Source organism: Amphiplicatus metriothermophilus (assembly GCF_900199215.1).
Lineage (GTDB): Bacteria > Pseudomonadota > Alphaproteobacteria > Caulobacterales > Parvularculaceae > Amphiplicatus > Amphiplicatus metriothermophilus.
Genome location: NZ_FZQA01000001.1, coordinates 164,012 through 959,312, shown reverse-complemented (window position 1 = coordinate 959,312; position 795,301 = coordinate 164,012). Strand labels below are relative to the sequence as shown.

765 protein-coding genes, 5 tRNA genes, 1 other RNA gene, 2 pseudogenes and 2 riboswitches (1 of these 775 only partly in view) are annotated in these 795,301 nt (G+C 67.9%); of the genes and pseudogenes, 402 read left to right on the top strand and 371 right to left on the bottom strand.

What is annotated here, in order from left to right; translation table 11 throughout:
• Window positions 1-114 (top strand): integrase core domain-containing protein (locus CHB64_RS04695; RefSeq protein ID WP_143265939.1); only part of this gene is annotated, 114 nt, incomplete at its 5' end.
• A 132-nt stretch (window positions 115-246) separates the two neighbouring features.
• Complete coding sequence (locus CHB64_RS04690) at window positions 247-885, top strand: class I SAM-dependent methyltransferase (RefSeq protein WP_089411390.1); 639 nt, start codon at window positions 247-249, stop codon at window positions 883-885.
• A gap of 12 nt (window positions 886-897) precedes the next feature.
• On the opposite strand, the gene rfbA is transcribed toward CHB64_RS04690, so the two are convergent.
• The 4 genes from rfbA to CHB64_RS04670 all read right to left on the bottom strand — a co-directional run bounded on the left by rfbA (window position 898) and on the right by CHB64_RS04670 (window position 4,890).
• On the bottom strand, window positions 898-1,770 hold the full coding sequence (gene rfbA, locus CHB64_RS04685; protein ID WP_089411389.1) for a glucose-1-phosphate thymidylyltransferase RfbA: 873 nt from the start codon (window positions 1,768-1,770) through the stop codon (window positions 898-900).
• Entirely contained in the window at window positions 1,767-2,645 is an 879-nt protein-coding gene (rfbD, locus tag CHB64_RS04680) for a dTDP-4-dehydrorhamnose reductase (RefSeq protein ID WP_089411388.1), read from the bottom strand. The genes rfbA and rfbD overlap by 4 nt, the downstream gene beginning before the upstream one ends.
• Window positions 2,646-2,648: 3 nt before the next feature.
• Window positions 2,649-3,731, bottom strand: coding sequence for a dTDP-glucose 4,6-dehydratase (rfbB, locus tag CHB64_RS04675; protein WP_089411387.1), 1,083 nt, complete (start codon window positions 3,729-3,731; stop codon window positions 2,649-2,651).
• Window positions 3,732-3,837: 106 nt separating this feature from the next.
• The gene (locus tag CHB64_RS04670; RefSeq protein WP_089411386.1) at window positions 3,838-4,890 is read right to left on the bottom strand and encodes a glycosyltransferase family 2 protein; all 1,053 of its coding nucleotides are present in this window, start codon (window positions 4,888-4,890) and stop codon (window positions 3,838-3,840) included.
• 422 nt (window positions 4,891-5,312) lie between these two features.
• Here CHB64_RS04670 and CHB64_RS04665 point away from each other — a divergent pair, with 422 nt between their 5' ends.
• From CHB64_RS04665 to rpmA, 3 genes are all read left to right on the top strand, one after another.
• Window positions 5,313-6,194, top strand: coding sequence for an S-methyl-5'-thioadenosine phosphorylase (locus tag CHB64_RS04665; protein WP_089411385.1), 882 nt, complete (start codon window positions 5,313-5,315; stop codon window positions 6,192-6,194).
• Window positions 6,195-6,324: 130 nt separating this feature from the next.
• Window positions 6,325-6,981, top strand: coding sequence for a 50S ribosomal protein L21 (locus CHB64_RS04660; RefSeq protein WP_089411384.1), 657 nt, complete (start codon window positions 6,325-6,327; stop codon window positions 6,979-6,981).
• Between the two features lie 28 nt (window positions 6,982-7,009).
• On the top strand, window positions 7,010-7,261 hold the full coding sequence (gene rpmA / locus CHB64_RS04655) for a 50S ribosomal protein L27 (protein ID WP_089411383.1): 252 nt from the start codon (window positions 7,010-7,012) through the stop codon (window positions 7,259-7,261).
• Window positions 7,262-7,342: 81 nt separating this feature from the next.
• On the opposite strand, the gene CHB64_RS04650 is transcribed toward rpmA, so the two are convergent.
• Window positions 7,343-7,792 (bottom strand): GtrA family protein, encoded by a 450-nt coding sequence (locus tag CHB64_RS04650; RefSeq protein ID WP_089411382.1) that lies wholly within the window; start codon window positions 7,790-7,792, stop codon window positions 7,343-7,345.
• Window positions 7,793-7,864: 72 nt separating this feature from the next.
• Entirely contained in the window at window positions 7,865-9,208 is a 1,344-nt protein-coding gene (locus CHB64_RS04645) for a dihydroorotase (protein ID WP_089411381.1), read from the bottom strand.
• Between the two features lie 135 nt (window positions 9,209-9,343).
• Here CHB64_RS04645 and ygfZ point away from each other — a divergent pair, with 135 nt between their 5' ends.
• From ygfZ to CHB64_RS04630, 3 genes are read left to right on the top strand one after another with little or no spacing between them, the layout of a single operon-like run.
• Window positions 9,344-10,192 carry a CAF17-like 4Fe-4S cluster assembly/insertion protein YgfZ gene (ygfZ, locus tag CHB64_RS04640; protein WP_089411380.1) on the top strand — a complete coding sequence of 283 codons (849 nt, stop codon included), beginning with the start codon at window positions 9,344-9,346 and terminating at the stop codon, window positions 10,190-10,192.
• 21 nt (window positions 10,193-10,213) lie between these two features.
• A complete protein-coding gene (locus CHB64_RS04635) occupies window positions 10,214-10,816 on the top strand; it encodes a DNA-3-methyladenine glycosylase I (RefSeq protein ID WP_089411379.1) in 603 nt (200 codons plus the stop codon).
• 56 nt (window positions 10,817-10,872) lie between these two features.
• Window positions 10,873-12,033: a beta-ketoacyl-ACP synthase III gene (locus CHB64_RS04630; RefSeq protein ID WP_089411378.1), complete on the top strand. Its 1,161-nt coding sequence runs from the start codon at window positions 10,873-10,875 to the stop codon at window positions 12,031-12,033.
• Window positions 12,034-12,058: 25 nt separating this feature from the next.
• Here CHB64_RS04630 and CHB64_RS04625 read toward each other — a convergent pair whose 3' ends face one another.
• The gene (locus CHB64_RS04625; protein WP_089411377.1) at window positions 12,059-13,735 is read right to left on the bottom strand and encodes a hypothetical protein; all 1,677 of its coding nucleotides are present in this window, start codon (window positions 13,733-13,735) and stop codon (window positions 12,059-12,061) included.
• A gap of 100 nt (window positions 13,736-13,835) precedes the next feature.
• The gene (locus CHB64_RS04620) at window positions 13,836-14,447 is read right to left on the bottom strand and encodes a TlpA family protein disulfide reductase (protein ID WP_159462414.1); all 612 of its coding nucleotides are present in this window, start codon (window positions 14,445-14,447) and stop codon (window positions 13,836-13,838) included.
• A gap of 70 nt (window positions 14,448-14,517) precedes the next feature.
• On the opposite strand from CHB64_RS04620, the gene argH reads away from it, so the two are divergent.
• Genes argH through lysA form a run of 3 tightly spaced genes read left to right on the top strand, consistent with a single transcriptional unit; the run spans window position 14,518 to window position 17,286 of the window.
• Window positions 14,518-15,900 (top strand): argininosuccinate lyase, encoded by a 1,383-nt coding sequence (argH, locus tag CHB64_RS04615; RefSeq protein WP_089411376.1) that lies wholly within the window; start codon window positions 14,518-14,520, stop codon window positions 15,898-15,900.
• Window positions 15,897-16,010 carry an LPS translocon maturation chaperone LptM gene (lptM, locus tag CHB64_RS15725; protein WP_375790370.1) on the top strand — a complete coding sequence of 38 codons (114 nt, stop codon included), beginning with the start codon at window positions 15,897-15,899 and terminating at the stop codon, window positions 16,008-16,010. The genes argH and lptM overlap by 4 nt, the downstream gene beginning before the upstream one ends.
• Before the next feature lie 4 nt (window positions 16,011-16,014).
• Window positions 16,015-17,286, top strand: coding sequence for a diaminopimelate decarboxylase (lysA, locus tag CHB64_RS04610; RefSeq protein ID WP_089411375.1), 1,272 nt, complete (start codon window positions 16,015-16,017; stop codon window positions 17,284-17,286).
• Here lysA and CHB64_RS04605 read toward each other — a convergent pair.
• Entirely contained in the window at window positions 17,283-17,867 is a 585-nt protein-coding gene (locus tag CHB64_RS04605) for an anthranilate synthase component II (protein WP_089411374.1), read from the bottom strand. The two genes, lysA and CHB64_RS04605, sit on opposite strands and share 4 nt — an antisense overlap.
• Window positions 17,864-19,249 carry an anthranilate synthase component I family protein gene (locus CHB64_RS04600; RefSeq protein ID WP_143265938.1) on the bottom strand — a complete coding sequence of 462 codons (1,386 nt, stop codon included), beginning with the start codon at window positions 19,247-19,249 and terminating at the stop codon, window positions 17,864-17,866. Before CHB64_RS04600 ends, CHB64_RS04605 begins: the two co-directional genes overlap by 4 nt.
• A gap of 140 nt (window positions 19,250-19,389) precedes the next feature.
• On the opposite strand from CHB64_RS04600, the gene CHB64_RS04595 reads away from it, so the two are divergent.
• Complete coding sequence (locus CHB64_RS04595) at window positions 19,390-20,502, top strand: AI-2E family transporter (protein WP_159462413.1); 1,113 nt, start codon at window positions 19,390-19,392, stop codon at window positions 20,500-20,502.
• A gap of 214 nt (window positions 20,503-20,716) precedes the next feature.
• On the opposite strand, the gene CHB64_RS04590 is transcribed toward CHB64_RS04595, so the two are convergent.
• A complete protein-coding gene (locus CHB64_RS04590; RefSeq protein WP_089411371.1) occupies window positions 20,717-21,652 on the bottom strand; it encodes a hydrogen peroxide-inducible genes activator in 936 nt (311 codons plus the stop codon).
• A gap of 137 nt (window positions 21,653-21,789) precedes the next feature.
• On the opposite strand from CHB64_RS04590, the gene CHB64_RS04585 reads away from it, so the two are divergent.
• The 3 genes from CHB64_RS04585 (at window position 21,790) to CHB64_RS04575 (ending at window position 25,059) form a co-directional block, all read left to right on the top strand.
• A complete protein-coding gene (locus tag CHB64_RS04585) occupies window positions 21,790-22,341 on the top strand; it encodes a peroxiredoxin (RefSeq protein ID WP_089411370.1) in 552 nt (183 codons plus the stop codon).
• A gap of 135 nt (window positions 22,342-22,476) precedes the next feature.
• Entirely contained in the window at window positions 22,477-24,492 is a 2,016-nt protein-coding gene (locus CHB64_RS04580) for a tetratricopeptide repeat-containing sulfotransferase family protein (protein WP_089411369.1), read from the top strand.
• 33 nt (window positions 24,493-24,525) lie between these two features.
• A complete protein-coding gene (locus tag CHB64_RS04575; RefSeq protein WP_089411477.1) occupies window positions 24,526-25,059 on the top strand; it encodes a carboxymuconolactone decarboxylase family protein in 534 nt (177 codons plus the stop codon).
• A gap of 4 nt (window positions 25,060-25,063) precedes the next feature.
• On the opposite strand, the gene CHB64_RS04570 is transcribed toward CHB64_RS04575, so the two are convergent.
• The 3 genes from CHB64_RS04570 to CHB64_RS04560 form a co-directional block, all read right to left on the bottom strand.
• The gene (locus tag CHB64_RS04570; protein WP_089411368.1) at window positions 25,064-26,041 is read right to left on the bottom strand and encodes a methyltransferase domain-containing protein; all 978 of its coding nucleotides are present in this window, start codon (window positions 26,039-26,041) and stop codon (window positions 25,064-25,066) included.
• A 170-nt stretch (window positions 26,042-26,211) separates the two neighbouring features.
• The gene (locus CHB64_RS04565) at window positions 26,212-29,127 is read right to left on the bottom strand and encodes a TonB-dependent receptor plug domain-containing protein (protein WP_089411367.1); all 2,916 of its coding nucleotides are present in this window, start codon (window positions 29,125-29,127) and stop codon (window positions 26,212-26,214) included.
• A gap of 287 nt (window positions 29,128-29,414) precedes the next feature.
• Window positions 29,415-31,217 (bottom strand): tetratricopeptide repeat protein, encoded by a 1,803-nt coding sequence (locus CHB64_RS04560; protein ID WP_089411366.1) that lies wholly within the window; start codon window positions 31,215-31,217, stop codon window positions 29,415-29,417.
• A gap of 93 nt (window positions 31,218-31,310) precedes the next feature.
• On the opposite strand from CHB64_RS04560, the gene CHB64_RS15040 reads away from it, so the two are divergent.
• Entirely contained in the window at window positions 31,311-31,955 is a 645-nt protein-coding gene (locus CHB64_RS15040) for a hypothetical protein (RefSeq protein ID WP_143265937.1), read from the top strand.
• Here CHB64_RS15040 and CHB64_RS04550 read toward each other — a convergent pair.
• From CHB64_RS04550 to cysG, 6 genes are read right to left on the bottom strand one after another with little or no spacing between them, the layout of a single operon-like run.
• A complete protein-coding gene (locus CHB64_RS04550) occupies window positions 31,948-32,709 on the bottom strand; it encodes a phosphoadenylyl-sulfate reductase (protein ID WP_089411364.1) in 762 nt (253 codons plus the stop codon). The two genes, CHB64_RS15040 and CHB64_RS04550, sit on opposite strands and share 8 nt — an antisense overlap.
• 24 nt (window positions 32,710-32,733) lie before the next feature.
• On the bottom strand, window positions 32,734-33,201 hold the full coding sequence (locus CHB64_RS04545; RefSeq protein ID WP_200815216.1) for a DUF934 domain-containing protein: 468 nt from the start codon (window positions 33,199-33,201) through the stop codon (window positions 32,734-32,736).
• A complete protein-coding gene (locus tag CHB64_RS04540; protein WP_089411362.1) occupies window positions 33,188-34,843 on the bottom strand; it encodes a nitrite/sulfite reductase in 1,656 nt (551 codons plus the stop codon). Before CHB64_RS04540 ends, CHB64_RS04545 begins: the two co-directional genes overlap by 14 nt.
• Window positions 34,843-35,457: a glutathione S-transferase family protein gene (locus tag CHB64_RS04535; protein ID WP_089411361.1), complete on the bottom strand. Its 615-nt coding sequence runs from the start codon at window positions 35,455-35,457 to the stop codon at window positions 34,843-34,845. The genes CHB64_RS04540 and CHB64_RS04535 overlap by 1 nt, the downstream gene beginning before the upstream one ends.
• Window positions 35,454-35,741, bottom strand: coding sequence for a DUF2849 domain-containing protein (locus CHB64_RS04530; protein ID WP_089411360.1), 288 nt, complete (start codon window positions 35,739-35,741; stop codon window positions 35,454-35,456). Before CHB64_RS04530 ends, CHB64_RS04535 begins: the two co-directional genes overlap by 4 nt.
• Window positions 35,738-37,150: a siroheme synthase CysG gene (cysG, locus tag CHB64_RS04525; RefSeq protein ID WP_089411359.1), complete on the bottom strand. Its 1,413-nt coding sequence runs from the start codon at window positions 37,148-37,150 to the stop codon at window positions 35,738-35,740. Before cysG ends, CHB64_RS04530 begins: the two co-directional genes overlap by 4 nt.
• Window positions 37,151-37,442: 292 nt before the next feature.
• On the opposite strand from cysG, the gene CHB64_RS04520 reads away from it, so the two are divergent.
• Entirely contained in the window at window positions 37,443-38,375 is a 933-nt protein-coding gene (locus CHB64_RS04520) for a transcriptional regulator GcvA (RefSeq protein WP_089411358.1), read from the top strand.
• A 270-nt stretch (window positions 38,376-38,645) separates the two neighbouring features.
• Here CHB64_RS04520 and CHB64_RS04515 read toward each other — a convergent pair whose 3' ends face one another.
• Genes CHB64_RS04515 through cysS form a run of 3 tightly spaced genes read right to left on the bottom strand, consistent with a single transcriptional unit; the run spans window position 38,646 to window position 41,600 of the window.
• The gene (locus CHB64_RS04515; RefSeq protein ID WP_234993307.1) at window positions 38,646-39,191 is read right to left on the bottom strand and encodes an iron-sulfur cluster assembly scaffold protein; all 546 of its coding nucleotides are present in this window, start codon (window positions 39,189-39,191) and stop codon (window positions 38,646-38,648) included.
• Window positions 39,192-39,215: 24 nt separating this feature from the next.
• Complete coding sequence (locus CHB64_RS04510) at window positions 39,216-40,226, bottom strand: TIGR00341 family protein (RefSeq protein ID WP_089411357.1); 1,011 nt, start codon at window positions 40,224-40,226, stop codon at window positions 39,216-39,218.
• A 3-nt stretch (window positions 40,227-40,229) separates the two neighbouring features.
• Window positions 40,230-41,600, bottom strand: coding sequence for a cysteine--tRNA ligase (gene cysS, locus CHB64_RS04505; protein WP_089411356.1), 1,371 nt, complete (start codon window positions 41,598-41,600; stop codon window positions 40,230-40,232).
• 127 nt (window positions 41,601-41,727) lie between these two features.
• Here cysS and hisI point away from each other — a divergent pair, with 127 nt between their 5' ends.
• Both hisI and CHB64_RS04495 read left to right on the top strand, forming a co-directional pair.
• Window positions 41,728-42,093, top strand: coding sequence for a phosphoribosyl-AMP cyclohydrolase (hisI, locus tag CHB64_RS04500; RefSeq protein WP_089411355.1), 366 nt, complete (start codon window positions 41,728-41,730; stop codon window positions 42,091-42,093).
• 104 nt (window positions 42,094-42,197) lie between these two features.
• On the top strand, window positions 42,198-42,836 hold the full coding sequence (locus CHB64_RS04495; protein ID WP_089411354.1) for a pyridoxamine 5'-phosphate oxidase family protein: 639 nt from the start codon (window positions 42,198-42,200) through the stop codon (window positions 42,834-42,836).
• On the opposite strand, the gene CHB64_RS04490 is transcribed toward CHB64_RS04495, so the two are convergent.
• A complete protein-coding gene (locus CHB64_RS04490) occupies window positions 42,833-43,531 on the bottom strand; it encodes a DUF2270 domain-containing protein (RefSeq protein WP_200815215.1) in 699 nt (232 codons plus the stop codon). The genes CHB64_RS04495 and CHB64_RS04490 overlap by 4 nt on opposite strands.
• 130 nt (window positions 43,532-43,661) lie before the next feature.
• Between CHB64_RS04490 and CHB64_RS04485 the strand changes: the two genes are divergently transcribed.
• Window positions 43,662-45,062, top strand: coding sequence for an MATE family efflux transporter (locus tag CHB64_RS04485; RefSeq protein ID WP_089411353.1), 1,401 nt, complete (start codon window positions 43,662-43,664; stop codon window positions 45,060-45,062).
• A 1-nt stretch (window position 45,063) separates the two neighbouring features.
• Here CHB64_RS04485 and CHB64_RS04480 read toward each other — a convergent pair whose 3' ends face one another.
• The 3 genes from CHB64_RS04480 to CHB64_RS04470 all read right to left on the bottom strand — a co-directional run bounded on the left by CHB64_RS04480 (window position 45,064) and on the right by CHB64_RS04470 (window position 47,366).
• Window positions 45,064-46,137, bottom strand: coding sequence for a quinone-dependent dihydroorotate dehydrogenase (locus tag CHB64_RS04480; RefSeq protein ID WP_089411352.1), 1,074 nt, complete (start codon window positions 46,135-46,137; stop codon window positions 45,064-45,066).
• Window positions 46,134-46,502, bottom strand: coding sequence for a DUF952 domain-containing protein (locus CHB64_RS04475; protein ID WP_089411351.1), 369 nt, complete (start codon window positions 46,500-46,502; stop codon window positions 46,134-46,136). Before CHB64_RS04475 ends, CHB64_RS04480 begins: the two co-directional genes overlap by 4 nt.
• A 96-nt stretch (window positions 46,503-46,598) precedes the next feature.
• On the bottom strand, window positions 46,599-47,366 hold the full coding sequence (locus CHB64_RS04470; protein ID WP_089411350.1) for a tetratricopeptide repeat protein: 768 nt from the start codon (window positions 47,364-47,366) through the stop codon (window positions 46,599-46,601).
• Window positions 47,367-47,493: 127 nt separating this feature from the next.
• Between CHB64_RS04470 and CHB64_RS04465 the strand changes: the two genes are divergently transcribed.
• On the top strand, window positions 47,494-48,861 hold the full coding sequence (locus CHB64_RS04465; protein ID WP_089411349.1) for an SLC13 family permease: 1,368 nt from the start codon (window positions 47,494-47,496) through the stop codon (window positions 48,859-48,861).
• A gap of 63 nt (window positions 48,862-48,924) precedes the next feature.
• Here the strand turns inward: CHB64_RS04465 and CHB64_RS04460 are convergent, their stop codons facing one another.
• Together CHB64_RS04460 and gloB are read right to left on the bottom strand one after the other, a co-directional pair.
• A complete protein-coding gene (locus CHB64_RS04460) occupies window positions 48,925-49,329 on the bottom strand; it encodes a nuclear transport factor 2 family protein (RefSeq protein ID WP_089411348.1) in 405 nt (134 codons plus the stop codon).
• 16 nt (window positions 49,330-49,345) lie between these two features.
• Window positions 49,346-50,113: a hydroxyacylglutathione hydrolase gene (gene gloB / locus CHB64_RS04455; protein ID WP_089411347.1), complete on the bottom strand. Its 768-nt coding sequence runs from the start codon at window positions 50,111-50,113 to the stop codon at window positions 49,346-49,348.
• Window positions 50,114-50,208: 95 nt separating this feature from the next.
• Between gloB and CHB64_RS04450 the strand changes: the two genes are divergently transcribed.
• The 3 genes from CHB64_RS04450 to CHB64_RS04440 are packed head-to-tail and all read left to right on the top strand — an operon-like array spanning window position 50,209 to window position 53,046.
• Window positions 50,209-50,958 (top strand): class I SAM-dependent methyltransferase, encoded by a 750-nt coding sequence (locus CHB64_RS04450; RefSeq protein ID WP_089411346.1) that lies wholly within the window; start codon window positions 50,209-50,211, stop codon window positions 50,956-50,958.
• A gap of 58 nt (window positions 50,959-51,016) precedes the next feature.
• Window positions 51,017-52,108, top strand: a complete 1,092-nt coding sequence (gene hisC / locus CHB64_RS04445) for a histidinol-phosphate transaminase (protein WP_089411345.1) — start codon at window positions 51,017-51,019, stop codon at window positions 52,106-52,108.
• The gene (locus CHB64_RS04440; protein WP_089411344.1) at window positions 52,105-53,046 is read left to right on the top strand and encodes a prephenate/arogenate dehydrogenase family protein; all 942 of its coding nucleotides are present in this window, start codon (window positions 52,105-52,107) and stop codon (window positions 53,044-53,046) included. The genes hisC and CHB64_RS04440 overlap by 4 nt, the downstream gene beginning before the upstream one ends.
• Window positions 53,047-53,074: 28 nt before the next feature.
• On the opposite strand, the gene CHB64_RS04435 is transcribed toward CHB64_RS04440, so the two are convergent.
• The 3 genes from CHB64_RS04435 to CHB64_RS04425 all read right to left on the bottom strand — a co-directional run bounded on the left by CHB64_RS04435 (window position 53,075) and on the right by CHB64_RS04425 (window position 58,038).
• Window positions 53,075-54,568, bottom strand: a complete 1,494-nt coding sequence (locus CHB64_RS04435; protein ID WP_089411343.1) for a SpoVR family protein — start codon at window positions 54,566-54,568, stop codon at window positions 53,075-53,077.
• A gap of 109 nt (window positions 54,569-54,677) precedes the next feature.
• Complete coding sequence (locus CHB64_RS04430; RefSeq protein ID WP_089411342.1) at window positions 54,678-56,000, bottom strand: YeaH/YhbH family protein; 1,323 nt, start codon at window positions 55,998-56,000, stop codon at window positions 54,678-54,680.
• A gap of 85 nt (window positions 56,001-56,085) precedes the next feature.
• Complete coding sequence (locus CHB64_RS04425; RefSeq protein WP_089411341.1) at window positions 56,086-58,038, bottom strand: PrkA family serine protein kinase; 1,953 nt, start codon at window positions 58,036-58,038, stop codon at window positions 56,086-56,088.
• 879 nt (window positions 58,039-58,917) lie between these two features.
• Between CHB64_RS04425 and CHB64_RS04415 the strand changes: the two genes are divergently transcribed.
• Window positions 58,918-59,562, top strand: a complete 645-nt coding sequence (locus CHB64_RS04415) for a peroxiredoxin (RefSeq protein WP_089411339.1) — start codon at window positions 58,918-58,920, stop codon at window positions 59,560-59,562.
• A 63-nt stretch (window positions 59,563-59,625) separates the two neighbouring features.
• Here CHB64_RS04415 and CHB64_RS04410 read toward each other — a convergent pair whose 3' ends face one another.
• Complete coding sequence (locus CHB64_RS04410; RefSeq protein ID WP_089411338.1) at window positions 59,626-61,212, bottom strand: lysine--tRNA ligase; 1,587 nt, start codon at window positions 61,210-61,212, stop codon at window positions 59,626-59,628.
• Window positions 61,213-61,327: 115 nt separating this feature from the next.
• On the opposite strand from CHB64_RS04410, the gene CHB64_RS04405 reads away from it, so the two are divergent.
• Entirely contained in the window at window positions 61,328-61,765 is a 438-nt protein-coding gene (locus tag CHB64_RS04405; RefSeq protein ID WP_089411337.1) for a tellurite resistance TerB family protein, read from the top strand.
• Between the two features lie 124 nt (window positions 61,766-61,889).
• On the opposite strand, the gene infC is transcribed toward CHB64_RS04405, so the two are convergent.
• From infC to CHB64_RS04385, 4 genes are all read right to left on the bottom strand, one after another.
• Complete coding sequence (gene infC / locus CHB64_RS04400; RefSeq protein ID WP_089411336.1) at window positions 61,890-62,414, bottom strand: translation initiation factor IF-3; 525 nt, start codon at window positions 62,412-62,414, stop codon at window positions 61,890-61,892.
• Window positions 62,415-62,564: 150 nt separating this feature from the next.
• Window positions 62,565-63,545: a glycosyltransferase family 9 protein gene (locus CHB64_RS04395; protein WP_089411335.1), complete on the bottom strand. Its 981-nt coding sequence runs from the start codon at window positions 63,543-63,545 to the stop codon at window positions 62,565-62,567.
• Window positions 63,546-63,557: 12 nt separating this feature from the next.
• Complete coding sequence (locus tag CHB64_RS04390; RefSeq protein WP_200815214.1) at window positions 63,558-64,763, bottom strand: glycosyltransferase family 4 protein; 1,206 nt, start codon at window positions 64,761-64,763, stop codon at window positions 63,558-63,560.
• 17 nt (window positions 64,764-64,780) lie between these two features.
• On the bottom strand, window positions 64,781-65,185 hold the full coding sequence (locus tag CHB64_RS04385) for a VOC family protein (protein ID WP_089411334.1): 405 nt from the start codon (window positions 65,183-65,185) through the stop codon (window positions 64,781-64,783).
• A gap of 107 nt (window positions 65,186-65,292) precedes the next feature.
• Here CHB64_RS04385 and CHB64_RS04380 point away from each other — a divergent pair, with 107 nt between their 5' ends.
• From CHB64_RS04380 to CHB64_RS04370, 3 genes are all read left to right on the top strand, one after another.
• Window positions 65,293-66,033, top strand: coding sequence for an alpha/beta hydrolase (locus CHB64_RS04380; protein ID WP_089411333.1), 741 nt, complete (start codon window positions 65,293-65,295; stop codon window positions 66,031-66,033).
• 161 nt (window positions 66,034-66,194) lie between these two features.
• Window positions 66,195-66,608, top strand: a complete 414-nt coding sequence (locus CHB64_RS04375; RefSeq protein ID WP_089411332.1) for a BlaI/MecI/CopY family transcriptional regulator — start codon at window positions 66,195-66,197, stop codon at window positions 66,606-66,608.
• The gene (locus CHB64_RS04370; protein WP_089411331.1) at window positions 66,605-68,920 is read left to right on the top strand and encodes a peptidoglycan DD-metalloendopeptidase family protein; all 2,316 of its coding nucleotides are present in this window, start codon (window positions 66,605-66,607) and stop codon (window positions 68,918-68,920) included. The genes CHB64_RS04375 and CHB64_RS04370 overlap by 4 nt, the downstream gene beginning before the upstream one ends.
• A 35-nt stretch (window positions 68,921-68,955) precedes the next feature.
• Here the strand turns inward: CHB64_RS04370 and CHB64_RS04365 are convergent, their stop codons facing one another.
• The 3 genes from CHB64_RS04365 to CHB64_RS04355 form a co-directional block, all read right to left on the bottom strand.
• Window positions 68,956-70,428, bottom strand: a complete 1,473-nt coding sequence (locus CHB64_RS04365) for an alanine/glycine:cation symporter family protein (RefSeq protein WP_089411330.1) — start codon at window positions 70,426-70,428, stop codon at window positions 68,956-68,958.
• Window positions 70,429-70,744: 316 nt separating this feature from the next.
• Window positions 70,745-73,333, bottom strand: a complete 2,589-nt coding sequence (locus CHB64_RS04360) for a M14 family zinc carboxypeptidase (RefSeq protein ID WP_089411329.1) — start codon at window positions 73,331-73,333, stop codon at window positions 70,745-70,747.
• A gap of 110 nt (window positions 73,334-73,443) precedes the next feature.
• Window positions 73,444-74,610 carry a cystathionine gamma-synthase gene (locus tag CHB64_RS04355; RefSeq protein ID WP_089411328.1) on the bottom strand — a complete coding sequence of 389 codons (1,167 nt, stop codon included), beginning with the start codon at window positions 74,608-74,610 and terminating at the stop codon, window positions 73,444-73,446.
• Between the two features lie 128 nt (window positions 74,611-74,738).
• Here CHB64_RS04355 and mnmC point away from each other — a divergent pair, with 128 nt between their 5' ends.
• The 3 genes from mnmC to CHB64_RS04340 are packed head-to-tail and all read left to right on the top strand — an operon-like array spanning window position 74,739 to window position 78,505.
• Window positions 74,739-76,718 (top strand): bifunctional tRNA (5-methylaminomethyl-2-thiouridine)(34)-methyltransferase MnmD/FAD-dependent 5-carboxymethylaminomethyl-2-thiouridine(34) oxidoreductase MnmC, encoded by a 1,980-nt coding sequence (gene mnmC, locus CHB64_RS04350; protein WP_089411327.1) that lies wholly within the window; start codon window positions 74,739-74,741, stop codon window positions 76,716-76,718.
• Between the two features lie 52 nt (window positions 76,719-76,770).
• Entirely contained in the window at window positions 76,771-78,159 is a 1,389-nt protein-coding gene (locus CHB64_RS04345) for a pyridoxal-phosphate dependent enzyme (protein ID WP_089411326.1), read from the top strand.
• A 7-nt stretch (window positions 78,160-78,166) separates the two neighbouring features.
• Window positions 78,167-78,505, top strand: a complete 339-nt coding sequence (locus CHB64_RS04340; RefSeq protein WP_089411325.1) for a Spx/MgsR family RNA polymerase-binding regulatory protein — start codon at window positions 78,167-78,169, stop codon at window positions 78,503-78,505.
• Between the two features lie 68 nt (window positions 78,506-78,573).
• Here the strand turns inward: CHB64_RS04340 and CHB64_RS04335 are convergent, their stop codons facing one another.
• Window positions 78,574-79,116, bottom strand: coding sequence for a phasin family protein (locus tag CHB64_RS04335; RefSeq protein ID WP_089411324.1), 543 nt, complete (start codon window positions 79,114-79,116; stop codon window positions 78,574-78,576).
• Window positions 79,117-79,243: 127 nt separating this feature from the next.
• A complete protein-coding gene (locus CHB64_RS04330; RefSeq protein ID WP_234993305.1) occupies window positions 79,244-80,548 on the bottom strand; it encodes a lytic murein transglycosylase in 1,305 nt (434 codons plus the stop codon).
• 246 nt (window positions 80,549-80,794) lie between these two features.
• Here CHB64_RS04330 and CHB64_RS04325 point away from each other — a divergent pair, with 246 nt between their 5' ends.
• Window positions 80,795-82,198: a serine hydrolase domain-containing protein gene (locus CHB64_RS04325; protein WP_089411323.1), complete on the top strand. Its 1,404-nt coding sequence runs from the start codon at window positions 80,795-80,797 to the stop codon at window positions 82,196-82,198.
• Window positions 82,199-82,219: 21 nt separating this feature from the next.
• Here the strand turns inward: CHB64_RS04325 and CHB64_RS04320 are convergent, their stop codons facing one another.
• The gene (locus CHB64_RS04320; protein ID WP_143265936.1) at window positions 82,220-82,936 is read right to left on the bottom strand and encodes a YbjN domain-containing protein; all 717 of its coding nucleotides are present in this window, start codon (window positions 82,934-82,936) and stop codon (window positions 82,220-82,222) included.
• A gap of 158 nt (window positions 82,937-83,094) precedes the next feature.
• Here CHB64_RS04320 and CHB64_RS04315 point away from each other — a divergent pair, with 158 nt between their 5' ends.
• The 10 genes from CHB64_RS04315 to CHB64_RS04270 all read left to right on the top strand — a co-directional run bounded on the left by CHB64_RS04315 (window position 83,095) and on the right by CHB64_RS04270 (window position 92,356).
• Window positions 83,095-84,447, top strand: coding sequence for an RsmB/NOP family class I SAM-dependent RNA methyltransferase (locus CHB64_RS04315; protein ID WP_089411321.1), 1,353 nt, complete (start codon window positions 83,095-83,097; stop codon window positions 84,445-84,447).
• A 135-nt stretch (window positions 84,448-84,582) separates the two neighbouring features.
• On the top strand, window positions 84,583-85,314 hold the full coding sequence (locus CHB64_RS04310; protein WP_089411320.1) for a Bax inhibitor-1/YccA family protein: 732 nt from the start codon (window positions 84,583-84,585) through the stop codon (window positions 85,312-85,314).
• A gap of 135 nt (window positions 85,315-85,449) precedes the next feature.
• Window positions 85,450-86,688, top strand: coding sequence for a tetratricopeptide repeat protein (locus tag CHB64_RS04305; protein ID WP_089411319.1), 1,239 nt, complete (start codon window positions 85,450-85,452; stop codon window positions 86,686-86,688).
• 81 nt (window positions 86,689-86,769) lie between these two features.
• Window positions 86,770-87,384: a ribonuclease D gene (locus CHB64_RS04300; protein WP_089411318.1), complete on the top strand. Its 615-nt coding sequence runs from the start codon at window positions 86,770-86,772 to the stop codon at window positions 87,382-87,384.
• A gap of 127 nt (window positions 87,385-87,511) precedes the next feature.
• Window positions 87,512-88,225: an LPS export ABC transporter periplasmic protein LptC gene (lptC, locus tag CHB64_RS04295; protein ID WP_159462412.1), complete on the top strand. Its 714-nt coding sequence runs from the start codon at window positions 87,512-87,514 to the stop codon at window positions 88,223-88,225.
• A complete protein-coding gene (locus CHB64_RS04290; protein ID WP_089411316.1) occupies window positions 88,222-88,698 on the top strand; it encodes an LptA/OstA family protein in 477 nt (158 codons plus the stop codon). Before lptC ends, CHB64_RS04290 begins: the two co-directional genes overlap by 4 nt.
• Window positions 88,699-88,730: 32 nt before the next feature.
• Window positions 88,731-89,567: an LPS export ABC transporter ATP-binding protein gene (gene lptB / locus CHB64_RS04285; RefSeq protein ID WP_089411315.1), complete on the top strand. Its 837-nt coding sequence runs from the start codon at window positions 88,731-88,733 to the stop codon at window positions 89,565-89,567.
• Between the two features lie 22 nt (window positions 89,568-89,589).
• Window positions 89,590-91,101, top strand: a complete 1,512-nt coding sequence (gene rpoN / locus CHB64_RS04280; protein WP_089411314.1) for an RNA polymerase factor sigma-54 — start codon at window positions 89,590-89,592, stop codon at window positions 91,099-91,101.
• Between the two features lie 82 nt (window positions 91,102-91,183).
• Window positions 91,184-91,768, top strand: coding sequence for a ribosome hibernation-promoting factor, HPF/YfiA family (hpf, locus tag CHB64_RS04275; protein ID WP_089411313.1), 585 nt, complete (start codon window positions 91,184-91,186; stop codon window positions 91,766-91,768).
• 123 nt (window positions 91,769-91,891) lie between these two features.
• Window positions 91,892-92,356 carry a PTS sugar transporter subunit IIA gene (locus tag CHB64_RS04270; RefSeq protein WP_089411312.1) on the top strand — a complete coding sequence of 155 codons (465 nt, stop codon included), beginning with the start codon at window positions 91,892-91,894 and terminating at the stop codon, window positions 92,354-92,356.
• A gap of 82 nt (window positions 92,357-92,438) precedes the next feature.
• Here the strand turns inward: CHB64_RS04270 and CHB64_RS04265 are convergent, their stop codons facing one another.
• The 9 genes from CHB64_RS04265 to fliF all read right to left on the bottom strand — a co-directional run bounded on the left by CHB64_RS04265 (window position 92,439) and on the right by fliF (window position 99,867).
• Window positions 92,439-92,735, bottom strand: a complete 297-nt coding sequence (locus tag CHB64_RS04265) for a DUF1150 family protein (RefSeq protein WP_089411311.1) — start codon at window positions 92,733-92,735, stop codon at window positions 92,439-92,441.
• Window positions 92,736-92,908: 173 nt separating this feature from the next.
• Complete coding sequence (locus CHB64_RS04260; RefSeq protein ID WP_089411310.1) at window positions 92,909-93,901, bottom strand: threonine ammonia-lyase; 993 nt, start codon at window positions 93,899-93,901, stop codon at window positions 92,909-92,911.
• Between the two features lie 93 nt (window positions 93,902-93,994).
• Complete coding sequence (locus CHB64_RS04255; RefSeq protein WP_089411309.1) at window positions 93,995-94,651, bottom strand: TIGR02466 family protein; 657 nt, start codon at window positions 94,649-94,651, stop codon at window positions 93,995-93,997.
• 10 nt (window positions 94,652-94,661) lie between these two features.
• Window positions 94,662-95,471: an undecaprenyl-diphosphate phosphatase gene (locus CHB64_RS04250; protein WP_089411308.1), complete on the bottom strand. Its 810-nt coding sequence runs from the start codon at window positions 95,469-95,471 to the stop codon at window positions 94,662-94,664.
• 71 nt (window positions 95,472-95,542) lie between these two features.
• Entirely contained in the window at window positions 95,543-96,613 is a 1,071-nt protein-coding gene (locus tag CHB64_RS04245) for a flagellar motor switch protein FliG (RefSeq protein ID WP_089411307.1), read from the bottom strand.
• Window positions 96,610-97,347: a flagellar type III secretion system pore protein FliP gene (gene fliP / locus CHB64_RS04240; RefSeq protein ID WP_089411306.1), complete on the bottom strand. Its 738-nt coding sequence runs from the start codon at window positions 97,345-97,347 to the stop codon at window positions 96,610-96,612. Before fliP ends, CHB64_RS04245 begins: the two co-directional genes overlap by 4 nt.
• Window positions 97,347-97,712, bottom strand: a complete 366-nt coding sequence (locus CHB64_RS04235) for a FliM/FliN family flagellar motor switch protein (RefSeq protein ID WP_089411305.1) — start codon at window positions 97,710-97,712, stop codon at window positions 97,347-97,349. The genes fliP and CHB64_RS04235 overlap by 1 nt, the downstream gene beginning before the upstream one ends.
• Complete coding sequence (locus tag CHB64_RS04230; protein WP_089411304.1) at window positions 97,709-98,302, bottom strand: hypothetical protein; 594 nt, start codon at window positions 98,300-98,302, stop codon at window positions 97,709-97,711. Before CHB64_RS04230 ends, CHB64_RS04235 begins: the two co-directional genes overlap by 4 nt.
• Window positions 98,299-99,867, bottom strand: a complete 1,569-nt coding sequence (fliF, locus tag CHB64_RS04225) for a flagellar basal-body MS-ring/collar protein FliF (RefSeq protein WP_159462411.1) — start codon at window positions 99,865-99,867, stop codon at window positions 98,299-98,301. The genes CHB64_RS04230 and fliF overlap by 4 nt, the downstream gene beginning before the upstream one ends.
• Window positions 99,868-100,009: 142 nt before the next feature.
• Between fliF and CHB64_RS04220 the strand changes: the two genes are divergently transcribed.
• From CHB64_RS04220 to CHB64_RS04175, 10 genes are all read left to right on the top strand, one after another.
• Window positions 100,010-100,525: a flagellar basal body-associated FliL family protein gene (locus tag CHB64_RS04220; RefSeq protein WP_089411302.1), complete on the top strand. Its 516-nt coding sequence runs from the start codon at window positions 100,010-100,012 to the stop codon at window positions 100,523-100,525.
• 9 nt (window positions 100,526-100,534) lie between these two features.
• Entirely contained in the window at window positions 100,535-101,083 is a 549-nt protein-coding gene (locus CHB64_RS04215; protein WP_089411301.1) for a hypothetical protein, read from the top strand.
• Window positions 101,080-101,742 carry a MotE family protein gene (locus CHB64_RS04210; RefSeq protein ID WP_089411300.1) on the top strand — a complete coding sequence of 221 codons (663 nt, stop codon included), beginning with the start codon at window positions 101,080-101,082 and terminating at the stop codon, window positions 101,740-101,742. The genes CHB64_RS04215 and CHB64_RS04210 overlap by 4 nt, the downstream gene beginning before the upstream one ends.
• A gap of 82 nt (window positions 101,743-101,824) precedes the next feature.
• Window positions 101,825-102,691: a flagellar motor stator protein MotA gene (motA, locus tag CHB64_RS04205; protein ID WP_089411299.1), complete on the top strand. Its 867-nt coding sequence runs from the start codon at window positions 101,825-101,827 to the stop codon at window positions 102,689-102,691.
• Entirely contained in the window at window positions 102,691-104,898 is a 2,208-nt protein-coding gene (locus CHB64_RS04200) for a hypothetical protein (RefSeq protein WP_089411298.1), read from the top strand. Before motA ends, CHB64_RS04200 begins: the two co-directional genes overlap by 1 nt.
• On the top strand, window positions 104,891-105,610 hold the full coding sequence (locus CHB64_RS04195) for a flagellar hook-basal body complex protein (RefSeq protein WP_089411297.1): 720 nt from the start codon (window positions 104,891-104,893) through the stop codon (window positions 105,608-105,610). Before CHB64_RS04200 ends, CHB64_RS04195 begins: the two co-directional genes overlap by 8 nt.
• A 31-nt stretch (window positions 105,611-105,641) precedes the next feature.
• Window positions 105,642-106,427, top strand: coding sequence for a flagellar basal-body rod protein FlgG (gene flgG, locus CHB64_RS04190; protein ID WP_089411296.1), 786 nt, complete (start codon window positions 105,642-105,644; stop codon window positions 106,425-106,427).
• Window positions 106,428-106,432: 5 nt separating this feature from the next.
• Window positions 106,433-106,879, top strand: coding sequence for a flagellar basal body P-ring formation chaperone FlgA (flgA, locus tag CHB64_RS04185; RefSeq protein WP_143265935.1), 447 nt, complete (start codon window positions 106,433-106,435; stop codon window positions 106,877-106,879).
• Window positions 106,876-107,631 (top strand): flagellar basal body L-ring protein FlgH, encoded by a 756-nt coding sequence (flgH, locus tag CHB64_RS04180; RefSeq protein ID WP_089411294.1) that lies wholly within the window; start codon window positions 106,876-106,878, stop codon window positions 107,629-107,631. Before flgA ends, flgH begins: the two co-directional genes overlap by 4 nt.
• A gap of 9 nt (window positions 107,632-107,640) precedes the next feature.
• Window positions 107,641-108,237, top strand: coding sequence for a hypothetical protein (locus CHB64_RS04175; RefSeq protein WP_089411293.1), 597 nt, complete (start codon window positions 107,641-107,643; stop codon window positions 108,235-108,237).
• A 446-nt stretch (window positions 108,238-108,683) separates the two neighbouring features.
• On the opposite strand, the gene CHB64_RS04170 is transcribed toward CHB64_RS04175, so the two are convergent.
• Together CHB64_RS04170 and fliK are read right to left on the bottom strand one after the other, a co-directional pair.
• Entirely contained in the window at window positions 108,684-109,364 is a 681-nt protein-coding gene (locus tag CHB64_RS04170) for a flagellar hook assembly protein FlgD (RefSeq protein WP_089411292.1), read from the bottom strand.
• A 15-nt stretch (window positions 109,365-109,379) separates the two neighbouring features.
• A complete protein-coding gene (fliK, locus tag CHB64_RS04165; protein ID WP_089411291.1) occupies window positions 109,380-110,816 on the bottom strand; it encodes a flagellar hook-length control protein FliK in 1,437 nt (478 codons plus the stop codon).
• A gap of 90 nt (window positions 110,817-110,906) precedes the next feature.
• Here fliK and CHB64_RS15035 point away from each other — a divergent pair, with 90 nt between their 5' ends.
• From CHB64_RS15035 to CHB64_RS04135, 6 genes are all read left to right on the top strand, one after another.
• Window positions 110,907-111,224: a rod-binding protein gene (locus CHB64_RS15035; protein WP_143265934.1), complete on the top strand. Its 318-nt coding sequence runs from the start codon at window positions 110,907-110,909 to the stop codon at window positions 111,222-111,224.
• Window positions 111,211-111,597, top strand: a complete 387-nt coding sequence (locus CHB64_RS04155) for a hypothetical protein (RefSeq protein ID WP_089411290.1) — start codon at window positions 111,211-111,213, stop codon at window positions 111,595-111,597. The genes CHB64_RS15035 and CHB64_RS04155 overlap by 14 nt, the downstream gene beginning before the upstream one ends.
• Before the next feature lie 207 nt (window positions 111,598-111,804).
• Window positions 111,805-113,010, top strand: coding sequence for a flagellin (locus CHB64_RS04150; RefSeq protein ID WP_089411289.1), 1,206 nt, complete (start codon window positions 111,805-111,807; stop codon window positions 113,008-113,010).
• 84 nt (window positions 113,011-113,094) lie between these two features.
• On the top strand, window positions 113,095-113,490 hold the full coding sequence (flaF, locus tag CHB64_RS04145; protein WP_089411288.1) for a flagellar biosynthesis regulator FlaF: 396 nt from the start codon (window positions 113,095-113,097) through the stop codon (window positions 113,488-113,490).
• Complete coding sequence (locus CHB64_RS04140) at window positions 113,490-113,927, top strand: flagellar biosynthesis repressor FlbT (RefSeq protein ID WP_089411287.1); 438 nt, start codon at window positions 113,490-113,492, stop codon at window positions 113,925-113,927. Before flaF ends, CHB64_RS04140 begins: the two co-directional genes overlap by 1 nt.
• Entirely contained in the window at window positions 113,924-114,769 is an 846-nt protein-coding gene (locus CHB64_RS04135; protein WP_089411286.1) for a DUF1217 domain-containing protein, read from the top strand. Before CHB64_RS04140 ends, CHB64_RS04135 begins: the two co-directional genes overlap by 4 nt.
• Before the next feature lie 4 nt (window positions 114,770-114,773).
• Here the strand turns inward: CHB64_RS04135 and CHB64_RS04130 are convergent, their stop codons facing one another.
• On the bottom strand, window positions 114,774-116,084 hold the full coding sequence (locus CHB64_RS04130) for a FliI/YscN family ATPase (RefSeq protein WP_089411471.1): 1,311 nt from the start codon (window positions 116,082-116,084) through the stop codon (window positions 114,774-114,776).
• Window positions 116,085-116,167: 83 nt separating this feature from the next.
• On the opposite strand from CHB64_RS04130, the gene CHB64_RS04125 reads away from it, so the two are divergent.
• From CHB64_RS04125 to CHB64_RS04090, 8 genes are read left to right on the top strand one after another with little or no spacing between them, the layout of a single operon-like run.
• Window positions 116,168-116,530, top strand: a complete 363-nt coding sequence (locus tag CHB64_RS04125; protein WP_089411285.1) for a FlgB family protein — start codon at window positions 116,168-116,170, stop codon at window positions 116,528-116,530.
• A 12-nt stretch (window positions 116,531-116,542) separates the two neighbouring features.
• A complete protein-coding gene (gene flgC / locus CHB64_RS04120; protein WP_089411284.1) occupies window positions 116,543-116,935 on the top strand; it encodes a flagellar basal body rod protein FlgC in 393 nt (130 codons plus the stop codon).
• A gap of 11 nt (window positions 116,936-116,946) precedes the next feature.
• Window positions 116,947-117,282, top strand: a complete 336-nt coding sequence (locus CHB64_RS04115; RefSeq protein ID WP_089411283.1) for a flagellar hook-basal body complex protein FliE — start codon at window positions 116,947-116,949, stop codon at window positions 117,280-117,282.
• A gap of 18 nt (window positions 117,283-117,300) precedes the next feature.
• Complete coding sequence (locus CHB64_RS04110) at window positions 117,301-117,567, top strand: flagellar biosynthetic protein FliQ (protein ID WP_089411282.1); 267 nt, start codon at window positions 117,301-117,303, stop codon at window positions 117,565-117,567.
• A 45-nt stretch (window positions 117,568-117,612) separates the two neighbouring features.
• Window positions 117,613-119,694 (top strand): flagellar biosynthesis protein FlhA, encoded by a 2,082-nt coding sequence (flhA, locus tag CHB64_RS04105; RefSeq protein ID WP_089411281.1) that lies wholly within the window; start codon window positions 117,613-117,615, stop codon window positions 119,692-119,694.
• 12 nt (window positions 119,695-119,706) lie between these two features.
• The gene (locus CHB64_RS04100; protein WP_089411280.1) at window positions 119,707-120,495 is read left to right on the top strand and encodes a flagellar biosynthetic protein FliR; all 789 of its coding nucleotides are present in this window, start codon (window positions 119,707-119,709) and stop codon (window positions 120,493-120,495) included.
• The gene (locus CHB64_RS04095; RefSeq protein WP_089411279.1) at window positions 120,492-121,589 is read left to right on the top strand and encodes an EscU/YscU/HrcU family type III secretion system export apparatus switch protein; all 1,098 of its coding nucleotides are present in this window, start codon (window positions 120,492-120,494) and stop codon (window positions 121,587-121,589) included. The genes CHB64_RS04100 and CHB64_RS04095 overlap by 4 nt, the downstream gene beginning before the upstream one ends.
• A complete protein-coding gene (locus tag CHB64_RS04090) occupies window positions 121,586-121,993 on the top strand; it encodes a hypothetical protein (protein WP_089411278.1) in 408 nt (135 codons plus the stop codon). Before CHB64_RS04095 ends, CHB64_RS04090 begins: the two co-directional genes overlap by 4 nt.
• Before the next feature lie 21 nt (window positions 121,994-122,014).
• On the opposite strand, the gene CHB64_RS04085 is transcribed toward CHB64_RS04090, so the two are convergent.
• The 6 genes from CHB64_RS04085 to CHB64_RS04060 all read right to left on the bottom strand — a co-directional run bounded on the left by CHB64_RS04085 (window position 122,015) and on the right by CHB64_RS04060 (window position 127,917).
• A complete protein-coding gene (locus CHB64_RS04085) occupies window positions 122,015-123,055 on the bottom strand; it encodes a GGDEF domain-containing protein (RefSeq protein ID WP_159462410.1) in 1,041 nt (346 codons plus the stop codon).
• Window positions 123,056-123,175: 120 nt separating this feature from the next.
• Window positions 123,176-124,018, bottom strand: coding sequence for a universal stress protein (locus CHB64_RS04080; RefSeq protein ID WP_143265933.1), 843 nt, complete (start codon window positions 124,016-124,018; stop codon window positions 123,176-123,178).
• 120 nt (window positions 124,019-124,138) lie between these two features.
• Entirely contained in the window at window positions 124,139-125,056 is a 918-nt protein-coding gene (locus CHB64_RS04075; RefSeq protein ID WP_089411275.1) for a bifunctional riboflavin kinase/FAD synthetase, read from the bottom strand.
• Entirely contained in the window at window positions 125,050-125,901 is an 852-nt protein-coding gene (locus tag CHB64_RS04070) for a TIGR01459 family HAD-type hydrolase (RefSeq protein WP_089411274.1), read from the bottom strand. Before CHB64_RS04070 ends, CHB64_RS04075 begins: the two co-directional genes overlap by 7 nt.
• Before the next feature lie 46 nt (window positions 125,902-125,947).
• Entirely contained in the window at window positions 125,948-127,069 is a 1,122-nt protein-coding gene (locus tag CHB64_RS04065) for an EAL domain-containing protein (protein WP_089411273.1), read from the bottom strand.
• Between the two features lie 179 nt (window positions 127,070-127,248).
• Window positions 127,249-127,917, bottom strand: a complete 669-nt coding sequence (locus CHB64_RS04060; RefSeq protein WP_089411470.1) for an OmpA family protein — start codon at window positions 127,915-127,917, stop codon at window positions 127,249-127,251.
• 376 nt (window positions 127,918-128,293) lie between these two features.
• Here CHB64_RS04060 and CHB64_RS04055 point away from each other — a divergent pair, with 376 nt between their 5' ends.
• Both CHB64_RS04055 and groL read left to right on the top strand, forming a co-directional pair.
• The gene (locus CHB64_RS04055; RefSeq protein ID WP_089411272.1) at window positions 128,294-128,578 is read left to right on the top strand and encodes a co-chaperone GroES; all 285 of its coding nucleotides are present in this window, start codon (window positions 128,294-128,296) and stop codon (window positions 128,576-128,578) included.
• A 41-nt stretch (window positions 128,579-128,619) separates the two neighbouring features.
• Window positions 128,620-130,257: a chaperonin GroEL gene (groL, locus tag CHB64_RS04050; protein WP_089411271.1), complete on the top strand. Its 1,638-nt coding sequence runs from the start codon at window positions 128,620-128,622 to the stop codon at window positions 130,255-130,257.
• Window positions 130,258-130,366: 109 nt separating this feature from the next.
• Here the strand turns inward: groL and CHB64_RS04045 are convergent, their stop codons facing one another.
• Complete coding sequence (locus CHB64_RS04045; protein ID WP_089411270.1) at window positions 130,367-131,227, bottom strand: pirin family protein; 861 nt, start codon at window positions 131,225-131,227, stop codon at window positions 130,367-130,369.
• 113 nt (window positions 131,228-131,340) lie between these two features.
• On the opposite strand from CHB64_RS04045, the gene CHB64_RS04040 reads away from it, so the two are divergent.
• On the top strand, window positions 131,341-131,694 hold the full coding sequence (locus tag CHB64_RS04040; RefSeq protein ID WP_089411269.1) for a winged helix-turn-helix transcriptional regulator: 354 nt from the start codon (window positions 131,341-131,343) through the stop codon (window positions 131,692-131,694).
• A gap of 137 nt (window positions 131,695-131,831) precedes the next feature.
• Here the strand turns inward: CHB64_RS04040 and CHB64_RS04035 are convergent, their stop codons facing one another.
• Genes CHB64_RS04035 through CHB64_RS04025 form a run of 3 tightly spaced genes read right to left on the bottom strand, consistent with a single transcriptional unit; the run spans window position 131,832 to window position 134,056 of the window.
• Window positions 131,832-133,031: a hypothetical protein gene (locus CHB64_RS04035; RefSeq protein ID WP_089411268.1), complete on the bottom strand. Its 1,200-nt coding sequence runs from the start codon at window positions 133,029-133,031 to the stop codon at window positions 131,832-131,834.
• A complete protein-coding gene (locus tag CHB64_RS04030) occupies window positions 133,028-133,414 on the bottom strand; it encodes a hypothetical protein (protein WP_089411267.1) in 387 nt (128 codons plus the stop codon). The genes CHB64_RS04035 and CHB64_RS04030 overlap by 4 nt, the downstream gene beginning before the upstream one ends.
• A 27-nt stretch (window positions 133,415-133,441) precedes the next feature.
• Window positions 133,442-134,056: a hypothetical protein gene (locus tag CHB64_RS04025; RefSeq protein ID WP_089411266.1), complete on the bottom strand. Its 615-nt coding sequence runs from the start codon at window positions 134,054-134,056 to the stop codon at window positions 133,442-133,444.
• Window positions 134,057-134,286: 230 nt separating this feature from the next.
• Between CHB64_RS04025 and CHB64_RS04020 the strand changes: the two genes are divergently transcribed.
• From CHB64_RS04020 to CHB64_RS03990, 7 genes are all read left to right on the top strand, one after another.
• Complete coding sequence (locus CHB64_RS04020; RefSeq protein WP_159462409.1) at window positions 134,287-137,028, top strand: protein kinase domain-containing protein; 2,742 nt, start codon at window positions 134,287-134,289, stop codon at window positions 137,026-137,028.
• Between the two features lie 203 nt (window positions 137,029-137,231).
• Window positions 137,232-138,332, top strand: coding sequence for an AraC family transcriptional regulator (locus tag CHB64_RS04015; protein ID WP_089411264.1), 1,101 nt, complete (start codon window positions 137,232-137,234; stop codon window positions 138,330-138,332).
• Between the two features lie 126 nt (window positions 138,333-138,458).
• Window positions 138,459-140,750 (top strand): TonB-dependent receptor, encoded by a 2,292-nt coding sequence (locus tag CHB64_RS04010; RefSeq protein ID WP_089411263.1) that lies wholly within the window; start codon window positions 138,459-138,461, stop codon window positions 140,748-140,750.
• A 16-nt stretch (window positions 140,751-140,766) separates the two neighbouring features.
• A complete protein-coding gene (locus CHB64_RS04005; RefSeq protein ID WP_089411262.1) occupies window positions 140,767-141,789 on the top strand; it encodes an alpha/beta hydrolase in 1,023 nt (340 codons plus the stop codon).
• 25 nt (window positions 141,790-141,814) lie between these two features.
• On the top strand, window positions 141,815-143,053 hold the full coding sequence (locus tag CHB64_RS04000; protein WP_089411261.1) for an esterase/lipase family protein: 1,239 nt from the start codon (window positions 141,815-141,817) through the stop codon (window positions 143,051-143,053).
• 244 nt (window positions 143,054-143,297) lie between these two features.
• The gene (gene xrtD, locus CHB64_RS03995) at window positions 143,298-144,833 is read left to right on the top strand and encodes a VPLPA-CTERM-specific exosortase XrtD (protein ID WP_089411260.1); all 1,536 of its coding nucleotides are present in this window, start codon (window positions 143,298-143,300) and stop codon (window positions 144,831-144,833) included.
• A gap of 40 nt (window positions 144,834-144,873) precedes the next feature.
• On the top strand, window positions 144,874-146,121 hold the full coding sequence (locus tag CHB64_RS03990; protein WP_159462408.1) for a glycosyltransferase family 4 protein: 1,248 nt from the start codon (window positions 144,874-144,876) through the stop codon (window positions 146,119-146,121).
• A gap of 13 nt (window positions 146,122-146,134) precedes the next feature.
• On the opposite strand, the gene CHB64_RS03985 is transcribed toward CHB64_RS03990, so the two are convergent.
• Window positions 146,135-147,352, bottom strand: a complete 1,218-nt coding sequence (locus CHB64_RS03985; protein ID WP_089411258.1) for a LysM peptidoglycan-binding domain-containing protein — start codon at window positions 147,350-147,352, stop codon at window positions 146,135-146,137.
• A 407-nt stretch (window positions 147,353-147,759) separates the two neighbouring features.
• On the opposite strand from CHB64_RS03985, the gene CHB64_RS03980 reads away from it, so the two are divergent.
• Complete coding sequence (locus CHB64_RS03980; RefSeq protein ID WP_089411257.1) at window positions 147,760-148,398, top strand: MarC family protein; 639 nt, start codon at window positions 147,760-147,762, stop codon at window positions 148,396-148,398.
• Window positions 148,399-148,406: 8 nt separating this feature from the next.
• Here the strand turns inward: CHB64_RS03980 and CHB64_RS03975 are convergent, their stop codons facing one another.
• The 5 genes from CHB64_RS03975 to sucD form a co-directional block, all read right to left on the bottom strand.
• Entirely contained in the window at window positions 148,407-148,670 is a 264-nt protein-coding gene (locus CHB64_RS03975; RefSeq protein WP_089411256.1) for a CBU_0592 family membrane protein, read from the bottom strand.
• Entirely contained in the window at window positions 148,667-150,070 is a 1,404-nt protein-coding gene (gene lpdA / locus CHB64_RS03970) for a dihydrolipoyl dehydrogenase (protein ID WP_089411255.1), read from the bottom strand. Before lpdA ends, CHB64_RS03975 begins: the two co-directional genes overlap by 4 nt.
• Window positions 150,071-150,181: 111 nt before the next feature.
• Window positions 150,182-151,720 carry a 2-oxoglutarate dehydrogenase complex dihydrolipoyllysine-residue succinyltransferase gene (odhB, locus tag CHB64_RS03965; RefSeq protein ID WP_089411254.1) on the bottom strand — a complete coding sequence of 513 codons (1,539 nt, stop codon included), beginning with the start codon at window positions 151,718-151,720 and terminating at the stop codon, window positions 150,182-150,184.
• 44 nt (window positions 151,721-151,764) lie between these two features.
• A complete protein-coding gene (locus tag CHB64_RS03960; RefSeq protein WP_089411253.1) occupies window positions 151,765-154,734 on the bottom strand; it encodes a 2-oxoglutarate dehydrogenase E1 component in 2,970 nt (989 codons plus the stop codon).
• A 114-nt stretch (window positions 154,735-154,848) separates the two neighbouring features.
• Window positions 154,849-155,748, bottom strand: a complete 900-nt coding sequence (gene sucD, locus CHB64_RS03955; RefSeq protein ID WP_089411252.1) for a succinate--CoA ligase subunit alpha — start codon at window positions 155,746-155,748, stop codon at window positions 154,849-154,851.
• Window positions 155,749-156,131: 383 nt separating this feature from the next.
• Here sucD and CHB64_RS03950 point away from each other — a divergent pair, with 383 nt between their 5' ends.
• Window positions 156,132-156,728, top strand: a complete 597-nt coding sequence (locus tag CHB64_RS03950) for a sulfotransferase family 2 domain-containing protein (RefSeq protein ID WP_089411251.1) — start codon at window positions 156,132-156,134, stop codon at window positions 156,726-156,728.
• On the opposite strand, the gene CHB64_RS03945 is transcribed toward CHB64_RS03950, so the two are convergent.
• The 4 genes from CHB64_RS03945 to CHB64_RS15240 all read right to left on the bottom strand — a co-directional run bounded on the left by CHB64_RS03945 (window position 156,725) and on the right by CHB64_RS15240 (window position 158,351).
• On the bottom strand, window positions 156,725-157,111 hold the full coding sequence (locus tag CHB64_RS03945; RefSeq protein ID WP_183233949.1) for a cupin domain-containing protein: 387 nt from the start codon (window positions 157,109-157,111) through the stop codon (window positions 156,725-156,727). The genes CHB64_RS03950 and CHB64_RS03945 overlap by 4 nt on opposite strands.
• Window positions 157,111-157,539: an acyl-CoA thioesterase gene (locus CHB64_RS03940; RefSeq protein WP_089411250.1), complete on the bottom strand. Its 429-nt coding sequence runs from the start codon at window positions 157,537-157,539 to the stop codon at window positions 157,111-157,113. Before CHB64_RS03940 ends, CHB64_RS03945 begins: the two co-directional genes overlap by 1 nt.
• Window positions 157,540-157,817: 278 nt before the next feature.
• Window positions 157,818-158,012: a hypothetical protein gene (locus tag CHB64_RS03935; RefSeq protein ID WP_143265932.1), complete on the bottom strand. Its 195-nt coding sequence runs from the start codon at window positions 158,010-158,012 to the stop codon at window positions 157,818-157,820.
• Between the two features lie 195 nt (window positions 158,013-158,207).
• Window positions 158,208-158,351 (bottom strand): hypothetical protein, encoded by a 144-nt coding sequence (locus tag CHB64_RS15240; protein ID WP_159462407.1) that lies wholly within the window; start codon window positions 158,349-158,351, stop codon window positions 158,208-158,210.
• Between the two features lie 146 nt (window positions 158,352-158,497).
• Between CHB64_RS15240 and CHB64_RS03930 the strand changes: the two genes are divergently transcribed.
• Entirely contained in the window at window positions 158,498-159,658 is a 1,161-nt protein-coding gene (locus CHB64_RS03930) for an SEC-C domain-containing protein (protein WP_143265931.1), read from the top strand.
• A 22-nt stretch (window positions 159,659-159,680) separates the two neighbouring features.
• Here CHB64_RS03930 and sucC read toward each other — a convergent pair whose 3' ends face one another.
• Window positions 159,681-160,883 carry an ADP-forming succinate--CoA ligase subunit beta gene (gene sucC / locus CHB64_RS03925; protein WP_089411247.1) on the bottom strand — a complete coding sequence of 401 codons (1,203 nt, stop codon included), beginning with the start codon at window positions 160,881-160,883 and terminating at the stop codon, window positions 159,681-159,683.
• 83 nt (window positions 160,884-160,966) lie between these two features.
• On the bottom strand, window positions 160,967-162,223 hold the full coding sequence (locus tag CHB64_RS03920) for an MgtC/SapB family protein (RefSeq protein ID WP_089411246.1): 1,257 nt from the start codon (window positions 162,221-162,223) through the stop codon (window positions 160,967-160,969).
• A gap of 148 nt (window positions 162,224-162,371) precedes the next feature.
• Between CHB64_RS03920 and CHB64_RS03915 the strand changes: the two genes are divergently transcribed.
• The gene (locus CHB64_RS03915; RefSeq protein WP_089411245.1) at window positions 162,372-163,397 is read left to right on the top strand and encodes an aspartate-semialdehyde dehydrogenase; all 1,026 of its coding nucleotides are present in this window, start codon (window positions 162,372-162,374) and stop codon (window positions 163,395-163,397) included.
• Between the two features lie 9 nt (window positions 163,398-163,406).
• Here CHB64_RS03915 and CHB64_RS03910 read toward each other — a convergent pair whose 3' ends face one another.
• Complete coding sequence (locus CHB64_RS03910; RefSeq protein WP_089411244.1) at window positions 163,407-163,844, bottom strand: hypothetical protein; 438 nt, start codon at window positions 163,842-163,844, stop codon at window positions 163,407-163,409.
• Between the two features lie 261 nt (window positions 163,845-164,105).
• On the opposite strand from CHB64_RS03910, the gene rarD reads away from it, so the two are divergent.
• Window positions 164,106-165,083, top strand: a complete 978-nt coding sequence (gene rarD, locus CHB64_RS03905) for an EamA family transporter RarD (RefSeq protein WP_089411243.1) — start codon at window positions 164,106-164,108, stop codon at window positions 165,081-165,083.
• Here rarD and CHB64_RS03900 read toward each other — a convergent pair.
• Window positions 165,046-165,474 (bottom strand): PaaI family thioesterase, encoded by a 429-nt coding sequence (locus CHB64_RS03900; protein WP_089411242.1) that lies wholly within the window; start codon window positions 165,472-165,474, stop codon window positions 165,046-165,048. The genes rarD and CHB64_RS03900 overlap by 38 nt on opposite strands.
• A gap of 242 nt (window positions 165,475-165,716) precedes the next feature.
• Between CHB64_RS03900 and CHB64_RS03895 the strand changes: the two genes are divergently transcribed.
• Together CHB64_RS03895 and CHB64_RS03890 are read left to right on the top strand one after the other, a co-directional pair.
• Window positions 165,717-166,715, top strand: coding sequence for an alpha/beta fold hydrolase (locus tag CHB64_RS03895; protein ID WP_089411241.1), 999 nt, complete (start codon window positions 165,717-165,719; stop codon window positions 166,713-166,715).
• Between the two features lie 122 nt (window positions 166,716-166,837).
• Window positions 166,838-167,149 (top strand): hypothetical protein, encoded by a 312-nt coding sequence (locus tag CHB64_RS03890; protein ID WP_089411240.1) that lies wholly within the window; start codon window positions 166,838-166,840, stop codon window positions 167,147-167,149.
• A gap of 3 nt (window positions 167,150-167,152) precedes the next feature.
• Here the strand turns inward: CHB64_RS03890 and CHB64_RS03885 are convergent, their stop codons facing one another.
• The 4 genes from CHB64_RS03885 to CHB64_RS03870 form a co-directional block, all read right to left on the bottom strand.
• Entirely contained in the window at window positions 167,153-168,283 is a 1,131-nt protein-coding gene (locus CHB64_RS03885; protein WP_089411239.1) for a serine hydrolase domain-containing protein, read from the bottom strand.
• Window positions 168,284-168,334: 51 nt separating this feature from the next.
• Window positions 168,335-168,670 (bottom strand): hypothetical protein, encoded by a 336-nt coding sequence (locus tag CHB64_RS03880; protein WP_089411238.1) that lies wholly within the window; start codon window positions 168,668-168,670, stop codon window positions 168,335-168,337.
• 3 nt (window positions 168,671-168,673) lie between these two features.
• The gene (locus tag CHB64_RS03875; protein ID WP_089411237.1) at window positions 168,674-168,991 is read right to left on the bottom strand and encodes a hypothetical protein; all 318 of its coding nucleotides are present in this window, start codon (window positions 168,989-168,991) and stop codon (window positions 168,674-168,676) included.
• 90 nt (window positions 168,992-169,081) lie between these two features.
• The gene (locus CHB64_RS03870) at window positions 169,082-169,723 is read right to left on the bottom strand and encodes a DsbA family protein (RefSeq protein ID WP_089411236.1); all 642 of its coding nucleotides are present in this window, start codon (window positions 169,721-169,723) and stop codon (window positions 169,082-169,084) included.
• Window positions 169,724-169,861: 138 nt separating this feature from the next.
• On the opposite strand from CHB64_RS03870, the gene aguB reads away from it, so the two are divergent.
• Window positions 169,862-170,713: an N-carbamoylputrescine amidase gene (gene aguB, locus CHB64_RS03865; RefSeq protein WP_089411235.1), complete on the top strand. Its 852-nt coding sequence runs from the start codon at window positions 169,862-169,864 to the stop codon at window positions 170,711-170,713.
• A 619-nt stretch (window positions 170,714-171,332) separates the two neighbouring features.
• On the opposite strand, the gene CHB64_RS03860 is transcribed toward aguB, so the two are convergent.
• Entirely contained in the window at window positions 171,333-171,554 is a 222-nt protein-coding gene (locus tag CHB64_RS03860) for an AMP nucleosidase (protein ID WP_089411234.1), read from the bottom strand.
• 142 nt (window positions 171,555-171,696) lie between these two features.
• Between CHB64_RS03860 and CHB64_RS15235 the strand changes: the two genes are divergently transcribed.
• The 7 genes from CHB64_RS15235 (at window position 171,697) to CHB64_RS03825 (ending at window position 177,299) form a co-directional block, all read left to right on the top strand.
• The gene (locus tag CHB64_RS15235; RefSeq protein WP_159462406.1) at window positions 171,697-171,852 is read left to right on the top strand and encodes a hypothetical protein; all 156 of its coding nucleotides are present in this window, start codon (window positions 171,697-171,699) and stop codon (window positions 171,850-171,852) included.
• Window positions 171,853-171,868: 16 nt separating this feature from the next.
• Window positions 171,869-172,078 (top strand): DUF2905 domain-containing protein, encoded by a 210-nt coding sequence (locus tag CHB64_RS03850; RefSeq protein ID WP_089411232.1) that lies wholly within the window; start codon window positions 171,869-171,871, stop codon window positions 172,076-172,078.
• A gap of 306 nt (window positions 172,079-172,384) precedes the next feature.
• On the top strand, window positions 172,385-173,200 hold the full coding sequence (locus CHB64_RS03845) for a hypothetical protein (protein ID WP_089411231.1): 816 nt from the start codon (window positions 172,385-172,387) through the stop codon (window positions 173,198-173,200).
• Between the two features lie 9 nt (window positions 173,201-173,209).
• Window positions 173,210-174,889 (top strand): glycosyltransferase family 2 protein, encoded by a 1,680-nt coding sequence (locus CHB64_RS03840; RefSeq protein WP_089411230.1) that lies wholly within the window; start codon window positions 173,210-173,212, stop codon window positions 174,887-174,889.
• Window positions 174,886-175,794 carry a hypothetical protein gene (locus tag CHB64_RS03835; protein ID WP_089411229.1) on the top strand — a complete coding sequence of 303 codons (909 nt, stop codon included), beginning with the start codon at window positions 174,886-174,888 and terminating at the stop codon, window positions 175,792-175,794. Before CHB64_RS03840 ends, CHB64_RS03835 begins: the two co-directional genes overlap by 4 nt.
• 66 nt (window positions 175,795-175,860) lie before the next feature.
• Window positions 175,861-176,703: a diaminopimelate epimerase gene (gene dapF / locus CHB64_RS03830; protein ID WP_089411228.1), complete on the top strand. Its 843-nt coding sequence runs from the start codon at window positions 175,861-175,863 to the stop codon at window positions 176,701-176,703.
• On the top strand, window positions 176,703-177,299 hold the full coding sequence (locus CHB64_RS03825; RefSeq protein ID WP_089411227.1) for a thymidine kinase: 597 nt from the start codon (window positions 176,703-176,705) through the stop codon (window positions 177,297-177,299). Before dapF ends, CHB64_RS03825 begins: the two co-directional genes overlap by 1 nt.
• 6 nt (window positions 177,300-177,305) lie before the next feature.
• Here the strand turns inward: CHB64_RS03825 and CHB64_RS03820 are convergent, their stop codons facing one another.
• The 6 genes from CHB64_RS03820 to CHB64_RS15350 all read right to left on the bottom strand — a co-directional run bounded on the left by CHB64_RS03820 (window position 177,306) and on the right by CHB64_RS15350 (window position 184,830).
• Window positions 177,306-180,155, bottom strand: coding sequence for a phosphoenolpyruvate carboxylase (locus CHB64_RS03820; RefSeq protein WP_089411226.1), 2,850 nt, complete (start codon window positions 180,153-180,155; stop codon window positions 177,306-177,308).
• 83 nt (window positions 180,156-180,238) lie between these two features.
• The gene (locus tag CHB64_RS03815) at window positions 180,239-181,210 is read right to left on the bottom strand and encodes a KpsF/GutQ family sugar-phosphate isomerase (protein WP_089411468.1); all 972 of its coding nucleotides are present in this window, start codon (window positions 181,208-181,210) and stop codon (window positions 180,239-180,241) included.
• Window positions 181,211-181,245: 35 nt separating this feature from the next.
• Complete coding sequence (gene kdsA / locus CHB64_RS03810) at window positions 181,246-182,154, bottom strand: 3-deoxy-8-phosphooctulonate synthase (RefSeq protein ID WP_089411225.1); 909 nt, start codon at window positions 182,152-182,154, stop codon at window positions 181,246-181,248.
• 31 nt (window positions 182,155-182,185) lie between these two features.
• Entirely contained in the window at window positions 182,186-182,746 is a 561-nt protein-coding gene (gene rfbC, locus CHB64_RS03805; RefSeq protein WP_089411224.1) for a dTDP-4-dehydrorhamnose 3,5-epimerase, read from the bottom strand.
• A gap of 90 nt (window positions 182,747-182,836) precedes the next feature.
• Window positions 182,837-183,388: a SixA phosphatase family protein gene (locus CHB64_RS03800; RefSeq protein WP_089411223.1), complete on the bottom strand. Its 552-nt coding sequence runs from the start codon at window positions 183,386-183,388 to the stop codon at window positions 182,837-182,839.
• Window positions 183,389-183,438: 50 nt separating this feature from the next.
• Window positions 183,439-184,830 carry a hypothetical protein gene (locus CHB64_RS15350; RefSeq protein WP_183233953.1) on the bottom strand — a complete coding sequence of 464 codons (1,392 nt, stop codon included), beginning with the start codon at window positions 184,828-184,830 and terminating at the stop codon, window positions 183,439-183,441.
• Between the two features lie 45 nt (window positions 184,831-184,875).
• On the opposite strand from CHB64_RS15350, the gene purD reads away from it, so the two are divergent.
• From purD to CHB64_RS03775, 4 genes are read left to right on the top strand one after another with little or no spacing between them, the layout of a single operon-like run.
• A complete protein-coding gene (purD, locus tag CHB64_RS03790; protein WP_089411222.1) occupies window positions 184,876-186,165 on the top strand; it encodes a phosphoribosylamine--glycine ligase in 1,290 nt (429 codons plus the stop codon).
• Window positions 186,162-187,052 carry an alpha/beta fold hydrolase gene (locus CHB64_RS03785; RefSeq protein WP_089411221.1) on the top strand — a complete coding sequence of 297 codons (891 nt, stop codon included), beginning with the start codon at window positions 186,162-186,164 and terminating at the stop codon, window positions 187,050-187,052. The genes purD and CHB64_RS03785 overlap by 4 nt, the downstream gene beginning before the upstream one ends.
• Window positions 187,049-187,330: a TMEM165/GDT1 family protein gene (locus CHB64_RS03780; RefSeq protein WP_089411220.1), complete on the top strand. Its 282-nt coding sequence runs from the start codon at window positions 187,049-187,051 to the stop codon at window positions 187,328-187,330. Before CHB64_RS03785 ends, CHB64_RS03780 begins: the two co-directional genes overlap by 4 nt.
• Window positions 187,331-187,339: 9 nt before the next feature.
• Entirely contained in the window at window positions 187,340-188,407 is a 1,068-nt protein-coding gene (locus tag CHB64_RS03775) for a phosphotransferase family protein (protein ID WP_089411219.1), read from the top strand.
• On the opposite strand, the gene CHB64_RS03770 is transcribed toward CHB64_RS03775, so the two are convergent.
• The gene (locus tag CHB64_RS03770; protein WP_089411218.1) at window positions 188,404-189,363 is read right to left on the bottom strand and encodes a FliM/FliN family flagellar motor switch protein; all 960 of its coding nucleotides are present in this window, start codon (window positions 189,361-189,363) and stop codon (window positions 188,404-188,406) included. The genes CHB64_RS03775 and CHB64_RS03770 overlap by 4 nt on opposite strands.
• 169 nt (window positions 189,364-189,532) lie before the next feature.
• Here CHB64_RS03770 and CHB64_RS03765 point away from each other — a divergent pair, with 169 nt between their 5' ends.
• The 5 genes from CHB64_RS03765 (at window position 189,533) to CHB64_RS03745 (ending at window position 195,574) form a co-directional block, all read left to right on the top strand.
• The gene (locus CHB64_RS03765; RefSeq protein WP_089411217.1) at window positions 189,533-190,363 is read left to right on the top strand and encodes a flagellar motor protein MotB; all 831 of its coding nucleotides are present in this window, start codon (window positions 189,533-189,535) and stop codon (window positions 190,361-190,363) included.
• Between the two features lie 293 nt (window positions 190,364-190,656).
• Window positions 190,657-191,961, top strand: coding sequence for a flagellar hook protein FlgE (locus CHB64_RS03760; RefSeq protein ID WP_089411216.1), 1,305 nt, complete (start codon window positions 190,657-190,659; stop codon window positions 191,959-191,961).
• A 27-nt stretch (window positions 191,962-191,988) separates the two neighbouring features.
• The gene (gene flgK / locus CHB64_RS03755; RefSeq protein ID WP_089411215.1) at window positions 191,989-193,455 is read left to right on the top strand and encodes a flagellar hook-associated protein FlgK; all 1,467 of its coding nucleotides are present in this window, start codon (window positions 191,989-191,991) and stop codon (window positions 193,453-193,455) included.
• Window positions 193,455-194,465: a hypothetical protein gene (locus CHB64_RS03750; protein WP_089411214.1), complete on the top strand. Its 1,011-nt coding sequence runs from the start codon at window positions 193,455-193,457 to the stop codon at window positions 194,463-194,465. Before flgK ends, CHB64_RS03750 begins: the two co-directional genes overlap by 1 nt.
• A gap of 5 nt (window positions 194,466-194,470) precedes the next feature.
• Complete coding sequence (locus tag CHB64_RS03745) at window positions 194,471-195,574, top strand: flagellar basal body P-ring protein FlgI (RefSeq protein ID WP_089411213.1); 1,104 nt, start codon at window positions 194,471-194,473, stop codon at window positions 195,572-195,574.
• 260 nt (window positions 195,575-195,834) lie between these two features.
• Here CHB64_RS03745 and CHB64_RS03740 read toward each other — a convergent pair whose 3' ends face one another.
• The 6 genes from CHB64_RS03740 to mutS form a co-directional block, all read right to left on the bottom strand.
• Window positions 195,835-196,401, bottom strand: a complete 567-nt coding sequence (locus tag CHB64_RS03740) for a Yip1 family protein (protein ID WP_089411212.1) — start codon at window positions 196,399-196,401, stop codon at window positions 195,835-195,837.
• A 74-nt stretch (window positions 196,402-196,475) separates the two neighbouring features.
• On the bottom strand, window positions 196,476-197,492 hold the full coding sequence (gene trpS, locus CHB64_RS03735; protein WP_089411211.1) for a tryptophan--tRNA ligase: 1,017 nt from the start codon (window positions 197,490-197,492) through the stop codon (window positions 196,476-196,478).
• A 33-nt stretch (window positions 197,493-197,525) separates the two neighbouring features.
• Complete coding sequence (gene murJ, locus CHB64_RS03730; RefSeq protein ID WP_089411210.1) at window positions 197,526-199,121, bottom strand: murein biosynthesis integral membrane protein MurJ; 1,596 nt, start codon at window positions 199,119-199,121, stop codon at window positions 197,526-197,528.
• 150 nt (window positions 199,122-199,271) lie between these two features.
• Window positions 199,272-201,998, bottom strand: a complete 2,727-nt coding sequence (glnD, locus tag CHB64_RS03725) for a [protein-PII] uridylyltransferase (RefSeq protein ID WP_089411209.1) — start codon at window positions 201,996-201,998, stop codon at window positions 199,272-199,274.
• Between the two features lie 162 nt (window positions 201,999-202,160).
• Window positions 202,161-202,769: an SEL1-like repeat protein gene (locus tag CHB64_RS03720; RefSeq protein ID WP_089411208.1), complete on the bottom strand. Its 609-nt coding sequence runs from the start codon at window positions 202,767-202,769 to the stop codon at window positions 202,161-202,163.
• 42 nt (window positions 202,770-202,811) lie between these two features.
• A complete protein-coding gene (gene mutS, locus CHB64_RS03715; RefSeq protein WP_089411467.1) occupies window positions 202,812-205,541 on the bottom strand; it encodes a DNA mismatch repair protein MutS in 2,730 nt (909 codons plus the stop codon).
• A 199-nt stretch (window positions 205,542-205,740) separates the two neighbouring features.
• On the opposite strand from mutS, the gene CHB64_RS03710 reads away from it, so the two are divergent.
• The 3 genes from CHB64_RS03710 to CHB64_RS03700 are packed head-to-tail and all read left to right on the top strand — an operon-like array spanning window position 205,741 to window position 207,202.
• Entirely contained in the window at window positions 205,741-206,040 is a 300-nt protein-coding gene (locus tag CHB64_RS03710; RefSeq protein ID WP_089411207.1) for a type II toxin-antitoxin system RelE/ParE family toxin, read from the top strand.
• A gap of 24 nt (window positions 206,041-206,064) precedes the next feature.
• On the top strand, window positions 206,065-206,361 hold the full coding sequence (locus CHB64_RS03705; RefSeq protein WP_089411206.1) for an addiction module antidote protein: 297 nt from the start codon (window positions 206,065-206,067) through the stop codon (window positions 206,359-206,361).
• A gap of 49 nt (window positions 206,362-206,410) precedes the next feature.
• Window positions 206,411-207,202, top strand: coding sequence for a M48 family metallopeptidase (locus CHB64_RS03700; RefSeq protein WP_089411205.1), 792 nt, complete (start codon window positions 206,411-206,413; stop codon window positions 207,200-207,202).
• On the opposite strand, the gene CHB64_RS03695 is transcribed toward CHB64_RS03700, so the two are convergent.
• Window positions 207,174-209,150 (bottom strand): transglycosylase domain-containing protein, encoded by a 1,977-nt coding sequence (locus CHB64_RS03695; RefSeq protein ID WP_089411204.1) that lies wholly within the window; start codon window positions 209,148-209,150, stop codon window positions 207,174-207,176. The two genes, CHB64_RS03700 and CHB64_RS03695, sit on opposite strands and share 29 nt — an antisense overlap.
• 135 nt (window positions 209,151-209,285) lie before the next feature.
• Here CHB64_RS03695 and CHB64_RS03690 point away from each other — a divergent pair, with 135 nt between their 5' ends.
• Window positions 209,286-209,909, top strand: coding sequence for a TetR/AcrR family transcriptional regulator (locus tag CHB64_RS03690; protein WP_089411203.1), 624 nt, complete (start codon window positions 209,286-209,288; stop codon window positions 209,907-209,909).
• A gap of 106 nt (window positions 209,910-210,015) precedes the next feature.
• Here CHB64_RS03690 and CHB64_RS03685 read toward each other — a convergent pair whose 3' ends face one another.
• Entirely contained in the window at window positions 210,016-211,140 is a 1,125-nt protein-coding gene (locus CHB64_RS03685) for an OmpA family protein (RefSeq protein WP_089411202.1), read from the bottom strand.
• A 251-nt stretch (window positions 211,141-211,391) separates the two neighbouring features.
• Between CHB64_RS03685 and CHB64_RS03680 the strand changes: the two genes are divergently transcribed.
• From CHB64_RS03680 to CHB64_RS03660, 5 genes are all read left to right on the top strand, one after another.
• Complete coding sequence (locus CHB64_RS03680; RefSeq protein WP_089411201.1) at window positions 211,392-212,768, top strand: M28 family peptidase; 1,377 nt, start codon at window positions 211,392-211,394, stop codon at window positions 212,766-212,768.
• Window positions 212,769-212,815: 47 nt separating this feature from the next.
• A riboswitch (cobalamin riboswitch) is annotated at window positions 212,816-213,006 on the top strand.
• Window positions 213,007-213,110: 104 nt separating this feature from the next.
• Window positions 213,111-214,991, top strand: coding sequence for a TonB-dependent receptor plug domain-containing protein (locus tag CHB64_RS03675; protein WP_089411200.1), 1,881 nt, complete (start codon window positions 213,111-213,113; stop codon window positions 214,989-214,991).
• Window positions 214,988-215,830 (top strand): ABC transporter substrate-binding protein, encoded by an 843-nt coding sequence (locus CHB64_RS03670; protein ID WP_089411199.1) that lies wholly within the window; start codon window positions 214,988-214,990, stop codon window positions 215,828-215,830. Before CHB64_RS03675 ends, CHB64_RS03670 begins: the two co-directional genes overlap by 4 nt.
• Window positions 215,817-216,836, top strand: a complete 1,020-nt coding sequence (locus tag CHB64_RS03665; protein ID WP_089411198.1) for a FecCD family ABC transporter permease — start codon at window positions 215,817-215,819, stop codon at window positions 216,834-216,836. The genes CHB64_RS03670 and CHB64_RS03665 overlap by 14 nt, the downstream gene beginning before the upstream one ends.
• Window positions 216,833-217,612 (top strand): ABC transporter ATP-binding protein, encoded by a 780-nt coding sequence (locus CHB64_RS03660; RefSeq protein ID WP_089411197.1) that lies wholly within the window; start codon window positions 216,833-216,835, stop codon window positions 217,610-217,612. The genes CHB64_RS03665 and CHB64_RS03660 overlap by 4 nt, the downstream gene beginning before the upstream one ends.
• On the opposite strand, the gene CHB64_RS03655 is transcribed toward CHB64_RS03660, so the two are convergent.
• The 8 genes from CHB64_RS03655 to CHB64_RS03620 all read right to left on the bottom strand — a co-directional run bounded on the left by CHB64_RS03655 (window position 217,609) and on the right by CHB64_RS03620 (window position 232,213).
• A complete protein-coding gene (locus CHB64_RS03655; protein ID WP_089411196.1) occupies window positions 217,609-218,169 on the bottom strand; it encodes a cob(I)yrinic acid a,c-diamide adenosyltransferase in 561 nt (186 codons plus the stop codon). The genes CHB64_RS03660 and CHB64_RS03655 overlap by 4 nt on opposite strands.
• A gap of 71 nt (window positions 218,170-218,240) precedes the next feature.
• Window positions 218,241-219,788, bottom strand: a complete 1,548-nt coding sequence (locus CHB64_RS03650) for a peptide MFS transporter (RefSeq protein ID WP_089411466.1) — start codon at window positions 219,786-219,788, stop codon at window positions 218,241-218,243.
• A 142-nt stretch (window positions 219,789-219,930) separates the two neighbouring features.
• Window positions 219,931-221,277 carry a glutamate--tRNA ligase gene (gltX, locus tag CHB64_RS03645; RefSeq protein WP_089411195.1) on the bottom strand — a complete coding sequence of 449 codons (1,347 nt, stop codon included), beginning with the start codon at window positions 221,275-221,277 and terminating at the stop codon, window positions 219,931-219,933.
• Between the two features lie 60 nt (window positions 221,278-221,337).
• Window positions 221,338-223,020 (bottom strand): NAD+ synthase, encoded by a 1,683-nt coding sequence (locus CHB64_RS03640; protein WP_089411194.1) that lies wholly within the window; start codon window positions 223,018-223,020, stop codon window positions 221,338-221,340.
• A 46-nt stretch (window positions 223,021-223,066) separates the two neighbouring features.
• Window positions 223,067-227,599 (bottom strand): glutamate synthase large subunit, encoded by a 4,533-nt coding sequence (gltB, locus tag CHB64_RS03635; RefSeq protein WP_089411193.1) that lies wholly within the window; start codon window positions 227,597-227,599, stop codon window positions 223,067-223,069.
• Between the two features lie 100 nt (window positions 227,600-227,699).
• Window positions 227,700-229,136: an NAD(P)-dependent oxidoreductase gene (locus tag CHB64_RS03630; protein WP_089411192.1), complete on the bottom strand. Its 1,437-nt coding sequence runs from the start codon at window positions 229,134-229,136 to the stop codon at window positions 227,700-227,702.
• Window positions 229,137-229,355: 219 nt separating this feature from the next.
• Window positions 229,356-230,660, bottom strand: coding sequence for an amidohydrolase family protein (locus CHB64_RS03625; RefSeq protein WP_159462405.1), 1,305 nt, complete (start codon window positions 230,658-230,660; stop codon window positions 229,356-229,358).
• A gap of 35 nt (window positions 230,661-230,695) precedes the next feature.
• A complete protein-coding gene (locus CHB64_RS03620; RefSeq protein ID WP_089411190.1) occupies window positions 230,696-232,213 on the bottom strand; it encodes an amidohydrolase in 1,518 nt (505 codons plus the stop codon).
• Between the two features lie 148 nt (window positions 232,214-232,361).
• On the opposite strand from CHB64_RS03620, the gene CHB64_RS03615 reads away from it, so the two are divergent.
• Together CHB64_RS03615 and CHB64_RS03610 are read left to right on the top strand one after the other, a co-directional pair.
• Window positions 232,362-234,086 (top strand): alkaline phosphatase D family protein, encoded by a 1,725-nt coding sequence (locus CHB64_RS03615; RefSeq protein ID WP_089411189.1) that lies wholly within the window; start codon window positions 232,362-232,364, stop codon window positions 234,084-234,086.
• Window positions 234,087-234,171: 85 nt separating this feature from the next.
• Window positions 234,172-234,744: a hypothetical protein gene (locus CHB64_RS03610; RefSeq protein ID WP_089411188.1), complete on the top strand. Its 573-nt coding sequence runs from the start codon at window positions 234,172-234,174 to the stop codon at window positions 234,742-234,744.
• A gap of 9 nt (window positions 234,745-234,753) precedes the next feature.
• On the opposite strand, the gene CHB64_RS03605 is transcribed toward CHB64_RS03610, so the two are convergent.
• The 10 genes from CHB64_RS03605 to CHB64_RS03560 all read right to left on the bottom strand — a co-directional run bounded on the left by CHB64_RS03605 (window position 234,754) and on the right by CHB64_RS03560 (window position 245,102).
• On the bottom strand, window positions 234,754-235,302 hold the full coding sequence (locus CHB64_RS03605; RefSeq protein ID WP_089411187.1) for a BPSL1445 family SYLF domain-containing lipoprotein: 549 nt from the start codon (window positions 235,300-235,302) through the stop codon (window positions 234,754-234,756).
• 139 nt (window positions 235,303-235,441) lie between these two features.
• Window positions 235,442-236,638, bottom strand: coding sequence for an acetyl-CoA C-acyltransferase (locus tag CHB64_RS03600; protein ID WP_089411186.1), 1,197 nt, complete (start codon window positions 236,636-236,638; stop codon window positions 235,442-235,444).
• Window positions 236,639-236,660: 22 nt separating this feature from the next.
• The gene (locus CHB64_RS03595) at window positions 236,661-237,323 is read right to left on the bottom strand and encodes a class I SAM-dependent methyltransferase (protein ID WP_089411465.1); all 663 of its coding nucleotides are present in this window, start codon (window positions 237,321-237,323) and stop codon (window positions 236,661-236,663) included.
• A 77-nt stretch (window positions 237,324-237,400) separates the two neighbouring features.
• Window positions 237,401-238,321 carry an SDR family NAD(P)-dependent oxidoreductase gene (locus CHB64_RS03590; protein WP_089411185.1) on the bottom strand — a complete coding sequence of 307 codons (921 nt, stop codon included), beginning with the start codon at window positions 238,319-238,321 and terminating at the stop codon, window positions 237,401-237,403.
• A 17-nt stretch (window positions 238,322-238,338) separates the two neighbouring features.
• The gene (locus CHB64_RS03585; RefSeq protein WP_089411464.1) at window positions 238,339-238,791 is read right to left on the bottom strand and encodes an OsmC family protein; all 453 of its coding nucleotides are present in this window, start codon (window positions 238,789-238,791) and stop codon (window positions 238,339-238,341) included.
• Between the two features lie 14 nt (window positions 238,792-238,805).
• The gene (locus tag CHB64_RS03580; RefSeq protein ID WP_089411184.1) at window positions 238,806-239,264 is read right to left on the bottom strand and encodes a MaoC family dehydratase; all 459 of its coding nucleotides are present in this window, start codon (window positions 239,262-239,264) and stop codon (window positions 238,806-238,808) included.
• 77 nt (window positions 239,265-239,341) lie between these two features.
• Window positions 239,342-240,481 carry an acyl-CoA dehydrogenase family protein gene (locus CHB64_RS03575; protein ID WP_089411183.1) on the bottom strand — a complete coding sequence of 380 codons (1,140 nt, stop codon included), beginning with the start codon at window positions 240,479-240,481 and terminating at the stop codon, window positions 239,342-239,344.
• Window positions 240,482-240,505: 24 nt separating this feature from the next.
• Entirely contained in the window at window positions 240,506-241,714 is a 1,209-nt protein-coding gene (locus CHB64_RS03570) for an acyl-CoA dehydrogenase family protein (RefSeq protein WP_089411182.1), read from the bottom strand.
• A 78-nt stretch (window positions 241,715-241,792) separates the two neighbouring features.
• Entirely contained in the window at window positions 241,793-243,502 is a 1,710-nt protein-coding gene (locus tag CHB64_RS03565) for a class I adenylate-forming enzyme family protein (protein ID WP_089411181.1), read from the bottom strand.
• Window positions 243,503-243,584: 82 nt separating this feature from the next.
• Complete coding sequence (locus CHB64_RS03560) at window positions 243,585-245,102, bottom strand: oligosaccharide flippase family protein (protein WP_089411180.1); 1,518 nt, start codon at window positions 245,100-245,102, stop codon at window positions 243,585-243,587.
• 145 nt (window positions 245,103-245,247) lie between these two features.
• Here CHB64_RS03560 and CHB64_RS03555 point away from each other — a divergent pair, with 145 nt between their 5' ends.
• On the top strand, window positions 245,248-246,039 hold the full coding sequence (locus CHB64_RS03555; protein WP_089411463.1) for an inositol monophosphatase family protein: 792 nt from the start codon (window positions 245,248-245,250) through the stop codon (window positions 246,037-246,039).
• Window positions 246,040-246,468: 429 nt separating this feature from the next.
• Here the strand turns inward: CHB64_RS03555 and CHB64_RS03550 are convergent, their stop codons facing one another.
• Window positions 246,469-246,732 (bottom strand): hypothetical protein, encoded by a 264-nt coding sequence (locus CHB64_RS03550; protein WP_143265930.1) that lies wholly within the window; start codon window positions 246,730-246,732, stop codon window positions 246,469-246,471.
• Window positions 246,733-246,871: 139 nt separating this feature from the next.
• The gene (locus CHB64_RS03545; RefSeq protein ID WP_089411178.1) at window positions 246,872-247,330 is read right to left on the bottom strand and encodes an Hsp20 family protein; all 459 of its coding nucleotides are present in this window, start codon (window positions 247,328-247,330) and stop codon (window positions 246,872-246,874) included.
• A gap of 260 nt (window positions 247,331-247,590) precedes the next feature.
• Here CHB64_RS03545 and CHB64_RS03540 point away from each other — a divergent pair, with 260 nt between their 5' ends.
• From CHB64_RS03540 to CHB64_RS03535, 3 genes are read left to right on the top strand one after another with little or no spacing between them, the layout of a single operon-like run.
• Entirely contained in the window at window positions 247,591-248,487 is an 897-nt protein-coding gene (locus tag CHB64_RS03540; protein WP_089411177.1) for a class I SAM-dependent methyltransferase, read from the top strand.
• A 5-nt stretch (window positions 248,488-248,492) separates the two neighbouring features.
• Window positions 248,493-248,825 (top strand): hypothetical protein, encoded by a 333-nt coding sequence (locus tag CHB64_RS15510; RefSeq protein WP_234993304.1) that lies wholly within the window; start codon window positions 248,493-248,495, stop codon window positions 248,823-248,825.
• Complete coding sequence (locus tag CHB64_RS03535) at window positions 248,822-249,802, top strand: alpha/beta fold hydrolase (protein WP_234993314.1); 981 nt, start codon at window positions 248,822-248,824, stop codon at window positions 249,800-249,802. The genes CHB64_RS15510 and CHB64_RS03535 overlap by 4 nt, the downstream gene beginning before the upstream one ends.
• A gap of 7 nt (window positions 249,803-249,809) precedes the next feature.
• Here the strand turns inward: CHB64_RS03535 and CHB64_RS03530 are convergent, their stop codons facing one another.
• Window positions 249,810-250,610: a lipid-binding SYLF domain-containing protein gene (locus CHB64_RS03530; RefSeq protein ID WP_089411175.1), complete on the bottom strand. Its 801-nt coding sequence runs from the start codon at window positions 250,608-250,610 to the stop codon at window positions 249,810-249,812.
• 264 nt (window positions 250,611-250,874) lie between these two features.
• On the opposite strand from CHB64_RS03530, the gene CHB64_RS03525 reads away from it, so the two are divergent.
• Window positions 250,875-250,948 (top strand) — tRNA-Gly (locus CHB64_RS03525).
• A 74-nt stretch (window positions 250,949-251,022) separates the two neighbouring features.
• Here CHB64_RS03525 and CHB64_RS03520 read toward each other — a convergent pair.
• Window positions 251,023-251,814 carry a c-type cytochrome gene (locus tag CHB64_RS03520; protein ID WP_089411174.1) on the bottom strand — a complete coding sequence of 264 codons (792 nt, stop codon included), beginning with the start codon at window positions 251,812-251,814 and terminating at the stop codon, window positions 251,023-251,025.
• Window positions 251,815-252,009: 195 nt separating this feature from the next.
• On the opposite strand from CHB64_RS03520, the gene CHB64_RS03515 reads away from it, so the two are divergent.
• A complete protein-coding gene (locus tag CHB64_RS03515; RefSeq protein ID WP_089411462.1) occupies window positions 252,010-252,855 on the top strand; it encodes a prephenate dehydratase in 846 nt (281 codons plus the stop codon).
• Between the two features lie 69 nt (window positions 252,856-252,924).
• Here the strand turns inward: CHB64_RS03515 and nudC are convergent, their stop codons facing one another.
• Window positions 252,925-253,833 (bottom strand): NAD(+) diphosphatase, encoded by a 909-nt coding sequence (gene nudC, locus CHB64_RS03510; protein WP_089411173.1) that lies wholly within the window; start codon window positions 253,831-253,833, stop codon window positions 252,925-252,927.
• Between the two features lie 141 nt (window positions 253,834-253,974).
• Between nudC and ffs the strand changes: the two genes are divergently transcribed.
• The 7 genes from ffs to rmuC (CHB64_RS03475) all read left to right on the top strand — a co-directional run bounded on the left by ffs (window position 253,975) and on the right by rmuC (CHB64_RS03475) (window position 260,152).
• An RNA gene (gene ffs / locus CHB64_RS03505) (signal recognition particle sRNA small type) lies at window positions 253,975-254,072 on the top strand.
• A gap of 94 nt (window positions 254,073-254,166) precedes the next feature.
• Window positions 254,167-255,990 (top strand): DNA polymerase III subunit gamma/tau, encoded by a 1,824-nt coding sequence (locus CHB64_RS03500; RefSeq protein WP_089411172.1) that lies wholly within the window; start codon window positions 254,167-254,169, stop codon window positions 255,988-255,990.
• A 78-nt stretch (window positions 255,991-256,068) separates the two neighbouring features.
• Window positions 256,069-256,392 (top strand): YbaB/EbfC family nucleoid-associated protein, encoded by a 324-nt coding sequence (locus CHB64_RS03495; protein WP_089411171.1) that lies wholly within the window; start codon window positions 256,069-256,071, stop codon window positions 256,390-256,392.
• A gap of 22 nt (window positions 256,393-256,414) precedes the next feature.
• Entirely contained in the window at window positions 256,415-256,942 is a 528-nt protein-coding gene (locus tag CHB64_RS03490) for a GNAT family N-acetyltransferase (protein ID WP_089411170.1), read from the top strand.
• 57 nt (window positions 256,943-256,999) lie between these two features.
• Entirely contained in the window at window positions 257,000-257,611 is a 612-nt protein-coding gene (gene recR / locus CHB64_RS03485; RefSeq protein ID WP_089411169.1) for a recombination mediator RecR, read from the top strand.
• Entirely contained in the window at window positions 257,608-258,690 is a 1,083-nt protein-coding gene (locus CHB64_RS03480; RefSeq protein ID WP_159462404.1) for an aromatic ring-hydroxylating oxygenase subunit alpha, read from the top strand. Before recR ends, CHB64_RS03480 begins: the two co-directional genes overlap by 4 nt.
• Before the next feature lie 28 nt (window positions 258,691-258,718).
• The gene (gene rmuC, locus CHB64_RS03475) at window positions 258,719-260,152 is read left to right on the top strand and encodes a DNA recombination protein RmuC (protein ID WP_089411167.1); all 1,434 of its coding nucleotides are present in this window, start codon (window positions 258,719-258,721) and stop codon (window positions 260,150-260,152) included.
• An 18-nt stretch (window positions 260,153-260,170) separates the two neighbouring features.
• Here the strand turns inward: rmuC (CHB64_RS03475) and rmuC (CHB64_RS03470) are convergent, their stop codons facing one another.
• Window positions 260,171-262,036 carry a DNA recombination protein RmuC gene (gene rmuC, locus CHB64_RS03470; RefSeq protein WP_159462403.1) on the bottom strand — a complete coding sequence of 622 codons (1,866 nt, stop codon included), beginning with the start codon at window positions 262,034-262,036 and terminating at the stop codon, window positions 260,171-260,173.
• A 206-nt stretch (window positions 262,037-262,242) separates the two neighbouring features.
• On the opposite strand from rmuC (CHB64_RS03470), the gene def reads away from it, so the two are divergent.
• Genes def through truA form a run of 3 tightly spaced genes read left to right on the top strand, consistent with a single transcriptional unit; the run spans window position 262,243 to window position 264,507 of the window.
• Window positions 262,243-262,761 carry a peptide deformylase gene (gene def / locus CHB64_RS03465; RefSeq protein ID WP_089411165.1) on the top strand — a complete coding sequence of 173 codons (519 nt, stop codon included), beginning with the start codon at window positions 262,243-262,245 and terminating at the stop codon, window positions 262,759-262,761.
• Between the two features lie 43 nt (window positions 262,762-262,804).
• Entirely contained in the window at window positions 262,805-263,737 is a 933-nt protein-coding gene (fmt, locus tag CHB64_RS03460; RefSeq protein ID WP_089411164.1) for a methionyl-tRNA formyltransferase, read from the top strand.
• A 17-nt stretch (window positions 263,738-263,754) separates the two neighbouring features.
• Window positions 263,755-264,507, top strand: coding sequence for a tRNA pseudouridine(38-40) synthase TruA (truA, locus tag CHB64_RS03455; protein ID WP_089411163.1), 753 nt, complete (start codon window positions 263,755-263,757; stop codon window positions 264,505-264,507).
• Here the strand turns inward: truA and CHB64_RS03450 are convergent.
• The 4 genes from CHB64_RS03450 to CHB64_RS03435 form a co-directional block, all read right to left on the bottom strand.
• Window positions 264,486-265,103 carry a hypothetical protein gene (locus CHB64_RS03450; RefSeq protein WP_089411162.1) on the bottom strand — a complete coding sequence of 206 codons (618 nt, stop codon included), beginning with the start codon at window positions 265,101-265,103 and terminating at the stop codon, window positions 264,486-264,488. The genes truA and CHB64_RS03450 overlap by 22 nt on opposite strands.
• Window positions 265,103-266,272 carry a succinyl-diaminopimelate desuccinylase gene (gene dapE / locus CHB64_RS03445; RefSeq protein ID WP_089411161.1) on the bottom strand — a complete coding sequence of 390 codons (1,170 nt, stop codon included), beginning with the start codon at window positions 266,270-266,272 and terminating at the stop codon, window positions 265,103-265,105. Before dapE ends, CHB64_RS03450 begins: the two co-directional genes overlap by 1 nt.
• A gap of 371 nt (window positions 266,273-266,643) precedes the next feature.
• Window positions 266,644-268,089 carry an OmpP1/FadL family transporter gene (locus tag CHB64_RS03440; RefSeq protein WP_159462402.1) on the bottom strand — a complete coding sequence of 482 codons (1,446 nt, stop codon included), beginning with the start codon at window positions 268,087-268,089 and terminating at the stop codon, window positions 266,644-266,646.
• A gap of 57 nt (window positions 268,090-268,146) precedes the next feature.
• Window positions 268,147-269,580 carry a sensor histidine kinase gene (locus tag CHB64_RS03435; RefSeq protein WP_089411159.1) on the bottom strand — a complete coding sequence of 478 codons (1,434 nt, stop codon included), beginning with the start codon at window positions 269,578-269,580 and terminating at the stop codon, window positions 268,147-268,149.
• Between the two features lie 227 nt (window positions 269,581-269,807).
• Here CHB64_RS03435 and CHB64_RS03430 point away from each other — a divergent pair, with 227 nt between their 5' ends.
• Both CHB64_RS03430 and CHB64_RS03425 read left to right on the top strand, forming a co-directional pair.
• Window positions 269,808-270,539: an iron-containing redox enzyme family protein gene (locus CHB64_RS03430; protein WP_089411158.1), complete on the top strand. Its 732-nt coding sequence runs from the start codon at window positions 269,808-269,810 to the stop codon at window positions 270,537-270,539.
• Window positions 270,540-270,543: 4 nt separating this feature from the next.
• Window positions 270,544-271,170: an N-acyl amino acid synthase FeeM domain-containing protein gene (locus tag CHB64_RS03425; protein ID WP_089411157.1), complete on the top strand. Its 627-nt coding sequence runs from the start codon at window positions 270,544-270,546 to the stop codon at window positions 271,168-271,170.
• 100 nt (window positions 271,171-271,270) lie between these two features.
• Here CHB64_RS03425 and CHB64_RS03420 read toward each other — a convergent pair.
• A tRNA-Val gene (locus CHB64_RS03420) sits at window positions 271,271-271,345 on the bottom strand.
• A gap of 281 nt (window positions 271,346-271,626) precedes the next feature.
• Window positions 271,627-271,986, bottom strand: a complete 360-nt coding sequence (gene cpdR / locus CHB64_RS03415; RefSeq protein ID WP_089411156.1) for a cell cycle two-component system response regulator CpdR — start codon at window positions 271,984-271,986, stop codon at window positions 271,627-271,629.
• Between the two features lie 255 nt (window positions 271,987-272,241).
• Here cpdR and CHB64_RS03410 point away from each other — a divergent pair, with 255 nt between their 5' ends.
• The 6 genes from CHB64_RS03410 (at window position 272,242) to CHB64_RS03385 (ending at window position 277,865) form a co-directional block, all read left to right on the top strand.
• Window positions 272,242-273,147, top strand: coding sequence for an N-formylglutamate amidohydrolase (locus tag CHB64_RS03410; protein WP_089411155.1), 906 nt, complete (start codon window positions 272,242-272,244; stop codon window positions 273,145-273,147).
• Window positions 273,148-273,449: 302 nt separating this feature from the next.
• The gene (locus tag CHB64_RS03405; protein ID WP_234993303.1) at window positions 273,450-274,679 is read left to right on the top strand and encodes a glycosyltransferase family 4 protein; all 1,230 of its coding nucleotides are present in this window, start codon (window positions 273,450-273,452) and stop codon (window positions 274,677-274,679) included.
• 158 nt (window positions 274,680-274,837) lie between these two features.
• On the top strand, window positions 274,838-275,227 hold the full coding sequence (locus CHB64_RS03400; protein ID WP_089411154.1) for a helix-turn-helix domain-containing protein: 390 nt from the start codon (window positions 274,838-274,840) through the stop codon (window positions 275,225-275,227).
• 45 nt (window positions 275,228-275,272) lie between these two features.
• Entirely contained in the window at window positions 275,273-276,085 is an 813-nt protein-coding gene (gene hisN / locus CHB64_RS03395) for a histidinol-phosphatase (protein WP_089411153.1), read from the top strand.
• Between the two features lie 135 nt (window positions 276,086-276,220).
• Entirely contained in the window at window positions 276,221-277,159 is a 939-nt protein-coding gene (locus tag CHB64_RS03390; protein ID WP_089411152.1) for a radical SAM protein, read from the top strand.
• 82 nt (window positions 277,160-277,241) lie between these two features.
• Window positions 277,242-277,865: a DUF938 domain-containing protein gene (locus CHB64_RS03385; protein ID WP_089411460.1), complete on the top strand. Its 624-nt coding sequence runs from the start codon at window positions 277,242-277,244 to the stop codon at window positions 277,863-277,865.
• 116 nt (window positions 277,866-277,981) lie between these two features.
• On the opposite strand, the gene CHB64_RS03380 is transcribed toward CHB64_RS03385, so the two are convergent.
• Both CHB64_RS03380 and CHB64_RS03375 read right to left on the bottom strand, forming a co-directional pair.
• Window positions 277,982-278,392 (bottom strand): hypothetical protein, encoded by a 411-nt coding sequence (locus tag CHB64_RS03380; RefSeq protein ID WP_089411151.1) that lies wholly within the window; start codon window positions 278,390-278,392, stop codon window positions 277,982-277,984.
• Window positions 278,389-279,516 carry a 2'-deoxycytidine 5'-triphosphate deaminase gene (locus tag CHB64_RS03375; protein ID WP_089411150.1) on the bottom strand — a complete coding sequence of 376 codons (1,128 nt, stop codon included), beginning with the start codon at window positions 279,514-279,516 and terminating at the stop codon, window positions 278,389-278,391. Before CHB64_RS03375 ends, CHB64_RS03380 begins: the two co-directional genes overlap by 4 nt.
• A 177-nt stretch (window positions 279,517-279,693) precedes the next feature.
• Between CHB64_RS03375 and apaG the strand changes: the two genes are divergently transcribed.
• From apaG to CHB64_RS03360, 3 genes are all read left to right on the top strand, one after another.
• Window positions 279,694-280,086, top strand: coding sequence for a Co2+/Mg2+ efflux protein ApaG (apaG, locus tag CHB64_RS03370; RefSeq protein ID WP_089411149.1), 393 nt, complete (start codon window positions 279,694-279,696; stop codon window positions 280,084-280,086).
• 41 nt (window positions 280,087-280,127) lie between these two features.
• Window positions 280,128-281,600: a TrkH family potassium uptake protein gene (locus CHB64_RS03365; RefSeq protein WP_089411148.1), complete on the top strand. Its 1,473-nt coding sequence runs from the start codon at window positions 280,128-280,130 to the stop codon at window positions 281,598-281,600.
• A gap of 78 nt (window positions 281,601-281,678) precedes the next feature.
• Window positions 281,679-283,004: a hypothetical protein gene (locus CHB64_RS03360; protein WP_089411147.1), complete on the top strand. Its 1,326-nt coding sequence runs from the start codon at window positions 281,679-281,681 to the stop codon at window positions 283,002-283,004.
• 7 nt (window positions 283,005-283,011) lie between these two features.
• Here the strand turns inward: CHB64_RS03360 and CHB64_RS03355 are convergent, their stop codons facing one another.
• Window positions 283,012-283,224 carry a DUF1674 domain-containing protein gene (locus CHB64_RS03355; RefSeq protein ID WP_089411146.1) on the bottom strand — a complete coding sequence of 71 codons (213 nt, stop codon included), beginning with the start codon at window positions 283,222-283,224 and terminating at the stop codon, window positions 283,012-283,014.
• A 78-nt stretch (window positions 283,225-283,302) separates the two neighbouring features.
• Here CHB64_RS03355 and htpX point away from each other — a divergent pair, with 78 nt between their 5' ends.
• The gene (gene htpX, locus CHB64_RS03350; RefSeq protein ID WP_089411145.1) at window positions 283,303-284,190 is read left to right on the top strand and encodes a zinc metalloprotease HtpX; all 888 of its coding nucleotides are present in this window, start codon (window positions 283,303-283,305) and stop codon (window positions 284,188-284,190) included.
• Window positions 284,191-284,243: 53 nt separating this feature from the next.
• Here htpX and polA read toward each other — a convergent pair whose 3' ends face one another.
• The 7 genes from polA to CHB64_RS15345 form a co-directional block, all read right to left on the bottom strand.
• Window positions 284,244-287,027 (bottom strand): DNA polymerase I, encoded by a 2,784-nt coding sequence (gene polA / locus CHB64_RS03345; protein ID WP_089411144.1) that lies wholly within the window; start codon window positions 287,025-287,027, stop codon window positions 284,244-284,246.
• Between the two features lie 101 nt (window positions 287,028-287,128).
• Window positions 287,129-287,204, bottom strand: a tRNA-Thr gene (locus CHB64_RS03340).
• A gap of 93 nt (window positions 287,205-287,297) precedes the next feature.
• Window positions 287,298-287,777, bottom strand: a complete 480-nt coding sequence (locus CHB64_RS03335) for an MmcB family DNA repair protein (RefSeq protein ID WP_234993302.1) — start codon at window positions 287,775-287,777, stop codon at window positions 287,298-287,300.
• 111 nt (window positions 287,778-287,888) lie between these two features.
• Window positions 287,889-288,209, bottom strand: a complete 321-nt coding sequence (locus CHB64_RS03330; protein WP_089411142.1) for a 2Fe-2S iron-sulfur cluster-binding protein — start codon at window positions 288,207-288,209, stop codon at window positions 287,889-287,891.
• A gap of 17 nt (window positions 288,210-288,226) precedes the next feature.
• On the bottom strand, window positions 288,227-289,444 hold the full coding sequence (locus CHB64_RS03325) for an NAD(P)/FAD-dependent oxidoreductase (RefSeq protein WP_089411141.1): 1,218 nt from the start codon (window positions 289,442-289,444) through the stop codon (window positions 288,227-288,229).
• Window positions 289,445-289,662: 218 nt separating this feature from the next.
• A complete protein-coding gene (locus CHB64_RS15230; RefSeq protein ID WP_159462401.1) occupies window positions 289,663-290,709 on the bottom strand; it encodes an AbiJ-NTD4 domain-containing protein in 1,047 nt (348 codons plus the stop codon).
• A gap of 275 nt (window positions 290,710-290,984) precedes the next feature.
• The gene (locus CHB64_RS15345; protein ID WP_200815224.1) at window positions 290,985-291,293 is read right to left on the bottom strand and encodes an excalibur calcium-binding domain-containing protein; all 309 of its coding nucleotides are present in this window, start codon (window positions 291,291-291,293) and stop codon (window positions 290,985-290,987) included.
• Window positions 291,294-291,480: 187 nt separating this feature from the next.
• Here CHB64_RS15345 and tsaE point away from each other — a divergent pair, with 187 nt between their 5' ends.
• The 6 genes from tsaE (at window position 291,481) to trxA (ending at window position 300,718) form a co-directional block, all read left to right on the top strand.
• On the top strand, window positions 291,481-291,954 hold the full coding sequence (gene tsaE, locus CHB64_RS03310) for a tRNA (adenosine(37)-N6)-threonylcarbamoyltransferase complex ATPase subunit type 1 TsaE (protein WP_089411140.1): 474 nt from the start codon (window positions 291,481-291,483) through the stop codon (window positions 291,952-291,954).
• A 24-nt stretch (window positions 291,955-291,978) separates the two neighbouring features.
• A complete protein-coding gene (locus CHB64_RS03305; RefSeq protein ID WP_089411139.1) occupies window positions 291,979-293,082 on the top strand; it encodes an aminoglycoside phosphotransferase family protein in 1,104 nt (367 codons plus the stop codon).
• Window positions 293,079-293,810 carry a nucleotidyltransferase family protein gene (locus CHB64_RS03300; protein ID WP_089411138.1) on the top strand — a complete coding sequence of 244 codons (732 nt, stop codon included), beginning with the start codon at window positions 293,079-293,081 and terminating at the stop codon, window positions 293,808-293,810. The genes CHB64_RS03305 and CHB64_RS03300 overlap by 4 nt, the downstream gene beginning before the upstream one ends.
• Window positions 293,807-296,806, top strand: a complete 3,000-nt coding sequence (addB, locus tag CHB64_RS03295) for a double-strand break repair protein AddB (protein ID WP_089411137.1) — start codon at window positions 293,807-293,809, stop codon at window positions 296,804-296,806. Before CHB64_RS03300 ends, addB begins: the two co-directional genes overlap by 4 nt.
• The gene (gene addA, locus CHB64_RS03290) at window positions 296,803-300,273 is read left to right on the top strand and encodes a double-strand break repair helicase AddA (RefSeq protein ID WP_159462400.1); all 3,471 of its coding nucleotides are present in this window, start codon (window positions 296,803-296,805) and stop codon (window positions 300,271-300,273) included. The genes addB and addA overlap by 4 nt, the downstream gene beginning before the upstream one ends.
• A gap of 121 nt (window positions 300,274-300,394) precedes the next feature.
• The gene (trxA, locus tag CHB64_RS03285; protein WP_089411135.1) at window positions 300,395-300,718 is read left to right on the top strand and encodes a thioredoxin TrxA; all 324 of its coding nucleotides are present in this window, start codon (window positions 300,395-300,397) and stop codon (window positions 300,716-300,718) included.
• 415 nt (window positions 300,719-301,133) lie between these two features.
• Here the strand turns inward: trxA and CHB64_RS03280 are convergent, their stop codons facing one another.
• From CHB64_RS03280 to CHB64_RS03235, 10 genes are all read right to left on the bottom strand, one after another.
• On the bottom strand, window positions 301,134-302,432 hold the full coding sequence (locus CHB64_RS03280; RefSeq protein WP_200815209.1) for a bifunctional folylpolyglutamate synthase/dihydrofolate synthase: 1,299 nt from the start codon (window positions 302,430-302,432) through the stop codon (window positions 301,134-301,136).
• Window positions 302,433-302,444: 12 nt separating this feature from the next.
• Complete coding sequence (accD, locus tag CHB64_RS03275; protein ID WP_089411134.1) at window positions 302,445-303,398, bottom strand: acetyl-CoA carboxylase, carboxyltransferase subunit beta; 954 nt, start codon at window positions 303,396-303,398, stop codon at window positions 302,445-302,447.
• A 3-nt stretch (window positions 303,399-303,401) separates the two neighbouring features.
• Window positions 303,402-304,238, bottom strand: a complete 837-nt coding sequence (gene trpA / locus CHB64_RS03270) for a tryptophan synthase subunit alpha (RefSeq protein ID WP_089411456.1) — start codon at window positions 304,236-304,238, stop codon at window positions 303,402-303,404.
• An 81-nt stretch (window positions 304,239-304,319) separates the two neighbouring features.
• A complete protein-coding gene (locus CHB64_RS03265; RefSeq protein ID WP_089411133.1) occupies window positions 304,320-305,639 on the bottom strand; it encodes an amidohydrolase in 1,320 nt (439 codons plus the stop codon).
• 39 nt (window positions 305,640-305,678) lie between these two features.
• Window positions 305,679-307,748 (bottom strand): S9 family peptidase, encoded by a 2,070-nt coding sequence (locus CHB64_RS03260; RefSeq protein ID WP_089411132.1) that lies wholly within the window; start codon window positions 307,746-307,748, stop codon window positions 305,679-305,681.
• A gap of 72 nt (window positions 307,749-307,820) precedes the next feature.
• Window positions 307,821-308,165, bottom strand: coding sequence for a PilZ domain-containing protein (locus tag CHB64_RS03255; RefSeq protein WP_089411131.1), 345 nt, complete (start codon window positions 308,163-308,165; stop codon window positions 307,821-307,823).
• Between the two features lie 86 nt (window positions 308,166-308,251).
• A complete protein-coding gene (trpB, locus tag CHB64_RS03250; protein WP_089411130.1) occupies window positions 308,252-309,493 on the bottom strand; it encodes a tryptophan synthase subunit beta in 1,242 nt (413 codons plus the stop codon).
• A 63-nt stretch (window positions 309,494-309,556) separates the two neighbouring features.
• Window positions 309,557-310,231, bottom strand: a complete 675-nt coding sequence (locus tag CHB64_RS03245) for a phosphoribosylanthranilate isomerase (protein ID WP_089411129.1) — start codon at window positions 310,229-310,231, stop codon at window positions 309,557-309,559.
• Between the two features lie 12 nt (window positions 310,232-310,243).
• Window positions 310,244-310,609, bottom strand: coding sequence for a lipopolysaccharide assembly protein LapA domain-containing protein (locus CHB64_RS03240; RefSeq protein WP_089411128.1), 366 nt, complete (start codon window positions 310,607-310,609; stop codon window positions 310,244-310,246).
• 45 nt (window positions 310,610-310,654) lie between these two features.
• A complete protein-coding gene (locus CHB64_RS03235) occupies window positions 310,655-310,951 on the bottom strand; it encodes an integration host factor subunit beta (protein WP_089411127.1) in 297 nt (98 codons plus the stop codon).
• Window positions 310,952-311,104: 153 nt separating this feature from the next.
• Here CHB64_RS03235 and CHB64_RS03230 point away from each other — a divergent pair, with 153 nt between their 5' ends.
• The 6 genes from CHB64_RS03230 (at window position 311,105) to CHB64_RS15025 (ending at window position 315,825) form a co-directional block, all read left to right on the top strand.
• Window positions 311,105-311,884: a class I SAM-dependent methyltransferase gene (locus CHB64_RS03230; protein ID WP_089411455.1), complete on the top strand. Its 780-nt coding sequence runs from the start codon at window positions 311,105-311,107 to the stop codon at window positions 311,882-311,884.
• A gap of 16 nt (window positions 311,885-311,900) precedes the next feature.
• Complete coding sequence (ubiB, locus tag CHB64_RS03225) at window positions 311,901-313,475, top strand: 2-polyprenylphenol 6-hydroxylase (protein WP_089411126.1); 1,575 nt, start codon at window positions 311,901-311,903, stop codon at window positions 313,473-313,475.
• 79 nt (window positions 313,476-313,554) lie between these two features.
• Window positions 313,555-313,782 carry a FitA-like ribbon-helix-helix domain-containing protein gene (locus CHB64_RS03220; protein ID WP_089411125.1) on the top strand — a complete coding sequence of 76 codons (228 nt, stop codon included), beginning with the start codon at window positions 313,555-313,557 and terminating at the stop codon, window positions 313,780-313,782.
• Window positions 313,779-314,207 (top strand): type II toxin-antitoxin system VapC family toxin, encoded by a 429-nt coding sequence (locus CHB64_RS03215; RefSeq protein WP_089411124.1) that lies wholly within the window; start codon window positions 313,779-313,781, stop codon window positions 314,205-314,207. The genes CHB64_RS03220 and CHB64_RS03215 overlap by 4 nt, the downstream gene beginning before the upstream one ends.
• Window positions 314,201-315,433 (top strand): bifunctional phosphopantothenoylcysteine decarboxylase/phosphopantothenate--cysteine ligase CoaBC, encoded by a 1,233-nt coding sequence (gene coaBC / locus CHB64_RS03210; protein WP_089411123.1) that lies wholly within the window; start codon window positions 314,201-314,203, stop codon window positions 315,431-315,433. The genes CHB64_RS03215 and coaBC overlap by 7 nt, the downstream gene beginning before the upstream one ends.
• A gap of 23 nt (window positions 315,434-315,456) precedes the next feature.
• Entirely contained in the window at window positions 315,457-315,825 is a 369-nt protein-coding gene (locus CHB64_RS15025) for a DUF6249 domain-containing protein (RefSeq protein ID WP_143265929.1), read from the top strand.
• On the opposite strand, the gene CHB64_RS03205 is transcribed toward CHB64_RS15025, so the two are convergent.
• Window positions 315,707-316,207 carry an MmcQ/YjbR family DNA-binding protein gene (locus CHB64_RS03205; protein WP_159462399.1) on the bottom strand — a complete coding sequence of 167 codons (501 nt, stop codon included), beginning with the start codon at window positions 316,205-316,207 and terminating at the stop codon, window positions 315,707-315,709. The genes CHB64_RS15025 and CHB64_RS03205 overlap by 119 nt on opposite strands.
• A gap of 74 nt (window positions 316,208-316,281) precedes the next feature.
• Between CHB64_RS03205 and CHB64_RS03200 the strand changes: the two genes are divergently transcribed.
• The 4 genes from CHB64_RS03200 (at window position 316,282) to ttcA (ending at window position 320,244) form a co-directional block, all read left to right on the top strand.
• Window positions 316,282-317,226 carry a dienelactone hydrolase family protein gene (locus tag CHB64_RS03200; protein ID WP_089411121.1) on the top strand — a complete coding sequence of 315 codons (945 nt, stop codon included), beginning with the start codon at window positions 316,282-316,284 and terminating at the stop codon, window positions 317,224-317,226.
• A 66-nt stretch (window positions 317,227-317,292) separates the two neighbouring features.
• Window positions 317,293-318,000: a tRNA (guanine(46)-N(7))-methyltransferase TrmB gene (gene trmB, locus CHB64_RS03195; protein ID WP_089411120.1), complete on the top strand. Its 708-nt coding sequence runs from the start codon at window positions 317,293-317,295 to the stop codon at window positions 317,998-318,000.
• 59 nt (window positions 318,001-318,059) lie between these two features.
• The gene (locus tag CHB64_RS03190; RefSeq protein ID WP_089411119.1) at window positions 318,060-319,361 is read left to right on the top strand and encodes a glucuronyl esterase domain-containing protein; all 1,302 of its coding nucleotides are present in this window, start codon (window positions 318,060-318,062) and stop codon (window positions 319,359-319,361) included.
• A 10-nt stretch (window positions 319,362-319,371) separates the two neighbouring features.
• On the top strand, window positions 319,372-320,244 hold the full coding sequence (gene ttcA / locus CHB64_RS03185) for a tRNA 2-thiocytidine(32) synthetase TtcA (protein WP_089411454.1): 873 nt from the start codon (window positions 319,372-319,374) through the stop codon (window positions 320,242-320,244).
• Here the strand turns inward: ttcA and CHB64_RS03180 are convergent.
• Window positions 320,235-320,732: a DUF2937 family protein gene (locus CHB64_RS03180; protein WP_089411118.1), complete on the bottom strand. Its 498-nt coding sequence runs from the start codon at window positions 320,730-320,732 to the stop codon at window positions 320,235-320,237. The two genes, ttcA and CHB64_RS03180, sit on opposite strands and share 10 nt — an antisense overlap.
• 68 nt (window positions 320,733-320,800) lie before the next feature.
• Complete coding sequence (locus tag CHB64_RS03175) at window positions 320,801-321,433, bottom strand: PEP-CTERM sorting domain-containing protein (protein WP_200815208.1); 633 nt, start codon at window positions 321,431-321,433, stop codon at window positions 320,801-320,803.
• A gap of 219 nt (window positions 321,434-321,652) precedes the next feature.
• Here CHB64_RS03175 and rimP point away from each other — a divergent pair, with 219 nt between their 5' ends.
• The 11 genes from rimP to CHB64_RS03120 all read left to right on the top strand — a co-directional run bounded on the left by rimP (window position 321,653) and on the right by CHB64_RS03120 (window position 335,017).
• On the top strand, window positions 321,653-322,201 hold the full coding sequence (gene rimP, locus CHB64_RS15340; RefSeq protein ID WP_234993301.1) for a ribosome maturation factor RimP: 549 nt from the start codon (window positions 321,653-321,655) through the stop codon (window positions 322,199-322,201).
• Window positions 322,198-323,805 (top strand): transcription termination factor NusA, encoded by a 1,608-nt coding sequence (gene nusA, locus CHB64_RS03165; protein WP_089411115.1) that lies wholly within the window; start codon window positions 322,198-322,200, stop codon window positions 323,803-323,805. Before rimP ends, nusA begins: the two co-directional genes overlap by 4 nt.
• On the top strand, window positions 323,750-324,427 hold the full coding sequence (locus CHB64_RS15335; RefSeq protein ID WP_327078517.1) for an RNA-binding protein: 678 nt from the start codon (window positions 323,750-323,752) through the stop codon (window positions 324,425-324,427). The genes nusA and CHB64_RS15335 overlap by 56 nt, the downstream gene beginning before the upstream one ends.
• 136 nt (window positions 324,428-324,563) lie before the next feature.
• Window positions 324,564-327,182 carry a translation initiation factor IF-2 gene (gene infB, locus CHB64_RS03155; protein ID WP_089411113.1) on the top strand — a complete coding sequence of 873 codons (2,619 nt, stop codon included), beginning with the start codon at window positions 324,564-324,566 and terminating at the stop codon, window positions 327,180-327,182.
• Window positions 327,183-327,304: 122 nt separating this feature from the next.
• Window positions 327,305-327,703 (top strand): 30S ribosome-binding factor RbfA, encoded by a 399-nt coding sequence (gene rbfA, locus CHB64_RS03150; protein ID WP_089411112.1) that lies wholly within the window; start codon window positions 327,305-327,307, stop codon window positions 327,701-327,703.
• A complete protein-coding gene (locus CHB64_RS03145; RefSeq protein ID WP_089411111.1) occupies window positions 327,704-328,204 on the top strand; it encodes a GNAT family N-acetyltransferase in 501 nt (166 codons plus the stop codon).
• A gap of 83 nt (window positions 328,205-328,287) precedes the next feature.
• On the top strand, window positions 328,288-329,220 hold the full coding sequence (gene truB / locus CHB64_RS03140) for a tRNA pseudouridine(55) synthase TruB (RefSeq protein ID WP_089411110.1): 933 nt from the start codon (window positions 328,288-328,290) through the stop codon (window positions 329,218-329,220).
• 74 nt (window positions 329,221-329,294) lie between these two features.
• Entirely contained in the window at window positions 329,295-329,666 is a 372-nt protein-coding gene (gene rpsO / locus CHB64_RS03135) for a 30S ribosomal protein S15 (RefSeq protein ID WP_375790371.1), read from the top strand.
• 39 nt (window positions 329,667-329,705) lie between these two features.
• Complete coding sequence (locus CHB64_RS03130) at window positions 329,706-330,467, top strand: 3-hydroxyacyl-CoA dehydrogenase (RefSeq protein WP_089411108.1); 762 nt, start codon at window positions 329,706-329,708, stop codon at window positions 330,465-330,467.
• Between the two features lie 262 nt (window positions 330,468-330,729).
• Window positions 330,730-332,850, top strand: coding sequence for a polyribonucleotide nucleotidyltransferase (pnp, locus tag CHB64_RS03125; RefSeq protein WP_089411107.1), 2,121 nt, complete (start codon window positions 330,730-330,732; stop codon window positions 332,848-332,850).
• 253 nt (window positions 332,851-333,103) lie between these two features.
• Window positions 333,104-335,017, top strand: coding sequence for a DUF885 domain-containing protein (locus CHB64_RS03120; RefSeq protein WP_089411106.1), 1,914 nt, complete (start codon window positions 333,104-333,106; stop codon window positions 335,015-335,017).
• A gap of 7 nt (window positions 335,018-335,024) precedes the next feature.
• On the opposite strand, the gene CHB64_RS03115 is transcribed toward CHB64_RS03120, so the two are convergent.
• The 3 genes from CHB64_RS03115 to CHB64_RS03105 all read right to left on the bottom strand — a co-directional run bounded on the left by CHB64_RS03115 (window position 335,025) and on the right by CHB64_RS03105 (window position 337,362).
• Complete coding sequence (locus CHB64_RS03115) at window positions 335,025-335,486, bottom strand: DUF2141 domain-containing protein (protein WP_200815207.1); 462 nt, start codon at window positions 335,484-335,486, stop codon at window positions 335,025-335,027.
• A gap of 154 nt (window positions 335,487-335,640) precedes the next feature.
• Window positions 335,641-336,261 (bottom strand): class I SAM-dependent methyltransferase, encoded by a 621-nt coding sequence (locus CHB64_RS03110; RefSeq protein ID WP_089411452.1) that lies wholly within the window; start codon window positions 336,259-336,261, stop codon window positions 335,641-335,643.
• Window positions 336,262-336,375: 114 nt separating this feature from the next.
• Entirely contained in the window at window positions 336,376-337,362 is a 987-nt protein-coding gene (locus CHB64_RS03105) for a 2-hydroxyacid dehydrogenase (RefSeq protein ID WP_089411105.1), read from the bottom strand.
• A 216-nt stretch (window positions 337,363-337,578) separates the two neighbouring features.
• Here CHB64_RS03105 and CHB64_RS03100 point away from each other — a divergent pair, with 216 nt between their 5' ends.
• Genes CHB64_RS03100 through CHB64_RS03080 form a run of 5 tightly spaced genes read left to right on the top strand, consistent with a single transcriptional unit; the run spans window position 337,579 to window position 340,945 of the window.
• Window positions 337,579-338,055, top strand: coding sequence for an SH3 domain-containing protein (locus CHB64_RS03100; RefSeq protein ID WP_159462398.1), 477 nt, complete (start codon window positions 337,579-337,581; stop codon window positions 338,053-338,055).
• 52 nt (window positions 338,056-338,107) lie between these two features.
• Complete coding sequence (gene fabA, locus CHB64_RS03095) at window positions 338,108-338,647, top strand: bifunctional 3-hydroxydecanoyl-ACP dehydratase/trans-2-decenoyl-ACP isomerase (RefSeq protein ID WP_089411103.1); 540 nt, start codon at window positions 338,108-338,110, stop codon at window positions 338,645-338,647.
• Between the two features lie 17 nt (window positions 338,648-338,664).
• Window positions 338,665-339,885, top strand: coding sequence for a beta-ketoacyl-ACP synthase I (gene fabB / locus CHB64_RS03090; protein ID WP_089411102.1), 1,221 nt, complete (start codon window positions 338,665-338,667; stop codon window positions 339,883-339,885).
• A gap of 3 nt (window positions 339,886-339,888) precedes the next feature.
• Window positions 339,889-340,092 (top strand): hypothetical protein, encoded by a 204-nt coding sequence (locus CHB64_RS03085; protein WP_089411101.1) that lies wholly within the window; start codon window positions 339,889-339,891, stop codon window positions 340,090-340,092.
• Window positions 340,093-340,123: 31 nt separating this feature from the next.
• On the top strand, window positions 340,124-340,945 hold the full coding sequence (locus CHB64_RS03080; RefSeq protein ID WP_089411100.1) for an enoyl-ACP reductase FabI: 822 nt from the start codon (window positions 340,124-340,126) through the stop codon (window positions 340,943-340,945).
• A gap of 469 nt (window positions 340,946-341,414) precedes the next feature.
• Here the strand turns inward: CHB64_RS03080 and CHB64_RS03070 are convergent, their stop codons facing one another.
• The 9 genes from CHB64_RS03070 to miaB all read right to left on the bottom strand — a co-directional run bounded on the left by CHB64_RS03070 (window position 341,415) and on the right by miaB (window position 350,268).
• Complete coding sequence (locus CHB64_RS03070; RefSeq protein ID WP_089411451.1) at window positions 341,415-342,179, bottom strand: HesA/MoeB/ThiF family protein; 765 nt, start codon at window positions 342,177-342,179, stop codon at window positions 341,415-341,417.
• A 75-nt stretch (window positions 342,180-342,254) separates the two neighbouring features.
• Complete coding sequence (gene dut / locus CHB64_RS03065; RefSeq protein ID WP_183233999.1) at window positions 342,255-342,746, bottom strand: dUTP diphosphatase; 492 nt, start codon at window positions 342,744-342,746, stop codon at window positions 342,255-342,257.
• A 153-nt stretch (window positions 342,747-342,899) separates the two neighbouring features.
• Window positions 342,900-344,072, bottom strand: a complete 1,173-nt coding sequence (gene metK / locus CHB64_RS03060; RefSeq protein WP_089411098.1) for a methionine adenosyltransferase — start codon at window positions 344,070-344,072, stop codon at window positions 342,900-342,902.
• A 91-nt stretch (window positions 344,073-344,163) separates the two neighbouring features.
• Window positions 344,164-344,592, bottom strand: coding sequence for a helix-turn-helix domain-containing protein (locus CHB64_RS03055; RefSeq protein WP_089411097.1), 429 nt, complete (start codon window positions 344,590-344,592; stop codon window positions 344,164-344,166).
• A gap of 96 nt (window positions 344,593-344,688) precedes the next feature.
• Window positions 344,689-346,317 (bottom strand): apolipoprotein N-acyltransferase, encoded by a 1,629-nt coding sequence (gene lnt, locus CHB64_RS03050; RefSeq protein ID WP_089411096.1) that lies wholly within the window; start codon window positions 346,315-346,317, stop codon window positions 344,689-344,691.
• A 15-nt stretch (window positions 346,318-346,332) separates the two neighbouring features.
• Window positions 346,333-347,340: a hemolysin family protein gene (locus tag CHB64_RS03045; RefSeq protein ID WP_089411095.1), complete on the bottom strand. Its 1,008-nt coding sequence runs from the start codon at window positions 347,338-347,340 to the stop codon at window positions 346,333-346,335.
• On the bottom strand, window positions 347,340-347,807 hold the full coding sequence (gene ybeY, locus CHB64_RS03040; protein ID WP_089411094.1) for an rRNA maturation RNase YbeY: 468 nt from the start codon (window positions 347,805-347,807) through the stop codon (window positions 347,340-347,342). The genes CHB64_RS03045 and ybeY overlap by 1 nt, the downstream gene beginning before the upstream one ends.
• Complete coding sequence (locus CHB64_RS03035; protein WP_234993298.1) at window positions 347,804-348,796, bottom strand: PhoH family protein; 993 nt, start codon at window positions 348,794-348,796, stop codon at window positions 347,804-347,806. Before CHB64_RS03035 ends, ybeY begins: the two co-directional genes overlap by 4 nt.
• A complete protein-coding gene (gene miaB / locus CHB64_RS03030) occupies window positions 348,793-350,268 on the bottom strand; it encodes a tRNA (N6-isopentenyl adenosine(37)-C2)-methylthiotransferase MiaB (RefSeq protein WP_089411093.1) in 1,476 nt (491 codons plus the stop codon). The genes CHB64_RS03035 and miaB overlap by 4 nt, the downstream gene beginning before the upstream one ends.
• A gap of 176 nt (window positions 350,269-350,444) precedes the next feature.
• Between miaB and CHB64_RS03025 the strand changes: the two genes are divergently transcribed.
• The gene (locus CHB64_RS03025) at window positions 350,445-351,185 is read left to right on the top strand and encodes a DUF1223 domain-containing protein (RefSeq protein ID WP_089411092.1); all 741 of its coding nucleotides are present in this window, start codon (window positions 350,445-350,447) and stop codon (window positions 351,183-351,185) included.
• A gap of 286 nt (window positions 351,186-351,471) precedes the next feature.
• Here CHB64_RS03025 and CHB64_RS03020 read toward each other — a convergent pair whose 3' ends face one another.
• The 8 genes from CHB64_RS03020 to CHB64_RS15655 all read right to left on the bottom strand — a co-directional run bounded on the left by CHB64_RS03020 (window position 351,472) and on the right by CHB64_RS15655 (window position 356,902).
• Window positions 351,472-352,569, bottom strand: coding sequence for a ferritin-like domain-containing protein (locus tag CHB64_RS03020; protein ID WP_089411091.1), 1,098 nt, complete (start codon window positions 352,567-352,569; stop codon window positions 351,472-351,474).
• Between the two features lie 190 nt (window positions 352,570-352,759).
• Window positions 352,760-353,173: a Fur family transcriptional regulator gene (locus CHB64_RS03015; protein ID WP_089411090.1), complete on the bottom strand. Its 414-nt coding sequence runs from the start codon at window positions 353,171-353,173 to the stop codon at window positions 352,760-352,762.
• An 83-nt stretch (window positions 353,174-353,256) separates the two neighbouring features.
• Complete coding sequence (gene rimI / locus CHB64_RS03010) at window positions 353,257-353,703, bottom strand: ribosomal protein S18-alanine N-acetyltransferase (RefSeq protein WP_089411089.1); 447 nt, start codon at window positions 353,701-353,703, stop codon at window positions 353,257-353,259.
• A complete protein-coding gene (tsaB, locus tag CHB64_RS03005; protein WP_089411088.1) occupies window positions 353,700-354,440 on the bottom strand; it encodes a tRNA (adenosine(37)-N6)-threonylcarbamoyltransferase complex dimerization subunit type 1 TsaB in 741 nt (246 codons plus the stop codon). Before tsaB ends, rimI begins: the two co-directional genes overlap by 4 nt.
• Window positions 354,441-354,542: 102 nt before the next feature.
• A complete protein-coding gene (locus CHB64_RS03000) occupies window positions 354,543-355,376 on the bottom strand; it encodes a class I SAM-dependent methyltransferase (RefSeq protein ID WP_089411087.1) in 834 nt (277 codons plus the stop codon).
• Between the two features lie 17 nt (window positions 355,377-355,393).
• Window positions 355,394-355,987, bottom strand: coding sequence for a malonic semialdehyde reductase (locus CHB64_RS02995; RefSeq protein ID WP_089411086.1), 594 nt, complete (start codon window positions 355,985-355,987; stop codon window positions 355,394-355,396).
• A 60-nt stretch (window positions 355,988-356,047) separates the two neighbouring features.
• Window positions 356,048-356,263: a dodecin gene (locus CHB64_RS02990; protein ID WP_089411085.1), complete on the bottom strand. Its 216-nt coding sequence runs from the start codon at window positions 356,261-356,263 to the stop codon at window positions 356,048-356,050.
• Window positions 356,264-356,314: 51 nt separating this feature from the next.
• Window positions 356,315-356,902 (bottom strand): NifU family protein, encoded by a 588-nt coding sequence (locus tag CHB64_RS15655; protein ID WP_089411448.1) that lies wholly within the window; start codon window positions 356,900-356,902, stop codon window positions 356,315-356,317.
• 188 nt (window positions 356,903-357,090) lie between these two features.
• On the opposite strand from CHB64_RS15655, the gene CHB64_RS15650 reads away from it, so the two are divergent.
• Both CHB64_RS15650 and CHB64_RS02975 read left to right on the top strand, forming a co-directional pair.
• Window positions 357,091-359,385: an NADP-dependent malic enzyme gene (locus CHB64_RS15650; protein WP_089411084.1), complete on the top strand. Its 2,295-nt coding sequence runs from the start codon at window positions 357,091-357,093 to the stop codon at window positions 359,383-359,385.
• A 112-nt stretch (window positions 359,386-359,497) separates the two neighbouring features.
• Window positions 359,498-360,325, top strand: coding sequence for a DUF547 domain-containing protein (locus CHB64_RS02975; protein ID WP_159462397.1), 828 nt, complete (start codon window positions 359,498-359,500; stop codon window positions 360,323-360,325).
• 16 nt (window positions 360,326-360,341) lie between these two features.
• Here CHB64_RS02975 and CHB64_RS02970 read toward each other — a convergent pair whose 3' ends face one another.
• A complete protein-coding gene (locus CHB64_RS02970) occupies window positions 360,342-361,148 on the bottom strand; it encodes an SDR family NAD(P)-dependent oxidoreductase (protein WP_089411082.1) in 807 nt (268 codons plus the stop codon).
• A 153-nt stretch (window positions 361,149-361,301) separates the two neighbouring features.
• Here CHB64_RS02970 and CHB64_RS02965 point away from each other — a divergent pair, with 153 nt between their 5' ends.
• A complete protein-coding gene (locus CHB64_RS02965; protein ID WP_143265927.1) occupies window positions 361,302-361,556 on the top strand; it encodes a hypothetical protein in 255 nt (84 codons plus the stop codon).
• A 12-nt stretch (window positions 361,557-361,568) separates the two neighbouring features.
• Here the strand turns inward: CHB64_RS02965 and CHB64_RS02960 are convergent, their stop codons facing one another.
• The 3 genes from CHB64_RS02960 to CHB64_RS02950 form a co-directional block, all read right to left on the bottom strand.
• Complete coding sequence (locus CHB64_RS02960) at window positions 361,569-363,095, bottom strand: heme biosynthesis HemY N-terminal domain-containing protein (RefSeq protein WP_089411080.1); 1,527 nt, start codon at window positions 363,093-363,095, stop codon at window positions 361,569-361,571.
• An 8-nt stretch (window positions 363,096-363,103) separates the two neighbouring features.
• Window positions 363,104-364,567 carry a mitofilin family membrane protein gene (locus tag CHB64_RS02955; protein WP_089411079.1) on the bottom strand — a complete coding sequence of 488 codons (1,464 nt, stop codon included), beginning with the start codon at window positions 364,565-364,567 and terminating at the stop codon, window positions 363,104-363,106.
• A gap of 84 nt (window positions 364,568-364,651) precedes the next feature.
• Window positions 364,652-365,389, bottom strand: coding sequence for a uroporphyrinogen-III synthase (locus CHB64_RS02950; protein ID WP_159462396.1), 738 nt, complete (start codon window positions 365,387-365,389; stop codon window positions 364,652-364,654).
• 83 nt (window positions 365,390-365,472) lie between these two features.
• Here CHB64_RS02950 and tsaD point away from each other — a divergent pair, with 83 nt between their 5' ends.
• Window positions 365,473-366,564: a tRNA (adenosine(37)-N6)-threonylcarbamoyltransferase complex transferase subunit TsaD gene (tsaD, locus tag CHB64_RS02945; protein ID WP_089411077.1), complete on the top strand. Its 1,092-nt coding sequence runs from the start codon at window positions 365,473-365,475 to the stop codon at window positions 366,562-366,564.
• An 11-nt stretch (window positions 366,565-366,575) separates the two neighbouring features.
• On the opposite strand, the gene CHB64_RS15220 is transcribed toward tsaD, so the two are convergent.
• Window positions 366,576-367,013 (bottom strand): Rrf2 family transcriptional regulator, encoded by a 438-nt coding sequence (locus CHB64_RS15220; protein ID WP_159462395.1) that lies wholly within the window; start codon window positions 367,011-367,013, stop codon window positions 366,576-366,578.
• 574 nt (window positions 367,014-367,587) lie between these two features.
• Entirely contained in the window at window positions 367,588-368,235 is a 648-nt protein-coding gene (locus CHB64_RS02935; protein WP_089411075.1) for a TetR/AcrR family transcriptional regulator, read from the bottom strand.
• Window positions 368,236-368,322: 87 nt separating this feature from the next.
• On the opposite strand from CHB64_RS02935, the gene CHB64_RS02930 reads away from it, so the two are divergent.
• Complete coding sequence (locus tag CHB64_RS02930; protein ID WP_089411074.1) at window positions 368,323-369,333, top strand: NAD(P)H-dependent glycerol-3-phosphate dehydrogenase; 1,011 nt, start codon at window positions 368,323-368,325, stop codon at window positions 369,331-369,333.
• A gap of 15 nt (window positions 369,334-369,348) precedes the next feature.
• Here CHB64_RS02930 and CHB64_RS02925 read toward each other — a convergent pair whose 3' ends face one another.
• The 5 genes from CHB64_RS02925 to arfB form a co-directional block, all read right to left on the bottom strand.
• Window positions 369,349-369,714: a hypothetical protein gene (locus CHB64_RS02925; protein WP_089411073.1), complete on the bottom strand. Its 366-nt coding sequence runs from the start codon at window positions 369,712-369,714 to the stop codon at window positions 369,349-369,351.
• 119 nt (window positions 369,715-369,833) lie between these two features.
• A complete protein-coding gene (locus tag CHB64_RS02920; protein WP_089411072.1) occupies window positions 369,834-371,051 on the bottom strand; it encodes an argininosuccinate synthase in 1,218 nt (405 codons plus the stop codon).
• Window positions 371,052-371,142: 91 nt separating this feature from the next.
• Window positions 371,143-371,712 carry a hypothetical protein gene (locus tag CHB64_RS02915; protein ID WP_089411071.1) on the bottom strand — a complete coding sequence of 190 codons (570 nt, stop codon included), beginning with the start codon at window positions 371,710-371,712 and terminating at the stop codon, window positions 371,143-371,145.
• 109 nt (window positions 371,713-371,821) lie between these two features.
• A complete protein-coding gene (locus CHB64_RS02910; RefSeq protein ID WP_089411070.1) occupies window positions 371,822-372,571 on the bottom strand; it encodes a hypothetical protein in 750 nt (249 codons plus the stop codon).
• Between the two features lie 179 nt (window positions 372,572-372,750).
• Window positions 372,751-373,176 (bottom strand): alternative ribosome rescue aminoacyl-tRNA hydrolase ArfB, encoded by a 426-nt coding sequence (arfB, locus tag CHB64_RS02905; RefSeq protein WP_089411069.1) that lies wholly within the window; start codon window positions 373,174-373,176, stop codon window positions 372,751-372,753.
• A 57-nt stretch (window positions 373,177-373,233) separates the two neighbouring features.
• Between arfB and CHB64_RS02900 the strand changes: the two genes are divergently transcribed.
• Window positions 373,234-373,542: a DUF1244 domain-containing protein gene (locus tag CHB64_RS02900; protein ID WP_089411068.1), complete on the top strand. Its 309-nt coding sequence runs from the start codon at window positions 373,234-373,236 to the stop codon at window positions 373,540-373,542.
• A 374-nt stretch (window positions 373,543-373,916) separates the two neighbouring features.
• Here CHB64_RS02900 and CHB64_RS15020 read toward each other — a convergent pair whose 3' ends face one another.
• From CHB64_RS15020 to rlmN, 3 genes are all read right to left on the bottom strand, one after another.
• A complete protein-coding gene (locus tag CHB64_RS15020; protein ID WP_143265926.1) occupies window positions 373,917-374,324 on the bottom strand; it encodes a hypothetical protein in 408 nt (135 codons plus the stop codon).
• 78 nt (window positions 374,325-374,402) lie between these two features.
• On the bottom strand, window positions 374,403-375,134 hold the full coding sequence (locus CHB64_RS02895; RefSeq protein ID WP_089411067.1) for an AbiV family abortive infection protein: 732 nt from the start codon (window positions 375,132-375,134) through the stop codon (window positions 374,403-374,405).
• Between the two features lie 93 nt (window positions 375,135-375,227).
• Entirely contained in the window at window positions 375,228-376,376 is a 1,149-nt protein-coding gene (gene rlmN, locus CHB64_RS02890; RefSeq protein ID WP_089411066.1) for a 23S rRNA (adenine(2503)-C(2))-methyltransferase RlmN, read from the bottom strand.
• A gap of 170 nt (window positions 376,377-376,546) precedes the next feature.
• On the opposite strand from rlmN, the gene CHB64_RS02885 reads away from it, so the two are divergent.
• Window positions 376,547-377,806 carry an MFS transporter gene (locus tag CHB64_RS02885; RefSeq protein WP_159462394.1) on the top strand — a complete coding sequence of 420 codons (1,260 nt, stop codon included), beginning with the start codon at window positions 376,547-376,549 and terminating at the stop codon, window positions 377,804-377,806.
• 19 nt (window positions 377,807-377,825) lie between these two features.
• Here the strand turns inward: CHB64_RS02885 and CHB64_RS02880 are convergent, their stop codons facing one another.
• The 5 genes from CHB64_RS02880 to CHB64_RS15210 all read right to left on the bottom strand — a co-directional run bounded on the left by CHB64_RS02880 (window position 377,826) and on the right by CHB64_RS15210 (window position 379,518).
• The gene (locus CHB64_RS02880) at window positions 377,826-378,035 is read right to left on the bottom strand and encodes a helix-turn-helix domain-containing protein (RefSeq protein WP_089411064.1); all 210 of its coding nucleotides are present in this window, start codon (window positions 378,033-378,035) and stop codon (window positions 377,826-377,828) included.
• A 2-nt stretch (window positions 378,036-378,037) separates the two neighbouring features.
• Window positions 378,038-378,628: a DUF2975 domain-containing protein gene (locus CHB64_RS02875; RefSeq protein WP_089411063.1), complete on the bottom strand. Its 591-nt coding sequence runs from the start codon at window positions 378,626-378,628 to the stop codon at window positions 378,038-378,040.
• A complete protein-coding gene (locus CHB64_RS02870) occupies window positions 378,625-379,143 on the bottom strand; it encodes a DUF2975 domain-containing protein (RefSeq protein WP_089411062.1) in 519 nt (172 codons plus the stop codon). The genes CHB64_RS02875 and CHB64_RS02870 overlap by 4 nt, the downstream gene beginning before the upstream one ends.
• Window positions 379,144-379,228: 85 nt before the next feature.
• Window positions 379,229-379,381 carry a hypothetical protein gene (locus tag CHB64_RS15215; RefSeq protein ID WP_159462393.1) on the bottom strand — a complete coding sequence of 51 codons (153 nt, stop codon included), beginning with the start codon at window positions 379,379-379,381 and terminating at the stop codon, window positions 379,229-379,231.
• Window positions 379,381-379,518, bottom strand: coding sequence for a hypothetical protein (locus CHB64_RS15210; protein ID WP_159462392.1), 138 nt, complete (start codon window positions 379,516-379,518; stop codon window positions 379,381-379,383). Before CHB64_RS15210 ends, CHB64_RS15215 begins: the two co-directional genes overlap by 1 nt.
• Before the next feature lie 246 nt (window positions 379,519-379,764).
• Between CHB64_RS15210 and rdgB the strand changes: the two genes are divergently transcribed.
• The 4 genes from rdgB (at window position 379,765) to CHB64_RS02850 (ending at window position 382,865) form a co-directional block, all read left to right on the top strand.
• Entirely contained in the window at window positions 379,765-380,367 is a 603-nt protein-coding gene (rdgB, locus tag CHB64_RS02865; RefSeq protein ID WP_089411447.1) for an RdgB/HAM1 family non-canonical purine NTP pyrophosphatase, read from the top strand.
• 76 nt (window positions 380,368-380,443) lie between these two features.
• On the top strand, window positions 380,444-381,208 hold the full coding sequence (bla, locus tag CHB64_RS02860; RefSeq protein WP_089411061.1) for a subclass B1 metallo-beta-lactamase: 765 nt from the start codon (window positions 380,444-380,446) through the stop codon (window positions 381,206-381,208).
• Window positions 381,198-382,343 carry a radical SAM family heme chaperone HemW gene (gene hemW, locus CHB64_RS02855; protein ID WP_089411060.1) on the top strand — a complete coding sequence of 382 codons (1,146 nt, stop codon included), beginning with the start codon at window positions 381,198-381,200 and terminating at the stop codon, window positions 382,341-382,343. The genes bla and hemW overlap by 11 nt, the downstream gene beginning before the upstream one ends.
• 66 nt (window positions 382,344-382,409) lie before the next feature.
• Window positions 382,410-382,865, top strand: a complete 456-nt coding sequence (locus CHB64_RS02850) for a DUF2721 domain-containing protein (RefSeq protein WP_089411059.1) — start codon at window positions 382,410-382,412, stop codon at window positions 382,863-382,865.
• Window positions 382,866-383,012: 147 nt separating this feature from the next.
• Here the strand turns inward: CHB64_RS02850 and CHB64_RS02845 are convergent, their stop codons facing one another.
• From CHB64_RS02845 to CHB64_RS02835, 3 genes are all read right to left on the bottom strand, one after another.
• On the bottom strand, window positions 383,013-383,852 hold the full coding sequence (locus CHB64_RS02845; RefSeq protein WP_159462391.1) for an AraC family transcriptional regulator: 840 nt from the start codon (window positions 383,850-383,852) through the stop codon (window positions 383,013-383,015).
• A gap of 177 nt (window positions 383,853-384,029) precedes the next feature.
• The gene (locus tag CHB64_RS15645) at window positions 384,030-384,953 is read right to left on the bottom strand and encodes a patatin-like phospholipase family protein (protein ID WP_089411057.1); all 924 of its coding nucleotides are present in this window, start codon (window positions 384,951-384,953) and stop codon (window positions 384,030-384,032) included.
• 140 nt (window positions 384,954-385,093) lie between these two features.
• Window positions 385,094-385,330, bottom strand: a complete 237-nt coding sequence (locus CHB64_RS02835; RefSeq protein ID WP_143265925.1) for an EF-hand domain-containing protein — start codon at window positions 385,328-385,330, stop codon at window positions 385,094-385,096.
• Between the two features lie 304 nt (window positions 385,331-385,634).
• Here CHB64_RS02835 and CHB64_RS02830 point away from each other — a divergent pair, with 304 nt between their 5' ends.
• Window positions 385,635-387,512 carry an N-acyl-D-amino-acid deacylase family protein gene (locus CHB64_RS02830; protein WP_089411055.1) on the top strand — a complete coding sequence of 626 codons (1,878 nt, stop codon included), beginning with the start codon at window positions 385,635-385,637 and terminating at the stop codon, window positions 387,510-387,512.
• 27 nt (window positions 387,513-387,539) lie between these two features.
• Here CHB64_RS02830 and CHB64_RS02825 read toward each other — a convergent pair whose 3' ends face one another.
• Complete coding sequence (locus CHB64_RS02825) at window positions 387,540-388,505, bottom strand: AraC family transcriptional regulator (protein WP_200815206.1); 966 nt, start codon at window positions 388,503-388,505, stop codon at window positions 387,540-387,542.
• 158 nt (window positions 388,506-388,663) lie between these two features.
• Here CHB64_RS02825 and CHB64_RS02820 point away from each other — a divergent pair, with 158 nt between their 5' ends.
• On the top strand, window positions 388,664-389,395 hold the full coding sequence (locus CHB64_RS02820) for an SDR family oxidoreductase (protein WP_089411053.1): 732 nt from the start codon (window positions 388,664-388,666) through the stop codon (window positions 389,393-389,395).
• A 44-nt stretch (window positions 389,396-389,439) separates the two neighbouring features.
• Here CHB64_RS02820 and CHB64_RS02815 read toward each other — a convergent pair whose 3' ends face one another.
• Window positions 389,440-389,880: a 2,4'-dihydroxyacetophenone dioxygenase family protein gene (locus CHB64_RS02815; RefSeq protein ID WP_089411052.1), complete on the bottom strand. Its 441-nt coding sequence runs from the start codon at window positions 389,878-389,880 to the stop codon at window positions 389,440-389,442.
• Window positions 389,877-390,596: a glutathione S-transferase N-terminal domain-containing protein gene (locus tag CHB64_RS02810; RefSeq protein WP_089411051.1), complete on the bottom strand. Its 720-nt coding sequence runs from the start codon at window positions 390,594-390,596 to the stop codon at window positions 389,877-389,879. The genes CHB64_RS02815 and CHB64_RS02810 overlap by 4 nt, the downstream gene beginning before the upstream one ends.
• Before the next feature lie 80 nt (window positions 390,597-390,676).
• Between CHB64_RS02810 and CHB64_RS02805 the strand changes: the two genes are divergently transcribed.
• Window positions 390,677-391,222, top strand: coding sequence for a MarR family winged helix-turn-helix transcriptional regulator (locus tag CHB64_RS02805; RefSeq protein ID WP_089411050.1), 546 nt, complete (start codon window positions 390,677-390,679; stop codon window positions 391,220-391,222).
• A 151-nt stretch (window positions 391,223-391,373) separates the two neighbouring features.
• On the top strand, window positions 391,374-394,124 hold the full coding sequence (locus CHB64_RS02800) for a response regulator (RefSeq protein ID WP_159462390.1): 2,751 nt from the start codon (window positions 391,374-391,376) through the stop codon (window positions 394,122-394,124).
• Between the two features lie 18 nt (window positions 394,125-394,142).
• Here CHB64_RS02800 and CHB64_RS02795 read toward each other — a convergent pair whose 3' ends face one another.
• Window positions 394,143-395,117, bottom strand: a complete 975-nt coding sequence (locus CHB64_RS02795; RefSeq protein WP_234993309.1) for an AraC family transcriptional regulator — start codon at window positions 395,115-395,117, stop codon at window positions 394,143-394,145.
• 188 nt (window positions 395,118-395,305) lie between these two features.
• Here CHB64_RS02795 and CHB64_RS02790 point away from each other — a divergent pair, with 188 nt between their 5' ends.
• A complete protein-coding gene (locus CHB64_RS02790) occupies window positions 395,306-396,691 on the top strand; it encodes an FAD-binding oxidoreductase (RefSeq protein WP_089411047.1) in 1,386 nt (461 codons plus the stop codon).
• 53 nt (window positions 396,692-396,744) lie between these two features.
• Here CHB64_RS02790 and CHB64_RS02785 read toward each other — a convergent pair whose 3' ends face one another.
• The gene (locus tag CHB64_RS02785; protein WP_089411046.1) at window positions 396,745-397,977 is read right to left on the bottom strand and encodes a cytochrome P450; all 1,233 of its coding nucleotides are present in this window, start codon (window positions 397,975-397,977) and stop codon (window positions 396,745-396,747) included.
• Entirely contained in the window at window positions 397,974-398,708 is a 735-nt protein-coding gene (locus CHB64_RS02780) for a TetR/AcrR family transcriptional regulator (protein ID WP_159462389.1), read from the bottom strand. The genes CHB64_RS02785 and CHB64_RS02780 overlap by 4 nt, the downstream gene beginning before the upstream one ends.
• A 125-nt stretch (window positions 398,709-398,833) precedes the next feature.
• On the opposite strand from CHB64_RS02780, the gene CHB64_RS02775 reads away from it, so the two are divergent.
• Both CHB64_RS02775 and dnaQ read left to right on the top strand, forming a co-directional pair.
• Window positions 398,834-400,954 carry a pyrroloquinoline quinone-dependent dehydrogenase gene (locus tag CHB64_RS02775; protein WP_089411044.1) on the top strand — a complete coding sequence of 707 codons (2,121 nt, stop codon included), beginning with the start codon at window positions 398,834-398,836 and terminating at the stop codon, window positions 400,952-400,954.
• A 9-nt stretch (window positions 400,955-400,963) separates the two neighbouring features.
• Window positions 400,964-401,692 carry a DNA polymerase III subunit epsilon gene (dnaQ, locus tag CHB64_RS02770; protein WP_089411043.1) on the top strand — a complete coding sequence of 243 codons (729 nt, stop codon included), beginning with the start codon at window positions 400,964-400,966 and terminating at the stop codon, window positions 401,690-401,692.
• Between the two features lie 64 nt (window positions 401,693-401,756).
• On the opposite strand, the gene secB is transcribed toward dnaQ, so the two are convergent.
• Together secB and CHB64_RS02760 are read right to left on the bottom strand one after the other, a co-directional pair.
• Window positions 401,757-402,290, bottom strand: coding sequence for a protein-export chaperone SecB (gene secB / locus CHB64_RS02765; protein ID WP_089411446.1), 534 nt, complete (start codon window positions 402,288-402,290; stop codon window positions 401,757-401,759).
• Window positions 402,291-402,371: 81 nt separating this feature from the next.
• Window positions 402,372-402,773 carry an FxsA family protein gene (locus CHB64_RS02760; protein ID WP_089411042.1) on the bottom strand — a complete coding sequence of 134 codons (402 nt, stop codon included), beginning with the start codon at window positions 402,771-402,773 and terminating at the stop codon, window positions 402,372-402,374.
• A gap of 89 nt (window positions 402,774-402,862) precedes the next feature.
• On the opposite strand from CHB64_RS02760, the gene CHB64_RS02755 reads away from it, so the two are divergent.
• From CHB64_RS02755 to CHB64_RS02745, 3 genes are all read left to right on the top strand, one after another.
• On the top strand, window positions 402,863-403,498 hold the full coding sequence (locus CHB64_RS02755) for a Tim44/TimA family putative adaptor protein (protein ID WP_089411041.1): 636 nt from the start codon (window positions 402,863-402,865) through the stop codon (window positions 403,496-403,498).
• Between the two features lie 65 nt (window positions 403,499-403,563).
• Window positions 403,564-404,931, top strand: coding sequence for a murein transglycosylase A (mltA, locus tag CHB64_RS02750; protein WP_089411040.1), 1,368 nt, complete (start codon window positions 403,564-403,566; stop codon window positions 404,929-404,931).
• Window positions 404,928-405,554 carry a Smr/MutS family protein gene (locus CHB64_RS02745; protein ID WP_089411039.1) on the top strand — a complete coding sequence of 209 codons (627 nt, stop codon included), beginning with the start codon at window positions 404,928-404,930 and terminating at the stop codon, window positions 405,552-405,554. The genes mltA and CHB64_RS02745 overlap by 4 nt, the downstream gene beginning before the upstream one ends.
• 6 nt (window positions 405,555-405,560) lie before the next feature.
• Here CHB64_RS02745 and CHB64_RS02740 read toward each other — a convergent pair whose 3' ends face one another.
• The 12 genes from CHB64_RS02740 to CHB64_RS02685 form a co-directional block, all read right to left on the bottom strand.
• Window positions 405,561-405,968, bottom strand: coding sequence for a type II toxin-antitoxin system VapC family toxin (locus CHB64_RS02740; protein ID WP_089411038.1), 408 nt, complete (start codon window positions 405,966-405,968; stop codon window positions 405,561-405,563).
• Window positions 405,965-406,225: a type II toxin-antitoxin system Phd/YefM family antitoxin gene (locus CHB64_RS02735; RefSeq protein ID WP_089411037.1), complete on the bottom strand. Its 261-nt coding sequence runs from the start codon at window positions 406,223-406,225 to the stop codon at window positions 405,965-405,967. The genes CHB64_RS02740 and CHB64_RS02735 overlap by 4 nt, the downstream gene beginning before the upstream one ends.
• 51 nt (window positions 406,226-406,276) lie before the next feature.
• Window positions 406,277-407,899, bottom strand: a complete 1,623-nt coding sequence (locus tag CHB64_RS02730; protein WP_089411036.1) for a hypothetical protein — start codon at window positions 407,897-407,899, stop codon at window positions 406,277-406,279.
• Between the two features lie 142 nt (window positions 407,900-408,041).
• On the bottom strand, window positions 408,042-409,361 hold the full coding sequence (gene hslU, locus CHB64_RS02725) for an ATP-dependent protease ATPase subunit HslU (RefSeq protein ID WP_089411035.1): 1,320 nt from the start codon (window positions 409,359-409,361) through the stop codon (window positions 408,042-408,044).
• A gap of 134 nt (window positions 409,362-409,495) precedes the next feature.
• Window positions 409,496-410,152: a VPLPA-CTERM sorting domain-containing protein gene (locus CHB64_RS02720; RefSeq protein ID WP_089411034.1), complete on the bottom strand. Its 657-nt coding sequence runs from the start codon at window positions 410,150-410,152 to the stop codon at window positions 409,496-409,498.
• 170 nt (window positions 410,153-410,322) lie between these two features.
• Window positions 410,323-410,796, bottom strand: a complete 474-nt coding sequence (locus CHB64_RS02715; RefSeq protein WP_089411033.1) for a TadE/TadG family type IV pilus assembly protein — start codon at window positions 410,794-410,796, stop codon at window positions 410,323-410,325.
• A gap of 4 nt (window positions 410,797-410,800) precedes the next feature.
• Window positions 410,801-412,141, bottom strand: a complete 1,341-nt coding sequence (locus tag CHB64_RS02710) for a TadE/TadG family type IV pilus assembly protein (protein ID WP_089411032.1) — start codon at window positions 412,139-412,141, stop codon at window positions 410,801-410,803.
• 107 nt (window positions 412,142-412,248) lie between these two features.
• Window positions 412,249-412,653, bottom strand: coding sequence for a TadE/TadG family type IV pilus assembly protein (locus CHB64_RS02705; RefSeq protein ID WP_089411031.1), 405 nt, complete (start codon window positions 412,651-412,653; stop codon window positions 412,249-412,251).
• Window positions 412,654-412,669: 16 nt separating this feature from the next.
• Window positions 412,670-413,143, bottom strand: a complete 474-nt coding sequence (locus CHB64_RS02700) for a TadE/TadG family type IV pilus assembly protein (RefSeq protein WP_089411030.1) — start codon at window positions 413,141-413,143, stop codon at window positions 412,670-412,672.
• Between the two features lie 4 nt (window positions 413,144-413,147).
• Window positions 413,148-414,482: a TadE/TadG family type IV pilus assembly protein gene (locus CHB64_RS02695; protein ID WP_159462387.1), complete on the bottom strand. Its 1,335-nt coding sequence runs from the start codon at window positions 414,480-414,482 to the stop codon at window positions 413,148-413,150.
• Between the two features lie 254 nt (window positions 414,483-414,736).
• On the bottom strand, window positions 414,737-415,303 hold the full coding sequence (gene hslV / locus CHB64_RS02690) for an ATP-dependent protease subunit HslV (protein WP_089411028.1): 567 nt from the start codon (window positions 415,301-415,303) through the stop codon (window positions 414,737-414,739).
• Window positions 415,304-415,356: 53 nt separating this feature from the next.
• The gene (locus CHB64_RS02685; protein WP_089411027.1) at window positions 415,357-416,031 is read right to left on the bottom strand and encodes a carbonic anhydrase; all 675 of its coding nucleotides are present in this window, start codon (window positions 416,029-416,031) and stop codon (window positions 415,357-415,359) included.
• 148 nt (window positions 416,032-416,179) lie between these two features.
• Here CHB64_RS02685 and hisB point away from each other — a divergent pair, with 148 nt between their 5' ends.
• Window positions 416,180-416,773, top strand: a complete 594-nt coding sequence (gene hisB, locus CHB64_RS02680) for an imidazoleglycerol-phosphate dehydratase HisB (protein WP_089411026.1) — start codon at window positions 416,180-416,182, stop codon at window positions 416,771-416,773.
• Window positions 416,774-416,778: 5 nt separating this feature from the next.
• Here the strand turns inward: hisB and CHB64_RS02675 are convergent, their stop codons facing one another.
• Window positions 416,779-417,000: a hypothetical protein gene (locus tag CHB64_RS02675; protein ID WP_089411025.1), complete on the bottom strand. Its 222-nt coding sequence runs from the start codon at window positions 416,998-417,000 to the stop codon at window positions 416,779-416,781.
• A 268-nt stretch (window positions 417,001-417,268) separates the two neighbouring features.
• On the opposite strand from CHB64_RS02675, the gene CHB64_RS02670 reads away from it, so the two are divergent.
• The 7 genes from CHB64_RS02670 (at window position 417,269) to CHB64_RS02640 (ending at window position 422,342) form a co-directional block, all read left to right on the top strand.
• A complete protein-coding gene (locus CHB64_RS02670) occupies window positions 417,269-417,550 on the top strand; it encodes a hypothetical protein (protein ID WP_089411024.1) in 282 nt (93 codons plus the stop codon).
• Window positions 417,551-417,592: 42 nt separating this feature from the next.
• Window positions 417,593-417,865, top strand: coding sequence for a hypothetical protein (locus CHB64_RS02665; protein ID WP_089411023.1), 273 nt, complete (start codon window positions 417,593-417,595; stop codon window positions 417,863-417,865).
• A gap of 82 nt (window positions 417,866-417,947) precedes the next feature.
• Window positions 417,948-418,598, top strand: a complete 651-nt coding sequence (gene hisH / locus CHB64_RS02660) for an imidazole glycerol phosphate synthase subunit HisH (RefSeq protein WP_089411022.1) — start codon at window positions 417,948-417,950, stop codon at window positions 418,596-418,598.
• The gene (gene hisA / locus CHB64_RS02655) at window positions 418,595-419,350 is read left to right on the top strand and encodes a 1-(5-phosphoribosyl)-5-[(5-phosphoribosylamino)methylideneamino]imidazole-4-carboxamide isomerase (protein WP_089411445.1); all 756 of its coding nucleotides are present in this window, start codon (window positions 418,595-418,597) and stop codon (window positions 419,348-419,350) included. Before hisH ends, hisA begins: the two co-directional genes overlap by 4 nt.
• 36 nt (window positions 419,351-419,386) lie before the next feature.
• Entirely contained in the window at window positions 419,387-420,994 is a 1,608-nt protein-coding gene (locus CHB64_RS02650) for a CYTH and CHAD domain-containing protein (protein ID WP_143265923.1), read from the top strand.
• Window positions 420,995-420,999: 5 nt separating this feature from the next.
• On the top strand, window positions 421,000-421,755 hold the full coding sequence (gene hisF, locus CHB64_RS02645) for an imidazole glycerol phosphate synthase subunit HisF (protein ID WP_089411020.1): 756 nt from the start codon (window positions 421,000-421,002) through the stop codon (window positions 421,753-421,755).
• Window positions 421,756-422,000: 245 nt separating this feature from the next.
• A complete protein-coding gene (locus CHB64_RS02640; RefSeq protein ID WP_089411019.1) occupies window positions 422,001-422,342 on the top strand; it encodes a phosphoribosyl-ATP diphosphatase in 342 nt (113 codons plus the stop codon).
• 168 nt (window positions 422,343-422,510) lie between these two features.
• Here CHB64_RS02640 and CHB64_RS02635 read toward each other — a convergent pair whose 3' ends face one another.
• Complete coding sequence (locus tag CHB64_RS02635) at window positions 422,511-423,515, bottom strand: adenosine kinase (RefSeq protein ID WP_089411018.1); 1,005 nt, start codon at window positions 423,513-423,515, stop codon at window positions 422,511-422,513.
• A gap of 120 nt (window positions 423,516-423,635) precedes the next feature.
• Between CHB64_RS02635 and CHB64_RS02630 the strand changes: the two genes are divergently transcribed.
• Window positions 423,636-424,049, top strand: a complete 414-nt coding sequence (locus tag CHB64_RS02630) for a hypothetical protein (RefSeq protein ID WP_143265922.1) — start codon at window positions 423,636-423,638, stop codon at window positions 424,047-424,049.
• Window positions 424,050-424,056: 7 nt separating this feature from the next.
• Here the strand turns inward: CHB64_RS02630 and CHB64_RS02625 are convergent, their stop codons facing one another.
• The 3 genes from CHB64_RS02625 to CHB64_RS02615 form a co-directional block, all read right to left on the bottom strand.
• Window positions 424,057-425,397: an AmpG family muropeptide MFS transporter gene (locus tag CHB64_RS02625; RefSeq protein ID WP_089411016.1), complete on the bottom strand. Its 1,341-nt coding sequence runs from the start codon at window positions 425,395-425,397 to the stop codon at window positions 424,057-424,059.
• A gap of 58 nt (window positions 425,398-425,455) precedes the next feature.
• Window positions 425,456-427,315 (bottom strand): response regulator, encoded by a 1,860-nt coding sequence (locus CHB64_RS02620; protein WP_089411015.1) that lies wholly within the window; start codon window positions 427,313-427,315, stop codon window positions 425,456-425,458.
• A 61-nt stretch (window positions 427,316-427,376) separates the two neighbouring features.
• Window positions 427,377-428,960, bottom strand: a complete 1,584-nt coding sequence (locus CHB64_RS02615; protein ID WP_089411014.1) for a YifB family Mg chelatase-like AAA ATPase — start codon at window positions 428,958-428,960, stop codon at window positions 427,377-427,379.
• Window positions 428,961-429,243: 283 nt separating this feature from the next.
• Between CHB64_RS02615 and CHB64_RS02610 the strand changes: the two genes are divergently transcribed.
• Window positions 429,244-431,019, top strand: coding sequence for a formylglycine-generating enzyme family protein (locus CHB64_RS02610; protein WP_089411013.1), 1,776 nt, complete (start codon window positions 429,244-429,246; stop codon window positions 431,017-431,019).
• A gap of 96 nt (window positions 431,020-431,115) precedes the next feature.
• Window positions 431,116-432,996 carry a formylglycine-generating enzyme family protein gene (locus CHB64_RS15330; protein ID WP_200815205.1) on the top strand — a complete coding sequence of 627 codons (1,881 nt, stop codon included), beginning with the start codon at window positions 431,116-431,118 and terminating at the stop codon, window positions 432,994-432,996.
• A 23-nt stretch (window positions 432,997-433,019) separates the two neighbouring features.
• Here CHB64_RS15330 and dapB read toward each other — a convergent pair whose 3' ends face one another.
• The 4 genes from dapB to dnaK form a co-directional block, all read right to left on the bottom strand.
• A complete protein-coding gene (gene dapB, locus CHB64_RS02600) occupies window positions 433,020-433,835 on the bottom strand; it encodes a 4-hydroxy-tetrahydrodipicolinate reductase (protein ID WP_089411012.1) in 816 nt (271 codons plus the stop codon).
• 59 nt (window positions 433,836-433,894) lie between these two features.
• Window positions 433,895-435,052 carry an endonuclease/exonuclease/phosphatase family protein gene (locus CHB64_RS02595; RefSeq protein WP_089411011.1) on the bottom strand — a complete coding sequence of 386 codons (1,158 nt, stop codon included), beginning with the start codon at window positions 435,050-435,052 and terminating at the stop codon, window positions 433,895-433,897.
• Window positions 435,053-435,092: 40 nt separating this feature from the next.
• Window positions 435,093-436,241, bottom strand: coding sequence for a molecular chaperone DnaJ (gene dnaJ, locus CHB64_RS02590; protein ID WP_089411010.1), 1,149 nt, complete (start codon window positions 436,239-436,241; stop codon window positions 435,093-435,095).
• Window positions 436,242-436,342: 101 nt separating this feature from the next.
• Window positions 436,343-438,262 (bottom strand): molecular chaperone DnaK, encoded by a 1,920-nt coding sequence (gene dnaK, locus CHB64_RS02585; protein ID WP_089411009.1) that lies wholly within the window; start codon window positions 438,260-438,262, stop codon window positions 436,343-436,345.
• Between the two features lie 361 nt (window positions 438,263-438,623).
• On the opposite strand from dnaK, the gene CHB64_RS02580 reads away from it, so the two are divergent.
• The 5 genes from CHB64_RS02580 (at window position 438,624) to egtD (ending at window position 444,687) form a co-directional block, all read left to right on the top strand.
• Complete coding sequence (locus CHB64_RS02580; protein ID WP_089411008.1) at window positions 438,624-439,010, top strand: hypothetical protein; 387 nt, start codon at window positions 438,624-438,626, stop codon at window positions 439,008-439,010.
• A 185-nt stretch (window positions 439,011-439,195) separates the two neighbouring features.
• On the top strand, window positions 439,196-439,729 hold the full coding sequence (locus CHB64_RS02575) for a retropepsin-like aspartic protease family protein (protein ID WP_159462386.1): 534 nt from the start codon (window positions 439,196-439,198) through the stop codon (window positions 439,727-439,729).
• 298 nt (window positions 439,730-440,027) lie between these two features.
• Window positions 440,028-441,920 (top strand): M2 family metallopeptidase, encoded by a 1,893-nt coding sequence (locus CHB64_RS02570; protein WP_089411443.1) that lies wholly within the window; start codon window positions 440,028-440,030, stop codon window positions 441,918-441,920.
• A 495-nt stretch (window positions 441,921-442,415) separates the two neighbouring features.
• Window positions 442,416-443,717 carry an ergothioneine biosynthesis protein EgtB gene (egtB, locus tag CHB64_RS02565; protein WP_089411006.1) on the top strand — a complete coding sequence of 434 codons (1,302 nt, stop codon included), beginning with the start codon at window positions 442,416-442,418 and terminating at the stop codon, window positions 443,715-443,717.
• Window positions 443,710-444,687, top strand: coding sequence for an L-histidine N(alpha)-methyltransferase (gene egtD, locus CHB64_RS02560; RefSeq protein WP_089411005.1), 978 nt, complete (start codon window positions 443,710-443,712; stop codon window positions 444,685-444,687). Before egtB ends, egtD begins: the two co-directional genes overlap by 8 nt.
• Before the next feature lie 11 nt (window positions 444,688-444,698).
• On the opposite strand, the gene coaE is transcribed toward egtD, so the two are convergent.
• The 4 genes from coaE to CHB64_RS02540 are packed head-to-tail and all read right to left on the bottom strand — an operon-like array spanning window position 444,699 to window position 447,663.
• Window positions 444,699-445,301 (bottom strand): dephospho-CoA kinase, encoded by a 603-nt coding sequence (gene coaE, locus CHB64_RS02555; protein WP_089411004.1) that lies wholly within the window; start codon window positions 445,299-445,301, stop codon window positions 444,699-444,701.
• Window positions 445,298-446,158, bottom strand: a complete 861-nt coding sequence (locus tag CHB64_RS02550) for a shikimate dehydrogenase family protein (protein ID WP_089411003.1) — start codon at window positions 446,156-446,158, stop codon at window positions 445,298-445,300. The genes coaE and CHB64_RS02550 overlap by 4 nt, the downstream gene beginning before the upstream one ends.
• Window positions 446,159-446,173: 15 nt before the next feature.
• Window positions 446,174-446,770 carry a Maf family protein gene (locus tag CHB64_RS02545; protein WP_089411002.1) on the bottom strand — a complete coding sequence of 199 codons (597 nt, stop codon included), beginning with the start codon at window positions 446,768-446,770 and terminating at the stop codon, window positions 446,174-446,176.
• Window positions 446,771-446,781: 11 nt separating this feature from the next.
• A complete protein-coding gene (locus tag CHB64_RS02540; protein WP_089411001.1) occupies window positions 446,782-447,663 on the bottom strand; it encodes a pyruvate, water dikinase regulatory protein in 882 nt (293 codons plus the stop codon).
• Window positions 447,664-448,048: 385 nt separating this feature from the next.
• Here CHB64_RS02540 and hemE point away from each other — a divergent pair, with 385 nt between their 5' ends.
• From hemE to rho, 3 genes are all read left to right on the top strand, one after another.
• Window positions 448,049-449,110: a uroporphyrinogen decarboxylase gene (gene hemE, locus CHB64_RS02535; RefSeq protein ID WP_089411000.1), complete on the top strand. Its 1,062-nt coding sequence runs from the start codon at window positions 448,049-448,051 to the stop codon at window positions 449,108-449,110.
• Window positions 449,103-449,549, top strand: a complete 447-nt coding sequence (hemJ, locus tag CHB64_RS02530) for a protoporphyrinogen oxidase HemJ (RefSeq protein ID WP_089410999.1) — start codon at window positions 449,103-449,105, stop codon at window positions 449,547-449,549. Before hemE ends, hemJ begins: the two co-directional genes overlap by 8 nt.
• A 447-nt stretch (window positions 449,550-449,996) precedes the next feature.
• Window positions 449,997-451,259, top strand: coding sequence for a transcription termination factor Rho (gene rho / locus CHB64_RS02525; protein ID WP_183234001.1), 1,263 nt, complete (start codon window positions 449,997-449,999; stop codon window positions 451,257-451,259).
• Window positions 451,260-451,470: 211 nt separating this feature from the next.
• On the opposite strand, the gene CHB64_RS02520 is transcribed toward rho, so the two are convergent.
• Window positions 451,471-453,015 carry an amidase gene (locus CHB64_RS02520; RefSeq protein ID WP_159462385.1) on the bottom strand — a complete coding sequence of 515 codons (1,545 nt, stop codon included), beginning with the start codon at window positions 453,013-453,015 and terminating at the stop codon, window positions 451,471-451,473.
• A gap of 239 nt (window positions 453,016-453,254) precedes the next feature.
• Here CHB64_RS02520 and CHB64_RS02515 point away from each other — a divergent pair, with 239 nt between their 5' ends.
• Window positions 453,255-453,872 (top strand): glutathione S-transferase family protein, encoded by a 618-nt coding sequence (locus CHB64_RS02515; protein ID WP_089410996.1) that lies wholly within the window; start codon window positions 453,255-453,257, stop codon window positions 453,870-453,872.
• An 8-nt stretch (window positions 453,873-453,880) separates the two neighbouring features.
• Here the strand turns inward: CHB64_RS02515 and CHB64_RS02510 are convergent, their stop codons facing one another.
• The 4 genes from CHB64_RS02510 to CHB64_RS02495 all read right to left on the bottom strand — a co-directional run bounded on the left by CHB64_RS02510 (window position 453,881) and on the right by CHB64_RS02495 (window position 457,062).
• Window positions 453,881-454,423 (bottom strand): DUF4199 domain-containing protein, encoded by a 543-nt coding sequence (locus tag CHB64_RS02510; RefSeq protein WP_089410995.1) that lies wholly within the window; start codon window positions 454,421-454,423, stop codon window positions 453,881-453,883.
• A gap of 111 nt (window positions 454,424-454,534) precedes the next feature.
• Complete coding sequence (locus tag CHB64_RS02505; protein WP_089410994.1) at window positions 454,535-454,948, bottom strand: response regulator transcription factor; 414 nt, start codon at window positions 454,946-454,948, stop codon at window positions 454,535-454,537.
• Between the two features lie 54 nt (window positions 454,949-455,002).
• Window positions 455,003-455,974 (bottom strand): glycerophosphodiester phosphodiesterase family protein, encoded by a 972-nt coding sequence (locus CHB64_RS02500; protein ID WP_159462384.1) that lies wholly within the window; start codon window positions 455,972-455,974, stop codon window positions 455,003-455,005.
• 119 nt (window positions 455,975-456,093) lie between these two features.
• Entirely contained in the window at window positions 456,094-457,062 is a 969-nt protein-coding gene (locus CHB64_RS02495; protein WP_089410992.1) for a quinone oxidoreductase family protein, read from the bottom strand.
• Window positions 457,063-457,383: 321 nt separating this feature from the next.
• On the opposite strand from CHB64_RS02495, the gene CHB64_RS02490 reads away from it, so the two are divergent.
• The 6 genes from CHB64_RS02490 to CHB64_RS02465 all read left to right on the top strand — a co-directional run bounded on the left by CHB64_RS02490 (window position 457,384) and on the right by CHB64_RS02465 (window position 464,013).
• The gene (locus tag CHB64_RS02490) at window positions 457,384-457,638 is read left to right on the top strand and encodes a DUF6489 family protein (RefSeq protein ID WP_089410991.1); all 255 of its coding nucleotides are present in this window, start codon (window positions 457,384-457,386) and stop codon (window positions 457,636-457,638) included.
• A 187-nt stretch (window positions 457,639-457,825) separates the two neighbouring features.
• Entirely contained in the window at window positions 457,826-459,169 is a 1,344-nt protein-coding gene (mnmE, locus tag CHB64_RS02485; RefSeq protein ID WP_089411442.1) for a tRNA uridine-5-carboxymethylaminomethyl(34) synthesis GTPase MnmE, read from the top strand.
• Window positions 459,170-459,399: 230 nt separating this feature from the next.
• Complete coding sequence (gene mnmG / locus CHB64_RS02480) at window positions 459,400-461,319, top strand: tRNA uridine-5-carboxymethylaminomethyl(34) synthesis enzyme MnmG (protein WP_089410990.1); 1,920 nt, start codon at window positions 459,400-459,402, stop codon at window positions 461,317-461,319.
• Between the two features lie 96 nt (window positions 461,320-461,415).
• Complete coding sequence (gene rsmG / locus CHB64_RS02475) at window positions 461,416-462,177, top strand: 16S rRNA (guanine(527)-N(7))-methyltransferase RsmG (protein WP_089410989.1); 762 nt, start codon at window positions 461,416-461,418, stop codon at window positions 462,175-462,177.
• Window positions 462,174-463,007: a ParA family protein gene (locus tag CHB64_RS02470; protein WP_089410988.1), complete on the top strand. Its 834-nt coding sequence runs from the start codon at window positions 462,174-462,176 to the stop codon at window positions 463,005-463,007. Before rsmG ends, CHB64_RS02470 begins: the two co-directional genes overlap by 4 nt.
• A gap of 46 nt (window positions 463,008-463,053) precedes the next feature.
• Window positions 463,054-464,013 (top strand): ParB/RepB/Spo0J family partition protein, encoded by a 960-nt coding sequence (locus CHB64_RS02465; protein ID WP_089410987.1) that lies wholly within the window; start codon window positions 463,054-463,056, stop codon window positions 464,011-464,013.
• A gap of 9 nt (window positions 464,014-464,022) precedes the next feature.
• On the opposite strand, the gene holA is transcribed toward CHB64_RS02465, so the two are convergent.
• From holA to CHB64_RS02445, 4 genes are all read right to left on the bottom strand, one after another.
• On the bottom strand, window positions 464,023-465,078 hold the full coding sequence (gene holA, locus CHB64_RS02460) for a DNA polymerase III subunit delta (RefSeq protein ID WP_089410986.1): 1,056 nt from the start codon (window positions 465,076-465,078) through the stop codon (window positions 464,023-464,025).
• Between the two features lie 122 nt (window positions 465,079-465,200).
• Window positions 465,201-465,743 (bottom strand): hypothetical protein, encoded by a 543-nt coding sequence (locus CHB64_RS02455; protein ID WP_159462383.1) that lies wholly within the window; start codon window positions 465,741-465,743, stop codon window positions 465,201-465,203.
• Window positions 465,744-465,962: 219 nt separating this feature from the next.
• The gene (leuS, locus tag CHB64_RS02450) at window positions 465,963-468,800 is read right to left on the bottom strand and encodes a leucine--tRNA ligase (protein ID WP_089410984.1); all 2,838 of its coding nucleotides are present in this window, start codon (window positions 468,798-468,800) and stop codon (window positions 465,963-465,965) included.
• 146 nt (window positions 468,801-468,946) lie between these two features.
• Complete coding sequence (locus CHB64_RS02445; protein ID WP_089410983.1) at window positions 468,947-469,420, bottom strand: DUF3576 domain-containing protein; 474 nt, start codon at window positions 469,418-469,420, stop codon at window positions 468,947-468,949.
• 534 nt (window positions 469,421-469,954) lie between these two features.
• Here CHB64_RS02445 and CHB64_RS02440 point away from each other — a divergent pair.
• Entirely contained in the window at window positions 469,955-471,178 is a 1,224-nt protein-coding gene (locus CHB64_RS02440) for a porin (RefSeq protein ID WP_089410982.1), read from the top strand.
• Window positions 471,179-471,283: 105 nt separating this feature from the next.
• Here CHB64_RS02440 and CHB64_RS02435 read toward each other — a convergent pair whose 3' ends face one another.
• Window positions 471,284-471,931, bottom strand: a complete 648-nt coding sequence (locus CHB64_RS02435) for a thiamine phosphate synthase (protein WP_089410981.1) — start codon at window positions 471,929-471,931, stop codon at window positions 471,284-471,286.
• Between CHB64_RS02435 and CHB64_RS02430 the strand changes: the two genes are divergently transcribed.
• The 5 genes from CHB64_RS02430 (at window position 471,930) to CHB64_RS02410 (ending at window position 475,407) form a co-directional block, all read left to right on the top strand.
• Window positions 471,930-472,610, top strand: coding sequence for a YggS family pyridoxal phosphate-dependent enzyme (locus tag CHB64_RS02430; protein ID WP_089410980.1), 681 nt, complete (start codon window positions 471,930-471,932; stop codon window positions 472,608-472,610). The genes CHB64_RS02435 and CHB64_RS02430 overlap by 2 nt on opposite strands.
• Before the next feature lie 129 nt (window positions 472,611-472,739).
• A complete protein-coding gene (locus CHB64_RS02425; protein ID WP_089410979.1) occupies window positions 472,740-473,429 on the top strand; it encodes a response regulator transcription factor in 690 nt (229 codons plus the stop codon).
• A gap of 5 nt (window positions 473,430-473,434) precedes the next feature.
• Window positions 473,435-473,779, top strand: a complete 345-nt coding sequence (gene arsC / locus CHB64_RS02420) for an arsenate reductase (glutaredoxin) (RefSeq protein ID WP_089410978.1) — start codon at window positions 473,435-473,437, stop codon at window positions 473,777-473,779.
• A gap of 62 nt (window positions 473,780-473,841) precedes the next feature.
• A complete protein-coding gene (gene hemC, locus CHB64_RS02415; RefSeq protein ID WP_089410977.1) occupies window positions 473,842-474,828 on the top strand; it encodes a hydroxymethylbilane synthase in 987 nt (328 codons plus the stop codon).
• Window positions 474,829-474,966: 138 nt separating this feature from the next.
• Window positions 474,967-475,407 carry an NIPSNAP family protein gene (locus tag CHB64_RS02410; RefSeq protein ID WP_089410976.1) on the top strand — a complete coding sequence of 147 codons (441 nt, stop codon included), beginning with the start codon at window positions 474,967-474,969 and terminating at the stop codon, window positions 475,405-475,407.
• A 16-nt stretch (window positions 475,408-475,423) separates the two neighbouring features.
• On the opposite strand, the gene CHB64_RS02405 is transcribed toward CHB64_RS02410, so the two are convergent.
• A tRNA-Gly gene (locus CHB64_RS02405) sits at window positions 475,424-475,498 on the bottom strand.
• Window positions 475,499-475,755: 257 nt separating this feature from the next.
• Here CHB64_RS02405 and CHB64_RS02400 point away from each other — a divergent pair.
• The 6 genes from CHB64_RS02400 to CHB64_RS02375 all read left to right on the top strand — a co-directional run bounded on the left by CHB64_RS02400 (window position 475,756) and on the right by CHB64_RS02375 (window position 479,913).
• Window positions 475,756-476,280: a prolyl-tRNA synthetase associated domain-containing protein gene (locus tag CHB64_RS02400; RefSeq protein WP_089410975.1), complete on the top strand. Its 525-nt coding sequence runs from the start codon at window positions 475,756-475,758 to the stop codon at window positions 476,278-476,280.
• Window positions 476,281-476,355: 75 nt separating this feature from the next.
• Complete coding sequence (locus CHB64_RS02395; protein WP_200815204.1) at window positions 476,356-477,270, top strand: thioredoxin family protein; 915 nt, start codon at window positions 476,356-476,358, stop codon at window positions 477,268-477,270.
• A 33-nt stretch (window positions 477,271-477,303) separates the two neighbouring features.
• The gene (locus CHB64_RS02390) at window positions 477,304-477,969 is read left to right on the top strand and encodes an LON peptidase substrate-binding domain-containing protein (RefSeq protein WP_089410973.1); all 666 of its coding nucleotides are present in this window, start codon (window positions 477,304-477,306) and stop codon (window positions 477,967-477,969) included.
• Window positions 477,970-477,987: 18 nt separating this feature from the next.
• Window positions 477,988-478,197 carry a Trm112 family protein gene (locus CHB64_RS02385; RefSeq protein WP_089410972.1) on the top strand — a complete coding sequence of 70 codons (210 nt, stop codon included), beginning with the start codon at window positions 477,988-477,990 and terminating at the stop codon, window positions 478,195-478,197.
• Between the two features lie 89 nt (window positions 478,198-478,286).
• A complete protein-coding gene (locus CHB64_RS02380; RefSeq protein ID WP_089410971.1) occupies window positions 478,287-479,048 on the top strand; it encodes a LolA family protein in 762 nt (253 codons plus the stop codon).
• A 268-nt stretch (window positions 479,049-479,316) separates the two neighbouring features.
• A complete protein-coding gene (locus CHB64_RS02375) occupies window positions 479,317-479,913 on the top strand; it encodes a hypothetical protein (protein ID WP_089410970.1) in 597 nt (198 codons plus the stop codon).
• On the opposite strand, the gene CHB64_RS02370 is transcribed toward CHB64_RS02375, so the two are convergent.
• Window positions 479,900-480,673 carry a sulfite exporter TauE/SafE family protein gene (locus CHB64_RS02370; RefSeq protein ID WP_089410969.1) on the bottom strand — a complete coding sequence of 258 codons (774 nt, stop codon included), beginning with the start codon at window positions 480,671-480,673 and terminating at the stop codon, window positions 479,900-479,902. The two genes, CHB64_RS02375 and CHB64_RS02370, sit on opposite strands and share 14 nt — an antisense overlap.
• A gap of 159 nt (window positions 480,674-480,832) precedes the next feature.
• Between CHB64_RS02370 and CHB64_RS02365 the strand changes: the two genes are divergently transcribed.
• Window positions 480,833-481,642: an exodeoxyribonuclease III gene (locus tag CHB64_RS02365; protein WP_089410968.1), complete on the top strand. Its 810-nt coding sequence runs from the start codon at window positions 480,833-480,835 to the stop codon at window positions 481,640-481,642.
• Between the two features lie 7 nt (window positions 481,643-481,649).
• On the opposite strand, the gene CHB64_RS02360 is transcribed toward CHB64_RS02365, so the two are convergent.
• Genes CHB64_RS02360 through CHB64_RS02350 form a run of 3 tightly spaced genes read right to left on the bottom strand, consistent with a single transcriptional unit; the run spans window position 481,650 to window position 484,063 of the window.
• Window positions 481,650-482,759, bottom strand: a complete 1,110-nt coding sequence (locus CHB64_RS02360) for an aminotransferase class V-fold PLP-dependent enzyme (RefSeq protein ID WP_143265920.1) — start codon at window positions 482,757-482,759, stop codon at window positions 481,650-481,652.
• Entirely contained in the window at window positions 482,759-483,517 is a 759-nt protein-coding gene (locus CHB64_RS02355) for a tryptophan 2,3-dioxygenase family protein (RefSeq protein WP_089410966.1), read from the bottom strand. The genes CHB64_RS02360 and CHB64_RS02355 overlap by 1 nt, the downstream gene beginning before the upstream one ends.
• A 36-nt stretch (window positions 483,518-483,553) precedes the next feature.
• The gene (locus CHB64_RS02350; protein WP_089410965.1) at window positions 483,554-484,063 is read right to left on the bottom strand and encodes a universal stress protein; all 510 of its coding nucleotides are present in this window, start codon (window positions 484,061-484,063) and stop codon (window positions 483,554-483,556) included.
• Between the two features lie 110 nt (window positions 484,064-484,173).
• On the opposite strand from CHB64_RS02350, the gene CHB64_RS02345 reads away from it, so the two are divergent.
• On the top strand, window positions 484,174-484,704 hold the full coding sequence (locus tag CHB64_RS02345; protein ID WP_089410964.1) for an RNA methyltransferase: 531 nt from the start codon (window positions 484,174-484,176) through the stop codon (window positions 484,702-484,704).
• Window positions 484,705-484,803: 99 nt separating this feature from the next.
• Here the strand turns inward: CHB64_RS02345 and CHB64_RS02340 are convergent, their stop codons facing one another.
• On the bottom strand, window positions 484,804-485,355 hold the full coding sequence (locus tag CHB64_RS02340; RefSeq protein ID WP_089410963.1) for a MarR family winged helix-turn-helix transcriptional regulator: 552 nt from the start codon (window positions 485,353-485,355) through the stop codon (window positions 484,804-484,806).
• A gap of 548 nt (window positions 485,356-485,903) precedes the next feature.
• Window positions 485,904-487,253, bottom strand: coding sequence for a penicillin-binding protein activator (locus CHB64_RS02335; protein WP_143265919.1), 1,350 nt, complete (start codon window positions 487,251-487,253; stop codon window positions 485,904-485,906).
• A gap of 105 nt (window positions 487,254-487,358) precedes the next feature.
• On the opposite strand from CHB64_RS02335, the gene rsmI reads away from it, so the two are divergent.
• From rsmI to lptG, 10 genes are all read left to right on the top strand, one after another.
• A complete protein-coding gene (rsmI, locus tag CHB64_RS02330) occupies window positions 487,359-488,237 on the top strand; it encodes a 16S rRNA (cytidine(1402)-2'-O)-methyltransferase (RefSeq protein WP_234993297.1) in 879 nt (292 codons plus the stop codon).
• Window positions 488,234-488,602 carry a YraN family protein gene (locus CHB64_RS02325; RefSeq protein WP_089410960.1) on the top strand — a complete coding sequence of 123 codons (369 nt, stop codon included), beginning with the start codon at window positions 488,234-488,236 and terminating at the stop codon, window positions 488,600-488,602. Before rsmI ends, CHB64_RS02325 begins: the two co-directional genes overlap by 4 nt.
• Window positions 488,603-488,708: 106 nt before the next feature.
• Window positions 488,709-489,260 (top strand): BON domain-containing protein, encoded by a 552-nt coding sequence (locus CHB64_RS02320; protein ID WP_089410959.1) that lies wholly within the window; start codon window positions 488,709-488,711, stop codon window positions 489,258-489,260.
• Between the two features lie 19 nt (window positions 489,261-489,279).
• Window positions 489,280-490,227: a glutathione synthase gene (gshB, locus tag CHB64_RS02315; RefSeq protein ID WP_183233958.1), complete on the top strand. Its 948-nt coding sequence runs from the start codon at window positions 489,280-489,282 to the stop codon at window positions 490,225-490,227.
• 120 nt (window positions 490,228-490,347) lie between these two features.
• Window positions 490,348-491,601, top strand: coding sequence for a glycosyltransferase family 4 protein (locus tag CHB64_RS02310; RefSeq protein ID WP_200815203.1), 1,254 nt, complete (start codon window positions 490,348-490,350; stop codon window positions 491,599-491,601).
• Between the two features lie 93 nt (window positions 491,602-491,694).
• Entirely contained in the window at window positions 491,695-492,672 is a 978-nt protein-coding gene (locus tag CHB64_RS02305; protein ID WP_089410957.1) for an ATP-grasp fold amidoligase family protein, read from the top strand.
• A 56-nt stretch (window positions 492,673-492,728) separates the two neighbouring features.
• Window positions 492,729-493,706, top strand: coding sequence for a hypothetical protein (locus tag CHB64_RS02300; RefSeq protein ID WP_089410956.1), 978 nt, complete (start codon window positions 492,729-492,731; stop codon window positions 493,704-493,706).
• Window positions 493,703-495,082 carry an MFS transporter gene (locus CHB64_RS02295; protein ID WP_089410955.1) on the top strand — a complete coding sequence of 460 codons (1,380 nt, stop codon included), beginning with the start codon at window positions 493,703-493,705 and terminating at the stop codon, window positions 495,080-495,082. Before CHB64_RS02300 ends, CHB64_RS02295 begins: the two co-directional genes overlap by 4 nt.
• 113 nt (window positions 495,083-495,195) lie before the next feature.
• Complete coding sequence (locus tag CHB64_RS02290) at window positions 495,196-496,443, top strand: LptF/LptG family permease (protein ID WP_089410954.1); 1,248 nt, start codon at window positions 495,196-495,198, stop codon at window positions 496,441-496,443.
• A complete protein-coding gene (gene lptG, locus CHB64_RS02285; protein ID WP_089410953.1) occupies window positions 496,440-497,534 on the top strand; it encodes an LPS export ABC transporter permease LptG in 1,095 nt (364 codons plus the stop codon). The genes CHB64_RS02290 and lptG overlap by 4 nt, the downstream gene beginning before the upstream one ends.
• Window positions 497,535-497,541: 7 nt before the next feature.
• Here lptG and CHB64_RS02280 read toward each other — a convergent pair whose 3' ends face one another.
• Complete coding sequence (locus tag CHB64_RS02280) at window positions 497,542-498,828, bottom strand: SAM-dependent methyltransferase (RefSeq protein ID WP_200815202.1); 1,287 nt, start codon at window positions 498,826-498,828, stop codon at window positions 497,542-497,544.
• A gap of 96 nt (window positions 498,829-498,924) precedes the next feature.
• On the opposite strand from CHB64_RS02280, the gene mtaB reads away from it, so the two are divergent.
• Genes mtaB through CHB64_RS02265 form a run of 3 tightly spaced genes read left to right on the top strand, consistent with a single transcriptional unit; the run spans window position 498,925 to window position 502,040 of the window.
• Window positions 498,925-500,190, top strand: coding sequence for a tRNA (N(6)-L-threonylcarbamoyladenosine(37)-C(2))-methylthiotransferase MtaB (mtaB, locus tag CHB64_RS02275; protein WP_089410952.1), 1,266 nt, complete (start codon window positions 498,925-498,927; stop codon window positions 500,188-500,190).
• Between the two features lie 45 nt (window positions 500,191-500,235).
• Window positions 500,236-501,297 carry a signal recognition particle-docking protein FtsY gene (ftsY, locus tag CHB64_RS02270; protein WP_089410951.1) on the top strand — a complete coding sequence of 354 codons (1,062 nt, stop codon included), beginning with the start codon at window positions 500,236-500,238 and terminating at the stop codon, window positions 501,295-501,297.
• The gene (locus CHB64_RS02265) at window positions 501,294-502,040 is read left to right on the top strand and encodes an inner membrane-spanning protein YciB (RefSeq protein ID WP_089410950.1); all 747 of its coding nucleotides are present in this window, start codon (window positions 501,294-501,296) and stop codon (window positions 502,038-502,040) included. The genes ftsY and CHB64_RS02265 overlap by 4 nt, the downstream gene beginning before the upstream one ends.
• Window positions 502,041-502,049: 9 nt before the next feature.
• Here the strand turns inward: CHB64_RS02265 and CHB64_RS02260 are convergent, their stop codons facing one another.
• Entirely contained in the window at window positions 502,050-502,508 is a 459-nt protein-coding gene (locus CHB64_RS02260) for a hypothetical protein (protein WP_089410949.1), read from the bottom strand.
• A gap of 10 nt (window positions 502,509-502,518) precedes the next feature.
• Window positions 502,519-503,802 (bottom strand): hypothetical protein, encoded by a 1,284-nt coding sequence (locus CHB64_RS02255; protein ID WP_089410948.1) that lies wholly within the window; start codon window positions 503,800-503,802, stop codon window positions 502,519-502,521.
• A gap of 258 nt (window positions 503,803-504,060) precedes the next feature.
• Between CHB64_RS02255 and CHB64_RS15205 the strand changes: the two genes are divergently transcribed.
• The gene (locus tag CHB64_RS15205) at window positions 504,061-504,207 is read left to right on the top strand and encodes a hypothetical protein (RefSeq protein ID WP_159462382.1); all 147 of its coding nucleotides are present in this window, start codon (window positions 504,061-504,063) and stop codon (window positions 504,205-504,207) included.
• A gap of 191 nt (window positions 504,208-504,398) precedes the next feature.
• Here CHB64_RS15205 and CHB64_RS02250 read toward each other — a convergent pair whose 3' ends face one another.
• Together CHB64_RS02250 and CHB64_RS02245 are read right to left on the bottom strand one after the other, a co-directional pair.
• Window positions 504,399-505,199, bottom strand: a complete 801-nt coding sequence (locus CHB64_RS02250; RefSeq protein ID WP_089410947.1) for a hypothetical protein — start codon at window positions 505,197-505,199, stop codon at window positions 504,399-504,401.
• Window positions 505,196-505,636, bottom strand: coding sequence for an ABA4-like family protein (locus CHB64_RS02245; RefSeq protein WP_089410946.1), 441 nt, complete (start codon window positions 505,634-505,636; stop codon window positions 505,196-505,198). Before CHB64_RS02245 ends, CHB64_RS02250 begins: the two co-directional genes overlap by 4 nt.
• Before the next feature lie 113 nt (window positions 505,637-505,749).
• Here CHB64_RS02245 and CHB64_RS02240 point away from each other — a divergent pair, with 113 nt between their 5' ends.
• Window positions 505,750-506,439 carry a TetR/AcrR family transcriptional regulator gene (locus CHB64_RS02240; RefSeq protein ID WP_089410945.1) on the top strand — a complete coding sequence of 230 codons (690 nt, stop codon included), beginning with the start codon at window positions 505,750-505,752 and terminating at the stop codon, window positions 506,437-506,439.
• A 100-nt stretch (window positions 506,440-506,539) separates the two neighbouring features.
• Here the strand turns inward: CHB64_RS02240 and CHB64_RS02235 are convergent, their stop codons facing one another.
• A complete protein-coding gene (locus CHB64_RS02235) occupies window positions 506,540-507,994 on the bottom strand; it encodes a protein adenylyltransferase SelO (RefSeq protein WP_089410944.1) in 1,455 nt (484 codons plus the stop codon).
• Window positions 507,995-508,147: 153 nt separating this feature from the next.
• Between CHB64_RS02235 and CHB64_RS02230 the strand changes: the two genes are divergently transcribed.
• The 7 genes from CHB64_RS02230 to CHB64_RS02200 all read left to right on the top strand — a co-directional run bounded on the left by CHB64_RS02230 (window position 508,148) and on the right by CHB64_RS02200 (window position 516,293).
• On the top strand, window positions 508,148-509,653 hold the full coding sequence (locus CHB64_RS02230) for an NfeD family protein (RefSeq protein ID WP_089410943.1): 1,506 nt from the start codon (window positions 508,148-508,150) through the stop codon (window positions 509,651-509,653).
• A gap of 14 nt (window positions 509,654-509,667) precedes the next feature.
• Window positions 509,668-509,991 (top strand): NfeD family protein, encoded by a 324-nt coding sequence (locus CHB64_RS02225; RefSeq protein ID WP_089410942.1) that lies wholly within the window; start codon window positions 509,668-509,670, stop codon window positions 509,989-509,991.
• A 52-nt stretch (window positions 509,992-510,043) separates the two neighbouring features.
• Window positions 510,044-510,799, top strand: coding sequence for a slipin family protein (locus CHB64_RS02220; RefSeq protein ID WP_200815201.1), 756 nt, complete (start codon window positions 510,044-510,046; stop codon window positions 510,797-510,799).
• A gap of 213 nt (window positions 510,800-511,012) precedes the next feature.
• Complete coding sequence (locus CHB64_RS02215) at window positions 511,013-513,361, top strand: TonB-dependent receptor (protein WP_089410941.1); 2,349 nt, start codon at window positions 511,013-511,015, stop codon at window positions 513,359-513,361.
• Window positions 513,362-513,466: 105 nt separating this feature from the next.
• Complete coding sequence (locus tag CHB64_RS02210) at window positions 513,467-513,730, top strand: sulfurtransferase TusA family protein (RefSeq protein ID WP_089410940.1); 264 nt, start codon at window positions 513,467-513,469, stop codon at window positions 513,728-513,730.
• Window positions 513,731-513,935: 205 nt separating this feature from the next.
• The gene (locus CHB64_RS02205) at window positions 513,936-515,243 is read left to right on the top strand and encodes a peptidoglycan-binding protein (protein WP_159462381.1); all 1,308 of its coding nucleotides are present in this window, start codon (window positions 513,936-513,938) and stop codon (window positions 515,241-515,243) included.
• A 15-nt stretch (window positions 515,244-515,258) separates the two neighbouring features.
• Complete coding sequence (locus CHB64_RS02200; RefSeq protein ID WP_089410938.1) at window positions 515,259-516,293, top strand: right-handed parallel beta-helix repeat-containing protein; 1,035 nt, start codon at window positions 515,259-515,261, stop codon at window positions 516,291-516,293.
• 93 nt (window positions 516,294-516,386) lie between these two features.
• On the opposite strand, the gene CHB64_RS02195 is transcribed toward CHB64_RS02200, so the two are convergent.
• From CHB64_RS02195 to CHB64_RS02185, 3 genes are all read right to left on the bottom strand, one after another.
• The gene (locus CHB64_RS02195; RefSeq protein ID WP_089411438.1) at window positions 516,387-517,124 is read right to left on the bottom strand and encodes a DUF72 domain-containing protein; all 738 of its coding nucleotides are present in this window, start codon (window positions 517,122-517,124) and stop codon (window positions 516,387-516,389) included.
• A gap of 44 nt (window positions 517,125-517,168) precedes the next feature.
• A complete protein-coding gene (locus CHB64_RS15720) occupies window positions 517,169-517,366 on the bottom strand; it encodes a GIY-YIG nuclease family protein (RefSeq protein WP_221401098.1) in 198 nt (65 codons plus the stop codon).
• A 110-nt stretch (window positions 517,367-517,476) separates the two neighbouring features.
• Window positions 517,477-517,561: transfer RNA gene (locus CHB64_RS02185), tRNA-Leu, on the bottom strand.
• Between the two features lie 187 nt (window positions 517,562-517,748).
• Between CHB64_RS02185 and CHB64_RS02180 the strand changes: the two genes are divergently transcribed.
• The 3 genes from CHB64_RS02180 to CHB64_RS02170 are packed head-to-tail and all read left to right on the top strand — an operon-like array spanning window position 517,749 to window position 519,668.
• The gene (locus CHB64_RS02180; protein WP_159462380.1) at window positions 517,749-518,474 is read left to right on the top strand and encodes an exopolysaccharide biosynthesis protein; all 726 of its coding nucleotides are present in this window, start codon (window positions 517,749-517,751) and stop codon (window positions 518,472-518,474) included.
• Between the two features lie 55 nt (window positions 518,475-518,529).
• Window positions 518,530-519,099, top strand: coding sequence for a disulfide bond formation protein B (locus tag CHB64_RS02175; RefSeq protein WP_089410936.1), 570 nt, complete (start codon window positions 518,530-518,532; stop codon window positions 519,097-519,099).
• Window positions 519,096-519,668 (top strand): demethoxyubiquinone hydroxylase family protein, encoded by a 573-nt coding sequence (locus tag CHB64_RS02170; RefSeq protein WP_089410935.1) that lies wholly within the window; start codon window positions 519,096-519,098, stop codon window positions 519,666-519,668. Before CHB64_RS02175 ends, CHB64_RS02170 begins: the two co-directional genes overlap by 4 nt.
• Window positions 519,669-519,689: 21 nt before the next feature.
• On the opposite strand, the gene CHB64_RS02165 is transcribed toward CHB64_RS02170, so the two are convergent.
• On the bottom strand, window positions 519,690-520,937 hold the full coding sequence (locus CHB64_RS02165; RefSeq protein WP_089410934.1) for a UbiH/UbiF/VisC/COQ6 family ubiquinone biosynthesis hydroxylase: 1,248 nt from the start codon (window positions 520,935-520,937) through the stop codon (window positions 519,690-519,692).
• 455 nt (window positions 520,938-521,392) lie between these two features.
• Window positions 521,393-522,157: a TorF family putative porin gene (locus tag CHB64_RS02160; RefSeq protein WP_159462379.1), complete on the bottom strand. Its 765-nt coding sequence runs from the start codon at window positions 522,155-522,157 to the stop codon at window positions 521,393-521,395.
• Between the two features lie 332 nt (window positions 522,158-522,489).
• Here CHB64_RS02160 and CHB64_RS02155 point away from each other — a divergent pair, with 332 nt between their 5' ends.
• The 4 genes from CHB64_RS02155 to CHB64_RS02140 all read left to right on the top strand — a co-directional run bounded on the left by CHB64_RS02155 (window position 522,490) and on the right by CHB64_RS02140 (window position 528,251).
• Window positions 522,490-522,828 (top strand): P-II family nitrogen regulator, encoded by a 339-nt coding sequence (locus CHB64_RS02155; RefSeq protein WP_089411437.1) that lies wholly within the window; start codon window positions 522,490-522,492, stop codon window positions 522,826-522,828.
• Window positions 522,829-522,902: 74 nt separating this feature from the next.
• On the top strand, window positions 522,903-524,225 hold the full coding sequence (locus tag CHB64_RS02150; RefSeq protein ID WP_089410932.1) for an ammonium transporter family protein: 1,323 nt from the start codon (window positions 522,903-522,905) through the stop codon (window positions 524,223-524,225).
• 82 nt (window positions 524,226-524,307) lie between these two features.
• A complete protein-coding gene (locus CHB64_RS02145) occupies window positions 524,308-526,707 on the top strand; it encodes an FtsK/SpoIIIE family DNA translocase (protein WP_234993296.1) in 2,400 nt (799 codons plus the stop codon).
• A gap of 74 nt (window positions 526,708-526,781) precedes the next feature.
• Entirely contained in the window at window positions 526,782-528,251 is a 1,470-nt protein-coding gene (locus CHB64_RS02140; RefSeq protein ID WP_089410930.1) for an AMP nucleosidase, read from the top strand.
• 7 nt (window positions 528,252-528,258) lie between these two features.
• Here the strand turns inward: CHB64_RS02140 and CHB64_RS02135 are convergent, their stop codons facing one another.
• From CHB64_RS02135 to CHB64_RS02105, 7 genes are all read right to left on the bottom strand, one after another.
• A complete protein-coding gene (locus CHB64_RS02135) occupies window positions 528,259-529,059 on the bottom strand; it encodes a glutaminyl-peptide cyclotransferase (protein WP_089410929.1) in 801 nt (266 codons plus the stop codon).
• Window positions 529,043-530,224, bottom strand: coding sequence for a hypothetical protein (locus CHB64_RS02130; RefSeq protein ID WP_089410928.1), 1,182 nt, complete (start codon window positions 530,222-530,224; stop codon window positions 529,043-529,045). The genes CHB64_RS02135 and CHB64_RS02130 overlap by 17 nt, the downstream gene beginning before the upstream one ends.
• A gap of 47 nt (window positions 530,225-530,271) precedes the next feature.
• Window positions 530,272-530,766 (bottom strand): DUF2141 domain-containing protein, encoded by a 495-nt coding sequence (locus CHB64_RS02125; RefSeq protein WP_089410927.1) that lies wholly within the window; start codon window positions 530,764-530,766, stop codon window positions 530,272-530,274.
• 98 nt (window positions 530,767-530,864) lie between these two features.
• Window positions 530,865-532,082: a serine palmitoyltransferase gene (gene spt / locus CHB64_RS02120; RefSeq protein ID WP_089410926.1), complete on the bottom strand. Its 1,218-nt coding sequence runs from the start codon at window positions 532,080-532,082 to the stop codon at window positions 530,865-530,867.
• Between the two features lie 4 nt (window positions 532,083-532,086).
• Window positions 532,087-532,350 carry an acyl carrier protein gene (locus CHB64_RS15200; protein WP_159462378.1) on the bottom strand — a complete coding sequence of 88 codons (264 nt, stop codon included), beginning with the start codon at window positions 532,348-532,350 and terminating at the stop codon, window positions 532,087-532,089.
• Between the two features lie 43 nt (window positions 532,351-532,393).
• Window positions 532,394-533,329 (bottom strand): NAD-dependent epimerase/dehydratase family protein, encoded by a 936-nt coding sequence (locus tag CHB64_RS02110; protein WP_089410924.1) that lies wholly within the window; start codon window positions 533,327-533,329, stop codon window positions 532,394-532,396.
• Entirely contained in the window at window positions 533,326-535,092 is a 1,767-nt protein-coding gene (locus tag CHB64_RS02105; protein WP_089410923.1) for a fatty acyl-AMP ligase, read from the bottom strand. Before CHB64_RS02105 ends, CHB64_RS02110 begins: the two co-directional genes overlap by 4 nt.
• A gap of 423 nt (window positions 535,093-535,515) precedes the next feature.
• On the opposite strand from CHB64_RS02105, the gene CHB64_RS02100 reads away from it, so the two are divergent.
• From CHB64_RS02100 to CHB64_RS02085, 4 genes are all read left to right on the top strand, one after another.
• Complete coding sequence (locus CHB64_RS02100; RefSeq protein ID WP_089410922.1) at window positions 535,516-536,283, top strand: sterol desaturase family protein; 768 nt, start codon at window positions 535,516-535,518, stop codon at window positions 536,281-536,283.
• 292 nt (window positions 536,284-536,575) lie between these two features.
• Complete coding sequence (locus tag CHB64_RS02095) at window positions 536,576-538,696, top strand: sodium-translocating pyrophosphatase (RefSeq protein WP_089410921.1); 2,121 nt, start codon at window positions 536,576-536,578, stop codon at window positions 538,694-538,696.
• A gap of 123 nt (window positions 538,697-538,819) precedes the next feature.
• Complete coding sequence (locus CHB64_RS02090; protein ID WP_089411436.1) at window positions 538,820-539,545, top strand: HAD family hydrolase; 726 nt, start codon at window positions 538,820-538,822, stop codon at window positions 539,543-539,545.
• Window positions 539,542-540,585 carry a threonine aldolase family protein gene (locus CHB64_RS02085; protein WP_089410920.1) on the top strand — a complete coding sequence of 348 codons (1,044 nt, stop codon included), beginning with the start codon at window positions 539,542-539,544 and terminating at the stop codon, window positions 540,583-540,585. Before CHB64_RS02090 ends, CHB64_RS02085 begins: the two co-directional genes overlap by 4 nt.
• A 6-nt stretch (window positions 540,586-540,591) precedes the next feature.
• Here the strand turns inward: CHB64_RS02085 and CHB64_RS02080 are convergent, their stop codons facing one another.
• Window positions 540,592-542,187 carry a phosphoenolpyruvate carboxykinase gene (locus tag CHB64_RS02080; RefSeq protein WP_089410919.1) on the bottom strand — a complete coding sequence of 532 codons (1,596 nt, stop codon included), beginning with the start codon at window positions 542,185-542,187 and terminating at the stop codon, window positions 540,592-540,594.
• A 186-nt stretch (window positions 542,188-542,373) separates the two neighbouring features.
• On the opposite strand from CHB64_RS02080, the gene CHB64_RS02075 reads away from it, so the two are divergent.
• The 3 genes from CHB64_RS02075 to CHB64_RS02065 all read left to right on the top strand — a co-directional run bounded on the left by CHB64_RS02075 (window position 542,374) and on the right by CHB64_RS02065 (window position 546,298).
• Window positions 542,374-544,065: a M28 family metallopeptidase gene (locus tag CHB64_RS02075; RefSeq protein ID WP_089410918.1), complete on the top strand. Its 1,692-nt coding sequence runs from the start codon at window positions 542,374-542,376 to the stop codon at window positions 544,063-544,065.
• Window positions 544,066-544,197: 132 nt separating this feature from the next.
• Window positions 544,198-545,631, top strand: a complete 1,434-nt coding sequence (locus tag CHB64_RS02070) for a mechanosensitive ion channel family protein (protein WP_089410917.1) — start codon at window positions 544,198-544,200, stop codon at window positions 545,629-545,631.
• 139 nt (window positions 545,632-545,770) lie between these two features.
• Window positions 545,771-546,298, top strand: coding sequence for a CC0125/CC1285 family lipoprotein (locus CHB64_RS02065; RefSeq protein ID WP_089410916.1), 528 nt, complete (start codon window positions 545,771-545,773; stop codon window positions 546,296-546,298).
• Window positions 546,299-546,317: 19 nt separating this feature from the next.
• Here CHB64_RS02065 and CHB64_RS02060 read toward each other — a convergent pair whose 3' ends face one another.
• A complete protein-coding gene (locus CHB64_RS02060; protein ID WP_143265918.1) occupies window positions 546,318-546,908 on the bottom strand; it encodes a PilZ domain-containing protein in 591 nt (196 codons plus the stop codon).
• Between the two features lie 222 nt (window positions 546,909-547,130).
• Here CHB64_RS02060 and CHB64_RS02050 point away from each other — a divergent pair, with 222 nt between their 5' ends.
• The 8 genes from CHB64_RS02050 (at window position 547,131) to CHB64_RS02020 (ending at window position 557,055) form a co-directional block, all read left to right on the top strand.
• The gene (locus CHB64_RS02050; RefSeq protein WP_200815200.1) at window positions 547,131-549,254 is read left to right on the top strand and encodes a prolyl oligopeptidase family serine peptidase; all 2,124 of its coding nucleotides are present in this window, start codon (window positions 547,131-547,133) and stop codon (window positions 549,252-549,254) included.
• 29 nt (window positions 549,255-549,283) lie between these two features.
• Window positions 549,284-551,401: a prolyl oligopeptidase family serine peptidase gene (locus tag CHB64_RS02045; RefSeq protein ID WP_089410912.1), complete on the top strand. Its 2,118-nt coding sequence runs from the start codon at window positions 549,284-549,286 to the stop codon at window positions 551,399-551,401.
• Window positions 551,398-551,544: a hypothetical protein gene (locus tag CHB64_RS15195; RefSeq protein WP_159462377.1), complete on the top strand. Its 147-nt coding sequence runs from the start codon at window positions 551,398-551,400 to the stop codon at window positions 551,542-551,544. The genes CHB64_RS02045 and CHB64_RS15195 overlap by 4 nt, the downstream gene beginning before the upstream one ends.
• Before the next feature lie 65 nt (window positions 551,545-551,609).
• Entirely contained in the window at window positions 551,610-552,878 is a 1,269-nt protein-coding gene (locus CHB64_RS02040; RefSeq protein WP_089410911.1) for a dicarboxylate/amino acid:cation symporter, read from the top strand.
• A gap of 42 nt (window positions 552,879-552,920) precedes the next feature.
• Window positions 552,921-553,238, top strand: a complete 318-nt coding sequence (locus tag CHB64_RS02035; RefSeq protein WP_089410910.1) for a DUF1475 family protein — start codon at window positions 552,921-552,923, stop codon at window positions 553,236-553,238.
• A gap of 229 nt (window positions 553,239-553,467) precedes the next feature.
• On the top strand, window positions 553,468-554,997 hold the full coding sequence (ffh, locus tag CHB64_RS02030; protein ID WP_089410909.1) for a signal recognition particle protein: 1,530 nt from the start codon (window positions 553,468-553,470) through the stop codon (window positions 554,995-554,997).
• A gap of 83 nt (window positions 554,998-555,080) precedes the next feature.
• The gene (gene rpsP / locus CHB64_RS15715; RefSeq protein ID WP_089410908.1) at window positions 555,081-555,470 is read left to right on the top strand and encodes a 30S ribosomal protein S16; all 390 of its coding nucleotides are present in this window, start codon (window positions 555,081-555,083) and stop codon (window positions 555,468-555,470) included.
• Window positions 555,471-555,558: 88 nt separating this feature from the next.
• Entirely contained in the window at window positions 555,559-557,055 is a 1,497-nt protein-coding gene (locus CHB64_RS02020) for a BCCT family transporter (RefSeq protein ID WP_159462376.1), read from the top strand.
• A 2-nt stretch (window positions 557,056-557,057) separates the two neighbouring features.
• Here CHB64_RS02020 and CHB64_RS02015 read toward each other — a convergent pair whose 3' ends face one another.
• The gene (locus tag CHB64_RS02015) at window positions 557,058-558,275 is read right to left on the bottom strand and encodes an Nramp family divalent metal transporter (RefSeq protein ID WP_089410906.1); all 1,218 of its coding nucleotides are present in this window, start codon (window positions 558,273-558,275) and stop codon (window positions 557,058-557,060) included.
• Window positions 558,276-558,354: 79 nt separating this feature from the next.
• On the opposite strand from CHB64_RS02015, the gene CHB64_RS02010 reads away from it, so the two are divergent.
• Complete coding sequence (locus CHB64_RS02010; RefSeq protein ID WP_089410905.1) at window positions 558,355-558,642, top strand: acylphosphatase; 288 nt, start codon at window positions 558,355-558,357, stop codon at window positions 558,640-558,642.
• Between the two features lie 4 nt (window positions 558,643-558,646).
• Here CHB64_RS02010 and CHB64_RS02005 read toward each other — a convergent pair whose 3' ends face one another.
• On the bottom strand, window positions 558,647-559,843 hold the full coding sequence (locus CHB64_RS02005) for a PQQ-dependent sugar dehydrogenase (protein WP_089410904.1): 1,197 nt from the start codon (window positions 559,841-559,843) through the stop codon (window positions 558,647-558,649).
• Window positions 559,844-559,987: 144 nt separating this feature from the next.
• Here CHB64_RS02005 and CHB64_RS02000 point away from each other — a divergent pair, with 144 nt between their 5' ends.
• The 7 genes from CHB64_RS02000 to CHB64_RS15015 all read left to right on the top strand — a co-directional run bounded on the left by CHB64_RS02000 (window position 559,988) and on the right by CHB64_RS15015 (window position 567,308).
• Complete coding sequence (locus CHB64_RS02000) at window positions 559,988-560,431, top strand: hypothetical protein (protein ID WP_089410903.1); 444 nt, start codon at window positions 559,988-559,990, stop codon at window positions 560,429-560,431.
• 51 nt (window positions 560,432-560,482) lie between these two features.
• Window positions 560,483-561,820 (top strand): 30S ribosomal protein S12 methylthiotransferase RimO, encoded by a 1,338-nt coding sequence (rimO, locus tag CHB64_RS01995; RefSeq protein WP_089410902.1) that lies wholly within the window; start codon window positions 560,483-560,485, stop codon window positions 561,818-561,820.
• Between the two features lie 144 nt (window positions 561,821-561,964).
• A complete protein-coding gene (locus CHB64_RS01990) occupies window positions 561,965-563,743 on the top strand; it encodes a DUF885 domain-containing protein (RefSeq protein ID WP_183233960.1) in 1,779 nt (592 codons plus the stop codon).
• A 100-nt stretch (window positions 563,744-563,843) separates the two neighbouring features.
• The gene (locus tag CHB64_RS01985; protein WP_159462375.1) at window positions 563,844-565,286 is read left to right on the top strand and encodes an ATP-binding protein; all 1,443 of its coding nucleotides are present in this window, start codon (window positions 563,844-563,846) and stop codon (window positions 565,284-565,286) included.
• A gap of 91 nt (window positions 565,287-565,377) precedes the next feature.
• Window positions 565,378-566,118: a phosphate signaling complex protein PhoU gene (gene phoU / locus CHB64_RS01980; protein ID WP_089410900.1), complete on the top strand. Its 741-nt coding sequence runs from the start codon at window positions 565,378-565,380 to the stop codon at window positions 566,116-566,118.
• Window positions 566,119-566,133: 15 nt separating this feature from the next.
• Window positions 566,134-566,826 carry a phosphate regulon transcriptional regulator PhoB gene (phoB, locus tag CHB64_RS01975; protein WP_089410899.1) on the top strand — a complete coding sequence of 231 codons (693 nt, stop codon included), beginning with the start codon at window positions 566,134-566,136 and terminating at the stop codon, window positions 566,824-566,826.
• Window positions 566,823-567,308, top strand: a complete 486-nt coding sequence (locus tag CHB64_RS15015) for a hypothetical protein (RefSeq protein ID WP_143265917.1) — start codon at window positions 566,823-566,825, stop codon at window positions 567,306-567,308. Before phoB ends, CHB64_RS15015 begins: the two co-directional genes overlap by 4 nt.
• Before the next feature lie 150 nt (window positions 567,309-567,458).
• On the opposite strand, the gene CHB64_RS01970 is transcribed toward CHB64_RS15015, so the two are convergent.
• Window positions 567,459-567,974, bottom strand: a complete 516-nt coding sequence (locus CHB64_RS01970; RefSeq protein WP_089410898.1) for a GcrA family cell cycle regulator — start codon at window positions 567,972-567,974, stop codon at window positions 567,459-567,461.
• A gap of 330 nt (window positions 567,975-568,304) precedes the next feature.
• Here CHB64_RS01970 and CHB64_RS01965 point away from each other — a divergent pair, with 330 nt between their 5' ends.
• The 3 genes from CHB64_RS01965 to ppk2 are packed head-to-tail and all read left to right on the top strand — an operon-like array spanning window position 568,305 to window position 570,867.
• Window positions 568,305-569,165, top strand: a complete 861-nt coding sequence (locus CHB64_RS01965; RefSeq protein ID WP_089410897.1) for an ABC transporter permease — start codon at window positions 568,305-568,307, stop codon at window positions 569,163-569,165.
• A 23-nt stretch (window positions 569,166-569,188) separates the two neighbouring features.
• A complete protein-coding gene (locus CHB64_RS01960; RefSeq protein WP_089410896.1) occupies window positions 569,189-570,079 on the top strand; it encodes an Hsp33 family molecular chaperone HslO in 891 nt (296 codons plus the stop codon).
• Window positions 570,076-570,867 (top strand): polyphosphate kinase 2, encoded by a 792-nt coding sequence (gene ppk2, locus CHB64_RS01955; RefSeq protein ID WP_089410895.1) that lies wholly within the window; start codon window positions 570,076-570,078, stop codon window positions 570,865-570,867. The genes CHB64_RS01960 and ppk2 overlap by 4 nt, the downstream gene beginning before the upstream one ends.
• Here the strand turns inward: ppk2 and CHB64_RS01950 are convergent.
• Genes CHB64_RS01950 through CHB64_RS01940 form a run of 3 tightly spaced genes read right to left on the bottom strand, consistent with a single transcriptional unit; the run spans window position 570,852 to window position 573,917 of the window.
• A complete protein-coding gene (locus CHB64_RS01950; RefSeq protein ID WP_089410894.1) occupies window positions 570,852-571,703 on the bottom strand; it encodes an FkbM family methyltransferase in 852 nt (283 codons plus the stop codon). The two genes, ppk2 and CHB64_RS01950, sit on opposite strands and share 16 nt — an antisense overlap.
• On the bottom strand, window positions 571,700-572,488 hold the full coding sequence (locus tag CHB64_RS01945) for a glycosyltransferase family 2 protein (RefSeq protein WP_089410893.1): 789 nt from the start codon (window positions 572,486-572,488) through the stop codon (window positions 571,700-571,702). The genes CHB64_RS01950 and CHB64_RS01945 overlap by 4 nt, the downstream gene beginning before the upstream one ends.
• 19 nt (window positions 572,489-572,507) lie before the next feature.
• On the bottom strand, window positions 572,508-573,917 hold the full coding sequence (locus CHB64_RS01940) for a helix-turn-helix domain-containing protein (protein WP_089410892.1): 1,410 nt from the start codon (window positions 573,915-573,917) through the stop codon (window positions 572,508-572,510).
• Window positions 573,918-574,096: 179 nt separating this feature from the next.
• Between CHB64_RS01940 and aceA the strand changes: the two genes are divergently transcribed.
• From aceA to CHB64_RS01915, 5 genes are all read left to right on the top strand, one after another.
• A complete protein-coding gene (gene aceA / locus CHB64_RS01935) occupies window positions 574,097-575,395 on the top strand; it encodes an isocitrate lyase (protein WP_089410891.1) in 1,299 nt (432 codons plus the stop codon).
• Between the two features lie 118 nt (window positions 575,396-575,513).
• A complete protein-coding gene (gene yidD / locus CHB64_RS01930) occupies window positions 575,514-575,942 on the top strand; it encodes a membrane protein insertion efficiency factor YidD (RefSeq protein WP_200815199.1) in 429 nt (142 codons plus the stop codon).
• A gap of 86 nt (window positions 575,943-576,028) precedes the next feature.
• On the top strand, window positions 576,029-577,999 hold the full coding sequence (thrS, locus tag CHB64_RS01925) for a threonine--tRNA ligase (protein ID WP_089410889.1): 1,971 nt from the start codon (window positions 576,029-576,031) through the stop codon (window positions 577,997-577,999).
• A complete protein-coding gene (locus tag CHB64_RS01920) occupies window positions 577,996-579,276 on the top strand; it encodes an O-antigen ligase family protein (RefSeq protein WP_089410888.1) in 1,281 nt (426 codons plus the stop codon). The genes thrS and CHB64_RS01920 overlap by 4 nt, the downstream gene beginning before the upstream one ends.
• A gap of 78 nt (window positions 579,277-579,354) precedes the next feature.
• Window positions 579,355-580,329 (top strand): glycosyltransferase family 2 protein, encoded by a 975-nt coding sequence (locus tag CHB64_RS01915; protein ID WP_089410887.1) that lies wholly within the window; start codon window positions 579,355-579,357, stop codon window positions 580,327-580,329.
• 25 nt (window positions 580,330-580,354) lie between these two features.
• On the opposite strand, the gene CHB64_RS01910 is transcribed toward CHB64_RS01915, so the two are convergent.
• The 9 genes from CHB64_RS01910 to sdhC all read right to left on the bottom strand — a co-directional run bounded on the left by CHB64_RS01910 (window position 580,355) and on the right by sdhC (window position 588,345).
• Window positions 580,355-581,191, bottom strand: a complete 837-nt coding sequence (locus CHB64_RS01910) for a succinate dehydrogenase iron-sulfur subunit (RefSeq protein ID WP_089411434.1) — start codon at window positions 581,189-581,191, stop codon at window positions 580,355-580,357.
• Window positions 581,192-581,318: 127 nt separating this feature from the next.
• A complete protein-coding gene (locus CHB64_RS01905; RefSeq protein WP_159462374.1) occupies window positions 581,319-582,398 on the bottom strand; it encodes a phospholipase D-like domain-containing protein in 1,080 nt (359 codons plus the stop codon).
• Complete coding sequence (locus CHB64_RS01900; protein ID WP_089410885.1) at window positions 582,379-583,317, bottom strand: FkbM family methyltransferase; 939 nt, start codon at window positions 583,315-583,317, stop codon at window positions 582,379-582,381. Before CHB64_RS01900 ends, CHB64_RS01905 begins: the two co-directional genes overlap by 20 nt.
• 63 nt (window positions 583,318-583,380) lie before the next feature.
• On the bottom strand, window positions 583,381-584,214 hold the full coding sequence (locus CHB64_RS01895; protein WP_089410884.1) for a crotonase/enoyl-CoA hydratase family protein: 834 nt from the start codon (window positions 584,212-584,214) through the stop codon (window positions 583,381-583,383).
• 60 nt (window positions 584,215-584,274) lie between these two features.
• Window positions 584,275-585,135, bottom strand: a complete 861-nt coding sequence (locus tag CHB64_RS01890) for an aldose epimerase family protein (protein ID WP_089410883.1) — start codon at window positions 585,133-585,135, stop codon at window positions 584,275-584,277.
• Between the two features lie 80 nt (window positions 585,136-585,215).
• Window positions 585,216-585,446 (bottom strand): hypothetical protein, encoded by a 231-nt coding sequence (locus CHB64_RS01885; protein ID WP_089410882.1) that lies wholly within the window; start codon window positions 585,444-585,446, stop codon window positions 585,216-585,218.
• A gap of 351 nt (window positions 585,447-585,797) precedes the next feature.
• On the bottom strand, window positions 585,798-587,585 hold the full coding sequence (gene sdhA, locus CHB64_RS01880) for a succinate dehydrogenase flavoprotein subunit (RefSeq protein ID WP_089410881.1): 1,788 nt from the start codon (window positions 587,583-587,585) through the stop codon (window positions 585,798-585,800).
• Window positions 587,586-587,605: 20 nt separating this feature from the next.
• On the bottom strand, window positions 587,606-587,941 hold the full coding sequence (gene sdhD / locus CHB64_RS01875; RefSeq protein WP_089410880.1) for a succinate dehydrogenase, hydrophobic membrane anchor protein: 336 nt from the start codon (window positions 587,939-587,941) through the stop codon (window positions 587,606-587,608).
• A complete protein-coding gene (gene sdhC / locus CHB64_RS01870; protein WP_089410879.1) occupies window positions 587,941-588,345 on the bottom strand; it encodes a succinate dehydrogenase, cytochrome b556 subunit in 405 nt (134 codons plus the stop codon). Before sdhC ends, sdhD begins: the two co-directional genes overlap by 1 nt.
• A gap of 186 nt (window positions 588,346-588,531) precedes the next feature.
• Between sdhC and CHB64_RS01865 the strand changes: the two genes are divergently transcribed.
• Window positions 588,532-589,038, top strand: a complete 507-nt coding sequence (locus CHB64_RS01865; protein WP_159462373.1) for a type III secretion system chaperone family protein — start codon at window positions 588,532-588,534, stop codon at window positions 589,036-589,038.
• A 150-nt stretch (window positions 589,039-589,188) separates the two neighbouring features.
• On the opposite strand, the gene rplT is transcribed toward CHB64_RS01865, so the two are convergent.
• The 4 genes from rplT to CHB64_RS15190 form a co-directional block, all read right to left on the bottom strand.
• A complete protein-coding gene (gene rplT, locus CHB64_RS01860) occupies window positions 589,189-589,545 on the bottom strand; it encodes a 50S ribosomal protein L20 (protein WP_089410877.1) in 357 nt (118 codons plus the stop codon).
• Window positions 589,546-589,555: 10 nt separating this feature from the next.
• Window positions 589,556-589,756: a 50S ribosomal protein L35 gene (rpmI, locus tag CHB64_RS01855; protein ID WP_089410876.1), complete on the bottom strand. Its 201-nt coding sequence runs from the start codon at window positions 589,754-589,756 to the stop codon at window positions 589,556-589,558.
• A 357-nt stretch (window positions 589,757-590,113) separates the two neighbouring features.
• Complete coding sequence (locus CHB64_RS01850; protein WP_089410875.1) at window positions 590,114-590,914, bottom strand: transporter; 801 nt, start codon at window positions 590,912-590,914, stop codon at window positions 590,114-590,116.
• Between the two features lie 102 nt (window positions 590,915-591,016).
• Window positions 591,017-591,562 carry a hypothetical protein gene (locus tag CHB64_RS15190; protein ID WP_159462372.1) on the bottom strand — a complete coding sequence of 182 codons (546 nt, stop codon included), beginning with the start codon at window positions 591,560-591,562 and terminating at the stop codon, window positions 591,017-591,019.
• Window positions 591,563-591,897: 335 nt separating this feature from the next.
• Between CHB64_RS15190 and CHB64_RS01835 the strand changes: the two genes are divergently transcribed.
• Window positions 591,898-592,830: an aspartyl protease family protein gene (locus CHB64_RS01835; RefSeq protein WP_089410873.1), complete on the top strand. Its 933-nt coding sequence runs from the start codon at window positions 591,898-591,900 to the stop codon at window positions 592,828-592,830.
• A gap of 17 nt (window positions 592,831-592,847) precedes the next feature.
• On the opposite strand, the gene CHB64_RS01830 is transcribed toward CHB64_RS01835, so the two are convergent.
• The 3 genes from CHB64_RS01830 to CHB64_RS01820 form a co-directional block, all read right to left on the bottom strand.
• Window positions 592,848-593,813, bottom strand: coding sequence for a 2OG-Fe(II) oxygenase (locus tag CHB64_RS01830; RefSeq protein ID WP_089410872.1), 966 nt, complete (start codon window positions 593,811-593,813; stop codon window positions 592,848-592,850).
• A 74-nt stretch (window positions 593,814-593,887) separates the two neighbouring features.
• Window positions 593,888-594,127 (bottom strand): hypothetical protein, encoded by a 240-nt coding sequence (locus CHB64_RS01825; RefSeq protein WP_089410871.1) that lies wholly within the window; start codon window positions 594,125-594,127, stop codon window positions 593,888-593,890.
• Between the two features lie 77 nt (window positions 594,128-594,204).
• Window positions 594,205-594,453 carry a DUF3297 family protein gene (locus CHB64_RS01820; RefSeq protein ID WP_089410870.1) on the bottom strand — a complete coding sequence of 83 codons (249 nt, stop codon included), beginning with the start codon at window positions 594,451-594,453 and terminating at the stop codon, window positions 594,205-594,207.
• 134 nt (window positions 594,454-594,587) lie between these two features.
• On the opposite strand from CHB64_RS01820, the gene CHB64_RS01815 reads away from it, so the two are divergent.
• From CHB64_RS01815 to pheT, 10 genes are all read left to right on the top strand, one after another.
• On the top strand, window positions 594,588-595,946 hold the full coding sequence (locus tag CHB64_RS01815) for a metal-dependent hydrolase family protein (RefSeq protein WP_089410869.1): 1,359 nt from the start codon (window positions 594,588-594,590) through the stop codon (window positions 595,944-595,946).
• A 129-nt stretch (window positions 595,947-596,075) separates the two neighbouring features.
• A complete protein-coding gene (locus tag CHB64_RS01810; protein ID WP_089410868.1) occupies window positions 596,076-597,125 on the top strand; it encodes a PEP-CTERM sorting domain-containing protein in 1,050 nt (349 codons plus the stop codon).
• 130 nt (window positions 597,126-597,255) lie between these two features.
• Entirely contained in the window at window positions 597,256-597,771 is a 516-nt protein-coding gene (locus CHB64_RS01805) for an invasion associated locus B family protein (RefSeq protein ID WP_159462371.1), read from the top strand.
• 113 nt (window positions 597,772-597,884) lie between these two features.
• The gene (locus CHB64_RS01800) at window positions 597,885-598,841 is read left to right on the top strand and encodes a hypothetical protein (RefSeq protein WP_089410866.1); all 957 of its coding nucleotides are present in this window, start codon (window positions 597,885-597,887) and stop codon (window positions 598,839-598,841) included.
• Between the two features lie 458 nt (window positions 598,842-599,299).
• The gene (locus tag CHB64_RS01795) at window positions 599,300-599,626 is read left to right on the top strand and encodes a UrcA family protein (protein WP_089410865.1); all 327 of its coding nucleotides are present in this window, start codon (window positions 599,300-599,302) and stop codon (window positions 599,624-599,626) included.
• Between the two features lie 135 nt (window positions 599,627-599,761).
• On the top strand, window positions 599,762-600,079 hold the full coding sequence (locus CHB64_RS01790) for a UrcA family protein (protein ID WP_089410864.1): 318 nt from the start codon (window positions 599,762-599,764) through the stop codon (window positions 600,077-600,079).
• Window positions 600,080-600,362: 283 nt separating this feature from the next.
• The gene (locus tag CHB64_RS01785) at window positions 600,363-601,565 is read left to right on the top strand and encodes a DmpA family aminopeptidase (protein WP_089411433.1); all 1,203 of its coding nucleotides are present in this window, start codon (window positions 600,363-600,365) and stop codon (window positions 601,563-601,565) included.
• An 11-nt stretch (window positions 601,566-601,576) separates the two neighbouring features.
• A complete protein-coding gene (pheS, locus tag CHB64_RS01780; RefSeq protein ID WP_089411432.1) occupies window positions 601,577-602,653 on the top strand; it encodes a phenylalanine--tRNA ligase subunit alpha in 1,077 nt (358 codons plus the stop codon).
• 135 nt (window positions 602,654-602,788) lie between these two features.
• Window positions 602,789-603,511 carry a CPBP family intramembrane glutamic endopeptidase, BDIM_20840 family gene (locus tag CHB64_RS01775; protein ID WP_089410863.1) on the top strand — a complete coding sequence of 241 codons (723 nt, stop codon included), beginning with the start codon at window positions 602,789-602,791 and terminating at the stop codon, window positions 603,509-603,511.
• Between the two features lie 11 nt (window positions 603,512-603,522).
• A complete protein-coding gene (gene pheT, locus CHB64_RS01770) occupies window positions 603,523-605,934 on the top strand; it encodes a phenylalanine--tRNA ligase subunit beta (protein WP_089410862.1) in 2,412 nt (803 codons plus the stop codon).
• Between the two features lie 33 nt (window positions 605,935-605,967).
• Here the strand turns inward: pheT and CHB64_RS01765 are convergent, their stop codons facing one another.
• The 4 genes from CHB64_RS01765 to CHB64_RS01750 form a co-directional block, all read right to left on the bottom strand.
• The gene (locus CHB64_RS01765) at window positions 605,968-606,759 is read right to left on the bottom strand and encodes a helix-turn-helix transcriptional regulator (protein WP_089410861.1); all 792 of its coding nucleotides are present in this window, start codon (window positions 606,757-606,759) and stop codon (window positions 605,968-605,970) included.
• Window positions 606,760-607,149: 390 nt separating this feature from the next.
• Window positions 607,150-609,963 (bottom strand): M16 family metallopeptidase, encoded by a 2,814-nt coding sequence (locus CHB64_RS01760; RefSeq protein WP_200815198.1) that lies wholly within the window; start codon window positions 609,961-609,963, stop codon window positions 607,150-607,152.
• A 37-nt stretch (window positions 609,964-610,000) separates the two neighbouring features.
• Window positions 610,001-610,567: an ActR/PrrA/RegA family redox response regulator transcription factor gene (locus CHB64_RS01755; protein WP_089410860.1), complete on the bottom strand. Its 567-nt coding sequence runs from the start codon at window positions 610,565-610,567 to the stop codon at window positions 610,001-610,003.
• Window positions 610,568-610,634: 67 nt separating this feature from the next.
• The gene (locus tag CHB64_RS01750) at window positions 610,635-612,011 is read right to left on the bottom strand and encodes an ActS/PrrB/RegB family redox-sensitive histidine kinase (RefSeq protein ID WP_200815197.1); all 1,377 of its coding nucleotides are present in this window, start codon (window positions 612,009-612,011) and stop codon (window positions 610,635-610,637) included.
• A gap of 84 nt (window positions 612,012-612,095) precedes the next feature.
• Between CHB64_RS01750 and CHB64_RS01745 the strand changes: the two genes are divergently transcribed.
• The 5 genes from CHB64_RS01745 to mdh all read left to right on the top strand — a co-directional run bounded on the left by CHB64_RS01745 (window position 612,096) and on the right by mdh (window position 617,695).
• Entirely contained in the window at window positions 612,096-612,710 is a 615-nt protein-coding gene (locus tag CHB64_RS01745; protein WP_089410859.1) for an SCO family protein, read from the top strand.
• A 235-nt stretch (window positions 612,711-612,945) separates the two neighbouring features.
• Entirely contained in the window at window positions 612,946-614,226 is a 1,281-nt protein-coding gene (locus tag CHB64_RS01740; RefSeq protein ID WP_089410858.1) for a polyhydroxyalkanoate depolymerase, read from the top strand.
• A gap of 130 nt (window positions 614,227-614,356) precedes the next feature.
• Window positions 614,357-616,018, top strand: a complete 1,662-nt coding sequence (locus tag CHB64_RS01735; protein ID WP_089410857.1) for an alanine/glycine:cation symporter family protein — start codon at window positions 614,357-614,359, stop codon at window positions 616,016-616,018.
• A 6-nt stretch (window positions 616,019-616,024) separates the two neighbouring features.
• A complete protein-coding gene (locus CHB64_RS01730) occupies window positions 616,025-616,636 on the top strand; it encodes a LysE family translocator (RefSeq protein ID WP_200815196.1) in 612 nt (203 codons plus the stop codon).
• Window positions 616,637-616,732: 96 nt separating this feature from the next.
• Window positions 616,733-617,695, top strand: a complete 963-nt coding sequence (gene mdh, locus CHB64_RS01725) for a malate dehydrogenase (protein WP_089410856.1) — start codon at window positions 616,733-616,735, stop codon at window positions 617,693-617,695.
• A 94-nt stretch (window positions 617,696-617,789) separates the two neighbouring features.
• Here mdh and CHB64_RS01720 read toward each other — a convergent pair whose 3' ends face one another.
• Window positions 617,790-618,176, bottom strand: a complete 387-nt coding sequence (locus tag CHB64_RS01720) for a hypothetical protein (protein WP_143265916.1) — start codon at window positions 618,174-618,176, stop codon at window positions 617,790-617,792.
• A gap of 159 nt (window positions 618,177-618,335) precedes the next feature.
• Here CHB64_RS01720 and CHB64_RS01715 point away from each other — a divergent pair, with 159 nt between their 5' ends.
• From CHB64_RS01715 to CHB64_RS01700, 4 genes are all read left to right on the top strand, one after another.
• Window positions 618,336-619,499, top strand: coding sequence for a glycosyltransferase family 4 protein (locus CHB64_RS01715; protein WP_089410854.1), 1,164 nt, complete (start codon window positions 618,336-618,338; stop codon window positions 619,497-619,499).
• Window positions 619,496-620,032 (top strand): GNAT family N-acetyltransferase, encoded by a 537-nt coding sequence (locus tag CHB64_RS01710; RefSeq protein WP_089410853.1) that lies wholly within the window; start codon window positions 619,496-619,498, stop codon window positions 620,030-620,032. Before CHB64_RS01715 ends, CHB64_RS01710 begins: the two co-directional genes overlap by 4 nt.
• A 113-nt stretch (window positions 620,033-620,145) precedes the next feature.
• Window positions 620,146-620,550, top strand: a complete 405-nt coding sequence (locus tag CHB64_RS01705; RefSeq protein ID WP_089410852.1) for an SET domain-containing protein — start codon at window positions 620,146-620,148, stop codon at window positions 620,548-620,550.
• 226 nt (window positions 620,551-620,776) lie between these two features.
• On the top strand, window positions 620,777-622,213 hold the full coding sequence (locus CHB64_RS01700; RefSeq protein ID WP_183233962.1) for a M20/M25/M40 family metallo-hydrolase: 1,437 nt from the start codon (window positions 620,777-620,779) through the stop codon (window positions 622,211-622,213).
• Between the two features lie 87 nt (window positions 622,214-622,300).
• On the opposite strand, the gene CHB64_RS01695 is transcribed toward CHB64_RS01700, so the two are convergent.
• Window positions 622,301-622,855, bottom strand: a complete 555-nt coding sequence (locus tag CHB64_RS01695) for an LOG family protein (protein ID WP_089410851.1) — start codon at window positions 622,853-622,855, stop codon at window positions 622,301-622,303.
• A 101-nt stretch (window positions 622,856-622,956) separates the two neighbouring features.
• Here CHB64_RS01695 and CHB64_RS01690 point away from each other — a divergent pair, with 101 nt between their 5' ends.
• On the top strand, window positions 622,957-623,934 hold the full coding sequence (locus CHB64_RS01690; RefSeq protein WP_089410850.1) for an Ig-like domain-containing protein: 978 nt from the start codon (window positions 622,957-622,959) through the stop codon (window positions 623,932-623,934).
• A 172-nt stretch (window positions 623,935-624,106) separates the two neighbouring features.
• Here the strand turns inward: CHB64_RS01690 and CHB64_RS01685 are convergent, their stop codons facing one another.
• Window positions 624,107-625,663, bottom strand: a complete 1,557-nt coding sequence (locus CHB64_RS01685; protein WP_089410849.1) for a carbon-nitrogen hydrolase family protein — start codon at window positions 625,661-625,663, stop codon at window positions 624,107-624,109.
• A gap of 132 nt (window positions 625,664-625,795) precedes the next feature.
• Here CHB64_RS01685 and CHB64_RS01680 point away from each other — a divergent pair, with 132 nt between their 5' ends.
• From CHB64_RS01680 to CHB64_RS01665, 4 genes are all read left to right on the top strand, one after another.
• Window positions 625,796-626,551, top strand: a complete 756-nt coding sequence (locus CHB64_RS01680; RefSeq protein WP_089410848.1) for an enoyl-CoA hydratase/isomerase family protein — start codon at window positions 625,796-625,798, stop codon at window positions 626,549-626,551.
• The gene (locus CHB64_RS01675; RefSeq protein ID WP_089410847.1) at window positions 626,548-627,210 is read left to right on the top strand and encodes a DsbA family oxidoreductase; all 663 of its coding nucleotides are present in this window, start codon (window positions 626,548-626,550) and stop codon (window positions 627,208-627,210) included. Before CHB64_RS01680 ends, CHB64_RS01675 begins: the two co-directional genes overlap by 4 nt.
• Window positions 627,207-628,109: a right-handed parallel beta-helix repeat-containing protein gene (locus CHB64_RS01670; protein ID WP_089410846.1), complete on the top strand. Its 903-nt coding sequence runs from the start codon at window positions 627,207-627,209 to the stop codon at window positions 628,107-628,109. The genes CHB64_RS01675 and CHB64_RS01670 overlap by 4 nt, the downstream gene beginning before the upstream one ends.
• 238 nt (window positions 628,110-628,347) lie before the next feature.
• On the top strand, window positions 628,348-628,551 hold the full coding sequence (locus CHB64_RS01665; RefSeq protein WP_089410845.1) for a cold-shock protein: 204 nt from the start codon (window positions 628,348-628,350) through the stop codon (window positions 628,549-628,551).
• Window positions 628,552-628,669: 118 nt separating this feature from the next.
• Here CHB64_RS01665 and CHB64_RS01660 read toward each other — a convergent pair whose 3' ends face one another.
• The 9 genes from CHB64_RS01660 to ectA form a co-directional block, all read right to left on the bottom strand.
• Window positions 628,670-630,763, bottom strand: a complete 2,094-nt coding sequence (locus CHB64_RS01660; protein WP_159462370.1) for a TonB-dependent receptor — start codon at window positions 630,761-630,763, stop codon at window positions 628,670-628,672.
• Between the two features lie 79 nt (window positions 630,764-630,842).
• Entirely contained in the window at window positions 630,843-631,175 is a 333-nt protein-coding gene (locus CHB64_RS15185; protein ID WP_159462369.1) for a hypothetical protein, read from the bottom strand.
• 147 nt (window positions 631,176-631,322) lie between these two features.
• On the bottom strand, window positions 631,323-632,783 hold the full coding sequence (locus CHB64_RS01655; protein ID WP_200815195.1) for a sodium/proline symporter: 1,461 nt from the start codon (window positions 632,781-632,783) through the stop codon (window positions 631,323-631,325).
• A 63-nt stretch (window positions 632,784-632,846) separates the two neighbouring features.
• A complete protein-coding gene (locus CHB64_RS01650; protein WP_089410843.1) occupies window positions 632,847-633,173 on the bottom strand; it encodes a hypothetical protein in 327 nt (108 codons plus the stop codon).
• Between the two features lie 84 nt (window positions 633,174-633,257).
• Entirely contained in the window at window positions 633,258-634,730 is a 1,473-nt protein-coding gene (locus CHB64_RS01645) for an aspartate kinase (RefSeq protein WP_089410842.1), read from the bottom strand.
• A 13-nt stretch (window positions 634,731-634,743) separates the two neighbouring features.
• Entirely contained in the window at window positions 634,744-635,661 is a 918-nt protein-coding gene (thpD, locus tag CHB64_RS01640; RefSeq protein WP_089410841.1) for an ectoine hydroxylase, read from the bottom strand.
• 99 nt (window positions 635,662-635,760) lie between these two features.
• On the bottom strand, window positions 635,761-636,153 hold the full coding sequence (locus CHB64_RS01635) for an ectoine synthase (protein ID WP_089410840.1): 393 nt from the start codon (window positions 636,151-636,153) through the stop codon (window positions 635,761-635,763).
• An 11-nt stretch (window positions 636,154-636,164) separates the two neighbouring features.
• Window positions 636,165-637,469 (bottom strand): diaminobutyrate--2-oxoglutarate transaminase, encoded by a 1,305-nt coding sequence (gene ectB, locus CHB64_RS01630; protein WP_089410839.1) that lies wholly within the window; start codon window positions 637,467-637,469, stop codon window positions 636,165-636,167.
• A 48-nt stretch (window positions 637,470-637,517) separates the two neighbouring features.
• On the bottom strand, window positions 637,518-638,054 hold the full coding sequence (gene ectA, locus CHB64_RS01625; protein ID WP_089410838.1) for a diaminobutyrate acetyltransferase: 537 nt from the start codon (window positions 638,052-638,054) through the stop codon (window positions 637,518-637,520).
• A 280-nt stretch (window positions 638,055-638,334) separates the two neighbouring features.
• On the opposite strand from ectA, the gene CHB64_RS01620 reads away from it, so the two are divergent.
• On the top strand, window positions 638,335-638,811 hold the full coding sequence (locus CHB64_RS01620) for a MarR family winged helix-turn-helix transcriptional regulator (protein WP_089410837.1): 477 nt from the start codon (window positions 638,335-638,337) through the stop codon (window positions 638,809-638,811).
• 12 nt (window positions 638,812-638,823) lie between these two features.
• On the opposite strand, the gene CHB64_RS01615 is transcribed toward CHB64_RS01620, so the two are convergent.
• The 5 genes from CHB64_RS01615 to CHB64_RS01595 form a co-directional block, all read right to left on the bottom strand.
• Entirely contained in the window at window positions 638,824-642,114 is a 3,291-nt protein-coding gene (locus CHB64_RS01615) for an efflux RND transporter permease subunit (RefSeq protein WP_089410836.1), read from the bottom strand.
• A complete protein-coding gene (locus CHB64_RS01610) occupies window positions 642,111-643,181 on the bottom strand; it encodes an efflux RND transporter periplasmic adaptor subunit (RefSeq protein ID WP_089410835.1) in 1,071 nt (356 codons plus the stop codon). The genes CHB64_RS01615 and CHB64_RS01610 overlap by 4 nt, the downstream gene beginning before the upstream one ends.
• A 280-nt stretch (window positions 643,182-643,461) precedes the next feature.
• Window positions 643,462-644,265: a CpsD/CapB family tyrosine-protein kinase gene (locus tag CHB64_RS01605; protein WP_089410834.1), complete on the bottom strand. Its 804-nt coding sequence runs from the start codon at window positions 644,263-644,265 to the stop codon at window positions 643,462-643,464.
• 29 nt (window positions 644,266-644,294) lie between these two features.
• Window positions 644,295-645,989: a GumC family protein gene (locus CHB64_RS01600; RefSeq protein WP_089410833.1), complete on the bottom strand. Its 1,695-nt coding sequence runs from the start codon at window positions 645,987-645,989 to the stop codon at window positions 644,295-644,297.
• A gap of 404 nt (window positions 645,990-646,393) precedes the next feature.
• Window positions 646,394-646,936 carry a VPLPA-CTERM sorting domain-containing protein gene (locus CHB64_RS01595; RefSeq protein WP_089410832.1) on the bottom strand — a complete coding sequence of 181 codons (543 nt, stop codon included), beginning with the start codon at window positions 646,934-646,936 and terminating at the stop codon, window positions 646,394-646,396.
• 414 nt (window positions 646,937-647,350) lie between these two features.
• Between CHB64_RS01595 and CHB64_RS01590 the strand changes: the two genes are divergently transcribed.
• From CHB64_RS01590 to CHB64_RS01550, 9 genes are all read left to right on the top strand, one after another.
• Window positions 647,351-648,574: a WecB/TagA/CpsF family glycosyltransferase gene (locus tag CHB64_RS01590; protein ID WP_089410831.1), complete on the top strand. Its 1,224-nt coding sequence runs from the start codon at window positions 647,351-647,353 to the stop codon at window positions 648,572-648,574.
• A 94-nt stretch (window positions 648,575-648,668) separates the two neighbouring features.
• Entirely contained in the window at window positions 648,669-651,071 is a 2,403-nt protein-coding gene (locus CHB64_RS01585) for a tetratricopeptide repeat protein (protein WP_159462368.1), read from the top strand.
• A gap of 72 nt (window positions 651,072-651,143) precedes the next feature.
• The gene (locus CHB64_RS15325; RefSeq protein ID WP_089410829.1) at window positions 651,144-653,351 is read left to right on the top strand and encodes an AAA family ATPase; all 2,208 of its coding nucleotides are present in this window, start codon (window positions 651,144-651,146) and stop codon (window positions 653,349-653,351) included.
• A 23-nt stretch (window positions 653,352-653,374) separates the two neighbouring features.
• The gene (locus CHB64_RS01575; RefSeq protein ID WP_089410828.1) at window positions 653,375-654,613 is read left to right on the top strand and encodes a glycosyltransferase; all 1,239 of its coding nucleotides are present in this window, start codon (window positions 653,375-653,377) and stop codon (window positions 654,611-654,613) included.
• Window positions 654,610-656,799, top strand: coding sequence for a glycosyltransferase (locus tag CHB64_RS01570; RefSeq protein ID WP_089410827.1), 2,190 nt, complete (start codon window positions 654,610-654,612; stop codon window positions 656,797-656,799). The genes CHB64_RS01575 and CHB64_RS01570 overlap by 4 nt, the downstream gene beginning before the upstream one ends.
• A complete protein-coding gene (locus tag CHB64_RS01565) occupies window positions 656,796-657,797 on the top strand; it encodes a glycosyltransferase family 2 protein (protein WP_089410826.1) in 1,002 nt (333 codons plus the stop codon). Before CHB64_RS01570 ends, CHB64_RS01565 begins: the two co-directional genes overlap by 4 nt.
• A complete protein-coding gene (locus tag CHB64_RS01560; protein WP_089410825.1) occupies window positions 657,794-658,447 on the top strand; it encodes a serine O-acetyltransferase in 654 nt (217 codons plus the stop codon). Before CHB64_RS01565 ends, CHB64_RS01560 begins: the two co-directional genes overlap by 4 nt.
• Before the next feature lie 38 nt (window positions 658,448-658,485).
• Window positions 658,486-659,334 (top strand): 2OG-Fe(II) oxygenase, encoded by an 849-nt coding sequence (locus tag CHB64_RS01555; protein ID WP_089411426.1) that lies wholly within the window; start codon window positions 658,486-658,488, stop codon window positions 659,332-659,334.
• Between the two features lie 504 nt (window positions 659,335-659,838).
• Entirely contained in the window at window positions 659,839-662,892 is a 3,054-nt protein-coding gene (locus tag CHB64_RS01550; RefSeq protein WP_143265914.1) for an Ig-like domain-containing protein, read from the top strand.
• A 6-nt stretch (window positions 662,893-662,898) separates the two neighbouring features.
• Here the strand turns inward: CHB64_RS01550 and queG are convergent, their stop codons facing one another.
• Together queG and CHB64_RS01540 are read right to left on the bottom strand one after the other, a co-directional pair.
• Window positions 662,899-664,059 carry a tRNA epoxyqueuosine(34) reductase QueG gene (gene queG / locus CHB64_RS01545; RefSeq protein ID WP_089410823.1) on the bottom strand — a complete coding sequence of 387 codons (1,161 nt, stop codon included), beginning with the start codon at window positions 664,057-664,059 and terminating at the stop codon, window positions 662,899-662,901.
• Window positions 664,040-664,720, bottom strand: coding sequence for a glutathione S-transferase family protein (locus CHB64_RS01540; protein WP_089411425.1), 681 nt, complete (start codon window positions 664,718-664,720; stop codon window positions 664,040-664,042). Before CHB64_RS01540 ends, queG begins: the two co-directional genes overlap by 20 nt.
• Window positions 664,721-664,863: 143 nt before the next feature.
• On the opposite strand from CHB64_RS01540, the gene CHB64_RS01535 reads away from it, so the two are divergent.
• Window positions 664,864-666,504 (top strand): hypothetical protein, encoded by a 1,641-nt coding sequence (locus CHB64_RS01535; RefSeq protein WP_089410822.1) that lies wholly within the window; start codon window positions 664,864-664,866, stop codon window positions 666,502-666,504.
• Window positions 666,505-666,517: 13 nt separating this feature from the next.
• Here CHB64_RS01535 and cysQ read toward each other — a convergent pair whose 3' ends face one another.
• The gene (cysQ, locus tag CHB64_RS01530; protein WP_089410821.1) at window positions 666,518-667,300 is read right to left on the bottom strand and encodes a 3'(2'),5'-bisphosphate nucleotidase CysQ; all 783 of its coding nucleotides are present in this window, start codon (window positions 667,298-667,300) and stop codon (window positions 666,518-666,520) included.
• A gap of 43 nt (window positions 667,301-667,343) precedes the next feature.
• Window positions 667,344-667,568, bottom strand: coding sequence for a hypothetical protein (locus CHB64_RS01525; protein ID WP_089410820.1), 225 nt, complete (start codon window positions 667,566-667,568; stop codon window positions 667,344-667,346).
• A gap of 233 nt (window positions 667,569-667,801) precedes the next feature.
• On the opposite strand from CHB64_RS01525, the gene CHB64_RS01520 reads away from it, so the two are divergent.
• Window positions 667,802-669,295: an undecaprenyl-phosphate glucose phosphotransferase gene (locus tag CHB64_RS01520; RefSeq protein ID WP_159462367.1), complete on the top strand. Its 1,494-nt coding sequence runs from the start codon at window positions 667,802-667,804 to the stop codon at window positions 669,293-669,295.
• 54 nt (window positions 669,296-669,349) lie between these two features.
• Window positions 669,350-670,675 carry a UDP-glucose dehydrogenase family protein gene (locus CHB64_RS01515; RefSeq protein WP_089410818.1) on the top strand — a complete coding sequence of 442 codons (1,326 nt, stop codon included), beginning with the start codon at window positions 669,350-669,352 and terminating at the stop codon, window positions 670,673-670,675.
• A gap of 75 nt (window positions 670,676-670,750) precedes the next feature.
• On the opposite strand, the gene corA is transcribed toward CHB64_RS01515, so the two are convergent.
• The 4 genes from corA to CHB64_RS01495 all read right to left on the bottom strand — a co-directional run bounded on the left by corA (window position 670,751) and on the right by CHB64_RS01495 (window position 675,192).
• A complete protein-coding gene (corA, locus tag CHB64_RS01510) occupies window positions 670,751-671,722 on the bottom strand; it encodes a magnesium/cobalt transporter CorA (RefSeq protein ID WP_089410817.1) in 972 nt (323 codons plus the stop codon).
• 52 nt (window positions 671,723-671,774) lie between these two features.
• Complete coding sequence (locus CHB64_RS01505) at window positions 671,775-672,308, bottom strand: hypothetical protein (protein WP_089410816.1); 534 nt, start codon at window positions 672,306-672,308, stop codon at window positions 671,775-671,777.
• A 208-nt stretch (window positions 672,309-672,516) separates the two neighbouring features.
• On the bottom strand, window positions 672,517-673,887 hold the full coding sequence (locus tag CHB64_RS01500) for an MFS transporter (protein ID WP_089410815.1): 1,371 nt from the start codon (window positions 673,885-673,887) through the stop codon (window positions 672,517-672,519).
• A gap of 30 nt (window positions 673,888-673,917) precedes the next feature.
• Window positions 673,918-675,192, bottom strand: coding sequence for a flavohemoglobin expression-modulating QEGLA motif protein (locus CHB64_RS01495; RefSeq protein WP_089410814.1), 1,275 nt, complete (start codon window positions 675,190-675,192; stop codon window positions 673,918-673,920).
• Between the two features lie 111 nt (window positions 675,193-675,303).
• Between CHB64_RS01495 and CHB64_RS01490 the strand changes: the two genes are divergently transcribed.
• Genes CHB64_RS01490 through CHB64_RS01480 form a run of 3 tightly spaced genes read left to right on the top strand, consistent with a single transcriptional unit; the run spans window position 675,304 to window position 677,518 of the window.
• A complete protein-coding gene (locus CHB64_RS01490; protein WP_089410813.1) occupies window positions 675,304-675,879 on the top strand; it encodes an RNA polymerase sigma factor in 576 nt (191 codons plus the stop codon).
• Window positions 675,872-676,246: a DUF6768 family protein gene (locus CHB64_RS01485; RefSeq protein WP_089410812.1), complete on the top strand. Its 375-nt coding sequence runs from the start codon at window positions 675,872-675,874 to the stop codon at window positions 676,244-676,246. The genes CHB64_RS01490 and CHB64_RS01485 overlap by 8 nt, the downstream gene beginning before the upstream one ends.
• Before the next feature lie 48 nt (window positions 676,247-676,294).
• Complete coding sequence (locus tag CHB64_RS01480; RefSeq protein WP_089410811.1) at window positions 676,295-677,518, top strand: endonuclease/exonuclease/phosphatase family protein; 1,224 nt, start codon at window positions 676,295-676,297, stop codon at window positions 677,516-677,518.
• Between the two features lie 14 nt (window positions 677,519-677,532).
• Here CHB64_RS01480 and CHB64_RS01475 read toward each other — a convergent pair whose 3' ends face one another.
• Complete coding sequence (locus CHB64_RS01475) at window positions 677,533-678,441, bottom strand: isoaspartyl peptidase/L-asparaginase family protein (protein WP_089410810.1); 909 nt, start codon at window positions 678,439-678,441, stop codon at window positions 677,533-677,535.
• A 218-nt stretch (window positions 678,442-678,659) separates the two neighbouring features.
• Here CHB64_RS01475 and gpmA point away from each other — a divergent pair, with 218 nt between their 5' ends.
• Window positions 678,660-679,403, top strand: a complete 744-nt coding sequence (gpmA, locus tag CHB64_RS01465; RefSeq protein WP_089410808.1) for a 2,3-diphosphoglycerate-dependent phosphoglycerate mutase — start codon at window positions 678,660-678,662, stop codon at window positions 679,401-679,403.
• A 10-nt stretch (window positions 679,404-679,413) separates the two neighbouring features.
• On the opposite strand, the gene CHB64_RS01460 is transcribed toward gpmA, so the two are convergent.
• Window positions 679,414-680,130: a winged helix-turn-helix transcriptional regulator gene (locus tag CHB64_RS01460; RefSeq protein ID WP_089410807.1), complete on the bottom strand. Its 717-nt coding sequence runs from the start codon at window positions 680,128-680,130 to the stop codon at window positions 679,414-679,416.
• A gap of 188 nt (window positions 680,131-680,318) precedes the next feature.
• Between CHB64_RS01460 and CHB64_RS01455 the strand changes: the two genes are divergently transcribed.
• Entirely contained in the window at window positions 680,319-680,609 is a 291-nt protein-coding gene (locus tag CHB64_RS01455) for a hypothetical protein (protein WP_089410806.1), read from the top strand.
• Window positions 680,610-680,693: 84 nt separating this feature from the next.
• Here CHB64_RS01455 and CHB64_RS01450 read toward each other — a convergent pair whose 3' ends face one another.
• Window positions 680,694-681,596 (bottom strand): MBL fold metallo-hydrolase, encoded by a 903-nt coding sequence (locus CHB64_RS01450; protein ID WP_089410805.1) that lies wholly within the window; start codon window positions 681,594-681,596, stop codon window positions 680,694-680,696.
• 149 nt (window positions 681,597-681,745) lie between these two features.
• Between CHB64_RS01450 and CHB64_RS01445 the strand changes: the two genes are divergently transcribed.
• The 3 genes from CHB64_RS01445 (at window position 681,746) to CHB64_RS01435 (ending at window position 685,372) form a co-directional block, all read left to right on the top strand.
• Window positions 681,746-683,128, top strand: coding sequence for a class II 3-deoxy-7-phosphoheptulonate synthase (locus tag CHB64_RS01445; protein ID WP_089410804.1), 1,383 nt, complete (start codon window positions 681,746-681,748; stop codon window positions 683,126-683,128).
• Window positions 683,129-683,279: 151 nt separating this feature from the next.
• Window positions 683,280-684,203, top strand: coding sequence for a Gfo/Idh/MocA family protein (locus tag CHB64_RS01440; RefSeq protein ID WP_159462366.1), 924 nt, complete (start codon window positions 683,280-683,282; stop codon window positions 684,201-684,203).
• A complete protein-coding gene (locus tag CHB64_RS01435; protein WP_089410802.1) occupies window positions 684,200-685,372 on the top strand; it encodes a DegT/DnrJ/EryC1/StrS family aminotransferase in 1,173 nt (390 codons plus the stop codon). Before CHB64_RS01440 ends, CHB64_RS01435 begins: the two co-directional genes overlap by 4 nt.
• On the opposite strand, the gene CHB64_RS01430 is transcribed toward CHB64_RS01435, so the two are convergent.
• Window positions 685,348-686,925 (bottom strand): ABC transporter permease, encoded by a 1,578-nt coding sequence (locus CHB64_RS01430; protein ID WP_089410801.1) that lies wholly within the window; start codon window positions 686,923-686,925, stop codon window positions 685,348-685,350. The genes CHB64_RS01435 and CHB64_RS01430 overlap by 25 nt on opposite strands.
• A 110-nt stretch (window positions 686,926-687,035) precedes the next feature.
• Between CHB64_RS01430 and CHB64_RS01425 the strand changes: the two genes are divergently transcribed.
• From CHB64_RS01425 to gcvPB, 7 genes are all read left to right on the top strand, one after another.
• Window positions 687,036-688,064, top strand: coding sequence for an ABC transporter ATP-binding protein (locus CHB64_RS01425; protein WP_089410800.1), 1,029 nt, complete (start codon window positions 687,036-687,038; stop codon window positions 688,062-688,064).
• Between the two features lie 65 nt (window positions 688,065-688,129).
• The gene (locus CHB64_RS01420; protein ID WP_200815193.1) at window positions 688,130-689,239 is read left to right on the top strand and encodes a Fe(3+) ABC transporter substrate-binding protein; all 1,110 of its coding nucleotides are present in this window, start codon (window positions 688,130-688,132) and stop codon (window positions 689,237-689,239) included.
• A gap of 71 nt (window positions 689,240-689,310) precedes the next feature.
• Window positions 689,311-689,769 (top strand): Fur family transcriptional regulator, encoded by a 459-nt coding sequence (locus tag CHB64_RS01415; RefSeq protein ID WP_089410799.1) that lies wholly within the window; start codon window positions 689,311-689,313, stop codon window positions 689,767-689,769.
• Window positions 689,770-689,914: 145 nt separating this feature from the next.
• A riboswitch (glycine riboswitch) is annotated at window positions 689,915-690,018 on the top strand.
• Window positions 690,019-690,167: 149 nt separating this feature from the next.
• Window positions 690,168-691,331 carry a glycine cleavage system aminomethyltransferase GcvT gene (gene gcvT, locus CHB64_RS01410; protein ID WP_089410798.1) on the top strand — a complete coding sequence of 388 codons (1,164 nt, stop codon included), beginning with the start codon at window positions 690,168-690,170 and terminating at the stop codon, window positions 691,329-691,331.
• 22 nt (window positions 691,332-691,353) lie between these two features.
• The gene (gcvH, locus tag CHB64_RS01405; RefSeq protein ID WP_089410797.1) at window positions 691,354-691,725 is read left to right on the top strand and encodes a glycine cleavage system protein GcvH; all 372 of its coding nucleotides are present in this window, start codon (window positions 691,354-691,356) and stop codon (window positions 691,723-691,725) included.
• On the top strand, window positions 691,726-693,066 hold the full coding sequence (gene gcvPA, locus CHB64_RS01400) for an aminomethyl-transferring glycine dehydrogenase subunit GcvPA (protein ID WP_089410796.1): 1,341 nt from the start codon (window positions 691,726-691,728) through the stop codon (window positions 693,064-693,066). It begins immediately after the preceding gene.
• Window positions 693,067-693,068: 2 nt separating this feature from the next.
• Window positions 693,069-694,640: an aminomethyl-transferring glycine dehydrogenase subunit GcvPB gene (gene gcvPB, locus CHB64_RS01395; RefSeq protein WP_089410795.1), complete on the top strand. Its 1,572-nt coding sequence runs from the start codon at window positions 693,069-693,071 to the stop codon at window positions 694,638-694,640.
• A gap of 12 nt (window positions 694,641-694,652) precedes the next feature.
• Here the strand turns inward: gcvPB and secA are convergent, their stop codons facing one another.
• The gene (gene secA, locus CHB64_RS01390; protein WP_089410794.1) at window positions 694,653-697,523 is read right to left on the bottom strand and encodes a preprotein translocase subunit SecA; all 2,871 of its coding nucleotides are present in this window, start codon (window positions 697,521-697,523) and stop codon (window positions 694,653-694,655) included.
• 171 nt (window positions 697,524-697,694) lie between these two features.
• Here secA and CHB64_RS01385 point away from each other — a divergent pair, with 171 nt between their 5' ends.
• From CHB64_RS01385 to CHB64_RS01375, 3 genes are all read left to right on the top strand, one after another.
• Entirely contained in the window at window positions 697,695-698,921 is a 1,227-nt protein-coding gene (locus CHB64_RS01385; RefSeq protein ID WP_089410793.1) for a peptidylprolyl isomerase, read from the top strand.
• Window positions 698,922-698,988: 67 nt separating this feature from the next.
• Window positions 698,989-699,390, top strand: a complete 402-nt coding sequence (locus CHB64_RS01380; RefSeq protein WP_089410792.1) for a (deoxy)nucleoside triphosphate pyrophosphohydrolase — start codon at window positions 698,989-698,991, stop codon at window positions 699,388-699,390.
• Entirely contained in the window at window positions 699,387-699,569 is a 183-nt protein-coding gene (locus CHB64_RS01375) for a Flp family type IVb pilin (RefSeq protein WP_089410791.1), read from the top strand. The genes CHB64_RS01380 and CHB64_RS01375 overlap by 4 nt, the downstream gene beginning before the upstream one ends.
• Before the next feature lie 39 nt (window positions 699,570-699,608).
• On the opposite strand, the gene CHB64_RS01370 is transcribed toward CHB64_RS01375, so the two are convergent.
• Complete coding sequence (locus CHB64_RS01370; RefSeq protein WP_089410790.1) at window positions 699,609-700,481, bottom strand: methyltransferase domain-containing protein; 873 nt, start codon at window positions 700,479-700,481, stop codon at window positions 699,609-699,611.
• Between the two features lie 117 nt (window positions 700,482-700,598).
• Between CHB64_RS01370 and CHB64_RS01365 the strand changes: the two genes are divergently transcribed.
• From CHB64_RS01365 to CHB64_RS01335, 7 genes are all read left to right on the top strand, one after another.
• Window positions 700,599-701,153 (top strand): acyloxyacyl hydrolase, encoded by a 555-nt coding sequence (locus CHB64_RS01365; protein ID WP_159462365.1) that lies wholly within the window; start codon window positions 700,599-700,601, stop codon window positions 701,151-701,153.
• Between the two features lie 192 nt (window positions 701,154-701,345).
• Window positions 701,346-701,924 carry a F0F1 ATP synthase subunit delta gene (locus CHB64_RS01360; protein WP_089410789.1) on the top strand — a complete coding sequence of 193 codons (579 nt, stop codon included), beginning with the start codon at window positions 701,346-701,348 and terminating at the stop codon, window positions 701,922-701,924.
• A gap of 4 nt (window positions 701,925-701,928) precedes the next feature.
• Window positions 701,929-703,458 (top strand): F0F1 ATP synthase subunit alpha, encoded by a 1,530-nt coding sequence (gene atpA, locus CHB64_RS01355; RefSeq protein ID WP_089410788.1) that lies wholly within the window; start codon window positions 701,929-701,931, stop codon window positions 703,456-703,458.
• A 35-nt stretch (window positions 703,459-703,493) separates the two neighbouring features.
• Window positions 703,494-704,375, top strand: coding sequence for a F0F1 ATP synthase subunit gamma (locus CHB64_RS01350; RefSeq protein WP_089410787.1), 882 nt, complete (start codon window positions 703,494-703,496; stop codon window positions 704,373-704,375).
• A 29-nt stretch (window positions 704,376-704,404) separates the two neighbouring features.
• Entirely contained in the window at window positions 704,405-705,835 is a 1,431-nt protein-coding gene (gene atpD / locus CHB64_RS01345) for a F0F1 ATP synthase subunit beta (RefSeq protein ID WP_089410786.1), read from the top strand.
• A 108-nt stretch (window positions 705,836-705,943) separates the two neighbouring features.
• Window positions 705,944-706,543: a hypothetical protein gene (locus CHB64_RS01340; protein WP_089410785.1), complete on the top strand. Its 600-nt coding sequence runs from the start codon at window positions 705,944-705,946 to the stop codon at window positions 706,541-706,543.
• A gap of 9 nt (window positions 706,544-706,552) precedes the next feature.
• Window positions 706,553-706,951 carry a F0F1 ATP synthase subunit epsilon gene (locus CHB64_RS01335; RefSeq protein ID WP_089410784.1) on the top strand — a complete coding sequence of 133 codons (399 nt, stop codon included), beginning with the start codon at window positions 706,553-706,555 and terminating at the stop codon, window positions 706,949-706,951.
• A 71-nt stretch (window positions 706,952-707,022) separates the two neighbouring features.
• Here the strand turns inward: CHB64_RS01335 and CHB64_RS01330 are convergent, their stop codons facing one another.
• Window positions 707,023-707,697, bottom strand: coding sequence for an RluA family pseudouridine synthase (locus CHB64_RS01330; RefSeq protein ID WP_089410783.1), 675 nt, complete (start codon window positions 707,695-707,697; stop codon window positions 707,023-707,025).
• 117 nt (window positions 707,698-707,814) lie between these two features.
• Between CHB64_RS01330 and CHB64_RS01325 the strand changes: the two genes are divergently transcribed.
• Window positions 707,815-709,320 (top strand): amidohydrolase family protein, encoded by a 1,506-nt coding sequence (locus CHB64_RS01325; protein ID WP_089410782.1) that lies wholly within the window; start codon window positions 707,815-707,817, stop codon window positions 709,318-709,320.
• 3 nt (window positions 709,321-709,323) lie between these two features.
• Here CHB64_RS01325 and CHB64_RS01320 read toward each other — a convergent pair whose 3' ends face one another.
• From CHB64_RS01320 to CHB64_RS01290, 7 genes are all read right to left on the bottom strand, one after another.
• Window positions 709,324-709,833, bottom strand: a complete 510-nt coding sequence (locus CHB64_RS01320) for an RNA pyrophosphohydrolase (RefSeq protein WP_089410781.1) — start codon at window positions 709,831-709,833, stop codon at window positions 709,324-709,326.
• Between the two features lie 85 nt (window positions 709,834-709,918).
• Window positions 709,919-711,163 (bottom strand): divergent polysaccharide deacetylase family protein, encoded by a 1,245-nt coding sequence (locus tag CHB64_RS01315; protein WP_089410780.1) that lies wholly within the window; start codon window positions 711,161-711,163, stop codon window positions 709,919-709,921.
• Between the two features lie 220 nt (window positions 711,164-711,383).
• Entirely contained in the window at window positions 711,384-712,790 is a 1,407-nt protein-coding gene (locus tag CHB64_RS01310; protein WP_089410779.1) for a S41 family peptidase, read from the bottom strand.
• A gap of 174 nt (window positions 712,791-712,964) precedes the next feature.
• Entirely contained in the window at window positions 712,965-714,293 is a 1,329-nt protein-coding gene (locus CHB64_RS01305) for a murein hydrolase activator EnvC family protein (protein ID WP_159462364.1), read from the bottom strand.
• A 93-nt stretch (window positions 714,294-714,386) separates the two neighbouring features.
• Window positions 714,387-714,869 carry a 23S rRNA (pseudouridine(1915)-N(3))-methyltransferase RlmH gene (gene rlmH, locus CHB64_RS01300; protein WP_089410777.1) on the bottom strand — a complete coding sequence of 161 codons (483 nt, stop codon included), beginning with the start codon at window positions 714,867-714,869 and terminating at the stop codon, window positions 714,387-714,389.
• A 25-nt stretch (window positions 714,870-714,894) separates the two neighbouring features.
• Window positions 714,895-715,347, bottom strand: coding sequence for a ribosome silencing factor (rsfS, locus tag CHB64_RS01295; protein WP_234993294.1), 453 nt, complete (start codon window positions 715,345-715,347; stop codon window positions 714,895-714,897).
• A 199-nt stretch (window positions 715,348-715,546) separates the two neighbouring features.
• Window positions 715,547-716,140 carry a nicotinate-nucleotide adenylyltransferase gene (locus CHB64_RS01290; protein WP_089410776.1) on the bottom strand — a complete coding sequence of 198 codons (594 nt, stop codon included), beginning with the start codon at window positions 716,138-716,140 and terminating at the stop codon, window positions 715,547-715,549.
• Window positions 716,141-716,319: 179 nt separating this feature from the next.
• On the opposite strand from CHB64_RS01290, the gene CHB64_RS01285 reads away from it, so the two are divergent.
• A complete protein-coding gene (locus CHB64_RS01285; RefSeq protein ID WP_089410775.1) occupies window positions 716,320-716,766 on the top strand; it encodes a cupin domain-containing protein in 447 nt (148 codons plus the stop codon).
• A 10-nt stretch (window positions 716,767-716,776) separates the two neighbouring features.
• Here CHB64_RS01285 and obgE read toward each other — a convergent pair whose 3' ends face one another.
• A complete protein-coding gene (obgE, locus tag CHB64_RS01280) occupies window positions 716,777-717,817 on the bottom strand; it encodes a GTPase ObgE (RefSeq protein ID WP_089411421.1) in 1,041 nt (346 codons plus the stop codon).
• Between the two features lie 41 nt (window positions 717,818-717,858).
• Window positions 717,859-718,503: a sulfotransferase family protein gene (locus CHB64_RS01275; protein ID WP_159462363.1), complete on the bottom strand. Its 645-nt coding sequence runs from the start codon at window positions 718,501-718,503 to the stop codon at window positions 717,859-717,861.
• Window positions 718,504-718,618: 115 nt separating this feature from the next.
• Between CHB64_RS01275 and CHB64_RS01270 the strand changes: the two genes are divergently transcribed.
• Together CHB64_RS01270 and CHB64_RS01265 are read left to right on the top strand one after the other, a co-directional pair.
• On the top strand, window positions 718,619-719,077 hold the full coding sequence (locus tag CHB64_RS01270; protein ID WP_089411420.1) for an acetyltransferase: 459 nt from the start codon (window positions 718,619-718,621) through the stop codon (window positions 719,075-719,077).
• Complete coding sequence (locus CHB64_RS01265) at window positions 719,074-719,742, top strand: glutathione S-transferase (protein ID WP_089410773.1); 669 nt, start codon at window positions 719,074-719,076, stop codon at window positions 719,740-719,742. Before CHB64_RS01270 ends, CHB64_RS01265 begins: the two co-directional genes overlap by 4 nt.
• Window positions 719,743-719,785: 43 nt before the next feature.
• On the opposite strand, the gene CHB64_RS01260 is transcribed toward CHB64_RS01265, so the two are convergent.
• Window positions 719,786-720,817: a tetratricopeptide repeat protein gene (locus CHB64_RS01260; protein ID WP_089410772.1), complete on the bottom strand. Its 1,032-nt coding sequence runs from the start codon at window positions 720,815-720,817 to the stop codon at window positions 719,786-719,788.
• A 118-nt stretch (window positions 720,818-720,935) separates the two neighbouring features.
• Between CHB64_RS01260 and CHB64_RS01255 the strand changes: the two genes are divergently transcribed.
• Window positions 720,936-722,327: a leucyl aminopeptidase family protein gene (locus CHB64_RS01255; RefSeq protein WP_089410771.1), complete on the top strand. Its 1,392-nt coding sequence runs from the start codon at window positions 720,936-720,938 to the stop codon at window positions 722,325-722,327.
• Window positions 722,328-722,438: 111 nt separating this feature from the next.
• On the top strand, window positions 722,439-722,792 hold the full coding sequence (locus CHB64_RS01250) for a MarR family transcriptional regulator (RefSeq protein ID WP_089410770.1): 354 nt from the start codon (window positions 722,439-722,441) through the stop codon (window positions 722,790-722,792).
• Between the two features lie 21 nt (window positions 722,793-722,813).
• Here CHB64_RS01250 and CHB64_RS01245 read toward each other — a convergent pair whose 3' ends face one another.
• The 5 genes from CHB64_RS01245 to ftsE all read right to left on the bottom strand — a co-directional run bounded on the left by CHB64_RS01245 (window position 722,814) and on the right by ftsE (window position 726,938).
• Window positions 722,814-723,776, bottom strand: coding sequence for a DUF2125 domain-containing protein (locus tag CHB64_RS01245; protein WP_089410769.1), 963 nt, complete (start codon window positions 723,774-723,776; stop codon window positions 722,814-722,816).
• Window positions 723,773-724,528 (bottom strand): lysophospholipid acyltransferase family protein, encoded by a 756-nt coding sequence (locus tag CHB64_RS01240; RefSeq protein WP_089410768.1) that lies wholly within the window; start codon window positions 724,526-724,528, stop codon window positions 723,773-723,775. The genes CHB64_RS01245 and CHB64_RS01240 overlap by 4 nt, the downstream gene beginning before the upstream one ends.
• Before the next feature lie 13 nt (window positions 724,529-724,541).
• Window positions 724,542-725,114, bottom strand: coding sequence for a YdcF family protein (locus CHB64_RS01235; RefSeq protein ID WP_089410767.1), 573 nt, complete (start codon window positions 725,112-725,114; stop codon window positions 724,542-724,544).
• A 172-nt stretch (window positions 725,115-725,286) separates the two neighbouring features.
• Window positions 725,287-726,255: a cell division protein FtsX gene (locus CHB64_RS01230; protein WP_089410766.1), complete on the bottom strand. Its 969-nt coding sequence runs from the start codon at window positions 726,253-726,255 to the stop codon at window positions 725,287-725,289.
• Complete coding sequence (gene ftsE / locus CHB64_RS01225) at window positions 726,252-726,938, bottom strand: cell division ATP-binding protein FtsE (protein WP_089411419.1); 687 nt, start codon at window positions 726,936-726,938, stop codon at window positions 726,252-726,254. The genes CHB64_RS01230 and ftsE overlap by 4 nt, the downstream gene beginning before the upstream one ends.
• A 77-nt stretch (window positions 726,939-727,015) precedes the next feature.
• Between ftsE and CHB64_RS15710 the strand changes: the two are divergent.
• From CHB64_RS15710 to CHB64_RS01215, 3 genes and pseudogenes are all read left to right on the top strand, one after another.
• Window positions 727,016-727,111 (top strand): annotated as a pseudogene (locus CHB64_RS15710) (zinc-ribbon domain-containing protein); the annotation flags it as partial.
• A 12-nt stretch (window positions 727,112-727,123) separates the two neighbouring features.
• The gene (locus CHB64_RS15320; RefSeq protein ID WP_183234009.1) at window positions 727,124-728,389 is read left to right on the top strand and encodes a hypothetical protein; all 1,266 of its coding nucleotides are present in this window, start codon (window positions 727,124-727,126) and stop codon (window positions 728,387-728,389) included.
• A gap of 71 nt (window positions 728,390-728,460) precedes the next feature.
• Window positions 728,461-728,973, top strand: a complete 513-nt coding sequence (locus CHB64_RS01215) for a phosphoribosyltransferase (RefSeq protein WP_089410764.1) — start codon at window positions 728,461-728,463, stop codon at window positions 728,971-728,973.
• Between the two features lie 34 nt (window positions 728,974-729,007).
• Here the strand turns inward: CHB64_RS01215 and mnmH are convergent, their stop codons facing one another.
• Genes mnmH through CHB64_RS01200 form a run of 3 tightly spaced genes read right to left on the bottom strand, consistent with a single transcriptional unit; the run spans window position 729,008 to window position 733,351 of the window.
• Complete coding sequence (gene mnmH / locus CHB64_RS01210; protein ID WP_089411418.1) at window positions 729,008-730,093, bottom strand: tRNA 2-selenouridine(34) synthase MnmH; 1,086 nt, start codon at window positions 730,091-730,093, stop codon at window positions 729,008-729,010.
• A gap of 57 nt (window positions 730,094-730,150) precedes the next feature.
• Entirely contained in the window at window positions 730,151-731,644 is a 1,494-nt protein-coding gene (locus tag CHB64_RS01205) for an ArnT family glycosyltransferase (RefSeq protein WP_089410763.1), read from the bottom strand.
• A 27-nt stretch (window positions 731,645-731,671) separates the two neighbouring features.
• The gene (locus CHB64_RS01200) at window positions 731,672-733,351 is read right to left on the bottom strand and encodes an ArnT family glycosyltransferase (protein WP_089410762.1); all 1,680 of its coding nucleotides are present in this window, start codon (window positions 733,349-733,351) and stop codon (window positions 731,672-731,674) included.
• Window positions 733,352-733,466: 115 nt separating this feature from the next.
• Here CHB64_RS01200 and CHB64_RS01195 point away from each other — a divergent pair, with 115 nt between their 5' ends.
• Together CHB64_RS01195 and CHB64_RS01190 are read left to right on the top strand one after the other, a co-directional pair.
• Window positions 733,467-734,258 carry a glycosyltransferase family 2 protein gene (locus CHB64_RS01195; RefSeq protein WP_089410761.1) on the top strand — a complete coding sequence of 264 codons (792 nt, stop codon included), beginning with the start codon at window positions 733,467-733,469 and terminating at the stop codon, window positions 734,256-734,258.
• A gap of 66 nt (window positions 734,259-734,324) precedes the next feature.
• Window positions 734,325-734,768 carry a hypothetical protein gene (locus tag CHB64_RS01190; protein WP_089410760.1) on the top strand — a complete coding sequence of 148 codons (444 nt, stop codon included), beginning with the start codon at window positions 734,325-734,327 and terminating at the stop codon, window positions 734,766-734,768.
• A 25-nt stretch (window positions 734,769-734,793) separates the two neighbouring features.
• Here CHB64_RS01190 and CHB64_RS15180 read toward each other — a convergent pair whose 3' ends face one another.
• A complete protein-coding gene (locus CHB64_RS15180; protein WP_159462362.1) occupies window positions 734,794-734,946 on the bottom strand; it encodes a hypothetical protein in 153 nt (50 codons plus the stop codon).
• Window positions 734,947-735,211: 265 nt separating this feature from the next.
• On the opposite strand from CHB64_RS15180, the gene CHB64_RS01185 reads away from it, so the two are divergent.
• A complete protein-coding gene (locus tag CHB64_RS01185) occupies window positions 735,212-736,990 on the top strand; it encodes a putative bifunctional diguanylate cyclase/phosphodiesterase (protein ID WP_089410759.1) in 1,779 nt (592 codons plus the stop codon).
• A 21-nt stretch (window positions 736,991-737,011) separates the two neighbouring features.
• Here CHB64_RS01185 and phaR read toward each other — a convergent pair whose 3' ends face one another.
• Complete coding sequence (gene phaR, locus CHB64_RS01180) at window positions 737,012-737,641, bottom strand: polyhydroxyalkanoate synthesis repressor PhaR (protein ID WP_089410758.1); 630 nt, start codon at window positions 737,639-737,641, stop codon at window positions 737,012-737,014.
• A gap of 199 nt (window positions 737,642-737,840) precedes the next feature.
• On the opposite strand from phaR, the gene CHB64_RS01175 reads away from it, so the two are divergent.
• From CHB64_RS01175 to CHB64_RS01160, 4 genes are all read left to right on the top strand, one after another.
• Window positions 737,841-739,019, top strand: coding sequence for an acetyl-CoA C-acetyltransferase (locus tag CHB64_RS01175; RefSeq protein WP_089410757.1), 1,179 nt, complete (start codon window positions 737,841-737,843; stop codon window positions 739,017-739,019).
• A 150-nt stretch (window positions 739,020-739,169) separates the two neighbouring features.
• Window positions 739,170-739,898 (top strand): acetoacetyl-CoA reductase, encoded by a 729-nt coding sequence (phbB, locus tag CHB64_RS01170; RefSeq protein ID WP_089410756.1) that lies wholly within the window; start codon window positions 739,170-739,172, stop codon window positions 739,896-739,898.
• A 121-nt stretch (window positions 739,899-740,019) separates the two neighbouring features.
• A complete protein-coding gene (locus CHB64_RS01165; RefSeq protein WP_089410755.1) occupies window positions 740,020-740,949 on the top strand; it encodes a DUF4908 domain-containing protein in 930 nt (309 codons plus the stop codon).
• 56 nt (window positions 740,950-741,005) lie between these two features.
• Entirely contained in the window at window positions 741,006-741,431 is a 426-nt protein-coding gene (locus CHB64_RS01160) for a hypothetical protein (RefSeq protein WP_089410754.1), read from the top strand.
• A gap of 52 nt (window positions 741,432-741,483) precedes the next feature.
• Here the strand turns inward: CHB64_RS01160 and CHB64_RS01155 are convergent, their stop codons facing one another.
• From CHB64_RS01155 to CHB64_RS01140, 4 genes are all read right to left on the bottom strand, one after another.
• Window positions 741,484-742,047: a DUF3035 domain-containing protein gene (locus CHB64_RS01155; protein ID WP_159462361.1), complete on the bottom strand. Its 564-nt coding sequence runs from the start codon at window positions 742,045-742,047 to the stop codon at window positions 741,484-741,486.
• Window positions 742,048-742,129: 82 nt separating this feature from the next.
• Window positions 742,130-742,693 (bottom strand): signal peptidase II, encoded by a 564-nt coding sequence (gene lspA / locus CHB64_RS01150; protein ID WP_234993293.1) that lies wholly within the window; start codon window positions 742,691-742,693, stop codon window positions 742,130-742,132.
• Complete coding sequence (ileS, locus tag CHB64_RS01145; protein WP_089410752.1) at window positions 742,690-745,683, bottom strand: isoleucine--tRNA ligase; 2,994 nt, start codon at window positions 745,681-745,683, stop codon at window positions 742,690-742,692. The genes lspA and ileS overlap by 4 nt, the downstream gene beginning before the upstream one ends.
• A gap of 197 nt (window positions 745,684-745,880) precedes the next feature.
• On the bottom strand, window positions 745,881-746,624 hold the full coding sequence (locus CHB64_RS01140) for a hypothetical protein (protein WP_089410751.1): 744 nt from the start codon (window positions 746,622-746,624) through the stop codon (window positions 745,881-745,883).
• 158 nt (window positions 746,625-746,782) lie between these two features.
• On the opposite strand from CHB64_RS01140, the gene CHB64_RS01135 reads away from it, so the two are divergent.
• Window positions 746,783-747,403 carry a DUF2799 domain-containing protein gene (locus CHB64_RS01135; protein WP_089410750.1) on the top strand — a complete coding sequence of 207 codons (621 nt, stop codon included), beginning with the start codon at window positions 746,783-746,785 and terminating at the stop codon, window positions 747,401-747,403.
• Window positions 747,404-747,415: 12 nt separating this feature from the next.
• Here CHB64_RS01135 and gluQRS read toward each other — a convergent pair whose 3' ends face one another.
• Window positions 747,416-748,288 (bottom strand): tRNA glutamyl-Q(34) synthetase GluQRS, encoded by an 873-nt coding sequence (gene gluQRS, locus CHB64_RS01130; RefSeq protein WP_089410749.1) that lies wholly within the window; start codon window positions 748,286-748,288, stop codon window positions 747,416-747,418.
• A 101-nt stretch (window positions 748,289-748,389) separates the two neighbouring features.
• Here gluQRS and CHB64_RS01125 point away from each other — a divergent pair, with 101 nt between their 5' ends.
• Together CHB64_RS01125 and CHB64_RS01120 are read left to right on the top strand one after the other, a co-directional pair.
• On the top strand, window positions 748,390-748,671 hold the full coding sequence (locus tag CHB64_RS01125; protein ID WP_089410748.1) for a SemiSWEET family sugar transporter: 282 nt from the start codon (window positions 748,390-748,392) through the stop codon (window positions 748,669-748,671).
• A 65-nt stretch (window positions 748,672-748,736) separates the two neighbouring features.
• Window positions 748,737-749,837, top strand: a complete 1,101-nt coding sequence (locus CHB64_RS01120; protein ID WP_159462360.1) for a DUF3667 domain-containing protein — start codon at window positions 748,737-748,739, stop codon at window positions 749,835-749,837.
• A 4-nt stretch (window positions 749,838-749,841) separates the two neighbouring features.
• Here the strand turns inward: CHB64_RS01120 and tldD are convergent, their stop codons facing one another.
• Window positions 749,842-751,260 (bottom strand): metalloprotease TldD, encoded by a 1,419-nt coding sequence (gene tldD / locus CHB64_RS01115; protein ID WP_089410746.1) that lies wholly within the window; start codon window positions 751,258-751,260, stop codon window positions 749,842-749,844.
• Window positions 751,261-751,508: 248 nt separating this feature from the next.
• Here tldD and coxB point away from each other — a divergent pair, with 248 nt between their 5' ends.
• The 9 genes from coxB to CHB64_RS01065 all read left to right on the top strand — a co-directional run bounded on the left by coxB (window position 751,509) and on the right by CHB64_RS01065 (window position 759,195).
• Window positions 751,509-752,687 carry a cytochrome c oxidase subunit II gene (gene coxB, locus CHB64_RS15315; RefSeq protein ID WP_200815190.1) on the top strand — a complete coding sequence of 393 codons (1,179 nt, stop codon included), beginning with the start codon at window positions 751,509-751,511 and terminating at the stop codon, window positions 752,685-752,687.
• A 17-nt stretch (window positions 752,688-752,704) separates the two neighbouring features.
• Window positions 752,705-754,372 carry a cytochrome c oxidase subunit I gene (gene ctaD / locus CHB64_RS01100; RefSeq protein WP_089410745.1) on the top strand — a complete coding sequence of 556 codons (1,668 nt, stop codon included), beginning with the start codon at window positions 752,705-752,707 and terminating at the stop codon, window positions 754,370-754,372.
• A 168-nt stretch (window positions 754,373-754,540) separates the two neighbouring features.
• Window positions 754,541-754,939 carry a hypothetical protein gene (locus CHB64_RS01095; protein WP_159462359.1) on the top strand — a complete coding sequence of 133 codons (399 nt, stop codon included), beginning with the start codon at window positions 754,541-754,543 and terminating at the stop codon, window positions 754,937-754,939.
• A 96-nt stretch (window positions 754,940-755,035) separates the two neighbouring features.
• Window positions 755,036-755,962 carry a heme o synthase gene (locus CHB64_RS01090; protein ID WP_089410743.1) on the top strand — a complete coding sequence of 309 codons (927 nt, stop codon included), beginning with the start codon at window positions 755,036-755,038 and terminating at the stop codon, window positions 755,960-755,962.
• Window positions 755,955-756,086, top strand: coding sequence for a hypothetical protein (locus CHB64_RS15585; protein ID WP_260167543.1), 132 nt, complete (start codon window positions 755,955-755,957; stop codon window positions 756,084-756,086). The genes CHB64_RS01090 and CHB64_RS15585 overlap by 8 nt, the downstream gene beginning before the upstream one ends.
• Before the next feature lie 14 nt (window positions 756,087-756,100).
• On the top strand, window positions 756,101-756,691 hold the full coding sequence (locus tag CHB64_RS01085; RefSeq protein WP_089410742.1) for a cytochrome c oxidase assembly protein: 591 nt from the start codon (window positions 756,101-756,103) through the stop codon (window positions 756,689-756,691).
• A gap of 104 nt (window positions 756,692-756,795) precedes the next feature.
• Window positions 756,796-757,758, top strand: coding sequence for a cytochrome c oxidase subunit 3 (locus CHB64_RS01080; protein WP_089410741.1), 963 nt, complete (start codon window positions 756,796-756,798; stop codon window positions 757,756-757,758).
• A 364-nt stretch (window positions 757,759-758,122) separates the two neighbouring features.
• Complete coding sequence (locus tag CHB64_RS01070) at window positions 758,123-758,491, top strand: DUF983 domain-containing protein (protein ID WP_089410739.1); 369 nt, start codon at window positions 758,123-758,125, stop codon at window positions 758,489-758,491.
• The gene (locus CHB64_RS01065) at window positions 758,488-759,195 is read left to right on the top strand and encodes an SURF1 family protein (protein WP_089410738.1); all 708 of its coding nucleotides are present in this window, start codon (window positions 758,488-758,490) and stop codon (window positions 759,193-759,195) included. Before CHB64_RS01070 ends, CHB64_RS01065 begins: the two co-directional genes overlap by 4 nt.
• A gap of 13 nt (window positions 759,196-759,208) precedes the next feature.
• Here the strand turns inward: CHB64_RS01065 and CHB64_RS01060 are convergent, their stop codons facing one another.
• The 3 genes from CHB64_RS01060 to CHB64_RS01050 all read right to left on the bottom strand — a co-directional run bounded on the left by CHB64_RS01060 (window position 759,209) and on the right by CHB64_RS01050 (window position 761,753).
• A complete protein-coding gene (locus tag CHB64_RS01060) occupies window positions 759,209-759,691 on the bottom strand; it encodes a GFA family protein (protein WP_089410737.1) in 483 nt (160 codons plus the stop codon).
• A 101-nt stretch (window positions 759,692-759,792) separates the two neighbouring features.
• Window positions 759,793-760,800, bottom strand: a complete 1,008-nt coding sequence (locus CHB64_RS01055; RefSeq protein ID WP_089410736.1) for a peptidoglycan -binding protein — start codon at window positions 760,798-760,800, stop codon at window positions 759,793-759,795.
• Between the two features lie 5 nt (window positions 760,801-760,805).
• Window positions 760,806-761,753 carry a hypothetical protein gene (locus CHB64_RS01050; protein WP_089410735.1) on the bottom strand — a complete coding sequence of 316 codons (948 nt, stop codon included), beginning with the start codon at window positions 761,751-761,753 and terminating at the stop codon, window positions 760,806-760,808.
• Window positions 761,754-762,052: 299 nt separating this feature from the next.
• On the opposite strand from CHB64_RS01050, the gene CHB64_RS01045 reads away from it, so the two are divergent.
• The 3 genes from CHB64_RS01045 to CHB64_RS01035 all read left to right on the top strand — a co-directional run bounded on the left by CHB64_RS01045 (window position 762,053) and on the right by CHB64_RS01035 (window position 765,603).
• A complete protein-coding gene (locus CHB64_RS01045) occupies window positions 762,053-762,400 on the top strand; it encodes a hypothetical protein (RefSeq protein ID WP_143265912.1) in 348 nt (115 codons plus the stop codon).
• 105 nt (window positions 762,401-762,505) lie between these two features.
• Window positions 762,506-764,356 carry a translational GTPase TypA gene (gene typA, locus CHB64_RS01040; protein WP_089410733.1) on the top strand — a complete coding sequence of 617 codons (1,851 nt, stop codon included), beginning with the start codon at window positions 762,506-762,508 and terminating at the stop codon, window positions 764,354-764,356.
• An 89-nt stretch (window positions 764,357-764,445) separates the two neighbouring features.
• Window positions 764,446-765,603: an alkaline phosphatase D family protein gene (locus CHB64_RS01035; RefSeq protein WP_200815189.1), complete on the top strand. Its 1,158-nt coding sequence runs from the start codon at window positions 764,446-764,448 to the stop codon at window positions 765,601-765,603.
• On the opposite strand, the gene CHB64_RS01030 is transcribed toward CHB64_RS01035, so the two are convergent.
• Complete coding sequence (locus CHB64_RS01030) at window positions 765,600-766,265, bottom strand: helix-turn-helix transcriptional regulator (RefSeq protein WP_089410732.1); 666 nt, start codon at window positions 766,263-766,265, stop codon at window positions 765,600-765,602. The two genes, CHB64_RS01035 and CHB64_RS01030, sit on opposite strands and share 4 nt — an antisense overlap.
• A 175-nt stretch (window positions 766,266-766,440) precedes the next feature.
• Between CHB64_RS01030 and CHB64_RS01025 the strand changes: the two genes are divergently transcribed.
• From CHB64_RS01025 to bioB, 3 genes are all read left to right on the top strand, one after another.
• Complete coding sequence (locus CHB64_RS01025) at window positions 766,441-766,968, top strand: DUF4142 domain-containing protein (RefSeq protein ID WP_089410731.1); 528 nt, start codon at window positions 766,441-766,443, stop codon at window positions 766,966-766,968.
• Window positions 766,965-767,282: a cupredoxin domain-containing protein gene (locus CHB64_RS01020; RefSeq protein ID WP_089410730.1), complete on the top strand. Its 318-nt coding sequence runs from the start codon at window positions 766,965-766,967 to the stop codon at window positions 767,280-767,282. Before CHB64_RS01025 ends, CHB64_RS01020 begins: the two co-directional genes overlap by 4 nt.
• Window positions 767,283-767,361: 79 nt before the next feature.
• Window positions 767,362-768,318, top strand: a complete 957-nt coding sequence (bioB, locus tag CHB64_RS01015) for a biotin synthase BioB (RefSeq protein ID WP_089410729.1) — start codon at window positions 767,362-767,364, stop codon at window positions 768,316-768,318.
• A gap of 15 nt (window positions 768,319-768,333) precedes the next feature.
• Here the strand turns inward: bioB and rplS are convergent, their stop codons facing one another.
• From rplS to CHB64_RS00970, 9 genes are read right to left on the bottom strand one after another with little or no spacing between them, the layout of a single operon-like run.
• Window positions 768,334-768,708 (bottom strand): 50S ribosomal protein L19, encoded by a 375-nt coding sequence (gene rplS, locus CHB64_RS01010; RefSeq protein ID WP_089410728.1) that lies wholly within the window; start codon window positions 768,706-768,708, stop codon window positions 768,334-768,336.
• Window positions 768,705-769,433, bottom strand: coding sequence for a tRNA (guanosine(37)-N1)-methyltransferase TrmD (gene trmD / locus CHB64_RS01005; protein ID WP_089410727.1), 729 nt, complete (start codon window positions 769,431-769,433; stop codon window positions 768,705-768,707). The genes rplS and trmD overlap by 4 nt, the downstream gene beginning before the upstream one ends.
• Window positions 769,430-770,056 carry a ribosome maturation factor RimM gene (gene rimM / locus CHB64_RS01000; RefSeq protein WP_089410726.1) on the bottom strand — a complete coding sequence of 209 codons (627 nt, stop codon included), beginning with the start codon at window positions 770,054-770,056 and terminating at the stop codon, window positions 769,430-769,432. Before rimM ends, trmD begins: the two co-directional genes overlap by 4 nt.
• Window positions 770,053-771,315 (bottom strand): multidrug effflux MFS transporter, encoded by a 1,263-nt coding sequence (locus CHB64_RS00995; protein WP_159462358.1) that lies wholly within the window; start codon window positions 771,313-771,315, stop codon window positions 770,053-770,055. The genes rimM and CHB64_RS00995 overlap by 4 nt, the downstream gene beginning before the upstream one ends.
• A 59-nt stretch (window positions 771,316-771,374) precedes the next feature.
• Window positions 771,375-772,553, bottom strand: a complete 1,179-nt coding sequence (zapE, locus tag CHB64_RS00990) for a cell division protein ZapE (protein WP_089410724.1) — start codon at window positions 772,551-772,553, stop codon at window positions 771,375-771,377.
• Between the two features lie 7 nt (window positions 772,554-772,560).
• Window positions 772,561-773,640: an ACR3 family arsenite efflux transporter gene (arsB, locus tag CHB64_RS00985; RefSeq protein WP_089410723.1), complete on the bottom strand. Its 1,080-nt coding sequence runs from the start codon at window positions 773,638-773,640 to the stop codon at window positions 772,561-772,563.
• 43 nt (window positions 773,641-773,683) lie between these two features.
• Window positions 773,684-774,127, bottom strand: coding sequence for an arsenate reductase ArsC (locus tag CHB64_RS00980; RefSeq protein ID WP_089410722.1), 444 nt, complete (start codon window positions 774,125-774,127; stop codon window positions 773,684-773,686).
• 36 nt (window positions 774,128-774,163) lie between these two features.
• Window positions 774,164-774,595, bottom strand: coding sequence for an ArsI/CadI family heavy metal resistance metalloenzyme (locus tag CHB64_RS00975; RefSeq protein WP_089410721.1), 432 nt, complete (start codon window positions 774,593-774,595; stop codon window positions 774,164-774,166).
• The gene (locus tag CHB64_RS00970; protein ID WP_089410720.1) at window positions 774,592-774,930 is read right to left on the bottom strand and encodes an ArsR/SmtB family transcription factor; all 339 of its coding nucleotides are present in this window, start codon (window positions 774,928-774,930) and stop codon (window positions 774,592-774,594) included. Before CHB64_RS00970 ends, CHB64_RS00975 begins: the two co-directional genes overlap by 4 nt.
• Window positions 774,931-775,180: 250 nt before the next feature.
• Between CHB64_RS00970 and CHB64_RS00960 the strand changes: the two genes are divergently transcribed.
• Window positions 775,181-776,845, top strand: a complete 1,665-nt coding sequence (locus CHB64_RS00960; protein WP_089410718.1) for a SulP family inorganic anion transporter — start codon at window positions 775,181-775,183, stop codon at window positions 776,843-776,845.
• 570 nt (window positions 776,846-777,415) lie between these two features.
• On the top strand, window positions 777,416-778,474 hold the full coding sequence (gene selD / locus CHB64_RS00955) for a selenide, water dikinase SelD (protein ID WP_089411414.1): 1,059 nt from the start codon (window positions 777,416-777,418) through the stop codon (window positions 778,472-778,474).
• A gap of 6 nt (window positions 778,475-778,480) precedes the next feature.
• On the opposite strand, the gene CHB64_RS00950 is transcribed toward selD, so the two are convergent.
• Window positions 778,481-780,946, bottom strand: coding sequence for a DUF4175 domain-containing protein (locus tag CHB64_RS00950; protein ID WP_089410717.1), 2,466 nt, complete (start codon window positions 780,944-780,946; stop codon window positions 778,481-778,483).
• A gap of 137 nt (window positions 780,947-781,083) precedes the next feature.
• On the opposite strand from CHB64_RS00950, the gene CHB64_RS00945 reads away from it, so the two are divergent.
• Window positions 781,084-781,449: a DUF5658 family protein gene (locus tag CHB64_RS00945; protein WP_143265911.1), complete on the top strand. Its 366-nt coding sequence runs from the start codon at window positions 781,084-781,086 to the stop codon at window positions 781,447-781,449.
• A gap of 10 nt (window positions 781,450-781,459) precedes the next feature.
• On the opposite strand, the gene CHB64_RS00940 is transcribed toward CHB64_RS00945, so the two are convergent.
• A complete protein-coding gene (locus CHB64_RS00940; RefSeq protein WP_089410715.1) occupies window positions 781,460-782,398 on the bottom strand; it encodes an alpha/beta hydrolase in 939 nt (312 codons plus the stop codon).
• A 113-nt stretch (window positions 782,399-782,511) separates the two neighbouring features.
• Between CHB64_RS00940 and CHB64_RS00935 the strand changes: the two genes are divergently transcribed.
• Together CHB64_RS00935 and CHB64_RS00930 are read left to right on the top strand one after the other, a co-directional pair.
• Window positions 782,512-783,369, top strand: coding sequence for an aminotransferase class IV (locus tag CHB64_RS00935; RefSeq protein ID WP_159462357.1), 858 nt, complete (start codon window positions 782,512-782,514; stop codon window positions 783,367-783,369).
• Entirely contained in the window at window positions 783,366-784,550 is a 1,185-nt protein-coding gene (locus CHB64_RS00930) for an acyl-CoA synthetase family protein (protein ID WP_089410713.1), read from the top strand. Before CHB64_RS00935 ends, CHB64_RS00930 begins: the two co-directional genes overlap by 4 nt.
• Window positions 784,551-784,575: 25 nt before the next feature.
• Here the strand turns inward: CHB64_RS00930 and CHB64_RS00925 are convergent, their stop codons facing one another.
• Window positions 784,576-785,007 (bottom strand): pilus assembly protein N-terminal domain-containing protein, encoded by a 432-nt coding sequence (locus tag CHB64_RS00925; RefSeq protein WP_089410712.1) that lies wholly within the window; start codon window positions 785,005-785,007, stop codon window positions 784,576-784,578.
• Window positions 785,008-785,161: 154 nt separating this feature from the next.
• Here CHB64_RS00925 and CHB64_RS00920 point away from each other — a divergent pair, with 154 nt between their 5' ends.
• Complete coding sequence (locus CHB64_RS00920; RefSeq protein ID WP_089410711.1) at window positions 785,162-785,887, top strand: Crp/Fnr family transcriptional regulator; 726 nt, start codon at window positions 785,162-785,164, stop codon at window positions 785,885-785,887.
• A gap of 166 nt (window positions 785,888-786,053) precedes the next feature.
• Window positions 786,054-786,209 (top strand): annotated as a pseudogene (locus CHB64_RS15705) (DUF2061 domain-containing protein); the annotation flags it as partial.
• Window positions 786,210-786,262: 53 nt separating this feature from the next.
• Here the strand turns inward: CHB64_RS15705 and CHB64_RS00910 are convergent.
• The 3 genes from CHB64_RS00910 to CHB64_RS00900 form a co-directional block, all read right to left on the bottom strand.
• Window positions 786,263-786,895, bottom strand: a complete 633-nt coding sequence (locus tag CHB64_RS00910) for a nucleotide exchange factor GrpE (RefSeq protein ID WP_089410710.1) — start codon at window positions 786,893-786,895, stop codon at window positions 786,263-786,265.
• A 60-nt stretch (window positions 786,896-786,955) separates the two neighbouring features.
• Window positions 786,956-787,984, bottom strand: a complete 1,029-nt coding sequence (hrcA, locus tag CHB64_RS00905; protein ID WP_089410709.1) for a heat-inducible transcriptional repressor HrcA — start codon at window positions 787,982-787,984, stop codon at window positions 786,956-786,958.
• Window positions 787,985-788,062: 78 nt separating this feature from the next.
• Window positions 788,063-789,082 (bottom strand): hypothetical protein, encoded by a 1,020-nt coding sequence (locus CHB64_RS00900; RefSeq protein ID WP_089410708.1) that lies wholly within the window; start codon window positions 789,080-789,082, stop codon window positions 788,063-788,065.
• A gap of 161 nt (window positions 789,083-789,243) precedes the next feature.
• On the opposite strand from CHB64_RS00900, the gene rph reads away from it, so the two are divergent.
• Window positions 789,244-789,954, top strand: a complete 711-nt coding sequence (gene rph / locus CHB64_RS00895) for a ribonuclease PH (protein WP_089410707.1) — start codon at window positions 789,244-789,246, stop codon at window positions 789,952-789,954.
• Between the two features lies 1 nt (window position 789,955).
• On the opposite strand, the gene CHB64_RS00890 is transcribed toward rph, so the two are convergent.
• Window positions 789,956-791,221: a prolyl hydroxylase family protein gene (locus tag CHB64_RS00890; RefSeq protein WP_159462356.1), complete on the bottom strand. Its 1,266-nt coding sequence runs from the start codon at window positions 791,219-791,221 to the stop codon at window positions 789,956-789,958.
• Between the two features lie 77 nt (window positions 791,222-791,298).
• On the opposite strand from CHB64_RS00890, the gene CHB64_RS00885 reads away from it, so the two are divergent.
• On the top strand, window positions 791,299-792,219 hold the full coding sequence (locus tag CHB64_RS00885; protein ID WP_089410705.1) for a 1-acyl-sn-glycerol-3-phosphate acyltransferase: 921 nt from the start codon (window positions 791,299-791,301) through the stop codon (window positions 792,217-792,219).
• 18 nt (window positions 792,220-792,237) lie between these two features.
• Here the strand turns inward: CHB64_RS00885 and CHB64_RS00880 are convergent, their stop codons facing one another.
• Entirely contained in the window at window positions 792,238-793,233 is a 996-nt protein-coding gene (locus tag CHB64_RS00880) for an ABC transporter ATP-binding protein (protein ID WP_089410704.1), read from the bottom strand.
• A 161-nt stretch (window positions 793,234-793,394) separates the two neighbouring features.
• Here CHB64_RS00880 and CHB64_RS00875 point away from each other — a divergent pair, with 161 nt between their 5' ends.
• Window positions 793,395-793,583 carry a zinc-finger domain-containing protein gene (locus tag CHB64_RS00875; protein WP_089411413.1) on the top strand — a complete coding sequence of 63 codons (189 nt, stop codon included), beginning with the start codon at window positions 793,395-793,397 and terminating at the stop codon, window positions 793,581-793,583.
• An 18-nt stretch (window positions 793,584-793,601) separates the two neighbouring features.
• On the opposite strand, the gene CHB64_RS00870 is transcribed toward CHB64_RS00875, so the two are convergent.
• Window positions 793,602-795,116 carry an ABC transporter permease gene (locus tag CHB64_RS00870; protein ID WP_089410703.1) on the bottom strand — a complete coding sequence of 505 codons (1,515 nt, stop codon included), beginning with the start codon at window positions 795,114-795,116 and terminating at the stop codon, window positions 793,602-793,604.
• Window positions 795,113-795,301, bottom strand: the 3' portion of a protein-coding gene (locus CHB64_RS00865; RefSeq protein ID WP_089410702.1) for an ABC transporter ATP-binding protein. 771 nt of this gene lie beyond the right edge of the window; only the last 189 of its 960 coding nucleotides appear in the window; its start codon lies beyond the right edge, outside the window; the stop codon is at window positions 795,113-795,115. The genes CHB64_RS00870 and CHB64_RS00865 overlap by 4 nt, the downstream gene beginning before the upstream one ends.

Genomic DNA, 795,301 nt, shown 5'->3' with positions numbered 1-795,301 from the left:
TGGCGCGACGACTACAACCATCACCGCCCGCATACGAGCCTCGACGGGCTCACGCCGCGGGAATACTACAACCGGTCAGAGAAGGACCAAACCCGGAACAGACTCAACTTCTGAACGAGGACAATCCGGGGAGCAGGTCAGCCCGCCGAAACTACTCTGGAACACGATATAATACGGTCGCGTGCCCTCCCGGCTGGCAGTGATCATTACCGCGCATATGTCGGACCGCCGTCACAGTATGATGTAATGGGAGCGACCCAGTTCGCTCTGGCTATATCGCTCGGTCTACAGGAAGAGCACCGGGTTCTAGATGTCGGGTGCGGATCCTTGCGCGCCGGAAAATACTTCATCCAGTATTTGCTGCCGGACCGATATTTCGGAATCGAGCCTAACGCCCATCTATGGCGTACGGCGCTAGAAAAGGAAGTCGGCCAGGATATCACAAAGATCAAACGACCACGATTCAGCGCGCGCGAAGATTTCCAATTCGATGATTCTGGCGTCGCTTTCGATTGCGTTCTTGCTCAATCTATCTTCTCTCACACTGGTTTCGATCAATTTGAAATGGCGCTGCGTGTGATCAGAAATCAGCTTAAGCCCGATGGGCAGTTCTTATTTACAGCGATTGATGAGGAAAGTTCGTCATACGCCAAGAGTCTGTCTGGGGAAGAAAAAAAAGGCTGGGCCTATCCGTCATGCGTCAGATATCGGCGCGAAACGGTGCTCGCTGCCTGCCGCCAAACGGGCCTCGTGGCCGAAACAGTCGGCTGGCACCATCCGCGCCAGACTTGGTACCGGGCGGTCCTTCCGGGCGCGCCTCTTTTGGGGCCGGCCGCGCAGGCATTAGGCGGCGGCCGCGTTTTTTTCAATCCGCGCTACAAATAGCTCTCAACGCCTCTACTCCTCCCCGTCCGCGAGGCGCGCGAGATAGCGCCCGTAGCTGGTCTTCATGAGCGGCCCCGCCAGCGCCAGAAGCGCCTCGCGGCCGATCCAGCCGCGCCGATAGGCGATCTCCTCGAGGCAGGCGATCTTGAGGCCCTGGCGCGCCTCGATGGTCTGGACGAAATGCGCCGCTTCGAGAAGCGACTCATGCGTGCCGGTGTCGAGCCAGGCGAAGCCCCGGCCCAGCATGTGCGCGCGCAGCAGCCCGTCGCGCATGTACATCTCGTTGAGCGTGGTGATCTCCAGCTCGCCGCGGGCCGACGGCTTCACCTCCTTCGCGCGCGCGCAGACCGTCTCGTCGTAAAAATACAGCCCCGTGGCGGCGAAGCGCGACTTCGGCCTGGCCGGCTTTTCCTCGATGGAGCGCACGGTCCCGTCGGGGCCGAATTCGACCACCCCGTAGCGCTCCGGGTCCGCCACCTGATAGGCGAAGATCTCAGCCCCGCGCGTCAGCTTCGCCGCCTCGACGAGCAGGTCCTGCAGGCCGTGGCCGTAAAAGATGTTGTCGCCGAGAACGAGGGCGCATCTGTCGCCGGCGATGAAGTCCTCCCCGATGACGAACGCCTGGGCGAGCCCTTCGGGCCGGGGCTGGACGGCGTAGGAAAAACGCACGCCCAACTCGGCCCCGTCGCCCAGCAGGCGTTCGAAATTCGGTCGGTCTTCCGGCGTCGTGATGACGAGGATCTCGCGGATGCCGGCCAGCATCAGCACGCTGATCGGATAATAGACCATCGGCTTGTCGTAGATCGGCAGAAGCTGCTTCGACACGCCGCGCGTGATCGGATGGAGCCGCGTGCCGGAGCCCCCGGCGAGCACGATGCCTTTCATCGGCCTTCCTCCTTTTCGGGCGCGCCGAGCTCGGCGACGACGGATTCGAGCCCGGCGCGCCAGGACGGCGCCGGCCGGGCGAAGACCCGCTCGAACTTCGCCGTGTCGAGCACGGACCAGGCCGGCCGGCGCGCGGGGGTCGGGAAATCCGCCGTCGCGATGCGCTCCACCGGAACGGCGAGCCCGGCCTCGGCCATGATCGCTTCGGCGAAATCCGCCCAGCTCGCCGGCGCGTCGCCGGCGAAATGATAAAGCCCCGACCTGGCGGGATCGGCGAGAAGCGCGCGCGCGACGAGCAGCGCCGCTTCGGCGGCGTCCGCCGCCGGCGTCGGCTTGCCCCGCTGGTCGGCGACGACGCGCAGGGCCGGCCGCTCGCGCGCAAGGCGCAGCATGGTCTTCACGAAATTCGATCCGTGTGCGGAGAAGACCCAGGACAGCCGCAAAATCGCATAGGCGCCGCCGCCGGCGGCGACCGCCTCCTCGCCCTTCAGCTTCGTCGCGCCGTAGACGCCCAGCGGCGCGACCGGATCGTCTTCGCGATAGGGCCGCGACGCCGTTCCGTCGAAAACATAATCAGTAGACAGATGAATTAGCGGAACCCTCTTCGCCGCCGCGGCCTCGGCCATCTCGCGCGGCGCTTCGGCGTTGATCCGCCCGGCGAGATCGGGCTCGCTCTCGGCCCTGTCGACGGCGGTGTAGGCGGCGGCGTTGACGACGGCGTCGCAGGCCTCCCGCTCGATCGCGCGGGCCGCGGCACCCGCCTGAGACAGATCGCAGCGCGCCCGGTCGAGAGCGACGATCGCGACGTCGCCTCCCGCCCGACGACGGATTTCCGTCCCCACCTGCCCGTTCGCGCCGAAGAGCAGAACCCTCATGGCTCAGCCCGCCGTCGGCGCGGCCGCCTTGCGCGCCCCGCCGAGCCCCAGCCGGGCGCCGTCGAAGCCGCGCGCACGGATGCGCTCGACCCATTCCTCATTGGCGAGATACCAGTCGACCGTGCGCGCAAGGCCTTCATCGAGGCCCGTCGCCGGACGCCAGCCGAGCGCGCGCTCGATCTTGGCGCAGTCCACCGCATAGCGCAGATCGTGGCCCGGCCGGTCTTCCACGAACTCGATGAGGCTTTCATGACCGCCCTTGGGCGCGCCGTCGGGCCGGCGCGCGTCGAGCAGCCGGCAGATCGCGCGCACGAGATCGATGTTCCGCCGCTCGGCCCGTCCGCCGACATTATAGGTCTCGCCCGGAACGCCGTTCTGCGCGATCAGCAGGAGGGCGTCGGCGTGGTCCTCTACATAAAGCCAGTCGCGCACGTTCTCGCCCCTGCCGTAGACCGGGATCGGCTTGCCGGCGAGCGCGGAGAGAATGACGACGGGAATGAGCTTTTCGGGAAACTGATACGGCCCGTAATTGTTCGAGCAGTTCGAGACGACGACCGGCAGGCGATAGGTCTCGCCCCAGGCCCGCGCCAGCATGTCGGAGGCGGCCTTGGAGGCCGAATAGGGAGAGTTCGGCTGATAGGGCGAGGTCTCGACGAACGCGCCGTCGTCGGGCCCGAGGCTGCCGAACACCTCGTCGGTGGAGATGTGATGAAAGCGGAAACCCGACGGAGCCTCGCCCGCGGCGACATAGTCGCGCGCCGCTTCCAGGAGGCGGAAGGTTCCCACGATGTTGGTCTCGATGAAGTCGGCCGGCCCGTCGATGGACCGGTCCACATGGCTTTCGGCCGCAAGATTCATCACGGCGTCGGGCCGGAAATCGGCCAGCAGGGCGCGCATGCGCGCGCCGTCGGCGATGTCGGCCTGCTCGAAGCGATAGCGGTTCGATCCGGCGACCGGCGCCAGATTGTCGAGATTGGCCGCATAGGTGAGCTTGTCGACCACCAGCACGTCATGGCCGGCGGCGACGGCCTGGCGCGTCACCGCCGAGCCGATGAACCCTGCGCCGCCTGTTACGAGTAATCTCACAAATCCCCTCTTCGATTTCGGGCGCCGAACAGCCGCACCGGCTTTACAATAGCCCAGCCGGCAGGCCAACCCGACCCTCTCGCCCGTTCCATGACGTCAGCCCGGATCATGGCGCTTTCGCCCGGCTCCGCTCGGGAAGCGGATTCGCCGTTCCAGATTCATGCCGCCCTATCGCCGCGCGCAAAGGGCGCAGCGCTCCTTCGCGCCGGAGCATTCGGACCGGGGACCAGACGAGCATCCGGGCGAGCGCGAAGGCGGAAACGCGCCGGGCCTTCTGGATCGCGCGGCGTTTCTCCTTGAGCGCGGCGAGGCCGCCATAGCCGTCGCGCAGGGCGCGGGCGTAGCTCGGCCCGGTCCCGACCGAGTAGGCGCGCGCAAGAAAGCAAAGGTCGGCCGCGATCCGTAACGGCATGAGCGGCCAGTACAGCGCGCCCGGCATGTTCTTGTAAGTCGTCCAGATGCGGTTGCGGTTGCCGTGATAGACGGTGAAGTCGCTGCGCCGGCCAGTCACTCCTGACCCCTCATGCAGCACGCGCGCGTGCGAGAGCTGCACGCAGCGCCCGCCCGCGAGCCGCAGGCGAAAGCCGAGATCGACGTCTTCGCCATAGCAGAAGAAAGACTCGTCGAACCCGCCGAGCGCGTCGAAGCGCGTGCGCCGATACATCGCCGCCGCCGCGCAGGGCGCGAAGCACTCCCCGTCCGCAGGCAGCTTTTCCGCCGGCCAGCCGAAATGACCGCGATAGGGAACGCCGAGCACGTGAAAGACGTCGCCGGCGCCGTCGATGCGGCCCGGATCGGCCGCATCGAGCTGGGCCGAGCCGAAGGCGTCCGCCCACGGATAGCGCGCCGCGCCTTCCATCAGCTTCTCGAACCAGTCGGGCGCGGGATAGGCGTCGGGGTTGAGGAAGACGAGCCATTCGCCGCGCGCCCGCTTGGCGCCGAGATTGTTCGCCGCGGCGAAGCCGAGATTGGCGCCGGCCTCGATCAGCACGACGCCCGCGCGCCGCGCCGCCGCCTGCGAGCCGTCCGTCGACTGATTGTCGACGACGATCGTCTCGAAGTCCCGGCGCGTCTGGCGTTCGAGATGCGCCAGGCACTTTGCGAGCCGGTCGCCCGAATCGTAGTTGACGATCAGAACGGTTGCGGCGGGCGCAGTCATGACCGGCGAGCCCTTACCAGCGCGCGGGCTTTTTCCGCCCGTCGGCGATTCCCCCGAAAGGGGGCGGGCGCCGGGCGAATCGTGCGAATCGCAACAGGTCGAAATGCGCCTCGACTAGGCCCCGCGGGAGCTCCAGCCTGATTTCGAACGATTCGGCGCGGCGCGAATCGCGCGATTCGACGCTTCAGGGCGGCATGGCCGTTTCGTTCGACGCTCATCGCTTCTCCTTCCGATCCGTCTCGCGCGCGATCATAAGCCGGCTGCGAAGGGCGGGGATAACTATTCACGTTTCATCCCCGTTTTCGTGAATTGGAAAGCCGCGCCGAACGGTGAAAATCAGACTGGCGGGCGGCCTGCGCCCCTGCCCTTAAGCGGGATCGCGCGGCGAACGGCCCCGAACGGCGGCAAGAAAGAGGCGGATCATGACGGAACGGGTTCTCGGCGTCATCGGCGGATCGGGCGTTTATGCGATCGAGGATCTCGATGATGTCGAGCGTCTCGATTTCGACACGCCCTGGGGCGCGCCCTCCGACGCGCTCGTCCGGGGCCGGCTCAACGGCGTCAGGGTGATTTTCCTCGCCCGGCACGGGGTCGGCCACCGGTTGACGCCGGGAGCGATCAACTATCGGGCGAATATCGACGCCCTCAAACGCGCCGGCGCGAGCGACGTCGTCTCGCTCTCGGCCTGCGGTTCGCTGCGCGAGGACCTGCCGCCGGGAACGTTCGTGCTGGTCGATCAGTTCGTCGACCGCACGAGCGGACGGGAGAAATCCTTTTTCGGGCCGGGTTTCGTCGCCCATGTCTCTCTGGCCGAGCCGGTCTGTCCGGGCCTGCGCGGAGCCCTCGCGCAGGCCTGCCGCGCCGTCGGCGTTCCTTTCGCCGACCGGGGAACTTACGTGTGCATCGACGGGCCGCAATTCTCCACCCGCGCCGAATCCCGTCTTTACCGGGCCTGGGGCTGCGACGTGATCGGCATGACCAACATGCCGGAAGTCCGACTCGCGCGCGAGGCGGAGCTGCCCTACGCCAGCGTCGCGATGGTCACCGACTATGACTGCTGGCGCGAGACCGACAAGGCCGTGGAGGTCGGGGACGTGCTGGCGGTCCTCAAGGCCAACGCCGCGGCGGCGCGCCGGCTGCTCGACCGGCTGACCCGCGATCTCGGCCCCGTGCGGACCCCCTCCCCGCTCGGGATCGAGACCGTGCTCGATCATGCCGTCATCACCCCGCCCGAGGCGCGCTCCCCAGAGATGATCGCGAAACTGGACGCGGTGGCCGGGCGCATCCTGCGCGGCGGGGCCTGAGGCCGGCTCTACGGCGGCTTGACGGGCGCGGCCCGGCGGGCTAGGGAGCGCGCCTTGTTCGACAACCGGGCGGCAGAAACCGGGGCCAAAAAGGACACGGGCGCGAAGGCGCGCCAGCGGAGTCGGAACCATGTACGCAGTCGTCAAGACCGGCGGCAAGCAATATCGCGTCGCCAAGGATGACGTGATCCGGATCGAGCGCCTGCCGGGCGAGGCGGGCGACGTCGTCACCCTCGATGAAGTGCTGATGATCGGCGACGGCGCCGAGGTGAAGATCGGCGCGCCCTTCGTGGAGGGCGCGGCCGTGGCCGGCGAGATCGTCGAGCAGACCCGCGCGAAGAAGATCATCGTCTTCAAGAAGCGCCGCCGCAAGAATTACCGGCGCACCAAAGGCCACCGCCAGCATCTGACCGTGCTGCGCGTGACCGACATTCTGACCGACGGCGCCAGGCCGGCGAAGAAGGCCGCGGCGAAGAAGGCGGCCAAGCCCAAGACGGAATCCAAGGCGAAAGCGGAAGCCCCGGCGGCCGATTTCAAGGACGACGTGTCGCTGATCGGCGGCGTGGGGCCGAAGCTGAAAGAAAAGCTCGAAGGCTACGGGATCACGTCCCTCAAGCAGATCGCGGCGATGAGCGAAGAAGAGATCGCCAAGATGGACGAAGCGCTGGAGCTGCACGGGCGCGCCCAGCGCGACGAGTGGGCGGCGCAGGCCAGGGAGCTCGTCGCCGGCAAGCCGCCGCGCGCGAAGACCGACCGCGAGCGCGCCGAAGGCGAGTCCAATGAATAGTCAAGATACGGATTAAAGGAGACCGACCATGGCTCATAAAAAGGCTGGCGGCTCGTCCAGGAACGGGCGCGATTCCATAGGCCGGCGCCTCGGCGTGAAGAAGTTCGGCGGCGAGATCGTCGCGCCGGGCAACATCCTCGTGCGCCAGCGCGGCACCAAGTTCCATCCCGGCGTCAACGTCGGCATGGGCAAGGACCACACGCTGTTCGCGCTGACCGGCGGACGGGTGGCGTTCTCCAAGCGTTTCGGGCGCAACGTGGTTTCGATTCAGCCGGAATAGACGCGCGAGCGTCGTTCCGTTTCCGATTGCAAAGGGGAGAAGGCGGACGCCTTCTCCCTTTCGCTTTCCGGCTCCTTCCGTTTACGGCGCGTCCGAAGCCTTGCGGGACCGTTCGGCGGTGTCGGCGAAAACGAACCGCGCGCTCACCCAGTAATTGACGAGAAAGTTGCAGGCGATGGCGAGCCCCTTCGCAAGATAAGGCCCGAGCGAGCCGGCCGTCAGGAAGATGATGACGCTCGACAGGACGAGCGAGAGGGAATGGCCGAGCGCGAACTTCGCATAGCCGCCGGGCGACAGGCGGACGCGCCCGTCCGCGCCGCGAAAGGTCACATGGGCGTTGACCGCATAGCTCTGGATGTTCGCGCAGAGGAAGCCGACGGCGTTGGCGAGCAGCGGCGGCGCGCCCAGCGCCACGAGCCCCGCATAGACGCTCGCGTCGGTGACGGTGTTGAACACGCCCACCGCGCCGAAGCGCGCCATGCGCCGGGCGTGCGGCGTCTTGAAGAGGGAGCGGGCGGCCGATCTGTTCATCGCTCGTCCTCGCGCGCCGGGAACGCCCCGGCTCCGTCCTTGGATGCTGGCATGAGGATCTGAACGCCGCGTTTAGGCGGGCGCGGGGCCCAGCGTCTCCTGAAAGCGCACGGGCGCGCCGGCCGGCGCGCCGAGGATCTCGCCCTCCCACATCACGCGCCGCCCCCGGATGATCGTCCCGACCGGCCAGCCGGTCACGGTCACGCCGTCGAACGGCGTCCAGCCGCATTTCGTCGCCTGCTCGGCATGGGCGATCGTATGGCGCGCCTTGAGATCGACGATGGTGAAGTCCGCGTCATAGCCGACGGCGAGGCGGCCCTTGCCGGCGATCCCGAAAACTCGCTGGGGCCCATGGCAGACGAGATCGACGAGCCGGGCGAGGGTGAGACGGCCTTGCGCGACGTGATCGAGCATCAGGGGCAGGAGGGTCTGCACGCCCGGCATCCCCGAAGGCGAGGCGGGATAGGGCTTTTCCTTCTCCGCGCGCGTATGGGGCGCATGGTCGGAGCCGATCACGTCGATCACGCCTTGCGCCACGCCTCGCCAGAGCCCGGCGCGGTGGACGCCGTCGCGCACGGGCGGGTTCATCTGCGCGAAGCCTTGCAATCGCTCGTAGCAGTCCGGCGCGGCGAGGGTCAGGTGCTGCGGCGTCGCCTCGGCCGTGGCGATGTCCTTGGCGGCGGCGAGAAGCGGAATTTCCTCCGCCGTCGACACATGCAGCACATGAATGCGTCGGCCGGTCTCGCGCGCGAGCCTCAGCAGGCGCTTGGTCGAGGCGACGGCCGCTTCGGGCGGGCGCGCGTCGGGATGCGAGGTCCAGTCGCCCGCCCGCGCGCGCGCCTTCGCTTCGCGCAGGATCGATTCGTCCTCGGAGTGAATCGCCACGCGCCGGCGGCCATGGCGCAGCACCTCGCGCACGCCCTCGTCGTCCGGCACCAGGAGATCGCCGGTCGAGGCGCCCATGAAGATCTTCACGCCCGACACGCCCGGCAGAAGCTCAAGTTCGGCGAGCGCGCGGGCGTTCTCATGGGTGGCGCCGACGTAAAAGGCATGGTCGCAGAACATCCGCCCGCGCGCGCGGGCGAGCTTGTCCCCGATCGCCTCTGCGGTGGTGGTGAGCGGACTGGTGTTGGGCATCTCGAAGACGGCGACGACGCCGCCCAGCACCGCGGCGCGGCTTCCCGTTTCGAGATCCTCCTTATGCGTCGCGCCGGGCTCGCGGAAATGGACCTGGCTGTCGATGACCCCCGGCAGGACGTGCAGGCCCGCACAATCGACGACCTCGCCGGCGTCGGCGCTGGAAAGCGCGCCGATCTCGACGATGCGCCCGGCCGTCACGCCGACGTCGCGGGGGCCGGCCCCGTCATGATTGACGACGATCCCGTTCTTGAGGAGCAGATCGAATGTTTTCACCATGCGTCAGGCTTCCCGTATCCCCCCGCTCTCATAGCGGCCGACGGCGGTCATTCCCAGCCCCCGCGCCGGCGCGCGCTGCAGGCCGGCGCGGGATGCGTCTTTTCCCCGCCGCCGGGAGCGCCTACATCACCGGCCATGACCGACGCCGCCCTTCTATCCTCCCGCGCCGTCATCCGCGTCGCCGGCCCGGACGCGCGGCCCTTTCTGAGCAATGTGGTCACGCAGGACGTGGCGGGCCTCGCCCCCGACGCGGCGGCCTTTGCGGCGCTGCTGACGCCGCAGGGCAAGATCCTCGCCGATTTCATCCTGCTGGGCGAGCAGGACGGAGTCCTGCTCGACGTCGCCGCCGCGGCCGCCGGGTCGCTCGTCAAGCGGCTCAGCCTTTACCGGCTGCGCGCCAGGGCGACGATCGAGCCGCTCGACGGCTGGGCCGTCGGCGCCGTCTGGAACGGCGAGACCGGCCCCGCGCCGGAGGGCGTACGCCGCTTCGCCGATCCGCGCCTGCCGACGCTCGGCGCCCGCCTCATCGGCCCGAAGGCGGCGCTCGCAGAAGCGCTGGGGCCGGAAGCGCAGGACGAGGCCGCCTATGACCGCCATCGCCTGGCCCGCGGCGTTCCCGAGTTCGACCGCGACTTCGGCCCGGAGGAGCTGTTCCTGCTCGACGTCGGCTATGACGCTCTCAACGGCGTCAGCTACAAGAAGGGCTGCTTCGTCGGTCAGGAGGTCTCGAGCCGGATGAAGCGCAAGGGAGAGGTCCGCAAACGGACGTTGCAGGTTTTTTTCGACGGGCCGCCGCCGGCGAAGGGCGCGCCTGTGACCGGCGGCGGAAGCGCGATCGGCGAGATGCTGTCCGCCGCCGACGGCGCCGGCCTGGCTCTCATTCGCCTCGACAGGCTCGCTGCTGCCCGCGCTGCGGGCGAGCCCCTGGGCGTAGAGGGCCGTCCGGTCGAAATCCGTTTTCCCGATTGGCTTCAGCAGGGCTGAGGCCCGAACGCGGAGACCCTTATGACTTCGACGAACGAGCTTCCCTGCCCATGGGCGCCCCCCGGCGACGCGCTTTACCGGCGCTATCACGACGAGGAATGGGGCGTACCCGAACGCGACGATCGGGCTCTTTTTGAAAAGCTCGTGCTCGACGGCTTTCAAGCCGGCCTTTCCTGGCGGACGATTCTCTACAAGCGAGAGAATTTCCGCCGCGCCTTCGACGGCTTCGACCCGGAGAAGATCGCCCGCTACACGCCGAAGAAGATCGAGCGCCTTCTGAAGGACGACGGCATCATCCGTTCAAGGACGAAGATCGAAGCCGCCGTCGGCAACGCCCGCGCCTTTCTCGACGTGATGGAAAAACGCGGCGACGGATTTTCCGGCCTGCTCTGGGATTTCGTCGGCGGCGAGCCCATCGTCAACAGGCTGAAGGATTACAGGGACGCGCCGACGAAGACGCCTGAAAGCGAGGCCATGTCGAAAGAGCTCAAGCGCCTCGGCTTCAAGTTCTGCGGCCCCGTCATCGTCTACGCCTTCATGCAGGCCGTCGGCATGGTCAACGACCACGAGCTGCGCTGTCCGCGTCACAAGGCGGTGCGTAAACTGGCCGGAGCTGTTGCCTGACCCCTCCGTCCGCCGCAAAGTAGAAAGATAATGATAACCCATGAGAGTTCACGCCCATGACCGCCCTGCCCGCGCCCGACGTCCGCATCGTCGCCACCGGCCTTTACACCCCGTCCTACAGCATCTCGAACGAGGAGCTGGTCGAGTCGTTCAACCGCTATGTCGAGCGCTACAACGCCGATCACGCCGGGGACATAGAGGCCGGCCTGATCGAACCGCTGCAGCCGTCATCGGCCGAGTTCATCGAAAAGGCCTCCGGAATCAGGTCCCGTTACGTGATGGACAAGGACGGGATTCTCGACATCGACCGCATGGCGCCGCATCTGCCGCCGCGCCCGAACGAGGCGCTCGCCGTGCTCGCCGAGATGGGCGCGACGGCCGCGCGCGAGGCGATGGCGGCGGTCGGCCTCGGGCCGGAGGACATCGACGCCGTCATCTGCGCGGCCTCGAACCTTCAGCGCGCCTATCCGGCGGTCGCCGTCGAGATTCAGGACGCGCTGGGCGTCGACGGCTTCGCTTTCGACATGAACGTCGCCTGCGCCTCGGCCTCCTTCGGCATCGAGACCGCTCGCGGGCTCATTCGCGCCGGAGCGCGGCGCGTGCTGATGGTCAATCCCGAGATCTGCACGGCGCATCTCAACTTCCGCAACCGCGACAGCCATTTCATTTTCGGCGACGTCGCGACCGCCGTGATCCTTGAGCGGATCGACGGCCCGGCGCGCGGCGAGGCTTACGACATCCTCGGCGTACGGCTGAAAACGGTCTTCTCGAATAATATCCGCAACAATTTCGGCTTCCTCAACCGCTGCGAACGCGAGACCGGCGCGCCCGCCGATCCCCAGGATGCGCCGGACACGGACAAGCTGTTCATCCAGCAGGGCCGGAAGGTCTTCAAGGACGTCGTGCCCATGGTCGGGGAGCTCATCCTGTCTCATCTCGACGATCTCGGAATCGCGCCCGAACAAGTGAAGCGTTTCTGGCTGCACCAGGCCAATCTCGCCATGAACGAGTTCATCGTGCGGAAGGTTCTGGGCCGCGACGCGAGCCGCGAAGAGGCGCCCGTCGTGCTCGACGAATACGCCAACACCTCCTCGGCCGGCTCGATCATCGCGTTTCACAAGCGCCGCGCCGATCTCGCCGTCGGCGACATCGGCGTCATCTCCGGTTTCGGCGCAGGCTATTCCGCCGGCTCCGTCGTCGTGCGCAAGGCGGCCTGAGGCCGGCCGGCGCCGCGCGGCGCGATTACTTCTTCTTGTGCGTGACCTTGAGGTCGAGAAGGTCCGGCACGGCCTGGGGGCCCGCCGCGCCGGCCGTCGCGATCTGCGCGAAGGGCACGGGCTTTTCGGGATGCGCGGCGACTTCGATCACGCCGCCTTCTCCCAGAAACGCCGCCACGGCCTCCACATAGTCGGCGAAGCGCGGGCTGATCTGGGCCGCCTGCGCGCCCGACAGACGCACCATGGCCGGCGTCGACTGGCGCAGATCGGCGCCGGTCCCGCCCATCTGCAAGGCGGCGAGATCATAGATCGCGTCGAGCATCTTCTCGTCGGCGAGGCGCATATGGAGCCCCTTGAAGGCGGCGAGCGAAGCGACGGCGTCGTCGTCGCCGTTCTCCAGCGCCGTTTCGATTCTGTCGATCTGCAATCCTGCAAGATCGACGCTGAGATCGAAATCGGCCAGACCGTCGGACTCGAAATCGTTACGCAGCCCCGCCGCGCCCGACGCGCCGTCCCAGTCCCAGGAAAAACTGCCCTCCGCCTTCACCGAGTCGAGGCCGTGCCGTTTCAGGATTTCGGCGGCCTCTTCTTCTCCTTCCGGCGCGTAGGCGGTGAAGTCGTAGACCGCGCCTTTCGTCTCGCTGCGGACTTTCGAGGGGATGAGCCAGGTCGATTCGGTCGCCGAGAAAGTCGCCTCCGCCGCCTTGGCCAAACGACGCTGGCCGATGAAGGTCTCGACATTCTTCGCCCTGAACTCGCCGAGATTGACCAGATTGCGCGCCGACAGCGGCGGCTTCTCGCCCTTCAGCGCGTAATTCAGCCAGCCGGAGAGATCGACGCCGCGCCAGTCGAAGGTCTCGATGGTCCCGCGCTGGCTTTGCGGCGCGATGAAGGCGCGCAGGGGGCCGTTCATCAAAAACGCGCCCTGCGGGCCGAGCGCCTCGGCCATCGCCGCCTGCGAGGCCGGGGTTTGCTCGAACCGATAGACGAGATCGTTGGCGACGACGGCCTGGAGCCTGCCGCCGCCGAGCCCCACGAACCGCAAATCCGGCGCTTCGAGCGCGATCGCGGGAATGTCGGCGTCGCCGGCGGTCTTGAAAGAAAAGTCCTTGTAATAAAGGCCCGCCAGATCGAAGGCGTTGAAGAAGCGCGCGATCGCGCCCCCTTCCGTCGTATCGGCCTCGCTGAAAGCCCCCTGGCGCAGGCGCAGCCGATCGAGCTCGACCGCGCCGGCGACGATCTCGGCCTCGTCTTTCGCCTCCGGACGGACGCCGAACAGCCGGACTTTCTGAAAGACCGTCTCGAAGGGCGAGTCTGGAGCAGCCGTTTCCGCCGCCTTCACCCGCTCGACGGCGTCAAGATCGACGCCGTACAGTTCCGCCCGCTCGACCAGAAGCGCGTCGCCGGCGCCGTCCTCGTCCGCAAACCGCAGGCCGGTCACCACCGTCGCGCCGAGCTTCGCATCGAAGGATGCGTTTTCATAGGTCGGGCGCGCGGCCGCCGGAAGGAGCGCGAAGATGGCCTCCGCCTCGACCGCTTCGGCGCCTTTCAGCGCGAACGGCTTGTCGAGGGGCGAGGGCGCGTCGACGCGCGCAGCCGCCGCGCTGGTCGCCGTTTCGGGCGCGCGCGCCTCCTCCTTCTTGCCGCAGCTTGCAAGCGCCAGCGCCGCCGTCCCGGCCAGCAGAAGCGGTCTCAGTTTCATCGGAGTCTCCCCTTCCAGATTGCGGTTTGCGCGGCGCCGGCCGCTCCCGCGTCCGTCATGGCGTGAAAGGCCGCAGGCCGCAACCCCGGCCGGGACGGGCCTAACCGGCGTCGATGACGCTTCGGATGAGCCGGCGCGCCTCCGGGCTGTCCCAATCGGCCTCGCCCACGAGCCGGCCGACCTCGTTTCCCTCCCGGTCATAGAGGATGCTCACCGGCAGCACGGCGCCCCCGCCGATGGAGGCCGCCAGCCGCAGGCGCGGGTCGGCGTAGAGCTTCAGCCGCTCGATCCCCAGCCTGTCGAGGAATTCGCGCGCCGCTTCGGGGCCTCTGGGGTCGGCGGCGATCGCCGCCACCTCGAACGCCTCCCCGCCGAGGCGGCCCTGCAGCGCGTCGAGCGACGGCAGCTCCTTCAGACAGGGCGCGCACCAGGTGGCCCAGAAGTTCACCAGCACCACCTTGCCGCGGAAATCGGCGAGGGTCATCTCGCGGCCCTCGTGCAGAAACGGCGCCTGCGGCGCGCCGCGCGGCGGGAAAGCGTATTCGAAATCCGCCATCTCGCCGACGAGCAGACTGCGGTCGCGCGCGCCTGCGCCGACCGCGCGCCCGCCGCCGGGCTGGACGCTCGCCGCGATGATGACGTACAGGACGAGAAGCGCGCCCAGCCCGCCCCACGCGAAAAGCCACAAACGCGGCGACCTGAACACGCGCACCGGTCGATCTCCTTCAGCCCGACGAGCCAAGATGTCGAAATCAGATAAGGACAACGGCGAAAAAAACCAGATGTGGGGCGGTCGCTTCGCCGAAGGCCCCGCCGCCGTCATGGAGGCGATCAACGTCTCGATCGACGTCGACCGGCGATTGTGGCGCGAGGACATCGAAGGCTCGCGCGCCCACGCCGCCATGCTCGCCAGGCAGGGGATCATCTCGCCCGCCGACGCCGAGGCCATCGCCCGCGGCCTCGACCGCATCGCGCAGGAGATCGAATCGGGCGCCTTTCCCTTCTCGCGCAAGCTCGAAGACATCCATCTGAACATCGAGGCGCGGCTGAAAGAGCTGATCGGCGAGCCGGCGGCGCGGCTGCATGCGGCGCGCTCGCGCAACGATCAGGTGGCCACCGATTTCCGCCTGTGGGTGCGGCGCGCCTGCGACGACGCGGCGGCGGGCCTGAAAGCCCTGCAGGCGGCGCTGCTCGACAAGGCCGAAACCCATGCGGCGACGGTCATGCCCGGCTACACCCATTTGCAGACGGCCCAGCCGGTGACCTTCGGCCATCACTGCCTCGCCTATGTGGAGATGTTCGCGCGCGACCGCGGCCGCTTCGCCGACGCGCGCCGGCGGCTCAACGAATGCCCCCTCGGCGCGGCGGCGCTGGCGGGCACGTCCTTTCCCATCGACCGCGACGCGACGGCGGGCGCGCTCGGCTTCGACCGGCCCATGGCGAACTCGCTCGACGCGGTCTCGGCGCGCGATTTCGCGCTCGAGGCGCTGTCGGCGGCGGCGATCTGCGCGGGCCATCTGTCGCGCCTCGCCGAAGAGATCGTGCTGTGGACCTCGCCGCATTTCGGCTTCGCAAAGCTGTCGGACGCCTTCTCCACCGGCTCCTCGATCATGCCGCAGAAGAAGAACCCCGACGCGGCCGAGCTCGCCCGCGCCAAGACGGGGCGCGTGACCGGCGCGCTCGTCAGCCTACTGACGGTGATGAAGGCCCTGCCGCTCGCCTATTCGAAGGACATGCAGGAAGACAAAGCCGTGACCTTCCAGGCCTTCGACGATCTCGCGCTGGCGCTTGCGGCGCTCGCCGGCATGGTCGCCGACATGACCATGGACGAGGCGAGGATGCGCGCGGCGGCCGGCTGGGGCTTTTCGACCGCGACCGACCTCGCCGACTGGCTGGTGCGGACCCTCGACATGCCTTTCCGCGAGGCCCACCACGTCGCGGGGCGCATCGTCGCGCTCGCCGAAAGAAAGGGCCTCACGCTCGACAGGCTGGCGCTCGAAGACATGCGCGCCGTCGAGCCGCGCATCACCGAGGCGGTCTATTCGGTGCTGTCCGTCGACGCCTCCGTCGCTTCGCGCACGTCCTATGGCGGGACCGCGCCGGACAATGTGCGCGCGCAGGTCGCCCGCTGGCGCGATCGTCTGTCCCAGGAGAAAGCCCCATGAGACTGCTCGCCGCCGCCCTCGCCGCGCTTCTGTTCCTCGCCGCCTGCGGCAAGAAGGCGCCCCTGCGCCCGCCCCAGGAGCCGCCGGCGGAAGAATCTCCGAACGGGTGACGCCGTGCACCACTTCGCCTACCGCAACGGTGTTCTGCACGCCGAGGACGCAAGCATCGAGGCGATCGCCGCGGCGGTCGGCACGCCGTTCTACTGTTACAGCGCGGCGACGCTGCGCCGGCACGTCCGCGTCTTTCGCGAGGCGTTCGGCGGGCTTGACGCGCTGGTCGCCTATTCGGTGAAGGCGAACGCCAATCTCGCCGTGCTCAAGCTGCTGGCGAATGAAGGCGCCGGCGCAGACGTGGTCTCCGGCGGCGAGCTCAGGCGCGCGCGGGCGGCCGGCGTTCCCGCCGCCCGGATCGTCTTTTCCGGCGTCGGCAAGACGCGCGAGGAAATGGCCCTCGCCCTCGACGAAGGCATTCATCAGTTCAATGTCGAATCGGAGCCCGAGCTCGACGCGCTCAACGATGTCGCCCAGTCGAAAGGGACGAAAGCGTCCATCGCCTTCCGGGTCAATCCGGACGTGAAGGCCGGCGGGCATGAGAAAATCTCGACCGGCAAAGCGGAGGACAAGTTCGGCGTCGCCTGGACGCGCGCGCGCGATCTTTACCGGCGCGCCGCGTCCCTGCCAGGCATAGCCGTCAAGGGCGTCGATCTGCATATCGGCTCGCAGATCGCCGATCTGGCGCCCTTCGAGGCCGCCTTCGCCAAGGTCGCCGAGCTCGTGAAATCCTTGCGCGCAGACGGAATCGCCATCGAGCGGCTCGACGTCGGGGGCGGGCTCGGCGTGCCTTACGGCGATGCGCCGGCCGATCCGCCGCACCCGGAGGAGTACGCCCGCCTCATCCGCCGCATCGCCGAGCCGCTCGGCGTGCAGCTCATCTGCGAGCCCGGGCGCATGATCGCCGGCAACGCCGGCGTGCTCGTCGCGCGGGTCATCTACGACAAGGAAGGCGAGCGCCGGCGTTTTCTCATTCTCGACGCCGGCATGAACGATCTCATCCGCCCGGCGCTGTACGACGCCTGGCACGACATTCGTCCCGTGCGCGAGCCCGCGCCCGATTCGGCGCGGACGGTTTACGACGTGGTCGGACCGGTCTGCGAGTCGAGCGACGTGTTCGCGCGCGCGCGCGCGCTGCCCCCGCTGCGCGCCGGCGATCTCGTTGCGATCATGACGGCGGGCGCATACGGCGCGGTGCTGTCCTCGCAATATAACGCCCGCCCTCTCGCGCCGGAGGTCCTTGTCAGCGGCGGGCGCTTCGCCGTCACGCGCCGCCGGCCGAGCTTCGAAGACATGATCGCGCTAGAGACGACGCCGGACTGGCTGAACGGCTAGCCCGTCATTCGGACGCCGGCCGCCTTTTTCAGAAAATTCCCGATCATCGCGCGGCCGTGCGGGGTCAGCAGCGACTCCGGGTGAAATTGCACGCCGAACCAGGGCGCGGCGCGATGGCGCACGGCCATGATTTCGCCCTCTTCGCTCCAGGCGCAGGAAACGAGCGCGTCCGATTCTCCGAGTACGGATATGAGCGAATGATAGCGACCGGTCTCGATCGGCGAGGGCAATCCCTCGAACACGCCCGTTCCGTCATGGCGCGTCAGGCTCGCCTCGCCGTGCAGCGGCCGGCGCGCGCGGACCGTCCGTCCGCCGAAAGCCTCCACAAGGCACTGATGCCCGAGACACACGCCGAGCAGCGGCGTGGCGCGCGGCAGCGCCGCGATGAGATCGAGACAGACGCCCGCCTCCGCCGGGCCTTTCGGGCCGGGCGAGAGTATGACCGCCGCCGGCTCGAGCGCGATCATCTCCGCCGCGCGCGCCGCATCGTTGCGCAGGACGCGCGTTTCGCCCCCCGCTTCGCGGACATAGCGCGCGAGATTGTGCACGAAGCTGTCGTAATTGTCGACGATCAGGATCACGCCGCGCGCGCCTTTCCCGAAAGGCCGAGGGCGGCGAGCAGGCCGCGCGCCTTCGTTTCTGTCTCATGATATTCCGCCTGCGGATCGGATCGCAGGGTGATCCCGCCGCCGACGGGAAACGTCGCCGTCGCGCCTTCGACGATCATGGTGCGGATCGCCACGGAGAAATCCGCCCCGCCCCGGTCGTCGATATAGCCGATCGCGCCGCAATAGGGTCCGCGGCCGACTCCTTCGACCGCCGCGATCGTCTTCATCGCCTCGACCTTCGGCGCGCCGGTGATCGAGCCGCACGGAAACAGCGCCTCGACCGCGTCGACGGCGCCGAGACCGGGGCGCAGCAGGCCGCTCACGCGCGAGACGAGATGATGCACGCTCTCGTGACTGACGAGCGCGCAGACCGCCTCCTCTCGGATCGAACCGTCGCGGCAGACTCGCGAAAGATCGTTGCGCGCGAGGTCCGCGATCATCACGTTCTCGGCGCGGTCCTTCGCGCTCGCCAGCAGCGCGCGGGCGAGGGCGTCGTCCTCGGCCGGATCGCGCCCGCGCGGGCGCGTGCCCTTGATCGGCTCGGCCCGCGCGCGCCAGCCGCCTCTTTCCCGCCTCAGACTGAAAAACCGCTCCGGCGAGTTGGAGACGATCGTCCCGTCCCCATGCTGAAGAATAGCCGCGAAAGGCGCGTCGCCTTCGGCGAGCCGCTGAAAAACGGCGAACGCGTCGAGCGGCGCGTCCGCCTCGGCCCGCAGACGCCGGGCGAGATTGGCCTGAAACAGCGCGCCGTCGCGAATGCGCTCGATGACGCCGGCGATCGCGCGCTCATAAGCATCGGCGGAAAAATTGGAGGCCAACAGGCGGATCGCCGGCGGCGGGCGCGCCGGCGTCGGCGCGCGGCCCAGCGCGCCGGCCAATCGCTCGACGGCCGACGCGCGCCGCCCGGCGACGAAACAGCGCCGGGCCTTGCGATCGAAGACCGCCGCCGCGTCATAGGCGCCGAACGCCATGTCAGGCAGCGTAAAAGGCGAGGCCGGACCCGCCGCTGTCGGTTCGAGTTCGCCGCCCATCTCATAGCCGATGAAGCCGACCAGCCCGGAGGCGAAAGGCGCGTCCGCCAAGGGGGCCGGCGCGGCCTCGAGCCGCCGCGCGTCAGCGAGAGCGCGCAGGGCCGCGAAAGGCGCCGCGTCGATTCGTTCGCCGTCAAGAAAAGCCGCCCCGCCCCGCGCCTCCAGCCGGCGCGCCGGAAAAGCGACCAGGATCGACCAGCCGGTTTCACGCGCGCGCGCGCCGCCATGCAGCAGCGCCGCCCAGGGCTCGCCGGCGAGCGGCGCGAAGGCGTCGAGCGGCGCGCGCCAGTCGATTTCGCGGAAAATCAGCGCTCCGGCCGTCATGGCGCGCTTGTAGCAGGCGTCCGTCCCGGCCGCGAGCCGGCGCCGGCTGGCCCGAAAGCGCAAATCGGGCTAGGAGCCGGACGGCGGGTTACGGAGCGGCGAATATGGCCGAAGGGGCGAGCGCGAGGACGGGGGGGCAGATGCGTCTTCTGGCCGGGCTGGGGCTCGCCGTGCTGATCGGCTTTATCGCCTGGGTCGGGCGCGGGGTGCTCATCCCGGTGGTGGTCGCCGGCTTCCTGAGCTTTCTCATCTTCACCCTGAAGGAGACGATCAAGGCCGGCCCGCTGATCGGGCGCATCCTGCCGAACTGGCTGTGCTATCTTCTCGCCTTCGCCTTCATCGTCTCGCTGACGATCTTCCTTATCGAGATCATTCGCGGCAATGTCGAGGCGCTGATCGCCGCCGCGCCGAGCTATGAAGCGCGCCTGCGCGATCTGACCGCCGCGGGCGTCGCCTGGCTTGAACGGCTCGGCGCGCTGCCGGAGGATTTCGTCGGCGGCGTCGACGAGCTCAGACGCACGGCGCTCGGCATGATCAATCCGCTGCTTTCGCAAATCGGATCGAGCGCGCGCGCCCTCACCGCCAATTCGCTCACGATCTTTCTCTATACGGTCTTCATGCTGCTGGAGCGCGGGCGCATCTTCCGCAAGATCGAGAAAATCAGCGGCGACGAAGGGCAGCGCCAGGCCGTCAACGAGACTATCGCCGACATCGCCGCGATGGTGCGTCAGTATATCACCGTGAAGACGGTCATAAACCTCATAACGGCGTCAGGCAGCTATGCGATCCTGCGCCTGCTCGGCGTCGATTTTCCTGGCTTCTGGGCGCTTTTGATCTTCGTACTGAACTATATTCCGATCGTCGGTCCGATCGTCGCCAACGCCTTTCCGGTCATCCTCGCGCTGGTGCAGCCGGAAGGCGGCCTTCGCCTCGCGCTTGTCACGCTGTTTCTGCTCGTCGGGCTTGAACAGACCATGAGCACGCTCGTCGAGCCGCGCCTCGTCGGGCGCAGCCTCAACCTCAGCCCGCTTATGGTGCTGTTCTCTCTCGCCGTATGGGGGTCGATATGGGGCTTTGCAGGCGCGCTGCTCGCCGTGCCGATCACCGTCACCCTGATGATAATCCTGACCCAGTTCCGCGCGACGCGGCCGATCGCAATCCTGATGTCCGAGAGCGGACGGATCGCCGAGATCAAGCACGGGCCGCTCGCCGCGGCCGCGCCGGCAAGCCCGTCTACAGCCGCGACAGAGTGAACAGGCTCGAAACGCCGAGCGCGCTCACGACGCCGGCGAACAGAATGATCGTCATCGTCAGAATCCCCAGCCCCGACATGGTCTCTCTCCCCGGATCGTCTCTTTCTCCCTGCCCGCAAACCTGGCGCCGGATCGTGGGGGAAAGCGTCCCGAAACGGGGCGAAACCGGGGTTTTTCGATCCTGATTGAGGCGACTCGGCGCCGCCGCGGCCCGTCAGGCGGCCTTGCCGGCCTGAACCCGGCCCGCCTGAATTTCCCGCAGGCTCGCGCGCAGCACGTCGGCGATCGCTTCGGCCTCCTCCCGCCGGCCCGAGCCCTTGCGCCAAGCGAGCCCGATGCGCCGCGCCGGCGGCGGATCCTCGAAGGGCGCGACTGCGACGCCGGCCGTTCTGGCGAGACCTGAACGCACCGCCATGTCGGGCAGCAAGGTCGCGCCCAGTCCGGCCTGCACCATCTGCGCAAGCGTGAGCAGACTCGTCGCCCCGAACGCAGCGGCGGCATCCGGATCGCGCAGCCGGCAGGCCGCAAGCGCATGCTCGCGCAGGCAGTGGCCGTCCTCGAGAAGCAGCAGCCTTGCCTTTTCGAGATCGCGGAAGCGCACGTTCTTCCTGCCGATGAGGGGATCGTCCGGCGGCGCGGCGAACCAGAAGGGGTCCTCGCCGATATCGATGACGTCCGCGCCGGGCGTGTCATAGGGAAAGGCCAGCACCGCCGCATCGAGCAGACCCGTCGACAGTCGCTCCACCAGATTCGCGGTCAGGTCCTCGCGCAGGAACAGTTCGAGCCGCGGATAGGCCTTCTTGAGCTTCGGCGCGGCGCGCGGCAGCAGAAACGGAGCGATGGTCGGAATGACGCCCAGATGAAACGGCCCGTCGAGAGGCCGGCGCGCTGCGGCCGCGCGCGCGAGATCCTCCACTTGCGCGAGGATCGGGCCGACCCGCGACGCCATCTCCTCCCCCGCCGGGGTCAGGGCGAACACGCGCGTCGAACGGTCCACGAGCTGGCGGCCGAGCAGGGCTTCAAGCTCCTTGATCGCGGAGGATAACGTCGACTGCGACACTAGGCAGTCCTCCGCCGCCTTGGAGAACGACTTGCGCCGCGCGAGCGCGGCGAAAAACTGCAACTGGCGCAAGGTGGGCAAGGGAGTCATATAGGGCGGCCCTATCGATTTGATCGATTAATATCTTAGCTATTATCTATTTGCCATATCCGCAAGGGCGCCTATGTAGAGAGCGGGCCGCAAGGCCTTCGCAAGGTTCATTCACATTAATCGGCAAGGAGAATTGCATGCTTGGTGTAGGCGACAAGCTTCCCGACTTTTCCGTGGTCGGCGTGAAGCCGAAGTTCAACAGCCACGAAGAAAACGGCGAATCGGCCTTCGAGACGATCACCCAGGACAGCTTCCCGGGCAAATGGAAGGTGATCTATTTCTATCCGAAAGACTTCACCTTCGTCTGCCCGACCGAGATCGCCGAGTTCGGCCGCCTCGCCAAGGAGTTCGAGGACCGCGACGCGGTGGTTCTCGGCGGCAGCTCGGACAATGAGTTCTGCAAGCTCGCCTGGCGGCGCGACCATCCTGATCTCAAGAACCATCCGGCCTGGCAGTTCGCCGACACGACGGGATCGCTGATCGACGGGCTGGGCATCCGCTCGCCGGAAGGCGTGGCGCTGCGGGCGACCTTCATCGTCGATCCGCACAACGTGATCCAGCACGTCTACGTCAACAACCTCAATGTCGGCCGCAATCCGCAGGACACGCTGCGCGTGCTCGACGCGCTGCAGACGGACGAACTGTGCCCCTGCAACCGCCCGGTCGGCGGCGAGACGCTGGCGGCCTAGGCTCGCTTCCTCTCCCGCGCCGGAACCTCAAGGCTCGCGCCTCGGCGGTTTCGGCGCGTTTCGCCCGCGGCGGCGCGACGGAACGCCGGTCTGTTCCGGCGCGCCGGCTGGCAGTGTTAAGCTCTTCCGGTTTCGATGACGCCCGAGCAAAAACTCCTCGCGGACGCGCGCGCGGCGCGACTCGCTGACGACTACGACGCCGCGATGCGGCTCTGTCGGGCGTTTCTGGCCATGCGGCCTGGCGATCCGGAAGGAGAAAGCTTTCTCGGGCTATGCCGCATCGAAACGGGAGACCGCGCGGGCGCGGCGCTTATCGAGCGGGCCGCCGAATCGGCGCCGGACAATCCCGTCGTCGCGCTTTATCATTCCATGCTGCGCGAGCGCGAGGGCGCGCTGCGCGAGGCAGTGGTTTCCGCGAATCGGGCGGCCGCGAACGCGCCAGGCCTGTTCGAAGCCTGGGCGCAGCTCGGCAAGCTTCTCGGCCAGGCCGGCAAATATGCAGAGGCTTTGACGGCCCTACGGCAGGCCTGCAGGCTGAACCCGGATCATCCCGGCGCAGCGCTGCTTCTCGCAGGCGCGGCGCTTGAAACGGACGATCTCGAAACATGCGAACAGGCGCTCGCCGCCTTAGAGACGACAGGCGCCGGCGCGCAGGTTTTGCGGCTGCGCGCCCACCTGGCGCGCAAACGCGGACGCTGGAGCGATCTGGAAGCCGCCGCGACGGCGTGGCTTGAAACCGATCCGTCTGCGGAGGAAGCGCGCATCGCGCTCGCCTACGCCCTGAGCCAGCAGGGCTATTACGATCAGGCCTGCGCCGTTTACGCGCCGCTCGCCGCGGGACCCGCGCCGCGCGCCGAACATCTCGCCGCGCTCGGGCGATACAAGCTGGGCGGCCGGCGCCTGGAGGAGGCCGTCGACTGCTTCAACCGGGCGCTTGCGCGCGATCCGGCTTGCGCCGAGGCCATCTTCGGGCTCGCGCGCTGCAGCCTGTTTCGCGGAGCCTTGGACGATGCGGCTGGGTTCTGCCGACGCGCGCTCGAGGCCGACCCGCGCCATGCGGAAGCCTGGGGCCTGCTCGTCGACGCGACGGACGGGCGCGTCGACGACGCCGAGCTCGCGCAGATCGGCGCTCTCGCCGAAGAAAAGACCTGGTCGCCGGAGGCGCGCGCGACCCTGCTGTTCGCCAAAGGCGACGCCCTGCACAGGAGAAAGGACGCGGCCGGCGCCTTCGAAGCCTGGTCCGCCGCGAACGCCGTCAAGCGCGCGCAGGCCGAGACCGGCGGCCATGCCTACCGGCGCGATGAACAGGAAGCGCTGACGCGAAAGCTCCGCGCGCTGTTTCCCGCCGATCCGCTCGAGGGCGCGCCGTGGCGCGATGAAGGGGCTGACGGCGATCCCGCGCCGATTTTCATCGTCGGCATGCCGCGCTCCGGCACGACCCTTCTCGAAAACGCGCTCGCCGCCCATCCGCACGTGACCGGCGCGGGCGAAGTCCCCGCCTTGCCTTTCATTCTCGGCGAGTTTCTCGCCTGGGCGGAACGCACCGGATGGAAAGGCGGGCCGCTTCCCGCCGATGCGCGCGCCGCATGGCGGCGGCTTTATTTCGATCAGTGCGCGAAATATGCGGTCGGCGGCCGGGCGCGGTTCGTCGCCGACAAGCAGCCGCAGAATTTTCTCGCCGTCGGCCTCATCCGGCGCCTGTTTCCCGAGGCGCGAGTCATTCACATCCGCAGAAATCCCGTCGAAACGGGTTTCTCCATCTTCCGGCGCAACTTCACGCGCCAGTGGCCTTTCGCCACGGATCTGTCCGATATCGGCCATTATTACGGCGAATACGCCCGTATCGCTGCGCATTGGGCGGAGGCCATCGGGCCGGGGATCGCCTTCGTTCAGTATGAGGATCTGATCGCCGATTTCGAAGCGCAGATCCGGCGTCTCATCGATTTCTGCGGGCTCGGCTGGGATGAACGCTGCCTCGAATATTACAAGGCGGACCGGCCGGTGCTGACCTTCAGCGCGACGCAGGTCCGGAAAGCCCCGTCCAGGGAGCATTTGCGCGCGACAGCGGCGTATAAGGCTTTTCTGGCGCCGCTTAAACAATCCCTGGCCGCCGCCGGCGTCGAGCTGGAAACCGGCGCGCTGCGCGCATGACGTCCACCCCCCCCCCCTCGAATGGAGAGTCTCATGAGTCTTGACGAACTTCGCGACCGCCTTCCCGACTACGCCAAGGACATCCGCCTCAATCTCGGCTCGCTGGCGTCGGAAACGTCCCTGACGGACCAGCAGAAATACGGCGCCTTCCTCGCTTCCGCGCTTGCAAGCCGCAACGCGACGGTCATTCGGGCCATCGCTGCGTGGACGGAAGACAAGCTGTCGCCGGAAGCCGCGACGGCGGCCAAGGCCGCCGCTGCGATCATGGGCATGAACAACGTCTATTATCGCGCCACGCATCTGATGGCGGCCAAGGACTACGCGAAGATGCCGGCCAGGCTGCGCATGAACGTGATCGGCAATCCCGGCGTCGACAAGGTCGATTTCGAGCTCTGGTCTCTCGCGGTCTCCGCGATCAACGGTTGCGGCATGTGCCTTGACGCGCATGAACAGGTGGTGCGCAAGGCCGGACTGACGACCGAACAGGTTCAGGCCGCCATCCGCATCGCCGCCGCCGTGCACGCCGCCGCAGCGGTCCTCGACGGCGAGGAGGCGCTCGCCGCCTGAAGCCTCAGTCGCGCCTTGCGCCGATGAGCCACGCGGCCGGCTCGCCGCCTTCGAGAAAAGCCGCCGGGCGCGCGGAAATATCGACGAAGCCGGCGTCCGCGAACGTCCTCGCCGCGGCGTCGACGGACGACCGGTCGAGCGCGGCGGCCTGCATCGCCTCCATGCGCTGGCGATAGGCGGCGAGGCTGGCCGCCATTCCGTCGAGCCAGGCGAGCGCTTCGCGCGGCTCGAAGGCCAGCCGGCGCGTCGAGAGCCTGTCGAGATCGCCCAGAAACCGTCCAAGCGTCGCTTTCGCTGCAAAGTCCGGGGCGGCGGATATCGCATCGGCGGCCTTTCGGGCCGCCGCCCGCAACGCCGCCTCGGCGCGGCTGTCGGCGAGCGGGCGCGCCTTGCGGGCCAGACGCTCGTACGTGGCCGCCAGCGCCGCGCGGGCGCATCCGATCAGCCCCGTATCTTCGACGGTTTTGAGCAGGCGGGCGTTTTCCCCGCACTCGGCGTCGATCGCGCCGTGCTTGTAATGGGCGACGGCGCGAAAGACGCCGCCGGGCGCGAGAATGCGCGCCGCCTCGGCGAAGGCCGCGAGCCCGGCATATTCGATTCCGAACTGGCTGACCACGATGTCGGCCGCGCCGGCGCGGAACGGCAGGCGCGCCGCATCGGCGACCAGCGGGAAAGCGCCGGGCGCTTCGCGCCGGAGCGCCGCCGCCGCAGCGGGGGCGTAATCGACGGCGAGGCATAGGGGAGAAACGCCGCGGGCGGACAACAGGCGCCGCGCTCTGGCGACGACGGCGCCGGAGCCGGCGGCCACGTCGATCACTGCAGGGCGCGGCCCGACAGGCGCGTCATCGAAGAACGCCGTCCAGAACCGCTCGAGAAAGGCGCGCTGCGCCGCCCCGCCCAGCGCCTGGTCCGCCTTGCCGCCGCCCTGCCAGAAATCCTGCCAGTGCGTTGAAGCCGGCGCGTCGGATGGACCTGCGTTCATGAAAGCTTCCCGCTCGCTCCGTCGAAACCGCTTTTACAGCGCTGTTCGCGATAGGTCGAACCGCGCGCAACGGCGAATCGCAAGGCTGTCGCAACGCCGACGAAGAAAAAAGAAAACGGCGGGCCGAAGCCCGCCGTTTCCCATCATGTATAGCTCTTTCAAACTATGGCTTAGAAACGCAAGGTCGCGCCGAAGAAGAACTGACGCCCAAGCGTTTCGTAGGTCGCCGGCCAGGTATTCGCCTGCTCGGAGCAGCAGGTGCCAAGTTCCGGCGGTTGCTTGTTGGTGATGTTCTCAACGCCGCCGCGCAATGTGACGCCATCGCTGAGGTCGTACGACAACGACAGGTCCAGCGTGCCGAACGAACCGATGTCGGCGACTTTGCGCTGGCCGGCATATGCATCATAACGGATCGTGAACGCGTCATCCACGCCGGAGATCCAGCTATAACGCAAGCTCGTGGTCAACGGCCCCCAAATCCAGCTTCCGACCGTGGTGAACTTCCACTCCGGCACCGGTTCCCCGCAAGCGCCGCCGTAGAACCCAACGCAGTCCAAGAGAACCGAATCTGATGTACCCTGCGATGAATTCTCAAGCGTATGCGTGCCGTCAAACCGCCAAGCGAACGAGCCCCAATTTTCCGGCAGATCACCTCGATAGGAAAGTCCGAGGTCGATGCCGCGCACGAAGAGGCCGACATTGTTTTGAACGAGGATCGGCCCCGAAGCGCCCATGCCGATCGTCACCAACTCGCCAGAGACCAGATCGCGATCAGTGAATGCGCAGGCGGAAGCCACCCCAAACAGGATGCAGTCCTCGACGATCGACTGAGCCGACGGCGCGCCGATCGCATTATCGATCTTAATGTCATAGTAGTCGAGCGTCGCCGTGAAGCCCGGCAGGAAGCCTGGCGTGAACACGCCGCCGATGGTGAGGGTATCGGCTTTCTCGGCGTCGAACTCGCTGCCGAAGCCCGCGAAAACGGTTTCGGTCTGGCTATTCGACTGCAAGAAGCCGCCCACCGCGCCAGCCGGCACGCCGTCAGCGACGCAATTCGCCGCCACCGTTGACTGCTGTTCGGTCGACAGGAAATTCCAGTTGCCGAACACCAACCCGTCGCATGGATCCGCGACGCCAGGGAAGCCATTCGCCGGCGTGATGAACAATTCCGAAATGTTCGGCGCCCGGACTGCGCGCTGGAACTGCGCCCGGATACGGAGGTCCGGAACGACTTGCCAATTGCCGCCGACGAAGTAGGAACTTACCGATCCCACCGTTGAATAGTCGGAATAACGGTAGCCGCCATTGACGCTGAAGCTCTCAACGAAAGGCTGACCCGTCACGAGCGGAATGTCCGTCTCCATGAAGGCTTCGTAGACGTCATAACGTCCCTGCACGAAGACCGACTGGTTGAAGCCGGCCACGTCGGGGCCAAGCACCGAGTCGGGCTGCTGCAAGGAGGCCTCTTCGCGATATTCGACGCCGAAAGCGAAAGCGACCGGTTTGTCAGCGAGCGGCGATTGAACCTGTTCAAACTCGCCGTTGATCGTTCCGAGCACCTGAACCGTTTCGGTGATCGAATTGATCATGCCGGTGCGGGAGACTTCTTCGGCGATATCCGGCTGCAAGCTGTTGGGCCCGCCGAAGATATTGGCGCGCCCTTCAAACACCGCATCCGTGATCGCGGAGATCGAGATGTTACCTGTCTGCGACTGCAACACAGCGGAGCGGCCGTATTGGGCGTAAACATCCCACTGCCAGTTATTGGCGAATTCGCCACGCAGACCCCCGCCTACCAAGAACGTGTTGGTGTCGCGCAGGCTATTGCGCGGTCCGAGTTCCTGATAGCGACGGTTTGTCCGGAAAAGAAACTCGTTGAGCCCGTCGCCGTTAGTGTCGCCAAGCTGGCATGTGGCGCAATTCTGGAGAAGGACGGCGAGATCTTGCGCGCCCGGGACCGCACTCGGCCCGAATACGAAGGGGTTATCCTCCTGAATGCTGAAGGTCAAACCAGCCGGTGTCGGAGCGAGCTGCGAATCGACCAGCACGTGCGAGAAAATGCCCCGCGCATAAGCCTCGACGCCGTCGGCGATCTCATAAGTGGCGAATGCGCTGATGTTGTAGCGCTCCTGCGGAAGCTGCAGGTAGTTGGTCGGAGCATAGTTGTAGAGATCGCTCGCCGGGTCGTCGGCGGAGCCGAAACGGAGGCCCCTCAGCTCGCCCGCGTCATTAATGAACGCGCCCGAGCATACGTTCAACGCGCACTCTGGCGGCAGCGACGAGCCGATGAGCGGCGTCCAATCGAAATTGCTAGGACCGCTGCCGGGGCGGAAGCGGGTACCTGGCACATTCGAGCTGCCCGTTTCGCCGAAGGGCTGGCCCGGCCCGAGGTCGTTGTTGGAGAAGAACGAGAAATCGCGCTCGCCCTGAAGCAGCGGCTTGCGATCGGTGTAGCTAACGGCCATCACGGCGTTGCCGCGACCGTCGGCGAAGTCGCCGCCCATTACCGCGGATAGATTGAGGGTTTGCGCGTCGCCCTTGCCCGTCACCTTGTAATCGGCGTTGACTTCCAACCCTTGGAAATCGTCCTTGAGGATGTAGTTCACAACGCCCGCGACAGCGTCGGAGCCGTACACCGCCGAGGCGCCGCCCGTCACAACCTCAATACGCTCGACCAATGCAGCAGGGATATTGTTGACGTCGACGATCTGGCTGATTCCCTCGGCGACCATGCGCTTGCCGTCCAGCAGAATCAATGTGCGGTTCGCGCCTAGCCCTCGCAGCGACAAACGCGCCGTCCCGTCGCCGGGGTTGTTCGAAGTGGAGTCGAAAGACGGGATCAATTGCGGAAGATCATTCAGGAAATCTTCCGTGTTCGTGATCGCGACAATTTGGAGCGCAGCAGAATCGACCGTCGTGAGCGGGCTAGGAGCGGCGAGATCCTGGCGCGCAATCCGCGAGCCGGTCACAACGATTCGATCGCCCGTAGTTTCATCCTGAGCGAACGCCGGCATAGCGGTTACAGCCGCCACGCCCGTCAGGATTGTGGAGCGCATAAGACGCCCCGCCAGATTAGTGGATTTCATTTTTTCCCTCCGAGCTAAACTCACGCCGCGCCACGGGCGAACGATCGCATCCCCAGAAGCAATCGCCCGACCGCCTCGGGACAAGCTTCCCCGAAGCGGCCGCGCCCGCGCGAGACCAGCGCAGTTGTCGCGGAGCGTATTGTCTGCGTCATGAATGCGTCAACCAAGTTGCATCGCGGAACGCCAGCAATTTGAACGGCGTTACATTTGCGCAACATAATTGCGCGCCGGCTTTAACCTGCCATTAACCGCCGTTATCGCGCGGTTAACGACGCCCGGTTGCAAGGCTAGGCCGGGGCCAGATCGAAGGGCGCGGTCACACGGGGCTCGGACGCCGTGAACGGCTCCACCCCGTGCCAGATGTAAGAGGGGAAGAACACCACCGTGCCGGGGATCGGCCTGAACCAGCGCTCCGGCGGCAGGTTCAGCCCTGCGACCCCAGAGCCGCCCAAGCGCAGGCAACCAGCTCTTGTTCCGGCGGCCGAAACTTCGGTCGGGATCTGCACGTAATAGCTGGCGCTCACCCACCCCTGAGGATGAATATGGTCGACATGTCCGCCCCCAGACTCAAGGATCACTGACCATGACCCCACACAACGCAACGTTTCGGTCTTGGCCGCCAGAAAAGGGTGGGTCGGATCCTTCGGCAGTTGCCGAACGTATTTGCGCGCCGCAGCCAAGAGGGCCCGTTTGAGCCCCTGAATCGCCGGATCTGGCTGATCCCATAACCGGCCGAAGGATTGAGACCCGCCATAGAGGGTTTGGTCGATGGGGCGGGTCTTGGCCGCACGATGCAATGGCTTCAGCGCCTCGTAAAGGGCCGCATTAAACTCATGGACCGACGCATATCCAGAAGGCGGATCTATACATATGGTGGCGACAAAACGATCATAGTCATAAAGCCGGCGATACGAGAGGTCGCCTGCGGCTCTCAACGCCAAGGCTTGCAAAGCCAGATGTTTCTGCAGGTGGGCCCGTGGCGGCGAACATGCCAACGTCTCGACGGCTTTCGTCGCTTGGCCGGCGGCAAGCAGCGCTTCCGCGTATTCATGCCGGACCAGAAAATCGCCCGGCACAGCGGCGAGGGCCTTCTCTGCTAGAGAGGCAGCTTCCTCGTGCCGTTCCTGCATTCGGCGGATTCTAGCCAATCGGATCGCGCCTAGCGCAACCGCCGACTGCTCCAGCAGGCGCAGCGCCGCCTCTTCAGATCCATGAATGTCGCCGCTGCGAAACGCCAGATCAGCACGCAACGCCAAGAGCCCTAGCGTCGGGTTTTGCGCGAGGCGAGCGTCCAGCACGGCAAGAAACCGATCTTTCCATCCGGCCTCCCATAACATCCGGGCCAGATCGGCATGAATCTCGACGGCGTCCGGCGCGATCGACAAAGCCCGTAAATAACAGGCCCTCGCCTGATCGATATCGCCTGCCGCACGTAAGGCGTTGGCAAGCTCATAATGAGCTTCCGCAGATTTTGGCGCCGCAGCGACTGCACGCCTGAGATCACGCAGCGCAGCTTCGGTGTCCCCCCGCTCCCGCAGCGTCTTGCCGCGATTGATAAGCGCCGACGTGTAATGCGCGTCGATCCGCAACGCCGCCGTGAACGCCTCGATCGCCTCCTGCGGACGATCCAAGCGCCTTAGCACTACGCCCAGATTATTCCGCGCCTTCGCGCTGTCGGGCTGCAGCCGAACGACTTGCGTGAGCGCATCAAACGCGCCAGCAAGATCGCCTTCCGCCATCAGCGCGCTTGCTAGATTGTACCAAGCGTTGGCGAAATGCGGCTCCAACTCAGTCGCTTCACGATAAGCGCTAATCGCATCGCGATGGCGCCCTGCGGCCGCCATCGCGTTTCCCAGATTGCTCAAGACAGCCGCCTTCCGGGGATGGATCTTCAAAACCGCGTGGAAGATCGTCTCCGCTTCCTCGATCCGGCCTAGCCGTCCAAGCGCCATGGCCTTGAGGTGAAGCGCCTCCGCATTCCGCGGCGCGGCTTTCAAAACCGCTTCGCACAGAGCAAGAGCTTTGGCGTAATCACCGGCTTGAAAAAGCGCGGCCGCTCGATGAAGCTCTCGCGTAAGCGTTTCGCTCATTCGATACTGCTCCGCAACAATAAGATATGCTGCATATACTACATCGCCGCGCCCTCCTGGCCGGAACCAGCTCGGGCGCGCAGACTCGCTTACTTGACCGACCGGCGCAAGGCGTATGTAGTCGCGTTCCAGATTGAAGAGGGGGTTCGCATGAAGCCGCTAATGGCAGGCGAGATTCTCATATGTGTATTACTGACGGGAAGCGCGCTGGCCCAGGAACCGCCGATGGAAAAGGCGATCGAGGAAGTGCTGGCGTGCATTGCAATCGCATCAGACGAGCAAAGGCTCGCTTGCCTCGACGCGGCGGCGGCGCGCCTCGCTAGGGCGAAGGCGGAGGCCGTGCAGCAAAAGACCGCCGATGCGGCATTCAGTCGGTCGGACATTGCCCCTGAGAACAATGAAGCGGGGGCGCCGCGAGAGGTCGTCGGAACAGTCACTCAAAGCATTGAAGAGTTCGGCGCCGAATCCGTGCACGAACTGCGCGCCGAGAAAAAAAAAGAATCCCTCCGAGAAATAACAGCCGCGGCGACATCCATTCATCTGAATTCAAGGAGGCGCGCCACAATCTATCTGCAGAACGGTCAAGTCTGGCGTCAGCTCGATTCCGACTCAGCATTTCACGGACATGTTACTCCAAACAGGTCTTACGTCGTGACGATCAAACGCGCGGCTTTGGGCAGTTATATTGCAAAAGTGGAGGGATTCAGCCGTCCCATCCGGGTAAAGCGCATCAAGTAGCCGCCGGCGCGCGCCGCGCGCCGATGAGGTGGATGCCGCATTCGGTCTTGGCCGCCCCGCGCCAGCGCCCGGCGCGCGCGTCCTCGCCCGGCGCCGCCGGGTGGGTGCATGGCCAGCAGCCGATCGAAGGATAGCCCTGTTCGACCAGCGGATGCGGCGGCAGGCCGTGGCGGGCCGCATAGGCGTCGAGATCGGCCTTGTCCCAGCGCGCGAGCGGATTGACCTTGATGAAGGGATCGGCCGCTTCGAACACCGGCAGCGCGGCGCGCAGGCCCCCGTGGAACTGCTTGCGCCCGGTGATCCAGGCGTCGAAGCCGTCGAGCGCCTCTTCGAGAGGGACGACCTTGCGCAGGGTGCAGCAGGCGTCCGGATCGCGCCGCCACAGATCGCCGGCCGGGTCGGCCGCCGCGACCGCCTCCGGCCGGGGGCGGATGTCGCGCACGTCGGCGAGGCCGAGCTCCCGAGCGAGCTTCTTGCGGTAGCTCAGGGTCTGGGCGAAATGCTTGCCCGTGTCGATGAAGATCACCGGCGTCGCCGGCGCGACCTGCGCGATGAGGTGCAAGAGCACGGCCGATTCCGCGCCGAAGGACGACACCAGCGTGATCCGCCCCGGAAACTCCTCCAGAACGGCGCGGCGCAGGATTTCCGCCGCGTCGGCCCCGCCGGCCGCCGCCGACAGCCGGCGCGCCCGCGCGTCGAGCGATTCCTCGCCTCCCGCATCCGCGCGCGTCGCTATCGCCGCCGAAGACCGCATGACGATTCTCTCCTCGCGTCCGGCCTAGGCGGCGGCCGCCCGCGCCGCGGCGCGGCGGCGCCAGGCGGGAAGCGCGCCGTCGGCGGCGGACTGATAGACGACGGAGAATTCCGACAGCGCTTCGGCGAAGCCCGGCGCGTCCTTTTCCGCCGCCTCGAAAGCGTCGAAGCCGGCGCGGGCCATGAACAGAACCTGATCGCGCAGCACCTCCCCGCGGGCGCGAATCTCGCCGCGATAGCCGTAGCGCTCGCGCAGAAGCCGCGCCTGGCTGTAAGCGCGCCCGTCCTTGAAGACGGGGAAATGAAGGATCACCGCGTCCACCCGCGCCAGCGCCTCGGCGGCCTCGGCGACGTCGACGTCGTTGGGCAGCACGAGCGCGAACCGCCCCCCTTCGGGCCGCGCGCCGGCGCGCCAGGCTTCCAGCGTGATCTCGGTCTCCGGGCGGTCCGCCGAAACGGTCAGCACGCCGTCTTTCAGCTTAAGCGTCGGCATAGATCGCTCCCTTGAACGCATCGTGTCCCAATCGTCTGTAGGCGTCGAGAAACCGCTCGCCCTCCCGGCGCTCGCGCTTGTAGAAGCGCGCCAGCCGCTCCACCGCGTCGACGACCTCGCTCGAGGAAAGCCCGCGCCCCGCGATCTCGCCGAGGCTCGCGTCTTCCGCGCCGGAGCCGCCCAGGGTGATCTGGTAGAATTCCTCGCCTTTCTTATCGACGCCGAGAATGCCGATATGGCCGATATGATGATGGCCGCAGGCGTTGATGCAGCCCGAGATGTTGATCTTGAGCTCGCCCAGATCCTCCTCCTCGCCAGAGGCGGCGAAACGCTCGGCGAGCGCCTGCGCGATCGGGATCGAGCGGGCGTTGGCGAGATCGCAGTAGTCGAGCCCCGGGCAGGCGATGATGTCGGAAGCGAGCCCGACATTGGCCGCAGCGAGCCCGGCCTCCTTCAGCGCCTGATAGACCGCGTAAAGATCGTCTTTCCTGACGTGCGGCAGGCAGAGATTCTGCTCGTGCGTGACGCGGATCTCGTCGAAGGAGAACCGCTCGCCGAGATCGGCGACGGCCTCCATCTGTTCGGCCGTCGCATCGCCCGGGGGCCGCCCCGGCTCCTTGAGCGAGACGTTCGCGATGGCGTAGCCAGGGACTTTATGCGCGACGACGTTGACCCGGACCCAGCGATCGAAGCCTGCGTCGCGGGCGCGCGCCGCCTCGAACGAGGCGCTCTCCCCGGGCAGCGCCTCGAAAGCCGGCGGCGCGAAGTACCGCTTGATGCGCTCGATTTCCTCGCGCGGGATGTCAATGTCGCAATCCCTGATCTTCTCCCATTCGGCCTCGACCTGGTCGCGGAAATTCTCCGGGCCTTCCGTATTCACCAGAATCTTGATGCGGGACTTGAAGAGATTGTCGCGCCGGCCATTCAGATTGTAGACGCGCATGATCGCCTCAAGGTAGCTCAGAATATGCTCCTTGGGCAGAAAATCCCTGATCGTATGACCGATATAGGGCGTGCGGCCCAGCCCGCCGCCGACGATCACCTCGAAGCCCGTCTTGCCGCCCTCGCCCTTCTTCAGGATGAGGCCGATGTCGTGCACCTTGACCGCCGCGCGATCATGCGGGCTCGCCGTGACCGCGATCTTGAACTTGCGCGGCAGATAGGAAAATTCCGGGTGGAATGTCGACCACTGACGAATGATCTCGCACCACGGGCGCGGGTCCTCGACCTCGTCTGCGGCCGCGCCGGCGTACTGGTCCGACGTCACGTTGCGAATGCAGTTTCCGGAGGTCTGGATCGCGTGCATCTCGACGTCGGCGAGCGCGTCGAGAATGTCGGGAACGTCCACGAGCGCCGGCCAGTTGTACTGGATGTTCTGGCGCGTGGTGAAGTGGCCGTAGCCCTTGTCGTAGCGGCGCGCGACATGGGCGAGCCGGCGCAGCTGGCGCGACGAAAGCACGCCGTAGGGGATCGCCACGCGCAGCATGTAGGCGTGAAGCTGCAGGTAAAGCCCGTTCATCAGGCGCAGCGGCTTGAACTGCTCCTCGGTCAGCTCGCCGGAGAGCCGGCGCGCCACCTGGCCGCGGAACTGCTTCACCCGCTCGCGGACGATCGTTTCGTCGAACTCGTCGTACCGATACATCAGGCCGCCTCGCTTTCCGGCGAAATGGAGAAGGCGCGCTCGACGCGCGCGATCCAAGCGCGGATATTGGGAAACTCGTCGAGATCGAACCCGCCCTCATGGGCGACGCGCGTATAGGCGACGAGCGCGATGTCGGCCGCGCTCGGCGCCTCGCCGGCGATGAAGGGCGTCTTCGCCAGCTGCAGCGCCATCTGGCCGAGCGCGCGCCGGCCGCCGGCGAGAAGCTTCGGATCGATCTCGTCGTCGCGTCTGCCGAGAAACGCCTTCTGAAAGCGGCGCACGGCGATATAGGGCTCGTGGCTGTACTGCTCCCAGAACAGCCACTCGAACACCTTGGCGCGCTCGAAGGGATCGGCGGGGACGAGCGCGCCGTCATGGCGCTCGGCGAGGTAGAGCACGATCGCGTTCGACTGGGCGAGCGGGCGTCCGTCGGGCAGGATGAGGCAGGGGACCTGTCCGGCCGGATTGAGGGCGAGAAACGCCTCGGTGCGCGTCGAGCCGGAGAGCACGTCCACGTCGATCCATTCGTAATCGACGCCGAGGAAGTCCGCCGTCCAGCGAACCTTGAGGCAGTTGCCGCTGCGGCAGTCGCCGTAAATCCGATACGCGCTCATCGCGGGCCCGCCGCCTGCTTGCCGAGATCGGGCCGGACCGTGGGGCCGGCGTTGCGGATGGTCTCGCGCAGGGCTTCGCGGCCGGCGGCCTTGCCGCCGGGCTCGGCTTCGATGAGATAGACCGAGGCGATTTCCGTGACGCGCCGGCGCGCGGCCTCGAGCGCAGCCTCGGCCTCTTCCTTTTCGAACAGGCGCGCTTTCTCGAGGCGCTCCGTCCACGTTCCGTCCGGCGCGAGATAGACGACGACGCCGTCCGTCAGCCGGTTGCCGGTGATCGCCTTCATGCCGCCGCCCTTTCCGCCAGCTCGCGCGCCAGGGCGTCGAGCGTGCAAGCCTCCGCGAGGGCCGCGACCTCGCCGACAACGAGAATCGCCGGCCCCTTGACGCCGCCCTCCTCGATGAGCGCGCCCAGTTCGGCGAGCGTTCCCTTAAGCGCGCGTTGGTCGGGACGCGCGCCGTTTTCGACGACGGCGACCGGCGTCGCCGGCGCGCGGCCGGCGCCGATAAGGTTTTCCGCGATCCGACGGGCCTTGCCGACGCCCATATAGACGACGAGGGTGTGGCCGAGCCGGGCGAGCGCGCTCCAGTCGAGATCGGGATCGCCCTCGCCTTTGGCGTGGCCGGTCACGAAGGTGACCGCCTGCGCATGGTCGCGGTGCGTGAGCGGCATCCCGACCGCGGCGGCGCAGCCCGTCGCCGCAGTGATTCCCGGCGTGACGAATGCGCGAACGCCCGCCGCGCGCAGGGCGTCCAGTTCCTCCCCGCCGCGGCCAAAGACGAAAGGATCGCCGCCCTTGAGGCGCACCACCCGTTTGCCCTCCCGGGCGTAGCGGACGAGCAGCGCCTCGATTTCCTCCTGCGGCAGGGCGTGGTTCGACTTCGCCTTGCCCACATAGACGCGCGCGGCGTCGCGCCGGGCCAGCGCGAGAATCTCCTCCCCGACCAGCCGGTCGTAGAGAATGACGTCGGCTTCCTGCAGAAGCCGCAATGCGCGCAGAGTCAAAAGCTCCGGATCGCCCGGACCGGCGCCGACGATATGGACGACGCCTTCGCCGGCGGCTTCAGCATCCGCGCGATTGATCTCGGCGAGCATCGCCTCGCGCGCGCCCCGCGCGTCGCCGGCAAGGACTTGCGCCGCGAGCGGGCCGTCGAAAAAACGCTCCCAGAAGCGGCGCCGGAGGGGCGGAGGGACCTTGCCGGCGACGGCGCGGCGGAAGGAACGGGCGAAAGCCGCCAGCTCTCCCAGGCGCGCAGGCAGTAGGGTTTCGATCTGGGCGCGCAGGCGCCGGCCCAGCACGGGCGCGGCCCCGCCGGTCGAGACGGCGACCACCACCTCGCCGCGGTCGATGATCGAAGGCGTAAGGAAATCGCACAGCTCCGGTCGGTCGACGACATTGACCAGCGCGCCCTGCTCGCGCGCGGCCGCCGCGAGGGCTTCGGCGCGGGCCTCATCGTCCTCGGCGACGACGGCGAGCGTCGCCGCCGCGAAATCATTGGCGACGGCCGTACGCTCGATCAGGACCGCCCTGTCGGCCAGCTCTTCCGCCAGGGCGGGAACGAGCGGACGGCCGACGACGAACAGCTCCGCGCCGGCGGCCGCGAACAGCCTGGCCTTTTGCAGGGCCGCCGCGCCGCCGCCGGCGATCACGATCCGGCGGCCGGAAAGGTCAAGGAATGCGGGAAATTGCTTCATCCGTTAGAATTTCTAAATGACAAACAAACCTTGGCGAGCGACGTCCAGCCGTCGACGGCCGACGGCCTGAACCTAGTCGCGCCGCCACATGAGACCAAACGATAAAATTTCTAAATCTCTTGAGAAATTCTGGGCGATAGCCCAGACTCGACGGGTTGATAAGCGTCGGTTAACCGACGGCTGTCGAGATTCTGCCGTCGTCCATGCAACCATAAGGCTTCAGCGGCAAAAAACTGATGAGTTTCACTAAAAAACTATCGACAAACCGATACGCCGAGCGTATGCGATTCCCATGAAGAGATTGCCGCCCCTAAACGCCTTGCGCGTCTTCGAAGCCGCCGCCCGGCACTTGAGTTTTACTAAGGCTGCGGAAGAGCTGCATGTCACGCCGGGGGCGGTCAGTCAGCAAATCAAGGCTTTAGAAGAATTCATCGGCACGCCGGTCTTTCGCCGGCACAAGCGCGCGCTTTTGCTCACCGACGAGGCGCAGGCCAGCCTGCCGGTTCTGCGCGAAGGGTTCGACAAGCTCGCCGACGCCGCCCGGTTGCTGGCCGCGCGCGCCGACAGCGGGCGCCTGACCGTCTCGGCCGCGCCCTCGCTTGCGGCGAAATGGCTGGTGCCGCGCCTCGATCGCTTTCATGAGCGCCATCCCGACATCGACGTGTGGATTTCCGCTGACATGGAGGTGGTCGATTTTTCGATCGACGACGTGGACGTGGCGATCCGCTACGGCCCCGGCGGCTATGCCGGCCTCGTGGTCGAGCATCTGATGACGGAGACCATCGTGCCGGTGTGCAGCCCGCGGCTTCTGACCGGCGAGCATCCGCTGAAAACCCCGCAGGACCTCGTCCATCACACGCTGCTGCATGACGGCAGCCCGGACAAGGACGACAGCTCGCCGACCTGGCCCATGTGGCTCAAGGCGGCGGGCGTCAAGGGCGTCGACGGCGCGCGCGGCCCGAAGTTCAACCAGTCGAGCCTGGTGATCGAAGCCGCGGTCGCCGGACGGGGCGTCGCGCTCGCCAAGTCCCAGCTCGCCCTCGCCGATCTCGAAGCGGCGCGGCTGGTCATTCCTTTCGACATGACCACGCCGAGCGCGTTCGCCTATTACATCGTGCACCCCGCCTCGCGTTCGTCTTCGCCTGCGGTCAAGGCCTTCAAGGCCTGGCTGCATGAAGAAGCCGAAGCGAGCAGCGGTTCGCCCAGCCTTACGGCCGCGAACTGAGTCGCGGCCCGAGACGTTCAAGATATTCGTTTTTCAGAGATTTTCAGGCGCGCCTGGCGCCGGGCCGCGCCTTGTTCCGATTTAAGGCGCCCCCCGCGCCTGGGGGAGAGAGCGACGCGGGGGGCTGTGCGACTGGGCCTGAGGGGGAGAGCCAGACCGTCAGTGCAGGGGAGAACGTAATTTCTCGTTTTAGGATGGCAAGCGCGCCCAGTGCGACTTTTCGGCATTTTCACCCCGAAGTGATGGGCCGGACGCAAGCGTGACGAATTTTTAATGCGCGCCCGCGACGGGCGGCGCGGCGGCGGATTTTGCCGCTTCGATCTGATCGAGACAGGCCGCCACGGCCTCGAAGACGAGCATGGTCGAGGCGTGACGCTGTGGATAATCGCGGATCGCCTGCAGGGCTTCGAGCGCGGCCCAGCGGTCGCCGGCCGGCGGCGGCCCGTTCTGCTTGAGCATGGCGCGCATCTCCTCGCGCAGGCGGTAAAGCTCTTCCGGCGTCGCGCCGATGATGTTGCGCGCCACGATCGAGGCCGCCGCCTGGCCCATGGCGCAGGCGCGCGCCTCCATCCCGAAATCGGCGACCCGTCCGTCCGCGAGGATAAGATCGACCTCGATCTCGGAGCCGCACACGCGGCTGACCTTGCGGACCGAAGCGTCGGGCCGCTCAAGGCGGCGCGCGGGCGGAATGGCCGCGGCGGCTTCGAGAATCCGGTCGCTGTAAAGCGCGCTGATCATGGGGCTCATATAGGCTGGCGGACGGCGGGCGGCCAGAACCATGAAGATCATCTTGAAGATCAGCGGCGAGCGGCGCATGGCGGGCGGCGCGCCGCCTCGGGTTCAGTCCCTCAGCGACAGGTCGGGCAGCACTTCCGTCGGCGAAAAGACGATGATCGCCGCGGCCGCCGCCAGCATCGCGATCAGCACCACGAAATTGACGCGCACGGCGTTCTGCGCGGACTTTTGCTCGAACCATTTGCGCGGGCGCACGCCCTTATAGGCGTAGACCGCCTGCGCGGCGAGCATGATGCAGGTCACGTTCACCATCAGCAACAAAAGCGCCCGCCCGGCGAGCACGGCCTCGCCTGCGCCCAGAAACAGTCCGACGGCGGCGGCCGGCGGCAGGAGCGCCACGGCCACCATGACGCCGACGAGGGCGCTCGAGACGCCCGTCGCGATCGACAGCGCCGCCGCCGCCCCGGCCGCAAGCGCCAGCGCGATCGAGTCGAGTCCGACGACGGTGCGGCTCATCAGCTCGCGGCTTTCGAGATTGATCGGCATGACGAAGCTGATCGCGGCCGCGGCGAGAAGCCCGGTCGAAAGGCCGATGACGGCGTTGCGCGCCGAGCGCAGGATCAACTTGAAGTCGCCCAGGGCCGATCCGAAGGAAAAGGCGAGAATGGGCCCCAGAAGCGGGGCGATCACCATCGCGCCGATGACGGCGGGAATATTGTCCGCATTAAGACCGATCGCCGCGACGATGGCGGAGGCGAGCGTGAGAATGAAGAAATCCGCGCTCAGCGCGGCGCCGCCCGCGACGTCTTCGTAGATCTCCTCGCGCAGGGCGACGCGGCGGCGGCGCTCGCGGTCCTCTTCCTTTTCCTCATCGAGCGCGGGCGCGGTCGCCTCGACCGGCAGCACCAGAATGCGCCAGCCCTCATCGGCCTCGCAGATCGACTGCAGCCGGTCGACGAAGCCCTGAATGTCGCTCTTGCCGAAGAAGGCTTTCAGAAGCCTGCGGCCTTCGTCGTCCGCCTCGAACAGGCGCCAGTAGACCGGCTCGGCTTCCTCTATCGCTTCGCGCACCCGTTCGGCGCATTTTTCGCTGAAAGTGGCTTCGATAAGGCGCATGGGTCACTCCCGCCGCCAGGTCGTCCCCTTCGGGCCGTCCTCGATGACGATCCCCCGCGCGGCGAGATCGTCGCGGATGCGATCGGCGGTCGCGAAATCGCGGCGTTTGCGGGCTTCCGCGCGCTCGGCGATACGCGCCTCGATTTCCTCCGCAGACGGACCGTCTCCCGGCGCGCTCCTGAACCAGTCCGCCGGGTCGGCGGCGAAAAAACCCATCAGCGCGCCGGCCCCTCTAAGCGCAGCGAGCGCGCGCGCTTTTTCCTCACCCTGCGCCTGCGCGGCGGCGTCGCGCAGGGCGTGCAGGCGCGCCGCCGCTTCGGGCATGTTGAGGTCGTCGTCGAGGGCGGCGACGACCTCGGCGGGCGGCGCTGCCGGCGCGACGTCGGGCGCTTCCGCGAGCGCGCGATAGAACCGGTCGAGCTGGCGCTTCGACTGCTCGAGCAGCGCGTCGCTCCAGTCGAGCGGCTGGCGGTAATGGGCCGACAGCAGGGCCCAGCGCAAGACCTCGCCATGCCAGCGCTTCAGAAGATCGCGCGGCAGCACGACGTTGCCCAGCGACTTCGCCATCTTCTCCGTCCCCATGCGGAGAAAACCGTTATGCGCCCAGTAGCGCGCGAGCGGCGCGCCGCGATGGACGCAGGCCGACTGCGCGATTTCGTTCTCATGGTGCGGAAAGCGCAGGTCCTGCCCGCCGCCGTGAATGTCGATGGTCTCGCCCAGCGCTTTTTCGATCATGGCCGAACATTCGAGATGCCATCCCGGCCGGCCGCGCCCCCAGGGGCTGTCCCAACCCGGCTCGCCCTCCTTCGACGGCTTCCACAACACGAAGTCGGCGGGATTTTCCTTGTACGGCGCGACCTCGACGCGGGCGCCGGCGATCATCTCGTCCCGGTCGACGCCGGACAGCCGGCCATAGTCCCCGAAACGGTCGACGGCGAAGAGCACGTGCCCCTCGGCCGCATAGGCGAAGCCTTCGGCGAGGAGGCGCTCGACGAACGCGATCATCTCCGCGATATGCGCCGTCGCCGCCGGCTCCAGCGTCGGCGCGAGCACGTTGAGCTTCGCCGTCTCCTCGCGATAGATCGCGGCGTATTTCGCGGTGATCGCGTCGATGGGCTCGCCGGTCTCCTGCGCGGCTCGGATGATCTTGTCGTCGATGTCGGTGATATTGCGCGCATAGACGACGGCGTTCGTCCCGTAATGATGGCGCAGCACGCGAAACAGAAGATCGAAGACGACCGCCGCCCGGAAATTGCCGATATGGGCGTGGCTGTAGACCGTCGGCCCGCACACATACATGGTCACCCGCCGCGGATTGGCGGGAATGAATTCGCGCTTCTCGCGCGCCATCGTGTCGTAAAGAACGAGAGCCATGCCGGTTTTGCTAGGCGAGGCCGGGGGCGGGCGCAAGCGAGGTTGCAGATTGCAGCGCCTGGTTGTAGGGAGAATGCGGCGATCGCTCCCGGCGCCGCAATCCGCAGCTTGCGATCCGCAACCTCGCATGACCGACTCCCCCGAAGAAGCTCGCGTGCTGCGCCCGAAATTCGGCCCGGACGGGCTCATCGCCGCGGCGGCGACCGACGCCGCGACCGGCCGGCTTCTGATGATCGCCTGGATGAACGAGGAGGCGCTGCGGCTGACCCTGGAGACCGGCGAGGCCCATTACTGGTCGCGCTCGCGCCGGGCGTTGTGGCGCAAGGGCGAGACTTCCGGCCATCGCCAGAAGGTCGTCGAGATCCGCATCGACTGCGATCAGGACGCCGTGGAGCTCGTCGTCGAGCAGACCGGCCCAGCCTGCCACACGGGGCGGCGGTCGTGTTTCTACCGCGTCGTCGGCAGGGATCGGAACCTTTCTTTCCGGGAATAGGCCGCGCCGCTCGCGCGCGTGTGACGCCGCTTGACCGCATCGTCCGTTGACGGTTTCGCGGGCGCGCCGCAGGTCTCCTGGATCGATCCGGAGCGGAGGACGTCATGACGCGCGCCTATTACGACATCGCTTTCACCGACGCCGTCCTCGCCAAACAGCGGGAGATGGGCTCGGCCGATTCCTATGCGAAGCGTCTCCGGCCGGACGCGCCGGCGCAGGATGCGCTCGGGGAAGCGGAGGGCGCCTTCATCGCTGAACGCGACGGCTTTTATCAGGCGACGACGTCTGAAACCGGCTGGCCTTACGTGCAGTTTCGCGGCGGCCCTCCCGGCTTCGTTCAGGTTCTCGACGCGAAGACGCTCGCCTATGCCGACTTTCGCGGCAACCGGCAGTATCTGTCCGTCGGCAATCTGTCGAAGAACGACCGTATCGCGCTGTTTTTCATGGACTACGCCAATCGACGGCGGCTGAAGGTCTTCGGGCGCGCCCGCGTGATCGAGGCCGAAGACGATCCCGCCCTCGTCGCCCGCCTGTCTGCGCCTGGCTATCGCGCAAAGCCCGAACGCGCCGTCGTCATCGCCGTGGCCGGGTTCGACTGGAACTGCCCGCAGCACATTCCTCAACGCTTCACCATCGAAGAGCTTCAATCCGCGCTGGCGCCGCTGCGCGAGGAGATGGAGGCTCTGAAGGCTGAAAACGCCGCGCTGAAAAAGGCGCTCGCCGCTGCAAGAAGGGGCGCCTAACCCATCCCGCTCACGCCTTCGCGCGCTCCGTGGGCGCGCTTGTCGAGAATGCGCGTGTAAATCGCCAGCCAGATCCAGGCGCCGTGCAGGATGACGAGCGCGGCGAGCACCGCTTCGCCGGAAATGGGGCCCGCCGCCATGCGCGCGAAGAACTCCTGCGCGCTCGAAAGCGGCGTCGGATGGACGATCACCTTGCCGAAATAGGCGACCGCCTGAAAGCTCAGTATCCACATGTAATTGCGTCTGAGCCGCCGGCCCACGGCCCGCCAGAAGCCGATATGATATTGCGGGGTCAGATAATCCCGGGCCAGAACGTCCTGCCACTCGCCGGGGTCGGGCCGGTGCGAGCGCAACAGCAGCGGCGCGTAGAAATTCGTCTCGATCCAGCGGCAGCGCGCCCGCCAGACGTTGAAATAGCGATAGCGCCGCGATTCCAGAATGAGGAACATGACGATCAGGATGCCGACGAGCAGCAGCGGCAGGGCCGAGGTCAACGGGTCGGCATAGCTCACCGACAGCGCGATGCCGAGGGTCACCACCGACCAGTTGGTGGTGGCGTCGAGCCGCGTGCGCCACATGGTCGAGCGATAGACCTCGCCGCGATAAAGATGCGCCAGCGCCCCGATCTCGGCGTTGTCGAACTCGTTGCCGGTGCCGCCCGGCGGCGTTTTCCACTTTCGCCAGTCTTCCGCCACGGGCCGATCATCGGCGAAGTCAGGCGCGGCTGGCAAGGCGCGTGAAGGCGATAATCCGGCGGTCGACGAATGGCGCGGACCCGGCTATGCCCGGCGCGATCGCCCTGCGCCGCGTCTTCATCCGCCGATCATGAGCCCCGAGCCGCCCTCTCCTTTTGCGACGTCGCCTCGTCCGGCGCCCGCCCGGCCCGCCGTCAGCTACGGCGAGATCCTGCGCCTCGCCTGGCCGGCGTCGCTGGCCGCTTCGGCCACGCCCCTGCTTGGAGTCGTCGACGTATGGGCGCTCGCCCGCTCCGACAGGCCGCTCGACATCGCCGCGGTCGGACTCGGCGCGGTCATTTTCTCTCTCGCCTACTGGACCTTCGGCTTCATCCGCATGAGCACGGCCGGCCTCGCCGCCCAGGCCGCCGGCGCCGAGGACGAAGCGGAGACCCGCGCCGCGCTCTATCGCGGAGCGACGCTGGGGGCGGCCATCGGGCTCGCGCTCGTCGTGTTGCAGCTTCCCCTGGGCGCGGGCGCTTTCGCCGCGCTCGCTTTCGAGTCGCAGGCGAGCGCGGCGACCCTCGAGGCGGCGCGGAGCTATTTCGACATCCGCATCTGGGGCGCGCCTTTCGCGCTTGCGACCTACGCCGCGCTCGGCTGGTTCTCGGGCCGGGGGCGCACCGACTGTCTCATGGCCGTCAGCCTGACGATGACCGGGCTCAACGCCGCGCTCGATTACTGGTTCGCGGTCGGTCTCGGCTGGGGCGCGCGGGGCGTCGCGGCGGGAACCCTGATCGCGGAGATTGCGGGATTCCTCCTGGCGGCCGGCTTCGCCGCGCGCATGATGGCGCGGCGTGGCGGCCTGCGCCTGCCGGCGGGCGCGGGAACCTTGTTCAGCATCGGGAAGATCCGCCGCACCGTCGCCGTCAACCGCGACATTTTTCTGCGCACGGTCCTGCTCGCCTTCTCCTTCGCGTGGTTCGTGCAGCGCGGCGGCGCTTTCGGCGACGCAACGCTGGCGGCGAACCAGACGCTGTTGCAGCTCTTCCTTTTCACCGGCCTGGCGCTCGACGGAACCGCCATCGCGGCCGAGGCCCTGGTCGGCCAGGCGATCGGCGCGCGCGACCGCGCGGCGGGTCTTGAGCGCTACCGCACCGCCGTGCGGCGCACCTTCGTCGTCGCAGGCTGCATCGCCGTCGCCTTCGCCGCCGCCTACGGCCTGTTCGGCGAGGCGATCATCGCGTTCCTGACGCCCGAAGGCGCGATTCGCGAGGCGGCGTCGCGCTATCTGCCCTGGGTCGCGGCGAGCCCGCTCGTCGTCGTCATCGGCTTTCAGCTCGACGGCGTCTTCGTCGGCGCAACGAGGGCGCGCGAGATGCGCGACAGCATGTTTCTCGCCGCGCCGGCTTTCATCCTGTCTTCGCTATGGCTCGCCGCACATTTCGGCAATCACGGGCTCTGGGCCGCGTTCACCGCCTATTTCCTCATTCGCGCCGCGACCCTGGGCCTTTACATGCCGCGCATCGCGCGCAGCTTCGCCGCCGCTTGACTCAGCGCGCGTCCGCGCCGACAGCCTCGCGCAGACGGGCGAAGCCGTCCGCAGCGAGATAACCCGGCAGTTCCCTCAGAATGCGGCGAACCAGCCCCGGCCCTTCATAAACGAGCGCGGTATAGAGCTGTATGAGCGAAGCGCCGGCGAGAATTTTCCGATATGCGTCCCGGGCGGAGAAAATCCCGCCGACGCCGATGAGAGGAACGGCGTCGCCGAGCGTCTGACGAAATTCCCGCAGAAGCGCGGTCGAAGGCCCGAAAAGAGGCGCGCCGGAAAGCCCGCCCGCCTCGCGCGCGCGAGGGCTTTTGAGGGCCTCGGGCCGGGCGATCGTCGTATTCGATACGATGAGTCCGTCGACCCCATAAGCACGCGCGCAGTCGGCTATGTCGGCCTTGTCCGCGTCCGTCAGATCGGGCGCGACTTTGAGAAACACCGGGGCGGGCGTCCTGAGGGCGTCGCGCGCGGCGAGCGTCTGGGCGAGCAGGCGCGCAAGCGCCGTCTTGCCCTGCAGCGCGCGCAGCCCCGGCGTGTTCGGCGAGGAGACGTTGACCGTGTAGAAATCGACGAGCCCCTCAAGGCGCTTTACGCCTTCGACGTAATCCCCGGCGCGGTCTTCGCTGTCCTTGTTGACGCCGAGATTGACGCCGACGACGCCGCGCCTCGGGCCGCGTCGCGCCCGGGCGGCGAGCCTTGCAGCGACCGCCTCCAGGCCGTCATTGTTGAAGCCGTAACGATTGACGACCGCCAGATCCTCCGTGAGCCGAAAGACGCGCGGGCGCGGGTTGCCCGGCTGCGGGCGCGGCGTCACAGCGCCGACCTCGACGAAGCCGAAGCCGAGATCGAGCATCGCGTCGGCCGCTTCGGCGTTCTTGTCGAATCCGGCGGCGAGTCCGAGCGGGTTCGAGAAACGCAGGCCCGCCACGCTGGTCTCAAGACGCGGATCGGCCGGAATATCGGGGCGCGGACCGAAGCCGGCGGCAAGCGCTCGCACGGTGAGCCGATGCGCGGTTTCGGGATCGAGAAGGCGCAGCGCCCGCGCGGCCGCGTCGGCGAGAAAGACGGGCGGCCTCACCGGCCGCTCCCTTCGTCGGCGAAGCGGAAGCCGCCTTCGGCGTCGCGCGCGAGCCGGCGCACGCGACGCACTGCGGCGACTGGCAGCGGGCCGTATAGATGAGGGAACTTTTCGCCGCGCTTCGGCGCGAGCTCCCAGCGCAATGGATGGGCGAGCCGGTCCGCGTCGACTTCAAGCGCCAAGAGGTTCTCTACATGGGCGTAATGACGTCGCGCGGTCTCCAGCGCCTGCGCTTCGGTCGAAAGATGCAGGAAGCCGTCGCGCCGATCGTCGGCGTTCCACGGAACCTCGCCGGAGTCCTGCGCGGTTGCCCAGTCTTCGGCGGCGATAAGGCGATAGAGAACGGTCGAAGCGGTCTCAGTCATGCCGCCTCGCTAAACCGCTGCGCGCGCGGCGGCAACCGGCGGGAGTAGCTAGGGATCAGGGATTAGAAAAAGGAACCGCGTCATCCCTGATCCTCTCTACGGCTGCGCATCGAGAAAGGCCGCTTCGGCGTCCGGCCCGACGGCGACGGCTTCGGAAAGCAAGCGGGCGCGCGCCTGCACGCCCGCATCGAACGCCGTTTGCGGGCGCCCCTCCATGGCCGCCGCGAGCGCTTCGAGCGCCGCGGGGCGCCATTCCGGCCGACCGCTCGCCAGCAGACGCAACGCGCACTCATAGGCGATGGCGATGTTGTCAGGCTCCAGCGCGCGGGCTTTCATGAATTCGCGAAACCCCTCCTCCGGATCAGCGCCGTAAACCGAGCCGCCGCCGCGCCGCGCCGTTTCAAGCCGCCAGGCGGCCGAAGTCGACCACGCCCACGGATTATCCGGGTCGAGCGCCAGCGCCCGGTCTATATGCCGGCGCGCCCGCCCGGGCAGCCCCAGAAAGAAGGCGCGCACCGGCGCCATGTTCGCGCCGCGCAAGGCGAGGCTGATTCCCGCCTGCAGATGGGCCTCGACATTGTCGGGATCGGCTTCGAGCGCCGCCTCGGCGTGATCGAGCGCGCGGCCGGCTAGCCGGCGGGCGCCTTTGCGATCTTCGTCGAAGTAGCCCGCGGCGTTGAGGGCGCGCGCGGCGAGCACGAGGTTGTCGGTCCCGCCGGCCGCGACCGCGCGCTTCGCCGCCGCCTCATAAGCGCCGGCGCGATAAAGCGCGTAAGCCTCGTCGTCAGGCGCGGCCTCAACAGCGCCCGAAGTCGCCGCAACAAGAAAGCAAACGCCGCAGGCGATCGCGCGAAACGCGTCCATGATCCCTCCCCTCGCCCCGTCGCCCTGAAAACGAATCGTAGCCGTCTTCGCCGCCGCAGCCAGTCAGAATCCCGTGAAGTCCTGTCAATATGGACTCGGGCGCCCAATCGCTTCTTACTGGCGCGCTATGAAGTGGGGACGCCTTCTCGCCGGACTGATCTTCGCCGCGTTGGTCTGGCTGGGCGTCCACGCCGCTGGCCAGCCGGAAAAGATCGTCTGGACCGCCGCGATCACTGCCCTCACCGCCTTCTGGTGGGTGACGGAGGCCCTGCCGATCCCGGCGACCTCGCTCGTTCCCTTCGCGCTGTTTCCGATGGCCGGCGTGCTCGATCAGAGCGAGGCGGCCTCGGCGCTGGGAAGCTATGTCATCCTGCTGCTGATGGCGTCGTTCATGCTCTCCAAGGCGCTGGAGCGATCCGGCGCGCATGAACGCCTTGCGCTCTACATGATCCGGATCGTGGGCTTTTCGGGCCGGCGGGTCGTTTTCGGATTCATGATCGCCTCGGCGCTGTTGTCGATGTGGATTTCGAACACTGCGACGACCCTGATGCTGTCGACGCTCGCGCTCGCCATCCTTGCGCGAACCGACGACGCAAGGCTCGCCGCGCCGCTGCTGCTGGGCATCGCCTATGCGGCCTCGCTCGGCGGGACCGGCACGCTGATCGGCACGCCGCCCAATCTCATCTTCGCAGACGCCTATCTCAAGGCGACCGGAGAGGAATTTCTGTTCGCGCGATGGATGGGGATCGGCATCCCCGTCGTCGCGCTGGGCGTGCCGGCGATGGCCTTGTGGCTGACGCGCAGCATGGGCGGCGTCAAAGCGCCGGCGCTACGCGAGCCGGGTCCCTGGCGAAAGGAGGAAGTGCGCACGCTGATCGTCTTCGCCGTCGCCATCCTGGCCTGGATCACCCGTTCGGCGCCCTTCGGCGGCTGGGCTGGATTGTTCGGAATCGAGGCGGCCGGCGATTCCACGGTGGCGACGCTCGCCGTCGTCGCCATGTTTCTCGTCCCGAACGGGCGCGGCGGCGCGCTGCTCGACTGGAAAAGCGCAAGCGACATTCCCTGGGGAATGCTGCTTCTGTTCGCCGGCGGCATCTGCATCGCCGCGGCCTTCCGCGCGAGCGGGCTGGACGCGGTGATCGGCGAGGGACTTCAGGGCCTTTCCGGCGCGCCGGTTTTCTTCATGATCCTCGGCCTGTGCCTGTCGGTGACGTTTCTGACCGAGATCACCTCGAACACGGCGACGGCGAACCTTCTTATGCCGCTGCTCGCAGCGGTGGCGGCGGGAACCGGCCTCGCGCCGGAGCTTTTGATGATTCCGGCGGCGATATCGGCGTCCTGCGCCTTCATGCTCCCTGTAGCGACCGCGCCCAACGCCATCGTCTACGCTACGGGGCGGGTTCCCATCGCGCGCATGGCGCGCGAAGGCGTCGCGCTCAATTTCATCGTCGCCCTCGTGGTCGCGAGCGTGTGTTGGACGATGCTGGGGCGTTGAAGCTCAGGCGCCCTCCGCCAACGAACCTAAGCGAAGGCCGCGGTCGCATCGGAAAAAGCTCTCTCAGGCCGCCTCCGCTGCGCGCGCGGCCTGCAAGGTGTCCGTATATTGCTGGAAGCCGACCGCCTTTCCGCCATTCAACCGCCATACATGCGTGAACTGAGCGTCGAGCTTCGCGCCCGTCTTCTTGTAAGTCCCGCGATAGCGGCCCAGCGCGACCACGACCTCCCCGGCATCGAGAAGCTCCTCCGCATCTGCAGAGAATCCGTCCCACTCCTCGCCCAGCCGCTTGAATACGCCCTTCAGCACCGCGTCAGGCCCCCTGTAGGGATTACCGTCCGCGTAGAGAAAATTCTCCGCTTCGTTCCAAACGATATCAGGACTCATCGCCCCGAGAACGGCCGGGATGTCGCCTTGCGCGAAGGCGCGATAGATACGCCGCACAACTTCCAGGTTTTCGCCTGCCATAACGCCTTCCTTTCACTCAGAATCTGTCCTTTCGCTTGCGGACCTCCGCGAATACGGCGACCGGGTCGGCGCCGGTCATGCCGAGAACGGCCTGAAGCTTCTCATCGCGCGCGCGCAGAAACGGATTGGTCGCGCGTTCGAGCGCCACGGTCGTCGGCACGGTCGGCAGCCCCTGCGCGCGCAGCCGGTCGACCGCGGCGGCGCGCTCGGCGAGCGCCCTGTTGTGCGGGTCGACCGTAAGCGCGAAGCGCGCGTTCGCCTGGGTGTACTCATGGGCGCAGTAAAGGCGCGTGTCTTCAGGCCAAGCGGCGATCTTCGAGAGCGAGTCCCACATCTGCGCCGGCGTTCCCTCGAACAGCCGCCCGCAGCCGATCGCGAAAATGGCGTCGCCGACGAAGGCCGCGCCGTCGTCCTCGAAATGATAGACGATGTGGCCGAGCGTGTGGCCCGGCGTGTCGTAGACCCGCGCCTTCGAGGCGCCGAGCGAGACAATGTCGCCCTCGCCGACCATGCGGTCGAGGCCCGGAATCTTCGCCGCTTCGGCCCGCGGGCCGATAATCTCGCAGCCCCATTTCTCCTTGAGCGCAAGATTGCCGCCCGCATGGTCGGGATGCCAATGGGTGTTGAGGATATGGGTGAGCCGCCAGCCCTCCTTCTCCAGCGCGGCGTTAATGGCGGCCGGGTCGGGCGTGTCGACCGCGGCGACGGCGCCGGTCTCCGCGTCCCGCGCGAGATAGCCGTAATTGTCCGAAAGGCAGGGAAACTGGCGGATTTCAATCGGCATCGATGCGGTTTCAGGTTTCGGGTTTGCGGTATTAGAGAACAGCGCGAAATTTCCTGCGCGCCCTGACGCCTAAAACCTAACACCGTAACCCCTTCATGCGCACCGACATTCTCGACCTGCACCGCTTCTATGAGAGCCCGCTCGGCGCGGCGGCGCGGGATTTCATCGCGGCGCGGCTCGCCGAGGCCTGGGGCGAGGCGGCGCGCCTGCGCGTGGCGGGCTTCGGCTATGCGAGTCCCTTTCTGAGCGCGTTCGACGCGGCCGAGCGCGTGCTGCATCTGGCGCCCGACGCGCAGGGCGCGATGCGCTGGCCGGCGGACGGGCGAAACCTGACCGCCCTCGTCGACGAGGCGTTCTGGCCGCTGCCGGACGTATCCATCGACCGGCTGCTGATCGTTCACGGGCTCGAAGAAGCCTCGGCGCCGCGCCGGCTGATGCGCGAGGCCTGGCGCGTGCTCGCCAATGGCGGGCGGGTCATCATCGTGGCGGCCCACCGCCGGGGGCTGTGGTCGATGGTTGAGACGACGCCTTTCGCCGCCGGCCGACCCTGGCTCAAGCGCCAGCTCGACGCGTTGCTCGCCGAGACCATGTTCCGCCCGCTCGCCTGGAGCGGCGCGCTCTACTTTCCGCCCTATGGCGCGCGGTTCCTTCTGCGGGCGGCGGCCGCATGGGAGCGAGCGGGCTCGCGCCTGTGGCCGGGGCTCAGCGGGGTGCTGATGGTCGAGGCCGCCAAGGAGCTCCTGGCGCCGGTCGGCCAGGTCCAGCGCGCCCGCCGCCTTGTCGCCGGACCGTTGCGGCCCCGACCCGCCCAGCCCGCCGCCTCGCGCGCGAAAGGCGCGCCTTGAAGCGCGCCGCGCCGCGCGGCTATACCCACGCGGTTTGCTTGACGGAAAGACGCATCTTATGGTCGCGCCGACGCCGCGCCCCGGCATTCTCGACATCGCGCCTTACGTTCCGGGCGGCGCGCATGCGCCGGGCGCGGGAAAAGTCTACAAGCTATCCTCGAACGAGTCCGCGTTGGGCCCCTCGCCCCGGGCCGTCGAGGCCTATAAGGCGGCGGCCGGGGCGCTCCATGAATATCCCGACGGCGCGGCGGGCGGCCTGCGCGCGGCCATCGGCGCGGCCTATAGCCTCGACCCGGCGCGGATCGTGTGCGGGGCGGGATCGGACGAGCTTCTCCAGCTTCTCGCGCGCGCCTATCTCGGGCCGGGCGACAGCGCCGTGCAGACGCAACACGGCTTTCTCGTCTACGCCATCGCGACGAAGGCCTGCGGGGCGGAAATCCGCTTCGCGCCGGAGCCGGCGCTCGTCGCAGACGTCGACGCGATCCTCGCGGCGGTGGACGAGTCGACCCGCATCGTCTTTCTCGCCAATCCGAACAACCCGACGGGAACCTATATCGCCGCGAGCGAGGTGCGCCGTCTGCGCGAGGCCCTGCGCGAGGACGTGCTGCTCGTCCTCGACGCAGCCTATGCGGAGTATATGGACGCGCCCGATTACGAGCCCGGCGCGGCGCTTGTCGACGAGGGCGACAATGTCGTCATGACGCGGACCTTTTCCAAGATCTACGGGCTCGCGAGCCTGCGCCTCGGCTGGGCCTATTGTCCGCCGGCGGTCGCCGACATTCTCAACCGCATTCGCGGACCGTTTAACGTCAGCGCGCCGGCGCTCGCGGCCGGCGCGGCGGCGGTCGCCGACAAGGCGTTCATTCGCCGCAATCGCGAGCACAACCGGCGCGAGCGCGACTGGCTCGCCCAGCAGCTCGGCGGGCTGGGCCTTTACTTCCAGCCGAGCGTCGCGAACTTCATCCTCGTGCGGTTCCCTGACGAGCCCGGCAGGACCGCAAAGGAAGTCGCCGCGCGCCTCAAGGCCGGCGGCGTGATCGCGCGCGAAATGGACGCCTACGGACTGCCGGACCGATTGCGGGTCTCCATCGGCCCCGCCGAGGCCAACCGCCGGTTCATCGCGCTTCTGTCGGAGATTTTCGCCCCATGACCGAGACGAGCGACGCCCTGAAATTCCGCCGCGCGGCCGTGATCGGGATCGGCCTCATCGGCGCGTCGCTCGCCCATGCGATGCGCGCCGGCGGCCTCGCCGAGCGCATCGCCGGCTTCGATCTCGACGCGGATGTCCGCGCGCGCGCCCTCTCTCTCGGCGTCGTCGACGAGACGGCGGAGAGCTTCGCCGAGGCCGTCAAGGGCGCCGATCTCGTCATTCTTTCGACGCCCGTGGGCGCGATCGACTCGCTGTGCGCGGAGGCGCACGCCCATGCCGAAAACGGCGCTCTCGTCGTCGACACCGGCTCGGTGAAAGGCGCGGTCGCCGAAGCTGCGCGCCGGGTGCGGCGGGAGGTTCTTTTCGTGCCCTGCCACCCGGTGGCGGGCACCGAGCAGTCCGGACCGGAAGCGGGCTTCGCGACGCTTTTCCGCCAGCGCTGGTGCATTCTCACCCCGCTCGATCGCACGGACGAGGCCTATCGCGCGGCGGTCGAAAAGGCTGCGGCGCTGTGGCGCGCCGTCGGCTCGCATGTGGAGGTCATGGACGCGGCGCATCACGATCTCGCGCTCGCGATCACGAGTCATCTGCCCCACCTCATCGCCTTCACCCTGGTCGGCGCGGCCGACGATCTCGAGTCGGTGGCCGAGGCCGAGATCGTCAAATACTCCGCAGGCGGCTTTCGCGACTTCACCCGCATCGCCGCCTCCGACCCGATCATGTGGCGCGACGTCTTCCTCCACAATCGCGAGGCGGTTCTGGAAGTGCTGGGCCGCTTCACCGAAGAGCTCGCGCTGCTCCAGCGGGCCATCCGCTGGGGCGACGGCGAGACTCTGAAGAAGGTCTTCACCCGCGGGCGCGCGATCCGGCGCGCCATCGTCGCGGCCGGCCAGGAGACCGACGCGCCGAATTTCGGCCGGGACAAGAAGGACGCATAGCGCGTCTGGAAGGCAGGCCTTGCGACGCCTACGCCTCTTCTTCCTCAAGCTTCACCGGGAAGCCCCAGAGGTTGTGGACGTGCCACAGGACGTCGTCGCGCGTCTTGGGATCGAGCTTGCGGCCGGCGTGCATCGTGTGCTTCAGGGTCAGCATGCGGTCGCCGTCGAGATCGGCGGAGACGACCTGAATGTTCGGCTCGTGCATGCCGAGATCGTACTGCGCGGCGAGGCGCGCGCGCAGCGCCCGGAAGCCGGACTCGTCGTGGATCGCCGAGACCTCCACATGGGTGTCTTCAGCGTCGTCCTCGACGGCGAAAAGCCGCATCTTCCGCATCACGTTGGGCGAGAGATATTGCAGAATGAAGCTTTCGTCGCGAAACTCCGCCCACGCTGTTTTTAGCGCCGAGCGCCAGTCCTTCGACCCGGCGATCTCGGGGAACCACTCGAGATCCTCTTCGGTCGGCTCCTCGCAGATGCGCCTGATGTCCTGCATCATGGAGAAGCCGAGCGCATACGGATTGATGCCGGAATAGCGCGGATCGTCGAATTCGGGCTGGAACACGACGGCCGAATGGGAGTGGAGAAACTCCATCATCGCGCCCTCGCCGATAAGGCCGCGATCGTAGAGCGCGTTCATGATGTAATGATGGACGAAGCTCGCGCAGCCTTCATTCATCACCTTGGTCTGCTTCTGGGGATAGAAATACTGCGCGATGTTGCGCACGATGCGCACCAGCTCGCGCTGCCAGGGCTTGAGAACCGGGCTCGCCTTCTCGATGAAATAGAGAAGATTCTCCTCCGGAAGCTTGATGTTCCGGACCTCCTGCTGGCGCTCTTCCTTGTCGTCTTCCGGCTCGTCCGTATTCGGCAGGGTGCGCCAGATGTCGTTGAAGGTCTTCTGCTCGTAGTCGGCGCGCGCGGCGGCTTTCGCCAGCTTGTCCGCCTCGGAAAGGCGCGGCGGACGGGCGTATCGGAAAACGCCCTGATCCATCAGCGCATGGGCGGAGTCGAGGATCGTCTCCACTTCGGCGGGGCCGTATTCGTCTTCGCATTTCGCGACGTACTTCTTGGCGAAGTCGAGATAGGAGAGAATGCCTTCTGCATCTGTCCACTGACGAAACAGATAATTGTTCTTGAAGAAGTGGTTGTGCCCGAAGCAGGCGTGCGCCATGACGAGCGTCTGCATCGTCATGGTGTTCTCCTCCATGAGATAGGAGATGCAGGGGCTCGAATTGATGACGATCTCGTAGGCGAGCCCCTGATAACCTTTCTGGTAGCGAATCTGGTCGCGCGCGAAGCGCTTGCCGAACGACCAGTGCTTGTACATCAACGGCATGCCGTGGCTCGAATAGGCGTCGAGCATCTGTTCCGACGAGATGATCTCGATCTGGTTCGGATAGACGTCGAGGCCGAGGTCGCCCAGCGCAATGTCCTCGATCGCGTCATAGGTCCGCTTCAGCCGATCGAAATCCCAGTCGGAGTCGGCGAAAAGAAGCCCAGGGTTGCGGGTCTCGACGCTCATGCGCCCCTCCCGGTCCGCATGCGCCAGGAACGGACTCTTCTCCGCCGACCGGGGCGGAGCCCCATCGCCGGGCGAGATCCGCCGGGGAGTCTTATGATCCGAATCGCGCTCACGCCGCCTCCCTCGAGTCCTTCGAGAACAGCTCGCGGAACACGGGGAAGATGTCCTGCGGGCGCGCGATGCGGGTCTGCGCGAAGTTGGGCCATTTCGGCGCGAAGGTGCGATAGGCCCGCCACAGCTCGGCGCCGGAATCGGCGTCGGAGAAGACCTCGAGCTCGCGCTCGTCTAGGATCTCGATATAGGCGTAATACTGGGAGATCGGCATGACGTCCTGGTCGAGTATCTCGACGCAGCGCTGGGCGTCGCCCGATTGCGTGAACCCGTCGGAGGCTTGCGCCACATAGATGTTCCACTCGCTCGCGGGGAAGCGTTCCTTCTGCACTTCCAGCATTTTTTCGAGCGCAGTCGACACCACGGTGCCGCCCGACTGGCGCGAATAGAAGAAAGTCTCCTCGTCCACCTCCTCGGCGTGGTGGGTGTGCCGGATGAACACCACCTCCACCCGCTCGTAGCGGCGCTTCAGGAACAGATAGAGCAGCATGTAGAAGCGTTTGGCGAGATCCTTCTCGCGCTCGCCCATGCTCCCGGAGACGTCCATCAGGCAGAACATGACGGCCGCAGTCGTCTCCACCGGCGTCGGCTCGAAGGCGTTGTAGCGCACGTCGAGCGGGTCGATGAACGGCGCCCAGCGGCGGCGGCGCTCCATTTCTTCAAGCTTCGCGATCAGCGCCTTTTTCTCGGCGATCTCTTCCTCGCTCGGGTCGAAGACGCGCTCGAGCTCGAACAGACGTTCCTTGAGCGCGTTCACCTCGCGCGTCGTGGGCCGCTTGAGGGCGAGCCGGCGGCCATGCGCGTTCCGCATGGTGCGGATGAGATTGAGATTGTTGGGCGAGCCGGCGACGGTGAAGCCGGCGCGCCGGTACGCGGTCGATCGGATCTCCTTGAGCGAGCGCTTGACGAGATTGGGCAGCTCCAGGTCCTCGAAGAAGATGTCGAGGAACTCCTCCTGCGTGAGCGTGAACTGGAATTCGTCCTCGCTGTCGCCGGAATCGGCGGCGTCCTTGCCGCGGCCCTTGCCGCCGCCCTTGGGCGGCTTCTTGATGCGGTCGCCGGTCGTGAACTCCTTGTTGCCGGGATGGACGATCTCGCGGCGGCCGGTCTCCGGGTCGAGACGAAAGCGCGGCTCGGCGGTCGATTTCGCGGGAATGGAGATTTTCTCGCCGCGATCGAGATCCGAGACCGAGCGGTCGCGCAGCGATTTCTGCACCGCCTCCTTGATCTGCGCGCGCGCGCGGCGCAGGAAGCGCTGGCGGTTGCCGAGCGACTTGCCTTTCGGATTCTTGCGCCGGTCGATGAAGTGGAACTTGTTCATAGGTTGCAGGCCGCAGTTCGCAGGTTGCAGAGATCGAAGACGCTGCACATAGCCTGCCCCTTGCAATCCGCGCTCTGCAACCTCCTTAGCCCGCCTTGTTCACGCGCATGTACCATTCGACGAGCCGGCGGACCTGACGCGGAGTGTAACCGCGCTCGACCATGCGCGAGACGAAATTCTCGTGCTTCTTCTCGGTCTCGGAGTCCTTCTTGGAGTCGAAGGAGATGACGGGCAGCAGGTCCTCGACCTGGCTGAACATGCGCTTTTCGATGACGTTGCGCAGCTTCTCGTAGGAGGTCCAGGCGGGGTTCCGGCCCTGATTGGCCGCCCGCGCGCGCAGGGTGAACTTCACGACCTCGTTGCGGAAGTCCTTCGGATTGGCGATGCCCGCCGGCTTTTCGATTTTCGACAGCTCCTGATCGAGCGTGGCGCGGTCGAGAAGCTGGCCCGTGTCCGGGTCCTTGTAGTCCTGGTCCTCGATCCAGGCGTCCGCATAGGCGATATACCGGTCGAAGAGATTCTGGCCGTATTCAGCGTAGCTTTCGAGATAGGCCTTCTGGATCTCCTTGCCGATGAATTCGGCGTAGCGGGCCGACAGCTCCGACTTGATGAAGTCGAGATATTTCTTCTCTTCCTCCTCGGGAAACTGCTCGCGCTTGATCGCCTGCTCGAGCACGTACATCATGTGCACCGGGTCGGCGGCGACCTCCTCGGTGTCGAAATTGAAGGTCTCGGAGAGCACCTTATAGGCGAAGCGGGTCGAGACGCCGTCCATGCCTTCGTCGATGCCGGCCGCGTCGCGATATTCCTGCAGCGATTTCGCCTTGGGATCGGTGTCCTTCAGCTTCTCGCCGTCATAAACCCGCAGCTTCGAGTAGAGCGTCGAGTTCTCGTGCTCCTTGAGGCGCGTGAGCACCGAGAAGCGCGCAAGCAGGTCGAGCGTCTCCGGCGCGCAGGGCGCGCTTGCGAGTTCGGAATTGCGCAGCAGCTTCTCGTAGATCTGGCGCTCCTCGGTGACCCGCAGGCAGTAAGGCACCTTGATGACGCAGATTCGGTCGAGGAAAGCCTCGTTGTTCTTGTTGTTGCGGAAGAGCTGCCATTCGGCCTCGTTCGAATGCGCCAGGATGACGCCCTGGAACGGAATGGGCCCGAGCGACTCGGTGCCGATATAGTTGCCTTCCTGGGTTGCGGTCAGCAGCGGGTGCAGCACCTTGATCGGCGCCTTGAACATCTCGACGAATTCGAGAAGCCCCTGGTTCGCCCGGCACAGCCCGCCCGAATAGGAATAGGCGTCGGGATCGGACTGGCTGAAATGCTCAAGCTTGCGGATGTCGACCTTGCCGGTGAGCGCCGAAATGTCCTGGTTGTTCTCGTCGCCCGGCTCGGTCTTGCAGATGGCGATCTGGCGCAGCTTCGAGGGGAACAGGCGCACCACCTCGAATTTCGAGATGTCGCCGCCGAACTCGTCGAGGCGCTTGACCGCCCACGGGCTCATCACGCCCTCAAGCCGGCGCCGGTCGACGCCGTATTTGTCCTCGAGCAGCGATTTGAGCTCCTCGGACTGGAACAGGCCGAGCGGGCTTTCGAAGACCGGCGAAATTTCGTCGCCCGCCTTGAGCACGTAGATCGGATTGAGCTCCATCAGCTCCTTCAGGCGTTCGGCGAGCGAGGACTTGCCGCCGCCGACCGGCCCGAGCAGATACAGGATCTGGCGCTTTTCCTCGAGGCCCTGAGCGGCGTGGCGAAAGTAGGACACGATCCGCTCGATCGTGTCCTCCATGCCGTAGAAGCCCTCAAACGCCTTGTAGCGGCGGATGGTGCGATTGAAGAAGATGCGCGACAGGCGCGGGTCCTTCGAGGTGTCCACGAGCTCCGGTTCGCCGATGGCGGCGATCATCCGCTCTGCCGGGGTCGCGTACATCATCGGATCGTCGCGCGCCGCGAGCAGATAGTCGCGCAGGCTCATGGCCTCCTGCTTCACGCGGGTGTAGCTCTCCGAAAAGAGATCGAACACGTCGAGATTTTCACCACCGGTCATTTGCGCTCACTCACCTCGTTTGAAGAGCCGGCCGGCCTTCCGGCCGGAACCGTTCTTCGTTTCGTCGCCGCCATGCGCCGCGCTGATGGCGCGGGCGCGCCAAGTCCGAAAAGTCAAAGCGCGCGCGACCTGCCGGCCAGCGCGCGCCCCCTTCGTCTCTTCTCCGGCCCGCGCCCCCAAGGCGGCGGAGCCGAAATCCCATATTCCGATCTTCTGCGTCGCCCTCACGGGTGTTCTGGCGTCCTGCGCGGCGGAAGCCGGCATACCCATGATGTGGTCTCGCCGCGCCAAGACGCAAGGCCCTTCCCGCATTCGTCGCGGCCCCGTGTCCGTCCAGTGATCCACGCTACGCGTCATCGAAACCCTGCGGCTGTTTCAGCGTCGCAATCGCTCCCGTGCGTCGTCTCCCGCTGTCTTCGGACCGGTTTCCCGCCGGTCTCTCCGCCGCCTTCCCCCTCGCCCCGCCCGCCTCGCCGGGCGGGCGCTTCCAAGGTTAACGGATGGGCTCTTAATATTCCGTCACTCGCGGGATATTGTAACAACAATAAGGCGGCGTTGCGACAGGCCCTTTGCGCCGTATGCGGCCCATCGCGCAAATGCGGCCCCTAAGCGGCTGATTGCGCGCCGGTTTCGCCTCGATGAAAAATTTCGCGCCGCAGGCTCGCGCAGGCGTGAAAGGTCTCGTGGGAAGGCGCGGCGCGCACGTCCGCGCTTTCCGGCTGATTCGAAACGCCGCGCGGGCGCCTCCCCTAAGGCCGCGTCGGCGCGCGCAAGCGCTAAAGCCCTTTAGGCCGCGAGAAGGACATACTATGTTGCCGGCGTGCAACGAACAGCCAGGCGCGGCCGCGCGGGCTGCGCGCCATCTCGGGAGAAACCCTCATGACTCTGCTGCTTGGACAGACCGTCCCTGACTTCACCCAAGACTCGACCCACGGCCCGATCCGCTTTCATGAATGGATCGGCGACAAGTGGGCGGTGCTTTTCAGCCATCCGAAGGACTTCACGCCGGTGTGCACGACCGAGCTCGGCGAGGTCGCGAAACTCCAGGAAGAGTGGGAGAAACGCAACGTCAAGGTGATCGCGCTTTCCGTGGATTCGGTCGAAGATCACAAGAAATGGATCGCCGACATTGAGGAAACCCAGAAGGCCGACATCTGGTATCCGATCCTCGGCGACCCGGACATGAAGGTCTCGAAGCTCTACGGCATGATCCACCCGGACGCGGCGGCGAACATCACCGTGCGCGCGGTGTTCGTGATCGACCCGAACAAGAAGCTGAGGCTCACCATCACCTATCCGCCCTCGACGGGACGGGACTTCCGCGAGATCCTGCGGGCGATCGACAGTCTTCAGCTTACGGATAATTACAAGGTGGCGACGCCGGTCAACTGGAAGGATGGCGACGATTGCATCATCGTGCCGAGTCTGACTGACAAGGCGGAAATGGAAAAGCTCTTTCCGAAGGGCTGGAAGGAGATCAAGCCTTATCTGCGCGTGACGCCGCAGCCGAACAGACAAGGTTAAGGCGGCAGGTCGCCGGACGCTTATCCAGGCGCGGCGCAACCTGCGCCCTGCCTGCTGTAACCTCTAGCGCGCCAGCGCCTCGTCGATCAGCTTCGCGGTGTTCGCCGTGCCGTAAATGCGGACGAACGGGCCCATGCGCGGGCCTTCCGGCTGGCCGAACAGGACCTCGTAAAGGCCCTTGAACCAGTCGCGGATGTTCTTCTCGAAGCCGTTCGCCTTGCCGGCGTCGAAGGCCGCAGTGTGATAGACCTCTTCCTCGGCGCCTTCGCCGATCTCCTTGAGGCGCGCCGACAGAGCGGCAAGAGCCGCGCGCTCCTGTTCGCTCGGCGCACGGTAAAGCTTTTTCGGCTTGACGAAATCCTCGTAATAGCGCGCCGCGTAGCCGATGAGCTTTTCCGCCGCCGCCAGCGCTTCGGGGCTGGCGTTCGGCCGGTATTTGGCGACGAAGCCGCGCAAAATTTCAGGATCGCCCGTTCCCGTCGCGTTGACGAGATTGAGCAGGAGCGCAAAGGAGACAGGCGATATATCCGTAGGCGGATCGCCTTCGTGAATGTGCCAGACCGGATTGTCGAGCGCGGCCGCCCCTTCCTGGGAAGGGTACTTCTGCAGCCAGGTCAGATATTCGTCGGCGACCTTCGGGATGACGTCGAAATAAAGCTTCTTGGCCGCCTTGGGATTGTGGAACATGTACAGCGACAGGCTCTCCGGCGAGGCGTAGGCGAGCCATTCCTCGATGGTGATGCCGTTGCCCTTGGTCTTCGAGATCTTCTTGCCGTTCTCGTCGAGAAAGAGCTGGTAGTTGAAGCCCGCCGGCGGTTCGCCGCCGAGGGCCCTGACGATGCGCGAGGAAAGCCTGACCGACTCGGTGAGGTCTTCCCCCGCCATCTCGTAATCGACGCCCAGAGCGAACCAGCGGCCAGCCCAGTCGGCTTTCCATTGCAGCTTGGCGCGCCCGCCGGTCACCGGCGTCTTGACCTTCGTTCCGTCCTCATCCTCGAAGAGGACTTCGCCGGCCTTGGGATCGATTTCGAGCATCGGCACGTAGAGAACGCGCCCCGACGACGGCGAGATCGGCAGGATCGGCGAATAAGTCGCGCGCCGCTCCTCGCCGAGGGTCGGCAGGATGATCTCCATCACCGCGTCGTATCGCTCAAGCACGCGTATGAGCGTCTCGTCGAACTTTCCCGACCGATAGCATTCCGTGGCGGACAGGAATTCGTACTCGAAGCCGAACTGGTCGAGGAACTTCCGCAGCATCGCGTTGTTGTGATGGGCGAAACTGGAGTGCTCCGCATCAAAGGGGTCCGGGACCGAGGTGAGCGGCATCTGAAGATGCTTTTCAAGCAGCGCCTGATTGGGAAGGTGCGGGGGAACTTTCCGCATCCCGTCCATGTCGTCGGAAAAGCACACGAGCCGCGACGGCCGGCCCGTCAGCGCCTCGAAGGCGCGCCGGACCATGGTGGTGCGCGCCACTTCCCCGAAGGTGCCGATATGAGGCGGGCCCGAGGGGCCATAACCCGTTTCGAAGACGACCGGCCGGTCCGCCGGGGCCTTCATGCGCTCCAGCCGTTTGACGAGCGCGCGCGCTTCCTGAAACGGCCAGGACCTGGCGGCGGAAAGATCGGCGGGCGAAAAGGCGCGGGACGACATGAGGTTGCAGGTTGCGGGTTGCAGGTTGTAGGCTGACAGGATGGCGGCGGTCGTTCATCCCATGCGAGGCCGCTACCTACCTTTTCCACCCTCCAACCTGCAACCTGTAACTCTCATGCCAGCCGAACGCGTCGCCGAACTCACCCCCCAGGAAGCGATCATCTATCTCATGGTGATGGCGTCCGCCTCCGACGGCCGGATCACCGACCGCGAGCTGAGGACCATAGGCCGCGTGGTGCGCTCCTTTCCGCTTTTCAGCGGGTCCGACGAATCAGGCCTTGTCGAGACTGCGGAATCCTGCGGCAGGCTGATGTCGTCGGAAGGCGGACTGCACAAGGTGCTCGCCGCGGCGGCCGCGGCGCTGCCTGATCATCTCGCGGAGACCGCCTATGCCGCCGTGGTGGACGTGATCACCGCCGATGAAGGGCTCGAGCTCACCGAGATCCGCGTGCTCGAACTCGTCCGCGACGCGCTCAAGGTCGACGACGCCGGCGCGAGCGCCATCGAGCACGCCGCGCGCGCCCGGCACATGACGATCAACGGCGCGTCGTAAGAGGCGCGATCGCCTCTCGAAAAGAAAAAGAACAGGTCCGCCTGGCCGGCGTCCCGGAGGAGCGGCCCAGGCCGCTTCGGATCATGGAAGGCGCATCGCCGCGCCGGAGAGCGACGGCCCACGCTCAGCGCGGCGCGAGCACCATCATCATCTGTCGGCCTTCGAGTTTGGGCGTCTGCTCGACCTTCGCGATTTCCTCGAACTCGGCCTGCACGCGCTGCAGAAGCTCGAGCCCGCGCTCCTGATGGGCCATTTCCCGGCCGCGGAAGCGCAAGGTCACCTTCACCTTGTCGCCCTCGCTGAAGAAGCGGCGGATGGCGCGCGTTTTGACCTCATAATCGTGCTGGTCGATATTCGGCCGCATCTTGATCTCTTTGATCTCGACGACCTTCTGCTTCTTCTTGGCTTCGGCCTTCTTCTTCTGCTGCTGGTATTTGAACTTGCCGTAATCGAGGATCTTGCAGACCGGCGGCTGCGAATTGGGCGACACCTCGACGAGATCGAGCCCCGCCTGAATGGCGATCTCAAGGGCTTCGCGGGTAGGCACGACGCCGCGCTTTTCGCCGGTTTCGTCGATCAGCAGCACCTGCGGGACGCGGATTTGGTCGTTGACCCGGGGGCCGTCGTTTTTCGGCGCGGCGGGAGCGATAGGTCTGCGGGCTATATGTCCATCTCCATCAGCAGCTTCGAACCGGAATAGGGCCGGATGACAGCGCGCGCCCTCCGGCGGACGAAGCCGTCCCCGGCGCGACGCGGCTGGCGATTTATAGTCAATTCCCCATCCCGATCAACCGACGCGTCATGAGACCGCCGCAGCGCGGGCGCTGCGTTCGTCGGGTACGAGACCCATGCTCTTCAGGGTGCGCCATACGAAGTCGGGATCGGCGTCGGCGAGGCTGTCGCGGGCGTTGATAAGCACGACGTCGCGGCCTTCGCAGGCCGGCGCCGGCTGGCCCGGCTTGCGGATCAACACGCCGGCGCAGCCCACGCTCATGGCGAGGTGGGCTTCTTCGGCGTGATCGGTGACGAAGAAGCAGGCCTCATGGGCGAGCGCGGCGAGCTGGAGGTGGTCGGTCTTGCCGGACAGGTCCACCACTTCCGGCGCCTCATGGGCGACGGCGTCTCCGAAAGCGTGCAGATCCTTGCCGCCGGCCAGCACCGGCATGACATGGGCGCGCGCCATGATGCGCGCAAGTTTTGCGTAATTGGGCGCCGGCCAGCGCAGCGCCTCGTTCAGCCCCGGCAGCAGCAGCCCGAACGCGCCCGAGACGCCGAACCAGGAGGGCTGCATGTTGGCCGCATCCTTGCGCGCGGCGTGCGCCCAGGCGCAGTCCGGCAGGCGCGCGGCCGGCTGAAACCCGGCGCCGGCGTAAAGCGGGGCCAGGTCGGGCAGCGACGGCGCGCGCGTCCCCTCGCCCCGGCGCGGGCGCGCCGGCGGCTCAGCCGACAGCCATTTCGGGCGGAATGGACCCATCGCGGCGTGGAGACGGCGCGCGTCCTCGTCGGCGGAAAGGTCGTACACCCGCGCGAACTTCGCATTCTTGAGCTGACGGATGAAAGCCTTTCGCGTCTCGGGATCGCGAAAGTCGGGCACGGCCGCCACCTGGTCGAAATAGGGCGCGGCGCGGGCGAGCCTTTGCAGGCCGCCTTTGGTCAGCAGGCTGATCTTCGCCTTGCGGTGGGCGTTGCGGATCGCCTCGAACGCCGGCTCGGCGGCGACGAAGGCGGCCAGCCCGCCGGTCTCGATGACGAGGATATGCTCCGCTCTACGCCCGAACATGCGTCCTCCCTCTTACGCCGGTCCGGCCGGCGCCGCGGCGCGGCGCGCAAGAAGCGCGCGATAGGCCTCGAGCGTCGCCGCGCACATGGCGGCGGTCGAGAATTTCTCCGCGACGCGCGCGCGCGCCGTCGCGCCCATTCTTGCGCGCGCCGGCGCAGGCATGGCGGCGATCTCGCGGATCGCGTCGGCGAGCGCTTCGGGATCGTTCGGCGGGACCAGAACGCCGGTCTCGCCGTCGATCACGGTCTCGCGCGCGCCGCCATGGTCGGCCGCGATCACCGGCCGCGCCATGGCGCCGGCTTCCACGGCCGTGCGTCCGAAGGCTTCCGGACGCAGCGACGGCGCCAGCACGACGTCGGCGAGCGCGTACGCCGCGGGCATGTCGGCGCAGTGGCCGACAAAATGAACCATGGAGCGCACCCCACGCTTTTCGCATTCCGCGCGCAGACGGGCTGCGTAATCGCCTCGCCCCTGCGCGCCCCCCGCGAAAATTAGCTGCAAAACCGGCTGATTTCCAGCATCGCGGCTTGACGGTTCGTTAACCACCATCCGCGCCAGCGCCGCGATCGCCGTCTCATGGCCCTTCCAGGGGGTGAGGCGCGCGGGCAGCAGCAGCGCGAACATGGCCGCGCGCGCCGGCAGCCCCCAGGCGCGGCGCAGCGCCTCGACCCGCTCAGGCGAAACCCCTGCCGGATCGAAATGATCGAGATCGGCCCCGCGCGGAATCACCGCAAGGCGGCCGGGCGGCAGATCGTACTGGGCGCGGATCGCCGCGGCGGTGAAGGCGGAGTTCGCAATCACCAGATCGGCGCGGACCATCGCCGAATTGTAGAACCGCTTGAGCGGGCCGTTCGCCCGATAGGCCCCATGATAGGTCGTGACGAAGGGAATCCCGGCCGCGCGCGCCGCCCACAGGGCGCTCCAGGCCGGGGCGCGCGAGCGCGCATGAACGAGGTCCACGCCCTCGCGCCGGACCAGGTCGAGCAGCCTGGCGCGATTGGCCCAGATGGTCAGCGGGTTCTTGGAATGGACCGGCATGGACACGACGCGCCCGCCGGCGGCCTCGATCTCGCCGGCGAGGCGCCCGCCGCGGCTCGCCGTCAGCGCCCGCCCGCCCGCCTCCACGATCGCGCGGGCGATCTCGAGCGTCGTGCGCTCGGCGCCGCCGGCGTCGAGCGCCGGGATCACCTGCAGGACGGTCGCCGCAAATCCCGCCAACTCTTGTCTCCTTCCCGTCAGGCGCGTCGGTCAGCTTCAGGCGGCGCGTGGCAGACCGCCTCGATATTGTGCCCGTCCGGGTCGAGCACGAAAGCGCCGTAATAATGCTCGTGATAATGCGGGCGCAGACCAGGCGCGCCGTTGTCGCGCCCGCCGGCCTTGAGCGCGGCTTCGTAAAAGGCGTCGACCGCGGCGCGATCCCTGGCCCTGAACGCGACATGCAGCTTCGGCGAAGGCTTGCCCGAACCGTCGATCCAGAATTCCGGCTTGGGCGGCGCGCCGAATCCGCCGACGCTGATTCCGCCCGTGTGCTCTTTCGGGACCTCGAAGAGAAAACGATAGCCGAGCGGGGCGAGGGCCTTCTCATAGAAAGCCTTCGACTTCTGATAGTCAGCGACGCTGAGGCCGACATGGTCGAGCATTCGGTTTCTCCTTCCTGGCGCGCCTTTGCGCGGCGCAAGGTTTTCATCATGCGCCGCGACTGATAGCACAAAGCCTTCGGCAAATCCGGCGGGGAGGCGACGTGAGCATGATCGCCGCACGGCACATGGACGGCCCCAAGGGCAGGCTCGCCTATGAGCGCGTCGAGGGCGCTGGGCCTGGCGTCGTCTGGCTCGGCGGCTTTCGTTCCGACATGACGGGAACCAAGGCGAGCTTTCTCGCCGACTGGGCGCGCCGGCGCGAGCGCACCTATGTGCGCTTCGATTATTCCGGACACGGCGCGTCGGACGGCGCGTTCGAGGACGGCTGCATCTCCGACTGGACGGCGGACGCCCTCGCCGTCCTCGACGGGCTGACTGCGGGGCCGCAGATCCTTGTCGGCTCGTCAATGGGCGGGTGGATCGCGACGCTGCTCGCGCGGGCGCGGCCCGAGCGCCTCGCCGGGCTCGTCTATATCGCCCCGGCGCCGGACTTCACCGAAGAGCTGTTCTGGAACAGCCTCGATGAAGACGACCGCGCGCGGCTCGAACGGGAAGGCAGGCTGGAGCTTCCGTCCGACTACGCGCCCGAGCCGGACGTTGTCACCTGGAAGCTGATCGAGGACGGCCGGCGCAATCGCGTCCTCGGCGCGCCTATCGATCTCGCCGTTCCCGTGCGCATCCTACAGGGCATGAAGGACACGGACGTTCCCTGGCGCCACGCCATGCGCCTCGCCGAGACGATCCGCTCTCCGGATCTCCTCGTCACCTTGACCGGAGACGGCGACCATCGGCTGTCGACGCCGGCCGACCTCGCGCGTCTGGCCGCGTCAGTCGAATCGATCGGATAGGCGCCGGCGCCGTTCGCCGCCGGCGCGCCTCGCTTCGTCGCAAAAAGGGCCGCGGCGTGGTTGCGACATTTGTAGCGCCATGCTACAGACGTCGCATCACAAGAGGCGGTCCCGCCGTCCGCTCAGGAAAACAGTCTGCGACACACGGGGAGAGAGAAACGATGCGCCCCGCAACCCCGCAAGACGGCCACGTCCAGCCGACGCGGCCGGAGCTGGAAATTCTCAAGCTGCTATGGCGGCGCAAGGCGCTCACCGCGCGCGCCGTCGCCGACGAGCTCGCCGAACCGCTCGGCTGGTCCTACTCCACTTTGCGCACGGTGCTCGAGCGGATGGTGGACAAGGGGCTCCTGACGCGCCGGCCGGCCGACGGCGCCAATGTCTACGCCGCCGCGATCGGCAAGGTGGCGCTCCTTGGACGGATGATTCAGGACTTCTCGAGCCGCGTGCTCGAGCTCGACGCGGCGCCGTCCGCCGTTTACTTCGCCCAATCGAAACTGCTCACCGAGGATGAACTCGAAGAGCTCGAAAAAATGCTGCGCGACGGACAAGCCCGCGACGGGGAGACCAGAAAATGACCGGCTTCGAGATGGAACCCGCAATCCTCTGCCTGCTGGCGTCGCTGCTTTGGGCGCCGATCGTTTACGCCGCCGCGACGCGACTCGACGGGGGTCGGCCGCTCACGAACTCGGAAACGCTCTGGCTCGGCGCGCTGCTTCTCGCCGCCGCGCCGACACTGATCGCGCCGGCGCTCGCCGCGGCCGGCGTATCGTTGCGCCCGGCGGCGGCCGCGATTGAAACAGCCGCGGAAGCGACCCTCGGCGCCCTGTCCGCGCCCGCAATGCAGGAAGCCTCCGCCGTTCCCGTCGACGCCGCGCCGGCGCCGGGCGCGGCCGAGAGAGCCCTTGTGCTGGCGACCACCGGCGAGCCCGCGCTCGCCGCCGCGCCCGAAAAGAACGGCCCGCCGGCCGGCGCCGATCTTGACGCCGCGACCGTCTTGCGCGCGGCCTGGTTGATCTACGCCTACGGGCTTTTCCTCTTCTTCGGCCTCTGGGCGGCGCGCGCGCTCGTCTTCGCGGCGTCCCTGCGCCGCGCGCGCCCGCTGGCGGACCCCGGCCTCGCCTTCGCGCTCGAAGACTGGCGCCGGCGGCTCGGCGTCGCCGGGCCGGCGCGCCTGAAACAGACCGAGGCCGTTTCCTCCGTATGCGTCTATGGTCTCTTCAGACCCGCGATCCTCATTCCCGCCGATATCGAAACGCGGATGCGTCGCGAGGACGTCGTGATGATGTGCGCGCACGAACTCGCTCATATCCGGCGCGGCGACGGTTTTCTGTTCGCGGCGCTGCGCGCGGCGCGCCTGTTCTTCTGGTTCAATCCGTTCGTGGCGCGCATCGCGGCGCGCGCCGAGCTCGCCGCCGAGCAGAGCGCGGACGCGCTGGTGCTCGAGCGCGGCGCGGACCGGCGCGCCTATGCAGCCTGCTTCGTAGAGAGCCTGCGCTTCGCCGCCGAACGCGCGCGCAGCGCGCGGGCGCTCGCCCTCGCCTTCACGCCGTTCGACCGTCGCAGCCGCAGGATGCGCCTCGACGCCATTCTGTCAGGCGCCCCGGACTCCGACCGGCCGCGCGGGCGTCTGGCCGCGCTCGGCGCGGGCCTCGCCGCCGGCGCGCTCGCCTTCGCGCAAGCCGCCTTCGCCGTCGCGCCGGACCGCCAGCCCGGCGCGACGGTCAGCCTTGAGCGCCTGCCGGTCAACGGACCGATTACGCTCGACTTCGCCGTCAGCTTCACCGACGGACTCGGCCGCGCGCGCCGCGTTCATCAGGGCGTCGACATCAGGGCGCCGCGCGGCGCGCCCGTGACCGCGCCCGCTGACGGCGTGATCGTCGCCGCGACCGACGTTTATGAAGACAAGCCCGCCTGGGGGAAGGTCGTCGTCATCGATCACGGCAACGGGCTCGTCACGCGCTACGCCCATCTCGACAGCTACGCCGTGCGCAAGGGCGACCGCGTGAAGGCGGGCCAGACGATCGCCCGGGTCGGCGCCACTGGCGACGTCGCCGGTCCGCATCTGCATTTCGAAACGCTCATCGACGGGACGCGCGTCGATCCCCTGAGCCTCGTCGCCGCCGGAGGCCCGGCGCCGGCGCCGGAACCCGAAGCCGCGCCGGCTCCGGCGACCGAACCGGCTCCGGCCCCGCGCGCGCCCGAAGCGCCCAGGAATGCGCCCCCGGCTTGGCCCGAGTTGTCGTCCGATCTCGACGGCGAAGCCGTACGCGCCTTCGTCTTCAGCGACGAAGACGGCGAGGAAAGCCTCAAGATCGAGCGCGGAAAGTTCATATACAAATCGAAGGACGGCGAGAAAACCGTCATCGACCTCGACGGCGAGCTCGCCGAAGAAGAACGCGCCAAACTGGACAAGGCGCTTGAAAAGATGCGCGCGCAAATGCGCAGGGCGCGCGAAGCTCACGCCGAAGCCATGGAGCGCCACAGGCGCGCGATGGAGGAGCGTCGCGAGAACGGCTTGTCGACATTCTCCTTCGATTTCGATGGCGACTGGTTCGCCTTCGACGCAAAGACACTCGATTTCGCCGGCGAATGGGCGGACGAATGGCGCGAAAACATGGAGCGCGCCCGGGAAGAGGTCGAACGCGCCCGCGAGCGGGCGCTTGAGCAGGCTGAACGGGCGCGCGAGCGGGCGCTGGCGATCGCCGAAGCGCATCGGCTGCGGGCGGAAATCGACGAGATCGAGCTTCTCCAGGCGCGCGAAAAAGCGCTCAGGGAAGCCGAAGAGCGCCTCAAGGAGGAGCGCAAGGCGATCGAACGCGAGCGTCGCCGGATCGAACGCGAACGCGCGCGCGGCGATCGAGACGGAAAAGGCGACGGCGCCTCTTGACGGGTCGCCGCAGGTCCGGAAGGACGCGCCGCGTCCTATGTGCCGGCCGGCGCGTCTCCAGTCTTCCCCGCCTTCGGCGCGAAATGCGCCGCTTCATAGCGCCGCACATCGCGCTTGAGTTCGGGCAGCAGCAGGTAAAGCGCGATGATGTTTGGGATGCACATGCCGAACAGCATCGAGTCGATGAAGCTGATGATCGACGACAGATGAATCGCCGCGCCGGTCGACAGCAGCGCACACAAGGTCAGCTTGAACGTCACGTCGACGGCTCGCGTCGCGCCGAACAGATAGGCCGCGGCCTGCGCGCCGTAATAGGCCCAGGCTATAAGCGTCGAGAAGGCGAACAGAATGACAGAGACGAGCAGAACGTAAGGATACCAGGAGAAAGCTGAGCCGAACGCCGCCGAGGTGATCTCGATGCCGACGATCTCGGATCGCGGCACGTAGAGATAAGGCTCATGCGCGCCGGTCATGATGATGACGAGCGCCGTGGTCGCGCAGACGACGACGGTGTCGATGAACGGTTCGAGCAGCGCTACATAACCTTCCGTCAGCGGCTCTTTCGTGCGCACCGCCGCGTGCGCGATGGCGGCAGAGCCGACGCCGGCCTCGCTCGAATAAGTCGCGCGCTGCACGCCGTTGACGAGCGCGCCGACGATCCCGCCGCCAGCGGCTTCGAGCCCGAAAGCGCCCTTGAAGATCGCGGCGACGGCCGCCGGCGCGGCGTCGATATTGAGAAGGATGATGAGCCAGCCCGCGGCCAGATAGAGTGCGCCCATGAAAGGCACCAGCACGCGCGTCACTCGCGCGATGTTCCGTATGCCGCCGAGAATGACGACGGCGACCAGGGCCGAGACGATCACGCCATAGGCGAGCGGCGCCGTGACGCCCGTCACGTTGGAGAGCTGCGCGTAGCTCTGGTTGACCTGAAAGACGCTCACCGAAGCGCCGATGGTCATTATGGCGAAGAAAACCGCGGCGAACTTGCCGAGAGTCTTGAGCCCGCGGCGGGAGAACACGGCTTCGATATAGAACATCGGCCCGCCGATAACGGTTCCGTCAGGCTTCGTGCGGCGGTATTTCACCGCCAGCGCGCATTCGGCGAATTTCGACGTCATGCCGAGAAAGCCCGCGACGATCATCCAGAAGACGGCGCCGGGCCCGCCGAGCGCGATCGCCACCGGAACCGACGCGATGTTGCCGAGCCCCACCGTGCCCGAGAGCGCCGAGCTCAGCGCTTCGAAATGGGAAATCTCCCCGTCGCCTTCGTGCCTTGCGCGACGGCGAACGACGAGCCTCAACGCATGGGCGAAGCCGCGCAGGTTGATGAAGCGGAAATAGAACGTGAAAACCGTCGCGGCGACGATGAGCCAGACGACGACGAGCGGAAGATCCACCTCGCCGATACGGATCGAGTAGAAGATCACGGCGCTCGCCGCATCGCTCACCGGCGCGGCGGCGTCGTTGATTCGCTCTGCAAGCCCGCCCTGCGCGTCGCTTTGCATCATAACGCCTCCTGGCTTGCGTCAAAGGCTCTTACCGCGCCGATCTGAAGACGATTCACCATCACGCCATCGAAGAAAAGCCGTTGACCCCGCGATCGGGTTCGCCATAGGCTTTCAAACGAACGGGCGGCGCGCGACTGGCGGTGGCGCGCCGTCGTCGTTACGGGCTGCGGCTTTCGTACGAAAGCCCCACAAGGTCGCCGGCACTCTCCCCCGCCGGCGGCGAAAGGGCGGCGCCGTTTCGCTGCGGCGCCGCCCGCCGACGCCCTGGTTCTCAGGTCATCCAAGCGAACGCGGCGCTGGAAATTGCGCGCCGGGATCAATGCGCGGCCGCGCCCGCCGCTCCTGCGGCTTCCACGATCGGCGCGAAGAACACCGCGTTCATGAACAGCTTGTCCGCGCCGAGAAAAGTCGCGCGGAAGGACGTATCGTCCGTGAACAGAACGATAGCTCCAGCGCCCAGGCGATCGGCAGCGAGCATTGGCGTTCCCGCGATCTCGCCGACACGACGCTCGGACGCATAGCCTGACAGGAGCGGCGCTTGCGTATAGCGCGCGACCGTCGCGTAAGGATTTTTCGGAGTCGCCAGCACATGAGCGCCGGTCTTCATGGTCGCGATGGCGCGGTCGGCGTAGCCGAAGCCAAGCGGGTGCGTGATGTCGAGATCGCTTTCGAACAGCGCCCCGCCGATGACATGCTCGGCGTCTTTCACCGTTTTTTCGGCGTAATCGAGGCGCTCTTCGCCCGCCGGGATTTCCTCGGCCGGTTTTTCGCGCGCCGCATCCGCCAGAAAGGCGCCTTGCGCCCAGACCGCGGCGTCGGCCGTCGCGATCAGCACGCCGCCGGCGCGAACCCATGTTTTCACGGTCTCCGCGTCCTTGTCGTCCAGACGCGCGCCGCGTCCGCCCGGCAGAATGATATGGGTGTAATCGGAAAGTTTCAGCCCGCCGAGGTCGTTCTTGCGCCGCATGACGACCGGAATCTTCATGCGCCAGTCGAGCAGGTGCCAGATCTGGCCGGCGCTGTAGCGCGAGACCCCGTCGTCGAACAGGAGCAGGATTTTCGGTTTTTTGAGCGAGCGTACGCTGCGGCTCGCGCCGAGATCGCCGACGCCCGGCGCGGCGTTTCCGCTGTCCAGCGGAAAAATGTCGACCCCGTCCTCGCGCGCCACGCGCGCGGCGATCTGCGCGATGCGCTCGCGCGAAACCGTCTGCCCCGCGAAGGGAACGAAGATCGCCCCGCGGCGGAATTCGCGCGGCGCGCCGTCGATCGCGAGCGTCTTCGGCGCGGCCAGCACGCGCGCGATCACGTCCTCGCTCAGAAAGCGATGAAGCGCGCGCGGCGCGTAATAGTCCTCCCAGTCGAAGATATATCCGTAGCGCGCCTCGCCGGGGGCGGGCTTGGCGTAGCCGGCGCCGCGGGCGCGCTCGCCGAGCAGGGAAGCGTTGTAGCGCATGCCGTCGAGCGGGGCGTAATCGAGATCGTAGGCGAGCGGCATCGTCCACCCCGAGACGTCGTAAAAGACGTTCTCTTCGAACTCGGTCACGCGATCGAACAGCGCGCGGATGAAGCGGTGCTGCGGCTGATCGAGCGGCACGACGACGCTCGCTCCAGCGCGGAAGTCGCGCCCGCCCGCCGCGACGTCGCGGGCGAGCCGGTAGGCGGCGACGTCGTGGCGCGCGAGCAGCTTCAGAAAATGATCGAGGCGCGCCTCGTCGCCGGCGGTCGTGAAGACATAGGCCTTGACCGGATGGGCGCGCGCTTCGCGCGGCGCGCCGGCGAAGAACGCGCGCTGATAGGCGCGCAGCGCCGCGCGATGCCGTCGCGCGCCTTCAATCGTCGAAAGCGACATGTTAAAGTGGATGCGGATGTTCTGCGCATAGGTGCGCAGGCCGTTATCGGTATCGATGCGCCCGCCGCGCGCGGCCGCCGCTTCGAACAGGATTCCCACGGCCCCATTGACCTGCGGATAAGTCGAACCTTTGCCGACATAGAAATTGTCGAAGCCCTCCTCGGAGGCGTAAAGCTCGCCCGCCGCGTCGAGCCGGCCGCGGTACTCCTCTGCGAAGGCTGAGGCGAGTTCGCGCGCTCTCTCCGGGATGAGCGGGTTCACCCGGCGCGGTTCGCCCGGATGGAAATAATAGGTGCTGTTCGAGCCCATTTCATGGAAGTCGCCGACGACGTTCGGCTTCCATTCATGCCACTTGCCGATCCATGACTGGCTCTCTGGCTGCGTCTGGAGCATCCAGTCGCGGTTGAGGTCGAACCAGTAATGATTCGTGCGCGCCTCGATCCACAGATTGTGTTGGGCGTGCGCAGGATCCGTGACCGGCGTCTCGCTCAGAAAGGTGTAGACGTGATTGACCCGGCGCGAGTGGCCGTCCGGATTGAAGATCGCGACCATCAGCACGACCGTATCGCGCAACGTCTCTTCGATCGCCTCGCCCTGCGCGGCGGCGAGGTGATAGAGCGTCGGGATGGCGGCGTCCATGCCGGAGGATTCCGCGCCGTGCACGCCGTAATGCAGCCAGACGACGGCGGGACCGTCCGTATCCGGCGCATCTGGGGCGAGCCGGGCGATGTGCGCGGCGCGAATGTCATCGAGCCGCTCATGATTTTCCGGCGCGGTGATCGTGAGGAACAGGATCGGCCGGCCTTCGTGCGAAAAGCCGACTGTCTCGGCCGCGATGCGCGGCGACTGGCGAGCGAGCGCGCGCATATAGGCGACCATCATGTCGTGCCGCACCGGCTTGTCGCCGAGGCCATGGCCGAAAAATTCGTCAGGCGTCGGAATCGCCGGATCGTAGTACGCGCCTGGCGCGCGATAATAATCGATCGGCTCGGCCAGCGCCGGAAAGTGGAACAGGATGAGCGCGACGGCGACGATAGCGGCGGCGACAGGGCGCATGCGGCGTTTCTCCTCCGGGACGATGGGACGGCATGATGCGGGGTTCGGGGGCGATCCTAACGGCGCGCCGCGCGATGTCACGTCCGAAAAACCGCCAGTCGCCGCGCCGATCACAACCCTTTGAGCGCCTGATCGAGATCGGCGCGCAGGTCCTCGACGTCCTCGACGCCCACCGACAGGCGCACCAGCGAATCGTCGACGCCCAGTTCAGCCCGGCGCGCGGCCGGCACCGAAGCGTGAGTCATCAGCCCCGGATGCTCGATCAGGCTTTCGACGCCGCCCAGCGACTCGGCGAGCGTGAAGAGCGAGACCCGTTCGAGCATGGTCCGCGCGGCCTCGAGCCCGCCCTTGAGCCAGATCGTCACCATGCCGCCGAAGGCGTCCATCTGGCGGCGCGCGACGGCATGGCCGGGATGGCTTTCAAGGCCCGGATAGGCGACGCGCGCGACAGCGGGATGGGCCTCCAGCCACGCAGCGAGGCTGAGCGCGTTCGCGCAATGGCGTTCGAGCCGCAACGCGAGGGTCTTCAGCCCGCGCAGCGCCAGAAACGAATCGAACGGCCCCTGAATCGCGCCGACCGAGTTCTGGAGAAAGGCGAGGCGTTCCGCGAGCGAATTATCTTTCGCCACAAGCGCGCCGCCCACCACGTCGGAATGGCCGGCGATATATTTCGTCGCCGAATGCATCACGATATCGGCGCCGAGATCGAGCGGCCGCTGACAATAGGGCGAGGCGAAAGTGTTATCGCAACCGACGAGAAGTCCGTGCTTCTTGGCGATTCTCGAAACCGCCTCGATGTCGACGATCTTCAGCATCGGATTGGTGGGCGTCTCGATCCAGACCAGTTTCGTTTCGGGGCGAACGGCCGCGTCGAGCGCTTCCGGCTTCGACAGATCGACATAGGACACCGAAAGCGCGGCGGAGTCCTTGCGCACCCGTTCGAACAACCGGTAGGTGCCGCCGTAAACGTCGTCCATGGCGACCACATGCGCGCCCGCCGGGAACAGCTCCAGCATGGTCGAGATCGCCGCCATGCCGGAGGCGAAGGCGAAGCCGCGGGCTCCGTTCTCGAGATCGGCGAGGCAGCGCTCGTAGGCGAAGCGCGTCGGGTTTGCGCCGCGGGCGTAGACGAACCCCTTGTGCACGCCGGGGCTTTCCTGGGCGTAGGTCGAGGTCTGGTAGATCGGCTGCATGACCGCGCCGGTGAGCGGATCGGGCTCCTGGCCGGCGTGGATCGCGCGGGTCGCGAAGGCGGGGCGGTTTTTCTGTTCGGTCATGAGCGGGTTCGCGGGCTGTCCGGGCAAGGAAAGGCTCGCGCTGTGCTATCGCACTTTCCGGCCTTTCCCAAGGGGCGGCCGGCGAAAGCCCCATAGGCCGCCGCGCGAAACCGCGCTAAAGCCTCGCCATGACCGGCGGAAAGGACGAAATGGCGCCGCGCATCCTGCCGGCCGAAGTCGACTGGGAAGACGGCGCGCCGCGGGCGCGCGCCTTTGGCGACGTCTATTTCTCCGGACACGGACCGGCCGAAGCCGCGCATGTTTTCATGAACGGGAACGACCTTCCCCGGCGCTTCGCGAAAGGGGGGCGTTTCGCCATCGGCGAGCTCGGCTTCGGATCGGGACTCAACGTTCTGATGAGCTGGGCGCTGTGGCGCGAGACGGATAAGCCCGCCGGCGCGCGGCTGCGGGTTTTCTCCGTCGAAGCCTGGCCTCTGTCGGCGCAGGACATGGCGCGCGCGCACGCGGCCTGGCCTGCGCTCGCCGAGCTGTCGGCGCGCCTGCGCGCGCTTCTGCCGCCGCCGGTCGCGGGCTTTCACCGTCTCGATCTCGACGGGGACGTCGCGCTGACCCTGGCATACGGCGAGGCCGGCGCGATGCTCGCGCGCGCCGAGGGCGAAATCGACGCCTGGTTTTTCGACGGCTTCGCCCCGTCGAAAAATCCCGAGATGTGGCGCGCGGCGCTGTTTCGCGAGGCCGCGCGCCTGTCGAAGCCGGGCGCGACATTCGCCACCTTCACCGTCGCCGGCGCCGTGCGGCGCCGTCTCGCCGAAGCGGGCTTCGCTCACGAAAAACGCCCTGGTTTCGGGCGCAAGAAAGAAATGCTGGCGGGTCGGCTCGACGCGCCGACCGTCGCGCGTTCGAAGCGCGCGCCATGGTTTCAGTCCGTAAACGGCGCCAGGCTCGATCCGGGCGCGCGCGTCGCCGTCATCGGCGGCGGAATCGCCGGGGCGAGCATGGCGCGCGCCGCGCAGCGGGCGGGACTGGTCCCCGTGATCTTCGAGGCCGAGGCGCTGGCCGCCGGCGCCTCGGGCAATCCTGCAGGACTTGTCATGCCGCGGCTCGACCTCGACGCCGGCCCGGCGGCGCGATTTTTCCTCGCCGCCTATCTTTATGCAATTCGTGTGCTGAATGACTTGGCGGACGCCTCAGACGCAGGCATGGGCGAAGAAGAAAGGCCGATATATCTTCCCTGCGGCGTGCTGCTCGGCGCGAAGGACGCAGCGGATAAGGACCGCCTTGAACGCATCGCGCAAAGCGGGCTTCTGCCGCCGGACTGGCTGAAGCGTGAAGCGGACGGCCTGTTCCTGCCGCAGGCGGGCGTGATCGATCCCCGCCGTCTCGTCGAAGCGCTGGCGGGCGCGGCGCCGGTCGTGCGCGCCCGCGCGCGCCGGCTCGTCCGCGACGGGGCGGCGATCGCGGTCGAGACCGACGGCGGCCTGCATGAAGGTTTCGCCGCGGCCGTGCTGGCGAACGGGGCCGACGCGTTGCGCTTCGTCGAGGCGCGCGGGCTGCCCTTGACGCGCGTCGCCGGCCAGATTGACTGGTTCCCGGACGTCGCGCCCCCGTCGGGCGCGCGCGCCTGCGGCGCCTACGCCGCGCCCGCCCCGCAGGGCGGGCTGGTCATCGGCGCGACCTATGAACGGCTGGGCGTGGGCGCGGCGCCCTCCTCTTCGCGCCGCGCGAGCGAAGCGAACATCGCCGCCCTCGCCGCTGTCGCGCCGGCGATCGCCCGCCGGCTCGATCCGGCGGCCGCGCGCCCGCGCGCCTCCGTCCGCTGCCAGACGCCGGACCGGCTGCCGGTCGCCGGTCCGGCGCCCGATCTGGGCTTTTACGGCGCAGCCTATGACGATCTGCGCGCCGGCGCGCGCAGGGCCTTCCCGCCCGGCGAGGCCCTTCCCCGCGTCTACATTCTCGCCGGGCTCGGCTCGCGCGGGCTCGTGACCGCCCCCCTCGCCGCGGCGATGATCGCCGCCGAGATGACCGGCGAGCCCGCGCCCGTCGATCATGAAATCGCCGAGGCGCTGCATCCGGCGCGTTTTTTCATCCGCGCGCTCAGGCGCGCCCGCCGCATGAGAAAGGCTAGCGCGATCCGGGCCGCCCCATGACTTGGCGAAGAATTCGCGTTAAGTCCGTCTCAACATCGGCGGAGAGAATCTGATGAAAGAAACCGCGTTCGGACCCGTCCTCGACAACGTGCTCGAAGGCATCGGCAAGACGCCCATGGTCAAGGTGTCGAATATCGACGCCGGCCCATGCGAACTCTTTTTGAAGCTTGAATCCAACAATCCCGGCGGCTCGATCAAGGACCGCATCGGCCTCGCCATGATCGAGGAGGCGGAAAAGAGCGGCAAGCTGAAGCCGGGCGGAACGATCGTCGAGGCGACGGCCGGCAACACCGGCCTCGCGCTCGCCCTGATCGCCGCGCAAAAGGGCTATCGCCTCATCATCGTCGTGCCCGACAAGATGGCGCAGGAGAAGATCTTCCACCTCAAGGCGTTCGGCGCGGACGTGCGCCTCACGCGCTCCGACGTCGGCAAGGGGCACCCGGAATATTATCAGGACGTCGCCCAACGCATCGCCGAAGAGACCGGGGCTTTCTACGTCAACCAATTCGGCAATCCCGCAAATCCCAAGGCGCATGAGACGACGACCGGCCCGGAGATTTGGGCCCAGATGGGCGAGGACATGCACGCCCTCGTCGCCGGCGTCGGGTCGGGCGGCACCATCACCGGCCTGTCGCGCTTCTTCGAGAAGGCCGCGCCGCATGTGGAGATCATTCTCGCCGATCCCGAAGGCTCGATCCTCGCCGACTACGTCAACACCGGCCAGAAGCCCAACGCCGTCGGCTCCTGGCTCGTCGAAGGCATCGGCGAGGATTTCATTCCCGACATCTGCGACCTGTCGCGCGTCAAGCGCGCCTACGCCGTCACCGACAGGGAAAGCTTCGAGGCCGCGCGCGAGCTTCTGCGCCGGGAGGGCGTGCTCGCCGGTTCGTCCTCCGGCACGATCCTCGCCGCCGCGCTCAAATACTGCCGCGCCCAGAGCGAGAAGAAGCGCGTCGTCGCCTTCGTCTGCGACCGCGGCGACAAATATCTCTCCAAGATGTTCAATGACTTCTGGATGTACGATCAGGGCTTCCTGAAGCGCCCGCCCAAGGGCGATCTCACCGACCTCATCAGCCGCAAGCATTCCGAGCACGCGACGGTGACGGTCGGGCCGGACGACACGCTCATGGCCGCCTACGGACGGATGAAGCTCTACGACATCTCGCAGCTTCCCGTGCTGAACGAGGACGGCTCGCTCGCCGGCCTCATCGACGAGGAGGACATCCTCTTCGCCGTCGTGCGCGAGCGCGAGAAGTTCAAGGAGCCGGTGAAGTCGGCCATGACTTACCGGGTCGAGACCCTAGACGCTTCGGAGCCGATGGAGGAGCTGCTGCCCGTCTTCGCCAAGGGCCACGTCGCCGTGGTGATGACGAACGGCAAGTTCGAGGGCCTCATCACGCGAACGGATCTGCTGAATTATCTCAGATTGCAAGTGGCGTGAGGCGACTTTGAAACTCTACGGCCTCAAGACCTGCGATGCGTGCCGCAAGGCGATCCGCGCCCTGAAGGAGTCAGGGCGCGCGGTCGATTTTGTCGACCTGCGCGCGGACGGCGCGTCGCGCAAACAGATCGAAGCATGGGCGAAGGCCGCCGGCTGGCGGAAGCTGCTCAACAGAAGCTCGACCACGTGGCGCGGGCTCGACGCGGCGGACAAGGAAAATCTCGACGAGAAAAAAGCGCTCGCCCTCATGGCCGCGAATCCGACGCTCATCAAGCGCCCGGTGATCGAGATGGACGGCAAGGTCTTCATCGGCTGGTCGGACGCGACGCGCGAAGCCCTGCTCTGACGCCCCGCAAATGAAAACGGCCCTCCCCCTTGCGGGAAAGGCCGTTTTGAACTCGCGTCGATTTCGCCTTACTTCGCGGCGAAGGGGAAGACTTTTCCCAGCGAGCCTGCGGTCGCAGCCGCCGCGTTCAGCGACTTGGCGAAAGGCTCGAAGCTCTCGCGCGCGGTCTCGACCGAGGCGTCTGCGAGCTTGCGGACGCGCTCGAGGCGCGTCTCGAAAAGGTTCGTCCAGTAGTCGCGCTGGATCTCGAGCGCGTCGGCGACGGTGCGCGCGCGGACGAGTTCGTTGGCGAAGTCGATCGCGCGGGCGGTCTCGTCCTGCGCGGCCGCGACGAAGTCGGCGCTCACGGCGCGGGCGCGGTTCTGGATCGTCTCCAGATTGGCGCGGGCGGCCTCGGCGAACTCCTCGGCGTTCTCGCGGACCGCTTCGGCCTGGCCGTTGAAGGCGGTCAGAAACGCGTCGTACTGACGCGCGGCGGTTTCGGCGAAGGCGCCGGCGGTCGCGAAGGCTTCATTCGCCGCGATTTCCGGCGCGGCTTCGGGGGTTTCGGTCTCCGGTGCGGCGGTTTTGGGCGCGCGGCGCAGAGCGGCTTTTTTGGCGGCGGTGGCCATGGTGGAACTCCTCCTCCTCAAGACAGATCGCGCCGCAGGATCTGTTGCGGCGCAGCGTGCGCTTCAGCTAGTGATTTTTGTGCAGTGCAGCAAGAGCCGGCTGTTCACAAATTATTTCAAAATATTTCTATCGCTCCTGCGCCGCGGCGCTTTCCTCCGTCGCCGGCAGACGCGCGGTGAGCAGCGCCAGCATCGTGGCCGAAGCGTAGCCGTCGGCGGGCAGGCCCTCTTTCTGCTGCCAGGCGCGCAGGGCCCGTTTCGTGCCTGCGCCGATGATGCCGTCTACGGGACCGGGATCGAAGCCGTGATCTTTCAGCGCCTGCTGCAGCGCCTTGCGCTCGGACAGGGTGAGCGCGCGATCGTCGCGCGGCCAGTCGCGCACGAGCGCCGGCGCGCCGCCGGCCACCGCCTCTGACAGAAGCCCGACCGCCAGTCCGTAGGCGGTCGAATTATTGTATTTCAGGATCGCCTCGAAATTGCCGAAGACGAGAAAAGCCGGCCCGCGCGCGCCGGCGGGCAGAAAGACCCGCCCGCGAAGGTTCGGATCGTAGCGCCCGATCAGGGATCCTTGCGCGCCCCTGATCCCCATCGCCGCCCATTCGGCGAGCGCGCGTCGATAATTTGGCTTTGCGAGAGCGTAATCGAAGCCGTCAGGCAATATCACTTCAACCGCCCACGGATCATCGGCGCGATAACCGGACGCGGCGAGATAATTGGCGGTCGAAGCGAACACGTCGCCGAGATCGCGCCAAAGATCGCGTCGGCCGTCGCCGTCGAAGTCGACCGCATAGGAGAGATAGGTCGTCGGCACGAACTGGGTCTGGCCCATCGCCCCGGCCCAGGAGCCTTTGAGCTCGTCGCGGGCGGCGTAGCCGTTCTGCAGAATCTTCAGCGCGCCGATGAGCTGGCTGCGCCCGTAGCCCGAGCGCCTGCCCTTCCAGGCGAGCGTGGCGAGCGCGGCGACGACGTCGTAATCGCCCATCACCGCGCCGTAGGAGGACTCGAGCCCCCAGATCGCGACCAGGATTTCGGCGTCGACGCCGTAGGCCGTCTCGATGCGGCGAAGAAGGTCTCGATGCTCGGCGAGCTTGGCCCGGCCGGTCTCGATGCGTTTCGCCGAGAGCGCGCCGTCGAGGTAATCCCAAATTGCGCGGGCGAATTCAGGCTGGTTGTCGTTGATCTCGAAGACCCGGTCGATGGGCGCGACGCCGGAGAGCGCGCCCTCGATCACGTCGGGGCGCACGCCCGCGGCCGCCGCCTCGGCGCGGAAGCCGTCGAGCCACTCCTCGAAGGAAGGCTCCTGCGCCGTTGCGGCGGAAAGCCCCGCCGCCGGAAACGCCGTTACAAGCGCCGTCAGCAGGCTTGCCGCCAGCTTCGTCGTTTTTCGCCCCGCCTTTCGCATCATTCCCCCGCTCTGGAACGCCATCGTCATGGGTTTCTCATACGGCGAACGCGCCTGCCGCCTCAAGCGCGCGCCCGCACAGCATCGCCGGCCGAGAAGGCGGAAATCGGGCGCGCCCGCCGAGCCCGAGACTTTTTTCATGGACCCCGCCGGCCTATCGTCGCGGGCGTCTTCGACGGCAATCGACAAGACCGTTCGCGCGCCCGCAGGCGCGCTGCGCCCGACCGCCTCTAAGCCGGCCCGCATAAACCGGATCGCTCAAGGAAAGGCTCCGTCATGATCGCCGCTTCGTTCCGCTCCTTGCCTGGCGCCGCGACGCTTGCGCTGCTCGCAGCCCTGTCCGGCCCCGCCCGCGCCCAGGAGGCCGACCCGGCCCATCTGTCGCTCGTCGCCGGCTACAAGGCGGCCTTCGCCTGCTCGGCGCATTTCAATGCGGGCCGCAGCCTCGACGAGATCGACCGCGACGAGCTCGCCAATATTTACGCAGACTATCGCGAGGCGATGGCGGCGCTGCCGGCCGCACGCATCGACGAGAAGAACAAGACCGTCTCGGTCGCTTATGCGGAAGGATTTCCGCCGCGCATCGCCGCCTGGCGCCCGCTGCTCGGCTGCGCGCAGTTGCCGAGCGGCGCCGACGCCTCCCTGGCCGGGCGCCTGCCGCGGCTTTCGCTCGACCGGCCGCGCAAGGACAGCCGCGCCGAATGGCCGGCGGGCGAGCATGTCGCGATCGATCCCGACCCCGCCCTCGACGCCGTGGTCGCGGCGGCCTTCGACCGGGCGAGCTATGGAGAGAAAACAGAGACGACAGCGGTGGTGGTCGTGAAGGACGGGCGCATCGTCGCAGAAAAATATCGGGACGGATTCGGCCCGGACGTTCCCCAGCGCACCTGGTCGGTCGCGAAGTCGATCGCGGCGACGATCATCGGCGCGGCCGCGCATCAGGGCCTGATCGCGCCAGGCGAGCCGGCCGGCCTCGCCCAATGGTCGGCGCCGGGCGATCCGCGCGCGGCGATCACGATCGAGAATCTGTTGCACATGTCGAGCGGGCTTACGTCGCTTACGGCCGGCAACCGCACCGACGACGTCTATTTCGGCGGCGGGCTCGTCGTCGATCACGCGATCCCGAACCGGCTCGTCGCCGCGCCCGGAACGCGCTGGCGCTACGCCAACAACGACACCATGGCGGCGATGCGCGCGCTGCGCGAACGCATGGGCGACGACGGCGCCTATTGGCGCTTTCCTTACGAGAAGCTGCTGTTTCCGCTCGGCATGAACCGGACCTTTCTCGAAACCGACTGGAACGGCGATTTCGTGCTGTCGAGCCAGGTGTGGACGACGGCGCGCGACCTCGCCCGGCTCGGCCTTCTTTATCTCAACGACGGCGTATGGAACGGCGCGCGCATCCTTCCCGAGGGCTGGGCCGCGTTCGTCGCGACGCCGGCGCCTTCGCAGCCGCCGGAAGGCCGGCCCGGCTACGGCGCGCAATTCTGGCTGTTCGGGCCGCGCCACGGCCTGCCCGAGGGCAGCTTCGCTGCAATGGGCAATCGCGGGCAATATGTGATGATCGTCCCGGAACGGAACGTCGTCGTCGTGCGCCGCGGCTTCGATGAAAGCCCGACGGTCAGCTTCGACATCGCGCGCTTCTGCGCCGACGTCCTCGCGGCGTTGGAAGCCGAATAGCGCCCGTGGTCCGCGCCGGGTCTATCGTTCTGCGCCGATATTCTCGATCTTGTTGCGCGGCGCGTCGCGGTCGCGCAGCAGCACGCGCACGAGCTCGGCGGTTTCCTCCATCGCCCCCTGATGGCGCGTGACGGGCGTCTCGCCCGCCGCGCCGGCCATGGCCGCAAGCCCGCGCGAATTCAGCAGCCGCGCCGAGAGATCCTCAGCATATCCCTCATGGGCGATGGTCTGCGCCGAGGTGCGCAGCTCGTCGCGAAATATGTCGGCCAGCGCCACGAGATTGAGGATGCTCGCCGCGACATTGCCGCGGGCGATGCCGTAATCGGCGATCTCATAGCGGCTGAGATAGGCGCTGCGCCCGTCCTCGGCGAGGCCGGCGGTCGAGAACCAGTAGCGCTGGTTGAAGGCCGTCACCGTCTGGTGATTGAACCCGGAGCCGGCGAACAGCACCACCGAATTCATGCCGACGCAGTTGGTGAAATCGGGCCCCTGGCAGGCCGTCGGGATGATGTTGAAGGAAAGCTCGCCGCCGGCGCTCACCGCGATATAGGGCCGCCCGTCCGGCGCCTGGCGCTGCTGCCAGACGGCGCCGAGCTCGGTCAAGATCGGCCCGACATTCGCGGGATCGAAATTGGCCACGATTCCCCGCGGATTCGAGACCGCGTCCTGCTGCGCGCTCGCCCCGGAGACCGCCGTCAACGCTGCGACCGCTGCGGCCGCGATGAGTTTTTTCATCATCCCCATACCCCTGACGTTTCCGCCGCGCCTGCGCCCCCGCGCGCGGGCGGCTTCGCGCGCGAGCATAGGCGCAAACCCGGTCCGCGGAAAGGGCGGACTTCCCCGACAGGCCGCTTCGGGAGGTGACAAGCCCCGCCCGTCCGTCCTAGAGCCTCGCCATGACCGCCGCTTCGAAAAAGCGCCCGCCGGCGAAACCCGCGACTCAGGGCCTCGTCGCCCGACGCGCCGCGCTTGACATTCTCACGCTCGTGCGCGCCGGCGCGGGCCTCGACGAGGCGCTGGACAAGTGCCGCTCCTTCGACGCGCTGGAGGGGTCGGACCGCGCTTTCGCGCGGACGCTGGCGACGACGGCGCTGCGCCGCCAAGGCGGACTTGACGCGCTCATCGGCGCCCATGTCGAGCGGCCGTTGCCGAAGCGCGCCGCGCGCGCGATGGATATTCTGCGCCTCGCCGCAGCTCAATCCGCCGCGCTCGGCGTCGCCGATCACGCCGTCGTCAACACCGCCGTCGCGCTCGCCCGGTCCTTTCAGGAGACCGCCGGCTACGCCGGCATGATCAATGCGGTGGCGCGCAAAATCGCCGCGGCGGGGCCCGCGGCGCTTGAAAAGCTCCCCGTCCGGATCGACACGCCGGGCTGGCTGTGGCGCTCCTGGGAGCGCGCCTACGGCCCCGCCGCGGCGCGCGCCGTCGCCGAGGCCCATCGCCGCGAGCCCCCGCTCGACCTCACGCCGAAAGACCCGGCGGAAGCCGAAGCGCTGGCGCAGCGACTCGGCGCGCGGCTGCTCGCCGCGGGCTCGCTGCGCCTTGACCACGCCGGGCCCGTGCCTCGTCTTCCCGGCTACGCGGAAGGCCGGTGGTGGGTGCAGGGCGCCGCGGCCGCCCTGCCCGCGCGGCTGCTCATCGGCGCCTTTCCCGAAGGAATCGCCGGCAAGCGCGTTCTCGATCTGTGCGCCGCGCCGGGCGGCAAGACCCTGCAGCTCGCCGCGGCGGGCGGGCGCGTCACGGCCGTCGACGTCGCCGGACCGCGCCTCAAGACGCTCGCGGAGAATCTGCAGCGCGTCAGCCTGTCGGCCGAAACCGTGAAAGCCGACATCCTGAAATGGACTCCGGACGCGCCGGCCGACGCCGTCCTGCTCGACGCGCCATGCAGCGGGACCGGAACGATTCGTCGGCGTCCCGACATTCCGTGGGCGAAGAACGAGGACGAGATCGCCGCGCTTGCAAGACTGCAGTCGAGGCTGATCGACCGCGCGCTCGGCTTTCTCAAACCCGGCGGCGTGCTGGTCTACGCCGTCTGCTCGTTGCAGCCGGAAGAAGGCGAGCGCCAGGCGGCGGCCGCGCTCGCCCGCCATTCCGGACTGGAGCGGATCCCTGTGCGTGCGGAGGAAATCGGCGGACTTCCCGCCGCGATCACGCGCGAGGGCGATCTGAGAACCCTGCCCTCGCACCTAGCCGAAGCGGGCGGCATGGACGGCTTTTTCGCCGCGCGGCTGCGGCGCAGCCGCGGTTAACGGCGGATAACCAGTTCAACTTGTTGGTCTTGCAGCGCCGGCGGCGCGCCGAGAAGTCCCGATTCCGCTTGAAGCCGAAGCCGCGACGCCCGATATATTGGCCCGACCTGTCGTCCGAAAGGAGAGCCTGGAGCTATGAACGATTTCCGCCGCAATTATGACGCCGCCGTCGCGCGGACCGGTACCGTCGCCATCGACGAAGGCCTGCGCCGATACATGCTCGGCGTTTACAATTACATGGCGCTCGCGGTCGCCGCGACGGGACTCGTCTCATTCTTCGTCGCGTCGAACCCGGCCATGGTGCAGGCCATCGCTCTGACGCCCCTCAAATGGGTGTTGTTCGCCGGCATTCTCGGCCTTGGCTTTTTCGCGCCGCGGGTGATCTACAGCGGCTCGACGGCGGCGGCCCACGGCATGTTCTGGGTCTACGCCGCGCTGTGGGGCCTTTTGATCGCGCCGATGCTGTTCGCCTTCAAGGCGGCCGGCGCGGCGGTCGACATCTACCGCGCCTTCTTCATCACCGCAGCCGCTTTCGGCTCCATGAGCCTGTGGGGCTATACGACCAGGCGCGATCTGTCCGGCATGGGCGGCTTTCTGGTCATGGCCACGGTCGGGCTGCTGATCGCCATCATCGTCAACGCGATCTTCTTCAAGAGCGGGATGGCGAGCCTCGTCACCTCCTCGCTCGTGGTGCTCGTGTTCTCCGCGGTCACCGCCTATGAAACGCAGATGATCAAATCGCTTTACGCGGAAGGCGCGGCGAGCAACGAGCGCTCGGCGATCTTCGGCGCCTTCGCGCTATACGGTTCGTTCGTCACCCTGTTCGTGCATATCCTGAACATTCTCGGGATCATGCGCAGCGAATAGACCGTAAGGACCTGCGAAAAAGCCCCCGCCTCCGGCGGGGGTTTTCCTTTTGGGCGCCTGTCCGGCGCGGCGAAACATCCTGTCATCGCATCTTGAATGGCGCGTGAGCGCGCCGCCCGCTAGTCTCTCGCGCCTATGAGCGTCAAAGACTGTTTCGACCTGCCAGTGACCGGCGCCGATGCCGCGGCCGCGGCCGCTTATGGGGCCTATGTGCGCGAGTTCCTGAGCTACGGCGCGCAGCTGCGCGATCTCTTCGCGGCCGCCGACGCCGCGCCGGATTGCGCGCTCGTCAACGCCCACGCCGCGGCCTTGCATCTCGCCTTCGAGGGCGCGGAAGGCTGGCGCGCCGCCGACCCCTATCTCGGCCGGATGCGCGCATGCGCCGAGCGAGGAGGCGAACGCGAGCGCCTGTTCTGCGCGGCGGTCGAGGCCTGGGCCGCGCGGCGCTTTCGCCAGGCGCTCGCCCTGCTCGATGAGCTCACCGTCCGCTGGCCGGCCGATCTGTGCGCCCTCAAATGGGGCCAGTATCACGCCTTCAATCTCGGCGATCAGACCGCGCTTTTGCGCTTCGCCGAGCGGACGCGGATCGTTCATGAGGGCGCGCCTTACGCGCATGGCATGATCGCCTTCGCGCTCGAGCAGAATCATCGCCTCGAGGAGGCCGAGGCCGAAGGACTGCGGGCGGTCGAGATCGCCATCGACGACGCCTGGGCGCATCACGCCGTCGCCCATGTGATGGAGACCGAGGGTCGGGCGCGCGACGGGGCGCGCTGGCTCGACCGCTGCGCTCATACATGGGAGCGCAAGGGCGTATTCATCCGCGACCACAATTGGTGGCATGCGGCGCTGTTCCGGCTCGGCTATGGCGACCCGGAGGCCGCGCTCGCGATCTACGATGCGCGGTTGTGGGGCCTGTGGCCCGAATTCCCCCAGGAGCAGATCGGGGCGGTCTCGATGCTGTGGCGGCTGGAGCTGCGCGGGCTCGACGTCGGCGCGCGCTGGGCGCCGGTCGTCGAGCAGGCCCGCGCGCGCGCCGGGGAGCACCTCTTTCCCTTTCACGACCTGCACTACCTCTACGCCCTTGCGCGGGCCGGCGCGCCCGGCGAGGCGGCGGCCTTCCTCGCTTCAATGGAGCGCTACGCCGAAGGCCTGCCCGGACCGGAGCAGGAGGCATGGCGCGACGCCGCGATTCCATGCGCGCGCGGCGCGCTCGCTTTCGCGCAGGATGACTATGTGGCGGCCGCGAGCCATCTCGCCCGCGCCCTGCCGCATCTTCAGAAGATCGGGGGCAGCCACGCCCAGCGCCATCTTTTTATCGAATGCGCCGAGGCCGCCGCGGCGCGCGCCGGCGGCGCTCGCGCCTGGAGCCGGTAGAGCCCGCGCTTCGCGGTTTCCTCGCCGCAAGCGCGATGCTATGGCCTGCCGCTGACCCATCGCAGCGGAAAGATTTCGCCCATGGCGATCCACCTTCATCAGAACGACCTTCCCGCAGGACTCGACCTCGGTCCCGTAGTCGCCGTCGACAGCGAGACGCTCGGCCTCGACCCCTTCAGGGACAGGTTGTGCCTCGTTCAGCTCTCGGCCGGCGACGGCGAGGCGCATCTCGTCCAGCTCGCGGCCGGCCGCTACGAGGCCCCGCGCCTGAAGGCGCTGCTTGCCGATCCGAAGGTGCTGAAGATTTTCCATTTCGCCCGTTTCGACATGGCCGTCTTCCGGCACTGGCTCGGCGTGACGACCGCCCCGGTCTATTGCACGAAGATCGCCTCCAAGCTGGCCCGGACCTACACCGACCGGCACGGGCTCAAGGACTTGACCCGCGAACTGTTGGGCCTGGAGCTGTCTAAGCAGCAGCAGTCCTCCGACTGGGGGGCGGACCAGCTCAGCGAGGCGCAGCTCGACTACGCCGCGGCGGACGTGCTCTATCTGCACGCGCTGAAGGAGAAGCTCGACGCCATGCTCGCGCGGGAAGGGCGCGCCGAACTCGCCCGGCGCTGCTTCGAGTTTCTGCCCACGCGGGCGGCGCTCGATCTCGCCGGTTGGGCCGACGCGGACATCTTCGCCCATGCCTGACGGCGCGCTCCGGCCTTGCGTGAAAACGTCCACAGGAGGACTATATAACAGACGACCGCAGACGCGCGTCGGCCCGGCCGCGCGTCCAGAGGCGGCGAACCTCGAAACAAGGCGGGCAAGCGCGGATATGACGGCGGCGACAGACAGCAACGGCTCAGGCGGGGGCCTCAGGACGCTCCGGATCGGCCCCCGGCTGACCGGCGCCCAGGCCGCCCGCCGCGCCGCGCTCGCCCGCAAGCTGCGCATCGCGCTGCCGATTCTGGCGGCGATCCTCGTCGCCGCGTTTCTGGCCAACGCGCGCCGCGACCAGCCCGATGAGGTCTTTCTGAAGGACTTCGCCGATCTCGGCGCCGCGCCGGACGAACTGCGCATGGCCAATCCGCGTTTCGCCGGCGTAGACGGCAAGGGCAATCCCTACGAGATCACCGCCGAGACGGCCCTGCAAAACCCCGAAGCGCAGGAGGTCGTCGAACTCGTCCGCCCGCGCGCGGTCACCAGCCGGCCCGAGGAAAGCACCGTCGTCTACGCTGAAAGAGGCGTCTTTCAGTCTAAAGAAAACATCCTGACGCTGAAGGACGGCGTGGCGCTCGAGCGGGCCATCGGCGGGCGGACCTACGTGCTGCGCGCGTCCGCCGCGACCGTCGACATGGACGGCGAGACGGTCGTCAGCGAGAACGGCGTCGAGGGCGAATCCGAAGCCGGCCTTCTGCGCGCCGACTCGATGCGCGCCTATAACGCCGAGCGTCGCGTCGTGTTCGAAGGCAATGTCAGCATGCGCATCTTTCCCGGCAAGACCAAAGCCCACAGACCGGCCGAGAACGAAGGAGAACAACCGCAATGAAGGTCTTCGCGGCGACGGCGGTCGGCGCCGCCCTTTCCCTGTCGGCGGCGCTCGGCCAACTCGTGCCTGACAGCGACGCGCCGATCGACATCACGGGGAACAGCCTTGAGATCGTCGACGACGTGGCGACCTGGATCGGCGACGTGCGCGCGGTGCAGGGCGAGGCCATTCTGACCGCCGACAAGCTTGTCGCGATTCTCGACGATGAGGGCGGCTTCTCGTCGATCCGGGCGATCGGCGCGGTGCGTTACGCCAACGGCAAGGAAGCGATCACCGGCGAGACCGCGCTTTACGACGCAGAGGCGCGCGCCATCACCATCACTGACAATGTGGTCGTCACCCAGGGCCGGACCGTCATGCGGGGCGGCGCCCTCGTTTACTGGCTCGACACCGGGCGGATCGCCTTCACCGCGCCGGACGGAAAACGCATCCGCGGCATCTTTTATACGAAGTCGCTGGACGCTTCATTATAGCTTCACCAAACCTTAAAGGCAGGCGCCGCTATATGGCCGAAGATATGACGCCGACGATGGACACCCCCGGAGCGGAGGGCGGCGGACCGCGCGCGTCCCGTCAGTCCGCGCAGAAAGCCGGCCAGAGACCCGCCGTGGTCGAAGGCGGGGCCGGGCTGTTTGCGGAAAACCTGCGCAAGTCCTTCAAGCGACGGCCCGTCGTGCGCGGGGTGTCGATGAGCGTGCGCCGGGGCGAGGTGGTCGGCCTTCTCGGGCCCAACGGCGCCGGCAAGACGACGTGCTTCTATATGATCACCGGGCTCATTCCGGTCGATTCGGGAACGATCTCGCTCGACGGCCATGACGTCACGCGCCTGCCCATGTATCAGCGCGCGCGGCTGGGCGTCGGCTACCTGCCGCAGGAAGCGTCCATCTTCCGCGGGTTGACGGTCGAGCAGAACCTGCGCGCCGTCGTCGAGCTGGTCGAGCGCGACAAGGACCGCCAGCAGGCGCTCATCGACGACCTGCTCGCCGAGTTCAACATCACGCACATCCGCAACGCGCCGGCGCTGGCGCTGTCGGGCGGCGAGCGCCGACGCGTCGAGATCGCGCGCGCGTTGGCGACGGGCCCGGCCTTCATGCTGCTCGACGAGCCCTTCGCAGGCATCGATCCTCTCGCGATCTCGGACATTCGAGAGCTCGTCGCGCACCTGAAGGAGCGCGGTCTCGGCGTTCTGATTACGGATCATAACGTGCGCGAGACGCTGGACATCATCGACCGCGCCTACATCATTCATGAAGGCGAAGTGCTGATCGAAGGCAAGCCCGGCGACATCGTCGGAGACAAGGACGTGCGCCGCGTCTATCTGGGCGAACGCTTCCAGATGTGACGCGGCCGGCGAAGGGGGCGATGTGGCGTTAGCACCGAAACTTGAACTCCGGCAGAGCCAGCAGCTCGTCATGACGCCGCAGTTGCAGCAGGCCATCAAGCTGCTGCAGCTTTCCAATATCGAGCTCGCCGCCTTCGTCGAGGATCAACTCGAGCAGAACCCCTTTCTGGAGCGCGCGCCCGAAACCGAAGAGGCCGGCGAGGCGCCCGACCGCGCCGAACGGGGCGAGGGCGCCGAAGAAAGCCGCGAGGCCGCGCCGCTCGACCTTGCGCGCGAAGACGGCGCCGGCGCCGCGCGCGAAGCGATGGACGCGGCCGACGAGGACGCCTATCCGAGCGGCGCCGACCCCGACGCCGGCGCATATCGCGTGAACGAATGGGCCGCCGTCGGCGAAGGCAAGGCGCCCCTCGACGCCGACCGGCAATTCGACGCCACGCTTTCGAAAGACGTCTCCCTGCACGAGCATCTGATCGAGCAGCTGCACGTGGCCACGCGCGATGCGCAGAAGCTCTTGATCGGCGCCTATCTCATCGACCTCATCGACGAGGCGGGTTATCTGCGCGAGAGTCTCGATCTCGTTGCGGAGCGGCTCGGCGCCGACCTCGACGCAGTCGAGGAGACGCTCGCCCTCATCCAGACCTTCGAACCGTCAGGCGTCGGCGCGCGCGACCTCAAGGAATGCCTGCGCCTGCAACTTATTGAGCGCGACCGGCTCGATCCCGCCATGGCGGCCTTCATCGACAATCTGGAGCTTCTCGCAAAAGGCGACCTCAAAGGCCTGATGAAAGCGACGGGCGCGGACGAAGAGGACGTGCGCGACATGATCGCGGAGGTGCGCGCCCTCACGCCGAAGCCCGGCGCGGCCTATGGCGGCGAACCGGTCCAGGTGGTCGTGCCGGACGTGTTCGTCCGCGCCGCGCCGGACGGCGGCTGGAAGGTCGAGCTCAACAGCGACACGCTGCCGCGCGTTCTCGTCAACCAGCGCTATTACGCCGAGGTCGCGCAGGCCGGTTGCAAGGACGCCGACAAATCGTTCCTGAACGAACATTTCGCCAACGCCAACTGGCTGGCGAAAAGCCTCGACCAGCGCGCGCGCACCATCCTCAAGGTCGCCAGCGAGATCGTCCGCCAGCAGGACGCCTTCCTCGTCTACGGCGTCAAACACCTGCGCCCACTCAACCTGCGCGCGGTCGCCGACGCCATCTCCATGCACGAATCGACCGTATCCCGGGTCACCGCCAACAAATACATGGCCACCCCGCGCGGCCTGTTCGAGATGAAATATTTCTTCACCGCGGCGATCGCGGCGAGCGACGGCGGCGAGGCCCGCTCGGCCGAAGCGGTGCGCCACCGCATCCGCGAGCTCATCGCCCGAGAGACCCCCGATTCCATTCTTTCCGACGATAAGATCGTGGAAATCCTGCGCGCGGAGGGGGTGGACATCGCCCGGCGCACGGTCGCGAAATACCGGGAGACGCTGAACATCCCGTCCTCCGTGCAGCGTCGCCGCGACGCGCTGAAAACGGCGATCTAAGCCCTTTAATCGCCGCCGCGGCGGACGATATTATGGAAGCCGGACGCGCCCTCAGGCGCGCCGCGACGAGTTCGGAGGCCCCATGGAAATACAAGTCTCAGGCAAGAACATGGATCTGGGCGACGCGCTCCAGGCCCATGTGGGCGAGAAGCTGACCGACGGCGTGACCAAATATTTCGATCGCGGCGCGGAGGCGGCCGTCATTTTCGCCAAGGAGCGCCATCTCATCGAATGCGAAGTGACGGCGCGTCTGGCTTCGGGCGTCCTGCTCGCGGCCCATGGCGAAGCCGCCGACGCCTATGGGGCGTTCGACGAGGCCCTAGAGAAGCTCGAAAAGCGGGTGCGGCGCTACAAGCGGCGGCTCAAGAATCACCACGCCAACGGCAAGCCGCCCCTTCCGGCGGAAACGGCGTCCTATTACACCCTCGCGCCTCTGGCGGAGGAAGCCGACGAAGGCGACCATGACGGGCAAGGCGAGGAGAATGCGCCCGTAGTGGTTGCGGAGAGCCGCACCGAGCTCAGGGAAATGACGGTCGGCGACGCGGTCATGCAATTAGACCTTGTCGACAGCCCCGTGATCGTGTTCAAGAACGCCGCTCATGGAAGGTTAAATGTTGTTTACCGTCGCCGCGACGGTCATATTGGATGGATCGATCCGGCGTTCTGAACGGCAAGAATCTCGCAAAGGAATCTCGCAAAGGGCGACCTTGCAGGCCGCAACTGAAGTCGGATCGCCGGCCCGAACGGGCCGCAGCGGGTTCGGCGCCGCTAGGGCGTGGTGCAGGTAGTTATGGGTCTTGATGAGCTCCTGAGCGCCGATGGCGTACTTTTCAATCTGAAGGCGCGGTGCAAGCGCGAGGCGCTGGGCCTCTTGGCCGAAAAGGCGGCGGCGCTGACCGGCGCGTCTGCCGACGCTGTGCGTGCGACCCTGCTCGAGCGCGAGCAGCTGGGCTCGACCGGCGTAGGCGCGGGCGTGGCGATCCCGCACGGCAAGATCGAGGGGCTCTCCCGCGTCGTCGGGGTGCTGGCCCGTCTTGAGACGCCCATCGACTTCGATTCGGTGGACGACCAGCCCGTCGATCTGATTTTTCTTCTGCTCGCCCCGGCGAACGCCACCGCGGCGCATCTGAAGGCCCTCGCCAAGGTCTCGCGCCTGCTGCGCGACGAGCATGTCCGCGCGACCCTGCGCGGGGCGCAGACCGCCGAGGCGCTGTTCGCCGTGGCCATCGACGCGGCCCGGCCGCACGCGGCCTGACCGGCGCGACGAGGCCCGTCGACAATCAACCTATGCTGACGAAAGGGGCGGTCCGCCGCGACGCGGGCCGGGGGCCGGCGGATCAGTGCACGCTGACGGGGTTCATCTCGTGCTGGCGCGCGGCGGCGAAGGCGAGTTCGCGGTCGCCCACGAGCGCGATGCGCTCGCCGTCGGCGGCATGGACGGAATAAAGGGTCGCGTCCTCAGGCACGTCGGCGAGCGGCGCGCCTTCGTCGTCGACCAGTTCGTCAAGAACTTCGCGCGCCACCACCGTGCGCACGTAAACGAGCTTGCGCCCGCCCAGCTCGGCGAATTCCTGCGCCGACAACGGCAGCGCGCGGCCGCCGACCCCTGCGTGGAACTCTCTCGGTCCTGCCATAGCCTTAGCGATCTCCACGATCAGCCTTGCGGCAAGCCTGCCCGACATTGGATAGCAAACGATAAACAGGCTCGCATGGTTTGGTATAGCCGATTTAGGTAAACTTTATAACATTTCAACGGCGCGCCGAAGGCGCCGGCGCAGCGACGGGGCGCCTTTTTTCGGGCGCGGATTCAGCCGGCGCGGTCGAGCAGCCGGGAAAACAGCGCCGGATCGACATTGCCGCCGGACAGGACGAGCCCGAGGGTTCGCCCGCGGGCGTCGATCTTGCCGGCGAGCAAGGCGGCCAGCGCCGCCGCCCCGCCCGGCTCCAGCACGAGCTTGAGATGCTTGAAGGCGAAAGCGAGGGCCGCGGCGGCGTCCTCCTCGCTCACCGTCGCCCCGCCCGTCACGCGCTTTTGAAGCACCGGAAAGGTGAGCGCGCCCGGCGAGGGCGTGGCGATGGCGTCGAAGATGGTGCGCAGGGTCACATCGGCCGTAAGCCGTCGGCCGGCCTTTATCGACGCCCAGGCTTCGTCATAGCCCTCCGGCTCGGCGATCCAGACCGCCGTCTCCGGCGAGAGCTCTTCCAGAATCAGCGCGCAACCGGCCGCCAGCCCGCCGCCGCCGCAAGGGACCGCGAAAAGGTCGAAGCGCGCGCCCAGATCCGCGGCCTGCCGCGCGGCCTCGAGCGCAAGCGTTCCCTGCCCTTCGATGATGGCGGGGTGATCATAGGACGGCGCGATGGCCATGCCCCGCTCGGCGGCGATGGTCCGCGCGATCGCCTCTCGGTCTTCGCTGTAGCGATCATACGTCACGATCTCGGCCCCGTAGCCGCGCACCTTCTCGACCTTGAGGGCGGGCGCGTCGGTCGGCATGACGATCACGGCCGGCGCGCCGAACAGCTTCGCCGCGCGCGCCACCCCCTGCGCGTGATTGCCGGACGACCAGGCCACGACGCCGCGCGCGCGCGCCTCGGGCGAAAGCTGCGCCAGGAGATTGTAGGCGCCGCGAAACTTGAACGAGCCGCAATGCTGGAGAATCTCCGCTTTCAGGAGCACCCGCCCGCCGGCGCGCGCGTTCAGCATCTCGTTCTCGATGAGCGGCGTGACGAGCGCCTTGCCCTCGAGCCTTTGCGCCGCGCGCCGCACGCCGGCCGCGCTCGCCGCCCTGTCCTCGCCGTTCATGAACGTCTGCTCCCTGAAAACAGCTGCAGATCCGGATGTCGTCCGGAATTGGGGAAAGCGTAAGGCGCCGGCAAGGCCGTCGCGGGGACGTCATCACGTCGGCGGGCGCGCCGGGATCGCCATGATGTTCATGGCGATCGAGACCCGCTCGCGCGCGCCGTGATGCGGCTGAACGCCGTGCATGAGCCAGGCCGGAAACATCACGACCTTGCCTGGAACGGGACGGATCTTGACGATGTTTTCCTCGCGCGCGCCGTCGTCGTCGACGAATTGAAGATCGGGGGCGTACATGCGGCTCATGGGAAAACGCGGATCGAGCAGGGTCAGCGCCCCGCCTTCCGGGTCGCCGCCGTCATCGACGTAATAGACGGCAGACCACAACGCGCCGGCATGGGCGTGATTCTGGTTCGAGGCGCCCGGCGGCGAGACGTTCGCCCACATCTCGATGCTCATCTCGTAGCGGGGCTGATTGTTCCGCATGCCGACATCGGTCGTGTAGCGCCCGCACAGCCGCAGCGTGTCGAGCGCGACCGCCTTCGCCGCCGGCCCGCCCCAGGACAGCATCTGCGAATCGGAGTGCCAGCCGTTGACGTTCGAGCGCACGATCCCTGGCGAGGCGGCCTGGCGCGCGCGGATCGCGTCGAGCAGCGCGGCGTTGCGCGCGGGCGCGTCCGGCAGCATCGCCTCGATGACGGGCGTGGCGAACAGGCGCCGCACCTGCGGCTTGTCGGGCGTTTCGTCAGACGTCATGGCCGCTCTTTCAGGCGAGCTTTCCAGCGAACAACAATAACGCGGCGCCGAGCAGCACGCGATAGACCACGAAGGGCAGGAAGCTCATCCGTTGCAGCCATTTCATCAGAAAGGCGATGGCGCCGAGCGCCACGAGAAAAGACAGCCCCGCCACGATCAGCCCGGCGGCCAGTTGCTCATCGCCCCCGCCCGTCAAAAGGCGCAGCATGGCCGCAAGCCCGAGGACCATGGTCACCGGAATCGCGAGCAACATCGAAAAGCGCGCCGCCTCGACGCGCGACCAGCCGAGATAACGCGCCGCGGTCATGGTCACGCCGGAACGGCTGACGCCAGGCACGAGGGAGAGCATCTGCGCGAGGCCGACCATCATCGCCTCGCGCCAGCCGAGCGTGGCGACGCTTTTCTCGCCCGCCGCCGGGCGCCGGTCCGCATGCCAGAGCAGAAGGCCGAAGACGATGCTCGTCGCGCCGATGAGGTGGGGCGAGCGCATCGCCTCTTCGAGCTTCAACGCCACCAGCAGCGCGCCGAACAGCACGATCGGAACGCTCGCGCCCGCCAGCATCAGGAACAGCCGACGATCGGGGCTGTCGCGAAATCGCAGCGCGTCGACGCCGCCGCGCGCGAGCATGCCCGTCTCATTGCGGAAATAGAGCATCACCGCGCCGAGCGTGCCAACATGGGCGGCGAGATCGATCAGCGGTCCCTGGTCTCGCCAGTCCATCACCAGAGGCGCGAGAATGAGATGCGCCGAGGAGGAGATCGGCAGGAACTCGGTGATCCCCTGAATGAGGGCGAGAACGATGAGCTGGATGAGCGGCATGGAAGGGGCTTACGCTGCTTTGCACGCAGGGCGCCATGAAAAAGGGGCGGCTGCGTGGCGCGCCGCCGTGCTCAAACGTAAACCTCGTCGTCGCTCCCGTCTGTTTCGATGCGGTTGAGCTCGAACTCGCCGGCCGCGACGAGGCGGCGCACGGTCGCCATGAACTGGCCCTGGCAGGCTTCCGCCTCGGCGACCGGCACGGGTTTGAGCGCCTCGATCTGCTCCTGATATTGCTGGCCGAGGCGCTGGGAGATGTTCTTGAAGATGAACTCGACCGCCTCCGGCGCGTTCTGGCGTCCGTATTTGACCGCCTTGAGGAACACGTCCGCGTCAACCTCGCGCACGACGAGCGGCACGGCGTTGGCGGGCACGCGCTCCGGGATGTCCTTGAAGGTGAGAATCTGCGCCTTCACTTCCTCGAGAATGTCGGGCGTTTCAGCGGCGATGATTTCGAGAAGGCTGTCGCGCTTGTCTTCCGGCATGTTGTTCATCATGGCGCCGATCATCTGGCCCGGCCGGACGGCTTTCGACGCCCGCCGCAGCGGCGCGAGAAAATCCCGCTCGACGGCTTCGGCGAGAACGTTGAGCGCCTCCTTGCGGACAGGCATCGGCCTGGCGAGCCGGACGAGCGCGGCCCGGGCGAAATCCGGCTCGAAGAGGCCGAGCACGCTGGAGGCCTTCTCGGCGTCGATCCGCGCCAGGATGACCGCCGCCGTCTGCGGCTGCTGGCGGGACAGATAGTCCGCCAGCGCCTTGTCGTCGACGTCGGCCAGCTTCTCCCACACGGAGCGCGCGCCAGGAACCTCGTCGAGGACCTTGGTCGCCGTTTCCTCGCTCTTGAACCGGCTGATGAGCGCGCGCGCCTCGTCGAAGCCGCCGCGCACTTCCCCGTCCTCGCCGCCGAGCTCGTTCAGGAACTCCGAGACGACGGCGACGAGATGTCGGCGCGGCACGGTTCTGAGCTGCGTATAGGCTTCAGCGAAGGCGCGCAGATGCTTGTCGCCGATGCGCTCGATGATCGGTCCGGCTGCGTCCGGCCCCAGCGCGGCGATGATCATCGCCGCCTTCTGCGGAGCCGTGAACCCGGTCGCTCCCTCAAGGCGCGTCGCCACAGATTTTCCCGTCGCCGCTTCCGCCGTCATGTTCCGTACCCTTTCACCAGCGCGCCGGCGATTTCGATCCAGCCGTTCGCCAGGACGAAAAAGGCGAGCTTGAACGGCAGCGAAACGATCGCCGGCGGCACCATCATCATGCCCATAGCCATCAGCACCGACGCCACGATCAGATCGATGATGAGGAAAGGCAGAAAGATCACGAAGCCGATTTCGAACGCATGCTGAATTTCCGACAGCATGAAAGCGGGGATGAGCACCGACAGCGGCGCCTCGCCGCCGGCGTCGGCGCGCGCCGGAGCGACTGCGGCCAGCGCGTCGACCGCGGCCGGCGAGACCCGCGCCTCCATGAACGCCCGGAACGGCTCGAGCGCCCGCTCGAAGCCCTGCGCCTCGGTGACGTCGCCGTCGAGCAGGGGCTGCACGCCCGCCCGCCAGGCGTCGGCGAAGACCGGCTCCATCACGAAATAAGTCAGGAACAACGCCAAGCTCATGATGAGCATGTTGGGCGGCGCCTGCTGCAATCCGATCGCCTGACGCAGGATCGAAAAGACGATCACCATGAACGGCAGGCAGGTGATCATCATCGCCGCGCCCGGCGCGAGGCTGAGCACGGTGACGATCAGGAAAAGCTGGACCACCCGCAGGCTGAGCCCGCCCTCGGCGGCGAGCGCGGATGGCCCATCCTGCGCCGCGGCCGCGCCGGCGAGAAGCGCCGCCAGCGCCGCGCCGAGCACCAATGCTGCGCCGAGCCTGCGAGCCATCAGACGATCTCGGACATGTCGACGATTTCGGTGATGCGCACGCCGATCCCCTCGCGCCCATTGTCGAGCTGCGTGAGCTCGCCGCGGGCGATCACCCGGTCCTTCACGCGCAGCTCGACCGGATCGTCGAGCGAGGCGTCGAGCGGCAGAAGATGGCCGCGCTCCATGTTGAGGAGATCGCCCAGAAGCGGGCGCGCCGACCCGACGGAGACGACGACCTCGATCGGCACGCTGAAGATCGCGCGGCGCAAGCGGTTGGCCTCGCCGCCTTCGCGCCGTTCGACATGCGGCGCGGCGCCGTCCGACTCGCCAGCCGCTTCGCCCGTGACCGTCTTTTCATCGTCTTTCGCTTCGCTTTCGCTCATCGCCCATTCCCGTCGCTTTTTCCGGCCGCGGCGATGTCGAGCGCGGCCAGGCACGCCGTCATCGCCTCTTCAAGGTCGAAATCGAGCCCCCCGCCGGCCCACTCGGCCCGCGCGCGCGCGCCTTCGAGCGCCGGATCGGCTTTCACTTCGACCATCGCGGCGCCCGCTTCGGCGAGCGCGCGCGCGATCTCGCCTTCCCATTCCGCCGGGGCGAACACTTCCATTCTGTTAACGGCCGACTCCCGGCGCGCCTTTTCGAAGGCGGCGGCCGCTTCGGCGGCGAATCCCTTCGCGGCCAGCGCCGGGAAGAGCCGTTCGAGGAATATCCTGAGCGCCGCGGCCGCGTCCGTCGCCAGGCGCGCCGGCAGGCTCGCAAGCTCGGTCTCCATGGCGTTGACGGCGGCGCGGAACATCTGCTCGCCGGCGTCGGCTCTGGCCGCCGACGCGGTCTGGCCGGCCGCATAGCCTTCCGCGAAGGCCTCGGCGCGGGCGCGCTGCAGGGCGACGTCCTCGCCTGTCGCTGCGCCGTCCGACGCGGCCGGTCCGGGCGCATCGTCGAAGCGCTCAAAAATCAGCGCCGGCCTCGTCATGCGGCGTCCTCCGCCGCGTCGAGCCAGGACTGGATGAGTTTCGCCGTTTCGTCGCTCTTCGCGCCGGCGAGCTCGCGCAGCGTCGCAATCGCGTCGGGTTCGGCGGCGGGAAGCGCGTCCGACGCGCCTTCGCCCGCGATCGCGGCGGCCGGCGCGGCCGCAGCCTGGGCGAGGGCAGGCTGCGGTTGCGCCTCCGCAGACGGGGCGGGCAGGTTCTTCGGCGCGAGCAGCGGCTTCACCACGAACAGGGCGAGCACCAGCGTCACGACCGCCAGGACGACCATCTGAATGACATGCATGAGATGGCGCTCAAGGAAATCGCCGATCGGATTCGCCTCGACCAGCACGCCCTCGTCGGACGCGGCGCGGAAAGGGAGCGCCTGGATGGTCAGGGTGTCGCCGCGCTCCTCGTCGAGGCCGGCGGCCCGCGCCACGAGTTCGCGCAGCGCCGCGAGCTCCTCCTGCGTGCGCAGCACGGGCTCGCCTCCCTCCTCCGCCGGATTTTCCGCAATCTGATTGACGATGACCGCGACGCTCATCTTGCGGATCGAGCCGGGTAACTTTTCGCGCTGGCGCGTGGTTTCGGAAACGCCGTAGGTGACGGTCTCGCGTGTCTCGGCGCGCTCTGTGCGCGAGCCCGTTCCGGCCGCGCCGTCGCCTTCGGGAAGGTTGCTCGCAACCGTCACCGCTCCGCCGCGCCCCTGCGTCGTCTCGGTGATTTCCGTCGTCTCCTTGCCGGTGACGACCCGCGCGTCGGGATTGAAGGTTTTCTCCGAGACCGCTTCGCGCTCGCGGTCGATATCGAGCGCGACGCTCACGCGGGCGTTGCCCGGCCCGACGCGCGCTTCGAGCAGTTCGATAATGTCGTTTTCGATCGCCTGGGCGCGATCCGCGACGTCCTTGACGTCGACGACCTCTTCGTCGCGGCCCGGCTCGAGCACGACGCCGCGGCTCGAATCGATGATCGCCACCTGATCGGCCGGCAGGCCCGGCACGGCTGAGGCGACGAGATAGCGAATCGCCTGCGCCTGCGACCGGGAGAGTCGCTCGGCGCCCATGACGACGGTCACGGACGCGCTCGGCGCGGGCCGGTTGCGGGCGAACGCGCCGGCCTGCGGCGCGGCGATGTGCACCCGCGCGGCCTTGACTCCGGGCGTCGCCAGGATGGTGCGCGCAAGCTCGCCTTCGCGCGCGCGCCAATACGTGGCGCCGAACATGTCCGACGTCGTCGAGAAGCCGTTGAGATTGTCGAGAAGCTCGTAGCCGGCCTGTCCCGTCTCGGGCAGCCCCTCGCCCGCGAGCGACATCCTGATGGAATCGCGCTTGGCGGAGGGCACGTAGATGGCCTCGCCGCGCACGTCGAAAGGAACGTTCATGCGCTCGAGGGCGCCGACCACCTGCCCGGCCGTACGCCCGTCCAGCCCGGCGTAAAGCAGCGCCATTTTCGGCGTTGAGGCGGTCCGTGCAAGGATTGAAAACGACACGACGACCGCCGCCACGGCGCCGACGAGCATCAATCGCTTCGCGGGAGTGAGAATGCGCCAAACCGAAACAAGTCCCTGCATTTTTTCCATGCCCGTTAATGACGCCGCCGCCGAATTCTTCAGCGTCCATGCCCGGTCATTTACCATTTGATCATTAAGAGGTGGTTACACAGAAAGCGAAGCGCGCAGGAAAACGCGCCAGTATGGAACACGGGGCCCCGGCATGAGCGAGGACGCCGAACAGCCGAACGAAGAGATCGAAGCTGTCGAGGACAAGCCGGCGAAGAAAGGCCTGCCGCTGAAGCCGATCCTCTTCAGCGTCGGCGGCGCGCTCATTCTCGGCGGCGCGGCGGCGGGCGCGAGCTATTTCATGGCGCCCATGCTGACGAAATGCCCCGCCCCGGCGCCGGCCAAGGCGGCGCACGCGCCTGAGCCCAAGGATCTCGTCTTCGTCGCCGTCGAGCCGATGGTGATCTCGCTCGGTCCCGAGGCGCGGTCGAAATATCTGAAGATATCGATCAGCATAGAGACCACGAAACCTCATGAAAAACGCCTTCAGGAGCTGACCCCGCGCATCCGCGACGTGCTGAACGCCTATCTGCGCTCCGTCGACGAAAGCGATCTCGAGCGCCCGGCCAATATGGCGCGCCTGCGCGCGCAGATGCTGCGCCGACTGCAGCTCGTCGCGCCGGCGGGAAGCGTCAACAACGTGCTGATTACGGATTTCGTCCTGACCTAGGAGGTCGCCATGGATCTGGTGCTCGATTTTCTGCTGCTTTCGGCCTCCGGCGCCGCCTGCCTTTACTGCTGGGTTCTCAACCGCCGGCTCAAGGGGCTGACCAGCGCGAAGGGCGGTCTTGGCGCGGGCGTCGCGCAGCTCTCTCAGTCTGCAGAGGAAATGAAGGCGGCGCTCGCCGCCACGAGAAGCGCCGCAGACGAGGCCGCCGCCCGGATCGAATCCCTGCTGGCCGACGCCGATCGCAAGGCGTCGGCCTTGGAAGAACTGCTCGACCGGCTCGAGAAGACGGGCGCCTCCGTGGCGGAAAAAGCCGAGGACGCCACGCAGAAATATGTCGACGTCATCGCGCCGTTTCTGGCCGAGGCGAACGCGGCCGCCGATCGGCTTTTCGCCGCCATCGAGCGCTCGCCCGCGGCGGAACCCGATACCCCGAAGAACGCCTCAACGATCCCGACCGAACCCGTTCAAAATAAAGAAGAAGACTACGTCGCTATCGACGCCGCGCCGACGAAGCGCGCTGCAAGGCCGCGCGAAGCGCGCAAGGAGGCGGCCGCATGAGACGACCGGGACCGCTTCTGATCCTCGCCGTGCTGTTCGCCGCGTCCTTTTCCGGGCGTGTCATCGATTTCGCCTACGCCGCCGCGCAGAAACAGGACGAGCCGAATCCCTCACCGGTCGCGGGAAAAAACGTTTCGTCCGCGGATGAGCCGCCTCATGCGCCTACGCCGATCGCCGTCGAAACGTCGCCGGAGCCGGCCGCCGCGTCTGGCGGACGGCCGCACGACGCCGCGCCGGGGGCGATCTCGAACGCCGAGCGCGACAGCCTGCTCGCCGCCATCCGCGAACGCGCGCGCGCGCTCGACCGCCGCGAGGCGGAAATCGCGCGCCGCGAGAGAGAGCTTGAAGCGCTCGAGCGCCGCGTCGCCGAAAGAACGGCCGAGCTCAAGGCCGTGAAGGAAGAGCTCGAACAGCGGCTTTCTTTCGCCGCGACCGCCGCCCAGGAGGACATCACGCGCCTGGCGCGCATGTATGAAGCGATGAAGCCGGCGAAGGCGGGCGAGATCTTCAACGCCATGGATCCGTCCTTCGCGGCCGGGTTCCTGACGGAGATGAACAGCGAAAGCGCAGCGCTCATTCTCGCCAATATGGACACGGACAAAGCCTACGCCACAAGCGTCATCATCGCGGGACGCAACGCCGCCGTAAATCGTCCGTAATCGTCTCGCGCATTAAGCCTTAATTTGCGAATTCCGTAAAATACTGCGGACATGGTTAATCCACGCGCAAGTCAAGGCTGAAATGGGCAGCATCATCGGCATCGCCGTCACCCTCGCCATGGTCTTCGGCGGGTACGTCATCGCGGGCGGCAAGTTCAGCATCATCATGCACGCCCTGCCCTACGAGCTGATGATCATCGGCGGGGCGGCGGTCGGAGCGTTTCTGGTCGGCAACGGCCTCGACGTCATCAAGCACACCGCCGCCGACGTGGCGAAAGTCTTCACCGGCCCGCGCTGGAGCCGCCAGGATTTTCGCGACCTCCTTTGCCTTCTCTTCACGCTGGTGCGCATCGCCAAGGAGAGCCCGGTCGAGATCGAGCGCCATATCGAAAATCCCGAGGAATCGCCGGTTTTTCAGCGCTATCCGAAAATCGCCAAGGACCCGGCGGCGATGGAGATCATCTGCGACACCATCCGCTCGATGATCATGAACTTCGACAACGCCCACCAGGTCGAAGAGCTGCTGGAGAAGCAGCTTGAAGCCCTGCATCATCACAATCTGCACGGCGCGCACGCGCTGCAGCGCATGGCCGACGGTCTGCCCGCGCTCGGCATCGTCGCCGCGGTGCTTGGCGTCATCAAGACGATGGCCTCGATCGACAAGCCGCCGGAGGTGCTCGGCCAGATGATCGGCGGCGCGCTGGTCGGCACGTTTCTCGGCGTCTTTCTCGCCTATGGGCTCGTCGGTCCGTTCGCGGACAAGGTGAAAGCGATCCGCGACGAGGAGCACGCATTTTACAACCTCATCCGCGAGGCGCTGGTCGCGAGCCTGCACAAGCACACGCCGCAAATCTGCGTCGAAGTCGCCCGCCGCAACGCGCCCTCGCGCGTGCGCCCGAGCTTCGCCGAGCTCGAAGAGGCGCTTCGCGAAACCCAGAAGGCCGCCTGATGACGCCTCGTCTGCGCATAGCCTTTTTCGCTCTCGCCGCCGCCATGGCGGGCGGCGCGGACGCGCGCGCGCAGGAGATCGCCGTCGCCGCCGGCGAGCATGAAGGGCGCTCGCGCGTCGTTCTGCCGGCCGCCGCCGGCGAAGCCGACGTCGCGCAGAACGGCCGCACGGTCTTCGTCCGTTTCGCCTCGCCGACCGTCCGGCTTGATCTCGCCGATCTCAACGACAAGCGCAAGGCCCATCGGGTCGGGCGCGCAGACTTCCGCGTAGGCGCCGCGGGGCCGGTTCTGGCTCTCGATCTTGTCTGCGACTGCCGCATCGAGACGCGCCGTCTCGCGAACGGCAAACTGATGATCGACATCGTCGACGGCGCGCACGCCCCGGCGCCGGACAAGACCGCCGCTTCGGCTTCGCATACGGAAGATCGCGCCGGCGCCGCGGCGTCCGATCCGGTCTCTGACATTTCCGTCGAGGAAGCGCGCAATCGCATGATCGAGCTTTTGCAGAAGGCGGCCGACAACGGCTATGTGCGCCCGCGCGAGGACGCCAAGGACCTTGCGCCGCCGCAGCCCGCGAGCGTCGCCGTCGCGCCGTCCGCGGCGCTCTCCACCGAGCCCCAGCCGCGCGACGCCGCGCGCCGCGCAAGCGCGCACGCCTGTCTGCACGACGCGGCCTTCGCCATCGACGGCGCGCCTTTCGCCAGCGAGCCGCTCGTCGCCCTCGCCGCATTGCAGTCCGCCCTCGCCGCGGCGGCGCCCGGCGAGGAGCGACCCGCCGCGCAGGCGCTCGCCAGAGGCTATCTCGCCGTCGGCTTCGGCGAGGAAGCGCTGCAGACGCTCGCGGAATATGGCGAGGGCGCATCCTTGCTCGCCGATCTCGCCCGCGTCGTCGCTGAGAACGACGTGGCGCGCGACTCGACCCTGCTCGGCGCGCGCGACTGCCGCGGCGCCCATGCGCTGTGGCAAGCCGCGGCGAGCCCGCCCGAAGACGTCGCGGCCGCCGCGGCGCGCGCCGGCGACGCGATTCTGGATCTGCCGGCGCGCCTGCGCGCGCTCATTGCGGCGCGCATCGCGCGCAAGCTTATCGAGGCCGAGGTCTGGAGCGAGGCCAAGCGCTATTATCGCATCGCGGTCGAAGCCTCGCCCGAGCCCACGCCCGAGCTTGAATATGCGGCGGCGCGGCTTCTCGAACATGACGGCGACGCGGGCGCCGCGGCCGAACGCCTGCGCGAACTCGCCGCCGGCGGCTCGGAGGCGTCGAAAGACGCCCTTCTCGCCCTCGCCCGGCGCTACGCCGAAGAAGGCCGCGCGCCGCATGAAGGATTTCGCGAGGACATCGGCGCGCTCGCCCAGACGGAAGAAGGCCTGCCGCGCGGGCGCGCCGCGGCGTTTCAGGAAGCCGCATTGTGGGCGGCTGAAGGCAATATCGAAGCGAGCCTGATGCTGCTGCGCAACGCCGCGAAGGCCGGCCCCGATGCGGCCGCGCCCGCCGCGCGCAAGGCCCGCGACCTTCTCGCCAAGGCCTTCGCCGGCGGCGACGAGCGCATGATCGCGCCGGCGCTCGCCGCGCTGCTGGAAAATTACGATTTCGTCGACCCGGCGCGCGCCGAGCCGGATTTTCGCCGCGCCGCGGCCGCGGCCGCGCTGCAGGCCGGCCTGCCGGACGTCGCCGCGCGGATCGTTCCGGCGAAAAGCGCCGACCGCGGCGAGGCGCTTGTGCGCGCCAGGGCGCTCATCGAGACAGGCGAGCCCGAAGCCGCGCTCGCGGAGGCCGCTCCCTATGCGGACGATCAGGACTTTGCGACGCTCGTCGTCGAGGCCAATCTGCAGGCCGGCCGGAATTTCGCCGCGCTCGCGGCCGCTTCCGTCCTCGCCGATCCCGCCATGAAAGCCGAACTCATGGCCGAAGCGGCCTGGCGCGCGGGCGACTGGGCGAGCGCGGCGAGCGCCTTCCGCAGAATCGAGCCCAACCGAATGCGAGTCGATGCGGCGCGCCGCTATGCGCTCGCCGCCTATATGGCGGGCGCCGAAGCGATGCCGCCGGCGGCCGAAGCCGTACTGCGCGATCAGGCTCCCGAAGCGCTCGAAAGCCTTCGGAGCCTGTTCGCGCCCGCTTCGTCGGGACCCATTCTCGAACGCGGCGAAGCGCTCGCCGACGGCGCGGCGGAGGAGATCGAACTCATAGAGGAGATGCTGGGCCATGGATAATTCAGGCTATGTCGCAATCTCCCGTCAGGCGGGACTCATGCGCCAGTTCAACGCGCTGGCCAACAACATCGCCAACGCCAGCACCGGCGGCTATCGCCGCGAGGACGTCGTCTTCGCCGAACATGTCAAGGCGCTCGACGCCGGCGATCCCAGCATTTCGATCGCAACGGCCAGCCGGCGCATCATCGACTTCACGCCGGGCGACATTCAGTCTACGGGCAATCCGTTCGACGTCGCCATCGAGGGAGACGGCTTCTTCCTGGTCGAAGGGGCGGACGGGCCGCGGCTCACCCGCGCCGGCGCGTTCTCTCTGAACGGCGAGGGCGAGCTCGTGACGGCGGACGGGCGGCGCGTGCTCGACGAGGGCGGCGCGCCGATCGTCATACCGCCGCAGGCGGACACGTTCTCGATCGCCGCCGACGGAACCATCGCCGCGGACGGCCAGCCCGTCGGCCGGCTCGGCGTGGCGATCGCCGATCCGGCGAGCCTCATTCGCGAAGGCGACAACGTGTTTCGCGCCGAGCAGGGCTACGAGCCCGCCCCCGACGCGCGCGTGCGCCAGTTCGCGCGCGAGGGCTCCAATGTGAGCGCGGTGACGGAAATCGCCCGCCTCATCGAGGTGCAGCGCGCCTATGAGGCGGGACAGCGCTTTCTCGAAGGCGAAGACGAACGGATCAGGCGCGTCGTGCGCGAAATAGGGCTCTCGCGATGACGAGACGGCCGATTGAGAGAGGGAGGCTCTGATGCGTGCGCTGAGCATTGCGGCGACCGGCATGGACGCCCAGCAGACGAGGGTCGAGGTCATTTCAAACAACCTCGCCAACATGAACACCACCGCCTATGCGCCGCGGCGGGCGGAGTTCGCCGATCTGCACTACCAGATCGTGCGCGCGGCCGGCGCGCCGTCCTCTTCGAACGGCGATCTCGCGCCGGAGGGCGTGCATGTCGGGCTCGGCGTGCGCACGGCGTCGATCACCGTCGACATGAGGCAGGGCGCGCTCAAGAGCACCGGCGGCGATCTTGACCTCGCCATCGAAGGCAAGGGCTTCTTCGAGATTCGCCTGCCTTCGGGCGAGGCCGCCTACACCCGCGACGGCGCGTTCAAGCGGACCGGGGAAGGTCTCGTCGTCAACAGCGAAGGCTTCCCGCTCGCCGGCGACATCACCATCCCCGAGGACGCCCGCAGCGTCGTCATCAACGCCGAGGGCGAGGTCTACGTCCATTTCGAGGACCAGCCCGAAGCGCAGCTCATCGCCACGATCAATCTCGTCTCCTTCGCCAACCCGAACGGCCTCGAGCCGATCGGCGGCAATCTGTATCGCGAGACGGCCGCGTCCGGCCCGCCGGTCGTCGGCGAGGCGGGCGAGGACGGCCTCGGCCGGCTGCGCCAGGGCTATCTCGAAGAGTCCGGCGTCGACGTCGTCGCCCAGATCGCCGAGCTGATCGAGGCTCAACGCGGCTACGAGCTCAACTCCAAGGTCATCGCCGCCGCCGATCAGATGCTCGGGGCCACAACGCAACTGAGGTGACGACCATGCGCAACGACCGTTTCTCCGCATCAAGATTTTCCGGCGTCATCGCCGCGGCGATCCTGTCGTCGGGCTACGCGCCCGCCGCCGCGGAAGAGCCCGTGGCGGCGCGCTACATCCGCGCCGGCGAGATCATCGCCGCCGCCGACATCGAAACGCCGCAGACCGTCGACGCCCTGCGCCGGGCTGCGAAGCTCGTGGGCCTCGAAGCGGCGCGCTCGATCTATAAGGGGCAGCCGCTCGCCGGCGACGCGCTGCGCACGCCGACGCTGGTCGAACGCAACGCCATCGTCGCGATGGAGTTCGTGAAAGGCCCGCTCGCCATCGCCGCCGAAGGCCGCGCGCTCGAACAGGGCGGCGAGGGACAGCGCATCCGCGTGATGAACCTCTCCTCGAAACGGGTCGTCACCGCCGTCGTCGTCGGCCCCAACGCCGTGAGGACCTTGCAATGACCCGGAAGCTTCTGCTGATCGCGACCGCCGCCGCCGCGTTCGCCGCGCAGGGATGCGCGAGCCGGCTCGACGATTTCGGCCGCGGGCCGGCGATGAGCGGGCCCGGCGCGCCGCGTCACCCGCTGCCGCCGGCCTCGCCGGAACGGCTTGCGCTCGCGCGCGCTACGCCGCCCGCGCCGGAGGAAGAAGGCGCGGCCGGCTCGCTGTGGCGCGACGGGCCGGCCTCGCTCTTCGGCGACCGTCGCGCGCGCGACCTCGGCGACATCGTGACGGTGGTCATCGAGCTCGACGAGCGCGCCGAGATGCGCAACCAGACCGATCGCTCGCGCGACGCGCGCGAAGGCCTTTCCGTGCCGAATTTCTTCGGCCTGGAGACTCTGGCCCAGCGGGTGCTGCCCGGCGGGGCGAGTCTCGACCCGTCCGTGGACATCTCCTCGGAGTCGGAAGCCAACGGCGACGGCCAGATCCGCCGACAGGAAAAGCTCACCCTTCAGGTCGCCGCCACAGTCGTCCGTGTACTTCCTAATGGGCACCTCGTCATCGCCGGCAATCAGGAAGTGCGAGTCAACAGCGAGCTGCGCGACCTGCAGGTGGCGGGCATCATCCGGCCTGAAGACATCTCCCGGCGCAACACCATCACCCATGAGAAGATCGCCGACGCGCGCATCCTTTACGGGGGGCGCGGTTCGATCACCGACGTTCAGGACCCGCGTTACGGCCAGCAGGTCCTCGACGCGCTGCTGCCGTTCTAGGCCGTCGCCATGTTGAAATATCTTCCCTACGCCCTGCAGCTTCTCGCCGTCGTCGGCGGCGCGGCGGGCGGGCTGTGGCTCAAGTCCGCGACGGCGCCGGCGGCCGAGCCGGCGCGCGCCCGGGACGAGGCGAAGGCCGCCGCGGCCAGTCATGGGCCTGTCGAGCATAAGAAAGCCGAAGCCGCGCCGAAAAAGGCGGACAAGAAAGCCGAAGGCAAGCGCGCCGGCGACAAGAAGGCGGGCGGCCATGGCGGCGGCCACGGCGAAGCAGACGCGGACGCCGCCTACGGCTTCATGAAGTTCAGCCGCCAGTTCGTGGTGCCCGTCATCGGCGACGGAGGCGTGCGCGCGCTGGTGCTGATGGACATCAACATCGAGGTGCCGCCGGCCGTCACCGAGTCCGTCTATTCGCAGGAGCCGAAACTGCGCGACGCGCTGCTCGCCTCGCTTTTGCAGCTGTCGAACAGCGGCGCGTTCGACGAGCATATTCTCGAACGCGCCAATATGGAGCTCGTGCGCAACGAGCTTCTGCGCGCCGCGCGCAGCGTGATCGGCGAGGACGCGCAGAACGTCCTGATTTTGAACGTCGCCCGGCAGGACGTCTGACGCGCCGGGCAGGCGCGCGCATTTCGCACGAAACGGAGAACCCAAGAGTCGCGCTGATTCAGCGCCCGCGCGGGCCCCAGCCCGATTTCGAACGAAACGCCTTTCGGCGTTTCGCACGATACCGCCCTGAATGGGTGCGCGCGCCGGCGCCTCCGGCAAGCGCGGAAGGAGAAACGGGAAAGCCGTCCGCGCGCGCCGGCGCTGGCCAGCCCGTTCCGCGCGTTTCTCTCTGCGCGTCTCTTCCCGCGCGTTCCGGGGCGAAAAGACAGATGCGTCCGCAGTCATGCGCCCAGTATGAGGCCGGACGGACAGGCGGGGATAACTATCCCCGTTTTTCGGCTAAGCTGTTGTTTTTCCTGAGGCTGAATTCCTCATAAAGGCGGATGAATTCGAGCCTCGGCGATCGGGAAGGAGCGATCGGCGACAGGCCGGGAACGCTTGGCGCCCTATTCCGCCGCGCCGTCGCGCACCGAGATCACCGCCGCCGGATCGACGATCGCGCCGCCGTCGAGCACCAGCCGCGGCGCGCCGTCGACGAGCCGCGCCTCCACCACCGGCGCGCTGAACAGAAGCGGCGCCGAGGCGATCGTTTTTTCGCCGTCCGAGTAATTCGCGACGAAGGCGTATTTGCCCGACGCCGCCGGCGGACCGGCGATCGTCTCGCCGTTCCAGACGAACTCCGTCGCGCCCGCGGGAACCGAACCGCGATAGACGGCGTTTCCGTTCGCATCGCGCACGACGATCTCGCTCGGCGCGCCATAAGCGCTGTCGGGAAAGGCGAGCGTCAGCGGCGCGCCCGTGAAGGCGACGCCCGTCGCCTCGACCGTCGCGGTCTTGCCGATCCACGGCGTGACGGTTTCGAGCCCGGCGCTCCTGAACGAACCGGCGAGCTCTTCGAGCAGGCGGTTCGTCTCGATCTGCTGTTCGACGCTCGAAAAGCTCGCGAGCTGTTCGACGAACTGCGTGGAGTCGAGCGGGCTGAGAGGGTCCTGATTGCGGAGCTGCGCCGTCAGGAGCTTCAGAAAGCTCTGGAAGTCGGAGGCGGCGGTCGCTGCGCTTTTCGCCGCGCGCGGCGCGGCGGTCTGTCCCGAAAGGCCGGCGGCGGTTGCGGTGTCGATGCCTGTCATGATCCGTTCCTCGCTCTAGACCAGCCTGTCGAGGCGGTTGTTCTCGCGCAGGGAGAGATAGGTCACCTGGCGCGGCGCAATCTTTTCGTCCTCGGCGGCGTCGAAGCCGGCGCCCTCCTGCGCGCCGGCGCCCGGCGCGCGCTCGTTTCGTTCGTGTGCGGCGAATTCAAGCTGCACGCCAGCGAAGCCTGCATCCTCCAGCCCGCGCAGGAGATCGTTCGCATGGCGGCGCAAAAGATCGAGCGTGTCGCCGCGATCGGACGAAACCGTCGCCAGCACCGAATCGTTCCGGTCGATGGCGAAGTGGATGCGCACCTTGCCGAGATCGGGCGGGTCGAGCTGCACGTCGATGCTGCTCGCGCCTTTCTCGGCCCGGATCGAGGCGATCACCTGCCGGGCCGCGTCGGCGCCGGCCTGGGCGCGGGCCGCTTCGGACCGCGCCGCGGTCTCGACCGGCGCCCCCTCGCCCGCCTGAAGATGGATGACGTCGCCGGCCGCGGCGAAGGGCGCGGGCGCGCTCTCGCGCGCGGCGAGCGCTTCAAGTCCGTGCGCGAATGGCTGACCCGCCTGCCGGTCGATCAGGGAAAGCCGGGCGCGTCCCTCGGCCAGGAGCCGCGCCGCATCGGCGCCTGCGCGCGGGCCCGGCGTCTCGACCGGGCGCGCCTCGCTCGGCGCGATTTCCGCCGAAGCGGCGAGCGGCGCGCCGGGCGCGGCGCGATCGCCCGGCGCGGGGGCGGCGGCGATCTGCGCCGGCGCGTCTTGCGGCGCCGAACCGGCCGCAAGGGGCGCGGGCGAAGCCACGGGCGCCGGAGAACTCTCTCCGGCGCGGGCCGCGTTCTCGACGGCGACGGCGGCGGGCGCGGCGGCACGCTCTCCGGCGCGAACAGGATCGACCGGCGCGGCGCGCGCGACGGTCTCTCTCGGCTCGCGGCGCGGATTCGCGGCGAGCGGACCTTCGATCGGCGCCGCGCCGTCTTCGCCGAACCCGGAGCGATCGGCGCCGCGGGTCGGCGAGGCTTCTTGCGGAGACTGGACCGGCGCGGACTCGCCTTCGCCGCCATCGATTGTAATCTGTACAGGAATCGCTTCTTGCGTCGCCGGGGCAATCGCTTCATCGGTTTGCGAATCGATCTCCGGCGCTTCGGGAGAGAACGCGCCGTCGTCGGAAGGCGCCTCGACAAGCGCCAGAGACCCGTCGGCGTTGACGATGACGTCGGCGCTTTCGGCGGCGATATCGCGCGCGGCCTGCGCGATGCGAAGCAGGCGCGGCGCGGGGGCGCCTCGGCCGTCGGCGTTCGCCGCCATCTCCGCGCGCGGCGGGGGCGCGCCGAGACCGAAGGCCTGCGCGAAAGGCCCGCCCTCGCCGCCGGCGGGAGCAGTTCCTTCAGGCGTTTCGCCTTCCCGCAGCGGCGGCTTAGGCGCGACGAGGCCGAGAGCGGCAAGCGCGTCCATGCGCACAATCCTTTCTTAAAATTTTCATGGGCATGGTTATCCGACAAAAAGGTTACCGAGCCTTTGAAGCCGCGCCCTGAAGAGGAGCGCATGACGATGAAAGAAGTTCTCGCCGCCGGCATCGTCCCTTCCGCCCCGCCCGCTCCGCATGCGGCCGATCCGGCTGCGCGCGAGGCGGCGCTGCGCGAAAGCGCCAGGGCGTTCGAGGCGGCGTTCCTGGCGCAGATGCTGACCCATAGCGGACTGGCCAAATCGCTGGGCGCCAATGGCGGGTTCGGCGGCGAAGCCTTCTCCGGCCTGCTCGTCGAGCAATACGCCGCGGAAATCGTCGAGCAGGGCGGCTTCGGCCTCGCCGAGAAAATCTACGAGCAATTGCGCGACAAGGACGCCGGCCATGCAGACCGATAGGACGCTCAAGGACGTCATCGAAGCGCTGCGCGGCGCGCTCGCGGAGGAAAAGCGGATCATCCTCGAAGGCCGCTACGACGCGCTCGGCCCGGTCGCGGCGCGCAAGGAATCGCTCGCCGAAGAGCTCGACCGGATGCTGCTCGAGCCGCGCATCGCCGCGCAGGCGCCGGCATGGCGCAAGCAGATCGCCGCGCTCGCCGCACTGGCGAAGGAAAACGAAGCGGTCATCGACGCCGCGAAAGCCGGCGTCGCCGGAGCGCGCCGGCGGATCAATGAAATCCTCAGCCGCCAGCGCAATGTGGGCGTCTACGGAGAAACCGGCGAGAAGCTGCTCGCGCCCGGCGCCGGCGTTACCCGTCAGAAACTCGCCTGAGCGCTCTTGCGCCGCTCGCATCAAATTAACCGAAATTTATATTCGCGCGGATAAGCATCATCCCAGCTTCAGGATCGAAGACCGTGGAATCGTCAGAACGCGTTCCACCCGGTCAGAAGGACCCTCAGATCCGGCGTGACGGGCGAAGCCCGGCCGGCGCGTAATCACGGCGTGAAAAAACGCGCCAAAGGGAACAGGACGAAGCACATGGTTAGCATTCTCAACAACGAAAGCGCGACCGTCGCCCTCGCGACCCTGCGCAGCATCAACCGCAATCTCGCGCAGGTGCAGCAGGAGATCTCGACCGGCAAGTCGGTCGCCAACGCCAAGGACAACGCGGCCATCTACGCCGTCTCGACGGTCATCCAGTCCGACGCCGACAGCTTCGAGGCGATCTCGAGCTCGCTCAATCTCGGCCTGTCGACGGTCGGCGTCGCCCGCGCCGCGGCGGAGAACGTCACCAGCCTTCTGCAGGACATCAAGAACCTGGTCGTCGCCGCGCAGGAAGAGAACATCGACCGGTCCAAGATCCAGACCGACATCGCGCAGCTTCGCGATCAGATCACCTCGATCGTGAACGCCGCGCAGTTCAGCGGCCTCAACCTGCTGAGGGGCGGCGGCTCGGTCGACATTCTCTCCTCGCTCGACCGCGCCGCAGACGGCACGGTGACGGCGTCGAACATCACGATCGCGCGCAACAATCTCGAGGTCGCCCAGCAGACCTTCGGCGCCGGCGCTGGGAACGTGACGACCACAGTCACGGGCTTGGCTGTGGGTACCCAGATCGACGATGGTGAGACGGCCACGATTACATATACGGCGACGGAAATTTCGGAAGGCGAGAGCTTCCGCATCACGCTGGGCGGTACTGACTACGACTATGTCGCTCGTAACGGCGACACGCTGAACGACGTTGTACGGGAACTTAAAGAACGCATCGATGCGGCTGGCATCGCCAACGTGACCGTCACCGCCTCGAACGTTTCTGATCCCACTTCGACCGACTCGGTTCTTACAATTAACTATGCTCCGGGCGACGCCAGCAATTTGACCTTTGCCCAAGCGAACAATAGCGGCGGCACGGCTGGCGGCGATCTGGGAACGCTTCTGACCTTCGACGTGACCACGTCGGCGGGCGCCGAGCAGGCCCTGACCGACATCGAAGCGCTCATTCAGACCGGCATCGATGCGGCGGCGGCCTTCGGTTCGGCCCAGAAGCGCATCGAAATCCAGGAGGAGTTCGTCACCGCTCTGGTCGACAACCTCAAGTCGGGCATCAGCGCGCTCACCGACGCCGACATCGAGGAAGCGTCGGCGCGCCTGCAGTCCCTTCAGGTTCAGCAGCAGCTCGGCATTCAGGCGCTGGCGATCGCCAACCAGACGCCGCAGACGATCCTGTCGCTGTTCCGTTAATGACGGCGCGGGCTGGAGGGGCGCGGCTCCTCCAGCCCGTTTTCCTTGGTCGGGGGAGCTCGGGCGAATGAAAGACGCAGGATTATGAACGAATACGCGCTCGCGCAGAACGCATACGTCCAGGCGACCCGCTCCATCGGCGCGCCGCGGGAGGTCGAGTACAAGGTCTTTGCACGGATCACGCGCGCCCTTTCGGAAACGGCCGACATCAAGCCGGCCGACGGCGCCGACTTTCCCCGCCTCGTCGGGGCGCTTCATGAAAACCTCGCTTTATGGACGGCGCTGGCGAGCGACGTCTCCCGCGAAGGCAACGGTCTTCCGGCGGAGCTGCGCTCCAAGATCTTCTACCTTTTCGAATTCACCCGCGAGCACACGCGCAAGGTCATGCGCGGCGACGCCGACGCGCAGATCCTGATCGACATCAACACCTCGATCATGCGCGGCCTCAAGGGCCAGACGAATGTCGCGGAGATCGCGTGATGAACGGCGGCGGCCTCGTTCTGCGACTGCGCCCGCACGAGAAGTTTCTCGTGAACGGCGTCGTGATCGAGAACGGCGACCGCCGGGCGCGGCTGCGCGTGTGCACGCAGGACGCGCACATTCTTCGCCTGCGCGACGCGCTGCATCCGGAGGAAGCGACGACGCCGGCCAAGCGGCTCTATTACGCCGCCCAGCTCGCCGTCGCCGGCGAAGCCGACGCCGAACAGGCCAAGACCGAGCTCGTCCGCGGGATCGAAGCGCTGCAGCAAGCCTTCGGCGAACACATCTGCCGCGAGGATCTCGACGCGGCGCTCGCCCATGCGCGGGAGGGGAAATTCTATCACGTCATGCGCCGCCTGGCCCGCGTGATGCCGCATGAGAACGCGCTTCTGTCGCTCGCCGCGCCGGCCAAGGCGCCGCTCGAAAAGGCGGGATGATGACGTTCCTTCCGGTCGTCGGAATCGGCGGCTACGCCGGCTTTCGCGTCCTTGAGAAGACGGCGCCGCGCCAGCAGTCCGCGCTCGAACGCACGCCCCAGATCCAGCGCAACATCGAATATTTCCGCGAGAATATCGGCAAGGCGCTCACCGCCGAGGCGCTGGTGCAGGACCGGCGGCTGCTGACCGTCGCGCTCGGCGCCTTCGGCCTCGGCGAGGAGATCGACAAGCGGGCCTTCATCCGGAAAGTCCTCGAAAGCAGCACGGAGGATTCCCGCTCGCTGGTCAACCGTCTCTCCGACAACCGCTATCGCTCGCTGGCGAAGGCTTTCGCCTATGGCGACGGGGTCGGCGCGGTGCAGGTGCAGCTGCCGACCTTCGTCGAGGACGTCATCGCCCGCTACAAGACGCAGGAGTTCGAGCGCGCGGTCGGCGAGGCCGATCCGGATTTCCGGCTCGCGCTGACCTTCAAGCGCGAGATCGCCGAGATCGCAGCCGGGGGCAAGAACGATCGCGTCATGTGGCTGCAGGCGCTCGGCCGGCTGCCCGTGCGGCGCTTTCTGGAGACGGCCCTCGCCATGCCGAAAGGCGTCTCGCAGATCGATCTCGACAAGCAGGTCGAGCTCTTCCAGAACCGCGCGCGCCAGCTCTTTGGAGAAAAATCCGTCGCCGCCCTGGCCGAGCCGGAGACCCTGGAGAAGGTCATCCAGCGCTTCTTCCTGTTTCGCCAGATCGAGGCCGGCCCGTCGCTGACGACGCCGGCCGGCGTGGCGCTGACGCTGCTGCAGAACAACGGCCTTGGCGGCGTCGGCGGGGCGAACCTGCTTCTGTCGCAGGCCTGATCCGTCAGTCTGCGGATCGGCTCGCCGACAGGATCGAGGAAAGCCGCGCGAAAGCCTCTTCGCAGCCTCCCGACTTGCCGGCGACGAAGGCGTCGAGCGCCGGCCAGACGTCGATGGCTCGGTCGATCACCGGATCGCCGCCTTTCGCATAGAGCCCCGTCTGGATCATCGCCGCGGCTTCCTCATAGGCGGCGATGAGCGCACGACCTTCCGCCAGCAGACGGTTCTCCTCCTCGCTCGCGGCCCTGGGCAACGAGCGCGACACGCTGCGGCGGATGTCGATGGCGGGAAAACGCCCGCGCTCGGCGATGGCGCGCTCAAGCACAACATGCCCGTCGAGAATGCCGCGCATCATGTCGGCGATGGGTTCGTCCATGTCGGAGCCGGCGACGAGCACGCTGAAGATCGCGGTGATGTCGCCCGCCGTCCCCGCGCCGGGTCCGGCGCGCTCGGCGAGCGCGGCGACCGTGCGGAAGGTCGAAGGCGGATAGGCGCGCAGGGACGGCGTCTCCCCCGCCGTGAGGCCGATCTCCCGGTACGCCTCGGCGAAGCGCGTCACCGAATCGAAGACGAAGAGCACATGCCTGCCCTGGTCGCGGAAATATTCCGCCGCCGTCATGGCGAGCAGCGCCGCGCGGCGCTTCACCGGCGCCGGATCGTCGCAGGTCGACACGATGACGACGGCGCGCTTGCGCCCTTCGGGCCCCAGCGTCTCCTCGACGAACTCGCGCACTTCGCGCGAGCGCTCGCCGATGAGCGCGAGCACGGCGACGTCTGCTTCGACCCCGCGGGCGAGGTCGGCGAGCAGAGTCGACTTGCCGACGCCCGAGCCCGCGAACAGGCCGATGCGCTGGCCCCGGCAGAGCGGCAGAAACGTATCGAAAGCCGCAAGACCCGTATTGAGCCGCGGCCCGAGGCTGCGCCGCGCGCTCACCGGCAGGGCGGGCGGGGCGAGCGGGCGCGGCGAAGCTCCCCGCGGCGCCGGCGTTCCGTCGAAGGCGCGCCCGAACGCGTCGAGCACGCGCCCGAGCCAGGCCTCGCACGGCCACGCTCCTTCGTCCGGCCGGATGTAGGCGCGCGCGCCCGCCGCTATTCCGTGCACGGGCATGCTCGGCATGACCACGACGCTTTGCCCGTCGATCGCGATCACCTCGCCGGCGAGGACGCCGCCGATTTCGACGGCGTCGCCGACGCGCGCGCGCCCCTCGAGCCCGGCCACGCGCAGCGCGCCGCCGTCGACGGCCGCCACCCGGCCCCAGATTTTCGCCGGCGTGATCGCCGCCGCCGCGCCGCGCGCCGTTTCTTCGAGAAGCATCGCCGGTTTCATCATGGTTAAGCCAATATTCAGCATTCGCTCATAATTTTCATAAAATGTAATCCTTAACAGGATGTCGCGATATGCTCGACGATCTGAAAATTCTCAATGTCGCGTCGGCGATGGCGCGTCACGCCGCCCAGCGTCACGGGCTCATCGCCGAGAACATCGCCAACGCCGACACGGCCGGCTACCGCGCGAAGGATCTCGAAGCCTTCGGCGAAGCCTACGCCCGCCGGGCGCGGCTTGACGGCGCCGCCGACCGGATCGACTGGCGCGTCGTCAAGATCAGCGCGCCGGGCCTCGAATCGCCGAACGGAAACAACGTATCGCTCGAAGACCAGATGCTGCGCGCGGCCGAAGCGAAGGGCGCCCATGACGCGGCGACGGCCATCTACAAGAAGACCGTCGACATTCTGCGCGCGAGCCTGCGCCGACAGGTTTGAGGAGGCTGAACGATGAACCCTCTCTTCGAATCGATGAGCGCGGCGGCGAGCGGCCTTCACGCGCAAGGCTTCCGCATCCGCATCGTCAGCGAGAACATCGCCAACGCCGACACGCCCGGCTATCACCGCAAAACGCTCGCCTTCGACAACGTGTTCGACGCGAAAGCCGGGGCCGAACGCGTGACGGTCGATCGCATCGAGCTCGACGGCTCTCCCCTGGAAGAGAAATACGACCCTGCTCATCCGCTTGCGGATGAAAACGGCTATGTCGCGCTCTCCAACGTCAATCTGATGGTCGAGATGGCCGACGCGCGCGAGGCGAGCCGCTCCTATGAGGCCAATCTCGCCGCCTTCCGGCAGGCCCGCGAGATGTATTCGAGCCTTCTCGATCTGCTGAAACGCTGAGGTTGCAAGCCATGGACGTCAACGCCTTCAACGCAGCAAGAACCTACGGCGCGGCCAGGGAGCTTCTGGGCGGCGCGCAGAACAAGGCCGGCGCCGGCCTGAAAGCGGGCGCGCAGGCCGGCTCGACGGCGGGCGACGGCGGCTTCAAGCCGGCCGAGCTCGTCAAGGATTTCGCCGAGACCGTGGCGAAAAGCGAAGCCGTCGCCGCCGATTTCATGGCGGGCAAGGCCGACCCCCACTCCGTGGTCGAAGCGCTCGCCGCCGCCGAGCTCGCCGTCGAGACGGCGGTCACGCTGCGCAACCAGGTCATCGAAGCCTATCAGGAACTCATGCGGATGCCGGTCTGACGGCGGGAGGGCCATCTTATGAATGAAGCGCAAATCCTCGATGCGTTGCGCGCGTCGCTGTGGGCCGGGGTGTGGATCGCCTCGCCGCTTCTGCTCACCGCGCTCGTCGTCGGCGTCATCGTCGGCCTTCTTCAGGCGCTGACCTCCGTGCAGGAGCTCACCCTCACCTTCGTGCCCAAGCTGATCGCCATGCTGATCGCTTTCCTGTTGTGTTCGAGCTTCGCCGCGCGGCTTCTGCTCGCCCTCTTCGACAACCGGATCCTGCCCCTCATCGCCGGCGCGTAACGCTCAATCCCGACCCTTCGCAGCAACCTTCGTCCGTTCGACGTCATGCCCGCTCTGAGCATAAAATCGCTCTATCAGCCGACGGTCTTTCTCGCGATCGCGCTCATGGCGGTGATCGTGATGATGGTGCTGCCGGCGCCGGCCTGGGTGCTCGACATCGGGCTCACCGCCTCTTTCGCCTTCGCCATCCTGATTTTCACGATCACGCTGTTCATCGAGCGCCCGCTGGATTTCTCGTCCTTTCCGACGGTGCTGCTCGCTTCGCTGCTGCTGCGGCTGTCGCTCAACGTCTCTTCGACCAAGCTCATCATCGGTCAGGGTCATACCGGCCCCGATGCGGCGGGCGGAGTCATTCACGGCTTCGCCATGTTCATCATGGGCGGGAGCGTCTTTCTGGGGCTCGTCGTGTTCACGGTGCTGCTCATCGTGAACTTCCTCGTCATCACCAAGGGCGCCGGGCGCATGGCCGAGGTCGGCGCGCGCTTCGCCCTCGACGGGATGCCGGGCAAGCAGCTCGCCATCGACTCCGACGTGGCCGCCGGCGCCATCACTCACGAAGAAGCGAAGGCCCGCCGCAAGCTCGAACAGGAAGAGACGACCTTTTTCGGCTCGCTCGACGGCGCGTCGAAATTCGTCAAGGGCGACGCCGTCGCCGGACTGCTCATCACGCTCCTGAACATCGTCGTCGGCCTCGCGGTCGGCATCGGCGCGCACGGCCTTTCCTTTTCGGAGGCGATCGAGACCTATTCCATCCTCACCGTGGGCGACGGCCTCGTTTCGCAGATTCCGGCGGTCATCATCTCCATCGCCGCCGCGCTTCTGCTGTCGAAGGGCGGCGTGCAGGGACCGGCGGACAAAGCGCTGTTTCATCAGCTTGGAGAGCATCCCGGCGCGCTCATCACGGTGTCGATCATTCTCGCCGTATTCGCGCTGTTTCCGGGCCTTCCCTTCGCGCCCTTCATGGCCGGCGCGCTCGCGCTCGCGGGCCTCGCCTATTTCGGCCGTCGCTACGCGCAAAAGCGAAGCGCGGAAGGCCTCCCCGCAGAGGTCGAAGACCAACGCCCCGCCCAGCCTTCGCTCGGCGATGTTCTCGATCTCGACGAGATCCATGTCGAGTTCGCGCCCAATCTCATCCATATCGCCATGGAGTCGGAGACCGGACTCGAATCGCGCATCGCCAAGATCCGCAAATATGTCGCCGCGGAGTTCGGCTTCATCGTGCCGGCGATCCGGCTCACCGACAACGCGACGTTCAGGAACAACGAGTACGCCATCCGCATTCACGGCGTCGAAGTCGCGCGCAGCATTCTCGATCCCGGCGGCGTGCTGGTGCTCACCCGCGAGGACGCGCCGCTGCCGATCAAGGGGCTCGACGTCAAGGAGCCTGTTTACGGCGCGCCGGCGAAGTGGATACCGGCCGACCGGCAGGAGGACGCGGCGATGCTCGGCCTGCCGATCATCGAGCCGGCCGAGGTCGCCGCGACGCATCTTCTCGAAGTCATCAAGGCCAATCTCGGCCGGCTGATGACGCGCCGCGCGCTGCGGCGCATTCTCGACGAGTTCGTCTCGACCTCCGACCCGGAGCGCGCCGCCGCCAACCGCAAGATCCTCGACGAATTCATCACCGACAAGACCCCGCACGATCTCATCCAGGCGGTGCTGCGGCTGCTGTTGCAGGAGCGGGTGTCGATCCGCAATCTGCCCGTCATTCTCGAAGCGATCTCCGAAGCGCGCTCGGCGATGAGCTCGCCGGAGCAGATCGCCGAATATGTCCGTCAGCGGATCGGTTTTCAGTTCGTCTCGAAGCTGCGCGACGCGGAGGGCCGCCTGCCGCTCATCCAGCTTTCCCCGGAATGGGAGACCTTGTTCAAGGAGCACGAGATCGAGCGGGACAACGGGGCGGCCGACGTCGCGCTGTCGCCGGCGGACTTCAACCGTCTTGCGAGCGCGGTGCGCGAGAAGATCGCCGCGGCCGTCGCGCGCGGCGTGTTCCCGGCGATCGTGACCACCGCGCGGCGGCGCCGGTTCCTCAGCGCGGTCCTGAGCGCGAAGGGCGTGCGCAACGCGGTCATCTCCTATGACGAGATCGACCCGACGGAGAAACCCGCCATTCTCGGCGTCGCATAGGGAAGCGCCGGCATGGACCTGCTCGCCGCGCTCGAACCTCTCGCCGCCGTCGGCGCCGGGCCCGTCGCGGTCGCGGCCGGGGTGTTCGCGCGCATCTCTGCGCTGGTCTTCCTGCTGCCCGGCATGGGCGAGCACGCCATTCCCGTCCGCGTCAGGCTCGCCGGCGCGCTCGCCGTCGCGCTCGCGCTGACCCCGATGGCGCTCGCGGCCGGGCCCGCGGCGCCGGGCGCGCCTTCGGCGCTCCTCGCGACGCTCGCCGCCGAAGCCTTCGCCGGCGCCACGATCGGCTTCGCTATCCGCATCGCCGCCTTCGCGCTGGAGATCGCCGGCCACATCGCGGCGCAGCACCTGTCGCTGTCGCAGATCTTCGGCGGCGGGCTCAACGCCGCGCCGGAGCCGCCGATCGCGACCCTGTTTCTGATGGCGGGCGTCACGCTCGCCCTCGCCGCGGGCCTGCATTTCAAGGCCGTCGCCGCGCTCGCCGCCTCTTACGAGATCATGCCGTTCGGCGTCTTTCCGGGCGCGGATGAAGCCGGCGCCTGGGCGGCGGAACGGGCCGCCTACGCCTTCTCTGCGGCGCTCGCTCTCGCCCTGCCTTTCGTGATTCTCGGCTTCATCTACAATCTCGCCATCGGCGCGGCGAACCGGGCGATGCCGCAGCTCATGGTCGCCTTCGTCGGCGCGCCGGCGATCACGTTCGCGGGCCTCGTCCTTCTGGCGCTCGCCGCGCCGGGCCTTCTCATCGTCTGGCTCGGGATGGTCGACCTCGCTTTCGCCGCCGTGCTCGGGAGCGCGCCATGAGCGAGAGCGACAAGAACGGCGCCGGCGAAAAGACGCATCAGCCGACCCAGCGAAAGCTGCAGAAGTCGCGCGAGCAGGGCGAAGTTCCCTACTCGTCGGAGGCGACCGCGGCGGCGACCTATGCGAGCTTCTATTTCGCGCTGCTCCTCGCCGGCGGCTGGAGCGCGGCGAAGACCAGCGAGATTCTGCTCGCGTTCTTCCGCCATCCGGCCGACGTCGGCGCCGCGCTGACGTCGCCCGCGCCCAGCGGTTTCGCCGAACGGCTGGTCGTCGAACTCGCCCTGGCGCTGGCGCCGCTTTTCGGCGCGCTGGCGCTCGCCGCCCTCGCATCCATCCTCGCTCAGCGCGCCGTCGTCTTCGCGCCTTCGAAGATCAAGCCGAAGCTGTCGCGCCTGTCCATCATCGACAACGCAAAGCAGAAATACGGGCCCCAGGGCCTGTTCGAGTTCTTCAAGAGCTTCGCCAAGCTCGCCGCCATCACCGCGATCCTTCTGTTCGGCCTCAAGGACCGGTTCATGGAGCTGCCGTCGCTGTCGGCCCTGCCGGCGCAGGCTTTCGGAGACATCGTCCTGCGCGAAGCGACGTTCTTTCTCGGGCTCGTGACAGCCGCCGCGGTCGTCATCGCCGCGCTCGACCTGCCCTGGCGCATCTATCAGCACCGCAAGAAGCTGATGATGTCGCATCAGGAGCTGAAGGAAGAATCGAAGGAGACCGAGGGCGATCCGACCCTGAAGGCTGCCCGGCGCGAGCGCGCGAACGCGCTTGCGCGCAACCGGATGCTCGCCGACGTGCCGGAAGCGAGCGTCGTCATCGTCAACCCCGCCCATTACGCGGTCGCCCTGAAATGGGAGCGCGAGAAGGGCGGCGCGCCGGTCTGCGTGGCGAAAGGCGTCGACGAGATCGCCGCGCGCATCCGCGAGATCGCCGTCAAAGCCGGCGTCCCGATCCGGCGCGACCCGCCGACGGCGCGCTCCATCTACGCCCTTGTCGACATCGGCGAGGAGATCAGGCGCGAGCATTACGCCGCCGTCGCCGCCGCCATTCACTATGCGGACGAAGTCCAGCGCAAGGCGAAAGACGGGCGCACGCCATGAAGAACGAAACCATCGTGAAGACCTTGCGCGTGATCGAGGCGCGCACGCGCCTGGAGCAGGCGCGCCTGGCGGGCCTGCGCCGGCGCGCGCGCGCGCTTCTCGCCGCCGCCGACGCGTTCGAGACGGAGGCGCGGCGCGCGCCGCAGGTCGAGCCTGCGCCCGAGGAGGCGGGCGCGCTTCTGATCGCGGCGCGCTATCGCGCTTTGCTCGAACGGCGCGCGGCGCAGAAGCGCGCCGAGGCGGCCGCGCTCGAACCCGCGCTCGCCGAGCAGGCGAACCGGCTCAAGGCGAGCCTGCGCGAGGAGATCATGTGGCGGACCTTGCGCGACGAAGCCGCGGCCCGCCGACGCAAGCGCGTCAACGACAGGGAAGAGGAATGGCGCGAAGAACTCGCGCGGCGCTGACCGCCTGCTTTTGCGATTCCGTCAGGCGATGCGCCGCAAGGTCCGTTCGAACGCGGCCACCTTGTTGCGCCCCGATTTCTTCGCCTCGTAGAGGGCGGCGTCCGCGTCGCGGAAAAGCCGTTCGGCCGTCCCGCCGGGGCGGTGCTCGGCGACGCCAAACGACATGGTGATGACGCCGAGATCTTCGTTCGTGGTCTTGCTGACCAGCCTGCGCCGGCAGATCGCCGCGCGAATATGCTCGGCGAGACCGGTCGCGTTGACGAGACTCGTATTGGGCAACGCGATGGCGAACTCCTCCCCGCCGTAGCGCGACACCGTATCCTGTCCTTTCGTGTTCTTCTTGAGCACGGAAGCGACGTATTTCAGCACCTGGTCGCCGATGTGATGGCCCCAGCTGTCGTTGAAATTCTTGAAATGATCGACGTCGCACACGATCAGCGACAGGGACGCGCCGTCTTTCTCCGCCGTCGCAATCGCCTCGCGGATCGCCTTGTCGAAGGCGCGGCGATTGCAAAGCTTGGTAAGAAAATCCGTATGCGCATCCTGTTCGATCTCCTTGATCGACTCCTTGAGCGCGCCGATCTTCTTCGCAGCCGCGTCGAGCTGTTCCTCGAGCTCGGAGTTCCGACGGGCGGCGTTCGCGGCCGTCTCGACGAGAAGATTGACGAAATGCTTGAGCTCGGCCTGCCCCAGCGTAACGCCCTGAACGTCCTTCGAGATCGTGCGGATGTTCGATCCGAACTTGTTCGCGTTGTCGCTTAACCCTTTCGCCACCCCCTGCAGGCCTTCGACCTCCACCAGCACGCCTTCGTAATGGCGGTCGAAGGCGGCGCGGACATGATCGAAGCCGCAATATTTGTAATAGAGGCTCGAAAGAAAGTCCGTCGTGATGTCGAGATTCCGGCTTATCCTGTCTTCGATTTCCTGGGACAGATACGGATTCTGGTTCTGCTTGTGGAGAAACCAGATCTCGTAGCATTCCGGCAGCGGGGCCACTGACATGCGTTGCAGATCGGCGAGAACTTCCGCCGCGAATTCGTGAAGCGAGGCCTGCTCTGTCATATGCTGTCTTCTTCCCGCGCGCCCGCCCTCGGCGCCGGCGGGCGCCATGCGCGCGTCGTTAGGTATAAGCCGGGAATGCTTGACTTTTCGCTAACCAAGCCGCGGGGCGCGTCCGCCGCGTCAATGCGCCATCAGGAGCGGTTTCTTGGCCCCGCGGAGCACGACATGGGTGGCGCCGCCGAACAGCTGCTCGCGCCACGGCGAATGGCGGAACGCGCCCATGACGATGAAGTCGGCGCCGGCGCGCTCGGCTTCTTCGAGAATCGCCGCGCCGGCGCCGCGGTCGCCAGGCGGCAGGACGGCCGTCTCAGCCTCGATCCCGTGGCGCCGCAGATAGCGCGCGGCGCTGTCGGGATCGATCGCGCGCGCCCCTTTTTCTGCGATGCTGCACAGCCGCACGCTGCGGCAGCGTTTCACGAGCCCCAGCGCAGCGCGCAGGGCGCGCGAGGCTTCAAGGCTCGCATCCCACGCCACGAGCGCCTTGTCGAGCGGCGCCGTCCCCGGCGCGCCGCGCGGCGCGACGAAGACCGGCGACCCGCCCTGCAGGAGAAGCTCCGCAAGCAGCGTTTCCCCCGCGATCAGGGTCGCGCCTTCCGGCAGATGCGCGACCGCCAGATCGTAATGGCGCGTGAAGCGGGCGAGCCCGCCGCGCAGGCCGTCCGGGATGACGTGCAGGTCGCCGAACAGACGCGGCGCTTCGTCTGCGGCGCGCGCGAAGGCCTCGCGCGCGACTTTCTCGGCCTGCGCCGAGGCTTCCTCGATCTCGCGCGCCGCCGCGTCGCTCGCATAGAAGCCGAAGCCGTCGGCGAGGATCGCCGAATCCGCAGACAGATCGTATTTCAGGAAAACCGCATCCGCGACGGCCTCGAAATCCGTCGCCAGCCGCTTGGCCCAGTCGAGAATCGCGCCCATGTCTTCGGGGCGATTCAGCAGGGTCAGCATCGATTTGACCGCGCCCGTCATGGCCCGCTCTCCCCTTGTCGCTTCCGAGGGCCGGCCTGCAAGACCGAACCGCGCGCTCATCATATAGGAACCGAATATAGGAACCGACGTTTTCCGCCGCCAGCGCCGGCGCAAGGCGGCTTACGCCTGCGACGCGAGGCGGCGGCGCGCTTCTTCGCAGTCGGCCGCGATCTGGGCCTTGAGCGCGTCGGGCCCGTCGAACCGGCGCTCGTCGCGGATGAAGTCCGCGAACGCGACCTCCAGCCGGCGCCCGTAAAGATCGCCGGAAAAGTCGAACAGATGCGTCTCGAGCAGGGGCGGGCCGTCGGCGAGGGTCGGCCGCCGGCCGAAATTCGAAACGGCGTCATACGTCCGCCCGTCCAGGCGCGCGCGCGTGGCGTAGACCCCGCGCCGCGGCGCGATGATCTCGCCCAGGGAAAAGTTCGCCGTCGGAAAGCCGAGCGACCGGCCGAGCCGCTGGCCGGGGCCGACCACGCCTTCGACCGACCAGGGCCGGCCCAGCATGTCGGCCGCCGCGCGCATGTCGCCGCGCTCGATCGCGGCGCGGATGGCGCTCGAGCCGATCTTCTCGCCTGCGCCTTCCTGCGCGAGCGGCTCGACGATATGGGCCGTCATGCCATGCGCCGCGCACAAGTCGCGCAGCGTGCGCGCGTCGCCCGCGCGCCCCTTGCCGAAACGGAACTCCGCGCCCGCGACCACGCCGACGAGGCCGAGATTGCCCTTGAGCACGATGCGGACGAATTCTTCCGGCGACATGGCCGCGAGCGCCGCATCGAACGTCGCCGAATGGACGACCTCGGCGCCGGCTTCTTTCAGAAGCGCGTCGCGCTTTTCCGGCGCGGTCAGCAGAAAGGGCGGATCGTCGGGCCGGAAGAACCGGCGCGGATGCGGATCGAACACGACGACGCCCGCTGGCGCGCCCGCGCGCGCGGCGAGCCGGGCGGTCTCGGCGATCAGGAACTGATGGCCGCGATGGACGCCGTCGAAATTGCCGATCGCGGCGAGCGCTCCCCTGCGCGCCGGCGCGCCGCTCACCATTGCAGCCGCTCCATGACGGCGAGGGCGCGCGCGCCGGCCTTCGACAGGATCGCCGACACGTCCCCGGCGTCGGCCCCGCCGTCATGCACCCCGCCCGGCCCGACGACGTAGACCGCATCCATTCCCTGCGCGTTGGCGCCGGCGATGTCCGTATGCAGACCGTCGCCGACGGCGAGCGCGCGCGCGCGGACGAGCGGCCGGCCGCGCGCGGCTTCGGCCTCGCCCAACGCCAACCCGTAGATCGGCGGATGCGGCTTGCCGCCATATTCGACGACGCCGCCGAGCTCTTCGTAAATGCGCGCGAGCGCGCCGGCGCACCAGATCAGGCGGTCGCCGAGGCGCACCACCACGTCCGGATTGGCGCAGATCATCGGCAGACGGCGCGCCGCGGCCGCTTCGAGCAGGGCGCGATAGTCCTCCGGCTCTTCGCGCATCTCGTCGCGCAGGCCCGTGCAGATGACGAAGGCCGCCTCGTCGAGCGGCGCGAAGCGAATGTCGAGGCCGTCGAAGAGCGGATCGTCCTTTTCCGGTCCGATGCGATAGGCCGGCGCGGGAAGCCGCGCGGCGATCTGGGCGCGGGTGGCGTCGCCGGACGTGACCACCGCATCGTACGCCGCGCGCGGCAGGCCGAGCCGGTCGAGCTGGGGCGGAATCGCCGAGGACGGGCGCGGCGCGTTGGTGAGGATGACGACGGGGCCGCGCGCGCGCCTGAACGCGGCGAGCGCCTCGGCCGCGCCGTCGAACAGCGCCACGCCGTTATGGATCACGCCCCAGGCGTCGCACAGAAGCGCATCGTAGCGACCGGCGATCGCAGACAGGCGCTCGATGAAAACCGGCTCCGTCACGACGGCTGGCGTTAAGGCCGGCGGGCCACGCGGTCAAGCCGCGCGCTCAGGACGCCTTCGCGAGCCCCGGCGCCGGACCGGCGGCGACCGCCGCGTCGTCCTCGCGCCGATGGCGGCCGACGTAATAGTCGGCCGGACGCGGCGGGCCGAAAAGATTGCCCTGCCCGTAGTCGATGCCGAGGGCGAGGATCTCCGGCATGCTGCTCTCGTATTCGATCTTCTCGGCGACGAGGTCGATGCCGGCGTCCGCGAGACGCTTGCGCAGCGCGCGCAGCTTCGCCGCCGCCTCCTGGCCGGCGTCCGCCGCCATGAGAAGCGCGCTCGGCGCCTTGGCGTAACGGAAATTCTTTCGGCGCAGCGCCTCCCAGTCGAGATCGAGCGTGTGCACGTGGTCGACCGAGAAGGCGAAGCCGCGTCGCGCGATCGCCCGCAGATTCTCCTCGAAGCGCGGGTGCATCATCTGCACGGCCGGATAGGTGAACTCGAAGATGAGCCGGGGCGCGAGATCGCCGTTGATCTCGAGATAATCCGTAAAGTGATTGAAAAAATCGACGTCGAACAGCGTCGCAGGAGACAGGTTGCAGAACACGGCGAACTGGCTGTCCTGGTCGCGCAGCCGGCGGAACGCCTGAACGCAGCGCAAAAGGATCATGTTGTCGATGACGCCGATCTTGTTGGCGCGCTCGGCCGCTTCGAGATAGTCGGTCGGCCTGAGGATGCCGCCGTCTCGGCCGCGCAGGCGGGAGAAGGCTTCATAGTATCTTATTTTTCGCTGCGGCAGGCTGACGATCGGCTGCAAATAGAGCTCCAGCCGGTCGTTCTCGATGGCGTCGCGCACGCGCTCGAGCATGATCGCGTCCGGCTCGGAAAGCTCCCTGGTCGGCTCAAAACGCAGCACCGGCGCGATCTTGCGGGCGGCCTTGATCGGATCCTCGTCGCAGCGTTTCGTCAGTTTACGCATCATATCGAGCTCAAGCTGCGCCTTGCTGAGGGCGAAACCGAGCCTTGCGTGCATGATCAGCGTCACGACGAGCGCGGCCGCGAGCGCGATCTCCAGATTAGGCTGGAAATTCGCGCGCACGCACGCCGCGACGAGAACCACCCCCGCCACGCCCGCCGAGAACATGACGCCGAAGCCGTATCTTGAGGTCCGCTGCCTGAGATTCATCGCCCGCCTCTTTTCCGCGCCGCAGCGCGCCGCGCCCGATCGCACGGTTAACGCAGCCTAGGACGGGCGGGTTGACAGGCAATTAATTCAATTTTCGGCCATTGCAGACGACGCGGAAACGACGACGCCCGCCCCGCCGGCGGCGGGACGGGCGCGCGTTTTCCCGGCCGAAGAAGCCGCTAGCTTCGAAACTGGCTGTCGATCGGATCGATGACGATCTCGACGCGGCGATTGAGCGCGCGGCCCTGCGGCGTCGCATTGTCGGCGATCGGACGGCTCTCGCCGTAGCCGACGGCGTTGAGGCGCGCCGGCGCGACGCCTTGCGCGGCGAGATAATTCGCCACCGACAGCGCCCGGCGCTGCGACAGCTGGAGATTATACTCTTCCGAGCCGGTGGAATCGGCGTGGCCGTAAACGCTCACCGTCGTCTTGTCGAACTCCTTGAGGACGATCGCCACCGAATTGAGCGTCTCATAGAAGCCCGGCTGGATGTCCGACTGGTTGACGTCGAAGGTGATGTCCGACGGCATGTTGAGGATGATGTTGTCGCCCTGACGGGTGACCGACACCCCGCTCGCGGCGAGCCGCTCGCGCAGCTTGGCCGCCTGGCGGTCCTGATAGACGCCGATGCCGACGCCGATCGCCGCGCCCGAGGCCGCCCCGATCGCCGCGCCCTTGCCGGCGTCGCCGGCGATCGCGCCGATCACGGCGCCGGCCGCCGCGCCCGCCGCCGCGCCGCCGGCGCCGCTCGTGACGGTGCGGCTCGCGCGCCGCTCGCCGGTGTAGGGATTGGTGGTGCAGCCGATAGCGAAAATCGCCAGGGCCCCCACGAGAATCGCTTTGCGCATGTTTCGCTCCTTTGTGCGTTGGCCGTCGGCGCGCCCGCCCGCCGGCCGACAGTATTTAGCCCGACTCGCCGGGCCGCGGACGAGAGTTTTCCCTGAATGATGAAGATTTCGCCCGTCCGCCGGCATTAAAACACGGTAATTGCGGCGAAATTCGATCCGCAATTCGCCCGCTTTTCGACCGCGGGCCGCGCGCCCGTCCGGTTCGGCCGCCTTTGACGCGCCGGACAGCGCGCGCCGCCTCTTGACGGCGGGCCGGCGCGTTCCTAATTCGCTTTCAGCACTCGCCATCGTCGAGTGCTAACAGAGGCGGCGATTCCGCCGTTTCTGAGATAAGGTGTTGATTTTCATGAAAGATCGAAAGCAGGGAGACGTCTCGATGGCTTTCAGGCCGCTCCATGATCGCGTTCTCGTCCGCCGCATCGAGGAGGACGAGAAGGTGGGGTCCATCATCATTCCCGACACCGCCAAGGAAAAGCCCCAGCAGGGCGAAGTCCTGGCCGTCGGACCGGGCGCGCGCGGGGAGGACGGCAAGATCGTCCCGCTCGACGTCAAGAAAGGCGACAAGGTTCTGTTCGGCAAATGGTCCGGCAGCGAAGTGCGCATCGACGGCGAGGAGCTCCTCATCATGAAGGAGTCCGACATCCTCGGCATCGTCGAATAACCAGCGAACGCAGGATTCAGGATCGTTAGGAGAACGAAACCATGGCAGCCAAAGAACTCAAATTCGACGCCGAAGCCCGCGAGAAGATGCTTCGCGGCGTCGAGATCCTCGCCAATGCGGTGAAGGTCACGCTCGGCCCCAAAGGCCGCAACGTCGTCATCGAAAAATCCTTCGGCGCGCCGCGCACGACCAAGGACGGCGTGACCGTCGCCAAGGAGATCGAGCTTGAGGACAAGTTCGAGAACATGGGCGCGCAGATGGTGCGCGAAGTCGCCTCCAAGACCAACGACACGGCGGGCGACGGCACCACCACCGCCACGGTGCTCGCCCACGCCATCGTCCGCGAAGGCGCCAAGGCTGTCGCGGCCGGCATGAACCCGATGGACCTGAAGCGCGGCGTCGACCTCGCCGTCGCCAAGGTCGTCGAGGACATCAAGAAGCACGCGACCAAGATCTCTTCCTCCGCCGAGATCGCCCAGGTCGGCTCCATTTCGGCCAACGGCGAGAAAGAAATCGGCGAGATGATCGCCAAGGCGATGGAGAAGGTCGGCAACGAAGGCGTCATCACCGTCGAGGAAGCCAAGTCCCTGGAGACCGAGCTCGAAGTGGTCGAAGGCATGCAGTTCGACCGCGGCTATCTCTCGCCCTACTTCATCACCAACGCCGAGAAGATGGTGGCCGAGCTTGAGGATCCCTACATCCTCCTGCACGAGAAGAAGCTCTCCGGCCTGCAGGCCATGCTGCCGCTGCTCGAAGCGGTGGTGCAGTCCGGCAAGCCGCTGCTCATCATCGCCGAGGACGTGGAAGGCGAAGCGCTCGCCACGCTCGTGGTCAACAAGCTGCGCGGCGGGCTGAAAGTGGCGGCCGTGAAGGCGCCCGGCTTCGGCGATCGCCGCAAGGCCATGCTCGAGGACATCGCCGTTCTCACCGGCGGCCAGGTCATCTCCGAAGACCTCGGCATCAAGCTCGAGAACGTGACCCTCGACATGCTCGGCCGCGCCAAGAAGGTCGTCATCAACAAGGACGACACCACCATCATCGACGGCGCCGGCGAGAAGAAGGACATCGAAGCCCGCGCCAACCAGATCCGTCTCCAGATCGAGGAGACGACGTCCGACTACGACCGCGAAAAGCTGCAGGAGCGGCTGGCCAAGCTCGCCGGCGGCGTGGCGGTCATCAAGGTCGGCGGCGCCACCGAGGTGGAAGTGAAAGAGCGTAAGGATCGCGTCGACGACGCGCTCAACGCCACCCGCGCGGCGGTCGAGGAAGGCATCGTGCCGGGCGGCGGCGCGGCGCTGCTCTACGCCACGAAGGCCCTTGACGGCCTGAAAGGCGAAAACGCCGATCAGAACGCCGGCATCAACATCGTGCGCCGCGCCCTTGAAGCGCCGGTCCGTCAGATCGTGCGCAACGCGGGCGGGGAAGGCTCGATCGTGGTCGGCAAGCTCCTGGAGCAGAACGAGTACACCTACGGGTACGACGCCCAGAACGATCAGTATGTCGACATGATCAAGACCGGCATCATCGACCCGGCCAAGGTCGTGCGCACCGCGCTGCAGGACGCGGCTTCGGTCGCCGGTCTGTTGATCACGACCGAGGCCATGGTCGCCGAAGCGCCGAAGAAGGAATCGGCCGCGCCGGCGATGCCGCATGGCGGCATGGGCGGGATGGACTTCTAGATCCGGCCCGCAACAGGCTTGGAAGGGCGGCTCGAACGAGCCGCCCTTTTTCTTTCATCCTCCAGCCTGCCGGCGCCGCTTTCTACGCGACGCAACAGGATCGCCGGCTTCAGGCGCCAAAGGCGCCGAAGCGGCCGCTTTCGTAGTCGTCGATCGCCTGGCGGATTTCCGCCGGCGTGTTCATGACGAACGGGCCGTAGCCGGCCACGGGCTCGTCGATCGGCTCGCCGGCGAGGACGAGCAGCATCGAGTCAGCGTCGGCGCGGACGAGAACCTCGCTTCCCTCGCGCTCGAAACGGATGACTTCCGCCTCGCCCGCATACTCCGCGCCGTCGAACGTCGCGCGGCCCGACAGCACGGCGATCATGGAATTATGGCCTTCAGGCAGATCGAGCCGCGCTTCGCCGTCGCGCTTAAGCCGGACGTCCCAGAGGTTTACAGGCGTGAACGTCCGCGCCGGCCCTCGCGTTCCGCGGAATTCCCCGGCGATGACGCGCGCCCGGCCGCCGTCGAATTCGACGACCGGAATCTCCGCGCTCGCAATCGCCTGATAGGCTGGAGGCTTCATTTTGTCCCTGGCCGGAAGATTGACCCAGAGCTGAACCATGCGGAACGGCCCGCCGCTCTTCGTAAAGCCTTTGGAGTGGAACTCCTCATGGATGATCCCGCCGGCCGCGGTCATCCACTGCACGTCGCCGGGCCCGATCACGCCGCCGCCGCCCGCGGAGTCGCGATGCGCCACCTCTCCGTCGTAGACGATGGTGACGGTCTCGAAGCCGCGATGCGGATGCCGGCCGACGCCGCGCGGCGTCATCGACGGGGCGAACACATGCGGGCCCGCATAATCGAACAGCAAAAACGGGCTCAGCTTTTCGGGATCGGCGTCGTAGGAGAAAAGCGTGCGGACGGGAAAGCCGTCGCCGACCCAATGGGCCCCGCGCGGGCGAAGAATTTCGACGATTTTTTTCATGACAGACCTCGCAGCGGCGGGCCTAAAGCCCGCCCGGCTTGATTGCGCTTGGAACGCCCCTTACGTGAAGACCGCACGATCTCCTGACAAGTACGGTCCTTTAGGATACCGCAATGGCCAGGCAGGAAGGCTGTCCCGCCGAGATTACGCTCGAGCTCATCGCCGGTAGATGGAAACCGATGGCGATCTACTGGCTTCTGAAAGGCGCGCGCCGGTTCAACCAGCTGCAGCGCGATCTCGGCGGCATTACGCACCGCACGCTCGCCAGACAGCTGCGGGAAATGGAGGCGGACGGGCTGGTCGTCCGGCGCGATTACAAGGAGATCCCCCCGCGCGTCGAATACGCCTTGACCCCGCTCGGCCGATCGCTCGAACCGGTGTTGCAGGCGATGCACGACTGGGCGCTCGCCCATCCGGAAGCGCGCCGGCGCGAACGGGCGGAGGGAGCGTCCCGGAGCGGGGCGTAGGATGGCCTGACGGTCGTCGCGTTCGAATCCGAGACGTTGCGATTGCGACGCGCAGGAAGGCGACGCGGCCGCTTTTCCTGTCGCGATCGTCCGTAGACTTCCCGATCAGATCGGCTTCAGCGACCCGGCGCCGGCTGCTACAGATCCGGCGCGGCGCCTTTTCCCTTATGCTGAGCCTCTACGGCGGTCCTGAGGTCGATGTCGAATTGTTTGACGGCGTCATCGAACCGTTTCTGATCCATAACGACGACATTGAGTTCGCGGGCGAGAATGGCGTTGCCGACCGCAGGCATGATCTCGGCGCGGATCGTCAGTCCGCAGGCGCCGTTCCAGCTCATTCGGCCCTGAAACGTCGGCCGCGGACCATTTACGCAGCGCGACAGACGCGCGCTGTCGCTGCTCGGTATAAGCGCGCCCATCGGATCATAAACCCAGCTGTATGTGACCGAGCCGGGCCGATGACCGAGGCTGTAATATCCTTCCTGATTCGCCGACGCGTTTGGTCGACCGTATTTTTCCACCAGCGCTTCCTGCAATGAAGAAACGGTCGGATACTCGCTTTCGGAAAAGACCGTGCGCCGCCAGATTACGCCGGCGCGCTCGGCTCCCGGCAGGCCGGCGAACGCGACGACGAATTCCTGGTTGACATTCTGCAAAGGCTCGAACGCGTAGCCCCCGTCGTCACAACCTTGACCGCCGGCGACCCGCGCCTCGGCCGGGCAGATTTCGCCGTCGGCCGCGCGCAGGAGTTGACGCGTCTCGACGCCGTGGCTGTCGCGCGCCCATTCGCGCGCCACATCGAAATTGAGAACGTCGCCGCGGCATTCGAGAATCGCTTCGACATCCTCGAAGCTCATGCCGAGCCTCAAGTCGGCGACATCGTCGACAGGCGCGCCGGGAAGGCGCGGGCTCATAACGGGCCTATGCGGACATTTGCGCGCGGCAGCCTGTTTCCGGCGCGCGTTTCGCGCCGCTTCAAGAACGGCGACTTCCGCTCTGGCCTCTTCCAGCGCCGCAGCCTGTTTGCACGTCTTCGCCGTCGCCTCGACCTTGTCGAGCGCCGCGATCAGTTTGGGGTTGGACAGCGCGCCCATGGCGATCATGCCCTTAGCGTCTTCGCTCGCACCGGCCATGCTTTCAGCGAACTCGACGAGCGAGGCGAAGGTTTCCTCGTCGAGTTCGGCCCGAAGCGCGTCGCCTTGACAGACGCAGAAGGCTTCGCTGTCGCCCTCGGCGACGCAGGCGGCGACGAACGCCGCCTTTTCCCTGTCGCCTCCGCCGCCGCAGGCAGCGAGCAGAAGCACGGGAGCGATAAGCACCAGCGCTCTGTATCTCATGACGGCGAGCCCTTCTTTTTCGCGTGCGAGAAGAACGCGAGACCGCCGGCGGCGATGAGGAGGAACGTGAAAACCACGGCCTGGGGCTGGATCAGAACGGGGACGAGGCCCGCGCCCACAAGCAGCCCGCCGGCCAGGGGGAGTCTGTTCTTCAGCGTAAAGAACGCGCCGGCGAGGCCTGCGAGAAAGGCGAGGATCAGAAGAAACGCCGCCGCGCCCATCTTGTCCAGCGACTGGCCCTGCGCGGCGGCGGCGGACCTCACCGCCATGCGCTGGAGTTCGCTCATGTTTCCAAGGGCGCTGAGATCCCCCAGCCATTTCACGCCGAGAAAGCCGGCGGCGATCGCGCCGAGAACGGCGAGTATGACAATTGCGATTTTCATGGGATCGTTCCTTTTTCTGCTGGCGGATTAATGCGCGTTACGCGAGCGGGCCGTTCGACGCCGGACGGCTCCCCAACCGAAGGCGCCGGCGAGCACGCTCGCAAACAGCGCCGCCGCGCCGGGAAGCGGTATCTCGGAGGGCGCGCCGGCGCGGCTCGCCGACCATTCGCCTGGAATCACCGGCGTATGGAGAGGGCCCCATACGCCGTTGACGATCGTCAGCTCGTCAAAGGCGAAAGCGCTGTATGAAGCGGTCACGATCCCCACGGGATCAATTAGGTCGAATCCGTTCAGTTCAAGATTGAGATCGCCGAACAGGGTTCCGGTGAAGAGTTCACGACCGGAACAGCCTGCCGGGCAAGACGGACCGACGCCGACCCAGTCAAAATATCCTGTCAGTTCGTAATCCGTTCCATTGAAATCCTGCGTTTCGATCACGAGCGTTGATCCGTCCCAGACATTGCCGAAGTCGTCGAAGCCTTCGACGGACCAGGCGTCGCCGGTGAGATCGATCGTCGCCGCCTCGGCCCTCGCCGGCGCGCCGAAGAGCACGACTATTGACGCCATAAACAAAACAGCCAGCGCCTGATGGACAATGAGCGGGCGCGCCCGTGCGGCGCTCGATTTCCGGGTTTCCGTCATTTCACGCAGTTCCCATGTTTCCAGCCTGACCCCCAGGCCGGAAACACCATGGCGCCGTCGGGCGCGGAACGCTTCACGGAGGCCTAACGAATTCCTAACGCGATAAAATACTGAGCCGGATCATAGGGTTGTGAATATGATTACGGGCCCGTAAGATGGGCGTCGCGCGACAGGCTCAGCGGCGGACGCCGCACTACGCCGTCGCAAGCGCGCCGTCGACGGGGGAGTCCATGGGCGAATCGGAGCCTATTCCTAATGGAGCGCCCGACGGAGCGCTCTATCTTTACCGTTTCGGCGCGGCGGAATTCGACGAATCGCGATTCGAGCTCAGGGTCGGCGGCCTTCCGGTCGATCTTGAGCGCCGCCCGCTCGAAGTGCTGCGCATGCTACTGCGCCATGCCGGCGAGGTCGTCACCAGGGAAGAGCTTCTCGAAACGGTCTGGGAAGGGCGCATCACCGTCGATAACGTCCTCGCCAACGCCGTCGCCAAGCTGCGCAAGGCGTTGGGCGAAGCAGGCGCCGGCCTCATCGTCACGCAGGCGCGGGTCGGCTACCGCCTCGACGGCAAGGTCGAGCGCGTGGCGACCGGCCGGCGCCTCGTCAGCCGGCTCGACCTGAAAGTCGACAAAGCGGTTCCGGGCCGGCCGAATTTCCGGCTCGCGCGGCAGCTTTCCGGATCGGGCGGCAGCGAGGTCTGGCTTGCGCGGCACGAAAAGACCGGCGAGCGGCGCGTCTACAAGTTCAGTCCGGGCGGGGAGCGACTCGCCGCCCTCAAACGCGAGGCGACCCTGTCGCGGCTCCTGCGCGAAACATTGGGCGAGCGCGCCGACATCGCGCGCGTCATCGACTGGAATTTCGAGACGGAGCCTTTTTTTCTCGAATGCGAATATGGCGGGCGCAGCCTGCCGGCCTGGGCTGAAGAAGACGGAAAACTCGCCGCGCTGCCGAGGGACGCGCGACTTGACCTCGCCCGGCGGGTCATCGAGGCGGTCGCCGCCGCCCATAGCGTCGGCGTGCTGCACAAGGATCTCAAGCCCGCCAATATCCTGATCGAAGAAAACGGCGAAGGCGGCCGGCGCCTCAGGCTGACCGATTTCGGCAGCGGCCGGCTGATGGAGCCCGGTCGGCTCGACGAACTGGGCGTAACGCCCCTGGGGCTAACGCGAACGCTCGACTCCTCAAGCGATTCGAGCTTCGGCACGCCCCATTACATCGCGCCGGAAATCATCGCCGGCGCGGCCGCGACCGTGCAAAGCGACGTCTACGCGCTCGGCGTTCTTCTTTATCAGATCCTGACGGGCGATCTCAAAAAGCCGCTGACGACCGGCTGGGAAGAGGATGTCCCGGACCCGTTGCTGCGCGAAGACATTGCTGATGCCACGGCCGGCGATCCGGCGCGGCGGCTGGCGAGCGCGAGCGAACTCGCCGACCGGCTGCGCCGTCTCGAGGAGCGCCGCGCCGAACGCGCGCGCCTCGCCGAGGCGGAAACCTGCGCGCGCGCCGCCCAGGCTGCGCTGCAGCGCGCCCAGGCTCGACGTCCATGGGTCGTCGGCACCGTCGCCGTTCTGGCGCTGGGCGTCGCAGCGAGCGCCGGGCTTTTTCTGCAGGCCCGGGACGCCCGACATGCGGCCGAAGAGCAAGCCGCGCGCGCCGAGGCGACCGCGGCTTTTCTGCGCGACATCATGATCAACGCCGACCCGCGCCAGCCTGGCGCCGGCCACAGCGCCACCCTGCGCGACGCCCTGTCGCGCGCTGCAGACAGCATCGAGGCGCGTTTTGCGGCTGATCCCGTCATGGAGGCGACGATCCGCGAAACGGCGGGCGAGATCTACACCGGGCTCCAGGATTTCACGACCGCGGCGGAGCATCGCCGCCGCGCCGCCGCGCTGTTTGAAACCATGCTCGGCGCGGATCATCCGCGTACGCTCGAGGCGCGCTACCGTCTCGGCGAGGCGCTGACGAACGCTTCCCTCTACGCCGAGGCCGGCGAGGTCCTCGACGCCGCCGATCAGCACGCCGGCGCGCGCCGCGAGCAGAATGACGCCGTCGCGCTCGCCGCGGCGCGGGCGCGCGGGCGATTTCATCTGCTTCAAGCGCAGATCGAACCGGCGACGGCGTATTATGAGGAAGCGCTGGAACGCCTCTCCCGACTCCAGCCGGACGACGCGCGCGCCCGGCACGGTCTCTCCCTCGATCTCGCTCAAGCCTACGTCCGAATCGGCCGGCAAGACGAAGCGGTCGCGATCCTCGAAGCGTTGCAGGATGATGCGCGCTTCGCCGATGCAGGCGTTTCCGATGCGAGACGCGCGACCGCGACGCTTCATTACGGCGCCGCGCTTTTGTATGCAGGCCGGCTTGAAGACGCCGAACCCGTGCTCGGCGAAGCGATTCCGGCGCTGATCGACGCTTTCGGCCCGGACTCCACCCAAGTCGCGGAAGGCAAGAGCGTCCTCGGCAATATCTATGCGGCGAGCGGGCGTTGGGCGGAAGCCGCGCCCTTGATCGCGGACGTGCGCGAGACGACCTGCGCCGCGCAAGGACCGGAGCATCTCACCTGCGTCATGGCGGGCGGCAATGAAGGGGTCATCCTCGTTCAGCTCGGCCAAGCCGAGGAAGCCGTTCCGAAACTGGTCGCCGCGCGCGACGTTTTCGAACGCATGATGGGCCCCGGCACGCCCGGCGTGCAGGTGATGAATTACTATCTGGCGCAAGGCCTGCTCGATCTCGGCGACGGCGAGAGGGCGGCGGCGATCGTCTACGGCCTCGATCCGGCGCAGCTCGCCGCCGGCAGTCCGGGCGAGGAATGGCCGGCGCGGGTGGAAGCGCTCAAGGGCTGGGCGATGCTCATCGACGGCCGGCGCGAGGAAGGCGCCGCGCTGCTGCAAACCGCCGTCGCCGAGATGGAGCGCCAAAGCATGCAGGACTGGATCGTCGAGCCGTTCCGCCGGGCGCTCGCCGCCGTCGACCATTGACCGAACGCGCGGGCGGCGGCGACATTGCAAGGGACGACCGTCGGAATCCTGACGACCGACGCGCGCCGGCGGAATGGCGTACTCGCCGGGCGGCGTAAAGGCCGGCGGTCATTCCCCCGAATTGCGGCCGTCGACAAGGCGCTTTTCGCGCGCGCCCTTGAGCGCTTGCCGGACCTGCGCCAAGCCGGCACTCTGGCGGCGCGATGCGGCGCGGCCCTGACAGCGACGATCTTCTTTCCTCCGGGCCCGGCGGGCCGGCCTCGCCGGTTCGCCTCTTCGTGCGCCGCAGCGACGCCGCGCAGCTTCAGGCCTTTGCGCAGGGCGTCGGTCTCGCGCGCGCGCCGACGGGAAGCAAAATCGACCCGCCGACGACGCCGGCCGAAGGCGAGCTTATGCCGCTTGCGGAGCATTTCCGGCTGCTGCGCCGGCTGGCGGACGCCTCGGACGACGAGACGTTTCATCTGTCCCGGCGTCCGCTCGCGCCGGGAACCACCGATTTCGTCGTCGACGTGCTGGCCGACGCGGCCGATCTCGAAGACGCCATGAAACGCGCCGCGCGCGCCTATAACGCGCTGCATGGAGGATATTACAACAAGGTCGAGCGCCGCCGCGACCGGCTCGCCTATGTGATCGACGACCGGCGCTTTCCCTATGCGCCGGGAACCGATCCCGGCCTCGCTTGCGCCGTGATGGAGGGCGTGCTGATTTTCCTGCACGCGATGCTGTCGCTCGCCGCAGGAGACGCGCTAACGGACAGGCTCGTCTGCGTGCGCACCCGTCGGACGAACCGGACGGCGCCGGACGGCCTGCTCGCCTTCTGGACTGCGCCGGTGCGCTGCGGCGCGCCGGTCTACGCTCTCGAATACGCGCGCGAGGCGGCCGGCATGCCGGCGCGGCGGCGCCGGACCGGGCCGATCAACGCCGCGGCCGTCTATGATCTCATCGACGAGATGATCGCCTGGCGCGAGCGGTCCGTTCCCCGGCAGGATTTGCGCGCGCGAGTCGTAGAGACGCTCGCCGCCGGCGTGGACGAGCAGTCCGCGGCGGCCCGGCGGCTCGGCGTCAGCGTCGCGACCCTGCGCCGCCGGCTGGCCGAGTCCGGGACGACCTTCCGCCGCCTGCGCAGCGAGGTTCTCGCACAGAAGGCCGCCAGGATGCTCGATCAGGGACGGGCCGTCAGCGACGTCGCCGAGGCGCTCGGCTTCGCCGACGCGCGCAGCTTCTCGCGCGCCTTCAAGGCCTGGCGCGGCGTGACGCCGGCGGCCTACGCCGCGCGCGGCGGCGGCCACGCGGGCCGATCGTGAGCGAAATTGTCCTCCCACTCTGGACCCGACCGTCATCCCCCCGCCGCGCCGCGAGAAGTACCTTCCCCGCCAGGCCGGCGAATCCGGACGAATCCGGACGGAAAGACCGGCGAGCGGGAGGATGAGATGGCGTTGGTTCATTCGGCGAAACGGATTTCCCTCAAGGCGAGCCTGATGGCCGGGGCCTGCGCGGCGGGCGTCGCGTTCGCGCCGGCGGGCGCGGGCGCGCAGGACGCGCCCGGCGCGGCCGGGCGCAGCGACGAGATCGTGGTGACGGCGCGCCGGCGCGCCGAATCCCTGCAGGACGTGCCCGTCGCCGTCTCCGCCTTCAGCGACGACCGCATCGCGGAGCTGCAGGCGGACAATCTCTCCGGTCTGCAATATGCGACGCCCAATCTCTATCTCGATCAGGGCGACGCCTCGAACGCCGTCATCTATCTGCGCGGCGTCGGGCAGAACGACTCTCTCGCCTTCGCCGATCCCGGGGTCGGCGTCTATGTGGACGACGTTTTCATCGCCCGCTCGCAGGCGGCGTTTCTGGAGCTTTTCGACGTCGAGCGCGTCGAAGTGCTGCGCGGGCCGCAGGGCACGCTTTACGGGCGCAACACCATCGGCGGCGCGGTGAAGTTCGTCTCCACGACGCCGCCGGACGAATTCGACGCCTATTTCGAGGCCGGCGCCGGCAATTACGATTTCGCGACGGTGAAAGGCCGCATCGGCGGCCCGCTCGCGCCGGGCGTGTTGCGCGGCAAGGCGGCGTTCTCGGCGAGCCGGCGCGACGGCTATAACGTCAATCTCTTCGACGGCGAGGACGACGGCGATCTCAAATCATTCTCCGGACGCGGCGCGCTTCTTTATACGCCTTCGGACGATTTCGAGTTTCTGCTCTCGCTCGACGGCAAGATCGACCGGCCGGACACGTCGCGCAGTCCTGTGCGGGAGACGGCCATCGCCGGCGCGCCCGATCCCGTGGGCGCGCCGGCGACGATCGTCGTTTTCCCGCAGAGCGGCGATCCATACGAAGTCGACGTCAACGCCAACGGCCTGTCGGATCTGACCGCCTTCGGCGTCTCGCTGACGAGTCGCTGGAATGCGAGCGAAACGGTGACGATCGAGTCGATCTCGTCCGTGCGCACGATGGACTTCGATCTCAATCTCGACACGGACGGCGCGCCTCTGCCCATTCTCGACATTCTGCTGCTGCAGGACCAGACGCAGTTCAGCCAGGAGCTGCGCGCCCTCTATGACGACGGCGGACGTTTCACGTTCACCGGCGGTTTTTACTATTTCCACGACGACGACGTGACGTTTTCCGGCGTCGACAACGGTTCGGCGACCATTTTCGGCTTCCCGGTGATCCTGTTCGGCTTTCCTTCGTCGAGTCTCGCCGAGACGAAGCAGATCACCAACTCGTACGCCGTCTTCGGCGATGCGACTTTCGCGCTGACCGACCGGCTCAACGTCAGCGCCGGCGTGCGCTACACTTACGAGAAGCGCAAGTCCCGCCGTCTTTTCGAGAATTTCTTCGACCCGTCCGTATCCGTCATCGAGAACGCGCCGCCCTTCCTCGAAGGCGCCGGCGTTCCGGGAACGCCGATCTCGGGCGAGGCGGATTTCGACGCGCTCACGCCGAAGGTTTCTGTTTCCTACAAGCCGACCGACGACATTCTGGTTTACGCTTCTGTTTCGCGCGGCTTCAAGAGCGGCGGATTCGACGGCCGCGCCACCACCGATTTCGGCTTCCAGCCTTTCGACCCGGAATTCGTGTGGAGCTACGAGGGCGGCCTGAAGACAAGCTGGTTCGACGGGGCGGTGACCGCCAATCTCGCCTATTTCTACAACGACTATGCCGACATGCAGGTGACGTCTTTCGGCGCCGATCCCGTGACCGGCGTCTTCGTCAGCCTGTTCACCAACGCCGCCGCGGCCACGATCCAGGGCGTGGAGCTCGAGCTCTTCCTGCAGCCGACGGCGCGGTTGTCGATCGCAGGAACGGCGGGCTGGCTCGACGCCGAGTATGACGAATTCGAAATCCTGGTCGGCGGCGTTCCGACGGATGTGAGCGACCGGCCGCTGGTCAATTCCCCGCGCTGGAACGCGAGCCTCGGCGCGACTTACGAGCATCCGCTCGGAGAGCGTTTCATCGCCGTCGCGCATGTCGACGGCGCCTATCGCGGCGAGCGCGCGGTCGAGATCACCGCTTCGCCCGAACTGACGCAGAAGCGACACGGCCTGCTCAACGCTTTCGTCGCGCTCAAGACCGCCGATGCGCGCTGGGAGCTGCGCGGCGGGGTCAAGAACGCCACGAACGAAGCGATCCGCGTGCAGGGCTTCAACCTGTCGGAGTTTCCGGGCGTCCAGCTCGGCTTCTACGCCGCGCCGCGCACTTACGATTTTCGCCTCATCTATCGCTACTGACAGGCGGGCGCGCGAAATGAGCCAGCCATCCCAGCCGCGCCCGTCGGCGCCGACGCCGTCGCCGCAAGGCGAAGAACCCGATGCCGAGACGGCGGCTTTCCTGCCGCGCCTTCAGGCGATGCTCGACGCGCCGCATCCGCTGGACAGGGACAATCCCCTCGCTGCGGCGCGGGCGAAGGCGAGCGCGATCTTCGCCGCCTTCGCCGGCGATCCGGAACCGGAAAGCAGTCTGGCGATTCATGAGGAGATCGCCCCAGGTCCGGACCGCAATGTTCCCCTGCGGATTTACAGACTGCTGACGGAGAACGCCGCGCCCGCGCCGCTGATCGTGTTCTTCCATGGCGGCGGCTGGTCGCTCGGCGCGCTCGACGATTATGACGGCCTGTTGTCCGACCTCGCCGCCCTGAGCGGCGCGGCCATCGTCAGCGTCGGCTACCGTCTTGCCCCGGAACACCCGTTTCCCGCCGGGCTCGACGACGCGCGCGCCGCGACGGCTTACGTCGCCCGGCGCGCCGAGGCGTACGGATGCGATCCGCGCCGGCTCGGCGTGATGGGCGACAGCGCGGGCGGCAATCTCGCGGCCGTAATCGCCCTTGAAGCGCGCGGGAGCGCCGGCCCGCCCGTCGCGGCGCAGTTTCTTCTCTATCCGATGCTCGACGTCAGCCGTCCGCATACGGTTTATCCGTCGCGCCTGCGCTATGGCGGCGGCGCGTATTTCCTCACTCGCGAAGGGCTGGACGCCAGCGTCGCCGGGTATCTGCGCGATCCGTCGCTCGCTGCAGACCCGCGCGTGTCGCCGATGAACGCGCCTGATCTTTCCGGCGCGCCGCCGGCCTATGTCCTTGCGCCCGCGTGCGATCCATTGCGCGACGAGGCCGAGGCTTACGCCCGCAGACTCGAGGCGGCCGGCGTTCCGGCGCGGTTCGACTGCGTTCCCGGCGCGATTCACGGCTTTCTGTCTTTCGGCGCGCTCGCAGGGGCTCGCGCGGCGCGGCGCGCGCTCGCCGATGAAATCAGGCGGCTGCTCGCATCCGCCTGACGATTCTTCAGAAGGGAGGAGACAGATGAGAACCGGAATCGGTCATATTTTGCCGGCGGCGGCCATGTCGCTCTCGCTCTTGGCCGCCGCGCCCGCCCAGGCCGGGCCGACCACGCTGGAGGCGACGTACACGTCCGAAATCCAGAACGGCTGGGTCCGCGTCGAACGCTGGCGCGACACGCTAAGCGCATTCACGCAGGAAACGTTTCCGCCAGACGGCCGCGGCGATCAGACTGGCCAGCGCAAGACCTTCTTCGGCGGAGACGGCAGCCCCCATTCCTCGCGCTTCCTGATGTATTACGCGCCGGGCTGGGATGCGAACCCGAAGCCCGTGCCGGTTCTTCTCGTGCACGGCGCCAATCAGGACGCAGACCTCGCCTGGGCCGATCCGAACGAAGCCGGCGCATACGGCTGCGGGCGTTCGTCCTGTCCTTCGACGGGCCTGATGCAGGCCCTCGCGGCCGACGGCTACAAGGTTTTCGCCGTCGGCCTGCCGCACAAGAACGGCGACGGCTATTTCTGGGCCGAGCAGATCGCCGACGCCATCGCCATCGTCAAGAACCGAACCGGCGCCAGCGAGGTCGACGTCGTCGCCTGGTCAAAATCGGCCTCGAACGCGCGCATGTACGTTTCGTCCGTGCGCAAATCCTGGGGAACGGCCTATCGCGGCGACGTGCGCCGGCTCATCCTGCTCGGTGCTGCCAACAACGGCATCGATCTTTCATTCCGACACGGATGGACGTTCAGCCTCACCGTCTATCCGGAGTGCGGCGGCGTCATCAACGGACCCGTGCCGCATGACATGCTCGTGTGTTTCGGCCTGTGGCGAGACGGCGAGGAGTGGACTTACGGCTCTTCTTACTTTCCGGGCTCGAAGCAACTCCTGAAACGCTGGGACGGCGTTTACGCCCTGCCGGCATACGAGCAGGACTGGTACACGACCTATTACGGCGGTTTCGGATTCTACACCCATAGCACGGGCATTCAGCCCTTTCTCGGCGACTCGCTTGTCGACGTGATCCGCGCAAGCCCGACGCCGGCCGGCGTGCGCGTTCACAATCTGTGCGGGAACCAGAACGACATCGCGCTCTTGCACAACGAGCATACGGGGCCGTCCGACGGCGTCGTCTTCATCGCGAGCTGTCAGGATGCGACCGGCATAACGACGAACGGCGGCGGAGCGACCGTCGCCGTCAATCACCTGGAGCTTGGTTGGGATGCGCCGGCGGTCGATCAGATCCGCGCCTGGCTCGCTGCCGACTGACCGCGCGCCCCGCGCCGGCGCGCGATATGAAGGGCCCCCGGGTTGGACATGCCGGCGCTGATTACGGCGACGCTGGCGGGCTTCTAACTCCCGCCAGGAAAGGCTAGCATTCCAGAGGCGGCCCGAGGGCCGCCCCTTTTTTCGGATCGTTCGGGCCGGGTTGAACGATTATTGCATCGTCCCGCCGCGATTCGTTAATCGGGCAGGGTCCGGGACGTCGGGTTCCGGCTGTTGGGGAGCGATTATGGGCCGGCCGCGCGAGCTTGTCTTTCTGGGCGCCGCATGCGCCGTTCTCGCCGTCCTGTTTTGGGAGGCGCTCGGCAATCTGTGGATGCGCTGGAGCGGCCAGCCGGAGCTCAGCCACAGTTTTTTCATCCCGCTGATCTCGCTCTGGCTCGTCTGGATGAATCGCGAGCGCGTGCTCGCGAGCGTCGGCGATCCTTCCTGGGCCGGCCTCGCCATTCTCACGGCGGGCCTCGCCAGCCATATCGTCGGCCAGCTCACCAGCATCTTCGTCTTCCAGCATATCGGCCTCGTCATCGTGATCGCCGGCCTGGTCGCGGCCTTCGGCGGACTGTCGCTGCTGCGCGCCGTCGCCGCGCCGGTCGCCTTTCTGTTCTTCGCCGTGCCGCCGCCTTTCTGGGTCATCACGGTGCTGTCCTGGAAGTTCCAGCTCGTCTCCTCGGTGATCGGCGCGCAGATGCTCGAGGCCCTGAACGTGCCGGTTTACCTTTCCGGCAACGTCATCGACCTCGGCGACTACAAGCTGCAGGTGGCCGAAGCGTGCAGCGGGCTGCGCTATCTGTTTCCCTTTCTCAGCATCGGCGTCATCGCCGCCTACATGTATCGCGGCCCGCTCTGGCACAAGGCGGTCATCGTCGCGGCGATCTTTCCGATCACCATTCTGATGAACAGCTTCCGCATCGCGGCGACCGGCCTGCTGGTGCAGAATTACGGCATCGAGCACGCGGAAGGGGCGCTGCATTTCTTCGAAGGCTGGGTCGTATTCCTGATCTGCCTGGCGGTCCTTTTCGGCGTCATCGCGCTGCTTGGCTTCGTCTCGAAACCGCGGCAGAACGCGTTCGAGGCGCTCTCGGCGCCCGAGCTGCCCCAGCGCCGCCCGAGGCGGACGGGCGTCTCCCGCGCCGTCGCGCTCGGCGCGGCGGGCGCGCTCGCGGCCGGCTTCATCGGCCTGTCGCAGATCGTCAACGTGGACTCGCTCGTCATCCCCGAGCGCAAGCCCTTCGCGGAAATCCCCTCCGAGTTCCCGGACTGGCGCAGCGAAGTGCGGCCCATAGACCCCACCGTCGCGGAGGTGCTGGGCGCGGACGATTCGATCGTGGTCGATCTTCAGTCTCCTGACGGCCAGTTTTATAATCTGTACATGGCCTATCTGAACGCCCAGCGCGACGGGCGCTCCTGGCACAGCCCGCGCCAGTGCATTCCCGGCGGCGGCTGGAAGATCGCCCGGCACGACATCGTCGAGACGACGACGCAGGACGGACGGCCCTTCAGCTACAACCGCCTCATCATCGAAAGCGGCAATCATCGCCAGCTCGTGTACTACTGGTACGATCAGCGCGGGCGGAAGGTCGCCAACGAGTTCGTGATGAAGTTCTGGCTCGTCTACGACGCCGTCTTCCGTCACCGCTCGGACGGCGCCATGGTGCGCCTCATCGCGCCGGTGACGGACGGCGCCTCCGTCCGGGAGGCGGATGAACGGCTTCAGGCGCTCATGCGGCGGATGGAAGGCTTTCTGCCCCACTACGTGCCGGAATAGGCGCCCCCTTTCGCGCGGCGAAGACGAGGCCCGTTCGCTCATGAAAATCCTGATCGTCGCGGCGAACATCTCCCGGCGCATGGGCGGGGAAGCGGTGCTGCCCTGGCACTATATCCGCGAACTTTCGGCGCTCGGCCATGAAGCGCACGGCCTCACCCATGCGCGGGTTCGCGACGAGCTCAAGGAAAGCGAGATCTGGCGCGCCGACCGACTCCATTTCGTCGAGGATTCCTTCCTTGAGCGGAGCATCTATCAGGCGAGCCGGCTCGCGCCCGGTTCGATCCGCGAGGCGGGCTTCTATGCGCTGCTCGGCGCCGTCACCATGGCGCGCCTCGCCGGTCCGACGCGCCGGCTCGCCGCGGAGATCGGCGCCGACGTCATTCATCAGCCCACGCCGGTTTCGCCGCATTTTCCCTCGTTTCTGACGAACATGCCGGCGCCGACGGTGATCGGCCCGCTCAATGGCGGCATGGCGTTTCCCAAGGCGTTCGCGGCGCGCTACGCCAAGGGCGCGGACGCCCTGGCCGGTCTGGGAAGAGCCCTTTCAGCGGGCGCGAACGCGCTCTTTCCCGGCAAGCGACAGGCGGCGAGAATCCTCGTGGCCAACGCGCGCACCGCGCGCTCGCTGCCCGCCGCCGTTCGAGCCGAGCGCGTCGAACGGCTCGTCGACAACGGCGTCGATCTCGGCCTCTGGAACACGCCGGGCGAGCCGCCGCGAGAGGCGCCGAACGGGGGGGCGGCGCATTTCGTCTTCGTCGGGCGCCTCATCGCGCTCAAGGGCGTCGACCTTCTCATCGACGCGCTCGAACGGCTGGACGCGCCGGTCAGGCTGACGATCGTCGGCGACGGGCCGGAGCGCGCGCGGCTGGAAGCCCGCGCCGCGAAAAGCCCCGCGCGGGACCGCATCCGCTTTGCGGGCTTTCGTCCGCAGCCGGAGATTCGCGATATTCTTGCGACCGCCACGGCGCTCGTCCTGCCTTCCCTGCGCGAATGCGGCGGGGCGGCGATCCTCGAAGCCTTCGCCTGCCGGCGGCCGGCGATCGCGACGGACTGGGGCGGCCCGCAGGATTACGTCACGCCGGAGACCGGCGTCCTGGTCGCGCCGGAAAGCCGGGAGGGGTTCGTCGCCGGCCTCGCCGCGGCGATGCGGCGCCTCGCCGAGCATCCGGAAGAGGCCCGCCGCATGGGCGAGGCCGCGCGCGCGCGGGTCGAAGCGCATTTCGCCTGGCGCGCCAAGGCCGCGCGCATCGTTGAAATCTACGAGGAAGCTGCGCGGCTGCGCGCCTGAGCCGAACAGGCGATCACTCGGGATCGCCCGGCGCCGCTTCCCCCGCCTCAGAGACGGTTTCTTCGGGCTCGATCCTGAGCACGCCGACCCGCTCCGATACGAGGGTCTGGCCGGTCTCTTCGAGCCGTGCGGAAAACACGACCCCGCCGATATCGGCCGATTTCTTGACCGGCGCGCGGGCATCGAGCGCGCCGTCGGGGCCGACGCGGACCTCGTCGACCGCCTCGAGCGCGGCGAGGTTGGGGCCGGCGTAGATCGTCGCGGTCGCGCCCGCCGGCAGCCCCCTCGCGGACAGCCGGACCGCGTCGCCCGGCTTCACGATCCGTCTGTCTACCGACAGAACGCCGTCCGGCGGGGATGACCGCGCCGGCGCGCCCGATCCGACAGGCTTGAGATTGTAGGGCATGAGCCGCGTCACCTCGGCGACATGGGAAGGCGCGCCGCCCTGCCCGCCGCGCGCGCCGCCGCTGAAATCGCCCTCGCCCAGATAGCTCGTCACGGGTTTCCGGCTCGGCGGCGGCGGGGCGATTCCGGCCTGGACAGCGGCCGGAATCCTGAGCGTGGCCCCCGCCGGCAGGGCCCGCCAGTCGACGCCGGGATTGAGCTCGGCGACGGCGCTCGCCGGGACGAGATGAGCCTCGGCGATGGTCATAAGCGTGTCGCCTGGCCGCACGACATAAAGTCCGACAGGCGCGCCCGCCGCATGAAGCGCGCCGTCCGACGCCAGCGCCAGCCGCTCGTAATTGACGAATTGCGGCACCTCGATCAGCTCGCCGGCCGGGACGAGCCGCGGATTGCGGACGCCCGGATTGACGTCGAGCAGCGCCGAGAGGGAAACGTCGCAATACTGAGCGATGTCGTAAAGGGTCTCCCCCTGAAGCACTTTCACGAACCGCTCGCACGCGCCGTCGAGAAGCTCCGCATGCGGCTCATCGAAGACGCGATGAGCCAGACGGGCGCCGTCGATTCCTTCGTAAGCCGCGAGCAGGCGCGCTTCCATGCCGGGCTCGAGATGCGCCGCGCGCGGGCGCATGGCGTCGATATGGCCGTTGCGGAAGATCCGGTCTGGGCCCGTATATCTCGCCGCGTCGACATAAGCCGGCGCGGCGTCCGCCTGCGCGACGGCGCCCGACGGCGCGCCCGCGCAGCCGGCCGCGAAAAGCGCGATCAGGCCCGCCGCGCCGAGGCCGGCGGCGCCGGTCCGCATGAATGTCGCCGATTTCCCCGCCATAGACGCCTCCCCTGTCGTCCCCGGCGGCGCGCCGCGCGAGGGCCATTAAGGTTAACACAGTTTCCCGTCATCGGTGAGTCCCGGCCGATCATGCGGATTTCCGAAGGTTTTCTCCTTTGTAAGTTGTTCGCGCCGGCGGGCGGGTGTCTCATTCCATGCGCGCTCTCCGGAACGCCCAGGCGGCCTCCTGCCGCGCCCGAGGCGCAGACCGGCGACGCCGCATCCGAACCCGGCCTTCATGCCCCCCAACCCCCAAAGGCCGATCGGTAAGAGCCGGCGCGAGAGCAACCGCCCTCGCGCCGGCTTTTTCTCTCGCGGCCGCGCCGCTTTCCGCCGCGCCCGAAGCATGATTAGGCTGAGAGCGGCCCGCGCGCCGCGCCGGCTGTCTGCATTCCCGGACGGATTTCATGACGGCCCATTTCCAGACGTTCCTTTCCGCATTCGTGACGCTGTTCATCGTCATCGACCCGATCATGGTGGCGCCGATCTTCGCCGGGCTCACGCGCGCCGAAAAGGCCGGACGGCGCTTCCGCATCGCCTTCGAGGCGGCGTTCATCGCCGCCGCCGTGCTCACCTTCTTCGGCCTTTTCGGCGGCGCCATGCTGCACCATCTCGGGATCTCGATGGCCGCCTTCCGCACCGCCGGCGGACTTTTGCTGTTCCTCATGGGCTTTCGAATGTTCTTCGAGCCCGACAGCGAGACCGAGGCGAAGACGCCCGGCCCGAAAGCGTCGGCGCGGGAGAACATCGCCTTCTTCCCGCTCGCCATGCCGATGCTGTCAGGACCCGGCGCGATCGCCACCATCATGCTGCTGATGGGACACGACAAGAGCCTCGTCGAGAAAAGCGTCGCGCTCGTCGCGGCCTATCTGGTGCTGGCGATCGGCGTGCTGATGATGGCCTTCGCCGGGCGCATCGGCGAGGCGCTGGGACGAACCGGCATGAACGCCGTCACGCGCCTGCTCGGCATGCTGCTGATGGCCCTGTCCACGCAGTATATCTTCGACGGGATCCGCACCGGCGTGCTCGGCCTGCCGCCGGCGTGAGCCTCGCCTCAACGCCTGCGGCCGATTATCAGCGCCCGAACGAAGCCGATCGCGCTGATCGCCAGCCAGAAGAACTCGATCGCGATCGAGGCCGGATTCGGCCGGAACCAGAGCGAAACGAGAATCATCAGCGCGCCGAGCGCGTTCAGCCCGGGATAGAGCGGGCGCGTCGCGTCCATCCGGCCGATCTGCGACAGGAAATAGGTCGCGACCACGAGCCCGACGCCGACGAAGCCGACGACGTCGGCGAGGGAGAATCCGGCCAGGCTCACGCCTGCATGGTCCAGCCTTCGACGCCCATCGCCGCCTGCCGCACGGCTTCGGAGCGCGTGGGATGGGCGTGGCAGGTGCGCGCGATGTCCTCCGAGGCGCCGCCGAACTCGATGACGCTGACGGCCTCGGCGATGAGCTCGCCGGCGTCGACGCCGACGATGTGGCAGCCGAGCACGCGGTCGGTCTCGGCGTCGGCGAGGATCTTCACGAAGCCGTCCGTCTCGTGATTGGTCTTGGCGCGGCTGTTCGCGGAGAACGCAAACCTGCCGACCTTGTAGGCGACGCCGGCCTCCTTCAGCTCCTCCTCCGTCTTTCCGACCGAGGCGACTTCGGGCCAGGTGTAAACGACGTTCGGCACGGCGTCGTAGTTCACATGGCCCGCCTTGCCGGCGATCAGCTCGATGCAGGCCACGCCGTCGTCCTCGGCCTTGTGGGCGAGCATCGGCCCGTGAATGCAGTCGCCGATGGCCCAGATTCCCTCGACACTGGTGCGGAAATGATCGGTGAGGATGAAGCCGCGTTCGTCGGTCTTCACGCCGACCCGATCGAGCCCCAGGCCGGCCGTGTGCGGACGGCGCCCGATGGCGACGAGCACGACGTCGGCGTCGATGGTTTCGGCCTCGCCCCCCTCGGCCGGCTCCACGGCGACTTTGAGCTTGGTCTTGAGCTTTTCGACGCCCGCGACCTTCGACGACAGGCGGAACGCCATGCCCTGCTTCTTCAGGATGCGGAGAAATTGCTTCGAGACCTCGCCGTCCATGGTCGGCAGGATGCGGTCGAGAAATTCGACCACCGTCACTTTCGCGCCGAGCCGGCGCCAGACGCTGCCGAGTTCGAGCCCGATGACGCCGCCGCCGACGACGACCAGGTGCTTGGGCGCGGCGGACAGCGACAGGGCGCCGGTGGAGGAGACGATGCGCTCCTCGTCGATCTCGACGCCCCTGAGCGGGGCGACTTCCGATCCCGTCGCGATGATGATGTGCTTCGCCGTCAGGTCGGTCGTCTTGCCGTCGGCGCCCGCGACGCGGACCTTGCCCGCTTCGACGATCTCGCCCGAGCCGAAAAACGTGTCGACCTTGTTCTTCTTCATCAGGAATTCGACGCCTTTGGTGAGCGCCTCGACCGCCTCGTCCTTCTGCTTCAGCATCTGCTTGAGATCGAGCGAGACCTTCTCGGCCCTGATCCCGAGCGCAGGCAGCCGCGCGGACGCCGCCTCGTAAAGCTCCGAAGCGTGCAGGAGCGCCTTCGACGGAATGCACCCGACGTTGAGGCACGTCCCGCCGAGCTTCTTGTTCTCGCGCTTCTCGACGATCGCGGCTTTGAGGCCGAGCTGGCCGGCGCGGATGGCGGCGTTGTAGCCCCCGGGCCCGGCGCCGATGATGATGACGTCGTAGGTCATTTGAGTGACTGATGGTTAGTGGCTGGTGGCTGGTGACTGGCGGACGGGGCTGGCGGTCGATGATCCGGGGTCGGCAAGGCGCGGGCTCGTTCGCTGGCGCAGGCCGCTTAATCATAAATCCAAAAGCAGTCTTTGCGGGTCTTCGAGGTTCTCCTTCACGCGCACGAGAAAAGTGACCGCGCCTTTGCCGTCGACGATGCGGTGGTCGTATGAGAGCGCCAGATACATCATCGGGCGCACGACGACCTGGCCGTCCCGCGCGACGGGACGCTCCTCGATGCGGTGCATGCCGAGAATGCCAGACTGCGGCGCGTTGAGAATGGGGGTCGACAGGAGCGATCCGTACACCCCGCCGTTCGAGATGGTGAAGGTGCCGCCCTGCATTTCTTCGAGCTTCAGCGAGCCGTCGCGGGCGCGCCGCCCGAAATCGGCGATTTCGGCCTCGATCGCGGCGAGCGACTTGGCGTCGGCGTCGCGCACCACCGGCACGACGAGCCCGCGATCCGTGCCGACGGCGACCCCGATGTCGTAATGGTTCTTGTAGATGATGTCGGTCCCGTCGATCTCGGCGTTGACCTCCGGAATCTCCTTCAGCGCGTGCACGCAGGCCTTCACGAAGAAGGACATGAAGCCGAGCTTCACGCCGTGCTTCTTCTCGAACAGCTCCTTGTATTCGCCGCGCAGCGCCATGACCGCGCTCATGTCGACGTCGTTGAACGTCGTCAGCATGGCGGCGGTCTGCTGCGCCTCCTTGAGGCGGCGCGCGATGGTCTGGCGCAGGCGGCTCATCTTCACGCGCTCTTCGCGCGGGCCGGTCTCGCGGGCGGGGGCCGGGGCCGGTTCGGGCGCGCGGGCCTTCGCCCCGTCCTTCGCTTTCGCCGCGGCGAGCGCGTCGGCCTTGGTGATGCGCCCGTCCTTGCCCGTTCCCTCGACGGCGGCGGGATCGAGCGCGTACTCGCCGATGATCCGTCGCGGCGCGGGGGACAGCGGCTTGCCGGCCGACGGGGCGGGCGCGGCGCGCTCGGCCGCCGCGCGCAGGGCGGGCTCTTCCTTCGCCGCGGCGCCGTCGCCGCCCGCCTCGATCTCGGCGAGCAGCGCGCCGACCTCGACGGTTTCGCCCTCCTTCGCCGCGATCTTCCTGATGATCCCGGCCGCCGGCGCCGGCACCTCCATCGAGGCCTTGTCGGTCTCGAGGCTGACGATCGGCTCGTCCGCCTCGACGCGGTCGCCCTCCTTCTTCAGCCACTCGCCGACCTCGGCCTCGGTCACGGACTCGCCGCTTTGCGGAACGCGGACCTCCACCGTTCGCCCGGCGACGGCCTGCTTCTTCGCGCCGGCTTTCGACCGGCCTTCGCCGGCGGGGGCTTTTTCGTCTTTTCCGGCCGATTTCTCTTTCCTGGCCGCCTTGGCCGCCGCTTCGCCGATCATGCCGAGCACCGCATCGACCTCGACCGTATCGCCTTCCTTAGCGGAAATCTTCGAAAGCACGCCGGTCGACGGCGCGGGAACCTCCACGGAGACCTTGTCGGTTTCGAGCTCTACGAGCGGCTCGTCGGCGGCGACGTTCTCGCCCTCCTTTTTCAGCCACCGCGCGATGGTGGCTTCGGTCACGGATTCGCCCAGCGCGGGCACGCGGATTTCGGTCGCCATGTCGCTTCAGGTCTCCAAGGGTCGGATCGGACGGACGAGGCCGTTCAGGCGAAGGCCTCTTCCAGGAACTCTTCCATTTCCTGCTTGTGCTTGTTCATCAGGCCGGTGGCGGGCGAAGCGGCGGCGGGACGGCCGACATAGCGCGCGCGCTTCGCCTTCGCGCCGATCTGGTCGAGCGTCCATTCGATATTGGGCTCCATGAAGAACCAGGCGCCCATGTTCTTGGGCTCTTCCTGGCACCAGATCATGTCGGCCTTCTTGAAGCGCTGCAATTCGGACATCAGCGAATGCGCCGGGAACGGATAGAACTGCTCCACGCGCAGAATGTAGACGTCCTCGATCCCGCGCTTCTCGCGCTCTTCGAGCAGGTCGTAGTAGACCTTGCCCGAGCAGATGACGACGCGGCGGATCTTGTCGTCGGAGACGAGCTTGACCGTCGAGCCCGGCCGGTATTCCGCGTCGTCCCACAACACGCGGTGGAAGGACGAGCCCGGCCCCATCTCTTCGAGGGTCGACACGCAGCGCTTGTGGCGCAGGAGCGACTTCGGCGTCATCAGCACCAGCGGCTTGCGGAAGTTGCGTCGCATCTGCCGGCGCAGGATGTGGAAGTAGTTGGCCGGCGTGGTGCAGTTCGCCACCTGCATGTTGTCCTGCGCGCAAAGCTGCAGGAAACGTTCGAGGCGGGCTGATGAATGCTCCGGTCCCTGACCTTCATAGCCGTGCGGCAGCAGAAGCACGAGGCCGCACATTCTGAGCCATTTGCGCTCGCCGGAGGAGAGGAACTGGTCGATGATGACCTGGGCGCCGTTGGCGAAGTCGCCGAACTGGGCCTCCCACAGCACGAGGAACTTCGGATTGGCGAGGGAGTAGCCGTACTCGAAACCCATCACCGCGAATTCGGAGAGGTTCGAGTCGTGAACCTCGAAGGTCGCCTTCGCGCCCTTGAGGCGCCTGAGGGGCGTGTAGGTTTTCTCCGTCTCCTGATCGATAAAAACGGCGTGGCGCTGGGAGAAGGTGCCGCGCCGCGAATCCTGGCCCGAAAGCCGGACGCCGAAGCCGTCGATCAGCAGCGAGCCGAAGGCAAGAGCCTCGGCGCTCGCCCAGTCGATGTTCCGGCCTTCCTCGAAGGTCTTGCGCTTTTCCTCGAGAATGCGCGCGAGCGTCTTGTGGATCTTGAAGTCGGACGGATAGCTGGTGATCGTCCGCCCGATGCGCTTCAGGGTCTCGATGTCGACCGCGGTGTCGCCGCGCCGGTCGTCGTCGACCGGCGGCACGAAGCCCGACCACTGGCCGTCGAGCCAGTCGGCCTTGTTCGGCTTGAAGCTCTTGGCCGCTTCGAATTCCTCTTCGAGAAACTTTCGGAACGCCGCGCGCTCTTTCTCCTGCCAGTCCTCGGAAATGATCCCTTCGGCCGCGAGCCGCGCCCCGTAGATCTCGCGCGTCGTCTTGTGAGCGCGGATCTTCTTGTACATGCGCGGCTGGGTGAAGCTGGGTTCGTCGCCCTCGTTGTGGCCGAAGCGGCGATAGCAGAACATGTCTATGACGACGTCCGCGCCGAATTTCTGGCGGTATTCGGTCGCCACCTTCGCCGCGTAGACGACCGCTTCGGGATCGTCGCCGTTCACGTGGAAGATCGGCGCCTCGACCATCTTCGCCACGTCCGAGGGATAGGGCGAGGAGCGCGCGAAACGCGGGCTCGTGGTGAAGCCGATCTGGTTGTTGACGATGAAGTGGATGGTCCCGCCGGTGCGGTAGCCTCTCAGCCCCGACAGGCCGAAGCATTCCGCGACGATGCCCTGGCCGGCGAAGGCCGCGTCCCCATGCAGCAGAAGCGGCAGCACATGGGTGCGCGGCGCCTCGATGTCGCCGGGCTCGATGCGGTCCTGCTTCGAGCGCGCCTTGCCGAGCACGACCGGGTCCACGGCTTCAAGATGCGACGGGTTGGCGGTGAGCGAAAGATGCACCCGGTTGCCGTCGAACTCGCGGTCGGAGGACGCGCCGAGATGGTATTTGACGTCGCCGGAGCCGCCGACCTCGTCGGGCGTGACCGAGCCGCCGTGAAACTCGTGGAAGATGTGGTGATAGGGCTTGCCCATCACTGCGGCGAGCACGTTGAGCCGGCCGCGATGGGGCATGCCGATGACGATCTCCTTCACGCCCAGCGCGCCGCCGCGCTTGATGATCTGCTCGAGCGCGGGCACCATGGCCTCGGCGCCGTCGAGGCCGAACCGCTTCGTGCCCGTATATTTCGTGTTCAGAAAATTTTCGAAGCCTTCCGCCTCGATGATCTTTCTGAGGATCGCCTGCTTGCCGTTGCGGGTGAAGGAGATGTCCTTGTCCGGACCCTCGATGCGCTGCTGGAGCCAGGCTTTGCGCTCGGGGTCGGTGATGTGCATGAACTCGACTGCGAAGGTCCCGCAATAGGTCCGCCGCAGGATGTCGAGGATCTCGCGCAAGGAGGCGGTCTCCAGCCCCAGCACATGGTCGATGAAGATCGGCCGGTCCATATCGGCTTCGGTGAAGCCGAGCGTGGCGGGGTCGAGCTCGGGATGCACCTCGGGCTTCGACAGCCGCAACGGGTCGAGATCGGCGATGAGATGGCCGCGGATGCGATAGGCGCGGATCAGCATCAGCGCGCGCAAGGAGTCGCGCGTCGCCTGACGCACCTCCTCCGCGCTCGCGGCCGGCTGGCGCCGGGCGATCTTCGCATGGAGCTGCTGCTCGGTCTGGGCCCAGTCGCCGTCGAGGGCGGCGACCAGCTCGCCGTTCGGCCGGGGCGGCCAGTCCGGCCGGCGCCAGCTCGGCCCGTCATGGCCGCGCCCGGAGGCCGGGCCGTCGCCGAGGCTTTCAAAATAGGCGCGCAGGTCCGCGCTCACGCTCGCGGGATCGGCGGTGAAGCGCGCATATTGCGCCTCCAGCCAGGCCGCGTTGCCGCCGGACAAAAAGCTCTCCGCGCGCGCCGCGCGCGGGCCTGATGAACCGCTCGATGCGGGAACGTCGCCGTCTTTGGCCATGGGCCGGATTCCGAGACTTGCGTTAATGAGCCGCCGAGCTCCTTAGATACGCCAACCGCCTGTCGTTTCAATGGCTTTCGGGGAGCTTTCGCGCGCGCAGGACGCGCGGGGAGATTAATTCTTCATGAGCGACAAAAGCGTACGCCCCATCGCCGCCGGCGTCGGCGCGACGGCGATGCCGGCGCTCTTCATCGCCTCGATCTTCGCCTCGGCGGTGTCGTCGCCGCCGGAGACGATGGCGCCCGCATGGCCCATGCGCCGGCCCGGCGGAGCGGTCACGCCGGCGATGAAGCCGACCGTCGGCTTCTTCGTCCTGCTCGCCGCCAGAAAGCGCGCCGCATCGGCCTCGGCCGAGCCGCCGATCTCGCCGATCATGATGATCGAATGGGTGTCGTCGTCGGCGAGAAACATCTCGAGGACGTCGATGAAGTCGGTCCCTTTCACCGGATCGCCGCCGATGCCGACGCAGGTCGACTGGCCGAGGCCGGCGACGGTCGTCTGATGGACCGCCTCATAGGTCAGCGTGCCCGAGCGCGAAACGACGCCCACATGGCCCTTGCGATGGATATGGCCGGGCATGATGCCGATCTTGCATTCGCCGGGCGTGATGACGCCGGGGCAGTTGGGGCCGACGAGACGGGTCTTCGACCCGTCGAGGGCGCGCCTCACCTTGACCATGTCGAGCACCGGGATGCCTTCGGTGATGCATACGACGAGGGGGATCTCCGCCTCGATCGCCTCGAGGATCGAGTCCGCGGCGAAGGCCGGCGGCACGTAGATGACGCTGGCGTCGGCGCCGGTCGCGGCGCGCGCCTCGGCGACGGTGTCGAAGACGGGCAGCTCGGCGCCCTTCGCCGCCTCGCCGCCCTTCCAGACCATGCCGCCCTTGCCGGGCGTGACCCCGCCGACCATGCGCGTGCCGTACGCGATCGCCTGTTCGGTGTGGAAGGTTCCGTGCGAGCCGGTCAGGCCCTGGCAGATGACCTTGGTGTTCTTGTCGACGAGGATGGACATGGGGCGCGGGTCCTGCTGGGTGTCGTGAAGGGGCGGGCCGGCGGGAAGCGGGCGGCCGCGGCCTTCTCTAGCGGGATCGGGCGGCGAACGCCACCCGGCGCCGGCGCCGCGCGCAGCGAAAAATCAGCGCAGCGAACCGACCCCGCGCCGAGGCCGTCCCGGTTCCTCCGCAGGCCGCGCGATTGCCGCGCAGGCGAATTCGACTAAGCTGCCGGCCCCTTTCGCTGGCGGAGGAAATCCTGTTGCTGGTCCGGATCGGCGCGCGCGTCTTTTACAATCTCCCGCGCCGGCTGCGCTGGAAGCTGGCGCGCGAATTCGGCGGCCGGCCGCGACGCTGGGTGCAGTGGATCTAGGACTCGCCGGGCGAGTATTCGCTGCGCCCCATGCGCGAACGCAACTGCATTTTCATCCATGTGCCGAAATGCGCCGGCCTCGCCGTCGCGCATGCGCTGCTGGGCGGCAAGGGCGGCGCCCATGCGAGCGCGGCGGATTACCTGAGCGTCTTCGGCGCGCGCTGGTTCGATCAGGCGTTCAAGTTCGCCTTCGTACGCGACCCGTGGCGCCGGACGGTCTCGGCTTTCGATTTTCTGCGGCGCGGGGGGCTTCACGCCGACGACGCGGCGTTCGCCGAGACGCATCTTAAGCGCTATTCGACGATAGACGCCTTCGTGACGGAGGGCCTTGCGCGCCCGGAGATCAGGACCTGGCCGCACTTTCGCGAGCAGGTCTCGTTTCTGCTCGATCCGCGCACGGACAGGCTCGCCGTCGATTATCTCGGCCGGGTCGAAACCATTGAAGAAGACTTTCGCGCGATCCGCGCTCGCCTTGGCCTTGCGTGCGAACTTCCGATGAAGAACGCGCGCGTCGCGACCGAGGCCGACGACAGCCTCAAGCTCTCAGCGCGCGCCATCGACCGTATCGCGGAGGTCTACGCCCGCGACGTCGAGATGCTGGGCTATCGGGACTACCCCGCCGCCTAAAGCATCGGCAGGTCGCGCTTCGTGCGCGCGGTTTCCTTCTCGCCGGTGTTCACCGTCTCCGACGGCTCGAACAGCATGACCCAGCACTCCGTCTCGGCGCGGGGCCGGTGCTCGACGCCGGCCGGCACGACGATGAGGTCGCCCTCGCCCAGCGCGATCTCGCGCTCGGCGCCGCCCTCGCGCAGGCCCATCGCGAAAGCGCCTTTCACGACGAAGAAAGCTTCGTCGGCGCCCGCATGGCGATGCCAGTCGAAGGCGCCTTCGAGCTTGACGAGCCGCACGTCCTGTCCGTTGAGCCGCGCGGCGACATGCGGCGACCAGGGCTCGGAAATGCGGTCGAAGGCGGCGGGTATGTTGATTTTACGGATCTCGCCGTCCGTCATCACGTCTTCCTTTCCGGCGTCGTCTTCTCGAATGCGAGAACGCGCTCGACGAAATCGGCCGGCAGGGGCGCGGCGCGCTTCGTTCCGCGCTCGGCGTGGGCGTAGACGAGCGTTCCTTCCGTCAGCAATTCCTCGCCGCGGAAGATCGCGAGCTTCATGGTCATCGATTTGACGCCCAGCCGGGCGCAGCGCGCGGCGACCTCGATCTCGTCGTCGAAGACCGCGGGAGCCCTGAAATCAGCCTCGGCGTGGACGGTGAAGAACTCCGGCGAGGATGCGCCGGGATAGCCCAGCGCGCGGAAATACTCCGTTATCCCTACGTCGAAATAGAGGAAGTAGTTGACGTTGAAGACGATCCCCTGCGCGTCGCACTCGCCCCAGCGCACGCGAAGGGGATGGAAGAAGGAGAAGTCGGATCGGGCGGTCATTTATCGTCCTCAGGCGGCCACGCCCGAGCGCCGTGAAGGGGGCGCTCGATGTTGATGTGAAACTCGTCCGGCAACGAATAAACCACGACACAGGGCCAGCCAAGCGTCGCCAGCCCGCGCGTCCCCGCGATGCGGCCGGGTTTTCCAAGCAACGGAAATGTCCCAGCGGCGGCATCGCGGCTAAAATTCCATCCATGACGCGCGTCGCGGCTCTCGGGTCGCGTTCGGCGGCGGAATCGAAGGTCGCGGCGAGATCGGCCTTCGCGTCCTCCGAAAACCTAACGCGCATTGAATCCGAATTCGGCGGCGACTTCCCGAAAATCGTAATATTTCAATTTTCCGGCCTTCTTCTTGTCGAGCGCGTTCTGGACTTGCCTCCTGAACCACGCGTCATGGCCGGGCTCAGGCGGCGCGCCTGCGTCGGTCGTCATCTCTTCCAGCGTCGGGAGCCTTGCGGCGGCGGTCTCAACCATTTCCATATTCTCAGCAGGCGGCGCTTCTGCGAAGCCGGGCGCTTCCGTTCCGCCCTTATGCAAGCGGCCCATCCGCTCCTCGTAAATCGCCTCCCTGTCCCGTTTCCATCCGGCGCCGCGCCCCAATCTCGACCGTTCCGCCAGTCCAACGAGGGTCCGGCGGGCTTTTTTCGCCGCAATCGCATCGGCGCCGTCCTATTCAACCAGCGCGGTCAGAACCCCCCGCACCATCCTGGCGACGGTCGTTCCCTTGAGCGCCGCCCGCTTGCGCGCTTCGGCGAGCACTTTTTCGTCGATCCGGAGGGTCAGGTTTTTCATGCGCACATAATGTGTGCGCATCAGTTATGATACAAGCTCGATAGCGATGGTACGAGCCGCGATTACCTTTGCGCCGATTCGCGATCGTGCCTGCCGTTAACCATACGGAGATTGACTCGGAACAAAAAGAGAACAATCATTGCTTCAATTGCGTATGGAGACGGCTTTTGGACCTGCATTCGGCCATAAAAATGACGCGCCAAGTCGGAAGAAATGAATCCTGCTGGTGCGGTTCCGGAAAGAAATACAAACGTTGCCACTGGAACCGGGAAAACCAATCCCCGATTCCGGTATGGAGCGCGGCCGATGCATTCAAGGCCGCGCATTCACAATGCTTATGTCTGGCCCCGCAGAATCTAGCGAGCGCTTGCTCCGGCAAGATCGTCAAGGCCCATACGGTTCCCCGGAGCGGAAGCCTTAAACGGATCGCGAAGGACGGACATGTCTATGGGTGGTCATTCTCTGATCTAAACAAAAGGGCAAATCATCAAGGCATTCCGCAGCCGACGCGGATCGGGTTGAATATAGCGTCAACATTTATGGGTTTCTGCGATGCACATGACAACGCGATATTTAAGCCGGTTGAAAACGAGAAGTTCGTTTTTTCGCCGGAGCAATGCTTCCTTCTCGGATATCGAGCACTCGCCTATGAAAAGTACATGAAAGATGCGCAGGCAAACTCAATCAACATTATCCGCGATGTTGATAAAGGGTGGTCTCTGAACCATCAAATCAGTCATCAGAATGGGGTCGCTCTGTACACGCACGGAGTAACTGCAGGCCAACGCGATATAGACGAGGACAAGTCCTTTTATGATAACGTGCTTACTTCGGAAGACTATTCCTCGATGCGCTCTTACATCGTCAAGTTCGAAAAGACGCCGACGATTATGTGCTCAGGGCGGCTTGCGCCTATCTACGATTTCACCGGCGCTCTGCTTCAGGACGGATGCGACCCTAACGTAAAACTCAGACATCTGAGCCTGAACTCGTTCGCAAGTGGCGACGGCGGCGCTGTCGTCTTCACATGGCTTGAAGACAGCGATAACGTTTGCGTACCATTCGCGCGCTCCTTGCACGCGACCGATCATGCGATTCTTGCCGATACTCTGACGCGCTTGATGTTTGAAAACCTTCAGAACATCTATTGGTCGCCAACATGGTGGGATAATCTACCGGACGAGTCAAAAGCGGCATTGATCAAACGCTTCGCCGACGCGACTGATCTCACAAAACCAATCGATCCGCAGGCGCTCGCCCCCGATGGGCGTTCCTATAACGATTGGGGGAACGCTGAAATTCAGGCGCTTGGGTTCGAACTTCAATAAAACGAACTATCGTGGCTACGGACTATTCCGTTCCCCACCCCACCGCTTTCACCACCTTCTGCGCGGCGTCTTCGAGGTCGTCGGCCGGGATGATGGCCAGTCCGGACCCGGACAATATCTTCTTGCCGAGCTCGACATTGGTGCCTTCGAGGCGCACGACGAGCGGAACCTCGAGGCCGACCTCCTTCACCGCGGCGATGATGCCTTCGGCGATGATGTCGCAGCGCATGATGCCGCCGAAGATGTTGACGAGGATGCCTTTGACGCCGGGGTCGGAGGTGATGATCTTGAAGGCCTCGGTCACCTTCTCCTTTGTCGCGCCGCCGCCGACGTCGAGGAAGTTCGCGGGCTCGGCCCCGTAATGCTTGATGATGTCCATGGTCGCCATGGCGAGCCCGGCGCCGTTCACCATGCAGCCGATGTTCCCGTCGAGCTTGACGTAGGAAAGGTCGAACTCGGAGGCGCGGATCTCCAGCGGGTCCTCTTCGCTCGCGTCGCGCAGGTCGAGAATGTCGGGGTGGCGGAACAGCGCGTTCGAATCGAAGCCCGCCTTGGCGTCGAGCACGCGCAGCCGGCCGTCCTTCGTGACGATCAGCGGGTTGATCTCGAGAAGGCTCATGTCCTTCTCGACGAAGGCGCGGTAGAGGGCGGCGACGAGGCCCGCGCATTCCTTCGCGAGCGCGCCGTCGAGCCCCAGCGCCTTGGCGACGCGCCGGCCGTGATGGGGCATGCAGCCCGTGGCCGGATCGACGTGAATCGTGACGATCCTGTCGGGCGTCTCCTCGGCGACCTCCTCGATGTTCATGCCGCCCTCGGTGGAGGCGATGAAGGCGATGCGCCCGACGGCGCGGTCGACGAGCACGGAGAGATAAAGCTCGCGCGCGATGTCCGAGCCGTCCTCGATATAGATGCGCCCGACGACCTTGCCCTCGGGCCCGGTCTGCTTGGTCACGAGGGTCTTGCCGAGCATCTGGCGGGCGAAGGCGGCGGCCTCCTCCGGCGACTTGGCGAGGCGCACGCCGCCCTTCTCGCCGGCCTCGGGCTCCTTGAACCGGCCCTTGCCGCGTCCGCCCGCATGAATCTGCGCCTTCACCACATAAAGCGGGCCGGGCAGCTCCTTCGCCGCCGCTTCGGCTTCGGCCGCGGTGTAGACCGGCCGGCCCTCGGCGACGGGGGCGCCGAACTCCTTGAGGATGCGCTTGGCCTGATACTCGTGAATGTTCATGGGAAGACGCTCTTGGCTGCGGGAAGAAGAAGATCAGCGCCTTATACCGCGCGCCTTGAGCGAGGCAATGAGGCGGGGCGCTCTCAGGACGCGACGGCGCCGGCGGCGAGCAGCGCGCCGGCTGCGGCCGCAGCCATCGCGGCGAAGGCCGCCGCGACCCGCCAGCCCGCCGCGCGCCCCGCGATCCACGCGCTCATGCCCGCCTTGACGAGCGCGTTGGCCGCCGCCGCTATCAGAATGGCGAAGGCCGCGACCTGCGACGCGAGCGCGCCGCGGCCGGCGTCGCCCCCGGCCGAAAGCGTGATGGCGTCGACGTCGGCGAGGCCCGCCGCCGCGGCGAGCGCGTAAAGGCCCGCATCGCCGTAAAGATCGCTCGCGAAGCGCGACGCCATGGCGATCACCGCGAGAAGGCCGGCGAAGAGAAAGGCCGGCCTCAGCTCCATCGGATTGCCGAGCTTCATCTCGGCCCCCCCCGCGCGCTCGCCGCGCCAGAACAGCGCCGCGGCGAGCGCGCCCGTGACGCCGCCGGCCGCGAGCGCCGGCCAGACAGCGCGCAGAACCTCCGTCGATACGACGAGCAGAAGCGCGCCGATGCGCGCGAGCATCATAACATTGGCGGCGACGACGCCGGCCGCGCCGGCGCGCGCCCCCGCCGTTCCGTCGCGGACCATCGTCGATAGCGACAGCGTCGCCGCCGTGGAGGAGGCGAGCCCGCCCGCCGCGCCGGTCAGCAGCACGCCGCGCGCGCCGTAGAGCTTCGTCAGCCAGTAGCCCAGAAAAGACAGCCCGCTGATCAATACGACCATGCGCCAGATCTGGCGCGGGTTGAGCGCCTCGTAAGGCCCGTAGCCCTGGTCCGGCGCGAGCGGCAGGATGATGACCGAGATCGCCAGAAAGCGCAGGGCGGCGGCGAGCTCGCGCGCCTCGATCGCGCGCGCCCAGCGCTGCACGCTCGGCTTCAGCGCCAGCAGAATGGCGACGGTCACGCCGCCCGCCCCGGCGAGGGCCGGCTCGCCGCGCGTCGCGAGCGCGCCGAGCAGATAGACCGCGAGAAAGGCGACCTCCGTCGTGCCGCCGAGGCCCGGCTCGCGGCGGGCCTGCTCCCAATAGGCGGCGACGACAAGCGCGGCGAGGCCGGCCAGGCCGACGGCGACGGGCAGCGCGCCCGCATCGATCAGCCCCGCCGCGCCGCCGGCGAAACCGGCGAGCGCGAAGGTGCGCGCGCCGGCGAAGGTGCGCTCCCTGGCCTGCTCGCGGTCGCGCCATTCCCGCTGGAAGCCGACCAGGAAGCCGATCGCGCCGGCGATCGCGAGATTCTGAAAGTCCGCAAGCTCGGCCATCGACCTCTCCGAAACCGCCGGCGATCCGGGCGCCCGCGCGAAGACGGGCTATCAGGCGGTTGAGAATTCCTGCGCCGCGCGCGCTCCGGCGCGCCTTGACTTCGCGCCGCGTTTGCCCCTCTCTCCGGGGACAACCCCGGAGATCGTCATGGAATACAACGTCGCAGTGGTCGGCGCGACCGGCAATGTCGGTCAGGAAATGCTGAACATCCTCAACGAGCGCCTGTTCCCGGTGAAGGAGGCGTTCGCCATCGCCTCGCGCCAGTCGATCGGGCGCGAAGTCTCGTTCGGCGACAGGACGCTCAAATGCCGCGACCTCGAGACCTTCGACTTCTCGCAGGTCCAGATCGCGCTGATGGCCGCGGGCGGCTCGGTCGCGAAGGAATGGGCGCCGAAGATCGCGCGGACCGGCGCGGTCGTCATCGACAACTCCTCGCACTTCCGGATGGACCCGGACGTGCCGCTCGTCGTGCCGGAAGTGAACGCCGAGGCGGTGCGCGGCTTTGCGAAGAAGAACATCATCGCCAATCCGAACTGCTCGACCGCCCAGCTCGTCGTCGCGCTGAAGCCCCTGCATGACGCGGCGACCATCCGGCGCGTCGTCGTGTCGACCTATCAGTCGACTTCGGGCGCCGGGAAGGAGGCGATGGACGAGCTGTTCAACCAGACCAAGGGAATCTTCGTCAACGACGAGCCGACGCCGTCGGCCTTCACCAAACAGATCGCCTTCAACGTGATTCCGCATATCGACGTCTTCATGGAAGACGGCTTCACCAAGGAAGAGTGGAAGATGACGGTCGAGACCAAGAAGATTCTCGACCCGAAGATCAAACTCACGGCGACCTGCGTGCGCGTGCCGGTGTTCGTCGGCCACGCCGAAGCGATCAATGTCGAGTTCGAAAAGCCGATCACGGACGATGAGGCCCGCGAGATCCTGCGCGAGGCGCCGGGCCTGCTCGTCGTCGACAAGCGCGAGGACGGCGGCTACGTCACGCCGGTCGAATGCGTCGGCGATTTCGCGACCTATGTGAGCCGCATCCGCGTCGATCCGACGGTGGAGAACGGCCTCGCTTTCTGGTGCGTGTCCGACAATCTGCGCAAGGGCGCGGCGCTGAACGCGGTGCAGGTCGCCGAGCTGCTCGTCAATCGCGGCTTGCTGAAAGCGGCCGCGTGAGCCTTCGCCTTATCGCGACCGGCGGCGAGCGCGCAGCCTTTCGCGCGCCTCCTGCCGCAGCTCGTCCTGGATGCGGTCGTATTCGGCGAGTTGAACGGGGGTGAGAATCGGCGCGATTCGCGTTCGGGTTTCCTTGCGGATTTGATCAGCTTCCTCGCGCAGCCGGCGAAGCTCGCGCCGGCTCGGCCTGCCTTCGGCGCGCGCCCTCTCAGCGAGGGCGGCGCGACGGGCGAGGCTTTCGCGCAGGATCGGTTCGACAGCGGCCTGCTGTTCTTCGGTCAGAGCGAGCCGCGCGCGGATCTCGTCAAGCCGCGCGGCGAGCGCCTCGACGCGAGCCGGATCGACCTGTTTCGCCTGCGCCGCGGCGGGATCGGCGTGAATCGCGAGCGCGGTCGGCAGCGCCAGGAAAAGCAGCGCAAAGATGCGGCGTCGGGAATCGGCTGACATCGGAAATCCTCTCAATGCGGTTGTCCGTCCGTCAGCTTATACGGGCGGGCGGGCGCAGTCCGTCGCGCCTCCTTTCCCTGCAGGCGACGGCGGCGGAAAGAAATCGCCGCGGCGGTCTTCTCCGGCGAAGCATTTGATGCCAGTAGATGCGAATCCGCGCCGCCGATCCCGGCGGCGCTATTCGGTTCGCATCATGCCGTCTCGCTGTTTTCGGAAATTCGTCGACCCCGCCTGCAGGCCGAGACGCAGGGGGCCGGCGCGATGAGCGCGCAAGGCGCACGCACGCCTGAGGAAGCGGCCGTGCGCGTCGGGCTCGCGTGCGGGATCGCGGCCTATGCGATCTGGGGCGTCTTCCCGGTCTATTTCAAGGCGGTCGAAGGCGCTTCGGCGGCCGAGATCCTCGCCCACCGAATCCTGTGGTCCGTGCCGGTCGGCGCGCTGGTTCTGTTCGTCCGCCGGCAATGGCCTGAGGTCGCCGCGGCGCTCGCCAGCCCGCGCGTGCTCGCCATGCTCGCCGTCACGGCGATCGCCATCTCGGCGAACTGGCTCATCTACATCATCGCCGTGGTCAGCGACCGCGTGCTCGAGGCGAGTCTCGGCTATTACATCAATCCGCTGATGTATGTGGCGGCGGGCGTCTTCATCATGCGCGAGACGCTGCGCCGGGCCCAGGTGATCGCCGTCGCGCTCGCCGCGATCGGCGTTCTGACGCTGACGATCGGCGCCGGGGCGTTTCCCTGGATGGCGCTCGCGCTCGCCTTTCTGTTCACGGCCTACGGCTATCTGCGCAAGACGACCCCGGTCGGCGCCATGCCCGGCCTGTTCATCGAGACCTGCCTGCTCGCGCCGGTCGCGCTCGTCTATCTCGTTCTGCTTGCGCGCGCCGGCGAGGCCGCGTTCGGAACGCGCGGGGCGGGCTTCGACGCGCTGCTTATGCTCGCCGGCCCCGCCACCGTGGCGCCGCTCGTTCTGTTCGCCCTCGCCGCGCGCCGGCTGCGGCTGTCGACCCTGGGCTTTCTTCAGTACATCGCGCCGACAGGCCAGTTTCTGCTGGGGCTCTATTACGGCGAGGCGTTCACGCTCGCCCACGCCTTCGCCTTCGGCTTCATCTGGCTCGGGCTCGCGGTCTTCTCGCTCGATGCGGCGCGCGCCAACCAGGCCGAAAAACTCGCCCGGGCCGCCGGCGCGCCGCCCGCGCCGCTTACGAAAGGCGCCGGACCGAGCCCGAAAAGCTCATGACCGGCTTGCCTTCGGCGGAAATCAGGCCGCGGGCGAACAGAAGCATCCTGCCGGCGCGCGTCAGCTCGCCGCGCGCCTCGATGAACGCGCCGATGGGCGCAGGCTCCAGAAACTCCGAATTCAGCGTGACGGTCGCCGCCCTGAAGCGGCCGAGCGCGCGAAAGCAGATGTCGAACAGCGCCATGTCCGCGAGCGTCGCCAGCGCCCCGCCATGCACGACGCCGCCGAGATTGGCGTGGCGCGGCTCGGCGAAAAATCCGACGCCCGGAACCGGTCCGTCCTTGCGGAAATAAAACGGACCGGCGTGATTGGCGAAACCTTCAGGCAGATCAGGCAAGACCCAGCCCTCGGGCGCGGGACGCGGCGCGGTCGTGCGGACGGTTTCGGTCATGACCGGGCTTTAGCCGCGCCCCGCGCCGATGGAAATAGCCGCGATCAGGCCAATTGCAGCGCGCGGGGGCGCCGAAAGTCAGGCGCGCGCGGCGGACGGCCCGGCTAAGGCTGACGGCGCAATCGGGAAGAAAGAACACGCCATGCGCAGTCTCGGCGCGCCGCGTCCGGAAAAGGCCCTCCGCCCCGCTCCGGCCTTGGCGAGGACGCGTCGGCTCTCCCGCTACGCCCCTTGTGCGGGAGATGCGCGAAATCCTTGCCCGGACGCGGCGCGCCGTCCATGTTCCCGCCATGAGGGACTTTCCCGAACCGCGCTTTGTCGACGCCGGCGGCGTCCGGCTCGCGACGTATGAAGCGGGCGAAGGCCCGGCGGCGATCCTGCTGCATGGCTGGCCGGAGCTCGCCTATTCCTGGAAGAACCAGATCCCCGCCCTCGCCGGCGCGGGCTGGCGCGCCGTCGCCGTCGATCTCAAGGGCTTCGGCCTTTCCGACGCGCCGCCTGAGAAAGAGCTTTACGACTGCGAGCGCATGAGCGCCGATTTCGCGGCGCTGCTCGACGCGCTCGGCCTCGAAAAGGCGGTCTTCATCGGGCATGACTGGGGCGGGGCGCTCGTCTGGTCGATGGCGCAGCTTCGCCCCGAGCGCGTCGCCGGCGTCGTCAGCGTGTGCACGCCCGCCTATCCGCGCGCGCCCGCCCCGCCGCTCGACATCATCGCCGAGCGCCTGACGCCCGATCACTATTTCATCCGCTTCCAGCCCGAAGGCTTCGCCGAGGCGCTGTTCGAAAGCGACGTCGAACGGTTCTTCGCCTTCGTCTTCCGCAAGCCGGTCCCGCGCGAGGTCTGGCCGCGGCTCATTCCCCATGTCTTCGACCTTCCCGCGCGCTTCGCCGAAGGCGGGCGCGCCGAGCCCGAAGCGCTGGTCATGGGCCCGGAGGACCTGAGGGTCTACGTCGAGGCCTACGCGCGCACGGGCTTTCGCGGCGGAATCAATCTCTACCGCAACATCAACCGCAACTGGGCGCTGATGGAAGGGCGCGACGAGACCGTGCGCGCCCCGGCGCTATGGATCGGCGCCGAGCTCGATCTCTTCCTACCGCCCGAGGCCGCCCAGGGCATGGAGCGGATCGTCCCCGACCTAGAAAAACACGTTCTTTCCGGGTGCGGACATTGGGTGATGTGGGAGAAGCCGGCGGAGCTGAACGCCCTTCTGCTCGACTGGCTCGAACGGCGCGTCCGGTAAAATTCGCCGCATATTTGCCTCAACCACGCGGCGGAGTTTTAGATAAAGCCGGCGCGCCGGCATAAACTTTTCATCAGACTTCGCGCCCACGCTCATCCGATAACAAGCGAGGGAGAGAGGGCGTGAAAACCATCCTGAAAACGGTGTTGATCGCCGCGTGCGTTCTCGCGCCGGCCCGGACCGGCGCCGAGCCCGCCTGCGCAGATGTGGAAAACCGCCTGATCGCCGAAACCGCCGCACGGAGCGCGCCGAAAACGCTCGAGACGATCGAGATCGGCGAGGCCGTCGTCGCGCTCAGCGTCGTCGGCCGGACCGGCCACGCCGACACGGCGCTTTATCGCGACCACATCCGCGAATCGCAGGCGATGGACGCCTTCCTGCCGGGCTATCCCCAGCCGGCCGTCGCGACGTTTCATCTGAGCGTTTCGTTTTGACTCCTAAAGCGCTCCGTACACGGCTTCGATGAGCCGCAGCGCGCGCGGATCGCCCGCGAGATGCGGCGACATGCGGTTCATCACATAGGCCGCGCTGAGGCGATGGGCGGGGTCGAACATGACGCACGAGCCGCCGAAGCCGGCGTGCCCGAAGGCGGCGCGCGAGGGGCCGAAATGGCCGGCCTCGTTGCGCATCACCCCCGCCGCCCAGGAAAGATCGAACGGCAGGACGAGGTCCTCGCCGCGAACCCTTTCGGCGAAAGCCTCTTCGAGGACCGCCGGCCGGATGATCTCGCGCCCCCGGAAGCGCCCCCGATCCGCGAAAGGCTGGACGATCTCGGCGAGGCTCGCCGCATTCGCGTGCGTGTTGGAGGCCGGCAGCTCCGCGGCCATCCACGCCTCGCGGCTCACCCGCGCCGGCGCCGACCAGGGCTTCAGGAACGCAATCTCCTTATACGGATTGAGCGGGCCGAGATCGGGCGCGCGGGGCGGCTTGGGCATATAGGCCGCGCGTTCGATCTCGCCCGCGCGCATCCCGCAGAAGAGACTGAGGCCGAAAGGTTCGGCGAAGTCCTCGCGCAGGGTTCGCCCGACGCTCCTTCCGGTCGCGCGCCGCAACAGCTCGCCCGCAATGAAGCCGAAGGTCTGCGGGTGATAGCCCGCGCGCGTTCCCGGCGGCCATAAGGACGCCATCGCCGCGAGCCGGGCGCAGATCGCGTCATGATCGAGCCATTCCTCGGGCGGCATCTCCTCGGCGATCCCGCACAGACCCGCCTGATGCGAGAGCGCTTCGGCGACGGTGATCCGCTCCTTGCCGGCGGCGGCGAATTCCGGCCAGTATTCGGCGACCGGCGCGTCATAGGCGAGCGCGCCCTCGCCGACGGCCCGCGCGACCAGCATCGCGACCGCCGCCTTGCCGCTGGAATAAACGCAGGCGATCGTTTCCTCCGTCCACGGCGCTTCGCGCTTGCGGTCGCGCCAGCCGCCGTAAAGGTCGACCACGCGCTCGCCTTCGATGAACACGGCGAAAGACGCGCCGAGCTCGTCCTCCTTGCGGAAATTCTCAATGAACGCCTCGCGCACGGCTGCGAAAGGCGGCGCGGCGAAACCCTCGACGGGAACAGGATCGGTCATGGCGGCGCACTCTACGCGATCGGCGCGCGCGGAAAAGGCCGCGCAGGCGCCTCACTGCGCCAGCGAGCAGCCGAAATTGGCGCCGATGAAGGCCCGTCGCACCGGGCCGGGCGCGGCGAGCACGCCCGCGCGCATGGCGCGCCGGTCGGCCGCGTCCTCGACGATGCGGGCCGCTTCCTCCTCATCCTCGCCGTCGAGCGCCCCGGCGATGCGCGCGGCGAAGCACTCCCCGCGCGCCGGCGAGGCGCCGAGCCGGGCCATGCCGTCGCGGATGCGCGCGTCCGCGCCGCCCGACGCCGCATTCAGATCAGGCCCCGGCGCATCCGGCGCGCCGCCTGAGGCGCAGGCCGCCAGAAAAAGCGCCGCAAGCGCTCCCGCGCTCCGCATGGCTCACCCGGAAAGCGCGCAGGCGATCGCCGCGGCCGCCACGGTCGCGGCCGCGCGCGGATTGTCGATCCGGCGCAGGGTCTCGACCACGCCGCGGGGCGTGTCGGCCCGATCGAGCCGGTCGAGGAAATCGGCGACGTCCTTGAGATCCCTGCGGTCGAGCGTGTCGGCGAGCTCGCCCGCGAGACATTCCGCGCGAGATTCCGACAGGCCGAGATCCATGAGGCGGTTCTCGATCCGCGACTGCGCCGAGAGGGTGGCGCAGGCCGCCAGACCCGCAAAGGCCGCCGCAGCGATAACGCGCATCGTCGTTCCCGGCATGTTCTCTCCTCCCCGCCCGACTGTTCCTGATCCGGAGGCTACGCCGCTTCGTTTCCCGCCGTCCATCTCTGAAGGCCCCGCGCGGCCTCGTCAGTCCCGGCGCAGCCCGCGCCGGTCGAGCCGCCATCTGAGCGAGTCGATCCGGTCCTGGCCGAAGAAGGGCTCGTCGTCGAGAACCATCAGCGGCACGCCCCAGTGATGGCGAAGCTGGTCGGCCTCGTTGGCGGCGATCTCCTCAGCGATCCTATCGGGATTTTGCGCCGCCCATGTTTCGAGATCCTCGAGGGCGAGCCCCGCTTCGCCGGCCGCCTCGGCTAGGCGCGCGCGCGCCTGCCAGTTTTCGGTTCCGCCCCAGATGCGGGCCGCCACGGCGCGGGCGAAGTCGAGCCCGCGCCCGCGCTCGACCGCGGCGACGGCGAGGCGCATCAGGGTCTCCATCAGCGGCTGCTCGGGCGCGACCTCGCCCGAGGCCATGTCCATCGCGACGGGATCGGGCCGGGGCGGGGCGAAGGCGATCCCCAGCCGCTCGGCCTCGCGGAAAACGTCCTTCATCAGATAAGGCAGGAATTGCGGCCGGGCGCGCTCGAAAAAATCGGGCTCGCGCAGGGCGAGCGGGCGCACCGGGCGAAAGCGCGCCTCCACATCGTACTCCCGCACGATCGCGACGAGCCGGTCCATCGCCAGCCAGGAATAGGGACTGCGGAAAGACCAGAAGATGTCGAGGCGGGCCATGTTTCGCGCTCCTTCGCCGGGCGTTGAATGTTCGGCTCCGCATCGTTATCTCGTCAATCGCCCCGTGCAGCGCCCGCAACGGCGGGACGCAAGGAAAGTCCCGCGCCCCTAACCCTGCGCCCGTGAAAGCCCCGCGTCATGAGCAGAACCCTCCGCATCGCCGTCCTTCAGGCCGCCTTCGACGAGGACATGGCGGCGAACATCAGGACCGTCGAGCGCCTCGCGCGCGACGCGGCGAAGGACGGCGCGAAGGTCATCCTCGCCCCGGAGCTGTTCCAGGGACCGTATTTCTGCAAGCGCGAGGAGACGCGCTGGTTCGCCGAAGCTCATCCGTATAAGGAGCATCCGGTCGTCGCCGCTCTCGCTCCCCTCGCCGGCGAGCTCGGCGTCGCGCTGCCGCTGTCGATCTTCGAGCGCGACGGGCAAGAATATTACAACAGCCTGGTCATGGTCGACGCGGACGGATCGATTCTCGGTCTTTACCGCAAGAGCCACATTCCCGACGGGCCGGGCTATGAGGAGAAGTTCTACTTCAGGCCGGGCGACACGGGCTTTCGCGTCTGGCGGACGCGCTTCGCGCGCCTCGGCGTCGGCATATGCTGGGACCAGTGGTTTCCGGAGGCCGCGCGCGCGATGATGCTTCAGGGCGCGGAGGTTCTGTTTTATCCCACCGCCATCGGCTCGGAGCCGGAAAATCCCGCCCTCGACACCTGCGCGCGCTGGCGGCGCGCGATGGTCGGGCACGCGGTCTCGAACGTCGTCCCTGTCGCGGCGGCCAACCGCATCGGCGACGAGGACGGGCAGGTCTTTTACGGCTCGTCCTTCATCTGCGACGAGGCCGGCGAGATGCTCGCCGAACTCGGCCGCGAGGAGACGGGCTTCGCCGCCGCGACGATCGACCTCGACCGCCTCGCCGAGCAGCGCGCCGGCTGGGGCTTCTTCAGGGACCGCCGGCCCGAGCTTTACGGCCCCCTCGCCGGCGCGCGCTGACGCCCGGCCGGAGACCCGCGAGCGACGACCGCAACGGGGTATTTTATCCTGCTTGGCCGCGGCGAGGCCGCCGAGATGGATGCGACCATCGTCATGGCCGTATTCAGATCACCCTGCGCAAGGATCTCCTGCGGCTTCGGGGACGCCCGGCCAAGCCGCAAATCATCGCGGAGAAGCTATCGACGGCCCGACAGAAACGAAAGCCGTCCGGGCCGGCGGACGGCGCGCCAGGCGGTCATGAAAATCAGGCCGACGCGAATATTCCGGCGCTGGCGATGGCTGGCGAGCGCCCGCGGCGCAGCAAAATCTCGGAGACGACCCTGCCGATAGCGCCGTCGGCTCGCTCTCCTTCGCCCAGTCTGCGAAAGGCGGGGGTCAAGGCGGCTGGTTTTCCGAACTTATCGAGAAATTCGATTCGCCCTTACGGAATTATCTATTTTTCTTTCGCCGGGCGACTGCCCATGTCCTGCCTGTCCGCGGACCCCCTCCCCCGCGATGACGCAAACGGGCCCGCGTCGCGCCTTCCCCTCCCCGGGCCGGCGCGGGCGAGAAAGGCGCCTCTCGAAAGGCGCCGGTCAAGCGGGCGGCGCTTCCCTCTCCCTCGGCGCCGCCCGCTATTTCATTCCGCGGACTCGCGCTTGACGAAGGTCACCGCGAACAGCGGCTCGCCGTCGAACAGGTCCTTCGGCTGCTCGCCGCCTTCGATCATCTTGAAGCAGCGCGGCGTGATCGAGCCCTCCATGCGATAGCCCTTCTGGGCCATCTTGCCGCGATGGAACTCCAGCGCGGCGGCGGTGAACTCGCGGGCGAGAATGGTGATGCGTTCGGGATCCTTCGACATGCGGAGGTCTTTCCTGCTGTTCGTTTCGCCTTCCGTGCGATCAGAGAAGCGCTTTCGCGGGGCCCTTTAGCAGATGCCTTCGGCCGCGGCGAGCCCCGGCGCGCAGACGCGTCCGCCTGGCTCGGCTCTTCGGGCCGCTATATTGCGCCGCTTCGACGATGATCTTGAGCGCGGCGGCGGCTCGGCCCATATGGACGACGCGTCGAAACGGAACCTGCGGCGGCTCGAACAGGGCGCGCTGAAAATGGCGCAGGAGATGCGCCCGCGCCTCAAAGCGCGCGCCGCCGAACTGGGCTGACCGGAGGCGAAAGGCGATGCCGCCCGTGCAGAAATTCCTCATTTTCGCCGGCGCCGCGCTGCTGATCGCCGGCATATTGTGGCCGGTTCTTTCCAAGCTCGGCCTCGGCCGGCTGCCCGGCGACATCGCGATCGAGCGCGAAGGGTTCTCCTTCTACTTCCCGCTGACGACGATGATCCTCCTCAGCATCGTGCTGACGGCGATCTTTCGCCTGTTGGGAAAGTGAAAAGCCGTGCAACCACGCCGCGCCGTCTTTCACGCCCATATTCAGACCAAGGGTCACACTCTGGCGCGCCGAGCCCGGATTGTCGGCCGCAACAACGAGACGCCAGGCGGATCCATGCCTGAGTCCGGCCCGCCGCACGGCGCGGCGCGCAAGACGAACATAATTTCAACCCTGGATTGCTGGTTTCTTTTTCGCGCCGCGCTACCTTTTTCGCGCGGCGGGCGGGCCAGTCCTGCGTAAGTCGTCATTACAGTCCTCCGCGAATCAGAACTTGAACTGACGCGCGAAAGACGAAAAGCGGGGGTCATGGCGGCGCGACGCGGGGCGCGATTGTTCGGCTGCATTTTCCTGATCGCGGCCTTGCTCGCCGGAGCGGCCTGTCCGGCCCGCGCTTCGCCTTGGGGGCGCGCAGCGGGCGAGTTCTTTTTTTCGACGCGGGCGGATTATTTCCGCGCCGATGCGCCCGCCGTCGAACCCGACGCGCTCGGACCGGTCTTCTTCGAGCGCGTTGAGTCGCACGCCTATGGCGAGCTCGGCCTCGGCCGGCGCCTCACTATCGGCGGCAAAGTCGTCTACGGATCGTCCACCTTCTTCGACGGCCATTCGGTCTTCGCCGCCGACGGCGTGTCGGAGATCGAAGGCTTCCTCCAGCGCGAACTGCGCCGGGGCGAGCGCGGCGTTCTCGCCCTGCGGCTCGCCGGCGCGGCGCCGTCTCGCTTCGAGACCGGCGCGCGCCCCGGCCTTGCAAGCGACGGCGTCGACGTCGAGGCGCGCCTGCTTTACGGGCGAAACCTCGCCCTGAGGCCCGTCAAGATTTTCGCCGCCGCCGAGGCCGCCTACCGGCGCCGCTTCGGCGCGGCCGCCGACCAGCTTCGCGCAGACTTTCTTCTCGGCGTCGAGCCCATGTCCCGGCTTCTGTTCCTCGCCGAGAGCTTCGCCGTAAAGGGAATCGGCGCGGCCGAGCCGGGCGGCGCCGATTTCGACGTCGTCCGGCTGCAGGCTTCGGCCGCCTGGCGCGCGACCCGCCGCTGGACCGTGCAGGCCGGCGCATCGAGCGAGATCGCCGGCCGCAACGTGCTGACCGGCGAGGCGTATTTCATCAGCCTGTGGTCGTGGTTCTAGGAAGCGGGGATGGCGCGAAAGCGGCCTGATCTTGATACGCCGCATGCGGACGAGACATGGCGGCGCATCGCGCGGATCGGCGCCTATGCGCGCGCCGAACGCCTGCCATTGCGGCGCGGCGCCCATGGCGTCGGCGAGGAATTGCGCGCGCGCGAGGCGTTTTCGCCGACCGCGCGGGAGCGAGCCTTTCCCTTGCGGGCCTGCCGTTATGTTCCGCGTCGGCGCTTTCAGCGCGCGCTCGCCGCGCGTTTCGAGCCGGAGCTCGCCGAGGCGGCCCGTAGTCGGCTTGTCGCAACGGCGCCGACCTGGTCCGCCGCGCGCCTTCTGTCGACGCCGCAGAAAGCCGCTCTCGCGCTGTTCATCCTCGCCGCCGCCGGCTTCTTCGCCGTCGCGCCGCTCGCCGCGCTCATCGCTCTCAACGCCGCAATCACCGCCTACTTCCTGCTGGCGATCGGCTTTCGCATCGTGCTGACGGCGGTCGCCCTGAAAGAGCCGCAGGCCGCGCCTGCTCCGGCCCTCGCCGAGGACGCGTTGCCGACGATCACGATCCTCGCGCCGCTGTTTCGGGAAGCGGCCTGTCTTCCCGGCCTCGACGCCGCGCTCGACCGGCTCGACTATCCGAAGGACCGTCTCGACGTCAAACTTCTTCTGGAGGCGGAAGATCGCGAGACCATCGCGGCGGCGCGCCAGCTCGGGCTCGACCGCAAATATCATCTTGTCGTCGTTCCGCCCTCCCGGCCGCAAACCAAGCCGAAGGCGTGCAATCATGGTCTGTATCTGGCGCGCGGCGAGATCGTCGGGATTTACGACGCCGAGGACGAGCCCGAGCCCGACCAGCTCCGCAAGGTCGCCGCGGCCTTCGCGGCGGGCGGGGACGACCTCGCCTGCGTGCAGGCGCAGCTCAACTATTACAATGCCGACGAGAACTGGCTGACTCGGCTGTTCGCGCTTGAATACTCGCTTTGGTTCGATCTTTTCCTGCCGGCGCTGGAGCGGCTGCGCGTACCCATGCCGCTCGGCGGCACGTCGAACTTTTTCCGCACGCAGATCTTGGTCGACCTCGGCGGCTGGGACCCTTACAACGTGACCGAAGACGCCGATCTCGGTCTGCGGCTCGCCCGGCGAGGCTGGCGCGCGACGGTCATCGATTCGACCACATTCGAGGAAGCAAACTGCCGCATCGCCAACTGGCTGCGCCAGCGATCGCGCTGGATGAAGGGCCACTTGCAGACCTGGTGCGTGCATATGCGCGGCCCCGCGCCCGCGCGCAGCGCGGCGGGCTGGCGCATGTTCGCCGCGACGCAGCTTTTCCTCGGCGGCACCGTCTTCAGCGCGCTGATAAATCCCTTTCTATGGGCGGTATTCGTCTTCTGGCTGGCGACGCGGTCGGACGCGGTCGACGCCCTCTTTCCAGGCCCGCTCATGGCGCTGAACCTGTTCGCGCTGCTTGCGGGCAACGCCTTTTTCGTCTGGCTCGCGACGATCGCGCCCCTGAAGCGCGGTACGGTCGAGCTCGCCCCGGCCGCGCTCTTCGCGCCGGTTTATTGGTGGCTTTCGTCCTTCGCCGCGTACCGGGCGGTGCGGCAGCTCCTCGCCCGCCCCCATTTCTGGGAGAAGACCGAGCACATGATCTCGCCGGCGGCGCGGCGCCGGCGCGCCGTCGCAAGCACGGGCGGGACGGGCGCATGAACGCAACCGCCGCGCGCCTTCACGGGCTCGCCGCGCTCGCCGGGGCCGGTATGGGCGCGCTCTTCGGTTCTCAGGACGCGCCGGCGCGCCTCTTCTCGCCGTGGCCCTTTCCTGACCTTGCGCGGCTGCTCGCCGCGATCCCGGACGCGGCGGGCCCGGCGCCCGCCGCGGCCGCAGCGGGGTCCGTTCTCGGCCTCGCCCTTTCCTTTTGTCTGCCTGCGGACGGGTCGCGCGCGGGCTGGATTCGGCTCGTCGTCCTCGCCAATCCGGCCTTCGCGACCGCGCACGGCCTCGGCCCCGAAGGCCCGCTCGCCGCGGCCGCGGCGCTCATTCTGTGGCGGGCCTTCTTTCTGCTCGCCCAACGGCGCGACGCGCGCGCGACGGCGCTCGCCGCGCTGGCGCTCGCCGGCGCGCCCCTGGCCTCGGGCGCGAGCCTGTGGCTGCACCCGGGCCTTGTCGCGCTCTCGCCGCTGCTGTCGCCCTGGGGACTTGCGCCGCGCAAGGCGGCGGGCTTCGTCTTCGCGCTCGCCGCGCCGCTGGCGATGCTGGCCGGCGCCGGCGCCTATCTTCTCTGGCTGTTCGGCCCGCCGGCAGGACCGCCGGCGACGCCCGTCGCCGCGGCGGCGAGCCTCCCGGAACTTGCGCCGGCGCTCCTCGCCGGACCGGCGCTGCTGGCGGGCGCGGCGGGCCTGGCCGCGAGCCGGGCGTTGCAGACGGCCGCCTTGGTCGCGCTCGCCGCGTCGGCCGGAGCGGCGGGCCTCGGCGCGCCGGCGGCGCTGTTCGCCGTCTTCCTCGCCGCCGCGCAGGCCGCCTGGGCCGGCGCGCGCCCCAGGCGCGCAGGCCTCATAACGCTCGCCGGCTTCATCGGCGCCGGCGCCTATGCGCTCCTGCCCGCGCTCGCGTAGATGCGGCTATTGCGCCGGGCGACGCGGGCGCCCATAGAGAAGACTCGCGCGCCCCGAGGAGCCGTCATGTCTTCGCTCGCCGGACTTCCCTTCCGCAAGATGAACGGGCTCGGCAACGACTTCGTCATCGTCGACCTGCGCGGAACGGACGCGCGCATGACGCCCGAAGCCGCGCGCGCCATCGCCGACCGCCAGAGCGGAATCGGCTGCGACCAGGTCATCACCATCGAGGACCGCGGCGGGCCCTTCATGGGCGTGTGGAACGCGGACGGCTCGGCGGTGGAGGCCTGCGGCAACGCCGCGCGCTGCGTCGGCTGGCTCCTCATGGAGGAGCAGGACGCGGACGAGGCCCGCTTCGCCGCGCCCGCAGGACCCCTTCGCGCCTGGCGGGCGGGGCCGATGCGCGTGACCATCGACATGGGCGAGCCGAAATTTCACTGGCGCGACATTCCGCTCGCGGAGCAGTTCGAGGACACGCGCTTCATCGACGTCAAGCTCGGCCCCATCGACCGGCCGGTCCTGTGGGGCCCGTCCGCGGTCAATATGGGCAACCCGCACTGCATCTTCTTCGTCGACGACGCCGAGGCCCAGGCGCTCGACCGTTTCGGCCCGCTCGTCGAGAATCATCCGCTGTTCCCGGAACGGACCAATGTCGGCGTCGCCCAGGTGAAGGGCGCCCATCTCATCCGCCTGCGCGTGTGGGAGCGCGGCGCCGGCGTCACGAAGGCCTGCGGCACGGCGGCCTGCGCCGCGCTCGTCGCCGCCCATCGCCGGCGCCTGACGGCGCGCAAGGCCACGCTTGAGCTCGACGGCGGCCCGCTCGCCGTCGAATGGGGCGAGGACAACCGCGTGCGCATGACCGGCGCCGTGGCCCATGAGTTCGACGGAACGCTGCCGCACGGGCTGTAATGGCGAAGCTCTATTTCAATTACGCTGCGATGAACGCCGGCAAGTCCACGACGCTGCTTCAGGCGAGCTTCAACTATCATGAGCGCGGTATGCGGACGATCCTGTTCACCGCCGCCCTCGACGATCGCGCCGGACGCGGGGTCATCGCCTCGCGCATCGGGCTGAAAAGGGGCGCGCATGTATTCGACGACGAAACGGACCTTTACGACGCCGTTCGCAGGGAGCACGCGCGCGAGCGCCTCGCCTGCGTCTTCGTCGACGAGGCGCAGTTCCTCGCCCGCGCCCACGTGCTTCAGCTCGCGCGCGTCGTCGACGAGATCGGCCTGCCGGTTCTTTGCTACGGTCTGCGTACGGACTTTCGCGGCGAGCTGTTCGAGGGCAGCCGCTGGCTGCTCGCGCTCGCCGACGAAATCCATGAGCTCAAGACCATCTGCGAATGCGGACGCAAGGCGATCATGAACCTGCGCACGGACGAGACCGGCGCGCCGGCGCGCGAGGGCGCAAGCGTCGAGATCGGCGGCGACGAGCGCTACACGCCCCTGTGCCGGCGCCATTTCATCGAACGCTTCTACGGCGGCTACGACAGGGCGCGATGACGCGCCTTATCCGTACGCACCATAAAAATGCGACAGGCCGACGCCGATCTCGCGGATCGCGCGGTGAATGCGCCGCAAGGGCGCGATCGTCCGGTCGTGAATTTCCGGATAGCCGCGCATCGCTTCGCCGAGATCGTCGCCCGGCTCCTCGACGCCCCTGAGAGCGGCGGCGTCGGGCCGTGTCGCGGGAAAGATCGTTTCGAGAAGCTCCGCCAGCGAATCGAATTGCAGCTCGCAGGCGAGATCGAGCAGGCTCGCGCGCGACACGTCATGGCGCTGCGAGAAGGCCGGCAGCGCCGCGACCAGCGTGAAGGCGCGCATCACCATCGCCTGGCGGATCGCGTGCAGGGCGTGGATCGGCCGGCGGTTCGCGTGGCGCTCCTTGCGCGCGCCCGGGCCGTCGAGATCGTGCAGAATGCGGTCGAGCCGCGCCAGATCGAGCGCGAGCCGGTTGGCGAGCCGGTTCATGGCGACCGGCACCGCGAGCGGGGCGAGATGGCCGGCCAGGGTCTCGAAGGCCCGCGCCTCGCTCTTGTCTTCGGCGCGCGCGGCCTTGCCGACCCACAGCCCCGCGTCATACATCGCCGCATAGGCGCGCATCGCCGGCAGGCTCGTCAGCGCCCGCGCGCAGCGCACCATCTCGAAGGCCTGGCGCATCCGCGGCGAGCGGCGCGCGAGCTCGACGAAGCGCTCGGCCTCGGAGCCGGCCGCGGTTCCCATGCCGCCGCAGACATTCGCCGGCGCGCCGAGCTGCTGCAGAATGGCGTTGTGCGGAATGGCGCGCAGCGAGCGCGGCCCCGTCGAGGCGCCGCTGCCGCGCTGGCGGCGCACGCGCCGCGAGCCGGAAACGACCAGCAGGTTCGGCGCGAAGGCGCCGATCGCCGCCTGATAGTCGGCGTTGTCGAACAGCGCCTCCTGCCAGCCCTTGACGCCGCGGTAAAGGTCCCAGGAGTAGTTTATGTCCGTATAGAAACGGTCGTCCTGGTCGGCGCGCGGAGGCCGGAAGGCCCAGGAGAACAGCGCCGAAACCGTCGCGCGGGCGAGCGCGTCGGTCTGGAAGTGGAGATACCCGTCCCCGCCCTGAAAGCTGCTCTCGGCGTTGACCTTGAGGCCTTCGCGCGCGTAGCGGGCGCGCGTCCAGGGCGTGATGAGATAGTCGAACCGCTCGGCGAGATCGCCGGGGAACCCGCCGCGTCCCATCGACTCGCCGTGAGTGTTGAACAGGACGACCTCGATATCGCGCACCCCATGCGCGGCGAGCGCGCGCGCCAGCAGGATATGCAGGCGCTCGATGGCGAGATTGGCCGCGACCTGCCCCATGAATCGTCCGGAGTCGGAGAATCCGAGCTGCACCGCGATGCGTCCGCGCGCGCGTATGTAGGAGACGAACTCCTCCTCGTCGAGCAGGCGCTCGAGAAATCGCCCGCCGCGTTCGAGCGCTTCCGGAGTCTCGAACAGGGGCGAGATGTCGAGTCGGCGCTCGACTCCATAGAGTCGCGCCAGATAGATCGCGCCCATGATCGTCGCCGGCGCCTCGCATTCGGCGATGAGGAACCGGATCGGCGTATCCGCGTCGACATGCTTCAAAAGCTGCGCGCAGAGCATGAACTGCCGCCGCGCGGTCATCTGTTCAAGGAAGATCGAGGCGAGATTGACTCGCTTGCTGTCGACGGAGGCGGCTTTCTTCGCCGCCGCGACGAGCGCGGTGCGGTTGACGAAATCCCGGTCTGGATCGAGGCCGAGATCGGCGCGCAGGGCTGAGCGCACCTGCGCGGCGTTGATGCGCAGGTGAATGCGCGCAGCGCCCAGCCCGTAGGCCGCCATCTCGGCGCGCAGAAGGCCGAGATCGAGGCGCGCGTCGTCGTCCTGCGCGGCATCGATAAGATCGCCGAGCTCCGCGATGGCGGGGGCGAGGCTGACAAGCCGGCGCGGATCGTCCTTGCTCAGAAGATTGGCCGCGCGGATGACGGCCGCCGGATCGTCGAAATCCCCGTCGAAGGCGGCGGCCTGCTCGCCGGCGAAATCGGCCGCCGCCTCGAGCCGGGCGGCGAGCCTGTCGCGCGCGCCGGCCCGCTCGCCGGCGGCGACCGCGCGCAGGCGCGCCGCATATCGGCGCAGCTGCGCCGCCTTTTCTTCGAGGCGCAGGCGGAAGGTCTGGCTCCAGTGAATGTCGGTGCGCCCGTCGAGATCGTAGCCGACCCAGGTCGCCAGGCTGAGCGGCGCGGGAACGAGCTCGCGCCAGCGATCGGGAAAGCGCTGGCGCGCCCAGAGAAGAATCTCGCGGTTGATCGCGCGGAACGCCTCTTGCGCGCGCGCGATGGCGGCCTGCGCGTCGGCGTGCTCGTCGACGAGCGTGATGGTCTCGTCGGGCGCATGCGCGAGATTTTCGAGCGCGTCCGGGCCCGCCCCTTCCGCGACGGCGGCGAAGGCCGCGCGCAAGGCGCGCGACATGGCGAAAGTGGGATGGGCGGTGAACACCGCGCCGGCGCGGGTCTCTTCCAGCGCCTTGCGCGCCTCCTCGAAAGAGGCGCCCTCATAGGGGGCGAGCGCCTCGGCGACGAGCGCGTCGAGAGGCGCCGGCGCGGCGAGCCGATGCGCCTCGGCGAAGGCGGCCGCGCGCTCCTTCAGCCCCTCGTCGCTGAAATGTTTCGCCGTCGCCGCGAGCCGCTCGACGTCGATCTCGCCGGCCGACAGGAGCCGGAACAGATCGTAGGCGAGCCGGCGCACCGAATTCATCAGCGGATCGCCCGCGGCTTCCTCTTCATAGCGGGCGAGGCGTTCGAGGCACCACTGCGCCCAGTCGGCGGCGGAGGCCGACGCGGGAGGGTGCGGGAAAGTCGGAAAGGGATCGGACACGGAATCTCTCGTCTGCGGCGTCGGGCGGGGAACAAACCAGCCCTGCGCGATTTTATCAATAGCGCGGCGGGGCTGTTGGAATATTATCGCAAACCGGCGCGCAGGAGATCGTGCATATGGACGATTCCCACCGGCGCGCCGTTCTCGACCACGAAAATCTGGGTGATCTTGCGCGCGTTCATCAGGCGCAGCGCCGAGGCGGCCAGCGCGTCCGGCGGCGCGGCGACGGGCGCGCGGGTCATGGCTTCGTCGACGGTCTCCGGCCGCGCGCCGGCGGTGAGCAGCCGGCGCACGTCGCCGTCGGTGATGACGCCGACGAGCCGCCCGGCGCCGTCCACGACGCCGACGCAGCCGAAGCCCTTGGCCGAGATCGTCGCGAGCCCCTCGCCGAGACGCGCGCCGGTCCGCACGAGCGGCAGCGCCTCGCCGCCATGCATGAGATCGCTCACCCTGAGCAGCATCGCGCCGAGCCTGCCGCCGGGATGGAGCACGGAGAAGCTGTCGGCCTTGAAGCCGCGCCGCTCCAGCAGCGCCACGGCGAGCGCGTCGCCGAGCGCCATCATCAAGGTGGTCGAGGTGGTCGGCGCCTGGGTCTCGGCGCAGGCTTCGACCGCGGGCGGAATGACGAGCGCGACGTCGCTCGCCCGGCCGAGCGTCGAGTCCGCCGCGGCGGTGATCGCTAAGAGCGGAATTGCGAAGCGCCGCGCATAGTGGATGAGATCGGAAAGCTCGCTCGTCTCGCCGGACTTCGACAGGGCGAGGACCACGTCGCCGCGGGCGATCATGCCGAGATCGCCGTGGCTCGCTTCGCTCGGATGCACGAAATAGGCGGGCGTTCCGGTCGAGGCGAGCGTCGCGGCGACCTTGCGCGCGACGTGCCCGGATTTTCCGATCCCGGCGCAGATGACGCGCCCTTGCGCGTTCAAGATGGTCTCGACGGCGCGCGAGAAGGCCGCGTCGAGCGACTCGCCGAGCGCCTTGAGCCCTTCCGCCTGGAGGGCCAGCACCCGGCGCGCGACGGCGAGGTCGTCAGGTTCGTCCTTAGGCCTGCTCATGTCCGCGGCGCGCTTCCTCATTTCAATGCGTCTCGTCAAAGCGACACGGGTGGCAGGGCCTTCGCGGTCGCATCGACGGCGATGATCTGGCGCATCACCGCTTCGAGCCTGTCGAGCGGCACCATGTTCGGCCCGTCGGAGGGCGCGCGGTCGGGCGCTTCGTGGGTCTCCATGAAGACCGCCGCGACGCCCACCGCGGCGGCCGCGCGCGCCAGCGCCGGCACGTGCGCGCGCTCGCCGCCCGAGGCCGCGCCGCGCCCGCCCGGCTGCTGCACCGAATGGGTGGCGTCGAAGACCACCGGCGCGCCGGTCGCGGCGAGCGCCGCGATCCCGCGGAAATCGGTCACCAGCGTGTTGTAGCCGAAGCTCGCCCCGCGCTCGGTCACCAGGATGTCGCGCGCGCCCGCCGCTGCGAGCTTGTCGACGACGTTCCGCATGTCCCAGGGCGCGAGGAACTGGCCTTTCTTGACCTTCACCGGACGGCCGGTCTCGGCTGCGGCGACGAGAAGATCCGTCTGCCGACAAAGAAAGGCCGGGATCTGAAGAATGTCCGCCGCCTCGGCGACGAGAGCGCATTGCTCGGGCAGGTGCACGTCGGTGAGCACGGGAAGCCCGCTTGTCTCGCGCACCTCCGCAAAGATCGGCAGGGCCTCCTTGAGGCCGATCCCGCGATAGGAGCCGATGGACGTGCGGTTCGCCTTGTCGAAGGAGGTCTTGTAGACGACGTGCACGCCCAGCCGGTCGGCGATCTCGCGGATCGCGGCGGACATCTCGAGCGCGTGCGCGCGGCTTTCGAGCGCGCAGGGGCCGAGAAAGAACGCGACCGGCAGGGTCTGGCCGATGCGCACGGTCCCGCGCGGCGCCGGAATCTCGACGACGGCGTTGCACCTCGCCCGCCCCTCTGCGGCGCCGTGCGGCTTTGCGTCTTTCGCCTTCGTCGTCATCGATGACAGCCTGGTTCCTGCGCCGGAGCGGCTAGCTTTCATAGCGGAAATAAGCCGGCAACGCGTCGAGCCGGGGCCAGCCGCGGTCCTTGTCCGACAGGATCGCCGCCTCGGGCCCGACCGGCCAGTCGATCGCGAGCGCCGGGTCGTCGAAGGCGAGCCCCTTGTCGCAGTCGGGCGCGTAATAGCCGGTGACCTTGTATTGCACCTCGGCGTCGGGCTCCAGCGTGCAGAAGCCGTGGGCGAAGCCGACCGGCACGAAGAGCTGGCGCCCGTTGGCGGCCGACAGCTCCGCCGCAACGTACTTCCCGAAAGTCGGCGAGCCGACCCTGATGTCCACCGCCACGTCGAGGATCGCGCCGCGCGTGCAGCGCACCAGCTTGGCCTGCGGCTGGGGCGGGATCTGGAAATGCAGTCCGCGTATGACGCCCCGCCGGCGCGAGAGCGAGTGATTGTCCTGCACGAAGGGCCCGACGATTCCGGCCTTTTCGTAGCGGGCGGCGTGGAAGGTCTCTTCGAAATAGCCGCGCGCGTCTTCATACCGCTTGGGCGTGACGAGAATGACGTCGGGAATGGCCTGGGGTTCGAACATGAGATCGTCTTCGGGTTTCGCGCCGGGCGCGTCGTTGCGATCGCCCCTCTATGCCTGCGTCGCGCCCGACGCGGCAAGGCCGGCCGGGCTTTAAAGCGGATCTTCGAGATCCGCCGGATAGATCAACGCTTCGAGCCGGCCCGCGCCCGGGCGGATGTCGGCCCAGCGCGCGACGTCGAACGCGAAGCGGGCGAGCGCGCCGGTGGGGAATTTTTCTTCCAGCCGCCGCGCGGCGGCCGCGTCCGACGCGGCGGCGTCGAGAAGGGCGAGCGCCATGAGGCGCAGACCCGGATTATGGCCGATGACGAGAAGGTGGGCGCGCGCGTCCGGCAGGCCCTGCGCGCGCTCCAGCCAGGCGCGCGGCCCCGTCGCGTCCCGCCCGGCCATATGGCCGGCATACAGCGCATCGAAAAAGATCGTCTCGACGGGGCCGGGCAGGGCGCGCGCGGCGCGCGCCCAGGTTTCCTTCGCGCGCGCGGCCGGCGAGCACAGCGCGACGTCAGGCGGCGCGGCGGCCAGAACCCGGCCCATGGCGGCGGCGGCCTTGCGCCCGCGCGCGTTCAGCGGCCGGTCGAAATCGCGCGGGCCGCCGCGGCCTTCCCTTTCCGCCTTGGCGTGGCGCAGGAGAGAAATGCGTTTCATGGCCCGCCCTTCTTGCGCAAACCCTCAGCATAGCCCGCCGGGCGCGCCTGTCATCGCCGCCCGTCGTCGGCCCCGCCGCTCGGCGTTTTTTCCTCCTCGGCGCGTTCGAGATCGCGCTCGAGCCGGCGCAGGCGGCGCTGGCTGACTTCGGGATCGGCCGGCAGGGTCCAGCCCGGCTCGGGCGCCGGCCGGCCGAGATCAGGCTGGCCGAGCGTGCGGTCGAGATTGGAGGACGCCGCGCCGGCGGGATCGTCGATGGCGACCCCGCGCCGGCCGAGCTCCAGCGCCTCCTGCCGGGCGCGCTGCTCGATCTGGCGGGCGATCTCCGGGCCGAAGGTCGAGGGATCGCCGCCGCCGGCACCGCCCGCCTCGCGCGCGCCGCGCAGCAGGCGAACCGCTTCGGACCAGTCCTCGCCGCTCGCGCCCGGCCGCCAGCCGGAGCGGATCTCCGGCCGGCCGGCGCATTCAGCGACCTTGTCCGCATCGTCGAAGACCTCGGGGCAGAAGATCGCGACGACGCCCGCGCTGCCCGGCGCCGGCGCGAGCGCGCCCTCGGGCAGATCGACCGCCGGCAGGGCGGGCCGGCGCGCGAGGAACGGGTCCTCGTCGAACATGTCGTCGCCGGCCGGCTCTTCCGGCGGCGCGGTTTCGGGCTGGGCGGCGAGCTCGGCCGCGGCGGTCGTCTCGTCCGGCGTTTCGGTCAGTTCGAGGCCCGGCGGCGCCTCCGGCGCGCCGGTCTCCGCCTCAAGGGGCGGCGCGTCCTCGGCGACGGTCAGTTCTTCCTCCGCCAGGGCGGGACTGTCTTCCAGCGCCGGCGTCTCCTCCTCGCTGAGGGTGAGCGGGCCCGGATCGTCGGCGATCCCGGGGTCCTCCTCGGGAATGAAATCGCCGGTCTCGTCCTCGCTCGGCGGGGCGAAGACGGGCTCGGGCGTGAGATCGACGACGGGCTCGGGCTCCGGTTCGGGCTCGGGTTCAGGTTCCGGCGGGGGCGCGGCCTCGGCGGGCGGGGCGGGCGCCGGTTCGGGCTCCGGTTCAGGCTCAGGCTCGGGCTCAGGCTCGGGGACGATCTCCGGCTCGACCGGTTCAGGCTCCGGCTCCGGCGCAACGAGCTCCGCCGGCTCGGGAACCGGCGGCAGCTCGACCATGACCACCGAAAAGCTCTCGCCCGGCGCGGCGGGAATCCAGATGCTGATCCGGCCGTACACCGCCAGCAGGCTCAGCGCGACGATGTTGACCGCGACGGCCAGCGCCAGCGAGACGCGCTGGCGGCGCCGGTCGTCCGCCGCGACATGATCGAGCAGCCTTCCGGCCGCCGCCGGCAGACCGCCGCGCGCCCGGCGCGCCGGACGCGGGCGCCGCCGCGCGGCGGGCGGTTTTTTCCGCGCGGCGCCGGGCGATCCCTCGTCCTTGCGCGCGCTCCTGTCCGGCGGCATTGATCCCATCGGGCGCGACGCCTAAACGCGATTGGACAAAGGGAGAAAGGCCACGTGAAGGTCCTGCTGGTCGGCGGCGGCGGGCGCGAACATGCGCTGGGCTGGAAGATCGCGCAAAGCCCGCGATTGTCAAAGCTCTATCTGGCGCCGGGCAATCCGGGACTCAAGGCGCTGGGCGAGACTCTCCCGGTCGCGGCCGAGGACGTCGACGCGATCGTGAAGGCCGCGCGCGAGAAGGCGGTCGATCTCGTGGTCGTCGGTCCCGAGACGCCCCTGGCCGCCGGCCTCGCCGACCGGCTCGCCGCGGCGGACATCCCCTGCTTCGGACCGAGCGCGGCCGCCGCCCGCCTCGAGACCTCCAAAGCCTTCGCCAAGGAGATCTGCGCGGCGGCCGGCGCGCCGACGGCGGCCTACGGACGATTCCATGAAGCCGGCCCCGCCAGGGCGTTCCTGCGCGCCCAGCGCGCCCCGTACGTCATCAAGGCCGACGGGCTCGCGGCCGGCAAGGGCGTCGTCATCGCCGAAACCCTCGCCGAGGCCGACGCCGCCGTGGACGACTTTCTCGCCGGCCGCTTCGGCGCGGCGAGCGCGGAAATCCTGATCGAGGAATTCATGGAAGGCGAGGAGGCGAGCTTCTTCGCGCTGTGCGACGGCGAGCGCGTGCTGCCGCTTTCCGCCGCGCAGGATCACAAGCGCGCCTTCGACGGCGACGAGGGCCCCAACACCGGCGGCATGGGCGCCTATTCGCCGACGCCGGTCTTCACCGATGAAATCCGTGAACAGACGATCGCCCGCATCGCCGAGCCGGTGGTCGCGGAAATGCGCCGGCGCGGCGCGCCCTATCGCGGCGTTCTCTATATCGGCCTGATGATCGGCGCGGACGGCCCCCGGGTCGTCGAGTTCAACGCCCGCTTCGGCGATCCTGAATGCCAGGCGCTGATGCGCCGGCTTGAAAGCGACATCCTGCCGGCGCTTTACGCAGCGGCGGTCGGCGATCTCGCCGGACGGACGCTCGACTGGTCGGACGAAGCCGCCGCGCTGGTGGTGCTGGCTGCGAAGGGCTATCCGGGCGCCTATGAGAAAGGCTCGCGGATCCGCGGCGTGGAGGCGGCGAACCGGCTGCCCGGCGTCGTCGTCTTTCATGCGGGCACGGAAGAAAGGGACGGCGCGCTGATCGCCGCCGGCGGACGCGTGCTCAACGTCACCGCGACGGGAGCGACGATCCGCGAGGCGGTCGAGCGGGCCTATGCCGGCGTCGACGCCGTCGACTGGCCTGAAGGCTTCTGCCGCCGCGACATCGCCTGGCGGGCGCTGGCGCGCGAGCCGGGAGCGCGCGGACCATGAAAGACCTCGACGCCTGGCGGCGCGCGGCCCGTCATTTCTCCTGGGGCGGCGATTCCATCGCCTACTGGACGGCGGGCGAAAACGACGAGACCAGGCCATGGCTTCTGCTGATTCACGGCTATCCGACCTCGTCCTGGGACTGGACGGGCGTGTGGCCGACGCTCGCCGCGCGCTTTCGTCTCGCCGCGCTCGACATGCTCGGCTTCGGCCTTTCCGACAAGCCGCGCGGCCGGCGCTATTCGATCCTCGACCAGGCGGATCTGCAGGAGGCGCTGCTCGAACGGCTCGGCGCCGGCGAGGCGCATATTCTCGCCCATGACTATGGCGATACGGTCGCGCAGGAGCTGCTGGCGCGCCGGGGCGAAGGGACCTTGAGCTTTTCGCTGCGCTCGATCTGCTTTCTCAACGGCGGACTGTTCCCCGAGATGCATCGCGCGCGCCCGATACAGAAGCTGGGGCTCACCCCGCTGGGGCCGCTCCTTGGACTGATGATGACGCGCGCGCGCCTCAAGCGCGCCTTCGATGCGATCTTCGGGCCGGAGACGAAGCCCGCCGCGGCGGAGATCGACGCGCATTGGGCGCTCATCTGCGAGAAGGGCGGCCGGCGCGTCCTGCACCGGCTTCTCCATTACATGCCCGAGCGCGTCGCCTGGCGCGCGCGCTGGGTCGGCGCGCTCAAGGACGCGCGCGTTCCCCTGCGCCTGGTCGTCGGCGGGGCGGACCCCGTCTCGGGCGCGCATCTTTATCATTACTACCGCGAACAGATTCCGGACGCCGACGCCGTCCTGTTCGACGACCTCGGTCATTATCCGCATACGGAAGCGCCGGCGCGAGTCGCCGAAGCTTTTCTCGCCTTCCACAAGACCATAGGAACCGTAGCCGCATGACCGCTTTTCTCACCGTCTTCCTGTCCGTGTTTCTGGCCGAGCTGGGCGACAAGACGCAGCTCGCGACGCTCTTGTTCTCCGCCGACGGGACGCGCTCGAAGCTCGTCGTCTTCACGGCCGCGGCCGGCGCCCTGATCGCCTCGACGGCGCTCGCGGTCGCGCTCGGCGCGGCCGCGGAGCGCTGGCTTTCCGCCCTGCCCTTGAAGCTGATCGCCGGGCTCGGCTTTCTCGCCATTGGCGCGTTCATGATCGGCGAGCACGTCATGCGGGGAGCTTAGGAGACAATCATGACGAACGATCCCCAGGCGGACTTTTCCGGCGTCGGCGAGACGCCGGAGCATCTCAAGATCGACGAGGCCGCGCTCGAGGCCTACATGCGCGCCCATGTCGACGGCTTCGAAGGGCCGGTCGCGGTTCAGAAGTTCAAGGGCGGGCAGTCCAACCCGACCTATCTGGCGACGACGCCCGCGAAGAAATACGTGCTGCGGCGCAAGCCGCCGGGCAAGCTCCTGCCTTCGGCCCACGCCGTCGAGCGTGAATACAGGGTGATGACCGCGCTGCACGCCCAGGGCTTTCCCGCGCCGAAAACCTACGCCCTGTGCGAGGACCCGGACGTTCTCGGCACGGCCTTTTTCATCATGGATTATGTCGAAGGCCGCATCTTCTGGGACTCCTCTCTGCCGGACGTCGCGCGGGAGGAGCGCGCGCCCCTCTTCCACGCGCTCATCGACACGCTCGCCGACCTGCACGCGGTCGATTACGAAAAGGCCGGCCTTTCCGACTTCGGCAAACCGGGCAACTACTTCGAACGCCAGATCGGACGCTGGTCGAAGCAGTACAAAGCCGCCGAGACGCAGCCGATTCCCGACATGGACAGGCTGATCGAATGGCTGCCGACGGCGATTCCCGACGACGACGCGGTTTCGATCGTGCACGGCGATTTCCGCTTCGACAACGTCATCATGCATCCCGACGCGCCGAAGGTTCTCGCCGTCCTCGACTGGGAGCTGTCGACGCTCGGCCATCCTCTCGCCGACTTCACCTATTTCCTGATGGTCTGGCGTTTCCCGCCGAGCGTGCGGGGGGGACTCGCCGGGCTCGATCTCGAAGCGCTGGGCGTTCCCGGCCTCGAGGACGCCGTCGCACGCTATTGCGCGCGTACGGGCCGCGCCGGGCTGCCCGATCTCGACTTCTGCATGGCGTACAATATGTTCCGCCTCGCCTCGATCGCGCAGGGCGTCTATGCGCGCGCGCTGCAGGGCAACGCTTCGTCCGAGCGCGCCGCGAGCCTCGGCGCGCAGGTCGCGCCGCTGGCCGCCCTCGCCTGGCGCCACGCGCAGAAGGCGGGCGCCTAAAGTCCGCTGAGAAAATCCGGGTCGATATCGCTGGCGAGCTTGACCGCCTTGCGCGACTGAACGGCGCCGAGGCGGCCTTTGGCGATGACGGCGGGTCCGGCCGCCGTGTCGACGCAGATGTCGAGCGCCTGCATCGCGCCGGGAGAAAGCTCGATCACCTGACCGACCTGGAGGCGCGAGAGGTCTCCGACATTCGTCTCGATCCGGTCGAGCACGACCGTAAGCGGAAATTCCGAGGCGAGAATGTTCCGGCGAAGCGCCTGCGACCAGGACTCGTCGCGCGCGCAGAGGGGCGCATTCTCTGCGCCGCCGCGCGCCAGCCCGGCCTCTTCCAGAAACCCGCGCAGAAAGGCGAGCCGGATCGCGCCCGGCGCCGCCGCGCCTTCATAGGCGAGGTCGAGCGTGAGATGAATGGCCGCGGATTCCTCGTGATCGCCCATCGCCTCGCGGCGGGCGCGCGCCCCGCGCCGGCCGCGCAGCAGCCCCGGCGCGGCGGCGAGCTTCTTCGCGAAGGTCTCGCTCAACGCCGGCGCGAGCAGGTCGGCGAGCGCGCCGGCCATGTCGAAATCGAGCGCCTCGGCGCGCGCGCCGTCCTCCGGCGCGGCGAGCTCGCCGCCGAGAAGCCGGACCGTCAGCGCCGCCGCGAAAGCGGGCGCGACCGCCATCAGCGCCGCCGGCGCGCCTCGTGCGTCGGTGAGCCAGTAGTACACGCCGGGATCGGGAAGGTCTTCGAGAAATTCGGCGAGCAACCCCTGACCCGTCGCGGCGGGCGCGGCTTCGACATCGGCCTGCAGCAGCGCCGACAGCGTGATCTGCGCGGTCTTGGCGACGGCGGCGGGAAAGCGCGCGTCGAGCGCGTCGGGCGCGCCGGCGGACGCAGGCCCGCCCGGCGCCGCCGCGCCCGCCTTGCCCGCGCCGATCTTGCGCGCCAGCAGTGAGACGGATTCCTCCGCCATGCGTCGTCAGCTCCCCGCCGTTGACCGATCAGCAAAGATGAAGCGAATTCGTTGAGACTTCGCTAACCATCGTCGCGGCGCCGACCGTCCGCGCCCGTCCCTTAAGCGCAAATTTACGAGCGGGCGCTTATTCACGCATGGGTTTCTCCGTCTCCGACCGGGCGCGCAATTGAGCAGCACGCAGCATAATGTCGTCATCAAGCGCGTGAAGAAGGTCTCGGGCGGAGGCCATCACGGCGGCGCGTGGAAGGTCGCCTACGCCGACTTCGTCACAGCGATGATGGCGTTCTTCCTGCTGATGTGGCTGCTGAACGCCACCACGGAAGACCAGCGCAAGGGCATCGCCGACTATTTCAACCCGTCGATTCCGGTTAGCCAGGTTTCGGGCGGCGGCGCCGACGTGCTCAACGGCGAGACCGTCTTCAACGAGGAAGTCCTCGCCAGAAAAGGGCACGGCGGCACCCGCACCCAGCCGGAGAAGAACGCCGACAGTCTGACCGAAATCAGCGACGAAGAAAAAGGCGCCGGCGCGCAGGAGGAACAGGCCCTCGCCGCCGTCGAGGAGGATCTGCTCAAACGCGCGCTCGAAGAGGAAGGCGACGTCATCGCCCGCCACATCCAGACGCGCATGACGCCCGACGGACTCGTCATCGAGCTCGTCGACGTCGACGGCAGCCCGCTGTTCGAGCTCGGCTCGGCGCGCCCCTCGCCGACCATGGTGACGCTGCTCGAAGTGGTCGCCGACGCGGTGCGCCAGGTGAAGAACGACGTCGCCATCGTCGGCCACACCGACAGCCGGCCTTATTCCAACACGCGCGATTATTCGAACTGGGAGCTTTCGACCGACCGCGCCAACACCGCGCGGCGCATCATGATCCGCGCTGGGCTTCCCCTTGCGCAGATCGCCGAGGTCGCCGGCAAGGCCGACACCGAGCCGCTCACCCCCGATCCGCTTGCGCCGCAGAACCGGCGCATCTCGATCACCCTGCTGCGCGAGTGAGGGGGCAGGGAATAGGGAATAGCGAGTGAGGAGCGGCGGACAGACTTTCATCCCGGGCGCGATGCAGGACGGAGCGATGCAGCGCAGACCCGGGATCGCGCGCAGCAGACGCGCAGCCCCGCCAAGAGCGATCCCGGATCAGCAGCGCAGCATCCGGGACGGCGCATGTATTTCATTCCCATCGCCGCTTCATCCTCCCTCTCCCGGCTCATGCTTATGACAATTTTAATCACTCCGCTGAATAATCGGCGAGCCAGTAAAGGTTTTGGAAACGTTAACCGCGGGTAAGCATCATGGGCCTGTCCTCCTCTCTCAACGCCGGCGTGGCCGGCCTCGCCGTCAACGCGACGCGCCTCGCCACGATTTCGGACAACATCGCGAACTCCGAGACGTTCGGCTACAAGCGCGCGAAGTCGGAGTTCACGAGCCTCGTCATCGGCGAGAACGCCGGAACCTACACAGCCGGCGGGGTGCGCGCGGCGACCTTCAAGGACGTCGCCGCCCAGGGCGCGCTGCTGCCCACCACGAACCCGACCGACATCGCCGTCGCCGGGCGCGGCCTTCTGCCCGTGACCAACGGCGCAGGGCTGACCGCCCTGGCCGGCGACCGGCCGTTTCTGCTGACCGCCACCGGCTCGTTCAGCCCGGACGAAAACGGATTCCTCCGCACTCTGAGCGGACTTTACCTGCTCGGCTGGCCGGCCGCGCCCGACGGCACGATCGCCATTCCGGGCCGCGACAGCGCGGCGGGGCTCGAGCCGGTCAACGTCACCCGCAACCAGTTCGCCTCGGCCCCCACCACGAAGATCACCCTCGGCGTCAACCTGCCGGCCTCGGAAACGCAGGCCGGCGCGGCCGGAACGCCGTTCGAGGCGCCCACTGAGTATTTCGACAATCTCGGCCGCACCCAGACCCTGCGCATGGTCTTCACGCCGCAGGTGCCGGCGACGGGCGCGAGCAACACCTGGACGGTGGAGGTCTTCGACGGGGCGGGCGATCCGCTGACGCCGGTCGCGACCTTCGACGTGGAGTTCGACGACACCGCCGCCACGGGCGGATCGGTCCTGACCGTTACGCCCGGCGCCGGCGCGGCCTGGGACGCGGCCACGGGCCTCGTGTCGATAAACGTCGCCTCCGGTCCGATCGATCTCGACATCGGCCAACCGGGAGCCGGCGGGCCGCTGACCCAGCTCGCCGCGAGCTTCTCGCCCGTCAACGTCGCCCGCAACGGCGCGCCGATCGGCAGCCTGCGCACCGTCGAGATCAACGAGCGCGGCATTCTCGAAGCCATTTACGACAACGGTTTCCGCCGGCCCATCTATCAGATTCCCGTCGCCGACGTTCCGAACCCGAACGGCCTGACGGCGCTCGACAACCAGACCTACGGCGTGTCGCAGCAAAGCGGCAGCTTCTTCCTGTGGGACGCCGGCACGGGCCCCGTGGGCGAGACCATCGGCTTCGCGCTCATGGAGTCGACCACCGACATCGCCGAGGAGCTGACCGACCTCATCGAAACCCAGCGGGCCTATTCGTCGAACGCGACCATCATCCGCACGGTCGACGAGATGCTGCAGGAAACCACCAACCTGAAGCGGTAAGGCGCCGCCGAGGCTGAAGGCTGAGCGATGACGCTGTCGAGCGCCCTGACGAACGCGACCTCGGGACTGGCCGCCGCCCAGCGGCGCGCCGACGTCGTCTCGAACAATATCGCGAACGCGCTCACGCCCGGCTACGCCCGCCGCGACATTTCAGTCAGTGAGCGGACGGTCGCCGGGCGCGGGGCGGGCGTCGCCGTGGACGGCGAGACGCGCGCGTCCGACCCGGTGCTCTCGCGCGACCGGCGGGCGGCCGAGGGCGCGCTCGGCCGCGACCGGGCGATCGCATCGGCGCGCGCCGAGCTCAACGGGGCGCTGGGCGAGCTCGATGATCCGTTCAACCTGTTCAGCCGCTATCAGGCGCTGGAGACGGCGCTGCGCGCCTTTTCCGAGACCCCGGAGTCCGTCGCTCATCAGGCCCAGACTCTCGACGCGGCCAAATCGCTGGCGACGACGCTCAATCAGCTCTCGGGCAAGGCCCAAGCGCTGCGCGAGGACGCCGACGCGCAGATCGCGCGCGAGGTCGGCTTCGTCAACGCCGCGCTCAAGCAGGTCGAGCAGCTCAACGACGACATCTCCAAGGCCGCCGGCTCGGGCCGCGACGTCTCGGCGCTGCTCGACCAGCGCAAGAAGCTGATCGACGAGATTTCCGCGATCATTCCCGTGCGCGAGCTGCCGCGCGATCAGGGCAAGGTCGATCTCATCACCCAGGAAGGCGCTTTCCTCATCGCCGGAACCGCGCGCGAGATCCAGTTCGCCCAGACCCACACCATCACCGCCGACCTCGATTACGCCGGCGGGGCGGGCGCGCTTTCCGGCCTGTCCGTGGACGGAATCGACATCACGCCCGGCGGGCCCGGCGGGCTCGCCCTCGCCCAGGGCTCGCTCGCCGGCCATTTCGCCGTGCGCGACGAGATCGTCCCGGCTTTCCAGGCGCAGATAGACGGGCTCGCCCGCGATCTCATCGAGCGCTTCACCGACATCGACGCCACATTGCCGGCGGGCGCGCCCGGCCTGTTCACCGACGCAGGCGGCCCGATCGATCCGCTTGCGGAGAAAGGTCTCGCCGGACGCATCGCCGTCAACGCGGCGGCCGATCCCGATCAGGGCGGCGCGCTCTTTCGCCTGCGCGACGGACTCGGCGCGGCCGCGCCGGGGCCGGCCGCCGATTCGACCTATGCGCGCGCCCAGCTCGACGCGCTGGTCGCCAAGCGCGCCCTGCCCCCCGGCGTGGGGCTTACCGGAACGCAATCGGCGGCCGAAGCCGCGGCCGGCGTCGCGACGATCGTCGGCAGCGCCCGCATCGTGGCCGAGACGGGCCTCGCCGGCGCGCAGGCGCGCGCCGACGCCATCATCGACGCCGAGACCGCCGCGATCGGCGTCGACACCGACGCCGAGCTGCAGAATCTTCTGGTTATCGAGCAGGCCTATGCGGCCAACGCGCGGGTCATTCAGACTATACAGCGCCTGTTCGATACGTTGACGGAGATTCTGTGATGGCGATTCCGAGCGGCCTTCCCGATCTGCTCGCCCACGGCCGGATCGCGCGCGTCGTCGCCGAGCTCAAGCAGCGCGCCGAGACCGCGCGCACCGAGGCCGTGACCGGCCGCTACGAAGACCAGACCCGCGCCGTCGGCGGCGACATCGGCTCGATCCAGCTTATCCAGAAGGCGGCCGACGACGCGAAAGCCTATCAGACGACGCTGGCGCTCGCGGCGAACCGCGCGGCGCGCACCCAGACCGTGCTCGAAAAGCTCACGACCGAAAGCGGCGTCCTCGCCACCGACGCGCTCTCCTTTCTCGGCCGCGGCGATCACGACGCGCTCATCTCCGCCGCCGAAAGCGCCAAAGGCGCCCTTTACGATGTCTTCGCCGCGCTCAACACCACGGGCGGGGACCGCGCGCTGTTCAGCGGCGACGCGGTCGACCGCACGCCCCTCGCGGCGGTCGAAACCCTGCTTGCGGACGTGGCCGCGATCGTCGCCGGCGCGCCGGACGCGGCGAGCGCCGAGGCCGCGCTCGATACATATTTCAACGATCCGGCCGGCGGCTTTCAGACCACGATCTATCAGGGCGGGGCGGGCCAGGCCCCGTCGGTGGAGATCGCGCCGGGCGTGCGCGTCAACGCCTCGGTGAAGGCCGACGCCCAGCCCATCAAGGATCTCATCCGCAGCCTAGCGACGCTCGCGCAATATCCGGCCGCGCCGGGCGGGTCCGCGGGCGAGCGCGACGCGCTGGCGACGGCCGCGGCCGAGCGCGCGCTCGGCGCTGAGGAAGCGCTCGTGCAGCTGCGCGCCGTGATCGGCGTCGCCGAGGCGCGCATCGCCGGCTCCATCGCCCGCTATGAAGAAGAAGAGCGCGTGCTGACCAATCTCGTCAATTCCAAGGTCGCGCGCGACCCGTTCGAAGCGGCCTCGCAGCTTCAGCAGTATGAAAGCCAGCTCGAAGCGTCGTTTCTCGTCGCCTCGCGCATCTCGCGCCTCAGCCTCGCCGATTTCCTGCGGTAGCCCCCATGAAGCGCCTTCTTCTCCTTCTCGCTCTCGTCGCCGCCGCCTTCGCCGCGCCCGCGCGCGCGGAGGTGCGCCTGAAAGATCTCGTAGAGATCGAAGGCGTGCGCGGCAACGATCTCGTCGGCTACGGCCTCGTCGTCGGCCTCAACGGCACGGGCGACGGGCTCAGAAACTCGCCCTATACGGAGGAAGCCTTGTCGAGCCTGCTCGAACGGCTCGGCGTCAACGTGCAGGGCGAGAACTTCCGTCCAAAGAACGTCGCGGCGGTGCTGGTGACCGCGACCCTGCCCGCCTTCGCGCGCGCCGGCATGACCATCGACGTCAACGTCTCGGCGATCGGCGACGCGACGGATCTGCGCGGCGGCACGCTCATCATGACGCCGCTCAACGCGGCCGACGGGAAGATCTACGCGGTCGCGCAGGGCCCCGTCATCGTCAGCGGCTTCGCCGCGGCCGGCGAGGCGGCCTCCGTCACCGAAGGCGTGCCGACCGCCGGCGTCATCCCGAACGGAGCGCGCGTCGAGCAGGCGCTGCCTTTCGATCTCGCGGACATGAAGAGCCTGAAGCTTTCCCTGCGCGCGCCGGACTTCACCACGGCCGCGCGGATCGAGACGGCGATCAACGCCGCCCTCGGCGGGCCGGTCGCCAGAATGCTCGATTCGACCGCCGTCGAGCTCGCCGTCGCCGAGCAGTTTCCCTCGCCCGCCCACATGCTGAGCGCCATCGAGAACATCGAGGTCGCCCCGGCCCAGAAGGCGCGCGTCGTCGTCGACCAGCGCTCGGGCACCATCGTGCTCGGCGCGGACGTGCGCATCTCGCGCGTGGCGGTCGCGCAGGGCAATCTCTCGATCCGCATCAGCGAGACGCCGCAGGTCTCCCAGCCCAATCCCTTCTCGCAGAACGGCGACACCGTGGTCGTGCCGCGTACGGACATTTCCGTCTCGGAGCCGGCCGACCGCAAGGTCGCGCTGATCGAGGAGAACGTCACGCTGTCCGACCTCGTCGCCGGCCTCAACTCGCTCGGCGTCAGCCCCCGCGAGATGATCGACATCCTCAAATCGATCAAGGCCGCCGGCGCGCTGCACGCCGAACTGGTCATTCAGTAGGCGGCGCGCCCCCGGAGATGGGCGAAAAATTTTCGTGAATTTTTTGTGACAGCCCCGTCAGGCGGCCGCGGACGTCGTGCAGGCGGCGGGCAACCCATTGCCTGACAAGGGTTTTTCCCGCCGATCCGACTTGTCCGCCTTTTCGTGGAGACTTATCCCCGCCCTTCGCCGCGGCCTTATCCTCGCCCGCAGAAGACATGGACGAGGCGACTATGACGGCGATAGACCGCGTACGAACCGAACCCGCCGCGCCGGGCGCGTCAGAGCGTCGGCGACATCGCCCGCGGGCCGAGGCCGACCAGCGCGCCGATCAGCACGCTGGCCAGAATGGCGACGACGATCGCCGCGAGCGTATAGACGAGCGCCTTGTCCGCCGGCGGCTTCATCATCTTCGGCAGGCCGACGAACAGCAGATACAGGCTGTAGAGCGCGCCGATCAGCGCCAGGAAGCTCAAGACGGGAATCAACATGAACACGCCCGCGACCCAGCCGGCGGTAGGGGAATAGGCCGCGACCTTGAAGGCTTGGCGGTAATTCTTCTCCGCCCCGAAGGTCGGCGCCAGCGCGTTGATGATGAAGGCGAAGACGAACACCCAGACGAGGGCGAAGACGTAGCTGACGAGCGCGCTCTGAAACGCCGCCCCCGCCGCGAACGGCCCCAGAAAGCCGAGCCCGACGACGGTGGCGATCGCCGGAATCGCGGCGAGCGGCGCGACATAGCCGATGAGCACGCTTTGCGGCTCGACGCTTTCCGCGTCGATCGCGTCCCACTCGGCCTTGGGCGAAACAATGAGGCGCTGAACGCGCCCGATGAGGTCCTGAGCCATGCCGGCCTCCCCTTCTGCTCGGGAAGGTTATGAGCATGTTCGCGGAATTTTCCAAACGGCCCCGCGCGGCGCGGTCAGCCCGCGAAGCCGACGATCTTCTTGACCTCGCGCACGACGGGATCGGCGATCGCCGCGGCGCGCTCGGCCCCCCGCGCGAGCACCGCCTCCAGATGGGCCGGATCGGCTTCGAGCCGGCGGATCTCGGCCCCGATGGGCGCGATCTTCTCCGTCGCCAGCTCGGCGAGCGCCGGCTTGAAGACGGAAAAGCCCTTGCCGCCGAATTCGTCGAGCACCGCCTGATCGTCCGTACCCGCGAGCGCGGCGTAGATGCCGACGAGATTGGCCGCTTCGGGCCGGCCTTCGAGGCCCTTGACCTCGGACGGCAGCGGCTCGGGATCGGTCACGGCCTTCCTGATCTTGCGCGCGATCGCGTCGGCGTCGTCCTTGAGGAAGATGCAGGCGTTCTCCGACGGGTCGGATTTCGACATCTTCTTCGTTCCGTCGCGCAGGCTCATCACCCGCGCGCCCGGCCCCTTGATGAGCGGCTCGGGCAGGGGGAAGAAATCCGGAACCCCATAGTCGTGATTGAACTTCGCGGCGATGTCGCGCGAAAGCTCCAGATGCTGCTTCTGGTCCTCGCCGACGGGCACGCGCGTCGCCTTGTAGACGAGAATGTCCGCAGCCTGAAGAACCGGATAAGTGTAGAGCCCGACCGAGGCGCGCTCCTTGTCCTTGCCGGCCTTGTCCTTGAACTGGGTCATGCGGTCGAGCCAGCCCAGGCGCGCCACGCAGTTGAAGATCCAGGCGAGCTCGGCATGGGCGGGCACCGCCGATTGCGGAAAGATCGTCGCAATCTCGGGGTCTATGCCGGCGGCCAGATAGGTCGCGGCGATGTGCCAGGTCTGGGCGCGCAGCTTCTCGGGTTCCTGCCAGACCGTGATGGCGTGCATGTCGGCGAGGAAGAAAAAGCAGTCGTGCTCGCGCTGAAGCGCGACGAATTTGCGGATCGCGCCGAGATAATTGCCGAGATGCATGTTGCCGGAAGTCTGGATTCCGGACAGGACGCGCTCCGGTCCCTTATAGCCAGTCATTTGATTCCCTTGACAGATTCGCCATCGCGCGGGTCAGGCCGCCCCGCCGGCGAGGCTCTTGTAGTCGGAAAGGCGCGCCGCGCCAACCGCGAGCGCCAGGCCGGCGTAGACGACGACCCCGCCCGCGCAGATCGCCGCGACCGCCAGCCATTCCCGCCCGAACAGAAATCCGGCGAGCCGGTCCGTGTGCTGAACGGCGAAGAAAAGCGCCGCGGCGAGGCCGGCGTTGGCGAGGAGGATGCGCGCAAGCCGCCCGGCGAGCCGCGCCGAGGGGCGGAACTGGCCGACGCGATGGAGCCTGCGCGCGAGCAGCCCCACCTGCAGCCAGCTCGCCGCGGCGGTCGCGAAGGCGACGCTCAGAAAGCCGAAGATCGGGAACAGCGCGAGCGCCAGGCCCGTATTCGCGCCGATGGCGACGAGCGCGGCGTTCATCGGCGAGCGCGTGTCCTCGCGCGCGAAGAAGGCCGGCGAGAACACCTTGTGCCAGACGAAGGCGGGCAGGCCCCAGCCGAACAGGGCGAGCGCCGCGCCGGTCATCGCGACGTCATGCTCGGTGAAGGCCGAGCCGCGCCCGCCGAACAGCGCGAGCGCGTCGCCCGCGAGCCCGCGGAAGAGCGCGTCGCACAGGGGCGCGCCGAGCACGATGAAGGCCGTCGCGGCCGGAAAGGCGAGCAGCGCGGACAGCTCGAGCGACCGGTTGATGGTCTCGGCCGCCCCCGCCTCGTCCCCCTCCTTGAGCCGGCGCGAGAGCATGGGCAGCAGCACGATGCCGAGCGCGATGCCGAATATGGCGAGGGGCAGCTGATAGAGCTGATCGGCGTTCATCAGCCAGGACACGGCGCCGGGCTCCTGGCTGGCGATATTGGTGCCGATGATGAGATTGATCTGAATGGCCCCGGCGCTGACGAAGCCCGGCGCGCCAAGCCTCAACAGCCGCTTCATGGCCGGCGTCAGACGCGGCCAGCGCAGGACGAGCCGCCAGCCCTGCCGCCGGGCGCCGTACCAGAGCAGCGCGAGCTGCGCGAGCCCGCCCGCGAAAACGCTCCAGGCGAGCGCCGCGCCGACGCGGGGCGTCTCGGCGTCGGCGAAGGCGACCACGGCGGCGATCATGAAGACGTTGAGCGCGATCGGCGCGGCGGCCGACGCGGCGAACCGGCCGAGCGAGTTCAGGACCCCGCTGTACAGGCCGACCAGCGACATGCAGGCGAGATAGGGGAACATGATCCGCGTGTAGAGCGTCGCGAGGTCGAACTTCTCGGGGTCGTCGCTGAAGCCAGACGCGATCAGGAAGACGAAAACCGGCGCGGCGATCTCGACGAGCGCGGTCAGCAACGTCAGCACGAACACGAGACCCGCGAGCGTCTCCTCCGCAAAGCGCTTGGCGTCTTCCGCGCCGCCCTTGACGTCTTCGCCCTGGAAGAGCGGTATGAACGCGGCGTGAAACGCGCCCTCCGCAAACAGCCGGCGAAACATGTTCGGCAGACGGAACGCCGCCCAGAAGGCGTCCGCGACCGGATTGCCGCCCGCGCCGACGACGCCGGCGATCAGCACCTGGCGGACGAAGCCGAGCACGCGGCTGAGCATCGTCATGCCGCTGACGGTCGCCAGGGATTTGAGAAGGCCGGCCATGGCTATGGAGCCGCTCCCCGTTCCGGGCGCGGATCCCGAAACAGGCGCCGCGCAGACGGCTTCGATCCCCCTCCGCCCCCCCTTTTCAAGGGGGGGAGCGCCGCGTCGCGCGTCCTGTCCATCGCCGACTCCGTCACGTCGTCCCCTTCCCTAGCCGCTTCGCAGGGCCGCAAGAAGGCGGCGCTCGATGGACTGCAGCCGGCGCCGGTTCGTGATCTTGTAGCCCGGCGCGTCCTGCAGATAGAAGGCGTCGACCGCGCGCGCCCCATACGTCGCGATATGGGCCGAAACGATGCCGACCCCGATCTCCGCGAGCGCGGCGGTGAGGTCGTAGAGAAGCCCCGGCCGGTCGCGCCCTTCGGCCTCGACGATCGTGCAGTCCTGCGACCAGTCGAGGTCGATGCGCACCGCAGGCTCCACGTCGAAGATCGCGCGCCGGTCGCCGAGCCGGCGGGCCGGCGTGCGGGCCCGGTCCGGCGCGGCGCGGGCCGCTTCGAGCAGCCGGCCATGGAGCAGGCGCAGCCGGCCCGGATCGTCGAGGGGGTTTTCGTTCTCCGACTGGAGCGTGAAGACGTCGATCGCCTGACCGCCGGCGCTCGTCAGCACCTGGACGTTCCGCACGCTGACGCCGCAGGCGGCGATCGCGCCGGCGAGATCGGCGAGCAGGCCGAGCCGGTCGCGGGCGTAAACCACCGCCTCGACGTCGCCGTCTTCGCGCGCGCGCAGGGCGACGGCCTCCTTGCGGCCCTCGACCGCCGCCGAGCGGGCGAGCGCGCCCACCCGGGCGACGATCTCGGGATCGAGCGCGCGCATGATCTCGTCGGAAAGACCGCCGAGAAAGGCGTCCTTCTCCTTCTCCGGCCAGTCTTCGAGCAGCGCGCGCGCGCCGGCGCGGGCGGCCTCGGCGCGGGCGGCCATATGAGCGGCGAGCCCGTCCTCGCCGCCGTCGAGCCAGGCGGCGGCGGCCTCGTAAAGATCCGTGAGCTGACGGCGCGTCCACTCGTCCCAGGAATCGGGGCCGACGACCCGCTGATGACACACCGACAGGACCAGCAGCAGGTCGAGCCGGCGCTTCTCGCCGACCGACTCGGCGAAGCGCGCGACCGCGCGCGGCTCGGCGAGATTGCGCCGCTCGGCGGTGCGGATCATCAGATGCGGCCGCGCCGCGGCCCAGCCGACCAGCGCGGCGTCTTCGGCCTCCAGCCCGAGCCGGCGCGCGATGCGCGCGACGAGCCGCTCGCAGGCTGCGGCGTCCTTCTCGCGCATCCCCCAGATCGTCTCGTGCAGCAGCACGGCGAGATAGAAGGGCGCGCGCGCCGGCGCCGCCGCGAGAATCTTCGAGGCGACGGGATGGCGCGCGCGCGCCGCGCCGCGCTCGATCTCGGCGAGCACGCCGATCGAGCGGAAGACGTTCTCGTCGATGGAATAGCGCCGGTGAAGGCCGTATTCGATCCGCCCGACGATCTTGCCGAAGGCGGGAATGTAGCGCCCCAAAAGCCCTGTCTCGGTCATCAGCCTGAGCGTCTTCGCCGGGTCCTTCGCCTCGACGAGGGCGGCGAGGAACAGCTTCGCGATCACGGGATCGGCCCGGACCTGCGGCGCGACCAGCCGCGCGACCGAAGCGGCGAGCGCCAGCGCGTCCGGGTGCAGATCGAAATCGGGCCGTTTCGAAAAGGCGCGAAAGAGCCGGAACAGATCGGCCGGCCGGCGCCGGGCGCGGGCCGGGCTCGCGAAATGCAGCCGGCCGTGGACGAGCTTCAGATTGGCCTTCTCGCCCGCCTCGTCGCGCGCAAGCGCCTTGGGCAAAACCTTGAGCGCCTTCGGCGACAGACGCTCGCGCTCCTCCTCGAGCCGGGCCGCGGCGATTCGCATGAGCCGGCCCGCCTCCATCGCGTTGACGAAATAATCCTTCATCAGCCGCTCGGCGGCGAGCATCCCGCCGCGGTCGGCGTAGCCGAGGCGCTCGGCGAGGGCGGGCTGGACGTCGAAAGAGAGCTTTTCCTCCGCCCGCCCGGCGAGGTCGTGAAGCTGAAAGCGCGCCGACCAAAGAAAGCGCGCGCAGCGGCGGAAGGTTCTCAGCTGCTCGGGCGTCAGCAGCTTCTTCGGCGCGCCGGACGCGCCCAGCGCGGCGCCGTATTCGTATTTGTAAAGCCAGGCGATGGTCTGAAGGTCGCGCAGGCCCCCCTTGCCCTCCTTCAGGTCCGGCTCGGCGAGATAGCGCGTCTGCTCGGACTTCGCGTGGCGCTCTTCGAGCTCGGCGCGCTTGGCGGCGGCGAACTGCTTTTTCGTCCGCTTACGGAGCTTGTCGTAGCGCGCGGCGAAGTCCCGGAACAGCGCGGCCTCGCCGCACAGAAGACGCGCGTCGAGATAGGCCGTGCGCGCGACCATGTCCTCTTTGGCGAACGCGACGGCCGAGGCCGGCGTGTGCACGGCGTGGCCGACCTTGAGGCCCGCGTCCCACAAAGGATAGAGGATGAAGTCGAGCAGCGGGCGCATGCCGTCGTCGCCCGCCGGGTGCAGGAACAGAAGATCGACGTCGGAATAGGGCGCGAGTTCGCCGCGCCCGAAGCCCCCGACGGCGGCGAGCGCGAGCTTGCGCGCCGCGGCGGGATGGCTTTTCGCCCCTTCGGCGAAGAGCGCGGCGACCGCCTCCTCGACGATGCCGGAAAGGCGCGCGGCGGCCACGTCCCCGCGGGCGTAGCTGCTGACGACGCCCCGCCGGCGCTGCTCGATGAGGATCTTGAGCGCCTGGCCGGTCTCGCCGTGGCTCTGTCCGGCGCGCTCGCGGGCGCAGGCGGCGGCGACGATCTCGGCGGCCGGCTGGCCGGGCCGGACAGGCGGCGCGCGCCGGGCGCGATCGTCGAGCGCGGCCGTCATCGCCCGCCCGCCGCCGCGCCCGCCGAAGGACGGGCCGACCCGCCCCTGTTTCCCCTTTGCGGAACGGGAAGAATGCGCCCGCGCCTGCGGCCGGCTCCCTCCTTCCTCAGCGATGGGAGGGGCGGGGGGAGATCCCCGAAAAAGGCGCCGGCGGCGAACCCGTTATCCATTCACGCCTTTCATCTGCGCCAGCGCGAAGGCCGCGCCGGCATGGCCGCGGCGGGCCGCTTCGGCGCACCAGCCGCGCGCGGCCGTCTCGTCGGCGGGAACGGCTTCGCCGCGCGCATAGATTTCGCACAGCCGGAAAGCGGCCTCGGCCGATTTCGGATAGGCGGCGTTTTCTTTCCGCGCCACGATCTTCAGCCAGCGGACGGCTTCTTCCGCGGAGGGATCGACGCCTTCGCCCGTCTCATGCCGGCGCACGAGCCGCCAGGCGGCCACCGGATCGCCGGCTTCAGCCAGCGCCGTCTCGATCGCGATCATGTCGGCCAGGCTCGGCGCGTTCGGCCCGCCCGCCCGACGCAGGCGTTCGAGCGCGACGAGCGCCGGATAATCGCCGTCGAGCGCGGCCCGGCGCAGCAGATAGACCGCGCGCGCCGGCTCGTTTTCCGCCAGAAGCGCGAGGCCCGCCTTGCGCAGGGCGCGCGGGCTCCCGTCTTCGCCGGCGGCGGGCGCGGGGACGGGGACGGCGGCCGCGTCCGATCCGGCGCGGCCCGAACCAGCGGCGAGAAGCGCGGCGGCGGCCGCGGCGACGGCGATCCAGCGTTTCAAGCGAAGCCTCCGCTGCGCTGCACAATTCCCTTCAGCGCGCCTTCATACGTCTTCCGCCATCGATTTCAACCGGTAAAGCGATTCGAGCGCCTGGCGCGGCGTGAGATCGTCGGGATCGAGCGCGGCCAGCGCGTCGAGAAGCGCGGCGGCCCGTCCGTCGCCGTCCGGCTTCGCCGGCGGGTCGGGCGCGCGCGCTGCGGCGAAAAGCGGCAGCGCGTCGAGGCCGCCGGCCTGGCGGCGCGATTCGAGCAGGCGCAGCACGTCCTCGGCCCGCTTCACGACCGCCGGCGGCAGGCCGGCGAGCCGCGCCACCGCCACCCCGTAGGAGCGGTCCGCGGGCCCCTTCGCCACCTCGTGCAGGAACACCACCTCGCCCTTCCACTCGCGCACGCGCATCGAGACGTTGACGAGGCGCGGCAGGCTTTCCGACAGGGCGGTAAGTTCGTGATAATGGGTCGCGAACAGCCCCCGGCAACGGTTCTTGTCGTGCAGATGCTCGATCGCCGCCCAGGCGATCGCCATGCCGTCGAAGGTGGAGGTGCCGCGCCCGATCTCGTCGAGAATGACGAGGGAGCGCGCGCTCGCCTGATTGAGGATCGCCGCGGTCTCGACCATCTCGACCATGAAGGTCGACCGGCCGCGGGCGAGGTCGTCGGACGCGCCGACGCGCGAGAACACCCGGTCAGCGACGCCGATATGGACCGCGTCCGCCGGCGCGTAGCCCCCGGCCTGGGCGAGGATCGCGATGAGCGCGTTCTGGCGCAGAAAGGTCGACTTGCCGGCCATGTTCGGCCCGGTGACGAGCCACAACAGCGCCCCGGCCTTCTCGCCGTCGCCTTCTTCGTGAAGCGCGCAGTCATTGGCGGCGAAGGCGGGCTCGCCGCGGCGCCGGAGAGCCTGCTCGACCGCCGGATGACGCCCGCCGCGGATTTCGAAAGCGAGACTGGAATCGATCCGGGGACGGACGTAATTCTCCTCGCGGGCGAGGGTCGCGAAGCTCGCCGCCACGTCGAGCGCCGCCGCCGCGTCGGCCGCCGCGCCGATCGCGTCCGCCGCAGCCAGAACCTCGCCGGCGAGCCGGTCGAACAGTTCGAGCTCGCGCGCGAGCGCTTCGTCGCGGGCCCGCGCGATGCGCGCGTCGAGATCGGCAAGCTCGGCGGTGGTGAAGCGCGCCGCGCTGGCGAGCGTCTGGCGGTGGATGAAAGTCGCGTCGAAGGGCGCGCGCATCAGCCGGTCGGCCTGGCCCGGCGGGGTCTCGACGAAATAGCCGAGCACGTTGTTGTGCCGGATCTTCAGCGACTTGATTTCCGTTTCCGTACGGTATTTCGCTTCGAGCCCGGCTATCACCCGGCGCGATTCGTCGCGCAGGACCCGCGCCGAATCGAGGCCGGGATCGAAGCCCGGCGCGATGAAGCCGCCCTCGCGCGCGAGCGCCGGCGGCTCGCCGACGAGGGCTTCCTCCAGGAGGCGCGCGAGGGCGGAAAAGCCTCCCTTCCCGCGCGCGTCGAGCGCGCCGGCGGCCTCCTTCAGCGCCTCGGGCAGGCCTCCCGCGGCGCGGTCCGTCTCGTCGAGAAGGCGCGCGAGCGCGGCCGCCGCGGCGAGCCCGTCGCGGATCGCGGCGAGGTCGCGCGGGCTCCCCCGCCCGAGGGACAGCCGCGACAGGGCGCGGGCGAGATCGGGCATGCGCCGCAGCGTCTCGCGCAAGTCTTCGCGCCGGCGGTCGTCGGCGGCGAGCGCGGCGACGGCGTCGAGCCGGCGGTCGATGGCGGCCGGGTCGGTCAGCGGCGCGGACAGGCGCTGGGCGAGCAGGCGCGCGCCCGGCCCCGTGACCGTGCGGTCGACGGCGTGAAGCAGCGAGCCTTCGCGGGTTCCCGCCTGGTTTTCCAGAAGCTCCAGCGAGGCGCGCGTCGCCTGGTCGATGGTCATGACGGCCGCCCGCTCGGCCCGGCGCGGCGGGCGCAGGGCGGGCATCCGCCCGACCTGGGTGAGCTCCACATAGGCGACGAGCGCGCCGAGGGCGGCGATCTCGGCCCGCCCGAACGCGCCGAAGGCCTCGAGCGAGGCGACCTTGAACAGCGCGCAAAGGCGGCGCTCGCCGGCGCGGCTGTCGAAAAGCTGCGCCGGCTGGCGGGCGAGCGCCACGCCGTCCCCGAGCTCGGCGGCGAGCGCGCGCCATTCGTCCGTATCGGCGTTGTTGTCGGGAACGATCAGCTCGGCGAGCGACAGCGCGGCGGCGTGCAGGCGCGCCTCCTCGAGGCTGGTGGCGCGCACGTAAAGCTCGCCGGTCGAGACATCCGTCCAGGCGAGCGCGGCCTCCGCCCCGCCGCGCAGCACGGCGAGCGCGCCGAGATGATTGCTGCGCGCCGCGTCGAGCAGGGAGTCCTCGGTCAGCGTGCCGGGCGTGACGAGGCGCACGATCTCGCGGCGCACGACCGCTTTCGCGCCGCGCTTTTTCGCCTCGGCCGGGTCTTCGGTCTGCTCGCAGATCGCGACCTTGAAGCCCTTGCGGATGAGCCGGGCGAGATAGCTTTCATAGGCGTGGACGGGCACCCCGCACATGGGGATGTCCTCGCCCGCATGCTTGCCGCGCCGGGTGAGCGCGATGTCGAGGGCGGCGGCGGCCTTCGCCGCGTCGTCGAAGAAGAGCTCGTAGAAGTCGCCCATCCGGTAGAACAGCAGCGCGTCGCCCGCCTGGCGCTTGATGGCGAGATACTGCGCCATCATGGGCGTGGCGGCGGCGGCGTTCGGCGTGTCGGGCGCGGATGCGTCCATGAGGGCGGGTCCGACGGTCTGGCGGCGGCCGGCGCGCCGCGCCGGCGCGCCCCTTATAAGGATCATGCAGGGGATTCGAAAACCGTGCGAACCGATTCAATATCCCCAGGCGCCGCCGCGCGCGCGGGGGCGCCGGCTGCGCGGTTCGCCTGTCCCGCCCGCCCCCTCCTTGACGATTTGTTTCCTATAGGATACATATATGCGTTGGGAAATCCGGAAGACGGAAGTCTTCGCGCGTTGGCTCGACGGGCTGAAGGATCGCAAGGCGCGCGCCGTCATCCTCCGGCGTCTCATGCGCGTCGAGGAAGGGAATTTCGGCGATCACGCGAGCGTCGGCCAGGGCGTCATGGAGCTGCGCATTCATTACGGCCCCGGCTACAGGCTCTATTATGTGCGACGGGGAGAATGCGTAATCGTGCTTCTCGCCGGCGGCGACAAGAGCGCGCAGAAGCGCGATATCGCGCTGGCCAGGACGATGGCCGGGGATCTGGACGTCTGACCGATTCGTGCAAGGAGCAATGTCATGACCGTCAAAACGACCCGCTTCGATCCGGCGGACCATCTCAAAACGCCCGAAGACGTCGTCGCCTTTCTCGAAGCGACGATCGAGGAGGACGGCGACGATCCGGAATTCATCGCGCGCGCGCTGGGCGCAGCCGCGCGCGCCAGAGGCATGAGCGAGATCGCCCGCGCGGCCGGGCTCGGGCGCGCCAGCCTTTACAAGGCGCTGTCCGAAGACGGCAATCCGAGCTTCGCGACCGTGACGAAAGTCGCCCGCGCGCTGGGCGTGCGCGTGCGTTTCGAGCCGGCCGCCGGGTGAGGCGGGCGCCCGCCGCGCCGCGCGCGCCGAATCCGACGCTGGAGCCTGCATGACCCGCCGGTCCGCCTTTCTGCAAACGGAGATCGACCTCGGCGACCGCACGGCGCCGGTCGAAGCGCGGGTGAACCGGCGCGCCCGGCGGCTGATCGTCAGGGTCGACCCGGTGCTGGGGCGGGTCCTCGTCACCGCGCCGTCGCGGCGCGCCCTGCCCGAAGCGATCGCCTTCGCCCGCGAGCGCGTCGACTGGATTCGCGCCCGCCTCGCCGAAGGCGCGCCGGCCCGGCCGTTCCGGCCCGGCGGCATCTGCCCCTATCGGGGAATCGCGCACCGGATCGTCAACGCCGGCCCGCCGCGCGCGCCCGTGACGCGCCTGGCCGAGCCGCGACCGCAGCTCGTGGTCGGCGGCGACCCGGCCCATGTGAACCGCCGGCTCGTCGACTGGCTGAAGCGCGAGGCGCGGCGCGTGCTCGCCGAGCGCGCGGATCATTACGCGGCCCGTCTCAGCGTCCGGCGCGGGCCGGCGCGCATTCGCGACACGCGCTCGCGCTGGGGCTCGTGCGCGAGCGACGGGACGCTTTCCTTCTCCTGGCGGCTCATCCTCGCGCCGCCGGCGATTCTCGACTACGTCGCGGCGCACGAATGCGCGCATCTTCTCCATCTCGACCATTCGCCGGCCTTCTGGCGCGCCCTCGCCCGGCTCGACGTGGACGCCGAGGCCGCGCGGGACTGGTTCGCGCGCGAAGGCCCTGCGCTGTTCGCCTGGGGCGCGGAGGCGCCGGCGGACGCCCGGAGCCCCGGCGCGCCGGCGCCCGTCAGCTTTCCCGGCGCAAAAGATCCATGAGCGGATCATCCTTATGCGGATTATTTTCGTCGTCCGGCTCGGGCGCGGCCTCGATCAGCGGCGCGAGGATCGCCGGCGCGCCCAAAGGCGCCGGGCGTCGGGGCGGCGGCTCGACGAGCCGGCTCATCGCCTCGCGCCAGACGATCGCCGGGGCGCGCCCGCCCGTCATGTCGCCCATCGGGGCGTTGTCGTCGCGGCCCATCCAGACCACGGCGGCGAGCCCGCCCGCATGGCCGGCGAACCAGGCGTCGCGGCTCATCTGCGTGGTGCCGGTCTTGCCGGCGACCGCCAGGCCGGGGATCGCCGCGGCGCGCCCGGTGCCCCATTCGACGACGCCCTTCAGCATGGCGTTGAGGCGCGCGACGGCTTCGGGGCTTGCGGCCGCCTCCAGCACCGGCGGCGGACGACGCCAGACGATCTGACCGTCGACAGTCTCTATGCTGACTATCGCGTGAACGGGCGCGCGCGCCCCGCCGTTGGCGAGCGCCGCATAGGCGCCGGCGAGCGCGAGCGGGCTCGTCGCGTCGACGCCGAGCGCCAGCGCCGGGCCCTGCGTGTCGGCGGCAAGGCCCAGCCGGTGCGCGGTCCGGCGCACCGCGGCGCGGCCCGTCGCCTCCTGCACGCGCACCGTCGCGGCGTTGAGCGAGCGGGCGAGCGCTTCGGCGAGCGTGACCTCGCCGTAATAGCGCCCGCGGTAATTGTCCGGCCGCCAGCCTTCGACCGCGACCGGCGCGTCGAGCACGACGTCCTCGGGCCGGAAGCCGGCTTCGAGCGCGGCGAGATAGATCACGGGCTTGAAGGCCGAGCCCGGCTGACGGCGGGCCTTCGCGGCGCGGTTGAACTGGCTCTTGCGGTAGTCGCGCCCGCCGACCATGGCGCGCACCGCGCCGTCGCGATCGACGACGACGGCGGCGACCTGAACGTCCGGCGGGACCGCGCCGAGGGCGAGGCCTGCGGCCAGGCCCGTCTCCAGCGCGGCCTGGGCTTTCGGATCGAATGTCGTCCGTATAAGGAGGTCCGCGTCGATCCCCCGCGCGCGCTCGGCGGCCTCCTGCAGCACGTGATCGACGAAATAGGGCGCGGCGGCGAAGGCGGGCGCGGCGAGCGCGATCGGTCGGGCGCGGGCCCGGGCGGCTTCCTCGGGAGCGAGAAAGCCCGCCTCGACCATGGCGTCGAGCGCAAGCCGGCCGCGCTCGCCCGCGTCATCCGGATTGCGCGTCGGCGAATAGCGCGAGGGCGCCTTCAGGAGGCCGGCGAGCACTGCGGCCTCGCCCAGGTCGAGCGCGGCGGCGGGCTTGCCGAAATAGCGCCGACTCGCCGCGTCGACGCCATAGGCGCCGGCGCCGAAATAAACCCGGTTCAGATAGAGCGTGAGAATTTCGTCCTTGGTGAAGCGATGCTCCAGCCACAGCGCGAGCATCAGCTCCTGCACCTTGCGCTTCACCGTGCGGTCGGCGGAAAGGAACAGGTTCTTCGCCAGCTGCTGGGTGATGGTCGAGCCCCCCTGCACCACCGCGCCTTCGCGCGCGTTGACGAACAGCGCCCGCGCCAGCGAGACCGGATTGAAGCCCCAGTGGTGGTAGAAATTCCGGTCTTCGAGCGCGAGCACGGCCTGCGGCACGTAGGGCGGCAGCTCGGACAGCCGCACCGGCGCGCCGTGGCTTTCGCCTGCGACCGACAGGGGCGAGCCGTCGCGGGCGAGGATGATGACGCGCGGGGCGCGATCGCTGCGCCAAAGGCCGTCCGTGCTCGGAAGGTCGCGGGCGTAAAAAGCCGCCGCCGCGGCGAGCGCGCAAAGGGCGGTGAGAACGAACACTCCCGCGCTCGCCGCATGGCGCAGGATGAGCGCGCGCGCCCGGCGGCCGGCGCGCGCGGCCCGCCGCGCGCGCCTTTTCGGGCGGCGCGCCTTGCGGGCTGTCGCGGCGCGGGCGGGACGGCGGCGGCTCATGGGCCGGACAGTCGGCCGGGATGGTTAACGAGGCGTGAATCCCGCCCTCCGGCGCGCGGTCGGCGGGGCCTGCCGGCGAGGGTGTTCTTTCGCCCGCAATCGGACTAATCTCAAGCAAAACAACGACAAAGGCCCGTGACCACGATCGAGCTCAACCCCCCTCCGCAGGAGGACGACAAGGAGGCCGCGATCATCGCCGGCGCCCGAAAGGCGTTTCTCGCCAAGGGCTTCGACGCGGCCAGCATGGACACGGTGGCGCTGATGGCGGGCGTATCGAAACGCACCGTGTACAACCGGTTCCGCTCCAAGGAGGAGCTGTTCATCGCCGCCATCATGGACACCTGCCGGCGGCTGTTGCCGGTGGACATTGAGGCGATCGAGGCGAGCCTGCCGCCGGAGGAGTTCATCCGGCAGATGGCGCGCCGCTTCCTGCGCGCGATCCTGGAGCCCGAAGCGATCGCGCTGAGGCGCATCGCCACGTTCGAGGCCGGGCGTACGGCGCATCTCGGCCGCGCCTATCTGGAGCATGGCCCGCGCTGGTTGGTGAAGACCTGCGCGCCGATTCTCAAGCGCCTCGCCGAACGCGGCGCGCTGCGCGTCGATGACGCGGAGGGTGCGACCTGGCGGCTCGGCGCGCTCATCACCGAACCGCTTTATACGGAGGTTCTGCTGGGCGATCCGCCGGCCGACATCGAGGCCGCAGTGGATGCGCAGATCGAGTCGGGCCTTTCCGCCTTCATGCGGTTTTATCGCGCCTGAGCGTTCGCCCCTCCCATCGCCGACGCGGCCGTTCGCAATCAGCAAAAAAGAACCGGCGCGGACGGGCCGCACCGGTCTGTCTTGAAAGGTCTGTAGCCTGCGCCGCTTACTGGAAGCTGATGCGCACTTCCGTGCGGCGGTTAAGCGGCTCGCGCACGCCGTCCGGCGTCGGCTTGGCCGGCCGGTCTTCGCCGAGCGCCGAGACCTGGATGCGATTCGCGGGCACGCCGTTGGCGATCAGCGCGTCGCGCACGACATTCGCCCGGCGCTGCGACAGGGCCTGGTTGTAGGCGGACGAACCGGAGCGGTCCGTATGGCCTTCGACCATCACCACGTCGATATCGTTCGCGAGCGCGCGCTGGGCGGCCTCGCGCACGAGCGCGGCGGCCTCCGGCGTCAGGTTCGACTTGTCGTAGTCGAAATAGACGACGAACTCGACCGGCTCGAGAATCGCCTGCTGCCGTTCGACGAGCTGCGGCGGGCATTCGGCCGTGACCGGCACGCTCGAGCCGTCCCAGCAGTCCTTGTACTGCACGGGGACGGGCTTGGGCTGCGCGGCGCCGAAGTTCCAACGCAAGCCGGCGAAGAGATTATGCGATTGGTTTTCATGGTGGATGAAAGCGCCGACGCCGGTGCCGCTGGCGTCGAACTTGTTTTCCGTGGTCCCGAAATAGCGATAGGACACGTCGAAGGAAAGATTTTCAGCGAGCGCGAAAGCGAGCCCGGCGATGCCCTGATAGGCTAACCGCGTGGAGCTGTCGTCGATCAGGATCGTGCCGGCCGGGCTCGATCCGTTGAAATTCGCTTCAGAGACCGCGCCGCCGACGCCCACGCCAAGATAGGGCGTGACCCGATCCGAACCGAAATCGAAATCACGCACCAAGTTGGCCATGATGGCGTAGGATTGCAACTCGCCGCTGAGCGCGCCGCCAGACCAGCCGGCGAAGCCGAGGCCGTCGCCGGCGAAATGGCGAACGTCATGGCTGCGGTAAGAGAATTCGAGCTCCGTGCGCCAGTTGTTGCCGTAGGCGTACCCGAGCGCCGTGTAGACGCCGATGCCGTTGTCGTAATCGGCCTCGCTGTCCCACACGCCGGGCGACTCCACGTCGCGATCGGGCTGCATATAGCTGAGGCCCGCGCCGACGGCGCCGTAAAGGCCTTCATAAGCGTTCGCCGCAGGCGCGATGGCGACAGCGGAAACCGCGGCGAACAAGACGGATTTGAGCTTCATGAGTCCCCTCCTCAGGTGAAACCGCCGGGATCGCCGCCAAGCTGAAGGCGCGGCCCCGCTCTCAGGAATTCCCTAGCCGATCAGCCTGCAACTTTACAGCGATCTTCCCCGAAATTCCAACCTTCAGATAATAGTCAGTTAACGATGTTGCATCAACGCATCGCCTGGCTGAGAATGAGCGCCCAAGCGTTCGGGCGGCCGTCAAGGGCCGCCTTTCGGCCTGCGCGACCCCCCGCGACCAGGAGACCGTCATGCGCCCGGTGCAATCCGCGATCTTTGCGGCAGGATTATGGTTGCAAGCAGTTTCTTTCGCGGCCGCGGCCCCGCCCGACGAACACGCCGCCCTTCTTCATGAGCTGGCGGGCGAGGCATCCGCCGAGCGCATCGAGGCCGACATACGCGCCCTGGTCGGGTTCGGCACCCGGCACACCCTGTCTGAGACCGAATCCGACACGCGCGGGATCGGCGCGGCCCGCCGCTGGGTGAAGGCGCAGTTCGAGGAAATCGCCCGCGACTGCGGGGGCTGTCTGGAAGTGATCACCGTAAGCGACTTCGTGGAGGGCGAGCCGCGCATCCCCGAGCGCGCCGAGGTGGTCAACGTGGTCGCCATCCAGCGCGGCCGGCTTGACCCCGACCGGATCGTGATGATGACCGGCGACATCGACAGCCGGGTGAGCGATCCCCTCGACGGCGTCTCCGACAGCCCCGGCGCCAACGACAACGCCTCCGGCCTCGCAGGCGTCATCGAAGCCGCGCGCGTGCTCTCCAAACGCCGCTTCGCCGGCACCATCGTCTACGCCGGGCTGTCCGGCGAGGAGCAAGGGCTGTTTGGCGGCAAGATCCTCGCCGACTACGCGCTGAAGAACGGCTGGCGGATCAAGGCCGTCCTCAACAACGACATGATCGGCAATATCGAGGGGATCGACGGCGTCATCGACAATTCGACGGCGCGCGTCTTCTCCGAAGGCGTGCGCGCGGTCGAAACGCCCGAAGAAGCGCGCCTGCGCCGCTTCACCGGCGGCGAGGTCGACTCGCCCTCGCGCAATCTCGCCCGCTATATCGATCGGCTGGCGGACGAATATATCCCCAATCTCGACGTGATGATGGTCTACCGGCTCGACCGCTTCGCGCGGGGCGGCCATCACCGGCCTTTCAACGATGTCGGCATTCCCGGCGTGCGCATCATGGAGACGCACGAGCATTACGACCGCCAGCATCAGGACCTGCGGGTCGAGAACGGGCGGCGTTACGGCGACGTGATTGAAGGGGTGAATTTCGACTACGCAAGAAAGCTCACCGCGCTCAACATCGTCGCGCTGGCGGCGATGGCCTCGGCCCCGCCTTTTCCGGCGGGCGTGACCATAGAAGGCGCGGTCTCGCCCTCGACGACGCTCAAATGGAAGCGGCCGACGGGACGCGCGGCGCGCAATCTCGCCGGCTACCGCGTCTACTGGCGGCTGACCGATTCGCCGCAATGGACCTGGAGCCGCTATGTCGGCGACGTCGACCAGGCGACGCTCGAGAACATCGTCATCGACAACTACTATTTCGGCGTCGCTTCGGTCGCCAGGGACGGGGCGGAAAGCCCGGTGGTCTTTCCCGGCCCCGCCGGCGATTTCGGCGACTGAGTCGGTCCGACGGCGCGCGTTCGCGTTGCGTCGTCCGAAAAGTTGTCATAGCTTCCCCGCCAGACGGAGCCTCCTTAGCCGGAGGAGAATAGGGAACGCGGTGAAAATCCGCGGCTGTGCCCGCAACTGTAAGCGGCGAGTCCTTTCGCACTGAAGCCACTGAAGCGGCCGCTTCGGGAAGGCGCGAAAAGGGCGGCGACCCGCGAGCCAGGAGACCTGCCGTCGCGTCGTCTCTTTCGCGGCCGGGACCAGCCGGCGAAAGCGGACGGGGGCGCGCCGCGCGCGCGTCCTGCGCATGTCCGACATGGCGACATCCCTGTAGCCCTGGAGGAGTCATGCGCCATGCAGAACCCGTTTTCCATCTCCCACGCAACCGCCGTCATTCGCACCCTGATCGCCGGAGCGGGCTGCCTCGCCGCCCTGACCGGTCCGGCGGCGGGCGAAGAAAGCCGCCCCGCCGAGGATGAGATCGTCGTCATCGCCACGAAAAGTCCGCTGCCGGCGTCGGAAACCGGCGCCAGCGTGACGGTGATCGACGCGGCGGAGATCGAGACGCGGCAGTATCAGTTCGTCGCCGACGCGCTCGCCGACGCGGCCGGCCTTTCGATCGCGCGCAACGGCGCGTTCGGCGGCCAGGCGGCCTTGCGCATTCGCGGCGAGGCGAGCGGGCGCACCCTCGTCATGATCGACGGCGTCGTCGTCAACGACCCGGCCGCGCCAGGCGGCGGGTTCAATTTCGGCGATCTCGACGTCGCCGACATCGCGCGCATCGAGATCCTGCGCGGGCCGCAGAGCATTCTCTACGGCTCGGAGGCCATTGGCGGCGTCGTCGCGATCACGACCCGCCGCGGCGCCGGCGCCCCTTCGCTCAATGCTTTTGTCGAAGGCGGCTCCTTCGCGACCTTTCGGGGCGGGGCGGGCCTTACCGGCGCGGGAAGCAGGCTCGATTACGGCCTTACCGTCTCCGGCCTGACGACCGACGGAGTCAGCCGCGCCGACGAAGCGGACGGCGCGCGCGAGGCCGACGGGCTCGAGCGCTATACGGCGAGCGCCAATCTCGGCGCCGATCTCGCCGAAAATTTCCGTCTGGAAAGCTCGCTGCGTTACAATCACGCCCTGACCGAGTTCGACGGCTTTCCGCCCCCGGACTTTACGCTCGCCGACACCGACGACGTCGAGGAGTCGGAGTCCGTGCTCGCCGCCGGGCGCGCGATTCTGACGCTGTTCGACGGCAGGTCCGAGAATATCGCCAGCATCGGCTATCACCGCATCGAGCGGGAGAACCGGCTCGGCGAAATGACGACTTTCGAATCGCGCGGCGGCCGGATCTCGGCGGAATATCTCGCGCGCATCCGTTTTTCGGAACGCCTTTCGCTCGTCGCTGGAGCAAAGAGCGAGCGCACGCGCATCGACACGGCCGAGGCCGACGAGGACGTCGTCGTCAACAGCGTCTACGGCCTCGTCGCCGTCAAGCCCGTCGCGCCGCTCACCGTCACCGCCGGCGCGCGCCATGACGATCACGAAACCTTCGGAGGCGAGACTACCGCGCGCGTGACCGCCGCCTACGCGGTCGAGGCGGCCGACCTTACGCTTCGCGGAAGCTGGGGCGAGGGCTTCGCCGCGCCGACGCTGTTCCAGCTCAATTTCGTCTGCTGCGGCGGGACGGCGCCGAATCGCGACCTGAGGCCGGAGACGTCGACCGGCTGGGAGGCCGGCTTCGACAAGCGCTTCGGCGCGCTTGCGACGTTGCGCGCGACCTATTTCCGCCAGCGGACGGAAAACCAGATCGACTTCGACTTTTTCAGCGGCGCCTTTGTCAATCTCGACGAAACCCTGCGGCGCGGGGTCGAGGCCGAGCTCGCCCTGAGGCCCCTTTCCGCGCTCGACCTTCATGTCGCCTACGCCTTCGTCAAGGGCGAGAACGAACAGACCGGCGCGCCGCTGTTGCGCCAGCCGCGCCACGCCGCAACGGCGAGCGCCGACTGGCGGGCGACGGCCGCGCTGAGCCTCGGCGCGACGCTTCGCTATAACGGCGAGGAGAACGACATCGGCGGGATCGTCGACGATTTCGTCCGGGTCGATCTGCGCGGCGCTTACGCCGTCAACGAGAAAATCGAGCTTTACGCCCGGCTGGAGAACGCCTTCGATGCGCAGTACCAGGACGTTCTCGGCTTCGGCGAGCCGGGGATCGCCGTCTTCGGCGGCGTGAGGGCACGGCTATGAGCGCGCGCGCGGGCGTCTTCGCGCTTTTTCTTTGCGCGGCGGCGTCGGCCGCCGCGCAGGCAGGCCCGCGCGCCGTCTCGCTCGATTATTGCGCAGACCAGTTTCTGATCGCGCTCGCCGACCCGGATCAGATCGCCGGCGTCTCGCCGGGCGCGACCGGCGATTACGCCTATCTGCGCGAAGCGGCGCGCGGCCTGCCGCAGCTTCGTCCCGCCGCCGAGGAGATATTGCCGCGCCGGCCAGACGTCGTCCTTCGCTTCTGGGGCGGCGCCCCGCGGCTGGCGGAAACCCTGGAGCGCGCCGGCGCGCGGGTCGTCACCCTTTCCTACACGACCGACTTCGATACGGTGCGCGCGAATATCCGTATGGCGGCGGACGCTTTGGAGCAGCGCGCGCGCGGCGAAGCGCTGATCGCGGAGCTCGATAAAAGACTCGCCGCGCTCGCACAGCGTAAAACCACCGCGCCGACCGCGCTTTACGTCACCCCGGGCGGCGTCACCGCCGGCGCCGGGACGATGGTCGACGCGATTTTCGCCGCCGCGGGCGTGAGAAACGCCGCCGCCGCGGCGGGCCTTTCCGGCTGGCCGCCCCTGCCGGCCGAGACGCTGGTTCTCGACCCGCCGGGAGCGATCGTCACGGGCTTTTTCACCCTCGCCAGCGAACGCGCGAGCAACTGGTCGGCGGCGCGCCATCCCGCCTTTCGGGCGGTCTTCGAGCAGGCGCGGGTCGTTCATCTGCCTGCGGACCTCTTGAGCTGCCCGGCATGGTTCTCTGTCGAAGCCGCCGAACGCATCGCCGCCGGCCTTGGGGTCGCCGGAGGGCGTCATGCCGCCGAGTGACCTGTCCGCGCTGTCGCGCGCCGCTTTTCCTGCAACGGCGCTGCTCGCGGGCGCGGGCGCGACGGTCATCGTCGTCTCCTGTCTCTTCGGCCCGGCGCCCATTGGCGTCGGCGCGGCGCTCGCCGGGCTGGTCGGCGCGGGCGATCCGGCGATCGTCCTCGTGGCGCAGGAAGTGCGCTTGCCGCGCGCGCTTGCGGCCTGGCTCGCCGGCGCGGCGCTCGGCGCGGCGGGGGCGGGCCTGCAGGGGCTGCTGCGCAATCCGCTCGCCGATCCGGGCGTTCTGGGCGTGTCGGCGGCGGCGGCCCTCGGCGCAGTGATCGCCATCTACTTCAATCTCGCCGCGCTCGCCTTCTGGATGACGCCGCTCGCCTCGATCCTGTTCGCGCTGGGCGCGACGGGACTGCTTTACATCCTCGGCGCCGGACGCGTTTCGACGGCGCGGCTCATTCTCGTCGGCGTCGGCATTTCCTCTTTCTGCGGCGCGCTCACCGCGCTCGTCATGAATCTCGCGCCCAATCCCTTCGTGCTCACCGATCTCGTCTCCTGGCTGTTCGGCTCGGTCGCCAATCGCAGCTTTCCGGACCTCGCGCTCGCCGCGCCGTTTCTCGCCGCCGGCCTCGCCATGCTGCTCCTCGCCGCGCCGGGCCTGCGCGCGCTGACGCTGGGCGAAGAGGCCGCTTTCAGCCTCGGCGCGGATCTTCCCCGGCTCCGTTTGCTGACGATCGCCGGCGCCGCGCTGATGGTCGGGGCGAGCGTATCGATCGCCGGCGCGATTGGGTTCGTCGGCGTCGTCGCGCCGCATCTGGCGCGACCCTTCGTCGGCCACGACCCGGCGCGCGCGATCATTCCGGCCGCGCTCGTCGGCGGCGCCCTTGTCGCGGCGGCGGATTTCGCCGTGAGGCTCCTGCCCTTCGAGCAGGAGCTCCGGCTCGGCGTCGCCGCCGCGCTGATCGGCGCGCCGGGCTTTGTCTGGATCGCGGCGCGCACGCGGAGGCTCGCCGCATGAGCGCGCGCATCGAAGCCCGCGACCTTCATGTCGGCCGCGACGGCGCGCCGATCCTCAAGGGCGTGTCTTTCGTCGCGGAAGCCGGCGTGTTCGTCGCGCTCGTCGGCCCCAACGGCGCGGGCAAATCGACGCTCTTGCGCGCGCTCATCGGCCTGGAAGAGCCGGACGCGGGCGCGTGCCTGATCGACGGGACGCCGGCGCGCGCGCTTGCGCCGATCGTCCGGGCCCGGCGCGTCGCCTATCTGCCGCAGGCGCGCCCCGTTTACTGGGCGATGCCGGCGGGCGCGATCGTCGCGCTCGGGCGTTTCGCCTACGGCGCGCCGGCGCGCCTTGAGGGCGAGGACGCGGCGGCGGTCGCGCGCGCGCTCGCCGCGTGCGACGTCGCGCATCTGACGGCGCGCCCGGCCCACGCGCTGTCGGGCGGCGAAGCGGCGCGCGTGCATCTGGCGCGCGCCCTGGCCGCCGAGACGCCTGCGCTTCTCGCGGACGAGCCGACCGCCGCGCTCGACCCGCGCCACCAGCTCGCGATCATGCAGACTCTGCGGCGGCGGGCCGACGAGGGCGCGCTGGTCATCGCGGCGCTGCACGACCTCGCGCTCGCGGCGCGATTCTGCACGCGGATCGTCCTTCTAAGCGACGGCGCGATCGCTTCGGACGGCCCGCCCGAGACGGCTCTCGCGCCTGAACGCCTCAAGCAGGTTTTCGGCGTGCGCGCCGCCTTCCTGGGCGAGCCGTCGCGCCCGACTATCGTTTTCGATCTTCCCGAAGCGGATTAATCGTCGGCGGACCCGCCGCCCTTGCGCCAGAGGACTTCCCCCGCGCCAAGGCGCTTCGCCTCGAAGCGCGCGGCGATGAAAAGATAGTCCGACAGCCGGTTGAGATAGGCGAGCGCGGCCGCGCCCGCCTCCTCGCCCGCGAGCAGCCGGACTGCGGCGCGCTCGGCGCGCCGGCACACGGTCCGCGCCACATGCAGCCAGGCGACGAGCGGCGCCCCGCCGGGCAGGATGAACTCCTTGAGCGGGAGCAGGTCTTTGTTGAGCGCGGCGGCCGCTTCGTCCAGCCGCGCGACATGGCGCGGCGAGAGGAGCGGCGCGCCGGGCATGGCGAGCCCGCCGCCGAGATCGAACAGATCGTGCTGCGCGCGCGCGAGCGTCGCGGCGGCCGCTTCGCCCGGCGCATGGGCGAGGACGACGCCGATCCAGCTGTTGAGCTCGTCGATCTCGCCGATCAGGGCGATGCGCGCATCGGTCTTGGAAAGGCGCGTCCCGTCGCCCAGCCCGGTCGTCCCCTTGTCCCCGCGCCGGGTGACGATTTTCGTAAGGCGGTCAGGCATCGGCGCGGCCTCCCATGAAAACGCCCGACGGGATGATACCCGCCGGGCGGCGTCGTCACAAAGCGCGGCGATCAATGCCGGCCGTGCATTCCCTTGTTGAGAAGCGGCGTCAGGACGAGAATGAACACCCCGACCCCGATGCTGATAAGGCCGATCTGCGTATAGACCGACATGACGGCCGACATGTCGAGCTGGCCCGCCTCGACGCCGTGGCCTTCCGCGCCGGTGAGCGAGCTGATCCAGCCCGCGACGTAATTGCCCAGCGCCGTGAACAGGAACCACGTGCCCATCATCATGCCGACGATCTGCGGCACGCTGAGCTTCGTCACCATGGAAAGCCCGACCGGGCTCAGGCAAAGCTCGGCCAAGGTCAGCGCAAGATAGATCAGGATCAGCCAGAAGAAGCTCTTGTTCGTCCCGTCCTCAAGCCCCATGCCCCACGAGAAGACGATATAGCCGAGGCCGATCAGCAGCATGGCGATGCCGAACTTCCCGGGGCTCGTGGGTTCGAGCTTGCGTTTGGCCAGCGCCAGCCACAGCCAGGCGAACACCGGCGCGAACATCACGATGAACAGGGGGTTCATGAACTGAACCTGAGAGGCCTTGAGCTCGATCCCCAGCACGGTGAGATCGAACTGCTGATCCGCGAGCAGAGTCAGACTCGCCGCCTGCTGTTCGAACAAAGCCCAGAACACCGACTGAATGGCGATCAGAAAAGCCGCCACCAGAAGCCTGTCGCGCGCGATGCGGTCGCATTTGGTGAAAGCGTAGAAAATGATGATGGCGAGCATGACGAGGCCGGAGAAACCCAGCAGCCGGCCGACCAGCTCCTGAAACTGCATCATCACCCAGCTGGCGCCCACGAGACCGACGCCCGCGAGATAAATGGCGACCTCTTTATTGACGCCGATAGGCGTCTTTTCTTTCAGCCTTTCCGGGCTCGGCGGCTCCGCCTTGCCTTCGAGCAGCTTCTGCCCGGACAGAAACACCAGAAGGCCGATCAACATGCCGATGCCCGCAAGGCCGAACCCGTAGTTCCAGCCGTAAGTTTCGCCGACATAGCCCACGAGCAGGGTCGCGATCAGCGAGCCGAGATTGATCCCCATGTAGAAGATCGAGAAGCCGCCGTCCCGGCGCGGATCGTCCGGTCCGTACAGCGCGCCGACGATGGTCGAGATGTTCGCCTTCAGGAAGCCGACGCCGGTGATGATAAGGGCGAGCGCCAGGAAGAAAATGTTGATGTAGAAATCGTTGCGGACGACGACGTCGCCTTCCACGAAGGCCTGCGGCCCGTGAAACGCCATCAGGCCGTGGCCGGCGACCAGCAGAACGGCGCCGTAAGTCACCGCCTTGCGCTGGCCGAGATAGCGGTCTGCGAAATAGCCGCCGAGAATGGGCATCATATAAACGAGGCCCGCATAGGCGCCGTAGATGAGACTCGCCTCGCCGGCGGTGAACAGGTGGTACTTCGTCAGATAGAGCACGAGGATCGTGCGCATGCCGTAGTAGGAGAAACGCTCCCACATCTCCGTGAAAAAGCAGACCGCCAGTCCGCGCGGATGACCGAACCAGGTCTTTCGCTCGGCGCCGGCCCCCGGCGTTGCAACTGCTTCCGTCATGATCCCTCCGCTTGCGGCGCCGCCCCCGTGCGCCAGTCCCGGGGCTTTCAGCCCCTTTCGGTTATGAAAATCCGCGGCCATGCCGCGGGTTGAGCGGCGACTTTAGGCCGGGTTTCTTCTGAAAATCCAGAGCCTTGGCCGTTCACGCCCGGCGGCCTGAAAGCCGCGCGCGCGCCTTTTCGGCCCCGATAAGGGGAAATAGCTGCGCCATTTCAGGCCCGCGCGCTTCGCCGGTCAGCGCCAGCCGCAGCGGCATGAAGAGTTTTTTGCCCTTCGCGCCGGTCCTTTCCTGGACCCGCGCGACGAAATCGTCCCAGCTCGCGCCGTCGAGCGGGTCGTCGGGAACGAGCCCGGCGGCCTCACGCGTCAGCGTTTCGTCCTCGATGACCGGGTCGATTTCGCCTTCGACAATGTCGCGCCACCGCGCCGCCTCGGACAGGCGCGCGATATTGCCTTTGACCGCCTCCCATACGGGTTTGGAGACGCCGAACGCGGCCAGCCGGTCGGCGACCGCCTCATAGGGCGCGGCGTGCAGGATCTTCGCGTTGAGGGCGTCGAGATCGGCCGGGTCGAACCGCGCCGGCGCGCGGCCGAGCCGGGCGAAATCGAATCCCGCGGCCAGCGCCATGAGGTCGCGCTCGGGCGTCACCGGATCGGCGGTGCCGAGCCGGGCGAGCAGGCTCGTGATCGCCGCCGGCTCGAGTCCGTCCTCGCGCATCGCCTCGATCGACAGGGCGCCGAGCCGCTTCGAAAGGCCCTGCCCGTCGGCCCCGACGAGCAGCGAGTGATGGGCGAAAGCCGGGACCGCCCCCTTTCCCCGCGCCTCGATCACGGCCTGCATGATCTCGATCTGCACCGCGGCGTTGGTCACGTGATCCTCGCCGCGGATGACGTGGGTTATCCCCATGTCGACGTCGTCGATGCAGCTCGGCAGCGTATAGAGATAGACCCCGTCCTCGCGGACGAGCACCGGGTCGGACACGCTCGCGGTGTCGACCGTCGTCTCGCCGCGGATGAGGTCGTTCCAGGAAACCGGCTTCTGGGAAAGCCTGAACCGCCAGTGCGGCCGACGGCCTTCTCTCTCGAAGGCGCTGATCTGCTCGTCCGTGTACTGAAGCGCGGCGCGGTCGTAGACCGGGGGAAGCCCGCGCGCGCGCTGCAGGCGGCGCTTGCGCTCCAGCTCCTCCGGCGTCTCGTAGCAGGGATAAAGCAGGCCCCGCTTTCGCAGGATTTCCGCCACCGCGTCATATTCGCCGAAGCGCTCGGACTGGCGGAAAGTCTCGTCCCAGAACAGGCCGAGCCATTCGAGATCGCGCTTGATCCCTTCCTCATAGGCCCTAGTCGAGCGCTCCCGGTCGGTGTCGTCGATGCGCAGGATGAACCTGCCGCCCTCCTTGCGGGCGAACAGCCAGTTCCACAGGGCGGCGCGGACATTGCCCACATGCAGCTTGCCGGTGGGCGACGGCGCGAAACGGACGATGACGGTCATGGGCTCAGATTACCTGTCGATCCGGAAAGCGCGAGCAGTTACGCGCTCGCCGCGGCGGCGTCAAACGAGGGGCGCGTCGCGGTCGCGCCAGCCGTTGGTGATGGGATAGCGCCGGTCGCGGCCGAAATTGACCGCCGTGACTTTGGGGCCCGGCGGAGCCTGCCGGCGCTTGTATTCGGCGACATAGAGCATGTGCTCGATTCGGCGCACGGTCGCTTCGTCGTATCCTTCGGCGACGATGTCGCGCACCGCCATCTCCTTCTCGACCAGGCGTTCGAGGATCGGGTCCAGCGCGTCATAGGGCGGCAGGCTGTCCTGGTCGGTCTGGCCGGCGCGCAGCTCCGCCGAGGGGGCCTTGGTCAGGATGCGCTCCGGGATGACGAGCCCCGCAGGCCCCTTGAGCCCCGCCGGCGCGCGGGCGTTGCGCCAGCGCGCGAGCGCGTAGACTTCCGTCTTGTAAATGTCCTTGAGCGGATTGTAGCCGCCGTTCATGTCGCCGTAGAGCGTAGCGTAGCCGACCGACATCTCCGATTTGTTGCCGGTCGTGAGCACCATCCAGCCGGACTTGTTCGACAGCGCCATCAGAAGCACGCCGCGGATGCGCGACTGGATGTTCTCCTCCGTCGCGTCGCGCGGCAGGTTGCGGAAGACGGGGGCGAGCATCTGCTCGAAAGCGGCGACCGCCGGCTCGATGGGGATCGTCTCATACGAGACGCCGAGCATCGCGGCGCACTCTTCCGCGTCCTGAAGGCTCTCTTTCGACGTGAACCGCGAAGGCATCATCACGCAGCGCACCCGCTCGGGCCCCAGCGCGTCGACGGCGATCGCCGCGGTCAGCGCGGAGTCTACGCCGCCCGAAAGGCCGATGACGACGCCGGGAAAGCGGTTCTTTTCGATATAATCGCGCGCGCCCAGCACGACGGCCCGATAGACCATCTCCTCGCCGCCGATCCAGCGCGCCTTCGGCCCGTCCGCGCAGATCCAGCGCGACGCTTCCCTGCGCCATTCGGTAAGGAAGACCCCTTCCTCGAACTGCGGCGCGCGAAAGACGACCTCGCCATGCGCGTCCATGACGAACGCCGCGCCTTCGAACACGACCTCGTCCTGGCCCGCGAGCTGGTTGACGAAAACAAGGGGCCGGCCGGTCGCCCGGCAGCGCGCCCGCGCCGCCGCCGTGCGCTCGGCGAGCGCCGTCTTCCGGAAGGGCGAGCCATGGGGGACGATGAAGAAATCGGCGCCCGCCGCAGCCAGCGCTTCGCCCGCGCCCTCGATCCACATGTCCTCGCAGATCATGAGCCCGAGCTTCGCTCCGCGAAATTCCGTTGGCTGAGGAAAGCCGACGGCGGGCTCGAAATGGCGCGGCTCGTCGAATACGCCGTAATTGGGCAGCCGGCATTTGCAGCGCGTCGCCGCGATCAGGCCGCCGTCGAGCAGGAAGGCGGCGTTGTAAGGCTTGTCCGCTTCGTCCGTCTTCCACGGCGCGCCGACGATCATGGCCGGCCCGCCGTCGCCCGTGTCGGCGGCGAGCGCTTCGACGGCCGCCCGGCAGGCGCGCTGATAGGCGGGCTTGCGAACCAGATCCTCGGGCGGATAGCCCGACACGCACAGCTCGCAATAGACGACGAGATCGGCGCCGAGCGCCGCCGCTTCGGCGCGCGCGCGGCGGATGCGCGCGACATTGCCCGCCACGTCGCCGACGACGGGGGCGATCTGGGCGATGGCGATGGAAAGCCGCTCGGTCACGCCCGGGGGTTTACGCCGGCCGCCGCAGGCCGGCAAGCGGCGGCGCCTACTCGGCGGCGGCGAGCCGGCCCTTGCGCTTGAGCGCAAGGATCTCCCTCGGGATCACGTCGAAGAACCGGCCGCGCCAGGCGTCCCAGTCCTTCAGCATCGCTTCGGCGCGCGCCGAGCGGGTCTCCTCGGCGTGACGGCGGATGAGCGCCAGGCATTCCTCCTCGCCGCTTTCGCCCTCGCGCGCGGCCTCGTCGAAGCGGCGGAAGACCACGCTGTCGTCATTGACGAGATCGCGGAAGCGACCGTCCTCGTCGAGCACATAGGCGCGCCCGCCCGTCATGCCGGCGGCGAAGTTGTCGCCGACGCTCCCGAGGATGACGACGGTTCCGCCGGTCATGTATTCGCAGCCGTTCGCCGAGCAGCCTTCGATCACCGCCGTCGCGCCCGAATTGCGCACGGCGAACCGCCCGCCGGCGCGCCCCGCCGCGAACAGGGCGCCCGAGGTCGCGCCATAGAGGCAGGTGTTGCCGATGATCGCATCTTCATGGGCGCGTTGGCGCGCATCCGCAGGCGGACGAATGACGATGGTCGCGCCGGACAGGCCCTTGCCCACATAGTCATTGGCGTCGCCGTCGACCTCGAGCCGCAGGCCTTTGGCGGCGAAAGCGCCGAGCGACTGGCCGGCCGAGCCTCTCAGGCGCACTGTCAGATGGCCGTCGGCGAGGCCGTCGGGCCCGAACTTGCGCACGATCGCCGAGGACAGGCGCGCGCCCACCGCGCGATGGACGTTGCGCACCGCATAGGTGAGCTGCATCTTCTCGCCGCGCTCGAAAACAGGCGCCGCGTCGGCGAGAATCTCCTCGTCGAGGGCCTTGGCCGGCTCGTTGCGGCCTGCGCGCGTCGACCGGCGCGGGCGCCCGCCCGCATCCACGCGCGTGAGAATCGGATTGAGGTCGAGGTCGTCGAGATCGGGCGCGCCCCGGTGAACCTGATCGAGCAGATCCGCGCGGCCGATCACGTCCTCGAGCGAGGCCGCGCCGAGAGAGGCGAGAATCTCGCGCGTCTCCTCGGCGATGAACGACATGAGCGTCACGACATGCTCGGGCGCGCCGCGGAAGCGCCGGCGCAGGTCTTCGTCCTGCGTGCACACCCCGACGGGGCAGGTGTTCGAATGGCACTGGCGCACCATCAGGCAGCCCATCGCGACGAGCGAAATCGTCCCTATGCCGAATTCCTCCGCGCCGAGCATCGCCGCGATGACCACGTCGCGCCCCGTGCGGATGCCGCCGTCCGTCCGCAGGGTGACGGATTCGCGCAGGTTATTGAGCGTCAGCACCTGATGGGCTTCGGAAAGGCCGATCTCCCACGGGCTGCCGGCGTATTTGATCGAGGTGAGCGGCGAGGCGCCTGTGCCGCCCACATGGCCGGAGATCAGAATGACGTCCGCCTTCGCCTTGGCCACGCCCGCCGCGATTGTGCCCACGCCCGCCGTCGAGACGAGCTTCACGCAGACCCGCGCGTCCGGATTGATGTTCTTGAGATCGTAGATGAGCTGCGCGAGGTCCTCGATCGAATAGATGTCGTGGTGCGGCGGCGGCGAGATCAGCGTCACGCCGGGGGTGGCGTGGCGCAGCTTCGCGATCATCTCGGTCACCTTGAAGCCGGGAAGCTGACCGCCCTCGCCGGGCTTGGCGCCCTGGGCGACCTTGATCTCGATCTCGCGGCACTGGTTGAGATATTCCGCCGTCACGCCGAACCGGCCCGAGGCGATCTGCTTGACCGCGGAGTTGGCGTTGTCGCCGTTGGGCAGCGGCTTGTAGCGCGCGCGATCCTCGCCGCCCTCGCCTGAGACCGACTTCGCGCCGATCCGGTTCATGGCGACGTTGAGCGCGCCATGCGCTTCCGGCGACAGGGCGCCGAGCGACATGCCGGGGGTGACGAAGCGCTTGCGGATGGCGTTCGCCGATTCGACGTCGTCGAGGGCGCGCTCGCGCCCGAGCGGACGCACGCCGAGAAGGTCGCGAAGCTGCACCGGCGGCTGGGCGGCGAGGGCTGCGGAATATCGTTTGTACGCCTCGTAATCCTCCTCGCGCACGGCCTTTTGCAGCTCATGGATGAGGGTCGCTTCAAGCGCGTGCAGCTCCCCGCGCCGGCGATGCCGGTAGAAGCCGCCGATGGGCAGCGCCGGCGTCGCCGCGCCGAAGGCGCGCGCGTGGAGCTCGGCGGTCTTCTTCTCCAGCCCCGGCAGGCCGATGCCGGATATGCGCGACTGCACGCCGGGGAAGAACTCCGCCGCCAGCGCGCGCGACAGGCCCAGCGCCTCGAAATTGCACCCGCCGCGATAGGCGGAAATGACCGAGATTCCGCTCTTCGAGAGGATCTTCAGCAGGCCCGCCTCGATCGCGCGCTTGTAATTGAGAATGCACTGTCCCAGCGTGAGCGATCCGTACAGGCCCTTTTCATGGGCGAGCGCGATCGACTCGCAGGCGAGGTAAGGATTGACCGCCGTCGCGCCGACCCCGACGAGCACCGCCATGTAATGCGGATCGACGCATTCGGCCGAGCGCACGATGATCGAGCAGAAGGTCCTGAGCCCCTTCCGCGTCAGATGCGCGTGCACGCCGCCGGCGGCGAGAATCATCGGCGCGGCGAGGCGCTCCCTCCCCTGGCCGAGATCGGAAAGGATCACATGCTGCGCCCCGTCCCGGACGGCCTTCTCCGCCTCGGCCCGGATGCGGTCGAGCGCGCCGCGCAGCGCCGCCCCCGAACCGGGCTCGGCCGGCGCGGGATACGTGCAGTCGATCTCAACCGCGTCTTCGGCGTAGTCGCGGAAGCGTTCGAACATCCCGTTCGACAGGAACGGGCTTTCGAGCACGTAGACATTGGTCTGCGTTTCGTCGGAGACGAGGATGTTGCCGAGGTTCTTGAACCTCGTTTTGAGGCTCATCACCCGCGCCTCGCGCAAAGGATCGATGGGCGGGTTCGTCACCTGGCTGAATTTCTGGCGGAAGTAATGCGACAGCGGCCGGTACTTTTTCGACAGCACCGCGAGCGGCGTGTCGTCGCCCATGGAGCCGATCGCCTCCTTGCCGTCCTCCGCCATCGGGCGCAGCACGAGATCGAGCTCTTCGAGAGAGTAGCCCGCCGCCGTCTGCCGGCGCAGCGTCTCTTCCGTGTCGAAAAGGCGGTCCTCCGGACCCGGACCGATATGCGGCTCCAGCTCCAGGATGTTGTCGATCCACTTTTCATACGGGTGCTTAGCGGAGAGGTGATCCAGAATCTCCGCATGCGTGTAGAATTTCTTCTCCTCGAAATCGAAGGCGATCATCGCGCCGGGCTCGAGCGCGCCGCGCTTTTTGATCGTCTTGCCGGAAAGCGGGCACATGCCCGTCTCGGAGCCGACGGCGAGCACGCCGTCCTCGGTGATCGCGTAGCGCATGGGGCGCAGTCCGTTGCGGTCGAGCCCGGCGATCGCCCAGCGTCCGTCATAGGCGGCGATCGCGGCCGGCCCGTCCCAGGGCTCCATGACCGCGTTGCAGTATTCGTAAAGCGCCCGCCAGCGTTTGGGCACGATCGCCTCGCGCTTCGACCACGCTTCGGGAATGAGCAGGGACTTAACCATCGGACCGGAGCGCCCGGCGCGGGCGAGCACCTCGAACACCTGGTCGAGCGCGCCCGAGTCCGACGAGCCCGGCTGGATCACCGGCTTCACGTCCTCCCCGTCCGCGCCGAAGGCTTCGGACGCCATGCGGATCTCATGGCTTTTCATCCAGTTGACGTTGCCCTTCAGCGTATTGATCTCGCCGTTATGGGCGAGCATCCGGAAAGGCTGGGCGAGGCGCCATTCGGGGAACGTGTTCGTCGAGTAGCGCTGGTGGAAGATCGCCACCCTCGAGACGAAGCGCTCGTCCTTCAGGTCCGGATAGAAGGCGTCGATGTCCTGGGCGAGGAACATGCCTTTATAGACGATGTCGTCGCTGGAGAAGGAGCAGATGTAGAGGCTCGTCAGATTCTGCGCCAGCGCGCGCTTTTCGATCCGGCGACGGACGATATAGAGCGCGCGCTCGCGCGCCTCGCGGTCGCGCCCTTGCGGATCGTAGAACAGAACCTGCTCGATCTCGGGCCGCGTGGCGTTCGCTTTCGCGCCCAGCACGCTCGCCTCGACGGGAACCTGCCGCCAGCCGTACAGGATGAAGCCGGCGCGCAGAATTTCGCTTTCGACGATGGCGCGCGCAAGGTCCTGGGCCGCGAAGTCGGTTCGCGGCAGGAACATCTGGCCGACGCACACGTCGGCCCGCGCCGGTTCGTGGCCGGTGCGTCTGACGAACGCCTTGAAGAGGTCCTGCGGCAGATTGAGCCGCACGCCCGCGCCGTCGCCGGTGCGTCCGTCGGCGTCGACCGCGCCGCGATGCCAGACGGCCTTCAGCGAGCGGATCGCCATGTCGACGATCTCGCGGCGCGGAATGGCGTCGAGCGCGACGATGAGGCCGACGCCGCAGGCGTCGCGTTCGTCCTCCGGCGACCACAGGCCGGCTTCCTGCGCGATCTTGCGCGCGCGAAGCTGTTCTTCCCAGGTCAATGCGCTCATCGGTCTTCTTCCTTTTCCGGCGCGGCGGCGCGACGGTCCGTCCCGCGGCCCTCGCGAGACACGTCGCGCGTGATTCGGGAGCGGATCATCGGGGGCGCCCCTATTCCGCCGCGACGAGCGCCGGCGTCGCCGTCGCGCGCGCGCCGAGGCGCTCGGCGATGGCGGCCGCCGCCACGCGGCCGTCGCGGATCGCCCAGACGACGAGCGAAGCCCCGCGCACGATGTCGCCGGCCGCGTACACGCCGGGCAGCGCCGTCTCAAGCGTGGCCGGATCGACCTTCAGCGTGCCCCGCCGCGTCACGGCCAGCGCCGGCTCGCCGAACAGGCGCGGCAGGTCTTCCGGCTCGAAGCCCAGCGCCTTCACCACGAGGTCGGCCTCGAGCTCGAAGCCGCCGTCCGGAATCTCCTCCGGGGCGGACCGTCCCGAGGCGTCGGGCGCGCCGAGACGCATGCGCGCCGCGCGCACGCGGCGCGCCGCAACGGCCTTCGGGCCGGCGAGCCATTCGAAGACGACGCCTTCTTCCTCGGCGTGGGCGACCTCGCGCTGCGAGCCCGGCATGTTGGCGCGGTCGCGCCGGTAAAGACAGCGTACGGACGCGGCGCCCTGGCGCACGGCCGTGCGCACGCAGTCCATGGCGGTGTCGCCGCCGCCGATGACGACGACGCGCTTGCCGTCGGCGTCGAGCCGGCCGCTGTCGAAATCGGCGACCGCGTCGCCCAGCCCCTTGCGGTTCGAGGCGGTCAGATAATCGAGGGCGGCGACCACATGGGCTTCCCCGGCGCCGGGACAGGAAAGCTCGCGCGCCTTGTAGACGCCGGTCGCGATCAGGATCGCGTCGTGGCGCGCCCTGAGCTCGGCGAGGCCGGCGTCGCGGCCGACCTCGAAATTCAGCGCGAACGCCACGCCGCCTTCTTCGAGCCGCGCGACGCGGCGCGCGACCACCGCCTTGTCGAGCTTGAAGTTGGGAATGCCGTAGACGAGCAGCCCGCCGGCCCGGTCGTAGCGGTCGTAGACCGTGACCTGAAACCCTTGCTCGCGCAGCTGTTCGGCGGCGGCGAGGCCGGCGGGGCCCGCGCCGACGATCCCGACGGACTGGGCGCGCTCCTCGTCCGGCCGGATGGGCTTCACCCAGCCTTTTTCGAAGGCGGTCTCGGTGATGTACTGCTCCACCGCGCCGATGGTCACCGTGCCGTGGCCGGACTGCTCGATGACGCAGGCGCCCTCGCACAGCCGGTCCTGCGGGCAGATGCGCCCGCACACCTCGGGCATGTTGTTGGTGGCGGCCGAGACGGCGTAGGCCTCCTCGAGCCGGCCTTCGGCGACGAGACGCAGCCAGTCGGGAATGTCGTTGCCGAGCGGACAATGGTCCTGACAGAACGGCACGCCGCATTGCGAGCAGCGGCCGGCCTGCTCGGCGGCGCGCGCGTCGGCGAAGCGCGCATAGATTTCATCGAAATCCTTGCGGCGCTCCTCTGCGGCGCGCTTTTCAGGCGTCTCGCGCTCGCGCGAGACGAATTTCAACATCCGTTCGGTCATGTCCTTGATCGCCGACTGACTATGAAACGGCGAGTCGGAGCGCAGTCGCCCCCGCCGCGAAGAACGCTCTTCGCGGCTGCGGCGAGACCCTGCACGAAGCGGCCGCGTCATGCAAGGTCTGGCGCTGAAAAATTTGACCGAAGGTCGCCGCCGTGATGGACCGTCTTGGCATATTATGCCAAGACGGCATGATCCGCGCGCCGGCTGCGATACAAGGCGCTAATTTTCGCCCCGATAAGCGTGGGGCAGATCGCCCCGCGACAAATCGCGATAGCGGTCGCGCAGCCTGGTCTGGCGGTTGTCCAGAGACATCGCCCGCCCGTCGATCAGCACCGCGGCGGGCCGCGCCGTCACTTCGAGAGGATCGCCGTCCCAGACCACGAGATCGGCCGCCTTGCCGGCCTCGATGGAGCCGAGCCGGCTCTCAAGCCCGTAGATCGCCGCCGCATTGATCGTTAGCGCAGCGAGCGCGGCTTCATAGGGAAGCCCGTTGGCGACGGCGTTCCCGGCCATCTGCGGCAGAAGGCGCAGATTGTGCGTATCCGGCGCCAGGAACGCGATGCGCACGCCCGCCCCGTGCAGGCGCGCGGCGTTGGCCAATGTCGAGCCGAGCATCTCGAAGGAAAAGGGCAGGTTCGCCGTGGGGTCGAGAATGACCGGCGCGTCGGCCGCGGCGAGCTCGCGCGCGACGCGCCAGGCCTCCGCGCCGCCGACGATCGCCATCTTCAGGCGATAATCGTTCTTGATGCGGAGCAACGCGCGGATGTCCGACGCGCTGTTCGCATGGACGAGCAACAGCTGCTCGCCGGCGACGACCGGCCCCAGCGCGCGCAGGTCGGCGAGCGCGAAGGCGGGTCCGCGCGCGCGCATCACGTAATCGCGCGGGTTCGAGCGATAGGAGATCGCCTCGTCGAGATAGCTTCGCAGCAGCGCGAGCGCGCCCATGCGCGTGTCGCCCGCCCGGCGCGCCCCGGCGTAGCCCATGGCGACGACCTGCGCCGCCTGCGGCTTGGTGACGGAGGCGACGCGCCCGGACAGATCGACCACCGCGGCGCGGCCGGCGAACAGCTTATCGCCGGGCTCGGGCGCGGCGAGCGCGCGCGTGACGCCGCCTGCGCGGTTGATCGCGATCAGCGACGAGGACGGGTTATAGGCGTCGAGCGCATCGAGCGCCGCGCTGAGCGGAAACTCGCCGCGCGGCCCGGCGTCGTTGGCTTCGCGGTCGAGCCCGATCTCGACGAGACCGAGCTGGGAGTAGGGCGCGAAAAAGCCCGGCGTGACGACGCGGCCGGCCGCGTCGATGACGCTCGCGCCCTCCGGCGCTTCGAGATTCGCCCCGACGGCGGCGATGACGCCGTTGCGCACAAGGACGTCGCCGTTCTCGATCAGCCCCTGCGGGCCCATCGTGTAAAGGCGCGCATTGTCGATGAAGATCGTCTGCGCGGCGGCGGGCGCGAGCGCGACGGCGAAGGCGAGCGCCGCGCCGGCCAGTCTCTTGAGCGTTCCGCATGCCGACTGAACCATGTTCGCTGCTCCTTTTCCTGTCGTCATCGCGCGCCTCATTGTCCCGCTCCGCCGGTGAAGTCCTGGCCGAGCTGGCCGAGCTCGAAGTCGACCCGCGGCGAGCGCGCCGGATCGGCCCGGTCGTAAAGCAGCGCGCCGTCGATGAAGACCTTCTCCGCGCGCGCATAGACCGAGAAGGGATCGCCGCTCCACACTACGACGTCGGCCATCTTGCCTTCCTCAAGCGAGCCGGTCTGATCGAAGATTCCCATGGCCCTGGCCGGATTGGCGGTGATCCAGGCGATCGCCTCCTCCCGCGCGATATCGAGGCCGAGGCGGTTCCCGTCCGCCATGGCCTTGGCCGCTTCCTGATTGAGGCGCTGAATGCCGATGTCGCTGTCGGAGTGCACGATGGCGCAGCCGTTCGGCTGCGCGTCGACGAGCGCCACGTTCTCGCGCACGCTGTCATAGGCCTCGAGCTTGAAGCCCCACCAGTCGGCCCACATCGCGGCGCATACGCCGTTTTCGGCGAGCAGGTCGGCGATCTTGTAGGCCTCGACCGCATGATGGAAGGTCGCGACCTTGTAGCCGAACTCCTTCGCCATATCGAGCACGAAGGCCATCTCGTCGCCGCGATAGCAATGCATGTTGACGCGGATGTCGCCGGCGAGCGCGGCGGCGAGCGTCTCCAGCTTCAGGTCGCGCTTGGGCGGCTCGGGCGGCTTCTTCTCGTCGTTCTCGCCGTTTCCGGCCCCGCCGTTCTCAGCGTAGAACTTCTCCGCCTCCTCCCAGTACTTCTCCCACTTGCGCTTGTACTCCGCCGCGTCGATCCAGGCGGCGCGGTACTGGGCGAAATTCGCCATGCGCGTGGACGGGCCGCTGTCCTCGTAAACGCGCTTCGGGTTCTCCCCGCAGGCCATCTTGAGGCCGTAGGGCGCGCCTGGAAACTTCATCGCCTGAACCGTCCGGGCCGGGACGTTCTTGAGAATCACGGAGCGCCCGCCGAACAGATTGGCCGAGCCGGGCAGGATCTGCAGCGTCGTCACCCCGCCGGCGAGCGCGCGGGTGAAGCCTGCGTCCTGCGGCCAGACCGAATGCTCGGCCCAGACCTGGGCGGTGTTGGGGTTCGTGGCCTCGTTGCCGTCGGAAGTGGAGTCCGTGGACGGCGCCGGATAGACCCCGAGATGGGAATGGATGTCGATCACGCCGGGCGTGATCCACTTGCCGGCGGCGTCGATGCGGACCGCCCCTTCCGGCGCGGCGATCGAATCGGCGGGCCCCACCGCGGCGATCCTGCCGTCGCGGATCAGCACCGCGCCGTCGTCGATGCGCGCGCCCGTTCCCGTCAGCACCGTCGCGCCCGTGATGAGCGTCGTCTGAGACGGATAGGGCTCGTAGGTCGAGGGATAAGGATCGACGGGCGGACGGACGACGGGCGATTCGGCGTCGGCGGCCGCCGTTTCGACCTTCTCATCTGGCGACGCTTCGGGCGTTCGCGCCGTCTCTTCCGCATCCTGCCGCGCGCATGCGGCGAGCAAGGCGAGCGCGCTCGCCAGCCATAAGCTGCGTTTCATAAGCCTCTCATCCCGTTAGGTTCTGGCGCGGACGCGCGCCGCTGCATAAGACTGTCATCAAAGGCGGGCATGACCCTAGCCGATTTTCCCGGGGACAAAAGCCCGTTCGTCGCAAAGCCGCCTGTCGCGCCGTCAAAGGGGGAAAGAAATGGCCTTCATCACGCGCCGGAAAGCGCTTCAGACCGCTCTTCTGGGGGGCGCCGCCGCCTGCTCCACCGCCCCGCGCCTTACCCCTTTCACGGCGACGAGCGCGCGCGCCGGCGGCGTCTTCGCCCATGGCGTGGCGAGCGGCGATCCCGGTCCGGACAGCGTCGTGATCTGGACGCGAGCGACGACGCAAGACGGGCGCGCCGTTCCGGTGAGCTGGGAGGTCGCCGCGGATCCGGCCTTCGCCGACATCCGCGCGCGCGGCGAGGCGCTCGCCGCGCCCGGCGCGGACTGGACCGTCAAGGCGGTTCCCGACGGCCTCGCGCCCGGAGCGACCTACTATTACCGGTTCCGCGCCGGACAGACCGTCTCCCCCGTCGGGCGCACGCGCACCCTGCCCGCGGGATCCATCGAGCGGGCCGTCTTTGCGGCGGTCTCCTGCTCGAATTATCCCTTCGGCTTTTTCAACGTCTACGACCAGATCGCGCGGCGCGACGATCTCGACGCCGTCATCCATCTCGGCGACTATCTCTATGAATACGGCCATGACGGCTATGGCGGCGAGACCGGCGCCCGGCTCGGCCGCGCGCACGACCCGGCGCATGAGACCGTCACGCTCGAAGACTACCGCCGCCGGCACGCGCAGTACAAATCCGACCCGGCTGCGCAGGCGATGCACGCCGCCCACCCCATGATCATGATCTGGGACGATCACGAGACCGCCAACAATTCCTGGCGGGACGGGGCGGAAAATCACGACCCTGAAACGGAAGGCGACTGGGCGGCGCGAAAGCGCGCCGCGCTGCAGGCCTATTACGAATGGATGCCGGTGCGCGAGCCCGGCCCCGGCCAGGCCCGCGAGGCGCTGTTCCGCGCCTATTCCTTCGGCGACCTTCTGACCCTGACCGCGCTCGAGACCCGCCTGATGGCCCGCGCGCGGCAGTTCGTCTATTCCGAGATCATCCCGACGCTAAAGACGCCGGCGGACGTCGCGCGCTTCCGCGAGGAGATTCTCTGGGACGCCTCGCGGGAAATGCTGGGCGCGGCGCAGCTCGACTATCTCGACCGCGCGTTCCGCCGCTCGACCGCGATCGGCCAGCCCTGGCGGCTCGTCGCCAACCAGATCATCATGGCGAACGTGACCGCGCCGGACCTCACGCCGCATGTCGGCGAGGAAGACATCGTCGCGCTTGAAAAGGAATGGGACCAGGCGCGCGCTTTCGTCGAATTCTCCGCGCTCGGACTGCCAGCCAATCTCGACGCCTGGGACGGCTATCCGGCGGCGCGCGAGCGGTTTTACGACGTCGCGCGGAACAGCGGCGACGGCGGACTCATCGTGCTCACCGGCGACACCCATACCTGGTGGGCGAACGATCTCGCCGCGCGCGACGGGCGGCGCATGGGCGTCGAGCTGGGGACGCACTCGGTGACCTCGCCCTCGCCCTATCGCAAGTCGTTTCTGGGCGGCAAGGGCGCGGAATACGCGCTCCTGACCGCTCGCGAGAATAAGGCCGTGCGCTATCTTTCCGGCGAGGATCACGGCTATGTCGCGCTCGAGCTTCGCCGCGACGGCGCGACCGCGCGCTTCATGGCCGTCGATACGGTGGAGTCGCCGGCCTACAACGCCTTCGAGAAAGCCCGTTTCGAAATCAGGCGCGGGCGCGACGGCGCGGCCGCCTTTGCGAGCGCCAAAGGGCTCTCCTTCAAGGAGCAATGGCTGTTCTGAGGGAACGCCCGCCGCTCCGGAAGCCCGGTTCCGCGCGGCCGCCAAATCGCGGTAGTCTTGCTCGACGCCGAAGCGGAGGGAGCCGATGGGCCGTTATCTCGCACGCGCCGTCGAGCGCGCGTCCTGGGTCAAGCTGGCGGTCTTCCTCGCGCTTCTGCTCGCCTATTCCTTCTGGGCGTTCCGTCCCGAGAGCGAATTCATGCGCGCGCTGGCCGCGGCGGGGGGAAGCCTGCCGGAGATGCGGCCCGGCTTTCCCGCCGGCGAGCCGGCGGCCTCCCTCGCGCGGCTCGGCGATCTGACGGACGACTATGTCCGCTTTCAGGCGATCGACATTCCCTATGCGATCTTCAACACCCTGACGCTCGCCGCCCTCTTCGCGCTCGGCGCGAAGCGCTTCGGCGGGCCGGCCTCGCCTTTGCGCTGGCTGATCCTTTCGCCGTTCGTCTATCTGTTTGCGGAGTTCGTCGAGAACCCGCTGCTTGCGATTCTCGCCAACGGCGCGCCGGGCGCGCCGGCGGCGCTCGTTCCGCTCCAGCAGGCGGCGACGACGCTCAAATGGACGGCGAGCCTGCCGGCGCTGATCGTCGCGGGGATTCTGCTCCTCGCGCTGCTCGCGCGCGCCGGCGCCGATATCTTCCGCCGCCGCCCGTCCGGGTGAGCGGCCCGCTCAGCGGTGGATCTGCGAGATCTTCGAGCCTTCGAGCGACAGGTTGTACATCAACCCCTTGTTGTCGAAGACGAAGGCGACGACGGGCTGGTTGAGCTGGGTCGTGTCGATGGTTCCCCCGGCGCCGAGCGTGACCACGGCGACCGAGGCGTCGACGCCGATCTCCCAGCCGTCGCTGGCGCGGAACTTCTCGAGCGCTTTCGGATCGAGAAAGACGATGATCTGCCGGCGGGCCTGGGCGCCGAGCTGAAAGCCGATCGAGGCCGAAGCCGTCGAGTAATAGGCGACCGTGCGCCCGCCGACGCGCAGCGCGCCCTCGCCATATTCCCCGCCGATGCCGATCCCCGCTTTCTTCACGGACGGGAACACCAGAACGCCGACGGCCCGGGCGAGCACCGCGTCGGCGCCGCCGATGTCTTCGCGGAACTCCGCGAGCGCCTTGTCGACGCGGCGGTCGATCTTCTCCTTCGAGGCGGCGAAGGCCGGCCCGGCGAACGCGGCGAGGGCGGCGGCCAGGACCAGAAGCAAGCGGGGCGCGGCGATGGCCATGGGGCGTCTCCGTTGACAGGACTGCGAGCGACCGGGCGAGATCAGCCCTAAATTGCGTCGAAAATGGGCGCAACCGGATTAAAAGGCCGTCATCTTCGCCCGCCGCATTGTCCGCATCCGCGCCCCGGGCGGGCCGCGATCACGCGACTTCGAACACCCCCGCCGCGCCTTGTCCGCCGCCGACGCACATGGTGCAGACGACGTATCTGACGCCGCGGCGCTTTCCTTCGATGAGGGCGTGGCCGACCATGCGCGCGCCCGACATGCCGTAGGGATGGCCGATGGAGATGGCCCCGCCATTGACGTTCAGGCGCTCGTTCGGGACGCCCAGCCTGTCGCGGCAGTAGAGAACCTGTACTGCGAAGGCTTCGTTCAGCTCCCACAGACCGATGTCGTCCATCTTGAGACCGAACTTCTCAAGCAGTTTCGGCACGGCGAAGACGGGGCCGATGCCCATTTCGTCCGGGTCCGTCCCGGCGACGGCGATTCCGCGATAGAAGCCGAGCGGTTCGAGCCCGCGGCGTTCGGCCTCCTTCGCCTCCATCACGACGGCGGCCGAGGCGCCGTCGGAAAGCTGCGAGGCGTTGCCCGCGGTGACGTGCTTGCCCTCCTGCACGCGCTGGCCGCCCTTGAAGACGGGCTTGAGGCCGGACAGTCCTTCGAGAGTCGTATCGGGCCGGTTCCCTTCGTCCTTTTCGAGCCGGGTCTCGACCTCGGACGTCTCGCCGGTCTCCTTGTTCACGACCTTCATCACCGAAGGCAGGGGAACGATCTCGTCGTCGAACCTGCCGGCGGCTTGCGCAGCGTGGGTGCGCTGCTGTGACTGAAGGGCGTATTCGTCCTGGGCCTCGCGGCTGATCCCGTAACGTTCGGCGACGACCTCGGCCGTTTCGATCATGGTCATATAGGTTGCGGGAAGATTTTCGACGAGCCAGGGGTCGGGCCGCACGAACATGTCGCCGGTCTGGTTCATGGAGATCGACTCCACCCCGCCGCCGACCGCGACGGCCATTCCGTCGCAAATCACCTGCTTGGCGGCGGTCGCGATCGCCATCATGCCCGACGCGCACTGACGATCGAGCGACATGCCAGGCACGCTTGTCGGAAAGCCCGCGCGCAGGGCCGCCTGGCGCGCGACGTTCTGAAAGGCCGTGCCCTGCTGCAGCGCGCAGCCGAGAACCACGTCCTCGACCTCTTCGGGCGCGACTTTCGCGCGCGCCACGGCGTGTTTGAGCGCATGAGCCGCAAGGGTCTGCGCGGTGGTCGCGTTGAAGGCGCCGCGATAGGCCTTGCCGATGGGCGTACGGGCGGTGGAGACGATGACGGCTTCGCGCATGACGGGGCTCCCTGACCGAAAATCACTGGCGAACCGCGCGCCACAGCGACACGGCGCCGGTGGGCGTGCGGACGACGCGCGCGGGCGTCGACGGCGCGAACCCCGCCTCCGCGAGCAGGGTCTCGATGACGCCTTGCGCGTTCGGTTCGGTATTCTCGACCCCGTCCACGCTTTGCACAAGCGCGCGGAACAGAAATCGCTGCGCGCGGTCCGGCTGGCGCCCGTAATCGGCGAGGCAGAAGACGCCGCCCGGCGCAAGCAGCGCATGGATTTCGCCGATGATGCGGCGCTTTTCCTCGAGCGGCGTCTGATGCAGCACCAGCGAGGAGACGGCCTTGGTCGGCCGCCAGCCCTCGGGCAGAAGGCCGGCGCGGAGGAACCCTTGCGCGAAGCGCGCGCGGGCGCGGCTTTTCGCGGCCTTGGCGCGGGCGCGGGCGAGGACCGCCGGGTCCGGATCGACGCCGACGACGTCGGCGACCCGGCCCAGCCTCACGGCGAGCGAGCCCGTGCCGCAGCCGACGTCGAGAATGCGGTCATCCGGCTGCGGATCGACGAGATCGACGAGCGCGCCGCGCCAGACGCCCTCGCGCGTGAAGGCCGCGATCGCGAAGTCATAAAAAGGCGTCAGCCAATGGGCGCCCAGCGCGGGGGTGTAATCTTTCCGGCCGTTCCCATGCTCGTTCATCGGCGGGATCCGTCGGCGCAGCGGCGCCGGATCATGACGGGACGGCGCCGCGCCGGCGTTCATAAGAACAAGGCCCGTCATTCTTTCCGCGCGGCGGCCTGCGCCTTGGCGAGAAAATTCGCGGTCGGCCCGCCGCTGGCTTCATAATAATGGACCTTCTCGGTCGAGGAAATTTCGTCCCAGCGCGCGGCGATATTCTCCGGGGTCTGCTCTTCCGGAGGCAGGTAAATCCCGTCGGTCTCGACGACAAAGGCGCGCGCATAACCGCCCGCGGCGCAGGACACGATCGCCCGCGAGGGCGCGTCTTCGCTCACAAGGAACAAGAGCGCGGCGGTGATCGCCTCCGGCGTCATTCTGTCGAGAATCTCCGGCGGGATGCCGAGATCCTCCGTCATCCGCGTTTTGGCCGAAGGCGACAGCAGGTTGATCCTGATGTCGTATTTCGCGCCTTCGAGATGCAGCGCGTTCATGAAGCCGATCATCGCCGCCTTGGCCGCGCCGTAGTTCGCCTGGCCGAAAATGCCGTGCAGGCCGGAGGGCGAGGACGTGCAGACGACGCGGCCGTAATTCTGCTGGCGCATGATCTCCCAGACCGCCTTGGTGCAGATCGCCGTTCCCATGAGATGCACGTCGATCACCGCGCGGAAGTCGGCGAGGTCCATCTTGGCGAAAGTCTTGTCGCGCAGGATGCCGGCGTTGTTGACGAGGATGTCGATCCGGCCCCACTGCTTCATCGCCGCCTCGACCATGGCGGCGACCTCGTCGGGCTTCGTCACATTGGCGCCGTCGGCGATCGCCTCGCCGCCGGCCTTGCGGATCTCCTCGACGACGGACTGCGCCGCCGTCAACGAAGCCCCTGCGCCGTCGCGGGCCGCGCCGAGATCGTTGACGACGACCTTCGCCCCGCGCGCGGCGAGGGCGAGCGCATGGCTGCGCCCGAGTCCGGCGCCGGCGCCCGTGACGATCGCGACTTTCCCGTCGAAGCGTATGTCGGCCATGGCGTTCTTCGTCTCCTTCAGTCCTGATGACGCACGGCGATTTCGGTCTTCACCGAATTGGCGATGAAGCAGTTCTCATGGGCGTCATGATGCATTCGCCTCAAGGTCTCGGGATCGGGCGCGGCGCCCGGCGCGAAGGCGATGCGGGGCGCGAGCTCCACCCGCGCGATCGCGAGCCGGCCGGCCTCGTTCTTCTCCATATGGCCGACGGCGCGGTCTTCGTATGAATCGACGACGAATCGCTTCTTCGCGGCGATGGCGAGAAACGTGAGCATGTGGCAGCTTGCGATCGCCGCGACGAAGGCTTCCTCCGGATCGACGCGCTCGGGCTCGCCGCGATAGGCGGGCGCGGCCGAGGCCGGCACCGCGACCCCGCCGTCGAAACGCCATTCGTGGGCGCGATTATATGCTTCGTAGGCGAAGCTTTCGCTCCGCCGGCGCCAGACGATTTCCGCGACGTGTTCGGACATGACGCGCCTCCGGGTCAGCCCGTCGCCTGCATGGTCAGCCATTCGGCGACGAGGGCGGGCTTTTCCTCTCCTTCGATCTCGACCTTGACGGCGTATTTGAACGCCCACTGGCCGGGCGTCCGCTCGTCGGCCGACATCAGCGTGAAACGGCCGCGCACGCGCTTGCCTGCGCGCACCGGCGCGGCGAAGCGCACCTTGTCGAAGCCGTAATTGACGCCCATCCTGATTCCCTCGAGCACCAGCACCGAGCCGGACGCCATGCGCGACAGAAGCGAGAGCGTGAGAAAGCCGTGGGCGATGGTTCCGCCGAAGGGCGTGGCTTTCGCCGCCTCGGGATCGACATGGATGAACTGGCGGTCTTCGGTGACCTCGGCGAACGCGTCGATCCGTTCCTGATCGACGACGATCCAGTCCGAGACGCCGACCTCCTCGCCGATATGGCTTTTCACGTCCGACGGCTTGACGGTTTTCACCTGCGGCTCCCTCTTGTCGCCGCAATCCCCCGGCGGGAGAGCTTCGCGGCGCGCGAAACGGTCGGTCCGTTCACGGTCTAATATCCGCGCAGGCGCGCGATGCGGTCGGCGTGGAAGGCGGGATCGCCGAACATCTCCTGCGCGACGCGGATGCGCTTCATGTAAAGGCCGATGTCGTGCTCGTCGGTCATGCCGATTCCGCCATGCATCTGGATCGCCTCCTGGCTTGCGAGTCTGGCGACCGCGCCGGCCTTCGCCTTGGCCAGCGAGCAGAAAGCGCCGGCCGCCTCGAAGCTTTCGTCGAGGACCTGCAGCGCCTTGAGCGCCGCCGATCTCGCCAGCTCCAGCTCGCAGTAAAGATGCGCGGCGCGGTGCTGCAGCGCCTGGAAGGCGCCGATGGGCCGGCCGAACTGCGTGCGCTCCTTGAGATAGCCGACGGTCATCTCGAAGGCGCGCTGGGCCGAGCCCGACATTTCCGCGGCGAGGCCGGCGCGCCCGGCGTTGAGGACCCCTTCGAGCGCCCGCCAGCCGCCGTCGATCTCGCCGACGACGTCGTCGCCGGTCGCCTCCACGCCGTCGAAGCGGACGCGCGCGGCGTTGCGGCTGTCGACCATGATCGTGCGCTCGCGCGCGACCCCCTTCGCCTGCGCGTCGACGAGAAACAGCGTGATCCCCGCCTCCTCGCCCGGCGCGCCGGCGGTGCGCGCCGCGACGATGAGCTTGTCCGCGACATGCCCGTCGGCGACGAAGGTCTTCTCGCCGGAAAGCCGGAAGGCGTTGCCGGACTTCTCCGCCCGAAGCGCGGTCTTCGCGGGCGCGTGCTTGTTCTTCTCATCGACGGCGAGCGCCATGACGAGATCGCCGGCCGCGATCTTCGGCAGATATTCCTGCCTGTGCGCCTCGCAGGCGTATTTCTTCAGCGCCGTCGCCGCGAGAATGGAGGTCGACAGAAACGGCGAAGCCGTCAGCGTGCGGCCCATTTCCTCGGCGAGGACGCCGGCGCCGGCGAAGCCGAAATCCGACCCGCCGAACGCCTCCTCGACAAGGACGCCGGCCCAGCCCATCTCGGCCATCTCCTTCCACAGATCGCGGGAGAAGCCGACCTCGTCGCGCGCGTCGCGCAGCTTCCTGAGCGCCGAGACCGGCGCTTTCGCTTCAAGAAAGCCGCGCGCCGCGTCGCGCAGCATTTCCTGTTCTTCCGTAAGGACGAGGGGCATCAACGCTTCCTTTCCGTCAGCCTCTCACGCATCCGGCAGCTCCAGTATCCGCTTGGCGATGATGTTGAGCTGCACTTCCGACGTGCCGCCCTCGATGGAGTTCGCCTTGGTGCGCAGCCATGACCGGGCGAGCTTTCCGTCCTCGGAACGTTCGCCCTCCCATTCGAGGCCGTCCGACCCGGCCGCGTCCATCATCAGCTCGTAGCGGCGCTTGTTGAACTCGGTGCCGTAATATTTGAGCATCGAGGACTTCGCCCCCATGCCCTTGCCGGCCTTGGCCTCGTCCTTGAGCCGCTCCATGGTGAGGAGGAACGCCCAGCCGTCGATCTCCGCCTCCGCGATCCGGCCGCGCAGGATGGGATCGGCGAGCCGGCCGGTCTCGTCGACGCCGACCAGCCGCGCCGCGACCTCGCCGGGGCTGGCCGCCCCGCCGATGGCGCCGCTGCCGCCCGCGCCGATCATCTCGCGCTCATGGGTGAGCAGATATTTCGCGACGTCCCAGCCGCGGTTTAGCTCTCCCACGACGGCGGAAACGCCCGGCGCGTGCTCCTTCGGGACCTTCACGTCGTCGAAGAAGGTCTCGCAGAAGGGCGACTTGCCGGAAATGAGCCGGATCGGCCTGGTCGTGACGCCCGGCGATTCCATGTCGATGAGGATGAAGCTGATGCCGAGATGCTTCGGCGCCTCTCTGTCGGTCCGCACCAGGACGAAAATCCAGTCGCTTTCGTCCGCATAGGACGTCCAGATCTTCTGCCCGTTGACGAGCCAGTGATCGCCCCTGTCCTCGCACCGGCACTGAAGCGAGGCGAGATCGGAGCCGGCGTTCGGCTCGGAATAGCCCTGGCACCAGCGGATCTCCCCGCGCGCGATCGGCGGCAGGAAATGCGCCTTCTGCTCGTGCGCGCCGTACTCCAGCAGCGCCGGGCCGAGCATCCAGATGCCGAAGCTTTCCAGCGGCGAGCGCGCCTTGATCCGGCGCATCTCCTCTTTGAGGATTTTCGCCTCCTCCTTAGAAAGCCCGCCGCCGCCATATTCCTTCGGCCAGGTCGGCACGGTCCAGCCGCGCGCCGCCATCCGTTCGAGCCAGATCTTCTGGGCTTCCGACTGGAACTTCCAGCGCTTGCCGCCCCAGCAGATGTCCTCCTCGCCGCGCATGGGCTTGCGCATGTCCGGCGGGCAGTTCTCTTCGAGCCAGGCGCGCGTCTCGGCGCGGAATTTTTCAAGATCGGCCATAAGCGCCTCTTCGAAACCTCGTCGAAAGAACTGTCAGCGCGGCGCGGCGGACGCAAGCGCCTGGCGCAGTTCCCGCCCTCACGCCTTCAGCGCCGGCGGATGCTGAAGCGCGATCGCGCGCACGAGGCGCTTGTCGAACTTCTCCGTGCCGAGCCGCGGCAGCGGCTGCGGCGACAGCCAGATGCGCTCGGGAACCTTGAAGCCCGCGAGCCGCTCGGCCATGAAATCGCGCAAGGCCGCGGGGTCGAGCGCGCGCCCGTTTTTCGGGTAGACCGCGAGACCGACGCGCTCGCCGAGCGTCTCGTCGGGCACGGAGAAGACCGCGGCCTCGGCGACGTCGGGATGCTCATAAGCGCGCCCCTCGACCTCGAGACAGGAGATGTTCTCCCCGCCGCGGATGATGAGATCCTTGATGCGGTCGACGATGTAGACGAAGCCCTCTTCGTCCATGCGGCCGAGATCGCCGGTGCGGAACCAGCCGTCGGGCGTGATCGCCCGCTCGGTCTCTTCGGGCAGATTGAGATAGCCGCGGAAGTTGGCCGCGCTTCTGATCCACACCTCGCCCGTCTCGCCTGTCCCGGCTTCGCCCGCCTCGGTCATGATCTTGACGTCGGTGAGCGGGGGCAGCGGGCGGCCCGTGGAATCGGGCCGCTTGCGGTAATCGTCGAGCGAGATGACGCAGCCCGCCGCATTCGTCTCCGTCAATCCGTAGCCGGACGATGGGTTGGCGTTCGGAAACTTCTCCTTCAGCAGGCGGACATGTTCAGGCGGGCGCTTTGCGCCGCCCGAGCCGATGTCGACCAGGCTGGGCATGGGCGTATCGCCGGCCGCCTCCACAAGCTCGTAAGACTGGCTCGGCACGCCGATGAAGTTCGTAAGCTGATGTTCGTTGATGAGCTCGACGGCCCGTTTCGGGTCCCATTTGCGCATCATCGCCACGCGCCGCCCGATCAGCCAGGACAGCATGAATATCGAGTGCGAGCCCGTCACGTGAAACAGCGGAATGCCGAGCAGCACGCCCGGATTGTCGCCGAGCGGGCTTATGCCGTCGCGCGCCTCCTTGATGGCGGCGGCGAGCAGCGCCCAGGACATCAGGGTCGAGATCGCGCCGCGATGGGTCAGGATCGCGCCCTTCGCCCGGCCGGTCGAGCCCGAGGTGTAGACGATGCAGAAATCGTCGTCGGGCTCGATGTCGGCCTGGGGCGGGGCCGTATTTTCGCTGGCCGCGAGCAGGGCCTCGTATTCGTAATCCGCGCCCTCGGCGCCGCCGCGCGCGAGGATGAGCGTCAGGCCGAGCTCGTCCTTGAACGGACGGATATAGTCGAGCCGCCGGTCGTCGGCGATGACGATCTTCGCCTCGCTGTCCTCGAGCCCGAAGCGCAGCTCGTCGCCCTTCCACCAGGCGTTGAGCGGCACGACGACGGCGCCGAGAGAGATGACCGCCATATAGGCCGCGCACCATTCGGGATAGTTGCGCATGGCGAGCGCCACGCGGTCGCCCTGCTTCACGCCCAGCTCCGCGCGCAGCGCGTGCGCGAGGCGGCAGGCCCGCCGCCACAGCTCGGCGTGGCTCACCCGCTCGTCTTCGTAGAGGAGAAAGTCCTTCTCGCCATATTGCAGGCCGAACAGGAACAGGCCGACGAGGCTCGGCGGGGCGTTCTTGAAGACCCGATAGACGACGCCTCTGATCTCCGCCTCGCCCACCGCGAACATCGGCTCTTCCGCGACCAGACGCGCGAGCGCGGCCTGAACGCGCGCCGGATCGGCGAGCGGCTGTTCTTCGGCCATCAAAACGACTCCCTCTCCATCATCGGCGCAAGGTTGTAGCCGAGCGCGCCCGGACGGAAAACCAGCGGGCGCAGCCGCCGTCCTACTCCGGCCGCTCGGCGCGCGGGCGGGCGAGGACGCCGGCCGCCAGACGCGCAAGCCGGCGCTCGACGCCCGCCGGGCGGCCTTCGAGCGCCCACAGCCCCGCCATCGCGGCGACGAAGACGCCCGCGCCCGCGGCGACGTCCGCAGCAAGGCGCGCCGCAACCGGCGCGCCGGCGAGCGCGTCGAGATGCGGGCGCAGCACGAGGAAATACGCCGCCATGGCCGCCGCCGCGATCAGGCTGCGCCGCGCGCGCGCAAGCGGCTCCCACAAGGGCCGGCCCGAAGCGCGCGCGTAAAGCCGCAGGTTCAGCGCCACATAAAGCGCGCCGCAGCCGGCCGCGGCCGCAAGCGCGCCCGCCAGCCCGTGGGCGAGCGCCGCCCAGATGAAAATCGGGGTGCGGATGAGAAAGAACGCCGCCTCGCGCGCGAAGACGAACCGCGCAAGGCCCAGCGCCATCGCGTAATATTGCGCGGCGGCCAGCAGGGTCTGCAGGCCGAGCACGGGCGCGAGCCACGCCACCACCGGGGCGGCGGCGAGCCATTTCTCGCCGAGCAGGAGCGCGATGGCGTCGCGCGCGACGAAGGCGAGTCCCAGCGAGGCCGGCAGCGCGATCGCGCCCATCGCCTCGACGCTCGCCAGAAACGCCTCGCGCATCCGCTCGCGCGCGCCCTGAAGGGCGGACAGCCCCGGATAGACCGCGCGGGCGAGCGGCTGGGCGAGCTCGCGCGTCGTCAGATCGGCGAGCTGCAGCCCGTAGTAATAGGTCCCCGCGCCGGTCGCGCCGAGCAGGCGCGCCAGAATGAAGGAGTCGATCTTGTTGTTGAGCGCGGCGAAGAAGCTCACGCCCGCCAGCCAGCCGGAAAAGCCGGCGACCCGCCGCCAGGCGGCGAAGGACGGACGCGGGCGATAAGGCCGCAGCGCGTAGGACAGGACGAGCTGCACGCCCGCTCCGGCGACGAGCCCGGCGATGATCGCCCAGTAATTGCGCCACGCGAGCGCGACGAGAATCGCCGTCGCCGCGCTCGCGAGCTTGGCCGCGACCTGCCAGGCGAAATCGCGCGAAAAGTCGATGGCGCGCTCGAACTCGAAAAAGCGCGGATTGTTGAAGCCCGACAGAAGCGGGCAGAGGCTCGCCCCGAGGAGCGCCCAGCCGTAACGGGGATCGCCGTAAAACGCCGCGGCGAGCGGCGCGCCGGCCGCGAGCAGGAGCGCGACCAGCCCCCCGCGCAGCGCCGAAAGCGTGAACAGCGTGTCGAGCTCGCCCCGGCCCGCGTCGCGAAAGCGCACCACCGCCTGCGCCGCGCCGAAGTCGGAGACGTTCTGGAGAAGCTGCATCGCGGTCACGCTCACCGCGATGATTCCGAACGCTTCGGGCGCCAGCAGGCGCGCCACGATGATGGCGCTCGCGAAGCCGAGCCCGCCCATGACGAGCCGCGCGGCGAGAATCCAGCCCGCCCCGCGCGCGACGCGCCCGCCGAGATCCGCCGCCGCCCGCTCCGGTCCGCTGCGCTCCATCCGCCGCCTCGCCGCCGCATGATGACGGCGCCTCTTGCGAGGCCCTTACACCGATCCGCCCGCGATCCCTACGGCCGCGCGCCCTCTTGCGCCGGAGAAGTCCGCGGCTATGGTGCGCGCCCGTTCCCAGCGAGCCCAGAGCCTCATGCCGCACGCCTCCGCCCTCGTCACCGTGATGATCAACGCCGCGCGCAAGGCCGCCCGCGGGCTGCGCCGCGACTTCGGCGAGGTCGAGGCGCTGCAGGTCTCGCGCAAGGGGGCGGCCGATTTCGTCTCCGCCGCCGATCTGCGCGCCGAGCAGGTCCTGTTCGAGGAGCTCGCCCGCGCCCGGCCGAAATACGGCTTCGTGATGGAGGAGAAGGGCGAGATCGAAGGGGCCGACAACTCCAACCGCTGGGTGGTCGATCCCCTCGACGGCACCACCAACTTCCTGCACGGACTTGCGCATTTCGCCATCTCCATCGCGCTCGAACGCGACCGCCAGCCCTATGCCGGGGTCATCTACAATCCGGCGACGGACGAGCTTTACTGGGCCGAAAAGGGCGAAGGCGCCTGGCTCAACGATCGCCGGCTCAGGGTCTCGGCGCGCGGCGCGCTGGACGAGGCGCTGTTCGCCACGGGCCTGCCGTTCAAGGGCCGGCCCGGGCGCGCCGAAGCGCTCGCCGAGGTCGACCGCGTGCTCGAAAAGACCGCCGGCGTGCGCCGCTTCGGCTCGGCCGCGCTCGATCTCGCCTTCGTCGCGGCCGGCCGCTACGACGCCTATTGGGAGCGCGGGCTCAACAACTGGGACGTGGCCGCAGGCGTCGTGCTGGTGCGCGAGGCGGGCGGGATCGTCACCGAGATCGACGGCGGGCCGCGCCCGGCGCTGGCGGGCTCCATCCTCGCGGCGAACGCCGAAATCTACGACAAGGCCAAGGCGCTCATCGCCGGCGCGTGAGCGCGCCCCGCGCGCGGGCGCCCGGCCTGAAACCGCGCGAAACGCCGACGGCGCGAGTCGACTCGAGTCGATAGCGCCACGGGGTTCGGCCCGATTTCGAACGATTCGGATCGCGCCGTTTCGCGCGATCGCGCCCGCGACGGTTGCGCGCGCCGGCGCCGGCCGGGGCGCTTGGCGACGGGGCGCATGAACGCCGGAAACGGATTCGACGCGGGCCATAGCGGCCTCCTTCCTCAACGGTCGGAGGCCAGCTTAAAGCCGGCGCGAAAGGCGGGGATAACTCGTGAACAGTTATCCCCCTTTGATGAAAAAGCGCTTTTATTTCAGCGTCTTGCCTTTTCGCCTGACAGGCGAAAAGGCGCGTTTTCCGGCCCTCGCGGAAAATTTTTCCGGCCCCTTCCGGGGGTGTCGGCGAGACGCGCGCGGCCCTCACACGCAGTCGAAATGCCGGTAGCGCCAGCGCACCGAGTTGGGGTCGATCGTCTCGTCCACATATTGCGCGCGCAGGCCGTAGGCCTCGCAATGGGTCTGGGCGACGGCGAACAGCTCGTCCGGGTCGTAGTCGTAAGGATTATAAGGGACCGTGATCGAGCGCTGCGCGCCCCAGGGCGTCTCCGGCCGGCTCGCGCAGCCCGCCAGCGCCAGCGCGGCGACGACCAGCCCGATCCCCGGCAGTCTTGCTCTTGCGCTCATCGCCAACCTCCTCCCGCCCACGAAGGCGAGAAGGAAGCCTATCAGGCCGCGCGCCGCGAACAAAGACCGCGGCGCGCGCCGCGCCCGCCCGACGCGAACGGGCGCGGCCGAACGCAGGCGAAAGGCGAAAGACGGCCGGTTACGCGGCGTCCTGGGCCTTGAGGGTCTGCGCGTCGCCGCCGGTTTTGGAGATCCGGATCTTGCGCGGCTTCATGGCTTCGGGAACCTCGCGCCGGAGCTCGATGTTGAGAAGCCCGTTCTCCAGCGACGCGCCGGTCACCTGGACGTGCTCGGCGAGCTGGAAGCGCCGCTCGAAGGACCGCCCGGCGATGCCCTGATGCAGATAGGTGCGGCCGTCGTCCTTCTCCGGACGCTTGCCGGTCACGATCAGCGTGTTTTCATGGGCGACGATGTCGAGATCGTCCTCGGAGAAGCCCGCCACCGCGATGGTGATGCGGTAGTCGTTCTCGTCGAGCCGCTCGATATTGTAGGGCGGATAGCCGCTGGTATCGACCTTGCCGATGGTGTCGAGCAGGTCGAAAATCCGGTCGAAGCCCACCGCGTTGCGGTAAAGGGGCGTGAGATCGTAGCTGCGCATGAGTGTCCTCCTTCAAGAAGCAAGGGATCGCGCCGCCGCCGCCGATGGCCGACGCCGCCGCGGCCGGAGCCGTCAAGGCCTCCGGCGTCTCTTGAGATAGGCGCCCGGCGCGGCCGTTCAAGCTGCCGGTTCGGCCCCGCCGGCGGGGGCGTCGCATCGCTTCGGCTTCAGGTCCCCTTGGCCGGCGCGCTGGACCGGGCGCCGATGCGTGCTAGGAAGAAGCGAACGACGAACAAGAAACGCCCAAGAGGGAGTTCTCCATGCGGAAGCTGACGATTTTCGCGCTGGCGGCGGGCTTCGCCGCGCTCGCTGCCTGCGGCCGGGAGCAGGACGCCCCGGAGGCTGGCGAAGCCCCGGCGCCCGAGGCGCTCGCGCCGAAGGCCGTCCTCGACGCGGTCATCGACAGCGCCCATCGCAGCGAAGAAGAGCGCGCCCGCGACCGATACCGCCATCCCCGCGAGACGCTTCTGTTCTTCGGCGCCGAGCCCGACATGACCATCGTCGAAATCTGGCCGGGCGGGGGGTGGTACGCCAACGTCATCGCGCCGTTTCTGGCGCAGGGCGGCGGGGTCTATTACGCCGCCCATCTCGACCCGGCCGCGAGCGCGCGCGCCGGCGCGCTCGTCGCCGCGTTCAGGGAAAAGCTCCAGGGCGACCCGGCGCTTTACGGGACGGTGCATGTCACGGCGCTGAGCGATCCCGAGATCGCCCCGCCGGAAAGCGCCGACATGGTCCTGACCTTCCGCAACGTGCACAACTGGCTGAACAACGGGACGGCGCAGGAGAATTTTCACAAGTTCTATGCCGCGCTGAAGCCCGGCGGCGTGCTCGGCGTCGTCGAGCATCGCGCGCCGGAGGACGCGCCGGCCGATTTCGAAGGATCGTCCGGCTACGTCAAGGAGTCGACCGTGATCGCGCTGGCCGAAGCGGCCGGCTTCGCATTCGAAGCCGCGTCCGAGATCAACGCCAATCCCGCCGACACGAAGGATCATCCCTTCGGGGTATGGACCCTGCCGCCGACGCGGCGCACATCCGCCGTACGCGGAACCGAGGATCCGGATTTCGACCGGACGAAATACGACGCCATCGGCGAAAGCGACCGCATGACGCTGAAGTTCCGCAAGCCGCTGGGCGCCGACGGCGCGCTTCTGGAATAGGCCCGATGGCCGAGGCCGCGCCCGACCCCCTTCTCGCCGCCGCGCGCAAGGCTTTTTCAAAGCCCTTCGCCGGCGTGATCCGGCTCGAACCGGCGGACGCGGCGCCCTTCTGGGCGGACGGGCGCGGCGCGGCCGCGCGGATCGTGACGGAGGACCCGGGCGCGGGCGAAGGCGAAAGCGGGGGCGGGGGCCTGTGCGTCTGGCGCGCCTCGCGCGACACCCTGCAACGCATCTTCGAAGGCGACAGGCTTCTGGCCAGCGCCTATGTCTCGGGCGAGATCGCCATCGCCGGCGACATGAGCGTCATGGCCCGGCTGCAGATGGAGCGCGGAACATAGCCGAATTCATCCGTATAGACAGCAATCCCGTCCCGCCGGGCGGGGAAGCCTTCGACTTTCGCGGCGCGGACGGCGGGCGCCTGCGCGCGGCCGCGTTCCCGCCGGACGCGGCGGCGGGGCGAGCCCCGAAGGGCTGCATCGTTCTTCTCGGCGGGCGCTCGGAATTCATCGAGAAATATTTCGAGGTCGTGCGCGACCTGCAGACGCGAGGCTTCGCCGTCGCGACTTTCGACTGGCGCGGCCAGGGCCTGTCGGAGCGGCTGCTGCCGGTCAGGGAGAAAGGACACATCCTCGATTTCGGCGTCTACCGCGCCGATCTTCGTCTGTTTACGGAGGAGATCGCCAGGAAGCGCTTCGGCGGGCCTTACGTCCTTCTTACGCATTCGATGGGCGGGACGCCCGCGCTGCAGCTTCTCGCCGACGGCTATGACGCCTTCGCGGCGGCGGTTCTGTGCGCGCCGATGACGCGGCTGTTCCGCAATCCCTTCAAGCGCGCCTTCGCCGGCGCGCTCGCCCGCGCGGCCTGCGGGCTCGGCGCGGCGCGCCAGCCCGTGCTCGCCGTCAAGGAGCATTCGCTGCAGTTCGAAGGCAACGCCCTCACCTCGGACCGGGCGCGGCACGACCGCTTCCGCCTGCTGCAGGAGGCCGCGCCGAACGCGATCATCCGCGAACCGACCTACGGCTGGCTCAAGGCGGCGAGCGAGGCGATGGCGGACCTGCACCGGCCGGACCGCTTCGCGCGGCTGAAGACGCCCGTGCTGATCGTCTCGGCCGAACGGGACGCGCTGGTCGATTCGACCGATCACCCTGTTCTCGCCGCGCGCAGCCCGCTGATCGAGCATGCGCTGATCAAGGGCGCGCTGCATGAGATCCTGATGGAGCGGGACGAATTCCGCCGCGCCTTCTGGGCGGCGTTCGACGCCTTCGTCGAACCGCGGATCGTTCCGGCCGGCGGCCGGCTGGCCGCCGAGGCCTGAGCGGGGCTTATCGCCCGTCCGTCTTTCCGCCGACGGGCTCGCCCCATACCGCGTCGTCTTCGTATTCCTGCTTGTCGGCGGGCGGCGAGACCGGCGCGGCCTGAACCGGAGCCAGATTCGCAGGCGCGTCGCGATTGGCGAGCGTCCAGACCGCGCCCTGCAGAACCGCGGAGCGCGGATTATAGGCCCGCTCGCGATAGATGATGTCGGCGGGCGAGACCGCGGCGTTGTAATAGGCCTCGTTCCAGGCGTGACGCGCCTTCAGGATCGCGCCTTCGAGCGAGACCCCGCCATAGAGCCCGCGCGCGCGGGAGAAAGCGAGAATGTCCGTGGTCTGCGCTTTCGCGCCGGCGCCGATGGGGCCGGCCGCGATGGACACGTCCGCGCCAAGCTTCACCGTGGTCGACAGGAGATGCTCCATGCCGCGCTGGGTCATGACGAGCAGCACGGTCTCGGAATTTTCGAGCCCGGCCTGAAACCCGAAGGAGAAAGCCCCGATGGTGAAGAAGGTCGGCTGCGACCAGGAGCCGTCCTCGTTGCGGGCGATCATCACGGCGTTGCCGCCGGCGCCGCCGAAGATGAATCCGCCGCGCCAGGAGCTGGGTATGATCACCATCGCCTTGGCGTCGTCGGCGAGCGACCACATCGGCTCGAAGGCGCTGTCCTCGCTGAAATAGGCGACCGTTTCGGCCGCCCTGGCGACGAGCTCCTCGGCCTTTTCGCGCTTGGTCTCGGCGCGCGCAGGCGCGGCGGCGAGAAGCGCGGCGAGACCGGCGAGGACCGTCGCGCGCATGATCCGGATAAGCATATGAGCCTCCTTTGCGCTGCCGGGCCGCCGGGCGCGCCTTGCGGGGCGCTGCGACGACGGCCGGGCTTAAGTAAGATCCTATCCCTGCGCCGCTCCCCTGCCCGCGAAAAGCGGCGAGGACGGGGCGGCCGTCATGAAATCTTGGAGAGGTTCGCCCCCCGCGTCGAGCCCGGCGGGACCGTTTTGCGATCAAAACGCGCCGGGGCGGCTTGCCGCCCGCCGTCTTGACATTTCGCGCCTGCGCGCTGAAGCATCTGGCCCCGCGCGGGTGTAGCTCAATGGCAGAGCAGAAGCTTCCCAAGCTTAAGACGAGGGTTCGATTCCCTTCACCCGCTCCAAGATTCTCCTGAAGCGGGCGTCCGCGTTCTCGCATTAGTACGGAAGCAAGGCCGCCTTCGGCGCGGGCGGCGCCTCAGTCCTGCGTCGGCTGATCGGCGCCGTCGCGCGCCGCGGGTTCGTCGACTGCCGGCGCGGCCTCGCCGGATTCGGCCGCGGGCGCTGTCTCGCCCGGCGCGGCTTCCCCGTCGCCGGCGGCGCCCTCGGGCGCCTGGCCTTCCGGCGCGACTTCGCCGGATTCTTCCGTCGTCGCCGCATCTCCGGGAGCAGCCTCGCCGGCGGCCGCTTCCTCCGGCGCCGCCTCGGCGGCGCGCGCCGGCGGCTCGGGGAAGGGGACCGGATCGTCCGAGAGGGTCGCGAGATAGGCGAGAATGTCCGCCCGCTGATCGGCGCGCGGGAAGCGCTGCACCATCGCGGTGCCGGGCAGGAAGGCCTGCGAATTTTCGATCAGCTTGTCGAGGCGCTCATAGGTCCACTCTCCGCCGAGCGCCTTCATCGCCGGCGTGTAGGAAAAGCCCTCGACGGACGCGACCGGCCGGCCGACCACGTCCCACAGATTGGGCCCTTGCAGATTCGCCCCGCCGCGCTCGAAGGTGTGGCAGGACTTGCACAGCGCCGCGCGCCGCTCGCCGGCGGCCGGGTTGGCCTCGGCCAGCAGCTCGGCGAGGGTGACCTCGGGCGCTTCCTCGCCGGCGGCGGGCGCCCCGAATTCGATCTCGACCGGATAGGCGAGCTTCATCTCGCCGCCATGGCCGCCGCCGTGCCCGCCGCCGAACAGCGCGTTGGTCAGCTGCGGCAGGCCGAAAATCAGCAGCAGCGCCGTCAGGCCGGCGGCGGCGTATTTGTTGAAGCGCAAGGGATCTTTCATGGAAGGGCCCCGATCTCGCAGGCGGCGCGGAATTGGCCGGGGTTCTATCGGGCTTCCGCCGGCCGCGCAACGACCGCGGCCCGGCGCGGGGCGCGGCCTTTGATCGCGGCGGAAGCCGGCGCCGACAAGGCGCTTGCAATCTTCCGCCTTCAACGGTCAAAGGCTGATCCGCACGCCGCAAGAAAGGCCCCGTCGATGACCGCCGCGCAGGACAGACCGAAGATCGCGTTCCAGGGCGAGCCCGGCGCCTATTCGGAGCTCGCCTGCGTCGTCTTCGCGCCCGACCACGAGCCGGTCGCCTGCGCGACCTTCGAGGACGCCCTCGGCGCGGTCGCCGCCGGGCGGGCCGCGCGGGCGATGCTGCCCATCGAGAACTCGCTCGCCGGCCGGGTCGCGGACATCCACCATCTGCTGCCGGATGCGGGCCTTCATATCGTCGCCGAGCACTTCCTGCCGATCCGCCACCAGCTTCTCGGCCGAAAGGGGGCGCGCCTCGAAGACATCAGGGTCGTGCGCAGCCATGCGATGGCGCTCGGCCAGTGCCGGGGGATCATCAAGGCGCTGGGCGCGCGGCCCGAAATGGCCGGCGACACGGCCGGCGCGGCGCGCCGGCTCGCCGAGCGCGGCGGGCCGGACGAAGCGGTGATCGCCTCGCGCCGGGCGGCGGAGATCTACGGGCTCGACATCCTGCGCGCCGACGTGGAGGACGCCGGGCACAACACCACGCGCTTCCTGCAGATGGCGCGCGCCCCGCTCGACCCCGACCCGGATGACGGGCCGATCGTGACCACCTTCGTCTTCCAGGTGCGCAACATTCCGGCCGCGCTCTACAAGGCGCTCGGCGGCTTCGCCACCAACGGCGTCAACATGACCAAGCTCGAAAGCTATCAGCTCGACGGAACCTTCTCGGCGACCATGTTCTACGCCGACATCGAAGGCCACCCGCAGCACCCGCCGGTGCGCCGCGCGCTGGAGGAGCTGGGCTTCTTCTCCACCTCGCTCAAGATCCTCGGCGTCTACAAGGCCGCCCGGGCGCGATAGCGCGTAGTCCGTAGCGCCAGATGGAACGCAGGGCGGCGCGCGCTGCGACTACGAACTAAGCCCTACGGACTACAAACTCTCAGCCCACCGCTCGATCAGCCGCCGCGCGATGGTGAAGCGCGGCGGCAGGCGCGCGTCCTCGCGGCGTTCGCCGGCCAGCAGCGCGCGAATCTCGTCCCGCGTCAGCCAGCGCGCCTCCTCGATCTCGCGTCTGTCAAGCGTCAAAGACCGGTCCGCGGCGGTCGCGATGAAGCCCATCATCAGCGAGGAGGGAAACGGCCAGGGCTGGGAGAACTGATAACGCACGTCCGTCAGGGTCACGCCCGCCTCCTCCTTCAGCTCGCGCGCGGCGCAGGCTTCGGGCGTCTCGGCGGCCTCCACGAAGCCGGCGAGCGCCGACAGAAAGCCCGGCGGGAAATGCGGGGACCGCCCCAGCAGGCAGGCGTCCCCATGCGCGGCGAGGACGATCGCCACCGGGTCGGAGCGCGGGAAGTGCTCGGCGCCGCAGGACGCGCACCGACGTTTCGCCCCGCCGTCGGCCATGTCGGTCGGCGCGCCGCAGACCGCGCAGAAGCGATGCCGGCGATGCCAGTCGAGCAGCCAGCGCGCCTGGCCGGCGACGGCGAGGGCGTCGTCGCTGAAAAAGCCGGCGGCCTCGCGCAGGGGCGCATAGCGCCCGATCCCGGCGAACGGCGCGGATTCGGGCGAAGGCGCGGCCGAGGCGTCGAGCGCGAAATGCGCCCGCCCCCTGGCGACGCCCAGAAAGACGACCGGCGCGTCGGCGGGAAATTCGGCGCGCGCCGCCGTCGCCAGCCAGACCGGCGCGTCGCCCGAGACCAGCGGGTCGCCTTTGTAAAGCGGCAGAAGAAGGCTTTCGGGATCGGCGAGGCGCGCAGCGATCCAGTCCGGGTCGGCGCGCGCGTCCGAGCAGCGATCGAGCGGCTCGGCGGCGAAGAGGCAGAGCGAGGGGGCGGGCATGTGCGAGGTCGCAGGTTGCAGGTTGCGGCGAGCAGGCGGTCCAAGCCGGATCTCAACCTGCAACCTGCAACCCGCGACCTGCAACCTGCAACCTCCCGTCGCATCTCTTGCAATCGCGGCCGCGCGCGCCGATATTCCGCCGCGGAAGGCTGGCGGACGAGCCTCTCGCCAACCCGGTCAGGTCCGGAAGGAAGCAGCCGTAACGAGTTTCGGCCCGGGTCGTTTCAGCCTTCCGCCTCCCCCTTTGATTTTTCCACAGCGCCGTTCCGGACGCGCCGGCGGCTTTCGCCTGCGCCGGCGAATCCCCATAATGCCCGCCGAGGACAGGCGACGATGACCGACATTCCCGAAGGCCAGGACGACGCGGCCGCCCCCGGATCGGGATCCGGGGCAGGCTATCAGGTGCTCGCACGCAAATACCGGCCGCAGACCTTCGACGACCTGATCGGCCACGAGGCGATGGTGCGCGCCCTGCGCAACGCTTTCGCGTCGGGCCGGATCGCCCATGCCTATATCCTCACCGGCGTGCGCGGGGTCGGCAAGACCACGACGGCGCGCATTCTCGCCCGCGCGCTCAACTATGCCGGCCCGAACGGAGAGGACGCCGGCCCAACCATAGACATGCCGGGCGAGGGCCTGCACTGCCGCGCCATCGCGGAAAGCCGGCATCCGGACGTGCTGGAGATGGACGCCGCCTCGCGCACCGGGGTCGGCGACATTCGCGAGCTCATCGAGGGCGTGCGCTACGCCCCGAGCGAGGCGCGCTACAAGGTCTACATCATCGACGAAGTGCACATGCTGTCGACGGCGGCGTTCAACGCGCTGCTCAAGACGCTCGAAGAGCCGCCGCCGCATGTGAAGTTCATCTTCGCGACCACCGAAATCCGCAAGGTGCCGGTGACGGTGCTCTCGCGCTGCCAGCGCTTCGACCTTCGGCGCGTCGAGCCGGAGACGCTCACGGACCATCTCGCGAAGGTCGCGGAGAAGGAAGGCGTCGCCATCGACCGGGAGAGCCTGTGGATGATCGCGCGCGCCGCGGAAGGCTCGGTCCGCGACGCGCTGTCGCTGCTCGACCAGGCGATCGTGCAGGGCGCGGCCGGCGAAGGCGGCGGGCCCGAGGCGATCCGCGCCATGCTCGGCCTCGCCGACCGCAGCCGCAGCTGGGAGCTGCTTCACGCCGCCCTGTCGGGCGCGGCCGGCGAGGCGCTCGGAATCTTCCGCGAGCAGTACGACGCCGGCGCCGACCCGGCGGTCATCCTGCGCGACCTTCTGGAGCTCGTCCATCTCGTCTCGCGCGTGAAGGCGGCCGGCCCCGAAGCGGCCGGGCACGGCGCGGCGGGCGAGGCCGACGCGGGCCGGGCGCGCGAGACGGCCGACCGGCTTTCCATGAACGCGCTCACCCGCGCCTGGTCGCTGCTGATGAAGGGCCTTTCCGAGACGCGCGAGGCGCCGGATCCGGCCGCGGCCGGCGAGATGGCGCTCATCCGCCTTTGCTACGCCGCAGACCTTCCGACCCCGGACGAGGCGCTCCGCATGCTGAAGGGAAGCGGCGAGCGGCGAGCGGCGGTCGGGAACCGAACCGCCTCCGCCGCGTCGATCGCCGATTCCCGATCGTCGATCCTCGAATCGGCTCCCGGCGGACGCGCGGCCGCCGCCGGGGGCGGCTTCGCCCGCGAGCCCCTCGCGGCGCGCGAGGACCCGCAGCCCGCGCCGGCGCCCCGGCGCGCGCCCGCTCCGCGCGGCGACGCGTCGGGTCCGCGCCTTTCCTCCTTCGAGGACGTGATCCGCCTCGCCGAAGCCAAGCGCGACGCGAAGCTGCGAATCGAGCTCGAAAGCTACGTGCACCTCATTTCCTTCGCGGAAGGACGGATCGCGATGCGGCTTCACGAGCGCGCGCCGGCCGATCTCGCCGGCCGGCTGACGCGCCGCCTCAAGGAATGGACCGGCGCCCATTGGGTGGCGACGGTCGATTCGAACGCCGAAGGCGCGCCGACGATCCGCGACGCGCGCTATGCGGAGGTCATGGCCCATCCCATGGTCAAGCGCGCGCTCGCGCTTTTTCCGGGCGCGGAGATTACGGCGATCAGGGACGTGGAGCCCGCGAGCGACGCAAGCGACATGGCGCCGCCCGACCCGGACGAGGATGATGAGCGATAGGCTGCGCGCAGGGTTGTTTTCTCCGCTCATCCAGGCGAAGGCCGAGAGGATCGAGCGGAATTTCCGGAGCGACGTTCAATGAAAGACTTCAGTGAGCTGATGAAACAGGCCCAGGGCCTGCAGGCGAAGATGCAGGACATCCAGGAGAAGATCGCCGCCATCGAGGTCGAAGGCGCCGCCGGCGGCGGCATGGTGAAGCTCACGCTTAACGGCAAGGGCTACGCCAGGGCCGCCTCTGTGGATCCTGCGCTTCTCAAGGAGGACGAGGCGGAGGTGCTCGAAGACCTCATCGTCGCCGCCCTTAACGACGCCAAGGCCCGGCTCGAAGAGCGCGTGCAGGAAGAAATGAAGGCGCTGACCGCCGGCCTGCCCCTGCCGCCGGGCATGAAGCTGCCGTTTTGAACCGGTCGCGGAGACGACGCGCATGGATGCGTACAGCGCCAGGCCGACGCCGGCGATCCTGCATGACGGCTCGGCTTGGCGACGCCTTCGCAAAGAAGATGTTACGGCGCTGACCGAGGCCGCCACGCGGAAGGCTTTTTATCGCGACGGCCTCACGGACGAGCAGATCGCCGAGAACCGGCGCGTCGTCGAGATCAGCGCGTCATGCTGCGAAGCCGCTGCGCGCAATGCGCATCAGCGCTTCTCGGCCGCCTTCGTCGGGGAGACTTTCGCCGGTTACATGATCGCCACGCGCCATGGGCCGGACGATCTGGAGCTCGACTGGCTGATGATCGCGCCTGCCTTTCATGGCTCGGGCGTCGCCGGAGCCCTGATGGCCGCCGGCCTCGACTGGCTCGGCGCAGACAGGCCTGTCTGGCTGAACGTCATCGCCTATAACCAGCGGGCGATTCACTTTTACAGAAAGTTCGGCTTCGAAATCGACCCCGAGGCGAAAGCCAGCAGACTCGTGCCGAATCTCATCATGCGCCGCCCGCCTGATGGGAGTTGATGAGCCTGAGCGAGCCGCCGTAGAGGCTGCAGGACTGACCACGGAAAGCTGACGATTATGCCGACAGGTAAAGGCCAGATCGGCCCCGAACTTCAGCGCCTCATCGACCTCCTGGCCAAGCTGCCGGGGCTGGGGCCGCGCTCGGCCAAGCGCGCCGCGCTCTATCTGCTCAAGAAGCGCGAGCCCGTCATGCGCCCGCTCGCCTACGCCCTCGCCGAGGCGGCGGACAAGGTCGCGGCCTGTTCGACCTGCGGCAACTGGGACTCGATCGACCCTTGCGCGATCTGCGCCGACGCCGAGCGCGACGGCTCGGTGATCTGCGTGGTGCAGGACGTCGGCGACCTGTGGGCGCTTGAGCGGGCCGGCGCCCATCGCGGGCTCTATCACGTGCTCGGCGGGCTTCTGTCGCCGCTCGACGGGGTGGGCCCGGACGATCTCAATATCGGCCGGCTCGTCGAGCGCGCGCGCGCCGAATCGGTGAAGGAGGTGGTGCTCGCCCTACCCGCCACGGTCGACGGTCAGAGCACGGCGCATTATCTCAGCGAGCATCTCGCCGGATGCGCCGTCGCGCTCACGCGCCTGTCGCAGGGCGTGCCCGTGGGCGGCGAGCTCGACTATCTCGACGAAGGCACGCTCGCCGCGGCGATGAAGACCCGCCGGCCCGCATGACCGGCGCGCGCCATCCCGCCCCGCGCGAAGAGCCCCCGCCGCTGACGGGTCTGTGGTATCTCGCCGCGCCCTCGCGCGATCTGCCGCGGGGCGCGATGCGCCGGCGCATCCTGTTCGGCGAACCTGTCGTCCTTGGACGGACGAAAGCCGGCGCTCCGTTCGCGCTGCGCGACGTATGCCCCCATCGCGGCGCGCCGCTCTCTTACGGACGGCTGCGCGAGACGGGCGGCGAGACGCTCGTCGAATGTCCCTATCACGGCTGGCGGTTCCGCGTCGCGGACGGCGCCTGCGCGGCGATTCCGGCGCTGTGCGGCGAAGACGGCGCGCCGGGAAAAATCCGGACGCGCGCCTTTCGCCTGCACGAAGAGAACGGCCTCGTCTGGCTTTACCGGGACGAGGAGGCGCGCGCGCCGCGCCAGAGCGCGCCGCCTGCGCCGGATTTCGGCCTCGATGCGCGCCTGCGCCCCCGCGTCGTCGCGCGCGCCGGCGCCGAGGGCCCCTTCGACGAAGCGGTGATCGGCCTCGTCGATCCCGCCCATACCCCTTTCGTGCACCGCCAGTGGTGGTGGCGCGCGGGCGCCGCGCTGAGGGAAAAGCGCAAGGCTTTCGAGCCGACGCCGCTCGGGTTCAAAATGCCCGCGCACGCCCCGTCCTCGAACAGCCGCATTTACCGCTTTCTCGGCGGCGCGCCGACGACGGAGATCGAGTTCCGCCTGCCTTCCATCCGTATAGAGACCATCCGTACAGCGCACAACACGATCGTCGGCCTCACCGCCATCACGCCGACCGAACCGGGAAAGGCGAGCATTCTGCACGTCATGTTCTGGGACTGGCCCCTTCTCGACCTCGCCCGCCCGGTTCTGGCGCGCATGGCCCGGAGCTTTCTCGCCCAGGACGGCGCGATCCTGCGCGCCCAGAACGAGAACCTCGCCCGGCTCGGCCATCGCCCGCTTTACGTCGGCGACGCGGACGAGCCGGCCAAATGGTATCTCCAGCTCGCGCGGGCCTGGCGCGCGCGCGAAGCGGCTGGCGGCTTCGTCAATCCGACGGCGGGCGGGTCCCTGCGCTGGCGGACCTGAACCGCTCGAATCGACATAGGATGGCGCGATGATCCCGCAACCGGCTCTTTTCGGACTCGACGGCGCGATGCTCGCGGCCTTCGCCGTTCTCGGCGCGCTCGCGATCGCGCTCGCTGTTCTGGCGGTTCTGCTCGCGCGCGGGCGCGACCGGCTGCGCGCCGCCCACGAAGAGGCGCGCGTGCGCCTGTCGCGGGCGGAGACGCTGGCGCAGGAGGCCGAGGCGCTCAGAGCCGAGCTCGAAGCCGAGCGCGCCCGTCGCTTGCGGCTCGAAAGCGAGGCTGCGGCGATGGAGGCGCGGCTGGCCGAGCGCGAACGCGCCTTCGCCGAGCTCAAGGCGCGCCTCGATTCGGAGTTTCGCGCCGCGGCTTCGCAAATGCTTCAGAACGCCCATGAAGACTTCCTGAAGCGCGCGAACGAAACCTTCGAGCGCCACCGCGAGGCGGCCAGCGCGGAAGCCGAGCGCCGGCGCAAGGCGCTCGACGAGCTCATCCGGCCGATGGCGGAAACGCTGGGCCGCTACGAGGCGAGTCTCGCCGAGATGCGCGCCGACCAGCAGAAGGCGCGCGGCGAGCTGATCGGCCGCATGAGCGAGCTTGCAAGCTCCGCCGAGGCGGTGCGCGCCGAAGCGCGCAAGCTCGCCACCGCCCTGCGCTCCGGCGCGAAGGTGCGCGGGCGCTGGGGCGAGGAGCAGCTTCGCAACGTCGTCGAGATCGCCGGCATGGCCGCCTATGTGGATTTCGTCGAGCAGAAGAGCCATGACGACGGCGAGCGGCGCAAGCAGCCCGACATGATCGTCAACCTGCCGGGCGGGCGGAAGATCGCCGTCGACTCGAAAGTTTCGATCAACGCCTATCTCGACGCCCTGGAGGCCGACACCGACGCCAGACGCGCAAGCTGCCTGGCGCGCCACGGCGAGGATCTGTGGGCGCACGTCAAGGCGCTCTCGGCGAAGGACTATGCGGCGGGCCTCAAGGATTCCCTCGACATCGTCGTGATGTTCGTGCCCGGAGAAAACTACTTCGCCGCCGCCATGGAGGCCCGCCCGCAGCTCTTCCAGGAGGCCTTCGAGCGCAAGGTGCTGATCGCCACGCCGACCACCCTGCTCGCGATGCTCAAGGCCGCCTCCTTCACCTGGCGGCAGGAAAAGGCCGCGGAGAACGCCGCCGCCGTGGCGCGCATGGCGAAGGACCTTTACGACAGCCTGCGCGGCATGGGCCGCCATCTCGCCGCGCTCGGCAAGGCGCTTGAGAACGCCGTGGGCAAGTACAACGCCGCGGTCGGGGCGATCGAGCAGCGGGTCATGCCGCGCGCGCGCCGCTTCGCCGATTACGAGCTGCCGGGAATCGACGGCGCCATCGACCCGCTCAGGGAGGCGGAAACGCCGGTGCGCGCCCTGCGCGAGGACCGCGATCTTTTATTGCCGGAGTCCGGCGAGGAAGACGAGGATCAGTCCGCAGCCTGACCAGCCGGTCGCGCCGGGTCAGCGCAGCGGAAAGGGCGAGCGGGCGGGCGGATGGTCCGGCTCGCGCGCGGCGGACTCGGCGTCCGTCGATTCTGCCTGTCCGTCTACGGATGAAGCGACTTCTGTCGAATCTTCCGGCTGGGCGTCGGAAGCCTCGACCGGCGCGTCCGTCTTCTGGAGCGAATCGGCTTTCTGCGGCGTCGCGCGCGCCTCTTCGAGCGCCGCGACCCGCCGGCGCAATTCGTCGAGCGCGGCGAGAAGGTCGGCCGCTGCGCGTTCCTGCTCGGCTGCGGCGTCCTCGGCCTCGACCGGGGCGCCGCTTCCGCCCTGCGCGGCGGCGCGCATGGCGTGGAGCGCCGCGGTCAGCGTCGTCGGGGAGACGAACCAGACCTTCGCGCGATAGGCGTCCTGCACCACGTCGGGGAACCGCGCATGAAGCTCCGCATACATGCTTTCCGACGGGATGAAGGCGAGAGCGAAATCCGCCGTCTCCTCCGGCGAGATCAGCCGTTCGGCCACGTCGACCAGATGGCGCAGCGCCGCCCGACGGAACTCGTTCTCGGCGCGCGCCTGGTCCTCGGGCGGCGCGGCGCGCAGGGCGAAGAACGTCTCCAGCGGAAAGCGCGCGTCGATCCCCGTGGGGCGCAGCGCCGGCGAGACGCGCACGAGGCAGTCGGCCGTCCGGTTGTTCGACAGCCGCGCGCGCATGTCATAGGCCCCCGGCGCCAGCGCGTCGCGCACGATGTCGGCTAGATGGATCTGCGGCGCGTTCGGCCCGGTCACGCGCTCGCCCATCGCGCGGCGCAGCGCGGCGATGTCCTCGCGCAGGGCGCGGATGTCTTCCGGCGCGCCGGCGAGGACGTCGATCTGGTTGGACAGGGAGGCGAGCGTCGCGTTCACCGACTCGCGATGTTCGGCGAGCCGATGCGATACAGCGTCGATCCACTGTCTGTCGCCGCCTTCCGCCTCCGCCGTCGCGAGCGCCGCGCCGATGCGCGTCTCGATGCGCTCGGCGAGATCCATCAGGCGCCGCTCCAGCGACTCGATCCGCATCGCGATCGCGCCGGCGTCGCCGCCTTCGCGCTCGAAGCGTTCCTCAAGCCGGTTCGACATCGTCACGAAGCGCCGGTCCAGCTCGTCGGCGAGCTCGCGTTGAAGCGCGGAGAATTCGCCCGAAAGCGCCTCGGCGCGCATCTCGAGCGCGCGCTGGCGCTGGTCGAAGGCGGCGGCGAGCTTGCGCCGCTCGAATTCGGCCTCGCGCGCGGCGGCGAGGCTGCGCGATTCCTCCGCAGCCTGACGGCGTTCGGCCTCCGCCTCGCCTCGCCGCCAGTCGCGAAGATAGGCGACTTCGCCTTCGGCCGCGGCCGGCGCAGGCGCTTCCTCGGCGATGTCGCGCGCGCGCGCCGTCGCCAGCGGATGGCCGCGCGGCGGCTCCATCCGCCGGGGCGGCGGCGCTGGAGCCGGGCGTTCTTCACGCGCCGCGACCGGTTCGGCGCGCTCTTCGGCGCGCTCTTCGGCGTTCTTTTTCTTCGCGAACAGGCCGGCGAAGGGCCCGCCCTGCCGTCGGGGCTCCTGGGGCGCCGGCGCGGGCGGGTCGTCGTCCGGCGCGGCTTCCTCCTGCGTCGCCTGCCGCGCGGGCGGCGCGTCTTCCTCGAAGGCGATCTCGGCCGTTTCGCCGGCCGGCTGGAAGAAGTCGCCCGGCGCGCGCGACTCTTTCTTCTTCGCGCGGCGCGCGGCGGCGCCGGCGGCGCGCCCGCGCATGATGAGCAGCAGCACGATCAGGAAGACGCCGAGGACGGTGAGCGCCCCGGTCCACAGAAAGCCGGCCTCGCCCGTGAGAATCGGCTCGGGCGCGGCCGGCGCGAGGCCGGTCGGGCCGTTCATCCCGACTGCGAATGCTTGCAAAAACGCCATCGGCGCCCCCAACGCCCCCAAAATACAAGACCCTCGACCGGCCGATCTTAAGGGAAAAACGCAAGAATCGCGAGGGCTTAGGGTTAAAAGCCGTCGATCCCGCATCCCGCCCCCGGCGAGCCGCGGCAGGCGGGGGCGCGCTTGACGACGGCCCCTGCGCGCCATATCTCGCCGCCATGGCCATACGCGAAATTCTGGTCGCGCCGGATCCGCGCCTGCGGCAGGTCTCCAGGCCTGTCGAAAAGGTGGACGATTCGTTGCGCGCGCTGATGGACGACATGCTGGAGACCATGTACGCCGCGCCCGGCATCGGGCTGGCGGCGATTCAGGTCGGCGTGCCGCTGCGCGTGATCGTCATGGACATTTCCGGCGAAGCGGACGCGCGCCAGCCGCGTTGCTTCGTCAATCCGGAGATTCTCGATCCTTCCGAAGAGACCGCCGTCTATGAGGAAGGCTGCCTGTCGGTGCCGGACTATTATGACGAGGTCGAACGGCCCGCGCGCTGCCGGATCCGATATCTCGACTATGACGGCGAGGAGAAGATCGAGGACGCCGAAGGGCTGCTCGCCACCTGCATCCAGCACGAGATGGACCATCTCAACGGCGTTCTGTTCATCGACCATCTCTCGCGCCTCAAACGCGATCGCATCCTGCGCCGGCTGAAAAAAGAGCAGCGCCTCGCCGCGGCGAGCTGACCGGACGCGCCCGGCGCGCCCGCCCGTGCAAGGACTTTCCGACATGCGCCTCGCCTTCATGGGAACGCCGGAGTTCGCGGTTCCCGCGCTGAGCGAGCTGCTTGCGGCCGGCCATCAGATCGCCGCCGTCTACACCCGTCCGCCGAGGCCCGCCGGGCGCGGCCATCGCCCGCAGCCCTCGCCCGTGCACCGCTTCGCCGAGGCGCACGGCCTGCCCGTTCGCACGCCCGCGAGCTTCAAAAGCGAGGCGGAGCGCCGCGCCTTCGCCGCGCTCGATCTCGACGCCGCGGTCGTCGTCGCCTACGGCCTCATTCTGCCGAAGGCGATTCTCGACGCGCCGCGGCTGGGCTGCTTCAACCTGCACGCCTCGCTGCTGCCGCGCTGGCGCGGCGCGGCGCCCATCCATCGCGCGATCATCGCCGGCGACCGGCGCACCGGCGTGCAGGTGATGCGCATGGAGGAGGGGCTCGATACGGGCCCGATCGTGCTGTCGGAGACGGTCGAGATCGCCGAGACCGACACGGCGGGAAGCCTGCACGACCGCCTCGCCCAGATCGGGGCGAGCCTGTTGCCGCGCGCGCTCGCCGCGATCGAGCGCGGCGGCGCGACGCAGACTCCGCAAGCCGCCGAAGGCGTGACGTATGCGGAGAAAATATCGCCCGCCGAGGCGCGCATCGACTGGCGCCGCCCCGCGGCCGAGGTCGACCGGCTGATCCGCGGCCTGTCGCCCTTTCCCGGCGCCTGGTTCGAGGCGCCCTCGCCGCGCGGCGCGCAGCGGGTGAAGGCCCTGATGTCGCGCCCCGTCGAAGGCGCCGGCGCGCCCGGCGAGATTCTCGAAGCCGGCGAGCGGCTCGTCGTCGCCTGCGGGCAAGGCGCGGTCGCGCTTCTTCGTTTGCAGCGGGCGGGCAGGGCCGCGCAGAACGCAGACGCCTTTCTGCGCGGCTTTCCTCTCGCCGAAGGCCTCGTTCTTTCCTGATCCGCAGACGGATTTCCATGCCGCGCTACAAGCTCATCGTGGAATATGACGGGGCGCCCTTCGTCGGCTGGCAGCGCCAGGAGAACGGCCCCTCGGTTCAGGCCGCGATCGAGGACGCCGCGCGCGCGCTGAGCGGGCAGACGGTCGTCGCCCATGCGGCGGGGCGGACCGACGCCGGCGTGCACGCGCTGGCGATGCCCGTGCATATCGATCTGTGCAGGGATTATCCGGCTGAGACGGTGCGCGACGCGCTCAACCATCATCTGCGCCCGGCGCCGGTCGCGATCCTGTCGGCGCAGACCGCCGCGCCCGATTTCCACGCCCGCTTCTGCGCCCGCGCGCGCCATTATCTTTACCGCATCGTCAACCGGCGCGCGCCGCTGACGCTCGATGCGGGCCGCGCCTGGCGCGTGCCGGGCCCGCTCGACGCGGACGCCATGAACGCGGCGGCGCGCCGGCTCGTCGGCAGGCATGATTTCTCGACCTTTCGCGCCGCCCAGTGCCAGTCGGCCTCGCCGGTGAAGACCCTGAGCGCGCTATGGGTCGAGCGCGAGGGGGAGGAAATTTCGGTCTATGCGCGCGCGCCTTCCTTTCTGCATCATCAGGTCCGCTCGATGGTCGGCGCGCTCGTCGAGGCCGGCCTCGGCCGCTGGACGCCCGACGACGTAGAGGCCGCCCTGAAGGCGCGCGACCGGCGCGCCTGCGCGCCCGTGGCGCCGGCGCACGGCCTTTATTTTCTGCGCGCGGACTATGACGAGACGAGCGCGTAAAGGGCGAGCGCGGCGCCGTTGACCAGGCCGCTGACGACCAGCGTTATCAGGATCAGCAGCGCCATCGCGCCGACGGCGAACGGAACGGACGCCGCGGCGGCGCGCCGGATCACGCCCCAGTGCAGGGCGACGGCGAAAGCCACGGCGACGATCAGCAGCAGCGAGGCGAGCGCGCGCGCGCCGGTGAAGGCGAGCACGACCATCGGCGCGACCTGCGCGGCGCTCGCCATGACCTGCGCCCAGTTGAAGCCGATGATGACGTCGGCGACGCGCCGGCGCCCGCCCGCCGCCTGCACGGCGAAGACGAGCGCCGCCACGCTCGCCGCCCAGTCGATCAGATAGCTCGCCATCTGCGCGCCCAGGACCACGCTCAGCGGCGCCTCGAGCAGGGGATCGGCGGAAGGAGACGGCGTCCGGTCGGCGACCCGCCGCAGCGAGACCGCGCCGGCGACCACGAGCGGGGCGGCGTAGACGACCGCCCAGAAGGAGCGGAAAACGCCGTCCACGGACCGGTCGAGCGCGTCGGTCCAGCCGGGGCGGTTCCACGCCATTTTCCAGACGCCGGCGATCTGGCGGGCGGCGTAGTCGAGGTCCATCAGGGCGCGGCCTCCAGCCGGAAGTACCCCCGTAAAATATCGGCGTAGATGTCCGACAGCGCCAGAATGTCGGCGACGGCGGCGCGCTCGTCGATCTGGTGGATCGTCTCATTGGGCAGGCCGAGCTCGATCACCGGCGCGGCGTCCTTGATGAACCGCGCGTCGGACGTGCCGCCGGATGTGGAGGCGACGGGGCGCAGGCCCGTCCGCCGCTCCGCCGCATCCGAGACGAGCGCGATGAACCTTTCGTCCGTGGTCAGAAACGCCTCGCCGGAAACGACGGTTTCGAGCGCATAGGCGATCCCTTCGCCCGCCGCCAGCGCGTCGAGGCGCGCGCGCAGATGACGGTCGAGCGCGGCGCCCGTCCAGGTCGGGTTGAACCGGATGTTGAAGCGCGCGCGCGCCTCGGCCGGGATGACGTTATGCGCCTCGTTGCCGACGGCGAGCTCGGTGACTTCCAGATTGGAAGGCTGAAACCGCTCATGGCCTGCGTCGAGCGGCGTCTCGCCCAGAGCCAGCAGCATCCGCATCAGCGGCGGGATTGGGTTCTTCGCCCGATGGGGATAGGCGACATGGCCCTGGCGGCCCTGGACGGTCAGCCAGCAGTTGATGCTGCCCCGACGGCCCACCTTGATCATGTCGCCGAGACGCTCCTGACTCGACGGTTCGCCGACGAGGCAATGGTCGACGACCTCGCCGCGCGCGGCCAGCCAGTCGAGAACCTTGCGCGTGCCGTTGATCGCCGGGCCTTCCTCGTCGCCGGCGATCAGCAGGCTGACGGAGCCGGCCGCCTCGCCGGCCGCGAGGACGCGATCGGCCGCCGCGACGAAGGCCGCGATCGCGCCTTTCATGTCCGCCGCGCCGCGCCCCCACACGGCGCCGTCGGCGACCTCGGCGGCGAAAGGCGGAAAGCGCCAGGCCGACTCCCGGCCGGGGGGGACCACGTCCGTATGGCCGGCGAAGCAGAAATTCGGCCGCGCCGTCCCGCGCCGCGCGTAGAGATTGTCGACGGGCGCGGTCCCCGGCTCTTCGAAGCGCAGCCGCGCGCAGACGAAGCCGAGGGACTTGAGCGCGCCCTCCAGCACGCCGAGCGCGCCGGCGTCGGCGGGCGTGACCGACGGACAGCGGATCAGCGCGCGCGCCAGCTCTATCGGATCGACGGGACTCATCGCGCTCAGGGTCAAAACTCGATTATCCCGCGGCCGCGACGCCCCGCTTTGGCGCCGCCGGCAGGAGCCGATCGCCGCGCGCGCCCGCGGTACGGGCAAGATCGGCGACGGCGAGGCGGCAGGAATCGGGGTTGGGGCCCCGATTCCTCGCCGAACGAGGCGCGAAAGCGGAAGCGCCCCGCCGGGCGGGGCGAAAATGATCGGCCGGTTCGTCGGAAAGCTCGACCGTAGGCCCTGCTACGCTCTTCGCTTTCCTCCTGCCAGCCGGTCATTTTCGCCTCCATCGCGGCGCGCGCGATAATTGAGTTTTGACCCTAGCTAGCCCGGATTCCCGGCGCTGTCATGAGCGCGCGCGTTTCGCGCCCGGCCGCTCAGAATGCGTAGCGCAGCCGCCCGCCCGCGACATAGGTCGTCACGGCGATGCTGGTCGACAGCGAGCCGCGCAGCAGGTCCTCCGGCGCGGCGCCCGTAAGGGCGACCTCGCGGTCGGCGCTGAACACATAGCCCGCGGCGAGATCGGCCGACAGCCGCTCGTTCAGCCGGCGGGTCAGCCCGACCGTGAGCCAGTATCGGTCCGTGTCCGGGATGCGCGGGCCGGCGAAGGCGTCGTTGACGGGCGTTTCGTCGAACATGAAGCCGGCGCGCAGCCCGGTCTTCTCCCCGAGCGCGTAATCGGCGCCGAATGAGAACGCCCAGGTGTCCGACCAGTCCTGCGTCACCGCTTCGGGCGGCTGGGCGGGATTGTCGAAGGCGAATTCGAGCCGATCGAGAACCGACCAGCGCGTATAGGTCGCCGAGGCGAGCAGGGTGAGCGCCGGGCTCGCCTCATATGCCGCCCCGAGCGCATAGGTCGCCGGCAAAGACAGCGCGCCCGAGAATTTCGTCGGCGCGAAGACGCCCGTCGCGGCGTTGAGCGCGGCGCCGGCGGCGCTGTCCTCGATGCCGAAGGCCGCGTCGCCGCGCAGGTCGTGCTCGATTTTCGACGCGTAGCTGAAGCCGACCCGCAGGCGCGGCGTCACCTCGATCTGCGCGCCGGCGGTGAAGCCGACCGCGAGATCATCGCCGTCGAGATCGGCGAGCACGTCGTCTGTCCCCGGCGTCAGCGGCGCGCCCGTGAGCAGCGCGGCGAGCCCGGCCGCATCGACCGCCGTCTCCAGCGAGATATCGGCGTATTGCAGGCGCAGGCTCGCGCCGATCGTCAGGCCCGGCGCCACATCGACGGCGAGCGTCGGCGAGACGGCGATGGTGAGAAGGCGCGAGTCGAGCGCGTGATAGCGCACGATCGCGTCGTCCGCGAATTCGCTGCGCAGGCCGAAGGGCGAGATCACCGTCAGGCCGACGGCGATCCGGTCGGCGAGCGGCGCGGCGTAGGCGAAGCTCGGAATGAAGGCGGGCGGCAGCACGCCGTCGTCGCTGGCGCGCCCGGCGATCGGGGTCGTCCCCAGCAGCACGCCCTCGGCGTCCGCATACTCCGTCGGCCCCCATAGCGCCGTCGCGCTCGAGGAGATCTCGGCGCGCGCGAGCCCTGCGATGGCGGCGGGATTGTAGGCCGCAAAGCCCGCGTCGGCCCGGCGGGCCTGGGCGCCCGCAAAGGCCGCGCCCAGCGCGCGGGCGTTATGGTGCTCGACCGCGAACCCCGAGGCGAACGCGCCCCCGGCCGGGATCGCCCCCAGGACCGCGCTCAAAGCGGCCCCGGAAACTGCGCCCGAAATCGTGCGAAGACAGTCGATGCGATTGAACCGGAAAGCCACGCGCTCCCCCCTTTTTGTGCGCGCCGCGCCCGGCGCTTCGACGACGCGCGCGCGGCGTGCTTTCATTCTGCGCTGATTCATTTCGTTCTCCGCTAGAGGCTGCTGCAGCCGTTGACAGGACGTTCAGGCGGCCCCGGCGGCGCGAAGAGCGGGCGCCGTTTCGGCGCTCTCGGCGTCGGGCGCGGGCGCGGGCGCGGCCTCGCCGGCCGCCTCGCCCTCAGCCGGAGCGAGATCCTTGAGCCGCAGCGTCAGGCGATTGGCGCCCGGCGCCGGCTCATAGGTCAAGGCGCCGCCGCAGACCTCGGCCGCGCGGGCGGCCGTTCTGATCGCCATCGGCATGGCCGAGCCGTCGCTGGTGAGATAGCGGTCGAGCTTGGTGAGCGGCTTGGCGAGCTCGCGAAACTCCTCCGGCGTATGGCCGGGCCCGTCGTCGACGATCACGATCGCCGCGCCTTCGGGCGCGCGCGCGAGCACGACGTCCATGCGCGAGATCGCGCCGGCTTTCTCGTTATAGGCCTGCGCGAGCGAGCTGAGGGCGATGCGGATCGGCTCGACATGGCTCATGATCTCGATCTTCTCGCCGGAAAAGGCGCATTCGATTTCCGGCGCGATCTGCTCCTTGAAGTCGCGCGCCATCTCATGGAGCGGCGCCGGCGCCGGTCTTCCTTGCGCCGCGCCGTCGTCGAGCCGGTAATAGGCGAGCAGCTTGGCGACGTTGCCCGCCAGCTCGTTGGAGGCGTTCTTGATGTAGCCGACGCTCTTGAGGCAGTCGGGGGGAAGCTTGCCTTCCTCCTCCGCCGCCTGGCTCAGCGCGTTCATGACGACGTCGGTGAAGCCGGAGATCTGATGGATCGGCGTGCGCACGAAATGCACGAGCGTGTTCATGGCCGCCACCTTGCGCGCGTTGTCGAGCCGGATGTCTTCGAGCATCCGCTTGAGCTGGGCGTTCTGGCGTTCGATGGTCCGCGCCTGCAGAAACTCCGTCCGACGGTGCCGCTCCAGCAGATTGCTTCCGAAGCCGCACAAGGAAAACATCGTGAGCAGCACGACCGCCTGAAGAATCGCCTCCTCAGGTTGCCCCTTGCCCTGGGAAACGATCAAAAATATCAAATATGTAGATATTAATATAGAATATAACTTTATAATGCCGACTCTCAATAAAAAACTAATAAAAACCCCACCCTGTATAAGACCAACATAGTAGTTGTGGCCGAGGCTCGGCTCTTTCCATACGATCGCATTCATCACCAATCCAAGCAGGAATATGATCGTCGCCGTCACCAGCTCATGATGGCGCGACAGGCTAGGGATCTTCATGGTGACGAGCAGCGCTGCGCAGAAGGCGATGACGGACAGGCGCAACGCAATCGCGAACCCGGCATGCTCGAGCACCGTGCTGTCTAGCAGCACGTAGCCGGAGATCAGCGGCAGGGCGATCGCCACCGCTAGGAAATTATGCCGTCTGTTGACGTCGAAAATGTGACTCTGGAATTCCGCCTCCAGTTCATCTGAGGCGAACTTGCCCGTCCAGCGATTGATTTTTCCCGATTTTCGCATGCGCCGGCCCACTTGCCGACAGTAGTGGCGACGCAGCGTTAGAATAGCGTTAACGAGGCGCGCCGGCGACCGCTCAAGATTATTAACGATTTTCCGCCCGCCCGCTGAGATCGTCGTGTCCGTGTCGAAAGGGCTGTGCGTTTTTTTCGAATTGCATTAATGATAAACTTTAACTATTTGTTAAGATAATTCCGCAGCCGACGGTAATAAGGGGACTTCCTGTGTCGATGTTCGAGAGTCTGAAGGAACGGTTTCAACCAATTTTCGCAGACTTCATCCGGTCTGAGCCGGTGTCGCTGTTGACCAGCGGCCGGATGACGGTTGCGGAATACCGGACGATCATGCGGGAGGTGTTTCACCATACGCGCGAGAACCCGCAGCTGCAGGTGCTCGCGACCGTTTATTTCAAAGGCCGCCAGCGGGACATGGTCCGCATGTTCTTCAAGCATGCGGCCTCGGAAATCGGGCACGACCAGCTCGCGCTGAACGACTACGTCGCCCTCGGCGGCGACGCGACCGACGTTCCGTACCAAAATCCGTTGCCGGCCACGACGGCGCTTCTCGCCTATGGCTTTTATCAGATCTACAACCTCAACCCTTTGGGGTATCTGGGATATCTGTTTTTCCTGGAATTCACGCCGACGCAGTCGGGCGCAGGCATGATGGAGGCCTTGCGCAAAATCGGCGTGCCCGACGGCGCCATGACCTTCCTGCGCGACCATACGACCATCGATCAGGGCCACAACCGGATGATGGAGCGTTACGCGGACGCCCTAATCCGGGATGAAGCGGATCTCGACAGGGTCTCCTACGCCATGAAGACGACCGGATATCTCTATTCTCAAATGATGATGCAGGCGGTCGAAGATGCGCGCGCGCCGGCCGAACCCGGCTGGAATTGGGAGGAGTTAAACGCCGACCGCATCGTTCCCACCGAAAGCCGACGCTCGGTCGCGTAAGCGCATGTTTGAGTATCGCATATATACCCCGGCCGAGTGTCCTGAAGAGCTGTATTCTTTCAGATACGGCATCTATGTCGAGGAAATGCATCGCAAGCAACGATATGCTTGCCACAGAACCAAAACCATCCGCGATCCGCTGGACGATACGGCGAGGCAGGTCGTGGCGCATAAAGACGGACGAATCGTCGCCTGCATCCGTGCAAACCTGCTCAAGGAAGGTCCGGTCGGCGACTACTTCGACTTTTACGAGCTTGACCGGCTTCTCAACCCTGATGCTCTGAGCCGCGCCAGCATTTGCACGCGCCTGATGGTATCGCCGAAGTATCGCAGGACTCATGTCTCTGTCGATATATTCAAGCACCTGTACGTGTTCGGCCTGGCTCATGAAATCGATACGTCGTTTATGGATTGCAATCGTCACTTGACCGGTTTTTTCCAGAAATTCGGATACGAATTTCTTTTCAGGAAGCATCATGAAGAATATGGCGATGTGGCGGTCATGAGTCTAAATCTCAGAGATTATCAACGCCTCATAGATATTGACTCGCCGTTCGCTGAAACGGCGCGGACGCAGCTTGAAATTTCGAAACGGTCGTTGACGCTGGCCGCCGCCTGTTCGCTCGCTTGATCTTCGCGCGCGGCGTCGGCGTAATCGCGCGGGGATTTTTTTTGACCCGGTCGGGAGAGTCTGCCAAAGCTGCAGCGAGCCGCTTCGGCATCGCGAGAAATGGTGGGCGCAGATAGGATCGAACTATCGGCCTCCACCGTGTCAAGGTGGCGCTCTTCCACTGAGCTATGCGCCCTGAAGGCCCGCTGTCTATCGGCAAACCGCGACGGAGGCAAGCCGGGCGGGAGAAGGATCAGGGATCAGAAGAGATCGGGAGTCAGGTCCGCCCGCGCCGGGCGGGGCGCAAGGGCGGCGTTTGGCGGCGGCGGGCGCAGCCTGAGGCGAATGACCGGCTCGGGCCGCTTCCTTGAGACAGCCGCGCCCGGCCCGCGCCGAACGCGCCCGCCGTCGAACCGCGCCAGGCCCGCGCGCCGGCCGGCGTCCCCCGTTCCGCCCGCGCCTCAGGCCGCCCGCGCTTCAGGCCGCGACCAGCCGTTCGACCTCCTGCACCAGATCGCGCAGATGGAAAGGCTTGGAGAGCACCTTGGCGTCGTGCGGCGCCCGGTTGGCGGGATTGAGCGCGACCGCCGCGAAGCCGGTGATGAACATGATCTTCATGTCGGGGTCGATCTCGGCGGCGCGCCGGGCGAGCTCGATGCCGTCCATCACCGGCATGACGATGTCGGTCAGCAGAAGATCGAACTCCCTGAGCTGCAGCTCCGTCAGGGCCTCGTCCCCCTGCCCGGCGTCGACGACGACATGGCCGGCGCGCTCCAGCGCCTTCTTCAGGAATTTGCGCATCGACTCGTCGTCTTCCGCCAAAAGAATGGACGCCATCGTTCTTTCGCCTCGTTCGTTTTTCGCCGAGCGGCCCCCCCCTGACGGCCCGCAGTGTTAAGCCGCCCGCGCCGATTTGAACAGACGGGCCGCGCCCCGCGGCGCGCCCGGTTCCGCCGAGCAAGTTCCGCGCCGCCCGAAAGCGGAAACGGGCGCCGCGCGCGCCCGCGCGGGTCTTGCGAGGAATTGCTTAACGAATCCGTCCGAATACCGTTAGCATGAGAGCATGTTGACGGCCGCGCAGGCGATCACCGCATGAAACACGCCCCGCCGGATGGAGACGCAAGCGAGCTGCGCCAGGCGATCGAGGTGCTGGCGCCGGCGACGGCGACCTGCCCGCTCATTTTCGCCTCGCCCCATTCGGGCCGGCGCTATCCGGCGGACCTGTTGCGCATGAGCCGGCTCGACCGCCACGCGCTGCGCCAGTCCGAAGACAGCTATGTCGATCTCATTTTCGACGCCGCGCCGCGCTACGGCGCGCCGCTGCTGCGGGCGCTGTTCCCGCGCGCCTATGTGGACGTCAACCGCAGCCGGGACGAACTCGACCCGCGCATGTTCGCCGATCCCCTGCCCAAGAGCGTCGATGCGCGCTCGACGCGCGTGCTCGCCGGGCTCGGCGTCGTGCCCCGGATCGTCGCCGACGGACAGGACATCTACGACCGCAAGCTCCATTACATCGACGCGCGCCGGCGCCTTGCGGCCTGTTACGCGCCCTATCACGAGGCGCTTCAGCAGCTGATCGCGGACGCGCGGCGCCGGTTCGGCTGCGCGGTCGTGATCGACTGCCATTCCATGCCGTCGGCCGGCGGCGCGCCGCTGCGCGAGGGCGACCGGCGCATCGATTTCGTGCTGGGCGACCGCTACGGCGCGTCATGCGCGCCGGGCCTCGTCAGCCTGGTCGAGCACGCGCTCGTAAAAATGGGCTACGGCGTGTCGCGCAACGCCCCTTACGCCGGCGGTTTCGTGGCCGCCGCCTATGGCCGGCCGGCCGAAGGGGCGCACGTGCTGCAGATCGAGATCAACCGCGCGCTTTATCTCGACGAGGCGCGCATCGCCCGCACCGCCTGTTTCGAGGCGCTGCGCGCAAACATGCAACGCCTCATCGCCGAGCTTGCGCAAATCGATCCGGCGGCCTTGCGTCCGGCCCAGGCCGCCGAGTAATCTTCGCCGCAAAAAAAAGCCGCGGGCGAACCCGCGGCTGGAAGTTCTAGGGAGGAAACGCCCAAGAAGGGCCGTAACGTCAACGACGTTACGCGAAGAACTCTAACAGGGCGGGCTGCTGCAGCGCAACAATTATTTTGCGGTGCGGCAAAATTTTCGGCGCCCCCGATTTTTCCCGGATTCGGGGCCTGGCCGCGCCGCGAAGCGGCCTGGCGGTCGCCGACTCGCCCGCGCAGACGCCTTGGCGTTGTCAGAGCCGCGAAACTTCCGTAATCGGTCCGGACCGACGGATCGAAAAAGCCATGACCCAGGACGACAGCGCGCCGCCGCCGCCGGCGACGGAAACCCCGCGGGAGCCTCCCGGCGAGCAGCGCCCGCCGGCGCCTCGCAAGGGCCCGCTGCGCCGGCTCGGCTCCGGCGTCGGGCGCCTGACCCGCGCGCGCCAGAAGTTTCAGATGCCCACCGGCGCCGAGAGCGGCCTCAAGATCGTCATCGCCACCGACGCCTGGAAGCCGCAGCTCAACGGCGTGGTGCGCACGCTCGAAACGCTCGGCGATATCCTGACGCGGTTCGGCAACCACGTCCGCTACATCACCCCGAACGAATTCAAGTCGGTGCCGCTGCCGTCCTATCCGGAAATCAGGCTCTCGATCCTGCCCAACCGGCGGGTGGCCAAGATCATCAACGATTTCAAGCCGGACGCCATCCACATCGCCACCGAAGGCCCGATCGGGCGCGCCACGCGCCGCTTCTGCAAGCGGCGGGGCTATCCCTTCACCACGAGCTTTCACACGCGCTTTCCCGAATACGCCAACGAGCGCTGGGCGATTCCCATCTCCTGGGGCTATGCGGTGCTGCGCGACTTCCACAAGGACGGCGAGACCATGATGGTCGCCACGCTCGGCCTGATGGAGGAGCTGAAGGAGCGCGGCTTCACGCGCATGAAGCTGTGGGCGCGCGGCGTCGATCTTGAAGCCTTCAAGCCGGGCGACCGCTCGTTTCTCGATCAATATCAGCGCCCGATCTTTCTCTATGTCGGCCGGCTCGCGGTGGAGAAGAGCATCGAGGACTTTCTCGCCTGCGACCTTCCGGGCACGAAGCTCATCGTCGGCGAGGGACCGCAGCGCGTCGAGCTCGAGGAGAAGTTCAAGGACGCGGTCTTCGTCGGACCCAAATATGGCGAGGAGCTGACGCGCTACTATCAGGGCTCGGACGTCTTCGTCTTCCCCTCGCGCACCGACACGTTCGGCCTCGTGAACGTCGAGGCTCTCGCCTGCGGCGTGCCGGTGGCGGCCTATCCCGTGCGCGGGCCGCTGGAGATTCTCGACGGCGCGCCGGAAGGGTGCGGGGCGCTCAATGAAAATCTCCAGGCCGCCTGTCTCGAAGCCCTCGCCAGGCGCGACCCGGAGGCCTGTCGGCGCCATGCCGAAAACTTCTCCTGGGAGGCCGCCACGCGCCAGTTCATCGCCAATCTGGAGATCCCGGGCTTCGACGAGGCGTTCTGGCTGCGCTCGGCCAAGATGATCGACTGACCGCCTGTCCCGGATCGGGGCGTGCGGACCGCCGCAAGCCCCCCGGCGCGGGTTTTTTCCCGCCCGAAAACGCCTGAACCGGGAAACCGGCACGAGCCTTGCCTGTCCTCTCCCGAAACGGTCGCGCGCGGGCGCGCCGATTCGGCAAGGAGGGCTTGATGGCCAACCCGATCGATCTTCATGTGGGCCGGCGCCTGCGCCAGCGCCGCCGCTTTCTCGGCCTGACGCAACAGAAGCTCGCAGAGCAGGTCAACATCCGCTTTCAGCAGATCCAGAAATATGAAAGCGGCGCCAACCGCGTCTCCGCCTCGCGGCTGTGGTCGCTGGCGAAGGCGCTGCAGGTTCCGGTGTCGTATTTCTTCGAGGGCCTCGACGACGAGGCGGCCGCCGCCGGCGACGTCAACGGCCGCAACGGCTGCGCGGCGCACGCCTGCGAAGACGTCTTCTCGAACAAGGAGACGATCGACCTCGTGCGCGCCTTCTACAATCTCGACGAAGAGCCGCGCCGGCGCCTGCTCGATCTCGCCAAGGCGATGTCCGGCGAATAGCCGCGGCTTGCGCGCCCCGCCGCGCCCGGCCATTATTCCGCCCGCATGGCCGGCGCGCGCGACATTCCTGACGAGTATATCGCTTTCGCGGCGCGCCTGGCCGACGCCGCGCGCCGCGAGACCCTGCCGCGCTTCCGCCGCGACGGCGCCGTGGAAAGCAAGAACGGCGACTTTTTCGATCCCGTCACTGACGCCGACCGCGAGGCCGAACGGGTCCTGCGCGCGATGATCCGCGAGGCCTGGCCCGACCACGGCGTCATCGGCGAGGAGTTCGGCGCCGAGCGCGAAGACGCCGAGTGGCGCTGGGTGCTCGATCCCGTGGACGGCACGCGCGCCTTCATCTGCGGCGCGGCGAGCTGGGCGACGCTGATCGCCCTCGAGCGCGGCGGCCGGCCCGTCCTCGGCGTCATCGATCAGCCGTTTACGGATGAACGCTGGATCGGCGCGAACGGCCGAGCCGTCTGGCGCCGGGGCGGCGCCGAGACGGTCTGCCGGTCGAGCGGCGTCGCCGCCCTCGCCGAGGCGCGCCTGTCGACGACGGACCCCCTGCCCGCCGGCTATTTCACCGTCCGCGAGGCCGACGCCTTTGCGACGCTGGCCGCGCGCGCGCGCGTCGCGCGCTACAGCTTCGACGCCTACGCCTACGGCCTTCTCGCCCTCGGCGCGCTCGACCTCGTGGTCGAGACCAGCCTGAAACGTCATGACTACGCGGCGCTCATTCCCGTCATCGAGGGCGCGGGCGGCGTCGTGACGGCCTGGTCCGGAGAGGCGCTCGGCTCGGACGCGCGCGGCTCCATCGTTGCGGCGGCGACGCCGGCGCTGCACGCCGCCGCGCTCGACATCCTGCGCGGCGCATGACTTTCCGTTCTCCCACGACAGGTTTCGCGCGCCTCCTCATGGAATTTTGATCGCGTGCGCGTGTCGGGGCGCTTGATCCCGCTACGGCGCGCGCGGCAACGTGGCGCGCGGAAAACGGGCGAGGACGGGCTCTTCATGGCTTACGGCGCGCCGACGCCGGCGAAATTTCAGCATCCTGACGTGACCGCGGACGGAAAGCCGCGCGCGCGCGCGCCGTTCGTTCGTCTCAAGACGCTCTGGGCGAACACCGGCACGCTGTGCAACATCGAATGCGCGCATTGCTATATCGAATCGAGCCCGCGCAACGACCGGCTCGCCTATCTGTCCGCGCAAGAGCTGCGCCCCTATCTAGACGAGGCGAAGCGTCTCGGCGCTCATGAAATCGGCTTCACCGGCGGCGAGCCCTTCATGAATCCCGACATGCCGGCGATGCTGTGCGACGCGCTGGCCGCCGGCTTTCGCGCGCTCGTGCTGACCAACGCCATGCGGCCGATGATGCGCCCGCGCGTGCAGGCCGCCCTCGCGGCGCTGCGCGTCGAATATGGCGAGCGCCTCGTCCTGCGCGTCAGCCTCGATCACTATGCGGCGGACCGGCACGACGCCGAGCGCGGACCCGGCGCTTTCGAGGAGGCCATGCGAGGGCTTTCCTGGCTCGCCGAGCGCGGTTTTGCGATCGCTGCGGCCGGGCGCACCCTGTGGGGCGAATCCGAAGAGGAGACCCGCGCCGGCTATCGCCGCCTCTTCGCCGAGCGGCAGATCCCCATCGACGCCGACGATCCGTCCGCGCTCGTCCTGTTTCCGGAAATGGACGAGCGCGCCGAGGTTCCGGAAATATCGGAAGCGTGCTGGGACATTCTCGGGCGCCGTCCCGATTCGGTGATGTGCGCCTCCTCGCGCATGATCGTGAAGCGCCGGGGCGCGCCGGCGCCGAGCGTTCTCGCGTGCACGCTTATACCGTATTCGCCTGCATTCGAGCTTGGCCGCACCCTCGCCGAATCGCTAATATCGGTGCCGCTCAATCATCCGCACTGCGCCCGGTTCTGCGTTCTCGGCGGCGCCGGCTGCTCCGGGTGACTATTCAGGACCGACGATGACGCGAAATGGGGGAAGCGGCCGCGAGGTCGCGCTGGAAGCGCGCGGGGCGACAGGCGGGCGGATGTTCTCGCCCTCTGCGGCGCGCAACAAGGATCCGATCCGCGACGTCTTTCTCGAACGCATGCCGCGCGCGGGCGTGATCGTGGAGATCGGATCGGGAACCGGCGAGCATGTCGCCCATCTCGCCGCGGCGCTGCCCGAGGTCCGGTTTCTGCCGGGCGATCCCGACGAGCCGTCGCGCGCCTCGATCGCGGCCTGGACAGCTCATGCAGGCCTTTCCAACGTCGCGCCGCCCCATGCCATCGACGTGACGGCGCCGGACTGGCCGCGCCGCGCCGCGCGGCTGTGCGAAAAGACGGGCGGCGGGGCGATCGTCGGCGTCATGTCGATCAACATGATCCATATCGCCCCGTTCGAGGCGGCCGAAGGGCTGATCGCCGGCGCCGGCGCGCTGCTCGGGTCCGGCGGAAAACTGTTCCTGTACGGCCCATTCGCCCGCGACGGGGCGCATGCGGCGCCGTCCAACGCGGAGTTCGACGCGACCCTCAGGGAGCGCGATCAGCGCTGGGGCGTGCGCGACCTCGAACGGGAAATCCTGCCGCTCGCGCAGGCGGCCGGACTCGCGCTTGAGGCCGCGATCCCCATGCCGGCGAACAATTTTTCGGCGATCTTCGTGAGATCCTGACGCCCGCGCCGCAGCTGATTGAACCCGACCCCGGCTGCGCCGCATCGCTGCGCGCCGCAGCGCGCCCGGGATGACGCCGAGTTTGCGCCGAGCCGGCGCGGAAGGCCGGCGCCCGCCTATTCGTCCGCGGGCGCCGCGCGCAAGAGGCACTGGTCGGTCTCGAGCGCGCCCTTCTCCGTTCGGCGCGCGGCGAGCGTATACTGGCGGCCGTAATCGAAGGAAAGGCCGCAGCGTTCCGACTCGATCGGATGCCAGACCTTCACCGGCGTTTTGAGCGCCGGATCGTCGGCCCGGATCAGCCGGAACACCGTCGCCTGGCGGGGCTGGACGGCGCGCCCGCTTGCATCGACCCGCAGCTCCGCGTCGACCACGATTCCGGTAAAGACGATCTTCTCCTCCGGCGCATCCTGCGGGCATGCGCAGCGGATCGCCGGCTCGGGCCGGTTCGGCAGGGGCGGCGGCGCGGCGAGGTCGCCGAGGGAGCCCGCCTGGGCGGCGGCGAGACAAATCGCGAAGAACGACGTCATGAATGCGGCTCCGTCTGCCTGAAATGTTTGGACAGCCTCAATCCCTGCCCCTGATAGTTGGACGCCAGGTCCGCCCCGTAAAGACGGCCCGGCCGGGCGGCCATGCGCTCATAGGCGAGCCGGGCGACGATCTGGCCGTCCTCGAGCACGAAGGGCGCGTCGTGGCTGCGCACTTCGAGCACCGCGCGGCTGAGCCCGGCGCCGTCCGGCGACCAGCCGAAGCCGGGATCGAAAAAGCCCGCATAATGCACCCGGAACTCGCCGAGGCCCGGATTGATCGGCGTCATCTCCGCGGCGTAGTCCGGGGGGGCGGCGAGCGCCTCGCGCGAGGCGAGAATGTAGAATTCGTCCGGGTCGAGAATGATGAAGCCGGCGCGCGGGGCCGCGATCGGCTCGAAATAGTCCTCGGCGTTCAGCGCGCCGACGGCGTCGACGTCGATGAGCGCGGCGTGCCGGCGCGCGCGCCAGCCGACGATCTCGCCCGGGGCGCCGGCGAGCCGCACCCTGAGCCCCAGGCCGCCCTCGATGTCCGCCGGTCCGTCGACCAGCGGCGCTTCGGCGTGCAGCGCCGCGAGCGCGGCGTCGTCCAGCCGGCAGTCGCCGCGCTTGAAGCGAAGCTGATTGAGGCTCGAGCCGCGCCGCACGACGATGGAGAAGGTGCGCGGACTGATCTCGGCGTAAAGCGGGCCTTCATAGCCCGCCGGAACCTCGTCGAAGGCCGCGCCATGATCCGTCACCAGACGGACGAAAACATCGATGCGTCCCGTCGAGCTTTTGGGATTGGCCGCGCCGCAGATGTCGGGCGGCAGCGCCAGGCGCTCGTTGAGCTCGACGAGATAGACGCAGCCGCGCTCGAGCACCGCGCCCTGCTCGAGGCCGATCTCGTGCATGAAGAGGCCGCCCGCGAGGCGTTCGTCCACGCGCCGCGCGCGCGAGGGCAGAAACGAGGCGCGCACGCGGAAGGCGCGCGCGCCGAGGGTGAGATCGAGGCTCGCCGGCTGGATCTGGCGCGCGCCGGGCGGGCCGGCGAGGCGCGCGGCGCCGGCCTCGATCAGCCGCGCGATCGCCTCCGCCGGAAGCACGCCCGTCTCGCCCGTCCCGAATTCGCCCCTGGACTCGCCCATGAACCCTCGCCTCGCACGAAGCCGGCTGCGGCCCGCAAGGCCCGTTCCTCGCCCGCCCCTGCGGCGAGGTCAAGCGAGGGCGCGCGCCGGCTGCAAGCGTCGCCGCGCTTGGCGGGCGCCGTCGCGGGCTTATAATGGAACTCTGCGCCGACCGGCCGGCGGCGGAAGGAGCCTATCATGTACGAGCGCGTCACCCGCGGCATCCGCGTCAGCGTCGATCCCTGCTATCTGGAGTCCCAGTCCGATCCGGAGGAAGGCCTCTATGTGTGGGCCTATACGATCCGGATCGCCAATGATTCGGACGAGATCGTCCGTCTGCGCACCCGGCGCTGGCTCATCACCGACGCGCTTGGCCTCACCGAAGAGGTGGCGGGCGAAGGCGTGGTCGGCGAGCAGCCCGTGCTGCGCCCCGGCGAGGCGTTCGAATACACCTCGGGCGCGCCGCTGCGCACCCCGTCCGGCATGATGGTCGGCCGCTACGGCATGGAGACCGCGGCCGGGGAGCGTTTCGAAGTCGACATTCCCGCCTTTTCGCTCGATAGCCCCCACGAATCCCGTCAAGTGCACTGACGTCAGGGTCGCCGGATGAAGCCGGCCGCGCCCGGAGAAACATGCCGAATCTGCGCCCCGTTCTGCTCGTGACCGGCGTTCTCGTGGCCGCGCTCGGCGTCGCCATGCTGGTCCCGATGACGGCCGACCTTCTGGCGCGCGATCCGGCGCACCGCGCCGACTGGACGGCCTTCGCCACGGCGGCGATCCTCTCGATCTTTTCAGGCGGCGCGGCGGCCGCCGCCGCCTGGGGTCCGATCCGCGCGCTCGACGTGCGCCAGGGATTTCTTCTGACCGCCGCGAGCTGGCTCGCCCTGGTCGCCTTCGGCGCGATTCCCTTCGTCCTCGGCGCGTTCGACATGACCTATACGGACGCTTTCTTCGAGGCGATGTCTGGCCTGACGACGACCGGCTCGACGGTGGTCTCCGGCCTCGACGACGCCCCGCCCGGCTTTCTTCTGTGGCGCTCCATGCTGCAATGGCTGGGGGGCGTCGGCGTCATCATCATGGCCTTCGCGGTGCTGCCGGCGCTGAAGATCGGCGGCATGCAGCTTTTCAAGATGGAGGCGTGGGACACGTCGGAGAAATTCATCGCCAGCGCCGCGCAATATTCGCTGGGCCTGTCGCTCATCTACATCTTCCTCACCGCGCTGTGCTTCGTCCTGCTGTGGGCGTTCGGCATGCCGTCCTTCGACGCGCTTAACCATGCGCTGACGACGCTGTCCACCGGCGGCTATTCCACGCGCGACGCCTCCGTCGGCGCGTTTCTGACCGTCGGGCGGGCGCCGCTCGACCTCATCGTGACGGCGTTCATGATCATCGGCAGCCTGCCTTTCGGCATATTGCTGATCGCGGTGTTGCGCGGCGAATGGCGCCGCCTCGCGGCCGACAGCCAGATCCGGTTCTTTCTGTTTACGATCGCCGCCGCGACGGCGACGATGGCCGTCTACGTCTACGCCCGCTTCGACGTGGACGCCTTCACCGCGTTCCGGCTTTCCGCGTTCAATGTCGTGTCGGTGTTCACCGGCACGGGCTACGCCACGACCGACTATGGCGCGTGGGGCGCGTTCGCCGTCGGCTTCTTCTTCTGCATCATGTTCGTCGGCGGCTGCGCCGGCTCGACCTCCTGCGGGCTGAAGATATTCCGCTTTCAGGTGGCGCTCGCCGCGATCCGGCTTTATGCGCGCCGGCTCGCCCATCCGCACGGGGTCTTCGTCGAGCACTATAACGGGCGGCCGATATCCGACGAGGTTTTCGTCTCGGTGCTGAGCTTCTTCTTCATCTACTTCGCTTCCTTCGCCACTCTGGCCGCGGCGCTGTCGGGCTTCGGCCTCGACGCGATCACGGCGCTGTCGGCGGCCGGGACCGCGATCGCCAATGTCGGTCCCGGCCTCGGCCCCGTGGTCGGGCCGGCCGGCAATTTCGCTTCGCTGCCCGACGCGGCCAAATGGCTGATGGCGGCGGGGATGCTGCTCGGCCGGCTCGAATTCTTCACCGTGCTGGTGTTGCTGATGCCCGATTTCTGGCGGCGCTGAGCCCGGCGCGCCGCCGGCGGGCGACTCGCCTCCGCCCGGCCGGGCGCCTATACTGGCGGAAAAACGCGGGGAGCGGGGATGTCAGGTTCCGACTATTTCGCCCGCCTCGCAGGGGTCCTCGCGGCCGCTGCGTTGCTGGGGCTGGCGATCGCGCGGCCCGAGGCCGGCCGGCTGGCGGTCGAGCGCGCGAGCGATCTCGCCCCGCCGCGCGCCGCGCTCGCCGACCGGGCCTGCCCCGCCGGCCAGCCGGCGCTGACCCATCCCTTCGCGCCATTGGAGGACGTGCTCAGCGTCTCGCCGCTCGGGGCGGCGACCGCGCCGGGCGAGCCGCTGCCCGCGCCGCACATCCGCGTCAACACCCGCCGGGGCGAGACCGTCTTCGAGCGCCGAAGCGTCGACGTTCTCGCCCCGGCGCGCGCCGACATCGTCGCCATCGAGCGGCGGATCGAGCGCGACGAAACGGGACGCGCGGCGGCGACGTCCTGGACGTTGCGGCTGAAGCCCTGCGCGAGCGTATCGGTCTATTACGACCGGCTCGACAGCGTGGCGGAGTCTCTCATCCGGCGGGCGGGCGGGCTTTCCGCCTTCGTCGAACTGGGCGGGCCGGACCATATCGCCGTCGAGACGCGCATCCGCGTGCGCGAGGGCGAGTTTCTGGGGCGCGCGGACGGATTCGACGTGGGGCTTTACGATCTCGCCGTGCCGCCGGCGCCGTTCGCCCGGCCCGAGCGCTATCGCTACGACGCCTTCGCGCGCGCCGAAGTCCTCGACGCGCCGCCGTCCCTGCTCGACGCCATCCGGCCCGATCTCGCCCGGGCGCGCTGCGCGCTCGACTATCTGCCCCGCGACCTGCGCGAAGCGTGGACGGCGAAGCTCGGCGACGCCTGGGGCGTGCGCCGGGCGAAGGGCGAGAACGCCTGCCGGACCGCGCTCATCGACGCGCCGGGCGCGGCGCAGGGCGTCTGGTTCACCGACGCTTCGCACAACGCGCTGACGAGCCGGGTGAGCGCGATCGCCCTGGCGCCCGACGCGATCGACCCCGAGCGGCTCGTCTTCGCCCTGCACGGCCGGCTGCGCTCGCTCAAGCCGGAGATGGTCGCCCTGCCGCCGGCGCTCGAAGACCGGCGCGCGGGCGCGACGCGCGACTTTCTGTCTTTCGAGAAAGGCGCAGGCCTCGTCAATCCGCCCTTCGACGCGGTGCGCGAGAACCAGATCTATTGCTATCAGGGCCTGCGCGCCAATTTCGTTGGCCCGCGGATCAACGCCGTGCTGCTTCTCCAGCTTTCGCGGGCGGCCGACGGCGCCCGGCTCATGAAGCTCGAAGCGCGCGGCGACGCGCTTTCCTGCGACGCGCTGCCCGCGCCGTGGTCGTTCACCGGCGCTGAGACGACGTTCTACCGGTGAGGCGCCGTCAGAAATCCACCGCGCGGCCGGCGCGCTCCCAGTCGCCGTAGCGCGTCGGCTCCGGCCCGGCCGGCCCGCCTTTCTCGGCCGGACGGCGCCCCGCGCGCGCCTCGGACTCGGCGGCGGCCCTGCGGCGGGCTTCGGCCTCGGCGAGGGCGCGCCGCGCCGCCGGCGGCAGGTCGCGCGCGGGTTTCGGCGGGTTGGTCGCGTCGGCGGTCATATTGAAGCCCGATCCTTCCCGACACATATAACCGCCGGTCCCCGAAAGGCGAAGGGGGCGCAAAGGAGAAACATCGCGATGAACTTTCTGCGCACCGGCATGCTGCTCGCCGCGCTGACCGCGCTGTTCGGCGTGGTCGGCTGGCTCCTCGGCGGGACCGGCGGGATGGTCCTGGCGCTCGGCTTCGCGGGCGTCGCCAACTTCTTCGCCTACTGGAACGCCGACAAGATCGTGCTGCGCATGTATCGCGCCGAGGAGGTCGACGAGTCCCACGCCTCCGGCGCGGTGCGCCGCTTCGTGGAGATCACCCGCGCCCTCGCCGCGCGGGCCGGCCTGCCGCAACCGAAGATCTATCTCATCAACTCCGAGCAGCCCAACGCCTTCGCCACCGGGCGCAACCCCGAGAACGCCGCCGTCGCCGCGACCGCCGGCCTGCTGCGCATGCTGAACGACGAAGAGATCGCCGGCGTGATGGCGCACGAGCTGGCCCATGTGAAGAACCGCGACACGCTGACCATGACGGTGACGGCCACCCTCGCCGGCGCGATCACGACGCTGGCGAACTTCGCCATGTTCTTCGGCGGCAACCGCAACAACGGCGGGCTCATCGGCGCGCTCGCGATCATGATCCTCGCGCCGCTCGCCGCCGCGCTGGTGCAGTTCGCCATCTCGCGCGGACGCGAATACGCGGCCGATCGCCTCGGGGCGGAGATCTGCGGTCATCCCGAATGGCTCGCCTCGGCGCTGGCGAAGATCGCGCGCGGCGCCGCGCGCATCCCCAACGAGATCGCGGAGCGTCATCCCGAAACGGGCCAGCTCATGATCGTCAACCCGCTGTCCGGTCAGGGCGCGGACAATCTGTTCTCGACCCATCCCTCGACGCAGAACCGCATCGACCGGTTGATGGACATGGCGCGGCGCATGGGCGTCGCGCAGCCCGCCGCGCCCGCCGGCCCGTGGGGCTGATGCGGCGGCAGCCTTTCCTGCGGGGCGCAGATTAAATCCGTAGGCGGCGCGCTTCAATGCGCCTCCGACCAGCTTCGGCCCTCGCCCGTGTCGACGACCAGCGGGACGGAAAGCGCGACCGCCGGCGAGGGCGCCTTTTCCATCACCGCCGCGACGAGCCGGCGGGTCTCGGCGGCCTCGCCCTTGGGCGCTTCGAAAATGAGCTCGTCATGCACCTGCAGGAGCATCCTCGCCTGCAGCTTCGCTCTCGCGAGCGCGGCGGGCATGCGGATCATCGCCCGGCGGATGACGTCGGCGGCCGAGCCCTGAATCGGCGCGTTGATGGCCTGCCTTTCGGCGTAATTGCGCATCGCCTGATTCTTGTCGTTGATGGCGCCGACATGGATGCGACGGCCGAAGACGGTCTCCACATGGCCTTCGGCGCGCGCCCGGCGGATGGTTTCGTCCATATACCGCCTGATGCCGGGAAACTTCCTGAAATAGCGTTCGATGTACTCCTTCGCCTCGCCGCGCGCGATGCCGAGCTGGTTGGCCAGACCGTAAGCCGAAATGCCGTAGATGATGCCGAAATTGATCGCCTTGGCGCGCCGGCGCACCATGGGGTCCATGCCCTTGATCGGCATGCCGAACATCTCCGACGCCGTCATGGCGTGAATGTCGAGGCCGTCCTCGAAAGCCTGTTTCATCGCCTTGATGTCGGCGATATGGGCGAGCAGGCGCAGCTCGATCTGGCTGTAGTCGGCCGAGATGAGGACGTTCCCTTTCTCGGCGATGAACGCTTCGCGGATCTTCCGCCCGTCGTCCGTCCGTATCGGGATGTTCTGTAGATTGGGGTCGGTCGAGGCGAGCCGGCCCGTCGTCGTCGCCGCGAGCGAATAGGAGGTGTGTATGCGCCCCGTTTCGGGGTTGATCGCCTGCGGCAGCGCGTCCGTATAGGTGCTCTTGAGCTTTGAAAGCCCCCGCCAGTTGAGGATCGCGCGCGGCAGCGGATGGCCCGCGGCGGCGAGCTCCTCAAGCACGTCGGCCTTGGTCGACCAGGCCCCGCCCGCCGTCTTGCGCCCGCCCGGCAGGCCGAGCTTGCCGAACAGGATCTCCGAAATCTGCTTGGGCGAGCCGATATTGAACTCTTCGCCCGCCAGCTCCATCGCTTCGGCCTCGTAGGCCGCCATCCGCTGGGCGAAATCGGCGGACAGGCGCGAGAGCGAGTCGGGATCGACCTTCACGCCGGCGCGCTCCATCTCCATGACGACAGGAACGAGCGGGCGCTCAAGCGTTTCGTACACGACGCATTTCTTTTCGTCGGCGAGCCGCGGCTTGAGAACGTGAAAGAGCCGCAGCGTCATGTCCGCGTCCTCGGCGGCGTACTCCGTCGCCTTGGCGATCGCGACCTCGTTGAAGGTCTTCTGTTTCTTGCCGCTGCCGGCGACCTGCGCGAACTTGATCGTGTCGAGGCCGAGATGGCGCTTGGCGAGCTCGTCCATGCCGTGCCCGCCGCGCCCGCTGTCCAGCGCGTAGGAGATCAGCATGGTGTCGTCGAAGGGGGCGACGGCGATTCCATGCCGCGCCATGACGAGCGCGTCATATTTGACGTTCTGCCCGACCTTCAGCACGGACGGGTCTTCGAGCAGCGGCTTGAGAACTTCAAGCGCGGCCTCCAGCGGCATCTGCTTTTCGATGTCGGCGTCGTCGAGGGCGAGCCCTTCCCCGCCATGGCCGAGCGGAACGTAGCAGGCCCGCCCCGGCGCCGTCGCCAGCGAGAACCCGACGAGCCGCGCGCGCATCGCGTCGAGACTGTCCGTCTCCGTATCGAAGGCGACGATTCCCCGTTCGCGCGCCTCGTCGATCCAGCGCGCGAGCGCCTGCTCGTCGAAGACCGTCTCATAGGCGGTCTCGGCGGGCGCCGCGGGGGCAGGCGCGTCGCCGGCCCCGTCCTTCGCGCCGGCGCCGAAGTCGGCGAGCACGCGGCGCTTCAGCGCAGCGAACTCCATCTCGTCGAGAAATGCGATCAGCTTGTCCGGCTCGATCTTCGGCATGCGGATGTCGTCGAGCGAAAATTCGAGCGGCGCGTCGTCCCTGAGCGTCACGAGCTGCTTGGAGATGCGCGCCTTGTCGGCGTGTTCGATGAGGCTCTCGCGCCGCTTGTTCTGCTTTATCTCGCCGGCGCGCGCGAGCAGCGTTTCGAGGTCGCCATATTCCTGGATGAGCTGGGCGGCGGTCTTCACGCCGATCCCCGGCACGCCGGGCACGTTGTCCGAGCTGTCGCCGGCGAGCGCCTGCACGTCGACGACCTTTTCCGGCGGAACGCCGAACTTCTCGATCACCTCGACGCGGCCGATGCGCCGGTTCTTCATGGTGTCGAACAGCGTGACGCGGTCCGAGACGAGCTGCATCAGATCCTTGTCGGAGGAGACGATGACGACCTCGCCGCCCGCGCGTTCGACCAGGCGCGCATAGGCGGCGATGATGTCGTCGGCCTCATAGCCCTCCGTCTCGATGCAGGGCACGTTGAAGGCGCGCGTCGCCTCGCGCACCAGCGGGAATTGCGGCACGAGATCCTCCGGCGGCTCAGGGCGGTTGGCCTTGTATTCCGGATACAGATCGTTGCGGAAGGTTTTCGCAGAAAAGTCGAAGATGACGGCGAGATGGGTCGGGTCGTGCCCGTCGTTCATGTCGGCGAGCAGCTTGTAGAGCATGTTGCAGTAGCCGGAGACCGCGCCCACCGGCAGCCCGTCGGACTTGCGCGTCAAGGGCGGCAGCGCGTGATAGGCGCGGAAGATGTAGGACGAGCCGTCGACGAGATAGAGGCGGATGGACGGCTTGTTCGGTTTGTCTGCCACGGCGTTGTTCCTGGCGAGGTGAGAAGGCGTGCAAGGCCGTCAGGCTTAGCGCGCGGACCGGCCGAACGGAACCCGCGCCGACTGACGGAAAGGCCGAAAACTGGTGCCGCATGCCGGACTCGAACCAGCGACCCACGCATTACGAATGCGTTGCTCTACCAGCTGAGCTAATGCGGCGACCGGGCCCGCTTGCGCGGGGCGCGTGGCAGAGGCCGGTTCCATAGCCCGCCCGGGGCGGCGAGGCAAGGCGGCGCCCCGCCGGCGGCGCCGTCACAGAAGGCCGCCGCCGACATCGCCGTCCGCCCCGGCGCCGAGGGCGCGCGCGGCGGCCTGGCGCGCGAAGCGCAGAGTGAGCGCCCGGCGCCGGGCGGGCGCGAGCGGGCGCTCGGGCGCGGCGCGCATGATCGCCCCGCCGAAGGCGTCCGCCAGAATGAGCCCCTCGCCCGCCGGCAGGAGCCCGGCCGGAAAGTCCCGCCCCACCGCGAAGTAGAACGCGTCGCAATAGCCGAGATAATCCGTCCACTTCGCATCGGCCTCGAAATCCGCCTGGCAGGACTTGATCTCGGCGAAGACGAGCCGGCCGGCCCGGTCGAGGCCGGCGAGGTCGGCGCGCCGGCCGTTGGGCAGGCGGAACTCGGCCAGCGGGGCGAGGCCGAGCTCGGCGAACAGCCGCGCCACGCCGCGCGTCAGCGCCGCGGTCACGTCCGGACGCGCCGCGCCGGGCGCGCCGTCCGGCGCGGGTTCGCGCAAGCGCGCGCGCAGCCTCTCGCGAAGGGGCCCAGCCTCGAGGTTCCGCATTTGTTCATGGAAGCGCGGCGAACGCGCCGCGTCAAGCCGCCGCTATGGCCGCCGGGCGCGCCGTCAGCCCTGAAACTCCGGCAGACGCACCACGAGGCCGTCGAGAGCCTCGCTGACCGTGATCTGGCAGGACAGGCGCGAGTTCTCCTTCGGCTCATAGGCGAAGTCGAGCATCGACTCCTCCATCGCCTCGGGCTTGCCGGTCTTGTCGCGCCAGGCCTCGTCCACATAGACGTGACAGGTCGCGCAGGCGCACGCGCCCCCGCAATCGGCGTCGATGCCCGGAACCATGTTGCGCACCGCCGCCTCCATCACGGAAAGGCCGACCTCGGCCTCGACGACATGCTCGGTTCCGTCATTCTCGATGAAGGTGATTTTCGGCATCGGCCTTTTCGTCCTCGTCACGTAAGCAGCGATTTAAGGTCTGCGTCGGGATCGGCAAGCGTTTTGGGGCTCGGGCGCGCCTTTGCGGCGATCAGCCGCTTGCCCACGGCGAAGGCGGGGATGTCGTTGAGGGCGTCGACCGCGATCAGGCGGCCTTCGCGCAGATACCATGCCGCGCGTGCCTTCGCGCCGGGCGCGCCGCGCTCGACGATTTCGTCGGCGCCGGCGCCGATCCCAGCGGTCTGGAGCTTGGCGTCGTACTGGTCCGACCAGAACCACGGAACCGCGTCGTAGACCGTCCGCCGGCCGGCCATGTTGGCGGCGGCGGCCTTGGCCTGTTCGATGGCGTTGGGCACGGACTCGAGCCGCATCCGCCGGCCGTAAAGCGGCGACGGGAAATTCGCGCAGTCCCCGGCGGCCCAGACGGCGGGGTCTTCGGTGCGCGCCGTCTCGTCGACGACGATCCCGTCGTCGACCGGCAGGCCCGCCGCGGCGGCGAGCCCGGTCTCCGGCGCGGCGCCGATGGCGACGAGGACCGCGTCGCAGGCGATCGCCTCCCCGCTTGCGAGGACCGCCGCCTCGACGCGCCCGCGCCCTTCGAAGGCCGCGACCGTCTCGCCGAAGCGCAGCTCGACGCCATGGGCGCGGTGCAGCGCCTCGAACCAGGCCGAGACCGGCGGGCCGGCGACGCGCTTGAGGGCGCGCTCTGCCGCCTCGACCGCCGTGACGGCGAGGCCCGCCTTGCGCGCGACCGCCGCGACCTCGAGCCCGATATAGCCGGCGCCGACGACGACCAGCCGCCGGGCGCCGGCCAGCAGCGGGCGCAGCGCGTCGCTGTCGTCGATCCCGCGCAGATAGGCGACGCCCGCGAGATCCGCGCCGGGACAGGCGAGCCGGCGCGGCGGCGCCCCGGTCGCGATCAGCAGCCGGTCATAGGCGAGCGCCTCGCCCGTATCGAGCGCGACCCGGCGCGCCGCCCGGTCGATGCGCGCGACCCGCGCGCCGAGCCGCAGCGCGATGTTCTCCTTCTCGTAAAAGGCGGCGGGCCTGAGCCATAGCCGGTCGCGGGCGAGCGCGCCCTGAAGATAGGCCTTGGACAGGGGCGGGCGCTGATAGGGCGGATGCGCCTCGGCGCCGATCAGCGCGACGGCGCCGGCGAACCCCTCCTGGCGCAGGCTCGCCGCGGCCTGCGCGCCCGCCTGGCCGGCGCCGATGATGACGATGCGCTCGGTCAAGAGCTCCTCCGGGATCGGGCGTCGTTAGCGGCTCGCCCGCCGGCCCGTCAACGCCCGCGCGCGGCGGGCGCGGGGTTCGCCGGCAGACCGGAGTGGCGTGACCCCGATGATTTTATCTCTTATGCTGCTAGAGGCCGACCTGGGCAAGAACTGGACAACCAGCTTTATTAAAGTCTTTGCGAACCTTTAGAGAAAAAATTATCCAGCCAAGAACTCGTTCAGAACCGTTTGATCAGGCTCTTGATCCATGAGATGCAAAGCTCGATGGCAAGGTCAGTTTGCTGGGGTGTAAAAGACGGCATTTCTGCGCTTCCAGGTCCGTGACCAAGCGGATTCCGCAGCTTGGTGAAAATCGCCTTCAGTGCCTCGGCTTCCCAACTCTCGATATACTGGGCATCTCGCTTGGCAAGATTATCAATGTAATTGTGGGCTCCTCGCTCTCCGCCGCGCGTCCATTCCTTTTTGTCTGATATGATCTTTATGGCGCTTTCGAGCGCGCGGACCGCATACCAAGCCGGATCGCGGTCGCCATTGTCGCGCCGGTCAATGGCTTCTTTCATGTCAATATCGACGTTCTTCCAGAGCGGATCTGAAACCAACTGCCAAAACGGCTGTTCAGCTTCCTTGAGGAACAGCGGATCCTCGGAGATTTGAATGAACCCGTTGTGATAGTGCAGCCCGCATCCTGCCTGCCTGAATCGGGTGTTCAGTTCATCAACACTGGCTTGGAAAGCCTCGTTAAGATTCTTATTCCATGCTTTCAAGCCGGGCGCTGGATCGCTTGGGATTCGCAAGCCGCCGGCTGGCCGCAGCTTTGCTTTCAAAATCTGCTGCGGCAGTTCGGCGTTTGCTTTCGCAACAGCCGCCTCCTTCTTTCTGAAAGCAATCTCCACCAAGCTCAAGCGTTCCTTAATGAAAGCATCGACATCTTGAACTCCTACTGGATCAGCGTGCATCCAATTCTCGCAAACCGTTATGATCGGCCACGCGCCCGAAACAGTAGTCTGCTTTCCTGCGAAGGCCGTTTGATAGGAATAGGCCATTTGAGAGAGACTTTTCAGGCCCAACTCAACAGACAGTCGGTTATGAATATCCTCCCAAAAGGCCTTTCCGTTCGGGTTCACTTTTCCATCTGCATCATAATAAGGCGCGATATTTTCACTAATAATACTGAAAGCCTGCACAAGGAGTTCCTTTTCCGTGCGCGTATAATTATTCCAAATCGGACGGTTCGCGTATCGCTTTGCGAAAATATCCGTTAACAACTTGAAGCCTCACGTTCGTCTGCTCAACCAGTTGGAGCGAATCACTTCTTTTAAGCGTTCTGGGATCGCCCAACTTTGACATGATTAGGTCTCTAGCGCTGCATGTCTATCCCTGCGTTAATGTAGTAAGCTACTAGCAGTTATCAAGCAAAGTGCGATGAGCCCGGACAGCCATGTCGATCGCCTGATGGGCAGATTGCGGTATTACCTGACCAACGCTGTCAGACGCAGTTCGTCGAAGTAACGTGCGCTGCCCGCACACGCCCATCGCCCTTCTATCGCAGTGACTCGCAGGCGACGCCGTCATTGTCGGCGTCAAGGCGGTGCGGGTCGCCCGGCCCGCTTGCGCGGAAGAAGCTCTGCGCCGCTTCCCAGGACGGAAAGTCGCCGCAATCCATATCCGCGCCGCGGGGCGACGGCGCGGCGGACCGCGTCGGCGTCGGCTGCGGGCCGCGATGACAGTGATAGGGCTGCGAGCCGGCATGACAGCCGTTGCGGTCAAGACCTCCCGGATGGGCGGCGAGGCTGCCGGCGAATAACGCCACTGCCGCGCCGACGAGGGCGAGCGTCGCTTGAACTTTCATCGCGAGGCCCTCTCTTTTTCTTCTCTCAACGCCGGAGAGTCTCGGCTTGAACGTGGAAAGGGCAGGTTATCGCGCCCCGCGCGGTTTTACGGAGGACGGTAGGGTTACCGCCGGTCGCGCGCCCCATCCGCCCATTGCGCTTCGCCCGATCCGGCCTATCTTGCCGCCCCGCCTGCGAGGATCGCGCATGGACGACGGACTGTTTCTTCCCCACGAGGCCGCCACGGCCGCGCTGGGCGCGCGGCTCGCCCCGCTGGCGCGCGCGGGCGACGCGATCGGGCTTTCGGGCCCGCTCGGCGCGGGCAAGACCACCCTTGCGCGCGGGCTCATCGGGGCGCTGACGGGCGCGCGCGAGACGCCGAGCCCCACTTTCGCCCTCGTCGAGCCCTATGAGGTCAGGCCCGGCGCGCCGGACGGCTTCACCCTGTGGCATTTCGACCTCTATCGGCTGGAGAAGGCCGAAGACGTGTGGGAGCTCGGCTGGGAGGAGGCGCTGGAGACCGGCGCCGCGCTCATCGAATGGCCCGAGCGCGTCGCCGCGCTCTTGCCCGCGCGCGCGCTCGTCCTGCGCCTTGAGCCCGAAGGCGCGGGCCGGCGCGTCCGCTTCGCCGGCGGCGGCGACTGGCCGGACCGGCTCGCCCGCGCGGGCGTCGCCGCGTAACGGGAATCGTTTACAACGCTGTCCATGACCCTCGCCGCAAGCAGCCTTTCCGAAGATCGCCAGGCCGCGCGCGCGGCCTTTCTCGCCGCCGCCGGCTGGGCCGAAGCCGAAGCGCGCCCGCTCGCCGGCGACGCCTCGACGCGCAGCTATGAGCGCCTGTCCCTCGGCGGGCGCACGGCGCTTTTGATGAACGCCCCGCCCGCGGCGGAAAGCGCGCCCTGCCCGCCCGGCGCGAGCGCGGACGAGCGCCGCCGGCTCGGCTACAACGCGATGGCGCGCCTGGCCGGGCCCAATCTCAACGCCTTCCTCGCCGTCGCCGAGACGCTGCGCGCGGCCGGGCTTTCCGCGCCGGCGGTCTACGCCGCCGACGCCGCGACGGGCTTCGCGCTGATCGAGGATCTGGGCGACGACCTCTACTCCCGCGCGATCGCGGCGGGCGCGGACGAACGCGCGCTGTACGAGGCCGCCATCGACGCGCTGCTTGCGCTGGCCGAGGCGGCTCCGCCGCCGCCGACAACGGCGGGCTATGCGATGCTCGACTATGATCGCATCGCGATGGAGGCCGAGATCGGCCTGCTGCCTGAATGGTGGCGCCGGCTGCGCGCCGGCGCGCCCGCTCCGGCGAGCCTGACGGCGGACTATTTCGCCGCCTGGGCCGGCCTGCTCGACGCCCTGTCGGCGCCGTCGCTCATGGCGCTGCGGGATTACCACGCGGACAACCTTCTCTGGCTGCCCTGGCGCGAAGGCCCGGCGCGGGTCGGGATCATCGACTTTCAGGACGCGCTCGTGGGCCAGCCGGCCTACGATCTCGTCTCGCTGCTCGAAGACGCGCGCCGGGATGTCGGGGAAGACCTCGCCGAGGCGATGATCGCGCGCTACTGCGCGCGCGCGCGCGACGCGGGGCGCTTCGACGAGGAGGCCTTCCGCCGCGATTACGCGATCCTCGCCGCGCAGCGCAACGCCAAGATTCTCGGCATCTTCGCGCGGCTCGTGCTGCGCGACGGCAAGACGCGCTACGCCGCGCTGCTGCCGCGGGTCGAGGCCCTTTTCCGCCGCGATCTGGCGCGGCCCCCGCTCGCGCCCGTGCGCGCCATGATCGAGCGGCGTTTCCCGGAGCTCGCCCCATGAGCCGGACGCCGAAGCGCGCGATGGTGCTGGCCGCGGGGCTGGGCGTGCGGATGCGTCCGCTTACGGACGAAATGCCGAAGCCGCTCGTCCCCGTCGCCGGCAAGGCGCTCATCGACTATGCGCTCGACCGCTTCGCGGGCGCCGGCGTCGAGACCGCCGTCGTCAACGCGCATCACTTCGCCGACATGCTGGAGGCGCATCTCGCCGACCGGCGCGCCCCGCGCATCGTCGTCTCCGACGAGCGCGCGCGGCTGATGGAGACCGGCGGCGGGCTGATGCAGGCGCGCGCGCTGCTCGGCGAGGGGCCGGTTTTCTGCACGAACACCGACGCGATCCTGATCGACGCGCCCGGATCGGAGGCCTGCGCGCGCCTCGCCGACGCGTGGGACCCGGCGCGCATGGACGCGCTTCTGCTGCTCGCGCCCATCGAGGCCGCGAGCGGCTATGACGGGGCCGGCGACTTCGATCTCGGCGCAGACGGCGGGCTCGCCTGGCGGTCGGGCCCGCGCGCGCCTTACGTCTATACGGGTCTGCAGATCATTTCGCTCAATCTTCTCGACAGCGCGCCGGAGGGGCCCTTCTCCATGCGCGCGTTGTGGGAGAAGGCGGCCGCGGCGGGGCGCCTGCGCGGCGTCGTCCATCGCGGGGCGTGGATGCATGTGGGCGACCCGGCCGGGCTTGCGGCCGCCGAGCGCCGGCTCGCCGCAATAGGGGCCGCCGCGCCATGACCGCGCGCGGGCAGGACGCGCCGCCTGCGGACGTTTTCGCCGCGCCGGCGCCGAGGGTCTATTCGATCGACGCGGGCCGGCCTTTCCTCGCAGATCTCGCGCGCGGCCTTCTCGCCAGCCTGCCCGCCGACCCGCTCGCCCTCGCCGACGTCGAAATCCTGCTGCCGACCCGGCGCGCCGCGCGCGCGCTCATCGATGCGTTCGTCGCCGCCGCGCCGGGCGGGCGGGCGAGCCTTCTGCCGCGCCTTCGCCCGCTCGGCGACGCGGACGAGGACGAAATCGCGCTCGACGCGGCCGCGAGCGAGGACGACCTCGACCTGCCGCCCGCCGTCTCGCCGCTTGAGCGCCGGCTCGTCCTGGCGCGCATGGTCGCGGCCGCCGACAGGGCGTTCGCCGGCCAGGAGAACTGGCCGGCGGCGATCGCCGCCGCGCAGGCGCTCGCCGGCCTTCTCGATTCTTTTTATACGGAGGAAATCGGTTTCGCGAAGCTCGAAGGGCTCGTCCCCGCCGAACACGCGGCCCACTGGGCGCGCTCGGCGAAGTTTCTCGAAATCGTCGCCGAAGCCTGGCCGGACTGGCTCGCCGCCCGCGGCGCGATGGACCCGGCCGAGCGGCGCGCGCGGCTGATCCGGCGGCAGGCCGAACGCCTGGCGCGCCTGAAGCCCGGCCATCCGATCGTCGTCGCCGGCACGACCGGAAGCGCGCCCGCCGTCGCGGCGCTGATGGGCGTGGTCGCCGGCCTGCCCCGCGGCGCGGTCGTCCTGCCCGGCCTCGACCGGGCGCTGGCGCGCGACGAAAAGGCCTGGGGCGCGATCGACGACCCGCACCCGCAGGCGGGACTCAAGGCGCTCGTCGAAAAGCTCGCCGTCGCCCCGGGCGCGGTCCGGCCCTGGCCGGGGAGCGCCGATCAGCCTGCGGACGGATCGCCGCGCGGGCGGCTCGTCTCGCTCGCCCTGCGCCCGGCGGAGGCGACCGACGACTGGCTCCGGCTGGTGAACGCGGCGGCGCAGGCCGATCCCGGCCTTGCGCGGGCCTGCGCGGGCCTTTCCCTCGTCGAGGCCGCCGACGAGGAGGCCGAAGCGGCCGCGGCGGCGCTGATCTTCCGCGAGACGCTGGAGACGCCGGGCGAAACGGCGATGCTGGTCACGCCCGACCGCAATCTCGCCCGCCGGGTCGCGGCCCGCATGCGCCGCTGGGGCGTCGCGGTCGACGATTCCGCCGGCGTTCCGTTCACGAACAGTCCGTGCGGGACTTATCTGCGGCTCGCCGCGGCCTGGCTCGCCGCGCCGTCAGACCCCCATGCGACGCTCGCCCTGGCGCGCCATCCGCTCGCCGGCTTCGGCCTGGACGCGCCCGCCCGCCGCAGAGCCGTCAGGGCGCTGGACCGGGGCCTGCGGGGCCTCGCGCCCGGACCCGGCGTCGCGGGCCTGCGCGCCCGGCTCGACGAAGACGCGCGCCGGGCCGAAGCAGCCGCGCCGCTTCTCGCCGCGCTCGAGTCCGCCGCGGCCGGCTGGCCTGACCGCGCGAAAGCGCCGTTTACGGATTTTCTGCTCGCCCATCTGGCCGCCGCCGAGGCGCTCGCCGCGCGCGCGGACGAGCCGGGCGCGGAGCGCCTGTGGCGCGGCGAGGACGGGGAGGCGGGCGCCGCCCTGCTCGCCGAGCTGCGCGACAGCGCCGAGGCGCTCGGCGAGATCGCCGCGAGCGACTACCCGCCCGCCTTTTCGCAGCTTCTGGCCGGGGCGAGCGTGCGCCGGCGCGTCCCGACCCATCCGCGCCTGTCCATTCTCGGCCCGCTGGAGGCGCGCCTTCAGTCGGCCGACGTGGTCATTCTCGGCGGGCTCAACGAAGGCGTGTGGCCGGGCGAGGCCGAGGCCGACCCTTTCCTGTCGCGGCCGATGCGGCGCGCGCTGGGCCTGCCTTCGCCGGAGCGGCGCATCGGCCTTTCCGCGCACGATTTCGCGCAGCTCGCCGCCGCGCCCGAAGTCGCGCTTCTGCGCGCGGCGCGGGCGGGCGGCGCGCCGGCCAAGCCGTCGCGCTGGATCGTCCGTTTAAAGAATATTCTCGCTGGCGCCGGGGTGCTCGACGCCGTCGACCGGAGCGCGCGCTTCGCCGCCTGGGCGCGCGCGCTCGACGAAGCGGGCCCTGCCCGGCCCGTTCCCCCGCCCGCGCCGAGACCGCCGCTTGCGGCGCGCCCGCGCGCGCTTTCCGTCACGCGGATCGAGACCTGGCTGCGCGACCCTTATGCGATCTACGCCCGCTACGTGCTGGGCCTGCGCAAGCTCGATCCGGTCGGCGAGACGTTCGGCGCGAAGCATCTTGGCTCGCTGCTGCACAAGACGTTCGAGGACTACGCGCGCGAATATGATTCGCGCCCGATTGCGGACATCTTCGCCGCGCACGCGCCTGCTTACGGATACGGCCCCGTCGAGGCGGCGCTGTGGGGCCCGCTCGTCGCCGATTCCCTCGACTGGTTTGCGCGCTTTCACGCCGAGCGCCTCGCCGAAGGCGCGCCGGCCGCGCTCGAAGCCGAAGGCGAGACGGCGATTCCATCTGTCGGCGGACCGTTCATCCTGCGTGCGCGCGCCGACCGCATCGATCTTCTGAAAGACGGGGCCGCTTTCGTCTACGACTACAAGTCGACTCTGCCGACGGCCAGGCAGATGAAGCTGTTCCGGATGCAGCTTCCCTTGACGGCGCTGATCGTCGAGGCCGGCGGCTTTGCGGAACTGGGCGCGCGGCCGGTCGCGGGCTTTCTCTATCTCAAGACCGTCGACCGCAAGGGCGCGGGCGAGACGCGCGGCGCGGCGGGCGCGGACGCGGCGGAGATTGTCAGCGCGGCCAAGGAGGGGATCGCTCGCTGGATCGCGGCCTTCGACGATCCGGACACGCCCTATCTGTCGCAGCCGCGCGCCGAGTTCGTCGACGATTACGGCGACTACGACCGTCTCGCGCGGCGGCGCGAATGGGGCGCGCAGGGCGAGGGAGAAGCTCCGTGAGCGCGCTCGACCAAACCCTCGCGGCCCAGCGCGCCGCCGCCGCGCCGCACGCCTCCGCCTTCGTGGCGGCCAACGCCGGCGCCGGAAAGACGCGGGTGCTGACCGACCGCGTCGCGCGGCTCCTCCTCGCCGGCGCGGCGCCGTCGAAGATTCTCTGCATCACCTTCACCAAGGCCGCCGCCGCGGAAATGGCGGACCGGCTGTTCAGACTGCTGGGCGATTGGGCGCTCGCCGAGGACGGCGCGCTCGCGAAAGCGCTCGACGATCTCGAAGGCGCCGCGCGGACGCGCGATGCGGACGACCTCGCCAAGGCGCGCCGGCTCTTCGCCCGCGCGCTGGAGACGCCCGGCGGACTGAAGATCCAGACCATCCACGCCTTCTGCGAAAGCGTGCTGAAGCGCTTTCCGCTCGAAGCCGGCGCGCCGCCCGGCTTTTCGGTGATCGAAGAGGCCGAGGCCGCCGCGCTCGCCGGCGCGGCGGTCGACCAGGTCGCGGAACGGGCCGCGGGCGGGACGCTCGGCGCGGCGTTCGCCCGGCTTGCGGCCCGGCTGGGCGGGCGTGATCTGCGCGCGCTTCTCGCCGGCGCGATCGCCGGCCGGCAGGCGCTCGAAGGCGCGCTTCGCGCCGTCGGCGGCTGGGAGACGCTGCTGGCGGAAACGGCCCGGGCGCTCGGCGTCGATCCCGAGGAGGACGAAGAGGCGATCATCGCCGCCGCGGCGGCCGACTTCGCGCCGGCCGACATTCGCCGCATGCAGGCCGCCTTTCGCCTCGGCGGCAAGACCGTCAACCGTTTCGCGGAGAACGACATCGAACGCTTTTTCGCCGCCGACTCGCCGTCCGAGCGGCTTGAAGCGCTCAAGCCGATTTTCCTCACCCAGAAGGGCGAGCCGCGCCAGAGGCTGGCGGACCGCGCTTCGATCAATTCGGATCCCTGGATTGAGGGCTACCTCGCCGCGAAGCAGGCCACGCTCTTCGAAGCCCTCGATCGGGCGAGGGCGGCGCGCGCCTTCGCCGACACGCGCGCGCTGCATCTCGTCCTGCGCGAGGCGTTATCCGTCTACGAAGCGATGAAGACGGCGCGGGCGGGTCTCGACTATGACGACCTCATCTTTCATGCGCGCCGGCTGTTCGCCGACCGCGCCGGGGCGGCCTGGGTTCTGTGGAAGCTCGATCAGGGACTCGACCACATCCTGCTCGACGAGGCGCAGGACACGAGCCCCGCGCAGTGGTCCGTGGTCGAGGCGCCGCTGGAGGAGTTCTTCGCCGGCGCGGGCGCGCGCGCCGAGCGGCGCACCTTTTTCGCCGTCGGCGACCAGAAGCAGTCGATCTACTCCTTCCAGGGCGCCGACGCCGGTCTGTTTCAGGAAAAGCGCGCCGATCTCGCCAAGAAGATCGCGGCGGTCGCGCCGTTCGTCGACCGGCCGCTGACCCTGTCGTTCCGCACCGCCGCGCCGGTTCTGTCCTTCGTCGACACGCTGTTCGCCGAGCCGGAAGCGCGCGCGGGACTGGGCGAGGACGGGCCGCTGCGCCACGGCGTCTATCGCAAGGGCGCGGGCGGGCGCGTCGAGGTCTGGCCGCTGACGCCCCATCCCGAAGCGCCCGAGAACGAGCCCTGGGACGCGCCGCTCGACGCGGCCCCCGCCCGGCATCCGGCGCGCGCCCTGGCGCGCTGCGTGGCCGCGACCATCCGGCGCTGGCTCGACGCGGGCGAGCCGCTTGCCTCCGCCGGCCGGCCGATCGCGCCGGGCGACGTGATGATCCTCGTGCAGAGCCGCGCCGCGCTTTTCCACGAGACGATCCGGGCGCTGAACGAATGCGGCGTGCCTGTCGCCGGCGCCGACCGGCTGAAGCTGCTCGAGGACGCGGCGGTCGAGGACCTGCTTTCTTATGCGCGCTGCGTTCTTCTCGATACGGATGACCTGTCGCTCGCCGAAACGCTGAAAAGCCCCTTTTTCGGCCTTGACGACGAAGACCTGTTCGCGCTGACGCGCGAGCCCCGCTCTTCGCTCTGGGCGGCGCTGCGCGCGCGCGCCGACGAGCGCGAAAGCTGGGCGCGCGCCGTGCGGGAGATCGCCGCGGCGCGCCGGATCGCGCTGCGCGAGGGCGGCTACGCCTTCTTCTGTCACGTCCTGGAGACCGGCGCGCCTTCCGGGCGCAGGCGTCTTTACGCGCGGCTCGGCGCGGCGAGCCGCGAGACCGTGGACGAGCTTCTGCGCCAGGCGCTCGATTACGAGCTTTCCCATCCGCGCAGCCTGCAAGGCTTTCTCGCCTGGATCGAAGCGCGCGCCGGCGAGATCAAGCGCGAGATGGACCAGGCCTCGGGCGCCGTGCGCGTCATGACCGCGCACGGCGCGAAGGGCCTCGAAGCGCCGATCGTGTTTCTCATCGACGCCCATCGCCGGCCCGATGCAGGCAAGATCGGGCCGTTGCTGCGTCTGCCGGCGCCGGCGGGCGCGCCGCGCCCGCGCGGGCTGTTCGCGCTCGCCGGAACGAAGGACGAAGACTGCGCCGCGCTGACCGCCGCGCGCGCGGAAGAGAAGCGCCTTCAGTATGAGGAATACCGCCGCCTGCTTTACGTGGCGGCGACGCGCGCGCGCGACCGGCTGTATGTCTGCGGCGTCGCGGATCGCCGCGACAAGGATCCGTCGGCCCGTCCGATGACGGAGAAAAGCTGGCATGCGCTGGCGCAGGACGCGATGGCGCGCCTCGAAGGCGCGGTCGAGCGCGTTCAGCATCCGGAAGGCTGGGGCGAAACCCTGATCCTTTCCGCGCCGCAGACCGCGCCGCCGGAGAGCGAAGCGGCCCGGACGGCGCCGTCCGCGCCGCCAGCGCCCGGCTGGCTCGCCCGGCCGGCCGCGCCCGAAGCATCGCCGGCGCGCCTTGCGCCCTCGCGGCTCGCCGGCGAGGCTGAAACCCGCGCCGAGACGGGCGCCTATTCGCCGCTGCGCCCCGCCGACCGGTTCCTCCGCGGGCGGACGCTGCATCGCCTGCTCGAGCTGCTGCCGCAGGCCGCTCCCGGCGAGCGGCCCGCCGCCGCGGACCGGCTGCTCGCCCGACTCGCCCCGGCCGTCGCCGCGGACGAAAGGGCCCGCTGGCGGGCGGAGGTCCTGCGGGTGCTGGACGATCCCGCCTTCGCGCCGGTCTTCGCCCCGACGAGCCGCGCCGAGGTTCCCGTCGCGGGAACGCCGAGGGGCGCGCGGGCGGCCGTCTCCGGCGTCATCGACCGAATCGCCGTGACGGAAGGCCGCGTACTGATCGTCGATTACAAGACCAACCGCCCGCCGCCTGCGCGCGTCGAGGACGCGCCGGCCGCCTATGTCGCCCAGCTCGCCGCCTATCGGGCGTTGCTTCAGGAAATCTATCCAGACAGGGAGATTTCCTGCGCCCTTCTGTGGACCTATGACGCGCGGCTGATGACGGTTCCCCCGGCGCTGCTCGATCACGCCCTTGAGACCGCGCTCGTCTGACGCCTTGAACTCCGGCGCCGGCCCCTTATGTTGGCGGTCCGCCGCGCCGAATCGGCGTCAGGTCAAACCGTCGCACGACAGCAGGGCCCGGGCGCGCCGGGCGTAAGAGGAGTATTCCGGCATGGGCATCAAGAACGTCACCGACGCCTCGTTCGACGCGGACGTTTTGCAGGCGGGCGAGCCGGTGCTCGTCGATTTCTGGGCCGAATGGTGCGGACCGTGCCGCCAGATCGCCCCGGCGCTCGAAGAGCTTTCGCAGGAATTCGACGGCAAGCTCGCCATCGCCAAGATCAATATCGACGAAAACCCGGAAACGCCGGGCCGTTACGGCGTGCGCGGCATTCCGACGCTGATGATCTTCAAGGACGGCGAACTCGCCGCCACCAAGGTCGGCGCCGCGCCGAAATCGGCCATCGCCGCCTGGATCAAGGGCGAGATCGCCTGAGCCGCGATCATTGATCCGTATGCTGAGCCGCCGCCGGTCGCCCTGACCGGCGGCGCGCCTCATGAGGGCCGCCGATCGCCCAGCGGCGAATTCTTCCACCTTTATGCGGAAGTCGCCCTTCGGAAAAACAAAGACTTAGCAAAAAAGCGGGGATAGTTATCCCCGCCTCTCCGCCCGGCCCCATGCTGGGCGCATGACGACGACCGCATCTGTCCTGTCGCTCTCGCCGCGCGCCGCGCGCGCGAGGCCCTTCGAGGCGAAACCGCGCGATTCGCGCAAAGGCGAATCGTTCGAAATCCGCCTGCGGAGCGCGGACAAGCTGAGTCGAATCGATTCGCCGCTTTTGCGGATCGCGCGCTTCGGCCCCGCCCGCTCGCCTTCCGGGAAAGGCCGCCGCGCCGGAGACGCCGCGCCGTCAGCCGTTTTCGCGCAGCACCTCGCCCGCGAGATAGAGCGAGCCGCAGATGAGCAGCCGCGCGGGCGCGCGGCTCTCGCCGACGGCGAGGCGGAGCGCCTCCTCGATCGAGGCGCAGGGCCTGGCCGGCAGCCCCGCGCGCTCGGCCGCGGCCGCGACGTCCTCGGGCGGCGCGGCGCCGTCGTGATCGGCCCGCACCGTAAAGACGGCCGAGGCGACGCCGGCGAAAGCGGCGAAAAAGCCTTCCTGGTCCTTGTTCGCCTGCATGCCGGCGATCAGCACGAGCGGGCGCGGCGCCTTCTCCTCCATGTCGGCCATGGCCGCGGCGACCGCGCGCGCCGCATGCGGATTGTGCCCGCCGTCGAGCCAGATCTCCGCCTCGTCGCCGAAGCGCGCGCGCGCGAAATCGACGATCGGCCCGCGCCTGAGGCGCTGCAGGCGGGCGGGCCAGCGCGCCGATACGACGCCTGCGGACAAAATGTTGTCGTCGAACCCGAGTCCCGCCGCCTTGACCGTCGCGACCGCCAGGCCGGCGTTGGCGATCTGGTGAACGCCGGGAAGGCGCGGCGGATCGAGATCGCTGAGGCCGTCATCGTCCTGATAGACGAGCCGGCCGTGCTCGAGAAACGCGTTCCACCCCAGACCATAGGCGAAGAACGGCGCGCCGACGGCGTTCGCGCGCGCTTCGAAGACCTGCATGGCCTCGGGCGTCTGCGGGCCGACCACCGCCGGCGCGCCGGCGCGGAAGATGCCCGCCTTTTCGCCCGCGATGGCCGCAAGGGTGTCGCCCAGAAATTGCTGATGGTCGAGCGCGACCGGGGCGACCGCCGTCGCAAGCGGCGCGTCGATCACGTTCGTGGCGTCGAGCCGGCCGCCGAGGCCCACCTCGAGCACGAGATAGTCCGCCGGCGTCTCGGCGAAGGCCAGAAAGGCCGCGCAGGTCGTCGCCTCGAAGAAGGTGAGCGCTTTCGGCCCCACGTCGCGGTCGCAGCGTTCGAGCGCGTCGCACAGATGCGCGTCGTCGATCTCGCGCCCCGCGAGCACGATGCGCTCGTTGAAGCGCACCAGATGCGGCGAGGTGTAGACGTGTACGGAGTTCCCGGCCGCTTCGAGGATTGCGCGGATATAGGCGACCGTCGAGCCCTTGCCGTTTGTGCCGGCGACGTGGATCACAGGCGGCAGGCGCCGGTGCGGATCGCCGAGGCGGGCGAGCGCGTCTTTCATCCGGTCGAGGCCGAGATCGATCAGCGCCGGCCGCCGTTCGGCGAGGCGCGCGAGAACCGCAGCGGGATCTTTCACGTGAGTCGCGCCTTATTCGGCCGCCTTGTCGAGGGGAACGGGCGCGGCCCTTTCGCCGCCGCCGGCCGCTTTCGGGCGCTCCATCTCGATCGCCGGGCGCGCCGGCGTCGCCACGGCGCCCGTCTTCGTCAGGACGCGGAGCAGGCGCGAGAGCGCCTGGCGCATGTCCTTGCGGTGAACGACCTGATCGATCATGCCCTTTTCGAGCAGAAACTCCGCGCGCTGAAAGCCCTCGGGCAGCGTCTCGCGGATGGTCTGCTCGATCACGCGCGGGCCGGCGAAGCCGATGAGCGCGCCGGGCTCGGCGAAATGCACGTCGCCCAGCATGGCGAAGGAGGCGGTCACCCCGCCGGTCGTCGGATGGGCGTGGACGACGACATAGGGAAGGCGCGCCTCGCGCAGCATCTCGACCGCGATCGTCGTGCGCGGCATCTGCATCAGCGAGAGAATGCCTTCCTGCATCCGCGCCCCGCCCGAGGCGGTGAAGACGACGAGCGGCCGGCGGCGCGCGACCGCTTCTTCAGCGGCCTTGATGAGCGCTTCGCCCAGCGCCATGCCCATCGAGCCGCCCATGAAGTCGAAATCCTGCACGGCGACGATGACGGGCAGGCCCTCGATGGAACCGGCCGCGACCTCCATCGCGTCGTTGCGGCCGGTTTTCTTCCGGTTCTCCTTCAGCCGATCGACATATTTCTTCTCGTCGCGGAACCTGAGCGGGTCCATGACCGGCTCGGGCAGCGCGATCGTCTCATAGATCCCGCCGTCGAAGAGATGCTTCAGCCGCTCGGCGACGGAAATCTTCATGTGATGATTGCACGAGGGGCAGACCTGCAGGCTCGCCTCGAGGTCGCGGCGGAAGATCATCTCGCCGCAGCCGCCGCATTTGACCCACAGGCTGTCGCCGGAGTCCTGGCGTTTGAACATGTTCTTGATTCCCGGCGGCGTCAGATTCGAGAGCCAGCTCATCCTCTATGCTCCTCGCGCGGCGCGGACGGCTCCCCCAAGGTCGCGCGCCAGGCTCAATACAGGGTTAATCGCATTATCCGGCCGGCCCGGATCGGCGTCCAGCGCCGCCGCGAGCCGCTCGACGAGCGCCGAGCCGACCACCACGGCGTCCACGACGCGGGCGAATTCGGCCGCCTTTTCAGCCGTTTTGATTCCGAAACCAACCGCCACAGGCAAGCCCGATGCGGCCTTGAGCCGCGCGGCGGCCTCGGCGACGGCGCCGGCTTCTCCCGTTTTCGCCCCGGTCACGCCCGCCACCGAGACATAATAGACGAATCCGGAGGCGTTTTTCAAAACCGCGGGCATGCGCGCCGCGTCCGTGGTCGGCGTCGCGAGCCGGATGAAGTCGAGCCCGGCCGCGCGCGCCGGCAGGCGGAGCTCGGCGTCCTCCTCCGGCGGCAGATCGACGACGATAAGCCCGTCGACCCCGGCCGCGCGCGCGTCCTTTACGAACGCCTCGACCCCATAGGCGTGGAACGGGTTGTAATAGCCCATCAGCACGATGGGCGTTTGATCGTCTTCTTCCCGAAACGACCTGACGAGCGCCAGGGTCCGGCGCAGGGTCTGGCCGGCCTTGAGCGCGCGCAGGCCCGCGGCCTGAATCGCCGGTCCGTCGGCCATGGGATCGGTGAAGCACACGCCGAGCTCGATCGCGTCCGCGCCGGCCGCCGGCAGCGCCTTCAACAGCGCCAGCGAAGTCTCGTAGTCCGGATCGCCGGCCATCACGAACGGAACGAAGCCGGCCCGGCCCTCGCGGGCGAGCGCGTCGAACCGGGCGGCGAGGCGGGAGACAGGCTTCATTCGAAACAACGCAAAACGGCGCCGAGGCGGCCGGGCGCCTTCCCTAACCTCTTCTTCGCCCTCTTGGCAAAGGCGAAATGGTCACTCCTTCGCCATCAGGGTCATGGCGCCGACGACCATCGCCTCGACGCCGGACATGATCGACGGCTCGGGCTCGATACGAAAGAGCGGCGAATGATGGGAGGCCGCGGCGTCGAGCTCCTTCTCCTTCGTGCCGCCCACCATGAAATAGACGCCCTTCACGCCCGTCTCCGGCGCGACGAAATAGGCGAAATCCTCCGCGCCCATGCCTTCGCGCGGCTCTTCGAAGATCATGTCTTCGCCGAAATGATCGAGGAAGGCCGCCTTGATTCGGGCAGCCGTCTCCGCGTCGTTGATGGTCGGCGGCGTCGTTTCGGTCTTCGAGCGGATCACCTCGGGCAGCTTGTCCTCGGGCGCGCCGAGCGCGAGCGCCACGCCTTTCGCCACCCGGTCGATGCCGTCGAGCAGCTGCTCGCGGGTCTCCGGATCGTCCGAGCGCACGGTGAGCTGCATCTCGACGCGCTCGCCGATGATGTTGTGCTTGGTCCCGCCGTGAATCGCCCCCACCGTGACGACGCCGGGCTGGAGCGGCGGGATCGTGCGGCTCACCAAGGTCTGCAGCGAGACCACGATCTGCGCGGCGATCAGGACGGGATCGACCCCCTGATGCGGCGAGGCGCCGTGCGCGCCGACGCCGCGCACGATGATGTCGACGCTGTCCGAGCTCGAATAGGCGATGCCCTGCGGCACCTCGATCCTGCCGGCGGGCTTGCCGGCCGCGACATGGAAGGCGAGCGCGTAGTCGGGCTTGGGAAAGCGCTCGTAAAGTCCGTCGGCGAGCATGTCGCGCGCGCCGGAAATGCGCTCCTCGGCCGGCTGGCCGATGAGTACGAGCGTCCCGCTCCATTCGTCCCTTCTCGCCGCGAGCTGGCGCGCCGCGCCGACGAGCGCCGTCACATGCACGTCATGCCCGCAAGCGTGCATCACCGGCTGCTCGACGCCGTTGATGTCGACCTGGCGCGCCTTCGAGGCGTAGGGAAGGCCCGAGCGCTCCTCCACCGGCAGGCCGTCCATGTCAGCGCGCAGCATCACCGTCGGCCCGTCGCCGTTCTCCATCGTCGCGACGACCCCCGTGCCGCCGACCCCCGTCGTCACGCGATAGCCGAGCGCTTCAAGCTCGGCGGCGAGACGTTCGGCGGTCTTGAACTCGCGATGCGAAAGCTCCGGGTTCTGATGGAAATGGACGAACAGGTCGGCGAGATTGGCCTTATAGTCGGCCTTGATCGCCGCGCGCAGGGAGTCCTGCGCCGACGCGCCGCCGGCGAGCATCGCCGCCGTCGTAAGCAAAAGCGCGAATCGAAACGAACGTCGCGTTTTCATGAAGCCCTCTCAGTCTGCATCGATCCCCGGCCGCCGCCGTCATTCCTCAAGGCCCAGCTTTTCCGCCGCGCCCCAGTCATAGGGCGGCGGCGCGCCGCCCGGCCCCTTGAGATAATGCTTCATCCAGCGCAGCACGCGCGCAGCGTAGTCGTATTGCGCGGCGGCCTTGCGGTTGCCGTGGCCTTCGCCGGGATAGGTGACGAGGCGCACGGGCGCGCTCCCGTTGAGCTTGAGGAAGCGGTAAAGCTCATAGGACTGAGCCGGGTGCACGCGCGGGTCGGCCTCGCCGTGCAGGATGAGCGTCGGCGTCTTCGACTTGCCGGCATGGCGCACGGGCGAATGCTCGACGAACAGGTCCCAGTCCTCCCACGGATATTTCATGAAATGCACGTCGCGCATCTCGACCGGAATGTCCGTGCCCCCCGTAAAGGAGATGAGATCGGTGAGCGCGACGAAAGGCGCGGCGGCGGCGAAATGCTCCGAGGCGATCGTCGCGCCCCAGGCCGAAGCGAAGCCGCCATAGGAGCCGCCGTTGATCCCGACCTTCGCCCTGTTCACGAGCCCCTCTTCCGCGAGCGCGCCGACGCCGTCGACGATGTCCCAGAACTCCGCCCCCGGCGGGTCCTTATGGTCGAGCTTGGCGAAGGCCTCGCCGCGCCCCGTCGAGCCGCGATAGTTGGGGTAAAGAACCGCGAAGCCTTCTCCGGCCGCGATCTGGCCGAGCCCGCCATAGCTCGTCTTCCAGCCGTTCGAGTCGTGCGCTTCGGGCCCGCCGTGGACATGGACGATCAGCGGCCAGCCGGCGCGCGGCTTGCGCCCGTTCGGCGTGACGAGCACGCCTTCGACCTCCACCCCGTCGCGCGCCGCCCAGCGATAGACGCGCTGCCCGGCGAGGGCGATCCCTTCGAGCCATTCGTTGTGATCGGTCCATTTCGCCGGGACGGCGAGGCCGGCGCCGACATAGAGCTCGCGCGGATGGCGCGGGCTGTCGGCGACATAGGCGACTCTGTCCGTAGCCGGATCGACCTCGATGTCGTAGGCGACGAAGCCGTCATGCGCCGTCTCGCCGCGCTTTTGCCCGTCCGCGCCGTATTCGACGAGCGCCGAAGCGGTTCCGCGATGGACGAGCGCCCGGATGGAATCGTCCCCCGCCCAGGCGAAGTCCATGACATGCTGCTCGGCCCCGCGATCGAGGAGAACGTAATCCCCGCTCGCCGCGTCGGCGACCGCGAGCGTTCCGGCCGTCGGGTCGGACCGGTCGGCGGCGGCGAGGAAGGCGAGCTTCGCCCCGTCCGGCGAGAATTCGAACGCGCCGATCTTGCCGGGCGTTTCGACGACGGCCGTCGCGCGCCCGCGCGCAGGATCGACGATATGGATGCGCCGCGCCATGAAGCTGTCGTCGATGGTCGGCGTCGGCGCGAGCGCGACGGCGAGGCGCGCGCCGTCGGCCGACAGGGCGAGCGCGGAGGCGTGGCCTTCAAGATCGAGCTTTTCAGCCTCGCCGCCGTCGAGCGGCGCGCGCCAGACGCGCGCGAAGCGCAGGGATTCCTCATAGACGTTGGCGTCGAAGCCCTTCTCCTTCAGGTTTTTTTCCGTATCGGGCTGTTTTTCCGCCGCGATGAAGAAGATCGCCGCGCCGTCCGGCGTGAAGACGTAGTCGGCGATGTCCGTATCGAAGGAGAAGAGTTTCTCCGCCTCGCCGCCGTCGACGGGGATGGCGTACAGCGCGCGCGTCTTGTCGCCGTCGCGCTTGGCGAGAAAGGCGATCTTCTCCCCGTCCGGCGTCCAGGCGGGGCTGGCGACGCTGATCTCGCCGGCGACATAGGCGCGGTGCGCGCCCGGCCCGGTCGCGACATGCAGGTGAACGTCGGCCGGCCCGTTTTTCTCGCCGTTCAGCACGTCGCGCGGGTCGGAGACCGCATAGGCGAGCGCCGCGCCGTCGGGCGAGAACGCAGGCGCGCCGACCTGGCGGATGGAGAACAGATCGTCGAGCGTCATCGCCCGTCCGCGCTCCTGCGCGAAAGCAGGCGCGAGCGCGCCCGCCAGCATCGCCAGTCCTGCAAGTCCGAATCGGAAAGAATTGAGCGCCGCCGGCGCGCGTCTCGTCATGTCGCCCTCTTGATTGTCCGCTTGCTGGTTCGCGAATCGCGCAGCGACCTTAGCCAGATCGCGCAGGCGCGGCTACTGCTGGAAGGCGAGGCCCGCCTCGTCATTGTCCTGCCAGCGCACCTGGCATTCGCGGCGGAAGGCCATCTCGGCGATGGACAGAACCACGGTCGGCGGCAGCACATAGGCGCCCTGCAGCTTCACCCGGGCGCCGCCGCGGCTCATGTCCTGAACGATGCAGGCGAGATCGCCGCCGCCATGCCAGCGCACCCGGCCGAACTTGTAGGTGCTCCGCCGCTCCTCGGCGCGTTTGACCCGCTTGCGCGACAGGGCCGTCGGCGGGGGCGCGTCGGCGGGCTGCGCGCGCGAGGCGCGCGTCAGGGCGCTCAGCCGAGAATCGAGCTTCTTTCCGAAAGCCATGCAGCGAACCGTTTAGGACATCATTGGAAGTCTTGCCTAACGAAGTCTGAACGCGGCCGGCCTGCTAGCGGTAAACGACAGTAAAATCAGCGAGGTGCGTCGTCATCGCCCAACAGATCCATCACCGTGAAGATATCCTTGTCGCCGCGCCCGCACATGTTCATGAGCAGGATCTGGTCGGCGTCCATCTCGGCGGCCTTCTCCACCGCCCGGGCCAACGCATGGGCCGGCTCGAGGGCGGGAATGATGCCTTCGAGCGCGGCGCAGAGCTGAAACGCTTCGAGCGCCTCCCTGTCGGTCGCGGAGACGTATTTCACCCGGCCGGTCTCGTGCAGCCAGGCGTGCTCGGGTCCGACGCCGGGATAGTCGAGGCCCGCCGAGATCGAATGGGCCTCCTTGATCTGTCCGTCCTCGTCTTGAAGCAGATAGGTCCGGTTGCCGTGCAGCACGCCCGGCCGGCCGCCCGAGAGCGAGGCCGCATGTTCGCCCGTGTCCAGCCCCAGACCCGCAGCCTCCACGCCGATGATTTCCACGCCGGGATCATCGAGGAACGGATGAAAAAGCCCGATCGCGTTGGAGCCCCCGCCGATGCAGGCCATGATCGCGTCGGGAAGCCGGCCTTCGGCCTCGCGCATCTGCGCCTTCGCCTCGCGCCCGATCACCGACTGGAAATCGCGCACCATCATCGGATAGGGATGCGGGCCCGCGGCCGTGCCGATGATGTAGAACGTGTCGGCGACATTGGTCACCCAGTCGCGCAGCGCCTCGTTCATGGCGTCCTTGAGGGTCGCGCGGCCCGACGCGACGGGGCGCACCTCGGCGCCCAGAAGCTTCATGCGGAAGACGTTTGGCTTTTGCCGCTCGACGTCGGTCGCGCCCATATAGACGACGCAGGGAAGCCCGAAGCGCGCCGCGACCGTCGCCGTCGCCACGCCGTGCTGGCCGGCGCCCGTCTCGGCGATGATGCGCGTCTTGCCCATGCGCCGGGCGAGCAGGATCTGGCCCATGCAGTTGTTGATCTTGTGCGCGCCGGTGTGATTGAGCTCGTCGCGCTTGAAGTAAATCTTCGCGCCCTTGCCCGTCGCCGCCGTCGCGCGAACATGCTCGGTCAGCCTTTCGGCGTAGTAGAGCGGCGACGGTCTGCCCACGTAATGCTTGAGGTAGTACTCAAGCTCCCGGTGAAAATCCGGGTCTTTTTTCGCCCGGTCATACTCCTCGGCGAGCGCGAGGACGAGCGGGGTCAGCGTCTCGGCGACGAAGCGCCCGCCGAATTTTCCGAAGCGGCCGTCCCGGTCCGGTCCCGCGCGATAGCTGTTGGGTTTCTCCAAGGTCTCGATCCGTTGCGGCGGCCCGCCGGTCCTACCGCGCCGGCGGGGCGGGATAAAGGGCCCTCAGAAGGCCGCTTTCGCGGCCGCGACGAAAGCGGCGATCAGCCGCGCGTCCTTCACGCCCGGCGCCGACTCGACGCCGGAGGAGACGTCGACCCCCTCGAAGCCCGCGAGCCCTTTCACGGCGGCGACGGCGGCGGCGACCGTATCGGGCGCGAGCCCGCCCGCGAGCGCGAAGGGAGTCTCGCCCTCATAGGCCCGAAGCAGCGCCCAGTCGAACGCCGCGCCGTGCCCGCCCGGCCTGTCGGCGCTCCGGGGCGGGCGGGCGTCGAACAGGATCATGTCGGCCGCGTCGGCGAACGCCGCGGCCCCGGCCGCGTCCTCCGCCGCGCCGACCGGCACGGCCTTGATGACGCCGAGGCCGAACTGCCGGCCCATCGCCGCGCAGCGCTCGGGGCTTTCGCGGCCGTGAAACTGGAAATGGGTGAGAAAGGGCGCGGCCTCGGCGAGCGCCCGCTCGCCCGCGTCCACGAACAGGCCGACGAAGCCCGGCGCGTCAAAGCCCTGATCGAAAGCGGCCCGTTTCACCTCCGTCACGATGTCTTCGGCGGCCGCCGCATCGATAAAGCGCGGGCTTTTCGGGAAGAACACGAAGCCGAGATGGCTCGCGCCTGCCGCGGCGGCGGCGACCGCCGTCTCCGCATCGCGGATCCCGCAGATTTTGATGAAGCCGGGCATGGAAAGAAGGTCCTAGGACTGGGGAGGAGAAGAGTGCGCGGGCGGATCGGACGCCTCCAGCGTGGGGGGCGGCCCGCCCGCGGCCTGGCGGGCCGGCGCGAGTTCGCGTTTCACGGCCTCGAGTTCGCGCCGGGCCTGGCGCGCTGCGCGCCGGCCTTCGCGCCCCGACATCCACATCCCCCCTGCGCCGGCGAAGAAGCCTGCCAGCAGCGCCGCGATCAGCCAGAACCAGAGCGGCAGGGGCGGCGTCGCGATCGCCGGATTTTCGACGGAGAACGGATCGAGGCTGACCGGCACGGGCTGGCGGTTGGCGACCAGGAACACGACCAGCGCCACGCCCAGGCAGACCCAGACGACACGGCCCAGCAGCTTTTTCATGAGAGAGGAATTGACATGGTTTCGCGCCTGCGCGCAATCGGCCCCTTACGAAGCGGCGGGGGCGCGCCGGTTCAGCCGGTCGCGCAGCTCCTTGCCGGCCTTGAAGAAGGGCGCGTACTTCTCCGCGATATGCACCGGCTCGCCCGAGCGCGGATTGCGGCCGATCCGGGCGGGACGGCGCTTGACCGAAAAAGCGCCGAAGCCTCTCAGCTCGACGCGTTCGCCGCGCGCCAGTGCGTTTTCGATCTCCTGAAAGACGATCGACACGATGCGCTCGATGTCGCGATGGAACAGATTCGGGTTCTCATCGGCCAGCTTCTGAACGAGTTCGGACTTGATCATGATGGTCCCCGGCGGCGCAGACGCGCTTCCCGTAACGGCGAAACGCAGCCTGGCGGAAATCCCCCGCAATTTCAGCGGGTTAATGCTGGCAAAGCCGGCGTGCGGCGTCAAGGCGCTTCTTTATCGCCTTGCCGAAGGATAATGCTGGCCGCCATGAGCGGCGCGCGCGAGGACAAAACGGATTTCGGCTTCCGCGCCGTCCCGGTCGGGGAGAAGACCCGGCTGGTGCGGGGCGTCTTCGATTCCGTCGCCCGGCGCTACGACGCGATGAACGACGTGATGTCGGCCGGCGTCCACCGCCTGTGGAAGGCGGCGCTGCTCGACCGTCTCGCCCCGCAGCCCGGCGAGACGCTGCTCGACGCGGCCGGCGGGACCGGCGACGTCGCGATCGGCTTCCTGAAACGCGCCGACGCCGCCCCGCGCGCCGAGGCCCGTCCGCCGGCGCGCGCCGTCATCTGCGACATCAATCTCGAGATGCTCAAGGCCGGCGCGGCGCGGCGCGAGGCCGCCCGTTTCGGCGCGCGCCTTCGGCGCGTATGCGGCGACGCGGAGCGTCTTCCATTCCCGGACCGTTCGGTCGACGCCTATGCGATCGCTTTCGGCATCCGCAACGTAACGGACATGGACGCGGCCCTCCGCGAAGCATTCCGTGTGCTGAAAATTGGCGGTCGCTTCGCCTGCCTTGAGTTCTCCCGTCCGATTACGGAAGGCCTGCAGCGGGTCTACGACGCCTATTCCTTCAACGTCATCCCGCGCCTCGGCGAGATCATCGCAGGCGACAGGGAAAGCTACCAGTATCTCGTGGAGTCGATCCGGCGCTTCCCGACGCAGGACCAGTTCGCCGAGCGGATCGCCCGCGCCGGCTTTTCGCGCGTGTCTTACGAGAACCTGACCGGCGGCGTCGCCGCGATCCACCGCGCCTGGCGCATTTGAATCCGAGCGAGGAGCGATGTTCAGCGCGATCGCCGACTTCCTGCGCCTCGCCCGGGCCGGCTACGTGCTGGCGCGCCATGACGCGCTTCTGCCGGCCGAGTTCGCCCATCTCGCGCCGGCGCCGGTCCGGCTCGCCGGCGCGCTCATGCGCGTCGGCGCGCGACGGCGCGCGAACGGACGGGCCCTGCGCCCCGGCGAGCGCCTCGCCGCCGCCTTCGAACGGCTCGGCCCGGCCTATGTGAAACTCGGCCAGTTTCTCGCGACCCGCCCCGACATCATCGGCTTCGAACTCGCCGACGACCTCGGCCGGCTGCAGGACCGGATGCCGCCCTTTTCGCGCGACGCCGCCGCGCGCGAGATCGAGGCCGCCTTCGGCGCGCCTTTGGAGTCCCTGTTCGCGGAATTCTCCGACTCCATCGCCGCCGCGTCCATCGCGCAGGTCCACCGCGCGCGCCTGAAGACCGGCGAGACCGTCGCCGTGAAGGTGCTCCGTCCCCGGATCGAGCGCATCGCGGCGCGCGAGTTTCGCGCCTTCGCCCGCGCCGCGCGCCTGCTCGAGGCCGTCTCGCAGTCGGCGCGCCGGCTCGAGCCGGTGAAATTCGTCGAAACCCTCAAGGCGACGGCGGCGATCGAGCTCGATCTCAGGATGGAGGCCGGCGCGGCCTCGATCCTCGCCGAGGACCTGAAGGACGCAGCGGGAATCCGCGTGCCGCAGGTCGTCTGGCCCCTCACCGCCCGGCGGGTGCTTACGCTCGAATGGGCGGGCGGGATTCCGGTGAGCGATCTCGCCGGCCTCGACGCGGCGGGCGTGGACCGCAAGGCGCTCGCCGTCACGGTCATTCGCATGTTCCTGACCCAAGCCCTGCACAAGGGCTTTTTTCACGCCGACATGCATCAGGGAAACATGATGGTCGACGCTGAAGGCCGGCTGGTGCTCGTCGATTTCGGCATCATGGGCCGGCTCGACGAAAAGACCCGGCGCGTCTTCGCCGAGATCATTCACGGCTTCATCACCCGCAATTATCAGCGTACGGCGGAAGTCCATTTCGAGGCCGGCTACGTGCCGGCGGGCCATTCGGTCGACGCCTTCGCCCAGGCCCTGCGCGCGGTGGGCGAGCCGCTGTTCGGCAAGACGGCGGACAAGGTCGACATGAGCCGGGTGCTGCAGCAGCTTTTCGACGTGACCGCCCTGTTCGACATGCGCTTGCGGCCTGAACTCGTGCTGCTGCAGCGGACCATGGTTACGGTCGAGGGCGTGGCGCGCGCGCTCGATCCCGGAATCGACATGTGGGCGGCGGCCCGGCCGGTCGTCAAAAGCTATGTGGAGGGCGCGGTCGGCCTGCCGCAGCAGGCGCGCCGGCTGCGCGCGGCGGCGGCGCGCGCGCTCGAACTCGCTCCTCGGCTTCCCCATTACGCCGAACGGCTCGGCGCGGCGGCCGAGCGCGTCGCCGCGGGACGCGTCGAGCTCGCGCCGGAGACCGTCGACGCGCTCGCCCGCGCGCTTTCGCGCGAGCGGCGGCGCGCGCGCGGCGCGCTCGTCTTCGCGGGCCTCGCCGCGCTCATCCTCGCCGCGGCGGTCTGGCTTTCGTGACGCGGCTGCGAGATTTCGATGCTTGAACCGCGCCCGCGGAGACAGTATGATATCATTGTGATATCAGTCGGAGTTCCCCGTGGGACAGGCGATCGTTCGCAATCTCGACGACAATGTTCTCGCGCGCCTGAAAACCCGCGCGGAGCGCCTCAACAAGCCTTTGGAGCAAACCTTGCGCGAGATCCTCACCGAAGCGGCCCGCGCCGACAAACAGTCCGCCATCGCCCGCCTCCGGCAGATCAGCGCCATGGGGCCGGCCGCCGCCATCGACGCCGTCGACCTTATTCGGGAAGACCGGGATCGATGACGAGCGCCGTCGTCGACGCCAGCGTCGCGGTGAAATGGCTTGTCAGGCAGAACCTGTCGGAGGAAGCCTATCTGGCCCTTGAGCGGTATGAGCTGATCGCGCCAAGCCTGATCCTTGTCGAGATCGGAAACGCTCTGTGGAAGTATCACGAGGCGGGACAGGCGAGCCGCGAGAAATTGCGAGCGGCCATGGCCGGCATCGAGGCCATGTACTTTCTATCGACGCCGATTGATGAAAAGCTGACGACGGCCGCGCTTGAAATCGCCGCGGACATCGCCCATCCGCTTCATGATTGTTATTATCTGGCTTTGTCGCGCGCCGCAGGAGCGCCGCTGATCACCGCCGACAAGCGTCTTGAACGGGCCGCGGCCGGCGCCGGTTTCGACGTCATTGATCTTGCGGCGCTGCCGGAGCTGAAATCATGAGCGAACGCTCGATCCTTCTCGTCATCGGCGGCGGGATCGCCGCCTACAAATCGCTGGAGCTGATCCGCGAACTGTCGCGCCGCGAGATCAGGACGCGCGCGATCCTGACGCGCGGCGGCGCCGCGTTCATCACGCCCCTGTCCGTCGCCAGCCTTTCCGGCGAAAAATGCTACACGGATCTTTTCAGCCTGACCGACGAGGCGGAAATGGGCCATATCGAGCTGTCGCGCTCGGCCGACCTCGTGGTCGTCGCGCCCGCGACCGCCGATCTGACGGCCAAGGCCGCGAACGGCCTCGCCGACGATCTCGCCTCGACGGCGCTTCTGGCCACCGACAAGCCGGTGATGATGGCGCCGGCGATGAACGTGCGCATGTGGAAGCACCCGGCGACGCAGGAGAATATCCACATACTGAAGGATCGCGGCGTTCTGATGGTCGGGCCGGAGGAAGGCGATATGGCCTGCGGCGAGTACGGGCCGGGGCGCATGGCCGAGCCGCTCGTCCTCGCCGACGCGATCGAGGCCTGGTTCGCCGCCGCCGCCGACGGCCCGCTAAAGGGCAGGCGCGTTCTCGTCACCGCCGGGCCGACGATGGAGCCCATCGACCCGGTGCGCTACATCGCCAACCGCTCCTCCGGCAAGCAGGGCTACGCCATCGCCGCCGCGCTGAGGAATCTCGGCGCGGAAGTCGTGATGGTGACCGGCCCGACGGGCATCCCCGCGCCGGCGGGCGTCAAGGCCGTCCGCGTGGAGACGGCCCGGCAGATGATGGCCGCCGTCGAGAAGGAGCTGCCCGTCGACTGCGCCGTCATGTGCGCGGCGGTCGCCGATTACCGGCCCGAAATCGAGACCGAGCACAAGATCAAGAAGGAGCGCGGCGGACTGACGAACATTCCGCTGGCGGAGAATCCCGACATCCTCAGGACCGTCGCGCAGATGAAGACGGGCAGGCCGGCCCTCGTCGTCGGCTTCGCCGCCGAGACCGACGACATCATCGGCCACGCCGAGGCCAAGCGCCGGCGCAAGGGCTGCGACTGGATCGTCGCCAACGACGTGTCGATGGGGGCTCATTGCGCCATGGGCCGCGACTTCAACGCGGTGACGATCCTGTCCGACGACGGGGAGGAGTCCTGGCCGGAAATGCCCAAGGCGGAGGTCGCGCGCCGGCTCGCGCGAAAGATCGCCGACGCCCTCGCCGCGCCGCGCCCCGCGCAGGCCGCCGAATAGTCCCGAAGAGGAGAGCCCGCCCCATGGAAGTCGCCATCATCGTGCCGCTGATCGTGTTCGCGAGCCTCGTGCTCGTGATCGCGACGCCGTTCTATTTCCGCTACCGCAACCGCAAGGTCATCTACGAGGCGATAAAGATCAGCGTCGAGAAGACCGGCAGCGCCGATCCGAAGCTCATCGACGCCATCACCCATGACCGCATCGGACCCAATGGCGACCTGCGTCGGGGAATCCTGCTGTTGTGCCTGGCGGCGGCCTTCGCCGCGGCGCATTTCATCGCGCCGGCGGAAGATTACGGCTTTTCCTGGCTGGCGATCGCGCTGTTCCCGGGGCTGATCGGCGCGGCCTATATCGGTTTTCACTTCCTCGCGCCGCGCGAGCCGACGGTGTAGCCGCGTCTTCGGGCGCATCGTCGAGCCGGCGCGCGAGCGTCTTGGGCGCGACCGCGCGGTAGCTTTGCGCGATCCAGCCTTTCAACAGGTCGAGATCGACCGGGTCTTTCGGCCCGAGCCGCGCGGTCACCCAGCCGGATCTGCCGAGGCCGTAGCCGGCCGGCTCGACATAGGGCAGGGTCGTCGCCATCTCCGCCGATACCGGCAGCTTCGCCGTCATCGACAGCTTGCCTTCGTAAAGCTGCGCGCCGGAGAGAAACACGAAAGCCTTCTTGCGCACCTTGATAGCGATGTGATCCCAGGGATGGTCCTCATGGGCTTCGGGAAAGGCGAGCGCATAAGCGCGCAGCCTCTCCTGCAGGTCGAACAGCTTCTTTGTCATGCGCGGCCTTTCTTGCCGGGCGGCGGACGCGCAGCCTAACATGCCCGCGCCGGAACCGGAAAAGGAGGCGCCTCATGGCCGCGAAGATCCCGCAAGCGATCATCGACCTGTACGACGCCTTCACCCACGGGGCGCTCGACCGGCGCGCGTTTCTGGAGCGCCTTGCAGGGCTCGCCGGCGGGGCCGCCGCGGCGAGCGCGCTGCTCCCCATGCTGACCAATGATTACGCCCGCGCGGCGATCGTTCCGGAGGACGATCCACGGCTCGACATCTTCACGGCGCGGTTCGACGTCGACGTCGTCGATCTGATCGAACCGGAGGAGCTCGTCGCGGACGGCGCGCCCAACGCCGGCGTCGTCCCGACCAGACATCTGCCTTTCGTCACGGCCTACGGCGCACGCCCGAAAAACGCCCCGCGCCGGCCCGCCGTGATCGTCATCCATGAGAACCGCGGCCTTAATCCGCATATCAAGGATGTGGCGCGGCGCATCGCGCTCGAGGGCTTCCACGCCTACGCCGTGGACATGCTCTCGCCCTTCGGCGGGACGCCCGACGACGAAGACAGGGCGCGCGCGATGATCGGCAAGCTCGACCGCGACAAGACGGTCGCTAAGCTCGCCGAGATCGCCGGGCGGGTCGAGCGCGACAAAGCGCACGGCGGCAAGGTCGGCGCGGTCGGCTTCTGCTGGGGCGGCGGCATGGTCAACGCGCTCGCCGCGGCGCAGCCCGCGCTCGACGCCGGCGTGGCCTATTATGGCCGTCCGGCGAGCGCGGAAGAAGCGGCGCGGATCAAGGCCGCGCTGCTTCTGCATTACGCCGGCGAGGACGCGCGCATCAACGCCGGCGTCCCCGACTATGAAGCGGCGCTGAAGGCGGCCGGCGTCGATTATCGGCTGTACATGTATGAAGGCGCCCAGCACGCCTTCAACAACGACACGAACGCCGCGCGCTATGACAGGGCGGCGGCCGATCTCGCCTGGTCGCGCACGATCGCGTTCCTTAAAGAAAGGCTCGGTTGATTCGGAAGCCGAAATCCGCAAAGCGGTCTGTCCGGTTTACTGCTTTTCGGCGACGCGCGCGGTTTCATGTCAGATCGAGCCTACATCCCGAAGATCTACGGCCGGCGCCAGGACAAGCCTCTGAAGCCGCGCCAGGCGCGGCTGATGGAGACGTTGCTGCCGCGCCTGGCCATGCCCGACCCGGCCGCCGGACCGATCGACCTTGCGGCGCTTTTTCCGCAGGCGGAGGCTTTCGAGTTCGAAGCGGGCTTCGGCGGCGGCGAGCATCTCGCCTGGCACGCCGCGCGCCGGCCGCGCACGGGCTTCGTCGGCGCCGAGCCTTTCGTCAACGGCGTCGCCAAGCTGCTTGCGCGCATCGCGGACGAGGGGCTTGAGAACGTCCGCATCCATCACGGCGACGCGCGCCCGCTCATGGAGGCGCTGCCGGACGCCAGCCTGTCGCGCATCTACGTGCTGCATCCCGACCCGTGGCCGAAGCGGCGCCACTTCAAGCGGCGCATGATAAGCCCGTGGTTCTTCGCCGAAGCCGCGCGCCTGCTCAAGGGCGGGGGCGAGCTGCGCGTCGCGTCCGACATCCCGGACTATGTGCGCTGGACCCTGATGCATGCGCGCGGCGCGCCGGCGTTCGAATGGGCCGCCGAGCGCGCGCGCGACTGGACGGAGCGCCCCGACGACTGGCCGCAGACGCGCTATGAGGCCAAGGCCGTGCGCGAGGGGCGCGCGCCCGCCTATCTGATCTTTCGCCGCAGGCGTTGGGCGCTGTCGCGCATGTAAGTTGGCGAGGGGGCCATGCGCGTTTTAGATGCGCCCAGGCGCGACGGGATGACGACGCGATGCGTTTGAGGCTTTTGTTTCTCGCCGGACTGGCGGCGCTGGCGGCGGGCTGCGCGAAGCTGACGCTCGCCTGGGCCGATCTCGACGGGCGCGGCCCGCCGGCGCGGCCCGCCCTGTTCGACGGCGCGCCGCCCGACATCGAGCGCTGGGAGAGCGAAGAAGCCCCGCGCCTGCGCGCGCTGCTCCAGGCCCATATCTACGGCTTCATGCCGGAGAAGTCCGCCGCGAGGCTCGTCAGCCGCCGGATCGTCGATCCGGCGGCGTTCGACGGCGCGGGCGTTCTCGAAGAGTACGAGGTCGTCGCATCGGCGACCTTCGGCGGCGAGACGCGCGACAGCGCGCCCTTTTACGTCGACGTGCTTCTGCCGGCCGGCGCCGACGGGCCGGTTCCGGCGATCGTCATGGAGACCTTCTGCCCGCGCTGGGACACGATTCCCCATCCGGGCCTGGCGCGCCCCGACGGCGCCGGGGCCTGCGGCGACGGGAGCCTTTTCGCCGGCGCCATGACCTATGTGTTCGGGCGCTATATCGCGACGCCGCCGATCGACGAAATTCTGGCGCGCGGCTACGCCGTCGCCGCGATCTATCCCGGCGAGGCGATCCCGGATTCGCGCGCGCCTGGAATCGCCGCGCTCGAAGCGCTCGCCGCCGGCCATGACGCGCCGGCGACGCGCTGGGGCGCGATCGCCGCCTGGGCGTGGATGTATTCGCGGGTCGCCGACATTCTCGAGGCGGACGAACGCATCGACCGCGACGGGCTCGTCGCCTGGGGCCATTCGCGCTACGCCAAGGCCGCGCTCGTCGCCGCGGCCTTCGATCCGCGCATCGACGCCGTGATCGCCCATCAATCGGGAACCGGCGGGGCGGCGCTCAATCGCGGCAAGATGGGCGAAACCGTGCGCGAGATCGCCGACCGGTATCCGCACTGGTTCGCGCCCGCTTACGCCGCCTACGCCGGACGCGAAGACGAAATGCCGGTCGACCAGCATCACCTTCTGGCGCTGATCGCCCCGCGCCCGGTCTTTCTGGGGAACGCGCGCCGCGACGTATGGTCCGATCCGGGCGGAACGTTCCGCGCGGCGAAGGGCGCGAGCCCGGCATACGCCCTTTACGGCGCGCGCGGGCTCGATCAGGACCGACTCGTTCCCTACAGACCCGACGCCGACATCGCCTTCTGGATCCGTCCCGGCACGCATGGGATCGTCAAGGAGGACTGGCCGGCCTTTCTCGACTTTCTCGACGCGCATTTCGGTGCGAAAGACGAACGAAAGACCGTGGCGGGCGCGCGCCGCGGCCCATAGGATGCGCGCCATGTTCGACGACGCGAAGACCGGGCGCTTCGATCTCGACGGCGCCCTCGCCCGGCTTTACGCCGCCGCGCCGGCGTCAGTGTCGTTCCGGAAGCTGCGCAAGCGCCTGCTCCGCCGGACGCAGGAGGCGATCGCCCGCTACGCCATGACGCCGGCCGCCGGCGAGCGGTGGCTTGTCTGCCTTTCGGGCGGCAAGGACAGCCACGGGCTGCTTGCGCTTCTGCTCGATCTCAAATGGCAGGGCGCGCTCAAGGCCGATCTTCTCGCCTGCAATCTCGACCAGGGCCAGCCGGGCTTTCCGGAGCGCGCGCTGCCCGACTATCTCGCGCGGCTCGGCGTTCCCTTCCGCATCGAGAGGAAAGACACCTATTCCGTCGTCGCCGGGAACACGCCGGCGGGCAAGACCTATTGCGCGCTGTGCTCGCGCCTGCGGCGCGGCCATCTTTACCGCATCGCGCGGGAGGAGGGCTGCTCGGCCGTCGTGCTCGGCCACCACCGCGACGACGCGCTCGAGACGTTCCTGCTCAACCTCTTCCATGGCGGCCGGCTCGCCGCCATGGCGCCGAAGCTCAGAAACGACGCGGGCGACCTGTTCGTGCTGCGCCCCCTCATTCTGTGCGCGGAGGACGATCTGGCGAAATTCGCCGCGGCGATGCGTTTCCCCGTCATCCCCTGCGACCTGTGCGGCTCGCAGGACGGGCTCAGGCGTCAGGCGATGAAGCGCCTGCTCGATCAATGGGAGAAAGCGCATCCCGGCCGGCGCGAGACCATGTTCCGGGCGCTGCAGAACGTGCGCCCCGGCCAGCTCGCCGATCCGTCGCTGTGGGACTTCGCCGCCCTCGACGCCGGCGCGGACGAAGCCGATCAGGCGTAGCGCCGCCCGCCGGCCGTCCCGAAAAGCCCGAACAGGAAGGAAAGCCCGCCCCAGACGACGGCGAAGGCGCCGCCGGCGTAGGCCGCGCCGTCGAGCGTCGCCGGGATCGCCGGGCGGTATTCGGCGTAGGCCGAACGCGCGATGTCGGGCTCGAAACGGCGCGCCAGCACGAGCGGGCGCGCGTAATCGCCCGCGGCCTTCAGCGCCGCAAGATGGGCCGCGAGCTTTTCATGCCGCGCGTAGGTCTCTTCGACGGCGTCGGCGGTTTTGTCCGCAGACGTCCTTCCGGTCGCGCGCAGATCCGCGACATAGCCCTCGCGGGAAAGCCCGGCCTCGGCCGCGACCGCGTCGTAACGCGCGACGACCGCGCGCAGCTCTTCCACGCGGCCCGTCAGGTTCTGCATGTATTGCAACGTAAAGCCCGGCGCCTGCGAGCCGGCCGCGCCGGCGGCGAGTCCGAAAAGAATCGCGATCAGCCGTGCAAACATGAAAGCCCCCGTCTTCTCCCGATCCCGACGGCGCGCATGCTCGCCGATCGTCAGGCGGGAATCCAGCCTTAACGCCGGCGGCGACGGGCGAAGGCGAGAAAGCCGGCGAGGCCGGTGAGGAACAGCGGCAGCGCGCCCGGAACCGGCACGGGAGGCAGTTCCGGCGGCGGCTCGTCGGGCTGGAACGGCCCGAAGGGCGCCAGCACGCGGGGCAGACCCGGCCCGCCCGGCGCCGCGCCGGGCCCCAGAAGTCCCCCGCCCGGCGCAAGGGCGAAGCTCAGCGGCTCGCCCAACGGCGCCGTCGGCGCCCCGGCGACGAACCCGTCCGGGCCCGCATGCGGCCCGTCCAGAAGGTCGCCGGCGACCGACCGCACGGCCGCCTGCTGCAGGGGGCCGCCGCGCCGGCGCGCCCCGGCGAGCCGCGGCCCGTCCCGGCCTGCGTGAAGCCGCATGCCGCGTCCGCCCGGCCCGCAGGCGCGTTCGTTCATATTGGCGCGCAGGCCCGAAAAGCCGCGGAAGGGATGGCAGTCCCACACGCTCTCGCTCATCTCGACGACGTAAGGCGGCCCGACATAGGCCGGCGGCGCCTCAGCCTTCTCCCGCCCGCTATGGAACACGCCGAGAAACCACGCCGTCGGCGCGACGACCAGCGTTGCGAAAAGAAACACGGCCAGCGCTGCATAAAGCCTGCGACGCGACACGGGAGCGGCCTCTTGCGGTTGCGCCTGAGGCCCGTTTCAACTTTCGCGCCAGAAATTCAGAGTTTGTTAACCAATCGACGCTCCTGCCGACGCGCGGCGCATGGGGGGCTGACAAGCCGCCGCCGGCGCCCTATATTCCCGTCAAACGCTATCGAAGCTTTTCGAAAGCGGGCCCCGCGGGGCCCGCTTTTTCGTTCCAGGCCCGCCCCGGAGACACGCGTGCAGCCGATCGAGGAAAAGATCGCCGCCCTCATCGAACCGGTCGTCCGCGACGCCGGCTTCGAGCTGGTGCGCGTGCGCGTGAGCGGCAAGCAGGCGCTGACGCTGCAGGTCATGGCCGAGCGGTCCGACAAGACCATGTCGGCGGAGGACTGCGCCGCCCTTTCGCGCGCGCTCTCGCCGGTTCTCGACGAGGCCGATCCGATCGCCGGCGCCTACCGGCTCGAGGTCTCCTCGCCCGGCATCGACCGGCCGCTCACGCGCCTGAAGGATTTCGAGGACTGGCAGGGCTACGAAGCGAAGATCGAGCTCGACCGCGTCGTCGAGGGCCGCAGGCGCTTTCGCGGAACGCTCGCCGGGGTCGAGGGCGAGAACGTCATGCTCGACATCGAGGGCGAGGAAGAAACCGCCCTCATTCCTTTCGCCTGGATTTCCGCGGCCAAGCTCGTCCTCACCGACGCGCTGATCCGCGAGAGCCTCACTGCGGCCAAGCAGGCCGCCGCAACGGAGACGACCGATGAGAAACGACAGCATGGAGAACACCCATGACCGCGATTAGCGCGAACAGGCTTGAGCTGATCCAGATCGCCGACGCGGTCGCGCGCGAGAAGACCATCGACAAGTCGCTCGTGATCGCCGCGATGGAGGACGCGCTCGCCCGCGCCGCGCGCTCGCGCTACGGCCACGAGACCAATATCAAGGCCGAGATCAACCCGAAGACCGGCGAGACCCGTCTGTGGCGGCTGCTCGAAGTGGTTGAGGCGGTCGAGAACGACGCCACCGAGATCGATCTCGAAAGCGCGCGCCACAAGAATCCGGCGGCGAATGTCGGCGACTTCATCTCCGAACCGCTGCCGCCGATCGATTTCGGCCGCGTCGCCGCCATGGCCGCCAAACAGGTCATCACCCAGAAGGTGCGCGAGGCCGAACGCGACCGTCAGTATGAAGACTACAAGGACCGGATCGGCGAGATCGTCAACGGCATCGTCAAGCGCGTCGAGTACGGGCACGTGATCGTCGATCTCGGCCGCGCCGAAGCGGTCATCCGCCGCGACCAGCAGCTTCCCCGCGAGGCCTATCGCAACGGCGACCGGGTGCGCGCCTATATCATGGACGTGCGCCGCGAACCGCGCGGGCCGCAGATCTTCCTCTCGCGCTCGCATCCGCAGTTCATGGCCAAGCTCTTCGAACAGGAAGTGCCGGAGGTCTATGACGGCGTGATCGAGATCAAGGCCGTCGCGCGCGATCCCGGCAGCCGCGCCAAGATCGCCGTCTGGTCCAAGGACAGCTCGATCGACCCCGTCGGCGCCTGCGTCGGCATGCGCGGCTCGCGCGTGCAGGCGGTCGTCAACGAGCTCGCCGGGGAGAAAATCGACATCGTGCCCTGGGCGCCGGATTCGGCGACCTTCGTGGTCAACGCGCTCGCCCCGGCGGAGGTCGCCAAGGTCGTGCTCGACGAGGAGCTTGAGCGCATCGAGGTGGTGGTGCCCGACGAGCAGCTTTCGCTGGCCATCGGCCGGCGCGGCCAGAACGTGCGCCTCGCCTCGCAGCTCACCGGCTTCGAGATCGACATCATGACCGAGGAGGAGGAGTCCGCGAAGCGTCAGGAGGAGTTCCGTCAGCGCTCGGAGCTGTTCATGCAGGCGCTCGACGTGGACGACATGATGGCCGGCCTTCTGGTGTCCGAAGGCTTCGCCAAGATCGAGGAGATCGCCTTCGTCGATCTCGAGGAGCTGATGGACATCGACGGCATCGACGAGGAGACCGCGCAGGAGCTTCAGGCCCGCGCCAACGACTATCTCGAAGAAGAGGCCAAGAAGCTCGACGCGCGGCGAATCGAGCTCGGCGTCGAGGACGCGCTCGCGGAGATGGACGGCCTCGATCTCAAGATGGTCGTCGCCCTCGGCGAGAACGGCGTCAAGACCGTCGAGGATCTCGCCGGCTGCGCCACGGACGATCTGACCGGCTGGACCGAGCGTGTCGACGGCGAGCGCAAGCATTACGAAGGCATTCTCGAAGCGTACAAGATCGCGCCCGAGGATGCAGAGGATCTGATCATGCGCGCGCGCGTCGCGGCGGGCTGGATCAGCGAGGAGGATCTGCGCCGCGACGAGGAAGAAGCGCAGGAGGAGGCCGCTGACGAAACCGCCTGAAGGCCGCGCGAAGGAACGCGCGCGCACATGCATCGCCTCCGGCGAGGCGCGATCGCCCGAGACGATGATCCGCTTCGTCCTCGACCCGCAGGGGCGCGTGACGCCGGACCTCGCCGGCGATCTGCCCGGACGCGGCGCCTGGACGTCGGCGCGGCGCGAGGCGATCGTGAAGGCCGCCGCCAAGGGGCTCTTCGCAAGAGCCTTCAGGCGGCCGGCCGTTCTGCCCGACGGTCAGGGTCCGGAGGATTTCGCCGCGGCGATCGAGGCCGGGCTTGAAGCGCGCCTGCTCGCGGCGCTAGGCCTGGCGCGCCGGGCCGGCGCGCTGGCCGTCGGCTTCGACCAGGCCCGCGCCGCGCTGAAGGAGGGCCGCGCCGCCGCGCTGGCGACGGCGACCGACGCAGGCGAGGACGGCGCGGAAAAGCTCGCGCGTCTCGCCCGCGGCCTGCCGGTGCTGCGCGCCTTCGACGCGGCGGCGCAGTCGGCGGCCCTGGGCAAGGACGGCGTCGTCTACGCCGCCCTGCTTTCCGGACCGGCGGCGGCGCGGGTGCTGCGCGAAGCGCGCCGGCTCGACGGATTTCGGCCGGTTCTTTGCGTCGCGACGCAGGACGCGCCCGCGCCGTGAGCGACGATCGGGCCCGTTTCGACGGGCGGCAGTGGACCCCGGCCGCTTTGGGCGTTATGTCCAGTGCGGCTTTCGATCAGGGCGCGACGCGCCCGCGACAGAGCCCGCCGCGCGCCGCGGCGAAAACGGAGTTTTGATGAGCGACGACGTCGATACGAAAACCGAAGCCGCGCCGAAGACCGGCCGCCGCCCGCTTTCCCTGCGCCGCACCGAACGCGGCGCGGTCAAGCAGAGCTTTTCGCACGGGCGCACCAAGACCGTGGTGGTCGAGACCAAGCGCCGGCGCGGGGGCGTGCTCGGCGTGAAGAAGGCCGAGGCCGGCGCGCCGGAGCAGAAGGCCGCGCCGAAAGCCAGGAAAGCCGCCGCGGAAAAGGCCGCCCCGGAAAAGGCCGTCGAAGAGAAAAAGCCCGCCGGCGCGGTGCTGCGCACGCTCTCCGAAGAGGAAAAGCAGGCGCGCGCCGCGGCCCTCATCAAGGCGCGCCAGGAAGAAGCCGAGCGCCGCAAGCGCGAGGAGGCCGAACGCGCCGAACGCGAGGCGCGCGAGGCCGAGGAGCGGCGCCGGCTCGAAGAGGACCGCCAGCGGCAGGCCGAAGAGGAAGAGCGGCGCCGGCGCGAGGCCGAAGCCCGCCAGCGCGCCGAAGAAGAAGCCCGCCAGGCCCTCGAGGAAGAAGAGCGCGAGCGCAAGAAACGCAACGCAGCCAAGGCCGAGGCGCGCGGCAAGGGCCGCGACGACGGCGCGGAGGCGACCGTCCGCGTCGCCGAGGCCGACAACCCCCTCGCCCAGCTCGGCGGCCGGCTCAAGACCAAGCGCAAGCTGGTCGAGGAACGCCGCGGCGAGGCCGCCAAGACCAAGGAAGAGCCCCGCCGGCGCACCGGCAAGCTGACCATCTCCAACGCCCTCGACGACGACGAACGCCAGCGCTCGCTCGCCTCGGTGCGCCGCGCGCGCGAGCGCGAGAAGCTCGCCCGCCAGCAGCGCGGCGAACGCCAGGCGGTGGTGCGCGAAGTGGTCATCCCCGAAACCATCACCGTGCAGGAGCTCGCCCAGCGCATGGCCATGCGCGCGGTCGATCTGGTCAAGGAGCTGATGAAGCAGGGCCAGATGGTCACGGCCAACGCCACGCTCGACGCCGACACCGCCGAGCTCATCGCCGTCGAGCTCGGCCACAGCGTCAAACGCGTCGCGGAGGCCGACATCGAGGAAGGCCTGTTCGGCCCGCCCGACGATCCCGCCGACATGAAGCCGCGCCCGCCGGTGGTCACCGTCATGGGCCATGTCGATCACGGCAAGACGTCGCTGCTCGACGCCCTGCGCCAGACCGACGTCGTCGCGCGCGAGGCCGGCGGCATCACCCAGCATATCGGCGCCTATCAGGTCGAACTGGAAGGCGGGCGCAAGATCACCTTTCTCGACACGCCCGGCCACGCCGCCTTCACCCAGATGCGCGCCCGCGGCGCCCAGGTGACCGACATCGTCGTGCTCGTCGTGGCCGCCGACGATTCGATCATGCCGCAGACGGTCGAGGCGATCAGCCACGCCCGGGCCGCCGGCGTGCCGATCATCGTCGCCATCAACAAGATCGACAGGCCGGACGCCGACCCGCAGCGGGTCAGGACCGACCTGTTGCAACATGAGATCCAGGTCGAAAGCCTCGGCGGCGACGTGCAGGACGTCGAAGTCTCGGCGCTTAAGAAACAGAATCTCGACGGGCTGCTCGAAGCGATTCTTCTGCAGGCGGAGCTTCTCGAGCTGAAGGCCAATCCCGACCGCGCCGCGGAGGGTTCCGTCGTCGAGGCGCGCCTCGACAAGGGGCGCGGCCCGGTCGCCACCTTCCTCATCCAGCGCGGCGCGCTGAAGCGCGGCGACGTGGTCGTCGTCGGCTCGGAATGGGGCAAGATCCGCGCCCTGATCGACGAGCGCGGCCAGCAGCTTTCGCAAGCCCTGCCCGCCCAGCCGGTGGAAGTGCTCGGCCTCGACGGCGTGCCCGAGCCCGGCGACCGCTTCGCCGTCGTCGAGTCCGAAGCGCGCGCGCGCGAAATCGCCGAGTATCGCCAGCGCAAGAAGCGCGAGAAGGCGAGCGCGAAGACGGCCGGCGCGGCCTCGCTCGAACAGATGATGGCGCAGCTTCGCGACGCCGAGATCAAGGAGCTGCCGCTCGTCATCAAGGGCGACGTGCAGGGCTCGGTCGAAGCCATCGTGGGCTCGCTCGACAAGCTGTCGACGGACGAGGTGCGCGTGCGGATTCTGCACACCGGCGTCGGCGGCGTATCGGAAAGCGACGTCATTCTCGCCGGCGCCTCGGGCGCGCCGGTGATCGGCTTCAATGTGCGCGCCAACAAGGACGCGCGCGAGCGCGCCCAGCGCGAAGGCGTGGAGATCCGCTATTATTCGATCATCTACGAGCTGATCGACGACATCAAAGGCGCGCTGACCGGCATGCTCGAGCCGGAGCTGCGCGAGACCTTCCTCGGCAACGCCGAGATTCTCGAGGTCTTCAACATCTCCAAGGTCGGCAAGGTCGCCGGCTGCCGGGTCACGGAAGGCGTCGTGCGCCGCGGCGCGAAGGTGCGCCTCATCCGCGACGACACGGTCATCCACGAAGGCGAGCTGTCCCAGCTCAAACGCTTCAAGGACGACGTGAACGAAGTCGTCGCCGGCCAGGAATGCGGCATGAGCTTCGCCAATTACGACGACCTCAAGCAGGGCGACGTGATCGAGTGCTTCTCTGTCGAGAAGATCAAGCGGACGCTGTAGGCGGACGAACGCGCGCGGCGAGACGAGCGCGGCGAAAAGCGAACGCGATGATTTCGCGCGCGGGCGCCGCGTTTCTCGCGCTTTCGGCTTCTCTTTCCCGCTTCCAGCTACGGTGAACGCCGATGGGCAGAAAGTTCTCTTCCTCGAAAGGCCCCTCGCAGCGCCAGCTGCGCGCGGGCGAGCTCGTCCGCCACGCGCTCGTGGAGATTTTCCAGCGCGAGGATCTGCGCGAGCCGGCGCTCGAAGGCGTGTCGATCACGGTGAGCGAGGCGCGCCTGAGCCCCGACCTCAAACAGGCGACCGTCTTCTGCACGCCGCTCGGCGGCGCGCATGAAAAAGAAGTGGTCTCGGCGCTCAACAGGATCGCGCCCTATCTCCGCGGCCTTTTGGGCCGCAGGATCGACATGAAATTCACCCCCGCGCTGCGCTTCGTCGCCGATGAAAGCTTCGCCGAAGCGCGCCGCGTCGACGAGCTGCTGGCGAGCCCGAAAGTGCGCCGCGACCTGGGCAAGGACGACTGAATGCCGGGCTCGATCACATGGCGCAAGGCGCGTCCGGACGATGCGCGATTCCTCGAACGCTGGGACGAAGACCCCGACGTGATCGCGTCGAATCCCAACGACGTCGGGCGAACCGACTGGCGCGCCGAGATCGAACGAAATGATCCGTTCAGCGAGATTTTGATCTTCGAGGAGGACGGGCGGCCCGTCGGCGTCGTCTGCGACATCGATCCGGCGCTTGAGGAAACCCATTACTGGGGCGACTGCGAGAGCGGCCTTCGCGCCTTGGACATCTGGATCGGCGAGGCGCGGGATCGCGGGCGCGGCGTCGGCGCGCAGATGATGCGTCTCGCCCTCGCGCGCGCCTTCGCCGACCCCGCCGTCAGGGCGGTGATCATCGACCCTTTGGCCTCCAATGCGCGCGCCATCCGCTTCTATGAGCGGATCGGCTTTCGCCCGGTCGAGCGCCGCCGGTTCGGCGAGGACGACTGCCTGGTCATGCGCTTCGATCGTCCGGCTTGACCGCGCCGTGCGCGGCTGTTTCAACGCGCCCCATCGGCGCCGCCCGTTCGATCCGCGCGGCGCCGCGGAAGGAAGCAGGATCAATGGGAAGACGCCGCAAGAAGGGCCGCCCGGTTTCGGGCTGGCTGGTGCTCGACAAGGCTTATGACCTCGGCTCGACCGAAGCCGTCGCGAAGGCGAAATGGCTGTTCCAGGCCCAGAAGGCCGGCCACGCCGGCACGCTCGACCCGCTGGCGACGGGCGTGCTGCCCATCGCCTTCGGCGAGGCCACCAAGACCGCGCCCTATGTGATGGAGGCCGCGAAGGTCTATCGCTTCACCGCCCGCTGGGGCGCGGCGACGGCGACCGACGACGCCGAAGGCGCGGTGATCGCCCGCGCCGACCGCCGCCCCGACGCGGCGGCGATCGAGGCGGTCCTCGCGCGTTTCACCGGCGAGATAGAACAGGTTCCCCCGCAGTTCTCCGCCGTCAAGGTCGCCGGCGAGCGCGCCTACGACCTCGCCCGCGAGGGCGAAACGGTCGCGCTTAAGCCGCGCCGTGTCGAGATTCGCGAGCTGCGTCTGATCGACACGCCCGATCCCGACCATGCCGTGTTCGAAGCCGTCACCGGCAAGGGCGCCTATGTGCGCGCGCTCGTGCGCGACATGGCCCGCGCCCTCGGCACGGAAGGCCATGTCAGCGCCCTGCGGCGGACGGCGGTCGGCCCGTTCCGCGCCGAGGAGGCGGTCACGCTCGACGCGCTCGAGACGATGGAGGGGCCAGAGGCGCGCGACGCGGCGCTGCTGCCGGTCGAAGCCGCCCTCGCCGGCCTGCCGCAGGCGGCGATCGGCGGGCCCGAAGCCGAAAGGCTGCGGCGCGGCCAGCCGGCGGTCCTCTCGCCTGCGACCGCGCGCGGCGTGCGCGCCGGCGAGGCCGGGCGCGTGCCGGCGGTGCTCGCCTCGCTGCATGGCGAGGCGGTCGCCATCTGCGAACTCGACGGGCTCAAGCTCAAGCCGGTGCGGGTGTTCAATCCTTAATTCTTAAGAAGCCGGGCGCCGTGGGCGGGCGCCGTTCCGCCTGCGCGCCTGTTTCTCCTCCTCTCCCGCGCGGCTTGCTTTCCCGGCGTCGATCCGCCATAAGCCCGATCATATCTCGACCCTGCTGGACGGCGTCCCGGCAGGGCCGGCATCGTCCCGACGCCGTGGAGCGAAGAATGTCGATCACGCCTGAGCGCAAGGCCCAGCTCATCAAGGAATTCGCCGCCAAGCCTGGCGACACCGGCTCGCCCGAGGTGCAGATCGCGATCCTGTCGGAGCGAATCGCCAACCTCACCGAGCACTTCAAGGACCACAAGAAGGACAACCATTCCCGCCGCGGGCTGCTGAAGCTGGTCTCGCAGCGCCGGCGGCTGCTCGATTACGTCAAGCGCTGCGACGAAGCGCGTTACAAGACTCTGATCGAGCGGCTCGGCCTGCGGCGCTGACCGCGCCCGGCCCGGGAAGCGCGAAAGGAAGAAGACCCGATGAAACTCTCCGCCGCTTCGGCCATCGTCACCGGCGGCGCTTCCGGCCTCGGCGCCGCGACCGCCGAGGCGCTCGCGCGCGAGGGCGCGAAGGTCGCGATCTGGGATCTCAACGCGGATAAGGGCGAGGCGCTGGCCGAAAAGCTCGGCGGCGTCTTCTGTTCCGCGAACGTCGCCGACGAACAAAGCGTGCAGGCCGCGCTCGCGAACACCCTGGACGCGATCGGGACGCCGCGCGTGCTGGTCAACTGCGCCGGAATCGCGATCGGAGAAAAGACCGTCGGCAAGAACGGCCCCCACCGTCTCGACAGCTTCCGGAAGGTGATCGAGGTCAACCTGATCGGCGCCTTCAACTGCATCCGTCTCGTCGCGGCGGAAATGGAGAAGCTCGACCCGCTTGAGGACGGCGAGCGCGGCGTCATCATCAACACCGCCTCGGTCGCCGCCTTCGAAGGGCAGATCGGGCAGGCCGCCTATTCGGCGTCGAAGGGCGCCGTGGCGGCGATGACCCTGCCGGTCGCGCGCGATCTGATGAACGCCGGCGTGCGGTGCAACACCATCGCGCCGGGGATTTTCGAAACGCCCATGATGGCGGGCATGGACCCCAAGATTCAGGAAGCGCTCGCCGCGATGGTTCCCTTTCCAAAGCGGCTCGGGCGGCCGGCGGAGTTCGCTTCGCTGGCGGTCGAGATTTGCCGAAACGTCATGCTGAACGGCGCCGTCATCAGGCTCGACGGCGCGATCCGCATGCAGCCGAAGTGAGCGAATGACGAACCGCGACTGGCTTGCGAACGAACGGACGCCTGCTGACAAGGCGCGCCCCGTTCGCCGTCTCCATTCGCGGGTCGTCGCTCGCCAACAGGGCCTTGTCGCAAGGAAGGCCCGTCGCAAGGGCGAATAGTGAGTAGCGAACAGCGAACGATCCCCGCCGCGCCGTCCGCTGTTCCCTATTCGCTATTCGCCCGAACATCCCGCGACGCCGTATCTTGCGCGCGGCGCCAGACCGAAGAGAGAAACGAAACGCATGTTTGAAATCGTCAGAAAATCCATCGAATGGGGCGGCCGCACGCTGACCCTCGAGACCGGGCGCATCGCGCGCCAGGCGGACGGCGCGGTGCTCGCCACCTATGGCGACACCACCGTGCTCGCCACGGTCGTCGCCGCGAAGGAGCCGGACCCCAAGTTCGACTTCTTTCCGCTTACGGTCCATTACCAGGAGAAATTCTACGCCGCCGGCCGCGTGCCAGGCGGCTATTTCAAGCGCGAGGGCCGGCCCACCGAGAAAGAAACCCTCACCTCGCGCCTCATCGATCGGCCGATCCGCCCGCTTTTCGCCAAGGGCTTCAAGAACGAGGTGCAGGTCATCGCCACGGTCGTCTCCCACGATCTTGAAAACGATCCCGACATCGTCGCGATGATCGCGTCCTCGGCCGCGCTCACGCTTTCGGGCATTCCGTTCCTTGGACCCGTCGGCGCGGCCCGCGTCGGCCATATCAACGGCGAGTTCGTGCTCAACCCGACTCTCGACCAGATGGCGGACACAAGGCTCGATCTCGTCGTCGCCGGCACGGCGAACGCCGTGATGATGGTCGAGTCGGAAGCCAAGGAGCTTTCCGAGGACGACATGCTCGGCGCGGTGATGTTCGGGCACAGGCAGATGCAGGACGTCATCAATCTCATCATCGACCTCGCCGAGGAAAGCGCCAAGGAGCCGTGGAGCTTCGAGACGCCGGATTATTCCGAGTACGAAAAGAAGATCCGCGCGCTCGTCGAGGACGACCTGCGCGCCGCCTACAAGGAGCAGCGCAAGCAGGATCGCCAGCAGAAGATCGCCGAGGCGAAGGCCAAGGCCGCCGAGGTCTTCTGCCGCGAGGACGACGAGAACGCGCTCTCCCCCGTCACGCTAGGCTCGCTGTTCAAGGACATCGAAGCCGACATCGTGCGCACGGACATACTCGAGACCGGCCGGCGCATCGACGGGCGGGACACGAAAACCATCCGCCCGATCGTCGCGGAGGCGGGCGTTCTGCCGCGCACCCACGGCAGCGCGCTGTTCACCCGCGGCGAGACTCAGGCCCTGGTGGTCGCCACCCTTGGGACCGGCGAGGACGAGCAGTTCGTCGACGCCCTTTCCGGCACCTACAAGGAAACCTTCATGCTGCACTACAACTTCCCGCCCTATTCGGTCGGGGAGACGGGCCGGCTCGGCGGCGCCGGGCGGCGCGAGATCGGCCACGGCAAGCTCGCCTGGCGGGCGATGCGGGCGGTGATCCCCTCGCAGGAAGCGTTTCCCTATGTGATCCGCGTGGTGTCCGAGATCACCGAGTCGAACGGCTCGTCCTCCATGGCCACGGTGTGCGGCACGTCGCTCGCGCTGATGGACGCCGGCGTGCCGGTGACGCGGCCCGTGGCGGGCATCGCCATGGGCCTTATTCTGGAAGGCGACCGCTATGCGGTGCTGTCCGATATTCTCGGCGACGAGGACCATCTGGGCGACATGGACTTCAAGGTCGCCGGCACCGAGGCCGGCGTGACCTCGCTGCAGATGGACATCAAGATCGCCGGCATCACCGAAGAGATCATGCGCGTCGCCCTCGCCCAGGCGAAGGAAGGCCGGATGCACATCCTCGGCGAGATGGCCAAGGCGCTCGACCGCGCGCGCGGCGATCTCGGCCCCTACGCGCCGCGCATCGAGACCATGCAGATCCCGACCGACAAGATCCGCGAGGTCATCGGCACGGGCGGCAAGGTCATCCGCGAGATCGTCGAAAAGACCGGCGCCAAGATCGACATCAACGACGACGGCCTGGTGAAGATCGCCTCCGCCGACAAGGCCAAGATCCAGGCGGCCTATGAATGGATCCAGTCGATCGTGGCCGAGCCCGAGGTCGGGCGCGTCTACAAGGGCAAGGTCGTCAAGATCGTCGACTTCGGCGCCTTCGTGAATTTCTTCGGCTCGCGCGACGGGCTGGTGCACATCTCGCAGCTCGCCCACGGCCGGCCCGAGAAGACGACCGACGTCGTGAAGGAAGGCGACGAGGTCTATGTGAAGCTTCTCGGCTTCGACGACCGCGGCAAGGTGCGCCTGTCGATGAAGGTCGTGGACCAAAAGACCGGCAAGGAGATCGAGCAGGCCGCGAGCTGAGCCGGCGCGCCATTTGCGTTTTCAACAGAGGGGTCCGGCCGCGCCGGGCCCCTTTTTCGCGCCCGGCCCGTCGGCGCGCTTCATGCGCCCGGACCGATGCAACGGGCTGTATTTCCTGAACAATGCTCGACGGCGCGGAATTGCGGTTTTCACGCCACGCATCGCAAGGAATTTACAATAAAGACTCCGTCCCGCCGGCGCGGCGGGGTAAGATTTCTTGAGGGAATCAGCAGACACGCCATCGGGGGTGACTATGGCGCACCGCATCGCACCGACCGTTTCGAAACGCGCCCTTCTGGCCGCAGCCGTTTTATCCTTCGCGCTCGCGGGCTGCGGGGAGCGATCCGCAGAGCAGCCGGCGCAGGCCGCGCGCGGCGCGCCGGCGTCCGCGCAGCAGGCCGATCCGTCTACGGCTTTTCTCGAAATGGCCGATCGTCACGCCGCGCTGGTGCTGCGCGAATCGCCGGAATTCGCCACCTCACTCGGCGTCTCGGAAGAGATCGCCGGCGAAGGCTACAACGCGCGGCTGGGCGATTACGGTTTCGAAGCCAATCAGCGCGCGCGCGCGCTGAACGAGCAGTTTCTGCAGGAGCTGAAGTCTTTCGACCGCGCCGGCCTCAAAGGAACGGCCGCCGTCACCTATGACGTTCTGAAGAACGCTTACGAGCTTGGCGCGCGGCGCAATCAGTTCGATTTCGGCGGCGCGACCGTCTGGGGCGCGGGCTCGCCCTATATCGTCACCCAGCTTTCGGGCCCGCATCTTTTGCTGCCCCGGCTGCTTCAGACCCAGCATCCGATCGATTCGAAGGAAAACGTCGAAGCCTATCTGTCCCGGCTCGGCGAGTTCGGCCGCGTGTTCGACGAAGTGATCGAGACGATCGGCGCGGACGCGGCGCTCGGCGTCGTCCCGCCGGCTTTCGCGCTCGAAGGCGCGGTTCGCTCGATTCGCGAGCTGACCAAGCCGGCGCCGGCGCTCAATCCGCTGACGACCGCGCTCGCCGACAAGATGGAGGCCTTGAACGCGCTCACGGACGAGGAACGGGCGCGCTACCGCGCCCGCGCCGAGGAGCTCGTCGAAACGGTCGTCTATCCGGCCTACGCCCGCCTCGCCGCGGCCCTCGAAGCGCTTGTTCCGCAGGCGGGTTCGGACGCCGGCGTCTGGCGCCTCGGCGAAGAGGGCGAGGCGTTCTACCAGCTCGCCCTGGCCTCTTACGGCGCCGGGACGATGACCGGCGAAGACGTGCACCAGCTCGGCCTCGCCGAGGTCGCGCGCATCACGGCCGAGATGGACGCCATTCTGCGCGCGCAGGGGCTGGCCGAAGGGACGGTCGCCGAGCGCTTCCGGCAGATCGCCGCCCGGCCCGGCATGGTTTATCCGAACACGGACGCAGGCCGTGAAACGCTGCTCAACGAGCTGCGCGCGCAAGTGAACGCGATCATGGCGCTCGCGCCGGAATGGTTCGCGACGATTCCGCCCCAGCCGGTCGAGGTTCGCCGCATTCCGATCTATGAGCAGGATTCCGCGCCCGGCGGCTATTACACCGGCCCGTCGCTCGACGGGACGCGCCCCGGGATCTACTGGATCAACCTGAAGGACACCGCCGACTGGCCGAAGCACACGCTGAAAACGCTCACCTATCACGAAGCGGTTCCCGGCCATCACTTCCAGATCGCGCTTCAGCGGTCGATCAGCGACATGCCGCTTATCCGCAACATGATGGGCTTTTCCGAATACACCGAAGGCTGGGCGCTTTACGCCGAGCAGCTCGCGGCGGAAATGGGGATGTATGCGGACGATCCCGTCGGCGACCTCGGCCGTCTGCAGTCGGAGCTTTTCCGCGCCGCGCGGCTGGTGGTCGATTCCGGCCTTCACCACAAGCGCTGGACCCGCGAAGAGGCGATCGACTATATGGTCGAGACCACCGGCGAGACGCGCGCCTCCGTCACGCGCGAGATCGAGCGTTACGCCGTCTGGCCGGGGCAGGCGTGCTCCTACAAGCTCGGCATGATCCGCATCAACGCCCTGCGCCAGGAAGCCGAGACGGCGCTGGGCGAGAAGTTCGACATCCGGGCCTTCCACGACCAGGTTCTGGTGGCGGGCTCGACGCCCTTACCGGTCCTCGAACGGCGGGTGCGGGCCTGGATCGCCGCGCAGCGGCAGGGCTGAAACGGCGTCAGTTCTCGAGGGTGATGACGACCACCGCGCCGGGCGCGACATCGATTTTGGCCTCCTCGAAGCGCGGCCGGCGCAGTTTCGGCTTTACGCCGTTGGAGAAGGCGTAAGGCTCTTTCGGCCTGCCGAGCAGGCCGCCGCGATTGAGCCGGCCGTCGCCGTTTTCGTCGAGATAAGCCACGAAGGCGTAAGGGCCGGGCGCGAGCGCGGCCAGCGACAGGCGCGCGACGCCTTCGTCGTCGAGGCGCGCCTCGTATTTCGCCGCCGTCTCTTCCAGAAACGCGCCCGGATCGTCGTAAACCATGAGGCGGACAGCCGCGCCGGCCGGCGCGTCCGCGCCAAGGGCCCGCACGAGAGCCTCGGCCTCGGCGAAGGACTCGAGGCCCGGCGCGCCGTCGGCCGAGACCGGGCCGGCCGCCAGCGGCCAGGCCGCCATCGCAATCATGAAGGCGCGCGCCGCCATGTCGATTCCTGTCGTGAACAGCCCGCGGGCGGACGACGAAGTCGGACCGGCTTAAACTATGGGAAAACCGTTCCATTCAACTTAAAATTATTCATTTCCCCGCGAGGCGCCGGCGAAGGCCATCCGCTGTTGCGCAGGCGCCGCAGAAACCGGCTTAGCGGGGTACGGCGAGGCCGGCGGACATGTAGCCGGCGAAGCGCGGCGCGCCGCGCGCGTAATGGCGGTCCGCCCGCTCGATCCTGAAGCCTGCGCGCTCGATCAGCGCGACCGGATCGCGATTGAGATTGCAGCCGCCGGCGAGCCGGCCCCAGACGCCGTTTAGCCGATCCTGCCAGCGCGCGACGCCCGGATCGGGGGCCCGGCCATGCTCCAGAAACGCCAACCGCCCGCCCGGCTTCAGCACCCTGCGCATGCCGGCGAGCGCCCTGGCGACATCGGGAATGGTGCACAGTGTGTAGGTGACGAGCACGGTGTCGACGCTTGCGTCGTCGAGAGGGATTTCCTCGCCCGGCAGATCGAGCCATTCGACGGGAAAGGGAAGATCGGCGATCCGCCGCGCCGCCTTGCGCCGCATCGCTTCGGAAGGCTCAAGCGCGAACAGGCGGGTGATCGCGCTTCGGTCGTAATAGGGCGCGTTCCGGCCGGAGCCGAAGCCGACCTCGAGCACGCGGCCCCGCGCCAGCGGCGCGATCGCCGCTCTCTCGCGCCGGACCGGCTTGAGCCCGCAGGCGAAGTCCACCAGCGCCGGCTCGATATGATCCCGGTAAAATCCCATCGCGCGTCGCTCCTCCATAGACCGGGCGCAAGCCTATCGCCGCCGCGGAGCGGCGCGTCCTGCTTTCGGCCCGCATGGCGCCTGACTTTCGGCGGAAGCCGAACGGCGGGGCGTTCAGTCCAGCCCCGGAATCACCCGGTCCGGCGGCTTATGGCCGTCGGCGAACATCCGTATATTGATGATGACGCGCTCGCCCATCTCGATGCGGCTTTCGACCGTCGCCGAAGCCATGTGCGGCAACAGCACGACGTTGGGCGCGGCCATGAGCTTCGGATTGGGCTGCGGCTCGCGCTCGAAGACGTCGAGGCCGGCGCCGGCCAGCCGTCCGTCCGCAATCATGTCCGACAGGGCGGCCTCGTCGATGATCTCGCCGCGTGAGACGTTCACCACATAAGCGTGCGGCTGCAACAGCTCGAGCCGACGGCGCGACAGAAGATGATAGGTCGCTGGCGTATGCGGACAATTCACCGAGACGATGTCCATCCGCGCGAGCATCTGGTCGAGGCTTTCCCAGTAGGTCGCCTCGAGCTCTTCCTCCACATGCGGATTGATCGGCGCGCGGTTGTGATAATGGATCGACAGCCCGAAGGCGCGCGCCCGGCGCGCGATCGCCTGGCCCACGCGTCCGAGCCCGATGATTCCGAGCTTCTTGCCGCGCACCCGCCGGCCCAGCATCCAGGTCGGCGACCAGCCCTGAAAGCGCCCCTCCTCAAGCGCCTTGACGCCTTCGACGAGACGGCGCGGCACGGCGAGAATCAGCGCCATCGCCATGTCGGCCGCGTCCTCGGCGAGCACCGAGGGCGTGTTGGTGACCGTGATCCCGCGCGCGCCGGCGGCCGCGACGTCGATGTGATCGACGCCGGCGCCGAAATTCGCGACGAGCCTGAGGCGATCTCCTGCGGCGTCGAAAAACGCCGCGTCCAGCCGGTCGCCCAGAGTCGGCGCGAGCACGTCGCAGCCGCGCGCGGCCTCGATCAGCGCCGCCGGCGACAGGGGCTCGTCCGAGAAATTGAACGTCGCGTCGAACAGTTCGGCCATGCGCGCTTCCACCGGATCAGGAAGCTTGCGGGTCACCGCGACTTTGAGCCGGGCTTGCGTCATGCGCGCGCGACGATCCTTTTTCCGCTGGGCGCGGTCCGATGAGCGTCGGTTAACCTGACGTTAACGGCCCTGCGCCATGGAAAGGGTTTGTTAATCGCGCCTGACATGTTTCGTCGAGTCCGAACGATGCGCCGCCTTGCGATCGCGTCCCTGAAAACGCTGGTTCTCATCGTTCATTTGACCGCGGCGCCGGCCGCGGCGCAAGCCGGGCCCGCCATGGCTGCAGGGCCCGCAGACGCTCTTTCCGCCCGGCCGGCGCGGCGCACCAACACGCCGTCCGGCGAGCCCGTGCCGCGTTTCGTGAGCCTCAAGAGCGATGAGACCTACTGCCGCGCGGGCCCCAGCTTCGACCATCCCGTGACGGCGCGCTACGTGCGCGCCGGCGCGCCGGTGCTGGTCGTGGCCGAAACCGTCGACCATTGGCGCAAGATCCGCGACGTCGAAGGCGCCGAATGCTGGATCCACAAGACCATGCTGGGCCAGGTCTCTCATGTGATCGCGCAGACGGAAACCACATTGCGCGCCCGGCCCGATGCGCAGGCGCCGGCGCGGGCGCGTCTCGCCCCCGGCGTCATGGCGAAGATCGAGCGCCGCCAGGACGGCTGGCTGCGAATCGCCGCCGGCGGGGTGCGCGGGTGGGCCGAGCGCGGCGGGCTGTGGGGCGCCGACCTTTCTGTTGCTCCGCACAATTGACCGGCGCCCGACAGGCGACTACCAAGCGCCGGCAGGAGTCACCGAGCGGTTCATGTCGGATAAATCGAGCTTCACGCGCGAAGAACTTCTCGAATGCGGCCTTCGCGGCCTGCGCGGGCCCGGCTCGGCGCAGCTTCCCACGCCGCCCATGCTGATGTTCGATCGCATCACCGAGATCGGGCGCGACGGCGGCGCTTACGGCCGGGGGCGGGTCGTCGCCGAGCTCGACATCAACCCGGACCTCTGGTTCTTCGAATGTCATTTTCCGGGCGATCCGGTGATGCCGGGCTGCCTTGGACTCGACGCGCTGTGGCAGCTTGTGGGATTCTTTCTCACCTGGTCCGGGCTGCCGGGCAAAGGACGCGCGCTGGGCGCGAAGGAAGTCAAGTTTTCAGGCATGGTGCTGCCCGACGCGCGTCTTGTGCGCTACGCGATTGACATTCGCCGCGTAATGAACCGGCATCTCATTCTGGGCATCGCCGACGGCGCGGTATTCGTCGACGACCGCCCGATTTACGAGGCGCGCGATCTGCGGGTCGGCCTGTTCTCCGAGGAACAGCTGCGCGGGGGCGCGGTCGGCGCCGGCGCTTGACGAACCGGATTGAACATATGCGTCGCGTCGTCATCACTGGCATCGGCGTCGTCTCCTCCATCGGCGCGAACGCCGCGGAGACGACCGAAGCGCTGCGCGAGGGGCGCTCGGGCGTCACCTTCGCCGAGGAGTTCGCCGAGCACGGCTTCCGTTGCCAGGTCTACGCCCGCCCGAAGGTGGATGTGGAGGCCGCGCTCGACCGGCGAGTCCGGCGCTTCATGGGCGAGGGCGCAGCATGGAACTACATCGCCATGCAGGAGGCGATCGCGGACGCGCGCCTGGCCGAGGACGAAATCAGCCATCCGCGCACGGGCATCATCATGGGTTCGGGCGGGCCGTCGACGCGGGCGATCGTCGAGGCCGCCGATAAGACCCGCGAGACCGGCGGCACCAGGAAGATCGGCCCCACCATCGTGCCCAAGGCGATGTCGTCGACCAATTCCGCGACGCTCGCCGTGCCGTTCAAGATTCTCGGCGTCAACTATTCGATATCGTCCGCCTGCGCCACATCGGTGCACTGCATCGGCGCGGCCGCCGAACAGATCATATGGGGCAAGCAGGACGTGATGTTCGCCGGCGGCGGCGAAGAGCTCGACTGGACCATGTCCAATCTCTTCGACGCCATGGGCGCGATGTCGACGAATTTCAACGACCGGCCCTCCGTGGCGAGCCGGGCCTACGACAGGGATCGCGACGGCTTCGTCATCGCCGGCGGGGCGGGCGTCGTGGTGCTGGAAGAGCGCGAGCGCGCCATCGCGCGCGGCGCGGAGATCTACGGCGAAATCGTCGGCTATTACGCCAATTCCGACGGTTACGACATGGTGCAGCTGTCCGGCGAAGGCGCCGTGCGCTGCATGAAAGGCGCGCTCGAGACCGTCCGCCAGCCGATCGATTACATCAACACCCACGGCACCTCCACGCCGGTCGGCGACTCGAAGGAGACCCAGGCGATCCGCGAGACGTTCGGCGACAGGATTCCGCCTTTCTCCTCGACGAAGTCGCTCACCGGCCATTCCCTCGGCGCGGTCGGCGCGCAGGAGACGATCTATTGCCTGCTCATGATGAAGCACGACTTCATCGCGGCGTCCGCCCATATCGAAACCCTCGACCCGGAGTTCGAGGGGCTTCCCATCGTCCGGGAACGGATCGACAACGCGAAGATCGACTGCTTCCTGACCAACAGCTTCGGCTTCGGCGGCACGAACGGCTGCCTTGTCGTCGCCCGGCATGACGGTTGACCGGTGGGCGCGGGCTTCGACCCCGGCGCGGCCTTCGTCGCGGCGATCGTCGCTACGGCGGGCCTGTGGTGGTTCCGGCTGCTCCTCAAAAAAGAAGTCGGCCGCCTGCCCGCTGCGACCCGATACGGCGTTTACGCCCTCATATGGCTCGCCTATTTCGTGCTGACGTTCATCATCGCGCGTCAGGTCGGCGGGACGGGCGGCTGAGAAGCGCGCTTTTCATGGAAAGGGATGGAACATGAGCGAGACGGCGGATTTCCCATCGGGCGATCTCATGAAGGGCAAGCGCGGCCTCGTCATGGGCGTGGCCAACAAGAACTCCATCGCCTGGGCGATCGCCCGCCAGCTGCACGCCCAGGGCGCCGAGATCGCCTTCACCTATCTCAACGAAGCCATGGAGCGCCGCGTGCGCCCGCTCGCCGAAAGCCTCGGCGCGCCGGTCATCGTCGAATGCGACGTGACCTCGGACGAGTCCATGGACAAGGCCTTCGCCGCCGTCGCGGCCGCATGGACGAGCATCGACTTTCTCGTCCACGCCATCGCCTTCACCGACAAGGCGGCGCTCGAAGGTTCTTTCGTCGAGAACACCACCCGCCAGAACTTCAAGGATACGATGGACGTGTCGGCCTTTTCCTTCGTGGACGCGGCCCGGCGCGCGGCGCGGCTCATGCCGAACGGCGGCTCGATGATCACCCTCACCTATCTCGGCAGCGAGCGCACCGTGCCGAACTACAACGTCATGGGCGTCGCCAAGGCCGCGCTGGAGGCCTCCATGCGCTATATCGCGCGGGATCTGGGACCCAGGGGCGTGCGCGTCAACGCCGTCTCCGCCGGCCCCGTCAAGACGCTCGCCGCGGCGGGCATCTCCTCCGGCCGGCACATGTTATCTTTCAACAGAAAGGCGAGCCCCCTGCGCGAGGACACCGACGTGCGCGGGGTCGCCGGCGCGGCGCTCTATCTTCTCTCCGATCTCGGCCGCTCGTGCACCGGCGAGACCCTGCATGTGGATGCGGGCTTCCACATCGTCGGCATGCCCGACGAGGACGCGCTGGCCGAGTAAATATCCCCCGGCGAAGCCGGGGGAACGCCCAGGCTGGTTCGGGGCGGATCCGGCGCCGTCGTTCGATCGGCGGGGCTGCGCGCGCCGCCCGGACGGGCGTTCGCAGCGGATTGATTCTGCGCTCTTTTTCCGGCCCGTCCACGAAAACGGGGATGAAACGTGGATAGTTATCCCCGCCTTTCCGCCCGGCCGCATAATGGGCGCCATGAAAGGATTTGCGTCACAGCCCCTTGCGCGTCCGCCCGCAGGCGCGCCCGATCGCCGGGCGGTCGACCGGGCCGGCATGGCCGCCGGCGCGCGCGCCCGGCGCGCGCCCGCTCCGGGCGATTTCGAGCGGAACGGCGAAAGGACTTTCGTTCGAAATCGCGCTGAACCCCGCATGGGAGCTGGACGAGGCGACTGCGCCGCTCTTCCCGATCGAACGAAACAGGCGCGCTCGCCCGTCCGCCGCGCGTCCGGCGCGACGCTATCATCCCCGCCGGATCCCGCCGCAGTCCGGGCACTCGGGATCGGCCGGCAGCTTCACCGTCCGCGTCGCCGTCTCGAGCCCGCGATAGATGAGGAGCCGGCCGGCGAGCGTTTCGCCGATTCCGAGGATCTCCTTCAAGACCTCCATCGCGGCGAGGGCGCCCATCACGCCGGCGACGGGGCCGAGCACGCCCTCCTCGGCGCAGTTGATCTGCTCGTCGCGCGGCGGGGCCTCCGGCGCGAAGCAGCGATAGCAGGGAAGGCCCGGCTCCGCCCACGGCTTGAAGAGCGCGAGCTGGCCCTCGAAACGGCCGACCGCGGCCGACACGAGCGGCTTGCGCGCGGCGATGCACGCGCGGTTGAGGACGTAACGGCCTTCGAAGTTGTCGACGCCTTCGACGATCACGTCATAGCCGGCGACGACCGCGCGGGCGTTCGCGTCGTCGAGCCGCACGGGGTGCTCGACGACCGTCACGTCGGGATTGAGCCGCGCGACCGCGGCGCGCGCGCGCGCGGTCTTGGCCGCCCCGATGTCGCCGGTCCCGTAGATCACCTGGCGCTGCAGGTTCGACAGCGCCACGGCGTCGTCGTCGGCGATCCCGACGGTCCCGACCCCGGCGGCGGCGAGATACTGGATGAGCGGCGCGCCGATCCCGCCGGCGCCGACCACCAGCGCGCGGGCGGCCAGCAGCTTCTGCTGGCCCTGGCCGCCGACCTCTTTGAGAAGGACGTGGCGGAGATAGCGTTCGCGTTGCTCGGGCGTCATACCGGGCATCATGTAAGACGCCGCCGCATCACGCGCCATGCGCCGTCGCAGGAAAGACGAAGCCCGGTCCCCGCCCTACACGCCGGTCGAGCCGAAACCGCCTTCGCCGCGCGCCGTCTCGTCGAGCGTCTCGACTTCCTCGAAACGCGCCTGCCAGACCGGCGCGATCACCAGCTGACCGATGCGGTCGCCGCGACGGACGACGAAATCCTCAGCGCCGTGATTGATGAGGATGACCTTCAGCTCGCCGCGATAGTCGGCGTCGATCGTGCCGGGCGCGTTGACGCAGGTGACGCCGCGCCTGGCCGCCAGCCCGGAACGGGGGCGCATCTGCGCTTCCCAGCCGGGCGGCAGCGCGATGGCGATGCCTGTGGGAACCATGAACCGTTCGCCCGGTTTGAGAACGAGGGGCTCGCCTTCCGGGACGGCCGCGCGCACGTCGCAGCCGGCCGCAAGCGCCGTTTCATAACGCGGCAGGTCGAGCCCCTCGCCTTGGGGGAGCCGTTTCACGCGCACTGTCGGAGCGGACAGGCCCGCCGTCTCGGCGGCGCGCGGCTTTTCTTTCATCGCCGTCGAAGACATCAGGCGGATCGCTCCGTCAAATCCGTGGACGCATTATCGTATAAAGCGGGCCCGAATTCGAGCGCCGGTTTTAAGTCCCGCCCGCGCAGGACATCCGCAACGTTTTCCGCAGCTTTTTCCACAAGCCCTGACGCGCCCTCAAACGTCGGCCGCCGCGCGCAGGGCGTCCACGAGATCGGTGCGCTCCCAGGAGAAGCCGCCGTCGGCCTCGGGCTCGCGCCCGAAATGTCCGTAGGCGGCCGTGCGCGCATAGATCGGCCGGTTGAGATTGAGATGCGTGCGGATGCCGCGGGGGGAGAGATCCATCACCTCCCGTATGGCGGTTTCGATACGCGCTTCGTCGACTGTTCCCGTGCCGAAGAAATCGACATAGACCGAGAGCGGCTTCGACACGCCGATGGCGTAGGAAAGCTGAATGAGGCAGCGCTCGGCGAAACCGGCCGCGACGACGTTCTTGGCGAGATAACGCGCCGCGTAAGCGGCCGAGCGGTCGACCTTGGTCGGGTCCTTGCCGGAGAAGGCGCCCCCGCCGTGCGGCGCCGCGCCGCCATAGGTGTCGACGATGATCTTGCGCCCCGTCAGCCCGGCGTCGCCGTCGGGCCCGCCGATGACGAACTTGCCGGTCGGATTGACGTAGAACTCCTCCTCCGGCGGCATGCCGAGGGGGCCGAGCACCTCCGCCACGATCGGACGGACGAGCTCGCGCACGTCGGCCGGGGCAATCCCCTCCTTATGCTGGGTCGAGACCACGACGGACGTGCAGGCGACGGGCCGGCCGTTCTCGTAGCGCAGCGTCACCTGGCTTTTCGCGTCGGGCTCGAATTCGGGGCGCGCGCCCGATTTGCGCAGCGCCGCCATCTCCTTGAGGATCTGGTGCGAATAAAGAATCGGCGCCGGCATGAGCTGCGGCGTTTCATTCACCGCATAGCCGAACATGATGCCCTGGTCGCCCGCGCCTTCGTCCTTGTTCCCCGCCGCATCGACGCCCATGGCGATGTCCGCGGACTGTTCGTGCAGGAAGTTCTGAAACTTCGCGCGGCGCCAGTGGAACCCGTCCTGCTCGTAGCCGATATCGCGCACCGCGGCGCGCGCGGCCTCTTCGATTTCCTCCGGCGTCGCCGGCTCGGCCGAGCGCACCTCGCCGGCGAGCACGATCTGGTTGGTGGTCGTCAGGGTCTCGCAGGCGACGCGCGCGACCGGATCCTTCGCGAGAAAGAGATCGACGATCGTATCGGAAATGCGATCGCAGACCTTGTCCGGATGGCCTTCGGAAACGCTCTCGCTGGTGAACAGATAGGACTGGCGCGCCATCGCTCTTCGGAACCTCATATAAGGAAAAGTTTATATGCGCGGGCTTGTACCGAACCGCCCCGCCCCTGTCCATAGCATGCCGGCGGCGGGGTCAGCCCTTTTCCGGCGCGTCCTGTTTTTCCCCGTCGGCGAGCGTCTTGACGAGGTCGAGCACCCGCCGGCGCACTTTCGGATCCCTGATCTCGAAGAAATGGCGGCAGAGCTGCACCCCTTCGGGCGTTTGCAGGACCTTCATGAAGGAATCGTCGCCGCTTTCGCCTTCCGCGAAGCCGTAGGCCGAACCGCCCGCGCCGTCGAAATCGTCGAAGAAATACTGAATGGGCACTTCGAGAATGCGCGAGAGTTCGAACACGCGGCTCGCGCCGATGCGATTGACGCCCTTTTCGTATTTCTGGACCTGCTGAAACGTCAGGCCCAGCGCCTCGCCGAGCTTGTCCTGGCTCATGCCCAGCATCATCCGGCGCAGGCGAACCCGCGCGCCGACATGCACGTCGATCGGATGCGGCGACTTCTTGCCCATGGCCCTCACCTCGATTGCGCCGGCGCCGGCGCGCTGCGCCGCATAGACGGTTGTTTTGATTATAGAAGGGTTCGCCCGGCGCGCAAAGGTTGCGGGTCAGCGCGGCCTTCGCGCGCCGCCGGCCAGGCCGATCGCGGCGGCGAGCGCCAGCATCAGCGCGAAAGGAAGATCGCCGAAGCGCGCGTAGGGCGTCGGCGGGAGCGCGCGCGGCAGCGGCGCGTCGATGACGCCCTGCTCATACAGCGGCAGACGCGCGACATATCGTCCGCGCGCGTCGATCAGCGCCGATGCGCCGGTGTTGGCCGCGCGCGCCATGGGCAGGCCGGACTCGATCGCCCGCAGCCGCGCCTGATCGAGATGCTGGCGCGGCCCGGACGTGTCGCCGAACCAGGCGTCGTTGGTCACGGCGACCAGCCATTCAGGCCGCTCGCCTTTGGGATGCAACGCGCCGGGGAAGATCGCCTCGTAGCAGATGAGCGGGGAAAAGGACGGCCCCCCCGCGTTGAGCGTGCGCGGGCCGACGCCCGCGGCGAAGCCCTCGTCGTAAGGCGCAAGCTGGGCGAGGCCGACCGCGCGCAAAAGAGTCTCGAAAGGCAGATACTCGCCGAACGGGACGAGATGATGCTTGTCGTAATAGGCGACGGCGCGCCGGCCGACGGGCGTTTGCGCGACGACGGCGAGCGAATTGTAATAGCGCCAGCGCCCGTCGGCGCCTTCCTCGCGCCGCACCGAGCCCGCCAGCAGCGCCGCGTTTACGGGCAGCTCCTGCGAAAGGATGTCGAGCGCGGCCGGCGCTTCGGCGAGCAGCGGCGCGGCGTTCTCCGGCCAGAGGATGAACAGCCTGCCCGGAGCCTCTCCCTTCGACAATTCCGTATGGAGACGGAAATTCCGTCCCCAGAGATCCGGATCTATTTTCTCCCGCTGCGGAATGTTTGGCTGAACGATGCGCACGAACGCGTCGTCATGATCGCCGGGGCCGGGAAAAGCCAGGCGCGCGAAGCCGGCCGCGAACAACAGTCCGGTCAACGCGACCGAGACCGCGATCCCCTTCGCAGCCGCCCCTCTCGACCGCGCCGGCGCGCCAAGGAAGGCGGCCGGCGCGCCGGCGACGACGAGGGCGACGAGACTCAGTCCGTATACGCCATAAAGCGCCGCGCTCTGCGCGCCCGCCGCCGTTCCTGCGAGCGCCTGGCCCGGCAGATTCCACGGCAGGCCGGTCAGCACATGGCCGCGGGCGTATTCGAGAATCATCCACGCGGCGGCGAAAACGAGAATCCGCCGCCAGCCGGCGCGCCGGAAGGAAACGGCGAGCGCGGCGGCCGTGCCCGAGAACAGGCCGAGAAAGGCCGGCATGGCCGCCACGGCGATGGGCGCCATCCAGGCGAATTCCTCCGCCTGCACGAAGAACGAAAAGGCGAGCCAGTAAAGGCCGACGAGATGATAGCCGAAGCCGAAAAACCAGCCCGCCGCGAACGCCGCCCGCCGCGGGCGCGGGTCTTCGGCCGCGCCGTCGAGCAGCAGAACGAGGGCGGAAAAACCCGCCGCCATCAGCGCCAGCGCATAGAACGGCGCGAAGGCCAGCGCCGCCGCCACGCCAGCCGCCAGCGCCGCGCCGCGCCGCGGCCAGCCTTCGAGCCGCGCCAGCCGCAGCGCGGCTGCGTCGAGCCCGTCGACGAGCCGGCGCGCGGCGCCGGCCGGACCATCCGTCTCAGCGATCCGCAGCACGCAGCCCCCTCTTTCTCAGATCGGCCCGACGGACTCGCCGCCGGCTTGCGGCTTGTCGTTCTTCGCCGGCGCCGTCCGCCGAATGCGCAGCTTGCGAACCTTTCGCGCGTCGGCGTCGATCACTTCGAAATCGAGTCCGGCGGGATGGGACAGAACCTCGCCGCGCTGCGGCACGCGTCCCGCCACGGATACGACGAGGCCGCCGATCGTGTCGGCTTCCTCGTCGTCCAGCTCCAGGCGCAGCCCGGTCGCTTCGGCGAATTCCTCGAGCTCCACGCGCGCGTCGGCCTCCCAGCCCCCGGGAACGGGAACAATCGCCGGCGCTTCCTCGTCGTCATGCTCGTCGTTGATGTCGCCGACGATCTCCTCGACCAGATCCTCGATGGTGACGAGACCATCCGTACCCCCATATTCGTCGACGACAAGCGCCATGTGAATGCGGGAGGCCTGCATCTTGAGCAACAGATCGGTGATCCGCATCGAGGGCGGCGCATAGAGCACGTCGCGACGGATTTTTTTCAGGACCGGCCCATCGCCCGCAGCCCGGGCGGGATCGGCGAGCAGCGCGATCACGTCCTTGATGTGGACCATGCCTATGGGATTGTCGAGGTCGCCGCGATAGATCGGCAGGCGCGAATGGCCTGCTTCCGCGAAAACCCGCACGAGCTGATCGAGCGGCGTGTCGAGATCGACCGCGACGATGTCGGCGCGCGGCGCCATGACGTCGTCGACGCGTTTTTCGTCGAAGGCGATGACCCGCTCGATCATCTCCCGCCGCGCGCGCGGGAGTCGGCGAGCGCCCTCGCCGCGCCCGTTCTCGATCGCCTCGGCCAGCTCGCCGTTTGTCGCCGGACGGCCGCGGAATCCGAAAAGCCGAGAAAGAAGACCGCCGCCGGGCCCGTCTTCGATTTCGTCCTCGTCGCGGACCGCCGCCGATCGACGTTCTTCAGCCGGCCGACTGTCGTCTGTCTCGCCGGTCTGGTCGCGTTCCCGGCCAAGGCTGCTAGGACCGTCGCCGTCCATTACGCTTCGCGCTCCTCATGCGCATAAGGATTGGAAATCCCCATCGCGTCAAGAATTTCGATCTCCAGCCCTTCCATCGCCGCAGCTTCGTCATCGCTTTCATGATCGTAGCCGACGAGATGAAGAAGCCCGTGCACGATGAGATGGGAAACATGAGCGGCCAGGCCAAGGCCTCGCTCCTGCGCCTCGCGCGCGGCCGTCTCATAGGCCAGCGCGATGTCGCCGAGAAAGCCGGGCGCGGCCTCGCCCGAAGGGAAGGACAGCACGTTCGTCGGCTTGTCCTTGCCGCGAAAACGGGCGTTGAGGCCGCGCAGAATCTCATCGTCCGCCATCAGGAGCGCGACCGATCCGGCGAGGCGCGGCTCGCGCGCGCGCGCGGCGTCGTAACAGCGCCCGGCGAGCGCCTGAGGATCGGAAAGGGCGCGCGGCCAGGCTTCGTGTTCGATAATCGTCTCGATGCCGATCATCTGTCCTTGACGGCGCGGCTCTCCGCGCGAACGGCGCCGGGCCGGTCCTCATACGCTTCGATGATCCGCGAGACGAGCGGATGGCGCACCACGTCCTCGCGGGAGAACCGAACGGTCTCCACCCCCTCTACGTCCTTAAGGCGCGCAAGGGCGTCGGCGAGCCCTGAAATCTCTCCAGGCGGAAGATCGGACTGGGACGGATCGCCGGTCACCGCCATGTGCGAGCCTTCGCCGAAGCGGGTGAGAAACATCTTCATCTGCGCGACCGTCGCGTTCTGCGCCTCGTCGAGGATGATCGCCGCGCGCGCCAGCGTGCGCCCGCGCATGAAGGCGATTGGCGCGATCTCGATGTCGCCGGCGGAAAAGCGCCGCTCGAGATAATCGCCATGCAGCATGTCGCCGAGCGCGTCGTAAAGCGGGCGCAGATACGGGTCGACCTTCTCCTTGATGTCGCCTGGCAGAAAGCCGATGCGCTCGCCGGCTTCGAGGGCGGGACGCGACAGCACGACCCGCTCGACCGCGCCGGAAAGCAGAAGGCTCACCGCATGGGCCACCGCGAGATAGGTCTTGCCGGTGCCGGCCGGTCCGACGCCGAAAACGAGATCGGCGCGCGCGAGCGCCTCCAGATAGCGGCGCTGATTGGGCGAGCGCGGCGCGATCGTCCGTTTCGGCGTACGGACCGTCGGCGTCGCCGGATCGGCGCGGTCCGCCGCGCCCGCGTCGTCGAGCCGCGCCGCGGCGCGGATGTCGGCCTCGCTCAGGCTCTCGCCCCGTTCGAGCCGGCGATAGAGGCCGGCGAGTATGCGCAGCGCGCGCGCCCGCGCGGCGGGCGGGCCGGCGATGCTCAGGCGGTTGCCGCGCGGGTCGATGCGCACGCCGAGCGCCTTTTCCAGAATCATCAGATTGACGTCGTGCTCCCCCGAAAGGTCCGCCATCAGGCGGTTGTCGCCGAAGCTGACGAGCTCGATGTCGGTCGCGTGTTCGCTCAAGCGAGCCTCAAATCCCTTTCCGCCGCGCCCGCGGAAGACAAGGCCCCGTCCGCGTTCTCTGCGGCGACGATTTCGCCGGCGAGAGCGTTCGGCGTGACGGCGACGATGCGCGCGGGCCGGATCGATCCTATCATGGATGATGGGCCTTCGGCATGAACGCTTTGCAAATAGGGCGAGCGGCCGACGATCTGGCCCTCGTGCCGGCCCGGCTTCTCGAACAGCACCGGCAGGACGCGGCCGATCTGAGCCGCGTTGAAGGCGGCGCGCTGGCGTTCGAGGAGCGCCTGAAGCCGCGCGAGGCGCTCGTCCTTGACGGCTTCGGGCACCTGCCTGGCCATCGCCGCCGCCGGCGTGCCCGGCCGGCGGGAATATTTGAAGGAAAAGGCCGAGGCGTAGCCCACGGTCTCCGCCAGGGCCAAAGTCGCTTCGAAATCCTCATTCGTTTCGCCAGGGAAACCGACGATGAAGTCGCCGGAAAGGGCGATGTCGGGCCGCGCGGCGCGAATGCGCGCGATCAGCGCGAGATAATCGGCCGCGGTATGACCGCGATTCATCGCCTTGAGAATGCGATCCGAGCCCGCCTGCACGGGCAAGTGCAGATAAGGCATCAGCTTCTCTTCCTCGGCGAGCGCCGCGATCAGGCCGTCGTCCATGTCGCGCGGATGCGAGGTGGTGAAGCGGATGCGCTCGATTCCGTCGATGCGCGCAAGATGCCGGCACAGCTCGCCGAGCCCCCAAAGCCCGCCCTTTCCGGGCCTTGTTTCGCCCCCGGCATGACCAACAGGCGGCGCGCCGCGCCAGGCGTTGACGTTCTGGCCGAGGAGGGTGATCTCCCGCACGCCCTGGCGCGCCAGCGCCCGCGCTTCGGCCGTGATCGCCTCGACGGGACGGGAGACTTCCGCGCCGCGGGTGTAAGGCACCACGCAGAAGGTGCAGAACTTGTCGCAGCCCTCCTGAACGGTGAGAAAGGCGGTCGGCCCGGTCGCCTCGCGCGCCTCGCCGAGCCGGTCGAACTTCTCCTCGACCGCGAAGTCGGTCTCCAGGATCTCTCCCCGTTCGCGCGCGGCGCGGGCGATCATCTCCGGCAGGCGATGATAGGACTGCGGGCCGACGATGAGGTCCGCCACAGGCGCGCGCGCGGCGATCTCCGCCCCCTCGGCCTGGGCGACGCAGCCGGCCACCGCGATGGTCATCTTCTCGCCCCGCGCGGCTTTCTTCGCCTTGAGCGCGCGCAGACGACCAAGCTCGGAGAAGAGCTTCTCGGACGCCTTCTCGCGGATATGACAGGTGTTCACGATTACGAGATCGGCCGCCTCGGGGCTGGCCGCCGGGGCGTAGCCGAGCGGGCGCAGCAGGCCCGCCATGCGCTCGGAGTCGTAGGCGTTCATCTGACACCCATAGGTGCGGATGAACACCGATTTTCCAGTGCTTCGCCCGGCCGGCGCGTCTTTAATGGCCGTCTTATCCTGCATGCCGCCTTCTTCGTTTCGGGCCGGCATCTATGGGACAGGCGGGCCCGGCGCGCAAGTGACGCCGGCCGCCAAGCGCATTCGCCGCGGCGCGGCCGCATTGATTTCAACGCCCTGGTCTCTCCATACTCTGCTGTTGCTCGGAGCATCGCCCCGCCGGGGCGGGGAGTCAGCCCTTCATGTCGCGTTCAGCGCGAGCGTCGATGGTCGCGGCCGCCGCCGCGCTTTTCGCAGGCCAGGCGTCGGCGGACGAAGGTCCGGGCCGGCGCGCCCTTGTCGAGATGTTTCTGTCGCAATCCTGCAAGGCGTCGCCGCCGGCGGCCGATCTCGCGCGCGAGCTCGCCGCACGCGAGGACCTCGTCGTGCTCACCTGGCATGTGAGCTACTGGAACGCCATGGCCGGCAAGGCCGGCGAGGCCTGGGACGACCCGTTCTCAAGAGAAGCCTTCGACGCGCGCCAGCGCCGCTATAATCTTCGCATCCGTCATCGGGACCGCGGCTTCACGCCCCAGGCCGTCATAAACGGCGAGGCGATCGCCGTCGGCTTCCGGCGCGAGGAGATCGACCGGCTGATAGCAGCCCGAAAGGCGTCGGCGGCTGCGGCCATCTCCTTCGACGCCGCCGCACAGCAGGTCGTCGTCGCGGCCGGCGAGGCGGGCGAGGCGTTCGTCGTGACCTTTCTTGAGCGCGCCGAGACTCCCGTCACGGGCGGCGACAACGCCGGCCGGGTCTTCGTCGAAGCCAACATCGCGACCGGGATGAAGCGGCTCGGCGCCGTCGACAGCGAAACGGCGACCTTCGCCCTGCCCGCCCTCGACCCCGGCGAAGGCTGCGCCGTGATCGTGCAGGCGCCCGACCAGGGACCAGCGCTCGGCGCAGCCTACTGCCCGAAGATCCTGCAGGGCCGGGAACAGGGATAAGGCGCGCGGGGTCGGCGCGCCGCGCGCCGCAGGCTTGTCCGGCCCCCCGCCGATTCGTCTCGCAGGGGAAAAAACGCGAGGCGGCGCGCCGTTCGTCGCGCCTGGCGTTGCCTTGCGCCTGCGCCGCGGGTTAGCGTTCATCAAAACGACGCAAGGGAGGCGCCGGTGACGAACGGGTTTTCGCGGGTGCGATTCTTCCTGTCGGTGGCCGGCGCGGCCATCGTGACGATCGCGGCCACCGGCGGCGCGCTCATCCTGCTCGCGAGCTTCCTGCGCTGATCTCGCCTTACTCCGCCGCGGTCGCGCCGAGCGCGGCGACCTCCTTCACGTAAGCCTCGCGCTTGCGCCGGTTTTCATCGTCGAACTCTTCGGCGCGCCGATCGTCGTTCGACATCAGCGCCTCGTAGTCGGTCTCGGCGAAATCGAGCACGCCCATGTCGCGATAGGCGGCCTGGATTTTATCCGACCACAAACCGATATCGCGCACGATCGGCACGATGCGCTGGAACAGGAACTTGCGGAAGTTCTGCATGTAGCCGGAATTCATCTGCGCTTCGAGGCACTCCTCAAGCGGCAGACCGAGCACGCCATAAACCTCGCGCGCCTCGAAACGATCGCGCATGTGATAGCAGGCCTCGACCAGGAACTCCTCGCGCTCGGCGCGCTCCTTGTCGGTGAGATGCGGATAGTAGTCGCGCAGGGCCACCCGGCCGAAAGCCACATGGCGCGACTCGTCCTGCATGACATAGGCGTTGACCTGCTGGGCGAGCTTGTTGCGCGCGGTGTCGCGAATGTTGTTGAAAGCCGCGAGCGCCAGCCCCTCGATCACCACCTGCATGGCGAGATACGTCATGTCCCAGCGCGAATCGCGCAGAGCCTGATCAACGAGAGTCTGGAGCGGCTGCGTCATCGGCCAGGCGAGGCCGAACTTCTCAAGCAGCTTCTTGTACGCCTCCACATGGCGGGCCTCGTCAATCACCTGCGTCGCGGCGTAGAACTTGGCGTCGAGGTCGGGCGCCTGCTGCACGATCTTCGCCGCGCAGATGAGCGCGGCCTGTTCGCCCTGGAGAAACTGCGAGATGGTCCAGGACTGGAAATGCCGGCGCGCGACCGCTTTTTCCTTATCGGACATCTTTTTCCAGACGGGCGTGTAGTAAAGCCCGCCCAGCTCGTCCGGAACCTCCATCGGGTTGTCGGGATCGAGCTCCTCATCCCAGTCGATGCGCGAGACGGCGTCCCACTGCATGTCCTTGCCCTTCTGGTAAAGGTGCATCATCTGCCTGCGGCCGTCGTCGAACGTCCAGTCGAACACGGCGTCGAAGCCTTGCGGCACGCTCCAGCAAGGGTCGATGTCGGGGATGGGATAAAGATCGCGCAGAGACATGGGCCGCCTCCTCCTTGCGCGCGTCCGGTCTGTCGCCGGCTTTTTGACGCGGTTTCAACAACAAATGCTGAATCGGCGTCACACGCGCCGCCGCCTAGCTAAGCGGCGATCAAGGAGTACACTAAGCAGTTTACTTTGGCGGGTCAAGAATCCGCCGCAGCAGGATCAGCCCGCCGGACGGACGCAGCGTTCATTCGCCCTTTTTCAGCGGCACGCCGTAAAGTTCGAGCCGATGCGCGACGAGGCGGTAGCCGTGCTCTTCGGCGATCTTCTTTTGCAGGCGTTCGATCTCCTCGTTGACGAACTCGATCACCTCGCCCGACTTGAGGTCGATGAGGTGATCATGATGGCGCTCGGAGGCTTCTTCGTAGCGCGAACGCCCGTCCTGGAAGTCGTGACGCTCGACGACGCCGGCGTCCTCAAACAGGCGCATGGTGCGATAGACCGTGGCGATGGAGATGCGCGGGTCGATCTCCGTCGCGCGGCGGTGGATCTCCTCCACGTCGGGATGGTCGTCGGATTCGGACAGCACCCGCGCGATCACCCGGCGCTGCTCGGTCATCCGCATGCCTTTTTCGATGCAGATTTTCTCCAGCCTGTGCATCGGGCTCTCTCCGTGCGTCGCGCGAGTCGCCTTACATCATGCGCCGCCGGCGCGGCGCAACCTGCTTCGATCAATATAGCCCTTCAGATCGCCCGGCGCAGCACCAGGGCGTCCGCGCCGTCGCGGTAATACCGTCGCCGGCGGCCTACGGTCGCGAACCGCGCTTTTTCATAAAGCGCGCGCGCGGCGGCGTTGTCCGCGCGGACTTCGAGAAAGAGCGCCCTGAGCCGCATCGCTTCGGCTGCAAGGATGACTTCGGCGAGAAGCGCCTTGGCCGCGCCCGCGCGACGCACGCGCGCCGCCGCGGCGAGACTCAAGATTTCGCCTTCGTCCGCGGCGCGCCGCCACAGGATGAACCCCCCGATCGCGCCGTCCGATCCCTCGGCCACCAGCGCGAAGACGCCGGGCTCGCCAAGGCCCTGGCGCACAGCGTCCGCCCCCCAGCTCGCCGGGCCGAAGCTGTCCGCTTCGATCGCGACGAGGGCGTCCATGTCGGCCGGCGCGGCGGGGCGGACGAGCCAGCCGCTCATGGCGCATCGCCGCGCGCGAGCAGCCCGGCGAACGCCGCCGCGGCGGCGGGCCTCGCGTCAGGCGGCCGGAGATAGAGCGGCGCCGGCGGCGCCTCCGGCCGGGCGGCGCCGGCGGCGAGGCGCGCGACCGCCATCGCGTCGATGACGTCGGGACCTCCTTCCGCGATCCAGCCTTTCGGCGCCGGCCCCATCGGCGCGACCCCGTCCCCGGCGAGGGCGACGGCCGCGCCGCCGGCCGCATCCATCAAGCGACGCAAGGCTTCTTCCGGCGCCGCAACGAACGGCTCGAGACGCGGGACAAGCGCGGCGTCATAAAGCGCGGCGTAGACCTGGCCGCGGCGCGCGTCGATGACGGCCGCGCGCAAGGGCGCGGTCGCGGTAGCGATCCCGGCGGCGAGAGCGGCCAGACTAGTCACCCCGACGGCCTCGATCCCGGTCCCGACCGCGAGGCCGCGCGCGAAGGCGAGCCCCACCCGCACCCCGGCGAAGGTTCCCGGTCCCACGACGACGCCGACCCTGTCGATGTCGCGCGCAGACAGGCCCGCTGCGGCGAGCGTTCCGGCGACCATGGGCGCGAGACGCTCGGCGTGGCCGCGCTCCAAAGGCGCGCTGGTCCTGGCGAGCGGCGCGCCGTCCTTCAGGATCGCAGCGGAACAGGCTTTGAGCGCGGTGTCGAGGCCGAGAACGATCATCGTCCTGTCTTTCGCGCCGAAATCGTCGTTCGGCAATGCCGGCATTGCGTCATGCGCATCTGCGAACCTTCGAAGCCTCCTTCATTGCGAATCCCGCAACGCCGGGTCCATTCGTCGAATAGCGCCCAAGGGAGCGCATTCAGCCCGTCAAACCGGCGCGCCCGGCCGCTTGCGCGCGACAAACAGGGTCTGGTCGAAAAACGGCGTCGGGCCTTCGAGGATGTCGAAGCCGGCGAGCAGACGCTCGCGCAGATACCGTTCGGGGTGGATCGCGGTGAAGATGCGCCGGCCTTCTTTCACGCGCCCGCGTACGACCAGCTCGCCGGCCTCGAACCGGGCGCGCTCGCCGGGCAGAAGCTGGCCGGCGCGCGGGGTCATGTGGAACGCGCCGAGGAAGATCCCGCCCGGCGCGAGCACCCGCGCGACCTCGGCGATCCAGGCCCGATGTCCCGCCTCGGACAGATGCGTGAACACCGAAAGCGCGTAAAGCGCGTCGAACGCGCCGTCTTCGGCCGGCAGCGGCGGCGCGGCGGCGTTCCGGCGAAACGTCGCGCCGCGGATATGCGCCTTGCACCAATCAATCGCCGCCCTGTTGTAGTCGAAGCCGGTCCTATCATAGCGCTCGGGCAGATGGCGGATGACGCGGCCGAGCCCGCAGCCCCAGTCTGCCACGCGCGGGCGCGGGGCCGGGCAATGGGCGTCGATGCGCCGAACGATCTGCACCGCGGTCGCCTTCCCGCTTGCCATGTAGCGCGCGTAAGAAGCGTGGGAATACATGTCGTGCATCCACCACAAGGGCGGCGGCGCGAAACCGGGATGCGCTTTCAGATAGGCGCGGTTTTCGCACGCGCTCAGCGCGGCGGCGCGCAAAAAGCGCGCGGCCTCCAGGACAGGCAGCACGCCGAGCCCGCGGGCCAGCGCGACCAGCCGCTGCTTGGCGGCCGGCGACGGCCCCTTGGTCGGTGAGGATTCAACGTTCACAGCCCGCCTGTCCGTATTCAGACGATCTTGCAGACCTCGTCGAAAGCGAAGCGCGGGCTGCGGGGGAACAGATTTTCTTCCGTTCCGTAGCCGATATTGCACAAGAAGTTCGACTTGATCTTCGTGCCGGCGAAGAACTCCCTGTCTACGCCTTCATTGTCGAAGCCGGACATCGGCCCGCAATCGAGACCGAGCGCGCGCGCGGCGATGATGAAATAGGCGCCCTGAAGCGTGCCGTTGCGGAAGGCCGTCGCGCGGATGAGCTCCTGTTTTCCCTCGAACCACGACTTCGCGTCCGTATGCGGAAAGAGCTTCGGCAAGTACTCGTGAAATTCGAGATCGTATCCGATGATGACGCAGCAGGGCGCGGCCATCGTCTTGGCGCGGTTCCCCTCCGACAGATGCGGCTCCAGGCGTTTCTTGCCCTCCGGCGTCGTCACGAACACAAAGCGCGCCGGACAGCAGTTCGCAGACGTCGGGCCCCACTTCATCAGGTCGTAGACCGCCTGCATGAGGGTCTCGGTCACCGGCCGGTCCTCCCAGCCATTGCGCGTGCGCGCCTCACGGAAGATGATGTCGAGCGCCTCGTCGTTGATCATCTTGTCGGACATGGTCCGGCTTTCCCCGTTAAAACATTTCGTATGCGGAATATTACCGTTGCGCCGGGAGGGTTACGGTTTTTCGTAGCGGAAGCCGATCTCGAGCGAAACCTGATACCAGGCGACCTTGCCGTTCTCGATATAGCCGCGCGTCTCCTTCACCTCGAACCAGTCGAGATTCTTGAGCGTCTTGCCGGCGGTCTCTATGGCGTTCGATATGGCGTCCTCGATCGAGGACTTCGACGTGCCGACCACCTTGGTGACGGCGTAGACTTTATCTTCGGACATGAGTCGCCCTCCTTCGTGTTTTGGATCGCCCGCTCGGCCGACGCGCCGCGCTTACGCCACCGCCTCGACCTTCGCGACTTCCGGCACGTAGTGCTTGAGCAGATTCTCGATGCCGGCCTTCAGCGTCATGGTCGATGAGGGGCAGCCCGAGCAGGCGCCATGCAGCGAGAGGAATACGACGCCGGTGCGCGGCTCGTAATGCTTGAACACGATGTCGCCGCCGTCGGCGGCCACCGCCGGGCGCACGCGGGTTTCGATGAGCTCGATGATCTGCTCGACCGTCTCGCGATCCTCGCCTTCATACTCGTCGAGGCTCGTCGCGGGGCCCGGCCGGTCCTGCGCACCTTCCTTGAGAACCGGCAGGCCGGCGGTCAGGTAATCGGCGATGACGCCGAGCGCGGCCGGCTTCACATGCAGCCATTCGACCGCTTCGCTCTTGGTGACGGTGACGAAATCGGCCCCGAGATAGACGCCGGTCACCCCGTCGACGGCGAACAGCTCGGCGGCGAGCGGCGAGCCGGCCTCGGCCGATTCGGGCGTGGGAAAATCCATGCCTGTCGCCCCCTCGCCCAGCACCGGACGGCCGGGCAGGAATTTCATCGATTGCGGGTTCGGGGTGTCTTCGGTCTGAATGAACATCTGGCATTCCTTCGCCGCGGCCGGCGGGCGGCCGCTTCGCCCCATCAAGTAAGCGCGCGCGCCCGGCCGCGCAACCGCGCCGGCGGGCGGGAAAGGCGCGCTCATGCCCGTTGCCCGCGGCCCGGCGCCGCGTTAAGGCGTTGTTTCCCCGCCCATCCCCCGCTGCCTTGCGACGGATCCCGCGCCCCATGGACGACAATTCGACGAAGTTCACCGACGAAGAGGCCCTCCACTTCCACAGCCGCGGCAAGCCCGGCAAGCTGGAGGTCAATCCGACCAAGCCGATGGCGACCCAGCGCGACCTGTCGCTCGCCTATTCGCCCGGCGTGGCGGTTCCGGTGAAGGCGATCGCGGCCGAGCCCGATCTCGCCTACGACTACACCTCCAAGGGCAACATGGTCGCCGTCATCTCGAACGGAACGGCCATTCTCGGCTTGGGCGATCTCGGCGCGCTCGCCGCCAAGCCGGTGATGGAAGGCAAGTCGGTCCTTTTCAAGCGCTTCGCCGACATCGATTCGGTCGACATCGAGGTCGACACGAAGGACCCGGAGGAATTCATCAACTGCGTGCGGTTCCTCGGCCCCGCTTTCGGCGGGATCAACCTCGAAGACATCGCCGCGCCCGAGAGCTTCTATATCGAGCAGCGCCTCAAGGAGCTGATGGACATTCCCGTCTTCCATGACGACCAGCACGGCACGGCGATCATCGCCGCAGCGGGATTGCTCAACGCGCTCGACATCGCCGGCAAGTCGATCCGCGACATCAAGGTGGCGGTGTCGGGCGCGGGCTCCTCGGCGCTGTCCGTGATCGGCCTCATCAAGGCCATGGGCCTGCCGCACGAGAACGCGCTGGTGTGCGACTCCAAGGGCGTGCTGCACAAGGGCCGCCAGCTCGATCAGTGGCGCTCTGCCCATGCGGTCGAGACCGACAAGCGCACGCTCGCCGAGGTCATGGACGGCGCCGACGTGTTCATCGGCCTGTCCGTAGGCGGCGCGGTCACCAAAGAGATGGTCAAGTCCATGGCGAAGAACCCGATCATCTTCGCCATGGCCAATCCGACGCCGGAGATTCTGCCCGAAGACGTGCGCGCGACGCGCGACGACGCCATCATCGCGACGGGCCGGTCGGATTATCCCAACCAGGTCAACAACGTTCTGGGCTTTCCCTATATCTTTCGCGGCGCGCTCGACGCGCGCGCGCGCACCATCAACGAGGAGATGAAAATCGCTTGCGCCGAGGCGCTGGCCAGGCTCGCCCGCGAGGACGTGCCCGACGAAGTCGCCGCCGCCTACGGCAAACGGCTTAAATACGGGCCCGGCTACATCATTCCGACGCCGTTCGACCCGCGCCTCATCTCCGCCGTGCCGCCGGCGGTCGCCAAGGCCGCGGCCGATTCCGGCGTCGCGCGAAAGCCGGTTGAAGACCTCAAGGCCTATTCGCAACGCCTCGCCGCCCGCCTCGATCCGTCCGCATCGTTTCTGCAGAAGATTTATGCGACCCTGCGCGGCGCCGAAATCCCGAAGCGGATCGTCTTCGCCGAGGGCGAGGAGGAATCGGTGATCCGCGCGGCCTACGCCTTCCAGCAGGAAGGATTGGGGAAGGCGATCCTGATCGGCCGCGAGGAGCTGGTGAAGCAGCGCCTGCGCGAGCTGGGCTTGCCGACTGAGAGCGCCTTCGAAATCCACAACGCCAGGCTGTCGACGCATAATCCTGTCTATACGGATTATCTCTATGAGCGCCTGCAGCGCAAAGGCTATCTCTATCGCGACGCCCAGCGGTTGGTGAACACCGACCGCAACGTGTTCGGCGCGTGCATGCTAGCCCACGGCCACGCCGACGGCATGGTGACCGGCGTGACGCGAAACTACGACGTGGCGCTCGAGAACGTCCGCCTGGCGCTTGACGCGAGGCCCGGCGAACGGCTGATCGGCGTATCCATCATCCTCGCGAAAGGTCGGACGCTTTTCGTCGCCGACAACACGATCACCCAGCTTCCCTCATCGGAAGACCTCGCCGAAATCGCGGTCCAGGTCGCGCACGCCGCGCGGCGCATGGGATCGACGCCGAAAGTCGCCTTCGTCTCCTACTCGAATTTCGGCAGTCCTGATACGGAGCATTCGCGTCGGGTCGCCGGCGCGGTCCAGATCCTCGACCGGCGTCGCGACGTCGACTTCCAGTACGAGGGCGAGATGACCCCGCGCATGGCTCTCAACGAGACCCTGCGCGAGATCTATCCCTTTTCGCGGCTGACCGGCGAGGCGAACGTGCTCATCACGCCGGGCGTGCACTCGGCCGCGATCTCCACGAAGCTGCTCGCCGAAGTCGGCGGCGCGACGGTGATCGGCCCGCTCCTCATCGGGCTCGAACGGCCGGTGCAGATCACCCAGATCGGCGCGCGCGTGCCCGACATCGTCACCCTCGCGGCCGTCGCGGCCTACGATCTCGACGTCGAGCACCGCAGCTGGGCGCAGAAAACTCTCTGACGCGATGCAAGGCCGTCTTCACGTTCGCATGAGGCCGGCGGGCGCGCGCTTGGCCGGGCGCAGGCGCGCCATTAGAGATCGCCGTGAAGCGACGAGCGAAACGAAGGTGCGTTTGAGCCGACTCCTGTTATCGTTGCTCGCCGTCGGCGGCGTGTTGCTGAGCCAGACGCTGGCGGCGCCGATGTGGATCGAACGTCAGTTCCTACGCGCGGCCGAATTGATCGCGCCCGTTTTCGGCCGGCACTCGCCGGACAGCGACGTCTCCATCGACCATTCCTCCTGGAACGATTTCCTCGCGCGCCACCTCGTCGCCGGAGAGGACGGCGTGAATAGGGTGCGCTACGGCGCGGTCAGCAAGCCCGACCGGGCTGCGCTCAAGGCCTATGTCGCCAAGCTTGAAACGATCGATCCGGCGACGCTCGACCGCGCCGAACAGCTCGCTTTCTGGATTAACCTCTACAACGCGGCGACCGTGCTGCTGATTCTCGACCATTACCCCATAGACAGCATTCGCGACATCGAAGACCCTTGGGACCGGCCGGCGGCGACGGCGCGCGGCGTCACGCTCAGCCTCGACGACATCGAGCATGGGATCATCAGGCCGGCGTTTCGCGACCCGCGCATTCATTACGCCTTGAACTGCGCGTCGATCGGCTGTCCGAATCTCGCGGCCAAGGCCTATTCGAGCGGAGATATCGACGCGCAGCTCGACGCCGCAGCGCGGTCCTATGTCAATCATCCGCGCGGCGTGGAAGTTATCGAAGGCAAGGTCGTCGCTTCGAAATTATACGGTTGGTATCGGGAGGATTTCGGCGATAGCAAAGCGGCCGTTCTCGACCACATCCGTCTGTACGCCGAACCGCCCTTGCGCACGGCGCTGGAAGGCAAACGCCGCATCGACAAATACCGTTACGACTGGTCGCTCAACGACGCGCCGTAAAGGCTCCCAGCCCCCCTCACTCGCTCCGGCGGAACTTCGCGGACTGGCGGCGTACGGCCTTGGCCGCCCAGGTTCGCGGCAGGGCCTTCATCAGCCAGGCGACATATTTGTTCCACAGGCCCGGCACATAAACGACATGGCCGCGCTCGACCGCCGCGAGGGCGCCGTCGACCACGGGCCCGGCTTCCATGAACATATATTTCGGCAGCTTCGACACGAGCGGGCGCGTGGCGTTGACGTCATGGAATTCCGAATAGGTGAAGCCGGGGCAGACGGCCGTGACCTTCACCCCGGCCTCCTCGTTCTCGGCGGCGAGCGACTGGGAGAAGCTCACCAGAAACGCCTTCGACGCGCCGTAAAGCGTATGCCCCGCCGAGCCGGGGACGAGGCCGGCGAGCGAGGCGACCTGCACGATGCGCCCGAAGCCGCGCTCGCGCATGCCCGGCAGCACGAGGCGGACAAAATGCGCATAGCTTGTCACCATGACCTGAAGAAACTCGCGATGCGCCCGCCACGGGCTTGCATGATAATAGCCGGGCAGTCCGTAGCCGGCGTTGTTGACGAGAATATCCGGCGCGATCCTCTCCCGGCTGAGCGCGTCAAGAATCGCGTCCGGCGCGGCGGGGTCCGCCAGATCGGCCGGCAGCGCCCGCGCGTCGACGCCGTGATCGCGCCGAAGCTCCCCGGCGAGCGTCTCGAGGCGCTCGCGCCGGCGCGCGACCAGCGCGACATTGGCCCCGGCCGCCCCCAGCCGGCGCGCGAAGGCCGCGCCGATGCCGGCCGACGCGCCGGTGACGAGCGCCCATCTGCCCCGATAGGTCATGGCCTGTTCCTTTCCCGTCCGCCCTTTTTCCAGCTATGGCGCGCTTCGCCGCGCCCGCCAAATCCGGCGCGCAGCGACGGCGCGCCCAATGACGGGGCAACGCGCTTAGCACGGGGCTTGCTTAAACCGGCGCGGAAAGGAAAAAAGCGCGGCATGGATGGATTGCAACTTGTTTTGATGCTCGTTTGCGCAAGCCTCGTCATCGGCTGGTATCTGACCCAAACGATCGCGGGCGGGGCGGGCGCGCGCGGGCTTTTCGCGATCCGGACCGCGCCGGAGGAAGTGCCGGACGCGCCGATCGACGCCGCCGTGTCAAACGAGGCGCGCCTCGCCTGGCGGACGAAAGCGCGCGGTCGAGCCTGGCGCGACAAGGACGCCCCGGCCTGGCGCAGGCGCGACGGCTCATAGGCCTAAACCGCGTCAGCTCACCTCGCCGGCGGCCGAGACCGCGCGGGCGCGCTCCGCGGCGATGCGGGCGAGCGCGTCGTCCGGCTCCTCTTCAGCCTGTTCGGCCCCGGACCCGCGCGACGCTTCCGATTCGTCCGCATCGGGAGAGACGGCTTCCTCCTCGACGGATGCCGCCTTTTCGCCCGCCGCCGCAGGCGGCGCGGCGGGCGGCGCGAGGCGTTTGATCTCGTCCTCGCTCAGTCCCGGCGGCGGGCCTTCGAGCGGCGCCGGCGCGAGCCGGCCATGCTCCATGTATTCGCGCACGAGCCGCGCCCAGCCTTCGCGCGTGAGATGAAACGCGCCGTCCGCGCCCGGAACGGCGTCCCGCGGCGCGGCGGCGGCGCGCGCCAGCCAGCTTCGCGCTGCGGCTTCCTCGCCGGCGCCGGCGGCGGCTTCCGCCATCAGCGCGCATTCGCGGGCCGTCGCCGACTCGCGCAGCAGCGGCTCGAGCAGCGCCGCGGCGGCGTCATGCTCGCCCAGAAGGATATGGCGGCGCGCCAGCGCGAGCTTCGCCTCGCGCGCATCCGGGCGATGTTCCGCGAAGCGCTTCAGCGCATCAGCGCGCGTCTCGACCGATTCATCCTTATACAAATCTTCATAGGCCTGAAGCAGGCCGGGATGCGGCGCCTGCGCGAAAGCCGCTTCCAGCGCCTTCGCCGCCTGCGCGCGCTTGCCGGCTCCAGCCTGAAGCCGCGCGACGAGGATCGCGGCCGGCGCGAGGCCGGCGTCGAGCTTCAGCGCCGCTTCGGTCTCTTCGAGCGCGAGCGACTTCTCGCCGCTTGCTTCGGCCGCATAGGCGTCGGCCGCGAGCAGCGCCGCCTCGGCCCGGCGCGCCTTCTCGGGCGAGAGCAGCCTGTTTTTGAGCGCGGTCGCGACCGCCGCGCGCATCTCGCCCCACGCGCCGCGCTCTAGCCCCAACTCCAGCACCGATTCGAACGCCCAGGCTGCATTAGACCGTAGACGGAAGGCCTGCTCGGCGTAGTCGAGCGCGCCGGCCTTGTCGCCGGCGCGACGCGCCTGAAGATAAAGGCCGCGCAGCCCCAGAAAGGTCGTCTCCGGCGCTTCCAGCATGGCGCGGAAATTCTCCTTCGCCGTCTCATCGTCGCCGGCGAGCTGCGCGGCCTGCGCCGTCAACAACCGCGTCAGCGAGGACTCGCCGAGATTGCGCCGGGCGACGCGGGCGTGATGGCGCGCGTCCTCGGCGTCGCCCACCGCTGCGGCTTCGAGCCCGCGGGCGAGCGCGACGAACCCGCGTTCGCGCCGCGCGTCCTGCGCCTTGCGTTTGAGCTTTCCAGGCAGCGCGGCGAGATCCTTGACGAGGCTCGTTCCCCAAATCAGCGCCCCGACGACCGTAAGCGCGAGGCCGAAGGCGAAGCCGCTGTGGATGTCGAAGCGCAGGTCGAACGCCTCGCCCACGATGCGCCCGTCCATATTCGCAAGGAACGTCAAAAGAAAGGCGGCGAACGCCGCGCTTAGAATGAAAATCAGGATGCGTATCATTCGCCCGCCTAATTGAGATAATCGCGTAAGATCGCGGCCCTGAGATCGTCGAGCGCCCTGTCGGCGGCGAGCCGCGCGCGCGCGTCGAGAAGCCAGGGCGCGAAGACCTCGGCCGCTTCGCCGTCGAGCGCCTCAAGCTCCGCGACAGCCGCTTCGAGATCGCCGGCCTCGAGCCGCGCTTCGGCGCGCGAGATGACGGCGGCCGGGTCGTCGCCGGCGAGGGGCGCGGCCGGGCGCACCGATATGAGCGATTCAAGCCGCGCCATCATCGCGCCCACAGGGCCTTTCGCGCGAGCGCGGCCGGCGGCGGCGAGCGCTTCGCGCGCCAGCGGGGCGAAACGCTCCCGCAGCGCGTCGCGGGTCGGCGCGCCGGTCCCGGCGCGCGCGCGCAGCACCTCGACCGGGGCCGCGTCAGGCGCGAGTCTGGCGAACAGCTCAATCTCATCTGTATACGGACCTCCAGAGTCGATCGCGTTCTTGAGGGACAACAGCGCGAGCGAGGCCGCAGCGCGCCGGCTCGACGGGGTTGCTTCCCCGGATTGAATCTTGTCGAGGCGCGCGCGCAGATCGGCGAACTCCGCCTCCGCGCGCCGGTCGCGCTCAAGGATCGCCGCCTGAATGCTGTCGCGCAGCGCGGCGATTTCCGCCGCCTGCGCCTCGTTCTCGGCGCGCGCTCGGGCGAGCATCTCTTCAAGCCGGCGCGTTTCGGCTTCCAGCGCGGTTTTGACCGCTTCGAAATCGTTGGCGATTTTCAGTCCGTCGACAGGATTTTGAGGGCGGGCTTCTGCGACGCCGGAATCCGCGCTTTCGTCCGTATCCGCATCGTCTTCAGACGCAGCCGCGTGCGCCGCGTTTTCCATGCCGTCTGGCGCAAGCGCGCCGAGATCGATCGCATCGCCGGCATCCTCCTCGGGGTCGGGCGGCGGCCGGCGAGCGGCGTCCTTCGCCGCGCGCTGGATCGCGTCATTGGCGCCCGTTCCCGGCGCGGGCGCCGGCGGCAGGCCGCGCCCTTCGCTCCCGACCGCAGGTTCCGACGGGGCTTTCGCGGCGGGCGCGCCGTCATTCGCGATCTTTCCCGGGTCGGCGCCGGCCGGCGCGGACGCGTCCGCCGAACCCGCCCGTTCCACAGGCGTTGCTTCGGCGGGCGGCCCGTCAGTTCCGTCCGGCCTTCCCGCGCCGAACCGCCACAGGGCGGCGATCAGGACCGCGATGGCGACAAGGATGACGAGCAGGATGACGCCGGGCGAACCCAAACGCCGGCCCGACGCAGAGGGCGGCGTCACTGAGGCGCGCGCCGGCTCCTCCGGGCGCGAATGACCGTCGTCGACGATTTCCGCTTCGACCTCTTCGGCGGCAAGCCGGTCATCTTCCGGCTTCGTTTCGTCGCCGCGCGCCCCCGCTTGCGCGGCCGGTTTCTCGGCGGCGTTCTCCGCGTTCTTTTTTTCCTCGCCTGCTTCAGGCTTGTCAGCCATCGCACATCCTCCTCGCCGCGCCGGCGTTCAGGCAGTAGTTAGGCGCGCCCTGGCGCGCCCTCAAGCAACCTGTTGAAGCAGGCTTCACAGCGCTTGCGCCATCAGGGCGATCATCGTCTCCGCCGTCGGCGCGGGGGCGACCGCGATCTCCCGCCAGCGCGCGGCCCCTGCCGCTTCTGCGACGGCCCCGCTCAGACAGGCCGCCCGCGCCGCAGCGAGCCGGTCTTCCATGCCGGCGGCGCGAACCTGGTCGAGGAACAGCCGGGCCGTGCGCGGCGAGAACAACGCGACCCAAGGCCCCGGCGCGCCTGCGCGAGCCCCTTCGAGCGCCTCGATGGCCGCCGGCGCAAGGCCTTCATTCGCACGCGCTTCATACAGCACCGCGCGCCGGGCCGGCGCGCCCGCTTGGGCGAGCGCGGCGACGAGATCGCCCGCGCGATCCGACCCGCACGCGTGCAGGACCGCGCCAGCGATCCGCCCCGCCTGACGGGCCTCGCCGATCATTCGGGCGAGCGCCGCGACGTCGCCGCCCGCCGCCGCGACGTCGGCGAAGCCTGCGTCCCGCGCCGCCTCGGCAGAGGCCGGCCCGACGGCGAAGACCGGGGTTTCCGGCGGGATCGCCGCGGCGGCGGCGAAAGCGCGCACCCCGTTCGCCGACGTGAAGGCGATCGCGCCGACCCCGGCGAGATCCGGCGCGCCCGGCCGGAAAACGATCCGCATGGCCGGCGAGAGCGCCGGCTCCAGCCCGGCGCGGCGGGCCGCGTCGGCGAAGCGGCTCGCATCGGGCTCGGGGCGGGTGACGATCACGACGGGACGGCGCATGGTCCGAGTCTTACACGCCTGCGGCGGCCTGCCTATCTTGACCGCGACGGCCATCCCGGCCCAAGAGCCCGCAAAGAGCATTTATGACCCTCGTTCTCGGCGTCGAGACAAGCTGCGACGACACCGCCGCCGGCGTCATACGGCGCCGGCCCGACGGCGCGTGCGAGATCCTCGCCGACGTCGTCTGGCGGCAATACGACCGCCACGCGCCCTATGGCGGGGTCGTGCCGGAAATCGCCGCGCGCAGCCATGTCGAGCGGGTCGATCAGGTCATCGTGCACGCTCTTGAAAAATCAGGCCATATCCCGGCCGACCTCGACGCCGTGGCGGCGACGGCGGGGCCTGGCCTCATCGGCGGGGTGATGGTCGGCCTGACCGCGGCGAAGGCGATCGCGCTCGCCCATGACAAGCCGCTCATTCCGGTCAATCACCTCGAAGGTCACGCGCTTTCGGCGCGTCTGACCGAGGCGGCGCCGTTTCCCTATCTCCTGCTGCTGATCTCCGGCGGCCATACCCAGCTGATCGCCGTCGCAGGCGTCGGGCGCTATCGGCGGCTCGGCTCGACCATAGACGACGCCGCCGGGGAAGCCTTCGACAAGACGGCGAAGCTCCTCGGGCTCGGCCAGCCCGGCGGGCCGCGCATCGAAAGCGCCGCCGTAGGCGGGCGCGCCAGCCGGTTCAGGCTGCCCGCGCCGCTGGCGCGCCGGGAGGGGTGCGATTTCTCTTTCTCGGGCCTCAAGACCGCCGTGCGGCTCGCCGCCGAAGAGATCGGAACCCCGACGGGCCAAGACGTCGCCGATCTCGCCGCTGCGTTTCAGGCGACGGCCGCAGCCCATCTCGCCGCGCGCACCGGAAGGGCGATGGATATGGTCGAGGCGGATTTCGGCGCCGATCCCCGCCTTGTCGTCGCCGGCGGGGTCGCCGCCAACTGCGCGATCAAGGCCGCCCTCAAGGAGCTGGCCGATAGGCGCGGCTGGCGCTTGATCGTTCCGCCGCCAAAATATTGCACCGACAACGGCGCCATGATCGCCTGGGCGGGCGCTGAACGTCTCGCCGCAGGCCTCGTTCCGTCATTGGCGGAAGCTCTCGCCTTCGCGCCGCGCGCGCGTTGGCCGCTCGCCCCCCCGCCGCCCGGCCGAGCGCATGGCGGCGGCAGAAAGGGTCCCAAGGCGTAGACGCCTTCGCGTCAGGCGGCTTTCCGCCGATCCCTGGCGTTTTTGAGGGCCTTCACCACCCCTTTAAGCGTCGTCTGGTCCAGCGCCTCGGCGAAGGCGCGCGCAGCGCGCTCCGACGGTCTTGCGAGCGCCCCGGGCAGCGCCGCGCCGACGCCGTCCTCGCGTCGTCCGGGGTTTTCCGGGGCGAGCGACAGGGGATGTTCGACCGCCTCGAACACCGCGCGCAAAGTAATCTTCTTCGGCGGGCGGGCGAGCGTCGCGCCGCCGCCCTTGCCCCCTTGCGTGCGAACCAGCCCCGCCCTGACGAGCCGGCCGATGAGCCGGCGCGCCACGACCGGATTCGTGCCGGCGCTCGCCGCCAGCGTCTCGGAGGTCACCGGCGCCGGCCGACTGAGCGCGAGGACCGCCAAAAGATGCGTCGCCGTCGCAAAGCGGGTTGAAAAAGCCATCCGCGCCTCCCGTCTGCAACCGCCATGGTTGCGCGAATCGGTTAGCGCCTGGTTACCCGGCCGGGACATAAAAAAAGCGCGGAAGCTGGGAGCTTCCGCGCCAGTAAGCCGTCCGATCGAGGGGAGGGGGCGTCCAGCTCGGTGAGGGGCAAGGAGCGGACTGCGATCGGACGGCAGGGGGAGGAACCGTCGGTCTGGCGACCTCCGATCCGTTAGACGACGACGCCGCGGGTGGCGTAGTCGGCCGCCGCGAACAGGGCTGCGGCGGCGAAACCGCTTAGAACGAGGGTGATTACGGTTTGCAGGGCGATTTTCGCGAGGCTGGTCATGGCTGCTGTCTCTTTTCTCTGGCCGGCGTCGCGCAAGAGACGGACCGTCCATTGTGCGGCGCCGAACGATTTACGCCGTCGATTTAGGGCGCGGACGAAGGGTTGTCAATGAATATTTTCTGCAATGTTCATTGATAAATGTACACCAACAACGAGCAATATAATGCTCGTCTCGGGCCTGACCCAAGCGCGGCCAAGGCGAACATGCGCAGCTTTCATTCCTGGCTAAAAACGATTCTGGAAATTCAATGCGTTTGGACGGGCGGCGCGCCGGCCCGGACGGCCCTTTCGCAACCGCGCGCCCGCCAGCACAGGGAATCGAGCACGAAATCGATGAGAGCGTCGAGCTCCTCCGAAAGCTGCTCGAAATCGCCTTCGTGGAACACCGCCGGCGTGGTGAAGCGATAAACCACGTCCTGAATAAGCCGGGGCAGGCGCTCATGCTCGCCGGGGGCGAACTCGCCCGCTTCCTCGCCGGTCTTCAGCACCTCGGCGATGAGCGCGCCTTCGGCCCGCTCCCACTCGAACGCCACCTCCGGCCGGGCCAGCATGACCTCGGTGGCGAGCTCATAGGCCTTGGGCCGGTCGTGAAACCGGTCATAGGCGATCTTGAACTTCATCTTGAGGAGATTGCGCAGCCGTTCGGCCGCGGTCAGGCCCGGTTCGGCGATGGCGGCGCGCAGCTTCTCGATCTGCTCGCGCCGGAGCACGCGCACGAAGGTCTCCGCGATGTCGAGCTTGGAGGGAAAGTAGCGATAGACATTGCCGGTCGACATGTTGCAGTCGCCGGCGATCTCCGACATTGTCGTCTTGCCGAAGCCGTAATGCAGAAACCGGCGGCTGGCGGCTTCGAGGATCTGCCGGGCGGTCTCGTCGAGATTCTCGATCGGCATGGTTCCATTTTTCCAGTCGGGCTGACGATTTCATTAAACGTTCACTCGTTACACCGCAACCATGCAAATTCCCGTGAGCGATCTGCCATGAATGACGGCGCGCCTTTCCGGAAGCTTTCGATCATCGGCGGCGGCGCCTGGGGCGCGGCCCTGGGCAATCTCGCGGCCAATAACGGCGTTGAGACAACCATCTGGGCGCGCGAGCCGGAAGTCGCCGCGCTCATCAACAAGCGCCATGAGAACGCCGTCTTTCTGCCCGGCGTGAAGCTGAATCCGGCCCTCAAGGCGACGCCGGCGCTGGAGGACGCCGGCGGCGGCGAGGCCTTCCTGCTCGTCGCGCCGGTCCAGCACAGCCGGGCGGTGATGAAGGCGCTGCGCCCGCACGCCCGGCCGGACGCGCCGGTCGCGCTTTGCTCGAAGGGGATCGAGCAAAGCACGGGGATGTTCCTGTCCGCCGTGGTCGCGGAGGTCTGGCCGGAAGCGGTTCCGGCGGTTCTCTCCGGGCCGAGCTTCGCGCGCGACGTCGCCCAGGGCCTGCCGACCGCGGTGACGCTCGCTTGCGCGGACGAGGCGCTCGCTGCGCGCTGGATCGCCACGATCGGCGCGCCGCATTTCCGGCTTTATTACACCGACGACGTGATCGGCGCGGAGATCGGCGGCGCGGTGAAGAACGTGCTCGCCATCGCCGCCGGCGTGGTCGAAGGCAAGGGGCTCGGCGAAAGCGCCAAGGCGGCGCTGATCGCGCGCGGCTTTGCGGAATTTCAGCGGCTCGGCGTCGCCCTCGGCGCCCGGCGCGAGACGCTGGCGGGACTATCGGGGCTCGGCGATCTCATTCTCACCGCGACCTCGAAGCAGTCGCGCAACATGTCGCTCGGCTTCGAGCTCGGCCGCGGGCGCTCGCTGCATGAGGTGCTGGCCGGGCGCAACAATGTGAGCGAAGGGGTCGAGACCGCCCCGGCGGTGGCGGACATCGCCCGCCGGCTGGGGGTCGAGACGCCGATCTGCGCGGCGGTCGCCGATCTCGTCGCCGGCGAGCGCTCCGTCGACGGCCTGATCGCCGACCTGCTTTCGCGGCCGTTCCGGGCCGAAAGGGAATAGACGGGCGACTGGCGCCTATCCCCGCAGGTATGACCGGCAGCTCGCCTGGTAGGGCCTGGCCGAGAGGCGCGCGTTCCAACCCGCCGTCCAGGCGTCTCCGCCTCTCACGCCGAGGAGCGCCCGGCACTGCTCGAAGCCGGTGCGGTATTGCGCGGAGGTGACCGCGACGTTCTTGCCCGCGAGCTTGAAGGCTTCGTCATAGCACTGGCAGATTCGGTCCGCGTCCGCCGCCGGGCCAGAGCCGATCACGACCCCGCCGTCGGCGGGCGGCGCAGAACCGCCGCCGGGCTGCGCGAATTGGGTCTTGACCACCGCATAGGCGGCGATCGCCAGCACCACGAGCGCCAGCACGCCCCCGAAAATCGCCTCGATCCTCGACATCGGCCTGCTCCCCTTACGCGGCCGGCGCGGCCCGGCCATACCCCGGCAAGTCGTTCAATCCGACGATCATACCGGCTGCGCGCGCGCCGCGAAAGCGGCAATGCGGGAAAGCCGCGCGGTCAGGCCCCGCGCCGGCGCGCCAAAAGCCTGAGACGCAGGGCGTTGAGCTTGATGAAGCCCTCGGCGTCTTTCTGGTCGTAGACCGCGTCCTCCTCGAAGGTCACATGGGCCATCGAGTAGAGCGAGTAGGGCGAGGTCCGCGCGATCGTCTGGGCCGAGCCTTTATAGAGCTTCACCGTAACCGCGCCGGTCACATATTCCTGGCTCTTGTCGACAAGCGCCTGGAGCATCTCGCGCTCGGGCGCGAACCAGAAGCCGTTATAGACGAGCTCGGCGTAGCGCGGCATCAGCTCGTCCTTGAGATGCGCCGCGCCGCGGTCGAGGGTGATCGACTCGATTCCGCGCCGGGCGGCGAGCAGGATCGTCCCGCCGGGCGTCTCGTAGACGCCGCGCGATTTCATGCCGACGAACCGGTTCTCGACGAGGTCGACCCGCCCGACGCCATGGCGCCGGCCGTAATCGTTGAGCCGGGCGAGCAGCGAGGCCGGCGAGAGCTTCTCGCCGTTGACCGAGACCGGATCGCCCCGCTCGAAGCCGATCTCGATGATCTCGGGCTTATCAGGCGCGGCCTCGGGATCAAGCGTGCGCTGATAGACGTAATCGGGCGCGGGTTCGGCCGGGTCCTCGAGCACCTTGCCCTCGGAGGAGGTGTGCAGAAGATTGGCGTCGACGGAGAACGGCGCCTCGCCGCGCTTGTCCCTCGGGATTTCGATCTGATGGGCCTCTGCGAAGGCGATGAGCTTCGCCCGGCTGTTTAGATCCCATTCCCGCCAGGGCGCGATGACGCGGATGTCGGGATCGAGCGCGTAGGCGTTCAGCTCGAAGCGAACCTGATCGTTGCCCTTGCCGGTCGCGCCATGCGCGACGGCGTCGGCGCCGGTCTCGCGCGCGATCTCGACCAGGCGCTTGGCGATCAGCGGACGCGCGATCGAGGTGCCGAGAAGATAGAGCCCTTCATATTGCGCGTTCGCCCGAAACATCGGGAAGACGAAATCGCGCACGAACTCCTCGCGCAGATCCTCGATATAGATCTCTTTGACGCCCGCGCGCTCGGCCTTGCGGCGCGCCGGCTCGAGCTCCTCGCCCTGGCCGAGATCGGCGGTGAAGGTGACCACCTCGCAGCCATACTCGACCTGCAGCCATTTCAGGATGACCGAGGTGTCGAGGCCGCCCGAATAAGCGAGCACGACCTTTTTGACGTCCTTGAGCTTCGGCATGGCGGGAAGTCCTCATCAGCGCGGAAAAGACGGCGTCCGCCATAGCCGAAATGCGCGCCCGCGCGAAGACGCATCAAGCGGGCGCGGCGTTTTACTGCAGCTGGTCGTCGAGCGCGCCGAGATAGGGGCGCACCGCCGCGCGGTCGGCCGGGTCGGCGTCGCGCACCGTCTCCATCATGGCGAAGACCGCCTCCATCTGCGTCTTCATCTCAGGCGGAAGCTGGTCGAGCATGGAGCGGTCCATGGCCGCCATCTGCGCCATGGCTTCGGGATCTTCCTGCGCCATCTTCTCGGCGAGATAGGCAAGGATGATCCGGTCGCCGGTCTCGCCCCAGCTCGCCGGGGTGAAGCCGTGCGGCCTGACGATGCCGGCGAGGCGCGCATGCTCGTCCGGATGGTTCGCGGCGAGCGCTTCGACCGTGTTGGAGAAAGGCGCGAAGGGCTCGCCCAGACGCGGCTGCGTCTGGAGCTTGAGCGCCTCCAGCCGGCCGCTCGCCTCGAGCGCGTCGCCGAACGCCTCGACCTCGGCCATGGTGGCGATGAAGCGCTCGACGGCCTCGCCCTTGAGCGGCGCGCGCGCGACGTCCGGCGCGGCGGCGAACGCCGCGGCGGCGAAGAGGGCGGCGAGGCCGGCGAGCGCGGCGGCGATGATCTTCGGCATGGATTTCTCCCCCTTTGTTTGCGGCGCGAACCGGCGCGCGCTGCGAAGCGAAGCGCGAGCGTAACGCGCATCCGCGCGCCAAGGCAATCGGCGCCGCCGAACCGCGCGCTTAACGCCCGCGGCTTTCGGCCATGGGCGCGCGGTTGGGATTGATCTTTTCGGGCTTGTCCTCGTCCGGAAAGACGAACGCGGCCCGGCGCACGAGGTCGCGCGCCCGCCCGTCGAAGGCGTGCCGGGCATGCCGGCCGTTCCGGTCGACCCAGTGAAAGAAGATATGCGCCGCCCAGCGATTGGGATTGGGCGTCGTGCGCCCGTGCAGATAATTGATCCCGTTGTAGAGAACCGCGTCGCCGACCGACAGCGGCAGATCGTAGAATTTCAGCGTCTCATCGGGCCTGACCGATTCAGCCGGACGCTTTTCGTCGGCGTCGAAATATTTCTCGCTGATGTTGAAGCTCCACAGAAAATCGTCCGCATACCCGAGGGTCAGCGACAGGGCGTGCTCGCAGTTCGGCGCGTCGGAATGGATATGGCACACGTCGCCCTTGCGGTAGACCCGGAAATAGGCGTGGCTCGGCAGCAGGTCCTTGCCGACCGCCGCCGATACGAACGGCGTAAGCCCGTATTGCAGCGTCGCCATCGGCGTGTAGTCGTAGGAATAGCACTCGAAGGCCTTCTTGTCGGTGAGGAACGTCTTGATGTAGTCGCCTTTGTAACTGTCCCAGTCGCCGCCGAGCTCCTTTTGCATCTGATACAGCGTTGCGTCGGCGAGCTCGATCGGCAGCGCCCGTTTCAGCACCGCCCATCCGCGCGCGGCGTATTGCGCGCGGATCGCGGGAATCTCCGCGAAATAATCCATGTCGCGCCCCTTCGTCCCGTCCCGGGCGGGACATTACGCCGGCGCGGCGCCGGGCGCAAAGGCGCCGCGCCGCCGGTTCGTCGCCGATCTTGCCCGTGCCGCCGGTACGCGCGGCGATCGGCTCCTGCCGGCGGCGCCAAAGCGGGGCGTCGCGGCCGCGGGATAATCGAGCCTTGACCCTAGTCGCCCGCCGGCGCGGGCGGGCGCCGGCGGGCCTTGATCTCGCCGCGCCGGCGCTTGTCTTCGAGGCGCTTTTTCTTCGCTGCGGGCGGGACGCGCGTTTTCCGGCGGGGCTTGGCCGGCGCGGCCGCGCGCGCGATGAGCGCGGCGAGGCGCGCGCGGGCGTCCTCGCGGTTTCTTTCGCGCGAGCGGAAGCGACGGGCCTCGATGACGATCTCGCCGTTCTTCGTCATGCGCCGGCCGGCGAGCCGCACGAGCCGCACTTTCACGTCGTTGGCGAGCGACGGCGAATTCAACGCATGAAACCGGAGCTGCACCGCCGTCTCGACCTTGTTGACGTTCTGCCCGCCGGGCCCGGGCGATCGGACGAAGGTTTCGACGAGCTCGGATTCGGGGATGGTCATGTCGCCGATTGAAATCTCCATAAGGCTCAATACACTTCGCCGCGCAGTAACGAAAACGCATTTCAGGGCCATAGCGCTATGACCGACATTTCTCCGGAGCTTCGGGACAAGCTCGACGCCGCCGCCTTTCGGCGATTGGTCTCGCACCTTCAGAATCGCCCGGACGTGCAGAATATCGAGCTGATGATCCTCGCCGATTTCTGCCGCAACTGCCTTGGCGACTGGTGGCGCGCGGCGGCGCAGGCCGAAGGCGTTTCGCTGACGAAAGATGAGGCGCGCGAGCGGATTTACGGCATGCCTTACGCCGAATGGAAAGCAAGATGCCAACGGCAAGCGACCCCGGAACAGATGGCCGCGTTCGAGGCGAGGCGGAAGACCGAAACCTAGATGCGCCCTGCCTTGCTGCAGCGCGCGGCGCGTCGACAAGGCCTCGTCGATCCGATCCCATAACGCGAAAGTGTCATTCCGGGGCGATCCGCAGGATCGAACCCGGAATCCAAAAAACAGCGTCAGCGGCTGGATTCCGGGTTCGCGTCCCTCACCCTGAGGAGGCGCGAAGCGCCGTCTCGAAGGGCGACGCGCCCCGGAATGACAACAACGGATTTTCGTTAAAACAGATCTGGAATCGTAGGGCGGATGGAGCGAAGCGATATCCGCGAGCGGCGCCGGCGCGCAACAGCGGGCGTGGTTGGATCGGAGGCGCACATCGCGCGGATATCGGCCTGACGGCCTCCATCCGCCCTACAAGGGGTCAATCCGGGCTACGCTTGCTTGTTGATGCTTCCGAATGCGCGAAAAGCGCAAGCGCCAAGCCCAATTGAAGTACCTAAACAAATAATAGCGAGAATAGGATCCGATAAAATCACAGGATCAATTATACATATGGATAAGATAATTAAAGCTACCGTTGTCATTATTGACCCAGCAACTATTAAGCCAGGCACTCGAAGCCAGCGTTTGTAAAAACGCTGCCCCTTCTCTGTTTCAAACCAAGAAGCAATTGCAACAAACGGCCAACCGACAAACCCAATAACTGCCCCGGCCAAAACAAGCGCAACCAGAGCCATGAAGGCCCACAAGGCCACACCCCACACCACACCCCACGCATGCAATAACGTGATGAGGATCGCGGCCAGAAGAAGGGCAACTATCAGAAGAAGCAGTTCCATATGGCGCTCACTCCTGCGGCAATGATAGCTTAGAATATTGAGGTTAAAGGTTTGCAAACGTTTATATTGGGCGAGACGTTACAGTCGATCCTCAAATTTCCTGCCCTTGCAAAAGTATCGCTGGTAATAATCGACGATTGCCGCCGGTATTTCCGTTGTCAGCATATCGGGATTGAGATTTTTGTTTTCGATAACAACAAGCAAGTATTTGTGGAAATCAGGCTCTTTCCAGACTTTGCTCGCTTTTTTCCCAAGCGCGAAAAGCCTATCTTGGCTATCGCTAAAAGCATACGGTTTGTCGTTTTTTAGCATCTTTTTCGTTTGCGAATGGCAATCCTTGGCCAACCGAACGCAGTCGGCGGCGGCCGTGCACGAAACGACGCCGTTCGGCACATGAAGTTCGCCCGCCTCATTGAAGCCCACATACATTGACGGTTCCCGGCCGTGTATGAGCGACGCTTGGAGGTGAGCGATGCTTTGCAATTCCCCGCGCAGTTCGGCAGGACAAAGCGCCTTATAAAGCGCGATGACCGCAACCTGAATCTTAACGTGATGGTCCTGAAATTCTACGTTCAGTCGCGATTGCACGGATGAGTCGTTTAATTTACGCCCGAGCGCATTGAAGGCTAATGCGGCCTTGCCTGTCTCTTCTATGGACGCCACCGCCAGAAAATATGCGCGTGCGTAGTATTTCTTTTCGAGAAGCAATTCTGCTTCTTTATATAACGACTCGGCATTTTCCATTGCCGCAGATTGGCACGCCGTTAGCATCTCATTGGAAAAGGTTACATGATGCTTCTTCCGCGGCATTATTCCCTCCTAGCGCCTGCGCCCATGTTCGCGCACGCAATTCGCGGAGCAAAGACCATCCCGCCGAAAACGGCCTGACGGCCTCCATCCACCCTACAGCGCCGCTTTCAGCCGCGCGCTGGCGCGCGCTTTCACGCTTTCCGACTTGAGCTGCCCGCAGGCGGCGAAGATGTCGCGCCCGCGCGGCGTCCGGATCGGCGAGGCGTAGCCGGCGCGCGCGACGATGTCGGCGAAGGCCTCGATGCGCGCCCAGCTGGAGCACTCGTAAGGCGCGCCGGGCCAGGGGTTGAACGGGATGAGGTTGATCTTCGCCGGGATTCCCTTCAGCAGGCGGACGAGTTCGCGCGCCTCGGCGTCCGTGTCGTTGACGCCCTTCAGCATCACATATTCGAAGGTGATGCGCCGCGCGTTGCCGAGGCCCGGATAGGCGCGGCAGGCGTCCATGAGCGCCGCGATCGGATATTTGCGGTTGATCGGCACGAGCGCGTCGCGCAGCGCGTCGTTGGTCGCGTGCAGCGAGATCGCCAGCATCGTCGAGGTCATTTCGCCGAGCCGCGGAATTTCGGGAACCACGCCCGACGTCGACACCGTGATCCGCCGGCGCGAGATGGATACGCCGTCCCCGTCGGAAATGACGTCGATCGCCGCGGCCACGTTTTCGAGATTGTAGAGCGGCTCGCCCATGCCCATGAAGACGATGTTGGACAGCCGCCGGTCCTCGCGGCCCGAAGGCCATTCGCCGAGGTCGTCCTTGACGGCGAGCACCTGGCCGACGATCTCCGCCGCGGTCAGGTTGCGCACCAGCCGTTGCGTGCCGGTGTGGCAGAACGCGCAGGTCAGCGTGCAGCCGACCTGGCTCGACACGCACAGGGCGCCCGCCCGCCCGACGTCGGGAATGAAGACGCATTCGACCTCGATCCCCGGCGCCATCCGGAGCAGATATTTCCGCGTGCCGTCGACGGAGATCCGGCGTTCGACGACTTCCGGGCGCGCGATACGGAACCGCTCGGCGAGCGCGGCGCGCATGTCCTTCGCGATGTCGGTCATGGCGGCGAAATCGGTCGCGCCGTAGTGATAGACCCAGCGCCAGATCTGGCTCGCGCGCATCCTGGCCTTCCTGGCGTCGAGGCCGAAGGCGGCGGCCAGCGCGTCCGCCAGCGCCCGCCGGCCGAGGCCGACCAGATTGATCGGCGCGTCGGCCGGCGGCGCGGCGGCGGGGGATATGAGATCGAGCGCGGTCATAAAACTCCGGCCGCAGCTTACGCGGCCGGGCGGATATAAAGAAGCGCCGCCCCCGGTTCAATGCGCGCCGGCGTTGCGCGGCCGCGCCGCGCATGGTGAAAGAACGCCGAACGCCCTCTCCTTTCGCGCGCCCGCCCGTCTTTTTCGCCCGTTCCCAGCCTGTCGCCCGCATGGCCGTCGAACCCGTTCCCGTCGCCCCCGACGCCGCGCCTGAGCGCCCGGCCCTGCCGCCGCGCGACCGGCGGGCGGCCTTCGCCGTGCTGCTGGCCGGCGTCATGTGCGTCGGCATGGGCCAGACGGTGGTGTTCGCCGTGCTGCCGCCGCTCGCCCGCGAGATCGGCCTCCTCGACTTCCAGGTGGCGGCGATCTTCATGCTCTCGGCGGTTTTCTGGGTGGCGCTGGGGCCGTTCTGGGGCCGGCGCAGCGACCTTTACGGGCGCAAGCCGTTCATCCTGCTGGGGCTGACGGGCTTCGCCGTGTCGATGGCGCTGTTCGCGACCTCGATCCGGCTCGGCCTCGTCGGCGCCATGGGCGGACTCTGGCTTTATGCGCTCATCGTCGCAACCCGCAGCATTTACGGGATCGTCGGCTCGGCGACGCCGGCCGCCGCGCAGGGCTATATCGCGGACCGAACGCCGCCGGCCGAGCGCACGGCGGGAATTTCGGCCTTCTCCGCCGCTTTCGGCCTCGGCGCGATGCTGGGGCCGGGCGTCGGCGGGGCGGCGGCCGCGCTCGGGCCGCTGGCGCCGCTTTACGCCGTGGCCGCGCTCGCCGCGGCGATGATCGTCGTCATCTACTTCTTCCTGCCCGAGCGGCATCAGCCGCCGCCGCGCGGCGAGCGGGCGCGCCTCAGGCTGACCGATGCGCGCCTGCGGCCGTTTCTCGTCTTCGGACTGGCCTTCGGGATCATCAACGCCGTGCCCATTCAGACCACGGCGTTTTACTTCATGGACGTTCTGGCCCTGTCGCCGGAGGCCGCGCCGCAATTCGCCGGCGTCGGCCTGATGGGGGCGTCGATGGCCTCGCTGTTTTCCCAGCTCGTCCTGGTGCAGCGCTTCAACCTGCCGCCGCATCTTCTGATGCGCGCGGCGCCGGCGCTCATCATCGCCGGACACGGGCTGATGATCGTCTCGACCGCGTTCGGCCCGCTCGTCTTCGGCCTCGTGCTGTCGGGGTTGGGCGCCGGCATGGCGCTGCCCGGCTTCGCCGCCGCGGCCTCGCTCGCCGTCGGTCCGCATGAGCAGGGCGCGGCGGCGGGGCTGGCGAACGCCGCGGGCGCGTCCGGATTCATCATCGCGCCGCTCGCGGCCTTCAGCCTTTATGCGCTGGCGCCGCGCGCGCCCTACATGATGACGACGCTGATGGGGCTGGCGCTTCTGGTTTACGCGCTGACGAGCCCGGCGATCCGCGGCGCGGGCCGGCTGCGCTGAGCGACGCGCTCGCTCCGGCTCATAAATCCGGCTCATAAAAGAGAATGTCGCCCGGCTGGCAGTCGAGCTCGCGGCAGATCGCCTCCAGCGTCGAGAAGCGGATCGCCTTCGCCTTGCCGGTTTTCAGGATCGACAGATTGGCGATGGTCACGCCGACTCGCTCGGAAAGCTCCGTGAGCGACATGCCGCGCTCAAGAAGCATCCGATCGAGTTTCACCGTGATCGCCATCGCTAAACCGTCAGATCCTGTTCTTCCTTGAGCCGCGCGCCTTCGCGAAAGGCGGCGGACAGGGCGACGAAGGCGAGCGCCATCAGGGCGCAAAGATAAAAGCCGGTCCGCGACCAGACGCCCTCCGGCGCGCCGAAATGCTGCGCCGACAGCGCGCCGGCGAGGTGAAGGGCGCCCAGAACCCCGGCCGCAGCGCCGGCGCGCAGGAAGCGACCCGCATTCTCTCGCGTAAAAGGCTTTGCGACGGCGGTATCGAGGGCGACGCGCGCCACGTTCTCGCCGATGAGGATGAAAGCCGTCAGAGAGATCAGCTGGCCTGCTGCGCGCGGCAAATCGCCGGCATGTTCGTCAAGCATGAAGGCGAACGCGCGCAACCTGTCCGCCCCGCCCGCCTCGACCAGCCCCGCCGCCGCGAGCAAAGCGAGCGCGAGCAGCACCATGAACAGCTTGACGTAAAAGGAAAGCGTCAGCGCCAGAAGCGTCCCCGGCGCCAACATGTGAAGCCTCGTATCCAGCCAAAAGCGCGGCGTGCGCCAGTCCGGAAAGGCTTCGTGGCGAAACAGCTCGAATATCGTCAGCTTCTTCCTGCTCATACGGTGAGGTCCTGCTCTTCCTTCATGCGCGCGCCTTCGTGGAACACCTCGGCCAGCACGAAGACGGCGGCGATGCCGATCCAGGCGATGAGCTCGATCTTGACGTCGATCTCTGCGCCCGAGACGAGCGAGAAGAAGCCGAAGAAGAGCTTCGCCGCCTCGCCGAACAGCAGCGCATATCCGACCCGCCGAAAGCGGACGGCGTTCTCCTTCACGAAGGGCGAGCCGAAACGCAGCGTGCGGAGAATTTCCAGCAGCCGGTTGACGATGTAGAGCATCACCCCGAAGGTCACGAAGTAATAGACGAGGCGGATGTAATCGCCGCCCTCGATGACGAGATCGCTCTCGACATTCACGCCCTCGACGCGGCTCGCCAGCTCCAGAAGCGCCGGCCCGAGCGGCAGCATGACCGCCGCAATCGCCAGGCCCGCGAAGGCGACGAAGATGACGACGCGGACGATGTGAAGGCCTGCGGCCAGAATGGAGGCCAAGGAGCCTTTTCCGAGCGCTTTCATGACGGCGCCTCTCGCGTGGGTCGGTTCCGCGGCGCCGGATCGGCGCCGCCGGGCTTCGGGGGCGAAGCCCGGCTCAGAACCCGGCTCAGAATATGACGAAGCCGCAAAGAACGCGCCGGCAGTCGGCCGCGGACGGTCCGCCTTCGCGATCCGCCGCGGTCGGGGCCGCGGCGGCGAGAAGCGCGAGAAGCGCGGCGGCCGCCAGCCCCGCCGCCGCGCGGGCGAGGATCGCCGGCATTACGCGACCCCGGCGAAAGAGCCGAGCGCCGACAGATAGCCGACGCCGATGACGATGACGGCCAGTGCGGCGATCGAGACATTGACAAACTGGCCGAGGCTGGTGAAACTGGCGGGTGAAACGTGATTGCGGGACATTTGGGCTCTCCTGAGTTCCTGTGTTGCGCGAAGGCGTTTGGCTGTTTTCCTGAGCGGCGCGGGCTTCGCCCCCGCCGCTCTTTTTTCTTCCGGCTCCGTTTCTGACGGTCTTGCCGGTCTTTGGCTTGCGGCGGTTCGTCCGTCGTCTCGTTGATTATCGATATACACTTATCGAAAAACGATGCAAGACCTTTTTTGCCGAAAATCGATAATTTTTTTTCGAAAAAGGATAAGGGAGGCGGCGGAATGGCGCGAAAACTCGATCCGGGACAGTTGGTGATCGCCAGTCACAACGCCGGAAAGGTAAGGGAAATCAATGAATTGCTCGCTCCTTTCGGAATCGGGGCGACGAGCGCCGCCAGTCTCGCCCTGCCCGAGCCGGAAGAGACCGCCGACAGCTTCGCCGGCAACGCGCTTTTGAAGGCGCGGACCGCCGCGGAGGCTTCAGGCCTGCCGGCGCTGGCCGACGATTCCGGTCTGGAGGTCGCCGCGCTCGCCGACGCGCCAGGAATTTATTCGGCCCGCTGGGCCGGACCGGAGAAGGACTTCGCCAAAGCCATGGCGAAGGTCGAGGCCGCCCTCGCCGAGATCGGCGCGGAGGACCGCCGCGCGCGTTTCGTCTGCGCGCTGGCGCTGGCCTGGCCTGACGGCCATGCGGAGGTTTTCGAAGGCGAGGCGCGCGGAAGCGTCGTCTTTCCCCCGCGTGGCGACAGGGGCTTCGGCTATGATCCGATCTTCCTGCCCGACGGCGAGAGCGAGACCTTCGGCGAGATGGACCCGGCCAGGAAACACGCCCTGTCCCACCGGGCGCAGGCCTTCGCCAAGCTCGTCGCGGCGTGCCTCGAATGAATCCGGCCTGCGCCCTCGCCACGCCGACTTTTCGGGCTTTGTGCGCTACTGTTTTTCAGCCCGTCAGGAATTCTCGATGAGAATCGCTCAGGCCCTGCGCCGCCTTGCCCTTTTCTCCGCGTTCGCCGCAGCATCGGCCACGCTTGCCGCCGCGCAGGAGGCGCCGGCGCCGAGCCTCGAGCCGGCCGGCGAGAATGTCTGGATTCACAAAAGCTACGCCGTGATCGAGCCGTGGGGGCCGGTTCTCTCGCAGGGTCTTGTCGTGCGGACCGAGGCGGGCGTCACGCTGGTCGACACGGCATGGAACGATGCAGACACCGAAGCCCTGCTGGCGTTGATCGAGGACGCGCTGGGCGAAAAACCATCGCTCGCCGTGCTCACCCACGCCCATGCAGACAAGATGGGCGGATCAGGCGCGCTCGAAAAAGCGGTCATTGCAAGCCTCGCCCATGCGTTGTCGAACGCCGACGCGCCAGTCCGCGGCCTCGCCCCGGCCCGGCGCGGCGAGCCGGCCGCGCCGGGCGAAGCTCTCTCGGCGCCGGAGATTCCTGATGATCTTGTCGTCTTCTATCCCGGTCCCGGCCACGCGCGTGACAACATCGTCGTTTATCATCGACCGTCGAAGGTTTTATTCGGCGGCTGCCTGATCCGGCCGGCCGACGCGAGCAGCCTGGGCAACACTGCGGACGCCGACATCGCGAACTGGGCGAACGCGGTACGGGCGGTCGCGGCGCGCTTTCCCGAAGCCGAAACCGTGATCCCGAGCCATGGCTCTGCGGGCGGACGAGCGCTGTTCGACCATACGATCGCGCTGGCGGAAACGGCCGCAAATGAGCAATAGCAAGGCGCAGCTCGGCGTTTACGTCCACTGGCCCTATTGCGCGCGCATCTGCCCTTATTGCGACTTCAACGTCTACAGGACCCGCGACATCGACGCCGGGCGCTGGCGGGCGGCGCTCATCCGCGACCTCGAATATTGGCGCGCGCGTACAGGACCTCGCAGACTTGCGAGTCTGTATTTCGGCGGCGGCACGCCGTCGCTCGCGTCGATCGAAGTCGTCGAGGGCGTCATCGACGCCTGCGAACGGCTCTGGGGCTTCGAGAACGGGCCGGAGATAACGCTCGAGGCCAATCCGACGGATGCGGCGCGGTCGCGATTTCAGGCGTTCGCCCGCGCCGGCGTCAACCGGCTTTCCTTGGGCGTGCAGTCCTTCGACGACGCCGCGCTCGCCTTTCTGGGCCGCGACCATGACGGCGCGGCCGCCCGGCGCGCCGTCGAGGCGGCGCTGTCGAGCTTTCCGCGCGCGAGCTTCGATCTGATCTACGCCCTGCCCGATCAAACCGAAGACGCCTGGCGCGCGGCCCTGCGCGCCGCGCTGAGAACCGGGGTCCGGCATTTATCGCTTTATCAGCTGACGATCGAACCGGGCACGGCCTTCGAGAGGGCGGTCGCGCGCGGGCGCTGGCGCCCGCCGGACGACGGTCTCGCCGCGGCGCTTTACGACATCGCGCAGGAAGAGACCGCCGCGGCGGGCCTCGCCGCCTATGAAATCTCCAACCACGCCGCGCCCGGCGAGGAGTCCCGCCACAATCTGCTTTACTGGCGTTATCAGGACTATGTCGGCGTCGGGCCGGGCGCGCATGGCCGGCTGCGGGCGGACGGGCGGCGCATCGCCGTCGAGATCCGTCCGCATCCGGAAGATTATCTCGCCGCGGTCGAGCGCGAAGGCTGCGGGGCGGCTTCGGTCGAGGCGCTGGACGCCGAGGCGGTCCTGATCGAGCGACTCTCCATGGGCCTGCGCCTCGCCGAAGGCGTCATTCTGGATGCGGAAGACCTCGCCGCGCTGGGCCCGCGCGCGGCCCGCCTCGACGCGCTCGCCCGCGAGGGGCTTGTCGCGCGCGACGGCGCGCGCCTCGCCGCCACGGCCGAGGGCCGGCGCCTGCTCGACGCGCTGCTCGCGCGGATTCTCGCCTGAAGAACGCGCGCCATTGACGCCGGGGCGCGGCGCGGGCGATCAAGGGCGCGGCTTTGGGAGAGCGCCATGTCCGACGCGAGCGCCTTCGACGACATCGGCCATATCATCCAGCTCTCCGTGGCGCCGGTCTTTCTGCTGGTGGCCATCGGCTCGATGCTCAACGTGATGACCGCCCGCCTCGGGCGCATCATCGACCGGGCGCGCCGGCTCGAGGAAGACCTTTCCGGCGATCTCGACGAGTCCGCCCGCGCGCGCAGCGTCGGCGAGCTCAAGGCGCTCGACCGGCGGATGCTCTACGCCAATGCGGCGATCAATCTGAGCGCGGCCGCCGCGCTGCTCATCGCCTTCGTCGTCGCGCTCATGTTCGTGGGCGGGCTCGCCGGCGCCGACACGTTGATCCCCATCGCGGTCCTGTTCGTGCTCGCCATGATCGGCGTGATCGCCGCTCTGTGCGCCTTCCTCGCCGAGATTTCGATCGCCACGCGCACCGTGCGGGTGCGCGCCGAGCTGATGCGGAAATGAAACGGCGCCCGCAGTACATGTCCGCAGGCGCCGTCTTCTCTCCCCGAGGCCAGGCTTCCACCGGTCGGCCGGCACTCTCCCGATCGCGACGTTAGGCCTTGCGCGCGCGCGGCTATAGGAAAAATTGGCCGTCCTGGCGGCCGGCGGTTAAAGGGCCGCAGCGCGCACGGAGGGGACCTGCACGCGACGCTTGGCGAGGATGGTCGAGGCGAGCTCCGCATGACGGTCCGCGAAGGCTTTCGGCGTCGCCCCGACGAACGCCTTGAATTCCTTGATGAAGTGCGACTGGTCGTAAAAGCTCGGCCCGGCCGCGTCGAGCCAGGTCCGCGCCCCGCCGAACAGGATGCGGTCGGCCGCGCGCAAGGCCCGGTATTTGCGTTGCAGCACCTTCGGCGAAGCGCCGAAATACTGCTTGGCGATGCGGTCGATCTGACGGCGGGAGACGTCCATCATCCCCGCCAGGGCGTCGATGTCGAGATCGTCGCCGTCGGTCAGCCAGCTTTCGAAAGCGTCCGGATACGGACGGCTGAGCCGCGCGCCGAACCTGTCCAGCATATAGGCGAAATAGCGATCCGCCGCCGCCGCCATCTCGGGCAGCCCGGACGCATTGCGGATCTCCTCGGCGGCGGCCAACGCCGACGGGCCGGCGACGGCGCTGAAATCGATGACCATGTCGGCGAGTTCGGCCGCGCTCACGCCTAGCAGCGCGCGCCAGCCGCGCGGCAGCACGCCGACGCCGAAAGCGCGCAGGCCCGCCCCCGCCTCCATGCGATAGGCCCCCATGGTCGGGCCGACCAGCGTGATCGGCGAGAAAGGCGCGACGGCGCCGTTGCGCATGACGAAGCGGCCCGTTCCGGCGATCAGGCAGCGCACATTGCCGAGTTCGGCCGACATGGGCTGGGCCACGGGCCCGTCGCTCTCGAACAGGTAATAAACGCGCACATAGTCGCGCAGGTCCGCCCGCGGGAGATGATACGCCAGTCGCATGTTTTTCCGGCGCGCCCACGCCGCCCCTTGCGGGGCCAGCATAGCCGATCACGCATCCGTGAAAAATCGAAAGATTCTGCGCAGTTAATCGATCATCAAACTTCGCGCCGTCCGCCGCGGGGACGGCCTTCAGTCGTATATCGTAAACGGTCGGAACGCCCCCTTGCGCCCGCCCCGTCAGACAAGCAGCTTTTCGATGGTCGCGCGCTGCGCGAGCAGCGCCTGGCGGCCCTGTTCGACGAACTCGTCGGCGCGGTCGAAGGCGGTGGGCAGGGCGTCGCGCATGTCGGGCTTGAGCAGCACGTCCGGCGGATCGAGCGCCGCACGGGCCCGAGCGAGATGCATCTGGAAGATGTCCGCCGCCGCATAGGCCGTCTCGAACAGGCGCGGGCGCGACTCGGCCTTGACGCGCGCCGCCTCGATCTGGCGGTCGATCATGCGCCGGGTCTCCTCGATCAGCTTGCCGACGGCCCGCGACAGGCTTTCCGTCTGGGCCGACGGGCCGTCGCCCGCCGCCGGCTGCGAAACGGGCCGATTCTGCTCTGCGAGGATCTTCGGGCTGAATCGCTCGAGCACCCGCGGCACGGCGTTGAGATCGACGGCGACCACGACGTCCGCGCCGAGATGGCGCGCCAGCGAGACCGGCGCGGGATCGGCCACTGCGCCGTCGATCAACCAGCGGCCCTCGCGGCGCACGGCATGGAATATCACCGGAATGGCGCAGGAGGCGCGGGCGGCCTCGATCACGGAGCCTTCGGTGAGCCACACCTCCTCGCCGGTGCCGAGATCGGCCGCGACCGCGCCGAACTTCACCGGCAGATCCTCGATATTGCGGTCGTAGACGCGGAACGCGCTGAAGGCGGGCGCAGTGTTGACCAGACCGCCGCGCGAGACGGAGAAGCCGAAACTCTGCAACGCCGACAAGGGCTTCAGCTCGCGCGCCCAGGCCTCGAAATCTTCAAGACAGCCGAGCACGTAGGCCCCGCCGACGAGCGCGCCGACCGAGCAGCCGGCGATCACGTCGGGCTTGACGCCGATCTCGGCGAGCCCGCGCAGGACGCCCACATGCGCCCAGCCGCGCGCCGCGCCGGAGCCCAGCACCAGCCCGAGTTTTCTCGCCAGAGCCGCTTCTCCGTATAAGGACTTCTCGTCGCGGCGAGATTGCCCTGCGCCCGGCCCGACGTCAACGGCCGAGACTCAGGCGCGCGGCCGGCGAAGCGCCGGCCGCGGCCGTCCCCGTCTTATCGGCCGCGCTTGGCGACCCAAGCGGAGAACTCGGCCTCGGAAAGCTCGCCCGAGCCGTCGGCGTCGTATTTCGCGAAGTCTTCCTCCGTCGCATCCGGGATCGCCGCCTGGACTTCCTGAAGCGACAGCCCGCCGGAGCCGTCCCGATCGAGGGCGGGGAAATCCGTCCCCTGCGCGTGCGCCGCGCCGGCGAGGAAGGCGAAAACGAAAGCGACAGGGATAAGCCTGTTCATGATGGGCCTCCTTTTCTCATTGATGCGGCGCGGGCGCCAGCCCCTCCGCGCCGCTTCCATTCGTCTGCATGCTTTTGACTGGCCCGCCGACTCTATGAACGGGCCGGAGAGGAGAAAACCCGCCTACGGATTAAACAAGCGTCAGCATAATTTTTCGAAAGGCTCGCGCCCGAGATTCCGGGCGTTCGCGCCTCGACGCGAGACAGCCTTGACGAATATTTAATCGGCGGCAGGGAAGGCTTGCGCGGCGGCGCCGGCCGGCTCACATTACGCGCGGGAAAGAAAGGCGGGGACGGCGACTAACATGGCTGCGTTCGACCTTCTCATCAAGCGGGCCAAGATTTTCGACGGCCATGGCGGCGACCCGGTCGTGGGCGACGTGGCGCTGAAAGACGGCCATGTCTCGGCGCGCGGGCGCAATCTGCCGGACGACATCGCCGACGAGGTGATCGACGCCGAAGGGCTGTGGCTGATGCCCGGCCTTCTCGACATCCACACCCATTACGATCTCGAGGTCGAGCTGTCGCCGGGCCTGCCGGAATCCGTCCGTCACGGGACGACCACGGCGGTCGTGTCCAACTGCTCGCTGGGCCTTGCGTTCGGCAACCTGCGCCGGAACGGCGAGGACCCGGTGGTCGACTGTTTCGCGCGGGTGGAGAACGTGCCCAAGCCCGTGCTCGCGCGCGTGGCCGAGCGCGCCAGCTGGACGGACTCGAAGGATTATCTCGATCATCTCGACAGCCTCAATCTCGGGCCGAACATCGTTCCCATGATCCCTTATTCCATGCTGCGCATCGCGGCGATGGGAACGAACGCCGCCGTGACCCGCCCCGCCGAGGCCGGCGAGATCGCCCAGATGGAGCGACTTCTCGAAAAGGGCATGCGCGAAGGATATGTCGGCTTTTCCACCGACGGCCTGCCGTTCCATTATCTCGCAAACGATCCGAACCGGGACAAAAAGATCCCGTCGCAATACGCGTCCTTCGCCGAACTGAAACGCCTTTTGTCGATCGTGCGCAGTTACGGTCGCGTGTGGCAGGCGACGCCGCCGACCGAAAATCCGTGGAAAGTGTTCCGCGCCTTCCTGCTGACCAGCGGCCGGCTATACGGCAAGCCCCTGAAGACGACGGCCGTCGCCGCACTCGATCTGCGCTCCAATCGCAACGTCATCCGCAGCGCCTATCTGCTTTCGCGTCTGCTCAACTCGAAGCTGCTCGACGGGCGCTTCGCGCTGCAGACGCTCGCCGCGCGCTTCAAAGTCTGGGCGGACGGGCCGATCACGCCCCTCGCCGAGGAGATCCCGGTTCTGCGCGAGTTGATGACGCCCGACCTCGAGGACCGCGCCGGCCGCCAGCGCCTTTACGACGACCCGGAATACGAGGCGCGCTTCAAGGCGATGTGGCGCACGGGCAAGACCGGCTTCAATCCGGCGCGCCTGAAGCGCCTGTTGCGGCTCGAGGACATGGCGCTGCGCCGCGAGCTGAGCGAGATGGTCGTGGAGTCCTGCCCGGTCCCCTCCTGGGCGGGCGAGAGCTTTGCGGCGATTTTCGCACGCCTGAAGCGCTTTCAGGAGACCGGCAAGGGCGCGCGCGACGGCGAAGAGCAGGCGGTTTTCGAGCGCTTCCCGCCTGTGGCGGACGACGCGGATTTCGTCTTCCACCTTTTGAAGATGTGGGACCGCGAGCTTTACTGGTGGACGATCAGCGCGAACGCCGACGAAAAGCGCCTGCGCCAGCTGACCATGGACCCGCTCTTCCTGCCGGGCTTCTCCGACTCCGGCGCGCATCTGACCAATCTCGCCTTTTACGACGTGAATCTCCGGGCGCTGAAGATCGCCATGGAGGAGAAGGGAGAGCCGGGCGTCGCCTGGATGGTCCGCCGGCTGACCCGCGATCCGGCGATGCTGTTCAACATCGAGGCAGGCTCTATCGACCCCGGCGATCAAGCCGACGTCGTGCTGATCGACCCCAAGGCGCTCGCCCGCTATGACGGCGAAGCGGCGACGCGGCGCATCTGGCGCGAAACCTTGCAGAACGATCAGCTCGTGAACCGTTCAGACGGCGTCGTGACCCACGTCTTCATCCGCGGGCGCGCAGTATGGAAGGACGGCGCCTTCACGCCCGCCTTCGAGCGCGAAAAGCTCGGCCGGGTTCTCAAGGCGCGCAACGCCGCGGGCGCATAGGGCGGCGACGAAAGGCCGGGCTTGCGCTCAGGCGCCGACCATCGGCTCCTGACCCTTTTTCAGCCGCTCAATGTCGCGCATCGGCGGCGCGCCGAAGGCGCGCGCGTATTCGCGGCTGAACTGCGACGGGCTTTCATAGCCGACACGATGGCCGGCGCCAGCCGCATCGAGGGAATCTTGAAGCAACAGCCGGCGCGCCTCCTGCAGGCGCAATCGCTTTTGATATTGCAGCGGACTCATTCCTGTGACCGCCTTGAAGTGCTGGTAGAGGCCGGAGGGGCTCATGCGCGCCTCCGCTGCGACGGTCTCTATGCGGAGCGGCTTGGCGTAATTCCGTTTGATCCAGCGGATGGCTCGACTGACCTGCGCGAGCTTGGAATCGGAAACCGCGATTTGGCGGATCTTGTCGGCCTGTTCGCCGGTCATCAGCCGGTAGAGGATTTCGCGCTCGACGAGCGGGGCGAGCGCGCGGGCGTCTTGCGGATGACCGAGCAGCGCGACGAGTCGCGCCGCAGCGTCGATGAGCTCCGGCGTCGCCGCGCTCAGCGCCAAGGCCGGACCGGGCGCATCGCCGCGCGCAGGTTCGACCCCTAGCTCCAGCATCATCGCGCCGAGAGAGGCCAGATCGAGATCGAGCCGCAGGCAGAGATAAGGAGACGCCGACGAGGCTTTGGTTATATGGCAAATGACCGGCACGTCGGCCGAAACGACGAGGTACTTGGCCGGATCGTAGGCAAGCGCGACGTCGCCGAGGATCGCCTGCTTCTCGCCCTGCGCCACGATGCACACGGCCGGCTCGTAAGGCGCGACGACCGGCTCGGTCGTCGTGGCGGCGCGGATGAGGTGCAGACGCGGAATCGGCGTTGCATGAACGCCGTCGCCGCCGGCGTATTTGTCAATCATGGCCGCCAGCTCGGCATGCCTCTCCATGACGACCTCACGCTCGAAAGCTCGTTTATATGCGCCCTTCATGGTCGTTTGGCGCAAGCGCATCGTAGAGCGCCATAGAGCGTCGGGGAACGCCCGCGTCAAAAGTTTGTAGAATCAGGCAATCATCTTGCAGGATCGGACTATCGCTTCGCGTCCCGCAGCCCTCATCTTCGGTCCGCGGCGGGGGGACGCCCCGTCAGTGATCAAGAGGGAATCGAGAAATGACCGTAACAGCCAAGATCGTCGCCATCACCGGCGCTTCGAGCGGCATCGGGGAAGCGACCGCCAAACGTCTCGCCCAAGCCGGAGCGAAGGTTCTCGTCGGCGCTCGCCGGGCGGACCGCCTCGAAGCGCTCGTCAGGGATATTCGCAATCACGGCGGAGAGGCCGAACTTCGGGCTGTCGACGTCGTCGATCCGGCGGGCGTAAAGGAGTTTATCAATTTCGCGGTCGAGCGGTTCGGCCGGCTCGACGTCCTCGTCAACAACGCCGGCGTCATGCCGCTTTCCCCGATGCGCGCGCTGAAAGTCGACGAGTGGAACAAGATGGTCGACGTCAACATCAAGGGCGTGCTCAACGGCGTCGCCGCCGCCTTGCCGGTCTTCGAGCGCCAGGGCTCGGGCCACTTCGTCAATGTGGCCTCGGTGGCGGGCCATGTCGTCTTCCCGGGCGGAGCCGTTTACTGCGCAACGAAATTCGCTGTTCGGGCGATTTCCGAAGGGCTTCGCCAGGAACTGAAAACAATCCGTGTAACGATAATATCACCCGGCGCGGTCGCGACCGAACTCGGCCACGACATCACCAACGCCGAAATGCGCGACTTCGTCTCAGGCGTGCGGGAGTTCGCGCTGAATTCGGACGATATCGCGTCGGCGGTTCATTACGCGGTGACGCAGCCGGACAATGTCGACGTGAATGAAATCGTCGTGCGCCCTGTCCAGCAAGCGCTTTAACGCGATAACGCGGACTCGCGCTTTGCGCGGGTCCGTATTCGGCCCTAACCGACCATCGGCGCGTTCGGCGCAACGCCGTTTTCGGCGCACCAGGCGAGATAGGCCGCCCGCTGGTTGTGCGTGTCGGTATGAAACAGCACCTCGCCGTTCTCGCCGAGATACTCGACCCGGCCAGTCAGGGTGATGTGGACGATGCACGGCTCGTCGCCAAAGCAGCGCCAGGAGTCGACGTTTCCCGGCGGCTCGTAGACATAGTCGCCCGGCCCCACGATCTCGCCGGTGTCGATGATCTCGCGCCGGCCCGAAAGGGTGAGCGCGTGCACCTCGCCGGTGTGGCGGTGGCGCGCCACGGTCGTTCCCGGTTCGACTTTCAATTGCAGGGTCCAGCCGTCCGCATCGAAACGGATCGGCCGGAACGAGACGCCTTCGCGGATCGGCACGAAGGGAAGATCCGGCGTTCGGATGGGATTGGCGATCGGGCTCATCGGGGGTCTCCTTCTGCGGATGAATCGGTGGCCGGCGCGCCGAAAAGAACGCGCCGCTCGGCCTCGGACATGGCCGGGCGATTCTTGGCGTAGTGGCTCTCGACGCCCTCATAGGCGCACTGCGTCGCGGGGCGCGCGGCGATGCGGTCGACCCAGCCTTTCAGCGCGGGGCGCGCATCGAGCTGCTGGCCGAGCCCGTCATGAACGGCGATCCAGGGATAACAGGCCATGTCTGCGACGGAATATTCCCCGAGGATGAAATCGCGCCCCTCAAGGCGTCGGTCGAGCACGCCGTAAAGCCGTTCGACTTCGTTCGTATACCGATGAATCGCGTAAGGAACCGGCTCGGGCGCGTGCGCGCGGAAATGCCCGGCCTGGCCGGCCATCGGCCCGAGCCCGGCCATCTGCCAGAACAGCCATTGCCGGCATTCAAGCCGCAGGCGCGGATCGCGCGGCAGGAAGCGCCCCGTCTTCTCCGCGAGATAAAGCAGCATCGCGCCGGATTCGAAAAGGGCGAGCGGCGGCCCGCCGTCAGCCGGCGCATGATCGACCATCGCCGGAATCTTGCCGTTGGGGGAGATCGCAAGAAAGGCCGGCGCGCGTTGCTCGCCCTTGCCGAGGTCGACGCGAACCAGGCGATGGGGAAGGTCTGTCTCCTCGAAGAACAGCCTGAGCTTCAGCCCGTTCGGCGTCGCGGCGTAATAAAGGTCGATCATCTGGCGCTCCGATTATCTTTACATAAAGATACGCCTGAAATATCTTGACGTCAAGATAAAATCGCGCCACGCAGGACCATATGGCTGAGAAGGCGGAAAAACCCGCGCCGGACGACCGGCCGCGCCCCGATCATGTCGATCGCATCGTCGCCCAATGGGCGCGCGAAACGCCCGACATCGACGTCGAAAGCCTGCTCATTTTCGGGCGGATGCGCCGGATCGCGCGCCGGCTGGGGCGCGAGATCGACGCCCTGCTGGCCCGCCACGGCCTCGACGCCGGCCAATATTACGTGCTGACGGCGCTGCGCCGGGCGGGCCCGCCCTTCACCCTGCGCCCGACCGAGATCTACCAGACGCTGATGATCTCATCCGGCGGGCTCACCAACCGGCTCGACCGGCTGGAGAAGGCGGGGCTGGTCCGTCGCCTGCGCGCGCCGGAGGACGCGCGCGAGCGCCTGGTCGCGCTCACCCCCGCCGGCCGGCGCAAGGTCGAGGCGGCCTTTCGCGAGAACATGGGCGTCGAGCGGCGATACATCGCAAGTCTCGCGCCCGGCGAGCGCGCGCGCCTCGCGCGCCTGCTCAAACGGCTCGCCGCGGCGTTCGACGGCGACCCGCCCGCCTCTTAACGAAGCGTTAACCCGGCTCGGCAAGCTGCACGGGGAGACGGGCGTCTGGCGCCGGACGGCGAAGCGCCTCACAGTCGCTTCGAAAGCCGCCCGAAGGCCGTTCTCGGGAGGCGCGATTTCTATGGCGGCTCGACTCAAGGGAGCGGATTGCGTGGCCGAATCCTCCGCAGCATTGAAACGGAAGATCGCGCGCGTCGCGCGCGCGCGGGCGAACGCGCCTGCGGCAGGCCCTTCCGGGGACGGTCCTTCGGCGCCCGCCGCCGCGCCGCGCCCGGCCTCGCCCGCCGAAATCGCGCGCCTGCTCGACGAGGCCGCCGCCCAGGAGGACGCCCGCCGGCGCGTCCGGCCTGGGCCGGCGCCCGGCGCCGTAGAAGCGGTCCCTGTCGGCGACGCTCGGCCGGAACGCTGGCAGCTCGTCACCTTTGCGTTGTTGTGGACGGGCCTCGCGGCCGGATTCGCCGCCGGCGTCTGGCTCGGCTATGTCGGCGCCGGGCTCATCGGGGCGTCGCTTGCGGCGGCTTTCGGCTTCGCCTTGCTGCTCGCCGCCGGCGCGGCGCTCAATCAGCATGCGCCGGCCCTGCTCGCCGGCGCGATGCTGCGCCGGGCGGCCGGACGCGGGGGGGCGGAGGCTGCGAGGCTCGCCGGCGCCGACATGCTCGCCGCGCTGGGCCTTGCGGAAAAGACGCTCGACGCAGACCCCGACGCGCGGCTGGTGACGCGCCGCGACGGGGTCGTCGTCTATGCGAACGCCGCCTATCTGGCGCTCGCGCGCGAGGCCGGCGTGATCGGCCCAGCTGGCCTGCCGCCGCGCATCGACCGGCTGTTCGCCCAGCAGGGCCCGGAGGCGACCAAGCTGTTCCGCCTGTGCCGGGCGGCCAAGAGCGCGGCCGCCGCCGAGGAGATCATTCATCAGCTGATCGGCGTCAAGGGCGGCGGCGCGCGGCGGCGCTTCGAGGTCTCGGTGCGGCCCATTCCGGGCGCGGAGGATTACGTCGCCTGGCGCCTGCGCGAGCTGCCGCTCGAAGAAAACCAGCACGACGCGCTCGCCGCGGCCTATGCGGACTTTCCCCGCCCCGTTCTGGCGCTCGAGCGTTCGGGCCAGATCGCCTGGGCGAACGCCGCCCTGCGCGAGCGGCTGGGCGCAGGCCGCGGCGCGTCCGCCCATATCGACGAGTTAGTGCTCGGCGAGACCGCCGATCTCGTACGCGCGCTGTGGCGCGTCGATCAGTCGCCGCAAAAGGCGCGCCTGCGCGGACCGGGCGGCGAACCCGCGGACGGAACGTTCTGCGCCTTTCGCCGCGGCGGCGTCGGCGAAGGCTTCGTCTGCGTCGAGCTCGCGCTCGAAGAAGAAAAGGAGAAAGAAGAGACCGTTTCGGTCTCGGGCGACATCGCCGAGGCGCCCTTCGGCGTCGCGGTGGTCGAGGGCGAGTTCGGCCGCGACGCGCGCATCGTCGAAGCGAACAGAGCGTTTACGGAGGTTTTCGGCGGCGCAAAGAAAAACGCGCCCCTTTCCCGCTCTTTTCCGCCCGAAAGCCTTGAAGAGCTCGCCGCCGAGATCCGTCGGCGCGCCGCCTCGGGCGGGGCGCCCAAGCCCGTCGAGGTCACGCTCGGCGCCGGCGCGGCAGCGCGCGCCTTCGCCGTCTACGCCCGGCCCGTACGCCGCCGGCGCGGCGGTTACGGCGCGCGGCGCACCATGCTTTATTCCGTGGACGTTACGGATCGCAAGCGCATGCAGGACGAGCACGCGCAGGACCAGAAGCTGAAGGCCATCGGTAGACTCGCCGGCGAGGTCGCCCACGACTTCAACAACCTTCTGCAGGTCGTGCTCGGCAATTGCGAGCGGCTGATGCTGAGGCACCCGGCCGGCGATCCGGCCTATCGCGATCTCGTGCTGATCCGCGAGAACGCCCAGCGGGCGGCCAACATGACCAAGCAGCTTCTCGCCTTCTCGCGCAAACAGACCCTGAAGCGCGAGGTGCTGTCGATCACCGAGATCCTGCGCGACTTCGCGCGTTTCCTTGACCGCGCCATCGGCGAGAAGGTGAAGCTCGAACTGGTCAACGGGCGCGGGCTGCCGCTCATCCGTGTCGACAGGAACCAGCTCGAGACGGCGATCATGAATCTCGCCGTCAACGCTCGCGATGCGATGGGAGCGGCTGGAGGCGTGCTGACGATCCGTACACGGCTTGTACCGGCGGCGGAGATCGAAACGCTCGGCCTTGCCGGCCTCGCCGCGCAGGATCACCTGCTGATAGAGGTCGCCGACACCGGCCCCGGCGTGCCCAGGGAGATCGCCGACAAGATCTTCGATCCCTTCTTCACCACCAAGGAAGAGGGTAAGGGCACGGGCCTCGGCCTTTCTACCGTACACGGAATTATAGGACAAATGGACGGCGCCATCGTTCTTGGCGAGAACGACGGTCCGGGCGCCGTATTCCGCATCTATCTGCCCGCCCATCAGGGCGAGCCGGAGATCGAGGCGACCGCCGCCGCCGGCCATATGGATCTCACCGGCGCGGGCCGGGTGCTCGTGGTCGAGGACGAGGACGCGGTCAGGAACTTCGTGGTCGCCGCCCTCGAAGACTGCGGCTACGAGATCACCGCGGTCGGCGACGGCGAGGAGGCGCTCGACGTCATCGCGGAGGAGGCCGGCGCGTTCGACCTTCTCATCACCGACGTGATGATGCCGGCGATGGACGGGCCGACCCTGGTCGAGCACGCGCGCGCCGATCTGGGCCTGAAGGCGAAAGTCATCTTCATGTCGGCTTACGCCGAGGCGGCGCTGCGCGAGCAACTGGATGCGATCGAGGAGGCCGGCTACATCCAGAAGCCGTTCACCCTTAAGGGCCTCGCCGCGAAGGTGAAGGAAACGCTGGCGGGCGAGGCCGCCGTCGAAGCGTAACGCCCGGCGGCGCGCGCATTACGCCGTAACGGCCGGCGCGCGTTCGCGCCGCCAAGCGCCTGGCGGCGCGCCGACCTGTTTCTTAAAGGCGCGGTTGAACGCCGCTTCCGAGCCGTAGCCGACCTCGGCCGCGGCCTGCGCGATGGAAACGTTCGGCCGTTCGAGCAGGCGCGCGGCGAGCTGAAGACGCCAGGCCGAAAGATACTGCATCGCCGGCGTCCCCATGATCTGCGCGAAGCGATCGGCGAAAACCGACCGCGACATGCCGACTTCTCTGGCAAGCGCATCGAGCGTCCAGTTCTCGGCCGGGCGCGAATGCATCAGCCGCAGCGCCTCGCCCACATGCCGATCCCGCAGCGCGGCGATCCACCCGCGTGACTCAGCCGGAAGCTCCTCCATGTGCTTGCGCAGCGCCTGAAGGAACATCAGTTCGCTGAGTTTCGAGAGAATCGTTTCGCCTCCCGGTTTCGGGTTGGCGGTCTCGGCGACGGCGAGCCGCAGCAGCTCGAGCGTCAGATCGCTCTCGTCGCCGGAACGGCGGACATACATCATCCGCGGGAGCCCTTCGATGACCGGATTATAGGGGCGCGCGTCGCAGCCCAGATAGCCGCACACGAACCGCGCCGGCTCGCCTTCTCCGCCGACCTGTTTCAGCACGAAAGGCAGCGCCCGATTGCGTGGGCGATAATAGAGCGTGTAGTCAGGCGTCCCGCGCTTGCCCTTCTCGCTGCTCATGAAATGGCCGTCGCCCGCAGGAAAGATGATGGCGTCGCCCGCTTCGAGTCGCACGGCCGGTTCGGATTCGTCGGCGAGCTGCGCCCAGCACCAACCATCGAGCATGATATGGAATGCGATCACATGTTCGAACGCCGGCATCACTTCCGCGCAGATGCTCGACATAGGCGGCGTTTCCGCCACCCAAGGCGTGCGCGCATTCACGTCAAAGTAAATCGCGCCAGTCAGACGGACCGCCTGCATCACGTCCGATAACACGTCCAAGGAACGTCGCTCCTATCGCTTCCCGCCACAGACGGTCGATCAACTATTTGATACTGTTGACTAGCCGTTCGGACGGGCTGTTAAAAGCGCCGGCGCGTCGATCATACCTCCAAACGCCAGTCGCAGCTATCCTACTTTGGTAAGCCGCTCCAAAGACGGAGCGAGCGCTCAAGGAGAGCCAGATGCGACAACTAAAAGACTTCACAGCCTTCGCCGACGCCTTTCGAGGCAAGATCATCGTCCCGGGCGACGCCGACTACGACGCGGCGCGCGCGCTTTACAACGGCATGATCGACAAGCGGCCGCGCCTCATCGCGCGTTGCGTCGACGCGGCCGACGTTGTCGCCGCAGTGAAATTCGGCCGCGAAAACGATCTTCTCGTCGCCATTCGCGGCGGCGGCCACAACGGTCCGGGCCTTGGGAGCTGCGACGGCGGGCTCGTCATCGATCTGTCGCAGATGAAAGGCGTCAGGGTCGACCCGAAGACGCGCACGGTCCGCGTCGAACCTGGCTGCACGCAACGCGATGTCGAGCATGCGACGTCGGCCTTCGGCCTCGCCGTGCCGGCGGGCATTGTCGGCTCGACGGGCATAGCCGGCCTTACGCTGGGCGGCGGTCACGGTTATCTTTCCCGCGCACACGGACTTACGATAGATAATCTGCTGGAAACGGACATTGTGCTCGCCGACGGGCGGTTCGTCACGGCGAGCGACTCTGAAAACGCCGACCTCTTCTGGGCCATTAGAGGCGGCGGGGGCAATTTCGGCGTCGTCACGAGCTTCCTGTTCCGCGCCATGCCCGTGCGCAACGTCTACGCGGGGCCGATCTTCTGGGACATCGCCCACGCGCGCGAGATCATGCAAGCTTACCGCGCCTTTCTGCCGACGGCGCCAGAAACGCTTTATCCTTTTCTCGGTCTCAAGACCATACCGTCGACAGCACCGTTTCCGGAGGAAATATGGGGTGTACGGATTTGTGCGCTCATATCCTGCTATAACGGACCGGAAGACGAAGGCGCAGCGGCGCTCAAGCCGCTCCTTGATGCGCTGCCCAAGCCGCTAATGAACGGCATGGCGCAAATGCCTTTCCACGCGCTGCAGTCGATGTTCGACCCGCTCTTGCCCGCTGGCCTGCAATGGTACTGGAAAGGCGATTTCGTCGACGAGTTGCCCGACGCCGCAATTGACGCTCATATTGAGCACGCCTCGCAAAGCCCCACCGAGCTTTCGCTGATGCATCTTTATCCCATCGACGGCGCCGTTCATCGCGTCGGCGAAAACGAGACGGCCTGGAGCTGCCGCGACGCGATTTGGTCTATGGTGATCGCCGGAATCGATTCCGATCCAGGCAAGGCGGAGGACCTCAGGCGCTGGGGCCGCGCCTACTGGAAGGCTGTCCATCCCTATAACCGCTCCGGGGCCTATGTGAACTTCATGATGGACGACGAAAGCGATGACCGGATCGAAGAGACTTACGGGCCGAATTATGCGCGTCTCAGGAAGGTCAAGAAAAAATACGATCCGGAGAATTTTTTCCGGGTAAACCAGAACATCCGCCCGGCCGCGTAAGCCCGGCCCGCCGCATTCCGCGCCCCGAATGCGGCGGGCGGCGGGTTTCGTCTTTATATTGATATTGTGCGTTGCGCGAACGCGACCTCCATGCGGTCGATGGACCGCACGGCGCGCAGGCCCGAAAGCTTCGGCGGCGGGCCGACCAGCTTCGTTCCTGGCGCAAGGCGCGCGATCGCGGCGATCGTCTCCTCAAGCTCGGCGCGCGCCAGCGCCTCGCCCAGGCAGCGATGCGCGCCGGCGCCGAAAGCGAGATGCCAACGCGTGCGATCCTTGCGGAAGATGTCGAACCTGTCCGGGTCTTCGTAAACTTCCGGATCGCGCAGGGCGGCGATCAGCGACAGCGCGACGACTGAGCCCGCCGGAACGACGAAGCCGTCGAGATCGAGATTGCGAAGGGCCACGCGCGGCACGCTGGCGACGGCGGGATCGTAGCGCAATCCTTCCTCCGCGGCCGGCTTCTTGAGGCCGTCGGGGTCGGCGCACAGTGCGGCCCACTGATCCTGATGCTGAAGAAGCTGCGACAGGGTCGAGCAGATGGCGAGTCTTGTCGTGTCGGAGCCGGCGAGGATGAGGCCGGCGACCTGCACGCGCGCCTCGACCGGGGAAAGGCCTCCCTCGCCGCCTGTCGCGGCGAGGAATTGCGACAGGAAATCCTCCTCGGGCGCGGCGCGCCGCGCTTCGAGCAGTCCCGCCACATAATCGTTGAGCGCCGCGAGGTCGCGCTCGATTTGAGGCCGCACGCTTGGTTCATGCGGGGAGAGGCCGCGGATCGAAGAATAGACGAGGCGCGAGAAATAAGGCGCATCGTCGCCGGGAACGCCGAGAATGCGGGCGATGATTGCGGCAGGAATTTCGCCCGCGATTTCATCCAGAAAATCGACGACGCCCGCATTGAGGCGCGCGCGGACAAGCGTTTCGGCGAGCGCCCTGATCTCGCCGCGCATCGCCTCCATGGCCTTGAACGCGAAGGTCTTCGCCACCGGCCCGCGCCGGCGCCGATGCGCCTCGCCGTTCGAGAACAGCATGCCGTTGGCGAACATCTCGAAAATGGGCCCGTCCGATATGCCCTGCAAGAACATGGTTTCGAGCTCGAGCTGGCGAGTCAGCGAAGGGTTCGTCAGCGTCTCAGCGTGCCGCCAGCGAAGGGCGAGATACGTCCCGTAAGGCGTTCGGGCGACGGGCGCAGGCCCCACGCAGGCCCGCAGCATTTCGTGATCGTTCCTGTAGGGACCGTCCTGGTCGATGAGTGGAATCTCTTGCGCTGTTGCGATTTTAACGGTCATGACTTCTCCCCTTTCCTTCTCGCGCGCCGAGGCGTCGCCTCTTTCACGGCGGCGGCGAAATCGGCGTCATCATAAAAATCCGGACGCGTAGCCGCGCCCGCCAGAAGCACCAGCGCGCGCAGGCTCGCGAAGATCGCCGCGCGCTCGGCGCGCGCAAAGCCCGCTTTCTCCGCATGCGTCATGTAGAACGCGAAAGCGATATGAAGATGGGCGAAAAGCCGTCCGTCCTCGATGTCGAAATAGTCGGCGAAGTTCTCGGCGATGACGCGCTCGGCGTAGCGGTTCGCCTTGGCGGCGACTTCGGCGGTTTCAGGCGAATCCGCGCCCGCTTCCGCCGCCGCTGCAAGAAGGGCCGCGGTGTCCGAGGCGCCTTCCCCGCGCACGGCGCGCAGCTCGTCGAAAAAGCGTTCGGCGTCGGCGAGCGGGCCGTCGTCCGTGCGCGTCGCGCGGAAGCGCCGCGCGTTCTCGTTGACGGTCTCTTCGAGCGCCGCGGCGACGATGGCGGCCTTGTCGCGAAAATGATGATAGAGCGAAGCTGAGGATACGCCGGCTTCAACCCTGAGCCGCGCCATGGAGAGCGCGGCGTAGCCCTCCTTGACCAGAATCCGGCGCGCCGCGGCGAGGATTCGCGCCCGGCTCGCCGCGCCGCGCCGGTTGCCGCGCGGCGGCGATCCGGCCGCGCCGTCGGCGACGAATGGCGCGGGGCGCGCGCGGCGGGTCTGGGCGGGCATGAGGGACTCCGCTTTCTGGATTGATTGATCCAATAACATAACTGGAACGATCGATCCAGAAATATAGGCGTTGCCAGCGCCGCCGCTCCGGGGCCTAGTAGGCGCGCACGAAACGGGAGGGCCTCATGGGGCGGCTTCAAGCGGGGGCGGCCTGCTTTCTTCTGGCGCTTGCGGCCGACGGCGCCGGCCGGGCGGGCGACTGGCCGGCCTATGGCGGCGATCAGGGCGGCATGAAATATTCCGCCGCCGCGCAGATCACGCCTCGGAACGTCGCCGAACTCATTCCTGTCTGGACTTACCGGACGGGCCACATGGCGGCCCCGGCGCGCGCCGTGCAGGGGTCAAAATTCCAGACGACGCCGATCCTCGCCGAGGACCGCCTCGCTCTTTGCACGCCCTTCAACACGGCGATCGCCCTCGACCCCGCGACGGGCGAGGAGCTGTGGCGGCATGATCCGGGCGTCGATTACGACGAGAGGCCGGCGAACGCCTTCAATTGCCGCGGCGTCGCCTTCTGGCGCGACGTCGACGCGGTCCCTCGTCGTCCGTGTACGAAACGCATTTTCATGGCGACGAATGACAGCCGGCTTGTCGCGCTCGATCATGGAACGGGAAAACCCTGCGAAGGGTTCGGACAAGGCGGAATCGTCGAAATAGACTATGGCATGCCGCTCGGCTGGCCGGGCGAAGCGCAGATTTCATCCGCGCCCGCCATCGTCGGCGACGTCGTGGTCGTCGGCTCGGCGTTGGCGGACAATTTTCGCGTCGAGGCGCCCAGAGGCGTCGTGCGCGGGTTCGACGCGCGCACAGGCGAGCAGCTTTGGGCCTGGGATCCGATTCCGCGCGATGACGCCGCGCGCGATCTCGGCTGGCCTGCAGATGCGCCCCCGCAGGAAGGTCACGCGAATGTCTGGGCGCCGATGTCGGTCGACGAGGCGCGCGGCCTGGTCTTTCTGCCGACCTCTTCTCCGTCTCCGGACTTTTTCGGCGGGCTGCGCGCGGGCGACAACCGCCACGCCAATTCGGTCGTCGCGCTGGAGGCGGCCACCGGCGAGATCCGCTGGGCCTTCCAGACCGTGCATCACGACGTATGGGACTATGACGTGCCGGCCGCGCCCGCGCTCGCGATGCTGCCGATCGGCGGCGAGACCCGCGACGCCGTCGTTCAGGTCACCAAGATGGGCCTTATCTTCGTGCTCGACCGCGACACGGGCGAACCGCTTATCCCTGTCGAGGAGCGCCCCGCGCCGCAGGGCGGCGTCGCGGGCGAGGTCCTGTCGCCGACCCAGCCCTTCCCTGTCGCCCCGCCGCCCCTTGTTCCCTCGACGATCAGGCCGCAGGACGCGTGGGGGCTCACGCCCTTCGATCGCGGCGCCTGCCGCAAGGCGATCGCGGCGGCGCGCGCCGAAGGCCTTTACACGCCGCCTTCGCTCGAAGGAACGATCGTCTATCCTTTCACCGGCGGCGGCGCCAATTGGGGCGGCGCGGCGTTCGATCCGGACACGAACCGATTGTTCGCGCCGACCATGAACGCCATGCACCTCGTAACGCTGGTCCCCAAATCCCGGACGGATGAGAACTATCATCCGATTCATGGCGGCGAACAGGCGCCGATGCGCGGCGCGCCCTACGCCATGCGCCGACAGATGATGCTGTCGCCGCTCGGCCTGCCCTGCAATCCGCCGCCCTGGGGCGAGCTGCATGCGGTCGATCTGGGTGCGGGCGAGATCGCCTGGAGCGCCCCGCTCGGAACGACGGAGGAGCTCGCCCCGTTGGGGCTCGCCCTCAAGACCGGCACGCCGAACGCCGGCGGGCCGCTCGTCACCGCGGGCGGGCTCGTCTTCATCGGCGCGGCGATGGACGACTACCTGCGCGCCTTTGACGCCGCGACCGGCGCGGAGCTGTGGCAGGGCCGCCTGCCCGCCGGCGGTCAGGCGTCGCCGATGACGTATGAATGGCGCGGCCGGCAATATGTGGTCATCGCCGCGGGCGGCCATTCAGAGGCCGGCACGCGCAAAGGCGATTATGTGGTCGCTTTCGCCCTGCCGCGCGAAGGCGACAAGCGCCCCGGATTCGCCTCGCGCCTTCTTGACAAGCCCGGCCGGCGCTTCGCGCTTAATCTGATCGTCCTGTTCATGGCCGCAGGCGCGCTCGTCGCGCTCGGCGTCGCGCTTTGGCGTCGCCGCGCGGCGCGTTCTTTCCACAACCCTGCGGACGGGTCTTCGCCGCCTCGCGAACACGGCTAAAAGACGGGCATGCGGCAGATCGTTTTCGACCTCGAAACCACGGGCTTCCGGTTCGAGGAGGGGCACAGAATCGTCGAGATCGGCGCGGTGGAGCTCGTTCACGGCGCGGTCACCGGCCGGTCGTTCCATACTTACGTCAATCCGGAGCGCGACGTGCCGGAAGGCGCGTTCCGGGTGCACGGCCTGTCGACCGAGTTCCTCGCCGACAAGCCGGCGTTCGCCGCCCCCTCGGTCGCGCCGGCCTTTCTGGATTTCGTCGGCGACGCCCAGCTCATCGCCCATAACGGCGCGGCCTTCGACCTGCCTTTCCTTAACGCCCAGCTCGAGGCGTACGGGCTTAGGCCGCTGGCCAACGATCTGCTGGATACGCTGATCGTCGCACGGCGCAAGTTTCCCGGCGCGCCGGCGAGCCTAGACGCGCTCTGCGCCCGTTTCGGCATCGACACGACTGTTCGGGCGCGCGACGGCCACGGCGCCCTGCTCGACTCCAAGCTGCTCGCGGCGGTCTATATCGAGCTGACGGGCGGGCCGCAGGCGGGCCTCGATTTCGGCCGCGCCGCGGATGAGGACGGGGCCGGCCACGGCGCGCGCCGGCGCGCCCGGCCGCGCCCCGCGCCGCTGCCGAGCCTCGTGACGCCCGAGGAAGCCGCCGCCCACGCCGCCTTCGTCGAGGCCGAACTCGGCCCCGACAGCCTTTGGGCGCGCCTGGCCGCCGTCAAGTCCCAGGCGGCGGAGTGAAATTTCGTTTGAGAATAAAAACGACCGCCGCAGACCGTCGTCTACAGACTCAGTCCGCCGTGCGTCAGGCGTGAGCCGCCGGCTGCGCTCCGGCGTTCTGCGCCTGCCGGGCCCGGTTCTGCTGATAGACCGAGAAGAAATCGATCGGCTCGAGCATCAGCGGGGGGAAATTGCCGTTGCGGGTGGCGTCGGCGATGATCTGGCGCACGAAGGGAAAGAGCAGGCGCGGACACTCGACCAGCATGACGAGCTCCATCTGGTCGGCCGGCACGTTCTTGATCTCGAAGGCGCCGGCGTAGGTCGCCTCGACGACGAACATCACCTCGTCGTCGCGGCGGGCGCGGGCCGAGACCGACAGCTCCACCTCGTAACGGTCCTGGGCGAGGCCGCGGCCGTTGACGTTGACGTCGACCTCCATCTTCGGCGCCGCGCCGGAGTCGGCGAAACTCGCCGGCGCGCGCGGGTTTTCGAAGGAGAGATCCTTCAGATACTGCGCCAGCACGGCCAGGCTCGGCAGGCCGCCGGCCTGCGGGTTGTTCGCGCCGCCATTGCTCGCGCCCTGATTGTTCCCGCCCTCGTTCGGGGTCGTCTCCGACATGCCGTTCACCAACGGTTGAATCTGTTCTCAGGAGGGCGGGTCATACACGCCCCGTCCCGGACGGGCAAGCCGCGCGGCGGGCTAGCGCCGGCGCGCGATGTAGATCCGCGTCTCGCCCCGGTCGATGCTGCGGCGGATGCGGCGAAGCGCCGCCCTGGCGATCGCATGGCGCAGCGGCGGGACGAGCAGCGCGAAGCCGAGCGCGTCGGTGACGAAACCAGGCGTCATCAGAAGCGGCGCGGCCGCGACCAGAAACGCCCCGTCGACGACCGCCTCGACCGGCGCCCGGCCCTCGTCGAGATCGCGCCGCGCGCGCGCCAGCGCCGCGAGACCCTGCGCGCGCAGGATGAGCCCGCCCAGCGCCGCCGTGGCGATGCAGGCCGCAATGACCGGCAGCGCGCCGAACGCCGCGCCCGCCTGAATAAGAATGTACAGCTCGACCAGCGGGGCGAGCACGATCAGCGCGATTATCAACAGGATCATAACGGGATGGTGTTTTCCTCGACCTGAGCCCTATATAGAGGGCGAAAGCCCGATTTTAACCGTCAGAGGCGCTTGGCGCAGCCTGTTACATGGATCCGGTCGTTCTGATATTCGCCGCCGTCGCTGCTTTCGTGCTGTTCCGGCTGTTTTCCGTGCTCGGAACGCGGACCGGTCATGAGCGGCGCGATCTGGAAAGCGTGCGCGGCGGAGCGGGCGGCGGAGAGGCCCGCGGCGAGGCGCAGGCCGCGCCGGCGGCTGTGAAGCCGCTTGCGCCCGTCTCCGCGCAGGCCGAGCCTCTGCGGGCGGCCGATCCCTATTTCGACGAGAAAGCCTTCCTCGACGGCGCGCGCGCCGCCTATGAGATGATTGTGGAAGCATTCGCCGCAGGCGATCTCAAGAGCATCCGCCGCTATCTCGATCCGTCCGTCTACAATGCGTTCAAGGCGGCCGTGGCCGACCGCGAAGATAAGGGCCATTTGACGGACCTCAAATTCGTCGGAATCGATGCGGCCAGGATCGTCGAAAGCAAGGTTGAGCGCGGCGTCATGACGGCGGTGGTCGATTTCGCCTCCAACCAGGTGCGCGTGACGCGCGACGCCGATGGCAACGTCGTCGAGGGCGATCCGGCGCGCATCGATCTCGTCAGGGATCGCTGGACCTTCTCGCGCAGGGCGGCGAGCAGCGATCCCAACTGGACCCTTGTCGCAACCGGCGGCGCGGTATAGCGGAAAACGGGAAGCCAAGCCCGGAGCGCGCAAGAGCGCGCCGACGCCGCTGAGGGTCAGTCTACGTGCTGAAACTCGACTCACGCCTCATCGCGCTCGCGCTGTCGGCCGCCGTCGCCGCGGCCCTGATCGCGGCGGCGCTGACCTTCTCCGACGTCTTTCGCAAGGCCGGCCCGCCCGGCGCCGACGCCTACGGCCCGCCGCAGTTCTCCTTTCGCGTCGCCTCCTTCGCGGAGCTTCCCGGCTGGAGCGAGGACGATCCGGCCGAAGCCATCCCCGCGCTTCGGCGCTCCTGCGCGCGCATCCTGACGCTGGCGCCGGACGCCCCCGCCAACCCCGCCGAAGCGCTGGGCGCGGCGGCGGGCGTTTCTTCCGTGGCCGGATCGGCGGCCGCGTGGCGGCGGGTCTGCCTGGCCGCGCTCGCGCTCCCCGACGGCTCGCAGGCCGCCGCGCGCCTTTTCTTCGAGGAGCAGTTCCGTCCCCTGAAGATCGTCGCGATCCGCCCGCCGACGCCGGGCGGACCCGCAGCGGACCAGCCGCCGCTGATCGAGGAGAGGGGCCTTTTCACCGGCTATTACGAACCGGTCATCGAGGCTTCGCCGCGCCGCACGCCCGATTTCTCCGCGCCCGTTCTCGCCCGGCCCGACGATCTCGTCATGGTCGATCTCGGCCGCTTCCGGCCCGAGCTCGCCGGCGAGCGCATCGCCGGCTACGTGCAGGGCGGCGCGCTTCATCCCTATCCGGATCATCGCGCGATAAACGAAGGCGTGCTGGAGGGACGGGCGGAGCCCCTCGCCTGGCTGCGCCCGGACGACCTCTTCTTCATGCAAATACAGGGATCGGGCCGGCTGCGCTTCGAGGACGGGCGGGAGATCCGCGTCGGCTATGATGGGCAGAACGGCCATCCCTATTTCGCCATCGGCCGGGCGCTCATCGAGCGCGGGGTCGTCTCGCGCGAGGCGATGAGCATGCAGGCGATCCGCGACTGGCTGGCGCGCGCCGCGCCGGAAGACGCGCGGGCCCTGCGCGAGCTCAATCCCTCTTACGTGTTCTTCCGCATGCTGCCTATAGAAGATCCGGCGCTCGGCCCGCCGGGCGCAGAGGGCGTTTCTCTCACGCCGGGGCGCAGTCTCGCCGTCGACCGGCGCTATCATCCCTTCGGCGCGCCGGTATGGGTCGCGCTCGACGGCGAAGGCGACCCGTCCGGTTTCAGTCGGCTGATGATCGCGCAGGATGCAGGCGGCGCGATCAAGGGGCCGATCCGCGGCGACGTATTTTTCGGCGCGGGCGAAGAAGCCGGCGCGACGGCGGGCGCCTTCAGGGTCGAAGGGGAAATGTACGTCCTCGTTCCCGCCCCCGTCGCGGCGCAGCTTTCCGGCGCGCCCGATCCGCACACGCGCTGGCGCGAGGCGCGCCGGCGGGACGCGGAATGAGCCGCCGCCGCCTCGCGCCCGAGGAGGCGGCGCTGTGGCGGCGGGCGACCCGCGACGTCGCGCCCCTGGACCGGAAGAAGCGAGGCGCCGTTCCCGACACGGATGATCCTTGCGCTGACGGAGCGGCGCGCGGCGGCGCCGGTCTGGAAGCGCGCGACGAGAGGCGCGCGGCGGCGCCGGCCGGCGCCCCGGCGCGCGCGGCCGGGACTGCGCCGCAAGGGCCGGCGTCGAAGCGGCTCTCCCCCTTCGCCGCCGGCGACCCGGCGCTCGACCGGCGCGCGCGGCGCGGACGCATCAGGCCGGAGCGCGCGCTCGACCTGCACGGACTCACGCAGGCCGCGGCGCGGGCCCGGCTGGAGACGTTTCTCGAACGCGCGGCGGGCGAGGGGCTGCGCTGCGTGCTCGTCATCACCGGCAAGGGCTGGCGCGGAACGGGCGGCGACGCCGGGCGCGACCCGTTCGCGCCGCGCGCCGGGCGCGGCGTTTTGCGGCTGCGCTTCTTTGAGTGGATGGAGGACCCGGCGCTCGCCCGCTTCGTCGCGCGCGCCGCGCCGGCCGCCCCGCGCGACGGCGGCGACGGGGCGTTTTATGTGTTCCTTAAATGGACAAAAAAGGGATCATGACGGCTTTCACGCGCGCAGGAGCTTCAGTCCCTTATAGCGCGCGAACGCGCCGTCTGCGCTGGCCAGCACGAGATTGTCCGTAAGCGCCTGCGCGATGAGCATCCGGTCGAACGGGTCGCGATGATGCGGCGGCAGCTGCAAGATAGCAGCGGCATGATGCAGCTCGATCGGAAGAAAATTGATCCCGGCCGCCCCGAGCGCGTCGCGAAACCCCGCATCCGGATCGGCGGCGACGCGCGCCGGCAGCGCCAGCTTGCTCAGGTTCGCCTTGATGCAGATTTCCCACACCGACGCCGCGCTCAGGAGGAGACGTTCGGCCGGGTCCGCCAGGCGGGACAGGAGCGCATCCTCCAGTTCCTCCGGCGCCTCGAGAAGGCGGAGAAAAACATGCGTGCCGAGAAGAACGCCGCTCACGCCCGCCCGTCGTTCTTTACCCCGAAAAGTTCAAGGACGTCGCGATCCATCTCGGCCCATTCTTCCGCCGTCGGCAACCGCGCTTCGCCTTTCCACAGGCCGAAGACCCGCTTTTTCTGCGCGGCTTCGGGCAGCGGTTTCAGGACGGCGCGCGGCGCGCCGTTCTTGGCGATGACGATCTCCTCGCCGGCTGCGGCTTCATCGACAAGCTGCGACAGGCGCGTTTTCGCCTCGGAGAGATTGACCTGCTTGGTCATGACATGAAGCAGGCGCCGCCGATCAATTGGTCAAGCTGGTCAACAACGCGATCAGCCGCGGAAATATTGCAGCCAGATCGCGAGGCCGACGAGGCCGAGCGCGGCGGCCGGCAGCACGTAGATGAGCAGGATGCGCGACAGGCGGATGAACATCGTCTCGGCGAAGTCCCAAGCCCAGGCCCGCAACGCGTCGCCATACCAGGTGCGCCGCTTGTGCTTCGGCAATTGCGGCGTGACATAGGGGACGGCGGCGAGCACCGTGACGCCGCGGTTTTTCCAGCGCTGGAAGGCGCGCTTCAGCGCGCCGTTCGCCACCGAACCGCCGAAGCGGCGCGCGAACCAGCTTCCCATCGCGGCGAAGGGGCCCGCATAGGCGAAATCCCCTTCGAAATCGGCGAGGGAGAACTCGACGTCGAGCACCATCGCCGCCGGATTGTCGCGCTCGCTGTCCTCGTCGATGCGGGCGACCGCATGGCGCACGCCGAAATTGCGCAGGAAGTCCTCAACGTCGCCGATGGAGGCCGCCGCGCCGGCGCGATGGAAGCGCAACATCACCCGCACGCCCGGATCGGGCTCGCCCCCCTTTTCGTCGCCGCCGGCGGCGCGGCGCTCAGCCTCATGCGCGACCCGGCGCAGCCGGCGCATCCAGTAGCGGGTCTTGGCGTCGGTGGTCTTGTAGGCGTCGTCGGTGAGCGTCTCGTCCGGCGCCACGCCGACCACGAAGAAGCGGGTCTTGGCGGGCTCGGCGTCCTCGATCTCCGGATCGATGATGGTGAACTCCTGCGACATCATGGCCACCTGGAAGGGCAGGATGACGCCGTAGAGCCGGGACGCTTGCGGGTCCGCGGTCATGGTCGAGACGAAATGGGTCTTGCCGTCGCGCGGATCGTAAAAGGTGTTCGTCTGCCGGTTCTGGTTGAGCGCCGCGCGCGCGAGCCGCGCCATCTCCCGATGCGGCTCGACCGAGCGCAGCGTCTCGATCACCTCGACCCCAGCCGCACGCAGTCCGTCGAGCTTCGACTTGCAGCGACGGGCGGCCTCGGGCCCGGCGAAGACGGTGTCGATCCGGTCGCGGAGCATCAGCTGCGCGGACTGGTCGATCACCAGGCCGGCGCGATACTGATCGCCCGATTCGTGCACCGACGGGTTGCGTTCTTCCGGGCGCGCGTTATAGCCGCCCCAGCTCGCCCGCTCTTTCTTCAAGAGCGCCGACAGGCCGGAGCCGGGATGGGCCGACTGGATGAGATCGAGCACCTGCGGCTCATAGACGGCAAGGCAAAGCTGGTCGGTCGCCTCATACTGCTCGACGGCCATGAGCCCGAACAGGCTCGACAGCGCGCGCAGGGTCTCGAAGTCGTAGCCGGCATAGGGCGAGTAATACGGCACCACGGCGAAATCCGCCGTGCCCTGCTTGACCGCCAGCAGCGCCTGCTCCTTGGCGCGCAAGGGAAGGCGCTGGACGCGCGAGAAATCGTAACGCCGGCTCGCCGCGCGGCTGATGTCTTCGAACTCCTGGTCGTAAACGAGGCGCTTCCAGCCGCCGTCGCAGGGGCCGTAGCGCCGGGCCGCGCGCTCGAACAGCTCGCTCGCCTGATAGCCGAAGCCGAATTCCTCGCCGGAATAGGCGATGCGGGGCGCGCGCGCCTTCGAGACTGTCGTGCCGCCGTCCGCCATACCGCTTCCCCTGAAGACTCCCCTGCCCCGCCGGGGCTCCCCGCCAAGCGGCCCAGATTAACGCGCCTTTAACGAATCCGAAAGGGCGGGCGAACCGACCCTGCCAAGGCCGCGCGGCCGGGCGATCATCGCGTTTCGCCCTCTAAAGCACGTATTTCGACAGGTCCGCGTCGCGGGCGACGGGGCCGAGGCGGGCCTCGACATAGGCCGCGTCGACGGTCACGGTCTCGCCGGCCCGGTCGGCGCCGGTGAAGGAAATCTCCTCGAGCACGGTCTCCATGATGGTGGCCAGCCGGCGCGCGCCGATATTCTCGATGCTGGCGTTCACGGCCGCCGCGGCGTCGGCGATGGCGTCGATGGCCGACTCCTCGAAGACCAGCGTCACCCCTTCGGTGGCCATCAGGGCCTGATACTGGCGCGGCAGGCTCGCCTCGGTCTCGGTCAGGATGCGCCGGAAGTCGTCGCGGGTGAGCGCGTCGAGCTCGACCCGGATCGGCAGGCGGCCCTGCAGCTCGGGCAGAAGATCCGAGGGCTTCGACAGGTGAAAGGCGCCCGAGGCGATGAACAGGATATGGTCGGTCTTCACCGGCCCGTATTTGGTGGCCACCGTCGCCCCCTCGATGAGGGGCAGAAGATCGCGCTGCACGCCTTCGCGGCTGACGTCGGCGCCGCCGGCCCGGCCGGCCTCGCGCCCGCGGGCGATCTTGTCGATCTCGTCGAGGAAGACGATGCCGTCGTTCTGGGCGAGGGCGAGCGCCTCGCGCACGATCGCGTCCTCGTCGACGAGCTTGTCGGACTCCTCGGCGATCAGCGGCTCGTAGGCGTCCGCCACGCGCAGCTTGCGCCGCTTGCGCGGGCCGGCCCCGAACGCCTTGCCGAGAATGTCGGAAAGATTGACCATGCCGACCTGCGCGCCGGGCATGCCCGGAATTTCGATCATCGGCGCGCCCGCCGCGCCCTCGCGCAGGTCGAGCTCGATCTCGCGATCGTCGAGCGCTCCCGAACGCAGCTTTTCAAGAAAGGCTGCGCGGGTCTTCTCGCCCGCCCCGTCCCCCACGAGCGCGGTCAGCACCCGCTCTTCGGCCGCGCGATGGGCGGGCGCGCGCACCTCGGCGCGCTTTTTCTCGCGCACCATGCCGACGGCGATCTCGACGAGATCGCGCACGATGGAATCGACGTCGCGCCCGACATAGCCGACCTCGGTGAACTTGGTCGCCTCGACCTTTAGGAAGGGCGCGCCGGCGAGCTTCGCCAGACGGCGCGAAATCTCGGTCTTGCCCACGCCGGTGGGCCCGATCATGAGGATGTTCTTCGGCGTGATCTCCTCGCGCATCGGGCCTTCGACCTGGCGGCGGCGCCAGCGGTTCCTGAGGGCGATGGCCACGGCGCGCTTGGCCGCGGCCTGGCCGACGATGAACCGGTCGAGCTCGGAGACGATTTCGCGGGGAGAAAAATCGCTCATTTTTCCTTTGGGACGCGAAGGCCAAGAACGCGTTCCATGTAGGCGATCAGCGCGGCCGGGAAAAGGCGCAGGCGAAAACGGGCGGCCCCGGGCCGCCCGCTTTCCGTACTATACGGGGGCGAAAGGCTTTCGCCTCAAGCCGCGGCGCGCGCCCTGCGCCGGCGCGCCAGGCCGAGCCCGGCGAGGCCGGCCAGAAACAGCGGCGCGGCGGCCGGCAGCGGAATCTCCGGCGCTTCGGTGACGATGAGCTTCTTCAGCTTGAACGTGTCGCTGTAATGGTCCGCGCCGATACCGAAGATCGTTCCGGCCGTCGACCAGATCGACGACAGCGCGAACCAGCCGTCCCAGGGAATGTCGATGTCGGAGAACAGCCAATCGAGCGCGCCGTCATTGTCGCTGTCGGCGAAAAATTCAAAATCGTCGTCGCTGCCGAAATAGCCGAATTTCACCCAATCAACGGTCACCGGCTTGTCGAAGGCGAAGATGACCACTTCCATGAGGCCCGAGCCGTCGACCGTGTGCTGACCGTCCGTGTCATGCGACACGCCCATGCCGCAGCAATCATAAATCACCGGACGCGCGCCGTTGCCGCCGGGCGTGACGACGCCGGACGAGTCGAAAATTCCCGCCGTGACGGTCAGCGTGACGCCGTCGACGGAGAACTGGTAGCCGCCGGGCACGCTGGTCGCGCCGGACGTCGAGCCGATGTTGAAGGTCGCGGCCTCGGCCGCAGCCCCGAGCGAAAAGGCGAAAGCGGCCGCGGCGGCGGCGCGAAATACGGCGTTACGCATGACGCGAATTCCCCCAAAACGTATGTGACCTGCCGGCCGGCATTAATTCGAAAATCATGACTTCGGTCAATCCTTTGTTATGGTTAAAATGAACTTTTATTGATATTTTACGTAAAAATTCTCCTTTACGTTGTGCAAGCGCCCTGCGCCGCCGCCGCCGGCAGGCGCCGTCAGCGGACCTGGACCTGAATCGCCGCGCCAAGCTCGCGATCGGCGAAGAACAGCGCGTCATAGGTCTTGCGCGCCTCGAGGGTATAAAAGAGCGACGGGCGCGTCAGGCCAGGGCAGGTCGTCGTGCAGGCGACCTCGGTCTCCTGACCCGGGCAGCGGCAGACCTCGATCACCTCGACGGCGGGCGCGGCCTTGCGCACCTCGTAAGGCGCCTCGCCGACATGGCCGATCGCGGCGGCGATTACGAGCTTCTCGAGCGTATCCTTGTCCGCGACGCCGGTCGCGGCGAACTCCGCGCCCGCGCGCACCGCATGGTCGAGCGTCATCTGCTCGTTATAGGCGAGGCCGAGATCGACCGTCACCGCGAGCGCGAAGGCCAGCGACGGCGCGACGAGCGCGAATTCGAGCGCGGCGCCCCCGCGACGATCGCCGCCGAAAGCCTTTGCCCTGCTGAATATCCGTGTGCGCCTCATCGACTCACCCCACCACGCGGACTATCTGGGCGGTCATGATCGGGCGCAAGCCCGGCGCGTCGCAGTCGCCGTCGATCGACGCCGCGCCCCAGAACGTCACGGTCGAGGCGACGATCCGCACGCACTCGCCCGGCCCGTGCGCGGCCGAGCCGGTATAGCCGACGTCGGCGGCGGGCGCGTAGATCGCGCCGGCGACGGCGACGCCCGAATCGCCGGTCAGCGCAAGCGTTCCTGCGCTGTCGCGCGCGGCGAAGATCGCCACCCCCGCATAGGCTCCGCTCTCCGGCGCCGCGATGTCGAGCGCGTAATCGCCGCTCACCTCGACCGACGCGCCGCCCGCGAAGTGCAGCATGACGCCCTCGCCCGTCATAGCCGCCTTGCCGTTGAAGCGGATCTTCCCAGGCCCGTCGAACACGTAAACGCCCGCCGACAGCGAAACGTCCTTGTTCACCACGCTTACGCCCGCGGGAACCTGATAGCAGCCCGGCGCGGGGGCGGCGGTCTTGCCGCCGGCGAGAAAGCTCGAAAAGGGCGCGCAGGCGCCTGTCGCCGGCGCCGGCAGGTCTTCGTACGGGTCGGCCGTATAAGGACCGTTTTCCAGCGGCGCGGCGCAATCCGTATAGAGAATGGCGCCGTGATGGTCGTCGACGCCTCCCGCGGTCGTCACGCAGGCCGCCTTCAGCCGAGCCCCTGCGCCCGTGACCTGAACAGAGTCGGGCGAACGCGAATTGGCCGCCACGTCGCAGGCGGAAAGCGTCACGTCCGCCGCACCGCCGAGCGCCACCGCGCCGTCCGCTGTCGGATGAAGCGCGAGCACGCAGGCGGGCCGGCCGCCGACGAGGCTCGCGGTGGCGCGCGCCTCGATCTTCATGGGCTCCTTGAAGAAGAACCCGCTGAACCGGCGCGGCGTAGTCTGGACGAGCCGCGCCTCGACTGTCATCGCCGCGCCGGCGTAAGGGCCTGCGGCGGGGGGAATGGCGAGGGCGAGCGCCGTCTCGTCGCCCTGAAACCCGCTGGCGCGCGCAACCGCATGGGCGACGCGCCGGATTTCCTCTTCGTCCGCGACGCCGGCCCGCATCTGCATCACCGCCGAATGGGCGGCCATGTCGGCGGCGTTCTGCACGCGCCGGCTCATCGCCTGCCAGTGGCTGAACTCCGCCCCGAAGGCGAGGCCCGCGAACAGCACCGGCAACGTCAGAACCATGACGATCGCCGCTCCTCCGCGCCGGTCGGCGAGAAAGGCGCGGACCGGGCCGAGAATCGCATCTGCGGGACGCGCCGTCGCAGCGGAGCCCGCCGCGCGCGCGCCGCCGGCGCCCTTCCCTCTATGCCGCCCCCTGATCATGGCCAACGCCCGCCTGTTCCAAGCCGCCGTCGCAGGATCGGGATCATCGCCGGGTCGGCGTTGCGGAACCGTTTAGAAACTTGATGAAAATTCGTCGTAAATTTTAGTCAGCTCGTGGCCGGCGCGTAGCGGACCGCCGTGAAGGTGAAGCCGCTCACGCCCTTGCCGAACTTGATGAGCAGATCGTGCTCGTAACGCACCTCGATCCGCTTGAAGGCGGCGCCGGAGATCGTCTCGTCCGTGAGATCGATCGCAACGTCTTCCTGCTCCGCATCGTGATATTTCGCGCGCACCGCCGCCTCGATGGCGCTTTCGGCCGCGGCGCCGTTGATGGTGACCGCGCGCGCGCCGGCCGCGCAAGCCGCGCTCACCCGGTTGCGCTCATAAAGCGCGCGGCCGACCTCGAACGTGCCGAGAACGGCGGCGAAAATCAGCGGCGAGACGAGCGCGAACTCGACCGCCGTCGCGCCTTTTTTCGACTTCGCGAACCTGCGCGCGCGCAAGCGCCTCATCGATCCGCCTCCTCTGTCAGCGCGCCTGCACCCGGATCTGCGCGGTCAGGGTGAATTCCGGGATGAACATGGCGTGGTAGGTCTTCGTCGCGGTGATGTCGTAGAAGGTCGAAGGCGGGCGCAGATTCACCATGCAGATCTGGTCGCAGGGAACGCCCGTCGCATCAGGACATTCGCAGGTCTTGATGACGTCGACCTCCGGGCGCTGCGTGTTGTCGACGTTTTCGGGGGCGTCGCTCGAATAGCCCGTCGCCGCGGCCGTCACGAACTCCTCGATCGTCGCCTCGTCGGTGACGTTGCTCATCACGAACTCGGCTCCGGCGCGCACCGCCTGGTCGAGATTCATCTGCTCGCCGAAAGCGAGACCGAAATCGGTCATCACGACCACGCCGCCGAGCAGGAAGGGCGCGGTGAAGGCGAACTCCGTCGCCGAGGTCGCGCGCCGGCTGGCGAGAAACCGCCGAACGGGACGGAAAAGCGCTGCGAACATGACCTTACTCCACGATGCGAATGCCCTGAGCGGAGCGGATTTCCTTCGTGCCCGAATTTGAGCAGTCGGTGTTGAACCCGGAATTGCCGATGAAGGTCACGGTGTAGCCGATGACCTGGGTGCACTCGCCGGGTCCGCTGCCGGTGGTGTTGCCGGAAAACTCGATATGCGTGTTCGTTCCGTAGACGGCGCCCACCATGGAGAAGTTGGATCCGCCGTTGATCTTGCTGTCCGGCGTGCCGTTGCGGTCGAAGTAGACGACAAGACCGGACCATGGTCCCGTCTTCGGCGCCGAAAGGTCGATGGTCGCGCCGCCGCTTATGTCTAGCGCGGCGCCGTCCGTCAGAAAAAGCGTGACGCCGTCGCCGCGAAGAACGGCGCCTGAATTGACTTTCCAGTTCCCGCCAGAGAGAACGTATATGCCGGAAGAAAGCTCGGTCGTACCCTGAATGTTTCCGCCGCCGCAGAACTTTTTGCCGATGACAGCGCCTGTCATGCTGTCAAGCGTCGGCGGGGGCGTCCCCGTTTTATGCGGATTGGTCAGAAACGCGTTTTTATCCGCGCCTGTCGCACAAACGGCTGCCGTCGAGGGCTCGGGAACGTCGCGATAGGGGTCGGGCGTGAGCGGGCCATGCTCGATCGGCGCCGGACAGTCGTTCAGAGTCACGTTGGACGAATTCTGGAAGCTGGTCTCGCCGACGGTCGAGATGCAGTCGGCCGTGATCGTCGCCGAGCCCTGCTGGGCGACGGCGTTCGACGCGATGGAGTTCGCCGCGAGATCGCATCCGCCGAGCGAGACGCTGGTCGAGCCCTTCGCCGCGATCGCTTCGGGCGCGGTCGGAGCGAGCGACAGCACGCAGGCGGGCCGGCCGTTTTCCACGCGCGCCGTCGAACGCACGGTGAAGACGACCGGGTCTTTCGAGAAGACGCCGGAAAACCAGCGATCCTGCACATGGTCGAGCGTCACCAGGATCGCCTGGTTGTCGCCGGCGAAGCCGCCGGAAGACGGCGGGTTTTCGAGCGCGATGCCCGCCGCGCCCATCCTGTAGCCGCCGAGCTCGGCGACCGCGAGGGCCGCGGCGCGCAGGTCGTCCTCCTCGTCGATTCCCTGACGGAGCTGGGTGGCGGCGGCGTGCGCGGCCGCGTCGGCCGCATTTTGAACCTTGCGCCGCTGAAGCTCCCAGAAGCCGAGCTCGGCGCCGAAGGCGAGCCCGGCGAGAAGAAACGGCAGCAGAATCGCCATCACCACCGCGGCCGCGCCGCGGCGGTCTTCCGCAAAAGCCGCGCGCCGGCCGGCGGAAGCGAGCAGCCGCGCTTTCAGCTTGCGCATGATCCGCATACGCCAACTCCCAAATCCGCGCGTCGCCGCAATCGGCGAGGCTCGACGCTTCTGCAAGGACGACGACGGAAACCTGACATGCGAGGCGCCCCGCGCCTGTTCATCAGGGCGCATCATCGCGCGCGCCCTGTTGCGGAAGGCTTAAGAAATCGCTTGCAATTCTTAACGGAACGGAACCGCCAGACGGCGCAGCGTCTTTAACGGTCGCGCCGGTTTTCGCGAAACCGGCCGTCGCTCTCCGCCCGCACGCGAAGTTATTCCCGCCTGATCGTCTCTAGGGTTAACGCATCGTTCGTGTAGACGCAGATCGCGGCGGCGATTCTCATCGCTTTCCTCACGATCTCCTCGGCGGAGAGCGCGGTCTCTTCATAGAGCGCGCGGGCCGCAGCGCGGGCGAAATCGGCGCCGGAGCCGACCGCGGCGACGCCGTGCTCGGGCTCGATCACGTCGCCCGCCCCCGACAGGATCAGCGTCGTGTCGGCGTCGGCGACGATCAGCATGGCTTCGAGCCGGCGCAGATAACGATCCGTACGCCAATCCCTGGCGAGCTCGACGGCGGCGCGCATGAGCTGGCCCGGATGGCGTTCGAGCTTGCCTTCGAGGCGCTCGAGCAGGGTGAAGGCGTCGGCCGCGCCGCCCGCGAAGCCGGCGATCACGCGCCCGTCCGCGAGCCGGCGGACCTTGCGCGCGTCGCCCTTGACCACGGTCTGACCGAGGCTCACCTGCCCGTCCCCGCCGATGGCGACGACGCCGTCGCGGCGCACGGACAGGATCGTGGTCGCGCGCAGGCGCGGCCCTTCGTCAGGAGCGATATCGCGCATGGCCGTCAGATGCGCCGCGCGGACCGCCCCGTCAAGCGCCCCCCTCGCCTCTTTCAGGACCCGTGCGCGCAGCCGCCGGCGCCGGCGAACTGCTCCAGCGCCTCGGCGTAACGCTGCTCCACCGGCGCGAACCGGCCCTGCGCCTCGTCATAGGCGCTGACCGCGCCGGTCCTGATGTCGTAGACCCAGCCGTGCAGCGCGAGGTCCCCCTTGGCGAGGCGCGCCGCGACGCTCGGATGGGTCTTGAGGTGTCGCAGCTGCAAGATCACGTTCTGCTCGAGGAGCATCCGCATGCGCGCGTCCTCGTCGGCCTCCGGCGCGAGCGTGTCGACGACCTCCACCGCGGCGCGCGCGTAAAGCAGCCATTCGCGCACATGCGGCAGGGCGTCGAGCCCTTGCGGATTGAGCGCCCCGCGCATCGCGCCGCATTCGGTATGGCCGCAGATCACCACATGCGGCACTTTGAGCGCGGCGACGGCGAACTCGATCGAGGCGGTCATCGCGCCGGTGTGGCTCGTATGCGGCGGCACGATGTTGCCGGCGTTGCGGCAGATGAAGAGCTCGCCCGGATCGGTCTGGGTGATCATCGCCGTCTCGACGCGCGCGTCCGAGCAGGTGATGAACAGCGCCTCGGGCGACTGGCCCTTGCTGAGCCGTTCGAACAACTCTTTCTTCTGCGGATAGACCTCGTTCTGGAAACGAATGACGCCGGCGGCGAAACGGGGCATGGCGGCCTCCTCTCAGGCGACGGCAGAGGTAACGCGCCGTCGCGGCGGGTCAAGAGCCTCCCGAAAAGCGGTTCGCAGATGCGGAAAAGCGCGCTAGGCTCGCCCCGCGGCCGGCGCCGGGGCCGCGGCCGAAACGGAAGACGAAGCGATGCGCGCCGCCACCATCGAACGCAAAACCCGCGAGACCGAAATCTTCGTCGCCCTTGAGATCGACGGGACCGGCGAGTACGACATCGAGACCGGCATCGGCTTTTTCGATCACATGCTCGCGGCCTTCGCCAAACATGCGAGCCTCGATCTCAAGGTGCGCGCCGAGGGCGATCTGCATGTGGACATGCACCACACGGTCGAGGATACGGGCATCGTGATCGGCCAAGCGCTGGCCAAAGCGCTCGGCGACTGCGTCGGCATCCGCCGTTTCGGCGCCGCCTACATCCCCATGGACGAAACGCTCTCGCGCGCGGCCGCGGACGTGTCGAAACGGCCCTACCTCGTCTGGAAGGTCGCCCTTTCCCGCCCCAAGATCGGCGAGATGGACACCGAGCTGTTCAAGGAGTGGTTCCACGCCCTCGCCATGAACGCCGGACTGACGCTGCATGTGGAGAACCTCTACGGAGAGAACACTCATCACATCGTCGAGTCGTGCTTCAAGGCGACGGCGCGCGCGCTGCGGGACGCCATGGAGATCGATCCGCGAGCGGAGAACGCCCCGCCGTCGACCAAAGGCGTGCTGGGCGGCTGACCGCGCTATCCCGCAATCAGTCCGTATACGGCGAAAACCGCCGCCGCGCCGCCGGCGAGCGAGGCCGCGAGAATGTAGCGCAGATGATCGCCCGTATGTCCCTGGCGGACCTGCTCGGCCGTCAGGTCGGCCGGCTCGCGGTTCGCCGTTTCGTCCGCGCTGACATGCAGGCAGGCGTGGTTGTCGGGATCGTCGTCCTCGATCAGATGGTGCAGGACGGAAGCCATGTGACGCGCCTCCTTGCGGCGTTCTGACGCAGGATGTTACGCCCCCCGGGCGCGGCGAGCAAACGCTCCCGGCCCGCCGCCGCGGAATGTGATGCCGCGCGGCCGCGCGCCGTTCCGCCTCGCCCGCCCCTTGTGTCATCGCCCGTTGACGCGCGTCGCGGCCTCGCGTCAACTCGCGCGCGGGGGTTGGGAGCGCCGCGTCTGTTGCGTGCCGGGCCCGCGCGCGGGGGCCCTGAGTGAATCGCTGCAGAGCAAAGGGGACTGCCTCATGAAATGGACGACATCAGCCGCCCGCCTCGCGGCCGGCGCCGCCGCCGGCGTTTTTCTGATCGGAACCGCCTCGGCGGGCGAGCTCGCCGACGCCTGCGTCGAGCGGCTCGCGGCCGACGGCCGCGATACGTCGGGCTGCGCATGCCTCGAGGAGAAGGTCGAGGGCGATCAGGCGCTGATCGACGAGCTGACCGCGCTCGGCGAGATCGACGATCCGGCCGCGCGTTACGAAGCGGCCTCCGCCGCCGCGAAGACGGTCATGGACGCCTGCACGCGCTGATCGTTTCGATTAGAAAACGGAAACATCGAGGGAGCGTCTGACATGACGAGAACTTTCGCCGCCGTCGCCGCGACGGCCTTCGCCGCAGCCGGCGTCGCGCCGGCCTTCGCTAATGAAATCGCCGCGCAATGCGAGGCCTATGTCGCCGAGCATGGCGGAGACTCGTCCGGCTGCCCGTGTCTGGGCGAGGCCGCGGCGAACGATCCGGCGCTCGCCGCGGCGATCTCGGCGATCGAAACGCCTGAGGATCTCGACGCCGCCGACGCCGCGACCAAGGAAGCTATCGCGGCCTGCTTTCCCGACGCGGACGTCTGAAGGTCCGCCGCCGAGATGCAGTTGAAGCGGCGCCTGCGGGCGCCGTTTCTTTTTGCGCCGCCCGGCCTTAAAAGCGCGAGCCATGACTGAAACCGTCGCCGTCGTCGATTACGGCTCGGGCAATCTGCGCTCGGTCGAGAAATCGCTTCAGCGCGCGGCGCGCGAAAGCGGACGCGCCGCGCGCATTCTCGTCACGGCTGACCCCGAGGCCGTCGCCGAGGCGGGCCGCGTCGTGTTGCCCGGGGTCGGGGCCTTCGCGGCCTGCATGGACGGGCTTTGCGCCATCGACGGCATGATTCCCGCCCTCGAACACGCCGTTTTGGCCGAGAAACGACCCTTTCTGGGCGTGTGCGTCGGGATGCAGCTTCTGGCTGAGAAGGGCCTCGAGTTCGGCGCGCGCGGGGGGCTCGGCTGGATCCCGGGCGTCGTGCGCCGCCTGGAGCCTGACGATCCCGCCTGCCGGGTGCCCCATATGGGCTGGAACACGGTGCGCGCCCGCGCGCCCCATCCGGCTCTGAAGAGCCTCGACCACCGCCCGCAGGACTTCTACTTCGTCCATTCCTATCATTTCGCCTGCGAAAATGACGCCCATATGCTTGGCGTTACGGAGTATGGCGGGCGCATCGCGGCGATCGTCGGGCGCGACAACCTGCTCGGCGTGCAGTTCCACCCGGAAAAGAGCCAGGCGGCGGGCCTCGCCCTGCTCGCCGATTTTCTCGCATGGCGGCCATGACCCGACCCCTCGCCCTCTATCCGGCCATCGACCTCAAGGGCGGGCGCTGCGTGCGCCTGCTGCGCGGCGAGATGGACAAGGCGACCGTCTATAACGACGACCCCGCGGCCCAGGCGCGCGCCTTCGCCGAAGCGGGGTTCGAGCGCCTTCATATCGTCGATCTCGACGGGGCCTTCGCCGGCCGGTCCGAGAACGCCGCCGCGGTCGCGGCGATTCTCGCCGCGACCGCGGCGCGCGCCCAGCTCGGCGGCGGGGTGCGGAGCATGGACGCGGTCGAGGACTGGCTTTCGCGCGGGCTCGACCGCGTCATACTCGGCACTGCGGCGGTGCGCGACCCCGCCTTCGTCAAGGCCGCATGCCGGGCCTTTCCGGGCCGCATCGCCGTGGGCGTCGACGCCTGCGACGGCCTGGTGAAGACCGACGGCTGGGCCGGCCATACCGGCCATACTGCGATCGAGATCGCCCGGCGCTTCGAGGACGCCGGCGTCGCGGCGATCATCTACACTGACATCGGCCGGGACGGGGCGCTCGCCGGCGTCAATGTCGAGGCGACGGCCGCCCTGGCCGCGGCGCTGTCGATCCCTGTCATCGCATCGGGCGGAGTCGCCGGACCCGAGGACATCCGCCGCCTCGCCGGCGCCCATCCCAATATTGAAGGGGTCGTCATCGGCCGGGCCCTTTATGACGGTCGCCTCGACCCCGCCGAAGCGCTGGCGGCGGCGGGCGAGGCGGCGCACCCGATGCGCCCATGACGGGCGGGGCCGCGCCGGCTATGCTTCAAGGCGCAGTTGAGTAACGGGGTCGCCGCCGCCATGGCGCGCGCTGGGGTCGAGCTTGAGATAAAACTGACGGGCGCGCCCGAGACCGTCGCCGCGCTTGTCGGCGGGCGCGCGCTCAAAAAGGCTGCGAACGGCGCAAGCGTGAGTGGCGCGGAGGGCTGGGCGCGGCTCGTCTCCACCTATTACGACGCGCCGGACGGCGCGCTTGAGAAGGCCGGCGTGGCGCTGCGGCTTCGCGAAAAGACCGGCGCGCGCGTGCAGACCGTCAAGCGCGACGAGGCCGGCCGGATCGAGCGCGCGGAGGAAGAGACGGCCCTCGCGCCCGGCGCCGTCTTTCCCGCTCCCGTGCGCGACCCTGATTTCGCTGCGCTGATCGAGCCCGTGCGCGGCGCGCTCATTCCCGTCGCCAGAACGGTTACGGACCGCTGGACCTGCACGATCGAGCAGGGCGGGGCGCGCATCGAGGTCGCGATCGATCTCGGCCGCGCCGAGGGCTGGCGGGACGGCGCGCCGGTCGGCGCCGCGCCCATCGCCGAGGCCGAGTTCGAGCTTGCGGCCGGTGAGGGCGACGCGCTGTTCGCCTTCGCCCGGCGTTTTCTCAAGGATGCGGCGAAGGACGGCGCCGGGCCCTGGCGCCTGTCGATCGAATCGAAAGCCGCCCGGGCGCGCCGGCTCGCCCGGCCTTTCACGCCGATCGCGCCCGACCCGGCGCTCGTTCTGGATGCGGAAGGAACCGCCGCAGACGCCTTCGCCGCCGCGCTCGTCCATGCGGCGCGGCGGATCGTCGACTGCGTGCCGGCGGTGCTCGACCATCGCGCGCCGGAGGGAGTCCATCAGATGCGCGTCGCCTTGCGCCGGCTGCGCGCGGTCGAGCGGCTCTTCCGCAAGGCGACGGCCGGCAACGAGACCCGCGACCTCGCCCGGCGGGCGCGCGATCTGGCGAAGGCGCTCGCGCCCGCGCGCGACTGGGACGTTTTTCTGGAAGAAACCCTCGCGCCGCTCTTCGCCGAGAAGGCGGACGATCCCGGCTTCGTCGCCTTGAAAGCCCGCGCCGAAGCTCTGCGCGCGCAGGCCTGGGCCGAGGCCGTCGAGGCCGTGGCCGCGCGCGATTTCAGCCTGTTCGCGCTCGATCTGATGGAGGCGGGCTGGGCCCGGCCCTGGGCCCGGGACGGGAAGAATGGAGCGAAGAACGGCGCGCTCGACGCGCCGGTCGCCGCCTTCGCCGCGGCCGCCCTCGATGCGCGCCTCGAAGCGGCGCGCGTCTTCGCCCCCGATATCGAAAAGGCGAGCCCGGAAGACCGCCACCGCCTGCGTATCGAGCTCAAGAAGCTGCGCTACGCCGCGCAGACCTTCCGCTCGCTTTATCCGCGCAAGGCGCGCAAGGCCTATCTCGCCGCGCTGTCGAAACTGCAGGACGCTTTCGGCGCCCTCAACGACGCGGCGGTCGCCCAGCGGCTTGCCGGCGAGGCTGCGATGGGGCAGGGGAAGGACGCCGCGCGCGCGGCCGGCTTCGTGACCGGCTATCGGGCGCGCGAGGCCGAAGTCAAAGCAGGCGAGGCCGGCGCGCGCTGGCGCGCGTTCCTCGATCTCGATCCCTTCTGGCGCGACGGAAAATAGGCCGTATGCTGAAAATCCGCGTCATTCCCTGTCTCGACGTAAAGGACGGGCGCGTCGTCAAGGGCGTCAACTTCGTCAATCTGCGCGACGCGGGCGACCCCGCGGCGGCGGCCGTGGCTTATGACGCGGCCGGCGCGGACGAGCTGTGCTTTCTCGACATCTCCGCCACCCATGAGGGCAGGGGGATTCTGCTCGACAAGGTCGCCGAAACCGCCGAGCGCTGCTTCATGCCGCTCACCGTCGGCGGCGGGGTGCGCGCGAGCGAGGATTTCCGTAATCTCCTGCTCGCCGGCGCCGACAAGGTCGCGGTCAATTCCGCCGCCTTGGCCGAGCCCGCCTTCATCGCCGAGGCCGCCGAACGGTTCGGGTCGCAATGCGTGGTCGTCGCCATCGACGCGCGCCGGACCGGGCCTGGAAAGTGGGAGGCTTTCACCCATGGCGGACGAAAGCCGACGGGAATCGACGCCGTGGCGTTCGCCCAGGAGGCCGCCCGGCGCGGCGCGGGCGAAATCCTGCTCACCTCGATGGACGCGGACGGGGCGCGCGCCGGCTATGACCTCGGTCTTCTGCGCGCGGTCGCCGGCGCGGTTTCGATCCCCGTCATCGCCTCCGGCGGGGCCGGAACGCTCGACCATCTCGTCGCGGCGGCGCGCGCCGGCGCCTCGGCGGTGCTCGCCGCGTCGATCTTCCATTTCGGCGATCACACCATCGCCGAGGCCAAGGCCGCGCTCGCCGCCGCGGGCCTGCCGGCGCGGCTGTGAGCGATTGGAGGTTAGGGACTAGAAGCGCATGCGTCGTCCCGGATGCTGCGCGGCATGAAATGCCGCGCAGCCGGTCCGGGACCGGGTTCGGCGGGGCCCGGCGCCTGCCGCGCGCGATCCCGGGTCTGCATTGCATCATGAAGATGCTGCAATGCGCCCGGGACGACAGGCCCTCTTCCTAATCCCCAATCCCTCATCGCCATTCCCCATTGCTGCCGCCTGTCTTTTGACGCTTACTGCCGCCCATGACGAATGAACGCGACACGCTGGGATCCGCCCTCGACCGCCTCGCCGCGACCATTGAAGCGCGCCGCGGCGCCGATCCGGAAACGTCGTACACGGCGTCCCTGCTCGCCGGCGGCGCGGAGCGGTGCGCGAAGAAATTCGGCGAGGAGGCGACGGAGACCGTCATCGCCGCCGTTTCGGGCGACGCGGACGCGCTCGCCGGCGAGGCCGCCGACGCGCTCTATCATCTGCTCGCGCTGCTCGCCGCGGCGGGCGTTCCGCCCGAAGCGGTCGCGGCCGCGCTCGCCCGCCGCGAAGGCGTCTCCGGCCATGCGGAGAAAGCCGCGCGGAAGAGTGATTAGGGATTGAGTACATGCGTCGTCCCGGATGCTGCGCGGCATGAAATGCCGCGCCGCTGATCCGGGACCGGGTTCGGCGGGGCTCCGCGCCTGTCGCGCGCGATCCCGGGTCTGCATTGCATCATGAAGATGCTGCAATGCGCCCGGGACGACAGGCCCTCTTCCTAATCCCTAATCCCTTATCAGCCCAGCCTCGACGGCGAGGGCGCGCAGGCTCTTCTCCGGCCTGGCGCCGAAATGACTGATGATCTCCGCGGCCGCCAGCGCCCCAAGTCGGCCGGCGCGCGCGAGATCGAAATCGCGCGCAAGGCCGTAGAGCAGCCCCGCGGCGTAGGCGTCGCCGGCGCCCGTCGTGTCGACAAGCCGCGCCGGGCTGATCGCCTCGATCGCCACGGGCTCGCCCTCGCGCGGAATGAGGAGCGAGCCTTTCTCCGACCGCGTCACGGCCGTCAGCCGGCAGAGCGCGCGGGCCCGTTCGGCGATGCGTTCGAGATCGTCCGTTTCAAACAGCGTTTCCGCCTCGCGTTCGTTGGCGAGCAGAATATCGACATGAGCGCCGATGAAGTCGATGAAAGCCGTATGCTGACGGTCGACGCAGCTCGAATCGGAAAGCGTGAGCGCCGCGCGCCGGCCGGCGGCCTTGGCCGTCTCGCAGGCTTTCACGAAGGCCCGCCGCGCGATCGGCTGTTCGAACAGATAGCCCTCGAAAAAGGTGATCGCCGCGCTCTCGACGAAAGCAGGATCGACGTCGTCGGGCGACACATGGCCGGCCGCGCCGAGAAAGGTCGTCATGGAGCGCTGCGCGTCCGGCGTGACATTGATGAGGCAGCGGCCGGTGGCGGGCCCTTCCGTCAACGGCGCGGTCTCGAAGGCGACGCCCAGCGCATGCAAATCGTGCCGGAAAATCTCGCCCAGCGCGTCGTCCGCCACCTTGCCGATGAAGCCGCCGCGCCCGCCCAGCGAAGCGAGGCACGCGATCGAATTCGCCGCCGAGCCGCCGGAGATCTCCACCCCCGGGGCCATCGCGTCGTAAATCTCCTTCGCGCGCGCCTCGTCGATCAGGATCATCCCGCCCTTGGGGATCGAATGGGCGGCGAGAAAGGCGTCGTCGGCCTTCGCCAGGACGTCGACGATCGCATTGCCGACGCCGATGACGTCGAGGCTGGGTTCGGCCATGAGGTCCCCTGCTCTTGCAGCCGGCGCGATTTACGCCGCGTTGACCGCGCGCTTATAAGGATGCGCGCGGTAGGGCGCAACCGAGCCCGCCCGGCAGGACGCGAGAGAAGGATGAACGGCATGAACGCATCGGCGCGGCATGAGCGGATGACGGCGCGGCGCGCGGGCGCCTGCGCGCTCTTTCTTGCGCTCGCCGGCTGCGCGAGCGTCGCCGACGCGCCGCGCGGGAGCGAAAGCGCGGCGGCGAGGCCGAAGCCCGGTCCGGCCGCGCCGGTCTTTCTGCGCGGAGACGTTCTGGGACGCGACGCGGCCGCGCTCGACGCGCTGCTCGGCGCGCCGGCGCTCGTGCGCCGGGAAGGCGCCGGCGAGTTCCGCCGCTACGCGCTCGCCGATTGCGCGCTCATCGTCATTCTGTATCCGGATGAGTCCGGCGCGCCCGCCGCGCGCCATCTCGAAGCGGCCGCCGTGCGCGCCGGCGCGGCGAGGCCCGACCTCGACGATTGTCTGGCGCGGGGCCTTCCCGGCGGGAGGTGAGGCGGCCTCAGGCCGGCTGGGGCGGGGCGTCCGACGCCGCGCGACGCAACCGGCGTTCCGAGCGGCTCAGGAAATAGATCAGCCCGGCGGCCGGAACGCCCATCAGCGCGGTGAGCGCGAAGAACCAGGCGTAGCCCATGGCGTCGACCATGAAGCCAGAAAAGCCGCCTACGAACTTTCCGGGCAGGGCGTAGAACGAGCTGAACAGCGCATATTGCGTCGCCGTGAAGGCGGCGTTGGTCAGGCTCGACATATAGGCGATGAGAATTGTGCCCGCCATGCCGTAGGCGATGTTGTCCACGACCACGGCGATCGCGAGATAAAGGCTTTTCGCCGGCATCAGCGACAGCCAGGAGTAAAGCAGGTTCGTCGCCGACTGCGCGGCGACGCCGATCAGCAGCGCCGGCATGAAGCTGACGCGCAGGAGCAACACTCCGCCCAGAAAGACCCCCAGCATCGTCGCGATCATGCCCGCGCCGCTGCGGATGACGCCGATCTCGGTCTTGTCGTAGCCGAGATCGACATAGAGCGGGCCCGTCATGTAGCCCATCACGAAATCGGGAATGCGGAAAAGCGCGATGAAGGCGAGGATGACCACCGCCGCGCCGCCGTATCGCTTCAGGAAATCCATGAACGGTCCGATGACGGATTCCTTCAGCGCCTGCATCGGCGGCAGGCGCGGCGGGGCGACGTGCTGGCGCGCCTCGACCTTGGGCGCGAACAGCGCCGTCGCAAAACCGATCATCATCAGTCCCGCCATGGCCTGATAGGCGAAGGCCCAGTTCACTGCGTCGGCGATGATGAGCGCGCCCGCGCTGGCCACGAGAATGCCCACGCGGTAGCCGTACTGATACATCGCGGCGAGCACGCCCTGCTCCTCGTCGGTTCCGGCCTCGATGCGCCAGGCGTCGACCGCGATGTCCTGCGTCGCCGAAGCGAAGGCGATCGCGACGGCGACGACGGCCACATAGACGAGATTGGTCCCCGGGTCGGCGAAGGACATCGCCAGAAGCGTCGCCGCGACCGACAGCTGCGCGAGCGCCATCCAGGCGCGCCGGCGCCCGATCATCCGCTCAAGGATCGGCACGGGAACCCGGTCGAGAACCGGCGCCCACAGGAACTTGAAGGTGAAGGCGAAACCCGCCCAGGCGAACAGGCCGATCTCGCCGCGGCTCACGCCCTCCTCGCGCAGCCAGATCGAAAGCGTCTGGAAGATGAGATAAAAGGGAAGGCCCGCCGAAAAGCCGAAGATCAGCATCACGAGGGCGCGCGGGCGCAGATAAAGCGCGACGGCTTCGCGCAGCGAGCGCTTGGGCGGTTCTTCGGGCGCGGGCGGTTCTGTCGTCATGCGGCGACGCTAACTGGGTTTGCTTCGAAGCGATAGTTTGCGCGGCGTCGCGGCGGGATTATGACGCCGCTTCCACGGCGCGCGCGCGGCCGCGGGCCCATTTCTTCAGCATGGCGTGAAGATCGTCGGGCTCGAACGGCTTGGAGAGGAAGTCGTCCATGCCGGCCGCGAGGCATTTCTGCCGGTCGGCGGCCATGGCGTTGGCGGTGAGCGCGATGATCGGCGTATCGCATTTAGGCGGGTCGAGCCGGCGGATTCGGCGCGCGGCCTCAAGCCCGTCGACGCCGGGCATGTGCATGTCCATGAAGACGACGTCGTAGCGCTCGCGCGCCAGCGCCTCGAGCGCGTCGGTCCCGTTCGCGGCGACGTCGACCCGGTGTCCGGCGCGCCGGATGAGCGCGACCGCGAGGACGGCGTTGATCTGGTTGTCTTCCGCCAGCAGCACCCGCAGCCGCGCCGCTTCCGGCGATGCCTGCCCGGCGCCGGGCCAGGAAGCGGCCGGCGCGGCGGCGGGCCGGGCGGACGCGGCGGGGCGCGGGGCGCGCGCCAACTCGCGCAGCAGCGTCGTCCGGCGCACCGGCTTGACGAGATAACCGTCGAAGCCGGCCGCGCGCAGCCGTTCCAGCGCCGCGCGCTGATGAGCGCCGACGAGCGCGAGCGACCGGACCGCCGCGCCGGCGAGCCGCGCGCCCTGATCGCCCTCCGCATAGGCGATGTCGCATATGAGGGTCGCGCCGGGAAGATCGGCGAGCGCCGCGCGGGCCGCGTCGGCGTCTGTTTCTGTACGGATCGTTTCGACGCCGAATGCCGCGAGCTGTCGGGCGAGCGTCTCGGCCAGCGCAGACGCAGGCGCGGCGACCACCACGGGACCCGCTTCGAGGCGCGCCGGCGCCGGCGGCGCGGCGGCGGCTTGGAGTGGCGCAGCGAAGGTGAAGAGGCTGCCCTCACCCGGCGCGCTTTCGAGCGTGATGTCCCCGCCCATGGCGCGGGCGAGCTTGCGGGCGATCGCAAGGCCGAGTCCCGTTCCTTCCGATCGGCGCCCGCGCGTCGAGTCCGCCTGCGCGAACTCCTCGAAAATCGATTCCTGCGCCTCGGGCGGCACGCCCACGCCGGTGTCGCGCACCCGGAAGGCGATCGCGCGACGGCCGTCCGGGCCGTCCGCCGGACCCGCCTCGACCGTAACGGTCCCTTCGTCGGTGAACTTCACGGCGTTGCCGACGAGATTGATGAGCACCTGGCGCACCCGCGCCTCGTCGCCGAGAAGCCGGCGCGGCGTTTCAGGATCGACGAAATAGGCGAGCTCGACGCCTTTGGCCGCCGCGCGCGGGGCGAGCAGCTCGCTGACGTTCTGGACGAGCCCATAGGGGTCGAACGGCGCCTCCTCGAGGTCGAGCCGGCCCGAGTCGAGCTTCGAATAGTCGAGGATGTCGTTGATGAGCGCGAGCAGGCTGGCGCCCGATTCGCGCACCGCCTCGGCGTAGGCGCGCTGGCTGGGCGAAAGATCCGTATCGAGAAGAAGCCCCGTCATGCCGAGAATGCCGTTGAGCGGCGTGCGCATCTCGTGGCTCATAGTGGCCAGGAAACGCATCTTGTCGTCCCCGCCCGGCGGGATGCGCGTCTTGCCGCCGGCCCCGTCCTCGGGCCGGCCGACATAGAGCCGCTCGCCGGCGGGCAGCAGGATCTCCTCCCAATCGATGACGCACTCGCCGCCGGCGCGGCGCGCGGCGGTCCGGTACCGGGCCGGCGCGTCGAGCGTGGCGGCTTCGCCGCCCGGCGCGAAAGGCAGGCCGAGCCAGTCAGCGGCGGAGCGGCCGAAGAAGTCGGCGAAGCTGCGGCTGACGAAGCGGATCGCGCCGGCGCGGTCGCAAAGGGCGATCAGTTCGCTGGCGGCGCGACGCGGGAGAGAGGCTGACGACATGCGGCGGACGGTCCCCGACGATCTGTCCGCCGACTATCGCCCGCGCGCCTTGAAGATTCGGTTAGGCGCCGTGGTTAACGCGCCGCCCGCCCGCCGCCGCGAAGGCCGCCCCTTGGGCCGCGCCCGGCGGCTCGCCCGGGTCGCGCCGGCGATAGCTCACCGCCTCGGCGATGTGGCGCCGGCGCACGCCGTCGGCGCCGTCGAGATCGGCGAGCGTGCGCGCCAGGCGCAAGGTTCGGTGATAGCCGCGCGCGGAAAGCCCCAGGGTCTCGGCCGCCCGGGCGAGCAGGTTCGCCCCTTCCGCGTCGGGCGCGGCGACGCGGGCGAGCGCCGCGTCGGGCAGCGCGGCGTTCACCGCCGCCGGCAGGGCGAGCCCACGCGCCCGTTCGAGCTGAGCCTCGCGCGCGGCCGCGACCCGGGCCGCGACCGCCGCGCTCGTCTCGCCCGCGGCCGGCGCGGCGAGATCGGCCGCAGCCACAGGCTGGAGCTCCAGCGCGATGTCGATGCGGTCGAGAAGCGGGCCGGAGATGCGCGCCTGATAGACCGCCTCGCAATTGGCCCCGCGCCCGCAGGCCCGCCCGCTCGCCCGCCCGTAGCCGCAGCGGCAGGGATTCATCGCCGCGACGAGCTGGAAGCGGGCCGGATAGCGCACATGGGCGTTGGCGCGCGCGATGAGCACGTCGCCGGTTTCGAGCGGCTGGCGCAGCGCGTCGAGCACCGGCGCGGCGAACTCCGGCAGCTCGTCGAGAAAGAGAACGCCGTGATGGGCGAGCGACGCCTCGCCTGGCCGGGCCCGCGCCCCGCCGCCGATCATCGCCGCCATCGAGGCCGAATGGTGCGGCGCGCGGAAGGGCCGCGCGCGGGTGAGCCGCCCCCCTTCGAGCCGCCCGGCGAGGGACTGGATCATGGAGACTTCCAGCGTCTCCTCCGGCGTGAGCGGAGGCAGCAGGCCCGGCAGGCGCGCGGCGAGCATCGACTTGCCGGCGCCGGGCGGGCCGACCATCAGGAGATTGTGCCCGCCCGCGGCGGCGACTTCGAGCGCGCGCTTGGCCGCCTCCTGGCCTTTCACCTCGGCGAGGTCGGGCGCGGCGGGCGCGGGCGCGAGCGCGCCCGGGCGGGGCGGGGCGAGCGTCTGCGTTCCCTTGAAATGGTTGACGAGCTGAATGAGGCTCGCCGGGGCGAGAATGCGCGCCTCGCCCCCGGCCCAGGCGGCCTCCGCCCCGCAGGCTGCCGGGCAGATGAGGCCGAGGCCGCGCGCGTTCGCGGCGATCGCCGCGGGCAGCGCCCCGGCCACCGGCGCGATCGACCCGTCGAGGCCGAGCTCGCCGATCACCGCGAAGCCTTCGGCCGCGTCGCGCGGACAGGCCCCCATCTCCATCAGCAGCGCGAGCGCGATGGCGAGATCGAAATGCCCGCCTTCCTTGGGCAGGTCGGCCGGCGCGAGGTTGACCGTGACCCGCCGCGGCGGCAGGCCGAGCCCCACGGCGGCGAGCGCCGCCTGCACCCGTTCGCGCGATTCGGAGACCGCCTTGTCGGGCAGACCGACGATGGCGAAGTGGAACGACCCGCCGGACATCTGGGCCTGCACGGTCACGGGCCGGGCCTCGACCCCGTGAAAGGCGAAGGTGGAAAGCTGCGCGACCACAGGCGCCCCCTACGGCTTGGTCCCATCGATCAGTTTCGGCTGAACGGCGGGCGGGCGCCCGCCGCGAATACGCGCAACCGGAAACGCGACGCGAAGACGCAACCGCCGGGAAGCATGCCGCGCCCTTCAGAACATTTCAAGAACAAATTCTCGCCGGAGTTTAACGATGACGACGGGGCGCGCCGCTTGCAGGGCGTAGTAGTAAGACGTTGCGCGCGGCGGTTCGAACGCCGCCGCGCATGCGCCTCCTTGGGGAACGCTGTCGGGGAGACTGTCGGGGCCGATGACCGTCGTCCGCATCATCCACGCGCCGGACCGGCGCGCGCTCGCCTGTCAGGCCGCCGCCGCACTGGCGGGCGAGGGCTACGGCGTCCTGCGCGCCGAGCCGGCCGAGGCGGGCGCGCTCGCCGGCGCGGCCGCCGCCGATGTCGTTCTGTGGTCGCCGGAATTGCTGCAATGGCCGGAAGCCCTCGAAGTCGCGCGCCGCGCCTTCGAGGCGCGCCGGCTGGTGCCGGCCGCGCTCGGCGCCTTCGATCCGCCCGAGCCTTTCGCCGCGCTGCAGCCGGTCGATCTGGCGGGCTGGCGCGGCGCGGCGGACGACCCGCGCTGGCGCTTCGTGCTCGACGACATCGCCCTCGCGCGCCGGCGCGCCGCGCTCGCATCGGAGCCGGCCGAGGCGGAGACGCCGGCCCCGCCGCCGCGCGAGGAAAGCCGGCGCGCGCCGGCGCGCGACGACGCGGGCGAGGCCGCCTTCGCCTTCGCCGAGGATCCGCTCGCGGGCGCGCCGGCCGTCGAGGAGGCGCCCTTTATTCTCCCTATACGGACGATCATGGTCGGCGTCGGCGTCCTCGCTCTCGCGGCGCTCGTCGCCCTCTTCGCCGCGCCGCGCCCGCAAGCCGAAAAGACGAGGGCCGCGCCGCAATTCGCGCCGGCGCCCGTCCCTGACCCCGCGGTCCCCGTCGAGACCGCGCCCGTGCTCGCGTTCGCGCGCCCCGCGGAAGAGGCCGGCGCGCCCCTGGAGAGGCCGCCGCCGGACGTCGCGCCGCCTCCCTTGCGCGACGCCCCGCTTTCCGTCGCGGCGGACGATGGCGGGACGGATGACGGCGCAGACATTCTGCCTACTACGGATGAAATGGCGTCGCCCGACGCGTCGGCCGAAAAGGAAGATTTGCCGCCCGAAACGCCGTCCCCGGCCGAAGCGGCGGAGGAGGAGGGCGAGCGGGGCGAGGAAGGCGGGGCGAGCGAGGAAGTCGCCGAAATCCTGACGCCCCGGCTTCCCCCGACGCCAGCGGACGATTTTCTCGGCGTCGTCTTTCGCGACTGTCTCGACTGTCCGGACATGGCGGAGATCCCCGGCGGCGCCTTTCGCATGGGCGCGCCGGACAACGAGCCCGGCCGCGACGAATCCGAAGGCCCGGCGCGACTCGTCGCGCTCGCGCCCTTCGCCCTGTCGCGCCGCGAGATCACGCGGGCGCAGTGGGCGGCCTGCGTCCGGGACGGCGCCTGCCCGCCGCTCGAGGCCGAACCGCCTGCCTGGGCGGACGGGCGGGCGCGCGCGCGCCTGCCGGCCGCCGGCGTGTCATGGGAGGACGCGCGCCGTTACGCCGACTGGCTGTCGGCGAAGACTGGCCGGGCCTATCGGCTGCCCAGCGAGGCCGAGTGGGAATACGCCGCCCGCGCCGGGCGGGCCTCGCCATACGCCTTCGGCGCGGCGCCGGGCCCCGGGACGGCCAACTTCGACGGGGCGCTGCGGGCGCTGGAGGATCCGGAGGCGGTCGTGCGCGCGCCTCTGCCCGCCGGCTCTTACCCGGCGAACGCCTTCGGGCTGTTCGACATGCACGGCAATGTCTGGGAGTGGGTCGCGGACTGCTGGACCGACAGCCACGCCGGCGCGCCCGAGGACGGCCGGGCGCGCAGTTGGGACTGCGCCGCGCGCGCGCTCAAGGGCGGCAGCTATGCGTCCGCGCCGGCGGACCTGCGCGCGGCGCGGCGGCGCGGCCTCGACGCGACGGCGCGCCGCCCCGACGCCGGGTTTCGCGTGGCGCGCGATCTGCCTTAGGCAGGTTCGCCCGGGCGGACGGTTTCGCCTTCGAAACGCGCAGGAATTTTTCCCCGCGCCCTCCACAAAGCCGCGAAGCGGCCTAGCATGAAGTCCATGGACTCATCGCCCGACGCGCCCGTTTTCCAGATCTACGCCCATGCGGCCAATGCGGCCTTCGTGGACAAGATCGCGCGCGCCCTCGACCTGGCCGGCTGCCGGGTGGCGAACGGCCCGTTCGACCCCGAAGCCGTCGACGCGGTGATCGTGGTGTGGTCGGGCGCGGCGATCAATTCGCCCGCGCTCATCGCCGCGGCCGAGGCGCCGCGCGCGGCCGGCGCGCTCGCGCCCGTCTCCATCGGCCGGATCGAGCCGCCCGAGCCGTTTCAGGCGATCCCGGCGGTCAATCTCGGCGGCTGGACGGGCGATCCCGACGATCCGCGCTGGCGGCGCGCGCTCGAAGCGGCGCGCCAGGTCGCCGCCCGCCGGCGCGGGCTGGGTCCAGCGCCGGGGCAAGCAGCGCCCGTCTCCGTTCCGCATACGGATAACAGCGGCGCGCTTGGAGAAAAGCTGCGGCGCGCGCGCGCCGGCGCCGGCCGAGCAGCGCGAAAGGCGGGACGCGCCGCTGCGGCGGCCGGCGGCCTCGCCGGGCGGGCGCTTGCGCGCGGGGCCGGCCTCGCCGCGGGCGGGCTCTCCCGCGCATTCCGGGCGCTTTCCGGCGCGCGCGCCCCTATCGCGCGCGGATTCGCGGCCGCGCGCGGCCGGCTCGGCGCCCTGTCCGGGGGGACGTTCGGCCGCCTCAGGGGCGTCTCGCTCGACCCGCTGCTCCGTTTGCTGACGAGTCGGCCGGCGCTGACGGCGACGGGCCTGGCCGCCTTCGCCATCGTCGCGGCGGGGCTGCTTCTCGCGCCGAACGGCGCGCCCGATCCCGGCCGTCGCGCCGATGCGCCGCGTGCGGAACGTCCCGCGCCGGCGCCTTCAACGGCGCCCGAGGAAAGCGGCCCGCCGACGCTCGCCCATCTCCAGCCGCTCGATGCGCCGGCGGCGGACGAAGCGCCGAAGGAAGCGCCGCCTGCGGAAGGAGACGCCGACCCGGACGCTCCCGCGCCGGGAGAAACGCCCGACCGGCTCGCCGCGCTGATCGCCGACGCGACCGAGGCGGCTGCGCAGGAAGAAGCGCCCGCCGGGCCGGAAGACGCCGCGCCGGAAACGGCCGAGCCGGAGCCCCCCTCGGCCGCCGCGTCGGGCGAGGCTTTTCGCGACTGCGACGTCTGCCCCTTGATGCGCGTCGCGCCGGCGGGGTCGTTCCGCATGGGCTCGCCGCCGAACGAGCCGGCGCGCCAGGCGAGCGAGGGCCCGCAGATCGACGTCGCGATCGCCCGTCCTTTCGCCATCGGCGTTCATGAAATCACTTTCGCCCAATGGGACGCCTGCGTCGCCGACGGCGGCTGCGACCGCCATGCGCCGGGCGACGCCGGCTGGGGCCGGGGCGAGCGGCCCGTGATCAACGTCTCCTGGGACGACGCGCAGGCCTATGTCCGCTGGCTGTCGGAGAAGACGGGAAAGGCCTATCGGCTGCCCAGCGAAGCCGAATGGGAATACGCCGCCCGGGCCGGCGCGACGACGCCCTTCGCGACCGGCATGGCGATCACGCCCGATCAGGCGAACTTCAACGGCGAACATCCCTATATCGGCGAGCCCGGACTGTTCCGTAAGCAGACGGTTCCGGTCGGGCGCTTCGCGCCCAACGCCTTCGGCCTTCACGACATGCACGGCAATGTGTGGGAGTGGGTCGCCGACTGCTGGACCCACAGCCACGCCGGCGCGCCGACCGACGGGGCCGCGCGCGAGGGCGGCGACTGCGCGCGCCGCGTGCTGAAAGGCGGCGCGTGGAACACCGGCGCGTGGCGCCTGCGCGCCGGCCACCGCCTGCCCAAGCCCGCCGCCGCGCGCGAGTTCGACAACGGCTTCCGGGTGGCCAGAGACGTCGGAGAATAGCGAACAGGCCTCGCGGGCGCCGGCTATTCCCGCTTCAACCCCAGCACGTCGCGCATGTCGTAAAGCCCCGCCGGCTTGCCGACGGCCCATTTCGCCGCGGCGACCGCGCCTTTCGCGAACAGCCCGCGATCGATCGCGCTGTGGGAGAGGGCGATGACCTCCTCCCCGCCGGCGAACAGCACCTGATGCTCGCCGACGATCCCGCCGCCGCGCGCCACCGCGAAACCGATGTCGCCGGCCCGGCGCGGGCCGGTCTGGCCGTCGCGCGCCCGCACGGCCTTCGCTTCGAGATCGACGCCGCGCCCCTTCGCCGCCGCGCGCGCCAGCATGAGCGCGGTGCCGGAGGGCGCGTCGACCTTGTGCCGGTGATGGGCCTCGATGATTTCGATGTCGTACTCGTCCGAGAGCCGGCGCGCGGCCTCCTCCACGAGGGCGGCGAGCAGGTTGACGCCGAGCGACATGTTGCCCGAGCGCACGACGGGGATCTTCTCGGCGGCGGCGGCGACGTCCCGCTCCTGCGCCGCGTCAAGGCCGGTGGTGCCGAGGACGAGCGCGACGCCGGCCGCCGCGGCCGCGCCGGCGAGGGCGGCCGAAGCGGCGGGGGCGGAGAAATCGATCACGGCGTCGGCGCGCTTGAGGCCCTCCTCGGGCGAGTCCGCCACCTCAAGGCCCAGCGCGTCGAGCCCGGCGAGCCGGCCGAGATCGGCCCCGACCTGATCGCCGCCGGGCCGGTCGAAGCCGCCGGCGAGCGCGACGCCCGGCGTCTTCAGCACTTCGCGGATCACCGCCCGGCCCATGCGCCCGCCGGCGCCGGCGATGAGGATGGAGATGGTCGCCATGGCGCGCCCTTTCGCTCAAGCTGCGTGCGCCGCCCGCTTGCCGGAACGGGCCCGCCCGGTCAATCCCGACCGCCGGCGGCGACGGCCGCCTGCTTTTCCCCGGCCGCCGGCCAGACGAGCTCGTAGGTCACGAGATAGGCGTCGTGGTCGGACAGCATCCGCCCGTCCCGCGGCGCGTCGAACAGCGCCTCGACCCGGATCGGGCGAACCGCGACGTCGGCGCCGCTCGAAAAACCCTGCAGGTCCTGCGTGTCGAGCCAGGGCGCGTCGCCGTCCCAGGACATGGCGACCTCGCACCCCGAGTCCGCCCTGACGCAGTATCGGCGTACGATCTCGCCGGGAAGCGTGTCGGTCTTGTGTTCGAAGCGGTCCGTCGAATTGCGCGTGTTGAAATCGCCGGCGTAGATGAACGGCCGGTCGGGATTCAGCGCCTTTTTCAACAGCAGCGCGATCTCGTCGATCTGACGCTGATGGGCGACGAGCGCGCGCGCCTTCGATACGCCCGAGGCGCCGTTGGCGTTGAGATGGGTGTTGAGGATCTGCACCGGCGCGGGAACGCCGGGCATCTCGATTTCGAGCAGCATCGCGCCCTTGTTGGCGAGACAGTCATAGCCCGCGCAGCTATGCCGCCCGAAGGGCGTCATATGCGCGGCCGTGATCGGATAGTCGCTGAAGACGTAAAGCCCGCTCGAAAGAATCTTGCCCAGCTTCTCGCCCTTGAAGAAGCGCCGCTTGCGGACGAATTCCGGATCAGGCGGCGGCCCGTCGAGCGCGCTGCGGTCGGACGCGCGCGGGCCGCGCAGGCGGTTCGAATAAGGCGCGCCGACGGCCGCCGCGGCGGGAATGAACGCCTCCTGCAGCAGCAGCACGTCCGGCGCGCGCCCCGCCTCATGCAACGCCGCGATCTCTCCGGCGATGGCGCGCAGGGCCCTCTTGCGGCCGCTCTTGATCGGCCAGGGCAGGCCCGCGACGTTGTAGGTCATGACCGAAAGCTCGGCGCGCGCCATGCCCGTCGCGGCGTCGATCTCGACGCGCGCCGGCTTTCCCGCCGGCCCGGGCAGGGCCTGCGGCGGGGGGTGGCTCGCGCAGGCGGCGAGCGCGAGCGCGGCGGCGAGGATCGCAGCGGGCGGGCCCGTCCGGCGCAGCCGCGTCAATACGTCTGTAAGCGGATGAAATGTCAGCGCGATGGTCGGGACCGCCATAAGTGCGCCGATCATGCCCAAGCCCGGCCAGCTTGTCGAGGCGGAGAAGGCGGTCTCATCGCCCGTCGGCGATGCTTTCCCAGAAGGCCCTGGCGCGCTGGAAGAATCCCTTCGACTGCGGGCAGCACTCCTCGCCGCCGCCGCCTTCCTCGCAGAACTGCCTGAGGAGCTCCTTCTGGCGGGCGTTGAGGCCGACCGGCGTTTCGACCTTGATCTCGACATAGAGATCGCCGCGGCCCTTGTCGTGAAGGCGCGTCATGCCCTTGCCGCGCACGCGGAAGCGCTTGCCGGTCTGGACGCCTTCGGGGATCGAGATCTTGACCTTGCCGCCTTCGATGGTCGGCGCCTCGATCTCGCCGCCGAGGGCGGCGGTGGTCATCGGCACGGGAAGCTCGCAGTAAAGATCGGCGCCGTCGCGCTCGAAAAGCTCGTGGCCGCGGACCTTGACGAAGATGTAGAGATCGCCCTCGGGCCCGCCGCGCGGACCGGCTTCGCCCTCGCCGGACAGCCGGATGCGCGTGCCGTCCTCGATGCCGGCGGGCACGTCGACGACGAGCTTGCGCTCGCGGCGCACCCTGCCCTGGCCGCGGCAGTCCGTACACGGATCGGTCACCACGCGGCCTTCCCCGCCGCAGGCCGGACACGTCCGCTCGATGGTGAAGAAGCCCTGGGTCATGCGCACCCGACCCGCGCCCCGGCAGGTCTGGCAGGTCGAGGGGCCTGCGCCGGGCCGCGCGCCCGAGCCCGAGCAGGTCTCGCAGGCGACCGAGCCGGGCACGACGATTTCGGCCTTCTTGCCGGTGAAGGCTTCGCGCAGGGTGATCTCGAGCGTATATTTGAGGTCGGCGCCGCGGCCCGGCCCGCGCGCGCGGGCGCGCGGGCCCATGAACTCGCCGAAAATGTCGTCGAAGACGTCGGCGAAGGAGGCCGCGCTGAAGCCGTGCGGTCCGCCGAACCCGTGCGCGCCGTTCAGGCCGCCGTTGAAGGCGGCGCGGCCGTAGCGGTCATAGGCGGCGCGCTTTTGCGGATCCGAAAGGATCTCGTAGGCCTCGTTGATCTCCTTGAACTTCTGCTCCGCGGACGGATCGTCGCGGTTGCGGTCGGGGTGGTATTTGAGCGCGGCCTTGCGGAAGGCGGCCTTGATGGCCGCCTGGTCGGCGCCGCGGTCGACATTCAGAATGTCGTAATAGCACTGCTGCGCCATAAGCCTCCGCGCGGCCCTCAACGGGGTAAATGGCGAAGTTGCAAAATCGTGAATGGAACGCGCGCGTCAACCATTCACGACTCGCCCTTCGCGATTTCGCCCTAATCCTTCTTCTCGCCGTCGACCTCCTCGAAGTCGGCGTCGACGACGCCGTCGCCGCTTTCAGGCGAGCCCGCGCCTTCGCCCGCCTCGCCGGCCGCGCCGGCTTCGGCGTTCGCCTTGTACATGGCCTCGCCGAGCTTCATCGAGGCCTGCAGCAGCGACTGGGTCGCGGCGGAGATTTCCTCCGCGCTCGCTCCGTCCTTGCCGAGGACCACGCGGGTCGCGGCGATCGCGTCCTCGATCGCCTTGCGATCGGCCTCGGCGATCTTCTCGCCATGCTCCTTGAGCGTCTTTTCGGTCTGATGCGCGGCGGCTTCGGCGTTGTTGCGCGCCTCGGCGAGCGCCCGGCGCTTCTTGTCCGCTTCGGCGTTGGCCTCGGCCTCCTTGACCATCTTCTCGATATCTTCGTCGGAAAGCCCGCCCGAGGCCTGAATGCGGATCGACTGCTCCTTGCCGGTCGCCTTGTCCTTGGCCGAGACGTGGACGATGCCGTTGGCGTCGATGTCGAAGGTCACCTCGATCTGCGGCACGCCGCGCGGGGCGGGCGGGATGCCGACGAGATCGAACTGGCCGAGCAGCTTGTTGTCGGCCGCCATCTCGCGCTCGCCCTGGAAGACGCGGATCGTGACGGCGGACTGGTTGTCCTCGGCGGTCGAGAAGATCTGCGACTTCTTCGTCGGGATCGTGGTGTTGCGCTCGATGAGGCGGGTGAAGACGCCGCCCAGGGTCTCGATGCCGAGCGACAGGGGCGTCACGTCGAGCAGGAGCACGTCCTTGACGTCGCCCTGCAGCACGCCGGCCTGGATCGCCGCGCCGAGCGCGACCACCTCGTCCGGGTTGACGCCCTTGTGCGGATCCTTGCCGAAGAACTGCTTCACCGTCTCCTGCACCTTCGGCATGCGGGTCATGCCGCCGACGAGAATGACCTCGTCGATGTCGCCGGGCGCGAGGCCCGCGTCCTTGAGCGCGGCCTTGCACGGATCGACGGTGCGTTTGACCAGATCCTCGACGAGGCTTTCGAGCTTGGCGCGCGACAGCTTGATGTTGAGATGCTTCGGCCCGGTCTGGTCGGCGGTGATGAAGGGCAGGTTGACCTCGTAATGGGTGGTCGAGGACAGCTCCTTCTTGGCCTTCTCGGCCTCCTCCTTGAGGCGCTGGAGCGCGAGCTTGTCCTTGCGCAGGTCGATGCCCTGGTCTTTCTTGAACTCCTCGGCGAGGTAATCGACGATCCTGAGGTCGAAGTCCTCGCCGCCGAGGAAGGTGTCGCCGTTCGTCGCCAGCACTTCGAACACGCCGTCGCCGATTTCGAGGATCGAGATGTCGAAGGTGCCGCCGCCGAGGTCGTAGACGGCGATCTTCTTGCCCTCCTTCTTCTCGAAGCCGTAGGCGAGGGCCGCCGCGGTCGGCTCGTTGATGATGCGCAGCACCTCAAGGCCGGCGATCTTGCCGGCGTCCTTGGTGGCCTGGCGCTGGGAGTCGTTGAAATAGGCGGGCACGGTGATGACGGCCTGGGTGACCGGCTCGCCGAGATAGGCCTCGGCGGTCTCCTTCATCTTCTGAAGGACGAAGGCGGAGATTTGCGAGGGGGCGTATTTCTCGCCCCGGGATTCGACCCAGGCGTCGCCGTTGTCGGCCTTGACGATCTTGTAGGGCACCATGCCGATGTCCTTCTGGACGATCGGATCGTCGAAGCGCCGGCCGATCAGGCGCTTGATGGCGAAGAAGGTGTTTTCGGGATTGGTGACCGCCTGGCGCTTGGCCGGCTGGCCGATCAGCCGCTCGCCGTCCTCGGTGAAGGCGACGACGGACGGCGTGGTGCGCGATCCTTCCGCGTTCTCGATGACCTTGGGCTCTTTGCCCTCCATGACCGCGACGCACGAGTTCGTCGTGCCGAGGTCGATGCCGATGACTTTGCCCATGCCTTGTTCTCCTCGCGAGCGAGCCGCCCGCTTGCTCCGAACCTTGGCGCGCAGGTCCGCCGCCTGGAAGAGGCGCGCGAACGTCCGCAAGCGTCCGGAAGGGACGGCCCCTGATCCTTGCTATAAAGCGCCGCCGCCCGTTTTCCGCCCGTCAGCGACGCCGTTCGCAAGGGCATATAGGCAGGCCGTTTCGGCCCCGCAACCCGCCGGAGGCGGGGACGGAGCATTTATACGGGCCTGATCGCGCAGCGCCGGCCCGGCCGGACGGATCGCCGCGCGGCGCGGCGGCCCGAGGGGGCGCGCGACAACCCTTCCGTTACGATTTTCGCCCAGCGTGCGTGCGACAGCAGGGGAGCCAGACATGGACGCGCCGCTTGAACGACTGAAAGAGGCCGCCGACCGGCTGAGCGCCGTAAGAGAGCACGAAAAGATCGCCGCCTGGGACGGCCGGCTCGGCCGGATGATCGCCGCCGCGAAAGCCGTCGGCTGGTGTTTCGTCGCCGCGCTGGGCGGGGCCGCCGCCTGGGCCGTATACGGCGCCGCGAGCGGCTGGATCGCCGCCGCGGCCGCGGCCGTCGGCGCGGCGATCATCGCTTACGCGCTGCTGCGCGCCTGGCGCGCGCTCGCCGCGCCGGCCCGCGCCAGCGATTTGCTGATCGAAGAACTTCAGACCCGCGCAAGCCGGCTCGGCGGCGTCCTCAGCGCGGCGCGGCTCCTGCGCGGCGGGCGGGGAAGGGCCGATCGCTGACGGCGCGGCCTCTCAAATATCTGTAGACGGATGAAAACGCCGGGCCGGCCGTCATCCCCGGCCGGCCCCGTTCGCCGCGTATTTCCGCCAGTTCGGCGGTCTGCGGAAGCCTCCCGTTAACCACGCCCGTCGGTTCTTCCTTAACCGGAATGCGCCAGCCTGTCGCGCGAGGAAGGACCCGATCCATGCGCGCAGAAATCGCGGCCGCAGTCGCCGTCGTGCTTCTTTCCATCGGCGCCGTGCGCCAGTTCGAAGACGCCGCGCCCGGCGCGGCCGAGACGAACGCGAATCCGCCGCGGCTCGCGGCGGCCGCGCCGGGACGCCTTTCCGACGTCTATGCCGGCTTCGTCGACGAGGTGCGCGTGCCGGCCGCGCGCGACCAGCAGTTCTACGTGACCGCCGCGGTCAACAACGCGCCGGCGCCGTTTCTGGTGGATACGGGCGCGGGCTTCGTGGCCCTGCGCGAATCCGACGCCCGCGCCGCAGGCATCCATACGGCGTGGACGGACTTTTCCCATCCGGTGCGCACCGCGAACGGCGAGACCAGGGCCGCGCTCGTCTATGTCGACGCGATCGAGATCGGCCCCCTGCGGGTGGAGAACGTCAAGGCTTTCGTGCTGGCCGACGATCAGCTGGGGATCAACCTGCTCGGCATGAGCTTCCTGTCGCGGCTCGACAGCGTCGAAGCCCGCGGCGGCGAGCTCGTCCTGCGCGGGTGAGCGGGCAGGGATTGGGGATTTGGGATTAGAGACGTGCGTCGTCCCGGATGCGGCGCAGCGCGCGGCGCGGCGCTGCTGGTCCGGGACCGCTGTCCGCAAACGCCGCGCCTGCCGCGCACGATCCCGGGTCTGCATCGCATCATCGAAGATGCCGCAATGCGCCCGGGATGACGGGCCCTTCTTCCTAATCCCTAATCCCCAATCCCTGCCCCCTCGCCGCCCCTTTTGCCCTTCGCCGCGCCTTGCTTTACCGTCCCGGCCAAACTTCGGGACAGAAAAGCAACTTCGGGTGATCCTCATGCGTCTATTCGCTCTCCGCCGCGCCGTCGGGGCGCTTGCGACCGTCTCCGCGCTCGCGCTCGCCGCGGCTTGCGGCGGCCAGAACGAAACCCCCGCCCCCGGCGGGTCCCTCGCCGACGGGGCCGAAGCGCCCCGCGCCTACGGGCCGAAGGAGGCGCCGGCCGGGCCGGCCACGGTCGAGGACGCGCGCGCCTTCATCGACCGGGTGGAGAAGACCTACGCCGAGCTTAACGAGGCGGCCGCGCGCACCTATTGGGTGCAGGCGACCTACATCAATTACGACACCAACTGGCTGGCCACCCAGATGAGCGAAAAGCTCACCCAGGTCGCAGTCGATTTCGCCAACGAAACGAAACGCTTCGACGGCCTGGACCTGCCCGCCGACCTCAAGCGCAAGATGGACATGGTGCGCGCCGGGATCACCCTGCCGGCGCCGACCGCGGAAGGCGCGGCCGGCGAGCTCGCCGAGATCACGACGCGGCTCAGCGCGGTCTATTCGACCGGCAAGATCGAGTTCGAAGGCGAGACCGTGCCCCAGGACGAAACCGAAGTCCTGATGCGGACCCTGCGCGACCCGGCCAAGCTCGCCGAGGTCTGGACGAAATGGCGCGAGGTCGCCAAGGCCATGAAGGCGGATTACGTGCGCCTCGTCGAGATCGCCAATGAAGGCGCGCGCGAGCTTGGTTTCTCCGACGTCGGCGAGATGTGGCGCTCGGGCTACGACATGGAGCCGGACGCCTTCGCCGAGGAGGTCGACCGGCTATGGGGCCAGGTGAAGCCCCTTTACGACGAGCTGCACTGTCATGTGCGCGCCAAGCTCAACGAGCGCTACGGCGACGCGGTCGTCCCCCTCGACCAGCCGATCCGCGCCGACCTGCTCGGCAATATGTGGGCGCAGTCCTGGGCGCCGCTCGCCGACATCGTCGCGCCGGAAGGCGCCGGCGAGCCGATCGACCTCGACGCGCTTCTCGTCGAGAAGGGCTACACGCCGGAGAAAATGACGCGCACGGCCGAAGCCTTCTTCGCCTCCCTCGGCTTCGAGCCGCTGCCCGAGACCTTCTGGGAACGATCGCAGATCGTCAAGCCGGAAGGGCGCGAGGTCGTGTGCCACGCCTCGGCCTGGAATCTCGACGACAAGGACGATCTGCGCATCAAGATGTGCACCAAGGTCAACGCCGAGGATTTCCGCACGCTGCATCACGAACTCGGCCACAATTTCTACCAGCGCGCCTACAAGGAGCAGTCGACGCTCCACCGCGCCGGCGCCCATGACGGCTTCCACGAAGCGATCGGCGACATGATCGCGCTGTCGATCACGCCGGAATATCTCAAGCAGATCGGGCTCATCGAGGAGGTCCCGGACGCCGACGCAGATCTCGGACTCCTGATGAGCCGCGCGCTCGACAAGATCGCCTTCCTGCCCTTCGGCCTCGTCGTCGACAAGTGGCGGTGGCAGGCTTTTTCCGGCGCGCTTTCGCCCGATCAGTACAATGACGGGTGGTGGGCGCTCAGGACCCAGTATCAGGGAATCCGCCCGCCGGCCGAACGCGGCGCGGACGCGTTCGATCCGGGCTCGAAGTATCACGTGCCGAACAACGTGCCCTATATGCGCTATTTCCTCGCGCATATCCTGCAGTTCCAGTTCTACAAGGCGGCCTGCGACCAGATCGGCTGGGAAGGCCCGCTGCACCGGTGCTCCTTCTACGGATCGAAAGAGGTCGGCGAGAAGTTCAAGGCCATGCTGGAGATGGGCGCCTCCCGGCCCTGGCCCGAAGCGCTCGAGGCCTTTACCGGCTCGCGCCAAATGGACGGCTCGGCGGTGGTCGAATATTTCGCCCCGCTGATGGACTGGCTGAAAGAACAGAACGCCGACCGCCAGTGCGGCTGGTAGCGCCAAGGGTGAGGGATTGGGGATTAGGGATTAGGAAGAGGGCCTGTCGTCCCGGACGCATTGCAGCATCATCGATGATGCGATGCAGACCCGGGATCGCGCGCGGCAGGCGCCGAGTCCCGCCGCATCCGGGACGACGAAGGCCTTTAATCTCCAATTTCTGCGCCCCGCCCTGCTGACAAAAACTGTCACCTTTTCCGGTTAGGCTCGCCCTGTCGTCCCGGCCGGCGCGCGGATCCCGCCCGCTTTCGCCCGCCGCCATGGAGCCGAAGGCCCGTCGCGGCCGGGACGACGCCCGCCCGCCGGCGCCGATTCCAGCCGCCCAGTCGATTCGCCTACGGATGAATTGACGCAACCGCCACGCCCGGCCCCTCGATCAGACCCTTGAGCAACGCCTTTTCCCGCACCTGATTCATTTGCATCTCGCGCCCCGGTCCTCTTTAATGTCGCCCCCGGCAGCGCAGGGGCCGAAAGAGGCCCCCCGGAAAGACAATCATGCCGCTCCTTTCCCGACCTTCGCCGCTTCCCCCGCCTGACGATCGCGCCGCCTGGCGCGCGCGCTACGAGCGGGTCCGCGCCGACGCCATGACGCTCGCCGCGCCGCTGTCGGCGGAGGACCAGCAGGTCCAGTCGATGCCCGACGTCAGCCCGACGAAATGGCATCTCGCCCATACGACATGGTTTTTCGAAACCTTCATCCTCCAGCCGTCGGCCGCCGGCTACGCGCCCTTCGATCCCGACTACGGCTATCTGTTCAATTCCTATTACGAGGCGGTCGGCGCGCGCCATCCGCGCCCGGAGCGCGGGCTGCTGACCCGGCCCGCCCTGGCCGACATCCATCGCTATCGCGCGCATGTGGACGGCGCGATGGCGCGCTTCATCGAGACCGCGCCGGCTGCGACGTGGGCCGAAGCCGCGCCGCTGGTCGAGCTCGGCCTCCATCACGAAGAGCAGCATCAGGAGCTGATCCTGATGGACATAAAGCACGTCTTCTCGATGAACCCCCTGAAGCCCGCTTACCGGCCCTACGCGCCGCACGAGGCGCGCAGCGCCGCTCCCATGGGCTGGGAATCGTTCGAGGGCGGACTGTACGAAATCGGCCATGACGGAGACGGCTTCGCCTTCGACAACGAAAGCCCGCGTCACAAGGCCTGGCTCGAACCCTTCCGGCTCGCCGATCGTCTCGTGACGAATGCGGAATATTGCGCCTTCATCGAGGACGGCGGCTATGAGCGGCCCGAATTGTGGCTGTCGGACGGCTGGGCGGCCGTTTGCGCCGAGGGCTGGACCGCGCCGCTTTACTGGCGGCGCGACGACGACGGGGGCTGGCGCGTCTTCACCCTCGCCGGCGAGCAGCCCATGAACTCGGTCGAGCCGGTCTGTCATGTCAGCTATTACGAGGCCGACGCCTTCGCGCGCTGGGCGGGCCGGCGCCTGCCGCGCGAGGCCGAATGGGAGGCGGCGGCCGCGCGCCTGCCGGACGGGGCCGCCGCGCAAGGCAATTTCCGCGAGGCCGGCGCGTTTCATCCCCTGCCGGCGAAGCCGGACGCGGGCCTGCGGCAGATGTTCGGCGACGTCTGGGAGTGGACGCAGTCTCCGTATACGCCCTATCCTGGCTTCAGGCCCGCCGCCGGCGCGGTCGGGGAGTATAACGGCAAGTTCATGTCCGGCCAGATGGTGCTGCGCGGCGGGGCGGCGGTCACCCCCGCGGCCCACATCCGCGCGACCTATCGCAACTTCTTCCCGCCTGGCGCGCGCTGGGCTTTCTCCGGCATAAGGCTCGCCGACGATGCTTAAACCCGCTCCCCGCCCCGCCGCGACGCCCGCCGTAGAGTTCATCGACCTCGCCGCGCGCGACGAGAGCTTCGAGGAAGCCTTCCTCGCCGGCATGAGCCGGCGCGACAAGGCCGTGCCCTGCCGCTTTCTGTATGACGCGCGCGGCTCGGCCCTGTTCGACGAGATCTGCACGCTGCCGGAATATTACCCGACCCGCACGGAGACGCGGCTCCTGAAGGCGCGCGCCGGCGAAATCGCCGCGGCGGCCGGCCCGCACGCAGCGCTCGTCGAGCTCGGCTCCGGCTCGAGCGTCAAGACGCGCATTCTGCTCGACCGGCTCGACCGGCCGGGCGCCTATATGCCGGTGGACGTCAGCCGGCAGCATCTGCGCGCGGCCGCGGCGCGCATCGCCGCGGACTATCCCGGCCTTCGCGTCGTCGCGCTGTGCGCCGACTACGCCGCGCCGTTCGATCTTCCCCATACGGAGGGCCGGCGGATCGGCTTCTTTCCCGGCTCGACCATCGGCAATCTCTCGCGGGCCGAAGCGAAGGCCCTGCTCGGCGCCTGGCGCGTCCGACTCGGCCCCGGCGGGCTGATGCTGGTCGGCGTCGACCTGAAGAAGAACCCAGCCATGCTCGAAGCGGCCTATGACGACGCGGCCGGCGTGACGGAGGCCTTCATCAAGAACATCCTCGCGCGCGCCAACGCCGAGCTCCGCGGCGATTTCGATCTCGCCCGCTTCGACTACGAGGCGCGCTGGAATCCCGAAGCGGGCCGCGTGGAGATGCATCTCGTCGCCCGCGGCGCGCAGCGCGCCCGCGCGGGCGGGCGCGTCTTCTCCTTCGCCGACGGCGAGCGCATCCATGTGGAGAACTCCCACAAATACGGCCTCGAGGAATTCGCCGCCCTCGCCCGCGCCGCCGGCTTTTCCTCGAAAGCGCGCTATACGGACGAGGGCCGGCTATTCAGCCTGCATCTGCTCGAAGCGTAGGCTCGAGTTTCTCACGCCTGCCCGAAGCGGGTGAAAAGATCGGCGAGGACGATCTCGACCTCGCCGCGGGTCGCATCGAAGCTCTTGTCGGTGAGGATCACATAGTCCGCGCGCCGCCTTTTCTCCGCGTCCGGTGTCTGGCGGGCGAGAATGGCGTCGAGTTTCCGCGCCGTCATGCCGGAACGGCCGAGCACCCGCGCGCGCTGCATTTCCGCCGGCGCGGAGACGACGACCACCGCGTCGTAATCGCCTTCCTGGCCGGTCTCGAACAGAAGCGGCACGTCGAGAACCGCGATCTTCGCCCCCTGCGCGCGGGCGCGTTCGAGGAAAGCCGCGCGGTCGGCGGCGACGAGCGGATGAACGATCGCTTCGAGGCGGGCGAGCTTTTCCGCGTCGTCCATCACGATCTTCGACAGGCGCATGCGGTCGATCGCGCCGCCCGCGACCGCTTCGGGAAAGGCCGTTCCGACCGGCCCGACGGCCGCGCCGCCTTCGGCGTAAAGCCTGTGCACGGCCTCGTCCGCGCTCCAGGTCGCCGCGCCGAGCGCGCGAAACATGCCGAGCACGGTCGATTTGCCCATGCCGATGGAGCCGGTGAGGCCGACGACGATCATGGCCGTCGCCTCCGCGCGATCGCCGCTTCCAGCGCGGCGCGCAGGGCGCCGTCGACCTTCGCCTCCCTTCCCAGCCAGGCGCGATAGCCGAAAGCGGCCTGGTGCATCAACATGGAAAGCCCGTCCGCGGCGGCGAGACCGCGCGCGCGGGCGCGCCTTAAAAGGTCGGTCTCAAGCGGCGCATAGACGAGATCGGCGACGACCGCGTCGTCGGGCAGCGCGTCGAGCGCGATGTCGAGCGGCGGCGCGCCGGCCATACCGAGGCTGGTCGCGTTGACGAGGGCCTTCGCGCCGGAAAGGACCTTCGCGCGTTCCGACCACGGAACGGCCTCGCCCGCCGCGGCGAGGCTTGCGACCTGCGCGGCCTTCTGCGGACTGCGGTTCGCTACGAGGATGGGGCCATAGCCCGCTTCGGCGAGAGCGAGCACGACGGCGCGCGCGGCTCCGCCGGCGCCGAGTACGACGGCCTTGCCGCCCGGCGCCGTTTCGCCCAACGCCTCGCGCAAGGCCTGCGCGAAGCCGGGAATGTCGGAATTGTCGGCCTCGGCGCCGTCAGGGCCGAAAGTGAGCATGTTCGCCGCGCCGGCGGCCGCAGCCCGCCGGCTCGCCCGCACGGCATAGGCGAGCGCATCCTCCTTATGCGGAAGGGTGACGTTGCAGCCTGCGAAGCCGAGCCCGGCGAGCGCGTCGCAGGCGCGCGCGAACGCTTCATAGGACGGCTCGACCGCCAGCGGCACATAATAGGCGTTGACGCCCTCCCGCTCCGCCCAGAAGCGGTGGATCGCGGGCGAGAGCGAATGGCCGATCGGCCAGCCGATGACGGCGGCGAGACGCGGGCGATCAGCCGGGTCGGACATCACGGTCTCTCCGCTTCAGAAATCGAGGGCGCCGGCCCGGCGCAGAAAGCCCAGCAGCGGCAAGAGCGACAGCCCGAGCACGGCGAAGTAATCGCCCTCGATGCGATCGAACAGCCGCGCGCCGAGGCTCTCGACCTGATAGGCGCCGACGCTCGCCAGAATACCGGGGCCCGCCGCTTCGAGATAGCGGTCGATCTCGCCGTCCGTCAGCGCGCGCATGGAAAGCCGCGGCCGATCGAGATGGCGGAAAACGATCGCCCCGTCTTCGGCGACCGCGACGGCGTTGATGAGCGTATGGGTCCTGCCGCGCCATTCTTTCAGGCGCGCGCGCGCTTCGGCGAGCGAAGCCGGCTTGTCGTAGGGGCGCCCTTCGAATTCGAGGATCTGGTCGGCGCCGACGACGAGCGCCCTCGCCGGCGCGCGGACCGCCCGCGCCTTGGCTTCGGCGAGCCGCATCGCCAGCGTTTCGATGTCGAGCCCTTCGGCGATGCCGGCGCGCTTGATCGCGGCTTCGTCCGTCTCGGGCCGGACGATCTCGAAGGCGAGGCCCGCGTCTTTCAGAATGCGGGCGCGGATGGCGCTGCCGGAGGCGAGAACGATGGGGCGCGGCATGAAAGGCTTTCTCAGGATTCGTTCCGCCGCGCGGAGAGCTTCGTCAGGATCGCCGCCGCGGTCTCCTCGACCGAGCGGCGGGTGACGTCGATCACCGGCCAGCGGTGCTTCGCAAACAGCCGCTTGGCGGCGAGGACCTCGGCCCGGATGGCCTCGAGATCGCAATAGTCGGGCGCGCGGTCGGTCGCGTTCATCGCCCCGAGCCGGCTTGCGCGGATCTGGGCCAGCCGCTCCGGCGAGGCGACGAGGCCGACGATCAGCGGCCGGCGCAGGGAGAACAGCGCCGCCGGCGGTTCGACCCCCGGCGCGAGCGGCACGTTCGCGACCTTCACCCCGCGATTGGCCAGATACATGGCCGTCGGCGTCTTCGAGGTCCGGCTTACCCCGACCAGCACCACGTCGGCGAGCTCGAGATCCCACGCGACCTGCCCGTCGTCGTGGCCGAGCGTGTAGTCGAGCGCGGCGATGCGGCGGAAATAAGCCTCGTTCATTTCGTGCTGGGCGCCCGTGCGCATCGCCTGTTCGAGGCCGAGATAGTCAGCCATCGCTTCGAGAAGCGGATCGAGCACCGGCACGGCGGGCGCGGCGAGCTCCGAACAGCGCGCTTCGAGAATGCGCCGCAGCTCGGGATCGACGATGGTGTAGAGAACGAGGCCCGGCGCGGCTTCGATGCCGGCGAGCGCGCGCTCCAATTGCGCCTTCGAGCGGATAAGCGCGTACATGTGCTCGAGGGGCTTGGCCGGCGCGAACTGCGCCATCACCGCCTTGAGCACGGTCGAGAGCGTCTCGCCGGTCGAATCCGATACGAGATGGACGTGAAACCACGTCGCCAGCGGCGCGCATGGGGAGCGCTCCTGCGACCGCGCCGCCAGATTCTGTTCTTTCACCGCCATGCCTGCCCGCGGGCCTGTCGACATCCTGTTGAAAACGCCCGCAAAAGCGGGCGGGCCGCCCGCGCGCCTTGAAAACCGGCCCGCGGCGCCCGTGCGGCGCCCAGCAGACCGGGAAAACAACCTCTGCGCAAGCCGGTCCGACCGTTTTTCCCGCTCCTGTGCAAACCGGCCGGATCGAGGAAAACGGGGGGAAAATTATTCCTGAAGAATCCGTCGCATGGAACGGATTTCCACGTCATGCTTGAAACGTCCGTCCGTAGGCTTGCTCCGGGGAAAATCAGCAGGAGTATGACGGGAAAAATCCGGCGCGGGCCCTTTTCCGCAATATCCAGCCCTACCTTTGGATTCATACTTTTTTAAGAAAGATTAAGAGAAGGTTAACGGGATGACCGATCAAGGGCCGAGACCCGAGCCGCTGCTCGTTCGCGTGCTGAAGGGCGAGCGGACGGCCATACCTCCGGTCTGGTTCATGCGCCAGGCGGGACGCTATCTGCCGGAATATCGCGCGCTGCGGGAGGAGGCGGGCTCCTTTCTCGATCTGTGCCGTGATCCGACGCGGGCCTGCGAGGTCACGCTTCAGCCGGTGCGGCGCTTCGATCTCGACGCGGCGATTCTGTTCGCGGACATCCTGCTGATCCCCCATGCGCTGGGGCAGGATCTTTCCTTCGTCGAGGGCGAAGGCCCCCGGCTCGCCCCGGCGATGACCCCGGCGATGCTTGATGCGTTCCGAGAACGAAACGTTCTCGAATCGCTGGCGCCGGTGTTCGAGACCGTGCGCCGCGCGCGCGCCGCGCTGGCGCCGGAGAAGGCGCTCATCGGCTTCGCCGGCGCGCCCTGGACGGTGGCGACCTACATGCTCGCCGGCGGGCCGTCGCGCGATCCTTCCGCCCTGCGCGCGCGCTGGTATGGCGAACGGGCCTTCGTCGAGGGGCTGATCGATCTCCTCGTCGCGCGCACGGCGGATTATCTGATCGCCCAGATCGACGCCGGCGCGGACGCGGTGCAGCTTTTCGACAGCTGGGCCGGGGGCCTGCCGGAGCCGGCGGCGCGCGCCCTGTCGGTCGAGCCGATGCGGGCGATCGCGGCGAAGGTGAAAGCTGCGCGCCCGGGCGTTCCGGTGATCTTCTTTCCCAAGGGAGCCGGGGCGCTCCTGGAGGCCTACGCCGCGCTTGAGGAATGCGACGCCGTTGGCCTCGATACGGCGACGCCGCCGGACTGGGCGCTGCGTAACCTCGCCGGTTGCGCGGTCCTCCAGGGCGGGCTCGATCCGCTGGCGGTCGTCGCCGGCGGCGCGGCGATGCGCGCGGCGGCGCGGCGGCTTCTGCGCGCCTTCGCCGGCGTTCCCTACGTCTTCAACACCGGCCACGGGCTCGTTCCGGAAACGCCGCCCGCGCATGTGGCCGCGCTCGTGGACTATCTGCGCTCGGGAGACTGGAAGGATGCGTGAGGCGCTTCTGGCGGCCTATCCGTGGATCAAGGCGGCCCACGTCACTTTCGTCATCGCCTGGATGGCGGGCATGATGTATCTGCCCCGGCTGTTCGTCTACCATCACGAGGCCGAACGAGGCGGGGAGGCCGAGCGGCATTTCGTCGTGATGGAGCGCCGTCTGCTCAAGGGGATCGTCAATCCGTCGATGATCCTTGTCTGGGTTCTGGCAGGGGTCATGCTCTACGCCAATCCGGCGCTTCTGTCGCAGGGCTGGTTTCAGGTGAAGCTCGCCGCGGTGCTGGCGATCTCGGCGATCCACGGGCTTTACGCCAATGCGCAGAAGAAATTCGCCCGCGGCGAGCGGCCCCGCACGGCGCGTTTCTGGCGAGCGATGAACGAGGTCCCGTTCCTGCTGCTCATCCTGGCCGTAATCATGGTGATCGTGCGGCCGTTTTGACAACGAAACGGGCTATCCAGGCGGCCGTGCAGCGCGTTTATTCCGTCATCCCGGATCGGCAGCGCCGTCATCCCGGGCGCGTGGTTCTTCGTCATCCCGGGTGCGGCGCGGCATGAAATGACGCGCCGCAGATCCGGGATCGGGTTCGGCTGGACTCGGCGCAGGTCGAAAGCGGTCCCGGGTCTGCATTGCATCGCTGCGCGCTGCACTGCGCCCGGGACGACGCATGTTTCTAATCCCTGACCCCTGACCCTTCATCGTCCCGATTGACGCCGGGCCGACTTCGCCTATATCAGGAGAAAACCCGCCTTTCCTTGAGAGCGCCGCTCCGCGAGACGCGCGCCGCACCCGTTCCAAAAACACAGCGACCGCCGTCTGCGCGAGCACGCGGCGCATATTCCGAGGCGCATCATGTCTGTCACCGCCGAAGTCTCCCTGCCGTCGAAAATGGCCCTCGACGACCTCAAGGCGAAGTCGCCGACCGAGCTGCTCGCCTTCGCCGAGGATCTCGAGGTCGAGAACGCCTCGACCCTGCGCAAGCAGGACATGCTCTTCGCCATCCTCAAGGAGCTCGCCGAGCGCGGGGTGGAGATCACCGGCGGCGGCGTGATGGAAGTGCTGCCCGACGGCTTCGGCTTCCTGCGCTCGCCCGACGCCAACTATCTGCCCGGCCCGGACGACATCTACGTCTCGCCCTCGCAGATCCGCCGCTTCGCGCTGCGGACCGGCGACACCGTCATGGGCGAGATCAGAAGCCCGCGCGACGGCGAGCGCTATTTCGCGCTGCTCAAGGTCTCGACCATCAATTTCGAGGACCCGGAAAAGGCGCGCCACAAGGTTCACTTCGACAACCTGACGCCGCTCTATCCGGACGAGCGGCTGAAGATGGAGGTGGTCGAGGACGTCGGCAAGAAGAAGGACCTGACCGCCCGCGTCATCGATCTCGTCGCGCCCATCGGCAAGGGCCAGCGGGCGCTCATCGTCGCCCCGCCGCGCACCGGCAAGACCGTCATCCTGCAGAACATCGCCCACTCGATCGCGGCGAACCATCCCGAGTGCTATCTCATCGTGCTCCTTATCGACGAGCGCCCGGAGGAAGTGACCGACATGCAGCGCTCGGTGAAAGGCGAGGTCGTCTCCTCGACCTTCGACGAGCCGGCCGCGCGCCATGTCGCCGTCGCGGAGATGGTGATCGAAAAGGCCAAGCGCCTCGTCGAGCACGGGCGCGACGTGGTCATCCTGCTCGACTCGATCACCCGCCTGGGGCGCGCCTACAACACGGTGGTGCCGTCGTCGGGCAAGGTCCTGACCGGCGGCGTCGACGCCAACGCGCTGCAGCGCCCGAAGCGCTTCTTCGGCGCGGCGCGCAACATCGAGGAGGGCGGCTCGCTGACCATCATCGCCACGGCGCTCATCGACACCGGCTCGAAAATGGACGAGGTCATCTTCGAGGAGTTCAAGGGCACCGGCAACTCGGAGATCGTCCTTGACCGGAAGGTCGCCGACAAGCGGGTCTTCCCGGCGATGGACATTCTCAAGTCCGGCACCCGCAAGGACGAGCTCATCACGCCGAAGGACCAGCTCCAGAAGGTCTACGTCCTGCGCCGCATCCTCGCGCCCATGGGCACGTCGGACGCCATCGAGTTCCTGCTCGACAAGCTCCGGCAGACCAAGACCAACGCCGACTTCTTCGAGTCGATGAATACGTAGTTTCAGGAAGCGCCCCGATCGACCCGATCGCGGCCTCGACGCAGACCGCTTCCCGCCCGTTCCGGCGAGACCGACCCGTCGAGCAAACTATCGGCTGCGCCCCGACGCAAGTCGGGGCGGTTGGCGTTTGGGCGACTCAATGCCAAAGCGATGCAATCAAGCGTGTCGCGAAGCATGGCGAGTTTGGCGAACGGCGCTTCGCTCAAACCCCCTACGCCGCGAGCGGCGGGATTTTATCCGCCCACGGACGGGCTTCCTCCAGCGCGTAGGCGAGCCGGAGCAGGAGCGCGTCCGCCCCGGGGCGGGCCGACAGCTGCACGCCGACGGGCAGGCCGTCTTCGGTCCAGGCGAAGGGAACCGACATCGCCGGCGTTCCGGCCACGTTGTGGATGGGCGTGTAGGCGGCGTAGCGCCCGAGCCGCTCGACCAGCGCGTCGAAGGGAACGTCGCCGGCGACTTCCCCGAGCCGGACCGGCGGCGCGCCCAGAACCGGGGTCAGCCAGGCGTCGTAATCCTCGAGCCAGCGGACCGTCTGCGCCGCGAAGCGATCGAGAAGGCCGACCGCCTCGGCGAGGCCGGTCTCGCCGAGCGCGTCGAACGCGGCGGCCAGGCCCAAGGTGAAGGGCTCGAGAACGCCGGTCCGTTCCGGCGGGGCGCCGGCAAGCTGCGCCGCAAGCTGACGGATCTGCGCCGCGCCATGGGCCCAGACCGCGTTGAAGGCGTCGGCCCCGCCGGGAAACTCGTAAGGCGTCGTCTCGACCGGGACGATCTCGTGGCCCATGGATTCGAGCAGCCGCGCGGCCTCTTCGACCGCCGCGGCGACGGCGGGATCGGGCCGGCGGCCGGCGCCGTCTTTGAGGCTGACGGCGATCTTCAGGGGCGCGAGCGCCGCCGGCGCGACGAAGCCGACGGGCGCGTGCGGGCCGTCCTCGCGCTCGGTCAGGGCGAGCAGGAACGCGCTGTCGCGCACGCTCAGACTCACTGCGTGCTTGACCGCGAGATCGAAGGCGCGCCCGCCCGTTCCCTGATCGGGAAAGCGCCCGCGGCTGGGTTTGAGGCCGAAAACGCCGCAGCAGGCGGCCGGAATGCGGATCGAACCGCCGCCGTCGCTCGCCTGCGCGACGGGCAGAATGCGCGCGGCGACCAGCGCGGCCGCTCCGCCGCTCGATCCGCCTGCGGAATGTCCGAGCGCCCACGGATTGGCGGTCGGGCGGTAGGCCAGCGGCTCCGTCGTCGGCAGGAGGCCGAACTCCGGCGTCTGGCTCTTGCCGAGGGTGACGAGCCCCGCCGCGTCGAGCCGGGCGGTGTAGGCGGTCATGGTCTGGCCGATGGCGTCGCGGAAAAGCGCCGAGCCGCGCCGGAAGGGCAGGCCGGGATACTCGTTGAGGTCCTTCATGGCGAAGGGAACGCCGTAAAGCGGCGCCGCCGGATCGGCCCCGTCGAGCCGGTCGAGCGCGGCTTCGACGTCGAGGGCGGCGAAGGCGCCGAGGCGGTCTTCGAGCCGGGCGATGCGCGCGGCCGCGGCCTCGACGGCCTCGCGCGCCGTCAGATGACCCTCGCGGATATGCCTTGCAAGCGCCGTCGCATCGAGCCGCGCAAGATCGTCCGGCCCCGACGGGGCGCCGCGCGAAGCCTCGCGTCCGCAGCCCGCCGCGGCGAGCGCGGCCGCCATCGCCGCCCCGGCCTTGAGCGCCGCGCGCCGGGTGAGTCCCGCTGCCGCGCGCCCGCGCGGGCGCTCCATGTCGTCCGCCATCATCCTCCCCTGTCTTCGTCGCTCGCCGTCGCCCCGGCGCCCCGGCGCGCGCGGATCGTCGCCCAAGCCGGGCGCCCGACCAAGCGCGAAACGCAGCGCCGACTGCGCGCCGGACATTCCGTCTCGACGGAACGTGAGCGCGAAACCGGTTGCGCGCGCCGGGCCGCGGCGGCACTCTCTCGCGCCAAAACGCCCGCTCGCGCGGGAGAGGCCCCCGGGAAGACCGCCCATAGGAGACCGCCATGACGCTCAAGCTCTATCACTGTCCGCGCACCCGCTCGATCCGCGTCTACTGGGCGCTCGAAGAGCTCGGCCTCGACTATGAGATCGAGCCCGTGCCTTTCGACCGCGCCTGGTTCAGGTCGCCCGAATGGCGCGCGCTGAGCCCCGTGGGCAAGGTTCCGGTGTTTTTCGACGGCGAGGAGCGGCTCATCGAGTCGGTTGCGGTGATCCATTATCTCGCCGAGAAATATGCGGAAGGAAAGCTCGCGCGCCGGCCGACCGATTCCGACTACGGACAGTTTCTGCAATGGCTGCATTTCGGCGAGGCGGGCGTCGGCCCCTATGTCACCATGCTGATCGCGCAGACGCGCCTTCTGCCGCCCGAGCAGCGCCTCGAACCGATGAAGCAATGGGCGATCGCGGAGACGAAGAACTGCTGCGCCTTCATCGAGCAGAGCCTTGAGGGAAAGCAGTTCATTCTGGGGGACGAATTCTCGCTCGCCGACATCTCGCTCGGCTATGCGCTTTACCTGGTGAAGATCAGCGGCGAGGCGCAGAACATTCTCGGCCCGCGCACGCAGGAATATTTCGCCCGCCTCGCCGCCCGGCCGGCCTGGAAGAAAGCCTCGGCGGCCTGAGGGCGGACTCAGGAGGCGCGCCGCGTCGCCGGGAACGCCCTCGGATTCCGCAGGATGGCGGCGGAGACGAGGGCGATCAGCGCGCCCACGGGGAAAATCTCCATGAAGGTCATCGGAAGCCGGAACAGCGGGTTTGCGTATCGGCGCACCAGGACCTCCATCCTGGCCGCCTCGGCTTCCAGCGCGGCGGCGTCGAGGCCCTTGGCCTTCTTCGCCTCCAGCGCCGCGTCGGCGTAGGCGCGGATGAAGCCGTAGTCGGTGAAGGCGAGATAGGCCTCCCACAGGGCGACATAGACGACGCCGGCGACGGCCGCGATGGAAAGCCCGACCCCGAGCGCGGGGAGGAAACGGATGACGCCGCCCTTCTCGCGGTCGCGATAGCGTTTCACGCCGACGAAAACCAGCGTCAGCGCGACCAGCATGATGAGATAGCCGAGCCACGCCGAACCTGCGTGGCCGGCGTCTCCCCCGGACAGGGCGATCCCGACGATGATGACCGCGATGACGACCGCGCCGGCCGCGCCGCCATAGGCGAGTGCGTATTTTGACATGGCGTTTCCTCTCTCCTGCCGCGTTCGGGTCGGATCACCATGCGCGCCGGCGCCCCGCTCCGCCATCGCCCGAATGGGTGATTTCGGCGCGTTCGCCTGTTTTTACGGGGCTCAGGGAACGAGCGAGAGCGCGCGCGCCTTGCGGGCCGCCTCGACGCGGCGGGCGACGTCGAGCTTTTCGAAAAGGCGCGCGACGTGGGTTTTCACCGTGTTCGGCGACACCGCGAGGGCGCGCGCAATCTCCTTGTTGGAGCGGCCCTCGGCGAGAAGCGCCAGCACCTCGTATTCTCGCGCCGTCACGCCGAGACTGCGCAGCGCCGCCTCGTTGCGCTCGAAGCCCGCCGGCGCGGCCCGCGCCGTCAGCCGCGCGCCGGCCCACGCGCCGAGCGCGGCGAACAGCGCGGCGATGACGACGATATAGATCTCGGTCGAATAGACGCGCGCCAGATATTTGTACTCAAGCCACTGCAGCAGGCTCGCGGCTGCGGCGAGGGCGAAACCGTAGAGAAGAGCGGCGCGGACCATGAGGCGCAAGTCTTGCGCGAAACCGCCCGTCGGGCAACGCCGGCGCGCGGGCGCTCAGCGCCGCGCGATTCCGCAGACCCCGTCGCGGGCCCCGCGCCCGGCTGCGGCGAGCGCGGCGTGCGCCTGGCGCGGGCGGTCGGTGGCGATGATGTCGACGCCGGCGGCGGCGATCTCGGCGTAGCGGGCCTCGTCGCCCGAAGCCGCGATCGCGCCGTCGATCGACCGGTCGGGCCGGCCGAGCGCGCCGAAGATCGTTTCCACGTCGCGCGCGTCGAGCGCGTCGTTGAGACGCGGGCGCGGCGCATCGAGCCCGGTGAAGGCGAGAAGGCGCTCATCCGGCACGCCGGCGGCGACGGCGCGGTTGAGGGCGGAGACCGTATCAAGCGACAGCGAGATCATCATTTCCGGCGCGAGGGCGTGCAGGCGCTCGGCCTGCGCCGTCGTGTAGGCGATGAGGACGACGCGATCCTCCGCGCCCTGACGTCTGATCTCGGCGATGACGTCTTCATAGCGGGCCGAGCGCTTGAAGTCGATCTTGAGGATCGTGCGGTCCTTCGCCCAGGCGAGCATTTCGTCGAACCGCGTCGGGCGGCGCGGCGTCGGCGCGCCGTCGTCGTCTTTCAGGCGCAGGCGCTCGATCGCCGCCCAAGCGAGCGCGTCGACCGGCCCTTCGCCGGTCGTCGTTCTGTCCAGCGTCTCGTCATGCATGAGATAGAGAACGCCGTCGGCGGACGCCGCGACGTCGATCTCGACGAGGGCGGGGACCTCGGCGAGCAGGGCCGCGGCCGTCTCGAGCGCGTTTTCGGGAAGGCCCGGCGCAGGTCCCGCGCGATGGGCCGAGACGAGGGCGATTCCCTCCGCCTCCAGACAATCGAGGAAGGCGTTGACGTCGCCCTGCGGGTCGAGCCGCCAGCCGGCGCCGGCTTCGGACCGCGCCGCGCCGGGCGCCGGGGCGGAAGGTTGCTCCGTTCCCGCGGGCGCGCAGGCGGCGAGGAGGAGGAGGGCGATCACACGAAGGTTTCTCATGCGGGCTTTCATCGCGGCGGCTTGGCGCAACCGAGAACTCCTATACGATTGCCATCGATATGAAGTAAAATATGTTAGCAATTACATGGAGATAATCGCGCAGGCGAAGACCGCCGCCCTCACGGCTTCAGCACGATCGCGCCCGTCGACTTGCCGCTTTCGAGCAGCCGATGGGCCTCGCCGGCCTGTTCGAGCGGAAAGACGGTCGGCGGGGCGGGCCTGAGCACGCCCTTAAGGAGAAGATCGAACAGCTCTTCGGCCATGGCCGAAAAGCGCTCCGGCGTCGCGTAGTGAAACAGCGTCGGGCGGGTCAGAAACAGCGAGCCGCGGCGCGACAGCTCCAAGGGCGCAACCGGCGGGACCGGTCCCGAGGCGTTGCCGTAGGAGACCATCATCCCGCGCATGGCGAGCGAATCGAGCGAGGCTTCGAAGGTCGCCGCGCCCACGGAGTCGTAGACGACCTCGACGCCGCGCCCGGCCGTGAGCTCGCGCACGCGCGCGGCGATCGAATCCGTCTCGGTACGGACTATAACGTGCGCCGCGCCGGCGCGCGCCGCGATCGGGGCCTTTTCCGGCGCGCCGACGACGGCGATCACCTCCGCGCCGAGATGGGCCGCCCACTGACAAAGCAGCGTGCCCACCCCGCCCGCCGCGGCGTAGACGAGCGCCCGGTCGCCCGCCTTCAGCGGGCAGACCTGGCGGGCGAGCATCTGCGCCGTCAGGCCCTTGAGGAAGACCGCCGCGGCGGTCTCGTCGTCGACGCCGTCGGGGATTTTCGCGGCCGCCGCCGCCGGGACGGTCGCGCGCGCGGCGTAGGCGCCCCCGCCATGGCTGAGATAGGCGACCCGGTCGCCGGGCGCGAAGCCGGTCGCGCCGTCGACGGCGCGCACGACGCCTGCGCCCTCCATGCCGGGAACCGCCGGCAGGGCCACGGGGTAAAGGCCCGTGCGCTGATAGATGTCGATGAAATTGACGCCGGCGGCGGCGTTCTCGACGAGAAGCTCGCCGGGGCCGGGCGCCCGCTCGCGGCGCTCTTCGAGGACGAGCCGGTCCGGCCCGCCATGCTCCTTCAGGACGATCGCTTTCATGGCGCCAGTAGGCGACAGGCGCCGCCGGGAGGCAAGGGGGCGGCGAGAGATTGGGGGTTGGGGGTTAGGGGTTAGAGGCATGCGTCGTCCCGGATGCGGCGCAGCATTTCATGCTGCGCTGCTGATCCGGGACCGGGTTCGGCGGACTCCTGCGCCAGCCGCGCGCGATCCCGGGTCTGCGCCGCATCGCTTGCGCGCCGCGGCGCGCCCGGGATGACACACCTTCTTCCTAATCCCCAATCCCCGACCCCCAATCCCTCGCGCCCATTGCTCCCGTTTCCCCGTCCGTGGTCTAAACCGGCCGGAAATGGAGGACCGATCATGCGCCTGACCATCGACATCGACTGCACGCCCGAAGAGGCCCGCGCCTTTTTCGGCATGCCCAACGTCGAGCCGCTCAACAAGATGATCGTCGACGAGATGACGCGCCGCGCGAAGGAGAATCTCGACACCCTCGCCGATCCCGAGCGCTTCTTCGCCCAGATGGCGGCGATGAGCGGCAAGGGCTTCGAGCAGTTCCAGAACCTCATGGCGGCGACCATGGGCGGCGCGTCCGGCGGCGCGAAAAGGAAGTGAGGCGGACGCCGCCGCGGCGTCCGCGGGCTTCGCGCCGTTGCGAAGCCGTCGTTACGGCCGCCATGGGATCGTTTACACCGCTGAAGGGAATGACGACATTCTGATCCTCGCCTTCATTCGCGACGGGCATTCGCGACGGGGCGGATCGCGCCTGCAGGTTCAGGGCGTCGGAGGCCGGCGAAACGCAATGACCCAAAGGGCCGACACCATCTTCGCCCGGGCCTCGGGGGCGGGGCGCGCAGGCGTCGCGGTCTTCCGCCTGTCGGGGCCCGAAGCCTTTGCGATCGGCGAGCGGCTGTGCGGGACCCTGCCGCCGCCGCGCCGGGCCGCGCTGCGCACGCTGCGGGCGCCCGACGGGGAGATCGTCGATACGGGCCTCGCGCTCGCCTTCCGGGGCCCGGCGAGCTTCACCGGGGAGGACGTCGTCGAGCTCCATCTGCATGGAAGCCGCGCCGTCGAGGCCGCCCTCTACGAGGCGCTCGCCGCGCTCGGGGCGCGGCCCGCCGAGGCCGGCGAGTTCGCGCGCCGGGCGCTCGAGAACGGGCGGCTCGATCTCGCCCAGGCCGAGGCCCTCGCCGATCTTATCGACGCCGAAACGAGCGAGCAGAGACGCCAGGCATTGGGTCAGCTCGGCGGCCGGCTCTCGGCGCTCGCCGAGGGCTGGCGGGCGCGCCTGATCGCCATTCTCGCGCCGCTCGAGGCCGACATCGACTTCCCCGACGAGGAGGACGTGCCGGCCGCGGTCGCCGCGCGCGCCGGGCCGGCGATCGACGCCCTCATGGCGGAGCTGCGGTCATACCAGGCCGACGCGGCCCGCCTGCGCGCGATCCGCTCGGGCGTCGCGATCGCGATCCTCGGCGCGCCGAACGCCGGCAAGTCGAGCCTTCTCAATCGCCTGGCCGGCTCGGACGCGGCGATCGTCTCGCCGACGCCGGGCACGACGCGGGACGTGATCGAGGTCCGCCTCGATCTCGGCGGGCTGCCGGCCCTGCTCGCCGACACGGCGGGCCTCAGAGCCATGACCGAGGACGAGATCGAGGCCGAAGGCATGCGCCGGGCGCTCGCGCGGGCCGAGAACGCCGACATCCGCATCCTCGTCGCCGACGCGGCGGCGGGGGCGGCGGGGGCGGCGGACGCGGCGGGGCTGCTGCGGCCGGGCGACTTTCTGGTCTGGAACAAGACCGATCTCGCCCCGGCGCCGGCGCGCGAGCCGCCCGAAGGCGTTCAGGCCTTCGCGCTGTCGGCGAAGACCGGGGAGGGGATCGGCGAGTTCATCCGTATCCTGACCGATGCGGCGCGCGCGCGCTTCCGCCCCGTCCACGAGACGGGTCTGACGCGCCTGCGCCATGCGCGCGCCGTCGCAGAGGCGCTCGACGCGCTCGCCCGCGCGCGCGGACGGATCGACGCGGCGCCGGAGCTCGCCGCGGAAGACGCGCGCCTGGCCGCCCGCGCGCTCGGGCGCATCACCGGCGCGGTCGACGTCGAAGACGTGCTGGATGAGATATTTTCGAGCTTCTGTATTGGAAAGTAATGTTGTCTGTTACTGATTAGCAGCTAGTGTATAGTAATAGAATTTATTCGTTAACATTATTATATGGCTGCTAAGCGCCGGCCTCCAGTCATAATCCGAAACAATTTGTGATCGCGAAACTTATCCCCGCCCTTCGGGGCGCCCATATCCTCGGGGCGTCTTGGATCGCGGGCCCGCTTCGCCTATAGGAGCCGGCCCGAACCGAAAGCGCGAAAGGGCGCGAAGCGAGCGTGAAAACCTACGACGTCATCGTCATCGGCGGAGGCCATGCGGGCTGCGAGGCGGCCGCCGCGGCCGCGCGCCTGGGGGCGAAGACGCTGCTCGCCACCCACGCCCGCGCCACCATCGGCGAGATGTCGTGCAATCCGGCCATCGGCGGGCTCGGCAAGGGCCATCTGGTGCGCGAGATCGACGCCCTCGACGGCCTCATGGGCCGGGTGATCGACCAGGCGGGAATCCAGTTCCGGATGCTGAACCGCTCGAAGGGCCCGGCGGTGCGCGGGCCCCGCGCGCAGGCCGACCGCGCCCTCTACAGGAAGCACATGCAGGCGGCGATCGCCGCGGTTCCCAATCTCGACGTGCTGGAATGCGCGGTCGAGGATCTGATTGTTTCACGTGAAACGCCGAAGGGCGCCGCGCCCGTCGGTGTTTCACGTGAAACATGGCGCGTCGTCGGGATCGCGACCGCCGACGGGACCGAGTTCCGCGCCGGGGCGACGGTGCTGACCACGGGCACCTTCCTCAAGGGCGTCATCCATATCGGCGACAAGCGCATTCCGGCGGGCCGGGCCAGGGCGGGCGGCGTCGAGGCCCCGGCGATCGGCCTCGCCGACCGGCTGTACGGCCTCGGCCTCACGATGGGCCGGCTCAAGACCGGCACGCCGGCGCGCCTCGACGGGCGGACCATCGACTGGGCGGGGCTGGAGATGCAGCCCGCCGACGCCGAGCCGGTCCCGTTCTCCTTCCTGACGGAGACGATCGCGGTCCCGCAGATCGAATGCGGGATCACCTGGACGTCGCAGGAAACCCACCGGATCATCGAGGCGAATCTCGGCAAATCGGCGGTCTATGGCGGCGCGATCTCGGGCCGGGGCCCGCGCTATTGCCCCTCCATCGAGGACAAGGTGGTGCGCTTCGCCGAGAAGGAGCGCCATCAGATCTTTCTCGAACCCGAGGGTCTCGACGACCCGACGGTCTATCCCAACGGGATCTCGACATCGCTGCCGGAGGAGGTGCAGGCGGCGTTCCTCGCCACCATTCCCGGCCTCGAAAAGGCGCGGGTCATCCGCTACGGCTACGCCATCGAATACGACTATGTGGACCCCCGCGCGCTGTACCCGACGCTCGAGGTCAAGCGGCTGCCGGGGCTTTTCCTCGCCGGGCAGATCAACGGCACCACGGGCTATGAGGAGGCCGCCGCCCAGGGGCTGATCGCCGGGGCCAATGCGGCGAAGCGCGCCGGCGGCGGGGCGCCCCTGCTGATCGACCGGGCCGAGGGCTATATCGGGGTCCTGATCGACGACCTCGTGACCAAAGGAGTTACGGAGCCCTATCGCATGTTCACGAGCCGGGCCGAGTACCGGCTCACCCTGCGCGCCGACAACGCCGACCAGCGCCTCACGCCGCGGGGGATCGCGGCCGGGCTCGTCGGGTCCGAGCGGGCGCGGGCGTTTCACGTGAAACAGTCGGCGCTCGAAGAGGCCCGAAACTGGGCGCGGGCGACGACCCTGACGCCCAACGAGGCCGCGCGCCACGGGCTCGCGCTCAATCGCGACGGCCGCCGGCGCTCGGTGATCGACCTGCTCGCCCTGCCGGGCGTCGACGCGGCGCGGCTCGCTTCCATCTGGCCGCGGCTCGACGCGCTGCCGCGTCCCATCGTCGAGCAGCTTGAGATCGAGGCGCTGTACGCCGGCTATCTCGACCGGCAGGAGGCCGACATCCTCGCCTTCCGCAAGGACGAGTCCCTGCGCCTGCCGGCGGATCTGCCCTATGACGCGATACCGGGACTGTCGCACGAGGTCCGCCAGAAGCTGGCCGCGGCCCGGCCCGCGACGCTCGGCCAGGCCGGGCGGATCGAGGGCGTTACGCCGGCGGCGCTCGCCCTGCTGCTCGCCTGGGTCAGGAAACATGGCGCCCGCGCGGCCGGCTGAGACCGCGCGCATGACGGCGCGCGGCGGGACCCCTCCCCGGCGGGGACGATCGCTGAAAAGCCCAGACGTCGCCCGCCCTCTGCGCGGAGGCCGCCCATGAGCGACGCCCGCCGCGAGTCCCGCTTCGGCGTTTCACGTGAAACGGTCCGCCGGGCGCGGACGCGGCGTCTGCCTCAGGATCTCGCCGCGACCGGAGAAGCCGCCAGGGCGGCGCCGGACGGAGCGCCCCTTGCGCCCGAAGAATTCGCCGCGGCGGCGAATGTTTCACGTGAAACGCTGGACCGCCTGAAGGCCTATGACGCGATCCTTCTCGACCGGGCCGGACGGCATAATCTCGTGGCGCGCTCGACCCTGCCGGACCGCTGGCGGCGGCATTTCCTCGATTCCGCGCAGCTTTTCCCGCTGATCCCCGAGACGGCGCGCACGCTCGTCGATCTCGGCTCGGGGGCGGGCTTTCCCGGCCTCGTGCTCGCCGCGATGGGGGCGGAGCGGGGACTTCGGGTCGCCCTCGTCGAATCGACCGGCAAAAAGGCCGCATTTCTGCGCGAAGCGACCGCGGCGATGGGCCTCGACAATGTGGCGGTCATACCGCAACGCATTGAAAATATTACCATTTCCCCGCCGGACGTGATCACGGCCCGAGCCCTCGCGCGGCTTGATAAGCTCCTCGGCTACGCCCATGAAATCGCGGGAAAATCGACTCTGTGCCTTTTTTTAAAAGGACAAGATGTTGAGGATGAATTGACCGAAGCCGCTAAATCTTGGCATATGGAAGCGACGCGGACGGCGAGCGTCACGAATCCCGGTTCTACCGTTCTCGCGATCCGCGCCGTCGCCCCCCGAAGAGCCCGCCCGTGACCGATTCGCCGCGCTCCAGCACACCGACCCCGCGAACGGCCCCGCGAATCCTGGCGATCGCCAACCAGAAGGGCGGCGTCGGCAAGACGACGACCGCGATCAATCTGGCGACCGCGCTCGCCGCGGTGGGCGAGCGCGTGCTGCTCGTCGATCTCGACCCGCAGGGCAACGCCTCGACGGGGCTGGGGCTGCCCGCGGCCGCGCGCCGGATCACCACTTACGAGGTGCTGATGGGCGAGTACCGGCTGGAGGCGGCCGTGGCCGACGCCGGCATTCCCGGCCTTTCGCTCGCGCCGGCCGGCGTCGATCTCGCCGGCGCCGAGGTCGAGCTGATCGACGCCGAGCGCCGCCATCATCGCCTCGCCGACGCCCTTGCCGACTACGCGCAGCTCGAAGACGCGGCCTCCTATGTCGTCATAGACTGCCCGCCCTCGCTGTCGCTGCTCACCCTCAACGCGCTGGCGGCGGCGGACGCGGTGCTCATCCCGCTGCAATGCGAGTTCTTCGCCCTCGAAGGGCTGTCGCAGATCATGCGCACCATCGAGACCGTCCGGGCGCGGATCAACCCCCGGCTCGAGCTGCAGGGCGTGGTGCTGACCATGCACGACCGGCGCAACAACCTGTCGAACCAGGTGGAGGCCGACGTGCGCGCTCATCTCAAGGACAAGGTCTACCGCACGGTCATCCCCCGCAACGTGCGCATTTCCGAGGCGCCGAGCCACGGCAAGCCGGCGCTGCTCTACGATCTCAAATGCGCCGGCAGCCAGGCCTATGTGGCGCTGGCGAGCGAGGTCATCCAGCGCGAGCGCGCGCGCAAGGAGGCGGCGTGACGAGGCGGCCGGACAAGCCCGCGCGCGCGGCGGAAGGAGGCGGCCCATGGCGGCGCTGAAGAAAGGATTGGGGCGCGGGCTCGACGCGCTGCTCGCCGACGCGCCGTCGCGCGAGGCCGAAGCGCCGGCGCGCGCAGAGGCCCCGCCCGCCGCGGCGCGGGGCAAGAGCACGCTGCCGGTCGCGTTCCTCAGGCCCAATCCCGACCAGCCGCGCCGGCATTTCAACGAGGACGCGATCGAGGAACTCGCCGAGTCGATCCGCGCGCGCGGGCTTCTCCAGCCGATCCTCGTGCGCCCGAAGGGCCCGGACGAATACGAGATCGTCGCCGGCGAGCGGCGCTGGCGCGCGGCGCAGAAGGCGAAGATCCACGACGTTCCCGTCGTCATCCGGGAGCTGACGGACGAGGAGGCCGCCGAGATCGCGCTCATCGAGAACGTGCAGCGCGTCGATCTCAACCCGGTGGAGGAGGCGCGCGCCTATCGCCGCCTCGCCGAGGTCCACGGCCGCACGCAGGAGGCGATCGCCAAGGCGGTCGGCAAGTCGCGCAGCCACGTCGCCAACATGATGCGCCTGCTCGACCTGCCGGAGCTGTCGCTCGACCTGCTCGCGCGCGGCGACATCACGATGGGCCATGCGCGCGCGATCCTCGCCGCGCCGAACCCGGATCTCGCCGCGGCCGCGGTGCGCCGCGAGGGCCTCAGCGTGCGCGAGACCGAGCGCTTCGTGGCCGAACTTCAGGCGATCGAGGCCGAACGGCGCAGCGCGCCGGCGTCCCGCGGAAGGGATGATCATTCATCCGACAACGGAAAATCCGCACAGGGACGTTCCGTAAGCGGAAAGAAGGACGCCGACACCCGCGCGCTTGAGGCCGATCTCGCCGCCGCGCTCGGCCTCGAAGTCTCCATCGAGCACTCGGCGAAAGGCTCGGGAACAGTGAGCCTGCGCTATCTCGACCTCGACCAGCTCGACGAAATCTGCCGCCGCCTCATGGGCGCGGGAGCGTGATCGACCGACTCATCGTCCCGCCATCATCGCGAGGCGGAAGGCGGCGCGCTCGGCGATCTCGCGCTGCGGCGCGCCGGCGCTCTTGGCGGCGAGCTCGGCTTCGAGCAGAAGATCGAGCGCTTCGTCGAGCTTGGCTTGCGGCCAGCGTCGCAGGCGCGCGGCGAAGGCGCGCTGCTCCATGAAAAAGACCGGCGGGCGCAGGCGCTTCATCGCCATGTCGGCGGAAAGGCCGTCGGCGATCAGCGCCTGCGCGGCGCGAAGGCGGGAGAAGGCCCGCCCGAGCGCGCGCAGAAGCGTGATCGGGTTCGCGCCCGCCGAGGCCGACCGGTAGAGCGCCCGCGACAGCGCCGCCGCCTGGCCGTCTGCGGCGGCGGCCGCCGCCTCGTCGAGGGCGTCGCCGACCCCGTCCGCCAGCACCGCGCGCACGTCTTCAAGCGTTATCGTTCCGGGCCCGGAGCGAAGCGCTTTCGGCCCCTTGTAGAGGACGAGCTTTTCAAGCTCGGCGCGCGAAGCGCCCCGGTCCTCGCCGAGCAACGCGACGACGAGTTCGAGCGCATCCTCGTCGAAGCGCAAATCCTCCGCCCGCGCCGCATCGACGGCGAGCGCGCGCACGTCCGCAGGCCCGTCGACATAGCAGGGCAGGGCGGCGGCGCGCCTTGCTTTCTCGAACATTTTGCGCAGCGCCGAGGCGGGAGGCAGGTCGCCGGCTTCGACGATGACGAGCGCGTTCGCCTTCAGATGGCCCGCCTCGAGCCCGTCGAGCAGGATCTTCGCCGCCTTCGCGCTCGCCTCGCCGCCGGCGCGCAGGCGCACGACGCGCTCGCCGCCGGCGAAGGACAGCGCGGCGGCCTCGTCGGCGAGCCGCGCCGGCTCGGCCTTGAGGTCGCCCTCCGACAGCGCGACGGCGTTGAACGGGTCCTGCAGGTCGGGAACGACGGCGCGGGCGAGAGCCTCGGCGCGCTCGCGCACCAGGCCGGCGTCGGGCCCGTAGACGAGAACGGCGGACACGGACGGATCGCGCCGCTTCATGAAGGCCTCGATCTGCCGTCCCTTGAGCGCGGTCACCGGCGGCTTCCTTTCCCCTCTTGCACGGGCGGGGCGGGAGGGGGAGCCGGTTGAATCGGAAGAGCGCTCATATAGGACGGAAGCGGACGAAAACCGAAACGGGCCGTCGTCATCGCGAAAGTCTAGCGCGTCGCCGCGGCGGCGGCCCTGGCGGCCTTCTCCGCTTCGGCCTCCTGGGCCAGGCGCATCAGGATGGAGCGCTCGATGTCCTCGACGAGGGCGCGGGCGGCCTTCTCGCGCGCGGCCTTTTCGGCGAACAGGGTCGAATATTGCGAGGCGACGATGTTGAACGAGGCGACGGACTTCGCCCGCCCCCGGACCGTCTTGCCGTCGGCGTAACGGGTCAGCGTGTAGTCCGCCTCCAGAAGATAGTTGTAGCGCGTGACCGAGGCGTCGATCTGCACGGCGAGGCGCTCGGCCTTCTCGCGCGCGGCGACGCGCAGCTCGTATTCCGCCTGCGCGTCGTCGAGTGCGGTGCGCGCTTCGAAAGCGCGGGCGAGCACGGGCTCGACCGCGTCGCCGGCCGCGATCGAGGCGAGCTTCGCCCGGCGCAAAACGCCTTCCCCGCCCGTGTCGGCGACGGCGTAGAGCGGGGTGAAGCCGCAGCCCGACAGCGCCGGCGCGGCGAGAAGGACGAGGGCGAGAAGGGCGAGTCTGGCGCGCATGACGGTCTCTTCGGCGAGGCTTCCTTTTAGCGCGGTTCGCGCCGCCGGCGATAGGGCATGGCGCGAAGATCCAATCGTCATCCCGGGCGCATTGCAGCGCGCAGCGATGCGATGCAGCCCCGGGATCGGGTTCGGCCGGGCTCGGGAGCGGGCGGACAGCGGTCCCGGACCAGCGGCGCAGCATTTCATGCTGCGCTGCATCCGGGACGACGTCAGGCCTCAATTGGCGACGATGTTCACCACCCGGCCGGGGACGACGACGATCTTGCGCACGGTCTTGCCTTCCACATGCCGGCGCACCGCCTCGTCGGCGAGGGCGGCGGCCTCCACCGCCTGCCTGTCGGCGTCCGCCGGAACGACGATCTCGGCGCGGCGCTTGCCGTTGACCTGCACGCCGAGGGCGACGGTCTCCTGCGCGAGAAGCGCCGGGTCGGCTTCGGGCCAGGGCGCGTCGCAGACGAAACCCTCGCCGCCGAGATGCGCCCAGCACTCCTCGGCGAGATGCGGCGTGAACGGCGCGATGAGCCGCGCCAGAACCGACAGCGCCTCGGCCTGGGCGTAGGCCTCCGCGCGCGGGCCGTTCGCGGGCGCGCCGTCCGCGCGCTTTGCGGGCGGCGCCTTCTTGAGGCCGTTGAGGAACTCATAGATGCGCGCGATGGCCTTGTTGAAGCGGAAATGCTCGATGTCCTCGGTCACCCCGGCGATGGCGCGATGCGTGAGCCGGCGCAGCTCGATGGAATCGTCCGTCTGCGGCGGCTTCGAGAAGTCGTGGGCTTTCAGCGCGCCGGCGGCCGGCTCGACGATGTCCCAGATGCGGTTGACCAGACGCCACGCGCCGGCGACGCCGGCGTCGGTCCACTCGACGTCGCGCTCGGGCGGAGAGTCGGAGAGCATGAACCAGCGCGCCGCGTCGGCCCCGTAGGTCTCGGCGATGGATTCCGGCGAGACCACGTTCTTCTTCGACTTGGACATCTTCTCGTTGGGAAAAACGGCAACCGGAATTACTCCAGAGGGGAGTTGGCCAATCACTCTGTTTACTTCCGTGCACAACCAATTCTCAGGCTCTGCATGAAAAGGCCCGCTAGCGGCCCCAATGAATCCATCAACGCCGAACTTCGTTTTCAGCGTGGCGCGTAATTCTTCGTTTTCCGCAGGAAGTTGAAAGAGGCCTGGAAAATCGACGTACCGTCCTGCTTTCCACAGCGGAACAATTTCCCTCTCAAACCTCGCCTTCTCGTCAGGGGTTGGCTCTCGTACATCTTCTTGCGCAACCCATTGCCCATGCAGATCCTTATACGCCGCATGCGTCACCATGCCCTGGGTGAACAGCCGGGCGAAGGGCTCCTCGACCTTCGACAGATGCCCCGTCTCCTTCATCGCGCGCGTGAACCAGCGCGCGTAGAGCAGGTGCAAAATCGCGTGCTCGACGCCGCCGATATACTGATCGACGGGCAGCCAGTAATCGGCCTTCGCCTTGTCGACCGGCGCGTCCTCGCGCGCCGCGGCGAAGCGCGCGAAGTACCAGGCCGAATCGACGAAGGTGTCCATGGTGTCGGTCTCGCGCCGCGCGGGCCCGCCGCAGTCGGGACACGGAACGTTCAGCCAGTCCGCGGCGCGCTCCAGCGGATTGCCGGGCGTTTCGAACTCCTTCGCGTCGACCTCCGGCAGCTCCACCGGCAGATCCTTTTCGGGAACCGGCACGACGCCGCATTTTTCGCAGTGGATCGCCGGGATCGGACAGCCCCAGTAGCGCTGGCGCGACACGCCCCAGTCGCGCAGGCGCCAGACCGTCGCGCCCTCGCCGAGGCCCATCTTCTCGATCTTCGCGACGGCCGCCTCGATCGCATCCTCGACGGAAAGCCCGTTCAGGAAATCCGAATTGAAGATCGTCCCCGGCCCCGTATAGGCCTCCGTCTCGATGCGGAAGGTCTTCGGGTCCTCGCCGGGCGGCAGCACGACCGGCGTGACCTCAAGGCCGTATTTGCGCGCGAAGTCGAGGTCGCGCTGGTCGTGCGCCGGGCAGCCGAAAATCGCGCCGGCGCCGTAGCCCATCAGGATGAAGTTGGCGACGAAGACGGGAAGCGTCCTGCCCTCCATGAGAGGATGGGCGACCCGGACGGGCAGCGCCTTGCCTTTCTTTTCGGCCTTCTCGATGGCCTCTTCGGACGTGCCCGTGCGCTGGCATTCGGCGACGAAGTCGGCGAGGGCGGGGTCTGAAGCGGCGAAACGGGCCGCCAGCGGATGATCGGGGGCGACCGCGACGAAGCTTGCGCCGAACAGCGTGTCGGGCCGGGTCGTGTAGACTTCGACGCCGTCGAATCCTTCCGGGGCCGTCGTTTCAGGCGCGAAAGGAAACGTCATCCGCAAGCCCTTCGACTTGCCGATCCAGTTGCGCTGCATGGTCCGGACATTCTCCGGCCAGCCGTCGAGGCGCCCGTCGTCGAGCGCCGCGAGCAGGTCCTCGGCCTTGTCGGTGATCCTGAAGAACCATTGGGCGAGCTTCCGGCGCTCCACGGGCGCGCCGGAGCGCCAGCCGCGCCCGTCGATGACCTGCTCGTTGGCGAGCACGGTCATGTCGACCGGGTCCCAGTTGACGTAGCTTTCGCGGCGCTCGACGAACCCGGCCTTCCAGAAGTCGAGGAACAGCTTCTGCTGATGGCGGTAGTAGCCGGGCTCGCAGGTGGCGAACTCGCGGCTCCAGTCGATGGACAGCCCCATCTGCTTGAGCTGCGTGCGCATCGCCTCGATGTTGGCGAGGGTCCAGTCGCGCGGATGCCGGCCGGTCTGCATGGCCGCGTTCTCCGCCGGCAGGCCGAAGGCGTCCCAGCCCATCGGGTGGAGCACGTTATAGCCGCGCGCGCGCTTGTAGCGGGCGACCACGTCGCCCATGGCGTAGTTGCGCACATGCCCGATGTGGATCTTCCCCGACGGATAGGGAAACATTTCGAGCACGTAGTATTTCGGCCGGCTCGGATCGTCGCGCGTGCGGAAGGCGTCGGCCTTCTCCCACGCCGCGCGCCATTTCGGTTCGACTTCTTTCGGGTTGTATCGGCTCATGGCTCCAGAATGAGGGATTAGGGACCAGGGATTAGGGATTATAAGGGTTGGCGCCGGAATGCTATCGGGAGCGGGCGCCGGCGATCCGGACGCGAGAGACGAACCGTCGGGATGCGAGCCTCTAAATCCCTAACCCCCTAAGCCCTCTAGTCGTCGACCTGGTTGAGGCGAAGCTGGCGGGCGCGGGTGAGGATGGCGTTCTCGATCTCGCGGCTGGTGGCGGGATTGATCGCCGCGTCGCGCCACGATCCGTCGACGTCGCGCTCCTGGCGGAACACCGACACCCGCAGCGCGTCGGCCCTGAGCGCCGTGTCGAGAATGTAGACGGTGATCTTGAACTGCTCGTCCGGGGCTTCCGGGTTCTGATACCAGTCGGTGATGATGAGCCCGGCGATCGGATCGGCGGAGCGGATCGGCAGGAAATCGAGGGTCTCCAGCGAGGCCGCCCACAGATAGCGGTTCACCGTCGTCGCCTGGCCGCCCTTCTCGCCGAAAACATAGGCCGGCAGGCCCGCGTCGCGCGCGGCGCGCTTGTTCCCCGAACCGCCGCAGGCGGCCAGCGCGGCGGCCGCGCTTGCGAGCAACACAACCTTGAAAAAGCGGATCTTTTCCGACGTCATACCGACAGCCGCCTCATCCTCGCGAGCGGCCCGCGCCGCAAACGTGGCTTTCCTACCACAAACCGGCGATTACACAACCGGGACCCCGCGCCGTTCCTTGACCGCGCCGCCGCCCGACCCCTATTAAGATGAAAGCGCAAGCTGCGCGCCGCGTGGGGGCGGCGCCGGCGGGCGCATGCGCCGGTCCGCGAAAGCGGCGGGATTGGGCGGCGAGACGCTGGCCCGATCGCTGCAAGGCCGAGGGGAACGGCGCGTCAGCGTGGCGAAGGCGCGCATCGGGGAGCGCGCATCGGGGGTTCGTTCGGGGCGTGCGGCGCGCCGCACGGGTGGGGCGGAAGAGGTTGCGTTAACGGAACGATATCGGCCGGCGTTCGCGTTTGGGGCCGAAGGAGACGAAACGGAATCGCCGCCCGCCGGAAGGCGGATCGACAGGACGGAACGGTCGCCCGCATGGTCATCGTACCGTCACGATAAGATGAGAAACGCCGCCGCAGACCGAACGAGGAACCGTCCAGAAAACGCGCTGACCGCCCGATGAAACGCCTTTCGAAATCCCTCCTGTTCTCGACCGTCGCGGCCGCGGCCGCGCTCGGCGCCGCTTTTGCGGCCGACCCGATCGAGATCGAGGTCGAGGGCGAGGCGAGCGCGGTCGCCGGCGTCAGCGACGGCGAGCCGCGGGCCGACGCCGACGCGCGCGTTCGGGTCAAGGGCTCGACCATCCTCGACAACGGGGTCGAGCTGGGCGCCGCGCTCAAGGGCCGCCTCGACGGCCAGCAGCCGGCGCAGCTTTACGCCGGCGGGCGTTATTCGAGCCTGCTCATCGGCGGGCCGCGCGGCGTCGCGCCCCTTTCCGGCGACGTCTATCTCGAAGGCGCCTACGCCTACGCCCGGGGCGGGTTCGGCACGCTCATCATCGGCCGCGAAGAAGGCGTGGCGCGTACGCTCGCGGTGACCTCGCCGACCATCTTCCGCGCCATCAACGTCAACGATTGGCGCACGGACCTTTCCGGTCTCAACGACGTTCACACCGTCAACGATTTCTCCGGCTACGCCACGAAGATCACCTATATGGCGCCGGCGAACGCGTTCGGCGGCGCGCTCGGCCAGATCCGGCTCGGCGTGTCCTACGCGCCCTCGCTCAGGAATTGCGGCGAGCGGCTGTGCGCGCCGGAGGACGGGTTCATCATCGCGCCCGACGGCACTTTGCTCAACGAGACCGCCCGCTGGGAGAACGTGGTCGAGGGCGCGCTCTATTACCAGAAGGCGCTCAGCGACGATCCGCTGGGGCCGATCATCGGCGTCGGCGCGAGCTATGTCGCGGCGGACGAAGACGCGCGCTCCCTGTCGCCGGCGTTCGGCGATTACGAGGCCTATTCGGTCGGCCTTAATTTCGGCTATCGCGGCTTCACGGTCGGCGGCTCGGTGAAGTCGACCAACGCCGGTCTCGCCGCCCCGCTCGACGAGGACGGCTATCTCGCCTTCGACGCGGGCGTGACCTTCCGCACCGGCGAGGATCGCGGCGACTGGGGCTTCATGCTCGGCTACGGCCAGTCGGAAGCGACCGTGATCGGCCCCAATCCGGTCGATCCGGTGTTCTTCCGCGACACCCAGACCGCGCAGGCCGGCGTGACCTATTTCATCGGCCGCGGCATCACCATCGGCGCCGCCGCGCAGTTCGTCGAATCGAAAAAGCCCGTCGAGCAGGGCGGGCCGGAACAGGCGACGACGGTCGTCATCGAAAGCTCCATCAGGTTCTAGGCGCCGCGCTTAGAGGGGATGACGCGCACGGGGCGGGTCCTTCGGGGCCCGCCTCGTTTTTTGCGGCCGTGGGCGCCAGGGAGCAGGCGGAAGATTTTCCACCCTCTATTCGCCTGCCGCCTTCACGGTAAACGCGCCGATCGCGCCGAAGCCTGCGACATTGGGGCCGGCGAGGAGCCGCGCGTTGGTTTCGTCGACGCCGCCGAGGGCGAGCACGGGCAGCGGCGCGGCCTCGGCCAGCGCCCTGAACCGGCCGGCGCCCAGGCCTTCCGCGCCCGGATGGCTTCGCGTCGGAAAGACCGGCCCGAGAAAGGCGAGATCCGCGCCGATCGCCGCGGCGCGTTCGAGCTCCTCGGCGCTGTGGCACGACGCGGTCAGGAGAAGGCCGGCGCGCGCCGGCGCGTGCGCGAGCTGATCCGAGCGCAGATGAACCCCGGCCGCCCCGACCGCCGCAGCGAGCGCCGCGTCCCCGCCGACCAGCAACAGCGACCCGCGCGCCGCGCAGACGGACGCCAGCGCCCGCGCCCGCGCCGCGCGCCGCGGCTCGTTATAGTCGCGCAGGACGAGCGCCGCGCCCCCGGGCAGCGCGCGCGCGACCAGCATCGGGTCGGGCCCGCGCGCCGCGTCCGACAGGAAGGCGAGGGCGAAGGGCGCGCGCGCCGCCGCCGGCCCGCCCTTCATGTTGAGGGCGCGCGCGGCGGCTGCTAGCGTCGCCGCCTGCGTTCTCAAGCCTTCCCGCATCGGATCCGTCATGGCCGATCTTTCCGTCGATCCCGTCGCCAATCTCGCGCGGGTCCGTGCGCGCCTCAAGCAGGCCGCCGCCGAGGCCGGCCGCGACGGCGACGCGATCTACATCGTCGCGGTGACGAAGACACGCGGCCCCGACCGCATTCTGCCGCTCCTTGAGGCCGGCCATCGCCGGTTCGGCGAAAACCGCGTGCAGGAGGCCGCCGCGAAATGGCCCGCCCTGCGCGCGCGCTTTCCCGACATCGAACTCCATCTCATCGGGCCGCTGCAGTCGAACAAGGCGAAGGAGGCCGTCGTCCTCTTCGACGTCATCGAGACGGTGGACCGGCCGAAAATCGCCAAAGCCCTCGCCGCGGCGATCGAAAAGCAGGGCCGCGCGCCGCGTCTGCTCGTCCAGGTCAACACCGGCGAAGAGCCGCAGAAGGCCGGGGTCCCCCCGCAGGAGGCCGACGCCTTCCTGGCGCAGTGCCGCGAGGAGTGGGGGCTCGTCGTCGAGGGGCTGATGTGCATCCCGCCTTTGGGCGATCCGCCGGCCCCGCATTTCGCGCTGCTCGCCAAGATCGCCGAGCGCAACGGCCTCAAGATTCTCAGCATGGGCATGAGCGCGGACTATGAGATCGCCGCCCAGCTCGGCGCGACCCAGACGCGCGTCGGCTCGGAGATCTTCGGCCCGCGCCAGGCGTGAGGGGGCCCGGCGCGCTTGCGGGCGTCATGCCCGCGGCGCATGCTAACGACAACGTGACCGGCCTGTTGTTTTCCTCAGGACGGGAATGGGGGATAAGACCCGTCCCCAGTCCGCCGTCATGGGACGCATATGACGAGAGCCAAACGCATCCTTCTTGTCGACGACGACGCGCTTCTGCGCGACACGCTGATCGACCAGTTCGATCTGCATGAGGAGTTCGCCGTCGAGGCGCTCGCCGACGCGCAAAGCGCCATCGAGAAGGTCAGGGAAGAAGCGCATATCGACCTCGTGCTTCTCGATATCGGCCTGCCCGACATGGACGGGCGCGAGGCCTGCCGCATCATGCGCAAGAACGGTTTCAAGTCGCCGATCATCATCCTGACCGGCGCCGACACCGACGCCGACGAGGTGCTGGGGCTCAATTCGGGCGCCAACGATTACGTCACCAAGCCGTTCAAGTTCGCGGTGCTCCTGGCGCGCGTGCGCGCGCATCTGCGCAGCCACGAGCAGAGCGAGGACGCGGTCTTCAAGATCGGCCCTTACGAGTTCCGGCCCGCGGTGAAGATGCTCGTCACCGAGACCGACAGGAAAATTCGGCTTACGGAGAAAGAGACCTCCATACTCAAATATCTCTATCGCGCGGGCGGCAAGCCGGTCACCCGCGACGTCCTGCTCGACGAGGTATGGGGGTATAATTCCGGCGTGACCACGCACACGCTGGAGACTCACGTCTACCGCCTGCGACAGAAGATAGAGCCCGATCCGTCGAACGCGGCGATTCTCGTCACCGAAGGCGGCGGCTACCGGCTGGCGCTTTGAAGGACATGCTGACGATCTGGCACAATCCGCGCTGTTCGAAATCGCGCGCGACGCTGGCGCTTCTGCAAGAGCGCGGGCTGTCGCCGCGCGTCGTCGACTATCTGAAAGACCCGCCCTCGGCCGCGACGCTGAAGAAGGTCCTCGCCGTCATGGGCAAGGGCCCGCGCGATCTCATCCGCAAGGGCGAGGCGGCGTATGCGGCGCTCGGCCTCGACGACCCCGCCCTGTCCGACGCGGCGCTCGTCAAGGCGATGGTCGAGAACCCGATCCTCATCGAGCGGCCCGTGGTCCTCAACGGCGATCGCGCCGCGCTCGGCCGCCCGCCGGAGGCCGTGCTGGCGATCCTTTAACGTCCGCGCCCTTCCGCCGCGCCCCTCTTTACGCGGGCGGCGCGAAAGCCGATGAAGCGGCGATGGACCCGAAGCCTTCCTTCCCCATCGGCACGCGCGCCTCGACCATGGCGCTCGCCCAGACCCGGGCGGCGGCGGACCGGCTCAACGCGGCGTTTCCGGGCCTCGGCGCGGCGCCCGCGCCCTTGTCCACCCGCGGCGATCGCGACCAGGTCTCGCGGCTCGAGCGCCATGGCGGCAAGGGCGGCGCCTTCGTCGAGGAGATCAGGGCGGCCCTGCGCGACGGGCGCATCGCGGCGGCCATGCATTCGCTGAAGGACATGCCGGGCGACGAAGAAGCGCCGGGCCTCGTCATCGGCGCGGTCTTGCCGCGCGAGGCGCCCGGCGACGCGCTGGCGCTGCGGCCGGGCCTCGCTCTCGACGATTTTCTGGCCCGGCGCGGCGAAGGCTTCGTCATCGGCGCCGGTTCGGTGCGCCGGACGGCTTACTTGCGCCGGCTGTGGCCGGGCGCGCGCGTCGTCCATTATCGAGGCGCGGCCGACACGCGATTGCGAAAGCTCGACGAAGGCGTCCCGCAAAAGCTCCCCGACGGCGGCGAGACGCCGCCCGCCGACGCGCTGGTCATGGCGCGGGCCGGGCTTGACCGCATCGGCGCGTCCGACCGCGCGGCCTATGATTTTCCGTATTCGGCCATGCTGCCGGCGATCGGGCAGGGCGTCGTGGCGCTCGAATGCCGCGCCGACGCCTTCGCCGTGCGCGAAAAGCTGGCGCGGATCGACGACGCGCCGACGCGCGCCGCCATCGAAGCCGAACGCGAAGTCCTCTGGGTGCTGAACGGCCATTGCAACGCGCCCATTGCAGGGCACGCGCGCCTTGAAGGCGAAACGCTTCATCTCAAGGCCGCTGTCCTGTCCGAGGACGGCGCGGCGCTGATCGAGGCTGAAGCCGACGGCCCCGCCGCACGCCCGCGCGCGCTGGGGCGCGCCGTCGGCCTCGCCCTTATCGAGAAAGGCGCGCGCGCGCTCATCGACGCCTCCCGGCCGGCGTGAGCGGTCGGCGACGGAAAAGGCCGGCGCGGTTCGTCGCGCCGCGAGGGCGGCTCGTCGCAGGCGCGCGGCGCTTGCGGTTTCTTTCGCGCGTCGGCGGCGGTTGACTGGGGTCCTTTCCGGCAGCGAAAGGACACGCCCATGCTTTCATTCGCACGCAGAGTTTTTCTCGCTTTCGGTCTCGCCGCCGCGGCTGTTCTCGCCGCCGGCGCGGCGCGCGCCGAAGGCAGTCCCGTCCATCAGCTTCGCATCTACGAGATATTCGAGGAGAACAAGCAGGCTTTTCACGAGCGCTTCCGCGATCACGCGGCGCGCATCATGAAGCGTCACGGCTTCGACATCGTCGCCATGTGGGAGGCCAAGGGCGAAGACGGGACCGAGTTCGTCTATCTGCTCGCCTGGCCGGACGAAGAGACGATGCGCGCGCGCTGGACGGCCTTCATGGCGGACGCGGAATGGGCCGCGATCAAGCGCGAGACCGGCGCCGTTTACGGCCGCCTCGTCGGCGCGATCGAGGATCGCGTCCTGCGGCTCACGGACTACTCGCCTGTCCCCGCAGAGACGCTTGAAGGCGCGCGCTGACGAAATCGGTAAAAAATGGAGCGGGCGATGAGATTCGAACTCACGACCCCAACCTTGGCAAGGTTGTGCTCTACCCCTGAGCTACGCCCGCTCTCCGGCGCTCGCGGGCGCTGAAGGCGCCCGCGACGGGCCTCGGTTTATGCACAAGGCTCGCCGGCTTGGCAAGCGTCAATCGGGCGCGGCCGGGCCGCCGCGAGAGCGAGAGGGCCTGCGATCCGGGCCCGGCGCATACCCGGGACGCCGCATGCGCTTCTCTACCATTCCTAATCCCTGGCCTCTCTCGCCATTGCCTCTCCCGCCGCGCCTGCTACCAAGGCGTTCCGTCCGTTCAACCTCGCATCCCGCGCCATGCCTGACGCCGCTCCTGCGATCCGCGCCGATCTGTTCGCCTTTCTCGACCGGCTGGGAATCGCCTGCCGCACGATGGACCACCGCCCTGTCTTCACCGTCGAGGAGGGCCGCGACCTCAAAGCCGCGATGCCGGGCGGGCATTCGAAGAACCTGTTTCTCAAGGACAAGCGCGGCGCGCTTTATCTCGCCGTCGCCCACGCCGACACGCGGGTCGATCTGGTCGGACTCGGCAAGCGGCTCGGGGCGAAAGGCCGACTGTCTTTCGGCGCGCCCGCGCTGATGACCGCGACCCTCGGCGTCATTCCCGGCGCGGTCACGCCGTTCGCGCTGATGAATGAAAGCGCGCGGGCGCTCGCCGCGGTGGTCCTCGACGAGGCCCTGCTCGCGCATGATCCGATGTGGTTCCATCCGCTGGAGAACAACGCCTCCACGGCGATCTCGCCGGCGGACTTCGGAAAATTCCTCGCCGCCTGCGGCGTCGCGCCGCTGCGGCTCGATCTCGCCCGGCCGCTGGCGGGCTGAACGCGCCGGCCGCGCCCCGGTTGCTTTCGCCCGCTCGCCGCCTCATTTATGGGGCGAGAAAACGGGAGATCCCTCATGAGCGAACTGCTGGGCGCAGCCAAACAGCCCGCCGGCGACCTCATCAAGGACGGGACCATCGAGACCTTCGAGGCGGATGTCCTGCGGGCGTCGATGGAGGCGCCCGTCATCGTCGACTTCTGGGCGACCTGGTGCGGGCCGTGCAAGCAGCTGACCCCGCGCCTCGAAAAGGCGGTGGCCGGGGCGAAGGGGCGGGTGCGCCTCGTCAAGATCGACATCGACAAGAACCAGATGCTGGCCGCGCAAATGCGCATCCAGTCCGTCCCGACGGTCTACGCCTTTTTTCAGGGCAGGCCGGTGGACGGCTTCCAGGGCGCGCTGCCCGACAGCGAGATCAAGGCTTTCGTCGGCCGTCTCGCCGCGCTGGTCGAGGGCGACGGCCTCGGCGACGCGGCGGAGCTGCTGGACGCGGCCGATGCGGCCTTCAACAGGGGCGATGTCGCCGGCGCGGCCGAGATGTACGGGCGCATCGCCGAGGCCGACAGCGGCGATGCGCGCGCGCTTGCGGGTCTTGCGCGCTGCCATGTCGCCATGAAGGACTTCGACCGGGCCCGGACGATTCTCGACATGATCCCGGAGGAGAAGAGGAACGACGCGGCCGTCTCCAGCGTGCGCGCCGCGCTCGATCTCGCCGAAGCCGAAGCGCCGGATGCGGACGTTTCGGCGCTCGCGCGCAAGGTCGAACAGAATCCGGGCGATCTCGCCGCGCGGTTCGAGCTCGCCGGCGCCCATGCGGCCGCCGGAAACATGGAGGCCGCGATCGACGAGCTTCTCGAGATCGTGGCGCGCGACCGGACGTGGAACGACGAGGCGGCGCGCAAGAAGCTGCTGACCATTTTCGACGCGCTCGGCTTTGCGCATCCGGCGAGCGTGCGCGGCCGGCGCCGGCTGTCCTCGATCCTGTTTTCCTGAGCCGCGTCCGGCGCGAAAGGAGGCGATGCGCCGATGAGCGAGCATGAAGGCTGGCGCCGCGGGCGAGGTCTGCCGACGGAGATCCCGCTGTTTCCGCTGGCCGGCGCGCTGCTGCTGCCCGGCGGCCAGCTGCCGCTCAACATATTCGAGCCGCGCTATCTGCGCATGGTGGACGACGCGTTGGGCGGCGCCCGGATCATCGGCATGATCCAGCCGCGCGACGCGGCGGGCGCCGACGCGCCGCCGCTTTACGCGGTCGGCTGCGCGGGGCGCATCGCCGCCTTCGCCGAAACCGACGACGGGCGCTATCTCGTCACGCTCGCCGGCCGGCGCCGGTTCCGCCTCGTCGAGGAGCTCGATGTCGATACGCCCTACCGTCAGGCGCGGGTCGACTGGAGCGCCTTTCCCGACGACGGCCGGCCCGATCCGTCTGCGGAATTCGTCGACCGCGATAGGCTTATCCGCGCCATGCGCGCCTATCTCGATGCGGAGGGGCTCAAGACCGACTGGGACGTGGTGCATGACGCGCCGACCGAAGCGCTTGTCGCGTCGCTCGCCATGGGCTGTCCTTTCGCGCCGAACGAAAAGCAGGCTTTGCTGGAGGCGAAAACCATGCTCGCGCGCGCGGACTGCCTGATCGCGCTGATGGAGATGTCGAACGCCGGGGAGAACGGCGGCGAGGATTCGTTTTTGCAGTAGACCGAAAGGGCGCAAGCCATGTCCGACGCGCAAACCGGCGAAGTCGATCCCAAGCTTCTTGAAATGCTCGTCTGTCCGCAGACGCGCGGGCCGCTCGTTTATGACCGCGAAAAGGGCGAGCTTGTAAGCAAGGGCGCGCGCCTGGCCTATCCGATCCGCGACGGCGTGCCGATCATGCTGCCGGAGGAGGCGCGCCCGCTCGCCGATGACGAGCTTGCGAAACTTTAATCTCGCAAACCGCCGGCAGGCCGCCATCCCTCGGCCTCGTTTTCGCCGCGCGCGGCGCCTAGATAGCCCAGGAGAGCGAAAGGAGCGCCATGAACCTCGCCATCGTGTCCGCGGCCGTTTTCCTCTGCGCCGACGCCGGCCTCGCCTTGGGCGCGAACGCGCCTGTCGCGACAGCGGCCGAGGTCCGGACCGGGCCCGTCGGGCAAGCGCCGGCGCTTCAACCCGAAGAAACCGTCGAAGCCGCTCCCCGCCCCGGCGAGGCGATCGTTTCACAGCCGGAAGAGCCCTTGGCCACGCTGGTCTTCGCCCAGGAAACCGATGAACAGATCGTCGCGCGCGTCGTCGATTATCTCGAATCCATCGACACCCTTCAGGCCGATTTCGTGCAGGTCGCGCCCTCGGGCGCGGTCTCCGCGGGCCGGTTCTATCTGCGCCGGCCGGGGCTGCTGCGCTTCGAGTATGACCCGCCGACGCCGCTTCTGATCGTCGCCAATGGCGGCATGGTGTTCGTGCGCGACGAGGCGCTGGAGACGACCGATTCCTATCCCGTCAACCGGACGCCCCTGAAATTCCTCCTGCGGCGGAAGGTCGAGTTCGAGGACCTCGAGATCCGGAGCGTCGATCGCGGCGTCGACACGGTGGCCGTGACCTTCGCGTCATCGGACGAGGAAACCGAAGGCGAGCTGTCGCTGATCCTCGCTGCGCCCGATCTCGCCCTTCGCCAGTGGGTGGTGCGCGACCCCCAGAACGGCGTGACTGTGGTCGATCTCGAAAATGTGACCGAAGGGGTGCGACTGGCCAATCGGCTGTTCCAGATTCCCGAAGCGGGATCGGCGTTTTTGAAGGATTAGCCGCCGCCGCCTGCGCTGTGCCAACTCGCCACAGGCAAGCAATTTTTAACCGCAGCCTATTGAAATTCTCCCACCTGATGCGTTAATGTAACAGTACGCGATCGGCACGCAGCCGGACCAGCGTTGCCCCCCCGCTAGCAGGTCCGTCGCTGGTCGCGTCGCCGGATTATCCCCTCCCGGCGTAGGCGCAACAGCGCAGCTTGGCGCCCGATTCATACCGGATCGGGCGCCTTTTTTTGCGCAGCGCGATAGGCCACATAGGGCCGGCATGACTGAAGATGAACTTCTCCGACTGGAACGCGAGCTGCCGGCGCTGACGCGGCTGCGGCGCTTCGCCGAGGGGCTCGCGAACATTCCCTGGTTCGCCAATCTGGGCGAGCCGCTCACGCCCGGCGCGCGCGCCGCGGCGGCGGCCTATCTCGACGGGCTCGGCTTTCCAGACGCCGAGATCGCGGTCGTGATCGACTGGGAGGACGCGGCGGCCGCGGCCGAAAGTCTCGACTGGAACAGCCCCGCCTGGGAGGCCGAGGAGCTGTTGCGCGCCGATCTCACCGCCCGCGCCCTCGACCTGCTCTCGGAAGAGGCGCTGTCCCTCGCCCTTGCAGTCGTCGGGGAAAAGGTCTCCGGCCCGGCGCGCGAGGCGATGGAGCAGGCGAGCTTCATCTGGGACGTCGAAGACGAGGCGTCCCGCCAGCTCGCCGTCGGGGCCGCGGTGCAGGCCGCCCATCAGGCGGCGCTCACGCTGGTCGCGGCCAGTGACGCCGCCTTCGACGCCGAAGCCCATCCCTTTGCGGCGAAGTTCCAGCTGTTCGAGTTCGGCCGTTGGCCGGTGGGGGTGACGGGAAGCTCGTTCAACCTGTTCTGAGGACGGAAAGCCCCGCTGCGGCGAGCAGGTAAAAGCCGAAAAAGGTCAGCATCAGCCGAAAGCCCGTCCGAAACCGCGCCTCCGGCATGGCGCGCAGAAACCGCACGCCCGCCCAGCTTCCCAGAAAGCCCGCCGTCAGGATCGCCGCAATCAAGAGCGCCCATTCGGCGAAAGCGAAGCCGATGACGCCGAAAGCGAGGGTCTTGAGCCCGTGCTGGGCGACCATGCAGGCGGCGTGGGTCGCGACGGTCTTCAGCCGATCGAGGCGCGTCGCCGACAGCATGGTCGCCGCGATCGGTCCCGTCGCGCCGAAGAACATGGTGAGAAAAGAGCCGACCGCGCCGGTAAGGAAAAAGGTTCGCGGGCCGGGCTCGAAGGCTTTCGGCTTCGGTCCCCAGACCGCGATCAGGATGAAAAGACCGACCGCGGCGCGCAGCGCCTCTTCCGGCAGGGCGACATAGATCCGCCCGCCGAGCGCCGCGCCCAGAACGCCGCCGAGCGCGAACCACAGGACGATCGGCCAGACCACGTCGCGGCGCTGAAGCCCGAAGCGGCTGAGATTGGCGCCCAGCTGGGCCGCGCCGTGCACCGGCACCACGGCGGCGGGCGGAAACAGCGCGCCCATCACGGCGAGCAGCGCGAGCCCGCCGCCGAGGCCGAACGCCGCCGTCAGCGCGGCGGTGAAGAAACTCGCCGCGACGACAAGAACGGCGGCGAGCGGCGAGACGTCATCGGGCGCGAGCGAGGCGAGGAAGTCCATGGGGGCGATTGGCGGCTGGCGGTTAGTGGCTAGCGGGCGGCGGGCGGTTTGTCACCCGACAGGCGCCGCCGTGCGGCGGGAAAACCGGGTGACTCGCCATGCCGTCTGCCTTAATCACCAGCCACCAGCCGCTAACCGCCAGCCGCCAGCCGCTCCCCCATGAAAATCGCCACCTGGAACATCAACTCCGTCCGCTTGCGCATCGATTCCGTGCTCCGCTTCCTGAAAGAGGAAGCGCCCGACGTTCTGTGCCTGCAGGAGATCAAATGCCGCGACGAGCAGTTTCCCGCCCGGCCCCTTCGCTCGGCCGGCTACGAGCATATCGCCGTGTCGGGCCAGGCGGGGTATCATGGCGTGGCCATCATCGCGCGCGCGCCGCTGAAAGACGTCGAGACGCGCAAGTTCTGCGGCAAGGACGATTGCCGCCATATCGCGGCGACTTTGCCGGGCGGCGTGCGGCTTCATAATTTCTACGTGCCTTCAGGCGGCGACGAGCCTGATCCCGCCGTCAACGACAAGTTCGCCCACAAGCTCGATTTCATGAAAGAGCTCGCCGAATGGTCCGTAGGCGAAGCGCAGACCCACAGTAAGAAGGCCGTGCTCGTCGGCGATCTTAACATCGCCCCGCGCGAGCACGACGTGTGGTCGCACCGGCAGCTTCTCAACGTGGTCTCGCACACGCCGGTCGAGGTCGAGCTGATGAACGCCGCGCTGGAGAAGGGAAAATGGACCGACGTCGCGCGCGAGCTTATTCCGGAGCCGGAGAAACTTTACACTTGGTGGTCTTACCGGGCGCGCGACTGGCGCGCGTCGAATCGCGGCCGGCGGCTCGATCATATCTGGACGAGTCCGCCGCTAAGAAAAGCTGCGCTTTCGGGCGGGCGCGCCGCCTTCGCCATCCATGACCATTGCCGGGACTGGGAGAGGCCGTCGGACCACGTTCCGGTGACGCTGACGCTCGATCTCTGAGGCGGCGTCATAGATGCGGGCGCAGCGCATCGGCGAGCGCGTCGACGTCATCGGCCGTGTTGTACAGATGCGCGGAGAAGCGAAGGCCGCCCATGCGCCGGTCATGAGCGAATCCGGCCGCGTCGAGGGCGGTTGAGGCCGCCTCGACATCCCGCGCGCCGATGACGACATGTCCGCCGCGCTCGCCCGCGCGCGCATGGGACAGGGCGGCCTCTTCGGGCAGCGCCGCGAGCAGCCGGTCGAGCAGCGCCTGATTGTGGGCGAAGGCGGCCTCGATCCCGGTCTCGGCGAGGGTCTCGGCGCCTGCGGCGGCTGCGGCGAAGGGCGCGATAGAAGGCGTGCCGCCCCAGAAGCGGCGCGCGCCCTCGGCGTAGCGGAAGTTCCGGATGTCGAAGGCGAAGGGCTCGGCGTGGGAAAACCAGCCGACGTCGAGCGGCGTGCAGCGCGCGGCGGTCTCTTTCTCCGTCCACAGAAAGGCTGCGCCGGGCCCGCCGCAAAGATATTTCACCGAGGTTCCGACGGCGAAATCGGCGCCCCAGGCGGCCAGATCGACCGGAATCGCGCCGGCGGACTGGGCGATGTCGAACACGCAGAAAACGCCTCGCCGGCGCGCGCGAGCGGCGATCTCGGCGACGGGCGCCCTGACCGCGCTGTTGGAGAAAACATGCATGACGACGACGAGCTGCACGTCGTCGTGAAAGGCCGGCGCCCAGGCGTCGACGTCCGCAAGGCGCGGGCCTCCAGGCAGGAAAACGAGCTCGTAGCCGAGCCGGCGCGCCTGGGCGAGAACGAAGCCGACGGTCGGGAAATCGTCCTCGGTGAGCACGATCTTGCGCCGGCGCGCGCGCTCGGGCAGGGCGAAGAGGATCTTGGACAGGGCGCTCGAAACATTCGTCTGCGGACAGATATCGTCGGCGCGCGCGCCGATGAGCGGCGCGAGCGCGGCGCGGAAGCGGTCGATGGCGGCGAGCCAGGCGTCCCACGCCCGCCCGTCGCCGCGCCGCCAGGGTCCGGCGAACGCCGCCTCGACGGCCGCGTCGGTCCTCAGGGGGCGCAGGCCCACCGAATGGGACAGGAAATAACGGCCGGCCGGGCGATGAAAGGCGTCCGCGCGCATCAGTGAAATCCGCCGCCTCCGGCCTCGTCCGGGATGTTGTCGCGCTTCACGCCGTAGGTCGCGCCCCATTTGTCGGTCATGCGCCCGCGCACGGCCCACAGCTCGGGATAGAAGGCGCGGCGCACGCCCGCTTCAAGAAGCTCGACAGGCCGGCCCTTCAGCGATTTCGCGTCCGCGCCGATGGAGCGGCGGATGAGTTGGAGGTGGTGGAAGCGGAAGGTCTGGAACAGCTCGTCGAATTCGACGAGGCGCTCGGCCACGACATAGGCCGGCCCGTGATCATATTCGAGGTCGTAAACGTCGTCGACGGAAAGGCCCTCCGCATCGAGATAATGTTTCCTGTACGTGTCCCATAGAAGGGGCGCCATCTTCAGCAGCGCGCGAAAGCCCGGCGATTCCTGGCCTGACCCGTTTCCGAGCTGGAGGCGGATCGCCTGATACTCCTTGGGCGACATGGTCTCAAGAAGCTGAAGCTGCTCGATGAGGAGACGCTGGAGAATTCGCACGCGATGGAACAGCGTAACCACGCGATGCGTCTGGCGCGCGGCCATATAATCGTCGATATCGAGCAGCGTGTAGCCGATGAGCTTCATCCACAGCTCCTCGATCTGATGGACGATCTGGAACTGCAGCTCATCGCCGTTGCACAGCGCGTCGAACGGCTTCTGGCATTTGAACAGCGCCGACGTGTTCAGATATTTCTCGTAGTCGAACGAGCCGTCGCCGTGCATCATGGCGTAGAAATAGGCGCGATCCATGCTCTGTCTCCGTCCTGCAGGAAGGCGGGGGCGCGTTCAGGAAATCCGCCGCAGATCCTCGCGCGAGAGCGAGCCGGGCACGACCGTCACCGGTATCGGCCGCGCGCCGAGATAGGACGGTCCCTTGGCGAGCGCCGAGACCAGCGGGCCTGGCCCGTCCGGGTCGGCCGAGGCGCCGAGGAACAGGATGGCGATCTTCGGGTCCTCTTCGATCAGCTTGCGGATTTCGTCGACCATCCGCCCCTCGCGAATGATGGCTTCCGGCTGTTCGCCCCATTCGGCCGCGACGATGGCGGCGAATTCGGCGAGCACGGCTTCGGCGGCCTCGAGGGCCTCCTCGCGCATGGTGTCGGCGACGGTCGCCCAATGGCCGAACTCCGGCGGCTCGATCACATGCAAAAGCGCCACCCGCGCGTTCGAGCGTTTGGCGCGGCGCGCGGTGAAATAGGCCGCCAGCCGCGCCTCCGGGCAGTCATGCGCGATCAGCAGGAATTTCAGCCTGTCGTCTTGAGTCTCGGGCGGTCCGCCCGCCTTCTCCTCCGTCATGGCGCGAACATGCCTCGAAAGAGGCGCGCCGTCTACTTGACCGGGGCGGCGCGGGCGGGCCAAAGGGGCGGCGCGCAGCGGGGCGCTTTTGGCGGCGGAACGAGGCTTTCATGCGCGGCTATTTCGGAATCGGGGCGGAGCGCATCTCGAAGGCGATGAATCTCGGCGCGGTGCTGCGCACCGCCCACGCCTTCGGGGCGAGCTTCGCGTTCACCATAGCGGCCCATCACCGCGCGCGCGAGGTCGCTCTTTCCGACACGTCGAAGAGCGATTCGCACCTGCCGCTTTATCAGTGGGCGAGCCTCGACGAGATGGTCCTGCCCAAGGGCTGCGTTCTCGTGGGCGTCGAGCTCGATGAAAATGCGGTCGAGCTGCCGCGATTCCGTCATCCCCTGTGCGCGGCCTATCTTCTGGGGCCGGAGAAAGGCGATCTGTCGGCGGCGGCCAAGGCGCGCTGCAGGCATCTGGTGAAGATCCCGACGCGGTTCTGCGTCAATCTCTCCGTGGCCGCCGCGCTCGTCATGTACGACCGGATGCTGTCCTTCGGCGGCTTCGCGCCGCGCCCGCTCTCGGGGGGCGGAGCCGCGCCTGTCGGTCCGGCGGCGCCCGGCGCGCCTCTTCCCCGTCGCGGCCGGCGCTGAAAAAGACCGACCGCGCCGCCTTTCATGAGCGGAAAATAACAGCGCCGCCGGATTGTCGCTCCGGCGGCGCGGAGGGTCGCGAAATGCGAACGGCGCGAATCAGCGGCGCTTCTTGGCGCGCTTCTTCGCGCCCTTCCGGGCGGCTTTCTTCCTGGCGGTCTTTTTCTTTGCGGCCTTGCGCGCGGCTTTCTTCTTGGCCGGACGCGCCGGGGCCTCCTCCATCTTGTCGAGGGCTTCGGCGTAGGCCGTCAGCGCCCGCATGAAGGCGGTCTGCTGGGTCTTCGGCAGAACGGCGAGGGTGGCGTTCTCGGCCTTCTGCACGCTGCTCATGGCGCTCTGGAGCATGCGCTTGCCGGCCGCGGTGATCGAGACCGCGTTGGCGCGCGCGTCGGCCTTGGTGCGCTGGCGCGACAGGAGGCCCTTCTTGATCATGCGGGCGATCATGTCGGCGAGCGTGGAGCGGTCGATGCCGGTGGCGCGCACCAGATCGGTCTGGCTCAGGCCCTCGTTCTGGGCGACCGTGTGCAGAACTTCAAACTGGCGCGGCGTCGGACCTTTCGGGCCGACCTCCTTGGCGTAAAGGTCATGGGCGTATTGCTGGGCGCGCCGCAGAAGGTGGCCCGGCGAGTTTTTGAGCGAGAAGCTAGCCATTTGGTGGTCTCCGTCTTGCTGGTCCGCCGCGTGCAGATCGTCTGAGGGCGGCTGTCATTAAGGGCGCCTCCGTCGGAGCCGGCCGCGGACCCCGGGAAGGGTCCTGACACGATCGCGCCCAATGCGGACTAATTGGACATGACCCCTTAATAAAGTATTGCCGATAGTCCGTCACCGACAAAATTGCAACACAGAATCGCAAAACAGTGATGAATGCGCCCGGAACGGACATTCCGCAAGCGTCGCAGCGCGGCGGGCGGGTGAACGGACGGGAGCGGAACATGCGGCGGAAAGGCTGATTCGCCGCCGATTTCGCTCGGCGGTTCGAACCTGCGCGCCTACGGATGTTCCGTCGGTGGATGATCGGGAGCGACGCCGGAAACCGGCTGACGGGAGGGGGCGCGTCCGCCGTCCCGAACGCGCCGTCCCAGGCGCGCCGAGGCGAGGGCGTCGGCGGCGGGGGCGTCGAAGACAGGCCCGAATCGGCGTCGCGACGGGTTCTCGCCGCGCCGCAGCCGGGACGACGAATCCGGCTGATTCCTGTCCTTCTAAAACCCGACGGCGAAGCTGCGGGGGGCGGGGTCGATCACGCGGATGCCGCCGGGCTGGATTTCGAGGATGGCGAGCCCGCGGTCGATCGAACCGTCCGGATTGAGACGAAACAGTCCGTCCGCGCCGAAATAGCCGTTGGGGTCGGCGAGCGCGGCGGCGTCGAAGCGCCCCCGCCGACGCGGCGCCTGGCCGAGGCGCGCGGCGAGCAGCGTGGCGTCGTAGGCGAGCGAGGCGAGCCGCGGGGGCTTCTGGCCGAAGGCCGCCTCGAAGCGCTGGTCGAAGGCCGCGGTCACCGTCGGGTCGGGCGCGGCGAACCAGCCGCCCCTGAGCGCCGGCTCGCGGGTCAGGCGCGCATTGTTCCAGCCGGACAGGCCGAGCAGCTTCACCTGCGTGATGTCGACGTTGAAATAGGGCAGGAGCGGCGCGAGCGCGCGCAGCAGCGTGCCCTGCTCCGGCATCAGCACCGCCTGATAGCCGCGCACGTAACCCTCGTCGGCCGCGGGGTTCTGCGGCGCCGCGTTCGGATCGTAGCCGTGACGCAGCTCGGCCGGCACCAGCTCGCCGGCGTATTGCGCGAGGCGCCGCGCGGGCGCGAGCATTTTGTCCGGATCCTGCTCGTAGCGCTCTTCATGCACCAGCACCCCGCCGCGCACGTAGATCTCTTCGGCGAAGGCGGCGGAGACGCGCTCGCCATATTCCGTAGCCGGCGCAATCAGGCCGAATCGGGTCAGTCCCTGAAGGACCGCATAATCGGTGACGCGCGCGACTTCGATCTCGGGCGGGAAGCTCAGCAGATAGACTCCGTCGCCGCCGACGGCGAGATCGGACGAAAAGGCGATCACGGGCGTCTCGGCGGCGCGGGCGACGTCCGCGACGGCCCGGACCTCTTCTGAGAAGAGCGGGCCGAGCAGAATCTCCGCTCCGTCGGCGAGCGCCGAGCGCGCCGCGGCGGCCGCGCCTTCCGCATCCCCGCGGGTGTCTTTCGGCAAGATCAGGAAGCGCCGGTCGCCGGCGTCGAAGGCGGCGAGCTGGGCGGCGTCGAACATCGCCGCGGCGATCCGCCGGGCGGCTTCGTTGGGCGCGGTGAAGGGCAAAAGCAGGCCGACGCGCACCGGCTCGTCGCCGGTCATGTGGAACGGTTCGACGAAGCCGCGCGGGTCGTAGTGGGTCGCTTCCTCGGCGGGAGTCTCGCCCGGCGCCGGGGCCTCCACGTCCGGCCTCTGCGGCGTCGCGATCGCCGGCCCGCGCGCGGGCGGGGCGGAAGAACAGGCCGCCGCCGCGAGAATGAGGAAGGTTGCGAGGCTGCGCGCGATGCGCGATCCGGTGATGGCGAACGCTGACGACATGCTTTCCGTTCCCTCTTCTGCGGCGCTTCGCGCGAGCCTATCCGTCCCGGCCGCGCCGGACAACGCGCCGGGCGGGGACTCCGGTCCCCCCGGAGCGCCTTCCGATTGACGCCTGTCGGAAGGCGGGTCAATCGTCCCGTCATGGCGCTCGATCCTGGCCTTTACGTGGCGGCGACCCCCATCGGCAATCTCGCCGATGTGACGTTTCGGGTTGTCGAAGCGTTAAAGGCGGCCGATCTCATCCTCTGCGAGGATACGCGCCGGACGGCGAAGCTGTGCGCCGCCTACGGAATCGAAACCCCGCGCGCGCCCTATCATGAGCACAACGCGGCGCGCGTGCTGCCGGGCGTGATCGAAAAGCTCAAGGCCGGCGCGCGGGTGTGTCTCGTCTCCGACGCCGGCACGCCGCTCATTTCCGATCCCGGCTATCGGCTGGTTCGCGCGGCGCGCGACGCCGGCGTGACGGTGATCCCGCTGCCCGGCCCGTCCGCCGCCGTTGCGGCGCTTTCGGTCGCCGGCGCCCCGACCGACCGCTTCCTGTTCGCAGGATTCCCCCCGGCGAAGGCGGCCGCGCGCCGACGCTTTTTTGAAGGACTCGCCGCGATCGACGCCACCCTCGTCTTCTATGAGTCGCCGGCGCGGCTTGCCGAAAGTCTGGCCGCGATGGCCGCCGCGTTCGGCGACCGTCCCGCGGCGGTCGCGCGCGAGCTCACCAAGCTCCATGAGGAGGTGCGCGAGGGGCGCCTCGCCGCGCTCGCGGCCGATTACGCCGAAGCGCCGCCGAAAGGCGAGATCGCGGTCGTCGTCCATCCCCCGGCTCAGGCGGAGCTTCGCGACGACTCCGTCGACGTCGACGCGCTGCTCTGCGAAGCGCTGGAGCGCATGTCGCTCAAGGACGCCGCGACGAGCGTGGCCGCGGCGAGCGGCCGCGCGCGCAAGGAGGTCTACGCCCGGGCGCTCGCGCTGAAAGGCGCCCGGCGGTGAGGCGGCCGGACGCCGAGGCGCGGGCGGCGGCCGAACGGAGCGGGCGCCGCGCCGAGCTGCTGGCGGCCTGCCTGTTGACGCTCAAGGGCTTTCGCATTCTGGCGCGCCGCTTCCGCGCTTCCGGCGGCGAGATCGATCTCGTCGCCAAACGCGGCCGGCTGCTCGTCCTGGTCGAGGTGAAAGCCCGCAGGAGCCTCGACGAGGCGGTCTTCGCGGTCACGCCGCGCGCGCGCCGGCGCATCGCGCGGGCGGGGCGCGCCTTCGTCGCCCGCGCGCCGGGGCTTGCCGATTGCGCGGTGCGCTACGACATCGTCGCCGTCGCGGGCCTGCGCCTGCGTCATCTCGCCGACGCCTGGCGGGAATAGACGGCGCGCCGTCGCGCGCTTTCTTTTCGCCGCAAAGCGCTGCAAGGAAAGGGCGGACGCCTGACGCCCCGCGCGCCGTCCGCCCCTGACGAAAGGAGGCTTCCTCATGGCTGCAAACGCCCTTCGCGCTCTGCTCGCCGCCGCGCTCGCCCTCGCCGCCTGCGCCTGCGCGTCGAGCCGGACGCTCGGCGGAACCTTCAGCGACATGGCGACCGGCTCCGAGCTCAGCGCCATCCTCGTCGCCGATCGGGAGTTCGATTACTCCGACGTGGACGTGACCCTGTATGAGGGCCGGGTGATGCTCACCGGCACGATGCGCTCGGAGGAAGGCCGCCGGAAGCTGCTCGCCAACGCCTGGAAGGCGGACGGCGTGAAGCAGGTGATCGACGAAGTTCTGATCGCGGACAAAACCTCCGTCGGCCAGGGGCTCGAAGATGCGCGCATCGATCAGGCGCTCCGCGCCAGGCTGCTGAGCGATCGCGGCGTGAAGAGCGCGAATTACAAGTTCTCCGTCTCTCAGGGAGTGGTGTACATTCTGGGCGTGGCGCGCGACGAGGTCGAGCTTGATCGCGTGCTTAATCATGCGCGCTCGATCGCGGGGGTGGAAAAGGTCGTCAGCCACGCCGTCTATCGCGCGCAGACGGCGCGCGTGCGCTGACGGTTTCGGGATGTCGCCCATGCGTCTCAAAATCGCCATCCAGATGGATCCGATCGAGGGAGTGAACGTCGATGCGGACACGACCTTCGATCTCGCGCTCGAAGCGCATGGGCGCGGCCATGAGCTGTGGATCTATCAGCCGCAGGCGCTCGCCCTGCGCGACGGGCGCGTATGGACGCGCGCGCGCAAGGTCGAGACGCTGAAACGCGCGCAGGGCGAGCATGTCCGGCTCGCCGCGCCGGAGACGCTCGACCTTCACGGCGTGGACGTCGCGCTCATTCGTCAGGACCCGCCCTTCGACATGGCCTACATCACGGCCGCGCAAATTCTCGAACGTCTGCAGCCGGACGTTCTGGTGCTAAACGACCCGCGCGCGATCCGCGACGCGCCGGAAAAGCTGTTCGTGACCGAGTTTCCCGATCTGACCCCCCCGACGCTCATCACCCGCGACGTCGTCGCCATTCGCGAATTTCGCGCCGAGCATGGCGACGTCATCCTGAAGCCGCTCTACGGCAACGGCGGTGCGGGCGTCTTTCGCGTCGCGCCCGAGGACGGCAACTTCAACGCGCTGATCGAGCTCTTCGAGCAGGCCTTCGCCGAGCCTTTCATCGTCCAGAAATATCTGCCCGAGGTGCGCGGCGGCGACAAGCGCATAATTCTGCTCGACGGCGAGGCGGTCGGCGCGATCAACCGCGTGCCGGCGGCCGGCGAGACGCGCTCGAACCTGCATGCGGGCGGGCGCGCCGAGCCGGTCGAGATGACCGCGCGCGATCAGGAGATCTGCGACCGCATCGGGCCTGAGCTGTCGCGCCGCGGTCTGACGCTCGCCGGCGTCGACGTCATCGGCGAGTGGCTGACCGAGATCAACGTGACCTCGCCCACGGGCGTGCAGGAGATTCGCCGGTTCGGCGGGGCCGACATCTCGGCCCTCTTCTGGGACTGGGTGGAGGGCCGCCGGGAAGGGTAGTCGCCTGACGCAGGGCGTTAAAAAATAACAGGCGAAATTGAATTGGCGCGGCCTTGGTCGCGCCTTTATTTTGGCCTATGCCCGTAGGCGTATGCTGCGCGCCGTTACGCCTTCAATTTCATGACGATGACTTTTTCGAACGACCTCGCCGCGCGCGCCGCGGCCTCTCCCGATCCGGGCCCGCCGCTGCGCGTGGCGCTCTTTTCGGGCAATTACAATTACGTGATGGACGGGCCGGTGCGGGCGCTCAACATGCTGGTCGGCCATCTTCTCGAACGCGGGCATCAGGCGCTGGTCTTCGCCCCGACGGTGCGCGCGCCGGCTTTCGCGCATGTGGGCGAACTCGTATCGATTCCTTCGATCGCGCTGCCCGGCTCGCGCCGCGAATATCGTTTGGGATTGGGCCTGTGGGGCGCGGCGCGCAAGCGGCTCAAGGCGTTCGCGCCGGACATCATCCACATCGCCGCGCCGGACCTCACCGGGTACATGGCGCTTCGCTACGCCGAAAAAAACGGCGTGACGCCGGTCGCCTCCTTCCATACGCGTTTCGACACCTATCCGCGCTATTACGGCGCGCGCTGGGCGGAACAATATCTCACCCGCTATATGCGGAATTTCTACGGCCGCTGCCGGCACGTCTACGCGCCCTCGCCGTCGATGGCCGAAGAGCTCGCCCGCGACGGCATCGGCCGCGACATCCGGCTGTGGACGCGCGGCGTCGATCATGGGCTGTTCAATCCCAACCGGCGCGACATGGCCTGGCGGCGCGCGCAGGGCGTCGACGACGAGGCCGTTCTCGTCGCCTTCGTCGGCCGGGTCGTGCTTGAAAAAGGCATCGACGTGTTCGCCGACGCCGTTCTTGCGGCGCAAAAGCGAAATCCGTCCGTGAAGGCGCTCGTCGTCGGCGACGGACCGGAGCGGGCCCGCTTCCAGACGCGCCTGCCCGACGCGGCGTTCGCCGGCTATCTCGACGGCGAAGCGCTCGCGCGCGCCTACGCCAGCGCCGACATCTTCTTCAATCCTTCGGTTACGGAGACCTTCGGCAACGTCACGCTGGAGGCGATGGCCTCGGGTCTGCCGGCGGTGTGCGCGGCCGCCTCGGGCAGCGTGTCGCTGGTCGCCGACGGCGAATGCGGGTTCCTCTGCCCGCCGGAGGCCGGTGCCGAAGGCTACGCCGAAAGGCTGCTCGCGCTTGCGGACGATCCGGAAAAGCGCCGCTCCTTCGCGCGGCGGGCGCTCGAACGGGCGCGGGCCTATAGCTGGCCCGCGGTGCTCGACGGGCTGATCGCCCATTACCGCGACGCGGTGGGCGACCGGCCGGCGCGCCGCCTGCAGGCCGCCGCCTGCCTCGCGCGCGCCGCCGCCGATGCGTGACGCGCCGGGCGCTGTCGTGAAGCTGTAAAAGAAGGCCGCCATAAGCGGACGCGGCGGGCCTGTTCCGCCGGGAAGGCGGGGCGCGCGCATTCCATGTCTGCGACAAGAAGCCGTTGGTGGCTGCTGCTCGAATGGGCGGGTGCGACGCTGCTGCGCGCGGCGCCGGACGTGCAGCCCGTAAACGCGGCGCTCGCGCGCCTTTATTACTTCTTCTACAATCGGCGGCGCTTTCCGAATCTCCGTACGCCGCGGCATTTCAATGAGAAGCTCATCCGACTGAAGCTTTCGGCCGAGGCGCGCGATCCTCTGCGCAGGCGTCTGACCGACAAGGAGCATGTCAAGGCGCATGTCGAGGCGAGGTTCGGGCCCGGCCATGTCGCGCCGACGCTCGCGGTGCTGCGCGCGCCCGAAGAGGTCGACGCTTTCGCGTTTCCGCTGCCCTGCGTCGTCAAGCCGACCCACTCGAGCCAGGAGGTGATGTTCCTCGACGACGTCCAGCCCGGCCGGGCCGAGCGCGCGCGGCTGAAATACTGGCTGCGCAAGGATTATTTCGCCGCCAATCGCGAACCCAACTACAAGGGGCTTGAGAAGAAGCTCATCGTCGAGCCGGTGCTCGGCGGCGCGTTCGGGCGGATCGAGGATGTGAAAGTCTTGTGCTTCCACGGCCGCCCCAAGCTCATCCAGGTGGATTACGGGCGGTATGCGGAGCATCGCCGCGATTATTTCGATATTGCGGGCGCGCCCCTGCCGATCCGGATGCGGGTTCCGCCGGCGGGATCGCCCTTTCCCTATCCGGACATGATGTCGCGGATTCTCGAGATGGCCGAAAGGCTCAGCGCCGGCTTCACCTTCATCCGCGTGGATTTCTACGTCGTCGACGGAGCCGCGCTGGTCGGCGAGTTGACCAGCTTTCCAACGAACTGCACCGTTCCGTTCGAGCCGCTCTCGGCCGACCTGATCTTGGCGCGGCTGTTCGACGAACCGAATCTGGAGATCACGCCGACGCTGTTCGGAGTCTCGCCTGATTCGTCCGCCGACGCGCATGCGCCGGCGCAGCCGGCGGCCGCCTAAGACGGCGCCCTTGCAATCGCGCCCGCGTCCGCATGTTTCAAGGGCAGACCATATCCATGCTGATCGGTAAGGCGCGCCGGCTTGCGGCGCGCGCCGGAGAAACGCTCGATCGCCCGGCGGCGCGGCGCGTCCTGGCCGCGGTGAAGGTCGTGCTTCTCGCCGCCGTCGTCGTCTGGCTCGTCTGGCGGCTCAGCCTCATCGGCTGGCGGCAGGTGCTGGCGAACCTGCCGGCGTCGCCGTGGTTTTACGCCTTCTTCGCGATGAAGTTTCTGGTGCTCCCGCTCGCCGAGACGGTCGTCTATCAGATCATCTGGCGCCGCCCGCTCATCGCCCATCTGCCGGCCTTCATCCGCAAGCGGGTCTACAACGCCGCGGTCGCGGGCTATTCGGGCGAAGCGTTCCTGACTCTGTGGGCGCGCCGGCGGCTCGGGCTCAGCGATCGCGAGGCGCTCGTCGGGGTCAAGGACAACAACATTCTCTCCGCCTTCACGGCGAACGCCGCGACGGCCTGCCTGATCGCCGCCCTCGCCGCGAGCGGCCGGCTCGGCCCGGTCGCGACGGCGATTCCGGGCGGCGCGCTGCTTTTCGGCGCGGCGTTCGCCGCCGCCGCCGGACTGTGTTTGGCGGTGCTGGTCTTCCGCCGCCGGCTCGTCAGCCTTGCAGGCGATAAGGCGGGGGCGATTCTTGGGATCCACTTTCTGCGACAGGCCGCGCAAATAACGCTTTATGCGGCAATGTACGAAGCGGCCGTTCCAGCGCCGACCTACGGCGCCTGGTTCGCGTTCATCGCGCTGCAGCTCGTCATCAGCCGCATCCCTTTCCTGCCCAATCAGGAGCTCGTCTATCTCGGCGCCGCCCTGGCGCTTGCATCCGCGGCGGGGGCGCCGCAGGAAGCGGTGGCGGGCATGCTGGTCGCTGAGGCGGGCCTTTCCCAGATGGTCAACGCCGCCCTGTTCCTCGCCACGGCCGGTCTCGCCCGGCGCGCCGCCCCGTCGCGGCGCGCGATGAACGCTGACGAGACCGAGGCCCAGTGAGAGCGCCGCTCCTTTTCCAGCGCCGGTATTTTCCCTTGTGGCTGGCCGTGTCCCTGGGCGCGTTCAACGACAACATGCTGCGTCAGGCGCTTATCATCGGCATCGTCTACGGCGGCGTCGCCATCGCCGGCTTTTCCGATCCGGCCGACGCGATTCCGGTCGTCGGCGCGGCGTTCAGCGCCGCGACGCTCGTCTGCGCGAGCGCGGCCGGCCAGATCGCCGAGCGGTTCGAATCGGCGCGGCTGCTGCGCCGCATCAAGCTCGTCGAGGTCGTGCTGATGGTCCTCGCCGCCGTCGGCTTCGCGCTCAAGGCGGGCCTGTTTCTGATGGCGGTGTTCGTCGCCATGAGCGCGCAGACGGCTTTCTTCAATCCGGCGCGGGCGGCGGCGATGCCGAAATATCTGCACCCGCACGAACTGGTGCGCGGCAACGCCTATTGCAGCGCCGGCATGTTCGCGGCGGTGGTCGCCGGCCTGCTCGCCGGCGGCGTGCTCATCGCCATGCCGGGCGGGGCGGCGTTCGTCGCCGGCGGGCTCGTGCTCGCCGCGCTGTTGAGCTGGGCGGCGACGCTGCTGCTGCCGGAAGCGGCGGCCGACGCCCCTTCCTTGCGCATCCGCTGGGATCCGTTCGGCCAGACCATCCGCACCCTGCGTTTCGCCTTCGCGGAGGCGGGCGTCTGGCGCCCGCTCGCGGGCGTGGCGTTCTTCTACCTCGTCTCGACCGTGACGACGATCATCACCCCGCTCTATGCGATCGAGGAGCTGGGGGCGACGGGCGCGACCGCCACCGCCCTGATGGGCCTTGTGGCCATCGGCGCCGGCGCCGGCGCGATCGCGGCGGCGTCGGTCGCGCGCCGGCGCAGCGGTCTCGGCCTTTCCTTCGTCGGCGCGGTCGTCGCGGGCTCGGCGCTGCTCGCCGCCGCGCTCCTTACCGGTCCGGTCGCGGCGACCGGCGCGAGCCGGACCCTCGGCGCGCTGGCCGGCCACTGGCCGGGCCTGGCGCTCATCGCCTGCTTCACGCTGTCCTCGGCTTCGATGGGGCTTTATCTCGTGCCGCTTCAGGCCGCGGCCCAGCGCCGCGCCCCGCCGGGTCGGCGCGCGCGGGCGCTTGCGGGCGGGGCGGTGCTGAACGCGCTTTTCGCCATGACCGGCGCGCTCGCGGTCTTCGTCGTCACCGCGACGCGGCTGACCCCCAAAGACGGGCTATCGGGTCTTGCCCTGATGCTGTTCGCCTTGGCGGGCTACATGGCGCTGCGCTGGCTCGCTTTGCCGCAGGGGCTGTATGACGAAGCGCTCGGTCCGCGGCGCGGGGAAGCGTCCGAGGGCGCGCGGGCGCAAACCGAATCCGGGGAAACGCCGGCGCGCGCGGCGCGCTGAGGCCGCGCGGAGCCTTGCGCTTTCGCGGCGGCGCGGAATTCGCTACAGACCCGGTTTCCATACTCGCAGGGCGCTCGCCGTCCTGCCGACACGCCGGGCGCCGCGCTGATTCCATGGGCCTGATAGACCGCTACATTCTGCGCGCCGTGACGACGCCGCTCGGGCTGGCGCTGTGCGTGGCGGGGATGCTCCTGCTGATCGAGCAGATGCTGCGCCTGTTCGATTTCGTGCTGGCCGAACAGGGGCCGGTCGAGGTGGTCTGGCGGATGCTGGCCAATCTCATTCCGCATTATCTCGGCCTCGCCCTGCCGCTGGGCGCGTTTCTGGGCGTCATGCTCGCCTTTCGCGCCCTGTCGATGTCGAGCGAGCTCGACGCGCTGCATTCGAGCGGCGCTTCGATGCGGCGTCTGCTGCGGCCGATCTACGGTCTGTTCCTTGTGCTGATGGCGTTCGATTTCGCGCTGGTCTCCTACATCGAGCCTCTCGCGCGCTATCGCTATGAGCAGATCCGCTTCGACGTGACGACCGGCGCCTTCGGGGTGAAGATCCCGCAGGGCGCCTTCGTCGACATCGCCGATGGCGTCACCATCCGGCTCGGCGGGGTGAACAGCGAGACCCGCGAGGCGGAAGACATCTTTCTCGAACAGCGCGGCGCCGACGGCGGCCTGGCGACGGTCACGGCGCGCTACGGCGCCATCTCCACTAATCCGGACTTCACGCGCCTGCTTTTGAAGCTGCGCGACGGGCGCCAGCTTTTCGTCGACCCGAATGCGGCCAGGGTCAACGCGCTCAGTTTCGACTCGTTCGATCTCGAGGTCGAGCTGCCGGCGAGCGCCGTGTTCCGCTCGCGCGGCGGGGACGCGCGCGAGGCGACCTTCGACGAGCTTCTCGCAAGCGTGCGTTCAGGTTCGCGCGCGTCGGATCCCTTATGGGACGCCTATCGCGCTAGGCTGCACTGGGTGGTCATTCACCCGCTGAGCTATCTCGTCATGCCGATTCTGGCTGTAGCGATGGGCGTGACGGGCCGTCGGCGCGCATCGACCCTCAAACCGGTGGCGGGCGTGGCCATTCTCATCGTCTATCACGAGCTTCTGGAGGAATGGGGCCAGATCGCCGTCCGCGACGGGGCGCTTTCGCCTTATGTCGCGATGTGGGGCCTGCTCGCCGCCTTCGCCGCGCTCAGCGTCGCTCTCTACAACCGATCGGTCGATCAGGCGCGCGTCGCGCGCGTCGCCGCCCGGCAGGAGGCGAAGCCGCCGCGCGTGCTCGTCGAGGGCGGGCTTGACGCCGACAGCGCGTCGGATGGCGCGGAACCGGCCGACATGGCCGAACCGGCGCTCACCGGGAGGGCGTCGTCATGAGAGCGACGATGAGCGGCGTGTTCACCCGCTATGTCGGATTGCAGTTCCTCATCCGTCTCGCGGGGCTGCTGGTCTTTTTCGTCACCGTGCTGCAGATGCTCGACCTTCTGAACCGGTCGAGCGACATCATGGCCGCCGAGGGCGCGGAGTGGGGTTCGATGGTTCGCTACGTCTCGCTGCGCGCCCCGCAGATCGCAAGCCAGTTCGCGCCTTTCGCGGCGCTGCTCGCAGTCGTGGCGACGCTTTCCATGCTGAACATCCGCAGCGAAGTCACGGTGATGCGCGCGGCGGGCATGTCCGTTCACCGGGTGCTGTTTCCGATCGGCTTCGTCTGCGCGGGCGTCGCGGCGGCGCATTTCGTCTTTCACGAGGCCGTCGTCGTGCCGGCCGCGGCGAAGCTCGATTATTGGGAGGCGAACGATTACGCGCCGGAGGCCTCTTTCGACGGCGGCGTGCGCGCCGACGTGCGGCTCGCCTATGGCGGCGAGTTCATCCGCGCGGAAAGCGCTGCGCGCCTCGAAGGCGCCGTCAGGCTCAAGGGGGTGGTCGTCGACGCTTTCGGACCGGACGGGTTGATCATGCGCAAGACCGTCGCGGAATCGGCCCGCTATGAGAACGGCGGCTGGCGTCTGTTCGATGCGACGATTTACGACGCGGGCGAGCTGGAGGCGCGCCGGCTAGCCAGCCTGGCCTGGCCGACGGCGCTCGACCCCGATCTTCTCTTCGCGCTGTCGCTCAATCCGGACCGCACGCCGCTCGCCGAACTCGCCGCCAAGATCGCCCAGCTGCGCGCCGACGGAACGGACGCGCGCGCGGCGACGACCTCCTTCCTCAGCCGGTTCTCGAAGCCGGCCGCGACCCTCGTGATGCCGCTGCTCGGCGCCATCGCCGGCTTCGGCGTGCGCCGTCAGGGCAACCAGCTCACCCGCGCCTCGATCGGCGCGGCGATGGGGTTCAGCTATTTCGTGGTCGAGAACATGATGCTCGCCTTCGGCAAGCTCGGGGTCGCGCCGGCGATGTTCGGGGCGTTCTTTCCCTTCGCGCTGTTCATGGTGCTGGGATTCGCAATCCTGCTGGCGATGGAGAGCTGACGCGGCGTCAGGCCTCGGTCCGGACCGGCTCTCTCGCCGTCGCCTCGCCCGCCGTCTCGCGCGCGCGCAGCGAATCCTCCGTCTGTCTCATATAGTCGCGGCGGATCGGCAGGGCGTCGACGCGTCTTGCCAGCTGCATCTGGAAGACCATGTGCCCGCCATAGCGGAAGGAAAGCTCCGCGGCCGTCAGATAGAACGTCCACATCCGGCAGAAGCGTTCGTCGAATATTGCTGCGGCTTTCTCGCGATTGGCCTCGAAGCGCCGGCGCCATTCCTTCAGCGTCTCCGCATAGTGGAGGCGCAGGATCTCGATGTCGCAGACCCACAAACTCGCGCGCTCGACCGCGGCGAGGGTCTCCGACAGCGACGGAACATAGCCGCCGGGGAATATGTATTTGCGCGTCCATGGATCGGTCGCGCCCGGCGGGCCCTTGCGCCCGATGGAATGCAAAAGCGCGACGCCGTCCTCGCTCATCAGGTCGCGGACCTTGCGGAAGAACGGGCCGTAATGGGGAACGCCCACATGCTCGAACATGCCGACCGAGACGATGCGGTCGAAACGCTCGTGGACGTCGCGATAATCGGCGAGACGGAACGCCACGCGGTCCGCGAGCCCGCGCGCGCGGGCTCGGTCCTGCGCGAGGGAAAGCTGCTCGCGCGACAGGGTGACGCCGACCACGCGCGCCCCGCAATGCTCGGCGAGATAAAAGGCCATCGCCCCCCAGCCGCAGCCGATGTCGAGCACGCGCATTCCGGGCTCTATGGCGAGCTTCGCCGCGATATGGCGCAGCTTGGCGCGCTGGGCGTCTTCGAGGTTCTGGCCGGGCGCTTCGAAATAGGCGCAGGAATAGTTGAGGTCCTCGTCGAGGAAGAGCCGGTAAAGATCATTCGACAGATCGTAATGATGCGCGGCGTTGCGCCGGGCGCGGGCGAGCGTGTTGTTCTGATGGAAGCGCCGGATCCGTTTTAGCGTATCCTGAACGAAACGCTGCACGGGCTGGTCGCGCAGGCGCGCCGCGTTGAGCTGAAAGAGCGCGAGGAGGTCGGCGAGGCTCCCTTCCTCCACGGTCAGGGTCCCGTCCATATAGGCTTCGCCCGCCGCCAGTTCCGGGCGCAGGAACAATCGGCGAAACAGCGCCGGATCGTGCAGCCTGATCGCGGCGCGCGGGCTCGCCCCGTCGCCGTATTCCTTGCGCCGGCCGGAAGGGTCGATCACGGCGAGCGAGCCGACGGCGACGGTCTTGCGCGCCATGGCGCCGAACAGCGCCCGCCAGAAGCCTTGCGTCATGCTCATCCCAGCCTCCCTCGGGAGGCGCGGAGCCGTCGGCCGGCGGCGGCGCCCTTCGACAAACGGCCCCGGACCCCCTACATAGCGGCCCCGGAGTTCATCATGTCCCAACCAGAAGTAATATCGCTGGGCTGCCGTCTCAACGCCTATGAGGGCGAGGCGATGCGTCGGCTCGCGGGCGACGCCGGCCTCGCCGGCGCGGTGGTGGTCAACAGCTGCGCGGTCACGAACGAGGCCGTGCGCCAGACCCGCCAGGCGATCCGCCGGGCGCGCCGGGCTGATCCGTCCGCGCGCATCGTGGTGACGGGTTGCGCCGCGCAGATCGACCCGGACGCTTTCGCGCGCATGGGCGAGGTCGACGCGGTGCTCGGCAATCGCGAGAAGCTGGAGCCGGCGGCCTGGCGCGATCTTTCCCGCGCTTTCGCGGCGGGCGAGCGCCCCGTGCGGGTCGACGACATCATGGCGGCGCGCGAGACCGCGGGCCATCTCGTCGACGGCTATGGCGACCGGGCGCGGGCCTTTCTCGAAGTGCAGAACGGCTGCGACCACCGCTGCACCTTCTGCGTCATCCCTTACGGGCGCGGAAATTCCCGCTCGGTCCCGCTCGCGGCGGTCGTGGAGGAGGCGCGCCGGCTCGCTGCGGCCGGGCGTCGCGAGATCGTGCTCACCGGCGTCGATCTGACCGCCTACGGCGCCGATCTGCCGGAGCGGCCCGGTCTCGGCGATCTGGTCGGCGCGATCCTCGACGGCGTCCCGTCGCTCCATCGCCTGCGGCTGTCCTCGATCGACTGCGCGGAGGTCGACGCGACGCTGTTCGAGCGCATCGTCGCCGACGCGCGCCTCGCGCCGCATCTGCACCTGTCCTTGCAGGCCGGCGACGACATGATCCTCAAACGGATGAAGCGCCGGCACGCCCGCTCCCAGGCGATCGAATTCTGCGCGCGCGTGCGCGAGAAGCGCCCGGAAGTCGCTTTCGGGGCCGATCTCATCGCCGGCTTTCCGACGGAGACGGAGGAGATGTTCGAAAACACCCTGCGCATGGTCGAGGAGGCGGGCCTGTGCTATCTGCACGTCTTTCCCTTCTCGCCGCGCGCGGGAACGCCGGCCGCGCGCATGCCGCAGCTCGACCGCGCGACGGTGAAGGCGCGCGCCGAGCGCCTGCGCGAGAAGGGCCGCGTCATGCTGCATCGGTTCCTCGACGGGCTCGTCGGTCGCGTCGAGACCGCGGTGGTGGAAAGCGGCGGGCGCGCGCGGCTCGGCAATTTCGCGCCGGTCAAGCTGGCCGCGCCAGCGGGCGCGCCGGGCGATCTGGCGCGCCTGCGGCTTCTGGCGCGCGCGGGCGAGGCGCTCCTGGGCGCGGCGGCGTGAGGCGCGGGACAGGTTCAAACGCAATCGCGACAAGGCGAGAGGTTGATGGCGAAGACATTTCTATCCGGCCTGTTCGGCAGAAAGAAACCGGAAGAGGCGCGCACGGACGAACCGGCGCCGGCCGAAGCCGAAGCGCCGCCGCCGGCTACTGCGCCGGAAAAGCGTGGAATTTTCGCGCGCCTGCGCGACGGGCTGTCGAAAAGCTCGAAGAAGCTGTCCGAGGGCGTCGCGTCGATCTTCGCCAGGCGCAGGCTCGACGATGAAACGCTCGAAGAGCTGGAAGACCTGCTCGTCAGCGCCGACCTCGGCGTCGCGGCCGCCGCGCGGACGACCGCCGCGCTCGCCAGGGATCGCTTCGACAAGGAAGTGAGCGAGCAGGAAGTCAAGGAAGCCCTCGCCGACGTCATCGCGGCGAGCCTCGCGCCCTTCGAAAAGCCGCTCGTCGTCGATCGCGCGCGCCGGCCGCATGTGACTCTCGTCGCCGGGGTCAACGGCGCGGGCAAGACGACGACCATCGGCAAGCTCGCGGCGAAATTCCGCGCCGAGGGGCTGTCGGTGATGCTGGCCGCCGGCGACACCTTCCGCGCCGCCGCGATCGAGCAGCTTCAGATCTGGGGCGAGCGCACGGGCGCGCCGGTGGTCGCGCGCGCGGTCGGCGCTGACGCGGCGGGCCTCGCCTTCGACGCGCTCAAGCGCGCCCAGGCCGAGGGGACCGACGTTCTCATCATCGACACCGCCGGGCGGCTGCAGAACCGGCGTGAGCTGATGGACGAGCTCGCCAAGGTCGTCCGCGTACTGCGCAAACTCGACCCGGACGCGCCGCACGACTCGCTCCTGGTGCTCGACGCCACAGTCGGCCAGAACGCGCTCAATCAGGTCGAGGTCTTTCGCGAGGTCGCGGGCGTGACCGGCCTCGTCATGACCAAGCTCGACGGCACGGCGAAGGGCGGCGTGCTCGTCGCGCTCGCCGACAAATTCGCCCTGCCGGTGCATTTCATCGGCGTCGGCGAAGGCGTCGACGACCTTCAGCCCTTCAGCGCGCGCGCCTTCGCCCGCGCGCTCGTCGGACTCGATCAGGACGACGAAACGAAAGGAGAGGCGGCATGAGCGAGGCGCAGCGGGGCGCGCGCCGGCTGTCGCCGGGCGCGAAATTCGCCGTAGACATGGGGCCGCTTCTCGTCTTTCTCGTCGGCTTTTTCCTCGGGGAACGGATCGTTTCGCTCGCCGGGCGTCTCGCAGGGCAAAGCTGGTGCCTGCGCGAAGGGGCCGAGATGTATCTCGCCGTCGCGCTGTTCATGCCGGCCTTCGCCGCGGCTTTCGCCTATAGCTGGTGGAAGGAGCGGCGCGCCGCGCCGATGATGATTCTGAGCGCAGTCGTGATCGGCGTTCTCGGCGGGCTGACGCTCGTCCTCCACGACAAGACCTTCTTCTACATGAAGCCGACGCTGGTCTATCTCCTCTTCGCGGCGCTGCTCGCGGCCGGGCTTGCGGCGGGCCGCAACTTTCTCAAGACGCTGTTCGACGGCGCGCTCCATATGAACGACGGGGCGTGGCGCGTCCTGACGAAGCGTTATGCGGCTTTCTTCGTCGTCCTCGCCGCGGCGAACGAGATCGCCTGGCGCTGGCTCATCCGCGACTGCGCGATCGACGAGGCCGCCGCCGCGGGGGCTGGAAGCTGGGCCTGGCTGCTGAAAGACTGCGCTGCGCCGGCGGCGGCGAAATGCGCCGGCGAGGCGGCCTGGGTGAATCTCAAGGTGTTCGGCTTCACCGCGGCCAATATCGTCTTCGCCGCCGCGCACGCGCCTTTCTTCGCCCGGCACATGAAGGAGGCGGAGGACGCCGGCCGGTGAGACGACCGCTCAGAACAGCCCCAGGAACTTCTTCCGCTTTTTAAGGCTCTCAAGCGCGCGCCCGGCCTCGCCAGACATCACCGCCACATAGTCGGACTCGCGCCGGCGCAGCCGCGCCTCGGTGGCGCGCAGGCCCCGGATGAGATCCCGCGCCGCTTCGGGCGCGCCTTCGTCGGCGGCTTCGGCCGACAGGGGCGGCGGCGGGGCGGCGGCGAATTCGGCCGGCGCGGGCCGGCCCTTGCGCCGGCGCTTGCGCTCGGCGCGCTGCTCGGCCGCGGCGAGGCGCGCCTTGAGCGCGGCGAAGGCGGCCTCGGCCGGCGGCCGGAGGCCTTCGGCGAGCTTCGCGGCTTCCTCCGCGCGCCAGTCCTGCCGGTGCGGGACGACGATATTGTCCACGCCCCGGCCCGTCAGCCGGCGCGTCGTCTTCGCCTCGAAGCCGCTCCAGATCTGCTTCAGCCGCTCGACCATGATCGACTCCCTAAAGGTCCGGCTTGTCGCGCTTCATCTCCAGCCCGCCGTTGCGCGTGATGACGGCGACGTCGATCGGCCCGCCGACCGTTTCGATCGCGTGCATGACCTTCTGCTGGAAGGAATTGAGCTTGATGAGCGAGGCCGCGGTCTCGCCCAGCTCGCGTTTGGGGAGCGAGGCGATGGCGCGATAGATCGGCCGAGTATGCGCTGCATACTGATAATGGTCGATCGACTTGAAGAACTCTCTGAGCGCATAGCCGAGATTGTTTTCGCTGTAGTCGCGGAACAGCGCCTGACGCTGCGCGTCGGACAGGCCCGGCGTGCGGCCGATCACGTCGGTGACGAGATGCATCGACAGCTTCAGCGTCTCGCCGAACAGATACATGCGCAGATACTGGTCCATGCCGGTCAGGAAGGTGCGGATCATCCGGTCCTGCGCGAAGGGCTGCACCACCGGCCCGCCGTCGGACGTCATGTCGGCCGCGCGGTCCTGCTTGCGCTTGAGGATGCCCAGAACGACGCTTGACGTGAGGTACGAGCGCATGGCGGGAAACTTGTCGCGCGCGCCGAAGCCGGCGAAGACGACGCCGGTGTAATGCTCGAAAAAGGCGTCCTTGACGACCGACAGCACCGCGATCTCGCGCAGGCGCTCGCGGGTTCCCTCGGAGACTGAAAGGCCTTGATAGTCGCCGCGCAAGGTCGCGATCAGGCTGTCGACGAGCTGCTCGATCTCGCCGCGATAGCGCCGGCGCACCTGCTCGGCCATGCCGCTAGGAAAACAGGCAAGATCTGCACGCGGAGAGTCATCCGGATAGCGCTGGTAGTCCGCATAGAGTTCGTTCACCACGAACTCGAAGATCGAGGAGAGATGATCGCGCAGCCGGCCGGCGTTCGACTCGGAGAATTTTCTGACCTGATAGTCGAAATCTTCCGCGACGACGGTGAAGACCACGGCGACGTGCTTGAAGAACTCCGTATCCTGATGATCTGGCGGAAAAAGATCGGGGTTGCCCGACAGGAACGCCATGAAATCCTCGGCGTAGGCTTCGAGCGTATCGAGGGGCCGGCCGCGCGCCTGCTCGCGGTAGAGCGAGATGACCGTCTCCCACGGCGTCGACATGATCTCGGCGTTGTTATAGATCATCACCGCCACCGGCTGGCCCTCGACCAGCGGGAACAGCTTGTCCACCGACTGATAGGTCTTGACGTACTGGTGGCCTGAGATGGTGACGGCGCTGTCCGCGGCCATCGCCACCGCCTGGCGGTTCATCAATACGACTTCGGAGGTCATCCGCCCCTCTGAGAAATACCCCAACGCCCCCGCGGCCGCCCTTTTCCTTGCCGGTGGCCCCGTCGGCAGGGATGTTAACGGCAAATCCGGGGCTTGGAAACGCCGCCGCCCTGTTCGCCCTTTCGCTGCGTCCGCGGCCGGGCTCGCGCAGTCGTGCGCGCGCGCGAGCCCGGCTTGACTGGAAGGGCCGACTCGCGGCGCCTAAATCCCGCCATAATCCGGCTCGCCCGTCGCGGCCGTACAGCCTCGGAGGATGGCATGGTTTCCCTCGGTCCCGCCGCTCTCATTCTCATCGGCTTCCTGCTGGCGCAGGCGGGCCTCGTCGGACTTTACCTGTCGGTCGAGGCGTATCGGCGGGCGGCGCGGGCGCGGCGCGACGCCTGCGGCGAGGCCGCCCGCGGTTAACCGTAAGCGGCTAAAACTTAAAGGATCTTTTCAGAAAATCCGGCGGAATCGAGCGCAGGAGAAGCGAAGGGTCCCGCCATGTCCTTTACGCCCGTCTCGGTCGCGCTGATCATCTTTTTGGCGATGCTCGCCCTGCTCGCGGCGAGCTGTCTTGTCCGCCTGGCCGCGAAGAACCATCCCGGACGCCGCGGCTAGCGCGGCCAGATCGGCGCGCCGGAAAGCGCCTGCGCGAACAGGCCGAGCGCCAGCGTCGACAGCGCCGCGGCCGCCGTCAGAACGACGGCGCGTGCATGACGCGCCGCCAGCCGGTCCGCAGCGAGTCCGACGAGCGGCAGAGCCTGCATGACATGGGTGGCGACGAAATGTGCGGGCCTGAGATCGCCGACCTCGCGCGACCAGCCGAACAAGGGAACGCCGCCCGCATCGGAGACCGCCGCGCCGACCCAGTGGCTTCCCGAAATCGACATGTAGCCGGCGAGCGGAACGGTCAGCGCCGGCGCGAGCAGCAATCCGGCGATCGCGCCCAGGCGCAAGCCGGAAGGCGCAGCGCCGCGCTCGCGCGCCAGCGCCAGTCCAAGGACGAAAGGCGCGAGCATCAGCATCAGCGCCCCGATCCCCATCGCCTGATACATGGCGATTTCGAACGCCGTCTCCGTGTTGAAATGCGAATGGCGCCCGCGCGCGGCCTGCACGGCGATGTAGACGATTTCGAAAAGCGCCGCGCCCACGGATAAATAAACCGCGCCGCGCATGACCGGGCCGGCGCGCCGTCGCGGATCGAGAAGCTGCGCGAGCAGCGCGAGCGTAGCGAAATGAATCGTCAGCGCCACGCAGAATTTGAGCGGCTTCGCCCAGACGCTGATCTCCCACAGCGTGCGCTTGTCGACCAGCGCGGCCGGCGTAATGACGACGGCGAGCGCCAGCATGAAGGCGGCCGTCGCCGCCCATGCGCGGGTCGTATGATCCGCACCGAGAGCGAATGAGCGGTTCATGCGGCGGCTCCGGCTCGCCAGCGCGGCAGGGCGGCGCGCGTGAACAGATAAAGCGCAAGGCCGACAGGGCCGAACATGAAGGTCGCAAGGAGAAACGCCGTCTGGATGAGGCGCGGGATGCCCGCGCGGTCTGCCTGCTCGGCGATCCAGACGCCCACGAAAAGGTCGAAGGCGAGATAGTGCAGCCAGCCGGCGACAAGGATTTCGTCATGGGCGAAAAGCGCGCGCACCGCGTCGAGCGAGCCGTAGCCGCCGCCCGAATCGAAGAACCGGACGAACATGAGCCCGGCATAGGCGAGAGCGAGGAGCGCCGGGATCGCGAATTTCGGGACCGCGAGCAGCAGCGGAAAGCGCCGCGGCAGGAAGACGAGGATCGCCCAGCCGACAAGCGCCGTCATATTGCCGAGGCGGAATACGGCGTCGGGATCGAGCGGCATGAACCCCTCCCTGGGTCAGGGCTTGAAACCCTTGCGAAGCCCGTTGCGGGTCGTTCGCAAACAGGCTGCCAGCTAATCTTGATGATGTCAAGATTGCAACCTAGACTGTCTCCATGCCGACGGCGAACGCGACCAGGGGCGCGAAAAAACGGAAACCGGGGCGGCGCGCCCGCGAGCCCGCCGCAAAGCGCGCGCGCGCCTATCATCACGGCGATCTGCGGCGCGCGCTTCTGGCCGCGGGCGAGACGGAGCTCGCCGAGAAGGGGCTCGAAGGCTTCACCCTGCGCGGCTGCGCGCGTCGGGCGGGCGTCTCGCACGCCGCGCCGGCGCATCATTTCAGGGACGCGCGCGCCTTGCTGACGGCGCTGGCGACGGAGGGATTCCGGCGCTTCGCCGCGAACATGCGGACGCGGATGAAAGCTGCGGGGCGCGATCCCAGGGCGCGGCTCGCCGCTTCAGGTCTCGGCTATCTGGACTTCGCGCTGGACAGCCCCGCGCTATTCCGGCTGATGTTCGCTTCCGATTATCCGGACAGGGACGATGAGGCGCTTCAGCAAGCGGGCGAGGAAAGTTTCGCCATTCTCCTCGACGCGGTGAAAGAAGCGCGCGGGCGCGATCCGCGCGCCGACGCCGACGCGATGACCGACGCTGTGGCGGCCTGGTCGCTGGTGCATGGGCTGGCGAATCTGCTGCTGGCGGGGCGCCTGCCGCCCATCGCCGAATTGGCGCCGGCGGAAAAGGAAAAAGCGATCCGCAGCGTAATAGACCGACTCGTCGTGACAGGCCATTCGGCGCAAGAGTGAATCGGTTCCGCGCGGTCGTCCGAGAAAGCCGTTCAGGTCAGCAACGCCATGCCGGCGCGTCGCTCGGGACGGCGTGAATGCGCTCCGCGCGCGCATGATCTCAGACGCGCCCCGCATAGTCTGAGGCGTCGAAGCCGTAGGCGCGGCGCATCTCGGCGATCGCGTCGAGCTTGGCGTGGAGCGCCGACCAGTCGTCGTTTTCGGCGATGGGCGCCCAGATCGCTTCGACCTCGTCGATCAGCATCGTGCAGGGCTCGGGCCGGGCGAAATAGGGATGGGCGAGCCGTTCCGGCCGGTCGGGCTCGGCCGCGAGAAGAAGCGCGCGCGTCTCGGCGAACGCCTCTTCGCGATAGCGCGGCGCGAGCGGGCTCGTCTCCGCCCGGCCTTCGCTCGCGCGCCCGCAGAACCAGTCGAAGAAGACCCGCTCATAGGGAACGCGCGTCGTCTCCATCCATCGCAGCAGCGCGACGACGAGCTCGATATCGTCCGTACCCGATCTTTCAAGGCCGAGCCGGCGAAAAAAGGCGTCGGCGAGCGCGTTTTCGTGGGCTTGCGTGAAGCCGCTCAGGGCCTCGTTGAGCGCGTCGAGATCGGCGACGGGCGCGAGGGTTCCGCCGAACCGCGACAGATTCCACGCGGCGGCCTCCGTCTGCCGGCCGAAAGCGTAAAGCCCTGTCTGGTCGAAGTAAGCCGCCGTGAAGCCGGGGTCGGCGACCGGCGCGAAGCGCCACGGTCCGTAGTCGAAGCTTTCGCCGGCGACGTTCATGTTGTCGGTGTTGAGAACACCGTGGACGAATCCGGCCGCCAGCCACTCCGCGACGAGACGCGCCGTGCGCCGCACGACGCGGCCGTAAAAGGCGGCCGTCTTCTCTTTCGCGCCGAGGCCGGAAAGGTCGGGATCGAACGCCCGCACGCAATAATCGACGAGCGCGCCGATCGCGTCGGCGTCGCGCTCGAAGGCGAGGCGCTGAAAGGTCCCGAAGCGCACATGGGAATGGGAAAGGCGCACGAGCACGCTCGATCGCGTCGGGGAGGGCTCGTCCTGGCGCTCGAGCGCCTCGCCGGTCTCGATGAGGCTGAAGGTCTTGGACGTGTAAACGCCGAGCGCCTCGAGCATCTCGGTCGCGAGGAGCTCGCGCACGCCGCCCTTGAGCGTCAGCCGGCCGTCGCCGAACCGCGAATAGGGCGTCTGTCCGGACCCCTTCGTGCCGAGATCGAGCAGCCGGCCCTGATCGTCGCGCAGCTGGGCGAACAGAAATCCGCGCCCGTCGCCGATGTCCGGATTGTAGACCCGGAACTGGTGGCCGTGATAGCGCAAGGCGAGCGGGCGCGGGATATTGTCGGGGAGCGGACGGAAGCGGCCGAAATGGTCGATCCATTCGGCCTCGGACAGATCGCCGAGCCCGATCTTCTCCGCCCAGCGCTGATTGCGGTAGCGCAGGACGTGCTTAGGAAATTCCGCCGCTGCTACTGCGTCCCAGAACGGCGCGCCCGCCTCGAGCGAGGGCGCGAGGGCGAGAAAGGCGGGATCGGGCCTGTAGCCGGCGTCGGGCATCGAGCCTCCGGGGGGGGCGCCAAGGGGCGACGGCCATTACATAATCAGTCGGCGCCGAAGGGAAACGCCGCCGCGCGCCGCCGCGGCCGATTTCGTCGTTGAAACGCCTTCTTGCGGTCTTATGTTAATCAGGGCCGGAGCGAGGGGAAGGGAATGAAGCACGGGCGAGGAAAAGCGGCGCGGCTCGGGTTCTTCGCGGCGCTCGTCGCCGCCGGGCTCGGTCTTCTGGGCCTGTCGGCGCTCGCCCAGAACGAGGTCGGCGAAGCCGGGCCCGATGCGGCCGCCCGAAAGGGCGTCCTGCTTTCCCTGACAGGCCCCGTCACGCCCGCCAACGCCAGATATCTTGCAAGGGAGATCGGCGCGGCCTCCGCGGCCGGCAAGGAAGTCGTCGTCATCGAAATCGACACGCCCGGCGGGCTGATGGATTCGATGAAGACCATCATCAAGGCGATCCTGGCCTCCGAGACGCCGGTTGCGACCTATGTCTCGCCCCAGGGCGCGCGCTCGGCCTCGGCCGGGCTTTACATCATGTACGCCGCCCATGTCTCGGCGATGGCGCCGTCCACCAACACCGGCGCGGCGACGCCGGTGGAGATCGGCGGCGCGCCGTCGGAGGACAATCCGTTCGAGGAGCCTGCGCCGCGCGAAAGCGCGCCGGAAGATCAGCAAGGCGAGGGGGAGAGCGACGGGGAATCGTCCGCGCCCGAAGAATCTCCGGCGGGAGGCCGGACGCTCTCCAACGAAGGCGCCATGCGCGCCAAGGTGATCAACGATGCGGCGGCTTATATCCGCTCGCTCGCCGAAGAGCGCGGGCGCAACGCCGACTGGGCCGAGCGCGCCGTGCGCGAAGGGATCTCGGCGACCTCCCGGGAGGCGCTCGATCTCGGCGTCATCGATCTCATCGCGGAAGATATCGACGATCTGCTCGCGCAGATGGACGGACGCTCGGTCAAGGTCGCCAGCGGCGAGAAGACCCTGCGCACCAAGGATCTCCTGCTTGAGCGGGTCGAGCCGACCATGATCGAGAAGATCCTCGGCTTCATCGCCGATCCGAACGTGGCGGTGATCCTGATGTCGCTCGGCACCACCGGCATCATCATCGAGATGTGGAATCCGGGCTCGATCTTCCCGGGCTTGCTGGGCCTGACCTGCCTCATTCTCGGGCTCTATTCCTTCCAGGTGCTGCCCTATAACTGGCTCGGCCTCGTGCTGATGGGCGCCGGCGCGCTGTTCATGATGATCGAGGCCTACACGCCGACCTTCGGCCTTGCCGGGCTGTCGGGCTTGTTGCTGTTCGGGTTCGGCCTGTTCGTGATCTTTCCGGAAGGCTTCAAGGTCTCGCCTGCGGTCATCGGGACGATGCTCGCCATCGTCGGCGCGCTGCTCGCCGCCGTTCTCGTCGCCTTCGTCGGCTCGCGCAGCCACGGGCCGCTCATCGGGACGGAGGCGATCCGCCGCCGCGAGGGAATCGTCGACGACTGGGACGGCAAGGAAGGCCATGTGATCGTCGAAGGCGAGCGTTGGCGCGCGCGCTGCGACAAGCCGCTGAAGAAAGGCGACCGGGTGCGCGTCGTCGAGGTGGACGGCCTCGTTCTGGTCGTCAGGCAGGCGAAAGGCCAGGGGCTTCTTGGCGGGCTCGTCGCCGGCGAGGCCGGATAAGGCGGGGGCGTTTCATGGTCGAAGGAGGCGTCGCCGCACTGCCCGCGATCGCCTGGGCGGCGGGCGTCGTATGCGCGGGCGCGATCCTTTTTCTCGCCGTCGTCCTGGGCTGGGGCGCCGCCCTCGGCGGGGAAAGCGGGGACCACCGCATCGCCGACGAATGGGGCGGCGAGCGCGTGACGGTGACGGAATGGTCGGGCGCGGAAGGCTATGTGCGCGCCGGCGGGGAATTGTGGCGCGCCCGGGCGGCCGCGCCGCTCGCGCCCGGCGAGGAGGTCGAGGTGGTCCGCAGGGCCGGCCTGGTGTTAGAGGTTCGTAAGACGAATCGCGAATCATGAAGGATAGGGCGCGCGCGAGGGCGTTCCGCATGCGGCGATCAGGGAGAACGACATGCCCGGCATCGGCATTCTAGGCTTTCTCGCCTTTCTGGCGATCTTCATTCTGACGAACGTCATCAAGATCCTGCGCGAGTATGAGCGCGGAGTCGTGTTCACTCTCGGCCGGGTCGGCCGGCGCGCCGCGGGGCCGGGTCTCGTCCTGCTGATCCCCGGCGTGCAGGTGATGCGCCGGGTCGACATGCGCACGCTCGTGCACGACGTGCCCACGCAGGACGTCATCTCCCGCGACAACGTTTCGGTTAAGGTGAACGCGGTCATCTACTATCGCGTGGTCGACTCGGTGCGTGCGGTCGTTCAGGTCGAGAACTACATGGCGGCCACGAGCCAGCTCGCGCAGACCACGCTGCGCTCGGTGCTCGGCAAGCACGATCTCGACGAGATGCTGCAGGAGCGCGACAAGCTCAACAAGGACATCCAGGAGATCCTCGACCAACAGACCGAGGCCTGGGGCATCAAGGTCTCGAACGTCGAGATCAAGCATGTGGACGTGGACCAGTCGATGATCCGGGCCATCGCCAAGCAGGCCGAGGCCGAGCGCGAGCGGCGCGCCAAGGTCATCCTCGCCGAGGGCGAACAGCAGGCCGCCGCCAAGCTCGCCGAGGCCGCGGAGATTCTCGCCACGCAGCCCGGCTCGATGGAGCTGCGCTATCTCAACTCGCTGCAGGAGATCGCCGGCGACCGCACCAACACCATCGTCTTCCCGGTCTCGCTCGCCGAGCTCGCCCGGCGCTTCAGCCGCGAAAGCTGACGCCGCGCCGCGCTTCCTTGTGGGGCGGAAAGTGTTGAATTGCAGCAACATCCGACCAAAGAAATCGCCGGGCATGGCGGCGCGTCGCGCGAATCCCCTGTCGGTTGCTGCAATGCTGCGTGGCGAAGCCGCGTCGCGGCGCATATAATTCCGGCCGATCAACATCCAGGCGCGCGGGGCAACGCGGGCCGATATTGGCGAGGGAGGAAACCAATGAACAGTCGCCTTCTGGCGAAAGCATCCGTCTGCGCGCTCGCCGCGTCGCTGGCCGCGCCTCAGGCGCTGGCGCAGGGCGCGGTCGAGGCGTTCCGGGACGAAATCCTGGTGACCGGCACCAAGAAGGCCGAAGCCGAAAACGTGCAGGACGTGCCGCTCGCCGTGACGGCCTACGGCGCCGAGCAGCTTGACGCGCTCAAGGTCCGCGAGCTGCAGACGCTGAGCTACGCGGTGCCGAACGTGCAGTTAGAAGATATCGGCACGACGAGAGGCGTCGCCAACTTCTCGATTCGCGGCTTGGCCACGAACTCTTCCATTCCGTCCATCGACCCGGCGGTCGGCACATTCGTCGACGGCGTCTATCTGGGCCAGAACGGCGGCGTCGTGTTCGACATTTTCGATCTCGAATCGATCGAAGTGCTGCGCGGGCCGCAAGGCATTCTTTTCGGCCGCAACGTCACCGGCGGCGCCGTGCTGCTGAATTCCAAGCGCCCGAATCTGCAAGAATTCGAAGCGTCCTTCAAAGCGGCGGTCGAAAGCGGCCTCAGGGGGACGGGCCTCAATTATTACGCCATGGGCGCGGTGAGCGGCCCGATCGTGCAGGACACGCTCGGCTTCCGTCTCACCGCCTATTACAACGACGACAACGGCTGGCATAAGCGCTATCTCGGCGGGCCCAACCTGCCGGCGGTCATTTCAGCGGCGGGCGGCACGCTCGCTGCGTTGCAGGGGCTCGGCTTCCCGATCGCCGCCGTTCAGCCGGACGCGTTCGAGGATCACGGCAAGGCCGAAACCTGGAGCGTGCGGCCGCAACTGCTGTGGCAGCCGACCGACTCCGTTTCGATCAACATCAAATATGAACGGTTCGAAAGCGAAGGCGACGGGCCGTCCTCGCAGAATCATCCGGGCTTCATTCAGCCGCCGTTCGATCCCGTGTCGGGGACGACGCCGGCCCCGGTTCCGTCCGTGAACTTCCTGTTCTCGGCGCCGAAGGACAGTTTCACCTTTTCGATCGATCAGCCCGGCAATTATGATGTCGAGGCGGACTCCGTGACGGTTCAGCTCGACATCGACGTGCCGTTCGGCGACGGCCGCATCACGAACATCTTCGGCTGGCGCGACAGCCTCGGCACCAGCGAAGGCGATATCGACGCGACGCCCTTCTGGCTCTTCCATTCTTTCGCCAGCAATGAGCACGAACAGATCTCCAACGAGTTCCGTTATGCGGGCAGGTTCTTCGATCGCATGGATTTCACGGCCGGCTTCTACTACTACACCGCCGACCATGTGTATCAGGAGAACCGCTTCATTCTCGGCGGCTTCCGCAATCTTTTCGGCGGCGGCATTCAGGACAGCCGGAACTACGGCGTGTTCGGTCAGATCGATTTCGATCTGACGGACGACTTCACGCTCATCGGCGGCGTTCGCTATACGAACGAGAAGAAATCCGTGGAGCTGGCGAACATCACGCTGAACATGGCGCCGTGCAGCATCGCCGCCGGCACCTGCACCATTCACTTTACGGACGAAGAGACCTGGAAGAACGTCACGCCGAAGGTCGGTTTCCGCTGGGAGCCCCGCGACGATCTGCAGGTCTACGCCCACTGGACGGAGGGCATACGCTCCGGCGGCTATAACTTCCGCAACACCTCGGTCGTCTTCCCGATCGAAGGCTTCGACGAAGAGGAGGTCGACAGCTACGAAATCGGCTTCAAGGCGCAGCCGGCCGACGGCAAGGCGACGATCAACGCCGCCTTCTTCGTCAACGACATTTCAGACATGCAGCGAGAGATCAATCTTTCCGATCCGATCGCCGGCGTCGTGCAGATTATCCGGAACACGGCGGACGCGACGATTTTCGGCTTCGAGCTGGAGTCCCGGATCTTCGTGACCGACAACCTCATCTTCACCGGCAATCTGGGCCATCTCGACGGCGAGTATGATTCGGTGCTGTTCGACCTCAACAGCGACGGGGTGGTGAACGACACCGATCTTACGCTCGAAATTCCCCGCCTTGCGCCGTGGACCTACGGGGCCGGCTTCATTCACACGCTTGATCTCGGCGCGACCGGTTCGCTGTCCACGCGGTTCAACTGGTCGCATCGCGACGACAACGCCTATACGGACAACAATCTGGGCATCCTTCAGGGCGCTGATATGATCGACGCCTCGATCGCGCTCACGACCTTCGACAATCGTGCGACGATCTCGATCTATGGCCAGAACCTCCTGAACGAAGTGACTCACGGCGGCGAAACGCAGCTTCCGCTGACCTTGGGCGGCGGCAGCTTCGCGCCGCTCAACAAGGGCAGGATCGCCGGCGTCGAGGTTCAGGTCGCGTTCTGAGGCTGCCGGCCTGTCCGGGCCGGCCATTCCATCGGTCGCGGGGCTTGCCCCCGCGACCTTTTTTCTGTGACAAGCGCGCAGGCGCCGATTCGGCTGAGGCGGGCGTTGCACGGACCTCAGGAAATCATCGACCTGCGCGGCTATCGCTGTCCGGTTCCCGTGATCCGGCTCGAGGCGCGCCTGCGCGCCCTGCCGGCCGGGGCCGCGGTGAGAGTGATCGCGGACGATCCGGTCGCGGCGGTGGACATCCCGCATTTCTGCCGTCAGGGCGGGCACGCGGTTCGCCGCCTGCCCGACGAGCAGGGGCCTTGGGGGCGGGCCTGCGTCTTTCTGGTCACGCGCGGCCCCTATGGCGCGCCGGCCGACTGAAAACGCCGGCCGAATCGCGCCCGTGCGCGGGCCGGGGGCGCCAATTTCGCCGGGAAGGTGATAAAGGTTAATCTGGAGGCGCGGGAAAGGCCGTGCTTAAATGGCCGGCGCGCCGGCTCGGGGATTCGGGTCCGGCGGGCCGCCGATCCTCGCGATGGTTCGGCCGGGCGGCGCGGGGCGCCTTCGTCGAGGGGGATTTGGGGTTATGAGGAAACACGACGTGATGGTGATCGGCGGAGCGCGCCGCATGCTGGCGGGCGCGGCGACGGCCTTGGCGCTGGCGTTCGCATGGGCGGGCCCGGCGCTGGCGAGTTACGATGCGGGCCTCAAGGCCTATCAGAACGGCCAGTATCAGCAGGCCATCGACATCTGGACGCGCTTTGCGCTCGCCGGGGACGTGCGCTCCAAACATGTCCTGGGCGAAATCTATTCCGGCAAGGTGCTCGAAGGCGCGCCGGACGCCGCCGCGCCGCTCGAGACGATACCCGTCGACAATGTCGAAGCGCTCAAGTGGTACACGCTGGCCGCCTATCACGACTTCACCGCCTATCAGCGCCCGACGGCGGAGGAGGTGAACGCGCGCATTCTCGCCGAGCATCGCCTGCCGGAAATTCGGGGACGGATGAGCACCGCCGACGTCAGGAAGGCCGAGAAGCTCGTCGCCGAAACGTTCGAGCGCGGCAGCCCCTATGACCTTTATCGCCTGGGCGAGATGTATCAGCGCGGCGCGGGCGTCGCGAAAGACAACGTGCGGGCGTTGACCATGTACGCCCTCGCCAAGGCGCGCGGCGTGGGCGAGGCCTCGATCGCCTATGAAGAGCTTGAAAAGCTGATGACGAAGAAAGAGGTCGAGAACGCGACCAAGGCCGCCGCGGAATGGCAGCCGCCGCTTCCGGCCGAGCATGTCGGCAAGACCCCGCAGCAGGAAGAGCTCGAACGTCTGCGCAAGGAGCTCGAAGAGCTCAAGCTCGAAGAAGCGCTCGAAGCCGTCTCCGACATCGACGTCGAGCTGATCCAGCGCGCCCTGCGGGCCCTCGGCTTCTACTACGGCTCGATCGACAACAAGATGGGGCCGCAAACCCGCGCCGCCATCCGTCGCTTCCAGTACTCGCGCGTGGCGAGGGACACGCAGATGAGCGAGGAAGAAAAAGAGGCGGTGCGCACCGGCGTTCTCTCGGCGCGTCAGACCGTCGAACTGTTCGCCGAAGCGGCGAAGGCCGATCATCCCATGTCGCAATATGTCTATGGGGTCATGCATGTGCGCGGCATCGGCGTCGAGCAGAACGGCAAGCAGGCGGTCGATTGGCTGAACAAGGCCGCCGGCGCCGATCTCGCCATCGCCCATTACGCGCTCGGGGTCATCTATCGCGACGGCACGACCGGCCTCAACGAGGTCGAGCCGAACAAGGCGCTCGCCGCGCGGCATTTCGCGCGCAGTTTCGCCCTCGGCTACAAGCCCGCCGGCGACGCGCTCAAGCTGCTTGAGTTCGAAGCGCCCCGGAACGTCGAATAACGAGGAGAGGTTTCAATGAAACGCGTACTGAGCATCCTCGCTGCGATCGGCGGTCTCGGGCTTCTCGCCGGCGCCGCGGCGCAGACCCTGGGCGGCTTTCCCATCCGCGAGCCGGGCGCCCATGCGCAGCCCGGCGGCGGTCAGGGCGCGAAGCCGGACCAGAAAGGCCCCCTCCAGATCATCGTCGACGTCAACGGGCCGGGGCCCTACAAGTCGATCTCCAAGGCGGTCGAGGACATCGCCGAAGGCGGCGTCATATACGTGATGCACGGGGTCTATAACGAGAGCGTCACGCTTGACAAATCGGTGTTCATCCAGGGCGATCGCGGGCCGGGACCGGGCGTCGAGATCAATGCGCCGATGAACCAGCCCTGCCTGCGGTTTCATCCCAAGCAGGGCACGGCGCATGCGGTGGTGGCGAACGTGCAGTTCGCCGCCAAGCTGAGCTCGCGCGGCGCGCCTTGCGTCGACATCGGCTCAGGCGTGTTCACGCTGAAGGAAAGCGACGTGCTCGGCTCGACGGTCTCGCCCGCGGTCATGATCTCCGGCGGCACCGTGATGCTGGAGAAGAACCGCATCAGCTCGGGCTCCGAGGGCGTGCTCGTCAACCAGAATCACACGCTGTCGCAGAGCTTCATTATCGACAACAAGATCGGCGGCAACAAGGTCGGCGTAGACATCGCCAGCGGCAGCCGCTCCGACGTGGTTATCGCCGGCAACGAGATCTTCGACAATCTCGACTCGGGCGTGAAATCGTCCGGCTACGGCGGGGCCAGCCTGATCGGCAACAAGATCCGCAACAACAAGGGCGCCGGCGTCATCCTCGACAAGTATTCGAAGCTCGCCCTCGTGCGGTACAACGAGATCATCAGGAACGAGGGCGACGGCGTCGCCGTGCCTTTCGGCGCCAACGGCATTATCGAGGACAACCAGATCGTCGGAAACGAAGGTCTTGCGATCTTCATCCGCGAAGGACTGCGGCCGAAAATCACCAACAATTTCATTCAGAATAACAAGGGCGACGGCAAGAAGGGGCGCAGAAGCCGATAAGGTCTCTCCGCCGCCGGCCCGCCTGAAACGGTTCGTCAAAAGCGCCTCCGCGGAGGCGCTTTTCGCATTGGCGGGCCTTCCTCCCGGCGCGCGTTACAGCCTTTCGATCAGCGCCTGCGCGGCCGCCGGATTGCGCGCCTTGGCGCCGGCGATGAAGTAGATGAAAACGTCGCCGCGCGCGGCCCATTTTCGCGCGCGCTCGGCCCAGCCGGCCAGCGCCGAGGGCGCGTATCCCGTTTCCGCGTCCTCGCGCGTCCGCATCAGGCGCGCATAGGCGAAATCCGCCGTCGCTTCGTCAATGCACGGAAAATCCGCGTGATCGGCGAAGACGACGGCGACGCCGCGACGGCGCGCCAGATCGTAGAAGGCCGGATCCTTGAAGCTCGGGTGGCGAACCTCCAGGGCGTGGCGCAAGGGCAGCCCGCCCGTCTCGCGCGGCAGAAGCCTCAGGAAGGCTTCGATCTCCGCCGCGTCGAACTTTTGCGTCTCCCGGAATTGCCAGTTGATCGGCCCCAGGCGATCGCCGAGCTGCTCAAGGCCCTGGGCGAAGAATTTCGCGATGGAGTCCGCCGCCTCGCCCAGATTCCGCCGATTGACGCAGTAACGCGACGCTTTTACGGCGAAAACGAAGCCGTCGGGCGTTTCGGCGCGCCATTTGGCGAAGGTCGCCGGCTTGAAGCTCGAATAATAGGTCGCGTTGATTTCGATGGAGCCGAGCCGGCGGCTCGCATGGTCGAGCTCGCGCCGCTGGGCGAGCCCTTTGGGATAGAACGTCCCGCGCCACGGCGCGTAAGACCAGCCGCCGACGCCGACGAAAATCCTGCCCGTCATGGCGCGTTCCTTTCTGCAGCGCGCGTCGCGGCCGTAATGCGATTTCAAGCGCCTTTCGAACTCAAGCGCCTGATGCTTGGCTGGAAAAGCGCAATATCACGCCAATCGCCAAGGAGCATATTTGCAGCGTGGGCGGATTTGCCCGGGTTATGGGCAGTCAGGCGCTGTTGCAAATGCCTGGTTGCGCCAAAGTATAACTGCTTCGGGAGACCAATGCTCTGGAGGATATACGCATACCACATGAGCCGCGCCTGTCCGTCTCCGCTTTCGCTTCGCTCCGGCTGCGCCGGACAGGCTTCGCCCTGACGTCCCGCGCCAGGCTGCGCCAGGCGAAGCTCGCCAGGGCGAAGCCTGGTGCCCCAGGCCGGATTTGAACCAGCACGCCTTTCGGCACGTGATTTTGAGTCACGCGTGTCTACCAATTCCACCACTGGGGCGGGGAAGGCGGCATGATAGGCGCGCGCCCTCGCCGGTCAAGCGCCGCGCGTGCGTCCGGCGCGACGCGGTTAACAAAAAAATAGCCGCGCGCGTTCACCCTGCGCGCCGCGATGGGCTATGACCGCCGCGAAGCCGCCGCATCCCGCGGGCGCGCTCTTCGGCGAATTCCCGCAACGTTCGATGTCCATGACTCACGCCGCCTCCCCCCATTCCGCCGCCGGCATGCATGGCGCGACCCGGTTCCTGCGGGACATGCTCGACGCGCTTGAACGCGACGCGCGCGCCGCGGCCCGGGCCGCGCGCGGCGGCGGCGCGCCTGAGGACGCCGCGACTGCGGGCGAGGCCGCGCCGGATCAGGCGCCGGCGACGGCGAGCCTCGGCGACGTCATGGACCGGCTCGACGAGCGGGCGTTCGGATTTCTGCTCCTGCTTCTGGCGCTGCCCTGCTGCCTGCCGTTCGTCTATGTGCTGCCGCAGATCGTGGCGTTGCCGATGCTGGCGCTCGCCGGACAGCTCGCCGCCGGGCGTCAGCATCCCTGGCTGCCGAAGCGGCTGCGCGCGCGGCGTTTCTCCATTCCCGCCTTTCGCGCCGTCGTCGAGCGCAGCGCCGGATACGCCCGCTGGGTGGAGCGGCTCGCCCGCCCGCGGCTCGCGGCGGTCACCGGCAGGCTCGGTCTGCGGCTCGTGGGCGCGTTGATGATCGCGCCCTGCCTGTCGATCCTCACGCCGTTGCCGTCCACGAACACCGTTCCGGGCATCGGCGTGGCGATCGCGGCGCTCGGCCTCATCGAGCGGGACGGGGCGCTCGTCATTCTCGGGCTTGTGATCGGCTTTTTGTGGGTGGCGCTGCTGCTGACCCTTGGTGTTGAAGCCGCATCGCTGATCATGGGCTGGATTTCCGCGCGACTTTAGCCCCCGCGACGATCCGCCGGAGGCGCGCGCCGGCAGGCCGCGTTAGGGTCAAAGCATGATCGAGGCGTTTCGCGCACGACCCTTCACCGAGCAGGCGCTCGCGGTCGCCGCCGCGACGAGCGCGGGCCTGCTCGCCGGCGCGCACCTGTTCGAGCGGCTCGGCGGCTATCCGCCCTGCGCGCTTTGCCTCGATCAGCGCGAAGCGCACTGGACGGCGCTCGGCGTCGCGCTGGCCGGCCTCGTCGCGCACCGCCTGTTCCGGGCGCCGCTCGCCGCTGCGGCCGCGGTCGGCGCGGCCGCGCTCGTCTATGCGGTGAGCGCCGGGCTTTCCTTTTTCCATGTGGGCGTGGAGTTCGGCTACTGGCCCGGCCCGGCGAGCTGCGCCGGCGGAGCGGGGACGATCGCGGATGCGGCCGGCCTGGCGGCGGCGCTGGCGGGCGGCGCGCCGGTCGTCAGTTGCTCCGAGGCGCCCTGGCGGCTCTTCGGCGTCTCGATGGCCGGGTATAACCTGCTCTTCTCGGCCGGGCTGTTCGCGCTGACCCTAGCCGCGGCGCTCGCCGCCTCGCGCGCGGCCCGCGCCGCCCGGCGCGACGGCGCGCGCGGCGTGAAAACGGAGACGTTATGAGCATCGTTTCGGCGCCGATCGATCCCGCGCGCGAGCGTCCCGGCCCGCGCGCGCGCCGCCTCGGCGAGATGCTGCGGGTCGATCACGCCGGCGAATACGGCGCGGTTCAGATCTATCGCGGCCAGCGGGCGGTGTTCGACGCGCTCCCCCACAAGCGCGAGACCGCCGAACGGCTCGCCGAGATGGAGGCGGGCGAGGCCGAGCATCTCGCCGCCTTCGACCGGCTGCTCGCCGCGCGCGCCGTCCGCCCGACCCTGCTCGCGCCGGTCTGGAACGCAGCCGGTTTCGCCCTCGGGGCGGCGACGGCGCTGATGGGCGAGAAAGCCGCGATGGCCTGCACCGCGGCCGTCGAGGAGGTCATCGAGAAGCACTACCAGGCCCAGATCGAGGAGCTGGGCGAGGCCGAGCCCGCGCTGGCCGAGACGCTCGCCCGCTTTCGCGAAGACGAGCTCGCCCACAAGGCGACGGCCGAAGCGGCCGGCGCGCGCGACGCGCCCGGCTTTTCGCTCATGCGCGCGGCGATCGGCGCGGGCTGCCGGCTCGCCATCCGGCTGGCGGAAAAGATCTGAATGCGGATCGCCGGGCTCGACTCACGGCCCTGGCTGCATGAGGGCCGGCAGCTCGCCGAGGTCCGCGCCCGCCTGACGCATGAAAAAGCGGCGCAGCGCGCCGACGCGCCCGACGGCGCTCATGCCGGCGGCGCGGGCCAGGCGCAGGGGCGCCAGATCGTTCGAAAACAGGCGATTGAGAACGTCCGTGCCCAAAGCGAGCATGGTCGAATCGAAACGCCGCCAGCGCTCATAGCGCGCGAGCGTCGCGCCGTGGCCGATGTCGAGCCCGAGACTCGCCGCGTCGCAGAGGGTCTCGACCAGCGCCGCGACGTCCTTCACGCCGAGATTGTAGCCCTGCCCGGCGATGGGATGGATGGCCCGCGCCGCGTCGCCGATCAGCGCCAGCCGCGGCGCGATGAAGCGCTGCGAGAGGTGGAAGCTCAACGGATAGGACCAGCGCGGACCGGCGAGCCTCAGGCGGCCGAGATAATCGCCGAAGCGGTTCTCGATCTCTTTCAGGAAGGCCGCGTCGTCGAGGACGAGATAGGCGGGCGCGGCGTCGCCGCGTTCGGTCCACACGAGCGAAGACCGGTTCTGCGTCATCGGCAAGATTGCGAACGGTCCGGAAGGCAGGAAGAACTCCTGCGCCACGCCCTTGTGCGGGCGTTCGTGGGCGACCGTGACGACGATCCCCGTCTGCGGATAGGACCAGCGGTTGACGCGCAGGCCCGCCTGGCGGCGCAGGGCGGAGTTCTTGCCGTCGGCGGCGACGACGAGCGGCGCGGCGAGCGCGCGCCCGTCCTCGAGTGTCGCGCGCGCCGCGCCCGGTCCGAACTCCGCCGACGCGACGGCGGCGGGCGCGAAAAGCGCGACGGCGGGCTCGGCGGCGACGGCGTCGTAAAGCGCGTCGCGCAGGACGCGGTTCTCGACGATCCAGCCCAGCGGCTCGCCCGCTTCTAGCTCGCGGCTGTCGAAGTGCAAATGAAAGGGGGACGAGGAGCCGTCCGACAGCCGCGATCGCGCCCGCCCGTCCGTGACGAGAATGTCGAGAATCGGCTCCGCCTCGGGCGCGATCGCCGGCCACAGGCCGAGCCGCCTGAAGACGCGCGCGCAGCCATAGGCAAGGGCGGTGGTGCGTCCGTCGAAGGCGGCCGCGCGCATGGCGGCGGGGTCCTGCGCGTCGACGAGGGCGACGGAAAAGCCCGCCCGGGCGAGGGCGAGCGCGGCGAGCCCGCCGGCCAGGCCGCCGCCGATGACGATGACGTCCGTGGTCTGCGCCTCGTTCATGCCGGCAGGGTGCGGCGGGCGGCGCGGCCTGTCCAGAGGCGCCGCCGGCCTGCGGCGATCGGCCCGGCGGGCGGTTTATCGCAGGCGACAGCGTCTCGCCGACGCCTGCGCAGGATCCACGATGTCAAACAGCGGGAAGGGCCGGCGCGCGAGCCTTGAACGCGACGCGGCGCTTGCGCGCCGGGCCTCCGCCGCGCCGCGCCATGACGGCGCGAAGCGGCCCGCGAAGGATAGTCCCGCGCCGAAAGACGGGGATAACTATCCCCGCTTTTCAGCTAACGCGTTGAAATTATTGAGGACGCTGTCCACGAAAAGGCGAGCGAATGACTCGCAACTGACGCGTTCGGGGCCGCCTGCGGGCGCCGCGTCTGACGAGGCCCCGCGCCGGAGCGCGGGACCTGACGACGGCGCGGGGAGGAAGGTCGTCCGCGCCGGGACGAGCGGTCGAATAATCGTCAGAAGTCGGAAGAAAAGCCCAGGCCCCACCAGAAGCCGCTCGATTTGAACGTGCCGGCGATGGAGTCGTCGATGACGGAGCCGCCGTCGATGTCAGACCCGCCATAGCGTGCGCCGAGATAGATCGAACTCTTTTCAGAAACGGCGTAGGACAGATCGGCCGTCGCATGGCCGTAAAGGTAGTCGCCCCCGTCGTCGTCATCGACCACATATCCCAGAACGCCGCCGAGATCGAAGCTCAGCTTCTCGGAAAGCGGAAACGAATGAGAGGCCGATCCCTGCACCGTGAAAGTGTCGAACATGAAATCGCGATAGAGATAGACGCTCGGCGAAAGCGGCAGAGCGAAACTGAGGCCGACATAAGGCTCCACCGTGTTCGCGCCGGTTCCGTCTTCCTCGTCGAACGTGTCGAAAAAGCCGCTCATCAGGTCGGGAAACGTATAATAGGTGACCCCGACATCGACGGACACGAACTCGTTGAGATCGGCGGAATAGCCGAAAACCAGATCGAGCTCTTCGCCGCCGGGCGTGACGACGAGATCGTCGTCGCCGACCGGCAGGTTGAGCCAGGCGCTCAGGTAAAAGCCGCCATAGCCGAGATTGACGGCCGGCTGGAAACTGGTTTCCGCGAATTGCACGCCGCGGAACATGTAACGCGACTCGAACGCGACGGTTGTGCTGATGGACAGGTCTTCGGCTTTCGCGGCCGTAGAGCCCGCCATGACGGCGATGAAAAGAGACGGGCCGAGTGATTTAATCCGCATGGGCATCTCCTGCCGGCTGGTGGTTGTCCGCGCCGTTCTTGTGCGTTTCTCCCGATTTGTTGGTACGCTAACGGAGCTTTGATGCGATGCACAATTACAGTGTCGTCGGGCGTTAACCAATCCGTCTCAATTGTGACAAAAATGGCACAAAATCTGATTAAAACCGATAAGTTTAGCATAACATGCTACAAAAACAGGATACCGCTCCGGTTTCGGTCGCCCCGCTATTTCTGCGATGCAATATTTCTGTTGCGCCGCCAAGCGCATCGACTTACGCTTTAACGATCATGGCGGGCGATCCTCCGCCCGCGATCAATCAGCGGAGCGCGTGCATGAAATTCATCATGGCAGTGATCAAACCGCAGAAGCTCGACGACGTCAGAACCGCGCTCAACGCGCTCGGCGTCAACGGCATGACCGTTTCGGAAGTGAAGGGCTTCGGCAGACAGAAGGGCCACAAGGAGGTCTATCGCGGCGCGGAGTATCAGGTCGATTTCGTCCCGAAGCTGAAGATCGAGATCGCCGCGCCGGCCGACCGGACGCCGGCGATCGTCGCGGCCATCAGGGACACGGCGCGTACGGGCGCGATCGGAGACGGCAAGATATTCGTGTTCGATCTCATCGACGCGGTGCGCGTGCGCACAGGCGAATCGGGCGCGGACGCGTTGTAAGGCGCAGACGGCGCGCGGGCGAGCGCGTAACGCGAGTGATAAAAGCGCGGAAGGCTAGCTGAAAGGGCGAAAGGATGATCAAAAACAATCGATGGGCGGCGGCGCTGGCTGCGGGGGCGATTGCGGCGGCGCTGGCCGCGGGCCAGGCGGCGGCGCAGGAGGCGGCGCCGGAAATCCAGCCGGCCAGCGAAACGGCCCGGTTCGCTTTCAACACGCTGCTGTTTCTGGTGGCGGGCATGGTCGTGATGTTCATGGCGGCGGGCTTCTGCATGCTGGAGGCCGGCCTCGTCCGCTCAAAGAACGCCGCGACGATCTGCCTGAAGAACATCGCGATTTACTCCGTGGCCGGCATCATGGTCTGGCTGCTGGGCTACAATCTCATCTACGGCGTCGAGGAAGGCGGACTGCTCGGCAGGTTCGCGGTCTGGGGCGCGGACGATTCGAACCCCATGGAGGCGGGCTACGCCGCAAGCTCGGACTGGTATTTCCAGATGGTGTTCGTCGCGACCGCGGCCTCGATCGTGTCCGGCACGCTCGCCGAGCGGATCAAGCTTTGGCCGTTCCTGATCTTCGTCGCGGTGCTGACCGGGATCATCTATCCCATTCAGGCGTCCTGGGAGTGGGGCGGGGGCTTTCTCGACGCGCGTTTCGGCTTCGCCGATTTCGCCGGTTCGACCCTCGTTCACTCCACGGGCGGCTGGGCGGCGCTCGCCGGCGCCATCGTTCTCGGCTCGCGCACGGGCAAATATGAAGGCGGGCGGGTCAACGCCATGCCGGGCTCGAATCTGCCGCTGGCCACTTTGGGCACGTTCATTCTCTGGCTCGGCTGGTTCGGCTTCAACGGCGGCTCGCAGCTTGCGTTCGGCACGATCGACGATGCGATTTCGGTGGCGAAGATCTTCGTCAACACCAACATGGCCGCCTGCGCGGGCGTAGTCACCGCGATGGCGCTGACCCAGTTCATATACAAGAAGGTCGACCTCACGGTCGTGCTGAACGGCGCCATCGGCGGGCTCGTGTCGATCACCGCCGAACCGCTCGCGCCGGCGATCTGGCTGGCCGTGCTCATCGGCTTCGGCGGCGGCGTCATTGTCACGGTCGCGGTGCCGGTTCTCGACCGGCTTAAGATCGACGACGTGGTGGGCGCGATCCCGGCGCATCTGCTGTGCGGAATCTGGGGCACCCTGGTCGTGCCGCTGTCCAACAAGGACGCCAGCTTCCTTGGGCAATTCGTCGGCGTCGCAATGATCGGCGCGTTCGTCTTCGGGCTCAGCCTGCTCGTATGGTTCGCGCTGAAATATTCCGTCGGCGTGCGGGTCAAACCCGATCATGAGCTCGCCGGTCTCGATCAGGTGGAGCTGGGGCTCGAGGCCTATCCGGAGTTTCCGCGGGGCTGAGCGTTTCTGCAAGAAGGCGGCGGAAAGGGTTAACGCGCGTTAACCCTTTCCGCCTTTTCGCATGTCATCATGCGGCGTCAGGGTGAAATCGAGAAAGACGCCGAGCTCGTTCGTCATGCCGCGCCGCAGGCCGCGATCAAGACCAGGGACCGATTTCCGGGCGCGCCTGAACGCATGGCTGCGCGCGATCATCCTGCGCGCGGGCGGCGGCGCGCTCGTCGCGCTGGCGGTCTTTCAGGCGCTGGCGCTCCTGAGCTTTTCGATCAGCGATCCGAGCCTCAACACGGCGACCGCGGCGCCGGCGACGAACTGGATGGGCCGGCTCGGCGCCGTCTACGCCGATCTCGCCTGGCAGCTTTTCGGCGCGGGCGCGCTTTTGCCGATCGCGCCCATGGCGATCTGGGGCGCGATCGCGCTGGTCCGCGGCGCGCCGCAGGAGACGCCGCCGGCGTTCTGGTTGCGCGTCGCGCTCGCCCCGGTCGCGCTCGCGGCGGCCTGTGGCTTTGCGGCGGGCCTGCCGTCGCCGGCCGTGTGGCCCTATGTGGTCGGCCCGGGCGGACTTCTGGGGGATGCGGCGGCCGGCGCGGCGCTGGCGTTGCTCGCCCAAGGCGGGCTCGAGGGCTTCGCGCCCGCGCTCTCCGGGCTCGCGCTCGCCGTCGCCCTCGCCGCCTACGCCATCGTCTGCGGGCTGACGACGCAGCGCGCGCGCAGCGCGGTCCAGACGCTCGAAAGCGCGAGTCTGGCGGCGTACGACTTCGTTCTCGACAGGATCGAAGCCTGGCGGGCGGCCCGCGACGGCCCGGCCGGAAGGGAAGAGACGGACGCGGCCGAATCCGCGGACGGAGCCGAAGGCGAGCCGCCGCTCGTCGCGCCGGCGCGGCCCCGCCGGCGCATCATCCGCAAGCAGCAGAAATCGGCGCCGAGCCGGCGCGAATTGCGCGAGACCCAGCCCGAGCTTCCCGTCTTCAGGCCGGGCACCTATGAGCTGCCGCCGCTGGGCCTGCTCTCCAAAGCGCAGACGAGCCGGCGGGTCATTTCCGACGAGGCGCTGGAGCAGAACGCGCGCATGCTCGAAAACGTGCTCGCCGATTTCGGCGTGCGCGGCGAGATCATCAACGTGCGCCCCGGCCCCGTCGTGACGCTGTACGAGCTCGAGCCGGCGGCGGGGGTGAAGTCCTCGCGCGTCATCGGGCTCGCCGACGACATCGCGCGCTCGATGAGCGCGATCGCCTGCCGGGTCGCGGTCGTGCCGGGGCGCAACGCCATCGGCATCGAGCTGCCGAACCAGGACCGCGAGACCGTCTTCCTGCGCGAGCTTCTGGGCGCGCCGGAGTTCGAGAAGACGACGGGCGATCTCACCCTCGCGCTCGGCAAGGGCATCGGCGGCGAGCCGGTCTTCGCCGACCTCGCGCGGATGCCGCATCTGCTCATCGCCGGCACGACGGGCTCGGGCAAGTCGGTCGGCGTCAACGCCATGATCCTGTCGCTGCTCTATCGGCTGTCGCCCGATCATGTGAAGCTCATCATGATCGATCCGAAGATGCTGGAGCTGTCCGTCTACGAAGGAATTCCGCATCTGCTGGCGCCGGTGGTGACCGACCCGAAGAAAGCCGTCGTCGCGCTCAAATGGACGGTGCGCGAGATGGAGGAGCGCTACCGGCGCATGTCGAAACTCGGCGTGCGCAACATCGAGGGCTTCAACCAGCGCGTCGCCGAGGCCGAGGCGAACGGCGAGACGCTCACCCGGCGCGTGCACACCGGCTACGATCCGGAAAGCGGCGAGCCGGTCTACGAGACCGAAGAGCTCGATTACGCGCCGATGCCGTTCATCGTCGTCGTCATCGACGAGGTGGCCGACCTGATGATGGTCGCCGGCAAGGACATCGAGGCGATGGTCCAGCGTCTGGCGCAGATGGCGCGCGCGGCCGGCATCCATCTCATCATGGCGACGCAGCGTCCGTCGGTCGACGTCATCACCGGCACGATCAAGGCGAACTTCCCGACGCGGATCTCCTTCCAGGTGACGTCGAAGATCGACAGTCGCACGATTCTCGGCGAGCAGGGCGCCGAGCAGCTTCTCGGCCAGGGCGACATGCTGCACATGGCCGGCGGCGGGCGCATCCGCCGGGTGCACGGGGCCTTCGTCTCCGACGACGAGGTCGAAAAGGTCGTCGCTTTTCTCAAGAAGCAGGGCAAGCCCGACTACGTGCAGGCGGTCACCGAAATTGCCGAAGGCGAGGACGGCGTTTTCGACGGCCTCGACGTCGGCGGCAATACGTCCTCGGGCGACGCGCTCTACGACAAGGCGGTGGCGATCGTCCTGCGCGACCGCAAGGCGTCGACCTCCTACATCCAGCGGCGGCTGCAGATCGGCTACAATCGCGCCGCGACGCTGATCGAGCGCATGGAGCAGGAAGGCGTAGTGTCGCCCGCGAACCACGCCGGCAAGCGCGACATTCTGGTCGGCGAGGACGCGGCCTGACGAAAAAGCCGATTCCGTTTTCGCGCGTCGCGCTTTAGTCTGGCCGGCCCTTCGCCGAGATCGGAATCGCCCGCATGAGCAAAAAAACGCCGCCCCTGGACGGAGTCGCCGACGCGCTGGAGGAATGCGCCAGTCCCGAGGCCGCCGTGTCGCGCCTGAAGGCGCTCTACGCCGAGGCCGTCGCGACGGTCGAGGCGCGCTTCCGGGCGTTTTGCGAAGACCGGCTGGTCGCGGACGGCGCCCCGCCGCCGACCTATCCCTATCTGCTTGCGGAGGTGCCGCCCGAACAGACCTCACAGACCAGCAATCTTGCGCTGGGGCGCATCGCCGAGCGCAGCTATTTCGGCGCGACAGTGACGCAGCCGGGCCTGTTCGAAGAGTACCTGCTCGACCAGCTCGACCGCGTCATGCAGCGTTATCAGGCGAATATTTACGCCGGCCGCTCGCGCACGCCGATTCCGCTTTCGTTCGCGCTCGAACAGGCGACGGCGAGCCTGACGCCGGAGCGGCGCGCGAATCTGCAGTATCATTTTCACACGCCCAATCTGGCGGCCACCAATGACGACATCGTCGACGGCAAGATCATTCTCGAGCGCGGCGGGCCGCTGCCGATCTCGCTGTTCACCGCCGAGCGGGTCGATTATTCGCTCCATCGCATCCAGCATTACACGGCCACAAGGCCCGAACATTTCCAGCAGTTCATTCTGTTCACGAACTATCAGCGTTATGTGGACGAGTTCATCGAATACGCCGCCGGCGAGGTGCGCGCCGGCCGGGCGCTGGCGCTGATCGAGCCCGGCGGGCGCGTCACGGAGAAGGGAAAGCCCCCGTCCGCGCCGCCGCTCGCCAAGGCGCCGCAGATGCCGGCCTATCACCTCATGCAGGAAGGCAGGCGCGGCGTGACCCTCGTCAATATCGGCGTGGGCCCTTCCAACGCCAAGACGATAACGGATCATCTCGCCGTGCTGCGCCCGCATGTCTGGCTGATGATCGGCCATTGCGGCGGCCTGCGGCGCACGCAGCGGCTCGGCGACTACGTGCTCGCCCACGCCTATCTGCGCGACGACGGCGTGCTCGACGAGGTGCTGCCGCCCTCGGTGCCCCTGCCGACCATCGCCGAGGTGCAGCTCGCGCTCACCCAGGCGGTCAAGGAAGTCTCCGGCATCGAGGAGGCGCGCCTGAAGGAGCGGCTCAGGACCGGCACCGTAGTGACCACGGACGATCGCAACTGGGAGCTGCGCTTCGCTCAGATCGCCGTGCGGCTCAACCAGGCTCGCGCCATCGCCATCGACATGGAGTCGGCGACCATCGCCGCGAACGGCTATCGCTACCGCGTGCCTTACGGCACGCTGTTATGCGTGTCGGACCGCCCCCTTCACGGCGAGATCAAGCTGCCGGGCATGGCCGACGCCTTTTATCAGGCGCGGGTGAGCCAGCACCTCGCCATCGGCATCCGGGCGATCGAGCTCTTGCGCAAGGAAGCGGAAAAGGGAACGCTTCATTCGCGCAAGCTCAGGAGTTTCGACGAGCCGTTTTTGCGGTGAGATGCGCCTATCGCCCGGCGCGGTCGCGTTCGACGAGGCGGATCTCGAACAGCTTCGGCCAGTATTTGCCGGTGACGAACAGCCTGCCGGTTTCCGCGTCATAGGCGATGCCGTTCAGAACCTCTGCGCGCGGACCTTCGGCCGGCGAAAAGCGCGCCCGCAGCCCGCGCAGATCGACGAGGCCGACGACTTCCCCCGTATCGGGGCCGATGCGGGCGATGGCGTCGGCGCGCCAGATATTGGCGAAGATCTCGCCCTCCACCCATTCGAGCTCGTTGAGATCGCCGAGCGGGCGCCCGTTCAGCGTCACGTCGAGCCGGCCCGTCTCCTCGAAACTGTCAGGATCGAGAAAACGCAGGACCGCCGACCCGTCGCTCATGACGAAACGCTCGCCGTCATGGGCGAGGCCCCAGCCTTCCCCGTCATAGGCGAATTCGCCGAGCGGCTCGAAGCTTTCGCGGTCGAAGACGAATCCCCTGCCTTCGCGCCATGTCAGAACGACGACGCGCCCGCCCGCAGCCGCGGCGCCTTCGGCGAAAACCTCCGCAGGAAGATCGCGGCGCTTGACGATCGCGCCGGTCTCGAGCGCGACCTTGCGCAGGCTCGATTCTCCATACTGGCCGGCGCTCTCATAGAGATGGCCGTCAAGAAAGAAGAGCCCCTGCGTGAACGCGCCGGCGTCGTGGGGATATTCGCGGACGATCTCGTAATCATAGACCGCCGGCTCGGCCCGCGCCGGCGCGATTGCAAGCGCCGCGGCGGCGAAGGCCGCGCCCGCCGCAACGGCGATGTCAAAGCGCCTTCTCATAGATCCGGTAGGTCTTGTAGACGCGCCCGCCCATGTCGAGCAGCATCGACAGCATCGCCTTGTTGGTCTCGAGAATCCACGAAAGCTCCGAGGAGGTCATGCCCAGATCCATGTTCGCGGCGTTGACCATGTCGATGATCTTGTAGGCGAACGCCGCGCCGACCGGCTTGCCGTGCAGCTTGCGGCGCACGCCCATCAGCGGCATGCGGCCCTGCGTGACCCGCTTGACCTTCAGCCGCCAGATCAGCCTGAGCCAGTTGAAAGGCAGCAGCTTCCCGTCGAAGTCGCGGATGAGCTCGTTGACGTTGGGCAGCACGAGGCCGAAGGCGGCGGGCTCGCCGTCATAATAGCAGATGACGACATTGTGCTTTTCGATGAGCGGACGCAGCTCCGACGCCATGCGCCGGGCCTGCTCTTCCGTAAACGGAATGAAACCCCAGTTGTCGCGCCAGGCGTCGTTATAGATGTCGACGATGGTGCGGATGTCCCGGACGAAATTCTTCATGTCGATATTGCGGATCGACACGCGGTCGCTGGCGAGCGCGCGCTCGACGAACTTCCGACGCTTCTCCGGGATGAACTGGCGCTGGTTGATCCAGCTAAGGGCGTACATGTCGATCGCCTTGGCGTAGTTCAGCGCCTCGACGCGGTCCTTATAATAGGGCCGCCCGTGCGGCATCATGAAATAGGGCGGCGAGTCGAAACCATCGACAAGAAGCCCGCATTCTTCGTTGACGGAGAAACTGAACGGGCCGGCGAGCTTCTTCATGCCGCGTTCGCGCGCCCAGTCTTCCGCGGCGGCGAACAGCGCGGCGAAGACGTCCGCATCGTCTACGGCTTCGAGAAAGCCGAAATGCGCCGCGCCGTCCTTGTGCGTTTCGAGGTGCAGCGGATTGACGAGGGCGGCGATGCGGCCAGCCGGCGCGCCGCCCTTGTAGGCGATCCACAGGCGGTGGTCGGCGCCCCTCAGGCCGGGATTGGATTTCGGATCGAGCCGCTGGGCGAGCTCGAATTCGAGCGGGACCACGTAATTCGGGTCGTCCCGATAGGGAACGGTTCCGGCGCGGATGAAGGCGCGGCGTTCGGCCGCCGTCTCGGCCGGACGGATTTCAACGCCCGCAATGGCCGCGGCGCTCCCGGTTCGATTCGAAGCGATTTCGTTCACCCTCGCACGGTCCTTTCCGCGGCGCCCGCGTTCAGACAGCGGGCGGATCAGTTCTTGAGCTCTATTTCCGCCGCCGCGCCTTCGGCCGCAACATGAATGAGCGCTTCTTCGATGTCGGGCGGCCCGAAGCGCATCCGCGGATTATTGGAGATGCCATAGGGCTCGGCCGGCAGGCCGAACATCTTCTTGTCGAGCTTCTCGTTCGCGTTCTCGTCATGGTAGACGGCGAGGGCGTACGCGCCCGGTTCGGGCGCGTGAAGGCAAAGCCGGGTCGCCGGCGCGCGCGCGGCCACGCGAACGCGCAGGGCGCGCCCCTCCTTCTTGAGGAAGTTTTCGGGATCGTTACGGTAAAGCTCGACCGTCATCAGCCCGACGCTGCGCTCGACGCCCTGCACGATCACGCGCAGCTCGTTGGCCGCGCCGGTGCAGCTGACGTGATCGATTTCGGGCAGCGCGTCGTCCCCGGCGCGCGCCCCCGCTGCGGCGACGATCGCCAGAATCGCCGCCGGCGCGGCGCGACAAGCCTTGCGCATGATCCTCATCGGCCTTGCCTGCTCCTTCGGTCGGGGCCGAGCCCTAGCGTCAGATCGTGGCCCTATTGTGATGGGCGGGCGCAGCAAGATCGACGCCAGCCGCGCGCTCAGGCGGTCACGCGGGCCTGCGCGAAAGTCTCGGCCATGGCGCCGTAGGCGTCGATCACGATGTCGAGATCGTCGTTCGTATGCGCCGCCGAAACGCTCAGGCGCAGGATGGAGGCGGCGTTGGGCGTGCCCGGCGGAATGGCGAGATTGACGTAAACGCCCTTGTCGATGAGGAAGCTCCAGGCCGCGAAGGCGGTCTCCCTGTCCGGCAGCTTCACCGCGATCACCGGGCCCGGCGGGGCGCAGGTCTCCAGCCCGAGCTGCGTGAAGGCTTCATGGACGCGCCGGGCGTTCGCCCAGACGCGCTTTCTGAGATCCGGCTCGGCGGCGATGCATTGGAGCGCCGCCGTCGCGGCCGCCACATTGGCCGGCGAGGGCGAGGCGGTGAACATGTAAGGCCGGGCCGAAAAGCGCAGGTAATCGAGCTCGGGATGGTTCGAGGCGACGAAGCCGCCGATCGAAACCAGGCTCTTCGAGAAGGTGCCCGAGTAAAAGTCGATCTCGTCGATCACGCCCTGCGCCTCGACGACGCCCCGGCCGCTCTCGCCATAGACGCCGAAGGAATGCGCTTCGTCCACGAACAGATAGGCGCCGTGACGGCGCGCGACGTCGAGAAACTCCTTCGCCGGCGCGACGTCGCCGAACATGGAGTACATGCCCTCGATGCAGACGAGCTTGCCCATGCCGGCATATTTCTCATCGCCGTCGAGCCGGGACAGGCGCCTGTCGAGGTCTTCCGGGGAATTGTGACGGAAACGGACGGTCTCCGCGCCGGAGAGCTGGCAGCCGTCATAGATGCAGGCGTGGCAGTCGGCGTCGATGAAGATGACGTCCTTGCCGGGCGCGGCGAGCGCGGAGATGGCGCCGAGATTGGCCTGATAGCCGGTGGAGAAGACGATGCAGCGGGAAAAACCCAGAAACGCCGCCAGCGCGCGCTCGAGCGCCTTGTGGCTCGCATAGGTGCCGTTGGCGAAGCGCGAGCCCGTGGTGCCGGCGCCCTGTTCGGCGACGGCGGCCTGCGCGGCCGAGACCACCTCCTCGCGGAAGGTGAGGCCGAGATAATTGTTGGTGCCGGCGAGCACGATCTCCTTGCCCTTCACGATCGCGCGCGTCGGGCCGAGGATTTCGTCCATCTGCACCGTGAACGGATTGCGGCCGGCTTCGGAGAGCGCGTTGTAAAGGACCGCGTTCTTCTGAAACTTGTCGAAAAGGCTCATCGCCTCATGCCTGCTGCTTCTTGAGCGCGTGGATCGCATCGACGAGCTCGCCGATGGTGCGCGTTTCGGAAATCGTGTTGACCGGTATCGACAGGTCGTAATTGTCCTCGATATCCATCACGATATCGAGCACGGAGACGCTGTCGATCTCAAGGTCCGCGACGAGGTCGGTGTCGCGCGTCAGCTTCACGCCCTTGTGATTCAAGGGCTCCAGCAGCGCGCAGATCTTGTGGAACACGAGATCGTCGTCTTCCTGAATGTCGGCCATTGCGCCAATCCTTGCGTGGAATTCCGCCTGTCGGAGCCGTCCCCTAAAGCAAGCCGTTTTCTTGATACCAGCGGACGGTTTTTGCAAATCCTTCTTTAAGCGAGACAGCCGGTCGCCAGTCCGTTGCGGCGGAAAGCCGGTTCTCGCGCGCGACCCAGTCGGGATGGAAGAACTCCCCGACCTGGCCGGACCGGAACGCCGACGGCCTGCCGGCGGCTGCGGCGGCCCCGCGCGCCAGTCCGTGATAAAGGCTGACCAGGGGGCGCGGCAAGCGCACGCGCCGCGGCGCGCGGCCCAGAATCTCGCCGAGGGTCTGGCCGATCTCCCGCCAGGCGCGCCCTTCAGGCGCATCGTCGTCGGCTTCGTAGACGGCGCCCGCCGGGGCGCGCTCGAGCGCGGCGACGAGGGCCTCGGCGGCGTCCTCGACGAAGAGGAGCGAGGCGCGCGCTTCCGGCGTCGTCCAGGGCTCCGGCGCGATGCCTGCGCGGACGAGCCGGAAATAGGGCAGCGCGGCCCGGTCGCCGGGGCCGTAAACCGCAGGCAGCCGGACGATCAGCCGCTCATTCTCCCCGGCGGCGGCCGACACGAGGGCTTCGCCTCGCGCCTTGCTGGCGGCGTAAGGGGAGACGGCGGGCGTTCGGGCGGACAGGGAGGAGACATGCGCGAAGCGCGCGCCGGCCCGCGCGGCCGCTTCGGCGGCGCGCCGGGCCCCCTCGGCGTTCACGGCGTCGTAGTCCGCGTCGCGCCGGGCGTGGGTCGCGCCGGCGCAATGGATGAATCGGTCCGCGCCGGCGGCCAGACGCGCAAGCGCCGCATCGTCCTCCAGCGCGCCGGCGATCGGCTCGATGTCGTCTGCGCAGGGAAGTTTCCGGGGGTCGCGCGCCAAAGCCTTCACCCGCTCGCCGCGCGCGACGAGGCGTCGGATCAGGGCCGCTCCGATGAAGCCGGAGCCGCCGGTGACGGCGATCGTTCCGCTCACACCCGCGCTTCGGCGAGCGCGCGCGGCGGGGCCATCTCGGCGGGCGCCTCATCGAAGGCGCCTTCGAGATATTTCGCCTTCACCTTGGCGCGGGAGAGCTTTCCCGAGGAGGTCATCACCATGGAATGCGGCTTGGCCAGCACGACTTGGGCCGGCGCGCCGACGGCCGACTGGACGACCCGCGCGATCTCGCGTCGCAGCTCCGCGAGGGCTTCCGGCGCCATGCCGCGGCGCTCGGCGACGACGACAATGCGCTCGCCTTCGCCGTCGTCGACCGAAAAGGCCGCCACGCCGCCCTGGCGCACGCCGTCGACCTTTTCGACCGCCCACTCGATATCCTGCGGCCAGATGTTCCGGCCGTTGATGATGATGAGATCCTTGGCCCGGCCGGTGATGACGATCTGGCCGTCGAGGAAGTAGCCCATGTCGCCCGTGTCGAGCCAGTCGCCGTCGAACATCGCGTTCGAGGCTTGCGGATCGGAGAAATAGCCGGGCGTGACGCTCGGGCCCTTGATGTAGATGCGGCCGACGCGCCGCTCGGGCAGGGGCGCGCCGTCCTCCCCGCGCACCTCGATCGCATGGCCCGGCAGAACGCGCCCGCACAGCACGAAGCCGCGCCGGTGCTCGGGCGAGGTGAGTGCGGAAGCCGGCTGCGCCGCGCCGGAGCGGTGGTAATGGCGCATGTCGACGTAATCGACCGCGACCGGCGCGTCGAGATCGGCGAAGCTGATCGCCAGGGTCGACTCCGCGAGGCCGTAGCTCGGCAGGAAGGCCCGCGGATCGAAACCGGCCGGCGCGAAAGCCTCGGTGAACAGGTTCAGCGCCTCCGGACGCACCATGTCGCCGCCGATTCCGGCGATGCGCAGGGCGGAAAGATCGATCGCGCCGTCTTCGGCCCGCGCGGCGCGGCGCGCCGCCAGTTCGTAGCCGAAAGAGGGGCTGTAGGTCGCGGTCGTCCGGTTGGCGCTCATAAGCCGCAGCCAGAGCAGGGGGCGGCGCACGAAATCAGACGTCGCGATGTAATCGACCGACCGCTGGGCGAACATCGGAGCCAGCATGAAGCCGATGAGGCCCATGTCGTGATACAGCGGCAACCAGCTCGCCGCGCGATCCTCGGCGGTCAGCTTCAGGCCGTGCACGGCGATGCCGTGAAGATTGGCCGTCACGGACGCCTGCGCGCCGATCACGCCTTTCGGCGCGCTCGTCGAGCCCGACGAATATTGAATGTAGCAGATCTCGTCCGGGCCGAAGGGGCGCGGCGTCTCGGCCGCGACTGGAAGCGCGCGCAGGCTCTCGAAATCCATGACGGCCGCGTCGTCGAGACCGCTCACGGCTTCCTCAAGGAAGCCGGAAAGCGCCTTCGGACCGACGGCCGCGGCCGCGCGCGCGCCGAGCACCATCTGCCGGATCTGGGTGAGGTAGCCTTCCTTGCCGCCGAGATTGACCGGCATGGGCATCGGCGCGGGCGCCATGCCGGCGTACTGGCAGGCGAAAAAGGCGACGATGAAATCGGGGCTCGTCTCGGCGACAATGGCGAGGCGCGCTCCGCGTTCGAACCGCCCGGCGAGCCGGGCGGCGAGATCGAGCGCTTCGGCCCGCAGCCGCGCATAGGGAAGGCTCGCGAACGCCTCGCCGCGAAGATTATAGAAGTTGAACCCGGTCTCCCCCTGCGCCGCATAATCGAGCGCTTCCGTAACGGTCCGGAAGCCCTGCATCTTTAGCGCCAGCGACGCGTTCGTCGTCGGAGTAGGGATGACGGCCATCAACGCCCCCGCACTGCGCCGGCCTCGGCCGGCCCTCTGTCTCGCTCGCCAAGCAGAAGCCCTGCCGGCCCCGCCTGCGCCCTTTCGTCAGGGCCCTGTTACCGTTCCTGCGCCAGAATGGCGATATCCGCACGGACCGACAAGGCGCGATGACCGGCGACGGCCGCGTGCGCCCTCCTTGCGTCCGTCCCGCGCCGCCGCGCCGCCCGGCCGGACGCGCCGCACAATCTTGGGCGGATACAATCCTTCCGGTCAACGGGCAAGGGGCAGGGAGATTACCGCAAGTCAAGAATTGCGAGCGCATGTTTCAACTTTCGCCTCCCCGAGCGCTTCGCGAACGCGGTCGCCTTGCCTTTCGCGGAGCGCGCTCCTACTTTCGCGCCGTCAGCGGCGCGCCGGGCTTTCCGGCGCGGGAAAGCGTTCATGAGACTATTCATCGGTTATAAGGCCTGGAAAGCGGAAGAGTATCTGCTCAACCGCATGACCTTCAAGGATCTGGTCCGGGCGTATGTGACCTATCCGGCCATTCAGGTCTATTTCATCCTGACCCTGGCGTGCCTGGCCTATGGCGCGTACGCGGCTTCCTCGTTCTGGCTGTTCGCGGCCTCGGTCGGCGTCGGGGCGCTGCTTTTCCCCTTCGCGTGGTATCTGCTGCACCGTTTCGTGCTGCACGGCTCGTGGATGTACAAATCCCGCCATCTCGCCGGGCTGTGGAAGCGGGTCCATTACGACCATCATCGCTATCCCAACGATCTTTCAGTGCTTTTCGGCGGCCTACACACCACGCTGCCGACCATCCTGATTCTTTCGGGGCCGCTCGGATGGCTCGTGCACGGGCCCGCCGGCGCGGCCGGCTCGATCGCGGGCACCTTGATCATGACCTGCGTGACCGAATTCCTGCACGCCGGCGAGCATCTCGCCTTCGAACCGAAGTCGAAATTCTGGCGCGATCTCAAGAAGCGCCACCTCGCCCATCACTTCCATAACGAGAAGGGCAATTTCGGCGTCAGCGAGTTCATGTGGGACCGCGTGTTCGGCACGTTCTACGCCGAAACCGCCGACGTTCCGCGAAGCCCGACTGCGCGCAATCTTGGTTACACGGACGAAACGGCCGAGAAATGGCCTTGGGTGAAGGCGCTCACCGAAGGCCGCAAAGACGCAGGGCGCGAGGCTGGGCCGAAGGCGGCCTGAGCCTCGCTCAAGGCCGCCTGGCGGGCGCGGTCCCCCTCGCCACCGGCCTGATACGGATCAACTTTTTGTTGATTTTGGCGCCCGCCTTTGCCAGTTTCCGCGCGACGTAACGGGGACCGGTTGAAGCGCAGGCGCGCTCTTCAGGCGTTTCCGGCCGGGCGGGGGCCCGATCGGCGAAGTCGAGCGTCTGAGGTAACCGATCGATCCGCGCGCGGCGCGTGCGGCCGATCGGGCGCCGCGGCCATATCGGCGTTTCTCTCCCCTTTCAGCACGCAAGTTAGGAAGGAACGACATGAGCTTAGCGCTTTTGCTGGTCATTGCGGCTGGCGGGCTCGCCATTCTCTATGGCGCGTTCACGATCCAGGCCGTGATGTCCCTGCCGGCGGGCACCGCCCGCATGAAGGAAATCGCCGCCGCCATCCAGGAAGGCGCGGAGGCCTATCTCAAGACTCAGTACACGACCATCGCCATCGCCGGGGCGGGCGTGTTCGTCATTCTCCTGCTCGCCTTCGGCTTCGATCTGGTCCCCGCCGGCGGCTTCGCCATCGGCGCGGTGCTGTCGGGAGCGGCCGGCTATGTCGGCATGCTCGTTTCGGTTCGCGCGAACGTGCGCACGACCCAGGCGGCGACCGAAGGACTCGGCAAGGGCCTGTCGGTTGCGTTCCGCGCCGGCGCGGTCACCGGCATGCTCGTCGCCGGCTTCGCGCTCATCGGCATCGCCGGCTATTACTGGCTGCTGACGGGTCCGCTCGGGCATGCGCCGGAAAGCCGGACGGTGGTGACCGGCCTCGTCGCGCTTTCGCTCGGCGCCTCGCTGATTTCGGTCTTCGCACGTCTCGGCGGCGGCATCTTCACCAAAGGGGCCGACGTCGGCGGCGACCTCGTCGGCAAGGTCGAGGCCGGCATTCCCGAGGACGACCCGCGCAATCCGGCCACCATCGCCGACAATGTCGGCGACAATGTCGGCGACTGCGCGGGGATGGCCGCCGACCTCTTCGAGACCTATGTGGTCACCGTCGCGGCGACCATGGTGCTGGGCTCGATCCTCTATGCGGCGGACGCGGCCCAGTTCATGCTCTATCCGCTGGCGATCGGCGCGGTGTGCATCGTCGCCTCGATCATCGGCACTTTCTTCGTGCGCCTGCGCAAGGGCTCGCGCAACATCATGGGCGCCCTCTATCAGGGCCTCGTCGCGACCGGCGTGCTGGCGCTCGTCGCCATCGCGGTCCTCACCCAGCAGATGTTCGGCTTCTCCGATCCGATCGGCGGCGCGCCTTTCACCGGGCTCAGCCTGTTCGTGTGCGGCGCGATCGGTCTGGCCGTCACCGGCCTGATCGTGTGGATCACGGAATATTACACCGGCACCGCCTTCCGGCCCGTCCGTTCGGTGGCGAAGGCGTCGGAATCCGGCCACGGCACCAACGTCATTCAGGGACTCGCCGTGTCGATGGAGGCGACGGCCCTGCCTGCGCTGGTGATCGTGATCGGCATCGTCGCGACCTACAACCTCGCCGGACTTTACGGCATCGCCACAGCCGTCACGACGATGCTGGCGCTCGCCGGCATGATCGTCGCGCTCGACGCCTTCGGTCCGGTTACGGACAATGCGGGCGGCATCGCGGAGATGTCGGGCCTGGAAGGCTCGGTGCGCGACACCACCGACGCGCTTGACGCGGTCGGCAACACCACGAAAGCGGTCACCAAGGGCTACGCCATCGGTTCGGCCGGCCTCGGCGCGCTCGTGCTGTTTGCGGCCTACACCGAGGACATTAAGCACTTCGTCGCCCATCCGCAGGAATTCCCCTTCTTCGCGGACGTGGCGGTGAACTTTGCGCTGTCCAATCCCTATGTGGTGGTCGGCCTGTTCGTCGGCGGACTTCTGCCGTTCCTGTTCGGCTCCATGGCGATGCAGGCGGTAGGCCGCGCGGCGAGCGCCGTCGTCGAGGAAGTGCGCCGCCAGTTCCGCGAACGGCCGGGCATCATGCAGGGTACGGAAAAACCCGATTACGGCCGCGCGGTCGAAATGCTCACCAAGGCCGCCATCAAGCAGATGGTCGTCCCCTCCATGCTGCCGGTTCTCTCCCCGCTCGTGCTCTACTTCCTCGTCGGACTCGTGGCGGGCAAGTCGGCGGCGCTCTCGGCGGTGGGCGCGATGCTGATGGGCGTCATCGTCACCGGCCTTTTCGTCGCCATCTCCATGACGGCGGGCGGCGGCGCCTGGGACAACGCCAAGAAATACATCGAGGACGGCCATCACGGCGGCAAGGGCTCCGACGCCCACAAGGCGGCGGTGACCGGCGACACCGTAGGCGATCCTTACAAGGACACCGCGGGCCCCGCGGTGAACCCGATGATCAAGATCACCAACATCGTGGCGCTTCTTCTGCTCGCGGCGCTGTCCGCGGCGAGCTAAAAGCGCCGCCCGGTTTGCGCCGCCCGCCGGCCCCGCCGTTTGCGCGGCGGGGCCGGTTCTTTTTTTGCGCGCCGCGCCGGACGGCTTGCCTGCGCGGCGGCGAGCGGCCACAACGGGGCCGCCATGGCCTTCGACGCGATCCTGTTCGACTGCGACGGCGTGCTCGTCGATTCGGAGATTCTCGGGCTCGAGGACTGCGCGCGTTACTTGCGCGGGCACGGACTCGCCTGGTCGGGCGCCGATCTCGTGCGCCTGTTCACGGGACTGCGCGACGACGTGTTCGCCGAACGGCTCGCCGCCGCCTATGGCGCGGTCCACGGCCGCCCGCCGCCGGAAGGCTTTTTCGAAGGCCTGATCGAGGAGCGGCGCAAGCGCCGTCACGCGCTTCAGCCGGTCAGGGGCGCGAAGGCGGCGCTCGAGGCGATCCGCCTTCCCCGGGCGGTCGCGTCGTCGTCCCGCGCCGTTTATCTCGAATCGAAGCTCCGGCGGGTCGGTCTGTGGGACCTCGTCGCGCCGCACGTCTACTCGGCCGAGACGGTGGCGCGCGGCAAGCCGGCGCCGGACATTTATCTGTATGCGGCCGAGCGGCTGGGCGCGGACCCGGCGCGCTGTCTCGTCGTCGAGGACAGCGCCCACGGCGTCGAAAGCGGTCGCGCGGCCGGCATGACCGTCTGGGGCTTTCTCGGCGGCGGGCACTGTTTCGAGGGCCATGACGCGCGCCTCGTCGCGGCGGGCGCGACATGGATCGCGCGCGATTTCGACGCGCTTCTCGCGAGGCTTGAATCGCGCCCGCGCGCGGACGATGCTGGCGAGCCTCCGAAGCGAGCGGCGGGCGGAGCGGGCCGATGATCTTCGCATCCGACAATTGGGCAGGCGCCGCGCGCGAGATTCTCGACGCGGTCGCGCGCGCCAATGACGGGCTTGCGCCGTCCTATGGCGGCGACGAGCTGAGCGCGCGCGTCGAAGCGCGCTTTTGCGAGATTTTCGAGCGCGACGTCGCGGTTTTCCTGGTCGCCACGGGCGGGGCCGCGAACGGGCTGGCGCTGTCGGTGACGACTCCGCCCTACGGCATGATCCTCTGTCATGAGGAAAGCCATGTGCAGATGGACGAATGCTGCGGGCCGGAGTTCTTCACGGGCGGGGCGAAACTGCTGCCGATTGAAGGCTTCGCGGCGAAGCTCAGCCCGGAGACGATCGCCGCCGCGCTCAAGGGCTTTCCCGAGCGCCCGCCCCACGGCGCCCCGCCCAGAGTTCTCTCCCTCACCCAGGCGACGGAGTGCGGCGCGGTCTACAAGCCCGGCGAGCTCAGGGCGCTGTGCGCGCTCGCCCATGAGCGGGGCCTGCGCGTCCACATGGACGGGGCGCGCTTCGCCAACGCCGTCGCCGCGCTCGATTGCGCGCCTGCGGACATAAGCTGGAAGGCCGGCGTCGACGTTCTGTGCTTCGGAGCCACCAAGAACGGCTGCATCGCCGCCGAGGCGGTGGTCTTTTTCGACCGCGACGCGGCCGCCGACTTCGCTTTCCGGCGCAAGCGCGCCGGCCATCTGTGGTCGAAGCAGCGCTTCATCGCCGCGCAATTCGAAGCCTATCTGAAGGATGGGCTGTGGCTGAGGCTCGCCGCGCGAGCCAACGCCATGGCGCGCCGGCTGTCGGACGGCCTCGCCGCCGTCGACGGCGTCGAGATCGTCTATCCCACTGAAGCGAACGAGGTGTTCGCGGCCATGCCGGCGACGATGGCCGAAGCGCTGCGCCGCGCGGGCGCGGTCTTTTATCCCTGGGCGACGCCGGGCGATCCGACGGGCGGGCGGCTTCACCGCCTCATCGCCTCTTTTCGCACGACGGAGGAAGACGTGGACCGGCTCCTCGCCCTCGCGAGAAGCGCCGCGTAAGGACGATCAGAGTCTCGGGCCGGCTGCGCGCACGGCGTCGGCGACGAACGGCTCGAACGCCCTGAAATTCTCGACGAACATGCGCGCGAGGGTCTTCGCCTGCGCGTCATAGGCCGCCGGGTCCGCCCAGGTCGCGCGCGGGTCGAGCAGGACGGGATCGACCCCCGGCGCGGCGGTCGGGACCGCAAAGCCGAAGACCGGATCTTCGCGCATCGGAGCGCCGGCGAGCGCGCCGTCGAGGGCGGCGGCGAGCAGCGCGCGCGTCTCGGCGATGGGCATCCGCCGGCCGGTCCCGTACGGCCCGCCCGTCCAGCCGGTCGAGACGAGCCAGCACGCCGCGCCGCGGCGCTCGATGAGCGCGCCGAGCATCTTTCCGTAAACGGATGGATGGCGCGGCATGAAGGGCGCGCCGAAGCATGTCGAAAAGGTCGCCTGCGGCTCCTTGCCGAGGCCCTTTTCGGTGCCGGCGACCTTGGCTGTGTAGCCGGACAGGAACATGTACATCGCCTGCGCCGGGGTCAGCCGCGCGATCGGCGGCATGACGCCGAAAGCGTCGCAGGTGAGCATGACGATGTTTTTCGGATGGCCGGTTCGTCCGGACGGATCGGCGTTCGCAATGAAGTCGATCGGATAGGCCCCGCGGGAGTTCTCCGCAAGGCTCGGGTCGTCGAGGTCGAGCGCCCGCGTGACCGGGTCCATAACGACGTTTTCCAGCACGGTCCCGAAACGCTGCGTCGTGGCGTAAATCTCGGGCTCGGCCGTCGGCGACAGGCGGATCATCTTGGCGTAGCAGCCGCCTTCGAAGTTAAAGAGCCCGTCCTCGCCCCAACCGTGCTCATCGTCGCCGATCAGCGTGCGCGCCGGATCGGCCGAGAGCGTGGTCTTGCCCGTGCCCGAAAGGCCGAAAAAGACCGCCGGGTCGCCGGCCGGCCCAACGTTCACGGAGCAATGCATCGGCATCACGCCCTTCGGCGGCAGCAGGTAGTTGAGGATCGTGAAGACAGACTTCTTGATCTCCCCCGCGTAGGACGTGCCGCCAATCAGCACCAGCCGGCGCTCGAAATCGAGGGCGATGACGGTCTTCGACCGACACCCGTGACGCGCCGGGTCGGCGTCGAATCCGGGCAGGTCCACGATAGTGAAATCGGCTTCGTCCCAGCCCCGTTCGCTAAGATCCGGGCGAATGAGAAGGTGCTGGATGAACAGCGAGTGCCAGGCGTATTCCGTCAGCACCCTGACCTTCAGGCGATGGGCGGGGTCGGCCCCGCCGTAAAGCTCCTGCATGAACAGCTCGCGCCCGGCCGCATAGGCGAGCATGTCGTCGTGCAGCCGGCCGAACGCCGCCGGCGTCATCGCCTGGTTGTTGTCCCACCAGACGGTCTGTTCCGTTTCGGGACGGCGCACGACGAACTTGTCCTCAGCCGACCGGCCCGTGTGCTCCCCCGTTTCCACCACTAAGGGACCGGCCGCCGCGATGCGGCCTTCGCCGCGCGCGATCGCCGCTTCGTAAAGCGCCGCGGTCGGCAGATTGCGCAGATGCCCGGGGCTCGCCTCCGCGAACGACGAAAGGGCGGCTCGCGCCGCCTTGATAGAAACGCTCATTTGTCCTCCTCCCGCGGCGCTCGAAGAGCGCCGTTGCTGCGCCAGGCAGCCTCCTGCTTCAGGCTTTAATCCAAAAAGCCGGCCAAGGCGAGGCTGAAGGGCCAGCGCGGGCCGCGGCTTGAACCCGGCGCCGGCGCGTGCCACACATCCGGCCGACCAATTCAGAGAATCCAGGGAGGCGAGACCATGACCCACGGCAGATTTCTGGCCGCCGCGGCGGCGTTGGGGCTGGCCGCGGGCTGCGGCGGGGAAGGCCCGGCGGAGAGCGGGTCCGCGCCGGAGGCAGCGCCCGCCGCCCTTTCCGGGCCGGCGATCGCGGCCGCCGATCTGGCCCGCCATATCCGCACGCTCGCCTCGGACGAATTCGAAGGGCGCGCGCCCGCGACGCCGGGCGGAGAGAAGACGCGCGCCTATATCGCCGGCGAGTTCGAGCGGCTGGGCTTCGAGCCTGTCGGCGACAGCTATTTCCAGCCCGTGCCGCTCGTGGAATCGACCCTCGATCCGGCGCGATCCTGGCTGCGCATCGAGACGCCCGAGGGCGAAAAAGAACTCGCCTATCGCGAGGACGCCGTTTTCTGGACGAAGCGCGTGGCGGAGAACGTCGATCTCGACGCCAGCGAAATGGTCTTCGTCGGCTACGGCGTCGTCGCGCCGGAATATGGCTGGAACGACTATGAAGGCCTCGACGTCGCCGGCAAGACGGTCGTGATGCTGGTGAACGATCCGGGCTTTGCGACGGGGGATCCCGAACTCTTCAACGGCCGCGCCATGACCTATTACGGGCGCTGGACCTACAAATACGAGGAAGCCGCGCGTCAGGGCGCGGCTGCAGCATTGGTGATCCACGAAGACGACGCCGCCGGCTATGGCTGGGGCGTCGTCGAGGGAAGCTGGTCCGGCCCGCAGCTCGATCTGGCGCGCGCCGACGACGGCGCGAGCCGGGTCGCGGTCGAAGGCTGGCTGTCGAATGCGGCCGCGCGCGATCTTTTCGCGGCCGCCGGGCTCGACTTCGACGCGCTGAAGGCGGCGGCGAAGACGCGCGAGTTCAAGGCGCAGCCGCTGACGGGACTGACGGCGTCGGCGAAGCTCGCAAACGCGATTCGCCGCAGCGAGTCGGCGAACGTGGTCGGCGTCCTGCCCGGCGCCGAAGCGCCCGACGAATATGTGCTCTATATGGGCCATTGGGACCATCTCGGCGTCAATCCGGATACGGAGGGCGAAGACAAGATCTATAACGGCGCGGTCGACAACGCGACAGGCATTGCGGCGATCCTGGAGATCGGCGAGAAGTTCGCCACCAATCCGGAGCGCCCGCGCCGGTCGATTCTGCTGGCGGCCGTGACGGCGGAGGAGTCGGGCCTGCTGGGCTCCGCCTATCTGGCGGAAAACCCGCCGGTCCCGCTTAAAAACATCGTCGGCGGGATCAACATCGACGCCGTTCTGCCGCTGCCGGCGACGCGCGACATCATCGTCATCGGCCACGGCGCGTCCGAGCTCGAAGATATCCTCGCGGAGCGGGCGCAGGCGCGCGACATGTACGTCCGCCCCGACGCCGAGCCGGAGAAGGGCTATTTCTACCGCTCCGATCACATCTCCCTCGCGAAAAAAGGCGTTCCGATGCTCTACGCCGACGCCGGGATCGACCTCGTCGAAGGCGGCGAGAAGGCGGGCCTTGCGCGGGGCGCTCAGTACACGGCGGAGCGCTATCACAAGCCGGCGGACGAGTTCGATGAAAGCTGGACGTTCGACGGCATGATCCGGACCGTCGAGGTTCTTTACGAAACTGGCGCCGCGCTCGCCTATTCGGACCGTTGGCCGAACTGGTACGAGGGCAACGAGTTTCGCGTCCTGCGCGACGCCCAGCGGGCGGACGAGTAGCCTGCGCGGCGATCGGCGGGGCCGTCCTTACCCGGACGAGGCGAGCGCGGCGGGGCTCCTGCGCCGCGCCGCGTTCCGCGCGCCGGCGGTTCGTGGTAGGAATCGATTCCTTTCGAGCCGATCCGGGGCGCGATGCGACAGAATGACGAGACCGAGCCCGCCGGCGCGCCGCCTTCCGGGCCGGCGCCGCCCGAGGGCGAACCGCCGCCCGAAGAGCTTGCAGGATCAGCCATCGACGAGCTGCTCGGCGCCGAAGAGCTGACGTCGCGAACCGCGCGGTTTCTCGCCTGGGCGCAGGAAAACCTTCTCACCGTCGACGTCGCCGTTCAGGCCGCGATCCTGTTCGCGGCCCTCGTTCCGGCCGCGATGTTCGGCCCGCAGCTCAGAAAGCTCATCTCCGGCCAGGTCGCCCCGCGCGCGCCTTACGGCTTCCTCCGCCGCGCCGCCAACGCCTTCGCCCATATTGCGACGCCCATCGCGCTTCTCATCACCCTTCAGACGGCGGTCGTCGCGCTCGGCGCGCTCGGCCGGCCGAGCGTGCTGGTGCAGGCCGGCGTCAGCCTGCTGACCGCCTGGATCGTCATCCGCATGGTGACGCTCGTCATCCGCTCGCCCTTCTGGTCGCGGGTCGCCTTTTACGTCGTCTGGCCCATCGCCGCGCTTGACGCCTTCGGCGTGCTGGGCCGCGTGGTGCGCCAGCTCGACGCCTTCGCCATTCCCATCGGCAAGGACGATCAGAACAATCCGATCACCTATTCGGCGCTCGACTTCATCCGCACCATCATCGTATTCGCGCTGCTGTTCTGGCTGGCGAGCGTCATCAACAAATTCCTGAAAGGACGCATCGCGGCGATCGACGAGCTGACGACCTCGTTCAAAGCGCTGCTGTCGAAGGTTCTCGACGTGCTCACGCCGATCGTCGCGCTCGTCGTCGCCCTGCAGCTCGTCGGCTTTCCCTTCGCCACCCTCGCCATTTTCAGCGGCGCGGTGGGCCTCGGCATCGGTCTCGGCTTACAGAAGACGGTTTCGAATTTCTTCGCCGGCTTCACGCTGATCGCGGACAAGTCGATCAAGCCGGGCGACGTCGTGGCGGTCGAGGACACCTTCGGCTGGGTGACGGAGATGGGCGCGCGCTACGTCACGGTGCGCACCCGCGACGGCGCCGAGCACCTCGTTCCGAACGACAAGTTCATCGAGGACGGCGTCGTCAACTGGTCCCATGCAGACCGGATCTTCCGCCTGCACGCGCCTTTCGGGGTCTCCTACAAGACGCGCGACCTTCGTTTCGTGAAGCAGCTCGCCGAAGAGACCGCGCTCGAAGTCGACCGGGTGCTGAAATCGCCGGCGCCGAACTGCAATCTCGTGGAATTCGGCGCGAGCTCGGTGAATTTCGACCTGCGCTTCTGGATCAGCGATCCGGCGAACGGCGTGTCGAACGTGCGCAGCGCCGTGCTGCTCGCCTTGTGGGACCGGCTTCACGAACACGGGATCGAAATCCCGTTCCCGCAGCTCGATCTGCACGTCAAATCGGCGGAACAAAGCCTTGGCCTGCCGCTCAAGGACTGAAGGCGTCGCCGCCGCGGCGCTTTCAAAAGGCCGCGCCCCGCCATATATTTCACTTGGGGCGATGGGGCGCGCCGGGCCGATCGGCGGGCCGGCGCGCGCAAGCGGGAGACCGACGATTGGACAATCGGGAGATCGAAAGATGATACGCACCATCGCGCTTGGCGTCGTCGCCTGCGCCGCGCTCGCCGCCTGCGCCACCTCGACGCCCTACCAGCCGGCGGAAAGCGGACGCGGCTACGGCTTCTCCGAGCAGCGGATCGAACAGAACCGCTATCGCATCACCTTCCGCGGCAATTCCGCGACCAGCCGCGAGACGGTCGAGAACGCGCTGCTGCTCAGAGCCGCGGAAGTCACCGTGAGCAAGGGCTACGACTACTTCATCGTCGTCGAAGGCGACACCGAAGCGAGCCGTTCGTACCGCACATCGGCGAGCCCGGCCTTTTTCGGCCGCTACGGCTTTGGGCCTTATTACGGATTCCCCTATTACGCCTATGGCTGGGGCTGGGGCTATCCGTATGACTCTTACACGCGCGAGATCACGCGCTACTCGGCGGTCGCCTTCATCACCATGCACAAGGGCGAGAAGCCGCAGGACAATCCGCAGGCGTTCAATGCGCGCGAGGTGATCGAGAACCTGCGCCCGCTGGTGATCGGCGCGCAGTCCTGACGCTTAGGGGAAAGCCGGCTCAGACCGCCCGCAGGCGCGACGGGGCGTCTGTCGCGCTTGCGGGCGCGGGCTCGTAGACGGCGACGAAGCCGCGCGGCGTGTGGCGGATCACCACCGCGCGCTCGCGCCCGATATGGATGGGCGCGCCCACGGGCGGCTTGCGCGGGCTGTCGACCGCGACGCCGTCGACCGATTTGTCGAGCACCCGCACGAAGAGCGCGCTTCCGTCGGCGAGACGGCAGACCATCCGCTGATCCCCGGCGCCATGGCGCGGCGCGCGGCGACGGTCGGAAAGGCCCGCCGCATGCTCGGGATTGGCCAGCACCATCAGCCGTTCAATCAGGATATTCCGACGCTTGCGCGACAGGATGAAGGACAGCGCGAAGCCGTCGGGCATGACGCGCGCGACGGTGCCCTCGATGACGTCGAGCCCCTTGATGTAGACGACGGCGGCGTCCCCGGGCGCGACGCGCGCGTCAACCTTTACGGCGAGATTGCCGGGCGAGATGTTCAGAAGGCGGCCGTGATACTCGTCGATGCCGTTGACCACCACGCGCGCGGGAAGATCGCGCGCGATCCGGCGATAACGGCGCAGTTCCGTGTCTGACATGAAGGCGCCCTGCAAAGGATCGTCGCCTATCGCTAGCGCGGCCGCGCTCAAGTCTTCGCTAACGCGGTCGCGAGAATTTTACCGACCTTGCGGCGCGGCGCGCCCGGCGCGGCGGCGGCTCGCTCCGCCGCAGCGGCGTTGCGTCCCGGCGCGAGGCCGTTAAGCTCGCGCGCCGGGAAAACGGGCGCGGGGGCGCCTGCGTCGGGAGGAAACGCCGAGGAGATGCTCAAGGTCATGGTCAAGGCTACGCTCGTCGCCGCTTCGCTCGCCGCCGCGCAAGGGGCCGCCGCGCAGGAGGGCGCGCCCGCCGCGGCGCAGGAGGATCCTTTCCTGTGGCTCGAGGAGATCGACGGCGCGCGCGCGCTCGACTGGGTCCGCGCGCAGAACGCCCGCTCGCTCGCCGAGCTTGAAGGCGATGCGCGCTTCGAGGCGTTCCACAGGGCCGCGCTCGAGATTTTCACCTCCGAGGAGCGCATCCCCGCGCCCGGGCTCGTGGGCGAGACGGTGCGCAATTTCTGGCAGGACGGCGCGCATGTGCGCGGGATCTGGCGCGAGGCTTCGCTCGAAAGCTATCTCGCCGGCGCGCCCGACTGGCGGCTCATTCTGGACATCGACGCCCTCGCCGAGGCGGAAGGCGAGAACTGGGTCTATAAAGGCGCCGACTGCCTCGCGCCGGCGCATGACCGCTGCATCGTCAATCTCTCGCGCGGCGGCGCCGACGCGGCGGCGCGGCGCGAATTCCTCGTCTCCGAGGGAACATTCGTCGAGAACGGCTTTTCCTTCGCGGAGTCGAAAGGAACGACGGCCTGGGTCGATGAGGACGCGCTCCTCGTCGGCGTCGATTTCGGCGAAGGGACGATGACGACCTCCGGCTATCCGCGCACGACGCGGCTCGTGCGGCGCGGCGAAGACCCCGCTTCGGCGCGAGTCGTGTTCGAGGGCGCCAAGACAGATGTCGGCGTGTGGCCTTACGCGATCGTCCGCGGCGGGAAGACCTGGTTGTTCGTGACGCGCGCGCTCACCTTTTTCGAGTCCGAGCATTATCTGCTCGACGACGCGTTCGAGGAGAAAAAGCTGCCGCTGCCCGCCAAGTCGAACATTCAGGGCGTGCTCGACGGCTTCATCGTCGCCTCGATCCAGGAGGACTGGGCCTTCGCCGGACGGCGTTTCAGAGCCGGCGACATCGTCGCGATCGATCCGGCGGGAACGAAAGCCGAGCTCGTCTTCTCGCCGAACGAGCACCAGGCCGTGGGCGGCGTCGCGGCGTCGGAAAGCGCGCTCTTCGTGCAGCTTCTCGACAACATCGTCGGCAAGGTGAAGAAGATCGAACGGCGCGGCGGCAAGTGGCGCGCGCGCGACGTCGCCCTGCCGGGCGAGGGCGACGTATCCCTCGGCTCGGTCAACGCGCATGGCGACGACCTTTTCCTCTATTTCGACAGCCCGACCGTTCCGCAGACGCTCTTTTACGTCTCGGCGGCGGGCGAGCGCGCGCGGGTGAAGCAGAACCCGGCCTTTTTTGATGCGGCTGGCGTCGTCATGCGCCAGCATGAGGCGACGTCGAAGAATGGAACGAAAGTTCCCTATTTCGTCATCGGCCGCGAGGACGTGATGGAGGCGGGGAACGCGCCGACGATCCAGTACGGCTATGGCGGCTTCGAGGTTCCCGTCACGCCCGGCTATTCGGGAACCATCGGCAAGCTGTGGTACGAGCGCGGCGGGCTTTACGTCATCGCCAATATCCGCGGCGGCGGCGAGTTCGGCCCGCGCTGGCATCAGGCGGCGCTCAAGGAAAACCGCCAGCGCGCGTTCGACGATTTCTTCGCGGTCTCCGAAGATCTCATCGCGCGCGGGCTCACGAGTCCGCAGAAGCTCGGCGCCTATGGCGGCTCGAACGGCGGGCTCCTGATGGGCGTTGCGCTCACCCAGCGGCCCGATCTGTACGGCGCGATCGCCATCGGCGTGCCGCTTCTCGACATGCTGCGCTTCCACAAGCTGCTCGCCGGCGCTTCGTGGATGGGCGAGTACGGAAATCCGGACATCGCTGAAGAGCGGGCCTATATCGAAAAATACTCGCCCTATCAGAACCTGCGCCCGGACGCGGCCTATCCGCGCGTCTTCTTCTTCACCTCGACGCGCGACGATCGGGTCCATCCCGGCCACGCGCGCAAGATGGCCGCGAAGATGGCGGCGATGGGCCATGATTTCCTCTATTACGAGAATATCGAGGGCGGCCATGGCGCGGCGGCGAACCAGAAGCAGGCCGCCTATCGCACGGCGCTGCAATACGTCTATTTCGCGCGACAGCTCATGGACGGCCCCGCTTCGTCCGCGAGCGCCGGCGAGTGAGGAAAAGCATAATCTGGAGGGAAAGACGCATGCGGAGAATCATGATCGCCGTTTTGGCGGGACTTTCGGCGGCTGCGGCGCAGGCGGAAGAAAAAGACCCTTTCCTCTGGCTTGAGGATATAGAAAGCGAGCGCGCGCTCGACTGGGCGCGCGCGCAGAACGCCCGCACTCTCGCCGAGCTCGAAAGCGATCCGCGTTTCGAGCCCATGTACGCCGAAGCGCTGTCTATTCTCACCTCGAAGGAGCGCATTCCCTACGGACAGATCCATAACGGCGCCGTCTACAATTTCTGGCAGGACGACGCGCATGTGCGCGGCCTGTGGCGGCGCGCGAGCGTCGAGAGCTACCGCGCCGGCGCCCCGAAGTGGGAGACGCTTATCGACTTTGACGCCCTGGCCGAAGCCGAAAGGCGCAACTGGATCGCCGGCTCCATCGTTTGCCTGTCGCCGGAATACGCCCATTGCATGGTCGAGCTTTCCGACGGCGGCAAGGACGCCGGCTACTGGCGCGAATTCAATACGCAGACGAAATCATTCGTAGACGGCGGATTCGCCCTGCCCGAGGCGAAATCGAACCTCGCCTGGCTCGATGCGGATACGTTGATCGTGGGCACGGATCACGGCGCGGACTCGCTCACCGCCTCCGGCTATGCGCGCACGCTCGTGCGGCTCGAACGGGGCGCGGACCTTTCCGGGGCGCCGGCGATTTTCGAGGGCGAGGCGACGGACGTGAGCGTGTCGGCTTCCGTCGAGCATGAAGGCGGGACGGCGCATGTCTTCATCGTGCGCGCGCCTTCCTTTTTCGAGCGCGAATATCATTATGCGCGGGGCGGGACGAACGGCTTCGCGAAGCTCCCCCTGCCGCCCAACGCCGATCTTGCAGGCGTTCTCGACGGGCGGGCGATCTTCTCGCTTCGCGAAGAATGGAGCCATCAGGGCGCGAATTATCCTCAAGGCTCGGTCGTCGCCTACGACCTGGAAACGGGCGGCGCCGAGCGCGTCTTCGCCGCCGCGGCGAACCAGTCCGTCGAAGACGTCGAAATCGGCGAGACCGGACTCGTCATCCAGTATCTTGAAGACGTCGCCGGCAAGGCCGCGCGCGTCGCGCGCACGCGCAAGGGCGAATGGAAGGCGAAGGAAATCGATTTGCCTGAAAACGGCGTCGTCGCCATCGTCTCGGCCGGCGGCGGGACCGACGATGCGATGGTCTCCTTCGAAAGCCTTACCGTTCCCGATTCGCTCTACTATGTCGATGCGAAGAACCGGATCGAAAAGATCGCCGAGACGCCCGCCTTCTACGACGCGACGGACGTCGTCGTCGAGCAGCGCTTTGCGACCTCCGCAGACGGAACGAAAGTTCCTTATTTCGTCATGGCCAAGGACGCCGTCCTCAAACAGGGAAACGCGCCGACCGTGCAATACGGCTATGGCGGTTTTCTCGCGGCGACGCTTCCCTATTACTATCAGGATCCCGGCCGGCCGCAGCACGGCGCGCTCGCCGGCAGGATGTGGGTGTCGCGCGGCGGCGTTCTCGTGCTGTCCAACATCCGCGGCGGCTCGGAATACGGCCCCCGGTGGCACCAGGCGGCGCTTAAAGAAAATCGCCAGCGCGCCTATGACGATTTCATCGCCATCTCCGAGCATCTCGTCGAAACCGGCGTGACGAGCCCTGAAAAGCTCGGCGCGGTCGGGCGCTCCAACGGCGGGCTTCTCATGGGCGCGATCATGACCCAGCGGCCGGACCTGTACGCCGCGCTCGACATCGGCGTGCCGCTGTTCGACATGAAGCGCTACAACAAGCTGCTCGCCGGCGCGTCCTGGATGGGCGAGTACGGAAATCCGGATATTCCGGAGGAATGGGCCTATATTTCTCAGTACTCGCCCTATCAGAATCTCAAGGCCGGGGAGCCTTATCCGAAGGTCTTCTTCTACACCTCGACCAAGGACGACCGCGTGCATCCGGGCCATGCGCGCAAGGCGGCGGCGAAGCTCGCCGACCTCGGTTATGACTTCTATTATTACGAGAACATCGAGGGCGGGCACGGCGGCGCGGCCAACCAGGACCAGCTCGCCTATCGCACGGCGCTCGAGTATGTCTACTTCGCGAAGATGCTGATGGGCGAGGCGGAAACGGCCGGAACGGAATGATCGCCGCCGAACTCATCGCGCGCCGCTGGCGCAGGGTCGATGTCAAGCTCGTCATCGACGGCGAGATGCACGTGCTGCGCTGGCGGCGCGGTAGGCTTTACCTCCTCCGCGCGATTGGCCACAATCCATATCCCGCCGTCTGACGGAGAGCGACGCAAGGGGGGGGCGTCGTTCGCCGCATCTCAACAGAACGGAAAGCGAGCGCGCGATGGCCTGGTGGTTCCGGATCAAGCTGTGGAAGCGGGTGTTTCTCGGGCTCGCGCTCGGGGTGGCTTTCGGCCTCGTCGTGGCGCAGACCATGGATCCGGTCGCCGCCGAAGCCCTGCTCGCGAAGGCGAAAGTCGTCGGCGACGTCTTCATCCGCCTGATACGGATGATCGTCGTCCCGCTCGTCTTCTTCACCCTGACGGCCGGCGTCTACGCCATGGGCGATCCGAAGAAGCTCGGCTCGCTCGGGGTCAAGGCGTTCGCGCTTTACTTTCTCACAACATTCTTCGCCAATTTGATCGGGCTTTCGATGGGCGCGCTGTTCCGCCCCGGAGAGGGCGTCGATCTCGGCGGCGCGGAGCCGCGCCAGATAGGCGAGGCCCAGCCGCTGGGCGAGCGGCTGATGGCGATCATACCGGAAAATCCGTTCACGGCGCTCGTCGAGGGCGACATGCTGGCGGTGATCTTCTTCTCGCTGCTGCTCGGCGTCGGCCTTTTGATGGCGCGCAAGGAAGGCGAGCCGGCGGGGCGGTTTTTCGAAGCGGCCTCCGAGGCCGTCCTCAAGATGACCTACATCATCATGGAGCTCGCGCCCTTCGGGGTGTTCGGCCTCATCGCCTATGTCGCCGGAACGCAGGGAATCGCGACCTTCACCGCCATCCTGTCGCTCACGCTCGCCGTCTATCTCGGCTGCGCGCTGCACATGCTGATCGTTTATGGCGGGCTCGTGCGCGTCATCCTCAATTTGCCCTTCGTGGATTTCTTCCGCGGGATTCTCGATGCGATGATGGTCGCCTATTCGACCTCGTCCTCCTCCGCGACTTTGCCGGTGACCATTCGCGCGGTGTCGGAAAATCTCGGCGTGAAAAAATCCGTCGCCGGATCGGTGCTGCCGCTCGGCGCGACGATCAACATGGACGGCACGTCGCTCTATCTCGGCATCGTCGCGCTCTTCACGGCCCAGGCCTTCGGCTACGCGCTGGAGCCGCAGCATTACTTCCTGATCGCGCTCACCGCTGCGCTCGTCTCCATCGGCACGGCGGGCGTGCCCTCCGCCTCGCTGTTCCTGCTCGCGATCGTGCTCGACGTGTTCGAGGTCAGCCCCGAGCACGCGGCGCTGGTGATCGGCTTCATCTTCCCCTTCGACCGGCTGCTCGACATGATGCGCACGGTGGTGAACGTCACCGGCGACGCGGCCGTCGCCACGGCCGTGGCCAAATGGGAAGGCGAGCTCGACGAAGACGTTTTCCGGGCGAAGCCGGCCAGTTAGGCGGGAAATGATCCGCCGGCGCGAACGGGGAGTAACAATGGCATGGCTTACGCGCGCCTTTTCTTTCTTGCGCTCGCCGCAGGGCTGGTCGGTCTGATCGTCTGGGCCATGGGCGCGGACGGGCGCGGGCTCGGGCCCGTGCTCGCCGCGATGCTCGCCGAGCCGTGGACGATCGTGACCCTCGCCGATCTTTATCTCGGCTTCGTCATCGCCGCCGCGGCGATCGTCCTGGCCGAGCGCCGGCTCGCGGTCGGCCTTGCCTGGGCGCTCCCGATTTTCGTTCTCGGCAATGTCTGGACGGCCCTGTGGGTCGCCCTGCGGCTGCCGACGCTCGTTCGCCGCTTGCGTTCCGGGCCGTGACCGGCTAGAGACGCCCGACGCTTTCGGGAAATCTCGGTTTTCCCGCGTCCGCCGGCACGACCCCCTTTGGAGAAGGGACGGGGCCGGGGATGTCCCGCCGCCGGGGTAACGCCCTCGCGGCGGCGCTTCGCGTTAGGGCCTAGGGCCTGGGTTTTGGGGATTGAATGTGCGGCGCTCCGGCCGATCTATTTTCCCAACGCCTAAAACCTGAGCCCAGTTGAGAGGAAGAATGTTCGACTCGCTGAGCGAAAGGCTGGGTTCGATCTTCGAAAGGCTCCGCGGCCGCGGGGCGCTTGAGGAAAAAGACGTCGCGGAGGCGCTGCGCGAGGTGCGCGTCGCGCTTCTGGAGGCCGACGTCGCGCTCCCGGTCGCCAAGGACTTCATCGCGCGCGTGAAGGAGCGCGCGATCGGCCAGGAAGTCCTGCGCTCCGTCGCGCCGGGCCAGCAGGTCGTCAAGATCGTCCATGACGCGCTCGTCGAAACCCTCGGCGGCGCGGGGCAGGACGCCGCGCTCGATCTCGCCATGGCTCCGCCCGCGCCGATCCTCATGGTCGGCCTGCAGGGCTCGGGCAAGACGACGACCACGGCCAAGCTCGCCCTGCGGCTCGAGAAGCGCGAGAAGAAGCGCGTGCTCATGGCCTCGCTCGACGTGCGCCGGCCCGCCGCGCAGGAGCAGCTCAGGATTCTCGGCGAACAGGCCGGCGTCAAAACCCTGCCCGTCGTCGCCGGCCAGACCCCGCTCGACATCGCGCGCCGGGCGCTGGAGGCGGCCCGGCTCAGCGGGTTCGACGTGGTGCTGCTCGACACCGCCGGCCGGCTTTCCATCGACGAGCAGCTCATGGCCGAGGTCGCGGACATTCACGCGCTCGCCCGGCCGATCGAGACGCTGCTCGTCGTCGACGCGCTCACCGGCCAGGATGCAGTCAACACCGCGGAGAAGTTCAAGGCGCGGCTGCCGGTCACCGGGGTGATCCTCACACGGATGGACGGCGACGCGCGCGGCGGGGCGGCGCTGTCGATGCGCGCGGTCACCGGCGCGCCGGTGAAATTCGTCGGGGTCGGCGAAAAGCTCGACGCGCTCGACGCCTTCGACGCCAAACGCATGGCGGGACGCATTCTCGGCATGGGCGACATCGTCTCCCTCGTCGAGAAAGCGGCCGAAGACCTCGACCTCGAAAAAGCCAGGCGCCAGGCGAAAAAGCTCGCCAAGGGCGCGTTCGATCTCGACGACCTCGCCGAGCAGTTCCGCCAGATGCGTAAAATGGGCGGCATGGGCGCGATCCTCGGCCTCATGCCCGGCATGGGAAAGATGAAGAAGATGGTCGACGCCGCCGGCGGGTTCGACGACAGGGAGATCAAGCGCCAGGAAGCGATCATCAGCTCCATGACGAAGGCCGAACGCAGGAAGCCTGCGATCCTCAACGCCAGGCGCAAGATCCGCATCGCCAAAGGTTCTGGAACCTCCGTGCAGGAAGTGAACAAGCTGCTCAAGGCCCACCGCCAGATGGCGGATATGATGAAGAAAATGGGCAAGGGCGGCATGAAGGGGCTCGCAGGCCAGATGATGGGCATGGGCGGCCTCGGCGGCGCTTTGGGCGGGACGCCGGGCGTCGGCGATCCGGGCGCGCTGCTGAAACAGGCCGGCGGCGGCGAGGCTCAAGGCTCGGACGAAATAGACTTCGACGCTCTCGAAAAAGCGCTGTCGGGCCGCGGCCCCATGCCGCCGGGGCTTGGCGGCCCGCCGGGGAGGAAGAAGTAAAGTTCACAGTGCGTGGTGCGCAGAAGCAACCGCTTCCGACGCACTACGCACTAGGTACTCAGATCAGAAGAAGGAAAACTGACATGGCTCTCAAAATCAGACTGGCCCGAGGCGGGGCGAAGAAGCGCCCGTTCTACTCGATCGTGGTGGCCGAGGCGAAAAGCCCGCGCGACGGCCGCTTCATCGAGAAGATCGGCGTCTATAATCCGCTTCTGGCCAAGGACGATCCCAAGCGCGTTCAGTACAATGAAGAACGTGTGAAGCACTGGCTCGGCGTCGGCGCCAAGCCCACCGACCGCGTCGCGCGATTCCTGTCGGCGAACGACCTCGTTAAGTGGGAGCGGGGGAACAATCCGAAGAAGGGCGAGCCCGGCGCCAAGGCCAAGGAGCGCGCCGCGGCCCGCGCCGAGAAAGAAGCCGCCGCCAATGCGCCGGCCGAGGAAGCGCCCGCCGAAGAGGCGAGCGCGGAGTAAAGGCGGGCGCGCGCGGTTTTGCGTTTCGCCGCCCGATGACCGATCATGGCGGCGATGCGGAACGAAGCTGCAGAAGGCGCGCCCGCTGGTGTTCTGGCCGCCGGCGGTCCTGCTTCTCCTCGCCCTCGCGGCGAGCCTCGTCGACTTCGAGGGCTTCCTCGCCGCCGCGACGGCGGCGCATGAGCGGATTCTCGATCGCCTCGGTTGGGCGTTCAGCCTTTCTTCTTTCGCGGCGGTCGTGCTGATGGCGATCGTGTTCGTCTCGCCGTTGGGCGGGGCGCGCATCGGCGGGCGCGACGCCCGCCCGGTCCTGAAGCGCTGGAACTGGTTCGCGATAACCCTGTGCACGACGATCGCGACAGGCATCCTCTTTTGGGGAGTCGCCGAGCCGCTGTTTCATTTCAACGCGCCGCCGGGTTTCGCGCAGGCGCCGGCGCGCAGCGACGCCGCCGCGCGCTTCGCCCTGTCGACACTATACATGCACTGGGCGATCACGCCCTATTCGATCTACGCCGTCGCCTCGCTCGCCTTCGCGCTCGCCTATTACAATTGCAACGGCGCTTACTCCTTGAGCGGACCGTTGCGCCTCGTCTTCGGCCGCGCGATGGAGGGGCCGGCGGGCGCGCTCATCGACGCGGCCGCGCTGTTCGCGCTGGTCGCGGGCGTCGCCGCGTCGCTCGGCGCAGGCGTGATGACCCTCGCCAGCGGGCTGGGCGGCGCCGTCGGCGTTCCCGACGGCGCGCCGCTGCGGCTGGCGACGACCGCGCTCATCGTCGCCGCCTATGTCGGCTCTTCGGTGAGCGGCCTGCAGCGCGGCATCAAATATCTGTCCGATCTCAACATCCGACTGTTCTTCGCGCTCGTCCTCTTCGTGCTCATCGCGGGGCCGACCTGGGCGGTTCTTTCGCTCGGCGGGGAAAGCGCGCTCGCCTATGCGCGGGATTTCCTGCCGCGCAGCCTCGACCTCGGGCTCGGCGAAGACAGCGCCTGGAGCCGCGACTGGACGATCTTCTACTTCGCCAACTGGCTCGCCTGGGCGCCGATCACGGCGATGTTTCTGGGGCGCATCGCCGTCGGCTATACGGTGCGCGAATTCATTCTGATAAGCCTTGCCGCGCCGGCGCTGTTCGGCATGGTCTGGATGACGGTTTTCGGCGGCGCCGCGCTCAATATAGATCGCGAGACGCAAGGCGCGCTCACCGCGGCGCTTGATGGCGGCGGGCCGGAAGCGGTGATGTACGCGCTTTTGGGCGCGCTGCCGCTGACGATGATCGCCACGCTCGTTTTCGTGTTCTCGACGTTCGTCTCTTTCGTCACGGCGATGGATTCCAACACGCATTCCATCGCCAGCGTGTGTCTCAAAGCGCGCCGGCATGAGAACGAACCGAAGGGCGCGCGCCTGTGGATCAAGATTTTCTGGGGCGTGCTGATCGGCGCCGTCGCCTGGGTCATGACCTCGACCAAGGGAATCGACGGCGTCCGCATGCTGTCGAATCTCGGCGGCGTCCCGGGGCTCGTAATTCTGATCGGGTGCGGGGCGGCGCTGGTGCGGCTGATGCTGACGGGGCCGCGCCGGCTGCAATAGGCTCACCAAAGGCCGAAAACCCGCCCCAGGGTTCGCGCGCCGAGCAGCGCCGCGAGCAGGATGACGGCCCCGCCCGCGATATTGGCCGCAAGCCCGTTCGCATGACCGTCCAGCAGCGCGCGCCGGTTCGCCGCATAAAGCAGGAAACAGGCGATGAGCGGCAGCAGAAGGCCGTTGGCGGCCTGCGCGAAGAGAATGAGCCGCACCGGCCGCTCGCCGGCGATCGCGGCGGCCGCACCGGCGCCGACTACGCTCAGCGCGACGAGGCGAAAGGCTGGCGCCTTAGGATCGCTCCGGAAGCGGAATATCTCGCTGGCCGCGTAAGCGGTGGCGAGCGGCGCTGTGATCGCCGAAGTAAGGCCTGCGGCGAACAGCCCGGCGGCGAGCAGCCAGGTCGCCGCCGCGCCGGCGAGCGGTTCGAGCTGGCGCGCCATGTCGGCGGCGCTCTCGATGACGGTGCCCGAGCCGAACAGGCTCGCCGCCGCTGTCGTCAGCACCAGGATGGAAACGATTCCTCCCGCGCCGATCGACAGCGACGCGTCGAAGCGGGCGTCGCCAAGGCCCCTCGCATCGGCCCATTTCGCGCGCGCCGCCGCCGCGTGAAGAAAAAGATTGTAGGGCACGATGGTCGTGCCGATGAGACCGAGCGCGACGAGAAGCGCTCCGTCCGGCAGACGCGGGCGCGCGGCGGCGGCGAGCAGCGCGCCCAGATCGGGGCGCACGATGATCGCCGTCGCGAGAAAGCACAGGCTCATGAGAACGACCATGCCGATAAGCGCGCGCTCGATCGCGCGGTAGCCGCCGAAATAAAGAAGCGCGCACGCCCCCGCGGCGATCGCGCCGGCGACGACGGGGCGGGGAGAAGCGTCCGGCAGCGCCGCCTGCGCGCCCAGCGCCGCGCCGGCGATGTTACCGCCTTCGTAAGCCGCGTTTCCGACATAAAGCGCGGCGATGATCAGTGCAGAGATCATGATCCGTGCGACCGGGGCGTTCGCGAAGGCGGAAAGCGCCGCCTCGCCGAGGCCGAGCCGTGCGACCACGCCCAGGCGGACCGCCATCTCCTGAAGGACGATCGCGGCGAGGGTCGCGAAGAGGAGGGCCCAGACGAGCGCATAGCCGTAATGGGCGCCGGCGAGCGTCGCCGTCGTCACCGTGCCCGGTCCGATGAAAGCCGCCGCGACGATGGCCCCCGGTCCGATGGATTGCAGCCGCCGAAACATCGCGCGAGGCTAGCCCGATCCGCAGGCGTGCGCGAGCGCGCTTATGGAAACGCGCCGTCGCTAGGGTTACCTTGCGCCTATGGCTGAGGATCGCGTCAGCGTCCGCCTCGTCATCAGGGGCCGCGTGCAGGGCGTCGGCTATCGCGCCTGGGTCGGGCGCGAAGCGCGCGCCGGCGGGCTCGACGGCTGGGCGCGCAATCGCGCGGACGGTTCGGTCGAGGCGCTCGTCTCTGGCGCGCCGGAACGGACGCGCGCTTTCATCGAGAAAGCCTGGCGCGGCCCGCCGGCCGCGCGCGTGACGGCCATCGACCAGACCCTCGCCGAAGCGCCGGTCGAGCCGGGCTTTCGCATCCTGCCGACGGTCTAGACGTTCACTGGGGCGTCAGGCGCAGCACCTGGCCGATCGGCGCGCCTTGTCGGTCTTCGGTCGTGACGTAGATCGCGCCGTCAGGACCGACGCGCACGTCGCGGACCCGTTCGCCGAGGAGATAGCGCTCCTCGCCGATCTCGTTTCCGGCCTCGTCGAGGTCGATGCGGTGCAGCGCCCGCGTGGCCATCGCGCCGACGAAAAGATCGCCGTCCCAGTCGGGGAAGAGGTCGCCGCGATAAACGGCGAGACCGGAAACGCCGATCGACGGCGTCCAGTATTTGAAGGGCTGCCTGGTCCCTTCATACTCCGTGAACGGCGTGATGCGCGCGCCGTTATAGTCGATACCGTAGCTCGCGAGCGGCCAGCCGTAATTGGCGCCTTTCTCGATGACGTTTATCTCGTCGCCGCCGCGGGGGCCGTGCTCGTTCGACCAGAGGATTCCGCGTTCGCCGTCCCAGGCGAGGCCCTGCGGATTGCGGTGGCCCTTGGTCCAGAGCTCGGGCAGGGCGTCTTCGCCGAAGTCGGGATTGTCCTCCGGGATCGAGCCGTCCTGATTGATGCGGATGATCGCGCCGAAGCTGGTCGTCATGTCCTGGGCGAGCTCCTTGTAGCGCGAGCCTTCCCCGACCGAGACCCACAGCGTTCCGTCGGGCGCGTAGACGATCTTGCCGCCGTAATGATAGCCGGCCTCTTTCATCGGCTTGGCTTCGTATATGACTTCGAGATCGTTGAGCGCCGCGCCGTCGAAGGTCGCGCGCGCCACCCGAAGCGCGTTGGCGCGATCGGTCCCGTGCGCGTAGGCGAGGAAGACCGTCCGGTTCTCGGCGAAGTCCGGATGCGGAAGAATGTCGAACAGCCCGGCCTGGTTGTGCGCGTAGACCTCGGGGACGCCGGCGACGGGCTCTTCGACCAGCGCCCCGTCGCGGATCACGCGCAGCCGGCCCGCCCGCTCCGTCACCAGAATGGTTCCGTCCGGCAGAAAGGCGACGCACCACGGATTGACGAGGCCTTCGGCGAGAACCTCGACATTCAGCGCGCGTTCGCCTTCCGGCGCCGGCTCGGCGAGCGTGGTCTGAAGCGCAGGATCGCCGCCGCCTTTCGGTCTGTCGGGGCCGGCCGCCGAAGAGGCGTTCTCATTCGAGCAGGCGGCGAGGGCGAACGCGCTGGCGACGAGCAGGAAACGCAGACGGCGGGCCATGAGCGGGGCTCCCTGTGGCTGGCTGACCGGAAAGGGCGGGAACGCAAGGCGATACGCGCCTAAAGGGTTAAGGCCCCGCGGGGCTCGACGTCAACGCCGGGCCTGCCCCATAGTGCCGGGCGAACAGCGGACGGGGACGAGGATATGAAGATTCTTCGCATCGCAGGCGCTTACCTCGCCGCGGCCGCGACGACCTATGTCGCCGCCGCGGCGTTCTATACCCAGCAGATCATCGCCAAGCAGGCCGCGATCGGCATGGTCTACACCGCCGGCCAGCAGGCCGAGACTTATCTTGCGAATTTCACGGGGCTGTGGCTCTACGGCTTGATGCTCGCCGTCGGGCTGCTGATCGGCTTCGCGGTCGCGGCGGCCGTCAAGCGCCTGCTGAAGCCGCTCGCGCCGATCGCCTATCCGGCTGCGGGCGCGGCGGCGGTCCTGACCGTCATCATCCTGATAGAGGCGCAGCTCGGCGGCGGGGCGGGCGTCATCGGCGGGGCGCGCGACGCCGTCGGGCTGGCGCTGCAGGCGCTCGCCGGCGCGCTCGGCGGACTCGTGTTCGCCCTCGCGAAGGGTCGCGGGACGCTCTGACGCGCGGGTTTCGCTTTTGTCGCGCCCGTCCCTGCGCTATAGGCGCGCGCCATGAGCTCCGCCGTCCTGAAAGCCCTAAAGGCGCCGAAAATCGGCATCGTCAGCCTCGGCTGCCCGAAGGCGCTCGTCGATTCCGAACGCATCCTGACGCGCCTGCGCGCGGAAGGCTATGAGATCGCGCCCGACTATCAGGGCGCGGACGCGGTGCTCGTGAACACCTGCGGCTTTCTCGACACGGCGCGGGCGGAGTCCCTTGAGGCGATCGGCGAGGCGATCGCCGAGAACGGGCGCGTCATCGTCACCGGCTGTCTCGGCGCGGAGGCCGATCTCATTCGCGCGACGCATCCGAAGGTGCTGTCGGTCACCGGCCCGCATCAGTATGAGGCGGTGATGGAGGCGGTGCGCGCCGCCGTTCCGCCAGCGCACGATCCGCTGTTCGACCTCGTCCCGCCGCAGGGAATTCGCCTGACCCCGCGCCATTACGCCTATCTGAAGATTTCCGAAGGCTGCAACAACACATGCAGCTTCTGCATCATTCCTTCGATGCGCGGAAAGCTGCAAAGCCGGCGCGTCGACGCCGTGCTGAAAGAAGCCGAAAGGCTCGTCGCAGCCGGCGTCAAGGAGCTGCTCGTCATCTCGCAGGACACCTCCGCCTACGGCGTCGATGTCAAATACGCCCCCTATGAGTGGCGCGGCGCGCGCTACGAGACCCGGTTTGTCGATCTCGCGCGCGGATTGGGCGAGCTCGGCGTCTGGACGCGCCTTCATTATGTTTATCCGTATCCGCATGTCGACGCGGCGATCCCGCTGATGGCGGAGGGAAAGATTCTCCCCTATCTCGACATCCCGTTTCAGCACGCGAGCCCGAAAATCCTCAAGGCCATGCGCCGGCCGGCGAGTCAGGAAAAGACCCTTGAGCAGATAGAACGCTGGCGGAGCATCTGTCCGGACCTCGTCATCCGGTCGTCCTTCATCGTCGGCTTTCCCGGCGAGACGGAGGAGGATTTCGCGTTTCTCCTGGAATGGCTCAAGGCCGCGCGGCTGTTGCGGGTCGGGTGCTTCCGGTTCGAGCCCGTGAAAGGCGCGAGCGCGAACGCGCTGCCCGATCAAGTCCCGGAGGAAGTGAAGGAAGAACGCTACGCTCGCTTCATGGAGACGCAGCAGGCGATCTCCGCCGAGATTCTCGCCGGCTGGGTCGGGCGCGCGCTCGACGTTCTCATCGACGCCGTCGACGAGGATGGGGCCGTGGGGCGCTCCTACGCCGACGCGCCTGAGATCGACGGCGCGGTCATCCTCGAGGGCGAGACCGGCCTTCGCCCCGGCGACGTGGTGCGCGCGCGGGTCGTCGCCGCCGACGCCTATGATCTGTGGGCGGAACGCGCAGGTTGAGCGATCTTCGCCGCTTTCCGGCGATTCTTTCGAGCAAGATCGCGCGCGGCGGGCGCAATTTGGCGGCTTCGCCTCTTCCGGCGCGCGCGACGGCCGGTAAGATGCGATGCCCGGATAAGAACAAGCAAGGGAGGAACGGCGTCCATGCTGTCAGGAAATAGTCTCGCGGCCGGCGTCGCGGCCATGATCTTCACGGTCGGCGCGGCGGTCATGGCGCCGGCGGGCGCGCAGGAAAGCGCCTCTGAAGCGCTGCAGGACATCCTCGACGATCACTGGGCCTGGATGCTCGAGGAGAATCCGGTCTTCGCCACCTCGCTGGGCGTGCGCGACTATGACGACCGGCTCCCCGACGCTTCCCTCGAAGCCTATGAGGCTTCCGTCGAGAAGGCGCGCGAATTCGTCGCGCGCCTCGACGCGCTCGACGCGGATGCGCTGAGCGCGGAAGAACGGCTCAATCGCGACCTTTTGCGCCTCGATCTCGCGCAGGACGTCGAAGCGGCGCAATATGGCGGCAAATATCTCGTCATCTCCGGGCGCGGCGGGCCGCATACGTTTCTGGCTAACCTGCCGGACCGCCTGCCTTTCCTCACCAAGGCCGACTATGAAAGCTATATCGCGCGCCTGCGCGTCGCGCCGGCCTATGTCGATCAGGTCAAGGAGCGCCTGCGCGCGGGCGTCGAAGCCGGCTGGACCCAGCCCTGCGTCATCATGGAAGGCTACGAGAAGTCGATTGATTTCCATGTCGTCGACGCGGCTGAGGAAAGCGTCCTCTTCAAGCCCTTCGAAAACCGCCCGCAAACCATTCCCGAGCGCGACTGGCGGCGGCTGAAGAACGAGGCCGCGCGCGTGATCGAGCGCGAGGTCGTTCCCGCCGTCGCCGGCTTCGGCGATTTCTATCGACAGGAATACGCGCCCGCCTGCCGCGAGACCGTGGGGCTTTCCGACCTGCCCGACGGCGCGGACTACTACGCTTTCCGTACGCGGCAATTCACGACGACGGCGCTGACTCCGGACGCGATTCACGACATCGGCCTCAAAGAAGTCGCGCGCATCCGCAAGGAGATGGAGGCGGTGATCGCCGAGTCGGGCTTCGAGGGGTCGTTCGAGGAGTTCCAGGAATTTCTGCGCTCCGACCCGCGCTTTTACGCCAAGTCCGAGGCGGAGCTTCTGGAGAAGAACGCCTATGTCGCCAAGAAGGCCGACGGCGAGATGCCCAAGCTCTTCACCCGCTTCCCGCGGATGCCCTATACCGTTAAGCCGGTGCCTGAGGACATCGCCGAAGCGACGACTACGGCCTATTACGAGCGCCCCGCCGGCGACGGAAGCCGCGCGGGCGTCTATCGCGTCAATACCTCGAAACTCGACACCCGCCCGCTTTACGAGATCGAGGCCCTGACCCTGCACGAGGCCGTGCCGGGCCATCACTTCCAGATCGCGCTCGCCCAGGAGCTCGACCTGCCCGAGTTCCGCAAATACACCTTCTTCACCGCCTTCGTCGAAGGCTGGGGTCTTTACGCCGAGAGTCTCGGCCTCGACATCGGCTTTTATCAGGACCCCTATTCGAATTTCGGCCGGCTGTCTTACGAGATGTGGCGGGCCTGCAGGCTGGTGGTCGATACGGGGCTGCACGCCAAGGGCTGGTCGCGCGATCGGGCGATCGCCTTCATGGCCGAGAACACGGCGCTTTCCGAGCATAACATCCGCGCCGAGGTCGACCGCTATATCGGCAATGGCGGCCAGGCGCTCGCCTACAAGATCGGCGAGCTGAAGCTGAAGGAGCTGCGCGCGCGGGCCGCCAGGGCGCTGGGGCCGGACTTCGATCTGCGCCGCTTCCATGACGCCGTGCTGGAAAACGGCGGGGTTCCATTGTCCGTGCTCGAAGCGAAGATCGACGCCTGGATCGCGGCGGAGAAGGCGCGTTAGGGGCCGGCGGGGCGTTTTCGACCGCGCCGAAGCCGGGCGGTTGCCGTCTTATGGCGGGCCGCCTAATCTTGCGCGCTTTGTGCGGGCGGCGCGAGCGGGCATGGAACAGGAAGATCTGGCGACGACCATTCGAAAAACCGCGGCGCGGGCGCGTTCGCGGGATTTCACCTGGTCAGTCGCCATCGCGGCTGGAATCGCCGCCGTGTTCATGCTCGGCCGGCTCGCTTCGTGGGAGCTGCCGCTGCTCGCCTTCATCGCCTATGTGGCGGCGCTGGCGGTGCGCTATCGCTTTTCCTCCGGCAGGCTGTGGGCCGAGCCGGTCCAGCGCGTCATCGACGCAGAGCTCGGCGCGCGCGAGGCGGAGCTGTCGACCCTGCGGCTCGCGCGCGGGGTCGCGCTCGCCCTGCCGGATCCGATTTTTATCGTCGACCGCGACGGGGTGATCGAGCTCGCCAATGCGGCGGCGGCGGAGTTCATCGGCTCAAACAACGCCGAGGGTCGGCATTTCGCCGCGGTGCTGCGCGCGCCTTCCGTGTTCGAAGCGGTCGAGGCGGTGGTCGCCGGCGAGAAGCCCGCCCACTCGGTCGATTTCGCGACGGCCGGCGGAGTCGAGCGCTCCTGCCGGGCGTTCGTCGCGCCGCTCGACGACGCGAAGGACGCGTCCAGGGCGCTCGTCTTCATCCGTGACCTGACGAGCGAGCGCAGGCTCGAACAGATGCGCGCCGATTTCATCGCCAGCGCCAGCCATGAGCTGAGAACGCCGCTCGCCTCGCTCGTCGGCTTCATCGAGACCCTGCGCGGGCCGGCGCGCGCCGATGAAGAAGCGCGCGAGCGTTTTTTGGGCATCATGCAGGCCCAGGCCGAGCGGATGCAGCGGCTCGTCGCCGATCTCATGTCGCTGTCGCGCATCGAGCTGCACGAGCATGTCCCGCCCGTCGGCGAGGTCGATCTGGGCGAGATCGCGCGGGACGTGATCGAAAGCCTCGCGCCTCTGCTGGAGCAGTCCGGCGCGATCGTCGATTTCGAACAGGACGGACACGGATCGTTCGTCATCCAGGGCGACCGCGACGAGCTGTTTCAGGCGATCCAGAATCTCATCGACAACGGGGTGAAATACGGCGGCGAGCCGGCGCTGGTGAAAGTGCGCGTCGGCCGCGGGCCCGCGCCGGCGCTGGCCGGCGAAGGCGAGATCGCGCATCGGGCCGGCGACAGCGCCGTCGCGCTCGCCGCGCGCCGGATGATCGATCCCGACTCGCTCGTCTATGTGCAGGTGCGCGACTTCGGACCGGGTATCGAACGCGCGGATCTGCCGCGGCTCACCGAACGTTTCTACCGGGTCAATGTCGAGCGCAGCCGCAAGCGCGGCGGCACGGGGCTCGGGCTCGCCATCGTCAAGCATATCGTCAACCGCCACAAAGGCGGGCTGCAGATCGAAAGCCGGCTCGCCGCGGGCACGGCCTTCACCTGCTATTTCCGCGCCGCGAACGGGCGCGCCGGCGCCGTCTCGGCGGCGGGTCCGAACGAGGCGCAAAAAATGCGCTAAAGCGGCTGCGCGGGACAAGAATTTGTCATAAAAGAAGCGCACACAGGCCGTCCGCCGCCGGGCGCGGGGGCGGGAAAGGAACGCAGACATCATGAATCTTGCCGGACAGTCGCGTCCGCCGGAACCCATGCGCGCCCTCGAAATCGACCTCGCCCAGATGGCGGGTCTCGTCGAGAGCCAGCTCGCCGAATCGATCAGCGCGTTCGAGCGCCGCGACGTCGGCGCGGCCGAGCGCATCATCGCCGCCGACCAGCGCGTGGACGCCTTTCATCAGCTTGTCGAGACCAAGGTCATGGCGCTGCTGTCGCGCGGGCCGCTCGCCGCCGCGCAGCTGCGCGAGGTGATGACCTTCATGAAGGTCGCCGGCGAGCTCGAGCGCGTGGGCGATCTCGCCAAGAACGTCGCCAAGCGCACGCTGGTCGTCAGCCGCGAGCCGCCGCCGCGGCCCTATTCGGGCGTGGCGCGCATGGGCCGGGAAAGCCTGCGCCAGATCGCCGACATCCTCAACGCCTACAATGCGCGCAACCTGGCCGCGGCCAAGGCCGTCTGGGGCGGCGACGACGAGCTCGACGAGCTTTACAATTCCGTTTTCCGCGAAATCCTGCTGGCGATGATGGAAGACCCCGGCCAGGTCAACGCCTGCACCCATCTCGTCTTCATCGCCAAGAATTTCGAGCGCGTGGGCGATCACGCGACCAACATCGCCGAAGCCGTTCATTTTCTGCTGACAGGCTCGGCTCTTGTTCATGAGCGCCCGAAAGGCGATGAAACCTCGCTGACGAAGGTGCCTGCGCCCGACACGGAGAATCGCGGCGGCGGCCGGTCCGCGTAGCGCAAGGAGACGGCGATGGCGAACACCCGCGTTCTGGTGGTGGAAGACGAAGAAGCGCTGGCGACCCTCCTCGAATACAATCTCAAGAAGGAGAATTTCGACGCGACGGTCGCTTCCGACGGCGAAGAGGCGCTCATCAAGATCGACGAAAGCCAGCCCGATATCGTGATCCTCGACTGGATGCTGCCGAACCTTTCCGGCATCGAGGTCTGCCGACAGATCCGCGCCCGGCCCGAGACGAAGAACCTGCCGGTCATCATGCTGACCGCCCGCTCGGAAGAGGCCGACCGCATCCGCGGCCTCGAAATCGGCGCCGACGACTACATCACCAAGCCGTTCTCCACCAACGAGCTGATCGCGCGGGTGCGCGCGGTGCTGCGCCGCATCCGGCCGGGCCTCGTGCAGGACGAGGTCACGCATGGCGACATCAAGGTCGACCGCACCGCCCATCGGGTCTGGCGCGACGGCAAGGAGATCCATCTCGGGCCCACCGAGTTCCGTCTGCTCGATCATCTGATCCAGCATCCCGGCCGGGTGTTCTCCCGCGAGCAGCTTCTCAACGCCGTCTGGGGCTCCGACGTGTTCGTGGAGGTCAGGACCGTCGACGTGCATATCGGCCGCCTGCGCAAGGCGCTCAACAAGTACAATCAGGGCGATCCGATCCGCACGGTGCGCTCGGCGGGCTATGCGCTTGACGCGCAATCGTGATAGACATTACCGTAAAAGTTGAAATACCCAAATACTCAAAAGGCTCTTCCATGCATTTACTGTGGTTGCTCCTTTTGCTCATGGGACTAGCGAGCGTTTCGCCGCCGGCGTTGTCTGCGCCAAATCTGGAAATGCTGCCACAGAAAGTTCAGGAACGGCTGAAGCAGTTTAAAATTGGCGAATACAATGCCCCCGTATTCAAAGATGGCCAATTAACAGGTTACGCGATCTTGATTTATGAGGCCAACCGTCTTGTCTCAATGCAGACATACGGTCTAGCGGACGCGCCGCTGGCAGTGCGTTCTGGCGCTTCTGCTTCAGATTGCGGCGGGCCGACGGTCACTTGGGTGGGCGAAGATTCGCACAATGTTTATTACTATGCGGAGTTTCCGGATGGCTCTTGGACCTATTATGCGGTCAACAAAGAAACTGGCGCCGTCACCGTGATTGCGTCGGGAAGGGAGGCCGCGGAGATTTGCTGATAGCGGTTCTGTTTTAAGGACGCAGCTTCCAAGGAAACGCCCCTGGGCCAGATGCTGAAAGACGCGACGCATCCGCCTGCGCACGCCGGTCGACGTGAAAAAGCCCGCCGGGCGGCGGGCTTTTCGATTCCGGAAGGACCGCTCGCCTTGTCATCCCGCGGCGCGGCGGCGATGGGCCTCGGACGGCGCGAGCCGCGCCGGCTCGGGACGGCGCTCCGGGCGGCGCTGGGCCGACGGCTGGAAGGCGAGATGGGCGTGATAGGGGCAGTAGGACTTGCCCGCCGGCGTGGGCTGTCCGCAGAAGTGGAAGTCGTCGCTCGTCGGGTCGCCGATCGGCCATTTGCACATATTGCCCTTGAGGGTGGCGACGGTGGCCAGATCGCCGCCTTCGAGCACCACCGGCGCGGCGAATTCCGGCTCCGGAATGATCGGCTTCATCGGCGGCTCTTCGCCCAGCAGCCGGGCGTCCTCGACGTCGCCCTCGTGATGACGGCAGCCGCGCTGGGGCTTGGCCGGGGTGGCGCGGCCGGACAGGCCCAGACGGTGGACCTTGCCGATGACCGCGTTGCGCGTGACCCCGCCCATGCGCGAGGCGATCTGGCTCGCCGACAGCCCTTCCGCCCACAGCTTCTTCAAGAGCTCGACCCGTTCATCGTTCCAAGCCATCGCGCCCGCTCCTCGTTTTTTGGCAGGGCTGTCGCCCCGTAAAACAATATGTAGTGAAATCTACCAACCGCGCCCCTCCGAGCGCCAAGATATAGTAGCTCGATGTGGCTAAAATACAATATGGCGCCGGGGCGTATTTTTGCACAGAAGTACGGCCACAATATGTGGTAGGGCCGATATCCGCAGGCGCGGCCCTACCCCTGTGGAAAAAACCGGGTTTCTTGACCTGCCAGCCCCGGCGCCCCACATCGGCCCGGCGTTTGGGGCCCGGCGTTTGGGGCCCGGCGTTTGGGGCCCGGCGCTCGGGAGGACGCATGCGAGGACGAGCTCATGGCGGTCACGCTTGAACAGAAGTCCCATGAGGCGCGGCCCCCGTCGGGCGCGCCGGCATTCGGCGAGCGCCGCTTCGGCGCCGTCAACTGGCTCGGGCTTCAGACGCTGATCGCCAAGGAGATCCGGCGCTTCATGAAGGTCTCGTTCCAGACCATCTTCGCGCCGGTCATCTCGACTCTGCTTTTTCTCATCGTCTTCATGCAGGCCTTCGGCCGGGCCGACACGGTCGTCCACGGCGTGCCCTATGTGGAGTTTCTGGCGCCGGGCCTCATCATGATGGCGATCCTGTCGAACGCTTTCGCCAACTCCTCCTCCTCGCTCATCATCGGCAAGGTGCAGGGCTCGATCGTCGACGTGCTGATGCCGCCGTTGTCGCCGTCGGAGCTGACGGTGGCCTTCGTCGTCGGCGCGGCCGCGCGCGGGCTTCTGGTCGGGTTCGTCACGGCCCTGACGAGCGCAGGGTTCATGGCGCTGTCGGGCGCCTCGATGAAGCTCGCCGAACCCTGGGCGATCGCCTATTTCGGGCTCGCCGCGGCGCTGATGTTCGGCATGCTCGGCGTCGTGGGCGGGATCTGGGCGGAGAAGTTCGACCAGCTCGCGGCGGTGACGAATTTCGTCATCACGCCGCTGACCTTTCTGTCGGGCACGTTCTACGCCATCGGCAGTCTGCCGGAGCCCTTTCTGACCGCGAGCCATTTCAACCCGGTCTTCTATCTCATCGACGGCTTACGTTTCGGCTTCACCGGCGTTTACGAGGCCGCCCCGACGGTCGGCGTCGGCGCGACCATGAGCGTCAACGCGGTCCTCGCGGTCTGGTGCTACCGGCTGTTCCGCGTCGGGTATAAGCTGAAAAGCTGACCGCCGCGGCATAGGAGACGGTTTTGGCGGAGAACGGGCGAACAGACGCGCGCGAGGACCGGATCCTGCCGTTTCAGCTCGAAAGCGGGCCGGTGCGCGGGCGCGTCGTCCGTCTCGGGTCGGCGATCGATCGCATTCTCCGTCCCCATCCCTTTTCGACGCCGGTAAAGGAGCTCGTCGGGGAAGCCGCCGCCCTCGCCGCCATGATGGGCGCGAGCCTGAAATTCAGCGGGCGGCTGACCCTTCAGGCGCAGGGCGACGGGCCGGTGCCGCTCCTCGTCGCCGACTATTGGACCGACGGGCGGCTCAGGGCGACCGCGCGCGTGGCGCACGCGCCGGCGCCGGACGCGCGCGGCCTTGGCGCGCTCGTCGGCCGCGGCCATCTCGCCTTCACCATCGATCAGGGCCCGGACATGGACCGCTATCAGGGCGTCGCGCCCATCGAAGGCGACAGCCTCGCGGCGGCGGCGGCCGGCTATTTCGCCCGGTCCGAGCAGATCCCGACCGCGCTCAGCCTCGTCGCGGGGCGCGTTCAGCGCCCCGGCGAAGGCGAGGTCTGGCGCGCCGGCGGCGTGATGGCGCAGCTCATGCCCGGCGGCGAAGGCGATCGCGACCTGTGGGCCCGCGCCGGCGCGCTGCTTGAAACAACGCAGGCGGACGAACTGCTCGACCCCGATCTCTCGCCCGAGCGCCTGCTCTACCGGCTCTTTCACGAAGAGGGCGTGCGCGCTTTCGAGGCGAAAGACGTGCGCGCCTGGTGCGGCTGCGACGCCGGCCGGATCGCCGCCGTGCTCGCCCGCTATGACGAAGCCGCGCTCGCCGGCATGGTCGAGGACGGCTTCATCCGCGCCGCCTGCGATTTCTGCCGGACGGAGTATCTGTTCGACCGTCACGGGCGGGAGGTCGCCGCGTGAAGAAAAAGGCCTACGAAAAGGAACTCGCCGAGCTCGAATTCGAGCTCGCCAAGCTGCAGGAGACCGTGCAGCGAAAGGGGATGAAAATCGCGATCCTGTTCGAGGGGCGCGACGCGGCCGGTAAGGGCGGGCTCATCAAGACCGTCATGAGGCGGATGAACGCGCGCGTCTGGCGCATCGCGGCGTTGCCCAAGCCCTCCGACCGGGAACGGACGCAATGGTATTTCCAGCGCTACGTCGCGCATCTGCCTTCCGGGGGCGAGATCGTTCTGTTCGACCGCTCCTGGTACAACCGCGCGGTGGTCGAGCCGGTCATGGGCTTCTGCACGCCCCAGCAGCACGAAGCCTTCATGCGCGAGGTCCCGTTGTTCGAGAAGATGCTGATCGACAGCGGGATCATTCTCCTCAAATACTGGATCCAGATCTCCGAGGAGACGCAGGAACGCCGCTTTCAGGATCGCGCCTGCGATCCCCGCAAGCGCTGGAAGCTGTCGCCTGTCGACCTCGAAGCGCGCCGGCGCTGGGCCGAATTCTCCAAACATCGCAACAAGATGCTGGAGACGACGAGCACCGATCACGCGCCGTGGCGCGTGATCGACGGCGACGACAAGCGAAAGGGGCGGCTCAACGCCATCCGTTCGATTCTCGACAATATTCCCTACGAGTTCAACGAAGAAGCCTTCGCGCCGATCGCGCTGCCGCCGCGTCAGAGCATGGAGGAGGCGGGCTATGAGCGCACCGGCGTCGAGCGGCGCTATCTCGTGAAGGACTACTATCCGGACGCCTGAGCGCGGATCGCCACGAGATTAAGACGGGTACGGAACAGCTCGCGATAGCCGCTTTCCAGCGCGAGCGCGCCGGCGCGCCGGTTCTCGCGTTCATGCGAAATCTCAAGGATCAGAAGTTCGGGCAGAAGCGCGTCCGGCGCGTCGGCGAAGAAAGATTCGAGCACGGCGTATTCATGGCCCTCGATGTCGATCTTCATGGCGTCGACGCGGGCAAGGCCCTCCTCGCGCAAGATCGACAGGATGCTCCGCCCTTCGACGCGAAGCCCGCCGGCGGGGTCGATGCGGCTCATGCCGCGGCTTTCCACGTTGACCGCGAAACGCACCGGACCGTCTTCGCCGGCGGCCGCATAGGGAAGAACGGCCAGGTCCTCCTCGGCGCCCGAGGCCGCGGCGTTGAAGGCGAGCCGCGCGCGCATCTCCGGGTCCGGCTCGACGCAGATCGCGCGCAACGTCTTGACGGCGTCGAGACAGCGCGCGCGGGCGTAAAGCGCGTAGAGGCCGACATTGGCGCCGATGTCGACGAAGCGAAACACGCCGTCTGCGGATTGCGAAATGGCGCGCGCCAGGGCCGCGCGCTCCTTCGCGTCCCAGAGCTGCGGCGTGGCGTAGACGCGCTTTTCGCAGATATTGTCGTAAGGATGGAGCCGCGCGCGCTGCGAGCCGAAAATGTCGACGTCGAAGGCCCGCCGCGCGCGCGCGCCGGCAGGCCCGATCAGCAGCGAGGCTGCGCGCCGGCCCCAGTAATTGTCGGGAAGGGCGTGGGCGAGCCGGCGCGCGCGCATCTGCATCGGCGAGGGCGCGAAGGCGCCGAAGGGCGGCTCGTCCGCATCCGTCATTTCCGGCGCTCCGCTTCTTTCTTTCGCCGCTCGAACATCTTCACGTCCCGCAGCCAGCGTCCCCAGGCCGACAGCAGCGCGAAGGAAAAGCCGTAGACGCCGCCGCGAAAAAGCCCGTCGAGAAGATAGCGCCGCGCGAAATAGAAAGGCAGGCCGAAAAAGACGCGCAGCGCGAGAACCGGCATGGGCTTGGGCGCAAGCTCCCGCGCGCGCGTCGACGAATTGCGGTTGAGCTTGTCGACGAGATGGGCCGTGTCCGCGAAGGCGTGGTGGATGATGGGGTTCTTCAGCCGACCCGTCTTGACGCCGGCCGGAACGGCGAACTGGTCCCAGGCGGCGTGCGCGGGCGCGCGCACGACGCGGCGATCGTAGAGCTTGCAGCGTTTCGCAAGGCCGAAGCGCGTCCACGGCTCGCCGACCGGCGGGGCGATCGCCATCGGCGTGCGGTAGACGGGGCGGGGCGGCTCGCCGCCGTCGAACAGGGCGCGAATTTCCGCCGCCAGCTCCGGCGTTACGATTTCATCCGCATCGAGATCGAGCAGCCAGTCGTGGCGGCATTGCTCCTCGGCGAAGCGTTTCTGATGGCCGTTGCCAAGCCAGTCCTGACGCACGACGCGCGCTCCGGCTTCTGCGGCGAGGCGCGCTGTGTCGTCGGTCGAGCCCGAATCCACGACCACGACCTCGTCGGCGACTTGCAGCGCGGCGCGCGCGACGTCCGCGATCATCCGCGCTTCATTCCGGGCGCGGATGTAAGCGGACACGGGCGGCTTGGCGTCGCGGGCCATCGGCGGCGCTCCTTCCGGCTCAGTCGAACGCGAAGCCGAAGGGCGTCGCAAGCCGGCGATGCTCGTCGACCACGAGGCGCCGGCGCAACGGCGGATGGGCGCGCGCGGCGCAGTCTGGCCGCTCGCACAGGCGGCAGGTGACGCCGATCGGCGTCGGGCGGGCGGCGGCGAGGTCCATGCCCTGCGCATAGACGAGCCCGCCGGCATGCTCAAGCGCGCAGCCGAGCGCGACCGCCCGCTCGGCCTGCGGCGCGCCGTAATAGCCAGCCCCGCCATGCACGGTCCGCGCGATGGAGAAATAGCGCGTCCCGTCGGGCAGGGCGACGATCTGCGTTAGCACCCGCCGCGGCGTCCTGAACGCTTCGTGCACGTTCCATAAGGGGCACGAGCCGCCATGGCGCGCGAAGGGAAAGACCCCGCCGGAATAGCGCTTCGAGACGTTGCCGGCCGCGTCGACCCGCAGGAAAAAGAAGGGAATTCCCTCCGCGCCCGGCCTTTGCAGCGTCGTGAGGCGGTGGGCGACCTGCTCGAAGCTCGCGCCGAAGCGGCGACCTAGGGCCTCGACGTCGTATTTGAGCGACCGGGCGGCGTCGAGAAAGGCCCGGTAGGGCATCATGATCGCGCCGGCCGCGTAATTGGCGAGCGCGGCGCGCGCGAGCCGGCGGCCGGCGTCGGTCTCGAATTTCGCCTCATTCACCAGCCGGTCGAGCGTCCTGGCCTGTTCGACCAGCGCGAGCTGCAGGGCGAGATGGAAGCTCCGGCTCGCCTGGTCGAGGCTTTCCGAGATGGAAAGCTCGCCGGCGTGACGGTTGAGCCGGCGCCAGGCGCCCGCCATCACGTCCGCGGGCAGCACGCGCGCGCGCAGCCGATGGCGCTCCTGAAACCGGCGCGCGAGGGCGGCGAACAGATCGCCCCGGCCCGCTTCGGCGGCGACCGCCTCGCCCGCCTCGTCTAGGGGGGCGAAATAGTTTCCGTGCGCCTGAATGAAATCGCGCGCCTCTTCGACCGGATCGTCCGCGCCGGCCCGCCCCCCGGCGCGCGCCTCGATGAGCTCGTGCTGGGCCTGGCGGTAGGCGCGGTAGAGCGCGGCCACCGCCTCGCCCAGCACCGGATTGCCGGCGGCCAGCTCGTGCGCGTCTTCGCGGGTCGCCCCGGCGTTCTGGAAGATGGGGTCGGCGAAGGCGTCGTTGAGGGCGACGAACAAATCCTCCGCGCGTTCGTCGGAAAAGGCCGATAGGTCGAGATCGTAAGCCTGGGCGAGCCGGACCAGCAGATCGGCCGAGACGGGGCGTTGATTGCGCTCGACGAGATTGACGTAGGACGGCGACACGCCGAGCTCGGCGGCCATCTGCGCCTGGGTGATCCCGCGCTCGCGCCGCAGCCGGCGAATCTGGGGTCCGAGGTAAAGTTTACGCTTTCTGGCCGCCATGTCCGATGGTCCGCATTGCAAGCCTTGAGGCGGGCTTCGGCCTGAAAATTTACAAAATACACAATTTCACAAAATTATACGTGACGCTAGTGACAACGGCGCCCGGAAAAGCTCGCTTCGCATCTGCGAAGGCGCCAGGCTGCGCAGGTCAACCCAGTCAGTTTCCGGAGTCGTTATTCATGGCCACGTTCAAGGATCTCGTTCCCGCCGCAGCCGAGGACCGTTTCGACGGCGTCGAGCGCAACTACGCGCCGGAAGACGTCCTGCGCCTCAGGGGCTCGATCGACATCGCCTACACCCTCGCCGAGCGCGGCGCGGCGAAGCTGTGGGATCTGCTGAAGAACGAGCCTTATGTGAACGCGCTGGGCGCGCTCAGCGGCAATCAGGCGATCCAGATGGCCAAGGCCGGCCTCAAGGCGATCTATCTGTCGGGCTGGCAGGTCGCCGGCGACGCCAATGTCGCGGGCCAGGTCTATCCCGACCAGTCGCTCTATCCGGCCAATTCCGGGCCTGAACTCGCCCGGCGCATCAACAACGCGCTGCGGCGGGCCGATCAGATCGAGCATTCGGAAGGCGGCGCGAAGCGCGACTACTTCCTGCCCATCGTCGCCGACGCGGAGGCCGGCTTCGGCGGGCCCCTCAACTGCTTCGAGATCATGAAGGCCTATATCGAAGCGGGTGCGGCCGGCGTCCATTTCGAGGACCAGCTCGCGTCGGAGAAGAAATGCGGCCATCTCGGCGGCAAGGTGCTGATTCCGACCAAGGCCCATGAACGCAATCTTTCCGCGGCGCGCTTGGCGGCGGACGTATGCGGCGCGCCGACGATCCTGGTCGCGCGCACCGACGCGGAGTCGGCGAAACTCATCACTTCCGACATCGACGAGCGCGACCATCGCTTCATCGACTTCGATCAGGGCCGCACGCCGGAAGGCTTCTATCGCCTGAAGGAGGGGACCGGCCTCGACCACTGCATCGCCCGCGGGCTCGCCTATGCGCGGCATGCGGATCTTCTGTGGTGGGAGACCTCGCATCCCGATCTCGACGACGCGCGCAAATTCGCCGAGGCGATCCAGAAGGAATTTCCCGGCAAGATGATGGCGTATAACTGCTCGCCGTCCTTCAACTGGGAGGCGAAGCTCGACAAGGCCACCATCGCCAAGTTCCAGCGCGAGCTCGGCGCCATGGGTTACAAGTTCCAGTTCGTCACCCTCGCCGGGTTCCACGCGCTCAATCATTCCATGTTCACGCTCGCCCATGGCTATCGCGAGCGCGGCATGGCGGCCTACTCGGAGCTTCAGCAGGCGGAATTCGCCGCCGAGAAGCTCGGCTATGAAGCCACGCGCCATCAGCGCGAGGTCGGCACGGGCTATTTCGATCTCGTGGCGAACACGCTTTCCGGCGGTCAGGCGTCGACTGTCGCCATGGCCGAGTCGACCGAGACCGCCCAGTTCAGGGCGGCGCAGGTCGCGGCGGAGTAAGGCCCTGCCGAGGGAGGCTGGCGTCTAGGGAGGACGCCCGCGAGGAACGCCGCTCCGGTCCCGCCCGGAGCGGCGTTTTCGCTGGGGGCCGCTTTTCTCCGCGCCGGGAGGGGACCATATGTCAGGCATGTCGCCGCGTCCCGCATCGCAGCCGCGCGCCGCGCCGGGGATCGCCGCCCGCGCCGCGCTGGGGCTCCTCTGGCTCTATAAGCGGACGTTATCGCCGGCCTTCTACGCGCTCGGCGCGCGCTGCCGCTATGCGCCGTCCTGTTCGGAATACGCTGCAGAGGCGATCCGCCGGCATGGCGCCTTCCGGGGCGCCGTAGCGGCGGCCGCGCGCCTTTCCCGCTGTCATCCGCTGGGGGGAAGCGGTTGGGACCCGGCGCCGGCGCGCCTGCCCGACGCCGGCTGGCGCATCTGGCGCTATGGCGACTGGGCCTGGACGGCGCGGGCGGTTCCGGACGCGCCCGATCAGTCTTCGACGCGCGCGAAGGACAGCGAAAACCCGCCGGGCGCGCCGTCTTCGACACGTCCGACATCGGGCTGACGCGCGCGCCGCAGCCTTGACGAATCCGCCGCGCTCATGGAAGCACAACCCTTCGCGCCCGCAGAAACGGTCGAAAGCCTGAGCTCATGGTCGCCATCACGCTTCCCGACGGATCGGTTCGCCGGTTCGACGGCCCCGTCACGGGAACCGACATCGCCGAGTCGATCTCGAAGTCGCTCGCCAAAAAGGCGATCGCGATGCGCGTCGACGGCGCGCTCACGGATCTGTTCGAGCCGGTGGCGCGCGATGCGACGGTCGAGATCGTCACCCGCGACGACCCCCAGGCGCTGGAGCTCGTCCGCCACGACGCGGCGCATCTGCTCGCCCAGGCGGTGCAGGAGCTCTATCCCGGCACGCAGGTCACCATCGGCCCGGTCATCGAGGACGGCTTCTATTACGACTTCGCCCGCGACGAGCCCTTCTCCAGCGACGATCTTGAAAGAATCGAAACGCGCATGGCCGAGATCGTCGACGAGGACCGCCCGACCCGCAAGGAGGTCTGGGACCGGGAAGAGGCGATCCGTCATTTCAAGAAGATCGGCGAGACTTACAAGGCCGAGATCATCGCCGATCTGCCTGAGGGCGAGGAGATAAAAATCTACTGGCACGGCGACTGGCACGACCTGTGCCGCGGCCCGCATCTTCCGTCCACGAAGCATATCGGGAAGGCGTTCAAGCTGATGAAGGTCGCCGGCGCATACTGGCGGGGCGATCACCGCAACCCCATGCTGCAGCGGATCTACGGGACCGCCTGGCTCAGTGAGAAGGATCTGAAGGCGCATCTCCAGCGGCTCGACGAGGCCGAAAAGCGCGATCACCGCAGGCTGGGGCGCGAGCTCGGCCTGTTCCACTTCCAGCCGGAGGCCCAGGGCTCGGTGTTCTGGCATCCCAAAGGCTACATGATCTGGCGCGTGCTCGAAGCCTATATCCGCCGGCGCCAGGACGAGGACGGCTATGTGGAGGTGAAAACCCCGCAGCTTCTCGACTCCGTCTTCTGGGAGAAGTCGGGCCACTGGTCGAAGTTCCGCGAGAACATGTTCGTCGTGCCCGATGAAATTCCCTCGACGGAGGAAGGAAAGCCGGTGCTGTCCGGCGAGGCGGGGCTGATGGCCTTGAAGCCCATGAACTGCCCGGCCCATGTGCAGATCTTCAAGCAGGGCGTGAAATCCTATCGCGACCTGCCGATCCGCATGGCCGAGTTCGGCTGCTGCCATCGCAATGAGGCCCATGGCGGGCTGCACGGCCTCTTGCGCGTGCGCCAGATGACCCAGGACGATGCGCACATCTTCTGCCGGGAAGATCAGATTACGGATGAGACGAAGCGTTTCCTCGCGCTCTTCGCCCGCGTCTATGACGACATGGGGCTCTCGGACATCCGCTACAAGCTCGCCACGCGCCCGGAAAACCGCGCCGGCGAAGATGCGGTCTGGGATCGCGCGGAGAAAGCGCTCGCCGACGCGCTGACGGCTTCGGGCCTCGATTTCGATTATGCCGAAGGCGAGGGCGCGTTTTACGGTCCGAAGCTCGAATTCCATCTCACCGACGCCATCGGCCGCACGTGGCAGGCGGGCACTTTCCAGCTCGACTACGTGCTGCCGGAGCGGCTCGATGCCTCCTATGTCGACGAGACGGGGGCGAAGCGCCGGCCGGTGATGCTGCACCGGGCTGTGCTCGGCACCTTCGAGCGGTTCATCGGCCTGCTGATCGAGCATTATGCCGGCCGGCTGCCCCTGTGGCTCGCGCCGGTTCAGGTCGTCGTCGCGACCATCACGTCGGAGGCGGACGATTACGCGAAAGAGGCCGCCGCCCTGCTCGCCGCGAAGGGCCTGCGGGTCGAGACCGATCTGCGCAACGAGAAGATCAACTACAAGGTGCGCGAACACTCTCACGCCAAAGTCCCCGCGATCGCCGTCGTCGGCGCGCGCGAGGCGGACGAGCGCAAGGTCTCGCTGCGCCGGCTCGGCGCCGAACGCCAGGAGGTCCTCGACCTCGACGAGGCGGCCGCCCGACTCGGCGAAGAGGCGACGCCGCCCGATCTCAGGGCGCGCAAGGCTTGAGCGCGCCCGCGCCCGACGTCCCCCCGCCCGGCGCTCATGCGCGCGCGATCGACGCCGCCTACGCCGTTCTGTTCGCCGCCGCGCCTTTGCTCGCCGTGTTCGCCCATCGCGGTTTCGCGCCGCTGATGCTGGTCGCGGGCGTTCTCGCCGCGACGCGCGGCGAGCTTTGGCGGCTCGGCCGCAACCGGATCATTCGCCGCCCCGATCTTCGTGATCCGTTGACCGCCGGCGCGCTCGCCGTGCTGGCGCTGAGCGGCTGGATCGCGGCGAGCGGCCTGTGGTCGCCGCAGCCGGCGGCGGGCAAGCTCGCGCTCAATGTCGCGGGCGCGGCTTTCGCGTGCGGGGCGGCGGTCTGGGCGGCGTCGGGCGGACCGCGTCCGCGCCTCGCCGCGCTCTACGCGGGGGCGGTCATTCTCGGCGCCGCGCTGTTGTTTATCGAATCGCGCACGGGCGGCCTTCTGCGGGCGCTCGCTCCGCCTGCGGATCTTTCGCCGGAGCGCCACAAGGACATCACCGCGCTCGGACGCGGGCTGACCGCGCTTGCGCCGGCGGTCTTTCCCGCCGCCGCGCTCGTCCATCTCTACGCGAAAGGGCGGATGCGCGCGCCGGCGCTGGCGCCGGTCGCGCTCGTCGCGCTCGCGCTCGCCGCCGCGCTGGGCCTGACCATCGCGGCGAACGTCGCCGCGCTCGCGGCCGGCGCGCTGGCGGCCGCCCTGGCCCTCGCCGCCCCGCGCCGGGTCCTCGGCGGGCTTTTCTGGCTCGCCCTCGGCCTGCTCGCCGCCGCGCCGCTTCTCGCCGCCGCCCTGCCCGCCGAGGCGCTGGCGACCGGCGCGTTCGGGGAGCTGCCGCTCTCCTGGCTCCAGCGGCTCTTCATCTGGCGCGCGGCGGGCGGGCTCGCGCTCGACTGCCTGCCCTGGGGCTGCGGCGCCGATTTCGCGCGCGCCTATTCGGCGGCCGGCGCGACGGTTTCGCTCCCGGGCGCCGAGGGGCCGGTTCCGCTTTTGCCGATCCACCCGCACAGCGTCTTCCTGCAGATCTGGCTGGAGCTCGGCCTGCCGGGCGCGGCCCTGTTCGGGGTCGTGCTGATCGCCGGCTTCGCGCTGCTGGCCCGTGCCGATCCGGCGCCTCCGCTTGCGGCCGCGCTCGCCGGGGCGGCGGCGGCCGTGCTGGTCTCCGCCGCGATCGAGGCGAGCCTGTGGCAGGTCTGGCGCCTCGCCGCCGTGGGATTCGCCGGGATCGGCGTGATGTTAACGAAATGTATTCATGATCGGCGATGATCGCGGCTTGAGCCGGGCGGAGGCTTGGCTTAACAAGTAACAAACAGACATAAAAAATGATAAGGACGGGATCGGGGAATGAGCGAGGTTAGTCCGGCGCGGTCGCCGATCAGCGCGATCGTGGTCACTTACTACACCGGGCCGCTCCTCGCACGCGCCCTCGCCTCGCTCAAGGCGCAGCCCGAGATCGGCGAGATCATCGTCGTCGACAACGGCAACTGGGACGGCGCGGTCCGCGCGGCGGCGGCGGCCACGCCTGAAGGCGCGCCGGTCGAGATCGTCTCCGGCCACGGCAATGTCGGCTTCGCGGCGGGCTGCAATCTCGGCGCGCGCCGGGCGAAGGGGGCGTATCTGCTCTTTCTCAATCCGGATGCGTGTCTGCCTTCGGGGGGCGCGGCGCGCCTTCTCGCCGACGCGGCGAAACTTGAACGGCCCTGGCTTCTGGGCTGCAAGATCGTCGATCCCGACGGGACCGAACAGCAGGGTTCGCGTCGCGCGACCTTGACGCCCTGGCGGGCTTTCGTCGAGGCGACGAAGCTTTATGCGATCGCGCCGCGCCATCCCTATTTCCGGCGCTTCAACCTGCATGGCGAGCCCTGCCCGAAAGAGCTGCGGCGCTTGCCTGTCATCTCCGGCGCGTGCTTTTTCCTTCCGCGGGAGGATTACCTCGCCGTCGGCGGCATGGACGAGCGTTATTTCCTGCATGTGGAGGACGTCGACTTCTGCCTGCGCTTCGCGCGCGCCGGCGGCGGGGTCTGGTTCGATCCTCATGTCGGCGTCACCCATTTCAAGAGTTCGAGCCGGGCGAGCCCCGTGCGCATCGAGATGCGCAAGACCGCGAGCATGTTGCGCTATTTCCAAGCGCATTTCGCCGATCCCTATCCGCCAGGATTTCTGACTTTCGTCGGGGCCTCGCTATGGGCGGCCTTCGCGCTTCAGACGATGGGCCGCGCCTTTGGGCGCGCCTTCGCCTATCTCGGCTTTGCGGCGCGCGCCGGCGCGGGCGGTCTTGCGCGCGCGCGCCGGCTCGCCGCGCGTCGCTTCGCGCGGTGAGAAGCGGGCGGTATTTCCCTGACGTTTATTCCGACGCCTGACGGGTCTGACCCGAAGCCGGCCGGTTCACCATCATGCGCTTGATCTCGGCGATCGCCCTGGCGGGGTTGAGCCCCTTGGGACAGACCTGCGCGCAGTTCATGATGGTATGGCACCGATAGAGCTTGAATTCGTCCTCCAGCCGGTCGAGGCGCTCGTTGGTCAACTGGTCGCGGCTGTCCACGAGCCAGCGGTAGGCCTGCAAAAGCGCCGCCGGGCCGAGATATTCATGATCGGGATCGTCCTTGTCGCCGTTCCACCAGTAGGACGGGCATGAGGTCGAGCAGCACGCGCACAGAATGCATTCGTAAAGCCCGTCGAGCTTTTCGCGATCCTCGCGCGACTGGCGCCATTCCTTTTCGGGCTCGGCCGTCTTCGCCTGAAGGAACGGCTCGATATAGGCGTGCTGCTCGTAGAACTTCGAGAGATCCGTGACGAGGTCCTTCACGACCGGCATGTGCGGCAGGGGATAGATCGCGACGTCGCCGGATCCGCAGTCGTCCATCGCCTTGGTGCAGGCGAGGGTGTTCGACCCGTTGATGTTCATCGCACAGGACCCGCACACCCCCTCCCGGCAGGAGCGGCGGAAGGCGAGCGTCGAATCGGTCTCGTTCTTGATCTTGATGAGCGCGTCGAGCACCATCGACACGTCCGAGACGTCGACTTCATAGATGTCGACGCGCGGGTTCTCGTCGCTGTCCGGGTCGTAGCGATAGACCTTGAAACGGCGGATCTTCGCGCCGCCCTCTTTCGCGCGGGCGGCCTTGTAGACCCGTCCCTTGCCGGTGATTTTCGAGTTCTTCGGAAGCGTCAGCTGGACCATGGTTTCGTTCGCGATGGCGGCGATGGGCGGGCCCGAAAGGGACACGGGATCAAACGCTTGCGGCGCGCCCCGGCTCGCGGGGGACTATATCAGCGCCCCGGTCGAATGAAAGGCGTCAAACTGCGCCTCACGGCGCCGGCATGGCGGCCTCGCCGGCCATCGCCTCGAAGCGGGCGGCGAGCGCGTCGAACAGGCGGGGGTCGCGGCTCGCAAGCAGGATCTCGTCATTGAGCCACAGCGAATTGCGGTTGTAATTGAGGCTGCCGAGAAAGGCGGTCTTCTCCGGCCCCCGGCGGATGAGCAGGAACTTCGCATGCATGGGCAGGCGGTCGGCGCGCGCGTAGCGGGCGATCTCCGCGCCCGCCTTTCTCAGGCGCTCGATCGACGCTGCCGGCACGCGCCGCTCAGTATCGTGCACGAGCAGCCGCGCCCGCCCGCCGGCCCGCGCGAAGGCTTCGAGCCGGCGCGCGAAGCCGCCCTTCATATGCGAGATCGCGCCCCATGCTTCCGCCGCGGCGTCGCCGGCCAGCGCCTTGCCGGCGACGCCCGGCCGAAGACGCGGATAGAAATAAATGTCGCCGACGCGCCCGCGCAGCGGCGCGTTCTGTTCCGGCGAGAAGCGGCGCAAGGGACGCGCGCCGCCTTCGGCCCACAGCGCGCGCGCATGGCGGACGAGTCCTTCGACCAGCGCCGGCTCGTCGATGCGCAGCAAAAGGTTATGGCCCCGGTCCTGGTCGCCGATCTCGTCGACGATGTCGGGGCGCGCCTCGGGCGCGTCGCCCGACGGGTTGAACGAGCCGATGAAAACGCAAGGCCGGGGATGGGAGAAGGCGTAGAGCTTCGCATGAAGACGCCCGCGCAGCGCCCCGATCGGCGCGCCAGCGCCCGCGCGGCGGCGCAGGCCTTCGCCGATCTCTTCGGCGAGCAGCCGCGCGGCGGCCTCGTTGGCGTCGCGGCGGCGGGGCCGGCCTTCGATCAGCACGCGGACGACGACGCCGCGCGCCGTCGCCGCGCCGAGCGCGCGGGCGAGCGCCCGGTCGCGGAAGTAATAGGCGAGCCAGTCGATCGCCGCCCCCGCGGGCTGGGACCCGACATAGGCCTCGAGAATATCGCGCAGCCGCCGCGGCGCCATGTCCGGCCCGCCGAAATAAAGCGCCCAGCCGTCGCCTTCGGCGTCGGGGGACAGATTAAAGTTTTCGGGCGGCATAGTCGAACAGGTGATGAAGATGGCCCGCCCCGTAACGCCGCCGGCCGATCCGGCGCAGGGTCCGCGCGATCGCGCCGGCGAGCGGCGCGTCGAAAGCGTCGCGGCGAAGATCGAACCAGCGCGCGGCCATGTCGGCCTTGCCATAGGCGAGAAGCGCGAGAACGGCCTTGAGCGCGAAGGCGGCGCGCGCCGGCGCGTCCATCGCCTCGGCGCGCCGCGCCGCGACCTCCTCGCGCAAAAGAAAGATCGCGTCGCCATAGGCGACGCGCCCGGCGCGCTGGCCGCGCCCGAGGCTGAGATTGCCGAGCCCGGCGCTGTTCTCGTGGCGATACCGCTTGAGCCGGACGAGGTCTATGAGCTCGAAGCCGAAACGGTCCAGAAAAGACTCGACGGCGCAAAAGCGGGGCTGGCCTTCGTAGCGTTCGAGGAACGAAACCTCGATCTCCGCCACAATCGCGGCGCGTTCGAGACAGGCCTGAGCGCCTTCGAGCACGGCGAGCTCGCCGCCCTGAACGTCCGCCTTCAGAATGTCCGGATAAAAATCATGGCGGGCGGCGACGGCGTCGAGCGGCTCGACGCGGAATGTCTCTTCTGCCGCGACGCGCCCATGGCGGCGCTTCTTGCGGAAGCGGTCGAGCAGCGTCTGATTGGGCTTCAGGGTCGAGGACATCGCCCCGAGCTCGGTGAAGTAAAGCGTCGCCTCGCCTTCGGCGCGCCCGAGCAGCGAGGGATGGACGCAATCGCGCCCCGGCGCGCCCGGCGTTCCGACGACGGCTTTCTCGCGCGGGTCGAACAGCATGCCGGCGACGACCGGCCGGAGGGGGCGCCAGCGCGCGTCAAGCCCGCCCGCCGCGCCGGCGTCGACGATGCGCAGCACGAAATTTTCCGGCGCCGCGCTCAGAATCTCGCGGAAATTCATGTCCCTGTTTCCGCCCCTGCCTGGCGGGAGGGAAGGCGGGTTTTCCGCCCCGGTCAAGGGGCGTTACGGAGTTCGCGACACGGGCTTGAGATCGTCGAAGCGCGGCGCGCGCTTTTCGCTGCGCGCGAGATAGGCCTCGCGGATGTCTTCCGCGCGCAGCATCCCCGCGTTCCACACCGCCACGTAGTCGAGGGCGCTGGCGGTGGAATGGTCGCGGGCGTAGTTGAACATCGCCTTGCAGCCCGCGACGGCGAGCGGGGAATGGGCGGCGATGCGGCCGGCGATCTCCATGACGCCGTCGAGCAAAGCCTCGGGCGTGTCGAACACCGCGTTGACGAGGCCGATCTCTTTCGCCTTGTCGGCCGGCACGCGCTCGGCGGCGTAGGCCATCTGCCGCGCCCAGCCTTCGGGAATGATCTTCGCCAGACGCGGGAAGGCGCCGACGTCGGCCGTCATCCCGATCGCGGTCTCCTGCACGCAGAAGAAAGCGTCGGCCGAGGCGTAACGGCAGTCGCACGCCGTGACGAGATCGACGCCGGCGCCGATCGCCCCGCCCTGCACCGCGGCGAGCACCGGCATGCGCGCGTCTTCGAGGGCTGAGAACGTCTCCTGCAGGGCCGCGATCTTGTGGCGGAAAGCCTCGGCGTCGATCTCGCGATTGTCCCCGCGCGCGAGCCCGCCCTGCATGAAGACGGAGATGTCCATGCCGGCGGTGAAATGTTTGCCCTCGGAGGAAATGACGATCACGCGGGCGCGGGCGTTGTCGGAGATGTCGCGCACGGCCTCGGGCAGCTCGCGCCAGAAGGCGGGGATCATCGAATTTGCCTTCTCGGGTCGGTTGAACCGGATATGGGCGATGCGATCGGCGATCTCGAGGGTGAAGCATTCATATGTCATGGCGCGCTCCGGCCGTTGCGGCTTGGGGCAGCATAGCTCTTGGCCGCGCCGCCGCCAGCGTCAGGCGCAGCCCTTGTCGCGAGGAACCGGCGACAGGCGCATGGAAAGGCGCGTCCGCGCGCCGGGCGGGAGGATGTCGGCGCCGAACGCGCCGGGCCGGTGGGTGACGGGTTCGAGGCAGAAGAAATCCGCGCCCGGGGGCGCATAAAGATGAAGGATGGGCGCGTCGCTCTTCAGGCGCAGCGCCAGCCCGTCCGTTTCGATCAAGGCCTCGCCGGAAAAGCCGATAAAGGAATGATCGACGCCGCGCTCGGGCAGGGGCGCGCCGCGCGCGAAATCAAGCCCGCCCGGAACCGGCGTTTCGGCGCCGCCGCCCGCCTCATGCGGGGTCCACAGGCCGTCTGCGGCGAAGGAAAGGCGCGTGTCGGTTCGGCGCGGAAAATAGGGATGCAGGCCGAGCCCGGCCGGCATGGGCCCGGCGCCGGCATTCGTCAGGACAAGGACGATCGAAAGACCCTGGGCGTCGAGCGCGATCTCCTGCGAGGCTTCGTAAGGAAAGGGAAAGCGCCCCGGTCCGGCGCCGTCGCTCCTGAGCCGGCACAGCAGGCGGTCCGGCGCCCGCGCGGCGATCGCCCAGGGGCGCGTCCAGCCCTCGCCATGCAGCGGGTTGACCGGGTCGCAGGCCGGCAGGGTCGGGGCGAGGGCGACGCGCCTGCCGGCGACGTCGAGTCCGCCGAACAGCCGCCCGAACCAGGGAACGCAGGCGAAGCACGCCGCCGCGCGCGGGTCGCGCGCCGCATCTTGGGGCGAGGCGGCCGGGCGCAGCGCGCGCCGTCCGCCTACGGAGAAGGAAAGCAGCGCCGCGCCGGCCTCGGGCGCGATTTCGGCGCTGAAGCGGTCATGGCGAAGCGCGACGGTCATGGTCCTGCGAGCGGGCGACGGGACAGCGTCTGCGATCGCGCGGCCATGAGCAAGGGCGACGGCGCCGTCGCGCGCGGCTTTCAGTCTCGCATCAGCGCGGCGAGGCGCGCGGCCGCGGCTTCAAGGGCGAGGGCGCGTTCGGCCTCGCCCCGCGCCCGCGCCCGCCGGGCCGCGCGGCGGTGCTCGACGATGCGCTCCTCCAGGCGCCGGCGCAGGGCGGTCCGCAGCCGGCGGCGTTCGTAAAGGTTAAAGGACCCCGCGGCGGGGGTGCGATCGACGTATAGAGCGTTTGTGTTTCCTGCGGTCGCCATGACGCGCTCCGTCCGCTGGTTTCTCCGCTCCCCCCAGACGTCTTTCCTTGAGCGGACATTGCATCGCCCGGGCCAGACCCGGCCGGTTCCGTTAACCTAACGAAAGATTAAGCCGGGCGTCAGCCATGAGGGGAAACGGGATGGATGGAAGGGAATCGTCGAAATCCCGCTTCCCAGACGAAACTCGGGATCCCGCAACGGCTATATTCTCGGGCCAAGCCCGACCGTTCCGTTTCGCTGGATTCCGGCATTCGCCGGAATGAGCGGGGGCGCAGTTGCTTAAAAGTTGCGATCGAAGCAGGCGCAACGCACTTTGGAGAGCTGCGGCTGAGCCAGTCGCGCCGGCGCCTCTCAATACACCCGCTTCTTGGGCTCGATATACGCAATCTCGTCCGTGAGCGTGAAATCGTGCACGGGCCGGTAGTCGAGGGCGACCTTGCCGTTTGAGAACCAGGCGAGGGTGTGCTTCATCCAGTTGGCGTCGTCGCGGTCGGGGAAGTCCTCGCGGGCGTGCGCGCCGCGGCTTTCGGCGCGGTTCGCGGCCGATTCCATCGTCGTCATCGCCTGCGCGATCATGTTGTCGAATTCGAGCGTCTCGACGAGGTCGGTGTTCCAGATCAGCGAGCGGTCGCTGACGCGGATGTCGGGCAGGCGCTCATAGACCGCCCGGATGAGCCGGCGGCCTTCTTCGAGCACCTCGCCGGTGCGGAACACCGCGCAGTTCGACTGCATGACCTTCTGCATCTCGAAGCGCAGGGCGGCGGTCGGCGTCGCGCCCTTCGCGTGGCGGAAGCGGTCGAGGCGCGCGAGGGCTTCCTCGCCGGCGCCCTTTTCCGGCTCGCGGGCGGGCGCGCCGGGCTTGAGGATCTCGCCGCAGCGCAGGCCTGCGGCGCGGCCGAAGACGACGAGGTCGATGAGCGAGTTCGAGCCGAGCCGGTTCGCGCCGTGCACGGACACGCAGGCCGCCTCGCCGATCGCCATCAGGCCGGGCGCGACGACTTCGGCGTCCTCGCCGCGCTTGGTGACGACCTCGCCGTGATAATTCGTCGGTATGCCGCCCATGTTGTAATGCACGGTCGGCAGAACCGGGATCGGCTCTTTCGTGACGTCGACGCCGGCGAAGATCTTGGCCGACTCCGAAATGCCGGGCAGGCGCTCGGCGAGAATTTTGGGGTCGAGGTGGTCGAGATGCAGATGGATATGATCCTTGTTCGGACCGACGCCGCGGCCCTCGCGGATCTCGATGGTCATGGCGCGGCTGACGACGTCGCGCGAGGCGAGATCCTTGGCCGAGGGCGCGTAGCGCTCCATGAACCGCTCGCCTTCCGAGTTGGTGAGATACCCGCCTTCCCCGCGCGCTCCTTCGGTGATGAGCACGCCCGCGCCGTAGATGCCGGTCGGGTGGAACTGCACGAACTCCATGTCCTGCAGGGGAAGCCCGGCGCGCAGCACCATGGCGTTGCCGTCGCCGGTGCAGGTGTGCGCCGAAGTGCAGGAGAAATAGACCCGCCCATAGCCGCCGGTGGCGAGGATGGTCATGCGCGCGTTGAAGCGATGGATCGTCCCGTCCTCGAGATTCCACGCCATCAGGCCGCGGCATTCTCCGTCCTCGGACATCAGAAGATCGAGCGCGAAATACTCGATGAAGAACTTGGCGTCGTTCTTCACCGCCTGGCCGTAGAGCGTGTGCAGGATGGCGTGGCCGGTGCGGTCGGCGGCCGCGCAGGTGCGCTGCACCGGGCCTTCGCCGAAATTGCGCGTCATGCCGCCGAAGGCGCGCTGGTAGATCTTGCCTTCCTCGGTGCGCGAGAAGGGCACGCCCCAGTGCTCCAGCTCGTACACGGCCGCCGGCGCGTTGCGGCACAGATATTCGATCGCGTCCTGATCGCCGAGCCAGTCGGAGCCCTTGACGGTGTCGTACATGTGCCAGCGCCAGTCGTCCTCGCCCATATTGCCGAGCGCGGCGGAGATCCCGCCCTGGGCGGCGACCGTGTGCGATCGGGTGGGGAAGACCTTGGTCACGCAGGCGGTCTTGAGCCCGGCCTGGGCCGCGCCGAGCGTGGCGCGCAGTCCCGCGCCGCCGGCGCCGACGACGACGACGTCATAGAAGTGATCGACGATTTCGTATGCTTGCGGCATGGGGCGATCCGAACCTGTCGTTATCCGGCGAAGGCGAGACGCCAGGCGGCGTAAAGGGCGGCGAGGCCGACGGCGGCGGAGAAAAGCCAGTTCGCGGCATGGCAAAGCCCGCGCAGGCCCGAATGGATATAGTCGTCGATGACCTCGCCGAGCCCGATGCGCATATGGAAGGCGGCTGCGAGGACGAACCCGGCCATCAGAACGGCGTTTACGGGCGCGCCGAGCCAGGCGCGGATCTCTTCGTAGGAATCGCCGGCATGAGCGGCGAGGCTCCAGGCGAGCCAGACCGCGAGCGGCAACAGGACGACCGCGCTCGCGCGCTGGGCGATGAAGGTCGAGGTTCCCTTATGCGCCATCACGCCCCTCCCTTCGCGGCGAGGCCGGCGGCGAAAACGATCACGGTAAGGATGATCGAGCCGATATAGACGAGCCAGGCCGTCATCGTCGCGTGTTTCAACGCGAAGCCCCGGCCCGCATCCCAATAGAGGTGCCGCAGGCCGTTGAGGGCGTGGAACGTCAAAGACCAGCAGAAGCCGGCGAGAACGACGAGGCCGAACGGCGAGTCGACGAACGCGGCGACCGGCGCATAGGCCTGGGGCCCCAGCGCGGCGGCGACGAGCCAGGCCGAAAGCAGCGCCGCGCCGGCGGAAAGCGCCAGTCCGGTCGCGCGATGGGTGATGGAGGCGGCCATGGTGACCGTCCAGCGCCAGATCTGCAGATGCGGGGAAAGGGGCCGGGCGGCGCGCGTCCCGTCAGCCATAAAGGTCCCTTCTTTGAAGGCGTTAGCACATCCCGGCGCTGACAATAGGCGTGGTCGGCTTGAAGTCAACGCGCGCAAGCGGCGCAGGCCGCGGGCGATCCGGCGCGCGCCGCGGGGGCGTCTATGCGATTGCCTTCGCGCGGGAAGATGTCGCAGTATTTGCGAAAAGCAAAAGGGGCGCGGGGCATGAATCGGATCATGAATTTCTTCGCTGCGGCCGGGGCGGCCTGGCTGATCGGCGCGGGCGCGGCGGGCGCGCAGACGACGAGCGCGGTGACCGCCGAGGAGCTTGAGGCCGCGCTCGCCGAGGCCGGCCTGTCGCCGGCCATGACCCGGGACGCGGCGACCGGCGCGCCGGTGGCGCGCGGCAGCGCCGGCGACATCATCTTCTGGGTGCGCGCGCTCGACTGCGCCGGCGCGCCGCCGGCCTGCGAGAATCTTCTGTTCTTCGCCAATTTCGATCTCGGGCGCGCGGCGACCGCGAAGGATTACGAGGTCATCAACGCCTTCAACGAACGCCAGGTGTTCGGCCGCGCCTACATCATCGAGGGGCGCGACCAGGTCGGGGTCGATTACGTGATCGATCTCGCCGGCGGGGTGACCGCCGAGCATCTGGCGCTCAGCATCGGACGCTGGGCCGACGTCATCGCCGCCTTCATCGACAATTTCCGCGCCGGCCACGGGGTGTCCTGACGGGCGGGCCGGCTGCGGCGCCTCGGCTTCGAAAAGCGACGCGCCGCCGGTCTTCGCTTCGTCGGAGCATAAGCCGACATGCCGTCGCTGCAGCGACGGCATGTCAAGAAGATGCGAGGCTGATCAGCGCGCCGCGACGCGCCGGCCGGATCAGGCCAGCGCGGCCTTCGCCTTTTCCGCGAGCGCCTTGAAGGCGGCGGGCTCGCGCACGGCGAGATCGGCGAGCACCTTGCGGTCGACTTCGACGCCGGCCTTGTTCAGCCCGTCGATCAGCCGCGCATAGGTCAGGCCGAGCTCGCGCGCGCCGGCGTTGATGCGCTGGATCCACAGCGCGCGGAACGTGCGCTTGCGCTGGCGGCGGTCGCGATAGGCGTACTGGCCGGCCTTCTCCACCGCCTGATTGGCGACGCGGAACGTGTTCTTGCGCCGGCCGTAATAGCCTTTCGCCTGTTTCAGAACCTTCTTGTGACGGGCGCGGGCGGTCACGCCTCTTTTGATGCGGGACATGATGAGCCTCCTACCGGTCGTACGGCATGTATTTCTTGACGATCTTCGCGTCCGCGTCGGACAGCAGATCCGTGCCGCGGTTCTGGCGGATCTGCTTGGGCGTGCGCTTGATCATGTTGTGGCGCTTGCCGGCGACGCCGGCCTTCACCTTGCCGGTGGCGGTCATCTTGAAGCGCTTTTTCGCGCTCGACTTGGTTTTCAGCTTCGGCATTTCGCGTTCCTTCAGTGATGCGTCCGCAGGACGCGCGCGTTCTTCGGCGGCCAAGGCATGCCTGAAGGCCCGGCGGCCGGTTCGGAAAGCGGGCGTTATAGCGAAAGCGCCGCGCCGCGCAAGGCGGATTCGCCTGCGTCGCGCGGCGAGAACCCGACCTATCGGCCGAAAAGCAGGAAAGCGCCGACGGCGAGGGCGGCGATCGACGCGACCCAGAGGGCTTTTTGCACGGGCGGCGGCAGGCGGCGGACGATATGCAGCATGAATGATCCCTCCTGATTGACTTGCCCGGCGGGATCCGCCGGTCGGCGAACAGCATCGCCGACCGGCCGGTCCGGCGCAAGCGCGCTCGCCGCCTCAGAAAGCCTTTCTGATCTGAAGGCCCCCGCCCGTATCAGGGCTGCCGTCGCTCAGGCCGAACACGCCATAGGCGTTCACGGTCACGTTTTCAGCCGGTTTGAACGCGATGAAGGGCGAGATCTCCCGGGAATCCTCGGAAAACACGGTCGCCGCCTCGCGATAATCGAACACGCCGCCGACGCTGAAGCGGTCGCTCATCTTGAGCACCGCACCGCCCGACGCCAGGAACGAGTTTTCGAGATCGAAGCCTTCCGGGTCGCCGCGGAAGCGGTAGCCGACCATGGCGAAAGGCGTCAGCGGCCCGAAGGATCTGAAGATGTCGGCCTGCACGGTGACGTCGGTCTTGCCCGTGCCGAGGCCGCGATCTTCGTCGGCGGTCGGCAGTTTCGCTTTCGCGGTCAGCTCGACATAGGGCAGGGCGCCGCCCGACCGGGGGTAAAGATTATACGTCGCCGAGACGATGACGTCGCCGAGCCCGCTCTGTGTGGTCACGCCAGGCCCGCCGGGGCCGATGATGACGCCGCCGCCCTCCGGGCCGCCGATCACGGCCCCGGGCCCCTCGATCCGGAGATAGGGAACCGTGGCCTTGAGCTGGAACCGCGCGGTCTCGAATATCGCCGTTACAGGAACGTAGAGAATGTCGGTGTCGACGTCGGCGCCGTAGTCGCCGGTCGTATACTCGAATCCTGTGGCCAGGCTGAACTCATTCCAGCCGCTTTGCGCCATGGCCGCCGGCGCACCCAAAGCGAGGACGCCCGCTGCGCCCGCCGCCATCTTGAAATGCGTCTTGCGTTTCATTTCATGCCCCTCTTTCGCTGCTCCTGATGCGGCGCGGGCCGATATCGGGCCCGCGCCTTACGGCGCGATTGACCATGAGCGCGGATTAATCGCGCCGACCGCTCAGCCGTTCGGCCGGTCGGGTCTGTCCGGACGATCGGGCCGGTCCGGGCGCTCAACCCGCTCGGGACGTTCCGGGCGTTCCGGCCGCTCCGCCACGTCAGGGCGCTCCACACGGTCAGGCCGTTCCGGCGCGGCCATGTCAGGACGATCCGGGACCGCCGTTTCAGGCCGCCCCTCAGGGCGATCGATCGCCGCCTCGGCCGGAAGGTCCGGCAAGTCGGGGCGATCCGCGGCCGCGGCGCGATTGTCGAGCGCTTCAGCCGGCAGGTTCGATTCGGCTATGCCGCGCAGCTTGCGCGCTTCGCTGGAAAGCCCGGGTCCCTCCACTTCGTCGGGATCGAGCTCGCCGAGCTGGCGGGCGGCTTCTGAGACGGCCGCGCCGGCGGCGGCTTCCTCCACGTCGGCCGGCGCGCCGCCGTCGTGGTTTTCGGCTCCCTCTTCCTCGCCTTCGTCGGGATCCGAATCCTGCGCCATCGCGGCGCCGGCGAGGGCGAGCGCGGCCGCGCCCGTCGCCGCCAGCAACATGTCTTTCCACCGTCGAGTCATTCGCGCCTCCTCTACGCTGACAGGCTGGATGGCAGGATGCCCACCCCGCCTTGCACAAATGTCAAAACGGAAACGGATGAGCCGCCGCCCTATTCCATCGGCGCCGGAAAAAAATCTTTTGCAGGCGCGAAGGAGAGCGGCGGCGGCTGTGGAGAATGGCGGGTCTGCAGGGGCGCCGCCGCCCGCCGGGAAAACCGCGCGCTATCGGCGAAGTGAAGGCGCCCGAGCGGCGAGAGGACTCGTCCCGTCCGGGCGGCGCGGGTTAGACTTGCGCAAGGGGGCGTGTCGCACGCCGGACGGCTCGGAACGACAGGGCGGGATTTCAGGGAGGGCCCATGCGCGCGATCGCGCTCGCCGTCGTCATGCTGGTCTGGCCGGCGCTCGCCGCCGCTGCGGCGCCTGTCGCCAGCCTGCCTTACCGGATCGCCTATGGGGGCTGGTTCACGGTCAGCGCCATGGTGAACGGCGAGGGGCCGTTCGATTTCATCATCGACACCGGCGCGACCGACACGCTGGTCTTCGAAAATCTCGCCCTGCGTCAGAACATGCAGCCGACGGGCGGGCCGCTGCGCACCGTGTTCGGCCTTTCGCAGGGGCGCGAGTTTCCGCCTTATCTGGCCGGCGACATCGTGCTGAGCGAGGCGATCAGGCTCGACGACCACGAGACGGTGGTGCTGGGCGACTGGGTGGTCGACCGCGACTCGCCCCAAGGCGTTCTCGGGCTCGACCTCCTTGCGCGCTACACGCTCTTTTTCGACGCCGAAGAAGGGATGCTGCATTTCTATCCGCCCGACGCCGAGATCGACTATCCGGCGGAATGGCGCGCGGTGGCGCTGAGCGGCCATACGTTTGGGCAGACGCCGCGGCCGCTTTATCTGCTCGAGGCGACCGTCGCGAACGTGAAGACGCGGTTTCTGCTCGATCTCGGCGCGTCCGGCACGGTCGTCAACAGCTACGCCTATCGCCGCATGATCCAGCGCCGCTGGCCCGTGATCAATCTGGATGCGGAAGCGGCGCGCACGCGCAGTCAGGTTATCGACGCCTTCGACGAGGAAGAGACGGCCTTCGCCGTGCGCGCGCGCGGCTTCCGCGCCGGCCGGGCGCGGTGGTCGACCGTCATTCTCATCGTGCACGACGCGCCGATCTTCGAGGAGATGGGCGTGCAAAGCGAGCCGTTCGGCCTGTTCGGCGCCGACATGGTTGCGAATCGCGGCTTCGCCGTCGATTTCCGGCGCAGGCGGATGATGATCGGGCCGGAAATCCGGTGAGCGCCCGCGGGCCTTCCTCAGCCCGCGTCGTGAAAGATGATCCCCAGCGCGTAACGCGCGCCGGCGGTCACGCTCGCGACGCCGTGGCGCATCCGCGCGCGATGAACCCCGCGCTTTCCGGCGACGGGGCGGTCGTTCACGGCGAAGGCGACGGCCTCGCCGCGGCGCAAGGGGACGACCTCGACGCGGGTCTGCATTCGCGGGCGCTGCTCGGTCAGCACGAAGGCGCCGCCTTCGAAATCCCGGCCGGGCTCCGATAAAAGAACCACGACCTGGATCGGGAAGACCTCCTCGCCGTAAAGATCCTGATGCAGACGATTATGGCCCCCGGGTCCGTATTTCAGGATCAGGGGAGTCGGGCGGGTCTGGCCTTTCGCCGCGCATGCGCGTCGATAGGCTTCGTGATCGCGCGGATAGCGCCGCGGCGCGCCGGCCGCTTCGGCCCATTTCTCCGCGATCGCGGCGAGGCGGGGGTAAAGCTGCGCGCGCAGGCCGGCGATCGGCTCGGGCGCGGGATCGGCGTAGTAGCGATATTCGCCGCGCCCAAAGCCATGCCGCGCCATGACGACGCGGCTGCGATAACGCGCTTCGTCGTCATAGGCTTCGATCAGCATGCGGCATTCGGCTTTGCTGAGGAGCGCGCCGAGACCCGCCCAGCCTTCGACGTCGAGCCCCGCCTCGACGCGCGCCCAGTCGACGTCGGCGATGCGATGCGAGACCGGCCCCGCGACATGGCGCTCCGGCCGGCAGCGCTTGCACGGCCGGTAGCCGGCACGCTCGGCCTCGCGGCGCGCGCGGACGAACGTCACGTTCTTGCGCAGCGGCCGGCCGGCGCAGGTCGGGCGGCAGTAGACTCCGGTCGTCGCGACGCAGACCCAGAACGCCCCTTCCGCGCGCGCATCGCGCGCCAGACAGGCGGCCCAGCGGGCGTCGTCGTCCGGATAGGGATCGGCGGCGAGACGCAGAACGGGCGCGGCGGTCATGGCGAACCTCGAAAACGGCTTGCCTGCGCCCTTTAGCGGGGCGCGCCGGGGCCGCGCAGCCCGGTTCTTGCGATTCAGGATCGTTCCGCCTCGCGCGCTTCTTCAGCCTGCTTCCGGTTCTTTTTCGCGCGCTTCCAGTCCTTCTTCATGCGCTCTTCGTCGCTCTCGGTCGCGGCGTCCGCCGCCCCTTCGATCATGTCGCCGGTCGCGCCGACGGCGCCCTCGACGACGTTCCCCGCCGCGCCGAGCGCGGCGCAGCCCGCCGCGGCGCCGGCGAACATAAGGCCTGCCGATATCAGGAACAGCCGGGACATGCGGGCCCTCCATCGCTGCGGCGCATCCTGCGCGCGCGGTCATTGACGAAATCTCGCGCGCATCAGGGGCATTGTTGTTACTTTTCGGCGGGCTGGCGGAAATAGGGCTCGACCTTTCCCTTGAGCTTCAGGGTCAGCGGGTTTCCCTTGCGGTCGAGGGTCTTGCCGACGGCGACCTTTATCCAGCCTTCCGAGACGCAATACTCCTCCACATTGGTCTTCTCCTGGCCGTTGAAGCGCACCCCCACGTCGCGGCGCAGCACGTCCTCGTCGTAATAGGGGCTTTTCGGATTGACGCTCAGGCGGTCGGGCGGGGCGTCGGTCATCGCGGCGATCCTCTTCACATTCGCAGGCGCGGTTCGGCGCGCCCGTTTCAACGAGATTGTGCGCGCGGGTCAATTCTGAAAACATGCGCGCCCGCCGGTCGATCATCTCAAGAACAAAGGGAGGGGCGAAGCCCATGCGAAACAGGTTCATGCGTTTCATCGCCGCGGCGGTTTTCACGGGCGGAGCCTTCGCAGCCGGCGCGGCGACGGCCGCCGACATCGTCATCGTGCACGCCGGGCGGCTGCTCGCGGTTCCCGGCCGCGCGCCGGCGAGCGAACAGTCCGTCGTCATCCGCGACGGCAAGGTCGCGGCGGTGATGGACGGCTATGTGGACGCGGCGGGCGCCGGCGCGGAGCCTGACGACGCGACGCGCGTCTACGACCTCAAGGATTATTTCGTCCTGCCGGGCCTCATCGACGGGCATGTGCATCTGACGAACGAAAACAACCCGAAAGGCCGTCTGCAGACAGTCGAGCTCTCCGACCCCGACCGCGCCATCCTCGCCGCCGGCTTCGCAAGAAAGACGCTCGAGGCCGGCTTCACGACCGTGCGCGACGTCGGCGCCCGCGGCGGCGACGCCATTTTCGCGCTGCGCGACGGGATCGAGCGGGGCGACGTCGTCGGCCCGCGAATCTTCGCCTCGGGCGACACCATTTCGGTCACCGGCGGGCATGGCGACGGCACGCAGGGCTATCGCGACGACGTCGCCGAGATCCTGCATTCCTCCGGCGTGTGCGACGGCGTCGCCGAATGCCGCAAGGCGGTGCGCGAGCAGGTGCGCCGGGGCGCCGACCACATCAAGCTCACCGCGACCGCGGGGGTTTTGTCCAACACCGCCGCCGGGCTCGACCAACAGTTCTTCGAGGACGAGCTGAGGGCGGTCGTCGAGACCGCGCATATGATGGCGCGCAAGGCGACGGCCCACGCCCATGGCGTTGACGGGATCAACGCCGCGCTCAGGGCCGGCGTCGATTCGATCGAGCACGGCACCTATCTCGACGACGAATCGATCCGCCTGTTCCGCCGCACGGGCGCCTATCTGGTGCCGACAGTCCTCGCCGGCGTCACGGTCGCCGAATGGGCCGCCGATCCGGAGTCGCATCTGTTGCCGCCGCAGCGCGCCAAAGCCGCCGAAGTCGGCCCGCGGATGCTCGACATGGCCCGGCGCGCGCACCGGGGCGGGGTGAAGATCGCCTTCGGCACCGATTCGGGCGTGTCGAGGCACGGCGAGAACGCCCGCGAGTTCGCCCTTCTCGTCGAAGCCGGCATGACCCCGATGGAGGCGATCGTCGCCGCCACGGTCAACGGCGCGGACAATCTCGGCAAGGCGGACATGCTGGGGACCTTGGAGCCGGGCAAGCTGGGCGATCTCATCGCCGTCGACGGCGATCCGCTCGCAGACATCCGCGAGCTCGAAGACGTCGATTTCGTGATGAAGGAAGGCGTCGTATATAAAACCGCCGCGCCCCAGGCCGCCCAAGCGACTGATTAAAAAGCCGCTTCCCTGAAAAAAGCGCTTGTGAGCGGGCGCCGAAAGGCTTAACGTTTCGTTACTTTGAGGGAACGCGTGGGGAAAGCGCGCCGATTCCGGCGCTGACGCCTTCCCGGGAAGGGGGAGTTTATGCGCATCCTGTATCGGCTGGCCGCCGGGGCGGCCGTCGCGGCCTGCGTGCTCGCCGCCGCGGTTTCGGCGCACGCCGCTGCAATCATCTCGAACGGCACGATCCAGCTCGGGGTTGACGATTTCGGCCAGCTCAATCCGACGTCGGTCCTCGGCGACCCGTCGCCTGTGACGGGCACCTCCGTCGTCGGCCTGCGCTATCTGCCGACCGGCAATGAATCGACCTCCCATGGCTGCCTGTGCGAAGGCTGGGGCGTCGGCATCGGCGAAACCGGGGTGTTCGGCTCGGCGAACAACAACTTTGGCGGCGCGGCCAATCTGACGCCCGTTTCGTTCGTCTCGGACGGGGTGACGGCCACGTCCGTGGTCGAGCTGACGACGGGCGAGTTGCGCATCACGCATCATTTCGCGCCGGCGGCGGAAACCTCCGACCTTTACCGCGTCACGGTGACGATCGAGAACATCTCGGGCGTCGACATAACCGATCTGCGCTACACGCGCACCTTCGATTGGGACGTGGAGCCGACGACCTTCTCCGAATTCGTCACCCATGCGGGCGTCGCCACCACGCCGTCCGTGCTCTCGGCGATCAATAACGGTTTCGTGGATTCGAATCCTTTCGCCTTTCGGAGCGATCTTGGCGCAACGGGCGATTTCGTGGATTTCGGACCGTCTGATCACGGGTCGAATTTCGACTTCGGCTTCGGCGCGCTGGCGGCGGGCGAGAGCTTCAGCTTCGACATCTTCTACGGGGCTTCGCTGACGGAAGCGGCGGCGCTCGCCGCGCTCGGCGCGGTCGCGGCTGAGCTGTTCTCGCTGGGCCAGTGCGACATCGACGCTGATGGAACCGGCGCCTTCACGGCCGGCGGTTTCCAGTGCAACACCTTCATCTTCGGTTTTGCGGGCGTCGGCGGAGAAGTCATCGTTCCCCCGCCGGGCGAGATTCCCGTGCCGGCCGCGCTGCCGATGTTCCTGACGGCGCTTCTCGGCGGGGCGGGCCTTATGCGCCGCCGCCGGCGTCAGGCCGCCGCTGCGACGGCGCGCGGCTGAGCGGATCGGCGCAGAATGAACCGCGCCGCGCGGGCGCGCCCCTCTCCTCGGAAAGGGGCGCTCTCGCCATGCCGGACCGGAACGATCCCTTGCGGCGCCAATGCTGGAACGAGAGTATGATCCCATGCGTATGATGTTTCGCAGTCTCTTCGTCGGTCTCGCCGGCGCCGGGGCGGCGTCCTTCGCCGCGGCGCAGGATGGCTCTTCAGCGGACGGACCATTGTTCGGCGCCTGGAAGATCCAGTGCGAGGCGAACGCGCCCTGTCTGGCCTATGTCAATCTCATGGACGCCGAGAGCGAGCAGCTCGCGTTGACCGCGGCTTTCTATTTCATTCCCGGCGCCGAGGCGCCGACCGCCGTGTTGACCTTCCCGCTCGGCGTGGCGCTCAAGCCCGGCCTGCGCCTGAGTTCGGCGGCGCTGGGCGAGCCGATCGCGCTGCAGCCCGAGGTCTGCTACCCGGACGGCTGCCGGGCGGCGGCGAACCTCACCGCCGAGCAGGCCGCGGCGCTCAATCAGCAGGAACATTTCCGCGTGAGCTTCTTCGTCTACGGACGGGAGATCCGCCCGGCGGCGGTCGACGTGCCTGTCGACGGCCTCGCCGCCGCCCTCGCCCATCTCAGGGCGAAGGATGGCGCGAAGGACTGACCGGCCGTCCGGCCCGCGCCCTTCCGAAAACCGCCGATTGGGCCGGCGCGCTTACCGCGATCTTAACCCGATTGCGCCAGGCTCTTCCCGGAATCCGTCTCCGGGAGAGCCCGATGGACAGCAATGAAAAGCGCCAATCCCTCGCCCGTTTGGGCGCCGACGGCCGCGTGACGGCGGGCGACGTTCTGTTTCTGCGCCGAAACGTCTTCGCCGACGGCGTGGTCTCCCGCGACGAGCTGGGCGCGCTGTTCGACCTCGCCGCCCGCGCGCCGGACGGAGAGCGCGAATGGCCGGACTTCTTCGCCGAAGCGGTCGCCGACTTCTATCTGCGCGAGGAAGAGCCCCAGGGCTATCTGACCGAGGAGGAGTTCGCCGACCTGAAGGCGCGCATCGTCCGCGGCGGGCGGCGCGCGAACCGGCTCGAGATCGAGCTCATGCTGCGCCTGATGGAGAAGGCTGTGGCGACGCCGCCGGCGCTGAGCGCCTTTCTCGCCGAGCAGATCCGCTGGATGGTCGCCGAGCGGCCGGAAGGCCCGCGCCTGACGGCCGCCGACGCCGAGCTGGCGCGGCGCTTCCTGTTCGCGGCGGGCGGCGACGGCAATGTCGCCGTGACCCGCCAGGAGGCCGAGTTCCTGTTCGACCTCAACGACCTGACCGCCGGCGAGACCAACGATCCGGCGTGGACGGCGCTTTTCGTCAAGGCCGTGGCCAATCACCTGATGGCCCATCTCGGCTACGCGCCGCCGTCGCGGGCCGAGGCGCTGCGCCGCCAGGCCTTCATGGCGGACCAGTCCGTCAATGTCGGCGGGTTCTTCAGGCGGATGCTGGCCGGCGGGCTTTCCGGCTTCGGCGCGCGCGAGAAGTCGGCCCAGGCGAAACGCAACGAAGAACGCGCGGCCGAAGCCGCCGCCGCCGAGGATGTCACGGCCCATGAGGCCGACTGGCTCGCCGAGCGGATCAGCCGCGATGGGGTCGTGCGCGCGAGCGAGCGCGCGCTCGTGCGCCATCTGCAGGGGCTCGACGCCGAGCTGCCGCCGAAGCTGAAAGCGCTGCTCGACCGGGCGGCGTAGAGCGCCGCGCTGGCGCGGCGCATCCGGCATCTGGACCGGGTTGTTCGCATATCGAATCGTCCGCGGCGCGCCAGGCGCCGCGCTCGCCCGCCTTCGCCGCCGCGCGCCTCCCCTTTCGCAAGGCGGGAGAGGGGGACGCCCCGCGTATCGACTTGATTGCATGAGCGAGAAAACCGCCGCTGCGCTCAATCTGAGCGCAGCCCGCTCCAGCCCTCTTCAACATCCAACCGGACCGGCCGCGGCGGATTTCGCCGCACGGCCTTGCGTCCCGCCGTCGCGCCGGCGGGGGATCGGCCGCGCCTGCGGCGGAGCGTAACTTTAATTTCATATAGCAGATAGAATTTTTCTATATAATTCCGCTTTTCATTGTGTTAGGAAAGAAGGGTTCCCGCCGCGCCGGTTCGGCGTTTCGCGCGGCGCGGGGCGCAACGAAACCGACCGCAAAAAGGAAGACAGCCATGTTCCGCCAGAAAGCCATCGCCTTCGCCGCGCTTTTCGTCCTCGTCGGCGCCGCCGCGCCCGCGTCGGCCGGCGAGGCCCGAATCGCCTATGACCGGGCCGCGCTCGCCGATCCTGCCTACGCCGCCGAGGTCTACGCCGAGATCAAGGCCGCCGCCCGCGCTCTCTGCCGCAAGGAGCTCGCGAGCAGGCCTTACGGCCGTTATCAGATCGACCGTTGCGTCAGGGACGCCGTCGACAGGGCCGTGGCGGCGGCGGACTCGCCCGCCCTCGCCGCCGCGGCCGGGCGCGAGCGCGCCGAAAGCCGTCTCGCGGCCGCGAACTGACGCGGCGCGCATCGCGCAAAAAGGCGTTGACCTTTTCGCGAAGCGCGCTAGCATTTGTGCGTCGCAGCATTTCGCGACCCAAAACAGACAGGAGACGCCCGGGGAATTTCGTTAACCCTTTGAAAGGATGATGAAATGATCCGGACCTCGTTTTTCGCAATTGCAGCAATCACGGCCCTTTCGTCCTCGGCCCTCGCGGATGTGAGGGTCAGGTTCGACCGGGACGCGCTCGACGACCCGGCCGAAGTCGCCGCGCTTTACGAGCGCATTGAGGAGGCCGCGCGCAAGGTCTGCCGCGAAGCGCGGCGCGACGGCGTGCTGGGCCATTACACCCTGCGCGGCTGCGTCAAGGACAAGATCGCCGAAGGGGTCGCGGCCGTGGATTCGCCGGCGCTGACCGCTTATGCGGAAGGCTCCGACGCCGAGCGCCGGCGCCTGGCCGCCGCGAACTGACGCGGCGGCGCGCCGCGCCCGCCCGCGCGGCGCGAAGGGGCCCCTCCCGCGAGGGGCCCCGATTTTTTGCGGCTTCCCGAATCTTCGCGGTCTTCGAATCTTCGCGATCATTGTTTTTGCTGCGCTTTTTCCTCAAACGTGGATAGTTATCCCCGTCTTCCGCACAGGCCGTAAAATCCGCGAGAAAGCCCGGCGCCGGCGCTTTGGAAGGGGCGTGACCGGGCGGGCTTTCGCGGCTATGCCTCGCGGCTCGGGCGCGGGGCCGGAAGAACGGAGCGACGCGATGCGGAAAGGGAGCGACGGCCTGACGGGACGCAGGCGGATCATCGCCGGGGCGCTGCTCGCGCCCCTTCTCGCCGGGCTCGCCCCGGGCGCGGCGGCGGGGGAGGCGCGCGCCCGCGCCCGCGATCTCGGCGTCGCGCCGGGAATCCTTCAGCCGGGGCCGTTGAACGCCATCACCGACGTCGAGGGCGTTCTCGTCGGCCATGTCACGCTCAGAAAGGGCCGCGACATCCGCACCGGCGCGACGGCGATCCTGCCCCATCCGGGCGATCTTTTCGAAGACAAGGTTCCCGCCGCGGTCGTCGTCGGCAACGGCTTCGGCAAGCTGATGGGCGCGACGCAGATCCGCGAGCTCGGCGAAATCGAAACGCCCATCGTGCTGACCAACACCCTGAACGTCCCTGAAGCCGCCGCCGCGATCATCGAATGGACCCTCGGCCGGCCCGGCCACGAGGGCGTCGTCTCGGTCAACGCCGTCGTCGGGGAGACCAACGACAGCGGGCTCAACGACATCCGCCGGCGCGCCCTGACGCCGAAGCTCATTCGCCAGGCCATCGAAACCGCTAAGCCCGGTCCGGTGGAGGAAGGCGCGGTCGGGGCGGGAGCCGGGACCATCGCCTTCGGCTGGAAAGGCGGGATCGGCGCAAGCTCGCGGGTCCTGCCCGACGCGCTCGGCGGCTGGACCGTCGGCGTTCTCGTGCAGTCGAATTTCGGCGGGGTGCTGACGGTGGACGGCGCGCCGGTCGGCGAGGCGCTCGGCCGGCATTTTCTGAAGGATTACGTCGACGACGGCGACGCCGACGGCTCGGTCATGATCGTCGTGGCGACCGACGCGCCCTTGTCGGACCGCAATCTCGAAAGGCTGGCGCGCCGGGCGCTCGCCGGCCTCGCGCGCACCGGCGCGTCGATGACCAACGGCTCGGGCGATTACGTCATCGCCTTCTCGACCGCCGAGAGCGTCCGGCGCACGCCGGCGCGCCGCTCGCAGGCCGTCTATGGAGTCGCCGAGGTCTCAAACCAGTATTTGTCGCCGCTGTCGCAAGCCGTTATCGAGGCGACCGAGGAGGCTGTCTTGAATTCGCTCTTCATGGCCGAGACGACGCAAGGCTATGACTCGGCCGGCGGGCGGGCGCGCGCGATCGAGGCGATTCCGCTGGACGAAGTGAGAGAGATCCTGGCGCGTTACGGACGAGGCGAAGAATGATGGACGGCGAAATGCAGGATCTCGAAACCCTCGAACGCAATCTCATCGCCAGAGTCGACGACGCGGCCGACGCCGCCGCGCTCGACGAGGCGCGCGTCGCGGCGCTCGGCAAGAGGGGCGTCATCTCCGAGAAGCTGAAATCCCTCGGGCGCATGACGCCGGATGAGCGCAAGGTCATGGGCCCGGCGATCAACGGCCTCAAGGAGCGCGTCGCCGCCGCCATCGAGGCCAAGCGCGCCCGGCTCGAAGCGGCCGCGCTCGAAGAGCGCCTTGCGACCGAAAAGGTCGACGTGACCTTGCCCGTGCGGCCCGAGCCCAGGGGGCGCGTTCACCCGGTCTCGCAGGTCTTCGAGGAAATCGCGGCGATCTTCTCCGCCATGGGCTTCGACATCGCCGAAGGCCCGGACATCGAGGACGACTTTCACAACTTCACGGCGCTCAACTTCCCGCCCGACCATCCGGCGCGCGAGCTTCACGACACGTTCTTCTTCGAGCCGAAGGAGAACGGCGAGCGGATGCTTTTGCGCACCCACACGTCGCCGGTGCAGATCCGCACCATGATGAGCCGCAAGCCGCCGATCCGCATCATCATCCCGGGGCGGACCTTCCGCTGCGACTCCGACCAGACCCACACGCCGATGTTCCATCAGGTCGAAGGCCTCGTCATCGACCGCGAGACCCATATGGGCCATCTGAAAGGCACGCTCGAAGCCTTCGCGAGGGCGTTTTTCGAGGTGGACGCGGTCAGGACCCGCTTCCGCCCGCACTTCTTTCCGTTCACCGAGCCTTCGGCCGAGATGGACGTCGGCTATGAGCGCGTGGGGAACGAAATCCGCATCGGGACCGGCGCGAAATGGATGGAGATCCTGGGCTGCGGCATGGTGCACCCGAACGTGCTCAGAAACTGCGGGCTCGATCCGGACGAATATCAGGGCTTCGCCTTCGGCATGGGCGTCGACCGGCTCGCCATGCTGAAATACGGCATTCCCGATCTGCGCGACTTCTTCACGGCGGATGCGCGCTGGCTCGAGCATTACGGCTTCGATCCGCTCGACCAGCCGAGCCTCTGGGCGGGACTCAGCCGGTGAGCGCCCTCGCCGTCATTCCGCGCGCAAGGCGGCGCGAACGCTTTCAGGCGCGCCTTTCCCCGCAATCGCGAATCGCGCCGGCGAAATTCCCGTATACGGAGCGTTTCACGTGAAACATGCGCGCCGGAGGTCAAGATGACGCCCATGCAGAACGAGCTCATGACGGTCGGCCTTCATGTCGGCGTCGTCGCCGCGCTGGGGTTTGCCGGCGCGGCGGTCTTCCGCGGCTCCTTCCGGCCGGCCTGGTTCGCCGGCGCGCTCGCGCTTTACATCGTTTACGACGCGCTGCTGACGCGCGGCTTCTGGACCCTGCCGGACATGTTCCCGGGCTCGGAATGGAACTGGACCGGCAAGCTTCTTTCCTTCGCCGGCATGGCTGTCGCCGCCGTTCTGCTCGGACGGCGCAAGGTCGGCGCGACGCTTCGCCAGGCGCCCGGCTCGCGCGCGGCGTGGGTCGTTTTCGTCGTCCTGGCGGCGGCGCTTTTCGCGCTGGCCTGGCGGACCGGCGACGGCCGGCCGGACGATCTTGAGACCATCGCCTTTCAGTGGACCATGCCCGGCCTCGACGAGGAGCTCTTCTTTCGCGGCGCGCTGCTGGTCGCGCTCAACGAAGCCTTCGCCGCGTGCGCCCGCATTTTCGGCGCGCCCATCGGTTATGGGGGGCTTTTGACCGCTGTGCTGTTCGGGCTCGTCCACGCGCTCGATTACGGCGCGGCCGGCGTCGGTTTCGACGCCATGACCTTCGCCGCGACCGGCGGCCCGTCGCTCATTCTTCTGTGGATGCGCGAGAAAACCGGAAGCCTGCTCTTGCCCGTGCTCGCGCATAATGTATCGAACGGGGCGTTCACGCTGTTCTGACCGGATGATTCATGAAATTCACTCTCTCCTGGCTGAAAGAGCATCTTGAGACCGACGCGGGCCTCGACGAAATCGTCGAGGCCATGATCGCCGTCGGGCTCGAGGTCGAGCATGTGGACGACCCGGCCGAGCGGCTGAAAGATTTCACCATCGGCGAGGTGCTCGCGGCGGAGCCTCATCCGGACGCGGACAAGCTCAAGGTCTGCAAGGTCGCGACGAAAGACGGCGTCTTGCAGATCGTCTGCGGCGCGCCCAATGCGCGCCCCGGCATCAAGGTCGCCTACGCGCCGGTCGGGGCCTATGTGCCGGGCATCGACCTTACGCTGTCGAAGGCGAAGATCCGCGGCGTCGAATCCCACGGCATGATGTGCTCGGCGCGCGAGCTCGAACTCGGCGAGGACCACGAGGGCATCATCGAGGCGCCGGCGCAGGCCGAGGTCGGCCAGCCGGTGGCGGCGGTCCTCGGCGGCGATCCCGTCATCGAGTTCGAGGTCACGCCCAATCGTCCGGACACGAACGGCGTCGCGGGGGTCGCGCGCGATCTCGCCGCGGCGGGGATCGGCCGGCTCGTCACGAAGGCGCCCGAGCCGGCGAAGGGCGCCTTTGCCTGCCCGCAGAAGATCGGGCTTCGCTTCCCCGAAGGCGCGGCGGACGCCTGTCCGGTCTTCGCCGGCCGGCTCATTCGCGGGGTGAAGAACGGCCCCTCGCCCAAATGGCTCGCCGACCGGCTGCGCGCCGTCGGGCTCAGGCCGATCAGCGCGCTCGTCGACATCACCAATCTCGTGACCTACGACCGCGCGCGGCCCCTGCATGTCTACGACGCCGACAAGCTCAAGGGCGAGATCCATGCGCGCCTCGGGATCAAAGGCGAGCGCTTCCTCGCGCTCGACGGCAAAACCTACGAGGTCGACGAGACGATGACCGTCATCGCCGACGATTCCGGCGTTCTCGGCCTCGGCGGGATCATCGGCGGCGAAGAATCGGGGTGCACGGAAGAAACGGTCAACGTCTTCGTCGAATGCGCCTATTTCGACCCGCTGAGGACGGCCAGAACGGGCCGCAGGCTCGGGATCGTCTCCGACGCGCGCCACCGCTTCGAGCGCGGCGTCGACCCCGCCTTCATCCTGCCGGGCGTCGAGCTCGCTACGCGCCTCATCCTTGACATCTGCGGCGGCGAGCCGAGCGACGTCGCGCTCGCCGGGGAGATTCCGCACACGGACAGGACCGTCGCCTTCCCGCCGTCGGAGGTGCGCCGGCTCGCCGGAATCGATCTGCCGGAGGAGGAGATCGAGCGCATCCTGAAAGCGCTGGGCTTTTCGGTCTCGCGCGCCGATCCCTGGCTCGTGGACGTTCCCTCCTGGCGTCCCGATGTCGAGGGCAAGGCCGATCTCGTGGAGGAGGTCGCGCGCATCGCCGGTTTCGACCGACTGCCGAGCGCGCCCCTGCCGCCGCGCCAGGCGGTGGAGACGGGCAAGCTCGCGCCCGAGCAGGACCGCCGGCGCCGCGCGCGCCGGGCGCTCGCCGCGCGCGGCCTGCTCGAAGCGGTCACCTGGTCGTTCACGGACGAACGCCATGCGGCGCTGTTCTGCGACGGCGCGAACTGGCTGCGCGCGAAAGGGCTCATCCTCGCCAATCCGATCTCGTCGGAGCTCGGCGCGATGCGCCCGTCGATCCTGCCCAATCTCGTCGCCGCGCTGCAAAGGAACGCCGATCGCGGCCGCGACGATCTCGCGCTGTTCGAAGTCGCGCCGGTCTACGCCGGCGACCGGCCGGAGGATCAGGAGACCGCCGCGTCCGGCGCGCGCCTGTCGAACCCCCCGCGGCACTGGCAGGGCGTCGCGCCGAAGGCCGACGTCTTCACGGTCAAGGCCGACGCGCTCGCCGCGCTCGAGGCGGCGGGCGCCAATGTAGGCCAGCTCCAGACCGCGGCCGCGGCGCCGGCCTGGTTCCATCCGGGCCGCTCGGGCGTTTTGCGGCTCGGGCCGAAAACCGTTCTGGCGCATTTCGGCGAGATCCATCCGCGCATCCTTAAAGCGATGGACGTCGAAGGTCCCGTGCACGCCTTCGAAGTCTTTCTCGACCGCATTCCGCCGGCGCGGGCGCGGGCGAGCAAGACGAAACCGGCGCTCGACGCCGCCGCGCTGTTGCCGCTCACGCGCGACTTCGCCTTCGTGGTGGACGCGGCGACGCAGGCCGAGACGCTCATCCGGGCCGTTCAGGGCGCCGACAAAAAGCTCATCGCGCGCGTCGCGCTGTTCGACGTCTATCAGGGCAAGGGCGTGCCGGAAGGCAAGAAGTCCCTCGCCGTCGAGGTGACCGTCCAGCCGCGCGAAAAGACGCTCACGGACGAAGAGATCGAGGCGCTCTCGGCGCGCATCGTCGCCCAGGTCGAGAAGGCGACCGGCGGCGTTCTGCGAGCGTGAGCGCCGCCCTTGCGGCGCGGGCGCATGATTTCCTTACGGACGGATGAGCCCGCGCAGGACCGCCTTGACGCAGGCCTGCGCGCGGGTCGCCGCGCCGAGCTTTTTCGCGGCGCGCGAGAAATACTCCTCGACCGTGCCGTCGGCGACGCCCAGAAGATCGGCGATCTCCATGGTCGTCTTGCCCGCGCCGGCCCACAGGAGGCACTCCATCTCGCGCGGCGACAGGCGCGGCGCGTCGGCTTCGGCCGCGACCAACGCGCGGATCGATTCGCAGAAATAGGTCGCGGCGAGAACGAAGCTGCGCCCTTCGGCGGCCCACAGGGCGCGCGCGTCCGCCTGCGAGGTCCGCTCCCACCAGCCGAGCGCGAAGAGCCGCCGGGCGCCGTCATGGACCGGGGCGAGCGCCCAGCCCTTCAGGCCGAAGGCGCTGTTGACCTCTGCGGCGAGAGCGCGTTCGGCCGGGCTCGCGCCGGCGAGATCGGCCTCGCGCAGATAGGTGACGGGCCTGGCCGCGCGCCGGATCAGGCGATAAGGCCGGGCCCTCGCCTGCAGAGCGCGGTTCTCGCGCGCCGCCTTCAGGTAGGATTCCGACACGACCACGCCGAAAAGCTTCGTATCCGGATGGCCGAGCGGCGCGTCGACGTCGCGGTCGGCGATCATGAAGCCGCAGCTTTCGAAACCGGCGGCCTTCAGGCGTCCGGAAAAGGCGCGCCATGCGCCGTCGAGGCTGTTGTCGTTGGCGATGGAAAGAATGTCGATCGGATCGAGCGCGCGCTGCGCGTCGGAGCGCTTCGAGGTCTTGCGCGCGGCGGCTGTTGCGGTCATCTCGGCTTCTCCCCCGGCTGCCCGGCCATTGCGCCGGGCTTTCCCGGCGGTTCAGGGGCGTCTTTCGGGAAAGTTCGCGGAGAGAATGCGGCGATTTCGGCGCCGGCTATAGGAAATTCCGGCCGCCGCCGGCGTCCGCCGTCCCGGGCGCATTGCAGCGCGCAGCGCTGCTGCACCCGATCCCGGATCAGCAGCGCAGCATTTCATGCAGCGCAGCGTCCGGGACGACAGAAGCGGGCGGAGGGATCGTCATCCCGGGCGCGGCGCGGCATGGAATGACGCGCCGCAGACCCGGGATCGGGTCCGGCAGAGGTCGGCGCGGGTGGAGAGCGATCCCGGGTCAGCATTGCCTCACTGCGCGCTGCAATGCGCCCGGGACGGCGCAGGCGGCTAGAGATCGCTCGCCTGCATGACCTCGACCGGACCGAGATCGAGCGCGCGCACGCCGTCCTCGATCTTCTCGCGGTCGCCGACGATTACCCAGACGAGGCTTTCGGGATGAACGACCCGCGCGGCGGCCGCCTTGACGTCGTCGAGAGAGAGCGCCTCGTACTGCTCCTTGAGCGTTTCGGGATAGTTCCACGGCCGGCCGAAGCGCGCGCTCGAGGTCAGGCTGTCGAGCACCGCGCCCGACGTCTCGTACTGGCCGGGCAGCGAGCGCACATTGTTCAGAACGACGCGCTCGAGCTCCTGTTCGGTCGCCGGGCGCGAGGTCTTGAACTCGCCGAGCTCGCGCAGCAGCTCGGCGATCGACTCCTTCGTCTTGTCGGTCTGCACCGGCGCGTAGACGAGCCACGGCCGCTGGCCGGCGGCGTTCTGCATGAAGGTGTACGCGCCGTAGGCCCAGCCCTTGTCCTCGCGCAGGTTCATGTTCACCCGCGCGGTGAACTGTCCGCCGATGATGTCGTTCATCGCCGTGATCGCGATGTTGTCGGGGGCGCCGGTCGGCGGTGCCACATGGCCGGCGAGAATGAGCGACTGCGGCGAGCCGGGCTTGTCGACGATGATGACCTTGCCCTGAGCCGGGCGCGCGACCGTCGCGACGTTCTTTTCCGGTTTCGGCGTCTGCGGCGCGCGCCAGTCGCCGAAGGCGCGCTCGAGAAGCGGCCTGATCTCGGCCATGGAGACGTCGCCGGCGACGAAGATCGTCGCATTGTCCGGACGCAGCCATTTCTCATGGAAGCCGACGAGATCGTCGCGCGTGAGCGAGGAAATCGACTCGATCGTGCCCGAGCCGGTGAAGGGCACGGCGTAAGCGTGGCCGTCGCCGTAGATTTGCGGCGGCAGGAGGCGCAGGGCGAGCTGCACCGGATTGGCCTTTTCCTGCTCGATGCCGGCGATCCAGCGCGCGCGCAACTTCTCGATCTCAGCTTCGGCGAAGGTCGGCCGGCGCACCACGTCGGCGAGAATGCCGAGCGAGGGCTGAAGATTGGCTTTCAGCGCCGACATTTCGACGCCGGTCGTGTCGAGCGTGGAGCCCGCGCTCAGGGTCGCGCCCAGGGCTTCGAGCTCTTGCGCGATGTCGAGGGCGGAGCGCCGGCCGGCGCCCTCGTCGAGCATCGCTCCGGCGAAGGAGGCCGCGCCGAGCTTGCCGCCCGGAACGCTGTCGGCGGCGTAGCCGGCGTCGAACTGCACGGCGATCTCGACGAGCGGCATGGCGCGGCGGGTCGCGACCACGACCTGCACGCCGTTCGACAGGCGCGCTTCTTCGATCGCCGGGAAAGTCAGGTCGGGCGTATCCGGAGCCGGCGGCAGGCCGCTCGCACGGTCGACGGCGGGCGGGGCCGTTCCGTATTCCGGGAAGGGAAGAACCGTAAGCTGATAATAGCCGGCGTTCATCACGTCGCGCGCCGCGGCGAGCACCTCCTGCGGGGTCGCGGAGTCGAGCCATTCGAGCTGTTTCTTGATGAAGCCCGGATCGTCGGCGTAGAGCGCGCCTTCGGCGAGCGTGACGGCCTTGCCGCCGAAGCCGCCGACCTTTTCAAGGCCGCGCAGCACCTCCGCGACGACGGCCGTCCGCGCGCGGTCGAGCTCGGCGCGCGTCGGCCCCTTGGCGAGGAAGTCGGCGATCACCGTTTCCATCTCGCGCTCGACGCGGTCGAGATCGGCGTCGGCCTTGGGATCGACGGTGACCGAATAGAAGCTCATCAGCTCCTGGGCCTGATTGTCAGCGGTTGCGCGCGTGGCGAGCTCGAGATCGTAGACGAGACGCTGATAGAGCCGCGAGGTCTTGCCCCCGCCCAGCACGCGCGCGGCGAGCTCGAGCAGCACCGCCTCGCGCGTCGTGCGGCCCGGCGCGACCCAGTTGCGGTCGATCCGCGGCTGCGGGACGCGGTCGTACATGATCTCGCGCTTGTCGACGGCGAGCTTCGGCGCGTTGGCCTTGGGCCGCGTGACCGGCGGGCCAGCGGGGATGTGCGCGAAATACTTCTCGACCAGCGGGCGCGCCGTCGCGGCGTCGATGTCGCCGGCGAGGACCAGCACCGCATTGGCCGCGCCGTAATAGTCCTTGAACCACTGCTTGGCGTCGTCGAGCGTCGCCGCGTCGAGATCCTCCATCGAGCCGATGGTCGAATGGCGATAGGGATGGCCCGCCGGCAGCAGCCCTTCGAGCACGGAATATTCCATGCGGCCGTAGGGGCGGTTGTCGCCCTGGCGCTTTTCGTTCTGGACCACCCCGCGCTGCTCGTCGAGCTTTTCCTGGGTGAGCGCGCCGAGAAGGTGGCCCATGCGATCCGATTCCATCCACAGGACGCGTTCAAGCGCAGGCGTCGGCACGGTCTGGAAGTAGTTGGTGCGGTCGAACCAGGTGGTGCCGTTGAGATCGGTCGCGCCGACTTCCTCGAGCGGCTCGAACCATTCGCCGTCGTAATGCTCCGAGCCGTTGAACATGATGTGTTCGAAAAGATGCGCGAAGCCGGTCTTGCCTTCGGGCTCGTCCTTGGAGCCGACGTGATACCAGACGGAGATGGCGACGACGGGGGCCTTGCGGTCCTCATGGACGACGACCCGCAGCCCGTTGTCCAGCGTGAACGCGTCATAGGGCAGGTCGATCTGCGGCGCGGCGGCGGACGCCGGCGGCGCGGCGAGGAGGAGGCTGGCCGCGAGCGCGGCGGCGGTCAGATGGCGCATGAAGTCTTCCCCGTCATTGTCGTTGCAATCGGCGCGATGCGCGACCTTCCCCCCGCAGGGCGAAAGGGTCAACTGACGCTTCTGCGTTCCGTCGCGCGCCGGGCTCGCTTCATCGCGGCGCGCGCTTGGCGAGAATGCGCTGCAGGGTGCGCCGATGCATGCCGAGCCGGCGCGCCGTCTCCGAGACATTGTGGTCGCACAGCTCATAGACGCGCTGGATGTGCTCCCAGCGCACGCGGTCGGCCGACATCGGATTTTCCGGCGGCTCGGGGCGCTCGCCCGGCTGCGCGAGCAGGGCCTTCTCGACGTCGTCGGCGTCGGCGGGCTTGGGCAGATAGTCGATCGCGCCGGCCTTCACTGCGGCCACCGCCGTGGCGATGTTGCCGTAGCCCGTGAGCATGACGACGCGGCAGTCCTCGCGCGTTTCATGGATGGCGTTGACGACTTCCAGCCCGTCGCCGTCTTCGAGCCTGAGGTCCACCACCGCATAGGCCGGCGGGGCCTTGCGCGCGATGTCGATCGCCTCGCGCACGCCGCCGGCGAGGATCGGCTGGAAGCCGCGTTTCTCCATCGCCCGCCCCAGACGCAGGCGGAACGGTTCGTCGTCGTCGACGATCAGCAAGGTCGGATCGTCGCCAAGTTCAGGGCGTTGGCCGGTTTCCTGTTGGTCGGTCATCGTCTTCTTCGTCCGTCCTGATAGATCTTGCGCCGCCGACGCGACGGAGACTCAGCCGCGGCCGCGCTCAGCGGTTCGCCGGGCCGGCGTTCTTTTCCGCAGCGACGAGGTCGAGCGGCCAGGATGCGCTCACCCAGGCCCCGCCGGCTCCGGTTTCGTCCCGCCATTCGAGATTGTCAAATACGACCTTGGCCCCGGTGCGCTCAAGCAGGGTCTTGGCGATGAAGAAGCCGAGGCCCATGCCGGCCTTCCGGCCCGCCGGCGAGCGCGAGCGTCCCCGGGCGCTGACATAGGGCTCGCCTAGCCGGGCGAGGATCTCCGGGGCGAAGCCCGGGCCGTCGTCATGCACCGAAATCCGCAGTTCGTCGTCGTCCCACCGAGCGGCCACGAGGATCTTCGAGCAGGCGAAGGCCGCTGCGTTCTCAACGATGTTGCGCAGGCCGTAGATGATTTCGGGCCGCCGGCGCAGCACCGGCGGCGGCCCCGCGCCGATAGTCTCGTAAATGATCGCCGGCCCGCCCGGCTCTTCGGCGAAGGGCTCGGCCGCCTCGCGCAAGAGGGCGTCGACCGCGACGCGGTCATGCACGGCGTCGCCCCCTTCATGGCGGCGGGTCAGGCGGCTCAGGATGTCCCGGCAGCGCTCGGCCTGGCTGACGAGCAGCTTCGCGTCTTCTTCGAGCGCGCCCTGGCCGGCCAGCTCGTCGGCCATCTCCTTAGCGGTCACCTGGATGGTGGCGAGCGGCGTGCCGAGCTCATGGGCCGCCGCCGCCGCGAGCCCGCCGAGGGCGGAGAGCCGCTCCTCCCGGGCGAGCGCGAGCTGGGTGGCGGCCAGGGCGGTCTTCATCTGGGCGGCCTCGGCGGCAATGCGATGGGCGTAGGCGGCGAAGAAGACCACCGCGAAGGTGAGGGCGACCCAGACCCCTGCGATATAGATCCGCGGGAAGGTGAGGACCTCGCCCGGCCGCCAGGGCAAGGGCAGATGGGCGAGCGCGAGCAGGCTCACGCCGGCGATGGCGAGGCCGCCGACGAACATGGTCAGCCGCAAGGGCAGAACGCTCGCCGCGATGGTGACCGGGGCGAGAATGAGCGCCGCGAACGGGTTCTGCAGACCGCCCGTCGCATAAAGGAGCGCGCAAAGCTGAGCGATGTCGAAGGCGATGTAGCCCGCCGCCTCGCGATCGCTCAGCATGCGCTGCGGGGTATAGCGGAACATGGCGAAGAGATTGAGCCAGGCGCTCGCCGCGATCACGCCGAGGCAAAGCCCCAGCGGCGTCGGAAAGCCGAAACCGAAGTGAACGACGAGGACGGCCGCGGTCTGCCCCGCCACGGCCAGCCAGCGCAGGGCGGTCAGCGTGCGCAGCCGCACAGGGCCCCGCAGGGTCTGCAGCGCGCTTTCCACGTCCGCCTGGGCGTGCGGCGTTACGGCGGATCCGTCCCGGTTCAAATTCGCCTCCGCAAAGGTCTATAGAAGCGTTGGCGGCCGGCCGCCAGCTCGCGGCCGGCCTTGAGGAAAACCTTGAGGAAAACCATGCGCAGACGCAGCGGAAATCCGGGCGGAAGCTTGTTGATCGCGGCGCTGGCGGCGTTGACGCTCTCGGCCTGCGACCGGGGCGCGCCGGAAACGGCGATCCCGGAAGAGGCGGTCATCCGCCTGTCGGATCAGTTCACGAGCGATTTCGACCTCATCGACCAGCACGGCCGGCCTGTCGCCGACGAGGATTTTCGCGGCAGGACGATGGTCGTTTATTTCGGCTTTGCGACTTGTCCGGACGTGTGCCCCCTGGCGCTCGGCCTGCTCAGCGCCGCGCTCGACGAACTCGACGAGAACGAGCGCGAAAAGATCGCGCCGGTTTTCATCACCGTCGATCCCGAGCGCGACACGCCAGAGGCCCTCAAGGCCTATCTCGCGTTCGACGAGCGCATCATCGGGCTCACCGGCGATGCGGTGGCGGCGCGCAAGGCGCGGGAATCCTTCAAGGTCTACGCCTCGAAGCGGCCGCTGCCCGAGTCGGCTCTCGGCTATACGATGGACCATTCGAGCCTGTTCTACGTGGTCGACCCCCAGGGGCGGCCCCGGATCGCCGTCCACGATACGGTTAACGCCGAACAGCTCGCCGCGATCCTGCGCCGCCAGCTCTCCTGAAAACGCCGGCTGGCCTTTAACGGGTTGATGTGGAAGAGACTTTTTCGACGGACACATTTCCGTGTCCGGGGATGGGCGCGCGCCGCGGCGGCCCATGTTAACCCGGCGTCATAAATAATTGCCGCGCCGCGCCAAAGCATGGCATGGTTTCGTTTCGCGCCGGCGAAAAGAGCCGAATGACAAGAGCGAACAGCCGGTTGCGCCTGTTTTCGTCAGTAGGAGTTGAACGGGGGCCGTGCTTTATACCGCATACGAACTAGGCTACGCAGCCGTCGCGCCGGCGCGGCTGGCGGCCGGTCTCGGCGCCCGCTTCTGGCGTTCGCCGCTCAATCCGCTCGCCGACAGCTGGATGGCGCGGGCGAGCGCGGCGGCCCTCGACGTGTTCGAGAACGCCACCCGGCGATATCCGAAGCCCGAATGGGGTCTGGCCGAAACGAGCGTCAACGGGCGCGCCGTGCCCGTGACGATCGAGACGGTGAGGAAAAAGCCCTTCTGCTCGCTGCTGCATTTCCGCCGCGATCCGGAAGCGCTCGCGGCGGCGGGGGGCGGCGGCGACCCGGCGATGCTGATCGTCGCGCCGCTGTCCGGCCATCATGCGACGCTGCTGCGCGGCACGGTCGAGGCGATGCTGCCCGCCCACGACGTTTATGTCACCGACTGGACCGACGCCCGCCAGGTTCCCATCACCGAGGGGCGGTTCGATCTCAACGACTTCATCGACTATCTGATCGAATTTCTGCGGGTCGTCGGCCCGCGCGCCCACGCCATGGCTGTCTGCCAGCCGGGCCCGGCGCTGCTCGCCGCCGCCGCGCTGATGGCCGAGGACGAAGACCCTGCGCGGCCGGCCTCGATCACCCTCATGGGCAGTCCCATCGACACGCGCCGCTCGCCGACCGTTCCCAACCTGCTCTCGCAGGAGCGCCCTTACGAATGGTTCGAGCGCAACATGATCTACACCGTGCCCGCGCCCTATCCGGGCTTTCTGCGGCGGGTCTATCCGGGCTTCGTGCAGCTCTATTCGTTCCTGACGATGAATTCCGACCGGCATCTCAACGCCCATTACGACTACTTCCAGAATCTGGTGAAGGGCGACGGGGATTCGGCTGAGAAGCACCGGGCGTTCTACGACGAGTACCTGTCCGTGCTCGACATGACGGAGGAGTTCTATCTCCAGACCATTCGCGCGGTGTTTCAGGAGCATTCCTTGCCCGAGGGCAGACTCGTCCATCGCGGCCGGCGCGTGAAGCCTGAGGCGATCACGGACATCGCCCTGATGACCGTCGAAGGCGAGAACGACGACATCTCCGGAATCGGCCAGACCCAGGCCGCGCACGACCTGTGCGTCAACCTGCCCGACTATCTTCAGGAGGACTACGTGCAGCCGGGGGTCGGCCATTACGGCGTTTTCAACGGCTCGCGCTGGCGCGGCGAGATCCAGCCGCGAATCGAAGCCTTCGCGCGCAAGCACGATCTGGCGCGCGGCCGCCGCGAGCGCCTGCGCGTGGTGGCGAAGTAACGCCCGCGCGGTTTCGAGGGAAAACCGGTTCCCACCAATCCCGAAAGCGCTCTAATGTCGCCGCTCGGTTCGACCTGAATCCATAACATGCGGCCGCGACAAGAGCCGCAAAGGCAAGGGGATCGCCGTCATGGAAGCGTTTTTCGCCGTCGTCGACAACATCAGCGGGTTCATCTGGGGCGGCACCTGGAACGGCGAGCAGGCGCTGCCAGTCGGCTTTCTCGCGGTGCTGCTGCTCGGCACCGGTCTGTTCTTCATGATCCGGCTCGGCTTCCTGCCCTTGCGGCGCTTCCTGCCGGCGCTGGGCGAGTTGTGGGCCGGCCGGCGCGCGCAAGGAACCGAAGGCGCGATCACGCCCTGGCAGGCGCTGTCGACGGCGCTGTCGGGTCAGGTCGGCACCGGCAATCTCGCCGGCGTCGCCACGGCCGTGACCCTGGGGGGGCCCGGCGCGATCTTCTGGATGTGGGTGACGGCGCTGCTGGGCATGGCCTGCGCTTTCGCCGAATCGAGTTTGGCGGTGCATTTCCGCGAGACCCATCCTGTGACCGGGCGCATCCATGGCGGGCCGATGTATTACATCAAGCACGGCCTCAATAAGGGAAAATCGAAGTTCGGCGGCGCGTGGGGGTGGCTCGCCATCCTGTTCTGCATCGGCGCGGTCCTGTCCGCCATCGCGACGGGCGGCATGATCCAGTCCAACTCGATCGGCCAGGCGGCGAGCGAAGCGGCGCGCACCCTCGGCTTCAACCTGCCGCTATGGGTCGTCGGCCTCGTCGTCGCGGCGCTCACCTTTCTGGTCATCATCGGCGGCATCAAGTCCATCGGCTCCGTCGCCGGAAAACTCGTTCCGGCGATGGCGCTGCTTTACGTCCTCGCCGCCATCGTCGTGATCGCGCTGCACATAGAATATGTGCCGGCCGCCTTCGCGATGATCTTCACCCACGCCTTCGGGCTCGAGCAGGCGGTCGGCGGCGCGGCCGGCTACGGCATGCTCCAGGCGATCCGCTACGGCGTCGCGCGCGGGCTGTTCTCGAACGAGGCCGGACAGGGCTCGGCGCCCATGGCGCACGCCGCGGCGCGCACCGCCAATCCGGTGATGCAGGCCGAGATCGCCATGATCGGCGTCTTCATCGACACCATCGTCATCTGCACGCTGACGGCGCTGGTGCTGCTGACCGTGCCGGGCGACTTCAAGCGCAACCCGGCGCGCTTCGCGGCCGAATATTGCGTGGCCAAGGACTATGTCGCGCTGCCCGAGAACACGAATGTCGTGCAGATCTTCCCGAGCGCCTACGACCAGAACCGCGCTGAGATCATCGTCGCGCGCGGGGCCGAGGGACGCGCGCTGCTCGAAGAATGCCGCGCGAAGGGCGGCGACGTTTCCGACGAGGCGCTGCGCGCCGCCGTCGAGGACTATGTGACGCCCGTCCGCTTCGCCTGGCAGACCGACGCGGAGGCTTCCGGCGTGACGACCCGCGCCTATGCGGCGGGCATTCCCGGCGGGCAGTGGATCGTCGCCGGCGCGCTCTTCCTGTTCGCCTTCACAACCATTCTGGGCTGGTCCTATTACGCCGAGACCGCGACGACCTATCTCTTCGGCGAACGCGCGGCGATGCCTACGCGCTATATGTGGGTCGGCATCGTCTTTCTCGGCACGCTTGTCGCGAATACGGACGGCCTGTGGCGGCTGGGCGACATCGCCAACGCTTCCATGGCGCTGCCCAATCTCATCGCGATCCTGCTGCTGTCGGGCGTCGTGGTGTCGCTCGCCAAGCAATATGGCCGGAAGTAAGGGGCGGTGTCGCCTGAACTCTATCTCGCATTCATAGCGGCTTCGGCGCTTCTGATGCTGACGCCCGGGCCGACGGTCGCGCTCATCGTCGCCAACAGCGTCGATCACGGCGCGCGGGCGGGACTGTCGACCGTCGCGGGCTCCTGCGCGGCGATGATCCTGCATCTGGCGTTCGTCTGCGCCGGACTATCGGTGCTGCTCGCATCGTTCAGCGCGGCCTTCTTCTGGCTGAAGTGGCTGGGCGCGGCCTATCTGTTCTGGCTCGGCCTGCGGGCGCTCCTTGCGTCCGCGCCGTCCGCCGCGGCGGCGGCCCGCCCTGCGAAATCGGCGCGGCGGGCCTTCGTCGAGGCGTTTTTCGTCGCTCTGTCGAATCCGAAGGCGTTGGCCTTTTATGCGGCGTTCTTTCCGCTGTTCGTCGCGCCCGACAGGCCGGCCGGCCCGCGGCTGCTCGTCCTTTCGGCGACCTTTCTCGCCGTCGCCGCCGCGCTCGATTCAGGATGGGCGCTCGGCGCGTCCCGCGCGCGGCCGTTTTTTGCGCGCGCCGGGCGATGGGGAACCCGCATCGCTGGCGGCGTGCTCATCGCGGCGGCGGCTCTGGCCGGTCTGCGCCGCGCCTGATCGCGTCCTTGAAAGCGCAGCCGCGGCGTTTCCGTTTTGAGGAAAATGCTCTAGACCGGCGCCGCAGCATTCCACCCCCCGTGAAGGAGTCCACCCATGGCCCGCACCAAGATCGCGCTTATCGGTTCCGGCATGATCGGCGGCACGCTCGCCCATATCGCCGCCCAAAAGGAGCTCGGCGACATCGTCCTGTTCGACATCGCGGAAGGAATCCCGCAAGGCAAGGCGCTCGACATCGCCGAGTCCGCCCCGATCGACGGCTACGGCTCGCGGCTCAAGGGCACGCAGGACTACAAGGACATCGAAGGCGCCGACGTCTGCATCGTCACCGCCGGCGTGCCGCGAAAGCCCGGCATGAGCCGCGACGACCTTCTCGGCGTCAATCTCAAGGTGATGAAGGCGGTGGGCGAAGGGATCGGGCGATACGCCTCGAACGCCTTCGTCATCTGCATCACCAATCCGCTCGACGCAATGGTCTGGGCGCTGCAGAAATTCTCCGGCCTGCCCCACGCCAGGGTCGTCGGCATGGCGGGCATTCTCGATTCGGCGCGCTTCCGCTACTTCCTCGCCGAGGAGTTCGACGTGTCGGTCGAAAGCGTGACCGCCTTCGTCCTCGGCGGACATGGCGACACGATGGTTCCGCTCGTGCGCTACTCGACCGTGGCGGGCGTTCCGCTGCCCGATCTCGTCGAGATGGGCTGGACTACGCAGGAGCGCCTCGACGCCATCGTCGAGCGCACGCGCAAGGGCGGCGGCGAAATCGTCGCGCTCCTCAAGACCGGTTCGGCCTATTACGCGCCGGCGGCATCTGCGATTCAGATGGCGGAAAGCTATCTCAAGGATCAGAAGATGGTCCTTCCGTGCGCGGCGCATCTGACCGGCCAGTACGGCGTCGAGGACATGTATGTCGGCGTGCCGATCGTCATCGGCGAAAACGGCGTCGAACGCGTCGTCGAGGTGAAGTTCACGGCCGAGGAAAAGGCGATGTTCGATCATTCCGTCGCCGCCGTGCGCGAGCTGACGGACGCCTGCGTCAAGCTCGAGCCGGCCCTGAAATAGAGGCGCCGGCGTCTTCCGGGCGCGGCGCGGCGTCGTCGACGACGCGCCGCAGCCCCGGAACGCTCTGCGCCTGCTGACGATTCGCGCCGCGCCCCTATCGTCCGTAATCGGGTTGATAGCCGCTGTAGAAGCCTTGCGTGTAGCGCCGGCTTTTCTTGCCGTAGCCGGTATAAAAGCCTTGGGTGCGCAAGCGCTTCAGGCGCGGCCGGTATTCATGCACGATCCGAACCACGCGCTGGCAGGGCTCGGCGACGTTCGGCGCACCCGCTAAGACTTCTTCTGCTTCCGCCGCCGGCGCGCCGCGGGTGACGCGCACGCCGCGTTCGCTTTTCGTCGTCGCCGCGCTCGCCTCGCCGCTTCCGAGCTGCAGGCGCACGCCCGCCGCGCCGTCCTGCGCCAGCGCCGGCGCGGCCAGAAGCGACAGGAGACAGGTGCCGAGCCCGGCCTTCAGGGACAGCCTGTCCATAGCAACCTCCGCCATGACCCCGCCTCATGATGAGCCGCGTCCGCCCGCCGCGCAACGCATGTCGACGGGTGCGGCGGGATAATTTCGCCCGCGCAGCGGGTGTTTTCCCGCAGTGGGCGAAAGCGCGCCGCCGCAATTGCCTGCCGGGCGCGAAGCGCCGCATCTTCGTCGGCGATGAAGATCCTTTACTCGCACCGCACGCGCTCGGCCGACGGGCAATATGTCCACATCCGGGCGCTGACGGCGGCGCTCGCCGCGCGCGGCGTCCGCGTCTTTATGGCGGGTCCGGACGATTTCGGCGAGGATGCGGGCGAACGCCCGCTCGACGCGCGCGCCGGCGAGGATCCCTGGCGGCGACGCCTGCCAAGGGCGCTGCACGAGATCGCCGAGCTCGCCTATTCGCTTCCCGCCCATGCGCGGCTCGCCCGGGCGGCGCGGGCGTTCAGGCCCGACATTCTCTATGAGCGCTACAATCTCTTTCATCATGCGGGCGCCTGGCTCGCCCGCCGCCGCGGCCTGCCCTTTCTGCTGGAGGTCAACGCGTCGCTCTCGCTCGAGCGCGCCGGGCATGGCGGGCTCGCATCGCCGGGTCTCGCCTGCGCGAGCGAGCGCGCGATCTGGCGCGCGGCGGACATGGCGCTGCCGGTCTCGTTGGCGCTGGCGCGGCTCGTCGAGGACGCAGGCGTTCCGCCGGAGCGCATCGCGGTCATCCGCAACGGCGTCGAGCGCGCCTTCCTCGAGCCGGCCGATCCTGCGCCGGCGCGGGCGCGCTACGGCCTTGAAGGCAAGATCGTTCTCGGCTTCGCCGGCTTCGCGCGCGACTGGCACGGACTCGACCGCGTTCTGCGGTATCTCGCCGCGCGCCGGCGGGACGACCTCGTCTTCCTGCTCGTCGGCGACGGGCCGGCGCGCGCCTCGCTAGAGGCGCTCGCCGGCCGGTTGGGCGTGGAGGGCCGGTTCATCCTCGCCGGCGTCGCCCAGCGCGAGGCCATGCCGGGGCTGATCGCCGCCTTCGACGTCGCCCTCCTGCCGGCCGCGACCCCCTACGCCTCGCCGCTGAAGCTGACGGAATATATGGCGCTCGGCCGCGCCATCGTTGCGCCCGATCAGGCCAACATCCGCGAACTCGTGGAGCCGGGCTGCGAGGCGCTGCTCGCCCCGCCTGAGGACGACGGCGCTTTCTTCGCCGCGCTCGACGCTCTCGTCGACGATGCGGACCTGCGCGTCCGGCTCGGGGCGGCGGCCCGCGCGCGTGTTCTTCGCGACGAATTGACGTGGCCGGCCAATGCGGCGAGGGTCGAACGCCTCGCCGCCAGCCTCCTGGAGCGCCGCTCATGAGCCTTCGTCTGGAGACGGAACGCCTGCTCCTTCGCCCCCTCGCGCCGGAGGACGTCGACGCCTATTGCGCAATGATGGCGCATCCGGATGCGGCTCGTTTTCTCACTCCCGATGGCAAGCCGCAGGACCGGCCGGCCGCCTGGCGCGGCTTCGCTACGCTCATCGGCCACTGGGCGATCCGCGGCTACGGCATGTTCGCCGTCGTCGAGAAGGATAGCGGCGACGTGGTCGGACGGGTCGGCCCATGGATGCCGGAGGGCTGGCCCGGTCTCGAATGCGGCTGGGGGATAGCGCCTGAGCGTTGGGGCAGGGGCTATGCGCCCGAGGCCGCAGTCGCCGCGATCCGGTGGACCTTTGACCGCTTTCCCGATCTTCCGCGCATCATTTCGGTGATCGATCCGCGCAATGAGAACAGCCAGGCCGTGGCGCGCAAGATCGGCCAGGAAAAAACCGGCGAAGCCTTCTCCTTCTGGGGCCTTTCGCTCGACATCTGGGCGGTCGAGCGCGAGGCGTGGCTCGCGCGGTTCGGGTAAATTCGCCGCGCCCTCTTGTCATTTGCGCAGGATTGACGATTTGATTTCGCGCTGCTCGCAAGGGCCGAGCCGCGGGGCCGCCGCCCTCTGATCGCCGGCCGGAGACTGTGAAGATGCTGCTCGTGAGCACCTATGTGGCGCCCAGCGCGGTGGAGGGGGTTGGCGTTTTCGCCGCCGAGCCGATCAAGAAAGGGACCGTGATCTGGCGTTTCGAGCCGGAATTCGACCGGCTCATCCCCATGGACAAATATCTGTCCGCGCCACCCTATCTGAAGGATCTTCTCGACCGTTACGCCTATCCGAGTCCCGATCGGCCAGGCTTCATCGTCTATGAAGTCGACAACGGTCGCTTCATGAACCATTCGGAAACGCCGAATACGGATTTTTCGGACTTCGGCGGGGCGCGCGCGATTCGCGATATCGAGGCGGGCGAGGAGCTGACCTGCAATTACGGCGACTTCTTCAAGGATTTCGAGCTCTTGCCCAATCTCGCCGAGCGCGCGAACGGCGAGAAATAGCTGCGGCGATCGCTGCTGACATTTTCAGGCGAATAGCGGTTTTGAATGAATTCGGCGGCAGGCGCAGCGTTTTCTTCCAATGCGGCGCGCCGGCGTGCAGGCATGTGGCGCAAAAAGGCCGCTGGACGAGTCCTCCGTTAACGCAGAGCGCACGCCGGTCCGCTTGACGCGCCCGCGCGCGCAGTCATTATGCCGACATTCCGCCGCCGCATCCGAAAGTCCGTCCATGCCGTTTCGTCTTCTCTCGATCCCTGCCGCTGCGCTTGTTTTCTTCGCCGTCGCTGCCGTCGAAGCTCAGACCGACTCCGCGCCCTACACGAACGCCCAGCGCGAAACGGCCGACCGGCTGATCGACCGGGCGCTTGAAGACGACACGGCGTGGGACATTCTTGAAAGCCTGACCACCGAAGTCGGCCCGCGGCTCGCCGGCTCGGAAGCCGAAGCGCGGGCTCGCGACTGGGCGGCGCGCAAGATGAAGGCGCTGGACTTCAAGAACGTCCGCATCGAGACCTTCGAGCTGCCCTATTGGAGCCGGACGCGCGAAAGCGCCGAGATCGTCGCGCCTTTCGCCCAGCCGCTCGCGGTCGCCGCGCTCGGCGGTTCGGTCGCGACGCCAGAAGGCGGCGTCGAAGGCGAGATCGCGCGCTTCGAGACTTTGCAGGATTTGATCGACGCGCCGATGGAAGGCCTTGAAGGCAAGATCGTCTTCGTCGACGAGATCATGACCCGCACGCAGGATGGGTCGGGCTACGGCGCGGCGGTCGCCAAGCGCTCCGGCGCGGCGCGCGAGGCGGGCAGGCGCGGCGCGGCGGCCGCGCTCATCCGCTCGGTCGGCACCGACAGCCATCGCCTGCCGCACACCGGCATGATGCGCTACGCCGAGGGGATGACGCCCGTCCCCGCAGCCGCGCTCTCGAATCCGGATGCGGACCAACTTGCGCGGGCGCTCAGGCTCGCAGACGGTCCGGTGAGGGTCCGCCTCGACATTGGCGTCGAGACGCGCGAGCGCGCGATTTCCGGCAACGTTATCGGCGAAATCCCAGGGCGTACGGATGAAATCATCGTCATCGGCGGCCATCTCGACAGCTGGGATCTCGGCACAGGCGCGGTGGATGACGGCGCGGGCGTAGCCGTCACGATGGCCGCGGCCAAGCTCATCGACGATCTGACCGGCAAGCCGAAGCGCACCATCCGCGTCGTTCTGTGGGGCGCTGAGGAAGTCGGACTGGTCGGCGCGAGAGCCTATGCCGAAGCGCATGAGAGCGAACTTGACCGGCACGTCCTCGCTTCGGAGTCGGATTTCGGCGCGGGGCGCGTCTGGCGCTTCCAGTCGCGCTTCGGCGAGGCCGCGCTGCCCAAGGCGGCCGCGATCGCGCGGGTTCTGCGCCGGCTCGGCGTCGGGCCGGGCGACAACAACGCTTTCGGCGGGCCCGATGTCGGACCCTTGCGCGCGGCCGGCGTCCCGGTCTTCACGCTAGCGCAGGACGGCTGGGATTATTTCGACCTGCATCACACCGCCGACGACACGCTCGACAAGGTGGAACCGGAAGCGCTGAAACAGAATGTCGCCGCTTGGGCGGCGACGGTCTATCTCGCCTCGGAGATGGAAGGCGGTTTCCGCGACCATGCGACGGAAGGGTCGGCGGCCGGCGCGAGCCGATAGGCGCGAAGCAGACCGGAGTCCGGCCCGGACGGTTGGATTCGGAACGGCGACGCACACGGAAAGTCAGCAGACGACGGGCTTCGCCCGTCAAACGACGGCGCGCAGGCGCGACCGTTCCGCAATGGCGAAAACCTCATCCACGCCTTCCGCGAACGTGATCTCGCGGAGCAGCTCAACGGGCGCGAATCCGGCTTCAACCATATGCTCGAACAGGCTCCGCAAAGGGTTCCAGAAGCCGTTGATATTGACGGCGACGATCGGCTTGTCGTGCAGCGACAGCCGCGCCCAGGATAGCGTCTCGACAAGTTCTTCGAGGGTGCCGATGCCGCCGGGCAGCGCGACGATCACGTCCGATTCCTCGAACATCAGCATCTTGCGTTCGTGCATGGTCTGCACGACCTTATGGTCGACGCCTTCAAGAATGCCTTCCACGGCGACGAGAAATTCGGGAATGACGCCGAAAACCTTGCCGCCGGCGTCGCGCGCGGCGCCGGCCGCCGCGCCCATCAGGCCCATCTTGCCTCCGCCATAAACGATCCTGCATCCCCGGCGGGCGGCCTCGCGGCCCAGCGTTTGCGCGGCGCGAAGATGCTCGGGGTCATGCCCGGGGCGTGACCCGCAGTAAACGCATAGAGATTTCATAGGCTTATCGAGAACTGTTTGTTGCACGCCATTGTACGCGCAACGCCCTGCCGGTAAAGTAAAATTCCCGCGCCGATGCGGGTTCGCCGTTGGGAGGGACCATGCGCGTCCTCATTATTTTCGTCCTTCTGCTCGTCCTCGCCTTCATCGCCTGGAAAGCCGCGGAGCGTTACCTCGTGGAGCCTTCCGCGCCGCCGCCGCAGGAACAGACGACCCCGCCGGAGGTCGAAGAGGCGCCGGAGGCGGCCAAACCGGCGCTTCCAGCTTTCGACATCGTGCGCGTCGACCGCACCGGCTATGCGGTGATCGCCGGCCGCGCCAAGCCCGGCGCCGAGGTGACGGTCTATGCAAATGACGGGCCGCTCGCGACGACGACGGCTGAACCTGACGGCTCATGGGTCGTCACGACCGAAACGCCGCTCGACGCCGGCCCTGTCGAGCTCAGCCTATCCATGACGACCGCGGACGGTCAGACCGTGCGCTCAGAGGAGACGATCGTGATTTATGTGCCTGAGCGGCCGGGTGATCGCCCGCTGGTGCTGCGCACCACGCCGGGGGGCGCGACGGAAGTGCTGCAGGAGCCGCGCGATCCGGAAGGCGGCCTCGGGCCGTTGACGCTCGACACGATCGACTATGACGATTCCGGCGCCGTCATTTTCACCGGCCGCGCCGAGCCCGGCCGCGTCGTGCAGCTTTTCATCAACCGCCAGTTTCTCGATCAGACGACTGCGGACGAAACCGGCCGCTGGATGATGACGCCCAATCGGCAGATCGCGCCGGGCGTTTATACGCTGCATCTCGTCCAGCTCGACGAGAACGGGCGGCCCGCCTACGCCATCGAAGTTCCCTTCGAACGCGCGCGGCCGGACCAGATCGTCTTCCGCGACGGCAAGGTCGTCGTACAGCCTGGCAACAGCCTGTGGCGCATCGCGCGCCGGGCCTACGGCCGCGGGGCGCAGTACACGATCATCTACGAAGCGAACGCCGACCAGATTCGCGATCCCGACCTCATCTATCCCGGTCAGATTTTCGACGTTCCGGAAACGGAGGAAGAAGAGGGAGACGAAGATAGGCGATAAGCGGGCGCGACCGGATCGCGGTTTCTCGCTTCGCCATGCGCGGAGGCGGCGCGCGCTGGAATGTCATGCGCTACAGCGTCGGGCGCTAAATCCGGTCCGCCCGATTCTGTTGATTCCCTAGCGATCGCGCCGGGTTGGGAAAAACCGGTTCCCGCTTTTTCGCCGCGGCGCTCTAGCTCTCCGCGCGCCACTTCACCTGATACAGGTCGAAGCGGCGATCCTTGAAATTCTGCACCGCGCCGGACTGGCGGCTGACGAGCAGATCGTCGAGGCTGAGGTCGGAAATCGCGATCGTCTCGGTGTTAGCGGCGGTGTCGGCCGCGACCCCGTCGCGAGCGAAAGGAAAGTCGGAGGGCGTCAGGATGCAGCTTTCCGCATAGTGAATGTCCATGTTCTCGACGTTCGGCAGATTGCCGACGACGCCTGACAGCACCACATAGCACTGGTTCTCAACGGCGCGCGCCTGACAGCAATACCGCACCCGCACATAGGCGCGCCGTTCGTCGGTGCAGAATGGAACGAATAACAGCAGCGCGCCCTGGTCGACGAGCTGTCGGGCCACTTCCGGGAACTCGGAGTCGTAACAGATCATCACGCCGATCGGGCCGCAGTCGGTCTGAATGACGCGGGCGTCGCGTCCGCCCTTGATGTTCCACCAGCGCCGTTCGCCAGGCGTCGGGTGCAGCTTGTCCTGGCTGTAGACCGCGCCGTCGCGCAGGAAGACGTATGACGTGTTGCGGATGTCGCCGTTGCCGACTCGGGTCGGGTGCGTGCCGCCTATGATGTTGATGTTGTAGGAAACGGCGAGCTTCTCCATGAAGGCGCAGAAGCGATCCTTATATTCCGCTATATGGGCGATCGCTTCGGCCGGCGCGAGTTTCTTCGGCTCCAGCGAGAGAAGCTGCAAGGTGAAAAGCTCCGGGAACGTCACGAAATCGGCGCGGTAGTCGGCGGCGACGTCCACGAAATATTCGATCTGCTCCTCGAACTCCTCGATCTTGGAGATCCGCCGCATCTGGAACTGCACCGTCGCCACGCGCACGCTCGCGGGCAGACGCCGGCCAGGCCGCGCCGGGGCGGTCTGGCGGGCTTCCGGAGCGAGCGGATTGCGCCAGATCATATGCGTGGCGTAGCCGAGGGAATCTCTGTCGCTGGGCAGATAATTCGCCAATACGCCGACCGGCTCGAATTGCTGGGAGAGCTGGAAATTGATGACAGGATCGCGCAGCCGCTTGTCGAGCACCGCCTGTACATAGCTCATCGGGTCTGGGTAATCCTTCGCGCGCCGCGCATAGCCCGGCATCCGACCGCCGAAGACGATGCCTTTGAGCTCCCAATATTCGCACAGCTCCCGCCGCGCCTGATAAAGCCGCTGGCCGATGCGCAGCCGGCGGTAGTCCGGGTGGACGTTGACGTCCATGCCGTACAGATAATCTCCCTCCGGATCGTGTCGCGAGGCGAAACCGCCGCCGGTGATTTCCACCCAGCTATGGGGCGCGAGCGCAAGATCCTCGCTGATGATGAAGGTCGCGCAGTGGCCGACGATCTTCGATTCATATTCGGCGACGAACTGGCCGTCGGGAAAGTTGTTTATCTGGCCGCGCAACATCGCCTCGTTATAAGCGTTGCCCTCGCCATAGACCGCATGCGACAGCTCGACGATGGCGGGAATGTCGTCGAGGGTGGCGTTGCGCACGATCAGCTTGGCTTTGCTTAAGGCGTCCGTCATAAAACAACCTTTCCCCGGCCGGCGGACCGGGCCTTCGCCGCGTTTCCTGCCTTGTGTTTGGCCGCTGGGCGCGGAAAACTCAACCGGCAGGCCGGGCGGACCCGCCGGTTCAGGGCCGATGGCGTACGTTTTATGGATCAGCTTATCACCACTCGCAAAGGACCGATCGTCAGGCTCGCCTTCAACCGGCCTCGGACGCTCAACGCCTTCTCGCCGGACATGCTCAAGGCGCTGATCGCGGCGATCGGCGAGGCCACGCAGGATCAGAACACGCGCGTGATCGTGCTCGAGGGCGAGGGACGCGCCTTTTCGGCCGGGGTCGATCTGAAGGCGCTGCAGGGCGCGGCGCCGGTCGCCGGGCGCATAGCGCATGTTTTCGACGAGGCGGCTCAGTCCGCCGCCGAAACGGTGCGCTGCTGCCGGTTGCCCGTCATCGCCAAAGTGCACGGCTATTGCTTCACTGGCGCGCTGGAGCTGGCGCTGCATTGCGACTTCATTTTCACGACCGTCGATACGAAGTTCGGCGACACCCATGTGAAATGGGGGCTGCGTCCGACCTGGGGCATGAGCCAGAACCTCGCTCGCGCAGTCGGCGTGCGCCGGGCGCGCGAGCTTTCCTTCTCCGCCCGGACTTTCACCGGCGCCGAGGCCGAAGCGTGGGGCCTCGCCAATGCGGCGGTCGCGGACAAGGCGGCGCTCGACGCGCTTGTCGAGACGCGCGCCGGCGAGATCGCGGCGGCGAGTCCGGGCGCGGTCGCCGCCTATAAGAAGCTCTATCGTCTGCATGAGGAATACCGCCCTCTCGAAGATGCGCTCGTCGAGGAGATCAGGCAGGACTTTCCCGAGATCACGGATACGGTCGAGCGCCTGAAAGGATTCGGGGCATGACGGCGCCCCGGCTGCTCGTGGACATCGTGACGGATTTCGTCTGTCCCTGGTGCTATGTGGGCCTGCGCGCCTTTAAGGCGGCCAGAGCCGATCTTGAGGGCGCCTATCAGGTTCTGCCGCGATTTCGCGCCTATCAGCTCAACCCCGGCGCGCCCGAGGAAGGCGTCGACCGCGAGGCGCATTACGCAGAGAAATTTCCCAGCGCCTCGTTCCGCGCCGCCATGCGCGCGCGCCTGATCGAGGCGGCGGCCGAGGCGGATTTCGCCTTCGATCCGGGTCGGCCTAAGCGCGTGCCTAATACGGTGATGGCCCATCAGGTGCTGCGCTGGGCGCATTTCGACGGGCTGCAGGAGGCGGTCGCGTTCAAACTTTACGAAGGCTTCTGGGCTGAGGATTGCGATCTCGGCGATGCGAAGACCCTCAGTCGGCTCGCCGGCGAAGCCGGCATGGACGAAGCCGAGATCGCGCAAAAACTTGAGACGCGCGTCGATCGGGAAGCCGTCGAAATAGAAGCCGCGATGATGCGCGCGGCCGGCGTGACGGGGGTGCCGACCTTCATCGTCAATGAGCGGGCGGGTTTTTCGGGCGCCTTGCCGCCGCGCGGGCTCGCCGCGGCGCTGCGCAAGGCGGCCGACGCCGGGGCGAAGGCGGCGCGATGAAAGGGCTGCTGTCCGCCCCGATATTGGCCGCCTCGGCGATGGTGATCGCCGGCGCGCTTCCCGTTTCTGCGGGTGTCAAGCCTGGCGACGCCGCGTCCCTCACGCGGGCGATCGCCGACGCCGAGGACGGCGCGCGGCTGGTCGTGCCGGCCGGCGAATACGCGCTGACGGACGTCAAGCTGCCGCGCAGCCTGACCCTGGTCGGCGAGGGCGCTGTCGTCTTCCGCGCGGCCGGACCGGTCGAAAAGGGAATTCTCAATCCGCTCGAAGGAGTCTCGCTCCGCGTGGAGAACATCTCATTTCGCGGCGCGCGCTCTGCAGATCTAAACGGCGCCGGCATCCGCCATGACGGCGCAGATTTGACCGTCATCGATTGCGCGTTCTATGAAAATGAAAACGGCGTTCTTGCGACCGGAGTCGAGACGGGGCGCATACGGATTTCAGGCTCGTTCTTTATCGGCAACGGTCATGGCGACGGTTACTCGCATGGGATTTACGTCGTACGCGCCGAAAGCCTGACCGTCGAGTCGAGCCGTTTCGAGGCGACGAGGGTCGGCCATCACGTGAAAAGCCTCGCTCGGCGCACCCTCATTCTCGGTTCACATTTCGATGATACGGGCGGACGCACCAGTTACGCGCTTGATGTTTCGGCGGGCGGCGACGTCGTCTTCGCCGGCAACACGGTCGTGAAGTCGGCCGACGCAGACAACGCCGCGATCGTCAATTACGATCTCAGTCGCGGCGGCGCGGCGCTGGGCTTGCGGGTCGAGAGCAACCAGATCGTGAATCGGCATCCTGCCGCCATATTATTGCGCAATCGGGCCCGGCTTGCGCCGGTCGTGAAGGACAACCAGATCGTGAATGAAGGCCGGGGCGGGCTCAGGCTTGTGGTCAATTAATGCGCGAGGATTCGCTGGAGATTAAGCCTTTCATGCCGCCGCAACGGAAGGAAAACGGCGTTCGTCGCGCGCCCGCTTGACGCGCGGCCCGTCCCGATGTGTAGTTTCGCCCGCGACTATTGTTTTGGCCGCTCTTCAAGACGACCGCCTACGGCCAGCCTTCGAAAGACTCCAAGACATGGTTGCCTGGACTACCCGCGTCCGCGGACGCAAACGACGCCATGAAAGGAGATCGACGATGGCGAACGGAACGGTCAAGTGGTTCAACGCGACGAAGGGCTACGGCTTCATCGCGCCGGACGAAGGCGGCAAGGATGTGTTCGTGCACATCACCGCCGTTCGCGCGGCCGGGCTGCAAGCCCTTCAGGACGGCCAGCGCGTGAGCTACGAGCTCGCCACCGAACGCGGCAAGACGTCGGCGGCCAATCTGAAAGCGCTTTAACGGCTTTTGGACGCGCGCTCCCGCCGTTCAGGGGGAGCGCAAGCCGCAGTGCGAAACAAAGAAGCCGGCGTCGAAAGACGCCGGCTTTTTTGTGGTTCGGATCGGAAAGAATGTTCGATCAGAACTCGCCGCGCACCGCGAATTTGAAATTGCGGCCCGGCAACGGCGCGACGTCCTTCAGGAAGGACGTATGAAGCCGCGCTTCTTCGTCGGTCAGGTTCTCGCCAGACAGACGCAACGAGAGCCTGCGCGCCGTCGCGAACGGCCGCAAGGTCAGATAGGCGTTGACCAAGGTATAGCCGTCGGTCGGCAGTTCGAAGGCGGCGACGTCGTCCTGGTCGGCCGCCCATTCGACCTCCGCGCGCAGATCCGCCCATTCCGAGCGCGCTTCGAGACCGACGAGCGTCGAGAGTGGCGGAATGCGCGGCAGATCGTCGTCGGTCTGCCCTCTTGTCGTGGCTCGAACATAGTCGATTCCGGCATCGCCATGAATGTCGAAGGCGCCAAGCTGGAACAGCTCCGCCTCGAACTCGGCCTCGAAGCCGCGAAAGGCGGCGTTTGCGGCCATGAACTGGAAAACCGGCAGCCCGTCTTCTTCCTCGCCCGTCTGGGCCTCGAAGATAAAGTCGTCATAGTCCGTATAAAAACCGTTTATACGGAAGACGAAACGATCCGTAAGAATCCGCGCCGCCGCCTCCACGCCGAGCGCGGTTTCTTTGCCGAGCGTCGGGTCGCCTACCTCGAAGGCGCCCGTCGCGAGGTGAGGACCGTTCGAGAACAGCTCCTCCGTCGAAGGCGCGCGCTCGGTCCGAAAGGCCGTGACGCCGAGGAACAGGCTCTTCGTCGGCTTCACGCCGACTCCGCCGGAAACGGACAAGCCGTCGAAGCTCCGCTCGAAGCCGGTCTCGACGACCCTGTGGCTCGTATTTTCATAGCGGCCGCCGAGCTCGAAGCGCCATGGCCCGGTCGTCAGCTCCTTAACGGCGAATACGCCGTATTGAGAGGATTTCGCCGGCAGGGTGAAGGCCTCTTCGCCGAGCGCCGAGAAATCGCGCAGCCTCCATTGGAAGCCGACCGCGCCGTCGAGCGCGGCGCCGGCCAGGCTCCTTGTCTTGTCGATCAATTCTAACCGGCCTTCCCAGCCCTCATTCGAGAAGACCGTGCCGACTTCCCCGCTCGGTTCGATCTCCTTATGCTCATAGTCTGCGTAGCCGACCCGCAGCTTGGCCTTCTTGAAAAGCGCAAAGTCGCCGTCGACCTCGCTGCGGAAGTCGATACGGCGCTGACGCAGGTCGATAGTTACGCCGCCTTCTTCCTCCGCCTCGCCGTTCTCTTCCTCCTCTTCATGCGCGTGGCCGCCGGGCACGCCGTAAAGCGTGTCCGCGAAGGAGCCGGACACGCCCGCAAAGCCGCGATCGAAAATCCATGACAAGCCCGCTGCGCCGCTCTTGGTCTCGAAAGCGGTGTTTTCAAGAACGCCGAAGGCTTCCTCCTCATCGTGATCGTCATGCTCTTCCTCTTCGAGCGCGCGCAGGCGCGCCGATTCGGCGAACCCCGGAATGTCGTAATCTTCCGCCTCGCGATACGCGCCGTCGCCATGAAAAACGAGCGCGCCGCCGCCGAGCTCGCCAAGGCGGATGTCAAAGGCGCCGGCGGCCTCGACGCCGTCATCGGCAGTCGATCCGCCCACGCGCAAGGCGCCGTCGACGCCGTCTTCCGGCAGTGTCGTCGGAATGCGTCCGTCGAAGACGTTGACGACGCCGCCGGCCGCCGACGAACCGTAGAGCAGCATCGCCGTGCCGCGCACGATCTCGATCTTTTCGGCGGTCGCCGGCTCGACCGCGACCGCATGGTCAGGGCTCGTGGCGGACGCATCGATGGAGCCGATCCCCGCGCTCAGCACCCGAATGCGGTCGCCGCCCAGGCCGCGGATCACGGGACGGCTCGCGCCCGGTCCGAAATAGGTCGACGACACGCCCGGCTCGCGCCGCAGAGTTTCGCCGATGGTGTTCGCGAGATTGCGCTGTAGCGCCTCGCCGGAAAGCGATGAGACGCCGATGATGGTTTCCTCCGCCGGGCGTTCGAGGGGCGAGGCGGTGACGACGATCTCGTCGGAGCGCACCGGCTCGAGCGCGCCGACGGGCGTCCAAACCAAAGGGGCGGCGACGGCCGAAGCCGCCGCATAACGTAACAGATGCGATTTCACTGACATGATTGTTCCCAAGCTGATCGAATGAGCGAAGTCGCGGCGCGCGAATGCGGGCCGCAGGATGCGACGCAAAATTTGACGATCAGCCGAGAGGCGGGGCGCGCGGCGGGGGATCGGCGCTTGCCCGCCGCGGCGCGGGCGCAGGCGCGCTCGGAGCCGGCGTCTGGAGCGGCGGGCGAAACTCGATCTCGACAAGAACGAGGGGCGTTGCATCGGCGTGCTTCGAGCGATCGCCGACGAAATGGTAGGCGCAGCTTGTCTGCTCGTGCGCCGGGGCCATGCCTTCGTCGGAGCTGGCGTGCGCCACGGCGAGGACTTGCGCAAGCGCGAGATAGATTGCGGCGGCGAGGATCGCGGCGGACCGCAGCCCGCCGTTCCCGTCGATCCGGATGGCGCGCCCGAAGGCGTTCGTCATCGCAGGTTCCCCGCTTGGCCATGGAGCGCGCGTTCGCGCCTTGGCCGTTATCTTGTCACATGATTAGCGCGCCAGGCGCGGTCTTGCAATGCGCTCGCGACGCCTGCTTCCGGGCGGCGGCGCGTTTCGTCGCGCCAGGCTAACGGCTTATCGCTTTGCGCTGACGGCGGGTGCCGTCGCCGCGCGGCGCGTCGCCCTGGCCGCGGCCGGACGCGATAGGGTCCATGCTATCGCGAAGCCGGTCAACATGCCCGGCATCCCTTCATAGACGGCCTCGTGCAGGCCGGCCGCGCGCCAGGCGAGCGCGGTCGCGACGCCGCCGATCATGGCGGCGACGGCGCTCGCCTCGCCGATGCGACGCTTGAGCGCATAGATCGCCAGCAGCGGGCCGAAGGCCGAGGCGAGCGTCGACCAAGCGAGAATAACCAGGCTGAACACGCTGCGATTCTCGTCGAGCGCGAAGGCGAGGGCTGCGAGCGTCACTGCGGCCGTCGCCGTCTTCAGCGCCCAGGAAGATTCGACCCGTTCAGGCAAAAGGTCGTGCGTGATCGCCGCCGAGCAGCTCAGAACGAGGGAGTCGGCCGTCGACATGGTGGCCGCAAAGATGCCGGCGAGAATCATGCCGACGAAGATCGCGGGCAACAGCTCCAGCGCCATGGTCGGCAGGGCGAGCTCAGGATCGAGCGCGCCCAGATCGGGCAGATAAAGCCGCGAGAGCATGCCGACGCCTGTCGCGAGCGCGTAAAAGAGCGTGAAGTAGCCATAATACCACGCCCGCGCGCGGGTCATGTTGTCCGGTTTGTCGAGCGCCATGAACCGCACCATGATATGCGGCTGTCCAATTACGGACAGCCCGGCGAACATCCAGCCGATGACGAAAAAGACCACGCCCGCCGCGCCTGGCAGGATGAGGTCCGGCGGAAACCAGTCGAGAAAGCCGGGGATCTCTCCCATCTGCGCAAGGGCCGTCTGCGGCCCGCCGAGACCCGTCACGCCGGCGACGAAGAGCAGGCTCATCGCGCCCAGCATGACCAGCGACTGCGCGGCGTCTGTCCAGATGGAGGCGCGGATGCCGCCGGCGGCGCTGTAGGCGAGGATCATGACAGCCGAGGCGACCGCGCCGGTCTTTGGGTTCCAGTCGAGCACGCCCTGCAGCGCCTTGCCGCCGGCGCTGATCTGCGCGGCCGCATAGGCGCCCAGAAACACGACCATCAATATGGCGGCGATGCGACGCCAGACCGCGAAGCCGTCGTTGTTCCAGGCTGCGAGGACGGCTGCGAACGAGGCTTCCTTCGTGCGCGCGGTCGCTTCGCGCAGGCGCCGGTGTATGAACAGCGAAGCGATATAATCGCCAAGGATCCAGCCGACCATCAGCCAGATCGCCGCGAGCCCTGTCGCATAGGTGAAGCCGATGACGCCGATGAACATATAGCCGGAGTTGTTGGTGGCGACCGCCGACAAACCGGCCAACCAGGGACTCACCTCGCGCCCCGCAAGGTAGTAGTCCGTGCGCGTTTTTTTCGCTTTCAGCGCGGAAGCCAGGCCGACGCCTATGAACAACGTCAGAAAGGCGACGAAACTTGCTATGATCATGCCGGTTCCGGCCATGAATCCCCTCCTCTCAGCGTCGCTCCGACAGCGGCGACGGCGCGATTGGGCGCCGAAGCGCGCTTACTCGTCCGAAACGGCGTCTTCCTCCTTGCGAACGGCCGCGTTTTCGAGATCCATCGTCACGTCGGTCGCAAGCGGCTCGGCGAGAGGGGCGAGCTGGTTTTCATTTTCTTGCGACCACATAGCGAAAGCGAATAGCCGCGCGCGCCTGGCTTCGTCGTTCTCTGCGCTCTCGCGTCGGAAGACGTAAAGACCGTGATTGTTCACGAAATAGGTATGCTCGCCAAACGCCTGCCGGAGGGCTTCGAAGGCGGAATGGTCTTCGGCGATGGCGACAAGGTCGGTGCTTTTTTCGACAGAGCCGATTTGAAATGCGTCAAGCAGCATGATGCGCCTCCTTTTTACGGAAAGGGCGGCCGTCGGCCGCCCCCTCCTCGCGTGCGTACCAGTCGGAGCGAAGGCCGCGCCGAGTCACGCCGCCTCTTTCGCGTCGCCGTTGCGCGGCGAGCGGATTTCGTCCTCTTTTTCGACGAGCGCGCGGTGAAGCGCTTTCACGCTCTTGGTGAAGTCAGACTCGTCGACCACGAACTGGATGTCGACATGGCGCATGAGCTGGTGCAGTCCGAGCGTTTCGACGCCCGCCTCGGCGAGCGCGCGGCTCGCGGCGGCGGTCAGTCCCGGAACTTTCAGATCGCTGCCGATGGCGGACACGATGGCCACCTTCCGGGTCGTGATCGCCGCAGAAGGAAACTTCTCCTGAAGGTCGCTCACGACGCGCTTCACCGTCTTTAGCGGGCATTCAAGGTAGTGAGTGATCGTGTTGGCGTTGGAGATTTTCGAGACAATGCGCGCGTTATGGCGCTTGAGCGCATCGAGAATGGCCGAATCGTAGCCCTTCTCGCCGACCATGTCCTGTTCGAAGAATTCGAGCGCCATGACCGATTTGAGTCCGGTGATGATCTCCGTGCGCGGCGTTTTCGAAACATAGTCGCTCGTGATGACCGTGCCTTCGTCTTTCGGGTCGAAGGTGTTCTTCACGCGCAGCGGAATCGCCGCCTGGCGCAGGCCCTTGGCGGCGCGGGGATGGATCGCCTCCATGCCCATATTGGAAAGCTGGTCGGCGACGTCGTAATTGGTGCGCCCGATCTTGCGCACCTTATCGGCGCCGGCGATCTTGGGATCGGCGCTCGACAGATGGAACTCCTTGTGGATGATCGCCTCGCGCGCGCCGGTAAGCACGGCGACGCGCGAAAAGGTCACCTCGGTGTAGCCGCGCCCGAAACGGCGCACCATGCCCGAGTCGCATTGGGCGTAGCCGGTGAGGATCGGCAATTCGCTCGCCGGGTCCACGCGGTCGAGCGCCGCCACGATGCGATCATCAAGCGAAAGATGCTCGGTATCGCGCCAGCCAGTGAGATCGACGAAGGTTGCGTTGACGCCCTTCTGGCGCAGCAGAAGCGCGGTATTGTGCGCGCTGTGCGCCTCGCCGAGCGCGGCGAGCATCTCGCGCACCGTCTCGAGGTGCTCATTAAGTCGGAACTGGCCGTAGGAGCACAGCCGGTGCAGGTCGAGCAGGCAGCTCCTGACGCCCTCGATCCGGTCGCGCACGAAAGCGTCTGCCGATTGCCGGTCGGCGTGGTCGCCGAATATGTCGGCGTTGATCTTGCGCATCAGCTCGCCGGCCTCGCTCAACGCGTCGCCCCAGGCCCATTCGGTTTCAGCACTGGAGAAAAGCGCGTAAACGCCCGGTTCGCCCGATTTTTTGTCTTCAAGCAGCTTGTTGGTGACGCCTGCATAGGCCGATACGACGAAAACGCGATTGTAAAGTTCGTCGCCTTTTCGTCGTCCGATGAGCACGTTGTCGAGCAGCGCGTCAGCGGCCGCCATAGACGTGCCGCCCACTTTCTCGACCGTGTGTTCGCCTTTGAATTTGTCGAGAGTCATTGTCGGCCCCCTTTTAAGCCGCGTCGGCGACAAGCCGACCTTCGACCGGCGAGATCGCGCTTGTATTCTCCCGCGCGCCGATGAACTCCGGACGCGGGCGTTCCGGCCCGAACGGCGCGACGAGTCTGTTCGACATCGCATTATAGACGAAAAAGGCGTTCGAACGCGGAAACGGCGTGATGTTCGAGTTCGACCCGTGCATGGTGTTGCAATCGAAGATCACCACTGTTCCGGGCGGGCCGCAGGGGGCCGCGACGCCGCCGCTGGCCAGCCTGGCGAGCGTTTCATGATCCGGCACGCCGTATTCCTGCTTCTTGAGAGACTGCTTGTAATGATCTTCCGGCGTTTCGCCGACGCAGGCGGCATAAAGCTTGTGCGAGCCGTTCATGAACATGGTCGGGCCGTTGACCGGCGTGTTCTCGGTGAGGAGCACCGACATGGACAGGGCGCGCATGCGCGGCATTCCGTCCTCCACATGCCAGGTCTCGAAGTCCGAATGCCAATAGAAGTCCTTGCCCTCGAAGCCCGGCTTGTAGTTAAGGCGCGACTGATGGAGATAAACCTCATCGCCGAGAAGAAACTGCGCGACGCGCGCCAGGCGCGCGTCCACAGCGAGCCGTCCGAACAAGGCGCTTTGGCGGTGAAGCATGAAGACGGAACGCACCGCGCCGGAAGTCGGCTCGGTGATGAGCGTTTCCTCCTCAAGGGGCGCGCGGCCCGAGCGAAGCCGTTCGGCTTCCGCCTGCAAGGCGGCGATTTCCGACGCGTCGAATACGTCCCTCAAAACGAGAAAACCGTTGTCGCGGTAATGCTCCACGTCCTCGCGCGACAGCGGCGCGGCCGGCGACCATTCGCTATAGACGACCGGGTCACGCCGCTCGATGATCTGCGGGCGCGAGGTGATCCGCGACGGATAAAGATCTTCAACCATGGCTCCTTTCGCTTTCTGTATGGGGCGTCCCTGAGGCGGCCCCGCTGGGCCCTTGCCGGGGCGCGTCCATACGGGGCGGCCTTTTACGAAGGGCGGCGCCTATACGGGCTCCGCCTCCAGCGGATAGGCCCCAGTTTCATCATGGACTTCGCGGCCCGTGACCGGCGGATTGAACACGCAGGCCATCTGCATTTCTTTGCGGGCTCGAAGAATGTGGCGGTCGTGCTTGTCGAGCGCGTAAATCACGCCCGGCCGGATCTGATGAATCTCGCCGGTGGCGCAATCCTCGATATCGCCTTCGCCAGAAATGCAGTACACCGACTCAAGGTGGTTCGCGTACTGCATCTCCAGCTCGGCGCCCTCATGGATAGTGGTTATGTGGAATGAAAACCCCATTCCGTCATCCTTGAGGAGCAAGCGCACGCTGTGCCAGCCATCCGAATCGATGCGCCGGCGCGAGTTCACCGCTTCGTTATAATCGCGAACGATCATGTTCTCCCCCCCTACGCGACCGATTTCAGCTTTTTCGAGAGCACCTTTTCCACGGCTTCTTGCAGGATATCGAGACCCCTGTTGAGATCTTCATCCTCGATCGTGAGGGGGCCGAGGAACTTGACGATTTCGTCTTCCGGCCCGCTCGTTTCAATAATGAGCCCGTTCGCGAAGCACTCCTTGACGATCGCGCCGGCGATCGCGCCGTCCTTGACGTCGAGGCCGAGCATCATGCCGCGGCCTTTCACGCCGACGGTCTTCGACCCGTACTTCTTGGCGATCGCGCGGAAGCGATTCTCGATGACCCCGCCCTTGCGCGCGATCTCCTTCTGGAACTCGTCGGTGCGCCAGAAATGCTTGAGCGCGGCCGCGCCGGTCACGAAAGCGTGGCAGTTGCCGCGGAATGTGCCGTTGTGCTCAGCCGGCTTCCAGATGTCGAGATCGCGGCGGATGAGCGTGACGGCCATCGGCAGGCCGTAAGCCGAAATCGACTTGGCGAGAGTCACGATGTCGGGCTTGAGACCCGCTTCCTCGAAGCTGAAGAAGGTCCCCGTGCGGCCGACCCCCGCCTGAATGTCGTCAACGATGAACAGCGCGCCGTGGGCCTTCGCGATTTTCTCGATCGCGCGCAGCCATTCCTTCGAAGCGGCGTTGAGTCCGCCTTCTCCCTGCACCGTCTCGACGATGACCGCGGCAGGCGCGTCGACGCCGCTCGAAGCGTCGGACAGCATCTTGTCGAGATAGTCGGCGGTGTCGACGCCGTCCTCGAAATAGCTGTCATAGGGCATGCGCGTGACGCCTGAAAGCGGCACGCCCGCGCCTTCGCGGTGATGCTCGCTTCCCGTCGCGGCCAGCGCGCCGAGGGTCACGCCGTGAAAGCCGTTCGTGAAGGCGATGATGTTCGTCCGCCCCGTGACTTTCCGGGCAAGCTTGAGCGCCGCCTCGACGGCGTTCGCGCCGGTCGGCCCGGGAAACTGGATGACATAGTCGAGCCCGCGCGGTTTCAGGATCGTTTCCTCGAACTCGCGCAAAAACTCTTCCTTGGCGTCGGTTTCGAGGTCGAGGCTGTGGGTGAGCCCGTCGCGCTCGATATAGTCCATCAGCGCTTTTTTCAGCGCCGGATGATTGTGCCCGTAGTTCAGGCTCGAGCAGCCGGCGAGAAAGTCTATATACTCCGAGCCGTCGTCGGCCGTCAGCCGCGCGCCGCGGGCGCGCACGAACTTCTTCGGGAAGTTCCGCGCATAGCTGCGCACGATCGACTCCCGACGCTTGAAAATATCTTCCGGGTATTTTTTGTCGTTTTGTTCAACGCTCATGGCGCCCTCTCTCCTGTTTTCCTGTCGAAATCGAAAGGCGAACGCCGGTCAGGCGGCGTTTGCGCCCGCGCGCACCGGCGCAATGGTGACGAGGTGCTCGCTTTCGTGCCTGCCGCCGAAATGTTTTGCGCGATCAAACAGAACCGCGCTCGACATCTCTGCGCCGAGCCTGTCGGCGAGCTTCGCGAACAACGCCCAGGACGATTTGTTGCCGGGCGTTATGGTGGTCTCGATGCGCGTGACGCCCTTCACGGGGTCGCGCTCCAGCAGCGCTTCGATCATGCGCGGGGCGAGGCCGCGCCCGCGGGCCTTCTCATGCACGGCGACCTGCCATATGAACAAGGCTTCAGGCTGCTCCGGCGGGCGATAGGCTGAAACCCAGCCGACCGCTTCTCCATCCAGCTCCGCCAGAATGCATGTCCCGGCGAAATGCGTGCACTGCAGAAGATTACAGTACAGGGAGTTCTCATCGAGCGGGGGGCAGGCTTTCACCAGTTCCCACACCCGCTCGCCGTCGGCGGCGGTAGGACTGCGCATCGAAACCGCGCCGGCGTTTCCGGCGTGCGTTTCGGCGGTTTGGGACATTCAGATCGTCTCGACTTTCGTCTGCGGACGCGACTTACTTAGGACAGCGAAGGAAAATGTCAACGCCGGGAGCCAAGGCGCGAGAGAGTCTGCACAATCTGACGCCTATCATGGCGGATTAACGCTGAAAATCGCGCAAAAGCGTCGTCAGCGGCTATAAAGCTCCGGACGAAATCATTTGCATATCGAATGATTGTTTGCGTTTTGAGGGGGAGGAAAAACGCGCGCGACGCCTGGTCCAGAGGCGGATTCGTCTGCTTAAAAAGAAAGAACGAGAGAGATGACGAAAGATAAAGCCGAACAGGCGCTGGTGGCGCTGCGGCGAATACTGCGGGCGACTGAAATAAACGCACGCGCGCTGGCGCGGCGCGCGGGGCTGACGCCTTCGCAGCTCATTATTCTCCAGGTGATCTCCAGGGCGGAAAACGTCACGCTAGGCGCGATCGCGCGAGAGGTTTCCCTGACGCAGGCGACCGTCACGGCGCTGGTTGACAGGTTGGAGCGCGCCGGCTTCGCGCGACGTCGGCGCGATCATGAGGATCGCCGGCGCGTGCTCGTGAAGCTTACTGAAGCGGGGCGCGCAGCGCTCGCCGCTGCGTCGGATTCCCTGCAGGAACGGTTCGAGACGCGTTTCGCCGCGCTTGCCGACTGGGAGCAGTCGATGCTGATCGCCGCGCTCGAGCGCGTGGCGCTTCTTCTTAATGCGGAGGACCTCGACGCTGCGCCAGTGCTCGACTATGGCGCTATCGACAAATAAGCCGTTCCCGCATCACTCTGCGGCGCGGGGGCGTTCTTCACGCGATGGAACAGACGCGGGCGCAGCTTCGCGGTTGCGCGGGCGGATCCTCGTCTGGGCGAGGAGCTCAAGCGCGCGATCGCCGAAGTCGGGCAAGCGCCGTCGCAGCACTGCGGGCGCGGCGAGCATCACAGGCGTCAGCGCCAACGTCAGGACTGTCGAGAAGGCGAGCCCGTAAACGACCGCCGAAGCGAGCAGAACCCACCAGTCCGACGTGGTCGAGCCGCGCGAAATCGTTCCGGCGGCGAAGTCGACGTTAAGCTCGAACACCATCGGCAACAGGCCCATGATCGTCGTCGCCGTGGTCAACAGAACCGGGCGGGCGCGCTGCGCGGCGGCGCGGATCACGGCTTCCTCGACCGCAAGGCCTTTCTTGCGCAGATGCTGATAAGTGTCGATCAGCACGATATTGTTGTTGACGACGATGCCGGCGAGAGCAACGACGCCAGTGCCGGTCATGATGACGCTGACATACTGGCCGGTGATCGCGATTCCCAAAAGAACGCCGAACACGGACAGAATGACGGCCGACAATGTCAGGCCGGCGTGATAGAAGCTGTTAAACTCGAGAAGAAGGATCATCGCGATCATGAACATCGCAGCGGCCATGGCGGCTTCGAAGAAGCTCGCCGCCGCAACGGTTTCCTCGTCGGCGCCGCGCATGATCCACTCCACGTCGTCGCCTAGCGCGCCGCTTTCGAGCCAATTCTTCATCAGCGCGATAGCCTGATCCTGGCTCACCTCATGGCCGGGGATGCGCGTGTTGCCGTTCGCCTTGACCTCGACGATGCGGCGGCCGTTGCGCCGCTGGATGCGGTCGACCTGCGGGCGAGCCTCGCGGGCGACGAAGTTCGAGAGCGGCGCCGCGCCCTGCGGCGTCTGCACGCGAATGGAGTCGAGCGCGAAGATCGAGCGATGTTCTTCCGGGAACCGGACCCGGATGTCGATCTCTTCGTCGGAATCGTCCGGACGGTATTTGTCGATGAGCAGTCCGTCGGTGACGAGCTGAACCATGGCGCCGGCTTCCCGCACCGAAAGGCCGTAACGGCCGGCCTGAGCCCGATCCACCTCGATCGCCCATTCGACGCCGGGCAGCGGCAGCGTATCCTCCCGGTCCATATAAGCAGGCACGATCCGCCCGTTCGCCTTGATCTCGGCTTCGTCGATGAAAGCGCGGGTCTTTCGCGCAGCCTCAAAAAGCGCGTCGAGATCGGGCGAGGAGAGCTCCACCTGCACGTCCTTGCCGACGGGCGGGCCGCCCTCGCGCTGGCGCACCTCGACGACAACGCCCGGCGCGCTCTCGACTCGCGCGCGAAATTGTTCGGAGACGATACGGGAATGTTCTCGCTGCGCGTATGGAACAAGGTCGATGCCGATCTGACCGACCGTGTCGGCGGGCAAGTCGAGGTTGCGCGCCAGGCCGGGGCCGGTCTGAAGGTAGATGTGTTCGATCGCCGGATGGTCTTCGATACGGCGGGCGACATCCTGAACGATATCAAGTTTCTGCTGGGCGGAGAGATTGCCGCGCGCGCGCACAAGGATGTTCACGTCTTCCGAATCGGTGCGCAGGAAGAACTCCATGTCAGGAGAGGCGGCCATGAACGAGCCTAGACATATGGCTACGAGCGTGCAGGCTGTGCTGATGGCGATCAGCGGGCGCTGGATGATGGCGCGCAACGCGCGGGCGTAAACGCCCAGCGGACTGTCAAGCGTCGCGGGATCGACCTCCTCGATTTCAAGCTCGCGCGGCCGATCCGTCTTGCCGCGCAGGCCGAACTTCTCCTTCATCCATTTCGGTATGCCGAGAAGCGAGCCCAGCACCGGCAGAAAGATCAGCGCGACCACGAGCGAGGCGCTCAGGACGAAGATCAGCGTCAGCGGCAGATATTTCATGAATTCGCCGGCGATGTCGCGCCAGAACAGGAAGGGAATGAAGGCGGCGAGCGTCGTCGCGGTCGAGGTCGTGACCGGCCAGAACATGCGCTTGGATGCTTCGGCGTAGGCCGAGCGCCGGCTCGCGCCCTCGTTCATCCGACGGTCGGCGTATTCCACGATGACGATCGCGCCGTCCACCAGCATGCCGACGGCGAGCACGAGGCCGAACATGACCATCATGTTCAGCGTGTAGCCGAAAAGCGACAGCAGAAAGAACGCGATCAGGAACGAGGTCGGAATGGCGACGCCGATCATCAACGCCGAGCGCGGACCCAGCGCGGCGACGACGACGATCATGACGAGCAGGATTGCAGTGACGACTGAAGAGGTAAGGCCCTCCAGCGTGTCGCGCACGAAAACGGACTGATCGTTGAGATAGGCGTGCCTGATCGTGGCGGGCCAGAACTGCGCGTGCCGCTCGGTGATGCGCCGGGCTTCTTCGATGGTTTCGACGATGTTGGCGCCGGCCCGCTTGGTGATCTCGACGCCGATAGCAGGTTGGCCGTTGAACAGCGCGTAGCCGGCCCGGTCGACGAAAGCGCGCCGCGCCTCGGCGACGTCGCCGATCGTCACCACTCGGTCGCCGTCGGCGCGCAGCGGAATCGCCGCCACGTCTTCGGGGCTGCGCACCAAGCCCGGCGCCTTCACCGCGAAGCGTCCGTCTTCGAGATCGAGCGCGCCGGCGGTCACGAGCTGGTTGTTCGCCGTCACGGTTTCAACGACCTCGCGCACGGTGAGGCCGTAATTTTCGAGCGTGGCGGGATCGACGATGACCTCCAGAAGCTCCTCGCGGGCGCCGACCAGATTCGCCTCAAGCACGCCGGGCGAGCTTTGCAGGGCGTCTTCGAGCCGTTTGGCGGCCTGATAGAGCGCGCGTTCGGGCGCCGGACCGTGGAGGATCACCGACAGAATTGGAAATTCGGTCTGGATGTTGAATTCCCGGATCACCGGCTCTTCGGCGTCGGCTGGATATTCAGCCTTGGCGCGATCGACGGCCTCGCGCACGTCGAGTACGGCCTGGTCGATGTCGATGGTCGGGACGAATTCGAGAAAGATCTGCGCCGCCCCGTCATAGGCGAGGCTGTCCATCTGCTTCAGCCCTTCAAGATTGCGAAGCTCGATTTCCGTGGGCCGGATGAGCAGACGCTCGCCGTCTTCGGGCGACACGCCCGGCAGGGGCAGCGTGACGAGAACGAAAGGAACCGGAATATCGGGGTCGGCTTCGCGGGGGATCGTCTTGAAGGCCGCAAAGCCGAAGACGATCATCACCACGAGCGCGGTCATGACGACGCGCGCATTGGCGAAAGCCGCGTCGACGAGCCTCGTCATGCCGGCTCCTCCGCACGCGCGACGGCGACCTTCTGACCTTCTTTCACATATTCATGGCCGCGGATAATGAGATTGATCTCGCCGTCGAGTCCGTCGACCCAGACGCCCTCGGGGGCTTCGCCGAGCAGGGTCACGGGCTTGAACGCAACGATGTCGCCGGGCCCCACCACGCGCACGCCGATGCGGCCCTCATCGTTGAGCGACAGCGCCGAGCGCGGCAGCAAATGCGCTTCACGGCGGCCGGCGAAAATCGTGAAAGCGGTCGTCACGCCGTCGCGCAAGACGCCGTCCGGATTCGGGACTTCCAGTTCGACGCGGAAAGTGCGCGTGGCGGGATCGGCCGTTTTGCCGACGAACCGGACGGCGCCCTCGACGGTCTCGCCGGTGACGAGCTTCGCCGCGCCGCGATCGCCCGGCGAGATTTTGGCGACGTCCTTTTCCGAGACCGCGCCGACGACGAGAAACGGCGTGTCGCCGATCAATAGACCGCAAGCGTCGCCGACATTCATGAAATCGCCGATCTCGACGTCGCGTCGTTCGAAGACGCCCCTGAAGGGTGCGACGATGCGGGTCCGTTCGACTGCGAGCGCGGCCTGCTCGCGGGCGGCCCTCGCCTGGTCGAGCGCGGCCTTGGCGGCCGCCACTGCGGTTTGCGAGCGATAGCCGTCCTCGGCGAGCTGCGCGGCGGCGCGGTAATCGAGCTCGGCCTTGGCGAGCGCGGCCTCGGCCTCCTCAAGCGCGGCGGCGCGGGCGTCGACCCGAAGGCGACACAGGACCGCGCCTGGCTCCACAAAGGTTCCGGGCTCCGTCGGGGTCTCTTCGACGACGCCCGAGATCTCGGCGCGCGCCATGACCTTCCGCAGGGCCTCGGTGCGACCGCTGACCGTCACCTTATCGCGCCACTCCGCCGGTTTTAGCGGCGTCGCAATCACCGCGAACGCCGTTTCCCCGGCGTCGTCGCTGGGGCCGTCGGCGCGGCCGTCGCTCAGCAGCGTTCGCGCGCTGAAATACAGAATTGTCGCTGCGACGATGGACAGCGCGATCTTGACGGAGGCGGAAAGCTTCATGGCCGGGCGCCTTTGCCGGTCGCGCCTCCGGAGGGAGGCGGCGCGTGGGTGAATGATTCATTCAAAATTCAGAAAACTGCACAGTATACCTTACGTCGTAAAACCTAAAGGCGGATTTACTCCGAATCCCGCAGCCGCAGCGGGCTGGCGTGGAATCAGATTTTTCCAGATGGGAAGAAGACGCGTCGGAACGAGAGAATGCGCCAGAGCCAGCTCCCGTCCGATGGCCTTCGTTCGCCATCGCGGCGCGCGTGATACGCGCGATAATCGAGTTTCAGCCTTAATAATAATAGTTCGACGCGGCGAACATGCGGGCTTTATTGAGAACGACGCCCACGATCGGCTTGTCCCCCAGAAGCTGACGCGCCTCCTTGAGATCCTGTGACCTGGTTTCGCCGCTGGCGGCGACGATCAGCACGCAGTCGACCTTGGGAAGGAAGGCGATGGCGTCGTCACAGCCCAGAAGCGGAGAAATGTCGAAAATCACGATGCGCGACTGGAATTCTTCGACGCATCGGGCGATGAGTTCGTCTGCGCGGGCGGAGGTGAGGTGCTCTGCGCCCCGGCGCGTGACGCGCTCATTCGCGATCAGCAACATGTCCGGCAGATCGGGGCGAAGCACGACCTCCCGCAGGGCGCGTCTGCCTTCGAAATAGTCGAGCACGGAGGGAACCTCTGCAAGCCCGAGATATTTCGCTATGCTCGGCCGATAGAAGTCGAGGTCGACGAGAGTCGCGCGCGATCCGCGCTTGGAGCCCACGGCGATGGCGAGATTGATCGCCGTCACAGTCTTGCCGGCGCCGGAGTCAGGCGAGACGACGGCCAGGGTCTTCCAGCCTTCAGCCTCCATCCTCTGCAGAACGCGGGTGCGAAGCACCCGATAGGCCGCCAGCGCCGGGTCTTGCTCGTTAGAAATAATCCGGTACTTGCCGAAACCGTCGAAATTGCAGGAGACCTGCTGAAAATGCTCGATATCGGGCGCGGGCTCCCGGTGAAAGCGCGGCCGCGGTTCCGGCGCCAGCCGTTCAGCGAGCTTCGGATTGGTGCTGCGGGCGCGCGAGACGGCTTCCCTGATGCGATCCATAAATTGACGTCCTCGACCTGAGCGACAGTTTATGTCGTCTCCGGATTGACATTGTCTTGCGGCGTCGGAGCCGGCGGCGCGCCCGCCGTCGATATCGCCATCAACGCCGCCGCGGCGGCGGATGCGGCCGGCGCAGCCTTCGGCCTGAAGAACGGGAACGGCCAGCGGATCCGGCGCTCATTTTCGGACGGGATGTAAGGAATGATGACGAGCGGATCGGTCTCCAACAACTTTGCGAGATGATTGCGGCCGCGCACGGTCCCGAACAGCAACTCTGAGCCGAGCGCAAGGGCGCCGCCGGCCGCGCCGGCGAAGAAGAAGACGAGCACGGCGAGCTTCCCGCGCTGAGGGCTCGACGGCCGGTCCGGACGGGTCGCGGCTTCGAGAATGGAGAATTTCTCTGCCTTCTGACTGTCTTCGAGGTTCTCGGCGAGCTGGGCCGCCTGTTGCTTGGCTAGGATGTCCTGGTATTCCCGGTAAAGATTCTGGTGCTGGCGGGTCAGGGCGGCGAGCTCGCGCTCGACCTCCGGCGTGCGCGCGATGCGCGCCTCGAGATCGGCGATAGACGCCTTGAGCTTGTCGCGCTGGGCCTCGAGAAGCGATTTTCTGTTGTTGGCGACGGCGATGCGGCCCTGGAGCTGGGCGCTCAGGAAGTCGCCGCCCTTGGCGCTGGCCTGCTCGGCGATCTTTTCGGATAATTGCGTCTGAAGCCGGGTCGTTCTTTCTCGCGCTTGCGCCAGCGCAGGGTCTTCCGGCGACAGCTCGCGTTCGGCCTGCTGCATCGCCAACTCAGCTTCGGCGAGCGTTTTCTGAAGATTCTGGATTTCGCGATTCGGCGTTAATTCGCGCTCCAGCGCGGCGATCTGATCCTTCAGCGCGCGCACGCTCGGATGCGCGTCCCTGTAGACCGCGCGCAGACGCACGAGTTCGCCTTTCAGCCGTGCGAGCTCGGCGGCTGGGCCGGCGTCGAAATTGGCGCCGGCGAAATAGCTCAGGAGCTGCGTTTCGAGAAAGCGCAGCTCCTCTTCAAGCGCGGTGATCGAGGCTTCCGTCGCGACGAGGTCGCGGTTTGCGCGTTCGAGCGCGGACACATGCATATTGAGATGTTCAGGCAGCGCGTCGGCGTTTTCCGTCTTGAAGGCGGCGATCCGGGATTCGACCTGGCTGACGACATTGGCCAGCCTCGCGACTTCCTGGCGGAAAAATTCGGTGGTGTTCGCCGCGCCCGCCGTGCGCGTGCGCACGTCTTCCGTCAGGAAAAGGGACATGACCTCGTTGGCGACCTTGGCCGCCGCGTCCGGCGAGGGATCGGTGTAGGAAACGGTGAAAGCGATAGTATTGTCGCGGCTGCGATTGCCGCCCACCGTGATGTGCGAGATCCGTATACGGTCGCGCATCATCCGCACCCGGTCGCTGCTGGTGTATTTGTCGCGGGGAAAGACGTTGAACTTGTCGGAGATTTCGAGAAGGCGGTTTCGGGTCATAACCCGTTGGCGGATGGTCTGTATGCGCTCCTGGGCGTAAGCGTTAATTGTGGAGCGCACCAAGTCGGGCGGAATCTGGGCGGATTCGACAAGGATTGTTCCCTGGGCCGTGTATTGGGCGGGCAGAAGCGCCACCACGCCGACGCCGACGGCTAAAAACAGGGCGAAGGGAAGCAGGAAATACCAGAGTCGCCGACGCAGGATGATCAGCGCGTCCTCAAGGGTGAACTCTTCGCGCATGGTCCCTGAAGCTCCCTCTCGCGCTCCCGCCGGCCGCGCGGTATCAGGCCGACGCCTCCGTCCGCGCCGCGCCGCGCCGCCTTAATCAGCCTTCCGGCCGACTTGGGGCGAACGCCTGCAAGTCGCGCGCCGTCTTTCGCGTTCGCGTCCAAGCAAACGCCCCGACGCGTATTACAAACTTAATATTCCGCATGGTTCTTGGAAAGCTGACGTTATAGCAGGGGACAGCGGAGTTCCAACGGAATAAAACGCGCCAGCGACCGGCCGCCGACCATGAGAATTATCGAAATAGACGATCAAGTCTGGTCACGGGGGCTGTCGCGGCGGGCCGCAGCGCAAAAAACCGGCCCCCGATGGGAGCCGGTTCTTCAAAACCGTTGATTATTGCCTGCGACAGGCTGCGTTTAAGCTGCCTTGCGGCGACGCGCGGCGAAGCCGAGGCCGGCGAGGCCGGACAGAAGCAGCGGCAGCGCGGCCGGCACCGGAATGGCGCTCAGGTCGACGTTCACGTTCGCCGCCGTGCCGCCGGCGGTGAGAACGGAGTTGCCGTCGAAGGCGACCCAAACCGCCGCGAGGCCGGCGAGATTGACCGCGAAGGTCGAGAGGATCTTCAAGCCCGCCGCGTCAGTGAGAACGAAGCTGTCGATCAGCACCGTCAGCGCCGCGTCCGCGTAGAACGACATGGTGAGATTTTCCACGCGCGGCAGAGTGCCGTCCTCGGTCACGAGATTGATCGGATCAGCGATCACCCAGGTGACGAGCGGTCCGAGATTGATCACGCCGGCGGCCGAGACCGCGCCGCTTTCATTGTTGTTGATGTCGAATTCAACGCCAACCGTGCCGCCAAGATTCAGCGGATCGTTGGATACGACGACGCTCGCGGCGCTCGCGACAGAAGCGAACGCGAAGGCGGCGAGACCGGCGACGGCGCCGAGAAGTTTGTTCATGAGAACCCCCAAGAAACTGTTACTACCGCAAACCCGGCGGAGCTCTCCCCCGCCAGTTCAGCTTGGAACATCCCGCTTTCGCGAGAGCTTGTCAATGGAATGTTATGGTTAACCCGCCACAAAGAGTCTTTTTTTTGTAAATTCATGCGAAAATAGTCGGCGATGGATCGCTTTACAATCAATAAGCGAAAACGCCGACGCAAACGCACGGGATGGGATTGGGCGGCGAAACCAAGGGGGCGCGCTGAGAGTCTCCCTCTGCCCATGGAAATCCGGGCTTCTGGAGGTCTGGAGTGCGAACCGTCGTTTGGTCCGACCCTTGCTATCGTCATTGCGGGATCAGGGTGAACAAAGTATCACCGGCTTGCTTCAGATCTTTCGGGTCGAGCAGGTTGGGGGAGATCGCGACGCGCCATGACGGCGTCTGTCTCATCTCGGGACGTGCAGGTCGGACGGGATTTTCCCGCAAAAGGAGACGTTCGCGCGCTTCCGCGCGACGATTTCGACCGGCCGGTCTGGTGCGTTTTCGGCATGCCGGTGGATCTGATCGACCTCGGCGCGGCCGCCGCCGCGGTGGAGGCGGCCATGCGCGATCGGCGACGGCTCGCTTTCATCACCCCGAACGTGCACTGGCTCGTGCGGTTTCTGCGCGATCCCGAAGCGCGCCGGCAGACGATCGACGCCGATATGAGCTTCATCGACGGGGCGCCCCTGGCGGCGCTCGCCCGGCTGTTGGGCGCGCGCGTTCCCGGCCGTGTCGCCGGCTCTGATCTGTTTGAGGCGTTGCGGGCGCGTCCCGGCCTGTCCGGTCGGCGTCGCCGGATTTTTTTCTTTGGCGGCGAAGAGGGAGCCGCGGCGAAAGCCGCTGCGGCGCTGGCGCTCGATCGGGGCGGGCTCGAGCCTGCCGGCTGGCTCAATCCCGGGTTCGGCGATGTCGAATCGATGAGCGGCGAGACGACCATCGAGACCGTCAATCAAGCCGAGGCGGACATGGTCGTCGTCTCGGTGAGCGCGGCGAAAGGCCAGGCCTGGATTGCGCGCAATCAGCATCGCCTGAACGCGCCGGTCGTCGCCAATCTCGGCGCCGTCGTGAACTTCACGGCGGGAACCGTGCGGCGCGCGCCGGAAAGCTGGCGCAGGTTCGGATTCGAATGGCTGTGGCGTATCCGCGAGGAGCCGGCCCTGTGGCGGCGTTATGCGACAGACGGAGCGACGCTCCTTGCGTTCGCAGCCCGCCGACTGCCCGGACAGCTTCTTGCGATGCGCGCCGCCCGGCGTTCGGGCGCGCGGGCCGACGCCATGGTGATCCGGGAGCCGGGGGCGACGGTCGTCCGGCTTTCCGGCGATCTTCTGGCCCCCGATCTGGCGGTCGTGAGGCGCGCGTTTCGCGAAGCGGCCGCGTCCGACGCCCCTGCGGTCCGCCTTGATTTCGCCGCCGTCGGACGGTTCGATGGCGCCTTCATGGGGCTTGTGCTGATGCTAGAAAAACATGCGCGCCGCCGCGGCGCGCGGCTGGAGACGGCGTTCTTGTCGCGCGCCGCGCGCGCGGTTTTCAGAAGCAACGCGATGAATTATCCGTGCTCGGCGGGGCGCTCCGCAGGCGGCGGCGCGACGGCTGAGGCCGCCGTCTCGGCCTGAGGCGGCAAGACCATTGCAGACGGCGGTTGCGGCCGGCGAAGCGGTTCAGGTCGGAACAGGCGAGGCGAGAGGTTCGACAAGGGAGATGGCGTTCATGAGGACCGAAGCGAGATTGAAGCGCGGCTTGCGGTTGGCGGCTCTGACGGGCGTCCTCCTGATTTCGGCGACCGCGGCGTGCTCCTCGCCCGAGGAGAGACTCGCCCGTTATACCCAGAGCGGTCAGGAGTTCCTGGCGGAAGGCGACCTCGGCAAGGCGAACGTGCAGTTCCAGAACGCGCTGAAGATCAACGAGGATCATGTGCCGGCGCTGCTGGGGGTCGCGGAGATCGCCGAGCGCAAGCAGGATTTCGATAATCTGTTCGGGATCCTTCAGCGCGTCGTCCGGCTCGATCCGAGCCAGGTCGAGGCGCGAGTGGATCTCGGAAAGCTTTATCTGGTCGGCGGCGACGAGACCGCCGCGATGGAAGCCGCCGACGCCGCGATCGCGCTTGATCCGGAGAACGCCGAGGCGATCGCGCTCAAGGCCGCCGTGCTGCTGCGTCTCGACGATATGGCGGGCGCGACGGAGCTTGCGCGCAAGGCGCTGGCCATCGATCCGGCCACGCCCGAAGCCGTCGCCGTAATCGCGGCCGAGCGCGCGAAGTCGGGCGACGAAGAAGCCGCTCTCGCCGAGGTGGAAAAAGGGCTGGCGGCCGACGCGAACATTCCGGTTCTGCATCTGCTGCGCCTTCAGCTTCTGGCGAAGATGGAACGTACGGAGGATCTTCTCCAGGCGCATCGGGAAGTGATTGCCCTTTATCCTGATAATGTCGCCTATCGTCAGCTTTTCGTAAAAACGTTGCTTGACGAAAAGAAATATGCGCTCGCCAAGGCGCAGCTCGAAGAAATCGCGCGGCTGCGCCCCCGCAATGCGGATGCGGTGCTTGACGTCGTGCGGATCGAAAACCGCCTGAACGGCGCAGAGGCCGCGAAGGAAATCTTCCGACGTTATATCGAATCTCGTCCCGACGATCTGGAGCTGCAGTTCCGGTTCGGGGGCTTTCTGCGACAGCAGGGCGATCTCGCCGGCGCGGAGGCGGTGTTCAAAGCGCTCGCCGCCCGCAAGGGCGACGCCGCCGTGACCTTGCGCGCGCGCAACGAAATCGCCGCGTTGCGGCTTCTTCAGGGCGAGAAGGAAGAGGCGCGCGCGATCATCGATGAAATTCTGGCTACGGACGACAGGAATACGGAAGCGCTTCTCAAGCGAGCTAGCCTCAAGATCGACGCCGGCGAGCACGACGATGCGATTCTTGATCTGCGTACGGCGCTCGAGGATCAGCCCGATTCTGCTCAGGCTAAGGCGCTGATGGCCGCCGCATTCGAGCGCAAGGGCGACATCGAGTACGCCAAGAGCCAGCTCGCCCAGGCCGTCGCCGACAGCGGAAATGATCCGACCATCACGAACGCCTACGCCAAGCTGCTGATGCGCGCCAATAATGTCGTGCTGGCGGAGCGAACGCTGGTCGAATCGCTCGAAAAGCACCCTTCTGATCTGGAGAACCTCAAGCTTCTCGCTGCGGTTCGGCTCATGCGGCAGGACTGGCGCGGAGCTGAGGAAACGGCGAAGCGCATTGAAGAGGCGAGCGCCGAGGATCCGGTAGTTAACCGCATTCGCGCCGCGGCCTATGCGGGACTCAAAGACTACGCCGGCGTCATCGACGCCCTTGGCGAGGAAAACGTCCGCAAGTCGCTGTCAGGCCGCCCGCTGGCGACGCTAGTGGGGGCTTATGTCCAAAGCGGCCGCAGCGAAGAGGCGATCGGGATGCTGCGTTCGATGATCGAGTCGAATGCGGACAATTACGAGGCGAGAATATTGCTCGCTCGAACGCTCGCAACGCTCGATCGGCGCGATGAAGCGGAAGCGACGTTGAAAGAGGCGCTTGCGCGGGCGCCGGAACGGGCCGAGGCGATCGAGCTTCTTTATCGCCTTATGGTCGCCGGCGGCCGGCTCGACGAAGCCGGAGCGATGCTCGACGCCGCGATCGCCGCCGCTCCGGACAATATCGGCGCGCGCATTTACAAGGCCGACTATCTTCTCGCGGGCGGCCGTAAAGAGGAGGCGCTCGCGATGTATGCCGATATCCTTGAGCGTCGGCCAGGCGATCTTCTCGCGTCTAATAATTATGCGAGCCTGCTCGGCGAACTCCGCGACGATCCGGAAAGCCGCGCCAAGGCGCTGAAGGCGGCCGAAGTGCTGAAGGGCAGCGAGAATCCCTATTTTCTCGATACGCTCGGCTGGGCGCAGCACCGGGCGGGCGACCACGAAAGCGCCATCGAGAATCTGGAGAAAGCGCTCGCAGGCTCGACCGGCTTCGGCGAGGCGCATTATCATTTGGGCGCGGCGTACCTTGCGATCGGCGAGACCGAAAAAGCGCGCGCCGAACTGCAAAAAGCGGTGGAGGCCGGCGGTCAAGGAGCATGGATCGAAGAGGCCAGGCGGCTTCTGGCGCAGAACTGAGAGCGTCTTGACCATGCGCGGCGCGCGTCGTTTCGCGGCGCGCGAGGCCGGGCGCGCCGCGGAGATTTTTTGATGTACGAAGAGTTCTTCGGCCTAAGCGAAAAGCCGTTTTCCATTCTTCCGGACCCGGCGTTTCTCTATTGGGGGCGCGGGCACCGGCTCGCCTACGCCATGCTCGAATACGGCGTCCTCAACCAGGCGGGAATTTCGATCGTCACCGGCGAGGTGGGCTGCGGCAAGACCACGCTTATTCACCGCCTGCTCGACCAGCTTTCCGACACCCATACGGTGGCGCTTATCTCCAACATCCAGGAGGGGCGCGGCGATCTGTTGAGCTGGGTGCTGATGGGCTTCGGCCAGCCCTTCGCCGGCAAGAGCCATGTCGAGCTGTTCGCGCAAATCCAGAGCTTCTTCATCGGCGAATACGCCAAGGGCCGGCGCGTCGTGCTCATCATCGACGAGGCGCAAAACCTTTCTGTCGACATGCTGGAAGAGCTGCGCATGCTCTCCAACATCAACGCCGGCAAGGACCAGCTTCTCCAGCTCATCCTGGTGGGACAGCCGCAGCTCAAGGAGCTGCTCAACCGGCCAGACATGCTCCAGCTCGCCCAGCGCGTCGGCGCTGATTTCCACCTTCAGGCGCTGGGGGCGGAAGAGGTTGCGGCGTATATCGACACGCGCCTTTCCATCGCCGGCGCGAAACGGCGCATCTTCACTGATCGCGCCGTCGAGCTGATCGCGGAGCAGTCCGCCGGCGTGCCGCGCGTCATCAACATCATCGCCGATACGGCGCTCGTTTACGCCTTTTCCGCGCAGGATCTCGTGGTCGACGTCGAGATCGTCCGCAACGTTATCCGCGACAAGAACGAATACGGCGTATTCGGCTACGCTGCGCGCATCAATGCGCCGGCCGGCGCCGAAGACAGCCGTACGAGAAGTCGGGCCGACGGACCGACCGCTTTCATCAAGGGAGAGCCGAATAACGCAGGCGGACGCGAACAGCAGGCTGAAGCGCGCCCTGCAGGCTATTCCTCGTCGGTCCTTTCGTCCATGCGTCGGCTTGATCCGCCCCACGACGCGCCGCGCATGCCGGCGCGTCGGCAAGCCTTGGCCGCTCCCCAGCCAGCGCTCCAGTCCGCGCCGGAAGGCGCCGCGCTTCGCGCCGTCGAGAACAGGTTGTCGTTCCGTTCGGCTGTCGAGGCGGAGCCCGCCCCGCGCCAGATCGCCATGGCCGGCGGCGGAAGCGACGCGCTCGCGGCCGCGCCGCGGCCCGAGGCGTCGTCTTTTCCCGAAACGCCGCTGAACGCTGCGCCTTCGCAGACGGAGACGTTGCGTGAGCGCGTCGGCGTCGTAGTGGTCGGCGCCGGCGCGCGCGCAGACGCGACCATACGCTCGCCCGGCCAGGACTTCGCGATCATTTATGTCGCGGCTGACGCCGAAACGGCCGACGCGGCCGCCGCGCGCGCGGCCGGCGCGGAGGTCGTCGTCGCCGACAGTCCCTCAAGCCTGGGGCGCGCCCGCAACGCCGGCTATCGCTCCCTCAAGCGGCGCCGGCCCGGGCTGCGCTACGTCCAGTTCCTCGAAGCCGGCGCCATCCTCGCGCCAGGTTGGCTCGAGGCGGCCGCGCGCTTTATGGAGCGGCGGCCGGAGGTGGCGGCGCTGGAAGGCCGCGCGGGGGGCGGGGAAGAAGAGATACGGACGACGGGCGAGAATCTTTTCGTGCGCGCTGAGGCTTTCGAGGCTGCGGGCGGTTATCGCGGCGATCTTGCCGTGAACGAAACGCGCGATCTGTGCATCCGCTTGCGTCGTCGCGGCGGCCGGGTCTGGCGGCTCGATACGGAGATGATCCGGGGGGACGGCAGGGCGCGCCCGGTCTCTTTCGCGCAGTGGTGGCGAAACGCGCAGCGCGCCGGCTACGAATACGCCCACGGCGTGCGACTGCATGGCGGCAGGCCCGAACGGCTTTTCGTGCGCGAGCATTTGCAAACGCTGGTCTGGGGAGCGGGAATCCCTGTTCTCGTCATTCTCGCCGCGCTTGCGGCTGCGGCGCTGGCCCGGATAACGGACGCGGCGGCAAGTCCGCTCTTGGCTGCGGCCGCGCCGCTTGCGGCCGGCGCGGCGACGTATCTTGCGCGCGTCATCGTCATCGCAGTCCGGCGCGGACCCGGCCGGTTGGCCGCCTGGCGCGCGGCGCTGGCCGCGACCTTCGCGTCGTTTCCTGAATTCGCCGGGGCCTGGCGGTTCTATTTCCCCGCGCCGTCGAAGCGCGCGAAAGCCTGACGCTCATGATCCGTGGGGAGAGGATGCGCGTCGCCTATCTGGTCAACCAGTATCCAGCGGTTAGCCACAGTTTCATCAGGCGCGAGATCCAGGCGCTGGAGCGTCAGGGGGTCGAGATCGCACGCTTCGCCGTGCGCCCTTCGCGCGATGGAATCGTCGCGAAAGAGGACGAGGATGAGGCTGCGCGCACGCGTTATATTATCGGGGCGGGCGCCGGCGCGATCATTGCCAGCGTCGCGCGCGCCGCCGCCCGCGCGCCCGCCCGTTCCCTTGCGGCGCTTGCGGGCGCGCTCCGTCTCGGCTGGCGCTCAGAAACCGGGCTGCTGCGCCATGTCGTCTATTACATCGAGGCGCTGGCGCTCGCCGACTGGTTGAGGCGCGAGAGGCTGGGCCATGTCCACGCCCATTTCGGCACCAATTCCGCGACCGTCGCCATGCTCGCTGCGCGCATCGCGGATGTCGGCTTCAGCATGACCGTGCACGGGCCGGAAGAGTTCGACAAGCCCGGTCTCATCGGCCTCGCGGCGAAGATCGAAGCGGCGGCGTTCGTGGTCGCGGTCTCCCATTACGGGGCGAGCCAGCTTCGCCGCCTCGTTCCCCCTGCGTTGTGGGAGCGCATTCGCATCGTGCGCTGCGGCGTGGAGAAAGACTTTTTTGAAACCCCGGCGCGCGAAGCGGCGCGTGCGTCGAACGACGTTCCGGTTTTCGTCAGCGTCGGACGCCTGTGCGAGCAAAAAGGCCAGCTCACGCTCGTAGAGGCGGCGGCCCTGCTCAAGCGCGAAGGGCGGGCGTTTCGCATACGTCTTGTTGGAGACGGGCCGATGCGCGCGGACATCGAGGCCGCCGCAGAAGCGCAGGGCGTCGCCGATCGCATCGAGTTCGCCGGCTGGAAGACCCCGGCCGAAGTGCGCGCGGAAATCGAGAGCGCGCGCGTTTTCGTGCTGCCGAGCTATGCGGAAGGCCTGCCCGTGTCGATCATGGAAGCGTTCAGCCTCGCGCGGCCGGCGATCGCAACCTATGTCGCGGGGATTCCTGAACTCGTGCGCGCGGGCGAAAACGGCTGGCTTGCGCCGGCAGGCGACGCCGAAGCGCTCGCCTCGGCCATGCGCGCGGCGCTGGACATGAGCGAGACGGCGCTCGTCGCGATGGGACAGGCCGGCAAGGAGCGCGCGCGCGCGTTTCATGACATCGACGTCGAGGCGGGCAAGCTCAAGGCGCATTTCGCGGCCGCGCTGGGCCAGAGGGGGGAGAAAGCGCCATGAGCGCGCTCGCCTTCCTTCTCGAAACCGCGCTGTTCGTTCTGGCGCTCGCGGCGCTCGCGCTCGCAGCCTTTTACGCGCTTGAAGTGCTCGCCGCCTTTCTTCCGCCCCGCGTCGCGCCGACGGGCCCCCGCCCGCCGCTCGCCGTCGTCGTCCCCGCCCATGACGAAGCGGCCGGCCTGGCGGGCGTCCTTGAAAACATACGCGCGCAGCTTTGGCGGGAGGACCGGCTCGTCGTCGTCGCCGACAACTGCTCGGACGACACCGCATCCGTCGCCTCGGGAGCGGGCGCGGAAGTCCTCATACGGAATGAGCCTGCCCGTCGCGGCAAAGGCTACGCGCTGCAATTCGCGCTCGACGCGCTGAAGCCCGCGCCGCCGTCGATCGTCGTGTTCATCGACGCGGACTGCCGATTGCGGCCCGGCGCGCTCGATCGCGTCGCCGCCGCCGCAGCCGCAAGCGGCCGGCCGGCGCAGGCGCTCTATCTCATGCGCGCGCCGGACGACGCGCCGGCGCCGCGCCGCGCCGCGGAATTCGCCTGGCTCGTCATGAACCGCGTGCGGATGGCGGGGCTGGCGCGTCTGTTCGACGTGACCCGCCTGACCGGGACCGGCATGGCGCTGCCCTGGGCGCTGGCGGCGGAGCTCGATCTCGCCAGTTGCGAGATCGTCGAGGATCTCGCCTTGTCTGCGGCGCTGATCGAAAGGGGCGCGCCGCCGCTTCTCGTTCTCGACGCCGTTGTCGAGAGCGACTTTCCCAAGGCTGACGACAGCGCCGTCTTGCAGCGCGCGCGCTGGGAGCATGGCTCGCTGCGCCTTGCTTGGCGCCGCGCGCCCGGTCTGCTGGCGAAGGCGGCCCGCCGGCGCGACGCGCGCCTTGCAGCGGCCGCGCTCGATCTGCTCATTCCGCCGCTGGCGCTGTTCGCGGCGGCGGTCGGCGGGCTTTGCCTTGTCGGTCTCGCGCCGCTGGCCTGGAGCGGGGCGTCGGCTCCCTTCTACATGAGCTGCGGGGCGATGAGTTCGCTTATCGTCGCAAGCGCGGCGGCCTGGGTCGGGTTCGGGCGCGACGCGCTGCCGCCGGCCTATCTGCCGGCCCTGGCGGGCCATGCGCTCGACAAGTTCCGGGTCTATAGCGCGCGCGCGCGCCTCGTCGCAGACGTGGACGCGGGCCGGGAGGGACGGCGAGCGATGAGCGGTTCCGCGCGCGGCTCTCGGGTCGGTCATGTGGCCATTGGCCGCAATGAGGGCGCGCGACTCGTCGCCTGTCTTGACTCGCTCGCGCGCGCCGGCGGGCCGGTCGTGTATGTCGATTCCGGCTCGACCGACGACAGCATCGCGGCGGCCGAAGCCGCCGGCGCCAGCGTGGTCCGACTCGACCCGACGATTCCGTTCACCGCCGCGCGCGCGCGCAACGCCGGTTTTGCGCGGCTTATGGAGGTCGCGCCGGATGCAGACTATGTTCAGTTTGTCGACGGCGACTGCGCGCTCGTCGACGGCTGGGTCGATTCGGCCGCGGCGTTCCTCGACGCCCGCCCCGACGTCGCCGTGGTTTGCGGACGCCGACGCGAGCGCAATCCGCAAGCGAGCGTGTACAATCGTTTGTGCGACGCCGAATGGGACACGCCTGCGGGCGAAGCGCTCGCTTGCGGCGGCGACGCGCTGATGCGCAGCAGGGTTTTCGAAGACGCAGGCGGCTTCCGGGACGATCTCATCGCGGGAGAAGAGCCCGAACTGTGTCTGCGTTTGCGCCAGGCAGGCTGGCGAATCTGGCGCCTTGAGGCGGAGATGACGCTGCATGACGCCGCGATGACCCGATTTTCGCAATGGTGGCGACGTTCCGTGCGGGCCGGACACGCCTACGCCGAGATTTCGGATCTGCATCGCGGCGCGCCGCTGCGCATTTGGGCGCGTGAGGCGCGCCGGGCGCTTGTCTGGGCGGGAGTCGCGCCGGCGGCGTTCATATCGGCGGCTGCGCACCCTGCTTTTCTTTCGGCTCTGACAATCTATCCGGCGCAAATCATGCGGCTGACTCTGAAATGGCGAAACCGTTACGGAGCGGACGCACTTGTATTCTCCTGTTTATCCGTGCTCGGTAAATTTGCTGAAACCGTCGGCATTCTTCGTTATTGGGCCAATCGCATGCGCGGCGCGCGCAGTCGTCTGGTCGAATATAAGGCGCTGGAGAAATGACGACGAAGAAAGTCGCCAGCTCGCCGCGCATCGCCGTTGTGACGGTAAACTACGGCACGGCTGACCTTGTCGTCGCAAATCTGCGGGACCTTCTGGCCGAACTGGAAGCATTTCCAGGGTCGAAGGTTTATATTGTCGATAACGCATCGCCTGGCGGCGATACAGAAAAGCTGGCCGGCTTCATAGAGGGGGAAGGGTTGAGCGCCCGTGTGCGCCTTATCAAGAGTCCAGTGAACATCGGCTTCGCAGGCGGCAACAATCTCGCATTCGCTGAAATCCGGCGCGCAGAGCTGCGTCCCGATTTCGTATTGCTTCTCAATCCCGACGCGGCGCCGCAATCCGGCGCCGTCGGCGCGCTGGCGGATTTCTTGAACGCGAAACCGCGCGCGGGGGTGGCGGGCGCGCGCCTTGAAAACCCGGACGGCTCGCCGCGTCATGCCGCGTTTCATTTTCCCAGCGCCGGCCGTGAATTTGCCGGCGCGGCCGGAATCGGCTTCCTTCAGCGGGCGTGGCCGACCGTGCAAGCCGGCGCGGCCGCGCCGTGTCGGGTCGACTGGGTCTCCGGCGCGGCGATGATGCTGCGTGCGGCGCTGCTCGACGAGGTCGGCGACATGGACGCGGGCTATTTCCTTTATTTCGAGGAGACCGACTATCAGCGCGCGGCGGCCGCGCGCGGATGGGAGATCTGGCACGTGCCCGCCGCGCGGGTGGTCCATGCGGCGGGCGCGTCGACGGGCATGGCGGGGGGGCGGCCGCGCGCCGGCCGCATGCCGGCCTACTGGTTCGCTTCCTGGCTGCGCTATTATGCGAAGAATCACGGGCCGGCTTACGCTCGTCTGGCTGCAGCAGCGCGGCTGACAGGGATGATGGTCTGCACTGCTCACCGCCGTCTGCGGGGTCGCCAGAGCGGGCTCGCCGACGGCTTCATTAAGGACTTCGTGCGATCATGCCTCATGACGCCGATGCCGGAAGATCTGGCGCGGAAAACCAAGCGATGAAGGAGCGCTCCGCCAGACCGCTCGCGCCGCCGTTGCCTGACGGGGCGCGTAATGAAAACCCGAAGGATATCGGATTCTGGGCGCTGGTGGCGGAGGATTTCCGCACTCACGACGGCGACTGGCTCAGTCAGGGATTCTGGGCGCTGTTCTGGCACCGTTTCGGCAACTGGCGCATGAGCGTGCGCTCGAAGCTGCTGCGCGCGCCGCTGACTGCCGTCTATCGCATTATGTTCAAGGCGACTGAGATCTTCTGCGGGGTGAAACTATCTTACAACGTGCCGGTCGGCCGGCGCGTTAAGATCGAGCATTTCGGCGGCATCATCGTCGGCGCCCGGCGGATCGGCGACGACGTAGTGATTCGCCAGAACACGACCATGGGCGTCGCCGACCGGCGCGATCCAAACGCGAAACCGACCATAGGCGACCGTGTCGACATAGGCGCCGGCGCCGTAATCATCGGCGACATCACGATCGGAGCGGATGCAACGATCGGGGCCAACGCGGTGGTGCTTGAAGACGTGCCCCCCGGCGCTCTCGCCGCGGGAGTGCCGGCGCGGATCATCCCGCGCGCGGCCCGCCCGACCCCGCCGGCCGGCGGGGAACCCGTCGGAGTTCAGGGAGCGGGAATTGCAACGCGCCCGTCCGAATAACTATGAATCGCGCCGGGCGCGCCCGTCAGGAGACGTCCATGTCCTATCTTGAGATCGTCGATCCCCGCTACGGGCTGTTCGACGTGGCGGCCATGAAGGAGAAGGGGCGCGAGCTGCATGCGGCTTACGTTTCGGCCCAACCCTTTCCGCATGTCGTCATCGATGATTTTCTGCCCGCCTCGATGCTCGATCTGTGTCTCGAGCATTTTCCCGCAGCGCCCGATCCGGACAGCCGGACCTTCGATCGCGCGCAGGAGCGCTATAAAACCAGCTTCAATCCGGATTATCTGCCGCCGCCCGTGCGCGCTTTTTTCTATTCGCTCAATTCGCGCCCGTTCCTGCAGTTTCTCGAAAACCTGACAGGGATCGGGGGGCTCATTCCCGATCCGTATTTTCTCGGCGGGGGCTTCCACCAGACGAAGAATGGCGGGCATCTGAGCGTGCACGCCGATTTCAATCTGCACGGTCCGCTGAGGCTCGAGCGGCGGCTCAACGTGCTCATCTATCTCAACAGGGACTGGCGCGACTCGTATGGCGGCGCGCTGGAGCTGTGGAACCGCGACATGAGCGCCTGCGTGAGGCGCGTGACGCCGGAATTCGGCCGCTGCGTCATCTTCTCGACGACCGATACGAGCTTCCATGGACATCCCGATCCGGTCGCCCATCCCGAAAATACGCCGCGGCGCTCGATCGCGCTCTACTACTACACGGCCACCTGGGACGAAGCGAAACGCGGACGCACCACGCAGTTCCGTCGCCGGCCTGGAGCGCCGGACGAAGTCGACTGGAAGGTCAAGCGCGACGAGATCCTGAATGACCTCCTGCCCCCGATCCTCATGCGGAATGTCCGCCGCGTCAGACGTCGCCTGCGCCGGCCGCGAGGTTAATGAAATTTCATCGAAAGGAACTCCCGACGCGCTCCTTCGCCGCTGGCGGGCGCGCATGCGCCTTGCCGATTTGTAATCCGCGCAAGGATCACTAAAACAGCCTTGTATTTCCTGAATGTTTCGCCAAAAGAGCGTCTCTCATAAAGCCCATGCCGGCGCGGCGTGACGACGCGCCCCCATCGACATTCCGCCGCATACGGCGATGACGTCGACGCCCTCTTAAAGGTTGGAAAGGCGCGCTTGATGCCGTGGCGCAATTAGGCGGCGCTCAGTAGCCTGCGCTTAAGGAATTTCAGCCGATCATGTGCGCGCCTGAGCTGCGCGAGGTTGCGATTTTACGCAGTCTACGGACGGGTACGCTTTGTTAAGGGGTTGTTTGCCATGAAGCGTTTGGCGGCGGACACAAAGTTCTCGGAACTTGATCTCAGCGAACTTTTGCGAGCGGCTAGGGCCGGGGCGGCCATGCCGGCCGCGCCTTCGGGCAGACGCGCCCGCCGCCGCGCGATGAAATCGCGTATCGGCGAGGCCGGCCTCGTCGCCGCCTTGTTGGCGATTCAGGGATGCAAGACGCTGGGCGACCGCGATCCGGATATGGTCGGCCCCGGCGGCGGAGAGCCGCCGCCGCCTCCGCCGCCGCCTCCGCCTTCCAGCGGAGAGGGTTATCCCGTCGCCGAGGGGTCGACGACTGAAATACCGGTCGCCGAGCTCCTCGCCGCGGCGCCCGGCGCGGCGGAAATCGTCGAGATCCTCTCAGTCGAAAATGGAACGACCATGTTGCACGGCTCGGTCGTGCACTTCACGCCTGCCCCCGGCTATTCGGGACCGGCGAACATCGCCTTCAGCTATCGTGATCAGGACGGCGTTCTGCGTGAAGCCCGCTTCGAGATTCTCGTCGACAACGAAGCGGCGGGCGTCGCTGAACCCGGCGGCGAAGGGCATGATGGCGACGGCCACGACGGCCACGATGATCACGACGAAGGCGGTCAGGGCGACGACGGGCATGATCACCACGGTTCCGGCGACGACGGGCACGGCCATCCCCACCCGGACGATCCGGCCAAACAGGCTGAACACATCGCACTGCTCAATCTCGTGCCGGCTGAGGAGGCGACGCATACGGCGATCAAGAGCGGCTCCTGGTTCGATCCGGCTACCTGGGCGAACGGCGAGATTCCCGGCGACGGCGCGAAGGTCGTCATCCCGGCGGGCGTGACCGTCTCCTACGACGGGGAGAGCCCGGCCTCGATCTTCACTATTCGCGTCGACGGCGAGCTTGATTTTGCGACCGATCGCGACACTTTTCTCGAGGTCGACACGTTGGTGGTTGCGCCGAGCGGAACGCTGAGGATCGGCACGACGGAAAATCCCGTCGCGCCAGACGTTCAGGCGGTCATCTCGATTGCGGACAACGGGCCCATCGACGTCGCTTGGGATCCCATGCTGCTCTCGCGCGGGCTGATCAGCCACGGCGCCGTCGAGATCCACGGCGCGCAGAAAGACGCCTTTGTGCGCCTTGCGGTCGATCCGATGAAGGGCGACACCGCGCTGGTGCTCGAATCTCCGCCCGAAGGCTGGCGCGTCGGCGACAAGCTCGTGCTCACAGGCACGCATCTGACCCCCCATGGCGAAGCCGAATATGGCGAGCCCTACCCCGGCGACACCGAAGATGAAGAACTCGTCATCGTCGCCATCGACGGCAATACGGTGCATGTGGATCGCCCGCTCCAGTACAATCACGAAGGCGCGCGGGACGATCTCAAGGCCTATGTCGCGAATTACACGCGCAATATCCGCGTCGAGACGGAAAACGCTGACGGCTTGCCTGCGCATCAGCGCGGCCACGTCATGTTCATGCACTCCGACGACATAGACGTGCGTTACGCCGAGTTTTACGAGCTCGGCCGCACCGACAAGGCGCACCGGGCCACCGAAGCCGGCGAGCTCGATGCGATCGCGCCGGATTCGAATGTGAAGGGACGCTACCCGCTGCATATCCATCGCGCCGGAACCGGGGATCTCGAAGACCCGGCCATGATCGTCGGCAATGCGGTCTGGGGCTCGCCCGGCTGGGGCTTCGTGCATCACGATTCGAACGCCATCCTCGCCGACAACGCCGCTTATGACGTCTTCGGCGCGGCCTTCGTCGCCGAGCTCGGCACCGAAACGGGGCGCTGGGTCCATAACATCGCCATCAAGTCGATCGGCCTTAACAGAGGCGACAAGGACGGCGAAGACGTTCTAGCCTTCGATCTTGGCCGCACCGGCGACGGCTTCTGGCTGCAGGGGCGGCTCGTGGAGGTGGTAGACAACGTTGCGGCCGGCATGCCGGGCGGCAAGGGATTCATCTTCCATCACCGCGCGCCGCCTGATTTCATTCACACGCTTGATCCTTCCGCCGCGCCGCAGGACGACAAGCTGCGTTATCTCGACGTAACCGACGTCAACAAGGCCAACATCACGCAATTCTCCGGAAATGAAGTCATCGCAGCGCGCGGAGGGCTTAAGGTCGTGAAGCTGCACCCGCAGCAGCACCACGACGCGCGGTCGGTAATCGAGGATTTCACGGCGTGGGAGGTGGCCAACGGCCTGAGCATCGAGTACACCTCGCGCTATACTTTCATCGATCTCGATTTCGTCGCGACGGCGGCGGAGAATTTCTCCGTCAAACCATGGACGATCGGCGTCGCGTATGGTCGAAACCTGTTCGACATGGTGGTCGACGGCGCCAATATCGAAGGATTCGTCACCGGCGTGCAAATACTGAACGACGCCACGAACGACGCTATACCGATCGAGGATTTCGGCTATTTCTTCATTGACGTGAACGTGACGAATTGGAAACACGCAGATTTCAATGCGCATTTCGGTGAAGTTTCCGCCCATCATTTTCTGAATCGCGGCGATATCATCGAGCGTTCTGCAAGTTATGATTCGATCTTCCTTGACTCCATTCACCAGGGGCCGAGCCACAACGACAAGCCGCTCGAGCTGGTCGGCGTCAAGACGGATTCGCTGGGCGAGATAGCGACCTCTTTCATATGGGATCCGACGAAGATCGGCTATCTGCAGCTTCGCGGCGCGATCGAACAGAACGGCTACTGGCTGACTGAAGACGGCCGGCGCGTGACCCTGGTCGAGGAGTTCGTCGCGGACCGCCTCACGGGCGAGCTCCAGAAGGTCGGCATCTTCTTCGAGCTTCCCTACTCCCTCGACCCGTATGATCCCTTCTACGGCAAGCGGTTCCGCACGGATATCGAGTATAACGGCGTGCTCGACCTCGACAGCGCCGCGCCGGTAGGGGTCGCCGACCAGGCGAGCGTCAAGGCCGGCTCATTCGTAGTCATCGACGTCCTGGCCAACGACTTCGATCCTGACGGCGATGAGATTTCGCTAGACGGCTTCGAGGCGGGACGCGGCCATATCGTCGCCACGGAGGACGGCAAGATCCTCTATTACGCCGATCCGCATTTCGAAGGCGAGGACACATTTTACTACTGGGCCGAGGACGAGCACGGAAATTTCACCAAAACGCCCGTGACGGTGACGGTGGAAATCTGAATCGTTTCAGGCGGCGAGCGCCATGCGCCACTCCGCCTCGACATCCGGATCCGGATCATTTCCGCGCCCGGCGCGGATGTCGGCCAGCGCCGTCGGACCGATCAGTCGACAGAGCGCCCAAACCGCCGCGCCGCGCACCAGCGGCGAGGCGTCGTCAAGGCGCGCGCGCGCGGTCTCGGCCAGCGTCGGATCGCCGGAATTTCCGATCGCGATCATCACATTCCTTACGAATCGGTCGCGGCCGGTGCGCTTGACCGGCGAGCCGCGGAAGAGCGCGCGAAAGGCCGCGTCGTCGAGCGCGGCGAGCGCGGCGAGCGGCGGGGTTGAAAGCTCTTTACGCGCGGCGAGCGCGGCCTCGCGCGCAGACTGCGCGAATTTGTTCCACGGGCAGACCGCCAGACAATCGTCGCAGCCATAGATGCGGTTGCCGATCGCCTCGCGAAATTCCGCGGGGATCGGACCTTTGTGTTCGATGGTGAGATAGGAGATGCAACGGCGAGCGTCGAGCTGATACGGCGCGGGAAACGCTTTGGTGGGGCAGATGTCGAGGCAACGCGTGCAGCGTCCGCAATGATCCGTCTCCGGCGTTTCAGGGTAAAGATCGAGCGTCGTGAACACCGCGCCGAGAAACAGCCACGAGCCGAACTCGCGCGAGACGAGATTCGTGTGCTTGCCCTGCCAGCCGACGCCGGCCTCGGTGGCGAGCGGCTTTTCCATCACCGGCGCGGTGTCAACGAAGACCTTCACGCCCCCGCCAAACCGCTCGACCATCCAGCGCGCCAGTCGTTTCAGCCGCGGTTTCATCACGTCGTGATAGTCGCGCCCGCGCGCGTAGACCGAGATCGCGCCCTCGCGCCGGCGAGCGACGTCGTCGAGCGGATCATGGTCCGGTCCGTAATTGAGACCGACCATGACGACGGATTTCGCGTCAGGCCATAAAGCCTGCGGCGCGCCGCGCTCGACGAGGCGGGTCGCCATCCAGGCCATGTCTCCATGCCGGCCCGCCTCGACAAAGGCGCGCAGGCGCGCCTCCCGCTCGGGCGGCGCGGCGGCTGGCGCGACGCCGACGGCGTCGAAGCCAAGACTTTTCGCATGCGCCCTGATTTCCGCCGCCAAGGCAGGCGGCGGAAGCGGCGCGCGTGTTGGTTCAGAAATCGAGGTCTGCATAATGAGACGGCGCGGGCAAACCTTCGACGCGTTCTGCGAGAAGCGGGCGGAAGGCGGGTCGGCATTTTATACTTTGATACCAGTCCTTGACGAGCGGGAACTCCGCCCACGGAACGGCGCCGATGTAATCGTTTACGGACAGATGCGCGGCGGCGGCGAGGTCGGCGAGGGTCATCTTTTCGCCGACGAGCCAGGCGCGGTTCTCCAGAAGCCAGCTCACATAATCAAGATGCCAGCGCATCGCTTCGCAGCCGGCGAGCCAGGCGGCGCGGTCGTATTGCAGCCGTCCGGCGAGGCGCGCGTCGATGCGTTGTCGCGACAGCACGGCGTTGACCTCGCGCTCGAATTTCATCTCGAACCACCAGACAAGCCGGCGAACCTCCGCCCGTCCGGCCGACGTCGCCGGCAGTAGCGGCGAGACCGGGTAAGCCTCCTCAAGATACTCCGCGATAGCGAGCGCCGGCGATACGGCGATCTCGCCGCCGGTCGGCGGCGCGTCAAGGAGCACGGGAATGGAACGCGCCGGATTGGCGGCGGCGAGCGACGGATCATCCTTCCAGGGCGGGGATTCGACGAGCCGCGCCGCGAGGCCTTTCTCGGCGAGGACGAGGCGAACCATCCGCGAAGGCGGGTCGAACGGCATGTGCAGCAGTGTCCGCATGATCGGCGCACCATAGGGCGCGAAAGAGGAAAGTGAAAACTGGTTCGCAACGGCCACAGGCGGGACGCGTTCGGCCCGTCCGCGGTCGCGGCAAACCCTTTGCTATGGAAGGCGGATGGGCGAGGTCACGGCAGGAACGGCGGATGAGCCGCGCGGGCGAAGAATCCCAAAATGAGGCGTTCTGGCGCGCGCCGGCGCCCCTGGCGCGCCGCCTCGCCGCAATACCGTACTCCTGGTTGGGTCCGCGCGCGACGATGACGCTCGCGCTTGTCGCGGCTGCGCCCTTCGTCGCCGCGCCAGCTCTCGCGCCGGCGCTATTGAGCTCTGCGCCCCTTTCCGAAACCCTCGCGCCGGTGGCCGCCGCGCGCGCCTTGGCCGCCGGCGAGGCGGAATCGGCGCACGCGCCGTTATATATGCTGTTTCTGCTCGCGGGGGACATGTTCGCCGACGCGCCGGGCCGCGTCCGGCTTTTCGCGGGGGCGTTCGCCGCGGCGCTGACTGCGCTCGTCATCGCTTGGATCGCAGCGGCGCGCTTTCCGGCCGTCGCCGCCGCAGGGCTGACCGCGATCCTCGCCGGCTATGTCGCCGCGCCCGAGGCCGGAGCCGGAGAACTCGGCCTGGCGTTTTTCCTCGTGGCGGCGATCGCGTTTCTTGCCGCGCCCGCCTGTGAGGACGCCCCGAGAGCACGGATCGAAGGCGTCCTGGGCGGACTCTGTCTAGCAGCGAGCTGGATGAGCGCGCCCGCGCCGGCGCTCGCGGGGCTGGCTGCGCTCTCAGCGTCGCCTTTTCTGACAGGTCGGGCCGGCGCTCAGCGCTATGTCGCGGGCGTCGCCACGTTCGCGCTCATTTTGGGAAGCGCCGAACTCATCGCGCCTGGGATCGCCGCAGAGCGCGCAGGAGCGCTCCCGGCGGCGGTTTCGACGAACATCTCGTCTCGCTCGGACTCGGCGACGGCGTCATCCGGCGCCGCCGTCATCGCCGCGTTGGTCGTTTTCGCCGCCGCGGTTTTCGGCGGGCGCGCCCATGCAAGAGGATGGGCCGCCGCCGCGGCTTTCATCTTGCTGGCGGCTGTCGCGGCGCGCGCCGCCGGCGCGGACGCCGCGCCGGCTTTTCTTTTCGGCGCCGCGATCGCCGCCTTTTCGACGGCTTCCCCTTTTTACGACGGGATCTTCCGGGTCCATGATCGCGCCAGCGTCGCCACGGGCGCGCTGGCTGCATGTCTCGTACTCGCCGGGACGGCCGCATTCGTTCAAATCGCGGCGCAGCGGCTCATCGCGCAGCACGAAGCTGCGGTTTTGGCGCCAGCTGAAACGCGCGTCGCGCTCGGGCTCGTTCATTCAGGCGCGCCGCGCGCCGAGCGCTGGATCAGGGAAGGACGGTTCACGGCGAGCGAGGCCCAACAGGCGCTGCCGCTGGCGCCGGCCGATCAGGCCGCGATGCTGCTTGCGGCGGCTGAGGAAGCGCGCGTCTATGCCCGATATGGGCTCGATGTGGCGATTCTCGCAGGCGTGGACGCCGCTTGTCTGCTTGGCTTGCGACGGACTTGTGCGTCGGACGGCGCGGCCGCGACGCACGAGGCCGCGGTCGCCCTGGTTCCGAGGCTTGATCTCGACCCCGCCACGGCGGCGGCGAAAGTCCGCTCGCAGGCGGTTCTTTATACGGATTTCAGGCTCGTCGAGGCCACGCCCTTGTGGGACGTCTGGGTGCGCAGGGGCGCGACCTTGCCGGCTGAGGTCGCCGTCGGCCCGTCTGATTCCGGCGGCGCGCAGGATTCTCTTCAATAAGACGGGGGGGGGGTCAGGTTTTCACGCCCCAGGCGACGAAATGCGGATTGTCGAAACCGCGCCACGCCTTGCCATAGACAAGAGGCGTTTCCTCGGGATGGACGAGAACACGCCCGCCGGCGGCTTCGAGGACAGCCTGTCCGGCCGCGGTGTCCCATTCCATGGTGCGGCCGAAGCGGGGATAGACGTCCGCCGCGCCTTCGGCGATCAGGCAGAACTTCAGCGACGAACCCGCGGCGGTGAAGTCGGCGACGTTCCGGTCTTTCAGGAACGCGTCGGTTTCGGGCGTGCGGTGGCTGCGGCTTGCGACGGCGACGAGGCCGCCAGGCGGCGCCGTCCGAGCGCGGATCGTTTCGCGCGGGCCTGGCGTTCCGCCCGTGACGGCGAGTCGGAAGGCCTTTTCCGCGCCTGCATAGAGTTTGCCCAAAGCCGGCGCGTAGACGACTCCCAGCGCCGGCCGGCCATGGCGAACGAGCGCAATGTTGACCGTGAACTCGCCATTGCGCCCGATGAACTCCCGCGTCCCGTCCAACGGGTCGACCAAAAAGAACGTTTCGCCCAGCGCCGGAATATCGCCGGCAGAGGCGCGCTCTTCGGCGAGAACCGGAATGTCGGGCGCGATCCTTCCCAGACCATCAAGGATGATTCTCTCGCTCAGATGGTCTGCTTTGGTGACCGGAGAGGCGTCGCCCTTCGCCTCTACGGCGAAGTCCTCGGCGTAGACGCGCATGATCTCGGCCCCCGCCTTAAGCGCGAGCGCGGCCAGCTCCTCCAGAAGCGCTTCATCGTTCGACATGCGGGGGGCTTAGCCTTCTCCGGCGCGGCTGCAAAGCCTCCAGTCATTTGAATACGACGATGGTGAAGGCGGCGGTCTGGCGCGGGGTGAGGCCAGCGACGGGGATGATGGTTTCCAGAATCCAGCCTTCGGCGGCGAGATCGTTGAGCTTCGCCTCAAGCGCCTGGGCGGCGGCGCGGCCATAGGCGGCCTCGTCGGCGAACGGCGCGAAGGGCCGGCGCTTGGCGTCGCGCCAGCTCACATGAAAGGACGCAAACTGTTTCGCCATGGAACATCCTCCGCGCCGAACCGGCCCTCGGGGGGCGATCCGGCATGGCGCCCTCTATTCACCCCATCGGGGGACTAGGCTAGACGCATCCCGCCATAGCGAAAAGTCGACGCAACCGCCGGGGGAATGAGCAAGCTTTTTGCAATGCCGCATGCCTGTTGTCACAACTACGGTGCTGAATGTTCGTCGATGACGTGGTAAATCCCCGCGGGGGAGATGGAGGTTCCGCGCCGATGGCGGATTCCGATGCGACGCCGGCGCCTGGCCTTGGACGGGCGGCTGGAGCGGGGGAGGCGGAAACGACGCCGGAAGGAGGCAGCCGCCGACGGGCGCCCTTCGCCCGATCGATATACGGCGATATCGTTCAGTTCATCGACTTCATCCTGGTCACCGCGGCCGCGCCGGCGGCGGCCTATGTCTATCATGCGTTCGTCATCGCCGCCGACGTCGATCTGCAGCGATATCTGGCGGCCGGCATTCTCGGCGCGACCGGGGCCACCGCCATTCTGCGTCGCGACGGCTTTTACGAATTCGATCAGATCCTGTCCCCGGCTTTGGGGGTGCGCGCGGTCGTCTCGCGCTGGGCGCTTGTGGTGCTCGGGCTCATCGCCTTCGCCTTTTCATTCAAAATCTCCGAGAGCTTTTCGCGGTTCTGGCTGTTCGCCTGGTTCGCGACCTGCGCCGTGGCGCTGGTGACGACGCGCTTCGTCGCCGGCGCGGTGCTGCGGCGAGCGGTGAAGGAAGACGGAGCGTTCGCGCGCCGCATCGCGATCGTCGGCTCCAACGACGCCGCGCAAAAGTTCGCAGAGCTTGCGCGCGCCTCCGAGCAGGCGGTCTCGATCGTGGGCGTCTTTGAAAGCGATTTGGCGGGCGCGTCGGCGCGAAAGGCTGCGGTCGTCGACGGCGACCTTGCAGCGCTGGCGCGCGCGGCGCGCGCCGGCGCCATAGACGATATCGTGATCGCGGAACCCGACGCCAGCGCCGAGCGGATGGACGCCCTGGTGCAGCGATTGTCCGTGCTTCCGGTTTCGATCGCCATCTGCCCCACGGCGTATTGGCTCAATCACACCGGCGGCGAGCTCGCGCGGATCGGCGGCGCGCCGGTGCTCAATCTCTATCGGCGGCCGCTGGAAGGATGGGGAGGCCTTCTCAAGTCGCTTGAGGACATGGCCCTCGGCGGCGCGCTGTTTGTTCTCGCGCTGCCGCTGATGGCGGCGATCGCCGCGGCCATCAAGCTGCAGGACGGCGGGCCGGTCCTGTTCGCGCAGAAGCGTCACGGCTTCAATCATTCTGTTTTTCGCATCTATAAGTTTCGCACCATGACGGTCGCCGAAGACGGCGACAGGATCGTGCAGGCGCATCCGGGCGATCCGCGGATCACCCCGATCGGCCGATTCCTGCGGCGTTACAGCCTCGACGAGCTGCCGCAGCTGATTAACGTTCTGAAAGGCGAAATGTCGCTTGTAGGGCCGCGGCCTCACGCACTCGCCCACAATCACGCCTACGCCCAAATCATCGAGAACTATTCCGGTCGCCACAAGGTCAAGCCCGGCATCACCGGTTGGGCCCAGGTCAACGGGTGCCGCGGCGAGACCTCGGAAAACGAGCTTATGGAAGCGCGGGTGCGTTACGACCTCGCCTATATTGACAACTGGTCGCTGTGGTTCGATCTGAAGATATTGTCGCTCACCGTATTCGCGGTGTTATTCCCTAAAAACGCGCACTGAGACTCCCTTGCAGCAAGGGTCCTGCGCGGCGGTTTGGGTTGAAAGGGTGCAGCCATGCGCGTCGCAATGATCGGGACAGGGTATGTGGGCCTGGTGTCCGGAGCCTGTTTCGCCGATTTCGGTCATGACGTGGCGTGTATTGATAAGGACGCAGGCAAAATCGAGCGGCTGCAAAGGGGAGAGATACCGATATTCGAACCCGGCCTGGACGCGCTTGTGGCTGAAAATGTCGAGGCCGGCCGGCTCTCTTTCTCAACCGATCTCTCCTCTGCGGTTCCAGAGGCGGATGCCGTGTTCATCGCGGTCGGCACGCCGTCCCGCCGCGGCGACGGCTTTGCGGACTTGTCATATGTGTACGCCGCGGCCGAAGAGATCGCCGCCGCCCTGGACGGCTATACGGTGATCGTCACCAAATCGACCGTGCCGGTCGGCACGGGCGCGGAGGTCGAAGCGATCATTCGCCGCGCGCGGCCGGATGCGGATTTCTCCGTCGTGTCCAACCCGGAGTTCCTGCGGGAGGGAGCGGCTATTGAGGATTTCAAACGTCCTGACCGCGTCGTCGTCGGGACCGAAGACGATCGGGCCCGCGAAATCATGCGCGAAATCTATCGTCCGCTTTATCTCAACGAGACGCCGATCGTTTTCACGAACCGTATGACATCAGAGCTCATCAAATACGCCGCCAACGCCTTTCTTGCGACGAAGATCACCTTCATCAACGAGATGGCGGACATTTGCGAGAGAGTCGGCGCCAACGTTCAGGAGGTCGCCCGCGGCATCGGCCTGGATCGGCGGATCGGCGGAAAATTCCTGCACGCCGGGCCTGGTTATGGCGGTTCGTGCTTTCCAAAGGATACGCTCGCCCTCGTAAAGACGGCCGAGAAGGCCGGCGCGCCGACCCGCATCGTCGAAGCCGTCGTCGACGTCAACGACCGGCGCAAAAAGAGCATGGCCTCGCGCGTCATCGCGGCATGCGGCGGCGTGGTTGAAGGAAAAACGATCGCCGTTCTCGGCCTCACCTTCAAGCCGAATACGGACGACATGCGCGAAGCGCCGTCGCTCGACATCATTCCCGCGCTTCAGAAAGCGGGCGCGCGCGTGCGCGCTTTTGATCCAGCCGGCATGAAGGAGGCGGCGAAGCTGCTCGACGGCGTGGAATTCTGCAAAGGCGTCTACGAGACCCTCGATGGCGCCGATGCGGTGACGATTATCACTGAGTGGGATGAATTCCGCGCGATCGATCTGGAACGCCTAAAGGGATTGATGAGGTCTCCTGTGATGATCGACCTCAGAAACATCTACCGGCCTGCCTATATGGCGGCGCATGGCGTCAAATACCACTCTATCGGTCGAGCCGATTCGTCCTTCGCGGCCGAGTGACGTCGTGCGCGCCCTTCGGCGAGGGTTGGTGCGATTGTCGCCGTAGACGGCGCCGCGTCGAGGCTGATCGCCCCCTTATAGCCAACCGCGACGCTTGAAATAGAAAAGAGGCAGCACTGCGGAAAGAATCATCGCCGCGATTACGATTGGATAGCCATATGGCGAGGAAAGCTCGGGCATGAATTCGAAGTTCATACCGTATACGGACGCAATCAGAGTCGGCGGAAGGAAGCAAACGGCCGCCACCGAGAATATTTTGATGATCTGGTTCTGCTCGATGTTTATCATGCCTAATGTGGCGTCGAGCAGGAAGGTTATTTTCTGCGACAGATACGACAGGTGGTCGGCCAGCGAAGCCGCGTCGCGCGACAGTGTTTTGAGGCGGGCTTTCAGTTCTTTGTCGCCAGCGCTCTGCGAAATATGAAGGGCGAGAAAGCCGAAGAGGCGATTCAGCGTGACGACGCTGTCTCGGATTTTCGAACCGAGGTCGCCTTTGCGGCCGAGCTCGACCACGAGTCGGCGGAAATCGCGGCTCTTTGTTTTCGCCTCGGCGCCCAGCTGGAAAATCTCTCTCGACAGTCGTTCCGTATCCTGCGCGGCGCGCTCGAGAACGTCGGCGAGGCGGTCAATGATCGCTTCAAGCAGGCCGACGAGAATGGTTTCGGCGGAAACGCAACCGATTTGCGCTTTCTGTGCGCGCGCCGCGAAGAGTTCGAACACGCGCGGCTCTTCATAGCGGATGGTGATGAGCCGCGAACCGGCGAGCACGAAAGTCGCCGGCGCGATAGTCGGGTCATCCCCGTCGGTGCGGGACAGAATGAGCGCCGTCATATAGACAGCGCCGTTCTCTGCATAGAGTCGGCTCGAGATCTCGATCTCGCTCATTTCCTCCCGGGTCGGCATGTCGACGGTCAGCGCGGCCTCGAGCGCCTTTTCCTCCTCAGGAGAGGGGCGCAGCATGTCGATCCAGACGGCGGCGTCCTTTTCGCTTATGACATCGCCCAGTACACGGATCTTTCCGTCGGCGACGGCGTAGCCTGTGATCATCGGCGGCCTCCTTATAGGCGCGCCGTTCTCATGCCATTATTCTCAGATTTTGTCAGGCCGCGCGCAGACGTTTGAGGATCGGCGAACGTCGGCGCGCCGCGCCGGCGTAGCCGGCATGATGCGACCGCTCAATTGCGAGCCCGGCGCGCGCGAGAATGTCCGCCGTCACCATGGGCGCGTCCGAGCGCAGCGCCGTCTTGCCCGCCTCATCCACATAGATGAGGGCGAAGCCGGCTTCCGCATCCATCGCGTGCCGCAAAAGGGCCGGGTCGAGCCAGTCGATAGGCTGGCCGTTTCGGCGCGGCATGTCCTGGCCGTACGCCTCTATGACGGCGACGTCCTCGCGGATAAAGGCGGCGATCGCGGGCTTCAGAAGACGACGCTGCAGGCGGCAGGCGGGATGATTCGCCGATGGGCCGAAGAGAAACAGGGTCTTGCGCGGCGAGAACCGCTTGAACTGAGCCGCGCGCAGGCTTTCGCCCAGACCGGGAAGCAGGCTGCGCATCAGGTCGGGCCGTTCCGCGCCGATCGCGGCGACGGCGCCGAATGCGAGACAGGTCGCGATGATGAAAAACGACAGTCCCATATTGAAACCCTAGCGTTTCGACCTTGCCGCGCCGTTAAACGATGGCGCGCCCTAGCGGAACCGTTGTCAAAAATAGCAAGATTCATGCAACGCGTGCGATCCTTGCGGCGGCGCGACGATGACCAAGCTTCGTCTCCCGGGGCTCCCCCGCGACTGATGCGAGCCTAGCAAGGCGGCCGGCGCGCGGGAAGGCGTGCGCCGGCCGCCCTCAGGGCTGATTTTCAACAGCGGAGGGCGAGGAGGGGCGAGCGGGGCGCGGGCCGGGCTTGGCGGCGCCTGTCAGCATTTCATCGTATAGGCCGCTTGGGACCCGCGCACGCCGACGCAGCATGTAGGCCGCAATGGCCGCCTGCAAGGCGCCGATGACGAGAAACGCTTGATGAGGCTCAAGAGCGGTGCGTGTCACGAAGAGCACGGACAGCGAGCCGGCGATCGCCGCCATCGCATTAGCCATGTTGCCGGCGGCCATGATCCGCGAGCGCTGTTCGGCGGGCGCGCGGCGCTGCATGGCCGCCTGCAGCGGCACCACGTAAAGGCCCATGGCGATTGCGGACACGACGAGGACGGCGCCCAGCGCTATTCCCTGCGGGGTCTCGACGAATAGTTCGAATGACCGCCGGGCTTCGCCGGGCGGCAGCGCGAGGGTGAGGGCATAGACAAGAAACGAGCAGACGCCGGCGAGACAAACGCCAAGGGCGGAGAATCCCAGCCCGCTGCGCCCCTTGGCGAGGCCGGCCGCGGCGAGCGCGCCGGTTCCGATCCCGACGGCGAAAAGGCCCATGATCGCGGTCGCGACCGCTTCGTCGGCGCCGAGGGGCCCGCGCGCATAAAGCGGCGCGAGCACCGTGACCATGGTGGAGATGTAGTAGAATAGCGCAACAGCCATAAGCGGGCGCGCCACGCCCGGCGCGCCAAGCGCGTAACCGAAGATGCGCCCCGATTGGCGGAACGGATTCCAGTCGAGTTTGAGATCCGGGGCGTCCGCCGCCGCAGCCGGCGCGAACAACACGGCGAGCCAGCCAAGCAAAGAAGCGGCGAAGAGAACTCCTCCAACCTTGATCCCGCCGCCTGGCGCGGCGATCAACAGTCCGCCCACGAATAGCCCAACGAGAATCGAGACATAAAGCCCGGCGTTGCAGAATCCGTTTCCGCGGACGAGCTCATCCGTATAAAGATACTTTGGCATGGCGCCGACGCGGGCCGGGCTGAAGAAAGCGGACTGCGCGCCCATGGCGAAGAGAACGCCGACGAGCAGCCATCCGGAATTGAGGAGGAAGCCGGCGGCGGCGAGCGCCATCAGCACGACCTCAATGAATTTCAGGCGTCGGAACAGCATGGCCGTCTCGTAACGCTCGGCGACCTGGCCGGAAATCGAGGAAAAGACCAGCACCGCGACGGCGAACAGCGAGCCGACGATCGGGATCGCGTCGTCAGGTGTTCCGAAGCCGCCCATGGGGACTGCGCCGAAGGCGATGCCGATGATGAGCGCCTGGCGCAGCATATTGTCGGCGAAGGCGCCGAGGCACAGCGCCGTCCACATCGGCAGAAACCGGCGCTGAAAAAAGAGCGGCTGAGTCATATGGATGGGTCCTGAAAATGCGGCGCCGGGTCAGACGTGCGGAGAGAGCAGAGTCTCATAGCGCGCGGCGACCTTGGCGAGGTTGATTTCGTTGAGAAAGGTGGAATAGGCGAGATAGGAGAGAAGATAGCGCAGATCCCGCGCCCAGGGCGGCAGGAAGCGCGGCTCGGCGATCAGCCCGGCTTCCTTCAGCATTTTCATCGCCTCGAGATCGGCGAGGTCGATCTTGCCGACGAACAACATACGGATGAACGAGGCGTCTCCTGCGCGAACGGCCGTGCGCAGATAGTTGTGCACCTCCAGAAGACCCTGAAGATAGACGGAATCCTTGGTGAACGGCGCGCCGCCGTTGACGAGCCCGCCGCGCACCACGCGTCTTGCGCTCTCGAACGCCTCGAACGGGGCGTCGTCCTCGCTCCGCTCCTGGAAAAACTCGAAGAGCTCGATGAAGTCCGCCCCTTCGGCCGACATCTCGATGGCGATGACCCGGTCGGCGAGGCGCTTGAAACGCCGCGGATCGAGCGCGCCCGAGATGAACTCGGCGAACACGGCAAGCCCTTCCTGCGTGCGCGCATTGCCGGGATAGCTCTCGGCGAGGATCGGGAAATGCGGCTGAGCGAGTCCGTTCTTGCCTGTGGCGATATGGACGAGCGCCTCATGCTGGAGAAGCTGTTCGACGTCGAGGTCGGAGAAGGCCGCGTCCGCGCGCAGCTTGACGTAGTCGCGGCCCGCGACCGCCTTTGCCGAAACCTCGCGCGCGATCTCGACGCGCGGCGCCTCACCGCCGAAGTGCTCGGGCAGGACCGCTTCGAGCCGGGCTTTCACGTCCTCCGCCGAAAGAGTCGCGGGCGGCTCGAGCCGGCGTCCGGCGTCGTCGAACTCGGACAAGAGCGCGTCGAGACGCTGGGCGAGGTCGAGGGCGGTGCTGTCCCTGTCGGCGATAGGCGCAGTGGGCGAGCCGTACAGCGCGCAGGAATGGCCGTAAAAGAGCGGCGAGCCCACGCTCGTCAACAGGGCGGCGGTTTCCTCCGTGATGTCGGCGAAGCGCCTGAGCCAGGCGTGCACGGGGCTCGACCCGTCGATGAGGGCGCGCGCCGCGGCGATGCGTTCAAGAGAGGGCGCGTCGTCGATTTCGGGATATTCGGGCCGGGGCGGCGTCTTGCAGCCGCTTTCAAAGAATATCTCGGCCAGCGCCCGGTCCCAGGAAAGCGTGCGCAGCACGGGCAGGCGGTCCTCCGCCTCGTAGAGCAGCCGCGCGGCCTCCTTCAGGCGATCGAGTTCTTTGTCCGAAAACGCTTTCGCCATGCCGGAGCCGATCTCTCAAGCGGGCGGGCGCGATGAACCGTTTCGCCCGCGCGAACGACCTATACTGTGAAGGATGCGATCGCCGGGCGGAAGTCCCGGACAGGAGGTCCCATGCGCCGCGACGCAGCGCGCGTGTTCGACGAATATCTCGTCGCTGCAGCGCGCGCCGGGGACCGGGCCGCGTTCGATCGCTTGGCCGCGCGCTGGGCGCCCCGGCTTTACCGCCACGCCTGCCGGCTTTTGGGCGACGCGGAGGCGGCCGAAGACGCCGCGCAGGAGGGCTGGGCCGACATCGCGCGCGGACTTTCCCGACTTGAGGACGCGGCGCTGTTTCCAGCCTGGGCGCTGCGCATCGTCACGCGGCGCTGCGCGGACGGAATTCGTCGCGGCGGCCGGGAGCGGCGTGCGTGGGAGGCCCTCGCGCGCGAACCGGAGTCCCCCGATCGCGGCGCGCACGCGATCGAGGCGAGAGCGGACGGCGCGCCGCTGGTTCGCGCGCTCGCCGCGCTCCCGGCCGAACAGCGCGCGACGGTCGCGCTCTTTTATCTGGAGGATTTGAGCGTCGCGGAGATCGCTGCGGCGCTCGCGGTTCCGGCAGGCACAGTCAAGACTCGCCTGATGCACGCGCGCCGCAAGCTGCGCGACGCGCTTGAGGTTTGTCCAGAAGGAGGAAAATACAATGACTGATATTGATCGCATGATTGAAGAGGCGCTTGAAGAAGAAGATCGCGCGCTACTTGAAAAGTTCAGCGAACAGAACCTGTTGGCTCAGGGGCTCAGCGTCTATCGCGGCCGTCAGGCCTGGGTTGCGGCGCTTGCGACCGTCATAATATTCGCGATGTTCGGGGCGGCGGTCTATTCGGCGATCCAATTCATTCGCGCGCAGGACGCCCTTGCTGCGTTGCGTTGGGGCGGCGCGACGCTCCTGTTTATGATTATGGTGGCGTTCATGAAAGTCTGGTTCTGGCTGCGCATGGAGGCGAACCGCATCCTGCGCGAGATCAAGCGCGTGGAATTGCAATTGGCGCGGATGCAGGGCAAACAGGCCGCCTGATGGGGCGAGCGAGGAGAGGGCGTGCGGCGCCTGTGTCTGTCAGCGGCGATGCTCGCCGGTCTTGCCGGGTGCGCTTGGGAAGCAGGCCCCGCCGCCCGACCTGCCGCAAGCACGGTTCGCTTCGCAACGTTCAACGCCTATCTCAACCGTCCAATCCAGGGACAGTTGGCCAGCGATCTTGCGACCTCGGGGGACGTCCAGGCGCGCAAGGTCGCGGAGATCATCCAGCGCGTCGCGCCCGACATCCTGTTGCTGAACGAGTTCGATTACGATCCGGCCGGGGAAGGGTTAAAGCGCTTTCGCCAGAACTATCTCGAAGTCGGCTGGAACGGCGCGCCGCCCGCCGTTTATCCATATGTTTTCCTTGCCCCGTCCAATACGGGGGTCGCTTCGGGCCATGATCTCGACCGCGACGGCGCCGTCGCGACGGAGCCAGGCTCGCGCGATTATGGCGGGGACGCGTTCGGCTACGGCGCGTTTCCCGGCCAGTACGCCATGGCGATCCTGTCGAAATATCCGATCGACGGGGCGCGCGCGCGAACGTTCCAGACGTTTCTCTGGAAAGACATGCCCGGCGCCCTGCTGCCGGACGATCCGGCGACGCCCGAACCGGGAGACTGGTACGACGAAGAATCGCTCAATGACTTTCGTCTGTCGTCCAAAAGCCACTGGGACGTGCCGGTGATCGTCAATGGCGAGACCGTGCATGTGCTGGCGAGCCATCCGACGCCGCCGACGTTCGACGGCGGGGAAGACCGGAACGGAAAGCGAAACCATGACGAAATTCGTTTCTGGGCGGACTATGTCTCCGAGGGGTCAGGTTACATTTATGACGATGAAGGCGTTTTCGGCGGGCTTGAGCCCGGCGCGCGTTTCGTCGTGATGGGCGATCTGAACGCCGATCCTCATGACGGCGGAGCCGTCGCCGGCGCGATCGCGCAGCTTCTCGATCACCCGTCGCTCGCGCCTGCGCAGGCCCCGACCAGCATCGGCGGCGCGGCGCAGGCCGCGCGTCAGGGCGGGATCAACCGCATCCATCGCGGCGATCCGGCGGCCGACACCGCCGACTTCGGCGACGATTCTGAAACGGGGCCGGGCAATCTGCGTCTCGATTACGTGCTGTTCTCCAAAACCGGTTTTCGCGACGCCGGGGGCGGCGTGTTCTGGCCGGCGCCGGGCGCGGCGCATTATGATCTCGTGGGGCCGGGCTATCCGGTGGAAAGTTCCGACCATCGTCTCGTCTGGCGCGATCTCGCCATCGTAACGGAATAGGCTTGGCGCCGTTTTCAGAAGGTCGCCGAAAAAAGCGGCCGATCGGGGCCGACTCCGGCGCGCTTCATGCCTTCCGAGTTCCAGGCGAAGGCGATCTCGCCCTCGCGCGATACAGCGATGACGCCGCCGTCGCCGCCGAGCCGCGCGACGTCCTTGATGAGGCCCGCCGTCGCCTGGGAAAGGTCGGCGCCCTGATAGCGCACCCGGCTCGCCACATCCTGGGCGCCGCCGGCGAGGATGAAATACTCTCCGAGCCCGGTGCAGGAGGCTGCGACATATTCGTCCGCCCACGTCCCTGCGCCGATGAGCGGCGTGTCGCCGACCCGGCCTTCGAGCTTGCCGAACACGCCGCCGGTCGAGGTCGCGGCCGCAAGACGGCCGTGAGAGTCGAGCGCGACCGCGCCGACCGTGCCGTGACGGATCGCTTCATCCTGCAGTTCGTCGGCGTTCACGCCCACAGGTAAAAGATAATAGCCGTCCGGATCCTCGACGAACTCGAAGCCGCGGCTGCGGCAAAAATTCTCCGCCCCCCGGCCCGCGAGCATGATGTGCTGGGTTTCGTCCATCACCGCGCGCGCGGCGCGCACGGGATGCTTGATATGGGCGACTGCGGCGATGGCGCCTGCCTTTCGGGTGAGGCTCTCGGTTTCGCTGACGACGCCGCCCTCCATGATCGAGGCGTCGAGTTCGGCGTAGCCGGCCTTGTTGGGCGGCGCGCCGCGCCCGGCGATGTATAGACCCGAGGCCTCCATCTCGGCGACCAGCGTTTCGACTACGTCGACGGCGGGCGCGCCTTCCTTGAGCAGGCTCTCGCCGCGCGCGCAGAGTTCGGCGAGATGCGCCTCGGTCTTCGAGTAGTCTCGGCCGGCGCGCGCGCCGGCGCCGCCATGAAGCGCCAGCGCGATGGGCGAGGCTTTCGCCATGAATCTCTCCTTCCCGGCGGGGCGCGTTCCCGGGCCGTCCTGCCAGATGCGCCTTGCCTTGTCATACGATATAGGACGCGCCGGCGTCGGCGGAAACAAGATCGATTCTCCCTTCCCCGCACAGGGTCTCGCCTCGCGCTGGTCAAAGCGGACGTCAGCCGTTATCTACACGCGATGATTATCTTGCGCTGCGAAAAGGAAAGGCGACGGATTTTCTGATGAGCGAGGCTGCGACCTTCCTGGCGCTGGTGCGGCATGGCCAGAGCGAATGGAATCTCCAGAACCGGTTCACCGGCTGGGTCGACGTCGATCTGACGGACAAAGGCCGGGAGGAAGCCCGCGAGGCTGGCGGTCTTCTGAACGCGACCGGGGTCGACTTCGTCGGCTGCTACACTTCGGTGCAGAAGCGCGCGATCCGCACGCTGTGGATCGCGCTCGACGAGATGGACCGGATGTGGCTGCCTACGATCAAGTGCTGGCGGCTGAACGAGCGTCACTACGGCGCGCTTACCGGCCTCGACAAGAAGGAGACGGCGGAAAAGCACGGCGCCGAACAGGTGAAGATCTGGCGGCGCAGTTTCGACACGCCGCCCCCGCCCATGCCGGAAGACAGCCCGTATGATCCCGCGCGCGATCCGCGCTATCGCGATCTTGCGCCATCGGAGATTCCGCGCGCGGAATCGCTGAAGACGACGCTTCAGCGCGTCGAGCCATACTGGCGCGAGGAGATTGCGCCGCGCGCGGCGCGCGGGGAATCGCTCATCATAGCCGCTCATGGCAATTCTCTTAGGGCGCTCGTCAAGCTGCTCCTTGACGTGTCGGATTCCGACATCGTCGAGGTGGAGATTCCCACCGGCAATCCGCTTCTGTTCGAGTTCGCGCGCGGATCGACGGCTCCGCGCGCGGCGCGTTATCTCGATGATGCGCGTGCGGAGAAGCTGCCGCCGATTCCTGAAAAATAACTGTGCGGCGTCAGGCGTGCTGCGAGGCGCGGGCGCGAATCTGGCGGGCGACTTCCTCCGCGACGGCCGCCCCTGGCGAAAGGCTCGTCAAAAAATGATTGAGCACGGTTTCGTCGCCTGACAGCTTCGCGCGCTCGCGGATCTGCGGCAGATAGATCTCGCTGCGCATCGCCTGCATCAGGGTCGCCACATCCGCGTCGATGCGCGCGACCGCCGGCGCGTCGGCGCCGCGGCGGGCGGTCGCCACGCCGTTCATGAAATAGAAGGTATAGGGATTTTCGTCGATATACAGGTGCAGCACGTAATTCGAAAACGGCGTCGCGCATTTGTTGACGAACAGCTCGATGGCGAGCGCGACGGAATCGGGCTGCAGGTCGTTCGAATAGATGCACTCGCGCGGCGGGGAGGGTTCGGCGCGGTTCATGAAATACTCGATCGACCAGTACATGAGCGCGTGAACCGTGGGACGCAGATTCTCTCCCTCCTCGCTGAGGCGATAAGAGCCCCGCGCCTCGCCGGGGCCGGGCCCGACGATCAGGCCTGCCTCCTCCAGCTCTTTAAGACGTTTGCTCAGAAGGTTGGTGCCGATGCCAGGCAGCGCTGCATGCAGGTCGCCGAAACGGCGCGGCCCCAAAAACAGCTCGCGGATGATGAGCATCGTCCAGCGCTCGCCGAGCAGGTCGAGGGCGTAAGCCAGCACGCAATCCTGATTGTAAGTCCTTGACATCAAAGCCTTTCCAGGGCGCCTCCCCGCCGTCGCGCGCCTCTTTCGCGGTGTGCTTACGGCTGCTTGACAATATATGATATAACAACTCCGGCGCGATAAAAATATAATTGACACTTTAAAAAGCGATAGTAAACTTCCTCGTGCACCAGCCAAAGCGCCCTTTACGGCCGATCCTTAGGAGAATCCTCATGAGAGCCATCGCGGGACCCCTCGTCGCTTTCCTGTTCGCCGCCGCGCTCGGCCTCGCCGCGCCAGCGCTGGCGACGAGCGTCGACGAACAGGTGTCGCTGTGCGCCGCCGCCCTTGACGCTGAAGGGATTGCGGCGTCCGACGCCTATCGCGCCCGATTTGTGAAATCGCGCGGCGGCGCCGCCAAGACCGTCCGGGTGAAAATGATCCCGCTAGGCGAGGGCGAGTCGATCATCGCCGAATGCAAGATCAAACGCGGCGCGGTCACCGACGTGTCCGTAAAGGCCTGACTTCGCCTGAGTCCTGTTTCTTCCGCCCCGGAAGGATAACTCGCGCCCGCCTGCCGGCGGGCGCTTTTTGCGCCACGCTCCGGTTCAGCGCTTGAGCGAGCGATAGGCGATGCGCGTCATGCGCTCGCCGTCGATGAAGCCCTGCCCCCAGGTTGGATTGAGGTCGGCGAGCGGATCGGCGGCGACGGTCGCGTCTTCATCGAGCCCGCGTTCGATCAGCGCGAGGATGCGCGCGCGTACATCGCGCAGCATGGCGAGACTGCGTTCGAGATCGGCCCGGCCCGCAAGCGGCCCGTGACCGGGAATGATCTTCGTTTCAGGACCGGCGAGCGCTAGGGCGCGCTCCTGCGCGGCGATATAGCCGTCGAGGTCGCCGCCGCTTTCGAGATCCACGTAAGGATAGGCTCCATTGAAGAAAACGTCGCCCATATGGATGACGTCGCGATTGCGGATATGAACGATGGCGTCGCCGTCCGTATGCGCCGGGTCGGGGTGGAAGGCGTGAATCTCCTGCCCGTTCCAGTGAAAGGTGATCGTCTCGTCGAAAGTGACGACAGGCAGCGCGCCCGGCGGGGCGGGCGGCGTCGTCGATCCGCTCTCGCGCATCAGCCCGTCCTTGAGCCGGGCGCGGACGTTGTCGTGCGCGACGATGTGCGCGCCCAGCGCGCCGAACGGCTCGTTGCCGCCGGTATGGTCGCCGTGCCAGTGGGTGTTGAGCACGAAGGCGACATCTTCGTCGGTGACCTTCCGGATGGCGGCGAGGATCTTGTCCGACAGCGGCGCGAACTGGTCGTCGATGAGAAACGCGCCGTCCGCGCCGACCGACAGGCCGATGTTCCCGCCCGCGCCGACAAGCATGTAGACGCCTTCGGCGACTTCCTGCGTTTTGATCTCGACGGCGGAAAAGTCGCGCTGGGCGACGGCGCCGCTCGCGATCAGCGCGGAAGCGGCGAACGCGGCGAAGAAACCGGCGCGAAACGGCGGCATGGCGACCCCCTTTAGAAAGCGCTTGCGCTCTGGTTAGCAAATCCTGCAGGCGGGCTGAAATCAAACCTGGGCGGGGGCGCGCGGATCGGTCTCATGTTGCGCCGCACCTAGCGCGCGTTTAAGAAAAGCAGGTTTGCGCGGAGCGTTGCATGTCCTGGCGTCCCGATTCCTGGCGGGAGAGGCCGGCCCGGCATTTGCCGACCGACTATCCCGATCCGGCCGCGCTCGCTGCGGTCGAGGCGGAGCTCAAGAGCTATCCGCCGCTCGTCTTCGCGGGCGAAGTGCGCCGGCTGCGCAAGGCGCTCGCCCAAGTGGCGCGCGGCGAAGCATTCCTCCTTCAGGGCGGCGACTGCGCGGAGAGCTTCAAGGAGTTCCACCCCAATAATATCCGAGACACCTTCCGGGTGCTGTTGCAGATGTCGGTGGCGCTCACTTTCGGAGCTTCGGCCCCGGTGGTGAAGGTCGGACGCATCGCCGGCCAGTACGCCAAGCCGCGTTCGGAGCCGACAGAAACCCGCGACGGCGTGACGCTGCCGAGCTATCGCGGCGACAACATCAACGGCATGGAGTTCGATCGGGCCGCCCGCACGCCCGATCCGCAACGCCTCATCCGCGCCTACGGCCAGGCTGCGGCTACGCTCAACCTCATTCGCGCCTTCGCTTCGGGGGGTTATGCAGACCTGCACAACGTCCACCGCTGGAATCTGGAGTTCGTAGCGGACAACCCTCAGGGCCATCGCTATCGCGAGCTCGCCGACCGCATTTCGGAATCGCTGACCTTCATGGAGGCCTGCGGCGTCACCGGCGAGGAGGTGCGGGCGCTGCGCGAAGTGGATTTCTATACAAGCCACGAGGCGCTGCACCTTCCTTTCGAGCAGGCGATGACCCGCGTCGATTCGACGTCGGGGCTCTGGTACGACACCTCGGCTCATCTCATCTGGATCGGCGACCGCACGCGCCAGCCCGACGGCGCCCATGTGGAGTTCTGCCGCGGCGTCGAAAACCCGATCGGCCTCAAATGCGGGCCGTCCCTGTCGGGGGACGATCTCGCGCAGCTTCTCGAAATTCTGAACCCCGGGAACGAGGCGGGCCGCCTCGTGCTGATCGCGCGCTTCGGGGCGGGCAAGATCGCCGAAGGGCTGCCGTCGTTGATTCGCCTGGTCAAAAAGCTCGGCGCGAACGTGGTCTGGTCGTGCGATCCCATGCACGGCAACACCATCAAGACCGCATCGGGCTTCAAAACGCGCCGCTTCGAGGACGTGCTGAGCGAGACCGTTCAGTTTTTCGATATCTGCCGCGCCGAAGGGGTCTATCCCGGCGGGGTGCATTTCGAGATGACCGGCCAGAACGTCACCGAATGCCTGGGCGGGGCTCACGCCATCTCCGAGCAGGAGCTCGGTTCGCGTTATCACACCCACTGCGATCCGCGCCTCAACGCCAGCCAGGCGCTGGAGCTCGCCTTCATCATGGCCGACCGCCTGAAGGCCGCTCGGAGGAACGGCGCGGCAAGGGCCATCGGGAGCCCGGCGTGAGGATTTACGGCGGAGTGAAACAGCGCGAAACATAGTTTGACCGACGCGGGCGTACGCCGTGCGCGGGGCGGCCTTTAACCGCCACAAACCGCGCGTATGGTTTTCCCCGGTCGAGAGCCGGTTCGAGGCGGCCAGTACTGGAGCGTTCGAGTTGGACGGGAAAATTCTCGCAGGGGTCGCCGGCGCCGGCGTTTTCGGCGGCTATCACGCGCAGAAATACGCAGGCCTCGACGGCGTCAGGCTTGCGGCTGTCTACGACGTCGACCCGGCGCGCTCCGCGGCGCTCGCCCGCCTTCATGGCGCGGAGCCTTTCGCCGACTATGCGGCTTTTCTCGGCGCCGTAGACGTTCTGACCGTCGCGGCGCCGGCCTCCGCCCATTTCGAGCTCGCCCGCCAGGCGCTCGTCGCCGGCAAGAGCGTGCTTGTAGAGAAGCCTCTGGCGCTTGATCTCGCCCACGCCGACGAGCTGATTGCGCTCGCCGCGCGCCGGGGGCTCGTCCTTCAGGTCGGTCACCAGGAGCGCTTCGTCGCCGAAGCCCTAGGCCTCTTCGCGCGCCCGCGCCCGCAAAGGGTCTGGTGCGCGCGGCGCAATCCGCCCTCGGGTCGCGGCGGGGACGTTTCCGTCGTGTTCGACCTCATGATCCATGATCTGGATTTGATCCGCCGGCTCGATTTTGGCGCGCTGGCTGCGGTTTCGGCCTCAGGCGGCCGTGACGAGGCGACGGCCGAGCTGCTCTTCGACTCGGGGGCAACGGCGATGCTGACCGCGAGCCGGATCGCAGGCGCGCCGGATCGGCGCATGCGCCTTCTCTACGAGGACGGATTGATTGAAATCGATTTCGCTCGACGCAGCTTATCTGGCGCGCCGGCGCTGGCGGGCGGGTTCGACCAGGACTCGCCGGCGCTCGCCGATCCGCTCGGCTATGGGGTCGAACGGTTCGTACAAGCGGCGGCCCGCGGCGGCCCGCCCGAAATTCCGGGCGAGGCGGGACGCGCCGCGCTCGAATGGGCGACGATGATCGAGGCCGCGCTCGTCAAGAGCGCGCCGGGCGCGTTGCGAAAGGCCACCCCATGAACGGCGTCGCCAATCTTCCTCTCGCCGGAACGACTCGCGTCGGCGAAATCGCGTTCATCGATCTGAAAGCCCAGCAACGGATCATCCGTGAACGGATAGAGTCGCGGCTGAAGCGCGTGCTCGATCACGGCAAATATATCGCCGGCCCCGAGGTCGAAGAGCTTGAAGAAGCGCTCGCGGCCCGCACGGGCGCGAAGGGCGCCGTCGCCTGCGCGAGCGGTACGGCGGCGCTCATCATCCCGATGCTTGCGCAAGGCGTCGATGTCGGCGACGCCGTGTTCGCGCCTTCCTTCACCTACAACGCCACGGTCAACGCAATTCTGCTGACGGGCGCGACGCCGGTTTTCGTCGATGTCGATCCCGATACCTTCAATATGGACCCCGCGGACCTCGAGCGCCGTATCGAGGTCGTGAGACGCGAGGGTCGGCTGCGGCCGCGCGCGGCGATACCCGTGGATCTTTTCGGCGCGCCCGCCGATTATCCCGCCATATCCAAGATCGCCGAGCGGGAAGGTCTGTTCCTTCTCGCCGACGGCGCGCAGAGTTTCGGCGCCCGGCTTCATGGGCGTTGGGTCGGCGATCTGGCGACCGCGACGGCGACGAGCTTCTTTCCGGGCAAGGCGCTTGGCGCCTATGGCGACGCCGGCGCGGTCTTCACGCAGGATGAGAGCGCGCTCGAAGCATGGCGATCGATTCGCTGGCACGGCACGGACGCTTCGCGCAAAATATCCGTATGCGTAGGCTTCAACGGTCGGATGGACAGTTTCCAGGCGGCGGTGCTGCTCGAAAAGCTCGCCATCTTCGACGAAGAACAAGACGCCCGCGCGCGCATCGCGGCGGCCTATGATGCTAGGCTGTCAGGCGCGGCGCGTCTTCAGGCCCTTGTCCCAGGCGCGCAATCCGGACGCAGCTATTATTCGCTCTGCGCGCCTGGCCGCGACGCCATCGTCGCCATGCTGAAGGAGATGGGCGTGCCTACGGCGATCTATTATGAAACGCCGCTGCACATGATGCCCGCTTTCGAAGCCTTCGCGCCGGCTGGCGGTCTTCCCGTCACGGAAGGCTTGGCGCGGGAGATCTTCTCCCTGCCGATGCACCCATATCTGACGCCCGCGCAGGTCGATTATATTTGCGAAGCGACGCTTTATTGCATCGACAGAACGCGCTGAGTCTTGCGCGACATGGCCAAAGCGCTCGCCAGGAAGGTCGGGATCAGGCTCAACCCGATGAGCGCCAGCGCCGCCGGCGCGGCTTGCGCAAGGCGTTCGTCGGAGGCGAGACGATAGACATGCGTCGCTAACGTCTCGAAATTGAACGGACGCAGGAGCAGGGTCGCCGGCAGCTCCTTGGCGATGTCTATGACGACGATGAGCACCCCCGCGGCCAGCGCGGGCCGCGCGAGCGGCGCATGCACCCGCAGAATGATGCGGGAGGGACCGGCGCCGAGCGTTTGCGCAGCCTCGTCCGTCTGCGGATGAAGTTGAGCGAGGCCGGCCGCGGCCGCATTATAGCCGACGGTCAGAAACCGCGCAGCGTAAGCATATACGAGGAGCCCGACGCCGCCGACCGTAAGGCCGGTCAAGGCCTGACCGGCTGCGGCGAGCGCAAGGACGCCGATGGCGAGCACTGCGCCCGGCACGGCGTAGCCCATCGAGGCGATCCGGATGAGCGCCCGCGTCTTCGGGCTGCGGGCCGCCCGCGCAGCGTAGGCGAGCGCGATCGCCAGGGTCATGGCGAGCGCCGCCCCAAGCGCCGCGACAAGGCCGGTGTTCGCGGCCGCCTGCGCAAGGCCGCGCGCGCCGTGTTCCGGCGCGCCGGCGAAAGCGAGGGCCGCAAGCGCGCCGACCGGAACGACAAAGCCGAGCGCGACCGGCGCGGCGCAGAATATGACGGCGCCAGCCGCCGCCGCGCCTTTCAGCCGCAGACGGGTCCGGGGCGCTTGCGCGCCGAGCGTCTCCGCGCCGAGGCCCCGGCGCGCCGTCTCTTCGATCAGGATGAGCAAGAGCGTAACGAAAAACAGTCCCGCCGCGATCTGCGAAGCCGCAAGAAGATCCCCCAGCCCGTACCAGGTGCGGAAGATTCCGACGCTGAGCGTCGCCACGCCGAAATAGTCCGCGACGCCGAAATCGGCCGCCGTCTCCATCAGGGCGAGCGCGACGCCGCCCGCGAGCGCGGCCCGGCCGGCGGGCAGGAACACCCGCAGGACGGCGTCAAGCGGGTGCGCGCCAAGGCTGCGCGCGGCGTCGAGATAGGCGCCGCTGCGCGCCTCCAGCGACGCGCGCATCGCGAGATAGACGTAAGGATAGGTCGCCAGAGTCAGGATGAACGCCGCGCCCGGCAACGAGCGGATCGCGACCGATCCGCCCGCCGCCGCCAGCGGTCCGAAGGGATCGAACAGATCGGCCCAAGCGTAGGCCGAGATATAGGCCGGAACGGCGAATGGCAGGACGAGCGCCGGCGCGAAGAGTCGCCGGCCCGGAAACTCGGCCAGAGCGATCAGCGCGGCCGCGCCTGCGCCGACAATCGCGCTTGCGGCGCCGACGATGGCGCACAGCATGAGGGTTCCGGCGAGATAACGCGGGCCGGTGGTCGTCCACACATGAGTCTGCGCCTCGCCGAAGCCGCTCGCGAGGCTCGTCAGGACGAACCCGACCGGCGCCAGGACAAGGACGGCGATGGTCGCCGGCGCAAGCCAGCCGGCCCGCCTGGCGGGGCGGCTCATTCTTCGCTGTGCGGACGCGGCTTGCGTAGGGAAGGCCATGGCGCCACTAGCTATCATTCGCAACGCGCCAGCGCGACAGGCACGTCAGGCGCAGTCGTCGGGACAGTCGAATGAGCCTTGTTCTTGCCGACATCGTCCACCGCTACGGCCGGACTCTGGCGGTGGACAGGGTCAGCCTTGAAGCCGAGCGGGGAGAAATCGTATGCCTGTTCGGCCCGTCGGGCTGCGGCAAGACGACGCTGCTGAGGTTGGCGGCGGGCCTCGAGCGGTTGCAGGCGGGGCGGGTGGCGCTCGACGGGGCGTTGCTGGCTGGGAACGGGCTCGATACGCCGGCCGAGCGCCGGCCGATCGGCTTCGTCTTTCAGGATTACGTGTTGTTTCCCCATCTGACGGCGATCGAGAACGTCGCCTTCGCGCTGAACGTCCTGCCCCGAAAGGCCCGCCGCGCGCGGGCTGAAGAAGAACTCGCGCGCGTCGGCCTCGACGGTCTCGGCGGGCGCTATCCCCACGAGCTGTCGGGGGGGCAACAACAGCGCGTGGCGCTCGCGCGGGCGTTCGCCCGCGGGCCGCGGGCGGTGTTCCTCGACGAGCCTTTCTCCAGCATCGACGCGGTGCTGCGCCGCAGGCTGCGCGACGAAATCCGCCGCATGCTGAAAGAGCGCGGCGCGGCGACGCTGCTGGTCACGCACGATCCGGAAGAAGCCCTCGCTCTCGGCGACCGCATCGCGGTGATGAAAGCGGGCCGCATCGTCGAGGCTGCAAGTCCGCGCGCGTTGTTCGAAGCCGCGAAGACCCCGGAAGGCGCGAGCCTGTTTCCCGGCGCGCAGCAGCTTTTCGGAATTGCTGCGGGGGGGATGCTCACCACGCCGTTCGGCGCAGTAACGGCGCCTGGCCTGCCTGACGGGCCGGCGCTTGCGGTCGTACAGGCGGGCGGCGCGCGCGGCGTGGAAGACCCCGCCGGGACCGGCGTCGTCGTCGACTGCCGCTTCGCCGGGCCGGACTGGCGCGCGCGGCTGCGTGCGGTCTCTGATCCGGCGGCGGAGATCGTTGTCGTCGCGTCGGATTGCGCGGCGCCAGGGGCGCGCTTTGCGGTGCGGTTCGATCCGGCGCGCGCGCGGATTTTCCCGCGCCCTGCTTGACCCGGCGGGTCGGTGGAGATAGGCGTTGATATGAAAGTAAGAATTATTCTCATTAAGGGGATCTCATGTCGAACCTCCTGAAATCCTGGCCGTTAGGGTTCGTCGCAAGAGCGTTGAGAGGCTTTTTGTTCGCCGGCGCGCTGGCGCTGCTCGCCGCCTGCGGCCCCGGCGCCGGCGCGCCTGCCGCCGATGACGGGATGACGTCGCCATCATCAGCAGACGCAGGCGAGGTCAACGTTTATTCCGGTCGGCATTACGATTCCGACGTCGCGCTGTTCGACGCCTTCACGGCGGAAACGGGGATCAAGGTCAATCTGATCGAAGCCGGGGGCGACGCCCTGATAGAGCGCCTGGCGCGCGAGGGCGGGGCGAGTCCGGCGGATATCTTCATGACCGCCGACGCAGGCGTGCTGTGGCGGGCCGAGGAACGCGGCCTGTTCCGGCCGATCGCGGATGAAGCGATCCTCGCGCGCGTACCGGCGCAATACCGCCATCCCGACGGGCTGTGGGTCGGATTGTCGAAGCGCGCGCGAATCATCATCTTCAATAAGGACCAGGGTCTGCCCGAAGGGCTTGACACGTATGAAGACCTTGCCGATCCCGCCTATCGCGGCATGATCTGCGTGCGCTCCTCGACCAATGTCTATAACCAGTCGCTCCTCGCCTCGCTGATCGCCCATCACGGGCCCGAAGCGGCCGAGGATTGGGCGCGCGGCGTCGTCGCCAACTTCGCGCGCAAACCCCAGGGCAACGACACCTCCCAGATCGAGGCGGTCGCGGCGGGGCTGTGCCGGCTCGCCATCGTCAACAGCTATTATGTCGCGCGGTTCATAGGGTCCGACGATCCGGCCCGCGCGGCCATCGGCGAAAAAATCGGCGTGCTGTTCCCGAATCAGGCGGATCGCGGCGCCCATGTGAATATCTCCGGCGCCGGCGTGACGCGTCACGCGCCGAATCCTGAGAACGCCGAAAGGCTGATCGGTTTCCTGTTGCGCGATGAATCACAGCTCGCCTTCGCAGGCGGCAACAATGAATATCCGGTGGTCGAGGGCGTTCCGGTCGAGGGGCCGATTGCAAGCTTCGGCGCGTTCCGCGCCGATTCGCTCAACGTTTCCGCCTATGGCCGCAATCAGGCCGAGGCGGTGCGAATCTTCGATCGGGTCGGCTGGCCGTAATGGGAAATCCGGCTTCCCCGGTTGATATAACAATGATATAACGCGCCTGTAATGCATGTTGCGAGGCGCGTATGAGCGGGACGACCGCCAGGAGCGGGAAGAATTCCCGGCCGCATCGGCGTTCTCTGGAGGCGAGCGAGCCGCCGCACGGGCTCACGAAGAACGAAAGGCTCGTCTGGAACGCGCTGGCCGCGGCAGGCGAGCCGCTCAAAGCTTACGAGATTCTCGATCGGCTGAAAGAGCGGGGGGTGCGCGCCCCGATGACGGTCTATCGCGCGCTTGACGGGCTGGAGGAAAAAGGCGCGATCCACAAGCTCGACGGACTCAACGCCTTCGTCTTGTGCAATCAGGACGGGATGCACGACGTCCAGGCGTTTCTTGTCTGCGAACGCTGCGCCACCGTGACCGAGATCGAGATCGACGGCGTGGCGGCGGGCGTCGGACCGGCGCTCAATCGCACCGGCTTCGACATGCGCACCGCCCGACTCGAAGTGCGCGGCTACTGTCGCAATTGCGCAGCGCCGAGCTGACGAAAGACAAGGCGAGCTGACAGAGCGGAAAAAACCGTCCCGCGCGAAAATCGCCTTGCCTCTCTGGCGCTCTCTCGCTTCGCGAATCATTGACTCCCACGCGGCGAATCCTATTGTCGGGCGGACCGCGCGTTCGGCGCGCGGCGCCGCGTTTGCGGGAGAGACCTTCACTCGCCCTGACGGGCGCAGGAGGGCGCCGAAGGAGCAACCGCCCCGGAAACTCTCAGGCAAAAGGACCGCGCGCGGGTTAAGGCTGGAAAGCGGGGTTTCGCGTCATGCGGGATCCCCACCGAAGGAGTAAGCGGACGCGCTTCTGGCGCGGTTCCCGCGAAATCTCTCAGGTTCCATGACAGCCGGGGTTCCGTCCCGATCGGGCGGACCACGCGCATGGAACCGGTATGACGATTGAATCGCTCTCAGACCTTAAACGCACCGCTCTTCATGAGCTTCATCTCGAGCTCGGCGCGAAGATGGTTCCCTTCGCGGGCTATGCGATGCCTGTTCAGTATCCTGACGGCGTCCTGAAAGAGCATCTGCACACGCGCGAGAAAGCGGGTCTGTTCGATGTCTCCCATATGGGGCAGGCGTTCCTGCGGACGACTGAGACGCCGATCGGAAGCGAGGAGGCCCATCGCGCAGTCGCCGACGCGATCGAAACGCTGGTCCCCGGCGAAATCCGCAAGCTGAAGAAAGGCGGCCTGCGCTATTCGGTGTTTCTGAACGACCAAGGCGGCATTCTGGACGACCTGATGATCACGCGCCCCGAGGAGGACGCGCGTCAGGGCGCGCTCTTTCTCGTCGTCAACGCCGCGGTGAAGGATCGGGATTTCGACCTCCTCAAGGAAAAACTCAGCGGCCGGACGACGCTTGAAATCCTCGAAAGCCGCAGTCTCCTTGCGATTCAGGGACCGAAGGCGGCCGGCGTCGTCGAAGCGCTCCTGCCCGGTTCGGGCGCGCAAGGATTCATGACGATGCGGGCGCGCGCATGGAACGGCGTCGAAGTCTTCGTGAGCCGCTGCGGTTACACCGGCGAAGACGGGTTCGAGATCTCCGTTCCCGATACCCATGCGGGGGACCTCGCCCGCGCGCTGCTCGACCATCCGGACGTCGCGCCGGCCGGACTTGGCGCGCGCGACAGCCTGCGCCTCGAAGCTGGGCTGTGCCTTTACGGGCATGACATCGACGAGACGACCTCGCCGGTCGAGGCCGACCTCGCTTTCGCTATCGGCAAGCGCCGGCGCGAGGAAGGCGGCTTTCCGGGCGCGGCGCGCATTCTGAAGGAGCTCGCTGAAAGTCCCAAACGCAAGCGGGTCGGCATACGGCCCGAGGGCCGCGCGCCGGCGCGCGAGGGGACGGAAATTCAGACTACGGACGGCGTGCGCATCGGCGTCGTCACGTCCGGCGGCTTCGGGCCGAGCGTGAACGGACCCGTGGCGATGGGCTATGTCGCGGCTGATTTCGCCGCGCCGGGAACGGCGCTCAACCTCATCGTGCGCGGCAAGGCGCTTGCGGCGCGCGTCGTCGCCATGCCGTTCGCGCCGCACAGATATTTTCGGGGCTGACGGAAGGGGCCAGGAGGGCGAAATGACGGTCAGATACACCAAAGATCACGAATGGGTGCGCATGGAAGGCGATGTCGCCGTCGTCGGAATCACGAAGCACGCCGCCGAGCAGCTCGGAGACGTGGTGTTCGTCGAGCTTCCCGAAACCGGCAGGGCGTTCGGCCAGGGCGACGACATGGCGGTGGTCGAATCGGTCAAGGCCGCATCCGACGTCTATGCGCCGATCGCCGGCGAGATCGTCGATGTCAACCAGGCCATCGTGGACGAGCCGGCCAAGGTCAACGAGGACCCCGAAGGCGCGGCGTGGTTCGTGAAGATGAAGCCCGCCGACGCAAGCGCGCTTGACTCGCTGATGGATGAAGCAGCGTACAAGAAACTGCTGGAGAACGCATAGGTGCGCTACCTGCCCCTCACCGCCGCCGATCGCCGTGCGATGATGGACGTCATCGGCGTTCGCGAGGTCGACGATCTCTTTCGCGACGTTCCGGCCGCGGCGCTGAACCCGAAGATCGACCTGCCTCTGCATAAGAGCGAGCTTGAGGTCGAGCGCATCCTGTCGGCCATGGCGGCGAAGAATCGCGCGGCCGGGGCGGGACCGTTCTTCGTCGGCTGCGGGGCCTATCGCCACCACGTGCCGGCGACAGTCGATCATATCATTCAGCGCTCGGAGTTTCTGACCGCCTATACGCCCTACCAGCCGGAAATCGCGCAAGGGACGCTGCAATATCTGTTCGAGTTCCAGACCCAGGTCGCGGCGCTGACCGGCATGGAGGTCGCCAACGCCTCCATGTATGACGGCTCGACCGCCTGCGCCGAGGCGGTGCTGATGGCCGGGCGGGTGACGAAGCGCGATCGCGTCGTGCTTTCCGGCGGGTTACATCCCCATTACGCGGCGGTCGCGCGCACCAATCTCGATCTCGTCGGGGCGAAAGTCGCCGCCGTTCCGCTCGACCCTGGGGGGACGGAAAATCTCGCTGCGCTGATCGATGCGAACACCTCTTGCGTCGTCGTTCAGAACCCGGACGTTTTCGGCAATCTGCGCGATTTGTCTCCGCTTGCTGCGGCCTGCCGAGAAAAAGGGGCGCTCTTGATCGCCGTCGTGACGGAGGCCGTCTCGCTCGGCGCGGTCAGGAGCCCCGGAGAAATGGGCGCCGACATCGTCGCCGGCGAAGGCCAATCGATCGGCAACGCGCTCAATTTCGGCGGGCCTTATGTGGGGCTGTTCGCGACGCGCCAGAAATATGTGCGTCAGATGCCCGGTCGGCTTTGCGGCCAGACTGTCGACGCCGACGGCAAGCGCGGCTTCGTACTGACGCTCTCGACTCGCGAGCAGCACATCCGCCGCGACAAGGCGACATCGAACATCTGCACCAATTCCGGTCTCTGCGCGCTCGCCTTCACCGTGCACATGACCTTGCTCGGCGAAAAGGGCCTCAGACGAGTGGCGATGCTCAGCCACGAAGCCGCGTGCAAGACCGCGGACGCGCTCGCCAAAGTCCCGGGGGTCAAGATCGAGACGGAGACGTTTTTCAACGAGTTCACCATCCGCCTGCCGACGAACGCGTCGGAAGTCGTCAACGCGCTCGCCGCGAAAGGCGTGCTCGCCGGCGTGCCGGGTGGACGGCTCTGGCCGCACGATCCGTCTACGCATGATCTTCTCGTCGTCGCAGCCACTGAAATGACTACGGATCAGGACATCGCCGCCGTCGCGCGCGCGCTTGAAGAGGTGCTCTAGCCATGGCGATGAACGCTCAGGGCCGTCCGACCCGCGCCGAGGTGACCCAGGCGGCTGCGGCGCAGCGCGCGCCGACGACCTTCACAGGCAATCGCGCGCTGCAGATCGAGGAGTCCCTCATCTTCGAGAAGGACGCCTTCGACAAGACCGGCGTCGATCTGCCTGAGCCGAAAGGGACAAGCCGCCTAGGCGCTCATGCGCGCGACGGCGCCATCGGCCTGCCGGGCCTTTCCGAACCGGAGACGATGCGCCACTTCGTGCGCCTGTCGCAGAAAAACTACGCCATCGACATGGGGCCGTTCCCGCTCGGCTCGTGCACGATGAAGCACAACCCGCGGCTCAACGAGAAAATGGCGCGCCTGCCGGGCTTCGCAGACATTCATCCCCTGCAGCCGCAATCGACCGTGCAGGGCGCGCTCGCGCTCATCCACGAACTGGCGGAATGGCTGATCGCGCTCACCGGCATGCCGGCCGTCGCCATGTCCCCCAAGGCCGGAGCCCATGGCGAGCTTTGCGGCATGATGGCGATCAAGGCCGCGCTCGAAGCGCGCGGCGAGGCGCAAACGCGCAAGCGCGTCCTGGCGCCGGAATCCGCACACGGAACGAATCCGGCGACCGCCGCCCAATGCGGCTTCAGGGTCGACTCGATTCCCGCCGACAGGTCCGGCCGCGTCGATCTGGCTGCGCTGAAGGAGAAGCTCGGTCCTGACGTCGCTGCGATCATGGTCACGAACCCCAACACCTGCGGGCTGTTCGAGCGCGACGTCATGGCGATCGCCGAGGCGGTGCACGAAGCTGGAGGCTATTTCTATTGCGACGGAGCGAACTTCAACGCCATCGCCGGCAAGGTCCGCCCGGGCGATCTCGGCGTCGACGCCATGCACATCAATCTGCACAAAACCTTTTCGACGCCCCATGGCGGCGGCGGACCGGGCTCGGGGCCGGTCGTCCTGTCTGAGGCGCTCGCCCCGTTCGCGCCGGTCCCTTACGTCGTCAAGGAGAACGGCGGCTATCATCTCGTCGAGACCCGTCGCGCGGCCGAGGCCGAAGGGGAAGGGCATGCGGGCGGGCGGCTTACCGCCTTTCACGGTCAGATGGGCATGTTCGTGCGCGCCCTCTCCTATATGCTAAGCCATGGGTTGGACGGGATTCGTCAGGCGGCCGAAGATGCGGTCCTCAACGCCAACTACGTCCTTGCGCGCCTCAAGACTGAGATGACGCCGGCCTTCGAGGGCTATTGCATGCACGAGGCGCTTTTCGACGACCGGTTCATGAAAGGAACGGGCGTCGAGACCATCGATTTCGCCAAGGCGATGATCGACGAGGGTTATCATCCGATGACGACCTATTTCCCGCTGGTCGTGCGCGGCGCGATGCTGATCGAGCCGACGGAATCGGAATCTAGGCAGGAGCTCGATCTGTTTTGCGACGCGCTCCTGTCGATCGCGCGCCGGGCGAAGGCGGGCGATCCTGCGCTGAAGAGCGCGCCGCATCACGCCCCGCGCCGACGCCTTGACGAGACCGCGGCGGCGCGCGCGCCTATCCTGCGCTGGACGGCGCCGGACCGGGAATAGGGGGAGCGTCCGTCAAATCGTTCCGTGGCAGTGCTTGAACTTGCGGCCCGAGCCGCAGGGGCAGGGCGCGTTGCGCGGCGTGCGCCCCCAGGTGTCTGGATTGGCGGGATCGACCGACTGCGTCCGGCGCGCGGCGGCGAGCGTGCCGACCCCGGCCGAGGCGCCGCGCGCGATCCTGGCGCCGGCGCCGGCGAGCTCCATCTCGTTCTCGCCGGTGCGCGGGTCGGCGTGGATCTCCCGCATGGGCAAGGACTGGGGCCTGGGCGCGGCTTCCTCGGGCGCGCGCACCTGAACGTTCATCAGCATCCGGATGACGTCGCGCCGCAGATTATCGAGCAGCGCCTCGAACAGGGCGAAGGCTTCGGTCTTGAATTCGTTGACCGGGTCGCGCTGGGCGTGCCCGCGCATCCACACGACCGACCGCAGATGGTCGAGCTGCTGGAGATGCTCTCTCCAGTTGGAATCGAGCGCGTGCAACAGGAAGGCTTTCTCCACTCGACGCATGATGTCGGGGCCGATCTCGGCGGCGCGCTGGGCGGCGAGGCGATTGGCCTCCTCGAGAAGCTGGTCGGCGATCTCGGTGTCGGCGACGCCCTCCTGCTTGGCCCATTCGGAAATCGGCAGGCTCGCGCCGAAAATCTCCTCCACGGCCTTCTCCAGCCCCTCGACGTCCCATTTTTCGGCGTAGCTTTTCGGCGGAATATGCTTGGCGACGAGGTCATTGACGAGCTGGGCGCGCATGTCTGCGATAATGTCGTCGACGGTCTCAGCCGACATGAATTCGCGGCGCTGCTCGAAGATCGCCTTTCTCTGGTCGTTGATGACGTCGTCGAACTTGAGAAGGTTCTTGCGGATGTCGAAGTTGCGCTGTTCGACCTTCTTCTGGGCGGTCTCGACGGCCTTGGTGAACCAGGGATGCTCGATCGACTCGTCGGGCTGAATGCCGAAGCGCTTGAGCATCTTCTCCATGCCCGTGCCGAAGATGCGCATCAAGTCGTCTTCAAGCGACAGGAAGAACTTCGTCGCGCCGGGGTCGCCTTGCCGACCGGATCGACCGCGAAGCTGGTTGTCGATGCGCCTGCTCTCGTGACGTTCCGTACCAAGAACGAACAAGCCGCCCGCTTCCAGCGCCTTTTTCTTGGCTTCGGCGACGCGCGCTTCGATCTCGGCTCGTTTTCTCGCGATGGTCTCCGGCGTATCGCCCTCTTCGAGAGACTTCATCAACTGCATGTCGATCGAGCCGCCGAGCTGGATGTCGGTGCCGCGTCCGGCCATGTTGGTGGCGATGGTTACGGCGCCGGGCGCGCCGGCCCCGGCGATGATCTCCGCTTCCTGCTCGTGGTAGCGCGCGTTGAGCACGTTGTGCAGGATCGGCGTTTTCCTAGCGGCGAGCTCTTCGAGATAAGCGGCTTTGTCTTCAAGCTCTTCCTTGAGGTCGCTCTCCTTGGCTTTGAGCTCGCCGGCGCGCGCCCGCAGGCTTTTGGCGACGTTGCGGAAGAATTTCCTGTCTGACAGAAGCTCGGAAAGGCGCTCGGATTTCTCGATCGAGACCGTGCCGACGAGCACCGGCTGGCCGCGGCGATGGCACTCGGCGATCTGTACGGCGATCGCTTTGTATTTCTCCTCCGCCGTCATGTAGAGTTCGTCGTCCATGTCGATTCGGGCAACCGGCCTGTTGGTGGGGATCTCGACGACGTCGAGCTTATAGATGTCGCTAAATTCGGCGGCTTCGGTCAGAGCGGTGCCGGTCATGCCCGCGAGCTTTTCGTAAAGCCGGAAATAATTCTGGAAGGTGATCGAGGCGAGGGTCTGGTTCTCAGGCTGAATGGCGACCTTTTCCTTCGCCTCTACGGCCTGGTGCAGACCGTCCGACCAGCGCCGGCCCTCCATCATGCGGCCGGTGAATTCGTCAATTATGACGACCTTCCCGTTGCGGACGATATAGTCCTTGTCGCGCTGAAAGATCTTGTGCGCCTTGAGAGCCTGATTGACGTGATGAACGACGGAGATGTTGACCGCGTCATAGAGGCTGTCGCCTTCCAGAAGGTCTGCTTCGCGCAGAAGCTGTTCGATCTTCTCGTTGCCTTCCTCGGTGAGCACGACCGAACGCGCCTTTTCGTCGATCTCGTAATCGCTCTCTTCGAGCTGCGGGATGAACCCGTCGATGGTCATGTAGAGCTCGGACTTGTCGTCCGTGGGCCCGGAAATGATGAGCGGGGTCCTCGCTTCGTCGATGAGAATCGAATCGACCTCGTCGACGATGGCGTAGTGATGGCCGCGCTGGACCATCTCTTCGAGCGAGCCTTTGAGATTGTCGCGCAGATAGTCGAAGCCGAACTCGTTGTTCGTGCCGTAGGTGATGTCGGCGGCGTATGCCTGGCGGCGCTCGGCGTCGGTCAGTCCGTGGACGATGCAGCCGACCGTCATGCCGAGCCGCTCATAGACGCGGCCCATCCATTCCGCGTCGCGCTTGGCGAGGTAGTCGTTGACGGTGACGACGTGAACCCCGCGGCCGGTCAGCGCGTTGAGATAGACGGGCAAGGTCGCGACCAGGGTCTTGCCCTCGCCGGTCTTCATCTCGGCGATCGCGCCTTCGTGCAGGATCATGCCGCCCAGAAGCTGCACGTCGTAATGGCGCTGGCCGAGGGCGCGCTTGGCGGCCTCGCGCACCGTGGCGAAGGCTTCGACCAGAAGGGCGTCGAGGCTCTCGCCCGCCTGATGGCGCCGGCGCAAGGCGTCGGTCCTGGCCTTCAGGGCTTCGTCGCTGAGCTGCGCGATTTCGTCTTCGAGCGCATTGATCGCTTGGACGCGGCGCCATAATGGCTTCAGGCGACGATCGTTGGCGGAGCCGAAAAGTTTTTTTGCGATGCCGAGAAGCGCCATGAACGGCAAACCTTGCTGACGTGAATCCCAGGGTCGCCGACCAGGATGCGAGGGGCGCCTGCTGAGACGGGAAAAGCGCCCTTCGGGCGCGCCTGAGAGATAAGCAGGGGGCTCTAGGCTGTCAACGAAGCCTACGGAACGCAAACGCGGCGCGCGGAGCAGCGACGGCTGATGGCGAAAGGCTCGGGCAGAGACGAAACAGGGACGCTTGGCGGCGCCGGCCGCGCGGCGCGCGCCGGTCTGATGACCGCCGGCCGCGCAGGCGCGCGCGGCGTGCGCGCCCTCGCGCGGCTCGCGGCCAAGCTGATCGTCACCGTCTGGCGTCTGGCCGGGGCGCTCGACGCAGCGTTGTGGCGCGGCGCGAAACTCGTCGCGCTGACCTTGTGGGGCGCGCTTGCGTTGGTGGCGAAAGTGGCGGCGGGCGCCCTGACGGATCTGATCCGCTGGTTGCCGACGCAGGCCGGGCGGGCCTATAGCGCGGTCGCGGGCGTGATCCTGATCGTCGCGGGGCTATGGATCATCGACGAGCTGCGCGCGGACGGCGCCCGACAGGCGCCGCAAGGCCAGGAGCGCGCGCCGGTCGATCCGGACGATCCGATCCTCGCTCGCATCGAAGGTCGTTACGTTCGCCTGTCGGAGGTCGAAGCGTTCGCCCGCGCTTCAGGCGCGCTCCGGGACGACGAAAGCCTGACCCCGCAGGCCGCCCATAGCCGCGAGCTGGTGCAGGCTTATGTCGAACAGCGCCTGCTCGCCCGCGCGGCGCTGGAGGCGGGTCTGCATAGGACGCCCGAAACGGCCCGCCGGCTGGTCGCGGCCCGCGAGCGCATTCTCGCGGCGGACTATATGCAGGCGCGCATTGAGGAGGCCGTGACCGAGGAGGCGATCCGGCGGCTTTACGCCGCCCAGGCCGACGTGACGCGGCTCGGCGACGAGGTGCGCGCGCGCCACATCGTGGTGGAGACCGGCGAGGAGGCTGAAACCCTGCTCGCCGAACTTGAGGGCGGCGCGGATTTCGCCGCGCTCGCCCGCGCGCGCTCTCTCGACCGGGCGACGGCGCCCTATGGCGGCGAGATCGGCTGGTTCACCCGCGACATGATGGCTCCGGCCCTGGCGGCGGCGGCGTTTTCCACGCCGCCGGGCGAGATGGCGGCGCCCTTCCGGACGGAATTCGGCTGGCATGTCCTCGAGGTGCTCGACCGCCGTCCGACCCAGGGCGTCCCGCTGGCCGCCGTGCGCGACAACATCCGTCGTTTTCTGACCCTGCGCACGATCGAACGGACCCTCGCCCGGCTCAAGGAAGCTCACGAGGTGGTCTATTACCCGCCGGAAGACGCGGACGAAGCGCTCAAGACCGAAGCCGCGCCCGAGGACGCCGTACGGCCGACGTTGCGGCAATGACCGTAAAATTTTACCGATCCGCGTCACAGGTCGCTAAGAACCGTTCCTTAACAATCGGAGAGAAAGGATGTCGAAGCTGCTTCTGGCGGCGGCCTGCGCGCTGATCGATGCCGACGGGCGCGTGCTGCTGGCGCAGCGGCCGGAGGGAAAGCCGATGGGCGGCTTGTGGGAGTTCCCAGGCGGCAAGATCGCCGACGGCGAGACGCCGGAAGCCGCGCTCGCGCGCGAGCTCAGGGAGGAGCTCGACGTGGACGTGACGCCCGCCTGCCTCTCTCCGATCGCCTTCGCCTCGCATGATTCAGGGGAGTTTCATCTTTTGATGCCCTTATTCGTCTGCCGGAAATGGTCCGGTCGACCGAAACCGCTGGAAGCCGCTGCGCTCGCCTGGGTGCGGCCGGGCGAGCTCATGAGCTACGACATGCCGCCGGCGGATCGGCCGCTCGCGGCGCAGCTGAGGGATTTGTTATGACGGCGACCGGCGACTTCACCGCGCTCGCGCGCCGCTTCGCAGCGGACGAATCCGGCGCGACGGCGATCGAGTATGGCCTCATCGTCGCGCTGATCTTTCTGGCGGTCGTGGCGGCGATCACCAACTATACGGACTCCACGCGGAATATGTACAATACGATCTCCAACGCGATGGAGTGATCTCGTCGTCGCCGCGTTCGCGGCATGTAATTTCCTGCTTCATCTGCGCCGTTGCGCGCGCACCGCATCGGCAAGCGAATGGGTAGCCGAGCCTGGCCTGAGCGGTTTCGGCTGGTCCTCCGCCGGCGCCCACCCTGTAAGATAGACGATGTCGAAGCGCGCCTCTCCGCCTTGCGCCGAGAAGCGGGCGAGCGCGTCCGCCGCGATGGCGCGCGTGAGCGGGCGCGGGCGCTCGGCGAGAGCGTTGGCCTCGCCCATGCCGCGCAGGTCGCGCAGGAGTCTTATCGGATTTTCATACCGCACGCGGATGGAATCGATGTCGGCGACCGGCATGGCGAAACCGGCCCGCTGCAGAGTCGCGCCGAGGCTGCGAACATCGGCGAACGGCGCCACGCGCGGGCTCGCTCCGCCGCGGATCGCGCACTCGGCGGCGTACAGCGCCGCGCGCAAGGAGGATAGAGTCTCCTCGCCGAACAGCGCGGCGACGAACAGCCCGTCGGGCTTGAGCGCGGCGCGATGCTGGATGAGCGCGCCTACGAGGTCGTTGACGGCGTGCAGGCTCAGCACGCTGACGATCAGGTCGAATCGGGCCGGCGCGAAGGGGTTGCGCTCCTCGTCGAAAACGAGCGCCGGGCCCGGTCCGGCGAGTCGCTCCGCCGCCAGATCGGCGCGCAGGATATCGCCGACGCCGCAGGCGGGCGTGATGAGACTCTCAAGCCCGCTCGCGCCGTAGACGAGAGCCTGCGGAAAATCGCGCGTCACCGATTCGAGCCGGTCCACGATATCAGCCATGACTCGTCGATGCAGGAAGTCGAAAGCAGCGAAGCGGGCGCTCGCCCGCGCGCGCCGGCGCGCTGCGAGGGCGCGGTCGAATATGCGCGGCGGCGCGCCGGAAGGGGGCGGGCTCGACATGGCGCGAGCCTAAGCGTTGCCTGGCCGGAAGGGAATGAATGTCGCGCCCCGCTCATGCATTGCGACGGCGCGCGAACCGGCATAGCGCTTGAAGAAAGAAATCTTGAGGGGCTGGCTTTGGCGAGGCAGGCGGCGATCACAGGCGCGCTGATGGCGGCGACGATCCTGCTCATCGGGCGCGCGGCGGCGTCTTCCATCGACGAGATCCGGGTCGGCGCGGCGCTGCAGGACACGGGCCCCTTCGCAGATAACAAGGAGAAAGGCGCGGCCCTGTCGGCCGAGGTTCTGTTCGACTCGCCCGAAGCGCTCGCTTTTCTGGGCCGTCCCCGGCCGCAGGCGGGCGTTTCTGTCGCGACCGCCGGGGGCGCCACGAGTTACGCCTATGCCGGCCTCGCCTGGGATCAGTCCATCGGTCGGCGCTTCTTCGTCAGCGCCGCGGCGGGCTTCGCGGTCCATGACGGGGAGACCGGTCTCGATTCCGGCGAACCGATCCGGCCGGAATCGGCTTATCTCGGCTGTCGGCTGGTTGCGCGTCTGGCCGGCGATGTCGGCTATCGGCTGAGCGAGCGGCTCAGCCTGTCCGTCCATCTCAGCCACCTGTCGAACGCAGGGCTCTGCTCGCCCAACGAGGGCCTCGACGCCCTCGGGTTCCGTCTGGGCTATCGGTTCTGAATGAAGCCCTCCCCGCGCCGCCATTCCGCCTCAGCGGGACTTGTTGCCTCGCGCGAGGGGGCGTGCTATGGCGCGCCGAACTCGCGGTCGGGGGTCGGGCGGCGCGCTGTCCGACGCTCTTAAACTTGCAGTAAAATCAAATGATTAGGCGCCCCATCCGGGCGTTCTTCCGGACAGGAGTCGATCGTCCTGATGTCTGCTGGAGCCGCCGCAGCGCAACTCGCCGCAGGACCTGTCGCCGGCGTCGCCGCGCGTTACGCCGAGGCGTTGTTCGAGCTGGCGCTTGAAGAAGGCGCGCTCGAAGCCATAGAGGTCGACGTCGCCGCCTTGCGCGCAGCTGTCGCCGAATCGGAGGATCTGCGCGTCTTCCTCAAAAATCCGGTCTACGGCGTCGAGGAACAGACCCGCGCCATGGCGGCGCTGGCGGAGAAGGCGGGATTCGCGCCGCTGATGCGCAACTTTTTGGCGCTCGTCGCAAAAAATCGCCGCCTGTTCGCGCTGCCTGCGATCCTGGCGGCCTTCGCTGCGCGGCTGGCGGCCCATCGCGGCGAGGTCGCCGCCGACGCGATCGCCGCGGTCCCGCTGAACGACGAACAGATCAAGCGCCTGCGCCATGAGCTCGAAGCGATGGTCGGCCGGGCGGTCAACCTGTCGGTCCGTGTCGACCCGGAACTGTTGGGCGGGCTCGTCGTAAAGGTCGGCTCGACGATGATCGACTCCTCGCTCAAGACGAAGCTCAACCGTTTAAAATCCGTGATGAAAGAGGCCTGACGCCATGGAGCTTAACGCCGCTGAAATCTCCTCGATCCTGAAGAGCCAGATCAAGAATTTCGGCAGGGACGCCGAAATTTCCGAGATCGGCCAGGTGCTTTCCGTCGGCGACGGCATCGCCCGCGTCTACGGCCTCGACAACGTCCAGGCCGGCGAGATGGTCGAGTTCGCCAACGGCGTCAAAGGCATGGCGCTGAACCTCGAGACCGACAATGTCGGCGTCGTGATCTTCGGCGAAGACCGCGACATCAAGGAAGGCGACACGGTCAAGCGCACCAAGTCGATCGTCGACGTGCCGGTGGGCAAGGGCCTTCTCGGCCGCGTCGTCGATCCGCTCGGCGAGCCGATCGACGGCAAGGGCCCGATCGAGGCGAGCGAGCGCCGGGTCGTCGACGTGAAGGCGCCGGGCATCCTGCCGCGGCGCTCCGTACATGAACCGATGCAGACGGGCATCAAGGCGATCGACGCCATGATTCCGATCGGGCGCGGCCAGCGCGAGCTCGTCATCGGCGACCGTCAGACCGGCAAGACCGCGATCTGCGTCGACGCCATCCTCAACCAGAAGGAAGTGAACGCGAGCGGCGACGAGTCGAAGAAACTCTACTGCGTCTATGTCGCCATCGGCCAGAAGCGCTCGACCGTGGCCCAGATCGTCAAGACGCTGGAAGACAACGGGGCGATGGAATACTCCATCGTCGTCGCGGCGACGGCGTCGGAGCCCGCGCCGCTGCAGTTTCTCGCCCCCTTCGCCGGCTGCGCCATGGGCGAGTATTTCCGCGACAACGGCATGCATGCGCTCATTATCTACGACGATCTGTCGAAGCAGGCCGTCGCCTATCGCCAGATGTCGCTCCTTCTGCGCCGGCCGCCGGGACGCGAGGCCTATCCTGGCGACGTCTTTTATCTGCATTCGCGCCTGCTCGAACGGGCGGCCAAGCTCAACGAAAAGCATGGGTCCGGCTCGCTCACCGCGCTGCCGATCATCGAGACCCAGGCCAACGACGTGTCGGCCTATATTCCGACCAACGTCATCTCTATCACCGACGGCCAGATCTTTCTTGAGACGGACCTTTTCTATCAGGGCGTGCGCCCTGCGGTGAATGTGGGGCTTTCGGTTTCGCGCGTCGGCTCGGCCGCTCAGGTCAAGGCGATGAAGCAGGTCGCCGGCAAGATCAAGGGCGAGCTCGCCCAGTATCGCGAGCTTGCGGCCTTCGCCCAGTTCGGCTCCGATCTCGACGCCACGACGCAGCGGATCCTCAATCGCGGCGACCGCCTGACCGAGCTCATGAAGCAGGACCAGTACTCGCCCCTGCAGGTCGAGGAGCAGGTCTGCGTCATCTTCGCCGGCGTGCGCGGCTATCTCGACAAGATCCCGATGAAACAGGTCGGCCATTTCGAACGCGAATTTCTGCGTCATCTCCACGCCGATCACGCCGACATCCTCAAAACCATCCGCGAGGAGAAGGCGCTGTCCGAGGAGACGGAGAAGAAGCTCGCCGGCGTGCTGGACGAGTTCGTCAAAAAATTCGCCTGATCTAAGAATGCGCGGCGCTGCCGCCGGGGTGCGCGATGCCTAGCCTGAAGGCCCTTAAGAATCGGATCGACTCGGTCAAGTCGACGAAGAAGATCACCAAGGCGATGCAGATGGTCGCCTCGGCGAAGCTGCGGCGCGCCGAGGACGCCGCCAAGGCCGCCCGTCCCTATACGGAGCGGATGGAGGCGGTGCTCGCCAACCTCGCCGCGAGCGCCAAGGATAACCCGGCCGCGCCGAAGCTGCTCGCCGGCACGGGCAAGGACGACGCCCACCTCCTGATCGTGGCGACCGCCGACAAGGGACTGTGCGGCGCGTTCAATTCGTCGATCGTGCGGCTCGCGCGGGAGCGCATCGTAAAGCTCCAGGGCGAGGGCAAGACGGTCAAGATCATATGCGTCGGCCGCAAGGGCTATGACCAGCTCAAGCGGCTCTATGCCGATCTGGTCGTGTGGCGCACGGATTTTCTGGGCGTCCGCCGGATCAGCTTCGGCGAAGCGCAGGAGATCGCGGCCCGCGTGCTCGAGATGTTCGACAAGCGCGAATTCGACGTCGCCGCCATTTTCTACGGAAAATTCAAGTCGGTCATCAGCCAGGTTCCGACCGCCCAGCAGATCATTCCCGCCGTCGCGCCCGAAGGCGCGGCGCCGCCCGATCTCAAAGGCGCGATCTACGCCTATGAGCCCGACGAGGAAGAGATCCTGAAAACGCTCCTGCCGCGCTACGTGTCGGTGCAGATCTTCCGCGCGCTTCTCGAGAACGTCGCCTCGGAGATGGGCGCGAAAATGACCGCCATGGACAACGCCACGCGCAACGCCGGCGAGATGATCGACAAGCTCACGCTCCAGTACAACCGGGCGCGTCAGGCGCAGATCACCAAGGAACTCATCGAAATCATTTCCGGCGCTGAAGCGCTGTAGACGGACGGATAAACGAAGGAACGAGTCTCATGAGCAAAGAAGGCCGCATCACCCAGGTCATCGGCGCCGTCGTCGACGTCGCGTTCGACGATCACCTGCCGGCGATCCTCAACGCGCTGGAGACCGAAAATCACGGGAACCGGCTGGTTCTGGAGGTCGCCCAGCATCTCGGCCAGAACATCGTGCGCACGATCGCCATGGACTCGACTGAAGGTCTCGTGCGCGGCCAGAAGGTGCGCGATACGGGCGAGGCGATCGCCGTGCCGGTGGGCGAAGGAACGCTCGGGCGGATCATGAACGTGATCGGCGAACCGGTGGACGAAGCCGGCCAGATCGAGTTCGCCGAGAAACGGCCGATCCACGCCGAGGCGCCGCCTTTCGTCGAGCAGTCGACCGAAGCCCAGATGCTTGTCACCGGCATCAAGGTCATCGACCTTCTGTGCCCCTACGCCAAGGGCGGCAAGATCGGTCTGTTTGGCGGCGCGGGCGTCGGCAAGACCGTTCTCATCCAGGAGCTCATCAACAACATCGCCAAGGTGCATGGCGGCTATTCGGTGTTCGCCGGCGTCGGCGAGCGCACCCGCGAGGGCAACGACCTTTATCACGAGATGATCGAATCGGGGGTGAACAAGAATCCGCATAAGGAAGGATCGGCCGCCGGCTCGAAATGCGCTCTGATCTACGGCCAGATGAACGAGCCGCCGGGGGCGCGCGCGCGCGTCGGCCTCACCGGCCTCACCGTCGCGGAGTACTTTCGCGATCAGGGTCAGGACGTTCTGTTCTTCGTCGACAACATCTTCCGCTTCACGCAGGCGGGCTCGGAAGTCTCGGCGCTCTTGGGCCGCATCCCCTCGGCCGTGGGCTACCAGCCGACGCTCGCCACCGACATGGGCGCCCTGCAGGAGCGGATCACGACGACCACCAAGGGCTCTATCACCTCGGTGCAGGCGATCTACGTGCCCGCCGACGACCTGACCGACCCGGCGCCGGCGACGTCGTTCTCCCACCTCGACGCGACGACGGTGCTCAATCGCGCGATCTCGGAGAAAGGCATTTATCCGGCGGTCGATCCGCTCGACTCGACCTCGCGCATTCTCGACCCGCGCATCGTCGGCCAGGAGCATTACGAAGTCGCGCGCGGCGTTCAGGGCATTCTCCAGCGCTACAAGGCGCTGCAGGACATCATCGCCATTCTCGGCATGGACGAGCTGTCGGAAGAGGACAAGCTCGTCGTCGCGCGCGCGCGGAAGGTGGAGCGCTTCCTGTCTCAGCCTTTCGACGTCGCCCAGGTCTTCACCGGCTTCCCCGGCGTGCAGGTGCCGGTCGAGGACACGGTGCGCTCCTTCAAGGGCCTCATCGAGGGCGAGTATGATCACCTGCCCGAAGCGGCCTTCTACATGGTCGGCTCGATCGAGGATGCGGTGAAGAAGGCCGAACAGCTTGCGGCTGAAGCGGCGTAATGAGCGAATAGGAAGCAGCGAATAGCCAATAGATGACTGCGCAACAGCCAGAAGAAATCGATCCATTCGCTACTTGCCATTCGCCATTCGCCTGCCCGAGGTAACGGGATGGCGGACGAGAAGAAGCCTCAACTGACACATGCAGAGCGGATTTTCGTCCGCATTTCGGCGCTGCAGACCGTTCTTGCGGTCGCGGGCGTGTTCACCGGCAGCGTCGCCCTGTACGCGGCGCTCAACGAGGCGGATGCTGTGCGGAAGCAGCAGCAAGCGGCGGTGTGGCCGTATGTCGGAATTGGCAGCATGGATTTAGACTTGGAGACGGGCGCCGAGATTTTTCAACGGGTGGCGCTGAATTCCGGCATCGGCCCGGCCCGCATCGCGGCATTTCGCGTTACTGTCGACGGCGCCTCGCAAAAGACTTGGAAAGAGGCGGTTGCGGCTCTTACCGGCGACAGGAACATCCCGGTGGTGACCGGCTCCATTAGCGGCCGCGTCATCAGGCCGGGCGAAATGATCGAGATGGTGACAGTTCGGGGGGATGCTGCGGCGGCGATTAATTCAGCGCACTCGCGTTTGCGGGTTGAGGCCTGTTATTGCTCAGTTTTTGATTCCTGCTGGCTCGTTGACACAAGCCGGAGGGACGCCATTTTCGAGCCAGAGCCGGTTAGGCGGTGTCCGGACTACGGCGCAGAACAGTTCACGCAATAGGAAGCGATTATGGCGGACAAACTTCACTTCGATCTCGTTTCGCCGGAACGCCGGCTGATGTCGGAAGAGGTCGATCAGGTCGACGTCCCGGGGGCGGAAGGCGTGTTCGGCGTGCTCCCCGATCACGCGCCGTTCATGGCGACGCTGGCGCCTGGCGTGCTGACGGTGAAGAACGCCGGCGCCGAGAAGCGAATCTTCGTGCGCGGCGGCTTCGCGGAAGTCACGCCCGCGGGGCTTTCGGTTCTCGCCGAGGAGGCGGTCCCGGTCGAGGAGCTCGACGCCGAGGCCATCGCCCGGCGCATCAGGGAGTGCGAGGAGGATCTCGCCGACGAGGACGTCACGGCCGAAACCCGGCGCCAGGCGGAGCAGGAACTGCGGCATCTCAAGGAGATGCAGGCGGCGTTGTAGGGCGAATGGCGAAATCGCAAACGGCGAGCGGGATCATCGCCTAAAGGCGAACGCCGCCCTTTGCCAATTCGCTATTCGCCATTCGCCATTCGCTGAATCGCCGCCGCCATCGCCTCGGGCGGGGCGGCCTCGACCGTTACGGGATTCTTGTTCGCCGAGATCGGGATGACGACCCTGCGCGCGTGCAGCATCATCGGCCATGCGCGGTCTTGAGGCGATAAATCCCCATACTGAGGATCGCCCAGAATCGGCGCGCCGATATGGGCGAGGTGAACGCGGAGCTGGTGCGTGCGTCCCGTTTTCGGCTTTGCTTCGATGAATGAAAGACCGTCCTTCGCGGCGATGACGCGATAGGCGGTGATCGCCTCCTGACCGTCGGCGGCTATCTCGACCCGCCAGCCGGTTCCGCGGCTCTTCTTCTTCAAGGGCGCGTCGATCGTTCCTGACGGCTGTTCCGGGACGCCCTGGCAGATCGCCCAATAGCTCTTCCGGATGCGTCCTTCTGAAAACAGCCGATGCAGCTTTCTCAGCGCCTTGGGGTGCCGGCCGAGCACGAGACAACCCGACGTGTCGCGGTCGAGCCGATGGGCCAGGGCGGGGGCGCGCGGCAGGCCGAACCGCAACTGGTCGAAATAATTCTCGAGATTGTCCCCGCCTCCCGGTCCTGCGTGCACGGGGATTCCGGCCGGCTTGTCGATCACCAGCATCAGCCCGTCCCGATAGAGCACGCGGTCGAGGAGATTCATGCGCGGACCGTTTTCGCCTGCGTCCCGCCGCGCGGCGGGTTGCGCGCGAAGATATCGTCCTGTACCGCATGCGGTCGAGCGCCGACAATTGACGATCGTATAGACGGAGGGGAAGCGATGACGCGAACCTGCGCGTTCCGGAGAGGCTGTGCGGCGGCGGGCGCCGCGCTGGCCGCCGGCCTTTCTGCGGCTTATGCCGGCGACATGCTGATTACGAATGCTGTCGTCGTCTCGCCAGAGCGCGACAAGCCCTCGCGTCCGGTCAGCGTTTACATCAGCGAAGGCCGCATCGCCGAAATCGCGCGGCGGCCGTCCCGCAAAGCGCGCGCGGCGGCGACGGTCATCGACGCGGCCGGAAAATATCTCGCGCCGGGCCTAATCGACGGACATGTCCATCTTGACGGGGTTCCGGGCATGCTCCCGCGCCACGAGGAGGCGTATGCGGAAATCGCCGCCGCCGCCCGCGGCCAGATCCCCCGCAGCTATCTCTTTTACGGCTTCACCACCGTGATCGACCTCAATTCGACGCCGGCGCGCATCGCCGAGTGGAATGCGCAGACGACCCGCCCGCACGCCTATTTCTGCGGCGGCGCGCCGATCGTTGACGGCTATCCCACAAGCTATGCGCCCAAACCGCTGCGCTATCAGCTCATGCCCTATTTTCTGTTCGATCCGGAGCGCGCCGGCGATTTTCCAGAAGGATACGATCCGACCGGGCATTCTCCTGAAGCTGTCGTCGCGCGCATGAGCGAAGACGGGGCGATCTGCGTCAAAACCTTTTACGAGGACGGCTTCGGCGATGACGCCAGCCTGCCGGTTCCCTCGATCGAGACCGTCCGCGCGCTTGTCGCCGCCGCCCATGCGCGCGGCATGAAGGTCCTTTTGCACGCCAACGCGCAGGAAGCGCAGGCTTTCGGGCTCGCCGCCGGCGTCGATGCGATGGCGCACGGACTGTGGACATGGGCCGACGGCGCGGCGACGGCGCTGACGGACGATGTCGCCGCGCTTCTCGACGCTATCGCGGCGCGCGGGACGGGCTGGCAGCCGACCATTCAGGTTCTTTACGGGGAGCGCGACCTTTTCGATCCTGCCTATCTCGCCAGCGCGGCGTTGAAGGATGCGCTGCCGCAAAGCCTGATCGATTGGTACGGAACTGAGGACGGCCGTTGGTTCCGAACGCGCCTGGCCGCCAGCCCGTATGTGGCCGGGTTCATTGATGACGGCCGTTGGGCGGAGATCGACGCCGCCCCCATCGCGCGCGTGGAGGCGGCGCTGGGCCGTCTCGCCGCGCGCGGCGGCCGCCTCCTCTTCGGATCCGACACGCCGAGCGCGCCGACCTACGCCAACCCGCCGGGGCTCAACGGACGCGTCGAATTGCAGCGCTGGATCGAGGCGGGGGTCGATCCGGCCCGGACGTTCCGCGCCGCGACGATCGGGAATGCGGAATTCTTCGGGCTCGACGGCGAAATCGGGACGGTCGAAGAAGGCAAGCAAGCCGATCTCCTCGTTCTGGAGAAGAATCCTCTGGAAGATCCATCCGCCTACGACGCGATAGACATGATCATCGTCGACGGCGAAGCGTTCCCCCGCGCGGCGTTGTCGGCCCGCGCCGGCCGGAAATAGCCTTCAGGCGCGCATACGGATGAAGTCCCGCAGCGGGGCGAAGCCGCGGGCGAGCTCCTCATACACCTTGCGCTTGAACGGCACGATCAGGCCAGGGGTCTCTTCGAGCTCCGCCCAGCGCCAGGCGTCGAACTCCTGTTTGTCGTCGGCGGCGAGGTCGATCTCGCTCTCCTCGCCCTCGAACAGCATGGCCGCCCATTTCTGGCGCTGGCCGCGCCAGTCCTTCTTTTTGTAACCGGGCGGAAAGTCATAGGCGAGCCACCCGGGCGTGAGCGCCAGAAGCCGCACCGACACGACGCCGGTCTCCTCCTTGAGCTCGCGGAAGGCGGCTTCTTCGATGCGCTCGCCGGGGTCGATCCCGCCTTGCGGCATCTGCCAACGCCAGCGCTCGCGCTCTTCGCCGAGATCGGCGAAGTCTGCGACGCGCCGGCCGATCCACACGCGCCCGTCGCGATTGAACAGGGCGACGCCGACATTCGGCCGGTAATGACTTAGATGGTCTTCGATCGACATGGGCGGGCCGCGCGCTGGCGCTTCCTAATCAGATCGGTTCTCTATCGCGACTTGCGCGGCGGAAGTCCACCGGCGGGCGGAGAGCTCACAGGGCGCCGGCGCGCGCATGGACGACGGCCGAGGCAGGCGCCAGCGCGATCCCATCCGCTGCGAGGGCCTCGCTCCATTCGATGACGGCGTCGATCACCGCGTCATAGGCGTAGGCTTTGCCGAGGGCGTGCCCATTGCGTTCGGCGACGGCGGCGAGAGCTCTAAGATCGCGGCGTGCGGCGCCGACGTCCTCGCCGAGGGTTCCGGCGGCGATCATGCGGTCGACGACCGCGACCGGTCCGCCGTCGAGCCCGAGAGCGCGGGTCGCGCCGGTGTCGTCCACATAGGCGACGCCGGCCTGGGCCAGGCGCGTCAGCACCGGCCGAATCGCCTCGCGATCGGCGGAGAATTTTCCGCCGAGATAATTCGTCGCGCCGAAATAGCCGCCGAAACGCGACATCAGCCAGTCGAGCCGCTGGAGATTCTCCGCTTGCGTCCTTTCGGTCGAGAGCGCCGCGGGGCCGAGCGCGTCGGCGCCGGCACGCGTCTCCATCGGCAGCTCGATCATGATTTCGTGGCCGGCCTCCCGCGCGCGCGCCGTCCAGTAATCCAGATCCTTCGCGTAAGGCGCGAAGGCGAGCGTGATCTCAGGCGGCAATTCATCAATCGCGCGTTCGGTGAGCGCCCGATTGAGGCCGAGTCCGGCGACGATCAGCGCGGCGCGCGGCGCGCCGGCGTCGCTCGCGAAGGGGCGGGCGTAATGGCGCGCGGCGCGCCGGCCGTCGGCGGATATTTTCGGGCGCTGGCCGAAGGCGGTCGCGGCGAGCAGCGCCGGATCCGGATCGGGTATGCGAAAGGCAGGGCGCGCCAGGGCCGCAGCTGTCGCCGGCTGAGCGCTTGGGGGCGCCGCAGGCTTTCCGTCGATCGTGATGACGATGTCGCGCTCATCGAATGCGAGCGGTGCGTCGGCGGAATCGTCGGCATAAGGATCGTCGGACGGCTGCCTCAGGATTTCGACCGGCGATTGGGCGAAAAGTTCGCCTGCGTGCGCGGCGTCCGGGTCGTCGCCCTCGCGCAGAGCGGGACGGCTCTGGGATTCCGCAGCGTTGAGAACCGAGACGGTCTGCGGCGGCGCCATGCGTTCAAGCGCGCCTACCGGCAGCGCGACCCGTGTCGGCGCGTCGATTTTCGCGCCCAAGGCGAGCGCATACGCGCCAAGCAGGACGGCGCCGGCGGCGAAGCCGAGCCACGCCCAGGCGAGACGGCCGAGCACCGGCGGTTTGAAGCGGCGGCGGGGCATTGCTGTCAATTTCGTTCGTGAGGCCGCGCCGGCCCTGCCAGGGCGGGACGGCCTGCTCCTAGCCTCGCCCTGACCCTATAAAGGACAGGGTTAACAGACCGGAAAGACAGCCCGGAGAAGCGAATGGGCATCATCAGGCGAAACGGCAAGGCCCGCGCCCTGCGCGCTACGGCGGGCCTTACGGGACCGTCGCGGGTCCGCTTGACCGCTTTCCAGGGCTCTATTGGCGCGCCGCGCCGGCGTCGGCGAGCGCGCGCCGATAGGCGGTCGCGTCAGCAAGGAGCTCAAGCGCGCGCTTGAGCTGGCAGTCCTCGCCCTCCGGGCATTGCACCGGCTCGACGACGGGGGAGTCCTGGCCGACGACGGTTTCAGCCTTGTCCGGCTCGCCGGCGTCTGCGTCAGGGGCGAGCGCGCCGGGCAGGTCTCGTTCGCTCGGTCGTTTCGCCGGGGTTTCCTGGCCAGGATAGACGACCGGCATCAAAATGTCCGGCTCGATGCCGAGGGACTGAATGGAGCGGCCGGCCGGCGTGTAATACTTCGCCGTCGTCAGCCGCAGCGCGCCCTGAAGGCCGTTCTGCAGGGGAATGACCGTCTGGACGCTGCCCTTGCCGAAGGTTTTGGTGCCCAGCAGCAATGCGCGGTTGCGATCCTGCAGCGCGCCCGCGACGATCTCGGACGCGGAGGCCGAGCCGCCGTTGATCAGCACGACGATCGGCTTGCCGCGGGTCTTGTCGCCGGACGTTCCCATTTCGCGCAGAGTGTCCTTGAGCCGCCGACCGCGGGTGGAGACGATCTCGCCGCCGTCGAGGAAGACGTCGGCGACGGCGACGGCCTGATCGAGCAGCCCGCCCGGGTTGGAGCGCAGATCGAGCACATAACCTTTCGGCCCGCCCGGAATCTCGGCGTCAAGCTGTTTCAGGGCCTTCTCGATGCCGTCATCCGTCTGTTCGCTGAACGTCGAAATGCGGATATAGCCGAATTGGCCTTCGGGGCGAGCGGAGACGGACTGGACCGTGATGATGTCGCGCACCAGGACGAGATCAAACGGCGGATTCTCGCGGTCCCGGACCACGGAAATCTCGACCCTCGTGCCTTTGGGCCCTTTGAGCTTGGATATCGCTTCATCGATCGACATGCCGAGCACGTTTTCGCCGTCAATGGCGACGATGAGGTCGTTCGTCTGGAGCCCGGCACGCGCGGCCGGCGTGTCGTCGATCGGCGCCACGATCTTCACGAGACCCTTGTCGGGGCCTTCATTGTCCATGACGACCTGAATGCCGAGTCCGGCGAAGGTGCCGCGCGTCTGCTCCTGCATCTGCGCGAATTCTTCGGCGCTCAGATAGCTCGAATGAGGATCGAGCTTGGAGAGCATGCCTTCGATGGCGCCGCGAATGAGCTCGGCGTCCTCGGGCTCGACGACATAGTTTTCGTGCACCTGCTCGAAGACCTCTCCGAACAGATCAAGCTGGCGGAAAGTCTCCGCCGAAATGGTCGGCCTCGCGAAACCGGCGCTCAGCACGCCGGCCGTAACCAGCGCGCCGCCCAACGCGGCTGCGGCGAGGGCGGCGAGGGAGGCCCGCCCGGCGCGGCGGGACGAGCGATGACGGCGGCGCTTGAAATCAGACATGCTTTGCTTCCCTCAGGCGGACCAGGGCGCTTCGCGCGGAACGGAAACTCCTTCCTGTCGAGCACGCCGCCGACGCGGCGGGTCGGCAAGGCCGGATCGGCGAACCGTTCGATCCATGCGACCAGCGATTGGGGGCCGCGGCGGAAACGTGCGATTCGCAGGTCCTGTACGCTCTCAAAACGCCATGTCCTCCATACTCTTACGCGAGAGCCACAAGGACGGGTTAACGGGTTCTCCGTTCTTGCGGATCTCCAGATCCAGCGTCGCGCCGCCGCCGGGCGGAGCGGCCATGGCTGCGACCGGCTCGCCGGCCGCGACCCGCTGGCCTTCCTGAACCAGGAAAGCGCCGACGCCTATCAAAAGTATATGGTAGCCCCCGCCGACGTCCAGAACGATGAGATTCCCCACTGGTCCCCAGGGCCGGGCGAACGCGACATTCGCCTCATAGGGCGCCGTCACGATCGCTTGATCGGCGACGGCGAAGCGGATCCCCTCGAATCGCCCGCCTTCGGGGCGCTGCGCGCCGTATTCGCCGACAAGCCGGCCGACCACGGGGGGGCGCAAGGCGCCGCGCGCCTCGGCGAAGGGGCGGGCGGGCGCGAAAATATCCGGCGTGCGCGACGGCCGCCGGCTCGGCGCGGGCGGGGCGTCGAGCCGCGGCGGCGAGGGCTTCAGGCGCGGGGTGATGGCGCTGGCGAGCCGCTCCAGCCTCTGCAGCACCTCCCGCAGGCTCGAGGCCCTGGCGGCGAGGGCGGCGGTTTCCCGCTGGGCCGCGGCCGCCAGGCTCGCGGCGACATCGCGCTCAGCCTGCTTCTTCTCCAGCAGTTCGGCGAGAATGGTCCGACGCGCCGAAATCTCTTCGTTGGTTTTTTCATAGGCTTGGCGCTCGCGCTCGCGCTCGGCGCGGACCCGGGTGAGCGCGTCAAGGGACTCCTTGAGCGCCGCGGCCCGCGCTTCGAGGACGGGCGCGGCCTCGGACAGCAGCATCGCCGCGCGCGCGGCGCGGTTGGCGTCGTCGGGCGAGACGAGGAGAGCCGGCGGCCGGCCCAGCTCCAGCGACTGCAGGGCGGCGAGCACGTCCGCGAGATTTTCACGCTCGGCGATCAGGGCGGTCGAAATGCGCGCTTCTTCCGCGTCGAGCCGGTTGAGTTCGGCGGCGATCGCCTGCAAGCGGCGTTCGGCGTCCTGCAGCGAATTGGTGGTCTCGATCATCCGGTAGCGAAGTTCTGCGACCTCTTTCTCCCGGGCCTCCGCTTCGTCGCGCAGACGTTTCTCTTCTTCCGCACGGGCCTTGAGGCGGGCCTCGATCTCCGCGAGCTCCTTTTCGCTCGGGCTGGCCTGAGCCGCCGCCGGCTGCGCAGCGAAGCCGATGCAGAGGGCGACCAGAGCGAGCCCGCTGCGAAAACCGGCGCGTCGCGCGGCAGGTTCGCAGCAGCGGCGCCGGTCTCGCAGATCCCTTCTCGCTTTCCCGGCGCGCGCTCGGTCGGGAGCAAGCCGCGCCAAGTCCCCTCTCCGGAAAAGAAGGAGCGGAGGGGGATCCGACGGCGGGTTGAGCATAGCTTCGGTTCCGAAAACGGTCTCACGCATCGGCGCGCGCTATCCGCGATGATAGGGGTGTCCGGACAGGATGGTCATCGCGCGGTAGATCTGCTCGCACAGCATCGCCCTGACAAGCATATGCGGCCATGTCGCCGGCCCGAAGGACAGAACGAGATCGGCCTTTTCGCGCAACGATGGATCATGCCCGTCCGCGCCGCCGATCAGAAACGCCGCCGCGGGAGCGCCCTGATCGCGCCAGCGACCGAGCAGCGCGGCGAAGTCGGCGCTCGCCAGCGGTTTGCCCCGCTCATCGAGCACGATTCGCCTGGCCCTGTCCGGAATGGCGGCCGCAAGGAGCGCGCTCTCGCGCGTCCGCCTGGCCGGACCGTCGAGGCCTTTCGGCGCTTCGGACTCGATAATTGCAAAATCAGAAAAACCGACGGCCCGCCCGGCGGCGCGGATGCGCGCGGCGTAGTCGTCGACGAGGGCGGCTTCCGGCGCATTTTTCGCGCGCCCGATCGCGGCGACGACAAGCCGCATGGGGGGTGCTCCCGTCCAGGCCGGATCAGACGTCGGTCTTCAGCGGCGCGTGAGCCGCTTCCGACCAGATACGTTCGAGATTGTAAAAGGCGCGCACTTCCGGCCGGAAAAGGTGAACGATCACGTCTTCGGCGTCGATCAACACCCAGTCGCAGGCCGGCAGGCCTTCGACCCTTGCCCGCCCGAAGCCGGCTTCCTTCAACTTGCGGAGAATCTTGTCCGCGAGCGCGCCGACATGGCGCTGCGAGCGGCCGGAGGCGATCACCATGGCGTCGGCGATGTCGGACTTGCCCTCCAGGCTGATCGTGACGATCTCCTCGGCCTTGTCCGCGTCGAGTTCGCAAAGGATCAGATTGAGGATTTCGCGGCTGCGTTCCGCTGGGGAAAGGGCCGCCAGGCCCCATGACGCATCGCCGGTTTCCGCCGCCGGCCCGTCCATGACGTCGCTCGCGTCCGCCGCGCCGGCGACCAACTTCAATGCGGCCTTGCGGTGGGCCGCCGCACCGGGCTGAGATCTCAGCGCCTGCCTCCCTTGTTGCACGGGCGGTCGCCCGCCCGTCGAGTTTATCGCCGCCCTCGCATCGGGCCAAGCGTCTGCGGACGCCCCCTCTGTCGCCCAAAGGCCACAGTTCCCGCGCCGGGCGCGGCTCTGCGCCTGTCCCGTTTCCGGATGGGGCTCACCCGGCCCGGCGGGCCCGGCGCAACGCCGTCGAAGAGATGGGGTTGGAAATCCCCGAATAAAAGGCCCATGCGGGCGGCTCGGCGTCGGCGAGGAGGGGGCCGTCCCGTTCATCGAGACGAAATGCGGCGAGCGCCTGCGCGGCGGGGCTTTCTTCCGCGGCAGCCTCGTGACCCGGCCGGCTGAAGACCGCGATCGGAACCATCGCGGCGATGGCCCGCCAGTCCTTCCATTCATGGAAGGCCGCAAGACTGTCCGCGCCCATCAGCCAGACGAAGCGCATCTGCGGCCACAGATCGGCGAGCATGGAGAGCGTGTCGACCGTATACTGAAGGCCTTTGCGGCGTTCGAAATCCGACGCCACGATGCGCGGATCTGCGGCGATCCGGCGCGCCGCCGCGAGGCGCTCTTCATAGGGCGCGTAGATGTCGGGCGCCTTCAAAGGGTTGCCGGGACTGACGAGCCACCAAACGGCGTCAAGGCCGAGCCAATCGAGCGCGGCGAGCGAAATCTCGCGATGGCCTTCATGGGCCGGATTGAATGAGCCGCCAAGAAGGCCGATTTTCGACGTGGCGTGACGTTGGGGGACCATAAGCGTCAAAGGTTGCCGGCGGCGCGTTCCGGCATGGTAATGTCATGTGGGGGCGAACGGAAATGGCGGCCGCCTGCAGAAAGGACCTGCTGACAAAATCTGTCAATCGAGGCGGCTAGCTTTTCCCGTCCGTTCCGGCGAAGCAGGAGCCCGCCGGGCGCTCATCGCAGGAGCCTTCCATGAAAGACATTCCGGTCAAATCCGGCACGCGCTATCCGGCCCCGTTTGATGCGCCGTGCAGGGCGCGCGAGTGGCAGGCGCTGGGCGAGGCCTTCGGTCTTGCGCAGTTCGGCGTGAACCGCGTGCGTCTGAAGCCCGGCGTGTGGTCGAGCCAGCGTCACTGGCACACCCATGAGGACGAATTCGTCTATGTGCTTGAAGGCGCGCCGACCCTGGTGACCGACGACGGGCGGCGCGCGTTGGGGCCTGGCGAGTTCGTCGGCTTCCGGGGCGGCGTCGAAAACGGCCATCATCTCATCAATGAAACGGAAGAGGACGTCGTGTTTCTCGTCGTCGGCGCGCGGATCGCCGAAGACGCGGCGCATTATCCCGACATCGATCTTTACTGCCCGCCCGGTCGCCAGCAAGGCGCGGTCTTCACCCGCAAAAACGGCGAGCCCTACTGAGCCGGCGCCCCTAAGGGGTCCAGGCCGTATCCTCCGTATCCGGCGTTTCTTGCGCTTGCGCGCCGCCAGCCTTCAGCGCCATGAGGTTGCGCACAAGCGCCGGGAGGCCTTCGCCGCTCGCGCCGGAGATTGCGCGCGCCGGTCGGCCGGCTGCCTTGGACAGGACCTTGAGCTTTGCAGCGCGTTGCTCAGGGCTTAGCGCGTCGACCTTGTTGAGGCAGACGATCTCGCGCTTCTGCGCAAGCCCGCCGCCATAGGCCTTGAGCTCGCGGCGCACCGTTTCGTACGCCGCCGCGACATCGTCATGCGTTCCGTCGACGAGATGCACGATTGCGGCGCAGCGCTCCACATGGCCGAGAAAGCGATCGCCGATCCCGGCGCCTTCATGGGCGCCTTCGATCAGGCCGGGAATGTCGGCGATGACGAAGCTCTCGCCTTCGCCGACGCGCACGACGCCCAGATTGGGATGAAGCGTCGTGAACGGATAATCGGCGATTTTCGGCTTGGCGGCCGAGACGGCGGCGAGCAGCGTCGATTTGCCGGCGTTGGGAAGGCCGACCAGGCCGAAATCGGCGATCAGCTTGAGGCGCAGCCAGATCGTGCGCGCCTCGCCCGGCTGGCCGGGATTGGCCCGGCGCGGGGCCCGGTTGGTCGAAGATTTGAAGCGGGCGTTGCCGAAGCCGCCGTTTCCGCCCTTGGCGAGGATCGCGCGCGCGCCGGGCCGGTCGAGATCGGCGATGAGCGTTTCCTCGTCCTCTTCGAAGATTTGCGTGCCCACGGGAACCTTGATGACAAGGTCGTCGCCGTCCGCGCCGGTGCGGTTGCTCCCCTCGCCGGGCCGGCCGTTCCGGGCGCGGTAATGCTGCTGGTAGCGGAAGTCGATAAGGGTGTTGAGGTTCTCGACCGCTTCCGCCCAGACATGCCCGCCGCGCCCGCCGTCGCCGCCGTTCGGCCCGCCGAACTCGATGAATTTTTCGCGCCGGAACGACAGGCAGCCGGCGCCGCCGGCGCCGCTCTGGACGTATATTTTCGCGCGGTCGAGGAATTTCATGGGCGCTATATAGAGTTTTTTTGTCGCCGCGCCATGGCCGTTCAAAAATCGTAGCCGAACAGCCTGATGTCCTTTTCGTAAAGCCGGAACGCCTTCTCGCGGGCGGCCGCGTCATAATAGGCGGCGTAGGGCTGGCGCTCGTCCGTCGCGTTCGCCCGGCCGATTTCGACGTGTTCGACGCCGATCCTGGCCAGCACGGTTCTCAGATCGTCCTCGAAACGCTCCATCCGGCCGATAAAGTCGACATTATTGAGGTCGATGAGCGAGGATTGCAGCGCCAGATGCCGGTCGCAGGCCTGAAGATCGAGGCCGGCGACATGGTCGAGAAAGCCGTCGAGCCGCCGGCATCTTTCCAGCGCGTCCGGGGCGAGGCCGAAAGCGTTGGATCGCACGACCTTGTCGAGCCAGCATGAGATCAGCCGGTCCCAGGGATTTCGCACGAAGGCGAACTTGAAGTAATCCCGGTAAAGATTGGGCGCGTAATGCAGATTGCTGTCAGGTCCGCGGCGGCGCAGGACGCCGCCCTGTCGCAGGCAGCGCACGATCGTTCGCGTCCCGACTTTCGCGACGCGGAACCAAAGGAATTTTCGCTCATGCGAAAGGCTGATATTGTAGCGCCGCGCCGAGGGAAGAAACGGGACCGCGCTCAGGGCGCGATAGAAAAGCTGCGCGGGCGTGGCGATCATGAATCCGGCTCCGGAATCGAGGCGTTGAAGCGCTCTGGCGCCGGCATGCTTCCGGGAACCGCCAGCCGCCGTCAAGGGCGCGCTCCCCGCGCGTGCAGGAACGAAAGGACATGCGATGAAGATCGAGCCCGCCGGCGCCGCCGATCGCGCTGCGCTTCTCGCCCTTTGGGAGCGCTCGGTCCGCGCGACGCACGACTTCCTTGCGGAAGAAGACGTGATCGCCATTCGCGAGGCCGTGCGCGCGCACGCCCTGCCGGCGCTCGAACTATGGTTGGCGCGGGACGGGAAGGGCGCGCCGGTCGGCTTCATGGGGCTCGCCGGGAATTCGGTGGAGACGCTTTTTATCGATCCAGACTGGTTCGGCCGCGGTCTCGGCCGCGCCTTTCTGAACCATGCGCGCGCCCTGCGCGGCCCGCTCCGGGTCGATGTCAACGAACAAAATCCCGGCGCGCTCGCCTTTTACAGAAAATGCGGGTTTGTCGAGACGGGCCGCTCGGCGGTCGATTCGGACGGCCGGCCGTTTCCCATCATCCACCTCGCAGAGTCCGCCGCGGAAAAGGAAAGCGCGACATGATCATCGTTCACCATCTCGAAAATTCCCGCTCCCAGCGCGTTCTGTGGCTGCTCGAAGAGCTCGGCCTCGAATACGAGGTCCGCCGCTACGAGCGCGACAGAAAGACCAATCTGGCGCCGGCGACCTTGCGCAAGATCCATCCTCTGGGCAAATCGCCGGTGGTCGAGGACGGCGGGCGCATCCTCGCCGAGACCGGCGCGATCGTCGAGCATCTCGTCGAAGCGCATGGCGCCGGCCGCCTCGTCCCTGCGCGCGAGACGGCGAACTATGTCCGCTACAAATACTGGATTCACGCCGCGGAAGGCTCCTACATGCCGCCGCTCGTCATGGCGCTGCTTCTGAACCGGATGGAGAGCGCGCCGATGCCCTTCTTCGCCCGCCCTGTCGCGCGCCGGCTCGCGAACGGCGTGCGCGCCGGCTATCTAGACCAGACCACCCAGGCGCTGTTCGATCATCTCGATACGGAGCTCTCCCGCGATGAATGGCTGGCGGGGCCGGACTTCACGGCCGCCGACATCATGATGAGCTTTCCGATCGAAGCCGCGCGGGGACGCGTGGCGGCCGCGCAGGGGCGCGAGACTCTCGACCGGTTCGTGGAAAAAATTCACGCACGCCCCGCCTATCGGCGCGCCCTCGAGAAAGGCGGGCCTTACGCATACGCCTGAGAGAAGCGCGTGCTTCCGGCTTCTCTCGCCGGGCTTGCGGTCCTTACTGCTTGATGTCGGGCGCGCCGGCTTCCTCGGCCGAGGCGTTGGTCGGCGCCGTCGCCGGTTGCGGGACGAGCGCGACCGGCGCGTCGTCTTTTTCTTCGTCCTGCTTCGGCTCTTCGCGCAGCTCCGGCAGCGGCCGGGGCTTGGGCGAAGGGGCCGGCGCAGCGGGCGCCGGCGCGGCCGGAGGCGCGTCGAAATCGGGCGCGTCGAAGCCGTCGGCGGCGAACTCCTGCCAATAGGCCGGCTGATTCATCAGGGAACGGAAATAGTCGATGTTCTGCTCGGCGAGTTGCGGCGGCAGATCGGAACGGGCGAGCCGCTCGGCCTCGCGCAGGTCGCCCTTAATCGCGAGCGCGAGCGCGAGGTTCTGGCGCACCCGCGCGTTGCCGCGCCGGCTCGCCGCGGCCGCGCGCAGCGTTTTCACGGCCATGTCGAGATCGCCGGAGAGCGCATAGGACAGGCCTTTGTTGTTCATGACGCTGACGGCTTCCGGCGCGAGGGCGAGCGCCGCGTCGTATTTGCGGCGCGCGGCCTCATGCTCGCCGATCTGGTCGAGCGCGACGCCGTAGGCCGACAACGCGCGCCAGTCGTTCGCGCGCGCGTCGGCGGCGGTTTCGAGATAACGGACCGCCTCGAAAGCGCGTCCGTCCTCGACCAGCGCCTTGCCGAGCTCGAGATTGACGTCCGGATCGTCGGGATGGCGCCCGGCGACCTTCATCATCACCGAGACAGCTTCGCGGCTCGAGCCGATCTTGCGCAGCGATGCGGCGTAGCGCGTGGCGACGGCGGGGTTATGCGGCTCGCGATTGTAGCGCGTCCCCCAGAAGGCGGCTGCGGCGATGGGATCGAGCGTGGAGGGGTCAGCTTCCGGATTGGTGAAAACTCCGATGGCGCCGGCGTAATCGCCAGTTCCGGCGACGTCGGCGCGCCCGCCTCCGCTCGACGCGCAGCCGGCGAGCAGGATGGCGCAAAGCCCCGCGCCGGCGTATGTACGAAGCGAACAGGCGATCTCGGTCTTGCGCGCGGCCATGACGAACCTCAAAAACTGCGGATGGCGCGGCGATCATCTGCCAATGAGTTCAACAAACGCTTAACCGCCGCGCGGTCTGCGGGGCGTAAAAGCGAATAGGAAGTTAACGGAGCGTTTCATGCGGCTGGAGCTTTTGCAGGATTACGACGAAACGGCCCATGCGCGGGCGCGGCCGATTTATGAAATTTCCGACAAGGGGCTCGACGGCCGCGACGATCTGCCGGCGCCGCTTCGCGCGCTCGCGCGCGCGAACGGTTTTTCAGGGGAAGCGGGGGTTGTTCTCGCCCATGAAGAAGGCGTACTTCTCGGCGTCGGCGACGGGTCTGATCCGTTCATTCTGGCTGCGGCGGCGGAGAAGCTTCCCGAAGGCGACTACCGTCTGGCGCCGACGCCGGCGTCTGATCTGGCCTGGCGCGCCGGCTTCGCCTGGCTTCTCGGAAGCTACCGTTTCGACCGCTACAGGAAGCAGAAGCCGGCCGCGGCGCGCCTGATCGCGCCGCGCGGGCTCGACGTCGCAGCCGTGCGGCGCGAGGTCGGCGCGGTCGGCTATATCCGCGATCTCGTCAACACGCCCGCCGCAGACATGACGCCGTCCGCCCTGGAAGCTGAAGCGCGCGCGCTTGCAAAGGCGCATGGCGCGAAGATCGAAACGATCATCGGCGAGGCGCTCCTGGAACGGAACTTTCCGCTCATTCATGCGGTGGGGCGCGCGGCCGCCGAGGCGCCGCGGCTCGTCGACCTCGTCTGGGGCCGGGAAGACGCGCCGAGGATCACTCTCATCGGCAAGGGCGTGTGCTTCGATTCCGGCGGGCTGGACCTTAAGAGCGCCTCGAACATGCTTCTGATGAAAAAGGATATGGGCGGGGCGGCCCACGCCCTCGGCCTTGCGCGGATGATCATGGAGTCCGGTCTCGACGTCCGTCTGCGCGTGCTGATCCCGGCGGTCGAAAACGCCGTGTCCGGTTCGGCCTACCGGCCTGGCGACATCCTCAACAGCCGCAAGGGCCTCACCGTCGAGATCGGCAACACCGACGCCGAGGGGCGGCTCGTGCTCGCCGACGCGCTGGCGCTCGCGGGCGAGGAGGAAGACCCGCCGGCGCTGCTCGTCACGCTTGCGACACTGACCGGCGCGGCGCGCGTCGCGCTCGGGCCGGAGCTTGCGCCCTATTACGCCAACGACGAGGCGCTGGCGGCCGAACTGATGGAGGCTGGCCGGGCCGTCGCCGACCCGCTGTGGCGGATGCCGCTCTGGCCGGGCTATGATTCGATGCTCGCCTCGACCGTCGCCGACGTCAGCAATGTCGGAAACGGGTCCTTCGCCGGGTCGATCACGGCCGCGCTCTTCCTCAAGCGCTTCGCGCCGGCGGGCGTTCCCTGGGCGCATTTCGACATCTACGCCTGGCGGCCCAAGGCCGCGCCGGGCCGGCCCGTCGGCGGCGAGGCGCAGGCCGTGCGCGCGCTCCTGCGCGTGATCGCAGATCGGACGGGCGGGAACGCCGAGGGCGCATAGACTTCTCGCCGGGACGGGCCGAAACCCTTGCCCTTCAGGCGCGAACAGTTGCACCGTCGGCGCGGATGATCGCCCCGGCGAGGGGCGCGCGGAAGGCGATATTCGGGTTCGATGGCGTCGATCGGCAATCTCAGCGTCTGGCGGGACATCATCGCCGATGCGGTCCGCGAGGACGGGCCGGACCTGTCCATGCGCCAATGGGCGATTCTGCTGACGGTCTATCTCAATCCCGGCCCGCATACCGTGCGCGCGCTCGCCCGCGACCTCAACGTGCCGAAGCCGGCGATCTCGCGCGCGCTCGACGCGCTGTCGATCCTCGGATTCGTCCGCCGGGTCCGGGACGAAACGGACAGGCGGATCGTTCTCGTGCAGAAGACGCCGGAAGGGGCCCTGTTTCTCGATCGCTTCTCGCAAATCGTGGAGCAGCGGATGGAGACGCCTGGGCTGGGCGCGCTTTACGGCTGAGGCGGCGAGACTTCCCGACGGTCACTCTATCCGAGGCAGATCGGCGAACTTGACGCCGGCGATATAGGCCGCCCCGTCGCGCAACTCCGCGGAACCTGCGATCTTGCCGCCGCCGCCGAGCGCGGCGAGCGTGAGCGCGGCCGCGGCCTGCTCGCTTTCGGCCGGCGTCAGCGCGCCGAGCTTGGCGAGGGCGCGCGCAAGGCCGGCTGGATTGATGATCTCCGCCTGCAGAACGCCGGCAGGATAGCCGCCGCGGTCGAGAACGAGCGCGCCCGAAAAGCTCGCGCGCGCGCCTTCGGTCTCGAAAGACAAGCCCTTGATGCGGATCTCAGGGCCGGCTTCGCCGGCGTCGGCGATTTCGAGGAAGGCTTCGATCCGCGCCGCCTCGAAGCGCTTGCCGTCGATCTCGCCGGCGAGGCCGCCTACGATAAGGCTCGTCTCGAGCGCGCCGTCAGCGTCGAGACTTGGCGCGACGCGCATGAGCGCGGCCTCGAGCCGGAAGCGGCCCGGGCCGTCGGCGCGCGCAAGCGCGGCCGGACCGGTCTGCGCATTAACGATCCAGCCGCGAGTTTCGTCTTCTCCAATGCTCGCGCGCGCGTCCTGCGCTTCCAATGTCCAAACGCCGCTGCGGCCGAGATCGAGCATTTGCGGATTGCTCGCCGAAAAGACGAGCCGGTCAAGCGCGAAAGGAAGCGCGTCGATATAGAGCGCGTCGGCGCGCCAGCGCGCGCCCGTCGCCGGGTCCGCGATCGCAGGCGCGGCGACCGCGCCGCGCAGATAGAAGGGAAAGCCGCGCGCGCGCACGTTTTCATAAGAGACTTCAAGGCCTGCCGCGCGCTGATCTTCCGCCCACGCCTCGACCGACCGGCGCATCGCCTGCGCTCCCTGCAGCCAGAGAGCGAAATAGCTCAGAAGCAAAATTCCAGCGGCGATCAGCGGGCCGTAGAGCAGCCAGCGATTGGCCTTTCGGGGCGCGTGGGTCATGCGGCGGCGTGTCCTTTCGCGTCGATGGCGCCCGGGTCCGGCTCGGCGGCGTCCGCGAGGCTCGCCAGGCCTTCGTCGAAGCGGGACTCGAGGGCGCGGATGAAAGCCTTGCGGTCAAGGCCGGGTTCGATCGGCGGCAGGAAGCGCACAGTGACGACGCCCGGAAACTTCACCCAGCCTGGATGCCGCCAGTACTTTCCCGAGTCATGAACCACGGGGACGCAAGGCGCGTTCGCGGCGAGATAAACGCCGGCGATGCCGGGCTGCAAGGGTCCGCGCGCACCCACCGGCCGGCGCGTGCCTTCCGGGAAGACGATCAGCTGCGCGCCTTCGGCGATCTTCGCGGCGGCCGCGCGGGTCATCGCGCGCATCGTTTTGGCGCCGCCCTTGCGATCGACGGCGATCGATCCGGCGCGCAGGCCCCACCAGCCATATATCGGTATGCGGAGCAGCTCCTTTTTGAAGATGGCCGCAGGCGTCGGCAGCAACGCGAACAGCGCCAGCGTCTCCCACATGGACTGATGGTTGCTCGCCACGATCGCGCCGCCGCCTGGAACGTGCTCGCGGCCTTCCACGCGCCAGCCGATCCCGCAGATGAGCCTCAACCCGCCCAGCATCAGACGCGCCCAAGCCCGCACCGCCTCGCGCGCGGCCTTTTCGCCGAACAAAAGCGCCGGCGCGGCGACGACGGCCGTAACGAGGGTGCCGGCCACGAGATAAACAAGAAAAACCGCGCTGCGCAGTCGAGCCATCGGATCTCCGCCGTCAAACGACGACGAGCGTCTTTACACGCGCGGCGAGGAATTTCGAATACTCGACGGCAAGGCGTCGCCACGCCTCGGTCGAAGCCGGCCTGCCCCGCGCGTCGAGATAGCCGGAGGCGACCGGATGCGGCGCGATCTCGGCGCTCTTCATGCGCGCATGGGTTTCGAGAAGCGCGCGCGGCATGTGATATTCCGAGGTGACCAGAATGAGCGAGCGGAAGCCGTGCGCCGCCGCCCACTCGCTCACCTCCTGGGCGTTGCCTTCGGTCGAGCGCGCCGCCGCGCCGAGATCGACGCAGCAGTCGAAGGTTTCCGCCGCGCCGGGCCACATCTTGGCGATTTCGTCGCGCGAGATGTCGGGATTGACGCCGGAGATGAGCAGCCGCCTGCCGGCGCCGCGCTGCATGAGCGACATGCCCGCCGCGATGCGCGCGCCGCCGCCGGTATAGACGACGACGCCGTCCGCTGTCGCGCCGTCTTCGCCCGCCGGCGCCGGCAGTCCGGCGATGAAAGCGACGAGGCCAGCCGTCCAGGCCAGTCCGATCGCGAGCAGGATAAAAATGACGCGCCGCACCCACGACTCCTGCGCTGTCGCGCCGATGGCGCGCTTTCCCCAAAACGATAACCGAATTTCTCAAATTCGGTCCAGCGGCGCGCCGAAACGCATGCGGCGCAGGGGCGAAAGAGGACGCCCCGTTTCCGCAACCCTTTGATAGGCCGCCGGGGCTGTCTCGCTTGATTGCCTCCTACAGCTCCTTGACGAGGGCGCGCAGCACCGTCGCGCGCGCCGTAGCGGCCGTCACCGCGCACAGGACCAGCGGCACGGCGACAAGCGGGAGAATGAGGCCAGGGCCGAGAGCGACGCCCGGCAGAAAATCGCCGGCCGCGCCGGTCGCCCGCAGCGCCAGCGCGGCGAGGCCCAGCGCCAGCACCGCGCCGAACAGGCCCGCTGTCGCGCCGCGCACGCCGAGCGTGAGAAAGCGCCGCTGCACCTGGCCGGCGATGAAGGAATCGGTCGCGCCGACGAGATGCAGGAGCGAGACGATCTCCCTGTTGGCGGCGAGACCGGCGCGCGCCGCGAAGGCGGCGATGGCGCAGGCCGCGCCCATGACCAGCGCGAAGACGGCGAAGGCGAGCGCAAGGCCTGAGCGCGCCGCCGCGGACAGCCGGCCGTGCCAGCCGCCGTGATCGTCGAGAACGGCGTTCGGCGCGGCCGCGGCGAGGCGGTTGCGCAAAAGGGAAAGGTCGGCGCGCAGGTTCTCGTCGACGCGGACCTCGATAATGGCCGGAATGTTAAGATATTCCCCGATGTTTCCCTTGCCGAGCCACGGCTCGAGCAGCTTCGCCGATTCGGCGGGGTCCAGCGCGCGCGCCTCGACGACGCCCTCGGTCGATTCGAGCACGCGCAGGGCGGCGGCCGTCTCTTCGGCGATCGCGCCGGCGTCCTGACCTTTGATCTGCACCGTGACGGCGCTTTTGAGCTCGCTCGTCCACGCCCCGGCTGCGGCGGCGATGGCGATGAAAGCGGCGAGCGCGAGGCAGGCGAGAAACGACATCACGGCGATGACCGCGGTGAGCGGCGCGCCGCCAGCGCCCGCGTCGGGCAGGATCGGCTCGGAACGGAAGCGGCTCAGGAGGCCGCGTTTTTCTTCCGTAGGCTGACGACTATCAGGGTCGGCCGCGAACCGCTCGGCGATGGGGCGCGCTTCGGTCATCGTCGCGCTCCTGCGACCGCTGGCGCGGTCTCTTCGATGAGCCGGCCGTTTTCAAGAGCGATCGTCGGTTTGCCGAGGGCGGAGATGAGCTGCAGGTCATGGGTCGCTACGATCACCGCCGCGCCGAGCTTGTTGAGCTCGATGAAGAGCCGCATGATCTTTTCGCCCATGACGGGGTCGACATTGCCGGTGGGTTCGTCCGCAAGAATGAGATCGGGCTTCGTGACCAGCGCGCGCGCGAGCGCGACGCGCTGTTTCTCGCCGCCCGACAGGGTCGGCGGACGGGCGTGCATGCGGTCGCCGAGACCGACCCAGTTTAAGAGTTCCCTTACGTCTTCCCGATATTGGTTTTGGTTAACGCCGGCTACTTTCATGGGCAGGGCGACGTTTTCAAAGGCGGTCAGGTGGTCGAGCAGGCGGAACTCCTGGAATACGACGCCGATTCTGCGGCGCAGCGCCGGCAGCGCCTCGCGCTCGGCGGCCGTGGCGTCTTGCCCGAACAGGATCACTCGCCCGCGCGTCGGTCTGTGCGCCAGATAGACGAGCTTCAAAAGAGAGGTCTTGCCCGCTCCGGAGGGGCCGGTCAGAAAGCGGAATTCGCCTTCGCCCAGCGAAAAGTTGAGATCGCGCAGGATCTCCGTCTCGCCGTCATAGGAAAGACCGACATTCTCGAAGCCGACGATCAAAAGCGGCGCTCCGTTCCTTGCTTTGTCGCTTTCAGGCCGGCGCGGCGCCGTCGGAAAGCTGATTCTCTGCAGTCATGATAATCGCCTGTCCCGAATGCGCCACGCGTTATGATGTCGAGGACGGGCGGTTCCTTCCTCATGGCCGATCTGTCCGTTGCGCCGCCTGCGGCGAAAGCTGGTTCGTGCCGCCGCCTGAGCCCGTCGAGGAGCTGTTGACCGCCAGGCGCGCGATCAGGCGCGAAGCAGAGGCGGAGGCGGCGCCAAGCGCCCGGGCCCGCCGCGATCCGCCGGAGACCGTCAAGGCCGCGCCCGTCGAAGAGGACGCACGCGATCCTGAAATCGCAACGCTTGCGCGCGGCCAGGTCGACGATCTGGAGACCGGTTCGGAAGACGACGACCGACTGTTCTTCGACCTCGATGAGCCCGAGTCGGCGCCTGATGTCGAGTCGTCGCGCGCACAGGCGCGCAAGCCTTCCCCGACGCAAGCTTCCCGCGCGCCGTCGCAAGATCGCCGCGGCGACGGGCGGGGCGCCGCCCGGTTCGGAGGCCATGATCGCCCGGGCGAGGAAGAGATGCGCTCGTCCGCGTCTTCCGCCGATGGGCATGACGATGAAGTTCGCGCAGACAGCCGCGACTGGCGTCCGTGGCGCGCCGCGCGCGCGCCCAAGGAACCCGATCATAAGCGCGCGCCGGCGCTCGACGCCTATTTCGAAGATGTCGGGGGGGAGGAATCGCCGGGAGGTTTCGGCCGCCGCTCCGACAGGCGCGGAACGGCGCTCGCGCGCATCGAAGACCTCGAGCCCATCGCCGAACGGGTCTTCAATGAAGAGTTTTTCGCGGCGCTGCGCGTGCAGCCGCGCGCGCTTGAGCGGGCGATCCGGAAAGCCCGCCGCCGCGCCGAGGCGCGGGCGAAGAATCGCCTGACGCCGATGCGCGCGCTCGGCTGGGCGGCCTGGCTCGGCGCCGTCGGGGCGACGGCGTTCGTCGTCTACAGCTATCGCGACGCCATCGTCGCGCGCTGGCCCGAGGCCGCGGGCGCCTATGCGGTGATCGGCGTCGAAGCCAATCCTTACGGGCTCGCCATCGAAGGGGTGGCCCATCGCCTCGCCATGTCGACGGGCGGGCCGACGATCGAGATCACGGGGCGGCTGCGGAACGATACGGACGCGCCGGTGACGGCGCCGCTGATGCAGGCCGAAGCGCTCGGCCCGCGCGGCGAGCTGCTGGCGCGCTGGACCTTCGCGGTGGAGCGCGAAGTCGTGCCCGCCGGCGAGCGCGCCGCGTTCATGACGCGCGCGCCTGCGCCGGACGGCGTCGCCGAGGTCGCGCTCACCTTCGCGCCTGCGTCGCGCGCACCGCGGGCGGCGGCCGAGGACGGCGAGGCGCGAGGCGACCCGCCTGCCCAGGAGTCAGAAGAAGACGGCGCAGCCCGGCGAATTCCCTTCTGAAGCGGTCGCCTCTATAGGGTCTGGCGCCGCCAGGATTTTGCGGCGCACGGGCGCGAAGGAAGGGTCGGATCATGCGTATCTTGTTCAGCGAGGCGGCGGTGAAAGCGCGCATCGAGGCGCTCGCCGACGCGATCGCGCGCGATCTGCCGAAGGATTTTCTGCTCGCGCCGGTGCTCACGGGCGCTTTCATTTTCGCGGCCGATCTGTTGCGCGCGCTCCATGCGCGCGGGCTCGATCCGGGGGTCGATTTCGTCCAGCTTTCGAGCTATGGCGGCGCGCGCGCTTCGAGCGGAGTGGTCGCTCTCATCAAGGACTTCACCGTCGATCTTGAAGGCCGTTCGGTGCTGATCGTGGACGACGTGCTCGATTCCGGCCGCAGTCTGCATTTCGCGCGGCGCATGACGCTAGATCGCGGCGCAGCCGAAGCGCGCCTGTGCGTGCTGGTGCGCAAGGCCACGGGGCGCAGCGCCGACATCGAGGCGGATTACGTGGGCTTCGAGGCGGGCGCGGACGATTTCCTTGTCGGTTACGGCATGGATGACGGCGGCCGCAGTCGCGGGCTGCCGTTTATCGGCGCGATGTAGCGCGTCGCGCATCGTCGATTCGCCGAGCGGCGAACTATGCGCTATGCGCCGCGCGCGCTGCGCCGGCGAAACGCTCCGCGATGTCTTTAATCCTTCGGGCCGCGGCGTCGATATCTTCCGCATCGAGACGGTCGAGGCGGATCTCGGCGAGCGGCTTATCCTCGCGGCGCTTGCGCGCGCGCTCATAGAGCGGATCGTAATGATCGCGCATCAGCTCGGCGGCGAGCGCGGCGTAATCTTCCGCCTGCGCCATGGTCCGCCAGCGTTCGATGCGCGCCTTGTCATGGAACGGCGCAAGCCGCGCGAGCGCGGCGAGCACGGCCTCCCTGTCGCGGATGAGATCGTCGTAAGCGGCCGCGATATGGCGCGCGCGCAGCGCCGCATCCGCCTTGACCTCGATGCGCGGGGCCGCGCGCATCGCCCGCCACAGGCGGCGCGGAATGACGCAGCGTCCGATATGATTCGATTCAGCTTCGACGACGATCGGCCGCGCGGGATCGAGCCGTCTTATGTTCTGGAAGAGAAGCGACTCGAACATTTTCTGTCCCGGCTGCGGACGATCTGCCCACCCGCCGAAAACCGAGCCGCGATGGGCTGCGAGGGCTTCGAGATCGAGCGTCTGGACGTCGAGCGCGGCGAGGCGTTCGAGAATGCGCGACTTCGCGGCGCCCGTCTGGCCGTCAAGGAGGAGAACGCCGATCGGCGCCTCCGACAGGCGCAATGTCTCCACGACTGCGCGGCGCCAGGTCTTGTAGCCGCCCTGCAAGACGCCGACGCGCCAGCCGACCTGCGCGAGCACCGTCGCCATCGCGGCCGAACGCTGGCCGCCGCGCCAGCAATAGATGAGCGGGCGCCACTGGCGCGGCTTGTCGGCGAGGGCGGTCTCGATATGGCGCGCGATGTTGCGCGCAACCAGCGCGGCGCCGCGCCGGCGCGCCTCGAATTTCGAGCGGCGGACGTAGATCGTCCCGATCGCGGCGCGCTCGGCGTCGTCGAGCGCCGGGAGGTTGATCGCGCCGGGAATATGGTCCTCGGCGTATTCGCCGGGCGAGCGCGCGTCGATGATCGCGTCGAACCGCGCGAGGCGCGCCGGCTCGACGTCGGGGACGGTTTCGATCATGGCGCCGATGTAGCGCGGAATTCCCATACTGTCATGAACGCCCCGAATGCGGCGGAATCACTCGGCGGGGTCGGACAGCGCGAAAAGATAAAGCGTGCGCCGCCGGCCGGGAGACAAATCCGCCGTGATTTCGCCCGCCGGCGCGATTCCGCCGAACCGTCCTTGCACGGGCGTGAGATCGTTGCGCTCCGATACGAAGAGCACGCGCTTCTGCCGCTCGGGATCGAAGGCCATGAAGGCTTCGTAGTGATGATCGACCCGCCTGTTCGAATCGAGGGCGACGACGGGCGGACCGCCGCGCGCGTAATAGAGCAGCGCGCCCATAAGCTCGCGGTCGTCGACCAGAACGGCGTCGAAGCCTTCGGCCGCCGCCGCGACAGCCGCGCCCTGCGGCGCCCAGCCGCGCACGGGCTTTACGGCGCCGGACAGACCCAGCGCGTCGACGAGCGCGAAATTGGCGAGGCCGGCGAGAAAGACGAGGCAGGCGACGAGATTAAGGCCGACGCTTGCGCGAATCGCCGCGCCGATTCGCGCCCGGAACGCCCAGGCCGTGACCAATACGAGCGCGGCCGGATAGGCCGCCGCCGCCCAGTTCGCGTGCGCGCGAGAGACGAAAGCCTGCATGCTGACGATCGCGAGCGGCGGCGCGGCGAGCGCGAGAAGCGCAAGGTCTCGGCCGCGGGCCTCGCCCGCCGCGGCCAGCCGGCGCGGCAGGCGCGCCAGCCCCCATATGAGCAGCAGGATCGGGATCGGCCCGAACACGCCCGCCTGCGCGCCGAGAAATTCGAACAGTTTGGCAGGGTGGAACATCGACCCGCCCCAATTCGCGTTGGCGGCGGTATGCGAGAGGGTGTGGAACTCATGCGCGGCGTTCCACGCCAGATTGGGCGCGACGATCGCGCCTGCGACGAGCGCCGCAATCGCCGCGTCGCGCATGGCGAGGCCCTTGCGCGCCTGCGTCGAGACGAGAACGGCGAGCGCCGCGCCCAGCGGGAAATAGATCATGGCGTATTTGGAAAGCAGGCCGAAGCCGACGCTCGCGCCGAGCGCGACGGCCCAGAAAAGAGCGCTTGGGGAACGGGCGCCGCCGTTTGCGCGCTCGATCAGCCTGAAAAAGCAGTAAAGCGCCGCCGCCCAGAAGAACAGAAGGGGGGCGTCGGTGGTGATGAGCATCGAAGACAGCGATACGCCCGGCAGCGTGAGCCAGCCGACGCCTGTCCAGAATCCGACGGCGTCGTCATAGAGCCGGCGCGCGAGCGCGAAGAGAAAATACGCCGCGCCCAGATGAAAGAACGGCGCGGCGAGCCGCACGGCCCATTCTGCGTTTCCGAAAAGCGCCGTGGAGGCGGCGATCGTCCAGGCGATGAAGGGCGGCTTCGAGTAGTAGCCCAGGGCGGGTTCGCCGCTCCATACCCAGTATTGCGCCTCGTCGGGACCGAGATTCGCTTCGGATACGAACAGAGCGGCGAGACGCGCGGCCGTGAGCGCGAGGGCGAAGATGGAGAAGCTCAGCACGGGACGCGCGCGCCAGCTGCTCAACGATGTCGACATGCGCGCGCCTCGATCCTGGAAGATTCGCTACGACTCGATAACGTAGATCGTCAGCCGGACGGTTCGCCCGTTTGAGTAATTGAGCCCCTCGACGACCGCAAGGGCGCGCGCATTAACGCCGGCCTTTTTGACCGTTTCATGAAATTCGTCCGCCTGCGCGTCTTCGACGACGGCCGCCGCGCCGGGCGTTTCGAACAGATGACCCGCCGCGCCGGCGCCGTCCGTCAGGCGCGTGCGCGTGCCGAGCAGGAACACCGCCGAGGGCTCGTAATAGCCGGCAAGCGCGACGGGCGGCGCGCCGTCGCGCAAGGGATGGCGATCCGCTTCGTCGAGGGCTGCGGAAATGTTCGGGGAGACCTTCAGCCGGTCGAGCTGGGGCAGCGCGCCGTCCAGCACGGTCCAGGCGAGAAAAACGCCGAGAAGGCACGCCGCATAGGCGCCCGCCAGGCAGCGCCCGCGCCAGAACAGCGATGCGGCGTAAAGGCTTGCGAGCGCGATGGCGGCGGCCGAAAAGAGCACGAAAGGGTTCGGCCCAGTCGCGCCGAAAAGGAAAGGCAAGACGGCGACGCAGGCGGCGAAGGCGAGCCCGACCGCGCCGTAGACGATCGCGCCTGCGCGCCGCGCGATCGGCCGGCGCCGGCCCGCGCCGAGGCTCGCCGCCCGCGCGGCGAGGATCGCAAGCGCCGGGTAAAGCGGCAGCGCGTAATGGGGCAGCTTCGTCGCGGCGAGCTCGAAAACGAGCCAGGCCGGCGCGATCCAGCCGATCAGCAGCCAGGCCGGCCAGGCCCTGCGCGTCGCGACCGCGAGAAGCGTCGCCGGGATCAGCAGGGCCGCGCCAGGCCAGAACAGCAACCAGACGAGCGCGAGGTGATAGCCGGGCGGGCCGCCGTGGCTTTCCTGCGCGGTCCCGACCTTGCCCAGCATGTCTCCGCCCATCGCTTCGGCGTAGAAGCGGCCCTCGGTCGCATGGCCGATAGCGACGGCCCACGGCCCGATCATCAGCGCAAGGATCGCAAGTCCGACGCCGGGGCGCAGCGCGCGGATCCACTCAAGTCGCGGCCAGCGGGCGAACAGCGCCGCGCCGGTGAAGCCGACGATCATCGGCCCGATCGGTCCTTTCAATAGCGCGCTCGCGCCGAGGGCGATCCAGAAGACGAGCGGCCAGACCCGCCGCGCCGCGCCGTCCGCAAGCTGACGGTCCTTCCAGGCGCCGAAGACATGAACGAGCGCGCACTGCGCGGCGACGATCGCGGCGAGCAGGGCCGCGTCGGTCTTGGCGATGGTCGCCTCTCCGGCGGACAGCGGGGCGGCGGCGAGGAGGAGCGCGCCGAGAAAGCCGGTCGCGGGCCCGTAAAGCCGCGCGCCGGCGAGATAGGTGAAGACGGCCGCGAGAACGGCGCCGAGCATGGAAGGCAGGCGATACGCCCAAATCTCCCGCGCCTCGGGCGTCGAGAAGACGCTTACCGAGGCGGCCTGCAGCCAGTGAATTCCGGCCGGCTTCTTGTTGCGCTCGTCGTCCTGAAAGCGGATCGTGACGAAGTCGCCGGTCTCGAGCATCTGCGCCGTGGCCTGCGCGAAGCGCGCCTCGTCGCGGTCTAGCGGCGGCAGCGTGCGCAGGCCGGCGAAGGCGACGACCGCGGCGAAGAAGGCGACGACGCAAAGGCGAAACGCGTCCCCCGTCAGCGTTTGAGCGGTCCTCGTCGGCATCGATTCCCTCGACGGCGGTCGTCCTTCCCAGCCCCAATGAGTAGCCGCGCGCGCGCGCCCGGCAAAGCGGACCGCCGGTTGTATTCGCCGCAAATTCTGCGAATTAGTCCAGACGATGAGCGAACGTCCGCCCAGCGCGGCTTCCGCCGCCTTTTTCGCCTGGCCGCCGTCCGAGGGGGAAAGCGCCCCGGCGTTGAGCGTGGTCGCGCCGATGTTCGACGAGGAAGGCGTCGCGGCCGCGCTTGTCGCGGAGATCGCCGCGGCGCTCGCCGGCGTTTCGCATGAGATCGTGGCGGTCGACGACTGCTCGCGCGACGGCACGCGGGCGGCGCTTCTCGCCGCCAGGGCGCGCGTGCCGCAGCTTCGCGTCATCGCGCACGCGGCCAACGCCGGGCAGAGCCGGGCGATCCGCACCGGCGTTCTCGCCGCCCGCGCGCCAGCGATCGCCACTCTCGACGGGGACGGCCAGAACGATCCGGCCGATATTCCAGGGCTTTACGCGCAGCTTGTTCGGCCCGACGCGCCTCCGGAGCTGGCCATGGTCGCGGGCGAGCGCCGCCGCCGTCAGGACACGGCGGCCAAACGCATCGCTTCCCGGCTCGCCAACGCCGTGCGCGTCCGTCTTTTGAAGGACGGAGCGGCCGATACGGGCTGCGGGCTCAAGGTCTTCTGGCGCGAGGCGTTTTTGCGCCTGCCGGCTTTCGACCACATGCACCGCTACCTGCCGGCGCTGATGCGGCGCGAGGGCTTCGGGGTCGAGTTCGCCGCAGTGAGCCACCGCCCGCGCGTCCACGGCAGATCGAAATACACCAATCTGGGGAGGCTCGCCGTGGCGATTCGCGATCTGACGGGCGTGATGTGGCTTAATGACCGCGCCCGCGATCCGAGGGAGATTTCCGAGCTTTAGACCGTCGGCGGCTGTGTTATGGTGAACGCCGAGCAAGAGGGACGGCAGGGGAGAGGAGCCTTGAGCATGAAGCTCGAAATGTTTCCGCTATTGACGATCAGCTTCGTGGTTTACGCGGGGCTCACGCTCGCCGGCGTCACGGCGTCGGGCGCGGGCGGGCAGGAGGTCGCCTGGTACGACGCGCTGGTGGCGGCGTTGCCGCTGGTCTCCGGCGACAGATGGGAGATTCGCGGGGGCGACATTTTCCTTCTCGTGAGCGTCGGGTTTCTGTTCGTGGAGCTGGTGCGATCGACGAAGACGGGAGCGGCCTCGATCGCCAACCACCTCCTGTCCTTCCTGTTGTTCGTGATCGTGCTGCTGTGCTTCATCCTGGTGAAGGGGTTCGGCAATTCGACCTTCTTCATCTTCATGATGATGACCTTCCTTGATCCGATGGCGGGCCTGGTGGTCACGACCGTGACCGCGCGGCGCGATCTTGCGGTGGCCGACAAGTCGGGACTGCTCAATTGACCGGGCCGGCGGCCGAGCGCCGGCTTCAGCGCAGGACGTCGAGACGGCGCGGCGCAGGGCGCGCGCGCGCGAGCTCCGCCGAGGCGCGGTAGGCCTGCGCGGCGAGCCGCGTCAGCGGCGACGTGTTATCCGGATGACAGGGAATCTCCTGCGCGTGAAGCGTAACGGCTTCCCGCATTTGCCGAACGCGCGCGGCAAATGCGGGAAACGGCTTTTCGAAACTAGGGACGACGGATCGCGGCGCGCACGCCGGCGCGGCCGACGACGGCGGCGAGGGGCGCGGCGCGGGAAGGTTAACAAATCCTTTCATCGCTCCTGACCGGGAGCAAAATGCTTGCCGCGTCAGACGCCGGCCCGGCAGACAGCGCCAGCGGGTTATTTTCATTTCAGTTTTTTTTACGGCTGGCGGCTACGGTGTCGCCGTAAGCACGCGAGTAAGCTCCATGCCGTTCAGCGTTAACGCGCGCCTTAAGGCCGCCGGCGAAAATGTCGAAGCCGACGCCGCCCGTCGCGATCGCGCCGGCGGCGGCGATATGGACGACGGCGCGGGCGACGCGACGCTGCAGGCGCTGTTCGAATTCGACCCTGTCGCGGACAGGCTGCGCTGGGCGGACCCGGGCGCTGCAGCGCGGCTTCTGGGCCGCGCCGCGGCGCCGCCGGCTTCCGCGCGCGAGGAATATGAAGCGCTGATCCTCTCCGGCGACGTCGCCGAACGCGCCGCCGCTTTCGCCGGCGATGCGGCGAGCTACGTCTGCCAGATCCAGTTGCGGCGCGAGGACGGCGAACGCCATTGGGTCGAGGAGCGGGGCGGCTGGATCGGCGCGGGCGAGAATCGCCGGCTGATCGGCGTGGTGCGCTCCATCGAGGCGCAGAAGCGCCGGGAGGAGCGGCTCGCCTGGCTCGCCCATAACGACGAACTCACCGGCCTGCTCAACCGCCCCCATCTGCGCCGGCGCATCGACGCCTGGCTCGCGGCGGCCAAGGCCTCCGGCCGCAAGGGAGCATACCTGCTTGCGGGGATCGACGATCTGGGCGCGGTCAACGCCGATTTCGGCTTCGAGGCGGCCGACGAGGTGATCGTCGAGATCGCCGGACGACTGGCCAGCGTGCTCGGCCCGGACGATCAGATCGGACGGGTCGCAGGAACGAAATTCGGAATCCTCATCGTCGATGCGTGCGAAGAGGCGCTGCGCGAAACGTGCATCAAGCTGATGAACGTGGTCCGCGAAAGCGTCATCGACACGCGGCGCGGGGGCGTGGCCGCCTCGATCTGCATCGGCGCGGCGGCGCTGCCGGCGGACGCACAGGACAGCCAGACCGTCATGGCTTGGGCCGAGGCCGCCCTCGATCAGGCCAAGCGCCTTGGGCGTTCAAGCTGGAGCGCCTTCACCGAAAAGACGGACACGGTCAGCATGCGCCGGCGCAACACCCATATGTCGGACGTCATTCTGACCGCGCTCAACGAACGGCGCGTGCGCCTCGCCTTCCAGCCGATCGTATCCGATCTCGGCGAGGCGCCGGCGAAGTTCGAATGCCTTATCCGCATGCGCGGCGAGGACGGGCGCGAGATCGGCGCCCCGGATTTCATTCCGGCTGCGGAGCGACTCGGCCTCGTGCATCTTCTCGACCGTCGCGTTCTCGAACTCGCCACAAACACCCTCGCGGTGTGTCCGCACATTCAGCTCACCGTGAACGTCTCCATGGAGACGGTGAAGGATCCCGTCTGGGCGGAGGGCTATCTGGCGCATCTGCGCGCCAATCCCGCGCTCGCCAAACGCATCACGGTCGAGCTGACCGAGACCCAGGTGATCGACGCCATCGACGCCTCGATCGAATTCGTGAGCGAGGTCAAGAAGCTCGGCTCATCCTTCGCGATCGACGATTTCGGCGCCGGCTACACCTCGTTCCGCAATCTGAAGGCCCTCGACATCGACATCCTGAAGATCGACGGCTCGTTCGTTACGGGCGTCGCCTCATCGAGCGAAAACCAGCTCTTCGTGCGCACGCTGCTCGACCTCGCGCGCAATTTCGGCATGAAGACCGTGGCGGAATGGGTCGACAATGAAGCCGACGCGATGCTGCTCAAGGGGCTCGGCGTCGACTATCTGCAGGGTTTTCTCATCGGCAAGCCGGAGATCAACCCGAGCTGGCTGCCCTCTGGCGCGCCGAACGAGCCCCCCGCGCAGACGCAGAAGCTCGGCGCCGGCGGCTGGGCGCGCTGAGACGGCCGGCTGTTCGCGGACTCACCCCTTCTTTTCGAGCTTGTCGAGCTGGCGCTGGAGGGCGGCGAGCTGGCTCTTCAGCTCCCGGATTTCTTCCGACTCGGCCCCGCCGCCTGCGCCGCGGTTCATGGCCTGTTGATAGAGCCCGCTCATGGGCGAGAACATTTTCATCGCCTGCTCGAACATGGCCATGTTCTGGCGCGCTGTCTCCTCGAACATCTGATAGCCGGGCGCCGCGCCGAAGGTGTCGCGCATATGGGCGCGCAGCTTCTCCTGATTGCGGGCGAAGGCGTCCATGCTCATCTCGAGATAGGAGGGCAGGAAGGTCTGCAGACTGTCGCCGTAAAACTGGATGAGCTGGCGCAGAAACTGGATAGGCAGAAGATTGCGCCCCTTGCTTTCTTCCTCGACGATGATCTGGGTCAGCACCGAGCGCGTGATGTTCTCGCCCGTCTTGGCGTCATAGACGACGAATTCCTGGCCGTTCTTGACCATGTCGGCGAGATAATCGAGCGTGACGTAGGAGCTTGTGGCCGTGTTGTAGAGGCGCCGGTTGGCGTATTTCTTGACGACGATCGGCGCCTCGCCCTCTGCGCCTTTCGCGCCGGCCGAAGGGTCGGTCTGTTCGCGCTTGTTCTGCGGTTCGGACATGTCCGTCCTCCCTTTCGTCTGGTTGTCGTTCGCGCCCCGGCGGCCTGCGGCGGTTTTGCGGCGCCGTGATTTTGTGCGCTTGCTAATCTTGCTATAGCATGAATTGAGAGGAAGCCTACGCGCGGGCATGGCGGATTCGCCTGGACGGCGAAAAGCCGCTCCCGCGTCGCGGAAAACGCAACCCTTTCAAGGAGGAAGCATGAGCGGTGTAGTGATAGCGGCGGCCGCCCGCACCGGCGTCGGCGCGTTCGGGGGCGGCCTGGCGAGCCTGCCCGCCGCCAAGCTCGGCGAAACCGTCATCGCAGCCGCGATCGAGCGCGCCGGCGTGAAGGGCGAGGACGTCGACGAAGTCGTGATGGGCCATGTGCTGCAGGCGGCTCAGGGCCAGAACACCGCCCGGCAGGCGGCCATGGGCGCGGGCGTGCCCAAGGAGCGCCCGGCCATGACCATCAATCAGGTCTGCGGCTCGGGCCTGCGCGCGGTCGCTCTCGCGGCGCAGGCGATCCGGCTGGGCGATGCGGCGATCGTGGTCGCCGGCGGACATGAAAGCATGTCGCAGGCGCCGCATGCGGCGCATCTGCGCGACGGAACCAAGATGGGCGAGGTCAGGTTCGTCGACACCATGATCCGCGACGGCCTGTGGGACGTCTTCAACGACTATCACATGGGCCAGACGGCCGAGAATCTGGCGCGCAAATACCAGATCAGCCGGGAAGAGCAGGACCGCTTCGCCTTCGAAAGCCAGCAGAAGGCGGCCGCCGCGAAAAAAGCCGGGAAGTTCAGGGACGAAATCGTTCCCGTGACGATCAAGACCCGCAAAGGCGAGGTCGTTTTCGATCACGACGAGTATATTCGCGAGAACGCCTCGCTGGAGGCCATGGCGGGCCTGCGGCCGGCTTTCGTCAGGGAGGACGGCACGGTGACCGCGGCCAACGCCTCGGGCGTCAACGACGGCGCGGCGGCGCTGATCGTCATGTCGGAGAAGGAAGCCGACAGACGCGGAATCGAGCCGCTGGCGCGCGTCGTTTCGGCCGCCCATTGCGGTGTCGACCCTTCGATCATGGGCATCGGTCCGGCGCCGGCCTCGCGCCTGGCGCTTGAGAAGGCCGGCTGGAAGCTCGAAGACCTCGATCTCATCGAAGCGAACGAGGCTTTCGCCGCGCAGGCCCTCGCCGTGGGCAAGGAACTCGGCTGGGATCCGGCGAAAGTGAACGTCAATGGCGGCGCCATCGCGATCGGCCATCCCATCGGCGCCTCGGGCGCGCGGATTCTCACGACGCTGATCTATGAGATGAAGCGCTCGGGCGCGAACAAGGGTCTCGCCACCCTGTGCATCGGCGGCGGCATGGGGATCGCCATGTGCGTGGAGCGCGCGTAAGCCGCCGTTCGGGCGTCGGACGGCCGCGTTTGACGCCCATCATTGCGTCGGGCCGTCCAGTGATGCGAAGAAAGAACGGATAGACCGAGCGGCGCCTCCCGCGCGGGGGCGCCGCCGCATGCGGACTAGCTCATCGAGGGAGAGACGATCATGGCTGACAGAAGGGCGATCGTGACGGGCGGCACGCGCGGCATCGGCCGGGCGATTTCGACGGCGCTCAAGGAAGCCGGCTACGCGGTGGCGGCGACTTACGCCGGCAATGACGAGGCCGCGCATAAATTTCGCGAGGAGACGGGCGTCGCGGTCTACAAATGGGATGTCGGCGACTACGAGGCCTGCAAGGCGGGCGTCGCCGAGATCGAACAGGCGCAGGGGCCCACGGACGTGCTGGTCAACAACGCCGGCGTCACCCGCGACGCCATGTTCCACAAGATGACGCCGCAGCAGTGGCGGGAAGTCATCCGCGCCGATCTCAACAGCGTCTTCAACATGACCCATCAGGTCTTTCCGGGAATGCGCGAGCGCGGCTACGGGCGGATCGTCAACATCTCTTCGATCAACGGTCAAAAAGGCCAGATGGGCCAGACGAACTACTCCGCCGCGAAGGCCGGCATGCTCGGCTTCACCCGGGCGCTCGCCCAGGAAGGGGCTTTCAAGGGAGTGACGGTGAACGCCGTCGCGCCGGGCTACATCGCCACCGACATGGTCGCGGCGGTGCCGGAGGAGGCGCTGAAGAAGATCGTCGCCCAGATTCCCGTCGGCCGGCTTGGCGAAGCGGAGGAGATCGCCCGCTGCGTGCTTTTCCTCGCCAGCGAAGACGCGGGCTTCATTACCGGCTCGGTGCTGACCGTCAATGGCGGCCAATATTTCGCCGCCTGACGCGTCGATCGCGCTTGACGGCGCCGCGTTAACGCTTCTCAGCCAGTTTTTCGCCAAATTGGCGGGATAGTGGAAAGCGTCGCGCCCGCTCGGGGCGCGCGCAATTGCGAGGCGTTGTCAGATGAACATAGGCGCAGTCATGGCGGGCGCGCTGATGGCGGTTTCCCTCGCCGCCGGCGACGGGCCGTCGGCCGCGCCTTTCGCGCCGGGCCGCGCCGTCCAGATTCAGGTCGACGACAATCCTTTCTCGACTCTTGTCGGCAAGCGCCGCGAGCGGGCGCTGCGCGATGAAATCCCGACGGTGGAGCGCTTCATCACGGCCAGCGGCGAGCGCGCCTTCCTGCTCATGCGCGGGAATCGGGAGGCGCGCATCCAGTTTCTCTGCGCGCCGGGCGAGCGCCGGATCGACTGCCAGATCGACCCGGACGGCCGCGCGGAGGAAATTTACGCCCTCAGGATGATGCGCGGCCCGCGCGGCGACCTGCTGTTCAAGGACGCCGAGGGCGAGACCGTGCTGCGGATCACGGTCCATGGCGGAGCGAGCGTGCTGTGGCCCGGCGAGACCCAGCGCCGCGGCGCCTATCGCAGCGTAAACGGCGCGGGAGAGGCGCTCGAACTCGCCGCCGCCGACCGCGCCGCGGCCTTGCGTCGCGCCGAACGCGCCGGACGCTTGTTGAGCGAGCGGGTGAGGGCCGACATCCGCTTCGTGATTCCGGCGGCGGAAGAAGGCCGGCGCGCGGGCGATGCTCTCGCCCTGGCGCCGCAATCCTTTGCGGAGGAGGGGGCCGCCAGGGTCGCCGCGAACGAAGACGCCAGCGTGCTCGCCGATGCGATCGTCCGGGTCGCGGCCGGCATGAGCCGCGTGGCGGACGATCCGACGGGCGCGCGCGTTCTGGGCGCGCGCATCGCGACGGTGCGCTTTACGCCGGCGGGCGCGCCTTCGCTCGCCCTCGAAGGCGATGCGCTTGTCGTCGCCTATAACGCCGCGCAGGGAGCCGAAGGCCGTCCCTCTTCGGGCGCGGTGGCCCGATTCCTGGAAGAATCGCTTTAACATCCGCTTTCTGCGCCGGCCTCAAAAGGGCCGCAATGGTCGGGCAATTTACGCCTATGGCGCGAAAATCGGGCTTCGACGGCCGCCGCCTGGCGGCGTTCGGGACGCTGGCGGCCGCGCCGGCCGGCGCATTGCAATCCCTGAAATCCCTGCGCGCCCAGGAGGCGGAAGAGCGCGCGCTCGCCGCCGAGGTCGGTTATACGAATTCGGTCTGCGGCGCTTCGATCGAGGCGGTGATCGACTGGCGCTCCGCCGACGGATGGCCCGAGGATGAAAGTCTCGCCGACGCCTGCGACGGCGCGCTCGGCGCGCTCGAAGCGGTCTGCCGCGCCGGCGGCGATCGGGCGCGGTCGATCTCGACTTTCGTCTGCGCCGGCGACGGCGCGGGCCCCTCGCTCAGGGGAAGCGTGCTGCGCTACGGCGCGACGCCGGGCGGCGACGGCTTCGGCGAGACGCGCCGGTTTCTCGAATCGATCTGGTAGCGCCGCGCCGGCGGTCGCCTGGAAAGGTCAGCGCACGGACGACGGCGGCCTGTCAGAACACCCCCGGCAGGCTGAGCGTCTTGTCGTCCTTGCGGATGACGACCTCGCCCTGTTCGCCGACCACGGCCTCGATGGCGCGCTGGCGCGCGGCGAACCACGCTTCCGGGTCGTCGACGCGCAGCGGCGCGGCGGAGTCGTCGACCTGCCCGCCGATGAATTTCCAGAAGATGAGCTGGTTGGCGAGGCTGCGGTCTTTTTCCGCGCGCCCGCCGTTCTCCGCCGCGATGATGTTGCGGATATTGGGGTCGGCCGCGAGCGCGTTCGCCTTGCGCAGCAGATACTGCTCGCCGGGCGTCGGGGGCGCGGCCGACACGTCGCCGATCAGCACCTGCTGGGCGCGCTGGGAAGGCGACAGCTCCTGCGGGCGGGTCTCGCCGGGGCGCGGCGGGCGCAGGGCGTAGTCCGGCGGCACGACGAGCGGCGCCTTGGTGGCGATGGCGAACTCGTCGGGCGGATTCTTGCCGCCGCCGAGCGCCTTGCCGATGCCGGCGCACCCCCCCGTCGCCGTCGCGACGAAGGCGAGCGCAAGCCCTGCGCGGATAAGTCTGCTGTTCATGCCTGCTGCTACTCCCACGATAGAGCGCCGGACTATATCCAAGGCCCGGCGCTCTGGCAAAAACTCGTTCCGGCGAAAGCCGTTAAGCGTCCCGCCCCTTCGGATGCTTCCTTTCCCGGTGCAGGAAGGCGTCGATGACGAGACAGGCCACGCCCACATTGATCGCCGCGTCGGCGACGTTGAATACCCAGGGAAAATAGAGCCCGGAAAAGTCGAGAAAATCGGTGACGAAGCCTTGGCGGACGCGGTCGATCAGATTGCCGAGCGCGCCGCCGATGACGAAGGCGCAGCCCGCCGCCGCCCAGGTCCGGCCGAGCCGGCCGAGCCAGACGGTCAGCGCGGCGGCGACGCCGATGGCGACCAGGGAAAGCAGAATCCGCGATCCCATGCCGCCGGCGAGCATCCCGAAGCTCGCGCCGTAATTCTGCACATAGGTCAGGTCGAAGACCGGAGAGATCTCGATGCGCTGGCGCTCGGGCAGGTCGAGGCCGTGAATGATCCACGCCTTGCTCGCCTGATCGAGCGCGACGACGCCGGCCGCGCCCAGCATTCCCCGGCGGAAGCAGGGATTGGCCTGCGCCGCGGCGAGCCAGGCGCGCGCGCGGGCGGGAAGGCTCGCAGCCGGCTTTTCCCCTCGCCGGCTCATGCGACCGCCGTTTTGCGCGCGTCGTGGGCCGCGACCGCGTCGGCGCAGCGCCCGCACAGCGCAGGATGGGCGGGCTCGGCGCCGACATCGTCCCGATACCGCCAGCAGCGCACGCATTTGTCCGCGCGCGCCTTTTGGGGAAGGACGGCGACGCCGGAAACTTCGGGCAGGCGAAACGCCGCCTCGGGCCCCTCGCCCTGTTCGAAAACAGCATCCGACGTGATCGCGATCTCGGCGAAATCGACGCTTTCGCACAGGCGCATCAGCTCGGGATCGGCGACGAAAATCCGCGGCGCGGCTTCGAGGCTCGCGCCGATGCGCTTTTCGCGCCGCTCGATCTCCAGCGCGCCGGTGACGACGCGGCGCGCGGCGCGGATTCGCGTCCATTTGCGGGCGAGCGCTTCGTCCTTCCATGCCGGCTCGGCGGGCGCGAACAACTCGAGATGAACCGATCCGTCAGCGGACGGATGACGCGCGCGCCAGACTTCCTCCATCGTGAAGACGCAGATCGGGGCGAGCCAGCGCGTCACGCGGTCGAGCAGGACGTTCATCACCGCGCGCGCCGCGCGCCGGCGACTCGAGTCCGGCCGGTCGCAATAAAGACTGTCCTTGCGGATATCGAGATAGAAGGCCGAAAGGTCGAGCGCGCAGAAGTCGAACACCCTTCGCCACACGCCTTTGAAGTCGAAGCGTTCATAGCCCGCGCGCACCTCTTCGTCGAGCGCCGCGGCGAGATGCAGCACGTAGCGCTCGAGCTCGGGCATGTCGGCGACGGGAATCGCCTCGTCTTCCGAATGGCCGGCGAGCGCGCCGAGAAGATAGCGCAGCGTGTTGCGCAGCTTGCGATAGGCGTCCACGGCCGAGCCGATGATCTCCTTGCCGATGCGCAGGTCGTCCGAATAGTCCGAGCTCGCCGCCCAGATGCGCAGGATATCAGCGCCGTACTCCTTCATCACGTCCTGCGGGTCGACGACGTTGCCGAGCGACTTCGACATCTTGCGCCCGTTCTCGTCGAGCACGAAGCCGTGGGTCAGCACCGCGTCATAGGGCGCGCGCCCGCGCGTTCCGCAGGATTCGAGGAGCGAGGACTGGAACCAGCCGCGATGCTGGTCGGAGCCTTCGAGATACAGGTCCGCCGGCCATTTGAGATCCGCCCGGCGCTCCAGGCAGAACGCGTGGGTGGAGCCTGAGTCGAACCACACGTCGAGAATGTCCTCGATTTTCTCATAGTCCTCGGTTTGATGATCCGGACCCAGAAAATCGTGCGCCGGCGTTTCGAACCATGCGTCGGCGCCTTTGGCCTCGACGGCCTTGAGGATGCGCGCGTCGACGGCCGGATCGCGCAGGATCTCGCCGGTCTTTCCGTGCACGAACAGGGTCAGCGGCACGCCCCAGGCGCGCTGGCGCGAGACAAGCCAGTCGGGCCTGCTTTCGACCATCGCGCGGATGCGGTTGCGCCCTTGCGGCGGCGTGAACTTCGTCGCGTCGATCGCCGCGAGCGCCGCCTCGCGCAGGGTCTGGCCGCCCGCCGTCGGCTTGTCGAGAGCGATGAACCATTGCGGCGTCGCGCGGAAGATGACCGGCGCCTTCGAGCGCCAGGAATGGGGGTAGGAATGGGTCAGCCGCCCGCGCGCGAGAAGGGCGCCGTGCTCGATCAGCGCCCTGATGATCGCCTCGTTGGCGTCGCCGTCCTGCCCGGCTTTCTTTCCGTCGAGCCGGATGACCTCTTTTCCTTCGAAGCCCGGCGCCTCGTCAGTGAAGCGGCCGAACGCGTCGACCGTGTGGGGAATGTCCGCCTGCGAGCGGCCGCTTGCGATCCACGCAGCATAATCCTCCTGCCCGTGGCCCGGCGCGGTGTGGACGAAGCCGGTTCCTTCCTCGTCGGTGACGTGATCGCCGGGGAGGAGGGGCACGTCGAACTCATACCCGCCGTGAAAGCCCTTGAGCGGATGACGGCAAGACAGGCCGGAGAGCATTTCAGGCCTCACGTCCTGCACGCGATTCCAGGAGGCGATTTTGGCTGCGGCCGCGACCTGCTCCCAGAGCCTGTCGGCGATGACGAGTCTGTCGCCGATCTTCGCCCACGGGTCTTTCTCCTCGCCGGTCTTCGGATCGACGACTTTTTCCGTGCCAGTCACTTCGTAGAGCCCGTAGGCGAGTTTCGGCCCGTAGCAGATCGCCCGGTTGCCGGGGATCGTCCACGGGGTCGTCGTCCAGATGACGACGGAGGCCCCAAGAAGCTCGGAGCCGGACGGGTTCGGCTGAACTGACGATACGTGTGTCGCGCCGCCCGCCACCGGAAACTTCACCCAGATCGTCGGCGAGACCTTCTCGTGATATTCGATTTCGGCTTCGGCGAGGGCGGTCTGCTCCACGGGGCTCCACATCACCGGCTTCGAGCCGCGATAGACGAGGCCCCTGTCCACGAACTTCAGGAACTCCGCGACGATGGCGGCTTCCGCCTCGAAGCTCATGGTGACGTAAGGGTTCTCCCAGTCGCCGACGACGCCGTAGCGCTTGAACTCCGCGCGCTGAACGTCGATCCACTTCTCGGCGTAGGCGCGGCAGGCGCGGCGGAACTCGGCCGTCGGCACGTCGCGCTTCTTGCGGCCCTGCTGCGCGAACTCCTTTTCCACCTGCCACTCGATGGGCAGGCCGTGGCAGTCCCAGCCCGGCACGTAATTGGCGTCGAAGCCGGCCATCTGGCGCGCGCGCACGATGATGTCCTTGAGAATCTTGTTGTAGGCGTGGCCCATGTGCAGGTGGCCGTTGGCGTAGGGCGGCCCGTCATGGAGGACATATTTCGGCCGACCGGCCGCCCTTTCGCGAAGCCGCCGGTAGAGGCCCGTCGCTTCCCAGCGTTTCAGGAATTCCGGCTCGCGCTGGGGAAGGCCCGCGCGCATCGGGAAATCGGTCGCGGGCAGGAACAGCGTGTCCTTGTAATCGCGGGCCGCGCCCTGGGCGGCGTCTTTGTTCGATGCGTCGGGCATCGCTCGTCTCTTCGGTTTCGAACGGGAGGGAACAGCGCGCACAAACCCGGTCCCGCCGTGCGCTGTCAAGCAGCGCGGCGGGCCGGGCGGCTAATTCGGGCGGCGCGCGCCGGCGCGGCCGGGAAAGTCGGTTCGGGAACGCTCATGCGCCGGTCATATCAGGACCGGCCCATTCCGTCACCCGCCTTGCGCGGGCGTCAGACAAGCTCGATGAACCGCACGCCGCCGAGATCGGCCTCGCAGATCATGGTCTGGCGGATCTCCCGGCCCTGAAGATCGCGGGCGATGAAGTCCGTGGTGAAGCGCACCGCCTCGCCGCCCTCGATGGGCCGGATGTCGGAAGGCTTGGCCGGCAGCGCCACCAGCAGTCCGCGGTCGCCGGCCGCGGCGCGCGTCTCGGCTTTGCAGTCGTTATAGGCCGCGCCGTAATTGTACTCCCCGCGCCCGGCGAGGCGGGGCTCGGCGCGCCCGCCGAGCAGCTCGTCGTCGTAATCCTCGCGGTAGTCGTCCTCACGGCGCGGCGGGGCGTAGGCGCGATCGTCCCGCCGGTAATAAAGCTCGCGCTCCGGCTCGCCGTATCCGCCGTAATAGCCGCGCGCCGGCGGCGGGGGCGGCGGGGCGTAGCCGCCATAATAGCGGTCGTCATGGCGGCGGTCGTCGAGCGCCCGGTCGATCAGGATCGCCCCGCCGATGACGCCGGCGGCGATCAGGGCGGCCTCGCCGCCGCTGAGGCCCTTCTTGTGATGGCGGTGATGGTGATGCACGTGGCGAGGACGCTTGTAATAGCCCTTGCCGTAATAGTGCTTGTAATGCTTGCCGTAGTGTTTCCCGTAATAGCCGTGATGATGGCCGCCGCCGGCGAGGGCCGGGGCGGCGCCGCCCAGCGCCACGGCCGCCGCCGCAGCCGCCAGCGCCGCTTTCTTCAGGGAACTCGCGCTCATGGGTACGCCTCGCTGGGTGCGCGGATGATCCGCTTCGGCCCGAGCATCCTGCGGCAATGTGACCGGATTTGGGCGCGCGGCGCCTTGGGATCGCCCCGGATTTACCTGTCCGATAGGTCGATGCGGCAGTCTCGCGAAACAGCCAGGGAGGGGCATCGGTGAACCGGCGTCTGGGACTGGCGGCCGCGCTCGTCTTGAGCGGCTGCGCCACGGGGATGAGCGAAGAAGAGTGCGCCGGCGCGAACTGGCGCGCGATCGGCGAGCGCGACGGGCTGTACGGCGAGACGCTGGAAAAGCTCGACGAACGCGCCGCGCAGTGCGGCTCTTTCGGGCTGCCGGCCGACATCGAGGCCTATCAGGCGGGCCGGGAGCGGGGGCTTCGGCGCTACTGCACCCCGGACGCCGGCTTCGACGCCGGCCTCAACGGCCGGCCCTACCGCGGCGTCTGCCCGCCGCCGGCCGAAAGCGCCTTTCTCGACGAATACGATATCGGTCTGCGGCTTTATCGTCTGACGCGCGCCCATGAATCCGCGATCGAGGCGTATGAAGACGCGCTCGACGCGCTGGAGTCTCGCCGCCACGGGCTGCGGCGGGCGCGCGCGAAGCTGCGGTCGGAAGATCTGAGCGACGAGGAGCGCTCGAAGCTGCAGCGCGAGATCGATCGCCATCGCCGCGAGATCGACCGCATCGAGCGCGATCTGCCGCGGCTTTCGGCCGAGATCGACTCCGCCCTCGGCCGGCTCGAGGATTATCGGGCGTTCCTGCGCCGGCGTCGGTGACGCCCGCCGCGTTCAGGCCAAGCCCAGGCGGGCCAGGATGTCCGCGCGCGTCGCGCCCGCCGCGCGCAGCGCGCGCAGCGTGACTGCGCGGTCGCGCTTGGAGAACTTTTTCCCGTTTTCATCCGTGATCAGACGGTGATGGCGATAGGCCGGCGCCGGCAGATCGAGCAGCGCCTGCAGCAGCCGGTGCAGGTGCGCGGCGGCGAACAGGTCCGCGCCGCGAATCACATGAGTGATCCCTTGCCGCGCGTCGTCGTGAACGGCGGCGAGGTGATAGCTCGCGCCGGCGTCCTTGCGGGCGATGATCGCGTCGCCGAAGATTTCCGGCCGGGCGCGCACGCGCCCCGTCTCCTCGCCGCCGCCGACGCCTTCCTCCGTAAACGTCAGCGCGCCGAAGGCCGCGCCCAGATGGTCGCGGCAGGCCGCCAGGGAGAGCCGCCAGGCGTAGGGCTCGCCGGCCGCCAGGCGCGCGGCTTCTTCTTCCGGCGGCAGCGGCGCGCCGACATATTGCGGGCCTTCCGGTCCATCCGCGGCGAGATGGGGCGCGCGGGCGATTTCCTCAAGCACTTCCCGGCGGCTCTTGAAGCAGCGATAGACGAGGCCGCGCTCGATCAGGCGTTCAAGCGCGCCGGCGTAGTCGGCGAAATGGTCCGACTGGCGGCGGACCGGCGCCTCCCATTCAAGGCCCAGCCATTCGAGGTCCTCGTAAATGGCGGCTTCGTATTCCGGTCGGCAGCGCGTGCGGTCGATGTCCTCGATGCGCAGGAGGAACCGGCCGCCGGCCGCGCGCGCGGCCGCGAAGGCGGTCAGCGCCGAATAGGCGTGGCCGAGATGCAGATAGCCGGTCGGCGAAGGCGCGAAGCGGGTGACGAATCGCTCAGGCATGGCCGGCGAGCCTATCGACGCCGGCGCGGGCGCGAAACGGGGCGTCTTTGCTGCATCGCAGCAACATGCTATGAGCGGCGTGCATCAGACAAGGCGCGCGCATGGAGACGGAGCTTATCGGCGGGCTGGCGGCGACGCTCACGACCGCTTCTTTTCTGCCGCAGGCGGCGAGGGTCATCCGCACGAACGACACTGCGGCGATCTCGCTCTGGATGTATCTGCTGTTCACCTTCGGCGTCGCCCTGTGGGGGGCGTACGGTCTGTTGATCGGCTCGCGCCCGGTAGTGGTCGCCAATGCCGTCACGCTGACGCTCGCGCTGGTCATCCTTGTGCAGAAAATCCGGCATGTGCGCGCGGCGCGAACGAAAAGCCGGCCGCGCTAGTCCGCGCGGCTGTTTCGCCTGACGATCCGGGGCGTTAAGATGTCATGCGCGCGGAAGGGCGGGGCATGGCGAGCGACGATCCGGATATCGACCCCGAATCGGGAGAGGGGGGCGCCGAAAGCTCGGCGCCGGCGTCGCTTGACGGCCTGACGGCGCTTGCGGCGGCGGCCTGCCTGTCCTGCGGCGGTTCGACCCGAGGGCCGTTCTGTCCCTGGTGCGGGCAGAAGAACGACGATCTGCGCCGCAGCTCGCTCATCCTGGCGAAAGATTTCCTGCGCGACGCCTTCGGCTTCGATTCGCGGATGTGGCGCACGCTCGGCCTTCTGGCGGCCAAACCCGGAGTCGTGCCGCGCGATTACGCCCGCGGCCGGCGCTCGCGCTACACTCCGCCCGTCCGGCTCTTCATCGTCGTGAGCTTTCTGTTCTTTCTGACGATCGGCCTGACCGACACATTTATTATCGGGACCGACGTGGTCTTCCAAAATCGCCAGCCGGCCGCTGAAGCCGACGGCGCCGCCGCCGCGCCGCCCGACGACGGCGAAGCGGCGCCGCTTCCATGCGGCTTCCAGGCGAAGCTGCGGTTTTTCGCCAAGGAAACCAATCTGTACACGGATAAAGAGCGACTTGACGCATGCATCGCCGATATGCGCGCCCGGGCGCGCGCAAACACCATCGAAGCGAACGAGGCGGCGGATAAAGAGGTTGCAGAAGAGGAAGTCGAACAGGCGGCGGCGGTCGTCGACCGCGTTTTTACCGGCATCGGCTGGGCCGTCGCCGAGCCGCGCGCCTTCAACGACGCCTTCAACGACTGGCTGCCGCGCGTCCTGTTTTTCATGACCCCCGTGCTGGCGATCATCCTGGCGTTGTTCCTGCGGCGCGACGCGTTGATCTTCGACCATCTGATATTGTCGTTCTACACGCATGCGGCGGGATTCGCCGTGATCGCTCTGGCCCTCCTCGGCGCGCAGCTCGGCGCGTCTTACATGGGCCTGGCGGCCTCGGCCGCCATCGGCGTCTATTACGTCGCGGCGCTGAAGCGCGCTTACGGCCGCGGCTGGCTCAAGACGCTCTGGACGGCCGCGGCCTCCGGCGCGCTCTATCTTGGCGTGCTGTTGACGATCGTCATGGCGATCGTCTCGCATGTCATCTGGCGCGCAACGGCCTGACGGCCTACGCCCCGGAGCCGCCGACGGTGAGACGGTCGATCTTGATCGTCGGCTGGCCGACGCCGACGGGCACGCCCTGGCCGGCCTTGCCGCACACGCCGACGCCGGGATCGAGCGCGAAATCGCTCCCGATCATCGACACGCGGGCGAGCACGCTCGGCCCGTCGCCGATCAGCGCGACGTTCTTGAGCGGCACGCCGATCTTGCCGTCCTTCACGCGATAGGCCTCGGTGCAGTTGAACACGAACTTGCCCGAGGTGATGTCGACCTGCCCGCCTGAGAAGTTCACCGCGTAAACCCCGTCCTTCACGGAACGGATGATTTCTTCCGGGTCGTGGGGACCGGCGAGCATGAAGGTGTTGGTCATGCGCGGCAGGGGCGGACTCGCATAGCTTTCGCGCCTTCCGTTGCCGGTGGGCGCGGCGCCCATCAGCCGCGCGTTGAGCCGGTCCTGCAGATAGCCTTTGAGGACGCCATCCTCGATCAGCACCGTGCGCGAGGTCGGCGTGCCTTCGTCGTCGACGGTGAGCGAGCCGCGCCGGCCGGCGATCGTTCCATCGTCGACCACCGTGACGCCGGGAGCGGCGACGCGCTCGCCGAGACGGCCGGCGAAGGCCGAGGTCTTCTTGCGGTTGAAGTCGCCCTCAAGGCCGTGGCCGACGGCCTCATGCAGCAGAATCCCGGTCCAGCCGGGCCCCAGCACCACCGTCGTCTCGCCGGCTGGGGCCGGCTCGGCCTCCAGATTGACCAGCGCCTGGCGCAGGGCTTCGTCCACATAGGCCCGCCAGGTCTCCGGCGCGACGAAGCGCGCATAACCTTCGCGCCCGCCCGCGCCGTAAGAGCCCGTCTCCTGCCGCTCGCCGTCGCCGGCGGTGACGGACACGCCGATCCGCACCAGCGGGCGCGCGTCGCGCACGATCGCGCCGCCCGGCCGGACGATCTCGACGACGCTCCATTCCGCCGACAGCGAAGCCGAGACCTGCCGCACTCGCGGATCCTTCGCCCGCGCATAGTCGTTGATGTCGGCGAGGAGCCTGGCCTTGGCCTCGAAAGGAAGCTCGCCGAGCGGGTTGTCGTCGGGATAGAGGCTCAGATTGGTGCGTGCGGGCCCGTCCGCGAAAACGCCCGCATGGCCGGTCCTGACCGCCTGCACCGCGTCGGCGGCGCGCTTCAGCGCGTCTTCGGAAAGTTCCGACGCGTGCGCGTAGCCGGTCGATTCGCCGCACACCGCGCGCAGGCCGAAACCCTGATCCACGTCGAAGCTCGCCGTCTTCAGCCGGTTGTCGTCGAAGACGAACGATTCGGACTGGATATATTCGAGATAAAGCTCGCCGTCGTCGGCGCCGCCGAGCGCGGAATCGACGATCGACTCCACCCGGGCCCGATCGAGGCCGGCGCGGGAGAAGAAAAGGGATTGGGTCATGGGCCAAGAGGTAAGCCCTCGCGCGCGCCGGGGCAATGGCGCGCCGCGCCCGCCCGCCCCGGCAAGCCCCCGATCCTGCGACCATTTTTCCAGCGATGCGAAGGTGCGCGTCCGTTCGAGCCCGCCTATAAACAGGGTCGGATCGCCATGGCGGTCGCCCCAGGAGAAGGCCCGTTGACCGGCGGGAGGCGCGCGCCTATCGAGAGGCGCCGTTTCGCATTCGCCGGAAAGGGGCAGGCAGGATACTCATGACGCGACACATCATGACGCGGCTCGGGCGGGACAGCATCAGCAGAATGGTTGCTTTCGGCGCGCCCGCTGCGACGGCGCTCGCGGCGGGCGGCGGCGCGCTTGCGCAGGCGACGGACGGGGGCGTCAGCCTGCAGCCGCCGAACTCCGCCCTGGCCGAAGAGGTGCACTTCTTCCACAACGTCGTCCTGATGCCGGTCATCACAGTCATCAGCCTGTTCGTGCTGGCGCTGCTGTTGTGGGTGATCGCGCGCTACAATTCGAAGGCCAACCCGACGCCGCGCAAGTTCAGCCACAACACGCTCGTCGAGGTCGTCTGGACCGTCATCCCGATCCTCATTCTCGTCTATATCGCCCTCTTCTCCTTCGACCTTCTCTACAAGGAGGACATCATTCCCGACGGCAAGCAGGTCGTGGCCGAAGGCGACGGCGCGACCCGGACCTTCGTCTTCAAGAACGACTTTCCCGACAGCCGCCGCGTGACCCGCAACGAGCATCTTCAGGTGTTCGTCGAATCGAACGGCGCGCTGCGCAAACTCAGGCGCGGCGACGACTACCGCGTCGAGGGTCTGGGCGAGCCGGAGATCGCGGTCGCGCTCGAGCGCGCGCCGGCGGCCGGCGAGACGGTCTTCATCCGCGGCGGGCGCTCGATCGACATGCGCGGCGACATCGTTCTCGCGCCGGCGATCACCGTCAAAGTGACCGGCTATCAGTGGAACTGGTCCTACGCCTATCCGGATTTCGGCGTAGAGGACTTCTTCTCCAACATGCTGCCGGAGGACCAGACCACGCCGGATCTGTACCGCTTCGAGGTCGACAACCGCATGCTCGTCCCGGTCGGCGAGACCATCCGTGTGCTGACGACGGCCAACGACGTCATCCACGCCTGGACCGTGCCGGCCTTCGCGATCAAGATCGACGCCGTGCCGGGCCGCATCAACGAGACCTGGTTCCGCGCCGACCGCGAGGGCGTCTATTACGGCCAGTGCTCGGAAATCTGCGGGGTGAAGCACTCCTTCATGCCGATCGCCGTCGAGGTCGTCTCCCGCGATAAGTTCGAGGCCTGGGTCGACGAGCAGCGCGCGCTCGCGGGGCTCGATCCCATGTTCTCCGATGACGACGTCAAGCTCGCCGAAGCGCCCGCCGCGCCGGGCGCCGGCGAAACGCCTGCCGAATAGCGAAGAGGGCCGACATCATGGCGCACGCCCATCAGGAACACGCCCACGCCGGGGAGCACGGCCACGACCACAAGCCGCCGTTCTTCGTCAGGTGGTTCTATTCCACGAATCACAAGGACATCGGCACGCTCTATCTGATCTTCGCCATCCTCGCCGGGATCATCGGCGGCGCGATGTCGGGGCTGATGCGCATGGAGCTCGCCGAGCCGGGAGTGACTTTTCTTACGCAGTTCTCCGGCGGCGATCCGATCGCGGCGGCCAACTTCTACAACGTCCTCATCACCTATCACGGCCTCATCATGATCTTCTTCATGGTGATGCCGGCGATGATCGGCGGGTTCGGCAACTGGTTCGTGCCCATCATGATCGGCGCGCCGGACATGGCCTTCCCGCGCATGAACAACATCTCCTTCTGGCTGTATGCGGCTTCGGGCGTGCTGCTCACGCTGTCGCTGTTCGCGGCGGGCGACACCGGACAGCTCGGCTTCGGCGGCGGCTGGGTGCTCTACCCGCCGCTGTCTGTGAGGGGCAGCCCCGGCCCGGCGATGGATCTTCTCATCCTGTCGCTGCACCTGGCGGGCGCTTCGTCGATCCTCGGCGCGATCAATTTCATCACGACCATCTTCAACATGCGCGCGCCGGGCATGACGCTGCACAAGATGCCGCTGTTCGCCTGGGCGGTGCTGGTGACGGCGTTCCTGCTGGTGCTGTCGCTGCCGGTTCTGGCCGGCGCGATCACCATGCTGCTCGCCGACCGCAATTTCGGCACGGCGTTCTTCGACGCGGCGGCGGGCGGCGATCCGATCCTTTACCAGCACCTGTTCTGGTTCTTCGGCCACCCGGAGGTCTATATCCTCATCCTGCCGGGCTTCGGCATCATCAGCCACGTCGTCTCGACTTTCTCCAGAAAGCCGATCTTCGGCTATCTCGGCATGGCCTACGCCATGGTGGCGATCGGCTTCGTGGGCTTCATCGTCTGGGCGCATCACATGTACACGGTGGGCCTCAGCGTGAACATGAAAGCCTATTTCGTGGCTGCGACGATGGTCATCGCGGTGCCGACAGGCATCAAGATCTTCTCCTGGATCGCCACGATGTGGGGCGGCTCGATCGTGTTCAAGACGCCGATGCTGTGGGCGATCGGCTTCATCTTCCTGTTCACGGTCGGGGGCGTGACCGGCGTCGTGCTCGCCAACGCCGGCATCGACCACTATCTGCACGACACCTATTACGTCGTCGCGCACTTCCATTACGTGCTGTCGCTGGGCGCGGTCTTCGCCATCTTCGCAGGCTGGTACTACTGGTTCGCCAAGATGACCGGAAAGATGTACCGCGAATGGCTCGGCCAGTTGCATTTCTGGATCATGTTCGTCGGCGTCAACCTGATCTTCTTCCCGCAGCATTTCCTCGGCCTGCAGGGCATGCCGCGCCGCTATATCGACTATCCGGAAGCCTTTGCGACCTGGAACGAGGTCTCGACCTGGGGCTATTACGTGACGGTCCTCGGCGTCGCCGTCTTCGCCGTCGCGATGTTCGACGCGTTCTTCGTCTATCGCCGCAAGGCTGAGGCCAATCCCTGGGGCGAGGGGGCGACGACCCTGGAATGGACGCTGCCCTCGCCGCCGCCTTTCCACCAGTTCAACGAGCTGCCGCGCTTCGACCGCGGCGACGCCAAGGCGTTCTAGAACGGTTTTCCAGCGCAAGATAACGCCCCGCGAGGCCAGGTCCGCGCGGGGCGTTCCCGTTTTCGGCCGCCTCTTTCGCAGGCGCACGGACGGCGTCTGGCGATCCGCGCGCAATGGCGTTAATAATCGTTAACCAACGGCCCCGGGGCGCGGGGCCGTTGCTTGATCATGCTGAAGTTCGAGGAGGTGGGGCCGATGCTTCAGACCATCATCAACGACGTGAGCGGCATCTTCCGCTCGACATTCCTGACCGGCGACTGGATCGCGCTGGTGATCGCGTTCGGGTCGGTGCTCGTAGCGGCGCTCCTGATGCGGCGCGGCGGCCAGATCGGCTCGATGACGCTCCTGGCGCTCGTGCTGTTCGCGCTGGGCGGCTATCTGCGCGGGGTGTTTCGCGCGCCTTCGGGAGAGACGGCCGGCTATGGCGAGCGCGCGATCTCGCAGCTCGAGGCGAGCTGGCTGCACTTCATGGACCTGCAGGCCGGCCAGCTTCTCGCCTATTTCATCGCCTTCATGGCGATCATTCTGGTCCTCTACGGCCTCAAGTCAGTTCTCAACCGGGGTTGAATCCGGCCGCCCGTCGGCGAGGGCGACAGCAGGCCGCGCCGGCGCGCGCGCGCGCCGGCTTTGCCTGACGGCCCGCTTGGGGCATAAGGCGACCTCATGAGCGACACGGCGGTGAAAGATCTCGGCCAGGCTGCGGCCTCGGCGGCGGGGCCGCGCGATTATTTCGCGCTCCTGAAGCCGCGCGTGATGTCGCTCGTCGTCTTCACGGCGCTCGTGGGCATGGTCGCGGCGGTCGCCGAGGGCGCGAGCCTCGATGCGCGTCTCGCCGCCGTCGCGCTCCTCGCCATCGCGGTCGGGGCCGGCGCCGCGGGCGCGCTCAACATGTGGCATGACGCGGATATCGACGCGGTGATGGCGCGCACCGCCGACCGGCCGATTCCGCGGGGCGTGATCGATCGCGGCTCGGCCGGCGCCTTCGGCCTCGTCCTGGCGGCGCTGTCGGCGACGCTGCTCTGGCTCGCCTCGAACGCGCTCGCCGCCGCGCTGCTGGCTTTCACCATCTTCTTTTATGTCGTCGTCTATTCCATGTGGCTGAAGCGCGCGACGCCGCAGAACATCGTCATCGGGGGCGCGGCCGGCGCGCTGCCGCCGGTGGTCGCCTGGGCCGCCGCCTCCGGCGCCGCGCCGCCCGAAGCGTGGGCGCTCTTCGCGATCATCTTTCTGTGGACGCCGGCGCATTTCTGGGCGCTCGCGCTGTTCCGCGAAGGCGACTATGCGCGCGCCGGCGTGCCGATGATGCCGGTCGTGCGGGGGGCGGCGGCGACGCGGCGGCAGATCTTCGTCTATGCGGTTCTGACGGCCGCAGCCGGCCTCCTGCCGTTCGCCATGGGGTTCGGCGGGCCGTTCTACGGGCTGGTCGCGGCCGGCGCCGGCGCCGGTTTCGGCTGGCTCGCCTGGCGCGCGCGAACGAATGACGGCGCCGACCTGCGGCCGGAAAAGCGGCTGTTCGGCTTTTCGATCCTCTACCTCTTCGCGCTTTTCGCCGCATTGCTGGCGGAGGACCTTGCGGGTTTTTATGTCTGACGAAGCGGACAAAAAGCGCCGTCAGCGCAATCTGGCGATTGCGGGACTGCTCGCGGTCTTCATCATCGTGGTTTACGCCGTCACGATCCTGAAGATCGGCGGGCAGATCGGCGCGCAGCCGTAAGAAAGGCGCGAGCGATGACCGACGCCGGACCGACAGACCGCAAGCAGATCGTGAAGACCAATCGTCGCACGGCGCTCGTCGTCGCCGGCGTCGTCGCGGCGATGGTCGGGCTTTCCTTCGCGGCCGTGCCGGCCTATCGCGCCTTCTGCCAGGTCACGGGCTGGGGCGGGACGACCCAGCGCGCCGACGCGGCGGCGGACGCGATTCTCGAACGCGCCGTCACCATTCGCTTCGACGGAACGACGGGCGCAGACCTGCCTTGGCGGTTCCGGCCCGAGCAGATCTCGCAGACGCTGAAAGTGGGCGAGTCGGGCCTCGCCTTCTATGAAGCCGAAAACCTCTCCGACCGGCCGGTGACGGGACGCGCGACCTATAACGTCTCGCCGGCCAAGGCGGGGCTCTATTTCAAGAAGATCGACTGCTTCTGCTTCACCGAGCAGCGGCTGGCGCCGGGCGAGAAGGTCTCCATGCCGGTGACCTATTTCATCGACCCGGCGATCGCGCGCGACCGCAATCTGGACGACGTCCAGACCATCACGCTGTCCTATACGTTCTTCCGCTGGGACGACGAGGACGCGCCGCCGGCGGAATCCGGCGCGGAATGAGCAGGCGGCTTTTGTCGCAGTCCTGACCCGCAAACAAGGCTTGGAAAGGCGGCGCGCCGAAGGCTATACCAGCCGGCGATTCCGCTGGGATTGAGGGAACCGTCATGGCCGGGGCTGAAGTCAAGCACGACTATCATCTCGTCGATCCGAGTCCGTGGCCGCTCGTCGGCTCCATCGGCGCGGCGGCGATGATGATCGGGGCCGTGAACTGGCTGCAGACGACGCCCGAAGGCGTCGGCCTCGTCCTGGGCGGCGAAAACGGGATCAGCTTTCCGGGCGGTCCCTGGCTTTTCCTTTCAGGCCTCGGCGTCGTCCTCCTGACGATGGCGGGCTGGTGGCGCGACGTCATCAGGGAAAGCCTGACCGGACAGAACACGGCGATGGTGGTGCGCCTCGGGCTGCGCTACGGCATGGTGCTGTTCATCGCCTCGGAGGTGATGTTCTTCGCCGCCTGGTTCTGGGCGTTTTTCGGCGCGGCGCTGTTCCCCGGCGCGGGCGAGCCGATCACCCTCGCCGACGGCTCGCCGCTCCTGAACGCCGCCGGCGAGCCGGCGTTTCTCGGCAATGACGCGCGCGCGCACGCCACGGGCGGCGTGTGGCCGCCGCAGGGCGTCGAGCCGCTCAATCCCTGGCAGCTGCCGCTCATCAATACGCTGGTGCTTCTGCTTTCCGGCACGACGGTGACATGGGCCCATTACGCCGTGCAGCAGAACGACCAGAAGGGTCTCGTTCAGGGCCTCGTCGTGACGATCCTTCTCGGCGTTCTATTCACGTCGCTGCAGGCGATCGAATACGCCGAAGCCCTCAACTACGGCATGTTCAAGTTCTCGGGCGGCGGCATCTACGGCGCGACCTTCTTCATGGCGACGGGTTTCCACGGCCTTCATGTGATCATCGGCACGATCTTCCTGACGGTGTGCCTCTTGCGCGCCATGGCCGGCCATTTCACGCCGGAACGCCATTTCGGCTTCGAGGCGGCGGCCTGGTACTGGCATTTCGTCGACGTCGTGTGGCTGTTTCTCTTCGCCTGCATCTACGTGCTGGGCAATCAGGGCCTCCTGTCCTGAAGGCGCGCGGATAGGCGCGCGCCGCGAGGGCGGACCATCCGCGAAAACGGGGAAAGTTATCCCCGCCTTCCGCCGCTGCGCTAAGATCGCGCCCTGATCGAAGCTCTGCGCAGGAGGAGGCTTTCATGAACGCGTACCGCCCTGTCGGCTCCTACTCGTCCCGCATGAAGCGCGCGCAACCGGCGCGGGTCGGATCGTGCGATTCGCGAAAAGCCGGATCGTTCGAAATGCGGCTGAATCCCGCTCGGGGCCTAGATGAGCGCGATCTCGCGATGGTCCGTTTCGCACGATCGGGCCGGCGCGGCTCTCCCGGCGCGCGAAGCGGTCGGGCCGGCGCCGCCCTGCCCGGCGGAAAGGAGGGCGCATGACCTATCGCCCGCCGGTGTCGCCCTACGCCGCCGGCCTCGCCGGCAAGTGCCCGCGCTGCGGGCAGGGGGCGCTGTTCAAGGGCTTTCTCGGGCTTCGCGCGCGCTGCGAGGCGTGCGGTCTCGATTACGCCAAGGCCGACGCCGGCGACGGGCCGGCGGTGTTCGTGATCTTCATCGTCGGCTTCGTCGCGGTCGCCGTCGCCTTCATCGCGCGTTACGTTCTGTACGCGCCGTTATGGCTGGCCTTTCTCTTCGCCGCCGCGGTCGCGATCGGCCTGCCGCTGTTGCTGCTGCGCCCGTTCAAGGCGACTCTGATCGCGCTGCAATATCAGCACAAGGCCGAAGAAGGCAGACTCGAAGAATGAGCTTCCGCTTCCGCCCCGTGCTGACCGTTTTCGTCGCGATCGCGCTGGCCGCGCTGATCGCGCTCGGGACATGGCAGCTCCAGCGCCGGGAATGGAAGCTCGATCTCATCGCGCAGGTCGAGGCGCGAACGCAAGCCGCGCCGATTCCGTTCGAAGAAGCGCTGGCGCGCGCCGGCGCCGGCGAGAATATGGAATACGCGCCCGTCGTCGCGGTCGGCGCGTTCGCCCACGACAAGGAAGCGCGCGTCTTCGGAACGCTGGACGGACAGGCCGGCGCTTACGTGTTTGCGCCAATTTTTCCTGATACGGATGAAGGGCGCGCGATCTATATCAATCGCGGCTTCGTCCCCCAGGGTGCGTTCGCCCAGGGCGACTACGGGCGCGTGGAAGGGCCGGTCCGCGTCGAGGGGCTGTATCGGACGGCGGAGACGCCCTCAGGCCTCGCCCGCCTGTTCCGGCCTGACGATCAGCCTGCCGATCGTTTGTGGTACGTCCGCGATCCCCGCCTTTTCGCCGCCCGAGACGGCGTCGATGCGCCTTCGGCTTACATCGACAGCTTCGGCCGGGAGGAGCCCGCCGACTGGCCGAAAGGCGGGGCGACGCGGCTCGACTTTCACAACCGCCATCTCGAATATGCGCTGACCTGGTTCGGGCTCGCCGGCGCGCTCGTCGGCGTCTATCTCGTCTTTTCTGCGCGCCGGTGACGCTCTCCGGCCGTCACGGTTTCGGCGGCCAACGATCCGTGTCGCGGTCGGGATGCTGCCGGCTGGAGGATGCGATCGCCGTCAGCTCATCCGGCGCGAAACCCTCATCGGTGCGCTCGCCCGGCAGCGCGTCGAGTCGGGCGAACCAGGGCATTTTCGACTCGACGCCGAGCTGGCGCGCCGGTTCGACCGCGGACGGCCGGTCGAGGCTGCCGAGCGTCACATTGAGATGCGGCGAGGACAGGCCGTCATAGACGAGCGGCGTGCCGCACTCGCGGCAAAAGCCGCGCCGGGCGATATCGGAAGCATGAAACCATGCGATCCGGCCGCGTGTGACGATGAAGTCCGCCCGCTGAACGTTCGCAAGCGGCAGGAAGTAATTGCCCGACGCCTTCTGGCACATGCGGCAATGGCAAATATGCGCGCGCGTCAGCGGTCCCTCGATGCGATAGCGCACCGCGCCGCACTGGCATCCGCCGCTCCTCGGTTCCGTCATGGGGCTCCTCCGCAGTATCGAACGGCGCCGGCCGGCCGCCTTAGCGCCAGAGCGGCGAGACTATAGCGGCGCCGCAATGATGGAAAACGTCAGCATCGGCGCTAACGGGCGTCGAGCTTGAACTCGATGCGCCGGTTCTGGGCGAGGGCGGCCGGCGAGTAGCCGGCGACGAGCGGCCACTGCGAACCCCATCCGGTCGCGGCCAGCCTTTTCGCCGGCACGCCGCGCGATTTCAGATACTCCACGACGGCCGTCGCGCGCTGGGCGGACAGATCGAGATTGGACGCGAAGCGCGCCGCGCAGGAGGGGCCGAGCGGGGTCGCGTCGGCATGGCCGTCGACTCGCAGGACCCAGGGAATTTCAGCGGGGATGTCGTCCTGGATGTCGAGGATGATCGCGGCGATCTTGTCGAGCTCGACCCTTCCGGCATCGCCGATCGTCGCCGAGCAGGGGGCGAAAAGCAGGTCGCCCTGCAGCACGAAGCGGTCGCCCTCGACGCGCACGTCGGCGCGGCCGGCGAGCGCGGCGCGCAACGCCTCGAAGAAGCGCGAGCGGACTTCCTGCAGCTCCTGCACCTTGCGGGCGAGGGCGGCGTTGAGGCGCTGCGAGAGGTTCTCGATCTGCGCCTGCTGCTCGCGGTCCTTCGCTTCGGCCGCCTCCAGCGCCTCCTGCAGGCTCGCGAGCTGGCGGCGCAGCGCGGCGAGCTGGGCGTTGAGCGTGGCGATCTCGCTTTTCTGCTGTTCGGCGAGCGCGCGTTCGGCTTCGAGTTCTTCGGCGGTCGCGGCGACGGTCGATCGGCTCTCGGCCAGCGCGGCTTCCTTTTCCGCGAGCGTCGCTTCGAGCGCAAGGATCTGGTTCTGCAGCGCTTCCTTTTCGGCGCGCGCCAGGCCAAGCTGTTCGGCGAGGGCGTCGAGCCGGGCCGTCAGGCGCGCCAGCTCGGCGTCTTTGAAGGCGAGCTCGTCCTTCACCGAGGTGAGCCGCTCGCCGAGATAGAACTGCGCGACCACGAAGATCGACAGGACGAACATCAGCACAAGGAGAAGCGTCGACAGGCCGTCGACGAAGCCCGGCCAGATATTGGCGTCGCTTCGGCTTCTGCGCCGGGCCATGGGGCCTACTCCCCGCCGCCGACGCGGATCAGCGTGCGGTTAAGGGCGCGGATTTCGTCCCTGAGCGCGGCGATCTGCTCGGCCTGCGCCTTGATCTGCGCCTCGGCGTTGGCGGCGAGCGCCGCTTCGAGCGCGCCCAGCGCGCCGGAAAGGTCCTCCTCGTCCGCAGCCATTCTCGCGCCGTCTTTCGAGAGAAGCCGCCCGGTCTCGGTCATGCCGGAAAGCCAGTCTTCGAGATCGGTGTAGAAACGACCCTGCGCCTGGCCGGCCTGCAGGCCGAGAAAACCGACAACGAGGCTGCCGCCGAGGCCGAACAGCGAGGAGGAGAAGGCCGTGCCCATGCCGGACAGCGGCTCGTTCAGATTGCGGATGAGCTGGGCGACGGCGTCCTCGGCCGCGCCGCCCGCGGAGGTCGCCAACCCGTTGATGGTCGCCGCGACCGCGTTCACCGTCTCAAGCAGGCCCCAGAAGGTGCCGAGCAGGCCGAGAAACACCAGAAGATTGCCGATATAGCGGCCCATCTCCCGGCCCTCGTCCATCCGCGTGCCGATGGAATCGAGAATGGCGCGCGTCGATTCGGGCGTCAGCCGCCCGCCGCGTTCGTCCGCGTCGATCAGGAGCTTGGTCATGGCGTTGATGAGTCCCGGCGGGCGCGGCAGGCGCGCACGGCGCGGATCGACCGTTTCGCGGAACGCCTCGACCCAGCGCACGGCCGGCCCGATCACCGCCGCCTGGCGAAGGTCATAGACGACGCCGATGAAAAGCACGCCGAGAATAAGCCCGTTGAGCGCCGGATTGGCGTTGAAGGCGTCGACGAGCACGCGCGACGGCTGGGGGCTGTAAGGCGAGAGGTAATAGACTACTGCGCCCACAGCGAGCAGGAACAGCAGCATGTTCAGAATGTAGCGTCCCGGCCCGCTGAACCGCACGGCCCTTTCAAGCGATCGCGCCATCGTTTCCCCTCGACCAGACCCCCGACCATCGAGCCGACTGTAAGTCAAAACATGCAGCCTCAAAATCCCTGTGACGGAACGGCCGCGCGCCTGCGCAAGGCTCCGCGCGGCCGTCATGCAAAATCCGGCCCGCTCAGATCATCGCGAGGGGCGGTTTCGACGCCGATATGAACATGGCGCGCCATCTGCGCACTTTTTGCGCCGGACTCTTGACAGGCGAGCAAAACATGACAGATTAATGACAATTCAATAACAGTTCGATGACACAATCGGATCGCGCAGAAGGGAAGGGCTTCGCCATGAAAAAAACGCTCGCCGGCTTCGCCGCCGCCGCCGCCCTCGCCGCCGCCGCTTTCGCGTCGGATTTCGGTCCGACGCCGGTGAATTACGAACAGGCTGCTGAAACCTATATCAGCGAAAGGCTGGTCGATCCGCGCGGAGCGCGGGTTCAGATTGTCGGCGAGCCGTATCAGGTCTACGCCGATGTCGCCGGTTACGAAGGTCTCCCATGCTGGGCGATCGACGTGCGGGTGAAGGCGCGCCTGCCGAATGGAACGTCGGGCGGCTATGTGCCTTACACCGTGCTGTTCCTCGACGGCGAGCCGATCGCCTTGAAAGAGGACGCCCGCCGCTTGGTCCGGCTATAACCGCAGGGCAGCCTGGGGTGGTTGAAACGCTCCTGCTGCGGCGGGAGCGTTTTCTTTCGGCGCCGGGCTTGCGATTCGCCCGGAAAGGGCGCAGACGCAGCGGCCATGTCGCAACGCAGCACCCTCCTCCGGAACATCGCCATTGTCGCCCATGTCGACCACGGCAAGACCACGCTCGTAGACGGCATGCTGCGCCAGTCCGGGGCCGTGCGCGCCTCGGCCGACATGGTCGAGCGGGCGATGGACTCCGACGACATCGAGCGCGAACGCGGCATCACGATTCTCGCCAAATGCACCTCGGTGACGTGGGAAGGCGCGGAAGGCCCTGCGCGGATCAATATCGTCGACACGCCTGGTCACGCCGATTTCGGCGGCGAGGTCGAGCGGATCCTCTCCATGGTCGACGGCTGCCTGCTTCTGGTCGACGCCGCCGAAGGCCCGATGCCGCAAACCAAGTTCGTGCTGTCGAAGGCGCTCGCGCTGGGTTTGCGCCCGGTCGTGGTCGTCAACAAGGTGGACAGGCCGAACGCCGAGCCGGACGCCGCGCTCGATGCGACCTTCGACCTGTTCGCCGCGCTCGGCGCGTCCGACGCGCAGCTCGACTTTCCGATTCTCTATGCTTCCGGCCGCGACGGCTGGGCCTCGCTTTCGCTTGACGGGCCGCGCGCGGATTTGACGCCCCTCTTCGAGACGATCATCGCGCGCACGCCGCCCCCGCCAGTGGAAAAGGACGCAGAGACCCTGCCGTTCCGTATGCTGGCGACGACGCTTGAAGCCGACCCGTATCTGGGCCGCATCCTTACGGGACGGATCGTTTCCGGCGTCGTGCGGCCCGGCGCGAGCCTGAAGGCGCTTTCCCGAGACGGCCGCGAGATCGAACGCGCGCGCGTCACCCGCGTGCTCGCCTTTCGCGGCCTCAAGCGCCAGCCGATCGAGGAAGCCGGTCCCGGCGACATCGTGGCTCTGGCGGGTTTTGCGAAAGCCTCGGTGGCCGATACGCTCTGCGATATCGCTGTAGACGATGCGCTGCCGGCCCAGCCCATCGACCCGCCGACTCTCTCGATTTTCATCTCGGCCAACGACTCGCCGCTCGCCGGGCGCGAGGGCGACAAAGTGCAGTCGCGCGTCATTCGCGAGCGGCTGATGCGCCAGGCCGAAGGCGACGTGGCGATCCGCGTCTCCGACACGTCCGGCGGCGAGGCGTTCGAGGTCGCCGGCCGCGGCGAATTGCAACTCGGCGTGCTGATAGAGAACATGCGCCGGGAAGGCTTCGAGCTGTCGGTCTCGCGCCCGCGCGTGCTGATGCGCGAGGCTGAAGACGGAACGCCGCTCGAACCGATTGAGGAAGCGGTGGTCGACGTCGACGATGAATTCGCCGGCGCCGTCATCGAAAAACTCACCCGCCGCAAGGCCGAACTCGTTGAGATGAAACCGTCCGGGGGCGGCAAGACCCGACTCATTCTTCATGCGCCGACCCGCGCGCTCATCGGCTATCACGGCGAATTCCTGACCGACACGCGCGGGACAGGGGTGATGAACCGTTCCTATCTCGAACACGCGCCCTATCGCGGGCCGATCGAAGGCCGTCGCAACGGCGTTTTGATCTCCACCTCGGACGGCGAGGCGGTCGCCTATGCGCTCTGGAACATCGAAGAGCGGGGCGTGCTTTTCATTTCGCCGGGCGAGAAAGTCTATCAGGGCATGATCATCGGCGAAAACGCCAAGGACGATGATCTTGACGTCAATCCGCTCAAGGGCAAACAGCTCACTAACATCCGCGCCGCGGGCAAGGACGAGGCGGTGCGACTTACGCCTCCGCGCCGGCTCTCTCTTGAGCAGGCGATCGCCTATATCGCGGATGACGAGCTCGTCGAGGTGACGCCGAAATCGATCCGGTTACGGAAGAAAGCGTTGCTGCCTCATCTGAGGAAGAAGCGCGCGAAGTCGGCGGAATAAGCGACCGGCGTCGCCGGCGGAAATGGCGCGCCTGTCAATTCAGTGTCATGAACAGGGCTTATCCCGCTTTGCGGAGTAGGAAAGGACTGATGATGGCGCTTCGCCCCCTGCTGTTGTCCGCTGCGTCTTTCTTGCTGGCCGCCTGCGCCGCGGGCGGTCCGGACGCGCCCGATCTGTTCGCCTCTCCGGCGCCGGAAGCGCCCGATGGCGCGATCCGCGCTGTCCCCATGCCTTCGGCGCCGCTCGACGCCTCGAAAACGCTCACGCGCATCGTTTTCGCCTCCTGCGCCCATCAGCGCGAGGACCAGTCGATCTGGGATCGGATCGCCGCGGAAAACCCTGATCTCATTCTCTACATGGGCGACAACGTTTACGGCGACGTCCGCTCGGGCGATCCGGCTCTGCCGGAGCTTAAGGCGGCCTATATGCGCCTGGCGCAGAGCGAGCCTTTCTCGCGCGCGCGCGAAAGAGCCCCGGTCATCGTCGGGTGGGACGATCATGACTACGGTCTGAACGACGCGGGGGGAGATTATCCGTATAAGAAACAGTCGGAAGCGCTGTTCGATTACGTCTGGGCGCTTCCGCCGGACGACCCGCGACTGGCGCATCCTGGAACCTACGGCGCATGGATGATCGGCGAGGAAGGCTCGCGCGTGCAGGTCATCCTTCTCGACACGCGCTATTTCCGCTCGCCTCTGAAGCCGACGGATGAGTACGGCGCGCGCGGCAAGGAGCGCTATCTGCCCGATCCTGATCCGACAAAGACCATGCTTGGCGAGGCGCAGTGGAGCTGGCTCGCGGAGGAGCTGAAAAAGCCTGCGGATCTGCGTCTTCTTGTTTCATCCATTCAGGTGATCGCCGACGGCCATGGCTTCGAGGCCTGGCGCATGCTTCCGGCTGAACGCGAGAAGCTGTACGCGACGATCCGCGAAGCGGGCGCAGGTAATCTCATCATTCTTTCCGGCGATCGACATCTCGCCGGGTTTTACCGGCGAGAGGGCGCGCTCGACTATCCGCTGTTCGAGGCGACCTCGTCTTCGCTCAATCTGCCGCAAAGCGCCTGGCGCGCCGAAACCGGCGACACCTATGTAGAGCCGGGGCCTCATCGCCTCAGGGAGCCCTATTACGAGGCGAATTACGGGCTTCTCGACATCGACTGGGCGGCGGGCGAAATCGTCGTGACAATTCGCGGCGCCGACGGCGCGCCGGCGCTCAGCGAACGGATCGCTCTCGATACCCTGCGTTAAGCAGAGTTCTCCGGCTTCGCGGCGCGGAAGCGGAAACGGCATTCATTGTCGCCGCGCGCCATGCAGGCGGCATGATCGACCTCCGTGCCGGACGCCGCGCGTAGAAACGCCAGATCGAGCCGGCACACGTCAGGATGCGCGCGCGCTAACGCATGATAGACGCAGTTATAGGCCGTGATCGCTGGCGTCGGCTCCGCAGTTGCAGTTTCTTCCGCGTCGAAGCCCATTTCCTGCAGCGCTTCGGCAATGATCGAGACTCGCTCCCTCAACGGAAGACCTTCAAGCCGAGCGGCGAGATCTTTGGCCAACGTGCGGCCCAATCGTTCGAGCGCCGTATTGACGCCTTCGGGACCGAGCGTCTCAATCAGGGCCTCCAGCGCCTTGAGCGAGAACAAGTCGTAATTTTTCGGGAACAGATGCGCGCCGCGCTCGGTGAGGGCATACAGCCGGCCAGGCCGGCCGCCCGTGGCGACCGCGACGGCGCGGCGCATCACATAGCCCTCGCGCACCAGCGCGGCGAGATGCTGGTTCACCGCCGTCCGGGTCACGCCGAGACCTTCGGCGATACCATCGACCGTTAGCCCGGCCTTGTTTCGCAGCAGGAGGCGCAAGAGCGCGCTTTGCGTGCGTCCCAGCCCCACCAGATGTTCTTTGTCCGCCATGAGAGTCAACTTTGCGTGAGAGCGAGCCTAGCAGGCGTCCATGAGCGTTGTCATTTTGACTATTATGACATAATAATATGTCATTAGCACGCTTCCGCACCTGACCCGATGCGTTTGGCGGGGCGTATTCCATCGCGGGTTCTCCGTAAAATCGCGCTTAGAAAGGACAAGATCCATGCTTAGAAGAGCCATGATCGCAGCGGCTTTCGCGGCGGCTGCGTTGACAGGACTCGCCGTCCAGGCAGGCGATGAAGGCCCAAGCGACCTTGAAATCGCTCATATCGCCTACACGGCGGGCGAGATCGACATCCGTTACGCCCATCTGGCGCTGGCGCTGTCTGACAATCCGGCGGTGCGCGGCTTCGCGGAAACCATGATCCGCGACCACTCTGCAGTGAATGACGCCGCGCTCGGTCTTCTCGACAAGCTCGGGGCGAAAGCCCGGGACAACCCGACCAGCCGGTCCCTGCTCAAGCAGGCAGCGGAAAAGCGCGCCGAGCTAAAGGCGCTTTCCGGCGCGGCGTTCGATCGGGCCTACGCCGAAAACGAGCTTGCTTATCACCAGTTTGTCAACAAGACGGTGGAGGAAGTATTCATTCCCGCCGCCGACAACGAAGAGTTCAAGGCGTTGCTGGGGACCGCGCTCAAGACGTTCAAGATTCACCAGGCCCACGCCGAGCGGTTGGTGGAGCAAACCCGGTGAGGCGCGCGCTCTATGGGCTTGTCGCGGGCCTCGCGTACGCAAGTGTCCCGCAGACCGGCGAAGCGGAAACCCATATCATCGAAATGCGCGGGCTTGAGTTCATTCCCGCCGAGATTGATGTCGCAGTGGGCGATACGGTGACATGGGTGAACGCCGACGTCATGCCGCACACGGCGACCGCCTCAGACGGATCCTGGGACTCCGGAACGATGGAGGCGGGCGACGAATGGTCGCTCGTTATAGAGACGGAGGGCGCGCTCGATTACGTTTGCGCGTTTCACCCGACGATGACGGGCGTCATCAACGCCCGCTGACGCTCTGCCGCCTTTCGCCTAACAGTGACGAATCCCTCGCGGCGGGTTATAGTTCCCGCCCCGCTAGCGAGGGATTTTCATGGACGGCGAAATAAAGACGAAACCGCGCGTGTGGACGCGCGAGGAGGCGGAGGCGTTGTTCGCGCTGCCCTTCGCCGATCTCATCTTCCGCGCGCAGACGGTTCACCGCGCGCATTGTCCGGCCAACGCCGTGCAGGCGTCGCGGCTTCTTTCCATCAAGACCGGCGGCTGTCCGGAGGACTGCGGCTATTGCAGCCAGTCGGCGCATTTCAAGACCGGCGTGAAAGCCTCGAAGCTGATGGACCGCCAGGCGGTCCTGGCTGAGGCGAAACGGGCGAAGGAAGAAGGCGCCTCGCGCTTCTGCATGGGGGCGGCCTGGCGCGCGCCGAAAGACCGCGACATGCCTGCGCTGTGCGAAATGGTCGCTGAGGTAAAGGCGCTCGGCCTTGAGACCTGCATGACTCTGGGCATGTTGACGGACGAGCAGGCCAAGGCGCTTTGCGAGGCGGGCCTCGATTATTACAACCACAATATCGACACCTCGCCGGATTATTACGGCAAGGTCGTCTCGACGAGGACCTTCGAGGATCGGATCGACACGCTGAAGCGCGTGCGCGCTGCGGGCATGAAGGTTTGCTGCGGCGGCATCGTCGGCATGGGCGAGGAAGTCGAGGACCGCGTCGGCCTTCTCGTCGCTCTCGCTAATATGAACCCGCCGCCGGAATCCGTGCCGATCAATGCGCTCGTCGGCGTGCCCGGCACGCCGCTGGGGGAGTCGGAGCCACTTTCCGCCATCGAGTTCGCCCGCGTCATCGCGGCGGCCCGAATCATGATGCCGACCTCGATGGTGCGCCTGTCCGCCGGCCGCGAGCAGATGAGCGAGGAGGCGCAGGCGCTGTGTTTTCTCGCCGGCGCCAATTCGATTTTCGTCGGCGACGAATTGCTCACGACGCCCAATCCGGGCGAGGCGCGCGATAAGGCGCTGTTCGACCGGCTGGGGATCGAGCTGGTATGATGACTGGCTGAGGGCCTATTCGCCGTCCTTGGCGCGGCCCGCCGCCTTCTCGGCGATGCGGGCGGATTTGCCGCGGCGCTCGCGCAGGTAATAGAGCTTGGCCCGGCGCACCTTGCCGCGGCGCACCACCTCGACGGAGTCGACGAGCGGCGAATAGACGGGAAACACCCGTTCCACGCCCTCGCCGAACGAGATCTTGCGCACGGTGAAGCTCTCATTGAGGCCGCCGCCGGAGCGCGCGATGCAAACCCCTTCAAAGGCCTGAATGCGTTCGCGGTCGCCCTCGCGGACCTTCACGTTCACCTTGATGGTGTCGCCCGGCGCGAAGTCCGGCAGGGACTTGCCAAGCTCGGCCATGTGCTCTTTTTCAAGCTGCTCGATGATGTTCATGGGTCCGCATCCTTGTTCTCGCCGCGCCGGATAGGACCGTTTTCGCAATACCTCTTCCAGAGGTCCGGTCGTCGCGCCCGCGTTGTTTCTTCAGCCTTTTCGCGCCGCCACGCCGCGATCTTGGCATGATCGCCGGACATGAGGACGCCAGGAATCTCCCGTCCTTCGAAGACGCGAGGGCGCGTGTATTGCGGGTATTCGAGAAGACCCGCCTCGAAGCTTTCCTCGCGCAACGATGAGGCGGAGCCTAATACGCCGGGAAGCAGGCGCACGCAAGCCTCGATCAGGGCCATGGCGGCGATTTCCCCGCCTGCGAGCACGAAGTCGCCGATGGAGATCTCTTCGATCCCCCGGGCCTCGATCAGGCGCTCGTCCACCCCCTCGAAGCGGCCGCAAAGCGCGACGAGTCCCGGCCCTGCGGCGAGGGCGCGCACGCGGGGCTGGGTCAGCGGCGTCCCGCGCGGGGACAGATAGACGACCGGCCGGCCCTCGCGCGGGACGGAATCGAGCGCCTTCGCCAGAATGTCGGCCCGCATCACCATGCCGGCCCCGCCCCCGGCCGGCGTGTCGTCGACCGAGCCGTAAGGGTTGTCCGAAAAATCGCGGATCCGGACCGTATTGAGCGCCCATGCGCCTTCGGCGCGGGCCCGCCCGAGCACGGAGGCGTCGAGAGGACCCGGGAAGAGCTCCGGAAAGAGGCTCAGAACTGTCGCGCGCCACATCACGCATCCTCCTGGCGCATGGCGTCGAGGTCGACGCCAAGGTCATCGGACGCGATGACGCCGGCGTCGTCGCGAAGCGTCGGCGCGCGCTTGTTGCTCTCGGCCGCGCCCAACGCCTCGCGGGCGACCGTGAGGCGGCCCGCTTCCAGATCGATCGCCGGCACGGCTGTCTTCAAGAACGGGATCATCACCGCCCGCGCCCCGCCGTCGCGCTCGCCGAGTTCGAGAATGTCGCCGGCGCCGAAATTGTGGACCGCGACCACGCGTCCGAGGCGCGCGCCGGACTCGTCGACTGCCTGGAGGCCGACCAGATCTTCCACATAGAATTCGTCCTCGTCTTCAAGGGCGGGGAGCGCCGTGCGGGGGACGTAAAGCCGGGTTCCGGCGAGGGCCGCAGCGTCTTCCCGGCTTTGGATCTCCGGCGCGCGCGCGAGAATGAGGCCAGGTTTCAGGACGCGGACGACTTCCAAGGTAAACCGCCGCGCGCCGTCCTCGCTCTCCGTCGGTCCGTAGGCGGTGACGTCCGCCTCGCGCTCGGTGAAGGTCCTGATCTTCATCTCGCCCTTCACGCCATGCGCCCCGGCGATGGCGCCGAGGCAGACTCGCCGTTTATCCGGCGCGTTCATGGTCCTTCATGCGGCTCGAACAGCCGCCCCTTCTCGACCCAGAGCGCCAGCGCCAATGCGGCGAGACCGAGACAGACGAAGCCCATGATGATCGGCGTCGTCGTGCCGTCGTAGAAACGCCCGATCACGCCGCCCAGGAAGCCCGCCAGCGTCGTGCCGGCGAAACCGTTTGCGGCGGAAGCTGCGCCGGCGATGTGGCCCATCGGCTCCAGCGCCATCGCCGTGCAGTTCGGCCCGATCAGCCCGAGCGCGAAGAAAGACAGCGAGGTGAACAGCAGGAACATCGTCAGATTCTCGTAGCCTGCAGCGACGATAAACAGATGGATGAGGTTCGCCAGCACGAAAAACAGGATCGCCCCGTGGCACAGCCGGCGCATCCCGAAACGACCGACAAGCCGCGCGTTGAGCAAAGTCGCCGCGCCGAGCGCCCCGGCGATCATGGCGAAGGCCATCGGAAAGCGCGCGCCGAGATCGAAGGTTTCGAGGAAAATCTGCTCCGAAGCGCTAATATAGCCGAACAAGGCGCCGAAGGCGAGGGCGGCCACGAGCGTGTATCCCATCGCCGTCCGGTTACGGACGAACTCCAAATATCCGGCGCCAATGCGGTCGAACTTCAGCGGCCGGACGTTCTCTGTCGTCAGGGTCTCGGGCAGACGCGCCCAGAACCACGCGCACAGCACCAGGCCGTACAGCATCAACGCGATGAATATTCCCCGCCAGGGCGCGGCGAACAGGATGAGCTGGCCGAAGCCCGGCGCGAGGATCGGCGCGGCCATGAAAACAGTGATGGCGAGCGACATCACCTCGGCCATGCGCCGGCCTGAGGCGAGATCGCGCACCAGCGCGATAGCGGCGACGCGGCTTGCGGCCGTCGCCACGCCCTGAAAAGCGCGCGCGGCCAGCAGCAGAGAGAAACTCGACGCGACGACGCTCAGCAGACATCCGACCACATATCCTGCAAGCGCCCATAACAGCACCCGCCGTCGCCCGAAGCGATCGACAAACGGGCCGAAGATAAGCTGCGCGAGGCCATTGCCGATGATATAGACGACGACGATGAGCTGGCGGTCGTTATCGCGGGCGGTTCCCAGCTCTTCGCCGATGAGGCCCAGAGCCGGAAGCATCATGTCGATGGCGAGCGCGTTAAGAGCCATCACCGCTGCGACGATCGCTACCAGCTCGGCGAAGCGCAATGGCGGCGAAAGGCTGGCGTCGCCGGGACCGTCGCCCAAAGCTTCGCCGTCGCGTAAAGGCTCCATGTCTCGCATGAGCGGGCAAGTAGCGCATTTCCGCGGGAAGGGAAATGCGGTCCGCCGGCCTAGGTCCGGGTCGCCGCAGCCGGTTCGGGCGACGAAGGCGCCTCGGCCGTCTGCTGAAGCGCGGCGCGATGCTCGGCTGCGAGATAGTCGGCCGAGCCCATCTCCGCCAGGCGCGAGGCGGCGCGGGCGAACTCGAACGCGCCGTCGCCTTCGGGGTAAAGGGCGTGCGGCTCGACGTCGGCTGAGCAGACGAGCTTGGTGCGCGCCTCATAGATCGCATCGACCAGCGCGACGAAACGTTTGGCTTCATTACGCCGGGACGGATCCATGCGCGGAATGCGGTCGATGAGGAGCGCGCCGTAGCGCCGGCAAAGCGCGATATAGTCCGCCGCGCCAAGAGGCTTCTCGCACAGATCGGCGAAATCGAACCGCGCCGCGCCGCGCGCCGCGCGCGGGACCGTCAGCTTGCGTCCCTTCACGACGAGATGCTCGACGCGCTCCCTGGCTCCGCAGATGAGGCGCGCCCAGGCTTCGTCCATAGCGGCGTCGGCTTCGGCCCCCAGCGGATGGTGGTAGACCGGCGCGCCGGCGAGCCGCTCCAGCCGATAATCGCGCGCAGCCTTAAGCTCCATCACGTCAAGGCGCGCTTTCAGCAGCGCGATGAAGGGAAGAAAAAGCTGGCGGTTAAGGCCATCCTTGTAAAGGTCGTCCGGATGACGGTTCGATGTCGCGACTGCGACGACGCCGCGCGCGAACAGAGCGTCGAACAATCGCCCGAGGATCATCGCGTCGGCGATGTCGGAGACCTGAAACTCATCGAAACAAAGCAGCATCGCCTCGCGCGCGATGTCGTGCGCGACGGGAGGCATCGGGTCGTCCGGCGCCTTGCGGTCGACGCCAGGATGGCGCTTTTTCGCGCGCGCCGGCGTTGCGCGCCAAGCCGCTATGCGTTCGTGGGTTTCGGTCATGAACTCATGAAAATGAACGCGGCGTCTGGGGGCGAAGCTCGTGTTGTTGAAGAAGATGTCCATCAGGAGCGACTTGCCGCGCCCGACTCCGCCCCACAGATAAAGTCCGCGCGGCGGCGTTCGCCGTCCGAACCATGACAGGCCGCTGCGGCGGACCGCCAGCGCCACATGCAGGCGCTGCAAGCGCTCGGCGGCCTCTTCCTGAGCCGGATCGGCTTCGAGCGCGCCGCTCTCAACGAGCGCGCGATATCTGGGAAGCGGCCCCCGCATCGGGGCTCTATAGCCTGCGCGATGCAGGGCGCAAAGCGCGGCCGCCGTCCTGCGCGCAAGCCGGCGCGCCGTCTGGAAACCGCCCGGCGGCGGCGTTGGCGAAAGCCACGAGCGAGAGCATGACGGGCACCTCGACCAGCACGCCGACGACTGTCGCCAGCGCGGCGCCGGAGTCGAGCCCGAAGAGGCTGACGGCGACGGCGACGGCGAGCTCGAAAAAGTTGGACGTGCCGATCAGCGCGCATGGCGCCGCGACGTTAAATGGGACTCGCCAAACCCAGGCGGCGCCGAAAGCGAGAGCGAATACGCCATAAGACTGAATAAGCAATGGAACGGCGATGAGAGCGATGACAAGCGGCTTTTCGATGATCACATTTCCTTGAAAACCAAAGAGCAGCACGACGGTCGCTAAAAGGCCGATGACGGCGTAGGGTTTCAATTTCATTGTGAACGCGGCGACGGCGCTGTTGCCGCCGGATGCCTTCAGGCGCCGTCGCGTGGCGGCGCCGGCGGCGAGCGGAACGGCGACGTATAGCGCAACGGAAACGATCAGCGTTTCCCATGGCACGGATATGTCCGCGACGCCGAGCAGCAAGGCGACGATCGGCGCGTAAGCGAAAACCATGATCGCGTCATTCACAGTGACCTGCGTCAGCGTGTAGGCGGCGTCTCCGCGGGTGAACTGCGACCACACGAAGACCATCGCCGTGCAGGGGGCCGCTCCCAAAAGAATGAGGCCGGCGATATATCCATCTGCGTCCGCCGGCGGAATCAGCCCGGCGAAAATGTGCTTGAAAAACACGACGCCGAGCAAGGCCATGGTGAACGGCTTGATCAGCCAGTTGACGATAAGCGTGATGATCAATCCTTTTGGACGGTCGCCGACATGACGAAGACTCTTAAGATCGACGTTGATCATCATGGGATACACCATCGCCCATATCAGAACGGCGACGGCGAAGTTGACATTTGCGTACTCCCAGGAGGCGAGCGCGTCGAACAGGCCCGGCGCGAGCCGGCCCAAGGCGACGCCGGCTGCGATCGCGAGCGCGACCCACAAGGAGAGATAGCGTTCGAAGATCGTCACGACACGATCCTTTCCGGTTTCGGTGTGGGGGAGAATGCAGGCGTCAATCGAGGCGTTCGGCGATGAATTTATCTATCTGTTTGCGGATCGCCTGAAAGACGTCCTCGAAGGCGGCGCGGCGCGCGTCGTCGTCGCCTGTCGCGGCCGCCGGGTCCGGAAAGCTCCAGTGCAGTCTTTCGGGCCGCTTTCCTTCTGCTGCAGGCCAGACCGGGCAGATCTCGCCGGCGGCGTTGTCGCAGACGGTGACGACCACATCCATGATCGGCGCGCCGGCGCGCGCGAACGCGTCCCAGCTCTTCGAGCGCGGCGCGCCCGCCGGCACGCCGTGCGCCCGGAGGGTCTCCAGCGCGAGGGGGTTAGGCCGGCCCGTCGGCTGCGAGCCGGCCGAATAGGCCCGCCAGCGCCCGGCGCCGGCGTGGTTCATATAGGCCTCGGCCATGATCGAGCGGGCCGAATTGCCTGTGCATAGAAAAAGGATGTTTTTCATCAGTCGGTTCAGGATCGTGGCCGTTCGGCTCGCCCGTCAGCGCGGCGCGCAACAGGCGGTTTCAGATGCAGCGTTACGCTGCGGGACGAGATCGCCGCCGTATTCAGCGCTGTCGCCGAAGGTGTGGAAAAGCTCCCAGACTGCGCCCTCGGGCGAGCGCGCCCAGTATTTGTCGCTCCTGGCGTAGCAGCAGGCGGCGTCCGACTGTTCGACGATGTCGGCTTCAGCCGCCTTCAGTCGGTCCGCCACGACATGGAGCGCTTCGCTGTCGTCGACCTGCACGCCCACATGATCGACGCCCGGCGCGCCGCCGCGGGTCGAGACGGAGATATTGGCCCGCGGGTCGTCGAGCAGCCATTTGGCGTAATCGGCCTCGCGCTTGTCGGGACCGCGGCCGAACAGGGCGGAATAAAAGCGGACGGACTCCTCGAGGTCTCTCGCTCTGATGTGGACGTGTAGGCGTTTCATACGGCTGTCTCCTGTTTTTCCTTGATGACGTAAGGCCCGCACAGGCGGGGGTCTCCTTGGCAGCAATCGGCCAGCAGAAAATCGACAAGCGCCCGCACGCCGGCGTAATCGGCCGCATAGATCACGCTGCGGCCGGTCTTGCGCGACAGAACCAGGCCGGCATTGGCCAGTTCTTTGAGGTGGAAGGACATGGTCGGCGCGGAAACGCCAAGAGCCTCGGCGAGAGCGCCCGCCGATAGACCTCCCGGCCCTTTTTTCACGAGCAGCCGCAGAGCCTGAAGCCGGGTCTCCTGCGACAGCGCTGAGAAAGCGGATATGGCGCTATCAAATTCCATAATTAGATAATTATGGAATTATTTATGTTTGTCAATGGGCGCGCAACCATTCGACCGCCGCCGGCGCCCCTCGCGGCGCTGAAAGCCGCGGCGCAACAGGCCGGCGGGGAGAAGCGCGGACCCGCGTCTTTTCGCCGCTGTGCGAAAGCGGACGGCGACGGCGCATGATGGCGACGCAGCCATGCTGCGCCGACAGCCCCTGACGCGGCGGAAACAGATCTTTAATCCGCATCCCTGATCCGATCGACATATGAACAAGCTGCCAAGTGAGCCCCGCAGCCGCTTTGGACTTGAGACGCTTCGCGGCGACCTCTTCGGCGGCGCGACGGCCGCTGTGGTCGCGCTGCCCCTAGCGCTGGCTTTCGGCGTCGCATCGGGCGCGGGTCCGGTCGCGGGGCTTTACGGGGCGATCGCAGTCGGGTTTTTCGCGGCCGTTTTCGGCGGAACGCCGACGCAAGTCTCTGGGCCCACGGGGCCTATGACCGTCGTGATGGGCGCGGTCATCGCCGCGCATGCAAACAATCTCGCCGAAGCCTTCGCCATCGTCACGCTGGGCGGCCTCCTGCAAATTACATTCGGAGTCATGCGTCTCGGCAGATATGTAACGTACACGCCATATTCCGTCGTATCCGGGTTTATGACCGGCATCGGCCTCATCATCATGTTCGTGCAGATCCTGCCGTTTCTGGGGCTCGATGCCTCAGGCGGGGGCGTGATCGGCGCGATTAAGGCGCTCGCCGGGATTGATCCCTCGACGATACGGCCCGGCGTTGCGGGATTAGCTGTCGCTGCGCTCGCGTTGATCGTGTTCTGGCCGAAGCAGCTGCAGCGTTACTTTCCGGCGCCGTTGGCGGCGTTGGTTTTCGGCACGGCGGCGGCGGTTTTCATCCAAGACGCGCCGACGATCGGGTCCGTGCCGCAGGGGCCGCCCGCTCTGCTGATTCCCTCGATTTCGCTGGCTGATGCGTCGCAGATGCTGCAGGCGGCGTTCATCCTGGCGCTGCTCGGCTCCATCGACAGCCTGCTTACCTCGCTGATCGCGGACTCCGTCACGCGCACGCGGCACGATCCGGATCGCGAACTGATCGGACAGGGAATCGGCAACGCCGTCTCAGGCCTAATCGGCGGCCTGCCGGGCGCGGGCGCGACCATGCGCACTCTGGTGAACATCCGCGCCGGCGGGCGCACGCGGCGTTCCGGCGCGATTCACGCGCTCACGCTGTTGGGGATGGCGCTGGGGCTCGGGCCGGTTGTGGAGCGGGTGCCGCAAGCTGTTCTGGCGGCGATTCTGATGAAGGTGGGCTGGGACATTATCGACTGGCCTTATCTTCGCCGGATGGCGAGCGCGCCGCGCGACAAGTTCGTCATTATGCTCATCACGATGGGACTGACGGTGTTCGTCGACCTCATCATGGCTGTCGCTGTGGGGATAATCATGGCGAGCCTTGTTAACGCCCGTCATATGGCGGAGTTGCAATTGAAGACTGTCAGGCAAGTCGCATCGCCGGACGAGCTCGATCAGCTTAGCGACGAGGAGCGCGCGCTCCTGCGGGCTGCCGACGGCAAGGTGCTGATCACGATCCTGCAGGGAACCTATTCCTATGCGTCGGCGCGCGAACTCGCACGCCGCGCATCGCCCGCGCTGACCGGCGCGCGCGTCTGCGTCTTCGACTTTACGAACGTCGCTTATGTCGACACCAGCGCGGCGCTTGCCGTGCAGGAGATTATGACGATCACCCACGAAAAGGGGCAAATGATTTTCATCTCCGGGCTGTCCAGGGAGGTTGCAAAAACGCTCGACGGACTCGCCGCCTTGCCGCATGTTCGGCCGGAAGCGCGTTTCGCCTCTCGCCGGGAGGCGATAGAAGCGGCCGTCCGATACGCGACCGCCGACGCTGATGCGCGCAAGGAATGACAGAGCCCGCGCCAAGGATTAAGGGAGCGCCGCGTGCCTGTTGATGTCGGACGGGACCGGCTTGAGCGCGCGGTCTTTCGAGACCGCGTTCCGACGAATAATCCACCCGACGCCCGGCGATTTCGACGAGATGGGCCATGTCAACAACACGATCTGTGTCTGCGCAGGACGTCGCCGCCGCCCATTGGCGCAATCTCGCCTCGTCTCAATTGCGCCGGCGCTGCATGTAGATCGTGCTGCGCCACGAGATCGACTATCGCGCGCCGGTTCTACCGGGCGCGGCGGCCGCGGCGCGCACCTGGCTCGGGCGCGCGCAAGGGTTCCGCTTCGTGGACATCCGGAAGCTGGGCGCCGCGCGAGCGAGCGCGTGCATGAAGTCAACTGGCGTCTACTCGACATCGAGACTCGCCGGCCGCGAGGGATGGGACCGGAGATCTTCGCCGCCTTCGGACTCGGTCCTGACGCGCTCGCGCGATCGGGTTGAGGAAAGGGACTTGGCGGGGCCGGCCCGTCGCGCCATAGCTAAAGCGTCTGTAGCTGGCCAAGTTGCGCGCATCGGAGGAGAACGCCATGACCGCGCCCGAATCCGGCGAGGAGCCCTGTCTGACCGCGCTCGCCCACGGCGGAGGGTGCGGCTGCAAGCTGGCGCCGGACGTGCTGCGCGAGCTGTTGAGCGAAGCGCCGCTCGCTTCGGGCGAGACAGCGCTTCTCGTGGATGCAGCGACCAGCGACGATGCGGCGGTCTATCGGCTGACGGACGATCTCGCGCTTGTCGCCACGACTGATTTCTTCACGCCCATCGTCGACGACCCTTACGACTTCGGGCGCATCGCGGCGACCAACGCGCTATCCGATGTCTATGCGATGGGGGGGCGGCCCATCTTCGCGCTCGCGCTTGTCGGCATGCCGATCGACAAGCTCGGCGCGCCGACCATCCGGAAGATCCTTGCGGGCGGGCGCGCGGTCTGCGATGCGGCTGGGGCTCCCATCGCCGGCGGCCACTCAATTGACGCCGCTGAGCCTATCTATGGCCTCGCCGCGCTGGGGCTTGTCAATCCGAAGAGAATCCTGCGCAATTCCGGCGCGCGCGCAGACGACGCGCTTGTTCTCGGCAAACCGCTCGGGATCGGGATATTGAGCGCAGCCCTCAAGCGCGGCGTTCTTGATGCGGACAGTTATCGGCTGATGATCGAGTCGACCACGCGGCTCAATACGCCTGGCGTCGATCTCGCCAGCGTGGAAGGGGTTCACGCAGCGACGGACGTCACGGGCTTCGGGCTGCTGGGCCACCTTCTGGAGATATGCCGGGCGAGCGGTCTCGCTGCGGAAATAGACAGTTCGTCCGCACCCGTCTTTCCAGCCGCCCGCGCGCTGGCCGACACGGGCGTGCGCACCGGAGCGTCCGCGCGAAACTGGCGGAGCGTCGCGGAAGCCGTCGATGCGCCGGCGCATTGGGCGGAGGTTGAACGCGATCTTTTTTGCGATCCGCAGACCAGCGGCGGGCTGCTTGTGGCCTGCGCGCCGGAAAGCGTCGAAACAGTCCTTGAAATTTTCGCCCGCCATGGCCATGGCGACGCTGCGATCATCGGCCGGCTGGCGCAAGGCGCGCCGCAAATCGCCGTCCGCTGAAACCCGTCAGAACCGCTCGAGCAGCCGTTCGAGATAGGCGCGCTCTTCCGGCGTGATGGTTCCGTCCGAGAGACGCTTGCGCAGCTCATCCAGCACGTCGCGTGCGCGGGGACGATCCCAGCCGTCCGGCGTTTCGACGCCGCGGCCGTAGGACTGGCCGGTCGGTCGGCCCAAGGGGTCGAGCGCCGGTCCGTCGCGGCTCTCGCCTTCGCCCGGCCCTTCGCGCGCCTGGCGGGCTTCGGCTTCGGCGAGCGCTTCGGCCCCGTCGCGCATGGCCGCGACGGCGCGCTCCATGGCGGAAGAGGCGGCGTCGAAATTCCCGCTGCGCAGGGCTTCCTCGGCGCGCCCCATCTCGTCTTGCGCGTAGCGCAGCGCGCGGGCCCCGCGGCCTTGCGGGTCGGCGGTCTCGCCCGCGGCGCTGAGTTGATCGAGCAGGCTGGAAAGGTCGTCTGACAGGCCGCGCTGCTCGCGCGCAAGGTCGTCGCCGCGCGCGCCGGGCTCTCGGCCGCGCTCGAAAGAGCGGTTGGCGAGATCGCGTTGTCGGCCGATGAGATCGCCGGCCTGGCCGGCCGGACCGCTCTCGCCAGGCGCGCCTTGACCACGGCCTGCGCCCTGCCCGCCGGCACCGCGGCCGGCGAGGCGTAAATTGTCCAGAATCTGCTCTAGATCGCTGAGCGCCTGGCGGGCGGCGTTGCGCGCGCCCGACTCCGAAAGATCGCGGATCGCGTCGAGCATCTGGTCGAGGTCGTCCGTACTCAGCATTTCATCCGTAGGCGGCGCATCGTCTGAGAACTGTCGGCCGGATTGCGCCAGCGCTTGCAGGTATTGCTGCAACGCCTCGCGCATCTCCTCTACGAGGCGGGCGATTTCGGCGTCACTCGCGCCGGATTCGAGCGCGGCGCGCAGCGCGTCGCGGGCGGCTTCTAGGCGGCGTCGGGCGAGCTCTAGCGCCTCGTCTTCGAGCTGCAGGGCGAGCGGCCAGAAATCCTCCACTGTTTTGGCGAGGTCCTCTCCCTTCTTCCTCATCACCCGCCAAAAGGCCGTGCGCAGCAGTAAATAGTCCGTCGCCTCGTCGTAGAACGCCTCCGGCGCGAAGGTCAGCGCGTCGAAGGCCCTGCCTGCCCGATGCCATGCGGATGCCGATACGGCGAGTGTTTGGCGCTGCTCGATGACGGCGCGGGCGAGCGGATTGAAGAATGGCCGCGCGGGCAGCCGAAACGAGATTTCCTCCGTTTCGCCTGTCTGGCCGGCGCCGTCGGTCACGACAAGACGGCCGATGACGGCGAGCCCGGCCCAGGGATCGGCTTGCAGGTCGAGATCGAAGCGCCGTTCGCTGCCCGCGCCGGAGAGGCCGTCAAGCTTTATGATCCTCTCTGCACGGATCGAAGCCGGATCGAAATCCGGCGCGTCGAGAGGGCGGTCCTGATCCGGGTCCAGCCGCAGATGCAGCGCGGCCGAGGCGATCCCGTAGTCGTCTTCGACGCGCAGGGCCAAGGCGAGGCGCGCATCGTCGGTCGTCGCCGGCGTTTCCAGAAACGCCGCTTCAGGCGGGGAATCAGGAATGATCCCGATCGGCCAGCGACCCTCCGCGCCGGCGATGCGCAGTCGCAAGAGACCGCTCTCGTCGAGACGGAGCATGGATCTTCCGGCGCCTGCGTCCAGCGCGGCTTCCCCCTTCAACGTCTCGGCTCGCGTTTCGAAGATCAGCCGATGGCGGCGCGCGCCTGGCGCCTGCAAAACGGCGACGGCGCCCTCAGGCGCATCGATTTGGGCGCGATCGCCTGCGAGACGCTCGCCCGCCCGCAATAGATAAACGGGCGCCTTGCCGGTATAGGCCGGCGGTTCGATCCAGAGATCCGCCAGGGCCGCGCCGCCTTTCAGCGCTGCGCTTGGCGTGAACGCGCCGATAAGGCGCACGTTGCGATCCGGTCCAGCGGCCACAAGCGCCACGGCGAGCACCCCCAAGGCCGCATAGCGCAGAGACCAGGGATCGCGCTCGTCGGCGGTCGCGCGCGGGCCGTAAAGTCGCGCCGCCCGGGCCCGGCGCGCCATGTCGGCTAGATGCGCCCGCCAGAGCGCGCGCGCCGCATCGCCGTCGAACGGCCGGTCTTCGAGGGCCTGCAGCGGCGCGTGGCGCAGCCGGCCGTCCGCCTCGATTCTGGCCAGGGCCTCACGCCGCGACGGCCATGCGATCTCCCGTCCATAACGGAGGAAGGCGGCGACGCTCGCGGCGCCCGCCGCCGCGAGGCTCATCCAGTGGAACCAGACAGGCGCATGGGCGAAAAGGCCGAACAGGCTTGCGACCACGATCAGGAAGAACGGCGCGGCGAGCAGAAGCAGCGCCGGCCACAGCCGCTCCCAGAAAAGCACGAGACGCGCGGCGAAGGCCGTCGCAGGGCCTGGCTCGGACGTTTCTCTAACGCGCGCGAGCTTCTCGGCGGCGCGCGCGCGCTGTTTCAATTCGATCGTCATGCTTTTTGCAGTTTATCCTGCGCGCGGCCGGGCGTCGATGCGCCGGGCGCGCGGTTTATGGACGATCAAGGGCGATCCGGCGCGCGCGGGCGCGTCTCGGGGCGTCGTAGGGTTAACAGGAGCGCGTTCTGGTTCTCTTGTTTCTATCCGAGAAGCGCCGACGGCGGCTCGTGCGCGAGGCGGCCCGTTCACGTGGGGAAGTCGACAATCTGCGGCTCGCCTGGGCGAGCGTCGCGCTCTACAATCTGGTGGCGCTGTTCGACATCGTCTCGACCGTGATGGCGATCGGCGCCGGCGCCGGCGAAGAGGCTAATCCCTTCATGCGCGCCGCGATGGAGAATCTCGGCCCCGGCTGGATCGGCGCGAAGGTCGCCCTTCAGGCCGTGATATCGGGCATGGTGATCTGGTTCCCCCACCGCATCGTGCTCGGCATTTTCACCGTGGCGCTGTTGTTCAACGCCGCCATCGTCATCAACAATTTCCGCATCGTGTACGGATTTTAAGTCCGGCGCTTTAGCCCTCAAGGGCGGCGCGAACGGCCCTCGCGGCGTCGGCGATGGCTTCTTCGGCCACGGATGAAAACGCCGTGAAGGAGAAAAAGCCGTGTATTTGGTCCGGGTACTCCTTGTAATCGGCGCGCACTCCGGCGGCGTTGAGCGCTTCGGCGTAGGCCAGCCCCTCATCGCGCAGGGGATCGAATCCCGCCGTGACGATCAGCGCGGGCGGCAGCCCTTCCGGAACCGGGGCGTCGAGCGGGGAAATGCGTTCGTCGGTCGGATCGTAGGCCGAGCCCAGATAATGGCCGTGGAACCAGTCCATCGACTCCTTGGTGAGAAAATAGCCTTCGGCGAACTTCTCCCGCGAGGGGGTTGTGCGCGACTGCTGCGTGACCGGATAGATAAGAAGCTGAAACCTCAGCGAGGGCCCGCCGTTGCGGCAGGCAAGGCGGGCGGCGACCGTCGCCAGATTCGCGCCTGCGGAATCCCCGCCGACGGCGATCCGCAGCGGGTCCGCGCCGAAGCGCGCCGCTTCCCGCGCGACGCAGGCGGTCGCGGCGCAGGCGTCCTCGACCGCGGCCGGAAAGGGATGTTCCGGCGCCAGGCGATAATCGACGGCGATCACGCGGAAGCCGCCGTGATGCGCGAGTCGCCGGCACAGGGGATCGTGGCTTTCGAGATCGCCGTAGCAGAACCCGCCGCCGTGGAAATAGACGAGCGTCGGGCGCGCCGCGCCTTCGGCGACATCGTAAAGGCGCGCCTTCAGCGTCCCGGCGCCGCCGTCGACCTCGATATCTTGGATGATCGGCAGCTCGGGCGAGGTCGGATTGATGAGAGGCCGGCCGCGCTCGCGGCGGGCGCGGAACTCCTCGACCGTTTGCCGGCTGAGCGGGGGCTCGTCCAGCGCGGCCATCATGTCGAGAAGCGTGCGGGTCTTGGAATCGACGTCGGGCATGGCCGAACCCTGCGCGCCCCGGCGGGCGGAGGCAAGTCCCGGCGGCAGTTGCGGTGGGCTGCGGGACTTGCGATGAAACCCGCTCTGATTACGCAAGAGCGACGAGGATACGCGTGAGCGTCTGGCTGAATGGCGACTGGCGCGAAAGCGCCGGCGCGATCGACGCCGCGGACCGGGGGTTCCTTCTCGGCGATGGCGCGTTCGAGACTATTTATGTTTCACACGGACTATGTGCGTTCTGGCCGGAGCACGCGGCGCGGTTGAGATGCGGTCTTGCGACGCTGCGCATTCCGGCGCCCCCGGCGCTCGACGCCGTGCCCGCGATCATCGCCGAGCTGTCTCGGCGCGAAGGCCTGGCGGAAAGGTCCGCTGCAGCGCGCGTGACGGTCAGCCGCGGGTCGGGACCGCGCGGGCTCTTTCCCCCGCAGACGGCCTCGCCGACCATGCTTGTTTCGCTGAGCGCGTGTGAAGCGCCGCGCGGACCTGCGCGGCTCGTCGCATCCGAACGCCGGCGCTTTTCGGCGGCGGTTGCGAGCAGGTTCAAGGCCATCGGCGGCTATATCGATAACATGCTCGCCCTCGACGCGGCGCGGCGCGCCGGCGCCGACGATGCGATCCTGCTTAACGAGAGGGGTGCGGTCGCCTGCGCGACGTCGGCCAATATTTTCGTCATCAGCGCTGATGGCGCGCTCGTGACGCCGCGGATCGAGGACGGCGCCATGCCTGGCGTCGTGCGCGGGCTGGTTCTCGCCGCCGCGCCGGCGGTCGGCCTTGTGGCTGCAGAGAAGGAGATAAGCCTTGACGCTGTGGCCGGCGGATTCGTCTTTCTCACCAACAGTCTGATCGGGTTGCGCGCGGCGCGGCTGAAGGATGCGCCGCCGCCTTCGAAAGGAGAAGAGAGCTTCCGCGCCCTGCGGTCATGCTATCAACGCCGCCTGGACGAGTCGTTGACCCGGAAAGGTCCAGCATGAAGGCGTTCGTCATACCGCGTGAGCGGATTGCGCGAATCATCGCAGCCCTTGCGGCCGAAGAACTCGGCGCGCGCTTCAAGCGGCATGTGGATTTTCTCACTCTTGCGGGCTGGAGCGAGGAAACGCCCCTGGGGGCGGGAGGGCTGGCGTTGTCGAAATCCGAACGCGCGGCCTGCGCGCGCCGAGCGGCGGACTTCTTCGGCCTTGATCCCGTCTTGATCGATGCGGCCGGCGCCGAGCGCCTCGCCGACTGGGCGCGCGCCGCCGAGGACGGCGCGACCCGGTCGCTCACCGTCATGCGCTTTACGCCCGCCGGCCGTGACAGCGAGCGCGAGGCGTGCGCGCATCCCGCAGACGAGGTGTTTGCAGACGCCGCGGCGGCAGCGAATCTGCTTTACGGTCGGCGTCGCATGATTTCGCTCGTGGCGCCGCACGGGCTTCTGGGCTTCTCGACGACGGTGCTCACGCCAAATCTCTTGCGGATTCCATGCCTCGACGCGCGCGGTCTTTCTCCCGACGCGCTCGGCGAAACGCTTGCTTTCGGCGATGTCCTCGTGGCGACGCCGACATTGTGGCGTTATGTCATCAGGGAAGGAGTCCTCGCGCCCGACAACGCGATGGGCGTGTCATTCGGCGAACCGATGACGTCCGACCTGGCGGCGGAGATGCGCAAGGCCGGGTTCGGCGCCATTCGCGAATTTTACGGCTCGACCGAAACCGGGCTCGTCGCCTGGCGCGATTCTCCTGACGAGGCCTTCATCCTGTTCGATTGCTGGCGTCGCGATGGAGAGAAAATGTTGCGCCGCTCCCCCTCCGGCGCGGTTCGTCGGGTCAAGGCCATGGACATTTTGCATTGGGAGAGCGAACGCAGCTTTCGGCTTGGCGGGCGGCGCGACGGGGCGGTGCAAGTAGGCGCCGTCAATGTCTTTCCCGATCGGATCGCCGAGACGATCAGCCGCCATCGGTTTGTCGAGAGCTGCGAGGTCAGCGCCGACGGGCGTCCAGGCGGGATCACCCGCCTTATTGCGCATATCAGGCTTAACGCTGAAATTCCGCCGACCGAGCAGACTGCGCGAGAGATAGACGCCTGGTGTCGCACGCAGCTCGGGTCGCATGAGCGCCCACGCATCTATCACTTCGAGGCTGAGCCGTTGAGAAGGGACGATGAGCCTTCGGCTTAAAGACGCGCCGTTCTCTCGAACGCGCTTATTGATTGCCGCCTTGCTGCTTTTGGGCGACCTGGCTGGCGACCTGCGTGAACGATTCGTTTCCGTCGCCGACCGTAATGGTCGCGTCGCATTCCGTCGTGCAGTTGTAGGTCGTGCGCTGCGCGCCGCGATGGAAAGTCAGCATGCCGCTCGTATTAGAACGAACGCGGATGACGAGCGTTTCGATCGCTTCGCCCTTTTCATCGAAAATGATCATGTTCGTCAGACCCGGCGCCTTGCCGAACAGAAAGATGCGCTTTTTGTCGTGTACGGTCACGTCGGCGATTTCCGGGTTTCCGACGACGATCTGGCCGGCTGGGCGCTCGATCTCGTAGGGGCGAACCTGATCCATGGTGAGCCAGATCTGTCCGGCGCGCGCGGGAGCGACAGCCAGACACAAAATGGCGGCGGCGGCGATGAGCGTGCGCATGAGCGGCGATCCTGTATTCTGCGGCCTCACGCTAGCGCCCGCGGGTCAATGAAGGCTTAACGCAGGGTCGAGAAACCCTCCGCATCGTCGCAATTTTACCTTTTACCGGACTTTAAGCTGCACGGGCGCATAGTAAGGCGCTGGAGAGCGCGCCATGTCGGCTACGCCGTTGCCTTCATCTTCTCAGGGCGAGGATCTCGCCGCCGCATTGGCGGCGGCGTCGCCTTTCGCCGATCTGCCTCCGGCCGTCGTAAAAGCCGTCGCCGAGATCTCGCAAGCCCGTTTCTATAATGCGGGCGAAGCCGTATTTTCTCTCGGCCAATATGACGGGGACGAATTTTTTCTGGTGAAATCCGGCAGGCTGAAAGCGGCTTCCGCCGATCCTGAATCGGGGGCGCTTCTGATCGACGAGCTTCCGGCGGGGGAGTTCTTCGGTTTGGCCGAAGCCGTCGTCGGCGAGGAGACCGCCGCCGGCGGGCGGCATTTGACCCTCACGGCCGAGATCGACTCGACCGTCGTGGCTATCGACGCGGCCGGCTTTCGCGCCGTGGTCGCGCAGCGCCCCTCGCTCACGCGCAATCTCATGCTGTATTTCGCCCGCGCGCTCGCTGCGACCGCCCAAGCAGGCCCCGTTCAGGACAGCGCGCCGGAGCGACGGGTCTTTGCGGCGCTTCTTGAATATGTGGAGCGCGACGCAGTGAGCGGCCTCTGGCGCATTCCGCGCATGCCCCGCCATCGCGAGCTTGCCGAAAAGGCCGGGGCGGACGAGGCCGCAACCGCCGGCGCGATCGCCCTGCTCATTCAGGAAGGCGTGGCGCGCCGCGATTATCCGGGGCTCATCATTGACGACATCGCTGAATTGAACCGTCTGGCGAGCTGATCGCTGACCGGCTTGGGCGTATCACAAGACGCCGCATCACGCGTTCGTGATGCGGCGGGCCTGATGGGCGCGGCTCAGTTATTGCAATTAATAATTATTATCATATATTGATGACAAGGTTCCATTCCGCCAGATCTGCGGAGGGAGACCCCGGAGGAAAAACGCCATGGCTTTCGCCAGCTCAAAAACGCTGACCTACGGGATCATGCATTTTCTTGTCGCGGTCGCGGTGACTTTCGCCGTCACCGGAAGTTGGGTCGCCGCGATGGGCGTGGGATTGATCGAACCCCTCATCCAAACCGCCTTCTATAATCTGCATGAGCGCCTCTGGACGCGTCTTGAAGCGCGCTCCCGCCAAGCGAGGGGCGTTCAGGCTTATGCGCCGCAAGAAGCCGCAGACTCGCCGTCGGCGCCGTTTTCGCCCGCCCCTGTCGAGACCACGACCATGGCCGCGCGCAGCACGCGGTCGCCGATCACGAAGCCTGGCTGGGCGACGTCGAGCACATGGCCCGCCGGCGTTTCGCCCGGCGCTTGCGCGACGGCCTGATGCAGATGCGGGTCGAATTTCTCGCCCTTGGGATTGATGCGCCGCACGCCATGCCGTTCGAACGTTGCGATAAGCTCCCGATCAGTCATCTTGAGCCCTTCGAGAAAGGCCGCGAACGCTTCGGCCGGCACGGCGTCGTCCGCAGACGGCGCAGCGGCGAGCGCGCGCTCGAAATTGTCCGCCACGGTCAGCAAATCCCGCGCGAAGCCGGCGATGGCGTAGCGCGCGATGTCGGCCTTTTCCCGCTCGGCCCGGCGGCGCGTATTCTCAAGCTCGGCGGCGAGCCGAAGCACCTTGTCGTTCAGCTCTGCGAGGGCGTTGCGCAGCGTCTCAGGGTCTTCGGCCGCCGCTTCGGTCGGCTCGCCGGCGCCGTTCGGGGACGCGCCCTGCGACGCCGTTTCCTCTACGGGCTCGCCGGGGCGCTGGCCTTCGTTCGGCGGATAATCCTTATCGCCTGTCATGGTTTTCGAAATATCCATCTTTCAACCTGAGGTCGGCCCGCATGTACGCGCGAGGGGGCGTCATTTCAACAGGCGCGAGACGACCTCGGCGGTGTAGTCCACGATGGGAATGACCCGGGCGTAGTTGAGTCGCGTCGGGCCGATCACGCCGAGAACGCCCACGATGCGCCGGTTCTGGTCGCGGTAAGGCGCGACGATCACCGAGGAACCCGAGAGCGAGAAAAGCCGGTTTTCCGAGCCGATAAAGATTTTCACCCCTTCGCCGTCGCGGGCGGCGTTGATAAGGTCGATCACGTCGCGCTTGCGTTCGAGGTCATCGAACAGCATGCGCACGCGCTCAAGGTCTTCCTGGGAGGCGTCGTCAAGCAGATTGGCGCGTCCGCGCACGATCAGCGAGGAGCGCTCGCCGCCGGCGATTTCGGCGACGCCTTCCTGAACGAGCCTGGATGTGAGGGCGTCGAGCGCGGCCTGGTGGTTCTCGATCTCACGCAGAATCTCTTCGCGGGTCTCGCTGATGGTGCGCCCGCGCAGCCGCTCCGACAAATAGTTGCCGGCGTAGATCAGCGCCGAGCCGGGCAGGCCGTCGGGCAGCGTGATAATGCGGTTCTCGACCCGGCCGTCCTCGAAGACGAGAATGACGAGCGCCTGACCGGGCGAGATCGAAACGAATTCGATATGGCGCAGCGGCGCTTCGGTCTTGGGCGCGAGCACCAGACTCGCCGTATGAGTGAGGCCCGAAAGCTTCGCCGCGGCCTTCTCGAGCACCGTGTCGCCTTCCGCGCCGACCGGGCCGGAATCGATCTCGCGACGGTCCTCTTCCGTGAGATCGCTGACCTGCATCAAGCTATCCACGAACAGTCGAAGGCCCCGCTCGGTCGGCAGCCGTCCGGCTGAAATATGGGGGGCATGGAGAAGGCCGAGATCGGTCAGATCGGCCATCACGTTGCGGATGGTCGCGGCAGACAGCCCCAACCCGGAGGATTGGCTAAGCGTGCGCGAGCCCACCGGCTCGCCGGTGCGCAAATATTCTTCCACGAGATCGCGAAAAATCTCGCGAGCTCGCGCATCCAGTTCGTTGAGAGCGCTCATGGCGGCGACTTTTATCGTGATTTATGTATGGATTGAACGACGCTGCGCAAGTTATCGGGCGGAAGAGAGGCGTTCGGATTACCGGGCGTCAGGCGCGAAGATATGAGCCGGGCGGGAGTAGACGCGCCCCGCCAACAGGGCGGCCCGGCCTTGCGGATCGTCATAGAAGGCGCGGACTTCCTCGAGAGCCTTGTCCGCGCCGGTCATTTCCTCCGCCGCGGCCATGCGGGTCACGATCAGGATCTGGCGCTGCCAGGCGGTGTCCGTTCCATCCATGCGGGGCGCTTCCACGGTCGCAGCGTGCTGGCCCAGATCGAGGCCGACAAGCGCCGGCCTGGGGCAGTCTTCCGCCGCATGCGCATCGAGCCACCGACCGGCGGCGGCGAGCGCGAGCTCGGCGCGCAGGCGGGCGCGACGTTCGTTACGCGCCCGCGGCCCTTCCTGCGAGGCCGCGCCGGCGATCGCGACCCAGGCCTTGCCGCACAGCAGCGCCCGCGTCTCCCCGTCTGGATCGTCAAGGGGAAAAAGCCTGTCGAGCCGGGTGATCATGCTCGGCGAGCGCCGGTAGTCGCCGTCAAGGATCAGCGGATACATGTATTCCCAATAGACCGGCGCGGCGAAGACCTCGGGCGTGGGCGCAGGCGGGGACGGCGCTGCGACGGGTTCCGGTTCAGGCTCGGGCTCGTCTTCGGGCGGGGGCGGTTCGGGTTCGGGCTCAGACGCAGGTTCGGGTTCGACGATCGCGGCCGGCGGCGGGGCGGCCGCTTCCGCCGTCCGGTTTGCGCAGGCGAAGGCGAGCCAGATCAGCCCGACAGCGAGCAGGAAGAAAAAGGCGGCCGCGCCGACCGAACCGCCTCTGCGGCGGGGCTCTTCCTCGTCTTGCGAATCCGCAAACGCTGCGAAGGCGGCGATGATCGTCAGGAAAGCGGCCGGAATCGCCGTCCAGGCGGCCAGAGCGCACCAGATAGAACCGCCGGCGAAAGCGAGGATGGTCAGAAGATCGGCGAGCCCGCCATCGTGGAATCCCGCAATCAGGCGAGCGGCCAGGACCAGAAGCGCCAGACAGACAAGCGCGGCGACGGCGGCGCGCAAGGACATGCGTCTTCCCCCGACCTTTCTACCCCCACTTCGATCCTAGCAGCCGAGGCGAGGCTTGTGAAACGCCTCCGTGTTCGGTCCGTCTCGACAAGCGCGGATGCGAGGGGTAGGCACGAGACTGGCTCCGGAACGTCCGGCCCCTCTCAACTCAGGATCGTCTCATGCGCCCCTCCGGCCGCTCCTTCAACGAAATGCGCGCCGTCAGCCTCGAGCGCGGCGTCGCCCGCCACGCCGAAGGCTCCTGTCTCGTGAAGTTCGGCGACACCCACGTGCTTTGCACCGCCACGTGGGACGAGACGACGCCGCCTTGGCTGCGCGGGCAGGGCCGCGGCTGGGTCACGGCCGAATACGGCATGCTGCCGCGCTCGACCCATCAAAGGATGAAGCGGGAGGCCAAGGCCGGCCAGTCCGGCCGCTCCCAGGAGATCCAGCGCCTCATAGGGCGTTCCCTGCGCGCCGTCGTCGATCTCAAAGCCCTCGGGGAGCGCCAGATCCTGATCGATTGCGACGTGCTTCAGGCCGACGGCGGCACGCGCACCGCCGCGGTTACAGGCGCCTGGGTGGCGCTCGAGGATTGCTGCCGATGGGCTGTTCGCGACGGGGTGATCGCCGCCAATCCGGTCGTTGATTCGGTGAGCGCGGTCTCCTGCGGCATCGTAAACGGCGCGCCGGCGCTCGATCTCGATTATGCAGAGGATTCGACGGCGCAGACGGATGCGAATTTCGTCATCACCGGCCGCGGCGGACTCGTCGAGATTCAGGCGACGGCGGAAGGAGCGCCGTTCTCCGACGAGCAGTTCGCTGCGCTTCTGTCGCTGGCCAAGGAGGGCTGCGCCGGGCTCGCCGCGCGCCAGAAGGCGGCGTTCGAATAGACTATTTCCAGAACCAGAAACGACGCTGGCGGATCCACAGAGTCAGCATCCATTTCTCGCCGGCGGAGACGGCGGCTCCAGCGTGCTGGCTGTCTTCTATAGGAACGCCCGTTTCATCTGTGTTCTGAAAATACAGCGCGTCGCCCGCGCGCCCGCGGAACGAAAGTCCGAGTCTCGGAAATATCGTCTCGCCGCCTGCGAAGCCGTCATTGAGATAGACGAGCAGGGTATGGGCGCGCTGACCGGCGCGGCGCACTTCTGAATAGTCTTTCTCGTCTTCGGGCAGATAGTCGTGATGGGGCCTGTATTCCTGGCCCGGGCGATAACGCAGCACGCCCATGAGCTCGGAATTGGGCGTAAGCGCGCCGACCGCGTCGCAGAGCTTTTCCCAGATCGCAAAGAGCACGAGGTCGAGATCGACCACGCCGATGGCGCAGCCGTCGGAAGTGCGAAACGATTCCTGGCGCGCGCCGGCGGCCCTGGGATCGACGACCGCCGACGGCGTCAATAGCGGCGCGGCGGCGCAAATGACATAATCGCACTCAAGAGGCGTCAGCGCCTTCTCGTAAGCGACGAGCCGCGGCGCGGTTTCGCGCAGGACTTTCCGCGACGGCGCAGGCGCGTCGTTTTTCTCCAGAAGCGCTGCGATTTCGTTTTCCCTCAAGGCGCGCGGTTGCGTCGCCGTCGCTGCGGGCGGCCCGTGTCGGTCGAGAAGCGGCGCGCCGGCCTGGCGCAGTTGCGACAACGCGCTCTGCGCTTCGGCGTCGGTGAAGATTCCGCCCCGGCGCAAGGCGAGGACCGCCGCGATCCAGTCGCCTTTCAGCGCCGCGGTCCGGAGCAGGATGTCGGCCGCCGCCGCATCCCGTCCAGCCATAATCGCCAGTGCGGCCGCCTCCCGCATCGCGGCGGGATGGCCCCCCGCCGCGGCCTTCGCGAGGAGCGCGCGGGCGCCCCTCCGATCCGTCGCTGCGCCGAGGCCGAGCGTTTTCAGCGCCGCGAGCTGGCGGGCCGCGCCGAGCCCGCCCTTCTCGACCGCTTCCCGAAGCATGTCCGCGGCGCGAACGGGCGCCATATGCGCCGGCGGACCGGACAGCAGCTCGGTCGCCCGCGTGTAGATGGCGCCTGGATGGCCCGAGGCGGCGGCCTTCTCGAGCCATTCCTTCGCGCTGGCGGCATCGCCGGCCTGCGCGAGCATGGCGGCGAGCCGATATTGCGCCGCGGCGTCGCCGGCGTTCGCCCGGGCCCTCAAGGCGTTAATCTCGTTCATGGAGGAATTTGATAGCATCAGGACGCGACTTAAAGACAGACGCCCGCCGGCGTGCCGGGCGAAAAACCGGAGGGACTATGGCGCAGGCGGATCAGTCGGTCGGCGCCCCAGCGAGAGACGGCGACGTCTCGTCGGGAAACGATGGCGACAAGCACATTGTCGAGACGCTGATCGAAGAGCGTGCGACGACGCTCGTCCGTTCCCGCCTGTGGCCGCTTTACCGCGCGATCCTGTATCCGCTGCTGCGCAAGAAGGAGGCGGCGCGCATGGCCGACGCGATCGCGCCTCTGTCAGGTCGCGGCGTGCTCGGTCATGTAAGCGGGATTTTGTCGCTTGACGTCGCTGTGAGCGGACTTGAACACGTGCCCCGACGCGGCGGGGTCATCATCGCCTCGACCCATCCGACCGGGATCGCCGACGGCGTCGCGATGTACGACGCGCTCAAACAGGTGCGCCAGGACGTCATCTTCTTCGCCAATCGTGACGCCATCCGCGTGGCGCCGCGTCTCGCCGAAACGCTCATTCCCGTAGAGTGGGTGGAGGCGAAGCGCACGCGGGCGCGCTCGCGCGAAACCCTCGAAAGCGCGATGAGGGCTTTCGAGAGCGGCGCCTGCGTCGTTCTCTTCGCCTCCGGGCGCATCGCCTATATGGACGAAACACGCGCGCTGCAGGAGCAGCCCTGGCAGCCTTCAGTCGCGATCTTCGCGCGGAAATACCGCTGTCCTGTGGTGCCCGCCGACGTGAAGGCGCGCAATTCATGGCTCTATTACTGGTTCTGGAAGCTGAGCACGGAGCTGCGCGATATCACCTTGTTCAACGAGCTTCTGAACAAGCGCGGCAAGCGCTTCGACATCGCTTTCGGTCCGGCGATCCCGCCCGAAGCGCTTAAAGGCGATCCCCACGAAGTGACCGCAGCGCTGCGCGAGCATGCGTTTCGCCGCATAAGAGCCGGCCTGCCATGGCGGCCGCTTCCGTCATGCGATTCGATTGCGGGCTAATCGTGGCGTGCGATCTTCTCAGCGTCCGGAATTGTAGGTGAGCTCCAGGAACACGTCCTCGAGATCGGCCTCGACCGTGGAAAGATCGCGAACGCGCACGCCGGCGGCGGAAAGGCGCTCAAGAATTTCCGCCACCTGCGCCTTGCTTGGGCGATAGGGAATGGCGAGCCGCCCGTCGGGCTTGAGCTCGGCCTCGAACGGCGCGAGATCCGGCGCGGCGGCCGGGGGGGCCAGGGGCGTGACCATCAGCGTCTTGCGGTCGAGCGAGGCGATAAGCTTGTCCGTCGGCTCGCAGGCGACGACATCGCCGTTATGGATGATGGCGATGCGGTCGCACAGCTCCTGCGCCTCTTCGAGATAGTGCGTAGTCAGAACGATGGTGACGCCGCTTTCATGCAGCTCCAGCACATGATCCCACAGCTGGCGGCGCAACTCGATGTCGACCCCGGCCGTAGGTTCGTCGAGAACCAGAATCGGCGGGGCGTGCACCATCGCCTTCGCGACCAGCAGGCGCCGCTTCATTCCGCCGGACAGCATCCGCACATATGCGTCGGCCTTGTCTTCGAGGCCCAGCGTGCGAAGGATCTCCATCGTGCGCCGCTCGGCTTTCGGCACGCCGAAGAGCCCCGCCTGGATTTCGAGCGCCTCCTTGGGCGTGAAGAAGACGTCGACGTTGATTTCCTGCGGCACGACGCCGATGGAGGCGCGCGCCTGGCGCGGGTTGCGGTCGATGTCGAAGCCCCAGACCGACACCGAGCCTTCGGTCTTGTTCACCAGGCCGGCGAGAATGTTGATGAAGGTCGACTTGCCCGCGCCGTTGGGCCCCAGAAGGCCGAAGATCGACCCGCGCGGGATTTCGAGATCGATCCCTTTGAGCGCCTCCTTGGCGGGGGATTTTTTCGTCGCGGCGTAGGTCTTTTTGAGACCGCGCGCGACGATGGCGCATTCGCGTCTGGCGCCGGCGCGCGCGGGCGCTCCGGCCGGGACAGGCGAAATGTCGGGCTGAAGGTTCATGGGCGCAATATGGGGCCCGCGGCGCGGCGGTCAACGCTTCTGTCGGCGCAGGAGGCCTTGACGGCGCGGACGCCGCCCGCCAATCAGGGCGGACCGTTGAAAGCGGATCGCCCATGACCGCCATGTCCGAAGCCATGTCAGCCAGCGCACAGGCGCGAACGATGTCCGACGAATCGCCCGCCGCTCCTCCGCCGCCGGAGGTGATCTATGTGAAAACCCGCCGCATCGCCTGCGACGGCGGCGGCGCCCTCGGCCATCCGATCGTGTGGTATTCGCTCGAAGACGGCGAAGCCGAATGCGGCTATTGCGACCGGAAATTCGTGTACGATCCGGAAAAGGCTGGAAGCTGATTCGGCTTGCTGCGCCCTTTAGCGCGCCTCCTTTTTCGCTAGCCGCCAGACGTCGCGCGCCTTGGGCGGCGCCGATTGCAAGATGGCGTTGCGGAAGATCCGGCCCATGACGCGCGCCAGCGCGATCGCGAAGGCGAGCATCAGCGCGGTGGCGCCGACGATCTCCCACAGGGGCGGGCCGGCGGCGGCGCGCATCATCGCCGCATAGGGCGTGTAAATCGGAATCCAGGTGAGTATCGAAGCGATCAGGCCGTTCGGATTCTGATAGACCATGAACATGAACGGCAGCGGCAGGAACACTACCAGCATCACCGGGCCCATGAAGCTCTGCGCGTCCTGCAGCGAATTCGACATCGCGCCGATGGCGAGAAAGATCATCGCGAAAATCGCATAGGCGCAGAAGAAATAGAACAGATAGACCCAGATGAGGTGCGAGCCGAACAGCGCGCCGGCCGCTTCGGCGGCGAACTCGTTCCCGCCAGGCGCGACGAACGCCATGACGAGTCCGCCGACGACGAAGATCGCCGGCATCGTAAGGCCGACCGCGGCGATGCCGACGAGCTTGCCCATCATCAACTCGCCCGCAGTGACCGACGACAGCAGCACTTCGACGATCTTGTTCGAGCGTTCCTCGATCGTGTTGGTGAGCAGCAGATTGCCGACGCCGAAAACAACGACCAGCAGCATATATGTCATCATCGCCGGCAGCGAGGTCTCGATGCGGTCGCGCAAGGTGAGCGCGGCTTCGCCGTCGGCCTTGTCGGGTCTGAAAGATTCGAGCGGCGCGTCGATTCCCGCTATCTCCTCAAGCGCCGCCGCTGACAGTCCGTAATCTCCCGCCGCCTCGCGTTGAAGCGCGTAGTCGAGCGCGTCGGCGATCACGCTTTCGAGGGCGGGATCGGTCAGGTTGCGGCTCCAATATTCCGCAGACGGCGCATCCGGCGCGCGCGAGAAGCCAGCCGGGATCAGCACGGCCGCGAAGAGCGGCTCCTTCGCGCCGGGGGGGCGTTTTTCGTCGAGAAGATAGGGTCTCAGTCTCTCAGCCGCATCCGCGAGATTCTTCGCCGCGCGCGCTTCCTCGGGAAGCGGCAAACGCTCGAACTGGCGCCGCGGTTCGATGAAAGCCGGCGCATTCTCGCGCAGATAGGGCGCGAGAGCGGCCGCGGCCGCGTCGAGCCCGGCTGCGAAGAACGCCTCGACGCGCGCATGGTTGGCCGGACCTGGCGCGAAAGGTTCGGGGATCAGCGCGGCTTCCAGTGCTTCCGGCTCCGCCGCCAGCCTTACATAGGCGTCCCACGCCGACAGGATCGCCCGCTTTCGGCGGCGTTCGAGTTCGGCGTCGATGGCGTCTACATAGCGGCCCGTTTCGTCGAATACGACGAAGCTGCGCGCGGGCTTGGCCCGCTCAAGATAGCCGACGGTCGCTCCGACGAAGAGCACGCCGAGGGGAAACAGCACCAGAAACAACAGGAAGCCGCGCGAGAAAATATATTGTCGGTATTCGCGCCAGGCGATCAGCAAGGCAGACTTCATTCGGCCGCCTCCTTCATGGCGCAGGCTTGCTCGTCTTCTTTCTCGCCGGCGAGCGCCACGAAGATATCGTGCAGACTCGCCCCGGCGCGCTCGAAGCTCGAAAGCCGTATGCCCGCCTCGAAAGCGGCCTTCAGCACAAGCTGCGGGTCTGCGCCGCGCTCGAGAACGATTTCATACTCTCGCTC

Excerpts from the sequence above, each read along its gene's own strand:
- CHB64_RS04690 (WP_089411390.1), top strand. The coding sequence starts at position 247 with ATGGGAGCGACCCAGTTCGCTCTGGCTATATCGCTCGGTCTACAGGAA.
- rfbA (WP_089411389.1), bottom strand. The coding sequence starts at position 1,770 with ATGAAAGGCATCGTGCTCGCCGGGGGCTCCGGCACGCGGCTCCATCCG.
- rfbD (WP_089411388.1), bottom strand. The coding sequence starts at position 2,645 with ATGAGGGTTCTGCTCTTCGGCGCGAACGGGCAGGTGGGGACGGAAATC.
- CHB64_RS04670 (WP_089411386.1), bottom strand. The coding sequence starts at position 4,890 with ATGACTGCGCCCGCCGCAACCGTTCTGATCGTCAACTACGATTCGGGC.
- CHB64_RS04665 (WP_089411385.1), top strand. The coding sequence starts at position 5,313 with ATGACGGAACGGGTTCTCGGCGTCATCGGCGGATCGGGCGTTTATGCG.
- CHB64_RS04660 (WP_089411384.1), top strand. The coding sequence starts at position 6,325 with ATGTACGCAGTCGTCAAGACCGGCGGCAAGCAATATCGCGTCGCCAAG.
- rpmA (WP_089411383.1), top strand. The coding sequence starts at position 7,010 with ATGGCTCATAAAAAGGCTGGCGGCTCGTCCAGGAACGGGCGCGATTCC.
- CHB64_RS04650 (WP_089411382.1), bottom strand. The coding sequence starts at position 7,792 with ATGAACAGATCGGCCGCCCGCTCCCTCTTCAAGACGCCGCACGCCCGG.
- CHB64_RS04645 (WP_089411381.1), bottom strand. The coding sequence starts at position 9,208 with ATGGTGAAAACATTCGATCTGCTCCTCAAGAACGGGATCGTCGTCAAT.
- ygfZ (WP_089411380.1), top strand. The coding sequence starts at position 9,344 with ATGACCGACGCCGCCCTTCTATCCTCCCGCGCCGTCATCCGCGTCGCC.
- CHB64_RS04635 (WP_089411379.1), top strand. The coding sequence starts at position 10,214 with ATGACTTCGACGAACGAGCTTCCCTGCCCATGGGCGCCCCCCGGCGAC.
- CHB64_RS04630 (WP_089411378.1), top strand. The coding sequence starts at position 10,873 with ATGACCGCCCTGCCCGCGCCCGACGTCCGCATCGTCGCCACCGGCCTT.
- CHB64_RS04625 (WP_089411377.1), bottom strand. The coding sequence starts at position 13,735 with ATGAAACTGAGACCGCTTCTGCTGGCCGGGACGGCGGCGCTGGCGCTT.
- argH (WP_089411376.1), top strand. The coding sequence starts at position 14,518 with ATGTGGGGCGGTCGCTTCGCCGAAGGCCCCGCCGCCGTCATGGAGGCG.
- lptM (WP_375790370.1), top strand. The coding sequence starts at position 15,897 with ATGAGACTGCTCGCCGCCGCCCTCGCCGCGCTTCTGTTCCTCGCCGCC.
- CHB64_RS04600 (WP_143265938.1), bottom strand. The coding sequence starts at position 19,249 with ATGACGGCCGGAGCGCTGATTTTCCGCGAAATCGACTGGCGCGCGCCG.
- CHB64_RS04595 (WP_159462413.1), top strand. The coding sequence starts at position 19,390 with ATGCGTCTTCTGGCCGGGCTGGGGCTCGCCGTGCTGATCGGCTTTATC.
- CHB64_RS04590 (WP_089411371.1), bottom strand. The coding sequence starts at position 21,652 with ATGACTCCCTTGCCCACCTTGCGCCAGTTGCAGTTTTTCGCCGCGCTC.
- CHB64_RS04585 (WP_089411370.1), top strand. The coding sequence starts at position 21,790 with ATGCTTGGTGTAGGCGACAAGCTTCCCGACTTTTCCGTGGTCGGCGTG.
- CHB64_RS04580 (WP_089411369.1), top strand. The coding sequence starts at position 22,477 with ATGACGCCCGAGCAAAAACTCCTCGCGGACGCGCGCGCGGCGCGACTC.
- CHB64_RS04575 (WP_089411477.1), top strand. The coding sequence starts at position 24,526 with ATGAGTCTTGACGAACTTCGCGACCGCCTTCCCGACTACGCCAAGGAC.
- CHB64_RS04570 (WP_089411368.1), bottom strand. The coding sequence starts at position 26,041 with ATGAACGCAGGTCCATCCGACGCGCCGGCTTCAACGCACTGGCAGGAT.
- CHB64_RS04565 (WP_089411367.1), bottom strand. The coding sequence starts at position 29,127 with ATGAAATCCACTAATCTGGCGGGGCGTCTTATGCGCTCCACAATCCTG.
- CHB64_RS04560 (WP_089411366.1), bottom strand. The coding sequence starts at position 31,217 with ATGAGCGAAACGCTTACGCGAGAGCTTCATCGAGCGGCCGCGCTTTTT.
- CHB64_RS04550 (WP_089411364.1), bottom strand. The coding sequence starts at position 32,709 with ATGCGGTCTTCGGCGGCGATAGCGACGCGCGCGGATGCGGGAGGCGAG.
- CHB64_RS04545 (WP_200815216.1), bottom strand. The coding sequence starts at position 33,201 with ATGCCGACGCTTAAGCTGAAAGACGGCGTGCTGACCGTTTCGGCGGAC.
- CHB64_RS04540 (WP_089411362.1), bottom strand. The coding sequence starts at position 34,843 with ATGTATCGGTACGACGAGTTCGACGAAACGATCGTCCGCGAGCGGGTG.
- CHB64_RS04535 (WP_089411361.1), bottom strand. The coding sequence starts at position 35,457 with ATGAGCGCGTATCGGATTTACGGCGACTGCCGCAGCGGCAACTGCCTC.
- CHB64_RS04530 (WP_089411360.1), bottom strand. The coding sequence starts at position 35,741 with ATGAAGGCGATCACCGGCAACCGGCTGACGGACGGCGTCGTCGTCTAT.
- cysG (WP_089411359.1), bottom strand. The coding sequence starts at position 37,150 with ATGAAGCAATTTCCCGCATTCCTTGACCTTTCCGGCCGCCGGATCGTG.
- CHB64_RS04520 (WP_089411358.1), top strand. The coding sequence starts at position 37,443 with ATGAAGAGATTGCCGCCCCTAAACGCCTTGCGCGTCTTCGAAGCCGCC.
- CHB64_RS04515 (WP_234993307.1), bottom strand. The coding sequence starts at position 39,191 with ATGCGCCGCTCGCCGCTGATCTTCAAGATGATCTTCATGGTTCTGGCC.
- CHB64_RS04510 (WP_089411357.1), bottom strand. The coding sequence starts at position 40,226 with ATGCGCCTTATCGAAGCCACTTTCAGCGAAAAATGCGCCGAACGGGTG.
- cysS (WP_089411356.1), bottom strand. The coding sequence starts at position 41,600 with ATGGCTCTCGTTCTTTACGACACGATGGCGCGCGAGAAGCGCGAATTC.
- hisI (WP_089411355.1), top strand. The coding sequence starts at position 41,728 with ATGACCGACTCCCCCGAAGAAGCTCGCGTGCTGCGCCCGAAATTCGGC.
- CHB64_RS04495 (WP_089411354.1), top strand. The coding sequence starts at position 42,198 with ATGACGCGCGCCTATTACGACATCGCTTTCACCGACGCCGTCCTCGCC.
- CHB64_RS04485 (WP_089411353.1), top strand. The coding sequence starts at position 43,662 with ATGAGCCCCGAGCCGCCCTCTCCTTTTGCGACGTCGCCTCGTCCGGCG.
- CHB64_RS04475 (WP_089411351.1), bottom strand. The coding sequence starts at position 46,502 with ATGACTGAGACCGCTTCGACCGTTCTCTATCGCCTTATCGCCGCCGAA.
- CHB64_RS04470 (WP_089411350.1), bottom strand. The coding sequence starts at position 47,366 with ATGGACGCGTTTCGCGCGATCGCCTGCGGCGTTTGCTTTCTTGTTGCG.
- CHB64_RS04465 (WP_089411349.1), top strand. The coding sequence starts at position 47,494 with ATGAAGTGGGGACGCCTTCTCGCCGGACTGATCTTCGCCGCGTTGGTC.
- CHB64_RS04460 (WP_089411348.1), bottom strand. The coding sequence starts at position 49,329 with ATGGCAGGCGAAAACCTGGAAGTTGTGCGGCGTATCTATCGCGCCTTC.
- gloB (WP_089411347.1), bottom strand. The coding sequence starts at position 50,113 with ATGCCGATTGAAATCCGCCAGTTTCCCTGCCTTTCGGACAATTACGGC.
- CHB64_RS04450 (WP_089411346.1), top strand. The coding sequence starts at position 50,209 with ATGCGCACCGACATTCTCGACCTGCACCGCTTCTATGAGAGCCCGCTC.
- hisC (WP_089411345.1), top strand. The coding sequence starts at position 51,017 with ATGGTCGCGCCGACGCCGCGCCCCGGCATTCTCGACATCGCGCCTTAC.
- CHB64_RS04440 (WP_089411344.1), top strand. The coding sequence starts at position 52,105 with ATGACCGAGACGAGCGACGCCCTGAAATTCCGCCGCGCGGCCGTGATC.
- CHB64_RS04435 (WP_089411343.1), bottom strand. The coding sequence starts at position 54,568 with ATGAGCGTCGAGACCCGCAACCCTGGGCTTCTTTTCGCCGACTCCGAC.
- CHB64_RS04430 (WP_089411342.1), bottom strand. The coding sequence starts at position 56,000 with ATGAACAAGTTCCACTTCATCGACCGGCGCAAGAATCCGAAAGGCAAG.
- CHB64_RS04425 (WP_089411341.1), bottom strand. The coding sequence starts at position 58,038 with ATGACCGGTGGTGAAAATCTCGACGTGTTCGATCTCTTTTCGGAGAGC.
- CHB64_RS04415 (WP_089411339.1), top strand. The coding sequence starts at position 58,918 with ATGACTCTGCTGCTTGGACAGACCGTCCCTGACTTCACCCAAGACTCG.
- CHB64_RS04410 (WP_089411338.1), bottom strand. The coding sequence starts at position 61,212 with ATGTCGTCCCGCGCCTTTTCGCCCGCCGATCTTTCCGCCGCCAGGTCC.
- CHB64_RS04405 (WP_089411337.1), top strand. The coding sequence starts at position 61,328 with ATGCCAGCCGAACGCGTCGCCGAACTCACCCCCCAGGAAGCGATCATC.
- CHB64_RS04395 (WP_089411335.1), bottom strand. The coding sequence starts at position 63,545 with ATGTTCGGGCGTAGAGCGGAGCATATCCTCGTCATCGAGACCGGCGGG.
- CHB64_RS04385 (WP_089411334.1), bottom strand. The coding sequence starts at position 65,185 with ATGCTCGACCATGTCGGCCTCAGCGTCGCTGACTATCAGAAGTCGAAG.
- CHB64_RS04380 (WP_089411333.1), top strand. The coding sequence starts at position 65,293 with ATGATCGCCGCACGGCACATGGACGGCCCCAAGGGCAGGCTCGCCTAT.
- CHB64_RS04375 (WP_089411332.1), top strand. The coding sequence starts at position 66,195 with ATGCGCCCCGCAACCCCGCAAGACGGCCACGTCCAGCCGACGCGGCCG.
- CHB64_RS04370 (WP_089411331.1), top strand. The coding sequence starts at position 66,605 with ATGACCGGCTTCGAGATGGAACCCGCAATCCTCTGCCTGCTGGCGTCG.
- CHB64_RS04365 (WP_089411330.1), bottom strand. The coding sequence starts at position 70,428 with ATGATGCAAAGCGACGCGCAGGGCGGGCTTGCAGAGCGAATCAACGAC.
- CHB64_RS04360 (WP_089411329.1), bottom strand. The coding sequence starts at position 73,333 with ATGCGCCCTGTCGCCGCCGCTATCGTCGCCGTCGCGCTCATCCTGTTC.
- CHB64_RS04355 (WP_089411328.1), bottom strand. The coding sequence starts at position 74,610 with ATGACCGAACAGAAAAACCGCCCCGCCTTCGCGACCCGCGCGATCCAC.
- mnmC (WP_089411327.1), top strand. The coding sequence starts at position 74,739 with ATGACCGGCGGAAAGGACGAAATGGCGCCGCGCATCCTGCCGGCCGAA.
- CHB64_RS04345 (WP_089411326.1), top strand. The coding sequence starts at position 76,771 with ATGAAAGAAACCGCGTTCGGACCCGTCCTCGACAACGTGCTCGAAGGC.
- CHB64_RS04335 (WP_089411324.1), bottom strand. The coding sequence starts at position 79,116 with ATGGCCACCGCCGCCAAAAAAGCCGCTCTGCGCCGCGCGCCCAAAACC.
- CHB64_RS04330 (WP_234993305.1), bottom strand. The coding sequence starts at position 80,548 with ATGACGATGGCGTTCCAGAGCGGGGGAATGATGCGAAAGGCGGGGCGA.
- CHB64_RS04325 (WP_089411323.1), top strand. The coding sequence starts at position 80,795 with ATGATCGCCGCTTCGTTCCGCTCCTTGCCTGGCGCCGCGACGCTTGCG.
- CHB64_RS04320 (WP_143265936.1), bottom strand. The coding sequence starts at position 82,936 with ATGATGAAAAAACTCATCGCGGCCGCAGCGGTCGCAGCGTTGACGGCG.
- CHB64_RS04315 (WP_089411321.1), top strand. The coding sequence starts at position 83,095 with ATGACCGCCGCTTCGAAAAAGCGCCCGCCGGCGAAACCCGCGACTCAG.
- CHB64_RS04310 (WP_089411320.1), top strand. The coding sequence starts at position 84,583 with ATGAACGATTTCCGCCGCAATTATGACGCCGCCGTCGCGCGGACCGGT.
- CHB64_RS04305 (WP_089411319.1), top strand. The coding sequence starts at position 85,450 with ATGAGCGTCAAAGACTGTTTCGACCTGCCAGTGACCGGCGCCGATGCC.
- CHB64_RS04300 (WP_089411318.1), top strand. The coding sequence starts at position 86,770 with ATGGCGATCCACCTTCATCAGAACGACCTTCCCGCAGGACTCGACCTC.
- lptC (WP_159462412.1), top strand. The coding sequence starts at position 87,512 with ATGACGGCGGCGACAGACAGCAACGGCTCAGGCGGGGGCCTCAGGACG.
- CHB64_RS04290 (WP_089411316.1), top strand. The coding sequence starts at position 88,222 with ATGAAGGTCTTCGCGGCGACGGCGGTCGGCGCCGCCCTTTCCCTGTCG.
- lptB (WP_089411315.1), top strand. The coding sequence starts at position 88,731 with ATGGCCGAAGATATGACGCCGACGATGGACACCCCCGGAGCGGAGGGC.
- hpf (WP_089411313.1), top strand. The coding sequence starts at position 91,184 with ATGGAAATACAAGTCTCAGGCAAGAACATGGATCTGGGCGACGCGCTC.
- CHB64_RS04270 (WP_089411312.1), top strand. The coding sequence starts at position 91,892 with ATGGGTCTTGATGAGCTCCTGAGCGCCGATGGCGTACTTTTCAATCTG.
- CHB64_RS04265 (WP_089411311.1), bottom strand. The coding sequence starts at position 92,735 with ATGGCAGGACCGAGAGAGTTCCACGCAGGGGTCGGCGGCCGCGCGCTG.
- CHB64_RS04260 (WP_089411310.1), bottom strand. The coding sequence starts at position 93,901 with ATGAACGGCGAGGACAGGGCGGCGAGCGCGGCCGGCGTGCGGCGCGCG.
- CHB64_RS04255 (WP_089411309.1), bottom strand. The coding sequence starts at position 94,651 with ATGACGTCTGACGAAACGCCCGACAAGCCGCAGGTGCGGCGCCTGTTC.
- CHB64_RS04250 (WP_089411308.1), bottom strand. The coding sequence starts at position 95,471 with ATGCCGCTCATCCAGCTCATCGTTCTCGCCCTCATTCAGGGGATCACC.
- CHB64_RS04245 (WP_089411307.1), bottom strand. The coding sequence starts at position 96,613 with ATGACGGCGGAAGCGGCGACGGGAAAATCTGTGGCGACGCGCCTTGAG.
- fliP (WP_089411306.1), bottom strand. The coding sequence starts at position 97,347 with ATGGCTCGCAGGCTCGGCGCAGCATTGGTGCTCGGCGCGGCGCTGGCG.
- CHB64_RS04235 (WP_089411305.1), bottom strand. The coding sequence starts at position 97,712 with ATGAGCGAAAGCGAAGCGAAAGACGATGAAAAGACGGTCACGGGCGAA.
- CHB64_RS04230 (WP_089411304.1), bottom strand. The coding sequence starts at position 98,302 with ATGACGAGGCCGGCGCTGATTTTTGAGCGCTTCGACGATGCGCCCGGA.
- fliF (WP_159462411.1), bottom strand. The coding sequence starts at position 99,867 with ATGCAGGGACTTGTTTCGGTTTGGCGCATTCTCACTCCCGCGAAGCGA.
- CHB64_RS04220 (WP_089411302.1), top strand. The coding sequence starts at position 100,010 with ATGAGCGAGGACGCCGAACAGCCGAACGAAGAGATCGAAGCTGTCGAG.
- CHB64_RS04215 (WP_089411301.1), top strand. The coding sequence starts at position 100,535 with ATGGATCTGGTGCTCGATTTTCTGCTGCTTTCGGCCTCCGGCGCCGCC.
- CHB64_RS04210 (WP_089411300.1), top strand. The coding sequence starts at position 101,080 with ATGAGACGACCGGGACCGCTTCTGATCCTCGCCGTGCTGTTCGCCGCG.
- motA (WP_089411299.1), top strand. The coding sequence starts at position 101,825 with ATGGGCAGCATCATCGGCATCGCCGTCACCCTCGCCATGGTCTTCGGC.
- CHB64_RS04200 (WP_089411298.1), top strand. The coding sequence starts at position 102,691 with ATGACGCCTCGTCTGCGCATAGCCTTTTTCGCTCTCGCCGCCGCCATG.
- CHB64_RS04195 (WP_089411297.1), top strand. The coding sequence starts at position 104,891 with ATGGATAATTCAGGCTATGTCGCAATCTCCCGTCAGGCGGGACTCATG.
- flgG (WP_089411296.1), top strand. The coding sequence starts at position 105,642 with ATGCGTGCGCTGAGCATTGCGGCGACCGGCATGGACGCCCAGCAGACG.
- flgA (WP_143265935.1), top strand. The coding sequence starts at position 106,433 with ATGCGCAACGACCGTTTCTCCGCATCAAGATTTTCCGGCGTCATCGCC.
- flgH (WP_089411294.1), top strand. The coding sequence starts at position 106,876 with ATGACCCGGAAGCTTCTGCTGATCGCGACCGCCGCCGCCGCGTTCGCC.
- CHB64_RS04175 (WP_089411293.1), top strand. The coding sequence starts at position 107,641 with ATGTTGAAATATCTTCCCTACGCCCTGCAGCTTCTCGCCGTCGTCGGC.
- CHB64_RS04170 (WP_089411292.1), bottom strand. The coding sequence starts at position 109,364 with ATGACAGGCATCGACACCGCAACCGCCGCCGGCCTTTCGGGACAGACC.
- fliK (WP_089411291.1), bottom strand. The coding sequence starts at position 110,816 with ATGGACGCGCTTGCCGCTCTCGGCCTCGTCGCGCCTAAGCCGCCGCTG.
- CHB64_RS15035 (WP_143265934.1), top strand. The coding sequence starts at position 110,907 with ATGACGATGAAAGAAGTTCTCGCCGCCGGCATCGTCCCTTCCGCCCCG.
- CHB64_RS04155 (WP_089411290.1), top strand. The coding sequence starts at position 111,211 with ATGCAGACCGATAGGACGCTCAAGGACGTCATCGAAGCGCTGCGCGGC.
- CHB64_RS04150 (WP_089411289.1), top strand. The coding sequence starts at position 111,805 with ATGGTTAGCATTCTCAACAACGAAAGCGCGACCGTCGCCCTCGCGACC.
- flaF (WP_089411288.1), top strand. The coding sequence starts at position 113,095 with ATGAACGAATACGCGCTCGCGCAGAACGCATACGTCCAGGCGACCCGC.
- CHB64_RS04140 (WP_089411287.1), top strand. The coding sequence starts at position 113,490 with ATGAACGGCGGCGGCCTCGTTCTGCGACTGCGCCCGCACGAGAAGTTT.
- CHB64_RS04135 (WP_089411286.1), top strand. The coding sequence starts at position 113,924 with ATGATGACGTTCCTTCCGGTCGTCGGAATCGGCGGCTACGCCGGCTTT.
- CHB64_RS04130 (WP_089411471.1), bottom strand. The coding sequence starts at position 116,084 with ATGCTTCTCGAAGAAACGGCGCGCGGCGCGGCGGCGGCGATCACGCCG.
- CHB64_RS04125 (WP_089411285.1), top strand. The coding sequence starts at position 116,168 with ATGCTCGACGATCTGAAAATTCTCAATGTCGCGTCGGCGATGGCGCGT.
- flgC (WP_089411284.1), top strand. The coding sequence starts at position 116,543 with ATGAACCCTCTCTTCGAATCGATGAGCGCGGCGGCGAGCGGCCTTCAC.
- CHB64_RS04115 (WP_089411283.1), top strand. The coding sequence starts at position 116,947 with ATGGACGTCAACGCCTTCAACGCAGCAAGAACCTACGGCGCGGCCAGG.
- CHB64_RS04110 (WP_089411282.1), top strand. The coding sequence starts at position 117,301 with ATGAATGAAGCGCAAATCCTCGATGCGTTGCGCGCGTCGCTGTGGGCC.
- flhA (WP_089411281.1), top strand. The coding sequence starts at position 117,613 with ATGCCCGCTCTGAGCATAAAATCGCTCTATCAGCCGACGGTCTTTCTC.
- CHB64_RS04100 (WP_089411280.1), top strand. The coding sequence starts at position 119,707 with ATGGACCTGCTCGCCGCGCTCGAACCTCTCGCCGCCGTCGGCGCCGGG.
- CHB64_RS04095 (WP_089411279.1), top strand. The coding sequence starts at position 120,492 with ATGAGCGAGAGCGACAAGAACGGCGCCGGCGAAAAGACGCATCAGCCG.
- CHB64_RS04090 (WP_089411278.1), top strand. The coding sequence starts at position 121,586 with ATGAAGAACGAAACCATCGTGAAGACCTTGCGCGTGATCGAGGCGCGC.
- CHB64_RS04085 (WP_159462410.1), bottom strand. The coding sequence starts at position 123,055 with ATGACAGAGCAGGCCTCGCTTCACGAATTCGCGGCGGAAGTTCTCGCC.
- CHB64_RS04080 (WP_143265933.1), bottom strand. The coding sequence starts at position 124,018 with ATGACGGGCGCGGTCAAATCGATGCTGACCCTGCTGAATCGCCCCGAA.
- CHB64_RS04075 (WP_089411275.1), bottom strand. The coding sequence starts at position 125,056 with ATGGTGAGCGGCGCGCCGGCGCGCAGGGGAGCGCTCGCCGCGATCGGC.
- CHB64_RS04065 (WP_089411273.1), bottom strand. The coding sequence starts at position 127,069 with ATGAATCTCAGGCAGCGGACCTCAAGATACGGCTTCGGCGTCATGTTC.
- CHB64_RS04060 (WP_089411470.1), bottom strand. The coding sequence starts at position 127,917 with ATGCGCAAAGCGATTCTCGTGGGGGCCCTGGCGATTTTCGCTATCGGC.
- CHB64_RS04055 (WP_089411272.1), top strand. The coding sequence starts at position 128,294 with ATGGCTTTCAGGCCGCTCCATGATCGCGTTCTCGTCCGCCGCATCGAG.
- groL (WP_089411271.1), top strand. The coding sequence starts at position 128,620 with ATGGCAGCCAAAGAACTCAAATTCGACGCCGAAGCCCGCGAGAAGATG.
- CHB64_RS04045 (WP_089411270.1), bottom strand. The coding sequence starts at position 131,227 with ATGAAAAAAATCGTCGAAATTCTTCGCCCGCGCGGGGCCCATTGGGTC.
- CHB64_RS04040 (WP_089411269.1), top strand. The coding sequence starts at position 131,341 with ATGGCCAGGCAGGAAGGCTGTCCCGCCGAGATTACGCTCGAGCTCATC.
- CHB64_RS04035 (WP_089411268.1), bottom strand. The coding sequence starts at position 133,031 with ATGAGATACAGAGCGCTGGTGCTTATCGCTCCCGTGCTTCTGCTCGCT.
- CHB64_RS04030 (WP_089411267.1), bottom strand. The coding sequence starts at position 133,414 with ATGAAAATCGCAATTGTCATACTCGCCGTTCTCGGCGCGATCGCCGCC.
- CHB64_RS04025 (WP_089411266.1), bottom strand. The coding sequence starts at position 134,056 with ATGACGGAAACCCGGAAATCGAGCGCCGCACGGGCGCGCCCGCTCATT.
- CHB64_RS04020 (WP_159462409.1), top strand. The coding sequence starts at position 134,287 with ATGGGCGAATCGGAGCCTATTCCTAATGGAGCGCCCGACGGAGCGCTC.
- CHB64_RS04015 (WP_089411264.1), top strand. The coding sequence starts at position 137,232 with ATGCGGCGCGGCCCTGACAGCGACGATCTTCTTTCCTCCGGGCCCGGC.
- CHB64_RS04010 (WP_089411263.1), top strand. The coding sequence starts at position 138,459 with ATGGCGTTGGTTCATTCGGCGAAACGGATTTCCCTCAAGGCGAGCCTG.
- CHB64_RS04005 (WP_089411262.1), top strand. The coding sequence starts at position 140,767 with ATGAGCCAGCCATCCCAGCCGCGCCCGTCGGCGCCGACGCCGTCGCCG.
- CHB64_RS04000 (WP_089411261.1), top strand. The coding sequence starts at position 141,815 with ATGAGAACCGGAATCGGTCATATTTTGCCGGCGGCGGCCATGTCGCTC.
- xrtD (WP_089411260.1), top strand. The coding sequence starts at position 143,298 with ATGGGCCGGCCGCGCGAGCTTGTCTTTCTGGGCGCCGCATGCGCCGTT.
- CHB64_RS03990 (WP_159462408.1), top strand. The coding sequence starts at position 144,874 with ATGAAAATCCTGATCGTCGCGGCGAACATCTCCCGGCGCATGGGCGGG.
- CHB64_RS03985 (WP_089411258.1), bottom strand. The coding sequence starts at position 147,352 with ATGGCGGGGAAATCGGCGACATTCATGCGGACCGGCGCCGCCGGCCTC.
- CHB64_RS03980 (WP_089411257.1), top strand. The coding sequence starts at position 147,760 with ATGACGGCCCATTTCCAGACGTTCCTTTCCGCATTCGTGACGCTGTTC.
- lpdA (WP_089411255.1), bottom strand. The coding sequence starts at position 150,070 with ATGACCTACGACGTCATCATCATCGGCGCCGGGCCCGGGGGCTACAAC.
- odhB (WP_089411254.1), bottom strand. The coding sequence starts at position 151,720 with ATGGCGACCGAAATCCGCGTGCCCGCGCTGGGCGAATCCGTGACCGAA.
- CHB64_RS03960 (WP_089411253.1), bottom strand. The coding sequence starts at position 154,734 with ATGGCCAAAGACGGCGACGTTCCCGCATCGAGCGGTTCATCAGGCCCG.
- sucD (WP_089411252.1), bottom strand. The coding sequence starts at position 155,748 with ATGTCCATCCTCGTCGACAAGAACACCAAGGTCATCTGCCAGGGCCTG.
- CHB64_RS03950 (WP_089411251.1), top strand. The coding sequence starts at position 156,132 with ATGCGCGAACGCAACTGCATTTTCATCCATGTGCCGAAATGCGCCGGC.
- CHB64_RS03945 (WP_183233949.1), bottom strand. The coding sequence starts at position 157,111 with ATGACGGACGGCGAGATCCGTAAAATCAACATACCCGCCGCCTTCGAC.
- CHB64_RS03940 (WP_089411250.1), bottom strand. The coding sequence starts at position 157,539 with ATGACCGCCCGATCCGACTTCTCCTTCTTCCATCCCCTTCGCGTGCGC.
- CHB64_RS03935 (WP_143265932.1), bottom strand. The coding sequence starts at position 158,012 with ATGGTTGAGACCGCCGCCGCAAGGCTCCCGACGCTGGAAGAGATGACG.
- CHB64_RS15240 (WP_159462407.1), bottom strand. The coding sequence starts at position 158,351 with ATGCGCACACATTATGTGCGCATGAAAAACCTGACCCTCCGGATCGAC.
- sucC (WP_089411247.1), bottom strand. The coding sequence starts at position 160,883 with ATGAACATTCACGAGTATCAGGCCAAGCGCATCCTCAAGGAGTTCGGC.
- CHB64_RS03920 (WP_089411246.1), bottom strand. The coding sequence starts at position 162,223 with ATGGCCGAGCTTGCGGACTTTCAGAATCTCGCGATCGCCGGCGCGATC.
- CHB64_RS03915 (WP_089411245.1), top strand. The coding sequence starts at position 162,372 with ATGGAATACAACGTCGCAGTGGTCGGCGCGACCGGCAATGTCGGTCAG.
- CHB64_RS03910 (WP_089411244.1), bottom strand. The coding sequence starts at position 163,844 with ATGTCAGCCGATTCCCGACGCCGCATCTTTGCGCTGCTTTTCCTGGCG.
- rarD (WP_089411243.1), top strand. The coding sequence starts at position 164,106 with ATGAGCGCGCAAGGCGCACGCACGCCTGAGGAAGCGGCCGTGCGCGTC.
- CHB64_RS03900 (WP_089411242.1), bottom strand. The coding sequence starts at position 165,474 with ATGACCGAAACCGTCCGCACGACCGCGCCGCGTCCCGCGCCCGAGGGC.
- CHB64_RS03895 (WP_089411241.1), top strand. The coding sequence starts at position 165,717 with ATGCGCGAAATCCTTGCCCGGACGCGGCGCGCCGTCCATGTTCCCGCC.
- CHB64_RS03885 (WP_089411239.1), bottom strand. The coding sequence starts at position 168,283 with ATGACCGATCCTGTTCCCGTCGAGGGTTTCGCCGCGCCGCCTTTCGCA.
- CHB64_RS03880 (WP_089411238.1), bottom strand. The coding sequence starts at position 168,670 with ATGCGGAGCGCGGGAGCGCTTGCGGCGCTTTTTCTGGCGGCCTGCGCC.
- CHB64_RS03875 (WP_089411237.1), bottom strand. The coding sequence starts at position 168,991 with ATGCCGGGAACGACGATGCGCGTTATCGCTGCGGCGGCCTTTGCGGGT.
- CHB64_RS03870 (WP_089411236.1), bottom strand. The coding sequence starts at position 169,723 with ATGGCCCGCCTCGACATCTTCTGGTCTTTCCGCAGTCCCTATTCCTGG.
- aguB (WP_089411235.1), top strand. The coding sequence starts at position 169,862 with ATGAGCAGAACCCTCCGCATCGCCGTCCTTCAGGCCGCCTTCGACGAG.
- CHB64_RS03860 (WP_089411234.1), bottom strand. The coding sequence starts at position 171,554 with ATGTCGAAGGATCCCGAACGCATCACCATTCTCGCCCGCGAGTTCACC.
- CHB64_RS03850 (WP_089411232.1), top strand. The coding sequence starts at position 171,869 with ATGCCGCCCGTGCAGAAATTCCTCATTTTCGCCGGCGCCGCGCTGCTG.
- CHB64_RS03845 (WP_089411231.1), top strand. The coding sequence starts at position 172,385 with ATGGCGGCGCGACGCGGGGCGCGATTGTTCGGCTGCATTTTCCTGATC.
- CHB64_RS03840 (WP_089411230.1), top strand. The coding sequence starts at position 173,210 with ATGGCGCGAAAGCGGCCTGATCTTGATACGCCGCATGCGGACGAGACA.
- CHB64_RS03835 (WP_089411229.1), top strand. The coding sequence starts at position 174,886 with ATGAACGCAACCGCCGCGCGCCTTCACGGGCTCGCCGCGCTCGCCGGG.
- dapF (WP_089411228.1), top strand. The coding sequence starts at position 175,861 with ATGTCTTCGCTCGCCGGACTTCCCTTCCGCAAGATGAACGGGCTCGGC.
- CHB64_RS03825 (WP_089411227.1), top strand. The coding sequence starts at position 176,703 with ATGGCGAAGCTCTATTTCAATTACGCTGCGATGAACGCCGGCAAGTCC.
- CHB64_RS03815 (WP_089411468.1), bottom strand. The coding sequence starts at position 181,210 with ATGAGCAGGCCTAAGGACGAACCTGACGACCTCGCCGTCGCGCGCCGG.
- kdsA (WP_089411225.1), bottom strand. The coding sequence starts at position 182,154 with ATGACGACGAAGGCGAAAGACGCAAAGCCGCACGGCGCCGCAGAGGGG.
- rfbC (WP_089411224.1), bottom strand. The coding sequence starts at position 182,746 with ATGTTCGAACCCCAGGCCATTCCCGACGTCATTCTCGTCACGCCCAAG.
- CHB64_RS03800 (WP_089411223.1), bottom strand. The coding sequence starts at position 183,388 with ATGAAACGCATTTCTCTCCTGCGCCACGCCAAGGCGGAAAGGGAAGGC.
- CHB64_RS15350 (WP_183233953.1), bottom strand. The coding sequence starts at position 184,830 with ATGGGATCAATGCCGCCGGACAGGAGCGCGCGCAAGGACGAGGGATCG.
- CHB64_RS03785 (WP_089411221.1), top strand. The coding sequence starts at position 186,162 with ATGAAAGACCTCGACGCCTGGCGGCGCGCGGCCCGTCATTTCTCCTGG.
- CHB64_RS03780 (WP_089411220.1), top strand. The coding sequence starts at position 187,049 with ATGACCGCTTTTCTCACCGTCTTCCTGTCCGTGTTTCTGGCCGAGCTG.
- CHB64_RS03775 (WP_089411219.1), top strand. The coding sequence starts at position 187,340 with ATGACGAACGATCCCCAGGCGGACTTTTCCGGCGTCGGCGAGACGCCG.
- CHB64_RS03770 (WP_089411218.1), bottom strand. The coding sequence starts at position 189,363 with ATGGCGGAGGAATCCGTCTCACTGCTGGCGCGCAAGATCGGCGCGGGC.
- CHB64_RS03760 (WP_089411216.1), top strand. The coding sequence starts at position 190,657 with ATGGGCCTGTCCTCCTCTCTCAACGCCGGCGTGGCCGGCCTCGCCGTC.
- flgK (WP_089411215.1), top strand. The coding sequence starts at position 191,989 with ATGACGCTGTCGAGCGCCCTGACGAACGCGACCTCGGGACTGGCCGCC.
- CHB64_RS03750 (WP_089411214.1), top strand. The coding sequence starts at position 193,455 with ATGGCGATTCCGAGCGGCCTTCCCGATCTGCTCGCCCACGGCCGGATC.
- CHB64_RS03745 (WP_089411213.1), top strand. The coding sequence starts at position 194,471 with ATGAAGCGCCTTCTTCTCCTTCTCGCTCTCGTCGCCGCCGCCTTCGCC.
- CHB64_RS03740 (WP_089411212.1), bottom strand. The coding sequence starts at position 196,401 with ATGGCTCAGGACCTCATCGGGCGCGTTCAGCGCCTCATTGTTTCGCCC.
- trpS (WP_089411211.1), bottom strand. The coding sequence starts at position 197,492 with ATGACTGGCTATAAGGGACCGGAGCGCGTCCTGTCCGGAATCCAGACT.
- murJ (WP_089411210.1), bottom strand. The coding sequence starts at position 199,121 with ATGGCCGGCCTTCTCAAATCCCTGGCGACCGTCAGCGGCATGACGATG.
- glnD (WP_089411209.1), bottom strand. The coding sequence starts at position 201,998 with ATGACGGCCGCGCTCGACGATCGCGCCCGGCGCGCGCCGCCTGTCCGG.
- mutS (WP_089411467.1), bottom strand. The coding sequence starts at position 205,541 with ATGGACGCATCCGCGCCCGACACGCCGAACGCCGCCGCCGCCACGCCC.
- CHB64_RS03710 (WP_089411207.1), top strand. The coding sequence starts at position 205,741 with ATGCGTTGGGAAATCCGGAAGACGGAAGTCTTCGCGCGTTGGCTCGAC.
- CHB64_RS03705 (WP_089411206.1), top strand. The coding sequence starts at position 206,065 with ATGACCGTCAAAACGACCCGCTTCGATCCGGCGGACCATCTCAAAACG.
- CHB64_RS03700 (WP_089411205.1), top strand. The coding sequence starts at position 206,411 with ATGACCCGCCGGTCCGCCTTTCTGCAAACGGAGATCGACCTCGGCGAC.
- CHB64_RS03695 (WP_089411204.1), bottom strand. The coding sequence starts at position 209,150 with ATGAGCCGCCGCCGTCCCGCCCGCGCCGCGACAGCCCGCAAGGCGCGC.
- CHB64_RS03685 (WP_089411202.1), bottom strand. The coding sequence starts at position 211,140 with ATGAAGCTCAAATCCGTCTTGTTCGCCGCGGTTTCCGCTGTCGCCATC.
- CHB64_RS03680 (WP_089411201.1), top strand. The coding sequence starts at position 211,392 with ATGCGCCCGGTGCAATCCGCGATCTTTGCGGCAGGATTATGGTTGCAA.
- CHB64_RS03675 (WP_089411200.1), top strand. The coding sequence starts at position 213,111 with ATGCAGAACCCGTTTTCCATCTCCCACGCAACCGCCGTCATTCGCACC.
- CHB64_RS03670 (WP_089411199.1), top strand. The coding sequence starts at position 214,988 with ATGAGCGCGCGCGCGGGCGTCTTCGCGCTTTTTCTTTGCGCGGCGGCG.
- CHB64_RS03665 (WP_089411198.1), top strand. The coding sequence starts at position 215,817 with ATGCCGCCGAGTGACCTGTCCGCGCTGTCGCGCGCCGCTTTTCCTGCA.
- CHB64_RS03660 (WP_089411197.1), top strand. The coding sequence starts at position 216,833 with ATGAGCGCGCGCATCGAAGCCCGCGACCTTCATGTCGGCCGCGACGGC.
- CHB64_RS03655 (WP_089411196.1), bottom strand. The coding sequence starts at position 218,169 with ATGCCTGACCGCCTTACGAAAATCGTCACCCGGCGCGGGGACAAGGGG.
- CHB64_RS03650 (WP_089411466.1), bottom strand. The coding sequence starts at position 219,788 with ATGACGGAAGCAGTTGCAACGCCGGGGGCCGGCGCCGAGCGAAAGACC.
- gltX (WP_089411195.1), bottom strand. The coding sequence starts at position 221,277 with ATGACCGTCATCGTCCGTTTCGCGCCGTCGCCCACCGGCAAGCTGCAT.
- gltB (WP_089411193.1), bottom strand. The coding sequence starts at position 227,599 with ATGAGCGCATTGACCTGGGAAGAACAGCTTCGCGCGCGCAAGATCGCG.
- CHB64_RS03630 (WP_089411192.1), bottom strand. The coding sequence starts at position 229,136 with ATGACCGAACGGATGTTGAAATTCGTCTCGCGCGAGCGCGAGACGCCT.
- CHB64_RS03625 (WP_159462405.1), bottom strand. The coding sequence starts at position 230,660 with ATGGTTCAGTCGGCATGCGGAACGCTCAAGAGACTGGCCGGCGCGGCG.
- CHB64_RS03620 (WP_089411190.1), bottom strand. The coding sequence starts at position 232,213 with ATGAAACGCAGCTTATGGCTGGCGAGCGCGCTCGCCTTGCTCGCCGCA.
- CHB64_RS03615 (WP_089411189.1), top strand. The coding sequence starts at position 232,362 with ATGGCCTTCATCACGCGCCGGAAAGCGCTTCAGACCGCTCTTCTGGGG.
- CHB64_RS03610 (WP_089411188.1), top strand. The coding sequence starts at position 234,172 with ATGGGCCGTTATCTCGCACGCGCCGTCGAGCGCGCGTCCTGGGTCAAG.
- CHB64_RS03605 (WP_089411187.1), bottom strand. The coding sequence starts at position 235,302 with ATGGCCATCGCCGCGCCCCGCTTGCTTCTGGTCCTGGCCGCCGCCCTC.
- CHB64_RS03600 (WP_089411186.1), bottom strand. The coding sequence starts at position 236,638 with ATGCGCGAAGCCGTCATCGTCTCCACCGCCCGTACGCCCATCGGCAAG.
- CHB64_RS03595 (WP_089411465.1), bottom strand. The coding sequence starts at position 237,323 with ATGAACGAGCATGGGAACGGCCGGAAAGATTACACCCCCGCGCTGGGC.
- CHB64_RS03590 (WP_089411185.1), bottom strand. The coding sequence starts at position 238,321 with ATGGCCGACATACGCTTCGACGGGAAAGTCGCGATCGTCACGGGCGCC.
- CHB64_RS03585 (WP_089411464.1), bottom strand. The coding sequence starts at position 238,791 with ATGTCCGAACACGTCGCGGAAATCGTCTGGCGCCGGCGGAGCGAAAGC.
- CHB64_RS03575 (WP_089411183.1), bottom strand. The coding sequence starts at position 240,481 with ATGCCCCTCGTCCTTACGGAAGAACAGGAAATGCTGCGCGACGCGGCG.
- CHB64_RS03570 (WP_089411182.1), bottom strand. The coding sequence starts at position 241,714 with ATGGCCGATCTTGAAAAATTCCGCGCCGAGACGCGCGCCTGGCTCGAA.
- CHB64_RS03565 (WP_089411181.1), bottom strand. The coding sequence starts at position 243,502 with ATGGCCGAAGAACAGCCGCTCGCCGATCCGGCGCGCGTTCAGGCCGCG.
- CHB64_RS03560 (WP_089411180.1), bottom strand. The coding sequence starts at position 245,102 with ATGGAGCGCAGCGGACCGGAGCGGGCGGCGGCGGATCTCGGCGGGCGC.
- CHB64_RS03555 (WP_089411463.1), top strand. The coding sequence starts at position 245,248 with ATGCCGCACGCCTCCGCCCTCGTCACCGTGATGATCAACGCCGCGCGC.
- CHB64_RS03550 (WP_143265930.1), bottom strand. The coding sequence starts at position 246,732 with ATGAGCGCAAGAGCAAGACTGCCGGGGATCGGGCTGGTCGTCGCCGCG.
- CHB64_RS03545 (WP_089411178.1), bottom strand. The coding sequence starts at position 247,330 with ATGCGCAGCTACGATCTCACGCCCCTTTACCGCAACGCGGTGGGCTTC.
- CHB64_RS03540 (WP_089411177.1), top strand. The coding sequence starts at position 247,591 with ATGCGGAAGCTGACGATTTTCGCGCTGGCGGCGGGCTTCGCCGCGCTC.
- CHB64_RS15510 (WP_234993304.1), top strand. The coding sequence starts at position 248,493 with ATGGCCGAGGCCGCGCCCGACCCCCTTCTCGCCGCCGCGCGCAAGGCT.
- CHB64_RS03530 (WP_089411175.1), bottom strand. The coding sequence starts at position 250,610 with ATGCTTATCCGGATCATGCGCGCGACGGTCCTCGCCGGTCTCGCCGCG.
- CHB64_RS03520 (WP_089411174.1), bottom strand. The coding sequence starts at position 251,814 with ATGAAAGATCCCTTGCGCTTCAACAAATACGCCGCCGCCGGCCTGACG.
- CHB64_RS03515 (WP_089411462.1), top strand. The coding sequence starts at position 252,010 with ATGACCGCCGCGCAGGACAGACCGAAGATCGCGTTCCAGGGCGAGCCC.
- nudC (WP_089411173.1), bottom strand. The coding sequence starts at position 253,833 with ATGCCCGCCCCCTCGCTCTGCCTCTTCGCCGCCGAGCCGCTCGATCGC.
- CHB64_RS03500 (WP_089411172.1), top strand. The coding sequence starts at position 254,167 with ATGACCGACATTCCCGAAGGCCAGGACGACGCGGCCGCCCCCGGATCG.
- CHB64_RS03495 (WP_089411171.1), top strand. The coding sequence starts at position 256,069 with ATGAAAGACTTCAGTGAGCTGATGAAACAGGCCCAGGGCCTGCAGGCG.
- CHB64_RS03490 (WP_089411170.1), top strand. The coding sequence starts at position 256,415 with ATGGATGCGTACAGCGCCAGGCCGACGCCGGCGATCCTGCATGACGGC.
- recR (WP_089411169.1), top strand. The coding sequence starts at position 257,000 with ATGCCGACAGGTAAAGGCCAGATCGGCCCCGAACTTCAGCGCCTCATC.
- CHB64_RS03480 (WP_159462404.1), top strand. The coding sequence starts at position 257,608 with ATGACCGGCGCGCGCCATCCCGCCCCGCGCGAAGAGCCCCCGCCGCTG.
- rmuC (WP_089411167.1), top strand. The coding sequence starts at position 258,719 with ATGATCCCGCAACCGGCTCTTTTCGGACTCGACGGCGCGATGCTCGCG.
- rmuC (WP_159462403.1), bottom strand. The coding sequence starts at position 262,036 with ATGAACGGCCCGACCGGCCTCGCGCCGGCCGCGCCCGAGCCGATTCTC.
- def (WP_089411165.1), top strand. The coding sequence starts at position 262,243 with ATGGCCATACGCGAAATTCTGGTCGCGCCGGATCCGCGCCTGCGGCAG.
- fmt (WP_089411164.1), top strand. The coding sequence starts at position 262,805 with ATGCGCCTCGCCTTCATGGGAACGCCGGAGTTCGCGGTTCCCGCGCTG.
- truA (WP_089411163.1), top strand. The coding sequence starts at position 263,755 with ATGCCGCGCTACAAGCTCATCGTGGAATATGACGGGGCGCCCTTCGTC.
- CHB64_RS03450 (WP_089411162.1), bottom strand. The coding sequence starts at position 265,103 with ATGGACCTCGACTACGCCGCCCGCCAGATCGCCGGCGTCTGGAAAATG.
- dapE (WP_089411161.1), bottom strand. The coding sequence starts at position 266,272 with ATGAGTCCCGTCGATCCGATAGAGCTGGCGCGCGCGCTGATCCGCTGT.
- CHB64_RS03440 (WP_159462402.1), bottom strand. The coding sequence starts at position 268,089 with ATGAAAGCACGCCGCGCGCGCGTCGTCGAAGCGCCGGGCGCGGCGCGC.
- CHB64_RS03435 (WP_089411159.1), bottom strand. The coding sequence starts at position 269,580 with ATGCGAAAATCGGGAAAAATCAATCGCTGGACGGGCAAGTTCGCCTCA.
- CHB64_RS03430 (WP_089411158.1), top strand. The coding sequence starts at position 269,808 with ATGTTCGAGAGTCTGAAGGAACGGTTTCAACCAATTTTCGCAGACTTC.
- CHB64_RS03425 (WP_089411157.1), top strand. The coding sequence starts at position 270,544 with ATGTTTGAGTATCGCATATATACCCCGGCCGAGTGTCCTGAAGAGCTG.
- cpdR (WP_089411156.1), bottom strand. The coding sequence starts at position 271,986 with ATGGCGTCCATTCTTTTGGCGGAAGACGACGAGTCGATGCGCAAATTC.
- CHB64_RS03410 (WP_089411155.1), top strand. The coding sequence starts at position 272,242 with ATGAAACACGCCCCGCCGGATGGAGACGCAAGCGAGCTGCGCCAGGCG.
- CHB64_RS03405 (WP_234993303.1), top strand. The coding sequence starts at position 273,450 with ATGACCCAGGACGACAGCGCGCCGCCGCCGCCGGCGACGGAAACCCCG.
- CHB64_RS03400 (WP_089411154.1), top strand. The coding sequence starts at position 274,838 with ATGGCCAACCCGATCGATCTTCATGTGGGCCGGCGCCTGCGCCAGCGC.
- hisN (WP_089411153.1), top strand. The coding sequence starts at position 275,273 with ATGGCCGGCGCGCGCGACATTCCTGACGAGTATATCGCTTTCGCGGCG.
- CHB64_RS03390 (WP_089411152.1), top strand. The coding sequence starts at position 276,221 with ATGGCTTACGGCGCGCCGACGCCGGCGAAATTTCAGCATCCTGACGTG.
- CHB64_RS03385 (WP_089411460.1), top strand. The coding sequence starts at position 277,242 with ATGTTCTCGCCCTCTGCGGCGCGCAACAAGGATCCGATCCGCGACGTC.
- CHB64_RS03380 (WP_089411151.1), bottom strand. The coding sequence starts at position 278,392 with ATGACGTCGTTCTTCGCGATTTGTCTCGCCGCCGCCCAGGCGGGCTCC.
- CHB64_RS03375 (WP_089411150.1), bottom strand. The coding sequence starts at position 279,516 with ATGGGCGAGTCCAGGGGCGAATTCGGGACGGGCGAGACGGGCGTGCTT.
- apaG (WP_089411149.1), top strand. The coding sequence starts at position 279,694 with ATGTACGAGCGCGTCACCCGCGGCATCCGCGTCAGCGTCGATCCCTGC.
- CHB64_RS03365 (WP_089411148.1), top strand. The coding sequence starts at position 280,128 with ATGCCGAATCTGCGCCCCGTTCTGCTCGTGACCGGCGTTCTCGTGGCC.
- CHB64_RS03360 (WP_089411147.1), top strand. The coding sequence starts at position 281,679 with ATGTCAGGTTCCGACTATTTCGCCCGCCTCGCAGGGGTCCTCGCGGCC.
- CHB64_RS03355 (WP_089411146.1), bottom strand. The coding sequence starts at position 283,224 with ATGACCGCCGACGCGACCAACCCGCCGAAACCCGCGCGCGACCTGCCG.
- htpX (WP_089411145.1), top strand. The coding sequence starts at position 283,303 with ATGAACTTTCTGCGCACCGGCATGCTGCTCGCCGCGCTGACCGCGCTG.
- CHB64_RS03330 (WP_089411142.1), bottom strand. The coding sequence starts at position 288,209 with ATGCCGAAAATCACCTTCATCGAGAATGACGGAACCGAGCATGTCGTC.
- CHB64_RS15345 (WP_200815224.1), bottom strand. The coding sequence starts at position 291,293 with ATGAAAGTTCAAGCGACGCTCGCCCTCGTCGGCGCGGCAGTGGCGTTA.
- tsaE (WP_089411140.1), top strand. The coding sequence starts at position 291,481 with ATGGACGACGGACTGTTTCTTCCCCACGAGGCCGCCACGGCCGCGCTG.
- CHB64_RS03305 (WP_089411139.1), top strand. The coding sequence starts at position 291,979 with ATGACCCTCGCCGCAAGCAGCCTTTCCGAAGATCGCCAGGCCGCGCGC.
- CHB64_RS03300 (WP_089411138.1), top strand. The coding sequence starts at position 293,079 with ATGAGCCGGACGCCGAAGCGCGCGATGGTGCTGGCCGCGGGGCTGGGC.
- addB (WP_089411137.1), top strand. The coding sequence starts at position 293,807 with ATGACCGCGCGCGGGCAGGACGCGCCGCCTGCGGACGTTTTCGCCGCG.
- trxA (WP_089411135.1), top strand. The coding sequence starts at position 300,395 with ATGGGCATCAAGAACGTCACCGACGCCTCGTTCGACGCGGACGTTTTG.
- accD (WP_089411134.1), bottom strand. The coding sequence starts at position 303,398 with ATGAGCTGGCTCTCGAATCTGACGCCGCCGGGAATCAAGAACATGTTC.
- trpA (WP_089411456.1), bottom strand. The coding sequence starts at position 304,238 with ATGAAGCCTGTCTCCCGCCTCGCCGCCCGGTTCGACGCGCTCGCCCGC.
- CHB64_RS03265 (WP_089411133.1), bottom strand. The coding sequence starts at position 305,639 with ATGAAAACGCGACGTTCGTTTCGATTCGCGCTTTTGCTTACGACGGCG.
- CHB64_RS03260 (WP_089411132.1), bottom strand. The coding sequence starts at position 307,748 with ATGACGAGACGCGCGCCGGCGGCGCTCAATTCTTTCCGATTCGGACTT.
- CHB64_RS03255 (WP_089411131.1), bottom strand. The coding sequence starts at position 308,165 with ATGGCTTTCGGAAAGAAGCTCGATTCTCGGCTGAGCGCCCTGACGCGC.
- CHB64_RS03245 (WP_089411129.1), bottom strand. The coding sequence starts at position 310,231 with ATGCCCGGCTTCATCAAAATCTGCGGGATCCGCGATGCGGAGACGGCG.
- CHB64_RS03240 (WP_089411128.1), bottom strand. The coding sequence starts at position 310,609 with ATGAAAAAGCTGCTGGGCCGTGTCGTCTGGGTCTGCCTGGGCGTGGCG.
- CHB64_RS03235 (WP_089411127.1), bottom strand. The coding sequence starts at position 310,951 with ATGATCAAGTCCGAACTCGTTCAGAAGCTGGCCGATGAGAACCCGAAT.
- CHB64_RS03230 (WP_089411455.1), top strand. The coding sequence starts at position 311,105 with ATGAGCGGCGCGCGCGAGGACAAAACGGATTTCGGCTTCCGCGCCGTC.
- ubiB (WP_089411126.1), top strand. The coding sequence starts at position 311,901 with ATGTTCAGCGCGATCGCCGACTTCCTGCGCCTCGCCCGGGCCGGCTAC.
- CHB64_RS03215 (WP_089411124.1), top strand. The coding sequence starts at position 313,779 with ATGACGAGCGCCGTCGTCGACGCCAGCGTCGCGGTGAAATGGCTTGTC.
- CHB64_RS15025 (WP_143265929.1), top strand. The coding sequence starts at position 315,457 with ATGGAAGTCGCCATCATCGTGCCGCTGATCGTGTTCGCGAGCCTCGTG.
- CHB64_RS03205 (WP_159462399.1), bottom strand. The coding sequence starts at position 316,207 with ATGACAAAGAAGCTGTTCGACCTGCAGGAGAGGCTGCGCGCTTATGCG.
- CHB64_RS03200 (WP_089411121.1), top strand. The coding sequence starts at position 316,282 with ATGGCCGCGAAGATCCCGCAAGCGATCATCGACCTGTACGACGCCTTC.
- trmB (WP_089411120.1), top strand. The coding sequence starts at position 317,293 with ATGTCAGATCGAGCCTACATCCCGAAGATCTACGGCCGGCGCCAGGAC.
- CHB64_RS03190 (WP_089411119.1), top strand. The coding sequence starts at position 318,060 with ATGCGTTTGAGGCTTTTGTTTCTCGCCGGACTGGCGGCGCTGGCGGCG.
- ttcA (WP_089411454.1), top strand. The coding sequence starts at position 319,372 with ATGTTCGACGACGCGAAGACCGGGCGCTTCGATCTCGACGGCGCCCTC.
- CHB64_RS03180 (WP_089411118.1), bottom strand. The coding sequence starts at position 320,732 with ATGTTTGCACGGCTGATCGCGATTCTTTTCGGACTCGCCGCCGGCGCG.
- nusA (WP_089411115.1), top strand. The coding sequence starts at position 322,198 with ATGACCGCGATTAGCGCGAACAGGCTTGAGCTGATCCAGATCGCCGAC.
- infB (WP_089411113.1), top strand. The coding sequence starts at position 324,564 with ATGAGCGACGACGTCGATACGAAAACCGAAGCCGCGCCGAAGACCGGC.
- rbfA (WP_089411112.1), top strand. The coding sequence starts at position 327,305 with ATGGGCAGAAAGTTCTCTTCCTCGAAAGGCCCCTCGCAGCGCCAGCTG.
- CHB64_RS03145 (WP_089411111.1), top strand. The coding sequence starts at position 327,704 with ATGCCGGGCTCGATCACATGGCGCAAGGCGCGTCCGGACGATGCGCGA.
- truB (WP_089411110.1), top strand. The coding sequence starts at position 328,288 with ATGGGAAGACGCCGCAAGAAGGGCCGCCCGGTTTCGGGCTGGCTGGTG.
- CHB64_RS03130 (WP_089411108.1), top strand. The coding sequence starts at position 329,706 with ATGAAACTCTCCGCCGCTTCGGCCATCGTCACCGGCGGCGCTTCCGGC.
- pnp (WP_089411107.1), top strand. The coding sequence starts at position 330,730 with ATGTTTGAAATCGTCAGAAAATCCATCGAATGGGGCGGCCGCACGCTG.
- CHB64_RS03120 (WP_089411106.1), top strand. The coding sequence starts at position 333,104 with ATGGCGCACCGCATCGCACCGACCGTTTCGAAACGCGCCCTTCTGGCC.
- CHB64_RS03115 (WP_200815207.1), bottom strand. The coding sequence starts at position 335,486 with ATGGCGGCGCGCGCCTTCATGATTGCGATGGCGGCCTGGCCGCTGGCG.
- CHB64_RS03110 (WP_089411452.1), bottom strand. The coding sequence starts at position 336,261 with ATGGGATTTTACCGGGATCATATCGAGCCGGCGCTGGTGGACTTCGCC.
- CHB64_RS03105 (WP_089411105.1), bottom strand. The coding sequence starts at position 337,362 with ATGACGCAAGCCCGGCTCAAAGTCGCGGTGACCCGCAAGCTTCCTGAT.
- CHB64_RS03100 (WP_159462398.1), top strand. The coding sequence starts at position 337,579 with ATGGCTGCAGGGCCCGCAGACGCTCTTTCCGCCCGGCCGGCGCGGCGC.
- fabA (WP_089411103.1), top strand. The coding sequence starts at position 338,108 with ATGTCGGATAAATCGAGCTTCACGCGCGAAGAACTTCTCGAATGCGGC.
- fabB (WP_089411102.1), top strand. The coding sequence starts at position 338,665 with ATGCGTCGCGTCGTCATCACTGGCATCGGCGTCGTCTCCTCCATCGGC.
- CHB64_RS03080 (WP_089411100.1), top strand. The coding sequence starts at position 340,124 with ATGAGCGAGACGGCGGATTTCCCATCGGGCGATCTCATGAAGGGCAAG.
- CHB64_RS03070 (WP_089411451.1), bottom strand. The coding sequence starts at position 342,179 with ATGACGCCCGAGCAACGCGAACGCTATCTCCGCCACGTCCTTCTCAAA.
- dut (WP_183233999.1), bottom strand. The coding sequence starts at position 342,746 with ATGAAAGAAAAGCCGCGCGCCGCCGAGACGGCGGGCCTGTCCGCTCCG.
- metK (WP_089411098.1), bottom strand. The coding sequence starts at position 344,072 with ATGGCGCGCCAGTCCTATCTGTTCACCAGCGAGAGCGTTTCCGAAGGC.
- CHB64_RS03055 (WP_089411097.1), bottom strand. The coding sequence starts at position 344,592 with ATGGGCAAGAAGTCGCCGCATCCGATCGACGTGCATGTCGGCGCGCGG.
- CHB64_RS03045 (WP_089411095.1), bottom strand. The coding sequence starts at position 347,340 with ATGGACGGCGACGGTCCTAGCAGCCTTGGCCGGGAACGCGACCAGACC.
- ybeY (WP_089411094.1), bottom strand. The coding sequence starts at position 347,807 with ATGATCGGCATCGAGACGATTATCGAACACGAAGCCTGGCCGCGCGCC.
- miaB (WP_089411093.1), bottom strand. The coding sequence starts at position 350,268 with ATGCAGGATAAGACGGCCATTAAAGACGCGCCGGCCGGGCGAAGCACT.
- CHB64_RS03025 (WP_089411092.1), top strand. The coding sequence starts at position 350,445 with ATGTCGCGTTCAGCGCGAGCGTCGATGGTCGCGGCCGCCGCCGCGCTT.
- CHB64_RS03020 (WP_089411091.1), bottom strand. The coding sequence starts at position 352,569 with ATGTCTCTGCGCGATCTTTATCCCATCCCCGACATCGACCCTTGCTGG.
- CHB64_RS03015 (WP_089411090.1), bottom strand. The coding sequence starts at position 353,173 with ATGCACAGGCTGGAGAAAATCTGCATCGAAAAAGGCATGCGGATGACC.
- rimI (WP_089411089.1), bottom strand. The coding sequence starts at position 353,703 with ATGAGCGGCTGGCTCGTCCGCCCCGCCGCGCCGGCCGACATGGACGCC.
- tsaB (WP_089411088.1), bottom strand. The coding sequence starts at position 354,440 with ATGCCGGCATTGCCGAACGACGATTTCGGCGCGAAAGACAGGACGATG.
- CHB64_RS02995 (WP_089411086.1), bottom strand. The coding sequence starts at position 355,987 with ATGTCCGACAAGATGATCAACGACGAGGCGCTCGACATCATCTTCCGT.
- CHB64_RS02990 (WP_089411085.1), bottom strand. The coding sequence starts at position 356,263 with ATGTCCGAAGATAAAGTCTACGCCGTCACCAAGGTGGTCGGCACGTCG.
- CHB64_RS15655 (WP_089411448.1), bottom strand. The coding sequence starts at position 356,902 with ATGTTCATTCAGACCGAAGACACCCCGAACCCGCAATCGATGAAATTC.
- CHB64_RS15650 (WP_089411084.1), top strand. The coding sequence starts at position 357,091 with ATGGACGACAATTCGACGAAGTTCACCGACGAAGAGGCCCTCCACTTC.
- CHB64_RS02970 (WP_089411082.1), bottom strand. The coding sequence starts at position 361,148 with ATGACCTATCGGGGCAGATGGGCGCTCGTCACCGGCGCGTCGGCCGGC.
- CHB64_RS02965 (WP_143265927.1), top strand. The coding sequence starts at position 361,302 with ATGGATGGATTGCAACTTGTTTTGATGCTCGTTTGCGCAAGCCTCGTC.
- CHB64_RS02960 (WP_089411080.1), bottom strand. The coding sequence starts at position 363,095 with ATGATACGCATCCTGATTTTCATTCTAAGCGCGGCGTTCGCCGCCTTT.
- CHB64_RS02955 (WP_089411079.1), bottom strand. The coding sequence starts at position 364,567 with ATGGCTGACAAGCCTGAAGCAGGCGAGGAAAAAAAGAACGCGGAGAAC.
- CHB64_RS02950 (WP_159462396.1), bottom strand. The coding sequence starts at position 365,389 with ATGCGCCGTCCCGTCGTGATCGTCACCCGCCCCGAGCCCGATGCGAGC.
- tsaD (WP_089411077.1), top strand. The coding sequence starts at position 365,473 with ATGACCCTCGTTCTCGGCGTCGAGACAAGCTGCGACGACACCGCCGCC.
- CHB64_RS15220 (WP_159462395.1), bottom strand. The coding sequence starts at position 367,013 with ATGGCTTTTTCAACCCGCTTTGCGACGGCGACGCATCTTTTGGCGGTC.
- CHB64_RS02935 (WP_089411075.1), bottom strand. The coding sequence starts at position 368,235 with ATGCCGATCGAGAATCTCGACGAGACCGCCCGGCAGATCCTCGAAGCC.
- CHB64_RS02930 (WP_089411074.1), top strand. The coding sequence starts at position 368,323 with ATGAATGACGGCGCGCCTTTCCGGAAGCTTTCGATCATCGGCGGCGGC.
- CHB64_RS02925 (WP_089411073.1), bottom strand. The coding sequence starts at position 369,714 with ATGTCGAGGATCGAGGCGATTTTCGGGGGCGTGCTGGCGCTCGTGGTG.
- CHB64_RS02920 (WP_089411072.1), bottom strand. The coding sequence starts at position 371,051 with ATGCCGAAGCTCAAGGACGTCAAAAAGGTCGTGCTCGCTTATTCGGGC.
- CHB64_RS02915 (WP_089411071.1), bottom strand. The coding sequence starts at position 371,712 with ATGCCGAAGATCATCGCCGCCGCGCTCGCCGGCCTCGCCGCCCTCTTC.
- CHB64_RS02910 (WP_089411070.1), bottom strand. The coding sequence starts at position 372,571 with ATGGATTATTTCGCGGAGATTCCCGCGATCCGCGCGCAATACGCCGCG.
- arfB (WP_089411069.1), bottom strand. The coding sequence starts at position 373,176 with ATGGAGATTTCAATCGGCGACATGACCATCCCCGAATCCGAGCTCGTC.
- CHB64_RS02900 (WP_089411068.1), top strand. The coding sequence starts at position 373,234 with ATGACCGACATTTCTCCGGAGCTTCGGGACAAGCTCGACGCCGCCGCC.
- CHB64_RS15020 (WP_143265926.1), bottom strand. The coding sequence starts at position 374,324 with ATGGAACTGCTTCTTCTGATAGTTGCCCTTCTTCTGGCCGCGATCCTC.
- CHB64_RS02895 (WP_089411067.1), bottom strand. The coding sequence starts at position 375,134 with ATGCCGCGGAAGAAGCATCATGTAACCTTTTCCAATGAGATGCTAACG.
- rlmN (WP_089411066.1), bottom strand. The coding sequence starts at position 376,376 with ATGACCGCGCTCGATCTCATATCCCCCGCCGCCGCGCCGCCGGCCGAC.
- CHB64_RS02885 (WP_159462394.1), top strand. The coding sequence starts at position 376,547 with ATGGCCGTCGAACCCGTTCCCGTCGCCCCCGACGCCGCGCCTGAGCGC.
- CHB64_RS02880 (WP_089411064.1), bottom strand. The coding sequence starts at position 378,035 with ATGGCGATCACGGTGAAACTCGATCGGATGCTTCTTGAGCGCGGCATG.
- CHB64_RS02875 (WP_089411063.1), bottom strand. The coding sequence starts at position 378,628 with ATGAGCAGGAAGAAGCTGACGATATTCGAGCTGTTTCGCCACGAAGCC.
- CHB64_RS02870 (WP_089411062.1), bottom strand. The coding sequence starts at position 379,143 with ATGAAAGCGCTCGGAAAAGGCTCCTTGGCCTCCATTCTGGCCGCAGGC.
- CHB64_RS15215 (WP_159462393.1), bottom strand. The coding sequence starts at position 379,381 with ATGCCGGCGATCCTCGCCCGCGCGGCGGCGGGGCTGGCGGCCGCCGCG.
- CHB64_RS15210 (WP_159462392.1), bottom strand. The coding sequence starts at position 379,518 with ATGTCCCGCAATCACGTTTCACCCGCCAGTTTCACCAGCCTCGGCCAG.
- rdgB (WP_089411447.1), top strand. The coding sequence starts at position 379,765 with ATGGCGCGAAAACTCGATCCGGGACAGTTGGTGATCGCCAGTCACAAC.
- bla (WP_089411061.1), top strand. The coding sequence starts at position 380,444 with ATGAGAATCGCTCAGGCCCTGCGCCGCCTTGCCCTTTTCTCCGCGTTC.
- hemW (WP_089411060.1), top strand. The coding sequence starts at position 381,198 with ATGAGCAATAGCAAGGCGCAGCTCGGCGTTTACGTCCACTGGCCCTAT.
- CHB64_RS02850 (WP_089411059.1), top strand. The coding sequence starts at position 382,410 with ATGTCCGACGCGAGCGCCTTCGACGACATCGGCCATATCATCCAGCTC.
- CHB64_RS02845 (WP_159462391.1), bottom strand. The coding sequence starts at position 383,852 with ATGCGACTGGCGTATCATCTCCCGCGGGCGGACCTGCGCGACTATGTG.
- CHB64_RS02835 (WP_143265925.1), bottom strand. The coding sequence starts at position 385,330 with ATGAACAGGCTTATCCCTGTCGCTTTCGTTTTCGCCTTCCTCGCCGGC.
- CHB64_RS02830 (WP_089411055.1), top strand. The coding sequence starts at position 385,635 with ATGGCTGCGTTCGACCTTCTCATCAAGCGGGCCAAGATTTTCGACGGC.
- CHB64_RS02825 (WP_200815206.1), bottom strand. The coding sequence starts at position 388,505 with ATGCGCTTGCGCCAAACGACCATGAAGGGCGCATATAAACGAGCTTTC.
- CHB64_RS02820 (WP_089411053.1), top strand. The coding sequence starts at position 388,664 with ATGACCGTAACAGCCAAGATCGTCGCCATCACCGGCGCTTCGAGCGGC.
- CHB64_RS02815 (WP_089411052.1), bottom strand. The coding sequence starts at position 389,880 with ATGAGCCCGATCGCCAATCCCATCCGAACGCCGGATCTTCCCTTCGTG.
- CHB64_RS02810 (WP_089411051.1), bottom strand. The coding sequence starts at position 390,596 with ATGATCGACCTTTATTACGCCGCGACGCCGAACGGGCTGAAGCTCAGG.
- CHB64_RS02805 (WP_089411050.1), top strand. The coding sequence starts at position 390,677 with ATGGCTGAGAAGGCGGAAAAACCCGCGCCGGACGACCGGCCGCGCCCC.
- CHB64_RS02790 (WP_089411047.1), top strand. The coding sequence starts at position 395,306 with ATGCGACAACTAAAAGACTTCACAGCCTTCGCCGACGCCTTTCGAGGC.
- CHB64_RS02785 (WP_089411046.1), bottom strand. The coding sequence starts at position 397,977 with ATGACCGTTAAAATCGCAACAGCGCAAGAGATTCCACTCATCGACCAG.
- CHB64_RS02780 (WP_159462389.1), bottom strand. The coding sequence starts at position 398,708 with ATGCCCGCCCAGACCCGCCGCGCGCGCCCCGCGCCATTCGTCGCCGAC.
- CHB64_RS02775 (WP_089411044.1), top strand. The coding sequence starts at position 398,834 with ATGGGGCGGCTTCAAGCGGGGGCGGCCTGCTTTCTTCTGGCGCTTGCG.
- dnaQ (WP_089411043.1), top strand. The coding sequence starts at position 400,964 with ATGCGGCAGATCGTTTTCGACCTCGAAACCACGGGCTTCCGGTTCGAG.
- secB (WP_089411446.1), bottom strand. The coding sequence starts at position 402,290 with ATGTCGGAGACGACCCCGAACGAGGGCGGGAACAATCAGGGCGCGAGC.
- CHB64_RS02760 (WP_089411042.1), bottom strand. The coding sequence starts at position 402,773 with ATGATCCTGTTGATAATCGCGCTGATCGTGCTCGCCCCGCTGGTCGAG.
- CHB64_RS02755 (WP_089411041.1), top strand. The coding sequence starts at position 402,863 with ATGGATCCGGTCGTTCTGATATTCGCCGCCGTCGCTGCTTTCGTGCTG.
- CHB64_RS02745 (WP_089411039.1), top strand. The coding sequence starts at position 404,928 with ATGAGCCGCCGCCGCCTCGCGCCCGAGGAGGCGGCGCTGTGGCGGCGG.
- CHB64_RS02735 (WP_089411037.1), bottom strand. The coding sequence starts at position 406,225 with ATGACCAAGCAGGTCAATCTCTCCGAGGCGAAAACGCGCCTGTCGCAG.
- CHB64_RS02730 (WP_089411036.1), bottom strand. The coding sequence starts at position 407,899 with ATGGCGGACGGCGGCACGACAGTCTCGAAGGCGCGCGCGCCCCGCATC.
- hslU (WP_089411035.1), bottom strand. The coding sequence starts at position 409,361 with ATGAGCGATTTTTCTCCCCGCGAAATCGTCTCCGAGCTCGACCGGTTC.
- CHB64_RS02720 (WP_089411034.1), bottom strand. The coding sequence starts at position 410,152 with ATGCGTAACGCCGTATTTCGCGCCGCCGCCGCGGCCGCTTTCGCCTTT.
- CHB64_RS02715 (WP_089411033.1), bottom strand. The coding sequence starts at position 410,796 with ATGAGGCGCACACGGATATTCAGCAGGGCAAAGGCTTTCGGCGGCGAT.
- CHB64_RS02710 (WP_089411032.1), bottom strand. The coding sequence starts at position 412,141 with ATGATCAGGGGGCGGCATAGAGGGAAGGGCGCCGGCGGCGCGCGCGCG.
- CHB64_RS02705 (WP_089411031.1), bottom strand. The coding sequence starts at position 412,653 with ATGAGGCGCTTGCGCGCGCGCAGGTTCGCGAAGTCGAAAAAAGGCGCG.
- CHB64_RS02700 (WP_089411030.1), bottom strand. The coding sequence starts at position 413,143 with ATGTTCGCAGCGCTTTTCCGTCCCGTTCGGCGGTTTCTCGCCAGCCGG.
- CHB64_RS02695 (WP_159462387.1), bottom strand. The coding sequence starts at position 414,482 with ATGCGGATCATGCGCAAGCTGAAAGCGCGGCTGCTCGCTTCCGCCGGC.
- hslV (WP_089411028.1), bottom strand. The coding sequence starts at position 415,303 with ATGCGCGATATCGCTCCTGACGAAGGGCCGCGCCTGCGCGCGACCACG.
- CHB64_RS02685 (WP_089411027.1), bottom strand. The coding sequence starts at position 416,031 with ATGCCCCGTTTCGCCGCCGGCGTCATTCGTTTCCAGAACGAGGTCTAT.
- hisB (WP_089411026.1), top strand. The coding sequence starts at position 416,180 with ATGCGCGCCGCCACCATCGAACGCAAAACCCGCGAGACCGAAATCTTC.
- CHB64_RS02675 (WP_089411025.1), bottom strand. The coding sequence starts at position 417,000 with ATGGCTTCCGTCCTGCACCATCTGATCGAGGACGACGATCCCGACAAC.
- CHB64_RS02670 (WP_089411024.1), top strand. The coding sequence starts at position 417,269 with ATGAAATGGACGACATCAGCCGCCCGCCTCGCGGCCGGCGCCGCCGCC.
- CHB64_RS02665 (WP_089411023.1), top strand. The coding sequence starts at position 417,593 with ATGACGAGAACTTTCGCCGCCGTCGCCGCGACGGCCTTCGCCGCAGCC.
- hisH (WP_089411022.1), top strand. The coding sequence starts at position 417,948 with ATGACTGAAACCGTCGCCGTCGTCGATTACGGCTCGGGCAATCTGCGC.
- hisA (WP_089411445.1), top strand. The coding sequence starts at position 418,595 with ATGACCCGACCCCTCGCCCTCTATCCGGCCATCGACCTCAAGGGCGGG.
- hisF (WP_089411020.1), top strand. The coding sequence starts at position 421,000 with ATGCTGAAAATCCGCGTCATTCCCTGTCTCGACGTAAAGGACGGGCGC.
- CHB64_RS02640 (WP_089411019.1), top strand. The coding sequence starts at position 422,001 with ATGACGAATGAACGCGACACGCTGGGATCCGCCCTCGACCGCCTCGCC.
- CHB64_RS02635 (WP_089411018.1), bottom strand. The coding sequence starts at position 423,515 with ATGGCCGAACCCAGCCTCGACGTCATCGGCGTCGGCAATGCGATCGTC.
- CHB64_RS02630 (WP_143265922.1), top strand. The coding sequence starts at position 423,636 with ATGAACGCATCGGCGCGGCATGAGCGGATGACGGCGCGGCGCGCGGGC.
- CHB64_RS02625 (WP_089411016.1), bottom strand. The coding sequence starts at position 425,397 with ATGACGACAGAACCGCCCGCGCCCGAAGAACCGCCCAAGCGCTCGCTG.
- CHB64_RS02620 (WP_089411015.1), bottom strand. The coding sequence starts at position 427,315 with ATGTCGTCAGCCTCTCTCCCGCGTCGCGCCGCCAGCGAACTGATCGCC.
- CHB64_RS02610 (WP_089411013.1), top strand. The coding sequence starts at position 429,244 with ATGACCGTCGTCCGCATCATCCACGCGCCGGACCGGCGCGCGCTCGCC.
- CHB64_RS15330 (WP_200815205.1), top strand. The coding sequence starts at position 431,116 with ATGGACTCATCGCCCGACGCGCCCGTTTTCCAGATCTACGCCCATGCG.
- dapB (WP_089411012.1), bottom strand. The coding sequence starts at position 433,835 with ATGGCGACCATCTCCATCCTCATCGCCGGCGCCGGCGGGCGCATGGGC.
- CHB64_RS02595 (WP_089411011.1), bottom strand. The coding sequence starts at position 435,052 with ATGATCGGCGCACTTATGGCGGTCCCGACCATCGCGCTGACATTTCAT.
- dnaJ (WP_089411010.1), bottom strand. The coding sequence starts at position 436,241 with ATGGCGCAGCAGTGCTATTACGACATTCTGAATGTCGACCGCGGCGCC.
- dnaK (WP_089411009.1), bottom strand. The coding sequence starts at position 438,262 with ATGGGCAAAGTCATCGGCATCGACCTCGGCACGACGAACTCGTGCGTC.
- CHB64_RS02580 (WP_089411008.1), top strand. The coding sequence starts at position 438,624 with ATGGACGCGCCGCTTGAACGACTGAAAGAGGCCGCCGACCGGCTGAGC.
- CHB64_RS02575 (WP_159462386.1), top strand. The coding sequence starts at position 439,196 with ATGCGCGCAGAAATCGCGGCCGCAGTCGCCGTCGTGCTTCTTTCCATC.
- CHB64_RS02570 (WP_089411443.1), top strand. The coding sequence starts at position 440,028 with ATGCGTCTATTCGCTCTCCGCCGCGCCGTCGGGGCGCTTGCGACCGTC.
- egtB (WP_089411006.1), top strand. The coding sequence starts at position 442,416 with ATGCCGCTCCTTTCCCGACCTTCGCCGCTTCCCCCGCCTGACGATCGC.
- egtD (WP_089411005.1), top strand. The coding sequence starts at position 443,710 with ATGCTTAAACCCGCTCCCCGCCCCGCCGCGACGCCCGCCGTAGAGTTC.
- coaE (WP_089411004.1), bottom strand. The coding sequence starts at position 445,301 with ATGATCGTCGTCGGCCTCACCGGCTCCATCGGCATGGGCAAATCGACC.
- CHB64_RS02550 (WP_089411003.1), bottom strand. The coding sequence starts at position 446,158 with ATGTCCGACCCGGCTGATCGCCCGCGTCTCGCCGCCGTCATCGGCTGG.
- CHB64_RS02545 (WP_089411002.1), bottom strand. The coding sequence starts at position 446,770 with ATGCCGCGCCCCATCGTTCTCGCCTCCGGCAGCGCCATCCGCGCCCGC.
- CHB64_RS02540 (WP_089411001.1), bottom strand. The coding sequence starts at position 447,663 with ATGGCGGTGAAAGAACAGAATCTGGCGGCGCGGTCGCAGGAGCGCTCC.
- hemE (WP_089411000.1), top strand. The coding sequence starts at position 448,049 with ATGACCGATCAAGGGCCGAGACCCGAGCCGCTGCTCGTTCGCGTGCTG.
- hemJ (WP_089410999.1), top strand. The coding sequence starts at position 449,103 with ATGCGTGAGGCGCTTCTGGCGGCCTATCCGTGGATCAAGGCGGCCCAC.
- rho (WP_183234001.1), top strand. The coding sequence starts at position 449,997 with ATGGCCCTCGACGACCTCAAGGCGAAGTCGCCGACCGAGCTGCTCGCC.
- CHB64_RS02520 (WP_159462385.1), bottom strand. The coding sequence starts at position 453,015 with ATGATGGCGGACGACATGGAGCGCCCGCGCGGGCGCGCGGCAGCGGGA.
- CHB64_RS02515 (WP_089410996.1), top strand. The coding sequence starts at position 453,255 with ATGACGCTCAAGCTCTATCACTGTCCGCGCACCCGCTCGATCCGCGTC.
- CHB64_RS02510 (WP_089410995.1), bottom strand. The coding sequence starts at position 454,423 with ATGTCAAAATACGCACTCGCCTATGGCGGCGCGGCCGGCGCGGTCGTC.
- CHB64_RS02505 (WP_089410994.1), bottom strand. The coding sequence starts at position 454,948 with ATGGTCCGCGCCGCTCTTCTCTACGGTTTCGCCCTCGCCGCAGCCGCG.
- CHB64_RS02500 (WP_159462384.1), bottom strand. The coding sequence starts at position 455,974 with ATGAGAAACCTTCGTGTGATCGCCCTCCTCCTCCTCGCCGCCTGCGCG.
- CHB64_RS02495 (WP_089410992.1), bottom strand. The coding sequence starts at position 457,062 with ATGAAAGCGATCGTCCTGAAGGAGCATGGCGGGCCGGACCGGCTCGTC.
- CHB64_RS02490 (WP_089410991.1), top strand. The coding sequence starts at position 457,384 with ATGCGCCTGACCATCGACATCGACTGCACGCCCGAAGAGGCCCGCGCC.
- mnmE (WP_089411442.1), top strand. The coding sequence starts at position 457,826 with ATGACCCAAAGGGCCGACACCATCTTCGCCCGGGCCTCGGGGGCGGGG.
- rsmG (WP_089410989.1), top strand. The coding sequence starts at position 461,416 with ATGAGCGACGCCCGCCGCGAGTCCCGCTTCGGCGTTTCACGTGAAACG.
- CHB64_RS02465 (WP_089410987.1), top strand. The coding sequence starts at position 463,054 with ATGGCGGCGCTGAAGAAAGGATTGGGGCGCGGGCTCGACGCGCTGCTC.
- CHB64_RS02455 (WP_159462383.1), bottom strand. The coding sequence starts at position 465,743 with ATGCGCGCCAGACTCGCCCTTCTCGCCCTCGTCCTTCTCGCCGCGCCG.
- leuS (WP_089410984.1), bottom strand. The coding sequence starts at position 468,800 with ATGAGCCGATACAACCCGAAAGAAGTCGAACCGAAATGGCGCGCGGCG.
- CHB64_RS02445 (WP_089410983.1), bottom strand. The coding sequence starts at position 469,420 with ATGACGTCGGAAAAGATCCGCTTTTTCAAGGTTGTGTTGCTCGCAAGC.
- CHB64_RS02440 (WP_089410982.1), top strand. The coding sequence starts at position 469,955 with ATGAAACGCCTTTCGAAATCCCTCCTGTTCTCGACCGTCGCGGCCGCG.
- CHB64_RS02430 (WP_089410980.1), top strand. The coding sequence starts at position 471,930 with ATGGCCGATCTTTCCGTCGATCCCGTCGCCAATCTCGCGCGGGTCCGT.
- CHB64_RS02435 (WP_089410981.1), bottom strand. The coding sequence starts at position 471,931 with ATGACGGATCCGATGCGGGAAGGCTTGAGAACGCAGGCGGCGACGCTA.
- CHB64_RS02425 (WP_089410979.1), top strand. The coding sequence starts at position 472,740 with ATGACGAGAGCCAAACGCATCCTTCTTGTCGACGACGACGCGCTTCTG.
- arsC (WP_089410978.1), top strand. The coding sequence starts at position 473,435 with ATGCTGACGATCTGGCACAATCCGCGCTGTTCGAAATCGCGCGCGACG.
- hemC (WP_089410977.1), top strand. The coding sequence starts at position 473,842 with ATGGACCCGAAGCCTTCCTTCCCCATCGGCACGCGCGCCTCGACCATG.
- CHB64_RS02410 (WP_089410976.1), top strand. The coding sequence starts at position 474,967 with ATGCTTTCATTCGCACGCAGAGTTTTTCTCGCTTTCGGTCTCGCCGCC.
- CHB64_RS02400 (WP_089410975.1), top strand. The coding sequence starts at position 475,756 with ATGCCTGACGCCGCTCCTGCGATCCGCGCCGATCTGTTCGCCTTTCTC.
- CHB64_RS02395 (WP_200815204.1), top strand. The coding sequence starts at position 476,356 with ATGAGCGAACTGCTGGGCGCAGCCAAACAGCCCGCCGGCGACCTCATC.
- CHB64_RS02390 (WP_089410973.1), top strand. The coding sequence starts at position 477,304 with ATGAGCGAGCATGAAGGCTGGCGCCGCGGGCGAGGTCTGCCGACGGAG.
- CHB64_RS02385 (WP_089410972.1), top strand. The coding sequence starts at position 477,988 with ATGTCCGACGCGCAAACCGGCGAAGTCGATCCCAAGCTTCTTGAAATG.
- CHB64_RS02380 (WP_089410971.1), top strand. The coding sequence starts at position 478,287 with ATGAACCTCGCCATCGTGTCCGCGGCCGTTTTCCTCTGCGCCGACGCC.
- CHB64_RS02375 (WP_089410970.1), top strand. The coding sequence starts at position 479,317 with ATGACTGAAGATGAACTTCTCCGACTGGAACGCGAGCTGCCGGCGCTG.
- CHB64_RS02370 (WP_089410969.1), bottom strand. The coding sequence starts at position 480,673 with ATGGACTTCCTCGCCTCGCTCGCGCCCGATGACGTCTCGCCGCTCGCC.
- CHB64_RS02365 (WP_089410968.1), top strand. The coding sequence starts at position 480,833 with ATGAAAATCGCCACCTGGAACATCAACTCCGTCCGCTTGCGCATCGAT.
- CHB64_RS02360 (WP_143265920.1), bottom strand. The coding sequence starts at position 482,759 with ATGCGCGCGGACGCCTTTCATCGCCCGGCCGGCCGTTATTTCCTGTCC.
- CHB64_RS02355 (WP_089410966.1), bottom strand. The coding sequence starts at position 483,517 with ATGGATCGCGCCTATTTCTACGCCATGATGCACGGCGACGGCTCGTTC.
- CHB64_RS02350 (WP_089410965.1), bottom strand. The coding sequence starts at position 484,063 with ATGACGGAGGAGAAGGCGGGCGGACCGCCCGAGACTCAAGACGACAGG.
- CHB64_RS02345 (WP_089410964.1), top strand. The coding sequence starts at position 484,174 with ATGCGCGGCTATTTCGGAATCGGGGCGGAGCGCATCTCGAAGGCGATG.
- CHB64_RS02340 (WP_089410963.1), bottom strand. The coding sequence starts at position 485,355 with ATGGCTAGCTTCTCGCTCAAAAACTCGCCGGGCCACCTTCTGCGGCGC.
- CHB64_RS02335 (WP_143265919.1), bottom strand. The coding sequence starts at position 487,253 with ATGTCGTCAGCGTTCGCCATCACCGGATCGCGCATCGCGCGCAGCCTC.
- CHB64_RS02320 (WP_089410959.1), top strand. The coding sequence starts at position 488,709 with ATGGCTGCAAACGCCCTTCGCGCTCTGCTCGCCGCCGCGCTCGCCCTC.
- gshB (WP_183233958.1), top strand. The coding sequence starts at position 489,280 with ATGCGTCTCAAAATCGCCATCCAGATGGATCCGATCGAGGGAGTGAAC.
- CHB64_RS02310 (WP_200815203.1), top strand. The coding sequence starts at position 490,348 with ATGACGATGACTTTTTCGAACGACCTCGCCGCGCGCGCCGCGGCCTCT.
- CHB64_RS02305 (WP_089410957.1), top strand. The coding sequence starts at position 491,695 with ATGTCTGCGACAAGAAGCCGTTGGTGGCTGCTGCTCGAATGGGCGGGT.
- CHB64_RS02300 (WP_089410956.1), top strand. The coding sequence starts at position 492,729 with ATGCTGATCGGTAAGGCGCGCCGGCTTGCGGCGCGCGCCGGAGAAACG.
- CHB64_RS02290 (WP_089410954.1), top strand. The coding sequence starts at position 495,196 with ATGGGCCTGATAGACCGCTACATTCTGCGCGCCGTGACGACGCCGCTC.
- lptG (WP_089410953.1), top strand. The coding sequence starts at position 496,440 with ATGAGAGCGACGATGAGCGGCGTGTTCACCCGCTATGTCGGATTGCAG.
- CHB64_RS02280 (WP_200815202.1), bottom strand. The coding sequence starts at position 498,828 with ATGAGCATGACGCAAGGCTTCTGGCGGGCGCTGTTCGGCGCCATGGCG.
- mtaB (WP_089410952.1), top strand. The coding sequence starts at position 498,925 with ATGTCCCAACCAGAAGTAATATCGCTGGGCTGCCGTCTCAACGCCTAT.
- ftsY (WP_089410951.1), top strand. The coding sequence starts at position 500,236 with ATGGCGAAGACATTTCTATCCGGCCTGTTCGGCAGAAAGAAACCGGAA.
- CHB64_RS02265 (WP_089410950.1), top strand. The coding sequence starts at position 501,294 with ATGAGCGAGGCGCAGCGGGGCGCGCGCCGGCTGTCGCCGGGCGCGAAA.
- CHB64_RS02260 (WP_089410949.1), bottom strand. The coding sequence starts at position 502,508 with ATGGTCGAGCGGCTGAAGCAGATCTGGAGCGGCTTCGAGGCGAAGACG.
- CHB64_RS02255 (WP_089410948.1), bottom strand. The coding sequence starts at position 503,802 with ATGACCTCCGAAGTCGTATTGATGAACCGCCAGGCGGTGGCGATGGCC.
- CHB64_RS15205 (WP_159462382.1), top strand. The coding sequence starts at position 504,061 with ATGGTTTCCCTCGGTCCCGCCGCTCTCATTCTCATCGGCTTCCTGCTG.
- CHB64_RS02250 (WP_089410947.1), bottom strand. The coding sequence starts at position 505,199 with ATGAACCGCTCATTCGCTCTCGGTGCGGATCATACGACCCGCGCATGG.
- CHB64_RS02245 (WP_089410946.1), bottom strand. The coding sequence starts at position 505,636 with ATGCCGCTCGATCCCGACGCCGTATTCCGCCTCGGCAATATGACGGCG.
- CHB64_RS02240 (WP_089410945.1), top strand. The coding sequence starts at position 505,750 with ATGCCGACGGCGAACGCGACCAGGGGCGCGAAAAAACGGAAACCGGGG.
- CHB64_RS02235 (WP_089410944.1), bottom strand. The coding sequence starts at position 507,994 with ATGCCCGACGCCGGCTACAGGCCCGATCCCGCCTTTCTCGCCCTCGCG.
- CHB64_RS02230 (WP_089410943.1), top strand. The coding sequence starts at position 508,148 with ATGAAGCACGGGCGAGGAAAAGCGGCGCGGCTCGGGTTCTTCGCGGCG.
- CHB64_RS02225 (WP_089410942.1), top strand. The coding sequence starts at position 509,668 with ATGGTCGAAGGAGGCGTCGCCGCACTGCCCGCGATCGCCTGGGCGGCG.
- CHB64_RS02220 (WP_200815201.1), top strand. The coding sequence starts at position 510,044 with ATGCCCGGCATCGGCATTCTAGGCTTTCTCGCCTTTCTGGCGATCTTC.
- CHB64_RS02215 (WP_089410941.1), top strand. The coding sequence starts at position 511,013 with ATGAACAGTCGCCTTCTGGCGAAAGCATCCGTCTGCGCGCTCGCCGCG.
- CHB64_RS02205 (WP_159462381.1), top strand. The coding sequence starts at position 513,936 with ATGAGGAAACACGACGTGATGGTGATCGGCGGAGCGCGCCGCATGCTG.
- CHB64_RS02200 (WP_089410938.1), top strand. The coding sequence starts at position 515,259 with ATGAAACGCGTACTGAGCATCCTCGCTGCGATCGGCGGTCTCGGGCTT.
- CHB64_RS02195 (WP_089411438.1), bottom strand. The coding sequence starts at position 517,124 with ATGACGGGCAGGATTTTCGTCGGCGTCGGCGGCTGGTCTTACGCGCCG.
- CHB64_RS15720 (WP_221401098.1), bottom strand. The coding sequence starts at position 517,366 with ATGTGGTATGCGTATATCCTCCAGAGCATTGGTCTCCCGAAGCAGTTA.
- CHB64_RS02180 (WP_159462380.1), top strand. The coding sequence starts at position 517,749 with ATGACTCACGCCGCCTCCCCCCATTCCGCCGCCGGCATGCATGGCGCG.
- CHB64_RS02175 (WP_089410936.1), top strand. The coding sequence starts at position 518,530 with ATGATCGAGGCGTTTCGCGCACGACCCTTCACCGAGCAGGCGCTCGCG.
- CHB64_RS02170 (WP_089410935.1), top strand. The coding sequence starts at position 519,096 with ATGAGCATCGTTTCGGCGCCGATCGATCCCGCGCGCGAGCGTCCCGGC.
- CHB64_RS02165 (WP_089410934.1), bottom strand. The coding sequence starts at position 520,937 with ATGAACGAGGCGCAGACCACGGACGTCATCGTCATCGGCGGCGGCCTG.
- CHB64_RS02160 (WP_159462379.1), bottom strand. The coding sequence starts at position 522,157 with ATGCGGATTAAATCACTCGGCCCGTCTCTTTTCATCGCCGTCATGGCG.
- CHB64_RS02155 (WP_089411437.1), top strand. The coding sequence starts at position 522,490 with ATGAAATTCATCATGGCAGTGATCAAACCGCAGAAGCTCGACGACGTC.
- CHB64_RS02150 (WP_089410932.1), top strand. The coding sequence starts at position 522,903 with ATGATCAAAAACAATCGATGGGCGGCGGCGCTGGCTGCGGGGGCGATT.
- CHB64_RS02140 (WP_089410930.1), top strand. The coding sequence starts at position 526,782 with ATGAGCAAAAAAACGCCGCCCCTGGACGGAGTCGCCGACGCGCTGGAG.
- CHB64_RS02135 (WP_089410929.1), bottom strand. The coding sequence starts at position 529,059 with ATGAGAAGGCGCTTTGACATCGCCGTTGCGGCGGGCGCGGCCTTCGCC.
- CHB64_RS02125 (WP_089410927.1), bottom strand. The coding sequence starts at position 530,766 with ATGAGGATCATGCGCAAGGCTTGTCGCGCCGCGCCGGCGGCGATTCTG.
- spt (WP_089410926.1), bottom strand. The coding sequence starts at position 532,082 with ATGAGCCTTTTCGACAAGTTTCAGAAGAACGCGGTCCTTTACAACGCG.
- CHB64_RS15200 (WP_159462378.1), bottom strand. The coding sequence starts at position 532,350 with ATGGCCGACATTCAGGAAGACGACGATCTCGTGTTCCACAAGATCTGC.
- CHB64_RS02105 (WP_089410923.1), bottom strand. The coding sequence starts at position 535,092 with ATGGCCGTCATCCCTACTCCGACGACGAACGCGTCGCTGGCGCTAAAG.
- CHB64_RS02100 (WP_089410922.1), top strand. The coding sequence starts at position 535,516 with ATGAGACTATTCATCGGTTATAAGGCCTGGAAAGCGGAAGAGTATCTG.
- CHB64_RS02095 (WP_089410921.1), top strand. The coding sequence starts at position 536,576 with ATGAGCTTAGCGCTTTTGCTGGTCATTGCGGCTGGCGGGCTCGCCATT.
- CHB64_RS02090 (WP_089411436.1), top strand. The coding sequence starts at position 538,820 with ATGGCCTTCGACGCGATCCTGTTCGACTGCGACGGCGTGCTCGTCGAT.
- CHB64_RS02085 (WP_089410920.1), top strand. The coding sequence starts at position 539,542 with ATGATCTTCGCATCCGACAATTGGGCAGGCGCCGCGCGCGAGATTCTC.
- CHB64_RS02080 (WP_089410919.1), bottom strand. The coding sequence starts at position 542,187 with ATGAGCGTTTCTATCAAGGCGGCGCGAGCCGCCCTTTCGTCGTTCGCG.
- CHB64_RS02075 (WP_089410918.1), top strand. The coding sequence starts at position 542,374 with ATGACCCACGGCAGATTTCTGGCCGCCGCGGCGGCGTTGGGGCTGGCC.
- CHB64_RS02070 (WP_089410917.1), top strand. The coding sequence starts at position 544,198 with ATGCGACAGAATGACGAGACCGAGCCCGCCGGCGCGCCGCCTTCCGGG.
- CHB64_RS02065 (WP_089410916.1), top strand. The coding sequence starts at position 545,771 with ATGATACGCACCATCGCGCTTGGCGTCGTCGCCTGCGCCGCGCTCGCC.
- CHB64_RS02060 (WP_143265918.1), bottom strand. The coding sequence starts at position 546,908 with ATGTCAGACACGGAACTGCGCCGTTATCGCCGGATCGCGCGCGATCTT.
- CHB64_RS02050 (WP_200815200.1), top strand. The coding sequence starts at position 547,131 with ATGCTCAAGGTCATGGTCAAGGCTACGCTCGTCGCCGCTTCGCTCGCC.
- CHB64_RS02045 (WP_089410912.1), top strand. The coding sequence starts at position 549,284 with ATGCGGAGAATCATGATCGCCGTTTTGGCGGGACTTTCGGCGGCTGCG.
- CHB64_RS15195 (WP_159462377.1), top strand. The coding sequence starts at position 551,398 with ATGATCGCCGCCGAACTCATCGCGCGCCGCTGGCGCAGGGTCGATGTC.
- CHB64_RS02040 (WP_089410911.1), top strand. The coding sequence starts at position 551,610 with ATGGCCTGGTGGTTCCGGATCAAGCTGTGGAAGCGGGTGTTTCTCGGG.
- CHB64_RS02035 (WP_089410910.1), top strand. The coding sequence starts at position 552,921 with ATGGCTTACGCGCGCCTTTTCTTTCTTGCGCTCGCCGCAGGGCTGGTC.
- ffh (WP_089410909.1), top strand. The coding sequence starts at position 553,468 with ATGTTCGACTCGCTGAGCGAAAGGCTGGGTTCGATCTTCGAAAGGCTC.
- rpsP (WP_089410908.1), top strand. The coding sequence starts at position 555,081 with ATGGCTCTCAAAATCAGACTGGCCCGAGGCGGGGCGAAGAAGCGCCCG.
- CHB64_RS02015 (WP_089410906.1), bottom strand. The coding sequence starts at position 558,275 with ATGTTTCGGCGGCTGCAATCCATCGGACCGGGGGCCATCGTCGCGGCG.
- CHB64_RS02010 (WP_089410905.1), top strand. The coding sequence starts at position 558,355 with ATGGCTGAGGATCGCGTCAGCGTCCGCCTCGTCATCAGGGGCCGCGTG.
- CHB64_RS02005 (WP_089410904.1), bottom strand. The coding sequence starts at position 559,843 with ATGGCCCGCCGTCTGCGTTTCCTGCTCGTCGCCAGCGCGTTCGCCCTC.
- CHB64_RS02000 (WP_089410903.1), top strand. The coding sequence starts at position 559,988 with ATGAAGATTCTTCGCATCGCAGGCGCTTACCTCGCCGCGGCCGCGACG.
- rimO (WP_089410902.1), top strand. The coding sequence starts at position 560,483 with ATGAGCTCCGCCGTCCTGAAAGCCCTAAAGGCGCCGAAAATCGGCATC.
- CHB64_RS01990 (WP_183233960.1), top strand. The coding sequence starts at position 561,965 with ATGCTGTCAGGAAATAGTCTCGCGGCCGGCGTCGCGGCCATGATCTTC.
- CHB64_RS01985 (WP_159462375.1), top strand. The coding sequence starts at position 563,844 with ATGGAACAGGAAGATCTGGCGACGACCATTCGAAAAACCGCGGCGCGG.
- phoU (WP_089410900.1), top strand. The coding sequence starts at position 565,378 with ATGAATCTTGCCGGACAGTCGCGTCCGCCGGAACCCATGCGCGCCCTC.
- phoB (WP_089410899.1), top strand. The coding sequence starts at position 566,134 with ATGGCGAACACCCGCGTTCTGGTGGTGGAAGACGAAGAAGCGCTGGCG.
- CHB64_RS01970 (WP_089410898.1), bottom strand. The coding sequence starts at position 567,974 with ATGGCTTGGAACGATGAACGGGTCGAGCTCTTGAAGAAGCTGTGGGCG.
- CHB64_RS01965 (WP_089410897.1), top strand. The coding sequence starts at position 568,305 with ATGGCGGTCACGCTTGAACAGAAGTCCCATGAGGCGCGGCCCCCGTCG.
- CHB64_RS01950 (WP_089410894.1), bottom strand. The coding sequence starts at position 571,703 with ATGACGGATGCGGACGAGCCGCCCTTCGGCGCCTTCGCGCCCTCGCCG.
- CHB64_RS01945 (WP_089410893.1), bottom strand. The coding sequence starts at position 572,488 with ATGGCCCGCGACGCCAAGCCGCCCGTGTCCGCTTACATCCGCGCCCGG.
- CHB64_RS01940 (WP_089410892.1), bottom strand. The coding sequence starts at position 573,917 with ATGGCGGCCAGAAAGCGTAAACTTTACCTCGGACCCCAGATTCGCCGG.
- aceA (WP_089410891.1), top strand. The coding sequence starts at position 574,097 with ATGGCCACGTTCAAGGATCTCGTTCCCGCCGCAGCCGAGGACCGTTTC.
- yidD (WP_200815199.1), top strand. The coding sequence starts at position 575,514 with ATGTCAGGCATGTCGCCGCGTCCCGCATCGCAGCCGCGCGCCGCGCCG.
- thrS (WP_089410889.1), top strand. The coding sequence starts at position 576,029 with ATGGTCGCCATCACGCTTCCCGACGGATCGGTTCGCCGGTTCGACGGC.
- CHB64_RS01915 (WP_089410887.1), top strand. The coding sequence starts at position 579,355 with ATGAGCGAGGTTAGTCCGGCGCGGTCGCCGATCAGCGCGATCGTGGTC.
- CHB64_RS01910 (WP_089411434.1), bottom strand. The coding sequence starts at position 581,191 with ATGGTCCAGCTGACGCTTCCGAAGAACTCGAAAATCACCGGCAAGGGA.
- CHB64_RS01905 (WP_159462374.1), bottom strand. The coding sequence starts at position 582,398 with ATGCCGCCCGAAAACTTTAATCTGTCCCCCGACGCCGAAGGCGACGGC.
- CHB64_RS01900 (WP_089410885.1), bottom strand. The coding sequence starts at position 583,317 with ATGAATTTCCGCGAGATTCTGAGCGCGGCGCCGGAAAATTTCGTGCTG.
- CHB64_RS01895 (WP_089410884.1), bottom strand. The coding sequence starts at position 584,214 with ATGACATATGAATGCTTCACCCTCGAGATCGCCGATCGCATCGCCCAT.
- CHB64_RS01890 (WP_089410883.1), bottom strand. The coding sequence starts at position 585,135 with ATGACCGTCGCGCTTCGCCATGACCGCTTCAGCGCCGAAATCGCGCCC.
- CHB64_RS01885 (WP_089410882.1), bottom strand. The coding sequence starts at position 585,446 with ATGGCGACCGCAGGAAACACAAACGCTCTATACGTCGATCGCACCCCC.
- sdhA (WP_089410881.1), bottom strand. The coding sequence starts at position 587,585 with ATGCCGCAAGCATACGAAATCGTCGATCACTTCTATGACGTCGTCGTC.
- sdhD (WP_089410880.1), bottom strand. The coding sequence starts at position 587,941 with ATGGCGCATAAGGGAACCTCGACCTTCATCGCCCAGCGCGCGAGCGCG.
- sdhC (WP_089410879.1), bottom strand. The coding sequence starts at position 588,345 with ATGGCTGACGGGACGCGCGCCGCCCGGCCCCTTTCCCCGCATCTGCAG.
- CHB64_RS01865 (WP_159462373.1), top strand. The coding sequence starts at position 588,532 with ATGAATCGGATCATGAATTTCTTCGCTGCGGCCGGGGCGGCCTGGCTG.
- rplT (WP_089410877.1), bottom strand. The coding sequence starts at position 589,545 with ATGTCCCGCATCAAAAGAGGCGTGACCGCCCGCGCCCGTCACAAGAAG.
- rpmI (WP_089410876.1), bottom strand. The coding sequence starts at position 589,756 with ATGCCGAAGCTGAAAACCAAGTCGAGCGCGAAAAAGCGCTTCAAGATG.
- CHB64_RS01850 (WP_089410875.1), bottom strand. The coding sequence starts at position 590,914 with ATGAAACGCAAGACGCATTTCAAGATGGCGGCGGGCGCAGCGGGCGTC.
- CHB64_RS15190 (WP_159462372.1), bottom strand. The coding sequence starts at position 591,562 with ATGACTCGACGGTGGAAAGACATGTTGCTGGCGGCGACGGGCGCGGCC.
- CHB64_RS01835 (WP_089410873.1), top strand. The coding sequence starts at position 591,898 with ATGCGCGCGATCGCGCTCGCCGTCGTCATGCTGGTCTGGCCGGCGCTC.
- CHB64_RS01830 (WP_089410872.1), bottom strand. The coding sequence starts at position 593,813 with ATGACCGCCGCGCCCGTTCTGCGTCTCGCCGCCGATCCCTATCCGGAC.
- CHB64_RS01825 (WP_089410871.1), bottom strand. The coding sequence starts at position 594,127 with ATGTCCCGGCTGTTCCTGATATCGGCAGGCCTTATGTTCGCCGGCGCC.
- CHB64_RS01820 (WP_089410870.1), bottom strand. The coding sequence starts at position 594,453 with ATGACCGACGCCCCGCCCGACCGCCTGAGCGTCAATCCGAAAAGCCCC.
- CHB64_RS01815 (WP_089410869.1), top strand. The coding sequence starts at position 594,588 with ATGCGAAACAGGTTCATGCGTTTCATCGCCGCGGCGGTTTTCACGGGC.
- CHB64_RS01810 (WP_089410868.1), top strand. The coding sequence starts at position 596,076 with ATGCGCATCCTGTATCGGCTGGCCGCCGGGGCGGCCGTCGCGGCCTGC.
- CHB64_RS01805 (WP_159462371.1), top strand. The coding sequence starts at position 597,256 with ATGATGTTTCGCAGTCTCTTCGTCGGTCTCGCCGGCGCCGGGGCGGCG.
- CHB64_RS01800 (WP_089410866.1), top strand. The coding sequence starts at position 597,885 with ATGGACAGCAATGAAAAGCGCCAATCCCTCGCCCGTTTGGGCGCCGAC.
- CHB64_RS01795 (WP_089410865.1), top strand. The coding sequence starts at position 599,300 with ATGTTCCGCCAGAAAGCCATCGCCTTCGCCGCGCTTTTCGTCCTCGTC.
- CHB64_RS01790 (WP_089410864.1), top strand. The coding sequence starts at position 599,762 with ATGATCCGGACCTCGTTTTTCGCAATTGCAGCAATCACGGCCCTTTCG.
- CHB64_RS01785 (WP_089411433.1), top strand. The coding sequence starts at position 600,363 with ATGCGGAAAGGGAGCGACGGCCTGACGGGACGCAGGCGGATCATCGCC.
- pheS (WP_089411432.1), top strand. The coding sequence starts at position 601,577 with ATGCAGGATCTCGAAACCCTCGAACGCAATCTCATCGCCAGAGTCGAC.
- CHB64_RS01775 (WP_089410863.1), top strand. The coding sequence starts at position 602,789 with ATGACGCCCATGCAGAACGAGCTCATGACGGTCGGCCTTCATGTCGGC.
- pheT (WP_089410862.1), top strand. The coding sequence starts at position 603,523 with ATGAAATTCACTCTCTCCTGGCTGAAAGAGCATCTTGAGACCGACGCG.
- CHB64_RS01765 (WP_089410861.1), bottom strand. The coding sequence starts at position 606,759 with ATGACCGCAACAGCCGCCGCGCGCAAGACCTCGAAGCGCTCCGACGCG.
- CHB64_RS01755 (WP_089410860.1), bottom strand. The coding sequence starts at position 610,567 with ATGACCGACCAACAGGAAACCGGCCAACGCCCTGAACTTGGCGACGAT.
- CHB64_RS01745 (WP_089410859.1), top strand. The coding sequence starts at position 612,096 with ATGCGCAGACGCAGCGGAAATCCGGGCGGAAGCTTGTTGATCGCGGCG.
- CHB64_RS01735 (WP_089410857.1), top strand. The coding sequence starts at position 614,357 with ATGGAAGCGTTTTTCGCCGTCGTCGACAACATCAGCGGGTTCATCTGG.
- mdh (WP_089410856.1), top strand. The coding sequence starts at position 616,733 with ATGGCCCGCACCAAGATCGCGCTTATCGGTTCCGGCATGATCGGCGGC.
- CHB64_RS01720 (WP_143265916.1), bottom strand. The coding sequence starts at position 618,176 with ATGGCGGAGGTTGCTATGGACAGGCTGTCCCTGAAGGCCGGGCTCGGC.
- CHB64_RS01715 (WP_089410854.1), top strand. The coding sequence starts at position 618,336 with ATGAAGATCCTTTACTCGCACCGCACGCGCTCGGCCGACGGGCAATAT.
- CHB64_RS01710 (WP_089410853.1), top strand. The coding sequence starts at position 619,496 with ATGAGCCTTCGTCTGGAGACGGAACGCCTGCTCCTTCGCCCCCTCGCG.
- CHB64_RS01705 (WP_089410852.1), top strand. The coding sequence starts at position 620,146 with ATGCTGCTCGTGAGCACCTATGTGGCGCCCAGCGCGGTGGAGGGGGTT.
- CHB64_RS01700 (WP_183233962.1), top strand. The coding sequence starts at position 620,777 with ATGCCGTTTCGTCTTCTCTCGATCCCTGCCGCTGCGCTTGTTTTCTTC.
- CHB64_RS01695 (WP_089410851.1), bottom strand. The coding sequence starts at position 622,855 with ATGAAATCTCTATGCGTTTACTGCGGGTCACGCCCCGGGCATGACCCC.
- CHB64_RS01690 (WP_089410850.1), top strand. The coding sequence starts at position 622,957 with ATGCGCGTCCTCATTATTTTCGTCCTTCTGCTCGTCCTCGCCTTCATC.
- CHB64_RS01685 (WP_089410849.1), bottom strand. The coding sequence starts at position 625,663 with ATGACGGACGCCTTAAGCAAAGCCAAGCTGATCGTGCGCAACGCCACC.
- CHB64_RS01680 (WP_089410848.1), top strand. The coding sequence starts at position 625,796 with ATGGATCAGCTTATCACCACTCGCAAAGGACCGATCGTCAGGCTCGCC.
- CHB64_RS01675 (WP_089410847.1), top strand. The coding sequence starts at position 626,548 with ATGACGGCGCCCCGGCTGCTCGTGGACATCGTGACGGATTTCGTCTGT.
- CHB64_RS01670 (WP_089410846.1), top strand. The coding sequence starts at position 627,207 with ATGAAAGGGCTGCTGTCCGCCCCGATATTGGCCGCCTCGGCGATGGTG.
- CHB64_RS01665 (WP_089410845.1), top strand. The coding sequence starts at position 628,348 with ATGGCGAACGGAACGGTCAAGTGGTTCAACGCGACGAAGGGCTACGGC.
- CHB64_RS01660 (WP_159462370.1), bottom strand. The coding sequence starts at position 630,763 with ATGTCAGTGAAATCGCATCTGTTACGTTATGCGGCGGCTTCGGCCGTC.
- CHB64_RS15185 (WP_159462369.1), bottom strand. The coding sequence starts at position 631,175 with ATGACGAACGCCTTCGGGCGCGCCATCCGGATCGACGGGAACGGCGGG.
- CHB64_RS01655 (WP_200815195.1), bottom strand. The coding sequence starts at position 632,783 with ATGGCCGGAACCGGCATGATCATAGCAAGTTTCGTCGCCTTTCTGACG.
- CHB64_RS01650 (WP_089410843.1), bottom strand. The coding sequence starts at position 633,173 with ATGCTGCTTGACGCATTTCAAATCGGCTCTGTCGAAAAAAGCACCGAC.
- CHB64_RS01645 (WP_089410842.1), bottom strand. The coding sequence starts at position 634,730 with ATGACTCTCGACAAATTCAAAGGCGAACACACGGTCGAGAAAGTGGGC.
- thpD (WP_089410841.1), bottom strand. The coding sequence starts at position 635,661 with ATGGTTGAAGATCTTTATCCGTCGCGGATCACCTCGCGCCCGCAGATC.
- CHB64_RS01635 (WP_089410840.1), bottom strand. The coding sequence starts at position 636,153 with ATGATCGTTCGCGATTATAACGAAGCGGTGAACTCGCGCCGGCGCATC.
- ectB (WP_089410839.1), bottom strand. The coding sequence starts at position 637,469 with ATGAGCGTTGAACAAAACGACAAAAAATACCCGGAAGATATTTTCAAG.
- ectA (WP_089410838.1), bottom strand. The coding sequence starts at position 638,054 with ATGTCCCAAACCGCCGAAACGCACGCCGGAAACGCCGGCGCGGTTTCG.
- CHB64_RS01620 (WP_089410837.1), top strand. The coding sequence starts at position 638,335 with ATGACGAAAGATAAAGCCGAACAGGCGCTGGTGGCGCTGCGGCGAATA.
- CHB64_RS01615 (WP_089410836.1), bottom strand. The coding sequence starts at position 642,114 with ATGACGAGGCTCGTCGACGCGGCTTTCGCCAATGCGCGCGTCGTCATG.
- CHB64_RS01610 (WP_089410835.1), bottom strand. The coding sequence starts at position 643,181 with ATGAAGCTTTCCGCCTCCGTCAAGATCGCGCTGTCCATCGTCGCAGCG.
- CHB64_RS01605 (WP_089410834.1), bottom strand. The coding sequence starts at position 644,265 with ATGGATCGCATCAGGGAAGCCGTCTCGCGCGCCCGCAGCACCAATCCG.
- CHB64_RS01600 (WP_089410833.1), bottom strand. The coding sequence starts at position 645,989 with ATGCGCGAAGAGTTCACCCTTGAGGACGCGCTGATCATCCTGCGTCGG.
- CHB64_RS01595 (WP_089410832.1), bottom strand. The coding sequence starts at position 646,936 with ATGAACAAACTTCTCGGCGCCGTCGCCGGTCTCGCCGCCTTCGCGTTC.
- CHB64_RS01590 (WP_089410831.1), top strand. The coding sequence starts at position 647,351 with ATGACGGCGTCTGTCTCATCTCGGGACGTGCAGGTCGGACGGGATTTT.
- CHB64_RS01585 (WP_159462368.1), top strand. The coding sequence starts at position 648,669 with ATGAGGACCGAAGCGAGATTGAAGCGCGGCTTGCGGTTGGCGGCTCTG.
- CHB64_RS15325 (WP_089410829.1), top strand. The coding sequence starts at position 651,144 with ATGTACGAAGAGTTCTTCGGCCTAAGCGAAAAGCCGTTTTCCATTCTT.
- CHB64_RS01575 (WP_089410828.1), top strand. The coding sequence starts at position 653,375 with ATGCGCGTCGCCTATCTGGTCAACCAGTATCCAGCGGTTAGCCACAGT.
- CHB64_RS01570 (WP_089410827.1), top strand. The coding sequence starts at position 654,610 with ATGAGCGCGCTCGCCTTCCTTCTCGAAACCGCGCTGTTCGTTCTGGCG.
- CHB64_RS01565 (WP_089410826.1), top strand. The coding sequence starts at position 656,796 with ATGACGACGAAGAAAGTCGCCAGCTCGCCGCGCATCGCCGTTGTGACG.
- CHB64_RS01560 (WP_089410825.1), top strand. The coding sequence starts at position 657,794 with ATGAAGGAGCGCTCCGCCAGACCGCTCGCGCCGCCGTTGCCTGACGGG.
- CHB64_RS01555 (WP_089411426.1), top strand. The coding sequence starts at position 658,486 with ATGTCCTATCTTGAGATCGTCGATCCCCGCTACGGGCTGTTCGACGTG.
- CHB64_RS01550 (WP_143265914.1), top strand. The coding sequence starts at position 659,839 with ATGAAATCGCGTATCGGCGAGGCCGGCCTCGTCGCCGCCTTGTTGGCG.
- queG (WP_089410823.1), bottom strand. The coding sequence starts at position 664,059 with ATGCAGACCTCGATTTCTGAACCAACACGCGCGCCGCTTCCGCCGCCT.
- CHB64_RS01540 (WP_089411425.1), bottom strand. The coding sequence starts at position 664,720 with ATGCGGACACTGCTGCACATGCCGTTCGACCCGCCTTCGCGGATGGTT.
- CHB64_RS01535 (WP_089410822.1), top strand. The coding sequence starts at position 664,864 with ATGAGCCGCGCGGGCGAAGAATCCCAAAATGAGGCGTTCTGGCGCGCG.
- cysQ (WP_089410821.1), bottom strand. The coding sequence starts at position 667,300 with ATGTCGAACGATGAAGCGCTTCTGGAGGAGCTGGCCGCGCTCGCGCTT.
- CHB64_RS01525 (WP_089410820.1), bottom strand. The coding sequence starts at position 667,568 with ATGGCGAAACAGTTTGCGTCCTTTCATGTGAGCTGGCGCGACGCCAAG.
- CHB64_RS01520 (WP_159462367.1), top strand. The coding sequence starts at position 667,802 with ATGGCGGATTCCGATGCGACGCCGGCGCCTGGCCTTGGACGGGCGGCT.
- CHB64_RS01515 (WP_089410818.1), top strand. The coding sequence starts at position 669,350 with ATGCGCGTCGCAATGATCGGGACAGGGTATGTGGGCCTGGTGTCCGGA.
- corA (WP_089410817.1), bottom strand. The coding sequence starts at position 671,722 with ATGATCACAGGCTACGCCGTCGCCGACGGAAAGATCCGTGTACTGGGC.
- CHB64_RS01505 (WP_089410816.1), bottom strand. The coding sequence starts at position 672,308 with ATGGGACTGTCGTTTTTCATCATCGCGACCTGTCTCGCATTCGGCGCC.
- CHB64_RS01500 (WP_089410815.1), bottom strand. The coding sequence starts at position 673,887 with ATGACTCAGCCGCTCTTTTTTCAGCGCCGGTTTCTGCCGATGTGGACG.
- CHB64_RS01495 (WP_089410814.1), bottom strand. The coding sequence starts at position 675,192 with ATGGCGAAAGCGTTTTCGGACAAAGAACTCGATCGCCTGAAGGAGGCC.
- CHB64_RS01490 (WP_089410813.1), top strand. The coding sequence starts at position 675,304 with ATGCGCCGCGACGCAGCGCGCGTGTTCGACGAATATCTCGTCGCTGCA.
- CHB64_RS01485 (WP_089410812.1), top strand. The coding sequence starts at position 675,872 with ATGACTGATATTGATCGCATGATTGAAGAGGCGCTTGAAGAAGAAGAT.
- CHB64_RS01480 (WP_089410811.1), top strand. The coding sequence starts at position 676,295 with ATGCTCGCCGGTCTTGCCGGGTGCGCTTGGGAAGCAGGCCCCGCCGCC.
- CHB64_RS01475 (WP_089410810.1), bottom strand. The coding sequence starts at position 678,441 with ATGGCGAAAGCCTCGCCCATCGCGCTGGCGCTTCATGGCGGCGCCGGC.
- gpmA (WP_089410808.1), top strand. The coding sequence starts at position 678,660 with ATGAGCGAGGCTGCGACCTTCCTGGCGCTGGTGCGGCATGGCCAGAGC.
- CHB64_RS01460 (WP_089410807.1), bottom strand. The coding sequence starts at position 680,130 with ATGTCAAGGACTTACAATCAGGATTGCGTGCTGGCTTACGCCCTCGAC.
- CHB64_RS01455 (WP_089410806.1), top strand. The coding sequence starts at position 680,319 with ATGAGAGCCATCGCGGGACCCCTCGTCGCTTTCCTGTTCGCCGCCGCG.
- CHB64_RS01450 (WP_089410805.1), bottom strand. The coding sequence starts at position 681,596 with ATGCCGCCGTTTCGCGCCGGTTTCTTCGCCGCGTTCGCCGCTTCCGCG.
- CHB64_RS01445 (WP_089410804.1), top strand. The coding sequence starts at position 681,746 with ATGTCCTGGCGTCCCGATTCCTGGCGGGAGAGGCCGGCCCGGCATTTG.
- CHB64_RS01435 (WP_089410802.1), top strand. The coding sequence starts at position 684,200 with ATGAACGGCGTCGCCAATCTTCCTCTCGCCGGAACGACTCGCGTCGGC.
- CHB64_RS01430 (WP_089410801.1), bottom strand. The coding sequence starts at position 686,925 with ATGAGCCGCCCCGCCAGGCGGGCCGGCTGGCTTGCGCCGGCGACCATC.
- CHB64_RS01425 (WP_089410800.1), top strand. The coding sequence starts at position 687,036 with ATGAGCCTTGTTCTTGCCGACATCGTCCACCGCTACGGCCGGACTCTG.
- CHB64_RS01420 (WP_200815193.1), top strand. The coding sequence starts at position 688,130 with ATGTCGAACCTCCTGAAATCCTGGCCGTTAGGGTTCGTCGCAAGAGCG.
- CHB64_RS01415 (WP_089410799.1), top strand. The coding sequence starts at position 689,311 with ATGAGCGGGACGACCGCCAGGAGCGGGAAGAATTCCCGGCCGCATCGG.
- gcvT (WP_089410798.1), top strand. The coding sequence starts at position 690,168 with ATGACGATTGAATCGCTCTCAGACCTTAAACGCACCGCTCTTCATGAG.
- gcvH (WP_089410797.1), top strand. The coding sequence starts at position 691,354 with ATGACGGTCAGATACACCAAAGATCACGAATGGGTGCGCATGGAAGGC.
- gcvPB (WP_089410795.1), top strand. The coding sequence starts at position 693,069 with ATGGCGATGAACGCTCAGGGCCGTCCGACCCGCGCCGAGGTGACCCAG.
- secA (WP_089410794.1), bottom strand. The coding sequence starts at position 697,523 with ATGGCGCTTCTCGGCATCGCAAAAAAACTTTTCGGCTCCGCCAACGAT.
- CHB64_RS01385 (WP_089410793.1), top strand. The coding sequence starts at position 697,695 with ATGGCGAAAGGCTCGGGCAGAGACGAAACAGGGACGCTTGGCGGCGCC.
- CHB64_RS01380 (WP_089410792.1), top strand. The coding sequence starts at position 698,989 with ATGTCGAAGCTGCTTCTGGCGGCGGCCTGCGCGCTGATCGATGCCGAC.
- CHB64_RS01375 (WP_089410791.1), top strand. The coding sequence starts at position 699,387 with ATGACGGCGACCGGCGACTTCACCGCGCTCGCGCGCCGCTTCGCAGCG.
- CHB64_RS01370 (WP_089410790.1), bottom strand. The coding sequence starts at position 700,481 with ATGTCGAGCCCGCCCCCTTCCGGCGCGCCGCCGCGCATATTCGACCGC.
- CHB64_RS01360 (WP_089410789.1), top strand. The coding sequence starts at position 701,346 with ATGTCTGCTGGAGCCGCCGCAGCGCAACTCGCCGCAGGACCTGTCGCC.
- atpA (WP_089410788.1), top strand. The coding sequence starts at position 701,929 with ATGGAGCTTAACGCCGCTGAAATCTCCTCGATCCTGAAGAGCCAGATC.
- CHB64_RS01350 (WP_089410787.1), top strand. The coding sequence starts at position 703,494 with ATGCCTAGCCTGAAGGCCCTTAAGAATCGGATCGACTCGGTCAAGTCG.
- atpD (WP_089410786.1), top strand. The coding sequence starts at position 704,405 with ATGAGCAAAGAAGGCCGCATCACCCAGGTCATCGGCGCCGTCGTCGAC.
- CHB64_RS01340 (WP_089410785.1), top strand. The coding sequence starts at position 705,944 with ATGGCGGACGAGAAGAAGCCTCAACTGACACATGCAGAGCGGATTTTC.
- CHB64_RS01335 (WP_089410784.1), top strand. The coding sequence starts at position 706,553 with ATGGCGGACAAACTTCACTTCGATCTCGTTTCGCCGGAACGCCGGCTG.
- CHB64_RS01330 (WP_089410783.1), bottom strand. The coding sequence starts at position 707,697 with ATGAATCTCCTCGACCGCGTGCTCTATCGGGACGGGCTGATGCTGGTG.
- CHB64_RS01325 (WP_089410782.1), top strand. The coding sequence starts at position 707,815 with ATGACGCGAACCTGCGCGTTCCGGAGAGGCTGTGCGGCGGCGGGCGCC.
- CHB64_RS01320 (WP_089410781.1), bottom strand. The coding sequence starts at position 709,833 with ATGTCGATCGAAGACCATCTAAGTCATTACCGGCCGAATGTCGGCGTC.
- CHB64_RS01315 (WP_089410780.1), bottom strand. The coding sequence starts at position 711,163 with ATGCCCCGCCGCCGCTTCAAACCGCCGGTGCTCGGCCGTCTCGCCTGG.
- CHB64_RS01310 (WP_089410779.1), bottom strand. The coding sequence starts at position 712,790 with ATGTCTGATTTCAAGCGCCGCCGTCATCGCTCGTCCCGCCGCGCCGGG.
- rlmH (WP_089410777.1), bottom strand. The coding sequence starts at position 714,869 with ATGCGGCTTGTCGTCGCCGCGATCGGGCGCGCGAAAAATGCGCCGGAA.
- CHB64_RS01290 (WP_089410776.1), bottom strand. The coding sequence starts at position 716,140 with ATGGTCCCCCAACGTCACGCCACGTCGAAAATCGGCCTTCTTGGCGGC.
- CHB64_RS01285 (WP_089410775.1), top strand. The coding sequence starts at position 716,320 with ATGAAAGACATTCCGGTCAAATCCGGCACGCGCTATCCGGCCCCGTTT.
- obgE (WP_089411421.1), bottom strand. The coding sequence starts at position 717,817 with ATGAAATTCCTCGACCGCGCGAAAATATACGTCCAGAGCGGCGCCGGC.
- CHB64_RS01275 (WP_159462363.1), bottom strand. The coding sequence starts at position 718,503 with ATGATCGCCACGCCCGCGCAGCTTTTCTATCGCGCCCTGAGCGCGGTC.
- CHB64_RS01270 (WP_089411420.1), top strand. The coding sequence starts at position 718,619 with ATGAAGATCGAGCCCGCCGGCGCCGCCGATCGCGCTGCGCTTCTCGCC.
- CHB64_RS01265 (WP_089410773.1), top strand. The coding sequence starts at position 719,074 with ATGATCATCGTTCACCATCTCGAAAATTCCCGCTCCCAGCGCGTTCTG.
- CHB64_RS01260 (WP_089410772.1), bottom strand. The coding sequence starts at position 720,817 with ATGGCCGCGCGCAAGACCGAGATCGCCTGTTCGCTTCGTACATACGCC.
- CHB64_RS01255 (WP_089410771.1), top strand. The coding sequence starts at position 720,936 with ATGCGGCTGGAGCTTTTGCAGGATTACGACGAAACGGCCCATGCGCGG.
- CHB64_RS01250 (WP_089410770.1), top strand. The coding sequence starts at position 722,439 with ATGGCGTCGATCGGCAATCTCAGCGTCTGGCGGGACATCATCGCCGAT.
- CHB64_RS01245 (WP_089410769.1), bottom strand. The coding sequence starts at position 723,776 with ATGACCCACGCGCCCCGAAAGGCCAATCGCTGGCTGCTCTACGGCCCG.
- CHB64_RS01240 (WP_089410768.1), bottom strand. The coding sequence starts at position 724,528 with ATGGCTCGACTGCGCAGCGCGGTTTTTCTTGTTTATCTCGTGGCCGGC.
- CHB64_RS01230 (WP_089410766.1), bottom strand. The coding sequence starts at position 726,255 with ATGACCGAAGCGCGCCCCATCGCCGAGCGGTTCGCGGCCGACCCTGAT.
- CHB64_RS01215 (WP_089410764.1), top strand. The coding sequence starts at position 728,461 with ATGCGTATCTTGTTCAGCGAGGCGGCGGTGAAAGCGCGCATCGAGGCG.
- mnmH (WP_089411418.1), bottom strand. The coding sequence starts at position 730,093 with ATGATCGAAACCGTCCCCGACGTCGAGCCGGCGCGCCTCGCGCGGTTC.
- CHB64_RS01205 (WP_089410763.1), bottom strand. The coding sequence starts at position 731,644 with ATGTCGACATCGTTGAGCAGCTGGCGCGCGCGTCCCGTGCTGAGCTTC.
- CHB64_RS01200 (WP_089410762.1), bottom strand. The coding sequence starts at position 733,351 with ATGCCGACGAGGACCGCTCAAACGCTGACGGGGGACGCGTTTCGCCTT.
- CHB64_RS01195 (WP_089410761.1), top strand. The coding sequence starts at position 733,467 with ATGAGCGAACGTCCGCCCAGCGCGGCTTCCGCCGCCTTTTTCGCCTGG.
- CHB64_RS01190 (WP_089410760.1), top strand. The coding sequence starts at position 734,325 with ATGAAGCTCGAAATGTTTCCGCTATTGACGATCAGCTTCGTGGTTTAC.
- CHB64_RS15180 (WP_159462362.1), bottom strand. The coding sequence starts at position 734,946 with ATGCGGGAAGCCGTTACGCTTCACGCGCAGGAGATTCCCTGTCATCCG.
- CHB64_RS01185 (WP_089410759.1), top strand. The coding sequence starts at position 735,212 with ATGCCGTTCAGCGTTAACGCGCGCCTTAAGGCCGCCGGCGAAAATGTC.
- phaR (WP_089410758.1), bottom strand. The coding sequence starts at position 737,641 with ATGTCCGAACCGCAGAACAAGCGCGAACAGACCGACCCTTCGGCCGGC.
- CHB64_RS01175 (WP_089410757.1), top strand. The coding sequence starts at position 737,841 with ATGAGCGGTGTAGTGATAGCGGCGGCCGCCCGCACCGGCGTCGGCGCG.
- phbB (WP_089410756.1), top strand. The coding sequence starts at position 739,170 with ATGGCTGACAGAAGGGCGATCGTGACGGGCGGCACGCGCGGCATCGGC.
- CHB64_RS01165 (WP_089410755.1), top strand. The coding sequence starts at position 740,020 with ATGAACATAGGCGCAGTCATGGCGGGCGCGCTGATGGCGGTTTCCCTC.
- CHB64_RS01160 (WP_089410754.1), top strand. The coding sequence starts at position 741,006 with ATGGCGCGAAAATCGGGCTTCGACGGCCGCCGCCTGGCGGCGTTCGGG.
- CHB64_RS01155 (WP_159462361.1), bottom strand. The coding sequence starts at position 742,047 with ATGAACAGCAGACTTATCCGCGCAGGGCTTGCGCTCGCCTTCGTCGCG.
- lspA (WP_234993293.1), bottom strand. The coding sequence starts at position 742,693 with ATGAGCCGGCGAGGGGAAAAGCCGGCTGCGAGCCTTCCCGCCCGCGCG.
- ileS (WP_089410752.1), bottom strand. The coding sequence starts at position 745,683 with ATGCCCGACGCATCGAACAAAGACGCCGCCCAGGGCGCGGCCCGCGAT.
- CHB64_RS01140 (WP_089410751.1), bottom strand. The coding sequence starts at position 746,624 with ATGAGCGCGAGTTCCCTGAAGAAAGCGGCGCTGGCGGCTGCGGCGGCG.
- gluQRS (WP_089410749.1), bottom strand. The coding sequence starts at position 748,288 with ATGCCTGAGCGATTCGTCACCCGCTTCGCGCCTTCGCCGACCGGCTAT.
- CHB64_RS01125 (WP_089410748.1), top strand. The coding sequence starts at position 748,390 with ATGGAGACGGAGCTTATCGGCGGGCTGGCGGCGACGCTCACGACCGCT.
- CHB64_RS01120 (WP_159462360.1), top strand. The coding sequence starts at position 748,737 with ATGGCGAGCGACGATCCGGATATCGACCCCGAATCGGGAGAGGGGGGC.
- tldD (WP_089410746.1), bottom strand. The coding sequence starts at position 751,260 with ATGACCCAATCCCTTTTCTTCTCCCGCGCCGGCCTCGATCGGGCCCGG.
- coxB (WP_200815190.1), top strand. The coding sequence starts at position 751,509 with ATGACGCGACACATCATGACGCGGCTCGGGCGGGACAGCATCAGCAGA.
- ctaD (WP_089410745.1), top strand. The coding sequence starts at position 752,705 with ATGGCGCACGCCCATCAGGAACACGCCCACGCCGGGGAGCACGGCCAC.
- CHB64_RS01095 (WP_159462359.1), top strand. The coding sequence starts at position 754,541 with ATGCTGAAGTTCGAGGAGGTGGGGCCGATGCTTCAGACCATCATCAAC.
- CHB64_RS01090 (WP_089410743.1), top strand. The coding sequence starts at position 755,036 with ATGAGCGACACGGCGGTGAAAGATCTCGGCCAGGCTGCGGCCTCGGCG.
- CHB64_RS15585 (WP_260167543.1), top strand. The coding sequence starts at position 755,955 with ATGTCTGACGAAGCGGACAAAAAGCGCCGTCAGCGCAATCTGGCGATT.
- CHB64_RS01085 (WP_089410742.1), top strand. The coding sequence starts at position 756,101 with ATGACCGACGCCGGACCGACAGACCGCAAGCAGATCGTGAAGACCAAT.
- CHB64_RS01080 (WP_089410741.1), top strand. The coding sequence starts at position 756,796 with ATGGCCGGGGCTGAAGTCAAGCACGACTATCATCTCGTCGATCCGAGT.
- CHB64_RS01070 (WP_089410739.1), top strand. The coding sequence starts at position 758,123 with ATGACCTATCGCCCGCCGGTGTCGCCCTACGCCGCCGGCCTCGCCGGC.
- CHB64_RS01065 (WP_089410738.1), top strand. The coding sequence starts at position 758,488 with ATGAGCTTCCGCTTCCGCCCCGTGCTGACCGTTTTCGTCGCGATCGCG.
- CHB64_RS01060 (WP_089410737.1), bottom strand. The coding sequence starts at position 759,691 with ATGACGGAACCGAGGAGCGGCGGATGCCAGTGCGGCGCGGTGCGCTAT.
- CHB64_RS01055 (WP_089410736.1), bottom strand. The coding sequence starts at position 760,800 with ATGGCCCGGCGCAGAAGCCGAAGCGACGCCAATATCTGGCCGGGCTTC.
- CHB64_RS01050 (WP_089410735.1), bottom strand. The coding sequence starts at position 761,753 with ATGGCGCGATCGCTTGAAAGGGCCGTGCGGTTCAGCGGGCCGGGACGC.
- CHB64_RS01045 (WP_143265912.1), top strand. The coding sequence starts at position 762,053 with ATGAAAAAAACGCTCGCCGGCTTCGCCGCCGCCGCCGCCCTCGCCGCC.
- typA (WP_089410733.1), top strand. The coding sequence starts at position 762,506 with ATGTCGCAACGCAGCACCCTCCTCCGGAACATCGCCATTGTCGCCCAT.
- CHB64_RS01035 (WP_200815189.1), top strand. The coding sequence starts at position 764,446 with ATGATGGCGCTTCGCCCCCTGCTGTTGTCCGCTGCGTCTTTCTTGCTG.
- CHB64_RS01030 (WP_089410732.1), bottom strand. The coding sequence starts at position 766,265 with ATGGCGGACAAAGAACATCTGGTGGGGCTGGGACGCACGCAAAGCGCG.
- CHB64_RS01025 (WP_089410731.1), top strand. The coding sequence starts at position 766,441 with ATGCTTAGAAGAGCCATGATCGCAGCGGCTTTCGCGGCGGCTGCGTTG.
- bioB (WP_089410729.1), top strand. The coding sequence starts at position 767,362 with ATGGACGGCGAAATAAAGACGAAACCGCGCGTGTGGACGCGCGAGGAG.
- rplS (WP_089410728.1), bottom strand. The coding sequence starts at position 768,708 with ATGAACATCATCGAGCAGCTTGAAAAAGAGCACATGGCCGAGCTTGGC.
- rimM (WP_089410726.1), bottom strand. The coding sequence starts at position 770,056 with ATGAACGCGCCGGATAAACGGCGAGTCTGCCTCGGCGCCATCGCCGGG.
- CHB64_RS00995 (WP_159462358.1), bottom strand. The coding sequence starts at position 771,315 with ATGGAGCCTTTACGCGACGGCGAAGCTTTGGGCGACGGTCCCGGCGAC.
- zapE (WP_089410724.1), bottom strand. The coding sequence starts at position 772,553 with ATGCGGGGGCCGCTTCCCAGATATCGCGCGCTCGTTGAGAGCGGCGCG.
- CHB64_RS00980 (WP_089410722.1), bottom strand. The coding sequence starts at position 774,127 with ATGAAAAACATCCTTTTTCTATGCACAGGCAATTCGGCCCGCTCGATC.
- CHB64_RS00975 (WP_089410721.1), bottom strand. The coding sequence starts at position 774,595 with ATGAAACGCCTACACGTCCACATCAGAGCGAGAGACCTCGAGGAGTCC.
- CHB64_RS00970 (WP_089410720.1), bottom strand. The coding sequence starts at position 774,930 with ATGGAATTTGATAGCGCCATATCCGCTTTCTCAGCGCTGTCGCAGGAG.
- CHB64_RS00960 (WP_089410718.1), top strand. The coding sequence starts at position 775,181 with ATGAACAAGCTGCCAAGTGAGCCCCGCAGCCGCTTTGGACTTGAGACG.
- selD (WP_089411414.1), top strand. The coding sequence starts at position 777,416 with ATGACCGCGCCCGAATCCGGCGAGGAGCCCTGTCTGACCGCGCTCGCC.
- CHB64_RS00950 (WP_089410717.1), bottom strand. The coding sequence starts at position 780,946 with ATGACGATCGAATTGAAACAGCGCGCGCGCGCCGCCGAGAAGCTCGCG.
- CHB64_RS00940 (WP_089410715.1), bottom strand. The coding sequence starts at position 782,398 with ATGCCCGACGTCGATTCCAAGACCCGCACGCTTCTCGACATGATGGCC.
- CHB64_RS00930 (WP_089410713.1), top strand. The coding sequence starts at position 783,366 with ATGAAGGCGTTCGTCATACCGCGTGAGCGGATTGCGCGAATCATCGCA.
- CHB64_RS00925 (WP_089410712.1), bottom strand. The coding sequence starts at position 785,007 with ATGCGCACGCTCATCGCCGCCGCCGCCATTTTGTGTCTGGCTGTCGCT.
- CHB64_RS00920 (WP_089410711.1), top strand. The coding sequence starts at position 785,162 with ATGTCGGCTACGCCGTTGCCTTCATCTTCTCAGGGCGAGGATCTCGCC.
- CHB64_RS00910 (WP_089410710.1), bottom strand. The coding sequence starts at position 786,895 with ATGACAGGCGATAAGGATTATCCGCCGAACGAAGGCCAGCGCCCCGGC.
- hrcA (WP_089410709.1), bottom strand. The coding sequence starts at position 787,984 with ATGAGCGCTCTCAACGAACTGGATGCGCGAGCTCGCGAGATTTTTCGC.
- CHB64_RS00900 (WP_089410708.1), bottom strand. The coding sequence starts at position 789,082 with ATGTCCTTGCGCGCCGCCGTCGCCGCGCTTGTCTGTCTGGCGCTTCTG.
- rph (WP_089410707.1), top strand. The coding sequence starts at position 789,244 with ATGCGCCCCTCCGGCCGCTCCTTCAACGAAATGCGCGCCGTCAGCCTC.
- CHB64_RS00890 (WP_159462356.1), bottom strand. The coding sequence starts at position 791,221 with ATGAACGAGATTAACGCCTTGAGGGCCCGGGCGAACGCCGGCGACGCC.
- CHB64_RS00885 (WP_089410705.1), top strand. The coding sequence starts at position 791,299 with ATGGCGCAGGCGGATCAGTCGGTCGGCGCCCCAGCGAGAGACGGCGAC.
- CHB64_RS00880 (WP_089410704.1), bottom strand. The coding sequence starts at position 793,233 with ATGAACCTTCAGCCCGACATTTCGCCTGTCCCGGCCGGAGCGCCCGCG.
- CHB64_RS00875 (WP_089411413.1), top strand. The coding sequence starts at position 793,395 with ATGTCCGACGAATCGCCCGCCGCTCCTCCGCCGCCGGAGGTGATCTAT.
- CHB64_RS00870 (WP_089410703.1), bottom strand. The coding sequence starts at position 795,116 with ATGAAGTCTGCCTTGCTGATCGCCTGGCGCGAATACCGACAATATATT.